Below are 922,746 nucleotides of genomic sequence, written 5' to 3'. Positions count from 1 at the left end.
CCGCGGGCACCGACCCGCTCTCACGGCCACCGCTCGTCTTCCTCCAGGGAGGGCCGGGCTGCGAGGCTCCCCGACCCAGCGCCGACGCCGGCCTGGGCTGGATCGGTGCGATCCTGGAGCACTACCGGCTCATCCTCATCGACCAGCGCGGCACGGGCGCCTCCAGCCCGGTGGACCGGCCCGATGCCGCCGGTACGCCCGCGGCCACCGCCCGGCTGCTCACTCACCTGCGGGCCGACGAGATCGTCGAGGACTGCGAGGACCTGCGCCGCGGCCTGGGTCTGGAGCGCTGGAGCCTGCTGGGACAGTCCTTCGGAGGGTTCTGCGTCACCCGCTACCTGTCCGAGCACGCCGAGAGCCTTGAGACCGTCTACATCACCGGGGGCCTTCCCGCCGTCGGGCACGGCATCGAGGAGGTCTATGCCCTCAGCTACGAGGCGATGCGCGTCAAGAGCGAGGACTACTACGCCCGTTACCCCCAGGACCGCGACCGGATGGCGCGCCTGTCCGAGCTGGCCGGCCGCGGTGAGCTGACCACGGCGAGTGGAGACGTCGTCGGGCCCGAGCGCCTGCGCTCGCTGGGCGCCCTGCTGGGAGGGGCCGGGGGAGCGGACACGATTCACTACCTCCTGGAGCGCGACCCCGCCTCCTGGACCTTCCGCTACGACCTGGGACAGTCCTTGGCCTTCGGCGGCAGGTTCCCGCTCTACGCCGTCATTCACGAGTCCTGCTGGGCCGACGCCGCCACCACCGACTGGGCCGCCCAGCGCGTGCGTCCGGCGGCCTTCGACAACGACCCCACGCTGCTGACCGGTGAGCACGTGCGCCGTGAGGTCTTCCTGGAGGACACCGGTCTGCGCCCCTGGCTGGAGGTGGTCGACCTCCTGGCGGCGCACGAGTGGCCGTCGCTCTACGATCCGGCCCGTCTCGGGGCCGCGACGACTCCCGGGGCTGCCGCCGTCTACGCCCGCGACGTGTTCGTGCCGATGACCACCTCGCTGGAGACGGCCGCGCTCATCCCCGGCCTGCGCACCTGGATCACCAGCGAGTACGAGCACGACGGCTCACGCGCCTCCGGCGGCAGGGTCTTCAACCGCCTGCGCGACCTGGCCGCAGGAGTAACCGCCCGCTGACCGGGATCCGGTCAGCGGGCGGTCGGGGCCTGTGAGCGCGTGACGAGGGGGCCGGTCCGTCACAGCCTCCGGACGGCGCAGATGTACTCAGATGTAGATGGTCGGATCCATCATGAGCTCGGGATCGGTGCGGGGGTCCCGGGCTCGGCTGGGGACGCCCACCGCGACGTGCCCCTGAGGCAGGTTCTTCACCAGGACCGCGTTGGCCCCGACCTTGGCCCCGTCCTCGACGACGACCGGGCCCAGAACCTTGGCGCCGGCGCCGATCTGCACGTCGTTACCGATGGTGGGGTGACGCTTGCCCGGGCTCATGGACACCCCGCCCAGGGTCACTCCGTGGAACATGAGGACGTCATCGCCGACCTCGGCGGTCTCGCCGATGACCACGCCCATGCCGTGGTCGATGAAGAAGCGCTCGCCGATCTTCGCCGCCGGGTGGATCTCGATACCGGTGAGGTTGCGGGCGGCCTGGGACAGGGCCCGGGCCGCGAACCGGTGCCCCTTGTGCCACAGCTTGTGAGCGGCTCGGTGAGCCCACAGGGCGTGGACACCCGGGTACAGGAGAGCCACCTCCACGTTGGAACGGGCGGCGGGGTCGCGTCTGCGGGCTGTGGCCAGGTCCTCGCGGGCCAGGTCCAGCAGGGACCGGTGGGAGTTGTGCATGGTGTGCTCCTGAGATGGGTGACGGTGCGGCCCAGGTCGGCTTGTCAGCCTTCACCTCACCCGCTGCGCCGATGACAACACCGACGGCGGCTCACCTGTTCCCAGGCTCGCCGCCGTCGGAGTCGTCAGTCGAGGTAGTCCTTGTACAGAGGCGTGGTCAGGTAACGCTCACCGGTGTCCGGAAGAACGGTGACGATGGTCTTGCCCTCCAGCTCAGGGCGCCTGGCCAGCTCACTGGCGGCGGCCAGGGCGGCACCCGAGGAGATGCCCACGAGGAGTCCCTCCTCCGCCGCAGCGCGCCGCGCGTAGGTGATGGCCGTCTCGGAGTCGATGTGGAGCAGCTCGTCCCAGATGCCCTGGTCGAGGATCTCGGGGACCACGTTGGGGCCCAGGCCCTGGATCTTGTGGGGAGCCGCCTGGCCCTCGCTCAGCAGCGGGGACTCGGAGGGCTCGACGCCGTAGATCTTGACCTCGGGCTTCTCCTGACGCAGTACCTGGCCCACGCCGGTCAGCGTGCCTCCGGTGCCGATACCGGCCACGAACACGTCGATGTCGCCCCCGGTCTGCTCCAGGATCTCCCGGGCCGTGGTCTCGCGGTGGACCTTGGGGTTGGCGGGGTTGGTGAACTGGGAGGCCAGGATCGAGTTGGGGGTGGCGGCCTGAATCTCCTCGGCGCGCTTGACGGCCCCGGCCACGCCGCCCTCGGTGGTCAGCACCAGCTCGGCGCCGAAGGCGCGCATGATGGCTCGCCGTTCCTTGGACATGGTCTCGGGCATGGTGATGATGACCTTGTAGCCCAGGGCCGCGCCCACCATGGCCAGGCCGACCCCGGTGTTGCCGGAGGTCGCCTCCACGATGGTGCCGCCAGGCTTGAGGGCACCGGACTCCTCCGCGGCGCGGACGATGGACAGGGCGATGCGGTCCTTGACCGAGGAGGCCGGTTCGAAGGCCTCCACCTTGGCCAGCACGGTGGCGGGGGCGCCATCGGTCACGCGGTTGATACGAACCAGCGGAGTGTTTCCAACCAGGGCGGTTGCGTCGGATGCGAAGGTCATAGTGACGTCCTTAGGGGTTGCGAGTCGGGTGGGCTCTCGGTACCGGTACCGGCCCGCCAAGGGGCGGGGCGGCTCCGGGGCGTGAGAGCCCGTGAGAGAAGAAGGTGGGGGGGACGGTCCGCATCCGTCAACGAGGTGCCACGTCGTATTCGTCATCCAGGTGGCGAGAACAGCAGGAATGGCCGCCTGCTCCGGGAGCGCCGGGCATGCGCGCAGCGGTACGCGCACAGATGTCGTGGCCTGGCGCCCTACCGACACCGGCAGCAGCAACACATGGGCGCGCAGGGCGCGGACGGCACGGAGAACGCGGAGAACATGGTGCGCATGACGGTCGTGGCCATCATGGGTCCTCCTGTCCCGAGGGCGCCTGACTGCGCCTGCCTGTGTCTGAACTGCTCGTGAGCTCCTCCGGGACCCTCGCGCCCCGGCGGCTGCTGGAACCATACCCCGTGTCCGACGGCGATCGCCACATCCGCTCCTCGCCTGTGTCACATCGTGGTCGTCCGCCTCTCGTGTCCCCGGGCGTGCTGCGGTCGCCCGTCCCCGAGCGCCTCCAGCGTCATCAGTCGCGGTCGGTGCCGGGCGGCTGCGGTTACCGGGCCGACGGTGCCGGGACCTCGACCAGCCTGCTCCCTGCGGGTTCGGGCTGGCCCTCACCTCGCGTCAGGGCCGCCAGGGAGGCCTGAAGCCGTGCAGGGTCGGACCAGGACGTGGCCAGGACGAGGACCGCGTGGGTCGGGCCCCAGATCGTCTCCTCGACGCGGATGGCCGGCGTGGTCTCAGGGCCGGCGTCTGCTGCCGCCGGACCGGGCGCCCCGGCTTGGTCTCGTGAGCGCAGCTCCGCCTCGATCCTGCCGGCCTGGGCGACCGGCACCCGCAGGTCCCACAGGTGGAGCCGGGTCAGGACCACGCGCGAGGCCCGTTCGAGCGCCTGAGCGGTGGCCTCCGAGTAGGCGCGCACCAGCCCGCCGGTTCCCAGGAGCGTCCCGCCGAAGTAGCGGGTGACGACGACGGTCGTGTTGGCCAGCCCCGTTCCCCGCAGCACGTCGAGCATGGGCTGGCCCGCCGTGCCGGAGGGCTCGCCGTCGTCGTTGGAGCGCTCGGTGGGCTGGTGCGAAGCGGTCAGGGCATCGGCCTGTGAGAGGTCGGTGAGCGTCATCGCCGAGCAGTGGTGGCGCGCGTCGGAGTAGGCGGAGCGCACGCGGGCGATGAACTCGCGGGCCTCGTCCATGGAGTCCGTGCGGCAGGCGCGAGCCAGGAAGTGCGACCTCCTGACCTCCAGGTCGATCTCGGGCTGCTCGCCCCGGGCCGGCGTCAGGAGCCCGGGTGGCCCCTGTGTCTGAGACGGATGGTCGGACGGTGCGTGAGGGGCGTGCGAGGCCATGGGACGATCCTCGCACGGGCGGGTGCGGGATCGATGTCACACGCATTGAGACGGTCCTGGACTGGAAGCCGTCACGTCAATGTCGTTATGGTGTCCCTCGGTCCAGTTTCGAGGGATCATCTGATCCCTGTGGTTTATGAGAGAGGAGCGGGCCCATGGCAGTGCCGAAGCGGAAGATGTCCCGCAGCAACACCCGCAACCGCCGCTCGCAGTGGAAGGCCAAGCTCACCGAGCTCAACACCATCCGCGTCCAGGGCCGCGAGATCTCCGTGCCCCGCCGTCTGGCACGGGCCTACAAGGAGGGTCTCATCGAGCAGTGAGGCTGTCGGTGGAGGGTGTCAGCCCTTCATCCTTGCGGGTGTAGCTCAATGGTAGAGCCTCTGCCTTCCAAGCAGATTGCGCGGGTTCGATTCCCGTCACCCGCTCTGTGAGCCGAAAGGGGCCGCCTCCTCGGCGGTCCCTTTCGTCACGTCACGGGCTGTGGCGCAGTTTGGTAGCGCACCTGCTTTGGGAGCAGGGGGCCGCGGGTTCAAATCCCGCCAGCCCGACCCCTCGCCGTGCGGGAGTCGGCGCGCGTGCTTGCCGGCTGGTCGGCCCGCAGGCATACCGCGCTGCGGGGCTCTACGCTGAGGGCATGCCCTCGTACCGATCGATTCTTACGGTGACCGTGCTCAAGTCAAGGAGGGGCACCGGCCTGAGGACGTCGAGTCCGCCGCCCGCAGCGCCATGAGGAGAACGACCGTGCTGGAGTCCTTCCGGGTCGACGTGGCGTGCGGCGAGCCCCGGGTGACGGTTCGCTTCACCGGTTCGGATGACGCCGAGGCCCGCCGGGTGCACGCCGACGTCGTCGAGGCGGTCGAGAAGGTCGCCCGGGTTGAACGGGCCTGGCCGGCCGTCGTCGCCGGCGGCCGGAGCGTGCCGCTCGGCCCGGAGCGGTGACGGGGCGGGGCCCTGTGTCCAGACTCATGTGCCAGGTGCGGGCGCATCATCGATCCTACTGCCGGTTTGCCCTAAGATGGCACGGATTGACGCCACAGACGCGCGTCCGCCGAACGCTTCCGAAGGCTTCGGTGTTACCGCAGAACTCAGACCTTGGGAGCAACCCCCGTGAAGACCACTGTCGAGAATCTTGACCCCAGTCGCATCAAGCTGACCGTCGAGGTCCCCTATGAGGAGCTCAAGCCCAGCCTTGATGCCGCTTACAAGGAGATCGGCTCCCAGATCCAGGTTCCCGGCTTTCGCCGCGGCCACGTCCCCAACCGGGTCATCGACCAGCGGGTCGGTCGTGGAGCCGTCATCCAGGAGGCTGTCAACAACAAGCTCTCCGACTTCTACCGGGACGCCATCACCGAGGCCGAGCGGGTTCCCATGCTCCAGCCCGAGGTTGACGTCGTCGAGCTGCCCAATGCCACCGGTGAGAACGGCGGCCAGCTCGCCTTCACCGCCGAGGTCACCGTCCGTCCCGTCATCGAGCTGCCGGACCTGAGCAAGACCGAGCTGACCGTCGACGCCGTCGAGGTGACCGACGAGGACGTCGACGCCGAGCTGGACAACCTGCGCGCCCGCTTCGGCTCCCTGAAGTCCGTCGGCCGTAAGGCCAAGACGGGCGACTTCGTCACCATCGATCTCAAGGCCGTCATCGACGGCGAGGAGGTCGACTCCATCTCGGGCGTCTCCTACGAGATCGGCAAGGGCAACATGCTCAAGGGCCTGGACACCGCCCTGCGCGGCCTCACGACCGACGAGTCCGCCACCTTCACCACCGAGCTGGCCGGTGGCGAGCACGCGGGTGAGCAGGCCGAGGTCACCGTGACCGCCACCGCCGTCAAGCAGCGCGAGTTGCCCAAGGTCGATGACGAGCTCGCCCAGCTCGCCTCCGAGTTCGACACCGTCGAGGAGCTGCGCGAGGACCTCGTCAAGCAGGTCACCGAGCGCAAGACCGGTGAGCAGGCCGTCGCCGCCCGTGACGCCCTGCTCGAGCAGCTGCGTAGTGAGGTCACCTTCGACGTCCCCGAGGCCGTCGTCGAGGCCGAGATCGCCCAGCACCTCCAGGCCGAGGGCAAGGAGGGCGACGACGAGCACGCCAAGGAGATCCGCGAGGACATCGTCACGGGCGTACGCGACCAGATCATCCTCGACGTCCTGGCCGAGGACCTCAAGATCGGCGTGGCTCAGGACGAGCTCCTCGAGTTCCTCTTCCAGACCGCCCAGCAGTACGGCATGGAGCCCGCTCAGTTCCTCCAGGGCGCTCAGCAGGCCGGCCAGATCCCCGCCTTCGTCTCCGAGGTCGCCCGCAACAAGTCCCTGGCCATGGCGCTGCGTCAGGCCAAGGTCGTCGACTCCAAGGGTGAGACCGTGAACCTGTCCGCCTACATCGGTTCTGACGAGGACGATGCCGCGGCCGCCGCTGAGGCCGCCGCCGTTGCTGCTGCTGAGGTCACCGCCGAGGACGACGCCGACGACGCCGCCGAGGGCGACGCAGCCGAGTGAGCTCGTAGTGAGCTGACCGGAGAGCGGACGGAGAGGCCGTCCTGCTCCGGTCGGAAGCTGTAGGACGTCGGTGGGCCCACCTCCTCAAGGAGGTGGGCCCACCGACTTTTTTGTGTCTGTGACCGCGCCGTGCTGATCCGGCGCAGCTGCCGGAGAATCAGCCGGCGGTCACCAGCTCCTTGCGCTTGGGACGAATGACTCCGAAATTGCGCTCGGGAATCGCCATCTTGAAGTAGTACACCACCCCGATGGGAACCACGATGAGACTGACGAAGAGGCAGTAGAAGGGCTGGAAGATGAGCCACTTGTTCCCGTGGTCCCAGTGAAGCCACACGATCGCGGCGTAGTAGATGAACAGTGCGAGCAGGAGCGTCCAACCGGGAGTGACAACAGCGATCCATCTGAGGATGAACATACTGATCACGACGATGCCGCTGTACAGCCACAGGAAGGGGTGCTGGAAGACGAACCTGAAGTTGATGATGAAAAGCCGGAAGGATCCGCCGCTCCACGCAATTCGCTGGCGCCACCAGGCGTACAGCGTGTCAGGGGCATTGGTGTTGACGTGGGCAAGAATGTGGACCGCCTTGTATCCCAGGGCGTCCCCGATAATGCCGGACTCGATGTCGTTGCCCTGGAAGAACAGGGAGTGGCGGGCCATGATCTGGCGCATGACGTCGGTCTTGCCGATGTGAAGGGCGCCGCTGAGCAGCCAGGGCATGATTCTGCGGGCGCGCATGGAGACGACGTACTCGTGGCGCTGCATCTGGACGATGAAGGGCCCCTTCTTCTGGGGCACGATGGTGACCGAGGCGAAGTCCGCCCTGGTGGACACCAGGGCACCGATGATCTGGGTCAACGGCTCCTGAGCCGTGGTGTCGGCGTCAAGGCAGACGGTGTAGGAGTTGAGCGGGGCGGCCAGCAGCGCGTCTCGGACCACGGTGTCCCTGGTGATGCCGGAGGTGCTCCGCTTGCGTCCCACCTTGCGGGGAACGTACTCGCTTCGGAAGATCCGGAATCCGTAGCGAATGGCGATGTCCTCGAGGTCTCGATAGAACTCCTCCGACTCCCCGGAGGTCGTGCACAGTACCACCCGATCACCGTAGGGATGCAGGTAGTCCGCGTTCTGGAGGTACTTGACGTTGCCGTAGATCGGCACGAGGACACTGAAGTCCTCCGAGCTGATGCTGGGATCCAGCTTTACCGCCTTGTACCACTTCGAGGTAACACCGGCCCATATGTCAATTCCGATCCAGAATAGGATTCCCACCAGCAGGGTGATGACGATCATTCGGCGGTCCTCTCTGGTGCATGGAATTGTGCGGGCGTGCTGGACACTGGTAACCCCTTACTGGGTGGTGCGGCAGGCGGAAGGCGTGACGATCGGGAGGGAGTGGGATTATTGAAGAGTAAAAGAATGTGGTAGACTGGTTGAGCAGAGAAGTGAGGGATGGGATCGTCAGACATGCAGGCCCTCGTGGAGTTCTCTGTTGTTCTCTGGGTGGATAAAATCGATAGTGCCACGCCCGCCCGGCATGTGCCACGGTGTGGGAAGCGAGTCACGTCAAGATCTCGGGCACCCACAACCTAGCCTACGGAAGGTTTAGTTTTCCTACAAGGGAGCGTGAGTCGCCTGACCGCCCTCTTCTGCCTGAAGATGTGCGTGAGGCGTGATACCGCGCGTGATGCTCGTGGTCGAGAGGAATCCCACTGCTCCTACAACGCACCCTGACATACTTCTAGTTTTGCGGATCCCACAGGAATGGGCGGGGTACGGAGGGCTCAGCGCTCCGTACCCCGCCCATCTGGCCGCTGCCGCTCCGCCGGGTCGGCGGACTCATTGACGGCCGAGGCGCTGCGCACCGCCTCACTTCACGGCCGTCGCCTTGATCTCGTCGACGTCGACCATCACCAGCTGCATGCGGCACGGTGTCACGGCCGTCAGGGCGTGGCGGTCGTTGGGGGCCAGGTAGATGACGTCCCCGGTGCTCATTCGCTCGGTGCGCTCGCCGATGGAGAAGTCCATCTCGCCCTCCAGCAGCGTGACCACCACGGCGCGAGGAGAGGCGTGCTCGGTGAGGGCCTGACCGGCGTCGAAGGTGAAGACGACGGTGCGAAGGATGTCGTTGTTGACGACGACTCGTGAGGTCGTGGCCTCGTCGGAGATCGGGAGGGCGTCGTTGAGGCCGAGCCGGAACAGGGACTCGGTGGACGGGGTGGTCGAAGAGGGGGACATCTGGGCTCCTTCGGTGTGGTTGATGACGGATGGGTGACGGTTGGTGAGAGCGTGTGGGCTACGAGGGCTGGGATGAGCGTGCCATGAGGCGACGACGCAATGGACGCAGGACGCACAGCTCAAGCATGAGCGTTAGTGCGGCCATGATGACGGACAGGGCGAAGACGTCGGCAGTCTCCAGGTTGGTGCGCGCCTGCTGGACCTCCGCGCCGAGCCCCGTCGGGGTGCTCAGGAGCTCTGCCATGACCGTCACCCTCACGGACTGCCCGACGGCGACCGTCACGGCAGACAGTACCGGCGGTGCGACCGCAGGCAGAATCACTCGGCGGATCGTCCACGGACGGGACTTGGAGAAGACCGTCGCCATCTCCAGCAGATCGCCGTCGACGTTGAGGACCGCGTCGCGCATGGAGGCCACCAGCAGCGGCAGGGTGACCAGGGTGACGACCAGGATGACGACTCCCGCAGTCGGGCCGAGCCAGATCATCCCGACCACGACGAGCACGATCGGTGGTACCGCCATGAGGACCTGCACCCAGGAGTCCAGCAGCTCGCGCAGCCAGGTCCAGGTGCCCAGCGCCCAGCCCGTCGGGATGCCGATGAGGCAGGACAGCCCCAGGCCGACGACGGCTCTGGAGAGAGTCAGCCACAGCGTCCAGCCCAGGTCGCCGTCGTCGATGAGTCCCAGGAAGGCGCGCCAGGTCGCCTCCGGGCCGGGGAGCGCGTACTCGGGCTGGTCCAGAGCGGCCCAGTGCCAGATGAGGATCGCCAGGCCAATGCCGGCCCACCACAGGAACCGGGCGCGCCAGCGTGCGAGGGCGGAAGGCCGGTCCGGGGTCACCGAGGGTCTTTCAGGTAGAAGTCGTCGGCCGGCATCCTGCCGCCGACGATGTCCGGGTTGATGGTGGACAGCCGGGTGTAGAAGTCGACCAGCTGGTCCTTGGCCTGGGCCGCGGGGACCAGGTTCAGCTGGAGGCGGGGGATCACCTCGGTGACGATCGGTGCAGGAACCTCAGTCCGCTGGGAGATGGCGCTGACGGTCTCCTCGCAGGCTGCGTTGGTGGCCGCGATGCAGGCCTCCACCTCGTTGAGGACCGCCCCGACCGCCTGAGAGCTGGAGTCCGTGATCTCCTGCGGCATGACGAGCCCGGCCATGGGGAACTTCGCCTCCCCACCGGTCACCTCGGACCAGATCTGCTGGAGGTCGGCCGTCCGCTCCAGGACCTTGCCCTGCTGCTTGGCCCTGGCCAGGCTGACGCTGGCGGGATGCTCCGGAAGGACCGCGAACTCGGCGTTGCCCGCCAGAAGGTTGGACAGGGCCTCCTGACCATCGGTGTAGCTCTGGATCGTCAGGTCCTTGTCCGTGTCCCAGCCCTTCTGCCCGAGCAGATAGCGGAAGACGAGGTCCGGCATGTTGTTCGGCATGGGCACGGCCACGGTCTTGCCGCGCAGGGCCTCGAGACCCTGCGCCGACGAGCCCTCCGGGCCGACGACGTAGAGCATGCCCCACACCTGCATCGCCACCAGGCGCAGCGGGACGCCCTTGTTGAACAGGTTCGCCGCCGCGTAGGACGGGGTGGCGGCCAGGTCCGTCTGCTTCTGCATGAGCAGCGTCCTCATCACGTCGATGCTCGACCAGTTCTCCACCGTGGCCCTGCCGATCGTCGGAGCCAGCTTGCCCTGCTGGCCGAACAGCGTCATCGGCGCCATGTAGGCCAGGGTGGTGGGAACGTGCACGCGCAGGGTGTCGATATGCCCGCCCGTCCCGCTGGAGGAGGCCTTGCCCGAGCGCGATGAGCAGGCCGACAGGAGCGCCGGCGACAAGAGGCCGAGTCCGGCCATGGTCATGAGGGAACGACGCCCGATCGGTACTGCCAGGGCGCGTGCGGTGTCGGCGCGTGAGTTGCTGCGGCTGGTCGTGGTGGTGGTCAAGGTGCCGGGTCCTTCGTGGTCGAGATGGGTGAGGGTGAGGATGTAGGAGGGGTTGTGGGAGAAAAGAGGGGGCATGCGAAGGGCTCGGAAGGTTCCAGGGCGCCTGCTGCCGGTCTCCGAGGCTCAGGCGGACAGGTGCCAGGTTCCCGGTGGGCCGTCGAGCCGGAGGTGGAGGTGGGAGACCTCCTCGGCCTCGTCGGGGTCGTGGGTGACCCAGACGGTGACGACGTCCTGGTCGGCGAGCAGGGCGATGAGGTCGGCCCGCAGCGCGGTGGCCAGGGGGCGGTCCAGGGCGGAGAAGGGCTCGTCCACCAGGAGCAGGGCCGGTTGCGTGGACAGTGCCCGGGCGATGGACACCCGCTGGCGCATGCCGCCGGACAGACGGGCCGGCGGGAGGTGGCCGGCCGAGGCGAGTCCCACCCGCTCAAGCCACTGGACGGCTGTCAGGTCCGGCGTCGGGCCGCCCACGACCAGGGAGATGTTGCGGTGCGCCGAGTACCAGGGCATGAGCCGCGGCTCCTGGAAGACCTGGGACAGGCGGCCGTCGGGGCGGGAGACGGTGCCGGCGTCCGTGCCCGACAGGCCCGAGATCGCCCGCAGCAGTGTCGTCTTTCCGGCGCCGGAGGCACCGGTGACTGCCAGGGTCTGCCCGGGGCCGACCGTGACGGACAGGTCCTTCACCAGGGTCAGGCCCCGGCGGATCATCGTCACGCGCTCGAGCCTGAGCTCGCCGCGGCCCTCATCGCGCTGCGCCGCCCGGCCCTCAAGGGCCGGGGTGGTTGCCGCAGTGCCCGTCATGAAGCGGAAGCCTCGCGGTCAGGGGCGCCCTTGGCCGCCTCGGCCGCGTCGGGCTCCTGGTCCGTCACGGTGCTCTCTGCATGGTTATCAGCGTGGTTCTCCCCGGGCTTCGCTGCGGGGGAGCCGGGCTTGCGGGCGACCATGCCGATGGCGCACAGGGCCTCACCCTGGAGGCGGAAGCTCTGCCGCATGGCGTTGACCCTCTCTCGCGCCCCTGGGGTGCTCCGCACGGCGCGCCAGAATCGCAGAGCGCCCAGGACTCCCTCGTCCTCGACGATGCGCGAGGGCTCGAGCAGGCTCATCGAGGCGGTGCCGGTCCAGGTCACCTCGAGCCCCGCCTCACGCAGCAGCTCCTCCCAGGCCGGCTCGGTCAGGGGTCGGGCTCCGACCTTGATCGTGCGGGAGATGCTTCTGCGGATCTCCTCGAGTTCCTCGGGGGAGCGGTCCGCGCGCAGGGCCAGCTCATGGATCGCGTAGCGGCCGCCCGGCGCCAGGATGCGAGCGACCTCCGCGATGATCTCGCGCTTGTGGTCGTCGGACTGGATCGTCAGCATCGCCTCGCCGACGACGAGGTCCGCGCTGTCGTCGGGCAGGCCGGTCTCGGCGGCGTCCGCCACGACGTACTCGGCCTCGGTCCGCTGGCCGTGGGTGGCAAGGACGTCCGCGACCTGCTCGCGACCCTCGGGATTGGGGTCCACGCCCTTGTAGGAGGTGGGACGCGCCGCCAGGAGGATCTCGGCGGTCCTGCCAACACCGGGGCCCAGCTCGACGACGCGATCGGCCGACGTCGGCTCGGCGGCCTCCAGCAGACGCCGGGTCAGACCTATTCCGCCCGGGCGCAGAACTCTCTTGCCGAGCGTGGCCAGCAGCCAGTGCCCCTGCATGCGCTGCGCCTCGGGTCCTTGCCTGGTTCCGCGCTCCGAAGGGGATCCGGCGGGGGAGGCGGTCGATGCCGCCTCCGGCTTCGGTGGCTGATGCGCTTCCACGGTTCGTCCTCCTTGGTCCGCGTGCCGCCGGGGCGCACGGGCCGCATCCGCATAAATAGGTAATGGAAGACTATCGTATATGTTTGTTATAACAAGAAGATGTGGGGTTGGTCATGTTTTGGATGCCCCTCCTGAGGGTGTGGGGCGAGCGGTCGTCGGTGCTCGGCGTCGGGGGGTGGGGCCTCGGCCCAGGGCTGCCGCGGGCCGGGGTCGGGCTCGGGGCCCGCACCTGCGCCGTGGGCGAAAAGGGCGTCATGGCGGGCATAGTGGATGGGCGGGCCGCGTTAGCGTTGGCGATACCGAACATGAGAGGACTGACGTGAGCGAGCTCTATACACCCGCTGCGGTCGCCCCGCCCCAGGCAGCCGACGCCAACGGTGCAGGCTTGGGGCTGACCGACTCCATCTACAACCGCCTCCTCAAGGAGCGCATCATCTGGCTCGGTTCCGAGGTGCGTGACGACAACGCCAACGCCATCTGCGCCCAGATGCTGCTGCTGGCCGCCGAGGACCCTGAGCGGGACATCTACCTCTACATCAACAGCCCCGGCGGCTCAGTCACCGCGGGCATGGCCATCTACGACACCATGCAGTACGTCCAGCCCGATGTCGCCACCGTGGCCACGGGGCTCGCCGCCTCCATGGGGCAGCACCTGCTGTCGGCCGGCGCCAAGGGCAAGCGCTACCTCACCCCCCACGCCCGGGTGCTCATGCACCAGCCCTCTGGCGGTGCCGGGGGCTCGGCCACAGACATCCGCATCAACGCCGACCTCATCATCAAGATGAAGCAGGAGCTCGCGGAGATCACGGCGGCCAACACCGGTCACACGGTGGAGGAGATCATCGCCGACTCCGACCGTGACCACTGGTTCTCGGCCCAGGAGGCCCTCGAGTACGGCTTCGTCGACCACATCGTGCGCTCCAGCCGGGAGATCGGCAAGCAGAACGGAGACAACTGACATGTCCTCGACCCGTCCCTACTTCGAGGCCGTCGCCCGTCAGGCCGGCGCCATGCCGCAGGCCCGCTACGTGCTGCCCCAGTTCGAGGAGCGCACCGCCTACGGCTTCAAGCGCCAGGACCCCTACGCCAAGCTCTTCGAGGACCGCATCGTCTTCATGGGCGTCCAGGTCGACGACGCCTCGGCCGACGACATCATGGCCCAGCTTCTGGTCCTGGAGTCCCAGGACCCCGACGGCCTCATCACCATGTACATCAACAGCCCCGGCGGATCCTTCACGGCGCTGACGGCCATCTACGACACCATGCAGTACATCAAGCCGCAGGTGCAGACCGTCTGCCTGGGACAGGCCGCCTCCGCCGCCGCCGTGCTCCTCGCCGCCGGCAGCCCGGGCAAGCGTCTGGCCCTGCCCAACGCGCGCGTCCTCATCCACCAGCCCGCCATGGAGGGGATGCAGGGGCAGGCCAGCGACATCGAGATCGTCGCCGACGAGATCGACCGCATGCGCTCCTGGCTGGAGGACACGCTGGCGTCGCACACCGGTCAGGACCGCGAGAAGATCCACGCCGACCTCGAGCGGGACAAGATCCTCACGGCCGCGGCAGCCAAGGACTACGGGATCGTGGACCAGGTGCTCACCTCGCGCAAGACACCGGCCTCCCCGCACTCCTCCTGAGCCTCGGGCGAGGCGGTCGCAGGGTACCTGAGACTGTATCGAGACCGCGTTGAGACCGCGTAAGGCGCTCCCGCCGGCTTCCGGCGGGAGCGCTGACCGTGCAGCCGGTGAAAATCAAACGCACAAACGCTGGCAGCGTGGTGCTCAACATGGCATATTGCGGACTGGACACGCCGCCATGTGCTGGGTGCACCTGCCGCCTCAGCCCGTAGGCTGGCGCAGGGCCCGCCCGGGCACGGGGACCGATGACGAATCTGGAGGAAACTGTGGCACGTAACGCTGAGAGTGTGGATCTGCTCAAGTGCTCCTTCTGCGGAAAGAGCCAGAAGCAGGTCAAGAAGCTCATCGCCGGGCCCGGTGTCTACATCTGCGACGAGTGCATCGAGCTGTGCAACGAGATCGTCGATGAGGAGCTGGGCGAGTCCGGTGCCGGTGTTCCTCTCGAGCTGCCCAAGCCCCAGGAGATCTTCGACTTCCTCAACCAGTACGTCATCGGTCAGGAGGCCGCCAAGCGCGCCATGAGCGTGGCGGTCTACAACCACTACAAGCGCGTGCAGGTCAAGGAGCGCTCCGTGGCCGAGGGTGACGGCCTGGAGCTGGGCAAGTCCAACATCCTCCTGCTGGGGCCGACCGGAACCGGCAAGACCCACCTGGCCCGCACCCTGGCCCGCCTCCTTGATGTCCCCTTCGCCATTGTTGACGCCACCGCCCTGACCGAGGCCGGTTACGTGGGCGAGGACGTGGAGAACATCCTCCTCAAGCTCATCCAGGCCGCCGACGGTGACGTCAAGCGCGCCGAGAAGGGCATCATCTACATCGACGAGATCGACAAGATCGGCCGCAAGGCGGAGAACCCCTCCATCACCCGCGACGTCTCGGGCGAGGGCGTCCAGCAGGCGCTGCTCAAGATCATCGAGGGCACGACGGCCTCCGTGCCCCCGGGGGGTGGGCGCAAGCACCCGCACCAGGAGTTCCTGGAGATCGACACCACCAACATCCTCTTCATCGCCGCCGGCGCCTTCGCCGGGATCGAGGAGATCGTGCGCCAGCGCCAGCGCAAGGAGTCCGGCGCCCAGATGGTGGGCTTCGGCGCGCAGCTGGGCGTCAGCACGGGCTCACAGGACATCTTCACCTCCCCGGTGCGCCCCGAGGACCTTCACAAGTTCGGGCTCATTCCCGAGTTCATCGGCCGCCTGCCCGTCATCGCCACCGTCCAGGACCTGGGTGTGCGCGAGCTCGTACGCGTCATGACCGAGCCCAAGAACGCCCTGGTGTCCCAGTACCAGTACCTCTTCAGCCTCGACGGCGTCGAGCTCGAGCTGACCGACGCCGCCATCGAGGCGGTGGCCTCTCTCGCCCTGGAGCGCAAGACCGGGGCCCGCGGACTGACCTCCATCGTGGAGGAGGTCCTGGGGCAGGCCATGTTCGAGGTTCCCTCCCTGCCTGAGGTCGGACGCGTCGTCGTCGACGCCGATGCCGTCAGAGGTACCGGGAAGCCCCGTTACCAGGCGGGCTCGGGCACGCTGCGCTCGACCGTCAAGGTGGGGGAGCGGAGCCGGACCGCATGAGCGCGGGACAGGCCGGCGTCCCCCCGCAGCTGGCCGTCTACCGTGCCACCATCGACAACCTGGATGCTGCCCTCGTTCATCTCCTGGCCGAGCGCTTCCGCTGCACCCAGCAGGTGGGCCTGCTCAAGGCTCAGCTGGACCTGCCGCCGGCCGATCCCGGGCGCGAGCGCCAGCAGGTGGCGCGACTGCGGGCGCTGGCCGAGGAGTCCGGCCTCGACCCGGTCTTCGCCGAGAAGTTCTTCGCCTTCATCGTCGCTGAGGTCATCCAGCACCACGAGGAGATCCGCGACGGTCACGAGGCTGAGCGCGCCCGGCAGGCGGAGCTGCCAGAACCGACGGAGGCAGTTACGTAGGGCCTTCAGCCCTTCGAGGGCGTGGCGGAGGCACTCGGTGTCAGTGGTGTGCGCGTGTAGAGCGCGTCGATCTCGGCCGCGAAGCGCTTCTCCGCCTCGGCGCGGCGCACCTTGAGCGAGGGCGTGAGCAGGCCGTTGGCCACCGTGAAGTCCGTGGGCAGCACCTCGAAGGTGCGGATCGACTCGGCCCGTGAGACCGCTTCATTGGTCCTGGCCACCGCCCGTTCCAGGGCGGCGCGCACCCGCGGGTCCTGGGCTGCGTCGACGACGGTCATCTCCTCCAGGCCGTGGGAGCTCAGCCACAGCGGCAGCATCTCCGCGTCCAGGGTGACGAGCGCTCCGACGCAGGGACGGTTCTCCCCGACCACGAGCACCTGACTGACCAGCGGGTGCCCCCGAAGCCGGTCCTCCAGGGGAGCCGGGGCGACGTTCTTGCCGCCGGCAGTGACGATGAGCTCCTTCTTGCGCCCCGTGATCCGCAGGAACCCCTCGGCGCCCTCGAAGGAACCGATGTCACCGGTGCGCAGCCAGCCGTCGTCGGTGAAGGCCTCGGCGGTGGCCTCGGGATTGTTGTGGTAGCCGGCGAAGGTGCCGATGCCGCGAACCAGGATCTCCCCGTCGTCGCCCAGGCGGATCGCGCAGCCGGGAAGCGGTGTGCCGACGGTTCCGATCCGGGTGGCACCGGGCAGGTTGACCGAGCACGGCCCCATGGTCTCGGTCAGGCCGTAGCCCTCCAGGACGCTCACCCCGGCGCCGCGGTAGAAGTGCCCCAGGCGCTCACCCAGCGGCCCGCCACCCGAGATGACATGGCTGACCTGCCCGCCCAGGACGGAGCGCAGGGTGGAGAAGACGAGTCGGTCGAAGGCGGCGCGCTGAGCCTTGAGCCTGCGTGAGGGCCCCTCGGGGGTGTCCAGGGCGCGCGAGTAGGCGATCGCGGTCTTGGCGGCCAGGCGGAAGACCTTCTGCCTGGCTCCACTCGCCTTGGCGTCCGCGGCGTTGTAGATCTTCTCGAAGACACGTGGCACGGCCAGAACCGCGGTGGGCCGGAAGGACCCCAGGTCCGCCACGAGGTTGCGCACGTCGGGCACGTGCCCCAGCACGCCCGAGCGCGAGCACACGATCGCGATCTCCACGAACCGTCCCAGGACGTGGGCCAGGGGAAGGAACAGCAGGAAGCGGACCTCGTCCCCGCCCAGCACCTCGGGCACGTGCGGGCAGACGTTGACGCACAGGTGCACCAGGTTGCCGTGACTGAGCTCGACGCCCTTGGGCCGGCCCGTGGTGCCCGAGGTGTAGACGATCGTGGCCAGGGACTGCGAGGTCAGGGCCGCGGTGCGCCGATCGAGCTCCTCGGCATCCACGCCGCGGCCGGACTCGATGAGCCCCAGGACGTCCTCGCGCTCGATGCACAGGACCTGCAGCTCCGCCAGCTCGGGCACCGTGGAGGCCAGCGCGCCGACCATCGAGGCCATGGCCTCGTTCTCCACGACGATGAGGCGCACCCCGGCGTCGGTGAGGATCCACTGGGCCTGCTCGGCCGAGGAGGTCTCGTAGACGGGGACCACCACCAGGCCCGCCTCCCAGGCGGCGAAGTCCAGCAGCGTCCACTCGTATGACGTGTGCGACATGATGCCGACGGCGTCGCCGGGCTCAAGACCCCTGGCCACCAGCCCCGCGGCCACCTCCCGAACCTGGGCGCGGAAGGCGCCGGCGCTCATCTCGCGCCAGCGCCGCCCCAGCGGGGAGGTCCGGGCGATGAGCCCGCCGTCGGGATTGCGGCGCACGCGCTCAGCCAGCGCCCAGGGCGTCGTCATGCCCTCGTGAACCGGAACCAGGAGCTCGGTGACGTGCTCCCCGGACGGGGCGGAGGAGACGGCGTCGGCCGGGGACGTGGAGGCGTCGGTCATGGTTGTAAGTATGCCCACCCAGAACGGTTGATGACGTCTACTCCTGCGGTCCCTTGCGCGTTGAGCCGTAGATGTCCGCGATGACGTCGGCGTGAGCCTCCATCACCGGGCCTCGTTTGACCTTCAGCGACGGGGTGAGCAGGCCGTTGGCCTCGGTGAAGTCGGTGGTCAGCACCCGGAAGGTGCGGATCGACTCGGCTCGTGAGACCGCGCGGTTCGTGCGCGCCACCGCCCGGTCCAGGGCGGCGAGCACCTGCGGGTGGGCGGAGGCCTCGATGACGTCCATGGCCGGCAGCCCGTGGTTGCGCAGCCACTGGGGAAGCATCTCCTTGTCCAGCGTGATGAGCGCGGCGATGAAGGGCTCCCCGTCCCCGACGACGAGCACCTGGCTGACGAGCGGGTGGCCGCGCAGCCGGTCCTCGAGCTGGGTGGGGGCGACGTTCTTGCCGCCGGCGGTGACGATGAGCTCCTTCTTGCGCCCGGTGATGCGCAGGTAGCCGTCCTCGTCGAGGGCACCGATGTCACCGGTGCGGAACCAGCCGTCGGCGGTGAAGGACTCGGCGGTGGCCTCGGGGTTGTTGTGGTAGGCGGAGAACACGCCCAGGCCCCGGACCTGGATCTCGTCGTCCTCGCCGATACGGATCTCGTTGCCGCACACGGGCGGGCCGACAGTGCCGATCTTGTTGAGCCAGTCGGCGTTGACGCTGACCGGGCCGATCGTCTCGGTCAGGCCGTAGCCCTCCAGGATGACCAGTCCCAGGCCGCGGTAGAAGTGGCCCAGGCGCTGCCCCAGCGGGCCTCCGCCGGAAATGATGAAACGAGCGTTGGGGCCCATGAGGGCGCGGATCCTGCGGAAGACCAGACGATCGGCCACCGCGTGCGCCCGCCGCAGGCGGCGGGAGGGGCCCTCGGGGGTGTCCAGGGCACGGGAGTAGGCGATGGCGACCTTGGCGGCCCAGCGGAACAGCTTGAGCCTCGCCCCACCGCCGGCCTTGGCGTCCGCGGCGTTGTAGATCTTCTCCAGGACGCGGGGAACGGCCAGGACGTAGGAGGGGGCGAAGGACTGCAGGTCCGGCAGGAGCGTCTTGACGTCGGGCGTGTGCCCCAGCACGCCCTCCCCGGCCAGGGACAGCAGCTGCAGGCAACGGGCGTAGACGTGGGCCAGCGGCAGGAACAGCAGCAGGCGCACGTTGCCGCCCCACAGGACACCGGGCAGGTAGCGCACCCCGTGGTAGGGGATGCCGACGGCGTTGCGGTGAGTGAGCTCCACCCCCTTGGGACGACCGGTCGTGCCGGAGGTGTAGATGATGGAGTAGACGTCGTCGACCCTCAGGGCGTTGGAGCGCTCATCGACCTGGGAGGGGCTGATGCCCGAACCGGCCTGGACGATCGTGGTGATGGCGTCGGAGTCCAGCGCCAGGACCTCCACCGTCTTCCCGACGGCGGCGACGGCACCCCGCACGAGCTCGGCCAGGGTCCCGCTCTCGGTAATGACTAGACGCACGTCGGAGTCGGTGATGATCCACTCGACCTGCTCGGCCGAGCTCGTCTCGTAGATGGGTACCGAGATCAGGCCCGCGCGGGCGATCGCCATGTCCAGCAGGAACCAGTCGTAGGAGGTGTGCGCCATGATGCCGACGGCGCTGCCCGCCTGAAGCCCCATGCCGATGAGCCCCGCGGCCACGTGGGCGACCTCCTCGCCGAAGACCCGGGCGGAGACCTCCTGCCAGTCCCCTGACACGGAGGACTTGCGGGCCACGAGCGGCTTGTCGCCGCTGCGGGCGATGCGGTCGGCGAGCAGCCACGGAACCGACCAGTGCTCCTCCGGCTGGAAGGGGATCTCGGTACTGGAGACCCCGCCGGTCATACGGCCGGGGTAGCGTGGGGCCTGGTGCTGGTGCCGTGGGGCGAGGAGGGGCGAGAGCTCACGGCCTCATTGTGTCAGCCCGTTCGACAGGGGACGCTCCGTTGAGGTGAGAGAACGAGGGGGCGGCTGTGGAGGTTTTCACAGGTGGTGCCGGGTGGTCTCGTGGCGATCACAGGGCATCGTCGTCGGGCCTGCCGTGCCGGGGCTGAGGCGTTGTCCCCGAGGGGGCGGGAAGAACGAATACGAAACGGTTTGACCGGCCGGTCACGGGTGTGTAACGTAAGTCTCATGCCCTAGTCGACGCGCGTCGACGATGTGGGTCCTTCCGGAACGGAGCCGGTGGGCTCCGAAGCAGTTTCAAGGAGGAAACACGCATGACACCCCTACCCCGTCGTCAGTTCATCCAGGGCTCGGCCCTGGCGGCGGCGCTGGCCTCCATCGCGGCCTGCTCCACCTCCAGCGGGAACGACGACGACGGCCCCGTCACCTTTGAAGGCACCGGACCGATCACCTGGGTCCAGGGCAAGGACAACTCAGCCGGCAAGGTCCAGGCCAGGATCGATGAGTGGAACAAGGCCAACCCGGGTGAGGAGGTCAAGCTCATCGAGCTCTCCGCCGAGGCCGACCAGCAGCGCACCGCCTTCGTCAACGCCGCCAGGATCAACTCCAACGCCTACGACGTCATCTCACTGGACAACGTCTGGGTCTCCGAGTTCGCTGCCAACCGGTGGGTGGTCGAGCTGCCCGAGGACGAGCTCAAGAACGACGACATCCTCGATCCCGTGTGGAAGACGGGCGTCTACAAGGACAAGCTCTTCGCGGTCCCCTTCGCCACCGACGCCCCGGTCATGTTCTACCGCAAGGACTTCCTGGCCGAGGCTGGCGTCGAGGTCCCCACGACCTGGGACGAGGTCAAGGCCGCCATCGACAAGGTGAGGGCCCTTCCCGGCCATGAGAGCATCGGCGGCTTCGGTGGGCAGTTCGCCAAGTATGAGGGGCTGACCTGCTGCGCCTCGGAGTTCATCCACACCGCCGGCGGCGGCTTCTACGACGCCGACAACCAGGTCATCGTCGACTCCAGTGAGTCGGTTACCGGCCTGCAGTGGCTCGTCGACGGCTTCTCCCAGGGCTACATCCCCAAGGAGTCCCTGGAGTGGAAGGAGGAGGACGGCCGTAACGCCTTCGAGAAGAGCGACCTCCTCTTCTACCGCCAGTGGCCCTACCAGTACGCCAACAACAAGGAGGCCCTGGGGACGGACAAGTTCGACGTCGCCGCCCTGCCGAGCATCAACAGCAAGGACTTCGTCCCCACCCTGGGCGGGCACAACTGCGCTATCGCCAAGGGCTCGAAGAACAAGGCCACCGCGCTGAAGTTCGTCAAGTGGTGGATCAGCGAGGAGTCCCAGCGATACCAGCTGCAGACCCAGACGCTCGCCCCGATTCTCGGCTCGCTCTACGACGATCCTGAGCTCCTCAAGGACTTCCCCTACCTGCCGATCCTCAAGCAGAGTCTTGAGAACGCCAAGAGCCGTCCCCAGGCCGTCTACTACGGCGACGTCACCGCGAAGATCCAGGACAACATCTACCCCACGATCCAGCAGCCGGGAAGCCGCTCCTCCCAGGACGTCATCACCGCGCTGAGCAACGACCTGAAGAAGCTGGAGGGCTAGCCCCAGCCACGGCTGCTGCCGCGGGCAGCGCCCCTGAGACAAACCGGTCATGTCAAGAAAGACAGTTAAAAGGACAGTCAAAAGGACGGTCAAAGGACACTCATGAGTACAACGACGCACTCCGAACAAGTCGTCAACCGCCAGTCCAAGAGCTCCAAGGCGCAGGCCCGTCTGGCCTGGCTGCTCATCTCGCCGACGGTGCTGGTGCTGACCATCGTCATTCTCATCCCCATCGCCCAGTCCCTCTACCAGTCGCTCTTCGGGCGGCCCCGCCTGCAGGACGACGGCTTCTTCTCCACCACCGAGCCCTTCGTGGGCCTGAAGAACTACACCGACATCTTCTCCAGCGCAGGGGAGAGGTTCTGGGTCGCCTTCTACAACACGACCCTCTTCGGCGTGGTCACCGTGGTCCTGGAGACCGTTCTCGGTGTGGCCATGGCGCTCATCATGCACAAGGCCATGAAGGGGCGCGGCATCGTGCGCGCCTCCATCCTCGTGCCCTGGGCGATCCCCACCGCCGTCTCCGCGATCCTGTGGGGCTGGATCTTCAACCAGAACGGCGTCGCCAACGCGATCCTGGGCCAGCACGTCATGTGGGCCTCGGGTGACCTGAGCGCCAAGACGGCCATCATCATCGCCGACGTGTGGAAGACGGCGCCCTACATCGGTCTGCTCACCCTGGCCGGGCTCCAGCTCATCCCCGACGAGGTCTACGAGGCGGCCAAGATCGACGGCGCGAGCGCCTGGAAGCGCTTCACCTCCATCACCCTCCCGCTGGTCAAGCCGGCGCTCGTGGTGGCCGTGGTCTTCCGGGCCCTGGACGCCCTGCGCATGTTCGACCTGCCCTACATCCTCATCGGCCCCAGGAAGAGCAGCGTGGAGACCCTCTCGATGCTCGTGCAGGACGAGAGCTCCAACTCCCGCTACGGCAGTGCCGCGGCCTACGCCCTCATCCTGTTCCTCTACGTCTTCGTCTTCGCCGTCGCCTTCCTGAAGATCACCAACACCGACCTCAGCGGCAACGATGAGGCTCGGCGCAAGCGCAATGAGCGCAAGCTGCCGGTCAGCGCCTTCTTCAAGCGCTCCGGCTCCTCCACCCCGGCCTCCCAGACGGCTACTGAAAGGAGCCAGCAGGCATGAGCACCTCAACCGCCGCACCGGTCAACAAGACCAAGAGAGACTGGGGAAGCGTCTTCTCCACCGTCGGTATCGTCCTCATCGTCATCTACTGCCTGGCGCCCTTCTACTGGATGCTGGTCTCCTCGCTGCGCCCCGACAGCGAGATCTTCGAGAACAGCTGGTGGCCCCGCAACCCCTCCCTGGAGAACTACAAGGCGGTCTTCTCCTCGAAGAACGACTTCGGCAACGGCCTCATCAACTCCCTCATCGTCTCGATCGTCGTGACGATCGTGGCGCTGGCCGTGGCCACCTTCACCGCCTACGCCCTGGCGCGCCTCGACTTCCGCGGCAAGGGCCTGCTGATGCTCCTCATCATCGCCACCTCGATGTTCCCGCTCGTGGCCATCATCGTGCCGCTGCTGAAGAACTTCGCCGCCTGGGGCTGGACGGACACCTACCAGGCGATGATCATTCCGGACCTGTCCTTCTCGCTGCCACTGGCCGTGTGGAACCTGACGAGCTTCTTCAGGCAGATGCCCCAGGAGCTCGAGCAGTCCGCCATGGTCGACGGCTGCACCCCCGGACAGGCCTTCCGCAAGGTCATCCTCCCACTGGCCGCGCCGGGCATCTTCACCACCGCCATCATCATCTTCATCGGCGCCTGGAACGAGTTCCTCGTGGCCGTCACGATGATCATCAACCCCTCGATGCAGCCGGCTACCGTGCTGCTGTCGAAGTTCACCGGGGACTCCCAGTTCAACACGCCCTTCGGCTCCCAGATGGCGGCCGGCGTCATCATGACGCTGCCGTTGGTCCTCATGGTGCTCTTCTTCCAGCGCCGCATCGTGGCGGGACTGGCCGCCGGCGGTCTCAAGCAGTAGGGCCGAGGCCGCCCGAACCCGCGCTGTAGGGTTCGCACGTCACAGCGTCTCTCTGCGGGGCGGCAGCGCCGCGCCGCCGCCCCGCGGAGAACGTCTGGGGCACTCGTCGTCCGTCTCAGCCGTCTCCTTCCGGCTCCTTAGCCCTCACCTCGCCGCAGCGCCGCGGCCCGACCAGGACCACCCACCCATGACCTCGACCAGCTCCTGCTCCCAGAGCCTTCCGCCGCGCACCGACACCGACGCCTGGTGGCGCGACGCCGTCATCTACCAGATCTACCCCCGCTCCTTCGCCGACGCCAACGGTGACGGGATCGGAGACATCCAGGGAGTGAGAGAGCACGTCGACCACCTGGTCGCGCTCGGCGTCGACGCCGTGTGGCTCTCGCCCTTCTACCCCTCACCCCAGGTTGACGCCGGCTACGATGTCTCCGACTACTTCAACCTGGCGCCCGAGTACGGGAGCCTGGAGGACCTCGACGCCCTCGTCGCCGACCTCCACAAGGCCGGTATCCGGGTGGTCATCGACCTGGTTCCCAACCACTCCTCCGACCGGCACGAGTGGTTCCGCGCCGCCCTGGCCGCAGGTCCTGGCTCGCCCGAGCGCGACCGCTACATCTTCCGCCACAGCGACGACGGCGCCCCGAACAACTGGGGCTCGCTGTTCGGCGGCCCCGCCTGGCAGCCGGTGGAGCCCGTCACCGGTTGCAGCGAGGACCGCAACTGGTACTACCTCCACCTCTTCGCCGCCGAGCAGCCCGACTTCAACTGGTCCAATGAGGAGGTCCACGAGCACTTCCGCGCCTTCCTGCGCTTCTGGGTGGAGCGCGGCATCGACGGGTTCCGCGTGGACGTCGCCCACGGCCTGGTCAAGGCCGAGGGACTGCCCGACGACGACCTCGGCCCCGACCGGTGGAACGTCGTCGGCCCGCGGGGTGAGGACGGGGCCGCCGCCCGCGAGAAGCTGCCCGACGTCGGCCCCGCCTTCAACCAGCCCGGGGTCCACGACATCTACCGCGAGTGGCGCCGCGTCCTGGACGAGGTAGGACAGGACATCCTCATGGTCGCTGAGGCCTGGGTGCCCACCGAGGCGGAGGCCGCCCTGTACGTGCGCGCCGACGAGATGAGTCAGGCCTTCAACTTCCCGTTCCTCATCGCCGGGTGGGACGCCGCCGAGCTGCGCCGCGTCATCGACGTCTCCCTGGATGAGTACGGTGCCGTCGGGGCACCGGCCACCTGGGTGCTGTCCAACCACGACGTCGTGCGACACGCCTCCCGTCTGGCCTATCCCGCGGACATGGACACCGACCCCGGGATCGGGCCGAGGGACCCCCAGCCCGATGCCGAGCTCGGCCTGGCCCGGGCGCGCGCCGCGACCCTGTTCATGCTGGGCCTGCCCGGCAGCGCCTACCTCTATCAGGGTGAGGAGCTGGGACTGCCCGAGCACACCACCATGGAGGACGAGGCCCGCCAGGACCCCCTGTGGGAGCGCACCAACCACCTCGTGCCGGGCCGCGACGGCTGCAGAGTCCCCCTGCCGTGGAGGCGCGACGGAGCCTCGTACGGCTACAGCGCCACCGGCCGCACCTGGCTGCCTCAGCCCGAGGGGTGGGGCGAGTACTCGCCCCAGGCCCAGGAAGGGCTGGCGGGGTCAACCCTCATGCTGTACCGGCGGGCCATCGCCCTGCGCCGCGAGCGCCGGCTTGGACGAGGCTCAGTGGAGTGGCTCGCCGCCGAGCCCGGTGTCCTGCTGCTGCGCAACTGGGAGACCGGCGTCGTCCTCAACACCACCGAGCACCCGGTGAGGCTTGAGGGCCTCGGTGCGCCCCTCATCACCTCCTGGCACCCGGCTGACCAGGACGGAGCGGACACCGGGGGCGCAGGGGATGCTGCGGATGCTGTGAGCACCGTCGTCGTGCCGCCTAACGGCGCCTGCTGGCTGGAGCTCGCCGCAGGAGGACTCGATGGCGGCGACCCGCGCTGACGTGGCCAGGGCGGCCGGCGTGTCGCCCTCGACCGTCACCTACGTCCTGTCCGGCCAGCGCTCGACGCGCTCCAGCACCCGGGAGCGGGTCATGCGGGCCGTGCGCGAGCTCGGCTACCACCCCAACACCGCCGCCCGCTCCCTGGCCTCACCGGTGCTGCGCACCGTGGGGGTCCTGTTCCGGCGCCAGCGCGCCACTATCGACGCCAACGACCTCGACTACGTCGACGGCGTTCGTCGGGCCCTGGAGCCCAGTGGGATCCAGGTGGTCATTCCGGTCATGAAGTCTCCGGCGTCGTTGATCGAGCTGCGCTCGCTCGTGCGCTCCGGATCCCTGGGCGGGGTCGTCCTCATGGACGTGGCCCAGGGTGATGAGCGTGAGGAGATGCTCCTGAAGGAGAAGGTCCCCACCGTCCTCATCGGCTCCTCGGGGCGCAGCGATGGGGCCCCGGGCATCGACACCGACTTCGCGCAGATGGCCGGGGCGGCCATCGCGCACCTGGCCGGGCTCGGGCACCGGCGCATCGTGGCGCTTCTGCGCGAGACGGCGCACGATGACTCCCACGCCCGCCAGGACCAGGGCCACGAGCTCCTGCGTGCCGCCGGCGACCTGGGAGTGGATCTCCTGGTACGCCAGGTGCCGGAGCTGGCACTGGCCGGCGGTGACGTCGTAGGCGCCGACGGCCTCGCGGACGGATGCACTGCCGTCGTCTCCAACAACCCGGCCGCGCTGGTGGGGCTCGCGTGCGCGGCGAAGGTTCACGGACTGTCCATCCCCGCCGACCTGTCGGTGCTCACCCTCGGCGTCACGGAGTACGGCGGACGCCAGGGGCAGGCCTTCAGTGAGATGAGCGTGGACCGTGAGGCGATGGGGGCCGCGGCGGGCTCCACTCTGCTGGCCCGTCTGAGGGGGCACCCGGCTCCTGCCGAGCACCGCGCGCTCATGTCCGCGGTACTGCGTGACCGTGGCTCCACGGAGCCGTGTCTTCTATGAGTTTCTTGTTGAGACACAGCCGATGCGGCCGCCGGAGTGCTTAGAGACTCACTTCTTCCTGGCCGGCTTGGCCGGGGCCTCGCCGAGCTCGGCGGCGGTCACGCTCACCGGGGCTGCTCCCTCGGCCGAGTCGGCGTCCGCGGCCTGAGCCGCCTGCTCCACGGTGAAGGGGCCGGTCACCTTGGCGGCCTCGGTCAGGTCCGCCCGTACCGCCTCGACGGCCTGGGCGTACTCGGGGCGGTCGGGGGCCACGGCCAGCGTCACCGAGAGGATCGGCGTCTTCTGACTCGTCTTGGCCTCCGACTTCACCTTGCGCAGCGCGGCCAGGGCGGCTCCGGCGCGGGCGACCAGCTCGGCGTCGGCCCCGGCGGCGGCCTCACGCAGACCGGCGGACTGCGGCCAGGCGGCCCGGTGCACCGAGCCGGTGCGGTACCAGCTCCACACCTCCTCGGTGGCGAAGGGCAGGAAGGGGGCCAGCAGGCGCACGAAGGTGTCCACCGCGATCGCCAGCGTCGCCCGCGCCGAGCGCACGGCCGCGGCGTCGTGGGAGCCGTCGAAGTCGTTGGCCCGGTCCTTGACCAGCTCGATGTAGTCGTCGCAGAAGGTCCAGAAGAAGGACTCGGTGACCTCCAGGGCGCGGGCGTGCCCGAACTCCTCGAAGGCGGCCGTGGCGGCGTCGACGACGTCGGCCAGCGCGGCCAGGACCGCGCGGTCGATCGGCTCGCTGACCACCGAGGCGTCCAGGCAGGGAGCGGGCGCTGCGGCCACGGTGGCCTCATCGGCGTCCCACGGGATCCCCATGGACAGGGCGAACTTGGAGGCGTTGAGGACCTTGATGGCCAGGCGCCGGCCGATCTTGATCTGGGTCTCCTCGAAGGCCGCGTCCAGGCCCAGGCGGGCCGAGCTGGCCCAGTAGCGCACGGCGTCGGAGCCGTACTGCTCCAGCAGGCCCATGGGGGTGACGACATTGCCCTTCGACTTGGACATCTTCTTGTGGTCGGAGTCCAGGATCCAGCCCGACAGGCCGGCGTTCCTCCACGGCAGGGCCGCGAACTCCAGGTCCGCGCGCACCACCGAGGTGAACAGCCAGGTGCGGATGATGTCCTGACCCTGGGGACGCAGGTCCATCGGGTAGACCCGGTCGAAGAGGTCCTCATCGGTCAGCCAGCCCGAGGCCAGCTGGGGAGAGAGGGAGGAGGTGGCCCAGGTGTCCATGATGTCGAGCTCGCCGACGAAGCCGCCGGGCTCGCCGCGCTGGTCCTCGGTGTAGCCGGCCGGGACGTCGGAGGAGGGGTCCACCGGCAGCTCGGACTCGTCCGGGGTCAGGATCGCGTCGTAGTCGACCTCGCCGTCGGCCCCGACCTGGTACCACAGCGGGAAGGGGACGCCGAAGAAGCGCTGGCGCGAGACCAGCCAGTCGTTGTTCAGGCCCCGCACCCAGTTCTCGTAGCGCACGCGCATGAAGTCGGGGTGGAAGTCCAGCTGGCGGCCGCGCTCCAGCAGCTCGTCGCGCAGGTCGGTGCCGGAGGCCGGGCTGGTCCACTCCTTGCCGCCGTTGCGGATGTACCACTGGCGGGAGGTGACGATCTCCAGGGGCTTGTCGCCCTTCTCGAAGAAGTTCGTCTGACGCACCGTCTTCGTGGGCTCGCCGCGCATCTCGCCGGTCTGCGCCAGGCGCTCCACGAGGGCCTCGCGGGCTGAGAAGGCGGTCCTGCCGGCCATGGCCGCGTACATCTCGCGGCCGGCCTCGGAGGTGATCCACTCGGGCGTCTCGGTCTCGATGCGGCCGTCCTTGCGCAGGATCGCGCGCAGCGGCAGCTGCAGGTCGCGCCACCAGTCGATGTCGGTGGTGTCACCGAAGGTGCAGCACATGGCGATGCCGGCGCCCTTGTCCTTCTCCGCGGCCGGGTGCGCCAGGACCGGCACCTCGACGCCGAAGACGGGGGAGGAGACCGTGGTGCCGAACAGGGGCTGGTAGCGCTCGTCGTCGGGGTGGGCCACCAGGGCCACGCAGGCGGGCAGCAGCTCGGGGCGGGTGGTCTCGATGCACACGTCGACACCGTTCTCCACCGGGGCTCCGGCGGCCGCGGCCTTCGCGGCGGCCGCCTCATCCACGATGTGGAAGGCCAGGCGGTGGTAGAAGCCGGGGTACTCGCGCGACTCCAGCTCGGCCTGGGCCACCGCCGTCTGGAAGGTGACGTCCCACAGGCCGGGGGCCGCCGCCTGGTAGGCCTCTCCGCGCTCGAGGTTGTGCAGGAAGGCGGTCTGGGCCACCTTGCGGGCCCGCTCGCCGATCGTCTGGTAGGTGTGCGACCAGTCCACGCTCAGGCCCAGGCGGCGCCACAGGGCCTCGAACTGCTTCTCGTCCTCGACCGTGAGGCGCTCGCACAGCTCGACGAAGTTGCGCCGTGAGACCGGCACCTGGTCGCGGGCCTTGATCGACTTGCCCTCGCCGCCGGTGTGCGGCGGGGTGAAGTCCGGGTCGTAGGGCAGCGAGGGGTCACAGCGCACCCCGAAGTAGTTCTGGACCCGGCGCTCGGTGGGCAGGCCGTTGTCGTCCCAGCCCATGGGGTAGAACACCGCCTTACCGCGCATGCGCTGGAAGCGGGCCACGGTGTCGGTGTGGGTGTAGGAGAAGACGTGCCCCACGTGCAGGGAGCCGGAGACCGTCGGCGGCGGGGTGTCGATGGAGAAGACCTCCGCGCGCTCGGCGCTGCGGTCGAAGGCGTAGGTCCCCTCGGCCTCCCAGCGCTCGCCCCAGGTGGTCTCCAGGCCGTCGGTCGACACCTTGGCCGGCACCCGCGGGCTGTGCGGCTCGGAGGGCAGCAGACGGCTGGACGAAGGCTGGTCAGCGGTGTGGCTGGTGGGGGTCTCAGACATGGGGCCGATTCTGTCACGGCGCGGCCGCAGGCCTCGACACGGCCTGGTGTGAGGTCCGCGGACGGCTCGCGGACGACGTCGGTGCCCACCGGCGCGGAGGGGGCGGAATCGGGTTACGAAACGAGCACTGATTGGTACGCTTGTACCAGTGAGGGTCGAGGAGGACCCGGACCGGTGCCGGCCGGAGGCGAACCGGAGTCAAGGAGGATGCGCATGGACGAGGAGCCGGTGGAGCACAAGGACCCGGTGGGAGAGTCAGAGACATCGCCGTCACTGCCGTCAGCGCCATCATTGCCGGACGTCGCGAGCAGCGCCTCCGGGAGCACCGCTGAGGACGTCACGGACCGTCTGCGTGAGCTCGCCGAGCAGGCGGCCGTGCTCAGCCGCAAGAACACCCACCTGGCCAACGCCCTGCGGGCGGCGCGCCAGGAGCTGGCGGCGCTGCACGAGGACGTCAAGGCCCTCCAGCTCCCGCCCCTGGCGCACGCCACCGTCCTGGCCGTTGACGCCACCGCGCGCACCGCCGACGTCTCCATCGCCGGGCGCCGTCACCGCGTGGGCGTGGGGCCCGCGGTCGTGGCCTCGTCCCTGCACCCGGGCGACGACGTCGTCCTCAACGAGCACCTCGTCATCACCGCCACTACCCCCTCGCCGCGCTTCGGCGAGGTCGTCACCGTCAAGGAGACCTACGACGACGCCACCGTCCTGGTCCTGGCCCGTCATGACGAGGAGCAGGTTCTCAGCCTCTCGGCGACCCTGACCGACCACCGCCCCCGGGTCGGGGACGCGCTCGTGGCCGACCTGGCCGTGCGCATGGCGCTGCGCCCCGTCGTGCGCTCCGAGGTCGAGGAGCTCGTCCTGGAGGAGGTGCCCGACGTCGGGTACGAGGACATCGGGGGACTGGGCGAGCAGATCGAGCTCATCCGCGACGCCGTCGAGCTGCCGTTCCTGCACCCCGACCTCTATCGCGAGCACCGCCTCACCCCGCCGCGCGGCGTGCTGCTCTACGGGCCGCCCGGCTGCGGCAAGACCCTCATCGCCAAGGCCGTCGCCGCCTCCCTGGGGGCGGGCGGGCGCGGCGAGGCCTACTTCCTCAACATCAAGGGGCCCCAGCTGCTCGACAAGTACGTCGGCGAGACCGAGCGGCGCATCCGCGTCATCTTCGCCCGCGCCCGGGAGAAGGCGGCCACCGGGGTGCCCGTCGTCGTCTTCTTCGACGAGATGGACTCCCTGTTCCGCACCCGCGGGTCCGGACGGTCCTCGGACGTGGAGACCACCGTGGTCCCGCAGATGCTCGCCGAGATCGACGGCGTCGACGAGCTGGACAACGTCGTGGTCATTGGGGCCACCAACCGCGAGGACATGATCGACCCGGCGATCCTGCGTCCGGGCCGCCTCGACGTCAAGATCCGCATCGGCCGGCCGGACCGGCAAGGGGCCGGTGAGATCCTGGCGACCTACCTGACGCCGGACCTACCGATCAGCGAGGGGCTCCTGGCCGCCCACGGTGGGGCGCAGGGGGCGGTGGACGCCCTCATCGGCCAGGTGGTCGAGGCGCTCTACATCCGCCGTCGCGCCACCGAGATGGTCGAGCTCACCCGCTCCGACGGGCAGGTCGAGATCCTCCACGTCGCCGATCTCGTCAGCGGCGCCATGCTCGCCAACATCGTCGACCGGGCCAAGAAGGCGGCGGTCAAGGACGTGGTCACCAGCGGGCGGCGTGGCCTGACGGCTGAGCACCTGCGTCGTGCCGTCATCGAGGAGATCGTTGAGAACGAGGGCCTGCCAGCCACCGTCCACCCCGACGACTGGGCCCGCGTCAGCGGGCGGCGCGGGGCCCCGGTCGTCTCCATGACCGTGCTCCAGCGCCCCCGAGAGGAGTGAGCGGTGGTGCTCCCCACGGACGCGCGGCGCCTTCCCGGCCGCGAGGTGACGGTCATGGGCCTGGAGACCGAGTACGGGATCCTCGGCGCCGAGCCTGAGGAGGTCGTGGCCGCCTGCCTGGAGGCCGAGCGTGAGCGGGGGCGCAGCGACGGCGTGCGCTGGGACTACTCGGGTGAGTACCCACTGCGCGACGCCCGTGGCTTCGAGGTGGACCGCTCGGCGGTCGACCCCTCCATGCTCACCGACGTCCCTGGAGCCGGCTCCCTCGAGGGGCCCGTCCCCGGGCGCCTGCGCACGACCGCCGTCGTGCGCCTGACCGCCCAGGAGGAGGCCTGGCAGCGCGGCACCGCCACCTGCCTGCCCACCGGCGGGCGCCTCTACGTGGACCACGGGCACCCCGAGTACGCGACCCCCGAGTGCACTGGTGCCGCGCAGGCCGCCCTGGCCGACCGGGCCGGGGACCTCCTGGTGGCCAGGGGAGCGGACCTGCTGCGCCGCCGCGGCGTGGCGGCCCGGCTGTTCAAGAACAACGTCGACGGCAAGGGCGCCACCTACGGCACGCACGAGAACTACCTCGTGCCCCGCTCACTCGACTTCGACGACCTCGTCGAGGCCCTGGTGCCACTGCTCGTGGTCCGACCGCTCCTGGTGGGATCCGGCCGGGTCGGCACCGGTGCCGTCTCCCGGGACGCCGACTTCCAGGTCAGCCAGAGGGCCGACTACCTGGAGAAGATCGTGGGCCTGGGCACCACGGTGGACCGCCCCCTGGTCAACACCCGCGACGAGCCCCACGCCGACCCCGAGCGCTGGCGGCGCCTCCACCTGGTGGCCGGGGACGCCTCCTGCTTCGACACCATGACCTGGCTCAAGCTCGGCATGACCTCCCTGGTGCTCCAGGTGCTGGCCGACGGCGTCCCCGACGCCTGGCGCCGCCTGAGCCTGGCCGACCCGGTGGCCCAGGCCCGAGACGTCTCCCGCGACACCCGCCTGGGAGGAGCCCTCCAGCTCTCCGACGGGCGGCGCATGAGCGCCCTGGAGATCCTGGAGCACTACCTCGACGCGGTGCGCACCCACCTGAGGGGCCAGGGGCGCCGCGCGCCGGCGCCGGCGGGCGATCCCCTCCACCCGGATCTGCTCGCCTTGGCCGACGGCCGCGACACCGACGGGGCCGAGACCGGAGCGGTCCTGGCCTTCTGGGAGGCCTCCCTGCGCGAGCTCGAGGCCCTGCGCGCCGCAGGCGGCGAGGTCGGAGAGTCGGGAGGTCCCGCCGGGCACCTGGAGTGGGTCGCCAAGAAGCAGCTCCTGGACGCCACCGCCCGCCGTCACCCCGGTGAGCGCGGACGTGACGTCCTCCGCGCCGTCGACCTGGCCTGGTCCGAGCTGTTCCCGGCAGGGCGCGGCCTGGCCGAGCGGGTGCCGGCCGGCGCCGCGGCGAGAGGCGGGCTCGACGGCCAGGAGGTTGCGGCGGCCCTCGGGGAGCCTCCCGCCACCACCCGGGCCTGGCTGCGCGGTAGGCTCGTGGGCGCCTTCCCCGGCCAGGTCGTCGCCGCCGGCTGGCACTCCATGGTCCTGGAGACCGGTGAGAAGGACCAGCGCCGCCTGCCCCTGACCGACCCCCTGGCCTTCACCCGGGCCACCACGTCATCGGCCGTCGAGGGAGCCGCCGACGTCGTCGAGGTCCTCACCCGCCTCACGGGCGAGCGCCCTGACCGCCTTGAGCGCGCCGCCAGTCCCATGTCCGTACCACCACCCCGCGAGGAGAGCATCCATGAGTGAGTTCGCCCAGCCGTCCCGCAGCCGCCAGGACGACCCCGCCCCCGACGACGACCCGACCCCCGCCCCCGCCGGACCCGCTCGAGGCCAGGGCCTGGACTCGGTCCTGGACATGATCGACGACGTCCTGGCCGTTGACGCCCAGGAGTTCGTGCGCGGTTTCGTCCAGAAGGGCGGCCAGTGAGCACCTGTGTCCCCGGGCCGCGCGTCACCGGTCTGGAGACCGAGTTCGGCGTCCTGTGCGCCCCCGCCGGGCCGCAGGCCGCCGTGACGGGAGACCTGCCGGACGTCGAGCGGGCCGCGGCGCTCATCTTCCGCCATCGCCCTACCGGCTACCGCAGTACCAACCTCTTCCTGCCCAACGGCGGACGCCTCTACCTCGACATCGGGGCCCACCCCGAGTGGGCCACCGCCGAGTGCGTGCGCGTGCGCGACCTCGTCGCCCAGGACCAGGCCGGCCGCGCGATCCTCGCCGAGATGGCCGAGCGCGCCGCCGCGAGCCTCAACCGGCAGGAGGGGCAGGAGGACCGGGGCGGTGCGGTCCGCTTCCACCTCCTGGCCAACAACACCGACTCGGCCGGCCACACCTACGGCTGCCACGAGAGCTACTCCGTGCCCCGCCACCTGCTCGACCGCCCCGATACCGCCAGTGGTGGGGACAGTAGGCGCACCATGGCGGTGCTCACCTCCTTTCTGGCCACCCGCCCGGTGCTGGTGGGCTCCGGGCGCCCGCTGGGAGCCGGTACCGCCGGCGCAGGCGCGGACAGCTCGGGAGCGCGGGACGAGGAGGCCGCCTGGGGCCTGTCGCCGCGGGCCCCGCACCTTCAGGCCCTGACCTCGGCCGACACCACCAGGCAGCGCGCCCTGGTCAACACCCGCGACGAGCCCCACGCCGACCCCACCCGCCTGCGCCGACTGCACGTCACCTGCGCCGACACCACCATGGCCGAGCCGACCACCGGGCTGCGCAGCGCCGTGACCCTCCTGCTCCTGGACGCCCTCGAGGCCGGCCGGGACTTCAGCGACCTCGTCCTGACCGACCCCCTGGCCACGCTGTCCGCGTTGGGGGAGAGCCCCTGGGGCGACGTCCCCGCCGTCACCGTCGACGGCCGCCGACTGAGCGCCGTCGACGTCCAGGAGGCCTTCCTGGAGCGGCTGACCTCCTACCTGGACGACGTCGGAGCGCCGGAGCCCCTCCGCGGCGCCGAGCACCTGCTGACGGACCTGGCGCCCCGAGTCATCGCCGCGCTGCGCGACCATGACGCCGGCTCCATCGACACCGAGATCGACTGGGCCATCAAGCGCCGCCTCATGCACGCCCAGCGCGAGCGCCACCCCGGGCTCACGGGGGAGGCGCTTCAGGTCCTGCGCTCGCGGGTCGACCTGGCCTACCACGACCTCAACGCCGAGACCGGGCTCGCCCCGCGCCTGATCGCGCAGGGGGCCATGACCCGCCTGTGCGAGCCGGGCGAGATCGAGCGGGCCCGCCACGCGCCCCCGGCGACGCGCGCCGCCCTGCGCGGAGCATTCGTGGCGGCCTGCCTGGAGGCCGGAGCCGACTTCTCGGTGACCTGGGAGAGCCTGCGCCTGGACTCGCCGCCCACCGCGCCGGTGGACCTGCCCGACCCCTTGGAGACGGTGCATGAAGCCGCCCAGCGCCTGACCGCGCGAGTCAGGCGGTTGCGCCCCGAGGAGATGCACCGCATCGACCTCGTGGGACGTGGCGGCCTGGGAGCCCCGGGCTGACCTGTCCGAAAGCAGCCCCGGAGCTTCGCCATCGCTGACATGCGTTAGGTTTTCTGCATCTTCTCAACAGATAGTTCTGGTGGTGCGGTTGCGGTTCCATGCCCGCGGCCCCTTGCGGGAACCCCCGAGGAGGAGTAGACACTTAGGTGTGCCTCACCAAAGCCGATGGGGTACTGACGACTAAGGAGCCGGTATGGCCAGCACGGCCAGTTCACCCAGAACAGCAGCGACCGCCCCAACGAGCCGCGGCGGCGTCCGTCGACCAGGCCATCATCGTGGGGCAGGAGCGCGTGCTGCACCGGATGACGGGCGATGAGCTGCGGCAGATCTCGGGCGAGCGCCTCAAGGGGCTGGGCCTGCTCGCCCTGGAGCGGCCCCGTCTCAATGCGAGTCCTACGCCGATCGCCGCCCTGGCCGACCACATCGTCGAGATCCGGTGACATTCGAGCAGAAGGCAATAATGATAATGATTTGCAAAAGTAATGATGTCGTAGTAGACGTGAGGTCGTCGCCATGACGCGCCTGGGGCGGATCGCCTCGGCAGTCCGGCACGGCGTCGGAGCACTCATTGCAATCTGTGAACCGGTGAGAACGCACAAGGAGGAGCTATGGATAACGCCAGCCCCACGCCGGCAACGACTGAGCAGGAGGCTCAACAGGAAAGGCCCACCGTGCGCACCTCATCACGCTCGGGCCTGGCCGACTCCGCCCTGGGAACCCGTAACCTCATGACGATCGCGGCACTGGCGGTGGTCTCGATGATTCTCCTGGTGCCGCTGAACTATGTGGCACCCGGAGCCGGCGCCGCCCCGAACGGCGTCCTTGTCGGCTGCTCCATGATGGGTTTGTGAGTCATCCCCTTCCTGCTGCCCGCCACCGTCGTGCGCCGCCCCGGAGCCGTCATCATCGCTGCTCTTCTCATGGGCATCATGAGCGTCTTCACCACCCCGACCGGTCCTGCGGCACTCATCGGCACCGTCATCGGCGGGCTCTTCATCGAGGCGCCCTTGGCCCTCCTGCTGTACCGCAAGTGGACCTGGTGGTCCTACCTGATCTCGACGGCCGTCTTCGGTCTGCTCAACGGCTCGATGTACCTCTCGCTGCTCAAGGTGACGGTTGGCGCCTCCTTCGCCGGGGCGGTCATCGTGGTCTCGCTCATCTCGGCGCTGGCCGGCGGCGGCGTCACCATTATCCTGACCCGGCTGCTCAACCGCGCCGGCGTCGGCATCGACCGCCGCACGAGCGGCCGTGCCTGACGCCGTGCCCTCGGCGCCCCGGACGGAGGGCCGCCTGGAGGAGCGGCCGGAACCGGCGCTGGTGAGGGTCGAGAACCTCTCCGTCCACTACCTCGGGCACGAGACCTGGGTCCTGAAGTCGGTCGACCTGACCCATCTGAGCGGCCAGGTCACCGCCGTCATCGGCCCGTCGGGCTGCGGAAAGACCACCCTGGTGCGCGCCCTGTGCGGTCTTGTCCCGCACTGCCTGCCCTCGGAGTACGCCGGCAGCCTGAAGCTGGCCGGCACCGAGGTCGCCGACGCCACCGTCCAGTCCCTCGCCGAGACCGTCGCCTACGTCGGCCAGAGCCCCGATGCCGCCGTCGTCACCCGCACCGTCCACGACGACGTCGCCTTCCCCCTGCAGAACCTGTGCCTGCCCCGGCCCGAGATCACCTCACGGGTGGAGGAGGCCCTGCGCGCGGTGGGGCTCACCGAGCGCATCTGGGACGACCCTTGGACCCTCTCAGGCGGACAGCGTCAGCGCCTCGCCGTCGCCGTCGCCCTGGCCATGCGTCCGAGGCTCCTCGTCCTCGACGAGCCGACGAGCACCATCGACACCACCGGACGAGAGGAGTTCTACGCACTCATCTCCTCCCTGACGGCCTCCGGGACGGCGGTCGTCGTCATCGACCACGACCTCGACCCGGTGCTGCCCATCGTCAACCAGGTCCTCGCCCTCGACGCGGCCGGACGCACCATCGCCGTCGGCTCCCCGCGCGAGGTCTTCACGGGGCACCGCCGCGAGCTGATCGACGCCGGGGTGTGGATGCCCCGGGCCCTGCGCGACGTCGACGAGGGCGTCCCCGCCGGCTCCTCCGGCCCGGAGGCGCCACTGACCTGCTCCGACGCAGGCATCCGAGTGCCGCTGCTCACCGATCTGTGTGCGGAAGGCAAGGTGCGCTACCTGGAGAAACAGATTCGGAACTCCGACGAGAGCTGGGAGGAGGTCGAGGCCATCGACACCCACGAGGTGCTCGCCGGCCGTACTCGGTCGGAGCCCAGGACCAGCGTTGAACTGGTCGACCTCGAGGTTCCGGGGCGCTCGCCCCGTGTCTCCATGCGGCTGGGAGGCGGAGAGCTCGTGGCGCTGGTCGGGCCCAACGGCGCGGGCAAGTCCTCGATCCTGTCCTCACTGGCCGGGCTCGTGCGCTCCACCGGGAGCAGAGCGGTCGTCGGTGGCCGGGAGGTGGGCAAGGGCAAACACCTCGTGGGCTACGTCTTCCAGAATCCTGAGCACCAGTTCGTGGGCACCACCGTGGGGGCTGAGCTCGCCGTCGGAGGGACGCCGCCGGCCAGGGTCGACCAGCTCCTCGAGCAGTTCCACCTGACCTCCCACCGCGACCACCATCCTCTGACTCTCTCGGGAGGCCAGGCTCGCAGGCTCTCGGTGGCCACTATGGTCAGCGAGGAGCGCGACGTCGTCGTCCTGGACGAGCCCACCTACGGGCAGGACTGGGACAACACGCGTGAGCTCATGGGCTTCATCGACCAGCTCAGAGACCAGGGACGCACGGTCATCATGGCCACGCACGACCTGGAGCTCGCCCTGAGGCACTGCACCCACCTCATCGCCCTGCCGCAGCCGGCTCCGCGAAGCGCAGGAGGGATGGAGTCCGTCGAGGAGGCCGCTGAGGTCGACGGCGTGGCTGCGACGGCGATGCCGGTGGCAACCGGGGCGGCGGCTCCACCACCCGGACCGGGCGGCGGTATCCCGGTGCCGCCGCGGCCCCAGCCGCGGCGAGGCCTGTTCACGTCACTCAATCCCCTCACCCTCTTCCTGGCGGTTCTGCCCGCCATGGTGATGGTCTTCGCCTTGCGCAACCATCACCTCAACCTCGAGATCCTGCTGATCTGTTCGATCCTGGTCGTTGCCGCACGTGCCTCTCTGCGGCGCACCATCGCCTCAGCGATCGCCCCCTGGGCGGTGAGCGCGCTCATGATCTGGATCTTCAGCGCAGGACACCGCCAGGAGGATGCGGCGCGCCTCTACGACCTGGGCAATGCGGTGACGGGAGGCACCGGTATCGGAGCGCTTGTCGCACTCGTGCTCGTCTCCGGAGTCTCCACCGACCCCGACGCCCTCATCCGGACGCTGACCACCACCTTCCGCATGCCCTATCGCCTGGGGGCGGCGGGTACCGCGGCCATCGCCTTCATCACCCGCTTCCACGAGGACTTCGTGCTCCTGCGCACCGCCAGGGCACTGCGCGGAATCGGATGCCGCTGGGGGCTGCTGGCCCCCGTGGTCCGATGGGCCGGGTCGATTCTGCCGCTGATGATCCTGGCTGTTCAGCACGCCGAGCGCGTCGCCCTGTCCATGGACTCGCGCGCCTTCGGTGCCCACCGGCGGCGTACCGAGATGACCGACGAACCGTGGAGAGTGCGCGACTGGGGCGTCGTCGTGCTCACCTGGGCGCTGGTCGCCATCACCTGGAACACACGCCGTTAAGGAGAGCACCGATGACCAAGCAGACCACTAAACGCTCCACCAGAGCACAGGACGAGCGGGATAGCAGTACCGCTGGCACCAACCAGCACGCGGACCAGCCAGGCGTCACCATCGGAGACCTCATCCGGCCGGCGCGCCCGGCCATGATCGTCGCCGGGCTGATGACCGCCCTCGGAGCGCTGATGTCCATCGTTCCCTTCGAGGCCCTGCGCAACATGGCGGCCATCTGGCTGGGCGAGAGCGCACCGGAGGGATGGCGGGGCAGCCTGTGGCTCTGGGCCGCCGTCGCCGTCGTCTCCCTCTTCACGGCCCAGGCGCTTTACCTGTCGGGCCTGGGGCTGACCCACGTGGCCGAGGCCAGGCTGCGCCATCATCTTCGTCAGCGGGTCGTCGATGCGCTCAGCCGCCTGCCACTGGGCAGGGTGGCCCAGATACCCCACGGCACCATCCGCAAGATGGTCTGCGACGACACGAGCTCCATCCACACCCTCGTGGCTCATGTCCCCGGCGACGTCACCAACGCCGTCGTTGCCGCGGTGGCAGGCATGGCCTACCTGATGTGGATCGACTGGCGTCTGGCGGGCGCCCTGCTCGCCGTGTGGGTGCTCGCCCTGACTGTCATGGCGCTCAGCCTGGCCAAGGTCTCGAACATCACCGAGCGCTTCGGCGTCGCCCAGACGGCCCTGTCCGCCGCCACCGTCGAGATGATCGAGGGAATCAAGGAGATCAAGGGGTTTCAGGCGACCGACGCCTCCCGCACCCGGTTCAGCCAGGCCCGCTCGGAGTTCTCCCGGTTGTCCTACGAGTGGCTGAGCCGGTCGGGTCGAGGGATCAGCGCTATCGGTGCCGTGATGCGGCCCTCCACAGTCTTCACCACGGTCGCTGTCCTGACCGTGGTCTTCACCTCCCAGGGATGGACGCCGCTGTCATCGACCCTGCCCTTCTTCCTGCTGGCCCTCGGGCTGCCGGAAGGCATCCTGATCCTCATCGGGCTGGCGCAGCACATCTACGAGTCCAGGATGGCCGCCCAGTCCACGGCTGACCTGCTCTCCCAGGAGCCGATGCCCGAGGGGAGCCACGACGAGGGCGAGGGCCGGGCCCCCGGTCGGGTCGAGGTCGACGGCGTCACCTTCTCCTACGAGACGGGTTCCCCGGTGCTTCGAGGCGTGTCCTTCACCGCTGAGCCCGGTACCGTCACCGCCCTGGTCGGTCCCTCAGGTGGTGGAAAGTCGACCCTGGCCCGTCTCATCGCCCGTTTCTACGACGTCGACGACGGCGCCGTGCGCGTCAGCGGCGTCGACGTGCGTGAGACGACCTTCCCCTGGCTGCTCTCGCGAGTGGCGATCGTCCTGCAGGACGTCGCTCTCGCCCACGAGTCGGTCCACGACAACATCGCCCTCGGGCGACCCGGTGCCACCCGCGAGCAGGTTGAGGCCGCTGCCCGGGCGGCCTGCATACACGAGCGCATCATGCGTCTTCCCCGCGGCTACGACACGGTGCTGGGGGATGAGGGCGGGTTCCTCTCCGGTGGTGAGCGGCAGCGTGTCACCCTGGCGCGCGCCTACCTCCAGGACGCCCCGATCCTCGTCCTGGACGAGGCCACGGCTCAGGCCGACCCCGCCTCCGAGCGCGATATCCACCAGGCCCTGTCCCAGCTGGCCGCCGGGCGAACCGTCATCATCATCGCCCACCGCCTGTCCACGATCCGCGACGCCGACCAGATCCTCGTCGTCGACGCCGGACGCATCGCCGAACGGGGCACCCACGACGAGCTGCTGGCGGCCGGTGGTCGCTACGCCGCCATGTGGCGCAGTCAGGACCTGAACGAGGACGCGGATGCCTCCGCCCTGGAGGGAGCGGCGCCCTTACCCGGCCCCTCAACGGACTCAGCCGGTAAGAAGGAGGAGAAGTGACCATGTGGAAGCTGCTGATGCGGATCGTCAACGCCGCCGAGATGCGGGTGATCACCACCTGGTTCGTGACCTCCGCGTTCCTGCAGGGAGTCACCCTGGCCCTCATGATCCCCTTCCTGCGCGCCCTCTACTCACGCTCGGAGTCGGTCAACGGCTGGCTCATCGCCGTGGTCATCCTGGGAGTCCTCACGGTCCTCGTCGACACCTTCGCCATGTACCGCTCCTACCGGGTCAGTGTCTTCGAGGTCTGCGACACGATGATCGACCGCATCGCCGAGCACGTCCTGACCCTGCCCCTGGGCTGGTTCAGCGCCGAGCGCGAGGCCGCCGTCGTCAACGCCACCTCCAAGGAGGTCAACACCGTCTCCCACCTGGCCTCCATGGTGATCCCCAACATCTGCAACGCGTTCATCGTGCCACTGGTGATGCTGGTGGCCACGGCCTTCGTCGAATGGCCCCTGGCCCTCATCATGGCTGTCACGATCATCCCGCTGACCCTCATCTGGCGGCGCATGGGCGTGGCCACCACCCGTGCCAATGAGATGGAGGACCGCACCTCGTCCGCCGCCGCCGGGAGGCTCATCGAGTTCGCCCGCCTCCAGCCGGTCCTGCGCGCCTCCGGCGTCACCGAGACCGGTTGGGAACCGGTGCGCACCACCCTCGAGGCCGACGCGGAGTCCACACTCGACGGTCTGCGCGTCAAGGGACGGCCCGGCCAGTACTTCAACCTCACCGTCAACATCGCCTTCGCCCTGGTCCTGGCCACCGGGCTGTCGCTGGTCAGCGGCCACCGGCTCGACGTCATCGGCTACCTGGCGATCATCACGGTGACCGCACGCACGCTCCTGCCCCTGACCAAGGCGGCCATGTACGCCTCCGAGCTCGACAACGCCAAGGTGGCCCTGAGCGCGGTGAGCTCCATCCTGGACGCCCGCCCGCTTCCCGACCCGGAGCCCGGCCAGGAGGTCCGCCCTGAGGGGACGACCATCACGCTGTCGAATGTCTCCTTCGCCTACGACGAGGGGCGACCGGTTCTGGGCAACGTCTCCCTGACCGCCCCTCAGGGGAGAGTCACCGCCCTGGTCGGTCCGTCGGGCGCCGGTAAGTCCACGATCCTTCGCCTGGCCGCCCGGTTCTGGGACGTCGACGACGGGACGGTCACCATCGGCGGGGCCCCGGTGCGATCCATGCGAACCGCGACGATCATGGGCATGACCTCCATGGTCTTCCAGGACGTCTACCTGTTCGACACCACCATCCGGGAGAACCTGCGCATCGCCCGGCCCGAGGCCACCGACGCCGAGCTGGCCGAGGCCGCCCGCCGCGCCCGCCTGGACCGCGTCATCGAGTCGCTCCCGCACGGGTGGGACACCCAGGTCGGTCCCGGTGGTCTGAGCCTGTCCGGCGGGGAGCGTCAGCGGGTCGCGATCGCCCGCGCCTTCGTCAAGGACGCCCCGATCCTCCTGCTCGACGAGATCACCTCGGCCCTGGACGGGGAGAACGAGTCCGCGATCACCGAGGTGGTGCGCGAGCTCTCCGAGGGGCGCACCGTCATGGTGGTGGCTCACCGCCTGTCCACCGTCCGTCAGGCCGACGAGGTCATCTTCCTCGAACCGACCCAGTCCGGAGCCCGCGTGGCCCAGCACGGTACGCCTCACGAGCTCGCGACCACGCCCGGCCCCTTCCGCGAGTTCATCGAGGCCTCCACCGCCTCCTCGCGCTGGCACATCCGGCAGGGGTGAGTCACGCCGGGGTCTCAGACGCGACAGAACCATGGAGAACGCTGTCCCATACTGATCGGTATGGGACAGCGTTCCAGTTCTCGTCTGGAAACATCAAGGAAATACTGTCTGGTACTGTAGATACCAACCGGTACGAACTTGGTGGGCGTCAGTTTGAGACGCCGGTGCCGGACAGAGACGGAAAGAGGAGGCTTCTTCGTGGACTGCGTACTGAGCATTGAGGATCTTCACAAGCACTTCGGAAGCGGATCGCACACGCTGAGAGCCAACGCCGGTGTCACCATGCGGGTGGGCGCCGGTGAGGTGGTTGGACTTCTCGGACACAACGGCGCGGGTAAGACCACGCTCGTCAACCAGGTGGTGGGGCTGCTGCGTCCAACCTCCGGGCGCATCACTCTCGACGGCGTCGACGCCATCGAGCATCCCGCTGTCGCCCGCCGCCTCACCAACGTCCAGGCGCAGGCCAACGTGCCGATCACGGGTCTGACTCCACGGGTGGCCATTGAGCTGGTAGGGCGTTTGCGAGGAGGGCGTCCTCGTCAGACCCGCAGGCGTGCCGAGGAGCTCATTGAGGCCCTCGACCTGGGGGAGTGGGCGACGACTCCTGCGCAGAAGATCTCTGGTGGAATCGCCCGCCTGACGGCATTCGCCATGTGCGCCGTCGTCCCCGGACGGCTGGTCATCCTCGATGAGCCCACCAACGACGTCGACCCGGTGCGCCGCCGCCTGCTGTGGGACCAGATCCGTCTGCTGGCCGAGACCGGGTCCGCGGTCCTCCTCGTAACCCACAACGTACGGGAGGCCGAACGAGCAGTGGACCGGCTCACCGTCCTGGACCACGGTCACGTCATCGCCGAGGGAACTCCTGCGGCACTCGTGGCAGGTCACGGATCGTCCTTCGTCCTGGAAGTCAGTCAGGTGCCCGGCCGCCGGCTTGAGCCACCGGCAGGCATGAGTCTGACGCGGCACGACGGCGTACGAGCGGTCCTGCCGATCGCGGAGGGACAGACGGTGCAGGCAGTGACGTGGGCCGCTGAGGCCCTGGAGCGGGGCATGATCGAGCGCTACGAGCTGGCTCCGATCTCCCTGGAGGAGGTCTACGTCGACCTCACTCGGGGTGCGGACGAGGAGCCTCTTCGCGGTGCCGCATGAGCTCCGCGAAGGAGCACCGATGATGTCCCGCCTGCACCCAGTACGGAAAGCGCCGTCGAGAAAACCACTCAGGGAGGAACCGATGACCCCGACAACCAGCGCACTCGTTCAAGAAGGCTCCGCCGCCCCGGTGAACCACGGAGAGCTCGTCCGGGCAGCACCGATGCGAAGCCAGCTCGGACTGCTCATCCAGTGGCAGTTTCGCCGCAGCCTGCCCATGCTTCCCCTCTTCATCATTGTCCAGACGCTGCTGTCCGTCTCAATGGTCCTGGGGTACGGGCTCATCGCGGGCCATCCCGGTCACGAGGCGAGTCTTTACCTGGCCGGTGGTGGACCAACGATCGCCCTCATCTCGCTGGGGCTCATCATGACGCCCCAGTGGGTCTCCCAGTCGCGCACCGAGGGCAGCCTGGACTGGATGCGCACCCTGCCCGTCCCCAGGGTCGCCTTCCTCCTGGCCGACCTTGCGATCTGGACTGTTCTGGCGCTTCCCGGACTGGTCCTGGGCGTCCTCGTCGCCAATGCCCGCTTCGACGTCGACCTTGCTCCACGGTGGTGGCTGGTCCCCGGTGCCGTGCTGGTCGCCCTGACGGCAGCCTGCATCGGCTACGCCATCGCCACGCTCCTGGCCCCGGCGCTGGCCCAGATCCTCTCCCAGGTGCTCGCCTTCGGAATCATGCTGTTCTCACCGATGAGCTTCCCCGCCGACAGGCTCCCCGGCTGGGCGCAGGAGGTTCACCGCTGGCTGCCCTTCGAGCCCATGGCCCAGGTGGTGCGTGCCGGGCTGTTCCCCCATGACTCCACGATGCCCGCCCGTTCCTGGGCTCTGCTGGGAGGATGGTGCCTGGTAGCCGTGGTGGGAGCGTCGTGGGCCCTGGGAAGGCGGCCCTGAGCCGGCGAGGAGCACGGGCCGTCATCACTGGTCGCAGGTCCACGGCCCCTGAGAAGGCCTCTGGGAAGGACCCTGAGAAGGAGCCGCTGAGAGCCGCTTTCTGAAGGGCCTCATCTACAGTGGGGACATGACCACCAGGAGCTCCGCCCACGGACAGGGCAGTGACAGTGACTCCGGGGACTCCGGGGCCTCTGCTTCCGACGACATCAGGGAGGCGACCCGCGCTCTTAACGAGGCGATCAGCGCCTTCTCCCGCGTGGTGGAAGCAGCGGGTCAAGGGGCACTGCGCACCAGCGAGAATGCGGTATCGGCCTCACTGGAACGTGCCTCTCAGAAGCTGGCCACCGCGTCCACAGCGGTCAGTGGCGCTGCCTCCGGGCGGAGAGGTGGACGACGTCGGAGCGAGGAGACCAGGGCGCGGATCCTCGCCGCGGCCAGGGAGGTCTTCGCGGCCAAGGGCTATGAGGGTGCCTCGGTCAGTGATATCGCCTCAGCGGCGGGGTTCACCAAGGGCGCCTTCTACTCCTCCTTCTCCTCCAAGGAGGCCCTGTTCCTGGAGGTCGTCACCTGTGACGACGATAGCGCGAGCCAGGTCGGTCAGGAGGTGAGCCCCGACCAGTGGGGCGAGCAGCTCCAGGAGCTCCCCATCGAGGACGTCGTCCTGCACCTGGAGACCTGGCTCTACGCGATACGCCATGAGGACTCCAGGGACAGGCTGACCGGCGCCTGGAGACGCTGGCTGAAGGAGATCTCCGTTCAGATGGCCCGTTCCCGCGGGCGCGGCGAGCCGAGCCGGCAGGACGAGGAAACCGCGTTCGGACTCCTCGCTGTGAGCATCTTCGGTCGTGTGAGTGCCGCGGCCACCTCCTCGGAGGAGATCGAGCCCATCATTCAGCGCCTGTCTGAGCGTCTCCTCGGCAACGGCACCGACTGACGACCGCCGCGCCGAACGCGTCAGCGGGCTTGAGGGGCCGACGTGCACGTCCGTGAGGGGGCGCCGCGCGCGTCGCGGTCAGGCGACCAGCTCCCGGTAGCGGTGGGCCACCAGCTCCGCGACCGCCGGATGGTCGCCGATGGGTGCGGCGACGACGTCGGCGCCCGTGGAGTGCAGGGCCCGGTGGAAACGGCCCTCCGCCAGCAGGTAGGTGGCAACCCCCACCCGGCGGGCTCCCCGGGCGCGCCCCGCGTTCACCGCGTCACGCACGGTGGGACGCGCCGCCGAGAGGTAGGCGGGCGTCACCCTGCGGCCCAGACGCTCCTCCAGCATGCGGCTGACGGCCTCGACCTCCTCAAGCGCCGCTGCCTGACGGGACCCCGCAGCGCCCAGGACGATGTGGTCGAGGCTTGCCAGCCCGCCCAGGGGCGCGGCCGCCTCGTGCAGACGCTGCGCCACCGCCTCCACCAGACGGTCCTCGGCCCCCAGGTGCCCGGTGACCGTTCCCGAGCCGTGCCGTTGCACCGCTGCCGGAACATCGTTGAGGACGTGGTAGCCGCGGGCCAGGAAGAAGGGCAGCACCACCGGATCCACCAGCCCCGCCAGTGCCGTGGCCGGATTCGGGGGCTGGAGCTCGACGTATCCGGTGCGCACCTCCACCTCAGGCAAGATCGTGCGGATGCGCTGCGCGGTGCGCGACATGACCGAGGACGGCCCGGGCCGGCGCGAGCCGTGGGCGAGCAGGACCAGAGGACGAGGACTCATACCGGCTCCACCACCAGCTCGGCGGGCCTGCGAGGGTGCACCAGGTCGACTGACGTCGGCCCGGTGGAAGCGGGAGCGACCACCGGCTCACCTGCCGAGGCCGATGCACCCACGTGCGAGGTCTCGGCGCTGACCTCCTCCAGCGCCTGCCCGGTCTCCGCCTGGGCCTGACGGGCCGTGGCCCGCGCCTTGCGGACCGACAGACGCAGGAATACCGCCCACAGGGCGATGAGCACCCCATAGGACAGGACCCCGGTCCGGGCCGAGGCCCCGGCCCACGACAGCAGGACGCGTAGGTTCGTGGCCAGGATCAGCCCGCCGACGGCGGTGCCCAGCACCGAGCCGGGCAGGCGGGAGACGAGCCAGGCCGCGATCGGTGCCGCCACCAGCCCGCCGGCCAGGAGGGCCAGGACGATCCCGATGCTGATGCCCGCCGTTCCCAGGCCGGTGAGGAAGCCGGCCGAGGCCGCCACGGTCACCAGGAACTCCGAGGCGCCCACCGAGCCGACCACCGTGCGCGGGGAAGTGCGACCGTGGGTCAGCAGCGTCGTCGTGGTCACCGGTCCCCAGCCGCCACCGCCGGTGGCGTCGATGAAACCGCCTACCAGGCCCAGGGGAACCAGGAGCCTCCTGCCGTGCGGGGACCGCCGGTCCGAGCCCTGAGGCGGTCTCAGGGCGAAACGACCCAGGACGTAGGCCCCCAGCAGGATCAGCAGGGCCGCCGTCACCGGGGTCGCCGCCCGTGTGGACAGGTGCGACAGGACCGTGGCCCCGCTGAAGGCTCCCACCGCTCCGGGCAGTCCCAGCCGGGCCACCAGGCGCGGGTCGGTGTTGCCCAGCCGCCAGTGGGAGGCTCCCGAGGCCAGCGTCGTACCGATCTCAGCCAGGTGCACCGAGGCCGAGGCCAGGGCCGGGCTCAGCCCGGCCAGGAGCAGAAGGGAGGACGAGGTCATGCCGTAGCCCATCCCCAGGGAGCCGTCGACCAGCTGAGCCGCCAGGCCGACGAGGGCGAGAAGAACAAGCTTGCGCATCAGTGACTCCAGGGTTCTCGGTCTTCGTGCGCCGATACGGGCTAGGCGGCGGGGCTCGCCGGCCTGGCCTCCTCGACGACTCGGTCGGCCCAGTACGGGCTCAGGGTGACGACGTCGCCGATGACGATGACCGCGGGCGCGGCGACGTCGTAGCGGGCGGCGACGTCGGCCAGACATCGCAGCTCGGTGGTGGTCACGCGCTGGTCGGGGTGGTAGCCGCGCTCGATGATCGCCGCGGGAGTCGCCGCATCGCTGCCGGCCGCCAGCAGGGAGGCGACCGAGTCCCGCAGCCGGGAGACCCCCATGAGCAGGATGAGGGTGTGATCGCGGCGCTGGGGGAGGACCCCGAGGTCCGCGTGGGCCGTGATGACCGAGAAGCCGCGGGACAGCCCCCGGTGGGTGACGGGGATCCCGGCCGCCGCGGGCACGGCGATGGCGCTGGTGATCCCGGGGACCACCTCGACGGCGACTCCGGCCTCACGGCAGGCGGCCGCCTCCTCCCCGCCGCGCCCCAGCACGTAGGGGTCGCCGCCCTTGAGACGGACCACCCCCTTGCCGCGGCGGGCCAGGTCGATCAGCAGCGCGTCGATCTCCTCCTGGCTCAGGACGTGCCGGCCGCGCCGCTTGGAGGCGTCAATGACCTCGGTGCCGGGCTTCAGGCCCTCCAGGAGGTCGCGCGGTGCCAGGGCGTCGACGACGACGCAGTCGGCCCGGCCCAGCAGCTCCAGGCCGCGGGCGGTGATGAGGTCGCTGCTGCCCGGGCCTCCGCCCACCAGCGCCACCCAGCCGTGAGGGGAACCGGTGGCCTGCGCGGTGCCGGAGCCCGGCGCGCAGGGCGACGACGGAGACTGCGCTGACGGCGATACCGGCGATACCGGCGGTACCGAGGCCGCGGGCACGTCGGGGGAGAGACCGGGGGAGAGCTCGTGGGTCATGCGTCGCTCAGCCCCTGCCGGAGGAGACCGGTTCAGTCGCTTCGCCTCCACCCGGGCGGGCCAGCCGCACCATCCCGGCTCCGAGCGTGCCGCCCTCATGGGCGTCGATGAGGAGGAAGGCGCCGTCGGACCGGGAGACCGAATAGTCGGCCAACGGTACCGGGGAGGCCAGGCGCAGCTGCACCAGGCCGATGTCGTTGAGCTCGAGGCTGTCCGCCGCAACCGTGGTCAGGTCCTCCAGATCGAGCCTGCCCTTGATGGCGCGCACGACCGCCCGGACCGTCTGGGAGCCGTGCTTGAGCAGCACCCGGGCCCGGGGGCGCAGGGGCTCCTCGCTCAGCCAGGACACGCGGGCCTCCACGTCGGTCAGCACCTGGGGCGCGTCACCTGCGGCCGCGAGGGTGTCGCCGCGGGCGATGTCGACGTCGTCGGTCAGGCGGATCGTGACTGACTGGCCCTCGACCGCCTCATCCAGGCTCTGGTCGCCCAGGTCGATGCCGGCCACGTGCGAGCCCCTGCCCGAGGGCAGGACCACCACGGGGTCGCCGACGCGCACCCGGCCCGAGGTGATCTGCCCGGCGTAGCCGCGGTAGTCGCGCAGCTCTGGACTCGGTGCGGCTGCCTGGGGACGGATGACCAGCTGGACCGGCAGGCGGAAGGAGCCCTCGTTGCGGGCGGTGGGCAGGGACTCCAGCAGGCCCAGCAGGGGCGGTCCCTGGTAGAAGGGCGTGGCGCTCGAGGCCTCGACGATGTTGTCGCCCAGGAGCGCGGAGGTCGGCAGGACGTGGATCGCCGCGACCCCCAGCTCGGCGGCCACGTCGCGGATGTCGGCCTCGACGGCCGCGTACACCTCGGCGGAGAAGTCCACCAGGTCGATCTTGTTGACCGCGACGACGACGTGCGGGACCCGCAGGAGGGCCGCGACCGCCAGGTGGCGGCGCGTCTGCTCCAGGACCCCGTTGCGGGCGTCCACCAGCAGCACGACGACGTCGGCCGTGGAGCAGCCGGTGACCGTGTTGCGGGTGTACTGCACGTGCCCGGGGCAGTCGGCCAGGATGAAGGAGCGCCTCGGGGTGGCGAAGTAGCGGTAGGCGACGTCGATCGTGATGCCCTGCTCCCGCTCGGCCCGCAGCCCGTCGGTCAGCAGCGCCAGGTCCGCGCTGGTCAGGCCCCGATCGAGGCTGACCTGCTCGACGGCGGCCAGCTGGTCGCGCAGGACGGACTTGGAGTCGAACAGCAGACGGCCCACGAGCGTGGACTTGCCGTCGTCGACGCTGCCGGCCGTGGCCAGGCGCAGCAGCGAGCCGGCGGTGGCGGTGCGCTCCGCGGCCTCTGCCACAGTCTCGGCCACAGTCTCGGTCACAGTGGGAGTGAGGGTGGGGGTGCTCATCAGAAGTAGCCCTCCTTCTTGCGGTCCTCCATGGCCGCCTCGCTCAGGCGGTCATCGGCGCGGGTGGCTCCCCGCTCGGTCAGGGTGGAGGCGGCGACCTCCAGGACGATGTCGTGGTTGGTGGCGGCCTCGGACTCGACGGCGCCGGTGCAGGACATGTCGCCCACGGTGCGGTAGCGCACGGTGCGGGTGACGACCTGCTCGCCGTCGCGGACCCGGTTGACCCCGCCGGCGGCCAGCCACATGCCGTCGCGCAGGAACACCGCGCGCTCATGGGCGTAGTAGAGGTCCGGCAGCGCGATGTCCTCGCGCTCGATGTAGCGCCACACGTCCAGCTCGGTCCAGTTGCTCAGGGGGAAGACCCGCACGTGCTCGCCGGGGCGGTGGCGGGGGTTGAGCAGGTTCCACAGCTCGGGGCGCTGGTTGCGCGGGTCCCACTGGCCGAACTCGTCGCGCAGGGAGACGATGCGCTCCTTGGCCCGGGCCTTCTCCTCGTCCCGGCGCCCGCCGCCGAAGACGCCGTCGAAGCCGCCCTCCTCGATGGCGTCGAGCAGGGGGATCGTCTGGAGCGGGTTGCGGGTGCCGTCGGTGCGCTCACGCAGGCGGCCGTCGTCGATGTAGTCCTGGACGCGGGCCACCACCAGCCGCAGCCCGAGCTCCTCGACCGTCTGGTCCCGGTAGGCCAGCACCTCGGGGAAGTTGTGTCCGGTGTCCACGTGCAGGACGGGGAAGGGGATGGGGGCCGGCCAGAAGGCCTTGCGCGCCAGGTGCAGCATGACCACCGAGTCCTTGCCCCCGGAGAACAGCAGCACGGGGCGGCGGCACTCGGCGGCGATCTCCCGGATGACGAGGATGGCCTCGGCCTCCAGGACGTCGAGGATGTCCAGGGCCCCGGTGGCCGCCGGGGCCCCGGCCGGATCGGTGGCAACGGCGGGGCCGGGGCGGGGCGCCTGCAGGTGAGCAGGGGCGGGGGACGGGGCCGGTGCGGTGGGGGTCAGGGTGATGCTCATAGGTGGATTCCGCATTCTGTCTTGGTGAATCCGGCCCAGCGGCCGGAACGGGGGTCGTCTCCGGGCTTGACGCGTGCCGTGCACGGGGCGCAGCCGATCGAGGGGTAGCCGTCGTAGAGGAGGGGGTTGATGAGGACCCCGTGCTGGTCGGCGTAGCCGGTCAGGTCCTCCAGGCTCCAGGCGGCCAGGGGATTGATCTTGACGATCTCGTGGGTGGCGTCCCAGCCCACCAGCGGGGTGCGGGTGCGGGTGGGGGCGTCCTCCCGGCGCACCCCGGTGGCCCAGGCCTCGTAGCCGCTCAGGGCCCGGGCCAGCGGCTCGACCTTGCGCAGGCGGCAGCAGGCGGCCGGATCTCGCGACCACAGGTCCGGTCCGTAGCGCTCGTCCTGCTCGGCCACGGTGATCTCAGGGACGACGTCGACGACGGTGACGTCCATGGTGGCGGCCACGGCGTCGCGGGTGCCGATCGTCTCGGCGAAGTGGTAGCCGGTGTCCAGGAACAGGACATCCACTCCGGGCAGGACCCGGGAGACCACGTGAGGCAGGACGGCGTCGGCCATGGAACAGGCCACGGCGAGCGTGCCGGGGAAGTTCTGGGCCGCCCACTGGACGACGTCGAGGGCGCCGGCCTCCTCCCCGAGCTCGCGGGCCCCGGCCTCGGCCAGCTCCCGCAGCTCCTCCTTGGGGCGCAGCCGGGTGGTTGTGCCAGAAGCCCTAGTGGTTGCCGTGGTAGCTGCTGTGACGATTGCCGACGGGCTCATGCCAGGTCCTCCTCCTCGGCCCGGTGCGCCCACTGGGCGAAGCTCTCCTCGGGGAGGCGCTGGTCCAGGTAGCGCCGCACGAGGCGCTCGACGTAGTCGGTCAGGCCCGCTGCGGGGACCTTGAGGCCCCGAACCGTGCGGCCCAGTCCCGCCTCGGCGCGCCCGGACGTGGCCAGGCCCCCTCCCAGGTGCACCTGGAAACCGGGCACCTGCTCGCCGTCGACCGTGATGATCTGGCCCTTGAGGCCGATGTCGGCGATCTGGATGCGGGCGCAGGAGTTCGGGCAGCCGTTGACGGTCAGGGTGATGCGCCGATCGAGGTCGGTGTCGGCCAGACGCTCGTCGAGCTCGGCGGACACCCGCGCCGCCAGCCTCTTGGTCTCCACGATCGCGAACTTGCAGAACTCCAGGCCGGTGCAGGCCAGGGTGGTGCGGCTGAAGTCTCCCGGGTCGGGATCGAGCCCCAGGGCGCGCAGCCCGGCGACGGCCTCGTCCACCTTCTCGGCCGGGACATCCAGGAGCAGCAGGTTCTGCAGCGGGGTGGTGCGTGCCCGGTCCGAGCCGACTGCCTCCGCCAGGTCGGCCAGGCCCAGCAGGACGTCCCCGCTCAGTCGGCCGACCGGGGGCTTGGCGCCCACCCAGAAGCGGCCGTCCTTCTGCTCGTGGACGCCGATGTGGTCGGAGTCCCCGCTCGGCTCCCGGGGCGGGGGACCATCGGGCAGAGCACGTCCCAGGTAGTCGTCCTCAAGAACCCGCCGGAAGCGCTCCGGACCCCACTCGGCCATGAGGAACTTCAGCCGCGCCTTGTTGCGCAGGCGGCGGTAGCCGTAGTCGCGGAAGATGCGGATGACGCCGTACCAGACCTCCAGGGCGTCCTCGGGGGGCACGAAGGCGCCCAGGCGCTGCCCCAGGCGCGGGGCCGTCGACAGCGCCCCGGCCACCCACAGGTCGTATCCGGGACCGAGGTCTGGGTGCTCGACGCCGACGAAGGAGATGTCGTTGATCTCGTGGAGGATGTCGAGGCTGGGCGAGCCGGTGATGGCGGTCTTGAACTTACGGGGCAGGTTGGCCAGCTCGGGATCGCCCAGGTAGGTGGACCTGATGGCCTCGGCCAGCGGGGTGGGGTCGATGACCTCGTCCTTGGCGATGCCCGCCACCGGGGAGACCAGGAAGCCCCTGGGGGTGTCCCCGCAGCCCTCGATCGTCGTCAGCCCCACCGACTCCAAGCGCCGCCACAGCTCGGGGACGCTGCCGATCTCCACCCAGTGGAGCTGGATGTTCTGACGGTCGGTGATGTCGGCCGTGCCGCGGGCGAAGTCGTTGGAGACCGAGCCGAGCGCCCGCAGCTGCTCGCGGCTGAGGCTGCCCCCGTCCAGGCGCACCCGCTGCAGGAAATAGCGGTCGGAGAGCTCGGAGGCGTCCAGCTGGGCGGTGCGGCCGCCGTCAATCCCCTGCTTGCGCTGGGTGTACAGGCCCCACCAGCGGAAACGCCCGTTGAGATCGTCGGGCGCGATGGTCTCGAAACCGCCGGGTGCGTAGGTGCTCAGGATCCTCTCGCGCACCTCCAGGGGAGCTCCGGCCTGCTTGAAGGCCTCGTTGTCGTTGAGCGGCTTGCGGCCGTCGAGGGCCCACTGGCCGTTGGGACGGGCCTTGCGCGGTGGACGCACAGTGCGAGCGGGAGGTGTTGCGGTGGGGGTGACGGTGGTGGTCATTGCTCCTCCATGACGGTGATGGGGCCACAGGCGGGTCAGTCGTGTCAGTGGCGGTGTCATTGGCGCAGGAGCGTCCGGGTGCGCTGAGCACGGGCCTTTCAGGCCGTTCGGTCAGCCGCAGCCATCCTGACGGGGCCTTCCGGACGCTTCATCGCGCCGGATACCTCGTACAGCGGGGTTGTCCCCCTCGGGTGCGTCAGGCGCGGTTCAGGCCTGACAACACATGACCGCATGGGCACGCAGGATGTCAGCGGGATACACACCGCTGAAGAGGACTGCGTGGGAGAAGGTCATGGCCGAAACATTAGCCACGCATTTATCTGACAGCAAGCAAGAACGATGTGTGCTTCCGGTCACGGCGTCGTCGTCGAGGCGGGTATTTCCCGCGCGGAGACGCGGAAAAACGCCGCCGGTGACCGGGGTGGATTGCCCCGCCGCGGGTCGGGCGGGCACGAGGGGCAGGGCCCGCCCCACGCGGCTAGGCGCCCAGCTCCTTGTCGCGCTCGACGATGGCCTCGAAGGCGCGCACGACGGCGTCGGAGAAACCGGCGCGCTCCAGGGCCACCATGCCGGCCACCGAGGTGCCGCCGGGGGAGCAGACGGCGTCGATGAGGTCGGCGGGGGTGCGGCCGTGACCGCCCTCAGCGGTGCGCTGGGCCTCGGTCTGCACGGTGCGGGCGGTCCCCAGCACCGCCTGGGCCACGATCTGGACGGCCAGGGCCTTGGGGATGCCGCCCATGACGCCCGCGCGCGCCAGGGCGTCGACGAAGGCGCACACCAGGGCGGGGGAGGAGCCCGCCAGGCCGATGAAGGCGGAGAAGTCCTTCTCCTCCATGATCACGGTGCGCCCGATCGCCTCCATGAGGGTGCGCACGGTCTCCAGGTCGTGGGCGCTCACGTTGCGCCCCGGGGCCAGCGCGGTCATCGACTCGCCCACGGCCGCCGCCATGTTCGGCATGGTGCGCACCACCCGGGTGCCCTCGGGCAGCATCGACTCGAGGCGCTCGAGCGTCAGCCCGGCCGCGATGGAGACCACCAGGGGCTTGCTGCGGCCGATGGCATCGCCCAGCCGGATCAGGACGGTGGGGATGACGTAGGGCTTGAGCCCCAGGATGAGGACGTCGCTGCGCGAGACCAGGTCCGCGGCGTCGGGCACGTGGACGGCCCCGACCTGAGCGGCCAGGCGCTCGGCGGAGCCGTGCTTGCTGGTGAGCAGGAGGTGCCCGGCCGGTGTTCCTGCGGCCACCACCCCCCGCACGATCGCGCTGACCATGTTGCCGGCGCCGATGAACCCGATACGCATGAGGCCTCCTGCTCGTCTGTGACGTGAGATCAACACGGTACCGCGCCGATGCGCCGGGCGGAGCGACTTCTGAGGAGTCGGTCGGATCGTGCCGTGCTCACACCGCTCACCCCGCTCGTCCGTTCAGCGGTCGTGTTCCGCCGGCCTCAGAGCACCATGGCGGCGATCCAGCCGGCGACGAGCAGGGGGATGTTGAAGTGCAGGAAGGTGGGGACGACCGAGTCACGCATGTGGTCGTGCTGCCCGTCGGCGTTGAGACCCGCCGTGGGGCCGAGGGTGGAGTCCGACGCCGGTGAGCCGGCGTCCCCCAGGGCCCCGGCGGTCCCGATGAGGGAGACCGTCGCCACTGGGGAGAAGCCCAGGGACAGGCACAGGGGCACGTAGATCGCCGAGATGATCGGCAGGGTGGAGAAGGACGAGCCGATCCCCATGGTCACGATGAGACCCACGAGCAGCATGGCGAAGGCGGCGGTGGGTTTGGACCCGGCGAACAGGGAGGTCGCCGACTTCACCAGCGGCTCGATCTGCTTGGTCTCCTTCAGGACCGCGGCGAAGCCCTGCGCCGTGATCATGATGAGCCCTATGAGGGCCATCATCCGCATCCCACCGGTGAAGACGTCGTCGGCCTCGGCGATCGTGACGACCCGGGTGGCCATGAACAGCAGCAGGCCCAGGAGCGCCCCGACCAGGAGGGGATCGGCCTCGGACCCCGTCCAGGTCAGGAAGGTCTGGACCGCGAAGCAGGCGACGACGGCGACCAGCGCGATCGCCACCTTGCGACGGTCGATCTCGACCGGGCCGGAGATCTCGTCGCCGGCGTCGGTTCCGGTGTCGATCCGGTAGGTGCGGGGCTTGCGGTAGGTGACGAACACGGCGATGAGGAGGCCTACTATCATGCCCAGCGCCGGGATCCCCATGGCGTGCGTGGCCGAGACGTGGGAGACGTCCAGGCCCGCGTCCTTGATGTTGGCGTAGAGGATGTCGTGGAGGAACACCCGCCCGAAGCCCAGCGGCAGGAACATGTAGGTGGTGACCAGGCCGAAGGTGATGGCGCAGGCCACCGCGCGGCGGTCCAGCCGCAGGCGGCTCATGACGATGAGCAGCGGCGGGACCACCAGCGGGATGAAGGCGATGTGGACCGGGATGAGGTTCTGGCTCATGATCGCCATGGCCGTCAGGCCGCCGAGCACCAGCATCGTGGTGACGCGCACGGTCCGCTGCGCGGTGGACCCGTCCTCAGTCTCGATCCTCGCGATGAGCCAGTTCGCCAGCAGCTGGGGCAGGCCCGAGTGCGCCACCGCCATGGCGAAGGCCCCCAGCAGCGCGTAGGACAGGGCGATCTTGGCGCCGTCGGCCAGCCCGTTCTGGAAGGCCACCATGGTCTGGCTGATCCCCAGGCCGGCGCTCAGCCCGCCCACGAGCGCGCCGACGAACAGGGACAGCACCACGTGGACGCGCAGCATCGCCAGGATGAGCATGACCAGGACGGCGAGGATAACGGCGTTCATGTGCTGCCTTCCGGATGAGGACGGGCTGTGCTGGGCCTCGACCGGTCCTGGGCGGACCCGATCGAATCGGGGGCGATTGTGCCAGGTGATCGTGACGGGGACGTATCGTGGAGCAATGAACGGGAACCACAATGACGTCACCATCGAGCACTCGCGCCCTGGGCGCCGAGCCCTCGTCACCGGGGCCTCCACGGGCATCGGCGCCGCCACCGTCAGGCTCCTTCGCTCCCACGGCTGGGAGGTCGCGGCCACCGCGCGTCGGGTGGAGCGCCTGGAGGCCCTGGCCGCCGAGACCGGCTGCACCTGGGTTGCCGCCGACCTTCAGGAGCCGGGTGATATCGAGCGCCTGGCCAGTGAGGTGCTCGACGGCGGCCCTGTCGACGCGGTCGTCAACAACGCCGGCGGCGCGCTGGGGGTCGACCCGGTCGCCGAGGGCAAGGCGGAGGAGTGGGCCACCATGTACGAGCGCAACGTGCTCGCGGCCCTGCGCGTGACCCAGGCCTTCCTGCCCGGCATGCGCCGTCGGGGAGGGGACCTGGTGTTCCTCACCTCCACCGCCGCCCATGACACCTACCCCGGTGGGGGCGGCTACGTGGCAGCCAAGCACGCCGAGCGGATCATCGCGGGTACGCTGCGCCTGGAGCTGGTGGGCGAGCCGGTGCGCGTCATCGAGATCGCCCCGGGAATGGTGGCCACCGAGGAGTTCTCCCTCAACCGCCTCCACGGGGACGCCAAGGCTGCCGCGAGGGTCTACGCCGGCGTCGCCGAGCCCCTGAGCGCCGACGACGTCGCCGCCTGCATCGCTTGGGCCCTCGAGCTGCCCGCCCACGTCAACATCGACTCCATGGTGGTGCGGCCACGGGCCCAGGCCTCCAACACGCTCGTGGCCCGCGAGCAGTAGGGGAGAGGCTTCCCGCAGGCACGTGGGTGGGCTGTAGGCGGGCCGATGGCGAGCTCATGGCCAGCCGAACACAGGTTGCCCACAGGTCTGACCTGCTGTGGACACAGTAAGGGTTCCTAACGTCTGCTCCAGCCCCGGCGGGGCCGGGAGCCAGACTGAAAGGACACCTATGAGCAAGCACGTCTCCTCCGGAGGTGACAAGGCCGGTGGCAAGGCCTCAGGCGCCCAGCGTGACGCGGTCACCGAGAGCCTTCCCACCCGAGGTGTCGCGGACGACGGCACCAAGGACAACGCGGGGCCCGCCACAGAAGCCCCTGCGCAGGACGCGGTCGAAGGCATGAAAGCGGTCGAGGAGCCCGGAGAGGCTTCGGCCTCGGTGCACGCACAGGGCGGTGAGGCCGCTGCCGCTACCGAGCAGTTCTCCGCCGCTCGCGGCGGTGAGGCCGCCCCGGACGAGTCGGCCGGTGCGGCTCGGGCGGCTGCTGCCGGCAGCAGCACCGCCGACACGAGGCTGACAGGAACGTGGGTGTCCCCGGACGCTCAGAACGCCGCGACCATCGGCGTCGCCGGCCCTGCGTCCTCAGCGGCGAGTAAGGCTCGTTCCAAGGCCCGCAAGCCCTGGTACCGCCGTCGCATCATTGTGGGCGCCGCCGGGGTGGCGCTGCTGGCCGGTTCCTTCGCGGCAGGCTGGGGGACTAACGAGCTTCTCGGCCCTGACGGCTCGGGCAACCGGGCTCAGCAGGAGCCCGGCAACGGGCAGGGCGGTCCCGGCGGGCAGATGCCCGGTGGAGGGCCCGGCGGCCAGGGCGGTCCCGGTGGGCAGGGCGGACCGGGAGGAGGCTCCGGTGGTGCCGGCCGGACCACCCCCAACGGAGACGCCCCCGGCGGCTCTGGATCGGGCGAGGGTGGGCAGCGGGGAGGTTCCGGCTCCTCCGGCGTCCTCCAGCAGGACGCCACCCCGAGCGCGGGCAGCTGACAGCGCTCGGGATGGCAGGCAGCCGGTGTCTGAACCACCAGATCTGTCACGATCGGCGACTTTTAGACGCCCAGCTGCTGTGCGGCTGCTCGATTGACAATCCGTTCCTGCAGGTCGGGGCGCTGCGCTCGGGAGCTCGGCCGCCCTTCCTGTCGCTAAAAGTCTCCCTCGGTGACACTGGTCGGTCGTCTCAGGAGGCCGAGGCGGGCATCCGACGTCCCCCGGAAGACAGGGGCCGACAGATCTTCAGACACCGCGAGGGAGCGGGTAGCGTGCTGCCGTACCAGAACCTCGCTGAAGTCACGATGGGCCTGTCGCGGCGATGGTGACCGTCTTTTCGCGGCCGGCCCGCCCCATGTTGGGAGTACTGTGATGAGCGAGAACACCCCTCGCATGGCGCTCGGCACCATGCACTTCGGCACCCGTCTGCCCGCGGACCGATCCCGGGAGATTCTCGATGCCTACCTGGATCTCGGCGGCCTGTGGATCGACACCGCGAACTGCTACGCGTTCTGGAGCTCCGAGACCGGTCTCGGGGGCCAGAGCGAGACCGTGATCGGCCAGTGGCTCACTGATCGCGGGGTGCGCGACCGGGTGAGGCTGAGTACCAAGGTCGGTGCGGAGCCGACCCGCCCCCGCGGTTTCCTGGACGCGGTGGAAGGCCTCGGCAAGGACACCGTCCACCGAGCCATCCGGGACAGTCTGTAACGTCTGCAGACCGAGCGCGTCGATATGTACTGGGCTCATATGGAGGACCGGGCGCAGACGATTCCGGACGTGGTGGCCGCCTTCGGCGACCTGGTCGCTCAAGGACTGGCCGCCCGGATCGGGCTGTCCAACCATCCGGCATGGAACACCGCCGCGGCCAACGTGTACGCCCAGCAGCGGGGCTCGGCCCGGTTCAGCGCCCTCCAGCTGCGGGAGTCCTATCTTCATCCCAGACCCGACGTCCCCGTTGAGGGCGAGGACCACCCCCACGGGATGATGACGATCGAGAGCAAGGACCTCGCCGGGCGGTGCGACGTGGAGCTGTGGGCCTACACGCCGCTGCTGACCGGTGCCTATGAGCGCCCGGAGCGTGCGCTTCCCGAGGCCTACGAGCACCCGGGGACCCACCATCGCCTGGCGGTGCTGCGCAAGTGGTCAGGCAGGCTGTCCATGAAACCGAGCCAGGTCGTCCTGGCCCTTCTCAACGCCCAGCAGCCGGCAATCACCCCGATCGTGGGCGTCAGCAGCGTCGCCCAGCTGTCCGAGGCGGTCCAGGCCACCAGCTTCACCCTCCCCCAGGAGGCGGTTGAGGAGCTCAACGCGGCCGGCTAGACCGAGTGGCTGGGCCGAGGACACACTGAGGACACAGCCTCCGAAGTGTGCGCGGCGCCTATTCCACCGCCGGGTGTGGGGAGGATGACGCCATCGAGGCCGGGAACGAACTGGCCCCGGCGGCACGCCGCCCACTACACTCCCCGGAGCACAGGCAGCGACCCGGCCATCACCGGCGAGCCTCCGGAAGAACCGGGCCCGGCGCACCAGCGCCACCGGCCCCCAGTAGAACCGGACGGGACAGCCCGTCACAGCTGAGAACGAAGCGGTCGTGCGGACCCGCCCCCTGAGGGCAGCGGCACGGCAAGCGAGGTGGTACCGCGGTGCGGCACCAGTCGGGCACCAGACCCGGCCGGGAGCCGTCGTCGTCCTCGTCAGGCCCCCGGGCGCCCGCCCGAGGCGGCAGGAACGAGTGAGACGAGAGCACACCGCGATGGCTGAGAAGATGGCTGACAGCACCACCGCCGGCGGCAGCGAGCCGACCGGCGCCGCCTTCTACCCCCTGCACCGGCCGGGGGAGCAGATCGACCCCTCGCCCTCCTTCCCCGCCATCGAGGAGGAGGTCCTGGCCTACTGGAAGGCAGACGGCACCTTCCAGGCCTCCATCGACAACCGCAACGAGCCCTGCGACGAGTTCGTCTTCTACGACGGCCCGCCCTTCGCCAACGGCCTGCCCCACTACGGCCACCTCCTGACCGGCTACGTCAAGGATGCCGTCGGGCGCTACCAGACCCAGCGCGGCAAGCGCGTCGAGCGCCGCTTCGGCTGGGACACCCACGGGCTGCCCGCCGAGCTCGAGGCCCAGCGCCTGCTCGGCATCGACGACGTCACCGAGATCACCCGCCCCGGCGGCATCGGCATCGAGAAGTTCAACGAGGAGTGCCGCACCTCCGTCCTGCGCTACACCAAGGAGTGGGAGGACTACGTCACCCGCCAGGCGCGCTGGGTGGACTTCGACAACGACTACAAGACCCTCGACCCCGACTACATGGAGTCGGTGCTGTGGGCCTTCAAGCAGCTGTGGGACAAGGGCCTGGCCTACCAGGGCTACCGCGTCCTGCCCTACTGCTGGCACGACCGCACCCCCTTGAGCAACCACGAGCTCAAGATGGATGACGACGTCTACCAGGACCGCCAGGACAACACGGTCACGGTGGGCCTGCGCCTGGAGGAGCCCCTGCGCGAGGGCGCCGAGCGCCCCGAGCTGGTCCTCATCTGGACCACCACGCCCTGGACCCTGCCCTCCAACCTGGCCATCGCCGTGGGCCCGGACGTCGAGTACGTGACCGTCCACGTGGACGAGGACCTGGACTCGCCGGTCGCCGGCCAGGACGTCGTCATCGCGAAGGACCTGGTGGGCTCCTACGCCCGCGAGCTCGGCGAGGACCCGGAGGTCGTGGCCACCTGCACCGGGGCGGACCTGGTGGGACGGCGCTACCACCCGATCTTCGACTACTTCGACGACGCCGCCCACCGGGCCGAGGGCGCCGCGCCCGGGCCGAACGCCTGGACGATCATCCCCGCCGACTTCGTCACCACCTCCGACGGTACCGGCCTGGTCCACATGGCCTCGGCCTTCGGTGAGGACGACATGATCGCCTGCACCGAGGCCGGCATCGAGACGGTCGTGCCCGTCGACGACGGCGGCGTGCTCACCGAGGAGGTGAGCGACTACGCCGGGCTGCAGGTCTTCGAGGCCAACAAGCCGATCGTCGCCGACCTGCGCGACGGCACCGGCCCGCTGGCTCGCCGCGACGAGGACCAGCGTGCCGTCCTGGTGCGCCAGGCCTCCTACGTGCACTCCTACCCGCACTGCTGGCGCTGCCGCAAGCCGCTCATCTACAAGGCGGTCTCCTCCTGGTTCGTGCGCGTCTCGGCGATCCGCGACCGCATGGTCGAGCTCAACCAGGACATCGACTGGTATCCCGGTCACATCAAGGACGGCATCTTCGGCAAGTGGCTGGCGGGCGCCCGCGACTGGTCCATCTCCCGCAACCGCTTCTGGGGCGCGCCCATCCCGGTGTGGGTCAGCGACAACCCCGACTACCCGCGCACCGACGTCTACGGCTCCTACGCCGAGCTCGAGCGCGACTTCGGCGTGGCGGTCAAGGACCTGCACCGGCCCTTCATCGACACCCTCGTGCGGCCCAACCCCGACGACCCCACGGGCAGGTCCATGATGCGCCGCATCCCCGACGTGCTGGACTGCTGGTTCGAGTCAGGGTCGATGCCCTTCGCCCAGGTGCACTACCCCTTCGAGAACGTCGAGTGGTTCGAGTCGCACTACCCGGGCGACTTCATCGTGGAGTACATCGGCCAGACCCGCGGCTGGTTCTACACCCTCCACGTCCTGGCCACGGCCCTGTTCGACCGGCCCGCCTTCACCTCCTGCGTCTCCCACGGCATCCTCCTGGGCAACGACGGGGCGAAGATGAGCAAGTCGCTGCGCAACTACCCGGACGTCTCCATGGTCTTCGACCGCGACGGGGCCGACGCCATGCGCTGGTTCCTGCTCTCCGCGCCGGTCATGCGCGGAGGCAACCTCGTGGTCACCGACAAGGCCATCCGCGACACGGTGCGCCAGGTGGTGCTGCCGCTGTGGAACACCTGGTACTTCTTCGCCCTCTACGCGGGCCAGGTGGACGGGAGCGGCTACGTCACCGACGGCGTCGACCTCGATGACGCGAGCCTGTTCGCCAAGCGCGGCGGTCTGCACGTCATGGACCGCTACGTCCTGGCTCGCACCAAGGACCTGGCCGAGACGGTGGCCGCCCAGATGGACGGCTACGACATCACCGGGGCCTGCGCCACGATCCGCGACTTCCTCGACGTGCTCACCAACTGGTACCTACGCACCTCGCGTCAGCGCTTCACCGACGGCGACAAGGCCGCCTTCGACACCCTGGCCACGGTGCTGCGCGTGCTCACCGAGGTCATGGCGCCGCTGGCGCCGCTGGTGAGCGAGGAGATCTGGCGGGGCCTGACCGGCGGGCGCTCCGTGCACCTGACGGACTGGCCGGTGCTGCCGGACCACGTCGCCAACGCCGAGCTCGTCTCCGCCATGGATGAGGCGCGCGCGGCGGTCTCGGCGGCCCTGAGCCTGCGCAAGGCCGAGAAGCTGCGCGTGCGCCAGCCGCTGCGCAGCCTGACCATCGCCACGGCCGACCCGGCCGGGCTGGCCCCCTTCCGGGAGCTGGTGGCCGAGGAGGTCAACGTCAAGGAGGTGCGGGTGCTGGACGCCGAGTCCGCCGGCTACGAGGCCAGGGCGGACCTGACCCTCAACCCGCGCGCCTTCAGCCCCGAGGTCCGCAAGCTCACCTCCAGGCTCTTCGCCGCCGTCAAGGCGGGCCAGTGGGAGATCACCGAGGACGGGGACGTGCGCTTCGACGACGTCCTGCTCGACGGCGCCCCGGTGGTCCTGGAGGCCGAGGACGGAGCCTTCACGCTGACGACCCGCATCGAGGTCGACGACGACTCCCTGGCGGCCACCATGCTGCCCTCGGGAGCCTTCGTGGTACTGGACACCGCCCTCGACGACGCCCTGGAGGCCGAGGGCTGGGCCCGTGACCTGGTGCGTCTCGTTCAGGATGAGCGCAAGGCCGTCGGCCTGCACGTGGGGGATCGCATCCGCCTGGAGCTGACCGTCCCGGAGGACAAGGGTGCCTGGACCGGTGCCCACCTGGACCTGGTCAAGCGGGAGGTCGGTTGCGTGGACGCCTCCGTCGTCGCCGCCCCCGGCGTCAAGGAGCCCACCGCCAAGGTCGAGAAGGTCGACGTGAAGGCCGAGGCCTGATCCAGGCCCGGGCCTGAGTTCCTGGTACTTGTGGGGCCGGCAGACCGAGTGAACTGGTCTGCCGGCCCCACGTGTCGTCCGGCTAGACCCTTTCCAGGTGAGATCGGAATGAGTAATCAAGGTGCTGCACTAAAATTCACCACTCCGGTTAAAATAGTTTCGTCCGCCTTCTGCAAGGAGGGTTGACCTCAATCCTTCTACTGTGTTCCAGGTGTTATTGCGGGCGGATCGAGTGCTATTATCGGCTGTGGAAACGTGGCTTCCGAGGTTCTTTCGACTGAAAACTTGAGCCGGCTCAGACGGCGATCCGACGCCGCTGTGCAGCAGCCCTCGTTTCCACCGAAACACTCTCAATTCCCTGACGGATGAGCCTCACCGCCGAGGATCATCCGCTAGCCCACGTGGCTCATCCTCTCCAATGAAGGAGTCCTCTGTGACGCTCTCGGCGCAAGCGCGATCCGTGTGGGCCAAGTTCGGTTACGACCCTGAGAGTCGCCACTGGCTGCCACTCTGGCTGCATCTGCTCGACGCCGCAGCGGTGGCCGAGCACCTTGCCAGGCACTGGCTGGCCCCCACCGCCCGCGAACTCATCGAGCGCGAGCTCGCGGACTCCGACGCCGGGCTGTCCCCGGTGGAGGAGTTCTGCCTGCTCGCCTCCTGGATCGCCGGCGTCCATGACATCGGCAAGTGCACTCCGGCCTTCTCCGTCCAGGTCCCGGGACTGGATGACCGGATGAAGGAGGCGGGACTGATCCACGAGCCGGTTGATCCTCTCGAGCGGCGCAAGCTCCCGCACGCCCTGGCGGGGCACGTGATCCTGGAGAGCTGGCTCATGGACGAGCACGGCTGGGACTATGAACCGGCCGTGGCCCTGGCCTCGGTTGTCGGAGCCCACCACGGCATCCCGCCCACGAGGGCAGCCCTGACCACCGACTACTCCGGGCACGAGCACCTGCTCGGCGAGGGCAAGGCCTGGAGCGCAACCCGTCTTGAGCTCCTCGAGCTCGTCTCACGATGCACTGGTGTGGCGGCTCTTCTCCCTCACTGGGCGCGGCGCAGGTGGTCTCAGCCCTTCCTCGTGGAGCTCTCGGGGCTGGTTATCGTCTCGGACTGGATCGCCTCGACCGAGGCGTACTTTCCACTGCTGCCCCTCCAGGAGGATGGGGTGCAGCTGATCGTCCCCGAGGCCCACGCGCTTCGTGTGGCCACCGGCCTGTCACGCCTGGAGATCCCCGTGCCATGGAGACCCCGAGATGAGGGTGCCGACTCCAGCTCACTGCTCACCAGCCGCTTCGACCTGCCCGACGGCGCCCGCGCCACCGACGTCCAGACACGCACGCTCCAGGCCGCTCGCACCATGGACCTGCCCGGTCTGCTCATCGTCCAGGAGTCCACAGGAGGAGGGAAGACCGAGGCCGCCCTCATGGCCGCCGAGGTGCTTGCCGCACGCACAGGCCGCTGCGGGGTACTCTTCGCCTTGCCCACCCAGGCGACGACGGACGCCATGTTCTCTCGTGAGCTCGACTGGCTGGAGAGGATCGAGGAGGCCTACGCCGGCGAGGGCGCACCCTCCGACTTCGCGGCTCAGCTCCTGCACGGGCGCTCGCGGTTGAACAAAGAGGCACAGCTTCTGCGACGCCGCGGCTACGAGATCCGCGATCGGCTCCTCGGGTCACTCGATGACACGAGCGGTGACTCCCCACGTCCTACCTGGATCGGATGGGACGAGGAGGAGGCCCGGACGGACCGCGTCACCGGCGCTGAGGACGGTCATAGAGCAGATCTCGCGATCCTGGCGTGGTTCAACGGACGCAAGAAGTCGATGCTGTCGGACTTCGTCGTCACCACCGTGGACCACCTGCTCTTCGGGGCGATGCGCTCCCCGCACCTGGCCATGCGGCACCTGGGGCTGTCCCGCAAGGTCGTCATCGTTGACGAGGTGCACTCCTACTCCACCTACATGAACGTCTACCTGGACCGGGTACTGACCTGGCTCGCCGCCTACGGGGTGCCGGTGGTGCTCCTGTCGGCAACGCTGTCCGAGGCCCGCTGCTCGGCCATGGTCGATGCCTACCGTCGGGGCCTGCGGCTGGCGGCGGGGGAGCGCGTCCGCCGCCAGCCGGCTCCCGACGCCGTGCACACGCCCTTCCCCTGCCTGGTCACTGCTGGTAGGGAACGTACCGAAGTTGTTCCGACGGCGTCGGGACGGCGCAGTACGGTCCATCTCAGACGGCTCGCGAAAGATGCTCTGACCCCGCTCCTGGAGGAGGCCCTCGTCGACGGCGGCTGCGCACTGGTGGTCCGTAACACGGTGCGACGTGCGCAGGAGACCTATGAGTTGCTGCGCGAGCGCTTCGGTGAGGAGGTCAGTCTCAACCACGCCCGCTTCACCATCGGTGACCGGCTCGCCAAGGACAAGGACCTCCTCGACCGATTCGGTCCTCCGCGCAAGGCAGGGAAACGTCCGAGCCGGGCCATCGTCGTCGCCACTCAGGTGGTTGAGCAGTCCCTTGACGTGGACTTCGACCTGATCGTTACCGATCTCGCTCCCATCGACCTGCTCCTCCAGCGCATGGGGCGCCTCCACCGCCACGAGCGGCCGCGGCCGCCCAGGCTCGCCGTACCCACCTGCTACATCGACTGGTTGCCGTCGACGTCGTCCCCTGAGCCCTCGCTGGAGCCGGGAGCCAACGCGATATACGGCGAGCAGGACATGCTTCTGAGCGCGGCCGCCCTGGACCGGGTCATCGACGGTTCCGGCATCGTCACCGTTCCCGATGACGTCCACGACCTCATTGAAGCTGTCTACAGCCTTGATGCTCCGGTGCCACCGTTATGGCAGGAGGCCGTCACCCGCGCTCGAGAGAAATACGTGACGAGCAACCGAGCGAAGCATGACGCTGCTCAGGGATACCTCCTGGATGAGCCCGAGCAGAGCGGGAGAGGCGCCTCCCTGATCGACTGGCTGCATGCAACGGCTTCCGACAATGAGGAGAAGGGACGCGCGCAGGTCCGCGACGGTGAGGACTCCCTGGAGGTCATCCTTCTGGACCTGCGCCGGACAGGCGGGCAGGAGGAGCTGCGTACCCTACCGTCCGCGCCTGAGGCGCCTGGTGCCATGATTCCCACCGACTGCGCCCCGGACAAGAGGATCGTGCGTGCTATGGCCCTGTCCGCCGTGAGGCTGCCCCCAGGCCTGAGCAACCCGAGCAGGATCGACCAGGTCATCGATGAGCTGGAAATACGTGTCGTACCCGCCTGGCAGGATGACCCACAGCTTCGCGGACAGCTGTTCCTCCTCCTGGAGGGCGGTCGGGCGCAGCTGGCCGACACCGTACTCGAGTACTCCCCATCCACCGGGCTCAAGGAGGTCCATTCCCAATGACACCGAACTTCAATCTTCTCGACGAGCCCTGGATCCGGGTGACTCGGCTCGACGGTGCCCCCGACGAGGTATCCCTTCTCACCCTCTTCCGGGAGGCGACGGACATCGCCGGGATTCATGGTGAGATCGCCAGCCAGGACGTGGCCATCCTGCGCTTGCTGCTGGCTATCAGCCACCGCACCATGGACGGGCCGGAGGACCTGGACACCTGGCGGGAGTACTGGAACGACCCTGAACGCCTGGGGCAGGACGCTGTGGCCTACCTCGAGCGTTTCCGGGAGCGCTTCGACCTGCGGGACCCGGACCGCCCATTCTTCCAGGTAGCAGGAATCCATGCAGCCTCGGGCAAGACCTCGGGACTGGAGACGCTCATCGTGGATGTCCCCAATGGCAACCCTTTCTTCACGACCCGTATTGCTCAAGGACTGGAATCCCTGAGCTGGGCGGAGGCGGCCAGGTGGCTGGTGCACGTTCACGCGTTCGACCCGTCCGGTATTCGTACCGGGGCGGTCGGCGATCCTCAGGTCAAGGGAGGAAAAGGGTACCCAATCGGCCCCGGATGGACGGGGCAGATCGGTGCCGTGACAGTGACGGGTGAGAGTCTGGAGCGGACGCTGCTCCTCAACACCGTCGTCTGCGAGAACCTTCCTGACCTGGTTGACGTCGATCCCGAGCAGGATCTCGCGCCGTGGGAGCGCGAGGCCGACGGCCCGGCGGGTTCTCATGATCTGGAACCTATGGGACCTGTTTCCTGCTATACGTGGCAGACGCGCCGCGTGCTGCTGCACGGCGACGACGCGGGCGTCACCGGACTCTTTCTCGGCAACGGAGACAAGGCAACACCCCAGAACCGGTATCTGGTCGAACCGATGACCGCATGGCGTTACTCAGAGCCTCAGACTAAGAAGCTCAAGGCACCCGTCTACATGCCGCGCAAGCTGCCGACGGACCGGGCCTTCTGGAGAGGGCTGTCGACCCTTGTGGCTCAGCTGAGCCCAAGGATCACGGTCAAGGGTGCTGGGGACGTGACACGGTACCGTTCTCCCGGCGTCGTCTCCTTCTACCAGGAACTCATGCGCCGCAGGATCGTGCCTGCAGGAGGCCTCATTCACCTGCACGCCGTCGGCATCGAGTACGGGGCTCAGGAGGCGGTTGTCACCGAGCTTGTCGACGACGTCCTCTCGCTGCCCGCCGGCCTACTCGACTTCGAGAACAAGCGGCTGCTCGCCGTCGTGCGCGGCGCTATGGAGGAGACGGAGCAGGTCGCCTCCGCGTTGCGGAGCCTGGCCGTGAACCTGGACCGCGCTTGTGGCGGGAGCCCGGATACGGCATCGGCTGTGCGCGAGCACGCCAGCGCCACCTTCTACCAGGTGATTGATGAGCGCTTCCCCCGATGGCTCGCCTCCCTCGACGGCGCGGAGCCAGCCAGCGCCCGTGACCAGTGGCGCGAGCTGCTGCGCTCCGAGGCCTGGCGGCAGCAGGAGGCACTCGCATCCGCCGTACCGGACACCGCCTTCGCCGGACGCGGGGAGGGCAAGGGTCGAATGGACGTCGGCAAGGCTCTGTTCTTCTTCCGACGCGCTCTGAACACGGCGATACCGGCACCTGCGCACCAAGACACGACTGTTGAGAACAATGAGAACGCAGAAAGGACACCGGCATGACTGTGTCGGATACCAGTGCACCAGCGAACGCGGCAAATGCGGTGCCGCCCGGAAACCCTCCACGGGCGTATCGTCCGCGTCTGGAGGAGAACGCGGGGCGCCTTGTCAACCAGCGCATTGGCGGAACGAAGCAGCGAGAGGGGCTCCAGTCCCGTTATCGGCGCAACGAGGCCCGGGCGCGCGGCGAGTTGGCCGTCCTGCGCAAGGGTGCGAACAGACCGCCCGGTGAGCTTCCCGAGATCTGGGAGCTCACCAGCGTCCATGTTCCCGATTATGTGGACGATGCCCCCACGTGGGAGGAAACGGCCGTCCACACCGCCATGACGCTCTACGCCGTGCACCAGCAGTCACGAACCGAGCCCATGTTCGTACCCGGGAGAGGACTCGGCCACGCGGCCCGCATCCTGATCGGCCCACCGGACGACGAGAACCCCTCGGCCCGAGCACGCTTCAACGCTCTGGTGACCTCGACAACCGTCACCGAGCTGCGCCACCACCTGCGGGGCATCATCTCGCTGTTCCGAGCCCGGAGCATCCCCCTGGACCACGCGATGCTCGCCGACGACATCCTTCACTTCCAGCAACCCGGCGGAGCCAGAAAGGTTCGCCTGGCCTGGGCGCGGCAGTACCAGTCCCTGCCCGTCGAGCCCCCACTGACCACCGACGATGCCTCCCCGGCATCCGATCCCGTTTCAACCACCACTGCGCCGAACCCGGAGAACTGACCATGAGTACCTACGTCGATATCCACATCATCCAGAACCTGCCGCCCTCCTGCGTCAACCGGGACGACTCGGGTTCGCCCAAGTCCGCCGTCTACGGTGGTGTCCGCCGTCTGCGGGTCTCCAGCCAGTCCTGGAAACGAGCGACGCGCCTGTACTTCAACGAGCTTCTGGACGCCGAGGACGTCGGCGTGCGCACGAAGCGAGTCGTCGAGGTCCTGGCCTCGAAGATCGCGCAGGATGCACCAGAGCTGACGGACGATGCCACCACTCTCGCCGAGGGCGTCTTCAAGGCGGCCAAGATCAAGCTCTCGTCTCCGCGCGGTAAGAAGGACGGGGCTCAGGAGTCCGGCTACCTTCTGTTCCTGTCCACCAGCCAGATTGCGCGCCTGGCCGAGCTGGCCATTGCCTCGGCCCGCGACGGCGAGGCACTCGACGCCAAGACGGTCAAGAAGATCTTCAAGGAGGCGCACGCCGTCGATATCGCCCTCTTCGGGCGGATGGTGGCTGACGACACCGACCTCAACGTTGATGCCGCCTGTCAGGTGGCCCACGCTATTTCCACGCACGCCGCCGAGAACGAGTACGACTTCTTCACCGCCGTCGATGATGAGAAGAACCGCTCTGAGGAGGAGGACGCCGGTGCCGGCATGATGGGAACGGTCGAGTTCTCATCGGCCACCATGTACCGCTACGCCACCGTCAATCTCGACATGCTGGTTGACAACCTTGGGGACGGAGATGCCGCGTTGCGGGCGCTTGAGGTCTTCATCAAGGGTTTCTGCCTGTCCATGCCCACCGGCAAGCAGAACACGTTCGCCAACCGGACCCTGCCGGAGACCGTCGTCGTCTCCGTCCGCGATGACCAGCCTGTCTCTCTCGTCGGTGCCTTCGAGGAGCCGGTGCCGGAGGCCTCCGGCCACGGTTACGTCGACCGTTCGGTGGGTGAACTGGCCCAGTACGCCGAGACAATCGGGAAGAACTACGGGCTGGCGCCACTGAACAGCTTCGTCGTCGCCCTCAAGGACTCCGACGCCGTCTCCTCACTCGGTGAACGCGTATCCTTCACCGACCTGCCCGAGCGGGTCCGTCAGATCGTGGCTCCACGTGTGAGCCGTGAGGAGCGGAGCTGATGACCGTCCTCCTCCTGCGAATCGCAGGACCTTTGCAGGCTTGGGGGGTGAAATCGCGCTTCACCGTCCGTTCTACCGAGCTCGCGCCGACCAGGAGCGGCATTATCGGCATGCTGGCGGCCGCTGTCGGTCGTCGCCGGACGGACCCGATCGAGGACCTGCTGTCCCTGCGATTCGGGGTGCGCAAGGACCAGCCCGGCCGAGTCATCAGGGACTTCCACACAGCACGCACCCTCGATGGCAAGGACTCCATGCCTCTGTCGAACCGTTACTACCTCGCCGACGCCGTCTTCCTCGCAGGTATCGAAGGCAATCGTTCTCTCCTGGAGGGGATTGACGAGGCACTTCAGCGTCCGGCCTTCCCGCTGTACCTCGGGAGGCGCTCCTGCCCGCCGACACCACCTGTGTCGCTGGGCCTCCAGGAGACAGCGTTGATCGATGCGCTTCGGGTCGAGCCGTGGATCGCCTCGCCGTGGTTCCGGAGACGGCACCACGGTCTCGGCTTCGACGCGGAGCTGCTCCTCGACCAGGAGGCTGTGCCCGCCGAGGAACGGGGAGCGGCTCAGGGTACTCGTGATGTACCGGTATCCTTCGATCCACGGCGCCGCGACTACGATTTCCGCCAAGTCGAACGACTCATGGCACGGGTGAGTGCCCCCGAGCCGGACGCTCACGACCCGATGCGTGCACTGGAGGAGGCGAACCAGTGTTCCTGACGAAGATCGATCTGGCTCCGGAACGCCGTCTCGCGCGCAAGTTCCTGGGATCACCTCAGGTCATGCACGCCGTCGTCATGGGGGCAACCGGAGGCAACGGTGGGGACGGTCCCGGACGTGTCCTGTGGCGGGTAGACCAGGGCACGACGACGGCGCTGTACATACTCTCCCCGTCCGAGCCCGACTGCTCCCAGCTTGTCGCTGAGGCGGGGGTGGCCGGTACCGAGGCACGGACTCTGGACTACTCGCCTTTCCTCGCTTCGCTGGATGCCGGACAGCTGTGGGCCTTCCGCCTCGCGGCCAACCCGTCCTACTCGGCCTCTCGAGGTCCGGGAGTGCGCGGGCAGAGGTACGGGCACGTCACTGTTGAGCAGCAGCGGCAGTGGCTCATTGACCGCACCCCACAGTACGGTTTTGAGCTCATCCCCGTGGACCGTGTCGGGGGCACCGACGGGGCTGTCGTGGTCGCGTACCGGGAGCGTCCTGTTTTCAGCCGACGGCGGTCAGAGGGTGAAGGGCGCGATCGGGTGACCATCAACCGGACCGTCTACGAGGGGGTTCTGCGTATCGCCGATCCTGAGCCTCTGCGCCGCGCGCTCGTCGCCGGTATCGGCCGGTCCAAGGCGTACGGCTGCGGGCTTATGACGCTCGCTCGGGTGCGACAGGGCTGACATATGGCCAGAATGCTGCCGGTCCCGGTGACGGCGCTGCCCCGTGTTCAGGACAGGATGTCCTTCCTCTACCTGGAGCACTGCGTGGTGCACCGGGAGGATGGTGCCCTGACCGCGCGCAACGATCAGGGCACCGTCCGCGTGCCCGCAGCCTCGCTGGTGGCTGTCTTTCTCGGTCCGGGGACCTCGGTCAGTCATCAGGCAATGACTCTGCTCGGCGAGTGCGGGACGACAGCGGTCTGGGTCGGTGAGCGCGGCGTGCGCTACTACGCGCACGGTCGTTCCCTGGCGACCTCTACCCGGTTGCTGGTGGAGCAGGCTGCCCGGGTCTCCTCTCCCCAGAAACGACTGCGGGTGGCGCGTGAGATGTACTGCATGCGCTTCAGCGGAGAGAGTGTCGAGGGGCTCACCATGCAGCAGCTCAGGGGACGGGAGGGAGCCCGGGTCCGCGAGGTGTATCGCGAGCACTCCAGGCGTACCGGGGTTCCGTGGACCCGACGCGACTACCGTCCCGATGACTTCGAGGCGTCGGACCCGATCAACCAGGCACTCTCCGCCGCGCACGCAGCCCTGTACGGTGTTGTTCACGGCGTGATCGTCTCCTTGGGCTGCTCACCGGGTCTCGGCTTTGTCCACACGGGCCACGAGCGGTCCTTCGTGTACGACGTCGCCGACCTGTACAAGGCGGAGACGACCATACCCATCGCCTTCGACGTCGTCTCCGAGGGGATGGATGACCTCACCGGCACCACGCGAAGGCGAGTTCGGGACAAGGTTTTTGAGCTCAGGATCATCGAGCGGACGGTCAGAGATATCTACCGTTTGCTCGAGGTCGAGGAGCTGGAGGACATGAGCGTTAACGTAGTTTCCTTGTGGGACTATCAGCAGCGTGCTGTGGCCGGCGGATCGAACTACGCCGGGGAGGACGCGGGAGGATGGTAGTCCTGATCCTGTCCGCAGCCCCGGCCTCACTGCGGGGCTCCATGACCAGGTGGCTGCTTGAGGTCTCTCCCGGGGTCTTCGTCGGTCATCTCTCAGCTCGAGTGCGAGAGCAGCTGTGGGAACTGGTCCGTGCATACATCGGGGATGGGCGAGCGTTGCTGATCTGGTCGGTGCGATCCGAGCAGCGGTTCGCGATCGCGTCCCTGGGCCACGATCGCGAACCGGTTGACATTGAGGGCTGCCTGGTGATGAGGACGCCCTACCGACAGATCGAGGGGACGCAGGCGATCCCCGGTGCTGTCAAGCCTCCGAAGGAGTCGTGGTCGATCGCTGCTAGACGGCGGCGCTACCGGAACTCTGCGGAGCGGGCGTTAGGTCACCAGTGAAGGTGAAAGCGGTCTGCTAGGGTAGCCCATCGTTGGGATTCCAAGGATCCGCAAGTGTAAACCCCGCGCGAGCGGGGATGATCCCAGTACAATGGTGCGCGCTGGCAGCAACGACGCGTAAACCCCGCGCGAGCGGGGATGATCCGGAAACACGTCCTCCGAATCCCAGGGCGACGGGGTAAACCCCGCGCGAGCGGGGATGATCCTTCGTGGGCAATGTCCGCGAAGAAAGAGTTGCGGTAAACCCCGCGCGAGCGGGGATGATCCCCGAGCCCGGGGTGAAGGAATGCTCGTTGACACGTAAACCCCGCGCGAGCGGGGATGATCCGGCTTGATCTCCCCACGCCTTGGTTGCGACGTCGTAAACCCCGCGCGAGCGGGGATGATCCTTCGGTGGCCACTGGGTGCCCTACTGCGATATCGTAAACCCCGCGCGAGCGGGGATGATCCGGCGTCGCGGCCACGCAGGCCATCATCGGCACCGTAAACCCCGCGCGAGCGGGGATGATCCCAGCTACGCATCACGCCACGGCGCAGAATTCGGGTAAACCCCGCGCGAGCGGGGATGATCCGCAAAACGTGACAGGGATTATTAACGCTATCAGGGTAAACCCCGCGCGAGCGGGGATGATCCCAAGGAAATCGACCGAAAGCGCGCAGAGGTTGAGTAAACCCCGCGCGAGCGGGGATGATCCGTGCATGACACATTGAGGCCGAACTTGGCGTTGGTAAACCCCGCGCGAGCGGGGATGATCCCCGTCGCCTCAGACACGCCCCAGACCCGGCTGGGTAAACCCCGCGCGAGCGGGGATGATCCCAGAGCCCGCTCAGAAGGAAGGTTAATCGACACGTAAACCCCGCGCGAGCGGGGATGATCCCCTCATTGATCGTGATCTTGAACTTCTCCTTCCGTAAACCCCGCGCGAGCGGGGATGATCCGGGCTTGTATAGGGAACCGTCGCCCTTGTCATAGTAAACCCCGCGCGAGCGGGGATGATCCCGGCTATGACAGGAGCGACGCAGCACTCTTCCGGTAAACCCCGCGCGAGCGGGGATGATCCGCATGTCATTCAGGTCTGGTGCGGCGTTGTCGTGTAAACCCCGCGCGAGCGGGGATGATCCCCGCATGTACCTGGCGGAACTTCAGAACACGGAGTAAACCCCGCGCGAGCGGGGATGATCCCATCATAATTCTTCTTCGACACGTCCCCCAGCAGTAAACCCCGCGCGAGCGGGGATGATCCCAGTCAGGCTCAGTCTCAGGCACACATCCAGAAGTAAACCCCGCGCGAGCGGGGATGATCCCGCTCAGGCGGTTGGCGCTGGTGTGGCTCAGGCGTAAACCCCGCGCGAGCGGGGATGATCCCTCCCGCCTGAGTCAGCACACCGCCGTTTCCAGGTAAACCCCGCGCGAGCGGGGATGATCCATTACCCTCATGTTTCCACGCACCCAGTTCCACGTAAACCCCGCGCGAGCGGGGATGATCCGTACGATGTGGGCGCTACAGCCGTCGCCGCCCTGTAAACCCCGCGCGAGCGGGGATGATCCCCACACCTCCACACTCTTGTCGATCCTGTTCTTGTAAACCCCGCGCGAGCGGGGATGATCCAAAGAAATTCAGCTACTACTCATTCTCTAACATGTAAACCCCGCGCGAGCGGGGATGATCCGCAGAGTGGCGAATGTGACGGACTTGACGGACTCGTAAACCCCGCGCGAGCGGGGATGATCCCATGTCGCAGTAGGGCACACCACTGACCCCGTAGTAAACCCCGCGCGAGCGGGGATGATCCGTCGAAGGTTAGGAGGTCGCCGGGCTGGATGTCGTAAACCCCGCGCGAGCGGGGATGATCCTTTCTGCGAACATATTTCGAGTTTCAGGGGAGTGTAAACCCCGCGCGAGCGGGGATGATCCCTCGGTCGTGGGCCGCCATGGAGGCGTCGCCCCGTAAACCCCGCGCGAGCGGGGATGATCCCAGATAGCCCCCGGCGTGGTTGGTCCGCCTGGGGTAAACCCCGCGCGAGCGGGGATGATCCGTGATGGGCCGCGGGCTTGGTGTACGACCAGTCGTAAACCCCGCGCGAGCGGGGATGATCCCAGTCTCCTCGCCGTTGCCAAAGATCTCAACGGGTAAACCCCGCGCGAGCGGGGATGATCCAATGGCGCCTGCCAGCAGGGCGCCGCCAAAATAGTAAACCCCGCGCGAGCGGGGATGATCCTCGACACCCCTCCCTACGGGAGGGGGCAGGAGGGTAAACCCCGCGCGAGCGGGGATGATCCGGTCAACCCGGACATGCTCCGGGCGTGGCTGAAGTAAACCCCGCGCGAGCGGGGATGATCCGTTTCTTGGGGTGCCCCTTCCAAGAAACAAGGGGTAAACCCCGCGCGAGCGGGGATGATCCTAACGGGCCTCGCCGGACTTAATCTGCTCGTAGGTAAACCCCGCGCGAGCGGGGATGATCCGCTACACCCAAGGCGATGTCGGTCGCCTACCGCGTAAACCCCGCGCGAGCGGGGATGATCCCAACCAGTCCAGTGACTCGACCCAGCGGGGGAGGTAAACCCCGCGCGAGCGGGGATGATCCGCCCGGCGACGTCATTGTCATGTCCTGGGGCGGGTAAACCCCGCGCGAGCGGGGATGATCCTATACCACGGACAGTGCCCTTAAAGGACTCGGGGTAAACCCCGCGCGAGCGGGGATGATCCCATCAATCCGGGCACCTGGACAGGTGACATGTAGTAAACCCCGCGCGAGCGGGGATGATCCGCGGATGATCGCCAACGAGCAACTCTCCCCCGGGTAAACCCCGCGCGAGCGGGGATGATCCGTACAACCGGAGGCTATTGACGATGTGAACATAGGTAAACCCCGCGCGAGCGGGGATGATCCCTGAACCGCCCGGGAAAACGGGGTAGGCACCCGGTAAACCCCGCGCGAGCGGGGATGATCCGACCCTCATCGGGTCCATCCCCCCTGACTGGGCGTAAACCCCGCGCGAGCGGGGATGATCCGGTGCTGCTTAAATCTGTCTGCCCAGCCCACCAGTAAACCCCGCGCGAGCGGGGATGATCCGGGTGGCCGTCTCTACTGGCAGGCGCCCCTGGGGTAAACCCCGCGCGAGCGGGGATGATCCGCGCGGTCAAGTCGCTGCCCCAGGCTGCCGGCAGTAAACCCCGCGCGAGCGGGGATGATCCCTCTCTCTTAATCCTGTTGTTGAGGGTGTCACGGTAAACCCCGCGCGAGCGGGGATGATCCGCCCTCGGGCGCCCATAATCATATTGAAGACACGTAAACCCCGCGCGAGCGGGGATGATCCCGAATCGGCGCGAACGAATCCAGGCTGAGCCCAGTAAACCCCGCGCGAGCGGGGATGATCCTCGGCTGACCGGCCGCGGGCTAGGATGGGTGTCGTAAACCCCGCGCGAGCGGGGATGATCCTGACGTGCAATATCACGTCAAACCCAATCATGGGTAAACCCCGCGCGAGCGGGGATGATCCCGGACATCACGCTTCACTCAACCGCTCCTTAATGTAAACCCCGCGCGAGCGGGGATGATCCCGGAGCAACGTTCACCGACAAGAAAGGAACTGAGTAAACCCCGCGCGAGCGGGGATGATCCGGACTCGGGCATATCGGCCCGCTCTAGGTATAGTGTGATTAAAACAAGATTCGTGTTGCTGGTTTTGTTGTTGGGTTGGTGATCGGGTATTCGTGGGGCGTCCGATGTGGGGGTGTCGCTTTCTCGTGGGGTGCTTGGCTGCTGGTGCTGGCTTCTTTTGTTGTCGTCTCTTGTGTTGTCGGCGTTTCGTGTGAGCTCTCGGGTCGAGGGCGGAATATCATGCTGGGATGGACAGGGTCGTGGTTAGTGATGATGAGTGGACTGTTTTGCAGGGCTATAAGCACCAGGCGCCTTACAGGTTGATGCGTTTGAAGTCCGAGGCGGTCGTGCTGCTGTCCAAGGGTGTGGATACCGCGGTCGTGGCCCAGGTCGTCGAGCGCACGCCCGAGACGGTGCGCAGCTGGGCTCGGGAGTGGAACCGGTACCGCCTGGCCTCAATCCACACCGGTCACGCCGGCAACCTCAACGCCTCCAGGCTCACCGCCACCCAGCGCCAGGAGGTGGCCGGGGTACTGTCCCGGCCCCCGTCGGAGCAGGGCCTGCCCATCGGGTTCTGGGACGTGCCCCATCTGGCGGCCTGGGTCTACGACCACTTCGAGGTGGAGTACGCCTCTGCCGCCTCCTACCGGTTCCTGCTGCACATGGCGGGCCTGTCCTTCCACCGCCCCCAGACCGTTGACCAGCGCCGCCCGCCCCAGGCGGACGTTGACCAGCGCATGAGCCAGATCCGTTCCGAGATCGTCCGCAAGTGGTCCGATCCCGAGGTGATGGTGGTGTGCGCCGACGAGGTGCGTATCGAGCACGAGGCGATCGTGCGCAGGGCGTGGATCCGCCGGGGGGACGCCGCCCGCCTGGAGGTCGACCGCCGCCGCCAGGCCCAGTCCTACATCGGCTTCCTGCACGAGACCGACGGCACCGTCGACTTGATGACCCTCGACTGGCAGGACACCGGCACCATCACCCAGGCCCTGATCGACCTGACCGTGAAGCACCCCGACAAGAAGAAGATCGTCATCGTGTGGGACAACGCCTCCTGGCACCGTTCAGCAAAGCTCACAAACAGCCTCAAGACCATCAAGAACCTCGAGAGGATCCACCTGATCAACCTACCCGCCTACAGCCCCGACGAGAACCCCATCGAGCACGTCTGGAAAGAAGCAAAGGACAGTATCAGCAACCACCAAAGAGCCACATTCCCCCAAACCCGACAAGCATTCGAGACCTTCATCCAGGCAAACAAGTTCCCCTACCGACTCACAAAATAATCTCGTTTAAACTCCACTATAGCAGTAAACCCCGCGCGAGCGGGGATGATCCCAAGGTCTTCGTGCCTTTCGGGTTCAAGAATGGGTAAACCCCGCGCGAGCGGGGATGATCCGGTCGACCTCACGGTAGGTGACTCCAGCCTTGCGTAAACCCCGCGCGAGCGGGGATGATCCCGTCGTACGCGCCGGTAGAGGCTCATCTCCGGCGTAAACCCCGCGCGAGCGGGGATGATCCCGCGCTTGGTCGCTGTGCACTGGACGCAGCTGGGTAAACCCCGCGCGAGCGGGGATGATCCGTCAGGGGCGCCAGCAGGCGTGTGGATGGGGGAGTAAACCCCGCGCGAGCGGGGATGATCCGCACGTCCAACTCGGCTACGCCGCCACCGTCCAGTAAACCCCGCGCGAGCGGGGATGATCCGTCAGGGGCGCCAGCAGGCGTGTGGATGGGGGGTAAACCCCGCGCGAGCGGGGATGATCCGGTCGACCTCACGGTAGGTGACTCCAGCCTTGCGTAAACCCCGCGCGAGCGGGGATGATCCCATCGCCTGGTTCGTGTCTCCGACCTCGAGCTCGTAAACCCCGCGCGAGCGGGGATGATCCGCGGGATGATGCGATCGAGCGAGCTCGCCAGCGGTAAACCCCGCGCGAGCGGGGATGATCCTGTCGTGCTTACTGATCGGCTTGGTCGATCAGTGTAAACCCCGCGCGAGCGGGGATGATCCCATACGTCCAGGCCGCGGGGCACAAAAAAACCGGTAAACCCCGCGCGAGCGGGGATGATCCGCCGTCGCCAGCGGGGCCAGTCACCTGGTACGTGTAAACCCCGCGCGAGCGGGGATGATCCCGTTCCTGCTGCAGGCGCTCACGGTACCGACGCGTAAACCCCGCGCGAGCGGGGATGATCCGCTGTCGCCAGCGGGGCCAGTCACCTGGTACGTGTAAACCCCGCGCGAGCGGGGATGATCCCCGAGATGAGGCGTGGTCCCCAGACGAGTACACGTAAACCCCGCGCGAGCGGGGATGATCCCCTGAAGGCCCTCCGCCGTACGCGCCGCGTACAGTAAACCCCGCGCGAGCGGGGATGATCCCAGCAGATCACCCAGGCCACCCAGCCCAGGCAGGTAAACCCCGCGCGAGCGGGGATGATCCGGCGGCCAGCCCGGTAGCAGGAGTGCCGAGCTTGTAAACCCCGCGCGAGCGGGGATGATCCCGCGGCTCTTGACGCCTACATCGAGAAGCACGGGTAAACCCCGCGCGAGCGGGGATGATCCGAAGCACCATGACCAACGATCCTGCACCCACCCGTAAACCCCGCGCGAGCGGGGATGATCCCGTCGTGCTTGTCCGCTGAATCGGTGAACTCGAGTAAACCCCGCGCGAGCGGGGATGATCCCGTCGACACCGAGAAGATTAAGCCGTTCATCCAGTAAACCCCGCGCGAGCGGGGATGATCCCCACGCGAGTCCAATGAGAGAAACGAACAGGAGGTAAACCCCGCGCGAGCGGGGATGATCCCGGCCGCATGGTCGGTGCCCAGACCCCGGCTGAGTAAACCCCGCGCGAGCGGGGATGATCCGAGCTCCTCGGCGCCAGCTTCACCCAGCCCGGCGTAAACCCCGCGCGAGCGGGGATGATCCGGCAGACAGCAGGGTCTTGGCCGTCGGCTCCCAGTAAACCCCGCGCGAGCGGGGATGATCCGTCGGCGTCGCCGTTGACGGTCGCGGCCGACGCGTAAACCCCGCGCGAGCGGGGATGATCCTCGCCCCCCTATGGTGGTGCCACCGCGCGGGTAAACCCCGCGCGAGCGGGGATGATCCTCGCCCCCCCTATGGTGGTGCCACCGCGCGGGTAAACCCCGCGCGAGCGGGGATGATCCGGGCATGATTCCGCGCATATCACTGACCTGAAAGTAAACCCCGCGCGAGCGGGGATGATCCGGCAACGCCCAAAGCAATGTCGGTCGCCTACCGGTAAACCCCGCGCGAGCGGGGATGATCCTCAGCGGCTCGCGCCGTGACGGCCGACACGCCGGTAAACCCCGCGCGAGCGGGGATGATCCTCGGCGCCCCCTCCCTACGGGAGGGGCAGGAGGCGTAAACCCCGCGCGAGCGGGGATGATCCCGCCATCCACTGACCACCTACTAGCCCGGACGGGTAAACCCCGCGCGAGCGGGGATGATCCTCGCCCCCCCCTATGGTGGTGCCACCGCGCGGGCGTAAACCCCGCGCGAGCGGGGATGATCCGGCCCCGAGCAGAAGGACCGGGTCCTCCTGACGGTAAACCCCGCGCGAGCGGGGATGATCCGCGCCCAGGCTGCGTCCAGGGGGCGCTCGGTCAGTAAACCCCGCGCGAGCGGGGATGATCCCGCCCGTCCGATCGGGGCCGCCTATCAATCAGCGTAAACCCCGCGCGAGCGGGGATGATCCGACGGCGCGCAGGGCAGCCTCGTCGGGGAGGTCGTAAACCCCGCGCGAGCGGGGATGATCCGGCACGCTCCGCCTCGCTAGCCCTGGGGGTGCCGTAAACCCCGCGCGAGCGGGGATGATCCGAGGGAGGACCAAGGTCCTAGAAAATGGGGTCAGTAAACCCCGCGCGAGCGGGGATGATCCCAGACATTCGATCGGGGCCGCCTATCAATCAGCGTAAACCCCGCGCGAGCGGGGATGATCCGGTGAGAAGATCGCCGGGCTGAATGGCCCACTTGTAAACTCCGCGCGAGCGGGGATGATCCGAAAGGTTCTTCTTGATCTGGATGCAAGGAATGGTAAACCCCGCGCGAGCGGGGATGATCCGTCGCGCCCGGCGGCCAGGGCCTGCCAGCCCTCGTAAACCCCGCGCGAGCGGGGATGATCCTGACATGCACCACGCCAACACAACCCGCGTCACGTAAACCCCGCGCGAGCGGGGATGATCCTGTGGGCACCCGGGGCCGTGGTGGTGGGACATAGTAAACCCCGCGCGAGCGGGGATGATCCACAGAAACCCCGTACCGGAAGCATCCGGTACGGGGTAAACCCCGCGCGAGCGGGGATGATCCACAGAAACCCCGTACCGGAAGCATCCGGTACGGGGTAAACCCCGCGCGAGCGGGGATGATCCGGAGGACTTCCGGGACGCCGCGATGCGGATGCTGTAAACCCCGCGCGAGCGGGGATGATCCGGCGCGGCGCAGTTCTACCTCGTTGATGGTGATGTAAACCCCGCGCGAGCGGGGATGATCCGGGGGGGGCACTCTCCACCACAGTGGCGGGGGCAGTAAACCCCGCGCGAGCGGGGATGATCCCAACGGCACGCTGGTGATTGGTGACGACGAGCCGTAAACCCCGCGCGAGCGGGGATGATCCGAATCCGCTGCCGGGGAGCCCGCCCATTAGCCTCGAGATTTCATCGTTGAGGTGGTGAAAGTGGGGTGAAGGTGTCGCTTCGCCTGGAATAATGCGGGTTGCTGAAATCCGAGAACTCCAGGGGGAGGACACCTTCGTGGTGAAGAATAGCGGGTTGTACCCGGTTGTGGGTGTGGAGTCCGGTCAGGTGCCGGCGGTGGGTCTGGCCGGGGCGAGGCTGCTGACCGAGACGAGCGGGGTCACGGGCCTGGGCAACGAGCTCTCGCAGGCCCTGTCTACGTGGCGGCGGCCGGGGTCGGTGCACGACCCGGGCAAGATCATCTTGGATCTGGCGGTGTGCGTGGCCCTGGGAGGCTGGTGCCTGTCGGACCTTTCGCTGCTGCGGTGCGACAAGGAGGTCTTCGGGCTTGTTGCCTCCGACCCGACGGTCTCGCGACTTGTAGGGGCCCTGGCCGACCACGTCGAGGCTGTCGAGGCCGCCGTCAACCGGGCCCGCAGGACAGCGCGGCATCGGGTGTGGGCCCTGGCCGGCGAGCACTCACCGACCGCCGGCGTCTCGGCGAACCGGCCGTTGGTGATCGACGTCGACGCCACCTTGGTTAATGTGCACTCAGACAAAGAGGGTGCGGCCCCGACCTTCAAGAAGGGGTTCGGCTACCACCCGCTGACCGCGTGGTTCGACCACGGCCCCGACGGTGGGGGTGAGTGCGCGGCGCTCGTGCTGCGTCCCGGTAACGCGGGGTCGAGCACTGCCGCCGACCACGTCGAGATCATCCGCCGGGCACTGGACCAGGCCGGGCTCGGCCCCAGACCCGGTAGAAAGGTGCTGGTGCGCATCGACGGGGCCGGAGGCACGAAGGAGACCATTGAGCTCCTGGCCCGTCGGCGGGTGTCCTACAGCGTGGGGTTCACGCTGCCGGACCACACGCCGCAGATCCACGGGCACCATCCCCGAGGCCGCCTGGGACCCGGCCTACAACGCTGACGGACAGCCCAGGCAGGGTGCGGACGTCGCTGAGATCACTGACCTGCTGGACCTGACCGCTTGGCCCAAGGGGACGCGGGTCAACCGTGCGCCGAGAGCGGCCCCACCAGGGAGCCCAGCTGCGCTTCGAGGACGTCGGGGGCTACCGGCTGACCGCCTTCGCCACCAACACAAAAGTAGGTCAGCTCGCCGATCTCGAGGTCCGCCACCGGCTACGGGCCCGCTGCCAGGGGACCGTATCCGCTGTGCCAAGGACACCGGGCTTGACCGCTTTCCCTTGCAGGGGTTCGCCCAGAACCGTATCTGGTGCCTGATCGTGGCCCTGGCCTGTGACCTGCTGGCCTTCTCCCAGCCGCTCGCCCTGGCCTCCACCCCCGCCCGCACCTGGGAGCCCAGGACGATCCGCCTGCGCCTGATGAGCATCCCCGCCGTCATCACCCACCGTGCCCGCCGCACCGTCCTGCGCTACAAGGCCGACCACCCCTTCACCAGCCTCCTGCTGACCGCACTGAGCGGCTTTCAGGCCCTACCCGCACCATAGGCACCCGACCGCCGCCTCCTGCCCACCACGACCCTGAAGGAACAACCCTGGCCCCTGGAAAGGCCCGACCACCGCGAGACGACACGCGGCAGACCGTCACACCCAACCGGCATAATCGCCCCCACGACACCGGCAACGACGCCACCCACACCCCACTCAACCAACCAATGAAAGATCGAGGTTAGGTCCTGTTGCGTATGTCCGGGTGGGGGCCGTCCCTCACCAGTCACCCGATGTCGCGGTCGTACCTTATGTCTCGCGTTCGAGGGGTATGGCGGTCTTTAATCAAGCTTTTCTTGGGTTGGTGTGATGGGTAGGTGCTCGAAGTCGTAGTCGAAGGTGCGGCTGGTGATGTAGCTGGTGAATGCGGTGTAGGTTTCCTCGGGGTTGTCTCGTTGTATGTTTGAGATGTTCTTCTTGGCGGTGTTCCAGACGTGCTCTATTGGGTTGTGGTCGGGCGCGTAAGGAGGTAGGTATGGCGGTCTTTAATCAAGCTTTTCTTGGGTTGGTGTGATGGGTAGGTGCTCGAAGTCGTAGTCGAAGGTGCGGCTGGTGATGTAGCTGGTGAATGCGGTGTAGGTTTCCTCGGGGTTGTCTCGTTGTATGTTTGAGATGTTCTTCTTGGCGGTGTTCCAGACGTGCTCTATTGGGTTGTGGTCGGGCGCGTAAGGAGGTAGGTAGATCGGCCTGACGCGCTCCAGGGCCTGGCCGGGCTCATACAGGTCAGTGACCGCCTTGGCGTGGTGGAAGCCGGCGTTGTCAAGAACAACAGCGATCTTGTCGTTTGCCGTCTCGCGTACCAGACGGGCCAGGGCCAGGGTGACCTGCTCGGCGTTCTGGTTGCCCTCGATGGGGTAGACGCGCACCTGCTTGCTGGTCAGGCTCAGGGCGCCGAAGAAAGACTGGGCCGAGCGTTCTCGGTCGACATAGATCTTGGTCCGACGGCCGGTGGGCAGCCACATACGCCGGGTGACGGCCTCGTGCTCGACGCGCACCTCGTCGACGGTGTAGACCTCCCAGCCCCGGGCCAGCAGGTCGGCGACCTCCTGACGGACCTGGTCCATTCGCTCGGTGACGGCGGCCTCGTCGCGGCGCTTGTCGAAGGGGTCGGGCAGCTTGAAGCTCATCCCCACGAAGCGCAGGAGCAGCTGGTAGGAGGAGTCTGAGGCGTACTCCACGCCGAACTTGATCCGCACCACGTCACGCAGGGCCGGTACGTCCCAGAAGTCCGCCCTGATCCCGCTCTGGGCCGGTGGCCTACTCAGGATCCGCTTGAGCTGCTCCTTGTGGGCGCGGGTGAGCTTGGCGGCGTTCTCGTTGCCGGCGTGCCCAGTGACAACCGAGTGCAACCTGGAGCACCGCCAGCGGCGCAGCCAGTTGCTCACCGTCCTGCGGCTGCGGCCGACCATCTCAGCGATAACACCCGTGCCGACACCACGAGAGGCATACAAAATGGCCTCAGCCTTTAAACGCACCAGGACGAACGAGTCACCGCGTTTCTTCCACGCCAGAAGAACATCCCGCTCCTCCGCAGTCACATCAACAACCACACACACATTCTATATCGATACCCCCAAAACCACCCGACAACACAACCCCAGAAGGAAACTTTGTTTAATGCCGGCCATAGAGGGTACGAACGCGCGACCTACCCTACGACCGCGCTGGTGCTTCATCCTGTTTTCGCAACAGACCCTAGGAGGTAAACCCCGCGCGAGCGGGGATGATCCCATTGAGGTCGCGGGCGCCTACCACATCTCCCTGTAGACGAAAAAGCAGACCCGACAACAGTTCCTATGAATAAACCTCATGGGAGGGGGATGGGCGGCCCTCCGAGCCGCTGCGAGTCAGCTGCGGTAGGGTGCGCGCGGCAGCGGGCGCGTGAGGCGCCCGCAGATGGAGGACCCATGAACGACGAGCGCCGCCACCGGCTTCCCGGGCAGGACCCGGCCGAGAACCAGGACGAGACCAGGCCCGGAGCCGCCTTCGGCATCCCCGAGGGTGACACGGGGGAGGAGGTCGTTGATGCTGTCTTCGGTGAGGCCGGCGTCGACCCTGAGCTTCTGCCCTACCTGGAGGCCGCGGGCACCCCCAGCCTCACGGACAGCGACGGCCTGACCGTCTCCGTCTCCGAGCTCCAGGACGCCGGCGCCCGGCAGGAGGCGGACGCCGAGGCCCAGGATCAGGAGGACCTCGAGGCGCTGCGCGAGCTCGTCGCCGCCAACATGATCCCCGGCGGCGACACCGACCGCCTTGAGGAGCTTCTCGCCGAGGTCGACGCTGACGACTCCGACGACTGGGAGTCCTGGGAGCCCCAGCTCCCCGACACCCCCGAGGACGAGCACCTGCGCGACCTTCAGGCGGCCGCCCGCGCCGTCGAGGTCTCCGCCTGCATGCGCCAGGTCGAGGCCGAGATCCTCTCCCGTGCCCCCGAGCACCAGGTCCAGCCCTCCCTGGAGCGTGTCGAGGCCGTCCTCGACATCCTGGGCCACCCCGAGCGCACCTACCGCACCGTCCACATCACCGGCACCAACGGCAAGACCTCCACCGCCCGCATGACCGAGCGCCTCCTGGCCGCCGGCGGCATGCGCACCGGCCGCTTCACCTCCCCCCACCTGGCCACCATCCGCGAGCGCATCAGCCTCGACGGCGAGCCGATCAGCGAGGAGGGCTTCATCGCCGCCTGGGAGGACGTGGCCCCCTACATCGCCATGGTCGACGAGCGCTCAGTTGCTGACGGCGGGCCGCGCCTGTCCTTCTTCGAGGTCCTGACCGTCATGGCCCTGGCCGCCTTCGCCGACTACCCCGTCGACGTGGCCATCATCGAGGTCGGCCTGGGCGGGCGCTGGGACGCCACGAACGTCATCGGCTCCGACGTCGCCGTCATCACCCCGATCGGACGCGACCACGAGCGCTGGCTCGGCTCCTCGATCACCGAGATCGCCCACGAGAAGGCCGGTGTCATCAAGGACGGCTCCACCGTCGTCGTCGCCCACCAGGTTCCCGAGGCCGCAGCCGAGATCGAGCAGGCCGCCATCGAGCACCGCGCCGTCGTGCGCCGCGAGCGAGACCCGGAGGAGGACCCCACCTCGCCGGAGGCCGGTGTCCTGCAGGTCCTCGACCGTCAGCTCGCCGTCGGCGGCCAGCTGGTGACGCTGGCCACCGCCGCCGCGGTCTACGAGGACGTCTTCGTCCCGCTGCACGGGGAGTACCAGGCCCGCAACGCCCTGCTGGCCCTGGCGGCGGCCGAGGCGATCCACGGCGGCCGCCGGCTTCCCGCGCGCGTCGTCGAGGACGGCTTCGCCTCCGTCACCAGCCCCGGCCGCCTGGAGGTCCTGCGCTCCTCGCCCACGGTCCTGGTCGACGCCGCCCACAACCCCCACGGCGTCGAGGCCCTCACCGGCGCCATCGAGGAGGCCTTCGGCTTCCAGCACCTCGTCGCGGTCCTGGGCGTCATGGCGGACAAGGACGCCGAGGGGATCCTGGCGGGCCTGGAGCCGGTGACCGACGCCGTCGTGTGCGTCCCCATCGACTCGCCCCGGGCCATGGACGTCGAGGACCTGGGCGAGATCGCCAAGGAGGTCTACGGCGCCGACCGCGTCGTCGTGAGCCAGCAGCTCGGTGAGGGCGTGGAGCAGGCCGTGGCCCTGTCCGAGGGCTACGACACCCCGATGACCGCCTCGGGAATCCTCATCGTCGGCTCCGTGGTCCTGGCCGCCGAGGCGCGATCCCTGTTCGGCAGGCCCTGACAACCCGTTCTCGGGACGGTTTTCTACGTCTCCTAGGACCGCCGCGCCGACTCCGTCGACGCTGCCGGTCCACACGCCTTACCGGTCCGGGAGGCTCGAGCAGAACGACGTCGCTCGAGCCTCCCGGACCGGCTTTTTGCGTCAATTCCAACGCAAGCATTCCGTGTGTTATATAACACAAAGATAAAAGTGGAGGGCTTGTGCATACAAGCGCATACTTGTGTGCACAAGTCGCCGGGGGCTGATTCCTCCGGCTCCATCCCGCTTCCCTCAGGAGCTCCCGCATGTCATTGACGGACAGCGTCGTCTACCAGATCTATCCCAAGTCCTTCCGCGACTCCACCGGTGACGGCGTCGGCGACCTGCGCGGTATCATCGAGAAGGTCGACTACATCGCCTCCCTGGGCGTGGACCACGTCTGGTTCAACCCCTTCTTCCCCTCTCCGGGCCGGGACAACGGCTACGACATCTCCGACTACTGCGCCATCGACCCGGCCATGGGGACCATGGAGGACTTCGAGGAGCTCGTCGCCGCCCTGGACGAGCACGGCATCGGCGTCATGCTGGACATGGTCCTCAACCACACCTCCACCGAGCACGAGTGGTTCCAGCGGGCCCTGGCAGGCGACCCCGTCTACCAGGACTACTACTACCTGCTGCCCCCCAAGGAGGACGGATCGCTGCCCACCAACTGGGTCTCCAAGTTCGGCGGCCCCGCCTGGGCCCCCTTCGGGGAGACCGGCCTGTACTACCTGTGCCTGTACGACCGCACGCAGGCCGACCTCAACTGGCACAACCCGGCCGTGCGCGCCGAGGCCGCCAGGATCGTCAACTTCTGGCGGGGCAAGGGCGTCAAGGACTTCCGCTTCGACGTCATCAACGTCATCGGCAAGACCCTGCCGCTTCAGGACGCGCCCGCCGGCACCGACGACCGCTACACCTACACCGACGGCCCCCTAGTCCACGACTACCTGCGCGAGCTCAGTGCCGCCAGCTTCGGTCAGGACCCCGAGGCGATGACGGTCGGCGAGATGTCCTCGACCACCGTCAAGGCCTGCGTCGGCTACTCCAACCCGGCCAACCACGAGCTGAGCATGGTCTTCAGCTTCCACCACCTCAAGGTCGACTACGCCGACGGCGCCAAGTGGACCCGCATCCCCTACGACTTCGCCGCCCTCAAGCGCATCCTCAACGAGTGGGCCACCGGCATGCAGGCCGGCGGCGGCTGGAACGCCCTGTTCTGGAACAACCACGACCAGCCCCGCGCCATCGACCGCTTCGCCGACCCCGAGCACTACCACGCCGAGTCCGCCACCATGCTCGCCACCGTCATCCACCTGCTGCGCGGAACCCCCTACGTCTACATGGGTGAGGAGATCGGCATGACCGACCCCGCCTACCTCGACATCGAGGACTACGTCGACGTCGAGGCCCGCAACGCCTACAACGAGCTGACAGCCGGCGGCATGGAGCCCCAGGAGGCCTTCGCCGTCGTCCACTCCAAGGCCCGCGACAACGCCCGCACCCCCATGCAGTGGAACGCCGAGACCCCCGGCGCCGGGTTCACGACCGGCACGCCCTGGCTGCGGCCCACCAACCAGCAGACCGTCAACGTCGAGCGCGAGGAGGCCCAGGGGCGGATCCTGCCCTACTACCGGCGCCTCATCGCCCTGCGCAAGGAGCTGCCCGTCATCTCCCGCGGCGCCTACGCCCCCTACCTCCTGGAGCACGAGGACGTCCTGGCCTACACCCGCGAGCACGAGGACGGCCGCCTGCTGGTCCTGTGCAGCTTCCGCGGACACGACACCGAGGTGGCCGTCCCCGAGGACTTCAAGAGCTCCCGCATCCTCATCGGCAACTACGACGGCAATGACCGCGCCCGCAGCCACGACGAGCTGCCCGCCGCTGCCGACCGCCTCGAGGCAGGCGCCATCCGCCTGCGCCCCTACGAGGCCATCGCCCTGCTCGCCTGAACCGGCCGTGACTGCCGGACCCGGTTCACGCTCTTCCCCTGCGCCTCCGTACTTCTGTCCGCCCTGTCCGCCCCGGAGGACTGCCGAGCAGGCCTCCCCGAACCCGTCGCACCCACCCAAGCTCCGAAAGGAACCCTCCATGTCGCAACCAGATCAGGGCCCCGAGGTCCCCATCTCCGCCCCGGTGACGGGGATGGTCATCGACCTCGCCGACGTCCCCGACCCCGTCTTCTCCTCCAAGGCAGTGGGGGACGGGCTCGGCGTCGAGCCCGACGACGGCGCGATCGTCTCCCCGGTGGACGCCACCGTCACCATGGTCGCCGGAACCGGTCACGCCATCGGCTTCAAGAGCGAGTCGGGCCTGGAGGTCCTGCTCCACCTCGGCGTCGACACCGTCGAGCTCGAGGGCGCCCCCTTCGACCTGAGCGTCAAGGTCGGCGACACCGTCAAGGCCGGCGACTCCCTGGGCACCATGGACCTTGAGGCCGTGCGCGCCGCGGGCAAGGCCACCACCGCCATCGTGGTCCTGACCAACACGATCACCCACCTGGCCGACCTGACCGTCACCACCGGGCACGCGGACGCGGGCGCCGCCATCGCCACCGCCACGCTCAAGGGTGAGGACGACTCGCAGGCCGGATCCGCCGGCACCTCGGCCGCCGTCGAGGCTAGTGGTAGCGGGGCCGACGGCGAGCGCACCGACGGATTGACCGGCTTCGACGCCACCGCCGCCGACATCATCACCGGCATCGGCGGCCCCGACAACGTCCGCTCCGTCCTGCACTGCATCACCCGCGTGCGCTTCTACCTCAAGGACGAGTCCCTGGCCGACGACGAGGCGGTGGCCGACCTTGACGGCGTCATCGACGTGGTCAAGTCCGGCGGTCAGTACCAGGTCGTCATCGGCCCCGACGTCGTCGACGTCTACGACGCCGTCGTCGCCCAGCTGCCCAACGTGGGCGGCGGCGAGCAGGCCGCCGACGTCGAGGTCGTCGAGCGGCCCACAACGCTCTGGGGCTGGGTCAAGCTCGGCTTCTCCTCCCTCATCGGCGTCATCACCGGCTCGATGATCCCCGTGGTCGGCATGCTGGCTGCCTCCGGAATCCTCAAGGGGATCCTGGCGCTGCTCATGCAGTACAAGATTGTCACCGAGGCCTCCAACACCTACCACTTCATCGACGCCATGAGCTCGTCGATGTTCTACTTCCTGCCGATCATCGTCGGCTTCACCGCCGCCAAGCGCCTGGGCGCCGACCCCATCGTCGTGGCGATCATCGGTGGCGTACTCTGCTACCCCTCCGTGGTGGAGATGTCTAAGAACACCAGCGACGTCATCACCGTGGGACGCACCGTCTTCAACGCCGACTTCTTCGGTATCCCCGTCTCCCTGCCCGCCAACAACGCCTACGCCTACTCGATCTTCCCCATCATCGTGGGGGCCTGGCTCGCCTCCAAGATCGAGCCCTGGCTCAAGAAGGCCCTGCCGGCCGTCATCCGGCCCATCTTCGGGCCGCTCATCGAGATCTTCGTGGTCTCCGCACTCATCCTGCTGGTCTTCGGGCCCGCCGTCATGCTCGTCTCCGGTGGCATCGCCTCCGTCATCAACGCGGTCCTGGACATCAACTACACGCTCGCGGGTCTGCTCATCGGCGGCTTCTACCAGTGCCTGGTCATCTTCGGCCTGCACTGGGCGGTCATCCCGATCATCTCCTCCGAGCTCGCCAGCCCCGGATACTCCCACCTCAACGCCATCGTCTCGGCCACCATGATCGCCCAGGGCGGCGGCGCCCTGGCCGTCTGGCTCAAGGTTCGCGACGCCCGCATCAAGCGCATGGCCGCCCCCGCCACCATCTCCGCCTTCTGCGGCGTCACCGAGCCGGCCATGTACGGTCTCAACCTCAAGTACGGCCGCATCTTCATCACCGCATCGGTCGGCGGCGCCGTCGGCGGCCTGCTCACCGGGCTGCTCAACGTCAACATGTGGGGCTTCACGGGCGCCTTCGTCGGCTTCCCCTCCTTCGTCAACCCCGAGGGCGTGGACTCCTCCTTCACCGGGTTCTGGATCGCTGGTGTGGCGGCGCTGGTGGTCTCCTTCCTGTGCACCTACTTCTTCGGCTTCAAGCAGGCCGACTTCGAGAAGGAGCGCACGGTCAAGAAGGTCCGCCTCGGCAACCGCGAGCCCGTCGCCAAGTAGCCGAGAGGCGCCGCTCGGGCGGGCGTGCTCCCGCGGGGCCGCCCCGGCCTCGTTCGTGGGTGCGCGCCCTGAGCGGTCCTCTCAGCGCTCGGTGGGCAGCCGGTGAGCGGTGTCCTGGAAGGCGAAGTCCACGGGGGAGTGGCGCGAGCGCGTGTACTCGAAGAGCACCCCGGCCGAGTCGAAGGTCGCCGAGGAGACGACGACGACGCAGTCCATTCCTCCCAGGTGGATGAGATCGCGGTCCTCGGCGGTGGCCCGCTCCACCGTGATCCGACGGGTCGCGCTGGCCACCCGCACCCCCAGGACCTGCTCCAGGTAGGCGTAGACCGAGGACTCGACGATCTGCTGAGTCAGATGCGGTACCACCGAGGCCAGGAAGTAGCTGGTGTCCACGATGAGGGGCACGTTGTCCAGCAGGCGCAGCCGCTTGACGGAGATGATCCCGGCCCCCTCGGCCATGCCGGAGGCCTCAGCCATCTCGGCGTCGACCACCCCCTCCTCCAGGGAGATCATGTGGGTGCTCAGCGGGACCCGGTTGCGCTCGGCGGCCTCCTGGAGCGACTCGATCCCCCCGACCAGGAAGGTGGAGGTCGCCCGCGGCCGGGAGATCACCTGCACCCCCCGACCCTGCATGGTCTGGACGTAGCCCTGGGCCACGAGCAGGGCCAGCGCCTTGCGCACCGTGTTGCGGGTGCAACCGAACTCCTCGGCCAGGGTGTTCTCGGAGGGGAGCAGCTCCAGGAAGCCGTACGCCCCGGACTCGATGCGCCCGCGCAGGGTCTGGAAGATCTGGTCGTACTTGGCCTGGGCCACGATGGCTCCTCTCCTGGGGTCTTAGGTCTCGGTGACGGCGGGTGGGCGGCTGGCCTCACCCCGGGCTTGTGCATACAAGTATCACGCCTGTCGAAACCTCTGCGCCACGTGCGTCGGCGGGTTCGTTCGTGCTGGTCACAGACCACTTTCCCGTCTCAACGAGCGAGGTCATCAGGTGCGTGAGAGGATGGAAATGCGAGTGGGCGGTGAGCACCTCGTCGGCCTGCTCCGGCGCGTCCCACGGACGTTCCCGGGATGCGCTGGGACCCATCGGGTCCGCGCAGGGCCCGATCAAAGCCACATGGTCGTCCTTCACCCTCGGGTGCATGGCGGTCAGGCCTGGAACCAACACCTGCCAAGACCCGAGAAGGAAACACCATGTCCTTGGATGCTGCCTGGGCCCTCGACTGGACCCGTCGCGCCGCCGTACTGATCGCCGAGAACCGCACCGAGCTGACCGAGCTGGACCGAGCCATCGGAGACGCCGACCACGGAGACAACCTGGACCGCGGCATGAGGGCCGTGGTCACCAAGCTGGACGCCGCCCAGGAGTCCGGAAGCCTCCCGTCAACTCCCGGTGGAGTCCTCAAGGTCGTCGCCACCACCCTCATGGCCACCGTCGGCGGCGCCGGCGGGCCGCTGCTGGGAACCGCCTTCCTCAAGGCCGCCCGTTCCAGCGACGCCCCCGCCTGGGGGCCGGCGGACCTGGTCCGGGCCCTGGCGGAAGCCACCTCGGGCCTGGAGGCCAGGGGGCACGCCACCAGCGGGGACAAGACCATGGCCGACGCCTGGCGGCCCGCCGCCGTCGCCGCCAAGGAGGCCGAGGAGATCGGCGAGGACGAGGTCGGTGTCCTCACGGCGGCCGCGCAGGCCGCCGCCAAGGGGGCGCAGGACACCGAGCCGCTCCAGGCCCGCCGTGGCCGGGCCTCCTTCCTGGGAGAACGATCCTGCGGGCACCGCGACCCCGGTGCCCAGTCCTCCGCGCTCATCCTCCAGGCCGCCGTCGACGCCGCCCGCGACCGTGCCGGCGAACCCGCCGGTGAACGTGTGGGCGATCATGTCGGCGACCATGTCCCGGCCGCGATCACGGTGGTTGAGCAGGCCTGAGCCGGCCTCGGTCATGGCGGTCATGGCGGTTATGGCATTGAGGGGCCCGGACCCGTTATGGTCCATCCGGTCCCTCACCCGCCGACCCACCAAGGAGCCCCCATGGCCAGCACGTCCCAGACCGGCCGCATCCTCATCCTCATCAAGCCCGACGCCGTCGAGCGCCGCCTGACTGGTGAGATCCTGCGCCGCATCGAGGCCAAGGGGTACACCCTGACGGCCCTGAAGGTCCTGACCCCCACCCAGGAGATCCTCGCCGAGCACTACGCCGAGCACGTGGACAAGCCCTTCTACCCCGGCGTCGTGGAGTACATGACCTCCGGCAGCGTGGTGGCCGCGGTGGCCGAGGGCCAGCGCGTCGTCGAGGGCGTGCGCAGCCTCATGGGACCCACCGACCCCACCACGGCAGCCCCCGGCACCATCCGCGGGGACCTGGGCCGCGACTGGGGCACCCCGGCCATCCTCAACCTCGTCCACGGCTCCGACAGCGACGCCTCCGCGGCCCGCGAGATCGCCATCTGGTTCCCCGAGCTGGCCGACTGAGTCCGAGCCGGTTCCGAGACCCCTCGGCAATAAGCCTGTACACGACGACGGTGCGCCGTCCCGCAACGGGAGGCGCACCGTCGTCGTAGGCGGCGTGGGATCGGTGAGACCGATGAGGACAGCGAGGACCGACCGCGGTCAGGCCCGCTGCGCCTGCCCCAGGAGCTCCTTGAGCGGCACCCGGGCACCGGTGCGGGTGACCGCCCGGGTGTAGACCGCGGCCGCCGCACGCACCAGCAGCGGCAGGAAGACGAGCGCGATACCGAGGGCGATCGCCTGCTCGGTCCAGGAGGAGACCCCGAGCACCAGGCGCGCCGGCATCATGAAGGGCGCGAAGGGCGGCAGGAAGGCCAGGACCCGGAAGGTCAGGCTGTTGGGCTCCCCGGTGGCCATGACGAAGCTCAGGACGTAGGGGACCATCGAGAGCATGACCAGGGGCATGGTGACCGAGCTGACGTCCTCCTGCCGGCTCACCAGCGAGGCGGCGGCCCCGAAGGCCACCGCGAAGATCGCGTAGCCCACAAGCAGCCACACGAGCATCGCCGCCAGCACGCCATCCAGGTCGAGGTCGATATCCGGCATGACACCGGTCGCCTTCGCGGTGACGACCCCGGCGACGGCGACGACCCCGGTGGTCAGGAAGGAGGCGATGCCGATCCCCAGGATCTTGCCGGCCAGCAGCGAGCTCGGCCGCACGCAGGCCAGGAGGATCTCCACGATCCGGCTCGACTTCTCCTCCACCACGCCCTGGGCGATGAACTGGCCCCCGCCCATGATGGCGAACAGCAGCAGCACGTCGATCGTCATGAGGATCGCGTAGCGCGGGCCGAAGTCGGCCGCATCGTGCTTGGGGGCGTTGAGCACCGTGACCTCCGGCTTGGCGGCGCTGAGCTGGGAGGCCACCTGGCTGGGATCGCCGCCCAGCGCCGCGATCTGCTGACCCAGGGACGCCTGCTGGAGAAAGGCCGTGACCCCTGAGACGACCGCGTCGTCGGTCTTCTCTTCCACGGTGATGGTGGGGGCGGCGCCGGAGACGTCGAGAACCATGTCCACGTGCGGCGTGCCCTCGGGGGAGTCGTCGCTCAGAACGGCCTTCGTCTCCTGCTCGGAGACGTCGACGACCTCGATCTTCTCCCCGTTGGAGGACACGACGCCATCGAGCCCGGCGGCCTGAGAGGTCTCGATGCCCTTGAGGCCGAGCCGGTAGGCCTGACTCTGACCGGAGGTGTAGAAGCTGGTCGCGATGATGCCGCCGATGACCGCCACGAGCAGGATCAGGGTGAGGATGATGGTGGACTTCTTCATCAGGTGCGCCCGCAGCTCGCGTCCGGCGACCAGGGCGATCTCCTGACGGCGGGTGATGGGGCGGGTCTGGGCGCTCATCGGTGCGCCTCCTTCGTGTCGCTTGTCGGCTCGATCATGTCGTTGGCCGTGGTGGCGGTCGTGGTGCTGGTCGTGGTGGTGGCTGTGTCGATGGCTGTGTCGGTGGAGGCGGGAGCCGTGAGGACCTCCCGGAAGATGTCGGTGAGCCGGTGGCGCACCGGGCCGAGCTCGCGCACCGTTCCCAGGCGCTGGGCGGTGCGCAGCAGCTCCTGCTCATCGGTGCCCGCAGCGGTGAGGGTCAGGCGGCCCTCACCGTCGACCTGCACGTCCGGAGCGCTCAGGGCGCCGGCCTCCAGCGGCGCGGCATCCGCCGGCGGCTCGACGACCACCCGCCAACGGGGCGTTTCGGTGGCCTGGAGCTCGGGAATCGTCCCGTCGGCCACGAGCCGGCCCGAGCGGATGATGACCACGCGGTCGCACAGGCGCTCGACGACGTCGAGCTGGTGGGAGGAGAAGAGCGTGGGCACGCCCGCGGCCGCCCGCTCCAGGAGGACCTGGCTCATGACGTCCACGGCCACCGGGTCCAGGCCGGAGAAGGGCTCATCGAGGATGAGCAGCTCGGGGTCGCTCACGAGGGCGGCGGCCAGCTGGACGCGCTGCTGGTTGCCCAGGGACAGGCTCTGCACCTCGTCGCCGCGCCGCTCCTGGAGGCCCAGGCGCTCGGTCCACATGTCCGCGGCCGCCTTGGCCGCCGAGGCGGACAGTCCATGGAGGCGGGCCAGGTAGACCAGCTGCTCGGCCACCCTCATCCGGGGGTAGAGGCCACGCTCCTCGGGCATGTACCCGATGGCGCGCCGGGTCGCGGCGTCCACGGGGGAGCCCTTCCAGGTCACGGTGCCCGAGTCGGCGGCCAGCACTCCCATGACGATGCGCATCGTGGTGGACTTGCCGGCCCCGTTGGCGCCGACGAAGCCGACGATCTCGCCGGCGGCCAGGGACAGGGAGAGCTTGTCGAGGGCCTGCAGGCTCCCAAAGCGTTTGGAGAGGTTGGACAGTGTGAGCATCGTGGCTCCTGAGGTCTCGGAGACAGGGGCGGCAAGGATGGCCAGGGCTGGTCGGGCGAAGGACCAGTGAGGGAGATGGGTGGGGCCGGCGGGGCGGGCTCGTGTCTAGCTCCCTTGACATGGAAAGTTTGCTTGTCCAGCGCGATGATGTCAAGTCCCTTTGTCGTTTCTGTCGTCGCCGGGGCCGCCCTCGCTGTTAGGGTGGCACCCGTGCACCTCAAGACGTTGACGATCAAGGGATTCAAGTCCTTCGCCTCGTCAACCACCCTCCGCCTGGAGCCCGGCATCACCGCCGTGGTCGGCCCCAACGGGTCCGGCAAGTCCAACGTTGTCGACGCCCTGACCTGGGTCATGGGGGAGCAGGGCGCCAAGAACCTGCGCGGCGGGTCCATGGCCGACGTCATCTTCGCCGGCGCCGGCTCCCGCCCGGCCCTCGGGCGCGCCGAGGTCTCCCTGACCATCGACAACACCGACGGGGCCCTACCGATCGACTACACCGAGGTCACCATCTCGCGCACCCTGTTCCGCGGCGGCGGCTCGGAGTACCAGATCAACGGCACCCCCTGCCGCCTGCTCGACGTCCAGGAGCTCCTCAGTGACACGGGTCTGGGGCGCCAGATGCACGTCATCGTGGGACAGGGCCAGCTCGACGCCGTCCTGAGCGCCACCCCCGACGACCGCCGAGGCTTCATCGAGGAGGCCGCCGGGGTCCTCAAGCACCGCAAGCGCAAGGAGCGCGCCCTGCGCAAGCTCGAGTCCATGGCCGCCGACCTCGCCCGGGTCTCGGACCTCGCCCAGGAGTTGCGCCGCCAGCTCGGCCCCCTGGCCCGGCAGGCCGCCATCGCCCGGCGCGCCCGGACCATCCAGGTCGAGGTCCGGGACGCCACGGCCCGGCTGCTGGCCGATGACGTCGTCCAGGCCCAGTCCCTCCTGGAGGCCGGCGACGAGGACAAGGAGGCCCTGGCCAGGCGCCGCAGCGCCGTCGAGGAGGCCGAGCGCGTTGCCCGGGCGCGCCTGAGCGAGCTGGCCGCCGTCGAGACCACCTCCGCCCAGCGCCTGGCCCGAGCCGGCAGCGTCTGGGAGGAGCTCACCGGAGTCTCCCAGTCCCTCGGCGCGCTCGCGGACGTGGCCGGTGAACGGATCCGGCTCCTGGCCTCCGCGCCGACGCCGAGCCACGGCACCGACCCCGAGGAGCTCGAGCGACGGGCCGAGGCCGCGGGGCAGGAGGAGGCGGAGCTCGCCGACGCCGTCGAGACCGCCCGCACCGCGCTCAGCGACGCCACCCGGGTGCGCGCCGACGCCGAGACCGCGGAGAAGGCCGCCGACCAGGAGCTCTCAGCCGCGCAGCGCCGGGTCTCGGAGAGACGCGAGACCATCGCCCGCGCCGGCGGGCGCGTCGCCTCGGCCCGCAGCCGCCACGAGGCCAGCCTGGCGGCCCTCGAGCAGGCACGCAGCGCGCTTCAGGCCGCTGAGGCCCGCGAGGAGCGCGCCCGAACCGCCCTGGCTGAGGCCACAGGATCGGAGGAGACCGGGGAGGGCGGAGGCCACGGCGCTCAGGACGGCGTAGGGACAGCCGCTGGAACAGCCGCAGGGAAGGGGGCGACGTCGGAGACCTCCGCCGAGGTGAGCGCAGCCGCCGACGCCGCGGCTCGGGCGGCAGCCGCCCACGAGGAGGCCACCCGGCGTCTGGCCGAGGCCCGAGAGGCCGTCTCCACCGCCACCGACGCCCGCCGGGAGGCCGCCTCCGACCGGGCCACCTGGACGGCCAGACGCGACACCCTGGCCATGTCCCTGCGCAGCCAGGACGGCACGGCCGCGCTGCTGGAGGCCGGCCTCGACGGCCTCCTCGGGCCGCTGGCGGAGCACCTCAGTGTTGAGCGCGGCTGGGAGAACGCCGTCGCCGCCCTCCTGGGAGCACTCGCCGAGGCGGGGCTGGCCGCTGACGCTAAGGCCGCCCTGGCCGGGCTGGAGCACGCCCGCAACCAGGACGTCGGCGCCGTCAGGCTGGTCCTGGCCGACGACCCCTCGCTGGACCCAGCACCCGACCCCAGTGATGAGGTGGCCGAGACGGCCCCGGCTGACGGCGCGCTGGCGGCCGGCGGGCTCGTGCACGTCGTGCAGCCGGAGTCCGGACGCCTCGGGCAGGTCCTGGCCGGACTGCTCAAGACCTGCTGGGTGACGGAGGACGTCGAGAGCGCCCGGGCTGTGCGCACCAGGCTGCCGGACGCCGTCGTGGCCACCCGCAGCGGCGACGTCCTGGCTCCCGGCTGGGTGGCCGGTGCGGGCCGGGGCGCCTCCTCGGTCCTCGAGCTCACCGCCGCCCATGAGGAGGCCGACGCCGAGGCCACCGCTGCGGCGCAGGCCGAGTCCGAGGCGGACGCCGCTCTCGAGCAGGCCCGTCTCCGGGAGGAGACTGCCCGCCAGGAGCTCAGCGAGGCGCTGACCGCCCTGCGTCAGGCCGATGCCGAGGCCGCCCGGGCCGCCGAGGCGATGGCCCGGCTGACCTCGGCGGCCCACGCGGCCGCCGAGGAGACCGGGAGGGCCCGCCGGGTCCTGGAACGGGCCGAGGCCGAGTCGGTCCAGCGCACCGCCGAGCTCGCGGCCGCCACCGCCGCGCTGGCCGAGGTCGAGGGGGAGACGGAGGCGTCTGACGCAAGGGACGCGTCGGACGGGCCGGGATCGCCCGGGGGCACGGGGCCAGAGCGCCTCGAGCGGGCTCTGGACAAGGCCCGTCAGGAACGGGAGTCCGCGGCGGAGGCCGCCCGCCAGGCCCGAGCCGTCGAGACCGACGCCAGGCTGTCCCTGCGCACCGCCGAGGAGCGCGAGCGCTCCAGCCGAGGGCGCGCCGACTCGCTGCGGGCGGCCGCACGTCGCGAGCGCGAGCAGCGCGCCGCCGCCGAACGGGCCCAGCAGCGCCGCAGCGCCCAGCTCGCCGTGGCCACCCACGTGCGGGACCAGGCCCGCGCCGCCGCCGAGACCGCAAGGAGCTCCGTCCAGCAGGCCGCCGAGGAGCGGGCCGCCATCGAGGACGAGCGCGCCCAGGCCCTGGCCGCCACCAACGAGGTCCGTGAGGAGATCGATCAGCTCACCAAGGAGCTCGGCAACCTCACCGACGCCGCCCACCGCGAGGAGGTGGCTCGGGCCGAGCAGCGCATGCGTCTGGAGTCCCTGGCCGAGCGGGCCATGAGCGAGCTCGGCCTCGAGCTGGATCCACTCGTCGAGGAGTACGGGCCGCACATGCTCGTCCCCGAGATCGTCGAGGAGCCCGATACCGTCCCCAGCGGCGGAGCGGATCCGGATGGCGAGCAGGCCGGCAACCGAGCCCCGGCCAGCAACGGGCACCCGGGTCGCCCCTACGTGCGCTCCGAGCAGGAGAAGCGCCTGGCCAAGGCCTCGCGGGACCTCGCCCGGCTCGGCAAGGTCAACCCGCTCGCCCTGGAGGAGCACGCCGCCCTGGAGCAGCGCCACCAGTTCCTGGCTGAGCAGCTGGCCGATCTCAAGCGCTCGCGGGACGATCTGCTGAGCATCGTCGAGGAGATCGACGCCCGGGTCCAGGAGGTCTTCTCCCAGGCCTACGAGGACACCGCCCGCCAGTTCGCCTCCGTCTTCGACCGGCTCTTCCCCGGCGGGGAGGGGCGCCTGGTGCTCACCGACCCCGACGACATGCTCACCACCGGCATCGAGATCGAGGCGCGCCCGGCCGGTAAGAAGGTCAAGCGGCTCTCGCTGCTCTCGGGCGGGGAGCGCTCGCTGGCGGCCGTCGCCCTGCTGGTGGCGATCTTCAAGGCGCGCCCCTCGCCCTTCTACGTCATGGACGAGGTGGAGGCGGCCCTGGACGACACGAACCTGGGCCGGCTGCTGGAGATTTTTACCGAGCTGCGGCAGTCCAGCCAGCTCATCATCATCACGCACCAGAAACGCACCATGGAGGTGGCCGACGCGCTCTACGGGATCACGATGCGTGACGGGATCACCAAGGCGGTCTCACAGCGGCTGGCCCAGCCCGACCGCGGTACGGCTGTGACTCCTGATGTCTGAGTGAATCATGAGGGGTGTGTGATAGCAGTCTTACAGTATGACGTTCGTTTTCAGATTCGAGCACTGTTGTGTCAGGAAGCTATCAGGTTTTGTTGTCGATTGGACGACAAATGCGTACAAAGTCTAGTCAGATCGCATTTCACAAGGCAGAATCCTGGCCATGGGTGCCATGATTCTTCCCCTCGTTGTCGTGCTGGTTGCCGGTCTTCTTGTGCTCGGCATGGTCTGCGCCGAGCGCTTCCCGGTGCGCTCCTGGCCCTCCCGTATTCGCGGCCTGGTCCGCAACGCGCAGCAGGTGCGCCAGGAGGAGCAGGATGTCGAGGTCGAGGTCGTGCCCCAGGAGGTCCGTCTGACCGATCTCATGACGCGCGAGGGACCTGCGCCGTACGTGGGAACTGAGGGCTTCGGCGGCCTGGTGGGTGTCGTCGAGAAGGCGATGGACGCCACGGAGAGGACGCGGGGGTCTGTCGGCTCCCGGCGTCGCGGCCAGGTGCACGAGCCGGCCGCCAGCGGACTGTCGCAGACTCAGGGCTGAGGCGCACCGGTCTGATTCGTGAAAATTATTCCCCTCATTATTTTCACGACCCATCGGGCCCGAGGTGTCGATCTCTGGATAGAATCCCGGCCCTGAGAGATCGTCGTCCCGAGCATGTCCCGTCCGTTCCTGCGGCGGCCCGATACGAGCAGCTTCCGTCTTTCCGGGTATTGTTACTGAAAGGCATTGCCCTTCCCGTCCTGCGTCGCACCCATGGGTGCGACGCAGGATTTCTCATTGTCACGACCGAGCGTCACTCCTGCGCCTCCCCGCGCTGCCCTGCCGGCGGGAGGCGGCCGGAGGCGAACGGCCCTGCCGCAGCGGGGGCGCTATCGGGCATGATGGGGCCATGGAACCGATCCTCATCGTTCTCGGCATCATTCTGGTCATCGTCGTCGGTGGAGGCCTGTGGCTCTACGCGGGCAGGCGGAGGGGACAGGTCCCCGACGAGGTCAGCGCTCACAAGCCGATGTCCGTCGAGGACCTCCTGCCGTCCGAGGAGGGGGAGGAGCCCCCGGATGAGGCGGCTGCCGAGGAACCTGCTGCCACGCTGGAGTCCCCCGAGTCCATCCCCGGCCGTATGCAGCGCCTGCGTGCCCGCCTGGCCGGCGCAGGCGGCTTCGGCAAGGCGGTCCTGTCCGTCCTGTCCCGCGGCGACCTGACTGAGGAGGACTGGGAGGAGATCGAGGACACCCTGCTCACCTCCGACCTCGGCATCGAGGTGACCACCTCCCTCATGGACGAGCTGCGCACCCAGGCCAAGGTCCTGGGAACCTCCGACCCCGAGGCCGTCCGCACCGTCCTGCGCGCCGAGCTGCTCAAGCTCGTCGACCCCACCCTGGACCGCTCCCTCAACCTGGAGCGACCCACCCCGGCCGACGGTGCCCAGGGCGTGCCTGCGGCCGCGATCCTCATGGTGGGCGTCAACGGCACCGGCAAGACCACCACCTGCGGCAAGCTCGCCCGTGTCCTGGTGGCCCAGGACAAGACCGTCGTCCTGGGCGCGGCCGACACCTTCCGCGCCGCGGCCGCCGAGCAGCTGACCACCTGGGGCGAGCGCGTCGGCGTTGACGTCGTGCGCTCAGAGAAGGAGGGCGCCGACCCCGCCTCCGTCGCCTACGACGCCGCGCGCCAGGCCGCCGACCAGGGCACGGACGTCGTCGTCGTCGACACCGCGGGGCGCCTGCAGAACAAGGCCGGGCTCATGGACGAGCTGGGCAAGATCAAGCGCGTCATGGAGAAGATCGCCCCCGTCGGCGAGATCCTCCTGGTCCTGGACGCCACCACCGGCCAGAACGGCATGCGCCAGGCCCAGGTCTTCTCCGAGGCGGTCGGCATCACCGGCATCGTGCTCACCAAGCTCGACGGTACCGCCAAGGGCGGCATCGTCGTCACCGTCCAGAGGGAGCTGGGCGTGCCCGTCAAGCTCGTGGGTCTGGGGGAGGGCGCCGACGACCTGGCCCCCTTCGACCCGGAGGGTTTCGTCGACGCGCTGCTGGGCTGAGGCGCCCGGTCCCACTACTGCGCAACGTCTCCGGCCGCCCGCCTCGTACCAGAGCGCGGGCGGCCGGAGGCGTCGTGACCGGCCGGAGTCTTTCAGTACCGGTCATGACCGGTCGTTCAGAGCTGTCGTTCAGAGCTACTGAATGATCCAGCCCTTCTGCGCGGCGATGTGGACCGCCGCGGCCCGGGTGGGCGCATCGGTCTTGGCCATGGCCTGGGACAGGTGGTTGCGGGTGGTGCCCTCGGAGAGATGAACTCGCCTGGCGACCTCGGCGACGGTGGCGCCGTCAGCGGCGGCCTGAAGCACCTCGGTCTCCCGAGCGGTCAAGGGGGAGTCGCCGAAGACGAGCGAGTCGGCGGCCAGCGCCGGGTCCACGACGCGCAGTCCCGCATGGATCCGACGCACCGACTCGGCCAGGTCGGAGGCCGGGGCGTCCTTGACGACGAACCCGTGGGCCCCCGACTGGATGGCGCGCCGCAGGAATCCGGGGCGGCCGAAGGTCGTGACGATGAGGACCCGCGTGGCCGGCAGCTGCTCCAGGAGCGCGGCGGTGGCGGTGAGCCCGTCGGTGCCGGGCATGTCCACGTCCATGAGGACGACGTCGGGCCGGTGCTCGCGCGCGACGGGAAGCACCTCGTCCCCGTTGCCGACCTGAGCGACGACCTCGATGTCGTTCTCCAGGGCGAGCAGCGCCGCCAGTGCCCCGCGCACCATCGCCTGGTCATCGGCCAGCATCACTCGGATCATTGATCATCTCCGTTGCTCTAGGGCTCGTGGGACCGGCGACGTCGGTGCTCGCCGGAGCGGGTCACGCCGTCGAGTCATTCCGCCTCGTCGCACTCGTCGCGTGACAGACGAGAGGATAGACGACGGGCACTCACTCTCAGGACGGTGCCGCTGCCGATGGCAGGCGCCTCGATGGTGAGATCGGCGCCGTTGTCCTGACAGCGCTGGCGCAGCCCCTCCAGCCCGTGACCGTCGCCGGTGGCGGGCGGATCGAGCCCGACGCCGTCGTCGGCCACCTCGATGGAGTCAGCGGTCAGCCTCACCCGGCAGTGCGAGGCGTGAGCGTGGCGCACGATGTTGGTGACCCCCTCGCGCACCACCCAGGCGAAGAGCTCACGCAGCTCGGGATCGACGGCCTCGATCGTCAGTGGCAGGTCGGCCCGGATGCCGGCCGAGGTCAGGACGCTCGTAGCCCGGGCCAGCTCACCGGCCAGGCTCAGCTCGCGGTAGCCGTTGACGGTGGCCCGCACGTCGGCCAGGGCCGAGCGCGCCAGGGACTGCACCTCGGTCAGCTCCGCCTGAGCCTGGTCGGGGGCTGAGTCGATGAGCCGGGTGGCGAGCTCCGTCTTCAGGGCGATGACCGTCAGTGAATGGCCGAGGATGTCGTGCATGTCCCGGGCCATGCGGTTGCGCTCATCGTTGATCTCCAGCTCATGCGTGCGCTGCTCCAGAACGCGGGCCATGTGCCGCTGCTCCATGATGTAGCGCCCGAAGACGCAGACGCCTCCCACGCCGAGCACAGCGATCCAGGCGCTGTTGCCGGCTGCCCAGGACGTCGTCAGCCTGGGGACGAGGAAGAGCACGCCGGCCAGGAGCGAGATAGGGACGACTGCGGCCTGCCAGGGCAGGGCGAAGGCCAGGGCGACGGTCAGGAGGACCCCCAGCTGGGTGGCCTCGACGCCTACGCCCAGGGCCGTGCCGGCGGCGGTCAGCGTACCGACGACGATGAGCGACAGGCTCAGGCGGCTGGGCCACGTCAGCCCCTGGCGCACCCGTCTCATGCTGAGCGAGCAGGCCGCGTACAGGCAGGCGCAGGAGATGACGGCACTGACCGCTCCTGCTGTTCCGGTCGTTCCCCGGGCCAGTCCCGCCTGGACGACCGGAATCATGGAGGCGGCCCACACGATCCCCCAGCCGGCGGCCACGATGCGAGTGCGCTGGGCGCGCGCCTGGGCAAAGGTGGAAACGCGGGCTCTCATGACCCGGATGGTACTCATGGGCTCACACCCGGGCGGTGTCGCGGCCCATCCTCCAGGCGGCTCCGCCCAGGAAGATCACGAGCCAGGCCAGGGCGTTGACCACCCACCACCAGGAGAAGGTCTCGGCGCCCATCGGCCACAGGGCCAGCTTGTGAAGCCCGTACATCGGAGTGAGGCTTCCGACCCGGTCCATGGCGGAGCCGGGCGTCAGGGGAATGAACATGCCGCCGAGGAATGCGAGCAGGGCCATGAGCGGGCCGACGATCTGCATGGCGTTGTCCGAGGGGAGGAGGTATCCGACGAACAGTCCGAAGGCGACGAAGACCAGGGAACCGAGCCACACGATGAGCGCTGAGCCGATCCAGGTACTCACAGGCATGTGAGCGTGACGCAAGGGGCCGCAGGCGTAGACCGCACCGATCGCGATCGCGCTGATGAGCATGCCGACGATCGCCTTGGCGCCGATGTAGGCGATGGGTCTCAGAGGAGTCAGACGCAGCTGACGGCTCCAGCCCGATGCGCGCTCATTGCTCACGGCCGCACCGGCACCAGTGGTCGTCATGAGCGCGCCGTACAGGGCCATGCCGATCATCATGTTGGCCACGACGTTGCCGTTGCCGTACGGCGTTGCCGAGTAGTCGGTCGTGGTGAACATGAGGAAGAAGGCCACCGGCAGGAGGATGGAGAAGATCATTGACCGGCGGTTGCGCAGGCGCCTGCGAGCCTCCAGCGACAGGAGGGTCAGGCTCAGGCCTCCTAGAGGCGGCGTGGTGCGGGAGGAGGGATCGAGACGGTCTGGCGAAGAGCTTTTGACTGAGGGCAGGGACAGAGAAGACGGAGTAGATGGAGAAGATAGAGAAGACATGGTGGCTCCTGTAGGAGGCGTGGGCGGAAGGGTGACGGTGCTTCTGGCGCGCATGGAGCGGCTCATGCTGACGCTCCCGAGGTCGGGGAGGTGGCCTCGTCACTGGTCAGGGCGACGAAGGCGTCCTGAAGGCCGCGGCTGGTGATCTCCAGGTCCTTGGCCAGGTGCTGCCCGAGCAGGAGTGCGGCGACGGCGTCGGAGTCCTGAGTGTTCAGGCTCAGAGAGCTGCCCAGAATCTCGAGACCGCTGATCCCGCTGCTGGGCGGCAGTGCCTCAAGCGCACGACGGACCCGCTCGGCCTCGACGTTCAGGGTGGCCCGAAGACTGCGGCCGCTGACGGAGGCGCGGATCTCGGCGGCCGTGCCGTCGGCGACCACCTGGCCGTGACGCACCAGGACGACGCGGTCGGCGAAGTCGTCAGCCTCCTCCAGGTAGTGTGTGGCGAACAGGACCGTGCGCCCGCTCGCGGCGTCGGCGTGGATGGCCTCCCAGAAGCTGCGTCGGCCCTCGACGTCCATCCCGGTGGTCGGCTCATCGAGGACGAGCAGGGCCGGGTCGCTCACCAGCGCCATGGCGAAGCGCAGGCGCTGCTGCTGGCCGCCCGAGCACTTCCTGACGACCTGCGAGGCGAAGTCCGATGCTCCAGCGCGCTGAAGGGCCTCCTCGACGTCGATCCGGTGGGAGAAGAGGCTCGCGGTCAGGGCCACGGTCTCGCGCACGGTGATGTCCGGCAGGAGCCCGCCGGTCTGCATGACGGCGGCTATCAGGCCGCGGTCGACCGCCTGGCGCGGGGTCATGCCGAAGGTGCTCACCTGCCCGCTGGTGGGCCGGCTCAGACCCAGGATCATGTCGATCGTCGTCGTCTTGCCGGCGCCGTTGGGGCCCAGAAAGGCGACGACCTCGCCGGGGCGGATCGTCAGGTCGATGCCGTTGACGGCCTTGACGTCCCCGAAGGACCTGTGGAGGTTCACCAGCCGGATGGCGGCTGCGCCAGCCGCCTGGGGCGGGGAGACCGGGGCGGTGCGGGTAGCTGTTGTGCTCATGGATCAAGAGTCGCCACATGGTCGCCCCGGTCCATGGTGCATCGGTCATCACTTGCGCATGACATATCTCAGGGATGCGGCCCACCGCAGCGGGCACGGGGCAGACGATCCGCATGGTCGACAGCGACCACTATCCGGACGCCCTACGACAGACGGACACGCTCCCGAAACCAGGACGAACCGTTGGCAACACGGCTGTGACGCCACCGCCGACAGCGAAACTCGTCCGTCACGACGGAGCATCCTGTCCAAAACGCGGACGCCCTTAACTTCTCACGTGCGGAACCCACCGCATCACGACGAAGGGAGTCCCTATGACCCTTGATACCGGAGCAACCGCCTGGATGCTGATCAGTGCCTGCATGGTGCTGCTCATGACCGTCCCGGCCCTCGCCCTGTTCTACGGAGGCATGAGCCGGTCCAAGTCCGTGCTGAACATGATCATGATGTCCTTCGGGGCCGCGGCCGTCGTGGGCGTGGTCTACATCCTGTGGGGCTGGTCCATGTCCTACGGGGGAAAGGACATCGCAGGTCTGGTGGGCAATCCCTTCAGCCAGTTCGGCCTGCACGGGGCCTATCTGACAGCAGGAGGCGAGTACATCATTGATGACCACGGCGTACCGGTGATCATCTCGGTGGCCTTCCAGGTGACCTTCGCGATCATCACCTGCGCTCTCATCTCAGGGGCCATCGCCGACCGAACCCGTTTCGGGGCGTGGATGACCTTCGTGCCCCTGTGGGTGACGCTGTCCTACTTCCCGATGGCCCACATGGTGTGGGGCGGGGGAGCGCTGTCCCCCGAAGGGTGGTTCTCCTCCATCGCTGAGCCCATCGACTTCGCGGGCGGCACAGTGGTGCACATCAACGCCGGTGTGGCGGGCTTCCTGCTGGCGGTGGTCATCGGACGCCGCCGCGGTTTCGGACAGCTGCCCATGCGTCCCCACAACCTGCCGATGACCATGATCGGTGCGGGTCTGCTGTGGTTCGGCTGGTTCGGGTTCAACTCGGGCTCCGCCTTCACCGCCGACGGCCTGGCGGGACTGGCCTGGGTCAACACGACGGTGGCCGCCTGCGCCGCCGTCCTGGGGTGGCTGACCACCGAGCGCCTGCGCGACGGACACGCCACCAGCCTGGGGGCGGCCTCCGGGATCGTCGCCGGATTGGTGGGCATCACTCCTGCAGCCGGAACGGTCAGCCCCGTCGGCGCCATCGTCCTGGGGCTGGTGGTCGGTGTGCTCTGTGCCCTGAGCGTGGACCTGAAGTACCGCTTCGGATACGACGACTCCCTGGATATCGTCGGTGTGCACCTCGTCGGCGGCCTGGCGGGCACGGTCCTGGTCGGTTTCCTGTCCACGGAGTCCGGACTGCTCTACGGGCACGGCCCGGCCCAGCTGGTGGTTCAGGTTCTCGTCGCCCTGGTGGCCATGGTCTTCTCCGCCGTGATGACACTCATCTGCTGGCTGGTGGTGCAGCGCTGCGTGGGCTGGAGGCTGAGCGCCGAGGAAGAGGCCACAGGCCCCGACCAGGCCGAGCACTCGGAATCGGCCTACGAGACCCTGACCGCAGGCCGACTGGCCTTCTCACGCAAGGAGATCTGAGATGAAGCTTGTGACCGCAGTCATCCAGCCGCACCGTCTGTACCACGTCACCGAGGCCCTGGAAGAGGCCGGGGTCCACGGGGTCACGATCGTCGAGGCCCACGGAGCCGGCCGTCAGCAGGGCCACACTGAGGTGTACCGCGGGGCCGAGTACCACGTGGACCTCATCCCCAAGCTCCGCCTCGAGGTCGTGTGCGCCGATGAGGACTCCTCCGGCGTCGTCGAGGCGATCTCCTCCGGTGCCCGCACCGGGGAGATAGGTGACGGCAAGATCTGGGTGGTGCCCGTGGCCGAGGTCGTCCGGGTCCGCACCGGCGAATCGGGAGAAGCGGCCCTGTGAAGGACGCGGACGGGCGGCGGGCCGTCGATGAGATGATCGGCCCGCCGCCCGCCGGTAGAGTCTTGTAGAGTGACCACGGCCTGCCTGGCCACTCAGAAGGTAGCGAGCACGCTTCCGACTCCCAGTTCCCTCGCTCGTCGCTTTCTCCCGGTGCGGCCAGTGACGGGAGTCTCGCCGCCAGCGGAGACGCCTTGGGTGGCGGTGTGCTGTGGCCGCTATCCTAGGCCTGGCGCCCTTGCGCCCCGTTCAACCCATCTCGTTCAGAAGGGCAGTTTGTGTTCGGCAACCTCTCCGATCGGATCACCGCCTCCTTCAACCAGCTGCGCGGCAAAGGTCGTCTGACCGAGGCCGACGTCAACGCCACGGTCACCGAGATCCGCCGTGCCCTCCTGGAGGCCGACGTCGCCCTGCCCGTGGTGCGCGCCTTCACCTCCGCGGTGCGCGAGAAGGCGGTCGACGCCGCCCGTTCCCAGGCCCTCAACCCGGGGCAGCAGGTCGTCAAGATCGTCAACGAGGAGCTCATCGAGGTCCTGGGCGGTGAGACCCGGGAGATCAACTGGGCCGACCGCGGCCCCACGATCATCATGCTCGCCGGCCTTCAGGGCGCCGGTAAGACCACCCTGGCCGGAAAGCTCGGACGCTGGCTGCGCGACCAGGGCAAGCGCGTCCTGCTGGTCGCCTCCGACCTCCAGCGCCCCAACGCCGTCACTCAGCTGAGCGTCGTCGCCGAGCGCGCCGGGGTGCACGTGTGGGCGCCCGAGCCCGGCAACGGCGTGGGCGACCCGGTGGCCGTGGCCCGCTCCGGCGTCGAGCACGCCCGCACCAGCGGCTACGACGTCGTCGTCGTCGACACCGCCGGCCGCCTGGGCGTCGACGCCGAGATGATGGACCAGGCCATCCGCATCCGCGACGCGGTCGCCCCCCACGAGATCCTCTTCGTCCTGGACGCCATGGTCGGTCAGGACGCCGTCAACACCTCGGTCGCCTTCCGCGACGGCGTCGGCTTCACCGGCGTGGTCCTCTCCAAGCTCGACGGCGACGCCCGCGGCGGTGCCGCCCTGTCCGTGCGCGGCGTCACCGGCGCCCCGGTCCTGTTCTCCTCCACCGGTGAGGGCCTGACCGACTTCGAGCGCTTCCACGCCGACCGCATGGCCTCGCGCATCCTGGACATGGGCGACCTGCTCACCCTCATCGAGCAGGCCGAACGGACCCTGGACCGCCAGGAGGCGGAGGACGCCGCCGCCAAGCTCGCCAAGGGAACCTTCACCCTCGACGACTTCCTGGGCCAGCTGCGCCAGATCCGCAGGATGGGCTCCATGAAGAAGCTCCTGGGCATGATGCCCGGCATGGGGCAGATGCGTGATGCCCTGGAGAACTTCGACGAGCGCGAGGTCGACCGCATCGAGGCGATCGTGTGCTCCATGACGCCGGCCGAGCGCAAGGACCTGTCCATCCTCAACGGCTCGCGCCGCAGCCGTATCGCCAAGGGATCGGGTACCACGGTCCAGGCCGTCAACGAGCTCGTGGACCGCTTCGAGCAGGCCAAGAAGATGATGGAGGCCATGGCCTCCGGAGGCGGCATGGGCGGACTCGGCGAGGGCGGCCCCATGCCCGGAATGGGATCGCTGCCCGGCATGGGCAAGCACTCCAAGGCCCGTCAGGCCCCCAAGGCCAAGCGCGGCAAGGGCGGCAAGAAGGGGCGCAGCGGCAACCCCGCCAAGGCCGCCCGCCAGGCCAAGGAGGCCGCGGCCGCCAAGCAGGCCAAGATCGAGGCCGGGCAGGCCGCTGCGCCGGCGGCCGGTTCCTCCTTCGGACTCGGGGGCGGTCAGGCCGACGCCTCCGGCTACGGGATCATGCCTCAGGCCCAGCAGCAGGCTCAGCGCGCCGGACAGTCCTCGGGCGACGACGTCGCCGACGCCATGGGCGCCCTGCCCGAGGACCTGCGCCGTCACCTCGGGCTGTAGGGTCCCACCCCGGCCTACAGCCAGCCGTTGGTCTCGGCGGTGCGGGCCGCCTCGGTGCGGTTGCGGGCGTGGGTCTTGGCGATCGCCGAGGACAGGTAGTTGCGCACCGTCCCCTCACCCAGGTGGAGCCGCGCGGCGATCCCACGGACGTCGGCGCCCGTGGCCGCCGCTCGCAGGGCCTCCTTCTCCCGCTCGGTGAGCGGGTTCGGCCCGAGCAGCACGGACTCCTGAGCGAGCTCGGGGTCGATGACCCGCAGGCCCGCGTGAACCCTGCGGATCGCCTCGGCCAGCTCCTCGGGCGGGGTGTCCTTGACGATGAAGCCCGCCGCCCCGGCCTCCATGCCACGTGAGAGGTAGCCCGGGCGGCCGAAGGTCGTCACGATGAGGCACCTGCACGACGCTCCGGAGGCGACGACCTCGGCGGTGGCCGCCAGCCCGTCGCGCCCCGGCATGTCGATGTCCACCAGGGCCACGTCCGCGGAGTGCCGGCGTACCGCGTCCAGGACCTCGTCGCCCCTCCCCACCTGAGCCACCACCTCCAGATCGTTCTCCAGCCCCAGGAGCGTCGCCAGCGCGCCGCGCACGAGGGCCTGGTCATCGGCGATGAGTACACGGATCGGGCTCACGGCAGCCTCACCTCCAGACAGGTGCCGACGCCGGACCGGTCAGTACGGGCGCCGTCGACGGCGTCGGGCGGGGTGCTGAGAATGCTGGACGGGCTGGTCATGGTCAGGGACCCGCCCTCATGCTCCATGCGGGAGCGCAGGCCTTCCAAACCGTTGCCGGGCCTGGAGCCGGCCAGGCCGATACCGTCGTCGCTCACCTGCAGCAGGCCCGGCTCCAGGTGCACGAAGACGCTGGTGGCCTGAGCGTGCCGCACGATGTTCGTCGTCGCCTCACGCAGCGCCCAGGCCAGCAGGGCCCGCTGACGCTCAGGAATCTTCTGGGCGCTGCCGGTCAGCTCCACGTCGATCTGCGCGGCGCTCAGGGCGGTGCGCGTGGCCTCCACCTGGCTGGCCAGGTCCGGGGACCGCAGGCGCGTCACCGTGGATCGCACGTCGGCCAGGGCCCCTCGGGCCAGGGTGATGACCTCGTCGAGCTCGCGCGAGGCCGCATCCGGGTCATGCTCGATGAGCCGTCGGGCCACCTCGGCCTTAAGAGTGAGGACCGTCAGCGAGTGTCCCAGGATGTCGTGGACGTCGCGTCCCACCGCCTCGCGCTGGGAGACGAGGGCCAGCTCGCGCTCGGCGGATGTCCTGCGATCCTGGAGCTCCACCGCGACCCGGGCGATGATGATGGTCAGTCCCGACAACACGGCGCCCAGTACCAGCCAGCGTGACTCCGGATGCGTGTTCCATCTCAGAGAGACGACCGTGAGGAGGACAACCGAGGTGATGACGATCGGGATCCCCTGGCGCAGCGTCGTGGAGAACAGGGTCAAGGAGCAGTAGAAGGGGAAGAAGTAGGCGGTCCACCATCCCAGCGCCGGCAGTGTCAGCATGGTGAAGAGCGTCAGGACCGCCAGCTCGCCCAGAAGGACTCGAATCGGACGGTCGGGCGGAGGGACCTCCGCTCTCACCACGCGACTGTCCGGCGTGGAGAACGCCCAGACGTAGGCGGCGATGAACCCCGTGATTCCGGTGATTCCCAGTAGTCGCTGCCACCAGGCGAAAGGGCCGAGGAGAAGCTGCACGAGGGGAATGACCAGGAAGAGCAACCACACCGTGGCGTCCCAGACGATATGACGGCGCCAGGGGCGGGGCCGGGATCCTTCCCTCTGCGACGCGTCGACTGGTATCGCGGGGGAGTCGTGCGCCGGTGACGGCATGGTTGTCATGGGACTCACCGGCGCCTGGTCGCGCGGCGTCGGGCCCCGATCACCAGCAGCCCGAAGATGAGTGTCCACGCCACCAGGTTAGCCAACGGCATCCACAGCGGGTCCTGGGTGCCCGCCGGTCGATCCGTCACGTAGGTCCATCCCTCGCCCAGCGGCCAGCGGGCGAGCGCCGTCGAGCCGTACATCGGGGTGAAGCGGCCGATCGTCAGCAGCGTGTGGTTCAGAGGCATGAAGGTGTTGCCGATGAAGGCGAACAGGGAGACCAGGGAGGTCGCGATACCGATCGATGCTGAGGACGGCAGCCACATCCCGGCGGCCAGGCCCCACAGGACGAAGGGCAGGACCCCGAGCAGACAGACAACAGGACTGACCGCCCACGCCCGGCCCTCCATCTGCGAGTCCGTGAGGGCCCCGGCAACGAGCACGACGAGGACGGGAAGGGCGGCCGTCCCCATCGCGGTCCCGACCTTGACCACCAGGTAGCCGCGCAGGCCCCGGGCGGTGACCGCCATCTGCCGGCCCCAACCCGCCGACTGCTCGACCGCGGCGGCGGCGGAGGCGCTCGTGGCGCCCAGGCAGGCGCTGAAGGAGGCCATCGCCAGCATCACCGAGGCCGAGACGTTGCCGTGCGCGTGCGGGCCATACTCTCCCGCGGTCGCGTTCAACCGGCCGAAGACGAGGTACATCGCCAGCGGGAAGGCGACGACGAAGAAGAGGTTGGCGGGCTCGCGCAGGCTCCGGTAGAGGTCGAGCCACAGGTAGGTCAGGACGGGGCGCACGGGCCTGAGCCCCTTCGGGCGAGGCGATCGGTCGCCAGAACTGTTCTCACGGGCAGTGACGGGGATGTCGGAGACGGAGCGCTGCGGGGATGCCTGAGATGTTGTGGTCATGATGCGGTCTCGCTGTCTGTGCCTGTTGTGGAGGGTGTCGGGAGTGAGGCGTGAACCGCCGTCGGGTCCGCTTGGCCGGCGCTGTCTGAGGTCAGTGCGGTGAAGACCTCGTCGAGGCTCGCGGCGCTGATACCCAGGTGCTCGGCGGGAGTGGTGGTCAGCAGCCAGCGGGCGACGGCGTCGGAGTCCGTGGTGCGCAGCTCCACGTGCTCTCCGCGGACGACCGCGTGCAGGATGCTGCCGGCTGCTGGGCAGGTGGCCAGGCGCTCGCCCAGCGAGGCCTCTGAGACTCCCGGCCAGGTGGCCGTCACCAGGGCGCCGTCACCCAGGGCCCGGATCTCATCGACGCTTCCGTCAGCGATCAGGCGCCCGTGGGCGATGATGACGATGCGGTCGGCGAAGGAGGCCGCCTCCTCAAGGTAGTGGGTGGCGAACAGGACCGTGCAGCCGCGGCGGGTCTGGACGCGCATCGTCTCCCAGAAGGCGATCCGGGCACTGACGTCCATACCCGCGGTGGGCTCGTCCATGACGAGAAGGTCAGGATCGGGCAGCAGGGCGAGGGCCAGGCGCAGTCGCTGGCGCTCCCCACCCGAGCAGCGGCTCACCTTGCGAGACAGGATCGAGCCGAGACCGGCCTTCGCGACGACGTCGTCGAGCCGGGTCCGGCTGAAGCCTGGTCCTCTGCGGCGGGGCTGCATCGAGGCGACGACTCGCAGGGTCTCCCCGACGGTGAAGTCGTCCAGGAGACCGCCGTCCTGGAAGATGACACCCGCCCGGCCCTCCCGAACGCCCTGGTCCGCAGTGCCTCCCAGAAGCTCGATCGTCCCGGTGTCGGGCCGGGTCAGCCCCAGGACCATGTCCAGGGTGGTGGACTTGCCCGCACCGTTGGGACCGAGAAAGGCCACCACCTCCCCGGGGCGGACCGTGAGATCGAGATCGTCGACGGCGACGAGACTGCCGAACACCTTGCGCAGGCCTCGGGCCCGGACGACGGGAGATGGTGCGGCGCTTGTGTCAGGTAAGCGGGTTGCGGGGGAGACGGGCTCGGCGGCGGTGCGGATCATGGCACCAGGCTCACGCCGGCCGGCGCCTTCCGGTACTGAGCGCTGTCACCGCTGCCGCATGACAGGTGTCATACGGCAGCGGCTCGACTTGATGTTGAAGCCGTTGAAACTGCGTTGTGTGGCGTCAGAGCAGGTGATGGCCATGCCGGCCCAGTTCGTGTCGTCCGACTTTTCTTGGAGAAGGTTGGTGCCGTAGATCCGTCCGGATCGATCAGGCCCCAGCCTCTCGGCCCGTACAGTGAGGTGTGTTGTGCGACTGTTATTGCTGTTCGGGAGAATATCCCACCAGGGTAGTTCCCTCGGCGGCAATGATAAGGTCTCCGCGTGGTGCGATCGCGATCCTACGTTCGGTCACCCTTCCCTGGGCGATGTCGACGATGCAGGCCGTGCTCTGTTTAGCGTGGGATCGTGTTTTCATGATGACAAAACGTCCGTCAGGGCTAACAGTCCAGTTGTTCTGCACGTATCCATCGGTAAGGCTAGAGAAATTACAGTGTGAATCTCTGGGAAGAGATATTGGGTTGCCGTTGAATTGGCATCCGCCGTCTTGCGTGCATACCAGGGATATGTTTGCCCAGGACATGTCTTCCGATTCATAAGCGCGTCGAAGCTCGCTAATCTTAGGGGTGCCGGAGTCTCCTTCTAACAGTGCGACTTTTGTTGAGGAGCGAGCGATCGGGGTGGAAAACGATCCTGTTGGAGTGCCGTCGGGGGTGAGGGTTGCGTTGTCCTTCCACGATGTAATGCGGATCCACCCATCGGCTGCAGCGATATATTTAGGGTGATCTTGTGAGGACTGTGAGTTGTGGGGCGTTCCGTCGGTCAGTGATACGAAATGAATGGTGTTGTCGATGGGCATTTTAATGTATCCACTGCTTGTGTTGCCAACATGTTGAATCTCCCACGAGTGGACCAGCCTCCCTGCGTACGTTTGGGGCCAGCGTTGGGTCGGGGTTCCGTCGTTCATGTCCCATGCAGAGCACGTGATTGGTTCCGGTGAGCAGGCTACGACGAGTTCGTCGGTGATATGGACCGGGGTGGCCGTCTTGTCCCAGCCCGTGTCTGTCGCTGCTCCTGTCTCAAGGTCGATGAATTGGTGGGAGTAAATGAGTGAGGTGTTGTTGATGCCCGCTGGAGTACGTGTTGAGGGTGGTAGTTCTATGGTCAGTGTCGGTTGACCGTCAATAAGTTTGTAAATGCGCGTCGAGGTGGGCCTGCTGATATCATTCTCATAGATAACGATGTAACTCCCGTTCGATATAAAGCTCCACCTCTCATTCAAGTCCCACGGTGTCGCCATCCCGGTCTCAAGGCGCCACTGCTCCGGCCAGGAGTCGTTCGTTACTTGTGGTGCAGTTGTGGCTACCGAGGGCGTGCTGTTTGCTTGAGACGAGTCAATGGGAGAGGGCGGCGCCGCAGCGTTCTCGCTGGGATGGTCGTTGAGGGTGGTGCCCGGTTCTGCGAGGTATTGGAGGTGAGCGACGGTGCCTATGCCTATTACAAGCGCGACGACCAGGATGAAGATCCAAGGAGAAGGGGGCGCAGGCTGTCGCAACGGCTGGAAGGAATGGCTCGTTGGAACGCTTTGTCCGGAGCGTGGTGGTCGGATCGACGTCGGAGCGCCGGGAGGTCGGATACCCCGCGAAGGTAGCTTCATAAAGGCATTGTGATTCACGGCTCCCGGAGTGCGAAGCGGTCGGACTCCCCATGGTGTGACGGTGGTGTGACGGTGCGAGCGCGCCGCCCACCCGTCGCCACCGGGCGTCTGTGGGCGATCTCGCACCGTCCCGCGGGACGGCACCCCGGCCCGGGCTGGCGGCGCCGTCGGACGCTCTGGCAGAATGTCCGGCTGTACTCGATCGGACGTCGGTCCCTCTCCCGGCCCCGGTTGCGTCTCGGCTCACGCCGGAAACCGTTGCTTGACCCCACCGGTGACCAGCGCGCGCCAAACCATCCAGAACCAGGAGTTCAACCAAGTGGCAGTCAAGATTCGCCTCAAGCGCATGGGCAAGAAGTTTGCCCCCTTCTACCGGGTCGTCGTCCTCGACTCCCGCAAGAAGCGCGATGGTCGTGTCATCGAGGAGATCGGTGTCTACGACCCGATGCAGGAGCCCTCGCTCATTCGCATCGACTCCGAGCGCGTCCAGTACTGGCTCGGTGTGGGCGCCCAGCCCTCCGACGCCGTCTACAAGCTGATCAAGATCACCGGCGACTATCACCAGTTCAAGGGCATCAAGGGTGTGGAGAGCACCCTCAAGGTCAAGGACGCTGACGCCGCGGCGGTCGCCAAGGAGGCCGCGGTCAAGGCCGCCGCCGACGACGCCGAGAAGCGGAAGGCCGCTGCAGCCAAGGCCAAGGCCGACGAGGAGGCCGCGGCAGCAGCCGAGGCCGTTGAGGTCGCCGAGGCCGTGGCTGAGGAGGCCGCTGAGGCCGCCGCCGAGGAGGCCTGAGATGCTGGCCGACGCTCTCGAGCACCTCGTGCGGGGCATCGTCGACAATCCCGACGACGTCACCGTCACCTCCAGGTCGCTGCGCCGCGGTGACCTGCTGGAGGTACGGGTCAACCCCGAGGACCTCGGCCGAGTCATCGGCCGCTCGGGCCGTACCGCTCGAGCACTGCGTACCGTGGTGGGAGCGCTGGCGGACTCGCCGGTGCGCGTCGACGTCGTCGACACCGACCGCCGCTGAACGTGTAGAGCCTTCAGGTCGGCACAGCTGACGGTGTCGGTCTCACCGATCGACATGAGAGTGCCCGGTTCCCGTGAGGGAACCGGGCACCGTCGTCTTCCCAGGCGTCCTCCCACGGCGGTACGTCCCGCCCCGCCGACGACGGGCGGCCTCGACGGAGGGCCGAGAAGAGGAGCGACAGCGGCCCGACAGCAGCGGCGGCTGGAGCCGGGACCGGCCGAGGCGGTCAACCTCACGTCTCCGGTGCTCCACCTCATCCCCTCGGTCGATGGGAACACCCACCGCGGCACGGTAGGTTGGCGTCAGACCTCCAGATCCTTCACCAACCGTTCCACGCCCCGATCCCAGGAGAACAGGTGCTGCTCACCCTTGCCGTCATCGGTCCCGCCCACGCCCTCAAGGGCGAGGTGCGTCTCGAGATCCGTACCGATGACCCCGAGGGGCGCCTCGCGCCCGGAACCACCGTCCCCACGGAACCGGCTCAGGCGGGTCCCTTAACGGTCAGTCGTCTGCGCTTCGACGGATCCCGCTGGTTCGCCGTCTTCGAGCAGGCGCGCGACCGCACCGCCGCCGAGGCCCTACGGGGAGTCAGGCTCCTGGTCGAGACCGATGACGATGCCCCCGATGGCGAGGGCTCCGCGGATTCTGAGGAGGCTGAGGACTCTTGGTACCGCCACGAGCTCGTCGGCCTGCGAGCGCTCAGCGTCTCCGGGGAGGAGCTGGGGGAGGTCACCGATCTGGAGCCCGGCGTCGCCCAGGACCGTCTCGTCGTCACCACTCCTGAAGGGGAAGACGTGGCCGTGCCCTTCGTCGCCGCGCTCGTACCGGCCATCGATCCCGAGAGCGGCACCGTGACCCTGGACCCGCCCGGCGGGCTGTTCCCCGGCCGCGGTGAGGCGGAGGAGGCCAGGTGAGGATCGACGTCGTCACCATCTTCCCCGACTACCTCAAGGTCCTGGACCTCTCGCTCATCGGGAGGGCCGCCGGCCGCGGCTCCCTCGACCTGCACGTCCACGACCTGCGCGACCACGCCCACGACCGCCACCGCACCGTCGACGACACGCCCCTGGGCGGCGGGGCAGGCATGGTCATGAAGCCCGACGTCTGGGGCGAGGCCCTCGACGACGTGCTCGCCATGGGCTCTCCCGCCGGCCGCCAGGTGCTCATCATCCCCACCCCCTCAGGTGAGGTCTTCACCCAGCGCACCGCCGAGGACCTGGCCGGAGCCGACTCCCTGGTCTTCGCCTGCGGCCGCTACGAGGGCATCGACGCACGCGTGCCCGAGCACTACGCCTCCCGTGGCGTGGAGGTGCGCGAGCTGAGCATCGGGGACTACGTGCTCAACGGGGGAGAGGTCGCCGCCATCGTCATGATCGAGGCGATCGCCCGGCTCCTGCCCGGGGTCCTGGGCAACCCCGAGTCGCTGGTCGAGGAGTCCCACTCAGCCGCCGGCCTGCTGGAGTACCCCGTCCACACCCGCCCCACCCGGTGGCGCGGACTCCAGGTCGACCCCGTCCTGCTCTCCGGTGACCACGGCCGTATCGCCCGAGCGAGACGGAACCAGTCCATCGCCCGCACTGTCGAGCGCCGCCCCGACATGATCCAGGCCCTGGACCCCACCGGCCTGGATCGTGAGGACCGCGCGGTCCTGGCCTCCATGGGCTGGGCGGTCCCGGCCGGGGCGGAGCATCCGGTTCCGGTGCGTCTTCGCAACGCTTCCGCCGACGACGCCCACGCCCTGGCCGCTCTCGCCGCCCGCACCTTCCCCGATGCGTGCGGGAACGTCATCGCCCCCGAGTTCCTCGAGCGGCACATCGTCACCACGCTTGTTCCCGAGCTGTTCGCCACCTGGGCCGGAGACGACCGCGTCGACCTCGTCGTCGCCGAGCTGCTCGAACCTCTTTTGGCAGGACCGGATTCCTCCCTCGGGGAGGAAGCGGGCGCGAGCACTGCTCCGGCTCTGGTCGGCTACGCCGCAGTACTGCGCGAGGAGGCCGACTCCGGCGGCGAGCGGCCCCACGGGATCGACCCCCGCCCCGCCTGCGTGCGGCCTGCCGGGGGAGAGGTCGTCGGCGAACTGTCCAAGGTGTACGTCGACGCCACCATGAGAGGATCCGGACTGACCCCCGCACTTATGGACGCCGTGATACGCCAGGCCGCCGCCCACGGAACGGACCTGCTCTGGCTCGGCACCCACGTCACCAACAAGCGTGCCCAGAAGGCCTACAAACGGGCCGGCTTCCGCCAGGTCGGTACCCGCACCTACAACGTCGGTGGCCAGGACGCCCACGACGTCGTCATGACCCGGCGGACAGGAGAAGGCCTATGAGCAGCGGACCCGACCAGAACCTTCAGGACAGGACCGATGGGGATACGGATGAGGCAGTGACCCCGGGGAAGAGTCTGCGGGCCGACAATGACCGCCGGAACAGCCACCGGCACAAGGGCGGTGCCCACAAGGACAAGGCCGGGGCCAGCGAGGCCGCTGAGCCGGCCTCGATGGGGGAGCGGATCATCTTCCGCCTCAAGCAGTGGGGCATCACCCTGTCCTACCTGGTCGTCGCCGTGGTGATCATCGCCCTCATCCGCACCTTCGTCATCCAGAGCTTCACCATCCCGTCGGGGTCAATGGAGAACACCCTCAACGAGGGTGACCGCGTCACCGTGACGATGTACGACTCCGACAAGGTCAGCCGGGGCGACGTCGTCGTCTTCACCGACCCGGACCACTGGCTGACGGCCCAGGAGCCCACTGGTCTGCAAGGCGCAGCGCAGGACTTCCTCGTCGCGATCCGCATCTTCCCCCAGAATGCCGGCCACCACCTCATCAAGCGGGTCATCGGAATGCCCGGTGACCACGTCGTCGCCGACGGGAAGGGCTCCTTGACCGTCAACGGCGTCGAGCTCCATGAGAACTATCTCAAGCCCGGCCGGTCGGCCTCCGAGGTCGCCTTCGACGTCACCGTTCCCGAGGGCTACATCTGGGTCATGGGCGACAACCGTTCCAACTCCTCGGACTCCCGCTACCACCAGAACGACGTCCACCGCGGCTTCGTGCCCCTGGGCAACGTCGTCGGTGTCGCCAAGAACGTCGTGTGGCCCTACTCCCACTGGTCCAGCCTCACCTCCGGACATGCAGTCTTCTCCCAGGTCCCCGAGCCGACGTCCACCCCGACGGCACTGCCCAGCGGAGCGGCCGCGCCTGTCCCGGCGAGCACGCTGGCGGGCTCCGGGGACTGAACGCCCCGGATGCGTGCTGGGGCGTGAGAAAGGCGTGAACTCAGGCACGTCGAGGCTGACGCACTCGTCCGTGGACTGAGCCTGTGGCAAACTGAGCGGGCACTTGGGTCCTGCGGTTCCTCTGCCACTGGGGAGGCGACCGCTTCGAAGGAGCTCAGGGGCGTCCACCTCCGGCGCTGCCCCGTACGGCGCGGCGCCGCCGAACCAGCACTCCTGACCAGTGGCACGGGTGTGGAGAGAAACATGAACCTGATCGACGAGATCAACGCCGCATCACTGCGCGACGACATCCCCTCCTTCCGTCCGGGTGACACCCTCAAGGTCCACGTCAAGGTCGTTGAGGGATCGCGTACCCGCGTCCAGGTCTTCCAGGGCGTCGTCATCGCGCGCCAGGGCGGCGGCGTCTCGGAGACCTTCACCATCCGCAAGGTCTCCTTCGGTGTCGGTGTCGAGCGCACCTTCCCCGTCCACACGCCCTCCATCGAGAAGATCGAGGTCGTCACCCGGGGCCAGGTGCGCCGTGCCAAGCTCTACTACCTGCGCAACCTGCGCGGTAAGGCCGCCAAGATCAAGGAGCGTCGCGAGGACTGAGCGCCCGCACTCTCCAGGCGGCGCCCGGAGCCCACGGGTTCCGGGCGCTCGCCATCTCCCACCGCCGTGCAGCGGTGGACCCATGTCCATCAATTCCGGGGAAGGAGCACGGTGAGACCGGTGCAGGATGGTGCCGACGACGTCGGGCTGGACCTGAAGCAGGCCGATCCCTCCCAGATCGGTCAGACCTCCAGGTCCGCGATCACACCGGCCTGCAGCTCTCCGTCCGCGAACTCCCCGCAGGAAACCCGCACGGCTTTTGAGAACGACGGAGAGGCTCCGAAGCCGGCCCCGGTTGACGACAGCGACGAGTGGGACTACGACCCGTTCATCGATCCCGACGCCGAGCCCGAGCCCGATGACGAGCTCACCGAGCTGCCACCCTCCATCCAACCCCGCCGGCAGGTGGCCCCCGCCATCCCCCCGCCGCAGACCAGCCCCTTGTACCAGCGGGTGATCAGGCTGGTGCTCGTCGTGGCAGTCGTCATCCTGGTACCGGCTCTCCTACGGGCCTACGTCGTCCAGATCTACGAGATCCCCTCGGGATCCATGGAACGCACCCTGCGTGACGGGGACAAGGTCGCGGTCCCCATGTACGGCTCCGATGACGTCGAACGGGGCGACGTCATCGTCTTCACCGATCCTGACGACTGGCTTCACGTCAAGGAGCCGACAGGGCTGCGCGGTGCCACCCAGAGGCTCATGATCGCAGTGAACCTTCTGCCGGAGAACACCGGCCATCACCTCGTCAAACGGGTCATCGGTGTCGGCGGTGACCATGTGGTCGCCGACGGGAAGGGGTCCTTGACCGTCAACGGCGTCGCGATCAAGGAGCCCTACGTCAAGGACGGTCAGTCCCCGTCGCTGACCTCCTTCGATGTCACCGTCCCCCAGGGCTACGTGTGGGTCATGGGGGACAACCGCAGCAACTCGGCCGACTCCCGCTACCACCGCGACGACGCCCACGGCGGCTTCGTGCCGCTCAAGAACGTGGTCGGGGTGGCCAGGGTGGTCTTCCAGTGGACGCATCTGAGCCGGTGGGGGCTCTTGGGAGGAGGGGAGCGCGCCTTCTCAGACGTCCCTGCGCGGGAGGCGACGTCGCCCGCACCGCCCTCGCCTCCGGCTGCTCCCACGGGTGACGGGGAGACGGCTTCTGGGGAGGAGGCGCCTTCGCAGGCCGCCGAGGACAGCAGCTCCGAGGACGTTGGCGCTGCCGGCGAGGGCCCCAGCGGCGATGACGGGCCGCAGGCCGAGCCCGGCGGGCCGGCTGACGTCCCGGATTCCTCCGGAAACTCCTCCGACCAGGAGCAGGCTCCGGGGAGAACGAGGTGAGTCCTCGGGGACGCACCCGCCCCGACCGGGCCCTGGAGAAGACTCTGCTGGAAACCCACGGCTACGTCGGCGGTCTGGACGAGGTCGGTCGCGGGGCCCTGGCCGGACCGGTCAGCGTCGGGCTGGCGATCGTGGCACGGTGCACCGATGACGACTTCCCCGAGGGGCTCGCCGACTCCAAGCAGCTGACGGCCCGGGCCCGAACAAGCCTGGTGGATCCTGTGCGCGACTGGCTCGTGGACCACGCCGTCGCCCACGCCTCACCGGCAGAGATCGATGAGCACGGCATCGTCGCAGCACTGAGAATGGCGGGTCTGCGGGCCCTGCAGCAGGTCGCTGAGCGCGGCCACGCCCCCGACGTCATCATCCTCGACGGCGTGGCCGACTGGCTCACCGCCACCCAGCCCGACCTGCTCACCGCCCTGGAAGGCGGGCACCTTCCCGAGACTGCTCCTGAGGCTGCCAGGTCTGCTCCCACCCCTCCGGTGCGCATGGAGGTCAAGGCCGACGCCCGGTGCGCCGTCGTCGCTGCCGCCAGCGTCCTGGCCAAGGTCGAACGCGACTGCCTCATGGCCGATCTTGACGACCCCGGCTACGGGTGGGCCTCCAACAAGGGCTACGCCTCGCCGGCCCACTTCCAGGGACTCACCGCCCTGGGGGCCAGCGACCAGCATCGGCGCAGCTGGCACCTGCCCGGCCTGGAGCAGCGCCACGGCTGAGGCGCCGCCTGATGCGGCTGCCCGGCCCGGGGCGATTCATGGGCGGGCCGACTCGCCCCCGTGGCCTGCCGCCTCCAGCGGCTGCGGGCAGGCATGATGGCCCGGTGAGCGCAGAAGACCTCGAGTCCTATGAGAACGAGCTGGAGCTCTCGCTGTACCGGGAGTACCGCGACGTCGCCTCCCTGTTCTCCTACGTGGTGGAGACCGAACGGCGGTTCTACCTGGCCAACGCCGTTGACGTCCAGGTACGCACCAGCGGCGGGGAGGTCTTCTTCGAGCTCACTCTCGAGGACGCCTGGGTGTGGGACATCTACCGAGCCTCCCGGTTCGTCAAGTCCGTCCACGTCGTCACCTTCAAGGACGTCAACGTCGAGGAGCTCACCAAGCTCGAGATGGACATCCCCTCCTCCTGACCGCCTTCCCGATACTGCGCCGCCTCTGACGGCTCCGTTCCGCTGGCCGCCCCCGCTCGCCGGGGGCCACAGGTCGCCTTCTGACACCGCCGTCCACAGGGCCGACGGGGCCGTGGCGCGCACCGGCTGAACCGGCCTCACGCTAGTGGCGGAGGTGATCGGGATGACCGACCAGGTCGCAGCAGCCACAAGGGGACGAACGGTGATCGCAGCCAGATGCGGCGATCACGGGCTTACACCGCCCTCCCGGGGCCCGGGCGGCGAAGGAGACGCTCGCGCAGGGGCCTCCCGCCAGAGCACCGGGCGGTGCGGCGAGGACCTCGCCGCCACCTACCTGGAGGACATCGGCTGGAAGATCCTGGAGCGCAACTGGCGCCCGGACCACGGCCTGCGCGGAGAGCTCGACATCATCGCCCTGGAGCCGGCTGCGGCGCACCACGAGCCGGGCAGCGCATCCGTCGCCGACCCGGAAGAGGCGTGGGCAAGGCCGAGGCTGGTCATCGTTGAGGTCAAGACCCGCAGCTCCCTGCGCCAGGGGCCACCGGCGGCCGCCGTCGACGCCCGCAAAGTCGCCCGACTGCGTGCCCTGGCGGCCGCCTGGGCGAGCACCCATGAGACCACGTCGCACGCCGGCATGCGCCTGGACGTCGTCTCCATCCTCCTGCGCGACGCGCGCCCTGCGCTGCTGCGCCACCACCGGGCGGTGGACGCATCATGGGGCTAGCTCGCACCCTCGCTGTCACGCTGACCGGGTTGGCCGGACACATCGTCGACGTCGAGGCCCACGCCACCCAGGGCCTGCCCGGATTCACCCTTGTGGGCCTACCCGACGCCGCCGTGCGCGAGTCGCGCGAGCGCGTCCGGGCCGCGTTGAGCACCTGCGGCGTCACCTGGGGCGAGCAGCGCCTGACCGTCAACCTCTCCCCGGCGGACCTGCGCAAGACCGGGACCGGGCTGGACCTGGCGCTCGCGCTGGCCGTCCTGGGCGCTCGCGGCCGGCTCGGTCGGTCCGCGTCACGGGTCCTGGGACGCACGGTCTACATCGGTGAGCTCGGGCTGGACGGCTCGGTGCACTCCGTGCGCGGCATCCTGCCCAGCGTCCAGGCCGCGGTCGACGCCGGGGTGGAGGAGATCGTCGTCGCCCAGGAGGCCGCTGCCGAGGCCGAGCTCGTCCCCGGCGCCCGGGTGAGCGCCATCAGCCATATCGGCCAGCTCGTAGAGCGCTACGGAGGGCGCCTGAGCGCGGAGGTGGCCGCCGCGGTGGAGCAGATCTCCGAGGCCGGGAACAACGCTCCCACGGTCACCGCCCCGGAGCGTGAGCCTCCGGATCTGGCCGACGTCGTCGGACAGGCCGAGGCCCGGCAGGCCCTCGAGGTCGCCGCGGCCGGAGGGCACCACCTCATCATGGTGGGTCCGCCGGGGACGGGAAAGACCATGCTGGCCGAGCGACTGCCCTCGATCCTGCCGCCCCTGGAGCAGACGGACGCCGTGACCGTCACCTCCATCCACTCCGTGGCCGGAACCTTCAACCCCGCCCACGGACTCATCACCCGGCCACCGCTGCGGGCCCCGCACCACACCGCCACCCGGGCCGCCGTCGTCGGAGGCGGATCCGGCCTGCCCCGCCCCGGGGACGTCTCCCTGGCCCACCGCGGTGTGCTGTTCCTCGACGAGGCCCCCGAGTTCAGCGCCGGAGTCCTGGACTGCCTGCGCCAGCCGCTGGAGTCCGGGACGGTCACCATCGACCGCGTGGGCGGCCGCGCCAGCTACCCGGCAGCCTTCCAGCTCGTCCTGGCCGCCAACCCCTGCCCGTGCGGCAAGGCCGGTGGCCGCGGCCTGGAGTGCACCTGCACCTCCCTGCAACGACGGCGCTACTTCTCCCGCCTGTCCGGACCGCTGCTGGACCGGGTGGACATCCAGGTCGAGGTCGCCGCCGTCAGCGCCGCCGATCTCGCCTCCCCGACCAGTGGAGAGCCCAGCGCCGTCGTGGCGCAGCGGGTCCTCAAGGCCCGGCAGGCCGCCGAGCGCCGGCTGGCCGGGACGCCGTGGCGCCTCAACGCCGAGGTCCCCGGCTCCTACCTCAGAGGCCCCGACGGCGGACTCAGCGCTCCGCTCAGCCGCCGGCTCATGACCGCCCTTGAACGCGGGGACCTCTCCCTGCGCGGGGTGGACCGGGTCCTCAGACTGGCCTGGACCCTCGCCGACCTCGAGGGCACTGAGGCCCTCACCCTCACCCACATCGGGACCGCCCTGGCCCTGCGGACCTCAGGAGTACGACCATGACCTCCAGACCGACCTCCAGACCGACCTCCGGACTGGCCCCCAACCTGCCCTACGACATTGACGACCCGGCGCTGGTCCGCGCCACCTGGTCGCGCCTGGCGGAGCCCGACAGCGCCGCTGCCACGATGCTGGTGGGCCGCCTCGGACCGAGCGCCGCCCTGCGGTGGCTGCTGGAGGAGGCCATCGACACCGCAGGTCGTGTGCGCAGCGCTCCGCGCCCGCCCGTGCCGGAGCCGCCCCCGGGCACCTCCAGCGCCGGTGACGCCAGTGCCCACTGGGCGCAGGTCGCCGCTCGATGGGCGCCGCGCCTGGAGGGGCTCGACATCCGCCGCGAGCTCGACGTGCTCGACCGCCTCGGCGGGAGCCTCATCCTCCCCGGAGACCCCTGGTGGCCGCCGGGACTCGACGAGCTGGAGCACCCGCCCTTCTGCCTGTGGGTGCGCGGTGACCCATCGCTACTGGTCAGTGCCCGGGACCTGGAGGCCGCGGGCGCCAAGGAGGGCGGCGCCGATGCTGGCGCAGGCCACAGCCGTCCGGATGTCCCCGGCGCCCAGCGCCCGCCCGTTCGTGAGCAACGGATGCCGACGGGACCGGCCAGCGGACTGTGCCTGGCCCTGGTGGGCGCTCGCGCCTCCACCCGCTATGGCGAGGGGGTGGCCACCTCCCTGGCCTCGGGGGTGACGGCCCAGGGCGGCCTCATCGTCTCCGGCGGGGCCTTCGGTATCGACGCCTGTGCCCACCGCGGGGCCCTGCGCGAGGGGCCCACCGTGTCGGTCTCAGCCGGGGGAGTGGATCGTCTCTACCCGGTCGGCAACACCGCAGTGCTGGAGGCGGTCATCGCCACCGGGGCTCTGGTGGCGGAGGTCCCGCCGGGCTGCCAGCCCGGACGTCACCGGTTCGTCTCTCGCAACCGAGTCATCGCGGCGATCTCCGGGGCGACGATCGTGGTCGAGGCGGCCTGGCGCTCCGGGGCCCTGTCCACCGCCCACCGGGCCCTCGAGCTGGGTAGGCAGCTGGGCGCCGTTCCCGGACCGGTGACCTCCATGTCCTCGGTCGGCTGCCACCGTCTTCTGCGCAAGGGAGCGGTCTGCGTCACCGATGTTGACGACGCCCTGGAGCTTTTGACGCCCCTGGGCACCGTCGACGCCGACGCGGCCAAGGAGCAGAACCCCGAGCTGGCGAAGGACGGCCTCCTGGACGGGCTGGATCCAGCCGGCGCCGTCGTCCTGGACGCCATGCCGGCCCGAGCGTCGGCGACCACCGAGGCCATCGTCCGCTCGGCGGGCCTGTCCCTGAAGGAGACCACTGCCGCCCTGGGGATCCTGGAGCTCACGGGGAAGGCGGAACGCACCGCCACCGGTTGGAGGCGGCGCTGCTCGAAGCGCTCACGTGACCAGGCCGGGGGAGCCTCGCGCGGCTGAGACGGGGACACGACGAACGAGGCGCCTTGGGGGAGACCCGCGTGATGTCGCGGGCGCACCCGAGGCGCCTCGTTGAGTCTGTGTGCGGTCAGCCGCGCAGCTGGGAGGCCAGCGAGGAGTCGGTCTCCTCTAGGGTCGAGACGACCTGGTTGAGGTTGTTGGAGATGCTGGTCAGGGAGTCGATGGTCTTGGTGGCGCTCGTGGTGAACTCCTGGTAGCTCGTCTGGAAGGCGCCGGAGGCGGCGTCGGTGACGAAGCCCGAGGAAACCAGGTTGTCCACCTGCATCTTGGCCTGCTGGAGCTGCTGCTGGATGTTGTCACGCGTGGTGATCAGGGCGTTGGCCTGGGAGCGCATGTCCTCGTAGGAAGCGGAGATGTTCGCCATGGAAGTGGTCCTTTCACGTGGTGTTGCTGTTGAACGTAAGTATTGCGGTCATCAGGATCTGTGGCGATGGGGCTCAACCCCCATCGGCCTGCTCACGAATCGATCTGGAGCGAGGCGAGCATGGTCTCGAGTGGGGTGATCACCTCCGTCAGAATCCTCGGGTCGGGTCCCAGCCAGGTGCGGGCCAGGACATCGATGCCTCCCCGGCGCAGCGCGTGGCAGCACAGGAACTGCGGGATGGCAGTGTCCTCCTCCCACGGGCCGGGAACGGCACCAATGGAGCGGTAGGCCGCTGCGCCTTCACCCAGCTCAACCTTCTCGGGGGTACGGGGCCCGCGCTCGTTGTCCTCCACGGTGATGAGCGCGGGCAGGGTCTCGGAGGCCTCGCCCCTGGCGGGGAAGGCGATGAGGTCGACGATGATGACAGGGTCGCCATCGTCGTCGGCCAGGCCCAGCCGCAGGAAGGGGACCGCGTCCGGGGACGCCGACTGGTCGATGGGCAGGGTGAACCAGGGCTCGTCCGCGATGAGGGCGTATCCGCTCACTGGAACCTCACTGACTGCACAATTGCGTCGCACACTGCTCGAAGGGAGTCCGCCAGCGCTCGCCCGTCCTCATCGGCCAGGGTGGTGATGACCCCGGAGACGAGCATCCAGTCATCGACGTGCTCGGGGTGCCCCACGTAGTAGGTCAGGCGCTCGGAGCGTACCTGTGAGCCCGCGGGCAGTGAGGACATTCCCAGGCCCAGATCCTGGTCGGCTGCGGCCAGGGACTCGTTGACGGCCTCGGTACGGTCGGAGACCGTGCTGGTGCGCATAATGAGGAGCTCGCCCTCCTCAAAGACCTCGGCCCCGGGCGTGGAGGACGCAACGGCCAGGAGCATGTCCATCGGGTCCTCGCCCGACTCCCTAGGGAAGGGCAGGACAGCCAGGAAGGTACCGGTGCGCAGGCCTCCGACCGGGTCGACCTCCATGAGCAACAGGGAGCTGTCGGCCTGAGCCAGCTCGGTGAACTGCTCACGCAGAGAGCGCTCAATCGAGATCCGGGCGTTGAGCACCTCCCGGCCATGGTGCTGCTCGCCGATCATGTGTTCTGCGACAGCCTTCGCCTGGCCCTGAACATCGCCGGTCAGATCGATCTCTCGCCACTGTGACGGAAGAATAAAGGTGATGTCTCTCACGGTGGTTCCTTTCTGCTGGGAGGGAGTGCCACTACTTCACCGTCGCCTTCTTGAAGGCACAGGAAGAGTCGATCGTTTGGGAGAGGTTCTCCTTGAACTCACTCTTCTTCTCTTCAAATGATTTCTTGCTGAAATACTTTCCGGCTTCTTTCTTCAGGTCTGTGTACATGGCCTGTCGTCGATTCATGTTGCTAGTAAGTTGCTTGGGGATTTTTTCGCCTACGCCCTTGATGTCGTTAATCTTGTTGTTTAAGTTGATGAGGCCTTTTCTGAGCCCTTTGGTTCCTCTATTTGCGGCTTGTTTGGCGAGTGCTGATTGTTCAGCAGCTCTCAGTCGCCGTTCCCCTTCTTTTAATCCCTGTTTTGCCCCTTCTTTCATTGCCGCCTTTCCTGCCTTGGCCCCAGCGCTGGCTCCCTTCAGTCCTGCGCCCTCCATGGCGAGGGATGCACCGTCGACGGCTAGGTTCGTGAGGAATTCTCCGGGGCTCATCTTCCCGTCTGCCAGCTTGGATATGTTGCATACTGTGCTGCAGGCGAACTTTGCGGCGCTGACGATGAATCCTGCCATGAGCAGCCCCGCCCCCACTGGGGGGCAGAATATGGCGACAGCAATGCAGACGATTGTCAACACCATACTGATCTTGTCCAGGATAACGTTGAGGACCTCAGCGACCTTGGCCAGTTTTCTCAGGAAACCCTTGAACTTGTCCCACAGGCCGTCCTTGATGGGGCTCGTCTCGCTGACGTGGTCCAACTTCTTGGATGCTGTCTGAGCGGCTGAGTCCCGCTCTTCAACGGCCTGCTTCAGCTTGGCCTTCGCTGCGTTGACTGCGCTCTGTGCACTCGACTCCTGACCCCCCAGGCGCATGTAGCGCTGCTTGAGGTTCTCACGCTCCTGCGGACTCTTGCTCTGGTAGTAGGAACGCTCCACATCTCTCTTCTGATTCTGGACCCCCTCCAGATCACGCTTGCTCTTCTCCGCCTCGCGCAAAGCCTCCAGGGAGGTCTTCTGTGCGTTCTCCAGGTGCGGCGCGTAACCGTTGAGAGCCTCGGAGGCTCCCTCGCAACGTGAGTAGGCCTGGCCGACCTGCCCAGCGAGCTCACGAGCCTTGTTCTGCAGCTCAGCGACCGCTTTTCCGCGTGACTGGTAGGAGATGTTGGTCAGGGAGGTCTGGGCGGTCTTGATCGCCTCCGCCGTGGAGGAGTACTGGCGGGCCGCCTCCCTGACGGCATCGGGATCTCCGCTGACTGGGTCACGGGAGCAGTCCAGAGGGGACCAGTCGGTGGGGCGTGCGGTCATCAGTCCTTCTCCTTCAGAGTCAAGAGCTGGTCCCGCAGGCGGCGGGCCTCTTCATTGCGTTTGTCCTCGTTTCCGGACTGCACGGCGGTTCCGGCGCCCAGCCCTGCCGCCATGCCCATGCCGCTGAGCATGGGGGCCGAGGTGTGGCTCGTGTCCTTCGGGGTGGTGGCCGGTGCGGCCGTGCTCGGCGAGGTGGGCAACGGTCCGGTCAGGGGCGATGATGTCGAGGTCGTGTCCACGCCCGTGGTGTCCGGGGCCGCTGGTATGCCGCCTGTCAGGGAGCCGGAGGGACCACCGTCCGTCAGGGGCCCCCCTGAATCCGGCAGGGGCAGTGGATCGGACAAGCCCGAGGAAAGCGAACCGCCATCGAGCCCGCCGGTCTCCGGCAGTCCAGTCTCCGGTAGCTCGGTATCGCGTGTGGCGGGGGCTACGGTCTCGGCGCTCGCATCCTGCAGCGGTCCACCAAGCGGATCGGTTGCCTCGGCGGGAGTCTGGGAGTCCAGAGGCAGGCCTCCCCCCTTCAGGTTGTCACCGTCTCCGGGCCCCTCGCCGAGCAGGCCTTCCAGGATACTGTCGCGGTCCGGCCCGGGGATCTCACTCGGCAACACCTTGCTGTCCTTGCTGTTAAGGGAAGACAAGGCCTCGCGCAGCGCGGCCGACGACGAGGCGCCGGCCCTACTGGACTCCTCGGCGATGCCGAAGGCGTTGGTCGAGTCTCGGGAGGTACCAGTCGCGCCCCGCTTGGCCAGGACGGCGGTCACCGCGGCGAGGCTGAGGCCGGAGACCGAACCGATCTTCATACTCAGTGACCCGTCCGAGGAGGAAACCAGACTGACGTTGGCCGCGTTGCCCAGCATCTCGCGCATCTTGCCCACTGCCGGGTACTGGGACTCGTCCAGCGACGGGTTCCCTGCGGTAGTCGCGTTTCCGGTCTGCGGAAGCTTGTCGGTGCCTCCCGAGTCGGGCAGCGTACTGTCGCTGCCACCGCTGAGTCCCGAGTCGGCGGAACCTATCGCACTACCGGTGTGTGGCAGGGCCTCAACCCTGCCGCCACCGACGCCGCTTTCTCCGCCGCCACCGCCCGTGGTAGGGGACTCGGTCTGAGGCAGAGGCTCGGTGGCACCACCGTCAGCGCCGGATCCGGGTGGGGTGGAGCCGGAAGGAGTCTGTCCCGATGGTGGGGTGCTGGGCTGAGTCTTGCCGGGTGGTTGGGTCGTCTTGCCGGGTGGTTGGGTTGTTGTCCCGTGCGGCTGGGTCTTCTCGCCGATCTTGTTGTCGACACGAGTGAAGATGTCCTGAACCTGCTTGAGCTGCTTCCGGTAGGACTTGAGTGTCTCGGTGAGATCGTGGCGCTTGTTCTCCCAGTCGCTCTCGAAGCTGCTCATGCAGGTCGACAGCCCGAGGTGGCCGGTGATGGGGAAGTACTCGAGGAAATTTCGTCCCATCGAGGAGAAGGCGTTCTCGATCTTCCCCATCGACAAGATGGCGTCCGAGAAGTCTTGATCGATAATGCGAAGGTCGGGGCCTGTCACGGGTGGTCCTTCCGGAGACGGAATGATTGCTGATAAAGACGGTACGGCTGAAGAGCGCAGGCGGCGATGGGGGTCAACCCCCACCGTGGAGCACTGTCCGGGGTGGCCGGGGTTTGTAACGGCGACCTGCGGCCGTTGGGTTCCGCTCACTCCATGAGCGGGACCTGAACCTTGACGGCACGACCGGCACTGACCCAGTAGCCCCGCCCCACCGGCATCTCACCGCGGCGCACCTTCGGTGTCGGGGTGCGCAGAATGAGCTCGCCGTCCATGGAGTCGGGTTGGAGGATGAGACCGGTGCGGGCGGAGCGCACCTCCTGGAGCAGTGGCCAGGAGGAGTTCCACTGGGAGGTGTCGCCCTCGGCAACGACGAGGTGCCCGTTGCGCTTGGCCTTCTTGACCGCGTCGATGAGTGCCATCTCCAGCGGGGCCTGGAGGAACTCGGGATAGCCCTCAATGAACAGGGCGACTCGAGGATGGCCCGGCTCGGCCTCCACATCCAGGGTCGGTGAGAGCCGTTCGAGGGCCTCACGGATCTTCTCCTCACCGGAGACGGACAGGTCCCACAGCCCCTCCACGGCTGCCAGCGGTGAGCGCCGGGAGGCCAGGTGCACCCGGACGATCTGCGGATCCCACTCGCGCAGTGCCGTACTCATCCAGCGGATCGCGTTGGAGGTTCCCGACTGGGGCTGCCCGCCCAGCAGGATCGCGCCGACCGGCTCGAAGCCCGTCATGGCCAGCGTGTCCGAGGACATCCCCAGCGCCGGCGCGCCGGCTACTGTTCGTGGCAGCCCCGCCGCGGGCAGCTCCGCGGGCAGCTTTCCAATGGCGGCCGGCCGCTGCCTGCCCTGACGGGTGAGGTAGTGCCCCAGGGAGTCCACCAGACGCGACTGGGACAGGACATTGACATTGTCCCCCAGGATCGCCAGCTGCAGCTCCTCGTCCTTGCGCCCCACCTGCATAGCCCTTCCCGGAGGGCTGGAGGGGGTGAGCACGTCCTTGGGCAGGCTGAAGTACATGTACCCGTCCTCATCGGTCTGCCGCAGGACGATCTTGCGTTGGAAGGAGTTGCTCATCGAGGTGGGCACGGCGTTGGGGCGCTCGGCGGTCGCAGCCACGTGAACCCCCACTCCGCGGCCGTCGACGAGGATCCGCTGGAGCAGGTCCAGCAGTGCCACGCCGTCGGAGGTCTTCTCCAGCTCGGCGCGCATGGAGCCCACGCCGTCGAGCAGGAGCAGTAGACGGGGCTCCTCATTGCGGTGGGAGATGCGCCGGTAGTCGGTGATGGTGCCCGCACGGCTCTGCGAATAGCGCTCGGAGCGCTCGTCGACGATGCTCACCACATGGCTCAGCAGCCGGCTGACACGCTCCTCGTCATCCCCGTCGACGACGGCACCCACGTGCGGCAGTGACTCCAGCATCCGCAGCCCGCCACCGGCGAAGTCGAGGGCGTAGACATCCACCGGCCCCGAGCGGGGCGTGATCCCGGCCGCGATCGCCAGGGTCCGCAGCGCCGTCGACTTCCCCGAGCCCGACGAGCCATAGAAGCAGATGTTGCCGTCATCGTCCGGACGGAAGTACTCCGCGTACTGGTCCTGGCTGTCCGGGTCGTCGACGACGCCCAGGATCAGCTCGGTGTCCCGGCGCTGGGGCAGGTAGTTCAGGTCGTAGGTGGTTGCGAGCTCCTCCAGCCACGGCTTGCGCGGCGCGGCGATGCCCGCCTCCTGGGAGGCCCGCTTGACCGTGTCCACGACCCTCTCGATGTCCTGGGGGACGTCGTCGGACGCGGCCTCGACATGAGCCACCTGCCAGGGGCGGGGGATCCCGAAGGTCATCTCGTCGACTGAGACGCGAGTCACCTGTAGCTGGGCGGAGGTGCGGGCCCCGGGGTAGGCGGACTGGAATCGGGTCACCCGGCCCGGACCGGTCTTGGCGGCGGCGCGTCCCGGAAACTCCGGAGGGAAGTGGGCGGCGGTCTTCTCTCCCAGGACGTCCTGGGAGTCGGACTCGTCGGCCATGCGCAGCGCCACGCGCAGGTTGGTGTTGGCCCGCAGGTTGTCCTTGATGACACCGGCGGGGCGCTGGGTGGCCAGGACCAGGTGCAGTCCCAGGGACCGGCCTCTCTGGGCGACGTCGACGACGCCGTCGACGAACTCCGGGACCTCACCGACCAGGGCGGCGAACTCGTCGACGACGATGACGAGGCTAGGAGGGCAGTCGGGATCCCCGGTCTTCTCCAGCGTGACCAGGTCCTTGGCGCCCTTCTCATTGAGCAGGTGCTCGCGGTGGCGCAGCTCGGCCCTCAGACTGGTCAGCGCCCGTCTCACCAGGTAGGGGGACAGGTCCGTCACCAGACCGACGCAGTGCGGCAGCTCGGTGCAGCGGGCGAAGGCCGAGCCCCCCTTGTAGTCCACGAAGAGGAAGGTGATGCGGTCCGGGGACAGGGACTGGGCCATCCCCAGCACCCAGGACTGGAGGAACTCCGACTTTCCGGCGCCCGTTGTCCCCCCGACCAGAGCGTGCGGCCCGTGGGCGCGCAGGTCCAGCGCCAGGGGCGCCTCCGCCCCCTGCCCCACCAGGGCACTCAGGCTCAACGGCTGCTTGAGGGGGACGGCCGCCCCACCTCGGTCGATGATCGAGTGGTTGGCACTCCATCTGGAGATCTGGGCCTCCACGGAGTCCGCCAGCTCCTCACCGGTCAGACCGACGAAGGAGATCGCCGCCGGTAGGTCGGACTCGTCGTCGACGGGCACCCCGGCGTCGACCACAGGTGCCAGGTGGCGTCCCAGTGCCCGGGCCTGGGCGTGGCTGAGCGACTCGGGGATGACATTGGTAGCACTGCGTGAGCGTCGCACGTAACCGACGACCGTCTCCTCCTCGCCCAGATGGAGGAAGGTACGGCAGGCGGCGGGCAGGTCGACGACGTCGCCGGCGAACCACAGGACGTGGACGCCGACATCAGGGCCCTGCTCGACGACCCGGATGAGCCGGGAACGGTTGATCCCCGGGTTGTCAACGATGACCACGACGTCGGGGACGATGGCCTCGTCCCCCTCGTCGTCACTGACGTCCTCCGACGGTCCGCGACGCGCCGGGGAGGTGGCGCCGCGCTGGACGATGAGCTCTTCCAGACGGGCCAGGAGGATGGTGCCGGTGGCGCCGTCGCAGGCCAGCTGCAGCTCCCCCAGCGGGGAGTGGGGGGAGGAGGTGTGGGGCGCCCACTCCAGCCAGTCCCACCGCTCCCGGCCGGTCGGATCGGTCAGGCAGACCACCGCGACCTCCGCGGGGGAGTGCAGGCAGATGAGCTGGGCTACGACGGCCCGTCCCACCGCCTCCAGGTCCGGGCCGGTTCCGCACACGCCCAGCGCCCCGTCCTCACGCAGGTTGACGATGATGGGGACGTCGCTGATCGTGGCGTAGCGCTCCCGCAGCCTGTCCAGGGACTGGTGATGGACCGCCAGGCCGTCGCGGTGCGTGTTCGCTTCGATCTCGGTGCGTGGCAGGTCCGTCCCCAGCCCCAGGCGCAGCTGGAGGAACTCAGGGTGCTCGGGGCGCCGTGACCATAGCATCGGCCCCAGCGCGAGAGCCTGGTCGACCACCTCGTTGATAGCCGGGTACTGGGCCTTGCGCGCCCGGCGCTCCGCGGCGTACGTGCGGTTCAGACGCCGGTCGGCGTCCTCCACCCCCTGGATGAACACCTTGATGTCGTGCTTGAGCTCGCGCTTGCGCCGGATGCGCTGATCCACCCAGTTGCCGATCATGATGAGCGGGCTGAGGAGGATGAAGATGAGGCTGAGCATGTTGCGGGTCATCAGGAGCATGGTCGCCCCCATGAGCAGCGGCATGACCATCGCCAGCAGCGGGAACCGGGCGGCGTTGCGTGAGCGTGGCACCTCGGGCAGCTTGATCTTGACCGCGGGCGTGCGCGGGACCACCCGTGGGGAGCGGGTGAAGGCGATGTCGCCGTTGTCGCCTCCCTTGCGGGCACCGGGGATCGACGAGACGGTTGTCAGCATGGACAGGCGCAGCGTCGTGTCCCCGACGGTGACCAGGTCGTCGGGGCCTAGAGACAGGCGCTGGACGCGCTGATCGGCCACGATGACGCCGTTGGCCGAGTTGAGGTCGTGCACCTCGATGCCCTGCCCCACCGTGATCCGCATGTGCCGCTTGGACACGAGCGGGTCGCTGAGCACAATGCCACAACGACTGGAGCGTCCCAGCTCGGTCGAGCCAGGTGCCAGGGGGAAGCTCCGCCCCTTGTCGGGACCCGACACGACCTGGGCGATGGCCACCTGCTGAGCCGGTGAGCGCTCGGAGACGACGGCGCTGACGTTAACCAGGTCGCCTGAGCGCAGTCCCGACTCGTCCAGCGGCGTGTGGCTGGTCAGGGTGATCGGGGCAGTGATGCCCGCCGGGTCGAGCACCCGCAGCGTCACTGTGGCCGGGTCGACGGCCCCTGCGGCCTTGACGGGACTGGCACTGGCCAGTGCCGCGGCGACGTCTCCCACGGTGGCGGTGGCGTCGGCGGTGATGCGCAGGTTCGTGGGGTGGCCGCTGCGCCCGACCACGGAGAGCTGAATCTTCATCGCTGTGCCTCAGTCCTGCGCCGGGCCCGGAGCGGAGGGGCCGGCGCTGGTCGGCAGCGTCGCGCTGTCCAGAAGGGGGAGATCCTCGACGGTGACGATCCGTGCGGTCAGGGCGTAGTCGACTAAGGCGGTGCGCCGGTAGGAGGCGTGGGCACGAGGCCCTCCGCGCATGCCCTTGACACCGATGCGGTCGAGCTTGTCGCAGACGTTGTCCAGCTTGCGGCTGAAACGGGTCAGGGTCCAGCCCAGGCGGGCGGCCGCGTCGGCGTTGCGGGGCAGGTCGACAGGACCGGTGCCGGTGCGCCTGAGCCAGGGCTCGGCCAGAGCCAGGATCGCCAGGTGCTGGCTGGGCGTCAGGGTCACCATGCCCACGGTGGCCTCACCGGTCTGGGGGCTCGTGGGGCGCGGCTGGGCGGTCTCATAGCCGGGAAGTGGGACGGTCAGCAGGATCTCGTAGGTGGTCGAGCCCGCGGTGAACACGATGGCCATCTCGGGAAAGACCAGTGGAACCCGGGCCCCGGGAGCGATCCAGGAACGGGAGGTACCGGACTTCTCGGTCAGGGTCGCCCCGATGTGGGAACCGACATTGGCGACCCACCACAGGCCCGTGTCATGCTCCAGGATGAGGAAGTTGCGGTGCAGGAATAGGTTGTCGTCATCGAGCACGAGATCCCCTTCGCGCCCGATGCTGAAGCGTGTACCGGGCTCGACGTGGTAAAGCTCGCCGACGAAGTCCACGAGCAGGGGCTCGGCAGACGGATTCGTCATGATCCCTCCTTCTTCCCTGTGATTCCTCGATTGCGTGGTTGTTCCCTGGACGGCGGTGCTCGTGAGCCTGTCGGTAGGGCCTTGGACAGCTGGCGGCTCATCCCGTGCTGCCCGCTCCGGGGGTGTCGACGCAGGCGACGGCAGCCTCCGACGAGGCCCCGCTGGAGTCCCGGGCGACGACCTCGATGCAGGTGCGTGTACTGACTGGTGTGACGGTGGCGCTGGTCTGCTTGGTCTCCTGGACTGGAAGCAGCTGGCCCGGGTCGGAGATGCGGTACAGGAAGACCACGTCGCCGCCGCTGGAGTCGTAGGACCAGGTGGCTGCCACGTGCCCCTCGGCCTGGGAGACCTTGAGATCCGTGACGGCGGGCAGTATCCCGGCGCCGGGAACGGCCCCGGGCGGTGCGGTGGTCGCCGGCCGGGCGGTGGCCTGCTGTGTCCCGCCCTCTCCTCGCAGCACTGACCACACTCCGATCGCGGTCAGGCAGACCACGACGGCGGCGCCCAGGACGGTGACGGCCACGGCTCGCCCCGACAGGCGCCCGGGCTGCCGCTTCAGGGCCGCCTCAGTCTCCTCCGTGTCCGGAGCGCCCGTCGTGTCCTTGGCCGTATCGCCTTCGGAGAGGGGAGTGGGCCAGGGCTGTGGAGATGACGACGAGGTGGATGTGGTACTCGTCCGGTTCCCCGGCAGGACCGTTGCCTCCAGGGCGAGGTCGGCGTCATCGCTGCTGCTCCCAGAGCGGGTGCTGAGTGCCTCGGGCATGAGAGGCCCCGTGGGCGTCTGCGGTACCGAGAACTGGGGACGGGGCCGGTTGCGCGGCGGGGCGGTGCTCGTGGACTGGGCCTCGACACGACGGGGCGTGAAGGTCGTGGCGGCGTCGTCAAACCTCTGGGTGGCGGGAGCGGTCCCGGTCGGTCCGTCGGGGTCCACCGTGACGACCGGCCGCAGCATCGTGGAGTCCTGCTCCCCGGCCCCACTGGCCTGCCCTCCGGGCGCCTCCTCCATGACATCCAGCCGGGTGGTGGCCAGCTGCAGGTCGGTCTGAACCTGTTGCAGCGCTCGAGCCAGGGCGGCAGCGCTGGCATACCGTCCTCGGGGGGACTTGGCCATCGCCGTGATCAGGACCCGCTCGAGCTGCTCGGGCACGTCGCGTCGTCCGATCGGGGGAATTGGTCGGTGGAGCACCCGGTCGAGCATCGAGAGCTGGTCGTTGCGGTCGGCGCCGGAGACGTCGACGTGGGGTGAGCGCCCCGCTAGCAGCGTGTAGATGGTCGCGGCCAGGGCGTAGACGTCCGAGGCCGGTGTCAGACTCTCCTGGTCGAGCTGTTGCTCGGGAGAGGCCCATGGTGGGGAGGCCCCACCGAACTCGTCCTGCTCGATGCTCAGCCCAATGGGCGCGGCGATCCCGAAGTCGCCGAGCACCGGACGCCCGAAGGGGGTGACGAGGACATTGGCCGGCTTGATATCGCGGTGAAGGTAACCGACCCGGTGAATGGTCTCCACCGCGCCCGCCACCTGGATTCCGATCTCCAGGGTGCGTGTGAGGGACAAGGGCTGCGAGGCAGCCAGCTTGCCCAGGTGGGGCGGGGGACAGTACTCCATGATGAGGTAGCTGCGCTCCTCCTCCACCGTCCCGGCCCCATAGACCGACACGATGGAGGGGTGCGACGACAGCCGGGCCATGAGGTCCGCCTCGGTGGTGAACCGGTGGTGGTCTTGCTGGCTGCCTCCTTGCCTCAGGATCTTGACCGCCACGTCGCGGCGCGGCACCTGCTGCTCATAGAGGAAGACATCGGCGAAGCCCCCGGCGCCCAGGAAGCGCTTGGGCCTGGCTCCGGGGATCGGTGGCCCCTGCGGGGGAGCGTTCCTCTCGGAGGGCATCACGCCTCACGCTCCACTGTCAGGGTGGTGTCGTCACCGATGTCGATGACGTCGCCGATACGCAGGAAGAGCGGTTGGTGCTCAGGCACCCGGCGGGGCTCCTCCCCGGCGCGCAGCAGGAAGGTGCCGTTGGTGGACCCCAGATCCTCCACACTCATGTCCCAGCCCTCGACCCGCACGGCGCAGTGAGTCTTCGAGATCGCCTTGCCCGGGCTGGGGACCGCCAGCAGGCGGGGGCTCTGAGCGGAGGTGCTGCTCGTGCCCTGGGGTACTCGGCCGATGATGACATCGGCGTCCAGAACCGTGGTGGCACCGGAGGAGACACGCAGAATGCCCAGGACTGGTCGCTGGACCTGGCCGGTTCTGGAGGTGATGGCGCCGTCGCACTCGCGACACGAGGAGGCGTGCACGGGATTGGGATGCCCCGCCTCGCAGAAGACGGCCAGCACACTGGGGCTGGTGCCGGACAGGTCATCGGGACCGGTCATCGTGGACTGCCCGCCCAGTGCGTCCCTGGCGGCATGAAGTCTGGCGGCCGAGACGGTGCGCCCGTCATGTCGCCAGTGCTCATCCGAGGGGGTGGAATCATTGGGGGACACCGCATCCGCGCCGTCGTCCAGGGCCTGTCCGTGAGCCGGGATCGGATCGTCTGCCTGCGCCGAGTACGCCTCGAGAGGGTGACTGGAGGTGTCCTCCCCCTGGGGGACGGCCCGATGGCGTCCAAGCCCCCCGGTGACCTGGGCCAACGGATCAACGTCCTCGGAGTGGACTGAGCGGATGGCCGCCGCCTCGACCCCCCGCATCATCGTGTGCTCGAAGAGATGACCGAAGTACTCGTCCTCGGCCTGCTGCTCGCGTATCTGCGGGTCTGCGGCTTCGGCCGCCGGAACGTCGTCGGGGCCCACCAGTACCGCGGCCGGGTCCTCGGACCCGGTCCCCTGCGGGGAGTCCGCACCGGCCAGCAGATCCAAGGACTCCGGTCCCAGCGTCCGTCCGGGATCGGGGGAGTCCGGGTAGACGGCCTCCTCCTGGCCCTGCGTCGCAGGACGGAGAGCCGCCGGTGGGACGACCTGCTCCAGGACGTCTTCGGTCTGGGCCTGCTGAATGACTTCCTGGACCGCCGACGGCAGCTGCGCCTCCTCACCCCTGAGAGCGCTGGACGGAGCCGGAGGGGACAACGGGGTCGGGTGGGAGCCGAACCCGATGTGCAGCTGTGAGGCCCGGACGATCCCCGACCTCAGAGGGAGGAGCTCCTCGAGCTGTTCGGGGCTGGCCGAGCCTCCAGCGTCCGGGGCGAGCTCGAGGATGCACTGGTCGACCTGGTCATAGCGGGACTCCTCCCACACGACGACCTCGGAGGCGCTGAAGCTGCGCTTGCCGTCGGCGGTGTCCAGGTGGAGGTTGAAACGCCCCCGGGCGGCCACTCGCAGCTCCTGGCCGTCGATGGCCATCATGAGGAAGTCGGGAAGGGTGAAGACCTCGTTGTCGTGCAGCCGGCTCAGGCTTCGCAGTAGGTCACCGAGGCCGCGGTGCTCACTAAGGTCGGCCCACATCGCCTCCACGGCCTGAGCGCTCCCGTCGAGGGCGAGGACGCCGCCGTCGGCGACGGCGACCAGGATGTCGCCGGGTACCCAGCGTGCCAGCATGCTCATGGACAGGACCTCCTGGAGGCGGGGGTGGGGACGGTGGAGTCAGCGCTGGTGGCCCGGGGCAGCGTGGTGTCGTCCACCTGCGTGTTCTCCCAGGGAGGGAAGGCCTCCACGACGTCGACGACGATGACGGTGACGTTGTCTCGTCCGCCAGTGGCCAGGGCCAGGGCGACCAGCTCCTGGGCGGCGTCGCCCGGGTCGGGCACGGACCTGGCCACCGTCTCGATGAGGGACTCGGTGACGTGCCCGCTCAGCCCGTCTGAGCAGATGATGAAGCGGTCGCCTACGGTGGCCGGCAGAAGGTACTGGTCGGCCACCACCTGATCCCCACCGCCGGCGCCCAGCGCCCGGGTGATGACGTTGCGGCTGAGCGATGACAGTGTCCGGGCCCGGTCCAGGTGACCGGAGTCGATGAGCTCCTGGACCTCAGAGTGGTCGTGGGTGATCTGGGAGAAGGACTGCGCGGACAGGTGGTAGGTGCGTGAGTCGCCGATGTTCACCACTCGTAGGCACGGAAGTGCTCCCTGCCGGGAGAGCAGCAGACCTGTGAGCGTCGATCCGGGGGCGCGTTCCCCACTCCCCAGGGCGGCCACGCTGCGCGCGGCACGGGTCAGCCGCCTGTTGAACTCCCGTGATGTAACAAAGGCGCGTCCCACGAGGTCCTCGAAGGCTCTGACGGCGTGAGCCGAGGCGGCACCGCCTAAGCGGTGTCCGCCCATGCCGTCCGCGACGAGGAAGACCGGAGAGCCGGCCAGCAGCGAGTCCTCGTTGTCGGTGCGGACCTGGCCGACGTCGGTGGCCGAGCCGTGGCGTACGATGAGACGGACCTCCTGCGGGTGCCCGGCCGCATGAGCCGCTCGATGCGCGGTGGTGGAGCTGTTCATCTCGTCATCCCGTCTCAGTGCCCCACCGTGAACCGGCGTTGACCGACATGGACGATGTCGCCGACGCTGGCCCTGACGCGTTGCCCCTCACCAGCAGTCATCAACGCTCCGTCAGGAGTTTCCACCGTGGTGCCGTTGGTGGAGCCCAGGTCCTCAACGAGCACGCCGGTGCCGTCCAGGACGACGGCGACATGGGTCTTGGAGATGGAGAATCCCGGATCGTCCACGGCAACGGTTCGGGCGCCCTCCCAGGGAGGGGCCGCCTGCGGGTCGCGTCCCAGCAGGACTGTGCCTGCGGCAGCGAGGTCGACCCGCTGACCGGTGTCCAGCAGGAGCGAGGGCGCGGACCGGGGGGCGGGCCTGGCAACAGTGCGATCCATAGGGTCCTCCCCGGCGCAGGAGTCCTGGGGCGCCCAATGATCCTGGGACCCCACCGGCGCCCCGCTGGGGGCCACGGGGCGGTCCGTCTGCTCCTGGCGCGCGGACAGCGGCACCATGACCGGGGCGGAGGGGTCCGAGCCAAGAGGCGTGGACAGCGGCGACAGGGGAGCGGAACCCGGCTGTGCTGCAACTGGATCGTCGTCCTGCCTGACGAACGACGGCTCCAGGTCCGCGGGTCGCCGGCCGGGCGCCGCTGCCGCCTCCGGCTCCCCGGAGCGCCACGGGACCTCAGTGATGAAGCCCTCGGTTCCGGAGGCCGCTTTGGACGCGTCTGTGCTGTGAGCCTCGGACTGCGCCCGACGCACCTCGACAGTGAGAGTGGGCTGAAGGTGCTCATCAGCCTCGATGAGGTCCTCGGGATCCTCAGGACGCCGGAACCGGTCATGACCATTCCCTCCGTCGGTGCCGTCGTCGGCGTCCTCATCACGCAGCGCCAGCCACTGGGGGTCGAAGGCCTCACTTCCTCGTGCCGCTGATGGTCTGTGGGTTCCGATCCCTGAGGGCTCCTCACCGGAGCCGGTGTCCTTGGCGGTGACCACGATGATGTCACTGATCCGGTCGAACCAGGAGCGACCGCGGCGGTCCTCCGAGATCAGGTAGATGATGACGGCGCCGATACCCAGGGTGAGGCTGGAGATGATCGACAGGACCAGCATCTTGGCGATGGCGTTCAGACCGGGCCTTCCTGGGAGGCTCCATCGCAGCCAGGAGATGCCCACGACTCTCATCCCGAGGGTCTGTCCACGCCTCCACAGGTCTATGACCTCGAACCAGATGACAGCCGCCGTTCCCAGGAAGGCGAAGACGGTCGCCACAGCGATCGTCACCGTGGAGGTCAGCTGTACGGCGATCACGGTGGGCATCAGGCACATGGCGTTGATGAGGGACACCACCACTGCGTCGACGACCAGTGCCGTGGCGCGCATACCGGTGCTGGCCGGCTGCATGCCTCGCAGGTGGTCGGGGGAGCCGTGGGCGAGCGGCGAGGCTGGGGGGACCTCGCGGTCCGCCGCGGCGGGACCTACCGATCCTGTCGTCATCAGGCGTCTCCTTCCGAGGAGGGCAGTGAATCCGTGGCCGACTGACGCGGCGGTGTGCGCAGGCCCGATGGGCTCAGCCACCCCGGCCACCAACGGCGCGAGCCGCCAGGGGATGGCGTCGGCGCGTCACCGCGCCGACACGGTTCGACATCTAAGGGCCGCAGGGCCGGTGCTCGGCCGGGACGACGTCTCAAGGAGGTCACCGAGAACCGCGCGACCAGGCGGCGGTATCGGGAGGTGCGGGAGGCCAGTGCCCGGCTCAGGGCATCGGTGCTGTTCCAGGCCCGTGCCTCCACCGTGTCTGCCATGTCCTGGCCGCTGAACACTGTGGAGTCCACTAGCTGGGCCAGGCCGCCGACGCTGTCTGAGGCCGGGGACGGGCGGAAGGTCAGCCCCGGGTTCGGCTCTCCGGAGACGAAGGAGTCGAGGAAGAGGGCCTGCTCACTGCGGGTGGTCGCGTGTGGAACCCCGGTACGCAGATCCGTGGCGTAGTCAATGAGCTCATTCCATGAGCCGGTGATGCGATCCATCCGGCTTGCGGCCCGGCGCCGTCGACGACGACGCCATGCCTTGGCCGCCACGATGATGATGAAGGGCGCGGTGATGACCACCAGGCCGCCGGCCACCTTGGCCGCCAGGAGCAGCCAGGCCAGCCAGGGGCTGGGGCGATCGGAGTCGTCGTCGCGGTCGTCGTTGGTCTGCGGCGTCAGATCGGCGGGGTTCTGAGGCGGCACTGGTGGCTGAAGCACCTGTGGGCGAGGATTCGGCTTGGGCTTGGGGACCTCCGTCTGGGGCTTCTGATCGCGGGGTGGAGTGGGGTCGAAGGCTACCCAGCCCACGGAGGAGAAGCTCACCTCCACCCAGGCGTGGGCGTTGGTTCCGGTGATCGCCTGGGCACCCCCGGAGTAGGTCTCGGGGTAGAACCCCAGGACCACGCGTGCCGGGTAGCCGGCCTGCCTGGCCATGAGCGCCATCGCGACGGCGTACTGCTCGTCGTCGCCGATCATCGGCTTCTTGGGATCCAGGAAAGTGGTCAGACGCGCGGTCGAGTGGCTCGGCAGGGAGAGCTTGTCGCTACCGTCGGAGTAGAAGCCCTGACTGGAGAAGGTCTGCGCCATCGTCCGAATCTTCTCGACGGGAGTGGAGGCGTCGCCGGTGAACTCGCTCAGGCGGGTCCCTGCCGGCTCCGGCACGTTGCTCGTCTCGGGCATTGTCAGCGTGGTGAACGCCTTGTCACTGAGCTGGGCATCTGTCCATGTCGGGGTGTCAATGATCCTGGTCGTGTAGTGGTCCCCCTTGGTCAGACCCTGGGTGGTGATGGCCGACTCCAAGGGCTCGGAGTAGTACAGGGACTCCTGCAGGCTCGTGGCACGGTCTCCGGTGAAGGCGACCGACTGCATCTGACCGGCCCCGGGCAGCCAGTAGCCCGCGTAGTCCTTGATCGTCACCGTCAGGCTCGTGGTGCTGGTGCCGCCCGGTAGCGGTTCATCGGTGACAGTGGAGCCCACTCGCCGGAACCCCTCCGCCGAGGCATCGGTGCCCACGCGCATGACAGTTCCGTCATAGGCGTCCAACGTGGCCAGTCGAATCCTCTGGCCCTCCTTAAGCCCTTCAACCGTGAAGAGGGTGGAGTCCTTCTGGTTGTCCACCCAGTAGCGGAAGGACGTCAGCGGTGAGGCGTAGGCCGACAGATCCAGGGGAGGTCTGACGTGGTCGCGCAGCACATCACGGTTGCCCCCGGGCTCGATGACGGGGGACAGGATCGCGGCGACGGCGACGGCGAGCGTCAGCATCCCGGTGGCGCCTGCGACAAGACGGAACCGGGCGCGACGCCGGGACCCTGGTCTGCCGACGATCCCGTGCCCCGCCGCGATGCGGCCCCGTTGCTGCAGGTGAGCCATCCACGCCATGGCGACCACCAGGGCCACGGCAGCCGCGGGAAGCGCCAGCGGCGCCCGCTGCGAACCCCACAGGATCCCGATGAGTCCCAGCGCCGCCACTGCCACCAGGGCCCAGCCCTGACGCCTGCCGGCTCTCAGCGCGATCGTGACCGCCACCAGCGAGCACAGCATCCCACTGAGGTAGGGGACGATCCCCGGACCGACGAAGGACGCAGCCGGAGGCGCGATCGTCAGCAGGTCCTTCCACGAGGTCACTGCGCCGATCACCAGCCCCTGAAGGGTCGCCATGGTCGGCACACCCCACCGACCCGTCGTGGTGGGCAGCGCCAGCGGACCTCCCGTCAGAAGGTAGGAGATGATTGCTGCCAGGAGGACCTCCAGGGGGTTCCACCTCCACCAGGTCCCGGCCAGTCCCACGAGCGAGCCGATGACGATGCCCCCGGCAACGGCGACGTAGCCACTCAGGGCGCCGAAGACGGCTCCGTGCGTGGCTCCCGCTGCCACCAGCAGCAGCACGACCGCCGCCAGGCTCGCCCAGTCCAGGCGGCGGGCTGACGATCCGCTACCGGGTGAGGCGGCGGTCCCCGTGCCTACACGGTCCCCAGCAGCCAGGTCCTCGGGAGGACCGGGACGAGTGCGTGACCCACGAGCGATCATGAACGGGCCTTTCTCATCGCGGGCGCCAGGCGCTCCAGGTCGGGCAGCGTCACTACGGGCAGCCCGGAGACCTTCTGCGAGGCCAGACGCTGATGGCCGTCGATCCTCAGCGCCAGGCACCGGGTGCTGGCCGGCAGCTCGGCATGAGCGCGGTGGAGGGTGGCCGCCGAGGTCCTGGCACCAGTGACCAGGACAGTGACTGACGCCTGAGGCACGGCATTGACCGCCTGCCGGGTCAGGCCGACCATGTCCTCGGCCCCCTCCACCGGCTCGAGCGTGGTGAAGGTGTCCAGTACTCGCGCCCCCGTGGGTAGGTAGGGATGACCGGCCTGAGTGACCAGGCTGATCTCCCGGTTGTCCCGCACCGCGGCCAGCAGCAACGAGGCGCTCGCGGACACCGAGGTCTCGAAGTCCTCCTCGTCCCAGGCGTGAGGATCAAGGTCGTGGACGACCAGGAGGTGGGCCCTGCGGGTCTCCTCGAACTGACGCACCATGAGGCGCCCGGTTCGGGCAGTGGTCTTCCAATGGATGTTGCGGCGATCATCACCGGGGACGTACTCGCGCAGGGCGTGGAAGGACACGTCCGAGCTGGACAGGTCCTGGGTGACGGCGCCTTCGATGTCTCGGATGAAACCGATCGCTGTCGAGTCCAGGTTGACGGTGCGCGGGTGGATGAACAGGTCGACCGGCTCGGTCCAGTTCTGTGAGCGTCGGACCAGGCCCAGTGCGTCTCCACGGATGCTTCGGACCGGTCCCACCGTGATGACTCCCCGATGCCGTGTGGGTACGGTGAAGACCTCCTGGTGCTCGGTGCCGGGGGAGATGCGCGGAATATCGAAGACGGCCAGTCCCTGGCCCACCGGCATCTCCACCGTCGCCGGTCGGGTGGTGCGCCCCGAGGGGGGTGACAGGTATAGGGAGCCGAGCGCCGGATCGCCGACGACGACCCGGGTCGAGACCAGGGAGAGCCGCACCCGGTAGGTGGCTCTCCCCAGCGCCTGGAGCGCCGCCAGCACCATCAGGGTGGCCAGGGCCAAAGTGATGACCCAAGCCTCCAACCAGTGCCGACTGGCGGCCAGGTACCAGGAGACGATAAACACTAGCAGGCAGACCCGCCCCAGTGCGGTCACCATCGCGACCGCGCCGCCCAGCCACGAGCCGCAGGCGGCCAGCACCGGACCCACCACGGGAACGGCCCGTAGCCGTGCGGCCAGCGCCGACAGCCGCTTTTGCGCCGTCCCTCCTGCTCGCCGTAGTGCTGCCAGAGCATGCAGGACTGCTCTGGTCACGGCCGATACCACGGAGCGTGCTGCGTTCGACGTCCGCCTCAGCGCGCTCAGCATCCTTCGAGAACGCCTCGGACCGGTCCTCAGCGGTGCGGAGGAACCCAGTGGAGCGGGGGCAGGTGTCCGCCCGCCCCTCGGGTCACCGCGGGTCTCCTGACCCGGTGAGCGGGGGAGGGAACCGGGGCCGGGACCGGATGTCATCGCAGCCATGTGGTCCTACTTCTGCACGGTGGGAACGGGGACGACCTCCATGGCCTCGGAGATGACGGCCGACGGCGTGGCGCCGGCGAACTCTGCGTCGGGGTCCATGACCAGGCGGTGGGCCCACACGACCTGGGCGAGCATCCGCACGTCATCCGGGACAACGTAAGGCCTGCCCTGAGCGGCCGCCCAGACCCGCACGACCCGAGCCATCGCCAGCGCCCCTCGCGTGGAGACCCCGATACGGGTGCTCTCCGAGGCGCGGGTAGCGGCCGCCAGCGCCGCGATGTACTTCACCACCGAGCGCTCCATGTGGTTCTCCGCGGCCAGATCGGCCATGGAGGCCACGGCGCTGGAGGCGATGACGGCGCTGAGCGACTTCGACCGGTCCGGGTTGGCACTGCCCTCCAGGACATCGGCCATTGCTTCCTCATCGGGATACCCGACAGAGGTCTTCATGAGGAAGCGGTCGAGCTGGGCCTCGGGCAGACGGTAGGTGCCGGCCTGCTCGATGGGGTTCTGGGTGGCGATGACCATGAAGGGCCGGCCCGTGGCGTGCCGGACCCCGTCGACCGTCACCTGGGACTCCTCCATGACCTCCAGGAGGGCCGACTGGGTCTTGGGACTGGCCCGGTTGATCTCGTCGGCCAGGACGATCGAGGAGAAGACAGGGCCGGCGTGGAACTCCCAGGAACCGGCCTTCTGATCGAAGATCGTCACACCCGTGATGTCGCTGGGCAGCAGGTCGGGGGTGAACTGGATGCGCGAGTGCGTCCCCTGAACGGTCGCCGCGATGGCCCGAGCCAGAGCGGTCTTACCGGTGCCGGGGGCGTCCTCCAGCAGGAGGTGCCCCTCGGCCAGCATGGTGGTCAGCGCCAGCCGAATGACTTCGGTCTTACCCAGCAGCGCCAGCCCCACGTTGTTCACCATTCGGGCGAAGGTGTCGGCGAACCAGGTCGCGTTCTCATTCGTCATAGCCATTGATGGCCCTCGCTCTCTGTGAGGTGCTGACTGCGGTGAAGGGAGCCGACCCCGTGAGGGCCTCCGGCGGCTGATCGGTGCGGGGACGCGCCCGGCGTCGACACTCGGCCGGGGCGGGCGCTGGCTGCTACTTGCATGTGAACCAGGTCCCCTGATCCTGCTTGGACATCAGAATGCCGTTGTAACCCCCCTGCCACTTGGGGCGGCCGCTGTATCCACCCGAGCCGTCGACCGTGAGCGTCGTGCTGACCTCACGCTGGTTCCAGGATCCGCTGCAGGTCACGGTCGAGTTCGGGGGCCAGTCCGAGAGGGTCACCACCTGGTAGTGGGCGTTCTGCCCCGCGCACGTTCCGACGCTGCACAGCCCTTGGCCGCTGAGCGAGCCGGCGTAGTTCCTGGCGAAGGAACGGGTCGTCGCTTCGGCGCAGTTCTCCTGGCCCTCGCGTGAGCCCTGTTCGGAGGAGGACTGCACGGCGTGGATGCACACGCGTGTCGTGCTGCCCTCCGCGACGTTCCACTGCTGCGATCCTGAGGCGCCGGCGTTGTCGTTGGTGGACGGTCCGCTCAGCTGGTAGCGGGTAGAGCGCCCACCGTCGCCACCGCCCGACCACGAGCAGGAGACAGTAGTGGCTCCGCCGGCCGAGCAGCTGATAGTCGGTGAGCTCGGAGGGCCGAAGGGGGTGACGCTGCCGGCACTGACCGCCTCCGAGCAGGAGGTGCTCCCAGTCTTGGACCCGCAGACACGCACGTACACGGTTGAGGCGCTACCGTCACTGAGTCCGTTGCCGCTCAGGTCGCTGACGGACTGCCAGGAGGAGCCATCGGTGCTCCACTGGGTGGACAGTTCCCCAGCGCTCCAACCGTTGCCGGCGGAGGCTCTGGCGGACAGTGAGATCTGGCGGCTGGCGCCGGTCGCACTGACGCCCGTGACGCTGGGTGCCGGTGGGCGTCCTACGACCCAGGTCGAGGTGGACTGTCCCGGTGAGGTATGGGTGGAGGCATTGGCGGAGTCATTGGTGGCCGTCACCGTGAAGGTGACCTGGCTCTGGGAGGCACTCACCCCCTCCAGGGTGGTTGAGCGGCTGTCCGCGCCGGAGACCGTCTTGGAGGCCCCGGTCGAGGAGGTCACGGTGTAGTACTCGATCGGTCTGCCGTTAGTGTCGGACACCGGCCCCCAGGAGACGGTGACGGTGTCCGAGGAGCCGCCGCTGCCGAGATTGGCCGAGGCGGCCTGCACCGAGCTGACCGGTCCGGGCCTGCCGTAGGGAGAGACCGCCAGGGAGGCGGAGGACCACTGCTGGCTCTCGCCCTTGGCGTTGACTGCCTTGACCACCGCGGTGTAGGCCGTCCCGTTGCTCAGGCCGGAGAAGGTGGCCTTCGTACCCGACACCGTCTGCTGCTGTCCACCCGGACTGAGGACGACGACGTATCCGGTGATGGCCGAGCCCTGGTTGGACGGTGCGGTCCAGGACACGCTTACGGAGCCGTCCCCGGCGGTGGCCACCGGCTGGGGAACCGTGTCCGGGACGACGTCGATCGAGGTGGTGGCCGAGCCTGAGGCCTCGGAGTCGCCGACCTCGTTGTGGGCCACCACGTGGAAGGTGTGGTCCTTGCCGTTGGTGCGGCCCTCCATGAGGCAGCTGGTGACGGTTCCGCAGTCCCGGGAATCGCCCTGTGTCTCGTCGTAGACGGTGAAACCACTGATCGGTGCGCCGTTCGCCGCTCCTGCGGTCCATGAGACCAGAGCCGTTGACGCGCTGCTGGAGGAGGCCGATACCGAGGTCGGAGGGCTCGGCCGGCTGCGCACCGTCACCTGGACGGTACCCTCGACCTCGCGTCCGGAGTCACCGGTCTTGTCCCCGACCCGGTAGGTGATGACTCCCGTCCGGGCACCAGCTGCGGGAGTGATCGTCAGGGTGGAGCCGGATCCCGTGACCGTGATGCCGTCCGGAGAGGCGGGAGTCCCCACGAGGTGGATGGGGGAACCGGGGAAGGGATTGACGGCGTAGGAGGAGATGTCCACGGTGGTGGACTTACCGGCGTCCGCACTCACCGACGCCGGCGAGAGCATGATGAGGGGCTGGGAGGAGGAGACGATGCTCACCGGCACCGATCCCGATCCCTTGGCCCCGGAGCCGTCCTTGACATCGATCGTGAGCGACCCCAGCGACCCCTTCGAGGCTCCCGAGGGTGCCGCAACCGACAGGGTCTTGCCGTTGATCGAGGCCTTGATACCGGTGGGGACGTCTCGCACCGAGTAGGTCAGATCGGCAGGCTTCTCCCCGTCGGGGTCCGTGGTCCACAACGACACGTCCGCCGTCGTGGTCTCACCAGGGGCCACCTCGATGGCGGTGGGGGCGATGGTCGGCGGGCGGTTGTCTCCGGGGGTCACCGTGATGGGAAGTGTCAACCAGGCGGTCTTACCGCTGGAATCGTTGAGGTCCTTGCCGTCGGTCACCTCCACGGTGACTGAGGAGGGGCCGGAGTAGTCGGGACGCGAGGTGAAGGTCACCGTGGTGGAGTCCTTGACCAGGTTGGAGCCGTCCCACCCGGCGGCGGCCGTCACCTTGTTGCCGTCGGTCAGCTGCACGCTGCGACCCTCACGGGTGAGCACGTAGTCGCGCAGAGCGATGGACAGGGTCTCGCCGGAGCGCACGGTCAAGGGCATCTTGCTCGTGTCGACCTCGGGCTCGGTGACCACCGATCCGGGGACCTCGACCAAGGCGGAGGAGGCCAGCCCACTGGGATCGGTGACCGTGTAGAGCACGAAGCGAGGCTCGTCCCTCACCTCGATCGTCAGATCCCCGTTCTTCCCGACGCTGACGCCCTCGTCCTGGGAGGTGACGGTGGCGGCACTGATATCACCGTCCGGGTCCTCGTCGTTGTCCAGTACCGGGACCTTGACGCTCCGGTTGGATCGGGCCTGCGCCTTGCTGATGCGGTCGTCACGGGCGATGGGGGCCTGGAGGGGCGCCGAGGCGGACACCACCAGGGTCACCATGCCGACGACGGGCTCTGAGTGGCCGTCCGTGACGCCGTACTGGACGGTGTAGCTCCCCTCCGTGCTCGGGGTCGTGAGCCTGACCCGCGAGCCGTCGGCCGACGGGGACACTCCCGAGTCCTGGCCGGAGACGAGGGACGACTCCAGGGACAGCGTGTCCCCATCCGGGTCGACGTCGTTGGCCAGTACCGGGATGGACAGGTCGACGCCGGGCCGTGCGGTGACGGCATCGGCCACGGCGACGGGTTTCTGGTTCGTCTTCCCGGCGGGCGCCACGCCGACCCGGACCACGGCCGAGGCCGTCTTGCCGAGCCGGTCCTGGACGGTGTAGCTGAAGACGTCTGTGCCTGAGGCGTTCGGGGCGGCCGTGTAGGTCAGGGACGAGCTCTCCAGCTCCACTCCGCCCAGGCGCGGTGAGGACATCAGCCCGCTGAGGCTGACCGAGTCGCCTTCAGAGTCCAGCCCCTCCAGGGGGATCGGGATCGTCACCTTCTCCCCGGCCACGGCCCATCCGGTGACGTCCTTGGGGTGCGGGGCTGTATTGCGCTCGTCGTCGCGGGCCACGACGGTCAGGTTGACGCTGGCCGAGGCGACGTTCCCCTCCGAGTCGCGCACGCTGTAGATGATCCGTCCGCTTCCCGGCTGCTCCCCGGCGCGGAAGCGGACGACGTCGTCGGAGACGAAGGGCTCGCCCATGGCTGGGTCGATCTCGTGCTGAAGGTCGGGCTGGACAGTCATATCCAGTCCTGCGGGGGAGCGGTCGTTGTCCAGGACGCTGATACTGCCCACGTCCCCGGCTCGCACTACGAGCGTGTCGTCGGTGAGCTCGGGAGGCGTGGTGCTCGGTGCCGCTGGGACCGGGATGACCTGGAGCGTGCCCTCGGTCGTCCCGGCCGCGTTGGCCAACGTGTAGGTGACCGTTGTGGTCTCGGTCAGCCCGTTGGGAGCAGTGATGCGCAGGAGGTGGTGCTCGAGGAGAGCCACCACCAGGGGGCTTCCCTCGGGGGTGCGTACGGATTGCACGGAGAGCACCCCGCCCTGCGGGTCGGAGTCGTTGTCCAGGACCGCCGACAGCGCCTGGCCTCCCGCCGGCAGCGTGATGACGTCGTCCTGAGCCACGGGCAGCGCGGACTGGTCGACCTCGATGGCGTCGACCCGGATCACGCCCTCTGTAGCGGAGGGCCCGTCACTGACCGTGTAGGTCAGGTAGAAGGTGCCCGCCTTGGACGGCTTGAGCGTGACGACCCCGAGACTGACGTCGGCCGTGGCAGTCAGTCCCTCGGGCGTCTCCCCCACGGAGGTCAGGCGCAGAGTGTCACCGTTGGCGTCGACGTCATTGGCCAGCGGCGAGACCTGACCGGATTGACCCACCGGGACAACGACGTGGTCCGCGTTGGTCACGGGGGGAAGGTTCTCGTTGCCGTGCACCTTGACCGTCAGGCGACCCTCAGTGTCCTTGGTGCCGTCGGAGTAGGTGACGGTCAGGTCCGTGCTGCCCGCCGTCTGCCCCATGTCCTTGACCGTGATGGTGCCGTCGGCCCGGTACGTGACGTCGAACCCCGAGGGGAAGGAGATGCTCTTGAGGTAGACGGGGTCGCCGTCGGGGTCGAGCCAGTCGTCGGAGACATTGAGAGTCGTGCTTGCTCCGGAGGCCAGGTCGAGGGAGGAGATCCGTTTCTGCTCGGGCCCGGCGTTGACGGAGAAGGGGTGGACATTGAGAGTGACGTTGGCGCTGGACTGTGCCTGGCCGTCATCGAGGGTGTAGGCGAAGGACGATGAGCCTGTGGCGTTGTCGTCCACCTTCACCTGGAGGGCGGCGCCGGAGCGCACCTGACCCACCTTTCCGAAGGACGGCTGAGAGGTCGCGGTGGCCACCAGGACGTCGCCGTCGGGATCGGTGTCATTGGCAATGACCGGCAGGTAGGAGGTCCGTCCGGGCCGCACTCCGAAGGAGTCGTCCTGGGCCTCGGGGGGAGTGTTCTCCTTGGACCGCTCCTGAGTGGCCTCGTCCCGGGTCTCGGTGGACTTCTCGTCGGAGTACTCCTCGCTCTTCGTCTGTGAGTTGATCTGCTCCCAGTTGTCGACCTGGACCATGTTCTTGTCCGGCAGCCACACGCCGCCGGTGGGGATGTCGTTGAGGACGATGACGTCGCGGTTCGTGCGGAAGACGGCCTTCGAGACGTTGTTGAGAGTGGGGACTGGGATGTCGACGTCGTTGGCGGTGCCCGCGCAGTCCCGCAGGAAGGAACCCTTGACCCCCCAGGCCGCATAGGCGCAGCCCGAGTGCTGCGCGGGCCGGGAGGGGCTGCCGCCGGTGACGCCGGGGGAGACCGAGGAGACCTTCCCGGACAGGCTCACGCGAAGCAGCCCGGACGTCGAGGAGACCAGGACCTCGTCGGCCTGGGGGCCGGGAACCTGGAGCTGGAGGTCGTCCCCGGACAACGAGGCCGTCTTACCCCCCGGCAGTACGAGGGTGCCGCTGCGGCGGTCGAGGACCATGCTCTTGTCTCCCACTGCGCTGATCTGCAGCTCGGCGTCGTTGGCCAATGTGGGCAGGGAGGTGGTCGAGATGTCGTTGACGGAGCCTCGGGGCGTGACCGTCTTGACGGTACCGCTCTTGAGCGATGCGACGTGAGCCGAGCCGTCGGTGCCCATGGCCAGGACGGCGCCGGGCATGTCGGAGATGGTGGGAGGAGCTGCTGACTGGCTGAAGGTGGAGGCATCGGAGGCACTGGTGACCCAGACCTTGCCCGTGGTCGGATCGGCAACCCCGATGCGGCCCCCACCCAGCTCCATGGATGATGAGCCGGTCGAGGTGTTCGGCGGCATGAGCGTCATGCGGGCCACATCGATCTGCGTATAGGTGTCCGAGGACTCGTCGGACATGAAGACCTGGGAGCCAGACTGGTCGACGTCGAAGCTCGCCGAGGAGGTGCGCAGCCCGCCGTCGAGCGTCTGCGAGGGGTAGTTGAGATGGGCGACCATCTTCATCTTCCCGTTAGTCACCCACACCCCGCCGTCATGAAGGTCGACGTCATGAGTGACCATCCCCGGGTGCAGGACGATGGCGACCAGAGCCGCAGCGGTCAGTACCGCAATGACGCCGACATAGACACGGCGCCTGGACAACCGTTTCACAGTGGCGCTCCAGCAGAAATAGGGATGGGCCAGGGGGATGATGCTCGTAAGAACGAGCGAGATGCTAACTTCCTTGTCGGACGAAAACAACCGTTCCATATGTGGTGAGACACAGAGATGAGGCGGGCTTTTCGTCGAGATCAAGCAAAAAGGTCGACTTGCTCCGTCATGCTGGCCGGACAGTTGTTATGAATTTGTGATCCGACTGACGAGGTTGCGTGTTAAATCAGTGTGGCGACTTCTGTATCGGGCGGAAATACTGCCGCCCTCCGGTGAAGGTGGTGAGTCGCGCGGATCGTCGCTGAGGCGCCGCATCTTGGGGCGAGGGCGGGGTGCTGTCAGGGAGGCGCTGGCACGCCGTGTGCTGTCGATGTGCGCGGCGTGCTTCCGACGGCGGGCCTGCCCCGGCACCGGGTGCCGTAGTCTTCAGGTGCCCGTATCGCCCGGTCCTGCAAGCAGACCTTCGAATGGACCGATAAGAACCTGACGGATCAAGCCGATCACCGCCGTTGTTCGTCATCGCTGTCGTGAGAGGAGGTGCCCCATGTCGAGGACGCGCGCCGATCTGCTCGCCTCCTACCGCAGCTACCTGGCCCTGCAGCGGGACCTGTCCGGACACACCGTGCGCGCCTACCTCGCCGACGTGGGCGACCTGCTGAGCTTCCTCGGTGTCGGTGAGGGGGACACTGAACCCATTGACGCCGCCCTGGCCACCCTCGACCTGGCGGACCTGCGCGAATGGCTCGCCACCCTGGCCGCCAGCGGCCACTCGCGCGCCACCCTGGCCCGCCGCTCCGCATCCATCCGCACCTTCTCCGCCTGGGCCTTCGAGGAGGACCTGCTCGCCTTAGACGTCGCCGCGCGGCTGCGCGCCCCCCGCGTCGACAACCGCCTGCCCGGCGTTCTGACGACCCAACAGGCGGAACAGCTGCTGCAGACTGCCGCGGACCTCGCCTCCGGCGGGGACTCCCTGGCCGTGCGGGACCTGGCCATCATCGAGACGCTCTACGCGACCGGTGTACGAGTCTCCGAGCTCGTCGGCCTCGACGTCACCGACCTCGACCACTCCCAACGCACCCTGCGGGTCCTGGGCAAGGGCCGTAAGGAACGCACCGTCCCCTACGGGCTACCCGCCGCCAGGGCCCTGGAAGGCTGGCTGGGGCGGCGCGGTGAGGTCTGCGCCCCCGACGCCGGCGCCGCGCTCTTCCTGGGGGCGCGAGGGCGGCGCATCGACCCCCGTGCGGTGCGCGACGTCGTCCACCGCCTGTGCGCGGCCGCCCAGGTGCCCGACCTGGGGCCGCACGGGCTGCGCCACAGCGCCGCCACCCACGTCCTGGGCGGGGGAGCGGACCTGCGCAGCGTCCAGGAGCTCCTGGGACACTCCTCGCTAGCCACCACCCAGCGCTACACCCACGTCTCGGCCGAGCGGCTGCGCAGCGTCTACGAGCAGGCCTTCCCCCGCGCCTGAGCCGCTCTTCGCAACACGACCTAGTGGACCGGCTTGAGGCGGATGACGGCCGGTTGCAGCAGGCGCAGCGGGTTGATGTAGGTCTTGGGGCCGGTGCGCGCGCCCCAGTGCAGGGCGCAGACCCCGTCCGATCGGTGCCCCGGCAGCAAGGTGCCGATGACCTGACCGGCGCCCACCGTCTCGCCTGCGCTGACCGAGGGCTCCACCGGCTCATAGGTGGTGCGGATCCCGTCGCCGTGGTCGATGGAGACCACCGGCCGCCCGGCCACCATGCCGGCGAAGACGACGGTTCCGGCGGCGGCGCTGCGGACCTGACTGCCTTCCGCGGCGGCGAGATCGACTCCCCGGTGTCCGCGCCCCCATACGACGGCGGGAGGATCGAAGCCCTCCACCACGGTGGCCGGCGCTCCGGTCGGCCACTGGTAACGTCCGCGCGGCCGCCTGGGGCCCAGCGGCTGTCCCAGGTCGTTGCTCGCTCCCGTCTCCTCGATGAACCGGCCGATGAGGCTGGCATCCGTGAGGAATGAGCCCGGTGAGGACGTCACCGATCCGACCTGCCCGTCCGGGGCGCTCGTGAGCTCGGGATACGCGGGATCCTGGACGGTGGGAGGCGGGGCCTCGCTCACGCCGGGAGCTGGAGACGTGCCCGGAAGGGCGGTCAGTGAGCCGCAGACAGTCAGGGCCGCCACCACCGTGGCGAGACGACGGGTAGAGCGATGAGAGGAGCGGAGGAGGACGGAGCGCTGAGTCGTGCGACACTTCTGAGGATGTCCTGGGTGCATGTCATCAGGGTGCGCGCCGCCCGACCCCTCCCGCCGAGTGCGTCGTCGGCCCTGTGGAAAACCCTCTCAGGAGGCGGCCTGTGGTGACCGGGACGACTCCGAATTCCGCCGAATCGGCCTCGGCAGCCGACCCGGCCCTGTGGTAACCTCGCCTCCGCAGCATTCTGCGGATCGCTCCGGCGTCAGCGGGAGACGGGCCCGGAATGCTGACTTCGCGTGCCTGCACCTGAGTACCTCGGGTACCTCAGGACGTCCCTCCGGGCGACACGGTCGCGGTCCCGATCATCAGGTTTTTACCACGGTGAGCGGGTGGCCGTGCGTCGCGGGCACCAGGCCCCATCCGCATCAGTATCAGCCGGTCACCGGCTGGGCGTACGCCCTCAAGGCGTGCGGAACCACGGGGAACAACCCAGAGAAACAAACCCGGGACGCGCCCGAGCGCGCTGCTCAGCCGTCCCCCGAATGATCGTGCGTCGAGCAACCTCTCGGCTCACACGGAAGGACCGTCATGGCCGTCGTCACCATGCGCCAGCTCCTTGACAGCGGTGTCCACTTCGGGCACCAGACCCGTCGCTGGAACCCCAAGATGAAGCGCTTCATCCTCACCGAGCGCAACGGCATCTACATCATCGACCTCCAGCAGTCCATTGAGGGCATCAACACCGCCTACGACTTCGTCAAGGAGATCGTCGCTCGCGGCGGCAACATCCTGTTCGTCGGAACCAAGAAGCAGGCCCAGGCCGCCGTGGCCGAGCAGGCCCAGCGCGTCGGCATGCCCTACGTCAACCAGCGCTGGCTGGGCGGCATGCTCACCAACTTCTCCACCGTGCGCGCCCGCCTGGACCGCATGAAGGAGCTCGAGCAGATCGACTTCGACGACGTGGCCGGCTCCGGCCACACCAAGAAGGAGCTGCTCATGATGCGCCGCGAGAAGGACAAGCTCCAGCGCACCCTGGGCGGTATCCGCGACATGAGCAAGCTCCCCGCGGCCGTGTGGGTCGTGGACACCAAGAAGGAGCACCTGGCCATCTCCGAGGCCCAGAAGCTCGGGATCCCGGTCATCGCCATCCTGGACACCAACTGCGACCCGGACGAGGCCACCTACGGCATCCCCGGCAACGATGACGCCATCCGCGCCGTCACCCTGCTCACCCGTGTCGTCGCCGACGCCACCGCTGAGGGCCTGCTGGCCCGCTCCGGCGGACGCGCCCGCACCGGTGAGGAGGCCGAGGTCGCTCCCGCCGACGCCGAGCCGCTGCCCGAGTGGGAGGCCCAGCTCCTCGCCGGGGCCGAGGCCGCCGAGGCCACCGAGGTCGCTGCTGAGGCCGCCGCGGAGACCGCTGAGGCTGCTGCCGAGGTCGCCGCCGAGGCACCCGCCGCCGAGCAGGCCTGAGTCCGGGCATCTCCGCCCACCTCCTCGTTCACAGCGTGGCGTCCGCGCGCTGTGAACACCTTTCACACGTCCTTTTTCACACGTCTATTAGTCACTGACTGACCAGGAGACATTCATGGCGAACTACACCACCGCTGACATCAAGGCGCTGCGCGAGAAGACCGGCGCCGGCATGCTCGACGTCAAGAAGGCCCTCGACGAGGCCGAGGGCGACGCCGAGAAGGCCATCGAGATCATCCGCGTCAAGGGCCTCAAGGGCATTGCCAAGCGCGAGGGCCGCGCCGCCTCCGCCGGCCTCATCGCCGCCAAGGTCGTCGACTCCGGCGACGGCCAGGTCGGCGTCCTCGTCGAGATCAACGCCGAGACCGACTTCGTGGCCAAGAACCAGAAGTTCCTCGACTACGCCGAGCAGGTCCTCACCGCCGCCCTCGCCTCCGGCGCCACCGACGCCGAGGCCCTGGCCGAGGTCGAGGTCGACGGCTCCACCGTCAAGGAGCTCACCGACGGCATGCAGGCCGTCATCGGCGAGAAGATCGTCGTGCGTCGCGTCGGCCGCATCGAGGCCGACAAGATCGAGCTCTACCTGCACCGCACCAACCCCGACCTGCCCGCCCAGGTCGGCGTCCTGGTGGGCACCGACGCCAAGGCCGCCGAGGTGGCCCACGACGTCGCCATGCACATCGCCGCCTACTCCCCGGACTACGCCACCCGCGACGACGTCCCGGCCGAGGTCGTGGACAAGGAGCGCGCCATCGCCGAGGAGTCCACCCGCGCCGAGGGCAAGCCCGAGAAGGCCATCCCCAAGATCGTCGAGGGCCGCCTGGGCGGATTCTTCAAGGAGAATGTCCTGGTCGACCAGGCCTTCGCCAAGGACCCCAAGACCACGGTCGGCAAGGTCGTCGAGGCCACCGGCGGTGAGCTGACCGGATTCGTCCGCTTCCGCGTCGGCGCCTGACCCACTCGCGCCAGTCCGGTTCGCCGGCCAGCAGCCTGCGTCGTCGGACCGGCGGAGACATCCGGGGCGGGGTCACGAGCACCATGCTCATGGCCCCGCCCCGTCTCGTTAGCCCCCAGAGTCCCCAGTCACCGTGGCGGGGCCGGGGCCCGCTCCGGGACGTGTCATGGGGCATAGTCCCATGGCGTGTCTGACCGTCAGGGGTGAGCCTCATCGGGGCCCGGCGCTCTCGCGGACGGGGTAGGCTGTGCGAAGCCTGCCCACCGACCCCAGGAGACATCACGCAATGAGTCAGGAACCGGCTCGTGACGACCGCGTCGCCCACGGCACGCACCCCAGACGTGTTCTGCTCAAGCTCTCCGGTGAGGTCTTCGGCGGCGGATCGATAGGGCTGGACCCCGACGTCGTCTCCGACGCCGCCCGTCAGATCGCCGACGCCGTCCGCGCCGGCGTCCAGGTCTCCGTCGTCGTCGGAGGCGGAAACTTCTTCCGCGGCGCCGAGCTCTCATCGAGGGGCATGGACCGTGCCCGCGCCGACTACATGGGCATGCTGGGCACCGTCATGAACGCCCTGGCCCTCCAGGACTTCATCGAGAAGGCGGGCGTGCCCGCCCGCGTCCAGACCGCCATCGCCATGGGGCAGGTCGCCGAGTCCTACATCCCCCTGCGCGCCATCCGCCACATGGAGAAGAACCGCGTCGTCGTCTTCGGCGCCGGTGCCGGCCTGCCCTACTTCTCCACGGACACGGTCTCGGCCCAGCGGGCCCTGGAGACGCACTGCGACGAGCTGCTCGTGGGCAAGAACGGGGTCGACGGCGTCTACACCGCCGATCCCCGCAAGCACCCCGACGCCCAGCGCCTCGACCACCTCACCTACGAGCGGGCCCTGGCCGACGGCCTCCAGGTGGTCGACGCCTCCGCCTTCGCCCTGTGCCGCGACAACGGCCTGACCATGCGCGTCTTCGGCATGGGGGAGCCCGGCAATATCACTCGCGCCCTCCTGGGTGAGAGAATCGGGACGCTCGTCAGCTGCAACTGACCCGGCGCCGCTCTGCACGGGACCGACGACGGACCCGCTCGGGCGCGCGTCCGCCACCACGCGGATGACCACCACACCTTGAGAACCCGCCGCCATCCCCGCGATGGCCGACAACGACCTACGAACCCACGACCGCCCCAGCAAAGGAAGCACCATGATCGACGACGTCATGCTCGAGGCCGAGGACAAGATGGACAAGGCCCTTCAGGCCGCCAAGAGCGAGCTCGCCTCCATCCGCACCGGCCGCGCCAACCCCTCGATGTTCAACGGGATCGTGGTGGACTACTACGGCGCCCCCACCCCGCTCCAGCAGCTCGCCTCCCTGACGATCCCCGAGGCCCGCACCGTCCTGGTCAGCCCCTTCGACCGCTCCGCCATGAAGGACATCGTCTCCGCCATCCGCGAGTCCGACCTCGGCGTCAACCCCACCGACGACGGCACCGTCATCCGCGTCACCCTGCCGGCCCTGACCGAGGAGCGCCGTAAGGACTACGTCAAGCTCGCCCGCTCCCGCGCCGAGGACTCCCGCGTCCAGGTGCGCGGCATCCGCGGCAAGGCCAAGAAGGAGCTCGAGGCCATCAAGAAGGACGGCGAGGCCGGCGAGGACGACGTCAAGCGCGCCGAGCACGAGCTCGACGGCCTCACCAAGCGATTCGTCGAGCAGATCGACGCCGCCCTGAGCGCCAAGGAGAGCGAGCTCCTCGAGGTCTGATCCCTCGACCCCGGGAGCCGCCGAGCCTGTGCGCGCCGGTATCCCGCCCCTGTCCCGCCGACCCCTGTGAGCCCCGTGACGACCCTGCTGAACCCGCGCCCCACGCGCAACCACGACCCCCTGCCCGCCACCGGGCGGGCAGGGCGCAACCTGCCCGCCGCCGTCGGGGTGGCGGTTGTCCTCATCGCCGTGGTCCTGGGATCCCTGGTCTTCTACAAGGTCATCTTCGTGGGCGTCGCCGTGCTGGCCGTCTGCGGGGCGCTGTGGGAGCTGGCGGCGGCCTTCGCCCGCAAGAGCATCCGCCTGCCGCTGGCGCCCCTGTGGCTGGGGACCCTGGGCATCTCCGTGTGCGCCTGGGAGCTGGGAGCGGAGGCGGCCTTCGGGGCCTACGTGGCCACCGCCGGAGCCTGCGTCCTGTGGAGCTTCATGGACCAGGCGGAGGCGGAGACCGGCACCGTCCTGGAGCAGGCCGGCCACGACATCCCCCGCACCGAGGCCCACGACGAGGTCCGGCGCTCCCGCTCCAGCGCCGCTGCCGCCTCGGTCTTCGCCGCCACCTACCTGCCCTACCTGGCCGGCTTCGCCGTCCTGCTCCTGGTCCAGGATCACGGAGTGGGAAAAGTCATGATGCTCATCGCCCTGGCGGCCGCCAACGACACCGGCGGGTGGCTCGCGGGCATCACCTTCGGCCGCCATCCCCTGGCCCCCTCGGTCTCGCCCAAGAAGTCCTGGGAGGGAGTCATGGGCTCGCTTCTCGCGGCTGTGGCCACCGGGGCCGGGTGCGTGTGGGCCATCGGCGGCCCCTGGTGGGCCGGGGCCGCGCTGGGCGCCTGCACCGTGATCGTCTCCACCCTGGGTGACCTGGGGGAGTCCCTGCTCAAGCGCGACCTGGGGCTCAAGGACATGGGCACCCTCCTGCCCGGACACGGAGGAATCATGGATCGGCTCGACTCCATCCTCGTGGCCGCTCCACTTGTCTACGCCTTCACCCTCCTGGTGAAATAGGGACTGCATGCCGCACCCACCCCTATCGACCAGCCCGGCCCTCCCCAGCCCCGGGACACGAGGAGCACGAGCGTGAGTCCTTCGCGAGTACAGCAGCGCCACCGGCGCCCGCAGCCCGTCAGCATCACCGGGCGGCCGGCTCACGGGCAGGTTCAGGTCATGCCCACCGACCAGCCGCCGGAGGGAGCCACCAGCCCCGACGCCAGGCCGCGACTCTCCTTCGCCGTACCGGCGGCGCGCGGCAAGGCTCCCCGTCACCTGGCCGATCTCGACCTGGCCGGGCGCAAGGCAGCCTGCAAGGACTCGGGACTGCCCTCCTTCCGGGCCGATCAGCTCTCCCGCCACTACTTCACGCACTTCACCCGCGACAGCGCGGACATGACCGACCTGCCCGCCTCCCAGCGCGAGCAGCTGTGCGCCGAACTGCTGCCCGAGCTCATCACCCCGGTGCGCGCTCTGCGCGCCGACGGCGGACGCACCATCAAGCACCTGTGGGAGCTGCACGACGGCGTCCGCGTCGAGAGCGTCCTCATGCGCTACAAGGACCGCACCACCCTGTGCGTGTCCTCCCAGGCCGGCTGCGGCATGGCCTGCCCCTTCTGCGCCACCGGACAGATGGGCCTGACCCGCAACCTGTCCACCGCGGAGATCGTCGAGCAGGTGCGCCACGCCGCTCAGACCTCCGCCGCCGGCGACCTGACCGTGGGGCCGGCGCGCCTGTCCAACGTGGTCTTCATGGGCATGGGCGAGCCGATGGTCAACTACAAGAACGTCGTCGGCGCCCTCCATCGGCTCATTGACCCGGCCCCCGAGGGCTTCGGCATGTCGGCCCGCGGCATCACGGTCTCCACGGTGGGGCTGGTCCCCCTCATCCGCCGGCTCGCCGGCGAGGGCCTGCCGGTGACCCTGGCCGTCTCCCTGCACGCCCCCGACGACGAGTTGCGCGATGAGCTCATCCCCGTCAACTCCAAGTGGAAGGTCGGCGAGCTGCTCGACGCCGCCCACGACTACTTCCTGGCCACCGGTCGACGCGTGTCCATCGAGTACGCGCTCATCAAGGACATGAACGACCACGCCTGGCGCGCCCAGCTGCTCGCCGACGAGCTCAACCGCAGGGACACCGGATGGGCCCATGTCAACCCCATCCCGCTCAACCCGACGCCGGGCTCCATCTGGACCTGCTCGGAGGTTGCGGTTCAGGATATGTTCGTCGACACGCTTCGGCGTGCCGGAATTACCACGACAGTGCGAGACACTCGAGGCAGCGACATCGACGGTGCCTGCGGTCAGCTCGCGACCGAGGTACTCAACCAGGAGAGGGCTAAGACGACATGAGCGACATGTTCCCCAAGTCAGCGCTCCTGCGACCGGGCTACCGCCCCGAGCAGGTCGACCGCTACTTCGAGACGGCTCACGAGATCTATGACGCCGGTGAGCTCGACGAGATGGACTCCGAGGGCGTGCGTACCGTCGCCTTCGACGTGGTCCTGCGCGGCTACCAGCCCCAGGCCGTGGACGCCGCCCTCGACCGGCTCGAGGCCGCCTTCCTTCAGCGCCGGCGCGCCGCCTTCGTGGCCAAGAAGGGCCGTCAGGCCTGGATGGACCAGGTCACCCAGCTCGCCACCACCCTGTACCCGCGCCTCCTGCGCCCCGCCGGCGAGCGCTTCGCCCCGGCCTCCGGGCAGGGGTACGACAAGACCGACGTCGACGCCCTCATGGACCGCATCGCCGGCTACTTCGACTCCGACACCACCCTGACCTCCAGTGAGGTGCGCGGGGCGGTCTTCCGTCGGGCACGCGGCAGCAAGGCCTACGGGGAGCCCAGCGTCGACCGCTACCTGGCGCGCGTCGTCGAGGTGCTCCTGTCCGTCGAGTGAGTCGAGAGAGTCACGTAGGTCCCGAGGAAACCCGCCGCCCATGACCGGCCACGCACCGTCACGTTCCCATTCCCCCCAGTCCCCCAGGCGACTGGTTCTGCTCGGATCCACCGGGTCGATCGGCACCCAGACCCTCGAGGTCCTCTCCCGCCTGGGGAAGCACGCCCCGCGAGTGGTCGCCCTGGCCGCCGGCGGATCGCGCCTGGAGCTCCTGGCCCGCCAGGCCATCACCTGGGAGGTCCCCGTCCTGGCCGTCACCGGCGGGGGAGAGGACCTCTCCGACCGCCTGCGCGACGCCCTGGCGGCCGCGGCCGCCGAGGCCGGTCGCCCCGACCCGGTCACCACGATCCTCACCGGTCCCGACGCCGCTACGACGGCGGTCGAGGCCGCCGGTCTCGGGCCCGAGGACACGGTCGTCAACGGCATCACGGGCTCCGTGGGCCTGCTGCCCACGCTGGCCGCCCTGCGCAGCGGGGCTCGCCTGGCCCTGGCCAACAAGGAGTCCCTCGTCGTCGGGGGAGCACTGGTCCGCCAGTCACTCACCCGACCCGGCCAGGTCGTCCCCGTCGACTCCGAGCACTCCGCCATCGCCCAGGCGCTGGCCAGCGGCCGTCACGAGAAGGGACTGACCAGCACCGTCATCAGCGGTCACAGCGAGGTGCGCCGGCTGGTCCTGACCGCCTCGGGCGGCCCCTTCCGCGGCAGGAGCCGCGCCGAGCTCACGGGGATCGGTGCGGCCGCCGCCCTCAACCATCCCACCTGGGACATGGGGCCAGTGGTGACCATCAACTCCTCGACCCTCATCAACAAGGGGCTCGAGCTCATCGAGGCCCACCTCCTGTTCGACGTCGCCCCCGAGCAGATCGACGTCGTCGTCCACCCCCAGTCCGTCATCCACTCCATGGTCGAGTTCACCGACGGCGCCACCATCGCCCAGGCCTCGCCACCCGACATGCGCCTGCCCATCGCCCTGGGACTGACCTGGCCCGAGCGCCCCGACCTGTCCGGCCTGGTGGAGCCCAACCGCTGGAGCGAGCCGGTCAGCTGGGCCTTCGAGCCGCTGGACGGTGAGGTCTTCCCCGCCGTCGACCTGGCCCGCAGCGCCGTCGCGGCCTCACCCACCCACCCGGCCGTCCTCAACGCCGCCAACGAGCAGGCCGTCGCCGCCTTCCTGGCCGGTGGGCTCCAGTGGCTGGACATCGTCGAGATCGACGCGGCCGTCGTCGGCGAGCACGAGGGCCTTGCCGCCCCGAGCCTCGACGACGTCCTGGCCGCCGAGACCTGGGCGCGTACCCGCGCCGACGAGCTCATCGCGGCACGAAACGGAGGAACGCACTCGTGAGCACCACCCTGGCCTACATCCTGGGCATCGTCATCCTCGTCATCGGGATCGGTGTCTCGGTGGCCCTTCACGAGCTCGGGCACATGATCCCGGCCAAGAGGTTCGGGGTGAAGGTGCCCGAGTACTTCATCGGCTTCGGCCCGAGGATCTGGTCGGTCAAGCGCGGCGAGACCGAGTACGGCGTCAAGGCCATCTGGCTGGGCGGCTACGTCAAGCTCGTCGGCATGCTGCCACCGGCCAGACCCGGAAAGCCGGACCGACGACGCAAGGACGGCAGCCTCGGCATGGTCGGTGAGGCGCGCGCCGAGGCCCTCGAGGAGATCCAGCCCGGCGAGGAGCACCGCGCCTTCTACACTCTGAGCGTGCCCAAGAAGCTGATCGTCATGGCCGGGGGGATCCTCACCAACCTGCTCCTGGGGATCGTGCTCCTGGCCGTCGCCATCGGCGTGGTCGGCGTCCCGGGGCGCACGACGACGCTGGCGACCGTGGCGCCCTGCGTCTCGTCCAACATCGACGCGGACGCTCCCTGCCAGGACTCCGACCCGGTCGGGCCCGCCAGCGCAGCCGGCATCGAGGCCGGCGACCGGATCGTCTCCTGGGGCGGGGTCGAGGTCTCCACCTGGGAGGAGCTGCAGGCCCGGATCGCAGCCGGCGGAACGAGCCCCACCCAGGTCGTCGTCGAGCGCGACGGCGCGAGGCGCACCGTGACCGTCACCCCGGTCGAGGCCCAGCGGACCGTCCTCGACTCGCAGGGCTCTCCGGTCAAGGACGCCTCCGGCGCCGTGCGCACCGAGCCCCGCCCCTACGTGGGCATCGGTCCGTCCCTGGGAACCATTCCGCAGAGCCCGGCCAAGATACCGGGCCTCATCGGTCAGGCCATCGGCGGCACGGTCAAGGCGATCGCCACCCTTCCGGTCGGGCTCTACCACGCCGTCCAGGCCGGGCTGGGCATCGAGCAGCGCAGCGCCGACAGCGGGGTCGTGGGCCTGGTGGGCATGGGGCGCATGGCCGGACAGGCCACCAGCGGCGGCGCGGCCGGGGGCGGGGAGGTCCCCCTGTCGATGCGGGTCAGCAGCATGCTCATGCTGCTGGGCAGCCTCAACCTGGCGCTGTTCGCCTTCAACCTGGTGCCGCTGCTGCCCCTGGACGGCGGGCACGTGGCCGGAGCCTGCTGGGAGGGGATCCGGCGCATGATCGCCAAGGCGCAGGGGAAGCCCGACCCGGGACCGGTGGACACCGCCAAGATGCTGCCACTCGGTCAGGTCGTCTTCGGCCTGCTCGTCGTCATGGCCCTGGTCCTGGTGTGGGTGGATATCGCGGCCCCACTGTGAGGCCAGTGCCGGTCGGGCAGCCGGTCTGGCAGCTGGTCGAGCAGCCAGTTGGGTGACGAGCCGGCCGGCCAGGCGACCCGGTGCCGGCGGGAGCGATGCCACACGCCTGCGGTACAGGGCCGGGCGGGGCGGATGACATACTGGTCGGGTGACTGAAGCGATCGCTCTTGGCATCCCCACGATGCGTGCCCAGGCCCCGGTCCTGGCACCGCGCCGACCGACCCGCAAGATCAAGGTCGGCAGCCTCAACGTCGGTGGAGACGCCCCCATCACGGTGCAGTCGATGACCACCACGAAGACCCACGACATCGGCGCCACGCTCCAGCAGATCGCCGAGCTGACGGCCTCGGGGTGCGACATCGTCCGCGTGGCCTGTCCCACTGACAAGGACGCCGAGGCGCTGCCGATCATCGCCAAACAGTCGCGCATCCCCGTCATCGCGGACATCCACTTCAACCCCAAGTACGTCTTCGCCGCCATCGAGGCGGGCTGCGGCGCCGTGCGCGTCAACCCCGGCAATATCCGCAAGTTCGACGACCAGGTCGCCGACATCTGCAAGGCAGCATCCGACGCCGGCGTCTCCCTGCGCATCGGTGTCAACGCCGGCTCCCTCGACAAGCGCCTGCTCAAGAAGTACGGCAAGGCTACCCCCGAGGCCCTCGTGGAGTCGGCCACCTGGGAGGCCGGGCTGTTCGAGGAGAACGACTTCCACGACTTCAAGATCTCCGTCAAGCACCACGACGTCGTCACCATGGTGCAGGCCTACCGGCTCCTGTCCGAGGCCGGCCGGTGGCCCCTCCACCTGGGGGTGACCGAGGCCGGTCCCGCCTTCCAGGGCACCATCAAGTCCTGCGCCGCCTTCGGCACCCTGCTTGCCGAGGGGATCGGCGACACCATCCGCGTCTCCCTGTCCGCGCCCCCGGTCGAGGAGGTCAAGGTGGGCACCAAGCTCCTGGAGTTCATGGGGCTGCGGGACCGCCAGCTCGAGATCGTCTCCTGCCCCTCCTGCGGGCGGGCCCAGGTCGACGTGTGGACCCTGGCCGAGGAGGTGGAGGCCGGGCTCAAGAAGGTCACCGCGCCGTTGCGCGTGGCCGTCATGGGCTGTGTCGTCAACGGCCCCGGTGAGGCCCGTGAGGCCGACCTGGGCTGCGCCTCGGGCAACGGCAAGGGCCAGATCTTCGTGCGCGGACAGGTCGTCGAGACCGTCCCCGAGGACCAGGTTGTCGAGACCCTCCTCAAGCATGCCGAGGTCATGGCCGCCGAGATGGCCGAGGAGCTCGGCGAGGAGGCCCTGGCCGGTACCAGCCCCATGGTCTCCGCCGCCGGCTGAGGGCCGTCGAGGGCGGGGCGCGCCGAGCGCCCGCCCGGGCCTGACGGGTATGAGCTTCCTGCGGCACCGCGATCACGGGCGCGCCCAGCGCAGCGCCGACCGCCTGACACCGGTCCCCGCCGATCAGGTGTCGGGGGTCATGTCGCTGTGCGCCCTCGATCCGGTCAGCGCCGTGAGCCTCGTCCAGCAGATGCAGCGCTGGTCTCGCTGGGGACGCGGCGACGTCGTCGCCGTCGGAGGCCTGGCCCGCCCCGTCGCGGCGGCCTGGTCGGTCGGATCGCTCATGCCCTTCGGGCTGGCCGGGCGCCCGGAGCACGGTCTGCGAGCCGCGGACCCCGGTGAGATCTGGGCACTGGCCGAGCACGCTGGACCACGCCTGTCGAGGCGCGGATCAGTCTCGGGGCCCGCCGGGGACGTCGCCGCCGTCTGGGGCGGACTCAGTGAGCAGGGACAGCGCTCCCGCCAGGAGCGCTGGAGGCAACCGGTCCTCGCCGCGCCCCACACGGGCGGGGGACTGGCCAGTGCGCACCTGCGCCGCCGTCCCTCCCTGTCCTGGGTGGGACGGTCGGTCCGCCTCGCCCGGCCGGACGAGACCGGGTTGGTACTGCCCGCCTCGGTGGACATGTTCAGCGGCGAGCTCGGCTACGACCCCACCGCCGACGGCCCCGGATACAGCCGCCACGTCAGCTGGCTCGTCGAACAGGGACGCAGCTACATCGTCCTCGACGACGGCGCGGGTCATCCGACCCGACCCGGCTCGCCCCGAGCCGTGGCCTTCAAGGCCGATGTCGGGGCCCTGTGGCGCTCCCCGAGCGGCGGCGTGGCCCAGCTGACCGGAGTGTGGACGCGCCCCGACCTGCGTGGGCGAGGAGTCGGGGCGGCGGCTCTGGCCGGGGTGGTTGACGCCGTGCGTCGGGATCATGTCGGGGCCGACGGCGTCGTGAGCCTCTACGTCAACGACTACAACGCTCCCGCCCTGGCGCTCTACCGGTCCCTGGGGTTCGAGCAGGTGGGGCTGTTCGCCACCGTGCTCCTGTAAACGTCTTCCCGCCGGATCGCGGGGCCGCGCGATAGCGTTTTGTTACGCGGCGCCTTCAAATCCATGGTGAACAACATATGGAGCCCCTCGGGAAACTCGCCTACGATCACCAACCGTGCGTAGTATGGACGAAGTCGACTCCGAAAGCACGGAGCGTCAGAATAATATTGAGGTCTGGAACGACCTCGTCTCACCCAGGGATCTGCTTATCTGTCTGCTGATTTCGGCGGCGTGCGTCGTCGCGGCGGTGATTTCCTCCGCATATTTCGGAGGTAAACCGTTGTTCTGGGGGCTGGGGGCCTCCACGGTCGGTTTTACCGTCTGCTGCTTTCTGGTGACCCCCAAGCGCGAGGTCACCATTGTCGACGAGCTGAGCGCCGGCGCGAGTGAAGGAGGAGACCAGTGACTGCGAGCCTTCTCCTCATGATGGTGGCTGCCATCCTGGCGGCCGTGGTCCTGTACACCTTCATCGGGTTCATCCCCGGCACCGATGAGACGGGGGTGCTCGCTCCCGTCACCCTGGCGATCATCCTGGCGGGGGCGCCACCGCACGTGGTGCTCGCCTTCTTCATCTCCGCGGTGGTGACACTCAACCTCATGAACGGGATCCCGACGGCGCTGGTGGGCCTTCCCGGCGGGGTGATGTCCGCTCCGCTCATGGATCACGCCATGGTCCTGCGCAACAAGGGCCTGGCCTCCGACACCATCCGGAAGATGGCGGTGGGATCGGCCATCGGAACGCTCATCTCCATTCCCTTGAGCTTCCTTCTTGCCGGCCTGCTACTGCCGATGGCCGACTGGATCAAGACCAATTCCGACATCGTTCTGGCAGCAGGTGCGGTAGTTCTGGCACTGCTCGGCAAGAACCGCATTCTCTCCCTGGTGTCGATTATCCCGATGGCACTGCTGTTCCAGGCGCTTCCAGCGCTTTACCGGGGCGCGGGAATTATTCCGGAGAAGGCCAGCGTCAACACCTCGTTCTTCCTCGGGATCACCGTGGGACCCATGCTCCTGACTCTTCTTGAGCTGCTTAACGCCAAGCGTCGCGAGGCGCTGCCGCACGGGGACCGCACCAAGGCCGAGCTGCTGCGCTCCGGCTTCGGCCGGCAGGCCCTGTGGCCGGGCCGCCTCATCACAAGGTCCGAGGGGTGGTGGAGCGCCGCGATGGCCGCCGCCTCCACCCCGCTGTTCATCCTCAGCCCGGTGGGCCTGACCTTCCTGCTGGGTGAGGCCTCCGTGGCCCGCCAGAACGAGGACCGGGTGCCCCGGGCCCAGCGCGCGGTCACGGTCATGAGCGCCCTGACCCACTCCACCTACCTGGCCGGCGTCATCATCCCGCTGGTGGCGCTCGGGGTCCCGATCTCCGGGGTGTCCGTCGGCCCCGCCGGGCCGCTGTTCAACGCGGGCTCCGTCTACACCAAGGAGCGCAACCTGCACCACGTGCTGGACCTTCCCTGGTTCATCATCACCGTGAGTCTCGGGGCCCTCATCGCGGTCGCGATCACCTACGTCATCGCGGTGCGCTGGTCGTCGCAGATCACCTACTTCGTCATGCGGCGAATTCCCCACGAGGCGGTGCTGGCGCTGTTCGTCGCCTTCGTCCTCCTGCTGGCCTACATCGACGCCGATCAGCATGCGGGCCTGGCCAACGTCTTCGGGGTCCTGCTCGTCGGAGTCGTGTGCGGGTCGCTCAACCGGCTGGGGGTCTCCTACGGCGTTCAGTTCATGTCGCTCTACGCCGCCCCCGGCATCGTCAAGGCGCTGGCCGCCCTGGCCTGAGCGGACCTGCAACGGGAGGCGGCGGAGGCCGGGGACGGGCCTCCGCCGCACGCCTGTTGTGATCTGCCGAACGAGACTTGGTCGCTGAGTCGTACCGAGCACCGGCAGAACGCCGATCGGGTCAGTCCGTCACCTCAACGGACATGCCCGCCAGTTGGAACAGCTTCGTCAGCTCCTGCTGTCCGAGCCATCCGTCCGGGTCGGTGGCGCCGCTGTGCTTCTTCTGGAAGCCGGTGGTTCCGCCATAGCCGCTGGAGCCGTCGCCGACTGTCGACGTTCCGTAGTGGCCATCGACGTACTGAGACTGGAGCCACTCGGTACGGGCGAGCGCAGTCTCACGGGTGAAGACCTCGTCGCCGTAGGGGCCGACCGGAGTACCGTCCTTCTCGGGATCGGTGTACCGGGCCTCTCTGAGATGGGACACCGAGACCGAGCTGACCAGCTTGGGCTCGCTGCCGTTGCTGACCCCGACATCGGGTAGGCCGGGCTTGACGTGGATCTGGGTAGAGTCGAGTGACGCCGGCCAAGTGGCCTCCTCCTTGAGGAAGACATGAACGTGATCCACATGATTCGCCGAGATGGATCCCCGGTCTTCCCCGAACGCCATGTTCCCGGGTGCGTGTACCCCCAGAACTCCGGGCGCGGAGCAGAGTCTCGACTGAAGATAATGCCTTTGATTCTCAGCTCATCGGCGTGGCTGATGAGCCAGTCCACGAAGGCCCTTCCGGCGGCGAGCTCGGCAGACGTGGGCGTCATTCCAGTGTCTGCGGTCACGATGACATCGATTGCCCGCCCGGTCCCGTGCTCATCGTTCTTCCCCGAGGGCTCGCGCCAGCCAGAGCCCACCCAGAGATACTGGTTAGCACCCGGCGACCTTTGGATGAGTTGGTGAAAGCCCTCGGCAACCTTCCTTGCTCCTGACTGCATCCTGTCGAGGTCGGTGGCCCAAAAGGGCGAGGTCCTTGCCCTTTCCCGTCCGGTCATGAGTCGTCCTTTCCGGTGTGATGTCGATGGATAGTGGCTTCTTGAGGAAACCGGTCCCGGGATCCCAAGGCGTCAGTAACAGCGGTGACCTCCTTGGATCCCGATATTCACACCATAAGGACCGAAAGGAAGAATAAAGGAGAGGGATCAATCCCCCTTGAACGGACTGATCGTGGGTGGAGAGGGCTCGCTGCGGTGCGCGAGCCGTTCCAGGTCGACGCCGAGCAGACGAGCCTGCTCGGCGGTGCGTCCGGTGACCAGCACGTCGGTGCGGCGCAGCTGGGGCACATCGGCCGCCCCCAGCAGGGTCATGAGCGTGCGCACGTGGTCGCTCCACGTGTGCAGCTCGCGGCGCAGCGCCTCGGGGCCCTCCTTGACCAGGGTACGCAGCACGTGCCCGGAGGCGCCGACGGCGCAGGCACCCAGGGCCAACGACCGGACGACGTCGAGCGGATTGCGCACTCCGCCGGAGGCCAGCACCGGCAGGCCGACCGGCTTCGGGCCCGCCAGCGACTCCAGCAGGCACAGTGCCGTCGGCTGCCCCCAGCCGATGAGGTAGGACAGGTCTCGTCGCGCTCGCCGCTCGTTCTCAATGGCGATGAAGTCCGTGCCGCCCGAACCGGCCACATCGACGGCCGCGACGCCGGCCCGCATGAGAGCCTCGATTGTCCGGCGTGAGAGCCCGAAGCCCACCTCCTTGACCACCACCGGGACGGGCACGGCCGCAACGATGGCGGAGATCGCCTCACTCCAGCCGGTGAAGTCTCGGTCGCCCTCGGGCATGACCAGCTCCTGGGCCGCGTTGAGGTGGATCTGCAGGGCGTTGGCCTCCAGCATCTCCACGGCCTGCACCGCCTCCTGGGGACTGACCGTCGGCCCGACGTTGCCCAGGACGAAGGCGCCCGGGGCCCGACGGCGGATGACCCGGAAGCCGTCGGCCCGCTCCGGGTCGCGCAGGGCCACGTGCTGGGAGCCGCAGGCGATCGCGACACCGGCGTCGGCGGCCGCCTCGGCCAGGTCGGCGTTGATCCGCGCCGTCGCCTGCGTTCCGCCGGTCATGGCGTTGATGTAGAAGGGGACCTCCCAGCGCGAGCCCAGGACGGTGGTGCCGATGTCGACCTGCTCGGCGCTGACACCCGGCAGGCTGTGATGGACGAAGGCGACGTCGTCGAAGGCGCCTGCGCGGTCCTGGCCGTGCAGGCGCATCGCCAGCTCCAGGTGCTCATCCTTGCGGGAGACCCGCTGCGAGGCGGTGGGCTCGTGGCTCATGAGGCGACCTTAGCGGGGGCGTCAGGAGACGTGCCCGTGGGGGAGTCGTGGGTGTGGACCGACAGCTCCAGGGGCCGGATGCCGGCGGCCTCCCAGGCCCCGCGCAGAGCGGCAAGGTCCGTGGTCGGTGGGCACAGGGCGATCCCGCAGTCCCCGCCGCCGGCTCCCGAGCTCTTGGCCGCCGCCCCGTACTCGCGCGCGATCTCGACCAGCCGCGTCAGGGCGGGGGTCTCGATGACCCGGCCACTGATCCGACTGAGCTGCCCCAGAAGCTCCCGGTTCTGCGTCACCCGGTGCATGATCCGGGCGACGTCGTCGGCCTCGATCGCCGTGGTGAGGGAGCCCAGGCAGTCCTGGCTGTCTCGTAGGAAGACGGCGTAGGCGTCGTCGGCCCCGTGAGCGCCAGCCTGGACGTCGGACACCAGGGCCGGGGTGGAGGCGGGAGTCCCGGTCCAGCCCACCTGAAGCCGCACGGAGGGCGCCGCCAGGCGACGCACACTCAGACCAGGCCAGTCGGCCTCCACCAGGTCGCTCATGGAGCCGGTGGCCTCCGCACGCCTGCGGGCCTCGCGCAACCAGGTGCGGTCGGGGGAGGCGTAGGCCACCCAGCCGGTGACGGCACTGGCCGCAATGTCACCCCCCGAGCCGATCGGCTGGATCGCGTCACTGGCCAGCATCGCCAGCTTGTAGACGCCCAGGTCATCAACCGGCAGCCCGTAGAGGCCCGCGACTGCACGCACCGTCGCCACCGTCACCGCCGACGACGAGCCCAGGCCCAGCTTGCGCCCGTCGGCCTCGTCCAGCTCGCTGGAGACATCCAGGTCGAAGGACCGCTGCCGGCCGCCCGCCTCAGCGACCAGCGCCTCGACGACGCGGATCGCTGAGATCACGTAGTCGTCATCTCCCGCGACCGCCTCGGCCAGACCGTCCTGTGGCCGGCGGCCCCAGGGCCGTGAGCCCGTGGCGTAGAACCGTGAGCTGATCGTGCCCGCACGCCCGTCGGTGGGGGAGTGAGCCGTAGAGGAGGGCTTGGAGGAGACTGTGGCGCGGACGGTGATGAAGCGGTCGACGGCGACCAGGACCGCGTGGTGACCGGGCTCGACGACCGCGTACTCCCCGGCGATGTAGAGCTTGCCCGGCGCCCTGCGCACCACGTCGTGCCCCGCACCGTGCACCACACTGTCGGCGCGCGAGGTCACGGCCCCTCCTCGATACGCACCCCGCCACCGGGGTACCTCGCCGAGACGGTGGTGCCGGGCAGACGGTCGCGCAGCGCAGCGGCGACCTCCTCGGCACGGGCGCCCTCGGTGAGCACCTTGACGTTGGGACCGGCATCGATCGTCGCCCAGACGGGCGCTCCCTCGTCGCGCATGGTGTGGATCGTGTGCAGCGCCGCCAGGGTCTGCGGCAGCCAGTAGACGATGCCCGGGCGGGCCGCGATCATCGTGGCGTGCATCCCCAGGGCGTTGGCCTCGACCACCTCCCCGAGACGCTTCAGGTCGCCCGCCCCCACCGCGTCGAGCGCCGCCTGAAGGTCCCTGCCGCTGGCCTCCACCCAGGCGGGGAAGAGGGGCGAGGTCGCCATGGTGGCCCGCATGGCCCGGGTCGAGCTGATGGGTTTGTACTTTTGTGAGAGCACGACGACGACCATCGCCAGGTCCATCGTGCAGGCGACCGGTTCGGCGTAGGAGGAGGCGTCGTCGTGGCCCGCGTGCCACGTCACCAGCCCGCCGAAGACGGAGCGGGTTGCTGAGCCCGACCCGCGCCGGGCCAGCCGGGAGAGGGCGCGGTCGTCGAGGTCCATGCCCGCGGCGCGGGAGGCCGCCGCCGCGAGCGCCGCGAAGCCCGCTGCCGAGCTCGCCAGCCCGGCCGCCAGGGGGACCGAGGCCCGGGAGGTGACGGTGGCCGGCGCCGTGACCCCCGAGCGGGCGCGTACCAGGTCGAGGAACCGACTCACCCGCGCCAGCTCCGTCTCACCGGGGCAGGTTCCGTTGATCGTCACTGAGTCCGCGGCTCCGTCCCCGCCGTCGAAGGAGACCGTCGTCGTGGTGCGGGTGCCCCCGAGGGTCAGGGACAGGCTCGAGGTGGCGGGAATCGCCAGTTCCTCGTCCGCCTTGCCCCAGTACTTGATGAGCGCGATGTTGGTGTTCGCGCTGGCCGTGGCGATCGGGACGGCGGCCGGGGAGGGGGCCGCGGCGACTTCGGGAGACGCGGGGCTCACTCGTCCACCTCGCTCAGGCGCATCCGGTGGCGCCACGTCGCCGCGGCACCGGCCTGCTCCAGGGCGGCGCGCACCCGGTGCGCGGCCGGCTCGCCGGTCACCAGGGCGATGACGCAGCCGCCGAGCCCTCCGCCGGTGAGCTTGGCGCCCAGGGCTCCGGCGCCGCGGGCGGCTTCGGTGAGGACATCGAGGACCGGCAGGCTCAGGCTGAGCTCGGCCAGCACCGTGTGCGCCTCGTCCATGGCCGCCCCGAGAGCCGGGGCGTCGGCCCGGTCCAGGGCCGTGATCGCCCTCTGGGTGAGCGTTCCCAGACGACTGATGCGCGGGCCGATGTTGTCGGGATCGCTCTCGTAGCGCTGGCGCAGGCCGCCGACGGCCTCGCGGGTGGAGCCATGGACCCCGGAGTCGGCGATGATGAGGAAGGCGTTCTCGATGCGCTGGCTCAAGGGCCGCATCTGCCCGCCCTGGAAGCGGATGGGGCACGGGGAGCAGGTGGCGGCGGCGTCGAGCCCCGAGGGCTTGCCGTGAGCGATCTGCTCGGCCATCTGCGTCAGTGCGAACAGGTCGTCGGGGCCGGCCTGGCGCCCGCAGGCGTCCAGAACAGCGCGGATGATCGCGCCGGCCGCCGCCGCCGACGAGCCGAGCCCCCGCTCGTGCGGGAAGTCGCTGACCGTGGTGATCTCGAAGGACTGGTCCAGGCGCCCGGAGAACTCCCGGGCCACCTCGAAGGCTCGCGCCACGCTGGCGAACCGGGCACCGGCCTGCTCCAGTGGGCCCGAGTAGTCCAGGCTGCTGAGCACGGAGGGCCCCGAGGTCGGGCTGGCCGTGGCCCGCATCCGCAGGTCCTGCAACGGTACGGCGACGGCGGGATGACCGTAGACCACGGAGTGCTCACCCAGAAGAATGGCCTTCGCCCACGTCTGGCCGTGTCCCTCACGAATGGAGGAGTGCCTGTCCATATGCTTCCTTGCCTGTGACCCGTGTCCGGGGGAGAGCGCGATGCGGGTCGGGTTCAGGGATAAGAGGGCCGATGAGCCCGTCGGTGGGAGGGAGCGTATCGGGCGCTTCTCGAGGGCCGCAAGTCCTACCTGACCAGCGTCGAGGCGCTTGATCCGTCCGCTGCGGAGTCGACGGGCCGCTGAGCCCGGATCGCGTGATTTCGCACGGCCCGGCGGGCTCCGTTGGGGCAGCGGCCGCAGACCCCGTAGGATCGCCCCCGTGCTGCACAGACTCTCCACCTCCTTCATCAGAACCCTGCGCGAGGACCCGGCCGACGCCGAGGTCGCCAGCCACCGGCTGCTCGTGCGCGCCTGCTACATCCGCCGGGCCGCGCCCGGGGTGTACACCTGGCTGCCGCTGGGCCTGCGGACGCTGCGCAAGATCGAGGGGGTCGTGCGCCAGGAGATGGATGCCATGGGCGGCCAGGAGGTCCACTTCCCGGCCCTCCTGCCGGCCGAGCCCTACCAGGCCACCGGACGCTGGGACGACTACGGCCCCACCCTGTTCAAGCTCCGCGACCGCAAGGACGGGGACTACCTGCTGGCCCCCACCCATGAGGAGATGTTCACCCTCGCGGTCAAGGACCTCTACTCCTCCTACAAGGACCTGCCGGCCACCGTCTACCAGATCCAGACCAAGTACCGTGACGAGGCCCGCCCCCGCGCCGGCATCATCCGCGGCCGCGAGTTCGTCATGAAGGACTCCTACTCCTTCGACATCGACGACGCCGGGCTGGCCGCCGCCTACCAGGCCCACCGAGACGCCTACGAGCGGATCTTCGCCCGCCTGGGCCTGGACTACGTCATCGTCAATGCCATGGCCGGCGCCATGGGCGGATCCCACTCCGAGGAGTTCCTCTACCCCTGCGAGATCGGGGAGGACACCTTCGTGCGCTCCTCGGGAGGCTACGCCGCCAACGCCGAGGCCGTCACCACCGTGGTCCCCGAGCCGGTGGACGCCTCCGGCACCGCTCCGGCCCGCGTCGTCGACACCCCCGACACGCCCACCATCGACTCCCTGGTCGACCTGTGCAACGAGGCCTACCCGCGCTCGGACGGGCGGGCCTGGACGGCCGCCGACACGCTCAAGAACGTCGTCGTCACCCTCATCCACCCCGGCGGTGAGCGCGAGCTGCTCGTCGTCGGCGTCCCCGGGGACCGCGACGTCGACATGAAGCGCCTGGAGGCAGCCGTCGCCCCCGCCGAGGTCGAGATGGCCGGAGACACCGACTTCGAGACCCACCCCGAGCTCGTGCGCGGCTACATCGGCCCCACCGCCATCGGCCCCAACTCGCCGCTGCGCCGGGTGGAGAGGCTCGAGGACGGCACCGAGGTCCTCACCGGCTCCGTGCGCTACCTCGTCGACCCTCGGATCGTGGAGGGCACCAGCTGGGTCACCGGCGCCAACACCGACAAGAAGCACGTCCTCGACCTGGTGATGGGCCGCGACTTCACCGCCGACGGCACCATCGAGGCCGCCGAGGTCCGCGAGGGCGACCCCGCTCCCGACGGCTCCGGCCCCCTCCACCTGGCCCGCGGCATCGAGATCGGCCACATCTTCGAGCTGGGGCGCAAGTACTCCCAGGCCCTGGGGCTGACCGTCCTGGACGAGAACGGCAAGGCCCGCGTGGTCACCATGGGCTCCTACGGCATCGGCGTCAGCCGCGTCATGGCGGCCCTGGCCGAGGCCAACCACGACGACAGGGGACTCGCCTGGCCCGTCCAGATCGCCCCCTACCACGTGCAGGTCCTGGCCACCGGCAAGGACCAGGCGGTCTTCGACGTCGCCGAGCAGATCGCCTCGGCCCTGGACGCCGAGGGCATCGAGGTCCTCTACGACGACCGCCGCAAGGTCTCCGCCGGTGTGAAGTTCGCCGACGCCGAGCTCCTCGGCCTGCCCTACACGCTCGTCGTCGGCCGCGACCTGGCCAAGGAGGGGACCGTGGAGATCCGCGACCGCCGCACCGGCGAGCGCCGCTCCGTGGCCGCCGACGCCGCGGCGGCCGAGCTCAGCACCACGGTCCGCGCCGCGCTGGAGGCCGCCCGGAGCCTCTAGGGCGTGTTGCGAAGAGAGAGATCTGAAGGGGAGCGGTCTTCGGGCCGCTGCCCGGTGATCAGCTCGTCGCGGACGCACCTTAAGTCCCGGTGTCTGCCCCTTGTAGGTTCCGAGTCCTCGGGTTCCAAGGTGTGTCCGCGACGCCTGACAGAGGTGTCCAACGGGCTCTAATCCACGAGCCTGGGGTCCTATTGGCCAGGGGGTGGGTGCACTGCACGGGGGTCCGGCCCGCGTGGAGTGCACCCGCACCTTGCCCAGTAGGACCCGGACCTCGTGCAGAGTGCTACGCACAGCGCTGCACCTCGGGCCTCACCACACCCACGACGAGCTCGTAGCGCCCGGCGGACAACACGAACTCCCGGGGCAGGCCTGGAACCATCACCGACACACGAGGCTCTCAGGACGAGCGGTCAGACACTCACCTCGCCGTGGAGCCTCACAGAGCCTGGTGACTTCCTCCTTGTGGGGCCATCGGGCTCCAAGTGCGTCCACGGATCCAAGTTCATGCCGTTCACCTCGGGGCCGCGTCGCCCTGGATATCGGTTAGGAGCTCCTCGGTCTCCTGTTGCTCGACCACGTGCTCGTGGGCCGGGTTGAAGACGTTGTCGATGGGGCCCAGGATGGCGCCGCGCGGATCGGGCCTGCGGCGCCGCCAGTAGATCCAGCCGTGACGCTCCATCCACAGGAAGAGCTGGTCCACGGCCACCAGGGCGGCGATGACGGCCAGGAGCACCAGGAGGATCCGCATGTCAGGCGGCGTATCCGGGCAGGGAGGAGAAGTCCGCGCCCCAGGCGGTGGCACGACGGGCGGCATCGACCGCGCCGGTGACGGCCGCCTCACGGGCCGGCGTGGAGGCCTTGGCGGAACCGGCCTCCTGCACCTCTCCCGACACGATGGCCGACCACACCTGCCGGGCCCAGGACACCTCCACGCTCACCTCGGGGTCGGAGGACTCGGTCGGGGCGGCGTAGGCGCCCAGCCGGGCATCCTCGCTGCCCGCTGCCACGGCGGCGTTGACGACGGAGGTCGCGGCCTTGGCGTCGTCGGCCGCCTGGGTGCGCTGAGGGTCATCGCTGCGCGCCGCGATCTCCTCCATGGCGTAGCGGGCCGCGTCGTAGGACGTCAGCAGGCCGGCACTGATCCTGCTGCCCTGAGCCACCTCCGCGCGCGGCGCGTCGGCCGAGCCCGCCTGAGCGAAGAGATCGTGCTGAAGGCTCCAGGCCACCGTCAGCGCGGTGAAGAGCCGGGCGTCCTGCTCCGAGGCGGCGCCGATCGCCGCCCGGCGAGCCATCGTCGATCCGTCGCCCAAGGACGTGGCCAGGTCCTGCGCGGTGGCATCGGCCGAGGCCGAAGGAACCGGGGCGACCGTGGGGTAGGAGGACGGGACCTGCGAGGCCCACGGCTCCCACACCCCGCCCAGGGTCTCGAGCTGGGCGTCGGCCGTCTGCTTGACCCCCTCGGCCAGAGCAGCCGTGGTGGCATCCGTGCCACCGGCCTGCGCGACCACGCCGGCCGTGGAGGAGATGAGCGCCGCCTGCCGGGCCAGGCCGTCACGAGTGGTCTCCGCCGCCGAGGCCGTCGGCAGGGACGCCGGCGAGCCCTTGCCCAGGCGCAGCCCGCAACCGCCCAGCGCGACCAGGGCCGATCCCAGGGCGAGCACCGCGGTGCGGCGCGTCATGCGACGGCTTGCGGCACCGACGTCGGAGCCTGCGGAGAGGCCGCCTCCGAGTCCGTTACCGAGCCTGTTGCGGATCCCGCCGCCGGAGGGCACCTGCGTGCCGCTCGTCTGGGCAGGTCGGGGAGAGCGAGGAGTCTTCACCCGGGAATCCTCCCACAGACGGCGGGTAGCATGATCCCGACCTTGACCACGACGACCACGACACCCCATCGACCACGTCGATCATGTTCGCCCGGGCCGCGCGCCCGGGCCCGCACAGGAGGTAGAACGACTATGGCGGCCCACGATCCGCACAAGCGCGCTGACGCGCTGGCCCGCAGCCTCACCGACCTGCTCACCCCCGTCGTCGCCGACGCCGGACTCCACCTCGAGGGCGTGGAGACCACCCGGGCGGGTCGGTACTCCGTCGTGCGCGTCCTGGTGGACCTGGTCGACGGTCCCGGAGACCTCGACATCGACGCCCTAGGGCCGGTGACCGCGGCCGTCTCGCAGGCCCTCGACGAGGCCGACCCCGTCAAGGGTCAGTACACCCTCGAGGTCTCCACCCCCGGAGCCGAGCGTGAGCTGAGCACCCTGCGTCACTTCAGGCGTGCCGTTGGTCATAGTGCCCGGGTGCGCGCGGCCGACGAGGAGCTCACCGGCGTCGTCACAGGGGCCGATCCCGACAGTGACGCCAATGACGCCAGCGAGGGCAACGGCGGCGGCCTGGTGAGGATTGAGGTCGACGGCGTCGAGCGGAGCATCGCCCTGGAGGACATCACCGCGGCGCAGATGGTGGTGGTCGGGCCCTAGGGCCGAGCAACAGGCCGAGGCTTATAAGATGCCTCCGGCGGATAGTGTCCGGGAATAATGTATGTCCTGATAACTGATAGAAGGTTGACGGACCGGCCCGGAACGACGTGATGGACCATCCGGCCCGTCACGGGCTAACGTCGACGGGGAGCCCAGCGCACACCCGCCCAGCGGACCAGAGAGGACCCAAGGACCCATGGACATCAATATGCCGGAGCTGCGAGGCGCTGCCGACGAGCTGGGCATTGACCTGGACAACCTGCTTCCCGCTATCGAGGACGCCATCCTGGGTGCCTACTCCAAGGTCCCCGGAGCCATCCGGGGCGCCCACGTCGAGATCGACCGCCGCACCGGGCACATGAGCGTCCTGGCCCCGGAGGTCGACGAGGACGACCAGCCCACGGGGGAGTACTTCGACGACACCCCCGACGATTTCGGCCGCATCGCCCAGGCAACCGCCCGCAGCGTCATCGTCCAGCGCATCCAGGACCGCCGCGACTTCGAGGTCCTGGGAGCCTTCAAGGACAAGACCGGCGAGCTGATCTCCGGCACCGTCGAGCAGGGACGCGATCCCCGCATCGTCTACGTGCGCCTGGACGAGGAGCACGAGGGCATCATGCCTCCCCACGAGCAGGTCCCCGGAGAGCGCTACCGCCACGGCGACCGCGTGCGCGCCTACGTCACCGACGTCTCCCGCGGTACCCGCGGCGCCCAGATCATCCTCTCCCGCACCCACCCCGGCCTGGTGCGCAAGCTCTTCGAGCGCGAGGTCCCCGAGATCTCCTCGGGCGACGTCGAGATCGTCTCGGTGGCCCGCGAGGCCGGCCACCGCACCAAGATGGCCGTGCGCTCCAAGGTCCGCGGCGTCAACGCCAAGGGAGCCTGCATCGGCCCCATGGGGCAGCGGGTGCGCGCGGTCATGACCGAGCTCGGTGGTGAGAAGATCGACATCGTGGATTATTCCGAGGACCCGGCGCGTTTCATCGCCAACGCCCTGTCGCCGGCCCGAGTGGCCGCCGTAGGCGTCATCGACGCCGAGGAGCGCACCGCCCGCGCCGTCGTCCCCGACTTCCAGCTCTCCCTGGCCATCGGCAAGGAGGGGCAGAACGCCCGGCTGGCCGCCCGCCTGACCGGCTGGAAGATCGACATCCACGCCGACGCCGAGTCCGGCGAGATCACCCCGGGACAGGGCTCCCAGTCCGACGACGTGACAGGTGCCTCAGGGCTGGTCGACTGAACCGACCTGCGCGGGGATGTAGACTTTCCGGCGGACCTTTGCGGGTCCCGCACCGGGATCTCCCGGATGCGGTGCCCGCGTCAGCGGTTGCAGAGCAGCGGAAGGACACCGACGGACGGTGGCGACCACCCCCCACGTGCCCGAGCGCACCTGCATCGGCTGCCGGCAAAGAGCCCCGCGGGCGCAGCTGCTGCGTCTCGTGCTGACGTCGAGCGGTGAGCTCGACGTCGATGCCCGGGCCGTCAGACCCGGGCGCGGCGCCTGGATCCACCCGGATCCCGAGTGCCTCACCCTCGCTGAGCGACGACGCGCCGCTCCTCGCGCCCTGCGCACCGGCGGACCACTGGACGTGGCCCGGGTCCGCGGGTTCCTGGAGCGGGGACTGGTCAACGACGGCGAGGTCCCCGCTGCCCGACCGGGTGAGCGGACCACCGATAGCGAAGGCGGGTAGGAAGCCGATGGGCACCCGATGAGTACCCAGCGATGAGCTGCCTCTAGAAGCACCCACCCCTGTCCGGGGTGGGAAACCGGACAGGAGAAAAGTGGCTAAACCACGCGTTCATGAGCTCGCCAAGGAGCTCGACCCCACTGGCAAGAAGGTCACCTCGAAGGTGATCCTGGCCTGGCTCAAGGACCAGGGAGAGTTCGTCAAGGCGGCCTCCTCCGCGGTCGAGCCCCCCGTCGCTCGCCGGGTTCGCGAGCACTTCGCCGCCCAGGTGCAGGAGGCACCGGCGGACACCAAGACTGACAGCAAGGCTGCTGAGCCGGCCAAGGCCTCCTCCCAGGCTCCCAAGCCCTCCAAGGCCGCCCCCAAGCCCGGAGCGGCTCAGGCCGTTCGGCCGGGGCCGGCAGGGGCCCAGGCCTCGTCGCCGAACCCCGTCGCCAGGCCCGCAGCCCCCAAGCCCGGTGCCGGTGCGCCCAAGCCCGGCGCGCCGGCCGCCGCGCCCAGGCCCGAGACCTCGGCCCCCAAGCCGGGCGGCGGCTCCCAGGCCCCGGCGGGCGCAGCGAGGCCGGCGCCCCAGGGAAGCGCCCCCGCCTCCGGGGACGCCCCCAAGGCGCCCAAGCCCGGTGCCGGTGCGCCCAAGCCGGCGGCGTCCGCCTCCGGCGCCCCCACCCCCGGCCCTCGCCGCAACGCCCCCACACCGGGGCCGCGTCCCGGCGCCCCGCGTCCGGGGAACAACCCCTTCGCCACCTCCCAGGGCATGCCCCGTCAGGGCGGGCAGGGAGGCCGTGGCGGCCAGCGCTCGGGCCAGTCGCGCTCGGGCGCGCCACGTCCGGGGAACAACCCCTTCGCCACCTCCCAGGGCATGCCCCGTCCCGGTGGCTCCGGTGGCCCCCGCCCCCAGGGCGGCCCGCGTCCCGGCGGCCCCCGGCCCCAGGGCGGTGCCCGGCCTCAGGGAGCCGGTCGTTCCGGCGCCCCGCGCCCGGGCGGTCCCCGTCCCAACCCGGGCATGATGCCCGGCCAGTCCTCCATCGGCCGTCCCGGCGCTCCCGCGCGCGGCGGTGCCGGTGGCGGTGGTGGCCGCGGCTCGCGCCCCGGCGGCGGTGGCAGGCCCGGAGGTGGCGGCGGTGGACGTCCCGGCGGCGGCTTCGGCGGGCCCCGTGGCGGTCGCGGTGGTCGCGGCTCCACCCAGGGCGCCTTCGGCCGCGGCGGCGGCGCCCCGCGGGGACGCAAGTCCAAGCGGGCCAAGCGCCAGGAGTTCGAGCAGCAGAGCGCGCCGTCGATCGGCGGCGTCATCGTCCCGCGCGGTGACGGCTCCACCCCGGTGCGCGTGCGCCAGGGCGCGACGCTCACGGACCTGGCCGAGAAGATCAACGCCAACCCCGCGGCCCTGGTGACCGTGCTGTTCCACCTCGGTGAGATGGCCACGGCCACCCAGTCCCTGGACGAGGACACCTTCGCCCTCCTGGGCGCCGAGCTGGGCTACAACGTCCAGATCGTCTCGCCCGAGGACGAGGACCGCGAGCTCCTGGAGTCCTTCGACATCGACCTCGAGCCCGACGAGGACGACGCCAACCTCGTGCCGCGTCCCCCGGTGGTCACGGTCATGGGTCACGTCGACCACGGTAAGACCAAGCTGCTGGACGCGATCCGCTCCACCGACGTCGTCGCCGGCGAGGCCGGGGGCATCACCCAGTCCATCGGCGCCTACCAGGTGCGCGTCAACCTGAACGACGAGGAGCGTCCGATCACCTTCATCGACACCCCCGGTCACGAGGCCTTCACGGCCATGCGTGCCCGCGGTGCCGAGGTGACCGACATCGCCATCCTCGTCGTGGCCGCCGACGACGGCGTCATGCCCCAGACCGTTGAGGCCCTCAACCACGCCCAGGCGGCCAACGTGCCGATCGTCGTGGCGGTCAACAAGATCGACAAGGAGGGCGCCAACCCGGACAAGATCCGCGGCCAGCTCACCGAGTACGGTCTGGTCCCCGAGGAGTACGGCGGCGACACGATGTTCGTGGACATCTCCGCCAAGCAGCGTCTCCACATCGACGAGCTCCTCGAGGCCGTCCTGCTCACCGCGGACGCCGCCCTGGACCTGCGGGCCAACCCGGACACCGAGGCCCGCGGCGTCACCATCGAGGCCAAGCTCGACAAGGGCCGCGGCGCCGTGAGCACCATCCTGGTCGAGCGCGGCACGCTGCGAGTCGGCGACCCGATCGTGGCCGGGAGCGCCTACGGGCGCGTGCGCGCCATGTTCAACGAGCACGGGGAGAACCTCACCGAGGCCGGGCCCGCCCGTCCGGCCCTGGTCCTGGGGCTCACGAACGTGCCCAGCGCCGGTGACTCCTTCATCGTCGCCCCCGACGACCGCACGGCCCGCCAGATCGCCGACAAGCGTGAGGCCGCCGAGCGCGCCGCCCTGCTGGCCAAGCGTCGCAAGCGTGTGTCCCTGGAGAACCTCACCGACGTCCTCAAGGAGGGCAAGGTCGACACCCTCAACCTCATCCTCAAGGGCGACAGCTCGGGTGCGGTCGAGGCCCTGGAGGACTCCCTGCTCAAGATCGACGTCGGCGAGGAGGTCGCCCTGCGCGTCATCCACCGCGGCGTGGGTGCCATCACGCAGAACGACGTCAACCTGGCCACGGTGGACTCCGCCGTCATCATCGGCTTCAACGTCCGGCCCGCCGAGCGCGTCTCGGAGATCGCCGACCGCGAGGGCGTCGACATGAAGTTCTACTCGGTCATCTACAACGCGATCGAGGACGTCGAGGCCGCCATGAAGGGCATGCTCAAGCCCGTCTACGAGGAGGTCGAGCTCGGCACCGCCGAGATCCGGCAGATCTTCCGCTCCTCGAAGTTCGGCTCCATCGCCGGCTCCATCGTCCGCTCGGGCATCATCAAGCGGGGCGCCAAGGCCCGCCTGGTGCGCGATGGCGTCGTCGTCAACGGCGACCTGTCCATCGAGACGCTGCGCCGCGAGAAGGACGACGTCACCGAGGTCCGCGAGGGCTACGAGTGCGGTATCAACCTGGGCTTCAAGGACATCGCCGAGGGCGACGTCATCGAGACCTGGGAGATGCGCGAGAAGCCGCGCGACTGAGCGCTGCCGCATGACGCAGGCGGGGTCCCACCACCATCCGGTGGTGGGGCCCCGCCTCGTGGTGGGAGCCGGCCTCAGCACGGGCGGGGACGGCGGACGAGCTGGTGCACGGCGTCGCCGATGAAGACCGAGACCGCCGCCCACACCAGCACCATGGCCGCCCAGCGGGCCGGCGGGATCTGCTCGTGGAAGACGGCCCAGGCCAGGAGGAACTGGGTGATCGGGGCGATGTACTGGCTCATCCCCACCACCGACAGCGGCACGCGCCGCGTCCCGGCGGCGAAGAGCAGCAGCGGCACGGCCGTGACGGGCCCCGCCACCACGAGCAGCGCCATGATCCGCCACCCCTGGCCGGGCGCCTGCCAGGCCGACTGCCCCTGCCAGGCCAGGTACCCCAGGTAGGCGAGCGCCACGGGAGCCACGACGGCGCTCTCCACCGTCAGCCCGGTCAGGGCGTCCACCTGCGGTCCGATCCGCTTCTTGACCAGCCCGTACAGGGCGAAGGAGAAGGCCAGGGCCAGGGAGATCCACGGCAGTGAGCCCTGCAGGACCACCAGGAGCACCACGGCGGCGCCGGCCAGACCGATCGAGACCCGGTGGACGGGGCGCAGCCGCTCACGCAGCACCAGGGAGGCCAGGGCCACCGTCACCAGCGGGTTGATGAAGTAGCCCAGGGCGGCGTCGGCCGTGCGCGCGGTGTTGACGCCGTAGACGTAGACGAGCCAGTTGACCGAGACCAGCACGCCCGAGACGGCCAGTGCCCCCAGCAGACGGGGCGTGCGCCAGAGTCGGGCCAGCCGCGCCCAGCGGCGCCGTGAGGCCACCAGCAGCAGGCAGGTGGCCAGGGTCCACACGATCCGGTGGCCGATGATCTCGACGCTGCCGGCCTCCGACAGGAGCCGGAAGTAGAGGGGGAAGACGCCCCAGAGGGTGTAGCAGCCGATGACCAGGGCCATCCCGGTGCTGTCGAGCGCCCCTGACGTCGGCACCGGTGCCGACGGGGGCCCCGGAGTGGAAGGGGACGCGGCGGGGAGCTCGGGCTCGTGTGACGGTGCATCGGGGGAGGAGGCCATTGTGATCTGTTCCTGAACCGTTCGCGCTCGGGGATGGCAGCGCAGACCGCGCTGATGCTCCACGTAGCATAGTGAGACGCACTGGACCGCCTCGTCAGGGGACGGCTCGCCCCCGGTGTGGCCGCCGCACCGACCGGTCACGATCGCTGACGTCCAGGACCGCACCGAACCGGACCTCACACATGAAGGAGCCCCGCCATGGCCGACGCCGCCCGCGCCCGCAAGGTCGCCGACCGCATTCACGAGACCGTCGCCCGCCTCCTTCAGGGGCGCATCAAGGACCCGCGCCTGGGCTTCGTCACCGTCACCGACGTCCGCGTCACCGGGGACCTGCAGCAGGCGACCATCTTCTACACCGTCTACGGCAGCGACGAGGAGCGTGAGGAGACGGCCAAGGCGCTGCGCTCGGCCAAGGGGCTCATCCGTTCCGAGGTGGGCAAGGCCCTGGGCATCCGCCTGACCCCGTCCCTGACCTTCCAGCTCGACGCCCTGCCCACCACCGCCAAGACCCTCGAGGACGCCCTGGCCCAGGCCCGGGTGCGCGACGCCCAGATCGCCAAGGCCGCCGAGGGCGCCGCCTACGCGGGCGAGGCCGACCCCTACCGGCACGACGACGAGCCCGACCCTCAGACGGGCTCAGAGACCGACGACGAGACGGCCGACGAGCATGGTGCCGATGACGACGAGCAGGAGACCGACCGGGGTCCCGCCCGGGACACCGAGGCCCTGTGATCGTGCCTCAGCCCTCTGATCTCTCCGAGCCCGCCGGGCAGGCAGACGGTCGCAGTGGTCACGGAGGCGATCAGCACCGAGCGCGTCGGCGCCGCCCCGACGTCGCCCGTGGCGCCGTGGCCGCCTCCGACGGGGTCCTCCTGGTGGACAAGCCCCAGGGGCTGACCAGCCACGACGTCGTCGGCGCCGCCCGGCGCCTGGCCGCCACCCGCAAGGTGGGCCATGCCGGCACCCTCGACCCCATGGCCACCGGCCTGCTGGTCCTGGGCATCGGACGCGCCACCCGCTTCCTCACCTACCTGGTGGGGGCGGACAAGACCTACGAGGCGACCATCCGCCTCGGGATCGAGACCACCACCGAGGACGCCGAGGGCGAGCTCGTCTCCGCTCACGGCTGCCGCGCCGACGACCTGCCCGCGGATCGTCTCCAGGAGGCGCTGGCGGGCCTGACCGGTCTGATCCAGCAGGTGCCCAGTGCTGTCTCAGCCGTCAAGGTCGACGGCGTACGCGCCTACAAGCGGGTCCGTGACGGCCAGGAGGTCGAGCTGGAGGCCAGGCCCGTCACCGTCCACGAGCTGCGCATCACCGGCGAGCCACGCCAGATGAGCGCTGGCGTCGTCGCTCCGCCGTCAGCCGACCTGACCAACGTGGTCGGCATGGTCGACGTGGTTGATCTCGACGTCGTCGTCTCCTGCTCCTCGGGAACCTACGTGCGGGCCCTGGCCAGGGACCTGGGCCGGGCACTGGGATGCGGGGCGCACCTGACCGCGCTGCGGCGCACCGGCGTCGGCCCCTTCGACATCTGCGAGGCCAGCACCCTGACGGCCCTGTCCGAGCAGGTGCAGGACGACGCCGCCTCTACCCGCCCCCGCGGCCTGACCACGATCCCGCTGGAGGAGGTCGCCCGGCGCTGCTTCGAGCGTCTGTCTCTCACGGAGGCCGAGGCGCGCGGGCTGCGCTTCGGGCAGCCTCTCGACGTCACGGCCCTGGAACGGGCCCAGGCACCCGCGGGTGACTCGCCTCCGGTGACGTCCAAGGAGGCTCAGGGGCGGCGCGTAGTTGCCGGATTCGCGCCCGAGGGGCGGCTCGTGGCACTGTTGACGCCTCAAGGCTCGCGCGCCCGCCCGGTCCTGGTCCTGGACCCAGCTTGAGACGCGACAGCGGAGGCGGATGGGCCCCGCAGGTCCTACGGCGCACGCGGGCACGATGAGCGTTCTTGACAAGGAGACACGATGAGTCAGACCGGTACCGGATGCCGCTGCGGCTGCGGCGGCCACGGACAGCAGGGCAGCAAACAGGATGAGCGCGCCGCCGCGCCGGAGGTGGCCCAGCCCCTGGGGGAGGACCACCGGCCGGCACCCGTGCAGGCCGCCTCACCGACCACCGCGCACTCGGCTCAGCAGCTCTCCCCGGAGGCCGTCGACCCGGTGGCCATCGCCTCAGCGGTCACGACGGCGCTGGGTGCGGCCGCCCCGCAGGGCGTCACCCCCGGTCACAAGGCCGGCAACCTGCTGGGCCTGCGGGATATCTCCGCCCCGGCCTCCAGCGGTGGCGGCTGCGGCTGCGGCGGCCACTGACGGCCACTGAGCCCGGATGCGTCACACGCTGCGGCGCTGAAGGGCCTCGGTGACCGTGGTCAGGCGGGAGGAGGGCTCTGCCCGCTCCTCAGCCTCCTCGTAGCGGCCCAGAGCGAGGTCCTCCACGATCCGCCCGTCCACGAGCACCAGAACCCGGTCCGCCCGGGCAGCCACCTGGGCGTCATGGGTCACCATGACGAGGGTTGTCCCTGACGCATGAACCTGGCCGAGCAGATCGAGGATCTGCAGCGCGGTGGCCGAGTTGAGCGCCCCGGTCGGCTCATCGGCGAAGACGATCCCGGGATCGTTGATCAGTGCCCGGCAGATCCCGGCACGCTGGAGCTGGCCCCCGGAGACCTCGGTGACGCCGTTGGCGGCCAGGTCCGCGATCCCCATGCGCTCCATGAGCTCCTTCCCCCGCACCGTGACCTCGGTGCGCGCACGCTTACCCGCCAGGAACCCGGGCAGGACGATGTTGTCCAGCAGGCACAGGGTCGTCATGAGATGGGGCTGCTGGAAGACGAACCCGAAGCGCGACAGCCGCAGCGCCGCCAGCTCCTTCTCGCTCAAGGTGGTGATCTCGGTGTCGCCCAGAAGCACCGATCCGGCATCGGGTCGGTCCATGCCGCTCAGACAGTGCAGGAGCGTGGACTTGCCGGAACCCGAGGGGCCCATGATGGCGACGAACTGCCCCTGCGCGATCTCCAGGTCAAGGTTCGTCAGGACGGGGGAGTGGTAGCTCTTGGACAGGCCCTGGACCCGCAGAGCCGGCTGTCCTGTCCCCGGGGCGGCGGCCGGCTCCGCCTCGGTTGCCGTGGAGCTGCTGGAAGCGCTGGGGTTGCTCATTGTCTGTCTCCTTACTCGCCGGTGGTCAGGGTGGTGGACAGGGGCATGGTGCGCAGGCGCCTGAGCGCCAGGGCGACGGCGCCGATGACGGTGGCCAGCAGCGCCCCCGGCAGGACGATCCCCACCAGCCACGGGTTGGGAAGAAGCTGAAGGTCCGGTGCGCCGCGTGTGGCCATGAGCGCCCCGATCGCGGAGCCGCCCACCGTGAAGGCGGCCAGGAGCCCCAGGGCGACCCCGGCCAGAGCCAGGATGCCGAACCGGATGAAGTACTGGCCTGCCACGGCCCGCCGGGTGCAGCCCAGTGCCAGGAGCACAGCCGTCTGAGGCCGTTCCCGAGAGATGATGAGGACGGTGAACAGCACCGTGATGAGGAAGGACAGCCCCAGCGCGATGGCGCACGCCATCGTGGTGATGAGACGGACCTGGGCGCCGGTGGCCCCGAAGAGCTGGGAGGCGTACTGGTTCATGCCGATCGCCTGCACCCCCGGATACTCCTGGCTCAGGTCCTTCGCGACGGCGCCGGCCTGGTCGGGTGAGTGGGCGTCGGCGTAGATGATCTGCCACAGTGCGGGGGAGCCGTCGTCGAAGGTGGCCTTGGCGGTCTTCCCGTTGTTGGTGATGTCCTGGTAGATGCCCGTCACTGTGAGATCCCGGTCGCCCTGGGTGGTCTGCACGGTGACGGTGGAGCCCTCCTGGGCGCCCGCGGCCTGGGCCTGGCTGTAGGACAGGGAGACCTCATTGTCCGTGGTGGGGCCGCGGCCGGAGACGTACTTCATGGGAAAGGCATCGTGGTCCCCGATGTCGATGAGGACCGTCTCCCAGCTGCCACTGCTCGTGGACATCTTGTAGCTGCGGCGCAGCACGGTGGTGTGCCGGCTGACGCGGGGATCGGAGTCGACCGTCTTCTCCACGGTGGCCAGGTCCTCGACCCCGGTGCGTACGTCGATGCGCAGGTCCGCCTGGCCGACGCCCAGGTAGGTGGCGATCCGCGGGTCGCTCAGGGTGGTGGAGACATTCGCCGGCAGGATCATGGTGAGGGTGCACAGGGCCAGAACGCCGAGCAGCAGCGCGTTGGAGGGGCGCAGCGCCTCACGCGCCCCGAGCCACACCTGGACCGGAAGGCGGCGCAGGCCGGTGAGTCTCCAGTGCTGGCGGCGCGTACGCAGGGAGGCGCTGGTGCCGCTGCGCAGCGCCTCGACGGCCGAGATGCGTCCGATGCGCCGCAGCGCCAGCCAGGTGAAGCCGATGACGAGGGCCGCCAGAACCAGCACCGCGATGACGGGCAGCCCCACGCTCCAGACGGTTGTCGGAGGCCTGCCCAGGTAGAGCGTCGTGGGAGCCTCCAGCGCTGCGGCCAGGGGCAGACCAGCCAGGTAGCCGACGGTTGCCCCGGCTGCCGACAGGGCCAGGTACTTGAGCACGTAGAGACGACGTATCCGGCTCTGAGGCGCCCCGATGGCCTTGAGCGCGGCGATCTGCGCCAGGTCCGTCTCGATGGCCGCCAGCACCGTGTATCGCAGGGCGAGGATGGCCACCACGGCCAGCACGATCGCCACCACCAGGGCCACGGCCACGATGAGCATGACATTCAGGGAGTTCATGAGCTGGATCATCGAGGCGCTGATGTCAATCCCGTTGCTGGGCAGACCCGCGTCCTTGTAGGCCTCGATGACGCTACCGGGGCGAGCCGAGGTGGCCAGGTCGAGCTCGATGAGGTACTCGGGCTCGCTGATCTGCTGCTCCAGAGCGGAGAAGTCCTCGGGAGAGACCACCAGGCGCTTGGAGGGGATCATGGCGGCGTTCATCTGCGCGTCGCGCGCGAAGCCCACGACTCTGAGCGTCGTGGTCCGACCCACCCCGCTGACGGTGACGGTGTCGCCCACGTCGGCGGCCTTGATCGCCCGGTAGTGGATCGGCAGGACCACCTCACCCGGCCCCGGGGCCACGGGGCTGCCGTTGTCGTCGAGCAGCAGGTCGAGGTGCTTGGGGGAGGTGACGAAGGCGGGCTCGTTGTAGGAGTCGGACTGGTTGACGCCGTCGATGGAGAGCTCCTGGCGCGGCACCGGCAGGGTCTTGATGACCTCGTGCCCGGTGACGTCGCTGCGCGCCTGGGCCCACTGGTCGACGGCCTGGAGGGTGTCGTCGTTGACCTGCCCGGTGTGCATCTGGACCAGGTCCGGCAGCTTGGCCCGCTGCGAGAGCCGGCTGGTTGCGGTGAGGCTGTCCACGACCAGGGACGTCCCGGCCGACATCAGGGTGGCGGCCAGGGCGATGAGGGCGGTCAGGGTGGCGGCCACGACGGCTCCGCGCGCCAGGTCGGCCTTGAGCAGTCGCATCAGCATGGCGGCGGCCTCCTTGAAGTCTTTCTGCCCGGTGCGTGTTCCGTGCGGCTCTTTCTCATGTCCTGGAAGCGTTCTCGACGCTAACCGACCGTCGGTCGATATCGAGAATAGACCGGCGGTCGGTTAGCGTCAAGGCGTGTCGCGCTCCGTGAGGTCGCGCCCGGCGGTGCGGCCGTGGCAGGGTTGTCCCGCACGAGCCGCCGTCCCGTCCCGTCTGTGCAGGTCGGGAGCGTGCGCCGTGACATCTGGACAGCAACGTGAACAATGCGGCAGGGGACGCAGCGCGTCCCGCGGGCAGACGAGAGCAGGGATGTCGACAGTGGAGGTCTGGTACGGCGCCGAGCAGGTGCCAGCGAGCCTGAGCGCACCGGACGGGCCGGGCACGGTGGTCACGATGGGCATCTTCGACGGCGTCCATCGCGGGCACCAGGCGGTCCTGGGGCGCGTCGTCGAGCTCTCCGAAGAGCTCACCCGCGACGGCGAGCGGCCCCTGGCCGTCGCGGTCACCTTCGACCCGCACCCCCGCAGCGTCCACCAGCCGGAGGTGGACCTGCCCCTCATCACCTCACTGACCGATCGCCTGGCCTCCCTGGGGGACCTCGGCCTGGACGCGGTCCTGGTCATCACCTACACCCTCGACTTCGCGGCTCAGAGCCCGCAGGACTTCGTGCGCACCTGGCTGGAGGGGCTGCTCGGCGCTCGGGCGGTCGTCGTCGGGGACGACGTGCGCTTCGGCTGCCACAACTCCGGGGACGCCGCCACCCTGGAGCAGATCGGACGGGCTGACGGCTTCGCGGTCGAGATCGTCTCCAAGATCCGTTCCCGCCAGGGGCGGCGCTGGTCCTCGACCTGGATCCGCCAGTGCCTCAAGGAGGGGAACATGGGGCAGGCCCACCAGGTCCTGGGCCGTCCTCACCGGCTGCGCGGCGTCGTCGTGAGGGGGCTGCGCCGCGGGCGCGAGCTCGGCTTCCCCACCGCCAACCTGGAGGCCGCCACCGCCGGCGTCGTGCCGCCCGACGGTGTCTACGCCGGCTGGCTGGTGCGCGGCAGCGGTGCCGACGCCACCGGCCAGCGCCTGCCCGCCGCCATCTCGATCGGCACCAACCCCACCTTCGACGACGTCCCCCAGCGCACGGTCGAGGCCCACGTGCTGGGGCGCGCCGACCTCAACCTCTACGGCGAGGAGGTCGGGATCGAGCTCGTCGAGCGCCTGCGCCCCATGCTCGCCTTCGACGGCCTGGACCCGCTCCTGGTCCAGATGCGCACCGACATCGAGGACACCGCCCGGATCCTGGGCGTCCCGGTGCCCGATCCGATCCGCCCCGAGGACGTCACCGCGCAGTAGTCGCCGTGAGCCGCCGTTGCCGCAGCCTTTCCGGGGGCAGCGCGCCCGAGGGGCGTTCGGCGTCGGTGCGGCGTCGGCGCATCCCGTCTCCGCCCCCGGGCTGTGCCGGTTCACACAGCGGCCGGCGCGATCGGCGTGCGGCGACGCTGGTAAGGTTGGCAGGCCGTCGATCGGCCACGGATACCTCATGCCCGGGAGAACCTGCCCCGGCGCTCCGTGCAACGAGACCCGAAGGAGTCCGCTATGTCGGTTACCCCCGAGCGCAAGCAAGAGATCATCGCCGAGTACGCCACCCACGAGGGTGACACGGGCTCCCCGGAGGTCCAGGTCGCCATCCTCACCGAGCGCATCTCCAACCTCACCGAGCACTTCAAGGGCCACGCCCACGACCACCACTCGCGTCGCGGCCTCTACCTGCTCATCGGTAAGCGCCGCCGCCTCCTGGACTACCTCATGAAGGAGGACATCGAGCGTTACCGCGCCCTCATCGCCCGCCTCGGCATCCGCCGCTGAGCGCGCTGACGGTCGCGAGCCGTGCGGCCCGGCCCCCGTCCTGGGGAGCCGGGCCGCACGGCGTCTTCCGGGTGCCCCGAGGCGCCTAGAGCAGCGAGGCGTAGATCGCCCTGATGTCCTCGCGGGTCGCAGGACGCGGGTTGCCCGGCGTGCACACGTCGGCGAAGGCGTCGTCGGTCAGGGCCTCAATACCGTCGGCCTCCACCCCGACCTCGGAGATCCGCGTGGGGTTGCCCAGGTCCCGCGTCAGCTGGGCCACGGCCTCCACGGCCGCTGCGCGCGCCTCGTCCAGCGGCATCGTCTGGGCGTCGGCGACCCCGAAGGCCTCGGCGATGTCCCGGTACTTCTCCCCGGTGTGCTCGGCGTTGAAGGCCATGACTGGAGCCAGCAGGATCCCGTTTGCCACCCCGTGCGGGGCGTTGTAGCGCCCGCCCAGCGGGTGCGCCATGCCGTGGACCAGGCCGAGCCCGACGTTGGAGTAGGCCATGCCGTTGATGTAGGCGGCCAGACCCATCTGCTCGACGGCGTCGGCGTCCCCGTCGGCCGCGGCGCGCAGGTTGGCGGCGATCATCTGGATGGAGCGCAGGCACAGGGCGTCGGAGAGCGCCCAGGCTCCCGGCGTGATGTAGCCCTCGATGGCGTGGGTGAGGGCGTCCAGCCCGGTGGCCACCTTGAGCGAGCGGGGCATGCCGTCCATGAGATCGGGGTCGACGATGGCCAGGACCGGGATGTCGTGGGGGTCGACGCACACGAACTTGCGCTGCTTGGCGGTGTCGGTGATGACGTAGTTGATGGTGGTCTCGCTGGCCGTGCCCGCGGTCGTGGGAACGCCGATGATCGGCACGCCCGGCCTGGTGGTGGGGGACAGGCCCTCCAGGCTCAGCACGTCCTCGAAGTCGGGGTTGGTGGCGATGACCGAGATCGCCTTGCAGGTGTCCTGGGGCGAGCCCCCGCCCAGGCCGATGAGCACGTCGGCGCCCGAGGCGCGGAAGGCGGCCAGCCCGGCCTGAACCTTCTCGACCGGCGGGTTGGGGACGACGTCGGAGAAGATCTCCCAGCCGATGCCGGCCTTATCGAGCAGGTCGGTGATGCGGGTCGCGGTGCCGTTGTCGGCCAGCACCGGGTCGGTGACGATGAAGGCCCTGGTCAGGCCCCGGCGGGCGATCTCTGGGGCGATGTTGGCGATCGCGCCCCTGCCGAAGTAGCCGGTCTGGTTGAAGATCATGCGGTAGGTCATCGTTGACGCTCCTGAGAAGAAGAGGTGAGACAGGATTATTTGTCCTGTCATTGGCGCTACCTTGTCACGCCGGGGCGAGTCCGGTCCAGAATCGAAGGTCCCGCGCGTCTCATCTCACGTGGCACTCGGCGGCGCCGATCGGCATGATGAGGCCGCACACGATAGAATCTGCGCGGCTGCGCCCTCTGCGTACTCGTGACGGCTCTTCGACGCTCTCCCAGCGTGAGAACCGGTGAGGGGCACGGGGTGCCGCAGCCCTGTCTCCGGGAAGAGACCCGGAGCGCTGCCGGCCCCGTCGGTTTTCGGTGGTGGCCTCCGGAACCGCTCCCGCGCCGTCGGATCATGGAGATCCACGCGCTGGAGGACCAGGCTCCGTGGGCCTCGATCGAAGGCCACGGACCGGCTCGACGATCGCGAGAAAGAGACTTCATGTTCATTGATGACCCCGAGGTCACCGCCGCTGAGGCAGTGATCGACAACGGCTCCTTCGGCAAGCGCGTGGCGCGCTTCGAGACGGGCCGCCTGGCCAAGCAGGCCGCTGGAAGCGCCATGGCCTACCTCGACGGTGAGACCGCCGTCCTGTCCGCCACCACCGTGGGCAAGCACCCCAAGGACCAGTTCGACTTCTTCCCCCTGACCGTGGACGTCGAGGAGCGCCAGTACGCCGCCGGTCGCATCCCCGGCTCCTTCTTCCGCCGCGAGGGCCGCGCCGGCACCGCCGCCATCCTGGCCTGCCGCCTCATCGACCGCCCGCTGCGCCCCTCCTTCGTCAAGGGCCTGCGCAACGAGGTCCAGGTCGTCGAGACCGTCCTGGCCATCCACCCCGACGACGACTACGACGTCCTGGCCATCAACGCCGCCTCGATGTCCACCCAGATCGCCGGCCTGCCCTTCTCCGGGCCCGTGGCCGGCACCCGCCTGGCCCTCATCGACGGGCACTGGGTGGCCTTCCCCCGTTACTCCGAGCAGCAGCGCGCCACCTTCCAGATGGTCGTGGCCGGCCGTGTGCTGGAGTCCGGCGACGTCGCCATCATGATGGTCGAGGCCGGCGCCACCGAGCACGCCTGGGAGCTCATCAACGCCGGGGCCGTGGCCCCCACCGAGGCCGTCGTCGCTGAGGGCCTGGAGGCCGCCAAGCCCCACATCAAGGCCCTGTGCGAGGCCCAGCTCGAGGTCGCCCAGCACGCCTCGAAGCCCACCGCCGAGTTCCCCCTCTACCTGGACTACTCCGACGAGCAGTACGACGCCGTCGAGAAGGCCGCCGAGGCCCACGGCCTGGCCGCCGCCATCGCCACCGAGGGCAAGCAGGCCCGTGACCTGGCCACCGACGCCGTGCGCGACGAGGTCCTGGCCGAGCTCGCCGAGTCCTTCCCCACCGAGGAGGACACCAAGGCCCTCAAGGCCGCCTTCCGCTCCGTGACCAAGAAGATCGTGCGCCACCGCACCCTCACCGAGGGCGTGCGCATGGACGGGCGCGGCCTCAAGGACATCCGCACCCTGGCCGCCGAGGTTGAGGTCCTGCCCCGCGTCCACGGCTCGGCCATCTTCGAGCGCGGCGAGACCCAGATCCTGGGCGTGACCACCCTCAACATGCTGCGCATGGAGCAGCAGGTGGACGACCTCTCCCCGGTCACCCACAAGCGCTACATGCACAACTACAACTTCCCGCCCTTCTCCACCGGTGAGACCGGCCGCGTGGGTGCCCCCAAGCGCCGCGAGATCGGCCACGGCAACCTGGCCGAGCGGGCCCTCGTGCCCGTCCTGCCCACCCGCGAGGACTTCCCCTACGCGATCCGCCAGGTCTCCGAGGCCCTGGGCTCCAACGGCTCGACCTCCATGGGCTCGGTGTGCGCCTCCACGCTGTCCCTGCTCAACGCCGGTGTCCCGCTGCGCGCCCCCGTGGCCGGTATCGCCATGGGCCTCATGCACGAGGTCATCGACGGCGAGACCAAGTGGGCCACCCTCACCGACATCCTCGGCTCCGAGGACGCCTTCGGGGACATGGACTTCAAGGTCGCCGGAACCCGCGACTTCATCACCGCCCTCCAGCTGGACACCAAGCTCGACGGCCTGCCCTCCGAGGTCCTGGCCGGTGCGCTCAGCCAGGCCCGTGACGCCCGCCTGTTCATCCTCGACGTCCTGGCCCAGGCCATCGACACCCCTGACGAGATGGCTCCCACCGCTCCGCGCGTGCTGGCCGTGCGCATCCCGGTGGACAAGATCGGCGAGGTCATCGGCCCCAAGGGCAAGATGATCAACCAGATCCAGGAGGACACCGGCGCGGACCTGACGGTCGAGGACGACGGCACCGTCTACATCGGCGCCTCCGACGGCCCCTCGGCCGAGGCCGCCCGGGACGCCGTCAACGCCATCGCCAACCCGCAGATGCCCGAGATCGGCGAGCGCTTCGTGGGCACCGTGGTCAAGACCACGACCTTCGGCGCCTTCGTCTCGCTGACCCCCGGCAAGGACGGCCTGCTCCACATCTCCCAGATCCGCCGGCTCGTCGGCGGCAAGCGCGTGGAGAACGTCGAGGACGTCCTGGGCGTGGGTGACAAGGTCCAGGTCGAGCTGGCCGAGATCGACCAGCGCGGCAAGCTGAGCCTGCACGCGGTCCTCACCGACGAGCAGCTGGCCGCCGAGGCCGAGGGCGAGGCGGCCCGCAAGGCCTCCCGCGAGAGCGGCCCGCGCCGTGAGCGTGAGAGCCGCGAGAGCAAGGACGGTGAGGGCGAGCAGCCGCGCCGCGAGCGTCGCCCGCGCCGCCGTCGGATGCGCACCGCCGACTCCTCCGAGGAGGAGTGAGGCCCTCCCAGCGGCGTTAGCCGACTGACGCGTCTTGACGGTGCCCTCGCCCGGTCCAGTGGACCGGGCGAGGGCACCGTCGTTCGCCAGCGCGTTCGCTGCGCGCGGCAGGGCGCGGTGGGTTGCCGGAACGACAGCGGGCCCACCTCCCCGTTAGTCTTCGCGGGTGACCAACCCAGACATGCGAACCGGCTCAGCGCAGCCGGCGGCTCCCACGTCCGCAGTCCTTCCCCCGAGCCCGGCAGCAGGGGAGACCTCGAGCCCGACCGACTACTCCGAGGTGGAGCTGCGTCGCGGACGGCCCGGCCGCGACGGTACCGAGCTGACCCTGCACGACGACGGGGCTCTCACCCGCCGCTCCGTCCTGCCCGGCGGGGTGCGTGTCATCACCGAGTCCGTGCCGGGCCTGCGCTCGGCGTCGATCGGCATGTGGTTCGGCGTCGGCAGCCGGGACGAGGCGCCCGGCCAGGAGGGCTCCACCCACTTCCTGGAGCACCTGCTGTTCAAGGGCACCGCCACGCGCGACGCCCACGACATCGCCGAGGCCTTCGACATGATCGGTGGTGAGTCCAACGCCGCCACCTCCAAGGAGCACACCTCCTACTACGCCCGCGTGCTCGCCCCCGACGGCATGGAGGCCCTCGACGTGCTCGCCGACATGGTGACCTCCTCGCTCCTGGAGCCCACCGACGTCGAGACCGAGCGCGGCGTCATCGTCTCCGAGCTCGCCGACGCCGCCGACGACCCCGCCGACGTTGCCCAGGAGGCCTTCGCCCGCGCCGCCTTCGGCGAGGACACGCCGCTGGGCCGCCCCATCGGCGGCACCAACGAGACCGTCACCGCCGTGCCGCGCGACGCCGTGTGGGAGCACTACAAGCGCACCTACGCCTCCGACACCCTCGTGGTGGCGGCCGCCGGCGCCGTCGACCACGACGAGGTCTGCGAGCGCGTGGCCGCCGACCTGGCCGCAGCCGGCTGGGACGCCTCACCCGACGCGGTCCCGCGCGAGCGCCGCTTCGAGATCGAGCCCTTCACGGCCCTGGACGTCCACGACATCACCGTCCCGCGCGAGAGCGAGCAGACCCACCTGTACCTGACCTGTCAGGGCATCGCCGTGCGCGACGAGCGGCGCTGGGCCATGAGCGTGCTCACCACCATCCTGGGCGGGGGCATGTCCTCGCGCCTGTTCCAGGAGGTGCGTGAGAAGCGGGGCCTGGCCTACACCACCTACGCCTTCGACACCTCCTACGCGGGGGCCGGCGCCTTCGGGCTCTACGCCGGCTGCGCCCCCAGCGACGTCGATGAGGTGAGCGCCGTCATGATCGGCGAGTTCGAGAAGCTCGCCGAGCACGGCGTCACCGACCGGGAGATGGCGCGGGCCCGGGGCCAGCTGCGCGGCGCCATGGTGCTCGGCGGGGAGGACTCCCTGGCGCGCATGGGGCGCCTGGGGCGCGCCGAGGTCGTCACCGGGCGCCTGCGCTCGATGGAGGACAACCTGCGCCGCCTGGAGGCCGTGACCCCTGAGGAGGTCCGGGAGATGGCCGCCTGGTTGGTGGACCAGAAGCGCGCCCGCATCCTCGTGGGACCGGTCGACTGACGTCGGCCGCCACCCGGCCCAGTCACGTCAGGGGCCGACGACGGCTGCCGCTCGCAGTACGTCGTCGGCCCCGGTGCTCGTGGTCCGCGCCGGCCTCGATCAGCGCAGCATCCCGAAGGCGGCGCCGATGAGGTGGTCGAAGGCGCGGTCGGGCAGGACACGACGCGCGGCGATGAGCGGCTTGGCCATGAAGCCCACCGCGTAGCGGGTCCGCGGGTGGCGGGCGGTGACGATCTTGCCGACGGTGCGGGCGATGACCTCGGGCGGGGAGTAGCGCCGCTGGTTGGACTCGCTGCGCATGGCTCCGGCCACGGCCTTGATCTGCTCGGCGTACGCGCTGCCCTCGGCGGTGGCCTCCAGGTGGTCGGCGGCGATCGAGGCCCACTCGGTGCGGATCCCGCCGGGCTCGACCACGACGACGTCGATCCCGAAGGGGCGCAGCTCCATGCGCAGCGCGTCGCTGAGGGACTCGACGGCGTACTTGGTGGCGTGGTACCAGCCGCCCAGCGGCGTGGTCAGCTTTCCGCCCATGGAGGAGATGTTGATGATGGTGCCCGAGCCCTGGGTGCGCATGTGCGGGGTCACCAGCTGGGTCAGGCGGGCCAGGCCGAAGACGTTGACCTCGAACTGGCGGCGGGCCTCGTCGATCGGGACGTCCTCGATGGCGCCGTAGGAGCCGTAGCCGGCGTTGTTGACCAGGACGTCGATGCGGCCGGTCTCGGCGAGGATGCGGTCCACGCCGGCGCTCATCGAGGCGTCGTCGGTGACGTCCATGGCCAGCGGGCGGATGCCGTCGGCGGCCAGGGCCTGGAGGCGGTCGGTGCGACGGGCCGCGCCGTAGACGGTGTAGCCCAGCGCCTGGAGCTTGCGGGCGGTGTCCTCGCCGATGCCGGAGGAGGCTCCGGTGACGAGCGCGGTGCGGTTCGACGAATACTCTGAGTGCTCCGATGCGGAGCTCTCGGTGGAGGTCATGGCGGCCTCGGTGGGCGTGGTGGTCGTCATCGTCTGAGGTGTCCTCTCGCTAACCTGAATCTTCGTTCATGTAATATCCTGAACGAGGATTCACCTTTGTGCAACTGAGACACTCGGCACGTCACGGGCTCGTGCTCGGAATGGATAAGGCAGGGAGGACGGAGAAGCGTGACTCGGATGAAGGATGGCGCCGTCGAGCAGGGGGCGGAGCAGCCAGCAACGACTGGGACGTCGCCGGAGCGGTCGTCGAGGCGCGCCGATGCGGTGCGCAACCGGACCGGCATCCTTGAGGCCGCCAGACGACTGGTGACCGAGCGAGGCGCCGAGGTGGCCATGGGGGAGATCGCCCAGGCGGCCGGCGTCGCCGTCGGCACGCTCTACCGGCACTTCCCCAACAAGGCGGACCTGCTCGCGGCGGTCGTCAACCAGTACGTCGAGGCCCTGGCCGCAGACGCTCGGGAGGCGTGGGCGCGGGTCGAGGCCCGCCGGGCCGACGCCGCGCAGGAGCTCCTGGACTTCCTGGAACGGGCACTGGAGATGATCGCGAGGAGTCACTCCGCCAAGACCGTCGCGCTGGCCCTGGGGGCGCCGGTGGAGTGCTCGGAGCCGGAGGCTCGGGCCACTGAGGCGCTGGAGCGCCTCATCGAGGTGGGGCGTGAAGAGGGGCGGCTGCGGGCCGACCTCACCGTCTCCGACCTCTACATCCTCATGGTCTTCTGCCCCGCTGACAGTCCGGTCGAGGTCCGCCGGCGCTGGCTGGAGCTCATCCGCCCCGGCCTGCTGGCGCCGACGGGCAAGACGTCTCCCGCGGCCGGCGAGTGAGTCGCTAGGGTGGAGCCATGACGATTCGCGTAGCTGTTGTGGGCGCCGCCGGGCGCATGGGATCGACCGTCTGCCAGGCGGTCCAGGACGCCGAGGGCCTCGAGCTCGTGGCCCGCCTTGACGTAGGGGACCCCCTCGACGCCGAGCACCTGGCCGGCGCCGACGTCGCCGTCGACTTCACCGTCCCCAGCGTCACCGAGGCCAATGTCCACGCCCTGATTGACGCCGGGGTGGACGTCGTCGTCGGCACCACCGGCTGGAACCAGGAGTCCTACGAGCGCGTCAGCGAGCACCTGGCCCGGCCCGAGGCCGCCGGCCGCAGCGTCCTCATCGCCCCGAACTTCGCCCTGTCCGCGGTGCTCGCTATGAGCCTGGCCGCCAAGGCCGCCCCCTACTTCGAGTCCGCCGAGGTCATCGAGCTCCACCACCCGAACAAGGTCGACGCCCCCTCGGGCACCGCGGTCGCCACCGCCCAGGGCATCGCCGCCGCCCGCGTAGAGGCGGGCCTGGGTGCCATGCCGGACGCCACCCAGACCGACCCGGACGGTGCCCGCGGCGCCGTCGTCGACGGCGTCCACGTCCACGCCGTGCGCCTGCGGGGGCTGACCGCCCACGAGGAGGTCGTGCTCGGCAACCCCGGTGAGCAGCTGACCATCCGCACCGACTCCTTCGACCGGGCCTCCTTCATGCCCGGGGTGGTCCTCGCCGTCCGGCAGGTCTCCAGCCGTCCCGGCCTGACCATCGGCCTGGACGCCCTGCTCGATCTCTAAGGCGGGGGAGTGGCGGGGGACTCTACAGTGAGGCCGCCCAGCAGTCCTCGGTGATGCCCTCGCCGACGCCGAGCACCCGGTGCGCCCCGGTGGGCGCCATGCCGACGGAGGCCAGGAGCCGGCCAACCGACTCATCTCCGCGCACGGCCCAGGCCACCAGCGCCCTGGCGCCGTCCTGGCGGGCCAGGTCCACGGCGGCGGCCAGGAGTCTGGACCCGTGACCTCGGCGCTGGCTGGCGGGCTCCACGCCCAGGGCCGTGACCTCCACGGCCCGGACGCCGGCCTCATCCACCTGGCCCTTGGCGTCCATGGACTGCGTGGGGGCCAGGCCCAGCAGGCCCACCACCGCCCGGTCCTCGGCGCCGCCCCCGGCGGTGGTCGCCACCAGGACGTGGTGCCGGGGCGAGGGCGGCTCGACCACGGCCGCCTCCCAGCCGGCCGCGATGACCGGAGCGGCGATCATGGCCCGCACGCCCTCGGGCAGGGGGGAGTCGTGCTCGGCGGCGTGCCCGGCCTGAAGGGAGGCGAGCATCGTGGCGGCCTGGACCTCGCCGATCGCCTCCAGGTCCTCCACCCGGGCCGGGCGCACGAAGCCCGCCGGGCCCTGGGCGCCGCCATGGGCGTGCTGGTGCGGTGCGCGCGCGTCCAGGTCCGGGCCGAGCCCGTTCAGCGGGTCGGCGCCCGGGAAGGAGCCGTCCGGGCTTGCGGAAGACGAGGGGCTTGCGGGGGTCGAGGAGTCCATACCCCGAGCCTATGACCGTTGCGCATGTCGGTGTCGGAGGCCCGGGCGCCGTGGATACGAGCACAACACTACGCGCACCGCACGCAGTCGCGTCCGGAGGCCCGGGCGCCGTGGGTACGAGGTCTGGAGAAGGCTCGGTGGCAAGGCATGTGGCGGGAAAGTGTCCGTATGGGACGACTTTGACTGCTCGTCTCACGGGGGCGGATTGCGTTTGTGCAGGTCAGAGGGTTCCCGTCTCGGCGCTGGTAGGGGACGGAGGCTTCAAAGTCGTCCCATACGGACAAATCGGCTCGTAGGCTGACCGCTCCTCGCCTATCCGACAGATCGTGAGAACGCGTCTTCCGCCGGACCGGCGCGCGTTAGGGTGGCACCATGAGCGCAGCCCCCTCCCGCAGCTTCGGTTCCGTCGGCGTCGCCATGGTCACGCCCTTCACACCCGACGGGGAGGTCGACTTCGACGCCGCCCGCGCGCTGGCGGCCAGCCTCGTGGACGACGGCGCCGACATGATCCTCCTGTCGGGCACCACCGGCGAGTCCCCGACCACCCACACCCCCGAGAAGCAGGAGCTGATCCGTCAGGTCAAGGACGCCCTGGCCGGGCGCGCCATGGTCATGGCCGGCGCTGGCTCCAACGACACCGCCCACGCGGTGCGCATCGGTCAGGCCTCCCAGGAGGCCGGCGCCGAGGGCCTGCTCATCAACGCCCCCTACTACAACCGCCCCAGCCAGGAGGGCGTCTACCAGCACATCAACGCCGTCGTCGAGGCCACCGACCTGCCCGTCATGATCTACGACATCCCCGGGCGTACCGGTGTGCGGATCACCGAGGCCACTCTGGCCCGCCTGGCCGAGAACCCCCGGGTCAAGGCCGTCAAGGACGCCACCGGGGACGTCGAGCAGGGCTTCCAGCGTATGGAGTCCACCGGCCTGGAGTACTACTCCGGCGATGACGGCCTCAACTTCGCCTGGCTCGCCCACGGCGCCTCCGGCGTCATCTCCGTGGCCGCCCACGCCGATGCCCACTCCTGGCGGGACATGATCGCCGCCGTCGACGCCGGTGACCTGGCCAGTGCCCGCGCCCTGGCCCGGACGCTGCGCCCCCTGGTTCACGCCATCATGGGCGGCGGCCAGGGCGCCGTCATGGCCAAGGAGGCCCTGCACCTGCAGGGGCGCCTGCCCAGCCCCACCCTGCGCCTGCCCCTCGTGCGCGCTGAGGCCGACGAGGTCGCCGCCCTGCGCGAGGTCCTGGCCGCCTCTGGACTGCTGTAGGCCTGTAAGACGGAAAGGGCTGCAGCCGTGCGCATGTGGTCGCTTCACCCCTCCCACCTGGACCGCGTGGGGCTGGTGGCCTGTTGGAGGGAGACACTGCTGGCCCAGGCGGTGCTGGCCGGGCGCACCCGCGGCTACCGCAACCACCCCCAGCTCGAACGCTTTCGCGGCGTGTCCGCCCCGACGACGCCGGCTGCGGTGGTGGCCGCCTACCTGTGGGGGCTGCGTGAGGAGGCCGTCCGGCGCGGCTACCGCTTCGACGCCTCCCGCATCGACGTGCCTGAGGCTGACTGCACCGGCGTCAGCCTGACAGTGACCGAGGGGCAGATGGACTTGGAGCGCAGGCACCTCGAGGTCAAGCTGGCTGGGCGTGCCCCCGAGCTCCCGCCCCTGCCGGACTGCCTCGAGGCGCACCCGATCTTCCGGGTGGTCCCCGGCGACGTCGAGCCCTGGGAGCGGGCGCTCACCCCGTAGCGTCGGCGAGGGACGGCTGGGGACGAGTCAGCTGCCTGCGGCGAGCACCCGTTCGCGCACGACGCGGCGCAGGACCTTGCCGATCTGGGAGCGGGGCATCTCCTCGATGATCTCCAGGCGGTGCGGCAGCGCGTAGCGCGGAACTGTCCGCTCGGCGTGCTCGCGCACCGCCTCCAGGGTCACGGACCCCGGCGTGGCCCCGTCGGCCAGGACGACGGCGGCGCACACAAGCTCGCCCCTGGCGCCGTCGGGCAGTCCCACGACGGCGACGTCGGCCACGCCCTCCAGGGAGCGGATCGCCGCCTCGACCTGACTGGGGTAGACGTTGAAGCCGCCGGTCAGGATGAGCTCGCGCTTGCGGTCGGCCATCCACAGGAAGGAGTCCTCGCGGCGCACGATGTCGCCCGTGCGCAGCCAGCCGCCCGGCAGGGTCGCGGCCCGGGTGGCCGCCTCGTCCTCCCAGTAGCCGGCGAACACCTGGGGGCCGCGCACCAGCAGCTCGCCCGGCTCGCCGTCGGGCACCTCCCGGGACGGGTCCGGGTCCTCGGGGTCGACGACGCGCACATCCGTGGAGGGAAATGGCAGGCCCAGGGCGCCGAGCCGCCGCGAGGGCCCCATGGGCGTGCCCGCGACGATGGGGCTCGTCTCGGTCATGCCGTAGCCCTCGACGAAGAATCCGCCGGTCGCCTTCTCCCAGCGGGCGCCGACCTCCGGAGGCATCGGGGCGGCCCCGCACACCCCGTAGCGCAGGGTGCGCAGGCTCGTGCCCCTCTTCTGGGCGCCGTCGAGGATCCGCTCGAACATGACCGGCACCCCGACGAAGAAGGTGAAGGGGCGCCGCTCGTGCGCGGCGAGCACCTGGTCCACCGAGAACCTGGGCAGCATCACCTGGGTGGCGGCCTTCTGCACCGCGCAGAACAGGTTGAAGGTCAGTCCGAAGGCGTGGAAGAAGGGCAGCAGGCACAGGAAGTTCTCCCCGCCCTCGTGCAGCATCGGCACCCAGGCGATGGCCTGGTTGGCGTTGGCCCGAAGGTTCTGGTGCGTGAGCATCGCGGCCTTGGGGCTGCCGGTCGTCCCGCCGGTGTGCAGCAGGACCGCGACGTCCGAGCCCGCCGGGTAGGGGAAGCGCGAGGGGATCCGGTGGGCGCCGGCCACCTCCCTGTCCCAGGAGCGCACGCCGCCTGGCAGGCTGCCCGCCCGGAAGGCGGCCCTCTGCCGGCGGGCCCGCTCCACCGGCAGGCGCAGCGCGGCGCGAAGGCGCACCGGCATCGCCGCCGAGAGGTCCACGGTGAAGACCGTGCGGCCCCCGAGCCGGTCCCCTCCGGCCACCTGGGCGGCAGGATCCTCAAGATCCCCAGGGGCGCAGACGAGATCGATGCCCTTCTCCCACACGATGACGACCCGCGCCCCGTGCGCGGCCAGCTGGGAGCGGATCTCCTCGGCGGGGGCCAGCGGGTTGTGCTCGGCCACGATCGCCCCGATGCGCAGAGCCCCGTAGAGCGCGACAGCGTGCTGCGGGCAGTTCGGCATGATGAGGGCCACCCGGTCGCCCTTGTGCACGCCCGAGGTGCGCAGTACCTGCGCCGCGCGCTCGGAGGCCTCGAGCAGCTCGCGGTAGGTCATCGCGGCGCCCAGGAAGTCGATGGCGACCCGGTCGGGGTAGAAGCGTGCCGCCGTCTCCAGCAGCCGGCTCAGGGGCCCCTCGGGCACCTCGATCGCCGCGGGGATCCCCGGCTGGTAGTGAGGGCGCAGGTAGCGGCGGTAGTCCTCAGCGGCCTGCTGTGATGAGGCGCCGGCGTCGATGGTGCTGTTGCTCATGTCTGTGGGGGGGCGGGTGGGCGGTCTCGGTGTGTGGAAGCAGTCAGTGGTGCGCAGGGGCGGTGAGCTCAGTGGGAGGCATGGCCGTTCCTGGCATCGTTCTTGGAGTCCTCCCTGACGTCATGCCTGCCGTCGTCCCTGCGCTCGCTCCTGCCGGGCAGGTGCTCGACGATGGAGACGGCCGCCGCCGTCGCGGCACCGGAGGCCGCCTCCCGGGCCGCCAGGAGCTCCTCGCGCACCACGCGCCTCAGCACCTTGCCGATCTGGGAGCGGGGCATCTCGGTAAGGATCGCGATCTGCCGCGGCAGGGCGTAGTTGGACAGGGTCTTGGCCGCCCACTCGCGTACCTGCTCCAGAGTGACCGTCTGGCCCTCCTTGGGCAGGATCGCGGCGACGACGGACTCGTTACCGGCCTCGGCCGGCAGCCCGACGACGGCGACCTCCTCCACCTGAGGCATCGAGCGCACCGCGGCCTCCACCTCCGTGGGGTAGATGTTGAAGCCCCCGGAGATGATGAGCTCCTTGCGGCGGTCGGCGATGACGTAGAAGCCGTCCTCCTCCTGGCGCACCAGGTCGCCGGTGCGCAGCCAGCCTCCGGGCAGCAGCACCTCGGCGCTCTCTGAGGGGTTGTCCCAGTAGCCGGTGAAGACCTGCGGGCCGCGGGCCAGCAGCTCACCGACCTCGCCGGGAGCCACCTCCCGCTCGACGTTCTCGGGGTCCACCAGCCGCACCTGCGTGGAGGGGTAGGGCACCCCCAGGGTGCCGGGCCGGCGCGCAGGAGAGATGGGGTTGCCCAGGATGATGGGGGAGGACTCGGTCATGCCGTAGCCCTCGATGATCGTGCCGCCGGTGGCCTCCTCCCACGCCTGGGCCACGGCCAGCGGGTTGGGGGCCGCCCCGCACACGGCGATCGTGCAGGAGGACAGGTCGGCGCCCGTGGCCCGGGCCCTGGTCACCAGGCGGTCGAACATGACCGGAACCCCCGGGAAGAAGGTCGCCGGGCGCCGCTTCCAGGCGGCCAGCACCAGGTCCGCCCCGAACTTGGGCAGCACCACCTGGGTGGCGGCCAGCCCCACCGCGCACAGCAGCGACAGGGACATCCCGAAGGCGTGGAAGAAGGGCAGGACGGCGTAGAAGGTCTCCTTGCCCAGGCTCGTGGTGCGAGACGCCCAGGCCAGGGACATCTCGGCGTTGGAGCGCAGGTTCTCGTGGGTCAGGCACACCGCCTTGGGCGTGCCCGTGGTCCCACCGGTGTACAGCAGTGCCGCGGTGTCGGAGACCTCTGGCAGGGGGAAGCCCGTGGCCAGGGGCGTGGTCGAGGCCGCCAGGTCGTCCCAGGAGCGCACCCCGGCCGGGACCTTGCCGCGCAGCTCGTGGCGCTGGGTGCGGGCGGCGGCCACCGGCAGCCTCAGGGCCAGGCGGCTGCGCAGCGGCAGGTGACGGGACAGGTCCACCGAGTACACGCTCAGGTCCCCCAGGCCCGCCGCCTCCAGGGAGCCCACCGCCGCCACCAGGCGCTCGAGGGTCTTCTCCCAGGCGATGATGACTCGCCCGCGGTGGATGTGGAACTGCTCGCGCAGCTGGGCGGCCGGGGCCAGCGGGTTGTGCTCGGCGACGATCGCGCCGATACGCCAGGCCGCATAGGCCAGGACCACGTGCTGAGGGCAGTTGGGGAGAATCACCCCGACGACGTCCCCGCGCCCGACCCCCAGACCCCGCAGGGCCTCGGCGGCCCGAGCCACCTGGGTCTCCAGCTGGGAGTAGGTGGTCGTGGCACCCAGGAAGTCCAGAGCGACCCGGTCCGGGAAGTCCCGGGCGGCGTCGCGCAGCATGCAGGACAGGGGCTCGCTGACCGCGGCGATCGTGTCGGGCACCCCGGCCGACCGGTAGACGGCCTCGACAACGGTGTCCCGTGAGGCGCCCGAGCCGGTCGTCGACGTGACGTCATCGGTCGCACCGGGCTCGCCACCGCGGTCTGCGCGGTCGTCGGTCTGCGCGGGTGTCGACGTGCGTGGAGCACTCATGGGTCTTCCCCCTTGTCTGCCGTGAGCCTTCCGCTGACAGGAAGGTCCCGCCCGCCGCGGGCGCCACCGGACGCGACGGCGAGAGGTCAGGAGCAACCGTAACCTACGGTGGCGTAACCTGCGGGCTCAGCGCCGCCGAAGGCCGTGTGCGATCCCGCTCACCGGCTGCCGGAACGAGCCTCAAGCCCCTGCGGCAGGGGAAGACGGCTGACCACCCGCAGACGGCGCGTGGGGCGGGTCATCGCCACATACAGGTCCCCTGCGCTGCGCTCACCGATGTCAGCCGGGTCCACCAGCACGACGACGTCGAACTCCAGCCCCTTGGACAGCACCGGGCTGACCACCAGCAGCCGCGAGCGCAGCACGTCCCCGCCCGGTGCCTCCATCGCGGCGGCCAGGTCCGGGTCCTGGCGCAGCAGCGCCTCGGTGCGGCGAGGCGAGGGCGAGATGACCGCGATGCGCCCGACTCCGGCGCCCACCTCCCGGTCAAGACGGATCGACTCCTCACTCACGGCCTCGCGCAGAGCCTGGGCCCACACGCCGGCAGCCTCAGTGGTCTCAGCGGCTTCCGCGTTCTCTGCGGTGTCGGAGAATGCTGAGATATCAGCGACCTCAGTGATCTCGAGGCAGTCGGGCAGGTCGCGCACCGAGCGCACCGGGTAGACCGGCGGGTGACCCAGCCGCGTCACCGTCTCCTCGGCCACCTCCATGATCGTGGCCGGCGTGCGGTAGCAGACGCTGAGAGCCTCCTCGCGCAGCGGGGTCGACCCGCCGCGCGAGCGCCCCGACTGCCTGCCCTGCCGGGAGCGCGAACGGGCCCGGTGACGGGACTGGGACCGGGACCGCCCGCCAGGCTCCTGCGCCGCCGTCCCCAGGGCGGAGAGCACCTCGCCCCAGCTGTCCGGGGCGTGGGGTCCGGAGTACTGGGCCAGGTCCCCCACCACCGTGAAGGAGCGCACCGGGCAGCGGCGCGCCAGCGCCCGCCAGGCCATGGCACCGAGCTCCTGGGCCTCGTCGACGACGACGTGCCCGTAGGTCCACGTCCGATCCGCCCGCGCCCGCTCGGCCAGGGTGAGCGTGGGACCTCCCTGGGAGACCCGGTCGGCGAGCATCTCGGCGCTGACCATCCCGTCACCCAGGTCCTGGGCCTCGATCGCCTGAGCCGCGTAGGCCACCAGGTCCTCGCGGCGTCGGGCCTCCAGCCGGGCGCGTCGGGCCTGGGCGTCCTCACTGGGGCCCAGCAGCTCGGCCAGCTCGTCAATGAGCGGGATGTCCGCCGGCGTGAGAGCACCTCCCGGCTCCCGGTACAGCAGCGCCCGCTCCCGCTCGCTCAGGGAGGGGGCCACCTGCTCCAGGAGGGCCGGGCGGCTCCACAGCCGCTCCAGCAGCCCCTCGGGCGTCGTCGGCATCCAGCACAGGTTGATCTCCCGGCGGGCGTCGCGGGCGGTGCGGATGTCCTCGCGGATCCATGCGCGCGTGTCCGCGTCCGAGGCGTCCTGGTTGGTGGCCGCCGCGTACTGGTCGGTCAGGCGCTCCAGCAGCCACAGCACGAAGGTCTCCCGGGCCAGGTTGTGGGGCTTGCCGCCCCGGCGGGCCCGTGAGCCCGCCTCGCGCACGTCGCCGGGCTCCAGCCTCAGACGCACCCCCTGGACCTCGATCTCGCGCGGGGCCTCGGGGACCCGCTGCAGGCCCCGCACCGCGGTCTCCAGGGCCTTGACCCACAGGGAGCGCCCCTTGATCTCGGCGATGCGGGCGTCCTCCTGCGCCGTGGCCCGAACCCCCGGAACCAGGTCCCCGATCGTCGTGGAGACCACACCCGTCTCACCCAGGGAGGGCAGCACCTGCTCCACATAGCGCAGGAAGGTCCGCGACGGTCCCACCAGCAGCACGCCCGAGCGCTCCAGGCGCTCGCGCTCGGAGTAGAACAGGTAGGCCACCCGGTGCAGCGCCACCGCCGTCTTGCCCGTTCCCGGGCCGCCCTGGACCACGAGCACGCCCCGTCCCGAGGAGGTGACGATCCGGTCCTGCTCGGCCTGGATCGTGGCCACGATGTCACCCATCCGGCCGTCACGGGCCGTGGACATCGCGGCGATGAGGGCGCCCTCGCCCTGCAGCTGCCCGGCGGCCACCGCGGCCCCGGACGAGCCCTCCGGGGCGCCGTCGGCCCCCAAGGCGTCCAGGTCGAGGACCTCGTCCTCCACCCCGAGCACCCGGCGGGTCCGGGTGTCGATGTGCCGACGGCGCACCAGCCCCATGGGGTGGGAGGCCGTGGCCTGGTAGAAGGCCCGGGCCAGGGGCGCGCGCCAGTCCAGGATCACCTCGCGGTGCTGAGCGTCCTGCAGCCCGATCCGACCCACGTAGTGGCGCCGCCCCCCATCGGTCACCGGGGAGGAGCTGCCCACGCCCCGGCCCGAGCCGGGAGAGAACGCCGACCCGGCCCCGGAGGCGGTACCCGCGTCGGCTGATCCCGCCGCGTCGTCGGGCGCCCGGCTCATGTCCATCCGCCCGAAGACCAGGCGGTCCTCGACCCCCTCCAGGGAGGAGACCAGCGACGAGTAGTGCACGGCGTAGGCGTCGCGCTCCCCGCGTGACTGGTGGGTGCCGCTGACGCCCTGGGCCTCGGTACGGGCCAGGGAACGACGGGCCTGGGCGAGCTGACGGTCCAGCTCGCTGTAGGCGAGGTCGACGACCTCCTGCTCGCCGCGCACCTCGCGCTCGCGGACGCTGCCCGCGTTGTCTCCCGCAGCGTCTTGTGCAGCGTCTTCCGCCCGCTGACGTGTCTCCCGCTGGGACTGCGGCGGGTGAGAGGGGATCGTCTGACTCACAAAGCCTCGCATCGGTTCGGGTTCTGGCCGGTGGGCGCGCAAGGAGCACTCACCGGCACTGGTTGACGCTGACGGGTACTGGGGTCGGTGATGGCTTCAGTACGGTCGACCCATTATTCTCCTGCTGAAGCCCCGGTGGGGACGCCGAGGGCGAACACGTCGCCCGAACCCGGTGCGGGCGGGAACATCGACAATCCAGAAGGTGTTGGCAGAAGTGCCGAGGACGCTATCCGCTGTTCCCAGGCACTCACCCGGACGAATCCTGATAAAACGCCGAATCTCGTCACCGAGTCGACGTCGCCCGACCATGGCAGGGACGAGCCGAGTACCGAGCCAAGACCATGTTGAGACCGCTGAGACCATTGCACGACACGTACACGAACCTTCCCGGCCCCGTCGGCCTCGCCTCCTGCTCCGGCAGCAGGACGGTGGGCCCGGAGGCGGACAGGAGCCGTGGGAGGACGGACCAGACCAGACAGGAGGAGACGGGCTCGTGAGACCACTGTTCACCATCCAGCACCCCGCGGATCAGCCGATCTCCCCGAGGGTCCTCATCCACTACTTCGAGGGGGCCATGGACGCCGGCAACGCCGGTGCCCTGGCCGTCGACCAGCTGCTGATGACCCTGCCCAGCGAGCGCCTGGCCACCTTCGACATCGACGCCCTCGTGGACTACCGCGCCCGGCGCCCCACGATGACCTTCGTCCACAACACCTACTCCTCGGTCGTCATGCCCGAGCTGGTCCTCGACCTCCTCCATGACGACGACGGCGAGGACCTCCTGCTGCTCCACGGCAGCGAGCCGGACTACCGGTGGGACGAGTTCGTCGGGGCCGTGGCGCACCTGGCCGTGTCCATGGGCGTGAGCCAGGCGATCGGTATGAGCGGCATCCCCATGGCCGTGCCCCACACGCGTCCGACCTACGTGCATCACCACGGCAGCCAGCCCGACCTGCTGCCCAACCAGCCCGAGCTCTTCGGCCACGTCGAGCTGCCCGGCTCGATGTCGGCCTACCTCGAGCTGCGGCTGGGCGAGCTGGGCCTGGACTCCCGGGGCGTGTCGGCCGCGATCCCGCACTACGTGGCCCGAGACGAGTTCCCGCAAGGGGCCTCGGCGCTGCTGACCGCCGTCGTGCAGGCCACCGGCCTGGCCCTGCCGGTGGGGGACCTGGAGGCCGCAGCCAGCATCAACCGCGCCGAGATCAATGCCGAGGCCGCCCAGCAGCCGGAGGTCAGCGCCGTCGTCTCCGCCCTGGAGGCCCAGTACGACGCCATGGCCCCCCGGATCGCCACCGGTGAGGTGGACACGACCGCCCCCGTCCTCAACCTGCCCAGCGCCGACGAGATCGGCGCCCGTCTGGAGGCCTTCCTGGAGGCCAACGACTCCGGGGACCTGGGCCCCCAGGGGTGGAACCCCGGACGCGGGGGCTGACGGCGAGCCCGACCGGGCTGAGAGCCTGCCGCCTCAGCGGGCCCGGCCGCCCTCGGGGCGCGGCAGCGCGGGGTCATCGGCCTGCCAGGTGCGCACCGGCAGCGGCAGACGGCGCACCGCCCGCTCGACCTCCTCGAGCTCGGGAGCCGTGAAGGGCTCACGACGGGCCACCAGCACCAGGTTCCCCCGACGCCGGCCGCGCACCGCCGCCGGGTCGGCGACGACCACCAGGCCGGAGGAGCCCGCCCCCAGCGCCTCCCTGAGCGCCTCGATCTCGGCCCCGGCCTGAGCCCGGGGCACGGAGGAGGTGTTGACCAGCAGCAGCCCGCCGGGCGCGAGGGCCTCCAGACACGAGGCCAGGAACTCCCGGCTCCGGCAGGGCGCCGGCACGCTGCCGCCGTTGAACACGTCCCGCACGACGACGTCCCACTGGCCGGGCCGCAGCCCTGCAACCACCTCGGCGGCGTCACCCACCCGGATCCGCAGCCTGGGGGAGCGGGGCAGGTCGAACCAGGTGCGCACCCGGGCAGCCAGGATCTCGTCGATCTCGACGGCGACCTGCTGGGAGCCGGGCCGGGCGGCGTCCCACGCCCTGGCCAGGGCGCAGCCCGCCCCACCCAGGTGGAGGGCCCTGACGGGGCCGCCCCCTCCGCGCAGCGCCGTCAGCACCGCGTCCATCTGCTGGTGGTACTCGAAGTCCAGGTGGGACGGATCGCGCAGGTCCAGGAAGGAGGACTCCGCGCCGTCCAGCATGAGGAGGACACCGGTATCGCGCGCCACCAGCTCGGCCGTGGCGAAGGAGGTCCGCACCGGGCCGGAGGGCAGGCCCGTGAGCGCCGGGGCGCCGGAGGCCCTGCGTTTACGTGTCACAGGTCCACGGTAGCCTGAGAGGAGCTGAGGGAGGCTTCGGCCGGGCACCGGGTATGTGCCGGGCGCTGTCGGCCGGGACGCCTCGGACGCACCGCGCGTCAGCGGCACGCCAGGGGCTCGCCGGGCGGGCCCGTCGCTCTCAGCCCGTCGTTGTCACTGAGGAGGTGGAGATGAGCCGGGCGCCCCGTTCCCAGGCCGCGCGCCGCTCCTGGGGGGACGACGACTCCGCGACCCCCATCATCCACGTCGACATGGACGCGTTCTTCGCCTCGGTCGAGCTCCTCGAGCACCCCGAGCTGGTCGGCCGTCCCGTCATCGTGGGCGGCCGCGACGGCCGGGGCGTCGTCTCGGCCGCCTCCTACGAGGCCCGCGCCTTCGGCGTCTCCTCGGCGATGTCCATGGCCGAGGCCTCCCGGCGCTGCCCCCAGGCCGTGGTCCTGCCCGTGCGCCACGGCCTCTACTCCCAGGTCTCGGCCCAGGTCATGTCCGTCCTGGCGGAGGTCACTCCCGTCCTGGAGAAGGTGAGTATCGACGAGGCCTTCCTGGACGTGACCGGGGCCAGGCGCCGCATGGGCACCCCGGTGACCATCGGCAGGTGGATCCGCTCCGAGGTCCGTCGGCGCGTGGGCGTTCCGGCCTCGGTGGGCATCGCCTCCACCAAGTTCGTCGCCAAGCTCGCCTCGTCCCACGCCAAGCCCGACGGGCTGCTCCTCATCCCGGCCGAGGCCACACAGGACTTCCTCAACCTGCTGCCGGTCGGAGCGCTGTGGGGCGTGGGCGCCCGAACCCAGGAGGTCCTGGCCAGGTGGGGCATCAACGACGTGCGCACCCTGGCGAGCACCGACGTGCGCCACCTGGAGAAGATCCTGGGACGAGCCGCCGGACGTCACCTGCACGAGCTGTCCCACGGACTCGACCCCCGCCGCGTGGAGCCGGTGCGTGAGGAGAAGTCGGTGGGCACCGAGACGACCTTCTTCGACACGGTCACCGACCGCGAGCACGCCAGACGGGTCCTGCTGGACCAGACCCATCAGTGCGCCGCCCGCCTGCGAGCGGGGGACCTGAGGTGCCGCGTCGTCGTCCTCAAGGCCAGAGGGGCCGACTTCGCCACCGTCACCCGCTCACGCACCCTGGCGGTTCCCACCGACCTCGCCCACGACATCTGGGAGACCGTCTCCACGCTCTACTCCGCCCTGCCCACGCCGGCCGGCGGCTTCCGCCTCCTGGGCGTGCGGGTCGAGGGACTGCTGCGCCCCGACGACGGCGTGCAGCTCCTCCTGGACGAGGACCCTCGGCGCGGCGCCTCGGAACGAGCGGCCGACGCCGTGCGCCGCAGGTGGGGCGACGGTGCTCTGGCACCGGCCAGCCTCCTGGGAGGGGGCGGGAGCGGGGCCGCTCGACCGGCGCGCGGCGACCGGAGTCGGCCGAGGCGCGATGATGAGGCGGGGCGGTGAGGGCCAGGTGAGGGCCACGGGCAGGAGCGGTGAGCCGGTGAGTCTGAGTCAAGGAGACGAGGCGTCAGGCGGTCCGGGTCGATCCGGGGTCCAGGCGCGCCGCCTCGGCTCATCCCACCAATCTCGACCAACCTGTCCCGCGAGTTTCTCCTGAGCCCCCACAGCGCCTATCCTGGCAACTACGGCGCAGATCCCCGGCCCCGCCCGGAAGCAAGGAGCATGATGGCACTGTCAGAGCGAGAGCAGCAGGTCCTGCGGGACCTGGAGTCGCAGCTCCACCAGGACGACCCCGACCTGGCGCAGACGCTCCAACGTGAGGAGCGTCGGCTCTCGCGCCCCTCGCCCCGCCATATCGGTGGGGGAGTGGCCCTGGTGCTCATCGGTCTGGCCCTTCTCATTGCTGGGGTCTCGGTGCGCCACAACCTCGTCTCCATCCTGCTGGGGGTCGCGGGCTTCCTTGTGGCCGTCGGCGGGGTGGCCCTGGCCCTGACCCGGGTCGAGAGCCCCTCGGGCTCGAACCGGTCCGCCACCGGTGGCGGCAAGTCCGGCCGGGGCAAGAGTGGCGGGAGGAAGCGCTCCTCCTTCATGGACCGGCAGTCCGAGCGGTGGGAGCGCCGTCGCGACTCCGAGGACTGACGCGCCGCCCCGGCTCGATCCGCTCGATCCGCCTCACCTCCTCCTCCGAGGTCGTCTCTGCTGACGAGGTCCCCACTTCCCTCCACCACCCTCACCCCCACTTCCCTCCACCCCTCCCGCATCTGCAGGTCCTGTCCCCGACGCTCACCGGCTCGGGACGGGGCCTGTAGGTTGTCGGCTCCTCACCAGATCTCTGCAAGGCCCGCGGGATCACAGGGGATTCCAAGCAACTCCAGGGACCTTCCAGAAGAGCCGCGTCACCTGGGCCTCATCGCCTGAAGTCTGCGTGCAGGCCGGGTGAAGCCTGCTTTTTTCCTGTGCGTCCACCACGCCGAGAAGGTGGTGGCGAATGCCTCCCTCCACTGCCCCTCCACCTTCCTCCACAACCTTTGCCGTCACCCATGATGCCCGCGATATCAACGAAAAACGAGGTCGCCTCGGCAGTGGTGCCGCGCCGGTGATGCGTAGTTGTGATGTGCTCGCAGGGGAGGGGTGGGAGAAAAGGGAGGGAAGTGGAGTAGGGTGGGGTGCACGGGGTCGTCGAGGGGAAGGAGGTGGCTCATGTTCCTGGGAACGCATGCACCCAAGCTGGACGAGAAGGGCCGTCTCATCCTCCCGGCGAAGTTCCGTGAGGAGCTTGCGGGCGGCGTGGTTCTGACCCGAGGTCAGGAGCACTGCCTGTACGCCTTCACTGCTGCCGAGTTCGAGCGCATGTACGCCCAGCTGCGTGAGGCGCCCCTCGCCCAGAAGCAGGCGCGTGACTACGTGCGCGTCATGCTCTCGGGAGCGGACTCGCAGATCCCGGACAAGCAGGGCCGCATCACGCTGCCGGCACCACTGAGGGCCTATGCGGGCCTGAAGAAGGACCTGGCCGTGATCGGAGCCGGGGCCCGGGTGGAGATCTGGGACGCCGAGTCCTGGAGCACCTACCTGGCCGCTCAGGAGCAGGTCTTCGCCGACACGGCAGAGGAGATCATCCCCGGCTTCTTCTGAGCCGGAACCGGCCGAACCGCCGGCTGGACCCAACTGAACACCGTGGACCGCACGCCGTGGCCGTCAGGGCTCTGGTGAGCCATCTCGTGAGGTCTCCGCCCGATGTCGCGTCCGACGCCTCTTCCCCGGCGCCGGAACCACGGGAGGAGTCCTGGCGAGATGGCCACCGCCGGTCCGCGAACCGACGTCGAGGACGGGCAGCCGACTCGACAGACCGACGCTTCGCAGCCCCTCACGGGGAGTCGAGCCACCCGGCACCAGGCACGTCCAGTGCCCGGCACCGGGCGAGCACCAGGAACCATTACCAGGAACCAGCACCAGGAAGGAGAGCGCCGCATGACCAGCCCACAGGCTCAGGCAACCGCCGACGCCGCCGGCCGGCACGAGCCGGTGCTCCTCCAGCGCTGCCTGGACCTGCTCGCCCCCGCGATCGAGGGAGCCCCTGCGAGGCCGGTCATGATCGACTGCACCCTGGGCATGGGAGGCCACAGCGAGGCGGCGCTCGAGAGCTTCCCCCGTCTGCGCGTGGTGGGCATCGACCGCGACCCCGAGGCGATCGCACTGGCCTCGGCGCGCCTGGAGCGCTTCGGCGACCGCTTCGTGGCGGTTCAGACCACCTACGACGCCGTGAACCGGGTCGCCCGTGAGCACTCCGTGAGCGCGGACAGGACGGTCGACGCCGTCCTCATGGACCTGGGCGTCTCCTCCCTTCAGCTCGACGAGGCCTCACGGGGATTCTCATACGCCCGTCCCGCGCCCCTGGACATGCGCATGGACCAGGGCTCGGGGACCACCGCCCAGGAGCTGCTGGAGACCTCCGGCGCCGCCGAGCTCACCCACATCCTGCGCACCTACGGCGAGGAGCGATTCGCCTCCCGTATCGCCGCCGCCATCGTGCGTCGCCGTGAGGCGGGCGAGCCGGTCGCCAGCACGCAGGACCTGGCCGAGCTCGTCCGTCAGGCGGTGCCGGCGGCGGCTCGCCGCAGCGGCGGGCACCCGGCCAAACGGACCTTCCAGGCGCTGCGCATCGCCGTCAACGCCGAGCTCGACGTCCTGGAGCGGGCCGTTCCCCTGGCACTCAACAGCCTGCGCGTCGGGGGGCGTCTGGTGGTGGAGTCCTACCAGTCCCTGGAGGACCGCATCGTCAAGCGGGCCCTCAACCACGGGGCCACCTCCCGGGCGCCGCAGGACCTGCCGGTCGTGCCCGAGGCGGACCGCCCCTACCTCGAGCTGCTCACCAACGGTGCGGAGAAGGCCGACGCCCGCGAGCTCGACCACAACCCCCGCTCCGCCCCGGTGCGCCTGCGCGCAGCCGCACGCATCCGCCCGGTCGACCAGGCCCCCGCACCAGAGGCCGGACCGGTGCCGAACGCAGGGCGCAGCCCGCGCCCGGGTCGCAAGCCCGGGCTCCGGCCCGGCCGGCACCGGCCGACCTAGCCGGCCACCGCCGGTTGCCGCCGGCCGCCACCAGCCACTCCAGTCATCAGTCCAGAAACACCACAGGGAAGGCACATCGATGAGCGCCACCGCCACTGCTCGAGTCACCCGCCCGATCGCAACGCGGCGCACCGCCCAGGCAAGTGGTTCCACCGGCACCCAGGGACGCACCGAGGCCGGCTCCGTCAACCGCCCCCAGCTGCGCGCCATCAGCGGCGCCTCCCGGGCGACCTCGTCCTCCCTGCCCTTCCTCACGCTCATCATCATGGTGCTGGCCGGCGCCCTCATCGCCTCGATGCTCCTCAACGCCAAGATGGCCGACACCGCCTACCGGATGAAGGAGAAGCAGGTCGAGCTCAACGTCGCCGAGGACCACGTCGAGACGCTGCGTACCCAGGTGCAGGAGGCCTCGGCACCCGACGCCCTGGCCAGCCGGGCCAAGGAACTCGGCATGGTGCCCGCCGCCGCCCCCGGCGTCGTCGACGTCGACAAGGGCCAGCTCACCGAAGGCACCCCCGCCCAGGCGGCCAAGGCCGGCCAGGCCGGAAAGTAGGCGCCGGTGAACCCCTCGCGTCGTCAGGCGCTCCAGGCCGGAGGCCTGCTGCTCTTCACGGCCCTGGCCGGTCGCACCGTCTACGTCCAGGCGATCGACGGGCCGGAGCTGGCCGCCAAGGCCAAGGCCGAGCGCACGGTCTCCTGGGTCAACCGGGCCCCCCGCGGAGACATCACCGGACGAGACGGCACGGTCCTGGCCTCGTCGGCGGTCAGCTACGACATCGGCGTCAACCAGACCCTCATCGCCCAGTACGAGCGCACCGAGATGCGTCAGAACGAGTCCACCGGCGTCAACGAGAAGGTCGTCGTCGGCTACGGGGCGGCGGCGGTGGCCGCCCAGCTCGCCCCGATCCTCGACGTCGACCCCCTCGAGCTCGGGGCCAAGCTCGTGGGAGACCGGACCTACGAGGTCATCGCCCAGGAGGTCGCCCCCGACACCTGGCGCAAGATCAAGGCCCTGGACATCCCCGGCGTCGAGCCCGACCAGCGCACCCGACGCACCTACCCGGCCGGGACCGTGGCCGGCAACGTCCTGGGCTTCACCCACGAGGGGGAGCACAACCGCGAGCTTATCGGGGCCGCCGGGCTGGAGCTCACCCAGAACCAGCTCCTCACCGGCGTCGACGGCAAGGGCAGCGAGGAGATCGGACGCAGCGGCGTCATCATCCCCACCGGCGAGCAGGAGGACAAACCGGCCAGGCCCGGCGCCACCGTGCGCACCACCCTCAACCCGGACCTGCAGTCCATCGCCCAGGAGACCATCGACCGCACGGTGGCTGCCCAGCACGCCGACTGGGGCATCGTCATGGCCATGGAGCCGAGCACCGGCAAGGTCGTCGTCCTGGCCGACTCCAACTCCGTGGACCCCTCTGACCCCTCGGCCACCCCCGAGGAGAACCGCACCGCCCGCAGCGTCCAGGCCGTCTTCGAGCCCGGAAGCGTCGGCAAGGTCGTCACCTTCGCCACCGCCCTGGAGGAGGGGGCGGTCAAGCCCGAGGACACCTGGACCGTCCCCTACACCTGGACCTCGGCCAGCGGGCAGACCTTCAAGGACTCCCACGAGCACGAGACCCAGTCCATGACCACCGCCGGGGTCCTGGCGGAGTCCTCCAACGTCGGCACCCTCCAGATCGGTGAGAAGGTCTCCGACGACGTCCGCTACGACTACATGAAGCGCTTCGGCTGGGGCGAGGCCACGGGTATCGAGATGCCCGCCGAGTCCGACGGGATCATCTACCCGCCCAGCTCCTGGGACGACCGCACCCGGTACACCACGATGTTCGGGCAGGGGGTCGCCGGAACCACCCTCCAGTCCCTCCAGGTGCTGGCCGCCGTGGCCAACAAGGGCGTGCGCGTGGCCCCGCGCGTCATCGACGCCTGGATCGACGCCGACGGCAAGGAGACCCCCCAGACCCGCCCCGAGGGGGTGCGGGTCATCTCCGAGGCCACCGCCAAGACCCTCACCGAGATGCTCATCGGCGTCACCCAGGAGGGCGGCACCGCCGAGTCCGCCTCCATCAACGGCTACCTGGTCGCCGGCAAGACCGGGACCACCGAGATCCTCACCGACGACTCCACCGTGGCCTCCTTCGTCGGCTTCCTGCCCGCACGCGACCCGGTCCTGGCCATCGCCGTCATCGTCTACCGGCCCGAGGGCATCTACGGGGGCACCGTTGCCGCTCCCGTCTTCCGGGAGGTGGCGCTGGCCGCCATGCAGGCGCTCAACATCGCCCCGGACCCGAACGTCGTCGCCGCCCAGGCCGCCCGTGACGGAGCCGGCGGGGAACGGGACGCGAGCCAGTGAGGTAGCCCCATGAGGTAGGCAAGCGTGACCACCAGCACCCCGGCGAAGTGAGCCGGAGTGGCTCTTGTGGAAGATCGACAGTCGAAGGTCGCGATAGATTGAGGAACTATGAGCAACCACGCCTACGAGTCGGCCGCCGCCCTACGGCCGGGCTCCAATGGTCCCATCCCCATCAGCACCCTGTGCGAGCGCTTCTCCCTGGTTCCCGCCTCAGCTGATGACGCCTCTGCCCTGGGCGACCTGAGCGTCCTGGGAGTCAGTGTCGACTCCGGTGACACCGCCGCGGGCGAGCTCTTCGTGGGCCTGCCCGGCTTCACCGTCCACGGTGCCCGTTTCGCCGCTGAGGCCGTCGCCTCCGGTGCCGTCGCGGTCCTGACCGACGCCGACGGCGCCCAGATCGTCCACGAGCTCGCCCCCGGCACCCCGGTCCTGGTCCACGACGACCCCCGCGCCGTCGTCGGCCCCCTGAGCGCCGAGGTCTACCACCACCCCGCACGCGGCCTGGTCACCACCGCCGTGACCGGCACCAACGGCAAGACGACCACCTCCTACTTCCTTGACGCGATCCTGTCGGCCCACCTCGGCGGCTGCATGGTGGCCGGGACCGTCGAGCTGCGCGTGGGGGAGCGCTCCGTGGAGTCCCCGCGCACCACTGTCGAGGCCCCCGTCCTGCAGCGGATGATGGCCCTGGCCGTGGAGGACCGGGTGGGTGCCGCCTCCCTGGAGGCCTCCAGCCACGCCATCGTCCTGCACCGTCTTGACGGCGTCGTCTTCGACGTCGCCGGCTTCACCAACCTCCAACGCGACCACCTCGACTTCCACAAGACCATGGAGGGCTACCTGGAGGCCAAGGCGCAGCTGTTCACCCCCGAGCACGCCCGCCGCGGCGTCGTCTGCGTCGACGACCAGTGGGGCGCCCGGCTCGCGCAGGAGGCCCCCATCGAGATCGACCGCGTGCGCGCCTACCCCGGCCAGACCCCCGCCGACTGGTGGGTCAGCGACGCCGCCGTCTCCCTGACCGACTCCGCCACCACCTTCACCCTCCACGGGCCTAACGGCGAGCAGATCGAGGCCTCCTGCCCCCTGCCCGGGCTCGTCAACGTCCAGAACGCCGCCCTGGCCCTGGTCATGGCCATCCGTGCGGGCGTTCCCGCCGCCACGGCCACCGCCGCCCTGGCAGGAGCCCACAACATCCCGGGCCGGATGCAGCGCATCAGTCAGCGCGACGCCCGACGCGGCCTGTGCATCGTGGACTTCGCTCACACCCCCGACGCCATGGAGCTGGCCCTCAAGGCCGTGCGTCCCATCACCCCGGGACGTCTCATCGTGGTCTTCGGCTCCGACGGCGACCGCGACCAGGGCAAGCGCCCCATGCTGGGCGAGGTGTGCGCCCGCCTGGCCGACGTCCTGGTCATCACCGACGAGAACCCCCGCAGCGAGGACCCCCAGCTCATCCGCGACGCCATCCTGGAGGGGGTGCGCAGCGTGCGCCCGGACCTGGAGGACGTCGAGGAGGTCACCACCTGGCGCGGCGACGCCGTGCGCCGGGGGGTCGAGCTGTGCGGTCCCGACGACACCGTCATCGTCACCGGCAAGGGCCACGAGCCCTTCCTGGAGATCGCCGGTGACTTCATCCGCTACAACGACGCCCCCGTCATGGCCGAGGCCGTTGAGGAGAAATGGGGACGGGGATGAATCTCAGCCTGAGTCAGATCGCGGCCGCCGTCGGCGGCAGACTCATCGGCCCGGACGCCTCCGTCACCGGCCCCGTCGTCACCGACTCCCGTCAGGCCGCCGAGGGTGCCCTGTTCGTCGCCGTCCACGGCGAGCGCACCGACGGCCACGCCCACCTGGGCTCCGCGCTCCGTCTGGGCGCCGTCGGGGCCATCGTCTCCGACCTGGAGGCCGCCCGAGCCGGGCTGTCCGGGGAGGAGATCGAGGCGGCCCCCGAGGACCTGCCCATGGGACTCGTCCTCGTGGAGGACACCGTCACCGCCCTGGGCGCCCTGGCCCGCACCCACCTGGCCGGTCTGCGCCGGGCCGCGGAGGATCGCGGGCAGCGGCTCACCGTCGTCGCGATGACCGGCTCGGTGGGTAAGACCACCACGAAGGACCTCACCCGCCAGCTGCTGGCCGCCTCCGGCCCGACGGTGGCGCCCAGAGCCAGCTTCAACAACGAGATCGGCCTGCCGCTGACCGTCCTGGAGGCCGACGAGCGCACCCGCTACCTCGTCCTGGAGATGGGAGCCTCCGGTCCCGGCCACATCGCCTACCTCACCGACATCGCGCCGCTGGACGCGGCCGGGGTCCTCATGATCGGCCACGCCCACATGGGCGGGTTCGGCTCCATCGAGGGGGTCGCCGCCGCCAAGGCGGAGATCATCGCCGGCCTGCTGCCCGGCGGCACCACCATCCTCAACGCCGACGACGCCCGCGCCGCCGCCATGGCGCAGCTCGCCCCGGCACGGGTCCTCACCTTCTCCAGCCACGGAGCCCCGGCGGACCTGCGCGCCGAGCGCATCGTCCTGGATGCGGCGGCCCGCGCGGCCTTCGACCTCCACCTGCCCGGACTCGACGGGCCCCGGCGCGTCCAGCTGGCCGTGGCCGGTGCCCACAACGTGGCCAACGCCCTGGCCGCCGCGGGCCTGGCCCTGGCCGCGGGGCTGGCACCCGAGCTCATCGCCGAGCGGCTCGGATCCGTGAGCATCGAGAGCCCCCACCGCATGGATGTGTCCGAGCTCAGTGGTGATCTTCTTCTTATCGACGACTCCTACAACGCCAACATCGACTCCATGACGGCGGCGCTGGCCGCTCTGCCGGCCCTGGCCGGGGACAGGCGCCGCGTCGTCGTGGTTTCCGAGATGCTCGAGCTGGGGGAGTCCTCCGCCGCCGATCATGCGCGCACCGGGGAGCTAGTGGCTCAGGCCGGAGCCGCTATGCTCATCGGCATCGGCTCCACCCAGGAGGCACTCGAGGCAGCCGGGGCGCGAGGGGTCGAGGTCGTCGGCTTCGATGATGCCGCGACCGCCATCTCCCAGATCGACGCCCTCCTGTCCGACGGTGATGCCGTCCTGGTCAAGGGCTCCAACGGATCAGGCGCCTGGCGCCTGGCCGACCACCTCAAGGAGGTTCGTCCCCGATGACCGCCATCCTCATCTCCGGCGTGGTCGGACTGGTGGGCACCCTGCTGGGAACCCCGCTGCTCATCCGCTACCTCCACGCCAAGGAGTACGGGCAGTTCATCCGCCAGGACGGCCCCCAGGGTCACTTCACCAAGCGCGGCACGCCGACCATGGGCGGCCTCGTCATCATCATCTCCACCGTCCTGGGGTACACCCTGGCCAACCTCACCCAGCTGCGCACACCGCGCGCCTCCGGGGTCCTGCTGCTCTTCCTCATCGTCGGGCTCGGGCTCATCGGCTTCCTGGACGACTTCGAGAAGATCTCCAAGCAGCGATCCCTGGGGCTGCGGGCCTGGCAGAAGATCGTGGGACAGGCGCTCATCGGCGTCGGCTTCTCGGTGGCCGCCCTGCACTTCGCCGACCGCAACGGGCTGACCCCCGGATCCACCAGGATCTCCTTCGCCCGGGACTCGGCGATCAACCTGGCCTTCGCCGGCAGCGTCGTCGGGCTCATCCTGTTCATCCTGTGGGCGAACTTCCTCATCACCGCCTGGTCCAACGCCGTCAACCTCACCGACGGTCTCGACGGGCTGGCCGCCGGCGCCTCGGCCATGGTCTTCGGCGCCTACACGCTCATCGGCGTGTGGCAGACCAACCAGTCCTGCAACTACGGCCACGAGTCCATAGTCCCCACGACCTGCTACCAGGTCAGGGACCCGCGCGACCTGGCGATGATCGCCGCCGCCCTCATGGGGGCCTGCTTCGGGTTCCTGTGGTGGAACGCCTCACCGGCCAAGATCTTCATGGGTGACACCGGCTCCCTGGCCCTGGGCGGGGCCGTGGCGGGGTTGTCGATCCTGACGCGCACCGAGTTCCTCGCCGTCATCCTGGGCGGGCTCTTCCTGGCCGAGGTCATGAGTGACATCATCCAGATCGTCTCCTTCAAGTCGACAGGCCGACGCGTCTTCCGCATGGCTCCACTGCATCACCACTTCGAACTGGGAGGATGGACCGAGGTCAACGTGGTGATCCGCTTCTGGATCATCGCCGGCCTGTGCGTCATCGCAGGACTGGGACTCTTCTACGCCGAGTACCTGCGCCAGCTCATCTTCGGGTGAGCCGGGACGCCCGGGCCACCAGGACCCGACGAACCACTGATGCAGAGCCTTCCCGCCGGCGGAGCGGTGAGGAGGCATGAGGAACCAGGAGCGTGAACCCGCACCGTGACGAGTCTGACTGAAGTCCCCGGTGAACCGACCAGCAGCGCCGGCCCGGTGGGCGCCCCCGGCCCCGCCGCCGGTACCGTGACCGGGCGAGGCGGCTCACTGAGCGACCAGCTCGACGGCGCCCACGTGGCCGTCGTCGGGCTCGGGCGCACCGGGCGCGCCGTCGTCGACGCCCTGGCCACCCTGGGGGCCCGCATCCACGTCTTCGACAGCCGCGAGGCCTCCATCGAGGCGCTGGACACCTCCGTGGTCTCAGCCACCGTCGCCGACGGCGAGGCGACGGCCGCCGTCCTGGCCGCCTCCCCGGCGCGGCTGCTCGTCGTCTCGCCCGGAGTCCCGGCCACCGGCCCGGTCCTGCGCACCGCCGAGGCGGCCGGCATCGAGACCTGGAGCGAGATCGAGCTGGCCTGGAGGCTCCAGCAGGACTCCTCCCGCCCGGACGTCCCCTGGCTCACGCTGACCGGCACGGACGGCAAGACCACCACGGTCGGCATGCTCTCGGCGATCCTGGAGGCCCAGGGGCTCACGGCCCCTGCCGTCGGCAACATCGGCACGCCCGCCATCGAGGCGGTGCTGGCCGGCAGCGCCGACGCCCTGGCCGTGGAGCTGTCCAGCTTCCAGCTCCACACCACCCGAACCCTCTCGCCCCTGGCGGCGGCCTGCCTCAACCTGGCCGCCGACCACCTCGACTGGCACGGGGGCCTGGAGGCCTACGCCGCGGACAAGGCCCGCGTCTACGCCCGCACCCGGCTCGCCGCCGTCTACAACCTCGCCGACCCCGCCACCGAGGACATGGTCCGCCGGGCCGACGTCGTCGAGGGATGCCGCGCCGTCGGCTTCACCCTGGCCGCGCCGGGCCTGGGGCAGGTCGGCATGGTTGAGGACCTGCTGGTGGACCGCGCCTTCCACGCCGAGCGACGCTCCAGCGGCGTCGAGCTCGCCACCGCCGCCGACCTGGCGCACCTGGCCCCGGGGCGACGCCCCGAGAACCTGCCCGCGCACCTGCTCGCCGACGCCCTGGCGGCCGCAGCCCTGGCCCGCGCGGCCGGGGCCGGTGCAGAGTCGGTCGCGGCCGGGCTGCGCGCCTACAGCCCCGGCGCCCATCGGATCGTCACCGTCGCCCAGGCCGACGGCGTCACCTGGGTCGACGACTCCAAGGCCACCAACCCGCACTCCGCCGAGGCCGCGCTGACCTCCCTGCCGAGGGGAACCGGCGTGTGGATCTGCGGCGGGGACACCAAGGGCGCCCAGTTCTTCGACCTGGTCCGCACGGTACGGCCTCACCTGCGCGGCGCCGTCGTCATCGGCAGGGACCAGCGTGACATCCTGGCCGCCCTGGAGCAGGAGGCGCCAGGACTGCCTGTCACCCGCGTCAGCGACGGCGCGCCCGAGCAGGTCAGCGCCGCGGCGGTGGAGGCCGCCGGCGCCATGGCCCGCAGCGGCGACACCGTCATGCTGGCCCCGGCCTGCGCCTCCTGGGACCAGTTCACCTCCTACGCCCAGCGCGGCGACCTGTTCGCCGCCGCGGCCCAGGCCCGTACCCGTCGCGCCGGGGCCCACCCGGCAGACGCCCCGGGCACCCAGGAGCAGCTGTGAAGACCGGGTCCGCCTCGGCCACCGCTCCTCGCTCGTCGACACCCTCCTCCTCGGGATCCTCGGCGGCGTCCGGCCGCGCAGCACAAACGCCCCGGGGCGATCACGCCCCCGACAGGGCTGCGGCTGGCAAGGCCTCGGCCGGATCGTCCGGGCAGCCGACGAAGCAGCAGAGGCAGCAGACGAGGTCGGGCAAGCGGCCCGGCTCCCGCTCGGCCCAGCCGCGGCAGTCATCGGGCGGCTCGCCGAGACGGCAGACAGGCGGCCCCTCGTCCCAGACGTCCTCACCCGGCTCGCCCAGAGGTGCTGGCGCCCGGACCACGGGCCGGTTCGCCGGTCTGCGTGCCGCATGGGGAACGCGTTTGGCGCGCTGGGGCGCGCGCCTGTCCCGCCCCTGGGAGGGCACCGCCTCCACCGGGTCCGGCGCCGCCCCGTCGCGGGAGCGTCGTGAAGGTCGGGCGGACGGCGCCGCTGACGCCGCCCAGGGCGCCGAGCAGGTGACCCTGACCTACTACTGCCTGCTCATCTCCACCCTCGTGCTGGAGACCTTCGGACTCATCATGGTCTTCTCCGTGCAGTCGGTGACCGTGGCCGCCAACGGGGGCAACGCCTTCACCGACTTCGCCAAGTACCTCATCTTCGCCGTGGTGGGGACCCTGGGCATGGTGGGGGTCTCCCGCATGCCACTGTCCTGGTTCCCCCGGGTCTCCTGGGTGGTCCTGGCGCTGACGATCGCCATGCAGTGCCTGGTCTTCACCCCGATCGGCGTCAACGTCTACGGCAACCGCAACTGGATCCTGGTGCCCGGGGTCGGCACCGCCCAGCCCTCGGAGTTCATCAAGGTGGCCCTCGCCCTGGTCCTGGGCACGCTGGTGACCTGGTACGTGGCCAAGCGCCGGGACCGGCGGTGGTACACGGGCTGGGCTGGCGTCGGTATCGCGATCATGAGCGTCCTGGGGGGACAGGACCTGGGAACCGTCATCATCCTGGTCCTTATCGTGGCGGGCGCCCTGTGGGTGGGGGGCCTGAGGAAACGATGGTTCGCCCTCCTGGGGGCGCTCGGCATGCTGCTGTTCGCAGCAGCCTCCATGCTCAGTGCCAACCGGCGCGCCCGCATCATCGCCTGGATCCACCCGGAGGGCGCGGACCCCACCGGTGTGGGCTACCAGCCCAAGCACGGCATGTGGGCGCTGGGAACCGGCGGCTGGTTCGGTGTGGGGCCCGGCTCCTCGCGCCAGAAGTGGGGCTACCTCACCCAGGCCGACTCCGACTACATCTTCGCCGTGCTCGGCGAGGAGTTCGGGCTGGTGGGCACCCTCGTCGTCATCGCCCTGTTCGCCGCCGTCGGCGCCTGCTGCCTGCGCCTGATGAGACGCCACACCTCCACCTACGTCGTGGCCACGACCTCGGCCATCGGCGCGTGGATCGTGGGGCAGGCGATCATCAACATGGGGGTCGTCACCGGCGCCCTGCCGGTGCTGGGCGTCCCGCTGCCCCTCGTCAGCCGTGGAGGAACCGCCCTGGTCTCCGTCCTTCTGGCCATCGGGGTGCTTCTCGCCTTCGCCCGCCACGAACCCGGCGCGCAGGAGGCCCTGTCCACGAGTCCCGGGGCGCTGCGTCGCTCCCTGGCAGTCATTGTCCCAAGGAGGAACCGTGCCCGAGACAAGTGAGAGCGCAGGCTCGCCCCAGGAGGCGTCGTCCAGCCGGCCGGAGCGGCCCCGGCCGCTGCGGGTGCTGCTGGCTGGTGGTGGCACCGCCGGCCACGTCAACCCGTTGCTGGCCACGGCCGCGGCCCTGCAGGACCCGGCCCTGGGCGGTGACCCGCGCACACAGATCCTCGTCCTGGGAACCGCCGAGGGGCTGGAGAACCGCCTGGTGCCCGAGGCCGGCTTCGAGCTGGCCCTCGTCCCCCGGGTCCCCCTGCCCCGGCGCCCCAGCGGGGACCTGCTGCGCCTGCCGCACCGGCTGGGAAAGGCGATCAGCGCAGCCACCGAGGCCATTGAGGCGGTCGGAGCCGACGTCGTCGTCGGCTTCGGAGGCTACGTCTCCACCCCCGCCTACCTCGCCGCCCGCAAGGCCGGTGTACCGGTCGTCATCCATGAGCAGAACGCCCGCCCGGGTCTGGCCAACCGGCTGGGGGCGTCCTGGGCCCGGGCAGTCGCCCTGACCTTCGCCTCCACCCGCCTCAAGGCCTCCAAGGGAGGCACCGAGGTCACCGGGCTGCCGCTGCGCCCGGCCATCGCCACCCTCGTGACGCAACGGGCCACCCCTGAGGGGGCCCGGCGCGCCCGCGTCGAGGGCGCCCGGGCGCTGGGGCTCGACCCCGACATGCCCACGCTCCTGGTGACGGGCGGTTCTCTAGGGGCTCAGCACCTCAACGAGGTCCTCAGCGAGTCACTGGACTCCCTGCCCGCCGGCCTGCAGGTGCTGCACCTGACCGGCAAGGACAAGGACGCACCCGTGCGCGCCGCCCTCGAGGCCGCGGTGGCCTCCGGCGCGCCGCAGGACCTGACCGAGCGCTACCACGTGCTGGACTACCTGACCACCATGGAGCAGGCGTACGCCTGCGCCGACGGGGTCCTGTGCCGCTCCGGAGCCGGCACCGTGGCGGAGATCACCGCCCTGGGGCTGCCGGCGCTCTACGTCCCCCTGCCGATCGGCAACGGTGAGCAACGTCTCAACGCCGCCGACGTCCTGGCCTCAGGAGGCGGGCGCATGGTGCTCGACGCCGACCTCAAGCCCTCCGACATCCTCGACTTCGCGGTGCTCATCTCCGACCCCGAGCGTCAGGCCGCCATGGCCCGGGCGGCCGCCTCCACCGGCGTCCAGGACGCGGCGGCCCGGCTGTCCGCCCTCATCCAGCAGTGCGCCTCCACGAACCCCGCTCCCACCGACGAGGAGAACGCGGCATGACCGCCTCGACACACCAACCCACCCCCCACGCCGACTCTCAGCGGACCGGTGCCGACCGACTCACCCTGGCCGGCAGGTCGTTCCACCTCATCGGTATCGGGGGAGCGGGCATGAGCGTCGTCGCCCAGCTGCTCGCCGCTCGCGGCGCCCGGGTGTCGGGCTCCGACGCCCACGGAGGCCCCGCCTTCGACCACCTTGCCGACCTGGGCATCACGACCCACCTGGGCCACGACGCGGCGCACCTTCCCGAGGAGAGCACGGTCGTGGTCTCCACCGCGATCAAGGAGACCAACCCCGAGCTCGCCCAGGCCCGCCGCCGGGGCCAGGAGGTCATCCACCGCTCCCAGGCTCTCGCCCTGGCCGCCCAGGGGCTGGACTTCGTCGCCGTGGCCGGCGCGCACGGCAAGACGACGACCTCGGGCATGCTCGCCGAGGCCCTCACTCAGGCCGGCGCCGACCCCTCATTCGCCATCGGCGGGGTCGTCAGGGCCCTGGGGGCCGGAGCCCACCTGGGGAGCGGCTCCGCCCTGGTGGCGGAGGCGGACGAGTCCGACCGCTCCTTCCTCAACTACTCGCCCCGCGTGGAGATCGTCACCAACGTCGAGCCCGACCACCTCGACAGCTACGGCACCGCAGAGGCCTTCGAGGCGGCCTTCGTCGACTTCGCCCACCGCCTGGTCCCCGGAGGCCTTCTGGTGGCCTGCGCCGAGGACCCCGGCTCACTGCGCCTGGCGCAGTCGGCCGCCGACGAGGGGCTGCGTGTGGTCACCTACTCCTTCGCAGGCCCCGACACCCTGCCCGGCGGGACGCTGGTGGGGGAGGGACACGTCCACCTGGACATCCAGGAGCGCGGGGCCTCCTCCACCCGTGCGCTGCTGACTCTGACCAGCACGGCGCACCGGGGCCGGGCCGACGGCGTGGGCGCGCAGGAGCCGTCCCAGAGCCCGGTCGAGCTGGTGCTGGCCGTGCCCGGCGACCACGTGGCCCTCGATGCCGCCGGCGCCTGGGCGGCGGGCGTCGAGCTGGGCGTCGAGCCGGCGGAGATGGCCCGTGCCCTGGGTGTCTTCGGAGGTACCGGGCGCCGCTTTGAGGACCGGGGCGAGGCCGACGGCGTCCGCGTCATCGACGACTACGCCCACCACCCCACGGAGATCGAGGCGCTGCTGCACACCGCGCGCGAGGTCGCTCAGGAGCGCGGCGGCCGGGTCCTGGTGCTCTTCCAGCCGCACCTGTTCTCCCGCACCCAAACCTTCGCCGACCGCTTCGGTCAGGCCCTGGCGCTGGCCGACGTCGTCGTCGTCGCAGACGTCTACCCGGCCAGGGAGACCCAGGCCGACTTCCCTGACATCACCGGGGACACGGTCGCCCAGCGGGTCCCCGGCCACAGAGCCACCTTCGTCTCGGATCGTCAGGAGGCCGCGCACACGGTGGCCGCCCTGGCCCGCCCCGGTGACCTGCTGCTGACGGTCGGGGCCGGTGACGTCACCGAGCTCGCCGCCACGGTTCTGGACGATCTGACGGCCCGTGAGGGCAGTGCCCCCGGTTCGCCCGAGGAACGAGGCGGGCGGGCATGAGGAAGCCCTCGGCGCCCCGCCCCGAACCGTCCAGCCGGACTCAGGGAGCCCCGGCCAGCATCCCTCCGCGCCGCTCCGGAAACCGGCGTCCGCGCCCCGTCCGCTCCGGGCAGGCCGGCCAGGGAGGTCAGGCCGGCCAGGGAGGCCAGGGCGGAAACGGGCAGCCTGGCACGAGGCGCTCCCAGCCGAGCCCACAGGCGCCGCAGACGTCCCAGACACCGCAGACACCGAAGACTCAGCGGGCGACCGAGCGCCAGGCCACCGCCGGCCCGGCCAGGCGCCCCCGCGTCCCCGGTGCCGGCGGGGCTCCACGATCCCCCCGGGGGGCCGTGAGGACGGCGGCCTCCTCCGCGGGCGGTCCACGCTCGACCTCCTCCAGCAAACGGCATGGTCAGGCCTCGCCTAGCGGGAGCCAGTCGCCGGAGACGACCGCCAGCCCCGAGGGCGCGTCGAGCACCGAGCTGACCGTCTTCGGACGCCGGCAGGTCGCGCTGCCCAGAGGGGACGACCGGGTCGTCTCCACCGGGCTCGCCGACCGTCTCAAGGAGCGTCAGCAGGCCCTGCGCCGGCTGCGCCTGCGCCGAGTAGTGACAGTCGCCACCGTCGTGCTCGTTGCCGTCCTGGTGACCTGGGCCCTGGTCTTCTCACCTCTTCTGGGCCTGCAGACCCAGAGGATCTCCGTCGTCGGATCGGACGGCAGCGTCTCGGACAAGCAGGTCCGTGACGTCCTGGCCTCCTACGCGGGCGACTCGTTGCTGAGACTCGACACCAGTCGGCTCTCCGCCCAGGTGAGCGACAAGCTGGTCCGGGTGCGCCAGGCGCAGGTGACCAGGGCCTGGCCCCGAGGACTGCGGGTGCAGCTGACGATGCGGGTGCCGGTGGCCACCGTCCAGGGGCCGGACGGGTACCAGGTCCTCGACAACGAGGCCGTGGTCCTCGACCGGGTGGCCGAGGCGCCGTCGGGCCTGGTGACCATCATGCCCGACTCGACCGACGGGGCGAGCGGGTCACAGACGATCTCCGCCAAGCAGGTCGCGGCCGTCACCCAGGTGGTGGGCTCTCTCACGCCGCAGACGCTGGCACAGGTGACCAGCGGGAGCGCCACCGAGTCCGGGCAGGTCACGCTCACCCTGTCCAACGGTGCCAGCGTGGTCTGGGGAGACACCCAGGACAACGCGCTCAAGGCGCGGGTCCTGGCAACTCTCATGACCTCCAGCGCGTCCGTCTACGACGTCTCCTCACCTCACCGCCCCACGACGCGATCCGCCGACGGGGCCACGACGGCGCCTGGCCCGTCGCCGTCGGCGTCCTGAGCGAGCGGTCCGGGCGGGCGCTCGGGCGCAGAGCCGGGGGCAGGCCGGGACGGCGGGATGACACGGTCTCAGACCTTCAGGAATATTGCAGGCAAGTCGCAGTGATATAGCAGGAAATCCGCAGGCAACTGCACACGAACACGCCGGGCTTCAATGCGTCATGACGTCCTGGAAGTCTCATAGCGTTAAGCCAGTCATTCAAAGAATGACATAAGTATAGACCTTAACTTGAGGTTGAGGTTTGAGGGGAGCCCTCACCGGAGGGCTCATGACGAAACTCGCGGAGGGGACGCCAGTGGTCGAGAGCATGGCTGTGGACGACGCACAGCACTACCAGGCAGAGATCAAGGTCGTCGGCGTCGGCGGCGGCGGCGTCAACGCCGTCAATCGCATGATCGAGGCCGATCTGCGTGGCGTCGAGTTCATCGCCGTGAACACCGACGCCCAGGCGCTGCTCATGTCCGACGCCGACGTCAAGCTCGATGTCGGACGTGACCTGACCCGAGGTCTGGGGGCGGGCGCCGACCCGGCCATCGGTCGCAAGGCCGCCGAGGACCACGAGTCGGAGATCCGCGAGGCCCTTGACGGGTCGGACATGGTCTTCGTCACCGCCGGCGAGGGAGGCGGCACCGGTACCGGAGCCGCCCCCGTGGTCGCTCGCCTGGCCAAGAGCATCGGTGCGCTGACCATCGGTGTGGTCACCCGCCCCTTCTCCTTCGAGGGGCGCCGTCGCTCGGCCCAGGCCGAGGACGGTGTCCAGGCGCTGCGCGAGGAAGTCGACACCCTCATCGTCATCCCCAACGACCGCCTCCTGCAGATCGCCGACAAGAACATCTCCGTCGTGGACGCCTTCAAGCAGGCGGACCAGGTACTTCTTCAGGGCGTTCAGGGCATCACCGAGCTCATCACCACGCCCGGCCTCATCAACGTCGACTTCAACGACGTCAAGTCCGTCATGCAGGGCGCCGGTAGCGCTCTCATGGGCATCGGCTCGGCCACCGGCGAGGGGCGTGCGATCACGGCCACCGAGGAGGCCATCGCCTCTCCGCTGCTGGAGACCTCGATCGACGGCGCCCACGGCGTGCTGCTCTTCTTCCAGGGCGGCTCCGACCTGGGGCTGTTCGAGATGAACGAGGCTGCCAACCTCGTGCGCGAGGCCGTCCACCCCGAGGCGAACATCATCGTCGGAAACGTCGTCGACGGCGCTCTGGGCGACGAGGTCCGGGTGACGGTCATCGCCGCCGGCTTCGACTCCGAGCCGGTGGTGGGCGGACTGGCCGACCCGGTGACCCGGCTGTCCCGGGCCGCCGCCGTCCCGCCGGTGGCCGCCTCCCCGGTCGAGGACCTGCCGCCCGCCCCGGCTCCTCGCGGCGGTGCCCACGCCGCGCAGAACCCGGTGACCCGTCCTGTCCCGCTGGCTCCGGCGCCGTCACCGGCGGCCGCGGCCCACCTGTCGGAGGTCAGCGCGGCCGAGGCCCTGTCGTCGGGAAGCATGCCCGCCTACGTCGATGAGTCCTACGGCTCCTACGGCACGGTTCCGGCTCAGCAGTCGGTCTCCGAGCTCGAGGTCCCTCAGGTCATCGGGGTCGACGCCGACGATGACGGCATCGACCTGCCCGACTTCCTGCGCTGAGCGAGGCCGACGTCGGAGCCGCTCGGACATGTGTGACACGAACATCGGTCGGGTCGACGACCTGATCGAGGTGGACCTGGGCCCGGGGGCCCGCGGGTACTTCACCACCCGTGGCCTGCGGGCCCGTCCCGTCCCCGACAGGAGCGGTCCCGGCGCGCAGGTTGAGGAGCGCGGCAGCGGCATCGACGGCGATGGCGCAGGTGACGGGCGGGCGAGCGCCTACAGCGGGTGGAACCTGGCGCTCCACGTCGGAGACGACCCGCAGCGTGTTGATAGTCACCGTCGCAGGCTCGAGGCGCTGCTCGGGCTCGAGCAGGACCGGCACCTGGCCTGGATGAACCAGGTTCACTCCGCCGTCGTGGCCGAGGCCCGGGCCGAGTCGGTACCCACCGCGGACGCGCTCGTCCTGAATGCCCGCGCGACCGGTGCGCCCGCCGGCTGCTGCGTCCTCGTGGCCGACTGCGTGCCCCTCCTGCTGGCCTCGCGAGACGGCTTTCTGACGGCAGCGGTCCATGCTGGTCGCCGCGGCATGCTCGACGGGGTCGTCCCCGCCACGATCGAGTCCCTCCGGCGTGCCGGAGCGGAGCCGGCCGAGCTCTGGGCCGTCGTCGGTCCGTCAGTCTGCGGCGCCTGCTACGAGGTCCCGGATCACATGCGCGCGCTGTCCGCGCAGCGCGAACCAGCCTGCGCCTCACGCACGTCGTGGGGCACTCCCGGCCTTGACGTGGCGGCGGGCGTCCTTGCTCAGCTCGAGCGCGCGGGGGTTGGGCACATCAGTGCCGGTCAGTGGTGCACCTACGAGGATCCGCGCTTCTACTCCTTCCGGCGAGACGGGGTGACCGGACGGCAGGCGGGCGTCGTGGTCCCGCGGTGATGCCCAGACGACTGAATACTTCCTGAGCGTGACCTACCTGGAACCTGAGGTTGGGGACACGCCGAGGTGAGGTCCCCGTGCGGTGTTGCGGGGGCGGATACGGTCGCAGCACATCCGGAACGCAGGGGACCGGACGAACCAAGGAGCGATAGATGGGCGCGCTGCGCAGTATGACCAGTTTCCTCGGCTACTCGGAGCCGGAGGAGGAGACCTACGAGGACAGCTACGAGGCTGCCGACGCCGGTTACGCCGTGCAGGAGCACGAGCAGGACTTCGTTGACGAGGGCTACGAGGACTTCTCCGCCCCGGCCGCGCCCGAGCCCGTCGCCGCCGCTCCGGACCTTCGTCGCATCGTCACGGTGCACCCCTCGACCTACAACGAGGCCAGGATCATCGGCGAGTCCTTCCGCGACGGGGTTCCCGTCATCATCAACCTCACCGGGATGAGCGAGTCCGACGCCCGTCGCATGGTGGACTTCTCCGCCGGCCTGGTCTTCGGCCTGCACGGTGCGATCGAGCGGGTCACGCCCCGGGTGTTCCTGCTGACTCCCGCCAGCGTCGAGATCGACGGCGGTGAGGTCGCTGAGGCCCGCGGCCGGTTCTTCAACCAGAGCTGAGCTGACCGCACGTGAGCCTTGTCTCTGTGCTGGCCTGGATCCTGTCGAGCATTCTGAGCCTGTACTTCCTCATCCTCCTGGTCAGGGTCGTGCTCGACTGGATCCAGGTGTTCGCCCGCCAGTGGCGCCCTCAGGGTGTCATCCTGGTGATGGCCAACTTCGTGTACGCCCTGACGGATCCGCCTCTGCGACTGATCCGTCGGAGGGTTCCCATGGCGCGCCTGGGAGGGGTTGGTATCGACCTGAGCTTCCTGGTCCTGGTCTTCGGGATCTGGATCCTCCAGTGGTTCCTCAGACTTCTCATCTGAACGGGTGTCAAGTCGTGAATGAACCGCTAGAGTGCTGTCCTCACGTCAGCGTGAGATAGCGCGCTTGATGTGGCCTGAACCTCGAGTTCAGGTACTCTGTCCGCATGAGTGACCGGATGCCCGGTGCTCGTGACCTTATCCGTAACGACACCGAGGTGACGACCCATGACGCTGCTGACAGCAGACGACGTCCTCAACAAAAAGTTCCAGGCGACCAAGTTCCGTGAGGGCTACGAGCAGGACGAGGTCGACGAGTTCCTCGACGAGGTAGTCGAGGCAATGCGTCAGCTGGAGGCTGAGAACGCCGACCTCAAGGCCAAGCTCGAGGCCGCCAACCGCCGAGTGGCGCAGCTCGGCGAGGGTGCTGCCATCCCCGCGGCCCCTGCTTCTCCCGTCTCTCCGGTCCAGGCCGAGCCGGCCGTGTCCGTGCCGGCGGTCTCCGGTGAGTCCGGTGGCCAGGGCCCCGCTGCCGCGTCCGGCATGCTCGAGCTGGCCCAGCGCCTCCACGACGAGCACGTCGCCAACGGCAAGGCTGAGGGCGAGCGCATCGTCACCGAGGCCCGCTCCACCGGAGAGCAGATCGTGCGTGAGGCCGAGGACCAGCGCAACCGGACCCTGGCTCAGCTGGAGAAGGAGCGCTCCGGTCTCGAGCACAAGATCGACGAGCTGCGGCGCTTCGAGTCCGACTACCGCACCCGCCTCAAGAGCTACCTGCAGAACCTGCTGACCAACGTCGAGGACGGCGGCGAGAGCTCCATCTCCGGCCTGTGATCTTCCAGATCGCCTCCCGGCGCCACCCGTGAGTACCTCAGGGACCGGCTCACGGAGCTCCATCACGATGGCTCCCGTCGGCCAAGGAGGGCTCAGCGCCTCCAGTCGTCTCTGACACGGCCTCCCACGAAGGGCGGCGACCCGCGCGGGTCGCCGCCCTTCGCTCGGTACGCACGCCCCACTCATCACCTGTTCTCTTCTGAGCGCAATGCGAGAAAGCCTCATGCCAGACCACCTGGACCCGGCCTCCTCCGAGGAAGCCGCAGACAATGTCGTGTCACTGCCCACAGACAACCCGTTCGACACCGTGGAGAAGACCACGGGATCACAGGACGACGAGAACGGCGGCGGCCGCCGATCCCAGCGCCTCCCGGTTGCCGTGCTGTGGACGGTGGCGATCATCATCGTCGTCGTCGACCAGATCACCAAGCAGTGGGCCCTCTCCGCCCTGGCCGACGGACGGCACACGGCGCTGCTCGGCCGGGCGCTGGGGCTTGTCCTGGTGCGCAATCCCGGTGCCGCCTTCTCCTTCGCCACCGGACAGACCTGGATCTTCGCGCTCATCGCCCTGCTCGTGGTGATCATCATCATCCGCGTCTCCCGCAACCTGGTGTCCCGCTCGTGGGCGGTGGCCCTCGGCCTGGTGCTCGGCGGCGCGGTCGGCAACCTCATCGACCGTCTCCTGCGAGAGCCCGGGTTCCTGCGCGGCCACGTCATCGACTTCATTGACTACGGCGGCTACTTCGTGGGCAACATCGCGGACATCGCGATCGTGCTCGCCGCCGTGGGGATCATCATCCTGTCCCTGGGGGGCTGGGAGATCGACGGGACGCGCGCCGGTGCGGATGACGTCTCCGAGCCGAAGGGATCCACGGCCTCGGCCGGCAGGACCGGTGGCGCCAGGAGGCGTCGTAGGGGCGAGGCCAAGCCATCAGGGACGTCAGGTGCCTCAGAGGCGTCCGTCCCGGCCGATCCCGTCGATCCGGCATGAGTCTGCGCCTGCTGCCCGTACCCGACGGCTTCGACGGCGAGCGCGTTGACACCGCCCTGGCCCGCATGACCGGCTTGTCCCGCAGCCGGGTCGGCGACCTGTGCGAGACCGGCGACGTGCGCAGGGGCGGTGAGCGGCTCACCAAGTCCGCTCGCCTCCGGGCCGGCGACGTCCTCGAGGTCGACCTTCCCGACCCGCGGCCCATCGAGCCCGTTGCGACTCCCGTCGAGGGAATGGACCTCCTCTACGAGGACGAGGACATCGTCGTCGTCGACAAGCCCGCAGGCGTCGCCGCCCACCCCTCCATGGGCTGGGACGGCCCCGACGTCCTGGGCGCCCTCAAGGCGATGCACGTGCGGGTGGCCACCTCCGGCGCCGCCGAGCGTCAGGGCATCGTCTCGCGCCTGGACGTGGGCACCTCGGGGGTCATGATCGTGGCCAAGGGGGAGAGGGCCTACTCCGTGCTCAAACGTGCCTTCCGTGAGCACGCGGTGGACAAGATCTACCACGCCCTGGTCCAGGGCCATCTCGACCCGTCCAGCGGCACGATCGACGCCCCCATCGGCCGCCACCCGAGCCGGGAGTGGAAGATGGCGGTCATCGATGGCGGGCGCGAGTCCGTCACCCACTACGACGTCATCGAGGCGATGCCCGGGGCGTGCCTGGCCGAGGTCCACCTGGAGACCGGACGCACCCACCAGATCCGCGTCCACATGGCCGCGGTCGGCCACCCCTGCGTCGGTGACGCCACCTACGGTGCCGACCCGGCCATGACCGCGCGCACCGGCCTCGATCGTCAGTGGCTTCACGCCCGACAGCTCGGCATCGCCCACCCCATCACCGGCGAGCACATGGTCTTCACCTCCGACTACCCCGCCGACCTCGTCCACGCCCTCGACGTCCTCCGTCTTCCGTGAGGGACATGCATGACCGACACGACCGATAGCACGACTGACAGCCGATCCGCCTTCGGTGCGCCTGCCCTCAGGATCCGGCCCGCCACCACCGTCCGCGAGCCGATCGGCTTCGCGACCGTCCGCGGCGACCGAACCGGGGCAGAGGCCGACCGGCTCCGCACCGCCGTGGCCGACGTGCGCCTCGAGGTCTTCGTCGATGAGCAGGCGGTCCCCCTCATCCAGGAGATCGATGCCCGCGACGACGCCCCCACCACGATCCACCTCCTGGCCAGCGGGGCCGACGGCACGCCCCTGGGAGCCGGGCGCATCCTCATGGAGCCCGAGCACCCCGGCCAGGTTCACCTCGGTCGTTTGGCCGTGCGCCGGATCGCGCGCGGAACGGGCCTGGGGGCGCGCGTCGTGGCCGCCCTCGAGCAGACGGCGCTGAGGTACTCCGGTGCGCCCAGCGTCGAGGTGATCCTCTCCGCCCAGGAGCAGGCCATGGGCTTCTACCGGCGCTGCGGCTACCGGGTCCTGGACGCTCACCGCTACCTCGATGCCGGAATCTGGCACCAGGACATGGCCCGCACCGTCACTACCATCACCGCCGCCACTACCGCCACCGCGGACGGCCCGACCTGACGCCCCCAAGGGCACAGAGACCGCGCTGATCGACTCAGCCGAAACGGGCGGAGCAGCGCAGGAGAGGAGACACGCATGCGGATCGCCGTCATCGGTGCCGGAGGCATCGGCGGGTGGCTCGGAGCCCGCCTGGCCGCAAGCGGCCAGCAGGTCGGGTTCCTCGTCCACGGCCGCACCCTTGAGGCTCTGCGCTCCGGCGGGCTGACGCTGCGCGACTGCTCCAACGGTGGGTCCGGCACCGTGACGGCCCGCATCGAGCAACCACTGGCGAGCGAGGATCCAGGCGCCCTCATCGACGCCCTGGGCGGGCACCCGGACCTGGTGCTCGTCACCACCAAGGTCGACGCGCTGCCCGAGCTGGCTCCCGCGCTCAGGTACCTGATCGGACCGAGCACCGGCGTCGTCTCCACCCAGAACGGGGTCAGCGCACCCGACCTGCTCGCCGCCGCCGTCGGGACCGAGCACGTCCTGCCCGGCGTGGCCCGCGTCTACTCCGCCGTCGTCTCCCCCGGAACCGTCCGCACCATCGGCTCCGCCGGTTCCCTGGCCCTGGGGGAGTGGAACGGCAGAGCCTCCGCCCGCAGCGCCGCCATCGTCGCCGCCCTGGAGGAGGCCGGCATCCGTGCCTGGGTCCCTGACTCGGTCTGGGCCGAGCTGTGGCGCAAGGTGGCCTTCGTCGTCGTCCAGGGCGCCCTGGGGGCTGCCGCGAACGCGCCTATCGGCGTGCTGCGCAGCGACCTGCGAGACGCCTTCACCGAGGCCGTGCGCGAGGTCGTCGCCGTCGCCACGGCCCTCGGGCACGACCTGGCCACCGATGACGCCCCCGACCCGGTCACGGCCGTCATGGCCCTGGCCGACGCCCAGCCCGCCGGAGCCACTACCTCGATGCAGCGCGACATCGCCGCCGGCCGGCCCAGCGAGCTCGACGCCCAGCTCGGCTCCGTGTGCCGATCCGCAGACGAGGTGGGCGTGCCCACACCCGTACTCGACCTCGCCCACGCCGTCCTGGCCCCGAGAGAGGCTGCCGCCCGAGTCCGGGACTGACGGAGAACCCGTCGCAGGCCGCCGGCCGGTCGAGGACGTCCACCGGGGGCGGAATTCTCACACGCGCTGCCCGACCACACCGGGAATGTCCAGACGGCGCAACGGTTTGACGGCGACACCGCCGCCGGTCGCCTCCCACGGACGAGGAGCCCCACGGGCCTAGGATGGGCCCATGGCGCAGATGAGCAGTCAGGAAGATGCAGCCCCCAGGGACGACTTCGTCCACCTCCACGTCCACACCGACTACTCCATGCTGGACGGCGCCGGAAAGATCAAGGACTACGTGGCGGAGGCCAAGCGCCTGGGCCAGCCCGCCCTGGCGATCACCGACCACGGCTACATGTTCGGCGCCTACGAGTTCTACTCCGTCGCCAAGGCCGCCGGCATCAAGCCGATCATCGGGGTGGAGGCCTACATGACCCCCGGCACCTCCCGCTTCGACAAGACCCGAATCTTCTGGGGCGATGAGTCCCAGAGAAGCGACGACGTCTCCGCCCGGGGCTCCTACACGCACATGACGCTGCTGTCGCGCAATGACGAGGGCCTGCACAACCTCATGCGCATGGACTCCTTCGCCTCCCTGGAGGGCCAGTGGGGCAAGGCCCCCCGCATCGACCGCGAGCTGCTCTCCCGCTACGGGTCCGGCCTCATCGGAACCACCGGCTGCCCGTCCTCGGAGGTCCAGACCCGCCTGCGCCTGGGCCAGTGGGACGAGGCCCTGCGCGCCGCCGGGGAGCTTCAGGACATCTTCGGCAAGGAGTTCTTCTACGTCGAGCTCATGGACCACGGCCTGGAGATCGAGCAACGCGTCACCAAGGACCTGCTGCGCCTGGCCCAGCAGATCGGAGCCCCGCTGCTGGCCACCAACGACTCCCACTACGTGCGCCCCGAGGACCGCACCATCCAGGACGCGATGCTGTGCATCAACTCCGGATCGGTGCTCTCCGACCCCGACCGCTTCAAGTTCGACGGTGACACCTACTACCTGCGCCCCGGTGCCGAGATGCGCCGCCTCTTCTCGGAGATGCCCCAGGCCTGCGACAACACCCTGCTCGTGGCCGAGCAGTGCGACGTGCGCTTCCGCACCGTGGACGAGGGGGCCTCCTTCATGCCGGCCTTCCCCGTGCCCGAGGGCGAGACCGACGAGTCCTGGTTCGTCAAGGAGTGCTGGCGCGGCATGGACCGCCGCTTCAACGGCGACATCCCCGAGGACTGCCGCAAGCAGGCCGAGTACGAGATCAGCGTCATCACCCAGATGGGCTTCCCCGGCTACTTCCTCGTCGTGGCCGACTACATCAACTGGGCTAAGGCCCACGGCATCCGGGTGGGGCCGGGACGCGGGTCGGGAGCCGGGTCGATGGTGGCCTACGCGATGGGTATCACCGAGCTCAACCCGCTGCGCCACGGGCTCATCTTCGAGCGCTTCCTCAACCCCGAGCGCATCTCCATGCCCGATATCGACGTCGACTTCGACGAGCGCCGGCGCGACGAGGTCATCGAGTACGTGCGCGAGAAGTACGGTGCCGACCGCATCAGCCAGGTCGTCACCTACGGCGTCATCAAGGCCAAGCAGTCCCTGAAGGACTCCAGCCGTGTCATGGGCTACCCCTATGCGGTCGGTGACCGCCTCACCAAGGCCATGCCCCCCTCGGTCCAGGGCAAGGACATCTCCATCAAGGGCATCTTCAACCCCGACGACGAGCGCTACGGGGAGGCCGAGGAGTTCCGCAAGCTGCACGCCGAGGACCCCGACGCCCAGAAGATCGTCGAGCTGGCCAAGGGGCTGGAGGGCATGACCCGCCAGTGGGGCGTCCACGCCTGCGCCGTCATCATGTCCTCGGCCACGCTCACCGACATCATCCCCATGATGCAGCGCCTCCAGGACGGCGCCGTCATCACCCAGTTCGACTACCCCACCTGCGAGCACCTGGGCCTGCTCAAGATGGACTTCCTGGGACTGCGCAACCTCACGGTCATCTCCGACGCCCTGGACAACATCGTCGCCAACGGCAAGCCCGCCCTGGACATCGACCACGTCGAGCTCGATGACCGCGCCACCTACGAGCTCCTCTCACGTGGCGAGACCCTGGGCGTCTTCCAGCTCGACGGCGGCGGCATGCGCACCCTGCTGCGCCTGATGAAGCCGGACAACTTCGAGGACATCTCCGCCGTCGGCGCCCTCTACCGGCCCGGCCCCATGGGGGCGGAGTCGCACACCAACTACGCGCTGCGCAAGAACGGCCTGCAGGAGGTCGTCCCGATCCACCCCGAGCTCAAGGAGGCCCTCGAACCGATCCTGGGAACCACGCACGGCCTCATCGTGTACCAGGAGCAGGTCATGAAGATCGCCACCGACCTGGCGGGCTTCTCCATGGGCAAGGCCGACGCGCTGCGCAAGGCCATGGGCAAGAAGAAGATGGACATCCTGGCCAAGATGTTCGTCGAGTTCGAGGCCGGCATGGTCGAGGCCGGGTTCTCCAAGGAGAGCGTCAAGACCCTGTGGGACGTCGTGGTGCCCTTCGCCAAGTACGCCTTCAACAAGGCCCACTCGGCCGCCTACGGGGTCGTGTCCTACTGGACCGCCTACCTCAAGGCGCACTACCCCACCGAGTACATGGCGGCCCTGCTCACCAGTCAGAAGGACAACAAGGACAAGCTGGCGGTCTACCTGGGGGAGTGCCGCCACATGGGCATCACCGTGCTGCCCCCGGACGTCAACGCCTCGCGGGCCCAGTTCTCCGCGGTCGACGAGGACGTGCGCTTCGGACTGTCCGCGGTGCGCAACGTCGGCATCAACGTCGTCGACGCGATCGTGGCCGCTCGCCAGGAGAAGGGGGAGTTCACCTCCTTCGAGGACTTCCTCGACAAGGTGCCCGCCGTCGTGTGCAACAAGCGCACCATCGACTCCCTCATCAAGGCCGGCGCCTTCGACTCGCTGGGGCACACGCGGCGCTCCTTGCAGGCCTGCCACGAGGACTTCGTCGACGAGGTCATCGGCGTCAAGCGCAATGAGGCCGCCGGCCAGTTCGACCTGTTCGCGTCTCTCATGGGCGGCTCCGACGGCGAGGACGCCTCCCCCTTCGGCAACGGCCCGGTCTTCTCCTCCGACGTCCCCAACCTGCCGGAGTGGGACAAGAAGGACAAGCTGGCCTACGAGCGCGACATGCTGGGACTCTACGTCTCCGACCACCCCCTCATGGGCCTGGAGGGCCTGCTCGGAAAGCTCGCCGACAAGGAGATCTCCGAGCTCCACGAGAATGATGAGCTGCCCGACGGCGCCATGGTGACCATCGCCGGCCTCATCACGTCGCTGACCCGCAAGACCACCAAGCAGGGCAACCTGTGGGCCATCGCCCAGATCGAGGACCTGGCCGGCAGTATCGAGGTGCTCTTCTTCCCCCAGACGTATCAGACCGTCTCCACCATGCTGGCTCCGGACACGGTGGTCACGGTGCGCGGACGCCTCAACCGGCGTGACGGCCAGGTCGCCCTGTACGCCCAGGAGATGACGATTCCGGACATCTCCAGCGCCGCTCATGAGGCGGTTCTCATCACGCTGCCCACCAACCGGTGCACCGGGCCGCTGGTCGAGCAGTTCAAGGACGTGCTCACCAAGCACCCGGGAGGGTCCACGGTGCGTCTGACGCTGACCAGCCCTGGGCGCGAGGTGCGCACCCAGCTGGACGCCTCGCTGAGGGTGGAGGCCTCGCCGGCCTTCTACTCCGACATCAAGGCGCTGCTGGGCCCGGGGTGCCTGCGCCACTGAGCCGGATGCCGCTGTGCCCCGGTGACGGGGCTCAACCCTGATGCAGCCGAACTCACACAGGCCTGCCTGCGCCCCGTGAGAACGCCTCGGCCGTGACCTCGCCGTGTCCTCGTCAGTGCCTGACAAGCAGCAGGTCAGAGGTGGTCCAAGCCCGCTCCCAGGAAGATGGGGACAGGCTTTGGAGCGATAATCCGGACTCCCGGCGACGCCCGTGCCGACCGGCTCTCAGGTGCCGGCTCCCTCTTGCCTTGATACGCTCGTAACGTCCTGAAGCAGCCAGTGATTGTGCCGTGGTTGTGCAATGACTGTCTGGTGACTGTTCACTGGCTGTATTGTCTACGAGGTAATTTAATGAGTGACGAGGATCTGAACCCTCCAACGATGACGCAGGAACAGGAGCAGGAAGGTTCCGCGCAAGAAGAGGAATCGTCTCAGGGAACGACTACGACGCCGGCCTTCCACGCCTCGCCGGCAACGGTGAAACGGCGGCAGCGTCACCTGCTGGAGCGCCTGAGGAGATCGGTCTCCCGGCAGCCCCACGACACGGGCGAGGGCATGGACAAGGTGGTCTTCGGCGTCGCCGCAACGGCGACCCTCGCCTTCGTCGCATGGGGCTTCATCGACCCGCACGGGCTGGGACGGGTCTCCAAGTGGGCTCTGGGGGGAACGATCAGCAACTTCGGGTGGCTCTTCGTCCTGTCCTCAACCCTGTTCGTCGTCTTCGTGGTCTTCGTCGCGGCCTCGCGGTTCGGCAGGATCCCCCTGGGAGGGGACGGGGAGGAGCCCGAGTACTCCACCGGGTCGTGGGTCTCCATGATGTTCGCGACCGGAATGGGGATCGGCCTGATTTTCTACGGCGTCGGCGAGCCGCTGTACTTCTACATGTCTCCGCCGCCGGACACCGTCGATCCGCAGACGGCCAAGGCCGCCAGCACCGCGATGGGGACCGCGCTGTTCCACTGGACGATCTACCCGTGGGCGATGTACGCCCTGGTGGGGCTCGGAATGGCTTACGGAACCTACCGGCTGGGCCGGTCCCAGCTCTTCTCCGCGATGTTCACCTCCCTGTTCGGACGTCAGGCCGTTGACGGCATCGGAGGACGCGTCATCAACATCCTGGCGATCGTCGCCACCCTGTTCGGATCCGCCTGCTCCCTGGGACTGGGGGCGCTGCAGATCGGAGGAGGCATGGTGTCGACCAACCTCGTCGACGAGGTGAGCTCCGGGACGCTGGTGGCGATCATCGCGGTTCTCACCGCCTGCTTCGTGGCCTCCGCCATCTCCGGCATTGAGAAGGGCATCCAGTGGCTGTCCAACATCAACATGGTCCTGGCCGTGCTCCTGGCGATCATCGTCTTCATCGGCGGGCCCACGCTGTTCATCCTCAACATCATCCCCTCAGCGATCGGTGACTTCATCGATGAGCTGCCCGCCATGGCCTCACGCACCGCAGCCGTCGGAAACAAGGACATGTCCGACTGGCTCTCGTCCTGGACGATCTTCTACTGGGCCTGGTGGATCTCCTGGACGCCCTTCGTGGGCATGTTCATCGCCCGGATCTCGCGCGGTCGTACCATCCGGCAGTTCGTCACCGGTGTCATGTTCGTTCCCTCAGTGGTCTCCCTCATCTGGTTCGCCATCTTCGGCGGCGGTGCCATCGGGCTTCAGGAACGGGCAGAGCGCGCCGGCAGGACGGTGGATGCCCTTGTCCACCTCAAGGATGACGGCACCCCCAACCTGAACTTCGACACCATTCTGTTCGACCTGCTCAACGCCATGCCCGTGCACCGGGTGGTCCTCTTCGTGCTCATGGCCCTGGCAGTGGTCCTGGTGGCGATCTTCTTCGTCACCGGCGCTGACTCCGCCTCCATCGTCATGGGTGGCCTGTCGGAGAACGGGGCCACCGAGCCGAGCCGCTTCACGGTCGTCTTCTGGGGCGTGGCCACGGGCGGGGTGGCCTCCGCCATGCTGCTCGCCGGAGGGGACGATCGCTCGGAGGTCCTCACCGGCCTGCGCGACATCACGATCGTCTCGGCACTGCCCTTCGTCGTCGTCATGCTGCTGCTGTGCGTCTCGCTCTACAAGGACCTCAACAACGACCCCATGCTCCTGCGGCACTCACTGGCCAACCAGGTCCTGGTCGACTCGGTGACCACCGCGGTCACCACCGCCAGCGAGCCTCATGAGGTCGAGACCATCAAGCTGCACACCACGCTGTCCTCCACCGCGGACAGTGAGGACGGCGACGACGGCGACGACGGCGATGACGGGCAGGACTCTGGTGCTGATGCCGCCGTTGGCGGCAGCGACGAGGGCTGACGAGGGTTCTGGCGAGCCTGACGGAAGTCGGGGTGGGCAGCCCGCGGTCGCGTGTCGGGCGGCTCGTTGTCAGTGCTGGGTTCCGGGACCGGTTCCGGAACCCAGCTGCTCGACGACGGCGCCGACCCGACCGGCAGGGTGCTCGACGACCACGACGTCGCCGTCGCAGAGGTGGTGCCCTCGGCGCGTCTCCGCGGCGCCGTTGACCGTGACGTCGCCGGCCTGGATGGCGATGCGCGCCTGCGAGCCGTCCTCCACCAGGTCGGCCAGCTTGAGGAACTGACCGAGCTTGATGCTTCCAGACACTGAGACAACCGGGTACCGGGATGTGTTCTGCGGTGTTGCGTGCGTCATAGACTGATCCTTGCAGAAAGGAAGCATGTCATGCACGTCGATCCAGGTAGCACCTAAGACAAGGCTGCAACGGCGCTGTGAGTGAGAGAAGCGTCTCTCAGAAGTAAGCGGATATAACGGATGCCAAATGCAATTTATCACGGTAGGGTAACGGCGTTCTGATAACACTACGGAGACGGAGACACCATGAAGCGTCGAATCGTCGCCCAGATGGCGATACTCGCTCTATCGCTGTCGGCGCCTGTTCTGGCCGTGACTCATGCGCCAGAAGCGGCTGCCGCGGACGGTAGCACCATCCATGTCTCGGCCGAAGGAGGCTCGGACGCGGGAGACGGAACCGCTGCCAAGCCTTTCCAGACCATTGGAGCGGCCCTGAAGACTGCCGGTAACGGCGACACCATTGAACTGGCCAACGGCACCTACCGCGAGGGTGAGCTCGCCGTGGACAAGGGCGTGACCATCAAGGCCGCCGAGGGAGCCAAGCCGGTTCTCACCGGTGCCGAGGTCCCCACCAACTGGAGCGCCGGGGGTGACGGAAAGTGGTCCACAGGCAACGACATGGTCCGCTTCTGCACGGTCTGCACCATCAACGCCGACCCCGCCAAGGAGGGAATGGCTGCTCACCCCGAGCAGGTGTTCGTCGACGGCCAGCCCCTGACTCAGGTGCTCAGCCGTGACGAGGTCACGGCGTCCAGCTTCTACGTCGAGGACCCCGACCCGGTCACCCTGAAGAACCCGAACAACAACCAGGCCGGCTACAACGTCAAGGCGCACCGGGGCACCTCCTACGTCATCGGCGTCGACCCCAGTCAGCACCAGGTCGAGGTGGTCCAGCACTCCCGGGCGCTGTCCTTCAACACCGACAACATCACCCTGTCCGGGCTGACGGTGGAGAAGTACTCCGCGGTTCAGCGCTGGGACTACCAGGACCCTGAGATCGGCACCATCTCCGGTGGCGGGATGGTCGTGGCCGCTCACGGGACCCCCCGCATCGAGAACTCCACCTTCCGCTACTCCTCGACAGCCGGTGCGCTGCAGGTCATTGACTCCACCAACGCAGTCGTGTCGAACAACCTGTTCGAGAACAACGGCTCCAACGCCTTCGGCATCAACGACTCCAGCGGAGCCAAGGTCGAGAACAACCTGTGGAGGAACAACAACACCTCCGGCTTCATCACGAAGGACTGCGGTGCCTACTGCACCCTGGCCGACACCAAGATCACCCACTCCAAGAACATTCGCTTCGCCAACAACACCGTGGACTACTCGGCCACCGGCCAGGACATCTCCGACCCCACGGCCTATGACCAGAACCGCGGCGCCGGCATCTGGTTCGACGAGGGCGTGATGGACTCCGAGATCGTCGGCAACTACTTCGTCAACGTCCCGGTGGCGATCTTCAACGAGGTCTCCTCCAACAACCTCATCGCCTCCAACATCGTGGCGGGAGCCGGCATCGGTATCCACATCTCCGGCTCCAACGACACCCGGGTGTGGAACAACACCGTCTCCCACGCGCTGACCAGCCTGTGGATCCAGGAGGACACCCGCTCCGACGGCTGCAACGCCCGCAACGCCCAGGGTGCGTGCACCCAGGTGCAGAAGTGGAGTGCTGAGCACGGACTGAGCTGGGACACCACCAACACCACGGTGATGAACAACATCTTCTCCTCCGAGCAGACCACCCCCAAGCCCGGGGACGAGTGGCGCTACTCGGCCATGGTCGAGGTCACCGGTGGCGCCAACCAGGACGGCTCCGGTGCGGTCTACGCCAACGAGATGGTCTCCACCATCGACTACGACGCCTACTACCGCCACGAGAACCCCGCGACCCTGTCGACCACGGTCCTGTGGAACTGGGGCGCCGACCGCATGACCCAGTCGGTCAACGCTGAGAAGCTCGCCGACTTCACGTCCAACCCGAACGTGAAGGCCTCCGGCAAGGAGACCAACGGTCTGGACCTGCAGGGCTCTCCGGAGAACAACCCGTTCTTCGTCAAGGAGTCCGCCAACCCGATGGACAAGACCTCCGACTTCCACCTCAAGGAGGGCAGCCCCGCCTCCGGCACTGGTCACGCCCTGCCCGAGGACATCGCCAAGACCCTCGGTGTCAACGCCAACGTCGCCGTGGACCGCGGCGCGCTGGTCAACGTCGCCTGGGGCGGCGGCGCCGTCCCAGGCGCCGGTGACAACGCCGGTGACAACGGCGGCAACGCCAACAACGGCGGGAACAACAACGCTGGAAACGGCGGCAACGGCGGCAACGCTGACAACGGTGGCAACAACAACGGCGGTGGCGCCGGTGACAACGGCGGCAATGGCGGCAACCAGCCCTCCTCCACCGCTGCGTCCCAGGACGGCAACGGCTCCACCGCTGGTGGGGGCGCCACCGGCACCGCCGGTCAGGGCTCGCAGAGCGCCAACCCCTCCAACTCCAAGGCCGGTGCCGGCCAGAAGAACTCCAGCGTCGCCAAGCCCGGCGCCAGCGCGGAGGCCGGGCAGGGGCAGGACGCCGCTGCCGCGGCGGCCGCAGGAGGTGGTCGGCTTCCGCTGACCGGTACCAGCATGGTCGCCATCGTGCTGGCGGTGGCCGCGATCGCCATGGGAGGCGGCTTCATCCTGGTACGCCGTCGTATGGCCAGCTGAACGGCTCCGGCCTCGGGGTGAGGCGCGGCGGCATGATCTTGTGAGGAGCACCGGACATCCCGGATCATCATCCTGTGTCGCAGCCGCTCGCCATCACCGTCGGTGACCGCTTCCCCGTGGGGGAGAGGATGTTCCGGCTCACCCCGAGGCTGGCTCAGTCCACCATCGCAGCACGCTCCGTCCTCATCGATATCGCTCAGCACCGAGAGGTCATCACCTACGGTGAGCTCAGCGACTCGATCGGACGGAGCGTGCTGCCGCGTCACATGGGGCCCATGCTCAGCATGATCAGCCACGACTGCCAGGCTCGGGGTGAGCCGGACCTGGCGTCCCTCGTGGTGTCCGCCGCCACCGGCGAGGTCGGCACCGGGGACGGGAGCTGGGCTCCGCCGCAGCGGCTCGCGTGCTGGGCGAGATGGGGTGGAAGAGCGCCCTAGCCCGCAGCTGCTCGGGGCGCAGGACGCGGGCAGGCTTGCCGACTGAGCAGAAGATTCTCGCTATCTGGGATGCCGGTGGGGCAGGGGAGTGGTCATGGTTTGATACGCTCGACCATCCAGAGCGGCCGAGAGACCTGGTTCGATGACGCCGCAGCAACCCGGTGCGCGGGTGCTTCAGCCAGGATCGATGGAGACGACGTGATAGACAACGAGTCCGCTGAGCCCACCGAGTCCACCGCCGGAGTCGGGAGCCGCGGTGATGACTCCGGGCGCGGCGAGCCGGCAGCGGTACGGTCAGCGAGACGCTCACTGCCGGGATCGACGGGATCACTGCCCACCGTCAGCCTGGAGCTCTTCCCCCCGCGTCCGGGCAGGGCCGCCTCGGCCACCTGGGGCCGGATCGACAGGCTCCTGGCCACCGGTCCTGACTTCGTCTCGGTGACCTACCGGCCCACCTTCGTGACCGAGCCCGCTCCGGGGCCCACTGAGAGGGACCGAGGAGCAGACCGCCTGGAGCCGGTGGGCGACCGGGGCGACGGCATGCCCCGTGTGCGCGCGGTCCAGGAGGAGACCAACCCGTCGGAGGGCGTGCTCGCCCACGTGCTCGAGTCCAGCACCATCCCCCTCATGGCGCACCTGACCTGCATCGGCTACCGCAAGCAGGAGGCCGTCGACATCGTCACTCGTTTCCTGCGTATGGGGGTGCGGCGCTTCCTGGCGCTACGCGGTGACCCGCCCGCCGGTACCCGGGCCGACGACGTCGCTGGGGAGCTGCGCCATGCCGACGACCTCGTCCGGGTCATCCGAGAGGTCGAGGCCGACTTCTTCGGTGACGGCAGGCGACATGTCACCATCGCCGTTGCGGCCTACCCGGCCACCAGCGACCACATCGAGGCCATCGAGGTCCTGGCCGCCAAGCAGGCCGCCGGCGCCGACCTGGCCATCACCCAGGTGTTCTACGACCCGGCCGACTACGTGGCACTGACCAACGCCGCCTCCTACGCGGGGGTGAGCATCCCGATCCTGCCCGGGGTCATTCCCCTGACCGACCTGCGCCGGCTCACCCGCCTCGAGGCGCTCACCGGGGTCAAGGTGCCGGAAGGTCTGCGATCCTCACTGGGATCGGCCAGCGGCGCCGCCCTCGTGGAACGCGGCATCGGCGCCACCCTCGACCTGGCCACGGCGCTGCTGCGTGCCGGAGCGCCCGGACTGCACCTGTACACCTTCAACCGGACCCGCCCGGCCCTCGACGTCATCAGCCACCTGCGTCTGGGCGGCATCCTGGCCGGAGCCGCCCCCGACCGGGAGGTGCGCGACGCCGTCGACCGCGGCTACCTCCAGGCCACACCCGGCCGGGGCCCCTCCTTCCTGCGCTGCGGCTCCCCGGGCGCAGCAGCCTCTTCCCGTCATCCCGTCCAGCCTCACACCACCATCACCAAGGAGAACGCATGAGCGCCACCCCTGAGCCGGCCACCACCGCCTCACCGGCGGAGATCGCCGTGACCGAGTCGCAGGTCCCCTCGGCCCCCCTCCCCGGGGCCACCATCCTGGGCTACCCCCGCATCGGGAGGGACCGCGAGCTCAAACGCGCCGTGGAGTCCTACTGGAAGGGAGCCCTGAGCGTCGATGAGCTCAGGCACGCCGCCGCCGAGCTGCGCGAGGTGACGCGCTCGCGCTTGGCGGACCTGGGTCTGACCCAGCCCGCCTCGGTGCCCGCGGACTTCACCCTCTACGACCAGGTCCTTCAGGTCACCGCCACCCTGGGGGCCGCCCCCGCCCGCTTCCGCGACCTGCTGGACGCCGACGGCGCCCTGGACATCGAGGGCTACTTCACGCTGGCCCGCGGCGAGGGGGCCCGCCCCGCCCTGGAGATGACCAAGTGGCTCGACTCCAACTACCACTACCTGGTCCCCGAGATCGACGCCTCCACCCCCATCGGCTACGTCGACACCGCCATCGCCGACCAGGTCCGTGAGGCCAAGGAGGCCGGGGTGGAGACGCGCCCCGTCGTCGTGGGGCCGGTGAGCTACCTGCTCATGGCCAAGCCCTCCGACGAGGCGGCCGAGGACTTCCACCCCCTGGACCGCCTCGGCGACGTCCTGCACGCCTACGGCCACCTGCTCATGGACCTGCAGAAGGCCGGTGCCACCTGGGTCCAGCTCGACGAGCCCACCCTGGTCTCCGACTCCTGGAACGTCGATCGTGGACGCATCCTCGATGCCGTGCGCGACGCCTACACCTGGCTGGGCGCCATCGTGGAGCGTCCCCAGATCCTCGTGGCCGGAACCTACGGTTCTCTGGGCGACGCCCTGCCCGTGCTCGGAGCCACCCCGATCGAGGCCGTGGGCCTTGACCTCGTGGCGGGCTCCCTGCCCGAGGTCGACGACCTGGCCGCCCTGGAGGGCAAGACCGTCGTCGCCGGCGTCGTCTCAGGACGCAACATCTGGCGCACCGACCTGGACGCGGCACTGACCACGCTCGAGCAGCTGCGCGAGCGGCTCCCCGAGGGCACCCCCATCACCGTGGCCACCTCGACCTCCCTCCAGCACGTGCCCCACGATGTCGAGCGCGAGACCGCCATCGACCCGCAGATCCGTTCCTGGCTCGCCTTCGCCGACCAGAAGGTCGGCGAGGTCATCACCCTGGCCAAGGGACTGGCCGAGGGCCGTGACGCCATCGCAGCGGAGCTCGCCCAGGACGCCGACCTGCGCAGTCAGCGCGCCGCCCACCCGGGCGTGCACCGCGACGAGGTGCGTGACGCCGTCGACGCCGTCACCGACGCCGACCGCTCCCGCGCCCCCTACGCGCAGCGCAAGGCGGCCCAGGACGAGCGCCTGGGCCTGCCCGAGCTTCCCACCACCACCATCGGCTCCTTCCCGCAGACCGCCGAGATCCGCAAGGCCCGGGCCGCCTGGCGCAAGGGCGAGATCGACGACGCCGCCTACGACGCCGCCATGCGCGCCGAGATCGCCAGCGTCGTCGCCCTCCAGGAGCGCCTCGGACTGGACGTGCTGGTGCACGGCGAGGCTGAGCGCAACGACATGGTCCAGTACTTCGCCGAGCTGCTCGACGGATTCGTGACCACCGAGCACGGCTGGGTCCAGTCCTACGGATCTCGCTGCACCCGTCCTTCGATCCTGTGGGGTGACGTCGCCCGTCCCGAGCCCATGACGGTGGCCTGGTCGGCCTACGCCCAGTCCCTGACCGACAAGCCCCTCAAGGGCATGCTCACCGGTCCGGTGACGATCATGGCCTGGTCCTTCGTGCGTGACGACGTCCCGCGCGCTCAGGTCGCCGACCAGCTGGGCCTGGCGCTGCGCGAGGAGGTCGCGGACCTCGAGGCCGCCGGGATCGGCGTCATCCAGGTCGACGAGCCGGCCATCCGTGAGACCCTGCCGCTGCGTCGCGCCGACCGTCCGGCCTACCTGGAGTGGTCCGTCGGCTCCTTCCGTCTGGCCACCGGAGGCGCCGCGCCCGCCACCCAGGTCCACACCCACCTGTGCTACTCGGAGTTCGACGTCGTCATCGACGCGGTCGACCACCTCGACGCCGACGTCACCTCGATCGAGGCCTCCCGCTCGCGCATGGACATCCTGCCCGCCGTGGCCGAGCACGGCTTCGAGCGCCAGCTCGGCCCGGGCGTGTGGGACATCCACTCCCCGCGCGTGCCCAGCCAGGAGGAGTGCACCGAGCTGCTCCAGCGGGCCGTGGACGCCCTGGGTGCTGAGAGGGTCTGGGTCAACCCCGACTGCGGGCTCAAGACCCGCGCCTACGCCGAGACCGAGGCGAGCCTGACCAGCCTCGTCGGCGCCGCCCGCGCCGTGCGCGAGACCCTGTGAGCGCCTGACGCAGTCGCAGCTGCGGGAGGCGGCCTGGGAGAGGACATCCCTCCCAGGCCGCCTCCCGTTGGGCCGGTAGGCTTACGGGCATGCTCACCCGCACTGATCTGCGCAGTACCCAACTGTCTCCTCGCCAGCTGGCGCAGGCGCTTCCCCGGGCCACCCTTGATGTGACCGCCGCCCAGACCGCCGTGGCCCCGCTCATTGAGGACGTCCGCTCCCGGGGCGCGGCCGCCCTACGTGACGCCGCCGAGCGCTTCGACGGCGTACGCCCCGAGCACCTGCGCGTACCCGCCCAGGCCATCGCCCAGGCCCTGAGTGACCTGGACCCGGACGTGCGCGAGGCCCTGGAGCTGTCCATCGCCCACAACCGTGCCGGCCACGGCGCCCAGGTGCCCACCGAGCGCACCACGCAGGTGGTCTCCGGAGGCACTATCACCCAGCGCTGGATCCCGGTTAAACGCGTCGGGCTCTACGTTCCCGGGGGCCTGGCCGTCTACCCCTCCAGCGTGGTCATGAACGCGGTGGCCGCCCAGGTGGCCGGCGTCGAGCAGATCGCCCTGGCCAGTCCGCCCCAGGCCGAGTTCGCCGGACTGCCCCACCCCACGATCCTGGCGGCGTGCGCGCTGCTCGGGCTGACTGAGGTCTACGCCGTCGGCGGTGCCCAGGCGATCGCGATGCTCGCCTACGGCGTCGACGCCCAGAACGACACCGACCGTGCCGACGCCGGGGGAGAGGTCCTGTGCCAGGGCGTCGACGTCATCACAGGCCCCGGCAACGTCTATGTGGCCGCCGCCAAGCGCGCCGTCATGGGGACGGTCGGTATCGACGCCGAGGCCGGCCCCACGGAGATCGCCGTCCTGGCCGACGCCGGCGCCAACCCCGAGTACGTGGCCGCTGACCTGCTCTCCCAGGCGGAGCACGATCCCAATGCGGGCAGCGTCCTCATCACCGACTCCCCGCAGCTGGCCGATGCCGTCGACGTCGCGCTCGAGCGCAGGCTCAGGGTGACCCGGCACCGGGAACGGGCCGGCGCCGCCCTGAGCGGTCCGCAGTCGGGGACCGTCCTGGTGCGTGACCTCGAGCAGGCCATCGAGGTGGCCGACGCCTACGCCGCTGAGCACCTGGAGATCCACACCGCCGATGCTCCCGAGGTCGCCCGTCGGATCCGCAACGCCGGAGCCGTCTTCGTCGGCCCGTACAGCCCAGTGCCCCTGGGGGACTACCTGGCCGGGTCCAACCATGTCCTGCCCACGGGCGGCACCGCTCGATTCGCCGCCGGGCTGAGCGTCATGGCCTTCCTCAAACCGGTGCAGCTCATCGAGTACGACGCGAGCGCCCTGGAGGCCATGACACCGGCCCTCGAGGTCCTGGCGAGCTGCGAGGACCTGCCCGCCCACGGGGAGGCGGCCCGGGCTCGTCAGGAGTGAAAAACACTGACGAGCAGGTTGTCTGAGACCAACTTGTTACCTTCTGTGACCTTCTTTCCGGTCCGCCAAGGAGGGGGCGCCATCGCCGAGGCGCCCCCTCCTTGATGCTTCAATCGTTGAAATGGCGGGACTTTGAGTCCTTGTGAGCCTTCCTCTAACAACCTGTTTGCCGCATAGTTGATTGGCACAGTGTTGCGTAGCGTTACTCTATTGTTATATTTGGTTGTGACGCACGGTGTGCCGTGCCCGACGGGATGAGTTCCCACATCCCGTCACCCCCGGGCACGCCGCACCGAGGCGTTGGTGCCGACCGGCTCTGCTTGCTGTACCCGGATGATGCCGGTCGGTGCCGGCCCTACCCCTTGGATCCAGATGGATGGCCTCATGCACTACTCCCCATTCGCGGCCGGAACCGGACTGTTCGTCGTGTGGTACGTCGCTCCGGCAGGCTCCCCTCCCGCTCTCATCGCCCGTTTCCTCATCGACTGTGCTGGGCTGGTGTTCGTCGCCATCCTGGCGTTCTTCCTGCTGACCAACCTCTACGGCGCCGCGCACGGCCTGCTTCTGGGCTCCCGGCGCACCAGGGGCACCAGGGGCCGCCACGCCCAAGGCCGCGGCGGCATGATGAGCCTGCGGGCGTGATGAGTACACAGGCCCCGCTCATGCGTGCGGATCTCGGTCCATCAAGCCCTCTGGGAGTCCTCGACCGTGTCGGGTGGTGGGGTGCGCTGGCGATGATCGCCATCGCCCTGGTCTACACGCTCTTCATGCTGCTTGCCTCCCGGGGGGCTCCCAGGCGCGGTGGGCCCTCGCACCCGGAGGAGCCGCTCCTCATTGTCATCCTCATGCCCTGCCTCAACGAGGCCGAGGTGATCGGTGCCAGCGTCAGGCGGCTCACCTCGATCCCCGACCCGGGCCTGCGCATCATGGTCATCGACGACGGCTCCGATGATGACACCGCCCAGGTGGCGGCCCGGGCCGGGGACGAGCGCGTCGAGGTGGTCCGTCGCCGTCCTCCCCGCGCCCGTCTGGGCAAGGGGGAGGCGCTCAACGACGCGCTGTCGATCGTGCGCTCCCGCTGCACCGCGGTGTCCTCCTCCCGAGTCGTCGTGGGGGTCATGGACGCCGACGGAAGGCTCGACCCCCACGCCATCGGCGAGGTCCGCAAGGCCTTCGCCCCTCAGGAGGTCGGCGCCGTCCAGATGGGGGTGCGCATCAACAACCGCTTCGGCTCCCTGCTCGCCCGCATGCAGGACATGGAGTTCGTCATCTTCACCGAGGTCTTCCAGCGGGGACGGCGCCGGGTGCGCAGTGTCGGCATGGGCGGCAACGCCCAGTTCGTCCGCCTCAGCGCACTCGACGCCCTGGGGCCCAGGCCCTGGACCCGGTCGCTGACCGAGGACTTCGACCTGGGGATCCGGCTCAACGCCACCAGCTGGACCAACGAGTTCTGGCCCTCTGCCTGCGTCCACCAGCAGGGCGTGACCAACATGCGGCGCCTGATGCGCCAACGCACCCGATGGTTCCAGGGAAACCTCCAGGCGCTCCACCTGCTGTGGTCCGTCGCCAAGGAGCAGCGGGGCCTGGGGCGCGCCGACACGCTCTGGCAGATCCTCACGCCCTACCTGCTCCTGACCGGCTCCCTGCTGACCCTGTCCTTCCTCATCACCATGGTGACCGCCGGCGTGGCGGCGGTCCTGAGGTGGGAGCAGTCCTGGATGTGGCTGGTCGGTGCCTACGTCATCGCCTTCGGGCCCGCGCTCATCTACGCCTGGATCTACTGGCGCACCGAGCGCAGCCAGGGCCTGGGCCCGATCAAGGCCGTGGCCTACTCCCACCTGTTCGTCCTGTACGGGCTCCTTCCCAGCCTCTACGGCTGGCGGGCGGTGGCCAGGGAGCTGACCGGACGCACCGGTTGGGCAAAGACCGCCCGGGAGGCGGAACCGGCTCAGGGTGCACAGCCCTCCCACCCCGCCGCGGCCGCCGGTCCTGGCGGGCAGGCACCGGCGGGTCCACCGGCACCGGGCAACCAGCCTCCGCTAAGGCGCGCGAGAGTGGCTCCCCTCGAGGCTCCTGGGCCCGCAGGCGCCGGCAGCACCGCTCCGGCCGGATCCTCACTGAACGACCCGGGCCGCACCGCCATCAGCGGGAGCAGCACCCACCGCGCAATCAGCAACTTGACCAACGAGGAGATGAGATGACAGCCACCAACGCGCCTCAGCACGCAGGAGCACTCGACGGATCCGGTCACAGCAGGATCGTGCGCCGCGTACTGCTGGTGGGCTGCGTCCTGGCCATGATCCTAGGAATCACCGTGTACTGCCACGCCAGAGAGACTGAGGCCCAGGCCTGCTCCCAGTGGGAGATCATCTTCGACGGCTACGGCGAGGCCTCCTGCTCCGGCGGCCTGCTGCGCCTCAAGCCGACATCGGCCGACTCCCAGGACAAGACCCACGCGGGCCTGGCCAGGTCCACCACGGTCGAGATCGAGGCGGGCAACGTCCAGACCATCCACACCACCATGACCACCGTCAGGCAGCTGCGCGAGGACGGAAGCCCCAACGCCTGGGAGGTCGCCTGGCTCCTGTGGAACTACTCCGACAACAACCACTTCTACGCCCTGGCCCTCAAGCCCAACGGCTGGGAGGTCTCCAAGCAGGACACCGCCTACGACGGGGCCCAGCGGTTCCTGGCCTCCGGCAACACGCCCGTCTACCCGCCCGGGGCGAGCCATGACGTCACCGTCACTATTGACACCACCAACCCGGCATCGGTCAGCTTCGTCATCACCGTGGACGGAAAAGAGCTCGGAACCGTCACCGACTCCGAGTCCCCCTACCAGTCCGGCGCCGTGGCGGCCTACTGCGAGGACTCCGACGTCACCTTCACCCCGATCACCGAGGACCAGTGAGACCACCCCGCGGCGGTGACCGGCTCGAACCGGCCCAATCGGCCGCCGGTCGGCTCTACCGCTGCGTTCCCGAGACACCTGAGCAGGAGAACCCATGACAACCCACTCCACGCAAACGGGCGGCCCCCTGAGGGTCATGCTCGTCTACGGCACCCGCCCGGAGGCGATCAAGCTCGCCCCCCTCGTGGCCGCCATGCGCGACGACGAGCGCTTCACCCCGATCGTCGTCGTCACCGGGCAGCACCGCGAGATGCTCGACCAGGTCCACGAGTTCTTCGACATCGTGCCCGACGACGACCTCGACATCCACTCGCCCGGACAGACCCTCACCCAGATCACCAACCGCTCCCTGCAAGGAGTGGGCCGGGCGATCGAGGCCCACCGGCCCGACGCCGTCGTGGTCCAGGGCGACACCACCTCCGCCTTCGCCGCCGCGCTCGCGGCCTTCTACCACGAGGTACCGGTCCTCCACGTCGAGGCCGGACTGCGTACCGGAGACATCTCCTCACCCTTCCCCGAGGAGGCCAACCGGCGGCTCATCAGCCAGGTGACCACCCTGCACCTGTGCCCCACCACCACCAGCCGGGACAACCTGCTGCGGGAGAGCACCGACCCCCAGTCCGTCCGCGTCACCGGCAACACGGTGATCGACGCCCTCCTAGTGGCCGTCGACCGCCGGGTCCCACCACCGGACGAGGAGCTGGCAGCAGCGCTGGAGGACGCCTCTCGGCGAGTCGTGCTCGTCACCGCCCACCGCCGCGAGTCGTGGGGCGAGCCGATGCGCTCGATCGGACGCGCCGTCGCCCGTCTGGCCGAGCAGCACCCCGAGGTGCTCTTCGTGCTGCCGGTCCACCGCAACCCCAAGGTCCGCGAGGACCTTCTGCCGCAGATCGAGGGACACAGCAACATCCTGTGGTGCGATCCCCTGGAGTACGGCGCCTTCTGCGCGCTCATCGACCGTTGTGACGTCGTGCTGACCGACTCCGGGGGCGTTCAGGAGGAGGCCCCCGCACTGTCCAAACCGGTCCTGGTCATGCGGGACAACACCGAGCGTCCCGAGGCCGTCGCCTTCGGGGTCGCCGAGCTGGTCGGGACCGATGAGGACCGCATCGTTGAGAGGGTCTCCACCCTGCTGACCGACGCGGCGGCCTACACGGCCATGGCCCAGGCCGCCAACCCCTACGGCGACGGACACGCCTGCAAGCGCATCCTGGCCGCCACCGCCGCCCTGTTCGGCCGCGGCGTTCCCCTTCCCGAGTTCGAGCCCGTTCCCACCTCACCCAAGGAGAACTCATGATTTCCCCGACCATTCTGTCTGCTCGACGACGGCGCTGCGCGCTGGCCGCCATCGCGGTGTGCCTGGGCACGTCGATCGCCTCCGTCGGTCCCGCCCAGGCCACGCCCCAGTCGGCCTCCCGGGCGCCGGTCGCGGTCCAGGCCGTGGCGGCGGAGCCCGCCGGCGGCGCCCAGGGCGGGGCCGCCAACCCGGCCAACGACGCCGACCCGGCCAAGCAGCCCCTTCCGGCTCCGCCCGAGCCCGCCGCCGCGGCCAAGCAGGAGCTGCCCCTCAAGGGCGACAAGCAGGCCGACGTCGACCTGAACCAGCCCGCTCCCGCAGCGGGCCAGGTCCAGCTGCGGGACCTGACCCAGAACGCCCCGGACGTTCCGGCCGGTGCCGTCAGCTTCTCCAGCCAGGACGCAGGACCGGCCTCGACCCTGGTCCTGTTCGACACGACCGGCGACTACGCCAAGCTGGGGGAGTACTACGCCCTGAGCATGGGAACCCTCGCCAGCCACTCCGGAGCCGTGACCACCCTTCCCGTCAAGGACTACGTGGCCGGACTGGCCGGCCGCTTCACCAACGTGGTCTACGTCGGCTCCACCTACGACGAGCCCCTGCCACGTGCCTTCATCGACGACACCCTCACCGGCAACATCCCGGTCATGTGGTCCGGCTTCAACATCTGGCAGCTGGCCAAGACCGACGCCGACCGCGCCGCCTTCACCCAGCGCTACGGCTGGGACCCCGCCACCTCCTACATCGACTCCACCGACCGCGTCACCAAGATCAGCTACAACGGCGCCTCCCTGAAGCGCAACGAGCTCAACACCGGTGGGATCATCGCCCCGCACGTCACCCGGGAGCAGGACGTCAAGGTGCTGGGGCGCGCCGAGTGCTCCAAGCCCGACGGCGCGGCTACCGCCTGCGCCTCCGTCGCCCAGTCCGGCACCAGCTCCTTCCCCTGGGCGGTCAGCTCCTCAGGGCTGACCTTCATCGGGGAGGTTCCGCTGACCTACCTCGGTGAGCAGGACCGGTACATCGCTGCCGCCGACATCCTCCTGGACGTCCTCCAGCCCAACGCCCAGCAGTACCGCCAGGCCGCCGTGCGCCTGGAGGACATCACCCCGGACAGCGACCCCGAGGAGCTCCAGGCGATCGTCAACTACCTCCACAGCGAGAACGTGCCCTTCCAGATGGCGGTCGTGCCGATCTACACCGACCCCAAGGGCACCGAGAACAACGGCGTCCCCAAGGAGATCACCCTCAAGGACTCCCCGGACCTGGTGGCCGTCCTCCAGGACGCCGTCAGCAAGGGCGGAACGATCGTCCAGCACGGCACCACCCACCAGTTCGGCACCCTGGACAACCCCTACAACGCCGTCTCGGCGGACGACTTCGAGTTCATCCGCTCCTGGTGCTCTGCCACCAACGACACGAAGGCCCCGGCCATCGACTGCCAGGACAACTCCTTCGTCCAGATCGGGGGCACGCTGCCGGGCACCTCCAGGCAGTGGGCCTCCGAGCGCGTCGATCGGGGACGCCAGGTCTTCGGCGAGGTCGGGCTGCCCACGCCCGAGATCTTCGAGACCCCGCACTACTCGGCCACCCGCGAGGCCTACGAGGGCATCGGCGAGCACTACCCGGTGCGCTACGAGCGTGAGCTGCTCTACGCCGGGCTGCTCACCAGTACCCAGGCCGGTCCGCACGACTACTACGGCCAGTTCTTCCCCTACGCGGTCAACGACCCCTACGGGACGCACGTCCTGCCGGAGAACCTGGGCAACTTCGAGCCCAACGAGATCAACCAGCACCCACCGCGCCTGGCCCAGGAGGTCGTCGACGCAGCCAAGCTCAACCTCGTCAACACCCACGCCACCGCCAGCTTCTTCTTCCACCCCTACTACCCGCTGTCCGAGCTGAAGAAGATCGTCGCCGGTATCAAGACCGAGGGGTACACCTTCGTCCCAGCCTCGGAGCTGAAGTGACGACGGCACTGGACCTGACAACGAGCCGCGCCGGATCCACAACCGCTGAACCGCGCGGTCGGAAGATCTCTCAAGAGACGGGAATAATGGTTCCATGACTCTTGAGACCAACCGCAGAAGGGCACTGGCGCTCCTGGGCGCCGGGGTTCTGGGAGCGTCGGTGTCCTCCTGTGGTCACGGACATGTGGCCACCCCGCCGGCCATGGGCGACGGGGCGACCACCCACCTGAGCCTCCACGTCAGCGATGCGCAGGGCAGCGCCCTCAACCTCGAGGCGCTGCGGGGCATCCAGTCCAACGGCAAGGGCGAGGTCGGCTACGACGACGCCCTGCTGGACACCAGGACCCTGGAGGTCATCGCCGTCGGTCCGCTCTACCAGGACGAGAACGGCGCCATCGGTGTCGACGTGCCCGCCGGGCGCGCCTGCACACTGACCATGTCGTGGCCCACCAGCCACGGGTACTCGGCCCTCATGGCGGACCTGCCCGCCTCCGGCGAGCACGACCTCCTGGAGCTGGCGGCCCGCACCCTCCATGAGCGGCAGGCCGAGCGCTACCAGCAGGCCACCGCGCAGGGCGTCAAGGGCGCCGACGAGGCGGTCCCGTTGCGGGCCTCCGCCCAGCAGTCCCTGGACGCCTGTGCCACCGCACCATCCTGGGCGGAGCGTGGTCGCCTGGCGAACTCGGCCCTGGAGTCCGCCGCCGGGGCCCAGCTCGCCCTGGACCGGGCACTGGTGGCCCAGGCCCCGCAGGACGCCATCATCGGAGTGACCTTCACCCGGGTTCCCACGGCCGCCGAGCTCACCGCCGCCCTGGCCCCGAGCGGACCGGGAGGCGGAAAGCGGAAGGTGTCTGCCCGCCTCGTCATCGGCGACCCCGCTGACACCCAGGAGATGGCCGGCTGGCGAGCCACGGTGGAGTCCCTGCACGCGCAGGGCGGTCTGGCACTGGCCCAGATCTGCGACTCCCACGACATGGCCGCCCTGAGTGACGCGGCCTGGGACACCCGGGTCGACGCCCTCATCAAGGCCCTTCCCGACGTCGACGCCTGGGAGATCGGCAACGAGATCGGAGGGGACTGGCTGGGGACAGGACCGGTGGCCAAGGCTCAGCGTGCGGCCAAGGCGGTGCGCGAGCGCACCAGCGCCACAACGGTACTGACCCTGTACTACCAGCTGGGGCAGGCGGACCCCGCCTACTCCCTGTTCAGCTACGCGGCCAGGGAGATCACCCAACCGATCAGGGACCTGGTCGACGTCGTCGGACTGTCCGTCTACCCTCAGCTCCACCCGCTGGGAACCGCCGCCGACCGGGTCCTCAGCGCCCTGGACGCCGCCTTCCCCGCCTCCCGGGTCGCCGTCACCGAGCTGGGCTACGGGGCTGAGGACCTGAACAACGGACCGTGGTGGTTCGGATCGGCCTCCGACCCCACGGTGGCCCGCACCGCCGTCGCCGAGCACGTCACCGGCGCTGCCCTGGGACGTTCCGATGCCTGGGGAGCACCCTTCTGGTGGTACTACCTCGAGGACCAGGTCGGGACTCCCGGCGGCCAGGTGGCTCCGGCGCTGGCCGCCGCCTCCACCGGGTTCTAGCGCACCGGAGGGGCCGGGCGGGGGAACGGGGGCGGCTTTGCCGCGCCTGCCCGGCTCTACCTCTGCGCCAGGACGAAGGGGTGAACCGCGGCCGCCCCCGCCTGGCGCAGGAGATCGGCCGCCACCGTGAGCGTCCAGCCGGAGTCGCTCCAGTCGTCCACCAGGACCACGACGGAGCCCTGCAGCTCCTCGAGCGCCTGCGCCGACCAGGTCTCAAGCGTCAGGCTGCGGGCCACCTCCGCCAGCCGGAACGCCGAGCCCACGTCGTGGCGCGGCGGATCCTGGCCGGCGAGGCCTACGACCCCCAGCGGCCTGGCTCCGAGCCGCACGGCCACGGCGTGCCCCAGCCGGCGGACCAGGTGGGGCCGGGCACGAGAGTCCACAACGACGACCACCACCTGCTCCTTCCGTGTCTGGGCGCCGGCGGCGTCCCGCTCACCGTGGATGATCTGGCCGAGACGGTCCACCGTCTCAAGCACCAGCGGCCTCAGGGAGACCGGGACCTCACCGTCGGAGCCGGAGGCCACCAGCTCGCGCAGAGTGCCCGAGGCCCCCAACCCGTCCAGGCGCCCGACGGCCAACCCGGTCGCCGCCTGTCGCTCGGCACCGATACGACCCTTGAAACGAGCCAGTCCCAGGCGCTCCATCCCGGTGGGCCACTGACGGCGCGCCCGCAGCTCGAACCCGGCACGATCGAGCGCCTGGCGAGCGGCACCGACCTGCCGCTCATCGGGCGCGTCAGGCAGCACCAGGCCTCCGCACAGGTCGCAGGCTCCACAGCGCCACCCCTGCTCCAGGTGCGGATCATCGAGCGCCGACCTCAGGAAGGCCATCCGGCAGGGGGCGCCCGCCTCAAAGGAGACGACGTCGGCGCCGAGCCGCTCGTAGGCCACCATCGCCTCCTGCTCGGCGCGACGTGCGGCGTCGAGCCTCGCGTAGCGCTCGGCATCATAGGACCAGGGCTCGCCGGTGGACTCCCAGCCACCACGAACCCGGCGCACGGCGCCGTCGACGTCAAGGACCTTGAGCATGGACTCCAGCCGGGTGCGCCGCAGCGAGGTCACCGTCTCCAGCGCCGCCGTCGACATGGGCCCGGACCCTGCGGCCCGCTGCTCCTCCAGGCCCTCCAGGACCGCACGGACCTGGTCCTCGGGAGGGAAGCCCTGCGAGCCGAACCACTCCCAGATGGCGCGGTCCTCCGAACCCGGCAGCAGGACCACCTCGGCCCGTTCCACGCCGCGACCGGCGCGCCCCACCTGCTGGTAGTAGCTCACCGGTGAGGAGGGTGCTCCCACATGCACCACGAAGGCCAGGTCCGGCTTGTCGAAGCCCATTCCCAGCGCCGAGGTGGCCACCAGTGCCCTGACCCGGTTCGCCTTGAGGTCCTCCTCCAGGCGCTCGCGCTCGGCGGCGTCTGTCTGGCCCGTGTAGGCGGCCACCTCCACGCCTGCCGCGCGCAGGTACTCGGCGACCTCCAGCGCCGCCGAGACGGTCAGGCAGTAGACGATGCCGCTTCCGGGGGCGCGCCGCAGGTAGGCGGCCAGCCAGGCCAGGCGGGTGGCGGCATCGGGCAGGGCCTTGACCCCCAGGTGGAGGGAGCTGCGCTCCAGGGCGCCGCGCAGCACCAGGACGGACGGGTCGCCCACCCCGGATGCCGCCGGGGACGCCCCCAGCTGCTCGGCCACATCGGCGCTGACCCGGGCGTTGGCGGTCGCCGTCGTCGCCAGGACCGGGGTGCGCGGCGGCAGACCGGCCAGCAGGGTGCGGATACGCCGATAGTCCGGGCGGAAGTCATGCCCCCAGTCCGAGACGCAGTGGGCCTCGTCAACGACGACCAGGCCTGCCGTCCCGGCCAGGTGCGGCAGGACCTCGTCGCGGAAGACCGGGTTGTTGAGCCGCTCGGGGGAGACGAGCAGGACATCCACCTCTCCGGCGCGCACCTGGTCCTCGATCTCCTCCCACTGGGTGACATTGGCCGAGTTCATCGTCACTGCCCGGATCCCGGCGCGGCCGGCAGCGGCGACCTGGTCGCGCATGAGGGCCAGCAGCGGCGAGATGATGATGCTCGCACCGACGCCCCCGGCCCGGCCGCGCGCGCCGGGGGAGGGTGTCGGGGTGCCGGGCCGCCAGCCTCCCCAGCCCTCACGCAGCAGCGCCGTCGCCACGAAGTACACCGCCGACTTGCCCCAGCCCGTGCGCTGAACCACCAGGACACGGCGATGGGCGACGACGAGCGCCTCGATCGCCCGCCACTGGTCCTCGCGCAGGTGCGCCTCCGGGCGGCCGACGAGCTCGCGCAGGACGGCCTCGGCGCGCTCGCGAACAGGGCGGGCGGCTTCCTGGGAACCCGGTGTCATGGTCGTCGTAGACATGATGCAACGCTAACGCCGTCCAGTGGTCTCCGCCGGTCTCCACCGAGCCTTCGGACGACGGCGAGGTACCGACGCGAGTCGTGACCTACAACATACAGGTACCGGTTGAGAATGCCTTGACCCTCATTGGAAGGTGCCTGTACTTTCGGTGGCGTCAACATACAACAGGCACCTTCCAAAGCCTCTCGACCACCACTGGCAGCACTGAAGACCAGACCGGTGACGGCAGAGATGGCGATAGGGATGGCAGCACACCTGCACGGGTGCCCCTCTCACGTCAGGAGAAGCTCATGAGTACCGAGAGCACTGAGAACACTGAGAACACCGCCCCAGACACAACCTCACCAGACAGTCAGCACAGCGCCCATCAGGGTGCGGGAACGGAGACCGACATGACCGACAGCACCAACCCGAACACCCCCGAGTACGACGCCAACGACGCTGGCGACGCTGGCGACACAGCGGACGTCTCGCCGCAGCACCCGCAGCGAGCCTCGCTCCACGAGCGATTCCGCCGCCTGCAGCACCTCATGCGCCGCAGTCGCATGACGGCGCACCGCGGCGGCCCCTTCGCCGACACCACCCGAGGCCGCGGCCGGGTGCTGGCCGCCCTGCGCATGCAGAGCCCCATCCCCACGCGTGACCTGGCCTTCCTCCTCGACATCCGCCAGCAGTCGCTCAATGAGCTGCTCAAGAAGCTCGAGGCCGATGGCCTCATCGAGCGCAGGCCCAGCCAGGAGGACCGTCGCGTCATGGTCGTCCACCTCACCGAGGCCGGTCGCGGCACGCCCTTGAGCGGGCCCAGGGCCGACTACCTCGACTCGCTGACCGATGAGGAGGCCGCCACTTTGGCTCGGCTTCTCGACAAGGTCATCGCCTCCCTGGAGTCCCAGCTCGGGCCGGAGGAGGACGGCGAGTTCGGGCCGCGCTTCGCCGACGCCCGCCGTCGTATGGGTGAGGAGCGCTTCGAGGCCATGATGCGCATGCGCGAGCGCGGCTTCGGGCCCTTCGGCCCTGGCCCCGCATTCGTCCCGGGCTACGGCCCCGGTTTCGGACCGGAGGCGGGCGACGCCGACCTACCACCGGAGGGGCGAGGCGGCCGGGGCCGGCACACGGGTCACGGGGGACCGCGTCGAGGAGGGCCTGCCCATCGAGACGGCAGCGCTCTTCCCGGAGAGGACTTCCCCGAGCGCGGGGCCCGCAGCTTCAGAGCCGCTCGGGCGCGACGCGTCCGCGGAGCCCGCAGGGACTTCCACCGCTTCACCGGACACGACTGCTGAAGCCCCTCATCGGCCGCTGACGCCCTTGGTTACCCTTGGCCCATGGAGCTCCTCATCATCGCCGTGCTGGGCACCCTGGCCATTGCGGCGGCCTCGCAGCTCAGTGACCGCATCGGTGTCGCCCCGGCTCTGATCCTCCTGGCCGGGGGCACCGCCGTCGGATTCCTCCCCTTCATCCCGGCGGTCGAGCTGGATCCTCAGGTGGTCCTCGAAGGGATCCTTCCCCCGCTGCTGTTCTCGACGGCGGTGAGCATCTCGACCATCAACTTCTGTCGAGAGCTCGCCCCGGTGGCGATCCTGGCCATCCTGCTGGTGGCGCTGTCCGCTGCGGTGATCGGCGTGGTACTCAGCCTCCTGGTCCCCGGGCTCTCCCTGGCCTGGGCGATCGCGATGGGGGCGATCCTCAGCCCCACCGACGCCGTGTCCATCTCCATCGCCCGCCGACTGGGGGTCTCGCAGCGCATCATCACCGTCCTGGAGGGGGAGGGTCTGCTCAACGACGCCACCGCCCTGGTGGTCCTGTCCTCGGCCGTCTCGGCCGCCACGTCGGGAGGGGTGAGCGTCGGAGGGGTCCTGGGCGGCTTCGCCCTGGCGGTGCTCGTGGCCCTGGGCGTGGGGTGGCTCGTCGGCGAGGTGAGCCTGCGGGTTCGTTCCCACATCACCGATCCCACCGTGGACACGGTCGTGTCCTTCACCGTTCCCTTCCTGGCGGCGATCCCTGCCGAGCACATGCACGGATCGGGCCTGGTGGCCGCGGTCGTCGCCGGACTCATCACCGGGCACCGTGGCCCCCGGATGCTGCCACCGGCTCACCGAGTGGCCTCACGCACCAACTGGCACACCGTGGAGCTCACCCTGGAGGGACTCATCTTCCTGGTCATGGGGCTGGAGTTCTTCGGCATCGTGGAGAAGGTCGACGTCTCCGACCTCGGGGTCCGCCGAGCAGTGGAGGTCGCCGTGGTCGCCGGGCTCCTCACCGTCGTCATCCGGGCCGTCGTCGTGGCGCCGATGCTCAAGTTCCTCAGCCACCGCACCGCGCGCTGGGCAATCCACTGGGAGGAGAACGAGGAGGCGATCCACCAGTTCCAGAACCGCTGCTCGGCCATCGTACGCGGCGAGGCCGAGATGCCTCAGGTTCCCTGGGACCGACGCCGCTTCGCCCAGGTCCAGCGCAGGCTCCGGCGCGAACCCAGTCACGAGAGCATCGCCCGGCGCGCCATCCGGCTCTCCAGCCGGGTCCGACGCCGGGGCGCCGACCTGGACTACTTCGCGGCCGAGCCCCTGCGCGCACGCGAGGGCGCCGTCATCGTCTGGGCGGGCATGCGCGGCGCCATCACCCTGGCCGCGGCCCAGACCCTGCCGACCACGGCGCCGCACCGCCCCTTCCTGCTCCTGGTGTCCATGCTCGTGGCCGCCGGCTCGCTGACGATCCAGGGCCTGACACTGCCTGCGCTGGTGCGCCTGGTCAGACCCGCGATGGCCGGGCCCGCCGACGACGAGGAGAGGGCCGCCGTCATCTCGCTGCTGGTCAGTGCCGCCCAGGACGCCGTCGCCGATGGCCCCGAGCCCGCCGGCCGCGGCTCTCACGATGCCATCGACCCCGATGCCACGAGGACCCCGGACAACGAGTCCGCGCCCGCCGAGCCGGGCGAGCCCGCTGCCTCCGAGACGGCGTCGGGGCCAGACAAGACCCCGCTCCCGGCCCAGGACGGGGAGAACGAGACCCTCAAGCCTGAGCACGGCACCCTGCTGCGACGGGAGGGGGCCGATATCGTCCTGTCCCCGGCGGCCGTCGCCAGGGCCTGGACCGACCCGACCTGGCGGCACGACGAGCTCGCCCCCATGCGGGAGCGCGCCCTGGACATGATCCGCGCCCAGCGCGAGGCCCTCCTGGACGCCGGGGACGAGGGCCTGTACTCGGCCGACTCCCTCGAGCACGCCCTGGACCGCCTCGACTTCCAGGAGATCATGCTCACCAGTGAACCGCACTGACAACGGCTTCGACCTCGCTCCGGCCGGCGCCTCGACGCGTGCCGTCCCACCTGCTGAGGGAACCCGTCCGTCAAGGGAGCCCGGGCCGTAGACTCCAGGTCGTGAGCGCGAACCTGCCCCTGAGACCGGACCTGGAGGGCGAGACGCCCTATGGAGCCCCGGAGATCGATGTCCCCGTGAGGCTGAACGTCAACGAGAACCCCTATCCTCCGTCCGCCGCGGTCATCGAGTCGATCGCCACCGCAGTGGCTCAGGCCGCCCAGGGCCTCAACCGCTACCCGGAGCGCGACTTCCCCCGGCTGCAGGCCGCGCTCGCGGACTACCTCAGGGCCGAGTCCGGGGTGGAGCTGACCCCCGAGCAGATCTGGGCGGCCAACGGCTCCAACGAGGTCATGCTCCACGTGCTCCAGGCCTTCGGCGGACCGGGGCGCACCTGCCTGACCTTCACCCCCACGTACTCGATGTACCCCGAGTACGCCCGCGACACCCTGACCGACTACGCCACGCGCCCGCGCCGCGAGGACTTCACGCTCGACGTCGAGGCCGCGGAGGCCGCGATCAGCGAGCTTCGGCCCGCCGTCGTCATCCTGGCCAGCCCCAACAACCCGACCGGGACGGCTCTGCCGCTTGAGGACGTCAGTCGCCTCCTTGAGGCGGCTCGCGGCCACGGCCCGCTGCTGGGGGCCGAGATCGGCTCACCGGCCCGGGCCAGCGACTGCGTCGTCGTCATCGACGAGGCCTACGCCGAGTTCCGCCGCCCCGGCGTGCCCAGCGCCCTGGAGCTGCTGGGCCCGTCCAATCCCCACCTGGCCGTCACCCGCACCATGTCCAAGGCCTTCGGGGCCGCCGGCCTGCGCCTGGGCTACCTGGCCGCCGACCGCGCCCTGGTCGATGCCCTGCGCGTCGTGCGCCTGCCCTACCACCTCTCCGCCGTCACCCAGGCCGCCGCCCTGGCGGCCCTGTCCCACCGCGACGAGCTCATGTCTCAGGTCGCCTCCCTGCGCGAGGAGCGTGACGCCCTGGTGACCTGGCTGCGCGACCAGGGACTGACCACGCACGAGTCGGACGCCAACTTCGTCCTGTTCGGCCCGTTCCCGGACCGCGACGCCGTCTGGCAGAGCCTCCTCGACGCCGGGGTCCTCATCCGCGTCGTCGGCCCCGAGGGCTTCCTGCGGGCCAGCATCGGCACACCGGGGGAGATGGAGCGGCTGCGCACCGCGCTGACGGCAGCCATGAGGAAGGCATGAGGAGACGAGAGGGGCGTCGGCCGCGGACCGCGCCGAGGACCGGTAGGGTTGCCACCGGTTGAGACTCTTCAAAGAACCAGTACCGCTGAAAAGCACCACACACGATGCTGAGGAAGCACACATGAGCCGTACCGCGCGTATCGAGCGAGCCACGAGCGAGTCCAGCGTCGTCGTCGAGATCAACCTCGACGGCACCGGCCAGACCGACATCTCCACCACCGTTCCCTTCTACGACCACATGCTCACCGCCCTGGGACGCCACTCCCTCATCGACATGACGGTGCGCGCCAGCGGTGACACCGACATCGACGTGCACCACACCGTGGAGGACACCGCCATCTGCATCGGCGAGGCCCTGCGCGTGGCACTGGGCGACAAGCGCGGCATCCGCCGCTTCGGCGAGGCCAGCGTCCCCCTGGACGAGGCTCTGGCCCACGCCGTCGTCGACATCTCCGGACGCCCCTACCTGGTGCACGAGGGTGAGTCCGAGGCCTTCGTCCACCACCTCATCGGCGGGCACTTCACCGGCTCGATGGTGCGTCACGTCCTGGAGGCCATCGCCTACCACGCAGGTATCTGCCTGCACGTGCGCGTCCTGTCCGGCCGCGACCCCCACCACATTGCGGAGGCTGAGTTCAAGGCCCTGGCCCGAGCCCTGCGCGCCGCTGTGGAGGACGACCCCCGCGTCGAGACCATCCCGTCCACGAAGGGAAGCCTGTGATGGACCAGACCCCCCAAACCGGTGAGCACGGCGACGACGACCAGGACGGCCGGCGCGACCTGGACGCCGAGTTCGCCGCCCTCATGGATGACGTCGAGCTCCCCGACGACCTCTCAGCGGTCGAGGGCCTTCAGGCCCCCGAGGGCTCCCGGGACGGCAGCACGGGCGACAGAGCCCAGGACGGTCAGTCGGAGGCGGCATCCTCCTCGGTCGGCGACACGAAGGACACCGAGCCGGCGGGAGTGAGCCCCGACGACGTCCCCCACAACACGTACCACCCTCTCGACGCCCCGGGCGAGAGGACGTGTGCCGCGGACGAGCCCTCCCGACTCACCGATGCCCAGGAGGCGCAGATCGCCGCCGCGGCCGACTCCTTGAGCTCCTTCAGCCCCGGTGACTCCAACGAGCAGGCCCCCAAGGCGGTCAAGGTCGCGGTCGTCATGACGCCGCTGAACCGGGCCGACGGCCTGGCCGGCATGTGCTCCCTCATGGATCTCGACTGCACCGTGGTCCCCTCCTCCAGCGGGGCCTTCGCGGTCAAGCAGTTCGTCTCGGCCCACTCGGACTGGGACGTGGCCGAGCTCCTGGGAGGATCCGACTCCGAGCCCGCCGAGGCCGCCGAGCTGGCCGCCCAGCTCTCCCGCCTGTCGCGAGCCGGCGCGGTCCTCATGACCGCCGACCTGGCCACCGACGTCGGTATCGAGTCCGGCCTGTCCGGGACGATCACCGCCCGCCACTTCACCAACGGCCAGCCCGGGGAGGAGGCGTCGGCAGGGCTCCTCCTGGCCTCCATGGACCAGGTCGTCGAGGACGTGCTCCTGGGCGCCATCGACGCCGACGACGTCCCCGGCGCCGTGAAGTCCTCCGAGATCAAGGCGCCCCGGGCGATGCGCTGGTTCGGACGCGGACTGCGCCGTCCCCCGCAGTAACGTCAGCAACGAACGCCAGGAACACCGCTGACACGCTGCCACGGGAGCGGACGCCCCCTGAGCCGCCATCTAGCCGGCGTACGAGCTGGTGCGCTGTCCGCCCTTCAGGTCCGAGGCGATGCAGGAGAAGCCCCGTTTCCCGGCGTTCCACCCCGCCTCGCCGGGGCCCAGTACCGACGTGCTCGGGTTGGCCGCCCCGTACTGCTGAGCAGCCTGTGACGTACAGGTCGACTGTACGTTGGGGTCGGAGGCCAGATCGTCGTCAGTGGAGCCCGAGGTGCTCTCCGCCAGGGTCCCCACCTGGTAGACCTCCCACGAGTGGGGCTCGTTGCAGTCCACCTTCCTGGCGGTGGTCTGTCCCGAGATGGAGGTGGTGCCGGCCAGACAGGTGCCGACCGGGTGCGGCGGCGTTGAGGCGACGTCCTGGCCCGATGAGGAGGACTGGGCCGACGCCCCTGCGCCCGATCCTGTGGCCCCGGCCGACGAGTCCGCTCTGACCGTGGAGACAGTAGGAGCCAGCCAGACCCCCGCCATCCAGCCTGCCCCCAGACCGATGACAAGACCGACAACCGCTCCCACAAACCCGGCACGCAGCCCGATCTGACGACGCTCGCGGGTGGTGAGCCTGTTGGAGCGGCCGGCACCCGTCCCCGCGGACCTGCCCGGGGAGACGTTCACGGACTCCGGCGACGACACCGGCATCGACAGCTGCTCGTAGTGCCCCGGCCGGCCGGAGTCCGCTGACGGCGCGGACTGCGCCGAGCGGGCTGAGCGGGCCGAGTGAGCCGAACCGGCCGATGGTCCGGACACGGCGCTGGAGGTCATGGGAGGGTAGCCGCTGGACGGGCTGACCGGACCACCGGAACTCACCGAACCGGCTGAGTGCCCTGAGGCGCTGGGAGCAGGTGACGGCACCAGACCGGCGTCGACCAGCTGCAGCGAGGTCACCGGCCCGCCGACGGCCAGGTTTCCGGTCCCGAGATGCTCACGAACCTGCCCCAGAGCATCGGTGAGCTCGGTGCCGTTGCGGTAACGGTCCCGTGGGTCAGGCGCCATGGCCTTGCTCAGCACCGGGAGCAGGAGCTCGGGAACGTTCGGGTCGTTGAGGTTCAGGGGCTCATCGAGGGAACGGACGATCTCCGGAAGGCTGCGCTGCACGCCGTCGGGACCGCGTCGAGGTCCCCGCCCCGTCAGCAGGGCGAAGAGGACCGCACCCATGGACCACACGTCCCCCTCGGGCCCGGGCCCGGCCAGCATGAAGGCCTCCGGCGCGGCGAAGTCGGGGGTGAGGCACTCCAGGGTGACAGTGGGGTCCTGACCCTCGCGCTGGACCGAGGCGATGCCGAAGTCCGACAGCCGCGGTGACCCGTAGGAGTCCAGAAGGATGTTGGCGGGCTTGACGTCCCGGTGCATGACGCCGGCCGCGTGAGCCGCCCCCAGTGCCGAGGCCGCCGCCTCCACCAGCGCCACGGCGTCGGAGGCGGGTGTTGGGCCGCGTGAGACGAGGTCGTAGAGGCTACCGCCCGCGCACAGCTCCATGACCAGGTACGGGCGCAAGTCCGGCAGCTTGCCGGTGTCGACCAGGGAGACCACGTGAGGGTGCCCCGAGATCCGCGAGGCCGCCTGCACCTCGCGCATGAACCGCCGCTCGTTGCGCGGATCGTCCAGGGGACGGGAGTCGACCTTGACGGCGACCGGGCGCTGAAGGGAGTCCTGCACCCCGGCGTAGACCGTGGCGAAGCCTCCGTGTCCCAGCACCGAGGTGATCCGTACCCCGGGAATGGAGAACGGTGCGGCGCTGTGCGACCCGCTGGAGCTGGCACGGTGCCCGCGCGATCCCGCGTCGTCGGCCGCGGAGGACTGACTCGCGGAGGGAGGCGACGGCACCTGCGAAGGTGAGGGCGTCTCACCGGAGGGGAACTGCATGCTCACGAGTGAATCCTCGCCCATGTTGGAGATTCTCGAAAGGAAACCGGCCGCCCACCTTGGGATCCGGCACTCGGCGCGGCCTCGACCCGCGTGCGGCTGAGGGCCGCACGCGGGGCTCGTCGCGTGTCGAAATTGTTGCCCCAGCGCTGCAAGTGCTGGGTCTACGCACGTCAGTGGCTGTTTCAGAGTGTGGAGGATGTGCCAGAACGGTCTATCGGGACGGTAGGGTATGTCACATGCAAGCGCCACGCGTCACTGTCCTGTCCTACGGATCCGGCAATGTCCGCTCGGCGGTGCGCGCCCTGGAGCGCGTCGGCGCGCAGGTGACGCTGACCAGTGACCCCCATGAGGTCACCGAGGCCGACGGCCTGGTTGTCCCTGGTGTCGGCGCCTTCGGGGCGGTCATGGACCAGCTGCGGGCGGTCGACGCCCCTCGCCTCATTGAGCAGCGCCTGGCCGGCGGGCGCCCGGTCCTGGGAATCTGCGTGGGCATGCAGGTCATGTTCGAGCGCTCCGAGGAGCACGGGACCACGGAGGAGGGCCTGGGACAGTGGCCCGGGACTGTGAGCAGGCTGAGTGCCGACGTCGTCCCCCACATGGGGTGGAGTCAGGTTCGTCCCCCTCAGGACTCTGTGCTCTTCGACGGCGTCGCCGACGAGCGCTTCTACTTCGTCCACTCCTACGCGGCCACCCAGGACCCCGCCGAGCTGCTCGGTCCTGGTCCCACCCGGCTGCCCCAGGCCACCTGGGCGACTCATGGGCAGGACTTCATCGCCGCCGTCGAGAACGGGGCCCTGTGCGCCACGCAGTTCCATCCCGAGAAGTCCGGTGATGCGGGGGCGCAGCTCCTGCGCAACTGGATGACAACCCTCTGACCACCCGAGCCGTCCCAAGACCACCGCAGGAGAAACTCATGCTCACCCTACTTCCCGCCGTCGACGTCGCCGACGGCAAGGCCGTCCGGCTTCTTCAAGGAGAGGTCGGTTCGGAGACGGACTACGGCAGCCCCGTCGACGCCGCCCGGGACTGGGTGCGAGCCGGGGCCGAGTGGATCCACCTGGTGGACCTCGACGCGGCCTTCGGACGGGGCTCCAACTCCGAGCTGCTCTCCCGCATCGTCGGTGAGGTCGGCATCAAGGTGGAGCTGTCCGGAGGTATTCGCGACGACGCCTCGCTGGCCCGGGCCCTGGCCGCCGGTGCTGCCCGGGTCAACCTGGGCACGGCGGCACTGGAGGACCCCGAGTGGACCGAGCGGGTGATCGCCGAGCACGGCGACAAGATCGCCGTCGGCCTCGACGTGCGCGGCACCACCCTGGCCGCCCGCGGCTGGACCAAGGAGGGAGGCGACCTGTGGGAGACCCTCGAGCGCCTCGACGCCGTCGGGTGCGCGCGCTACGTCGTCACCGACGTCACTCGCGACGGCACGCTGAGTGGCCCCAACACGGCGCTGCTCACGGACGTCTGCCAGCGCACTCCGGCGCCGGTGGTCGCCTCGGGCGGCATCGCCCACCTCGATGACCTGGTCGCCCTGCGGCGCCTGGCCCCGTTGGGGCTGGAGGGAGCCATCGTCGGCAAGGCGCTCTACAACGGCAACTTCACCCTTCAGGAGGCGCTGGCCGTGGCCGGCGACGAGGAGGTGCGCGAGCCGTCGACGGCGCGCGTCTGACGAGCCTGCCCAGCGGCGCGCCCCGGTCGCGCGCACCCTACCGCCCAGGATGCTCAGGCTGCTGCCAGTGCTTGATGACCCCGCGCAGCGCGGTGGCGAAGACGATGCCGGTGGCCGCCAGGTAGGGGCCGTAGTGCTGACGGGTGATGGGCCCGAGCGGCTTTCCCAGCGTTTTGACGAGGGCGGTGGAGGCTGCCATACGAGCCGCCCGTTCCCCGGCCGCGTGGACGATGACCGCGGGCAGAGGCAGGTCACGGCGTCCGGACTCGGCGGCGAAGAGCTTCACCGGGATCCCGGTGAGTGCCTGCTTCCAGTAGCCGGAGGGACCTCGGCTCAGATAGCGGGAGGTGGCCGCCCTCATCGCCGGTGTGGTCCATGGCGCGGGCGGACGGTAACCGGCCCGGGTGAGCAGATGAGTGAGCGCCACCCCGGTGACCGATCCCGCCACGACCATCGCCGCGCGGCGCCACATCCGCTCAGGGTGGGTCAGGCCCAGCCACACCTGGCTCATCTCCGCCATGATCGGGAAGGAGACGGCCTCGGCCATGCCCCAGACGAACATCACGGCGTCTCCCCGTCCGCCCTCCATCCCGGTGCGCAGCACGGTGAAGACGTCCGAGACCGGTTCGGGTCTGCGCGGGCGTCTGAGCATCTCCACGATCTGCGCACGCGCTCGGTCACTGACCGCTTCCACATCGTCGCTGGGAGCGATCGGTTCCCCCACCCGGACCTCGACGGGGGAGTAGTGGGGGAGCCCACTCTTCTTCGGCATCATCTCGCGCGTTCCCACCAGCGCAACCGGAAGCACGGGGATGCCGAAGTCTCGTGCGAGCCGGGCGGCTCCCGAGTGGAACCGGCCCATCTGCCCATCCGTGGAACGGGTGCCCTCGGGGAAGATGAGGATGCTCATGGACTCGGCGACCCGGTTGGCCAGGCTCCCTCGCAGCTCCTCGTAGGCGCCCTCGCCATCGCGTCGCACCGGGTAGGCCCCCAGCAGGCCCCTGGCCACGAGGCGACGCAGACGACTGGAGAACCAGTAGTCCTGGGCGGCGACCGTGACCACCCGCATGAGGGTGGGGGAGGCGCTCATCATGGCGATCGTGTCGGCATGGGAGCCGTGGTTGGCGACGACGACGTAGGGACCGTCGGCCTCGAACTCGCCCTCGACCCGCACGCCCCCGAACGGGGCGATGGTGGCCGACCAGAAACGCTGACGCAGCACCGCCCGCCAGGTCACTTTCTGGGGTGTTCGCACGATTGATCGCAGACGACGTCCGGCTGAGGCGAGCTCGGCGGGACCTGGCACTGAGGGCATCTGAAGTGGCATGTCAACTGCCTTTCCGTGGGAGTGTGGGCGATGAAGGAGGAGCGGTGGCGTTGATGCGGGACAAGGGGGAGTCGGGCGCAGCAGGAGCGGCGCAGGGGACATGCGGTCACCCGAGAACAGCGGCCAGAGGCAGGACCAGGAGCAGGGAGTCGACGCGGTCCAGGAGGCCTCCGAACCCGGGAAGCCAGGCGCCGGCGTCCTTGACCCCGGCGGTGCGCTTGACGAGGGACTCCAGAAGGTCCCCCAGCACTCCGCCCAGGCCGACGGCGATCACCAGCCCGGGTGTGATGTGCCCCAGGAGGGTGAGGATGAGTACGGCCCCGATGACGGCGCCCACCAGTCCACCGAGCGTCTTGTTCGGGGACAGGGGGGGGACAGCGGGCGACGTGCCCAGGCCATCGGGCGCAGGAAGGTGCCGCCGGCCCACGCGGCCACGTCGGCGGCCGCGGCCGCGAAGGCGATGAGAAAGGCGTCATGCCACAGGATGACCAGGTGTGCCAGGGACCAGGGGATCCATATCGAGGAGAAGCCGGCCACCGTCGCGCGTCTCAGGCCGTGCTCGGCGTCGCCGGCCAGGACCGCGGGCACGGCGCACACGAGCACCATGAGCGGGGCGAGCGCCATGAGGCCAGGGCGCAACCAGGCGGCCAGCGGATAGCCCACCGCCATCGCCGCCAGCATGATGGTCTCCGCCCTGGGCAGGCGAGTGAGCCGGGAGAGCTCGCGAACCGCCTGGAGCCCGAGGGCGGCGGCGAGCAGCGCCGTCGTGCCCCGTCCGACCCAGATGGGGATGCCGACCGCCGGGATGATGATGGCCCACGTGGTCCAGCGGCGGCGTAGCTCCGCCTTGCGGGACAGGGCCACGCCGATGCCGGCCAGAAGCAGGATCATGATGGCCGTGGCCGCAAGGAACACCGCCCGACCGGTGAGAACCCACCCCGCCCCGGGAACGGTCACGGTCCACGAGCGGCTGCCGCCCACGAGCCAGTCGATCACTCCGCCGCCGTGGGTCTCGTTGCCGGCCCAGACGCTGACTGGGGTACTCACGACCCGGCTCCCGCGTCGGTGTCGCCCTCACGAGCCTCACGTCCGATACGGGCGATGTCCTGAGGCGGCGGTGGAGCCATGGTGTCGGCCATGGCCGGGCCGGTGCGTCCGGCGAGCGCGGTGGCGGTGCGTGCCAGCCGCAGACAGGCCGTCAGCACGGAGCCCACGATGATGACCCAGGCGATGATCGCCAGGTACTGGGGGAGAGCCGCAGCCACGACCGCCGCCAGGCACCGCTCGGTCTTGCCGAAGGGACCGCCGTTGAGTCTGGTGGCGCCCGCACCGGCGGCAGCCAGGGAGACGAAGGTCGGCAGCGTCGCCGCCGCCAGCGCGATGAGGGTCAGGTAGACCGTATTGGTGGGTGAGCCCGTGCGCAGGGCGAGTCCTACCAGGCCCGCCATGATGAGAAGGTCGGAGACCCGGTCCCCGATCTCGTTGAGGACGAAGCCGAAGGGCCGTGATACCCCGCGCGCCCGCGCAACAGCGCCGTCCAGGTTCGCGCCGCCGAGCCGGGCGGCCAGCAGGACGAGGGCCAGGGGCCACCAACCCATGACCAGTGCCCCGCAACCCAGCGCAGCGGCGATGACGCCGACGGCGGTCCACACGTCGGGCGAGATGCCGCGGCGCACCGAGGCCTGGATGATTCTCCCCAACCGGCGGGTGTACCAGTACTTCAACGAGTAGAGCGATGCCACCGCAACAGGTTATCGAGGCGCCACCTCGAACGTGCGCGATTGGTCCGGAACGCACTGGGGAGTAATACCCCTGTGGCAGGACGCGCTACGGTGAGCGTTATGAGCAGGTCTTCTCATCAGGTTCCAGATCAGGTCCCAGGACCTCAGCCTGGGGGCGCGCACAGGCCCGACCCTGAGGCGCCCCAGCTGGCGGCGGCCATGGCGGCTCGGAACAAGCTGGAGCGTCTTCTCGCCGCCCCCTCGCCCTTCGCCGACGACGACGGAGCGGCCCGCCCGGAGGTGAGCAGCGCGCTGGAGGCCTCCGACCTGCCCCGTCACGAGTACCTCGATCGGCTGTGGGCGGCGCTCGTCGGCGGCCGGCTGATCGTCCCGGTGGCCGCCCACGCCCATCCCGGCCGCCCTGAGCCGGGTGGGCCACAGGCCGTGAGCCTGTCCCAAGGGGAGTCTCCCGAGGTAGCGGCTCACGAGGTGCACGTCGCCGATGCCTGCCAGGACGCGGCGACCCTGGCGGTGGGCCTGCCCGACGGCCATATCGCCCTGCCGGTGTTCACCAGCGCCGAGGCGATGAGCCGGTGGCGCAGCGACGTGCGTCCTGTGCCGGTCTCGCCCGAACGGGCGGCGCAGGTGGCCTGCCTGTCCACCGACCAGCTGTGGGTGCTCGACCCCGGTAGCCGGGACCTGCGTCTTCCGCGCCCAGCCGTCGTGGCTCTGGCCGGGGGAGAGGAGTGGGTGCCGTCGTGGCGCAACGAGCAGGTTCAGGCCGAGGTGCGTGCCCAGCTCGAGGAGGTCGACGGCGTGACCGGGGTGGCCTTCGGGCCCGGCGAGGGCGCCGAGCTGCGGGTCTTCATCCGTATCGACGCCGCAGACGGTCGGGCCGGCGTGGCCCGCAGCCTGGAGGGCTGCCAGTACGTCATGGTCAACCCGGCCTGGGGCGACCTCATCGACACCGTGGAGCTGTGCCCGCTGCCGGCCTGACCCGGCGCTTTCCGCAGCTGCGGGAATGACGCCCGAGGGAGGTCAGGAACGTCCCAGAATCGTGGAGCTCCACTGCTCGACCTGACCGTAGTGGTCCTCCAGCGGACCGGCCACCTGGTCGAAGCGGGCGACGACGTCGCGCAGGGACTGGGCATCCTGCTCGCGTCCGTCGTTCTGCGCGATCCGGGCGGCGGCCTCGGCGATCGCACGGACCTGGGCGAGGTCCCGGGTTGAGACCACCACTCGGCCGGGACCTGGGTCCCTGGTGGTGCTCCAGTCAGTCCCCGCCTGACGGGAAGGGGAGGAGTCGCCGTCGGTCTCGCTGTGCGGGTCCGAGGTCCTAATAGTGTTCCATTCCATGGGTTCGGAGCGTAAGGCATCTGATTTGACCAAGCCACTGAAAATATGTGTGTTGCAATAGTGCCGATGACCACTATGTCGACCGCTTCCTCCCAACCTCAGCCAGGTAGCGCGCCAGTTCCCGGCAACCGGCCGGATTCCGCCGACGGCGTGGTGAACACCACCCTCACGCGAGAGCCTGCTGGCGGCGCGGGCCAGAGCCTCTCGGCGGGTCGTGAGCCGCTGGTGAGCGCCCGCGGGCTCAGCGTCGGGTACAACGATGAACCGGTCTGCGCTCCTGCGACCTTCGACCTGCTTCCCGGCCAGGTCCTGGCGCTGGTCGGGGTCAATGGGGCAGGAAAGTCGACGATGCTGCGCACCTGCTGCGGGCTGCTGCCCCCGTTGGCCGGCGAGGTACGGGTGCTCGGGCACGTTCCGGACCCGCGCTCGGGCGCTCAACGAGCCGCGCTCGCCACCGACCTGGGGCAGGAGTCCTTCTTCCCCACACTGACCGTCGCCGAGCACCTGCGGCTGGTGTGCTTCGGCCATGGTGTCGCCGACGCCGATGAGGTGGTCGGCGGGCTGCTGGAGGACCTGGAGCTGACCCGGCTCGCGAGCCACCTGCCCGAGGAGCTCTCCTCGGGGCAGCGACGCCGTCTCGCACTGGCATCGGTCCTGGCGCGTCCTCGCAGGCTCCTGGTCCTCGACGAGCCCGAGCAGCGGCTGGACCAGGTGACCCGGCTGCTCCTGGCCGATCGTCTCATCGAGGAGCAAGAGGCCGGCGGGGGAGTGCTCATGGTCTCCCACGACCCGGAGATCGTGGAGGAGGCCGCCACCCACGTGCTTCTCGTGGGACGCGACACCCGGATCCTGAGCGTGGCCGACGGCGTTCGCGCCATTGAGGAGGGCCTCCAGTGACGCCGGCGGGCTCCTCGGGGACGCCGGCCGTCTCGACCGGGCCGGGGACCGTGCTCTTCCCCGACGGAGCCGATCTGCGGCGGTGGACCGCTCGACGTACCCGCAGGCACCGCCGCGGCGTGTGGGCCCTCGTGGGAGACGTCTACACCGGGCTTCTGACGGCCGCAGTCGTCGTAACGATCCTGGCTCCCTACCTGCGCCGGTTGGTCGACGCGCCGCCCTCCTCCCCGGCTGCGGGCGCGGTGCCGGCCGGTCCCGGCGCCCTGGGCCTTGATCCGGGGTGGCTGGTGCTGGCCCTGATGCTGCTGCTCCTGGCGCTTGGGCTCGGCCCGCTCAGCCGGCTCGGGCCGCTCTTCCTGCGTCCCCACGAGGCCGCCTGGTGGCTGCCCATGCCCGGTGAGCGGAGCACTCTCCTTGTGCCGGTGGCCCGTGTCGAGTACCTCCTGGCGGCCACTGCGGGTGCGGTGATGGGCCTGCTCCCGGCGCTCGTGTCCGGAGGCGGATGGGCTGCCGTCACAACGTGGCCGGTTTTGCTGGCAGCCGGGCTGTCCCTGGTGCTCTCCGAGCTCATTAAGGCGCAGGTTCAGGGCCACGGCGTGGCGCGCCTGCGCCGGCTCCTGATCCTGCTCGGGGCGGCGGCGTGCCTGGCGGGGACGGTCCTTCCCTTCCCTCACTCGGCCCGCGGGCACATAGTGGTCGCGACCTCGGCCGGGGCGCTGGTCGCCGCCGCGGTGCTTGGCTGGAGGCGGGCGCGAGCTGGTCTGGGGCGGGTGCATGACGCCGCCCTGCTCGACGTCGTCGCCCGGTCCTTCGGCGCCCACGTCTCCCTGCTGTCGCTGGACACCCGCGCCATGGGACGCCTGCTCTCCCCGCCGTCGGTACGGCCCAGTGGTCCCGACCCGCTGCGGTGGGCCCGCCTCGCCGGCCGGCTGCCCCGGCCCGTGGGGGTGATGGCCTGCGTGGCTCAGGCGGACTGGCTGCTGCTGCGTCGTCAGCCCCGGCGGCTGCTTCAGCTGGGGGCGGGGCTGGCCATTGCGGTACTGCCCCTGCTGTCGGAGTCCATCGGCAGCCCCATGCGTGCCGTCGCCTATCTCAGCGGCGGCTGGATCGCGACCCTGGCCGTTGCCGAACCGGCCCGTCAGGCCTGGTTCGACGGTGGCCCCGACTCCGCCTGGCCAGCACCGCCCTGGGTGGTCCGGGTGGGGCACCTGCTCGTGCCGGCAGCCTTGATGAGCGCGTGGTCCCTGCTGAGCCTGGTGCCCGCCATGGCTGCCCTCGGCGCCGCGGCCGCATGGAAGGACCTCGGGGTCGTGGCCGCCATGGCGCTCCTGAGCGGCTGGGCCTGGGCAGGGGCGGCGCTGCGCTCCGGGTACCGGACGATGCCCGACTTCGCCGCCGGACTCGTCACCTCACCCATGGGCTCCCTGCCGCCCGGGCTGGTGCAGATGCTCACGGCGGGCCCCGACGCCGCACTCGTGGGAGGGCTGGCCACCGCCCTCGTCGCCAGTGCCGTCTCCGTGCCGACGACGACGGTGCTTGGTATCCAGGGCGTCGCCAGCGCCGTCGTCGTCCTGTGGGGGACACGGACGAACCGCTGGGCATCCTGACGCTCTGAGGCACCCCATACGTGGGGGGACTCACGTCGGTGGTGATGAAGACGTCTGGGAATCGTACCGACGCACTGGTAGCATTCCTCACTGACCAGCCGGGGTTCGCCCCGGTGCGCAAGCGGAGCGATCCCACCTGGGTTCCTTTCGGGAATCGGGTTCATGCAAGGGCTGTGAGCCCTTCGCGGTCACCTCCCGGCCACGTCCGGGAGGCAATCGTGCTCGTAACGAGGCCTCCGACCTGTGCAGCAGGGACGGGGGCCTCTCCTCGTTCCGCAACCATCCGTGACTCAGAGTGAGGAACCGACATCAGCGAGCCCCGTATCAACGAACGGATCCGCGTTCCCGAAGTGCGTCTCGTCGGCCCCAGCGGCGAGCAGGTCGGCGTCGTCCGTGTGGAGGACGCCCTGCGTCTGGCTGAGGAGGCCGATCTCGACCTGGTCGAGGTGGCCCCCGACGCCCGCCCTCCGGTGTGCAAGCTCATGGACTACGGCAAGTTCAAGTACGAGTCGGCCATGAAGGCGCGCGACGCGCGACGCAACCAGGCAAACACCCAGCTCAAGGAGATCCAGTTCCGCCCCAAGATCGATGAGCACGACTACGCCACCAAGCGCGGCCACGTCGAGCGATTCCTCAAGGGCGGGGACAAGGTCAAGTGCATCGTCCGCTTCCGAGGCCGAGAGCAGTCCCGGCCCGAGCTCGGGATCAGGCTCCTCCAGGGCCTGGCCGAGGAGATGGCCGAGCTGGGCACCATCGAGTCCCACCCCCGCCAGGACGGCCGCAACATGGTCATGGTCCTGGCCCCGGTCCGCAAGAAGGCCGAGGTCAAGTCCGATCAGCGCCGCCGTCGCGAGGAGGCCAGAGCCGCCCGCCGTGCCGAGAAGCACGCGGGCCGTGCGCCCAAGGGCGCCAAGACCTCTGCGAGCGAGGAGCCTGCCGGCGAGAAGGCCTGAGAGCGCCCCCATGGCGCTCCCGACACTCACCTGACACCAACGACCCACCCCCTCGCCACCGTGAGCGGGGTCCGCAGTCCCGGCGACTACCCGTCTTCCAGGGACCGAGAAGAGGAAATTACCCATGCCGAAGAACAAGACGCACTCCGGTGCCAAGAAGCGCTTCCGGGTCACCGGCAGCGGCAAGCTCATGCGCGAGCAGGCCAACAAGCGCCACCTGCTGGAGGTCAAGTCCTCCCGCCGCAAGCGCAAGCTGTCCCAGGACCAGCCGGTCGCCCCGGCCGACGTCCGCCAGGTTAAGAAGCTGCTCGGTCGCTGACCGCCCAACCCACCAAGGAGTCTCACCATGGCACGTGTGAAGCGGGCTGTTAACGCCCAGAAGAAGCGTCGTTCCGTTCTCGAGAAGGCCTCGGGCTACCGCGGCCAGCGCTCGCGCCTCTACCGCAAGGCCAAGGAGCAGGTCACCCACTCCGGCGTCTACGCCTTCCGCGACCGTCGCGCCCGCAAGGGCGACTTCCGTCGCCTGTGGATCCAGCGCATCAACGCCGCCGCCCGCGCCGAGGGCCTGACCTACAACCGCTTCATCCAGGGGCTTGGCCTGGCCGGAGTGGAGATCGACCGCCGTATGCTCGCCGAGCTGGCCGTCAACGAGCCCGAGGGCTTCAAGGCCCTCGTGGAGGTGGCTCGCAAGGCCCTCCCCGAGGACGTCAACGCCCCGAAGGCCTGAGTCGGTCCGGCCCTCGCAGTACAGTTACCGAGTCCTCGTCACGGAACCTGAAGCGGTTCGTGGCGAGGATTCGGTGTTCTTGCCGACCGCTCACGTAGGCTGACCGCATGAGTCATACCTCCTCCGCCGGTCCTGATGAGCTTCTCGACGACTCCGCCGAACTCCCTGTGGCTCGCGGGCCGCGGCGCCGCACCCTCAGCGAGGGGCCGGCCGCCGGCCACGAGGTACTCACCAACCCCGGCTCGGCCCGCATCTCACGCGTGGCCGGGCTGACCCGTCGCAACGCCCGGACCAAGCACCGCCGCTTCCTCGCCGAAGGCCCCCAGAGTGTGCGCGAGGCCGTTCACCACGCTCCCGAACGCGTCCTCGACGTCTACCTCACCGAGGCCGCTGTCGAGCGCCACGGCGAGATCTGGGAGGAGGCGGTCGCTGCCGGGCTGTACGTCCACGTCACCAGTGAGCAGGTCATGGACGCCATGAGCGCCGATGCCCAGGGCGTCCTCGCCGTCGTCGCCACCCAGGAGGCCACCGGTTCCGAGGCACTGGCCGCCGCCCTGGAAGGAGCCCGGCTCGTCGCCGTACTCACCCAGGCACAGGACCCCGGAAACGCCGGCACCATCATCCGGGCCGCCGACGCCGCCGGAGCCGACGCCGTCGTCCTCGTGCGCGGCAGCGTGGACCCCACGGCACCGAAGGTCGTGCGCTCCACCGCCGGCAGCCTCTTCCACCTGCCCGTCGTCACCGGTGTGGCCCTCGACGACGCCGTTGCCGCGCTCCACGAGGCCGGGCTCACCGTCCTAGCAGCTGATGGACGTGGCGACTTCGACCTCTTCGAGGCCGAGTCCCTCCTGGGCGCCCCCAGTGCCTGGCTCTTCGGTAACGAGGCTCACGGACTTCCCGAGGAGGCGCTGAGCCGTGCCGACGCCGTCGTCTCCATCCCCGTCTATGGCAAGGCCGAGTCGCTCAACGTCGCAGCCGCAGCCACCGTCTGCCTCTACGCCAGCGCCCGCGCACAGGCCTGAGGCGCAGCTCGCGAGGCAGCTAGCCAGTCAGTCGCGGTAAAGCTGCCAGCAGTCTCAGAGCAGCTCGCAGATCGCCTCCGCCGCCCGGCCCGGTCCGTCCAGTCCCTCCATCAGCTCGGCCATGCGCCGGGCGCGCGAGCGCATGACGTCGTCGGCCAGCGCCTCGTGCACCAGGCTGGCCCAGTCGGCCTTGCGCGCCTGGCTCTGGGAGACGAGCCGGGCCGAGCCGAAGGCCACGCAGCGCTGGACGTTGAAGCGCTGCTCGAGCTGCAACGGGATCCCGATGAAGGGCCACCCCTGCGCACAGCTGGTCTGGACGGTGCCTTCACCGCCGTGAGTGATCGCCAGGTCAACGGCGTCCCCCAGCTGGTGCGCCGGGATCCAGTCGGTGACATGGACGTTGAGGGGAAGGGTGTCCAGGTCCTCATCCCTGATGTGGGAGCGCACTGGTGCCAGTACCTGGCATCCAGACCGCCCCAGCCCCCGGAGCACATCGAGAACGAGGTCGCGGTTCCCGGACGATCCCACGGCGAAGTACACCAGGGGCTGAGGGCCGGCGGCCAGGTCGGCGACGATCTCGGGGACCTCTCCGGGCAGGTGCGCGTACACCGGTCCCACCAGTCGGTGACCCTCGGGCATCTCCAGCCACCCGGGCAGCAGGTGCGGGGCGCTGGCGATGAGGTTCAGGTCCGCGGTCAGTCCGGCGAACAGCCCCTGGGGCAGTGAGACGCCGTTGGCCATGGCCACCTGGTGGAAGGCGCGCGACAGGGGCAGACGGGTCCCTACCGTGTGGAGCAGGTGGGCGGCCGCGTCGTCGACCAGGCACTCCTCGGGGGTGGTGCGAGGCAGGAACCCGGTGGCGCCCACCTTGCGGGCCGCCTCCAGATGCGCCAAGGAGTAGGCGAACGGCCGTACGAAAACCAGTGGAACGCACTCGGCCCGCGCCGAAATAAACTGGCTGGGAGTTACTCCGATGACGACGGCATCCGGACGCAGGCAGCGCAGCAGCACCCGCTCGCTCGCGACCCGCTGGGCGAGCATCTGCGCCGTGAACGGATGGTGCAGGCTGCGTCCCTGGTCAAATGCCAGCGCCAGCCGCCCCTCCTCATCGCTCAGGTAGGGGGTGAGCAGACGGAACTCGAAGCCCGCAGCCTTGATGTACTCGGAGTTACGTCGCGAGAAGCCTGCAAAGACGCACTCCACGTCTGAAGGCATCCGGCGGGCGACCTCGATGGCGCGGGTCACCTCGGCGAAGTTGAATGTCTCCGGAGCGAAGAGGACCCGGGACGTACTTTTACGCGCAGTCACCGCGCGTCCGGTGGTGCCTTCAGGCATGATCAGCTCTCCTTCTGAGAGCGAGGGGTACGGCAGGGCGGTGATCCCCTCAACATCTCTCTTATTGCACGCCATGTACAACTGGAGGAGAGGTTAGCACGTTTATTCTTACACAGATGCCATTCTTACGAGGAGGTTGGAAAGCCGGAAAAATATATGCAAGGTGGATTAAGTGGATAGGAGGTCGTCTGCGCGTGATTCGTGGAGCGGCTCTCGCCAGTGCTTCGGCCGAGGCCTTCAGCGACCGCTCGTCAGACCGTAGGAGTGGGAGGGGGTGTGGCGGAGGCGTGCTCAGCGGTGGGATCAGCGTCCTCGTCGGCTCCCTGTCGTGCCTGGGACACCAAGCTTCGCAGCGCCTGAGCGGACATGTTCGTGATGGTCTCCTGGCTGATCTCAGGGTGGTCCAGCCAGGCCAGGCACAGGGCGATCATCGTGTTGATCCACACCTTGGCGGCGAACATGGCGCGTTCATCGGGCTCCACTCCCAGGAACATGAGGACAAGGTGCTCGTAGCGCTCGAAGCTGGTGGCTAGGGCCGCCGCGATCTCGGGGTCCTGGTCAAGGCCCCCGGTGTGCAGGGCCCGGAAGCTGCTGGGCCTGGCTCTCACGTAGCCCGCAAAGATGGAGATCGCCGCTTCCAGGGTCGGTTCGATCTGCTGCTCCACCAGGCCGTGAAGGTGAAGGATCTCGTGCTCCACAATGGCGCGGGCGAAGGCGTTCTTGGAGGGGAAGTAGTGGTAGAAGAGCGTGCGCGAGACGCCTGCCCGCTTGATGATCTCGTTGACGTGAGTACGGTCAAGGGATCCTTCTGCGAACAGCTCGACTCCGACTCTCACCAGCTCCTCGCGGCGCTGCTCGGGCTGGAGTCGGCGGCGCGGATCGTCTGTGTTCGCGGGGCTCATGCGGATGAGACTACGACCGGACGGTCGACTTGCGCGGTTAGGCGCTCTGTACGGCGTGTGACCATCATCCCAGAGGTGGCGCGCCGGTGAGACTCGGTTGACGTCTCGGATGCGGGCGGTGCTACTCTTCCTGACGAAAGGTCAGAACTGCGGCAACCTGTTGTCTGTCTTGTCTCCGAGCGCTCCTCATGGGCGACCACGGGCCTCAAGGGATCGCAGGGACTTTTGAACCGGCATTGTCGAGGTCGGAGCCAACACGAGTGAGGAGGAATGCGGTGCGTCTGTGGATGTGTTGCTGTTGCTGTCGATGAGACAGATACCGCTCCCATATTCACGTTGAGACGAGGTACTCGTGACCGCATCCGCTCCCTCTCCTGATCAGGCAGCCGCAGACCGCGCTGACGACGTCAAGAACGACGTCGACGTCCTGGTGCGAATCAGCCACGTCACCAAGTACTACGGCCGCTTCAAGGCTCTCGACGACGTCTCGCTCGATATCCACCGAGGCGAGGTCGTGGCCGTCATCGGCGCCTCGGGCTCGGGCAAGTCCACCCTGTGCCGCACGGTCAACCGCCTGGAGCCGATCCAGGAGGGTGAGATCGAGATCGACGGGATCCCGCTGCCCCAGGAGGGCAAGGCGCTCGCACAGCTGCGCGCCGAGGTGGGAATGGTCTTCCAGTCCTTCAACCTCTTCCCGCACCGGACGGTACTGGACAACATCACTCTGGCGCCGGTCAAGGTGCGTGGTATCCCTCGGGTGCACGCCGAGGCTCGTGCCCGTGAGCTGCTGGCGCGCGTCGGGCTGGCGGACCAGGCCGGTAAGCGTCCCGCCCAGCTCTCCGGTGGCCAGCAGCAGCGAGTCGCCATTGCCCGTGCACTGGCCATGGATCCCAAGGTCATGCTCTTCGATGAGCCCACCAGCGCTCTGGACCCCGAGATGATCAACGAGGTCCTCGACGTCATCAAGGACCTGGCCGCCTCCGGCATGACGATGCTCGTCGTCACCCACGAGATGGGCTTCGCCCGCTCAGTGGCCGACCGTGTCGTCTTCATGGACGGCGGCCAGATCGTCGAGTCCGGTAGGCCCGCCGAGTTCTTCTCCTCCCCGCGCACCGAGCGCGCCCGAGACTTCCTCTCCAAGGTGCTCAGCCACTGAGTCCCGAGCCGCACCTCCTCCCGGGTGCGGTGACCACCACAGGCCCCGAGCCTGGGACGGCCCGTCCCCGTCCGAACGAAAGGAACACCATGACCACCCTCTCTCGCCGCAGCCTCCTGGCAACCACCGGCGCCGTCTCCCTGGCAGGCGTGCTGGCGGCCTGCGCCGACACGGGCGCCGACGGCAAGGCCGTCGCCTCGGCATCGGCCTCGGACGCCGAGTACGACAAGGTCATCAACTCCGGTCCGGTGGCCACCGACGACGTTGTGGCCGCCTCTACCTGGGCGTCGGCCGTCAAGAAGGCGGGTAAGCTCGTCACCGGCGGGACCAAGACGTCCGAGGTGTTCTCCTGGGAGGACTCCAGGACGAAGAAGGTCTCCGGCTTCGACGCGGCCATCGCCCAGGCGCTGGCCCGCTACATCATCGGCGGCGACGATGCCCGTTCCCTGCTTGAGATCCAGCAGGTCACCTCCGACACGCGTGAGACCGTCCTGGTCAACGGCACGGTCAACGCCGTCGTCGCCACCTACACGATCACCCCGGAGCGGGCCGAGAAGATCGACTTCGCCGGCCCGTACTACGCCTCCAGCCAGGCCATCCTGGTCAAGGCCGACAACAAGGACATCACCGGCGTCGACAGCCTGACCGGGGACGTCGCCGTCCAGTCCAACTCCTCATCAGCCTCCGCCTTGAAGAAGTACGCCCCCAACGCCACGGCCAAGCCCTTCGACACCCAGGCCAAGTGCGTCGCCGCCGTCGAGAGCGGTCAGGTCAAGGCCTACGTCGTGGACCAGTCCCTGCTCAAGAGCGAGGTGCTGTCCAATGACAAGGTCAAGATCGTCGGCGACACCTTCGCCGAGGACCCCTACGGCATCGGGCTGCCCAAGGACTCAGGAGCTCAGGCCTTCGTCAACACCTTCCTGCAGACGATCGAGTCGGATGGCACCTGGAAGAGGATCTGGGACGCGACGATCGGCAAGTCGCTTGGCGGAGACGCCCCCCAGCCGCCGGCGATCGGCTCAGTCCCCGGCTCGTCAGCCGCCGGCGCTGACGCGGCCGGTAGTGGTGAGCAGACTTCCGCTCCTGAGGCTGGCTCCGAGCAGGCACCCGAACAGGGCGCTGAAGAGGCTCAGCAGGAGTCCTGACCGAGCTCGTTGGCCGTCAGGCTCGTCGCGTCGCCGACCCGGATGAGGACCTTCCGCAGGGTCGGCGACGCGACGGCCCGCATTATTGGTCCACCGCTGGTCCACTGCTGTTGATCCACCGCGTTCAACCTGCCGTCATGGTGACGACCCGCATCTTTCAAGGAGGCGACCGTGAGTGCCATCACCGACAATCTCTCTGATATCGGTTCAGGACTGCTCATCACGCTGGTGATCTCTGTGCTGTCCTACCTGGGCGGACTGGTCCTGGGCTCGCTCATGGCCATCTTCCGGGTTGGCCCCATCCCCCCGCTGCGGGCACTGGGCGCGGCGTGGGTGACGGTGGCCTGCAACATCCCCAACCTGTGCCTCATGGTGCTCATCGGTCTGGCACTTCCTAACGTCGGCATCAGGATCCCCTTGTTCTGGTCGGTGATCGTCGCACTGATCTTCTCCTCCTCCGGATTCGTGTGCGAGACGGTGCGCAGCGGAATCAACTCGGTGCCCAAGGGGCAGATCGAGGCGGCCCGAGCCCTGGGCATGCCCTTCGGTCTCATCATCCGCGGCATCGTCCTGCCCCAGGCCCTGGCGCGAACAATCCAGCCCCTGGTCAACATCTTCATCGCCTGCCTCATCGGCTCGTCACTTGCGGCGGCGATCGGCGTCGTCGAGCTGACGGCCGTCACCCAGCAGATCAACCGGGACCAGGCTGCAGGTGTCATCACCTTCCTCACCTCCGGTCTCACATACCTGGCCATCGCCTTCGCCGCCACGAAGGTCGGCGGGCTCCTTGAGAGACGCCTCGAGTTCATGGGGAAGGAGCGAGCATGAGCTCAGACATCATGCCCATGGCGGACTCCCGCCCCACCAAGCAGCGGGGCAAGGACTCCGGGGCGACGGACGCAGCCCTGCTCTTCGATGAGCCCGGGCCACGGGGGCGCATGATGATCGCCGTCGGATCGGTCATCGCGGTCATCGGAATCGTGGCGCTCACGGGTGCGGTCCTCTACCGTCTGGATCTCGCCGGCCAGCTCGACTACCCCGAGTGGCGCTACTTCCTGGGGCGCTCGGTCGTCAGTCAGCTTCTGGAGGCCGCCGGGAACACCCTGTCCCTGGGGCTGGTTGCCGCTGTCATCACCTTCCCCCTGGGGATCGTTCTGGGGTGGCTCCGTATGCTGGACAACCGGCCCGTGAGGTGGCTTGTCGGCTTGTGGATCGACGCCATGAGAGCGGTGCCGATGCTGCTGCTCGTCTACTTCTTCCTGCTCGTGGTTCCTCGTTTCGTTGAGGTCTCGGACTTCTGGAACCTGGTTCTGCCCGTTGTCATGTGCACCTCGGCGACGACGGCGGAGGTCTTCCGCTCCGGTGTCCGGGCGCTGGACCGGGGCCAGACGGAGGCTGCACTGGCGCTGGGGATGAGCAGGTCCCTCACGATGCGTCTCATTCTGGCGCCGCAGGCTCTGCGTCTCATGCTCCCGACCCTCATCACCCAGATGGTGACCATCATCAAGGGAACCACGTTGGCCTACGTGCTCGCCTACCCCGAGCTCATGTACCGGGGCTCCACAATGATCGGCCAGGCGAAGATTGACGCTCGACTGTCCGTCTTCTTCCAGACCTACGTCATCATCGCGGTCGTCTACGTCATCGTGAACTGGGCCCTGGGCGCGCTGGCGCGGCACATCGAGTCGCGTACGCGCTGACGCTGACGGGCGAGGAGACGTTTCCGGTCAGCTGAAGCTTGAGGTGTCGGTGGCGCACACGCGCAGTCGGTGCCCATCGGGGTCGGTGGCCACGAAGGTGTAGCCAAATTCGAGGACGGTCGGCTTCAGAACCATTGGAATGCCCAGTGTCTTCCACTGCGCGTAAAGGCGGTCGACATCGACGCGCTCGACATTGCTCAGACTCAGCTCGCCACCGCCGACGTACGGCTCGGCAGCGGGCTCGATCTCATCGGCCGCCTGTAGACCGAGAGTCACACCCCCAGACAGTTCGAAGACGCTGAACCCTGGATAGGTCTCAACGGGATCTGAACCCAGAACTCTTCGGTAGAAGGCAGTGCTTGTTTCGACAGCGGACACGTAGAGGATGACGCTGTTGGGAACGAAGTCGGTCATAGTGATGCTCCTGGGGCTCTCACGGGTACGTAGTGCGTTCGGACGGCGTCGAGATTAGAGACGATTGGTGACACCTTGTGTCATGTACCTGCGAAGATGAGCCCGTGCGTGCTGACCGACTGCTGTCCATGATCTGGCTGCTTCGTACCCACGGTTGTCTGCCTGCCTCCGATCTGGCGCGACGACTGGAAGTCTCACGACGCACCGTGCTACGGGACGTTGAAGCGCTGTCGGCGGCGGGTGTGCCGGTGTGGTGCGAGCGCGGGCCTCACGGGGGAGTGAGAATCGACCCCAGCTTTCGGGTTGACGTGACAGGGCTGAACCACGAGGAGAGCCGAGCGCTGTTCGCGGGTCTCACCGACTGGGGCGCTTTGACGCTGGGACTCGGTGACGCCTTCGCGTCAGCTGCTCGCAAGCTGCTTGCCGCCGTTCCCGACAGCCATCGGAGCCAGTCCGTTGACGTGGCATCTCGAGTCGTGGTTGATCCCCAGGGATGGTTGCCTCTGCCTGAGAGCGAACGGGCCGACGCCGTCTTCCACAGCGTTCAAGAAGCGGTCTTCACTCGACGCCGGTTGCGCATGGTCTTCCGGCACAAGTCGAGAACGACGACGCAGGACGTCGTCGACCCGCATGGAATGGTTGCCGCTGGTCGCAGCTGGTACCTGTGCGCCTCTCACGACGGCGATGTCCGCTTCACCAGGCTCTCTCGGATCGAGGAGGCCGAGATTCTCACCGAAGAGTGCTCCGACGACTCAGGTTTCGACATCACTGCGGCGTGGCAGAAGCAACGTGAGGAGTTTCTTGGAAGGTTCAAGGCCATCACAGCAGCTGTCTGGGTGCGCGATGAACGTTGGAGCGACGTACAGGAATGGACGCTGCGTACAACGACGGCCAGCGCGGATAGCCAGCCTCCTGGCGAAGAAGGATGGAGTCTTCTCCAGCTGGAGTTCATGGACCATCTGCACGCCATGACGATTCTGCTCCGGCTCGGTCCGGATGCCCGCGTCATCACCCCCGAGTACCTGCGTCAGGACGTCATCGACTACCTGAAGCGCACGTTTGAGCGTTACCAGCAGGGACTGATGTCCTAACGTTGGGGCGGGAGGGGCCGGTACCCCTCGTGAGACGAAGGAGGCGCTCCATGACCAACGCCACGCAACAGGATGGTGCCGTCTCGCGACGTCGCGCCCACACTGACGCCCGGCTGTCTGAAGCTGTTCTTCAACAGCTGGCAACCCATGGGTACCAGGCCCTGACGATCGAAGGAGTATCCAGGCAGTCGGGAGTCGCTAAGACAACGATCTACCGGCGCTGGCAGTCGAAAGCAGAGATGGTATTCGACCTGGTCATTCACCGCCGCGATGCCAGGGGCCTGACTGACTCCGGATCTCTGGCCGCAGACATTGAGACCCTCGCCGGCCAGGTGGTTGACCTCATCGCCACCGAGCCCGGGAGGAGCACGCTTCCGGGGCTGCTCGCCGACATGGCCGGCGATCCTGATCTCACCTCGAGGCTGCAACAAAGTGTTGTAGCCGCTGTGCGCGCTGACATCGAGGCCATGGTCGATCGCGCCTCCTCCCGGGGGGAGGTGCGTACGGGCGTCGATATTGACAGCCTGTACGCGGCGCTGCTTGGTGTTCCGTACGTGCATGTGCATCTTCTCGGCCAGATGCAGCTCGACCTGCTCCGAAAGGAGCTCACCGAGGTTCTGCTGACGCTCCTGGCAGTCGATCGCAGAGGCTGAGTCTCAGACCCGGAATCTCTTGTGGCGCCCCTCCGTCTGTTGCGCTACGCTACGTAGCGTAGCGCAACAGAGGAAGGAAAGAATGGTCGCACAGAACGCGATGTGGGCGGTGCAGTTCCGTTCCTATGGTGCTCCGGAGGTGCTTGAGGTCGGGGTCGCTGAGGTGCCGAGTCCCGGCCCCAAGGAGGTCGTTGTCGAGGTCTCAGCCTTCAGCGTCAACGCCGTCGACCTCCAGACGAGACGGGGAAGAATGCGCCTGTTCGACGGAATGGGGTTTCCGAAGGGATCGGGCGTGGACTTCGCCGGGGTCGTTCGTGCGGTCGGAAGCCGGGTCGGGGACGTGGAGGTTGGGAGGCGCGTCTGGGGCTACCTGGGGATGAAACCTCCTGGCCGCGCGGCTGCGGGAGCGCAGTATGTGCGAGTCCGTGCCGACCGGGTCGCACCTGCACCTGACGCGGTCCCACTTATGGAAGCCGCAGCCCTGCCTCTTGTAGGGCTGACGGCCGTGCAGGCACTCCGTCCTCTGAAGCTTCGCCGAGGTGATCGGGTGCTTGTGGTGGGAGGAAACGGCGGTGTCGGCTCCACGGTGATTCAGGTGGCCCGCATCATGGGAGGGGAGGTGGATGCTGTCGTCGGCGTCCGTAGTGACGCGGCCATCAGTGCTGGAGCGCGACAGGTCTTCGACTACCACGACCTCAAGCCCTCTGACATTCCCGGGCGCTACGACGCCGTCGTCGACGCTGCGGGCGCTGACGCGTCCGCCTACCGCAGGCTGCTCAAGCCCGGAGGTCGCATGATGGCCATTGCGCCCGGAGCCTTCTGGGACATTCTCCGGTCCATGGTGTCGCCGGGCCCGGTCATCCGCATGGTGTCGGGAAAGCCGAGCGTCAAGGACCTGGTCTGGCTAGCAGCACAGGTGAATGCTGGAGATCTCAAGCCACTGATCTCCGCAACGTACACGCTTGATCGAATCGTGGAGGCCCACCGCGACGCGGAGAGCGCGTCGGCTGCAGGAAAGCGCGTCGTGCTGGCGCGGTGATACCGACAAGGTGGCCCAGGCCGCTACTCCCTCTTCTCGTCCGCTGCCTCAACGGCCCGGGAGAGGGCGGGTAGGAGGCTGTCCAGGGCTGACTGGTCCGTGGGGGAGAGGTGTCCTTGAAGGTCGGCGTCGAGCTTCTCGACAATGCCGGCGGCAAGTCGCAGCATCCTACGGCCCTCGTTGGTGATCTCAATGGCATGCACGCGACGATCCTTCGTGCTGCGCGTCCTGTGCACGGCGCCGATGTCGACGAGCTGATCGACCAACGACACCACCAGACTCGGAGCGATGTCGAGTCGTGTGGCGATCTCACGCTGGGAGCTCGCCAGCCCGGCGTCGACGACGGCGAGCAGTCCTACCTGCTTGTGGGTCAGGCCGGTGTGTCCAATGCGCTGTGAGAACGACCGGGTGATCTGGCTACCCATGACGCCGAGCCGGAAGCATGTGGATGACAGGATCGCGTCACCGTCTTCTCTGTCCATGGCGCTAACGGTACACTGTGGAATGATTCAGGCTCGAACGATATGTAGGAGTGATCCTCGTGCCAGGGTGATTGGTGCTGATGAACTCTTTGCTGGGCGTCGTCTCCGCAGGAGCAGGTGTCGTAGCGGTGATCCGTCCGGCGATGCTTGCTCCTCCCTGCCATGGCGAGCGAGAAGGGCGGTTCTATCCGGCGATGTACGCGGCCCGGAGCGTCCCGCTCGGGGTGCTGGTCGCCGTTGTTGTCTGGATGACTCCGCTCCAGCCGCTGACCTCACTCGTCCTCATCGCGGCGGCAACCGCCCAGCTCGGAGATGCGCTGATCGGCGCCGTGCACCGTATACCGGGAATGGCGGTCTTTCCCCTGATCGCTGCTGTCTGCCACCTGGTCGGCGCGGCATATCTGATGTGAGAACAGGAGCAGGGGCCTTGCCTGAGGTGTCAAGAAGGGGCAATGGGGAGTATGCCGCAGTATTTTGCAGCATTCTGCATCCCAATGTCGTAGGTGACGATGGCGTTCGCTTGGATGTCTAGCGCCACCGTCATATGGATGGCGTCTGCGGTCCTTAATCCCATCGATGAGCTTGCTGCATCAATGAGGTGTGACCGTGAGATGTCGATGAGCTCAATCCCTGAAAGCAGGGAGGCGACTGCCTCATGGTCGAGCTCGTTGCGGCGTCGGGCGGCACAGTGAAGCTCGGTATGAAGAAGGAAGGATGCGCACAGGCAGTGGCCGTCGGTCGTGGACGCCGTGAGCCAGGTGGCCAGAGCGTCAGACTCATTTTCCTCGATGAGGAGCTTCAAAGCAGCAGAGGTGTCGAGGTAGTAGATGCTCATCGTTCCCCACGAAGATCATCCAGTACTTCCTGAGATGCCAGTTCGGGCGTGCGTTTCAGTGCTCTGAAGTCGACTTGAGTCGCGCCGCGGGTCGCTCCTCGTCGCCTGAGGAGGGAAAGACGGTCTTGAGAAATAGGTGAGAGTATGGCAACGGGTTCGCCGTTATTGGTGATCTCGAAAGTTTCGCCGGCCTGGACGCGACGGAGGATGGCGGCACTGTGGTTGCGCAGTTCTCGGTGCATGATCGTCTGCATGTCTATCACCTCGTAGCAACTGTAGCACTCTCGATTCGTTGTCAGGACGGCAGATCACGGCGGGTGTAGGCGACCAGGCCGATCGCGATACCGGCGAGGCCGACCGCGAACTGCACGGCCAGGGGCTTCCAGTCAGGGGACCCGACGACGTCGAGATGGTGCCCGAGCGCGCTGAGGTCCTTGGCCCAGTCCTTGAGCTCCACCAGTCCTCCGAAGAACTGGGCAAAGGCGCTCCAGGCGACCACCGCCCAGGACAGTCCGACCAGCCGCGGCGCCAGGCCGACCAGTGCCGCCGCGATGCCGACCGCTGCCACCATGCCGGGCAGCTGGCTCACCGTGAACACGAAGGCCCGCGCCACGGCGTGGTCATCCGTAAGCTGAGTCGCCGTCGTCACCGCTAGCACCGACGCCGAGACGAGCAGCAGCACGACTGACTCGAGCACGGAGCCGAGAACCTGAGAGAGGAACACGCCCTGGCGACTGACTCCAACGGCAAGCTCGACCTCCACCAGGCCAAAGCGTTCCAGGACCGCCAACCGGTTCATCTGCCGCACCGCCGCCACGGCCACGAGCAGCACAGTCACCACCGTCATCAGCGACATGAACTGCTCCACCGGGGAGCCCGAGGCCATCTTGCCGACCCAGGAGGCCGTCGGCGAGTCCGGAGCCAGCAGGTCCTTGACGCTGCCCGACACGGATCCGTACAACGACGCGAGGCCAGCCGCCGCCACGGCCCAACCGAGAACACCACGCCAGGACAGACGCCCGAGCAGATCCATGTGACCACGCACCCGCCACCGGCGTCCCGACGAGCTGCGGTCGGGCAGGTAACCGTCCAGGTACTCGCGGCGCGCGGCCAGCACCGCAGCGATAAGCACCAGGCTGATGTCAACGGCGCAGCACACCACGAGCACCGTGAACTGGTCATCGGAGTACGGGCGTACCAGGCCACGCCAGCCCAGGGGGGAGAACCACCGCAGCCAGTCGGATCCGTTGCCGTCTGAGACCTGGTCGGCGGTCACACGTATCGCGAACGCGGCCGCGAGCACGATCATGGACAGGCCCCGGGCTGACCCGAGCTGCCGTCCCAGCTGAGAGGCGACCGCCGCAACAGCCGAGAACGCCCAGCCCACCACGCACATCGTCCCGGCCATCGCCCAGGCGCCGGAGACCGTCAGCTCCTCGATGCTCGCGGCCTGCCGGGTCAGAATGCCTCCGACGCCTGCCGACAGGACGCCAACGACACCCCACACCACCATCGTCGGCACGAGGAACGGCACCCTCCTGCCAACACCCGTCGCGCGCAGGACCTCGACCAGCCCCTCGTCCTCGTCGCCTCTCAGCGCCCGGCACGTCAGCAGGATCGCCATGAGGGCGGTACACACCAGCAGGAACGTCCCGGTCTCCCACTGCAGGAGCTGACCGAGTCGGCCAGGGGTGGGGACGTAGCCGTAGAGCAGACGCGTTCCCGGAGACGTGCGCATCTGCTCGATGAGCACGGTCCGGGTCTCCAACGATGGGTAGACACTCTCGTAGCTTGGAGCAGTGACGCTGACCAGCAGCCACAGCGGCAGGATCCAAGCCACGATCTGAACCCGGAACCGCCTGAGCAGGATCCGAACGTACGTGCCCCAACCCGCCAGGGCGGCAGATCCTCCTGCGCCGCTTCTGCAGGCTCTGAGATCGTGCGCACCGCCGGCCGATGCCGACGTCGATACCGTTGTGCTCACGCTCATCGGGCCTCCTCGTAGTGACGCAGGAAGAGGTCCTCCAGACTGGCCGGCTCGCAGGTGACGTCCTGGACCCGGTGCTCACCGGCCAGGCCCATCACCGTCGGCACCTGCTCCGCCGCCACCTCGAGGCTCAGACGCCCGTTGTCCTCGACGGCGTCGAGATCCATGGGCCTCAGCGCCCGCGAGATCGCGCCGAGCACGTCGGCAGGGGCGCCCAGCTCGATACGGGTGCGTGACAGCCGGCGCAGGGTCCCCAGGTCTCCGTGCTCGACGACGCGACCGTCCTTGATGATCGTCACCGCACTGCACAGGCGCTGGACCTCGGCCAGGATATGGCTGGAGAGCAGGACCGTGCGGCCCTGTGCGGCCGCCCGGGTGATCTCCTCGGTGAAGACCCGCTCCATGAGCGGATCCAGGCTGCTGGTGGGCTCATCGAGCACGAGCAGGCTCGTCGGCGCAGCCAGCGCAGCCACAAGCGCCACCTTCTGCCGGTTCCCCTTGGAGTAGGTCCGCACTCGCTTGCTGGGATCCAGGTCGAAGCGCTCAATGAGCTCGGCCTCCCGCTCGGTGTCGCGCGACCCCCGCAGCCCCGCCAGCGCGTCGAGCACCTGTCCGCCGGTCAGCCCCGGCCACAGCGCCACGTCACCGGGAACATAGGACACCTGCCGGTTGACGGCCGAGGCCTCGCGCCACGGATCGCGGCCCAGCACGCTGACGCTTCCGCCGTCGGGCCGGTAGAGGCCCAGCAGAGTGCGGATCGTCGTGGACTTACCCGCCCCGTTGGGGCCCAGGAAGCCATGAACGCTGCCCGCCTCCACCTCCAGGTCCAGGTGGTCGAGCGCCCTGAAGCGCCCGAAGCGCTTGACCAGACCCTGCACGCGCACCGGCGGTTGAGCCATGTCTCCGGTGAAGGGCTGCGCAGCAGTCGTCCCGGACGCTGCTGCTGGTGGCTTTGCTGTCGTCGTCTTGGTCGTGGCCTGGGGCGTCACAGCGCTGGCTCCTCTCCCGCCGAACGGCGGATGGTCGTAGCGAAGTCCGGATCGGCGAGCATGCGCTCCATGAGCTCGGCCACGAAGGCCTGCTGAGCCGGGTGGGGGTAGCTGGAGGTGGCCAGTACGTGAGTGAGCCGCCACATGGCGCGCCCCAGGGAACCCGAGGGAAGGTCGTCCAGGACGGCCAGCGCGTGCTCCTTGTGGCGGCACGCCAGCAGCCAGCTGTTCTCCGCGAGGCGGTGGGCCTCGGTCAGGCCCTCTGTCTCGGGCAGCGTGGCCAGACGGGCGAAGTCGGCGATCTGCTGGGCGGACAGCTCCCTATCGGCCTCGTCCAGCCCCTCGATGAAGGGGATCGCGGAGTCGGGCACCATGCCCAGCGAGGCGAGCACCGCCATCATCTGGCGCTCGGCCCGCAGGCCGAGCACGCTCCCGCCCAGTCGGGTGACCCTGGCCTCCAGGTCGTCGTAGAAACGTGTCAGGGCGCTGGGAGCGGGGGACAGCCCCTCGCCGCGCTCCACCCGGGCGATGAGCTCATCGATACGGGAGGCCTGGTCGGCCAGGCTGCGCCGCTGCGCCTCGATCGTGCCCCGTGTGGCCCGCAGGTCACGCAGGACCGCGTCCCGGCGGGAGTCCTGATCAGTGCCGATCGCGTCCGAGGCGAGCATCTCGGCCACCTGGGTCAGCGACAGGCCTCCGTCGGCCAGCCACCGGATCCGCAGCAGACGGGCCACGTGCTCGACGCCGTACTCGCGCCGACCGCGCACCGTGGGCGGAATCTCCAGCAGCCCCAGGTGGTGGTAGTGGCGCACTGCCCTCGGCGTGGTGCCGGCGAGGCGGGCAAGCTCCTTGACGTGCATGAATCCATCTCAGCAGGTGACGTAACGTCACCGTCAAGTCGCTCGCGACAGCGCTCCTGGCGGCAACCGGACAAGGTCCGGGACAGGCCGGCGGGCCGGCCGGCGGCCTGTCCCGCCACCCCGGTGGCGAGACGATTTACGCGCTTGCGACGGCGCAGACTACCCTTAAGGGCGGAAAACCCCGGACACACCTGGTGGAAGGCACCGCATATGACTGACGCCCCTGGCGCGCTCTCGCCCCTGGACGAGGCGGGCATCAACGCCGCCGTCGAGGAGGCCCTGACCGCCTTCGCCGCGGCCGGCAGCCTCGCCGAGCTCAAGGAGGCCCGCCTGGCCCACACCGGCGACGCCTCGCCCCTGACCCTGGCCAACCGCCTCATCGGTACGCTTGACAAGGCGGACAAGCCCACGGCCGGCAGGCTCCTGGGAGGCGCTCGCGGGCGCATCGCCAAGGCACTGACCGCCAGGCAGGAGACCCTCGAGGCCGCCGCCGAGGAGGAGATGCTGCGCACCGAGGCCGTCGACGTCACCGTCCCCACCTCGAGGACTGTGGTGGGGGCCCGCCACCCGCTCGACGTCCTGGTCGACGAGGTCTGTGACTTCTTCACCTCCATGGGCTGGTCCATCGCCGAGGGCCCGGAGGTGGAGCACGAGTGGTTCGACTTCGACGCCCTCAACTTCGACGCCGACCACCCCGCCCGCCAGATGCAGGACACCTTCTACATCGACGGAGCCAGCGTCGGGGCCGTTCAGGGACAGGCGGCCAACCTCGTGCTGCGCACCCACACCTCCCCGGTCCAGGCCCGGGTCATGCTCGATCAGCAGCCCCCGATCTACGTGGCCTGCCCCGGCAAGGTCTTCCGCTCCGACGAGCTTGACGCCACGCACACGCCCGTCTTCCACCAGGTCGAGGGCCTGGCCGTGGACGAGGGCCTGACGATGGCGCACCTCAAGGGCGTCCTCGACCACTTCGCCAAGGCCATGTTCGGCCCCGAGGCGCGCACCCGCCTGCGCCCCTCCTTCTTCCCCTTCACCGAGCCCAGCGCCGAGATGGACCTGTGGTTCCCCTTCAAGAAGGGCGGCGCCGGCTGGATCGAGTGGGGCGGTTGCGGCATGGTCAACCCCAACGTGCTCACCGCCTGCGGCATCGACCCCGAGGTCTACACGGGCTTCGCCTTCGGCATGGGTCTGGAGCGCACCCTCATGCTGCGCCACGGAATCGCCGACATGCACGACATCGTCGAGGGCGATATCCGCTTCTCCCAGCAGTTCGGCACCACCGGAAAGGGAAACTGACATGCCCTACGTCCCCATTGAATGGCTGCGCGAGCACGTCGACGTCCCCGCCGGTCTGAGCGCCGAGCAGCTCGCCGCAGACCTCGTGCGGGTCGGTCTGGAGGAGGAGCGCATCGTCCCCCCGGCCGTCACCGGCCCGCTCGTCGTCGGCAAGGTCCTCACCCGTGAGGCCAAGGAGCAGTCCAACGGCAAGGTCATCAACTACTGCCGCGTTGACGTCGGCCCCGAGCACAACGACGCACCCGGCACCGGCAAGGAGCCCTCCGACCTGCCCAGTCGCGGCATCGTCTGCGGCGCCCACAACTTCGACGTCGGCGACTACGTCGTCGTCAGCCTGCCCGGCGCCGTCCTGCCCGGTGACTTCCGCATCGCCGCGCGCAAGACCTACGGCCACGTCTCAGACGGCATGATCTGCTCGGCCCGAGAGCTGGGCATCGGAGAGGACCACTCCGGCATCATCGTGCTTCAGCAGTGGCTGGCCGAGCACGGGCACGACGGCGAGGAGCCGCCCGCCCCCGGGAGCGACGCCATCGGCATCCTGGGCCTGGGGGAGGAGGTCCTGGAGATCAACGTGACCCCGGACCGCGGCTACTGCTTCTCCATGCGCGGCGTGGCCCGCGAGTACTCCCACTCCACCGGCGCCCGCTTCACCGATCCCGCCGACGTCACCGACAAGGGGCTCTACCCCAACGGTCAGGCGCAGGCCGGTGAGGACGGTTTCGACGTCGTCGTCCCCGAGGACCCCAGGCCCATCCACGGCCGCCCCGGCTGCGACCGCTACGTCGCCCGCCTCGTGCGCGGCATCGACCCGTCGGCCCCCTCCCCGGCCTGGATGCAGGACCGCCTCACCGCCGCCGGAATGCGGCCCATCTCCCTGGCTGTCGACGTCACCAACTACGTCATGCTCGACCTGGGACAGCCGCTGCACGCCTTCGACGCCGGCAAGCTCGCCGCCCCCATCGTCGTGCGCCGCGCCCAGGTGGGGGAGACGCTCACCTTCCTCGACGAGGTCACCCGCACCCTGGATCCCGAGGACCTGGTCATCGCCGACTCCCCGCAGGGGGAGGGCTCTCGCGCCCTGGTCCTGGCCGGAGTCTTCGGCGGAGCCCTCAGCGAGGTCGACGCCGACACCCGCGACGTCCTCATCGAGGCCGCCCACTTCGACCCGGTCTCCGTGGCCCGGTCCGCCCGCCGGCACAAGCTGCCGACCGAGTCCGCCAAGCGCAATGAGCGCGGCGTCGACACCGAGCTGGCCCCCGTCGCCGCCCAGCGAGCCGTCGACCTGCTCGTCGAGTACGGCGGCGGCACCGCCGAGCCCGTGGCCACCGACATCAACCGCACCAGGGCTCCCGAGCCCATCACCATGCGCTCCGACGCCGCCGAGCGTCTCACCGGTGTCGCCTACGGCACCGACCGCGTCACTGAGCTGCTCACCACCATCGGTTGCGCCGTGGAGCAGGCCGGCAGCGCCGAGGACGGGACCGCGATCCTGACCGTCACCCCGCCGACCTGGCGGCCCGACCTCGTCGGTCCCGCCCACCTGGCTGAGGAGATCGCCCGCCTCGACGGCTACGACGCCATCCCGGTCATTGTGCCCACAGCGCCGGCAGGCACGGGGCTGAGCGCCGACCAGAGGGCCCGCCGGGACGTCGTGCGCGCCCTGGCCGACGCCGGACTCACCCAGGTCCTGTCCTACCCCTTCATCGGGGACGTCCACGACCTGCTCGAGATCCCCGCCTCCGACCCTCGCCGTCAGACGGTCCATCTGGCCAATCCGCTCGCGGAGGACGCTCCCCACCTTCGCACCAGCGTCCTGGACTCCCTGGTGGAGGTGGCCCGGCGCAACGTCTCGCGCGGCCTGGCCGACGTGGCCGTCTTCGAGGTCGGGTCAGTCACCCACCCGGCCGGAACCGTCCCTGCACCGATTCCCGGGACCGACCGCCGCCCCACCGATGCTGAGGAAGCGGCCCTCAGGGCGGGCATCCCCTCCCAGCCCACCCACATCGGCGCCGTCATGGTCGGCGACCGCCAGCGCGCCGGGGTCCTCGGGGCCGGGCGCCCCTGGGACTGGGCCGACGCCGTCGACGTGGTCCGCACGGTGGCCTCTGCGCTCGGCGTGGAGATCGTGGTCACTGCGCCTGAGCAGCCCTACGCCCCCTGGCACCCCGGCCGCACTGCGGAGATCCGCCTGCCCGGTCAGCGCCGGGGCAAGGAGGTCGAGCCCGGAGAACTCATCGCTCACGCCGGCGAGCTCCACCCGCGGGTGGTGCGCGAGCTCGGACTGCCTGAGCGTGCCTGCGCCGTCGAGATCGACCTCGACCCGCTGCTGGAGGCCGCGCGCAGCGCCGGGGCGCTCCAGGTCAAGGCCGTCTCCACCTTCCCGGCCGCCAAGGAGGACATCGCGCTCGTCGTCGACGAGGCCGTCACCGCGGCCGAGGTCGAGAACCTGGTCAGGCAGGCGGCCGGGAACCTGGCCGAGGAGGTGCGCCTCTTCGACGTCTTCCGCGGCTCCCAGCTCGGCGAGGGCAAGAAGTCACTGGCAGTCTCCCTGGTGCTGCGCGCTCCCGACCGCACGCTGACCGCCGAGGAGACCGCGGGCGTACGCAAGCGCGTGGTCAAGCGAGCCGCTAAGCTCCTCGGGGCTGAGCTGCGCAGCTGAGCCGCACGGATGCGCCATCACTGACGGCCATGATGTGATGCACATCATGGCCGTCAGCGCGTCTTCAACACCTTCGTCGGGTAACGGGTCCCAGACAGCGAGTGTGGTCTCCGCAATACTAGGCGCCATGAAGATCCTGCTTACCTCTTCCTCCAGGCACGGGTCCACCGACGAGGTGGCCGCGGTGATCGCCGAACGGCTCCAGGCGGCGCAGATCGACGTGGAGACCAAGCGTCCCGAGGACGTCGCCAGCGTCGACGGGTACGACGCCTTCATCCTGGGCAGCGCCGTCTACATGACCAAGTGGACGCCGGAGGCCGTCGCCTTCACTGAGCGCTTCCACGACGCACTCAAGGCCAGCCCTGTGTGGGCCTTCTCCGTGGGGCTCTCCGGCCTGCCGAAGGGCAAGGTCGCGGACCCCATGCGCATCGGCCCGGTTCTGCTGGCGCTCGATCCGGAGGACCACATGACCTTCGCGGGCCGCTTCGACCCCTCTCAGCTCAACCTGCGCGAGCGCTCCATCGCCAAGCTGGGGGGAGCCACCGAGGGCGACTACCGCGACTGGGACGAGGTGCGCCAGTGGGCTGACGCCATCGCCACCTCTCTCTATGACGACACGCTCACCGGGCGCAGGGAGCGCAGCTAGTCGCTTCGGTGGAGGCGGTGGCAGGAGAAAGGTCACAGCGACCCTCGGGTGACTGTATTTCTATACAGGCGGATGTATGGTTGCTGCATGACCTGGACTGTTGCTGTTGCCGGAGCCACCGGATACGCAGGTGGCGAGGTCCTGCGCCTGCTTGCCGCCCATCCCGAGGTGACGATCGGTGCACTCACCGCGGCCTCGTCGGCCGGCAGCTGCCTCGGCGATCACCATCCGCACCTGCTGTCCCTGGCGGACCGGATCGTCCAACCGACCGAGGCCGAGGTCCTGGCCGAGCACGACGTCGTCGTCCTGGCTCTGCCTCACGGGGCCTCAGGGGCCGTCACGGCCGCCCTTGAGAGGTTCGGCGACCGCAATGGTGCAGCGCCTCTGGTCATCGACTGCGGAGCGGACCACCGCCTGACCAGCCAGCAGGCGTGGGAGGACTTCTACGGCACCGACTACGCCGGGGCCTGGACCTACGGCATGCCCGAGCTTCTGCACGAGGGCGAGGTCCGTGCCCGGGCCCAGCGCGCTGAGCTCACCGCCACCAGGCGTATCGCGGTCCCCGGCTGCAACGTCACCGCCGTCACCCTGGCCCTCCAGCCCGGAGTCGCCGCCGGACTCATCAACCCGTCCCGGCTGACAGCGGTCCTGGCGGTCGGCTACTCCGGTGCGGGCAAGGCGCTCAAGCCTCACCTCACCGCCGCCGAGGCGCTGGGATCGGCCCAGCCCTACGCCGTCGGCGGCACCCACCGGCACATCCCCGAGATCATCCAGAACCTCGAGGTGGCGGGCGTCACCTCCGGCTCGACGCACCTGTCCTTCACCCCGGTCCTGGTTCCCATGAGCCGCGGCATCCTCGCCACCGTCACCGCCCCCATGACCCCGGCCCTGCGCGAGGCGCCAGACCCGGAGGCCACCGTGCGAGCGGCCTGGGAGACCGCCTACGGGGCGGCCGGCAGCGGTGAGAGCCTCATCCATCTCCTGCCCGAGGGGACCTGGCCCACCACGGGCACCGTCCTGGGCACCGGCACAGCCACCGTCCAGGTCGCCATCGATCGCGGCGCGGACACCGTGGTGGCCATGTGCGCCATCGACAACCTCGGCAAGGGCACCGCCGGCGCCGCCGTGCAGTCCCTCAACCTGGCCCTCGGCCTGGAGGAGACCACCGCCATCACCACCCAAGGAGTAGCACCGTGAGCGTGACCGCAGCCCGGGGCTTCCGCGCCGCCGGCGTGCGCGCCGGTCTCAAGGCCTCCGGCAAGCCCGATCTCGCCCTGGTCGTCAACGACGGCCCGCTGGATACCGCAGCCGGAGTATTCACCACCAACCGTGTCGTCGCCGCGCCCGTCGTCTGGTCGCGCCGGCTCCTGGCGGGTCAGGACGGGAACGACCCGGGCCGTGCCCGCGCCGTCGTCCTCAACTCCGGGAGCGCCAACGCGTGTACCGGAGCCCAGGGCCAGTGCGACACCGAGGCCACCGCCGCCTGTGCCGCCGGGCTGCTGGGAACTGAGCCGAGTCAGGTCCTGGTGTGCTCCACCGGCGTCATCGGAGAGCGCATCGACATGTCCGTCCTCCTGGAGGGGATCGACGTCGCCGCCCTCGCCCTGGCCGATACGCCCCGCGCCGGCTCCGATGCGGCCGCCGCCATCATGACCACCGACACCGTCTCCAAGGAGGACGCCCTGACCGTCGGTGCCGGCGAGGAGCGCTGGACCATCGGCGGCATGATCAAGGGCGTGGGCATGCTGGCCCCCGGCCTGGCCACGATGCTCGCCGTCATCACCACTGACGCCGTCCTCACTCCCCAGGAGGCGCAGGACGCCCTGGCGTCAGCCACCGCACGCACCGTCAACCGGATCAACTCCGACGGCTGCATGTCCACCAACGACACCGTCCTCCTCCTGGCCTCCGGGGCCTCCGGGGTCACACCGTCGCAGAGCGGGCTCAAGGAGGCGTTGACCGAGGTCATGGGTCGTCTCGGCCGGCGCCTCGTGGCCGACGCCGAGGGCGCCACCCACGACATCGCCATCACGGTCAGCGGCGCCGTCAGCGAGGCCGCCGCCGAGGCCGCGGCCCGCACCGTGAGCTCCTCCAACCTCCTCAAGTGCGCCGTCGCCGGAGCCGACCCCAACTGGGGGCGCGTCCTGTCCCAGCTCGGGACCGTGCCCGAGGACGTCTGCCCCTTCAACCCCGATGAGGTCGACGTCACCATCAACGGGGTGACGATCTTCCGTCACGGCGCCCCCGACCAGGACCGGGACACGGTGGACATGAGCCCGCGTGAGACCCGCATCGACATCGCCCTGTCGGCGGGGCAGGCCGAGGCCACCGTGTGGACCAACGACCTCACCCACGGATACGTCACCATCAACGCGGACTACACGACATGAACCGGACACCTCTCGACCCGCAGATCAAGGCATCCGTCCTGCTGGAGGCCGTGCCGTGGCTGCGCACCTACAAGGGCGCCACCATGGTCATCAAGTACGGCGGCAACGCCATGGTGAACGACGACCTCAAGCGCGCCTTCGCCCAGGACATCCTCTTCCTCCACCAGGTCGGGGTGCGCCCCGTCGTCGTCCACGGCGGCGGCCCCCAGATCAACGCCATGCTCAAGCGACTGGGCATCAGCTCACAGTTCCGCGGCGGCCTGCGCGTCACCACGCCCGAGGTCATGGACGTGGTCCGCATGGTCCTCACCGGCTCGGTGCAGCGCGAGCTCGTCTCCCTGCTCAACACCGACGGCTCCGCCGCGGTCGGCATCAGCGGCGAGGACGGCGGACTCCTACGGGCCCGTCAGCGCCTGGCCACGGTGGACGGCCAGAGCGTCGACGTGGGCCTGGTCGGCGACGTCGTCGACGTCAGCCCGCAGCCCATCATCGACCTGCTCGACCAGGGTCGTATCCCCGTCATCTCCTCGGTCGCCCCGCTGATGACGGACTCCGAGACCGTCCTCAACGTCAACGCCGACACGGCCGCCGCGGCGATCGCCGTGGCACTTCAGGCCCGCACGCTGCTCATGCTCACCGACGTCGAGGGGCTCTACTCCGCCTGGCCGGACCGCAGCTCGCTGGTGCCCTTCATCAGCGCGGCCGCGCTCGAGGAGCTCCTGCCCACGCTCGAGTCCGGGATGATTCCCAAGATGGAGGCCTGTCTGCGGGCCGTCTACGGCGGAGTCGGGCAGGCCCACGTCGTCGACGGGCGACAGGCCCACAGCATGCTCCTGGAGATCGTCACCGACCAGGGCGTCGGTACCGTCATCCACCCAGGGGACGCCCCGATACCGCCACTGAACGGAGGCAAGAGTCTATGACCATCCCCTCGAGCCCCTCAGGATCGTCCTCAGTGCTGCCGGATCCCGACGCGCAGGCCGCCGCTCGGGGAACCGACGACGCCGGCAGTGCCGGTAATGCCGGCTGGCTGGAGCGTTACACCGGCGCCGTCATGAATACCTTCGGCACCCCCGGCCGGGTCCTGGTCCGTGGTCAGGGCGCCCACGTCTGGGATGCCGACGGCAAGGAGTACACCGATCTCCTCGCGGGCATCGCCGTCAACTGCCTGGGCCACGCCCACCCCGCGATCGTCGAGGCCGTGAGCAACCAGCTCAACACCCTCGGCCACGTCTCGAACTTCTTCACCACCCCCGCCCAGGTCCGCCTCGCCGAGACGCTCGTCTCCCTGACCTTTCCGGGCCTGCCAGCGCACGAGTCCAAGGTCTTCCTGGCCAACTCCGGGACCGAGGCCAATGAGGCCGCCTTCAAGATCGCCCGCCGGCACGGCGGTAGCAGCCGCCCCCGGGTCCTGGCGCTCCAGGACGCCTTCCACGGGCGGACCATGGGCGCCCTGGCCCTGACCCACAAGGCCGCCTACCGAGAGCCCTTCGAACCGCTTCCCGGCGGGGTCGAGTTCATCCCGGCAGGCGACACCGACGCGCTGCGCAGCGCACTGGGCCCCGACGTCGCGGCGCTCATCATCGAGCCGATCCAGGGCGAGGCGGGGGTTCGCGAGCTGCCCGCCGGGTACCTGGAGACCGCCCGCGAACTGACCAGGCAGGCCGGCGCCCTGCTCATCATCGACGAGGTCCAGACCGGCATGGGGCGCTCCGGCGCCTGGATGGCCCACCACCTGCTGGCCCCCGGCGTCGTGCCCGACGTCGTCACCCTCGCCAAGGGACTGGGCGGCGGCATCCCCATCGGCGCGGTCATCGCCACCGGTGAGGCCGCGGCCCTCCTCGGACCCGGTCAGCACGGCACCACCTTCGGCGGCAACCCGGTGGCCTGCGCGGCCGCACTCGCCGTCATCGAGACCATCCGCAGCCAGGACCTGCTCGGCCGGGTCGATCGGCTCGGCTCGACCTGGGCCCGGGAGCTGGCGGCAGTCGACGGCGTCGACCAGGTGCGCGGCCGGGGCCTGCTGATCGGCGTCGGGCTGGCCGAGGGCCTGCCGCCCGCGGGTGAGATCGTCGCCGCCCTGGCGCAGCGAGGCTTCATCGTCAACGCGCCGCGTCCGGACACGATCCGTCTGGCGCCGCCCTTCATTCTGTCCGACGACGATGCCCGAGCCTTCACCGCCGCGTTGTCCGAGGTCCTGTCTCGGGCGCAGTCTGAGAAGGCGGGCTCATGAGCGCCACCATCGAGGACTCCCAGCAGGACCTGGCGGCGGCGGCGCCGCTGACACCCGGGACCAAGACCGCTAGGCACGCCAGCATCGTCCAGATCCTCTCCCGGGAGCGCATCCGCTCCCAGGCCCAGCTGCGCAAGGCCCTGGCGCAGCGCGGCATCAGCACCACCCAGGCGACGCTCTCGCGGGACCTGGTGGAGCTGCGGGCCACGAAGATCCGGGCCCCGGGCGGTGAGCTCATCTACTCGATGCCTGAGGCCGGGGCCCCGGGCCAGGTCCACGCCGGAGCCCTTAGCGGGGCGGAGGAGGCCGATGACTCCCTGCGTGCCCACACGACTCCCCGCCTGGCCCGGTGGTGCGCCGAGCTGCTCGTCACCGCCGAGTGGGCCGGCTCCCAGGTGGTCCTGCGAACCCCGGCCGGAGCCGCTCAGCTGCTCGCCGGGGCCGTCGACGACGCGATGATGCCCGGGGTCCTGGGCTGCATCGCTGGAGACGACACCGTCCTGGTCATCACCCGCAGCGGGCAGGTCGCCGCTGACGTGGCCGGGCACCTGCTCGCCCTGGCCGACCCCTCGGCCAGAGCCTGACCTCTCCCCACAGCCCTTGACACCTCAGTCACCTCACCGCTGGTTCGCCAGTGTCACCACGAAGAGAAGAGAGATCCCATGAGCACCCACAAGGACCGTGTCGTCCTGGCCTACTCCGGAGGCCTGGACACGTCTGTCGCCATCGGCTGGATCGGCGAGGCCACTGGTCGCGAGGTCGTCGCTGTCGCCGTCGACGTCGGTCAGGGCGGAGAGGACCTTGAGGTGATCCGTCAGCGAGCCCTGGACTGCGGCGCTGTTGAGGCCTACGTGGCCGACGCCCGCGACGAGTTCGCCAACGACTACTGCATGCCCGCCCTCAAGGCCAACGCCCTCTACGAGGGAACCTACCCGCTCGTCTCGGCGCTCTCGCGGCCCGTCATCGCCCGTCACCTGGTCAAGGCCGCCCGCGAGTTCGGCGCCCACACCGTGGCGCACGGCTGCACCGGAAAGGGCAACGACCAGGTCCGCTTCGAGGTCTCCATCACCTCCATGGCTCCGGACATGGACTGCATCTCGCCGGTGCGCGACCTGGCCCTGACCCGAGACGTCGCCATCGACTACGCCGAGAAGCACAACCTGCCGATCGAGACCACCAAGCACAACCCGTTCTCCATCGACCAGAACGTGTGGGGACGCGCCATCGAGACCGGCTACCTGGAGGACCTGTGGAACGCCCCCACCAAGGACGTCTACGTCTACACCGATGACCCCACCTACCCGCCCCTGCCCGACGAGGTGACTCTCACCTTCAAGGAGGGCATCCCGGTGGCCATCGACGGGCGGGACGTCACCCCGCTGGAGGCCATTCAGGAGCTCAACCGCCGGGCCGGCGCCCAGGGCGTGGGACGCATCGACATGGTCGAGGACCGACTCGTGGGCATCAAGTCCCGTGAGATCTACGAGGCCCCCGGGGCCGTGGCCCTCATCGAGGCGCACCAGGCGCTCGAGGCCGTCACCCTGGAGCGCATGCAGCGCCGCTACAAGCGGGGCATGGAGCAGACCTGGGCCGAGCTCGTCTACGAGGCCCAGTGGTACTCCCCGCTCAAGCGCTCCATGGACGCCTTCATCGAGGACACCCAGCGCTACGTCAACGGCGACATCCGGATGGTCCTGCACGGCGGCCGGGCGACCGTCACCGGGCGCCGCTCCGAGACCGGCCTGTACGACTTCAACCTGGCCACCTACGAGAGCGGGGACACCTTCGACCAGTCCTCCTCTCGAGGATTCATCGAGATCTACGGGATGCAGTCCAAGCTCGCCGCCGCCCGCGACGTGCGCGCCGGCAACGGACAGGGATTCTGACAGGACCTCTGACAGGACTGCTGCCCGGCGCCTGTCTTCCAGGGGAGTCCTGAGACTGGACACCTGAATACCGCATGAGTGCGGCGAACCGGTTGCCTCCACCGTCAGCGGTGGAGGCAACCGGTTCGCTCGTGCTGGCCCGGGTGGGCTGAAGGGCACAGCTGACTTGACGGTCGAGGAGCGAGGGCCAGGCCCTGATCGGGTCTACGTCGGCCTCCTCGGGTCTACCTGGGCCTACTCAGCCGTCTGAACCTCGTCCTTCTGGGGCTGGCGGCGCAGCCACCGGGAGTCGTCGTTGGCGTAGGCGTAGTAGCCGCCGATGAGCAGCCCGCCGCCCACGAAGTTGCCCAGCAGGGCCACGGCCACGTTGCCCAGCGCTGGCAGGACGTCGATCCCGTGCGTCAGGCCGACGACGGTGAACAGGACCGTATTGGCCACCGAGTGCTCGAAGCCGAGGAAGGCGAAGACGAACACGGCGATGATCATCGAGAAGATCTTGGACCAGTCCTCATGGATGAACCCGTTGTAGATGAGAAGCATCGCCAGGTTGATCATGAAGTTGCACAGAATCGCCCGCACGAAGAGGTCGGCGACCCCCGAGGCCGTCGACAGGTAGCCCAGCTTTGCCTCCACCGAGTGCACCGCCTGCTCACCGGTGGGGCCGTCCACAAGCGTGGAGAAGCGGTACATGACGGCGAAGACGAGTCCGCCCATGAAGTTGCCGACCAGGCACATGAACAGCACCCTGACGACCCTCCACGCGGAGATGCTCCGGTAGTAGTAGCCGATGACCACCACCATCATGTTGCTGGTGAGCAGCTCGGACTTCGTGTAGTAGATGAAGACGAGGGCGGGCCCGAAGGCCAGGGCCCCGAGGAGCTTGCCGACCCCCGCCAGAGACGTGTCCCCGACATGAAGGCCGGCGAAGATACCGACGATGGCGTAGTTCACGATGTAGAAGACCGCCACGATCATGCCGGCCATCGCCGCACGCATGAGGTAGCGGTGGGCGAGGGCCCCGGTCATCCTGGTCTTGGTCTCCAGCGCCTCGAGCACGGTGGAGATGAATTGCTTGCCTGGGAAAAGAGCGTCTTGTTCGGCGGGCATGGCTCATCATGACATGACTGGCGAGCAACCGGGCAGGCCCTTCTTCCTTCCCGTCGGTTGGTGTCGCCCGGCCCGCTCTCGCTCCTGTGCCTTCCTCAACCAGGGCGGGGGTGTTTTTGCCGCCGGTCTACCACGGCCTCGCCGCAGACGCACCACTGACTTACCACTGAGGCGCCTGAGCGGGCACATGGGTCATGATGGGGTCATGAGCCAGTCCTCCACCCAGCCCGCCAGAGGGCTCGATGCATCCTCCTCCGCCCAGTCCGCCTCCTCCGACTCGCAGCAGAGACTGGAGCCTGCGGGCGTCAGCCTGTGGGGCGGGCGCTTCTCCGGGGGACCCGCCGACGCGCTGGCCGCCCTGTCGGTGAGCACCCACTTCGACTGGCGCCTGGCCCGCTACGACATCGCCGGTTCGCGCGCCCACGCCCGGGCTCTGGCGCAGGCAGGCCTGCTGGACGCGGGCCAGCTGAGCGGCATGCTGGACGCCCTGGACCGTCTTGAGGCCGACGTCGTCGCCGGTGTCTTCGTCCCTGAGGTGACGGATGAGGACGTCCACACCGCTCTGGAGCGTGGTCTGATCGAGCGCGCCGGCGACGACCTGGGCGGGCGTCTGCGCGCCGGACGCAGCCGTAACGACCAGATCGCCACCCTCATCCGCATGTACCTGCGCGACCAGGCGCGCCACGTGGCCGGGCTCGTCCTCGACGTCGTCGACGCCCTCATCGACCAGGCCGCCGGCGCCTCCGACGCCATCATGCCCGGACGCACCCACATGCAGCACGCCCAGCCCGTGCTGGTCGCCCACCAGCTGCTCGCTCACGCCTGGCCACTCATGCGAGACGTCGAGCGCCTTGAGGACTGGGACGCTCGCGCCGCCGTGAGCCCCTACGGATCCGGCGCTCTGGCCGGCAACACGCTCGGCATGGACCCCGACGCCGTGGCCGCCGACCTGGGTTTCGAGGCTGCTGTGGAGAACTCCATCGACGGTACCGCCGCCCGCGACGTCGTCGCCGAGCTGAGCTTCGTCCTGGCGATGGTGGCGGTGGACGTCTCGCGCCTGAGCGAGGAGATCATCATCTGGAACACCAAGGAGTTCGACTTCGTCACCCTGGACGACTCCTACTCCACGGGCTCGTCCATCATGCCGCAGAAGAAGAACCCGGACGTCGCCGAGCTCGCCCGTGGCAAGGCCGGGCGCCTCATCGGTGATCTGACCGGGCTGCTCGCCACTCTCAAGGCCCTGCCCCTGGCCTACAACCGCGACCTGCAGGAGGACAAGGAGCCCGTCTTCGACGCCGTCGACACCCTGGCCATCCTCCTTCCGGCGGTCAGCGGCATGGTGTCCACCATGACCCTCCACTGTGAGCGCATGGCGGCCCTTGCCCCCCAGGGCTTCTCCCTGGCCACTGACGTGGCCGAGTGGCTGGTCAAGAACGGGGTGCCCTTCCGCCAGGCCCATGAGATCTCCGGCGCCTGCGTGCGCGAGTGCGAGAGCCGCGGCATCGAGCTGTGGGACCTGTCCGATGACGACTTCGCCGCCATCGACGAGCGACTCACCCCGGGCGTGAGGGAGGTCCTGTCCGCCGAGGGCTCGGTGGCCGCCCGCACCGGACACGGCGGTACCGCGCCGGTGCGCGTCGTCGAGCAGCTCGCTCGGGCCATCGCCCGCAGCGCAGAGCTGCGGGTCTTCGCCTGGGAGGGTTCTCTGCTGGACGGCCCCGCAGGTCCCCAGTGGCCCGAGCCGAGCGGGGTCGACGACGAGGAGGACTGATGCGGACGTCGAGAGCGACCATGCCTGAGCCGGTCTGAGCCGGACTGAACTCGGCCGTCAGGACATTCATGGCTGATCAAGCGACGAGCCTGAGCCCCGAGGTCGCCTCGCTGCTGGGCCGCGACAGCCTGGAGGTGGCCCCGGCGCTGCTGGGCGCCGTCATCGCGGTTGCCGGTCCGCAGGGGCGCGTTGTGATCCGCCTGACCGAGGTGGAGGCCTACCGGGGTGAGGAGGACCCCGGTTCCCATGCCTTCCGTGGGCGCACAGCACGCAACGCCTCCATGTTCGAGGCGGGCGGGTGCATCTACGTCTACTTCACCTACGGCATGCACCATTGCCTCAATATCGTCACCGGGCCGGCTGGGGTCTCTCGAGCGGTGCTCCTGCGCGCCGGAGAGGTGGTGGAGGGAGTGGAGCTCGCCCGGCTTCGTCGCCCCGCCGCGCGGGTCGACAGGGACCTGGCCCGTGGCCCGGCCCGGCTGTGCTCGGCGCTCGGGCTGGACCGGTCCGACGACGGCGCACCGTTAGGCGGACCGGGATCGCGCGTCAGCCTGACTCTTCCCGAGCCACGGCAGGCGCCGGCTGCTGAGCGCATTCGGCGTGGGCCACGCACCGGGGTCGCCGGTCCCGGAGGAGACGGAGAAGCCTTCCCATGGCGTTTCTGGCTCGACGGCGACCCCACTGTCTCGGCCTACAGACCCGCTGTCAGCAGGAGACGTCCTCGGGGCTGATCTTCTCAGTGGCACGTCGCCGCTTGCGCAGGACGGCCGCATGACGTAATAATAGGTGCGCAGATAATCTGTGTAGAGACTATTGTTGTCGATGGACCTCGGAGGACGGAAGAGCAATGTGGTCGACTGAGTGCGAACGGACGGCGGATCTCCCGGTGGAAACCCTGTGGGACACATGGATCAAGGTCCTCGCCGGTGAGATCGAGCTCCCTGAAGGGGACCGCTACAAGCCTCTCGAGCCGGTGGGGCTCGGTGCGCGGGTCACGATGACGCCGGCGGGGCAGGACAGTGTCGATATCGTCATCACGCGATGGGAACCACCTCATGTGCAGGCGGACCGTGCCTCCTACGGCGGCATGGAGCTGACCTTCACGCACTCCTTCATGCCCGCGGAAACGCGAGGGGAGAGCGTCGTCATCACCCGCCTCGACATTGATGGTCCCGGTGCCGATGACGCCGGCCCGGTGGTCGGACCGCAAATCGCCAAGGACTTCCCCCAGGCCATCGACTCGCTCATCGAGGCTGCTAGGGTCGCCATGTGAGAACACGGTTCCAGCGGCCGGAGGCGAGCCCGGGCTTCCTCATGTGGAGGACCGCACTTGCCTGGCAACGTGACATCATGGCCGCCCTGGAGCCCGTCGGACTGACACACTCGCAGTTCGTCATCCTCGCCTGCACGTCATGGCTCGAGGAGCACGGCGACAGCAGCACCCAGGTGATGATCGCGTCCCAGGCGGGAATGGACGTCAAGACCGCCAGCCAGGTGCTGCGCAAGCTGGAGCAGGCAGGCCTCATCTCACGCCAGCAGGACCCCAGCGACGCTCGCGCCAGGATCGTGACAACGACGGCGGCAGGACGGGACGTGGGAGCCCGGGCTACGCGCCTCGTCGAAGACGCCGATGAGGCGTACTTCGCCGCCATGCCTCACCTGCGCGATGCGCTGCTGCAAGAGGCCGGTCCCGCGGTGCGAAGACCAGCAGAGCGCCATGTCGAAGGCATCGACGGGTCCGCTAGAAAGGGCCGTAGTCGTCAGAACCCGGGTGATGCGGACGGCCCGATCGCGGCTGCCGCCCCGTAAGGCCGCAGTGGCTGAGAACTACTGGAACCACAACGTCGCCTTTCACCGGCGCATCGTGCGGGATGCTGGACTGCGCGGTGGACGGGCGCTCGATGTCGGATGCGGAGACGGCCTCCTGCTCGCGCGCCTGGCGGCGGTGTGCCGCCGCGTCGTTGGAATCGATGCCGACGAGCAGGCCGTTGCGCGATCACGTCATCGCCTGGCGCGAGTCCCGCAGGCCGAGGCCCGCCTCGACGACGCCATGGACCCTGCCCTGCCTGAGCGCATCGGAACCTTTGAGACCGTCACCTGCGTGGCCACGCTTCACCACCTCCCGCTGAAACCGGCTCTGAGGAGGCTGGGTGGACTGGTGGCACCCGGCGGCCGGCTCATCGTCGTCGGCCTGGCCGCCAGCAAGAGCCCATGGGACTGGATGCTGTCGGCGCTCGCCGTCCTTCCACTGCGCGTTATCGGGGCCCTGCGCAGGGAGACGCGGGACGTCGGGGTCGTCACGGCTCCTCCGCGAGAGTCGCTCGGTGAGATCCGTGCCGCGGCCTCCCGGGTCCTTCCCGGAGCCAGGGTCCGACGGCGCTTCTACTACCGCTACACCCTCGTCTGGGAGCGACCCACCGCCGACCCGCCACCTACTCACCATCGACTCACCATCGACTCACCAAGGACTCATGAACGACTCTCCGATTCCTGGTCAGATCCCCATTGACTCACCGGTACCTATGCGCACTCTGTACGAGCTGCTGCGCGCCGAGCTCGGTGAGATCGAGGTCTGGCCTGCCGAGAGCGACCTCGAGTACGTCTGCGGGGCCGTCCTCGTCCAGAACACCGCATGGGGTAACGTCCAGCGCTCCCTGGATGCGCTGCGTCAGGCCACCGCCTTCGAGGCCGACCGGCTGCTCGCGCTGGACGAGACCGACCTCATCGACCTGATCCGCCCCAGCGGATTCATGAAGTCCAAGGCCCGCGCACTGCGCGCCTACGCGACCTGGTCCGGCGGACCGAAGGGAGGAACCGCAGCCGCCCTCGATGACGGGGCCCTGCGCGCGGAGCTGATGAGGCTTCCCGGTTTCGGGCCCGAGACGGCCGACGTCGTCGCCCTCATGGTGTACGACCGGCCCCGGTTCATCTTCGACGCCTATGCCAGACGCCTGCTGCGCCAGGCGGGTTACGCAGTGGGACGGGACTATGAGGCGGCCCGACGTGCCCACGAGCCGGCGGTGTCGGACAGTGGTCTCGACGTCCCCCAGCTCAAGGACTTTCACGGACTCGTCATCGCGGCCGGTCAACGCGCCCGGGCAGCAGGTGGTTGGCAGACCTACGGCCCCACGATCGGCATTGGGGCCGCGGACCGGTGACGGCTGGGAGACCCGCACGCTCGCGGTGCTGCTCCGAATCAAGCGCATCGTGGACGCCGGACCAGGACATGGCAGACTATCCGCGCCGGAGGTATCAGCCGGCCCCGAGCGCGACGCGCCGGGACAAGGCGTGCAGGACGCACGACGACCCATGGAAGGCGACTGGACAGTGACGGACATCCTGGACGAACTGCAGTGGCGCGGGCTCATCGCCCAGCACACCGACATCGACGCGCTGCGCGCGGCACTGACCGATGGAACCGTCACCTTCTATTGCGGGTTCGACCCGACTGCACCCAGTCTCCACCACGGCCATCTCGTAGCCGTCAAGGTCATGCGCCACCTGCAGCTCGCCGGGCACCACCCGCTCGCGCTGGTAGGCGGCGCGACCGGGCTCATCGGTGACCCTCGGGCCAAGGGGGAACGCAGCCTCAACACGAAGGACGTCGTTGCCGGATGGGCGGCCAGCCTGCAGGAGCAGCTCGAGAACCTCCTCGACTTCAGCGGGGACAACCCCGCCCGGATCGTCAACAACCTGGACTGGACCCAGGCGATGAGTGCCATCGACTTCCTTCGGGACCTCGGCAAGCACTTCCGCATGGGCACGATGCTCTCCAAGGACATCGTCGCGCGCCGCCTGGCCAGCGACGAGGGCATCTCCTACACCGAGTTCAGCTACCAGGTGCTGCAGGCCAACGACTACCTCGAGCTCTACCGGCGCTACGGCTGCACCCTGGAGGTCGGTGGTAACGACCAGTGGGGCAACCTTGTGGGCGGGATGGACCTCATCCACAAGGTGGAGGGCGCCTCGGTCCACGTCATGACCAACCCGCTCATCACCAAGGCCGACGGCACCAAGTTCGGCAAGTCCGAGGGTGGGGCGATCTGGCTCAACCCCGAGATGCTCAGTCCCTACGCCTTCTACCAGTTCTGGCTGCAGGTCGACGACGCCGACGTGGTGCGCTTCCTCAAGGTCTTCACCTTCCTGGAGCGCGAGGAGATCGAGCGCCTTGAAGCGGCGACGGCGGAGAACCCGAAGGCGCGCGAGGCGCAGCGGGTGCTGGCTCACGAGGTCACGACCTGGGTCCACGGATCCGAGGCCACGGCCCAGGCTGAGGCCGCGACCTCTGCGCTGTGGGGGCGCGGAGACCTCGGAGAGATCGACGAGGCGACGATCCTGGCCGCCACCGCCGACCTTGCGTCCGGCGAGGTGGTGGTTGGCGAGACGACGATCGTCGACCTGCTCGTCAGCACAGGACTGGAGCGGGGCCGCAACGCTGCCCGGAAGACTATTGCCGGGGGTGGGGCCTACCTCAACAACGTCAAGGTGGAGGACGAGGCCACGGTCATCGGCCCTGAGCACCTGCTCGCCGGGGGAGTGGTCCTGGTGCGTAAAGGACGGCGGAACCTGGCTGTTGGGCGCTCCGCCTAGGTCCTGCCCAGGAAATGCCCTGGTCGTCAACCGGGCCTCCAGCGCGGTGACAGTGCCTTGTGTGCACTGTCACCGCGCTTCCGTTTGACGGTCTGGTGGCCGGTGCGTAATGTTCTCTCCGGCCCGAAACGGGGAGGATGAAAGTCCTCAGACCGGCCGGGAGCTGGGAACTGAAAAGAGCCGAATGAGAGACGAAGGTCACTGATCGATCGTTTGACTCAGGAAAAGCGGCTCGCTAAAGTTTCCCAGGCGCTTCTGAGAAGGAGACGAAAGACGAAAGTCTTTCGAGGATTTCTCAGTGGGTGTGTTGTTTGAGAACTCGATAGTGTGTCATGTTTTTTATGCCATGGGTCCTGGGGGCTGTGCGTGGTTGTCTGGGTTGCCTGTCTTGTGTGGTGGGTGGTTTGGGTGGTTGTGTGTGGTTTCTGGGGCTTGTTTTGTTTTGGTTTGCCTGGCTCTTCTGTGTGGGGGGGTTGGGTTGGGCCTGGTCTGGTTTTCTGGACTGTGTGCTGACTGTTGGTGTTCTGGTTGGCTGCCTTGTTTGGTGGTTGGCTTGGGGTGCCTTTTTTGTTGGTTTTGTTTGGAGAGTTTGATCCTGGCTCAGGACGAACGCTGGCGGCGTGCTTAACACATGCAAGTCGAACGGTGAAGGAGCCAGCTTGCTGGTTCTGGATGAGTGGCGAACGGGTGAGTAACACGTGAGTAACCTGCCCCCTTCTTCTGGATAACCGCATGAAAGTGTGGCTAATACGGGATATTCTGGGTCTGTCGCATGGTGGGCCTGGGAAAGGTTTGTTCCGGTGGGGGATGGGCTCGCGGCCTATCAGCTTGTTGGTGGGGTGATGGCCTACCAAGGCGGTGACGGGTAGCCGGCCTGAGAGGGTGGACGGTCACACTGGGACTGAGACACGGCCCAGACTCCTACGGGAGGCAGCAGTGGGGAATATTGCACAATGGGCGCAAGCCTGATGCAGCGACGCCGCGTGAGGGATGGAGGCCTTCGGGTTGTGAACCTCTTTCGCCAGTGAAGCAGGCCTGCTCCTTGTGGGTGGGTTGACGGTAGCTGGATAAGAAGCGCCGGCTAACTACGTGCCAGCAGCCGCGGTAATACGTAGGGCGCGAGCGTTGTCCGGAATTATTGGGCGTAAAGAGCTCGTAGGCGGCTGGTCGCGTCTGTCGTGAAATCCTCTGGCTTAACTGGGGGCTTGCGGTGGGTACGGGCCGGCTTGAGTGCGGTAGGGGAGACTGGAACTCCTGGTGTAGCGGTGGAATGCGCAGATATCAGGAAGAACACCGGTGGCGAAGGCGGGTCTCTGGGCCGTTACTGACGCTGAGGAGCGAAAGCGTGGGGAGCGAACAGGATTAGATACCCTGGTAGTCCACGCCGTAAACGTTGGGCACTAGGTGTGGGGGGCCTTTTCCGGGTCTTCCGCGCCGTAGCTAACGCATTAAGTGCCCCGCCTGGGGAGTACGGCCGCAAGGCTAAAACTCAAAGGAATTGACGGGGGCCCGCACAAGCGGCGGAGCATGCGGATTAATTCGATGCAACGCGAAGAACCTTACCAAGGCTTGACATGTGCCGGATGGTCCTGGAGACGGGGTTTCCTCCTTTGGGGGCTGGTTCACAGGTGGTGCATGGTTGTCGTCAGCTCGTGTCGTGAGATGTTGGGTTAAGTCCCGCAACGAGCGCAACCCTTGTCTCGTGTTGCCAGCACGTTGTGGTGGGGACTCGCGGGAGACTGCCGGGGTCAACTCGGAGGAAGGTGGGGATGACGTCAAATCATCATGCCCCTTATGTCTTGGGCTTCACGCATGCTACAATGGCCGGTACAGAGGGCTGCGATACTGTGAGGTGGAGCGAATCCCTTAAAGCCGGTCTCAGTTCGGATCGGTGTCTGCAACTCGACACCGTGAAGTTGGAGTCGCTAGTAATCGCAGATCAGCAACGCTGCGGTGAATACGTTCTCGGGCCTTGTACACACCGCCCGTCACGTCATGAAAGTCGGCAACACCCGAAGCCCGTGGCCCTATGGGGAGCGGTCGAAGGTGGGGCTGGTGATTGGGACGAAGTCGTAACAAGGTAGCCGTACCGGAAGGTGCGGCTGGATCACCTCCTTTCTAGGGATTGATTGTGCTTGCGGCGCCCCTGGTGTCCTGGTTTGTTTCACCCCTTTTGTTCTTGTGGGGGTGGCTGGGGTGCTGGGTGCCGTGGGGAAGATGATGGTGTAAGGAACACGCCTGCCTGGGCTGGTTGGTCTGGGTGGGTGCCCCTGCGTGTGCGTGCTTGGTGTGCGTGTGTGTGGGGGTGGCATGCTGTCGGGGTTCTGGGGCAGTGCGCCCTGGTTGCCTGGCCTGTAGGGTCTGCTGGTTTGTTGCTGGTGGGTCTTGTGGGTGTGGGTGGGTTGGTTGTGAACTGTATAGTGGACGCGAGCATCTTACTGTAAGTGTTTTCTGCGACAAGCGCGTGGATGCGCATGGTCTTGTGTGGGTCGTGTGTGTTTGTGTGTTGTTGTGGTTCTTGTTGTTTGTTTTTGTTGAGCGTTCGGTGGATGCCTTGGCATCAGGGGCCGATGAAGGACGTGGTGGCCTGCGATATTCCTCGGGGAGCCGGCTGGCGGGCTGTGATCCGAGGGTTTCCGAATGGGGGGACCCGGCACGAGTTATGTCGTGTCACCTGCATCTGAATTGTATAGGGTGTGGGGGGTGACGCGGGGAAGTGAAACATCTTAGTACCCGTAGGAGAAGATATTCCGTGAGTAGTGGCGAGCGAAAGCGGATGATGGTTAAACCGTGTGCGTGTGATACTCGGCAGGGGTTGCGTGTGCGGGGTTGTGGGGCTGTTCTGTCGTCTTCTGCCGGAGGCGGGGCGCGTGTGCTGGCTGGTAGCTGAAACGTCTGGGAAGGCGTGGCGTAGTGGGTGATACCCCCGTAGGTGTAACTGGTTGGTGCGTGTCTGGGATGGTGCCCGAGTAGCACGGGGCTCGTGGAATCCTGTGTGAATCTGCCAAGACCACTTGGCTGCCTGAATACCTCCTGATGACCGATAGTGGATAGTACCGTGAGGGAATGGTGAAAAGTACCCCGGGAGGGGAGTGAAATAGTACCTGAAACCGGGCGCTTGCAAGCCGTCAGAGCCTTCTGCATGCTTTGGTGTGTGGGGGTGGTGGCGTGCCTTTTGAAGAATGAGCCTGCGAGTCAGTGGCGTGTCGCGAGGTTAACCCGTGTGGGGTAGCCGTAGCGAGAGCGAGTCCGAATAGGGCGTTGTTGTAGTGGCGCGTTCTGGACCCGAAGCGGGGTGATCTACCCATGGCCAGGTTGAAGCACGTGTAAGAGCGTGTGGAGGACCGAACCCACCTAGGTTGAAAACTGGGGGGATGAGCTGTGGGTAGGGGTGAAAGGCCAATCAAACTCCGTGATAGCTGGTTCTCCCCGAAATGCATTTAGGTGCAGCGTTGCGTGTTGCCCGGCGGAGGTAGAGCTACTGGGTGGCTGATGGGCCCCACAGGGTTACTGACGTCAACCAAACTCCGAATGCCGTCAGGGTGTGAGCGTGGCAGTGAGACTGCGGGGGATAAGCTCCGTGGTCGAGAGGGAAACAGCCCAGATCGCCGGCTAAGGCCCCTAAGCGTGTGCTAAGTGGGAAAGGATGTGCGGTCGCGCAGACAACCAGGAGGTTGGCTTAGAAGCAGCCATCCTTGAAAGAGTGCGTAATAGCTCACTGGTCAAGTGATCGTGCGCCGACAATGTAGCGGGGCTCAAGTACACCGCCGAAGCCGCGGACCCACAGCGTTGCTCCCTTCACCGTGCGCCGTTGCGCGTGTGGTGGCAGGGGCTGTGGGTGGTAGGGGAGCGTCCTGCACCGGGGGAAGCGTCTGGGTGACCGGGCGTGGACGGTGCGGGAGTGAGAATGCAGGCATGAGTAGCGATACTAGGGTGAGAAGCCCTAGCGCCGAATGACCAAGGGTTCCAGGGCCAGGCTAGTCCGCCCTGGGTGAGTCGGGACCTAAGGCGAGGCCGACAGGCGTAGTCGATGGATGACGGGTTGATATTCCCGTACCGGCGAAGCACCGCCCATGCTGACGCGCGGGTGCTAACCCACGCCCAGCCACCACGTAAGCCCTCAACTCGGGTCTTCGGACCTGGTGGGGGTTGTGGTGGTGGGGTCTGGGGATCCTCCGTGCAGGTAGGCAAGCGTGTTAACAGGGGTGACGCACAGTGGTAGCCCGGCGGACCTGATGGCTTGGTCCGTTCAAGCGCGCAGCCCGTCCTCCAGGTAAATCCGGGGTGACGACCCATTTGGTTGGGTGAGGGTGAGGCGTGATGGTGACCCCACGCTGGTGGGGGATAGCAGGGTGATCCTGGGGTGCCGAGAAAAGCCTCGACGCGATGGTGCCAGCCGCCCGTACCCTAAACCGACACAGGTGGTCGGGCAGAGTATGCCTAGGCGCACGAGTGAATCATGGTTAAGGAACTCGGCAAAATGCCCCCGTAACTTCGGGAGAAGGGGGGCCCGATTCCCTGAAGCCCCGTCGCGGGCTAGGGGGGTGGGTCGCAGAGACCAGGGGGAAGCGACTGTTTACTAAAAACACAGGTCCGTGCGAAGCCGTAAGGCGATGTATACGGACTGACGCCTGCCCGGTGCTGGAAGGTTAAGAGGAACCATCAACCCTTCGGGGTGAAGTGGTGAATTTAAGCCCCAGTAAACGGCGGTGGTAACTATAACCATCCTAAGGTAGCGAAATTCCTTGTCGGGTAAGTTCCGACCTGCACGAATGGCGTAACGACTTCCCCGCTGTCTCAACCATGAGCTCGGCGAAATTGCAGTACGAGTAAAGATGCTCGTTTCGCGCAGAAGGACGGAAAGACCCCGGGACCTTTACTACAGCTTGGTATTGGCGCCCGCTATAGCTTGTGCAGGATAGGTGGGAGACTGTGAAGCCGTCACGCCAGTGGTGGTGGAGTCGTCCTTGAAATACCACTCTGGTTATGGCGTGCGCCTGAACCTGGGCCCGTGATCCGGGTTAGGGACAGTGCCTGGTGGGTAGTTTAACTGGGGCGGTTGCCTCCTAAAGTGTAACGGAGGCGCTCAAAGGTTCCCTCAGCCTGGTCGGCAACCAGGTGTTGAGTGCAAGTGCACAAGGGAGCTTGACTGTGAGACCGACGGGTCGAGCAGGTACGAAAGTAGGAACTAGTGATCCGGCGATCCCGTGTGGGTGGGTCGTCGCTCAACGGATAAAAGGTACCCCGGGGATAACAGGCTGATCCTGCCCAAGAGTCCATATCGACGGCATGGTTTGGCACCTCGATGTCGGCTCGTCGCATCCTGGGGCTGGAGCAGGTCCCAAGGGTTGGGCTGTTCGCCCATTAAAGCGGTACGCGAGCTGGGTTTAGAACGTCGTGAGACAGTTCGGTCCCTATCCTCTGCGCGCGCAGGAGACTTGAGAAGGCCTGTCCCTAGTACGAGAGGACCGGGACGGACGAACCTCTGGTGTGCCAGTTGTCCCGCCCGGGGCACGGCTGGTTGGCTACGTTCGGGAAGGGTAACCGCTGAAAGCATCTAAGCGGGAAACCATCTTCAAGATAAGGTCTCCACAAGACAATTGTTTTGGTAGGCCCCCAGCAGACTACTGGGTTGATAGGCCAGAAGTGGAAGACCGGTAACGGTTGGAGCTGACTGGTACTAATAGGCCAACACAAACAACAACCCCCACCACAACCATCAAACCCTTGGTGGCGAGAAGGGGGGGTGCACACAGGTGCGGAAGCGTCCACTATACGGTCCACAACCAACCCAACCCGGCCGGCAGCCAGCCACAACCGTGAATAGAGCACACCACACACGTATGGCGACGGTTCCTGCACTGCCTAACCAGTCGTCTCGGTGGTCACAGCGACAGGGACACGCCCGGACCCATCCCGAACCCGGAAGCTAAGCCTGACAGCGCCGATGGTACTGCACCCGCCAGGGTGCGGGAGAGTAGGACACCACCGAGCACACACGTAAGACATCGGGGCGGTTCCCACATCAGATGTGGGAACCGCCCCGATGTTTATGCTCGTCAGTCTTCCTCGAAGATGGAGGCGATGCACCCTCCATGCCTCTGCGGCGACGCGGTTCCCGGAGCAATGAGATGTGGCGCGCCGCGCGCCACACTCGCGTCGCCGGGTCTGGCTACGCCACCGGGCTGCAGTCCAGGTAGGCTCCTCCCAGGCAATCACGGACAGCGAGGGAACTGACGGCAGTCCCGGAGCGAAAGAAGGACCATGGCGTATCAGGACCGTCGGCACCACTCTGATCACGACGACTCAGGCAGGCGTCGTCGGGACGGTGATCGTCACGGCTTCGGTCGACGTAAGCGCTTCGAAGGGAGCGACGACCGCCCTCGCGGCGGCCACGACTCGAGAAGAGACGACGAGTCGTATCACGCGCAAAGGCGTTCTCAGCGCCCGAGTCGTGAGGAGCACGGTTCTCGCGGCGAGCGTCGGCACCGTGACGACTGGCGAGGCGACCGACGTCATGACGGGGACTCCGCCGAGAGGCGGCCCGGCCGCGGCAGCGGGAGACCCGGTCGATTCAGCGACAGCTCGGGGCGGAGAGACTCGCGGGACAGACGGGATGACCGTCGCGGTCGTCCGCCGCAGCGTCAGCGCGTCCCCGAACCCCACGTACCGGACGACGTTGAGCCCGGGGACCTCGAGCGAGGCGCCAGGAGTGAGTTGAGAGCCCTGGGACGCGCCAACGCCGAGAACGTCGCCCGCCACCTGGTGATGGCCCAGCGGCTGCTGAACGACGACCCGCAGACGGCCTACGAGCACGCACGCTATGCCGCCTCCCATGCCGGGCGCGTCGCCGTCGTACGGGAGACCGCGGGTATCGCCGCTTACCTCGCCGGACACTACAACGAGGCGCTTCGCGAAATTCGCGCTGCCAGGCGACTGTCCGGTCTCGACCTGCACCGGGCCATCGAGGTTGACTGCGAACGTGCCCTGGGGCACGCTGACAAGGCCCTCCAGGCCGCCAAGGCAGCCGACCCACGCCAGCTCGACGAGATCGAGCGCGCTGAGCTGGCCATGGTCGTCTCCAGCCTCCGTCACGAGATGGGCCAGACCGACCTCGGTCTCATCGTCATCGAGGACGCCATCAGGGCACGTCCCTCCGACAGCGACACCCTCAGGCGCCTGCACTCGGTGCGTGCGGACCGGCTTGAGGAGCTGGGACGTCACCAGGAGGCCGCGGCCATCCGTGACCGTATCGGCCCCGAACCGGGTGAGGAGGATGAGGTCGAGGTCTTCGACATCGAGGACGACTACGACTCCGAGACCCACGACCTCGCAGAGCAGGACGCCCAGGAGAAGGCCGACGCCGAGGCCGACGGCGGCGCAGGTGACCGGGTAGAGATCTCAGAGACTCCTGACGCGTCGGGTAAGACCGATGCAGATGATGTCACGGCCCTCGAAGCCGTCGACCAGGACGACGACGCAGACTGGTCAGCGTCCTTCGCCGAGCGCGTTGAGGCCGAGATGGCCGAGCTGCTCCAGGAAGCGGCCAAGGCCCCGGCAACCCCACCAACGGATGAGGCGGCCGAGTCGGCGCCAGCGTCTCCTGATAACGCCGCTGATGGAACGACCCCCACGACGATCTCAGCCGACGACGCCCCAGAGGAGCCCCGATGACACCCTCCACGCAGCATCCCTCAGACGCTCGCGCCACTCTCCTGGGCAGCGATGAGGCCCTGTGCACCGCCTACGACGTCGCACTGCTGGACCTCGACGGCGTCTGCTTCGCCGGCGAGGCCCGGGTGCCCTACGCCGCGGACAACGTCAACGCCGCCCGCGCCGCCGGAATGCACCTGTCCTTTGTCACCAACAATGCCTCGCGGGCGCCCCAGACGGTTGTGGACAAGCTCGCTGCCAACGACATCGTTGCCGATCCGTCCGAGGTCTTCAGCGCCGCCATGGACGCGGCCGCCATGCTCGCCGAGCACGTCGAGCCGGGATCCACGGTCCTTGTCGTCGGCGGTGACGGAGTGCGCCAGGCCCTTCTCGACGAGGGCTTCCAGGTGACCAGCAGCGCGCAGGACGGGCCGGCTGCCGTCGTCCAGGGGTGGGACCCGGCAGTCGACTGGGCCCTGCTGTCCGAGGGCGTTTACGCCATCAATGCCGGTGCTCTCCACGTGGCCACCAACCTGGACGCGACGCTGCCGACGGAGCGGGGCTTCGCCCTGGGCAACGGCAGTCTCGTGGCCGCCGTCGTCAACGCCTCCGGCAAGGAGCCCCTAGCCGGCGGCAAACCCTTCCCCGGGATCTACACGCGGGCCCTCAAGCGTGCCGGCGGCACCAGGCCCCTGGCCGTCGGAGACCGCCTCAACACCGATCACGTCGGGGCCCGGGCCGCCGGGATCCCCGGGCTCCACGTCCTCACCGGAGTCTCGGACGCCCGCGATGTCATCACCGCCCCGGCAACCGAGCGTCCCAGCTTCCTTCACACCGACCTGCGCGGCCTGACCGAGCCGCATCCCACCCCCGTACGATCCGTGCAGGACGGCCAGGAGTGGTGGCAGGTCGGCAGCCGGCGCGCCCGCGTCGTCGACTCCGTACTCCAGCTCCAGGACGGGGGAGACCTGACCTCTCAGGACGGCGGCCCGGTGCGCATCGACCTGGACTCCTACCGGGCTCTGGCCGTGGCCGCCTGGGACTGGGCCGACGCGCAGGAGGCTCGGGGCGAGGCGGCTGCACTGGATCTCCCTAGGATCGAGGTCGTTGCTTCCTGAGAGTCCGACCTGGGTCAGGAATACTCCTCAAGGGGAAGGAAGGCGCAGCAGCCGCGCACGCGAACGATGCCGAGGTGAGTCAGGAATGAGCCGCAACGAGCCGGAAACCGGTGCTCGGGAGAAGAAGCCGTCGACGGTGGAACCCGCGCGCCCGCCGGTTCCCGAACCACCGGTGCCCGCACCCCCGCGAGCCGACGCCGCCCTGGCGGCGGCCCACGGCCTGACCGATCACGCCGACGAGCTCACCGAGATCGGTCGGATGCCCCTGGAGGAGCGGGCGGCTGCGCTCTCGGCCATCCACGAGGAGCTCACCTCCGTCCTGCACGAGGCGGAAGGCTGATATGGCCCGACTCATCCGCATCGACTCCGAGCTCGTGCGCCGCGGTCTGGCCCGGTCTCGCACCCACGCCGCCACCCTCATCACCGACGGACACGTCACCCTCGACGGTGAGGTGGTCACCAAGCCCGCCCGTCAGGTCAACCCGGCGCAGGCCATCGAGATCCTCACCCCCTCGGGAGACGACTACGTCTCACGCGGCGCCCGCAAGCTCGCCGGTGCGCTGGACGCGCTGGGCGAGCGCGGCCTGGCACCTCGCATCGAGGGGCGCCGCTGCCTGGACGCAGGTGCCTCCACGGGAGGGTTCACCGACGTCCTCCTTCGCCGCGGCGCCGAGCACGTCGTGGCCGTCGACGTCGGCTACGGCCAGCTGGCCTGGTCCCTGCGCTCCGACCCCCGCGTCACCGCCCTGGACCGTACCAACATCCGCACGCTGGATCCCGCCGCTGTCGCTCCCGCCCCCCAGGTGGTGGTGGGTGACCTGTCCTTCATCTCCCTGACCCTGGTACTCGAGCCGCTGCTGCGCGCCGCGGCCGACGACGCCGACCTCCTGCTCATGGTCAAGCCCCAGTTCGAGGTGGGCAAGGACCGAGTCGGGCACGGGGGAGTGGTACGCGACCCAGGGCTCCATGTGGAGACGGTCATGACCGTGGCCGAGCGGGCCCACGCCCTGGGGGTGGGGATCGACGCCGTGACCGCCTCCCCGTTGCCCGGACCTGCCGGTAACGTCGAGTACTTCCTGAACATGCACGCCTCCGGCGCCGGGAGTCCCGAGGACCTGCGCGGCCCGGACCTGCGCGCCCAGATCGAGGACGCCGTCGCCACCGGCCCCGCCGCAGGCGGCTCCCGACGAAGCAGAACGAGGACCCATCCATGAGCAAGCTGAGCCCTTCAGGTACCACCGCCCAGACCGCTGAATCGGCCTGCTGCCGCCAGGCCCCGGATCAGCCGGGAACGGAGCCGAGCCACCGGAGGATCTCGCGCGTCATGCTGCTGCAGCGAGACCTCAACGACAAGCCGGTCCCCGTTCCCAGGCCCAGTGCCGCCCCCACAGCCACCGCCGTGGCCAGGGCCTCAGCGGCGCTGCGGGCCCACGGCGTCGAGCCCGTAGGCCCGGAGTGCACCGACCACGTCGACCTTGTCCTCGTGCTCGGCGGCGACGGCACGATCCTGCGCGCCTTCGAGGCGGCCCGTGAGCGCGACATTCCCCTGGTGGGCATCAATACCGGGCACGTCGGCTTCCTGGCCGAGGCCGACCCCGACGGGATCGAGCAGGTCGTCGCCGACCTCGTCGCGGGCCGCTACACCGTCGAGACCCGCACGACCTTGAACGTCGAGGTCATCTGTCCGGATGGGACGGTCACCCACGAGTGGGCCCTCAACGAGGCGGCCCTGGAGAAGCGCGACCGTGCCCGTATGCTCGAGGTCGCCATCGGCGTCGACGGCCAGGCCGTCTCCTCCTTCGGCTGCGACGGTCTCATCATGTCCACGCCCACCGGTTCAACCGCCTACGCCTTCTCCTGCGGCGGCCCCGTCATCTGGCCCGAGGTCGAGGCCCTCCTCCTGGTTCCGGTGGCCGCGCACGCCCTGTTCACCCGTCCCCTGGTGCTGGGGCCCAACTCGTGCATGGAGGTCGTGGTCCAGCGGGCGGGCTTCGGCGGAGCCGAGATCTGGTGCGACGGCAGGCGCAGCCTGGACGTACCCGTCGGAGCCCGGATCCGTGTCAGCCGGGCGGATCGTCCGGTGCGACTGGCCCGCTTCAACGAGGCACCCTTCGCCAGCCGCCTGGTGCGCAAGTTCGACCTTCCCGTGGAGGGATGGCGGGCCTCCGCCTCCGCCGATGAGAGCTCCTCCGCTGAGGACGATGCCACGGACGAGCCGATGGGCGATCCGGCCGACCCAGCGGTCCCGCAGGACTCCTCGGGAGGGTCGGCGTGATCGAGTCCCTGCACATCGAGGACCTCGGTGTCATCGAGGAGGCCGACCTCCCTCTCAGCCGCGGCCTGACCGCCCTGACCGGAGAGACCGGCGCCGGCAAGACGATGGTGCTGACCTCTCTGGGGCTGCTGCTGGGCCAGCGCGCCGAGACCACCATCGTGCGCGCGGGCGCCGCGCGCAGCCTGGTCGAGGGCGCCTTCCTCGTCGACCCCGACTCGCGCGCCGCAGCCCGCGCCATCGAGGCCGGGGCCGATCTCGACGACGACCTCCTCCTGGCCTCGCGCACGGTTCCGGCCTCCGGCCGATCCCGTGCCTACCTGGGAGGACGATCGGTTCCGGCCTCCGTCCTCAGCGAGGTGGGAGGCCGGCTGGTCTCCGTCCACGGTCAGGCCGACCAGCTGCGACTGCGTTCGGCGGCGGCCCAGCGCGCCGCCCTGGACTCACTGGGCGGCCCCGACCACGCCGCCCTGTGCCGCCGCTACTCCCAGGCCTACCAGGCGCGTCGGCAGGTCGCCCAGGAGCTCCAGGAGTGGCAGGCCTCGGCCCAGGCCCGGGCCGCTGAGGTGGCGCAGCTGCGCACCTGGCTGGAGGCTCTGGAGGAGATCGACCCCCGCAGCGGCGAGGACCGGGACCTGACGGCGGAGGCCGAACGGCTCGACCACGCCGAGGACCTGCGCAGGGCCGCCACCGGGGCCCGCACCGCACTGAGCGGGGAGGAGTCCACCGCCGGCCAGGAGCCCGACGTCGTCGCCCTGATCGCCCACGCGCACCGCAGCCTCGTCGCCGAGTCCGACCGTGACCCCGCGCTGGCCGAGCTGGCTACGCGCACCCAGCGCCTGGGCATCGACGCGGCCGACATCGCCGCAGAGCTGGGCGACTACCTGTCCTCCCTCAGCGCCGACCCGGCCCGCCTCGCCCAGGTCCAGGACCGCCGCGGCGAGCTTGCTCGCGCCTGCCGGGAGATCGGTGGGCCTCAGGAGCAGCTCGACGACGTCGACGCCCTCCTGGCCTGGGGTGAGCGTGCTGCCGCGCGCCTGGCCGAGCTCGACGGCCCCCAGGACACCGCCACCGTGCTGGCTGAGCGTCTCGCCAGCGCCGACGAGGAGCTGGCCGACGTCGGACACGAGCTGAGCCGGGCGCGTCGCCTGCTCGCCGAGCACCTGGAGCAGGCCGTCACCGCCGAGCTGGAGGGCCTGGAGATGAAGGGGGCGCGGCTCGTCGTCGCGCTGAGCCGACTCGATGAACCCGGCCCCACCGGGGCCGAGAACGTGGCCCTCGAGCTCGTCTCCCACCCCGGGGCCCCCGCCCTGCCCCTGGGCAGGGGCGCATCGGGAGGAGAGCTGTCCCGCATCATGCTGGCCCTGGAGGTGGTCCTCGCCGACGCCGCCGCCTCCGCGCGCCCCTCCACCCACACCCGCACCCTCGTGTTCGACGAGATCGACGCCGGTGTGGGAGGCCGCGCCGCCAGGGAGATCGGCCGGCGCCTGGCGCGTCTGGCGCGCCACCACCAGGTCATCGTGGTCACGCACCTGGCCCAGGTGGCGGCCTGGGCCGACACCCACCTCGTGGTGCGCAAGGAGACCGCACCTGACCCCACGCTCTGGGAGCCCCTGGGGGAGTCTCGGGAGAATGTGAGAAAGTCCGGGCCGGGACATACCCGCACGCAGGTGTTCGTCGTCGAAGGCCAGGAGAGAGAACGAGAGCTGGCCCGGATGCTGTCGGGCCACGAGGACTCCCAGGCCGCGGTCCGGCACGCCGCTGAGCTTCTCCAGGAAGCAGTCGTGGGACAATCCGAGCCGTGAGGAATCCCTTCCGCAGAAAGTCTGCGTCCGTCTCCGAGCAACCCAGCGGTGTCGTACGCGTCGACGCACGCACCAAGAAGCTCACCAAGCGTCTCCAGCCCGGTGAGATCGCCATCATCGACCACACCGACATCGACCGGGTGGCTGCCGAGGCACTGGTCGAGTGCGGCCCCTCCGCGGTCCTCAACGCCTCCCCGTCGATCTCCGGGCGCTACCCGAACCTCGGCCCGGGAATCCTCCTCGACGCCGGCATCCCGCTCGTGGACGATCTGGGCCCCGACGTCATGCGCCTGCACGACGGTCAGCGCATCGCCGTCGAGGACGGCGCCGTGCGCATCGAGGGCAAGGATCAGGTCATCGCCGAGGGCTCGGTCCAGACCAAGCAGACCGTCGCCGACGCCATGGAGGCGGCCCAGAAGGGGCTGTCCGTCCAGCTGGAGGCCTTCGCCGCCAACACCATGGAGTACATGCGCGGCGAGTGGGACCTGCTCCTCAACGGCGTCGGCATGCCCACGCTGTCCACGCAGATGAGCGGCAAACACGTCCTGGTCGTCGTGCGCGGCTACTCCTACAAGGAGGACCTCCAGGCACTCAAGCCCTACATCCGGGAGTACAAACCCGTCATCATCGGCGTTGACGGAGGAGCCGACGCCGTCCTGGAGGCCGGATTCAAGCCGACCATGATCGTGGGCGACATGGACTCCGTATCCGACAAGGCGCTCACCTGCGGCGCCGAGATCGTCGTTCACGCCTACCGCGACGGCCGGGCCCCGGGCCTGGCGCACGTCGAGGAGCTCGGGGTCGATCATCACGTCTTCGCCGCCACCGGCACCAGCGAGGACATCGCCATGCTCATGGCCGACGAGGCCGGCGCCGAGATCATCGTGGCCCTGGGCACGCACGCCACCCTGCTGGAGTTCCTCGACAAAGGGCGTGCCGGCATGTCCTCGACCTTCCTGACCCGGCTCAAGGTCGGTGGCCGTCTCATCGACGCCAAGGGCGTCTCCCAGCTCTACCGCACCCGCATCTCGGGATGGTGGCTGCTGCTCCTGGCCCTGTCGGGCACCTTCGCACTGGCCATCGCCCTCATGGCCACTCCGGGCGGACAGACCTTCCTGGGACTGTCCGGCGCCGTGTGGGACGACATCGTCAACTTCTTCCGCTCACTGGTGGGCCTGGCCCCGAACACACCCACCGTCTAACGACTCCCGCCCATCTGAGAGGCAGCGCCTCTCACGGTCATCTCCAAGGTCTCAACCATGATCGACTTCCGCTATCACCTGGTATCGCTCATCTCCGTGTTCCTGGCCCTCGCCGTCGGCGTCGTGCTGGGCGCCGGCCCGCTGCAGAACTCACTGGGGACTGCTCTCAACGACCAGGTCACCGCCCTGCGCGAGGACCGCAACGCCACCCAGACCAAGCTGGAGCAGACCGAGGCGGCCGTCAACGAGCGCGACTCCTACATCACCCAGGCGGCCACCAGTCTCCTGCCCGGAACCCTGGCCTCCAAGAACGTCGCCCTGGTGCTCCTGCCCGAGGCCAAGTCCGAGGACGCCGACGCCGTCGCCACCCAGCTCAAGGGCGCAGGAGCCACCGTCACCGGCCGGGTCAGCCTGACCACCACCTGGGTGGACCTGTCCCGTGAGAACTACCGCTCCACCTTCTCCGGCCAGATCCAGGGCAACCTGGGCGGCGCCGACTCCAAGGACGCCAACGGGATCCTGGGGGAGGGGCTCGCCAAGGCCCTCACCGGCAATGACGACTCCTCCCGTGCCCTCATGGACCTGCTGTCCGTGGACACCTCCGGCACCCCCTTCCTCACCGTGGACTCCACGCCCACCGCCCCGGCCGAGATGATCGTCGTCGTCGGACCTCGCCCCCAGGCGGCCTCCGCCAAGGGCGCCACGGTCGAGGCCTCACCGGGCCAGGACCCCAAGGCCTGGGCCAAGGCCCTGGCCGGCACGGCCTCACGGGCGACCACCGTTGTTGTCGGGTCCGCCGACGGCGACGACAATGTCGTCTCCGTCATCCGCTCCGAGGGCGCAAAGGTCACCACCGTCGACTCAGTCGGTCAGGTCGCCGCCTCGGTGTCCACACCACTGGCCCTGGCCTCCACCCAGGCTGGCACCGTCGGCCACTACGGCTTCGACAAGGGCGCGGATGCTGTCATGCCGCCAGTGACCAGGTAGCACTGGCAGCCCCGGTACCCACCTGCATGCCCCCGTGCCGCCGACGGCTCGCCGGTCCGGCGCCCTCGTGGGGCTCGTGGGGCGCCTTCGTCACGATTCACGCCCCCTCTGCCTTAGGCTGAGTCCATGGCTGGCACGATCACGCGAGTAGGCACCTGCGTCCGACGCCTGGCGCAGGTGGGGATCAAGGCTGCGGGCGTCACCCTGTCCTGGTCCACCTCCCTGGCTCCCATCGCCCAGGGACTGGAGCGCACCAACTTCCACGGGCGCACCGTGAGCCTGCGCGGGGGCGTGGGAGCCGCTGCCGGGTCCGCCATGGCCGCGATCGAGGTCGGCCGGCTCACGCGGGGTACGGCATCGGCCTCCTCCGCCTCCCGCAGCGGCTCACGGGTAGGACTCGCCGCTACCGCCGCAACGGTGGCCGGAGGCTGCGCCGGCCTGGTCGACGACCTCGACGCGGGGGCTCACGACGGCGACGCCCCAGCCAAGGGGCTCAAGGGCCACCTGACCGCTCTTGCCCACGGGCGCGTCACCACCGGGGCGCTCAAGATCGCGGTCATCGGTTCGGGAGCCCTGGTCGGCGGCATCCTGCTGGCCCGCCATCGCAGCGAGGGCGCCGGCCGACGCCCCCTGGCGGTGAGCGCTCTCGACGCCGCATCGAGCGCTGTCGTCATCGCCTCCTGGGCGAATCTCCTCAACCTCCTCGACCTGCGCCCCGGCCGGGCGCTCAAGGCCGCCTCCATCGTGAGCACCCCGCTGCTGGCCGCCCCCGGCCGCGAGGGCGAGCCCACCCGGCTGCTGGCCGCCGGAACGCTGGGCGTCAGCCTCATGGCCCTTCCCGAGGACCTCCTGGAGGACACGATGCTGGGCGATACCGGGGCCAACGCCGTCGGCGCCCTGCTGGGGACCGCCCTGGCCTGCCACCCCAGCCGGATGGTGCGCGCCGGAGCCGCCTTGAGCGGCGTCGGCCTCATCCTGGCCAGCGAGAAGGTCTCCTTCTCCCGCGTGATCGCTGACACCCCGGCCCTGGCCGCGCTCGACGCCCTGGGACGCCGCCCCTGATGGCAGCCCAGCAGCGCCGCGGCGGTCTGCTCTCGGTGGCGGGAGGGGTCGCCGGTCTGACCCTCGTCTCCCGCGTCCTGGGATTTCTCCGCTGGCTCGTCCAGGCCGCCACCGTCGGTACCGGCACGGTGGCGGGCGCCTACACGACGGCCAACCAGCTTCCGAACACCCTCTACGAGGTCGTCGTCGGCGGCGTTCTGGCCGCGACCGTCGTTCCGCTGCTGGCCGCACCGATCGCGGCGGGCAGGCGCGAGGAGGTCACCCAGACGGCCTCCGGGCTGCTCGGCCTGGTCCTGGCGGTCCTGACCCCCTTGTCCCTGGCCCTCATCGTCCTGGCCACCCCGATCGCCGCCCTGTTCCCCACCTCCCAGGGCGTCGATCCGACGCTTCAGCACGAGCTCGTCGCCTCCTTCCTGCGCATGTTCGCCCTTCAGGTTCCCATGTACGGGGTGGCGGTCGTCCTCACCGGCGTCCTCCAGGCCCACAACCGCTTCACGTGGCCCGCCCTGACACCGATGCTCTCCAGCCTCGTGGTCATGGCGACCTACGGCATCTACGGGGCGCTGGCCGACGGCGAGGACGCGACGTCCGGCCTCGCCCTGCAGGTCCTGGGCTGGGGAACGACCCTCGGGGTGGCGGCGCTCAGTCTTCCGCTGCTGTGGCCGGTCCACCGGCTGGGACTGGGGCTGCGCCCCACCCTGAGGCTGGGAGGCTCCCAGGCCAGGCGGGCCCTGCGCCTGGGTGGGGCCGGAGTATGGACGATCCTGGCCCAGCAGCTGAGCGTCCTGGTGGTCCTGGCCCTGGCCCGCTGGGGCGGGCAGACCGGCACGGCGGCCGTCTACCAGTACACCCAGGCCGTCTACGTCCTCCCTTACGCGGTGCTGGCGGTCCCGGTGGCCACGGTCCTCTACCCCCGCCTGACCGCCGCCTTCGAGGCCGCGGGGCAGGGCAAGGCTGCTGCCGGCGGTGAGGGCGCGCACGGGGACGTCAGTGCTCTGGTCGCCACCTCCACGGCCCTGGTCACCGCTGTGGCCGTCGCCGGGACGGCCATGCTCCTGGCAGCCAGCGACGCCGCCGAGCGCTTCTTCTCCTTCAAGCAGGTCGACGGGATGGGCCAGGCCCTGGCCGTCCTGGCTCCGGGACTGATCGGCTACGCCCTCATCTACCAGGTCACCCGGGTTCTCTTCGCCGCAGACCGGTCCCGGCCGGCGGCCCATGCCACCGCCGCCGGATGGTTGACCGTCGCGCTCGCCTCCGCCGTCTGCGTTCGTGTCATGGCCCCGTCGGGCGGGGACGGCAGAGCCACTCTCGTCGCCCTTGGCCTGGGGACGACCGCAGGGATGACGGTGGCGGGGGTGGCCCTGCTGTCCGTCCTGGTCCGCGTCATGGGGGGACAGGTGCTGCGCCCGGTCCTGACGACGCTCGCCGCGGGGCTCCCCGTGGCCCTTGCTGCAGGCATGGCCGTGCGGGTGGCAACCACCCATGTGGGCTCCCTGCCGTTGGCCGTCGTCGCGGCCGTGTCCGGCGCCGCCGCGGCCGCCGGCGCCGTCCTGGTGACGGTCCACCTGGCCGACCGCAGCCTGCTGGGGACTGTGCGCGGCGCCCAGACGGTGGACGTGAGTCCTGAGAAGGACAAGGGCAACGACGGCAGCAAGGAGAGTGAGAGACCATGAGCTCCATCGACGTCAACGGCTCGAACCAGGCCGATGCCTCGCAGCGGGCTGCGCGCACCGGGCGCCTGCGAGTCCTCCAGGTCAGCGGATCGGCCGCCGGAGGGGTGCGCGCCCACCTGGCCGACTGCGCCCAGGTCCTGGCTACCGATGGCCACGACGTCATCGTCGAGGCCCCCGCCACGGTCCTGGACGGGCTGGATGTCGCTCCCGCCCGTGCCGAGGCGCTAGAGATCGGCCCCCGCCCCAGCCTCAATGACACTCTGGCCGTGGCCAGGCTGCGTCGGCTGGGCCGTCGGGCCGACGCCGTCCACGCCCACGGTCTACGCGCGGGGGCCCTGGCCGCACTCGCCCTGGGCCGGCGCCGCCGCGGCCGCATCCGGCTGATCGTCACCCTTCACAACCTCACCGTCGGAGGCCGCCTGACCACGCTGGTGGGGGACAGGCTCGAGCGGCTCATCGCCTCCCGCGCCGACCTCGTCCTGGCCGTCAGCCCGGACCTGGCCCAGCGGGCCCGAGGCCTTGGAGCCCCGCACGTCGAGCTCGCCGTCGTCCCCGTCGCGACGCCGCGGCCGCCGTCGGAACCGACGCCTCCCGCCCCAGCGACACCGGAGGCCTGGCCACGGGAGGGCGCCCGTGTCCTGACCGTCGCCCGCCTGGCCCCGCAAAAGGGCCTCCCGCTGCTGCTCGACGCCGCCGCGATCCTTGCCCGCGACGTCGAGGCCGGCCGCCTACCGGCCGTCACCTGGGCGGTCGCCGGAGACGGGCCCGGCCGGGAGCAGGCCGCTGAACGCATCGCCGCCGAGCACCTGCCGGTGACCCTCCTGGGCCGGCGCGCCGACGCCCCCGCCCTCATGGAGGCGGCCGACGTCGTCGTCCAGACCAGCCTGTGGGAGGGCCAGCCCCTCACCATCCAGGAGGCCCTGCGTGCGGGTGCCGCGATCGTGGCCACCGACGTCGGCGGCACCGCCGTCACCGCCAGGGGAGGCGCCGTCCTCATCGCCCCCGAGGCTCAGGCCATCGCAGAGGCCGTCGCTGCGCTCCTGAACGACCCGGAGGCCCGGTCCCGGGCCCGGCGGAGCGCTTGCAAGGCCGCTGGGCTCCTCCCCGGCCCTCACGACCTGGCGTCCCAGCTGCGACGCACGGTTCTCTCCCAGGACTGAGCACAGATGACAGGGGTGAGACGTCAGTGCGTCCGGCAGGTTTCATCGCGGCTGCTACGTTGAAACCCCGTGATCAGCACAGCCTCACGTCCTCAGAGCAACCAGGTACCCGTTCCACGCCACATCTTCGTCACCGGAGGAGTTGTCTCCTCCCTCGGCAAGGGGCTGACCGCCTCCAGCCTCGGGCGGCTCCTGCGATCGCGCGGCATCAGCGTCGTCATGCAGAAGCTGGACCCCTACATCAACGTCGATCCCGGCACGATGAACCCTTTCCAGCACGGCGAGGTCTTCGTCACCGAGGACGGCTCCGAGACCGACCTCGACATCGGGCACTACGAGCGCTTCCTGGACACGAACCTCTCCGGCAAGGCCAACGCCACCACCGGTCAGGTGTACTCCACCGTCATCGCCAAGGAGCGACGCGGGGAGTACCTGGGAGACACCGTGCAGGTCATCCCGCACGTCACCGACGAGATCAAGCGGGTCATGCGATCCCAGGCCGAGCCCGACGACGACGGCCGCCTTCCCGACGTCATCATCACCGAGATCGGCGGCACCGTTGGCGACATCGAGTCCCAGCCCTTCCTCGAGGCCGCCCGTCAGGTCCGCGCTGACCTGGGACGTGAGAACGTCGCCTTTATCCACGTCTCCCTCATTCCCTTCCTGACCGCCGCCGGCGAGCTCAAGACCAAGCCGACCCAGCACTCCGTGGCCTCGCTGCGCAACATCGGGATCCAGCCCGACGCCCTCGTCCTGCGCACCGACCGGCCCCTGCCCGAGGGCATCAAGGGCAAGGTCGCCCTCATGTGCGATGTCGACCGTGACGCCGTCGTCGAGTGCAAGGACGCAGGCAGCATCTACGAGGTCCCCCCGACTCTCCACCGCGAGGGCCTGGACGCCTACCTCGTCCAGCGTCTGGGACTGACCTTCCGCGACGTCGACTGGACCGAGTGGAACAGCCTGCTCGAACGCGTGCACGCTCCCAGACACCGCCTCGAGGTAGCGCTCGTGGGCAAGTACGTCGACCTGCACGACGCCTACCTGTCCGTCTCGGAGGCGATCCGCCACGGCGGCTTCGCCAACCACGCCCGCATCGACATCCGCTGGGTGGCCTCCGACACCTGCGAGACCCCCGAGGGGGCCCAGCGGGCCCTGGCCGGCGTCGACGCGATCGTCGTCCCCGGAGGCTTCGGCGTACGCGGGATCGAGGGCAAGATCGGCGCCCTGCGCTGGGCCCGCGAGCACCGCATCCCCACCCTCGGGCTGTGCCTGGGACTGCAGTGCATGGTCATCGAGGCCGCCCGCAACCTTCTGGGCCTGCCTGCTGCCTCATCCACAGAGATGGAGCCCGAGACCCCCGAGCCGGTCGTGGCCACCATGGACTCTCAGCGTCGGATCCTCCGGGGCGAGGGAGACCTGGGAGGCACCATGCGCCTGGGCGCCTACCCCGCCGTTCTGGCGGAAGGATCGATTGTCGCCGAGGCATACGGAACCACCAAGGTCAGTGAGCGCCACCGCCATCGCTTCGAGGTCAACAACGACTACCGCGAGCCCCTGGCCGCCGCAGGTCTGCACGTCAGCGGCACCTCTCCAGACGGACACCTCACCGAGTTCGTTGAGCTCGACCGCAGCCAGCACCCCTACTACGTCGCCACCCAGGCACACCCCGAGTTCAGGTCTCGTCCCACCCGGGCCCACCCGCTCTTCACTGCGCTCGTGCGCGCTGGGCTGGAGCGGCGCCGCGAGGTGTACGCCTCCCACCGGACCGGGGACCATGACGCACGGGCTGACGAGCCGACCGCGCGCTCCGGTTCCGCCTCGAGCGGTAACATCGACGGTGCCAGGACGCGTAGGGAAGACGCAGGCAACGACTGAAGGAGCCAGGCGTGGGCAAGACGGCGGGTAGGGCGGCTGGGAGCGGTACGAGCGGCTTCGCGGACACGCGCGAGTCGGGCCGGGAGCTGGTCTCCAGTCAGCGGGTGTGGAGCGGGCCGATCTTCGCCGTCGACGCCGACCACGTGCGCCTGAGCCCCGGCCAGGAGCCGGTGGCCCGCCAGGTCGTCGTCCACCACGACGCCGTCGCCGTCGTCGCCCTGCGCGAGGGACGGGACTCCTCCCAGGCCGACGGTGCCCCGGAGATCCTCATGGTTCGCCAGTACCGTCACCCCGTGCGGGCCTCGTTGTGGGAGATTCCCGCCGGCTTGCTCGACGTCCCCGGCGAGGCCCCGGCCGTTGCGGCCGCCCGGGAGCTCGCTGAGGAGACCGACTACACGGCGGCCACCTGGAACACGCTGGCCGAGTTCTACGCCTCACCCGGCTTCACCACCGAGGGAGCCCGGATCTTCCTCGCCCAGGACCTGAGCCTGCTGCCCGAGGACCAGCGGATGCCCCGTGAGGCCGAGGAGGCCGAGTTCGTGCCTACCTGGGTGCGCCTCGACGAGGTGCTGGATGCCGTGATGGACGGCCGCCTGCACAATCCCTCCACCGTGCTGGGGGTCTTGGCCACGGCCCAGGCGCGCGCTCGCGGCTGGGCCGAGCTGCGGCCAGCCGACGCCTCGTGGCTCAGGAGCCCGGAGAGTCTCTAACCGGGCTCCCAGGGGGCAGCAGCCCGACAGGGGAGAAGGACGTCCTCCCGAAGATTTGGTCAAACGCTTGACCATGGTCGAGGTGTGCTCTATCCTCATGGTTAAACGATTGACCACAAAGGAGTGACGTGATTCAGGACACCTGTTTTAGGCCGAAACCCGATTGGGTGGGAGACGTCATTCCCTGGACCGACCAGGAGGAGATCCGGCTCTACTACCTGCTCGAGCGCAGGCGGCTACCCAAGCCGGGAACGCCCTGGTCGCTGGTGGTGACGAATGACCTCGTCCACTATGAGGACTGCGGTGAGGCACTCCCGTCCGGAGGCGTTGATGCCGAAGACTTCAATGCCTATACCGGAAGTATCGTTCAGAGCGATGATGGGATGTTCCACCTCTTCTACACCGCGAGCAACCCGGATCGGCTGGCCGCCGATGGCAGGCCTCTCCAGCTCGTCGCACACGCCACCAGCGTAGATATGAAACGGTGGGTCAAGCACCCTGAGGACACCTTCGGGGCCCCGAGCGGGTACGACCCTGCCGACTGGCGGGACCCGCAGGTGTACCGCACTCCAGGGGACACTGGTTGGTCCCTCATTCTCGCGGCGCGGCATTCGTCGGGTCCCGACCGGCGCCGAGGGGTCGTGGCGAGGCTGATCAGCGATGACCTCACGCACTGGACCCCGGTCGCCCCGCTGTGGGATCCTCACCGCTTCGTCACGCAGGAGTGCCCCGAGCTTTTCCGGATCGGTGACTGGTGGTACTTGGTGTACTCGGAGTTCACCGACCGCTTCGTCACCCGGTACCGGATGTCGCGAAGCCCTGAAGGCCCGTGGGTGGCGCCGGCTCATGATTCCCTCGATGGGCGCGGATTCTATGCGGCGAAATCCGTTTCCTGGCATGGGCGGAGGATATTCTTCGGTTGGATCGCCTCGCGCGACGGCAGGACCGACGCGGGTCCTTGGCTGTGGGCGGGCACGATGGCTGCACTTGAAGCGGTCCAGGCCGAGGATGGCACGCTGTTGATGCGCTTTCCCCATGAAGTTCTCAATGCCTACTCGATCACGGAGACGACTCTTGACGACGTCGTGTCGATCTCGGTGCCGACCTCCTACTCCTCACAGGTACTGACACCGCCGCTGCCGGACTGCTGCCGCATCAGTGCGGATTTGTCGTGGGAGGAGGGGACGCGGGAGATCTCCCTTCTGCTGCGCACCGACGCCGAAGGTGAGAACGGCTACATGTTCCGGCTCGAGCCCGGTCAGAACCGTGCCGTGCTCGATCGGTGGCCTCGGCGGACGCCCGGGGTCGAGCAGTGGCACGTCGCCGGTGACATTCCCCATTTCATCGAGCTCGAGCGTCCGACCGATCTCTCAGCCGGCCGGGTCCATATTGATGTCCTGATTCGCGACGAGCTTCTTCAGTGCTGCGTTGACGACGCGGTCATGCTGTCAACCAGCGTCTACGACCATCCCTCGGGCCGTGTCGGGCTATCGGCCCTTGACGGGGCCGTCACCCTCCATTCACTTACCACCTACTCGCGTTCTTGAGACGCAGACCTTTCAAAGGAGAAAGAGACCATGAATATCAAGCGATCCCAGTTCCTGGCCCTGGCTCTCGCCGCAGCAGCGTCACCCGCTCTGGCTGCGTGCGGTGGCAAGAGCGCAACCTCGTTGAAGCCCGTCCAGATCAACCCCGAGGGGGAAATCAAGCCTCGCGAGATCTCGTGGCTGTTGTCGCGCGCAGCCAACGGTGCGGTCATCAACACGATGCAGGAAATCGCTGAGGAGTACGCCAAGGACCACAAGGGCTTCAAGCTCACCCTTATCACGACGCCCGACCGGCCTTCCTACATCCAGAAGTATGAGACCCTCGCCGCCGCCAACAAGCTCCCCGAGCTCTTCGACACCGATGCGACCCCCTTTGCTCAGAAGCTCGCGAAGCAGAATCGCATGGTCGATGTGGCCGCCCTGCTCAACGACTTAGGTATCACCGACAGCTTCCGGAAGGCGGCGCTAGACTACCAGCGTTTCGACGACGGCTCGCTGTACATGATTCCGCTCGAGTACGGAATCGAGGTGTTCTGGTACAACAAGGCGCTCTTCGAGGCCGCAGGAGCTGAGGTTCCGCGTTCCCTCGACGATTTCCCCGAGTTGTGCCGGAAACTGGCTGCCAGCGGCGTCACCCCCATCGCCCTGGACGGACTCGACGGTTGGCCACTCGAACGCTATGTCGCTTTTTACCCCTTCCGGATGGAGGGTGAGGACTACATCAAGAAGCTCAAAAAGGGTGAAGCGGCATTCGCCGACGAGCCGGGTAAGAAGATGGCGCAGTGGTTGCATGACCTCGGCGAGGCCGGTGCGTTCCAGAAGGGATTCTCATCCGTTGGCTACACCGATGCCCAGAACCTCTTCACCTCAGGGAAGGCGGCGATGTACTGCATGGGTACATGGGAGCTTCCGAGCCTTGCGACCACTGACCTGCCCGAGGACCTGCAGAAGAACATCGCCTATTTCACGCTTCCGACCACTGCTGGCTCGGTGACCTCGGAGCACGAGTACGTCGCTCCGTCGGGCATCGGTGTCGCGGTCAATGCCTCGACGTATGATCCCCTCATCCATGACTTCCTCAAGTTCGCTCTGGAGAATTACCCGGAGAAGTATGCGACCACGGGTCTCCTCGGTCCGACAAACACCCCTCCCATCATCCCCGGCAATGCTCTGCCGATCTACCAGCAGGCGATTGACGAGGCTGCGAATCTCTCCGGCACGGCTCTCATGCCGTGGGACACCCAGCTCGATCCGACGACGAATACCAAACTCGTCCAGGAGCAGGTGCTCCTCGTCCAGGGCGACGTCAGCGTTGACGACTTTCTGACGACCATGGACTCCACGCTCACCGAGAACGCCTCTGCATACTTCAACCAGTAACACGCCGAGGAGGCAGCACCGCTAGGCCCAGTCTCCTCCCGCAATCCGTGATGCTCCTGACAAGAAGGCATAATGCTCCCCTACAGGTCTCGACTCTCCGTCCTCGTGTTCCTGACGCCACCCGTTCTTTTGTTTGGAGGTGGTGTGCTTCTGCCCATCGTGCAGTCGCTCGTTCTGAGTTTCTACAAGTGGGACGGCATTACGAACATGCAGTTTGTCGGTATTGACAACTACATCAAGATGTTTTCCGCTGATCCCACGTTCTGGAAGGCTTTCGTCAACCAACTCGTCTACCTGGTGATCTGCGTCGTCATCCAGATGGGCCTCGGCCTCGGAGTCGCGCTGCTCCTGCTGACAATCACCCGAGGACGTGAGGTGCTGAAGGTTCTTTATCTCATGCCGGCGGTTATCTCGACCACCGCGATCGCCCTTCTATTCCAGCGAATCTATTCCTTCGACCCCAAGGGGTTGGTCAACACCATTCTGGGAATGGTTGGTCTTGACGCTCTCGAAAAGCCCTGGCTGTCTAATATTCATACGGTTCTCACGGCAGTGTCCATCCCGGAGGGGTGGCGGTTCCTGGGCCTCTACACGATCATCTTCTACGCAGCCCTGCTGTCCGTGCCGCGTGAGCTGGAGGAAGCTGCGCAGCTCGACGGCGCGAGCGCCTGGAAGGTCTTCGTCAAGATCCGTTTCCCCCATATCCGGCCCGTGTGGGCCACGACCATGGTCATGGTCGTCACCTACGGCCTGCGGGGGTTCGATATCCCATATCTGCTCACGAATGGAGGGCCCGGGCAGTCATCCGAACTTGTGACGACATACATGTACAAGACGGCCTTTGTCTCCACGAACTACGGGTATGCCTCGGCTATCTCCGTGTTCATCGTGCTCGAGTGTCTCGTTGCCGTCGCCTTCATCTTTGGTCTCATTCGCAGGGGGAATGACTGACATGACTGTTCCTGGCGCAACACCGAGCGTTCCCAAGCCGCTGTTCGTCCCTGATCCGCAGATGTCGGCTCCCAGGCGGCGCAAGCGCTTGCGCAAGGTGCAGATCGTTCATAAGGTGCTGCTCGGACTAGTCCTGCTCATCCAGGTACCCGTTCATGTGGCTGATCCTCACATCAGTTCGTTCGCCCGAGGACTTTGCAGCGAACAATCCGGTCGGCATCCCCTCGTCGTTCACTCTGGAGAACTTTTTCAGGGCATTCGAGCAAGGGGACGTTCTGACTTACATTCTCAATTCCGCGATCGTGACGATCGGAGCCTGCCTTCTCATCGTGGTGTGCGGAATGATGGGGGCCTACGCCATTCAGGTGCTAGGCTTCAGGGGGGCCGGAATTGTGCGCTCACTGTTCCTCATGGGGATCGTCGTCCCCGTGCAGATCGCTCTCGTACCACTGTTCGTCGACTACTCGAAGATAGGCCTTCTGGATACCCATATCGCGATCATCATCCCGCTGGCCGGATTCGCCCTCCCGATGTCGCTGTTCCTGTTCATTTCGTTCTTCAGCTACATCCCTAAGTCGATCTACGAAGCAGCCTCGATCGATGGTGCGGGTCCCTACAGGATCTTCACCAGAATCACCTTGCCCATGTCTCTCAATACGGTCGTCACCGTGGTCATGGTCAACGCGATCTTCATCTGGAATGAGTTCGTTTTCGCCAACACATTCGTCCTTACTGAGGGCCTTAAGACGATTCCGCTCGGACTGCAGAACTACATCGGCAACATGGGGAAGACGGACTGGACGGCGACCTTCGCCGCCGTCGCCGTGACCGTTACTCCCCTCTTGCTCATGTTCCTTGTGCTGAGTAAGGCTATGATATACGGGCTTGAGAACGGTTCGACGAAGGGGTGAGCCAGTGCATCTGGCGAGCGGGCGTGACTCTCGTGTCACGATGAAGCAAGTGGCGCAGGAGGCCGGGGTTTCTGTAACGACGGTGTCTCACGTCGTCAACGACAAGCAGGGTGTACGGATCGGCACGGAAGCCAGGCGGCGGGTCCTGGACGCGGTTGAGAGACTGGGGTATCGCCCGAACGTGCTGGCGAAGACCTTGGTCAAGGGCGGCAGCCCCTTCATCGGGCTCGTCGCCGACTCCATCGCCTCAACCCCGTTCGCCGGTCAGATTGTCCACGGCGCCCAGGAGGAGGCGTGGCGGCATGGTCATATTCTTCTCGTCGCCAACACGGAGAATAACGCGGAGGCGGAGAACCGTGCGATGTCGATGATGCTGCAGTACAACGTCCGCGGCATTCTCTATTCCCGTTGGTACCACAGAGGCGTGGTTCCTCCCGAGGCTCTGGATGAGACGGAGTCGGTCCTAGTCAATTGCTATGACGAAGCCGGTCACTTGCCGAGTGTCGTCCCGGATGAGTTTGAGGGCGGTAGGGCTGCCGCGCAGATGCTTCTGACACAGGGGCATCGTCGCATCGCCTTCATCAACACGATGATCGACTCGCCTGCGCGAATCGGCCGGCTCGCCGGCTACCGTGCCGCCCTGGAAGCTGCCGGGATCAGGGTCGACCCGGCTCTCGTGTGGGACGTACAGCCGGATCAGGAGGGCGGTTTCGATGCTGGGTCGAGGGTGCTCGCCTCTGGGGCCACCGGCGTGTGCTGTCATAACGACCGTGTCGCGATGGGCCTGTACGACGCACTGAGAGATCGGGGAGCGACGGTTCCGGATGATGTCTCGGTCGTAGGTTTTGACAATCAAGAGGTTATTGCGGCGCATCTTCATCCGCCCCTGTCTACGGTGTCACTGCCGCACTACGAGCTGGGTGCCGCGGGCGTGCGTGCGCTCCTCGGCGTCGAGGAGGTTCCCGGCCACAACCAGCTCAAGATCTCATGCCCGCCTGTCGCAAGAGCATCTGTTCTCACCATCTAGTACAGAGTCTGGTACCCGTGCGCCGGACGACGTCCCGGAGCATCAACCGATTAATCGCCTCGACTCAATGCGGTTAACCGGTTGACGTGTGAGTGTGGTTGAGGTCATGATTCTCTCGTGTCCGGCACCGGGGCCGGACCTCCCATCAGGAAGGGGAGAGGGACGATGACGACCCTTGCCGACGTTGCTGCGGCTGCCGGCGTCTCCAAGGCCGCTGCCTCCCTCGTGCTCTCCGGCAAGTCCGAGGGGCGCGTGAGCGAGCCCAAGGCGGAGCGTGTCCGCACGGCCGCCGAGGAGCTCGGCTACGTCCGTGACGCCATCGCCGGGGGCATGCGCAACGGCCGGACGCAGACGATAGGGGTCATCGGCGAGCGCGTCCTGTCCACCCCCTACGCCGTCTCGATGATCGACTCCGTCCTGTCCACCAGTCAGGACCTCGGGTGGTCGGTTCTCCTCACCGACGCAGGACGCGATGGTGTCGCCGCGGAGGAGGCCGTCCGCGAGATGGTCGCCCGGCGAGTGAACCAGGTGGTCATCGCCTCCATGTACCACCGCGTCGTCTCCGTACCCGAGCAGATCGAGGACGTCGTCGTACTCAACGGCGTTGCCGACCGTCCCGGGGTGCCCGGCGTTGTCCCCGACGAGCGCCAAGGCGCCCACGACGCCGTCGCCCACCTCATCGGTCTGGGTCACCGCCGCATCGGCTACCTCGGGCACGACGACACCGGGAGCATTGCGGTGCGCGAGCGCTCCGACTCCTACCGAGACAGCCTCCGGGAGGCCGGGATCGCAGTCGACGAGTCACTCGTCGTCGTCGGTGGGCTTGATCCGGACAGCGTCGACGCCGTCGCCGGCCGGCTCCTTGACCGGTCCGAGCGCCCCACCGCCGTCTTCTGCTACAACGACGCCCTCGCCGCTGGTGTCTTCCGACAGGCGGCGCGCCTGGGGATCTCCATCCCCATGGACCTCTCCGTCATCGGCTTCGACGACCTCGCCCTCATCTCCACGAACCTCGATCCCCGACTGACCACAATGCGACTGCCGCACTGGGAGATGGCCGAGTGGCTCACCCGTGAGCTCGCCGCGGGACATGCCGCCGGGCTGCCGGACGTCACTCGTTTCCCTTGCCCCCTCATCCAGCGCGCCTCCACGGCGCCGCCCGCCTTCTGAGCCGCGGCTCGGGCCTGTCGCTACGAAGTCGACCCACCAGCTCTCCGCCCAATGGGTGGAGAAAGATCCCCAACCCAGCAGTCACGCTGACACACAAAGGAGTGCCATCATGATGACCACCCGTCGCTCGTTCCTCGCCGTCGGTGGAGCCGCCGCCGTCGCGGCCACGCTCGCTGCCTGCTCCTCCCAGTCCGGCAAGGGCTCCGGCTCCGCCGCCGGCGGCATCACGCTGTGGACCCACAACGGGGGCAACAAGGAGGAGCTCGACGTCGTCAACAGCGCGGTCAAGGACTTCAACGACGCCAACCCCGACACCCAGGTCACGGTGAAGTCCTTCCCGCAGGAGTCCTACAACGACGCCATCGCCTCCGCGGCCGTCTCAGGCAACCTGCCCGACATCCTCGACCTCGACGGCCCCATCATGCCGAACTGGGCCTGGGCCGGGTACCTCTCGCCGTTGACGATTTCCCAGGATCTCCAGGACAAGGTCATCGACTCGGCCAAGGGAGTCTGGAACGACAAGCTCTACTCCGTCGGCCCTTACGACACCTCGCTGTGCTTCCTCGGCCGCAAGTCCGCCTTCGACCAGGCCGGTGTCGCCGTCCCCACGATCGACAAGCCGTGGACGAAGGACGAGTTCATGGACGCCCTCGACAAGCTCTCCAAGCTCGACGGCTTCGAGCACGCCATCGACATGTCCGTGTGGGACACCGCCGAGTGGTGGCCCTACGCCTACGCCCCCTTGCTCCAGTCCTTCGGCGGAGACCTCATCGACCGCAAGACCTACGGGACCGCCGAAGGCTTCCTCAACTCGGACAAGGCCGTCGAGTGGGGTACCTGGTTCCGCTCGTTGTTCACCTCCAACTACGCCTCGCAGACCCCGGCCAAGGACGGTCAGGACTTCCTACAGGGCAAGGTGCCACTGGTGTACACAGGAGGATGGAAGGTCCTCAAGGCCCAGGAGACGTTCGGGGCCGACGACGTCCTCATCCTCCCGCCCGTCGACTTCGGCGCGGGAGCGCACGTGGGAGGCGGCTCCTGGCAGTGGGGTGTGTCGTCCTCCTCGAAGAACGCCGCGGCTGCGAACAAGTTCATCGAGTTCCTCATGCAGGACAAGTACCTCGTCCAGTACTCGGACGCGATCGGCACTTTCCCGTCGATCGAGTCCGCCATCCCGAAGACGAAGTACTACGGCGAGGGCAAGCCGCTGGAGCCCGTCTACGAGATCGGCAAGAAGTACGCCCTCCTACGTCCCGCGACGCCCGGCTACAAGGTCATCTCCTCGATCTTCGACAAGGCCGCCCGTGACATCGTCTCCGGCTCCGATGTCAAGTCGACCCTCGACCAGGCGGTCAAGGACATCAATGCCGACATCAAGTCGAACGACGGATACAAGGCCAAGTGAGCCGAGTGGCTCACTGGGCCCCCTGATCGTACGGCCGGACAGTAGCCGTACCACCTTTCCACATCAGCATCGATCCGGCGGGGCGCGTGAGCGTCCCGCCGGGAATGGAACCGACATGGCAGCCCCCACCATCACGAGGCGTCGCGGCAGGAGCGCCGCGCTGCGCCGGGAGGCGCGGACGGCGTGGCTCATGAGCTCGCCGGCACTTGTGCTCCTCCTGCTCTTCATGGGCATCCCGATTCTGCTCACCTTCATTCTGTCCTTCACCAACACCCGCCTCATCTCGCCCAACCCGCCGCAGTTCATCGGGATCGAGAACTTCGTCCGGGCCTTCATCGACGACCCGACCTTCATCCGGTCCCTGACGAACACGGCCTTCTTCGCGCTCATCGTCGTGCCCTGCCAGTCCGGTCTCGCCCTGGCACTGGCGATCCTCGTCAACCAGAAGGTCAAGGGCGTCACGGCCTTCCGCACGATGATCTTCATGCCGGTGGTGACCTCGATGGTCGTCGTCTCCATCCTGTGGAGCTTCTTCTACCAGGACAACGGACTGTTCAACTCGATGCTCAACACCGTCACCGGGGGCGGGTGGACCGCCGTCGCGTGGCTCAGCAACCCCGGCACCGCGATGCCGGCAATCATCCTGCTGTCCATCTGGCAGGCGGTCGGCTTCCACATGATCATCTGGCTCTCCGGGCTGCAGATGATCGACCCGGTTCTCTACGAGGCCGCCGACCTCGATGGCGTCAACGGATGGCAGCGCTTCCGCTACATCACCTGGCCGGGCCTGCACTCGACAATGGTCTTCATCCTCGTCACCATCACGATCGCCGCGCTGGGCCTGTTCGTCCAGGTCGACGTCATGACCTCCGGCGGTCCCCAGGACGCCACCTCGACGATCGTCTATCACGCGGTGCGCAAGGGCTACCGCGAGCAGGACATGGGATACGGCAGCGCCATCTCGCTCATCTTCTTCGTCGCCGTCCTGCTCATCAGCCTCATCCAGCGCCGGCTCACCAGGGAGAAGGACTGACATGGCCGCTGAGACAACCGCCGCCTCGACCGCGCCCGTTGACGCACGTCATTCCGCCCATGGGGACCCGCGCCGCCGTGGTCGTGCCGCCACCAGGAGGCGATCCAGGGCCCTGACCTATCTCGGCCTCGTCGTCGCCTCGTGCGTCGCCGTCTTCCCCCTGCTCTTCATGGTCTTCTCCTCCTTCAAGGACGATCAGCAGATCTTCGCCGACCTCGGCTCCCTCAAGGCGTTCCTGCCGACCGGGCACCTGTCACTGAACAACTACTCCGGCGTCTTCGAGCGAGTTCCTGCGGCGCGGTTCATCACGAACTCGCTCGTTGTCACGGTTGCGATCGTCGTGCTCGGTCTCATCGTCAACTCGATGATCGGATTCGCGATCTCCCGCATGCGCTGGAAGGGCAAGAGCATCGTGCTCTCACTCGTCCTGGCCACCCTGATGGTTCCCTTCGAGACCATCGCCGTGCCGCTCGTGTACTGGGTCGCCAAGCTGCCCTCGGTGCAGTGGGTGGTCGACGGGTTCCTCGTCAAGCAGGGGATGCTCAACACCTACCAGGTGCAGATCCTGCCCTTCATCGCCAACGCCCTGTCCATCTTCCTGTTCGCTCAGCACTTCGGTGACATCCCGAAGGAGATCGACGAGGCGGCCCGCGTCGATGGCGCGTCCTGGTGGACGATCTACTCACGGATCGTCGTGCCCCTGTCCGGTCCGACCTTCGCCACGGTCGCCATCATCACGATGCTGCCCGCCTGGAACTCCTACCTGTGGCCGCTCATGGTCATCCAGGAGGAGTCGATGCGGCCCGCGAGCGTCGGTATGCAGTACTTCTTCCAACTCAACCCGGTCTGGGGTCAGATCATGGCCTACGGCACGCTCATCACTCTGCCCGTCCTCATCATCTTCGTGCTGTTCCAGCGCTCCTTCGTGGCGTCCCTGGCGGGCACAGCGGTGAAGGGGTGAACGAATCATGTCTTTGCGGCTTTCCGACCACTGGCTGTGGGACCACTGGATCTGTGACGACGGCGAGCGTTACCACCTCTTCTTCCTCAGGGCGTCACGCGCGCTGCACGATCCGGAGCGGCGGCACTTCCGCGCCTCCATGGGCCACGCCGTCTCCGACGACGCGCGCAGCTGGAGGCTGCTGCCCGACGCCCTGGTCCACTCCGACGGTCCGGCCTTCGACGACAAGGCCATCTGGACCGGCTCCACCATCATCAGACCCGATGGCACGTTGAGGGTCTTCTACACCGGTATCTCTCGAGCGGAGGACGGCCTGGTGCAGCGTATCGGCTGGGCCGACTCCACCGACGGCGTGACCTTCAGACGCTCCTGCAGCGAGCCGCTGGAGGCGGATGCCAGGTGGTACGAAAAGAAGGAGACGGACGCCTCCGGTGCCGAGCACTGGAGGGACCCCTTCGTCTTCGAGCACGACGGCAGGTGGCATATGCTCATCACCGCACGGGCAAGGGGTGCCGAGAACTACCGTGCCGGCGTCATCGGTCATGCCGTCTCCGATGACCTCGACCACTGGCAGGTCTGTCCCCCGTTGACCACTCCGTCAGTCTTCGGACAGCTGGAGGTATCCCAGAGTCGGTGCGTCGACGGTCACCATCTCCTCGTCTTCTCCTGCGGGGATGACATGAAGGCGGAAGCCGGGCCTGGCGGGGTGTGGGTCGCCGAGGGGGAGGGGCCGCTAGGGCCCTGGGACATTGACGGCGCCAGGTACGTGCGCCCGGATCATCTCTACGCCGGTCAGCTGCTCCAGCTGCGTGACCGCACCTGGGTCTTCACGGGTTTCGAGAACATCGTTGACGGCGAGTTCATCGGGGCGGCTCCGGACCCGCTGGCCTGGACGGACATCGAGCTTGCGCCCCGAGACGGGCGCTAGAAGGTCGCGTTAGGAGGGGGCGGGGGCCTCGCGCTCCTCACCCGGCTGCCGCAGGTGGTGGCCGACGGCGTCACAGACCCGGTGAGCTGTGGATGGAGACAGACAGGCCTCCCTCCCTGACGACCGACTAGTTAGGTATTCCTAGGTAAGGGTTACCTTTGATTAGGTGACGTGTTCAATCCCACCTCGCGACGCCCCGTCATGAACTTGCCAGCGTTGAATTCGGCAAGCATGATCTTGGTTAAACTCGTGGCACGACGACCAGCGACGCCCCGCAGCCGATCCTGGGCCAGCCCTCGGACTGGTTCACGGACACTCTCGGCCAACAAGGACGTGGTCGAACCGGCCGCAACGGGATCAGGCCGTGAGACGTCGTCAGCGACTAGGGGAGGAGAGCAGTCATGGCGCAGAGCGACGAGGACTCTACCCGGGCGCGCGTGCTCGACCTCATCGCGGAGAAGGGCCCCGTTTCGGCGGCCCAGCTCGCCAAGGTCCTGAGCCTGACACCGGCAGCGGTGCGCAGGCACATCACCGCGCTCGAGGATGCCGAGCAGATCGAGGTCCACACCCCGGCCCTCACGGGCAAACGAGGTCGCGGGCGCCCCGCGCGGCACTACGTCCTGACGCCCAAGGCGCGCACCTCCTTCGCGGAGGGTTACTCCGACCTGGCCAACCGCGCCCTGCACTACCTGTCCCAGGTCGCCGGGGACAAGGCGGTCGACTCCTTCGCCGCCGCCCGGGGGCGGGACCTGGAGCGTCGCTATGCCGCCGTCGTCGAATCGGCCGGCAAGGACCCCTCGGAACGGGCCCGTGCCCTGGCCGACGCCCTCACCCTCGACGGGTACGCGGCCTCGGTGCGCGACGTCGGAGACGGGTCCTTCGCCGTCCAGCTGTGCCAGGGCAACTGCCCGGTGCGGGACGTCGCCGGAGAGTTCCACGAGCTGTGCGATGCCGAGACGCAGGCGATCTCCCGCCTCGTGGGCGTTCCCGTCCAGCGCCTGGCCACCCTGGCCGGAGGCGAGCACGTCTGTACCACTCACATTCCGATCGCCATGCCCGCGCTGCGCAAGCGCGCTGTCCGGGCGGCTGCTAAGACGCGAGGCCTTGAGACCAAGCGAATGGAAGGAACCCGATGACACTGCCAACAACCGAGACTGTGCGTAGCACCGACGACGAGATCATCGACTCGATCTCAACGAGCTACGACTTCGGCTGGCACGACTCCGACGAAGCCGGTGAGAAGGCCAAACGAGGCCTCGATGAGCAGGTGGTCCGTGAGATCTCCGCCATCAAGGGCGAACCCGAGTGGATGCTCGCCAAGCGTCTCAAGGCCTACTCCACCTTCGAGCGCAAGCCCATGCCCACGTGGGGCGTGGACCTGTCTCAGCTCGACATGGACGCCGTCAAGTACTACGTGCGCTCCACAGACCGCCCGGCTAACTCCTGGGACGACCTGCCCGAGGACATCAAGAACACCTACGACCGCATCGGTATCCCCGAGGCCGAGCGCGAGCGCCTGGTGGCGGGCGTGGCCGCCCAGTACGAGTCGGAGGTCGTCTACCACCAGATCCGCGGCGACCTGGAGGAGCAGGGGGTCATCTTCGTCGACACCGACACCGCCGTGCGCGAGTACCCCGAGCTGGTCAAGGAGTACTTCGGGACCGTCATCCCCGCAGGCGACAACAAGTTCGCCGCCCTCAACACGGCCGTGTGGTCCGGAGGCTCCTTTATCTACGTCCCCAAGGGCGTCCACGTCGAGATCCCGCTCCAGGCCTACTTCCGCATCAACACCGAGAACATGGGCCAGTTCGAGCGCACGCTCATCATCGCCGACGAGGACTCCTACGTCCACTACGTCGAGGGCTGCACCGCGCCCATCTACTCCACCGACTCCCTGCACTCGGCGATCGTGGAGATCGTGGTCAAGAAGAACGCCCGCGTGCGCTACACGACCATCCAGAACTGGTCCAACAACGTCTACAACCTGGTGACCCAGCGCGCTACCTGCGAGGAGGGCGCCACCATGGAGTGGGTTGACGGCAACATCGGTTCCAAGCGGAACATGAAGTACCCGGCCGTCTTCCTCATGGGGCCCCACGCCCGTGGTGAGGCCCTGTCCATCGCCTTCGCCGGCGCGGACCAGCACCAGGACACCGGCGCCAAGATGGTCCACATGGCGCCCTACACCTCCAGCCACATCGTCTCCAAGTCGATCGCCCGCCACGGTGGGCGCAGCGCCTACCGCGGTCTGGTGCAGATCATGAAGAACGCCCGTCACTCCAAGTCCAACGTGCTGTGCGACGCCCTCCTGGTCGACGAGATCTCCCGCTCGGACACCTACCCCTACGTCGACGTGCGCACCGACGACGTCGAGATGGGTCACGAGGCCACCGTCTCCAAGGTGAGCGCCGACCAGCTCTTCTACCTCATGCAGCGCGGCCTGACCGAGACCGAGGCCATGGCCACGATCGTGCGCGGCTTCGTCGAGCCCATCGCCCGCGAGCTGCCCATGGAGTACGCCCTCGAGCTCAACCGGCTCATCGAGCTGCAGATGGAGAACTCGGTGGGCTGAGACCGCCGCGCCGGACCGTCTCACTCAGCCCGCCCAGCTCATTCAGCCTTCGAACCACACCTGATCACGCCGGCCGGATGCCGGCCAAGGAGCACCTCCACATGCCTGAACTCTCCACCGACCACTCGAGCGCCACGCTCGAGGGTGCCCACTCCCACGGCGGGCCGCGCTACGTCTCCTCGCGCGCCGACCGCCCCACCTCCTTCGACCCCGCCGACATCCCGGTGCCGCGCGGACGTGAGGAGGAGTGGCGCTTCACGCCCATGAAGCGCTTCGCCCCGTTGTTCGACCTCGACGCCGTTCGCGCGGCCACGGCCGCCGGCGAGGCCGCTGCCGATACCGGTGCCGTCCGTCTGGAGGCCGACCTTCCCGACGGCGCCCGCCTCGAGACCGTCGCGCGCAGCGACGCCCGCATCGGGACCGTGGGCGCTCCGGTCGACCGCACCGGGGTCACCGCCTGGAACGGCACTGACACCGCCACCGTGCTGACCCTTGAGGCAGGCGCCCAGCTGGAGCGGGCCGCCCGGCTGACCGTCGTCGGCCAGGACCCGGAGCTCGCCCGCCCCACCGCCCAGCACATCCTCGTCGCCGCCGAGCCCGGTGCGAGGGGAACCGTTCTGCTCGACCACACCGGCACCGCGGCCCTGACGCAGGGCGTCGAGGTGACGGTCGCCGACGGCGCCGAGCTCACCCTGGTGACCGTCCAGGGCTGGGAGGACGACGCCGTCCACGCCTCCAACCACCGGGTGAGGGTTACTGGCCGGGGCGTTCTCAAGCACGTCGTCGTCAGCCTCGGCGGGGACGTGCGCATCTGCCCCGATCTGGGCTTCTCCGGCGAGGGCGGGCACATCGACGCCTACGGCGTCTACTTAACCGACGCCGGCCAGCACCAGGAGCACCGCCCCTACGTGGCCCACACCGAGCCCCACTGCTACTCCCGCGTCACCTACAAGGGCGCCCTGCAGGGCGAGGGAGCGCACGCCGTGTGGGTGGGTGACTGCCTCATCGGCCAGGCCGCCCGCGGCACCGACACCTACGAGCTCAACCGCAACTTGGTCCTGACCGAGGGCGCCAAGGCCGACTCCGTGCCGAACCTGGAGATCGAGAACGGCAACATCGAGGGTGCGGGCCACGCCAGCGCCACCGGCCGCTTCGACGACTTGCAGCTGTTCTACCTGCGCGCCCGCGGTATCCCCGAGGCTGAGGCCCGTCGCCTGGTGGTCCTGGGCTTCTTCAACGAGATCGTCGCCGAGATCGGCGTCGGTGAGGTCGAGGAGCGGCTCATGGCCGCCATCGAGAAGGAGCTCGAGCTCACCGGCCTCATCGAGGCCCGCAACGACCAGGACTCCGACGCCGCACCGGCGGCCGAGTGACAGGTCGGACCCGTACAGCGGTCCCATCACCCGTTACCAGACCAGAATCCAGCTGAAAGAAACGTCGCATGAGTACTCTGCAGATCAAGAACCTCCACGTCCAGGTGGCCACCAATGACGGCCCCAAGCCCATCCTCAAGGGCGTCGACCTGACCATTGACTCCAACGAGGTCCACGCCATCATGGGCCCCAACGGCTCGGGCAAGTCCACCCTGGCCTACTCCATCGCCGGCCACCCCGACTACGAGGTCACCGAGGGCGAGGTCCTCCTCGACGGCGTCGACCTGCTAGAGATGAGCGTGGACGAGAGGGCCCGCGCCGGCCTCTTCCTGGCCATGCAGTACCCCGTCGAGGTCCCCGGCGTCACCGTGGCCAACTTCCTGCGCACCGCCAAGACCGCGATCGACGGCGAGGCCCCCAAGGTGCGCCAGTGGGTCGGCGAGGTCAACCAGGCCATGAAGAACCTGCGCATGGACCCCGCCTTCTCCCAGCGTGACGTCAACGCCGGCTTCTCCGGCGGTGAGAAGAAGCGCTTCGAGATCCTTCAGATGGAGCTGCTGCGTCCCCGCTTCGCCGTCCTGGACGAGACCGACTCCGGTCTGGACGTCGACGCCCTGCGCATCGTCTCCGAGGGCGTCAACCGCCTCCACGACCAGTCCGACGCCGGTTTCCTGCTCATCACCCACTACACGCGCATCCTGCGCTACATCAAGCCCGACTACGTCCACGTCTTCGTCGACGGGCGCGTGGCCGAGGCCGGCGGCCCCGACCTGGCCGACCGCCTGGAGGAAGAGGGATACGACCGCTTCCTCGCCTGACCGGCGGAACCCGCGCCGGAGCCGACGGCAGCGCGCCGCGCATGAGGCGTCGTCGTCGGTCCCGGCGCACAGGGGTACTAAGGTTCCTCGTGACCTCAGCGCCCAACCCTCGGCGGGCATACCCGGCACAGATCGCATCGAATCGGAAAGGCACCACATGACCCAGTCCACGGCGCCGTCCACCGGGGCGGCCTCGGCCACCGCGCTCAGTGCCCAGGAGGTCGCCGCGATCCGTGCCGACTTCCCCTACCTCGAGCGGCCCGCCCGCAACGGCGAGCCGCTGGCCTACCTGGACTGGGCGGCCACGAGCCAGAAGCCCGCCGGTGTCATCGCCACCGAGGCGGACTTCTACCGCACCTCCAACGGCGCGGCGGGCCGATCGACCTACCAGCTCGCCGACGAGGCCACGGCCACCTTCGAGGACGCCCGCGACGCCGTGGCCGCCTTCGTCGGTGCGCGGGGAAGCGAGCTGGTCTTCACCAAGAACGCCACCGAGGCCATCAACCTCGTCGCCCTGGCCATCGGGCACGCGAGCCTGGACCGATCGGCGGCCCGGGGCGGCGGACCCGCCGCCGCTGACGACCCGGCGCGGCGCCTTGTCATCGGGGAGGGCGACGAGATCGTTGTCACGCGCGCAGAGCACCATGCCAACCTCGTACCCTGGCAGGAGCTGTGCGCCCGCACCGGCGCGAGACTGCGCTGGCTGGACCTCACCGAGGACGGACGCATCGACATCTCGACGCTGGACGTCATCACCGAGCGCACCCGTGTGCTGGCACTGACCCACGCCTCCAACGTCACCGGTGCGATCAGCCCGCTCGACCTCATCCTGCCGCGCGCTCAGCAGGCCGGCGCCCTCGTCGTCCTGGACACCTGCCAGTCGGCCGCCCACCTCCCGCTGGACTTCCGAGCGCTCAAGGCCGCGGGCGTCGACGCCATGGTGCTCTCCAGCCACAAGATGCTCGGCCCCACCGGCATCGGCGCGCTCGTGGCCACCGAGGAGCTGCTCGCGGCGATGCCACCGGTGCTGACCGGAGGCTCCATGATCGAGGTCGTCACCATGGAGTCATCGACCTTCATGAGCGGCCCGCCCCGCTTCGAGGCCGGCAGCCAGCCGCTGGCGCAGGCCGCGGGGTGGCGCACGGCCGTGGAGTACCTGGCCGGCATCGGCCTGGATCGGCTCCACGCCACTGAGCAGGTCCTGACCCGGCAGGTGCTCGACGGCCTCGTCCAGGCTCCCGGGCTGCGCCTGATCGGTCCGACCGGCGCCACGGACCGCCTGGGCGTGGTTGCCTTCTCCATGGAGGGAGTCCACCCCCACGACGTCGGACAGGTCCTCGACGCCGCTGGCGTCGCCGTGCGCACCGGGCACCACTGCGCCCAGCCGATCCACAAGCACTTCGGCATCCACGCCTCCTCGCGCCTGTCCTTCGGGGTCTGCTCGACCCCGGAAGAGGTCGACCGCTTCCTGTCCGCCATCGCCGACGTCCGCCGCTACTTCCAGAGGTGAGCATGAACGAACTCGACCAGCTCTACCAGCAAGTCATCCTCGACCACTCCCGTGAGCGTCACGGCTCCGGGGCTCTCGACGCCCCGGACGCCACCAGCCACCAGGTGAACCCCACCTGCGGTGACGAGGTGACCCTGGGGGTGCGCGTCAAGGACGGCAGGATCGAGGCCATTGGCTGGAAGGGCGACGGCTGCTCCATCTCCCAGGCCTCCATCTCGGTCATGCACGACCTCGTCGACGGCGCGGACCTGGCTACCGTGGCCCGCCTCGAGGCGGACTTCGACACCCTCATGCACTCACGCGGCAAGGGCGTTGACGACGCCATCCTGGACGACCTCGAGGACGGAGCCGCCTTCGAGGGGGTCTCGAAGTACCCCAACCGCGTCAAGTGCGCCCTGCTGGGCTGGATGGCCCTCAAGGACGCCCTGGCCAAGTCCGGCGTCGCCCTGCCCGCCGCCGAGCCGGCAGACGCAGAGTAGGCCGATGCGCCTCGGTACGCCGGCCGCCTGGAGCCGACTCATCCAGGACCCGTCATCCCAGTATCCCCGCCGTATCCCCATCATCCCGAAGACTGAGCTGCCGCAGAAGAGAAGGAGAAGCCATGAGTGAGAACCCCACAGGGGTGCCGGCCGCCGCCGACAACCCCATGGCCGCCCAGCACGCGCCGGCCGCCGTCGCCAGCACCGAGGGTGTCGACGTCGCCGCTATCGAGGAGGCTCTGCGCGACGTCATCGACCCCGAGCTCGGAATCAACGTCGTTGACCTCGGTCTGCTCTACGGGGTGTCGATCGAGCCCGACGGGACCGTTGTGCTCGACATGACCCTGACGACCGCTGCCTGCCCGCTGACCGACGTCATCGAGGAGCAGGCCCAGCAGGCCCTGTCCCTCCTTGCCGACAAGGTCCGCATCCAGTGGGTGTGGCTGCCGCCGTGGGGCCCGGACAAGATCACCCCCGAGGGCCGCGAGCAGCTGCGCGCCCTGGGCTTCAACGTCTGAGATCCTGTCGAGCACGACATCAGGACAGGTCCTCCTCGACGCCGAGCACCGCCTCGCGCAGGACGCGCGCGTGGCAGTGGACGTGGTCGTGGCCGGCGAACAAGAGCGTGATCCGTCCATCCAGCGCCTCGGAGCGCAGGTGCTCGACGGCGGCTACCGCCTCGGGCCGCTCGGTGAGCTCGGCCCGGTAGGCGTCGACGAACTGGGGCCAGGGCAGCTCCCCGCTGTGGAATGCCCGGCGCAGCTCGGTGGTGGGCGTGGCGTCCTTGGCCCACTCGTCCAGGTCGGCGCGCTCCTTGGACACGCCGCGAGGCCAGAGACGGTCCACCAGGACCCGCATTCCGTCCTCGGGGCTGGGCTCCTCGCGAATGCCCTTGAGGATCACGTTGTCAGAAGAGGGAAGCCGCTCGCTCATACCCTCGACCGTACTCGCGTTACCGGCCGGTACGACACCATCGGCTCGTAGCGAGCCGAGCAGGCACAGGAGAGTATCCATGGTGTCCTTCAGCGCTGTGGGGGAGTCGGTTTCGGCAAGCCAGAGCGCGGCCTCGTTCATCGCTCCGGACAGGAGGTGAGCCACGGGCTCCACCGGCCGGGGAGTGAGAGTACCGTCGCCCATGAGCTCGGTCAGAACCCCAGTCAAAAGTCTCTCCGAGCAGGCCCCATCCATCTCCTTCCACTCGCGCCATCCCAGTACCCTCGGCGCGTCAATGAGCATGATCTGCCGGGTCTCGGGATTGCTGTGGGAGGTGAGAAACGCCTCGCAGCCTGCGACGAGTTCCTCCCAAGGATCCGTGCAGGGTTGGGCCGCGGCCTCGACTCGGTCAGCGACCTCCTGCTGCACTTGCCGGACAACAGCCCGGAAGAGGTCCTTCTTACCGGCGAACTGGTGGTACAGCGCCCCCTTGGTCATCCCCAAGGCCTCCACGACGTCGGACAGCCGTACCGAGGCATAGCCCTCAGCGGCGAAGCGCCACCTTGCCTCGGAGATGAGCGCCATCTGCGTCGCTGCGCGTTGAGCCTGACGATTTCCGGGCATGCTTCCTCCGACGATTGACATACTGAGGGTATGTGGAACACTCTGACATACCCATAGTATGTGAATTGTTCTCCGAGACCCAGGAGGCCGGTTATGCACCTGCGAGACCGTTATCCGATCGTCGTCACCGCCCAGAAGCAGGAGTCGCGAGACTTCTGGGAGCGCTACCTCGGTTTTCGCGCCGTTTTCGACAGCACCTGGTTCACCCTCATGACGGACGCAGACAGTGGTGCGTCGATTGCCTTCATGACACCGGACCACCCTTCAGCTCCGCCCGGACCGGATACCTTCACGGGACGCGGCATGTGCTTCGAGTTGGAGGTTGACGACGCGGCGAGCGCCCACGCCGAGCTGACCGGAAGGGGACTGCCGGTGACGTACCCGCTTACCGACGAGCCCTTCGGGCAGCGTCGGTTCGGGTTCGCCGACCCCAGCGGTCTGTGGGTCGACGTTGTTGAGCAGATCAAGGCAGAGGCGGGTTACTGGAGCAGGTATATGCAGCGCGAGGACGGCAGCGATCCAGCCTGAGATGTGCCAATAAGCTGGGTGACTGTACTGAGAGGTGGGCGGGGCGGTCCTCATAGGGCGCCGCCGTACGGCACGCGGTCTGGGTGCTACTGGCCGGGAGGTGGGTGTACTCCACGAGGGGCGGGGTCCCGTGCACTGCGGTCAGTTCCTGGCCAGTAGACCCCGAATCTCGTGGAATAGACCTATTCATTCCTGCGCCACCGATCGATCGCGGCGAGGAACTCTCGCTCCGAGGCCTGGGCGAGGCGAGGATCGAGGTACTCGATGCGAGTGATGAGGCGGAAGAGCGCCCGTACCGCCTCGGTGTCGACACTGCTCGCCAGGTCCCTCAGGCGTGCAGGGGTCATCCGGGTCTCCAGACGTGACACCGTGACCCGTGCACGCTGCTCGATCTGCGCGTCCGACAGCTCGGCCGGATCCTGAGAGTAGAGGGCCAGCGACTCGGCGTCGTAACGAGGATCCGGGTCGACGAAGAGGAACTCTGCCTCCGGCGGCATCTGACCGCGGTAGCAGGCCAGGTCGGTCAGATCCCGTTCCCTGCGCACGGCGGTGCGGGTGGCCTCATCGGGAGCTGCCTGCTCCAGACGGTCGAAGAAGGCCGCCATGCGCGGGGACATCGGCGAGACAGCCGAGCCGGTCCTGGCCCGTTCCAGCAGCCCGGCAAGCATGTCTCTTTGTCTGGTCACCTCGGCCAGGTGATCCTCCACGGCGGTCAGGGCCCCGGCCAGGTCCTCGACAACGGAGCCGACTACGGGTGCGTCGCCGGTCTGCTCGACGACGGTCGCCTCGGACTCGTCGAGGACGCGTTTGATGGTCTCCAACGACACGCCTGCCTGCACCAACCAGCGGATCCGGGAGAGCCGGGCCACATGGCCCAGGTCGTAGTCTCGCCAGCCTCCGCGTTCGGAGGGCACCGGAAGCAGCCCCAGTGAGTGGTAGTGGCGCACCGTGCGCACCGTCGTCCCGGTCAGCTCGGCGATCTGTGCAACGCGCATGGTGCCAGTCTCACACGGTCTCAGCGCATCGAGCCCTGCCCCGCTGTCAACGGCCTCAGTCACTGCTCGAGTCTCCCTGACGGGACGAGGCGATGGGGAGAACGATCCGTTTGCCGGGACCTGACCACGTTGCTACTGTGCCCGCGTGATGACAGGAGGATATGGCTTCGACCGAGACGGTGTCGTGCGGTCCTTGCGTCGTCCTTCGCCGATGGGAACATTCAGATGAGTGGTATGCGGGCCAACCTCCAGGTTGGCGAGATGCTTCAGGGAAGTGCCGGCAACCTGTCGGTCAGAGGCTGCCTGCTCTTCAAGGAGTGGGACACGCAGGACCGCTGCTTCTACTACTGGGAGGAGTGGCAGCTCATCGGCGCCGGCAGTGCCGACACCTGGGTCGAGCTCGATCACGACCCCGGTGAGGTCCTGTTCTACGAGCCCGTTCACCTCCAGGAGACCATTGAGCCGTGGGCACTGGCCGTCGGCCAGCAGCTGCAGCTGACGGTCAACGGTGCTCCGCACTGGGCGCTTGTCGAGGAGGTCACCACCGGTACGCTTGAGGAGGTCGTCGGCACCCCGGTGTGCCCCCTGAACCTCGGCGAGACGATGACCTACGTCGAGCTGCGGCTGACCGACCCGGCCGGGGTGACCAGCAGGCTGACCATCGACAGCCACCGGTTCCGTGACCTGCTGGCCTACCGGAAGACCACGTTGTCCTCCGCCCAGCAGAGGCAGCTCTTCGGGCGCGTCATCTACAACAGGCGTCCCGTTGGAGGCGGACCCGCTGGAGGTGGGTCGGGCCGGAACATCGGGTGCGCCCTCATCGGCGCGATCGTCAGCGTCGTGCTCGTCGTCGGACTGTTCTCCTCGTGCTCCAGCAGCACCCGCTCCAGCGGTAGCGCCGACTCCACCAGCACCTCGGACACGGGCTCCTCACGGACCTACCGTCACCGTCCCGTCTACGGAGGCGGCGGAGGCGGCGTCGGCAAGTAGGTTCGCGCCTCAGCGATGACGGAGCGCAGAGCTCCATTCCGGCCGCTTGGCGGGTCTTGGATGGGGACATCGCCCCGTTTGGTGGGAACCGGTCACATTGCTACCGTGCTCGCGTGAGTGCGGTGAGCCTGTGTTCTGTCAGCTACAAGATCAGTGGGGCCGAGCCGCACGTGCTCAATGATCTCCCCGCCGTCGAGTCGATTCTCCTCGACGCCGCCCGGGAGGCGGGACTGACTGCCGTCTCCAGGGCGCACCACCGGTTCGAGCCCCAGGGGCTGAGCGCCGTCGTCATCCTGTCCGAGTCACACATTGCTGCTCACACCTGGCCCGAGTCCGGCACCGGCTATGTGACGCTCACCAGCTGCCGCACACTGACCCCTGTGCAGATCGAGGCAGTGGGGGAGATGGTGCGTCAGCGGCTTCAGGCTCAGCAGGTGACCAGCTCGGGGATCACGCTGTGAGTATCAGAGGTGATCTGCATATCGGTGAGACGCTCCGGGGCACCTTGAGGAAAAAGAGTCACTCCTACACCGTCATGGGGCGAGTTCTCCTGAAACGGCGGGATCGGCGAAGCCGGAGCCTCACTCGGTGGGAGCAGTGGCGCCTGATCGACGACAACGGTAAGGAGCTCTGGCTTGAGATCAATCGGGATGCGAATAAGGCCATTCTTCACGAGCCGGTTAGTATTCAACCGACGATCGATCCGCTCGCGCTCGAGGTCGGTCAGGCCCGGCAGGTGAAAGTCAATGGTCGACCGTATACCGTTGAGGTTGAGGACATATACCGAGCCGATATTGATTACGAAACTGGAACCATTCCGCATCCGACAGGAGCTGTTTCAACGACGACATGCGTCGAGCTCCGTGTCAAAGGGGCGAGGAAGCCGCTCTCCAGCATCGTGATCGATGAGCATCGCTGCCGGGAGCGTGAGGCTTATCGCACAACGGCCCTGTTGCCTGAGCGTCAGTCCAAGATCTTCGGCAGACCCGTGTATCGGCCGTGGTGGGTGCCAGGCGTCGCACGACGGCTTGGCCGGTGGCTCTCATCGGTGAGCCCTGGACTTCGGGGTAGTTGGAAGTCACCTCTATTCTGGGTCATTCTGTTTCTCATTCTGATGGCGATCCTTGAGTGGAATGATGATGACGGTCTCATTCCATCGGGAGGCGGATCGTTCTTCCGTAACCGCTCCGTCTACGGGGGCGGAGGTGGCGGCGTCGGAAAATAGTGAAGAACTCGGAACCTCATCCTCTTGCCATGCATACACGAAGGAGAAGACATGTCACTCATGGCCATCACCCACCAGTCGTCGGTTGACCTCAACTGGCAGTCCCTGCTCAGCACCATCGTCTACGCGGTGCTCGGAGTCGTCCTGCTCATGGTGTTCGCACTGCTCGTCAACCGCATCTTCCGTCTTGATCTCAGGCGCGAGCTCATCGAGGACCAGAACATCGGCCTGGGAGTCGCCTTCGCCGGCACGGCGCTCGCCATCGCCATCATCATCGCAGCGACCATCCTGAGCTGAGCGCCCCATCATGACCCACGGCCGAATCGGACGACGGGAGAACGTCGCCCTGTTCACCGCGGCACTGCTGGCCGCGATCGGCGGGCTCATCTACGAGCTCATCCTGGGCACGGCGGCCTCCTACCTCCTGGGAGACTCCGTCCTCAGCTTCAGCCTCGCCACCGGCATCACCCTGTTCGGCATGGGCATCGGCTCGCTGCTGGTCAATCGCTTCCGTGCCGCTCCGGCGGTCGTCTTCGGCGTCAGCGAGGTCCTCCTCGGCCTCATCGGAGGCAACTCCGTCCTCCTGCTGTACCTGGCCTTCGGGCGCACCCGCCTGCACTGGGTGGTCTTCGGCAGCATCAGCCTGACCATCGGCATCCTCATCGGTCTGGAGATCCCACTGCTGGTGCGGACCTTCGCCGCCTTCGGGCGCCGCTCGACCAGCGAGCTGCTCGGCAAGGTCATGGCCATCGACTACTTCGGCTCTCTGGTGGCCTCACTGGTCTTCCCCCTGGTCCTCCTCCCGCAGCTCGGCCTCATGCGCGGCGCCTACCTGGTGGGGGCGCTCAACGTCCTGGTCGCGGTCCTCGTCCTGCTCCAGGTGCGCACCCCGCGCAAGATTCTGTGGGCGGCGACCGCCGCCGTCGTGGCACTGGTCGGCATGTTCGTTGCCGCCAACCGCATCGAGCGCAGCGTGGAGGCACTGGCCTACAACGACCCGGTCGTCTACTACCAGCAGACCGCGTACCAGAAGGTGGTTCTCACCGACTACCAGAACGACCTGCGCATGTACCTCAACGGCCAGCTCCAGTTCTCCAGCCTGGACGAGGCCCGGTACCACGAGACCCTGTCGGCCAGTGCCATGACCTCGGTGAAGGACCCCGCCCACGTCCTCGTTCTCGGAGGCGGGGACGGTCTGCTGGCGCGAGAGATCCTGCGCTACCCCAGCGTCAAGGACGTCACCATCGTGGACATCGATCCCGGCGTCACCGAGCTGGCACGAGAAAACCGCCTGCTCAAGGACCTCAACCACGCCTCCCTGTCCGACCCCAGGGTGAACGTCGTCAACGACGACGCCTTCACCTACGTCCGGGACTCCAGCACCACCTACGACGTCGTCCTCATCGACCTGGTCGACCCCTCCAACGAGAAGCTCGCCAAGCTCTACTCCACCGAGTTCTACCGGCACATCGAGACGCGGCTGGCACCCGAAGGCGTCATGGTCACCCAGGCCACCTCCACCTTCTTCTCACCCCACGCCTTCTCCACGGTGGCCAGCACCGTCGCCGCCGCTCAGCCGGACCGGCAGATCCTGCCCTTCTCGACTAACGTCCCCTCCTTCGGAGAATGGGGCTTCGTCCTATCCACTAGGACGCCGCACAACCTCATCAGTCAGCCACTGCCCGAGGGGCTCACCTACCAGGACCGCGCGACCCTGGAGTTCATCATGCGCACCAAGCCGGCCCGCACCGAGACCATGGAGCCCTCCACTCTCCTGCATCCGCGGATCGTCGAGGTCTACAACCGCGACATGAGGCAGTGGCGCTACTACTGAACCACCCAGGAACAAGCTCGGCGAAGTCGCTTCCCTGAACCTTTCCGGAAGCGACTTCGCCGTTACCCTGGTTACCGCACCGAGTCGGCCGCCCTTCTCATCTCAGGATTTTGATGGTCAGCCAGGTGGCGATCCCGGCGATCATCACACAGCTCATCAGGGACACGATGACCTCCATGCCGATGATGAAAAGAAAGAGCATCGACGTCAGCGTTGCCAGCCAGATGAGTGCGACACGAGCAGCAGGAGGAGGCGCCGTCGCCAGGCATACCCCGGTGGCGACGGTCACCAGCCCGCTGACGGCGAAGCTCATGAAGTCGGGGTCAGTGACGTTCACGGACTGGAGAGTCCCTCCCCAGATGATGAGGAGGAGGCCGCAGACGGCCAGGCAGGCTCCGGCGATGTTTCGTCCGCTCAGCTGTAGCCGGGTCGACTTGTCGTGGTTCGTTGTTGTCATGTTGTTGTTTTCCTTTCGATGATGCGATGCACAGTTGTTGCGAAGAGGTACGCAGCTATCCGTCGCTTGCCGAAACCGCGAGCTCGCGTCCCCAGGTGCGGGCACCGGTCTCCTCGCCACCTGCCAGCGGTCCCCGGCTCGCCTTGACGACAAAGCTCCTGACCGACGACGTCTCCCGCCCCTGTCGCCGCAGCGCCTTGGCGATCGCCTTGGCCGCCGACCCGCTGAGCCAGCCCCTGGAGACGACCGTGTCGAAAGCGGCGACGGCCGTGGAGGCCGGAATCGCCGTGGTCTCCAGCCACTCGCCGATCCCACGGGAAGACTCGCTCGTCCCCGCCTGCTCGCGCGCCTTGGCCCGTGTGGCCGCAGTCGGCAGGCCCCGGTTGTGGGTAGGGGCTCCCAGCACGAGCAGATCCAGGTCCGCGGGCAGAGCGCTCGGAGCCTGGTCAACGCCGATGACCTGGGCGTCGACGCCGCCCTCGATTAACCCGGCGGCGACGGCCTCGGCGATGGCTCGGGTGTTGCCGTAATAAGACTCAACGATGATGAGTGCCGTGGCCATGGTCTCCTCCTAAAGTCCGGTTCCGGTGATGACGCCGGTGCAGTACGCGTCATGATCACAGCGTCAGGTGTGACGCCACGTCGCACGCAAACGGGGCCCGCCGCCCGGAAGGCGACGGGCCCCTTAGAACCGCAGAGACCGGTGGGGAAGGGAGAGGTGTGAGAGTGACGGCGACGTCGCCGCAGCCGTCTCAGAGCTGGGAGGCGTCGACGCCGAAGGTGTTGCAGGCCTGAACCGAGCCGGTGTTCATCCCGGTGGTGAACCAGCGCACGCGTTGCTCGGAGGAGCCGTGGGTCCAGGTGTCGGAGTCGACGTGGCCCTTGGCCCGTTCCTGGATGTGGTCGTCGCCCACGGCCTCGGCCGCTCCCAGCGCACCACTGATCTCCTCACTGGTGGGGCGGTTGAGGAAGGGCTGACCGGTCTCCGGGTCGGCGGTCGAGGATGCGTGGTTCACCCAGATCCCCGCGTAGCAGTCCGCCTGAAGCTCCAGTCGCACCGAGTCCGACGTCGCACCGCTGCCCGAGCGGTCAGCCGCAGCCATCTGCCCGGTCAGGTGCTGAATGTGGTGCCCGAACTCGTGGGCCACGATGTACTCCTCGGCCAGAGGGGTGTCGGTGGCGCCCAGGGACCTCTCCATCTCGGAGAAGAAGCTCATGTCCAGGTAGACCGTCTGGTCTCCTGAGCAGTAGAAGGGGCCCACGGCCGAGGAGGCGTTCCCGCAGGCCGAGGAGATCTGGGTGCCGTCCCACAGGACGAACTCGGGCTTGGCGTAGGTGATCCCGGCCTGGGCGGGCAGCTGGTCCGTCCACACCGCGTCGAGGGACTCGGCGGTGGCCACCATGCGGCACTGGGTGTACTTGTTGGCGCTGTCCCCACTGGTGCACACGGAGGTGTCGATGGACGAGGCCGTCGACGTCGTCGTGCCGGCCTGCTGCTGCGACCCCAGCATGGAGGACAGGTCCACACCGGTCAGCTGGGAGATGAGGACCACGGCGATGACGGTGAGGATCGAGCCTCCGCCGATCATCGCGCCCCGGCCGCCGCCGGAACGGGTCTGGACCCGGTTGGGATCGATCTGGATATCGCGGTTGAAGGACACGGACCACCTCTGAGAACACGCCTGCGACCAGGCTGGGACTGCCACCACGCTACCGTGAGACCGCCTACCGCGCGAAGCAGGAACGCCCGGAGCGCCGAGTCCGGATCTGCACGCGCCGGCGGCGACGACCGTATCAACCGCGATGAACCCCACCGGGGTAGCCTGAGACCGTGCTCTACGACCTGCTGTACAAGACCGTCCTGACCCGCATTGACCCCGAGCTGATCCACGACGTGTGCCTGGACGCGATCGAGGTCACCGGCAAGGTCCCCTTCGTCAGGGACGTGGTGCGTCAGATGTGGGGACGCCGCCCGGCCTTCCCCGTCCCCTCGGCCAACCAGGGTGGTCCCTTCGCCCGGCCGGTCCCCGGCGTGATGGGGCTCGCCGCCGGGATGGACAAGGAGGGGCAGGCCGTTGAGGGGCTGGACATGCTCGGCTTCGGCTTCATCGAGGTCGGCACCTTCACCGCCCACGCCCAGGACGGCAACGACAAGCCCCGCATGTGGCGCTACCCGCAGATGCGGGCCATCCGCAACCGCATGGGCTTCAACAACTCCGGTGCCGACGAGGCCGCCACGCGGCTGCGCGCCCTGCGCCGTACACCGCGGGGGCGCTCCATCGTCGTCGGCGCGAACATCGGCAAGACCAAGGTGACACCCCTGGAGGACGCGGTTGACGACTACCGCTACTCGGCCGCGGCGGTGGCCCGCTGGGTCGACTACCTCGTCGTCAACGTCTCCAGCCCCAACACGCCCGGGCTGCGCAGCCTGCAGAGCGTCGAGGCCCTGCGCCCGATCCTTGAGACAGTGCGCGAGGCCGCGGACCACGCCGCAAGGCGCCACGTCCCGCTCCTGGTCAAGATCGCCCCGGACCTGGCGGACGAGGACCTCGACGCCGTCGCCGACCTGGTCCTGGACATGGGCCTGGACGGGGTGGTGGCCACCAACACCACCATCGACCATGACCTGGGGGAGGGCGGCCTGTCCGGGGCCCCGCTCCTGCCCCGCGCCCTGGAGGTCGTGCGCCGCCTGCGCAGCAGGCTGGGGGAGGAGCCCACCATCATCGGCGTCGGCGGCATCTCCTCCATCATGGACGCCGAGCTCATGCTCGATGCAGGAGCGGACCTGCTCCAGGCCTACTCGGCCTTCATCTACAACGGGCCGGCCTGGCCGGGGCGCATCAACCGGGCCCTGGCCACCGCCACGGCCGGCGCGACCGCCCGCAGGCCACGATAGGTCCCCATCAACGCGTCCCCACCTATGCGCCAACGCCGAACGCCGCCTCCTGGCCTGCCGGTCATAGGAATCGGAATCATCCTCGCCGCTCTCATGCTGCGGCCCGCAGCAACCTCCGTCGGGCCGGTCCTGGCCGAGATCCGTGGCGGTGTGGGAATGGGCGCCACCGGGGCCGCGCTGCTCGCCGCCCTGCCGGGGCTCTCCTTCGCCCTGGCGGGATCTGTCGCCGCTCGTCTGGGCCACCGTATCGGGCCGGCCTGCGGGCTCGCCCTGGCCGCCGTCATCGGGGCGGTAGGGCTGCTCGGACGGTCCATCAGCACCTCGGCAGCTCCCTTCCTTGCGCTGAGCGTGGTGGGGCTCTGCGGTGCGGGGCTGGGCAACGTCCTGGTGCCGATGGCCATCAAGCAGCGCTTCGGGCTGCACGCCCACAGGTGGACCGGCATCTACGTCATCCTTCTGCCGATCGGGGCCCTGCTGCCTCAGGTCCTCGCCCCAGGGATCATCACGGCCGGCGGCAGCTGGAGGCAGAGCCTGGCCCTGTGGGGATGGGGCGCGATGGTCTCGGCGGTGCCGTGGATCGCTGTCGTCGTTAACGCACGGTGGCGGCCCGGCAAAGGCCCGGAGCACGGCAGTGTGGCTTCAGTGGCCGTCTTAGCCAGAGGAGAGGATCGGGGCGAGGCGGAGTCACCCGCGAGATCAGCGCCCGGACCGGGGCTGGCGGATATGGCGCGCAATCCCCGAGCCCGGTCGATGGGACTGTTCTTCGGTATCCAGTCCATGCACGCCTACGTCACCTTCGCCTACCTGCCCCAGATCTTCCGTGACGCCGGACTGTCTCTGGCCTCCGCCGCTCTCCTGCTGGCAGGTTTCTCGCTGTGCGGCACTCTGGCCGGCCTGATGGTCCCGACGATCGTCGCCAGAGCCCGGGACGTGGGGCCATGGATGCTGGGGCTCATCGCCTTGCTCGTCCCGGGCTACCTGGGGCTGCTGCTGGCTCCGACGGCGCTCGCCTGGCTCTGGGTGGTTCTGCTGGGCCTGGCCGGTTGCACCTTTCAGGTCGTTCTCGTCCTGGTCACCGCCCGTACCCGCGACTACCGGGTCACTGCGGCGCTGTCCGGCTTCACCCAGAGCCTCGGCTACGCGATGGCCAGCGCCGGTCCCTTCCTTATCGGCTGGCTCTACGGCGTCGCCGGTGGCTGGAGGCTACCGCTGATCGTTCTGCTCGCCTCGGTCATCCCGATGGCCTGGTTCGGGTGGCGCATCTGTAAGCCCGGCTACCTCGACGACGAGCTCACCACCTACCAGGCCGCATCCCTGCAGACTGTATGACGCGGCTCTGAGACCAGTGTCTAGCGCAGTGAAGGTACCGGCGGCGACTCAGGCGGGGCGCCTGTCCGGGGACGTGGTCAGCGACGGGTCGCGCTCGACGACGTCGCCCAGGGCGATGTCGACCGCGGCCATGACGTCGTCGTCCAGATGGACTCCCGAGGCCTTGACCGTGTCCGCCAGCTGCTCGGGGCGCGAGGCCCCCACGATCGCCGAGGAGACTGCCTGGTTGCGCAGCACCCAGGCGATCGCCAGCTGAGGCATCGTCAGCCCGAGGTCCTGGGCGATGGGCCGCAGGGCCTGGACCGCCGTGAGCACGTCGTCGCGCATCCACCGCGAGATCATCTGGCGGCCGCCCTTGTCATCGGTGGCGCGTGAGCCTGCGGGCGGCTCCTGGCCGGGCAGGTACTTGCCGGACAGCACCCCCTGCGCCATGGGCGACCACACGATCTGCCCCAGGCCCAGCTCCTGGCTGGTGGGAACCACCCTGTCCTCGATGACCCGCCACAGGGCCGAGTACTGGGGCTGGTTGGAGATCAGGCGGAAACCCATCTGCGTGGCCAGCTCCTGGCCGGCACGGATCTGCTCGGCAGTCCACTCCGAGACCCCGATGTAGAGGGCCTTGCCGGCCCTCACGACGTCGGCGAAGGCCTGCATGGTCTCCTCCAGCGGGGTCTCGTGGTCGTAGCGGTGAGCCTGGTAGAGGTCCACGTAGTCCATGCCCAGTCGCGCCAGGGAGCCGTTGATGCCCTCCATGATGTGCTTGCGGGACAGGCCCACGTCGTTGGGGCCCTTGGGGCCGATCGGCCAGTAGACCTTGGTGAAGATCTCCAGGGACTCGCGGCGCCTGCCGGACAGCGCCCGCCCCAGAACCTCCTCGGCGGCGGTGTTGGCGTAGACGTCGGCGGTGTCGAAGCTCGTGATTCCCAGGTCCAGGGCCGTGTGAACGCACTCGATGGCGGTGTCGGCCTCCACCTGCGAGCCGTGCGTGAGCCAGTTGCCGTAGGTGATCTCGGTGACCTTCAGCCCGGATGCGCCCAGATGCCTGTATCCAACAGTGTGTTCCATAACACCACCCTACGGCACGGTCCCATGACGCGGAACCGTTGCGGGTGTCATGCGGGTGTCATAGGGCCATCATCCGGAAGCGGCCGGGACCGGGTTGGGCTCAGGAGGGGTACTGCCCCCGGCTCGCGAGGGCGGCGGGACGGCGGAAGCGCCGCAGCATGAAGCAGCGCGACATGATGTAGAAGAAGATCGTTCCCTCGTCCTTGACCCGCTCCTCGCCGAACTTCTTGTACAGACGGCGTCGCAACCGGCTCCAGGCCCACACGGAGTCGGCGATCGCCAGCAGCAGGTAGCCGTTCATCGCCAGCACGGTGTAGAAGCTGACCAGCGGGTACTGGGGCAGGAGGCGGCTGAGGCCGAAGGAGAGGATGAGCAGGACGAAGATGAGGGGCATGAAGAACTCGCCCAGGCTGAAGCGCGCGTCGACGTAGTCGCGGATGTAGCGCTTGACCGGGCCCTTCTCCCGGGAGGGAAGATACTTCTCATCACCGGTGACCATGGCCTCGCTCTGCCGCCTCCAGGCCTCGTCACGAGCCGCTCGCGCCTCGCGCTTGGCGGCCTGACGGTCCTTGGGAACCACGGGGTGCAGGTTCTTGGCCTGCTGGTCCTTGCGCCGGGGAGTGGGGCGCCCCTTGCCGCCGGGCTTGGGGGCGGGCTCGGCCGCAGGCTCCGGGTCAGGGGTCTGGCTGCGCTTCTTGAACAGGCTCACGGTGCACAGACTAGCGGCAGCGACGCGATACCCTGAAAACCATGATCACTGTCGATGCCGTGCGCGCCGCTGTGCACACCTCCATGCCCGCCATCATCTCCGACCTGACCGATCTGGTGGCGATCCCGTCCGTCTCCGCCTCCAGCCACGACCAGTCGCAGGTCCAGCGCTCCGCCGAGGCCGTGGCCGCGCTCCTGCGCGACAGCGGCCTGGACGCGGAGATCCTCTCCGTCCCGGCCCCCGACGGCACCCCCGGCAGGCCCGCCGTCCTGGCCCACAAGGAGGGGCCCCAGGGCAGCCCGCACGTCCTGCTCTACTCCCACCACGACGTCCAGCCCGTCGGCGACCCGGCCGGCTGGGACCAGGCCGACCCCTTCACCGCCGAGCGCCGCGGTGATCGGCTCTTCGGGCGCGGCACCTCCGACGACAAGGCCGGCGTCATCACTCATACCCATGCCCTGCGCGCCCTGGCGTCCCTGGCCGACGGCGAGCTGCCCTGCTCGGTGACGGTGTTCATCGAGGGGGAGGAGGAGGTCGGCAGCCCCTCCTTCGAGAGCTTCCTGACCACCTACCGCGACCGGCTGGCATCCGACGTGATCGTCGTGGCCGACTCCTCCAACTGGAAGGTCGGCACCCCCTCCCTGACCACCCTGCTGCGCGGCGTCGTCCAGGTCGACGTCCGCCTCGACATGCTCGACCACGCGCTCCACTCCGGCCAGTACGGTGGCCCCGTCCTGGACGCCGCCACCGCCATGTGCCGCCTGATCGCCTCCTGCCACGACGACGCCGGTGACGTCGCCGTCGCCGGACTCGTCTCCAACCCTCAGGCCGACGCCGACTTCCCGGACTACCCGGAGGCCGACTTCCGCGCCGACGCCGGGGTCCTCGACGGCGTCGAGCTCGTTGGCACCGGTGACCTCACCGCCCGGCTATGGACCAAGCCCTCCCTGACCCTGATCGGCATGGATGTCACGCCCCTGGACCTGGCCGGCAACGTCCTGACCCCCTCGTGCACGGCCCGCCTCTCGCTGCGCATCGCTCCGGGCCAGGACCCCGCCGAGGCCCAGGAGGCCCTGGTCGCCCACCTGGAGAAGCACGTGCCCTTCGGCGGCCGTCTGACAGTCACCGGTCGCGAGGCGGGTCCCGCCTTCGACGGGTCCGAGACCACCCCCGCATCCGAGGCCGCCCACTGGGCGCTGTCCACTGCCTGGGACACCGAGGCCGTCAACATCGGCCAGGGCGGCTCCATCCCCTTCATCGCCACCCTCAAGGAGACCTTCCCCGACGCCCAGGTGCTCGTCACCGGGATCGAGGACCCCGACACCCGAGCTCACAGCGAGAACGAGTCCATGCACCTGGGCGAGCTCGAGCGCATCGTGGTCGCTGAGGCCCTCCTCCTGGCCCGTCTCGGTGACGCCATCGCCTCATGACTCAAAACGCTCGCCGGAACCGTTGCGTGAGGATCGGGGCATGAAGGTCCTCCTCGCCCCCGGCGGGCTGTGGCCCGAGCCGGCCGGAGTACCTCTGGCCGGCCCGGGCCGGGGCCTTCCGGCCAGCAGTGTCGCCGCCTGCCTGGAGCGCGGCTGGCACGCGGTGCGTCCCGACGACTCCCTGACCCTGGTACCCATGGCCGACGGCGGCCCAGGCTCGGCCCAGGTCATCGCCCCGGAGCGCATCGCCTCCCGTGAGGCCATTCAGGGACAGGGACCGCTCGGACAGGTCCGGGAGGTCGACCTGGTACGGCTGGGCCCCGGCCCGGCACGGTCGGCGGCGCAGCGTCCAGGAGAGGGCAGGACCTGGTTCCTCGACGCCGCTCGCCTCCTGGCGCCTCCCCTGGACCCCGATGAGAGCGCCCAGGAGGCTCGCCATGGCAGCACCTATGGTCTGGGGCAGGTCATCGGAACCGCCCTGGGCCGTACCTCTCCCTCCGACACGCTCGTCGTGGGGCTGTCCCGCTCCGCCGTCCACGATGGCGGAGCCGGGGCGCTGGACGCACTCGGTGGCGCCCCAGCGGCCATGGACCTGCTCGTCGGACGCAGTCTCGGACTGGCCCTGGCCGACGGCATCGCCCTGGGAGGCATGAGCGGGGCCGGTGCGGCACTGGCGGAGATCACCTCCTTAAGTCCCGCACAGGCCCAGGAGCTGGATCGCCGAGCCTGCGCCGCCGCCACGGAGGCTGTGAGCGCGGCCGCCACCCCGCGACCATCCTTTGGTGGACAACAAAGGCTGCTCCCCGTCGTCTCCGCGCTCGACGACGCACAGATGCCGTCCCTGTCCGCCGCGAACTCCCGGGGAACGGGGCACCTGAGCACCACCACCTGGGGGACCGGGGCGGCCGGAGGCGGCGCCATGGCGCTGCGAGCCCTGGGGGCGTGGGCACGGCCCGGAGCCCGCGTCATGGCGGAGATCCTGGGCCTTTCTGACACGGTCCTCGGTCAGGACATGGTGGTCACCGCCTCGGGCGAGCTCTATGACGTTCTGGCCGACGGCGTCGTGGACGTCGTCGGAGATCTCGCCGCCTCGCAGGCGCTTCCTGCCGTCCTGGTGTGCGGGCGATGCGCCACCACCCGGGGCGAGCTCGCCGGTGCCGGGATCTCCAGCGTCTACAGCCTGCAGGAGCCCCACGCCATCGAGCCGTGGGACGCCGGTGGCCCCGACGTGCTGGAGGCGCGCCTGACCGACATGGGCGGCCGGCTGGCCCGGACCTGGTCGCGTTGAGCCCACCCGCGCAGGTTGCCTCCCACCCAGGATTCCGTTACAGCGCGTACGGGCGTCTCAGTCGATGGGGGCCGCAGCAGTCGAGTTGCGTACGATAAGGTCGGGAGCGAATAGCATCTCGGTGTTGGCCGGCCTCTCCCCGTCGAGCTGTGCGAGCAGCGTGGAGACGGCCGCCCGGCAGATGGCGTCCACCGGCTGGCGCACCGTGGTCAGCGGCGGGTCGGTCATCGGGATGAGCGGCGAGTCGTCGTAGCCGATGACGGAAACGTCGTGAGGCACGGACCTGCCAGTCTGACGCACCCCATGGACCACTCCGAGGGCCATGACGTCCGAGGAGCACACGATGCCGGTGCAGCTCTGCTCCAGCAGGTGCAGAGCCGCACTGACACCACCCTCGTAGGTGTAGAGCGTCTCTACGATCCGCAGCGGCTCGCCAGGCAGTCCCTCACTCATGGCGTCCTCGTAGCCGGAGCGCTTGCGCTGAGCCGGAACCATGCGCATCGGCCCCATGGCGAGCCCGATACGTTGATGCCCTAGGGCGATGAGGTGATCCACCGCCACCCGGGTGGCTCGGCGGTCATCGGTGGCAAATCCCGGGGCCTTGATGGTGGGCGCGTTACCATTAATCGTCACCAGTGGTACACTGCGCTCACGCAGACGCTGGTAGCGAGTGACGTCGCCGGTGGTGTCCGCGTGGCGCCCGGAGACGAAGATGATTCCCGCGACGCCGCGGTCCACCAGCATCTCGATGTACTCGTCCTCGCTGATGCCGCCGGGCGTCTGTGTGCACAGCAGCGGGGTATGCCCGGAAGGCGCCAGGAGCTGCTCGATCTGCTGGGCGAACAGGGGGAAGATCGGATTGCTCAGCTCCGGCACAATCAGCCCCATGAGGCCCCGGGATGCCTGGTGCACGGACTCAGGCCGCTCGTAGCCCAGGATGTCGAGCGCTGCGAGCACCTGCCGCCGAGTCGAGTCGGCCACGTTGGACTTTCCATTGAGCACACGTGAGACGGTGGCGGTGGAGACACCCGCCTGGTCGGCGATGTCGGTAAGGGTGAGTCTCTGTGGCATGAGTGAATCCTACGAGGATCGGTGAAGGAGAGGAGCCTTTTCGCGTGAACCGCCGGTAGCTCATCGCTCGGCCCTCCAGCCGCAATTATCGCAGATCAAGCATCGTTGCCGTGAATCAGGGGCGGCGACGAGGTGTCGCACGCCCCTGATTCTTCGTTCTCCTCACCGCCGGAAGCTTGGTGATTCGAACCTCTTGCTCAGCCCTTGACCGCGCCCGATAATGAGCCGCCAACGATATAGCGCTGCAGGTACTGGAACAGTGCGATCACCGGGGCCATGGTAAGGACCGCGCCGGCGGCGAAGATACCCAGGTTGTTGGATCGATCGCCGACGAGCATGCCGTAGAGCCCCACTGCCAGGGTTTTCTGAGAGTTATCGGTCAGGATGATCGACCCCAGGAGGAACTCGCTGATAACTCCGACGAAGGCCAGCAGGAAGGTTGTGGCGATGATCGGTCTGAGGGTAGGCAGCAGGATGATCCTAAAGACCTGCCAGTGGGTACATCCGTCGATGATGGCGGCCTCATCGAGCTCCCGAGGGATGGTGTCGAAGGTTCCCTTGATGAGCCACACCTGCCCCAGTGCCCCGCCCATGAGTGCCAAGCTGTAGCCGGCCAGCGTGTTGAGGCCGAGGAAGGGGACTACCTGGCCGATGTCGGAGATCATCGTGTAGATGGCGATCATCGACAGGATCGCCGGGAACATCATGATCAGGAGCAGGGCCAACAGTCCTCCGCGGCGTCCTGTGAATCGGAAGCGGGAGAACGCGTAGGCGCCCAGCAGAGAGAGGAAGACCTGGGCGGTGGCCACCACTGAACAGATGATGATGGTGTTGAGGTACCAGCGTAGGAAGGGACCACGAACTTCAGCCAGTAGGTTTTGGTAGTTAACCAGACTCATCCTGGTAGGGATGAGGCTGGTGGAAGCCACCGTCCCCAACGGGTTGAGCGAGGCGGAGACGACGTAGAGGACGGGGAAAGCGGCGAAGACGAGGGCGAGGATGCCGACGACATGCCTCCAGCCGATCTCACGGAACCATCGCGAGAAGGGCATACGGTTCTCAGCGGTCAGGGATCTGTCGGAGCGCTTGGACATGGTCTTGGAAGAGGTATTCATAGCGATTCTGTTCTTTTCGCAATCGACTCTGGTCAGTTGACGTCTTCGAGCCTCTTAGTGGCCCGGAACTGCAAGGCGGCCAGGACGCCGGTCACGGCGAAAAGGATGACCGAGACGGCTGAGGCGAATCCGAAGTCTGAGCCGGAGCGACCGAAGGCGATGCGGTAGACCATGGAGATGAGAATATCGGTACCTCCGCGTGTGTACTCTCCTGCCGGGAACGGCCCCCCTCGGTCAGTAGCTGGATGGCGTTGAAGTTGTTGAAGTTGAAGGCGAAGGTGCTCACCAGCAGAGGGGAGACGGCGACCAGGAGCAAAGGGGTGATGATGCGCCAGGTGGCCTGCAACCCGCTGGCACCGTCCATCTTGGCGGCCTCTTTGACGTCTCCGGATATGGACTGGAGCGCTCCGGTGCACACGATGAACATGTAGGGGAAGCCCATCCAGGTATTCGTCAGCAGGACCGCGACCTTCGCCATGGTCGGGTCGGACAGCCAGGGGACGTTGAGGTGCAGCGTCTGGTTGATAAGTCCGAAGTCCTGGTTGTAGAAGTTCGACCACACGAGCAGCGAGATGAAGCCGGGGACGGCGTAGGGCAGCAGCAGGAAGGATCGGTAGAGTTTCTTTCCCTTAATACGGTCGTCATTGAGAGTCAGCGCCAGGAAGAAGCCGAGGCCGAAGGTGAGCAGCACCGATCCGAAGGCGAAGATGATTGTCCAGGTGAAGGCCTTGAGGAACTGGGAGGCCAGGTTCCCTTCGGTGAAAAGCCGGGAGTAGTTGGCAAACCCTACGTTCTGCCTCCAGGACTGGGCCAGACTCTCGCCCCTGTCATTGACGAAGTGCTCGGACAGCCCCACTTTCTTGACCGAGTAAACGTCTCCGGTGGCAGTGTTGGCGATGGTGTCGGAGGACTTGTCATACACCATTCTCTTGGTGCCCTCGAATGCGGTCCTGACGCCCTGAACCTTGACTGTGGTCTCTTCGGAGAAGGGGACCGACATGGAGGTGATGTCCTCATAGGCGGTGTTGATCTGCCTGGGCGTCAGGATCGTGTAGCCGTCGGCCTTGGTCACCACGCCGTCGTCGACGGTGACGGCGGAGGCATCGACCTTCTCCATCCTCTTACCGTCGCTTCCACGCAGGACCTCCTTGGTCTGCGGGTTGACCAGGAACAGAGAGAAGGGACCATTGGTGACGTCGCCGTCTGTCGCGACCGATAGCCCGTAGGTGGGGGAGCCCTCTGTGCGAACCATGGAGTTGTTGGTGATGGCGGTGATCGCCTCCTCCTTGGTCCCGCGGTAACCGTCTCCGAAGTTGGTGAAGGATGTCTGGATTGTCAGGATGATCGGGATGATGAGGAAGACGGTCAGGAAGAATGTGCCAGGAAAGAGGTACTTAGCTGGTACGAACCTCTTGGTCGAGTACAACAGAAACATGGCGACCGTAGCGAGGAGGACAACACCCAGCCATAACCACATCTGGTAAGCGATGAGGAGCGGGACGAGATAGATCGCTGCGACCAGCGTGAGGGAGAGAACCACGATGCGTCCGATGACGCTCCTGACGGTCGTGGTCTTCTCCCGTGGGACGGTGGTGGATGCGGACGTCATTATCTGCAAGTCCTTTCCATAAGCGGGAAAGTAGTAGGAGAAATTCTGGAGGTGATTGAAAAGGGGCGCGTTGGGAAGAAGAGCCCTGGCTATGAGCCGTCGATCGAGGCCTTGATGGTCTCGCCGACTCCGGTCATGGTGCTGGCAGGGTCCGCGCCTGCAACGATGTTGGCTTGAGCTCGTCCGAGGGGCTCCCACACCGATGACATGGCCGGGATCGCGGGCATGGGGTCAGCCTCGGAGGAAAGGCCCACGAAGGCGACCATGTCGGGTTGCTCCGCCTTGAGCTTCTCAGCGAGATCCTTCTGCGCCGGCGGAAGCTCGTTGGACGGGAACATCGAGGCCGCGAAGGTCATGTCCTTGGCAGCCTCGGCGACGAAGGTCTCGGCAAAGGCCTTGTTCTTACCGTTTGAGGCGACATAGAAGCAGTTGACACCAACGAAGGGGCGGGCCTGACTGCCCTTGATGTCGCCGAACCCCGGGATCCTGGTGAGCTGGTAGTCGATGCCGGCCTTCTTGATGTCAGCCAGCGCCCAGGGCCCGGAGATGAGGTAGGGGGCCTTGCCATCGGTGAATAAGGAGATGTGGTTGGCCGCGGTGACTGATTTCCGCAGGACTCCCTGCTGGCCGAGCTGCCTGATTTTTTCCGCAGCCTTGATCGAGCCCTCCTGGCCGATACCCAGGTCCCTGGAGTTGTAAGAGCCATCGGGGTTCTTACCGAACAGGTAGCCTCCTGCCGCGGTGTAGATCGGCTCCATGTTGTAGGCGTCGCCCTTCTCATCGACGGCCTGGGACAGGATGAGCTCGGTGCCGGCCGCCCTCCCGGCCTCGATCATCTCCTCGATGGTGGCCGGCTGGGTGAGAGAGGTCAACGCCTTGTTGACGAACAGGCCCAAGCACTCGACCGCGTAGGGCGTGCCGTAGACCTGGCTGTCGTAGGTGACTGCCTTGAGAGCGACATCAGTGTAGTTGGCCTCCGCCTCAGGACTCAGGACGATTGGCCGGATTGCGCTGTTCTGAACCAGGTTACCGATCCAGTCGTGCGCACCGACGACGATGTCAGGGCCGTTGCCCGCCTGGTTAGCGGTGACGAAGTTGGGCTGGAGGTCGTTGGCGACGATTTGGACCGCCACCGAGATGCCCTGCTTGTCGCCCCAGCTCTTGGCGATCTCCTTGAGTGAGTCGGCCTTCTTCTGATCGGCCCAGATGACCAGGTCGGCACTGGAGCCGCCTCCAGCGGTCCCAGTTGCCTGCTGGTCGGTACCGTCTGAGGCGGCTGCGCCGTTGGCGCTACGCGAGCTGGAACAGGATGCAACGGTTGAAACGGTGGTGGCGACGGCTGCCATCGTCAAGAAGGATCGGCGGGTGGGTGCCACAGGGATTCTCCTTCGAATCAGATTCGGAGCGAGGAACCCCTCGCCCCGCACCACAATTTAACTGCCTAATGCAATGATTGCAAGAGATGAACGAAATTTGCAGTCGCCTGTTCTAGGCCACGGTTGTGGCTTCAAGCCAGGTCGTCGTCGTCGGAGGGATGAACAGCCGCCCCTGGTCCTGACGCAGGGGTTGAGACGACAGCAGCACCTTGGCCTCAGCAGGCAGGATGATCGGGGAGTCTGAGGTGTTGACGACGACCAGCACGCCGCGCACCAGGAAGGCCAGAGCCTCAGGCGGGCACCACTCCAGCCCGGTGACGAAGGCCAGGGGTGCGCAGGCCAGGTTGTACTCGTTGCGCACGTGGGCGGCGTGCCGCACGGTCGCGGCGGGGGACCCGAACTGGGAGGACTGTCCCCGAGTGTGCTCGGCCACCATGTCCGCCAGCTCCAGGGGAGCAGTGGGCTTGTCGCCATCGGTCAGGGCGATCTCGTCACCCTGCCGCAGGTAGAGGGAACCCGGCAGAGCCAGCATCATGGCCTGCAGCGCCAGCCCTCGAAGCAGGCGCAGATCGTGGTCGACGGAGTACCAGCGCTGGCCGTCCCCCGGGTCCAGGTGCTCGGACAGGATGTGAGGAGGCAGGAAGCGCCAGGTGGGTGGTGCGCCGAAGCGGTCGTGCTCGTCCAGGGACCGGGTCAGGTGGGCGGTGAGGGACTCGGCGCTCCACCTGGTCAGGGTCAGGCAGTCGTCGCGCAGGTGGTGGACCCAGTCGTCCTGGAGGTGGTGGCGCAACGAGTCCGGGTAGTCGGCTGTCACATCAGCGCCGATGATTCCCTCCTCCACGTACTCGGCGAGCTGGCCGTGGAGCATGGCGAAGTAGGCACTGAGGCGGTCCAGGCGGGTCTCGGTGGTGATCTGCGGAGGCACGATCGTTCCCAGGTCGATGCCGACCGCCCCGGCCTGGAGATAGGCCTCCGAGCGGCGCAGCAGATCCTCGCCCGCCCCTTCGAGCCCAGTGATGAAGCCGGTGGTCTGCTTGGCGTAGGGGCCGGTGATCGGACCGAGCGCACCGGAGATGCGCACGATGGTGCGCAGGCCCTGTTCTCCCGCCTTGTCGATGAAACGGCGGATCGAGTCCATCTCAGAGCTGACGTCGAGCAAGCTTGGGCGCAGGAGCACCGCGTCCATTCCCAGGTAGAGGGCGTGCGCAATGACGGGGTCGGTGTGGTCCAGATCGGCGGCTCCCAGGGCGGGTGAGGCGATCTCGTAGACCAGTGCGTGGCGCCACCACTCCTCCGGACCGTCGTAGGGCCGGTGAACGAGGGTAGTGGTTGTGGTCACGGTAGGTGTCTCCCTTCCGCCGGACTGGTGCCCAGGAGCGTCACTCCTAAGAGTGCTTCATCGGTGTCTCGTCGGGTGCTGGCGACCACATGCTGAGGAGATCGGATGCCGTTGCTCCCTTGGGACGGTGTCGGAGGTGTCGGAACGGTGACGACCATGGTAACCCGCTTCTGCGCTACCTTGTGACTATGTCAGTGCAGAAATCTGGATCCAGGCCTGTGCGTATCGACGGAGGCGACAGTCTTGCCCTGGCTGGATACCGATCACAGGATGCTGAGCGCTTTGTTCACGAGCAGGCGAAGAATCCTCAGCGCACTCCTTTTGAGCGCGACCGTGCCCGGGTCCTGCACTCCTCGGCACTGCGGCGCCTGGGGGCCAAGACCCAGGTGCTGGGGCCCTCAGCGGACGACTTCGTGCGCACCCGGCTCACCCACTCCCTCGAGGTGGCGCAGGTGGGACGCGCGCTCGGTCAGGCGCTGGGATGCGATCCCGACGTCGTCGACGCCGCCTGCCTGTCCCACGACCTGGGTCATCCGCCGTACGGGCACAACGGAGAGAAGGCTCTCGACGTCGTCGCCCGCCGGATCGGAGGCTTCGAGGGCAATGCCCAGACCTTCCGAATCCTCACCCGTCTGGAGCCCAAGACCCTTGACGAGCTCGGACGGCCGGTGGGCGTCAACCTCACCCGGGCCAGCCTCGACGCCGTCGCCAAGTACCCCTGGCTCAAGGGACGGGGGCCGGGTGGCGCGAGTGGGCGCAGTGCGCGCAAGTACTCCGCCTATGACGACGACGCCGAGATCTTCACCTGGATGCGTCAGGGGGCGCCGGAGGGCAGGCGCTGCATCGAGGCCCAGATCATGGACCTGTCCGATGACGTCGGCTACTCCGTCCACGACGTCGAGGACGCCATCGCCCTGGGACGCATGGACCCCGCCTGCCTGACCGACCCGCATGAGGTCGACGAGCTGCTTGAGGCCACCAGGGCCTGGTACGGCACCGACCTCAGCGCCGACGCCCTGGGTGCTGCCTTCGGCAGGCTCTCCGGCCAGCCCTACTGGATCCGCTCCTACAACGGCTCGGTGGCCGACGCTGCGCGCCTGAAGAACCTCACCAGCGAGATCATCGGCCGCTTCGTCTCAGCAGTCGCCACCGCCACCCGCCAGACCTACGGAGACGGACCCCTGACCCGCTACGGGGCCGAGCTCGTCATCCCCGAGGAGACGGCCGCGGAGATCCTCCTGCTCAAGGGCATCGCCGTGCGCTACGTCATGGAGCCCCGTGAGCACGAACCGGTCTACCTGCGCCAGCGCACCCTCATCTTCGACCTGGCCGACGTTCTCATGACAGGCGGCGGGAAAGGGATCGACCCCGTCCTGGCCGACGCCTGGAACCGGGCCGAGAACGACGACGCTCGCCTGCGAGTGGTCGTGGACCAGATCGCCTCCCTGACGGACACCTCCGCGCGCGCCTGGCACGCCCGGCTGTGCGGCATGTTCTCCGAGGTGTAGCAGGACGGACGCAGCAGGGGAGCGGTAGGCGCCTGCGCAGGATGTCGGCGGCCTCGCCTACGATGGCCCTGTGGCGGGACTGATCAGACGTGAGGACATCGAGGCGGTGCGTGAGCACGCCCGGATTGAGGACGTCGTCGGCGAGCACGTCACCCTCAAGAGCGCCGGAGTCGGCTCGCTCAAGGGGCTGTGCCCCTTTCATGACGAGCGCACCCCCTCCTTCCACGTCCGCCCCCAGCTCGGTTACTGGCACTGCTTCGGCTGCGGTGAGGGCGGCGACGTCATCACCTTCATCGAGAAGATCAACCACCTCGGTTTCGCCGAGGCCGTCGAGTACCTGGCCGACCGAACCGGGGTCCAGCTGCGCTATGAGGAGGGCGGAGCGGTCCGGCGCGGGGTGGAGCCGGGAACCCGCCAGCGCCTCATGGACGCCAACCGTCTGGCCGAGGCCTGGTTCCGCGAGCAGCTCGCCGGCCCGGAGGCCCAGGTGGGGCGCGACTTCCTCACCGCCCGGGGCTTCGACCGCCAAGCGGCTGCGCACTTCGGCGTCGGCTACGCCCCCGCCGGATGGGACAACCTCGCCCGCTACCTGCGCAGTGCCGGCTACACCGAGGCCGAGCTGGTCGACTCCGGGCTGTGCAGCCGGGGCGGACAGGACGGACGCCGCGTCTACGACCGCTTCCGGGGCCGCCTCATCTGGCCCATCCGCGACGTCACCGGAGCCACTGTCGGCTTCGGGGCGCGCAGGCTCACAGAGGAGGACCAGGGCCCCAAGTACCTCAACACCCCCGAGACCCCCGTGTTCCACAAGAGCCAGGTCCTTTACGGACTGGACCTGGCGAAGCGGGAGGTCGCCCGCTCCCACAGGATCGTCGTCGTCGAGGGCTACACCGACGTCATGGCCGCCCACCTGTCCGGGGTGACCACGGCCGTAGCCACGTGCGGCACCGCCTTCGGCGCCGACCATGTGCGGGTCGTCCGCCGCCTTCTGGGCGATATCGATGACCCCGCCGCGGGAGTTGTCACCGGGCAGGGACGCGAGGCCCGCGGTGGCGAGGTCATCTTCACCTTCGACGGCGACGCCGCCGGCCAGAAGGCCGCCCTGCGCGCCTACGCGGAGGACCAGCGCTTCGCCACCCAGACCTTCGTGGCGGTCGACCCCGGCGGCCTGGACCCCTGCGACCTGCGCATGAAGGAGGGGGACCAGGGCATCCCACGCCTGCTGTCCAGGCGCGTACCGCTGTTCGAGTTCGTCATCCGCACCTCCCTGTCCCACCTGGACCTGGACACCTCCGAGGGGCGGGTGCGGGGGCTGCGCTCAGCGGCACCGGTCGTGGCCGGCATCCGGGACCGGGCGCTCAAGCGCGAGTACACCCGCCGCCTCGCCGGATGGCTGGGACTGCCCGACGCCGAGGTCCACAGCGCCGTCCAGGCCGCCGGGCGACGAGGCCAACAGCCCTCCGCAGCCCGCGGCGGCCAGTGGCCCGCCGACGAGACCGCAGGCCCCGACGCCGCAGCACCGGTGCGCGGTCTGCCACCGGTGACCGACCCCGTGGAGCAGCTCGAGCGCGAGGCCCTGGCCGTCATCGTCCAGTTTCCGGTGGCCGCGCACCGGGCCGGAGCCGATGAGCTGGGGGCGGACTCCTTCGGCCAGCTCACCCACCGGGCCGTCTACGAGGCTGTTGCCGCTGCCGGAGGAACCGGAGAGGTGCCGGGACTGGTACAGCAGGCGGTGGCCGCCGGGATGGGGGAGCAGGAGGCGCAGCGACGGGCTACGCTGCGCTGGCTCCAGCAGGTGCGTGACGGCGCCATCGGCCTGGTCGAGGCCGCCATCACCGAGCTGGCCGTGGCGCCCCTGCCGCTGCCGACCATTCGGGGGCGCGGCACGGAGGTGGACGACTTAGGGCTCGACCGCTACGCCAAGGGTGTGCTCAGCTCTCTGGCCGTCATGGGTATCAACCGCCAGCTCGTCGAGATGCGCTCGCGGCACCGCCGGATGTCCCCACAGGATGAGGGCTACCGGGAGCTGTTCTCCCAGATCGCCGCCCTTGAGCAGCGCCGTATGCAGATCAGGCAGGGAGCCTGACGGCCGCGGGTGGGGCCACCGGGCAGGTGGTGCGGGTAGCCTGGCGGGCATGCTGAACCTGCGACGTCGTCAAGGCTCATCCGCCCGCTCCACCACCGTGCTCCCGCTTGAGATGCGTGAGCAGCTGCATCAGCCCGTCCTGGGCGCGGTCCCCCTGGACGAGGCAGGCTCGGCATGGGCGGCGGCCACCGCCGACGCGCTCGTCGTCTTCAGCGGGCGCAGCAGGCCCGAGCATCACGCCTGGGACGAGGTGGAGCAGGGTTCCTGGGACGCCGAGGAGCGGGCCTTCACCCTGAGATGGACGGACTTGGATCGCGATGACCTCGTTCTAGAGGTTCCAGCAGGGCTCCGCGATGGCGACACCTACGCGCCCACGGACGTCGCTCCTTTCGCCAAGGCCCTGCGCCAGCGGGTCGAGGCCGCCATCGTCCACAGTGCGGTCGCCACGCTTCCCAGCGGTGTCACGGCCACCGCCAGCGTGCGTCGTGGTGCGGATGGGGAGCTGTACTCTGTGACCCGTCCGGCCATGTCCCAGGTCTCAGACGAAGAGGATCATGAGGCGCTTCAAGCGCTGGAAAACCGCGTCAGAGAGGGTGTGGGGCTGCCCACACGGTAGGATGTCCCAGGAATTGCAGCGTTTTCGGTGATTTGCAGGATTCGACGTTGCCGCGGGATGTTGCTAAAGTTCACTGCGCGTCAAACGCATTCCTGCGTAGCTCAATGGCAGAGCATCCGACTGTTAATCGGACGGTTGCTGGTTCGAGTCCAGCCGCAGGAGCCATCACTCGGAGCCCCAGCCCCACCGGCTGGGGCTCCGTCGTCTTCCGGCGCGATGCCGGTGGAGATCCGCTGAATGGGCCCCCCACACCTTCAAGTGCGAGGGGCCCAGTATCTCCAGTATCTTCAGTGTTGCCGCGCGCTGGGCAGGGTGTGCTTGCGGGCTTAGGCGGTCTCGAGGAGGTCGCGGACGTACTGGGAGCGTGTCTTGCCGGCTGCGGTGATGGTGGTGCGCAGGGAGCCATCGGGGAGCCGGACGTGGCGTTGCCCTACGTCGCGCCCTACGGCGCGACGGACCGAACATGACCACTCCGCTCCAGTCATGGGAGGATGCCGCCATGGCATACCGCGACATCCGCATCATCGGCGACCCGGTCCTGCGCACCGAGTGCGACTGGATCACTGACATCGACGACTCCGTCAAGGCTCTGGTCGAGGACCTGCTTGAGACGGTCGATGAGGACGGCCGGGCGGGCCTGGCGGCCAACCAGATCGGGGTCGGTCTGCGCGCCTTCTCCTGGAACATCGACGGCGAGATCGGCTACATCCTCAACCCCAAGATCGTTGAGCTCTCCAAGGACGAGTACCAGGACGGGGACGAGGGCTGCCTGTCGGTTCCGGGCCTGTGGTTCCCCACGGAGCGCGCCTGGTACGCCCGGGCCGAGGGCACGGACCTGGACGGCAAGGAGGTCGTCGTCGAGGGGGAGGAGCTCATGGCCCGTTGCATTCAGCACGAGTGCGACCACCTGGAGGGGCACCTCTACCTCGATCGCCTCGACCGGCAGAACCGGGCCAAGGCGATGAAGGAGCTGCGCGCCCAGGGCCTGTAACGCGCTTGAGACACAAGACGGGTGGGGGTAACAGACTCCGAGTCTGTTACCCCCACCCGTTGTTGTCAGACGGTCACCGAGGAGGTCCGGCTCCGCGTGCCCCTAGCCGACGCGGTGCAGCCAGCGCACGGGCGCGCCGGCCCCCGCGTAGCGGAAGGGCTCCAGCTCGTCGTCCCAGGCCTGCCCCAGTGCCAGATCGAGCTCACGGCGCATCCTGTCGGGATCGGCCGCGTAGACGAGCGTGGCACGGATCCGGTCCTCAGGGACGACGACGTTGCCGTGAACGTCCGTCTGGGCGTGGAAGATCCCGAGGTCGGGGGTATGCGACCAACGGCCGCCGTCGGTTCCCACGCTCGCCTCCTCGGTCACCTCGTAGCGCAGGTTCGCCCAGCCTCGCAGGGCGGAGGCGAGACTGGCTCCCGTCCCGGCAGGCCCCACCCAGCTGGTCTCGGCCCGCATCATGCCCCGAGCCGCAGGCTGCTCGGTCCAGTCCAGGTGGACACGCGAACCGAGCACCTCGGCCGCCGCCCACTCGATGTGGGGGCAGAGCGCCCGAGGTGCAGAATGCACGAAAAGTACACCGCGGGTGTAGGCACCGATCATGAGTATCGCCTCCTGGTTGGTTTCGAGATTCGCCTTCCCCAACGGTCTCGATCCTCAACCGGGCTCATGTCATGACGTACGCGGCATGCACGGCTATTGTGCACGACGGGGCGGGATCGGTCCAGCCCGGTGGGTCACAGCCGGGTCCTGCGGCGCCGTCCGTCTGCTTCCGGCTACGCCCTGGTGAAGACGAGCGCGACGTTGTGTCCTCCGAAGCCGAAGGAGGTGCTCGCCGCCGCCTCCAGGTCGGGCAGGCTGCGCCCCTGCGGCCCGACGACGTCCAGGCCGAGCTCGGCCAGCTCCGGGTCCACGCCGGCGGGCAGCAGCGTCGGCGGCGCCCACCGCTCGCGTAGGGCCATGACGGTCAGAACCGCCTCCAGCCCACCGGCTCCACCCAGGAGGTGACCGGTTGCGGACTTCGTGGCGCTGACAGCCGTCTCCGGAACGCTCCGGGCCAGGACCCCGGCCTCGACGACGTCGCCGGCCGGGGTCGAGGTGGCATGGGCGTTAACGTGTCCGAGCGCACCGGCATCGAGGCCGGCTCGCTCCATCGCCTGCAGCAGGGCGCGCTCCTGCTCCGTGCCCGATGGCTCGGGGCGCGCCACGTCATAGGCGTCGGCAGTGACTGCGGAGCCCGCGAGCCCGGCCAGGATCCGTGCGCCGCGGGCCATGGCGTGCTCGGCACGCTCCAGGACCAGGATCCCGGCGCCCTCGCCGAGGACGAAACCGTCACGGTCCGGGGCGAAGGGGCGTGAGGCGGTGGCCGGGTCCTCATTGCGCGTCGACAGCGCCCTCATGGCTCCGAAGGCGGCCACCGTCATCGGGTGGAGGGCCGCGTCCGTCCCCCCGGCCACGACGACGTCGGCTCGTCCCAGCGCGATGAGATCCGCGCCGTAGGCGATGGCCTCTGCGCCCGAGGCACAAGCCGAGACCGGGGCATGGATCCCGGCGTGCGCTCCCAGCTCGATCCCGACGGCGGCTGCTGGAGCGTTGGGCATGAGCGAGGGAACCGCCGTCGGCAGAACTCGCCGCGGCCCCCTGTCCCTCAGGGTGTCCCACGCCTCCATGACCGACAGGACCGGTCCCATGCCGGGGGAGACGGACACCGCAAGCCTCTGTGAGGCGACCTGCGGTGATCCCGCCTGCTCCCATGCCTGGCGGGCGGCCAGCAGCGCGCACTGGCTGGCGCGGTCGAGGCGGCGCACCTGGCGGGGCGGGAGGAGGTCGGCTGGGTCGATCGCCAGGGGGGCTCCGATCCGCACGGGCAGCGCGTAGTCCTCCACCCAGTCGTGCTCAAGAGAGCGGATCGCGCAGGTGCCCTCGCGCAGGGCGCTCCAGGTCGAGGCGACGTCTCCGCCCAGCGGGTTGACGGTACCCAGGCCGGTGACGACGACGTCATCGGGGCGGCGGACGGCTGCCGGGATCATGTGGTGTCAGGCTTTCCTGGTGGTCACGAGATCCACCAGGGCTCCGACGGTGGGCAGGGTCGGGATAAGGGAGTCATCGAGAGCCACGCCGAAGCGCTCCTCGACCTGGGTGGCGATGGTCAGCAGCCCCAGGGAGTCGACGTCGAGGTCCTGGGCGAAGGTGCTGGAACGGGTGATGTCCTTGGCGTCAACGCCGGACTCCTCACTGACGATCTGCGTGATGACGGCCAGGACGTCCTCGTTGCTCTGCTCGGCCATGATGGCTCCTTCTTGCTGCCGCGACGGGGCAGGCTGTGACCCGCGCGGTGCTGTGGTTGGAGGGTTGGTGCAGTGTGACACGGTGGTGCCGCGTCTAAGACCATTGTCCCAGACGGGGACGAAGTTTCCGGAATCGGTACGCCACCGAGACTGTGGCCGGCCACCGCGAACAGGGTGGCCGGCCACAGGAGTGGACGGCAGGGACGGGGACTCCTCGCGTCCTCAGTGGTTCAGCGGGCGCGGCATCGGCGGATCAGTCCTCCCGGCCGATCGCCAGACGTCCCACGATGATCGCCATGTGCAGCATGAGGCCGTCGCGCGCGTTCGTCGCGTCCCAACCGACCTGCTCGCTGACACGGCCCAGCCGGTAGCGCACCGTGTTGGCGTGCACGAACAGGTTTCGAGCCGTCGCCTCCAGGCTTCCTCCCAGGGCCAGGTACGTGGCCACGGTGCTCTCGAAGGGATCACCCATCTCGTGAAGGGGAGCGTGCACCAGGCTGAGAATCTGCTCGCCGGCGAGCTCGTCACCCGCCAGAAGACGCTCGGGGAGAAGATCGTCGGCGTGGACGGGATTGGGGGCCTCGGCCCAACCGGGTAGGGCGCGAAGCCCGGCCAGGGCGGAGCGCAGCGAACGGCCCGCGTGCGAGATCCCCGGGACCACGGGACCGACGACGGCCGAGCCCCCCAGTCCGCCGGCCACCTGCATCGCCGCCTGGTCCACCAGCTGCTCGGCGCTTCCGCTGCGCCCCTGGGCGGAGGAGGCCTTGGCTGAGGAGCCACGAGCCTCCTGACTGCCTCCCAGGACGATGAGGACGGAGTCGCCGCGTACCGACACCAGGCAGTCGCTGGCGAGGTTACGGCACTCGTGGCGCAGCCGGGAGACCCCGAGCGCGTCCAGGGTCGTCTTGGCGGCGATCGCCACCACCGGTCCGGTGCCGTTCCAGCCGGCTGTACCGGCCCGGGTGGCGGCATCCTCGGGATCGTCGTGAAGCATCGCGTCGACCGCGACGGACTCCAGCCTGGCGTCCCAGGCCCCTCGGGCCTCGGCGGCCCGGGCGTACACCTCGGCGGCGGCGAAGCCGACGTCGCGCCCGAAGGTCAGGACCAGGATACGGACCGTGTCGTGGTCCTCCTTGGGGACCGCGCGAGGAGCCTCGTCAACAACGACGTCGAGGACCGTTCGCACCAGGGCAAGGGTCTGTTCCAGCGTGATGACCCCGGTCAGGGCGGCGGGGGCCACGGAGAAGATCTGGGAGGGAACCAGCGGGGTCTCGGGGTTCTCCGCCGAGTCGACGAACATCGTGACGCCCAGGCGGGCCACCGCCGCGATCTGGTCGCGAGATCCTTCCGGCAGGGTTCGGTAGAAATCGTGGGCCGAACTGATGCGGTCCAGTGAGTGTTCAATAATTGTGTCCTGCGCCTGTCGCAGTGCAGACACCCCCGGAGCGCTCAACTCATCCATGCTGTGGATGTTACCGACTGGAATATCGTAATGACAGTAGGTTCTCGATTGGCGCGGCGTGTGATCCGACACGAGTTCGTGTTGAAAATACGGGGATAACTGAGAGTGGCGCGTCGTGAGGACGGACTGGATTACACAGGTTACAATAGCGTAACCATTGTGGAACATGCGGTAAGTGAATCTGCAATGACTCGTGCATGCGTGCCGTGTGTCAGCATAGAGGTGTGTGTGCATGCACTCAACGAGACAACTTCGGAGGCTCAAGATGATGCAGGCGACCCGTACAGAGGAAGATCTTCTTGGTGCGCGGGAAGTACCATTGGAAGCCTATTGGGGAATCCATACGCTGCGAGCGATGGAGAACTTCCAGATCTCAGGATCGGTGGTCGGCGACGAAGAAGCTTTTGTTCGCGGCATGGTGCAGGTGAAGAAGGCCTCGGCGTTAGCGAATAGTGATCTAGGGGCGCTTGACCCGGAGGTCGCCGGTGCGATCGTGTGGGCCTGCGACCAGGTGCTGGTTGCCGAGCGGTGCCTGGATCAGTTTCCGGTCGACCAGTTTCAGGGAGGTGCCGGCACCAGCGTCAACATGAATACCAACGAGGTGATCGCCAATCTCGCGCTGGAGTACCTCGGCTATGCCAAGGGCCGTTACGACGTCGTCAACCCCAACGATCATGTCAACAAGTCCCAGTCGACGAACGACGCCTATCCGACCGGTTTTCGTTTAGGGCTGTTCACGCTCGTCGACTCCCTCATCGAAGAGCTCGAACAGCTCATCGCGGCCATGCGCGCCAAGGGGGCGGACCTCGTCAACGTCCTGAAGATGGGACGCACCCAGCTTCAGGACGCCGTTCCCATGAGCCTGGGACAGGAGTTCGAGGCCTTCGCCGTCCTGCTGGAGGAGGAGATCGGTCGGCTTCGCAACAACGCTGCCCTGCTTCTGGAGGTGAACCTCGGTGCTACCGCCATCGGTACGGGACTCAACACCCCGCCCGACTACCAGCGCACCGTCGTCGGGCATCTGCGCGAGGTGACCGGTCTGGACATCCGGGGAGCACAGGATCTGCTGGAGGCCACGAGTGACACCGGCGCCTACGTCTCAATGCACGCCGCGATCAAGCGCCTGGCGGTCAAGCTCTCCAAGATCTGCAATGACCTGCGGCTGCTGTCCTCAGGTCCTCGGGCGGGGCTGGGGGAGATCAGGCTGCCCGAGCGACAGGCCGGTTCCTCCATCATGCCCGCCAAGGTCAATCCGGTGATCCCGGAGGTGGTCAACCAGGTCTGCTTCAAGGTCATCGGCAACGACGTCGCCCTGACCTTCGCCGCCGAGGCGGGCCAGCTACAGCTCAATGTCATGGAGCCGGTGATCGCCCAGGCCATCTTCGAGTCGATCAATCTCCTCACTCGCGGGATGTCGACCCTGCGAGAGCTGTGCATTGTGGGGATTGAGGCCAATGAGGAGGTCTGCCGCCGTAATGTCCTCGACTCGATCGGAATCGTCACCTACCTCAACCCGGTGATCGGTCATCACAACGGCGACCTGGTGGGACGTGAGTGCGCCCGTTCCGGACGCAGTGTGCGAGAGGTGGTTCTGGAGATGGGCCTGCTCGAGGAGTCCGTCCTTGATGAGATTCTCAGCCCGGAGAACCTCCTGCGCCCCCATTTCCGTGACCTGAAGGTGTACTCCGGATCCGATCCGTCGACCCCGCCCGTGGTGCCGACGGCGCCCGATCCAGTGGGCTGAACGAGCTCGGCCTCCGAATTTCGGGGGGTAGTCAGGGAGTCTTTGTGCTAGATGAGTGCTACGTGCTGATAACGGAGGCCGAACGTTCCCTCGCGGGAGGTGTCAGGAGAAGACGCTGCAGGAGCGAATGACCGGGGCGTGGATGTCCTTGCCCACCACATTGGCTCCTTGCGGATCCACTTTCGACTGCGGTGGAGTGGAGTGCCAGAACACGTGATTGAGATTGTCGTCATCGCTTGACCCAAATGTGACTTTACGGGCGGCGTCGATCCAGATCGTGTTGTTGAAGCCGTGAACGGTGAGTGACTCGATCTCGCCCTCAATGATGACGACGAGGTTTGTTGCGGTGATTGTTACGTCTCGCGCGCCTGCCGAGACCTTGACCACCTGATCGACGGTGAGCCCGTCGGTCGTGACGTTGACCTGGTCTGAGGCGGGAATGACCTTGGTGACCTGGACCTCCGCCTGGGCGCGGCTGTCCTCCTCATCGTTGTCCGTCAGCTCCTCGTCGTAGTCGCGTACCTCAGAGGACGTGCAGTTGCCGTACTCCAGAGAATCAACTGGACCAGTGGCGTCCGGATCGTTGGTGTCCGGGTCGTCCGCGGGCTTCTTCGCCTCCGACGCGGCGGTTTCTCGGACATGGCTCGGGGAGGACGATGATGACCCCGAGAGAACGGCCTGAACGGCAGAGCATCCGGACAGGGCCAGCAGGCACGCGGTGACGAACGAGGCGCAGCGCAGAAGCGGGGGACAAGACACCGTGGGACCTCTTTCGGTAGGCGCGGCGGTGCCGGTGGAACGACGAGGAGCTCGTTCCACCGGCACCGCAGCTGATCAACGCTGCGTACTATAGCCGCACGGCGGGAGTCAGGACTCCCCTCCCTGGGATCCGGAGGCGCCCGCGTTGACGTTGGTCAGCTCGTAGCGGGCAATCGCCTCAGCCAGGACGGAGCGGTCCAGGCGGCCCTGCTCCACCAGCGCCTGGAGGGCACGCACCACCACCGACTGAGCGTCAATGAGGTAGTGACGCCTGGCGGCGGCGCGGGTGTCGGAGAAGCCGAAGCCGTCAGCACCCAGGGTGTAGTAGTCGCCGGGCACCCAGGCGCGGATCTGGTCGGGGACCAGGTGGTCGTAGTCGCTGGTGGCGATGAAGGGGCCGCCCGCCCCGGAGAGCTTCTGCGTCAGGTAGGGAACCTGTCGCTCGGCGTCGGGAGCCAGGAAGTTGGCCTTCTCAACCTCCAGGGCCTGACGACGCAGCTCGTTCCAGCTGGTAACGGACCAGGTCGTAGCGCGCACGCCCCAGTCCTCGGCCAGGATCCGGCGAGCCTCCTCGATCCAGGGCATTCCGACACCGGAGGCGAGCAGTTGGACCTCGGGGCCCTCGCCGTCGGGGGCGGGGCTGATGCGGTGGATGCCGCGCAGGATACCCTCGACGTCGACGTCGTCGGGTTCCGCGGGCTGGTGGATGGGCTCGTTGTAGACGGTCAGGTAGTACATGACGTCCCGGTTGCGACCCGAGTCCGGCCCGTACCAGCGCTCGAGGGCGTCGCGCACGATGTGCCGGATCTCGTAGGCGTAGGCGGGGTCGTAGCTGACGACGGCGTCGTTGGTGGCCGCGATCATGGGGGAGTGGCCGTCCATGTGCTGGGTGCCCTCACCGGTCAGGGTGGTGCGCCCGGCGGTGGCCCCGATGATGAAGCCGCGCGCCAGCTGGTCCCCGGCGGCCCAGAACTGGTCGCCGGTGCGCTGGAAGCCGAACATCGAGTAGAAGATGTAGACCGGGATCATCGGCTCGCCATGGGTGGCATAGCTCGTTCCGGCGACCTGGAACAGGGCGACCGAGCCGGCCTCATTGATACCGGTGTGCATGAGCTGGCCGGAGGTGGACTCCCGGTAGGACAGCATCATGTCGGCGTCCACCGGCGTGTAGTTCTGGCCCTGGGTGTTGAAGATCTTCTTGGTGGGGAAGAGAGACTCCAGGCCGAAGGTGCGCGACTCGTCGGGAATGATCGGCACGATGCGCCGGCCGATGCCCTTGTCCTTGATGAGCTCCTTGAGCAGGCGCACGAAGGCCATCGTGGAGGCGACCTCCTGCTTGCCCGAGCCGCTCTTGAGGATGTCGTAGGTCTTGTCGCCGGGAAGCTCGAGCTCGACACCGCCGTCACGGCGCTCCGGGATGAAGCCGCCGAGCTGGCGGCGCCGGTCCAGCATGTAGAGCAGGGAGGGGTCGTCCTCGGCCGGCCGGTAGTACGGCGGCATCTTCGGGTTGGCCTCGAGCTGCTCGTCGGTGATCGGGATGTGGAGCCGGTCGCGCAGGGCCTTGAGGTCCTCCAGCGTCAGCTTCTTCATCTGGTGGGTGGCGTTGCGGCCGGCGAAGTGCCCGCCCAGCAGGTAGCCCTTGACCGTGTGCGCCAGGATGACCGTGGGCTGTCCCTTGTGCTCCATGGCGGCCTTGTAGGCGGCGTACATCTTGCGGTAGTCGTTGCCGCCGCGCTGAAGGGCCCAGATCTCGTCGTCGGTCCAGTCCTTGACGAGCTCGGCGGTACGCGGGTCGCGGCCGAAGAAGTGCTCGCGGATGTAGGCGCCGTCATTGGCCTTGAAGGTCTGGTAGTCGCCGTCGAGCGTCTCCATCATGAGGTGCTCCAGGGCATGGTCCTTGTCCGCGGCGAGCAGCTGGTCCCAACCACGGCCCCAGATCACCTTGATGACGTTCCAGCCGGCACCCTTGAAGAAGGCCTCGAGCTCCTGGATGATCTTTCCGTTTCCGCGCACCGGGCCGTCGAGGCGCTGGAGGTTGCAGTTGACGACGAAGGTGAGGTTGTCCAGCTGCTGGCTGGCCGCCAGCTGCAGCATGCCGCGCGACTCGGGCTCATCCATCTCGCCGTCGCCCAGGAAGGCCCAGGTGTGCTGCTGGGAGGTGTCCTTGATGCCGGCGCCTTGGAGGTACTTGTCGAACCAGGCCTGGTAGATAGCCTCCGCGGGGCCCAGCCCCATGGAGACGGTGGGGTACTCCCAGAAGTCCTCCATGCGGCGCGGGTGCGGGTAGGAGGGAAGGCCGCGGCCGCCGGCCGGGCGGGACTCCTCCTGGCGGAAGCCGTCGAGGTCCGCCTCGTTCAGGCGCCCCTCGAGGAAGGCGCGGGCGTAGTTGCCGGGGGAGGCGTGCCCCTGGAAGAAGACGTGGTCGCCGCCGCCGGGGTGGTCCTTGCCGCGGAAGAAGTGGTTGAAGCCCACCTCGTAGAGGGTGGCGGTCGAGGCGTAGGAGGAGATGTGGCCACCGACCCCGACGCCGGGGCGCTGCGCCCGGGTCACCATGACGGCGGCGTTCCAGCGCAGCCAGCGCCGGTAGGTGCGCTCGGCGCTCTCGTCACCGGGGAAGTAGGGCTCGTTGGTGACGTCGATGGTGTTGATGTACGGCGTCGTCATCTGGGTGGGCACCGTGACGTTCTTCTGGCGGGCCTGGGCCAGCATGCTCAGCAGGATGTAGCGCGCCCGCTTGGCGCCCTTGTCCGCGATGAGGGCATCGAGGGACTCGTGCCACTCCTTGGTCTCCTCTGGGTCGTTGTCGGTCACCTTCGTCAGGAGGCCGTCAATGAGCGGCGTGGAGTCACTGGTGGGGCTCACGGAATCCTCTTTCCTCGCGTCTGTGCGGTGGGCCCGAGCCTTGCGCGCGCACCGTGGTGCCGAAGACGGCGTCTACGTGCGACTGAAGTCAGGCCGCTGTGGATGACGGCCCTAATCTACGACCTGAGACGGTGCGAACGCTGCACCCAGCGGGAGGAAAGTCCTACCTCACGTATGGTGTGGGCCACATGCTGGAGGGTAGGTTTCCGCATAGCGGGCGGAGGGTGAGTCGCTGAGTCCTCGGCTACGTCTGGAACGGCGTTCAAAGCAAAGTTCAAGGTAATCTGAAGTGCGTGTTCACTTGCGCGGCTGGCACCGGGTGAGGTGGGCTAGTACCCATCGCCCAGCAGCGGGCGAGCGACAGACGGGCGCAGCCCAGAAGGACGGTGTAAGGAAGTGGCGAGTACAGCGGGTGGGGCTTTCGGCTTCGCCTCCGGTCTCATCATCCAGGAGTTCGGCTACGACGATGACGTCGACGAGACCTTGCGGCAGGCGGCTGAGGCCGAGACCGGAACCACTCTGGTGGACGAGGACTATGAGGACGTGGCCGACTCGGCCATCGTGTGGTGGCGCGATGACGACGGCGACGTCGACGATCTCACCGACCTCCTGGTGGATGCCCAGGCCAACCTCGACGGCGCCGGCCTCATCTGGGTGCTGACGCCCAAGGCGCGCACCACCGGTGCCGTTCAGGCCGCAGAGGTGGAGGAGGCGGCCGCCACCGCCGGCATGCACGCGACCTCCGCCGCCTCGATGGGGCAGCACTGGAGCGGAATCAGGGTCTCCAGCCGAGGGCGCTGACACGGCCCGCGGCCGAGCGGCTTGTCCAGCGCCGTCCTGCGTCGTGGTGAAAGCCCGGGGCGATTCGTGGCTTGCGCCGCGGAAGCGGTAGAGTCACCGGCCAGGGTGGTTCGCGCCGTCGGCCGCCCGTGCAGGCCTGTGAAGCGTCGTGGTTGGGACTACGGCTGTGTCTCGCAGAGCGCCTGCGTCGGACCTGTAGCTCAGTTGGTAGAGCAACGCGTTTACACCGCGTCGGTCGTCGGTTCGAGTCCGGCCGGGTCCACCACAAGCTCCGTATACGAACCCTTGGACCGTGCGGCAGCCTGTCGATCAGTTGGAGGAGACTATGAGTAACGATCAGGCAGGAATCCCGGCGGAGCTGGCCGAGGCGCTGTCGGAGAACGAGACGGCGGAGAAGATATTCGCGACTCTGCCTCCCTCGCACCAGAATGAGTATCTGCGCTGGATCTGTGAGGCGAAGCGCGCGGAGACCCGCCGACGTAGAGCCGTCAAGGCTGTGGAGATGATGGTCGACAAGCGCGGGTAGGGCGCTGCTCCTTGCCCGCTCGAAGCGACGGCGATGATGAGGCGGATCGACAAGCGACATCGTTGTCGTGGTGCATATCAAAGGTTCTTCGTGAACCGGTGGTGCCGTTCGTGATAAGGGCCGAACTGCTGAGAGCGGCGTACGCGGGCGATGACCTGGTCGTCGACCCAGCGCTCCCACTGCGTGGCGCGCGCCCGCTCGCCAGTGCTCAGGGGTGCGGCTACCCCGGCGTTAACAAGATCGTCCAGGATCATGAGGGACGAATCGGGAACCGGGGTCTCCCAGGGGATGAGCTTCCACGGTCCGTCTGGGCCCAGGAGGAGGAGCGAGCGGTTGAGGTCGTGCAGGTCGTTGAAGTGCTCCTCCTCGCCGCCCTCGGAGTACCAGTACCAGCGTGTCAGCCGGAACGACTCCCAGACCTGCGTCCAGCTCTGATAACGCTCCCGCAGTGCTCGGTCCAGCAGTGCCAGCGTGTCCCACGCCTCCGCCTCGGTCAGCCAGCCCAGTGCGGTGCCGTACCGTGTCAGCATGGCTGCGCGGACCATGTCCCAGGCCGCGAAGTCCACGTTCCGGATGCCCCGGTCGTTGTTGCGCATCCGCTCCAGACGCCACAGCGTCTCGGCTGCGTCCTCAGAGGACTCGGCTGCGCCTCGCAGCTCGTAGCGCTCGGCCTCAGCCAGAGAGGTGTTGGTCCACCGGGCGCGTTCCTCATCGAAGTCGCTGCGGTGGCCGAACATGATCAGCTGGAAGATCTGGGTGAGAAGATCGATGCGGGAGTGCACTCCCCAGTCTCGGGCGAGCATCTCCCGTTCAGATTCGGGGTCCGAGGAATCGAGACGGTCCCATGGATCCTGGTGGCACAGGGCGTACGGCGCCGAGATCGCCGCGAGTCGCTCGTACGGGCCGGGGGAGAACGAGACGGGGTCGGAGCTCATGATGGGTCGGTGCTGCCTGGTGAGCTCATCCCAGGTGGACTCCTCGCCCTCATGGGGAGATGATGCGGCTTCCTCCTGACGCCGCCGAATTTTTTGACGAATCGCTCTGTATAATTCGGCGACACAAATTATTCCGAAGAATGCCAGAGCAATAATGAGGGGTGGGATCTGCGAGGACATGAAGAGTATTGTGCAGCATACTTGCGGTATGGCGCTAAATGAGACAGTACAACTTGGTAACGCCCGACAGTAGTAGGAAGTGTCTGTTTCATTGAAGGGGCTTTCGACGTCATCGATAATCCTTCTGTGATCGCTCAGTGCAAGAAGACGGACCTCTCAGCCGGCTTCTGGACAGACCAGCACATTGCGGATGGCCGTCGTCCTACCACGGCCATACTTGCAGGTCAGGCCGGTACACAGGCATACGACTGCCGTCGCATCATCAACATCACACCAGGGGATACACAGCAAGATATATCGACAATGACGAGCTGGATACTTACCTGGAGCGCACAGCCGGGATTTCGCAAACTGCTCCGAATAGGGTCAGGATCTGCCTTTATGATTCCTGGGGAGGACATCGCCTTCTATGCCTATGAGATGATGATCGGCAGCCTACTTCCGGAGTGGATGAGCTGGGGTCGGCTGACAGTGAGCCGCTCCGGTATCTGGACACCTTTCTGAGCGGGCTGGGAGTACGAGTGCGCTCCTTCATACTGGCAATCCGCTGTGAGCGACTCTCAATGATGGGACCCGCACACAGTCGGACAAGAACTGAGTCAACGGGAGGTGGGTGGGCGGCCAGCCTCGGCTGAGACGGCTACGGGGGCTGTTTCTCAGGGTGAGGGTTTGTATAGCGATGCTGTGGTGCGCTTCAGCAAGCTCGACACAAACAACTGGAAGCCCCTGCTCGCCTTCCGCAAGCATCTCATCGCGGGTGAAGTGGCTCCGGAACCGAGTACGGCTAGCGTAGCGCCTACTGGGCAGGCGAGCGAGACCCCGACAGCCCGCGGCGTCCGCAACATGGCCTGCCGTCCGGTCAGCGCGGCAAAGAAGCAGCAGATCCTCGATATGGCCCGCACGGCCATGTCTCCTGAGTTGGCTCATTTAGTGTCGTGGTGGATGTTGTTGAGGGCTTGGATGAGGTCGGGTGGGAGTGGGGCGGCGGCTGTGAGGGTGTGTCCGGTGATGTTGATGGTGATGGTGCGGTAGCGGCGGGCGGTGGTGATCAGGCGTCTGGTGGTGATCAGGCGTCTGATGGACCAGCCGGTGGTGTTCTCCAGCCATCGGGCCATGGCCAGGGCGGCGGTGACGATGGTCAGGTGGGCCTCGATGGACTGGCGCAGGTGGTGGTAGATGGGGCGTGCTCTCAGGTCGGACTTGGACATGCGGAAGGACTTCTCGATGTTGTACAGGCGGTGGTAGGCACCGATGACCGTCTCGGGGTCGGGGTTGGGCAGGTTGGTGACGTATCCCTTCCACCCGGCCAGGGTCCGGGCCCGTGTCTCCAGGTCGCGGTTGATGCTCCTGGTGGCGCCGGACAGGTGCACGAAGCGGTTGCGTTTGACGGGGATCTTTCCTGCGACGGCTTTCTCGGCCTTGGCGACCTGGGTGTCGATCCCGTGTAGCGTGCGTCGGGCCCTGTCGGCGCTGTAGCGGTAGTAGATGGTCTCGTCACGGCGCTGGTCGCTGGCTCCGGCGGGCCAGGGCTGGGTCAGGGTCAGCCCGTCGGGGACGTCCTGGTCGGGGTGGTTGTCGTGCCAGGAGCTGATCACGTGGGGGACGCGTGAGGTGCGTGAGCCCAGCACGTAAGACAGGCCGGCTGCCTCCAGGGCCTGCTTGTTGGCGGCGCTGATCATCCCGGCGTCGGCGACGACCACCACGTCGTCGAGGTTGTAGGCGTTCATGAAGTCGTTGATCGTCGGGATCATGGTGGCGGTCTCGGCCTTGTTGCCCTCAAAGGCCTCGGCCCGTAGAGGGAACCCGGTCTCGTCGGTGAGCAGCCCTACCGTGATCTGCGGCTCCAGGCGTCTTTCCTTCGAGAAGCCTGGCTCGCGGAAACCGTCGGCCTTGTCGGTCTCGAAGTACAGGGTCGTCACGTCGAACAGGACCAGCGAGGCCCGGTCGATGCGGGCGCGTCCGGCCAGCAGGCGCGACAGGCCCCGGGTGAACTCCTCAGCGGCGTAGCGGGGCAGATGACGCTTGACCGTGGCGTAGGACACCGGCGTCAGACCTGCCTCGGCCAGGACCCGCAGGGAGTCCTGCTTGCTGGTCGGCTCGATCAGCCTGGCGGTAACGAGCTGGCGGAAGACCTCGTCAGCACCACCGAGCCCGTCCAGGCCCACTGCCTTCCAAGCCGCTTCCAGCGTCTCCAGGAGCACTCCCATCCGGTTGGAGGTGATCGGCGCTACGCGCCCGGCCCCAGCCAGCGCCTGCGGTCCCTTTCCCCCGACGTCCGTACCGTTCAGGCCCGGCAGGTCAAGGCTGAGCTGGCCAGCGTTGAGACGCTGCCTGGCGACCTCCTTAAGCGCCGCCAGCTCAGCATCGTCATGGGCTGAGCCGATGTGCTCGATGCTGCGGGCTCCTTTGCGGGAGGAGTACACGATCTGCACCGCACGGGCCCCCGACGCCGTCCTGACCGCGCGAACGTACGGACTCATACCCCCACGTTAGTGCGCACCCCCACCCACGCAACCCGCACAATCCCAACCACAACCACACCCCCAGCGACCCAACCACCCCGCAATGAGCCAAGTCAGGCGCTGTGAGCGACTCTCAATGATGGGACCCGCACACAGTCGGACAAGAACTGAGTCAACGGGAGGTGGGTGGGCGGCCAGCCTCGGCTGAGACGGCTACGGGGGCTGTTTCTCAGGGTGAGGGTTTGTATAGCGATGCTGTGGTGCGCTTCAGCAAGCTCGACACAAACAACTGGAAGCCCCTGCTCGCCTTCCGCAAGCATCTCATCGCGGGTGAAGTGGCTCCGGAACCGAGTACGGCTAGCGTAGCGCCTACTGGGCAGGCGAGCGAGACCCCGACAGCCCGCGGCGTCCGCAACATGGCCTGCCGTCCGGTCAGCGCGGCAAAGAAGCAGCAGATCCTCGATATGGCCCGCACGGCCATGTCTGTCAGCCAGATCGCTGCCGAGGTCGGTGTCGCAGAGACCACCGTCCGTGCTACCTGCCGCCAGGCCACGCAACCGCCCCGTCGCAGGCGACGCTTCACCAGCGATGATCTCCAACGTGCCCAGCAGCTCCACGCCCAGGGGCGTACCTACATCGAGATCGGGCTGGAGCTCGGCTTTGGGCGGGATACGGTCAAGAAGCATCTGGCGACGGCGCAGGGGTGATTGGTAGCCAGAACGACAATGAGACCGCACCCAGGTCAATCCGCAGTGTATTCGCTACTCCTGCTTGGCATCTCTGCCGGGTTGCTGCGCTGCCTGCTGCTCCAGCCGATCGAAGTCGCTGACGTAATTGCGGTCCTGGATAATGCGAAACTTCTCGAACTCACTCAGAGCATGGTCGTCGGCTTGGGCTTTGGAGATGTGGCCTGCGCTGTCGAGGATCTGGCGGTCGTCCAGGTCGAGAAAGGCGTCGAGGCGTGTGGCCCAGTCCTCCATCGTCATGGGGATCTGACGGCGGGCACGGGACTCGGCCAGATCAAGAAAGGCGTTGACCAGGCGGCCGAGGTCTTCGAGCTCGTCGCGGGTGAGGTAGTTCTTGCCGATGGTCACGTCGCCGCGCAGGATCTTGCCGTCTGGGCTGTTCGCCCAGCTGGTCAGGCCCATGTGGGGCTGGTCGGCCCTGGCACGGGAGGTGATGAGCTCGGCGGCGGTGTGGCCGTGGACGGCGTAGTGGAGCTTGTTCTGGACGGTGGCGAAGAAGCGCTTGGTGGTAGGGGCGTCCTTGTTGTAGTCGATGCTGGTGGCGTAGATGTCGGTAACTTTCTGGTAGAAGCGACGTTCGGACAGGCGGATCTCGCGGATCTCATCAAGCAGGCGCTCGAAGTAGTCCTCGCCCAGGAAGGTGCCGTTCTCCATACGTTGGCGGTCGATGACGTAGCCGCGGATGGCGAAGTCGCGCAGCACGCTAGTAGCCCACTGGCGGAACTGGGTGGCGCGCACCGAGTTGACGCGGTAGCCCACCGAGATGATGGCGTCGAGGTTGTAGTGGTCGATGCTGCGTGTCACTTGGCGTGAGCCCTCGGATCGAACTATCCGGAATTTCCGGATAGTTGCCTCACGCTCCAGCTCGCCGGAGGAGAAGACGTTCCCGAGGTGCTCGCTGATGGTGCGCACGTCCACGTCGAACAGCTCGGCCATCAGGCGCTGCGTTAGCCAGATCGTCTCATCCTCGTAGCGTGCCTCGATGCTGGAATCACCGTCTTGGGCGGTGAAGATGAGGAACTCGGCGGTGGAGTTGCGGATGAGTTTGGTGGGAGGATCTGGATTATTAGTCATGCTATTGATTATACTTCCGATCGGTAATTGTTGGCAAACTATTTACGTATTTCGGATTTGTGCTCTGCTGTCAACTGTCAATGCTGTCAACCGTTCTCAGTATCCCGTCTCGTAGCCAACCGACAACCGTCGTAGCCAAGAATACAACGCTGCGCGCGGTGGCTTCGTCGACGTCTTGCGGTTGATCACTGCCGTGCCGATCAGGCTGGTAGCCAATGGTTGCAAGAGCGTCAATGAATACCTCGATGCCGGGCTTGACGTTTATCTCGCCATTGACGTTATAAACTCGATCCGGCAGCTTGCACTCCCACTTGTCTGGTGCTTGACGGAGTTCGCTGGTCATACTACCAATGGTTGCTTTGTTGTTTTTGGGTGAGACGATTGGTTTAAGAAGTGTTTCGATGGCCTTGATAGCCTTGCCCCAGGCGTCACTCAAATTTGGGTCGCGACCGAAGGCAAGGGCCCATGCTTCTTGCATGTATTGCGAAGCTTGATCGTCTAACTGAGCTACCTGCTCGTACTCGTCCCAAAGAGTCGGTTCAATCCGCTCCACTAGACGGCTGCCGTCGGGCGATACGCGGAGAACGTGGCCAGCAGACTTTAAGATGTGTTCAAGTGATTGTGCGTGGCCGAATCCGTGACCAAGGAGCCAATCTATGACGTCGAGAGCCCTTGATTCGTCATATATGTTACCCCATAGACTGCTGTTTTGTATGCAAACGATGACGGCATTGCCAGGATAGAAATTGTCAATGTTGTCGCTGAGTTCATCGATACGTAGTTCAAGTGCAATTTGAGTTACAAGTGGCAGTTGGCCATCATGTGCGACCCACTCTATTGTATTAGTGATCCACTTATTAATGCTGCGTCTCATGAATGTTGGAACGCCGTCGATTGGACCGAAATCGTCTCGCTGATTTCTTCTTACCGAAAGTGGCGTCCATGGATTTGTTGTCATGCTGTCAGTTCCTGCGAGATTAGAGGATGAGTTGTTCTATATGTCGTGGGTTGTCAGAATATTATTCTGATTTGCCTTTTCCTATCATAATCGCAAGTGGCACCCCTTCTGCTCCAATTTGTGTTATTGATCGAATCCAGGCGGCCCATTCTGGGGGAAGGATTTTTATATTGTTGTTGCCCACAAGTATCGCCATCGCGATAATGAGCAACACGCTGCAAGCAAGCGAATATCGCACTATTGTTTTCGACAAAAGTCCTGTATTTGCTTTGTCGGCTGCTACGTCAATCGATGCCGCTAGCTCTGGTGCTTCCTTGCTGATGACCTCGTAAGCCTCAGGTCCTGCTGTCGCATCAATCGGCAGCGTCTGGGTGTCAATTAGTTGCTCAAGATCTAAGCCGAGCGGGGTTGCGAACGTGCTGGAATCTTTGATTGTCGAATCGTATTCTTTCAAAATTGACGGAAAGTCGATGGCGGCAATTGACTTTGCCAGTCGCTTGTTCAAGTCTTCGTTGAGAACATGTAACTTGCTTATTGTCTGAGTGAGTGAACTGATCAGCTCAGGGTTGTTTGAAATTGCAAGCGATGTTTGTTGGATCTGCGGAAGGGCTATTTCACTCAATGTTGAGGTGATCGACGTCAAACTGCGTCGTGTTTCAGGTGTAAATATGATTGGTGGCAGTTGAATCTGGATCTTGCTCAGACTTACGATCCAGTCTTGTTGCATCTTCTGGCTCATCTCCGCAATTGCTGCTACTGCTTGAAGTAGCGATTCTTGAGTCTCTCGTGGTATCGTGAGTCTATTGATGCTTGCGATAGATGAATCCAGGGCGGCTGCACTAAGTTTGGCAATCTGGACAAGGTTCGTGTCGGTCACGATATTTGCGATTGACGCCTGTTTGCGCTGATCACGATTCTCGATATCTGTCATTTCTGCTTCTTTGTATCCTTGAGTATGTGGATGGTTGTGGTTGTCGGTTATGAACCAGCCGCAGCCCTCTCCTTAGCCCACTCCCGACACTTTCGCCTATATCGCGGCCACTCCGTTCGCCAGTGAATGCCGTCATGGGCTGGACAGGTTGGCTCATCGCACAGGATCTGCTGGGTGATCCAGCCGAACCTGGTGTCGGCGTATTCGGCGGCGCGTTCGCGTAGGTCGCGCCACTCCGGCGCTTCGTCGAGCGGCTGGCGGCTACGCAGTGCCAGTCGCCAGAGCTGCCGCAGTTTTTGGGACTGCTCACTGGTGTCGATCGTGCCTGCGCCGTCTCGGGTGAGATCGTCGGGGATCTCGCCACGTGGCTTGAGCACGTGGCACCTCCGGCAGAGCCCGCGAAGGTTGCTCAGCTCGATCGATCCGCCGTCGATATGGTCAACTTCGGTCGCTGGCCGCTCGTTGCAGCTAACGCAGCGGCCGTCGTTCTGTGCCAGCACCTCTTGGCGAAGCTCGTCACTCAGTCGCGGCCTGGTGTAGGCCAGGTCAAAGGCGAGGAAGGTGATCATATTGCTGGAGATGACCAGTGCAGTCAGCGGGTCTGTGCTGCGGCCATCGCGTATCGCCTGCCGGACGTAGCGGATCTTCTCGGCCTGCTTGCGGCAGTGCTCTGAGCAGAAGCCGACGTGTTTCTTTCCAACCTCGGTCGGGTCGAGCGGCTCAAGGCAGCTGGCGCACAGCCCAACCCTCCACTCCTGCTCCACGGGCACAGGGCACGCCTTCTTCCATGCAACCGAACCAAGCACCTCTGCTGTGAGCAGCCAGCACGACTGTGTGCGACCGCAGCATCAGCGCAATAACTTTGTCAGTATCCCATCGAGGGGTGCTGGCAGCGGTGGGCGGAGGGTCACGGTTGCGTTGCACTGCATCGGCTGTGACAGTAGCGCCCTCCAGGAGCGAAACTCGCTCCCCATCCACCACAACCCCGCTCTCCCAACTCCTTCAACCCTGCACTACCTTTGCAGGAGCTGGAGCGCCTCCACCCCAATCTGCTCTGCCATCTTCTCCAGGCTCTTGAGGGTGAGGTTGCGTTCGCCTCGTTCGACTCCGCCCATGTAGGTGCGGTGGACGCCAAGGGCGTCTGCGAAGGCTTCTTGGCTCAGGCCTCTCTCCAGCCGGTAGGCACGCAGGTTCCTGCCCACCGTCTTCTGGAGATCACCAACAGCCACATCTCTCAGCCTGGCTACCTGCTACTTGAAGGTCTACAGACTGATGAGTAGCATCACGTGGTGCGGGCGGCAGACGATGTGCGGTAGCCGAGGGGAGGAGCGCCATGGTCATCACTCTCCAGGCGCTGGCCGAGGCCCACATCCCCACCATCCTCGAGGCGTGCGCGAACTGGCCGGAGCTGGCGCAGTATGGCTTGCCCTACTGGCGGCCGAGGAGCAGCGCGGAGCTGCGTCGCAAGATCGCCGATACAGCGGGTCCACTGCCCGCCACCGCCTACAGCTTCGTGCTGGTCGCCGACCATGGTCGTCTGGTCGGCGAGGCCTCGATCCATGCCATCGACTGGCGCAGCCGCGTCGCTCAGGTGGGCATCTGCATCTGGCGGCCGAGCGATCGAGGCCAGGGCTATGGTGCGGCGGGCAGCCGGGCAGTCATCGACTGGGCGACAGGTCAGCTGGGGCTGCATCGTCTGGAGGCCTGGATCCTGGCCGGCAACGCCGCCTCTCTCGGGCTCTTCCGCAGCTTGGGCTTTGTGGAGGAAGGCCGGCTGACGCAGCGCTACTTGGTGGGCGGCCAGTACGCCGACATGCTGGTGCTGGCCCGCGTCAATCGGGCGTGAGCAGATGAGTATGGGGGAGTGGATGGTCGGAGCTAGTTGTTGTGGGTCATGAGGTTGTAGTCGTGGGGGCAGCGGGGCTTGGGCTGTCAGGATGGGTGGTGCTGAATCATCCTTCTGACATAGAAAGCCCCGCTGCCATGACCCACCGTAACGCTCCGCTGACGCCTCAGGGCCGCTACCGGCTCGTGATGCGTTGAATCGCCCCGGGTTTGATGGAGGCGGTGATGACACGGAAGGATCACTGTCATGGGACAGAGGAAGTACCCCGATGAGCTGCGCGAGCGGGCCACGAGGACGGGCCTTGGAGGCGCTGGCCGACCCGGCGCGGGCCAAGGGCGCGATCCGCAGGATCGCCGAGGAGCTGGGAGTCCACCCCGAGGCTCTGCGCTCCTGGGTCAAGAAGGCCCAGGTCGATGGTGGTCTAAGACCGGGAACCACCACCGATGAAGCGCAGCGGATCAAGGAGCTGGAGAAGGGAGGTCCGAGAGCTGCGAAGAGCCAACGCGATCCTGAAGAGCGCGTCGGCTTTTTTCGCGGCGGAGTGTGAGCGCCCGTCGCGCTGATCTGTCAGTACATCGAGGCCAAGAAGGAGGAGCTCGGGGCCTGGCCGATCTGCGCCACGCTCAGCGAGGCTGGTGTGCAGATCGCCCCGAGCACCTACTACGCCCGTCGTAGCCGTCCTCCATCAGCCAGGTCGTTGCTCGACGAGGCCCTCAAGGCGGAGATATCCAGGGTCCACAAGAACCAGCTACTCGGTGCTGGGGGCCCGCAAGATGCACGTGATGCGGGGTCGCCCTTGAGGTCGCCGAGCGTCACGGAGCCGGTCACGTGGCCCGCTGTACCGTCGAACGCCTCATGCGGGTTATGGGTCTACCGCGGCGTCAGGCGCGCCAAGTCGCCCAGGACGACCCGCTCGGCACCTCCGGACCGGTGCCCGGCCGACCTCGTCAAAAGGCATTTCAGCGCGTTCAGGCCCAACGAGCTGTGGGTCGCCGACATCACCTATGTGCGTACGTTCTCGGGGTGGGTCTACGTCGCCTTCGTCACCGATGTCTTCTCGCGGCGGATCATGGGGTGGCAGACCACCTACCGGCCAGTGTGCACCGACCTGGCCCTGGACGCCCTCAAGATGGCCGTCTGGCAGCGAAAACGCACCGGGGCTGATCTCTCTGGCCTGGTGCACCACTTGCGACCGCGGCGTGCAGTACCGAGCCATCCGCTACGGACAGGCCCTATCAGACTGCGAGGCAGTCGCCTCTGTAGGCTCTAACCTCGAGATTTCATCGTTGAGGTGGTGAAAGTGGGGTGAAGGTGTCGCTTCGCCTGGAATAATGCGGGTTGCTGAAATCCGAGAACTCCAGGGGGAGGACACCTTCGTGGTGAAGAATAGCGGGTTGTACCCGGTTGTGGGTGTGGAGTCCGGTCAGGTGCCGGCGGTGGGTCTGGCCGGGGCGAGGCTGCTGACCGAGACGAGCGGGGTCACGGGCCTGGGCAACGAGCTCTCGCAGGCCCTGTCTACGTGGCGGCGGCCGGGGTCGGTGCACGACCCGGGCAAGATCATCTTGGATCTGGCGGTGTGCGTGGCCCTGGGAGGCCGGTGCCTGTCGGACCTTTCGCTGCTGCGGTGCGACAAGGAGGTCTTCGGGCTTGTTGCCTCCGACCCGACGGTCTCGCGACTTGCAGGGGCCCTGGCCGACCACGTCGAGGCTGTCGAGGCCGCCGTCAACCGGGCCCGCAGGACAGCGCGGCATCGGGTGTGGGCCCTGGCCGGCGAGCACTCACCGACCGCCGGCGTCTCGGCGAACCGGCCGTTGGTGATCGACGTCGACGCCACCTTGGTTAATGTGCACTCAGACAAAGAGGGTGCGGCCCCGACCTTCAAGAAGGGGTTCGGCTACCACCCGCTGACCGCGTGGTTCGACCACGGCCCCGACGGTGGGGGTGAGTGCGCGGCGCTCGTGCTGCGTCCCGGTAACGCGGGATCGAACACTGCCGCCGACCACGTCGAGATCATCCGCCGGGCACTGGACCAGGCCGGGCTCGGCCCCAGACCCGGTAGAAAGGTGCTGGTGCGCATCGACGGGGCCGGAGGCACGAAGGAGACCATTGAGCTCCTGGCCCGTCGGCGGGTGTCCTACAGCGTGGGGTTCACGCTGCCGGACCACACGCCGCAGATCCACGGGCACCATCCCCGAGGCCGCCTGGGACCCGGCCTACAACGCTGACGGACAGCCCAGGCAGGGTGCGGACGTCGCTGAGATCACTGACCTGCTGGACCTGACCGCCTGGCCCAAGGGGACGCGGGTCAACCGTGCGCCGAGAGCGGCCCCACCAGGGAGCCCAGCTGCGCTTCGAGGACGTCGGGGGCTACCGGCTGACCGCCTTCGCCACCAACACAAAAGTAGGTCAGCTCGCCGATCTCGAGGTCCGCCACCGGCTACGGGCCCGCTGCCAGGGGACCGTATCCGCTGTGCCAAGGACACCGGGCTTGACCGCTTTCCCTTGCAGGGGTTCGCCCAGAACCGTATCTGGTGCCTGATCGTGGCCCTGGCCTGTGACCTGCTGGCCTTCTCCCAGCCGCTCGCCCTGGCCTCCACCCCCGCCCGCACCTGGGAGCCCAGGACGATCCGCCTGCGCCTGATGAGCATCCCCGCCGTCATCACCCACCGTGCCCGCCGCACCGTCCTGCGCTACAAGGCCGACCACCCCTTCACCAGCCTCCTGCTGACCGCACTGAGCAGCTTTCAGGCCCTACCCGCACCATAGGCACCCGACCGCCGCCTCCTGCCCACCACGACCCTGAAGGAACAACCCTGGCCCCTGGAAAGGCCCGACCACCGCGAGACGACACGCGGCAGACCGTCACACCCAACCGGCATAATCGCCCCCACGACACCGGCAACGACGCCACCCACACCCCACTCAACCAACCAATGAAAGATCGAGGCTAAACGCCCCACCCCCGGCACACTAAGCGTCATGAGTCAGGCGTCATTCGATTCCCTGAGATCAGTAAGGATGAAGGAGGGCAAAAAGCCGAGGAGTTCCTCATCGGCTCCTTCGCCTCATGGATACTGGCCATCCTCGGCGCTGTCGCCGTTCATCTCGCCTGAGTTGTGAGTTGCGGAAAATGCCGTATTGACGGGGCTTTGATGAGTGTCTCGCACAATGAGTTCGAATGACTTCCTGGACATACGTGTCGATCGGCGGAAACGCTTCACCGGACTCAGCGCCTTCCTCTCACGCCGCTTCGTGACGACGCCGTCGATGAGCATGCCTTCGTGAGGCTCGTCGAACGGCTGGCTGTGGCGGGGGTCGACTCCATCACCGCCCTCGGCTCGACCGGGTCCTACGCATACCTCGCACCGGCTGAGCGTGCTCGGGTGGCTCGCCTCGCCGTTGAGCGCGCCGGGCCGACGCCGGTGTTCATCGGTGTCGGTGACCTGCGCACCTCACTGTGTCCTCGCTCATGTTGATAGTGCGCAGGAGGCTGGCGCGGCTGGTGTCCTGCTGGCCCCGATGACCTACCACCCCCTCACTGACGACGACGTGTACGAGTTGTTTCGTACCGTCACCGAGCACGCTGACCTGCCGGTCATTGTCTACGACAACCCCGGCACCACGCACTCCAAGCGGTTCCTGTCGATGCAGCGTTTTCGTTGTGATTGCGGCGGTTTGCTGGGGTGGTTCGGGGTGCGGGTGGTGGTGGGTGGGGCTATACTGTACATATGTTCGATGGTGGTGTGCTTCCCTGTGACCCGGCCGGCAGCGTGCCGGGTGGGGTGGGCGCGCCCGCCGGGGCTGCGGGCCCGAGCCCGCAGCCGGTGCCGGTGGGGGATGTGGCGGGTGTGCTGGCGTCCCTGGGGGCGGGTGGGGTGCTGGCCGGTGTGGTCGAGGGCCTGCTGTCCCGCCTGCTGGTCAGCGCCCAGGGTCCTGACGGTGAAGGCCCCACCGCTGCTGACGGCGACGCCGGTGCCGGCGCCGATGACGTGGTGCCAGCCCTGCTCCCCGGTGAGCCTGGCGGTGATGCGGTTCTGGTGGGTGCTGCTGAGCGGTGCCGGGTCCTGGGGGTGGAGGAGGCCGCCTCCTCGGGGCTCATGGGTCTGGGGGCCGGGGGGTGCCCCTATGTGGTGTGTCAAGCGGCGGTGGGTAGTTTCGTGGCTGGTTGGGGGTCGTAGAGTGCGCCGTTGCGGATCATGGCGTGCAGGGTCAGGATGCGGCGGTGGGCCAGGGCGAGGACGGCCTGGTTATGGCGTTTGCCCTGGTTGCGTTTGCGCTGGTAGTAGGCCCGGGAGACGGGGTCGGAGCGCAGTGAGGCGAAGGCGGACAGGAACATGGCGCGCTTGAGCCTCTTGTTGCCGCCGTGGGAGACGTGCTCACCACGGATCGATGAGCCGGAGCGACGTGTGACAGGAGCGAGCCCGGCGTAGGAGGCCAGCTGGGCTCCGGCGTCGAAGGTCTTGCCCAGGGTCTCGGCCAGGAAGACGGCTGCGGTCCTGACCCCGATCCCGGGCATGGAGGTCAGGACCTGGTAAAGAGGGTGGGCCTGCACCAGGGTCTCGACCTGGGCTGCGACATCGGCCCGCTGAGCGTGCAGGGAGATGAGCTGCCTAGCCAGGTGGGGCAGCACCACTGCGGCGGCGTCGGTGCCGGCGACCACCACGGTCTGGTGCTCCAGGGCCGAGACGATCTGGCCGGCCCAGGTGGCGTGCCGCCTGCACCCGTGCTTCTTGAGCCTGGCGTCAATCCTTGCCTTGCCCGCTCGCTTCAGATCGGCTGGAGTGGGCCAGGCGGCGACGACCTCCAAGACGGCGTCGTGCTCCAGCCAGGGCCCCACCACGGCCTCGAGGGCGGGGTGGATCTGGGTGTACAGGCCCCGGATCCGGTTTGCGGTCTGGTTGACCTGGCGGGCCAGGTCCAGGTCGAAGCCAGTCAGCATGCTCAGCGCCGCAGCCTCTTCCTCCGAGGCGCTGACGGCTCTCAGGGTGTGAGGCATGGTCCTGGCTGCGCCGGCGATGACGGCAGCGTCCTTGGCGTCGGTCTTGGCGCTGCCCGGCGTCAGGTCAGCGATGCGGCGCATCGACAGCCCGGGCAGGTAGCCCACGGTGATGCCCATGTCCTGAGCCACCGCCACCGCCAGGGCCCCGATGGTGGCGGGCTGGTCGACCACCACCAGCACCTGCCCCTTTGCCTGCAGGCGCTGGTAGACCTCACGCAGCCGGTCCTCGTCGTTGGGCAGGGCCCTGTCGAGGACCTTCTGCCCGTCCCGGCTCAGGGCCGTGGCCCAGTGCTCGCTCTTGCCGACGTCGATGCCGATGAAGACGTCGATGTCCTCGATATCCATCTCTCCTGCCACCTCTCGCTGCATGGGTGAGGGTCAGCCGGTGGACGACCGGTCCCGCACCCACGTTACGAAAGACCTCACACGCAGCGGGTCGTTCCCCTTATCAGCGGTCACCAGCGCCCGGCTGCCGCGGGTGACAACACCCCCCGGATCATTAGAAGACAGGGGCAAGACATCATGCCCACAGCAGCTGGCCCAGCCCCGGACCACCCGGGACCACCAACAAGGTAACGGGCTGGGGGAGCTGGTGGCGGCCTGCCGGCGCCTGGCGGCCTGGGCCGCCTGGGGTGAGGCCCTGGCGGCGGCCTGCCTGACCGGGTGCGCGGAGCTGTCGACCCACCCCGGACAGTGGGGCCCAGCAGGCACCGTGTCCCCCGTGGTGGGCTATGACGAGCGGCGCTTGAACACCACCTGCCTCCTTTCGGCCCGCCTCGGAGTCTCCCGCACCCGGGCCGGGCAGGTCATCGACCACGGCACCGCCTTGATGAGCGCCGGTTTCGGGCCGGTCGAGGCTATGGAGCGCTGCGGGGTGCTGGACTCAGCCAAAGCCTGCCTGGTAACTCGTCGTCTCGAGGGGGTGCCCGCCCCGGTGGCCCTGGAGGTTCAAGAGCAGGTGCTGCCCCAGGCGCCCCGGCGCAGCGTCTGCCAGCTGGGACGCGACATCGAGAGAGCCCTTATCCGTCTTGACCCCGACGGTCACGCCGAGCGCGCCCAGGCCAACACGAGCCGTCGGTGTGTGTCGCGCCCCAGGCCCGCCGGTGAGGGGGTCTGCCGGGTGAGCATGCTGCTGCCGGCCATGGACGCCCTGCTGCTGGACGCCACCCTGGACGCCATCGCCGCCAGCGCACGTGCCACCGGCGAGAGGCGCACCCTGGCCCAGCTGCGAGCCGACGCCATCACCAGCATGACCCTGGCCACCCTGCGGGCCAGCCAGCAGACCGCCTGCAGCCACCCCGTTCACCCCGTTCTGACGGGGCCCGAGTGCGGCTGCGGTTGCGGTCGCGGGAACCGCTCCGACAGCGGTGCCGGTGACGGCGCGTCCCATCCGGAAGGCGCCGCCGCTCACGGTCAGAGGCAGGCCGAGGAACACCACCCAGACACACCAGAGCCTTTGCCTACGGCTCCCGTGGACTCCCGGAATCACAGGGATCACGGGGATCACGGGAAGTGCGGGGATCACGGGAAGTGCGGGGATCGCGGGGATTGCGGGGATCGCGGGGGTTGCGGGGATTCTTGGGTGGTGTCGAGCCCGACCGGCCCGCAGAACCCCTGCGCGCCCGACGCGGCGCCCGGTGCGGTGCCTGAGACGGTGGCTGCCAATCCGGGGCGGTTGCTGCCGGACGGGGTGCCCCTGGAAGGACTCCTCAGCGCCTTGAGCTCCCTGGTGGGATCCACCAGCCCCTGGTGGAGACCCTCACCCACCGGGTACCTGCCCCTGCCCGAGAACATCCGCATCAACGTCAACGTCACCGTCCCCCTGACCAGCCTCACCACACTGACCAGCCCACAGGGCCCGGCGGGCCTGGCCCCACCCGTAGGAGACCCCTCTCATCGCAGCCCCGGTGGCGGTGGCCCCGCAACCGCGCTGGAGCTCACCGAGCGCGAGTCGCCCACCACCAGCGGCAGGAGTCTGCCCGCTGCCGGATCCGTTGACCGGGTTCCTGTCGCAGTGCCCGCTGGGACTGCCCCGCACGCGACAGCACCCACGCCTACGCAGGCCGCCCCTGTCACCGGGGCTGCCACCACAGCCACCGAAACCACCGAGACCACCAAGCCCGCCAACGCCACCGGGCTCACTGATCCCGCCAACGCCACCGAGGTCACTGAGCCTGCCAACGTCGCCGGGGTTGCTGAGGTCTTGATCGGCGCCCGCGGTGCCGGCGGCCACTGCCTGGTGCCTGGCGGCTGGGGGTACCTGGAGGCGCCTGGTCACCGACCCGCTCAGCGGCACCGTCATCGACGTGGGCCGCAGCCGGTACCGTCCCCCGGCAGGCCTTGCCGACCTGGTGCGCGCCCGCGACCACTCCTGCGTCTACCCCACCTGCCAGACCCCCGCCCAGAGGTGCGACATCGACCACCTCACCCCCTGGAGCCAGGGCGGGACCACCAGCCTGGACAACCTGGTCACCCTGTGCCAGACCCACCACCGCCTCAAGCACACCCCCGGATGGGCCCTGACCCGCAACGAGGACACCGGGGTGCTGTCCTGGCACACCCCCGACAAGACCGTCTACCAGCGCCACCCCGACGCCACCATCAACCGCCTCCCCAAGAAAGTCGGACCGCGCCAGCACTACCTCCCCGGCGCCCAGGTACCCACGACCCTGAGCAACCAGATCAGCCCCGAGATCATCGACCGGCTCAACACCGCCCTGACCAACACCCACAGCACCAACAACACCAACGACACCAACAGCCCGCTCCGGCTCACCACCCGAGGCCCCACCCCCGGCCAGAAAGCCGGAGACTACGAAACCACCCCCTACCCCCACGCCACCCACACCCTCGGACCCGCACCCCTCATCGACCAAGCCCCACCCTTCTAACCAGACCGGCGCCACTGACATTTATGACTAATCGACACCGCTACGCCGAGCTTCACGCTCACTCCGCCTACTCCTTTCTTGACGGAGCCAACGAGCCCGATGATCTGGTCGCGGCCGCCGTCGAGCTCGGGTTGGAGGCTCTCGCTCTCACCGATCACGATGGTGTCCCCGGCATCGTCAAGCACGCGCAGGCAGGTCGTGTCCGCAGCATGCCCACCATTCATGGTGCCGAGCTCACCCTTGCCGACGGCTCCCGCCTTCCCGTCCTGGCTCGTCATCCCACCGGCTACTACCGCCTGGTATCGGCCATCTCACAGCACAACCTGAACGCTGGAGAACGCCGGGAACCGGCCCACGACCTGCCCACTCTCGCCTCGGCTCTTCGCGCCGCCTCCACCAGCCAGACCGGGGGAGAGGCCGGAACCTGTCTCATCCTCACTGGCACCGCCAACGGTCCCCTGCGCCGGGCTCTGGGCGATCCCCACCGCCCCGGCACCTGGGATATGGCGGCGGCGGACGCCTGCCTGGGGCGTCTCGCCGAGCTTTTCGCCACCCCCGACCGTGGCCGTTCCTCCGCCACCAGCGCCACTACCGGTGGGCTGAGCGTTGAGGGGGACGCCGCCGTGGGTCTGGCCGTCGAGCTCACCCTGGACGGCGGCCCCACCGACGCGGCCCTCACCGACGCTCTGACACGGCTGGCCCGCGCCCACCGACTACCCCTCGTGGCCACTGGCGCGGTGCGCTGTGCCCGCCCCTCCGACGCCCGACTCGCCGATGTCCTCACCGCAACCCGACTGGTCACCGACCTGGAAGACGCCCGCGGTCACCTTCCCGCCATCGGCCGCTGGCTGAGAGGAGCCCAGGACATGGCCAGGCTCCACCGCCGCAGCCCCCACACCGTCGACCTTGCTGCGGACCTCGCCTCCGACCTCGCCTTCGACCTCTCCCTCATCGTCCCCGACCTCCCCGACGCCGATGTTCCGGAAGGGCACACGCCCGCCAGCTGGCTGCGCGAGCTCACCCGCCAAGGCGCCACCCGCCGCTACGGCACCCCGCAGGAGCACCCCCGAGCCTGGGAGGTGCTCAACCACGAGCTCGACGTCATCGAGTCCCTGGGCTTCCCAGGTTACTTCCTCATCGTGCACGCCATCGTCGAGTTCTGTGCGCAGTCGGGGATCCTGTGCCAGGGAAGAGGATCGGCCGCGAACTCCGCAGTCTGCTACGCCCTGGGAATCACTGCCGTCGACGCCGTCCGGCACAAGATGCTCTTCGAACGGTTCCTGTCCCCGGGGCGAGCCGGCTACCCGGACATCGACCTCGACATCGAGGCCTGCCGCCGTGAAGAGGTCATCCAGCACGTCTACTCCCGATACGGCAGAGACTGCGCCGCCCAGGTCGCCAACGTCATCTCCTACAGACCCAGATCCGCCGTTCGCGACGCTGCCCGAGCCCTCGGCCACCCCGCCGGAGTGCAGGACACCTGGGCCAGGCAGATGGACCGCTGGACCACGGTGCACCCCGGAGGACTGACAGGACAGGGCGAGGAGGTTCCCGAGCCGGTCCTCGACATCGCCGAGAAGCTGTTGCGCCTGCCCCGGCACCTGGGGGTCCATCCCGGAGGCATGGTCCTGTGCGGCCGCCCCGTCACCGAGGTGTGCCCGGTGCGCTGGGCCTCCATGGACAACCGCTCGGTCCTCCAGTGGGACAAGGACGACTGCGCCGAGGCCGGCCTGGTCAAGTTCGACCTCCTGGGCCTGGGAGCACTCACTGCGCTGCGCCTGGCCTTCACCACCCTGGCCGAGCGCGGGCAGACCGTGCCCGACGTCGTCGAGGAGGGCGAGCTGCGCACCTCCCAGACCGGTCGTCCCTGGGGCCTGCACACCCTCCCCGAGGAGGATCCGGCCGTCTACCGACTGCTCACGGCCGCGGACACGGTCGGGGTCTTCCAGGTCGAGTCACGCGCGCAGATGGCTACCCTGCCCCGACTGCGCCCCAAGGAGTTCTACGACATCGTCGTCGAGGTCGCCCTCATCCGCCCCGGCCCCATCCAGGGCGACGCCGTCAACCCCTACATCCGCCGCAGGCTGAAGCGTGAGAAGGTCACCTACCTGCACGACTCCCTCAAACCCGCCCTGTCCAAGACCCTGGGCGTACCGCTCTTCCAGGAACAGCTCATGCAGATCGCCGTCGATGCCGCAGGGTTCACCCCCGCCGAGGCCGACACCCTGCGCCAGGCCATGGGGGCCAAACGATCCATCGAGCGCATGGAGGCTCTCCGCAACCGGCTCGTGGCCGGCATGAGGGGCCGAGGCATCGACGAAGCCACTGCTGAGAAGATCTACAGCAAGCTGAGGTCGTTTGCCGAGTTCGGCTTCCCCGAGTCCCACGCCTTCTCCTTCGCCTACCTGGTCTACGCCTCGGCCTGGCTCAAGGCGCGTAAGCCCGAGGACTTCTACGCCGGGGTCCTCGCCGCCCAGCCCATGGGCTTCTGGTCCCCGCAGTCCCTCGTGGCCGACGCCCGCCGCCACGGCGTGAGAGTCCTTCCCGCAGACGTCAACCACTCCCTGGCACAGGCCACCGTCGAGCAGAGGGCGGAACAACGAGGCGCAGGGCCGTCAGAAGATCTGACGGAGCAGTGGAAACCGCTCACGCCCCATCCCGCCGCCCCATCGCCACTTGATGTTCATGACGATCTCGCGGTGCGTCTGGGGCTGGCGCCGGTCAAGGGACTGGGGGATCGGGCCGCGCAGGCCATCGTCACAGAGCGCCGTGCCCACGGCCCCTACCGGGACCTGGCCGACCTCGCTCGACGCGTGAGCCTGAACCGTTCCCGCCTTGAGGTGCTGGCTGCATCGGGAGCCCTCGATAGCCTGGGAGTGGAGCGCCGTCGGGCACTGTGGGCCGCAGGGGTCCTGTCCGATGAGCACGGCCGACGCCGTAGCGCCTCCCGCCAGGACCCGAGGGAATGGGTTCAGCCCACATTTCCGGGCACCGCTGTCGGCGTCGTCGCCCCGACCCTGCCGACCATGACCGACCGTGAGCGTCAGGCCGCCGATCTGAGCCTGACCGGAGTCTCCACCCACGGCTCTCCTCTGAGGCTGCTACGTCCCGAACTTGTCGCTGACGGCATACTGGCCGCAGCCGATCTCTCAGGCCAGGAGCACGGGAGCCGAGTGAGGGTCGCCGGCGTCGTCACCCACCGGCAGCGGCCACACACGGCTACCGGCATGATCTTTCTCAACCTGGAAGATGAGACCGGTCTGCTCAACGTCGTCTGTCGAGCCGGCATGTGGCGCCGCTACCGCAGTATCGGCAGACGCGCCAGCGCCCTCATCGTGCGTGGCACCGTGGAGAGGGGAGACGGGGTCGTTGCCCTCATGGCCGAGCACCTCCAGGCCCTTCCCGGTGTACCCGTCACTGGCAGCCGGGACTGGTGCTGAGGACAACGTCCCTCACCAGCCCCTAATGGCCCACACCGGCCCTCACTCCTTGCGGGAGGAGTACGAGGGCAGCTCACCGGTGACCGGGGCGTCCTTGGTGTGCAGCTCGGAGTAGACGGACCAGGCCACGCTGATCAGGGGGACCGCGACAATCGCACCGAGCAGCCCGGAGGCATAGGTTCCCAGGGCGACCCCGATGATCACCACCACCGGGTGCAAAGAGACCTGGCGTCCCATGATGAGGGGCTGGAGAATGTGCCCCTCGATCTGGCCGATGCCCGCGACCCCCACGCCGACGACGATCATAGTGACGAAGCCTCCGGAGGCCAGAGCCACCACCATGGCCACAAGCATCGCCAGAGGCGCACCGATGATCGGGATGAAAGCACCGATGAACACGAGCACCGCCAGGGGCGCCGCCAACGGGATCCCCACCAGCTGCAGGAATATGCCGGCCATGATGGCGTCGGTTAGCGCCACCAGCACGGTCCCGCGCGCGTAGCCGGCGAAGGTGTACCAGCCGGCACCCGCAGCCCGGTGGGTCGACTCGCGCATCGTGGCGGGCAGCTCGTTGAGAAACCAGCGCCACATCTTGCCTCCGGAGGCGAGGAAGAAGATCGTGACGAACAGGGCCAGAGCCAGGACCGTCAGCACATCGACGACGGCACTCGCGTTGGAGACGACCTCCGAGGCCAGGGAGGGGGCATTGGACTGCAGATAGTGCTGCCCCTGGCGCAACCAGACCTGGACCTGGTGATAGACCTGCTGCTGCGTCAGATGCAGCGGCCCGTGCTCCAGAAAGTCCATGATTGTGTCGAGACCGTCACTGAACTGGGAGGCCAGGGAGCTCCACTGACTGGTGACAGAGGTGACCACGTAGGTCACCAGACCAGCGATCGTCCCAATGGTGGTCAGCAGGGCCAGGAAGGTTGCTGGGTAGCGAGGCATGATCCTGGCGAAGAGGTTCACCAGCGGCTGGAGGATCGAGGTGAACACCAGTGCCATGAACAGGCCGATGAACACCGGGATCACCTGGGAGGTGGCGTAGAAGACAAGGCCGATCACAATGATGATGCCGAGGCCCAGCCAGGCTCCCATGCCGCCTCGCACCAGCCAGGAGGGCAGGGAGTCCATCACCGACGAACGGGTCGTCACCGTCTCCGGGAAGGAGACCGACGGTGCCACACGGACATGGGTGGTGGACACCGGGGGAGTCGCCGGCTTGGTGGTGGTCTCCTCGCCCGGGTCAGACTCCCAGTGCAGCCGGTAGTCGCGATCCGCCTGCCTGCGCCTCTCCGCCCAGTCGATCCCTCGGTCCAGGGCCGTACGAGCACTTCTGAGCCGTCCAAGGAGGCCGCTGCTGCTCAGAACGTCTCGGGACGGCTTCCTTCCCGACTCGGGCGTCTGGGCCATCAGGTGGGAGTCGGCGTTCTGAGGACGCTCGGGAGCCCGATCCGGTGCGTCCTCTGACGGGTCCTCTGACGGGGAGCTGGTTGTTGCCATGGGGTAAACGTTCAGTCCTTCGCTGGTTAACGGGCTGACGAAACACGCACAGCCTACTAGCGTGGCCCCATGACCGCCCCGAATGTCAGCAATCAGTCTCACTCCTCCGCAGCGCCGAACCAGGTGCGTCTACCTCGCACCGCCGCGCTGGGACCGGGGCTGGGAGGGCAGCCGCGACTCCTCATCGATGCCCCGGCCGGAGCCGCGGAGATCTACCTTCACGGCGCCACCGTCACCTCATGGGTGCCACGCGGCGGGTCCGAGGTCATCTTCACCTCACGGCAGGCGGTCTTTGACGGCTCCACCGCTATCCGTGGAGGAATTCCTCTGTGCCTGCCGGAGTTCGGCGTCGGCATCAACGGCGACGCCGTACCGAAGCACGGCTGGGCGCGCATCGCACCCTGGCAGCTGCGGACGGTCACCAGCACCGACGACGGCGGTGTCAGTGCTCTTCTGAGCGTCAGCCGCGACCGCCTGACGGCGCTCTACGAGGTCGAGGTCGGTGAGACTCTGCGCCTCGGGCTCAGCCTGCGCAACGACGGGAACGAGCCTCGCACGGTGGAGGCCGCTGCCCACACTTACCTCTCGGTCCACGATGTCACCGCCAGCCTCATCAGCGGGTTGGCCGGAGCCTCCTACAGTGACAATCTGGCACGCAGTCCCCAGGAGGCCCACCGGGTCCAGGAGGGGGAGGTTCACATCTCCGGCCCAGTGGATCGAATCTACGACTCGGCCGAGCCGGTCACCGTGACCGACCCCGGTCACCAACGCACAATCCGCGTGGACAAGCGCAACGCCCCCTCCACGATCGTGTGGAACCCCTGGTCCACCTACAGTGCACCGCTGCAGGACATGGCCGACGACGAGTTCCCCACCATGGTCTGCGTCGAGAGCGGGGCAGTGCGTGAGCACGCTCCCACCATCGATCCCGGGGCGAGCTGGTCCATGCAGGTGACCCTCAGCGTCGAGAGCACCGGATTGTGACGGGAAGCACTCGAAGGTGGTTTGGTGGCCTCGGTAGCCGTCATGCTAAGTTTCTCTGCGTCGCCGGAGCGAGTCTCCGGCGGAGCCGCTGAGAGGCGGTGGAACAACACAAGTCCGAGTGGCGGAATAGGTAGACGCGCTAGCTTGAGGTGCTAGTGCCTTATTAAACGGGCGTGGGGGTTCAAGTCCCCCCTCGGACACCACCAACACATGATCCCCGGAACCCTGAGGTTCCGGGGATCATGTCTTACTTTTCGGCGGCCGCCGGCTCAGCTCCACTCAGGACGGTAGAGATCGGGACGGGACTCCATGCAGAAGAAGACCAGGAGCGCGATTGAGCCACCGGGTACGAAGCCGAGGAGCAGCCAGAGTCCGGACTTTCCATTGTCGTGCAGACGACGTACCGTGAGGGCCAGGCTCGGGATAAAAATAGCCAGTCCATAGAGCATGTAGAGAAGCCCAACCACGATAAACCCGATACCGGCTCCGGTGCTGTCAGATGACTCACTAAGAGAAATGAAGATGAATGCCAGCAGGTAGAAGCCGAGTATAACAAGGCTGTTGAAGAGCGCCACCCACCAGTACTCGGAACGGGACGCATAGCCGCGGAACTGGGCGTAGCGCTGGAAGAAGCGCTTCACGGCCTCGCTGAAGCTTGCACCAGGCAGAGGGGCGATGTCTGGTGTCAGAGGTAGAGGCCCGAACTGTCCGAACTGCTGGGGAGCCCCATAGGGGGTGGGTCCGCCGCCGTAGGGTGCCTGACCGCCGTAGGGGGGCTGCTCGCCGTAGGGGGCGGGGCCGCTTCCGTAGGACATGAATCCTCCAAGTGAGATTGAGAGACGTTGGGGGGTGATGCATCCATGGCGTCTCAAGGGAAATGCCGAGCCAGACCTGGGTTGGCCTGGCGAAGGCAGCCTAGGGGGAGGAGCCCTTCCCTGTCATCTCGGCAGCAAACCCTGATACGAGGGGTGCTCTTCGGAACCCCCGTATTTCCGTAGTGGTATCGGTTCCGCTCCGGTGTGGAGGTAGTGAACACGTGGTCCCCGGAACCCAAGGTTCCGGGGACCACGCTGTTCGTAGAGAAGAGACTGGGATCAGTTCCACTCAGCACGGTAGAGATCAGGCCGAGACTCTGAGGCGAGGAGGACCAGCAGCCAGATCGGTCCGGCGATCGGCACGAGCCAGATGAAGATCCAGAATCCTGATTTTCCAGTGTCGTGCAGGCGCCTCACCAGGGAGGACAGGCTCGGAAGAAGAATCACGAGACTGAAGATCGACGCAATGCTCGACACGATGTAAAAGCTGCTGGGATATGTGGGTGTCACTGCGACGCCGTGCTGGGCGGCATCCATGGCCTCGGACACCGCCTGGATCGCTGGAATGGTCGTGAAGAGGGACAGGGTGAAGCTGATGATGAAGTTCACCAGCCATGGCCACCAGTACTCCGAGCGGGAGGCGTAGCCGCGGAACTGGGCGTAGCGCTGGAAGAAGCGCTTGATGGCCTCGCCGATAGACGCTCCTGGCAGTGGGGCGATATCGGGCGACAGGGCTGGGGTCCCGAACTGCTGGGGGGCGCCGTACGAGGGCTGGCCGGCAGGGTACTGGGTGGGTCCGCTTCCGTAAGACATTCATCCTCCATGTGAGACGAGGTCGGGGAATCATGGGCATATGTACAAGAGACAACGGCTCTCGTGTCGCAAAGCGTTCTGCCAGTGACAGCTTAGGCATAAGACGGCTCCGATGCCATCCCAGTCTCCCAAGTTCTGATGGGCAGTACTTCCCAGGATCCTGACGCGCATCCAGTAGCCTGTTTCAGTGAGTCCCGTTGTCCCCCTGAGCAGCCGTCTGAGCCCGCAACGCGCTCCCGAGCTGATACGTGCCAGAACTGGGGTCTACCTCGTGTTCCTGGCCAATGGTCTGGGCTTCGCCAACCTGGTTCCACGGTTTCCTCAGATCGTGACGCAGCTGGATCTGAGCAAGGCGGCCTTCGGTCAGGCCGTCGCCGCGGTCAGCGTCGGCGCTCTCGTGGCCGGGCTCGCTGCGTCCTGGCTCATCTCCCGTCTGACCTCGGCCAAGGTCGCCAGCCTGGGCATGCTCGTGGTGGCTCTGGCGCTTCTCGGTGCAGGCCTGGTCCGTTCATGGATCGTCCTGGCCGGCTGCCTCCTGGTCGTGGGCGGAACGGATGCCATCGTCGACGTCGCACAGAATGCGCACGGCCTTCGGGTCCAGCGCCGTTGGGGCGCTTCCATCGTGACGAGCTTCCATGCCGCCTGGTCGCTGGGTGCGGTCCTGGGTGCGGCCATGGGGCAGGCCATGGCCGGAGCCGGTGTGGCAATAGGAACCCATATGATGCTGACGGCGGTGCTGCTGCTGATCATCTCGGTGGGTCCCCTGCTGGCGGGCTGGATCCTGCCCGGTCAGGACTCTGCTGACCGTGACCTCGCTCAATCCGGGGTATCTGACGACTCCCATCAGGCGTCACTGTCGGCCTCGTCGTACCGCTCACTCCCGGTGACGACCCTGGTTCTCAGCGTCGTCGGGCTGCTGTGCGCCGCCTCCATGTTCCCCGAGGACGTCGCCATGAACTGGTCCTCCCTGCTCCTGTCCGAGCAGGGCGCTGCTGCTGGCCATGTGGGGCTGGGGCTGGTGGCGCTCCAGGGGACGATGATCGTCGGGCGTCTGGTGGGGGACCGGATCATCGATGCCGCTGGTCGGCGTGCCGAGATCGCTTGGGGTGGGGCGCTGGTGACCCTTGGCATGAGTGTCGCGCTCCTGCTCTCCTCCGTTCCCGGGACGCTGATCGGTATGGCGATCTCCGGAGCCGGCTGCGCCGTCGCCGTGCCCGTGACCTACTCTGCTGCCGACGACGTCGAAGGACTTCCCCCCGGGCTGGGCCTGACCGTCGTGTCCTGGCTGGCTCGTCTCACAGGTCTTCTGGCGCCTCCGGTTGTCGGCTGGCTCGCCGACGACCACGGACTGTGGGTGGCTCTGGCCTACGGCCTACTGGGAGGCCTCATCATGGTCACCTGCTGGCCGATCCTGCGCCGTGGAGGCGCGAAGGATCGTGCATGAGACGTTCGCGAATCGGGCTCAGGCGATACCTGCCCGACGACGTAGCTCGCTGTCCTTCTGCCGTATCCACAGTCTGCCGACGACAACGGTGCCGGCTGCCGCAGCGATGACGGCCAGGATGAAGGCTGAATTGAACATCACCGCAGAGGATTCTGCTTCTTCTGAAGAGATACGGGCTGTGAACATTGCCTGCGCGCGCATGACAGCGACGGCAAACGCGAGACCGGCGACAAGGATCTCGACCGCGAACATGGTCGCCACGAGGTTCCAGTAGCGTTCACGCCGGCGAGCGTCGCACCAGGTGGGGAGGGAGGGGACATCAACGTCCTCCCAGGTGATGGTGCGAGGCTCCGTACCTCCGGGCATCGTGTCTGGATAGGAAATGATCAGGCGATCACATCCTTTCAACGACACGGAGACGAATATGCCAAAGAAGCCAGTGCAGAAGATCAGGGGGATGAACGTGGGTTGTCCTGCGTTGATGGTCAGTACGCAGACTAAGACTCCGACAGCCAAGGGTATCGACGCAAAGATCGTCATACCGACGAGTGTCCGGCGGCCACGTCTCATGGACCTGGAGACGTCATAGGCATCGGGCCAGAGCGGTCCCATACGGCCGTCGCGAGTCACTCCTCGGGCACTTGAGGACCCGTGTGGGTGGGTAATGAGGTCGCGGCGCAACCCCGCCTCAACATCCAAAGGCCGTGAGGATCCGGGATCCTGGCCGGTCAGTCGAGTGAGAGTCTGACGCAGCAACCCCCACTGCTCCTCGGCCACGAACTTCGGGGTGCGCAGCGCCCACGCGGCTCGAACGCCGAAGACTGCAATTGAGATTGACATGACAATGAAAATTAGAGGACCAACTAAAAGGACTCCGTTGATGAAGGCGAATATAGTGCCTGGTGCTGATGGTAAATCAGAGTTTGTAAGGGAGGTGGAGAAATATATCCCGAATGCAGTGAGTAGCACTCCAGTAACGGCCCGCAGAAGCCACGTCAGTGCATCCCTATTGATCTGGCGGGAAAGGGTCGCCGTACCTGGATCGTAGGCCGCAATCGCGCTCTCTATGGTTTGACGAACCTGCTGTTCGTCCGCAGCGTCGGCTGGAACCGTGAGACGCTCCTTCACCAGGGCGAGCGCCGTTGGTAATCCCAACCCGGACTCATAGATCGGAATACGGCGCTGGTAGCGGATGCGACCGGAGGAAATGCCACTGCTTGTACTGCGAGTGCTTTCCACACGAGCAGGAACCCTCTGCTCGACCGTGATGACGTCGCCGCGCCTGCGCACCCGCACCGTGGGCAGCATCCAGCGGGGGATCGCGGGGCCGTGGCGTCGGCTCTCAGACGCCGGAGCGGTAGTCATGCAGGCTCTTCTCCTCAGGATCCTCAGGGGTGTTGCCCTCGAGCATAGGCCCATGAACTGACCTGGGAGGCGATTTTCAGGTGCCACCAGGAGCGGGGAAGGAGGAGGCGTTAGTATCGCCTCCCATGGATCCCTTTGAGATGACCGTTCCCGCAGATACGGATGCCGATCTGCCCGCTCTCGTCCTGTCGGTGCCGACCGGGGAGGACATCGACCGCATCGCGGAGATCTGCCAGGAGGCCGACATCCAGGAGTGGACCTTCGTTCCTCGCGGCTACCAGCGCAGTGACGCGCAGTTCTTCGTCGAGCAGAACGTCGCCGGCGGCTGGAGCGAGGGTTGTGAGCTGACCTGGGCGGTGCGTGAAGCCGGTGATGACGGCACGTCCACGAAGCTCGTGGGAATGCTGAGCGTCACCCTGAGTGGGCCGGAACGCACTCGGACCGGAGAGATCGGATACTGGCTCACCGGTGCCGCGCGAGGACGCGGCACTATGACCCGCGCCGTCGCCGCCCTCATCGATAGGGCCTTCGACCCGGATGGTCCCCTGAGGCTGTCCGCACTGAGGTGGCGCTGCGACATCCACGACTCAAGCGACGGCCCGGTGCCCAACTGGGCCTCCTGGAAGGTTGTCTGGTCCCTCGGCTTCCAGAGGGAGGGGCGGGTGCGCCGTCTGCTGCATAATGATGGCCGGCTCCGAGACGGATGGATCGCCACCCTGCTTCCCGGGGATTCGCGCGAACCGCAGGCGCCCTGGGACGGCCCTGTTGACGCCGGCGGCGCCGTGCCCCTCGTGGCGCACGACGGCGTCGGAGAACGCGAGGGGGATGATCCTGAGGCTCTCGTGCGCCGGTTCCACCACGTCTACGGACTGCCCGTCCAGACCGACGGAGCCAGCCTCGAGCGGGAGAGCCTGAGCATGCGCATGAGCCTCATCGCCGAGGAGTTCGCCGAGCTTGTCGGCGCCGTCTACGGGCAGGCGGCGCGCTCAGAGGTCGAGTCGGGCTACCGCAGTGCGGTCGCTGCCGATGATGGCGCTCGTGACACCGTCGAGGCCGCCGACGCCCTGGCGGACCTCGTCTACGTCATCTACGGCATGGCCCTGGAGACCGGGATCGACCTGGCAGCCGTGCTCACCGAGGTGCAGCGCTCCAACATGTCCAAGCTGGGGGCCGACGGCAGGCCGGTCTACCGCGAGGACGGCAAGGTCCTTAAAGGTCCTGGCTACTTCGCGCCCGATGTGGTCGAGGTGCTGCGGCACCGACGCCTGCGCTGAAAAGTGTGAATCACCACGGCCGTAACTTCACTATACGTATAGTAAAGTTACGGCTGTGACTCGTACACCCGGACTTCGTGCCTGGGCGGCTCTGGCCGTCCTGACCCTTGCCGTGACCCTGCTGGCCATCGACTCCACGGTGCTGGCTCTGGCAATCCCCTCGCTGAGCGCAGACCTGCGCCCCACCGCCAGTCAGCTGCTGTGGATCGGCGACATCTACTCCTTCACCCTGGCGGGCCTGTTGGTGACCATGGGCAACGTCGCCGACCGCATCGGTCGTCGACGCCTTCTGCTCATCGGGACCTTCAGCTTCGGCGCAGCCAGCGTCATGGCGGCCTTTGCGCCGAGCGCGGGAGCGCTCATTGCCGCCCGCGCCCTGCTGGGCGTCGGCGGCGCCACGATCATGCCCTCCACCCTCTCCCTCATCCGCAATATCTTCCCCGACGCGCGTCAACGCACCACCGCCATCGCGATCTGGTCGGCCGGCAGCTCCGGTGGTACCGCCCTGGGGCCCCTGGTCGGCGGCGCCCTGCTCGAGCACTTCTGGTGGGGCAGCGTCTTCCTCATCAACGTTCCCGTCATGGCCGCCGTCATCATCGCCGGGCTGTGGCTCCTGCCCGAGTCGAAGAACAACCAGGCAGGCCCGGTCGACCTGCTCTCCGCGATGCTGTCGGTGCTGGCCATTGTTCCCATCGTCTACGCAGTCAAGTCCTTCGCACACGATGGCTTGACGGGTACTGCCGTAGCAGCCCTGCTCGCGGGGCTCTTCGCCGGGTGGCTGTTCATCCGGCGCCAGCGCACCCTGTCTACGCCGCTTATCGACGTCGAGCTCTTCAAACGCCCCGCCTTCACCTGGGCGATCGTGGCCACCGTTCTGGCGATCTTCGCGCTCGCCGGTCTGCTGTACTTCTTCTCCCAGTACCTCCAGCTCGTCCGGGGCTACTCCACGCTCCAGGCGGGGCTGACCGAGCTCCCCACCTCGCTGGCCTCCATCGCCGTCGTCGCCGTCGTGGCCGCGGTCGTGCGCCGCCTCGGCAACGGGCGAGCCCTCGGGGGTGGACTGATGACGGCCGCAGTAGGCCTGATCGTCGTCGCCGTGGGGGAGTCCTTCGGTGGGATCGTCGTGATCTGCCTCGGGCTGCTCGTCATCGGCGCCGGCATCGGCCTGGCCTTCACGGTCTCCACCGGGGCGGTCCTGGGATCCGTGCCGGCTGACCGGGCAGGAGCAGCCTCCGCCATCTCCGAGACCGGGCTCGAGCTTGGCGTCGCCCTGGGGATCGCGGTACTCGGTACCACCCAGGACGTCGGTTACCGGATCCTGCTCGGGCAGGCCCCTGCAGGTCTTCCCGATCAGGTGGCCGACGCCGCCGAGCAGTCCCTGGCGACCCTATCCGGTGTCATCGACCGGACCGATCCCTTACAGGTCCAGCTGCTGGCGCAGGCTCAGACCGCCTTCACCCACGCGATGCAGGCCACAGCCGTCATCGCTGCCGTTATCCTGCTGGCAGCGGGAGTCATGGCCGCGCGCCATGTTCCCGCGACGAGTGAGGTGATGAAGGAGGCTGCGTGAGAAGCTCGAAACGGGACCGCATTATCACCGGAGCGCTCGAGCTCGCTCACCGGGACGGATTCGACGCTCTCACCTTCGAGGCGCTGGCAGAACATGTCGGACTGACCCGCGGCGGAGTCGTCTATCACTTCCGCACCAAGACCGAGCTCCTGGAGGGAATTGCGAGCGCCTTTTTCGAGCGCTGGCGGGACGAGGCATTGGATGCACTGGGAAAGCCGCTGGAGGAGGCGAGTCGCTCAGAGCGGATCGAGGCTCTGACGCGCTCCGTCGTCGACGGCGAGATCCTCCCCGGAGAGATCAGCTTCATGCTCTCGGCCACACCAGAGGCGGAGAGGCTCGAGGAGGCCTGGGACACGCTGCGCCACGAGTGGGTGGGGGACGTCTCAGAGCTCACATCCATGCAACGCGTGGCACTGCTGGCCGTGGACGGCTGGTGGGCCAACCGCGCCGTTGACAGTCGGAGCCAGAACCCCGATCGCCCTGAGATCGCTGACCTCATCGTGTCCCTGGCGGCTGGAAAAGCCCCTGACCAGGCACTCGATGAGGATGCTGACAAGGACCAATGACCCAAGAATGTCTGCTTGTTGTGCTTGAGAAGCCGTGGGCACATGGCACGATGGGCCCATGAGCGAGACCACCGACGGCACCGACCTCCCGGAGTCGAACGTCTTCGCCAGGCCCTGGCCGCTTGACCTGGAGCTTCCCGGCTTCACGGCAGTGGACCACTCCGACATCGAACCGGCCATTCGGGCAGGAATGGCCGCCGAGCGTCAGGAGTGGGAGGCGATCGCCACCAATGAGGCAGAGCCCACGATCGCCAACACCGTTGACGCCCTGGAACGGTCCGGTGAGCTGCTGGAGCGGGCTCTGACGGTTCTGGACGCACTGACCGCCGCCACAGAGTGCCCGGACCTGGATGCGCTCGAGGAGACACTCGCTCCCGATCTGGCGGCGCACTCCGACGCCTACCATCTCGACTCGCGCCTCTATCAGCGGGTCAAGGTTCTTGACGATCTCGTTGCCGCCGCGCCTGATGGCGAGGACGCCTGCGACGCTGACGGCACTGTCATCGATGCTGAGACCGCTCGTCTCATCCGTCTGACCGTTGAGGAGTTCGAACGCAACGGCGTTGGTCTGGACGAGTCGGATGCCGCCGCCCTCAGGGAGATCAACGCCCGCGTCAACGCACTCAAGATGCGTTTCTCCGTCCTGGCCACCGAGGCGATGCACGCCGCCGGGGTCACGAATGTCACGATCCCACCGGCCCTGGCCGCCACCCGACCGCACGGCGCCAGACTCGCCCTCCTGGAGAGGTCCATGAGCAGGGGGCTGGGCGGACAGGAGGACGCCGGCGACACCCGAAGCATCGTCCTTCAGCTCGCGGCGCTGCGCGCCGAGCGAGCCGCACTGCTCGGATACCCGCACCATGCCGCGCTCGTGGCGGCGGAGTCAGCCGCCAGAACCACCGAGGCGGTCTGCGAGATGCTCGCCCGCCTCACGCCGCCCGCCATGGCCAACGCCCGCCGCGACGCCCAGCTCTACGCCGCCCGCATGGAGCGCGATCCCCAGACGCAGGCGGGCGAGACCTTCGGCCCCGCCGACTGGCCCCTCTACGAGGCCGCCGAGCGCAAGGACCGCTTCGGCGTCGACGACGAGGTCCTGGCCCCTTACCTGGAGCTGTGGAGCGTCATCACCAAGGGGGTCTTCTACGCCGCCAACCGTCTCTACGGAATCACCTTCCACGAGCGCGAGGACCTGGCCGAGCACATGTACGCCCCCGGCGTGCGGGTCTGGGAGGTACGTGACGGTGAGGAGCCGGATGCCCCGGTCCTGGGACTCTTCGTCGGCGACTACTACGCCCGAGCCGGCAAGTCCGGGGGCGCCTGGATGGACAGCCTCGTCACCGGTTCGAGGCTCACCGGTCGCAGGCCGGTCGTCATCAACTGCTGCAACATCGAGCAGCCCACCACCGGGCCCGCCCTGCTGACCTGGGACGAGGTCATCACCTGCTTCCACGAGTTCGGGCACGCCCTGCACGCCCTGTTCTCGGAGACCCGCTACCCCTCGGCCTTCGGCACGGCCGTTCCCCGGGACGTCGTCGAGTTCCCCAGTCAGCTCAACGAGAAGTGGGCTCTTCACCCCGAGGTGCTCGCCGGTTACGCCCGCCATGTGGACACTGGCAAGCCCCTGCCGGATGAGCTGGCCGAGCAGCTGCGCGGCCAGGGCACCTTCGGCCAGGGCTACGCCACCACGGAGTACCTGGGGGCCGCCCTGCTCGACCAGGCCTGGCATACCCTCGTCCCCGGGCAGGTCCCAGGAGATGTCGACGAGGTTGAGCGCTTCGAGCACCAGGCTCTGGCCGAGGCCGGGGTCAACGACGCGCTCGTGCCACCGCGCTACCGCACCACCTACTTCTCCCACGTCTTCGCCGGCGGCTACAGCGCCGCCTACTACGCCTACATCTGGAGCGAGGTCATGGACGCCGATGCCATCACGTGGTTCACCACCGACGGCGCGATTGACGGTGACCTCGGCCTGAACCGTACGGCCGGGGAGACCTTCCGGCGCGAGTTCCTCGCCCGCGGCGACTCCCGGGACCCCCTGGACTCCTACCGCGCCTTCACCGGGCGCGACCCCAGCATCCTGCCTCTCCTCAAGCGCCGCGGACTCACCTGACGAGCGCGGCCCGCGTTTTCACCTCTCATCACCGGAAGGAACACAATATGGCTCGCGTCACCATCGTTGGCGGTGGGTACGGCGGCATTACCGTCGCCAAGGCCCTCGACGACGTCGCCGAGGTCACCCTCGTGGAGCAGAAGGACACCTTCGTCAGCCACGCCGCAGCGCTGCGGGCGGCGGTCGACCGGGACTGGGCGGAGAAGATCTTCCTGCCCTACGACCGGCTCCTGACCAACGGACGCGTCGTCCACGGCACGGCGCTGGCCGTTCGGGGTACCACCGTCGAGGTCTCCGGGCACGGACCGATCGAGGCCGACTACCTGGTGCTGGCCACGGGGACCGCCTATCCCTTCCCGGCCAAGCACATGGAGTCCTCCTCCATCATCGCCAAGGCCCGTATCGAGCGGGTCCACGCCAACCTCGAGCAGTGCTCACGAGTGCTCATCGTGGGAGCCGGTGCGGTCGGTATCGAGCTGGCGGGAGAGATCACCTCGGCCTTCCCGAACATCAAGGTGACCATGCTGGAGGCCGCCGACAGGATCCTTCCCGCCGGTGACTACAAGCCGGAGATCCGCGAGGCCATTGCCGACCAGCTCGCCGAGCGCGGAGTGGAGGTCATCACCGGTGACGCCCTCAGCTTCCTGCCCCCGGTCGACGTCGGCGTGCTCTCACCCTTCCGGGTCACGACCCAGGGCGGACGTCCTGTGGAGGCCGACATGTGGTTCCGCGCCTACGGCTCAGCGGCAGCCACCGGATTCCTCAGCGATGACTACGACGAGGTGCGCCACTACGACGGCACGATCCGCGTCGACGAGTATCTTCGAGTGGTGGATCACCCCGGCGTCTGGGCCATCGGCGACATCACCGATGTGCGGGAGTCCAAGCGCGCCGACGCCGCCCGGGCCCACGCCCGAGTCGTCGCCGACAACATCGCCGACATCATCGCGGGCCGGGAGCCCAGCACGACCTACACGCCCGGAACCGAACGGATCATCCTGCCCCTGGGCCCCGACGGCGGCGCCTCCCAGATCCTGCGCGACGGCGTACGCGTTGTCGTCGGACCTGAGGAGACCAGCAGAATCAAGGGGGAGGACCTCTTCCTGGGCTTCATTCGCCAGGAGCTGGGTGTCGGTCAGAACGCGTGATCAGACGCGACGCGACTCTGCGTTGCGGACCACCTGTGCGCCGGGTGGGGGAGAGCCGGTAGTGTGTCCTACATGACGAACGACCCGCGGTCCGCGCTCAACCGACTCATCGCCGCCTTCGAGGCGCACCTGGATGCTGCCGCGACCGGCGATGAGCTCTCCCCGGCCGTGGTCGCGGCCGAGAACGCCCTCCAGGACGCCTTCTTCACCTACGACGACTCACTGTTCACCGCGTACGGCATCGAGCTCCCCTTCGAGGCCTTCGACTCCGATGCTGATGACGAGGATGAGGACGATGACGACTACGACGATGACGGCGAGTACGACGACGATGAGGATGACGACTACGACGATGACGGCGATGATGATGACGAGGACTACGACGACGAGGACTGACTGAGGTCTCCCGACCTTCCAACGCTCAGTGGTGGGGCCCGTGCCAGGCGCACGGGCCCCACTGTTTCGCTGTGGCCGAGTCGTTCTTCAGGGCACCCCGGAGGAGACGATGACCCGGGAGCGCCTCAGTGAGGTCTTCGGCATGGACGTGCCCGTCCACGAGGTCGGCGGGAGGCGTGTCGCCCTGGTGTGGGGCTGAACCTGCGGTACTCCCAGGGTGCCGAGCGGCTCAGAAGCGCTCGGGGTATCCGAGCTGCACCGAGGTGACCTCGTCCAGGGCGTGGCGGATCTGGACCGGGAGCTCCAGATCGTTGGCTGAGAGCACGCCCTGGAGCTGAGCTGGTGTGCGCGCCCCCACGATGGTGGAGGCGATCCCGACGGCGTCGCGGGCCCAGGCCAGCGCGACCTCGGCCGGTTTACGATCCAGGCCCGACGCCGCGGTGGCCACTGCCTCGACGACCCCCCGGTGCGGGTCACCCAGGTAGGGGGACACGTAGGAGCGCAGGTGCGGCGAGGCGGCCCTCGAGTCCGGTGGAATCGTCGCCCGGTACTTGCCCGTGAGGACCCCCCGTCCCAGGGGCGCGTACCCCAGGATCCCGAAGCCCAGGGCCTGGGAGGCCGGCATGAGCTCGCGCTCGATGCCCCGGGAGAGCAGTGAGTGCTCCACCTCGACGGCCGCCAGTCCCGGACCCCGTCCGCCCTCACCGAAGAGGCCGCTGAGCAGATCGTGCATGCGCACCGATGCCCAGGCCGGGTGGTTGGCGATGCCCACGTAGCGGGTGCGCCCCGAGGAGACGGCCAGGCTCAGGGCGTGCGCCGTCTCCTCCAGGGAGGTGGTGGGGTCGGGCACCTGAACCAGCAGCAGATCGAGATGGTCGGTGCCCAGGCGGGCCAGACTGGTGTCGAGCGTGTTCAGCAGGGAGCCGCGGGAGGCGTCGGCCACCGAGGACCGCTCCCCGGTGCGCCAGGTGCGCACCCCGGCCTTGGAGACCAGGACGAGGTCCTGACGGTCCACGTGCTCACGCAGCAGCGCACCGATCACCTCCTCGCTGACGCCTTCGCCGTAGGAGGCGGCGGTGTCCACGAGAGTGCCGCCGGCGTCGAGGAAGATGTCGAGCTGCTCCTTGGCCTCGAGCTCATCGGTGTCCCGGCCCCAGGTCATCGTGCCCAGGCCCACGGAGGACACTCGCAGGCCGGTTCGGCCGAGTCTCCTGTGCTCCATAGGCCTAACCGTAGCGGCTCGGCCTACTTGCGTACGGTGATGGTCCAGGCCGCGTCGCCGGTGCGCTCGAACTCGGTGACGGTGTAGCCGTTGTCGGCGGCCCAGGCCGGCAGGGTCTGGGTCCCCTGGGTGCAGTCGAAGCCGATGACGAGTTCGTCGCCGGGGCTGAGATCCTCCATGGCCTCCTCGGCCTCGATGACGGGGAAGGGGCAGACCTGGCCGGTGGTCTCCAGGACAGTGCGCATGAATCTCTCCTTGGTGTCGGGTGCTGTTGGGGCGGGTCAGACTGCGGCGGGGACGCGGGTGGAGGCGCGCTCGGCGCGACGACGCTGACGGGGGCGGATGAGAAGGAACCAGGCGGCGGCCCCGACTCCCAGGACCTGGAAGACGAGCGCGGTCCAGCCCTGCCACGACAGCAGCGAAGTCTGCACCAGGGCGTTGCCGATCGAGCAGCCACCGGCCCAGGCGGCTCCGATCCCCATAAGGATGCCGCCGACGATGGAGCGCTGGGCACGCGCACGCGGAACTCTCCGGAGGCCTTGGCAGCGATGTAGGAGCCGATGAGGATGCCCAGGACCAGGAGGACGCCCCAGTCGAGCCGCTTGGCCTCTCCGGTGACGATGAGGTTCACCAGGTTCGACGACGGCGTCGTGATCCCGAGCCCGTCCGGGCGCCCCGAGGCCCAGGACGTGGGCCACGCGATGATGGCGACGATCCCCACGAGGAGTCCCGTGACCAGCGGGTTCCACTGCTTCTCCAGCAGTAGGTGAGCCAGGCCCGTGCGCTGTGCGGGCAGCTGGACCTGGGCGGCACGGTTGCGCCCCAGCACGACGAACCGGTGCACCACGACCCCGGTGACCCCGGCCAGGATGACGACACCGACCCAGTCCGGCACCCCGATGGTGGCGGGGATGGTGGTGAGGTTGGTGACCCACAGTCCTTTGACCCATGTGGTTACCCCGGACAGGATCCCCGTCTTGGAGGCGGCCGCCGTGGTCGCATAGGCCACGAGCGCGAACCAGGAGCCGACCAGCCCCTCACCGGCGCGGTAGTAGGTTCCGGTGGCGCAGCCCCCGGCCAGGACAATCCCTATTCCGAAGAGGAAGGATCCGGCCACGGTGGCAACCACGGACAGCCTGGGGATCTCAGGGCTGATGGAGCCGGCACCGGTCAGGACGGCGACGCCGACCGCCTGAACGGCGATGGCCAGCAGGAAGGCGGTGAACCAGCGCCAGGAGCGAGAGACCCACAGGTCACGGAAGGCCCCGGTGATGCAGAAACGGCCTCGCTGAAGGATGAAGCCGAGGGCTGCTCCGACGACGAGCCCGGAAAGAATGGCGGGTGTTGGCACGGTGTGGTCCTTGTCCGGCTGCCGCTTTCAGGTGCAAGCAGCCTGCGTGGGGACCGGTGACGCAGCACAGGTGGAAGAAGATGCAGAGGGGGGGCCACGTCATCCGGTGGGGGAGTGAGGTGGGTGCCTGGCTGGACGTGGCTGTTCGGGCGCCGTCACGGGGCGCCGGGAGCCGGAGAGAACGATCTGTCTGAGACCGCCTCAGAACGTCCGAACCAGGCTGCGCATACACATGCCGGCCCCGCGCAGGGCGGTGCGGGCGGTGCGAGCCTGGGCGACGTTCATGTGCTTCTCCGGTGTGACGTGGTTGGCGACGGTTGTCAACCGCCACGGACTGTAACCGAGGGTGCGCCCCGTAGCAATTCTGGGACGATAGGTGAGATCAGGCGGCAGTGCGGCGGGCGCTCAGGAGACGGGTGACCCCGTCGTCGGGCATCTGCGGCGTCGTGCCCCCGAAGACCGGGCACTGGGCCTGGAAGGCGCACCAGTCGCACAGCCGGGAGCGGCGGGGGCGGAAGGTTCCGGTGCGGGCGCAGTCCTCGACCTCGTCCCACAGGTGGGCCAGGCGGGTCTCGGTTCGCTCCAGCTCGGCCAGGCGCGGGTCGTGGGTCAGAACGCGCCCGTCCTTGAGGTAGACGAGCTGGAGGCGAGCCGGCGCTCGTCCGCGCAGCCGCCACAGGACCAGGGCGTAGAAGCGCATCTGGAACAGCGCCTCCTCCATGAAGCGCGTGCCCGGGCTGCGACCGGTCTTGTAGTCGACCACGCGCATGGCGCCGTCGGGTGCCACGTCCAGGCGATCGACGAAGCCCCGCAGGAGCAGGCCGTCACCGGTCTCGGTCTGGACGAACAGCTCGCGCTCGGCCGGCTCCAGACGCTGCGGGTTCTCCAGGGTGAAGTAGGTGCGGATGAGTCCGCGCGCCTCCTCCAGCCAGGTCTCCACCTGGGTGGAGTCCTCGAACAGGCCCATGACCTCCGGGTTCTTCTCCCTGTGGGACGCCCACTGGCCGGGCAGCAGGTCAAGAGCTGCCGCGGGACGGCGCTCGGAGGCCGGCAGGTCGTAGAGCCGCTCCAGCACGCCGTGAACAACCGTTCCCTTGTGCGTGGCCAGGGAACCGGGTTCGGGGAGACGATCGACTGTCCGCAGACGGAACATGAGCGGGCACTGCATGAAGTCCTTGGCCCGGGACGGGGACAGGGCCGCGCGACGTCCACCACCGGAACTGCGCCCCGGGCCGCCGCCGGCACCCGGCCCGGTGGGCCTGGCGCCGGCCCGAGCAGGCGAGGTGGTGACGGTATGCGGCTCACAGGACATGAGGGTGACGCTACCGTGAGAAGGTGACAGTGTGTCGGAAGTGAGAGGTGACCCGTTCACAGCGTGCGCACTCAACGGCGCACAAGCCGTCTGTGGCCCCCGGGAAGATGCAGCATGCTGCCCCTGACGGCGTTAGGCTCGCGCCCATGCCTGCCTCCACATCGACCGGCGAGTGGGTGATCGCCCGCATCGGTGGCGCCCCTGTCGTCATCTCGCCGACCTCGCTCCTGCTCGGCCTGCTCATCGCCGGCAGCTGGTACCCGCTGGTCTCCAACGCCCTGGGCGCCTTCGGGACCACGACCGTGCTGCTCGTGGTGGTCGCCACGGTCCTGGGCGTCGCCGCCTCGGTCCTCCTGCACGAGCTGGCGCACGGCCTGGCCGGGACCCTCATGGGGAGACGCCCCACCCGCTACGAGCTCTACCTGTGGGGAGGGCGGACCTCCTTCGGGCCGGCACGCGAGTGGACCGCGTGGAAGGACCTGGTCACCTCCCTGTCCGGTCCGGCCACAAACCTGCTCATCTGGCTGATCGGAACGCAGGTGCAGGACTCCGCACGTCTGACGATCCCCATCGCCTTCACGGTGTGGGCCGTGACCCTGGTCAACCTGGCCCTGGCCGTCTTCAACGCTCTGCCGGGTCTGCCCCTCGACGGCGGCTACGCCCTGGCTGCGCTCGTGGTGCAGGTGACCGGTAACCGCCGGCTCGGTCTCAAGGTGGCCGGCTGGGGCGGACTTATCGTGGTCGGCGGAGTCGTGTGGTGGTGGATCCTGCGTCCGCTTCTGCTCGAGGGCCGCCAGCCCGACGCATTCAATCTCATCCTGGTGGTCATGGTCGGGTGGTCGATCGCGGCCTCCAGCTGGCAGGTCCTCGAGCTCGGCGGAGGCGCCCGAGCCGCCTCGAGGCTGGATCTGCGTGAGCTGGCCAGGCCAGTGCACGTCGTCAGACCCGATACGCCCCTGTCCCGGGCACGTGACGCGATTGCCGGCGGGGCCGCCCTCGTTCTGGTGGCTGACGGGACCGAGCTCGTGGGCGCCATCGACGAGTCCTCCCTCAAGGAGCTCGGGATGGATGGCGCGCAGGATCCTGCATCCGGCGTCGACGTGACCGCGGGCCAGGTCTGCACGGTGCTGCCGGCCGCGGCGGTGACCACCGATCTGACCGGGCAGGCGGCTGCCGACGCCATGAAGCGGGCCCGAGAGGTCTCGCGCTGGCTGGTGCTGGTGGACTCAAGGACCCTAAGCGGAGCCGTCCCCACCGGCGCGCGCTGAGGAACATCATCGTAGGAGTGGGAGCTCCAGGTCGTAGGCGAGGACGACGGCGTGAGCCAGCTCGTGCTCCTGCTCCTCGGTGAGAAAACCGATATTGCGGCCGAGGAGTCGTGGCTGGATCGTGAGCACGTTATCGAGCGAGATGGCGCTGGGATGATCCAATCCGTTGACAGCTCCCACCAGCACCTCACTCGACAGGCCCCTGATCGTCGAGGTGATGGGTGCCACCGTTACCTTGGTCATGCTCGCGCGAGCGGTCTGACGAGTCAGGATGACGACGGGGCGCGTCCTTGAGCGACGGCCTCGTCGAGAAAGGAGACAAGGAGGATTATTCATGGGGTGTAGGTGAATATGAGTCCGAGGACTGCGGAGATGGTTTCCGGGAAGGTTTCCGGTGGTCTTCTGTAGCCGGTGTGCAGGACTCTCCAGGTCTTGATGTTGGCGATGACTCGTTCGATCTTGTAGCGGATCTGGTTGACGGTGGTGTTGTAGGTCTTGTCGTCTGGGTGGAGGGGAAGTTTTGCGGGTTTTCTTTTCGGGGTGATCATGCCCAGCCCGATGTACCCCTTGTCGCCGACATGGCGTGGTGGTGGTGTCCCGTCGGGTAGGTCGGTGGCCGGTACGTCGAGCAGGCCGCAGTGGCGCAGGGCCTGGGTGTCGTGGACCCTTCCGTCCTGGGGGTCGGAGATCCAGGCCAGGGTTCCTGACAGGGTGCAGGCCACCTGCACGTTCAGCCCCGTAGTCTTGTGCTTACCGGAGTACAGCTCGGGGTGGTCCTTCCAGGACCAGCACTGAAGCAGGGTGCCGTCGATGATCAGCTGGGCCGTGGGGTCCAGGTCCTCCACCGTCGGTACAGAGGCTTGGAGGGCCTGGGCGATCAGGGGCGTGTAGGTGCTGATGACGCGGGAGACGGTGGCCTGGGAGACGCCGTAGAGCTCGGCGAGCAGCTCCTGGGGCAGGTTGTGGCGCAGGTAGGTCAGGGTCAGTCGCACGCACAGGAACAGCCCCAGCGCCCTCGCCCCGAAGACCGGCAGATCGGGGTTCTCGGCGAAAATGGCCTCGCACAGGCCCACAACCTCACACCGAGGGATTCTCGTGCTACTATTCGTCATGGCGGTTTGCTTCTTGGTTGGATTGGCTTAAGCACCAAAGATTCTCTCAAGAGCAAGCCGCCACCCTGCTTAGCGACACGCTATTACCAACAAAACACCCTAAACACCCCTATGAATAAGCCTCCATGTCATCGGGAGCCGAACGGCGATCTGCACAGACATACCGTCATGGCACCGAAGTGCATACCGTTATGGGATGCATGAAGAGTCCGGTGCCGGCCGGTTACCCGTTGCTCTGACGTCGTGACGGAGACGGACACCGGATCATGAGCGCCGGTTCGACACGGATCGAGTGATTCAATCGTTTCTTTCAGTGGCGTCTTCTAAAGTGGAGTTATGCGAGACGTCATCCCCCAGGATCTCTCCCAGGAGATTCTGGCTCCGCCGGCCAAGGCATCGATCTTCCTCACCGTCACCGTACGGGACGGTGGCGAGGCCCAGGTCATAGATCTGCTGACCGATGTGTCCGGGCTGTCCCGGGCGGTGGGCTTTCGTTATCCCGAGACGATGCTCAGCTGCGTCGTCGGTATCGGGGCAGGCATGTGGGATCGCCTCTTCGATGTGCCTCGACCTGAGTTCCTGCACGACTTCGTGGCACTTCAGGGCGGCAAGCACCACGCGCCCTCGACGCCGGGAGACCTGTTCTTCCACCTGCGTGCCTCAACGCTCGATATGTGCTTCGAGCTCGCCCGTCAGATCATGCGCCGTCTGGGATCCGTGGCCGCCGGCTACGACGAGGTCCACGCCTTCCGCTACTTCGATGAGCGCGATCCACTTGGCTTTGTCGACGGTACCGAGAGTCCACGGGGTCAGGCGGCCGTCGTGGCGGCGCTCGTTGACGATGGCGCCTGGACCGGTGGCAGCTACATCATTGAGCAGAAGTACATCCATGACCTCACGGCCTGGGACTCGATGAGTGTTGAGGAGCAGGAGCGCGTCATCGGTCGCACCAAGCTCGATGACATCCAGCTTCCCGATGATGAGCAGCCCACTAACAGTCACGTCACCATGAACACCATTGAGGACGCCGATGGCAACGAGCTCCAGATCGTGCGTGACAACCTCGCCTTCGGTGAGGCATCCGGGGATCAGGGCACGTTCTTCATCAGCTATGCCGCCGACCCGCGTGTCACCGAGCTCATGCTCAGGCGAATGTTCCTGGGGGAGCCCGAGGGCAACTACGATCGCATCCTGGACTTCTCCACACCTCTGACGGGTTGCCTCTTCTTCGCCCCTCCGGCCGCTTTTCTCGACGAGGCCGACCAGCACGCGCGTGCCGCCGCCCGGCCCCAACCCGGACCGGAGGACCCGACCCAGCCCGCCACTGAGCTGAGTGCCGCCAGAGGCCTGGGGCTGAACGGCCCTTCGGAGGTACCGGGCGATTGGAGGACAGAGGACCGCAACAGTGACATGAGCGTCTCATCCGAACCGTCCGACGGTTCCCTTGGGATCGGAAACCTGAAGGGAGAGGTATGAACAACCTGCATCGAGATCTCGCGCCCATCTCCGAGGCCGCCTGGAGCGAGATCGACCAAGAGGCCCGGCGCACCTTCATCCGCTGGATCGCCGGACGCCGAGTCGTTGATGTCGTCGGACCGGACGGAGAGGATCTGGCGGCGGTGCGCACTGGTCATCAGGTGCGCGTGGACACCCCCTTCGAAGGGGTTCAGGCCCACCAGCGTCAGGTTCGGCAGGTCGTCGAGCTGCGGGTTCCCTTCCGCGTCACCCGCGAGGCGGTCGACGCCGTCGACCGTGGGGCCCAGGACTCCGACTGTCAGCCCGTCAAGGACGCCGCGGCTCAGATCGCCCGGGCGGAGGACGGCATTGTCTTCTTCGGACTGACAAGCGCGGGTATCGACGGACTGGTTCCCACCAGCTCGAACCCCGTCGTTGAGCTGCCCCAGTCGAAGGATCTCCCCGATGCAGTGGCCGACGCCCTGAAGGAGCTCCGCCTCGCCGGGGTCGAGGGCCCGTACGCCCTCCTGCTCTCTGCAGAGCTGTGGACTGTCGTCGCCGAGACCACTGACGACGGTTACCCCATCCGCAAGCACATCGACCGTCTCCTGAACGGCGACATCCTATGGGCACCAGCCATCCAGGGTGCCGTCCTGCTGAGCACACGGGGCGGTGACTATGAGCTGCACCTGGGCCAGGACCTGTCCATCGGGTACCTCTCGCACGATGCCGAGTCGATTGAGCTCTACCTCCAGGAGTCGTTCACCTTCCTCCCCTACACCTCCGAGGCGAGCGTCGCGCTGACACGCTGAGGTCCTACACTCGCCCTGATGAGCGAGCATACTGAGCACACGGCGTTCTCACCCACGGATTCCTACCAGCGCCCGGTTCCTCAGGAGGTGCTGGGACAGGCCGGCCGGCGAGGACCCTTCCGGTACGGAGAGCGCATCCAGGTGACGGACACCAAGGGCCGCAAGAACACCTTCCTGCTCGACCCCCACGGCTACTTCCAGTCCGTGCGGGGCTCCTTCCACCACCGGGACGTCGTCGGAATGGACGAGGGCAGCGTCATCGAGACCGACACCGGCCACGAGCTGCTCCTGCTGCGCCCGCTCCTGGCCGACTACGTGCTGTCCATGCCCCGCGGCGCGCAGGTGGTCTACCCCAAGGACTCCGGCCAGGTCATCGCCATGGGCGATATCTTCCCCGGCGCCCGCGTTCTGGAGGCCGGGGTGGGCTCGGGCGCGCTGACCATGAACCTGCTCTCCGCCATCGGGGAGAGTGGTCACCTGCTGTCCATCGAGCGCCGTGAGGACTTCGCCCAGATCGCCGCCTCCAACGTGGATGCCTGGTTCGGTCGCCACCACCCCGCCTGGGAGCTGTGCACCGGAGACTTCGCCGACGTCGTCGCCGCCCGGGTGGAGGCGGGCAGCATCGACCGGGTGGTCCTGGACATGCTCGCCCCCTGGGAGAACGTCGAGGCCGCCTCCACCGCTCTGGTCCCCGGCGGGGTCTTCCTGGCCTACGTCGCCACCGTCACCCAGCTGTCCCGCACCGTGGAGGCCCTGCGCCACAGCGGGCTGTTTACCGAGCCCGAGTCCTGGGAGTCCATGGTGCGCACCTGGAACGTCGACGGCCTGGCCGTGCGCCCCGACCACCGCATGGTGGCGCACACCGGTTTCCTCCTGACCGCCAGGCGCCTGGCCTCCGGCTCCCGGCCCCTGGCCCGCAAGCGCCCGCCCGCCCGCGGCGCCTACGACGAGGGCGGCTACTGGCTGCCCGACGACGTCAAGGAGCGCACCAGCACCGACAAGAAGGTGCGTCGCGTCCTGCGCGACTGCCGGGCCAAGCAGCCCACTGACGCTACTCCCGTCCAGGACGGAACCGCCGAGCCGGCCCAGGAGGGCGATCATGCCTGAGACCCCTGCAGGCGGTACGGACAGGCCCCAGTCCAGGACTCAGTCGCTGGGCATGCCCGCCAGGGACTTCACCAGCCACCAGCTGCGCGAGGCCCGGGCCCAGGCCGTCAGCCTGGCCTCCAAGAACGAGCGCCTCGTCGCCGCCCTGGGTACCGCCCGCGAGCGCATCACCGAGCTCGGCCAGCAGCTCGACGCCGTCACCCGCCCTCCGGTCACCCTGGGACTGCTCACCGCTCTTCCCGGCACAAGGGACGAGGCGAACGTCGAGGGCACCGGACAGGAGCGCGAGGTTGCCGTGAGCCTGTCGGGCCGTCAGATGCTTCTGCACGTCCACCCGGGTGTGGACGACGATGACCTCCGGATCGGCCGGCTCGTGGCCGTCAACGACCAGATGGTCGTCGTCGCCACCCTCCCCGAGCCCCAGACCGGTGAGGCCGTCACCCTGGAGGAGACCCTTGATGACGCCCGCGTCCTGGTGACCACCGGAGCGGGAGGCACCCGGATCCTCACCCTGTCCTCCGCTCTGCGCCGCATCGCCGGGGCCGGGGAGGGGCTCAAACCAGGCGACACCCTGGCCGCCGACCTGCGCGCCGACGTCGCCACGGCGCTCATCGAGCGCACCAGTGTTGAACAGCTCGTCGTCGCCGAGACCCCCGACGTCTCCTGGGCGGACATCGGGGGACTGGGCCCGCAGATCGAGCAGATCCGCGACGCCCTCGAGCTGCCCTTCACCCACCCCGAGCTCTTCCAGGCCTACGGGCTGCGAGCCCCCAAGGGGCTCCTGCTCTACGGCCCACCCGGCTGCGGCAAGACCCTCATCGCCAAGGCCGTGGCCACCTCGCTGGCCGGCTCCGGAGGCGCCCCCGGCGTGAGGGGCCGCCCGGCCGCCTTCCTCAATATCAAGGGTCCCGAGCTGCTGAGCAAGTTCGTCGGCGAGACCGAGCGGCAGATCCGCGCCATCTTCGACCAGGCCCGCAAGGCCGCCGCCGAGGACCGTCCGGTGGTCATCTTCTTCGATGAGATGGAGGCGCTCTTCCGCACCCGCGGCACCGGCGTGTCCTCTGATGTCGAGACCATGATCGTGCCCCAGGTCCTGGCGGAGATCGACGGTGTGGAGTCCCTGCGCAACGTCGTCATCATCGGGGCCTCCAACCGCGAGGACATGATCGATCCCGCGATCCTGCGCCCCGGGCGCCTGGACGTGAAGATCCGCATCAACCGGCCCGATGAGACCGGGGCCGAGGAGATCCTCGCCCGGCACCTCACCGCCGACCTGCCTCTGGCTCCGGCGGAGCTCGCGGCCCACGGGGGAGACCGTGAGGCCACTGCCGCCTTCCTGCGCCACGTCGTCGTCGAGACGCTCTACGCGCGGAACGAGGCCACCGCCGTCCTGGAGATCACCGAGGCGCGTGCGGCCGCCGTCGCCGCTACCACCACCCGTACCCTCCACCTGGCCGACCTGGCCAGCGGTGCCATGCTCGCCGCCATCGTCTCCCGGGCCAAGACCGCCTCCATCAAGGATGAGCTCGCCGGGGGTGAAGGGGGCCTGAGTGTGGACAGGCTCCGCTCGGCCGTCGGGATCGAGGCTCGGCAGAATGAGGAGATCACCGGCGCCACCACCCCCGAGGGGTGGGCCCGACTCATCGGCGCCCGTGCCTCGGATATCCGCAGCGTTCGCAGACTCGGGAAGGACAGGACATGAAGCACATCGGCTTTCAGCCGGGTCCGGTGACGCGTCCCGTCGGCCTGGAGACCGAGTTCGGAATCCTGCGCCCGGGCGACCCCTACGCCAACCCCGTGGTGCTCTCCAGCCAGGTGGTGGAGGCCTACTGCGCTGGAGCCGACGTGCCCGCCGTGCGCTGGGACTACGAGGGGGAGGACCCCCTGGCGGACCTGCGCGGCGGCAGGCTCCCGCGAGCCGCTGCCCACCCCAGCCAGCTCACCGACGACCCCGCTCACCCGGCGCCGTCGGGTGACGCCTCACCGGCCGCGAACACAGCGGCGGCAACGGTGGATCCGCCTCCGGCTCCCTGGGGCTCGCGCGCCCGCCCCAGCGCCGCCGAGGCGGCGCTTTCCCGCGCGACGACGACGGTTCTCGTCAACGGGGCCAGGCTCTACGTGGACCACGCCCACCCCGAGTACTCCTCGCCGGAGGTCCTCACCCCTCGTGACGCTCTCGTCTGGGACCGGGCGGGGGAGGTGGTTGCCCGGCGCGCCATGACGGTTCTGAGTGACGACCGTGTCAGCACCGGCGCACCGGTGGAGATCGTCCTGTACAAGAACAACGTGGACGGCAAGGGGGCGGCCTACGGCTCCCACGAGAACTACCTCGTGCGGCGGGACCTGCCCTTCGAGGAGCTGGCCGCGGTCCTGGCCCCCTTCCTGGTCACTCGCCCCGTCCTCGTGGGCGCCGGCCGGGTCGGCATCGGTCAGCGCAGTGAGCGGCCCGGCTTCCAGATCAGTCAGCGCGCCGACTACGTCGAGTCCGAGATCGGTCTGCAGACCACCTTCAACCGCCCCATCATCAACACCCGTGACGAGCCGCACGCCGATGGCGCGCGCTGGCGCCGCCTGCACGTCATCAACGGCGACGCCAACCGCTTCGACGTCCCCATCTACCTCAAGGTCGCCACCACGGACCTGCTCCTGTGGTTCCTGGAGCAGGCGCACGCCGAGGACACCGACGAGCTCAGGGAGGCCGTGACGGACCTCGGCCGCATGGCGATCACCGGGGACCCCGTTGAGGAGCACTGGGCCGTGTCCCACGATCCCACCCTCTCCTATGAGCTGACCACGCAGGGCGGAGCCATGACCGCCCTGGCGATCCAGCGCACCTATCTCAACGCCGTCACTCCTGCCGTGACGCGCCGCGGTGACCCCGAGGCTCAGCATGCCCTCGACCTGTGGCGCCAGAGCCTCGACGCCCTGGAGCGGTGGCGCCGTGACGGATCGGGCCCGGCCGCTCAGCTGGTGGAGTGGGTCGCCAAGTACGAGCTCTGCGAGGGGCTGCGCCGCCGGTCGGGAACCGGCTGGGACGATCCTCGCCTGGCCGCTCTCGACATTCAGTGGGCCGATCTTCGTCCGGGACGCTCCGTCGTCGACAAGCTCGACGCCGCCGGCCGGATCCACCGACTGGTCACCGAGGCCGAGGTCCAGCGAGCCGCAGTCACCCCACCAGAGGGCACACGCGCCACCATTCGCGGCGCCGCCATCAACCGTTACCCACAGGTCGTGAGCGCCTCCTGGACCTGCCTCGTTCTCGATGTCCCCGGCCACCCCGAGCTGCTGCGTCTGCGCCTGCCCGACGACGTCGCGGTCGGCCCCGATGAGACGGCGACCATCCTGGAGGAAATTGGTCGTCGGGCGGCACCTGAGAGAGACTGAGCACCGCAGCGCCCACCAGCGGCGCGCTGCTTGAGAGGACGAGTGAAGGAGCACCACATGACGCCGCAGTACGCCGATCAGTCTCACGGACAGGTTCGTCGCGCCGGTGTCGAGTCCACTGTCGAGGACACTGAGGAGCAGATCGGCCTCGGAACGCCGACGGCGTCGGCACAGACGACGTCGACTGCCCAGGTCGGTGACGTCGACAGCATTCTCGATGAGATCGACTCGGTCATCGAGACCAATGCGGCTGCCTTCGTCCAGGGCTTCGTCCAGAAGGGCGGCCAGTGAGCATGAGCGGCTCACGGCCCCCGGCGCGGCGCATCATCGGGGTGGAGACCGAGTACGGCATCACCTGCGCCCCCACCGGGGACGGTCCGCCGCCCCTGGACGCCGACCACGCCGCTCGTGAGCTCTTCGAACCGGTGGTTCAGCGCTCACGCTCCTCCAACGTCTTCACTCGCGGCGGAGCCCGCCTCTACCTGGATGTGGGTTCCCACCCGGAGTTCGCCACCGCCGAGTGTGACCACCTCGAGGACCTGCTCGCCCAGGACCGTGCCGGCGAGCTGGTCATGGCGGACCTGGCCCAGCAGGCCAATACCCGTCTGACCGCCGCAGGTGTTCCCGGGCGGATCCACCTGCTCAAGAACAACCGCGACGCCGAGGGCAACGGCTTCGGGTGCCACGAGAACTACCTCGTGCGCCGTCGCGGCGACTTCTGGAACGACGCGCGAACCCTCGTGCCCCACCTGGTGACCCGCCAGATCCTCGTTGGCGCCGGTCACATCGTGGGAGATGAGGAGGCGCATCCCCCAGCACCCCACAGTGGTCCCAGGCACTCGGGTTACGTCTTCTCCCAGCGGGCGGACCAGATGTGGGACGCCGTCTCCTCGGCGACGACCCGCGCCAGGCCACTGATCAACACCCGCGACGAGCCGCACGCCGACGCCGAGCGCTACCGGCGCATGCACGTCATCGTCGGGGACTCCAACATCGCCCAGGGATCCACCCTGCTCAAGGTGGCGGCCATGGACCTGCTCCTGGACTACCTGGAGAGCGGGGGAGACCTGAGTGACCTGGCCCTGGCCGATCCCATGCGGGCCATCCGCGACACCTGCCGCGACCTGAGTGGGCGCGCGCTCCTGGAACGCGCCGACGGCCGCACCATGACGGCGTTGGAGATGCAGACCGAGCACCTCGAGCGGCTGCGCAACCACGTCGCGGGAGGCGTCGAGGTGACTGGGCTGCACGCCGCCGCGCTGGAGCTGTGGGAACGGGGGCTCGAGGCCGTTCGCCTCCAGCAGCCCGAGCTCGTGGTCACGGAGCTGGACTGGGCGGCCAAGTACCAGCTGGTGACTCGCTTCTGCCAGCGGCACGATACCGGGCTCACGGATCCTCGAGTGACCCGGTTGGCCCTGGCCTACCACGACGTCTCACCTGATCAGGGGCTGCGTCAACGGCTGGAGAGCGCAGGTATGCTGCGTCGTTTCGTCGATGACGAAGCCTGTCGACGCGCGATGGGCACTCCGCCTGCCACAACGCGTGCGCACCTGCGTGGCGCGGTCGTCGCCAGGGCTGAGGACCTTCGCCGAGACCTGACGGTCGACTGGGTGGGTGTTCGCCTCGACGACGGCGCCTCCCCGACTGTTACGCTGAGTGATCCCTTCTGCGCTGCAGATGAACGCATCGACGCACTCCTGGAGAGCATGGAGCGCTCGGCAACCGACCTCCCCGCCGGGGTGTGAGCGGCAATCGTTCACGGCACTGGCGAGGCGACCGACGGAAGACATGACATGAGCACTACCTCCACCCCTGACCCCGGAGCAGGCGCGCCTCTGACCCGGCGTCAGCGCCGTGCGCTCGAACGTGCTCAGGAGATGGCCCAGCAGGCCCAGCAGGATGCGCAGACCGAGAACCTGCCGGCGCTTTCCGAGCCTCCGGCAGAGATGGGGACGCGGTCCTCCGGAACCCGGCCCACCGGCACAGCAGCGCCCTCTGGGGCTGAGCCGGAGGCTCAGTGGCGGTCCGCCCTTCCCGCGCAGGAAGCGTTCCATTCCTGGCGGCCTGTCGATGAGGCGGACGACGCGGATCATGCGGATGACGCGGACGATGCGGACGACGCAGAGACGACGCCGCCGCGGCGCACACCGGGGGGCCCGCTGGGACGGATGCCCCGGGGGCCCCTGGCCGTCGCCCTCATCGGTGTTGTCATCCTCGCGATGATTCTGGTGCCGTTAGCCGTTAACAAGCTCCTCTCCGGTAGGAACGGCTCGGGGGCCAGTACCGTGGCCCAGTCGACCGTGCTCGATGGAAATGCCCCCTTGAATCAGCTGCTGACGATCAGCGGACGGCTCGGTTCGGGCTCGGCCCCCTCCATCGCCCTGGCCAACGGGGCCTCTCTGTCCGCTCCCAGTGACGTGCTGACCGACGTCGTCGAGACCGGCCAGGGACGTGCGGTCTCAGAAGGATCGCCGGTGATCCTGCAGGTCTCCCAGTTCTCCGGCATCGACGGACGCAACACGACTGGCAACGATGACGGCTACAAGCTGTGGCAGGGGTTGCTGGGTCCTGAGGTGGGCGACTACATCAACGCAGCGGTCTCGGGCCAGCGCGAGGGAGCCCGGGTCGTTCTTCGCGAGCCCGCCGATGAGGAGGACGGTTCCAGAACAACGAAGATCACCGTTATCGACCTTCTCCCCACCACGGCGACCGGAGAGGCCAAGGAACCCGCCGCGGGCAGCCCCACTGTCAGCGAAGGATCGGACGGCTCCATCACGGTCAGCACCGCAGGCCTCCCGGCTCCCACCCAGGCCTCCACCGCGGTCCTCATCAAGGGCACCGGTCCCCAGATCAGCCCCCAGGACAAGCTCATCGCCCGCACCACGATGGTCAGCTGGGCGACGGGCCAGCCCCTGGATGAATCGACCTTCGGTTACCAGATCCCGCCCAAGCAGCTCGACATGAGCAACGCCCTGGTGGGCGTCTCCCAGAACCTGGTCGACATCACGGTGGGCTCGCGCGTGGTCCTCTCCCTCCCGGCGGAGCAGGCGCAGGGCACCGAACCCGTTGTCGTGGTCATCGACGTCCTCGCCAGGGACCCGGGCAAGGCCTCCGGGACATCCGCTGGACAATCGAGTGGCAACCAGACCGCCTCACCCCAGGCCTCCTCATCTCCCCGTCCCACCACCCAGGATCACTTATGAGCGTCGCCATTCGCATCATCCCCTGCCTCGACGTCAAGGACGGTCGTGTCGTCAAAGGCGTGAACTTCCAAGGGCTCAAGGACGCCGGCGACCCGGTGGAGCTGGCCGCTCGCTACGACGCCCAGGGGGCTGACGAGATCACCTTCCTGGATGTGTCGGCCTCCCACGAGGGACGCTCCACCATGCTGGACGTGGTGTCCCGTACCGCGGAGCAGGTGTTCGTCCCCCTGACCGTCGGCGGAGGAGTGCGCACTGTCGACGACGTGGACCAGCTGCTGCGTGCAGGCGCGGACAAGGTCGGCGTCAACACCGCCGCCATCACTCGTCCCGAGCTGCTGGCAGAGGTGGCACAGCGTTTCGGCAACCAGGTGGTGGTCCTGTCCGTCGACGCGCGCAGGTGCCCGTCCGGTGTCACCACGGCCTCGGGCTACGAGGTCACCACCCACGGAGGACGGGTATCGACCGGAATCGACGCCGTCGCCTGGGCGGTTCGGGGTGCTGAGCTCGGCGCCGGAGAGATCCTCCTGAACTCCATGGACGCCGACGGCGTTACCGGCGGTTTCGACACCGAGATGATCGATGCCGTCCGCGCTCAGGTCCGGGTGCCTCTCATCGCCTCCGGCGGTGCCGGACGTCCTGAGGACTTCGCGATCGCGGCCGATCACGGCGCCGACGCCGTCCTTGCAGCCTCGGTCTTCCACTACGGCGCGATGACCATCACCGATGCGAAAGACGCGCTGCGCGCTGGAGGGCACCCGGTTCGCTGAGTCCGTGGGAGGCTTCTTAGGCCGGCGGAGCATGAGGCTCTCCCGGATTCTTTCCTACAGCCTCAGCAGAAGAGCCTCAAGGTCCGGGTGCACGCGAATCTATATATCGATCGTTCAGTGAATTCTAGACGGGATTCCAGGTCGGAACAATGGTTTTCCTCGGAGAGTCCTTCGGCCGTCTACCCGTGGGTTCTGTTCCTTCCTCGGTGTCCTTACGTTGTTTTTTCTGCCGTTCTTAATGTGAACGCATCGTGTCGAAGATTTTTTGATTTAAACGGATGAGAATCGGAAAAACAACTTACGGCGCCTGCGGTTTTGGTTTTGAAGGAATGCCTGTTACGATTCGGCACTGTGCTCTCGGCAGCATAATCCCTGTTCCCGAAATCGTGGAGGAAATCTATGAGCAACATGGGTGCCTATCCAGGCAGTCCTTATGGTCAGCAGCCTGGGGGATACGCTCCCGGCGGCTTCGGTCCCCGACCTGACGAGAAGAACTCGCTGGGCGGCTGGGCTCTCGGTCTGGGAATTGCCAGTCTGGTCTGCTGCGGTATATTCACCGGCATCCCTGCGATCGTCCTCGGCTACCTGGGGATGCAGGCGGCGAATGAGGGGCGCGCCACCAACAAGGGGATGGCCATCTCGGGTATCGTCATGGGTGGGATCTCGATCGTTTTTATGATCGTCGCCTACGCCACCGGCCTGAATCAGCAGATCTTCAACAGCTTCCAGTGACTCTAAGAGTCCTGCCTCGTTTCGCCGCACTGGTCCCGAGTGGGTTCCTGTGCGGCGAACCGTTGTGTGGACGGAGTCATGATGGGGTGTTCTCCCCATTGAGGTGAGTTGTCGCCCGCATGACCTGAGACTTGTGGTCGTGTAGTCTGTGCGGTGACATGCAGCCTACTCGGGGGAATAATGAGCGAATCGGGTCCTTATCAGGGCGACCCCTATCGGAGAAGAGATGCCGACGCCCAGCAGTACCTCTTTGCTCAAGAAGGCTCTTTTCACGCTGAGCAGGGTGTCGATCATGCCCAGGGCGGGTACTACAGCGCCGATCCTGCTGGTGCTCAGCCAGTTCCGTACCAGATGGCTCCGTACCAGATGGCTCCGTACCAGGTGCCTCCGGAGCAGCCCTACGGCCAGCCGTACAGTCAGCAGTATGCCTACCCGCCGGCTCCTTACGGCCCCTACGTGCCGTATGGGCCGTACGGGCCGGGCGCGTACTGGGGGGTGGCCTACGATCCGCGTCGGTATGAGGCCAACGCCCTGGGTGGCTGGGCGCTTGGGCTCGGTATAGCAAGCCTGGTCATTAACTGCTATTTTGGTATAATATGTGGGATCCCGGCGATCATTGTAGGCGTCAAAGGAATGCGTGCCGCAGATGAGGGTCGTGCCACGAATAAAGGGCTGTCGATCACCGGGGTGGTTCTGGGAAGTGTCGGAGCCGCGATCAACGCCATTTATCTCGTGTTTTTCATCGCCGCGTACATGAGTGTGTAGGTCTTGTGTAGGTCTGAGGAGTAGGGACGGTTTTCAGGACATGACTCATAGTGTTTACCCGAGTGGCGGTCGTTCCACTGCTCGCAGCCGGTTCGGTCTGGGTTTTCTCATGGCTCTCGCCGCTGCACCGGGTGGTCTTATCGTTCTGCGGGCGCTGACCCTGCCTCGCAGCTCTCCGGGTCTTCCGGACCTCTGTCCGCTCCACCGCCTGACGGGACTGTGGTGCCCTCTGTGCGGCGGTACGAGGGCGACGCGGGAGCTCATTCACGGTGACCTGTGGGGAGCGCTCGGCTACAACCCCTTCGCCCTCGTGGTCGAGGCGCTGGTGGTTCTTCTGCTGTTGCGTTGGCTGGTCTCCTCGGCCCGAGGGCGGCCTCGGCAGCTCATGACGGGAAGAGAGGGCGTCCTTCTCGGCGTGGCACTCGCTGTTTTCGCCGTGGTTCGCAACCTGCCCGGAATGTGGGTCTACCTCGGTCCGCTGCTCGGGCCTCCGGGGTGACGGAGACCGACGTGCATAATGCAGCCGTGGCTCTCGATTCTTGGATCTCCGCGCGCCTGAAGCGCAACGCCGATGGCCTGGTCTGCGCCGTCGTCCAGCAGCACGACTCACGTGAGGTTCTCATGGTGGGCTGGATGGATGACGAGGCGCTCCGGCGTACCCTGACCGAGGGACGTGTGACCTTCTGGTCGCGGTCCCGCCGAGAGTACTGGCGCAAGGGGGACACCTCAGGTCATGCGCAGTACGTCAAAGCCGTTCACCTGGACTGCGACGGTGACGCCGTCCTGGTCGAGGTCGACCAGGTCGGAGCGGCCTGCCACACCGGTGAGCGCACCTGCTTCCTGGCAGGCGGCGACCTGGGGGCGCGGCTCGGCACTCGCCCCGACTGACCGTTCCGCGGTCAACGCCGTCCAGCGATTTGCAACAGACGGCCTCCGGCCGTCACGATGGGTACGACAGGCGCCCTTCAGGAGCGCCGACAGGTGAGATCGAGGAGGTGCGTGATGACCTCGTTCGAGGCGATGGTGGCTGATGCCAGGGCGGCTGCCGACCGCCGCGCTTCGCGTGTCCCACTGGCTCGTCTGCGAGAGTCCTCACGTCTTGCCCCCGGCGCCATCAGCGCCCTGTCCAGCCTGCGTACCGATGATCGCGCGGTCACGGTCATCGCCGAGGTCAAGCGCTCCACAGCCACGTTCGCAGACCTTAGCGGCGTCGGCGACCCCGGCATGCTGGCCTGCTTCTACGCCGCCGGCGGTGCCGCCTGCGTCTCAGTCGTCACCGGCCCGAGCGCGACGCGAGGCTCTCTCAGGGACCTGGATGCCGTCAGAGCCGCCGTGGATCTTCCCGTCCTCGCCAACGACCTGGTGGTGACCCCCTACCAGGTTCACGAGGCCCGGGCCCATGGTGCCGACCTGCTCATGCTCGACGCCCGCCTCGAGACCCTGGTGCTGGAAGGGCTCATCGAGCGGGTGCACTCCCTGGGCATGAGCGCCGTCGTCGAGGCCCGTACCCGTCGCGAGGCCTTGACCGCGGTTGACGCCGGTGCCCGTATCATCGCCATCGATACCCGGGACCCCGACACCCTGGCCGTCGACTGCGGCCGGTTCGACCAGGTCACCGATGTGCTGCCCACCCGGGTCACGCGCATCGCCGCCGGGGGAGTGCGCGGCCCCCACGACGTCATGAGCTTCGCTCGCTGCGGCGCCGACGTCGTCCTCGTCGGTGAGGCCATCATCCGTTCCGTCGATCCTCAGCAGTTCGTTGCCGAGCTGGTCGCCGCCGGGGCCCACCCGGCGCTGATCCCTTCCGCCCACCGAGAGGTCCTCTGAGTGCCCGCCACCACGCTTTCCACCATGATGTCGGCGATGTCGGCGATGTCGGCGCCTGCCGGCCTGCCGAGCCCCTCGTCAAGCGTCTGGCACGTCGGTCCCATTCCGGTGCGGGCCTACGCGCTGTGCATCCTCACCGGCGTGTTCGTGGCTGTGTGGTGGTCCGACCGGCGCTACCGCGCCAGGGGAGGCCAGCCGGAGGTGGTCCTCGATGTGGCCATCGTGGCCGTGCCCGCAGGCATCGTCGGTGCCCGGATCTATCACGTGCTGTCCTCACCCGAGGCCTACTTCGGCCGAGACGGCGACCCGGCTCTGATCCCGCAGGTGTGGTTGGGCGGCCTGGGCATATGGGGAGGTATCGCGGGCGGTGTCCTGGCCGGGGTGCTTCTGCTGCGCCACCGCGGCCTGCGCATCGCTCCTCTGGCCGATGCCGTCGCGCCGGCGCTGCTGGTCGCGCAGGCCATCGGACGGCTGGGGAACTGGTTCAACCAGGAGCTCTACGGCGCGCCGACGACGCTGCCCTGGGGACTGCAGATCGACGACGCCCACCTGCCGCCCGGGTCGAGCTATCCGCCCGGGACCCTGTTCCACCCGACCTTCCTCTACGAGGCCCTGTGGAACCTCGCCGGGGCCGCAGCCCTGGTGTGGATCGGTAGAAGGATGCTGGCTCGCCGCGGGGTCACCGGAGGCCGGCTGCTGTGGGTCTACCTCATGGTCTACACCGCCGGCCGGGTGTGGATCGAGATGCTGCGCATCGACGAGGCGGAGACGATTCTCGGCCTGCGACTGAACGTGTGGACCTCCATCGTCATCTTCCTCATCGGCGCCATCGGTCTGACCATCGCCTCCAGGCGGTCTCTCAGTGACGCCATCGAGAGACAAGGGGAAGGTCAGAGAGCCGATGGGGCGGGAGACGACTCGCGGGACGACTCCACCGGAAAGAGGGTGGCCGAGGACTCCTCGACGCCCGCGGTCGACGCTGAGACAGGCAGTGAAACGGGCGCTGAGACGGACGCTGAGACGATGGATTCCCACGCAGGCTCAGGGGCCTGACCGGTTGCTCAGGGTCACGGCACGATGGTGGGCCCACGAAGCATCCGGGTGAGGCTCGTCGCAACCTGAGAAGTGCAGGGATTCGTCCTCGTGCACAGGGGCCGGTGTCCCGTATCCTGGCCCCATGCGTAGAGCCAAGATCGTATGTACCCTCGGACCCGCCACTGATTCTCCCGAGCAGGTGCAAGCGCTCGTGGACGCCGGCATGAATGTCGCACGCATCAACCGCTCCCACGGTCGGGCGGAGGACCAGGAGGAGGTCATCGCCCGTATCCGTGAGGCTGCAGCCGCCTCCGGTCGTGCCGTCGCCGTCCTGGTCGACCTCCAGGGGCCCAAGATCCGCCTGGGCCGTTTCGTCGATGACCAGAAGGTCATGCTCAACAAGGGCGATGAGTTCACGATCACCATCGACGACGTGCTCGGCACCGTCAAGCGCGCCTCCACCACCTTCAAGGGCCTTCCCGGCGACTGCCGTCCCGGTGACCGGCTCCTCATCGACGACGGCAACGTGGCGGTGCGCGTCGTGGCCGTGACGGACACCGATGTCGTCACCAAGGTCGAGGTACCCGGCTACGTCTCCAACAACAAGGGCATCAACCTGCCCGGTGTCGCCGTCTCCGTCCCGGCCCTCAGTGAGAAGGACCGTGAGGACCTGCGCTGGGCGCTCAAGATCGGCGCCGACCTCATCGCCCTGTCGTTCGTTCGAGACGCCGACGACATCAAGGACGTTCACGAGATCATGGACGAGGTCGGTGTGCGCATCCCGGTCATCGCCAAGATCGAGAAGCCCCAGGCCGTGGAGAACCTCTTCGACATCGTCTCCACCTTCGACGGCATCATGGTCGCTCGTGGTGACCTCGGCGTGGAGATGCCCCTCGAGGCTGTCCCGCTGGTGCAGAAGCGAGCCATCGAGCTGGCCCGCCGCCAGGCCAAACCGGTCATCGTGGCCACCCAGGTGCTGGAGTCCATGATCCAGAACCCGCGTCCCACCCGCGCCGAGGCATCCGACTGCGCCAACGCGATCCTCGACGGCGCTGACGCGGTCATGCTCTCCGGAGAGACCTCCGTGGGCGCCTACCCCATCGAGGCCGTTCGTACGATGGCCTCCATCATCGAGAACGTCGAGGAGCACGGTGGCGAGCGCATCCCCGGTCTGGGTTCCTACCCGCAGACGCGCGGCGGTGCCCTGACCCGCGCCGCTGCTGAGATGGGCGAGCACCTCGACGTCACCTACCTGGTGACCTTCACCCAGTCCGGTGACACGGCCCGACGCCTGTCACGTCTGCGCTCGCCCCTGCCGCTGCTGGCCTTCACCCCGCTGCACGAGACGCGCAACCAGCTCGCTGTCTCCTGGGGCGTGCAGAGCTACGAGGTGCCCGAGGTCCAGCACACCGATGAGATGGTGGCCCAGGTCGACGAGATCCTCCAGGACAAGCACCTGGCGCAGCCGGGCGACACCGTCGTCATCGTGGCCGGTATGCCTCCGGGTACGCCTGGCTCCACCAACTCGATCCGCGTCCACACCGTGGGTGAGACGGTCGACTACAAGGCCTGAGCGTCCGCCGCTGAGCTGAGGGGCCTCCCACCATGCGGTGGGAGGCCCCTCAGCTCATGAGTACCTCCGGTGGGACTCGAACCCACAACACTCCGATTTTGAGTCGGATGCCTCTGCCAATTGGGCTACGGAGGCGTGGTTACCGCTCTGCGAGAGCGCCAACAGCGAGATCATACTAGGATCACAGCCGTGAGCAATGAGTCCAGCACCACCAGGTCCCGACGGGTACTCGTCGCTGAGGACGAGACCCTCATCCGCCTCGACATCGTCGAGACCCTCACCGACGCCGGGTACGAGATCGTCGCTGAGGCCGCAGACGGGGAGGAGGCTGTCCGCCTGGCTGATGAGCACACCCCCGACCTGTGCGTTCTCGACGTCAAGATGCCGGTGACTGACGGCATCACGGCGGCGGAGAGGATTCTTGAGAAGCACAACTGCGCCGTCGTCATGCTGACCGCCTTCTCTCAGACCGAGCTCGTGGAGCGAGCCAGCGCCGCCGGCGCCATGGCCTACGTCGTCAAGCCCTTCACCCCTGCGGATCTCATTCCGGCTCTTGAGATCGCCATGTCCCGGCACGAGGAGATCCTCTCCTTGGAGAGCGAGATCTCCGACCTCACCGAGCGATTCGAGACCCGCAAGCGCGTTGACCGGGCCAAGGGCCTGCTCATGGAGCGCATGGGACTGAGCGAGCCGGAGGCGTTCCGATGGCTCCAGAAGACCTCCATGAACCGGCGCCTGACCATGCGCGAGGTCGCCGACGCCGTCATCGAGCAGGTCGGCGCCGCCAAGAAGGACTGAGGACCTCCGTCGCGGTGCCTCAGGTGAACAGGCTGCGAAGCGTTCCCACGGCGATCGTCCGCTCGTCCTCGTCGGTCACCGTCACCTGGTAGACCACGGTGCGGCGGCCGCGGTGCAGGGGGATCGCGGCCGCCGTCACCCAGCCACGGGTCACGGAGCGCAGGTGACTGACAGTCAGCTCCGCTCCGACCGGGATGGCGCCGTCGGGTGCCGCCGCACGCGCAGCCACGGAGGCGGCCGTCTCGATGAGCGCAGCGGTGGCGCCGCCGTGCAGGATCCCCACGACCTGGCGGGCTCCCTCGACCGGCATCCGGACCTCGGTCCGATCCGCGCCGCGGTTGACGACCTCCATCCCGAGCGTGTCCATCAGCGTCCCCTCCTCACTGTCCTCCAGCACAGCGTGCAGCGCGGAGGAGGCCGAGACGGCGGAACCGGCGGGACGAGGATCGGGATACGGACGCCGGGCCGGGTCCGGGAAGGCCACGGCAGCGGTGCTCGCTCCGGAGTAGGAGGCCGCGGTGACACGCCCCACAGGGCCCAGGGGCCCCACGATCGCAGGTGAGCTCGAGGAGTCGGCAGACTCGACCGTCTCAGCCTCCACCGCGGGGTCGGCTGAGACGGACTCACCGGATCCGTCGAACCGCGCGGCACCGGAGGGGTCAAGAGGGGTAGAGGACACGGGAGAGGCCGGGGAGACAGGAGAAGCCTGAGAGTCGGAGGGCTCTCCTCCACCGACGGGGGAGAGGGGCGAGTCGGACTGTGGATGGCTCATGGGCCTAGGCTGGCACGGTGAGCACCACCGCGACCAGCCCTGCGACGAGCCCAACACCTCAGAGTCCCTCGGACCCGGTTCCCGAGCGGCTCCTCCTCATCGACGGCCACTCCATGGCCTTCCGCGCGTTCTACGCGCTGCCGGTCGACAACTTCACGACGTCGACCGGCCAGTCCACCAACGCTGTCCACGGCTTCGTCTCCATGTTCCTCTCGCTGCTGGAGAACGAGCGGCCCACACATGTCGCGGTCGCCTTCGACCTGCCGGGGGGCACCTTCCGCACCGAGGAGTACGCGGAGTACAAGGGAACCCGGGACGAGACACCACAGCCCTTCCTCGGGCAGGTCGAGCTCATCCAGGAGGTCCTGGAGGCCATGGGCGTCAAGGCGCTCACTGCCCCGGGCTACGAGGCGGATGACATCCTGGCCACCTTGGCAAGCTCGGCCCAGGCGGAGGGCATGGAGGTCCTCATCTGCTCCGGGGACCGAGACTCCTTCCAGACCGTCACCGAACGATGCACCGTGCTCTACCCGGTCAAAGGTGTCTCAACACTGCGCCGTATGACGCCCGATGAGGTTGAGCAGCGTTACGGGGTGACACCCGAGCGCTACCCCCATCTCGCCGCCCTGGTGGGGGAGACCAGCGACAACCTCCCCGGGGTTCCGGGCGTCGGACCCAAGACCGCGGCCAAGTGGCTCAACCTCTACGACGGGCTCGACGGAGTCATCGCCCACGCCGACCAGATCAAGGGCAAGGCCGGGCAGTCCCTGCGTGATCACCTTGACGACGTCATGCGCAACCGGCGCCTCAACCGCCTGCTTACCGACCTGGACCTGGGAATCGCTCCCCGAACCGACCTGCGTGTCCTGGGCGCCGACCGCGCCGACCTGGCGCGCGTCTTCGAGCTCCTGGAGTTCCGCACCCTGCACCAGCGGGCGCTGCGCACCCTGACCTTCACCGACTCCTCCGACCACGCCGAGGCCTACGAGGGTGAGGAGTCCGGTCCCCTGGGGGCCCTGAGCGGTTTGAGGATCGTCTCGCTCGGTCACGATCTTCCTGCGGGGAACCTGTCTCAGTGGCTGGAGACCAACCTGCCTGTGACCGACGACGACGGACCCCGCCCGCTGGGAGTCGACGTCGTCGGAGTCCTCAAGCCTGTGGAGGGCGATGCTGCGCTCGTCTCGATCTCCGACGGCGTTCATGCGGTGGCCATCGACCTCACCGAGATCCTGCCGGAGGACGAGGCCGCCCTCGCCGAGGTTCTCGCCGATCTCGAGCGGCCCAAGCTGGTCGCCGACGCCAAGGGAAGCTGGCACGCCCTGACCGCCCGCGGACTCGCGTTGGACGGCGTCATCGCGGATCCCTCGCTGGCCGGCTACCTGTGCCGTCCCGAGCAGCGCAGCTACGACGTCGACACCCTCACCCAGCGCTGGCTCGGCATCGACCTGGCAGCCATCGGCGAGGGCGGGGCCCCGTCCGACGCCGCTGCCGGTGCGTCCCAGAGCGCCTTCGACCTCGAGGCCCTGGCCTCCGAGGCCGTGCCCGCTGCGCAACAGGCGAGCGCGCGACGAGCCGCCGCCCTGCTCCCTCTCCAGTCCGTGCTCGACGAGCAGATGGCGGTCCGCAACGCCGTGGGACTCTTCACCGACCTGGAGATGCCCGTGGCCGCGACCCTCACCGTGATGGAGGACACGGGGATCGCCGTCGACGACACCGTGCTCGCCGCCCGCGAGACCGAGCTCGACGCCCGCGTGACCCACGCCGCCGAGGGCGCCTATGCCGCCGCCGGGCGCGAGCTCAACCTCTCCAGCCCCAAGCAGCTCCAGGCCGTCCTGTTCGACGAGCTGAAGATGCCCAAGACCCGTAAGACGAAGACCGGTTACACCACCGACGCCGAGGCGCTGGCCGGACTGTACGCCAAGACCTCCCATCCCTTCCTGGAGAACCTCCTCGAGCACCGGGACGCCATCAAGCTGAGGCAGACGGTCGAGGGCCTGCGCAAGGCGATCCAGGCCGACGGACGCATCCACACCACCTTCCAGCAGACCATCGCCGCCACGGGGCGCCTGTCGTCCACCGACCCCAACCTGCAGAACATCCCGGCCCGCAACGAGGAGGGGATGCGCATCCGTGAGGCCTTCACGGTCGGTGAGGGCTACGAGTGCCTCATGACCGCGGACTACTCCCAGATCGAGATGCGCATCATGGCGCACCTGTCAGGCGACCATGCGCTGATCGAGGCCTTCCGTAGCGGGGAGGACCTCCACCGCTACGTCGCCGCCCTGGTCCACGGCATCGAGGTCGATGACGTCACGGCTCAGCAGCGCAGCCATGTCAAGGCCATGAGCTACGGGCTGGCCTACGGGCTGTCCACCTTCGGGCTGGCCCGTCAGCTCGGTATCGACAACGCCGAGGCCGCGGACCTGAGGAACGCCTACTTCGCAAGGTTCGGAAAGGTCCACGACTACCTGGAGTCCGTGGTGGAGATGGCACGTCGCGACGGATACACCCAGACGATGTTCGGACGTCGTCGCTACCTGCCCGACCTGACCAGCGACAACCGACAGCGCCGCGAGATGGCCGAACGGGCCGCGCTCAACGCCCCGATCCAGGGCAGCGCCGCCGACATCGTCAAGAAGGCCATGATCGACGTCGACCGCGCGCTGAGTGAGCAGGACCTGCGCAGTCGTATCCTCCTGCAGATCCACGACGAGCTTCTGGTCGAGGTCGCGCCCGGAGAGGCCGAGGCGGTCGAGGCCCTCCTCAAGGAGCAGATGGGTGGCGCGGCCGAGCTCTCGGTCCCCCTGGACGTCGCTGTCGGCCGGGGGAGCACCTGGCGTGAGGCTGCCCACTAGGCCCTTCCCAGAGCCGTCGATCAGCACCGGAAAAAGCCGTCGATACGTAAACGATGCCATGACGTCATCCGTTCGACACCCGGTCGTCAGATGACGTGAGCGATTGCACGCGCATACGGGAGAATGTTTGAGGATCGTCTAGTTACGGATTCGTCACGTGCTGCTAAGGTTCACTCGTGCGCTCCTGGGCGTCTCCTATGAGAGTAATCCAACCAGGGTGATGAATTGGTCCGGGCCGGTTCGCATCGCTGGGGAGGGCACAGTCTCTATCAACCCGATCCAACTATCCGTATTCGGAGCATCCACTCAATGACAACCACTACGCCCAGCCCCGCCCCGGTCGCCGTCAACGACATCGGCTCGACCGAGGAGATCCTCGCCGCCGTTGACGAGACCATCAAGTACTTCGATGACGGCGACATCGTCGAGGGCACTGTTGTCAAGGTCGACCGTGATGAGGTCCTCCTCGACATCGGCTACAAGACCGAAGGCGTCATCCTCGCTCGCGAGCTGTCCATCAAGCACGACGTCGACCCCGACGAGATCGTCTCCGTGGGTGACGAGATCGAGGCCCTTGTCCTGCAGAAGGAGGACAAGGAGGGCCGCCTGCTCCTGAGCAAGAAGCGTGCGCAGTACGAGCGTGCCTGGGGCACTATCGAGCGCATCAAGGAGGAGGACGGTGTCGTCACCGGCTCCGTCATCGAGGTTGTCAAGGGTGGTCTCATCCTGGACATCGGTCTGCGCGGCTTCCTGCCCGCCTCCCTGGTGGAGATGCGTCGCGTGCGTGACCTTCAGCCCTACGTGGGTCGCGAGCTCGAGGCGAAGATCATCGAGCTGGACAAGAACCGCAACAACGTGGTCCTCTCCCGCCGCGCCTGGCTCGAGCAGACCCAGTCCGAGGTCCGCACCAACTTCCTCCAGACCCTCCAGAAGGGTCAGGTCCGCTCCGGTGTCGTCTCCTCCATCGTCAACTTCGGTGCCTTCGTGGACCTGGGTGGCGTCGACGGTCTGGTCCACGTCTCCGAGCTGTCCTGGAAGCACATCGACCACCCCTCCGAGGTCGTCGAGGTCGGCAACGAGGTCACGGTCGAGGTCCTGGACGTCGACTTCGACCGCGAGCGCGTCTCCCTGTCGCTCAAGGCGACCCAGGAGGACCCCTGGCAGGCCTTCGCCCGTACCCACGCCATCGGCCAGGTCGTTCCCGGCAAGGTCACCAAGCTGGTCCCCTTCGGTGCCTTCGTCCGCGTCGAGGACGGTATCGAGGGCCTGGTCCACATCTCCGAGCTGGCCCAGCGTCACGTCGAGGTGCCCGAGCAGGTGGCCAAGGTCGGTGACGAGGTGTTCGTCAAGGTCATCGACATCGACCTGGAGCGTCGTCGCATCTCCCTGTCGCTGAAGCAGGCCAACGAGGGCGTGGACCCGACCTCCGAGGACTTCGACCCCAGCCTCTACGGAATGGCTGCCGAGTACGACGAGCAGGGCAACTACAAGTACCCCGAGGGCTTCGACCCGGAGACCAACGAGTGGCTCGAGGGCTACGACGCCCAGCGGGAGGCCTGGGAGGCCGAGTACGCGGCGGCTCACGCCCGCTGGGAGGCGCACAAGGCCCAGGTCGCCAAGGCACTGGAGGAGGAGCAGGAGTCCGGCACACCGGCGGCGGCCCCCGCGGGCAACACCTCCTACTCCTCGGCTCCTTCGGAGGCCTCCGGCACGCTCGCCTCCGATGAGGCTCTGGCCGCCCTGCGCGAGAAGCTCACCGGCAACTGAGCCACCGCGCTTTCATCACTGATCAGGACTGATCACTGAGCTCCGCTGAGGGTCTCTACCTGCGACGCAGGTAGAGACCCTCAGGCGCTGGTGCCTACTCCCCATCGCTCAGACCGCCTCGCCGTGCGAGGCTGTGGCCGGGGCTGGTGCTCCCCGCTCCCTTGGAGCACGACGACCGTACGCGACGACTGATGGAGACGATATGAGCTGCTGGGACGACATTGCCCGTGCTCTGGAGGATGTCGACCCCGTCTGCCCCAGCCGCGCCAGCACGACTGCCCTGTGGAAGGTGATGCTCGCCGACGGCGCCGAGGAGCCGGACCCGGACGAGTCGCCCGACCACGTGGCGCAGGCACTGTCCGTCGTCGACCGGGCGTGGCTGGTCCAGCTCGGCCAGGACCCGGACACGAGCAAGGAGAGCCTCGACCGGGCGATCTCCTTCTGCCGGAGACTCAGGGCCGCCCACGGCTACTCGACGCTCCCGCTGCGCTACGCGCAGGTCGAGCTCTCCGCCGTCCTCGGACTCAGGGACGAGGCCCTCGAACAGCTCCGCGAGGCCAGACTGTTCTCCTTCGGCCGGACCGATACCGGCGCGGTACTGGCGACCGCCCGCATGCACGACGACTACTCCGGTGTCATCAGCACCACCACCGCGACCCCGAACCGTGCCGAGATCGATCCCGTGGAGACCGCCCAGGGCCTGGGCGCGGTCCTCGTTCCCTACTTGGCGCACAAGCGACTCGTTGAGGCCGAGGACGCATTCGCCTCCCTGAGCCGGCTTCACCTTCCCGACGTCGCGTCGCTGCAGTCCTTCGGCGACAGGCTCGAGTACCTTGGCCTGTCTTCCCAGTGGCAACGAGCCATCGCACTCATGCGTCACACCGGATTGAAGGGGGTGCCCGAGGCATCGGCCTGGCGGCTGATGAACACGGCCGTCGGGCTGGCCCTGGTGATGCGGGAGGCGAACAGGGCCGACTACGGCAATCACGCCCTGGGCGCCTCGTTGGGCTGGAAGACCCCCTGGGGGGATCTGGAGCTGACCGCCTGGGACACGGTCGCCCACGCCTACGATGTCATCACCAGCTTCGCCCGCGGTATCGCTGTCCGTTTCGATTCCCGCAATGGCAACAACGGCGTCTCGTACCGGATCGAGATGAGGATGGCTGCCGAGGCCGCGGGGCTGGCCAGCCGGTCCTATGGGACGGTGACGAGCGCAGTACCGGCGGACCGTTCTCGACTGCGCAACCAGGGAGCCCTGCTCAAGGAGGTCCGCGAGCTGCTCACCCTGTCGCGCGGCTACGGCATGGAAGCGGTGCGTCAACGCGCCATGACCACGGCTGAGACGGTTAGCGCCTCACTGTCTGACGTGGTTGACGACTCCGCCCTGGAGCTGGTCGTCGACCTTCGACTGGCCTTCGGGCGACTCCTGGCAGCGCTGGGCGCCAACGAGCGCGCGGAGAAGGAGCACCTCGACACGGCGGAGCTGAGCCTGAGCCAGGGGTGGACGGAGACCGCCTGCGCCGCACTGGCCCTGGCATCGCACGCAGCCCAGGCACGTGGCGACAACGTCTCCAGCCGCCGGGCGTGGCAGCAGTGCCGCGAGGCGATGGCGAGCTGGCCCCTGAACCGTCCAGGGGAACGCTGCGGGATACTCGTCGACGCCGTCGGCGATCCCCTCATCGCGGTACAGGTTCTCTCCGCTCTGGCGGAGGTTCTTGTTGAAGGGGTGGAGGAGGACAACTCGCGCGCCCCGATCGTCCGAGAGGTCATCTCGCGGGCGTCGACTCAGGTCTCCCGCTGCGTGAGTCCTCCACACGGGGCTGTTGAGGTCCTGGCTCGGGTCGAGGAACGCATCGCGCCCTATGGCCGGGGCCGAGGAGGCAGAAGGCGCCCGGGCTCAACCACAGTGATCACGACTGGTGACGAGGATCTCTCGGAACCCGGCTGACAGAGGCGGCGGTACTCGCGGCCATCGGTACCAGGAGCGCACTGGCCTCGTTCGGGCGGGCCACGGCATGATGGGGTCATGCACCACACATCTGCAGCCCGGCCTGTTCGTCGTCCTACGGAACGCGCTCTGCGCGTAGGACTGACCGGTGGTATTGGTGCCGGTAAGTCGACTGTCGCCGCCCTGCTGGCGGAACACGGCGCGGTCGTCACTAGCGCAGATGACGTCTCTCGAGACGTTGTCAACCCGGGCAGCGATGGTCTTGCGGCTGTCGTGGCGGAGTTCGGGGACGGCATTCTCGACTCCGACGGCTCACTCGACCGTAGGGCTCTTGGGCGCGTGGTCTTCTCCGACGAACTGCGGCTGGCGCGCCTGGAGGAGATCCTTCTGCCCCTCATCGCGGCCGAGGCATGGGCCCGGATGGAGACGGTTCCGGCCGGACAGGTGGCGGTCTACGACGTCCCCCTGCTTGTCGAGGGACAGATGCAGGACCTGTTCGACCTCGTCGTCGTCGTTGAGGCCGATCTCGAGTTGCGTCTGGAACGACTCGCCGAGCGAGGTATGGAGCGCGATGAGGCCCTGGCCCGTATCGCCTCGCAGGCCACCGACGAGCAGCGGCGGGCTGTGGCCGACGTCGTCCTGATCAACTCCCGGTCGACCGATGAGCTGAAGGCAGAGGTCGACAGGCTCTGGCGCACCCGGATCATGGAGCCGGAAGGCATCGCCTGACAACGGGGACGCCTTCCCATCGGCAGGCGTCGTGCCCACTCCTACAGTGGGACGAGAAGTTGCGGTGCCCGGGACGCCGCCAGGTCAGACACATCAGCTGAAGGAGCCGTCATGCCGCGATCACCGAAGGCCGACCTCACTCGTCGGGGGCTCCTGCTGCTCGGGAGCCTCACCGGGGTCGCGATGCTCGCGGGCTGTGCTTCCGACCAGAACGCTAAGAAGCCGGTTCTGTACCTCTACCCCTCAGTGACCACGGCTCTCTCGGTGAGCCTGGACTACCAGGGGAGGTTGACATACACCTATCCGAAGCCGCAGACCCAGGCGAATGGCCACGCCACCTGGCAGGTGACGGCGAGCCCCGACGGGGACCTCACCGACGCCTCGGGGCGGCACTACCCGTCCCTGTTCTGGGAGGGGGAGGGGCCCGCCACCTCCACCCAGGAGGAGGGCTTCGTTGTTCACGCCGATGCCGCAGCCGCTTTCTTGGAGGAGAAGCTCTCCCTCCTGGGACTCAGCCAGCACGAGGCGGCCGAGTTCATCACCTTCTGGGGCCCACGAATCGCCGAGCGGGGTAGCGCCCTGATCACCTTCGCCACTGACGAGTACGCTCGCCGCGCCGTCTATCGCTTCACAGACGCCTCATCGGGCGCGGACGTCGTCCCGGATACGTTCATCCGGGTCTACGTCCTCATCGGGGAGGTGCCTCAGACTCCGGTTCCGGAGCAGAAGCTGGCGCCGGCACCTGCTCGAACCGGATTCACCGCCGTCGAGTGGGGCGGAGCCGAGCTGTAGGGCCGGCGGGCGCACTCGAACGGATCAGCTGCTGCGTCGGCTACCTGCTCGGGCGGGGCCGAGGGCGCCGACGATGGTGGCGGAGACGGCAACGATGAAAGCCATGACAGCTCCTTTGGGGCTCAGGGGTGAGAAGGAGACGCAGAGGTGGTTCTCAACGAGTCCTCAGCGAATCCTTCATGGTTGGGGAGTGGGACGACCGGGCGTCCTGCGGGAACCACCGTAATAGGCAAGCTTGATGGAATGGTTCCTAGGTGGATACGAAGGCGTATCAGTGTAGTGGCGCTCGGATCGCAGGAAGGTGAACGAGGAGGCCGGGCGATCGGAGGTGTCATTGGTGTCGGCGCGACCGCGTAGCCTGTGGGGTATGCGTCCCGTTACCGAGCTCCAGCGCGCCGCCAAGCCCTTTGAGGTCATCAGTCCCTACTCACCCAGTGGGGACCAGCCCACGGCGATCGCGGAGCTGACCGAGCGACTCCAGGCAGGGGAGAAGGACATCGTCCTGCTGGGCGCCACCGGCACCGGTAAGTCCGCGACAACCGCCTGGCTCGTCGAGCAGGTGCAGCGCCCTACCCTCATCCTGGAGCCGAACAAGACGCTGGCAGCACAGATGGCCGCCGAGTTCCGCGAGCTGCTCCCGAACAACGCGGTGGAGTACTTCGTCTCCTACTACGACTACTACCAGCCCGAGGCCTACGTCCCCCAGACGGACACCTTCATCGAGAAGGACTCATCCATCAACGACGAGGTCGAGCGCCTGCGCCACAGCGCCACCAACTCCCTGCTCACCCGCCGCGACGTCGTCGTCGTCTCCTCCGTGTCCTGCATCTACGGACTGGGCACCCCCCAGGAGTACGTGGACCGGATGACGACCCTGGAGATGGGCCAGCAGATCGACCGCGACGAGCTCCTGCGCCGCTTCGTGTCGATGCAGTACACCCGCAACGACATTGACTTCACCCGGGGAACCTTCCGCGTGCGTGGGGACACGGTGGAGATCATCCCGATGTACGAGGAGCTCGCCATCCGCATCGAGTTCTTCGGTGACGAGATCGAGGCCCTGGCCACGCTCCACCCCGTGACCGGTGACGTCATCGACACCGCCGAGCAGGTCTTCGTCTTCCCCGCCTCCCACTACGTGGCCGGCCCTGAGCGCATGCAGAAGGCCATCGAGGGCATTGAGACCGAGCTCGCCGAGCGCCTGGCCCAGCTCGAGCACGACGGCAAGCTCCTGGAGGCCCAGCGCCTGCGCATGCGCACCACCTACGACCTGGAGATGCTTCAGCAGATCGGCATGTGCTCGGGGATCGAGAACTACTCGCTGCACATCGACGGCCGCGAGACCGGAACCCCGCCCAACACCCTCCTGGACTACTTCCCCGAGGACTTCCTCCTGGTCATCGACGAGTCCCACGTGACCGTCCCCCAGATCGGCGCCATGCACGAGGGGGACGCCTCCCGCAAGCGCACCCTGGTCGACCACGGGTTCCGCCTGCCCTCCGCCCTGGACAACCGCCCCCTGACCTTCGCCGAGTTCGAGGACCGCATCGGCCAGACCGTCTACCTGTCGGCCACCCCCGGCGACTACGAGACCCATCGCTCCGACGGCGTCGTCGAGCAGATCATCCGGCCCACCGGGTTGGTGGACCCCAAGGTGGTCGTCAAGCCCACCGAGGGGCAGATCGACGACCTGCTCGAGGAGGTGCGCACCCGCGTCGAGCGCGAGGAGCGGATCCTCGTGACCACTCTGACCAAGCGCATGGCCGAGGACCTGACCACCTACCTCGCCGAGCGGGGCGTGCGCGTGGAGTACCTCCACTCCGACGTCGACACCCTGCGGCGCGTCGAGCTCCTGCGGGAGCTGCGGCTGGGACGCTTCGACGTGCTCGTCGGCATCAACCTGCTGCGCGAGGGCCTGGACCTGCCGGAGGTCTCGCTCGTGTCCATCCTGGATGCGGACAAGGAGGGTTTCCTGCGCTCGACCCGGTCGCTTATCCAGACCATCGGACGCGCCGCCCGCAACGTCTCCGGCGAGGTCCACATGTACGCAGACACCATCACCCCGGCCATGGCCGAGGCCATCGAGGAGACGGAGCGGCGCCGCACCAAGCAGCTGGCCTACAACGCCGAGCACGGCGTTGACCCGCAGCCACTGCGCAAGAAGATCGCCGACGTCACCGACATGCTCGCCCGCGAGGACGTCGACACCGCAGACCTGCTGGCCGGCGGCTACCGGGGCCACGAGGACTCCTCACTGCGGGCGCGGCGCAAGCACGCGGCCGAGGCCACGGTGCGAGAGAAGCTCGCCGGAGCGGCGCAGGGCGACCTGGTCGAGCTCATCAACGACCTCACCCAGCAGATGCACGCCGCCGCCGAGGACCTCCACTTCGAGCTCGCAGCCCGGCTGCGCGACGAGATCCAGGACCTTAAGAAGGAGCTGCGCGCCATGCGCGCTGCGGACTGATCTCACAGTCCCGGCTGGACTCGCGGGCATACGCTCAAGGGTGCCGCCCGTTAGACTCTCAGACGTTATACACGGAGGGGAGTACTCCCAACCAACGGCGACGTCGTCATCACGGTGGTGCAGACACATGCGGTCCTGCGTTCCCGGCGTCGCGGCCAGAGCGGCACGAGCCTTGAGCACCGGCGCCCGTGGCGGGAGGAGACCTCCGGTACCAGTTCCGTACCGGAGGAGAACACGTGGACGTCCACATCCTGGGGTGGATCGGCCTGGCGGCCATCATCCTGACCCTCATCGCGATCGACATCATCGGTCACGTACGCACGCCGCACGAGCCCACCATGAAGGAGGCCGCCGTCTGGTCAGTGGCCTACATCGCCATGGCCCTGGCGTTCGGCGGGATCGTCTGGATCGTGTGGGGGAGCGGGTTCGCCCAGGAGTACCTGGCCGGCTACATCACCGAGAAGGCGCTGAGCATCGACAACCTCTTCGTCTTCGTCATCATGATGTCCTCCTTCAAGGTGCCCCGGAAGTACCAGCAGGAGGTGCTGCTCGCCGGGATCGTCATCGCCCTCGTTCTCAGGCTCATCTTCATCCTGGCCGGCGCCGCGCTCATCGAGAACTTCTCCTGGGTGTTCTACTTCTTCGGGGCCTGGCTCCTGTGGACCGCGTTCTCCCAGGCCCGGGAGGGCGTTGAGGAGCCCGATGACGAGGACGAGGAGTACAGGCCCAGCGGCTTCGTCAAGCTTGTCGCCCGTGTCATCCCCATGACCGACGGCTTCGTGGGCGGCAAGGTCATCCACCGGCATGCCGGACGCACCATGATCACGCCCATGATGCTGTGCATCATCGCCATCGGCACGGCCGACGTCATGTTCGCCGTCGACTCCATCCCCGCGATCTACTCACTGACCAGCGAGCCCTTCCTGGTCTTCTCCGCCAACGCCTTCTCCCTGCTGGGCCTGCGCCAGCTCTACTTCCTCATCGACGGCCTGCTCGACCGTCTCGTCTACCTGCACTACGGCCTGGCGGTCATCCTCGGCTTCATCGGCTTCAAGCTCATCGTCCACGCCCTGCACACCAACGAGGTTCCCTTCATCAACGGGGGCCAGGCGTGGCACGGCATCCCCGAGGCCTCGATCGGGGTCTCCCTGGGCGTCATCGTCACCACCATCGTCGTCACCGTCATCGCCTCAGTCCTCAGGTCGCGAGCCGATGCCCGGCGGGCCGAGGTCACATCCTGATGTCTCGGCCGGCAGGAGGAGGACCATCCCTTAGCCGACTCACTACTGTCTGAGACGTGAGCACCACGAACGTCCCAGAGGCCCCGGTGACCGGGCTCAGCGCCGCCCAGGTCGCCGAGCGCGTCAGCGCCGGACGGACGAACGAGTACCGTGAGCGGACCTCCCGCAGTGTCGCGCAGATCCTGCGGGCCAACGTCTTCACGATCTTCAACGCCATCCTGGGGATCGCCCTGGTGCTCGTCCTGGTGCTGGGGCACTGGGCGGACGCACTGTTCGGATTCGTCCTGCTGCTTAACACCGCCACCGGCACCCTGGCGGAGATCCGCGCCAAACGCGCCCTGGACCGCCTCGCCGTCCTGGAGACGCCGCGGGCAGCCGTCATACGGGACGGGGCGGAGAAGGAGATCGCCGTCGGCGAGGTCGTCATCGACGACGTCGTACGCCTGCGCGGCGGTCAACAGGTTCCGGCCGACGGAGAGGTCATCGCCAGCGACGGTCTTGAGATCGACGAGTCGATCCTCACCGGGGAGTCCCGACCCGTACGTCCCGAAAGCGGGGATCAGGTCATGTCGGGCACCACGGTGACGGCCGGGACCGGACTGTTCCGCACCACCGCTGTCGGCGGAGAGGCCTATGCCCACCGGCTGGCCCGGGAGGCGCGCAGGTACTCGCTCGTCGTCAGCGAGCTGCAGGCCGGGACCAACCGGGTGCTGCACTGGATCAGCTGGGTCATCGTGCCCGTGGCCCTGGTGCTGGTGTGGTCCCAGCTGCGGCTGAGCGGCAGCATCGCAGAGGCATGGAGCAGCGGAGCGTGGCGGCAAGCGGTCGTCGCCGGGATCGCAGGAGTGGTCAGCATGGTCCCCCAGGGACTGGTGCTCCTGACCTCCGTCAACTTCGCGACCGCCTCCCTGGCCCTGGCCAGACGCAACGTCCTGGTTCAGGAGCTGCCCGCCGTCGAGGTCCTGGCCCGGGTCGACACCCTGTGCCTGGACAAGACCGGAACCATCACGACCGGCCGCATCCGCCTGGATGAGGTCCAGGGAGCCGACGGCGATCAGGCGTCGCCCGAGGTGCTCTCGGCGCTCGCACTGCTGTGCACGGCGGGGGAGGCCAACGCCACCGCCGACGCCATCAGGGACGGGCTCCGTGACCCCGGACGGCTCGGTGAGCAGGGCCTTCAGGAGGCGCTGGCGCCCGATGGTGCTGGCGCGTCGGCCGGTGTGGAGTCGGTGCCCTTCTCCTCGCGTCGGAAGTGGTCGGCGATCCGTGTCGGCGCCACCGCCACCACCTGGGTGCTCGGTGCACCGGAGATCGTTCTGGCTGGAGCCGATAAGGAGGCTTCGGAGCGCGCTCGCCGGATCGCCGCGCGGGGAGCGCGCGTTGTGGCCTTGGCCCGATCGCACTCACCCTGGACGATCTCCGAGGGAGACGAGGACCCGCGGCTGCCCGAAGGCCTTGAGACCGCCGGGATCGTCATTCTGACCGAGGAGATCCGTCCCGACGCCGCTGAGACCCTCGCCTACTTCCGCCAGCAGGGCGTAGACGCCAAGGTCATCTCCGGCGACAGCCCCGAGACCGTGGCCGCCGTCGCCCGCCAGGCCGGGGTGAGCGCACCCGACGGCGGTGAGCTCGTCGCGCTGGATGCACGCACCCTTCCCGCGGGAGCGGCCAGCGGACAGGAGGAGGAAGCCGACCTGGAGCGCCTCGCCGACGCGGTCGAGAGCGCCAACGTCCTGGGGCGCGTCACCCCCGAGCAGAAACGGGCGCTGGTGCGGGCGCTGAGGTCTCGAGGCCACGTTGTTGCCATGACCGGGGACGGTGTCAACGATGCGCTGGCGCTCAAGGACGCCGACCTCGGCATCGCCATGGGCAACGGGGCTCCGGCCACCAAGGCGGTGGCGCGACTCGTGCTGCTCAAGGGCGAGTTCTCCGCCCTGCCCGGGGTCGTGGCCCAAGGGCGTCGTGTCATGGCCAACACCGAGCGCATCGCCTCCCTGTTCCTGGCCAAGACCATCTACGCCTCGCTCATCGCCGTCGTCGTGGCGGTCACGGCAGTCGCCTACCCGTTCCTGCCCCGCCAGCTCACGGTCGTGTCCTCTTTGACGATCGGGATCCCGGCCTTCGTCCTGGCCCTTGCCCCAAGCTCCCAGCGCTACCGGGAAGGATTCCTCGGCCGGGTTCTCAGCCTGTGCGTGCCCGCTGGGATCATGGCGGGAGCCGTCACCCTGGCCACGTACCTCTGGCTGACGCTCACCCACGCCCCTCGCGCCCAGGTGACCACGGCGACGACCCTGGTGCTCATCACCTGTGGCCTGTGGCTGCTCACGCTCACCGCCAGGCCTCTGACGAGCTGGCGGCTGGGGCTGGTCGCCCTCATGGGGGCCATCGCGGTCCTCGGCATCGTCGCCCCGCCGGTACGCGCCTTCTTCCTGCTGGCCTGGCCCACCCCCGGGGTCTGGTGGGTCATCGCACTCATGGCCGGCGTGGCCGTCGGCGGGATCGAGCTGGTTCACCTCATACGGCGTCGGATCGTGCGCGGACGCGGTTAGGGAGCAGGTGGCTGACCGTCACCGCGCCGCTAGCGCGCGGCGACGAGGCGAAGCCACCCGTGGTGGGGGTGGGTGCCGACGTCGACCGTGAGGAACCCGGCCTCGTAGGCGAGGCTGGCGAGGACCTGAGCGTCGGGTACGTTCATATGCAGACGGGCCACCCAGCGTCCTGCCGCCGCCCGATCGGCGTACTCATTGGTGACCACGAGCCGGCCGCCGGGAGCCAGGACGCGGTGGATCTCGATGAGGCCGGCCTGCAGGTCGGGCCAGAAGTAGGTGGTCTCGAAGGCCGTCACCACGTCGAAGAACCCGTCACGGAAGGGCAGGGTCTCGACGGAGGCCTCCAGGACCCGCAGGCGTCCGGAGGCGACGGCGCCGCGGTTGACGCGCCTGCTGGTCTCGACCGCCTCGGGGGAGTGGTCAACGCCGGCGACCTCACGGCGTGTGGCCTTAAGGATCCGAGCCAGGGCCTTACCGCCTCCGCAGCCCACGTCGAGCACCTTGTCACCTGGCTGGATCCCCGCCGCCTGGAGCCCCCAGCGGTGCAGGCGGGCGTGCCCGAAGTTCATGCTGCGTAGAAGCAGGAGCCCGGTCAGCGAGGAGGGACGGGAGAACTGGGACTCGGTCGACGGGGCGGAAGACCCGGAGGACTGAGACGACTCAGAGGAAAACATGGGGCATGTGCCGGCTCAGGCCAGGACACCGATGACGGGGTTCCACTCGCGCAGAATGCGTTCGTTGATGTAGCCGGCCTGGTGGAAGGGATCCTCCTCGAGCAGGGCCAGCGCGCCGGCCTCGTCCTCGGCACGCACGACGATGAGGGCGTCATGGGTCCCTACGTAGGGGCCGGCGGCGAGCAGCCTGCCCTCGTCTGCCAGGTGGCCGTTGAAGGCCCGGTGCGAGGGACGCACGGCGGCCATCTCCTCATCCTTGTCAGTGACGTAGCGGTACTCGACGGCATAGATCTTGCTCATGGCCTCAGCATAGAACCGGACGCATGGGCCATGGTCTGAAACACATGACCTCGACGATCTTCTGAGATCTTCTGAAAACCCGGCGGTGAGACATGTCGAACACATGTGCGATCGCGCGGCACCGGTGACGAGCCCCTAGACTCGAATCCCGTGAACGACTCTCTCATCATCCGTGGGGCCCGCGAGCACAATCTCAAGGGCGTTGACCTGGACCTGCCTCGCGACACGATGATCGTCTTCACCGGCCTGTCCGGCTCGGGCAAGTCCTCTCTCGCCTTCGACACGATCTTCGCCGAGGGGCAGCGCCGCTACGTGGAGTCCCTGTCCTCCTACGCCCGCCAGTTCCTGGGGCAGATGGACAAGCCCGACGTCGAGCTCATCGAGGGTCTGAGCCCAGCGGTGTCCATCGACCAGAAGTCCACCTCGCGCAACCCCCGCTCCACGGTGGGCACCGTGACGGAGGTCTACGACTACCTGCGTCTGCTGTACTCGAGGGCAGGGATCCAGCACTGCCCCGTCTGCGACGCGGTCATCTCCTCCCAGACTCCTCAGCAGATCGTCGACCAGGTCCGTTCCCTTCCCGAGGGCACCCGCTTCCAGGTGCTCGCTCCGGTCGTGCGGGGCCGCAAGGGCGAGTACTCCGAGCTGTTCGGCGAGCTGCGCGGACGCGGCTTCAACCGGGTGCGTGTCGACGGCGCCTCCGAGCGCCTCGACAACCCCCCGACCCTCAACAAGCGCCTCAAGCACGACATCGAGGTCATCGTCGATCGCCTTGTCGTCCGTGACGGAATCCGCCAGCGTCTGACCGACTCGATCGAGACGGCGCTCACTCTGGCTGAGGGACTGGTCATCATCGAGCAGGTCGACCTGCCCGAGGACGACTCCGACAGGGAGCGCCGCTACTCCGAGAAACGCGCCTGCCCCAACGAGCACCCCCTGGCCCTGGACGAGATGGAGCCGCGCACCTTCTCCTTCAACGCCCCCTACGGCGCCTGCCCGGCCTGCACCGGCATCGGGACCCGGCTCGAGGTGGACCCCGAGCTCGTCGTCCCCGACGAGGAGCTCACCCTGGCCGAGGGCGCCGTCGCCCCCTGGTCGAGCCACCAGAAGTACTTCACCCGCCAGCTCGAGGCCCTGGGCAAGGAGCTGTCCTTCGACGTCGACACGCCATGGCGCGCACTACCGGCGCGTGCCCGGGAGGCGATCCTGCGCGGCAAGGACTACGAGGTCAAGGTCACCTACCGCAACCGCTGGGGGCGCGAGCGTATCTACTCCACCGGCTTCGAGGGCGTGCTCGACTACGTCATGCGCAAGCACGACGAGACCGAGTCCGACTGGTCCCGCGAGCGCTACCAGGCCTACATGCGCGAGATTCCCTGCCCCGTCTGCGACGGTGCCCGGCTCAAGCCCGAGGTGCTGGCCGTGCGCGTGGGCGACCTGTCCATCGCCCAGCTGTGCGAGCTGCCCATCAGCGAGGCCCGGGACTTCCTGGCCGAGCTCAACCTCACCGGCCAGGCAGCCCAGATCGCCGGCAGCGTCCTGACCGAGATCAACGCGCGTCTCGGTTTCCTGGTGGACGTGGGGCTGGACTACCTCAGTCTGGCTCGCGGCGCGGCCACGCTCTCCGGAGGAGAGGCCCAGCGGATCCGCCTGGCCACCCAGATCGGCTCCGGTCTGGTGGGGGTCCTCTACGTCCTGGATGAGCCCAGCATCGGCCTTCACCAGCGTGACAACACCCGCCTCATCGAGACCCTCCAGCGGTTGCGCGACCTGGGCAACACACTCATCGTCGTCGAGCACGATGAGGACACCATCCGCTCGGCCGACTGGATCGTTGACATCGGCCCCGGAGCCGGTGAGCTGGGCGGAGAGGTCGTCTACTCGGGCGAGGTCACGGGCCTGGCCGAGGCCGAGGGCTCTATCACCGGCGACTACCTGGCCGGGCGGCGTCGGATCGAGATCCCCGGGAACCGGCGCAAACGTGACAAGAACAGAGAGGTCACCGTTGTCGGCGCCCGAGAGAACAACCTCAAGGACGTCACCGTCTCCTTCCCCCTCGGCGTGCTCACCGCCGTGACGGGAGTGTCCGGCTCGGGCAAGTCCTCCCTGGTCAACTCCATCCTCTACCAGGTGCTCGCCAACCGGCTCAACCGCGCCCGGGGCGTTCCCGGCAGGCACAAGACGGTTCGGGGAGTGGAGCACCTCGACAAGGTCGTCCACGTCGACCAGTCGCCGATCGGACGCACCCCTCGATCCAATCCCGCCACCTATACAGGGGTGTGGGACCACATCCGCAAGATCTTCGCCGCCGTGCCCGAGTCGAAGGTGCGCGGCTACGGACCCGGGCGCTTCTCCTTCAACGTCAAGGGCGGGCGCTGCGAGTCCTGCAAGGGGGACGGCACCCTCAAGATCGAGATGAACTTCCTGCCGGACGTCTACGTGCCCTGCGAGGTCTGCCACGGCGCCCGCTACAACCGGGAGACCCTGGAGATCCGTTACAAGGACAAGACGGTCGCCGACGTCCTGGACATGACCATTCACCAGGCCGCGGACTTCTTCTCCGCCTCCTCGGTCATCTCCCGCCACCTCAACACCCTGGTCGAGGTGGGACTGGGGTACGTGCGCCTGGGACAGTCCGCGACCACGCTCTCCGGTGGTGAGGCCCAGCGCGTCAAGCTCGCCACCGAGCTCCAGCGCCGTTCCACCGGGCGCACCATCTATGTCCTCGACGAGCCGACCACCGGGCTGCACTTCGAGGACATCCGCAAGCTGCTCGGGGTGCTCCAGGGCCTGGTGGACAAAGGCAACTCCGTCGTCGTCATCGAGCACAACCTCGACGTCATCGCCAACGCCGACTGGGTCATCGACATGGGTCCGGAGGGCGGCAAGGGCGGGGGAACCGTTGTCGTCACCGGTACACCGGAGAAGGTCGCAGCCACGGAGTCCTCCTACACCGGCCAGTTCCTGGCTCCGATGCTCCAGGCCGCCCGCGGCTGAACCGAGATCGACCCGAGCCGGCGCCGGCGGGCGGCTCCGACTCAGAGGCGGCCATGCTTCTCGGTGCTCTCCATCTGCTCGCGACGCTGCTCCTGGGCGTAGCGGTTGTAGAGCAGTGAGAGGACGAAGCAGACGACGCCCGCGGCCGCCAGCGAGATGACCCGAATGATCGAGTTCTGCGAGGCCATGTCGACGGCGGCGAGCTTGAGAACGGCCAGAAGCACCAGGGTCAGTCCGTAGTGGCGCAGGATCGTCAGGCGCGCTCTGAAACCGAAGACGATGCAGGCTCCGCCGGTCAGCAGCACCAGCACCGACATGAGGACCGAGCCCGGCCCGATGCCGGTGGCCACGATGATCGAGAGCCACATGAGCAGGGAGTCTCCGATCGCCAGGCTCAGGCACACCTCCGTGCGCCGCCCCCAGGGAAGCAGGATCCACGTGGCACTCGCTCCCAGCCCCAGGGCGACGGCCACCAGCGCCAGGGTCCATGCCGGCGAGGTCAGGTCCTCCGCCCAGGACAGTGTCACTATGGCACTGACGGCGACAATCGCGGAGACGATCCAGGACGGTACCGGTGCCCCCGCCATCGGGGTGTGCGGGTCGGGCAGGGCCTCGCCGTGGGAGCCCACTAGGTAGCGGGATCCTCGGCACCGGCCACTGAGCACTCGAAGCGGTGTGGCCCCGCTGGAGAAGGCCCCCAGGGCGATGAACGCGATCAGGACCAGGCCTGGAACCATGCGCAGGGCAGCCCAGGCGTTCGAGTAGCCATCCACAAGGACGCTTGCGAGCAACGGAGTGAGAACCGCGAGGTTGAAGACAATGGCTCCCAGTGCCAACCGTAAGGCCAGCAGCCGCGGCTGCACGCGCGACGCAGTGGCATCTGTGGCGGGGATCGGCGTGCTGCGCGCAACGTGGTGGCCGAGCCCCTCGGCCACCACCACCAGGAGCACAGAGACCGCCACAGACGTGATAAGGGACAGGTTCTCAGCCCGGGAGTATGCGGTTTCGGGGAGTGTGAGGATCGGTGCGGTACCGAGGAGGGCCAGGATCGGAGCCGGCTCCACCCGGCCGCCCACGATGGCGGGCAGGAAGCAGAGCATTGCGGTCACGACCACGAAGAGATAGGCACGGGGGTCGTCGATGATCGCCATCCCGACCAGCGCCAGAGGAAGGAAGGACGCCTCATGGCCGATCGCCATGGCACTGCGCCACTGGTCGGGGCCATGGGGCGCGAGTACGGCGAGCGCCGCTCCGGCCAGCAGGATGAGCTCGAGGATGAAGGTGGCAATGACGGCGGAGTGTGTCAGCCCGACGTCCACCTGCTCCGCCAGCAGGTTCCTGTAAGCCACAAGGAGGGTCGCGGCGGCCAGGGCCCAGTCCATGCCGGCTGCCCTGATGCCGATGCTCCACAGACGTTTGCTGGCGTGCATCATCTGGCAGATCAGCAGCAGGCACAGGGCAAGTACGATGGCGGTGCCACCGACGGCGGAGATGCGCAGCATCGATCTGAGCGGGGCGAAGACAAGCGCCGCCACCGTCGCCACCAAGGATGTCACCGGATACCAGGCGGCCAGGCGCATCCGCTCCGTGCCTCGCGAGAGGATCCCGCAGGTGAGGGCCAGGACCGCGACGTAGACACCGATCATCAGCCAGGTGATGATCGCTGAGCGCGGTTGATGCGTCACGTGGCTGACCGCGAAGCCGATGGTTACCAGGGCGCCGATGCTGGAGACCACCGCGGTGAACAGCACCCGCGTCAGATGGGATACGACCAGAAGGAGGAGTCCCCAGCAGGCCATGAGGGCCAGGGCGGTCTCGGGGCCGAGCATCCCGTCCAAGAGAACGGCTCCCACGATGGAGACGAAGCCGAGCCCGCCACCTGTTCCCGTGATGGTCGCTGCAGCCACCCGGTAGCGGGGCCGGCTGATTCCCAGGCGAGCGCCCACGGCCGTCATCGTCACCGCGATCAGCGCCAGCGCCAGGATCTTGACCGGGTCGGGAATGGAGTCCCACACAAGAGCCAGAAGGCTGACCCCTGCGGACAGGACGAGCACTGCTGCGGCGCCGGAGAGCAGATAGCGCCCGAGGTTGCCCTCCCGCATCGCCCGCCGTGCCCAGCCGGGAATCTCGCCGGCGTCGGTGGTGCCCATCGGGACACTGCGGGCAGGCTCTTCTGGGAGGGGCTGCGTTCTGTCGGCGGCGTAGGGCGGGACGGGCGCATGGCCTGTTGAACCGGGACTCGTCCAAGGCCTGGCGGAGTGCTCGGGTGCGATGTGACTGGGCTCGTGATGGCGCTGAGCCGTTGGCTGCTCGAGCTCAGGGACGCCGGGTGAGTCGGAGGACCGCACCGGAGCGGCCCTCGCAGCCTCCTCCTCTTCGTCTTTCATGGTCTCGTTCTCAACGACTTGTGCAGAGGACGACGAGGTGCTCAGATCCTGTTGGAGAGCCTCGCCGGAAGCGCTTGTCGTAAAGCTGCTCGCCGGTGGTGTGGTCACCGTGGGTGAGTCGGCGGTGGGCAAGGGCTCCGAGAGGCGGTCATCGACGACCTTGGGAGTCTCAGCAACCGTCGAGGCGGAGACGTAAGGGGTGCCGTCCCCCGGCATGGGACGATCGCGGTTCACCTGCGCCGGGTCTCCGGCGGTATGGCTCAGCCAGGTGACGCGTCGCGCGACCCAGTCGATCTTCTTCTCGATAAGGTCCAGCCTCTGCAGGAGCAGAGTGACATTCGGGTCCGCATTAGGTGGGATGGACATGGCGTTCTCCTCGTCACTCGGTGCTTGACAGGAAGCAGCTCGTCACACAACCGGTTCAAACGAGAATAGAAGGAAACGCCGGTGTCGGGTAGGGAACGTGCTCCCCTGTGGATAACCCGTTTGCCCTGCGAGGACGTTGCCAGTCTCATTGCAAACGAACAGAGTCGAACAAACTGCCCCAAGAACGGTCAGCCTGGGTTAGGCTACGCGTCATGAGCGAGAACGGACTCACTGCTGCCCAGCACAAGATGCGCGACGCGGGTGTCGCCGAGCAGGCCATTACGGTCTTCACGCACTACTACCAGTGCCTGGAGGGCGGAGCCACGGGACTCATTCCCGAGGAGACCATTGAGCCGCTCACGCAGATCGACTCCCTTGCCGACATTGACGTCAGTGAGGAGGCGGCCCGGGAGGCGCTGAGCAGGACGGTCCTCATCCGTCTCAACGGCGGGCTGGGGACCTCCATGGGTCTTGATCGCGCCAAGTCCCTTCTGCCGGTGCGTGACGGCAAGACCTTCCTCGACCTGCTGGTCGACCAGGTCATGGCGGCTCGCCGGCGTTACGGAGTGAGCCTGCCGCTGATCCTCATGAACTCCTTCCGCACCCGTGAGGACTCTCTGGAGGTGCTGGCCGGCCATCCCGACCTCCAGGTTGACGGTCTGCCCCTGGACTTCCTGCAGAACCGTGAGCCTAAGCTCCGTGCCGACGACCTGAGCCCGGTGGAGTGGGAGGATGATCCTGAGCTCGAGTGGTGCCCGCCGGGGCACGGTGACATCTACACGGCGCTGCTCGCCTCCGGCCTGGTCGACGCGCTCCTGGACAAGGGCTACCGGTACGCCATGACCGCCAACTCCGATAATCTCGGGGCGGCGCCGTCGGCCAGGATCGCCGGCTGGTTCGCGGCCTCTGGCGCCCCCTACGCCCCGGAGATGTGCCGCCGCACGCCGGCCGACGTCAAGGGCGGGCACCTGGCGGTGCGCAAGAGCGACGGGCGCATCATCCTGCGGGACACGGCGCAGACCCCCGAGGATCAGATGCACTACTTCACCGACCAGTTCCGCCATCCCTTCTTCCACACCAACAACCTCTGGTTCGACCTCCAGGTGCTGCGCGACACCCTGGCTGAGCGGGACGGGATCCTCGGGCTGCCACTCATCAGGAACAGCAAGACCGTCGACCCTGCGGACTCCTCCTCGACGCCGGTCATCCAGCTGGAGACCGCTATGGGAGCTGCGGTGGAGGCCTTCGAGGGGGCGACCGCCATCGAGGTTCCCCGCTCCCGCTTCCTGCCGGTCAAGACCACCAACGACCTGCTGCTCGTACGTTCGGACGTCTACGAGGTCGACGACGACGGCCTGCTGCAGATGGTCCCGGAGCGCGCCTGCACCGTGAACCTCGACCCCCGCTTCTACAAGAAGATCCAGGACTTCGAGGCCCGGTTCCCCGAAGGCGTTCCCTCGATCAAGGACGCGCAGTCGCTGAGCGTGGAGGGCGACTGGACCTTCGGCGCTGACGTCGTCGCAACCGGTGAGGCGCACTTGGGGCACGAGGGCTCTCCTGGAAAGGTCGCCGACGGCGCCCGTATCTGAGAGCTCCCCGGAGACCGCCTCAGGGATCATCCTCTCGGAAGGGGCTCCGACCTTCGTGGTCGGAGCCCCGCTTTGAGGTGATCGGCACTCGCGGGTCAGCGAGCTGGGGTGAGGAAAGAAAACGTCTGGCATTCCTTTAAGGAATGCCAGACGTAGCACGATGATCCGGTGGGCGATACTGGAATCGAACCAGTGACCTCCTCGGTGTGAACGAGGCGCTCTAACCCCTGAGCCAATCGCCCGGTGCGGCGCTAACCATAGTCAGGCTTGCACCTCCCGGGCAAACGGCTGCTCGGTGAGGTGAATCACCGCGATGCTGTTTGCCTGTCGGTGCGATCGTGATGCTATGGTTTTCCAGCACCGAGCGATTCGTCCGAACCGCGAGGGATCACGCGGATGTGGCTCAGTTGGTAGAGCATCACCTTGCCAAGGTGAGGGTCGCGGGTTCGAGTCCCGTCATCCGCTCCGAGGAGCCGGGAGCGCCCAGCCCCAGCATCTCATGGTGGGTTGGCCGAGAGGTTAGGCACCGGCCTGCAAAGCCGTTTACACCGGTTCGAATCCGGTACCCACCTCGGGCGATTGGCGCAGCGGGAGCGCGCTTCCCTGACACGGAAGAGGTCACTGGTTCGATCCCAGTATCGCCCACCACTGAACGACGAAGGCCCGAGCCCACTGGCTCGGGCCTTCAAAGTCGATGAGAACCGTTACTCGGTCAGGCCCAGGCGCCTCAGCGCCTTGGCCAGGCCGTCGTTCTCGACGTCATCGGTGACCAGGTTGGCCGCCTCCTTGACCGCCAGGGCCCCGTTTCCCATTGCCACCCCCGTTCCGCAGTACTCCAGCATCTCGATGTCGACGGCGGCGTCACCGAAGGCCACCGCTTGCCGTCTGTCTGCTCCGCGGTGGGCCAGCAGAACGTCGATGGCGTGCCGTTTCGACACACCCGCACAGCTCGCATCGCCGAAGAGCGGATCATGACCGCTCCCGCCCCAGGAGCCGATGACCAGGTCCGGCAGCTCCCGGCGAGCTGCGGTCAGATCGGCTTCAGGGGCACGCAGCAGGAAGCTGATCTTGTTGACGTCATCTCGCACCAGCTCTTCGGTGAAGACCATGTCCGGAAACACATCGTCGACCTCCATGCTGCGCGCACCTTCCGCCCCCTTTCCGACGGCGTAGGCGCGGATCGCCAGTCTGGCGGTGTCCCGGAACGTGGGGGAGGCGTACAGGCCCGAGTTCGCCTCGAGGTAGAAGTCCAGGCCCCGCCTCCTCAGCCAGGAGACGATCTCCTCGCACTGCTCCCTTGAGAGGCGCTGGTGAAGAAGTACCTGACCAGCATCCTCCACGTAGGCGCCGTTACCTCCGATCATCCCGTCCAGCCCGATCTGCCAGATCGTCTCCGGCATCTCTGCGCGCGAGCGCCCCGTGCACACGTAGACCCGATGGCCGGCGGCTCTGGCCTCTCTGATCGCGCGGACCGCGGAGTCGGGCAGGACGTTGCCGTAGGTGACGAGCGTGCCGTCAATGTCGAGAAACACGGTGCGGGGAACGGGTGCAGGGACGGCGGTGCTCATCGGATCCTCCTTCATGAACCCGTCGACCTCGACTGGCTCATTCGGCTCTGCCCGCACTGTCCGGGGCGTGTCGTGCGTGAGGTCGGTTGGCGTCTACCCTAGCGGGCATGGCCGACCCCTCGACGTATCGTCCCGCCCCAGGCGAGATCCCCACGTCCCCGGGTGTTTACCGGTTCCTGGACGGGCAGGGGCGGGTCATCTACGTCGGCAAGGCCAAGAACCTGCGGGCCCGCCTGTCCAGCTACTTCCAGGACCTCGCCGCCCTGCACCCGCGCACCCAGAAGATGGTGACCACCGCCTGCGCCGTGGAGTGGACCGTCGTGTCCACCGAGGTGGAGTCCCTGGCCCTGGAGTACTCCTGGATCAAGGAGTTCAACCCCCGCTTCAACGTCATGTACAAGGACGACAAGTCCTACCCCTACCTGGCGGTGACCATGGGCGAGGAGTTCCCCCGCGTGCAGGTGGTCCGGGGGGCCCGCAGGGCCGGGACCCGGTACTTCGGTCCCTTCGTCCAGGCCTGGTCCATCCGCGACACCGTCGACCAGCTGCTGCGCGTCTTCCCGGTCCGCTCCTGCTCGGCCGGCGTCTTCCGCCGGGCCCAGGCCTCAGGCCGACCCTGCCTGCTCGGCTACATCGACAAGTGCTCGGCACCCTGCGTGGGCCGCATCAGCCCCCAGGACCACAGGGCGCTGGCCGAGGACTTCTGCGCCTTCATGGCCGGACGGACCGGCCCCTACCTGCGCCAGGTCGAGTCCGAGATGAAGGCGGCCGCCGCCGCCCTCGACTTCGAGAAGGCCGCGCGCCTGCGCGATGACGCAGCCGCGCTGCGCAAGGTCATCGAGGGCAACGCCGTCGTGCTGCCCGACGCCACCGACGCCGACGTCTTCGCCCTGATGCGCGATGAGCTCGAGGCTGCCGTCCAGGTCTTCCACGTGCGCGGCGGACGGGTGCGCGGGCAGCGGGGCTGGGTCGTGGACCTCATCGACGACGCCGGGAACGCCGAGCTCATCGAGCGTCTCCTCGAGCAGGTCTACGCCTCCCTCCTCGACCCCGCCGACGCCGGAGCCATCCACCAGGGCGGTGCCCCGACGTCATCCGGTACCACCACCTCCGTCGGCGTAGGTGACCGCGCCCCCTCCAGCCCCCAGCCCCGCAGCGGGCCGAAGGGCTCCGACGGTGCCTCCTCCAGGCGCAACGGTGAGTCGGCGGCCACCAGCGTCGACGACGTCGCCCACACGGCCACCACCGCGGTGCCCCGAGAGATCCTGGTTCCCGAGATGCCCAGCAACGCCGCAACCGTGCGCGCCTGGCTGGCCGGCCTGCGCGGCGCCAAGGTTGACCTGCGCGTACCGCAGCGCGGCGACAAGGCCGCCCTCATGGACACGGTGCGCAAGAATGCCGAGGAGGCGCTGCGCCTTCACAAGGCTCGCCGGGCCGGAGACCTCACCCAGCGCACCCTCGCCCTCGACGAGCTCGCCGAGGCCCTCGACCTGCCCGAGGCTCCCCTGCGCGTCGAGTGCTACGACATCTCCCACACCCAGGGCACCTACCAGGTCGGCTCCATGGTCGTCTTCGAGGACGGCGCACCGCGCAAGTCCGACTACCGCCGCTTCACCGTGCGAGGGCAGGACGGCAACGGTGCCGCCGACGACACCGCCGCCATGCACGAGGTCCTGACCCGTCGGTTCAAGCGGCTCATCGCCGAGCAGGGGCAGGGCGAGGTAGCCGCCCGGGCGGCCGAGGAGATCGAGGACGCCGAGGGCGTCGCCGTCGCCTCCGGCCCCATCGACCCCGAGACCGGTAAGGCGCGACGCTTCTCCTACGCCCCCGGACTCGTCGTCGTCGACGGCGGTCTGCCCCAGGTCAACGCCGCTCGTGCCGTCCTCGACGAGCTCGGCATCGACGTGCCGCTCATCGGGCTGGCCAAGCGCCTGGAGGAGGTGTGGGTACCGGGGGAGGAGTTCCCCGTCATCCTGCCGCGCACCTCCCCGGCCCTCTACCTGCTCCAGCACCTGCGCGACGAGTCCCACCGCTTCGCCATCACCCACCACCGGAAGAAGCGCTCGGCCGGTATGACCCGCTCCGTCCTGGACGGGGTCCCCGGCCTGGGGCCGGCCCGCCAGGCGGCCCTGCTGCGTGAGTTCGGCTCCGTCAAACGCATACGGCAGGCGGAGGTCGAGGACATCACCCGCGTCAAAGGCATCGGCCCGGCCCTGGCCGGTAGCATCCTGGCCCATCTCAACGGCTCGCAGAAGGACTCCTAGATCCAGCGGCTCCAGGGCCGGGGGCGCATCCGGGCATGGCACAATCGGCTCGTGGAGATACTGCGAGTGCTCAACAACAACGTCGTGCTGGCACGCGACGAGATTGGGCGCGAGGCGATCCTCACCGGCAGGGGACTCGGATTCCAGCGCAAACGTGGACAGAGCGTCGACACCGCCCTCATCTCCCGTCGCTACATCCCCGCTGACAACGCCCAGTCGGTGGCCGAGGTCATCGCCGGGATCCCGCTCGAGCGTCTGGCGCTCACTGAGCGCGTCTTCCGCAAGGCGGCCCGGGAGCTGGGAACGGAGGTTCCCTCCTCGAGCATCATCGCCGTGGTCGACCACATCAACCAGGCCATGGAGCGGGTCCGCCAAGGGTTGACCATGGACTATCCGCTGCGTGCGGAGGTCGCCCACCTGCACCCCGAGGAGCTGCGGCTGGCCGAGGCCATGGTCGAGGAGATCAACGCCGCGCAGGAGATCCAGCTGCCGGGAGGTGAGGCCGTCGCCCTGGCCCTCCACCTCTTCACCGCCGCCATCGGTGCACCCTCCGCTCAGGCCGCCAGCGAGCAGTCCAGGCTCATCGGCCAGGTCATGGGACTGCTGGAAAAGACCCTCGGGGAGGCCTTCGACCCCGACTCCGTCAACGCCGCCCGCTTCGCGGTCCACCTGCGCTACTTCCTGGTGCGCTCGCGCACCGCAGACCAGATCGAGGACGGTACCGCCTCCCTGGTGACCCAGGCGCTACGCGTTTCCGACCCCGACTCCTACCGGGTGGCTCTGCGCATCCGGGACCTGCTGGAGATCCGACTGGGCGCCACCGTGACAGCCGATGAGACCGCCTACCTCGCCCTGCACGTGGCCCGGTTGACCTCCGCTCTTCCCCAGACCACTCAAAGTGACGCGTAACACAGAATGAGATCTTGTCCGGTGATCCGATCATCCATAGTATTCAGAACGAATTCCGGCGAGGAATTCACAGGATTGTGACCCATCCGGGGCAAGACCTGAGACACGACAGCGTTCACGCGCTGCCACTGTCTCGGGTCTTTTTTGTTTTCCGGAAGTGGTTACTGACTCAGGAGGACATTAATGGCGAAGGTCGACTATGCGGCGCTGGCGCCGCAGCTGCTGGACAATATCGGAGGCGAGGAGAACGTCTCCTCCATGAACCACTGCGCAACCCGAATGCGATTCGTTCTCAAGGACGAGTCCAAGGCCTCTACCGAGGCCGTCAAGGCTCTCGACGGCGTCGTCACCGTGGTGCAGGCCGGCGGCCAGTACCAGGTGGTTATCGGCAACGACGTCCCCCTGCTCTACGAGGAGCTCAGCCGACTCACCAACCTGTCCGCAAATGACGACGAGGCACATACCGGCAACAGCGGAAGCCTCTTCGACCGGTTCATCAAGATGGTCTCGGCCCTCATCAACCCGGTCGTGTGGACCCTCGCGGGTGCCGGTCTCATCAAGGCCTTTCTGAGCCTGGCAACCACACTGGGATGGCTCTCAGAGAAATCCACCACCCACACGATCCTCAATGCCGCAGGCGACTCGGCTCTGTACTTCCTTCCGATCCTGCTGGCCATCACCTCGGCACGCTACTTCAAGGCCAACGAGATCACCGCTGTCGCCCTGGCCGGGGCCCTGGTCTATCCCGAGATCGTCGCGCTCAACGACGCCGGCGGCCCGGTCACCTTCTTCGGTATCCCGGTGGTCATGGCCTCCTATGCGTCCTCGCTCGTCCCGATCATCGTGGCCGTATGGTTCCAGTCCCACCTTCAGCGATGGCTGACCAGGATCCTGCCCTCGGCCATCCGCAACTTCTCCGTGCCGTTGCTGGTGCTGCTCATCATGGTCCCGCTGACCCTCATCACGGTCGGCCCGGTGACGACCGCGGCATCAAACGCGATCGCTTCCCTGATGAACGCCCTCTTCGAGCACGTCCCCTGGGTGGCCGGAGCCGTCATGGGCGCCTTCTGGCAGGTCTTCGTCATGTTCGGGGTGCACTGGGGGCTGGTGCCAGTCATGATCGCCCAGTACAACGACCCGGGCTTCTCCCTCATGGCTGGGCCGATCTTCCCGGCCGTCCTGGCCCAAGCGGCCGCAACCCTCGGGGTCATGATCCGCACCCGCAGCACCAAGATGCGGGAGCTGGCCGGACCGGCCGCGCTGTCCGGATTCCTAGCAGGAATCACCGAGCCCGGGATCTACGGTGTCAACCTGCCTCTCAAGCGGCCGTTCCTCTACGGCTGCATCGGTGGTGCGATCGGCGGCGTCATCGTCGCGGCCGGGAACGGCGCCACCACCTCCTTCGTCTTCCCCTCCCTCATCGGCATTCCCGCCCTGCTCAACCATGGAAACCTCGCCCTGGACTTCATCGGCATGGGCGTTGCCGTCGTCGTCTCCCTGTCCCTGACTCTCGTCCTCGGGTTCAAGGAGCCGGTCGAGGAGGAGAAGAGCTCCCCGGCGCTCTCTGAGGAGTCCGACGCCGAGCCCACCACCGCACTCACCTCACCGGTGAACGGAACCGCCCGGCCCCTGGAGAACGTCGCCGACCCGGTCTTCTCCTCCGGAGCGCTCGGCAACGGCGTGGGTATCGTCCCCTCCGACGGGCACGTCCTGGCCCCGGCGTCGGGCACCGTCGTCACCGCCATGGACTCCGGCCACGCCTACGGCATCAAGACCGACGACGGCGTCGAGGTCCTCATCCACGTCGGCCTGGACACCGTCAACCTCAAGGGGGAGGGATTCACCCCGAAGGTGAGCGCCGGCGAGCGGATCGTGCGCGGCGAGCCTCTGGTAGACGTGGACCTCCAGGTCGTCCGCGACGCCGGATACGACCCCACCACGATCCTCGTCATCACCAACACCGCCTCACTGGGCGCCGTCGTCCCGATCGTCGACGGCGAGGTCACCACCGGCAGCACCGTGGTCGAGATCGACCACTGAACCGGTTCCCATCACCAGCAGCCGAGACAAGACAGCATAAGACAACAGCACAAGACAGGAGACAGGCACATGACCGCCGCACCCACGACTCCCGAGACCACCCACCGCTTCCCCGACGGCTTCCTGTGGGGAGGGGCCACCGCCGCCAACCAGATCGAGGGCGCCTACAACGAGGGCGGCAAGGGCCTGTCCGTCCAGGACGTCATGCCCCGAGGCATCATGGCCCCTCCCACCGAGGCTCCCACACCGGACAACCTCAAGCTCGAGGCGATCGACTTCTACCACCGCTACGCCGAGGACATCGCGCTGTTCGCGGAGATGGGCTTCAAGGTGTTCCGCTTCTCCATCGCCTGGAGCCGCATCTTCCCGCTCGGCGACGAGACCGAGCCCAACGAGGAGGGACTGGCCTTCTACGACCGCGTCCTCGACGAGCTCGAGAAGCACGGGATCGAGCCACTGGTCACCATCAGCCACTACGAGACCCCACTGCACCTGGCCCGCACCTACGACGGCTGGACCGACCGGCGCATGATCGGGTTCTTCGAGCGCTACGCCCGCACCCTGTTCGAGCGCTACGGCGATCGGGTGAGGTACTGGCTGACCTTTAACGAGATCAACTCCGTGCTCCACCAGCCCTTCCTGTCCGGCGGCATCGCCACCCCCAAGGCCGAGCTCAGCGAGCAGGACCTCTACCAGGCCATCCACCACGAGCTCGTCGCCTCAGCGGCCGCCACCAGGATCGCTCATGAGGTCAACCCCGACATCCAGGTCGGCTGCATGATCCTGGCCGTGCCCACCTACCCACTCACTCCCGACCCCCGGGACGTGTGGGCCGCCAAGCAGGCCGAGCGCGCCAACTACGCCTTCGGGGACCTCCATGTGCGCGGCGAATACCCCGGCTACCTGATGCGCGCACTGCGCGACAAGGGCATCGAGCTGGAGATCACCGAGGAGGACCGCAGGCTGCTGCGCGAGAACACCGTCGACTTCGTCTCCTTCTCCTACTACATGTCCGTGTGCGAGACCGTCACCCAGGAGGTCCAAGCCGGTCAGGGCAACCTCATGGGCGGCGTGCCCAACCCCACCCTTGAGGCCTCCGAGTGGGGGTGGCAGATCGACCCTCAGGGCCTGCGCACCATCCTGGGCGACTACTGGGACCGCTGGGGCAAGCCCCTGTTCATCGTCGAGAACGGTCTGGGCGCCAAGGACGTCCTCGTCGAGGGGCCCGACGGCCCTACCGTCGAGGACGACTACCGCATCGCCTACATGAATGATCACCTCGTCCAGGTCGCCGAGGCCATCGCCGACGGCGTCGAGGTCCTGGGCTACACCTCCTGGGGATGCATCGACCTGGTCTCTGCCTCCACCGCCCAGATGTCCAAGCGCTACGGCTTCATCTACGTGGACCGCGACGACGACGGACACGGCACCCAGACCCGCTACCGCAAGAAGTCCTTCGGCTGGTACCGCGACGTCATCGCCTCCAACGGCGCTGTCCTGGTGCCTCAGACGCAGGACTGAGGCCCGGCAACCCGGCCCGGGCGCCCGCCTCAGACGCTGGGACGGATCGCCCGGGCCGCTGCCCGCGCCCGGTCTTGGGCCATCGAGACGTCGTCGCCGTAGGCCACCACGACGCCCAGGCGCCGGCCGGCATGGGCCTCGGGCTTGCCGAACAGCCGCAGATCCACGCCGTCCTGCACGAGTGCCTCGTCAAGACCCGCGAAGCTCACGCCCTCACCGGGCGCGGAATCGCCCGCGGCCTTGATCGTCACCGAGGCGCCGGGGGAGCGCAGCGAGGTGTCCACGGGCAGCCCCAGCAGGGCTCGAGCGTGCAGCTCGAACTCGCTCAGGCGCTGGCTCGCGAGCGTCACCAGCCCGGTGTCGTGGGGCCGCGGAGAGACCTCGGAGAAGAGGACCTCCTCCCCGCAGATGAACAGCTCGACCCCGAACAGCCCCCAGCCGCCCAGTGCGGTGGTGACGGACCGGGCCACCTCACGCGCCCGCTCCAGGGCCACCGGGCTGAGACGCTGCGGCTGCCAGGACTCCACGTAGTCGCCGTCGACCTGACGGTGCCCGATCGGCTCGCAGAAGCTCGTCACCGTCTGGCCGGTCCGTGGGTCGCGCGAGCGCACCGTGAGCAGGGTGATCTCGGTGTCGAAGCGGACGAGGCCCTCCACGATGACCCGCCCCCGGTCGACCCGTCCGTCGGCGGCCGCGTAGCGCCATGCCGCCTCCAGGTCCTGCGGACCGCGCACCACCGACTGGCCATGGCCCGACGACGACATGACCGGCTTGACCACGCACGGGAAGCCCACCTGCCGGGCTCCTGCCGCCAGCTCCTCCGGACCGGAGGCGAAGGCGTAGGGGCTGGTCGGCAGCCCCAGCTCCTCGGCCGCCAGACGGCGGATCCCCTCGCGGTTCATCGTCAGCTGCGCCGCACGGGCCGTCGGCACCACCCGCACCTCGCCAGCCTGCTCCAGGGCGACCAGGGCATCGGTGGCCAGGGCCTCGATCTCGGGGACGACGATCGCGGCGCCGCTGGAGCGGATGGCGGCCGTCAACGCCTCGGGGTCGCTCATGTCCACCGTCAGGGCGTTGTGGGCCACCTGCTGGGCCGGAGCCCCGTCGTAGCGGTCAATGGCCGTGACCTCCACGCCCAGGCGGCTGAGCGCGATCGTCACCTCCTTGCCGATCTCGCCGGCACCCAGCAGTGCCACCTTCGTCGCGCTGCGGGTCCAGGGCGTGCCCAGGACCGGGGCGTCAGACCGGGGGACGGGCGTCGGCTGGAACTCGGAAGGTGATGGCTGGGCGCTCTGGTCGGACATGGGGGAGGGGCTCATAAGGCCTCCTGGCGTCTGGTGCCGGGAATCGGCGACAGCGAGTACGGGCAACGGTGAAACGCTACCGGTAAACCGGCGTCGGCGATGGGTAGGCCCATCCGGACGTGCGATGCTTGGACCATGGATGACGAGCGCCGCCCCCAGCCCTCCTCCGGTAAGCGCAAGCGGCTTCAGGACACGGTTCCCATCGAGATCCCCGCCCTCGATGAGGCCACTCCGCCGGTCCCGCCCGCCGAGCGGCCCGAGATGATCATTGTCACGGGTATGTCCGGGGCCGGGCGCTCGCGCGCGGCCAACGCCCTGGAGGACCTTGACTGGTACGTGGTGGACAATCTGCCGCCCCAGCTGCTGCCGGCCCTGTCCGGCATGATGACGACGGTCGGCGCCGGTGTGCACCGGCTGGCTGCGGTGGTCGACGTGCGCAGCCGCGAGTTCTTCTCCCACTTCATGGACTACCTGCGCAAGGTCCGGGACAACGGTACCGACGTGCGACTCATCTTCCTGGACGCCTCCGACGCGGTCCTGGTCAGGCGCTTCGAGTCCTCACGCCGCCCCCACCCGTTGCAGGGCAACGGCTCCGTCCTCGACGGTATCGAGCACGAGCGCACTCTCCTCGGGGGGCTGCGGGGCGTGGCCGACATCGTCATCGACACCTCCAACTACTCCGTGCACGACCTGGCCCGTCGGGTGCGCGAGCTCGTGGCCCACGAGTCCGACCTGGCGCTGCGCATCAATGTCATGTCCTTCGGGTTCAAGTACGGCATTCCCCTGGACGCCGACCATGTCCTGGACGTGCGCTTCATCCCCAACCCCTACTGGGTCTCCGAGCTGCGACACCTCACCGGCCGAGACTCCCCTGTGGCCGACTACGTCTTCGCCCAGAAGGGGGCGGCAGCCTTCGTCGACGGCTACGCGGACCTGCTCATTCCCGCGCTCCCGCAGTACGTTGACGAGCTCAAGCCTCACGTTACCCTGGCCGTGGGCTGCACCGGAGGCAAGCACCGCTCCGTGGCCTCGGCGGAGAGGCTCGGGGCCAGGCTGCGCAGAGCCGGCTTCGAGGTCGTTGTCCAGCACCGTGACCTGGGACGGGAGTAGACAGTGGGAACGACGATCGATGTGGCGGGGTGGCCCCGCCGCGGTGAGGAGGGGCCGGCCGTCGTCGCTCTGGGAGGCGGGCACGGCCTGTCCGCCACGCTGCGGGCGCTGCGCCATGTCAGTCACCGGCTCACCGCCGTCGTCACCGTCGCCGACGACGGCGGCTCATCGGGGCGCCTGCGCCGAGAGTTCGACTGTCTGCCGCCGGGGGACCTGCGGATGGCGCTGGCCTCCCTGTGCGAGGACTCCGAGTGGGGGCTGACCTGGCGCGATGTGCTCCAGCACCGTTTCGAGGGCCAGGGCGAGCTCGACAACCACGCCCTGGGGAACCTGCTCATCCTGGCGCTGTGGCAGCTGCTCGGGGACGACGTCGCCGGACTCGACTGGGTGGGGCGCCTGCTGACGATCCACGGCCGGGTCGTGCCCATGTCCTCCTCGCCCCTGGTCATCGAGGCGGACATCGTCTCCGGCGGGACCAGCCGCAGAGTCAGCGGTCAGGTGGCGGTGGCCTCAGCCCGAGGACGCCTGGAGAACGTGGGGATCGTTCCCGAGGACGCCGACGCCCACCCCGAGGCCCTGCGCGCCATCGATGAGGCGGACTGGGTGGTGCTGGGGCCCGGCTCCTGGTACACCTCGGTGCTTCCTCACCTCATCCTCCCCTCCATGCGTCAGGCTCTGGTGAGCACCTCGGCTCGCAAGGTCGTGGTCCTCAACCTCTCCGCTCAGCAGGGCGAGACTGACGGAATGACCAGCGCCGACCACCTGAGGGTGCTGCGCCAGTACGCACCCGATCTGCGCCTGGACGTGGTTCTGGCCGACCCCTCGACCGTTGCGGACGTCGTCGATCTCGAGTCGGTGGCCTCAGCCATGGGGGCCACCGTCGTCCTGCGGCAGGTGCGTACCGGCGAGGCCCTGTGCCATCACGACCCGCTGCGCCTGGCCGCCGCCTTCCGGGACGCCTTCGAGGGGGCGCTGGGGGACGTCGACGACAAGGCGCAGCCCTGACGGAACCGGCTGCAGTGATGGACAGCCGCACCAGCCGTGCTGCTGTACCGGCCAGTCAGTAAGGTCAGTAAGGATTGCGGTGGATCATGGCAGAACGTGACACTGGACTCATTGACGAGTCCTGCCGCTCACCATCGTTCATAATTCTCCGCGGCCCCGCCCAGCCAGCTGCAGGGTGCCACGGCTAGGAATTTTCCTAGATGCACCCTGCGGGGCGCCGCCTCACATTGCTTTTTCGTCTCACCTGCTCCGGCTGCCGCCCGGTCCGTGTCCCTGTGAGTGACGCACCGACTAGACCTGAGCGACACCAGCAGGGCCGATCACCCCGTCCGCACCGACCATACCGACCATACCGACCATGCCGGCCATGACCCCCGACGACCACCAACCACGAGGAGCCCACCCATGTCGCTGACGGTCACCGTCAAGGATGAGCTCGCGCTCGTCGTCACCGAGAACGCCGCCCAGCGGCGGGCAGAGGTCTCCGCGATGCTGCGCTTCGCCGGGGGGCTGCACATCGTCTCCGGACGCATCGTCGTCGAGGCCGAGCTCGACCACGGCGGGGCCGTACGCAGGCTGCACCAGCACCTCAAGGAGCTCTACGGGATGGAGCCCGAGGTCATGGTCGTCCAGGGCGGCTCCCTGCACCGGGGGTCTCGTTACGTGCTGCGAGTGACCCAGCGGGGCAAGGACCTGGCCCGCCTCTCCGGGCTGGTCGACGACCGGGGCCGGCCGGTGCGTGGCATGCCGGTCGCCGTCGTCCAGGGCGGACGCAACGCTGCCGCTGCCGCCTGGCGCGGAGCCTTCCTCGCCCGCGGCTCGCTGACCGAGCCCGGCCGGTCCTCCTCCCTGGAGGTCACGTGTCCCGGTTCCGAGGCCGCACTGGCCCTTGTGGGAGCCGCGCGGCGCTTCGACATCTCGGCCAAGGCCCGCGAGGTGCGCGGGGCCGACCGCGTCGTCGTGCGCGACGGCGAGGCCATCGGCATCCTCCTGGAGCGGATGGGTGCGCCGGAGGCCTTCAAGGTGTGGGCTGAGCGCCGCTCCCGGAGGGAGTCACGAGGCACAGCCAACCGCCTGGCCAACTTCGACGACGCGAACCTGCGCCGTTCCGCCCGCGCCGCCGTGGCCTCGGGGGCCCGGGTCGAGCGCGCCTTCGAGATCCTGGGGGACGACGTCCCCGCCCACCTGCTCCAGGCCGGCAAGCTGCGCATCGCGCACAAGCAGGCCTCCCTGGAGGAGCTCGGCCAGCTCTCCGACCCGCAGCTGACCAAGGACGCCGTCGCCGGACGGATCCGCCGGCTCCTGGCCATGGCGGACAAGCAGGCGCACGAGCTGGGCATCCCTGACACCGAGTCGGTTCTCACTCAGGAGATGCTCGAGCCCTGAGCCCAGGTGGGACCTCGGTCCTGGCTCCGGAGGCAATCGATGGTCATAGAACCCGCAGAGGCTGGTTTCTGCGTCACAGTGTTCGCCCGTGGCGTGGCCGGCGACTCCCAGCGGCTGCCCAGTATGGCTAGACTCGGCCGTGCCGGAGCTGAATCGGATGTGAGCTGAAGATGTTCCGGAGCACACGCTGTGTGTGAGAAGAGCCCAGCAACCGTGCGCCGCTACCGGCGCACTAGGAGGACACAAAGTGACCACCCGCGTTGGTATTAACGGCTTCGGCCGGATCGGCCGCAACTTCTTCCGCGCCGCCCTCGAGCAGGGCGCCGACATCGAGGTTGTCGCCGTCAACGACCTGACGGACAACAAGACCCTGGCCCACCTGCTCAAGTACGACTCGATCCTCGGTCGTTTCAACGGCGAGGTCTCCTACGACGAGGATGGCATCACCGTCAACGGCAAGCACATCAAGGTGCTCGCTCAGCGCAACCCCGCCGACCTGCCCTGGGGCGACCTGGGTGTTGAGGTCGTCGTGGAGTCCACCGGCTTCTTCACCGACGGCGAGAAGGCCAAGGCCCACCTCGACGGTGGCGCCAAGAAGGTCGTCATCTCCGCTCCCGCCAAGAACGTCGACGGCACCTTCGTCATGGGTGTGAACGAGGACGACTACGACAACGCCACGATGAACATCGTGTCCAACGCCTCGTGCACCACCAACTGCCTCGCCCCCCTGGCCAAGGTCCTCCACGAGAACTTCGGCATCGAGCGCGGCATCATGACCACCATCCACTCCTACACGGGTGACCAGCGCGTCCTCGACGCCCCGCACAGCGACCTGCGCCGTGCTCGCGCCGCCGCGCTGAACATGATCCCCACCAAGACCGGTGCCGCCCAGGCCGTGGCCCTCGTCCTGCCCGCCCTCAAGGGCAAGTTCGACGGTCTGGCCGTGCGCGTCCCCACCCCGACCGGCTCGCTGACCGACCTGACCTTCATCGCCGAGAAGGAGGTCTCCGTCGACGCCGTCAAGGCCGCCGTCAAGGCCGCCGCCGAGGGTGAGCTCAAGGGCGTTCTCGAGTACACCGAGGACCCGATCGTCTCCACCGACATCGTGGGCAACCCGCACACCTCGATCTTCGACGCCACCGAGACCAAGGTCATCGGCAACCTCGTCAAGGTCCTCTCCTGGTACGACAACGAGTGGGGCTACTCCAACGCCCTGGTCCGCCTGACCGCCCTGGTCGGCTCCAAGCTCGCCTGAGACCAGACCGAGAGCATGACTCTCTAGAAGACGGCGCCCGCGCCACGCTATGCGTGCGCGGGCGCCGTCCGTCAGATCCCACACCTTCCACCCACAACCGATGAGAGGCTTTATGAAGACCATCGAGTCCCTGGGCGACCTCAAGGGCAAGCGAGTCCTGGTCCGCTCCGACTTCAACGTGCCGCTGGACGACGACAAGAACATCACCGACGACGGCCGTATCCAGGCCGCTCTGCCCACCCTGCGAGCTCTGCTCGACGCCGGCGCCAAGGTGATCATCACCGCCCACCTGGGCCGCCCCAAGGGCCAGGTCGACCCCGACTACTCCCTGGCGCCCGTCGCCAAGCGCCTCGCCGAGGTCACCGGCGCCAAGGTGACTCTCGCCGAGGACACCGTCGGCGAGTCCGCCAAGGCCGCCGTCGCCGCCGCCGGCGACGGCGAGATCGTCCTGCTGGAGAACGTGCGCTTCAACGCCGCCGAGACCTCCAAGGACGACGCCGAGCGCGAGGCCTTCGCCGCCGAGCTCGCCGCCCTGGCCGACGTCTTCGTCTCCGACGGCTTCGGAGTCGTGCACCGCAAGCAGGCCTCCGTCTACGACGTCGCCAAGCTGCTGCCCTCGGCCGCCGGCCTGCTCGTTCTTAAGGAGATCGAGTCCCTGGGACGCGCCGTCAACGACCCCGAGCGCCCTTACACCGTGGTGCTCGGGGGCTCCAAGGTCTCGGACAAGCTGGGCGTCATCTCCAACCTGCTGAGCAAGGCGGACCGCCTCCTCATCGGTGGTGGCATGGCCTACACCTTCCTGGCCGCTCAGGGCCACGAGGTGGGCACCTCCCTGCTGGAGAAGGACCAGATCGAGACCGTCAAGGGCTACCTGGAGACGGCCAAGGCCAATGGCGTCGAGCTCCTCCTGCCCGTCGACACCGTCGTGGCTCCCACCTTCGCCCCGGACGCCCCGGCCACCGTCGTGCCCTCCGACGAGCTGCCCGCCGACCAGATGGGCCTGGACATCGGTCCCAAGACGCGAGAGCTCTTCGCCGACGCCATCGCCACCTCCAAGACCGTGGTGTGGAACGGCCCCATGGGCGTCTTCGAGTTCCCGGCCTTCGCCGAGGGCACCAAGGCCGTCGCCAAGGCGATCTCCGAGTCCGACGCCTTCTCCGTCATCGGTGGCGGCGACTCCGCCGCGGCCGTGCGCACGCTCGGCTTCGACGAGGCCACGTTCTCCCACATCTCCACCGGTGGCGGCGCCTCCCTCGAGCTCCTCGAGGGCAAGACCCTGCCGGGTATCGCAGTGCTCGAAGACTGAAGGAAGGCAACCTAGATGAGCAACCGCACCCCGCTCATGGCGGGCAACTGGAAGATGAACCTCGACCACCTCGAGGCCAACCACCTCGTCCAGGGCCTGACCATGGAGCTCAAGGACCACGACCACGACTACGCCAAGTGCGAGGTCCTCGTGATCCCGCCGTTCACGGACATCCGCACCGTGCAGACCGTCGTCGAGGCCGACTCCCTGAGCATCAAGTACGGCGCCCAGGACGTCTCCACCCACGACAACGGCGCCTACACCGGTGAGGTTTCCACCGAGATGCTCACCAAGCTCGGCTGCAGCTACGTGGTCATGGGCCACTCCGAGCGTCGCGAGTACCACGGCGAGTCCGACGCCCTCGTGGGCGCCAAGGCCCGCAAGGTGCTCGACGCTGGCATGACCCCCATCCTGTGCTGCGGCGAGGCGCTGGAGATCCGCAAGGCCGGCACCCACGTCGAGTTCGTCCTGGGCCAGATCCGCGCCGCCCTCGAGGGGTGGAGCGGAGAGGACGTCGCCAAGATCGTCATCGCCTACGAGCCCATCTGGGCCATCGGCACCGGCGAGACCGCCACCGCCGAGGACGCCCAGGAGGTGTGCGGGGCGATCCGAGAGGCCCTGCGCGCCGACTACGGCGACGCCACCGCCGACGCCACCCGCATCCTCTACGGCGGCTCGGCCAAGCCCGGCAACATCAAGGAGCTCATGGCCCAGCCCGACGTCGACGGCGCCCTGGTCGGTGGAGCCTCCCTCAAGGCCGACTCCTTCGCGGCCATGGCGGGCTTCTACGCCTGAGCAGCCTGCGCAGCGTCACCGGGTCCTGGACACCTCACACGACGAGGTGTCCAGGACCCGGCGTGTTGCAGGTAGACTGCCGAGCGGACAGGTGGGGGCCTAGGCCCCGTCGGGAACCGCGCCGGACCCCAACCGGAGCGTAACGCCCCCACAGCAAGACGAAACCAACGACGAAGGGAGCGCGGCGTGAACGTGGTGCGTATCGTCCTTCAGGTGCTGCTCGTCCTCTCGAGCTTCTTCCTCATCATGTCGATCCTCCTGCACAAGGGCAAGGGAGGAGGCCTGTCGGACATGTTCGGAGGCGGCATCTCCTCCTCGGCCGGATCCTCCGGAGTCGCCGAGCGCAACCTCGACCGCATCACGGTGGCCGTGGCCATCACCTGGACGATCACGATCGTCGGGCTCGGCCTGGTCGCCAAGCTCGGCTGAGCGCCGGCTGGTCGCGACGAACACCTCGAGGACGGCGGCCCCTGCCGTCGGTACCGCCCATGATCCGCGTGGCGACGCCCTGGACCGGACGCTACGCGGTTACCTCGCCCACCTGCGCGTCGAGCGCGGGCTGAGCCCCCACACCCTGAGCGCCTACGAACGCGACCTCGGCCGGTACCTGCGCTACCTGAGAAACCGGGGCATCGTGGACCCGCAGGAGGTGAGCCGCAACGACGTGGCCGGCTTCCTCGAGGTGCTGCGCACCGGAGCCGACGGCTCTCGGCCGTTGGCGTCGTCGTCCGCCTCCAGAACCGTCACCGCCGTACGTGGCTGGCACAAGTTCCTCCTGGCTGAGGGCACCATCGCGCAGGACCCCTCGGCCACGGTGCGCCCGCCCCAGCCCGGGCGGCGGCTTCCCAAGGCGCTGAGCATCGAGGAGGTCCGTAGCCTTCTTGAGGCCGCCGGCATCGACGACTCCCCGGTGAGTCTGCGGGACCGGGCGCTGCTGGAGGTTCTCTACGCCACCGGTGCCCGCATCTCCGAGGCGGTCGGGCTCGTCGTCGACGACCTCGACGCCGATTCCCGGCTGCTGCGACTGTTCGGCAAGGGACGCAAGGAGCGCGTCGTGCCCATGGGGACCTATGCCTGGGAGGCGCTGGACGCCTACCTGGTACGAGGCCGGCCGGTCCTGGCGGAGAAGGGCAGGGGAGTGCCGCAGGTCTTCCTCAACACCCTGGGGCGGCCCCTGAGCCGGCAGAGTGCCTGGGCGGTCCTGCAGCAGGCTGCCGAACGGGCCGGGCTCACCGAGGCAGGAGCCTCCGACGAGCGCCACATCTCTCCCCACACGCTGCGTCACTCCTTCGCCACCCATCTGCTGGCGGGAGGAGCGGACGTGCGTGTCGTCCAGGAGATGCTCGGACACGCCTCCGTCACCACCACCCAGATCTACACGAAGGTCACAGTCGATCACCTGCGGGAGGTCTACGCCACCAGCCATCCGCGGGCGCTGGCCTGAGTCCCGGGCACGGGTTGGTCCGCCCCTCGCCCCGGCCCCCGGTGAGGGAAGCCTGAGTGCGGCCGGAGCCCTGCCTGAAAGCGGAGCGTTGCCTGGGCCGTTCTCTGGCGTGTCCCGTCTGAACTGGGCGAGGTCGGTCGGCTTTCGACTAGGCTGGAGGACGTGAATGACTCCATCCAGCCAGGCCTGATCGACAACCCCGGCACCGAAGAGAGCGAGGAGAAGGACTTCCCCGTTCCCGCGCCGCTGGAGTCGCACGGACCCGCTCGGGTCATCTCCATGTGCAACCAGAAGGGCGGTGTCGGCAAGACCACGACGACGATCAACCTCGGAGCGGCGCTGGCCGAGCTGGGGCGTAAGGTCCTCATCGTCGACTTCGACCCCCAGGGTGCGGCCTCGGCCGGGCTGGGCATCAACGCCCACGAGCTCGACTCCACGATCTACGACCTGCTCGTCGCCAGCCGCCCGGACATACGCACCGTCATCCACGAGACCACCGTGGAGGGACTGGACATCGTCCCTGCCAACATCGACCTGTCCGCCGCTGAGGTCCAGCTCGTCAACGAGGTCGCCCGCGAGCAGGCCCTCAAACGGGTACTGCGTCCCGTCCTTGACGAGTACGACGTCATCCTCGTGGACTGCCAGCCCTCGCTCGGGCTGCTCACCATCAACGCCCTGACGGCCTCCCACGGCGTCATCATCCCGCTGGAGACCGAGTTCTTCGCGCTGCGAGGAGTGGCCCTCCTGGTCGAGACCGTTGAAAGGGTCAAGGACCGCCTCAACGCCACCCTGGAGATCGACGGCATCCTGGCCACCATGGTGGACTCCCGCACCCTGCACTCGCGCGAGGTGCTCGAGCGGCTCGAGCAGGCCTTCGGCGAGCAGCTCTTCGACACGCGCATCCGACGCACGATCAAGTTCCCGGACGCCTCCGTGGCCAACGAGCCGATCACCAGCTACGCGCCCTCCCACCCCGGCGCGGACGCCTACCGCCGGCTGGCCCGCGAGGTCATCGCCCGCGGCGATGTCGCCTGACCCGGAGGATCAGGGCCCGCCCAGGCTGCCCGGTTTCAGCGTCACCCTTCCCCAGTTCGATGGGCCCTTCGACCTGCTCCTGAGCCTCATCGCCCGCAAGCGGCTCGACGTCACCGAGCTGGCGCTGGCGGAGGTGACTGACGACTTCATCGCCCACATGCGCTCCGACTGGGACCTGGGACGGGCCTCGGAGTTCATCGTCGTGGCCTCCACGCTCCTGGCGCTCAAGGCCCACCGCCTCCTGCCCCATGACGAGGATGATGAGGAGCCCGACCTCGAGCTGCTGGAGGCGCGCGACCTGCTCTTCGCCCGGCTCCTGCAGTACCGGGCCTTCAAGGAGGCCGCAGCCTCTTTCCGCCACCAGGCGGAGACCTCCGCGCGCAGCCATCCCCGCATTGTGGCGCTGGAACCGCACCTGGCCGCGCTTCTGCCCAGGCTCGTGGCCACCATCACCCCCGAGGAGCTCACTCGGCTGGCGGTCGGGGCCTTCACCCGGCCCACCGATCCGGGAGTCCAGACCGTTCACCTTCACGAGCGGGTCCCGGTCGGGGAGCAGTTGAGCCTCATCGTACTGAGGCTGCGCCGCCACGGGGTACTGACCTTCGCCCAGATCATCGAGGACGCCGAGCGCACCGCCGTCGTCGTCGCCCGGTTCCTGGCACTGCTCATCCTTCACCGGCAGGGCAGCGCCGAGCTGGAGCAGACCGAGGCCATGGGCGATATCACCGTGACCTGGTGCGGCGGCCAGGACGACCTGACCGGCATGATGGCCTCCGACGACCTGACCGAGCTCGAGGAGGAATTCGCATGAGCGATGTCGCCGAGCCGCAGCTGCGCAGCGCCGCTGAGGCGATCCTCATCGTGGCCGACGAGCCGGTGACCACTGCCGCGATCGCCGAGGCTCTCGGCCTTGAGGAGCGGGAGGCCGAGGATCTGCTCGAGGACCTGGCCGCCGAGTACAGGGGAGAGGCGCCCGGCAGCCGTCCCCACGGGTTCCTTCTGCGTCGTGCGGCCGGCGGATGGCGCTTCGCCTCCCTGCCTGAGCACGCCGACCTCGTCGAGCAGTTCATCATCGGCGGCGCCACCGCACGCCTGAGCCAGGCCGCCCTGGAGACCCTCGCCGTCGTCGCCTACCGGCAGCCGGTCACCCGCGGACGCGTCGCGGCGATCCGAGGCGTCAACGTCGACGGCGTCATGCGCACCCTGCACGCCCGTGGCCTCATCGAGGAGGCCGGGGCAGAGACCTCCGGTGCGATCCTGTACCGGACCACGGGAGAGTTCCTGGAGTACCTGGGAATCGACTCCCTGGACGACCTGCCGCCCCTGGCCCCCTACCTGCCTCGTGTCGAGGCGCTGGGGGAGATCGTCGAACAGGCCGAGGAAATGGCCACGAGGAGGACCCCATGACCCCGAGGAACCGCCACAGCAGAAACGACTCCGTGCTCCACGGCGACTTCGGTGGCCAGGAGTTCTACGACGATGACGACCTCGAGGAGCTGGACGAGGAGACCGACGCCGCCGACCTGGCCGCCTTCGATGCCGAGGCCATCGACGAGGATGAGGAGTCCCGCCTGCTCGCCATGCGTGAGCGTGCCTCCAAGGGCGGTGAAGACGACCCGCACGTGGCCTCCGGCCAGCGTCTGCAGAAGGTCCTCGCCCACGCGGGGCTCGCCTCACGCCGAGCCTGCGAGCAGCTCATCGCCGATGGTCGCGTCAGTGTCGACGGCGTTACCGTCACCGAACCGGGCGTGCGGGTGGATCCACTGACCCAGGAGGTCCGAGTCGACGGCAGCCGGATCCTCACCAACCCCGAGCTCATCACCCTCATGCTCCACAAGCCGGCCGGTGTCGTCACCACCATGGAGGACTCCGACGGCCGCCCCACCGTGGCCCAGTACGGGCGCGACTACCTGGCGCAGCACCCCGAGCTGCCCGACTCACTGCGTCTGGTGCACGTCGGCCGCCTCGATACCGAGACCGAGGGGCTGCTCCTGCTGTCCAACGACGGCGAGCTCGCCCACCGGCTCATGCACCCCAGCTTCGAGATCGCCAAGACCTACGTCGCCATCGTCGAGGGGCAGGTCGAGCCCTGGGTGCCGCGCAAGCTGCGGCGCGGCATCGAGCTCGAGGACGGCGAGGCCCGGGCGGACCGGGCCACCGTCAAGGACTCCGGGCCCCGCGGCTCCATCGTCGAGATCACGCTCCACTCCGGCAAGAACCGGATCGTGCGGCGCATGCTGGACGCCGTGGGCCACCCGGTGACACGCCTGGCGCGCACACGGCTCGGACCGCTGCGGCTGGGCAACCTGCGCCCCGGTGAGACCAGGGCACTGACCAGTGAGGAGATCGCGGCGCTGCAGCAGGAGGTCGGACTGTGAGAGATAAAGGGTCCCTGACCTCGGTGTCCACCAGCGGTCCGGTGCTTGTCGTCGGCACCGGGCTCCTGGGGACCTCGCTCGCTCTGGTGCTGCGAGCGGCGGGTGTCGAGGTCCAGCTCTCGGACACCTCACCCACCTCCCTGGCCCTGGCGCGCGATATGGGTGCGGGCACGCCCCGCGGCGAGGACAGCCCCGAGCCGCAGATCGTGGTCGTGGCCACCCCACCCGATGTCACCGCTGACGTCGTCGTCGCACAGCTGGCGGCCCATCCCCATGCGGTGGTCACCGATGTCGCCTCGGTCAAGGAACGGGTCGTCGCCGAGGTCAGGGCCCGGGCGGGTGCCGACGCGCGCAGGTATGTCGGCTCCCACCCGATGGCGGGTCGTGAGCGCTCCGGCGCCGGTGCCGCCGACTCCGACCTCTTCGCCGGGCGCCCCTGGGTGGTCGTCGGCCAGGACTCGGCACCCGAGGCCGAGCTGGTCATCAGGAACCTGGCGGTCGACGCAGGAGCCACCCCGGTGCGCATGGGCGCCGCGGAGCACGATGCCGCCGTCGCCGCCGTCTCCCACATGCCCCAGCTCGTCGCCTCCCTCGTGGCCGCCCGCCTGGAGAGCCTGGGGGAGAGCGCCCTGGCCCTGTCCGGTCAGGGACTTCGTGACGTCACCCGGATCGCGGCCTCAGACCCGCGACTGTGGTCGGCCATCATCGTGGGCAACGCCGGACCCGTGGCCGACCTGCTGCGCCAGATCAGCGATGACCTTGACTCGCTGATCAGGGGTATCGAGGCGGCCGCCTGCGAGCCCGGCAGTCCCGAGTACACGGCCCCCGGTACGGCGCGCACCATCGCACCGGGAGCCGTCGGTGCCGTCACCGACGTCATGACCCGGGGAAATACCGGACGTGCCCGGATCCCCGGCAAGCACGGCGGGGCGCCGCGCCGCTACGCAGAGGTCCAGGTCCTCGTGCCCGATGCGGTCGGTGAGCTGGGCAGGCTCTTCTCCGACGTCGGTGCCGCCGGCGTCAGCATCGAGGACTTCTCCCTGGAGCACTCGGCCGGGCAGAGCGCCGGTATCGCGCTCATCTCCGTCCTGCCGGCGGCCGCTCAACGGCTGGAGGAGGCGCTCGACGCGCAGGGCTGGCGCGTCGTCGCCGGCTGAAACCGGTTCAATCTGTCCGCGGAGACCGCCTGTGTCTGTACTCATGGGGCCTGATCCGCGGTATGGCGCTGAAGTGTGGGACGCTTAGGCCAGTTCATGACCGGAATCGGACACCGATGGAGGACACCATGGGAATCGTCGTCGCGATCGACGGGCCGAGCGGATCGGGTAAGTCCACCGTCTCGCGGCGCGTGGCCGCCACCCTCGGACTGGCGTACCTCGACACCGGCGCCATGTACCGGGCCGCAGCCTGGTGGTGCGAGCACGAGGGCGTTGACCTGGCCGATGAAGCGGCTGTCGCCGAGGCCGTTACCGCGATGCCGCTGCACATGGGGCTGGATCCCGAGCGCCCCACCTTCACCGTGGACGGTACCGACGTGTCGGCCGCGATCCGTGATCCGCACATCGCCACCATCGTCTCGAAGGTCGCCACCAACCTCGAGGTGCGCGCCGAGCTGGCGCGCCGACAGCGAGACATCATCCGCTTCGAGGCGACCGGTCACACCGGCTCCTTCTCCGGGGGCGCCGGCATCGTCGCCGAGGGACGCGACATCACCACCGTCATCGCCCCTGACGCCGACGCCCGTCTGCTCGTGACCGCCTCGGAGGAGGCCCGTCTGGCGCGGCGGGCCGGGGACCTGGAGGCCGCCGGCAAGCAGGTCGACGCCGCCGCCCTGCGCGATCAGGTGGTACGTCGCGACCGCGACGACTCCACGGTCTCCCAGTTCCTCACCGCGCCCGAGGGCGTCACCCTGGTCGACACCTCGGAGATGACCTTGGAGCAGTCCGTTGAGAAGGTCCTGGACCTGGTCGAGGAGGCCGCCGACTCCGCCGCGCAGCGTGACGCCGAGGAGGACCTGCGGGCCCAGGCCATGCGCGAGGGGCTGGCGGACTACGAGCTCGACGAGGAGGACCTCGCGCTCCTGGAGGCGGACGGTGTCCTTCCGACCGGTGACCGCACCGAGGCGGGACTTCCGGTCCTCGCCGTCGTCGGCCGTCCCAACGTGGGCAAGTCCACTCTGGTCAACCGGGTCCTGGGGCGCCGCGAGGCCGTCGTCCAGGACACCCCCGGCGTCACCCGCGACCGGGTCTCCTACCCGGCCGAGTGGGCCGGGCGACGCTTCACCATCGTCGACACCGGAGGCTGGGAGGTGGACGTGGCCGGCCTCGACGCCGCCGTGGCCACGCAGGCCGAGGTCGCTGTCGAGATGGCCGATGCGGTCCTGCTCGTCGTCGACGCCCAGGTCGGCATCACGGAGACCGACGCCCGTGTGGTACGGATGCTGCGCCGCAGCGGAAAGCCCGTGGTGCTGGCGGCCAACAAGGTCGACTCCCCGGCGCAGGAGGGGGACGCCGCCGCCCTGTGGAACCTGGGGCTGGGCGAGCCCTTCGCCGTCTCCGCGCTGCACGGTCGGGGCAGCGGTGAGGTCCTCGACGCCGTCATGGAGATCCTCCCGGAGGTCTCCGCCGTGGCCACCGTCGCGCCCGAGGGGGACCTGCACCGTGTCGCCCTTGTGGGACGGCCCAACGTCGGCAAGTCCTCCCTGCTGAACTCCATCGCGGGCAGGGAGCGCGTGGTCGTCAACGAGACCGCCGGCACCACCCGTGATCCGGTCGACGAGATCATCGAGCTCGACGGGCGCAAGTGGGTCTTCGTCGACACCGCCGGGATCCGCCGCCGGGTCAAGCAGTCGCGAGGAGCCGACTACTACGCGGTGCTGCGTACGCAGGGAGCCATCGACAAGGCCGAGGTCGCCGTCGTCCTCCTGGACGCCTCCGAGCCGATCAGCGAGCAGGACGTGCGCGTCATCCAGCAGGTCGTTGACGCCGGACGCGCCCTGGTCCTGGTCAACAACAAGTGGGACCTGGTGGATGAGGAGCGACAGAAGATGCTCCTGTGGGAGGTCGAGCACGACCTGGCCCACGTCTCCTGGGCCCCCCACATCAACCTGGCCGCCCGGACGGGCTGGCACACCAACCGGCTCGTGCGTGCTCTCGACGCGGCCCTGGAGGGGTGGACCACGCGCGTGCCCACGGGACGCCTCAACGGCTTCCTGGGCCAGCTCCAGTCCGCGACCCCGCACCCGGTGCGCGGAGGCAAGCAGCCCCGTATCCTCTTCGCCACCCAGGTGCAGGTCGCCCCACCCAGGATCGTCATCTTCACCACCGGCTTCCTCGACGCCGGCTACCGGCGCTTCATCGAGCGCCGTCTGCGTGAGGAGTTCGGCTTCACCGGAACGCCGATTCAGATCGGGGTACGCGTGCGCGAGAAGCGCCGGCGGCGCTGAGCACTAGCTGACGGGCACCTGTTCCCGGCCAACCGCGGCTAACAAGGATCATGTCAGTAAGGAGAGAAGGCTTGACCACCCAGGACGCCACCGAGCACCAGCGCAACGGCTCACTGATCCCGCACCGGGCGGTTGACCCGATCATGCTCTTCTTCGACCTGGTCTACGTCTTCCTGATCACCGAGCTCAACGGCGTCGTTCGGGGCGAACCCGGGTGGAGGGGACTGGCTCATGCCGGGGTACTGCTGGTCCTCATCTACTGGCAGTGGACGCTGGTGACGGTTCAGTTGAGTATTCGTGATGCATCCTCCAGCCGGCACCGGTTCGTCGTCATGCTTCTCATGATGATGGCCATCATCAATGCCGTTGCCCTGCCTGAGGCTTTCGGGGACAGAGCCCTCGTCTTTGCTGCTGCCTGCTGGGGCTCGCGCCTGGTCATCACCTTCCTGCTGGCCCGAGGGGAGAACAGCAGCGCCTTCCGTATGGACCTGACGTCCAGTCTCGTTCAAGGCCCCCTCATCCTGGGCGGCGCCCTCCTGGGCGGCAACGGCCAGCTCGTGCTGTGGGCCCTCGCCGCGCTGGTTGAGCTCAGCGGGCCCTTGCGCCACGGCAGGTCCATGAGCGCGCAGAGCTACGACGTCGCAAACATCGTGGAGCGATTCAGTCTGCTCATCATCGTGGCCCTGGGCGAGACGATCGTGTCCATCACGACGCCCCAGACCGAGCTCGAGCACCTGACCTGGCTTGATCTCACAACTCTGGTGGCGGCCTTCATCCTCGTGGGAGGACTGTGGTGGTCCTACTTCCACCACAGCCTGGGGCTGGTTGAGCACTTCATCGGCCAGGCACGCACGCCGTTTCTCGCGGTGCGTAACCTGTTGGTCTACGGCCACCTGGTCCTCGTAGGAGGCCTGATCGCCCTGGCCGTCGGTCTGCACCACGTCATGGCGGAGCCGCTTCACCACGTCCCGATGGAGACCACTGCGCTGCTGTGCGGTGGCGCCGTCGTCTTCTTCGCCATGTTCGCGGTCGTGCGTCTGCGTACCGCTCGTAAGATCTACCGGGCCCGGGTCACTGCCTGTCTGCTCGGCCTCCTGCTGATCCCAGTCGGTTCGCACGTGAGCGGTGCGGTCCTGGTCGGCCTCCTTGCCCTGATCGCCGTCGCCGAGGGGATCTGGGAGACACTTGCTCCGGCAAGCGCCGGGGTACCCGACCCCGAGGAGCTCGCTGGTCAGGCAGCCCAGCGTTGAAACCTCTTGCGTCAGACGCCTTCCCTTTCCTCACTGCTCCTGGGACCAGGCAGCGACGCGGTCGGCGCCGTCAACGGTCAGAAACGGCGTGATGCTGGTGAATCCGTGCGGAGTCCCGTTGGCCGTGGACCGGACGGCTCCGGAAAAGTGGGAAGTCGTGTCCAGGACCGCTGACTTGAGACGAGTCCTGGGGCTCTCACCGAGCCTGTACCCGCATCAGACAACCAGAGCTGATCAGGCCCGCAATGACCGGTAGTGGGCACGGACCTCGGGGGAGAGCCGCTCGATGGCGTAACGCAGCATCGTTCGCGGCATGCGCGCGGCGTACCGGTCGAGAAAGGCGACGAGCGAGCCCTCATCCACGCGTTTGCCAGCCTCCCGCAGCATCCAACCGACCGCCTTGTGGATGAGGTCGTGAGGGTCGTTGAGCAGCTGCCGGGCGACGGCGTAGGCCGGCCAGTCGGTGCCGGCCCGGGTGGTGGCGAAGGTGGACATGACTGCCACTCGCCGTTCCCACACACTGCTGCTCGTGATGAGATCGCCGATCCGGGAGGGCAGCTTCTGGTCTCCCACGAGGGGAACCAGGAGCCAGGCCCCCACAAGGTGCTCGGCCGAGGTGTCCACCAGGTCCCAGTTGTTGACCAGGTCCTGGCCGACCCAGCCCAGGTACCTTTGCCCCAGCTCCTCACGCCTGGCCAGAGCCTCCTCGATGGCTGGTGAGTCCGGATCCTGCTGAGCCCGCCTCGAGCCCAGCAGACGGCTGATCCGCTTGGCCTGGGCAACGGCGACGCACAGCGCGGCCATCCGCTCCTCGTGCCAGGGACTGGCCACCAGACGCTCCAGCTCGCCGTCGTCGAGAACAGCGCGCCTCGCAACGGCACGAGTGCACGGTACGGGCACACCGTGAAAGCGGTCGCCCTCCCCGTAGCCCCCGGGCACGGCACGCAGGTAGCGGGCCACCTGAGCCGCCTTGGACTCATCGGACAGCTCGAGCAGGGCGGCACGAACGTCGTCGGCGGTGGTCAGGACCGACGGGCTCGGTGCAGGCGGTTCGGGAACCATGAGGACTCCGGGGACGTGAGGACGGTTGGCGTCGGAGAGTGGCGCGTGGCTGCGACACCCATAGACTGTAACCATGCTGAATCCGGTTGACCCCACCACCACGCCCGCCTGGAAGCGCCTCACCGAGCTCCACGACTCCATGACCCCGGACCTGCGCGCCTGGTTCGCGGATGACCCGCAGCGCGCCGAGCGTTTCTCCTACGAGCTGGGAGACCTCTACGTCGACCTGTCCAAGAACCTGCTGACCGACGACGTCCGCGACGCCCTGGCCGAGCTTGCCGTGCAGGTGGACGTCCCGGGCCGCCGTGACGCCATGTACGCCGGCGAGCACATCAACATCACCGAGGACCGCGCCGTCCTCCACACCGCCCTGCGCCGGCCGGCCACCGACTCCCTGAGCGTGGACGGACAGGACGTCGTCGCCGACGTCCACGAGGTCCTGGAGAAGATCTACGCCTTCGCCCGCCGCGTGCGCTCGGGGGAGTGGACCGGAATCACCGGCAAGCCCATCAAGACCGTGGTCAACATCGGTATCGGTGGCTCCGACCTGGGACCGGTCATGGTTTACGAGGCCCTCAAGCCTTACGTGCAGAAGGGCCTTCAGTGCCGCTTCATCTCCAATATCGACCCCACCGACTGCGCGGAGAAGGTCGCGGACCTCGACCCGGAGACGACCCTGTTCATCATCGCCTCCAAGACCTTCACCACCTTGGAGACCCTCACTAACGCCCGCATGGCCCGCGACTGGTTCCTGGCCGCACTGAAGGACAAGGGCATCGAGACCGACGGCGCCATCGCCAAGCACTTCGTGGCCGTATCCACCGCCCTGGACAAGGTCGCCGAGTTCGGCATCGACCCGGCCAACGCCTTCGGCTTCTGGAACTGGGTGGGCGGACGCTACTCGGTGGACTCCGCCGTCGGCACGGTCCTGGCCGTAGCCATCGGTCCGGAGAACTTCGCCGACTTCCTCTCCGGCTTCCACACCGTCGACGAGCACTTCGCCACCAAGGCCCCGGCAGAGAACGTTCCCATGCTCATGGGCCTGCTCAACGTCTGGTACGTCAACTTCTTCAAGGCCGGATCCCACGCCGTCCTGCCCTACGCCCAGTACCTGCACCGCTTCGCCGCCTACCTCCAGCAGCTCACCATGGAGTCCAACGGCAAGTCCGTGCGCTGGGACGGCAGCCCCGTGACCACCGAGACCGGTGAGGTCTTTTGGGGTGAGCCGGGCACCAACGGACAGCACGCCTTCTACCAGCTCATTCACCAGGGCACCCAGCTCATCCCCGCGGACTTCATCGCCGTGGCCAACCCCGCCCACCCGATCAAGGACGGGGGACTGGACGTCCATGAGCTGTTCCTGTCCAACTACCTGGCCCAGACCGCCGCTCTCGCCTTCGGTAAGACCTCCGACGAGGTTCGTGCCGAGGGTACCCCCGAGGAGATCGTCCCTGCTCGCGTCTTCGCGGGTAACAAGCCGACGACGTCGATCCTCGCCCCGGCTCTGACACCGGCGGTCGTCGGCCAGCTCATCGCCCTCTACGAGCACATCACCTTCACCCAGGGCATCGTGTGGGGCATCGACTCCTTCGACCAGTGGGGCGTTGAGCTCGGCAAGAAGCTGGCCCTGGAGATCGCCCCCGCCGTCCAGGGGGACGAAGAGGCCCTCGCGGGTCAGGACGCGTCCACCCGGGGCCTTATCACCCGCTACCGCGGCCTGCGCAAGTAACCGCTTCAGCCAGGTTGAACCAGACAGACCACGAGGGAGGAATCGACGTGAGGGAAACCAGTGTCGAGGATCTGCGCGAACGGCTTGAGGCGGGGGAGGACGGAGAGGATCTTGTTGTTCTCGATGTCCGTGAGCCCGATGAGGTTGCGCAGGCGGCGATCTCCGGCTCGGTCAACATCCCACTGGGGCAGGTAGTCGAGCGGATGAACGAGCTCGACCCGGCCCGGCCCACGGCAGTCATCTGCGCTGGCGGGGTGCGCTCAGCCAAGGCGATCGAGGCGCTGACCGCGGCCGGCTATGCCGGCGAGCTGGTCAACGTCACGGGCGGTATGAAGGCCTGGCTCAGCCAGTAGTAGGCCGGGAGCGTCGAAGCAGCTCCTCAACCGTGCGCAGGACGCCGTCCTCGGTGTTCGCGGGTGCCGTGAAGGCGGCCGCCGCGTGGATGCCGGGGTGGGCGTTGCGCATCGCGAAGCCCAGGTCCGCGTGCTCGTAGAGGTCCAGGTCGTTGAGGTAGTCCCCGAAGACAGCCGTCTGCTCCGGAAGGATCCCGAGCCTGGCCTGGAGCGCCGCCAGTGCGCGTCCTTTCGATGCCCGCGGGGACGTCATGTCCATCCAGTGCATACCGGACACCATTGCGTGGACATTCGGAACCGCTGCGGTCAGTGCCTGTGAGCTGCCGTCCTCGACGTCGGCGAAGTCGAAGACGGCGACCTTGAGCACCTCATCCAGAGGGATCGCCATGAGGTCGTCAACGATCTCCAACGCCCCGTAGTAGAGCCGGGCCTGATCCAGGAAGGCGGGGTCGGACCTCTCGATGTAGGCGCATCGTTTGCACGCCACCACAGCGCCGACGTCATAACCGGTACCCGCCAGCTCCCGAGCTGTGGCAATGGCGGCCGAGGCGTCCTCGGCACTGATGGTGTCGGAGTGGACCTCCTCGCTCCCGTGGACGACGAGGGCCCCGCTCTCCGCGATGATTGGTGAGTCATCGACAATATGACCGAGGACCGCACGCAGGTTGGCCAGCTGTCTACCCGAAGCGGGGACGAAGACGATGCCGGCCTCACGCATCCGGTCCACGACCCGGTTCAGCCCAGCAGGAACGCGACCCTCACCGTCAATGAGGGTTCCGTCCATGTCTGTGACCACGAGGCGCAGGTCGATCTCGGCGGGTAGCGGCGCAAGGAGCTCTGGTTCAAGGGGAAGACGCTTCACGAGGCCATCCTCTCAAGGATGGCGCCCCGATGAGGACAACGACGGGCGCCTGCTCTCCAGCTCAAGTCGGTGGAGAGCAGGCGCCCGTCAGAGGAACAGATCGCGCTCGTAAGGCCTCAGCTCAGTCAGCTGGCCTGACGGCGACGCATCACGAGGAAGGCACCGGCGCCGAGCAGGCCTGCGGCGACGACGGCGACTGCGATGCTCGGACCAGTGGTGGCCAGTGCGGGCTTCGTCGGAGTGGTACCGGGAGCCGCGACCGCGGGAGTCGAGGACGGCTTGGCCGGGGTGCCCGTGGCCGTGGTGGTCGTGGTGGCCGGAGCCGACGGCGTCGGCGTGGCCTCAGAGGTGGTGGTCTCCGTGGCCGGAGGAGTGGTCTGGGTGGTGGTGGGAGGAGTGACCTCGGTGGTCGGCGTCGACGGCGTGGTCTCCGGGGTCGGTGCCGGAGTGGTCACGGTGGTCTCCGTCGGCGGGGTGTTACTGGTGGACGGCGGCGTGCTGCTCGTCGTCGTAGGCGTCAGCGGGGTGTTGCTGGGGTTGTAGGCCGCGAAGTTCTGGGTGGCGTACCACTTGCCGCTGGAGGTCTGGGCGAAGCCGATACCGATGGAGTTGACGTTCGGGTCAACCATGTTCTTGTAGTGACCGGGGGAGTTGAGCCACTGGTCGAAGATCTGGGCACCGGTGTCACCACCCGCGGTACGCCATGCCACGTTCTCGGAGCCCGTGGTCCAGCCCGCCGGGTATGCGGAGGTGAAGTTGGGGCGGTGGTCCATGGTGTCGGTGCTGGCCTGGTGCTCGGACCAATCCTGTGCGACGGCGTCGAGCTCCTGGTAGCGGGTGACGGGCTGAAGGTTCAGGCTGCTGCGGAGCTCGTTGACCTTGGTCAGGACGGTGTCGGCGTACTGAGCCCCCTCGGCAGTCGCCTGGGCGGGTACCGCCGCGGCAGCGGCCGGTGCCCCCTGAGGAGCAGCCGGAGCGGCCAGGGCGGTTGAGGAGACGGTCAGCGGCACGACGGCGAGCGCAGCTGTGGCGATGACGCGCTTGATGTTCATGTGTCGTTCTCTCTGATCGGGGATGTGAGAACACAGTCGGATTTGCAGCATCCGGCTATGAACCGGTCTGCAGGATGCTGTGAGACACCCTTGATGTTTCGGTGTTCACTCAACCACAGTCCCGAGCACCTCGCATGTTATTGGCTTGTGACGTTTCTGACCGCATTTGGCGTCTGGCTGAACTGGATGGGGAAGCCTCGCTGTCCTGCTTTCGTGAGGCTGTGCCAGCGAAAGGTGGGAACGCGCCCTTGAGGAGGAGGAAAACGCTGTCGTCCCAACGTTTACGGGGTCGTAATTAACTCACGGGAAGGCGACTGAAAGGATAAATAAGAATAAATATACTCGATGGTTGTTATTCAGGGTGCGGATGTTGTGATATTGACGAGGATGTGACTGGAAAAACGAAGCAGTCTTGCTGCAAAGGTGTATTCGCAAACAAAAGATCCGCACCCTTCGAAGGTGCGGATCTTCGTCCTGGTCGGGCTGGCGGGATTTGAACCCACGACCCCTTGACCCCCAGTCAAGTGCGCTACCAAACTGCGCCACAGCCCGTTGTCCCGCGGCAACCGGCCGCTTGCAACGAGTAGAACCCTAACCCATCGGGCTGCTCCTTCAGAAATCTGTCAGTGGTGAGGCCGCTCACCTCTGCCTGCGACGGTCATCCTGATGCCGACCTCCTCCCATGAGAGCGTCGAGCCGGCGCCTCTCCTTCTTCGTGGGCCGCCCAGCGCCCCGGTCGCGGATGACGGCCGCCGGTGCATCCAGGGGGGAGGGGCGCGGGGGAGAGGCGTCGATGTACGCGGTACGGGCAATCGGAGCGCCTACCCGCTTAGCGAGGAGCCGGGTGACGGTCAGGAGCCGGTCAAAGCCGTTGACGCGGTAGCGGACCTCATCTCCCACCGAGACGTGCTGGGCCGGCTTGACGGTCTCACCATTGACGCGCACGTGCCCTGCCTTGCAGGCGCTCGTCGCGGCCGATCGGGACTTGACCTGCCGCACGCTCCACAGCCAGACGTCGATACGCACCGACTCCGGCGCGCTCGGGCTTCTGCTGTGGGATGCGGGCTGAGGACGAGCTGCCATGGTCGCATCCTAAATGCTCGCCCCCTCAGCGGAGGGGATCAGCGGCGCGCCCTGGACCTGCCTCGGCGACGCGGTCCCCTGCGCCGTCGGGCACGTCCACGAACGACGAGCCCCCACCCAAGTACGAGGGCACCAAGAGCGGCCAGCGCCGAGTAGGCGGGAGTTCGCCAGATGGCGGACCCCATCTCCTTGGCGGTGCGAGTGGCCTGCTCGGGAAGGGACTCAGCCCCGTCGCCTCCGGCAAGGCAGTCGTTCAGGGTGGAGCGCAGAGCCTCCTTGTCGGCCTGGGGCAGGCCAAGACGATAGGCTCCGGCGACTGAGACGAAACGACGTGCGTAGGTGCAGCGGTACGAGGCGTTGGCCGGCCACCAACCGCCCTGGCCGGTGGGGCGCCAGCTGCCGGTGTCTGTGGAGCCGACAGGACAGGTCGCCGGGCCGCAGGCGCCCTTGGCCTGGTTGGCCTCGCCATCGACGGCGATGAGGTTCAGAGGGTCATTGGCGGCCAGGAGCCGGGTGCGCTCGTCCCACTGCCAGGCGCCGTGAGCGTAGAGGTAGTTCAGCGGCACCACGTGGTCGATCTGTACAGCGGCGGAGGTGTCCTGGCCGCGCGTGAAGGCGATCTTCCTGCCGGTGTAGGGGTCCTGGAGGGTGCCCGACCAGACGGTGGCGTCGGGACAGACCCCTGCGCCCCGGCCACGTCCTTCCTCACGGGACTGAACCCCGTCGGCACGGGAGAAGTCGGCGCCCGTCAGATCCCGGGCGAGGATCTCGTTGCGGGTGTCGCAGCCATCCCCGTCAACATCCGTCCACGCCTCGCCGAACCAGCCGGTGCGCGATCCTCCTGCTCCCCATGACTGCGCAGCGGGGGCGTCGTCGGGTAGATCTCCCAGCACCTCCAGAGAGGCCCGGGTGGACAGGATGAAGTCTCCCCGCTGATCCCACGGAGCCTCATGAAGTGCGGCGAGCTCGGAGGCGGCAGACTCCTGGGGCAGCTCAGGAGAGGCGCCGTCGGCTTGGACAGGAGGAGCTGCGACAGCTCCCCACACGCCGAGTGCGCCAATGGCGCTGAGACGCATCAGGAACCGGCCGGGGAAGCTCATGGGCCAACGGTAGCCGCCACGACCGACATGAAAGACCATCCCGGGCCCGCTCGACCCACAGCGGCCAGAGGACCTCGAGCGTCAGACGGTGCTGTGGCTCGCGGCAGCCGGCTCATCCAGGTACCAGGTGGTCTGCCGGCCCCGGCAGCACGAGGCGGGAGCCTTGATCACGTCGGGGGTGCCCAGCCCCAGGCGAACCGCCTCGGCCTTGCCTGCGCCGCCGGCCACGACCATGATCCGGTGGGCGCGCTGCAAGACCTCGAAGGTCAGTGAGTAGCGCTGGTCAGGGGGCTTGGGCGAGTTGCGGACAGCCACGGCGGCAAGCCCCACCGCGAGTGCAGCGGGGTGTCCCGGAAAGAGCGAGCAGACATGGGCGTCGGGGCCCAGCCCCACATGGACGACGTCGAAACCGTCACTGGTCAGCCCTGCAGCCTCGAGCTCATGGACCATGCGAGCCGTAGCCTCATCGAGCCCGCTGACCTCTTGCGGAGCAGCCAGACGGTGCACCTGGGACTCCGGGACGCCGGCGGCGACCAGTGGCGCGGCCAGCAGGTCGTTGCGCTCCGAGTCCCCCGCAGGCACGAAGCGCTCGTCACCGAACCACAGGTGGATGTCGCGACGCACCGGCTCGGGCTGGGCGGCGATGAGCGGAGCCAGAGACTCGGCCAGCGCCACTCCGCCGGAACCACCCGTCAGCGCCAGGTGGGCGACCCCCCGGTCCGAAACCGCCTCAGCCAGGATCCGTACGGTCTCCTGACAGGCCAGCTGGGCGGCGTCGCTCAGGGTCGGAGCGACGACGACGGCTGGTGCGGGGTTCGCTGCCGCACCCATCTGGATCTCGGTGAGTGCCTGGCCGTCGGCAGCGTCGTCAGTCATTGGCGGGCTCCTCCAGCAAGGTGGCCAGGACCTCCTGGTAGACCAGGTCGGGGGTGAGCCGGCGCAGCTCCTCGTTGAGGGTGCTCACCGGTTCGCGGCGGGCCATCGTCACCGCCTGGGGCTCGGGGGAGCCGGGGCGGGTGATCGTGACCCGCTCCAGGTCGTGACGAGCGATGACGACGTCGCCGTCGTCTGTCCTGGCGGTGATCGAGGAGATGCCCTTGAAGCCCTCCTCATCAACCCGCTCCACAGGCACGTCCAGCCGCAGCCGCAGCCAGGCGATCATGAGAGACAACGAGGAGTTGCGGGGCTCACCGGCCACGACCACCTCTCGCAGCCTGCCCGAGCGCAGGATCGGGTCCAGGGTGGAGGCCACCATGGCGCGCCACAGGGTGATCCTGGTCCAGGCCAGGTCGATGTCTCCGCGCACGCTCACCGGCGCCAGCTTCCGCAGCGCCCTGGCGGGAAAGTCCTGAGCGGGAGTGTTGGTGATGCGGGTGGAGCCCAGGCGCCCCAACGGGTCCTGCGAGGGAACCTCGGGAACGGTCGTCGGCCACCACACGACCACGGGAGCCTCGGGCAGCAGGAAGGGGACCACCAGCGTGTCGGTGTGCAGTGCGGCCTCGTCCCAGGGACGCAGAACCAGTGTCTCGCCGGCCCCGGCGTCGTGGCCCACACGGATCTCGGCGTCCAGGTGCCCGCCGGCCTGAGCGGGCACGTGCCCGTCCCGGCTGCGCGGAGTCGCCAGGTCGGTGTCCTCCTCAGGCGGCTTGACGACGGCGATGACTCGGCTCGGATGGTCCCGGCTGGCTCCGTGCGCGGCGCACAGGGCCTCCTCGACGCCCTCCTCGTCCGTGGAGATGACGAGTGTCAGCACCCGGGAGGACCCGGATGTGCCCTCGTGCTCCAACAGCCGGGAGACGATCTGGGAGGTGGTCGTTGCGGTCAGCGTGGTGATCATGAGCGCCTCCAGGTGCGGCCGTCACGGGCAAGGAGTTCGTGGGCACTGGCCGGTCCCCAGGAACCGGGGCGATAGCCCTCGGGACTTCCTCCGGCGGTCCAGTGCTCGATGACGGGATCCAGGATGCGCCAGGACAGATCGACCTCGCGCTGGTGGGGGAACAGCGGGGCGTCACCCAGGAGCGCGTCGAGGATGAGGCGCTCGTAGGCCTCCGGCGACTCCTCGTTGAAGGTGGCCCCGTAGCCGAACTCCATGGAGACGTCGCGCAGCTCCATCTGGGTGCCGGGCACCTTGGACGCCAGCCGCAGCGTGATGCCCTCGTCGGGCTGGATCCGCAGCACGATCGTGTTGGCTCCCACGGCAGTGGTGGCTGCCGACTCGAAGGGCAGGAACGGGGGCTTCTTGAAGACGATCGCCACCTCGGTCACCCGGCGGGTCAGACGCTTGCCGGCACGCAGGTAGAACGGGACCCCGGCCCAGCGGCGGTTGGCGATCTCCAGGCGCAGGGCGGCGAAGGTCTCGGTGATGGAGTCAGGGGCGACACCGTCCTCCTCCAGGTATCCCCGCACGGGCAGCCCTCCCTGGAAGCCCGCCTCGTAACGGCCCCGGGCCGTGGTGAGGTCCAGGTCCAGCACCCCGTCACGTTCCAGGCGCACGCAGTCGAGGACCTTCTCCTTCTCCAGGCGTATCGCAGCCGCGTCCATGCTGGTGGGCTCCTCCATCGCGGTCAGTGCCAGGAGCTGGAGCAGATGGTTCTGGATGACGTCGCGCGCCGAGCCGATGGTGTCGTAGTAGCCGGCCCGGGTGCCGATACCGATGTCCTCGGCCATCGTGATCTGGACGTGGTCCACGTAGCGCTGGTTCCACAACGGCTCGAACATCGTGTTGGCGAACCTCAGCGCCAGGATGTTCTGCACCGTCTCCTTGCCCAGGTAGTGGTCGACCCTGAAGACGTCGTCGGGGCGCACGATCCGACTCACGAGGGCATCGAGCTCACGGGCGCTGGTGCGGTCGTGCCCGAAGGGCTTCTCGATGACGACGCGCCGCCAGGCATCGGCGGACTCCTCCACGAGTCCGGAGCGGGCGATCCGCTCGGTCACGGCCGGGAACCAGCCCGGAGGGATCGACAGGTAGAAGGCACGGTTTCCGCGGGTGCCCCGGGTGGCGTCGAGGTCGTCGACAACGCGGGTGAGCTGCTCGTAGGCGGCATCGTCCTCGAAGGAGCTGAACTCCACGAAACGCATCCCCGCGGCCAGCTGCTCCCATATCGCAGGGCGCCACGGGGTGCGGGCACCGGCGCGAGCGGCCTTCTCCACGTACTCGCGCAGGTCATCGTCGGACCAGGAGCGTCGACCGACCCCCACCAGCGAGAAGCTGGGGGAGAGCAGGCCGCGGTTGGCCAGGTCGTAGATGGCGGGCAGGAGCTTGTGTCGCGCGAGGTCGCCGGTGATACCGAACATCACCAGCACGCAGGGGTCGGCGATGCGCGGCAGACGAAGATCACGGGCGTCGAGAAGCGGGTTGGCTGCTCGCGCGGGCCGCGACAGCGGTAGCGAGGTCGCAGAGTCGGAGCTGGACACGTCAGCCTTTCTGAGATTCGACAAACGGTGGATCAGACTGCGTCAGCAGACTTTCGGCAGGCTGCGGCGGTCTGTTGAGGTCTGTTGCTGAGGCCTGGTCGGGGCTGCCACAGGAGGCCGAGGGGCCGTGCGGGCCGAATGCCACTGTAACGCGCCTGTGGGTGACTCGCCTGGGAGGGACAGGCCCACCGTGAGTCTTCGCACCATGTCGGGGGAGTAGCCGAACCCCGCATGGTCTTCGTGAGTGAGGTCTGGACGCGGTAGGGTCAGCAGAGTCAGCGAGGCGCAGCGGGCAGGTGCAGGTTGGTGCTCGTCGGCACCTGGACCCGGGGCGCCAACGCGCCATCCTCACACCGTCCTCGCCTCGCGGACCGCAACCAGTATCGTCCGGCACCACCTCTTGGAATCGCAGGGCTGTCACAGGCCTGTCGCACAGGAAAGGACCTCCATGAGCAGCTTCACCCCCGAACCAGCCACAGCCGACCTCGGTGTCTTCGGGCTGGGGGTCATGGGAGCCAACCTGGCCCGCAACCTGGCTCGTCACGGATACGCGGTCGCCGTCTTCAACCGGACGTTCGCCCGCACCGAACGGCTCATTGAGCGCTACGGCTCCGAGGGCGACTTCGTGCCCGCGGCCGACCTGAAGGACTTCGTGGCCTCCCTGCGCACCCCCCGCGTGGCCATCATCATGGTCCAGGCCGGGGCCGCCACCGAGGCGGTCATTGACGAGCTCGCAGCCCTCATGGAGCCCGGCGACATCATCGTCGACGCCGGCAACACGCTCTACACCGACACCCGCCGCCGCGAGGAGTCGCTGCGCGAGCGCGGACTGCACTTCGTGGGGATGGGCGTCTCCGGCGGTGAGGAGGGAGCCCTCAACGGTCCCTCGATCATGCCCGGCGGCACGGACGAGTCCTACAAGCGTCTCGGGCCGATGCTGGAGTCCATCTCCGCCCATGTCGACGGCGTCCCCTGCTGCACCCACGTGGGCCCCGACGGCGCGGGCCACTTCGTCAAGATGGTCCACAACGGCATCGAGTACGCCGACATGCAGCTCATCGCCGAGGCCTACGACCTGCTGCGCCACGTCGGCGGGTTCACCGTCCCCGAGATCGCCGAGGTCTTCCGCTCCTGGAAGGACTCCGAGCTGAACTCCTACCTCATCGACATCACCACCGAGGTCCTCTCCCACACTGATGCCGCCACCGGAGCCCCCTTCGTCGACGTCATCGTCGATGCCGCCGGTCAGAAGGGCACCGGGGTATGGACCACTCAGACCGCCCTCGAGCTGGGGGTGGCTGTTCCGGCCATCGCCGAGGCCACCTTCGCCCGCGCTGTCTCCTCGGCCAGCGCGGCCCGGGCTGCCGTCCAGGCCGCCGACATCGCTCCGGGCACCTCGGCCCCGACCCTGGCCGGCCCCGAGGAGCGACGTGCCTTCGTCGACGCCGTCAGGCAGGCCCTCTACGGATCCAAGATCGCAGCCTACGCCCAGGGATTCGACGAGATCGCCACCGCCTCGAGGCAGTTCGGCTGGAACATCGACCTGGGAGCCATGGCCCGTATCTGGCGAGGCGGCTGCATCATCCGGGCCCGCTTCCTGGACGACATCACTCGTGCCTACGACGAGGACCCGAACCTGGCCAGCCTCCTGACGGCGCCGGTCTTCGCCTCCTCCCTGGCCAAGGTGCTGCCCGCCTGGCGCCAGGTGGTCGCCACCTCCGCCACCACCGGCGTACCGGCCCCGGCCTTCGCGTCCTCGCTCGCCTACGTCGACCAGCTGCGCTCCCCGCGCCTGCCGGCCGCTCTCATCCAGGGGCAGCGCGACTTCTTCGGCTCCCACACCTACCACCGCACCGACGACGTCGAGGGCGTCTACCACACGCTGTGGGCCACGCCCGAGCGCACCGAGGAGAAGTGGAGCTGAGTCTCGACCGGGCAGTCGGCTGCACTCGTGCGGACCGCCTGCCACTGGATTCCCGCTCATGGCAACCACCGCGCCCGCACGCTCGGACAGCCCCACGAACCTGCGTCACCAGGAGGCCGCCTGGCGAGCCTCGGTGTGCCAGGTGACCTCCAGCCACGTGGCGATCGACGTCACCACGGCCACCAGTCCCCAGGAGACCTCCTTCCACGTCCGCTGCCGGATGCGGCTGCGCATCACGCAGCGGGCCGAAGGGCTCTGGGTGGACTTCGTGGGGCAGGCGGTCGACTCGCTCGGCCTCGACGGGCAGCGGGTCGCGGTGGTCTGGGACGGAGCCCGTATCGCCCTTCCCCTCATGCAGCCGGGCGACCACGTGGTGGAGATCCAGGCGCGCGGCCTGTACTCCAACTCGGGTCAGGGGCTGCACCGCTTCCGCGACCCGGTTGACGGCGCCACCTATCTCTACACCCACTTCGAGCCCTCCGACGCGCGCCGGGCCTGGCCGGTCATGGAGCAGCCGGACCTCAAGACCCGGTTCTCGCTGGAGGTCACCCACCCGCGCGGCTGGACGGTCATGTCCAACACCCGTCCGGTCACAGGCGACGGCTCGGACACCGAGGGCGCGGCCGGCGCCGACGCCAGTGGTACAGGCCCTCGCCCCGAGGTGACCACCTTCGCCCCCTCAGAGCCTCTGCCCAGCTACCTCACCGCTCTGGCAGCCGGCCCCTGGCACCGGGTGACCGGCCAGTGGAGCTCCCCGAGCCGTCAGAACCTGACGATCCCCCTGTCCTGGTCGTGCCGGGCCAGCCTGGCAGACCACCTCGACGCCGCCGAGCTCCTCGAGGTCACCCGTGCGGGACTGGACCTCTACGACCGGGCCTACAGCTACGGCTTCCCCTGGGACTCCTACGACAGCGTGCTCGTCCCCGAGTACAACCTCGGCGCCATGGAGAACCCCGGCTGCGTCACCTTCAACGAGGAGCTCTACCTCTTTCGCGGCCCGGTCACCCGCTCCCAGAGGGCCGGGCGAGCCAACACGATCCTCCACGAGATGTGCCACATGTGGTTCGGCGACCTCGTCACCCCCACCTGGTGGGAGGACACCTGGCTCAAGGAGTCCTTCGCCGACCACCAGGGCACCTGGGCGGAGGCCGAGGCCGCGGGCTTCTCCGAGGCGTGGGTGGGCTTCGCCTCCACCCGCAAGGCCTGGGCCTACCTGGAGGACTCCCGTGCGGCGACCACCCACCCCATCGTGGCGCGGGTCGACGACGTCGAGGCCGCCCGCCAGGCCTTCGACGGCATCACCTACGCCAAGGGCGCCGCCGTTCTCAAGCAGCTTGTCGCCCACGTCGGCCAGGAAGCGTTCCTGGAGGCCTCCGGGCTTCTTTTCGAGCGCAGCGCCTACGGCAACGCCACCCTGGACGACTTCCTGCAGGTGCTCTCGCAGGTCTCAGGCCGCGACATGCAGCAATGGGCCCGAGCCTGGCTCCACACTGCGGGGCCCTCCGTCATCACCGACGAGCTCGTCGTTAAGGAAGGGCGGATCGCCTCACTGACCCTCCGCCAGGAGGGGACCGACCTGGCCACAGGAGAGCCGGTTCTGCGTCCGCACACGCTCGTGGTCGGGCTGTACTCCTTCGACGAGGACGGCGCGCTGGTGCGCACCCACCGGCTGCCGGTGACCCTGGAGACCGAGCGGCTCGAGATCGTCGAGGCGGTGGGCCTGCCCGCTCCCGACGTCATCCTGGTCAACGATGAGGACCTCACCTACGCCGTCGTGCGGCCCGATGACGCATCCCTGTCCCGCCTGGCCACCTCCCTCGGATCCGTTCGTGATCCCATGGCCCGGTCCCTGGCCTGGTCGATGCTGCACAACCTTCTGCGCGACGCGATCATAGGTGCACCACTGTTCGTGGGGGCCGTCCTCGCCCACGCCGACGACGACACCGAGCCGGGCACCCTGGCCACGCTGCTGAGCCAGGCGCTGCGAGCCGCCTGCCGGTACACCGACCCACGTACGCGTCGTACGCTCCTGGAGGGGCTCCTCGCAGACGACTCGAACAGGCTCTTTGAGGGATCGGACCCCACTCGCGAGCATGGCGGCTGGGGCAGGCTTCGCGCCGCTGCGCCGGGATCGGACACGCAGCTCGTACGAGCCCGCGCCTGGCTGGAGGCCGCGGGGCAGGCGGCGCTGCTCGATGAGGAGCAGCAGACCCAGGCGGTTGCCCGCGTCCGCGAGATGCTGAGCGGTGGCCTTCCCGGCCTGGAGCTGGACGCCGACCTGCGGTGGCGGGCGCTGACCGCCCTGGCGCGTCTGGACGCCGTCGGTTCCGACGAGCTCGACGCGCAGCAGAAGGCGGACCCGACGGCCAGCGGCATCACCCACCACCTGAGGGCTTCCAGCTCGATGCCCCGCAGAGAGCTCAAGGAGGAGGTCTTCAGCCGGCTCCTCCTCAAGAGCCTCGACGACCTGCGCCGTTCTCTGGCCGCTCGTCGTGTCGCCCCGGTCCCCGTGTGAGGGGCGGGATCGCTCACCCCTAGTGAGACCTTCGTCCTAGGCTGACCAACATCAGTGGATGCTGTGACCCATCCGAGACGTGCAATCGGTGCTCCCGGTCACTCCGAGGAGTTGGCTGAGGGCGGACAACGGGTAGGCTCCTCGCCATTCGCATGAAGCCACATCGCGATGTTGACTCGACGGCGGTGCAACGAACGGTATGGTGGTGCTTGAGGCGGCGCACCGGGCGCCGCAACGAACCGAGGGGCAGGAATAATGTCGAGCAGTCCGATCGAGCAGGATCCCTCCTCCACCCAGACCTTCGGAGTTGCCGATGTCGTCAACTCAGTCGACTCCCCGGTGGTGGGGCTGAGTCAGCAGGACGCTGCCGCGATCGCTGCTCTGCCGTCGGGAACGGCGCTTCTCCTCGTCCACCACGGGCCGACCACCGGCGCGCGCTTCCTGCTGGATGCTGAGGAGACGACCGTGGGACGCCACCCGCGCGCCGACATCTTCCTCGACGACGTCACCGTCTCCAGGAAGCACGCGGTCTTCTCCTCTCTGCCCGACGGCGGGTACGGGGTCCGCGACTCTGGTTCCCTCAACGGCACCTACGTCAACCGCACCCGCGTGGAGCAGGTGGCTCTCCGTTCCGGCGACGAGGTCCAGATCGGCAAGTACCGGATGACCTACCACCCCGGCCCCCAGGGCGGAGCCGCGTCTCGGTGAGTGCCGCAACCGCACGAAGCAAGAAGCGAGCTGCCCCCTCGTCCTTGCTCGAGGCGTCCGAGCACTCGGTCGGCGGCAGCTGGCCCCGCGGCATCTCCCGAGAGCCGGCGATGAAGATCGGGCAGGTGGTGGATCTCCTCAAGGTGGAGTTCCCCGCCCTGTCGATCTCCAAGGTCCGCTATCTCGAGGGGGAGGGGCTCATCAGTCCCCACCGTGTCGGGAACGGCTACCGACGCTACTCGCAGGCCGACCTGGAGCGTCTGCGTTACGCCTTGGCGGTTCAGCGAGACGAGTACCTTCCCCTGCACGTCATTCGTGACCGCCTGGCGCGCCTGGACGCTGACGCCGGGGCTCCCGCGCCTCAGCCCGTCGCCCGGGTCGTGGCCCGTGACGGTCAGATCGTCGACGACGGACCCATGGACCTGGAGGCGCTCCTGGCCCACTCCGGCGCCAGTGAGTCGCAGATCGAGGAGCTCGTCGCCGTCGGTCTCATCAGTCCCGACGTCCGGGGCCGCTACAGCCAGCAGAACCTGAGAACCGTGCGCCTGGCCCTGGAGATCACCCGCAAGGGCGTGCCTCTGCGCAACCTGCGTGCGGTGCGCGCCTCGGCCGAGCGCGAGGCGGACACCATTGACCAGGCGGTGGCTCCGCGCCGGTCCCGCTCCCGCAGTGCCGGTGAGGAAACGGCGCGGGAGCTGGCCGAGCTGGTCGCGGACCTGCACACGATCCTGCTGCGCCGATCCGTCGACGCACTGGGGTGACGACGTGCTTGCAGGGCACCAGGCGGGTGCTCGCTCAGGGGCCTGATGTCGACGAAAGTCAGCACGCGTCGCATGCGTGTTCCCGGGACAGGGGTGAGCGCGGCCCCTTAGGGTTGAGGTGTGCCATTGATGCAGTTGGTGGGCGTCAGGTCCACCAATCCTGATGACGGCCTGGTCGCTGTCCTCGTGGAGGACGGTGGACCGGCGATGCTGGCGATTCCGGTGACGCCGCACGAAGGGCTGGTACTGCACGCTCACGGCTCGTACCGGTCACCCACCTGGCCCAGGCTCCTCGATGACGTCGTCGAGGCCCTGGGTGGGCGCATCGGGTGCACCGAGCTCGATGTCGACGATGACGCCCGTATCGTCGCGAGGCTCGTTGTCGAGGCGCCCGCGCATGAGGACAAGGTGATGACGGTTCCCTGTACTCCGGGTGAGGGACTCCTCCTGAGCGGTTACCACCAGTTCCCAGTACATGCCAGCAGCTCGCTCACGCGTCTGAGGGCCGTCGATCTCAGCGATGACCAGGGAGCCGAAAGACTCGCGCAGTGGCGGCGAATGCTGTCCGAGACCACTGACCTCACCGACGACACGCGGGACTGATGTGACTCGTGTGACTAGAGTTGTGATCTATAACACTTTCCGTCGATTGTGCTGAGCCGCTGAAATAGCACTATCGCAGGGAATTGTCGGCTCTCCGAGCAGGATGCTCGACCTGACCTAGAGATTCATGTCTGACGGCACATCGATACGAGGCGTGCCCTTCGTTGAGCATCGCCCCGACTGGCCCTATCGTGGAGTCGTGGCCGCACGAAGCGAGCCGCCGCGTCGGTCTCAGGCGCGTCTTCTTCCGGCGACAGGAGCAGCTTGTGAGCATGAATGAAGCCAGTGCGGTAGCAAGGCCTCAGCGTACTCAGGGCATGCTGTTCGGTGACCCCCTTCCTCAGCTCGATGCCGACTCGGGCTACCGGGGCCCAGTCGCGTGCCGAGCCGCCGGAATCACCTACCGTCAGCTCGACTACTGGGCCCGCACCGGCCTGGTCGAGCCGTCGATCCGCAGCGCCAAGGGGTCGGGCTCCCAGCGCCTTTACTCCTTCCGCGACATCCTGGTTCTCAAGGTCGTCAAGCGGCTCCTGGACACCGGCGTCTCCCTGCAGCAGATCCGTACGGCCGTCAGCGCCCTGCACTCACGTGGAGTGGAGGACCTGGCCTCCATCACCCTCATGAGCGACGGCGCCTCGGTCTACGAGTGCACCTCCGCAGACGAGGTCGTCGACCTCGTCGCCGGAGGCCAGGGCGTCTTCGGTATCGCGGTGGGAAGGGTCTGGCATGAGGTCGAGGGGGCCCTGGCGGACCTACCCGTCGATCATGCCCAGGCGCTCGGGACACCGCTTGTGGAGGATGAGCTGGCCAAGCGCCGCGCCGCCAAGCGGCAGCAGGCCATCTGAACTCTGCCAGGCGCGCCAGAAAGCGTGCTGTTCGCCGAGGCTGGAACCGTGATCACGGTTCCAGCCTCGAACGTATCCTGGCTCCGTCCGTCTTCTCTATGACAGGACAAAAATGTCATCCCGGCATCGTTCAGAGATCAGGAGAGAACATGACTGAAACACCGACCCGGACCCTGGCCGACCTCCAGGTCAGCCCCATTGGGCTGGGAGGCAACGTCTTCGGCTGGACGGCGGACGAAGCCACCTCCTTCGAGGTGCTCGACGCCTACCTGGACGCCGGAGGGAACCTCATCGACACCGCCGATGGGTACTCCTACTGGGCGCCGGGAAACTCCGGAGGGGAGTCGGAGACCGTCATCGGAGGCTGGCTCGCCTCACGCCCCGTGCGTGATCGCATCGTCCTGGCCACAAAAGTCTCCACCAAGCCCGACCGGCCCGGTTTGAGCGCGGACAACATCCGCCTGGCGCTGGATGAGTCGCTGTCTCGCCTGCGCACCGATGTCGTGGACATCTACTACGCCCACTTCGACGACAAGTCCGTCCCGCTGGAGGAGACCGTGGTGGCCTTCGATGAGGCCCGCCGCGCGGGCAGGATCAGGCACGTGGGGCTGTCCAACTACACGCCCGAGCGCATCCGGCAGTGGTTCGCCATCGCCGACTCCGAGGGCTGTGCCCGACCCATCGTCCTGCAGCCCCACTACAACCTCCTCCACCGCGACGACGTTGAGGGCTCGGGCGGCAGGGGGCAGGTGGCGGCGGAGCTCGGCATGGGGCTCATGCCGTACTTCGCCCTGGCCGCGGGCTTCTTGACCGGAAAGTACCGGCGGGGTGAGGTCATCAGTGGGGACCGGGCCGGGATGGTCGCCGACTACCAGCGGCCGGAGTGCTACGACGTCGTCGACGTCCTGGTCCAGGTGGCCGCGAATCACGGGGTGGAGCCCGCCGCCGTGGCGCTGGCCTGGCTGCGGGACCGGCCCGGTGTCACCGCTCCTCTGGCCTCTGCGCGTCACCTGAGCCAGCTGCGGTCGATCCTGGACGCCCTGACTCTCGAGCTCAGCGACGAGGAGACCCGGGCTCTCACCCGGGTCTCCGATGCCGCACGTTCCTGATCGGCTCCGGGCACCTACTCGGTGCGCTGGCCCAGGACGTAGCGGCGGCTGTACCCGTCGGTGAGGTCGGTGATGGTGACGCGCACCAGGCCGGCCTCATCGATGCGGTAGTGCTCCTGGATTCGTGGGCCGTGGTCACGCCGCTCCACGGAGTAGGTGCGCAGCTCCTGGTCGTCCACGTCCCGCAGCGAGGCCTCGAAGGGGAAGACGATGTCCTGGTACGGGGCGATCTCACCGCGGGGCTCTCCGGCCTCGTCGACGTCGGCGCACTCCACGAAGCGGTACCAGCCGATGTTGTGGGCGGCGTCGTACTCACGAGTCAGAACCGTTCCCTCCCGGCCGCCGGGAGAGGCCTGGACGGACTCCGGGCTGAGGATCGCGTCGAAGGTGAGCCGGTGGCCGCCGTCGGCCTCACGGAAGACGCCGAAGCCGCGTGAGAGTCGGTCCGTAAGGTCGTAGTCGCTGGTGCGGTCCGCCGCAATGGCCAGGCCGATGGCCGTTGAGGCCCCCGGGTAGGGGGAGCGGTGCACCCGTCGTCCGAAGCGCTCGCGCAGGAGTCTCGGGACCAGGGGGAGGCCGGAGGCGCCTCCGACCAGGTAGACACCGGCGATGTCGGTCAGGTCCGGGCTGCCGTCGTCGAGCCTGCCGACCAGTGGAGCCATCGTGGCCAGGGAGCGCTCGATAAGCGGGGTGCAGGCCTGGTAGAGGTCGGTCACGGGCAGAACGATGTCCTGGCCCCGCAGGACGACGAGCACCCGTCGGCTTTGGGGGGTGAGGTGCTCCTTGGCGTCCCGGCACTGGTCCAGCAGGTCGTCGAGCTCGGTGGGGGAGAGGTCCTCCTCGGCGATACCCGCCTTGCTCAGCACCATCGTGGCCATGAGCAGATCAACGTCGTCCCCACCCAGGTCTCCCAGCCCGTGAGAGGCCAGCACCTCGTGGGAGGTGCCGACGACGTCGACCAGCGAGGTGTCGAAGGTACCTCCTCCCAGGTCGTAGACGAGGACCCGGGTGCGCTTGGAGGAGACGGTCGTCGCCTTGCGATGCGTGTACTCGAAGCCGGCGGCGCTGGGCTCGTTGAGCATGGCGGCGACGCAGAAGCCCGCCTGCTGGAAGGCCTCCAGAGTCAGCAGGCGCTGAGCCCCGTACGCGTGAGCGGGCACCGCGACCACCGCGCGGGCACGGCTGATAACCACGTCCTGCTTCGCCAGCTCGGTCTTGAGGTGACGCAGGTAGCTGGTGAGAACCTCCAAGACGGAGAAGGTCCGGTCGCCCAGTACCACCGGGGTCGAGGCCGTCAGCGTGGGGGAGGCGAGGACCCGTTTGAGGCTGCGCAGCAGCGGAGCCCCCTGGTGAGCGGCCTGCCTGGCAGCAAAACCGTGGATGAGCTCGCCGTCGCGCAGGGCCGTCAGCGAGGGGATGAAGTCGTGCTCATCGCCGTTCTCGTCGGCGAAGCTGAGAACCGGGTAGTTTCCCCGGTCGGCGCGTGCGACGACGGTTCGGGTCGTTCCCAGGTCGATTCCCAGGTCGATGTCCGTCATTGACTCGGTGTCGTTCCCCTGTCCGGGGAGGGTCCCGCTGTGGATGCTGTCCAGGCTGTTCGTGGTGTCCGCTGCCATGCGGTGACCCTATCGTGACGGGCCCCTCTTTCTGGGGAATGCCACCACGTCAGGAGTCCTTTGTGGAACGTGACAATCGGCTCAGAGGAGTAGAGCCCCCGTTGGGACGAAAGGCCGTGTTGCCGGACCAAGGTCGTCACGTATGCAGGAGGTGCCCGGTGCTGGTCTCAGGCCTGCACGCGATCGGTTAGGCGGTGGGGCGGTCAGCGGGTAACAATACTGGTGGGTTGCGCTCACGCGACCCGGACCTCCGTGCCTGCCCGTCAGGGTGGCAGAGAGGGTCACTCAATCTCCCATCGGGAACGGTATGAGCACCATTCTCTTCCTCGTGATCGTTGTCGTCGTGACGGCCCTCGTCTTCGACTTCACCAACGGTTTCCACGACTCGTCCAACGCCATGGCGACGTCGGTGGCGACTGGAGCCTTCACACCCAGGCGGGCGGTTCTGGTCGCCGCCGTACTCAACGTGATCGGCGCCTGCCTGTCCACCGAGGTCTCCAAGACGATCTCTCACGGTATGTTCGACGACTCGGTGATCCAGGCGGCGCCGGCCATGATCTTCGCGGGTCTGGCCGGCGCTATCCTGTGGAACCTGGCGACCTGGCTGTTCGGGTTGCCGTCATCGTCGTCGCACGCGCTGTTCGGGGGACTCATCGGAGCAGTGGTGGTGGCCGCCGGGGTTCAAGGCGTCCACTGGGGGACGGTGATCTCCAAGATCATCCTGCCGGCCGTCATCGCGCCGGTGGTGGCCGGAGTGGCTGCGGCGCTGGCCACGGCGCTCGCCTACCGCATCGCCCACCCGACCAACCCGTACTCCCAGAAGCTCTTCCGTAACAGCCAGCGCGTGACCGCATCACTGGTGGCGCTGTCCCACGGCACCTCTGACGGGCAGAAGACCATGGGGGTCATCACCCTGGCGCTCGTAGCCGGCGGCTACCAGGAGGCCGGTACCGGACCCCACTGGTGGGTCATCGGCGCGGCAGGGCTCGCCATCGGTCTGGGCACCTACTCCGGCGGATGGCGCATCATGCGCACCATGGGACGTGGGCTGGTCCACGTCGAGGCTCCTCAGGGCTTCGCCTCCGAGACCGCCTCGACAGTGGCGATCCTGGCCTCCTCCCACCTGGGCTTCGCCCTGTCCACCACCCACATCTGCACCGGGTCGATCCTGGGGTCGGGAATCGGCAGAGGCACCAAGGTGTCATGGGGGACGGCCGGAAAGATGGGGATCGCCTGGTTGGTGACGCTACCGTGCTCCGGTCTGGTGGGGGCCGCCACGTCGTACGTTGCCGTCAGGGGCGGGGTACCGGGCACGATCGCGGTCATCTGCCTGCTCATCCTCGGGGCCCTGGCGATCATCAGGCAGGCCGGTCACAACCGCGTGGACTTCTCCAACGTCAATGACGCCTCGGAAGTCGTCGTCGCCAAGCAGGACCCGGAGCTGGGCCGCGAACCGCGCACGCTCGAGGAGGTGCGTTCCGAGATCGTCGGTGGCACGAAGGAGCAGGAGAACGCGCAGCGGATGACGACAGGATCGATGGCATGACGATCGACTGGGGCTCCCTGGGGCTCGTGACCGCGGTGACGGTACTGGGCACTGCGTTCATCCTCATCATCTGCTCACTGGCGGCCCGCATGCTGGCCACCGTGCACGCCAAGCACGAGGCCGGTGAGGTCGAGGGCGTGCGTACGGCCCAGGTCCTGGCGGGCGTCTTCATCGTCATCGCCGCCATGATCGCGCTGTTCGGCCTGTGGCTCATCATCCCGTACTTCCACTGACACCTGTACTGACCATTCACCGGCCTCCCACCGATCACCTGCTGGGCGTGAACCCGGTGCACAGGAGTGGTCCTGCTAACATCCGACCGTGACTGAGGACCTCAAGGGCCTGGCCCTGGATGCGATTGCTACTTCCGCTGCGGCCGACGACCCGGACTACCCCCGCTTCCACGTTGTTCCACCGGTGGGACGACTCAACGACCCCAACGGGCTCCTGGTCGACGGCGGCACCTTCCACGCCTTCTACCAGTTCAGCCCCTTCCACCCCCACCGTAAGCTGGTTTACTGGGGGCACTCCTCATCGGCGGATCTTCTGCACTGGCGTCATCATGAGCCAACCATCGTCCCGGACTCCTTCTACGACCGCTCCGGCGCCTACTCCGGCAACGCGATCGTGCTGGAGGGCCGAGAGCTCGACGACGCCCCAGCCCGGGCCCCCTACCAGCTCTTCTACACCGGCAACCTCAAGGACCCGGTGACCGACGAGCGCACCGCCAGCCAGTGCCTGGTGACCAGCGGTGACCTGACCGACTTCGCCAAGTGGCCCGGCAACCCCCTCATCCCCACCAACGCCGAGGGCTACACGGCCCACTACCGGGACCCGCAGGTCTTCCGGGACCCGGACCGACCGGGGGAGTACCGGATGCTCATCGGCGTTCAGCGCGCCAATGAGAGCGGTGCCGCGGTCCTGTACCGCTCCCGGGACCTGGTCTCCTGGGAGCCCGAGGGAGAGCTGACCTTTCCCGACGCCGGCGGCGTCTTCGACTCCTTCGGATACATGTGGGAGTGCCCCGGCCTGGTACGGGTGACCGATGAGGACACCGGCGAGGACTGGGACGTGCTCATCTGGTGCCCGCAGGGGATCGCCCCGCAGACGGAGGGCTTTGAGAACATCTTCCCCTGCGTCTACACGGTGGGGCACCTCGTGGGCACCGAGCTGCGAGACACCGGCGGTGCCTTTCACGAGGTTGACCGCGGCTTCGAGTTCTACGCCCCCCAGGTCTTCGCCCGTCGGCCCTCCGAGCCGGGGCCCGTGCTGCTGACCGCCTGGGCCGGCAACGCCTCCGAGGATGACCAGCCCTCGATCAGCACCGGTCAGTGGGTCCATGCCCTGAGCCTGCCTCGATCACTCAGCCTGAAGGAGGGCCGGCTCATCCAGCGCCCCGCTACCAACCTGCCCCACGACGTCGGGCGGCCGGCTCTGGTGGACACGGCCCTGGAAGCGGGTCAGTACGAGATTGCCGAGCTGCGCGGATACCGCAGCTGGCAGCTGCGTCTGGAGGCCGATGCGGCCAGCGACTCAGATGCCTGCTGGGGGCTGCGCATCGGCACCGCGGAGTCCCACGTGGACATCGTCCTGGACGGGGGAGTGCTCCGGGTGGATCGCTCGACCTCCCGCTACACGCAGCACGGCTCCGTGCGTGCGGTGACGCTTCCTGAAGGCTGTGCACCGGTGCTGGAGGTCATCCACGACCGCTCGCTGACGGAGGTCTTCGTCGGCGACGGGGCGCTGACCTTCACGCTGCGCAGCTTCGTCGACGTCGGCAGCTCGGGGGCGAGGCTCATGTTGGAGGAGCCGCTCGTGCTCAAGACCGGCAGCGTCAGAACTTTCGCACCGGCTCCTGAGGTCCTCTGAGAGCCGCGTCATGATGGGGAGAAACGGGGGCTCGTCAGCGCGGGTCTGAGGAATTGACCGGGGTTCCTCCCTCCGGTTGCAGGGTGCTGTGACGCACTGTACTGTGACCATCGATTGACACAGGTGTGGCCGCCGGGAGTCAGCGACGTTCCCGACCAGTGGGTTTCCCGGCCCTCCCAGCTGTAGCGGTCCCATCACGAGAAAGGAACCCCGGGTGGCAATGGATCACGCCCGCGTGGCGAAGGACGTCCTGACGTACGTCGGTGGCGCCGACAACATCAACGCAGCAGCGCACTGCGCAACGCGTCTGCGTCTTGTCCTCAACGACATGGACAAGGTCGACCAGAAGGCTCTCGACAAGGATCCCGACCTCAAGGGCACCTTCATCGCGGGCGGCATGTTCCAGATCATCGTCGGGCCGGGAGACGTCGACCTCGTCTTCTCCGAGATGATCCACACCGGAGGGGTCAAGGAGGTCTCCAAGGACGAGGCCAAGGAGCAGGCCGCCAAGAGCGGCAACCCGCTGTCCCGCTTCATCAAGGCGATCGCCGATATCTTCGTGCCGCTGCTTCCGGCCCTGGTCGCCGGCGGTCTCATGATGGCGATCCACAACGTCCTGACGGCCGACTTCTTCACCTCACCCTCCTTCGTCACGGCGGACAACCCCACCGGTGCGTACGGGCTCGTCGACAGGTTCGCCTGGCTCGCCGACTACGACGACGTCATCAACCTCGTCTCCTCGGCCGCCTTCGCCTTCCTGCCGGTGCTCGTCGGCTTCTCCGCGGTTAAGCGCTTCGGCGGCAACGTCTATCTGGGGGCAGCCATGGGCGCTGCCATGGTCTCCACCCAGCTGACCAGCGCCTACGAGATCGAGACGGCCCGGGAGGCCGGATCCATCGAGGTGTGGCACCTCTTCGGCCTGACCGTGGACAAGATCGGCTACCAGGCCATGGTCATCCCCGTCCTGTGCGTCTCCTGGCTGCTGGCCTACATCGAGAAGTGGCTTCACAAGCGCCTGTCCGGAACAGCCGACTTCCTGCTCACCCCGCTCATCACGCTGCTGGTGACCGGGTTCCTCACCTTCGTCGTCGTCGGTCCGCTGGCGCGTGAGCTCTCCGACGGCATCACCAACGGCTTGAGCTGGCTGTACACGACCGCCGGCCCCGTGGGCGGCTTCCTCTTCGGCCTGGTCTACTCACCGATCGTGGTCACCGGTCTGCACCAGTCCTTCCCGGCGGTGGAGCTGCCCCTCATCGCGCAGATGAGCAGCGGCGGCCCCGGTTCCTTCATCTTCCCGATCGCCTCTATGGCCAATATCGCCCAGGGCGCCGTGACCCTGGCGGTCTTCTTCCTGACCAAGGACTCCAAGATGAAGGGTCTTGCCGGTGCCGGTGGTGTCTCCGCGATCGTCGGTATCACCGAGCCCGCGATCTTCGGTGTCAACCTGCGGCTGCGCTGGCCGTTCTTCATCGGGATGGGCGTGGCCTCGCTCGGCGGCGCCGCCGTCGCCCTGCTCGACATCCACAACCAGGCCCTGGGTGCCGCCGGATTCGTCGGCTTCGTGTCGATCGTTCCCGACGACATCGTCAAGTACCTCATCCTCGAGGTGATTGTCTTCATCGCTGCCTTCGCCTACGGCAAGACTCGCGGCAAGGCCTCCCTGGCCGGTGACGACGCCGATGACGCGGACGAGGCCACTCTGGAGGCTGAGGCCATGGCCGAGCACGCCGAGACCGTCGAGCTGCCCGCCGAGGCGGCCGAGGACTTCACCGTCACCGCCCCGATCCAGGGACGCGCGATGCCGCTGTCCGAGGTGGAGGACCAGACCTTCGCCTCCGGCATGCTCGGTCCGGGCATGGCCATCGCTCCGGCTGAGGGCCCGGTCGTCTCGCCGGTTGACGGCGAGGTCCTTGTGGCCTTCCCGACCGGGCACGCCTACGGGCTGCGCGCCGCCAGCGGCGTCGAGCTGCTCATCCACGTCGGTATGGACACCGTCCAGCTCGAGGGCAAGCACTTCAGCCCGAAGGTCAAGGCCGGAGACAAGGTCCTGCGCGGTATGCCGCTGGTGGACGTCGACTGGGCCGCGGTCGGTGCTGCTGGCTACCAGACCGTGACCCCGATCGTCGTCTCCAACGCCCAGGGCTACGAGGGCATCGAGGAGCACGGAGCCGGAGCGATCCATCGCGGTGACGCCCTCTTCAACATCGTTCGCAAGGTCGATGAGCCGGCCGAGGACGGCACAGACGCTCAGGCCGATACCGCTGAGGCCAAGGTCTGAGTCGCGGAGTGACTCTCCAGGTGCTGGTGGGGCCCTACCTCGTCCGAGGTAGGGCCCCACCAGCACCTGTGCAGGCCTATGCAGTACGGCCGGGCAGCAACCTGACCTCCATGGGGGAGGGGACCCCAAGCCTCTTCCGGGGCTGGTCGGAGTGCTCCTCGTCCGAGGGGGCCGAGGTGGCGGGCTCGATACGGTTCAGGAGCAGATCGACCGCGGCCCGGGCCAGCTTGGCGATGGGCTGCTGGATGGTGGTCAGCGCCGGCAGAGCACGGCGCATCGCGATCGTGCCGTCGAAACCGACCACCTTGAAGTCCTCAGGAACCCTCAGGCCCTTCTCGGCGGCCCACTCCATCACCTGGGCGGCGGTGAGGTCGTCGGTGGCGAAGACCGCGTCAATGTCATCGGCGACGAGATCGAGCCGATCACGGATGAGACCGGGGCGCTCGGCGTCCGGCGTGTTGAAGTCGACAGTGAGAACCACCGGCTCGATGTCGGCCTCCTGGAGCACCTGACGGTAGCCCTTCTCCCGCAGGTTGTGAATGCCGGTGCGGGAGGTCAGCAGCGCTGGGCGACGCGCCCCTCTCTTGAGCAGGTGCTCGGCAGCGAGACGACCGCCGGCCTCATTGTCGCAGCGGACGTTAGGGACGGTGGGGGACAGGTCTCGGTCGACGCTGACCACGGGCAGGTGAATCGAGCTGTAGTCGGCCAAGCCGTCGTTGTGGGCGCTGGAGATGATGCCGTCGACCCGGTGGGAGACCAGCAGGTCAAGGTACTCGCGCTCCCGATCCGCCTTGCCCATGGAGTTGCAGACGAACGTCCTGTAGCCGTGGTCGGCCAGGAAGTCCTCAACGTGCTCGGTGAGCTCGCCGAAGAAGGGCAGGGCGACGGTGGGGACGATCAGCCCGATCGACTGTGTCGACTTGCCGTGCAGTGCCCGGGCGATCTGATTGGGGCGGTAGTTGAGCTGCGCGATCGCCTCGGCTACCCGCTCCCGTGTCTCCTGGGAGAGGTAACCGCGGTTGTTGAGCACGCGGGAGACTGTAGTCAGCGAGACGCCTGCAGCCTGGGCAACATCAGCCAGTGTGGGTTCGCGGTGTGACTCCACTAGTGGGTCCTCAAGCTTCTGAGTCGTTCACGGTCTGTGCGATCTGCTCCCAAGCATAAGCCTCAAGATCGGCATTACCCAACTGACCTGCGCAAACGCAGGCTAAGCGTTACGCGATCGGCAGGATCTCGGCGTAGAGGGAGATCATGGCCCGGGCCATCTGCGCGTGGCCGGCGTCGTCGGGGTGGATGCCGTCGATGGCCAGCCGGTCCTCGTCACCGCTGATCGCCGTCGTCAGGGCGTCGGTCGAGGTCAGCCCCAGGGACGTGGCCCTCTCGTGGACGAGACGGCGGATCGCCTGGAACCGCGGGCCGACCTCCAGGGAGGGGAAGTACGGGGCGACGATGACAGAGACGCCCCGAAGCCGTTGGGAGACGAAGGTGAGGTCATGGTCGATGGCCTGCTCGACCAGCTCGCGCTGAGAGGGGAGGAATGCGGCGTCGTTCAGACCCAGGCTGATCGTCAGGACGTCGGGCTCGCAGCGCAGCACCGCCTCCAACCACGTGGTGTCGCGACACGACGGTGAACGATGACCGCCCGGTAGATGACCTCCACGGCGTGCGAAGAACCCGAGACCGTCCGCCGCCAGATTCACCTCCCGCCACCGCTGGTGCTCGCACACCAGGGAGGTCCAGCGGTTGCGGGGGTGGCTCAGCGCCCGCCAGCCGGTGGTGACGGAGTCTCCGAGGAAGACGGCAGTGGGGAAGTGGTCGGAGTTCGGGATCGTGGACACGGCTCACGACTGTAGTTCTCCAGGCTGGGAGGAACCAGCGCCGGCTCAGCCGGCATCGACGTCGTCCCGCCTCTTGTCCTTCTCCGCCAGGACACCGTCGTGCATGACCAGGACCCGGTCGCACACGGGAAGGAGCCTCTCGTCGTGGGTGACCATGACCGTGGCCTTGCCCAGCTCGTGGGTCTGATCGGCAAGCAGGCGGGCGACGTCCTGAGCCCGTCGGGTATCCAGGGCGGCGGTCGGCTCATCGGCCAGGATGATGTCGGGGTCGTGGTAGAGCGCCACCGCGATGGCGGCGCGCTGGCGCTCACCCCCGGAGAGCTCGGAGGGGTAGGCGTGTGCGCGCTTCGAGATGCCGAGCGAGTCCAGGAGGTGGTCCCTCCTGCCGGTGTCGCCCTTCACGCGCGTGACCCGGTCGTAGAGGCCGAACTGGTCGTTGAGCCTGAGGAAGGGAACCAGACCGGAGGCCTGCAGAACGAAACCGATGCGCCGCAGCCGGATCTGGGCCCGGCGCTTCTCCGGCAGGGCGGAGAACGGCTCACCCGAGATGGTGACAGTGCCGCTGGAGGGGGAGCGCAGGCCGCCCATGATGGTCAGCAGCGTCGACTTTCCTGAGCCGGACGGCCCCAGGATCCCGAGCAGCTCGCCGGTGTGGAGCTGAAGATCGGTGCTGCGCAGCGCGTGAACGGTCTCGTTGCCCTGACGGTAGTCCCGGGTCACTGACTTAAGGGACATGACTGTGGTTGCCGCGTCGGCTGCTGGCTCCGACGTCGTCATGAGATGGCCTCCACGGGGTCGATGCGGGAGACGACCCGCACGGAGATAAGACCGCCGGCCACCGAGACGAGGACGAAGGCGGCGGCGATCAGCAGGTCGAGAAGGCCGGAGAGCCTGAAGGGGACGGCGCTGGGCAGGACCAGGGAGGTCGCCACCGTCAGAAGTAGCCCGGTTCCGATACCGGCGACCGACAGCACGAGCGTCTGGGCGCAACCGGAGCGGATGAGGTAACCGGTAGGCACGCCCCGCGCTTTGAGGATTCCCAGAACCGGTCTCTTCTGGAGGGTCAGCACGTAGATGAAGATGCCCAGCACCGTGGAGGCGATGATGATGAGTGAGCCGATCATGAGGCTGAAGGTGAGGACCTGCGCCGAGTACCCGGGCAAGGTCTGAACGAGCTCCTCACTGGTGAGGATGGTCAAGCCGGCGTCCTGGGCGGACTTCACTGCCTTGCTGTCGCCCGTCAGGTCGGCCTTGAACACGACGGCGGATACCGCGGGGGACAGGCTGGTGGGGCCGTACCGTCTGAGGGCCTCGCCGTCCAGGGTCACCATGGGGGCCGACTGGAAGGTCGTGTCGGTCGACGCCGTGGTCCCGCCGTCCTGGGCCAGGTCCTTGGCGACGCTCAGCTGCTCGTCACTCAGGCGCGAGGCAGAGAGGTTCTCGTTGGAGGCGTCGGTGATGGCCACGCTGGCGGCGTCCCATGCTCGTCACTCAGGCGCGAGGCAGAGAGGTTCTCGTTGGAGGCGTCGGTGATGGCCACGCTGGCGGCGTCCCAGCCGTCGATGCCGGCGCGGTAGAGGTGTGCCAGCCCGACGGCGAGCGAGGCCAGGAAAAATGTGAGGTACGCCACCAGTGTGATGACGGAGACGATCAGTCCGAAGCGCACGGGTTCATGGCGGATCTCGCGCAGCGCATGGTGGGGCTCCTGCTGGGTGAGAGGGAGCTTCGGTAAGAATGACATAATGTACATTATCGGCGATAGATGTGTGCGCCGCACCGGCGGTATCCGGCACAATCCCTCCTGTGACTGCTGGAGAGGCTGCTGGACGGGTCCCTGCTGACGATCATGACGTCATCCACGTCGTCGGAGCGCGCGAGAACAACCTGCGCGGTGTCGACGTCGTCATCCCCAAGCGCAGGCTCACGGTGTTCACCGGCGTGTCGGGCTCCGGCAAGAGCTCACTCGTCTTCGCCACGATCGCCGCCGAGTCGCGCCGACTCATCAACGAGACCTACCCGGCCTTCGTTCAGGGGTTCATGGATGGCAGCGCGCGCCCCGACGTCGACCGCCTGGAAGGACTGACGCCGGCGATCGTCGTGGACCAGGAGCGCATGGGGTCCAATCCGCGCTCCACGCTCGGTACCGTCAGCGACGTCGGCGCCCTGCTGCGGGTGCTGTTCTCGACCAAGGGTGCGCCGCATATCGGCTCTCCCCAGGCCTTCGCCTTCAACGTTCCATCGGTCACCGGCGGCGGCGCGGTCACCACGCAGCGCGGCGGCCGCAAGGTCGTTGAGCGCAAGACCTTCACCGTGCAGGGCGGGATGTGCCCGGGCTGCGAAGGCCTGGGAAAGGTGTCCGACATCGACCTGACCCAGGTGCTCGACGAGACGCTCTGCCTGCAGGACGGTGCGATTAGCGTACCCGGCTACTCGGCGGGCGGCTGGCAGCTGCGCAGCTTCACCGAGTCCGGTCTCTTCCCGACTGACAAACCGGTCTCCGCCTTCACGCCCAGGCAGCGCGACGACCTGCTCTACAAGGAGCCGACCAAGATCAAGGTCGGCGGCATCAACGTCACCTACGAGGGGCTCGTACCCAGGATCCGCAAGTCGATGCTCTCCAAGGAGCCCGAGGCGCTGCAGCCCCATATTCGCGCCTTCGTGGAACGAGCCGTTGTCTTCGGAGTGTGCCCGCAGTGCGCCGGAACCCGGTTGGCCGAACCGGCCCGGACCTGTCTGATCGATGGCAGATCCATTGCCGACGCCTGCGCCATGCAGATATCTGATCTTGCGCAGTGGGTTACCCATCTTCAGGAAATTCTACTCGATGCGGCTCCCCTGCTTGACAACCTGAAGAAAATGCTGGACGCATTCGTGTCCATCGGTCTGGGGTACCTGTCACTGGATCGTCCGGCCTCGACGCTCTCGGGCGGCGAGGCCCAGCGCACCAAGCTCGTGCGCCACCTGGGTTCGGCTCTTACCGACGTCACCTATGTCTTCGACGAGCCCAGCATCGGCCTGCACCCGCACGACCTCCACCAGATGAACAAGCTGCTGCTGTCCCTGCGGGACAAGGGGAACACGGTGCTCGTCATCGAGCACAAGCCCGAGACGATCCAGATCGCGGATCATGTGGTGGACCTGGGGCCGGGAGCCGGCAGCCAGGGCGGCAGAATCTGCTTCGAAGGAACCGTTGAGGAGCTGCTCAGCTCCGACACCCTCACCGGGCACCACATGGCCGATCGGGTGCGCATCAAAACCACCCACCGCTCCCCCACAGGAGTCATTGAGATTCGCGGAGCCAACACGAACAATCTATGCGACGTCGACGTCGATATTCCTGTAGGAGTTCTTACCGTCGTCACTGGCGTCGCAGGATCAGGAAAATCGAGTCTCATCCATGGTCACCTCTCCCCCATGGATGACGTGGTGACGATTGACCAGACCCCGATCAAGGGCTCCCGACGATCGAATCCAGCCACTTACACCGGGCTGCTCGATCATATTCGCAAGGCCTTCGCCAAGGCGAATAAGGACAAAGGCGCGAAGCCCTCGTACTTCTCAGCCAACTCAGAAGGCGCCTGCCCGGTGTGCGGTGGAACCGGAGTCATCGAGACGCAGCTCGGTTTCATGGAGACCGTGGAGTCCCGGTGCGAGGCCTGCCGAGGACGCCGTTTCAACGACGAGGTGCTCGCCTACCGTCTGGGTGGACACAGTATCGCCGATGTCCTGGACATGAGCGCCCATGAGGCTCGTGAGCTCTTCTCCCAGGGGGAGGCGCGCCTGCCTGCCGCATCCACGATCCTGTCTCGGCTTAAGGACGTCGGGCTCGGTTACCTGCGCCTCGGCCAGGCGCTGACCACGCTGTCAGGCGGTGAGCGCCAACGGCTCAAGCTTGCCGTTCACCTCGCCCAGGACAGTCGCGTCATCGTGCTCGATGAACCGACCGTCGGACTCCACCCGGCCGACATCGAGGCCATGCTCGCACTGCTGGACAGGATCGTTGACTCCGGACGCACCGTCGTCGTCATCGAGCACCATCAGGCCGTCATGGCGCACGCCGACTGGATCATCGACCTCGGACCCGGCGCGGGCCACGACGGCGGTCGCGTCATGTTCACCGGAACTCCGGCCCAGATGGTGGCCGCCCCGACGACTCTGACGGCCCAGCACCTGGCCCGGTACGTTGGGAAGGACAACGCATGACCCTCACAGACACGGATGACACCTACCGGATCCGCCCAGCGACCATGGCGGACTCCCCTGCCATCCGCCAGATCCGCAATGCCGCAGTGCGGGAGTCGCTGGCGATCTGGACCAGTGTGGAGCAGGATCCCGCCCAGGCCGAGGCCTGGCTGGCCCCCATGGTCCAGCGCGGAACAGCGCTTGTCGCCCACCCGGAGGGGAAAGCGCAAGAGATCGTCGGCTTCGCGGTCGCCAGTGCCTGGCACTCCTATGAGGGGTACGCCCGAACGGTCGAGGACTCGATCTACCTGACGTCGGCCGTCCAAGGGCGAGGGCTCGGCGCCAGGCTCCTCGCAGGGCTGATCGAGTCCTCGCAGCAGGCCGGGGACCGCACCATGATCGCCCTCATCGAGGCCGGCAACACGGCCTCCGTACGGCTGCATGAGCGCTATGGTTTCAATACTGTCGGCACCATCCCGCAGGCCGGGGAGAAGCTCGGACGGATCCTTGACCTGACCCTCATGAGCCGCTCCCTGAAAGGACCCATGATGCGCAACGACCCGAGCACTGCCGGCAGCAGCCGTTTTCGACTGGTGAGTGCTGCCGAGTCCGTCGAGCTGCAGCCCGAGGAACCGGCCGTGGCCCAGTGGCAGGCCAGCAGAATCGCTGACCTCGTCGCGCACCTGCTGGATCTCGTCGGATCACCCGAGGGCAGACCTGCGATCATCGCCGTCGACGGACGAGGCGGATCCGGCAAGACCACACTCACCAAGGCACTGACCGCAGCCGTGCCGGGCTCCCAGACCTTCCACATGGACGACCTCATCTGGAACGAGCCCCTCTACCAGTGGGACCAGCGACTCGTTGACGCCCTGAGAGAGCTGCGCGAGAACGGCTCGCTCGACCTCGTTCCGGACGCGTGGCGGGAGCACGGTCGCGAGGGCTCCATCCGGATCCCGGCAGGCGCTCCCCTGGTCGTCGTCGAGGGAACCGGGGCCGGCCTCAGCGCCGTCAGCGGTCTCATCGACGCCCACGCGTGGGTCCAGACCGGTGACGACGTCGCTGAACGTCGAGGCATCAGTCGCGACATCGCAGAGGGAGTCAACGGAAACGCCGAGGAGACGGTGCGCTTCTGGCACTGGTGGATGGCCGGAGAACGCCTCTTCTTCGCCAAGGACCGTCCCTGGGAGCGCGCCGACGTCATCGTCTCCGGTGACGCCCCGGCTGGCGTGGAACCCGGAGAGGTCGCCTGGATTCCGGGGCCGCTCCTTCCCCACGACTGATCGGGGCGAGCGAGGAGAGGAATCGAGTCGGACAGAATCGGAAGACAGACATTGATGCAGCCGGTTATCGCTCCCCCAGGACGGTCCCGTTTCTACTCGTCGCCACACACTGGCCGTGTTCTCCGGCTCCTGCGGGCAGGATTTATGGTCACCTTCATCGTCTCCGTGGGGCTGTCCGTCTCCAGGCACGAGCCAGTACCCGGTGCGGCTCTCGTGATCGCATGCCTGGCTGCTCTTTACATCGGTGGTCTTCTGGTCCCCTGGCTGACCGCAGCGCTGCTCTGGTCCGGAGGCCGCGCCCGGCAGTGGGCGCTCAGGGCACAGGCGAGCGGTCACTACCTCGACGGATTTCTCATTGGTGCGCTCTGGCTTCCGGTCATCGTGATTCTGACGTGGCTGATCGGCGGATCCGGAGGCCTGGTCATCCTGTGGAGAGAGGTGCTGCGAGCCTCCGGGATCAATATCGGTAGCATTCTCTCTGAGCCCGGCCGCATTCAGCCTCGGCCTCATAGCATGTCTTGACCTGGCCCTCAGGACGTATCGCGTCTGTGGCAACGAGCCGGCCGCCGGCTCTCCTCGCCCCGTACATCGCGTCCTGCGGATGCCAGTGGTCGGACTGACGGCACTGGTGCTCATCCCTCCGCTGGTGCTGATCGCCGTCATCGTGCCCGGTCTGCGCTATGAGCCGGTCACGCAGAGCACTGCCGCCGATATCAAGACGAACGGGCTCCCCAGCAGACCCACGTCCCTCTCCCCCGATGACGTCTGGCACCAGGACTTCGACAACCTGCTTGACGTGACCTCAGGTGCAGCAGGCCCCGTCGTACTCGCTGAAGAGGGCGTCGTCGGACTTGACCCCGCCGACGGGACGCGCAGGTGGAGCTATCACAGGCAGGACGCCACGTACCTGTCTGTCCCGGAGGCCAGTGGAATCGCCCTGTACGGCGTTGACTACTTCCGCCCTCCCCAGTCGCAGTACCTGATCACCAGCCCGGACGAGCGCTACATCGCGCTGCGGGTCGATGGACCGGGGCGGGTCATGCCTCAGACCCCTCCATGCGTCACGATTGTTCTTGACGCCGTGACCGGAGAGGTGGTGAGCGAGCACCTGAGTGATGGTGGGCCTCTTCAGCTCACCGACTCGGCGGTCCTCGACGGCACAATCGCCTACGAGCTGGACAAGGGAGCCAAGCTATGGGACCTGAAGGCCATCGGCATCAAGGCGGAGAGCATCCGCTACTCGGGTACTGCCGGGCACTCCAGCTTCGTCCTCGGCTTCACGCACGAGTCCGATTCCGACACCGGATTCAGCCACGGGACGCTCACCCTGGCTCCGCAGGACGCACCGTCCCAGCAGCGTCAGTCACCACCGCTGATGCTCGAGGTCGACCAGGAGCACCTGGTCGTGATCGCCGGCTGGACCGTTGCCATCAAGGGCGGCGGCCCCTCCGACCTCAGTGGCTCGCCCACTGAGGGGTGGCAGGCGCAGGCCCTCAGCCTCGATGCCATGGCCGGTGTGGCGGGAGCAGACACTCACGCTCACGACCTGGGAGCCGGCTACGGCATTGGTGATGCCGCCTCACGCTCGTCCGGCCGGCTGGCGCTTCTGAGCTCTCCGACTCCTTGGCAGGGCTCGTACGCCGGGTACTCGCCCTCTCAGGAGTGGTGTGCAGCGACCACGGTCTCCGCGGTCTTCGACCCGAGGAGCAGGACCGTCACCGGTGCCTCAGACACGCCCGGGCTGGCAGCCGGCGCGGTGGGCCTGAGCCACGGGCAGCCCGACGACGCTGAGGGCGATCACGTGGTCATCCGCCCCGGGGGCGGTGCCTCTCAGATCACCTTCCCCCTTGATCCCCCACCCGCCGAACCGATGACGATCGACGACGGGTACAACCCTGACCTCAAAGAGATCAATACGGCGGTCCGCGGTCAAGCAGACATCACCGGGGCCAGCACACCCGGTGCAACCCTGGTCATCATCATCGGAGTCCCCATCGATCACCAGTCACACGCGACTATGCGTATTTACGGTCTGCCGGCGCCGCCCTAGGGATGTGTGCCGATCGGTGCTCAGTCTCCTAGGGCCGTCCCCACGGCACGAGCCGCCCGGATCCACTCATGGTCGGCCGGAACGAACTTGGTGCGACCGGCCACATCCTTGAGGGGCACCAGCTCAGTGCCGTGGCCGCGGTCGGCCACCATGACGCCGTACCGGCCCTCGGCGATCGCGCTGGCGCCGGCCACCCCCAGGCGCGTACCCAGCAGACGGTCCGCCCCGCAGGGTGAGCCGCCGCGCTGGACGTACCCCAGGATGGACACGCGGGCCTCCAGCCCGGTCAGGTTCTCCAGCTGCTCGGCCAGAGTGAAGGTGTTGGCACGGTGGGAGGCCTCCAGTCGCTTGACGCCCCGCTTGGCCATGGCCTTGCGCTCGGGGCTGGAGGCGTCCTTGACCAGGGCACGGGCGTGCTCCAGCTCGGCGTGGTCCGTCACCGACAGCGCCCCCTCGGCCACGGCCACCACCGAGAAGGACGACCCGTGGGAACGGCGTCTCTCGATCTTGTCCGCGATCGCGTCCACCGAGTACGGGATCTCGGGCAGCAGGATGACGTCCGCACCGCCCGCGATGCCGGCGCCCAGGGCCAGCCACCCGGCGCGGTGCCCCATGATCTCGGTGAGGATGATGCGGTGGTGGGAGTGCGCCGTCGAGTGCAGCCGGTCTACTGCCTCCGTGGCGATCTCCAGGGCCGTGGCGAAACCGAAGGAGGAGTCGGTGTGGACGATGTCGTTGTCGATGGTCTTGGGCAGGTGGATGACATTGAGACCGGCGTCCATGAGGCGCTTGGCGTTCTTCGCGGTCCCGCCTCCGCCGAGACACACGAGCGCGTCGATCCCGTTCTTCTCGCAGTTGTCCACGATGGTGGGAACCATGTCGCGGGGCTCGCCGTCCACCATCATGCGATGCACCTTGTCCCGGCTGGTTCCCAGCATGGTTCCGCCGGTGGTGAGGATCCCGGACAGCGCGGCGGCGTCGAGCTCGGTGAAGCGGTTCTCGGCCAGACCCCGCATACCGTCGCGAAAGCCGATGAGCTCCCAGCCGTGCTGCTGGATCGCCGCCTTTCCGAAGCCTCGGATCGCCGCGTTGAGCCCCGGGGCGTCGCCGCCCGCCGTGAGAATGCCGATGCGCTGAGCCATGGGGCCAAGTATGCCGCGGTCCGTTGGGACGTACACGTCGTACATGCCGGTTCCCACGGGGTCACCGCGGGCGCCGCGGGAGGGGACGGGAACCACGGAGGCGGATCCAACCCGACGACGTCCTACGCTCCGCCAACCGGTATGATCGTTGTCCGGACCGCGTTGGGACCGGTGGGAACAAATCGCCCTCCCCCGGTGTTGACGCACCGGTGTCCTGTGAGCCCGTGCGCGAGCCGAGCACGCCGCCACAGAGGCGGGACACCGCGAGACGCGAGAGACGAGCCACGAGGAGGCCACGAGCATGGCAGACCGCGCACTGCGAGGCATGACTATCGGCGCGAAGTCGATGGAGTCGGAGGATGGCGTCGAGTTCGCTGAGCGGATGATCGTCAGCTACGAGTGCCCCATGGCGCACGTCACCAAGATCCCGATGTCCACTGAGGCCGAGGTGCCCCCCACGTGGGAGTGCCCCGAGTGCGGCCAGCCCGCCGCCCGGCGCGGCGAGGACGACCCCGAGCCCGACGAGCCCAAGAAGACCCCCCGCACCCACTGGGACATGCTCCTGGAGCGTCGCAAGGTCGAGGAGCTCGAGGTTCTCCTCAACGAGCGCCTTGAGGCACTGCGCAGCGGCGAGGTCTACCGCGAGCGGGTCAGCGGCTGAGCCCTTCTCGTCTCAGCCCTTCTCATCCCGGGGGCACTCCGTGTGGTGCTCCCGGCTCCTAAGAGCGCTTCTGGCGCGATGAGCTCGACGGACGCTGCTGGCGGTAGCCGGTCGCGGTCCGACGGCGCTTGTCGCGGGCCGCACGCAGCCGGTCTCCGGCAACTTTTGCGGCGTCAAGCAGCTGGCCCGAGCGCTTGGCGATGCCCCAGCGGGTCACCAGGGACAGCTCCTCGGTGAAGATTCCCCCGGAGAGCTTGGACTGACCCGCCTCCCGCTCCAGGAAGGTGATGGGCATCTCCACGATGCGGCCGCCGACCTCGTCGACGAGCTTGGTCATGTTGACCTGGAAGCCGTACCCGAGGGCCTCGACCTTGCTCAGGTCCATGCGGCGCAGGATGGATGCGCGGAAGACCCGGAAGCCCGCGGTGGCGTCCTTGACGCGCAGCCCCAGCATGGCGTTGATGTAGAGGTTCCCGGCCTTGGACAGGGCCACGCGCTTGGCGTCCCAGCCCTCGGTGGCCCCGCCGGAGACCCACCGCGAGCCGATGACGAGGTCGGGCTCGTCGGCCATCTCGGCGCGCTGGATGAGCAGGGCCAGGTCCTCGGCCCGGTGGGAGCCGTCGGCGTCCATCTCGACGATGAGCTCGTAGCCGGCGGCCAGTGCCCAAGAGAAACCGGCGAGGTAGGCCGGGCCCAGCCCGTTCTTCTCCGAGCGGTGCAGGACGTGAATGTGGGAGTCCTCGTTCGCCCGCGTGTCGGCGTAGTCGCCGGTGCCGTCGGGGGAACCGTCGTCGACGACGAGAACGTCCGCCTCGGGGGAGTGCTCACGGACCCGGTCCAGTGCCGTGGGCAGGGACTCGATCTCGTTGTAGGTCGGGCTGACGACGAGTGCCTTCACTTCTCTCTCCAAGGTTGGGTTTGCGTGGTGCCGAGGCTACCTGAGACACCCTGAGAGTATCCGAGATCAGCGGCGAGGACGGCGAGCCGGGGCCGCTGCCTTCCTCCGCAGACGCACCTGACCCAGGATACCGGCGCCGAGCAGCGCGCCCGCGCCGGCCAGGAGGATGAGGCCGGGGGCAGGACCGAGCCTGTCGGCGACCGTCTGAGAGCTGCGCAGCGGGACGTCGGCCACGAGGCTGGCCTGCGTGTAGGGACGGGTCACCTGCTCGACCTCGCCGCGGGGGCTGATGATCGCGGTGTAGCCCACGGTCGAGGCCTGGATGACGCTGCGGCCGTGGACCACCGCCTGGACGCGGCCCTGGGCGAGCTGCTGGGCGGCCTCGCCGGAGTCGAGGAAGGAGGCGTTGTTCGTCGGGATGACGATCGCCTGGCCACCCTGCTTGACGCCGGTGCGCAGAGCGTCGTCGTAGGCGACCTCGAAGCAGATCCCCATGGCGAAGGTGACGTCACGACCCTGGGTGACGGCGGGAACCGTGAGCGTGCTGGGGCCGGTGCCGGGCAGCATGTCGATGCCGACGCGGTCGACCTGGGTGGTCAGGCGCCGCACGAGGGAACGGGCGGGAATGTACTCGGCGAAGGGCACGGGCCGGTGCTTGCGGTAGTAGGGGTGAGTCGTCTGCCCAGCGACGTCTCCGGGACTCCACACGAGGAGGTCGTTGTAGCGGATGTCGTCGACGAAGGGGACGGCGCCGACGAGCACCGGCGCCTGAACGGCCTGGGCGGCCTCATCGACGATGGCCGCCGAGGCCGGGTAGTCGCGCGGGTCCAGGTCCGCCGAGTTCTCCGGCCAGATGACCATGTCGAGGTTGCCGGGGCCGACGTCGGCGGCCAGCTTTCTCGTGGCCTCAGCATGGTTGCCGGTGACTTCCAGGGCGCGGTTGAAGGCGTCCTCGAAGTCGGTGGCCACATTTCCCTGGACGGCTCCGACGCGAACAGTGCCGTTCTCGGCCCGGGTGTGCAGCGGCAGAGCCTGAGGAGCGGTGAGCAAGCAGGCCGCGACAGCTGCGGAGATGACGACCGGGACGGCACGACGTTCATGGACTCGCCGAGCCGCGTGAGCCAGGCAGCCCGCAGCCAGGGCCACCAGCAGCCCCACCCCGGCGCTGCCGACATAGGCCGCAGCCGGCAGGACGGGCGCATCGGCCATGGCGAAGGCCAGCCGACCGAAAGGAAAGCCACCCAGCGGCCACACGGAGCGCAGCTCCTCAAACCCCGACCACAGCAGAGCGAAGGCAAGCACACCCGCTGCGCCTGCGGGCACACGGCGCAGCAGAGGCAGTCCGCGGGATGAGTCCCCAGGTGTGCTCTGAAGCCGCGGGAGGCGGCTGACCAGGGCCCAGGCCCCGCCGAGCCCGGCCAGGTAGAGCGACTCGAAGACCGTCAGCGCGATCCAGCCGATCGGGTTGCCCATCCCCACCATCGTGAAGTGAAGCAGGGGCGTGAACAGACCGAACCCGTAGAGCAGTCCCAGGCCGGTCCCGGACCAGACCCCACGGCCACGGGTCAGAAGCATGAGTGCGCCGACTCCGATGAGGGCCGACCACCACAGGCTTATCGGCGGGAAGGCCGTGTAGGTGGCCAGACCGGCCAGCAGCGCCATGGCTGCGGGAGCTGATCGGCGAAGCCAGCGGATAGACCGGGAAGCTACTGTCACGCGGTGAAGCATACGAGTAATGCGACGTCGTCTCGCCTTGTGGGTGGCTGTGGGCAGCGGTTCTCTGGAACCGGGTCCGCGCGGCGTCGGCGGTGTCAGTCGTTGTGGCGCTCCGTCTCCCCGAGGAGACGGTAGTACAGCGGGTGGCAGGCTCGCAGGGCCAGGCCCGTCAGTACCAGTCCGACGATGATGATGCCGAGCATCAACGGGGAGATACCGGAGACCGGCGACATCCCCGTCAGTAGCGAGGCCATGAGAGTGCCAAGACCAGCGCCGCCGAGAACGGCGAGCAGTAGCGGCGTATAGGTCTCCATCCACATGACGCGCAGGCCGTACCCCGCGGGGGCGCCCATGCGGCGCAGGCTGCGGGACTGCTCCGCGCGCTCGATGGTTCCCGATGCCTGACTGATGAGGATCGACGTGGCCGTCAGAACGAACCCGAAGGCCAGGGTAATGATGGCTCCCTTCTCGCAGTCCCACATGATGGAGTAGACGAAGGCCTCAGCCGATCCTGTCTCCGTAGCCGTCCCGGTATCGGAGCCTTGTGGCATGAGCGACATGAAGCTGCTGATGAAACCGCCGATGAAGGCCAGCAGCCCCATGGCGGAGACCCGGTGCCACGTCGCGGTGGGCGCGGCCTGGATCCGGCGAGCGGTCCAGCGCATGACCGGGCCGCGAAGCCTGGCCAGCCCTCGAGAAAGCAGCTGCGTGAACCACGAACCGGCCAGGTCGAAGACGAAGATGACCGCCATGATCATGGCGTACACGACGAAGGCGCGGTACTGCGAAGGCAGCGATCCAATGACATGCGGAGCAGCGAACATCGTTCCAAGGAACACGATGACGCGCCAGACGCCGGCTCGCGGTCCATTGGCTCGCCGGGAGACACCCAGCGGGGAGATCCGTACCTGACGCAGACCCCGCCAGGCCGAGAGCTGGCCAATCAGGATGACCCCCACGAGGACAACGGCAAGGTATCCCAGTGGCAGAATCATCTCACCGGGGGTGATCCGGGTGCCCATGACGGTGAGACTGCCCCAGGCGGGGAGCGTGATCAGGTAGACGACGGTACCGATGACCGCGCCGGCGGCAGACTGAACAAGGGCGTCCAGCAAGGACATGCGGGTGACATCGGCCCCGGACAGACCCAGCAGGCGCAGTACCGCCAGACGCCGCTCGCGGCTGCGCGCTCCCAGCACCGCGGCGTTGGAGGCCAGCCCCACCATGGCCGGCACCAACATGGCGCAGGCCAGAAGGGACATGATGAGGTACTGCTGCGCCACGCGGTCGAAGCCGTAGCCCGAGCTCTGGGCCGCGGCCTGCCAGGCGGTAACCCGCTCTGGATGCTCGCCGCGGCTGTAGAACATCCAGGTACCTCCGGCGACGGTCAGAGCCGCGCAGGTGGCCACGGTGTAGGCCAGGATACTGGCCAGGTACAGCAGCGTCTCCCCTTCACGGGAGGCAAGTCGAGCACGAGTGAGACGAGCAGTGAGGCGGGTCAGGGCCAGGGTGCCAGGACGGCCGGCTGCACTGCGGGACGAACCTGCCGCGGCTGTGGCCACGGAGACGGGAGCTGAGGCATTCGCGAAGCTGCTCATCGGGCCACCCCCGATTGCGCCATCTGTGCGGAGCTGGGTGCGGAGCTGACCTTCAGGAGTCGGTCGGAGTGGACCAGCCCGTCACGGATCTCGATGAGACGAGAGCACCAGCGTGCGACGTTGAGGTCGTGCGTCACAACGACCAGCGTCGCACCCGCCATGGAGACGGCCGCCGTCAGCAGCTGCATCATCTCGTGGCCGGTGGCCTGATCCAGGGCGCCGGAGGGCTCATCGGCAAAGATCGCACGGGGGCTGCCCACCAGCGCCCGGGCGATCGCCACGCGCTGAGCCTGTCCGCCCGACATCTGCGCAGGAAGGCGGCCCCTGAGCTCTGCCAGGCCGAGCCGGGCGAGCATCTCGTCGGCGGCGCGCAGCGCCGGCCGCGTCGAGGTACCGGTGAGCATGAGCGGAAGCGCCACGTTCTCACGGGCGGGCAGCTCGGGGACGAGCTGGCTGTCCTGGAAGACGAATCCCAGCTCGCGCAGCCGCAGATGGGAGCGCTGCGCATCAGTGAGACGGGAGATCTCGGCACCCCCGAAGGCCACGGTCCCGTGGTCCGGGACGAGGACCCCGGACAGGCAGTGCAGCAGCGTCGACTTACCCGACCCTGAGGGGCCCATGATCGCGACGGTCTCACTCGCGGCGATGCTGATGCTCACGCCGGCCAGTGCCGTCACCGTGCCGAAGCGTTTGACAATGTCGCTGGTGGTGATCAGTGGAGTGTTCATACCTCTTATCTCACCGCCTTTTCAGGGCGATCGCGATAGTGCTCGCACTCCTGGTGAGGTAGTGCTGGGTGTACCCCCGGCGCAGCGGGCTCCTGGCTCACCTCCCCGCTAGCCGTGACACGGTACCTTGGGACCGTGCAGCTGAGGTTTCCGCCACGATGGCTACGTAGTGCCGCGTCTACCCACGAGGCCGTCGCGTCTCGGAGGATCGCCGAGCTGACGGCATCCCGGCGAGCGATCGTCGCGGCCTACGAGGTCGAGCGCCGCCGCATCGAGCGTGATCTGCACGACGGCGCTCAGCAACGGCTCGTCGTCGGACTCATGAAGCTCGGAGAGGCGCAGCTCTCCCCCGCTGTGACCGCAGACCCGGCACTCGCCGGCCTCCTGGACGAGGCCAAGGCGGCGGTCGCCGGCGGGCTGGACTCGCTGCGCACCACGGTGCGCGGAATTCATCCCCAGGTGCTCACCGATCTCGGTCTGGCCGCTGCCGTCCATGATGCGGCGGATCGAGCTGATGGGACCGGCAGGACCGTGAGGGTCGTCTGCCCGCACCCCCTGCCGACGATGCCCGAGGGGGTGATCGCCGCAGCCTACTTCTTCGCCCTGGAGGCGATGACCAACGCGCTCAAGTACGCTCCTGGTGCCGAGGTCACCATCCTGCTGACCGTGGACAAGATCCTGAGGGTGTGCGTCGTCGACACCGGACCCGGCGGGGCCCGGCTCCAACCGGGACACGGTCTGGTGGGCATGAGGGAGCGGCTCGCGGCCTTCGGCGGGGAGCTCCTGCTGTCCAGTCCTCCGGGCGGGCCGACACAGGTCGCGGCGCACCTGCCACTGCTTCTGGTCCGTGGGGAGAGCGGAATCGGCCCAGACGGCTCAGAGGGCCCAGGCGGCGCCGACAACTCGGGAAGGCGGAAATGATGACTTCGGCCTCTTCACTGGTCATCGCCGATGACTCGGCCCTGCTGCGCGAGGGGCTGGCAGGCCTGCTGGAGCGCCAAGGCTACGACATCGTCGCTCGGGAGAGCAGTGCGCCGGCACTGGTGGAGCGCGTTGACCTCCTGGAGGCTCAGGGGCGTCTGCCCGATGCGGTGATCACCGACGTCCGTATGCCGCCGTCCATGAGGAACGACGGTCTGGAAGCCGCGCTGGCCATCCGGCGCCGCCACCCGGCCGTGGCGATCATGGTGCTCAGCCAGTACGTGTCGGCGACATACGCCCAGCAGCTCTTCGCCGCCGAGGCGCCACCCGACGCCGGCGAGACGGGCTACATGCTCAAGGACAGGGTCTCGGAGGTCGCCGACTTCCTGGGATCCTTGCGAGTGGTTCTGGCCGGAGGCATGGTGACCGACCCCGAGGTCACCCGGGCCATGGTGCGAGGCTCGCACTCGGGCCTGGCCGACCTGACGCCGCGTGAGCTTGAGGTTCTCGAGCTCATGGCCCGAGGACTGTCGAACAGCCAGATCGCGGCAAGGATGATCGTGTCGGGGGCGGCGGTGGCCAAGCACGTCTCGGCGATCTTCCTCAAGCTGGGTCTGGACCCCTCCGAGGAGAACCGGCGCGTGCGCGCCATTCTGGCCTTCCTCGGTGACGGGCTCGGTCAGTAAGCCCTCAGTCAGTGGAACGACGGCGCGCCAGGGCGTGGTGCACGGGCTGCCAGGCCAGGGCCAGCAGCGTGCCGATGACGGCCCCGATGAGGCAGGACATGGCCGTCCCGGTGATCCAGGACAGGACCGGGTTGTGGGTGAGCTCCTCGGCCCACTCGATGGCGTGGTGCAGCGGGTGGAAGCCGACCTTGGCAAGGTTCACTGCCAGGATGTGGCCGCCGACCCACAGCATCGCCACGGTACCGACGATCCCAATGCCTCTGAAGAGCGCGGGCGCCGACTTCACGATCGCACGGCCGACAGCCCGAACGGCACCCGTGCGCCCCTGACCGGCCAGGTGCGCCCCAGCGTCGTCGAGCTTGATGAGAGCGGCGACCAGGCCGTAGACGGCGAAGGTGATGAGCAGCGCGATGAGGACCAGGACGATGATGCGCCGTACGGAGGACTCGCCCTCCACCTCGGCCAGGGCCAGCAGCATGATCTCGGTGGACAGAACGAAGTCGGTGGTGATGGCCTGACGGACGATCTGCGCCTCGTCGACCGGACCGGTCTCCTCCTGGACGTGATCGGAATGAAGGAAGCGCTCCAGAATCTTCTCCCCGCCCTCGAAGCACAGGTAGGCGCCGCCGATGATGAGCGCCACCGGCAGCAGGGCCGGCGCCACCGCCGTCAGCAGCAGGCCGATCGGCAGGATGATGAGGAGCTTGTTGCGAAGGGAGCCCAGCGTGATCCGCTTGATGATCGGCAGCTCGCGGTCCGGGGTGATGCCGGTGACGTACTGGGGCGTGGTGGCCACGTCGTCGACGGCCGCAGCCGACACCTTCGCGGAGGTCTTGACGGCGATCGAGGCCGTGTCGTCAACGGTGGACAGCGTCAGCTTGGCCAGCGTGGCGATGTCGTCGAGAAGGGCGAAGAAGCCTGACATGAGGGCGTGGGTCCTGTCGTTCGAGGTATCGGCCGCAACGAGACTACTAGCCCGGGCCGATGCAGACGGCTGAGAACCCTATACGGGGTGGAGCGCCTCATACGGCGGACCAGCTCACCACTCCCCTGTTGAGGTCCAGCGATGCCTCGGCCGCCCGCAACGACAGGTCGGTGATCGCCCCAGCCTGCTCGGGACTGGCGTCCGGTGGTGGTGAGAGGCTGGCGATCTGGCCGATGACGTCGAGCAGCTGCTTGCACCAGCGCACGAAGTCCCCGGCCGTCAGCTCGGTGGCATCGAGAATGTCCGCCAGCTGCGCACCGTCGCACCAGGCCTGGACCGCCCCCGCCAGTGCCGGCTCCGCACCCGAGGAGGCCTCGATACGGGCCAGGGACTCCAGGTCGTGGATCCGGTGCGAGACCCCCAGGTGGGCGCGCAGGCACTGACCGAGCCTCGACCCGGGTGATACCGGCAGCCCGATCGACTGCGAGCTCAGGCGCGGTTCGTAGACGCAGGCGCTCAGGGCGCCGGCGAGCTCGCCGGCGCTGAGGTCCTCGAAGACGCCCGTACGCAGGCACTCGGCGATGAGCAGGTCCCGTTCGGCGTAGATCCGGGCCAGGAGCTTCCCGGCCCCGGTCACCCGCAGCTCGCGCTCGGGGTGGCCTCGGTCCACGGGTCGCAGATAGCCCAGCTCGAGCAGCACCTCGCACACGGCGTCGAAGAGGCGGGCGATGGTGCCGGTGCGGGTCTCGATGCGCCGCTGCAGGCGCTCCGCCTCGGCCCTGGCACGCGACCACTTGCGGCCCACCCGGGCATGCTCCTCCCGGTCGGGGCACCCGTGGCAGGGGTGGGAGCGCATCTCGTGGCGCAGGCGCTCAAGGTTCTCGATGGCGCTGTCCCGGCGGGCCTGCGCCCGGCCGGAGCGGGTGCGAGCTCGTCTCGTCCCGTCCTCCAGGTCCCCCGTCCGCAGCGCATCAACCAGGCGCTGCACGAGCCGGTCGCGGTCACGGGGCCGGTGAGGATCCACCGAGTCGGCCACTCGCAGGGCGCCCACCCGCATGACGCCGTCCGGCACCGTGTCCGGAGTCAGGGCGACCACTCGTGAGTCCTCCCCCAGCACCGTGATGGTGGGTGTCCCGGTCCGGTCGGCACCGACCTCCAGGACAATGCCGTGGCGACGGCGCCGGCCCTTACGGAAGACGACGACGTCCCCGCGTCCCAGTGCGCTCATGGCCCGCCCCGTCTCGCTGCGGCGCACGGCGGCCTTGTCCCGGGACAGGTCCGCCTCGGCGTCGGCGATGGCCTGGCGCAGGGCCGCGTACTCGCGGAAGTCTCCCAGGCGGCAGGCCATGTCCTTCTCCAGATCCTCCAGGCTGCGGCGCTTGCGGCGCGCCTGGGCGGCCAGCTCCACGACGCCGCGGTCGGCCTGGAACTGGGCGAAGGACTGCTCGAGCACCTCGCGTGCCCGTGCCCGGGACATGCGCTCGAGCAGGTTGACGGCCATGTTGTAGGTCGGGCGGAAGGCGGAGACCAACGGGTAGGTGCGCCGGGAGGCCAGGGAGGAGACCGTGGCCGGCTCGACGTCGTCGGCGGCCAGGACGACGGCGTGCCCCTCGACATCGATGCCGCGCCGCCCGGCCCGACCTGTCAGCTGGGTGTACTCCCCCGGGCTGAGGGTGACGTGGGCCGACCCGTTCCACTTGCGCAGCGACTCGAGCACGACCGTGCGCGCGGGCATGTTGATACCCAGTGCCAGCGTCTCAGTGGCGTAGACGACCTTGACCAGGCCCGCGCTGAAGAGCTCCTCGACCGTCTCCTTGAACACCGGCAGCAGCCCCGCGTGGTGGGCCGCGACGCCGCGCTCCAGGGCATGGGCCCAGAAGTGGAAGCCGAGGACCCCCAGGTCGCCGGCCGGGATATCAGCGGTACGCCGCTCGATGACCTCCCGGATGCGCGCCGCCTCCGCCTCGGTGGTCAGGTCCACCCCGGCGCTGACGACCTGGTGGACGGCCTGCTCGCAGCCGGCCCGGGAGAAGACGAAGACGATGGCGGGCAGCAGATGAGCCTCCTCCAAGGCCTTGACGACCTGCAGCCGTGAGGGAGGCTTCAGCCGCGCTGTACGGGCGCCGCCCTCGCCACGGCGGGGCGCCCGTCCTCCACCTGCGGAACGTTTCCAGGGCTGCGCTCCCCGCCCGGAGCCGCCACCACGGCTGCGGTAGCTGTTCTTGGAGGCGCCCCCGGAGGCGGCGGCGCGCCGGGCCTGCTTGACGGTCCTGAGCAGCTCCGGGTTGAGCGGAGGCTGCGCCGACGGCGCGGGTTGTGTCTCATCGGCGCCCTCGGAGGCGTCGTCACGATACTCCGGAGACCTCGTGGGAGCGGCGGCATCGACAGGGCGGGAGTACAGAGGCATGAGGCGGCGCCCGACCATCATGTGCTGGGTCAGGGGGACGGGGCGCTGCTCGGAGACGACGACGGCGGTCCTTCCGCGCACCTGGCCGAGCCAGTCGCCGAACTCCTCGGCGTTGGAGACCGTGGCGGACAGGGAGATCACCTGGACCTCGGCGGGAAGGTGGATGATGACCTCCTCCCACACCGGCCCTCGGAAGCGGTCGGCCAGGTAGTGGACCTCATCCATGACCACGAAGCCCAGCCGATCCAGGTCGCGTGAGCCCGAGTAGAGCATGTTGCGCAGAACCTCGGTGGTCATCACCACCACGTCCGCGTGGGGATTGACCGAGGTGTCGCCGGTGAGCAGCCCTACCCGCTCCTCGCCGTGCCGGGCCACAAGGTCCAGGTACTTCTGGTTGCTCAGCGCCTTGATCGGCGTGGTGTAGAAGGTCTTGAGCCCTTTGGCCAGGCCCAGGTAGACGGCGAACTCCCCCACCACCGTCTTACCGGCTCCCGTCGGTGCCGCGACGAGGACGCCCTCTCCCCTCTCGACGGCGGCGCAGGCCTCCTCCTGGAACGGGTCGAGGGGGAAGTCATAGTCCCGGGCGAAGCGGGTGAGCTCACTGCTGGCGGCGGCTTGTCGACGACGAGATGCGGCATAGCGCTCGGCTGGTGAGCTCATGGGAACCACACTACGGGTTGGATCATCCCTGGGCCGGCAGGAGCAGCTGCACCGCGTCGGGCACCGCCTCGAGCCGCAGGGGCAGCTGGGCCAGGGGCTCGCCGTCGGCGAAGGGGTGCGGGGGCGGGCGCAGGCCCTTGTCGCGGCCGGTGCGCTCGTCCAGTGCCTCGATGGTGACGGCGCGGCTGCGCTCGACGTGGACGGCCGGGTCACTCAGGTGCGTTCCCTTGAAGATACGGGAGAACAGGGAGACCAGGTGGGGACGTCCCACGGGGTCCAGACGCAGGACCTCCAGCAGGCCGTCAGCGGGGTCGGCCTCAGGCGCCAGGTCCATGCCGCCGCCGATGTAGCGGGTGTTGGCGGCCGCCAGCAGGAGCGCCGGTCCCTCCCAGGTGCCCTCATCGGTGGTGACCCGGTAGCCGTAAGGGGCCAGCGCCGCGAGCTCGGCCGTGAAGGCGCGCACGTAGCGTCCTTCGCGGGCCGGCCAGGAAAGGGTGTTGGCGCGGGCGTTGACGGCGGCGTCCAGTCCGGCACTCACCACGGCCAGGGACCAGCGTCGCTGCGGGGCGAGCAGAGTCCCGTCGGGGCGGGAGGCGTAGATCGCGTCAGTGGCCATGATGGCGCCGCCGCCGGACAGCGCCCGGTCAATGAGACGGGCGGATGCGGCCGCGTCCCGACTGGGCAGGCCGAAGTGCCTGGCGATGTCGTTGCCGGTGCCGGTAGCCACGATGCCCAGCGGCACGCCGGTCGTGGCGACGATGTCCACGCCCAGGTGCACCATGCCGTCCCCGCCGACGACGACCAGTGCCTCAACGTTCCTGACCGGCCCGTCCCCCAGGAGCGCCCGGCCGGCGCGACGCGCCTGCTCGTACGAGCTGCCGCGCACGTGGAGAACCTCGTGCCCGGACTCGCTCAGGACCCGTCGTGCGACCTCATCGGCGGCCGCGTGGCGGCCGCGTCCCGAGGACGGGTTGGACAGCAGAGCAATGCGCATGAGGGAGTAGATGAAGTCAGGAAGAACGATCGGGTGCCCGACTGCCTCGGCTACTCGGCCAGGGCGGCCTCCAGCTCGGCGTCGAGCTCAGCGCGTCTCTTCTCCACCCGCTTGTCATGCCGGATCGAGATGAAGCAGGCCAGGAAGTACAGGCCAGTGACGGGCAGGGCCATGAAGATCATGGACCAGGGGTCTGGCAGTGGGTTGGCGAAGGCCATGAAGGTGAAGATCGCGACGACGGCCCAGCGCCATCCCTTGAGCATCGTCGTGCCCTTCATGAGCCCGAGCATGTTGAGAGCGACGAGCAGCTCGGGCAGGAGGAAGGCCAGCCCGAAGACGAGGACCAGTCTCATGACGAACGCCAGGTAGACACCGGCGTTGATAAGACCCGCGGTGGGACCGTTGGGGATGAAGCTGGTGAGGATGGCGACCGCGTGCGGCATGACCCACATGCCCAGGGCGGCGCCGGCGGAGAAGAGCAGCAGCCCCACAACGCCGTAGGCCCAGGTGTAGGCCTTCTCCTTGCGGGTCATCCCCGGCCCCACGAAGGCCCAGAACTCGTACATCCACAACGGGGCGGAGAACAGGACTCCCAGCCAGATGGAGACCTTGAGCCTCATGTCGAAGGAGGCCAGGATCGTGTCGAAGTTCAGAGTGAGGTTGGCGCCCCGGGCGTTGGCGGCCTCGATCGGCCGGGTGATGAGGGAGAAGGCCTGCTCGTAGACCAGGTACCCCACGACCGACATGACCAGGACACCCAGGGCCGAGATGAAGAGCCGGTTGCGCAGCTCGCGCAGGTGGTCCCCGATGGACATGCGCGCCTCGGGGTTGTCCTTGCGCCTCGATCGCTTGATCCGAGGGAGCTTGGGCACCACGGCCTCCTTCGTCTCCAGGTCACCGGCTCTCGCCGGATGACGTCACTTCTGGGATGTGCCCTCGGTGCTCTGGGCGGACTGACCGGACTGGGTGGGCTCGGTGTAGTAGGTGCCCTCCTGGGGCTGCTGCTGAATCTGAGCGGCGGGCTTCTCGGTCTCGTCCTCGTCGCGCAGCTCCTTGATCTCCTTCTTGAAGACCTTCATGGACTGGCCCACGCTCTTGGCGATGTCAGGGAGCCTGCTGGACCCGAAGACAACCAGCACAAGAACAAGCAGGACGATCATGTGCCAAAGTTGAAACCGCATGGCTCTACTCCTAGATGGTAGGGGCTATCGATACGGGCCGAGTGTAGCCGCCGCGCGAAGTATCTCCGAACGCCGCTCCCGCCGGTTCCCCCCAAGGCGGACGGATCGGCCTCTCCCCGGGCCGGCATCATTCCGCACCGGTGTCATATGAGGTCAGGGCCCGTTCGGCAACGCCTGCCGTCTCCTGGGCGAGGTCAGTGGGCTCGACGGCGATGAGGTGGCGACCCGCTGAGAGGACCAGGCCGACGAGCCAGGCGCGGTCGCGTCCCTCCACGACGGCTCTGAGATTGCCGTCCGCGGTCTCCTCCTGGGAGACGCACGGGATCTGCTCCACGAGCCAGCGGCCCGTCGGTCGCAGAGTCAAGGTGGCGCGAGGCCTTTCCCCGGCGGACCGCTCGATCTCGGACCCGGCCTTCCGACGTCGGCTGCGGTGACGGATGGCCGGGATGTCGAGAAGCTGGGCCGACTCGATCCGGTCGAGCCGGAAACTGCGTTCGGCCTTGGCGCTGAGGCACCAGGCCACGAGAGTCATATGTGATCCGTCACTTTCCAGGGTGATGGGATCGACGTCGCGCTCGGAGGAGGTGTCGGTGGCGGAGACGTAGACCAGGTGAAGGCGGCGTCCGTCCCGCAGCGCGGAGCGCACGGTGCCCAGGACCTGAGCCGTCCGGGTGGAATGACCGGAGCGCTCGACAGGCAGAACCCCACGGGGTACGGCCGCCACGTCGTCGTCGGAGGCACCGGCTGCGAGCAAGTCGGTGAGCGCCTGCTGGGTGGAGACGATGGCGGCAGCTGAGGCCTCGTCGTCGGCGAGGAGGTCGGCCAGGACCCTGAGGGCCATGAGCAAGGAGATCGCCTCCTGCCGGGTGAGACGGACCGGACGATCCAGTCCCAGAGGCTCGGCCAGGCGCAGGCGCCCGGCCTCGAAGTCTGTGGCGTCGAAGTCCACGAGGTCCCCGTGCAGGCCGCCGGGCAGCCCGGAGACCCACAAGGTGTTGACATCGCGCTCGATGACGGCCGGGGTGACGCCGAAGTGCTCGGCGGCCTCCTTGATGGAGACGCCGGGGTGGTCGGCGACCCAGGCGGGCAGGGCGAGCAGCCGCGTGAGCTGGTCGGAAGCGGATACACGTGCCATGGTCACTTCTCCTCCGGTGCCGCGAGCGCGGCGGCGCCTCGCAGGTGCGCCAGGACCGCCTGGCGCAGGGGCTCGGGGCCGAGGACCACGACGGCGTCGCCGAGAGCGGCGATGGTGCCGGCGAAGGAGAAGGGGTCCTCGTAGTCGACGGCGATGAGGTCTCGTCCCTCCAGGTGCGCGGGCAGCTCGGCATGCGGCTCCTGTGCCGGGTCGAGGTGCGCCCCGGCCAGGCGCAGCCCCAAAGCGCGCCCCGGGAACGCGGCGAGGAGCGCGCGCCGGCGGGAGGGAGTACCGGCGGGCAGCCGGGTGAAGGCCCCGGGGCGGCTGTGGACGGTCACCGGCCCGGCGATACGGGCCAGGCGGAAGGTCAGCAGCGTGACGGAGGTTCCTCTCGCATCCTGCGGATCCCCCGTGTCCTCTGTCGCGTCCTTGGCGTCCTCCCCGTCCCAGGCCTCTTCCGCGTCGTCGGCGGTGCGCGGCTCGGCGGCGTCGAGGTACCAGGCGCCCTCGCTCAGGCGCAGGTGGTGGGGCTCGACGGTGCGGGCCCGGGTGCTGCCCGAGCGGGCGGAGACGTAGTCGAAGGTGACCAGGCGGCGCTCGTCGACCGCGGCGACGAGGGCCTCGGGGATCTCGTCGCCGGACAGGTCCGCGGTGAGGGTCGGAAGGTCGGCGGCGCTGCTTCCCGCCGGCCCCTCGCTGACGGCGCGCAGCTTGGTCAGGGCGCGCCTCGCCGTGGCGGGCAGGTCGCCGTCGCGCCAGGCGGAGGCGGCCAGGTTCAGGCAGGCGGCCTGCTCGGCGCTCAGGTGCAGCGCGGGCAGGGTGTAGTCGTCCTCGTCGATCCGGTACCGGGGCTCGTCGGGGCGTCCGGTGGTGGTCACCTCGATGCCGAGCTCGCGCAGCGTGTCCTTGTCCCGCTCGAACTTGCGGCGGGCCGAGAGCGGGTTGGTGGCCGGGTCACCTGAGGCGTAACCGGGCACGCTGGCGACGAGCTCCTCGGCACTGAGCCCGGTGGTGGTGTTGCGCAGGGTGAGCAGGAGGCTCACCAGGCGCTCCTCGGTGCTGCGGGTCTGCTGGCTCACGGTGCCCTAGCCTAGGAGAACCGAGTGGCCCGCGGCTGGCGGCGCACGTGCCCGATAGTCCCCCGATAGTCTTCGGCCATGATGTGGCGCGACGGCGTAGTGACCGGGACCAGGACGGCGTGGGGGCCCGAGGGGCGCTCCTGCGTGGAGCTGGAGGTGGAGCTCACCGGCGCTCCGGACGGCGCGATCAGCCTGCTTCCCGGCCAGCAGGTCCGGGCGGTCGCCTACGAGGCCCTCACCGGAGCGCCCGCGCGCGGGGAGCGGGTGCGGCTGGAGGTCTCAGCCCTGGACCGCGCCCTGGGCACAGGAGGGCACGCCATGGTCAGCGCCCGCCTGGACGTCCTCCCCGCCGACCCGCCGCGCGAGGGTCACCTCGTCAAGGCTCGCTACATGCCCGACCAGGTCATGGTCACCGGCGTCGACGAGCAGGGCACCGCCCACCACGGTCTCCTGTCCCGGCCGATCGGCAGCCTCGACCTGGAGGGGATGCCGGTGGTCGTGGCCGACCTGCACTCGAGCCTGCCGGCCGTGCTCGCCGGGCTGCGCGCCCCCCGGGGTGAGGAGCAGCCGCGCGTCGTCTACATCATGACCGACGGCGGGGCCCTGCCCCTGGCCTACTCCCGCCTCGTCGCCGCCTTGAGCCGGGCCGGCTGGCTGGCCGGGACCGTGACGGCCGGGCAGGCGTGGGGCGGCGACGTCGAGGCGGTCAGCGTCCACAACGCGCTCCTGGCGGCCCGTCACGTTCTGCGCGCCGACGCCGCCATCGTCATCCAGGGGCCCGGGAACCTGGGCACCGAGACGCCCTGGGGCTTTTCGGGGGTGTCCTGCGGAGACGCGGTCAACGCCATTGCCGCGCTGGGTGGGCGCCCGGTGGCCTGCCTGCGCATGTCCCAGGCCGACGCCCGCCCCCGCCACCGGGGCGTCTCGCACCACTCGATGACCGCTTACGGGCGGGTTGCGCTGGCGGAGGCCGACGTCGTCGTTCCCGACCTGCACGGTCCGCTGGGAGCTCAGGTTCGCCGGGAGGCCGAGGTCCTGTGCGCACCGCGCCCGGGTGCGGCGCAGCACCGGCTCGTTGGGATCCCCTGCGACGGGCTCCTGGAGCTGCTGCAGGCGGCTGAGAAGGAGACCGGCGTGAGGCTGTCCACCATGCGGCGGGGCCTTGAGGAGGATGCGGCCGCGTTCATCGCCGCGGCCGCGGCCGGCCGCCATGCGCGCCGGATCCTGGACGCGGGGACGGCGCATGACTGACCGGGGTGGCCGCACGGATCGGGACATGCCGGTCCACGAGGCTGCGGTACCGCTGACGACGAGCCTGTCGGCCGCCTACGACTGGCGCGTCCGGCACCGTACGGTGCCAGGGCGAGGAGGCCGCTGGTCGCGGTACTCCGTCCCGGTGGTGGATCTCGCCCTGGGGACCGTCTTCCTCGTCTTCGCCCTGGAGACAGTCACCTTCATCCTGCGCTTCGGCGGGTACGCCGTCTATGTGGCCGACTTCGCCCTGTGCCTGGCGCTGGCGCTGACGCAGTTCGGACGGTTACGCCTCCTGCGCGTCTCCTTCGTGGTGACCTACAGCCTGCTGGCGGCCTATGCGGTCCTCGTTGCTCTCTCCCCGGTCAACCTCGGCCTCAACCCGATCATCGCCACGGCGGTCACCAGCCTCTACACCGTCACCCGCTGGGAGCCCGACCGACGCTGGGGAACCACGGCGCTCCTGCTGGCTCTGGCCGGGGCACTGGTCAACCCGGTCACCCTCGCCTCCTACAGCAGGTCGTACGAGTCCGGCGCCGACCCGACGGCGGGAACCGGCCTGACCTGGGCCGTCCTCGCAGCCCGAACGCTGACCAGCCTGGTCTTCGTGGGCACCGTGGTCCTCACCTACCTGCTGGCCTCCTCCCGGCGCCGGGTCGCCGAGAACCAGGCCCGCGACGTCGGCATCGCCGCGGCTCAGGCGGTTGCGGCCGAGCGCCTCAGCCTGGCCAGAGAGCTCCACGACCTCGTGGGGCACAGCCTCACCACGATCAAGGTGCAGGCCGCCACCGGCCTGGCCCTGGGCGGCGAGGAACGGCTGCGGAGCACCCTGACCACCGTGCGCGACACCGCTGACGCCTCCCTGACCTCCGTGCGCCAGCTCGTCTCCGTCCTGCGCTCCGATGCCGGCGAGATCACTCCCCTGGCGGACCTGCGCACCATCCCGGTTCTCATCGAGACCACCCGGGGCTCGGGCGTCCGGATCAACGCGGTGCTCCCCGAACCAGGGGATCTGGCGCGCTGCAACGAGGGATGGTCGGCGATACAGCGCCTGACCCTTGTCCGACTTGTTGGAGAGGCCCTCGCCAACGCCGTCAGGCACGGATCCGGTCAGATCGAGCTGAGCCTGACACTGTCACCGGCCTCCTGCCACCTTCACGTCACCAACCCGGTCTCCGAGTCCTTGGAGCACTCGCGCTTCGGCGGCAGCGGGCTCGTGGGTCTCGAGGAACGACTCAGGCTCGTAGGCGGAACCATGGCCCACGGACTCCAGCACGACGACGGCCACGGCTTCTTCACCCTTGACGTCGACTTCCCGGTCACCCCGCTCGAGCTGTCCGCGAGCGCCCCGGTGCCGGACCAGCACCATGACGCGACAGGAACAGGAGACTTTCGATGACCCCCGCTGCGATCAGGGTCGCCGTCGTCGACGACCAGCCGCTGCTGGTCAGCGCCTTCAGCGCCCTCGTGGGCGCGCAGCCAGATATGGAGGTCGTGCTCGAGGCCGTCAACGGACGCCAGGGAGTCGACCGCCTCACCGCCCAGGCCCTCGAGCCCCGAGGCGGGGCCGACCTGGTGCTCATGGACCTGCGGATGCCGGTGATGGACGGGGTCAGCGCCATCCGCGAGCTGCGTGCTACGCCGGCCACCTCCGCCTTACGGATCCTGGTCCTGACCACCTTCGATGACGACGAGCTCGTCCTGGCGGCCCTGGGCGCCGGGGCCCACGGCTTCCTCCTCAAGGACGCTGAGCCGACGACGCTGCTGGAGGCGATCCGCGTCGTCGCCCGTGGCGGGTCCTGGCTGGACCCGGCCGTCACCGGCACCGTCCTGGCCCACCTTGACACGGACGGCGGGTCGGTCACAGGCACGGGGGACGGCACGCTCGTCCCACGGCCCCCGACCTCGCCGGCGGGTTCGACCGGTGGCGCCGTGCCCGTCGTCGGGGCGCCGTCGGGACCCTACGAGCCTTTGACCGGGCGGGAGGATGCTGTGCTCGCCCTGGTGTGCCAGGGACTGAGCAACGCCCGGATCGGTGAGCGGCTCCATGTCGCCGAGTCGACGGTCAAGTCCCACGTCAAGACGATCCTGGGCAAGACGGGCTGCCACAACCGCGTCGAGCTGGTCATCTACGCCCTGACCACCGGGCTCGTCCAGCCCCAGTAGCTCTCCTCCCCAGGGAGGAGAGAGGCCAGAGGAGATGGGCGCAGCCTGTATCCCTGGTGGGGATCCGCTGGAGTGGCCTCGCGCACGAGCATGGGGCTATGACATCCGCTCCAACAGCAGTACCTCTCCCCTCCCCCGGCTCCCCTGCCCATGCCACCGGTATCGCCCCCGGGCTGAGGCTGGCCGGGATATCGAAGTCCTTCGGTCGTCAGAAAGTGCTCAACGGCCTCGATCTGTCGGCCTATCCTGGCCGCGTCTACGGGCTGCTCGGCCTCAACGGGGCCGGCAAGTCGACGGCCTTCAACATCGCCCTGGGGCTGCTCAGGCCCGACGCCGGCCGCGTAGAGATCCAGGGCTCCCCCTTCACCCGGCGCAGTCTGGCCCGGGTCGGCGCCTCCATCAACGGCCCCGCCCTCTTCCCCCAGCTGTCCGCACGACGCAACCTGCTCGTCCACTGCCGTCTGACCGGCACCTCCCCGGAGACCATCGACCCGCTCCTGGAGCGCGTGGGTCTGGCGAGTGCTGGGAGAAAGCGTGCCGGCACCTTCTCCACCGGCATGAAGGTGCGACTGTCCCTGGCCATGGCGCTCCTGACCGACCCGGAGGTCCTCATCCTTGACGAGCCCCAGAACGGTCTGGATCCTCAGGGCATCATCGAGCTGCGCGACCTCGTGCGGGCCCTGGCCGACGAGGGCCGCACCGTCGTCGTCTCCAGCCACCAGCTCGGCGAGATCGCGCGCATGAGTGACGACATCGGGGTCCTGGCCACAGGCCGACTGGTCTACGAGGGACCGTTGGCCGACTTCGCCGACGCCGATGACGAGCGGGCCATGGAGAAGGCCTTCCTGGCCGCCGTCACCCCAGGTGGGCACCGCATGGAGACGGAGGCCCGGGCATGAGCGCCGCCACGCCGGTCAGGGCACGGGCCGCGATGAACGTGAGCCTGTGGGACCTGGTGCGCGCCGAGATCACCCGCAGCCGACGCACCTTCACCTGGGGCGTCATCGGGACGACCCTCATCTTCACGGTCCACACCATCATCTTGGCCAACGCCTCCGTCTCCTCGGGCGTGGTCGAGGAGCTTCAGTGGAACGGCAACGCGCTGGCGTGGATGCACATGTACGCCGGAGCCTTCGCGGTTCCTCTGGGGCTGCTGACCGGGGCGATGGCCCAGTGGCGCGAGCAGCGGTGGCGCCAGGGCGGAACTGCCTGGCGCGCCGTCGATCCGCGCCGGGTGGTGGCCGCCCGTCTGGTGGTGCTGAGCCTGTCGGCCCTGGCCTGCCAGGTGGCGCTCGTCGCCCCGGTGGTAGCGCACGCCCTCATCGTCGGCAGTGGGTGGGGACCCTGGGACAGGTACCTCCTGTTCGCCCTCTACATGTGGATCGTCGTTACCGGCGCCTGCGCCTGGGGCATGGCGGCCTTCCGGGTGGCACGAGTCGTCGCCGTCGGAGTCGCACCCGTCCTCGGTTTCGTCTGGTCCGTGGCCGGGGCGGTCCAGGCGGAGCGGGACGACTGGTGGATGTTCCCGTGGGCGTGGACGGCCAGGGCGGCGTTGCCCTTGCTGGGTGTGCACGGCAACAGCGTGCTGCTCGAGGAGGACTCTCCGGTGTGGAGCTACCCGCTGGCGCCCGGACTCCTGCTGACGAGCGCCCTGACGCTGATCGGTGCCGCCCTGGCCCTCCTGGCGGGTCCTCCCGGAGGCGTGGCGCCAGCGGCCTCCAGGCTCTCCCGGCTGCTTCCCGGCAAGAGGACCGACGACGTACGTGACGACGCACGTTATGTCGCCCGGACGGCTCCGGCGTCGCCGCCGCGAGCCGCCTCGGAGCGTCGGTCCACGTCCGCCACCCGTATGGCCCGTGTCCCTGGGCCTCGCAGTGCTGTCCTGGCGATGGCCGGGGTCCTGCCCTGGGCCGTGTGGGCGGTCCTGGCGGTCCTGCTGCTGGTCCTTCTGGGAGTCCTCCACACCGCCTACCCGCCCGGGTACGGGCAGAGCGTTCTCGAGCTCATGGGGGTTCCGGTTGCGGCGGCCGTCGTCGGCATCACGGTCTGGGGGCGGCTCCAGCCGGCCTGGCGGGTACTCATTACCCGCCGGGGAGCCGGCAGCATCCTGACCTCCACCGCGATCCTGGGCGCTCTCTTCCTCCTCCCGGTCCTCGTCATCTCCTGGACCGTGACGGTTCTGGGCGACACCCTCACCCGGACCGCACCGGACCTGCCGGCGCTGGCCGGTCCCGTGTACGGGCTCATGGTGATGCCAGCAGTGGCCTTCATGATCGCGGCCGTCAGCCTGGCGGTGGCACTGAGCACCCGGATCGTCGTGGCAATCGTCCTCAACGTCATCCTGGTGGTCTCGGGACTGCTCATCGGCGGCAACGACGTCCTGGCAGAGACCTGGCTGTGGCGGATTGCTCCCTGGGGCTGGATCACCGTTGCCCACCAGTTCCCGGGGCGCTGGCTGACGATCGTTGTGCTCAGTCTGCTCACCGGCTCGGTGGCGATGGGGCTCGCAACCCTGGGCTCCCGGCGTGCAGCCGTCCGGGACTGAGACGCCCTGGGACTGAGCCTGCCGCGTGCCTCGGGTGGGAGCCATGGGTAGAGGGAGGGCTCCCACCCGGGGCCGGGGGCAGCCGAGGAGGACGTGCGCCGGGACCGGATAGGTCCTACGGTCGGTCAGTGGTCCATCGGCTTTCGGATAACCTAGGGCCATGAAGACCTTTGAGGACCTTTTCAGCGAGCTGCAGCACAAGGCGGCCACCCGCCCCGAGGGCTCCGGGACGGTGGAGGAGCTGGACCGCGGGGTCCACTTCATCGGCAAGAAGCTCGTCGAGGAGGCCGCCGAGGCCTGGATGGCCTGCGAGCACGAGTCCGACGAGGCCGCCTGTGAGGAGATCAGCCAGCTGCTCTACCACGCCCAGGTCATGATGGTGGCCAAGGGCTACAGCCTCCAGGACGTCTACCGCTACCTGTAAATACCTGTAAACCTCGACCCCACCTCCTACTCGACATCCTCATCACAGATCAGGAACCGCCGTGCTGCGTATCGCCGTCCCGAACAAGGGCTCCCTGTCCGAGCCCGCCATCACCATGCTCTCCGAGGCGGGCTACCGCACCCGCCGCACGGGCCGTGAGCTCGTGCTCGTCGACGAGACCAATGACGTCGAGCTGTTCTTCCTGCGTCCGCGGGACATCGCCGTGTACGTCGGCCAGGGCACCGTGCACGCCGGTATCACCGGACGCGACCTGCTCCTGGACTCCGGGGTCGACGCCGTTGAGCACCTGCCCCTGGGCTTCGCCCGCTCCACCTTCCGCTTCGCCGCCCCCAAGGGCACCATGACCTCCCTGGCCGACGTCGCCGGGCGGCGCGTGGCCACCTCCTACGACGTCCTGGTGCGCAGCTACCTGGCCTCCCGGGGGGTGGAGGCCCAGACCGTCCACCTCGACGGCGCCGTGGAGTCCTCCGTCCAGCTGGGCGTGGCCGACCTCATCGCCGACGTCGTCGAGACCGGCACGACGCTGCGGGCCGCCGGGCTGGAGACCTTCGGGGACCCGATCCTCATCAGCGAGGCCGTGCTCATCACCACCGAGCAGTTCCGCGGTGAGCCCGGGCTGGCCACGCTCGTGCGGCGCCTGGAGGGAGTGCTGCGCGCCCGCGCCTACGTGCTCGTGGACTATGACGTCCCCATGAACAAGCTGCACCTGGCGGCGGCCCTCACCCCGGGCATCGAGTCCCCCACCGTCTCCCCGCTGCAGAACCCCGACTGGGTGGCGGTGCGGGCCATGGTGCCGCGGGCGGACATGAACCGGGTCATGGACGAGCTCTACGAGGTCGGGGCCCGCGCCATCCTCGTCTCCTCACTGCTGGCCTGCCGGCTGTAAGGCGAGTTTTACGAGGTCGGGGCTCACAGGCTCCGCGCACCTACTGCCCCAGGGGCACGCAGACCTCGGCCGCCTGAGGTGTCTTCTTGCCCCCCAGGAGCTTGTGCGAGGACAGGAACTCGATCATCGAGGCGACGTCGTCGACCCTGACCGAGCCGATGGGCTGGGAGCCGTCGCCACTGACCAGCTTGCCGGTGGCCACGGCGACCTCCCGCGCACGAGCCGCCTGGGTCTGATCCACCTTGAGGTCGGCCACCTGGTCCTTCGTGGCCTCGACCGCCGCGTCGGGGTCCTTGACGAAGGCGGTCATGCCCTCGATCGAGGCCTTGACCGCCGCCTCGAGGTCCTGGCGACGCGAGTCCAGCAGGGAGCGGGTCGTCACCAGTGAGGCGCCCACAAGGGGGATCTGGTCGGCCACCTGGATGGTGCGCACCGGGGTGCCGGCCTGGCTCATCTGGATCGCGTCGTTGTTGGAGAAGCCGACAACGGCGTCGACCTTGCCGCCGACGATCGCGGCCTGCTGGGTGTAGCCGATCTCCTGGATCGTCAGGTCCGACTCGGTCAGGGAGCCTGTGTCCATCGCCAGCTGGAGGGCGTACCAGGTCTCCCCCTTCTTGCCCGGAGTGCCGACGGTCTTGCCCCTGAGGTCCGCGGGGGCGTTGATCGAGGAGCTCTCCGGCACGATGAGGCAGGCCGGGTAGGACTGGTAGTAGCCACCGATGACGACGAGGTCGCTCCCGTTGGAGGTGGCCACCACCGCCTCATCGGCACCGGCGATGACGAGGTGCTCCTCCCCGCTCTGGAGGGCGTCGAAGAGACCGTCCTGCGACCCGTGGTGGCGCAGTGTCACGTTCGCGGCGTACTTCCCGTCCTTCTTGGCCATGTAGAAGGGGGCGAACTGGATGTTCGGCGTGTAGGTCAGGCCAATGGTCAGCGGGCCTCCAGCAGCCGAGGCGGAGGCCGCACGGCTGGCGGTCCCCGAGGAGCAGGCGGCGAGCGCCCCGGAACCGGCGAGGGACAGACCTCCTGCCAGCAGGTGGCGGCGTGAGAGGGGTGCTTGAGAGACGACGCGGTGGGAGATGTTCATGGTGAGAGGTTTCCTTGCTGTCGGAGGATCGGACGGGGAGCTGCTGCGGGCTCAGGTGGCGCGCCGGCCCCGCAGGGCGTCCACGGTGCGGCTGCGTCGCTCGAGCTCGTGCAGGGCCCAGTGGATGGAGGTGGCCAGGACGCACAGGAGGGTGATCGTGGCGAACACGCCGGTGGTGTCGCCCCGGCTCTGCTGGGTGGAGAGCACGGTGCCCAGACCCTCGCCGCCCATGATGAGCTCACCGACGACCGCCCCGGTGACCGACAGGGTGAAGCCGGTGCGCAGCCCGGTGTAGATCGCGGGCAGCGACATGGGCAGCTCCATGTGGATGAGCAGGCTCAGGCCGTGGGCGCCGTCGAGCCGAGCCGCGTCCATGACGTCGCTGTCCAGGCTGCGCAGCCCCAGGAGCACCGTGATCGTGATGGGGAAGAAGACCATGAAGGCGCACAGGACCACGATCGGAAGGGTCCCGTAACCGATCCACAGCACCAGCAGGGGTGCGATGGCGATGCCGGGAACCGCTTGGCTGGCGGCGACATAGGGCAGGACGGCGCGTGAGAACAGCCGCCAGCGGTACAGTCCCCAGGCCAGAGGCAGGCCGAGGACGGCGGCAAGCAAGCAGCCGAGGAGAGCCTCGCGCAGCGTGATCCAGGCCCTCCATCCCAGTCCGGCCTGCGTCAGGCTCAGCCACAGGCGCTCAACGACGGCCAGTGGGCTGGGCAGGAAGATCTCGGGGACGGCGCCCGCCCCGGTGGCGAGCTGCCAGACGATGAGCAGGGCCGCCCCCAGGCCGATGGCCGGCCAGGGCCCGTTGCTCTCGGCAGCGCGAATGCGACGTCGGCGGCGATTCGGCGGCTCGGGCGATGAGGCTGCTGGAGAGGAACCGGCGGAGCCTGACTGCACCAGAAGATCCCTGGATGACGTGGTTGTTCTGGAGGCCTGGGTGCGCGCGGCCTTGCCGACGGGGCTGGGGCTGTACACGGCGGTCTCCTCCCGGGTCCTTCCGGGAGCACGTGCCCCCGGTCCGCTCCGGGGTCCGCCTGCGCGTCGTCGGTCGGCGCACACACGTGCTGGGCGCCCGCTCCTTTCGATACCCGGCGGCCCACGATGGGCCATGGATCAGGGGCATCGTCCTGAGCTGCAGGTCTCCCCGCAGGGCGCCACGCGCATCCTCCCATCCGGACTCTCACCGTCGGTGCCGGAGTTCCACCGGCTCAACCGCTGGTCCCCTGACTGCCTGAGACAGCCGTGGCACGAGCGGGTCGCGGACTGTAACCGCCGGTTCGGACTTTCACCGACCCCGGAGCACGTTGCTGTCGGTAAGCGTACAACGTGGATCCGCCCCACGGCGATACCCGCGACTTCTTAATCTGCGTGGACGCGCTCACTCCACGGTGCAGCACGGATACGTTCCGCCATCCGATCCAGTACGGTCCAAGCCTGGCAGACTCTAGAAAACGATCGTCCGGGGCTGCTGCTCGGGGTCATGGTTGGCGATCAGGTGCTTCACCCGCGGGTCCTTGGCCGCGGCCCGCACCCAGCTCAGGGATCGCTGGGCCAAGGGGGCGTCAACCACGACTGATGGGCGCAGGCCCTGCTCGAAGGAGGGCCGCCCGTAACCGACGTCGCTGCTGAGGATGACGACGTCGCGCGGATCGTCTCCCAGCAGATTGGTCTCCCGGCTCGACGGCTCCGCAGCCGCTTCACCAGAGGTCCCGCCCCGCAGGATCGTGGCGCACAGACCCCAGGCGTGACCGGGAGCGGAGACCATGAGGATGCTACCGTCGCCGAAGACGTCCCAAGCGCGCTGGACCGGCCCGAAACGGGTGTCCCAGCTGAAGGTCTGCAGATCGACCCCGTTCCACTCGTGTGGGAGGTAGCGGGCCCGATCCTTCTCCGCGGCCCGCAGCTCAGTGGCGGAAACCATGATCCTGGGAGCCTGCCGAACCAGGCGCAGCCCGTCGGCGTGATCGCAGTGGAGGTGGCTGAGGAGCACCAGGTCGAGGTCCCGAGGCCGGATCCCCCTGGCCTCGAGCTGCTCGTGGATCGCCTGCCCCTGGGGCAGGCGTGCCTTGTTCACCGCGTACTGGTGGCGCAGGTTGCCCAGCTGTCCCAGGCGGGTGCGGTTGCTGGTGTGCCAGCCGGTGTCGATCAGGACCAGGCCCGACGGCGCCTCGACGAGATAGCAGGAGACCGGCGCCTCGATCAGATGGCGTCGTCCCCGCCCGAGGTGGGTCCATGACAGCGGGCGGTCCGTGGGCCGATGGTAGGGAAGAGTCTCATCGATGACGACCGTTCCCGTGTGCAGAATCTCCAGCTTCATACGGCCAGGGTAAACCCCTCGCGTGGGACCGCAGGGCTGGACTCGCTGCCGCAGGGCATGCGCGACGCCGCGACGCAGAAGATCCGGACCCCGTCTCAGAGACGTCTCCACCGGAACGGAGGGATCGGAGACCTGGATAATGTCCCGGGCTCCCAGATCGGCCAGGCGACGGCGGGCTCGCGCATCCAAACTGACCCGACCGGCGAAGACCATTGAGGGCACACGGCACTCGTGGGCCAGGCGGAGCACGCCGCTGACCGCCTTGCCATTCACAGACTGTCCGTCCAGCGCCCCCTCCCCCGTCAGCAGCAGGTCGGCGCCCTCCAGCCGCTCACGCAGCCCCACGACCCGAGTCAGATGGTCGATACCGGTGGCCAGCCGCGCCCCGAGCACGGCGCCCAGGGCGAAGGCGGTCCCACCGGCCGCCCCGGTACCCGGGCGGGACACCCACCGGCTCAGGCCGAGGATGCCTGCCAGGCGCGCCATCTCGCCGTCGACCCACGCGATGGCGGGCTCGGTCAGTCCCTTCTGAGGTCCGAAGACAGCAGCTGCGCCGTGAGGGCCCGTCAGTGGGTTCGTCACGTCACCGGCCACCGTGATGCTGACGTCCTCGAGACGACGGCGAGCAGGCTCGGCCTCGATACTCACGATGCGGGTGAACGCGGCGGGTACCGGCTCCACCTCGTCTCCCTCAGCATCCAGGCACCGCGCGCCCAGCGCCGTCAGCATCCCCAGGCCCATGTCGTTGGAGGCCGAGCCGCCCAGCCCGATGAGCAGTGAGCGCGAGCCGGCATCGAGCGCGGCGGCCATCACCCGGCCCAGCCCGATCGTTGAGGAGCGCATGACGTCCCGCTCCCCCGGCGCGATGTGCTCCAGCCCCACGCTGGAGGCCAGGTCGACGACGGCACGGTCGCCATCAAGGCCGAACCCGGCCGTTCGAGGCCGGCCCAGTGCGTCGACGGTGTCCACCTCTCGCCACGAGGCGCCCCAGGCGGTGGTGACGGCCTGGGCGAAGCCCTCCCCGCCGTCGGAGACCGGGACCTGGTCCACCGCGCACGAGGGCAGGGCGTCCCGCACGCCGGCGGCCATGGCCCGGGCGGCCCGCGCCGCTGTCATGGACTCCTTGAAGGAGTCGGGGGCGACAACGATCCTCATGCCCGGGTCCTCATACCCATAGCAATACCCATAGCGCCGCTCCAGCCCGACCCGTCTACCCTGGCTACGCGCGCGAGGCGGCGACGGCGGCGTCGAACTCCTGAGAGATCTCCTCCGAGGGCCGACTCGTGCGGGATACGGCCCAGGCCACAATCAGGTTGCCCAGGAAGCCGGGGACGATCTCGTAGAGGTTGAGGATGCCGCCCGGGCCGCCGGAGGCGTTTCCCCAGATCATGACGATGACGGCGCCGGTGATCATTCCGGCGAAGGCCCCCATGGCGCTCAGACGCCTCCAGTACAGGGACAGCAGAACGGTCGGGCCGAAGGAGGCTCCGAAGCCGGCCCAGGCGAAGGCCACGAGATCGAGGATCGTCTTGCTGGGGTTCCAGGCCATGACGGCCGCGACCAGGGCGATCGCGAAGACCGCCATGCGCGAGTAGAGCACCATGCGGTTGCTGCTGATGTCGTTGCCACGGGTGCGGTTCATCGATCCGTACAGGTCCTCGATGAGTGCCGAGGAGGTGACGAGCAGCTGGGAGGAGATCGTCGACATGATCGCAGCGAGGATGGCGGCCAGCATGAACCCGGCGACCAGCGGGTGGAAGAGCAGCTGTCCTAAGGTGATGAAGACGGTCTCCGGGTCGGCCAGCCTGCTCTTGTCGTGCTGGTAGACGGCCACCCCGACGATGGCGGTGCCGGCCGCACCGAGCACGGCGAAGAGCATCCAGCCGATTCCGATGGTGCCCCCGGCCACGGCCTCCTTGGGGCTGCGGATGGCCATGAACCGGACGATGATGTGTGGCTGGCCGAAGTAGCCCAGTCCCCAGGCCAGGGCCGAGATGACGCCGATCAGCGTGGTCGTCGGCCCCCAGACGGCCCAGTAGTGGGGATCGACCTCGGAGACGGCCTTGACCAGGTTGGACAGTCCCCCCAGATGTATGACGCCGGCAATCGGCACCATGACCAGGGCGGCCACCATCATGAGCCCCTGGATGAAGTCGGTGTAGGACACGGCCAGGAACCCGCCGATGAGCGTGTAGACCACGGTGATGGCCGCGACGATGACCATGCCGAGGTGGTAGTCCATCCCGAAGGAGGACTCGAAGAACCTTCCGCCGGCGACCATGCCGGAGGAGACGTAGAAGGTGAAGTAGACCAGGATGATGAGGCCGCTGGACCAGCGCAGCAGCCGACGCTCATCGTGGAGCCGGTTGTCCAGGAAGCTCGGGACCGTGATGGAGTTGTTGGCGACCTCGGTGTAGGCGCGCAGGCGGGGGGCGACCAGCAGCCAGTTCGCCAGGGCCCCGATCGTCAGGCCGACGGCGATCCACCCCTCGACCAGGCCAGTGGCGTACAGGGCGCCCGGTAGTCCCATGAGCAGCCACCCCGACATGTCCGAGGCCCCGGCCGAGAGCGCAGCCACCCAGGGGTTGAGGTCGCGGTCGGCGAGCATGTAGTCGTCGAAGTTGTCCGTCCGCAGGTAGGCCCAGCCTCCGATGGCGAGCATCGCCACGAAGTAGACGATCATCGCGATGGCTTGGTAAGTAGCATCAGTCATTCATATGTCCTCACATCAGTCAGCGGCGAGACATATCGCGGCCGGCTGCGCGCGACAGAATCGAGAACTCCGCCTTTGTCTTGTGCTGGCGTGGTCTTAGCGCGAATGAAGAACGATCGCGATCGCATAGTCGCCGTCATGGCTCAGAGAAACCGGCCAGCACCCTGGGGTCGATACCTCCTGTCCGAGGCTGCGTTCAACAGCGTGGGCAATGGTGCCGCTCAGGCGTAAGGACGGCCGCCCCCATCGATCGGTGACAAGCTCAACCTCGCGCCAGTCGACGTCCTCGCTCAGGATAACCGGGGAAGCGCTGTCTCCGCGACTATTGGCGTATTGCGCGTGTGCCTGGCTCCAGGCCTTGATGAACGCCTCCTTGGCCGCCCATCTCGCAGCCAGGTGCTGCGCCGGGCGTGATCCCTTCTCCTGGGCGCGGCGGCGGGCCTCGCGAAGCTCGCGCGCCGTGAAGGCCTGCTGCGCGAAGACGGTGCCGGGCTGATTGAGCTGAGTCTCGAAGTCCGGAACGTGCACCAGGTCCGCGCCTACCGCCAGAACTGTTGCCTCCGGAGAAGTCTGTGGCATGTCCGGAAAATGCGGCTCAGTCATTCTGGAACCCTCATGAAGTAAAACTTAAGAATCATTTACGTGAATCCTTTTGACGATTCCAGGTGAGCAAAACAGGGCCGGTTCTGCAGACGGTAACCATCGTCTGCAGAACCGGCCCTATCCGCTATCGTGATGAGCTCACTCGCCGGCGTGGTAGACGCCGTCGGCACCCAGACGGGCATCGGGGTCGAGCAGCATGGCGGCCTCGACCTCGTGCGGATCGCGCTGCTTGGACTCCTCGCCCAGGCGACGGCCCTGGACCTGCTCGAACAGCGGGGCCCGACCGATCATGCCGGCGCGGCGACGCCTGGTACCGGCGGCCAGACGGGCGTTGGCCGATGCCAGCCAGGCGTCGACCGCCTCCTGTCCCGCGGCCTGGCGCAGCGCGGCCTCGAAGGCACCGGGGTGGACGATCGCGATGAGACCGGAGACGTGACCGAAGCCCAGCGAGGTCAGCAGGCCCGCGCGCACCGGGCCGGCGCCCGGGACGCGCCCGTCCTCGCCGCCGCGGCCGGACAGGCGGATGGGCCTGCGCGGCCAGACCCAGAAGGCGTCCTTGGCCAACGGCGCGTCGACGACGTCCAGGGACGCGTTACCGGGAGCCACGCCGGAGGCGAGGATCTCGGTGAGACCGGCGACCTGGAAGACCGCGGCACCACCCTTGGCGTGACCCGTGATGGTCTTCTGAGAGACCGCCACCAGCGAGTTGCCCTCGGAGCGGCCCAGAGCCCGCGCCAGACGCGTGTGCAGCTCGGACTCGTTGGGGTCGTTGGCGCCGGTGGAGGTGTCGTGCTTGGAGACCAGCGCGATGTCGTCGGCCTCCACGCCCAGGGCCGCCAGGGCCTTGGCCAGGCGCGAGCTGCGCCCGCCGCGGCCGGCGCCCAGCGCTCCCAGTCCGGGAGCCGGGATCGAGGTGTGGGCGCCGTCGGCGTAGGAGGAGACGAAGCCAACCACACCTGCGACCGGCAGGCCCAGCTGGGCCGCGACCGAACCGCGGGCCAGGATCACGGTGCCGCCGCCCTCGGCCTCGACGAAGCCGCCGCGGCGGCGGTCGTTGGCGCGTGAGAAGTGCCGGTCGGAGATGCCCTTGGCGCGCATGGCTGCGGCCTCAGCGGTGGCGTTCATGTTGCCGAAGCCGACGACCGACTCGATGGAGATGTCGTCGATGGCGCCGGCCACGACGACGTCGGCCTTGCCCAGGGCGATCTTGTCCCAGCCCTCCTCGATGGAGACGGCCGCGGTGGCGCAGGCGCTCACCGGCTGGACCATGGCGCCGTAGCCGCCGATGTAGGACTGCATGACGTGGGCGGCCACGACGTTGGGCAGGGCCTCCTGGAGGATGTCACTGGGACGCTCCTCCCCCAGGAACCGGCCGACGAACATCTTGCGCATCGACTCCATGCCGCCGAACCCGGTGCCCTGCGTGGAGGCCACGTCGGAGGGGTGGACGGCCTTGAGCAGCTCGGCCGGGGTGAAGCCGGCCGACAGGAAGGCGTCCACGGCGGTGACCAGGTTCCACGAGGCGATCGGGTCCATGCCCTGGGTCATCGAGGCGGGGATCCCCCAGCGCTCCGGGTCGAAGTCGCGCGGGAACTGGCCGCCGACCGTGCGCGACAGCGCGGCGCGACGCGGCACCCGGGCCAGCGAGCCGGCCAGGCGGGTGACGGTCCACTCACCGGTCTCGGCGTCGGGCACCACGAGCGTGTGCTCCGGGTCGGAGGCCTCGATGGTGCGGGCCGTGGCCTCGTCGGGAACCGACAGGGTGATGTCGCGGTCGAGGTAGACGGTGACCTCCTCGTCGGCGACGGGGGCGATGACTCCGTCGTCGACGAACTCGCGGATACCGCAGCGGGCCACGACCTCGTCCCGGTAGCGGTCCAGGATGTCGGACTCCTCGACCATCTCGCCGTCAGTGTCGTACCAGCCGGCCTTGGGGCTGTCCTGCCAGGTGAGCAGGCCCATGCCCCAGGCGAGCTCGAGCACGCCGGCGGCGGTCAGGTCGACGTCCTCCCCGCCGCTCATGCCCAGCTCGGCCTCGCGGCGCGTGCGTCCCGAGCCCCAGGTGGAGACCTCTCCGGTGGAGATGATGACGACGAGGTCGTCGAGGTCTGCGCTCACCTCGCCCCACTCGGGGGCGGTGGGCTGGGTCGGGACGACCGGGGTGGGCAGGGCCTTGATGACGGCCAGGGCCTCTGCCTCCTCGGTGGGCGCGGCGGCCTGGGCTGCCGCGTTCTCACGCAGGGCCACGAGGTCGATGTCGTCGCCCAGGCCGCCGGTGAGGTCGGCGTCCACGGGAGCCTGAGCCGCCCGGGTGCGCACCTCGGTGGTGCACAGCTCGGTCAGCTCGGAGGCGATCTCCTCGGTGGTCCAGGTGCGGACCCCGGCGGCCTCGACCGCGGCGACCAGCGGGTCGTTTCCGCCCATGAGGCCGGTGCCCCTGACCCAGCCGATGCGCGGGTGGGCCAGTGTCACGCGCTGGGCCCAGGCCCGCTCGGACGACCAGCGGTTGGCGATCGCGTCCAAGGCGGACTTGACCTCGCCGTAGGCCCCGTCGCCGCCGAAGGTTCCCCGGTTCGGGGACCCGGGCAGGACCACGTGGAGCCGGTGGTCGACGTGCGTGTCGGTGCCGATCGCGCTCAGGGCCGCGATGGTGCGCTCCACCGACCACAGCAGCAGACGGGTCTGAGACTCCGCGGCGGGGCCGGCGTCGGCCAGCGTGCCCGAGACGCGCGGCGCGGCGAAGGGGAACAGGAGGGTGGGAACCAGGGCCTCCTTGACGACCTTGGTGGAGCCACCGGAGGTGACCACCTGGTCGTTGCCGATCCACTCCGCCAGCGCGTCGACGTCGCGGTAGGAGGACAGGTTCGCGGGAACCATCCACAGCTTGGCGCCGGCAGCGGCGTGCTCTCGGTAGAGGGTGGTGGCGAACTCGAGGCGCTCATGGGTCAGGCGCGAGCTGGTGGCCACCACGGTGGCGCCGCCGGCCAGGAGGTCCCCGACGACGGCCGCCGCGATCGAGCCGGGGGCCACGCCGGTGACGACGGCGACGTCCTCGGACCAGCGGACCGTGGGGTCACCGGCCCGGGGGGCCTTCGGTGCGGCCTGGGCGATCTCGGTCAGGATGGCGGCGCGCTCGGCGGCGTCGGCCAGCTGGGAGCCCTTGACCTGCCCCGCCCACCAGGTGGCGTGGTCGGCCACCGCCTGCCCCAGGCCCACGAAGCGCTCGGGGGCCAGGAGGTGGCGGGAGGTGTCCAGATCGGTCTCTCCGGAACCGAGGCGGGCCACGTCCTCGCGGGCGGTGGCCCAGCGGTCGTCGATGAGGACGGCGCGCTCGGGGGTGAAGGCCGGGGTGACGGACTTGACCCAACCGGCGCCGAGCTCGGCGTCCAGGGCTGCCAGGGCGGCCCTGGTGCGGGCGGCCTCGTCGTCGGCATCGGCCGGGACGGTGGCCTTCTCGGCCAGGCCAAGGGCGTCCAGCAGGGTGCGGGCCGTGGTGGCCAGGACTCCCTCATCACCGGTGACGTTCTGGGCGAAGGCGTCCAGGGCCGCCGAGTCGACGACCGCGCCGCCCGCACCGCCGGCGCTCGGCTTGGACACGGCCACGCCGTGGTCGGCGGCGACCGCCTGGACGGCGGCGTCGATGAGAGTGTCGACGGCTCCGGCACTGGTCAGCGGGGCAGAGGAGCCCAGGGAGGCCAGGTCCTCGCCGCGCATCGAGGTGCCCTCACGAGTGCCCAGGAACAGGGCGGCGGTCACGTGGGAGACCCAGCCCTGGCCCAGACCCCAGGTGCCCGTGACACGATCGGCGATCCGGGAGGCGCGCACGCCGGAGGGGCCCAGGAGACGGCCCAGGCCCACGCGGATGGCCTCGGTGAGGACCGGGCCGAAGGCCTTGTAGCCGGGGGCGCCCTTGGCGACCGTGGCGGCCAGAGCCGTCATGTCGGCGTCGGCGGCACCGTCGATGGAGGCGAGCTCGAGCTCGGTGCCCAGGTCCATGAGGAGCTGGTTGCGGCGCGAGGAGACCCCGTTGGTGAGCGTCTCGGTGGTGTCGGTGGCACCGATCTGCTCGGGACGGATCCGCGAGGCGTGGGCCAGCAGCACCGTCAGGGCATCGGTCGCGCCGAAGGGCAGGTCGTCCACCGGGCCGCCTGCGGCCGGAGCCGCCGGAGCGGGTGCGGCCTCGGCCGCAGGAGCCGGAGCCTGCTCTGCCGCAGCAGCCTCAGCGGGTGCACTGGTCTCTGCGGCGGGTTCCTCGGTGGCCGGTGCGTCGAACTCCGGCTCGGTGAGCTCCACGGCCGGGTCGGTGTCGGTGGCCAGGACCCGGGCCTCGTCGCGGCGCGCGTTGTGCACGGTGACGTGGCGCCCGGCGTGCTGGGGCAGACGCAGGGTGTTGGTGGCCAGGTTCGCCAGCGTGGGCGAGCCCGCCAGGCCGACCTCGACGATGTGCTCGATGCCCAGGCCGCCCTCGCTCGGGGAGGACAGCAGGACCTCCTGGGTCTCGATCCAGCGCACCGGGGAGGCGAACTGCCAGGCCAGGAGCTCGACGAGCAGGACCCGGGCCAGCTCGGTGGGACGCTTCACCCAGGAGTCCCAGTCGGCCAGGATCTCCTCGATCGGCTCGGAGGGCACGACCTCGAGGATCGAGCGGGCGAAGTCCTGGGTCAGCGCGAAGGGACGGGCCACGAGGTTGGGCACGTAGTGGCCCACCAGGCGCTCGACGTCCAGGTCCTCGGGAACGAGCTCGAGCAGACGCCCGCGGAACTCCGGGACTCCGGGGCGCAGCACCTCGGAGTGGAAGGGCACGTCGATGCCGGGCACGAACATGAAGGGGTTCTTGCCGCCGCGGGCCTTGGCCTTGGCGCGGGCGTCCGCGGCCAGGGCGTCCAGGCCCTTGATCGTGCCGGCCACGGCGTACTGGACGCCGGCCAGGTTGTGGTTGACGATCTGGAGGAACTCACCGGTCTCCTGGGAGATCGACTTCACGTAGGCCTCGACCTCGTCGGCCTTGATCCCGGCCTGGTTGGGACGCAGGGCGCCCATGCGGTAGTTCGAGGCGCCGTCGGCGTCGCGGGGCACCAGCGAGTGCATGGTGGAGCCGCGCTGGAAGACGATCGAGATCGTCGTCTCCACCGGCATGACGCGCCCGTAGGCGCTCAGGGCCGTGTACTCGCCCAGGGAGTGGCCGGCGAAGGCGGCGTTCTCCACCAGGGCACCGGCCTCGGCCAGACGCGCGGTGGTCGCCATGGCGACGGTGGCCAGAGCCACCTGGGTGAACTGAGTGAGGTTGAGCAGACCCTCGGGGTGGCGGTAGGTGACACCGCGAGCGGTCATCTCGGTGGGGTTGTCGCGCACCAGGTTGATGACGGAGAAGCCCAGCTCGGCGCGGGTGTGGGCGTCGGCGCGCTCCCAGACCTCGCGGGCGGCCCTGGAGGAGTTCATCTCGTCCAGACCCATGCCGGGGGCCTGAATGCCCTGACCAGGGTAGATGTAGGCGGTGGGCTCGGGCGTCGTCACGGCGGTGCCGCGCGAGACGACCTCGCCGTTGATGCGGCAGACGACCTCCAGGACGTAGCCGCCTCCGACCACCAGGCCGGTGCGCTCCACGGTGATCTCGACGTCGTCGCCCAGCTCCACCGGACCGGTCATGACGTAGGTCCAGCCCGCCAGGACGTGGCGCGAGCCGTCAGCGGCGGTGGAGGCCGCCACCTGCTGGGCGGTGGCCGACAGCCACATGCCGTGGACGAGCGGGGCGTCCATGCCGGCCACGTGAGCGGCGTTGTAGGAGGTGTGGATCGGGTTGAAGTCACCGGTGACCCGGGCGAAGGCCGTCATGTCCGCGGGTGCGGTGACGGTGGTGCGGCGCAGGATGCGACGGGCGGCCGGAGCGGTCTCGCGTCCGGTGCCGCCGGCCAGCTCGGGCGCGCTGGGCACGGCGTTGCCGGAGGCACGGCCACGGATCGCGAAGCGCTCGCGCATGAGCGCCACGATGGTGCCGTCGCTGGCGTCGGTCAGCTCCAGGCGCACGTCGACGACGCGACCGGCGCTGGACTCCTCCAGGGCCGCCACCCAGCCGGTGACGTTGATCGTGGGGCTGGTGGTGGCCGCGGCCGCCTGGAGCTGGTGGAGGGTGAGGTGCAGGTCGATGGTGTGGTCGAGGTGCACCGCACCGAGCAGGCCCTCGATGAGCGGCATGCCGTCCTCGACGACGCTGCCCAGGGCCGCGTAGACCACCGGCCAGCAGGGGCCGAGCAGGGCGTCGGGGACGAAGGGGGCGGCCGAGAGGTCCACCGGCAGCGCGTCGGCCGTCACCGAGGCGTGGTCGTGACCCAGGGTGCTCGCCAGCGTGAAGGAGCCGTGGATGGTGCCGAAGGGCTGGGTGGCGGGGCGCCCCAGGGCGTCCGTGGCGCCGGACTGCGCGGGGCGGACCTCGGGCAGGTGGTCGACGTCGTCTCCGGTGATGGACACGGCGCCCACACCGGCGGTGGCGCGCAGCAGGTCGTTCATGGTCTCGCTGATGCGCTCGGGGTCGACCAGCGGGGCGGCGCCGTCCCAGGCGCGGGCCAGACGCAGCGGCACCACGAGGCGGCGCACGGCGTGGATCCCCTCTCCGCCGGGAGTGCCGTCCCAGTGGGTGTCGAGGCGGATGTCGAGGTCGTAGGCGTCCTCGGCGACGTCCGGGCGCGCGACGACGTTGTAGGCGTCGTCGCTCAGAACGGTGGCGGGGTTGACCGTCAGGTGGCCGTTCCACAGGACGTGGGGGGCGACCTGGACGAACTCCTTGGCGTCAGCCACCGGGGAGGCCAGGGCGCCGTCGGCCAGGGCGGGATCGGCGCCCAGGCGGCCGGCGGCCTCCTGCTTACCGGTGCCGGCCTCCTGGAGGGCCTCGACGGCGGCGGTCTCGAACCGGCCCAGCAGCTCACCGACCGGCTCGTTGATGGTCGTGATGCCGGCGACGGCCACGGGACCGGGGATGATGCGCACCTGGTCGGCGGTGTAGCGCGGGTCCTGGGACTGCCACAGGGAGTCGGTGCCCCACCAGCGCAGGATGTCGGCGTCAACGACGGGCACGAAGGGCACGGGCTTGGGGTGCTTGCGGCACAGGTCGACGAACCATGCGGCGTCGACGGGTTCCACGAGGGTGGAGGCGGCCGACGGGTAGTGCTCGGCCAGGGCGGCCAGGGCGGCGTCTGAGTCGATGACGGCGTCGTAGTCGGCGAAGAGCGTGGGGATCTCGCCGTGGTCGGCCTGGCTCAGGCGGGCCTCGATGCGGTGCAGCAGGTCGAGGAAGCGGTCGTACCAGCCCTCGTCGGCCCAGTCCGCCCGGGTGGCGGCGCGCCCCTCGTGCGGGGCGACGCACAGCTCGGCGTAGCGGGTGGCCCACTGAAGGTAGGTCATCTCCTCGACGTCGCCGAAGTAGGGCTTGGCGGTCCTGGCCAGGGCGTCGATCATCTCCTGGCGGCGGGCGGACATGGCGGCCTCGTCACCGGCGAGCTCCTGGATGAGGCGCGAGGCCCGGGCCGAGGAGTTGTCGATCTCGTAGAGGTCGGCGCGCAGGTGGGACAGGCCCGAGGTCATGCCGCCGATGGACTCCCCGGAGGCGACCCAGCCGCCCTCGACGCCGGAGTCCTCGGGGATCCCGGGGGTGTCGACGAGCAGCTGCTTGACGTCGTCGTTGGTCTTGGCCTCCAGGCAGGTCATGGCGGCGGTGCCGATCATGACACCGTCGACGGGGGCCGCGGCCGTGCCGTAGGCCTCGGCCCAGCGACCGGTGAGGTAGTCGGCGGCGCGGGTGGGTGTACCGATACCGCCTCCGACGACGAGCACGACGTTGTTCACGGCGCGGATGGCGTCGTAGGTGGCCAGGAGCATGGTGTCCAGGTCCTCCCACGAGTGGTGGCCGCCGGCGTGCCCGTCCTCGATCTGGATGATGACGGGGCTGTCGGGCACGGCGCGCGCGATGGCCAGCACCTGGCGGATCTGGTCCACGGTGCCGGGCTTGAAGGCGATGTAGGGGAAGCCCTCGGCGTGGAGGCGCTCGAGCAGGGCGGTGGCCTCGTCGAGCTCGGGGAAGCCCGCGGAGATGGTGATGCCGTCGATGGGGGCGCCGCCGGCGCGGGCCTTGGACAGCAGACGCTGGGTGCCCAGGTGCAGGTTCCACAGGTAGCGGTCCATGAACATGGCGTTGAAGGCCGCGGTGCGGCCGGGCTCGAGAGCCTCCTCCAGGCCCTCGAGGTTCTCCGTCAGGACGGCGGGGGTGGTCTGCCCGCCGCCGGCGAGCTCGGCCCAGTAGCCGGCGTTGGCGGCGGCGGCCACGATGGCGGGGTCCACGGTGGTGGGGGTCATTCCGGCCAGGAGGACGGCGCTGCGGCCGGTCAGTCGGGTGAAGGCCGTGTCGAGGGTGAGGCGTCCGTCGGGCAGGCGGGTGATGCGCGGCGCGAAGCGGGAGCGGTCGACGCTGGGCCGGGGGGCGGCGCCGGCGCGGTCGAGGTCGTCGATGGCCTTGGCGGTCCCCGCGGGTACGACGGTCGTGCCGGTGCCGGCCACGATCCCCTCGGTGAGACGGACCAGGACATTGCCCGGCCCCAGGTCCAGGACATTGCCCGGCCCCAGGTCCAGGACGGTGCGCACGGGGTCGGCCGAGCCGGTCCCCAGGGCGCCCGTGACCAGGCCGGGCCAGTCGACGGGGTCGATGAGCACGGCGGTGGCCAGGTCCCGGGCGAGCCTCTCGTCCAGGCCGCAGGCGGCAGCCCAGGCGGCGACGTCGTCGACGGCCCCGGCCAGCAGCGGGGTGTGGAAGGGCACCGAGGTGGTGAGGAACTCGGTGACGGGGGCCAGGACGGCGCCCCCGCGGCGGCGGTCCTTGCGAGCCTTGGCGCTACGGGCGGCGGCTGCCTCCAGCGCGGTGACGACGCGCTCGAGGTCGGCGGGGCGCCCGGAGAGGATGTGGGCCTGGAGCCCGTTGGTGACGCCCACGGAGATCCGCTCGGAGCCGGGCACCCGGGCCAGGACGGCGTCGAGCACCGAGCGGGTCACGCCGCGCACCGAGAGCATGGGGGTGGACTCCCCCACCGTGCCCAGGTCGAGGCGGCGGGTGGTCCGGGTGGCGGCGGCGCCGATGAGGCGGGCGATGGCGTGGACCTGGATGACGCTCTCGCGGTCCCCGGCTCGCACAGCCTTGAGGAGGCTGACGCCCAGAACGCCCTGGGAGTGGCCGATGGCGCCCACCGGGGCGTGGGAGGTGGGGTCGATGCCGGCTGCCGGCAGCGAGGCCAGGGCGGCGTGCTGGGCCATGAGGATGCCGGGGACGGACACGTCGGCGCCGTCGGCGGTGGTGCGGTGCTGGGGCACGACCGGAGCGGCCTCGTCGTCCAGGAGTCGTGAGCCGCGCGGCGTCACGGTGAGCAGGTCGGTGGCCACGGGGGCCAGGCGCTCGGACACGGCCCGGTCGACCGCCACGACGTCATCGGCCAGGGCCTGGTCCAGGGAGACCAGGTCGGCGAGCGTCTGGCGCCAGGGGGTCGCCTGGCCTCCGAAGGTGATGATGTAGGGCTCGCCTCCACTCAGGCGCTCAGCGATGGTGGTCGCGGGGCTGGGGGCTTGCGAGGTCGTGTGCACGGTAGTGGTGTCCTTCGGTGTTGCGACGGCGTGGTCGGAGATCTCGGAACGGTGACCAGAACCGGGATCGGATGAAGACGGAGAGACTGACTGCGAACGGGACTCAGGGCGGGATCTAGAGGGGGATGTTGTCATGCTTCTTGGGCGAGTCGGGGCGGGCGTCGTTCTTGGCGCGCAGCGCGGCCAGGGAGTCGACGATGACGCTGCGGGTGTCCTCGGGGGCGATGACGGCGTCGATCTCCCCGATGGCCACGGCCTTGTCCGGATTGATGACGGCGTCGGTGTACTCGGACACGAGCCGCTCGTGCTCGGCGGTGGCGGCCTCCTCGCCCTGCTCATCACGGACCTTGGCCAGGTCGCGGCGGTGGATGATGCCGACGGCGCCGGCGGCGCCCAGGACGGCGATCTCGGCGCCCGGCCAGCAGAAGTTGAGGTCGGCGCCGATGGCCTTGGAGCCCATGACGATGTACGCGCCGCCGTAGGCCTTGCGCAGGACGATCGTCACCAGGGGCACGGTGGCGGTGGCGTAGGCGTTGATGACCTTGGCGCCGCGGCGGATGATGCCGGCGTGCTCCTGCTCGGCGCCGGGGCGGTATCCGGGGACGTCGACGAAGGTGACCACCGGCAGCCCGAAGGCGTCGCAGAAGCGCACGAACCGGGCCAGCTTCTCGGAGGCGTCGACATCCAGGGTGCCGGCGTCCACCAGCGGCTGGTTGGCGACGATCCCCACCGGGTGGCCCTCGAAGCAGGCGAAGCCGACCACGACGTTGGCGGCGAACTCCTCCTGGACCTGGACGAGCTCACCGTGGTCGACGACGGCCGAGACCACCTCGACGACGTCGTAGGCCTGACGGGTGGAGGCCGGGACGATCTCCCCGACGCTGCGGGCCGCCTCGGCATCGGCCTGGGCGTCGGAGTCGTCGTAGGCGTACAGGGGGGCGTCGACCTCGGCGGACGAGGGCAGGTAGGCCAGGAAGCTGCGGACCTGTCCCAGCGCGTCCTCCTCGTCCTCGGCCACGTAGTGGACGACGCCGGAGACCGAGCCGTGGATCTTCGCGCCACCGAGGTCCTCGGCACTGATCTGCTCACCGGTGACGGCGCGTACGACGTCGGGGCCGGTGACGAACATGTGGGAGGCCTGACGGGTGGCGATGACGAAGTCGGTCAGGGCCGGGCTGTAGACGGCGCCGCCGGCGCAGGGGCCGAGGATGACGCTGATCTGCGGGACCAGGCCGGAGGCGGCGCAGGTGCGGTTGAAGATGCGCCCGTACTGGCGCAGGGCGCCCACGCCCTCCTGGATCTTGGCGCCGCCGGAGTCGATGAGCCCGATGACGGGGATGCGCAGCCGCAGGGCGTCGTCCAGGAGGCGGACGATCTTGTCCCCCTCGATGGTGCCCAGGGCGCCGCCGGAGACGGAGAAGTCCTGGGAGTAGACGGCCACCTGGCGTCCGTCGATCTGCCCGAACCCGGTGACGACGCCGGAGGGACGGGCCTTCTCCCCCGCGCCGGAGCCGGTGTAGCGGCCGATCTCCAGGAAGGTGGAGTCGTCGAGCAGGTCGTTGATGCGCTCTCGGGCGGTGCGCTTGCCCTTGGCGTGCTGGCGGGTGGCGGCGCGCTCCTCGGCCTCTCGGTCGACGCGGGCGATGCGCTGGCGGAACGCCGTGGTGGAGGGCGAGTCCGCCATCGTGGTTCCCTGTGCCGGCGTGCTGGATCCGGGGCTGGAGTCGATGCTCACGGTTCAGGCCTCCTCGGAGCTGTTCTCGGGGGTGTGCATGCGCACCAGGACGTCCCCGGCGGAGACGGTGCGCCCGGCGCTGACGGGGATCTCCGAGATGGTTCCGTCATTCAGAGCGTGGACGTAGTTCTCCATCTTCATCGACTCCAGGACCACCAGCAGGTCGCCCTGGCAGACCCGCTGGCCGGGCTCGACGCAGATGCGGGTGACGATGGCCTGCATCGGAGCGGCGATGACGCCGGGCTCCGAGCCGGCGGCCTCGGTCTCGCCGGAGGCGCTGCCGCGGGCCGAGCGCGTGGCCCCGCCGGAGCGGCCGCGCAGGGGCTGGGCCCGGTTGCTGCGCGGGCTGAAGCCGCGTGCCGGGTTGGAGGGGGCGAGGATCCCGTCGGGCAGGGTCAGCTGCATCCGTCGACCGTTGAGCTCGATGATGTAGCTGGAGCGGGTGCGCGGGTTGGTCACCGCCTCCGGTGCGGCCGGGGAGCCCTCCGTGCTTGACGGTGCGGCGTCGTCAGCGAGGTCCGGCAGCACCTCGTTCTCGATCCACCGCGTGGTCACCGTCAGCCTCCCGGACTCGTCGGGCGTGGTGAAGACGGGGCGTCCCAGGACCTCTGCGTGCAGAGGGGTGCACACGGTGACGCCCTCCACCACCGTCTCACGCAGGGCGCGCCGGGCGCGAGCGATGGCCTGCTCCCGAGTGGCCCCGGTGACGACGATCTTGGCGAGCATCGGATCGAACATGGGGGTGACGACGTCGCCCTCGGTGACGCCGGACTCGATGCGGATGCCGGGACCGGCAGGCCAGCGCAGGCGAGTGATGGTGCCGGTGGAGGGGGCCAGGCCACGGGCCGGGTCCTCGCAGGTGATGCGCAGCTCGAGGCTGTGACCGCGGGGGGCGTTGAGCTCACCGAGGCGGCCGCCCTCGGCGATGCGCAGCTGAACCTCGACCAGGTCGGTGCCGGTGACCTCCTCGGAGACGCAGTGCTCCACCTGGAGGCGGGGGTTGACCTCGAGGAACCACAGGTCGCCCTCGGGGGTCAGGAGGAACTCGCAGGTGGCCACGCCGACGTAGTCGACCGTCTCCAGGAGACGGCGGGAGGCCTCGACGAGACGGTCGTGAACGCCCTCGGGCAGGAAGGGGGCTGGAGCCTCCTCGAGGAGCTTCTGGTTGCGGCGCTGCAGGGAGCAGTCACGGGTGGAGACGACGGCGAAGCCTCCGTGGGAGTCCCGGGCGCACTGGGTCTCGATGTGGCGGGCGGCGGTGACGAAGCGCTCCAGGATGAGTGTGCCCCCGCCCAGTGCAGCGGACTCGAAGGCCGGGGTGGACCGGACCTCGTCGTCGTTGTGCAGGACGGTGATGCCGCGCCCGCCACCGCCGTCGGTGCGCTTGAGGGCGACCGGGTAGCCGTGGGCAGCGGCGAAACGGATGACGGTGTCGGCGTCGGTGACCGAGCTGGTGATGCCGGGCACCGGGGCGACCTCGGCCCGTTCGGCGGTGGCGCGGGCGCTCATCTTGTCCCCAAGGGCGTCCATGGCCTCGGGCGAGGGGCCGACCCAGGTGATGCCGGCCGCGATGATCGAGCGGGCGAAGTCGGCGTCCTCGGACAGGAAGCCGTAGCCGGGGTGAACGGCGTCGGCGCCGGTGGTGCGGGCCAGCTCGAGAACCGCTGCCGCGTCGGTGTAGGACGAGCCCTCGGGCAGCGCGTAGGCCTCGTCGGCGAGCTCGGCCGCTGGGCTCATGAGGTCCTCGGGAGTGTACGGGAGGATCGATGTCGCCCCGAGATCACGGGCGGTTCGCACGATACGCAGTGCGATCTCACCGCGGTTGGCGATGAGGATGCGGGAGAGGGTCACCAAGAGTCTCCTTGCCTGGACGGTGCCGGGGTGGCGGCGAGGCCCTCCTTGGGCCTGGGACGGTGCGGATCCGTGCCTTCCCTACAAGTGCAGGCTGACAGATCCGCTGGACGATGACGTTACGTGGTCAGGGCACCACAATCCATTTGTGGAAACCTCACAAAGACCGAGAGTTGCGTTGGTGTAACAACCGAGACACCAGTAATGGTGCGGCATAACGGGGGCCTTGCAAAGGTGCCTCTCACGCCACGAAGGCCTTTGAGGTTTCCCACAAGGTTTGCGAGCGAGGCGGCTCAACATCCCTCCAGTCACACCTGTCTCATGAGTACCTCCTTTCCTGGAGCGCGAGCTGTGGTCACCACGAGCACCTGACCGCGGCTGTCAATGGCCGTGATCATGCCGGTGGGAGGATGCCGCATCGCGCAGCTCGCAGATGGCGGCCAGGGCGTCGTCGGCCCGGTAGACGGCCGACCCGGCGACGAAGACGTCGGCCCCGGCCTCGGCCGCGCGCTCGATCGTCTGCGAGGTGATGCCGCCGTCCACCTGGATGCGCAGGTCGAGTCCCCTGGCCCCCACGAGCTCACGGGCTCGGCGGATCTTGGGCAGCATCGACTCGATGAAGGACTGGCCCCCGAAGCCCGGTTCCACGGTCATGAGCAGGAGGAGGTCGAACTCCCCCAGCACGTCGGCGACGGCCTCGAGCGGCGTGGCGGGCCTCAGGGCGATTCCCGCACCGGCGCCGAGTCGGTGGAGCTCGTGTGCCAGCCGCACCGGGGCCGTCGTGGCCTCGGCATGAGGAGTGACGATCTGGCAGCCGGCCTCGGCGTAGGCCGGGGCCCAGCGGTCGGCATCGCAGATCATGAGGTGGGCGTCCACGGGCAGCGAGGTGTGAGCGAGCACCGCCTCGACCACGGGTAGCCCCCAGGACAGGTTGGGCACGAAGTGGTTGTCCATGACGTCGACATGGATCCCGTCGGCTCCGTCATCGCCGGCGACCCGGTCGAGCTCGTCGGCCAGGTGCGCGATGTCGCAGTTGAGGATCGAGGGGTGGATGGCCGTCATCGGGGTGCTCCTCATGATGTGCTGGGGTCGTCGGGTGTCAGCTGGTACGGCGCAGCAGGGCGCAGAACATGGCATCGGTACCGTCGAGGTGGGGCCAGAGCTGAAGCATCTCGCGGTCACCGCCGGCCGGCGGCTGAGGCGCCAGCCGGGTGGCGACGTCCCCGGCGTGCAGGATCTCGGTGCTCAGTCCCTCGCGCTCCAGGAGCCGGGTGACGTCACGCACCACGAGGGTGGTCTCCAGCGCATGCGGTGAGCAGGTCACGTAGGTCACCACTCCCCCGCGTCGCACGGCGCGCAGCGCGCTGGCCAGCAGCTCGCGCTGGAGCTCGGCCAGGACGGTGACGTCGCCCGGCTGCCGACGCCATCTGGCCTCCGGACGACGGCGCAGCGAACCGAGTCCCGTGCAGGGCGCGTCGACCAGGACCCGGTCGTAGGACCCCGGCTCATCGCGGCCGAGATCCCGCCCGTCCCCGCAGCGCACCCGGGCAACCTCTCGCGGCACCGCACGCAGGGCGGAGCGCACCAGCTCCGCCCGGTGAGCACTGACCTCGTTGGCGAGCAGGTGAGCGCCCTTCTGGGCTGCCCTGGCAGCCAGTAGAGCAGCCTTGCCGCCAGGGCCGGCGCACAGGTCGAGCCAGCGCTCGTCGCGACCCTCGAGGGGGGCCTCCGCGGCGATGAGGGCCACGAGCTGGCTGCCCTCGTCCTCGACCCCGGCCCGGGAGTCTCGGATCGCCTCGATCCTGCCGGGGTCCCCTCCGACCAGGACGACGCCGAGGGGACTGACCCGCCCCAGGCGGGGCTCGGCGTCGTGGACCCTGTCGGCCTTGCGGGCCGCCTTGGCCAGGGCCTCAGGGGAGATGAGGCCGGGCCGGGCACACAGGGCCACCTCGGGGTCGGTGTTGTCGGCGACCAGGAGCGCCTCCAGCTCCTCGGCGCTGCGCCCGTGGGTGACCAGGGCCTGACGCAGCGCCTTGACGATCCACTCCGGATGGGACTGGGTGCGAGCCAGGGCCACCGTCTCATTGGGCGCATCCTGTTCCAGGAGCGCCAGCCAGGCCTCCGGGTCCTGGCCGCTGAGGCGGCGCATGACGGCGTTGACGAAGGTGGCGGCGCCGCGCCCGCAGGAGTCGGTCGCCAGGTCCACGGTGGTGCTCACGGCGGCGTGCTGGGCCACCCTCATGCCCATGAGCTGGTGGGCCCCCAGCCGCAGGACGTCGAGCACCACCGGATCGATCTCCTCCAGGGGCCGGTCCGTGCAGGTGGCGATGATGGCGTCGTAGCGCCCCTGCAGGCGCAGGGCCCCATAGGTCAGGGCGGTGGCGAAACCGGCGTCGCGTCGGTCCAGGTCGGCGGAGTCCAGAAGCTCGGGCAGGAGCAGGTTGGCGAAGGCGTCGTCGCGGCGCACACGAGTAAGCACCTCCAGCGCCACCCGGCGCGCCGGGTCCGATCGCCGCCGAGGCGAGCGCGTACGCGCGCCTCCTGCGGCGCCATCCGGCTTGCGGGAGCGCCGCCCCCGGTCATCCCGGTGCCCCGGGCCTCCCCGGCTACTCCGGTCACTACGCTTGTCACTGTACCTGTCACCGTGCCTGTCACTGCGTTTGCCGTGCTCAGGGTGATTGCCGTGCCGTCGCCCGGCCCGCTCGCTGCGATGATCACCGTGACGACCCGGCGAGCCCCGGCGCGCTGGCCTCTCCCCCATCAGCTGACCCCCTCGCCGTCGTCGTTCGTGGGAGCCGGAGCCCCCAGGACGGTGCCCACCTGTGGGCGGGCTCCGCGGGCCCAGGCGTCAGCCGGCATCCAGCTGCGCCCGGCGGGCGCGACCTGCCCCAGGCGGACGGCGCAGCCACCGGTTCCCACGAGGACCTCGCGCTTGGTGGCGCGCACCTGGCCGGGCAGGAGATCGGTGACCTCCGGTACCGGGGTGACCGGCCCCAGGCGGAACCTGGCACCGAGGTAGGTGGTGTGAGCGCCCGGAGCCGGGCTCACGCCCCGGATCCGGCGGTCGATGGTCAGTGCGGGATCATCCCAGCGGACCTCGCCGTCGGCCGTGGAGAGCATCGGCGCCAGGGTGGCCAGCGTGTCGTCCTGCGGCTCGGGGCGCGCCTCGCCCGCCTCAACCGAGTGCAGGACGTCGAGAACCAGTGGCGCTCCGGCCCGGGCGAGTCGCTCCAGGAGGTCGCCGCTGGTGTCCCTGGTGCCGATCGCCTCGGTGACGCGGCCATAGACGGGGCCGGTGTCGAGCCCCTCCTCAAGACGGAACACGCAGGCGCCGGTGACCTCCTCGCCGGCAATGATCGCCCGTTGGACCGGGGCGGCTCCACGCCAGGCCGGCAGCAGGGAGAAGTGGAGGTTCAGCCACCCGTGCCCCGGCGCATCCAGCAGATCGGCCGGCACCAGGCGCCCGTAGGCGACCACGACGGCGACGTCGGCCTCAAGGCCGCGCACCCAGGCACGTACGTCGTCAGCCGCCTCGCCCTTGAGCGTGGCCGGAGTGCGCACGTCGAGTCCGGCCTCGCGGGCCACAGCGGCCACCGGTGAGGGATGCAGCGTGCGGCCGCGGCCCTTGCGGGCGTCCGCACGGGTGAGGACCCCGACGACGTCGTGCTCACTGGCGATGAGGGCCTCCAAGGTGGGCAGCGCCACCTCGGGTGTTCCGGCGAAAAGCACACGCATAAGGCCGAGTCTACGGCTCTACGCCGCCGAGGGCGGGCTTCACCGTTGGCCCGGCGTGGGAAGCAGGCCCAGAGCGATGAGCTCGGCGCGCAGGCGCCCCGCGCCGGTGAATCGGTGGGTGCGCAGACCCAGACGGCCGGCGGCCCGGATGTTGACCGGCGAGTCGTCGACGAACAGGGTGCTGGCGGCCCGCAGGCCGTAACGCTCCAGCAGAAGCGTGAAGACGGCGGTGTCGGGCTTAACCAGGTGCTCGCGTCCGGAGACCACGATTCCGGCGAATCGCTCGAGCTGGGGCACCAGGAGCCGGGCTGACTCGAAGGGGCCGGCGTCGAAGTTGGTCAGGCCGTACAGCACCACGCCCGCCTCCAGGAGATCGTCGAGCACAGACTCCATGCCGGGCACGGGACCGGTCAGCGAGGCGGCGAAGCGCTCGCGGTACAGGGAGAGGATCCCCGCCCAGTCGGGGCGGTCCGGATGGGCTCGGGCGTAGTCGGCCAGCACCCGCTCACAGGGCTCCCCCAGGTCCAGCCTCTCGTTCCAGGCGAGGAAGTCGCCGTCGGCCACGAACTCCTCCCACGCCTCCACCGAGACGTAGCCGGCCACGGCCGCCATCGGCTCCCAGGCGTACAGGACGTTGCCGTAGTCAAGGACGACGGCGCTCACGGAACCGGGAGGTGACGGGGTACCGGCGGCAAGGCTGGAGGCGGTCATGAGTCGCATCCTCCCACGCGCATCCGTGCCCATCCGTTCCGTGTCCTCCGTGCTCCTGCGCGCCCCTGCTGCGCGACCGGGGGCGTCTCGTCCCGTCGGTCCGGACCTGACGCTGATGAGAGGCTGCAACTTTTGTATGGCTTCTATGAACACGCCAGTCACCCACCCGGATGGCAGAAGATGTCTGATGACGCTGCCGACGACACCAGTACCTTGTGGGATTAATGTCACGTAAGGGTGATGGTTGGTGGATCAACTTTCCTGGAACTTAGTCTCACCAGGGGGTTTCCAATCCCCGCAGACCCTGGTACGCTCGTACCAATCCGGTACGGGCGTACCACTTCAATCGTCATAGCGCGTGATGCGCATCATGATCCACATCAACGACACAGCGTTGTGTCAGAGAGGGAGTCATGGATCTTTCCGTAGATTCCGAAATCGGCAGGCTCCGGCAGGTCATCCTGCACAGGCCTGGCAGTGAGATGCTCCGGCTCACTCCGCAGAACAAGGAGCACCTCCTGTTCGACGACGTCCTGTGGCTCGAGCGGGCCCAGGAGGAGCACGACCAGTTCGCGCGCGTGCTGACCGACCGCGACATCGAGGTGCTCTACCTCAGCGACCTCCTGGCCGAGACCCTGGAGGTGACCGAGGCCAGGGACTACGTCCTGGACCGCGTCATCAACGAGAACACCAACGGCCCCAGTGCCGCCGAGCCCCTGCGGGCCCTGGCGCAGGGGTTGTCCGGGGCGGACCTGGCCGAGGTGCTCATCGCCGGCATCACCAAGGGCGAGCTGCTTGAGCGCATCTCCTGCCCGGACTCACTGGTACTGGCATCGATGGATGACGACGACCTGCTCCTGGCGCCGCTTCCCAACCACCTCTTCACCCGCGACACGTCCTGCTGGATCTACGACGGCGTGTCCATCAACTCGATGATGATGCCCGCCAGGCAGCGCGAGACCATCAACTACGAGGCGATCTACCGCTGGCACCCCCGGTTCGCGAGCGCGGACTTCCCCGTGTGGTCCGAGGGCACCCAGGCCGGTCCCGCCACCGTCGAGGGCGGCGACGTCCAGATCATCGGCAACGGCTCCGTCCTGGTCGGGGTCTCGGAGCGCACCACCGCACAGGGTATTGAGAGGCTCGCCAGCCGGCTCTTCGCCGGCGGGAAGGTCAACCAGGTGGTCGCCGTCGAGATGAACCGGACACGCGCGCAGATGCATCTGGACACCGTCATGACCATGGTCGACGTCGGCACCTTCACCACCTACGGAGGCCTGGGGATGCTGCCGACACTCACCCTGCGTCCGGGCGAGGGTGGGCAGATCAACGTCACCCGCAACGACCCCCAGGACATGTACCGCGTCATCGCCCGGGCTCTGGGGATTGACGACCTCACCATCCTCATCACCCCTCAGGACTCGATGGCCGCGGCTCGCGAGCAGTGGGACGACGGCTCCAACTCGCTGGCCATCGCCCCCGGCGTCATCGTCACCTATGAGCGCAACGTCAACACCAACGAGTACCTCACCTCCCGAGGCATCGAGGTCCTGACCATCCCCGGCTCGGAGGTGGGGCGCGGACGCGGCGGCCCGCACTGCATGAGCTGTCCGATCCTGCGGGACCCGGTGGCCTGAGCCGGCCCCGTCCATCAGCGCCTTCGGCGTCAACGAAGTAAGTACATCCACCACCCATCCTGGACGAAGGAGTCCTCATGTCCCATCCCCTGCACAACCGCAGCTTCCTCAAGGAGCTCGACTTCACCGCCAAGGAGTGGAGCATCCTGCTCCAGCTGGCGGCTCAGCTCAAGGAGGACAAGAAGGCCGGCCGCGAGGTCAAGCGGCTGACCGGCAAGAACATCGCTCTCATCTTTGAGAAGACCTCGACGCGCACTCGCTGCTCCTTCGAGGTCGCCGCCTACGACCAGGGGGCGCAGGTCACCTATCTGGACCCCTCGGGCTCCCAGATGGGTCACAAGGAGTCCGTGGCGGACACCGCCCGGGTCCTGGGGCGCTTTTACGACGGCATCGAGTTCCGCGGCAAGAAGCAGGAGCACGTCGAGGCCCTGGCCGAGCTCTCCGGCGTGCCGGTGTGGAACGGGCTGACCGACGAGTGGCACCCCACCCAGATGCTCGCCGACCAGCTGACCATGCTGGAGCACTCCGGCAAGCCGATCGAGGAGATCTCCTTCGCCTACCTGGGAGACGCCCGCAACAACGTCGCCAACTCGCTGCTCATCTCAGCGGCCCTCATGGGGATGGACGTGCGGATGGTGGCGCCCAAGGAGCTGCAGACACCTCCTGAGGTCGTGGCCCAGGCCGAGAAGCTGGCCGAGACCAGCGGAGCCCGCATCCTGGTCACCGACGACGTCGCCGAAGGCGTCAAGGGGGTCGACTTCCTCTACACGGACGTGTGGGTCTCAATGGGTGAGCCCAAGGAGGTCTGGGACCAGCGCATCGCCCTGCTGCGTCCCTACCAGGTCAACGCCGAGATGGTGGAGGCCACCGGCAACCCCGACGTGAAGTTCCTCCACTGCCTGCCCGCCTTCCACGACCGCAACACGACCGTGGGTGAGGATATCTTCACCAAGACCGGCATGGACGGCCTGGAGGTGACCGACGACGTCTTCGAGACCGAGCGCAACGTCGCCTTCGATCAGGCCGAGAACCGCATGCACACCATCAAGGCCGTCATGGTCGCAACCCTCGGAGAGTGGGACTGAGTCGTGAGAATCGTTGTTGCCCTCGGCGGGAACGCCCTTCTGCGCAGGGGCGAGAAGCCCGACGCCAGCACCCAGATCCACAACGTCGAGGTTGCGGCGCGTGAGCTGGCGAAGCTGGCGGAGAAGCACGAGCTGGTCCTCACCCACGGTAACGGCCCTCAGGTGGGCGTCCTGGCCCTGGAGTCCGCCAACGACGAACGGCTCTCAGAGCCCTACCCCTTCGATACCCTGGGGGCACAGACCCAGGGCATGATCGGGTACTGGCTGCTGCAGGCCATGCAGAACGCCCTGCCGGGGCGCCATGTGGCCGCGATGGTCAACCAGACCCTGGTCATGGCCGGCGACCCGGCATTCTCCAACCCCACCAAGTTCGTCGGTGAGGTCTACACCAAGGAGGAGGCCGAGAAGCTGGCCGAGGAGCGCGGCTGGGTGGTCAAGCCCGACGGCGAGCACTACCGCCGCGTCGTCGGCTCCCCCAAGCCGCAGCGGGTCATCGAGACCCGGCTGGTGCGAACGCTTCTGGAGGCCGGAGCCATCGTCATCTGCTCAGGCGGAGGCGGGGTCCCCGTCATCCGCAGCGCCGAAGGCAAGCTCAAGGGCATCGAGGCCGTCATCGACAAGGACCTCACCGCGTCGGTCCTGGCCGAGGCGCTGGAGGCCGATGCGCTTCTCATCCTTACCGACGTCGACGGCGTCTACGAGGACTTCGGAACCGAGAACCAGAAACAGGTTCCGCGGGCCACGCCGGCAGCACTGCGGGCCATGGGTCTTCCCAGCGGATCCATGGGACCAAAGGTCGAGGCGGTGTGCCGATTTGTGGAGCTGACCGGAGACATGGCGGCAATTGGTCGTCTTGAGGACGCCGTTTCCATCATTGACGGCCAGGCAGGGACTATCGTTACCCCTGGGGGCAACTACGGTGGCCCTGACGATATCCATCCCCCGATTCCCGAGCAAATCGACACTCGCATTCGTAGGGCCTGACCGGCGCGACGGCATCGGTCCTTCAAGGAGGTGGTGAAAGCCGTCAACCACATATGACCATGCCATGGTTCAGCTGTCATTCTTTTACACAGATACTCCTGCTGTCACTTTCGAAGTTCCTTCAGGATAGAATGAGAGCGTTGAACCGCAGACACATTCACCTGTCTCAATTCACACACCACACAACGAGCACAAAGGAGTGACTCACTCATGACGAAGATCGTCAACTCTTGGAACGACTTCGACCCGCTCAAGCACGTCATCGTCGGGCGCGCGGACTTCTCGGTTATTCCTCCCGAGGAGCCGGCCACCTCCGAGAAGGTGCCGATCGACTCCGAGATGCGCGGCATGTGGGGCCCGCGCCCCACCGCCACTGTCGAGGCCGCCAACGAGCAGCTCGACAACTACGTCAAGATCCTTGAGGGACTGGGCGTCAAGGTGGACCGCCCCACGCCGCTGCAGTGGAACCAGGCCATCCAGACGCCTGACTTCCGCACGGAGTCGGGCTTCACCCAGATGCCCCCGCGCGACATCCTGCTCACCATCGGTGACGAGATCATGTCGTCGGCCAACTCGTTCCGCTGCCGGTACTTCGAGTACCTCGCCTACTGGCCCCTCATGAACGAGTACTTCGAGGAGGACCCGGAGTTCAAGTGGACCCAGGCGCCTCGTCCTCGGCTGACGGACAGGTCCTACAAGCACAACTACTACGACGAGCGGATCTCCCTGGAGGAGCGTCTGGAGCGCACTGCCGCCAAGGACTTCGTGACCACTGAGGTTGAGCCGATGTGGGACGCCGCCGACGTCATGCGCGTGGGCAAGGACCTGTTCATCCAGCACGGTCTGACCACCAACCGCAAGGCGATGGAGTGGTTCAAGCGCTACTACCCCGACCTGCGGGTGCACGCGGTGAACTTCCCCGGCGACCCCTACCCGATCCACATCGACGCTACCTTCGTGCCGCTGCGGCCCGGGCTGATCATCAACAACCCGCACCGCCGCCTGCCCGAGGAGCAGCGCAAGATCTTCGAGGCCAATGACTGGCAGATCGTTGACGCGGCTCCCCCGGCTCACGAGGTTCCGCCGCCGCTGTGCTACTCCTCCGTCTGGCTGTCCATGAACTGCCTCGTCATCGACCACAAGACCGTGTGCGTCGAGGCCAGTGAGGTCCACCAGATGGAGCAGATGGACAAGCTTGGCATGAACGTCATCCCGGTTCCCTTCCGTGACGCCTACGCCTTCGGCGGTGGTCTCCACTGCGCGACGGCGGACGTGTACCGCGAGGGTGGCTGCGAGGACTACTTCCCGAACCAGGTCGCTGACCCGACTCTGGTCTGATTCCAAGCGGGTGCGGGGCGGCGGCTCATGGATCGGGCTGCCGCCCCGCACCGTTCCCGGCTCGGGTACTCGCAGCGCGGCCGTCGGACTCCCCGTGGAGGCGGAGAGGGCCGGCCCGGCTGCACGAGGCCCAGCAATGATGCTGTGCCCGCCGGGAGAGAACTCAGGAGACACAACTGCCATGTCACAGACTTCGTCCACTGAATCCTCTGTCACAGACTACGTGATGAACAAGAAGCTCGGCGCTGTTGCCATGCTTCTATCCGCCACCGGGATGGGGCTCGTCGGTACCATCAGCCGTGGCACGACCGCTGGTCTCGCTGATGCCGACAAGGCCGTCATCGGATCGTTCCTGGCCTTCGGGCGTATGACCGTTGGGCTGCTCGGCTTCATCCTCATTCTCGTCCTCACCGGAAAGACCGGATTGTTCCGGCGCACCCGCCTGAGCACCACCGTGATCCTGGGAGGGATCAGTATCGGCCTGTCCCTGGGCTGCTACATCTCCTCGACACTGATGACGTCGATCGCCAACGCCGTCTTCCTCATCTACACTGGCCCCCTGTTCTGTGCACTGCTCGCACGCATCTTCCGTAAGGAGAAGATCAGCGTGCTTTCGGGGATCTTCCTGTCTCTTGTGTTCGTTGGCATGCTGCTGACCATCGGCATCATCGACGTCAAGAATGGAAGTCTGACCTTCGGTCTGGACCTGTCAGCCTCGTCCCCCGAGTTCCCGAACAAGAGCCTGGGAGACCTTCTTGGTCTGCTGTCAGGTGTCTTCTACGGGCTGGCAATGTTCTTCTATGGTTACCGCAAGGATGTTGACTCAGTTGTACGCGGCGTTTGGAACTTTTTCTGGGCGGCCTCTGCTACTCTGGTGATGTCAATCATCCTGCGCCCATGGCATGGCGTTTCGTCCTTCACCTCCACCAACTGGATGTGGGCGGTGGCCCTCTTCCTGATCTGCGGCCTCTTCGCCCTGGGGTTCCTGGTTGTGGCGGGACGCAACCTCCCTGCCGTGGAGTACTCGACAATCTCCTACTGGGAGTGCCCGGTTGCCATTCTGTGTGGTCTCCTTGTATGGGGAGAGCAACTCACTCCCGTAGGAATGGTCGGGGGGCTGCTCATTGTCGGAGGCGGGCTGGCACCCATCGTCCTGGATGCCGTCACCCGGAGGTCCCGCACCTCCCGGTCCTGAGCCTCATACATTCCTGTCTGCCTGCGCATGCGGGCGCAGCCGAGTCGCAGGCAGACAGGAACCAGCCGATCATCCACGCATTATCACGAGTCCATATAACATCGTTGACATCGACCGAGCCGGAGCCGTAGGCTATGAATACCGTCCACCTAGGAAGCACGACCGACCATCACCTGGACCCTGAGAGAAGTCTCGCACTGAGGCGCGCAGCAAAAGCAAGCTTCATCGGAAACTTCATCGAGTGGTTCGATTACGCCTCGTACGGTTATCTGGCCACCGTCATCGGCTTCGCTTTCTTCCCTGAGTCGGACAAGTCTGTCCAGCTGCTGTCGACGTACGCCGTATTCGCGATGTCCTTCATCCTGCGACCGATCGGGGCCGTCGTGTGGGGAGCCTGGGGTGATCGGTGGGGACGTCGCTGGGCCTTATCGTGGTCGATTCTCATCATGTCAGGATCGACCTTCTTCATCGGGCTTCTTCCCACATATTCGGCCATTGGAGTGGTAGGCGCAATCGGCTTGCTTCTGCTGCGCATGATCCAGGGGTTCTCTGCATCGGGTGAATATGCTGGCGCCGGAACCTTCCTGGCTGAGTACGCACCCCCCTCGCGTCGAGGCATCTATACGTCCCTGGTTCCCGCATCCACCGCCTGCGGTTTGCTTGCTGGCTCTCTTATGGTGACGGGGATGTTCACGGTACTGAGTGACAGTGCCATGAACACCTGGGGGTGGCGCATTCCCTTCCTTCTGGCTGGCCCGCTAGGGCTGGTTGGCCGTTACATCCGGGTGCATCTGGAGGACTCGCCCGCTTACCAGGAGATGCGTGCCGAGCTGCCCCAGGAGCCGAAGTCGTCAAGTTGGTCGGAACCATTACGCCTTCTTTTGCGGGATCACCTGCATGAGACACTCATTACCTTTGGTGTTTCTTGCCTCAATGCCGTTGCCTTCTACATGCTGTTGACCTATATGCCGACCTATGTTCACGAGGAACTTGGTTTCTCTCAGGACACTGCCACGCTGGCCACATCGGTGATGCTTGTGGTTTATATTGCATCGATTTTCCTTATGGGACACCTGTCCGATTCTTTCGGGCGTCGCCGGATGCTCATCGCAGCCTGTGTTGCATTTATTGTGCTGACGATACCGTTGTTCCTGGTGATGACCAGGGCCCATGGAATGCTTCTGGTTGTGATCGTGTGTCAAGTTGTTTTCGCGATCGCTCTCACAGCCAACGATGGAACGCTGGCAACCTTTCTGGCGGAATCGTTCCCAACCAACGTGCGATACTCAGGGTTTGCATTGTCCTTCAATGGGGCAAATGCACTCCTTGGGGGTACCACACCGTTCATAGTGACCTGGCTCATTAAGGTGACTGGCTCTACCTTGGCTCCTGCGGTTTATCTCACTGTGATCGCGTTGATCGCGATGGTGGCGATCTTCCAGTCACGTACGATTCACGGGTCTGAGCTGACCGAGGAACAGACTCAGCCACCAGCCTGAGCAGACCCATCAAGAGCAGCTGTCAACGAGTCGAATATAGTTTGCCTCTTACGAGAGGTCATTATCACCGTCTTGTTACGGACAAGGCCGTCCAACCGTCGTAGGATGATGAGCATGGATGGTACAGATGCAGACGCGGTAAGCAACGACGCTGCTGCACATGCACGTTCTCGAACTGAATCTCGGGTCACACCACGAGGTGAGGACCGGCGCCAGGCCATTATCGACGCAGCAGCGGCCATCATCCGCGAGTCTGGCCCCTCAGCGGTCAGCCACCGCAGCGTCGCCAAGCGTGCGGGATGCTCCCTGTCTGCGACGACCTACTACTTCGACGGGTTGGAGGATCTTCTCCACCAGGCCGGTCTGGTCAACATCGGGTTGTGGGCTACCCGTGCCGAGCGGGTGGCCGACCGGGTGGAGGCCTTCAAAGGAGTTCCGGACCTGCCCCAACGTGTCCGCTTCATCCTGCAGGCGACCCTTCCGGCCCATGGCAGCTACTTCGGGCACTATCTCCAGCTCATCTCCGCCAGCCAGGCGGCCCCGGTCAAGCAGGCCTACCGCCTGGGCCGCCAACGTCTCAACGCAGCCTTGCGCAGGGTGCTGCGTCAGCTCGACAGCCCGCTTGAGCCGGAGATGGTGATCGCCGTCGTCGACGGTGCGGCCGTCACCGCGCTCAGTGAAGGATGGAACGTCAAGTCGACCGCGGCGGGGCTGCTGACAGACCTCATCACCCTGGCGCACGGCATGCCGTCCTTCCAGGTTCCCGGCGGTTCGGTGCCCTCCACCTCGATGAAAGCGACAGTGCCCGTGACAGCGGAGTCGAGCGGCAGCGCCCAGTGAGCTCACCGGCTTGATGGGCTCGCCGATCACCTCACCACAAACGGGTGGGGTCCATCTCGACCCGAACCTGCTCCTCCCGGCGGGCCGAACGGTCACGCAGTCTCACAGCGAGCATCTCGGACAGCTCCTTGCCGTGAGAGCGAGGGGCGCGAACCAGTGCCCTCACCATGCCCGGGGCCACCTGACCGTTGACCGGCGGTGGTGCCACCGGCCCCAGGATCTCAAAGCCATCGGCCTCGGCCTGAGCCAGCACGGTCTCCACGCCTCGCACCGGTCCGTCCAGGCGAGCCACTCGCCACGCCGGCGGTAGATGCAGCTCGGCCCGCTCCATGAGGTCCCTGCGGGCGAAGCCCGCCTGGTCCCACCTCACCAGCGCCTGTGCCGCCACCGGATCCGGGCCCCCCAGAAGGATGACGCGGGCCGACGGCGCCGCCAGTACTACCGCGTTCGTCCACTGTCGTAGCGCCTCACCGGCAGCACCCAGGTCGGGACGCGAGGACAGGGCGCCGCCGTCGAGCAGCAGTATTGCCCGGTAGCCGCCCTCGGCCACCGGTTCGGCCCCGGGCGTGGCCACGACAAGGCGCGGTGAACCGTCCACCTCGTCCACCACGCCGTGGGCCTCCCGCGCACCTGAGACCACCACCGGGGTACCGGGAAAGGCCCGCCCCAGCTCTTCCCCGGTGCGCGCTGATCCGACCGTCACCATTCTCAGCGCGTGCCCACCGCACTCGTGGCAGCTCCACTGCCCCAGTGTCCGAGCACACCATCGGCAGGCGGTGCGCCCCTGGTGATCCATCGCCACCGGGCCACCGCAGACAGGACAGTGGGCTGCGGTGCGGCACCGGGCACAGGCCACCAACGGCGCGTAGCCGGCGCGAGGGACCTGGATGAGAACCGGACCGTCCTCCAGAGCGCGGCGCAGCGCCCGGTGCGCCAGCGACGGGACCCGAGCCGCCCCGGAAGCACCCTCACGGTCCAGCTCGGCCGGACCTGGCGCCTCGGTGCGAGGCACCGCGCTGCGCACCACGTGCCGAGGCGCCGTCAGGTCCCGGCACCAGCCCTGTTCGACTAGTGACTGGGCCTCCACGGAGCGGCTGAACCCGCCGATGAGCAGGCCGGCGCCCTCAAGGGTTGAGCGCAGAGCCAGCACCGTGCGTGTATGAACGTAAGGCGCGTGCGGTTCGGCCAGTCGGTTGTCCCCATCGTCCCAGATAACCGCCAGGCCCAGCCGGCGCACTGGGGCGAAGGCCGCCGCCCTGGTCCCCACCACGACCCGCGCGCGCCCCAGCAGCAGGGTCAGAAACGCCCGGTAGCGCCGTGCCGGGCCGTGCTCGGCCGAGAGCACCACCACCGGCTCCTCCCCCAGCTCCTGCCGGAGCCGAGCAGCCAGGGCCTCGGCCTGCGCGGTGGTCGCCACGACGATGACCGCGCCTCGGGAGCTCGCCAGGCACGCCTGTACCGCACGAGCGAGGCACACCTGCCACGGCCTGGTCACGGTATCCGGGTTTCCCCCGCCGGACGCCGCCGAGGCGGTCTCAGTCGGCCGGTCTTGCGCAGGCAGAGCGCACCAGGCCACCCGAGGCGCCTCACCATCGGCCAGCCGCCTGAGGAGCTCCTCGCCCCCGTCGTAGTGCTGCCAGCCGCACCCGGTGGGAGGCCTCTCCCAGGCGGGTAGATCACGCGCGGCCCTGTCACGTTCGGCCGTCTCGATGGCGGCGTGCCTGGCAGGCAGAGCAAGCCGGACGACGTCGGAACGGGTTCCAGCGCTACGGGCGGCGACGGCCTCGACGAGTCGGCGCGTGCTCTCCGGAAGCACCGGAAGGTCGGAGACCACACGGCGCAGCGGGGAGAGACGGCCGATGTGCCTCGTCGTGGTTGCCCGCTGCCAGATCCAGCCCCGCATCTCCTGCTCACCGAAGCGGACCACCACCCGGGTCCCGGGCAGGGCCTCCTGCGTCATCGCCGCGGGGATGGAGTAGTCGAAGGTGCGGTCCAGATGCGGCACCGGGGAGTCCAGAAGAACCCTGGCAACCGGGTCGGTGACGCCGGGCACCGTCACCGTGCGCTCACCGGGCTCGGGCAGGTCCAGCAGCTCGCCCTGCCGACTCGGCCCTTTTCGACGTGCCAGGTCCCCCGGCTCATCGAGGGTGGGAGCGTCGTCGTACCCGGATGCCATACAGTTTCTGGAACGGTTCCGCCGATGGTGACGAGTCTCAGGCGACTTGGCGCAGCGCCTCGGCGCGGTCGGTGGCCTCCCAGGTGAAGCCGGGACGTCCGAAGTGCCCGTAGGCACTCGTAGCGCGGTAGATGGGGCGCAGCAGATCGAGGTCCCGCACGATCGCCGCCGGGCGCAGGTCGAAGACCTCGTTGACGGCGGCCATGATGCGCTCCTCGGGAACGGTCGCCGTCCCGAAGGTCTCCACATAGACGCCCACCGGATGGGCCGAGCCGATGGCGTAGGCCACCTGGATCTCGCAGCGCTTCGCCAGTCCCGCGGCCACGACGTTCTTGGCGACCCAGCGCATGGCGTAGCTGGCGGAGCGGTCGACCTTCGAGGGATCCTTGCCGGAGAAGGCGCCTCCGCCGTGGCGCGCCATGCCGCCATAGGTGTCCACGATGATCTTGCGCCCCGTCAGCCCGGCGTCTCCGGCCGGGCCGCCGATCACGAACTGACCCGAGGGATTGATGAGGATCTCGGCGCCGGCGGTGGCGAGCTCGGTGCCGGCCTCGGCCTCAGCCGCCAGCACCGGCGCGATGACCTCGGCCTGGAGGGCGTCGGTGAGCCAGGCGCGGGTGCGGTCGTCGTCGTGCTGGGTGGAGATGACCAGGTTCTCCAGGCTCACAGGGCGCTGTCCCTCGTAGCCTATGGTCACCTGGGTCTTACCGTCGGGGCGCAGGCCCGGGACGATCCCCTGCTTGCGTACCAGTGCCAGACGCTCCGCCAGACGGTGCGCCAGGTGGATGGGCAGCGGCATGAGGGCCGCGGTGTCATCACAGGCGTAGCCGAACATGAGTCCCTGGTCGCCGGCGCCCTGCAGATCGAGGGGGTCGATGTCTCCCGCGTCCTGGCGGGCCTCGAGAGACTTGTCGACCCCGGCGGCTATGTCAGGGGACTGCTGGCCGATCGACACCGAGACCCCGCAGGAGCGGGCGTCGAAGCAGACCTCCGAGGAGGTGTAGCCGATGGACGAGATCTCCTGGCGAACGATCTCGGGGATCTCGACGTAGGCCCGCTCGGTGGTCACCTCGCCGGCCACATGCACCAGGCCGGTCGTCACCATCGTCTCGACCGCGACACGTGCGGTGGGGTCCTGCTCAAGAATGGCGTCAAGGATCGCGTCGGAGACGCGGTCGCAGACCTTGTCCGGATGCCCTTCGGTAACCGACTCGGAGGTGAACAGACGCAAGGAGGAACTCACCCGCCCATCGTAGTCACCACCGGCAGCGATCCATGGTGGCGTTACCCACGAAAGTGCACCGCGACCTTTCAGGAACCGTTGACCAGTTCTGCAGTCAGGGAGATGAGAAGGCGGGCCACCTCCGTCTTGCTGCCCTGCCCGCGAGCCACTTCCGAGCCCTGGGCGTCAAGGACCACGACGGCGTTGGGAACGTCGCCGAAGCCGAGGTCCTCCCCCACCGCGTTGACCGCCAGGAGGTGAGCCCCCTTGCGGCGGGCCTTGGCCCGGCCGTGGAAGAGCGCGTCGCCGTCGTCGTCCCCGGTCTCGGCGGCGAAACCGACGACGACCTGGGCCGCCCGAGGTGGATCGCTCACCAGGCCGGCCAGGATGTCCGGGTTGGTGGTGAGCTCAATGGACATCGTCGGGCCGCTCACGCGGTCCGACGCGGTCGGCACCTGCTTCTTGATCTTGGTGGCCGCGACGTTGACAGGCCGGTAGTCGGCGACCGCCGCGGCCATGATGACGGCGTCGGCATCACGGGCGGCCTCGCGCACCGCGTGGAGCATGTCGTGGGCGGTGCCTGCGGTGACGACGGTGACCTCCGGGGGCAGGGCGTCGAGCAGCTCCGAGGCGACGTGCGCCTGCACCAGCGTGACGCGGGCACCCTGCTCGACGGCGGCGACCGCCAGCGCGAGTCCCTGACGTCCGGAGGACCGGTTACCGAGGTAGCGCACCGGGTCGATCGGCTCACGCGTGCCGCCTGCGGAGACGACGACGTGCCGTCCCTTGAGGAGACTGCCGCCCTCGCCTTGCTCGACGGCGGCGCCCTCCTTGCCCTCCTTCCCGCGCACCTGCTGCAGGACGGCCAGGGCACGGGAGACGATCTGCTCGGGCTCGGGCAGACGACCCAGCCCGGAGTCCTTGCCGGTCAGGCGGCCGGAGTCCGGCTCGATGACCCTCAGTCCTCGCTCACGCAGCACGGAGACGTTATCCCGGGTGGCGGGATTGAGCCACATCTGGGTGTGCATGGCCGGTGCCAGGATGACGGGCGCCTGACTGGTCAGGATCGTTGCGGTGAGCATGTCGTCCGCCCGTCCTGCGCGTACCCGCGCCAGCAGGTCCGCCGACGCCGGAGCCACCAGGACGAGGTCCGCCCACTCGGCCACGGCCACGTGCTCGACCGCGGCCGGATCGTCGAAGACACCAGTGGACACGGTCTGGCCGCTGACGGCCGCCAGAGCCGGGGCGCCGATGAAACGCAGCGCCGACTCTGTGGCCACCACCTTGACCTCATGGCCGGCCTGACGCAGCAGACGGATGATGAAGGGGGCCTTGTATGCGGCGATGGACCCGGCCACGCCGACGACGACGCGCCGCGGCCCCGGGTGGGCGGTCGCGGCGCGTTCACTCGCAGCGGTGTGCAGCTCGTCCATACGAGCGTGGCTCAGAACTGGATATCGTCGAGACTGGTGGGCGTCTCCCCCTCCTCAAGGGAGACAGGAGCGTCCAGAGAGATGTCGCTGAACATGTCGGCCTCGGCGGCACGGCGGGCCTCCTCGGCCTCGGCGCGGCGAGCGCGGGCGACGTCCCCGGGGATGACCTCCAGCTTGTCCTCGGCGATCTCGCGCAGGGCGATGCCGAGTGACTTCTCACCGACCTCGGAGTCGACCAGCGGCCCGAAGAACTCGAACTGGTTGTCCTCGAGCTGCTGGGTGTAGGTGTTGATCTGGCGGGCGCGCTTGGCGGCCTCCACCACGAGCCCGTACTTGGAGTCGACCTTCTCCAGAAGGTCATCGATCGGCGGGTTGGTGATGCCCTCGGGCTGGGGAGAGGTTCCGAGCATGTGCATGCCTCCGGTTCAATCTCGATAGTTCAGAGCCACGATATTCTAACTGCCGAGTCCCATGAGTCTCTCGAGCTCAGTGGTGGCACTCGCCACGGTGTCGTTGATGACGACGTGATCGAACTCGTCCGCCGCATCCATCTCGGTGCGCGCTGTGACCAGGCGCCGCTGCTGCTCCTGGGAGTCCTCCGTGCCGCGACCCGCGAGCCTGCGGACGAGCTCGTCCCAGCTCGGCGGCGCGAGGAAGACGAGCCGCGCCTGCGGCATGGCCTGGCGGACCTGACGAGCGCCGGCCAGGTCGATCTCCAGGAGCGCGGGACGTCCGGCGTCGAGCTGGTCCTGCACAGGTCCGCGGGGGGTGCCGTAACGGTGTACCCCGTGGACCAGTGCCCACTCCAGCATCTGGCCGGTCGCCACGAGCGAGTCGAACTCCTCGGCGGTGACGAAGTAGTAGTGCACGCCGTCGACCTCGCCAGGGCGGGGCTTGCGGGTGGTGGCGGAGATCGAGACGAAGAGGTCGGGGTGACGTCTGCGCAGCTCGGTGACGACGGTGCCCTTGCCCACCGCCGTGGGGCCCGCCAAAACGGTGAGGCGAGCAAGGGCAGGGGCGGATGAGTTGGTGGCAACGGCGTCGGTCATGGTCACATCATGACCGACCGGGCGCCGCAGGCACGACCCGGTTGTCTCATCAGGTGTCTTGTCGGAGGTCTCAGCCGAAACGCTCTACCAGTGCCGCCCGCTGGTTCGCCCCCAGGCCGCGCACCCGCCGGGACTCGGCGATGTGCACGTCGGAGAGAATGGCGTCGGCCGTGGTGGTCCCTACGCGTGGGAGGGAGACGAGCAGTGCCCTGACCTTCATCTTGCCCAGGACCTCGTCGGTGTCTGAGGCGACGAAGAACTCGGAGAGCTTGAGCTCTCCGCTCTTGAGCTCGGACTTGATTCGAGCGCGCTGCGAGCGTGCAGCGGCGGCCTTCTCCAGTGCCTGAGCCCGTTGCTCAGGTGTCAGTGTAGGAAGCGTCATGGTGGTCTCCTCCCCCGGTCCAACTCCAGTGACCCGCACCACAAGTATAAGTCGGGTTGGGTGCACTCGCATTCGCAGGGGCCGGTATTCCGACACCGACTTCGTGTTCCCGAACACACGCTCGGGCGGTGGCGGATCTGCGTCGGGACAACCTCAGCGAAGCGCCGTCGCCGCCTCGTGCGTCGCTGTGAGCGCCGCGGTCCGCAGTGCCTCGATGGAGGGGCCCGCCTTGAGAACCCCACGTGAGGTGGAGGCCAGGACATGACGGCGAGCCGGTCCGAAGACGGACTCCAGCTCGGCGGGACCCGCGCCTTGCGCACCGACGCCTGGTGCCAGCAGCGGGCCGTTGGCGCGCAGCAGGTCGATTCCCAGTCGGGAGACGGCCTCTCCGACGGTAGCGCCGAGGACCAGTCCGATGCTGCCGAGTCTGCCCTCGCCGCTCGCCGTCGCGTTGGACGCGGTCACGCCCTCGACGACGCCGGCGGCCACGGCCTGCTCGCCGTTGACGGCGTGCTGGACGGCGGCTCCCTCGGGGTTGGAGGTCAGGGCCAGGACGAAGACGCCACGTCCTCGGGCCTGCGCCAGGTCCAGTGCCGGGGCCAGGGAGCCGTAGCCCAGGTAGGGAGAGACCGTGATGGAGTCGGCGGCCAGGGGCGCGCCGTCGGACAGGTAGGCCTGGGCGTAACCGGCCATCGTGGAGCCGATGTCGCCCCGTTTGACGTCGAGGACGGACAGGGTGCCCACGTCGCGCAGGGCCGCCAGGGTCTCCTCAAGGACAGCGATGCCGGCACTGCCGTGGCGCTCGAAGAAGGCGGACTGCGGCTTGACGGCGGCCACGCGCCCGCCGACCGCGTCGACGGTTCGCAGGGCGAAGTCCCGCAGCCCGGCGGCCGAGTCGCTCAGACCCCACTGCTCAAGCAGGCTCGGGTGAGGGTCGATCCCGACGCACAGGGGCCCCCGGTCATCCATGGCATCAGCCAGGCGGGCTCCGAAAGGGCTCCGGGGCTGACCGGGCTGGTGAGATGCGGCGGGGCTCATCGAGTCTCCTTGTCGGCAACGGTACGAGGGTCGGACACGGCATCCTGCCGGGACCGGCGGGCGGCGATGTGCTCCTGGAGGCTGCGGACCTGGAAAGGACCGCGCAGCTGGGCCTCGAGGGCCTGCACCGCCGCCTGGAGCTGCTGGACGGTGGTGATGATGGGCCGGTCGGCACTGGTGGTGGCTGCCCGGATGGAGTACCCGTCAGCGCGGGCGCCCTGACCCTTGGGGGTGTTGACGACCATGTCGATGGCACCGGACTCGATAAGTCCGGCGATCGTCTGCTCGCCGTGGAGACCGACGCCCTGGCTGATCTTGCGCACCGCCATGGCGTCGATCCCGTTGCGACGCAGCACCTGGGCAGTCCCGGTGGTGGCCAGGACCGTGAAGCCGAGCTCGGCGAGCCGGGCCACCGGCAGGATGATGGCGCGCTTGTCCCGGTCGGCCACGGAGACGAACAACGTGCCCTCTGTCGGCAGGCCCCCGTAGGCACCGGCCTGGGACTTGGCGAAGGCCCGGGGGAAGTCGACGTCGTAGCCCATGACCTCACCGGTGGAGCGCATCTCCGGCCCCAGGATCGTGTCGACGACGTGTCCCTCGGTGGTGCGGAACCGTTTGAAGGGCAGGACCGCCTCCTTGACGGCGATCGGGTCGTCCGGGTCGGTGACGCCGGCGTCGGACTCCGGGAGGTGGCCGGAGCGACGCAACGAGGAGATCGTCTCCCCCGTCATGATGAGGGCCGCCGCCTTGGCGAGCTGCACGCCGGAGGCCTTCGAGACGAAGGGGACCGTGCGCGAGGCCCTCGGATTGGCCTCGATGACGTAGAGGACGTCGGAGACCAGGGCGAACTGGATGTTGAGCAGCCCACGCACCCCCACACCGGCGGCAATCGCCTCGGTGGAGCGCCGGATGCGGGCGATCTCCGTGTCGGACAGCGTCATCGGGGGCATGACGCAGGCCGAGTCGCCGGAGTGGATCCCCGCCTCCTCGATGTGCTCCATGACCCCGCCGAGGAACAGCTCGGTTCCGTCGTAGAGGGCGTCGACGTCGATCTCGATGGCGTCATCGAGGAAGCGGTCGATGAGCAGCGGCCCGGTCCCGTAGACGCCCCCGGGCTCGCGGCCCGCGCGCTGGAGGTAGTCGTCGAGTCCCTGGGCGTCGTAGACGATCTCCATACCGCGCCCGCCGAGCACGTAGCTCGGGCGCACCAGGACCGGGTAGCCGATACGTTCGGCCACCGAGCGGGCCTGCTCGTCGCTCAGGGCCGTGCCGTGCGCGGGCGCAGGCAGCCCGGCGCGGGCGAGGACGACGCCGAAGGCCTCCCGGTCCTCGGCGGCGTCGATGGCCTCGGGGCTCGTCCCCAGGATCGGGACCCCGGCCTCGGCCAACCTGGCGGCCAGGGACAGCGGGGTCTGCCCGCCGAGCTGGACGATGACACCGGCCACCGGGCCGGCCGCCAGCTCGGCCTCGTAGATCTCGATGACGTCCTCGAAGGTCAGGGGCTCGAAGTAGAGCCGGTCGGAGACGTCGTAGTCGGTGGAGACGGTCTCGGGGTTGCAGTTGACCATGATGGTCTCGTAGCGCTCGGACAGGGCCATGGCGGCGTGGACGCAGGAGTAGTCGAACTCGATGCCCTGGCCGATGCGGTTGGGGCCCGAGCCCAGGATGATGACGGCCTCACGCTCACGGGGCGCCACCTCGGTCTCCAGGTCGTAGCTGGAGTAGAGGTAGGGGGTGCGCGAGGCGAACTCGGCGGCGCAGGTGTCTACGGTCTTGTAGACGGGCCGCAGGCCGAAGGCGTGGCGGACCTCGCGCACCGTGTCCTCGCTGATGCCCCGCAAGGCGGCGAGCTGGACGTCGGAGAAGCCATGACGCTTGGCCAGCGCCAGGATCTCGGGGGTGAGAGCCTTAGCGGTTTTGACCTCCTGGGCCACCTCCTGCAGGAGCAGCATCTGGTCGAGGAACCAGGGATCGATGCGAGTGGCTTCGTGAAGCTGCTCGATCGTGGCGCCGCCGCGCACGGCCTGCTGGAGGTCGACCAGCCGGTGCTCACTGGGAGTGGCGATGGACTCCAGCAGCTCAGCGGTCTGCTGCGCGGTGGGCACTGGCCCGTCCCAGTGGAAGACGGTGCCCTTCTTGTCCAGCGATCGCATGGCCTTCTGGAGGGCCTCGGTGTAGGACCGGCCGATGGCCATGGCCTCCCCCACTGACTTCATGGTGGTGGTGAGCCGGGGATCGGCTCCCCGGAACTTCTCGAAGGCGAAGCGCGGGACCTTGACGACGACGTAGTCCAGGGTCGGCTCGAAGGAGGCAGGCGTGGAGGAGGTGATGTCGTTGGGGATCTCGTCAAGCGTGTAGCCCACGGCGAGACGGGCGGCGATCTTGGCGATCGGGAAGCCGGTGGCCTTGGAGGCCAGCGCGGAGGACCGCGAGACGCGGGGGTTCATCTCGATGACGATGATCCGCCCGGTGGCCGGGTCGACGGCGAACTGGATGTTGCAGCCGCCGGTGTCGACCCCGACCTCGCGGATGACGGCGATGCCGATGTCCCGCAGCCGCTGGAGCTCACGGTCGGTCAGCGTCAGGGCCGGGGCCACCGTGATCGAGTCACCGGTGTGCACGCCCACGGGGTCGACGTTCTCGATGGAGCAGACGACCACCACGTTGTCAGCGGTGTCGCGCATGAGCTCGAGCTCGTACTCCTTCCACCCCAGGATCGACTCCTCCAGGAGGACCTCGGTGGTGCGCGAGGCTGCCAGCCCGGCGCCGGCGATGCGACGTAGGTCGGCGTCGTTGAAGGCGACGCCGCTGCCCAGGCCGCCCATGGTGAAGGAGGGGCGCACGACGACGGGGTAGCCGCCCAGGGCGTCGACCCCGGCGCGGCACTCGTCCATGGTGTGGGCGATGACGCTGCGGGCGACCTCGGCGCCGCAGCGCTCGACGACGTCCTTGAACTCGTCGCGGTCCTCCCCGGCGTTGATGGCCGCGGCGGACGCGCCGATGAGCTCTACGCCGTACTCCTCGAGCACGCCGCGCTCGACCAGGCTCATGGCGGCGTTGAGGGCCGTCTGCCCGCCCAGTGTGGGCAGGAGGGCGTCGGGCCGCTCCTTGGCGATGATGGCAGTCAGCACCTCGGGGGTGATCGGCTCGATGTAGGTGGCGTCGGCGACGTCCGGGTCGGTCATGATCGTGGCCGGGTTGGAGTTGACCAGGATGACGCGGATGCCCTCGCTGCGCAGGACGCGGCAGGCCTGGGTTCCGGAGTAGTCGAACTCGCAGGCCTGCCCGATGACGATGGGGCCCGATCCGATGACCAGGACGGAGGTGATATCAGGGCGAGCAGGCATGTCAGTTCGTGTCCTCGCGGTCCTGGCCCTGGCGGTGCTCCCGCATGAGGCGGATGAATCGGTCGAAGAGGTGCTCGGCGTCGTGGGGGCCGGCGGCCGCCTCAGGGTGGTACTGCACGGAGAAGGCCGGCAGGTCCAGTGCCCGCAGTCCTTCGACGACACCGTCGTTGAGTCCCAGGTGCGAGACCTCCACCCGCCCGTATCGACCGTTGTCGAAGGGAGCGACGGAAGGGGCGTCGGTCGGCGCGTCGACGGCGAAGCCGTGGTTGTGGGCGGTGATCTCCACCTTGCCGGTGGCGCGGTCCAGGACGGGCTGGTTGACGCCTCGGTGCCCGTAGGCGAGCTTGTAGGTGCCGTAGCCCAGGGCCCGTCCCAGGAGCTGGTTGCCCAGGCAGATGCCGAAGAAGGGGATGCCGGCGTCGAGCACGCCCCGGAGGAGCGCGATCTCGGCGTCGGCGGTTCCTGGGTCTCCGGGGCCGTTGGAGAACAGGACCCCGTCGGGCCTGAGGGCAAGGATCTCGGAGAGAGTCGTGGACTGGGGCAGGACGTGGACACGCACACCGCGCTCGGCGAGCTGCCACGGGGTGCGCGACTTGATGCCCAGGTCGATGGCTGCCAGGACCGCGACCGGCTCGCTCCCCTCGGTCGGCCCGCTGGGCTCGACGACGTAGCCCGAGGGAGTCGTCACCTCGGCGGCCAGGGCACGGCCGGTCATGGGCGGCTCGCTGCGCACCGCCTCCAGGCAGATGTCGATGCAGGCCTGGCTGGGGCCACCAGGGTCGGTGGCGCCGGCCGGCAGGGCATCCCCGGAGAAGATGCCGCCGCGCATGGCGCCGGCCTCGCGCAGGTGCCGGGTCAGGGCCCGGGTGTCGACCTCGCAGAGCCCGACGATACCGGCGGCGCGCAGGTCGTCCTCCAGCTCCCGACGGGACCTCCAGCTCGAGGCGCGCCGGGCGGGCTCGCGCACGACGTACCCGGCCACCCAGATGCGGTGGGACTCGGCGTCCTCGTCATTGACCCCGGTGTTGCCGATATGCGGTGCGGTCTGCACCACGATCTGGCGGTGGTAGGAGGGGTCGGTGAGGGTCTCCTGGTACCCAGTCATCCCGGTGGAGAAGACGATCTCCCCGATGGTGCGTCCTTGAGCCCCGTAGCTACGGCCCCGCAGGGCCCAGCCGTCCTCCAGGACGAGGAGGGCGGCTGGGCGGTGGGTCGACTCAGGCATGGGCCGAGCCGGCAGGAGCCTCGACGGGTGCCCCGTCCACGACGGTGGGGCGGCCGTGGAGGAAGGTGGCCATGACCTGCCCCGGCAGCTCCATGCCCGCGTAGGGGGTGTTGGTGGAGCTGGTCCACTGGGCGGAGCCGTCGACGGTGCGACGCACCTCGGGGTCCACCACCGTGATGTTGGCCGGGGCGCCGACCTCAAGCCCCTGCCCCTGGTCGGTCAGGCGACCGATGCGGGCCGGCGCCGAGGACATGGACCTGGCGATGTCTCGCCAGGTCATGCGGCCGGTGCTCACCATCGTCTCGATCAGGACGCTCAGCGCGGTCTCCAGACCCGTCATGCCGAAGGCTCCGGCCTGCCACTCGCAGTCCTTGTCCTCCAGCGGGTGGGGGGCGTGGTCGGTGCCGACCACGTCGATGGTGCCGTCGGCCAGGGCCTGGCGAACGGCCTCGACGTCCTCGGCCGTGCGCAGCGGCGGGTTGACCTTGTACAGGGGTGAGTAGGTGCGGGCCATCTCATCGGTCAGCAGGAGGTGGTGCGGGGTCACCTCGGCCGTGACGTTGATTCCTCGGGCCTTGGCCCAGCGGATGATGTCGACGCTGCCCGCGGTGGACAGGTGGCACACGTGCAGGCGCGAGCCGACGTGCTCGGCCAGCAGGACGTCACGGGCGATGATCGACTCCTCGGCCACGGCCGGCCATCCGCGCAGGCCCAGCTCGGCGGAGACGACGCCCTCGTGCATCTGGGAGCCCTCGGTGAGGCGGGGATCCTGGGCGTGCTGGGCGATGACGCCGTCGAAGGACTTGACGTACTCCAGCGCCCGGCGCATGAGAACCGGGTCTGAGACGCACTTGCCGTCGTCGGAGAAGACCCGCACCCGGGCGGCGGAGGCGGCCATGGCGCCCATGTCGGACAGGTGCTCACCGGCCAGGCCGGCGGAGACGGCGCCGACCGGCTGGACGTCCACCCAGCCGGCCTCGCGCCCCAGCCGCAGGACCTGCTCGACGACGCCGGCGCTGTCCTGCACGGGGGTGGTGTTCGCCATCGCGAAGACGGCGGTGTAGCCGCCGGCGGCTGCGGCCCGGGTGCCGGTGTAGACGGTCTCGGCGGACTCCCCACCCGGCTCACGCAGGTGGGTGTGGATGTCGACGAGCCCGGGCAGGGCGATGAGCCCGTTCAGGTCGTGTCGCACGGCGTCGGCGGGGGCCTTCGCTGAGGCGTCGGGGCCAATGGCGGTGATGGTGCCGTCGGTGATGAGGATGTCGGTGGGGTCCTCGCCGTAGGGGCGGACACCGGTCAGGAGGTGGGAGGTCACAGCTGGTTCCCTTCGTCAGCGAGGAGGAGGTAGAGGGCGGCCATGCGTACGGAGACGCCGTTGCCGACCTGCTCGATGATGCGCGAGCGGGGGTCGTCGGCGGCCTCGGCGGTGATCTCGAGGCCGCGGTTCATGGGGCCGGGGTGCATGACGATGGCGTGCTCCGGCATGGCCCGGCGACGGGCGGAGTTGAGGCCGTAGACGCTGGAGTACTCGGCAGGGCTGGGGAAGAAGCCGCCGCCTGCGGCGCTCATGCGCTCGCGCTGGACCCGCAGCATCATGACGGCGTCGGGCTGGACCGCCTCGATCGCCTCGTCGAGGTTGTAGGAGACCTCGCAGGGCCAGCTCTCCATGCCGATGGGCAGCAGCGTCGGAGGCGCCACGAGGGTGACCTCGGCACCGAGCGTCGTCAGGAGGTCCACGTTGGAGCGGGCCACCCGGGAGTGCAGGACGTCTCCGACGATGATGACACGGGCTCCTTCCAGGTCTCGTCCCTGCGGGGCGGGGCTGCCGTCCGCGGTGCCGGGTGCACCGGGGACGTACCAGCGGCGCAGGGTCATGGCGTCCAGAAGCGCCTGCGTGGGGTGCTGGTGGGTGCCGTCGCCGGCGTTGAGCACGGGCACGTTGATCCAGCCGGCGTGGGCCAGCAGGTGCGCGGCGCCGCAGGCCGAGTGGCGCACGACGACGGCGTCCGCCCCCATGGCCATGATCGTCTGGGCGGTGTCCTTGAGGGACTCCCCCTTGGACAGCGAGGATCCCTTGGCCGAGAAGTTGATGACGTCGGCGCTCAGGCGCTTGGCGGCCGCCTCGAAGGACAGGCGGGTACGGGTGGAGTCCTCGAAGAAGAGGTTGACCACGGTCTTACCGCGCAAGGTGGGAAGCTTCTTGACCGCGCGGCTCTGGGTCGCGGCCATGGCCTCGGCGGTGTCCAGGACCATGACCGCCTCGTCGTGGGTCAGGTCCTTGGCGGAGAGCAGGTGCTTCATCGGGTGGCCTCCTGGTCGGTGCGCTCGCTTGAGCGCTCAGTGGGGACGTCTGCGGGAACGATGGTGACGGCGTCGGTGGAGGCGCCGAGCTCGGTCAGAGAGACCACGACCTTCTCCGCACGGGACGTCGGCAGGTTCTTGCCCACGTAGTCGGCCCGGATGGGCAGCTCCCGGTGGCCACGGTCGACAAGGGTGGCCAGCTGCACGGCCCGGGGGCGCCCGATGGCGCCCAGGGCGTCGAGGGCGGCCCGGATCGTGCGCCCCGAGTAGAGGACGTCGTCGACCAGGATGACGATCCTGCCGTCAATACCCCCCTGGGGGATCTCGGTGGGACGAGGCACGCGGATGGGGTGACGTCCCAGATCGTCGCGGTACATGGTGATGTCCAGGGTGCCGACCGGAACCCCTGCGCTGGCCCTCTTCGGCCGATCCGCCGGCTCGGTCTGCTGCGCCCCCTCGTTCGACGCAACGGCCAGCGCCTCAACGAGTCGGTGCGCCAGAGGCACTCCCCCGCTGGGGATCCCCAGGACGACGACGTCCTGAGCCCCGTGGTTGCGCTCCAGGATCTCGTGCGCAATGCGGAACAGGGAACGGGCTATCTCGGGAGGCCCGAGGATCTCCTTGCCCGAGGATGGTGCGCCGGTGGCGCCTGACAAACGTTCGGCCATTTCAGGCCTCCTTCCCCGCCTCTCTGGACGGACTTAAAGGATGTTGGTCGACCGTAAGTTTACGTCGCCGCGACGGGCTCCGCGCGACAGAACCGAAGGACTCTCCGAGACGAAGGTCACGCCAAGGTGGGGTGAATCGGCCCAGCGCCCGGCACGGACCGCAAGAGGGAATGTCCCCATCTACAGAAACTCCGTAACAATGTCATACTCTTGCTCCAATGCCGCGGCGTCATCAGACGTTGAGCAGCGAGATCGTCACAACATGTCGAGAGCTTGAGAAGTGAGTGCCGGATCCATCTGAGCCCGATTGAGACCTGAACGATGTCGCAAGGCAGGTAAGGACCCGGGTTGCTGCTGCGTCAGCGACTTCTTCTCAAGCAAGGAATGACATGACTCTCCCCACTCGACGTTCAATCATCACCGGCCTCGGCGCCGGGACCGGACTGGCCGCTGCCGGCCTGCTCGCCCCCTCACCCGTCCTCGCGGCCGAGCCGGCGCACGGCTTCGGCTCCGTCATCTTCGACGAGCAGTTCTCCCAGGGGCCCGATTTCTCCCCCTCCCGCTGGCGGGACAACCGCTCGGAGCCCGAGTCCTGCACGAGCTACGACTGGGGGGTGTTCACGCATGACACCCACAGCGTCAGTGACGGCGTCGGGCACCTCCTGTGGCGCAAGCGCACCACTCCTCTCAAGGGCTTCCAGAACCGCTTCGACAAGGAGGAGACCGTCCGCTACGTCGACCAGACCTTCATCACCACGCAGGGGCTCTTCTCCTTCGTCTACGGCTCGCTGGAGACCAGGGCGCGCTTCCCCCAGTCGGACGAGGGCCTGTTCGCCGGGATCTGGTTGAGAGCGGACGACGAGAAGAACGGAGGCGAGATCGATGTCGTCGAGACCTACGGCGGCGGTAGCGCTACCGGTATCGCCGAGTCGACCGTCCACTTCGGCCAGGCGGGCGGCAAGGGAAGCAACCTGGGCATCTCACCGCGGCCCGATCTCACCCAGTGGCACACCTACGGGATGGAGAGGACTCCGGAGAGGATTCTTTTCCTCTTCGACGGCCAGCCCTACCACGAGGTGCCGCGTTCCGAATCGCAGCAGGAGTTCGACGCCTGCTTCGGCCCAGCCTCCTCGTACCACATCTGCATGACCACGCACACCGGAAGCATCCATCGGGGACGACTCAACCACGAGGGCTTCACTCAGGCCCAGGTGGACATCGACTACATCGTCGTCCGTGCGATGGACGGTTAATGACCCTGCGTAAGCAGGTCGCGCAGGCTGAGGGGCCGCCTGCCGGTCAGCCGCTCGACGGCGTCCGAGACGACGTCGAGCTCACCGGCGGCGATGGCGGTATAGGTGCTCACCCAGGCGTCCTTCTCCCAGTCGGGAACGTCGTAGTGAGCGCGGGAGGCGTAGGCCTCCTCGACGGTCTCCTGACGGTAGACCGTCCTCCTGCCAGTCGCCTCCGTGATGATCCGGGCGGCCTCCTCCATGGTGAAGGCCTGCGGACCGGTGAGGTCGTAGGTGACGCCGTCATGGCGCCGCTCACCGGCAGCAAGATCCTTGAGGATCGCTGCCGCGGCGGAGGCGACGTCGGCCCTCGCCACCGCTCCGACTCTTCCGTTGCCGGCGGGGCCGGTGATGGAGCCCTCGGCCGCGATCTCGATGAAGAAGTCGGTGTAGAAGGAGTCGCGCAGGAACGTGTACCCCATCCCGGAGTCTCGCAGGGCCTCCTCGGTGTACCAGTGGGTACGGTCAAGGGTGAAGGTCGCGTGCGGGGAGGCTCCCAGGAAAGACGTGTACACCACGTGCCTGACCCCGGCGTGTGCCGCAGCGGCGATAAAGGCGCGATGCTGCTCCAGGCGGTCCTCGGACTCGGCCGCGGAGACCATGAACAGGATCTCGACGTCGGACAGGGCTCTGCGCGCGGCCTGCTCGTCACCGTACCCGGCGACGTGAACGTCGCCGGCCCATGCAGGAGCCCGGGAGACGTCCCGGACCAGGAGCCGTGGGGCGAGACCGGCATCGCGCAGCTGCTCGGCGACTGCGCCGCCGATCTTCCCGGTGGCGCCTGTGACGGCGATGAGAGGTGTGCCGGGTGTGCTCATTGCGGTACTCCTTCCGACGTCGCGCGTGGGCTCACGCTGGCGTCAAGTGCGGTGCTCCTTCTGAGAAGATAGATGTACCCCGCTGTCAGCAGGACCTGGACCACGGCGCAGGAGACGACCACTGGTCCAAAAAGGTCGTCGATCAGCCGATCGATGTCGCTCTGCACCATCTTGATCAGGGTCGTGTACATGATCACGATGGGGATACCGAGCACGATGCTGGCGGCCATGAGTGCCGATGTCGGCATCTTGGCCTCGCTCCAGCCCTCGGGCTGGGTTCCGGCGTCCCGAGAATGGGCCTGTACGCAGGCGACGAGGGAGACGATGAAGCTGCTGATCCATCCGATACCGACGACGATCGGGCCGAAGAAGATGATCAGCATGGCCAGCAGCACACCGAAATCGGGAGGTCCCAGGTACCGGGGGCCGAGGAACAAGGTTGCGGTGACGATGAGCTGAATGATCGCGGTGATGAGCCCCACGATGCTGCCCGAGATCGCGACTCGGCGGTTCGTGGTGCGTTTGCGTCCTGCGATGAGGGCCGGGTCATTCCAGCTGCTTCCAGGGACTGGAACCAGCACCGGTGGGGGGTACGGAACATAGGGGGCGGGGCCGGGAGCGCCCCACGGATAGCCGCCAGGTCCTGCTGGAGGCGGCTGGACGCCTCCCAGGGGCGGTGGTCCGCCGGGATACCCCGCTCCCGGTGCGGCGGCGGGCCGGCCGACGTGGAGGGAGCCGGGGATCGACTGCGCAGGGACCTGCGAGTCGTGTGCCCCGTCCGAGGACGCTGAAGCGCCCTTGATGTAGGGGTAGTCGTTGGGGTCTTGGGGAGGTAGCTGGGTCACAGGAGGCTCCGGCATCGGCGGATGGATGTGGCCCAGGCTAGGTCATGTTGACAGGTTGAGCCCAGCTCCCGGCATAGGGAGTGAGCCCCATGCCGGGAGCGGAGCGACCGAGAGCTCAACGCAGCGTGTCCGCGAGGTCGCCGATGCGCCCCAGGAGTCCACCGAGGTACCGGGGGGACTCGTCCGTGGAGAGCATCCGGCTGAGTGTCATGGCCTCATCGACGGCGACAGGGGCGTCGACGTCGTCGTTGTAGACGATCTCCCAGGTGGCGACCCGGGCAATGGCCCGGTCGACGGCCGGCATGCGTCCCAGGGTCCAGCCCTGGGCGTAGGTCTGAATCGTCTCGTCGATGTCGGCCAGGTGGTCGCACACGCCGTCGAGGATCTCCCGGGTGTAGGCGGGAGCCTCGGTGTGGTTCGCCGAGCTGACGGCGCGCAGCTGCGCGAAGGAGCGCAGCTCCTCAGTGTCGTCGGAGGTCAGCATCCCGCGCTGGTCGGCCTCGAAGAGGATCTCGATCGCGCGCCGACGCGCCTTGGTGCGGGCGGTGACTGGATGACGCGACGCGGGGCTCGAGCGGGTCGAGCCCTTCTCGGGGGTCTCCTCGGGGGTCTCGGCCATCAGTCGGTGACGCGGGAGATGTAGGAGCCGGAGCGGGTGTCCACCTTCACCTTGTCACCGGTGTTGAGGAACAGCGGCACCTGGATCTCGGCACCGGTCTCGACGGTGGCGGGCTTGGTGCCGGCGCTGGAGCGGTCGCCCTGGAGACCGGGCTCGGTGTGGGAGATCGTCAGGACCACGGAGGCCGGCAGCTCGACGAACAGGACGGCGTCCTCGTGGAAGGCCACGATGACATCCTGGTTCTCGAGCATGAAGGTGGCGGCGTCGCCGACGGTGGCTGAGGGGACGTAGGTCTGCTCGTAGGACTTGACGTCCATGAAGACGTAGTCGTCGCCGTCCTTGTAGAGGTACTGCATGTCACGCCGGTCAACGGTCGCCGTCTCGACCTTGAGACCGGCGTTGAAGGTCTTGTCGACGGTCTTGCCGGACAGGACGTTCTTGATCTTGGTGCGCACGAAGGCGGGGCCCTTACCGGGCTTGACGTGCTGGAACTCCACTACCTGCCACAGCTGGCCCTCGAGGTTGAGCACCATGCCGTTCTTCAGGTCGTTCGTCGTTGCCACGAGGGTTTCCTCACTGTTGCGTTGCGTCTGGGACTCGCTGATCCTACCGCGACGTACCGGGCTCACCCTGTGACGGGTGTGTCACGCCGGTCACGAGCGGCGGGAGAAAGCGGATCCCACGGTGCGCATGACCTCGGCACAGGCCTCCTCGGGCGTGGTCGAGGTCGTGTCGACGACAACGTCGGCCAGCTCCCGGCACCTGGCCTGGCGGTCGCGAAGCATCTGGACGAACTGGTGGTGGACGGTCCCCAGGGCCACGGACCGGGGCGCGTCCAGACCGTTGCGGGTGGCGAGCACCCGGGGGGAGCAGGTCAGTGCCACCACTGCCGCCACTGCACCTACTGCCCCCGCTTGGAGAGCCCGGTCGTGGCCGAGCCGCAGCTCCTCCAGGCGCTCACGTGTTCGAGGGTCCTCCAGGCACCCCGAGCCCAGGGCCACGACGGCGCCCTCGGCCGCCGCACGGTCCAGGAGCCGGAGCGCGGTATCCGTCTCCACCCGCCGGTACTCGGCCTCCGGCACTGCGACAAGAGCCAGGTCGGGGCTGGTTCCCAGCTCGTCGGCGACGCTGCGGCCCAGGTCGAGCACAGGCAGGCCTGCGACGGCCCCAGCTGCCCGCCCCACGCTGGAGCAGCCGGCCCCCGGAGGACCGATGAGAACCAGTACCCGAGGCGGGTCAGAGGTCACGCCCGTTGCCTTCCTGCTCAGCCGGCCTGACCGGTGACGGCCTCATGAGCCTGGATGAGAACGTCCTCACCGGGAGCCTGGACTCTCACGGGCCTGGCGACGTCGTCGAGCAGGACCAGGCGCAACCGGCCCCCGCGCACCTTCTTGTCACTCATCATCACCGCCTTGAGCTCATCCCACCGCCCGTGGCCCTCGGGGAAGGAGACCGGCAGCCCGACCGCCTTGAGGCTCTGACGGTGCAGTGCCAGGGCGTCGCTGCTCAGCTTGCCGCAGCGGTGGGCGACCTCGGCGGCGAAGACGCAGCCGACGGCGACCGCCTCTCCGTGACGCCAGGAGTAGCCGGTGACCTTCTCGATCGCGTGCGCGTAGGTGTGCCCGTAGTTGAGGATCTCCCGCAGTCCCGCCTCGGTGAGGTCCTCCCCCACGACGGCGGCCTTGACCGCGATCGAACGGGCCACGAGGTCGGCCAGGACCGGGGAGTCCCAGGCCAGGCAGTCGGCGGGCTCGGCCAGGACGCGGTCGAGGATGACCGGGTCGGCGATGAGCCCGCACTTGATGACCTCGCCGAGCCCGGCCCGCAGCTCGGCGGTCGGCAGGGTCGAGAGTGTCTCCAGGTCGGCGATCACGGCGGCCGGTGGGTGGAAGGCGCCGACCAGGTTCTTGCCGGCCGGGGTGTCGATCCCCGTCTTACCGCCGACGGCGGCGTCGACCATGGCCAGCAGGGTGGTGGGCACCTGCACCACCGGGACGCCGCGCAGCCAGGTGGCGGCGGCGAAGCCGGCCAGGTCCGTGGTCGCCCCACCACCCAGGCCGATGACGAGTCCGTCGCGCCCCAGACGGAAGGAGCCGAGTCGCTCCCACAGGTACTCCAGGACACGGGCCTTCTTGGCTGCCTCGCCGTCGGGCACCTCGATCCGAAGCACGCGCAGTCCCTGGGAGGCGAGCTGCTGCTCGGCACCGGTGGCGCGTTCGCTCAGGGCCTTGGCGTGGATGATGGCGACGCCCCCTGCACCTGCCCCCGGGGCGTCCCGGACAACATGAGCCAGGTCGGCCAGGAGCCCGTGGCCGATGAGTACGTCGTAGGGGCTCGGGCCGCCGACGGTGACCCTCCGTGCGCCGCTGCTGGCCTCGGTGGTTGCCACGGGCCGGACGCGGACGCGCCGTGGCGAGGCATCGGCCCCGTCCGGGGCAGCGGGCGAGTCTGTCTGCGTCTCGGCCATGGGAGCCAGGACACCGACTGCCTGAGAGGTCTGGACCCCCAGGGCCACCAGGATGAGAGCGGCGACCTGCTGGGGAGTCAGCCCGTCGGTGGGAACGGTGAGGGTCGCCACCTCGGAGTACAGCGGTGAGCGCTGTGCGTGGAGGGCCTCCATCCGTGCCAGGACGCCGTCGTACTCGCCCTGCTTATCGCTCCGGTTCTCCGCCAGGTGCTCACTGCGACGCTGGGCGGCGCGCGTCTGGTCGGAGTCGGCGTCCGGGGTCATGAGGGGGCGCCCGGTCCCATCGCCCACGTGCCTGGCGGCGGTGCTCGGGGAGGCGGACAGGTGGATGACGGTGTGACCGCGCAGCAGCTCGCGGTTCTCGGGGCGCAGCACCGCTCCCCCACCCAGGGCGATGACGCCCTGCGCGGCCGCCGGGGAGTCCAGGACGGCCCGCATCGCCCGGTGCTCCCGGTCGCGGAAGCCCTCCTCCCCCTCGGAGGCGAAGATCTCCGGGATCGTCATCCGGGCGCGACGCCGGATCTCGGCATCGGTGTCAGTGACCTGAACTCCCAGGGCCTGAGCCAGAAGGCGGGCCTGGGTGGTCTTGCCCGCACCGGGCAGCCCCACCAGCACCAGGGGCAGCTGGTCGTCGCGCAGGGCGATGGTCGGAACGTGCTTCCAGGTCATGATCGTGTCTCCCTCACCATTGAGCTCACCGTGGACACCAGTATCGCGCTCACCGCCCGACTCACCACCGGGTTCACCGCAGTGATCACCACTGCGTCCGCTCCGCGACGCGGGCCAGGTAGCTCTCAAGGTTGCGTCGGGCCTCGGCAACCGAGTCGCCACCGGTCTTGTCCAGGAGAAGATCGGCCAGAACCAGGGCGGTCATGGCCTGGGCGATCACGGCACCGGGCACGACGGCGCACACGTCGGAGCGCTGGTGCAGCCCGGTGGCCGCCTCTCCGGTGGCCATATCGACGGTACGCAGGGCCCGAGGCACCGTGGAGATCGGCTTGAAGGCGGCTCGCACCCGAATCGCGGAGCCGTTCGAGATTCCGCCCTCGATGCCGCCGGCGCGGTTCGTGCTCCGCGTGAGCTCCCCGGAGACCACCGAGACGATCTCGTCGTGCGCTGCCGAGCCGCGCCTGGCCGCCTCAGCGAAGCCATCACCGATCTCCACGCCCTTGACCGCCTGAATACCCATGAGCGCGGCCGCGAGCCGGGCGTCAAGGCGGCGATCGGCCGAGACGTGGGTGCCCAGCCCCACCGGGACACCGGTGGCGATGACCTCGACGACACCGCCGAGGGTGTCCCCGTCCTTCTTGGTGGCGTCGATCTCGGCGACCATGGCGGCGCTGGTGGCGGGATCCGTGCAGCGCACGGGATCGGCGTCGAGACGCTCGGTGTCGTCAGCGGTGGGAGGGGGGACGTCGTCGGGCAGGGCGACGGCTCCGATGCGCACCACGTGACTGACCAGCCGGATACCGGCGACCTGCTCCAGGACGGCCTCGGCCAGCGCCCCCAGCGCCACCCGGGCCGCGGTCTCACGGGCCGAGGCCCGCTCCAGCACTGGGCGCGCCTCATCCAGGTCGTACTTGAGCATGCCGGGCAGGTCCGCGTGCCCGGGCCGGGGGCGCGTCAAAGGACGATTGCGAGCGATCTCGCGCTCGTCGCCGGTGCCGGCGTCGATGAGCAGGTCACGCGGGTCCACCGGATCAGCGCTCATCACCGTGGACCACTTGGGCCACTCGGAGTTGCCGATCTGCAGCGCGATGGGGCTGCCGATGGTGCTGCCGTGGCGGATTCCGCCCAGGACCCGCAGCTCATCGCGCTCGAAGGCCTGGCGAGCACCCCGCCCGTGTCCCAGACGACGGCGGGCCAGCGCAGCCCTGATGTCCTCACTGGAGATCCGCACACCTGCGGGAACGCCCTCCATCACCGCTGTCAGAGCCTCGCCGTGGGACTCCCCGGCCGTCATCCATCGAAGCATGAGGTAGATACTCTCACACCCTCACGGTGTCTCCGCTGCGCCTCATCGCAGGTCGCCCACCCGGTGGGAGCCAGCCAGTGACGGGGACTGAGGACCTGTCAGGACTGTCAGGGCTGAGTCGTCAGAGCCGACAGGAGCGCGCTGCGCATGAGCTCGATATCGGGTTGCTGCCCGGTCATGAGCTGGACCTGGGGCACGGCCTGGTGCAGGAGCATGAGCCACCCCGGGGCGACGGCTCCCCCGCCGCGCGCCCAGACCTCGGCGATCTGCGTGGGCCAGGGGGCGTAGACGACGTCGAGCATGACGGCTCCAGGCCGGGCTCCGCCTAAGTGGTCCAGGACCTCATCCAGCGGACCGGCCAGAGGGTCCGCCGCCCCTGCGGGCAGGGTGGAGACGACGACGTCGGCCGCGGCCAGGCACTGCGCCACCTCGGCGTGAGAAGCCGGGTCGGTCGGTTTCCAGGTGAGAGCCTCGCTGTCCAGCCCCATGCGGTGCGCGGCACTGAGCGCGCGGCCGGGACCGGCATGGCGACGTGCGGCGACGGTGATGCGACCGGCCCCGAGCTCGCCGAGCGCCGCCAGCGCGGAGCAGGCGGTGGCGCCTGACCCGAGGACAACCGCGCGCTCAACCCGGAGAACGTCCTGCGGGAAGTCCTCGAGCGTTCTGTGGGCGGTCTCCCGCAGCGCACCGACGATGCCGGCGACGTCGGTGTTGAAACCAGTCAGGAGCGCCTCCCCTGCCCCGCTGCGCTGGGCTACCACGGTATTCACCGCGCCAACCGCCTCAGCCAGAGGATCGATGACGTCCAGGTGGGTCAGGAGGGCCTGCTTGTGGGGCATGGTGACGCTCAACCCCGCCCAGGTGGGCCCAGCCTGCACCGGGGCGGCCAGCTCGGCGAGCAGCCCCTCCAGAACCGCGGGCTCTGTCTCGCGGCGTTCATAGGACCAGTCGCTCAGACCCAGCCCGGTATAGGCGGCGCGGTGCAGCACGGGGGACAGCGAGTGGCTCACCGGCATGCCGATGACGGCGGCACGGTGGCGCCGCCCCGCGCCCCGAGCGTCATCCACTCTTCTTCTTTCCGCCGTTGCAGATCTCCTCGTTGTTCTTGCAGTAGTCGTCGAGCTTCTTGGTGTTGGCGGCCTGCTCCTCGCTCGTGGAGGAGAACAGGGTCTCCCCGGTCTCGAGGTTGACCGTGACGAAGTAGAGCCAGCTTCCGGCTGGCGGGTTGAGCACCGCCTTGATGGCCTCCTCGCTGGGACTGCCGATCGGCCCCGGGGGGAGCCCCTGGTGCACGTAGGTGTTGTACGCGTTGTTGGAGTCCGCCAGCTCGGTGGAGCTGGGGATGCCGCCGAAGCGCCCCAGACCGTACTGCACCGTCGAGTCCATCTGGAGCTTGCCCTGAGTCTCTCCGTCGACCTGAGCCAGGCGGTTCTCGATGACCCGGGCCACCTGCCCGTAGTACTTGGGGTCGTTGACCTCGCGCTCGACGATGGAGGCCTTGGTCAGGACCGTGTGGTAGTCCTCCTTGGCGACCTTGAGGTCGTTGAGCTGGGTCTGGGTGCGGGAGACCATCTGCTTGACCAGGTCCGTGGGAGTCGCGTTCTCGGTGACGTCGTAGGTCCCCGGCGCGAGCCAGCCCTCGACGTTGCCGCCCGCCTCGGCCGGTAGGCCGATGGCCGCGGTGTCGGCGTACGCAGCCTCGATCTGCTCGTCGGTGAAGTTGCTGACCTGCTTGAGCCGGTCCTTGACGATCTGCTTGGTGTTGCCCGCGGAGACGGTCAGGGTGTGGTCGCCCTTGGTCTCGGGATCGAGCAGCGCCTGGAGCGCGGCGTTGGCGGACATCCTCTTCTTGAGCTTGTAGGTGCCCGGCTGGATCGTGCTGCCCTTCGGGTTGTTCTTCACCGCGTTGGTGAAGGCCTTACCGGAGGCGACGACGCCCTTCTCCTGCAGGATGTCACCGATGTCCAGGCCGGAGGCGCCCTCCGGGATCGTCACCGTGACCTCCCCCTCGCCGTTGCCCTGGTAGTCCTCGGCGTGGGTCGCTTGAGCGGAGGCGTCTCGCATGATTCCGATGGCCTTGTAGCCCAGGACGCCGACTGCCACGAGGGTGATGACGATGACCAGGCTCGTCAGCCAGTGCCGGCGCCGCTTGCGCTGACGACGCTCGACCTTCTCCATGCGCCGCTGCTTGCGGCTCTTGGGCTTCTCTGTGGCGTCACCAGCATCTTCATCGCGCTGGATGCCGAGCTCGGCGAAGAAATCGTCGTGGCTCACGCTCTGCCTCTCTTGATCGGGTGGACTCGCTCACCGGCCGGAACCCCGGACATCCGCTCGGTTGTGATGGCCTGTTCAAGGATGACGACCGCTGCCGCCTGGTCGACGATACCGCGAAAGCTCCTCTCCTTCAGGCCGGCCGCATGCAGATCCCGGTGAGCAGTGACGGTGGTGAGCCGCTCATCAACCAGCCGCACACACACCCGCCGCGGAAGGAGACTCGCCAGGTCCTGGGCCCATCTGCGGGCATCCCTGGTCGAGCTCGAGCTGCCGCCGCCCATGTGCTTGGGCAGACCGACGATCACCTCGAAGGCACCGTACTCCTCGACGAGGTCAACGGCCTCATCGAGATCAGCACCATAACGGTCCCGCCTGAGAGTTACCACAGGAAACGACAGGATCGCGTCCTGATCGCAACGAGCGACACCAATACGTGCCTTTCCGACGTCGAAGGCGAGACGCACTCCGGGACGAAATCCCGTGGGAGCGGGATGCGATGAGTCAGTCACGTGATCTGCTACGCGGTCCGGGCGCCGAATCAGGCCCTGATCTGGTCGGCGACGGCGCGCAGAGCCTCATCCAGGGCCTCGGGGTTCTGCCCGCCGCCCTGGGCCAGGTCGTCCTTGCCGCCGCCTCCGCCGCCCAGCACCTGGGCCGCGGTGCGCACGAGCGCGCCGGCACGAATCCCCTGGTCTCGGGCGCCGGCGTTCGTGGCGACCACCACGACCGGGCGCGAGCCGACGACTCCTCCGACGGCGACGGCCACGGGCTCGGAGTCGCCGAGTCGGCTGCGGACATCGAGGGCCAGAGAGCGCACGGCGTCAGCAGATCCGATGCTGCCGAGATTGGCCGAGGCGAGACGGACCCCGCCCACGCGGGCGGCGTCGGAGACGATACCGGTGGTGCGTGCGGACAGGGCCGCCTGCTCGGCCGCGGCGAGCCGCTTCTCGGCGTCCTTGAGGCGTGTCATAAGCCCCTCAACACGCTCGGGCAGGTCCTCGGGACGGCCTCCGACCAGCGTGGAGAGCTGGGAGACCAGGGCGTGCTCCTTGGCCTGGTAGCCGTAGGCGCCCTCACCGACGAGGGCGTCGAGACGGCGTACGCCCGAGCCGATCGAGGACTCGCCCACAACCGCGATGCGGCCGATGTGCCCGGTGGTGGGCACATGAGTCCCGGCGCACAGCTCCTTGGACCAGTCGCCGCCGATGGAGACGACGCGCACCTCCTTGCCGTACTTCTCGCCGAACAGAGCCATGGCACCCAGGGCCCGGGCCGCGTCGATGTCCATGACCTCGTCGGTGACGGCCAGGTCCTCGGAGAGCTTGGCGTTGACCAGCTCCTCAATGCCCGCGACCTGGTCCCCGGCCAGGGCCGAGCCGTGGCGGAAGTCGAAGCGCATACGGGAGGGGGAGTTCTCGCTGCCGGCCTGGGTGGCGTTGTCGGAGACGATCTCGTGGAGCGCCTTGTGCACCATGTGGGTGGAGGTGTGAGCGCGCGCGATCGCCAGACGGCGGGCCGCGTCGATCTGGGCGAAGGCCTTCTCCCCCACCGCGATCGTGCCCTCGGTCAGGGTGCCGCGGTGGACGTGCAGCCCCTTGACGGGGGCCTGGACGTCGTTGACCTCGACCGTGCCCCCGTCGGCCAGACGAATGGTGCCCTGGTCGGCGAGCTGACCGCCCATCTCGGCGTAGAAGGGGGTTCGGTCCAGGATCACCTCGACGTCGGCCGGGGCGGTGACGACGCTCTGCGGGACGCCGTCGACGAGGACGCCGGTGACGGTTCCCTCGGCGGAGGACTCGGTGTAGCCCAGGAAGGCCGAACCGCCGCCCATCTCCTTCTCCAGCTCACGGAAGACGCGGATGTCGGCGTGCCCGGTCTTCTTGGCGCGCGCGTCGGCGCGGGCGCGCTCCTTCTGCTCGTTCATGAGGCTGCGGAAGGCGGTCTCGTCGACGTCGACCCCCTGCTCGGCCGCCATCTCCAGGGTGAGGTCGATGGGGAAGCCGTAGGTGTCGTGCAGCTCGAAGGCGCTCTTGCCCGACACCAGCGGACGCCCGGTTTTTCCTGCGTCCTTCTTGGCTGAGGCCACCGCGGTGTCCAGGATCGTGGTGCCGGCGGCCAGGGTGCGCCTGAAGGCGTCCTCCTCGCCGTAGGCGACCTCCGCGATGGTGCTCCAGCCGGTCTCGAGCTCGGGGTAGGAGGCCTTCATGGCGTCCTTCGAGGCGGTCAGCAGGGTGGGCATGGCCGCCTCGTCGACGCCGAGCAGACGCATGGAGCGGACAGCCCGGCGGATGAGCCGGCGCAGGACGTAGCCGCGTCCGTCGTTGCCCGGTCGCACGCCGTCGGAGATGAGCATGAGGGCGGAGCGCACGTGGTCGGCCACAACCCGCATGCGCACGTCGTCATGGTAGGCGTCCCCCGCCTCGGGGCCGGCGTTGCCCCGGCCGTAGACCTTGCCGGAGAGCTCCTCGGCGGCTTTGATGACGGGGAAGACCTCGTCGATCTCATACATGTTGGGCTTGTCCTGCATGATGAAGGCGAGGCGCTCCAGCCCGGCACCGGTGTCGATGGCCGTCTGGTCGAGCTTGCCCAGGAGCTCGAAGTCGTGTCCCTTGCCCTCCCCGCGGAGGAACTCGTCGAAGACCAGGTTCCAGATCTCCAGGAAGCGGTCGCCCTGGGTATCGACGGCGGGACCGCCGTCGGGACCGTAGGCACGGCCGCGGTCGTAGTGGATCTCGCAGCAGGATCCGGCCGGTCCGGGCTGGCCGGTGGACCAGGAGATGTCCTTGAAGGGGAGCAGCTGGATCCGTTCGGCGGGGACGCCGATCTCACGGGTCCAGTAGTCGAAGGAGACCTGGTCCTCCTCCCAGATCGTCATCCACAGCCGGTCTCCGTCCAGGCCGTAGCCGCCCTCCTCGCGGCTGCCGGTCAGCAGGCCCCAGGCGTAGGAGATGGCCCCCTCCTTGAAGTAGTCGCCGAAGGAGAAGTTGCCGTTCATCTGGAAGAAGGTGCCGTGGCGCGTCGTGATGCCGACGTTGTCGATGTCGTTGGTACGGATGCACTTCTGCACCGAGGCCGCCCGGGGCCAGGGGGCCTCCTCCGTCCCCAGGATGTAGGGGATGAAGGGCACCATGCCCGCCACGGTGAACAGGATGGAGGGCTCGGGCGACACCAGGGAGACCGAGGGCCGGATCTCGTGCTCGTTCGCGGCGAAGTAGTCCAGCCAGCGGCTGCGGATCTCGGATGTGCGCATGGGTCCTCATCCTGTTCGTGGTGAGTCCGGGCACTCGGCGCTCGAGCCGTGTGCTGGGACGTGTGGACGGTGTGGTGTGGTTGACCGGCCCGTCTGGTGGCCGGCGGATCCAGGTGGCTGTAGGGCCGCAGCCGGTCGGCTTGCTCCAGGTGAGCGTACTCCCACGCCGGGGCGCCCCGAACCTCTCATGGGTCCGGGGCGCCCCGGCGTCAGGTGAGCGTGGGCGTCAGCGCGAGTAGTACTCGACGACCATCTGGACGTCACAGGTCACAGGGACCTCGTCGCGCTTGGGGCGACGCACCAGCGTGGCCGAGAGCTTCTCGAGGTCCACGTTGAGGTAGTCCGGGACGGGAGGAAGCACGTCGCGGTGGGCGCCGGCGGCGGCGACCTGGAAGGGGACCATCACCTGGGAGCGGGGACGGACCTGAATGGTCTGGCCGGGCTTGACGCGGTAGGAGGGGCGGTCCACGACCTTGCCGTCGACGAGGATGTGGCGGTGGACCACGTCCTGGCGGGCCTGGGCGATCGTGCGGGCGATCCCGGAGCGCAGGACGAGGGCGTCCAGGCGCATCTCGAGCAGCTCGACGAGCGACTCACCGGTCAGGCCCTGGCCACGGCGGGCCTCCTCGAAGACGCGCTGGAGCTGGGCCTCGCGGATGCCGTACTGGGCGCGCAGGCGCTGCTTCTCCTTGAGGCGGACGGCGTAGTCGGACTCGGTGCGGCGGCGGGCGCGGCCGTGCTCACCGGGACCGTAGGGACGGCGCTCGAAGTAGCGCACGGCCTTGGGGGTCAGCGGGATGCCGAGGGCGCGAGACAGACGCACCTGACGGCGGGAGCGCGAAGAGCTCATGGTTTCTTTCCTGTCGGATTGGTGGTCGCACGCCGCAGGCTGGTGCCGACGGCGCGGGGTCAGCCGCGGTTCGGGCCGGGACCCCAGGAGGTCTGCATCGCCGTCGGCCGGTGGCATCAGCGGGCGCTGCCGGTCGTCGTCGATGTGGACAACTCGAGAACTTTAGCGCGCCCGCCGGCAGAAACCTATGTCTGAACCGCCCGGTGTGAGACGGTCCTCAGTGGTGACTCGGGTGGAGACTTCCGAAAGGTCCCCGGACCTATCCGCGCCTACCTCTCGTCGAGGATGCGCCGGACGGCCTCAAGGCGGGAGGCCAGCTGTCTCTCGAAGCCGTTGGAGCTGGGGCGGTAGTAGCGACTGCCCTCAAGTCCCTCCGGCAGGTACTGCTGGCCGACGACGGCATGGGGGAAGTCGTGCGGATAGCGGTAACCCTGACCGTGCCCGAGCCCCTCGGCCCCGGCGTAGTGGGCGTCGCGCAGGTGGGCGGGTACGGCCGCGGCCTTGCCTGCACTCACGTCCGCCAGCGACTCGTTGAGTGCCACGGTGACCGCGTTGGACTTCGGCGCGGTGGCCACGGCGAGCGCGGCCTCGGCCAGGAGGAGCCCGGACTCCGGCATCCCGATCATGGCGACCGCCTGCTGAGCGGCCACCGCGGTGGACAGTACCCCGGGGTCGGCCAGCCCGACGTCCTCGGCGGCGTGGATGACGATGCGGCGGGCGATGTACCGGGGGTCCTCCCCGGCGGCGATCATGCGAGCCAGGTAGTGCATGGTGGCGTCGGGGTCGGAGCCGCGCATGGACTTGATGAAGGCGCTGATGACGTCGTAGTGCTGGTCGCCGGCGCGGTCGTAGCGCACCGCAGCCACGTCGGCGGCCTGCTCGACGTCGGCGATCTCGATGAGGGGCTGTGCGTCGGGATCCGTCTCCCGAGCCAGAACCGCTCCCGCGGCGGCCTCCAGCACGGTCAGGGCCTTACGGGCGTCGGACCCGGCCATGCGCACGATCTGCTCGCGCGCCTCCTCGGTTATTCGAACGGACCCGGCCAGCCCTCGATCGTCGCTCAAAGCACGATCGACCAGGCGCCCGACGTCGTCGGCGCCCAAGGGACGAAGAGTCAGGAGCAGAGAGCGCGACAGGAGCGGCGAGACCACGCTGAAGGAGGGGTTCTCCGTGGTGGCGGCGATGAGCGTCACCCACCGGTTCTCCACGCTGGGCAGCAGGGCGTCCTGCTGGGAGCGGGAGAAGCGGTGCACCTCATCGATGAAGAGCACTGTCTCCTCCCCCGCCGCCAGACGGCGCCTGGCATCGGAGACGACGGCGCGCACGTCCTTGACGCCCGCCGTCACCGCCGACAGCTCGACGAAGCGTCGTCCGCTGCCCCGTGCCACCAGGTAGGCCAGTGTCGTCTTGCCGGTTCCGGGCGGCCCCCACAGGATGACGGAGGACAGGGACGCGCCGGGAGGCCGCACTCCTCTCCCCTGCGTGCCCGGACTCGGGTACGGCGCTCCCTCGGACGGCTCGACGAGGCGGCGCAGAGGCGATCCGGGAGTGAGCAGGTGCGCCTGCCCCTCGAGCTCATCGAGTGTGCGGGGCCGCATCCGCACGGCCAGAGGCGCGTGGGAGTCCGCGGGAAGTCCGGCGTCATCAGTGCCGGCCGACTCGAACAGGTCCATGGGGCGACCCTATCTCCCCCGCCGCCGGCCCCGCGGGGCGCACGACCTACAGGTGCCTGCCGGGCCTCACGTCGGTACGGACCAGCCGGCAAGCACCATGAACCCGGCGGCGACCGGGGCGGTCGCAGGAGGCTGATGTCCCGGGCTCCTCGTGACCGAGTCCGACTAGTTTTTGGCTATGAAGTCAAAAGCCCTTCCCCTGCCCGCCCGGAAGCCGGCCGCCGTGCCGGTGCAGCCGTGGGCCGCGGCCGCGTGCTGGACGGCATTCCTGTGCCCGCTGCCCTCGGTCGCCTGGCGGGTGGCGATGCTCGCCGGGGCGGACGTGGGCTTCGGGCGGGCGGATCTCTTCCGCACCAGCGCGCGCGGGATCGCCTACGTCGTGGCCCTGGAGATGATCCAGGCCGGCGCCGCTCTGGCCTGCCTGGGACTGTGTCGGCCGTGGGGCGAGAGGCTCCCGTCATGGGTGCCGGGTGCGGGTGGGCGGGTGGTCCCCCGCTGGCTGCCCGTCATCGTGGGCGTTGCGGGCAACCTCCTGCTCTACCTCATCATCTACTACGACGTCGCCCTCCCCTTCGCCCTGGCCCTCCTGCGCGACCCGCCGTCCTGGACGCCCGTTGAGGGCATGGGGCCCGCCCAGCTCGTCGTCTTCTCCCTGTGCTATGGGCCCATGCTGGCCTGGCCCGTGGCCTTGACGGTCGGCCTGGTCGGCTACTGGCGCAGACACCGGCGGCGCCGGTAGCGCGATCCGAGCGGCATCACGCCGGGGCCTCGCCGTCGAGAGCCGCCCGCTTCCGCCGTGGAGAGGACCGTGAGTGAGATCCGGACCCGGCGAGCACCATGGGAACGGCTGCAACCAGACCGGTTACAGCAGACTGACGTCTCCCGCGCCCTCGCGCAGCACCTCGGGGACGTCGTCGGTCAGGTCGACGACGGTGGTCGGCTCCCCGTGCCCCACCGGTCCCTCGATGACGACGTCGATGAGGTGCCCCAGCGACTCCTCGACCTCCCACCCGTTGGTCTCCGGCTCCTCGTGACCGGGGCGGATGAAGGTGGATGACAGGATGGGGGCGCCGAACTCGGCGACGAGGGACTGGGTGATGGCGTGGTCGGGGATGCGCACGCCCAGCGTGTGCTTCTTCGGGTTGAGCGTCATCCGGGGTACATCCTTGGTGCCCTTGAGGATGAAGGTCCACGGTCCCGGGGTGAGGCGCTTGATGAGCCTGAAGGCGTTGTTGCCCACGATGGCCAGGGGACCCACCTGGGCGAAGTCGGCGCACACGAAGGTGAAGTTGTGCTTGCCGTCGAGCTGGCGGATGGTGCGGATGCGGTCCAGTCCCTCCTTGTTGCCCGGCGCGCAGGCCAGGGCGTACCCGGAGTCGGTGGGATAGGCGACCAGGCCGCCGTCGCGCAGCGTGTCGACGACCTTCTCAACCAGACGGGTCTGCGGGTTGACGGGGTGGAGCTCGATGTAGCGTGACATGCTCTCACCCTACCCCTGGTGACTGCGCTCACACAGCATTCCGGGCATGCACTGCGTCAGCACCGCCCGGGGCGCCGTCGGGAACGCGCGCCGAGGACAGGACTGTCAGCGCCGAGGGATCTGGTGGGCGATGTCCGAGAAGACGCCGGTGACGCCCCAGTTGAAGAGCTCATTCGCACGGCTGAGCGAGTTGACGGTCCAGACATTGACGCCGTACCCCTCGGCTCGAAAGGCCTGAACCTGCTCCCGGGTCAGGCTCGAGTCCTCGGGGTGGATGTAATCGGCCCCCACGATCTCCAGGGTGCTCCTCCAGTCCTCTGAGAGAGTGCGGCTCTTGTAGAGGCATCCCACGGGCACCTTCGGAGCGCGCTGCCTGAACAGGTAGAGCAGGACATGGCTGAAGGACGAGACGATGACCTCCGCTCCTGGGCGCAGTCGCTCGAGCTGGGCGACCACGCCGTCGATGAGACGCAGCGTCGCCTCCCGCCCGGTCCCGTTGGGCTTGATCTCGATGTTGGCGTTGAGGCCCGTCTCGTTCATGAGGTCGATGAGACTGCCCAGGGTCGGCAGCGGCTCCCCGTCGAACCGAGGGGAGAACCAGCTTCCGGCGTCAATGCCCGGCAGGTCGGCGACGGTCAGGTCGTCGTATCGGCCCGTCCGGTTGGTGGTCCGGTCCAGGGTCGAGTCGTGGCAGACAATCACCGTACCGTCGGCAATGACGTCGACGTCGGCCTCCACCCACGCCACCTGATGATCCACCGCGGCGCGGAAGGCGGCCATCGTGTTCTCCGGGGCGAGCGAGCTCAGACCTCGATGCCCGATGACCATGCGCTCGCCGTCGGACGAGGACCCGCCACTCTCTGAGGTCGCCGATGACATGACCGGAATGCTACACGAGGCGACGAACGTAGCCCGGGGTGCCTCATGTCAAGGTGCCCGCGAAGTGTCTTCGGTGCCTCATGTAGGAATGCCCGCCAGGTTGAGGGGTGGTTAGGAGGCTTTCCTGACTCGTACGCCTTTGTGGACGTCGGGCAGGATGCTTGGGATCTGGGCGAGGTAGAGCTGGTCGGTCTTGTCCTTGGCCAGGCGGATGAGAACGTCCTGGAGCTCGATGATGCGGCGGGTGATAGAGGCGGGGTTGAGCTGGTTGCGGTACGAGACCAGGTCAGTCTTCTGGGCCTTGGTCAGGGCGCTGGTGTCCAGCAGCCGGTCCAGTGGGGTACGAGGAGCGTCGTAGAGGCGCTTGCGCCTGCCGGCCTTATCGGTGCCCCATCCGATGGGCTTGCGGGTGGGGGTCAGGAAGTTGAGCTTGACGTTGACCTGCTCCCAGAGACGGCCCAGGACCTCGCGCTCCTCGCTGGTGTCGTAGCGGTAGTAGAAGGCGTAGCGGCGCACCAGGTGGTTGTTCTTCGACTCGATGGTGGCCTGGTCGTTCTTCCTGTAGGGGCGTGAGCGGGTGAAGTAGATGTCCAAGTCCCCGGCCCAGCGCACCACGCTGTGGTTGATGAACTCTGAGCCGTTATCGAAGTCCATGCCCAAAACGGGGAACGGGACGCATCCCACGGCGGCGTCCAGGGCGGAGATGATGTGCTTCTCAGCGTTGTTTCGGATTGAGCGAGTGAAGGTCCACCCCGTGAGCGCGTCGGTCATGTTCACAGTCCGGGTGAACTCTCCTTTGAGGGTCGGCCCGCAGTGGGCGACGGTGTCGACCTCGAAGAACCCAGGCTCAGCCTCGATCTCGTCACCGGCCTTGCGGATCTTGATGGAGCTGCGCAGCAACGGACCGGCCTTGGTCGTCGACTTGCCCCGCAGCTGCTCGGTAGCCCGCACCGGGGCGAGGTAGCGGTCAATGGTCGCCGCGCTCATGGCCACCAGCTCGTCTCTGACGGCTGGGGTGTAGCGCGGCTCGTCGTCGAGCTCACCGCTCGCCTCCAGCAGGTCCAGCAGCAGCGGCATGGACTCCTTGAGGTACTTGCCGCACTGCCCGCCGCTGGCGGCCCACACTCGCTGGAGCACCTTCAAGGCGTCGTAGGAGTACCTGCGGGCTCTAGCCCTTCGCTCCGCCGACTTTCGGCGACCCGGTGGGCGCTTGGCTGCGGCCACCAGGCGTCGGCGCGCGTTGTCCCGACTCCAGCCAGTGACTGCGCAGACCTCATCAAGGATCCGTCCCTTGTCCTTCTTCGACGCCCTCGTGTACACCCTGGCGTACTTTCCCGTGATCTCGGCCCTGGCCTGCATCGACAACCCACTTCCCATGCCCACCACGGTCCACGAGCTTCGCGGGCAGTCCTACATGAGGCACCGAGCCTCTTACGCGGGCATCCTTCATGAGTCTCGTCGTAGCCTTGACATCAAAGCATCTTGATATAAACTTTCTTGTATGCGAAAGGTCGCAACGCCACCGGAAGCCCCTTTAGGGGATGACTCCGCCGTGGTCCAGCTGTTCAAGGCGCTGGCTCACCCCATGAGGGCAAGCATCGTCTACCGCCTTATCAGCTCGCCGGCCGATGTCACCGAGCTGGTGACGTTCCTCGGCGTCTCCCAGCCTCTGGTCTCCCACCACCTGCGGGTCCTGCGCAACGCCCACCTGGTCGAGTCGGTCCGCGACGGCAGGCGCCAGAGCTACTCCCTTATCGACGACCACGTCGCATCGATCTTCATCGACACCCTTGAGCATACGAAGGAGCATGATCATGACTGCCACCACTGAGCACCGCCCCGCTGAGGCCCACCACCACACCCACGGCCCGAACTGCGGCCACCTCGCCGTCATCCACGGGGACCACGTGGACTACATTCACAACGGCCACGCCCACCACGAGGACAACGGTCACTACGACGAGTGCGACACCTGTTCCTGTGAGCACTGCTCGGACTCCTGCGCCGTGTGCGAGTGCGAGGACTGCTCCTGCCCCACCTGCAACCACAACACCTGCTCGTGCGAGCACTGCTCGGACTCCTGCTCCTCGTGCGCCTGTGAGGACTGCTCCTGCCCCACCTGCACCCACGCCGCCTGAGACGCACACCGCTCAGGCCCGAGCGGAGCCCACTGCCTGCGTGCGGCCCGAGTCACTGTCTGAGGACTCGGGCCGCACGCAGGCAGTACCCGTTCTCGCCGTCATCTCAACGCAGAGTCGTCAATCGCTTATCGATCGGCCGCCAAGCGCCGCCTGCGATGCCTTGCGATAGCTCGATGGCGTCGTTCCGGTCTCGTCGCGAAAACGCCGGTTGAAGTTCGCCAGGTTGGTGTACCCGCTCAGGTCGGCGACGCGGGCGACGGGAAGGTCGGTACGCCGCAGCAGGTGGCAGGTGCGTGCGATCCTTCGACGACGCACAAGGGCGGAGAAGGTGATGCCGGCCGTCGCGTGGAAGAAGCGCGAGAAGGCCGAGGGGCTCATGGCCAGCCGGGAGGCCGCCGCCTCCATCGACAGCGTTCCCTCAAGATTGTCCTCAATATAGGTGAGTACCTCGTTGATGCGGCCGGTGGTAACGTCATCGAGACTGGGGACGTAGCCCGGTGCGGCGATGTGCCACCACTCGTCGCCTGGGGCGCTGAGAAAGACCTCGGCCAGGGCCAGAAGCGTGCCGAGCCGCCCCATGCCCTGCCGGCGCCCCATCACGGTGAGCAGCTCGGCGGCAGCCGCAGCACTCGTCCCGCTCAGGACAATCCCGCGCCGGGACCTTTCAACAAGCGTCTCGAAGCCCGAGAGCTCTGGTAGAGCGCGTGCTGCTGCGGCAACCCGCTGCGGCAGCACCTGGCACAGGACATCGCGCTCCTCCAGGCACTCCCCCGGTCCCAGGTCCGAGAGCCAGTTGTGCGGAAGATCCGGCCCCATCAGCGTGACCTGCCCCGGGGCGAAGTCCAGCGTCCGGTCTCCCGCCATCATCTGCCCGTGCGAGGCGACGATGAGGTGGAACTCGATCTCGGGATGGTGGTGCCAGCGCGCCAGCGGCGTCGGGTACCCGTGCCGAAACCAACGCACCGTCGAGCCCAGGTCAGGAAGCACCACCTCGAGGTCGCCGATCCCGGTGCCATCATCACCGGTGGCCGACGTCAGCGAGCTCGTGGGCCGGCGCTGCGCCGCAGCGGCACCTGCGCCGGCCCGCCGGGAGGGCGAGGCCGAACTGGCTGACGTGGCACCCATGATGACCTCCTGTGCCTCCTGACGGAGACGTTCACTGGATTCATCTCACCGTGATCTGGATCTTGACGTCGCCGGGTCGCCCCTCGGCCACCCGCTCGAAGGCGTCGACGGCGTGGTCCATATCGTAGGTCGCCGTGATGAAGGGACTCAGGTCAATCTTTCCTGCGGCAACGAGGTCGATGGCCCGTTGGTAGACGTTGGCGTAGCGGAAGACGTTCTCAATACGTGTCTCACGGGCCTGGACCTCGGTGATGTCGATGGTTACCGGGTCAACGGGGATGCCGACGAGAACGGTCCGGTTACCGGGGGCGCCTATCCTCCACAGGTCCTCATAAGCGCTGGGGTGACCGGAGCACTCGAAGACGACGTCCGCTCCCCAGCCCGCAGTCTGCTCGTTGACGACGTCGAGCAGCCGCCGCTCGCGTGAGTCAACGGCCTGGGTTCCAGGGATGCGGGAGGCGATGTCGAGCTTGACCGGGGAGATGTCGGAGATGATGACCTTGGAGGCGCCACCGGCCAGCGCTGACGCCGCAGTGAGCAGTCCGATCGTTCCCGCCCCTGAGACGGCCACAACGTCTCCGGGGGTGATGCGAGCCTTGGTGGCTGCGTGCATGCCGACGGCAAGAGGCTCCATCAGAGCGCCTTCCGCGAACGAGACATTGTCGGGAAGGTGGTACGTGAAGGCAGCCGGGTGGATGACCTCCTCAACGAGACACCCGTCGACCGGTGGGGTGGCCCAGAAGGAGACCGCCGGGTCGACGTTGTACATACCCGCACGCGATGCACGTGAGCTGGTATCGGGCACACCGGGCTCCATGGCGACGCGGTCGCCGACGGCGAAGCCCTCGACATCCTGCCCCACCTCGGTCACGACTCCCGAGGCCTCGTGGCCAAGGATCATGGGCTCCTCCACCACGTACCGACCAATGCGCCCGTGCGTGTAGTAGTGGACGTCCGAGCCGCAGATGCCGACGGTGTGCGGGGCGATACGAAGCTCGCCGGGGCCGCAGGCAAGGTCTCCGGGTACCTCGCGGACCATGATCTCGTGCTGTTTCTCAAGAACAACGGCCTTCATGTTTCTTCTCCTCCGTTTGGTTGTGAGAGCGAGTTGAGTGACAAGGTGGTGGTCAGCTGAGGGTCAGAGGCGTCTGCGTCGTCATGAGGCAACGGCCTCAGCTCGTGCCGGGGCGGTGGGGGCGACGTGCGGCTCGTGGCTTTCCGTTGTCACCAGGCGACGACCGCGCTCGTCGAATCCGGGCTGGGGCGGGCGGATCCAGAAGGTGATGAGGGAACCGGAGAGGTAGAGCGCTGCGTAGGTCCAGCACACTCCGCCAATGCCGATGAACGGCATGAGAAGGGTGACCAGACCCGGTCCGGCGAAGGTGGTCAGCCCGGAGGCGAGATTGTTGATCGAGATGGCGGCTCCCTGCTCCTTCGGGGCAAGTGCCGGGAGAACAGCACCCATCGGCACGAAGGCGGTGACGCCCATCCCGAGCAGGACGGCCGCCGCAGCCAGGGCGACCACGCTGCCGCCCAGCACTCGGGGTACGTAGTAGAAGCCGAGCGTGGCGGCAGCGCAGAACCAGCAGCCGTACCAGCGCATCTGTCGCATCCAGCCGAAGCGGTCCCCGATCCATCCCCAGAACAGGTTGCCGAAAACGGTGACGGCGAACTGGATGCCCCAGATCGTCATCCACTGGCTCATGGTGAACCAACCGTCGCCATAGTGCTTGTCAGTGAGATAGAGCGGCATGATGACGGGGAATCCGTAGAGGCTGAGATTGCAGATGACGCGAACGACGGCGGTCAGGACGACCTGGCGGTTACGCCCGAGGATGCTGACACCTGCGGAGAGCTCGACGAGTGTGTCACGTAGTCCTTGCGTGCTTCGTCGAGGCTCACCTCTGGCCACCAGCAGCAGGCAGATGATGGCACCGGGAACGGTCCAGGCCAGGGACAGCCACAGGGTGAGGTACTCGCCGATAACGGGCACGGTACGTGCAGGGATCCAGGAGCCCAGGCATCCAATGCCGACTGAGTAGGCGGTCCAGAACCAGCCCATGGCCGAAGCCCGGGCGGCGGCGGGGATCTTCTGCGTGATGTAGACGACGAAGGAGTAGATGAACAGTGGGTAGGCCAGACCGCGAGCCCCATAGGTGATGAGGATGAGCGCGTAGGAGCCGCTCGGGATGGCAACGATGAGAAGAAGTAGATGGACCGAGATCCACAGTCCCGCCCCGATGAGCATGATGCGGCGGACCCCGAAGGTCTCGGCGAGCACGCCGGAGGCCCATCCCGCCAGAGCGGCCATCAGACCGTAAGCGGTGATGACGCTCGAGGCCTGCGCCGCTGCCAGTCCCTGAGAGACGAGGTACTTGGACAGGAAGGTCAGCTCGAAGCCATCGCCGGTCATGAAGATCGCGATAGCGATGAGTCCCGGGACCAGGATCCGGGGTGGTGAGAGGTTCTTCATCAGTCACTCCATCGTGTTGGTTACGGCCCGTTCCGCAGCGTCTCAATGACAGCTCCAGAGTGCCGCTGCCTCGTGAGTCGCACGATGGGTGCGTGTGCCTGGTTCTGGTACTTTCTTGACTGGTCGGTTCGATCCGGCAGTGAGCGGGTGGAGGCTGAGGACCAGGACGGCGCAGGTTTGCGCCAAAATGCGCTCGCAGCGATCATGAGCCCATGAGTAGTTCCTTCCCTGTTCCCGACGCCTTTGCGCACGTCGCACCGACTGTGCCCGGTGTACGTCTGGGAGAGCCGCTGGGGCAGGGAGGCTTCGCCACCGTCTACGCCGGGGAGCAGATCTCGTTGCAGCGTCCGGTGGCCGTCAAGATCGACTCCAGGCCGCTGCACGACGAGCGCAACCGCAGACGTTTCATGCGGGAGATGGCGGCCGCCAGCCGGATCAGCGGCCACCCGAACGCCGTCTCGCTGATCGACTCCGGAGTGCTGCCCGACGGGCGTCCCTACCTGGTCATGGAGCGCTGCGACGGAGGCTCCTTGGCCCAGGTCCTGGAGCGTGAGGAGCTCAGCGCGGCCCAGGCCGTCAGCATCGTCACAGCAGTCTCCTCCGCTCTGGGGGCCGCTCACGAGGCCGGGGTCCTGCACCGTGACATCAAGCCCGGAAACATCCTCATCGACGCCTACGGAAGCCCGCGCCTGAGCGACTTCGGACTCGCAGCCATCCAGCGCGAGGGCATCCAGTCCTCCGTCACCCTGGATACGATGACGCCGGACTTCGCTCCACCGGAGGCCTTCACCCTGGCGGACCCCACACCCAGCGGCGACGTATGGTCGATGGGGGCTGTCCTGTTCACGCTCCTGACCGGTCGCGGTCCTCGTCGCGCCGCCGACGGCGGGGCGCTGAGTCTGCCAAAGATCATCAACCGCCTATCCGTGCCCGCGGACACCTCGGATCTGCGTATCCCCGAGGCATTGCGCCCACTCCTCGACCGGGCGCTTCACCCCGACCCGGCGCAGCGCTACCGCGACGGCAACGAGCTCACCGAGGCGCTGGCCCGAGTCGGCGATATCCCGCGCTCGGCGATCGCCATCCCTCCCGCAGTGATACGGACGCCCCATCCAGCCTCCGCCTCAGTACCGGCCTCCGACGCAAGACGCTCGGGCAGGGCCTTCGCGCTCCTGGCGCTCGGCGTGACAGCAGGCGTCATCATCTCTGCCGTCGTGCTTGCGAGTACGAACCTGGTTCCGTCGGCGTCCTCGGCGAACCGGACCGCCCAGCGGGCCTCGGCCTCAACCGTCCCGAGTGCCAAGAGCCTTGAGAAACGGGGGGCCGGCGCCGAAGCCACGGCCACGGCTCAGCCAGATGCCCGCAGTCCCGAGAAGGCCTCGCCGTCTCCCACACCCGCTCCGACTCCCGCGCAGGTCAATGCTCAGGGCATTCCCTACTCCGACGAGATGCCATGGCCTCTGGGGACCTGCCTGAGCCGGTCGACCTCGGTCGTGGGCGGCACGAGCGTCAGTCAGGTGGACTGCTCCCAGGCCGACTGGATCGTCTTCGCCGGCGGCACCTTCGACCCGGCCACGACGGCCTCCAGCGCCTCCGAGGCCATGACGGATGATCCTCAGGTCAATGCCGCCTGCACCAGCGAGTACGCGGAGCGCTACGGACTCGACCTGTCCACCAGCTACTCGATCAACACGCTTGGTCCCAATGATGAGGAGTGGGCCGCGGGCAATCGCGGATTCGCCTGCGTCCTGGGCCGGTTATAAGTCTGCAATGGTCTCACGTGCCCCGCCGTGCGCGGGGACGGAGCGAGGCTCGGACGACCCTCGGACCACGAGGTCGGGCTCCAGCACGCTGAGCATTGGCTCGCCGCTGGGCTCGTCCAGCCGTTTGCAGGCCGTCCTCACGCCGAGTCGACCGAGCTCCCCGGCGTGCTGGTCCGCACTCGTGAGGTCCATACGGTTGGAGGCGGAGGTGCACAGGTTGTCATACCCAGTGACGGCGATGTCGTCGGGAACGGCCAGCCCGAGAGAGTCCGCGACGTCGAGAACCGTGTAAGCGGCGATGTCGTTGTGCGCCATGATCGCGGCGGCCGGCCTGTGCGCGTCGTTACGGGACAGCAGATCGCGGGTGGCTCGCTTCACCTTGTCGGCCGTGTAACCCGTGGCGATCGGGGACCAGGACCTGCCTCCTCATAGCCGAGAACACGGTCCAAAGGACTCCACGTGGGGCCGAGTATGACGGTCATGAGGTGTTCGGTGAGCAGCTTTCCACCCGTTCGATCATCGCCGACGATGGAGTCCAGACCGTCGATCCGCCGGGTGAGGGAGATTGTGGGCACCGAGCCATTCAAGGCTCGCAGCTCCTCACCGGGAAGAGCGGTGGGGACGAGGAATACGGCATCGCCCCTGGCAGCGCGGAGCTCGCGCATCGTGCGCTCGTTCCGTAGGCCGCTGGGGTCAGAGACGTCGGTGACCAGCCCGATACTGCGGGCGTCGGCCTCGGTCTGGATGCCGTCATAGACGTTGGCGGTCAGCTCGTTGCGCATGTCGAATGAAGACGCCGAAGGTCCGGGCGGTGCTGGAGGCGACAGCGAGCGGCGATAAGGTTGTGCCGGTAGCCGATTCTCTCCGCCGCCGCGAAGACCTTGGCCCGAGTCTCCTCGGAGGTCCCCGGTGCCTGCCGGAAGACGATGGACACCAGGGCCCGCGACACACCGCACTTTCGGGCTACGTCCTCCGTGGTCGGCTGCCGTCCCACGTCGTCCTCCTCGGATCTGCTCAAGACGACGTCGTCGGATCGCCTCATGTGCAGGAGAGATGGTCCGACGATGCTGTCGTTCACGGTGATCCTGAGGACGCCCGTGGAGTTCATCGAGAACCTCGCCTCTACAGACCAAGGGATCGTGACTAATCGTTACAAGAGGCCGACCTTGGCGAAGTGATCCTGGATCTTTGTCAAGCCTCGGGTTTTGTGGAGGCTGGTTTAGTTGGTTGTGGTTGTTCCTGGCGGTGGTGGTCGTGGTGGGTGTCGGGGGCCCAGGCGGCTTCGTGCTCGGCGGGGGTGCGCATGCCGATGGCGGAGTGTGGCCGGATGGTGCCCGTACCAGTGGACCCACTCGGCGGTGGCGAGCACGGGCGGCGTCGATGTCCTCCCAAGGTCCCTGGTTACGGATGAGCTCGGCCTTGCATAAGGAGTTGAGCGCCTCGGCCAGAGTAAAGCCGAAAGGAGTCCCCCTTGGAACCCACCGAGGCGACGGCATTACACTCTGATAGGGCCTACCCATAGCGGATGGCTCGGTACTTACGCGCCGCGGTCGCAAGTGATGCACCAGGCCCGTCAGGTCGGCCCCGGTTCGCTTTCGTTGCCAGACGGCCATCTGAAGGGCGCCGGCGGCCAGGTCGGTGCACACTGGCCGGTAGGTGGTCTGCCAGCCGATGATCCTCCGGGAGTACACGTCGGTCACGAAAGCCACATAGACCCACCCGGAGAAGGTGCGTACATAGGAGGGGGCACCTCCCGCTTGCGGGGGAATGTCGGCGACCCACAGCCCACCCGGGGCGAAGGCCTCGAAGTGGCGCCTGACCAGGTCGGCCGGACACCGGTCCGGAGGGGGCCGAGCGGGTCGTCCTGGGCGACTTGGCGCGGCGGACGCCGCGCAGGCCCAGGTCTGCCATGAGGCGTTCGACGGTGCACCGGGCCACGTGACCGGCACCGTGACGCTCAGCAATCTCGGGTCGGCCCCGCATCACGTGCATCTTGCGGGCCCCCAGCACCGAGTAGCTGGTTCTTGTGGACCCTGGATATCTCCGCCTTGAGGGCCTCGTCGCGCAACGACCTGGCTGATGGAGGACGGCTACGGCGAGCGTGAGTCAGGTGCTCGGGGCGATCTGCACACCAGCCTCGCTGAGCGTGGCGCAGATCGGCCAGGCCCCGAACTCCTCCTTCTTGGCCTCGATGTACTGGCAGATCAACGGGATGGGCGCTCACACTCCGCCGCGATAGACAAGCTGACGCGCTCTTCAGGATCGCGTTGGCTCTTCGCAGCTCTCGGACTTCTTTCTCTAGCTCCTTGATCCGCTGTGCCTCGTCGGTGGTGGTTCCCGGCCTCAGACCACCATCGACCTGGGCCTTCTTGACCCAGGAGCGCAGAACCTCGGGGTGGACACCCAGCTCCTCGCCGATCCGACGGATCGCGCCCTTGGCCCGTGCTGGGGCAGCCAGTGCCTCCAACGCCCGTCCTCGTGGCCCGCTCGCGCAGCTCATCGGGATACTTCCTTAAGTCCCATGACAGTGATCCTTCCGTGTCATCACTGCCTCCAACAAACCCGGGACGATTCAATCAGTGCCAGTCCTTCCACAAGGGCTTACACAAACCACTGAACAGGCTCACGGGGGCCCGCGCCCCCGTCCTAGCGACACACCACCCCCGTCAAACCAACTCAGACACCCTCACCCACCGACTTTGCCGACCCCCTGCCGCTCACACGCCTGGCAAGCCGCCTGCCGGCAGCTGGGCGTTAAGGCCAAGCGCACCCGCCCCTACCGATCCCAGACCAACGGCAAGATCGAGCGCTTCCACCGCACCCTGGCCGATGGTTGGGCCTAGGCCCGCCACTACGACTCCGAGACCCAACGCCGCCAGGCCCTACCCGCATGGCTGCACCTCTACAATCACCACCGACCCCACACCGCCACCCAAGGCCACCCACCCATCACCCGCCTAACCAACCTCCCCGATCAGTGCAACTAGACACCACTTATCGTCCCTACGGGACCTGCGCCTCTGTCCCAGCGACACACCATCCCCGCCAAACCAACTCAGCCGCCCTCACCCACCAACTGCCGACCCCCTGGGGCACCCTCAACCAACCCTCACGATCAGTACAACCAGGTACGCGGACCATCCATTCGTCAGGCCCGTCAGGACGGGCTGAGACGAGCCGACCGGAATCGACTTGCTTTCAACCGACGACAGCGACACAATCTAACTAACCCAGAAGGTCACGATGATCGTCTGTCCAGTCACCCGAAACAGACACCAACACTGAAACTGGTCACAAAAGACTTGACCGTCGACGACCGCTCGCCGTACTCAAAACGCATAGGGCCAGCAGGACGGGAGAACCATGAAGACCTCCACAGACACAGACACAGACAAGCGCATCACCGCAGATACCATGATACGCCATCCGCTCGTTGTGCCGCCGTCAGCATCGGCATACCAGTTTTATGCGTTTCCTTTGGCGATTATCGAAACGCGCCCCGAGTCGCAAGACTGGGTCTTGAGCAACTTCATCCAGACGTGCTTCAACCCGGATCACATGGCCCCAGTACCTTTCTGTCACTTCCTATACGACTACCGCGATAACCCCTTCCTAACGAGTCACTCGATGACGTGGGACTGGGTCCGTGAGTTGGTAACATCACCTACTGGATTCATCGCGGAGCAGGTGCAAAGTGGCTACTACGTCTACCTCAGTGCTGACGAGTTCTACGTCCCCCGACGGCCCAACTACCAGCGCATGCACTTCGTCCACGACATGCTGGTCGTGGGCTCGACCCCAGATGGGTCTCAGTTCGAGGTGGCGGGGTTCGACGAGCGGGGGGGGTATTTGACCGCACGCTAATTGACGGACCTGCGCTCAAGACCGCGATCACTCACGGGTGGGAATTGGACGGCGGTTCGCGTGACCTGGTCCTCTACCATCTCAAGGGCAACGCGACATACGATCTCGATCTGGAGCTCATCCGTCAGACTTTGACCGAGTTCGCCCAGGGCCTGAACACTTCCGAGCACTACCGTATGACGATGGAGCCGTGGATACGGGTGTATGGTATCGGAGGATATGACGAGATCGCTGGATACTTCCGCGCTTACGCCGACGGCAGGGCGCCACAGGATCCTCGCCACCTACAGGTGCTCCGGGAACACGTCGAACTCATGCACCAGCGCGGCATACGTTTGGCGCGGCTTGCCCCGGAACTGGCCTGGGATGGCATTCTCAATGACCTGACCGCGCTGGAGTCGGGTGTCAATGCTACTCGGAGTCGATCGCTCCTGGCGTTCGCCCGCAGTCCCAAGTGGGGGCACCGCATCGCTGACGAACTCACTACGTTGCGATCCCGCGAGTTGGATGTCGTCGTCCGGATGATCGAGCACCTGGACATCATGTGCGCTGATCTGCAGCCCCGGGTCGTGCGGATGCCTGAGCACGATCCAATGACCCTTGTATTACCACCGTCACCGTGGAGCACCACGCCTGCGGGCACACCAGTACTCAATCCTGCTGCTGCAGCAGAACAGCACTGAAGGTTGCCCCAAGTCCGGTAGCGATCCCGACAGCGTAGTCACCGGCCCGGATCCGCCCGGCAGCCAGTGCGTCGGCGTAGTTGATAAAGACGTCAGCCCCATATGCATGGGCCAGGCGCGCCACGTTGTCGAGCCAGAAACGCTCGGCGGGAACGTCCCACTGCGCTGCCAGCCGGCGCCACGACAACGTGTTGACGTTCATCGGGAGGAAAATCTCGACGTCGTCCAGCGTGATATCATTACGCTCGGCAAGACGTTGGACGACTTCGGTAACTGCGACGGGATAGCGTTGCTGGAATGCCAACAGCTGACCACCGGGCAGCTCTGCGTCGAAAAACTGCCCGCACACACTGGTAATATCGTCCACGATGCGTGCACCGGACGAACAGCGGCGCACCAATGCAACGCTCACCGCTTCGCTCATCAGCGTCGTTCCTGGTATATAGGCGAAACCAATGTTGGGGATGGGTTCCCCCGCTACGACTAAACACGTCGCACCATCTTCCACGTCCGGCAGTAGGGCATTGGCCACAGACAGCGCTCCCAGTCCCGATGCGCAGGCCAGCTGCGTCGTGCTGAGTACAGTCGCCCCGATCAGACCGAGCTCGGCACAGGCCTCGTGCAGTTCCTGACTCTCCTGCCAGTGGATCACCGGATTGGTTCGGGCCGCAACGACGTGGGTTACGGTATCTGCCAGTGCTGGCAGCCGCTCCAGACCGCGGCACGCTTCGGAGACGAGACCACCATACGTCTCTTGTTGCAGCAACGGAACGCGATCCAGACCGAAGAAGTGCGACGTCATCATCCGCTCGGCGGATGCAATCCCAAGCTCGTGCACGCGCTCTTGGGCCGTTGGCATGCGCGTAGGCACGGCGTACGCGACCTCTAGTAACGAAAGCGCCCTAGGCATCGAGCAGTGGCTCCCGGACCAAAGAGATGTGGGTCGCCGACACAATCTCGCCTCCCGACGTCACGACCTCTGCTGGTGTTGGACGCGAGAGGAACCCGAGCGGGCTCGCGGTCAAACCGTAAGCGCCGACGTTATCCACCGCAATGACGTCGCCAACAGCGAGATCCCTGAGGTCTCGCCGTTTGGAGAGCACGTCGACCGGTGTGCACAAGGGTCCCACCAGGAACTGTCGAGCTGCACCAAGCTGCATCTCATGCGAAGCGCGGATGGCGACGTCGCGCGGAAACATGCGCCGAGTTGCCGCCAGGCCAGCAAGGTGATGGATGCCAGTGTCGAGGATAACAAAGCGATTGCCTCCCGAGACCTTCTCATCAACGACTCGTGCCAGCAAGGTACCGCAGGTGGCCGCAACATAGCGCCCTGACTCGAACGACACGGCACCTGCGGGTAGCCCGTACCTGTCGAGCTGGGCTGTAACCGCCTCCGAGACGCCCGGCAAGAGGTGAGCCTCCTCCGTCTCCGCAAAGGGTGCCGGGAACCCTCCACCCAGGTCGATTTCCTCAAACGGTCGGCCAGCACAGACCTGGAGTCTGGCAGCAGCTGCGATAGACAAACGCATGCTGTAGATCAGCTCATCGGCGTCACGTGCATTGCTCAATGGAAAGAAGTGCACGCCCCCGACCTGCTCCGCCAGACCGCTGTTCGCCAATAGACGTTCAGCCTCGCCGATGGACATGCCGAACTGACTCGGAGCTCCTGACATGTGAAGCCCGCCGGAGGCCCCATCCATGAGGTGGATTCTCAGCAGGATGCGCGGACCCACGCTGTACTTGGCCGCCGCGTCCACCAGGTCTACAAGTTGACACGCCGACTCCACCGAGAAGGTTTGTACCCCTATACGCAGCGCCGCTTTAAGTTCGCGACGGTCCTTGCCAGGACCGGTGTAAATAATCTCACGCCCGGGCACTTCGCACCGAACGGCAACGGCCAATTCCCCCAGCGACGAGACCTCCAGGTCCATGCCAGCGTCGGCCACGGCACTGACGACATCGGGATGCGGGTTCGCCTTGAGGGAGTAGTAGGCGCGTGAGCCATCAGGCAGGGCTGCCCGCAATCGCGCGCAGCTACGGTGCACCTCGTCAAGGTCGTAGAGGTATGCTGGTGTGCCCCAGCGCGCGACGACCTCCGTCTCCAATGGACTGAGCGCGCGGGAGGTCATCGAGACCTCACCGTGACGTGAAACTGCCGGAACTCCTCGATGCCTGCCGTGTCGTACTCGACTCCGATTCCCGAGTTCTTGCGTCCGGCAAACGGCACCGTGTGCCCGAGCAGGCCGTGGGAGTCAATCCACCGGATTCCGCAGTTGAGACGATCAGCGATCTGCGGCGCTCCCTCGCCCCATACGGATCCTCCCAGCCCGAAGTCGGTCGAATTGGCGCGAGCAACTGCCTCGTCGACGGTGCGGTAGGTCATCACAGGTATGACGGGCCCGAATTGTTCCTGAAGCTCAAGCGGGCTTCCATCGGGTAATTTCTGCACGACGCGTGGAGCAAAGAAATTCCCCTGATCGGGCACTTGCACCGCTTTGCTGAGACGAGCTGCCCGTAACTCGCTATCTGTCAGTAGCTCGTTGAGGGTCCGCACCTGGCCCGCCTTGGTCAGCGGACCCAATGTAGTGTTAGCGTCCAGGCCATGTCCCATCGAGAGCGTGTCGAGATACGCCTGTATGCCGTCAGCCACCCGCTGCTCGTCGCACTCGCTGACATAGACCCGTTTCACAGCGCAGCAGAACTGACCGGCGTTGACCAGCGCAGCGCGCGCCACCCGTTCCACGGCCTCGTCCGAGATTCCTGGCATGAGGATAGCCGCATCATTGCCGCCGAGCTCGAGAGTAACCGGCATCAGGCGCTGCGCGGCTCGCACCGCGACGTCACGACCAGCCATTGTGCTGCCGGTGTAGGAGATCCGATCAATGCCCCGGCACTCGACCATGGCTACGCCAAGGTCGCCGCTGCCGTGAACCACAGATACCAGTCCCTCCGGCACCAACGGACTAATAAGGTTGATGAGCTTTGAAATGGCGAGCGGGGTCTCCGGAGCGGGCTTCACGACGGCTGCATTGCCCGCGAGGAGCGAAGCAGCGAGCTTCACGACACTCAACGTCACCGGAAAGTTGGCAGGTGAGATGCACCCAACCACCCCAACTGGGCGACGGGCCACCTCAGCTTTGAGATGGGGAAGCTCTCGACCACTGTCGGACTCAATCGATACGCTGGCCAGCGACTCGAACCACCCGGTCGAGATTGCAATCTCCGCGCGAGCCTCGGCCAGTGGCTTACCCTGTTCACGGGTTAACGTGGTGGCGAGTGATTCAGCGTGCGGCCGCAATATCCGCGTCATTTCACGCAGTATTGTCCGACGCTCCTCCACTCCTACCGTCAACCATTCGCGGCTCGCCGACTGGGCCGTGTCTACGACAGCAGCCAGCTGCTCTGGGCGGGTCTCCACGACCTCACCCACGACCTCACCCAGCCCGGGGTCCAGCACCGTGATCATTGACGTCCTCCATCGGGGGCATTGTGTATGAGTATCTTCACGAGTTCACCCGCATCGAAAGCCGGGAGCAACTGTGGTGTCCGGACGAGCTCGCAAGACGAGTCGAAGACAAACGTCGGAGCCGTGGCGGTCTGAGCCATTAGGCGCAACGCCCGCCCCGCCGCAAGGATGGGGTTACCCACCACCCAGCGCAGCGTAGCTTCCTGAGCGAAGAGGCGAGTCGCCGGAACGGGCGACGCCTCGCTTGGGTTCGAGCCGACCACGCTGACGACGCTATGCGGGCCGACCAGCAGGCAACACTGGAGTAGGGCGGCGTTGGAGCCAACAGCCTCAATGCACGCGTCGAACACTTCACCATTGTCTGCGGCCTCATCCGGGTGCCAGGCCACATCGGCCACCTCACGGGCGGCAACCTCTCGACGGCGGAGGATCGGATCAATGACGACAACCCGAGCGGCCCCGAGCGCGCGAGCGACGGAAGCGGAAAGCAGGCCGACTGGCCCAGCTCCTACAACTGCGCACGAGTGACCTTCAACGACCCCTGCAGCCTTTACTGCCTGGTATGCCGTGGAAAGGGCATCCGCGGCCAGCAGCCCAACTCGTGGGTCGATGCCCTCTGGCAGTGGCACCAGCACCGTGTCTGCAAACGGGACGCGCATAAACTCCGCGTGAGTTCCGTCGTACGCTATGTCTCCGACCACAGTACCGTAGCCGAACAGACCTACCCGGTCACACTGATAGTGGTAGCCGCGTTCACAGGCCCTGCATTGCCCACAGGCGACCACGTCTGAGACCACAACAACGTCACCCGGATGGCGCCGCTTGACCTCTGCCCCGACAGCCACCACCTCACCTACGGCCTCATGCCCGCTGATCCCGCCCCAGCGGAAGCCTGGGAGCTCGTCGCGCAGCGCATGCAAGTCTGTGCCGCACAGGGACGAGTACCATACCCGTACTACGGCGTCCTGCGGGCCAGGAGTCGGGCTGGGGGCGGCGTGATCGACGACCAGCTGCCGGGGACCAGCCATGCGAAGAGCGTGCATCATGAACCTTTCTGGTTGAGCAGGCGGAAGATATTATCGCCAAGCAATCCGACCCGGACGTCTTCGGTGACCGCAGTGCCGAGCTCATCAAGCGCCTGGTGAAGATGGTCGAGTGACTCGGTGATCGGTCCGAAGGGCCAATCGCTGCCGAACAAGAGCCGGTCCGCCACTTCGCGGTCGAGAGCCGCTTTGATGACTGACGAGATTTCGGGAACGGAACGGAACGCAAGGAAGATCGACAGGTCAGCCCACACGTTCTCGTGCCGCGCCATCAGGTCGATGGTGACCGAGGTCCAAGGGTTGCCGACATGGGCCACCTGGAACAACGTGCCTGGCCATCTCGCCACTGCCTCCTCTAGCAGCATCGGAGCGACGAAGCGAGGGGACGCCTCGGTGGAAGGGGTGAATCCCAGGTGTACGAGTGCAGGGATCCTCCGCCGGGCGCAGAGTTCATAGATCGGGTCCCAGACCGGGTCCGCCGGTGAAACACCCGCGTAGGCCGGTGCGAGCTTCACGCCGCCTACTTCTGGACGGCATCGTATAAGTCTTACACACTCTGCAACTCCCTCGGGCTCGGCAGGCGCGGACAAATAGGGAACGAATCGGGTGGGGTACGCTTCCGTGGCGGCGAGCACCGACTCATTAGTCACGACCGTCCCAGTTCTGGGACGCGTGTCGAAGGCGAGCAAACACGCACGGTGCACCCCTGTTCGGTTCATTTCGGCAACGATCGAGCCGGGGTCGTTCGGAGCGTTGACCCGGTCCCCTGCCCCGCAGCACAGGTCGAGCCACATCCGCTCTTCGAAGCCGCTCGAGCGGTCTCCGAGATGGAGGTGTGCGTCGGTCACAACAGGGTTACTCATGCGTCGGCCTCCAGGACGAACGTGTACCGCGGTCCCAACGCCGGGACCTCCACGCCGGGCAACTCATGAGCCCGGGTGTCGTCATGGTTGATCAGTAGATGTGCTGGTCTCCCATTTAGGCTCACAGCGAGCACCTCCACATCATCGGGAAGGTTCCAGGTACTGCGCTGCCCCATACGCGCGAGGGCAACGTCATACAGCACACGGAGGGTACTAGTGCCCACTGTCGCCTCAGGCCACCATGGGATGACAACGATATGGCCATTTCCCACAGTGCGATACCACATGGCCGGGATATTGTCGACATGAGCGATCGAAGACCACCCGTCCCCTTCGAGGACGGCGAGCTCCGGAACGGATACCTCACCAGCGACATCTTTGCCTATCTGGAACACACCGGAGAGGTCTCGCCGGAAGTCCACGCATCGCAACCCATCCAGCAGTTCTTCCGGTATCTCGCCTGCACTGCCCCCCAACGACACGAGGAGATCACCGCCGTCGCGAACATGCCGCATGAGGATATCCTGGGTCTCGAACGATACGTCGGTCATGCCTGGACAGACGAGGAAGTCGTAGCCATCTACCTGATTGAGACGGCACACGTCGTGCACAATGTGCGCAGTAGTCAGGGCTTCGTGGGCGGTGAATTCTGCCTCTAGCGGGTCCAGTCCCGGTGATAGGTACGACCGGCGCTCGTCACTGGGCTCGGACAGCACTAGTGCCGCAGTCGCCCGACGCGGGGCGATTAATTCCCCCGCAGCTAGTTCGCGGATCGTCTCGAATACCGTCCGAGGGGTACCGTCACGGCGCACGAGTCCTCGGTCGGTCTCAGAGGGACGGCCAGTATAAGGCGGGCGCCTCGACTCGATGTCCTTGTAGCACCACCATAATACCGACTCGGCGCCGCGCGCCATGCAGGCCGGTATGACGGCGCGCGCATATCTCAACGTCTCGGGCTCACCCGCGCCGTAGCACGTGAGTTCATCGACGACCACCCGCTGCCAGGCCGCCACGACTGCCACGAGGAAAGGAAGCAGCATTGTCGCCCGCCGATCCGCGTGCGACTCGAGACGCACCGGGGACCACAGCGGGAAGGCGTGGACCCCGATGAGGTCCACGGGGTTCGCAGCCAACAGCCAGCGCCGGCCCGCGTTGGTGCCCCAACCTGCGTCATGGCACTGCATGACCACCGCACCAGAATCCTGCGACCGGACGGCCGACGTCATACGCTTGAACCATCGACGCACGGCCGCTACGGGGAGGTTTGTCGAGCGGCGGGCGTGAAAGATCTCGTCCCCAAGGTCGTAGATAAGAGCCTGGCTGCAGTCGCGTAGGCCAGCGGCCAACCCCCGCAGCATGGCCTCAGCTTGTTCTAGCGAAGCCTCATTTTCGAACACTGCTACCCCAGAAGGATCAGCGGGCGGAAGCACCATACCGTTCATCCAGAATGTCGGAGCCGAGATGATGACGGATAAGCCCGCAGCTTGGGCGGCATCGACAGCAGCACGGACCTGGTCGATCGTCGCTGGGAGCCGCTGCTCCATCAGATTCGCTGCCGGAACGAAGAGACGCACCACGGAAAGTCCTGCCTGGACCATCGTGACAGCGTCTTTGTACAACTCTGTCTGCTGCTGCTCATCCAGCCAGTGGATGCCCCCTGTACCGAACCAGGTCACTCCCATAACGCACCTCATCAGGCGTGATCCTCCACCGCCGATAGCACGACCTCGCAGACTCGGTCGACATGAGCCTCGGTCAGAGTGGAGTGCAGCGGCAGGGACACCGCGCGCCGGGCAACCGCCATTGTCTGCGGCAAGGAGTCAACCGGTGCAAGATGCTCGAATGCTGAGAGCAGGTGGGTCGGTGGGTAGTGCAACGCCCACCCGATCCCAGCCTCGTCCAGCGCAGCAGTGACATTGTCTCGCAGCTCGCTCGAGGAACAGATCGCCACCATGAGGTGCAAGCCAGAGCTTTCCACAGGGACATCGCGGCATATGGGCACCACCTGCTCGGTACTGGCGAGGTTCTTACGATAGCGCAGGACGACGCGCTCCCGACGGTGCTGGTCCGCCTCGCGCCGCCGCAGCTGCCCGGCCAGGACGGCCGCGTGCACGTCCGACATACGGTAGTTGAAACCAGCCTCCATGATGTCGTACCGCATGCGCACCCCTCTAGCATCTGCCCAAAGGCGTAGCTCTTGGGAATCCCCACCGTCGTTTTCTCCCCAGTTCCTGGCCCCCCGTCCGGGGGCGTAACCGTGGTTGCGGAGGCGATGAGCGCGCTCGAAGTGCTCAGGGTTCCGGGCCACGACGAAACCCCCTTCAGCGCTTGTCACGTTCTTGGTAGCGAACGTGCTGAGGATGCCCAGGTCCCCAATCGCCCCGAGCACACCCAGCTTATTAGGGGTAGCAAAGGCGTGAGCAGAGTCCTCGATCAGAGGTACACCGGCGGACCGGCACGTCTCGACTAGCGCCTGGCCAATCGCCGGGTATCCGCCGTAGTGCATGGTGACCACGGCACGGGTACGCTCGGTGAGCGCGGCGCTCACTGCGTCATACGACAGCACCGGGTGCTCCGGCGACACCACGTCGACAAAGCGCGGAACACCACGTCGCCGCAGCACAGACGCCGCGCCAGCCGCGAACGTCAACGACGGCATGATGACCTCGTCTCCGGGTTGCATGTCCAGCATGTGTATCACGACGTCTAGCGCGGCCGATCCGCTGCTGACCGCGACGACCTGAGCTCCCATTAGCTCGGCCACTGTGGCTTCGACCTCAGCCACCTGAGTACCCTGGGACAGTCGTCCCGAGCGGATCACCTGGGCAGCCGCCTCTGCCTCCATGTCGCCCACTGTGGGACCGTAGAGGTCGATACCCGTCGTTCTTCCATCATGTACCGTCATCGCCTCACCTTTCCGTCGCTTAGACGATAGGCCAACCGCTTTACACTGTCTGCTGTGGGACCCACGTACCTGAATTCGTTGACCAGTTGTGCTGGAAAACCTCTGGCCGAACTGCTTGGAGGCCTGGCGCTTACGCCCGCAAAAGCGGTGAGTCCGTATGACGCTGCCGACCTGCCGCAGATGCCGTCCGGCCTCCCGGGACGGGAGACTGCCACGCGATTCGTAGATCTGGCCGACGCTGCGGTCGAGCTGGCTCCCTGGCTCTCGCGCGCCGATGCGATCGTGCTGGCGACCGCGCAACCGGACAGCAACGAGAACCTTCTGCCGGGCCCCTACCTTCTGCACCGGCTCGGCTCGGAGGCAACACTCGCGTCGGTGGCGGCCATTGGCCGGGCTACCCTGTTCGTAGCTCTGCAGGTCGCTCAGGGCTGGTGTGCCCAGGGCGCCTTCGGCCACGTCGCGGTGGTGTCGATGGAGCAGGTCGTCTACCCGCACGACCGCGCAGCTGGTCCCTCGGTCGACTCGTTGGTCATCGCCGAGGTAAGCGCGCACGCGGAAGGCGGACTCACGATGGAGCCGGTCACTGTGCAGCGTGACACTACGATGATCGGAAGAAGAAGCCTCAGGGTCGGTGGTGAGCTGCAGATTATCGGTCCGGAGACCCCTTCGAGCAGTCATCAGATGCTGCTCGTGCTTCCTCGGCTCGCAGACATCAGCCGGATAGATCTGGTCGAGGTAGAAGACCGACTCGGCTACGTCTGCGAGCTGCGCGTGACCAGGGGCTAGAGGGATCACGCGTCTGCCCTCACCTTATCTAGACCACCGGTCGGTAGGGACCGCGTGATCCGCACAGTACAAGGAACCTCGTACGAAAGAAGCCTTTCCCGGCAATGGGTCAACAGCTCAGCAACGGTGACTCCCTCGGCAGCCACCTCGGCGCCCACAACTTGCTCCTCGCCAGCGTCCATCCCAAACACCCGCGCCTGCACGACCGCTGGGTGAGCAGTGAGGATGTCGGCGACCCGGGACGGGTTGACCTTCTTACCTCCGACGTTGATGAACGTCCTTTTCCGAGCCTGCAGTGTGATGCAGCCGTCGGGCTCGCAGACCGCAATGTCACCTGTGTCGTAGTACCCCCTCCGATCGCACGCTGGCGCACCCACGTAGCCCTGGAAGAGCCCCGGCGTCCTTACCATCAAGGTACCGTCAGCCTCACAACGTGCTTCGACCCCGTCCACCAGCGGACCCAAGTGACCCGAGCATGGGAGATCGCCTTCGATCGCAAGCACGCCTGTCTCCGTCGACCCGTAAGCCTGGACGACCCTGCACCCGAACCGGCTCTCGAACGCGTCACGACGGCTGGCAGACAGGGGGGAACCAGAACTGATCGCGACGCGTAGGCCACGGTATGACGCAGCTGATGCCGTGCGCACCAGCAGGTCCACGAGCAGGGGCGTGCACAGCAGAACGGTCGCGTTTTCACGCGCCACCGCCTCATGGACCGCTGGCGGAGTGATCCGGGGAAGGACGACCACACGTGCCCCTGACGACACCGCCGTGAGTAGGCCGGCGATGAGACCGAACGAGTGACACCATGGTACGGCGAGCAACACCACGTCGTCCGGTGTGATGCCGAAACGCTGCCGGTAGACCGCCACTCCGACGAGCGTCGAGTCGAGGCTGTGCCGCACGAGTTTGGGCCGACCGTTCGATCCGGAGCTGGACAGCACAAGCGCCGTACTAGTGAGGTCAGGCATATCATGGCCGCTTGACAAACCGAGCCGGGTAGCGAGCTCGGCCTGGTCCTCAGCCGATGACTGTGGGTCGACGGGCACAGCACATCCACCGACCGCGAGGACAGCGATCAGGTCGACGACGGCATCTCGGTCTCCCGAGGCAGGCACGATCGACGGAGTACCGGGTGACGGGCTTCGCGAAGCCACCAACGTGGTCAACTCATCCGCGTTCATTGTGCCATGTGCGTCGGTCAGTGAGCCGGTCAATTCGAGTTTCATCACGTGCCTTCCGACGGCGAACTACCGGGACCAGCAAGCGGGGCTCCTGCGAGGTCCTCGTCCCTGACCTTGACCTCGTTGACGTGGCCCTGTGCCTCGACAGTGCCGTTCCGAATAACGACCACGCGGTCCACCCAGTACAACGTCTGGGGCCGGTGGGCGACCATGATGCAGGTCCTCCCGCGGGAGGCGTCACTCAGCGCCTGTTGCACGCTCCAATCGGTCAAGGGGTCGAGGTTGGAGGTGGGTTCGTCGAGCACGAGGATGTCCGGGTCCTCGAGCAGCACGCGCGCCAGGACGATGAGCTGGCGTTGCCCGGCCGACAGCTGCGCACCATTCTGCTGGAGCTTGGTGTCGAGCCCCTCATCGAACAACGTCACCCAGTCGCCGCCAGCTAGCCGGGAACAGACCGCTTCCACCTGCTCCCGAGTCGCCCCTGGGAGGCCGGCTGCGATGTTGTCCGCGACGGACCCCTCAAATAGGTAGACCTCCTGAGTGACCACCCCGATACCCCGACGCAAGGCGGCTGGGTCGATGTTCCGCAGCTCGATCCCCACGAACCGGATGTCGCCGCGGTAGTTGCCGAACGCCCCGAGGAGCAGCTTGAGCAAGGTGGTCTTGCCAGCACCCGTCGGTCCGACGATAGCGATCCGCTCCCCTGTCTCGACCGACAGGGAAACGTTGTGGAGTTGGTCGTCAGCCGCACCGGCATACCGGAAGGACACGTTGTCCACTTCGATTCGGCCCTTCAACTCCTCGGGCACCACAGTGCCAGTGAGCAGCCCCTGAGGCTGTTCGTCGATCACCGAGAAGACTCGCTCGGCAGAGGCCAGACCGGATTGCACGGAGCTCCACACCGAGGATAGGCCGGTGATCGGCCCCCAGAACAGGGCGACGCACTGGAGGAAGAGGAACCATGTCGACAGGACCAGGCTGCCGTCCGCAACCCTCGGGCCGCCGACAGCCACAACGGCCACAGTGGCACAACCGGTCAGGGCAACCAGTGCGGGGAAGATCCCACTAAATAGCCTGTTCACGGCGAGCGTCACCTGGTACCACCTGCTGTGCAGTTCGTCGAACTCGCGTTCGGCCAACGTTTCTGCACCGAACGACCGGATCACCTCGGCACCTGCCGTGATCTCGAAGACGTGACCCGCAAGCGCACCGGTGGACTGCGCCATACGTCGGGCGTAGATACGGCTTACCTTGCGGAACATGAAAGTGATCGCGCAGATGAGCGCACCGAGCGCAAGCGTCACGGCACCGAGCTCTAAATCGATCACGAACAGGACGACTGATAGGCTGATAACTAGCGTAGTATCACTGAGAGCTCCCACTATCGTGCGGATTATGCCCCCCACCTGAGCGGTGTCTACCACTACGCGTGACGCGAGGTTGCCCGTTGCGTGCGATTGGAAGAAGGCGAGCCCCTTCTCAGGGAACGCTTGGAGAAGGGAGCGGCGCAACTGGAGTACCAGATTTTCCGAGGCAGCACCTGCCAATCCGCCACTGACGACGCCGAGCAACCAGCCGGTGCTCCCCACGAGCGCACCGATAGCCAGCAGCACGAGGACCCGGGTCGTGCCGCGGTTGGCCACCGCCGCGTCAAGAGCAGCAGTGGTGAGAAACGGTAGAGCAGCGTTCGCCAGGCCAGCCAGTAGCCCGAGGGCTCCTGCAATGAGCAGCCACCTCCGGTCCTCGTGTATCTCACGCGCCACGCGGCGAACGAGGGTCACCTCTCCGTATGTCGTCCCGGGCACCTCCGTCTCGAGTGTGTCTAGAAGTCCCATGATGCGGCTCCGATCGACGATGTGTCCGCAGCTCTCACCTGGGTCGAAGCCAGGAGCCGGCGATAGATGGCCGAGTTCTCTTTCAGCTCTCCTGGCGTGCCCATGGCGATCACCGCACCTCGGTGCAGGATGATCACCAGTTCGGCCTCTATCGCGTCAGTAACCCGGTTAGTGATCTCGATTACCGTTGGTCGGGGCTCGGTACGTATGACGGCGCGCAGGCTTTCCGCCGTCTGCGGGTCCACCGCAGAGGTCCAATCATCAAGCACCAGGATGGCAGGGTGCGTGATCAGTGCACGAGCAAGACCGATGCGCTGCCGCTGCCCTCCCGATAACGTCAAGCCCGCCTCGGCGACTTGGGTTCCCAGGCCAGCAGGCAACGTCTCGAGGAAATCGTCCAGGCACGCCCTGCGTGCGGCCGCTCTGATGGAGGCTGAATCGGTTTCATGCGCGCCGAGAGCGATGTTTTCCCCGATCGTTCGTGAGAAGAGGTGCGTCTGTTGGGGCACAACGGCGACCCGGGACACCGAGGCGTCTGTAGCGAGGTCACCGGAAGGGATCCCGTCGATCAGCACGCCCCCCTCATCGGGCAACAGTTCACCTGTGATCAGTCGGGCGAAGGTCGACTTCCCGCTGCCGGTGGACCCAAGAAGGGCCAGGTGGGTGCCAGCTGGAACGTGCAAGTCGATATGGTCCAGCACGGTCCGGCCACCAAATCGCACCGTGACCCCTTCGAACAGAAGGTCGCCAGCGACCGCCTGACCGTCTCCCCCGCCCCGAGCACCGCGCAGGTCTAGGAGTACCTCCCATACGCGACGTGCGGCGGCCCTTCCTGCGTTAATGAATCCGGTCGAGGCGGAGCCCGTCTGCAGCGCCCCGCGAAAGGCAGCAAAGAGTCCCATGAAGGACACCGCCGCACCCGGTGAAATGTCCCCACGGTGCAGCAACACCAGCGAGTGCCCAGCGGCCAGCAGCATCATTACGACGAAAACCAGCGCAGGTATAAAACGCGCATTGTTCTTATGCTGTCGAGTAGCCGTGTCACGATAGGCCTCAGCCATCTCGAGCACCCGGTTGACCGATGCGACCGACGCTCCAGTGAGGATCTGGGTTTGCATCGAGCCTAGCGTCTCGGCGACCGTGTTGTTCAGTTCACCGTTGAGCGCCCGCTCATCGGCCGACACCCCGCTGAGTCGTCGGGTGTGTGCTGCCATCGTCCACCAGAAGAGTGCGCAGAAGACTAGTGGCATCAGTAGAAGTTGAGGGCTGATCAGGGTGATGAAAATCAAGGGAACCAGTGCCCCTAATACCACCTCGACGAGGAGGTCACCACCCGGAGATACGAGCAGCCCCACCTCGACGGAATCGCCGATCTGCCGCGCTGTGAGGTCTCCTGGCGAGAACGAACTCCGTCCCTGACCGCGACGCAAGATTCCTCGAAAGAGCGTGTCCCGTGTATCGCGTGCGGTGGTTGTCGATAACGTTTCGGCGATGACGACCTGCAGAATCCCGAGGCATCCGGAAACAACGATGAGGGTGAGCAGGAGTAGAGCGATACGGGTCAGTGACATGGATGTGTCCGACCCGACCGCGATATTTACGGCCGATCCAGTAAGCCACGGGACGCCGGCAGCGGCAACCTGTCCGAGTATGGCAACAACGGCGTATGTCGCAAGCCAGCCCCGGTGGGCTAGCAGGTAAGGTCGGGCCCACTCCCGGAACCACTGGTCGGTACGCGAGCGATCCATCGTGCTCATCGCACACTTTCCGTAGTGGCGTCCGCCATCTGGCGTAGCTGATCGACCAGTTGCGCAACAGGCAGACCATCGGGTCCCAGGACGAGTTGCATCGCAGGGCCGATGAGTCGCAGGAAGGAGGCGCCGAGAACATCCGAGTCTTCTCCTCCAGGCTGCCAACTGACCTTGGCCATGAGCTCACCAGCCTCGGAAAACAACCGCAGGTCAGTACCCGTGACGAACCTCTCGGGATCTTCCTCGTGCACACTCCAGGTGACACCTGCGAACTGGGGACCCACGTCATCCGAAGGCGTATAGGTGACACTCAACGGCCTCGACAGGGCTACCCGGTGGCCATGGATCATGCGCGCCATATGCTCGAGGTCTCTCAGCGCAAGGTCGCGGTTGCGCATCAGGGAGACCATGCGCTTGCTCGCCGTTGTGCGGTGCTGCCCCAAGGTGCAACCCGGCTCCGGTGTCAGATCGAGCGGCAGTGCGTTGGCGTACATCCCGACGAGAGCGTCGTGGTCCAGTGGACGGTCCGACACGCGCAGCATTACCACCTGTTCAATTTCTAGGCACGCCAGCACCAGACCGACGGCGATGGCGTACACGGCGGAGGGGAAGACGCCGAAGGAACGGCACGCAGTCTCAAAGTCACCACGCCGCATACCGAGGGCACCATGGTCGCTGACCACATTGCCCGACGGTATGGTGCGCGTCGCGGACGGAGCTGTCACACAGTTGAGCAATGTGCCTCGTACAAAGTTCTCGCACCGCTCCTGATAATGCTGCTCGGAGCGCTGCAGCAACCGCTGCCGGGCGTATTCAAAGAACGAAGAGATTTGTGCTGGCTCTGGCTCGTTCCGCCCGGTGACTCTGGCGTTATAACGTCGGGCCACTGTAGGCCATACCACGAATGCCCACGATCGCTGATCGATCGCCAGGTGATGGGTCTCGATGGTGAGGCGATACCCGTTTTCCAGCGTCCGCCACCCGACTGCCCGCATGATTTGGCCGGTTGACAGGTTCATTGGGGCTGCGAACGCCAATGCTGCCGCCTCGACCCCTGTTGCGCACGTGGGACCGCTGGCGCTGAGGTCGATCCACGGGACGGAGTCCACATCGGTGATGGCTTGCTGCACCTCGCCTGGACTGCTAACCGCAAAGAAAGCCCGCAGCATGGGGTGCTCCCTGAGCGTATCATCCAGAGCCGCAGTAATTACCTCGGGCCGCAGCGGATCACTCAGAGCCATGGTCGATGTAGAGATGCAGACCGCCCCCGGAGCCCGTCGCTCGGCAATCCACAGCGCGATCTGCGGGTCGGTCAACGGGGCCCGTCCCTGGGTCGCGATCTGGTCCTGAAGCGATGCAACGAGGTTCACTCTGGGCTCCCGGAAACAATCCGCTCAACGGCAGCAGTGAAGTCGGCCAGCCTCGGGGTGAGGAAGAGTGCAGTGAGCACCTCCCCCTCCGCCTCCTCACGGGTCTGGTCCTCGGACAGTGGCAGCTGACCACACAACCCCTCGACCAGTGCGATCGCAATCAGAGAATGTCCTCCTAAGTCGAAGAAGTCCGAGTCATCCGTAAGGTCGGCCGCGGGCATTTGCAGACACGTAGCCATCTCGATGCGCACCAATTCCGCAACGCTGGTTGCCCCGGTGAGAGATGTCTCTGGTATGTTCGACTCCTCTTGATGTGGTCGAGTAGTCAGATGGGGAGCAAGCAGATCCCACACTCCGCCGACGGTCTGCATATTTTCAAGAGCAAGCTCATTGTCATCAAAAATGACCTGAAACTCATCTTCGAGAGCCATTAAAAGATCTACACTGCGTGCTGAGTCAAAACCAATGTCAAATAATCGAGAATCATCCGTAAGAGACTCGGTCGAAACGCCTGACGACAGTTTTGATACGACCGACAGGAATTGGATTCTTTGGCTTGCCAGGTAACTCATTAGTTCAACCTCGTCACTAGTTCGGGGACAGCAATCTTTCCGTTACGTGTGAGCGGTAGCTCAGGAACAGATTCCACGCGTCGCGGGATTTTGGCCCGGTTGAGGTGTTCTTCCAGTGCCGCTCGGACCTCTTCCGCGCGCGCCACCCCCATGACGACGAGAACTGGGTCGCTGTCTGGTAAAGGTACCAGTACTGCGCGCTCCACTCCGCTCACAAGTTCAGCAGCTCGCTCGATTTCTCCCGCTTCTACTCGAACACCGTTGAGTTTCCGCTGACCGTCGATACGATGCTCGACCACAACACGGCCATCGATGAGGCGACCGAAGTCGCCGGTCCACAATTCGCGCACGTTGTTTTGCATGTCCCATCGAAATCGCCGCGCAGTGGCATCGGGATCGCGTAGATATCCGTCAGTCAGATTGCCGCCGCTCACCACAATTTCTCCTGCATCACCCTCAGCCACCGACTCGCCCTGAGAATTTACAACTCGAACGGAAACGCCGCGCAAAGGGAACCCAGACGTCGATTTAGGGAGAGCCTCAACGGGAACTACCTCGATCGATATGCGCTTGCACTCGGTGATGCCGTACATGAGGGCCATCGCAGCCCCCGGGAACGCCATGGCAATCTGCTGTTGAACTGCCTCGTCGAGCCTCTCGCCAGTGTTTGTGAGGAGGCGGACGTGTCCTGCGCGGGGACGCCTGCACCACGTTCGCGCCAAGGCCCTCAGAATCGACGGCGTACCTGGCACGACCGTGGCCTTATATCGCTCGACGTCATTGGCGAGCGACAAGAGGTTGTCCGGGGACCGCAGTACCACGGTCGCCGCCACACGAGCCGCCAGCAACAGCTGGTAGAGCCCGTAGTCAAAGGCCATGGGAAGGGTTAGGAGCACAATGTCGTCATCGCGATAACCCAGCCGCTCCTGGATGGCGTCGAGACTGAACCACACCTGCGAAAGGGGACAAACGACCGCCTTTGGTTCCCCAGTTGAGCCCGATGTCGCGACGACCAGAGCGGGATCGCGCAGCTGGACCTCCGGTGCCGTAACCCCCGCAGTCCCCCCAGTTTCCGCAGCAAAGGAACCCTTACCCCGTAGCTCGACGCGTGGCCGCACCAGCTGGCGAAGGCGCTCCAGCTCGACGGGAGCGCATCCGGGGTGGGCGACGGCCAGGGCAGCTCCAACCGTCCACACCGACCAGGCTGAGATCACGAACTCGAAGTTGGCAGCACCGTCGACCAGAACGACGTCACCCGGTACGACACCGCTTGCCAGAAGCGCCTCGCTACGCTGCTGGACAGCCTCGTCCAACTGTTGATAGGTGAGAGACTCACCATTGGCGACCAACGCCGCGCGATCTGGGGCGGTGGCTACAGCGTCGGTCAGTATACGACCAAGGCTCTGTACAGGTGGTCCAGTCACCGGACTCCCACCCACGGAGGATGGCTCCGGGCCGACAACTTGCTCGGCCTGACGAAGAGTATCCGGGGTGCCCACGTCGAACCACTCACCTGTGGTCCGCACCGCACGCACCGGATGCCCCTTTGCCACAGCGTCGAGGAGGAGCCGAGGCATGTCGTAGCGCTGCCCGGGTGGGATCAGGCCGAGGACGCGGTCGTCGAGGACATAAACACCGGTCAGAACCAGATGCTGCTGCGAGGGTTTCTCCGTGATCGACAGGATCTGGCGGCAGCGGTCGCCCACGATCACCGACCCGTAGGGGAGTGTCCACTGGACCTCGTGGACCAAAGCGCTGGCCGCGGACGACTCGCAGCGGTGGTCGTCGATGAGGCGCGCCGCCTCGCTGGGCCGGATCATCACGTCCGTGTTCATCACCAGCGTGGGACAGCCATGAGCGCCTATAAGGGATAAGCCTCCTGCGGTGCCCAGCGGCTGTTCTTCAACAACGCTGTGGAGCGCCATGGGCAGATCCCAGGAGAGCGTAGCCTCGAGCACTTCCGCGTGGCGGTGCCCCAGTATCAGGGTGACTTCGGTAATTCCCAATTCTGCTTGACACTCAAGCACCCTCCTGAGCATGGGCTTGCCATTGACCTCGACCAACGGCTTGGGAGATGCACTGTAACCAGCCAGCCGGGTACCTAGCCCGCCAGCGATAACGACGCCGCGAATCATATTCCTGTTCCCTGGTGTGAGGGGGTGAAGACCACCCGCGAGTAGAGATCGAGATGCTGGCGAGCGACCGCTGACCATGAGTGTCGCCCGAGATAGCGCGCATAGCCCCGATCCGCAAGTTCCTCGGCCATATCCGGGTGGTCGAGGAGATGGACCGCACTAGCCGCAACCGTGCCGGGCGTGTCCCCGCACGCGAGGGCGACTCCCTCTTCAATAAAGCACTTCCCTCCATCGAAAGGTCCGAGGAGCAAAGGACGCCGTGCCGCCCAAGCCTCGACAATGACCATCGGAAAAACGTCCGCACGGGAGGGCAAGCACACTATCGTGCTCATCTCGTATGCCGCGGTCTTTATCTTTTCCGAAACGACGCCCAGGTCGATGACCCGTGGATCCCCGAGCTGACTGATCAGAACCTCGGCGTCGGTGTCCACTGCTGGTCCCACGAAGACCAGCCGGGTATCCGGGCGCGAGTCCCAGATGATTGGACCAGCCTGAACGAGCGCCGCATACCCCTTTGAGGCCATCTTGCGCCCCACGAAAAGCAGAACCGGAGCACCGGTGGGTATGCCGAGTTCAGCACGCAGATCGTAGGTTCCTTCGCCCAAGTCGCCGCCTTGCTCGATGCACTCGACCCCTGAGCTACGCACCGCGGCGAGGGCTCTCTGCTCGGTCTCGTTCATCGCGAGCACCAAGTCAGCCTCACGAATCGCACGCCACACGGTCTCCGAGTCGCCCCAGAGAGACTGGTCGGTGGCGGGTGTGTAGACCAGCGTTCCGCCGTGCTCGCGCACCAGCGAGCATGTCCCGTCAACCAGTGCCCCATCGACGGAGTCCACAAGATGGACTACATCGGGACGAGCGGGGCCAGAGAACTGGGCCGAGAGCGATTCCAGAGCGTCGCCCGTCGCCTTCCCTTGGTCGACGACGAGGAGCTCGACGATGTGCCCCATCGAGCACAGTTCGTCGGCAAGGCATCGAGTCTGCTGCTCGGCGCCTCCAATATACGGACGGTAACCGCTGAGGACGAAGAAGATCTTCATGCTCGGCGCTCCGCGTACCAGGCGAAGGTGGAGGTGATGCCCTCGTCAAGGTCTACTCCTGGTACGAACCCGGTCAGCTCGGCAAGCAGCGTTGTGTCGGGCTGGCGACGCTCCGGCGAGTTATCGGGGGCACCATGCTCAACAAACATGGGCTCGTAGCCAGCGATGCGGCAGACTCGACGCGCTATCTCAGCCATCTCGACCGGTTCCTGGCCATTGCCGACGTTAACAGTGACAACCTGCCCCGGCTCCATCGGTGCCGTCAGCAGCCTGCTGATAGCCGTCACCGCGTCGTCGATGTAGCAGAACGCGCGGACCTGGTCTCCACCGTACATAGGAAACGGGTCCATCCGCTCAAGCGCGCGGTCGATAAACTGCGGTATGACATGCGCATGCCCCATACGCGGGCCGTAGATATTGTGGGGTCGGATGATGACAGCCGGGAAGCCGAATGCCGCCGCCGCGTAGTGGACCAATGATTCCCCGACCACCTTGGAGCGGGAGTATGATGCACGATACTGAGCGAGGTCCGTCATGAGGATCGGTACTGACTCCGGAGTAGGAATCGTTGCGAGCCCTACTGCAGCGCTTTGCGCGTAGACTTCACTGGTGCTGGCGAAGAGCAGACTCGCACCGGTCTGCTCAGCCGCAAACCTGACCACCGTGGATGTGGAGTCGACGTTGGTCGTGAACACGCGGTAGGGCTCGGTGTTGGCGGCCTGTACGCCCACAACAGCAGCCAGGTGGATGATCTCGGTGAAGTCGCGGGGCAAGTCGTTAAGCGCACCGGGTACTGTAAGGTCGGCTTCGACCTTGATGCACCGATTGGCGACAGCATCGAACTCTGCATCCTGCTGGCCGCGGCTGAAGTTGTCGACCATCCATACTTCTGCCTCATCCACGAGGTGACGGGCCACGTGTAGCCCGATGAAACCAGCACCGCCGGTGATCAGAATCTTTCGTTCAGCCACGGCCAAACCTCCGCAGGGTCACAGCACCCGAGGTACTGGGGTCGACGACGCTCCACAGGTCATAGACGACACGCGGCTCGGCCATCACTGCGGCGAGCTCGTCCAACGGCAACTTGCGGTACTCGACCTGGTTATTAAGAATGATCAATGCGTGGCAGCCATATGCCGCATCGCGGACGTCGGCCATCTGAGCCATGTCCGGTCGAGACTCCTCGGGCAGGGACACCACGTTGTCGTGGAGCCGAATCTCGCCGACCCCTCGCTCGCGGAGCCGCTCAAGGACGGCAGGGTATGCCGCACCGCGGACGTCGTCGGTTCTTGGATCGCCCTTGTAGGCCAGGCCGAGGACGGCGATCCGAGCGTCGGTGGGGACCACCCCAGCACCGGCAAGCTCGTCCAGAACCGTGTCCACTGCCCATCCGGGCACGTCCTCGTTGAGTGCGCGAGCCGCCCGCGTCAGGGACGGCTCGTAGCCGACGCCACGCAGCGATTGAAGAAGCATATAGGGGTCCTTTGTCAGGCAACTGCCGCCCACATATCCGGGATGCTGCAGGTCTGGACGGGGATAGCCGATGTTCGCGGAGGTGATGACCTCGTATGCGTCGATTCCTAGCGATTCGGACGCACGGGCTACCTGATTGCCGAAAGCGTAAATGAGATCGGTGTGCGCATTGCAGAACAGCTTCACAGCCTCAGCTGCGGCCAGGCACGACACCAAAGTCTGGCAGGGAGCGACCGCTCGGAAAAGCTTAACTGCACGATCGAACGATTCTGGCGACGCCGCACCGATGACCTGAGGTAAGGTACGGATCTCGTGCAATGCCTTGCCCTGAATCGTGCGCTCCGGGCACATCGCTACTAGAGGATTGTCGATTTTCTCAGACAGCGCTGGCACCACCAGTCGGTCGCAGGTACCGATCGGTACCGTGCTGCGGACGACGACCAAATGGTCCTCGGTCATCATTAGCGCCAGGTCCTCAATAGCAGCCGTGAGCTGGTCCAGCATGATCTCAGGATGACCGCTTGCGTGGTTTACCGGAGTACCCACGCACAGTACGATATTTTTGGGTAAGGGTGCGTCAGCAAGGGACGCAACCACGGTGAAGCGGTCATCCGCCGCGACCAGGACCTCGTTAACCCCAGGTTCCTGGATTGGGGCTCGTCCGGATTGCAGAGCCTCACGCCGCTCATCGTTGCGCTCAACCCCCAACACCGACATCCCAGCATCCAAGAAGGCCGCAGCCATCGTCTCTCCGACGTAACCCAGGCCGACAACACAGACGTCGGCGCTATCCGCAGTGTTCACAATGTACTCCTGTTCATGGAAAAACGAGTTAACAGCGGATCGATGTTTGACACCTAAGAATCTCGAAGTGCAATCACGGTGCAGGAAGAATCTGGTTGAAAGTCGAAAGAAATGTCATGCACCATCCACATCTCTGACACTTTCTTCCTACCCGACGCTCGGGGTGCCAGCACGGAGAGCTGGCGCCATCCAGCGGTAAGGCCGACTCCTTTGGCCTTGAGGTAGGCTTCGCGCGCAACCCACGCTTTAAGGACCAGATCTGGTTGCACTGCAACGGGAGCTGCATCGACAAAGAGCCGATCGGGCTCGGTCAGCGTTCTACGCAACCGGGCACATATGTCAGGAGTCAACGCGTCAGCCGTATCCACACCGATATCCGCCGTCGACAATGCGAGGACATAGCGATCGGTATCCCGGGCATAGGAAATCGAAATCTGCGCCCCATGCGGATGCGCTGGTGAAGCGACGAGCACAGGCCGCCCGTGCTCTGCGCTGCCACACGCCCGGCATGCGTGACGAGTGACGAGCAACTCGGACTCAGCGCACCCGATGCACTCAGCCAGGATCCAGGGCAACGGACTACACCCATGGGAGGTCCGCCGCCGCCGGAGCGGACCGTGCCAGACCTGAGCGGTCAGCGCCCCGCCAGTGACCTCCGCGTACTCGATGGACGGCACAACACGATGTGGCAGGCCGATCGGCCGCCCACCCGTTGTACCGCAGAGCTCCGACTTGACGTCACCCCACCTGCCCGAACTGGAATTCACACGTATAGATTAGGGTCCAAACTAACATTTGGCAAATATCTGACGAGACTCATCAGGACTGCCCGCGAAGTCTGTGGACCGTGGTGGGCATGGGAAGTGGGTTTCCTGGTGCAGGCCAGGGCCGAGATCAGTCAAAGGGGTGTAGGGGCAGGGGTCGGCAAAGTTGGTGGGTGAGGGCGGCTGAGTTGGTTTGGCGGGGATGGTGTGTCGCTGGAACAGAGGCGCAGGTCCCGTAGGGACGATGAGTGGTGTCTAGTCATCCCTTCGTCTTGGGAGCCCGCGCTGATATCGTCCTCCACCACGACCGTCCTGTCGCGCCAGCCCCTGGCCCAGGTTCTCAGGAACATGACCGACCCCCGCGATCGGCGGGGCGTGGCGCACGCCCCACCCACGGTCCTGTTCCTGGCCGTGACGGGAGCCTGTTCAATGGTTTGTGTAAGCCCTTGTGGAAGGACTGACACTGATGACTGCTACTGATGATGACAACAGGGCGCCTGCTGGTGGGCGGGGATGAATCGTCCCGGGTTTGTTGGAGGCAGTGATGACACGGAAGGATCACTGTCATGGGACTTAAGGAAGTATCCCGATGAGCTGCGTGAGCGAGCTACGAGGATGGCGTTGGACGCGTTGGCTGACCCGGCGCGGGCCAAGGGTGCGATCCGTCGGATCGGCGAGGAGCTGGGTGTCCACCCCGAGGTTCTGCGCACCTGGGTCAAGAAGGCCCAGGTCGATGGTGGTCTGAGGCCGGGAACCACCACCGACGAGGCACAGCGGATCAAGGAGCTAGAGAAAGAAGTCCGAGAGCTGCGAAGAGCCAACGCGATCCTGAAGAGCGCGTCAGCTTGTCTATCGCGGCGGAGTGTGAGCGCCCATCCCGTTGATCTGCCAGTACATCGAGACCAAGAAGGAGGAGTTCGGGGCCTGGCCGATCTGCGCCACGCTCAGCGAGGCTGGTGTGCAGATCGCCCCGAGCACCTGACTCACGCTCGCCGTAGCCGGCCTCCTAGTGCCAGGGGCCTGCGCGACAAGGACCCTCAAGACGGAGATATCCAGGGTCCACAAGAACCAGCTACTCGGTGCTGGGGGCCCGCAAGATGCACGTGATGCGGGGCCGACCCGAGGCCGCCGAGCGTCACGGTGCCGGTCACGTGGCCCGGTGCACCGTCGAACGCCTCATGGCAGACCTGGGCCTGCGCGGCGTCCGCCGCGCCAGGTCCCCGCGCACCACGCGCAGCGCGCCGCGAGAGCAGTGCCCGGCCGACCTCGTCAAAAGGCATTTCAGCGCGTTCAGGCCGAACGAGCTGTGGGTCGCCGACATCACCTACGTGCGTACGTTCTCCGGGTGGGTCTATGTGGCTTTCGTGACCGACGTGTACTCCCGGAGGATCATCGGCTGGCAGACCACCTACCGGCCAGTGTGCACCGACCTGGCCGCCGGCGCCCTTCAGATGGCCGTCTGGCAGCGGAAACGAGCCGGGGCTGACCTGACGGGCCTGGTGCACCACTCCGACCGTGGGGTGCAGTACCGGTCCATTCGCTATGGGCAGGCTCTGGCCGAGTGCGAGGCGGTCGCCTCTGTAGGCTCTAAGGGGGACCTCCTTTCGGCTTTGCTCTGGCCGAGGCGCTCAACTCGCTGTACAAGGCCGAGCTCATCCTTAGGCCAGGGGCCCTGGCAGGACATCGACGCCGCCCGTGGTTGCCACCGCCGAGTGGGTCCACTGGGTGGGCACCACCCGGCCACACTCCGCCATCGGGATGCGAACCCCCGCCGAGCACGAAGCCGCCTGGGCGCCCGACACCAACCACGACCACCACCGCCAGGAACAATCACAACCGGCAACCACCGGAACCAGATAAACCAGCCTCCACAAAACCCGGGGCTTGACAGAATCAACCCCTACCTGTAAAACGCTTACACAGAAAACTGGACGCTGATGATGGTGTAGGAGCCTGCGTGGCGGTAGTGACAGCCAGATGTCGCAGCCTGACACCGATAGAGGAGCACACCACCGACCTGACCGCTGCTGACCTGTGGTCCCGGGGCCTGGCCGCGGGACAGGCCCCGCCCTTGGAGTCCACCATCCGACGGGTCCTGCGGAACCTGGATCCCACAGGCCTCAACACCCGCCTGAGGTCCTGGTTCTGCACGCGTACCGGCACCATCGCCAGCCGCAGAGTGGTCGCGGTGGACGGCAAGACCATGCGCGGCCCCCGCCAGGGGCAGGCGTCGGCGCCTCATCTCCTGCCGGTCCTGGACCACGCCACCGGCACAGTCCTGACCCGGGAGCGAGTGGCGAACAAGTCCAACCAGAGGTCCCCGCCCTACCGGACCTGCTCGAGCCCCTCGACCTGGACGGGGCCGTGGTCACCGCCGACGCCATGCATACCCAGATCGATACCGCCGAGTGGATCACTCAGCGGGGTAGCCACTACCTTCTCACGCCTCTGGGCAACCAGAAGACCCTGCACCGCACTCTCAAAGCCCTGCCGTGGAAGAACGTCCCGTCCACCTCCTCGGTTGACACCGGACATGGGCGGCGGGTGCGACGCACCAGAACCACCACGAACCGCAAGACTCTGAAACAGTTCAGGCCCAGGGGCGGGTTACCGGCCGGTGCCGGCGAAGACCGCCTCGATGAAGGGATCGACCAGCCCGTGGTAGGCCTCCGGGGCGTCCCGCCGCACGCAGTGGCCTACGCCGTCGAGCAGCACCAAACGCACGAGCGGATTGGTCACCTCAGAGGGGTCAGGAGCCATGTCGCCGCGGCGGGGTGCCAGGTAGAGCGTCGGTATCCTCAGCCGGTTGATCGCGCTGACGAGGTCGGCCTCGCCGAGATAGGTGCCCTCGCGGATATAACGGCGGTCGACCCGCCTCTTGCACGCGGCCCAGCCCTCGATCTCGGATTCGCTCCATGAGGTCTCGCGCCTCATCCGTTCCCGCTCGGCCGCGCCGCCGTCGGCGAAGGCGTCCAGGAACCGCTCCTGATGCTCCACGAACCAGGGGGCCGGGGCCCAGTGCCCGGTGGGACGCGCGACGTCCTCCAGGACCAGTGCCCGAACCAGCTCGGGCCAGGCGACGCTCACCCGCAGCGACATGAGCCCTCCCAGGCTGTGCGCCACGACGACCGGCGGCTCCGAGAACAGGGCCAACGTCTTCTCAAGGTCCTCTTGCATAGTCTGCGGCGCCCGGGCCAGCGTCTCGTCGTCCCACCGCGGGGATGCCCCGTGCCCCCGCTGATCGATTGCGAGGACGTGATACCGGGAGGACCAGCGTGCTACAGCGTCAGGCCAGGCGGTAGCCGATTCAGTCAGGCCGTGGACTAAGAGCAGCGGCGGATCCGCCGGAGCACCCCACTCGTGCAGCGCAAGCATCGTCACCTCATCGAGTGTAGGCGAAGGGCGGACGCGACCTGCGAACTCAGCTCTGCTTCATCCCGTCCTCTTTGCCCCGCACCGCAGAGCCGGACTCGTCGTCCGGGACGGCGTCGACCCCGGCCTCCTTGCGCTGCTCGGGCGTGATCGGGGCGGGAGCCTCGGTCAGCGGGTCGAAGCCGCCGCCGGACTTGGGGAAGGCGATGACGTCGCGGATGGAGTCGGCCCTGGTCAGTAGGGAGACGATGCGGTCCCAACCGAAGGCGATGCCGCCGTGCGGCGGGGCGCCGAACTTGAAGGCGTCCAGCAGGAAGCCGAACTTCTCTTGGGCCTCCTGCTCGCCGATCCCCATGACGTTGAAGACGCGCTCCTGGACGTCGCTGCGGTGGATACGGATAGAGCCGCCGCCGATCTCGTTGCCGTTGCACACGATGTCGTAGGCGTAGGCCAGGGCGCCTCCCGGGTCGGTGTCGAAGGTCTCCAGGCACTCTGGTTTGGGCGAGGTGAAGGCGTGGTGGACCGCGGTCCAGGCGGACTTGCCCAGGGCCACGTCGCCGTCGGCGCGGGCCTCGGCGGAGGGCTTGAACAGGGGGGCGTCCACGACCCACACGAAGGACCACTCATCATCGTTGATGAAACCGCAGCGCTTGCCGATCTCCAGGCGGGCGGCGCCCAGCAGGGCGCGAGAGGAGTCCACGGGGCCTGCGGCGAAGAAGATGCAGTCGCCTGGCTCGGCGCCGGCGGCCTGGGCCAGGCCGGCCCGCTCGGCGTCGGTGATGTTCTTGGCGACGGGGCCGCCGAGGGTCCCGTCCTCGGCAACGGTGACGTAGGCCAGGCCCTTGGCTCCGCGCTGCTTGGCCCACTCCTGCCAGGCATCGAAGGTGCGCCGTGACTGGGAGGCTCCTCCGGGCATGACGACGGCGCCCACGTAGGGGTTCTGGAAGACGCGGAAGGTGGTGTCCTTGAAGTACTCGGTCAGGTCCACCAGCTCGCAGCCGAAGCGCAGGTCGGGCTTGTCCGAGCCGTACTTCTCCATCGCGTCGTGGTAGGTCATGCGCGCGATGGGGGTGGGCAGGTCGTAGCCGATGAGCGCCCAGACCTCGCGCAGCACGTCCTCGGCGACGGCGATGACGTCGTCCTGCTCGACGAAGCTCATCTCCACGTCGAGCTGGGTGAACTCCGGCTGGCGGTCGGCGCGGAAGTCCTCGTCGCGGTAGCAGCGGGCGATCTGGTAGTAGCGCTCCATGCCTGCGACCATGAGAAGCTGCTTGAACAGCTGCGGGCTCTGCGGCAGGGCGTACCAGGACCCCGGTGCCAGACGGGCCGGGACGAGGAAGTCGCGGGCTCCTTCCGGGGTGGAGCGGGTCAGGGTCGGCGTCTCGATCTCGACGAAGTCGTGGGAGTCCAGGACCTTGCGGGCGGCCTGGCTGACCTTGGCGCGCAGACGGATGGCGTGCTGCATGGCGCTGCGCCGCAGATCGAGGTAGCGGTAGCGCAGGCGCGCCTCCTCGCCGACCTGTCCGGCGTCCTCGGCGTGGTCGGAGACCTGGAAGGGCAGTGGGGCGGAGGCGTTGAGGATCTCGACGTCGGAGACGACCACCTCGATCTCGCCGGTGGGCAGGTTCGGGTTGGCGTTGCCCTCGGGCCGGGCGCTCACCTCACCGGTGACGGCCAGGACGTACTCGGCGCGCAGGTCGTGGGCGACCTCCTCGCGGATGACGACCTGGGCGATGCCCGAGGCGTCCCGCAGGTCGATGAAGGCCACGCCTCCGTGGTCACGCCGTCGGTCCACCCATCCGGTGAGAGTGACGACCTGGCCGATGTCTGAGGCGCGCAGGGAGCCTGCGTTACGAGTTCGCAGCACGGTGCTGGGTTCCTTCCGTGTGGGGCACTGAACCGGTACCCGTCGGGGCGCACCACGAGACGGGTGGGCGCCGGCGGCAGTTTACAAGGCGCCCGGCGCTCGGGCGTCAGGCGGAGCCGCAGCCGCTGCCCAGCCGCACGGGAAGTGACCGGGAAGTGACCGGGAAGTGACTCAGTCTGGGTCAGGCCACGACCCGACGACGCTGGTAGGCCGCCATTCTGCGCCGGTTGACCGCCACGAGCACCGACAGCACCACGAGGATCATGCTGAGCACGAGGATGGAGGTACCGATGATCGGGAAACCGGCCGGCTCGCCTCCCGGTCCAGCGGCCTGGATGCCGGAGGCGCCCGAACCGTTCGCCCCACCTGTGGCGGCAACCTGGCGCGGCGGTGGCGTCGGTGCCGGCGGAACGGTGGGAGGGGCGGCTCCTCCGATGACGGTGACACCTGAGACGGTGAAGTAGGGACTCTTGTTGGTGTAGTCGGCCGCGTTGCCCTCCTGAGGGCTCATCCCCTGAACCCCGGAGACCCGGAACCGGAGCCAGTGGTTTCCCTGCTCAACATACTCGGGCAGCTCGAAGGACCCGGAGGCCGTGCCGTCCTGCTTGATCGTGATCGTCGTGACCACCTCGGCCTCGGGGGCCTGGGAGGTAACCAGTGCGCCGTCGTCGATGAGCACCTGAACCGTCACACCGCCGGGAAAGCCCGAGACCGTGTACATGATCGTTCCTCCGACGGCGACCGTCGATGGACTGACGGTCGAGGCGGTTCCCGTGGTGGACGGGTCGGTCTTGGTGTCGGCCCTGGCAGCAGGGTTCGTGGAGACCAGCGCTACCAGGGAGGCGAGCAGGACGGAGCAGACGATGACGAGCATGCGCGGTAGCTCGAGGTGCCGGACAAGGGTCCGGCGTCGGGCCCCCGGCGCACGCCGAGCGCACCGGGTGATGAACTGAGTCAACCGGGTCACTTGTTTCTCACCTCCTCCGAGCGGCTGCGCATTCTGCCTCTTTGACGACGCCATTGACGATCTCCTGCTGCTCCCCTTCAGCGCCTGCGCAAGATCCGCAGTCGTCGAAGAACGCGCGGTGCGCGAAGCGGCAGTCCTGAGCGTGCGGCGACCAGCAGGCTGCCTGCGCCGATGACCAGCAGTCCGCCAGCACCTCCCAGGAGCATGTCGTTGGCACTGAGCCCCATGGAGGTGGGAGCGTCCTTGTCCGGGAAGGTCAGCAGCTGAGCCTGCGCCGGGCTTCGAGGATCGAAGGACGCCGAGGTGATCTCCAGCTTCGCCCACCCCAGAAGGCTGTTGTCGCGATCGGCCACCGCCAGCTCGTAGGATCCGGACTCGAATGACGAGATGTCGATGGAGACGCTGTTGGCCTCATCGACCTGCACCCAGCCCTTGGTCGTGGCTCCGGGGAAGACGAAGACCGACACCCACTCCCCCGCCGAGGCCTTGGCCTTGGGGAGCACGAGGTTGACGATGTTGCCCTGGCGCGACCCGGACAGGGAACCGGCGTTGTCCGCACTCAGCTGCGCGGCGCTGGTCACTGGAGGCACGGGGTTGCGGTCGGGACGGGCCGTGCGGTCCTCAGAGGCGCTCGCCTCGGCAGAGGCCTGCACTGGGGGCTCAGGGTCCTGCGAATCGGAGGGGGCGGTGTCATCGTCACGGGCACCGTTCTGAGTCCGAGTCCGGTCGGCTCTGGACTGGGCCGGGGCACCCGCGGGTGAGGAACCCGTCTCAGACGTTCCTGTACCCGAGGCATTCCGGGCCCCACCTCCGTCAGGGCCGTTTCCACCTGCATCGTTACTCGGCCCACCGGTGTCCGACCCAGTGTTGGAAGTGTTTCCCCGACGGCCGGGGGCCGCCCCGTCCGGTGAGGTTGTTGCGTGGTCCGACGTCGGTGCCGGACGGGCCGACTGCGTGGGCTGAGCGGAGGGAGCGGCTGAGGGCCCGGTGGACGGAAGCGGAGACGCAGACGGCTCGGGACCCGGCTCGGTGGAGGGAGTCGGAGAGGGGACAGGAGTCGGGTCGGCCGTCCGGGTGGGCGACGGCGAGGCGGAGGCAGAGGGCTCCGCTGTCGGCTTCCGGGTCGGGGTTGGTGTGGGAACGGCCGTCGGAGTCGGAGCCGGGGTCGGCTCCGGCGCTGCCGGCGCCTCGTAGCTGAAGATGTTGGTAACGCCGCTCTGCGCGGAGCCTATCGGCGAGATCTGGAGGTAGTAGCGGTTCGTCGCAAGATCCGTCCCGGCGTACAGGGAGGACAGGGCGAGCTGGGCACTGAAGGCCCCGTTGCTGAAGGTGACGGGCACCGAGGCCGTCCGTGGAATGACGTAGCCGCTGTAGACGACCAGCTTGACCTCGATCGTCCTGTCGCCGTCGATCGCTGCTCCGTTCTCGCACCAGCCGCTGCCGGAGACTCTGATGCTGTGCTCGGGCTGGTACGCAGGATCACCGTTCCTGGGGTCCGAGCCGTCGGGGTTGAGGACCGTGACGGTCGGCTTCGGCGCACAGGTCTCGTTCGTCGGAGTCGTCGACGGCGTCGGGCCTGCTGATGGAGTCGGTGCAGGGTCCGGTCTGGCGGACTCGGTGGGGGCGGCGGTCGGCGTCGGCTCAGGCGATGATGACGGTGACGGCGTTGGAGACGGCTCCTCACTCGGCTCCTGCGTCGGTTCGGCCGTGGGCTCGGTGGTTGGTTCGGTGGTCGGTTCTGCGGTTGGTTCGGCCGTGGGCTCGCTGGTCGGTTCTGCGGACGGCTCCTGTGTCGGTTCGGTGCCCGGCTCGGGGGTGGGCTCCTGCGTCGGGCCAGTCGTCGGCTCCGAGGTGGGCTCGGGTGTTGGTTCCGGGGACGAGGGGTTGACGACGTCGGGGTCCTGCTTGACGAAGGAGAACATGCCCGTCGTAGCGCTGAACGTCCCGCTGGTGTACGTGAGGCTGAAGAGCCTGGAGCCGACCTCCCAAGCAGCATCACCCGTTGCATCCCGTACGGCCTTGACGAGAAGCTCCGTAGGGACGAACGCGTTCTGCTCTCCGCCCCCAATCTCTGGATCGAGCTCGACCTTGAATCGGGGAATGAGGTAGGAGGACACCGTGCCCCCGTCAATGACGTTGACGGTGACCTTAGGGTCCGACAGCATTCTCCCGCCGTCGTGGCACCAACCGGTCAGGACGGCGTCGATGCCGACTCCGAAACCCGTCTCGTAGACGGGGACCACGTACTCGGGCTTGGACTGTCCCTCGGGGTAGTTCAGGGAGGCAGCAGGATGGCAGTCGGTTGTCGCTCCGGCATCGCTGACGACCTCGTTCCCGGTGAGAAGAGGCATGGCAGCAACACCTGCGGTGCTCATCAGAACACCGCAGGCGGTCAGAACGCCAAGAATCGCGCGTGCGCCGAGCCTGGTGGAGGGGCGGGAAGCAAGCAGCCGCTGAGCGTAGTGCATCAAGTGGTCTCGTTCATGGGCAGGGACAGGTGGACTTACTCATGTGGTCCACAGCCGTTCACTGAGGACAATGAGGAAAGGAACGCACCGATCAACGGATACGACCGCCTTTCGCAAACGATGATAGACGCACTACTCCCCTCTAAGAATCCTCTATCTCCAGAAAACATCGCCTGCGACGTCGATTCCTGATCAAGTATACACAGCAGTAACCCGACAATCGGTCGGACTGAGATCATTCATTTCCGAAATCACTGCGGAAACTCTTGAGTTGGTAACGATAAATCGGGGCGCGTGATCATGCTGTTGCCCAGGTTTCAGTTCCATCACGGTTTTATTGTGGATGCGGCTGGGGCCGTTCAACGCATGATCCGCGTTGAACGGCCCCAGCAGTTGATCGCACCACCCCTCCGACTCAGATCCATCAGGTCCATCAGGCCCGTTAGCCTGAGGCGGACGGTGGCCGATCAGACGCGACGACGTGCACGTACCAGCAGCACCCCGCCAGTCAGAAGGACGACCGCCAGGACGCCGCCTCCCCACGAGGCACCTGTGCTGGCCAGGCCCGTCGTGCCGCTGGCAGCATTGGAACCGGCGGCCGCTACCGCAGCGGCGCCGGGGCCTTGAGTCCCAGTGCTCTCAACACCACGGGCGCTCTGGGCGTCCACAGACGAGCTCGCACTGGGAGCGCTCGCCTCGGTCGTGGGCACAGCGACGGAGCTGCTTGCCGTGGGCTCGGGAGCCGTCGTCGGCGCTGCGACGACGGAGAAGCGCTGCACGTAGTCGTTCTTCGTGCTGCCGTCGCGGCTGCCGCCCTTGTTGACGGCGTAGACATTTCCCCGTCCGTCGTACTCAACGTGGTTGGGGTTGCGGCCGGCGTCGATCGTTTGCTTGATCCTTCCGTCGAGATCGTGGACGGTGATGGTGCCGGCATTGCGGTTGGTGACGTAGACCAACGAGCCGGCCGGGTCCAGCGCCACGTTGAGCGCACCTGAGGAGATGTCCTTACCCTCAGCGTCCTTCAGGCCGGTTGCGGTGACGACCTGGTTGACAACCGTCCCGTCCTTTTCGACGACGACGAGATCCCCAGAGCCCTGGCTGGCGACGTAGATCCGTCCGGTCGCCGCGTTGTAGGCAACGCCCGAGGCGCGTGAGGCACCGGCCGGCAGAGCCACCTCGGTCACGGCGCCGGAGGCGACATCGATGAGTGCGGCCTTGGCGCTGGAGGCCGACACTGTGACCAGGGTCCCTGAGGCCTCGTCGAGGGCCAGGGACATGGGGCTGAAGTCGTCTGCGTCCTGGCCCACGGTGATGTCGGCCAGCTGGGTGTTGGTCGACGTGTCGAACACCGCGATCTTGTTGGAGCGGGCGCTGCTGACGTAGGCGCGGTCCCGCGCGGCGTCGATGATGACGTCGCGGCTGTGGGACACGATGTCCTTGTCGAACTGCTTGACGAGTGCGAGCGTGTCGGCGTCGTAGACGGCCACGGTGCTCTGCCGGGTGTTGGTGACCCAGACGGTGCCGTGCTCGTCGTCAACGGCCACTCCGTAGACGGCGTAGCGGGCTCCTTCGAGCGGCTTGCCGTCTCGACCCGTTGCCGTCGGGTCCACCTCGGGAACGACGTGCTTCTGGTAGGCGAGCGTGTCGGCGTCGAGCTTGATCAGCGAGGACTGCGTGACGGGTGGACGACCCACGGCCGAGGTCACGTACAGGGAGTTCCTGCTCGGCGAGTAGGCGGTCTGATAGAGGCCGGGCGCGATGGAGGACTCGACGCCGGTGACGCTTCCGGGCTCACCGGTGGTTCCGGGCACCGGGGTCACCGGGGCGTTGACGTCGATTCCGGAGGCGTCGGCCTGGGCGTCCGCAGCGGCGACGGGTGTTGACGACGTTTTGCTTGCCGCAGTGGCCGTAGAACTCACCGTGGGTCCCGGGGTCTCGTCGGCAGCGTGGGCGGCACTCCCAATGAGGCCGGTCAGGCTCAGCACGGCTGCGGAGGCGAGCGCCCCGGCTCGCGTCAGACGCGACCGACGCGGATGAGAGGACGTGGGCGATGCGGTGGGATCGGATAGAGGGGGGTGAGGGTGACGACGGTCCATAAGTACCTCCGTGAGCTAGCCCGGAACCACGTCCGGGACGATCGGGGACGGGCGCGCTGCACTGCGCCCGGTCACCGGCCACCAACTTAGGTGAACCTAAGCGACAATCGCGACGTTATCATTATTTATTTCGTGTTCAGTGCGATGACACTCACCTTGACAGGCTCCGCTGTGGTCCCATCACAGCTTAGGACGAATGTCCTGTTCATGAGCATCGAGCCCCCGGGACAGCCCATGACGCCACCAGGCGTAGTCGTGGCCACCGCGCTCCTCGCGGTACTCGATCAGAGCCCCCTCGGCCGCAAGAAGCTCCGCAAACGCGTGCGCACCCTGCCGCAGAACGCCCTCATGCACCCCGCACTGAACCACCAGCCGCGCCGACAGCGGTTCAGACGGCTCCTGACCGGCCCGGCGGCGCAGCCACGCCAGAAGCGCCCCCTCGCCCTCGCCTCGCAGCCCCGACCCCAGCCAGAAGGACGCCGACTGGGCAATGGCTCGGCCGGCGATATGGGGCCGGTGCAGGGCAAGATCCGCTGCCGCCACGCCACCCAGCGACTGACCGGCCACCACCACCCTTTGGGGACTCCACCGCGGCCGGTCACTCTGAGCCGCCTCAATGCACCGGGTCAGCAGCTCCCTGCTGCGGTGCGGATCCCCCAGGTCACGCGCACGCATGGCCAGGTCCCCGGAGTCGATGAGCAGCAGGTCCCAAAGAGCCGCCCGGGCGCCAAGCCGGCGCACGACGTCGTGACGACGCCAGATCTCACCGTCGAGCAGAACCAGCAACCCGCGCTCTCCGCCCTGCTCCTCCCCTGCCCCGGCTCCCGGACTTCCGGCGACGGAGCTCCTCCGCCACAGAGTGACCCGCCGCGGGACGTCGCCGGAGGCATCGAAGCCATCGAGCGCCACCCCACCGAGCTCAACACCGCACCCATAGCCTCCGTCGCCGGTTACCGCACCGCTCTCAGGCCGTGCCACCGCCCACTCCCGGTGGGTGAGCGCCCCCGGCCCCTCCCACAGGGTGGAGACGAATCCGAATCCGTCGTGCAGGCGATGCGGACTGAAGGCATCGGGACACCCTCGGGCATGAACCTGCTTCCAGCACTCCCGCCGGGCCCCGGCGTCATCGGGCAACGGGTCACGAGTCACAACGATCCGGTAGCCCACAAGGCCGTCCTCCGGCAGCAGGACGTGAAGCGCCCACCAGCGGGTCGAGGGAACCCGGGTGGCGAGCGCCGGCGCGATATGGGTGCGATGGTTGTCCGTCAGCGTGTTGAGATGGATGAGAACGCTGGGACTGGGGCCGTGCTGCCGGTCGTCCTGCCACAGGAAGGTCGCCTCACGCATCGCGACGCCGTCAACGAGGCGGGTCCGCCCCAGTACCGGGGTGCCGCTGGCCGCTGCGGCCGACAGGGCGTCGTCGTCGGGCCGCTGCGGCCACCAGGACGGAGTCACACGAAGCAGACCGCCCTCCGGTGCCACCGGGGTCGGCGTCAGCTCTCGCCACCGGACTTCTCGGGCTGGAGCGTCATCAGGACCTGTAGCGCTCACACCGGCGAGCCTACCGGCCTCTCACCCATCTCTGTCTCAGCACCGCCCGCACGAGATGAGCCGGCGATAAGTAATGAACTTGCATTCTTCCGGGCAGTGTGGCGTAGGGTGCTGCGCATGACGCGCATCGCTCTGACAACCACCACCGCCCCCGGCGCACGGGCGCTCGCGGTCATGTGTGGCATGCGAATGTGCTGTTGTTGTCGGCCTTGTTGATCTCCCGCCCAGTGTGCCGTTGTCACCTGGTATCGCGATGATGCCTCGGTAGAGGCCGACAGCCCTGGAGTTCCTGCGGCGCAGGATCGGGGATCACGATCCGGAAGTCTGCGCCAGAGAGCGTGCCGCGGGTCCTGCACGACTGTTTCTCAGGCCCCGTGCCTCCGAGTGACCTGAATGCTCGGCTAAGAGCCCATCGCCCGTGTTCGGCCGCTCCCACGGACCATTGCCGTACCAGCATCCTGTCCTCATTTCCTCTCCCTCCCTTTTATAGGAGACACCATGTCGAAGACCGTTCCCTCGCCCTCCTCCGACTCATCCTCGTCAGATTCCGGCACCCCTGAGAAGGACGAGGTCACTGCCGAGAACGCGGCGCAGATTCTTGCCGCGGACGATGATGACCCGAGCACTACGGACACTGAGACCCCTCGCCGCAGTGGGCCGTCCAGACGCACGCTGCTGACGGTCGGCGGTCTGGCCGCCGCCGCGGTGGTCGGCGCCGGTGCGTACCTGACGATCAGGCGCACCAACCAAGGGGTGATCGGGGCCCATGAGGCACTACCGCTGGTGATCGGCGGCGACATCTGCGCCGCGCCGCTGTACGCCGCCTACCACCAGGGCTTCTTCGACGACGCGGGGCTGAAGGTGACGCTCGCGCGCACCCAGCAGACCGAGGACACCAAGGACGGCGTCGGTGCGGGCAAGTACATCGGCGCTCCGGGAATCTTCTTCTCCTGGCTGGAGCCGATCTACAACGGGCTCAATGCCAGGCTTACCGCGGGTCTTCACGCCGGCTGCCTGCGTCTGGTGGTGAACAACGACGCCCCTTATCAGAGCCTGGCCGACCTCAAAGGAACCACGATCGGCGTTCCGTCGCTGTCGTCATCGGCCTTCGCCTACTTCGCGATCGGACTGTCCGAGGCCGGCATCAACGTCAACCCGGACGGAGGCGACATCACCTGGCGCACGGTCGACGCCGACTCCCTGGGGACCGCCCTGGCCGATGGTCAGGTGGACGCCATCATGGGCTCTGATCCCGCACCACTGCTCCCCGTCTTCAATGGCACGGCCCGAGAGCTGGCCAACAACGACGCCGAGGAGTTCTGCTGCTCGGTGGCCCTCAACGGCGACTTCGTCAAGAAGCAGCCCAAGGAGGCCAAGGCCCTGACGGAGGCGTGGATGAAGGGCTCGGCCTACGTGCCGGACCACATCGAGGAGATCGCCAAGCTCGAGGTCGACAACGACTACGTCGCCGCGGACCAGGACGTCGTCGTCCGGGTGCTCAAGACCTACGGGTTCAAGGCCTCGGCGTCCAGGTTCCGCGCCGCGATCGAGCCGGGCATCGAGAAGTTCAAGGGAACCGGCTTCATTCAGTCCGACGTCTCCGCCCAGAGGCTGACGGACGCAGTCATCGCCGATCTCGGCATCAAGGACTGATCGAGAATGCCTACCGACGTCACGCCCACGGCCGTAACAGCCGCGCACTCCGACGACAACCGTCGCAAACCGGGATCCTCGCCGGCCGTGCGCAAGGAACCAGCACGTCATCGCACCTCTCCGACATCGCTCTGGAGCACGACGGCCCTGTTGCTGTGGCTGGTCTATCTGGTCATCGTCGTCGCCCTCCCAGACGCGGACCTGCTCCGGCGGGCATCAACCACGCCGGTACTCGTCCTCGCCGGCGCCTGGCTGATCGCGCTGCTGGGGTGGGTGGCGGCGGCCCGGAGCCTGCCGGCGTCGTCGGCGGCCAGGTCATTGGCGCACTTCCTGCCCTGGATCAACGCCGCCGGCGTGTGGTTCATTGTCTGGCAGCTGACGACCTCCAAGCTCGGGCTGCTCACACCCCCGTACTTCGCCGCCCCGGAGGTGCTCATCGCCTCCTTCGCCGGCGACTGGAGGCTGCTGCTCAGCTGCCTGGGCGCCTCCGCGCTGCTCTTCGTCATCGGGTACTCGGTGGGGTCGCTACTGGGGTTCCTCACGGGCCTGCTCATGGGCTGGTCGAGGCGCGCCGACTACTGGCTCCACCCGCTCCTGCAGACCATCGGGCCTGTTCCCGCGGCCTCGCTCCTTCCACTGGCGTTGCTGCTGCTTCCGACGACGTACGCCTCCGCGGCCTTCATCGTCGGCTTCGGCGCCTGGTTCCCCATGGCCACCATGACTCGTGCGGGTGTTCGCTCAGTGCGCCGCGACTATATCGACATGGCCCGCACGCTGGGAGCCGATGAGCTCTTCCTCATCAGGCGGGTGGCCGTGCCCTCGGCCCTGCCGGACATGCTCACCGGATTGTTCACGGGTCTGGGAACCTCGCTCGCCGCCCTGATGACGGCCGAGCTGACCGGCGTCGACAAGGGCCTGGCCTGGTACATCAACTGGGTCAAGGGGTGGGCCGACTATCCCAGGATGTACGTGGGACTCATCATCCTGGTGGCCTTCTGCCGCACGCTCATGGTGCTGCTGTTCAAGATCCGCTCCTCGCTGCTGGCATGGCAGCAGAACCTTGTGAGGTGGTGACCGATGCCTACCGGTTCCGCAACAGTCGAGAGCGTTCCACAGGCTCCGGACCCGACCGTCCCCCGCGGTGCGCGGGTCGAGCTCCAGGGCGTCTCGCACCGCTACCCCCTGTCCCGCGACCTGGATCATGGCTGGCTCCACTTCCTGCTTCGACGCGTGTCTCCCGCTGCGAGGGCGCGCTATGAGGCCGAGGCGGCCAAGCCGGACCAGCTCCCCGTGCTCGACGACATCGACCTGACAGTCTCCCCCGGTGAGTTCGTCTCCTTGGTCGGGCCCTCCGGCTGCGGCAAGTCAACGATCCTGCGACTGCTGGCCGGGCTGGAGCAACCGGTCGAGGGCAGCGTGGAGGTCGACTCCAAGCCCGTGACCGGCCCGTCACCGCTGCGTGCCCTGGCCTTCCAGGACGCCACGCTCCTTCCCTGGAGGACGGTGCGCGACAACGTCGCCCTGGGCCCCGAGGCGAGAGACCGCCTGGAGCGCGACCAGCGCCGGGTGGAGGCAGCCCTGCAGGTCGTGGGACTACGGGACTTCGCCGAGGCCTACCCCTCCACCCTCTCGGGCGGCATGGCCCAGCGGGCCTCGCTCGCCCGGGCCCTGGTCAACCGGCCCCGGCTGTTCCTCCTGGACGAGCCCCTGGGCAAGCTCGACGCGCTGACCCGCCTCCAGCTCCAGGACGAGATCATCAAGCTCTGGGAGTCCCAGCGCTTCACCGCCATCCTGGTCACCCACGACGTCGACGAGGCCCTGCGCCTGTCCAACCGGGTCATCGTCCTGTCCGAGCGGCCTGCGCACATCGTCGCCGACATCGAGGTGCCCGCTCACGACGATTCGGCCGACGAGCACCGTGAGCTGCGGCGACGGATTCTCGCTCTCCTGGGCCGCTGAGCGAGTCGCGAGACGGACCTCACCTGTGATCCGGCCCGTGAGGGGGAGGCATGCTGCTGATCCTCCCGTAGCCTGGGTGCAGGAGCGATCCGTGCCCTGTTGACCCCGTTCGGGTCCTGCAGCACCTGATGTGCGGCAAGAGCATCCCGTGAGTCTGTGCGTGTTAGCCCATGAGTCATTCGGCCAGTCCGGATGCGGGCGAGTGTGGTGGGCCAGGTACGGCAAAGAGCGGAGGACAAAAGGTCCTCCCCCACACTCCGCCGCAGTCCCCATTCACTTCAAGGGGACAGATATGGGAAAACTTCATGACTCACTCCAGCAGTACTGCACCCGGTACCTCAGACGACGCTCAGGGCAGCGAGAGCAGCGGTCCGCTCAGCCTCGACGCCCTCTTCTCCGCCGAGCTCTCCGGCGGTCAGGCGGCCCAGGAGACTGTCGCCGCGCCGCACCACTCCGACGACGCCGCATCCTCTCCCGAGGACTTCGCCACCCCCGCCTCCTCAGACTCCCCGGAGGACCCTGAGGACGTCGACCACGAGGACGAGGCCGACGACGTCGACCGGGACCGCCCCGAGGCCGACCCGGAGGACGAGGTTGACGACTCCGATGAGGACGACGGTGTCGACGTCGATGAGGACGAGGTTGACGGTCACACCCCCTTCATCGACTCCGACGCTGACTCCGGTGACCGCCAGCAGGACGACCGCGAGGGCACCACCACGCCGAAGGACAAGCACCAGGCGCCAGAGGACCGGCAGGACGACGAGATCACCTTCGCCGACCTGGGACTTCCCGGTGACCTGCTCAAGGCCGTCACCGACATGGGCTTCGTGACCCCGACCGCCATCCAGAAGGAGGCGATCCCGGTCTTGCTCGCCGGCCGTGACGTCGTCGGCGTCGCCCAGACCGGAACCGGTAAGACGGCGGCCTTCGGGCTGCCGCTCCTGGACGCCGTCGACTCGCGCGACAGCGTGGTCCAGGCCCTTGTCCTGGCCCCCACCCGCGAGCTCGCCCTCCAGAGCGCCGAGGCCATCACCGATATGGCCGCCCGCTCCCGGGGCCTGGACGTGGTGGCCGTCTACGGGGGCGCCCCCTACGGCCCCCAGATCGGTGCGCTCAAGGGCGGCGCCCAGGTCGTTGTCGGTACCCCCGGACGCGTCATCGACCTCATCGACAAGGGCGCTCTTCAGCTCGATGACGTGCGCTACTTCGTCCTGGACGAGGCCGATGAGATGCTGCGCATGGGCTTCGCCGAGGACGTCGAGACGATCGCGGAGTCTCTTCCCACCGAGCGTCGCACCGCCCTGTTCTCCGCGACGATGCCTCCGGCCATCCAGGCCGTGGCGCGTCAGCACCTTCACGAGCCCGTCCAGGTCGAGGTCTCGCGGCCGGCGTCCACCGTCGCCACCGTGCACCAGACCTACGCGGTGGTTCCCTTCCGCCACAAGATCGGCGCCGTCTCCCGCGTCCTGGCCGTCACCGACGCCGAGGCCGCCATCGTCTTCGTGCGAACCAAGTCCACGGCCGAGGACGTGGCTATCGAGCTGGCCGGCCGAGGCATCCAGGCCGCCGCGATCTCCGGTGACGTCCCCCAGCGTGAGCGCGAGCGCCTGGTCGAGCGTCTACGCGCCGGCACCCTCGACGTGCTGGTGGCAACCGACGTGGCTGCCCGAGGGCTGGACGTGGACCGTATCGGACTGGTCGTCAACTTCGACGTGCCCCGCGAGGCCGAGGCCTACGTGCACCGCATCGGTCGTACAGGGCGCGCCGGCCGCCACGGTGAGGCCGTCACCTTCCTGACTCCCAAGGAGAAGGGCAAGCTCCGCCAGATCGAGCGCCTCACCGGCAGCCGGCTGGAGGAGATCACCCTGCCCTCCCCCGCCGATGTCTCCGAGCACCGGGCGCGCAAGCTGCTGTCCAAGGCCGCTGCCCGCCACGAGCGCGGCCGCCTGGACATGTACCTGCCGCTGGTGAGTAGCTCCGCCCGGGAGCTGGACATCGACGTCGAGGAGCTGGCGGCCACGCTGCTGGCCCTGGCCGTAGGTGATGAGGGACCGCGCAGGCGGGAGGACCGCGACCGCGGCGAGCGTCCCCAGCGTGCGCGCCGGGAGGAGAACCTGGACTCCGAGGGGACCTTCCTGTCGGCCTCCTTCGAGGGCGGACGCGAGAAGAACCGTCGCTCCGACCGTGGGGACCGAGGCGAAGGACGCCGTTCGGCCGCGCGCTCCGGGCGCCGCGAGCACGAGGGTCCCGGGACCGTGTACCGGATCGAGGTGGGCCACCGCGACCGGGTCCTTCCCGGCGCGATCGTTGGCGCCCTGGCCAACGAGGGCGGCATTGAGGGCTCCGACATCGGCAAGATCGATATCCTCCAGTCCTTCTCACTGGTGACGATCTATGCCGACCTGAGCCCCGAGCAGCTCTCCGTCATGGGGCGGGCGACCTTCGCCGGTCGCGAACTGCGGATCCGCCCCGACGAGGGCCCGGGCCACGGCTGGTCCGGCCCCAACGGCGGGGAGCGTCGCCCCAAGCGGCGCGACTGGGAGGACCGCGGTGAGCGCGGCGAGAGGTCGGGACGGTCGGACCGCGGATTCCGGCCCCGCCATGACGACCGCCGCGATGACGGTGACCGTGGTTGGAGGGACCGTGACGGACGCGGTGGCAGAGGCGGCTATGACCGTTCGGATCGCGGCGATCGCCGTGACAACCGCCGGTGGGACGACCGCCGCGGCGACCGCGACGGCTTCCGGGGTCGGCGTGAGGACCGGGGCGACCGTGGAAACAGCCGCGGCTATGGCGACCGTAACCAGAACCGCTTTGGCGGTAACCGGGGTGATCACCGAGGCGGCTTCCGAGGAGGACGCGGCGATCGCTGAGCACCTGAAAGCTCATTGACCTGGTAGGGGTGGCAGCGCACGCTGCCACCCCTACCAGCATCCCGGGCGAGACGATCAGCACCCCGGAAGGGTTCCTCGCATACTGTGACTGCATGAGACTCAGACATGCCATCCTCGGGCTGCTGTCCCATGCCCCGCAGAGCGGCTACGACCTCAACCGGGCGTTCAACAGCTCGATCGTCTACTTCTGGTACGCCGACCAGTCCCAGGTCTATCGCACCCTCGACCGCCTTGAGGCCGATGGCGCAATATCGACACAGGTCATTCCTCAGAGCGGGCGACCGGATCGACGAGTGCACAGCCTGACGGAGTCGGGCCGCGCCGAGCTCGATGCCTGGCTGGCGAGCCCGCTCGAGCCCCAAACGGATAAGGATCCTCTGCTGGCGCGCGTCTTCTTCGCCGCCCGCCTGGGCCATGAGAAGGTCGATGAGATCCTCACCGAGGCCGAGGAGAGGTTCCGCGATGAACTTGAGGCCCTGGAGGCGATCGACATCGACGTGGTGGATCTCGACACCGCCATGAAGGCCGCAGTCCTCCGTTTCGGGATCGACGGCACGAAGACCCAACTGGAGTGGGTCGCCCGGACCCGGCGGGCCGTTGCCGCCGACGCCGCCAGGACGCGACCTGATAGCCCTGAGAAGGACGAAACCGCTGATGGGGAGTCCCGCTGAGAGAGGTCACCAACTATCCATACTTGCAACGTCCACTAGTTGCATTGCATAGTATGACCATGGCATGCACACCTCGCCCCAGCGGCGCCGCTGCCGCAAGCTCCGCCATCCGTCTCGTCATTTTCAGCATCGTCGCTCTCAGCTCCGGCTGGATCGGACTCCTCGTCAACAACGCCCGCGGCGACCCCCACTCCATGGCCTCACTGGGTAGCCTCATCTGGATCATGACGCCGCTCCTGACCGGTGCCGTCATGGCTCTGAGCGACCCGTCGCTGCGCCGTTCCTACGCCGCTTCGTGGCTACCGGGCAGGCTGCGGGCCTATGGCGTGGCACTCGCCGTCTTCCCGCTGTCCTTCGCCCTCACCATCGCCATCGGTTGGGCCGCGGGATGGCTGACCCCCGCCGGACTAGGAGCATTCGGAGGCGCGGTGGCCGCAGGCTTGCCGGGGATCGTGCTCAAGAACGTCGCTGAGGAGGGCGCCTGGCGCGGCTACCTGACGCCCGCGCTCATTGGCCGACAGCTGCCCGACCCCTGGGTCTGGCTCATCGTCGGAATGATCTGGAGCCTGTGGCACCTCCCCTACTACTTCTGGTTCCTGGACGAGGCGCTCCTCCGCTCGGTCTTAGACGTCCCCCCGATGGTGGGCATCATTCCCAACGCCATCGTCCTGGCGGCGGGCCTGGGGTTGTGGGCCCGCCGCACCGGCCGGCTCCGCCGTCGGCCTCGGTGATCCTTCCGGCCGCTGGACGGGGACCGGCTCGGAACTCGCATCTTCTCAGGCTCTGCTACCACACATAAATGACATCAGGACGTGAGAGCGGTGGTGTCACGTCGGGTGATTCGTCCCAGAATCTGTGCGAGCTCCACCCATTCGCGTATCTCAGCCCCAAGTGGCTCGATGAGTTCGGTGTCGATGACCTCGTCTGTGGCTCGGCGCAGGAGTCGGGCCACCTGCCTGCTGTGACGTCTGGCCTGGAGCCGGGCCAGGAGCGTTCCCAGGCCGGCCAGTACCAACCCGATCAGCAGGCCACCAAGCAGGAGGATGGTGGGCCAGGGAACTCTCCCCCAGCGGGGGACATCGACAGCGATCAGCAGGAGGTAGTCCTCCAGGACTCGAACTGCCGCCAGCCACAATCCGCCGACCAGCGCGGTCAGCGCCATCACCCACTGCAGCACATTGGCCAGAGCCCACCAGACCGGGCGACGTGCGGCGCCGTAGTCCACCCCGGACACCGCCTTGTCCAGGGGAACGGCAAGGTTGTCGGCGCGCTGGTCGCTGCGCAAGACGGTTTGCGTCGCCAGATCGTCCGGCAGCTCCGTGCTGGCTGCCTGCGCGTAGAGGTGCGCCGCACTGCGCAGGTTGCCTGTCGCTGCCGGCCCGGCGGGCGGCAGGGAGCTGAGGTCAACCACTCCGCGCCCCAGGTCGCCGTCAGAACGACCGGCAGTATCGCCCTCAGGAGAGGACTGACGCCCGGCTCCCAGATGGAGTGCCCGCAGCGGGTCTCGTCGTAGTCGCTCGATCCACCGCAGCCAGAACCAGCCGACCCGAGTGTGGGCACGGTGCCGGTCGGTTCCCTCCACCGCCTGTGTGACGACGTCGATTCCAGCCACCCTGGCAGCCGCCTGCCTGAGAGCGGTCAGGGCCTGCTGCGACCGCTGAGCCTGAGGGTCAGATGGTCGCCGCTCGCCGGCAGCCAGGGGAACCGGAGCAGTGAGTCCCGTCCGGGTTCCCAACTCCTCGGCGGCGCGCCGGGCATGGGCTGCTAGGCTGCGAGCGCTAGCCAGGCGGTCGGAGGCCACCGAGGCGATGGTACGGGCCAGGGTCGCAACACCTTCACCGCTGCGGGCGCTGACGGGGACGACTGGGGTGTCTTCCAGTCCCTCTCGTTGCAGAATCCTTCTCAGGTCGGCGAGCACGGCGTCCCGGCCCTCGGCATCGAGCCGATCCACCTGGTTGAGCGCGACGACCATGATCTCGGCGTGCGCCGCCATAGGGATGAGGAAGTCACGATGGACGACGCCGTCGGCGTACTTCTCCGGATCGAGCACCCACACCAGGACATCGACCTTGCCCGCCATGCGCTCAGCGATATCGCGGTGCGCCGGCTCGTCGGAGTCGATATCGGGCAGGTCGACCAGCACCGTGGCCTCACCCAGCTCCCAGCCTCCGCCAGTACCCACCCGCTGGCCGATGCCGAGCCAGTCCAGCAGCTCGGTGGCCTCCTGGGCGACGGTGTCCGGGACGACGGCGAGCGGCTGGGTGGTGGTCGGACGGGTGCGAGCGGTGCGGGACACCTCGGCGCCGGTCAGGGCGTTGGTAAGACTGGACTTGCCCGACCCGGTCGCCCCGAGCAGGGCGGCCACCGTGGTCTCCGGGGCCAGGCGCCGGCGGTGAGAGGCCTGCGCGAGGACGTCCCGAACCCGGGTGAGCTCGTCTCGCAGGCCGAGCTGCTCCCCCAGGTCGACGGCCCGCTCCAGGTCCTCGAGAACGGGGGCGAGGCCAGTGGCTCCGGAGCTGTCGGTCGTCACCGGGCCCTCCTCCCGGCCGGCCGACGGCTGCGGGCGGGCGTGGTGCGCAGCGAGGTCGCCGCCTCCTGACAGGCCTGAAGCTGCTCTCGCAGCGTGTTCGCGCTGGGTGCCGGATCCGGGAGGGCATCGGTGAAGCACTTGGCCTGATTGGCGAACAGGGCGGTGGCACGCTTGGTGAGGTCCTCCCGGGCCCGCTTGGTCATGCCGCGCATCGCCTGGTCCCCGAAGACGGCCTCCAGGACCCGCTGGGCCAGGATGGCCGTGCCTCCCGCGATGCCCACCTCTCCTCCGGTCAGGCCTCCGGTGTGAGCGAAGACGAGGATCATGAGGACGACGCCGGCGCCATTGACTCCCAGGGACAGCAGACGGGCGGTGAGCCGCTTGTCGGCTCCCTCGGCTCGGATGAGCGTGAGCACCTCTCGCTGCCAGTCGTGGACGAGAGCAGCGGCGATGACCTCGAGCCCGGTCTGGGTCGGTACCTCCGCCAGGGCGCGGTTGAGGGCCTGCTGGGAGGTTCCAGCGCGCCGCCAGGAGCGTTCCGTGGCCAGACAGGCACGTTGGGACTCGGCGACGATGAGCTCGACCAGCGACGAGCCGATCGCCTGCTCCACGCGCTTGGCCGGGGCCGGGCGTCCTCGCAGAAGGGAGGTGATACGGTCGCGTACCCGGCCCACCTGGACCTCCAGCGACCGGAACAGGTCACCAGTTCCCACGAACTCCTGCCAGCGGGCCAGCACCTCACCGTGCAGCATGGAGCCGTCCTCGGTGGCCTCGATGACGCGCTCCAGGGCGTCGTCGTGCTCGGAGGTAGCCGCGCGGCGGAGCTCGGCGTGCTCAGCCTCCTGGGAGTCCAGCTCGACGGCGAGCAGCTCGCTCTGCGCCAGGACGGCACCGATGGCGCCGGTCAGGCTGCGGTGGGCGATGTCCTGCCTGGCGGCCGCGTCGGAGGCCAGGGCGCCCAGCCACTGGCGCACCGGCGAGACGCAGGACTCGGGCAGGAAGCCGTCGTCGTCCAGGGCGGTCTCGGGAACCGTGAAGACGGGGGCCTCGCCCAGGTTCGCCGCCACGAGCCGATGCCGCAGGTCGGCCTCCACCTCGCTCTGCGCACCGTCCGGCACCCGATCCAGGACGATGGCAACGGTGATGTGCCGCTGTGCCGCGGCCCTCAGGTGCTCCCAGGGAACGGCGTCGGCATAGCGGGCTGCCGTGGTCACGAAGATCCACAGGTCCGCACCGGCCAGAAGGGTGGCGGCCAGGTCCCGGTTGTCCTCGACCACGGAGTCGACGTCGGGGGCGTCCACGATCGCCAGCCCTGCGGGAAGTCCATCACATGAGCGCAGCTCGAGCTCTCGGGGCGTGTGGTCCGTGGGTGGGCTCGCGGGGGCGTCGGGGGCCACGCGCAGGCGCGACAGGGAGCCCAGGACCCGGTCGGTGTCGAACCAGGCGGCGTCCGTCGGCGCGTGCAGCAGCAGGGGGCGTCGCGTGGTGGGACGGATCGCAGAGGCCCTGGCCACGTGTCGGCGCACGAGCGAGGAGACGAGGGTGGACTTGCCCGCTCCGGTGGAGCCGCCGACCACGGCCAGCAGAGGTGCGTCCAGGCTGGCCAGGCGCGGCAGGATGTAGTCGCCGAGCTGGTCGCGGATGAGCGTGGCCTTGTCCGAGGCGGCGGCCGTTCCCTGCAGGACGTAGGGCATCGACAGGGCGGTCAGGCTGTCCCGCAGCGCGGACAGTGCTCTGGTCGCCTGCTGGACCTTCTGGGTGCTGCTGGGCTCGCCCCGACTCTCGGTCATGAGGCTGAGTCGGCCTCTGAGCCGGTCCGGCTACCGGCGGCAGCGCCGACCACGCCGGGGCTGACCGTCACCTGCGGGGCGACGTCGGCACTGGGCGGCCTCCAGGTGGCGGCGTCGGCCTCAACCTGCTCGCCGGAGCGGATGTCCTTGACCGAGTCCGGTGCCCCGTCGGCTCCCGGGAACCACACGAAGGGGATGGAGCGCTTGTCCGCGGCCTTGATCTGCTTGCCGAACTTGGCGGCGCTGGGCGCGACATCGGCACTGATACCACGGGCGCGCAGCGCGTCGGCGATCGCGTCGGAGGCGGTGCGGTGGTCCTCATCGGTGACCGCCACGAGGACCACCGTGGGCACGGGGCGGCTGACCTCCACGAGTCCCTCGCCGATGACGCGGGCCAGGAGCCGTGACAGGCCGATGGAGATGCCCACGCCGGGGAAGGTGCGCTTGCCGTTGGTGGCCAGGGAGTCGTAGCGGCCGCCGGAGCACACCGAGCCGAGGTCCTCGTGACCGGCCATGAAGGACTCGTAGACGGTGCCGGTGTAGTAGTCCAGCCCGCGGGCGATCTTGAGGTCGGCGACGACGGCGCCGGGGCGGCGCCGGCCGGCGGCCTCGAGCAGGGCGGTCAGCTCGGCCAGCCCCTCCTCCAGGAGCTCGGTGGGCTCGGCCCCGGCCAGGGCCCGCAGGACCTGACCGGAGACGTCCTGTCCATCGGTTCCGGTGATGGTGGCCAGCCTGAGGGCCTGCGCCGCCTGCTGCGCGCTCGCGCCGACGCTCTGGGTGAGCTCGGCGGCGACCTTCTCGGGGCCGATCTTGTCGAGCTTGTCGACGACGCGCAGAACCTCGATGAGCCGGCTCGAGTCGATGCCGATCGACTGGTAGAAGCCCTGGGCCACCTTGCGGTTGGAGACGTGGATGGTGACCGCCGGCACCGGCAGGGCGCTGAGCGCCTCGTGCATGATGAGAGGGACCTCGACGTCGTGGTAGAGCGGCAGGGCGCCGTCGCCGACGATGTCGATGTCAGCCTGGATGAACTCGCGGAAGCGACCCTCCTGGGGGCGCTCGCCGCGCCAGACCTTCTGGATCTGGTAGCGCTTGAACGGGAAGGTGAGCAGTCCGGCGTTGTCGACGACGTAGCGGGCGAAGGGGACGGTCAGGTCGAAGTGGAGACCCAGCTGCTTGCGCGGGTCCGTCTCGGCGTCGGACTCTCCGGGGTCCGCCTGCAGGCGGTTGAGGAGGTAGACCTCCTTGGAGGTCTCCCCCTTCTTCGTCAGCTCGGCCAGCGGCTCGACGGCGCGGGTCTCGATGCCGCTGAAGCCATGGAGCTCGAAGGTTCGGCGCAGGATGTCGACGAAGTGCTGCTCGACGATGTGGCCCGCGGGGAGCCACTCGGGGAAGCCGGACAGTGAGGAGAGAGCTTGTCGTACCTGTGCCATGGTCCGCATTGTGTCATGACGGGCGGCGCGCTGGCGCACCGTCCATCAGGCCTTGAGGTCCCCGCCGCGGACCTTGGCCTCGGCGAGGTAGGGGTTGCCGTGGTACTCGTGCTCCATGGTGGTCACCGCACCGTGCCCGGGCAGCAGGACCGTGGCCGGGTCGATGGCGCTGGCCAGGAACCGCAGGGTGCCGAGCATCTGCACCTGGTCCCCGCCGGGCAGGTCGGTACGGCCGACGGATCCCTTGAAGATGACGTCGCCGTCGAGGGCCATGAGGTAGGTGCGCTCCTCGTCGGCGGTGGAGGGGTCGTCCTCGATGACCTCGGCCTCATAGAGCAGGGCGTTGTCCGCCAACCGGGCCTCGAGGAAGAACAGGGTCGAGCCCTCCGAGTGACCGGGCGCGGGTATCGCCTGCAAGGCGATACCGGGGACGAGCTCGACGGCGCGGGAGAAGCCCTCCCCGGGGAAGAGCCGGATGTCCGCCGGCATCCGCCACGGGGTGCCGGCCATGTCGGCGAAGGTCATGCCGCCTGAGCTGATACCGGTCGTGGTGTCAGGGTCCTCGAGGCGGTAGCGGTCGGGCTCGGGGACGTAGACCGGCACGTCGACGGCGTCGTCGCTGGTGAGCAGCCCCTCTGCGTGGGCGGCCTCAATGAGGGACTGGGTGTCCCACACGTGGTCGGCGTGACCGTGGGTGAGCAGGATCGCGCCCAGGGTGAGGCGGTTGGATCGTAGGAGGGCCAGGGCGCCGCGGACGGAACCGGCTCCCGGGTCGACGACGAGGGCGGGCTCGCCGGGGCCTGCGGCCAGGACGTAGCAGTTGGCTGCGAACACGGGTGCGATGGTGCGCTCCAGGATCATGCTCCCAGCCTACTGGGATCGGTAGCGGGCCGCGGGCGGTGGACGAGAGGCAGCGGGGAGAAGCGGGAGGAATCCGCCGCCTTTCACCCCAGGTGAAGCCGTCGCCCCCACCAGTGCGAGATCAGCCAGCGGTCGTGGCTGGCGACGATGAGCGTGCCCGTCCAGGACTTCAGGGCGGTCTCGAGCATCTCCAGGGCCTCCAGGTCCAGATAGTTCGTGGGCTCGTCGATGGCGAGCACCTCGGGCACGGCTGCAGCGGCCAGAGCCAGCTGGGCGCGGCGCTGGTTGCCGTCGGAGAGCTCACTGATCGGGCGGTTCCATAACTGCGGGTGCAGGATCCCCTTGCCCTGTTCCCCCACACCTCCGGTCCAGACGGATTCATCGATCCCAGGGTCGCCGGGCTTGGGCAGGTGCTGGGGTACCCGGAAGACTGAGCCGGAGGCCGTCAGGGTGCCACAGGATCCCTCCGCGGGCGCCGTGCCAGTGGCCAGCCAGGTCAGGAACGTGGACTTGCCGGCCCCGTTGGCGCCGGTGATCAGCAGGTGCTCACCGGCCATGACATCGACCGTGACCGGCGCAAGGCGCCCCGGTACAGCGGCTGCCCTGGCCGACACCGCCATCCCACGCGGCGACACCGGTGCGGCCAGACGCAGCTGCAGGCCGTAGGAACGAGGTCTGCGCACCTCGGTCTCGGCGAGCGCCTCCAGCCGTCGATCATCCTGGGTCTGGCGTCGGGTGGAGACACGCTGGGCCCGGTCGGCATAGAACTTCCTGGCCATACGGACCTCTGTCCGAGGTGCCGCTCCCCTGTGCCCGATCGTCTCGGACTCCTGGCGGTGACGTGTGAGGCTGCGCCGTTGCGCCTGCTGGCGTTGGTGGAGACTGCGGTGGGAGGCCCGGGCGTTCGCCTTGTCCACGAGGTAGTCGCTGTATCGTCCCGCGCATCTGTAGGCTCCGATGGCTTCCCCGTCCCCGGCTACGGTAGCCAGTGCCTGCCAGGGAGCCGTGTCCAGGTCGACGATGGCGGTGGCCACGGTGTCGATGAAGGCGCGATCGTGTGAGGTGAACAGGACCGGACCCGGCCACTGGGTCATCATTCGGCCCAGATAGTCGGAGCCGTCGGCATCCAGATGGTTGGTCGGCTCGTCAAGCACCAGCGCCTGACCCGCCGAAAGGAGCAGGGCGGCGATCTCCAGCCGTCCGCGCTGCCCCGGAGACAGGGAGGAGACAGGACGGTCGGTGGATACCCGCTTCAGCCCCAGCCCGGTCAGGGCCTCGGCTCGCCTGGTCGGCAGGTTCCAGGCGTCCAGCGTCTCAAGCCGGGCCAGCAAGGAGTCGTACTCCTCGGCGAGGGAACCGGGTACTGGCCCGGCCTTGGCAATGGCCTCGTTCAGGATCTCGAGGCGGTCAAGCGCGTTCAGGGGCTCACCGCAGGCGGCGTCGAGGTAGGCATCGATCGACTCCGACAGGTCAGCTACCGGTGGGACGCAGTTCTCGAGAACGGTGACAATCCCCCGGTCGGCAGACAGCTCGCCGGTCGCCAGACGCAGAAGCGTTGACTTCCCCGATCCGTTGGGGCCGACGACGCAGACGCGCTCCCCGTCGGAGACCGTGAGACTGATGTTCTCCAACAAGGGTTCAGAGGTGTGGGAGAAGCTGATCGCAGGCATGACTCGTCCTTGACATGAGCCGGGGTAACGGACCGGGGCGAGTCAGACGAGCATGGCCACAGTCTACTGGGTCGTGTCACGAAACTGGGCCTGCGGGGATCTCATCGGAGCCGTGGCAAGGCACGTGACCCGTCACGGTCGTACCTTGTGTCGCGCGGTCGAGGGTACGACCGCGCGACCTACCCTACGAACACACGGATGCCTCATCGTGCTTTCGCAACAGGGCCTGGCAGCGCCGGTTGCTGACATGGTGCACGACTTCGGTACCGGGTCATCTACCGGGGAGGTCAGAGATCAACGAATCAACTGAAATCGGTGGGGCCAAGGATGGTGATTGCCGCCCGCGGGAACGTAGACTCTCGGCACTGCCGTCCTCCGACGGCACGTCACCACCACCCGGCCCGACGGCCGGGCGCGAACGGAACGGAGCGGTCATCCTGCTCCCTCCCCGTCAACCCATGAAGGAGCATCCCGTGACTGAGCGGAACCAGCCCGACAACCGGCCTGACACCCAGCCCACCCAGGCCAACCAGGCCAGCACTGAGCCGGCCGACCAGCCGACTGACCTCGACGAGTCGGCGGCGCCGACCCCGACGGAGCAGGCACCCGATGCCGGTTCCTCCCCCGTCACCGACTCGACGGCCGACGTCGAGGCCCCGAAGGAGTCCGAGCCCAGCGCGCCCGAGAGTGCGCCTGCCGAGGAGCCCGCCCAGGCCTCCTCCGACGGGTCGGCCTCTACCGCTTCCGAGGACTCCGCCCCGTCCGGGCAGCCGGCTGAGGCGACGCAGTCGACCGAGACCGAGCAGGAGGGTGCCACGCCGACTCCCGCCGAGGTCCCCGCCCCGGCCGCGGCTTCGGTGGCGTCCGCAGAGCCCGCTGTCGACCCGCAGGAGGCGATGGACGCCGCCAAGTGGGGACGCGTGGACGGCGAGGGCCGGGTCTACGTCCAGGACGGCGGCGCCGAGCGCGAGGTCGGTCAGTTCCCCGATGCTCCCATCGCCGAGGCGATGGCCTTCTACGTGCGCCGCTACCTGGACCTCAAGGCGACCATTGACCTGTTCGCCACCCGCCTGCCCCAGCTCAGCGTGCGTGAGATCGACACGACCCTGTCCTCCATCTCCGAGTCCCTCACCGAGCCGGCCGCCGTCGGTGACCTGGAGGGGCTGCGGGCCCGCTTCGCCGCTCTCAAGGCCGTGGCCGCCGAGCGCCGTGAGGCCGTGGCCGCTGAGCGCGCCGCCGCCAAGGAGCAGGCGCTCAAGGAGCGCACCGTAATCGTCGAGCGTGCTGAGGCCATTGCCGAGCAGGACCCGGCCCGTACGCAGTGGAAGAACTCCGGCGCCGAGTTGCGTGAGCTGCTCGAGTCCTGGAAGGCGGCGCAGCGGCGGGGTCCGCGCCTGGACCGCCCTACCGAGGACGGTCTGTGGAAGCGCTTCTCCCACGCCCGCACCACCTTCGACCGCCACCGCCGCCAGTTCTTCAGCGAGCTGGACGCCAAGCAGGCACAGGTGCGCGCCGCCAAGGAGGCGCTCATCAAGCGCGCCGAGGAGATGCAGAGCTCCACCGACTGGGCTGGCACCTCCGCCAAGTACCGCGACCTGCTCGCCGAGTGGAAGAAGGCCGGGCGTGCCTCCCGCAAGGAGGACGACGCCCTGTGGGCCCGTTTCCGGGCCGCCCAGCAGGTCTTCTACGACGCCCGCCGTGCCAAGGACGAGGCCGTCGACGCCGAGTTCGCCGAGAACCTCAAGGTCAAGGAGGCCCTGGTGGCCAAGGCCGAGGCGCTCCTGCCGGTCGAGGACGTCAAGGCCGCCAAGAAGGCTCTGCGCCCCATCCAGGACGCTTGGGAGGAGGCCGGCCGGGTCCCGCGCGGAGCCGTGCGCCGGATCGAGGGCCGTATGCGCGCCGTCGAGGACGCGATCCGTGAGGCCGAGAACGCCGAGTGGCGCCGCACCGACCCGGAGACCAAGGCGCGCGCCGAGGGCCTGGCCGGTCAGCTCCAGGACGCGATCGCCGGCCTGGAGAAGGACCTGGCTGCGGCCCAGGCCGCCGGTGACGCCAAGAAGGTCGCCGAGGCCGAGGCCGCGCTGACGGCGCGCCGCGCATGGCTCGAGCAGGTGCTGCGCTCGGCCAAGGCCTGAGCGACCGACGCTCCGCGGCTCTTCAGGAGCCTGCCGGGTAATCGCCAAGCCACGGCGGGGGCCGACACCATGTCCGGTGTCGGCCCCCGCCTCGTGTCCGATCTTGCCGGCCCTGAGCCAGAAGGACTCCTACTCCCAGGTGGCGGTCGCCGGATCCACGCCCTCGGACTGCGCGCCGGCATCGATGACGTCCTTGAGCCAGGCGGCCAGCCCCGGCGCGCGCTTGTCGTAGTAGCGGGCGTAGCGTTCGTCCGCGACGTAGTTGCGCGCAATGAGCACCTGCTTGGAGATGGAGACCGCGAACCACCGGTTGAGGTCCCGGCGGTGCCACTGGGCCAGGGCGTTGGCCTCAGCGCTACCCGGTTCGACGCCGCTGCGCATCGCCTCCACCAGCGCGGCCTCCAGGGCTACCGTCTCCTCGTGGGCCCGTTCCCAGTCACTGCGCGACATCCGGGCCTTGCGGCGGGCGGACTCGGCCCACTCCTCCGTATCGCCCCAGCGGGTATGAGCCTCCTCGATGTACACCGGATCCCAGTCGGTCCCCCAGATCTTCACCATCTCGGCCACGGAGATCCTTGCCCCCAGCAGCTGTATCTCCATGACCGTGTCAATGGAACGGAGCATCCGCTGCAGGTGGGAGACCTGTCCTTGAAGAATCTCGCGCTGGCGGCGCAGGTGGGTGATGGCATCCGTGTCCGGATCGTCGAGGACCTCCTTGATGTCGGCCAGAGTCATGCCTGTCTGCCGGTAGACGAGGACCTGCTGGATGCGCATGACGTCCGCCTCGCAGTAGAGACGGTAGCCAGCGTCACTGCGCCGGGACGGGGACACCAGCCCGGAGGCGTCCCAGTGGTGCAGTGCTCGGACACTGACGCCCAGGAGGGTTGAGACCTCACCGACCGTCATCGCGATGTCCTCGCCGTCATGCACCCTGCCAGCATCGGCGTCGATACCTGCGTCAACCGCGGTATCAGCCGCAGCATCGAGTGTCCCGCGGCCGCCGTGCTCCTGCCCGGACCCCGTCACCATGCCTCCCTCGGCCTCCTACGTCAGTCGTTGCCTTGTTCCGTCAGCACCTTGGTGCCTGCCGATTATCTTGGCGCCTCACGCTACGTGAGGGTCAAGTTCGCCCCAACGACGAGGTTATCCACAGGCAGCCGGTTTGCTGTGGCGCTGGGCACGGGGAATAGCCCACGATGGGATATGGCTCGTTTCGTCCCGGTGCCGGGTCACGCCGCAGTGGCCCATCTGTCCGCTCGTCCCCTCTCCCCTGTTCTGGGAACGCTTCCGCCCCAGGACATGCAGGTGCTGCGGTGCGCCGGGCTCGACTCCCGGCTGCTGGTCAGCGTCCTGGGCAACCTGCAGCCGGCCGACCTCCTGCGCTCGACCGAGGGGCGCCTGCAGGCCGTCACCGCCGCTCTCCCCTGCCAGGGCGTGCTCCTGGCGAGCACCGCCCTGTGGGTGCACGCCGGTGGACCGCCACCGACCATCCTGGAGGTCTGCCTGCCCGGAGGACGTCGAAGCCGGCTGTCCTACCTGGTGACCAGGCGCGGCGGTCTGCCCCGCTCCGACACCACCGTGATCAACGGCGTCACCTGTGCGACCATCGCCCGAGCCGCCGTCGACGTCGCCCGTCTGGGACCTCCGGTGGACGCCGTCCGGGCCATCATGACCGCCCGTGACCACGGGATCAGCCGGGTCCTCCTGCTGCTGACGCTCAACCACTGTCGGGGCGCTGCCAGCCGGGGCTGTCCTCGGGCCCAACGCATCATCGAGGCGGTCATGCCGAGCGCCTCGTAGGCAGTCAGCCGGAGCGGCGGGCTGCGGACAGGCTTCTGCGGGCCTCGAAGACGCCGTCGATCCGCCGCAGGGCCGCCAGCGTGTGGTCCAGGTGCCCGACCTCGGCCAGCTCGACGACGAAGCGCCCGGTGACGACCCGGTCGCGGCTGGTGGCGATATTGGCACTGACCAGGTTGACGTGGCTGTCGGCGAGCGCTCGGGTGACGTCGGCGAGCAGTCCCCCGCGGTCGAGGGCCTCCACCTCCACCTGCACCAGGTAGGCGGACTGGGCGTGGTCCGCCCAGGAGACGGTGATGAGCCGCTCGGGCTCGCGCTGGAGCTGGTCGACGTTCTGACAGTCCGCCCGGTGCACCGAGACACCTGAGCCCCTGGTAATGAAGCCGACGATGGGGTCACCTGGCATGGGGGTGCAGCAGCGCGCCAGCTTGACGTAGACGTCGCCCTCCTCCATACCGGCGACGACGACGCCCGCGTCGGCGGTGCGCGGGCGGCGGTGCGCCGTCGCGCGAGTGGGCAGGACTCCCTCGGCGAGGGTCTCCTCGGCGCCGTCCTCCCCGCCCATGGTGGACACCAGGGTGTCGACGACGTGCTGAGCGGAGACGTGCCCCTCGCCCACGGCCGCGTAGAGGCCGTCGATGTCAACCTTGTCGAGGGTCTTGGCCACGTTCATGAGGGTCTCGTGGCTCATGAGACGCTGGATGGGCAGGTTCTGCTTGCGCAGGGTCCGGGCGATGGCGCCCTTGCCCTCCTCGATGGCCTCCTCACGGCGCTCCTTGGAGAACCAGGAGCGGATCTTGTTGCGGGCGCGGGTGGATCCGACAAAGGTGAGCCAGTCGCGCGAGGGGCCGGCGTTGATGGCCTTGGAGGTGAAGACCTCCACCGTGTCGCCGTTCTCCAGGCGCGTGTCCAGGGGTACCAGGCGGCTGTTGACGCGCGCCCCCACTGTGCGGTGCCCGACCTCGGTGTGGACCGCGTAGGCGAAGTCCACGGGGGTGGCCCCTGCGGGCAGGGCCAGGACGTCGCCCTTGGGGGTGAAGACGTAGACCTGGTCCCCGGCCATCTCGTAGCGCAGGGCGTCAAGGAACTCGGAGGGGTCCTGGGTCTCCTTCTGCCAGTCGACGAGCTGGCGCAGCCAGCCCATGTCCCCCTGGTCGGAGTCGCCGGGTCTGCCGCCCAGGGCGCTGGGACCCGAGGCGTTGGGGTCCTCCTTGTAGCGCCAGTGCGCGGCCACGCCGTACTCGGCCATGCGGTGCATCTCGTGGGTGCGGATCTGGATCTCCACCGGCTTGCCGCCCGGCCCCACGACCGTCGTGTGCAGCGACTGGTAGAGGTTGAACTTGGGGACGGCAATGTAGTCCTTGAAGCGCCCACTCATGGGGGTCCAGCGCGAGTGCAGGGAGCCGAGCACCGCGTAGCAGTCCTGGACGGTGTCCACGATGACCCGTACCGCCACCAGGTCGTAGATGTCGTCGAAGTCCTTACCCCGCACGATCATCTTCTGGTAGATCGAGTAGTAGTGCTTGGGACGGCCGGTAACGGCGCCCTTGATCTTGTTGACCCGCAGATCCTCCTCGATCTGGAGGCGCACCTGGCGCAGGTACTCCTCACGAGCCGGGGCCCGCTCGGCCACCATGTGCTCGATCTCCTCGTACACACCCGGGTAGAGCGCCTTGAAGGAGCGGTCCTCCAGCTCCCACTTGATCGTGTTCATTCCCAGGCGGTGAGCCAGGGGGGCGTAGATCTCCAGGGTCTCCTTGGCCTTGCGGGCGGCGTTCTCCGCGGAGACGTACTTCCAGGTGCGGGCGTTGTGGAGGCGGTCGCCGAGCTTGATGACCAGGACACGGATGTCCTTGGACATCGCGATGATCATCTTGCGCACGGTCTCGGCCTGGGCGGCCTCGCCGTACTGGAGCTTGTCGAGCTTGGTGACGCCGTCGACGAGGAGCGTGATCTCGTCGCCGAAGTCGGCGCGCAGGCGGTCGAGGGTGTAGTCGGTGTCCTCAACCGTGTCGTGCAGGACGGCCGCGGCCAGGGTCTGGGCCGTCATGCCGAGCTCGGCGAGGATCGTCGCCACCGCCACCGGGTGGGTGATGTAGGGCTCCCCGGACTTGCGGCGCTGACCGGCGTGGGCCTTCTCGGCGACCTCGTAGGCGCGCACGATGAGGCTCGTGTCCGCCTTGGGGTGGTTGGCGCGCACCGCGCGCAGCAGCGGCTCGATGGCGGCCGGGGTGGAGTGTCCGCGGGAGCCGAACCACGCCAGACGGCTGCGCACACGCGAACCGGGGACAACACTGTCACCTGACGTGTCTGGGGTGCTCTTCGTCTCCGTCATTGACGCATCATATAGCGGCCTGCGCGCGCAGGCCCGCCGGCGCTGCCGGTACGCCCCCGGTGTCGCGCCCTTAAACGGCGCACCGCCGCAGGACAATCAGTCATCGCCACGACCCGGGCGGACGGTCTGGGATCCGTTCCCGTCTCAGAAGATGACGATCGAGTCGACCTCGCGCCCCTGGAGCTGGCGTCGACCGCCGAGGTCGGCCAGCTCCAGAAGCATGCAGATGGCCTCCACCGTGGCGCCGGCCTGCTCGATGAGGGAGATGGACGCCGCAGCCGTTCCCCCGGTGGCCAGCACGTCGTCGATCACGAGGACGCGAGAGCCCCGGGTCACCGTCTCGGGACGCAGCTCCATACGGGCCGTGCCGTACTCCAGGGAGTAGTCCACACCGATGACCGGACCGGGCAGCTTGCCGCCCTTGCGCACGGTGATCATGCCGATGCCGAGCCTGACCGCCAGCGGCGCGGCCAGGATGAATCCGCGAGACTCCAGGCCCGCCACGGCGTCGATCCGACCGCGGTAGTGGTCGGCCAGTCCGTCGACGAGCTCGGCGAAGGCCTGGCCGTCAGCCAGGAGCGGGGTGATGTCCCGAAAGAGGACCCCGGGCTCGGGGAAGTCGGGGATCTCCCGCAGGTGGCTCATGACCAGCCTGGTCAACGACTCGGGAACCGTCTCGGAGTGGGCCACGGAGGTGGTCATCTGCGCTTCTTCTTCCTCTTGGGCTGAGCCGCCACACCGAGGTGGTGGCCAGGGGTGACGGGCGAGGCTGCCGGAGCCGCGTCAATCTTAGCCAGCTCCTCGACGTCGTCGCCGGCCTCCTCGCGGCGCTGCTGGCGCGCGGCCGCCACCCTGGCAGCCTGCTCCTTGATGGTCTTCTCGCGGGAGCGCAGGTCCACCAGCAGCGGGGTAGCCAGGAAGATCGAGGACAGGGTGCCCGCGATCATGCCGATGAACAGGGTCAGGGCGATGTCGCGCAGCGTGCCGGCGCCCAGGATGAAGGCACCGACGATCAGGAGCGAGGCCACCGGCAGCACGCCGACCACCGAGGTGTTGATCGAGCGGATGAAGGTCTGGTTGACCGCGAGGTTGGCGAGCTCGGCGTAGGTCGATCGGCTCTGGGCCTCGAAGCCGTCGGTGTTCTCACGGATCTTGTCGAAGACCACCACCGTGTCATAGAGGGAGTACCCCAGGATCGTCAGCACACCGATGATCGTGGCCGGGGTGACCTCGAAGCCGGACAGCGCGTAGATGCCCACCGTGACGACGATGTCGTGGCACAGGGCCAGCAGGGCCGCCACGGCCATCTTCCAGGTACGGAAGTAGGCCCAGATGAGCAGTCCGACGAAGACGAAGAACAGGACCAGGCCGCGGGCGGCCTTCTTGGTGACGTCGGAGGACCAGGTCGGTCCCACGGTCGTGGCCGAGACGTTGGAGGCGTCGGTCTTGTAGGCGGTGGCGAGCTCGCTGGCCAACGAGTCGAGGCGCTCCTTGCTCAGCTGGCTGGTCTGCACGCGCACCGAGGACGAGCCCATGGTCGTCACCGACGAGCCGGCCGTGAGGTCGTCCTTGGACAGGACCTCGTTGGCGGGGTGCTCCGAGGGTGAGGACAGGCCCGTCACCGTGATCTCCGATCCGCCCTTGAAGTCGATACCGGGAGTGAGTCCCACGGTGGCCAAGAGCGTGGCCGAGCCGGCGATGACAACGACCGCGATGAGGTACCAGAGCCGTCGCTTAGCGACGAAGGGGATGGACGTCTTGCCCGAGTAGAGCTCGTTACCGAGCGTGGCGAGAGACTTCACTTCGTCTCACCGTCCTTTCCGTCACCGGCCGTGGCATCGACCGCCTCATCCTCCGCCTGCTCAGCCGCGTCATCGGCTGCCTCCTCGGCAGTCTCGTCCGCGCTGTCATCCGGGCTCTCGGCGGCCTTACGGGCCTCAGCCTTGCGGCGAGCCAGGGAGCCGGCCACACGGTCGGCCACGGCCTCGCGCCCCTTGCCGTAGGTGGACGACGACGTCGCCCCGAGGTGCTCGGGGTCCAGGCCCGAGAGCCGGTGACCCTCACCGAAGAAGCGGAAGCGGACGATCCACTCCATGAACGGGTGGGTGAAGAAGATGATGATGGCCAGGTCCACGCAGGTGGTGACCCCCAGGGTGAAGGCGAAGCCCTGCACCCCGCCGACGGCGAGGAAGTACAGCACGATCGCGGCCACGAGGTTGACGGCGTCGGAGACGAGGATCGTGCGCCTGGCGTGCTTCCACCCCTCATCGATGGCCGTCTTCAGGGTTCGTCCCAGACGCACCTCGTCGCGCACGCGTTCGAAGTAGATGATGAAGGAGTCCACCGTGATGCCGATGGAGATGATGAGTCCGGCCACTCCCGCCAGGGACAGGCGGTAGCCCATGGTGGCGCTCAGCGCGGCGATCACCAGGTAGGTGCCGGCGGCGGCCACCACCAGGGAGGCCACGGCCACCACCGCCAGGCCGCGGTACTGCCAGGCCAGGTAGAGGATGATGAGTCCGAAGCCGATGAGTCCGGCGATCAGACCGTTGCGCAGCTGCTCGGTGCCCAGGGTGGCGGAGATCTGCTGCTCGGACTGAACCGTGAAGCTCAGCGGCAGCGAGCCGAAGGAGAGCTGGTTGGCCAGCGTGTTGGCCTGGTTCTGGTTGAAGCCGCCGGTGATCTGGACCCGGCCGTCGGTGATCGGCGAGTGGACGTCCTGATTGAAGCCAGAGGCCATGATGGTCAGACCGTCCAGGACGATGGCGAACTGGGCCTTGGCCTGGTCGTTCTGGGCCTGCTGGGACTGAGCGCCCTGGGTGCCGGCGGCACTGGCCTGGTCACGGTAGGCCAGCAGGCGCTTGGACAGCTCGGAGAACTTCTTGGTGCCGTCGGGGTTGAAGGCCAGCGAGACGACCCACTTGTTGGTGGCCTGTCCCCGCGAGTCGGTCTCCAGGCCCGAGCTGGCGCTCTTGAGCTCGGTGCCGGTGATCTCGGCCGGGCCGAGGATGTAGGCGCCGTGCTGCTGGGAACCGGCCTCCTTGGAGCAGGAGATGACGGCGACCTTGGGGTCCTGCGTCTGACCAGTGAGGTTCTTCGGGTCGGAGCAGTCGGTCATGTAGCCGTCGTAGAGGAGCTGCTCAGTGATCCAGGAGTCTGAGGAGTTGTTCTTGTCCTGGTCCTGGGAGGGCAGCGGGTCGGAGGAGATGACGCCGTCCTGGTTGACGTCCGCCAGCTGCTTGGCGATCTCCTCGGGAGTCCTGGGCTGCGCGGTGGACTCGGCGGTGGGCGCCGAGGTGGCGGCGGGCTGCTCGGCCGAGGCGCCGTCCTGCCCCTCCTGCCCAGTCGTCTGATCGTCCTCGCTCGAGCCGCCTTCCTCGCCTGCGGAGTCCTCGGCCGGCTGGGTGGCCTCCTCGCCGCCGGCGTTGGGGTCGGGCTGGACCTCGGACTGAGCAGTGGGCTGGTCCGTGGGCGCCTGGGTGGCCCCGGCGGAGGGGTTCTGGCTGGCGATGTTCTTGGCCGCCTGCTGGGCGCTGCCCGGCAGGATGCGGATGACCGGTCGGAAGTACATGACGGCGGAGGTCCGCACCAGCTCCAGGGTCGCCTGGCTGGGCTTTCCGGGCAGCGAGACCACGATGTTCTGACCGCCCTGGCGAGAGATCTGGGCCTCGGAGACACCGGAGGCGTCCACGCGCTGGCGGATCACCTCAATGGCCTGCTCGACATCGTTGTCGCTGATTGACGAGCCGTCGGAGGTCGTGGGCGTCAGGATGATCTGGGTGCCGCCTTCGAGGTCGAGGGCGAGGCCGGGCGTCAGCGACGCCTTGTGCCTCATGGTTCCCGCCACCAGCGCACCGAAACCGATGATGAGGACGAGGATGAACATCAGGAGGCGGCGCCCGGGGCGCTTTCGCTGCTTACTGGACACGTGGTCCCTTCCTGGGGTGGGTGGGTTCGGGTGGGTGACCCGACGGCGGGGTGAGTGCGGGGTGGTCGACACGGCGGCACGGGCCTGAGCCGGTGGGCTCACAGCGCTGGAGCAGGGCCGCTCAGCAGGGCCAGGGTCATGCTCGGGACTGCTCAGCGCCGAGGGGCCTGATCGATCCGACGTCGTCGGTACCGGGTTCACCGGGTTCGCGGTCGGCCGGCCGCGGACCGGTGAGCGTGGCGGAGGCCGAGCGTCAGGACTGCGGCTCGGCCGTGTCCTGATCGGACTCCCGGGCGTCGTCGTCAGCCTGCTCGCCCTCGTCCTCCGACTCCTCGTGGGCTCCGGCCGATCCGAAGGGCGGCTCCTCGATGGCGGCGATGGCCCGCTTGCTCCACAGGGTCTCATCGCCCAGAGGCGTGGCCAGCGTGACCACGTCACCGTCAACCTCCACGACCGTCCCGTAGAAGCCGCCGATGGTGCGCACCCAGTTACCGGGCACCAGGCCCTTCTCGGTGCGGCGCTGCTGCTCCTCCTGCATCGCGCGCTGCCTACGGCTGACGAACCACATCATCAGGAGCATCCCGATGAGCATGATCCAGAGGAAATACTGCGGCATGGAGGCTTCTCCGTTTCGACTAGGCAGTCTCGGCTGATGCAGACCTACGACCGTCACAGGTCAGCAATGGTGAGTCTAGGGCACGTAGGCAACAGCGTTACCTGCCGCTGGCGAGTGGTCGGGCACAACTAGGTACCAACCGGTCACGAATTGATTACATTACCCGGTTGCCCGTCAGGAGAACAATGCTCCGTCCGCAGGGGGCTCAAGACCCAGGTGGGTGTAGGCCGCTGACGTGGCCGCTCTTCCCCGCGGGGTGCGCACGACCAGTCCCTCGCGCACCAGGTAGGGCTCGGCCACAGTCTCCACCGTCTCGGGCTCCTCCCCCACGCTGACCGCCAGCGTCGTCAGCCCCACCGGGCCGCCCCCGAATCGCGTGCACAGGGCCTCGAGCACCTGACGGTCGAGGCGGTCCAGCCCCAGGGCGTCAACCTCGAAGACGTCCAGGGCGCCGCGGGCCGCCGTCAGGTCGAGGCGACCGGGCCGTCCATGAACCTCCGCCCAGTCCTGGACCCGGCGCAGCAGCCGGTTGGCGATGCGGGGCGTGCCGCGCGAGCGAGAAGCCAGCTCCTTGGCGGCGTCCGCCTCCAGGCTCACCCCCAGCAGGCCCGCACTGCGCGTGAGGATCCGGGTCAGCTCGCCCGGCCCGTAGTAGTCGAGGTGCCCGGTGAAGCCGAAGCGGTCCCGCAGCGGGGCGGGCAGCAGACCCGCCCGCGTGGTGGCGCCGACCACGGTGAAGGGCGGCAGCGACAGGGGGATGGAGGTGGCGCCGGGCCCCTTCCCCACGACGATGTCGACGCGGAAGTCCTCCATCGCCAGGTAGAGCATCTCCTCGGCGGTGCGGGCCAGCCGGTGGATCTCGTCGATGAACAGCACGTCCCCCTCCTCCAGGGAGGACAGGATGGCGGCGAGGTCCCCGGCGTGCTGGATGGCCGGCCCCGAGGTCAGGCGCAGGGAGCCGTCCACCTCGGCGGCGATGATCATGGCCAGGGTGGTCTTGCCCAGTCCGGGCGGGCCGGACAGCAGGACGTGGTCGGCCGTCACCCCGCGGGCCAGGGCGGAGCGCAGGACCACCGAGAGCTGACCGCGCACCACCTCCTGGCCGGTGAAGTCCTCCAGGCGCTTGGGCCGAAGGGCTGCCTCGGCGGCCCGCTCGGTGGCGTCCGCGCCGCCGCCGACCAGGCGCTCCTGGCCGTCCTGCCTCGCATCATCCACGGTGCCCGCCTCCCAGCCACCTCAAGGAGGCCCGGAGCAGAACCGCCATGTCTGGGCTCTCACCGGCCTCGGCGTAGTCGGCCTCGACGGCGGCCACGGCCTGGCCGGCACTGGCCTCGTTCCAGCCGAGCTGAACCAGGGCGGCGACGACGTCGGCGTTGGGCACTGCGCCGTCCAAGGCGGTTTGCGGGCTCCCTCCCCCCGCCTCCTGCGAGGCCGACGGCGCGACGTCGAGGTCGTCACCGGTGACGGGGCCGAGCTTGTCGGCCACGTCCAGGATGACGCGCTGGGCGCCCTTGGGGCCGAGCCCGGGCACCCGGGTGAGGGCCGCGACGTCCTGGGAGGCGATGGCGCGCCGGAGCGTGTTGGGGGTGTGGACCGCCAGCATCGCCAGCGCCAGCTTGGCCCCGACTCCCTTGGCGCTCATGAGTGTGCGGAAGCTGTCCCGCTCGTCGGCGTCAGCGAATCCGAACAGCGTCAGGGAGTCCTCGCGGACCACCAGCTCGGTGTGAACGAGGGTCTCCTCGCCGACCCTGAGGCCGGACAGCGTGGTGGGCGTGGCCTGGATGCTCATGCCGACACCACCGGTCTCGATGACGGCACCGGTCAGGCCGACACTGAGGACAGTGCCGCGCAGGGAGGCGATCATGGGCAGCTTCTCCTGGACGTTCTCGGTGAGTCGGACGGACTCAGGCAGGGGTGGACGGACTCGAACACCTGTTCGGATCCTAGCAGCCCATGGCTGTTGGCGCCGTCAGCGCCGCACCCGCCGCGGGTCGACGGCTCCGGTGCGTCGAGCGGCGGCCTGGGCGGCGGCCCACTGGCGCTGCGCGGGTGTGCGGGCGGAGACGCGTACCGCTCCTCCGGCCGAGACCATCTCGGTGGCGTCGTCCGTCCCGGTCCCACCACCGCGCCAGCCGTGGCAGATCGCCTGGGCGAGCGCGTCGGCGGCATCGGCCGGTCGGGGCGGGGTGCCAAGGCCGAGGATGCGGGTGACCATGGCCTGGACCTGCATCTTGTCCGCAGTTCCCGACCCGGTGACGGCGGCCTTGGCCTCACTGGGCGTGTGCTGAGCGACCTCCAGGCCCGCGCGCGCCGCCGTGGCCATCACGGTGCCCATCACCTGGGCGACCCCGATGACGGAGCGCAGGTTGTCCTGCGCGAAGACCCGTTCGACGGAGACGACCGAGGGCCCCAGTCGGGCGATCCAGTCCTCGACGGCCTCGGTGATGGTCAGCAGCCGCAGCTCGGGGCTCTGCGACGGAGGGGTGCGCACGACACCGACCTCCACCAGGCGGACCTGGCGGCGGGGGTCGACGTCCACGCATCCCAGGCCGCAGCGGGTCAGCCCGGGATCGATCCCCAGGACCCGCTGCTGAGCGACGACGGCGCGAGCCGAAGGCGGCCGGGTGCCTGTGGCGCCCAGGGGCTCAGTCCTCGTCGTTGGAGAACTCGGCGGCCACCTCAGGGCTGAGGTCCACCGAGGTGTAGACGTTCTGGACGTCGTCGGAGTCCTCCAGGGCGTCGATGAGGCGGAAGACCTTGCGGGCGCCGTCGACGTCGACCTCGACCTTGGTGCCGGCGACGAACTGGACCTCGGCGGAGTCGTAGTCCATGCCGGCCTCCGTCAGGGCGGTGCGCACGGCGATAATGTCACCGGGCTCGGAGTAGATCTCGAAGGACTCCCCCATGTCCTCGACCTCCTCGGCGCCGGCATCCAGGACGGCCATGAGGATGGAGTCCTCGTCCACGCCATCGGCCTTGGCGACCTCGACGACGCCCTTGCGGGTGAAGTTGTAGGCCACCGAGCCGGGGTCGGCCAGGTTGCCGCCGTTGCGGGAGAAGGCCACGCGCACGTCGGAGGCGGCCCGGTTGCGGTTGTCGGTGAGGCACTCGACGAGGAAGGCGACGCCGCCGGGGCCGTAGCCCTCGTACATGATGGTCTGCCAGTCGGCGCCACCGGCCTCCTCACCGCTGCCGCGCTTGACAGCGCGGGTGATGTTGTCCGCCGGGACGGAGTTCTTCTTGGCCTTCTGGATGGCGTCGTACAGGGTGGGGTTGCCGGTCGGGTCGCCGCCCCCGGTGCGGGCGGCGACCTCGATGTTCTTGATGAGGCGCGCGAAGAGCTTGCCGCGCTTGGCGTCGATGGCGGCCTTCTTGTGCTTGGTGGTGGCCCACTTGGAGTGACCCGACATATGTGCTCCTTGGGAGTCGATGAGGAGGGCGCAGCCGGACGCAGTCAGACCCGGCGCGTCACCATGGAGACGAAGACGTCGTGGACCCGGTGGTCGCCTCCGACCTCCGGGTGGAAGGACGTGGCGAGCAGGGTCCCTTGACGAACCGCGACGATCCTACCGCCGTCGGCCCCGCTGGCCCCAGCCGCACGTCCTGCGCGGGTCGTGGCGAGGATCTCGACACCGGGGCCCACCTCCTCCACCCAGGGAGCCCGGATGAAGACGGCGTGCAGTGGCCGGTCCCGCCCCGCCCCCAGCGCCGGGGCGATGAGATCCTCCTCGTAGGAGTCCACCTGGCGCCCGAAGGCGTTGCGGCGCACGGTCATATCGATGCCGCCCAGGAGGGCCTGTCCCTCCTCCGCGCCCTCGACACGGTCGGCCAGCATGATCATCCCGGCGCACGACCCGTAGACGGGCAGGCCCTGACCGATCAGCTCGCGCAGCGGCTCGAGCATCCCGAAGGAGACCAGCAGGGTGCTCATCGTCGTCGACTCCCCACCGGGGACCACCAGCCCGTCGAGCCAGTCTGCCGGGGCCCGTCCCAGGTCAGCGACGCGGCGCACGACGACGGGGCGCGCCCCTGCCGCCTCAAGGGCCAGAGAGTGCTCACGCACGTCGCCCTGGAGGGCCAGGACACCGATCGTGGGACGGGCGTCGGCCGGCGCGGGCGCGGGGAACAGCGCCCGCGGATGACGCGCGTCCATCGTGTGGGCTCGCCGGTGTCGGTTCGGGCTGGTCATCTGGGTCCTTGGTGGTCGTGGTGGTCATGCGGGGCGGAGGCGGCCGTCAGCGCGGCCAGGATCTCGGCGTCCACCGGATCGGTCAGGTCGAGCGGCTCACCGCTCCAGCCGGAGGCGAGCTCGTCCACGAGCGCGGGCAGGCGTACCGGGTAGATCTCCTGGCCCCGTTCCTGGGCAGCCCGCAGCTCCTCGGGGCTCCACCAGGCGATGGAGTCCACGACGTCGCGCTCCAGCGCGGTCCACCCCTCCTTCCCGACAGCATGCCTGGTGGGCAGGCGCAGGAGGAAGAAGGTCTCGTCCTGGCGGCAGGTGACGCTGGCGAAGCGGAAGACCGCCTCCCGGTGGGCGACGGGGCCCTCGAGATCGGTGGGGGCGACGTCGATCCCGGACTCCTCGGCCAGCTCGCGCACGGCTCCGGCCCGCGGCTCCTCACCGGGGCGGAGTCCTCCTCCCGGGGTGAATACCCAACTGTGACCCGGGTCCGCCGCATCGTGCCCCACCAGGAGCAGGATGTCTCCGTCCCGGGTGACGACCAGGACCCGCGCGGCCGCCCTGAAGGGCAGGCCGTCACCGCCCAGAGCCCACTCGGAGGGGTTGAGGTGCTCGCCCCAGTTCTCGGGGACCAGCACCGGATGTCGCCCGTCGGCGGTCAACCGGCCGGGGGCGAAAGGAGAGCTCGATCCGTCCGGGTGCTCGGTGGGGTGGTCGGTGCAGTGACCGGCTGTACGGTCGACATCACCCGGGGAGCCGGTCACCAGCCACGTTCCGCCAGACGGTGGGGCTCGGGAATCTCGTCGACGTTGATGCCGACCATGGCCTCCCCCAGGCCTCGGGAGACCTCGGCGATGACGTCGGGGTCGTCGAACTGGGCGGTGGCGCGCACGATCGCGGCGGCGCGCTTGGCAGGGTCGCCGGACTTGAAGATGCCCGAGCCCACGAACACGCCCTCGGCCCCCATCTGCATCATCATGGCGGCGTCGGCGGGTGTGGCGATACCGCCGGCGGTGAACAGGACGACGGGCAGGTGCCCGGTGCGAGCGACCTCGGCGACAAGCTCATAGGGTGCGGCGAGTTCCTTTGCGGCCACGTAGAGCTCATCCTCGGGAAGGGAGGTCAGGCGGCGGATCTCGTCGCGGATCGTGCGCATGTGGGTCACCGCGTTGGAGACGTCGCCGGTGCCGGCCTCACCCTTGGAGCGGATCATGGCCGCCCCCTCGGTGATGCGGCGCAGCGCCTCGCCCAGGTTGGTGGCGCCGCAGACGAAGGGGACGGTGAAGGCCTGCTTGTCGATGTGGTGGGCGTAGTCGGCTGGGGTGAGGACCTCAGACTCGTCGATGTAGTCCACACCGAGGCTCTGGAGCACCTGGGCCTCCACGAAGTGGCCGATGCGGGCCTTGGCCATGACCGGGATGGAGACGGCCTCGATGATGCCGGTGATGAGGTCGGGGTCGCTCATACGGGCCACGCCCCCCTGGGCGCGAATGTCTGCGGGGACGCGCTCGAGGGCCATGACGGCGACGGCTCCCGCGTCCTGGGCGATGCGGGCCTGCTCGGGCGTGACGACGTCCATGATGACGCCGCCCTTGAGCATGTCCGCCATGCCGCGCTTGACGGTGAGGGTACCGGTGCTGGGTGTGGTCTGCTCTGTGCTCAATCCTGGTCCTCGGGCCGTGAGCCGTCCCTCGCGCCCGTGCAGGGGCGGGATCGACGGCTCCGTGAAAAGATGCTGACGGGGCGCATGCTACTACTCGGCGCGCGGGCGACCCGGCGCGCTCACGCCGTGAGCCCCGATCCGTCTACAGCCACCCGCAGGTCCGAGCGGCTTCGGATTGGCTCCTACGCGGCTCCGATGAAGGTGCGACGCGCCGAGGTGATGCGATCGAGCAGCTCGGTCTCCTTGGTGGAGAAATCGGCCTGGGCATGGCCGTCCACGGCCTGCTGGCGCAGCTGGGCGAGCTCCGCTGCGCCCTTCTGGAAGACGTTCATCGCGTACACCGCCTGCGGCCCCCGGGTGGCGGCCCAGCGCTTGCCCGCCCTGCGCCCCCCTCCGGTGGTGAGCATCTGAACCTCGGCCGGTGCGAACCAGCCGGCGCGGGCGTAGTCGTCGAGCCGGTTGCGCATGGTCATGCGCTCGGCCCACCGCAGCCACGCCACGATCCCCATGCAGACGGCGAACACCGGAAGATCCACCAGGATGAACATGACCAGTGGACTCCCGGCGGATGCGATGACCCCGTTCCAGATGGCGTGGAGGATGATCGCGCAGACCAGGCCGATGGGGGTCATCCAGACCCAGGCCGCCCGTGAACGGCGCCGTGAGGACATCCCGATGGCCAGGCCCGTGCAGGCGGTGAAGGTGACGTGCGCGAAGGGTGAGAACACGCCTCTCACGATGAAGATGGTGGTGATGGAGTCCCAGTAGTTGATGAAGTACCCGATGTTCTCGGCAAAGGCGAAGCCCGCGGCAACGACGGAGGCGTAGACGAGACCGTCGATGGCGCCGTTGAAGGTGCGCCTCCAGATGAGGAAGATGATGAGTACGCCGAGCCCCTTGGTGGTCTCCTCGATGAGCGGTGCCGAGACGACCGCGGAGATCTGGAAGGCCCCCTCCAGGCTGAGCGTCGACTCGGCGGCGGCGTAGAGCACGGTGGTGTTGACCAGCATGGAGATGGCGGTGGCCACACCGGCTCCCCACAGGAAGGCCACGATGAGGGTGGGCAGTGGCTCGGGCTCCCATCGGTCGATCCAGTACACGACGACGAGCACGAGCCCCAGGGGGATCATCGCCAGGAGAATCGCCGCGGACAGCACGGAGGAGTCCGAGGCCGAGCGGGAGGCGATCCAGATGACGATGATCATGAGGAGAGCCCCGATGGAGGCGAGAACCAGACGTGCGACGAGCTCACCCGTCCTTCTCGCGGAGTGGGGACCGGGACGGGTCCAGGCCGGCGCGGCCTGCTGCTGACCGGTCTGTCCCGCGGGGGCGAAGGGCGCGCTCTCCCGGTGAACCTGGTAGCGCTGTCCCGTGCCGGGAAGCGGACTGGGGCCGGCGGAGGTCTGGGGCAGTCCGCTGGAGCGCCGGTATCCGGGGCGGGGCGCCCACGGGCTGGGAGTAGTACTCATTGGTTCACCTCGGTTGCACCTCGTCGTCATGAGCCGGCTGCACCTCAGGGGTGGTGTCGTCGTCGGCGTCGAAGGTCTGGGGCATGGGGGCGTGCCCGGCCAGGTGACACACCCGAACGAGCAGCCGGCTCCTGAGCGCCTGGGCCTCACTGACGTGGGTGTTGTGGAACCTGCGGGCCAGGACCAGACGGGAGCAGGCCCGGTCCAGCCGCTCGAGCGCCGGCACGCTCAACGGGTCCTCGGACAGGTCCCGACGAGCGGGCTCGGAGACCACCGTGCGCAGGACCCGGCTGAGGTCGGACTCAATGAGGGCCCGGCTGCGGGCGCTCCGCACGGTTCCGGCGGCGCCACCAGCGGGATCCGGTGCGGCATCGAGGCGCGGGGAGGTGTCCAGACCGTCGTCGACGATCGGCCCCTCGGCGTCCAGCGCCTCACGGGCGGCGCGGCTGAGCAGCAGCCCGGAGGCCGGGTCCAGAGCCCTGGTGGTGGCCAGGTCCGCTGCGGCCTCGGCCCGGTGAACGAGCTGGGCCTCGAGCGTGGCCCGCGATCCCAGGACCTGTCGGTGCAGCCGGTCCACGCGGACGGCTCTGGCGTACAGGGCCCATCCGATGGCCACGGCCAGCCCGACGAGCAGCACGACGACGCTCCACACCGGGACCGGGGTGGCAGGACCCGCCCAGGACAGCATCGGCACGGCCTGGCCTGCACCGGTTGAGAGGCCGGCTGCCTCTGTCATGGCCGTCGTCATGGTTGCCATTGTCGGTCCCTCGTCACTCCTGAGATGGTCAGCATCGGTCGTCGCCGAATCGGTTCCTGCACTGTGCGCCGCTCTGGTCGTGCGCCGGTCGGATGCTACGAATGCTAGTCGTCCAGTGCGTCTCGCAGCCGTCCCAGCATCGTCCGTGAACCGGGCGCGGGTGCCACCCGGGTGTGGGCGGTGGACAGGGCCATGTCGTAGACGTCGAGGACCTCATCGGTGACCGCGGACCAGTCGTATCGCCCGACCACCTGGCAGGCCGCCTCCTGGCGGGCCTGAGCGGCAGGAGCGTCCTGGAGGGCATCGATGACGACCCGGGCCAGGTCATCGCTGTCCTCGTTGCGGAACAGCGCCCCGTAGCGTCCTTCGGCGAGCACGTCGGAGAAGGCCTTGAGGTCGGAGGCAATGACCCGGGTTCCTGCGGCCATGGCCTCGACCAGGACGATGCCGAAGGACTCCCCGCCGGTCTGCGGAGCCACGTAGCAGGTGGCCGAGGCCAGCATGGCGGCCTTGTCCTCATCACTCACTCCTCCCAGGAAGACCACGGAGTCGCCGAAACCGGCGAGCTCGTCGCGGATCTCCTGGGCCTGGCCGCGACCGGCGATGAGGAAGCGGGCTCCCGGGACGGACCTCAGCACCGTGGGAATGGCGTCGGCGAGGACCCGCAGCCCCTTGCGGGGCTCGTCGAGACGTCCCAGGAAGGAGATGGTGGGGGCCTCGTCCGTCCCGCGGAAGCGGGGATCGTCCTTGGAAGCGGAGGCGAAGGGAGCGACATTGACCCCGTTGGGAATGACGATGGCGTCGCCGCCGTGGTACTGGATGAGGGTGCGCCGGGCCTCCTCCGAGACGGCGATACGGGCCGAGAGCTTCTCCATGAGCGGCACCGTCGCCGGGCTCAGCAGCTCACGTGCCAGCGAGCGGTCCATGGCGGCGTGGAAGGTGCCCACCACCGGGCCGGTGGCGGCCTGGAGGGTCAGCATTCCGACGCTGGGAGTGATGGGCTCGTGGATGTGCAGGATGTCGAACTCCCCGGCCTCCAGCCAGCGCCGGGCCCGCCGGGCCACGAGTGCGCCGAAGTTCAGCCGCGCCACCGAGCCGTTGTAGGGAATGGCGATGGAGTCGCCGGCGCTGGTGACCCAGTCCGGCAGGTCGGTGTCCTGAGAGGCCGGAGCGAGGACCTGGACCTCGTGGCCGCGTCGGAAGAGCTCCCCGGCCAGATCCATGACGTGGACCTGGACGCCTCCGTGCGCGTCGAAGGAGTAGGGGCAGACGATGCCGATCCTCATAGGCCCTCCCTGTGCCTGTCGTCGGTCTGCTGCTCGCGGGCGTGGCTGCGGGCCAGGCGCTCCTGGTCCAGGTCGGCGTCGAAGACGGGCTGGAGCATGTGCCAGTCCTCAGGATGCTCGGCGATCAACGGCTCCAGCTCGGCGACCCAGTCCCGGGTGTGCGCCACGACCTGCTCCCTGCCCGCCAGGTTCGGCGGCGACGGAACCTTACGGGCTGTCAGAACCAGTCCCCAGGGCGATCTCGCCCGACGACGTCGCTCACCGCTGAGCGGCTCGTAGTGGATCGATACGGCGTACAGGGGACGGTCCAGGCGCTGGGCGATCGCGGCTGGTCCGGCGGCCACTCGGGCGGTGGCGGTGCCGAGCCGGGCGGTGATACCGGCCGAGGACAGGTCCCGGTCGGCCAGGAGAGCGACGACGTAGTGCCCCCCGCGCGCCGTCTCAAGGAGACGGTCGAAGACCTTCTCCCCGTGCGCCTGGCCGATGATCCGCATGCCCAGCCCCTCGCGGAAGGCGACGAACTGCTCGAAGAGGTCGTCGGGCTTGAGGCGCTCGGCGACGGTCAGGACGGTCGCGAGCTCGCGGCAGGCCCAGGCGCCGATGAGGTCCCAGTTGCCCATGTGCGGCAGCGCCATGACGATGCTGCCCGCGCGCAGGTCGTCATGAAGCCGAGGATCGAGGTCGGCGCGCACTCGTGCGAGAACCTGGTCCGGCGTGAATCCGGGCAGGGCGAAGGCCTCGTAGAAGTAACGCATGTAGGAGCGCATTCCTGCTCGGGTGGTCCGGCGCAGTGCGCGCGGCGGCGTTCCCGGGGGAAGGATGCGCGACAGGTTGCGCTCGAGCTGCCCCACGCCGGTGGTGGCGCGCCGTAGGCGGTGCCAGGCCCACAGGACGTCCGCGACAGTGTGCGCCATGCCGTAGCCCAGGGGCGCGGGCAGACGGCGGGTTCCGCGCCAGGCCAGCCGGTAGGCGTCGGAGACGGTGGGCAGGCGCATCCTCATGCAGGATCTCCCTGCGACCGCATCTGCTGGTAGACGGTCCACACGCGCTGGACCACGGTGATGAAGGAGGCGATCGCCACGTAGACGAGTGCGACGGTGAGCACCCACTGGGGCGCGCCCAGGCCCACGACGAAGGTGGCTCCGAGCGCGACGAGGAGGCGGTCGGTGCGCTCGGCGATCCCCACCTTGGCGGTGGCGCCGATGGACTCGGCCCGCGCCCGGGCGTAGGGGACGGTGGCCGCCAGGACGATGGCAGCCAGGGCGGCCACGACCGTCACGGTACGCAGGGTGCCGGCGGGCATGGACAGTGAGGCCCAGGCCGCCAGGGACCCCAGGACGGCGCCGTCGGCCAGACGGTCCATCGTGGAGTCCAGGAAGGCTCCGAACACCGAGCTCCTGCCGGTGGCCCGGGCCAGGATGCCGTCGAAGGAGTCGGCCACCAGCACCACGAGCAGGACGAGGGGCCCGGCCACGAAGTGTCCTCGGGGCAGGAGGGTGACCGCCGCCGTCACCGACAGCACCGTCCCGGTGACGGTGAGCATGTTGGGAGTCACCCCGAGCCGCCCGAGTGCGAGGGCGGGGCGGGTGAACAGGGCCTTGGTCAGACCGCGGCCGTGGTTGCCGAGCATGAGGTCCTTAGGTCTTAGGTGGAGGAGTCGGAGTGACGATCACGGAGGTGGGCTGAAGCGTGCTGGAACAACGAGAAGGAGCGCACCCGCCATGATGGTGATCGTCGCAGACGGCCAGGGGGTACAAGGGGCATCAGTCCCCGGGCTCGTGAGCGTGGGCGGCCCAGGCGGAGGCGAGCATGTCGCGCTGCTCCCCGAGCAGCTGGGGCACGGGCTTGGTCCGGCCGATGATGGGCATGAAGTTCGCGTCCCCCTTCCAGCGCGGCACGATGTGCTGGTGGAGGTGGGCGGCGATTCCCGCGCCGGCGATCTCCCCCTGGTTCATGCCCAGGTTGAAGCCGTGGGGATGGCTCACCGAGCGGACGACGCTCATGGCCGTGGCGGTCAGCTCACCGATCTCCTCCCGCTCGGCCGCGGTGGCCTCGGTCCAGTCGGAGATGTGCCGGTAGGGGCACACCAGCAGGTGGCCGGTGTTGTAGGGGTAGAGGTTCATGATGACGTAGCTGGTCCGCCCCCGGTGGACGATGAGCGCCTCCTCATCGCTGCGGTCCGGGCCGGTGCAGAAGGGGCACTGGGCGGGGGTGTCGTCCGAGGGCTTGTTCTGCCCCCCGATGTAGACCATGCGGTGCGGGGTCCACAGTCGTTGGAAGGCCTCAGGGGCGCCCTCATGGTAGAAGGGCGCCTCCATCTGGGTACCCGCCTCGGCACCGTCCCCGGCCGGCGGGCCGTCACTCACGGCCGCGCCCGTCGCATCGGTCGTCTCCTCAGTCACGTCCTCAGGCGCTGTGTCATTCACTGTGCAGCTTCTCCCCCGCCGGGTCGTTGATACGGGCGTTGATGACACCGACGATGTGCTCCACGGCCTCCTTGACCGGAACACCGTTGGTCTGCTCTCCGTCGCGGAACCGGAAGGAGACGGCACCGGCCTCGGCGTCCTCCCCTCCGGCGATGAGGGTGAAGGGGATCTTGTCCTTGGAGGCGTTGCGGATCTTCTTGCCGAAGCGGTCGTCGGAGTGGTCCACCTCGACGCGCACCCCCTGGGCGCGCAGCTGGGCCGCGACGTCGTCGACGTAGGCATCGAAAGCCTCGGCCACGGGGATGAGCCTCACCTGCACCGGGGAGAGCCAGGCGGGGAAGGCGCCCGCGTAGTGCTCGGTGAGCACCCCGATGAAGCGCTCCACGCTGCCCAGCTTGGCCGAGTGGATCATGATGGGGCGCTGGTGGGTGCCGTCGGCGGCCGTGTACTCCAGGTCGAAGCGCTCGGGCTGGTTGAAGTCGTACTGGATGGTGGACATCTGCCAGGTGCGGCCGATGGCGTCCTTGACCTGCACCGAGACCTTGGGGCCGTAGAAGGCGGCACCGCCGGGATCCGGGACGACCTCCAGGCCGGAGGCGTCGCAGGCGTCCTGAAGGGCCTGCGTGGCGGCGGCCCAGTCGGCGTCGGAGCCGATGAACTTGTCCTTCTTGGCACCGTCCTCATCGCGGGTGGACAGCTCGAGGTAGAAGTCGGTCAGCCCGAAGGCCTTGAGGATGGACAGGAAGAAGTCGATCTGGGAGCGGATCTCCTCGCCGGCCTGCTCGGGCGTGCAGTAGGTGTGCGAGTCGTCCTGGGTGAAGCCGCGCATGCGGGTCAGCCCGTGGACGACCCCGGACTTCTCGTAGCGGTAGTCGTGGCCCATCTCGAAGAAGCGCAGCGGCAGCTCTCGGTAGGACCGTCCCCGGGAGCGGAAGATGAGGTTGTGCATCGGGCAGTTCATGGCCTTGAGGTAGTACTCCTGACCGGCCTTGGTGATGTTGCCCTCGGCGTCGCGCTCCTCGTCGGCGAGCATCGGCGGGAACATGGTGTCGGCGTAGTAGGGCAGGTGGCCCGAGGTGTGGAAGAGCCCGCCCTTGGAGATCTCGGGGGTGTGGACGAAGTCGAAGCCGTAGTCCAGGTGGCGGCCGACGACGTACTGCTCGATCTCGTGGCGCAGCATGGCGCCCTTGGGGTGGAAGACCACCAGGCCGGGGCCGATCTCCTCGGGGAAGGAGTACAGGTCGAGCTCGGCCCCGAGCTTGCGGTGGTCACGCTTGGCGGCCTCGGCCAGCCGGGTCTGGTACGCCTTGAGATCGTCCTTGCTGGCCCACGCGGTACCGTAGATGCGCTGGAGGGAGTCGCCGGACTGGTCGCCCTTCCAGTAGGCGGATGATGACTTGGTCAGCGCGAAGCCCTGTCCGATAAGACGGGTCGAGGGCAGGTGGGGGCCACGGCACAGGTCGGTCCAGGCGACGCTGCCGTCGCGTCGGACGTTGTCGTACATGGTGAGCCCACCGGCACCGACCTCCACCGAGGCGCCCTCGGCGCCGGCGCCCTTGGTGGTGATGAGCTCGAGCTTGTAGGGCTGGTCCGCCAGCTCCTCGCGTCCCTCGGCCTCGCTGATGTCGCGGCGCACGAAGCGCTGGCCCTCCTTGACGATCCGCTTCATGCGCTTCTCGATCTCGCGCAGCATCTCGGGGGTGACCGCGTCGATGGCTCCGAAGTCGTAGTAGAAGCCGTCGGTGATGAAGGGACCGATACCGAGGTTGACGTCCGGGAACATCTCCTGGACGGCCTGGGCCATGACGTGGGTGGCGCTGTGGCGCAGGATGTTCAGGCCGTCCTCGCTGGTCAGGGTGATCGGCTCGACGATGGCGCCCGCAGGGACCTGGCGGTCCAGGTCCCAGGGCTCACCGTTGACACGCATCGCGACGACGCCGTCCTTCTTGACGGCGTCCTGCAGAAGGAGCGTGCCCGTGGTGCCCGCCTCGATGGTGCGTGGCGCGCCGTCGAGGGTGATATCGATCGTGGGCTGGTCTGACACGGGCTCGTCTCCTCTGCATCGGTGTGGGGCGCTGTACTGGTGCACCCCGGTTCGGCCGCGAGTCTACGTCCTGACCGCGTGGACTCAGTGCTCCCGTGAGCCACGCCGCGCGCGCAGTGCGTCACGCAGGCGCTTGGCGGTGGACATCCCCGAGTAGATGACCCGGGAGACCGGGACGTCCCAGGCGCCGTCGACCTCGGTGACGTGCTGGGCGTAGCGCTTCTTGTACTGGCCCACCGTGTAGAGCGAGGGGACGCGGGTGGAGCCGGCGCCCATGAGGTCCAGGCCGCGGTAGCCCTCCTGGGCCAGGGTGCAGGCGGCCCACCAGTCCAGGGCCTCGGCCCCGCGGAAGGTGCGCGACTCGTTGGAGGAGGCGCCGTAGTAGGCCACGGAGTCCTTGCCCGAGGTGAGGATGAGGTCCCAGGCGTGAGGGACGCCGTCCTTGCGCAGGACGAACAGGCGGGCGTTCTTCTCCCCCAGGGCGGTCAGCATGGTCCAGTAGACCTCGGCGTCGTGGGGCTTGAAGCCGTCGCGCTCGGCGGTCTCGCGCAGGACCTCGTAGACCTCGTCGAACTCCTCGCGGCTCAGACCGGTCTCGTCGCTGATGGTGCAGCCGGCCTCCCGGGCCACGCGCTCGGCGCGCTTGACGGCGCGACGGCCGTCCTTGGGCATGGCGGCGGCCATCTTCTCGGGCGTCTTGGGCACCAGGTCGATGACGTAGGTGCGGTCGTAGGTGATGGTGGACAGCAGCTCGCGCAGGTCGGTGTCGCGGTAGCGGGCGTGCATGCGGATGAAGCGCACGGAGCGGTCGCGCTCCTTGACCACTGAGCGCAGCAGCCGACGCAGGTGGGCCTCGCGCTCGGGCGACTGCTCCTTGAGCCAGACCGGACCGTGCTTGGCCCACAGGAAGGTCTGGCCGCCCATCTCGTAGCGGTACAGGGCGATGGCGGCCACGGGCTTGCCCTCGTCCTCATACAGGTAGCGTCCCCACAGCGGGCGCCCCATGGCCTCCTCGAAGCGTTCCCAGGCCTCGGTCTGCTCGACCGGGAAGGGGCTGTTGCCCACGGCCAGACGCATCTCGCGCCCGTCGACCCGGCGCAGGGTCTCGGAGCGGTCCGGGGTGGAGTGCACCGGCTCGGGGTGCGTGGGCCGGGAGGCCTTGGGCTTTCCGGCGTTCTCAACCTTCTCGGCCTTCTCAGTCTTCTCAGTCGGCTGAGCCTTCTGGGGCCTGTCGGTCTTCCGGGTCCCGTCAGCAGCGGCCTGCGGAACGGCGTCGGTGGTGACGTCGGTGGCGGCGTCCGTGGTGGACCGTGGGGTCTCGGGGGGCTGTGCGGTGGTGTCGGGGGCGGTTTCGGGAGTGGTGCTGTCGGACATGTTCTCGTTCTCGGACATTCAGCGGGACCTGTCGACTCGTTGCGGATAGTTGCGGGCGAACTTGCGGTAGTGGTTGAGGCGCTGGAGCTCGATCGTTACGCGCCGACGCAGCGAGCGCTCGACCGGGTCGCGCAGCGGGTCGACGCCTCGCCCCAGGCTCTTGGCCTTGCGGCGCAGGGCCTCGTCGGAGACGTAGCGGGCGATGACGCCGTCGGGAACCAGGGAGTAGAGGACCTGCCGGGTCACCTCGATGGGCTCGTCGCGCTGATCCAGGACCAGGTCCTTGAGCATGACGGCCATGGGGTTGGCGCCGGCTGCGGTCAGGTAGAAGGAGTTACGGCCGATGCGGGGGTTGACCTCGAAGAAGAGCTGGCGCCCGTCACGCGGGTCCACCTTGATGTCGAGGTTGGCGAACCCTCGGTAGCCGGCGTGGCGCAGCAGGCGGCTCGTCGCGTCCCACAGGTCGGGAAAGGCCTCGGTGATCATGGCGACCGGGTTGCCGATCATGGTGGGGGCGTGGTCCTGCAGGAGGACGCGTGCCGAGCCGATGAGGCGCAGCTCGCCGGTGGAGTCCATGTAGGCGGTCACCGAGCGCATGGCGGTGTCGTCACCGGGGATGCACTCCTGGACCAGGAAGGTCGAGCGGTAGCCGGCGCCCTTCAGGCTCTTCCACATACCGGCCAGCTCGGCGGCGTCGTCGATGAACCAGATCTTGCGCTTGCCGGGGAAGGAGACGCGGTCGTAGTCGGCGCCGATGGCGGCCTTCGCCACGAGCGGGAACTCCAGGCCGAGCTCGGCGGCGGAGGTCGGGGGCTCGCAGTCGGGGTCGGCCAGGTCGACGACGACCTCACGGGGCGTGAGCACCCCCACCTCGGCGCACAGCCGGGAGAAGGAGGCCTTGTCGCTGACGGCGTCGAGGACGTCGATGTCCGGGAAGGGCAGCACGTAGGTGGGCTCGAGCTCGTCCCGGTTGGCGGAGATCATCGCCGCCGCGGCGTCGGTGTTGGCCATGAGCACGGCGCTGCGGGGACCACGTCCACGGACCAGCCGCTGCAGCAGCTCGATCGTCCGCTCCGGCGCCGCACCGGCCTCCTGGTGAACGACGGTGATGTAGGCGGACTCGGAGATCGCCACGATCGGGTCCGAGGCCACGACCGTCACCGGGGTGCCGGTGACCTCGTGAAGCTGCCGTGCCAGGGCGTAGGCGCCGATATCACCACCGAGGACCACGGGCAGCAGGTGCCTGAAGCGTTCCGTCATAACCATCCGTTTCTTGCCGCAGGGACCAACTCCTCCCCAGATGGTAGAGCACGCCGGGACCGCCCGTTCCCGGCCGTCGGAGGGACATCACGATCCGGACACGCAGACGGCCTCGGACACTGCGGACGGACATCTGGAATCCAGCAGGATTCCAGGCGATTCCCTCGTTACTCAGCGATGTGGCCGTGATCCTCCGGTGACACACACCACCCGGTACGTGCACGACGACGCACGATGGCGAGGGAGCCGCCGAGAGCCGTCGGGCGATCGGGAGTTATTGGGAGTTATCGGCACGCCCGGAGAAGTCGGAACCGGTCACACGAAGAAGTCCGGAGCACCAACCATGCTCCGGACTCGGTGAACCTCTGTTCTGGTGGGCGATACTGGGATCGAACCAGTGACCTCTTCCGTGTCAGGGAAGCGCGCTCCCGCTGCGCCAATCGCCCGAGCGGATGACGGGACTCGAACCCGCGACCCTCACCTTGGCAAGGTGATGCTCTACCAACTGAGCCACATCCGCGTGACACCCTTGTGGGGTGCGGGAAGAAAGTTAGCAGAGGTATCCGTCAGAGGCAAAACCGACCCACCCCCGATTCCTCATGAGGTGTCTCACGCTTCAGTGAGGCCGTCTCACGGTCACAACGCAGTCACAGCGCAACCACAGCATGACCACGGCACGACGAGTGGGAGGACGATGGGAGGACTCCGGGGAGTGGTTCGACGTGACATGTCTTTCTCCCACACGCCTGCCTTCACACCTCAGTCGTGGCAGGGTAGTACCTATGACCACGCCGACGACACCGATGCCTCAGGCCACTCAGGAATCTCAGGAAGCCCCGCAGCGCCAGACCTGGCCGGGACACCCCTACCCGCTCGGGGCGACCTACGACGGCTCGGGAACCAACTTCGCCCTCTACTCCTCGGCGGCCAGCGGCGTCGACCTGTGCCTGTTCGACGACGAGGGCAACGAGGAGAAGGTGGCCCTCAAGGAGGTCGACGGCGACGTCTGGCACGCCTACCTTCCCGGAATCTCGCCGGGGCAGAAGTACGGCTATCGGGTGGCCGGCCCCTACGACCCGGCCTCCGGCGACCGCTGTGACCCCTCCAAGCTGCTGCTGGACCCGTACGCCAAGGCGATCTCCGGCGAGGTCACGCCCTCTCAGACCCTGTACTCCTACTCCTTCGACAACCCGGAGGTGCGCAACGAGGAGGACTCGGCCGGGCACACCATGCGCTCAGTGGTCATCAACCCCTACTTCGACTGGGGCCATGACCGTCCCCCGGGTCACGAGTACCACGAGACCATCATCTACGAGGCCCACGTCAAGGGCATGACCCAGCTGCACCCGCTGGTTCCCGAGAACCTGCGGGGCACCTACGCCGGCCTGGCCCAGCCCGCCGTCATCGAGCACCTCAAGAGCCTGGGCGTCACCGCCATCGAGCTCATGCCGGTCCACCAGTTCGTCAACGACACCCACCTGCAGGAGAAGGGGCTGTCGAACTACTGGGGCTACAACACGATCGGTTTCTTCGCGCCGCACAACACCTACGCCGCCTACGGGGCCGAGGGCGAGCAGGTCCAGGAGTTCAAGTCCATGGTCAAGGCCTTCCACGAGGCGGGCATCGAGGTCATCCTGGACGTCGTCTACAACCACACGGCCGAGGGCAACCACCTGGGCCCCACCCTGTCCTTCCGCGGCATCGACAACAGCTCCTACTACCGGCTCGTCGACGGCTCCCCGACCCACTACTTCGACACCACCGGCACCGGCAACTCGCTGCTCATGCGCTCGCCGGCCGTCCTTCAGCTCATCATGGACTCGCTGCGGTACTGGGTCACCGAGATGCACGTGGACGGGTTCCGTTTCGACCTGGCCTCGACCCTGGCCCGCCAGTTCCACGAGGTCGACAAGCTCAGCGCCTTCTTCGACATCATCCACCAGGACCCGGTGCTCTCCCAGGTCAAGCTCATCGCCGAGCCGTGGGACGTGGGCGACGGCGGCTACAACGTGGGCGGCTTCCCCGCCCTGTGGAGTGAGTGGAACGGGAAGTACCGCGACACCGTGCGCGACTTCTGGCGCGGAGAGCCCTCCACGCTGGGCGAGTTCGCCTCCCGCATCACCGGCTCCTCCGACCTCTACCAGCACGCCGGGCGCACCCCGGTGGCCAGCATCAACTTCGTCACCGCCCACGACGGCTTCACGATGCACGACCTGGTCTCCTACAACGAGAAGCACAACGAGGCCAACCTCGAGGGCAACGCCGACGGCGACAACAACAACCGCTCCTGGAACTGCGGTGCCGAGGGCCCCACCGAGGACCCGGCGGTCAACGAGCTGCGTCATCGTCAGACCCGCAACTTCCTGGCCACGGTCCTGTTCAGCCAGGGCGTCCCCATGATCTGTCATGGCGACGAGCTGGGACGGACCCAGGGAGGGAACAACAACGCCTACTGCCAGGACAACGAGATCTCCTGGATCGACTGGGACCTCGATGAGCAGGACAACGACCTGCTGGAGTTCACCCGCACCATGATGTGGCTGCGCCGGGACCACCCGGTGCTGCGGCGTCGGCGCTTCTTCACCGGCGACGCCGGCCACGGCGGCGAGAGCGAGCTCGGCGAGATCGAGTGGCTCACTCCGTCCGGGGAGTCGATGACGGATCAGGACTGGACCACCTGGTACGCCCGCGCCATGATGGTCTTCCTCAACGGGGAGGCGATCGCCGAGCCCGATGAGCGGGGCCAGAGGATCGTGGACAACTCCTTCCTCGTACTCATCAACGCCTCGGACGAGGACATCACCTTCACCCTCCCGGGCGAGGGCTACTCCCCCACCTGGAAGGTCGCCCTGGACACGGCTCCCGCGGTCGACGGGGACTCCGACCCGGTGCTGGCCGCGGACGACACCGTCACGGTGGAGGCCCGCTCGATGCTCTTCCTCATGGACGCCCCCGAGTCCGACGCCACCACGGAGAGGCACCAGCGCTAGGAGCCGACGCCGGCCGGCACGTGACCGAGTACGACCGGACGCACGCAGGTAAACAAGAAGCAGACAACAGCACACCGCCCGACGTACACCAGACGATCTCAGGAAGTCACATGACCGACGCAGTGGACGCAGCAGTGGATTCAGCGGACTCGGCTGTTTCCGTGGACTCGGCGGAGACACCCGCCTACGCCCCCTGGTCGGGGCACGTGCCGGCGCCCGAGCGACGCACACCTGTGACCACCTACCGTCTCCAGCTGGGAGCGGACCTCACCTTCGCCGACGCCAAGGCCCTGGTCCCCTACCTGGCCGACCTCGGGGTCACCGACCTCTACCTCTCCCCGATCCTGGCCGCTGCGCCGGGCTCCACCCACGGGTACGACGTCGTCGACCACCACCGGGTCTCCACCGTCATGGGCGGGCGAGCCCAGCTGGAGTCACTGGCCGCCGAGGCCGAGGCCCATGGAATGGGCATCGTGGTGGACATCGTTCCCAACCACATGGCGGTACCGACCCCCGGCTGGCACAACCTTCCCCTGTGGTCGGTGCTGCGGGAGGGACCCGACTCGCCCTACGCCGCCTGGTTCGACCTCTCCCTGGACGAGCCCATCCTCATGCCGATCCTGGGCAAGCGCATCGGCGCCGTCCTGGCCGACGAGGAGCTCACCCTGGAGCAGATGGTGGTCCCCGGGCAGGAGGACCTGGGCGAGCAGTGGGTGCTGCGCTACTACGACCACGCCTTCCCCGTCGCCCAGGGCACCGAGTCCCTGCCGATGCACGTGCTGGTCGAGCGTCAGCACTACCGCCTGGCCTACTGGAAGGTCGGCGACGAGGAGATCAACTACCGGCGGTTCTTCGACGTCGGCACCTTGGCCGCGGTCCGCGTCGAGGATCCTGACGTCTTCGCCGGCAGCCACGCTCTCATCCTGGAGCTCATGCGAGCCGGGGTCATCAGCGCCCTGCGCGTCGACCATCCCGACGGCCTGGCCGACCCCGGCGGCTACCTCACCCAGCTGGCCGACGCCACCGACGGATCGTGGATCGCCGCTGAGAAGATCCTGGCCCCCAGCGAGTCCCTGCCCACCTCCTGGCCGGTGGCCGGAACCACCGGCTACGACGCCGCGTGGAGGATCGACCAGCTCCAGGTCGACCCCGCCGGCGCCGCCCGCCTGGGCGCCCTCATGCAGGAGCTCACCGGTGACGCACCGGTGGACTACGACCGCATCGTCGAGGAGGCCAAGCGGGAGGTCATCACCGGGTCGCTGGCCGCGGAGGTGGACCGCCTGGCCCGCATCCTGGACTCCCTGACCTCCCAGGACGTCCGCCTGCGCGACCACACGCTGCGCGACCTGCGGGCCTGCGTCGTCGAGCTGCTCGTGGCCGCGGACCAGTACCGGGTCTACGTCGTCCCGGGCACACCGCCCAGCCCGGAGACGGCCGCCATCCTGCACGCCGACGCCGAGCGCGCCCGTCAGCGCCTTGAGCCGGACCAGGGCGAGACCCTTGACCTCGTGGTCGAGATCCTCCTGGGAGAGCCGGTCGGGTCCGAGGGCCTGTCGGAGTCCCCGGAGCGCGCCGAGGCCGTCATCCGCTTCCAGCAGGTGTGCGGAGCCGTCACCGCCAAGGGCGTGGAGGACACCGCCTTCTACCGCTGGACCCACCTGACCAGTCTCACCGAGGTCGGCGGCAACCCCGCCGGCTTCGCACTGAGCGCCGACGAGGCCCACGCCTGGGCCGACCGGGTCCAGAACACCTGGCCCGACACCATGGTCACCTCCACGACCCACGACACCAAGCGCGGCGAGGACGTGCGCGCCCGACTCGACGTCCTGGCCTCCTACGCCGACGAGTGGAGCGACCTCGTCCACCGTCTGCGCGCCATGACCGCCCAGGCCCGCCCCCTGGACCTCGACGGACGCAGCGAGAACCTCCTGTGGCAGACCCTGTGGGGCACCTGGGCCGCAGACAGTGACGACCCCATGACCCCCGAGCGGCTGAGCGCCTACCTCATCAAGGCCTCCCGGGAGCAGAAGGTCTGGACCACCTGGACCGCCCCGGACCTGGCCCGTGAGCAGGCCCTGACGGACTACGCGACCCACCTGCTCACCAACGAGGAGGTCACCCGCGAGCTCGAGGCCTTCGAGACCCTGACGGCCAGGGCCGTACGCACCACCATTCTCGCCAACAAGGCGCTGGCGCTGACCTGGATGGGCGTGAGCGACATCTACCAGGGCAGCGAGACCACCCGCACCTCCCTGGTGGACCCCGACAACCGCCGCCCGGTCGACTACAGCGGGCCCAACGGCCTGATCAGCACCCTGGAGCGCCTCGACTCCGGCGCCACCCCGCGCGACCTCGACGAGGACAAGCTTCTCCTCACCTCCCGCCTGGCGCGTCTGCGCGCCTCACGCCCCCACACCTTCGTCGGCCCCCGGTCGGGCTACCGGACGATCCCGGTGACCACCTCCTTCGCCTTCGCCTACGCCCGCCTGCTCGACGAGGTCCCCGACGTCGTCGTCATCGTCAGGCGACTGTCCAAACGTCTCGAGCAGCTGGGCGGGTGGCGCGAGGAGAGCGTCGTCCTGCCCGAGGGCACCTGGGAGCACGTCCTGCACGGCGGGACGGTGGAGGGCGGCCACCAGCCTCTGGCCGAGGTGGTCGGGGACGCACCAGTCGTCGTCCTGGCCAAGGTCGCCTCGCAGAGCTCCCCGCCCGACACCGACCAGTCCGCCCAGCCCGCCGAGGAGGTCGCCCCATGAGCCCCGCGCCCCGGAGCTGGACCTCCCCCGCCCTTCCCGTGGGGCCTCGAGTACCGGTGTGGGCGCCGTCGGCCCAGAGGGTCGAGCTGCACCTTCCGGGCGATGACCGGCTGGTCGACATGGTCCCCGCCGCGGACGGCTGGTGGACCGCCCCCTTCGACCTGGAGCCGGGCACCGACTACGCCTTCCGCATCGACGGCTCCCCGAACCGCCCCGACCCTCGCAGCGCCCTGCAACCCGACGGCGTCCACGGCCCCTCGCGCACCGTGGACCCGTCCACCTGGCAGTGGACCGACCAGGACTGGGCGGGCAAGGACCTGCGCGGCTCGGTCATCTACGAGCTCCACGTGGGCACCTTCACCCCCGAGGGAACCCTGGACGCAGCCATCTCCCGCCTGGGCCACCTGGCCCAGCTGGGTGTCGACATCGTCGAGCTCATGCCGCTGGCGGCCTTCCCCGGTAAGGCCGGCTGGGGCTACGACGGGGTGGGCCTGTGGGCCGTCCACGAGGCCTACGGCGGCCCCGAGGCCCTGGCCCGATTCGTTGACGCCGCCCACGACGCAGGCATCGGCGTGTGCCTCGACGTCGTCTACAACCACCTGGGCCCGTCGGGCAACTACCTCAGCGTCTTCGGCCCCTACTTCACCCGGGCCCACCACACCCCCTGGGGCGAGGCCGTCAACTACGACCACGACGGCAGCCGGCAGGTACGGGCCTTCGTCATCGACTCCGCCCTGCGCTGGCTGCGCGACTTCCACGTCGATGCCCTGCGTCTGGACGCCATTCACGAGATCAAGGACGACGCCGAGGCCGCCGACCCGCCCCAGGCGCACGTCCTGGCCGAGCTCTCGGACGCCGTGGCCGCTCTGTCCTCCGAGCTCGGCCGCCCGCTGAGCCTGGTGGCCGAGGCCGACCTCAACGACGTTGGGGTCATCACCCCCACCGACCAGCAGCCGCCGGCCAAGGCGCCGAGCCTGGGCATGACCGCCCAGTGGGCCGACGACGTCCACCACGCCCTGCACTCCCGGCTCACGGGCGAGGCGCAGGGTTACTACGGTGACTTCGCCGAGGCGGGCGCCTGGGCCAAGGCCTACGGGCGGGCGTTCCTCCACAACGGCACCTGGTCCACGTTCCGGGAGAGGAACTGGGGTGCCCCCGTCCCCGAGGACACCGACCCCCGACGCTTCGTCGTCTTCGGCTCCGACCACGACCAGGTCGGCAACCGCGCCGTCGGCGACCGCCCCTCGACCAGCCTCGACGACGCCGCCCTGGCCGCCACCGCCGCCCTGGTGCTCCTGTCGCCCTACACGCCGATGCTCTTCATGGGCGAGGAGTGGGGCACCCGTACCCCCTTCCAGTTCTTCACCGACCACGAGGAGGAGGACCTGGCCCGCAGCGTCAGCGAGGGCCGTGTGCGGGAGTTCGCCGGCTTCGGCTGGGACGCGGATGAGATCCCCGACCCTCAGGCCCCCAGCACCGTCGAGGCCTCCCGCCTGCGCTGGAGTGAGCTGGACGAGGCCGAGCACGCCCGGATGCTGGCCTGGTACCGGGCGCTGATCGCTCTGCGTCGCGAGCTGGCATGGTCCCAGCGCACCGCCTGGCCGCAGGTCGACGAGACCGACGACGTGCTCACGGTGACCTACGAGGACATCGTCGTGGCGGCCAACCTCTCCGGTCAGGAACGTCCCGCCCCCGCACTGACGAGCGTGCTCCTGTCCTGGGACCGGGCCGACGACACCGGATCACCGTCCCTGCCCCCCGGGCAGACACTCATCGCCCGGCGCTGACGGCCTCTGCCACAAGGCTCCCGGAAGAGGGCACGCCACCGCACCGCCCAACCAACGCACATCCGTTCACAAAGGCAGGTACTCCGTTGACACAATGCAACCCTCCCAGCGGCGTGGCTTCGTATGCCCGCCACCGTTGCGCACTAGCGTGTCATCCGTGACTGTCAACGGTAGGCCGCGCCCGAACGAGGCAGGTGGCATCCCCGAACGATTCGAGGAAGCGCTCCTGTCTCTTCGTGACGCGCCCCGCCCGCGGGGGCTCCTCATGGAAGAGGTTCCGGCACCCAAGAAGCTGGCCCCCTACTCCGCCGCGCTGACCGCCGAGACCGTTGAGACGGTTGGCGCCACCCCCCTGGCCACCGGACGCTTCGTCGTCCTGTACGACCCCAAGGGCCAGGAGGCCTGGGACGGAGACTTCCGCATCGTCGTCCAGGCACGCGCCCGGATCGACGACGAGGTCGGCATGGACCCGGTCTTCGAGTCCGCGGCCTGGAGCTGGCTCACCGACGGCCTGGAGGACTCCCGCGCCGGTTACCGGGCGCTCGTAGGAACCGTCACCAGGGTCCTGTCCGAGACCTTCGGGGGACTGGTCCTCACCGACTCCTGCGCCCACGCCGAGATCCGAGCCTCATGGTCCCCCACGACCGCCCAGCTCGGCCCCCACCTGACGGCCTGGCACGAGCTCCTCCTGGTCGCCTCCGGTCACGAACCGGCCGCGGTCCACCCCCTCACTCTCGCCGGGGTCGCCAGGTGACGACCCGCGCAACCGGCGCCTCCCGCCCAGCTGCCTCCTCGGCCGTGCCCCGCCCAGCTGCCTCCTCGGCCGTGCCCCGCCCAGCTGCCTCCTCGGCCGTGCCCCGCCCAGCTGCCTCCTCGGCCGTGCCCCGCCCAGCTGCCTCCTCGGCCGTGCCCCGCCCAGCCGTACCCCCCGGGACGACGGATCGGCCCATCAGCCCACACGACGTCGTCGACTACCCGTGGCCCAAGGACGGGCTTCCGGAGATCACCAGCACCCCCACCCAGCTGAGCCAGGCCGCCCGGCTCCTGGCCGACGGGCAGGGCCCCGTGGCCGTCGACGCCGAACGAGCCTCCGGCTTCCGCTATGGACAGGACGCCTATCTCGTCCAGCTCCGGCGCGAGGGCGTTGGCACCCTCCTCATCGACCCGGTCACCTGCGGCCCCCTCAACGAGCTGGCCGCAGCCCTCGACGGCCCCGAGTGGATCCTCCACGCCGCCGACCAGGACATCCCCTGCCTGACCGCACTCGGCCTGACGGCCACGTCCCTGTTCGACACCGAGCTGGCCGCCCGCCTCCTGGGCCGCCAGCACGTCGGACTGGGGGCCGTCATCGAGGAGACCCTGGGGCTGCGCCTGGCCAAGGACCATGCGGCAGCAGACTGGTCCACCCGGCCACTGCCCGCCTCCTGGCTCATCTACGCAGCCCTCGACGTCGAGCTGCTCATCGACCTCAGACAGGCCCTGGCCGCCGAGCTCGAGACGGCGGGCAAGGCCCAGTGGGCCGCCCAGGAGTTCGAGCACGTGCGGACCAGGCCGGCCAAACCGGCCAAGATCGACCCGTGGCGCAAGACCCCACGAGCGGGAAGCGCCGTGCGCTCCCCCCGCTCACTGGCCATCCTGCGCGAGCTGTGGCAGTCCCGGGAGGAGCTGGCCGCGGAGCTCGACCGAACCCCCTCCAAGGTCCTCTCCCACCAGGCGCTGATCGCCGCCGCCGTCACCCGCCCCCGCTCACGACGCAAGATGACCGGCCTCAGGGAGTTCTCCTCCCGGCAGGCACGCCAGAACCAGGAGCGCTGGTGGCGGGCCATCGAACGCGCCCTGGAGCTGCCCGACGACGAGCTGCCGCCCACTCGTGCGCCGATGGGCCCCGAGGAGCTCCCTCACCCGCGCACCTGGCAGCGTCACCACGCCGAGGCCGCCGACCAGCTCAATCGAGTACGCGGGGCCATCAGGCAGCGCGCCGAGGAGATCCGGGTTCCTCAGGAGCTGCTCCTGGCACCGGGCTGCCAGCGCCGTCTGGCCTGGGACCTCGGTGAGGAGATCGAGTCCGGACGCACCGGCACCGTAGGTGTCCAGGAGATCAGTGAGCGCCTGGCCGCCATGGGAGCCCGGCCGTGGCAGATCGAGCAGGCCGCACCCGCCCTGGCGGCAGCACTGGACTGAACGACCTCGCCCAACACGCCGGTGCGCCGTCCATCAACCCGGATGGACGGCCTGAGTTGGCTCATTTAGTGTCGTGGTGGATGTTGTTGAGGGCTTGGATGAGGTCGGGTGGGAGTGGGTCGGCGGCTGTGAGGGTGTGTCCGGTGATGTTGATGGTGATGGTGCGGTAGCGGCGGGCGGTGGTGATCAGGCGTCTGATGGACCAGCCGGTGGTGTTCTCCAGCCATCGGGCCATGGCCAGGGCGGCGGTGACGATGGTCAGGTGGGCCTCGATGGACTGGCGCAGGTGGTGGTAGATGGGGCGTGCTCTCAGGTCGGACTTGGACATGCGGAAGGACTTCTCGATGTTGTACAGGCGGTGGTAGGCACCGATGACCGTCTCGGGGTCGGGGTTGGGCAGGTTGGTGACGTATCCCTTCCACCCGGCCAGGGTCCGGGCCCGTGTCTCCAGGTCGCGGTTGATGCTCCTGGTGGCGCCGGACAGGTGCACGAAGCGGTTGCGTTTGACGGGGATCTTTCCTGCGACGGCTTTCTCGGCCTTGGCGACCTGGGTGTCGATCCCGTGTAGCGTGCGTCGGGCCCTGTCGGCGCTGTAGCGGTAGCAGATGGTCTCGTCACGGCGCTGGTCGCTGGCTCCGGCGGGCCAGGGCTGGGTCAGGGTCAGCCCGTCGGGGACGTCCTGGTCGGGGTGGCTGTCGTGCCAGGAGCTGATCACGTGGGGGACGCGTGAGGTGCGTGAGCCCAGCACGTAAGACAGGCCGGCTGCCTCCAGGGCCTGCTTGTTGGCGGCGCCGATCATCCCGGCGTCGGCGACGACCACCACGTCGTCGAGGTTGTAGGCGTTCATGAAGTCGTTGATCGTCGGGATCATGGTGGCGGTCTCGGCCTTGTTGCCCTCAAAGGCCTCGGCCCGTAGAGGGAACCCGGTCTCGTCGGTGAGCAGCCCTACCGTGATCTGCGGCTCCAGGCGTCTTTCCTTCGAGAAGCCTGGCTCGCGGAAACCGTCGGCCTTGTCGGTCTCGAAGTACAGGGTCGTCACGTCGAACAGGACCAGCGAGGCCCGGTCGATGCGGGCGCGTCCGGCCAGCAGGCGCGACAGGCCCCGGGTGAACTCCTCAGCGGCGTAGCGGGGCAGATGACGCTTGACCGTGGCGTAGGACACCGGCGTCAGACCTGCCTCGGCCAGGACCCGCAGGGAGTCCTGCTTGCTGGTCGGCTCGATCAGCCTGGCGGTAACGAGCTGGCGGAAGACCTCGTCAGCACCACCGAGCCCGTCCAGGCCCACTGCCTTCCAAGCCGCTTCCAGCGTCTCCAGGAGCACTCCCATCCGGTTGGAGGTGATCGGCGCTACGCGCCCGGCCCCAGCCAGCGCCTGCGGTCCCTTTCCCCCGACGTCCGCACCGTTCAGGCCCGGCAGGTCAAGGCCGAGCTGGCCAGCGTTGAGACGCTGCCTGGCGACCTCCTTAAGCGCCGCCAGCTCAGCATCGTCATGGGCTGAGCCGATGTGCTCGATGCTGCGGGCTCCTTTGCGGGAGGAGTACACGATCTGCACCGCACGGGCCCCCGACGCCGTCCTGACCGCGCGAACGTACGGACTCATACCCCCACGTTAGTGCGCACCCCCACCCACGCAACCCGCACAATCCCAACCACAACCACACCCCCAGCGACCCAACCACCCCGCAATGAGCCAAGTCAGGTCCATCAACCCGGATGGACGGCGCACCTGTGTCATCACAACGGTCCCTGAAGGAACCCGTGACCTTGTGAGGGCCCTTAGTGGACCTCGAAACCGTAGGAACGGAAGATCGCACGCGTGGACTCCACGAGCTCGGGCTCCGGAGGCCTGGTGTCACGCAGCTGGTACGTCAGTCCCAGGGCGTCCCACTTGTCAGTACCCATCTGGTGGAAGGGCAGTACCTCAACGCGGCTGACCGAGCCCCAGCGCTCGATGATCCGGGCCACGTTGTGGACGTTCTCGGGGTCATCCGTCAGGTCCGGAACCAGGACGAACCTGGCCCAGATCTCGATCCCCTTGGCCGCCAAGCGGTCACCGAAGGTGATCGTCGGCGCCAGGGAGCGCCCCGTCACCTTCTTGTAGGTCTCCTCGTCGCCGCTCTTGACATCGAGCAGCACCAGGTCGATGTTGTCGAGCATCTCATCGCTGGCATTGGCCCCCAGGAACCCGGAGGTGTCGATGCAGGTGTGGATGCCCATCTTCTTGGCACCGGCCAGAAGCTTGCCCGCGAAGGCGGGTTGCATGAGGACCTCACCACCCGACAACGTGATTCCGCCCTTGGACGCACGGAACACTCCCCGGTAGCGGCGCATGCGGCGAAGAAGCTCCGCGGCCTCAACCGGCTCTCCGTCCTTCATGAGGAAGGTGTCGGGGTTGTGGCAGTACAGGCACCGCAGGGGGCATCCGTTAAGGAAGACGGTCATCCGGGTACCGGGACCGTCCACCGCGGTGACGAGCTCCCAGGAGTGGATCGAGCCCAGCTCGCCGGCCCGCATCCGGGCCAGACGCTCAGAGCGCTGAAGATCCGTCAGCTCCTCGAGTCCGCCGATACCCGCCCCGCGCAAGCGGGCGGCCGGGGCCAGGAAGTCCTGGTCCCGGCCGCCGTCGCGCACGGTCGTCGTGGTCTGCGTCATGACCGCTCGCCGTGCTCCAGGGCTCAGGCCTGGGAGTGGAAGGTGCGGTGGAGGACGTCAAGCTGCTGCTCGCGAGTCAGCTTGACGAAGTTGACGGCGTAGCCGGAGACGCGAACCGTGAGGTTCGGGTAGTTCTCCGGGTGCTCCATCGCGTCCTCGAGGGTGTTGCGGTCCAGGACGTTGATGTTGGCGTGGTACAGGCCCTTAACGCCGCCGTTGTCCTGACGCTGTGCCTTCATGGAGGCGAGGCGCTCTTCGTACGTGGCCATGGTGGCCCCTTTCTGAGGTGGTGTTATCGATGTGTGAAAAATTGCTGCGGTGCGATCAGCCGGATGGACGGCTGGATCAGATCTCGGCGCAGTCGTCGGGGACGAAGCCGGCGTCGAGGATGCCCACGAGGTTGGCGACGCGCTCGTCGAGCGTGCGGCCCAGACCCTGCGGGGTGATCGTGTTGGTCAGCGAGATCCCGTCAAGGGCGTCGTTGTAGTCGAGCTTGCCGACGCTGAGCATCGAGGCGACCATGCCGTGGGTGTCCATCCCGTTCTCCGGGTTGGCGCCCGGCGAGAAGGGCGTGCCCTTCTGGTGCCCCGAGGGGAAGGAGCCCGTGGCCTTGCCGTAGACGACGTTGGAGGTGATCGTCAGCACCGACTGGGTCGGGATGGCGTCCCGGTAGAAGGGCTGAGCCTTGATCTTCGACATGATCGTGTGGACCACGGTGGCGGCGATGTCGTCGGCACGGTCGTCGTCGTTGCCGTAGATCGGGAAGTCGCCCTCGGTGACGTAGTCCACCACCAGACCGGTCTCGTCACGCACCGGGGTGACCTTGGCGTACTTGATGGCCGCCAGGGAGTCGGCCACGATCGACAGTCCGGCGATGCCGCAGCCCATGGTGCGCACGATCTCGGAGTCGTGCAGCGCCATCTCGATGGCCTCATAGGCGTAGCGGTCGTGGCAGTAGTGGATGATGTTGAGCGCCTCGACGTAGGTGGCCACCACCCAGTCGAGCATCTTCTCGTACTTGTCCCAGACCTCGTCGAAGTCGAGGGGGCCATCGCCCTCGATGCCGGGCAGGCCGGTGACGACCTGCTTGCCGGTCATCTCGTCGCGCCCGCCGTTGATGGCGTAGAGCAGGGCCTTGGCCGAGTTGACGCGGGCGCCGAAGAACTGCATCTGCTTGCCCACGCGCATCGGGGACACGCAGCAGGCGATCGCGGCGTCGTCGCCCCAGTGCTCACGGATCTGCTCGTCGGCCTCGTACTGGATGGAGGAGGTCGTGATCGAGATCAGGGCGCAGAAGTCCTTGTAGCCCTGCGGCAGGTTCTCGTCCCAGAAGATCGTGATGTTCGGCTCCGGGGCGGGGCCGAGGTTGCGCAGCGTCTGCAGCAGACGGAAGGAGGTCTTGGTGACCAGGGCTCGACCGTCCTCACCGAATCCGGCGTCGGACCAGGTGGCCCAGTAGGGGTCTCCGGAGAAGATCTGGTCGTAGTCGATGGTGCGCAGGAAGCGCGTGATGCGCAGCTTCATGACGATGTTGTCGATGAGCTCCTGGGCGCGGGTCTCGTCGATGACGCCGTTGCGCAGGTCGCGCTCGAAGTAGATGTCCAGGAAGCCGGAGAGGCGACCGATGCTCATGGCCGCACCGTCCTGGGACTTCACGGAGGCCAGGTAGGCGAAGTAGGTCCACTGGACAGCCTCGTGGGCGTTCCTGGCCGGGCCGGAGATGTCGTAGCCGTAGGAGGCGGCCATGGCCTTGAGCTTCTTGAGCGCCTTGATCTGCTCGGAGTGCTCCTCGCGGTAGCGGGCCCAGTGCTCGGAGAAGGGCTTGTCCGCCACGGCGTCCTTGGCCCGCTGCTTCTCCTCGATGAGGAAGTCGACGCCGTAGAGCGCCACCCGGCGGTAGTCGCCGATGATGCGGCCACGGCCGTAGGCGTCGGGCAGGCCGGTGATGATGTGGCTGGAGCGCGCCGCGCGGATGCGCGGGGTGTAGATGTCGAAGACCGCGTCGTTGTGGGTCTTGCGGTAGCGGGTGAAGATCTTCTTGACCTCGGGGTCGACCTCCTTGCCCGCCTCCTTGATGGCGGTCTCCACCATGCGCCAGCCGCCGTTGGGCATCATGGCGCGACGCAGCGGGGAGTCCGTCTGCAGACCAACGATGACGTCGTCGTCCTCGCTGATGTACCCGGCCGGGAAAGCGTCGATGTCGGCGGGGATGTGGGTGTCGACGTCGAGGATGCGAACCTTGCGCTCCTCGGAGAGGTAGTCCTTCTCCAGGGTGTCCCACAGGCGCAGGGTCTTGTCCGTGGCGCCAGCGAGGAACGAGGCGTCACCGTCGTAGGGGGTGTAGTTACGCTGGATGAAGTCGCGGACGTCAATGTCCTCGGCCCACGGGCCGGTAACGAAGCCCTCCCAGGCGTCATTGCCGCTCACCGTGGTGGCAGATGTTGTGACCTCAGTGGTCATCCGTGCCCTCCTCGTGTGGGTGACCGGAGGGCCACCCGGTTGCTATCGCCCTCGTGAGGCGAGGCGGCACATCGGCGCGCCGTCGATCTCAGACTAGAACTCCGAGAAGGGCTTGTGGGCCACTGGTCCCAAGAAGGGCCGGTGTGATGACTCACAGGCTGATCGGCACCACCTCAAACTGGGACATAAGTCCCTATAGCGACCACATGGAAAGATGATCGTCACCTGAGAGCAAAGCCATCCTGCCTTCGACAATATCGGCAAACAGGAGCGCGACTCCCGGTTGCCGGCCTATCGCGACGATTAGGACAGGTGTCCCAACGTCAGCCGGACTCGCTCCTGGGGACGGGCGCACCAGAAACCTTGACGCGCCGCCGCTGCGCCCCTACTCGGTCCCAAGGTCCCGGACGGCAGAGGCGCCGGCAGAGGCAGCGTCAGGGCCGTCGGCCGCCGTCCGGGCCGTCTCAGCGATATGAGCGGCCCGCATGCCGAAGTCCTCCAGCAGCTGGGCCCGGGTGGCCGTGTCGATGAACTGGCGCGGGACACCGATGCGACGGAAGACCGGCGAACCGGCCGCCCTGGGCCTGGCGGCCCGGTAGTCCTCGACGGCATCGCGCAGCTGGGACCCGATGCCGCCGTCGACCAGCCCGTCCTCGATCGTGACGACGACGTCGGCGGCGGCGGCCTCCTCAACGAGAGGCCCCGGGGCTGGGATGACCCAGCGCGGGTGCACCACAGTGACGCGGCGGCCCTCCTGCTGGAGGATCCGGCCGGCCTCACGGGCCTCGGCGGCCATCGCCCCGACGCCCACCAGGAGGATCCGCGGGGCGCCGGCCGGCCGGGGGCTCTCGAGCAGCACGTCGACGACGTCGAAGACGGAGGGCTCCCCCGCCGGAGCCTCCTGCTCATCCCGGTCGCCTCGTTCGCTTCCGCGCCCGGTCCTCTCCCGTTCCGGCCCGCCGAGGCGACGTACCGCCGCCATGGGCTCGGGCAGGGCTCCCTTGGGGTAGCGCACAACGGTTGGGGCGTCATCGACGCTCACGGCCAGGCGCAGGCTCTCGCGCAGCGTCTCCTCGTCCCGGGGGGCGGCCAGGCGCAGACCCGGGACGTGGGCCAGCAGAGCCATGTCCCACATTCCGTTGTGGCTGGCCCCGTCGGTTCCGGTGATCCCGGCCCGGTCCAGCACGATCGTCACTCCCCCGCGGTGCAGGGCGACGTCCATGAGGACCTGGTCGAAGGCGCGGTTGAGGAAGGTGGCGTAGAGGGCCACCACCGGGTGCATGCCGGCGAAGGCGAGCCCGGCGGAGAAGGTGAGGGCGTGCTGCTCGGCGATGCCCACGTCGATGACCCGCTCCGGCATGGCGTCGGCCAGGGGCTGGAGGCCCACCGGAGCCTGCATGGCCGCGGTGACCCCGACGATCCGCTCGTCGCCGCGCGCCAGGGAGAGGATCTCCTCGGCGAAGACGGCCGTCCAGCCGAAGCGCTCGGCCACGACCGGCAGCCCGGTCTCGGGGTGGATCTGTCCGACGGCGTGGAAGCGGTCGGGGACGTGCTCCTCGGCGGGGGTGTAGCCCCGCCCCTTCTCGGTGATGACGTGGACGATGACCGGCTCGGCGTACTCACGGGCCCGCGTGAGGGCGAACTCGATGGCAGTGATGTCGTGGCCGTCGACCGGGCCGGTGTACTTGATCCCCAGGTCCTCGAAGAAGGCCGAGGGCACCAGGACGTCCTTGAGTCCCCGCTTGAGGCCGTGGAGGGCGTCGAAGGCGGCCCGGCCGGGAGCGCCCTGCGACAGGAGCGTGCGCTTGACCCCGGACAGGACGCGCTCGTAGCCGGGGTTGGTGCGCAGCGCGTCGAGATGGTGGGCCAGTCCCCCGATGGTCGGGGCGTAGGAGCGGCCGTTGTCGTTGACGACGATGACCAGGTGACGGTCCGAGGAGTCCGCGATATTGTCCAGGGCCTCCCAGGCCATGCCCCCGGTCATGGCTCCGTCGCCGATGACGGCAACGACGTGGCGCTCGTCGTGCCCCTGAAGGTGGTTGGCTCGGGCGATGCCGTCGGCCCAGGACAGCGAGGTGGAGGCGTGGGAGTTCTCCACGACGTCGTGGACGGACTCGGCCCGTGACGGGTAGCCGGACAGGCCGCCGCGCTCACGCAGGTGGGTGAAGTCCTGGCGGCCGGTGAGCAGCTTGTGGACGTAGGCCTGGTGACCGGTATCGAACACGATGGTGTCCCGCGGTGAGCGGAAGGTCCGGTGCAGGGCGATCGTCAGCTCGACGACACCGAGGTTGGGGCCCAGGTGACCGCCGGTGCGCGCCACCGACGCGACGAGGTGGCGGCGGATCTCGGCCGCGAGCGCCACCAGCTCCTCACTGGTGAGCCGGTCGAGGTCGGCGGGCTTTCGCACAGAGGACAGGAGCGCTCTGCCGGTCTGCTCGGCGGGCCGACCAGGGTGCTCAGCTGCTGGCACGGTGCGCCTCCTTGTTGAGGGTGTTGTCGAGAGTTGTTGTCAAAGGTGTCGTCGAGGGTGCAGGTGGTGACGAGTCGTTCGTGCGGTGGCGCCTCGCTCATGACCGGGGTCGGCGGGGCGCCGGCACGGCACCCGGGAAAGGGTAGCCGCTGAGCCGGTGCGGTGTTTCCTGGTTTCCTGTGGAGGTCCTTCTTCCGACGCCGCCGCTCGAAGGCGGTTCAGAACGGTCCAGGGCGCTCCGGGGCGCTCCGGGGCAGCCCTCAGCATAGGACCGTCCTGACCGGGCTGCGGTCACGTGTCACGCGGGTCACGGATGAGCACGTACTGTATGCCTTGACCGTCGGAACCGTTCGCGCCCGCCGGTCCGCGGCATCGTTCCCGATCGCCCGATCGCCCTCAGGACAGCCTTCCAGGAGGAACCATGAGCACCACAGCCCCTTTCGGTACCTGGCCCTCGCCCATCACTCCGGGCACGATCACGACCCGGACGGTCCTGCTGTCCCAGGTTCGTGTGGACGGTGGTGACACCTACTGGGTGGAGCAGCGCGCCTCGCAGGCCGGGCGTAATGTCCTGCTGCGCCGTGACGGCGACGGCCAGACCGGCGAGGTGCTCCCGCTGACGCCGGCCGACGAGCTGGTGGATGTGCGCACCCGGGTGCACGAGTACGGCGGGCGGGCCTACGCCGTCGACGGCGGGATCATCGTGGTCTCCCACGCCGGGGACGGGCGTCTCTACCGCTACGACGTGGCGCACCGGCTGCGCGGCCTGGTCCCCCTGACGATCTACGGCGACGTGCGCCACGGCGACCTGGAGATCGACACGGGTCGGGGCCTGGTCTACGCGGTCCGTGAGGACCACCGCGGCGAGGGCGAGGCCGTCAACACCCTGGTGGCGATTCCTCTGGACGGCTCGGCCGCGCGCGATGACTCGCGCGTGCGCACACTCGTGTCGGGGACGGACTTCGTGGTCGCTCCGACGCTGTCGCCCGATGGCGAGCACCTGGCCTGGATCACCTGGGACCACCCGGGGATGCCGTGGGACAACGCCGCCCTGCACGTGGGCGACCTGGGTCCGGACGGGACGATCGGCGAGCAGGCGCTGGTCGACGGCGGGGACGGGTACTCGGTCTCCGAGCCCCGCTGGACCGAGGAGTGCGACCTGGTTCACGGCTCCAACGCCTCGGGCTTCTGGAACCTCTACCGCACCGAGGGCTTCCCGGTCCGGGGCACCAACCGTCCGGGCTGGTCGGAGAACCTGCGTACCCGGCCCCTGCACCCGGCCGAGGCCACCTTCACCAACCCGGCCTGGCAGCTGGGCCCGCACTCCTTCGACGTGCTCGACGCCGACCACATCATCACCTCCTGGGCCCGTGACGCGGTGTCGCACCTGGGAACCATCAGGCTCGCCAACGGGGAGCTCGAGGAGTGGAACGTGGGGTGGCAGCCGATCGGCAACGTGGCCTCCAGCGCCGGTCGCGTCGTCATGCTGGCCTCCAACGAGATGGCGATGCCGAGCATCGTGGAGGTCAAGAACAGCGCGGTGCAGGTGCTGCGCGGCTCGGGCGAGTTCGAGCCCGAGGGCATCGGGGTGTCCTTCCCCGACCCGGTCTCCTGGCCCACGAGTGACGGCGCGACCGCTCACGGCTTCTACTACCCGCCGACGTCGGCCTCCCACGTGGGCGGCGAGGGCGAGCTGCCTCCCCTGATCGTCAACGTCCACGGTGGCCCGACGGCAACGGCCGTGCCCGGCTACGACCTGCGCATCCAGTACTGGACCAGCAGGGGCTTCGCCTACCTCGATGTCAACTACCGCGGCTCCATGGGCTACGGGACCGGCTACCGCAAGGCCCTGGAGGGCAAGTGGGGCGTCTACGACGTCGACGACTGCGTCAGTGGCGCTCAGCACCTGGTGGATGCCGGGCTCGTGGACCCCCGGCGTATCGCGATCCGCGGCGGCTCGGCCGGGGGCTTCACGGTGCTGTCGGCCATCACCCGTTCCACGGTGTTCACGGCGGCCAGCTCCTGCTTCGGGGTGACCGATCTCAAGAGGCTGGTGCGCACGACCCACAAGTTCGAGTCGCACTACATCGGCCAGCTCATGGGCACCCAGGACATCGACGATCCGGTTCTGGACGAGCGTAGTCCCATCAACCACATCGAGGACATCGGTGTGCCTCTGCTGCTCATCCAGGGCTCGGAGGACCCGATCGTCCCGGCGGAGCAGGCCACCGCCATGTACGAGGCCCTTAAGGCCGCCGGTGCACCAGTGGCCCTGGAGGTCTTCCAGGGTGAGGGCCACGGCTTCCGCCTGGCCGCGAACATCCGTCGCCGCTACGAGGCCGAGCTGAGCTTCTACCGCCAGGTGTGGAGGATCGGCGGGTCCTGCTCCGAGGCCCAGCGCCGCGGCGAGGAGGACACCTTCATGGTCAAGGTCGAGAACCTGCGCTGATGACAGGTACCTGGAAGAGGCTGTCCCAGCCCCTGTCAGGACACGCGGGCAGCCTCTTCCGTCACCATCGCCTCGGGCTCTACATCCTGGCGGTGCTGGTGGGGCTCACCTCGGGCCTGGGGGCGGTGCTGTTCCGGCTGGGGATCGATGCCTGGTCCCAGCTGCTCAGCGGCGCAGATGACTACACCCTGTCGATGGGTCCCTCGGTCGGCTGGCTGGCGCCGCTCGGCACCTGGTTTGTCCTGCTGACGCCCGTGATCTCGGGTCTCATCGTGGGTCCGCTCATGTCCCGGCTGGGCCACACGCCCACGGGCCACGGGGTGGCCGGCGTCATCTGGTCGACGCGCCACCGCGACGGCACGATGGCGCCGCTTCCGGCCCTGGCGATGACGACGTCGTCGGCGCTGACGATCGGTGGCGGCGGCTCGGTGGGCCCGGAGGGGCCGATCGCCGAGCTGGGCGCGTCCACGGCCAACCTCATCGGGCGGGGCCTGCGCCTGCCCAAGCTCCCGGTACGCTACCTGGCGGCCGCCGGCACCGCCGCCGGGATCGCCGCGGCCTTCAACGCGCCTCTGGCGGGGGCGTTCTTCGCCCTGGAGGTCGTCCTCATGGGCTTCAGCGCTGACGCCTTCATCGTCATCGTCCTGGCCTGTGTGGCCTCAACGGTCCTGTCGCACCACCTGCTGGGGACGACTCTGTCGCTGTCGCTTCCCTACCTGGACCTGTCCGGGGACGCCCAGCTGGGCTGGGTCGCCCTGTTGGGCGTGGCGGGCGGAGGCGTCGGCATCGGCTTCATGCGTCTTCGCTTCATCGTGCTCGACGCCCTGACCCGCGCCTGGCAGCGACTGGGCGTCCCGATCTGGGCGCGTCCCGGAATCGGGGGTCTGGCCGTCGGCGCCGTTCTGCTCGTTCTGCCGGAGATGTACGGGGAGTCCTCGGCGGCGCTCAACCGGGCGCTGGCCGGTCGCTACACCCTGGCGCTGCTGCTCATCCTGTGCGTGGGCAAGATGCTGGCGACCTCGATGACGCTGGGAATGGGCTTCGTCGGCGGGGTGTTCGCCCCGTCCCTGTTCATCGGCGGGACACTCGGGGCGGCCTTCGGCACCCTGGTGGCGCCCAGCTACGCACCGGCGGCCGGGGTCTTCGGGGTGATCGGCATGGGGGCGGTCTTCGCCGGCGCGGCCCGAGCCCCGATGACGGCGGTCCTGCTCATCATTGAGATGACCGGGCAGCACGCGCTGCTGCTGCCGCTCATGCTGGCCACGGTGCTGGCCACCTTCATCAGCCGTTTCCTGTCGCGGGGCACGCTGTTCACCGAGGAGCTGCGCCGTCGCGGTGAGGATGTCGAGGACCCGATGACCACCACTCTTCTGGGGCGCACCCGCGCCTCCCGGCTCATGGTGGGCCCGCCCGCCGTTCTCGAGTCCACGACGACGGTGCGTGAGGCGGCCGCCCTCATGAGCCGGCACAGCGCCTCGGTCCTGCCCGTGGTCGCAGCGGGAGCCGACAGGGGCCATGAGCTGCTCGGCTGCGTGACGGCCGCACAGCTCACCGGAGCGCTCCTGGGTGACGCCTCCGACGACGTCGGCGACGGCCCCCGGCCGGAAACGAGGGTCGCCGATCTCCCCCTGGCCTCCGACCGCCTGTCCTGTGAGGCCGAGGCGACCGATGTGCTCGAGGCCCTCACCCGGACCCGTCTGGAGGGGATCCCGGTGGTGGCCCCGGCGTCGGGCCCCGGTACTGAGCAGCTGGTGGGCTGGGTGTGTCAGCGCATCGTCGTTGAGCGGATCTATGAGGTCCAGGCCCAGGCCCGCGCCGCAGCAGCCACCTACACCTCGCTGGGATCGCGGCTGCAGGACAGGTGGCACGCCCGCCCCGCCGCCCGGCGCAGGATGAGCAGGATCAGTCGGATCAGCCGGGTCAGCTCGCGTGGCTCACGCCGTTCCCGGCGTCGGTGACGTCTCTGCGATCGAGGCGGGCTGCGCGTCCTGGGACCCGGTGGTGGCCCTTACCGCTCCTCATCGCTCCGAGGACCCTTGAGAGCGCGGCTCTCCTGGACCGCCCTGGCCCTCTCGGTGAGGCTCTCGGTGAGGGTGTCGGACAGCTCGGTGATGCGCTCGGCGTTGGCCACGATGCGCCGGGGATCGGACATCCACATCCAGGCAGCGGCGACCACCGGGAGGATCACCGGGAGGTACCACCGGGAGCCGCCCCAGTGCGCCCACACCGACATGTTGAGGTCGGCCGGCGTGGGTGGGGTGTCGCTCATGGTGAGAACGCCGATGAGCACGGCCATGGTGGCCAGCGCCCCCAGGCACATCCAGCCGATATTGCGCATCCGGCGCCCGTTGTGGGCCACGCAGACGGCCAGGAGGATGTACAGACCGCCTCCCAGGAGGTTGAAGGACTGCACCGCGGGCGCCTCATGGGGGCTGCGAACCAGGGCGGTCAGGGCCGGGACGAGGACGATCACCCCGAAGACGGCGAAGACGCCGACCAGGATGCGCCCCCAGCCGTAGGCGGGGCGACGGGTGTCCTGAACCGGGCGTACCGATGAGCGCTCGTCCATGAGGAACGACCTTTCCACGTGATGACCTCCGGCACGCGCGGCGCCAACTCGGCCTCTAACCGATGCCAGAACGTTACTATTCACAACGTGAGCACCATTAAGTTGACCAAATCCCTGAACGCACACGCCTCGGTGGACGATGACCGTAAGGATACCGACCTCAGCAATCAGGCCGAGGTCGACACGGTCGATGAGACCGAGGACTCTGACACCACCGGCGCCGAGGACCAGGCCGGCGCCACGGGCGCTGAGCGGAACACGACGCAGGGCACGACGCAGGACACTGCCGGCGCCGAGGATGACGCGCAGGCGCGCAAGCCCCTCGACGACCAGGACGACGCCGCTGATGCTGCTGACGCCGCTGGTGCGCGGGCCGAGTCCGGTGACGCCGCCGACGCCTTGTCGTCATCTGGTCCCTCCGGCACCGAGCCGGTGGCCGACGTGCTCGTCCTGGCCGCGGCACCGGCAGGGGACGGGGCCGAGGCTCCCGAGATCCTCCTGGAGGGCCTGGAGCCCCCTTCCAGCACCGCCCTGGAGGGGCTGGACATCGACGCCCTCGTGGCCCTGCTGCCGTCGCTGGGCTTCTCGGGTGCCCAGGACTCCGTCGTGCGCCTCCCCTCCTCATCGGTCAGCACCACGGGCTACCACGGCCCGGCGACGATCCTTGTCGTCGGCGTCGGTACGGGGTGGGCCGACACCGACCCGCTTGCCGTCACCACGGACGATGAGGCCGCCCTGGGCTACGACCAGACGGGTCTGCTGCGGCGAGCCGCCGGACGCGCCACCCGGGCGCTGGCCGGAACCGGCTCCGCGGTCCTGGCGCTGCCCACGCTCTCCGAGGAGCAGCTCGCCGCCGTCGCGCACGGGGCCGCCCTGGGCGCCTACTCCTGGAAGGCGACGAAGAACGAGGACCGTCCCGGACAGGAGTCCTCCTCCAAGCAGGCCTCCCCGCTGAAGGACATCTCCATCGTCTCGCCTCTTTCCGACACGCCGGAGGGGCAGGAGGCGCTGGCGGGCGCCCTGGCACTGGCCGAGGCCACGGCCCTGACCCGCGACCTCGTCAACGAGCCGCCGAACCGCCTGACGCCGGAGGTCTTCGCCGAGAGGGCCCGCTCAGCCGGGCAGGAGGCCGGGATCCGGGTCGAGGTGTGGGACGCCCCGGCACTGATCGAGCAGGGATTCGGCGGGATTCTCGGTGTGGCTCAGGGCTCGGTGCACCCGGCGCGCCTGGTCCGCCTGGAGTGGGTGCCGCTGCACACCGGCGAGGGCGCCGCGATCCCGACGCGCTCCGAGGGCGAGGGCGACAACGACCCGTCCCGTCCCAGGCACGTCGCACTCATCGGCAAGGGCATCACCTTCGACTCCGGGGGCCTGTCGCTCAAGCCGGCCGCCTCCATGCCGGAGATGAAGTCCGACATGGCCGGCGCTGCCACCGTGCTGGGCGCAGTCATCGCGGCCGCGCGCCTGGCGCTGCCGATCCGTGTCACCGCCTGGCTCGCTCTGGCGGAGAACATGCCGGGGGCCGACGCCCAGCGCCCCAGCGACGTCGTCACCATGTTCGACGGCACCACTGTGGAGGTGACCAACACCGATGCGGAGGGCCGCCTGGTCATGGCCGACGCCCTGGCCCGCGCCGTCACGGAGGAGCCCGACGCCGTCCTGGACGTGGCCACGCTGACCGGAGCGCAGATCGTGGCCCTGGGCGATCACGTGGCCGCCGTCATGGGAACACCCGACCTTCGCGAGGAGGTCGTGGCCGCGGCCCAGCGGGCGGGTGAGTCCTTCTGGCCGATGCCGCTGCCCGCGCACCTGCGTGCGACCCTGGACTCCCCCTTCGCCGACCTGCGCAACACCAAGGTCGGCTCGCGGGCCGGCGGGATGCTCTCCGCCGGGCTGTTCCTGCGCGAGTTCGTCGGGCGCCGGCCGTGGGCGCACCTCGACATCGCCGGCCCCGCCTACAACGACTCCTCGCCCTGGGGACTGACGCCGACCGGCGGCACGGGCATGGGCGTGTCCACCCTGGTGGAGCTGCTGCGTTCACTGTCCGCCGAGGTCAGCATCCTGTCCTGAGGCCGTCCCCTGTCGGCGACGGGGTGTCGCAGGCCCCGACGCCCCGTCGCCGACACCACGCATATGCGGTGATGCGTATCACTCGGTTTTCAGGACTCTAGTCCCTAAACAGCAACCCTCCTGACTCCTGTGCGCCCACTTCAGGTGGAACAATGGCCCCGTGCCGAGCCGCCCCACAAGGGCGTCGTGACCAACCAACAAGGAGTGAGTTCGTGACAGAGACCGTCTACGACATGGTCATTCTGGGTGCGGGATCAGGGGGCTACGCCGCCGCCCTGCGTGGCGCCCAGCTGGGCCTCAAGGTCGCTCTCATCGAGGCCGACAAGCTCGGAGGCACCTGCCTCCACCGCGGCTGCGTGCCCACCAAGGCGCTGCTGCACGCCGCCGAGACCGCCGATGCCGTGCGCGAGGCTGCCACGGTGGGCATCAAGGCCGCCTTCGAGGGCGTGGACATGCCAGGGGTCCAGACGTACAAGAACGGCATCGTCTCGCGGATGCACAAGGGCCTTGAGGGCCTGGTCTCCTCGCGGGGCATCGACCTGATCCAGGGCTGGGGCCGCCTGGTGGCTGCGGACACCGTCGAGGTTGACGGCCGTCGCATCACCGGCCGCAACGTGGTTCTCGCCTCCGGCTCCTACTCCAAGACCATCGGGCAGGAGATCTTCGGGGGCGTCATCAACTCCGAGGAGGCCCTGGAGATGGATCACGTCCCCGCCTCCGCAGTGATCCTGGGCGGCGGTGTCATCGGGGTGGAGTTCGCCTCGGCCTGGGCCTCCATGGGCAGTCAGGTCACCATCATCGAGGGACTGCCCCACCTGGTCCCCAATGAGGACGAGGCGATCTCCAAGCAGCTCGAGCGCGCCTTCCGCAAGCGCAAGATCGCCTTCCGCACCAACACGATGTTCGAGTCGGTCGAGCGCCACGACGGTGGCGTGACCGTGCGCACCCAGGACGGTAAGACCTACGAGGCCGAGGTCCTCCTCATCGCCGTGGGCCGCGGACCGGCGACCGCCAACCTGGGCTACGAGGAGGTCGGGGTCGCCATGGACCGGGGCTTCGTCCTGGCCGACGAGTACGGCCGCACCAACGTCCCCGGGGTGTGGGCCGTGGGCGACATCGTCCCCGGCGTCCAGCTCGCCCACCGCGGCTTCGCCCAGGGCATCGTCGTGGCGGAGAAGATCGCCGGCCTGGACCCCACCCCGGTCGACGACGTCCTGGTCCCCAAGGTCACCTTCTGCGAGCCCGAGATCGCCTCGGTGGGTCTGTCCGAGGCCAAGGCCGCCGAGATCCACGGCAAGGACAACGTCACCACCGCCGAGTTCAACGTGGCGGGCAACGCCAAGAGCCAGATCCTGGGAACCCAGGGCTTCGTCAAGCTCGTCTCCCTCAAGGACGGCCCCATCGTGGGCTTCCACGCCATCGGCGCCCGCATGGGAGAGCAGGTCGGTGAGGGGCAGCTCATGGTGTCCTGGGAGGCCGACGCCGACGACGTCGCCTCTCTGGTCCACGCCCACCCCACCCAGAACGAGACCCTCGGCGAGGCCGCCATGGCCCTCGCCGGCAAGCCGTTGCACAACCACGGCTGATCCAGCCAGACAAGAGTAAGGAAGACAGTAATGTCCGAGTCCGTGAAGATGCCCGCTCTGGGTGAGTCCGTCACCGAGGGGACGGTCTCCTCCTGGCTCAAGGCCGTGGGCGACACCGTCAAGGCCGACGAGCCCCTGCTGGAGGTCGCCACCGACAAGGTGGACACCGAGGTCCCCTCCCCCGCGTCCGGCGTCCTGCTGGAGATCCGCGTTCCCGAGGACGAGACCGTCGAGGTCGGCACCGTCCTGGCCATCATCGGCGACCCCTCCGAGGCAGGTTCCGCTCCGGCCCCGGCTCCTGAGGCTCCTGCCGAGGCGCCCGCGACCCCGGCTCCCGCTCCTGCCGCCGAGCCCACGCCGACCCCCGCGGCACAGCCGGCAGCGGGCTCCGCTGAGGGCACCGAGGTCACGATGCCGGCTCTGGGTGAGTCCGTCACCGAGGGGACGGTCTCCTCCTGGCTCAAGGCCGTGGGCGACACCGTCAAGGCCGACGAGCCCCTGCTGGAGGTCGCCACCGACAAGGTGGACACCGAGGTCCCCTCCCCCGCGTCCGGCGTCCTGCTGGAGATCCGCGTTCCCGAGGACGAGACCGTCGAGGTCGGCACCGTCCTGGCCATCATCGGCGACCCCTCCGAGGCAGGTTCCGCTCCGGCCCCGGCTCCTGAGGCTCCTGCCGCCGAGCCCGCGCCGGCCCCCGCGGCGCCGTCGGCTCCTGCTCCGGCCGCGACCGAGGCGCCCGCTCCCGCCGCGCCGGTGAGCTCGGGTGCCACCGGCTCCTACGTCACGCCGATCGTTCGCAAGCTCGCCAAGGACAAGGGCGTGGACCTGTCCACCGTCACCGGAACCGGCGTGGGCGGCCGCATCCGCAAGCAGGACGTGGAGGCCGCCGCCAAGGCCGCCGAGGAGGCTCGCGCCGCGGCCGCCGCGGCCGCCGCGGCCGCCGCCCCCGCTGCCCAGGAGCCCGCCCCCGCCGCTGCGGCCAAGCCGGCCTCGGCCAAGCCCGAGGTGGACACGACCCTGCGCGGCCGCACGGAGAAGATGAGCCGACTGCGCCAGGTCATCGCCGAGCGCATGATCGACTCGCTGCAGACCTCCGCGCAGCTGACCACCGTCGTCGAGGTGGACGTGACTCGGGTGGCCGCGCTGCGCGCCCGTGCGAAGAACGACTTCCTGGCCAAGAACGGCACCAAGCTCACCTTCCTGCCCTTCTTCGTCCAGGCGGCCACGGAGGCCCTCAAGGCCCACCCGAAGATCAACGCCTCCATCGAGGGCAAGAACGTCACCTACCACGACGTCGAGCACGTGGGCATCGCGGTGGACACGCCCCGCGGCCTGCTCGTGCCCGTGGTCAAGAACGCCGGGGACCTCAACATCCCCGGGCTGGCCAAGCGCATCAATGACCTGGCCGCCCGCACCCGGGGCAACAAGGTCAACCCCGATGAGCTCAGCGGCTCGACCTTCACGATCACCAACACCGGCAGCGGCGGTGCCCTGTTCGACACCCCGATCATCAACCAGCCGGAGGTGGCGATCCTGGGTCTGGGCGCCATCCAGCGCCAGCCCCGGGTCATCAAGGACGCCGACGGCGGCGAGGTCATCGCCATCCGCTCGGTGTGCTACCTGGCCCTGTCCTACGACCACCGACTGGTGGACGGCGCGGACGCGGCCCGTTACCTCATGACGGTCAAGAAGCGTCTTGAGGAGGGTGACTTCGGCGGCGAGCTGGGACTGTGAGCCCGACTCCCGACCGGTAGCCTTCAGCAGACCGTCTGCGGGGGCCCGCACCTTGAAGGTGCGGGCCCCCGCTCGTCATAGAGGGTCCATGGATCGAGGATGAGGCAACCACCTCGGTCTCCACCGGGCCTCGGTCACCGGCTCATGAGTCCTCGACCACCGCTGGCATGAGCGTCACGCCGAGGCGGCGTCTTCAGGGGAACCACCCTCGAGCGGAACCTCGCTCAGTCCGACGACGCCGCGAGCGAAGTCGATGCGCTCCTGAACCGAGTCGAACTCACCCGCCAGCGGACCATCGAGCAGCAGCGAGGCCAGGCCGTGCACACCAGACCAGAGCAGCACCTCAACCTCGATCGGGGCGCCCTCACCCACCATGACCCTCGCCAAGCGGGACAGCTCCTGGCGTGCGCGCTCGCTCGCCTGCACCACCTCCGGGAAGCGCTCCGGATCGCATATGTCGGGACGGAACATCACTCGAAAGACCCCGGGGTGGCGCAGCGCGAACTCGACGTAGGCACCTCCCGAGGCCGTCAGGATCGCATGGAGATCCCGACCCTCAAGCCCGTCATAAGCCGAGGCGAGCCGGTCCGCGAGCTCGTCGAAGCCCTCGCGCACCAGCGCCGCCAGGATGGCCTCCCGGTTGGCGAAGTAGTGGTAGGGCGCCTGGTGCGTGCAACCGGCACGACGCGCCACCTCCCTCATGCTCAACGCGCCGGGACCCGACTGGTCCAGAAGCTCCCGACTGGTCCGCAGCAGCTCTGCACGCAGGTCCCGGCCACCACCGCGTCCGGATGAGGCTCCTGTTTCAGAGGTCATGAGAAGAGTGTAGGACCGCTCGACTAGACACTGTCCAGTCGGATGTTATGCTGACTAGACACCGTCTGGTCAGGATAGAGGCAACCACCATGTCCTACGACGTCATCGTGATCGGCTCGGGTATCGGAGGGCTGACAAGCGCCGGTCTGCTGGCTCGAGCTGCCGGAAAGCGGGTTCTCGTCCTGGAGCGGCGCACTGAGCCGGGTGGCCTCACGCACACCTTCCGACGGGACGGCGCCTCCTGGGACGTGGGAGTCCACTACGTCGGACAGGTCGGCCCGGATAGCCGAGGCCGCGCCTACTTCGACTACCTCTCCGGCGGCGAGCTGGAGTGGAACCGCATGCCGGACGCCTACGACAGGTTCGTCTACCCAGGAATCGACCTGAGCGTCAGCAGCGACCCGGATCGCTACGAGCGCGACCTGATTGCCGCCTTCCCTCAGGAGGCCAAGGCCATTCGCCGCTACTTCCAGGATGTTCGCCGCACGATGACCTGGACGGCGATGGGCTTCATTCGAGGCATGGTTCCCCGCCTGATGGCACCGCTTCTGGGACTCGCCCAGCGCCTGACGGGTCGCAGTGCCACCGCAACGACGAAGGCCTATCTCGACGCCCACTTCCGCTCCCCCGAGCTCAAGGTCGTCCTGGCCAGCCAGTGGGGGGACTACGGCTTGCCGCCGTCCCGCTCGGCCTTCGCCGTGCACGCGATGATCGTCTCCCACTACCTCGATGGAGGGTGGTTCCCCAGGGGCGGCAGCGCTCGCATCGCGCGCACCTTCGAGAAGGGGATCGAGCAGGCCGGAGGAGCCGTCCGCGTCGCCCAGGAGGTCACGGAGATACTCCTGGATGACGACGGCGCGGCGGCCGGGGTCCGAGTGATGGACCGCCGAGGACCTGTAGCACGTGAACGCATCTATCGAGCCCCTGTCATCGTCTCCGCCGTCGGCGCCTCCAACACCTTCAACCGCCTCCTGCCCACATCCGGGGAGGTCGGCCGCCTCACCGGACCGGCACGTCGCACCCTGGAGAATCTGGGAACCGGTACGTCAGCGATCACGGTGTTCCTGCGCCTGCGCGACGACCCGCGCAGCATCGGCCTCGACGGCGGCAACATCTGGGTCAACCGGGACCTTGACCACGAGCGCGCCCAGGAACGCAGCGCCTCCCTGCTGGAGGGTCGCCCCCACGACGTCTTCGTCTCCTTCCCCTCGCTGAAGTCCGGCGAGTCGCCGCACACCGCCGAGCTCATCTCCTTCTGCGACGCGAAGGTCTTCCGACCGTGGGCCGACCACCCGAGAGGAGACCGTGGCTCCGACTACTCCGCTCTCAAGGAGTGCATCGGCAGTGGCATGCTGGACCTGGCCGAGAGCGCGGCACCGGGACTGACCGAGATCGTGGACTACATGGAGGTGGCCACTCCTCTCACCTACGAGCACTACACCACCCACCCTGCCGGTGCCTTCTACGGACCACCCGCCACCCCGCTGCGTTACAGGTCCGCCCCGCTGGGCCCGCGCACGGCGATCCCCGGGCTGTTCCTGTCCGGGCAGGACGCCGGGAGCGCCGGCATCATGGGCGCCCTGATGGGCGGAGTCGCCGCAGCCTGCCAGGTGCTCGGTCCGCGCGGGTACGCCACCATCACCTCCGCCTTGAACGAGCCCCATTGCGCCCCCGATCCACGCCAAGCCCACTCCCTTCCCGAGGGCAAGCACCACGCCGCACTGGTCTCCAAACGCCGTCTGACGCCGAGCGTCTGGGAGGTGGTGCTGCGCGTGGAGGGCCAGGTCGACCATTGGGCACCGGGGCAGTTCGCCCGCCTGTGCGTGGGCGACAACACCTGGCGCGACTACTCGATCGCAGGTCTGGAGGACCACCATCTCCGGCTGCTCGTCTCCACCCGAACGGGTGGGCGGGGATCGCGGTTCATCGAGGAGGCCGACACGGGCACGACGACCGTGGTGGAGCTTCCCCTGGGCGGGTTCCGGCTCGTTGACTCGGGCAGTCATCGGCTGTTCATCACCACCGGAACCGGGATCGCCCCCATGCTGGCCATGTTCGCTCAGGCCCCCGGCGTGGAGCATGACACGCTGCTCTTCGGCTGCCGCCACGACGACGAGGATCTGACCACCATGATCGACTCCCCCATGCCCGGGCGGGTGGTGCGCTGCCTGAGCCGGCAGAAGGCGCCGGGTACGTTCCACGGGCGGGTCACTGACGCGCTCACCGAGCTCGTCGGCGACCCCCGACTCGATCCTCACAGCACGGACGTCTACCTGTGCGGCTCAGCCGCGATGGTCTCCGACACCCACCGGTTCCTTGAGCACGCCGGCTATGAGTCCATCTACACCGAACCGTACTGAAGCTCCTCGCAAGACGCCCCGATCCGGTTGCCGTTCCGATCGACGTGCGGTCACGTCCTGAGATCCGCCGAGGCTCATGGGGCTGAACGGATATCGGCAACGCGCCACGGCTCCGGAACGAGGACGAGCACAACCTGACGGGAATCCAGAGCGGGGACCGTCCGCGTTCCGGAAGGACCCGAGCGGGTCGAGGCGCTCTGAGACAGCGTGACCCGCACCGCCCTCGCACTGGGCCACAGCGCGGCCGCGTCATCAGGCAGCTCAACCTCGGTGACCTGGCTGACGGAGGTCTGCAGGCCTTCGACCCTCTCTCCCGACTCGATCAGGTCATTCAGGACCTGCGTATCGGCCTGGGCCGCGGGTGAGCTCGGCACCGTCGTGGCCGCCAGGGCTCCGGCGTCAGCAGCCATCAGGGCGCGGTCTCGAGCAGAGGACAGTGCGACGACGACGCTCACCAGGTCCGCAGCACCGTCCTCGGCCACCCCGGGGACCGAGGCGGTCGTGGACGCGCTCCTGGCGGCGGTGGGGGACGATCCCGCCGAGGGGGCGGCACCAGAGACGGCTGAGGCGCCCGGTCGCGCGCTCGTCGTCGAGCTCGACGCAGCACCGAGGGCCCAGGCGGGCCTGAGCGAGGCCAGGCCCCTCGCCGGCCCCCAGGCCGCCAGGCAGACAGCGACGAGCAGCACCGCCGCCAGCCCCCAGGTACGGGACCACCCGCGCCGCACACCTCGCCTCCTCCCCCAGCGTATGGCCGCAGGACCCCGCCCGGAGCGGCCACCACGGCTCTTCGGTGCATGCCCGCCGGAGTCCTTTCGTGGTCCGGCCTTCGCACTCGGAGCGGCACCCGACCTCGCCCCAGGCCTGCGCCTGGAACCGACCGTGCGCGTCGGCGTGCGGGCGGCCGCACGCAGGCTGCCGGCGGCCAGGCGGGCGCCGTCGGGCAGCTCGATGGGTGAGCCCTGTCCCAGCTGCGGCGCACGGGCCGCCAGGTCCCGGGCTCGGGGGCGGTCATCCGGGTCCTCCGCCAGGGCGTCGGTCAGAAGTCCCGTCAGACGCCTGGCCCCGCTCCCGCTCTGTCCGGCGCACTCGCCAAGGAGACGGGCGAGGGCGTAGACGTCGGAGGGCGCCGACGGCGGGGCGCCGGCGAGCCGTTCGGGAGCGGCGCAGTCCTGCGTCCCCGTCTCCATGACGGAGCCCAGCAGGTCGATAAGGACGGGACACCCCTCAGTGGTCACCACGACGTTGCCGGCCGAGACGTCTCCGTGAGCGGTACCGTGCTCGTGAAGGTAGGCCAGCGCCGACCCCAGGACGTCCAGAAGGGTCGCCAGGTGGGAGACGCTGAGCCGTCCTCGCGCCCCCAGGACCACGTCGAGCCCCGCACCGTCGACGAGGTCGGTGATGACACCCACCCGGTGCTCGGGCAGGTGGACCACCTCCCGTACGGTCACCAGCCCGGGATGACGCAGGACGCGCAGATCGGCCAGCCTGCGCAGGACGGCGGCCCCGCCACGCCCGTGAGGCAGGTCAACGACCCTGATGACCACGTGACGGCCCTGCGCGTCCAGTCCCCGCCGAGGTGCGCTGGGAGCCGTGGAGCGTCCCATCACCTCGCCGACGGTGTAGCCCTGCTGCGACAGGGCGCTGAGTGCCGAGTCCGGGATGCTCGGCTCGGCGTCGGAGACCGGGAGCCTGGAGGCACGAGGTGCGCGAGTGCCGCGACGTCGAGGCACTGGGCGGCGCCGCGGCCGCTGGTCGCCGACGCCGCCGTTGAAGGACCGGCCAGGAGGGTGGGGGCGCGTCGTTGAGCTCATGCACTCCATGGTCACCACGCCGCTCCCGGATGACCAGGCCCGCCTGCGAGCCTGTGGATAACTCTGCCTCCGGTGCCGGTTGTGGTCACGTAGACTGCGCCCGTGCTGCGTCAGGACGTGGGGCTCGGCTCCCGACTCATTCCCTTCCACGAGGGCTGGCAGCAGCAACGAGCTGCACATGCCGAGGTCGTGGCGGGTCGGCGGCCCAGCACGCTGCTGCTCATGGAGCATGAACCGGTCTACACGGTCGGCAGGCGCACCCACTCGTGGGAGCGGCCCGCGGGCGACGTCGTCGAGCCCGGTCACGTTCCGGTGGTCGACGTGGACCGCGGCGGGAAGACCACCTGGCACGGACCCGGCCAGCTGACCGTCTACCCCATCCTGCGTCTGGCCCAGCCCATCGACGTCATCCGCTACGTGCGCGCGCTGGAGGCGGCCGTCATCGACCTGTGCGCCCTCTACAGCCTGGAGACCATTCGGGTCGAGGGACGCTCCGGGGTCTGGGTGCCGGCCGGTCCTGAGGGTGCGACGACACCTGACCGGCTCCGGCGCACCGAGAGCAAGATCTGCGCCCTGGGGGTGCGGGTCGCCCGGGGAGTGACCATGCACGGAATCGGCCTCAACGTGGACCCCGACCTGGAGGCCTTCTCCCTGGAGAGGATCATCCCCTGCGGGATCGACGACGCCGGAGTGACCTCCTTGAGCGCGGAGACCGGCCGGCACCTGGCCACCGGCGCTCCCGCGAACGCCCTGGTAGCGGCCCTGGAGGCCCACCTGACGCCGTTGGTGTCGGACGCCACGTAACAACGGGCCCCACGTCTAGGTCCGAGGTCCTATAGAACGTCGGGAGAGTACTAGACTTCTGTGGAATCGTCGTCGGCGAGAAGAGGTAGACGTGAGCACCACCGTGGCTCCTGAGGGACGCAAGCTCCTGAGGGTCGAGGCGCGCAACGCCCAGACGCCCATCGAGTCCAAGCCCGACTGGCTGCGCACCCGCGCCGTCGTCTCCGACACCTACCAGGAGGTCCGCGGCCTGGTACGGGAGAAGAGCCTCCACACAGTGTGCGCCGAGGCGAACTGCCCCAACATCTATGAGTGCTGGAACGACCGCGAGGCCACCTTCCTGGTGGGCGGTGAGATGTGCACACGCCGCTGCGACTTCTGCGACATCGCCACCGGTCGCCCCACCGAGTACGACGTCGATGAGCCCCGGCGCGTAGCGGTGTCCATCATGGAGATGGACCTGCGCTACGCCACCGTTACCGGCGTGGCCCGCGATGACCGCCCCGACGGCGGCGCCTGGCTCTACGCCGAGACCGCTCGCCAGGTGCACGAGCTCTCGCCGGGCACCGGGGTCGAGCTGCTCATCCCCGACTTCAGGGGCAACCCGGACGCGCTCGCGGACGTCTTCTCCTCGCGTCCCGAGGTCTTCGGACACAACCTGGAGACGGTCCCGCGCATCTTCAAGCGGATCCGGCCGGCTTTCTCCTACGAGGGCAGCCTCGACGTCATCACCGCCGCCTCGGAGGCCGGACTGGTCACCAAGTCCAACCTCATCCTGGGCATGGGCGAGACCCGCGACGAGATCGAGGCGGCGATGGCCGCCCTGGTCGAGGCCCGCTGCGACATCCTCACCATCACGCAGTACCTGCGCCCCTCCAAGCTGCACCACCCCGTTGACCGCTGGGTCAAGCCTCAGGAGTTCGTCGAGCTGAGCCGACTGGCTGAGGAGATCGGGTTCGCCGCCGTCATGAGCGGCCCGATGGTGCGCTCCTCCTACCGAGCCGGAATGCTGTGGGGGCGGGCCATGGTCAAGCGCGGCTGGCCCATCCCCGAGCGGTTGGCCCAGCTCGCCGAGCCCGCCACCGCCCGTCAGGAGGCCTCGGCCCTGCTGGGAACCCACCCCCACCTGGCCGCCGCCTGCTGAAAGCCAGGTGCCGAGCCCGGTATTGCTCGGCCCGTCCGCGTGCGCGGGCCGGCCACGCTGACGGCGAGACCGTGTGTGCCAGCGCACCGACGTCGTCTATTGTGTGCCCGTGAGCAGTGCCCAGTCCCCCCGGCCGAGGAAGAAGAACCGGCTGGCCCAGTACCTTCAGAACATCAAGGACTCCTACACGATCTCGCGGCGCAGCTACCCGTGGATCCGGTGGACGCTACCAGCGGTTCTTATCGGGTTCCTCGCCCTCGGGGTCATCATCTCCTTCACCTACGGACTGCCTCTGTGGTACTGGCTGATTCTGAGCCTCATGGTGGCGCTCGTGGTCGACATGGTCACCCTGACCTTCACGACACGACGCGCCTCCTACGCCCAGCTCGAGGGGAGGCCGGGGGCGACCAAGGTCGTCCTCGACCAGATCGGTCGGGGTTGGTACGTGGAGCCTGAGCCCGTGGCCTTCAACAAGAACCAGGACCTCGTGTGGAGGTTGGTGGGACGACCTGGCGTCGTGCTCATCGCCGAGGGCCCAGACACCCGCACCCGCCGCATGCTCGCCGAGGAGGAGCGCAAGGTCCACCGGCTGCTGTCAACCGTTCCCATCCACACCTTTCAGGTGGGTACCGATGCCGGTCAGGTGCGCCTGACGGACCTGTCGAAGACACTGCGACGACTGCCGACCAAGCCGACGTCGCTCACGGACAGCGAGATCACCCAGGTCTCGAAGCGTCTGACGTCCCTGGCCGGCAAGAACCTGCCCATCCCCAAGCACATCGACCCCAACCGGGTACGCCCGGACCGTCGCGCGATGCGCGGCCGCTGATCGGCACGGATCGTCGGTGATCTCCGTTTCGTCGTTGATCTCCGTGTCCCTGCCGTCTTCCCGGCTTCCCCACCGCCCCTTAGCAATCCACCACGCAGCGACCCCTCATCCCGAGACTCCGTGAAATTCATGGCCGAAACACTCAGGCAACACTGACGCCATTCCTTTGTCACGGGCAGGTCAATATAGTTGCCGATGTCAGCCGCAGTGCATACGTGTGGAGTATGTGCGCCGTTCCCACCTGGAGGAGATATGTTCAAGGACGCATCCGAGGCACTGACGTTCATCGAGAAGGAGAATGTCGCGCTGGTCGATGTGCGGTTCTGCGACCTACCCGGCGTCATGCAGCACTTCACCATTCCGGTGGCCGCCTTCAAGGACGAGGCCCTGACCGACGGCCTCATGTTCGACGGCTCCTCGATCCGCGGCTTCACTGCGATCCACGAGTCGGACATGAAGCTGGTCCCGGATGTCACCACGGCCTTCCTCGATCCCTTCCGGGAGGAGAAGACGCTGGTGGTCAACTTCTCGATCGTGGACCCCTTCACCGACGAGGTCTACTCGCGCGATCCTCGCTCGATCGCCGCCAAGGCGGAGGACTACCTGCGCTCCACCGGGATCGCTGACACCTGCTACATCGGCGCGGAGGCCGAGTTCTACCTCTTCGACTCCGTGCGTTACGAGTCCTCACCGGCTGAGTCCTTCTACGCCATCGACTCCGCCGAGGCCGCCTGGAACACCGGGCGAGAGGAGGAGGGCGGCAACAAGGGCTACAAGACCGCGTTCAAGGGCGGCTACTTCCCCGTCTCCCCCAATGACCAGATGGCTGACATCCGTGATCGCATGGTGCGCACCTGCCTCGCCTCCGGCCTGGAGATCGAGAGGGCCCACCACGAGGTCGGTACCGCCGGGCAGCAGGAGATCAACTACCGTTTCTCCTCCCTGCTCGCCGCCGGTGACGACATGATGAAGTTCAAGTACATCATCAAGAACGAGGCCTGGCGCAACGGCAAGACGGCCACCTTCATGCCCAAGCCGATCTTCGGTGACAACGGCTCGGGCATGCACACCCACCACTCGCTGTGGAAGGACGGCAAACCGCTGTTCTTCGACGAGCGGGGTTACGGTCAGCTCTCCGACCTGGCCCGTTGGTACATCGGCGGCATTCTCGCCCACGCCCCGGCGCTGCTGGCCTTCACCAACCCGTCGGTGAACTCCTTCCACCGCCTGGTTCCCGGCTTCGAGGCGCCGGTCAACCTGGTCTACTCGGCCCGTAACCGCTCGGCCTGCATCCGGATCCCGGTCACCGGCTCCTCCCCCAAGGCCAAGCGGGTGGAGTACCGGGTGCCGGACCCCTCGTCCAACCCCTACCTGTGCTTCGCCGCCGTCCTCATGGCGGGCATCGACGGCATTCGCAACCGGACAGAGCCCCGCGAGCCCATCGACAAGGATCTCTACGAGCTCGCGCCCGAGGAGTACTTCGACATCGACAAGCTCCCCGACAGCCTCGACCAGGCCCTGGAGGCGCTGGAGGAGGACCACGACTTCCTCACCGAGGGCGACGTCTTCACTCCCGACCTCATCGAGACCTGGATCGAGTACAAGCGCACCAACGAGATCGATCCGCTCAGGCTGCGCCCCCACCCCTACGAGTTCCAGCTCTACTACGACCTGTGAGTCGTTGATGCAGCTCAGACGTCGGCCCTGAGCCTCCCACGCACGAGGCTCGGGGCCGACGTCGTGCCGAACGCCACGATCGGCGATTGCATACCTATGCTGCATTGCGGATATTCTTTCTCCGTCTTGATCCACTCCGAAGAGGACGACCCACGATGAGGATCCGCCAACACGCCGCCCTCGGGCTGGCAGCCACCGCCTGCCTGGTCCTGAGCGGATGCACCAACGCCGCTGACTGGAACGCGAACCGGAGCTCGCAGATCCACTCCTACGACACCTCCTCGATCCAGGCCCAGCCCGACATCATCGCCAAGCTCCCCCAGGGAGCCCTCGACGACGGCGTCCTGGACGTGGCGGCGTCCACGGACTACGCGCCGGCCGAGTTCCTCGATCCCTCGGGCAAGGCCGTGGGCTACGACGTCGACCTCACCAACGCGATCGCCGCCGTCCTGGGCGTCAAGGGCACGGTGCACACCGCCGAGTTCGACTCCATCATCGCCTCGATCGGGTCGAAGTACGACGCCGGCATCTCCTCCTTCACCGTGACGCCCGAACGTACCGCGGAGGTCGACATGACGGCCTACGTCAACGTGGGCTCGCGCTTCAACGTCCAGGCCGGCAACCCCAAGGACGTCGACACCTCCGACCACCTCAAGCTGTGCGGACGGACCATCGGCGTCCAGGTGGGAACCGATCAGGAGACCGCCATGCGCAAGGCCGCCGACGACTGCGCCAACGCGGGCAAGGAGACGCTCTCGGTGCGTTCCTACTCCAAGCAGTCCGAGGCCACCACCGGCCTGGTCGGCGGCACCATCGACGCCACCTACTCCGACTCCACCGTGGCCGGCTACGCCGTCGAGCTGACCGACGGCCAGATCGTCACCCTGGGCGAGGTCGAGGACGCCTCGCCCCAGGGAGTGGTGACCTCCAAGGCGGACCCGCAGTTCACCGCCGCGATCCAGGCCGCCATCCAGTACCTCATGGACCAGGGCATCTGGCAGAAGATCCTGGACAACTGGGGCGTGAAGGACGCCGCCCTGACCACCGCAGAACTCAACCCCGCAGTGAAGGAGTGAGCCGTGACCGCCTCACCCGCCTCCGACGACGACAAGGTCGTCCTCAACAACCCCAAGCCGGTCCCCCGCCCGGGAACCTGGATCAGCGCCGCGATCGTCACGGTCCTGGGCGCCATGCTCATCCACGGGCTGGTCACCAACGAGAAGTTCCACTGGTCCACGGTCTGGTTCTTCCTGCGGGAGGTCCACGTGGTCAAGGCCGTCGGCTGGACGCTGCTGCTGACCTTCATGGCCATGGCCATCGGCATCGTCCTGGCGGTCACGACGGCGATCCTGCGTCAGTCCTCCAACCCGGTGCTGCGCTGGGTGGCGCTGGCCTACCTGTGGTTCTTCCGCGGCACCCCGATCTACACCCAGCTGGTGTTCTGGGGCGCGCTCTCCGCGCTCTACCAGCAGCTGAGCCTGGGGATCCCCTTCGGCCCCGAGCTGCTGACCTTCAAGACGACGACCGTGTTCACGCCCTTTGTCGCCGCGGTTCTGGGACTGGGCATCAATGAGGGCGCCTACCTGTCCGAGATCGTCCGCTCGGGTCTGAACTCGGTGGACAAGGGGCAGAGCGAGGCCGCCGGTGCGCTGGGCATGAGCAAGGGGCAGATCCTCAGGCGGATCGTCCTGCCCCAGGCGATGCGGGTCATCGTGCCGCCCACCGGCAACGAGACGATCTCCATGCTCAAGACGACGTCCCTGGTGCTGGCGGTCCCCTTCACCCTGGACCTGACCTTCGTCACCAACTCCTACGCGTCGCTGACCTACCAGATCATCCCGCTGCTCATCGTGGCGGCCATCTGGTACATCATCATCACCTCTATCCTCATGGTGGGGCAGCACTACATCGAGCGCTACTACGGCAAGGGCTTCGACTCTGACAAGACAACCGCCTCCGCGGGCCGGGGGCTGTCCGCTCGCCAGCAGGCCATCCTCAACGCCCACACCACCAAGGACGATCCCTTCCTGGAGGTCACCCCATGAGCACGTCCACTCCCACCGCAGCCGGTACGCCGAAGGTCGAGATCAGCGGCCTGCACAAGTTCTTCGGCGAGCTGCACGTGCTGCGCGGCATCGACCTCATCGTGCCTCCGGGCTCGGTCACGGTTCTCATCGGCCCGTCGGGCTCGGGGAAGTCGACACTGCTGCGCTGCATCAATGAGCTGGAGTCCATCGACGCCGGCCGGGTCAAGGTCGACGGCGAGCTCATCGGTATGCGGGAGGTCGAGCGCGGTGGCCGCACCGAGCTGCACGCCCTGTCGGACAAGGCCCGTGCCGCGCAGCGCGCCAAGATCGGCATGGTCTTCCAGCGCTTCAACCTCTTCCCCCACATGACGGCTCTGGAGAATGTCATGGAGGCTCCGGTCCAGGTCAGGAGGATCCCCAAGGCCAAGGCCCGTGAGCGCGGCGTCGAGCTGCTGGAACGGGTCGGGCTCGGGGACCGCTTGGACCACTACCCCTCCCAGCTCTCCGGCGGTCAGCAGCAGCGGGTGGCGATCGCCCGGGCTCTGGCCATGGATCCCGAGCTCATGCTCTTCGACGAGCCGACCTCCGCACTGGACCCCGAGCTGGTCGGCGAGGTGCTTCAGGTGATGAAGGACCTGGCGGCCTCCGGGATGACCATGGTCGTGGTCACCCACGAGATGGGCTTCGCCCGCGAGGTCGGCGACCAGCTGGTCTTCATGGACGGCGGCGTCATCTGCGAGTCCGGCGACCCCGTCGAGGTGCTGGACAACCCCCAGGCCGAGCGGACCCGGGCCTTCCTCTCCTCAGTCCTGTAGAAGCAGGGAGGCTCAGTGATCCAGGGCCGATCCTGTCGTCACAGTGACATGGCATCGGCCCCGGAGGGCTGGTCCCAGGCACCGTCGTCCCAGGAGGTCAGGCTCCAGCCTGACTCCGGGTCGCCGTCAACAACCGTGATTCCCGTGTTGTGCATCGGCCGCTCGGCGATCCACAGCGGGTCCACACCGCCTCCGGGCGCCGCCTTGAGGGAGGTCCACAGACGCAGCACGGTGCCGTGGGAGACGAGCAGGGCCGCTGAGCCACCCGACTGTGCCGTCTTCTCGGCGATACGGCCGACGGCGTCGTCGAAACGCCGGAGGGTGTCGATGCCGTCCTCCGGTGAGCCGGGGATCCGGCAGGCGGGGCGCCCGGCCATCCAGGAGCGGGTGGTGTCCACGTAGCAGGCCACCGAGCGTGCGTCGGTGTTCATCTCCAGGCCCCCGGCCAGGACCTCGCGCAGGCCTGAGTCGATGGTGGCGCTCAGGCCGGTGGCGGCCTCGACCGGGGCGATGGTCTGGCGGGCGCGCAGGATCGGGGAGACCCACAAGGAGCCCAGCGCCTCGAGCAGGCCGGCCTCCTCCAGGCGGGCCGGCAGTCCCTCGGCCTCTCGTAGACCCGTATCGTCCAGAGGGTTTCCGGGGAAGGCGGTGTCGAGTGCCTGCATGACATTGGCGACGGTGCGACCGTGGCGTACGAGAATGAGCCTCACGGCGCCAATTCTGCCAGGTCACCACCACCCCGGCCCTCGACGACGGTGCGATCCTCGTCGCCCGGGACCGCCAGCCGATGCGTTCTCCCGCCGACGCAGTCAGCTCCAGGGGTAGGGGCCCTCCGGACGCCTCCTGGTCGCACGGTTGCGCCCCGTCCTCCGGGATCGCGCGGTTCCTGCGGCATCGTCGCCCTGGCGAGGCTGTCTGCGCGGCTTCCTGGTCGAGCCGGCCGAGCGCCCCGTCGCAGAACCAGGACCTCGGCCCTCGGCGCTCGAGGCGCCGGTCGGCGGCGTCGGCGCCGACGGGGGCGAGTCGTGGGCGACGGCGTCGGTGAAGACGATGCGCTCGGCCACGGCGCGCGTGTGGCGGGCACTGCGGCGGTAGATGTCCTCGAGCTCGCGCTCCCGGCCGCTGCCCAGGCCGATGAGTCGCCCCACCAGGCGGATCTCGCGGATCTGAACGGGAAGGACCTGGGAGCGCGGCCCGGAGGTTCTCCCGGTCCCCAGGACGATCGCCGAGCGCAGCCGGCTGGCCAGGATCCAGGCCGCGACGAGCACGCCCCCGTCGTCGGCGCTCAGCAGCCCGGCCTGGACCGCGGCCTGGAGCGCGCCTATGGTCGACGTGGTCCGCAGCCCGGCGATCCGCCCGGCGTGGGCGAGCTGAAGCACCTGGGCGCTCCACTCCACGTCGCTGAGACCTCCGGGGCCGAGCTTGAGGTGGCGGGCCGGGTCGACACCCCGTGGAAGGCGCTCGGTCTCCACCCGGGCCTTGATCCTGCGGATCTCCCGCAGGTCCTGAGCGCTCAGTCCGCCCTCGGCCCAGCGCAACGGATTGATGAGCTCCTCGAAGCGCCGACCCAGGTCGCGGTCCCCGGCGCAGGCGCGGGCGCGCAGCAGCGCCTGACGCTCCCACAGGGCCGCCCAGCGTCCGTAGTACTCGCTGTAGGCCTCCAGCGAGCGGCTCATGATGCCCTGGCGGCCTTCGGGCCGCAGGTCGGAGTCCACCTCAAGGGGGTGCGGGCGCGCCGAGGCGAGAAGCCCCACCACCTGCTTGGCGACCGCCTCAGCCTCCTGGGCAGCGGCGGCATCGCCCACCCCGTCGCGGGCCTCGTGGACGAACAGGACGTCCGCGTCGGAGGCGTACCCGATCTCACGGCCTCCCAGGCGCCCCATGGCGATGATGGCGTGACGTGCCAGGGCAGCCTGCCAGCACCCGCTGGCGTCGGGTCCGGCGGCGACGGCCTCGAGGCCGTCGCGCTGGGCGACGACCAGCCCGGTGGCCACGCTCAGCGCCCCGCCCAGGACCGCGTCGGTGGCGTCGGTGAGGATGGATGCGGTGCGCTCTGGATCGATGGCGTCCAGGCAGTCCGCCAGCGAGGCACGTACCTCCTCGCGGGCGCGCACTCTCAGGATCGCCTGAACCGCCTCGAGCGCCTGCTCGGCGAGCGCCGAGTCATCGGGGCCGGTCAGGCTGCGGCGACGCAGCACGGCGGAGACCTCCTCCGCCAGGGCTCCGGGGCGGCGGGGCTCGAGCTCGGCGTCGTCATCGAGCCAGGCGATGGACTCGGGGAACTCCGCGAGGCGCTCGGTGGCCCAGTGAGCACATGAGAGCACCTGGCACAGTCTGCGTGCGGCCACCGGCGAGTCCCGCAGCATGGCCAGGTACCAGTGGGATCCTCCGATGGCCTCCGACAGGCGGCGGAAGGACAGCAGACCGAAGTCGGGATCGGCTCCTTCACCGATCCACCCGATGATGACCGGTAGGAGCTGGCGCTGGATGGCGGCTCGGCGGCTGACGCCCTCGGTCAGGGCCTGAATGTGTCGCAGCGCCCCGTCCGGGTCGGTGTAGCCAACGGCTGCGAGCCGCTCGCGCGCCGCCTGAGGACTCAGAGCCATCTCGTCGGCGCTGAGGGTGGCCGCGAAGTTCAGCAGGGGGCGGTAGTAGATCTCCTGGTGGAGGGCGCGCACCCGCCGGCGCAGGTCCTTGAAGTCCTCCCACAGGTTATCGCCCCGGCCCAGGCAGTTGGCCACGCCGCGCTCGATACGACGCAGGTTCTCCTCCTTCTGGGGCAGGTTGTGGGTACGGCGCAGTCGGAAGAGCTGGCTGCGGTGCTCCAGGAGCCGGAGGGCCTTGTAGCAGCTGCTCATGGCCGCGGCGTCGGCCCGGCTGACGTAGCCGCCGACGCTGAGCGCGTCGAGGGCCTCCAGGGTGCCGCGCACACGCAGGCTCTCGTCGGATCGTCCATGGACGAGCTGAAGCAGCTGGACGGTGAACTCCACGTCCCGCAGGCCCCCGGGCCCCAGCTTGATGCGCCGATCCACGCCGCCTCGCGGCACGGACTCCTTCTCCACCCGCCGACGCATGGCGCGGGCGTCCTCGACGAAGTTCTCCCGCCGGCTGGCCTCCCACACGAAGGGCCCCACCCCCTGCTCGTAGCGGGCGCCGAGCTCCGTATCCCCGGCGCAGGCCCTGGCCTTGAGCAGGGCCTGGAACTCCCAGGAGGCGGCCCATCGCCGGTAGTAGGCCAGGTGGGAGTCGAGAGTGCGCACGAGCGCGCCGTCCTTGCCCTCGGGGCGCAGCGCCGTGTCCAGCGGCCACAGGGGCGGCTCGGGCCCGGTGGCCGAGACGACGTGGGCGAGCTCCGTGGCCATTCTGGTACCGACATCCACGAGGTACTCCTCGCTGAGCGGTCTCTCGGCCCTCTCAGTCTCCCCGGCCGGGCCGACGACGTAGACGACGTCGACGTCGGAGATGTAGTTGAGCTCGCGCGCCCCGGTCTTGCCCATGGCGATCACGGCCAGGGCCACGTCGTCCGCCTGCGGCCCGACGGCGGCGCGGGCGATGAGCAGGGCGGCGTCGAGGGCGGCGTCAGCGAGCTCGGTCATACGGCGGCAGACGGTGGGAGTGTGCTCAATCGGGTCAGAGCTGGTGAGGTCGTCGGCGACGATCGCCATCAGACGGTCCCGGTAGGCGCGTCGCAGCGCGGCGGTCGCCCGGTCCGCGGCAGAGTCCTGACCGTCTGGATCCCGGGTATCACCATCGGTGCCACTACTGTCTGACGGTGCCGCTCGCCCCAGCTCGTCCTGGACCGCCCGTCGCAGGAGCTCGCGGGCGTCGGACTCCTCCGGAGCGTCCCATGCCCTGGCCGGGGCGAGCGCCGTGATGCGCTCGGGGTGAGCCACAAGGAAGTCCCCCAGGGCCTGGGATGCGCCCAGGACGGCGAGGAGACGCGCCCTGTGCTCGCGCGGCCCGGCGGTAGGGGCGACGAGGATGCTGCGCAGAACCGTCGCCGGTTCCGGTGTGCCCCCGTGCTCGACGTCGTCCGGCGAGGAACGGTGACGTGACTCGGCTTCGGTCGCGGCCTCGGCGAGCCGGACCAGGCTGAGCAGGGCCATGTCGGGATCGGCGGTGAGCGCCAGGGCCTCAATGAGCTCCTCGCGTCCGGGCCCGAGCTGCGCATCGCCCGGCAGGCCACCGGGCGGCGAGGCGTGATCGGCTGAGGAGCCGGCCCGGGAGTCTCCCGTGCGGTCTGCCTCGCCGGCGGCGCCTTCCGGCGGAAGGAGGGCCAGGAGCGCGGGGTCGCCCAGGAGGGCTCCGGCTCGGGAGGCGTTCTGGAACCCGGCTCGCAGGAGCAGGGTCCTGGGCGAGGAGCTGTGCCGCGTCGGCGCCCCGACAGGCGGGCGCTTCTCGGTCCGGTCTCTCACAGCTGCCTCCTGCTCCGCTCAGGCGCGGGGGAAGAACTGGCTGATCTCGAAGTCGGTGACCTGGGCGTCATAGGCCCGGTACTCACGGCGCTTGTTGCGTAGGAAGAACTCGAAGGTGTCCTCACCAAAGGTGTCGGCAACCAGATCGGACTGCTCCATGGCCGCCACCGCGCTCTTGAGAGAGGTGGGCAGGGCGTGGATGCCCAGCGCCTTGCGCTCCATCTCGGACAGGGCCCACACGTCGTCCTCCGCCTCGGGGGGAAGCTCATTGCCCTCCTCGATGCCCTTGAGCCCTGCGGCCAGGATGACCGCGTAGGCCAGGTAGGGGTTGGCCGAGGAGTCGATGCCGCGGAACTCCACGCGGGCCGACTGGGCCTTGCCGGGCTTGTGCATGGGCACGCGCACCAGTGCGGAGCGGTTGTTGTGGCCCCAGCACACGTAGCTGGGGGCCTCGTCCCCGCCCCACAGGCGCTTGTAGGAGTTGACGTGCTGGTTGGTGACGGCCGTGATCTCCGAGGCGTGGTGCAGCAGCCCGGCGATGAAGGAGCGACCGGTGGCGGAGAGCTGGTACTGGCCGGAGGCGTCGAAGAAGGCGTTGCGATCACCCTCGAACAGGGAGAAGTGCGTGTGCATGCCCGAGCCGAACTGGTCGGGGAAGGGCTTGGGCATGAAGGTGGCCAGGCAGCCCTCCTCCAGGGCGACCTCCTCGACGACGGCGCGGAAGGTCATGATGTTGTCGGCCATGGACAGGGCGTCGGCGAAGCGCAGGTCGATCTCGTTCTGGCCGGGGCCGCCCTCGTGGTGGGAGAACTGCACCGAGATCCCCATCTGCTCGAGCATGAGGATGGCGTGGCGGCGGAAGTCGTGGGCGGTGCCGCCGGGCACGTGGTCGAAGTAGCCGGCATCGTCAGTGGGACGGATGCGCCCGTCAGCGTCACGGTTGACCAGGTAGAACTCGATCTCGGGGTGGATGTAGCAGGTGAAACCGGCCTCGGCCACCCGGGCGAGCTGACGCTCGAGGACGGAGCGCGGGTCGGTGCGGGCGGGCTCGCCGTCGGGCGTGAGGACGTCGCAGAACATGCGGGCCACGCCGTTGGCGCCGTCTCGCCACGGCAGCATCTGGAAGGTGGAGGGGTCCGGTGCGAGCAGCATGTCGGACTCGAAGACGCGGGTCAGGCCCTCGATGGCCGAGCCGTCGAAGCCGATGCCCTCCTCGAAGGCGCTCTCAACCTCGGCCGGGGCGATCGCCACGGACTTGAGCTGTCCGGACACGTCGGTGAACCACAGGCGGATGAAGCTGATGTCGCGTTCCTCGATGGCTCGGAGCACGTACTCCTGCTGCTTGTCCATGGGGCCTCCTCAGCGTGGGGGTGCGGCAGCGGGCCGACGGCGCGGCCGGCCGTCATCCGCCTGAGACGTTCTTGCTGGAACCAGCCTAGTGCTCGGGTGCGTCAGGCAGGTTTCGGATCGCCTCCGGTGAAGGAGGCGGATGGGGACGCCCGGCGCGTCGAGGCGCCTCTTCACCTCGGGTAGCCCTCGGGTAGCCTCGCCCCATGGCTACACCCGAGTCCCCTTACGGCCCCTCCTCCTCCGCCGTTGTCGGAGGCGGGAAGCCCGTGCGCGTTCATCACCTCGCCGCCGCCAAGAACGACGGCACCAAGCTCGTCATGCTCACCGCCTACGACGCCGTGACCGCCCAGATCCTGGACGCGGCCGGCACCGACCTGCTGCTGGTGGGTGACTCGATCGGCAACGTCATGCTCGGGCACGACTCCACGCTGCCGGTGGAGCTGGACGAGATGGTCGTGGCCACGCGCTCGGTGGCTCGGGCGACCAAGCGCGCGCTCGTGGTGGCCGACCTGCCCTTCGGGACCTACGAGGCCGGCCCCGAGCAGGCGCTGGCCAGCGCGGTGCGCCTCATGAAGGCGGGGGCCAACGCCGTCAAGCTCGAGGGCGGCAGGCCCCGGGCCGCGAGCGTGCGGGCCCTGACCCAGGCGGGTATCCCGGTGGTGGGCCACCTGGGATTCACCCCGCAGAGCGTCAACATGCTCGGGGGCTTCCGGGTCCAGGGGCGCGGCGAGGCCGCCGAGGAGCTTCTGGCCGACGCGCAGGCGCTGGCCGAGGCCGGCGCGGTCGCGCTCGTCCTGGAGATGGTGCCCGAGCCCCTGGCGGCGCGTGTCACCGAGTCGCTCGCGATCCCCACGATCGGCATCGGTGCGGGTGCGCGCTGCGACGGCCAGGTGCTCGTGTGGACGGACATGGCGGGAATGACCGACTGGTCACCGCGCTTCTCCCACCAGTTCGGGCAGGTCGGCCAGGCGCTGCACCAGGCCGCCGCCGACTACGGGGCCGCGGTGCGCGAGGAGTCCTTCCCCGCGGAGAAGCACTGGTTCAGCTCCTAGACCACTCATAGACCACGGGGCTGGACCGCGGGGCCCGGTCTCCCGGGCCCGGGAGGAGGCTCAGGCCCTCGCCCCGTCCTCAGACCTCTCCTCCTCGAGGTCCTCGGAGTCGATCCCCTCCGCGAGCTCCGCCTCGGTGAGCGCCTCGGAGAAGGTCCAGCGGTTGAGGAGCGCCTCGAAGCGCCGGCCATCGATGTAGACCACGGCGCTGCCGTCCTCGGTCAGGCCGTCGACATCCAGCGCGTCGGCCATGACCTTGGGCTCGTCCACGCCGCTGTCGATCCGCTTCCACATGGCCTCCGAGTCCACGCCGACCTCGCGGGCGGCGGCGGTGATGCCGTCGGAGGTGACCCGGCCGCGAAGCCTGGCGAGCGCGTCGTGGAAGTTCCATACCTTCTCCGGGTCCTCGCGGTAGACGGCCTCCAGGGCAAGGGCGGTCAGAAGGCTCTCGGGGCCGGTGAGCTTGTGCCTGAGAACGAAGGCGAGCTGCCCGGACTCACTGAGGTGGACGATGTCGTAGAACGCCTCCATGAGGCGCCAGCGTCCCTCATAGGACATGTCCGCGTAGTTGACCAGAATGTGCGGCGCATCCGGGGAGCCGACGAAGAGGTCCCTGTCCCTGTCCACGGGCCGGTTCAGGTGCTGGCCAGGAGGTGGAGGCAGCGGGGAGAGCCTGTCTGCGACGCGGAAGATGATGGTCGCCAGGACCAGCGCCCCGAGGGAGGCCAGAAGAACCCCCAGGCGCGCTTGGTCCCGCATGGTCTCGTCCTCCAGGGCGAGGTTGGCCACGAGCAGTGAGATCGTGAAGCCCATCCCGGACAGGGCGGCAAGACCCAGGATGCGGGGCATGTCCAGGCCCGGCAGGCGAGATGCCGGCACCAGGCGCAGAACCAGTCCGGCGCCCATCGCGACGCCGACGAGCTTGCCGATCACGAGGCCGGCGATCACCGCCCACATGATGCGCGACGACAGGGCCGTGGAGATGGTCTCGCCGCTGAGCTCCACGCCGGCGTTCGCCAGGGCGAACAGGGGAACGACGACGTAGTTGACGTATGGCGGCAGCGTCCAGGACAGCCGCTGGTTCATGGGGATGGAGTAGGTCAGTGCCTCGTGCAGCATAACCGCGGTACCGGGGTGGGGGGACTGGCGGTAGAGCCTGGCGACCTCGTCCACGCCGTCGACGGCCGTGGTGCGCACCGGGTAGACCGGCATGAGCAGGGCGATGAGAACACCGGCCAGGGTGGCGTGGACACCGGACTGGTACAGGGCCGTACCAGGTGATGACCGCCAGAAGGATGTAGGGCAGCGAGCGCCACACCCCTCGGCGTGCCAGGGCCCAGATGCCGAGCAGGCCCAGGCCGGCGCATCCCAGGGCCACGAGGTTGAGCGAACCTGAGTAGAAGATGGCGATGACCAGAAGAGCACCGATGTCGTCGATGACGGCGAAGGCCAGGAGGAAGGCCCGTAGCCGAGGGGCCCTCTTGGGTCCGATGAGGGCGAGCATGCCCAGGGCGAAGGCGGTGTCCGTGGAGATGACCGTTCCCCAGGCGCTGGCCCCGTCGGTGCCGTAGGCGAAGCCGAGGAAGACCAGCGCCGGAACCACCAGACCACCGATGGCAGCGGCAGCCGGCAGGAGCGCCCGTCCGGGCAGCCTCAGCTCCCCCAGGGTGAGGTCGCGGCGCATGTCAAGGCCCACCATGAAGAAGAAGGCGGTCATCAGCCCCTCATCGACCCACTCGTGAAGTGTGAGCTCCACGCTGAACGGGCCGATGGCCAGGGAGGCGGGCGTGTGCCAGAAGTCGTGGTAGCTGTGCCCGATGTTGGCCCACAGAAGAGCCAGAGCGGTCGCCGCCGCCAGGGCGATCGCGGCATAGGTCTCATTGACCTGGATACGGCGCAGACGACGCCGACGGCGCAGCCATGGGTCGACGTACTGCATCGCAGTGTTTGGGCTGCTCAACGTGTTTCCCCCTCGTCCCCTCATCCCCCTCGATCGAGTGATCGAGCGGGGATCGTGTCCCGCCGCATTGTGCCGCGCTCAGTGCCGAGCGTCTAATGCAAGCTTGACACCGAACCCGATGAGCAGACCTCCGGTAACACGGTCGATCCAGCGCGTCAGGCGCGCGCCGGCTACGCGAGGGCCGACCCAGGCGGCTCCCAGTGCCAGGGCACCGAGCCAGACCGCAGTGCAGGCCGCATGGATGAAGGACAGAAGGATTCCCATGACCAGGGGTGGGACGCCGTCGGCCATGAACTGCGGGATGGTGGCCAGGTAGAAGACGCCGGCCTTGGGGTTGAGCAGGTTCGTCAGCAGGCCGATGGACCATCCGTGCCACAGGCCTCCCGTGGGCACTGAGTCGTCGTCGAGCGCTGGTACGGGCCGTGTAGAGCGTGTGGAGGCCGACAGGTCCTCACCCCGGCGGGAGCGGACGATCATTCGCAGCCCCATCCAGGCCAGGTAGACGGCCCCGGCTAGAGACAGAGCCCGGTAGGCGGTACGTGACGCGGCGAGAATCGCCGTCGCCCCGGCCCCGGCCGCGGCGCCCCACAGGACCAGGCCGGTCACGATACCGACGATGACCGCGAAGGCGTAGGAGCGCGAACGGGTCAGCGCCCCTCGCAGCACGACGGCGGTGTCCAGCCCGGGAACGAGAGTCAGCATGAGGGCGAGAACCGCGAAACCGGCCAAGGCCTGCGACAGACTCATGACGCCTTGCTCCCAGCAGGACGACGGGAAGCAGCACGGCAGAGAACAGCGACAGTGACAAGGCCCATAGCGCGATGGTAAAAGCCCCAGGGTCGGGCGGGAAGGAGAGTCCCACGAAACGGACGCCTACTCCTATGCTGACACCATGAGTTCTTCGGCTCCCTCTGCGTCCTCAACCTCGTTGGCTGACCGCGCGCCGCGCGGCACGCTCTCCCCCGGGACGCTCAGCCCTGACAGGCACGTACCAGCATCCATCGAGCGACCCGAGTACATGTTCCATGACGGCCCTGAGCGCGTCACGGCCTCAGAGGTCAAGGATGCCGAGACGATCGAGCGCATCCGGGTGGCGAGCCGGTTGGCCGCTCGCGCCCTGGCAGAGGCGGCCGAGGCGATCGCCCCTGGTGTGACCACCGACGAGCTCGACCGGATCGCGCACGAGTACCTGTGCGACCACGGCGCCTACCCCTCCTGCCTGGGCTACATGGGCTTCCCCAAGTCGATCTGCACCTCTGTCAACGAGGTCATCTGCCACGGCATCCCGGACTCGACCCGATTGAGCGAGGGCGATCTCATCAACCTTGATGTCACGGCCTACATCGGCGGTGTCCACGGCGACACGAACGCCACCTACGCCGTCGGCGAGGTCGACCCCGAGACGGAGCTGCTCATCGAACGCACCCGAACCGCGATGGAACGGGGTATCAAGGCCGTCAAGCCCGGCCGCGAGGTCAACGTCATCGGCAGGGTCATCGAGGCCTATGCCAAGCGCTTCAGCTACGGGGTGGTGCGTGACTACACCGGGCACGGCGTCGGTGAGGCCTTCCACTCCGGTCTCATCATCCCCCACTACGACGCCGCCCCCCTGCACGACGACGTCATCGAGACGGGCATGGTGTTCACCATCGAGCCGATGCTCACGCTCGGCGGCATCGAGTGGGAGCAGTGGGACGACGGCTGGACGGTGGTCACCAAGGACCGCTCCCGGACCGCTCAGTTCGAGCACACGCTGGTGGTGACCGAGGACGGCGCCGAGGTCCTCACCCTGCCCTGAGACTGCGCGAGGCTCCGGGGAGGACTCCCCATTCGCGCTCATCCGTCCCCATTCACGTTGCCTGACAGCGAGTCGACGACGTATGGTCCTGGGCAGTGGACGTATCGGTCCCGTTACCGGGGACCGCTTACCGAGTCCCGCCCGTTATCCCTTCCGGAGGTTTACATGGCTTTGCGTTTCAATCCACCACCGAACTGGCCCGCACCGCCAGAGGGTTTTGAGCCGCCTGCGGGTTGGCAGCCTGATCCTGCCTGGGGGCCGGCTCCCGAAGGTTGGCAGATCTGGGTTGACGACTCCGCTCCTTCCAGCGGTTCAGCCTCCTCGGCCGCAGGCGCGGCCGCAGGGTCCGACCCGGCTTGGGCGCCGACCCAGGCGGTGTCGACCGCTCCGACGGCTCAGATGGGCACCAACGCTCCGGTCGCCGACCCGACCGGTATGTCCGCCTCGGCTCCTTCGGGTGACTACGCCGGCCAGGCGACCGGCACCAGCCCGTACGCGGCCAACATGGACTACGCCCAGTCCCCCACGCCGTTCCAGGGGCAGGGGGCTCCTGGGGGCCCGCAGCCTCCGGCCGGTGGCTGGCAGCCCGGTGGCGTCGGTGGGCCGGGTGCTCCCGGCGGTGGTTCCAAGTCGATCACCCAGCAGTGGTGGTTCTGGACCGGCGCCGCGGTGCTGGTGGTCATCCTGGTCATCAGCGCCGTCGTGTGGGCCATGAGCGGCTCCAGTGATGACAACGGCGGCGGTTCCAGCAAGGCCGATCAGAGCTCCTCGCAGAGCAGCAAGGGTGGGTCCACGAAGGAGAAGTCCGATGACTCCTCCAGTAGTGGCGCATCTGCCGGGGCATCCTCGAAGTCGTCAAAGGGAAACGACGCGCCCGGGTCCGACCCGAAGAACCCCATCGACCCCACCACGACCTCTATTGAGTTCAAGGCCGGCAAGTACAACGACGACCCGGACGCCTCCGTGACCATCAACATCGGAACGGTTGAGTGGAACGCGAACGAGGACATCAAGGCCGCCAACAAGTACCTCTACCAGGACCCGCCTGCCGGCAAGGTCTACATCCGCGTACCGGTGGAGGTCACCTACAAGGGCAAGGGGCAGTACGAGAAGTACGGCCTGCAGATCGACTACTCGCACGACGGGAACACCTCGGGCAGTGAGACGTTCGTCGACGAATCCATGTTCAACCAGCAGGACATGCCTCGAGACGGAGGCTCGGCCAAGGGTTACTTCGTCTTCCTGGTGGATGAGGCCACTGCTAATGACGGCAAGGGCGTATTCGCCGTCACGGGCTTCTCCGGCAACGAGGAAGTGTACGTGGCAGCGAAGTGAGCCGCTCGCTTGACACATGAGGGTGGGGCCAACCAGACACGTCTGGTTGGCCCCACCCTCATGCTGGTCGAAGATGGCGCGGACGAGCCGACCTGTACGCCGGGTTCTGTTGCCGCCCGCCGTTACCGGCTTGGCGGTGGCGACCATTCATCTTGGACCATTGTTGCCAATGACCTCATGCGACCTACCCGCTGGCTCGGGCGAGCAGCCTTCAGGCGCCAGCTGTGCGGTCTTGCTCCGGGCGGGGTTTACCGAGCCGCGGCGGTCGCCCGTCGCGCTGGTGGGCTCTTACCCCACCCTTTCACCCTTACCCACCGTCATCCGGTGGGCGGTCTGCTCTCTGTGGCACTGTCCCGCGGGTCACCCCGGGTGGCCGTTAGCCACCGCCCTGCTCTGTGGAGCCCGGACGTTCCTCAGCCCTTGGCCGCCGCGAGGCGGCTGCAAGGTACCGCGGCCGCCCGGTCGGCTCGTCCGCAGCGACCAGCATAGCGCTACGGGCGTCGTCGAGGATCGTGCCCGCCGTGAGGCCGTGGCCTCTGCAGTGCGGGTTTCGACCTATCATGTGCGGGTGCTGATCCTGCTGCCTCCGTCCGAGGGTAAGACTGCTCCTGACAGTGGACCGCCGCTGGCCCTTGATTCGCTGCTGGACGCCGGGCGACTCACCACAGCGCGCCACGAGGTGATGTCGGCGCTGGCCGAGGTGAGCCGGCGCCCTGACGCGGCATCCGTCCTGGGACTGGGACCACGCAGTGCGGAGCTGGCCAGGGCGAACCTGTCGCTGGAGACAGCACCCTGCGCTCCGGCCTACCAGCTGTTCACCGGGGTCCTGTACGAGGCGGCGGAACTCGACTCGGCCACCAGGAGCACGGCCGGGCGCGAGGCCCTGGAAGGCCACTGCGTCATCCTCTCGGGGCTGTGGGGAGCGCTCTCCCCCACCGACCTGGTGCCCGACCACCGCCTGTCCATGGGAACGTCGATATCCGGGCCGGGGCGCCTCTCGTCCTTCTGGAGGCCGCACCTTGCTCCGGTGCTCGAGGACATGGCGGCGTCGGGTCTTGTGGTCGACTGCCGCTCGGCCGACTATGTGGCCGCGTGGAAGCCGTCGGCTCGTGACGGCATCGAGGTCATGACGGTGCGCGTGGTACGCGTGCTCGATGACGGCTCCCGCAAGGTCGTCTCCCACATGGCGAAGCGGGCTCGAGGGCTGCTGACCGGCGCGCTCCTCAGGGCGGTCGCCGAGCGGTCCCTGTGCGCACAGGCGCAGGCGGACGACGTCGTCGAGGTTGCCGAGCGGCTGGACAGCGTCGACGCCGTCGAGCTGTCCGAGCCGGACCGGCAGGGGCAGCGGGTCCTCACCCTGGTGACTCGCTGAGGCCGGCCGCGCCATCCATGCCTGGTCAGTGACTGCCTCCCCTGCCCGAGAGGCAGTCGCCTTCAGATGTCCATCCGTACGACGATGACGTCGTTCTCCTCGGCGTGGATGACCGTCTCCTCGGGAGCGGCCATGATGCGCGCCAGCTCCTGAGGACTGATCTCGACGGCGCCGCCCTCGATGGTCCGCCCCCTGAGGGCGACCGCGCCAAGACCCCCGGTGGAGACGCGAACCGCCTCGTAGTCGGCAAGGAGGGTCGCCTCAATGGTTCCGGCCAGATCCGCCCGCTGGTTCTCCAGAGACTCGATCTCCGTATCGAGCCGGGTGAACTCGGCGTCCCGCTTGGCGGTGAGCTCGCGCCCGGCTGCGCGGATCTCGGACTCCTCCCGGCTGAGGCGCTCCGTCTCCTCACGGGCCGAGTCGAGCGCCTCCATGGCCACGATCTGCGCCTCCTCCAGGGCCGACTGGCGCTGACCGAGCTGATCGATCTCCCCCTGGATGGCGGAGAGGTCACGGGCTGCGCTGTTGCCGGAGTGGAGGCGCTCGCGCAGCACCTCGGCGCGACGCACCACCTGACCGACTTCGTCCTCGCTTCGGGTCGCCTTGGCCTTGGCGTCACTGAGGGCGGCGTCGGCCTGAATGGCGGCTCGCTTGTTCGCCTTGAGGCGCTCGATGACCGATTCGATGCGGCTGAGAACCGGAAGGTGCTTGCGCTCGTGACGCAGCCGTGCCAGGCGGGAGTCGAGGTCCTGCAGGTCGATGAGAAGGCGCTGCTGGGCGATGGGGGCGCTTGTCACGGCGTGTGCTCCTTCAGGTAGGTATGGGTCGGTGTTGTGATTCCTCCCATGATCCTCTCACGCCTGGCCTGATCCGGTGGACAGGCGCAGCACCCAGGGGTCCGTGACAATACGGGAGACCTGGACGCTCAGGGAGGCTCCCTGGGACCGGGCGCCCTCCTGAAGCCGTTGGGCCAGGGGCTCCAGGCCGACCCACTCGGTGGCCCAGTGCGTCCCGCACAACAGGTAGGGACGGCCGGCCTCAAGGTGTTCGGAGGCTGGGTGGTGGCGCAGATCGGCGGTGAGGAAGACATCGGCTCCAGCCTCGCGCGCCCGTCCCAGGAGAGAGTCTCCGGCCCCTCCCGAGACGGCGACGCGTTCGACGACGGCGTCGGGGTCACCGCCCACGAGGAGGCCGGGGGCCGAATCGGGAAGGGCGGCCGCGACGTCGGCGGCGAGCTGACGCAGGGTGACGGGCTGCGGGAGCACGCCAATACGACCGATGCCCTGGTCCGGGGCAGCGGGGTCCGGTTCGAGGGGGACGGTGGAGGTCAGACCCACGCGAGCGGCGAGGGCGTCGGCCACTCCCCCGTGGGCGGCGTCGAGGCTGGTGTGGGCGTTGAGCAGCGCGATGCCGGCGCGAATGAGCCGATGGATGGTGCGCCCTTTGGGATCGGTGGCCGCGACGTGGTCGGTTCCGCGCAGGTAGAGCGGGTGGTGGGTGATGATCATGTCGACGCCGGAGTCGATGGCCTCGTCGACGACGGCCGCCACGGGGTCAACGGCCAGCAGGATGCTGCGTGCCGGGTCGGCGGGGTCTCCGCAGATGAGCCCGTTGGAGTCCCACGAGGCGGCCAGGCCGGGAGGTGCGGCGGATTCCACGAGAGCGACGACGTCGCCGACGCTCAGGGGCCCGTCCGAGTCGCTTCGCGAGGACTGGCGTCCGGCGGTGGAGGATACGGGTGCAGAGGTGTGGCTCATGCAACCAGGCTAGCGGTCTGGCCTGGGATGGCCTGCGACTTACCGACATTGATACAGCCTGGAGCTGCCGCCTTGATGAGGCGCTGAGGACTCCACTGACGGAACGCAGTCGAGAAAACGACCGACGTGGCCCTCATCTGGGGTAGCCTACTTCCGCGCTGCCGGGGCCCTCCGGCGCTGGCAGCGTCGGCCTCCCCGGCGCCGACGGCGTCACGGCCGCGCCCCCATAGCTCAGCGGTTAGAGCAGCGAGCTTATACCTCGTGTCGTGCCTGATAAGCACAAGGTCCTGGGTTCGAATCCCAGTGGGGGTACCACGTGCCCGATACTCGAACATCGGGGCACATCGCCTCCGTGGTGGAATCGGTAGACACCGCGACCTTAAAAGTCGCTGCCTACGGGCGTGCGGGTTCGAGTCCCGCCGGGGGCACCACAGCATCGCTATACAAACCCTCACCCTGAGAAACAGCCTCTGTGGCTGTCTCAGCCGAGGACCGTCGCCCACCTCCTGTCGAGGTGGGCGTTTTTCGTAGGGCAGCAATCCGTGCCACAGCCCGCAGTCGTGCACTGGCCAGCTGGTCGAACGGCCGGTTGAGCCGTGCTTCCAGCCAGACATCGCTGCTGGTGTCCGCCACGCGGACAGAGCAGGGCGCCTCATCGGCTCGACGCGTTGGCTCGTCTCCAGCATCGTCCGCCTGACTCCCACCACTCAGCTGCCGTCGCCCTACGGCAATCTCCTGCTCATCACAGCCACGCTGTCCATCAGGTTCATCACCAGCGCCCTTCACACCATCGTCGTCCTCATCCTGCAGGCCCCCATGTCCATCACCACCGTCGCCAGGCAGGATGACCCGCCCGTCCTCATCCACCACCGGATTGACCAGCACCCGCTCAAAGAACACCTGGTTGAGCTGCTTCCGCAAGTGATCCGGTGCCGCCATATACAGCCGGTAGCAGTCCTCCAGCAGATCCAGCGCCTGCTCCACATGCGCCCGCACCAGCTTGGCATCCGCCTGGTAGGCATCGAGCTGACGCTGAATCCCCGCCAGCTCTCGCCTCAACCGCTCCTGCTCCTCCTTGAGCAGCTCCAGCGGCACCGCTCCACCGTAGTGCGCCTGTAGCAGCCTGCGCCGCTCATCCTCCAGGTTCGTCCGTCGCACCGTCAGCGACCGGACGTTCCGATCCTTCTCCCCCTCAATCCGCGCCAGCTCCGCCAGCAGATACCGCTCAATCTCCTGCCGATCTGCCTCGCTCACGTGCAGCCGCCGATACACCTCCTGCATCTGTGCCTCCACCACTTCAATGAGCACCGCCTTGAAGGAGCAGTCATGCAGCCGCTGCCGCCTGGCGCAAATGAAGTAGGGGTAGAGCACCCCCTTGCCATTCTTCGTGTTCTGCACCAGCAGCCGGCTACCACACTGCCCACACACCACCGTGCTCTTCAGGAAGTGGTTGTGCATCCGCTCCCGCTCGCCACTGCGATGGGAGCCCAGCACAGCCTGCACCGCCTGCCAGGTCTCCTCATCCACCAGCGGTTCGTGCTTGCCCGGATACTCCACGCCCTGGAACTGCACCACACCCAGGGGGTCGGCAAAGTCGGTGGGTGATGAGGGATGAGCCGGTCTGACGGGGGCTTTGACGGGGTTTGGTGTGTCGTTGAGACGGGGGCGCGGGCCCCGTGGGGACGATGAGTGGTGTCTAGTCATCCCCTCGTCCTGGGAGCCCGCGCTGATGCCATCCTCCACCACGACCGCCTTGTCGCGCCAGCCCCTGGTCCAGGTTCTCAGGAACGTGACCGACCCCCGCGATCGGCGGGGTGTGCGCTTGAGGCCTGCCCACGGTCCTGTCCCTGGCCGTCACCGGGGTGCTGGCCGGCTGCCGGAGCCTGACGGCGATATGGGAGCACACCACCGACCTGACCGGCGCCGACCTGCGCTCTCTGGGGCTGGAGGAGGGGCAGGCCCTTCCATCGGAGTCCACCATCCGACGGGTGCTCCAGGACCTGGACCCCGCAGACCTCGACGCCCATCTGATGACCTGGTTCTACACGCGTACCGGCACCATCAACGGCCGCACAGTGATCGCCGTGGACGGCAAGACCATGCGTGCAGCGCGCAGGGGCGAGGATCCGGCGCCGCACCTCCTGGCCGCCTTGGACCACGCCACGGGCGCCGTGCTTACCCAGGAGCGGGTGGCCGGCAAGTCCAACGAGATCCCCGCACTCAGGGTTCTGCTTGAGCCCCTCGACCTGGACGGGGTCGTGGTGACCGCTGACGCCATGCACACCCAGGTGGACACCGCCCGGTGGATCACCCGGCGTGGTGGTCACTACGTGTTCACCGTCAAGGGCAATCAGAAGACCCTGCGCAGGACGCTCAAGGCCCTGCCGTGGAAGGACGTCCCGTCCATCTCCTCGGTCGAGCGCTGCCACGGTCGGTGGGTGCGGCGCACCGTCAAGGCCCTCGAGGCCCCTAAGTGGGTGGACTTCCCCGCCGCCGCCCAGGTGGTCCAGATCCGACGCACCCGAACCGTCAAAGGCCGCAAGCGTGTCGAGGTGGTCTACCTGATCTGCTCCCTGCCCATGACCGACGCCCAGCCCGAGGCCGTCGCGGCCTGGGTCCGCGGGCACTGGGGGATAGAGAACCGTCTCCACTGGATCCGGGACGTGGTCTTCGACGAGGACCGTCACCAGCTGAGCACCCGCAACGGCCCCGAGATCATGGCCGCCCTAAGGAACCTGGCCATCAGCCTCATCCGCCTCTTCCTCGGGCCCGGCGTCTCCATCGCCTCAACCACCAGATCCCTGTCCAGACGCCCCAAACGAGCCATCAGCCTACAGACCCAACCAACCCCCTAAAACCGACTTTGCCGACCCCCTGCCTGCGCGACCTACTGTTTCTACCGACCTACAGCGGTATATTGGCTGCATCGGCCCCAGACTTCACACATAACTGTGGCGGAACGGCGATGCGCGTTGCGCTTCACTGGGGCGCTGTCCATGAGCAGTGACGCGAAGGTGGAAGGGCATGAGCAACAACGTCACCACACCCCAGGCGGGCACACTGTTTACCTGTTGGGAGTTCTTGCCTACAACAATCAGCCATAGCCGAATAGTCACAACGCCCACTACAGCCACGTCATCCTGCGTCACGAGATGTCGACCACCATTCAACAACATCGATTCTGGAATGACTTGACAAAACAACATATACGCCACTTCGCGACGCTGCAAGATGATGTTTTACCCGCACCCATGAGCGCGATTCACGATTCCTTACGCAATTCAATTTAAATAAATCTTAGTCCAACAAAAACACTCAACAGATTCATTATAATCTTAACACCAGAGGAGCTGATCACGAATATCAACCTCCCCGAAATTTCTCCGATTCCTGTGATGAACAAGCTCGCCTGGAGCGCTATAATTGGAATCATTTGCATCCTCATCCTTTTTCTGTTACTCACAACACTCTCTTATCTACAGGGGAAACGACGGGAAAATCTAGGCAGGTTGCCAGAAGATCTGAAGCACAGCGTTCAGAGCGAGCTGATCGAAGCTGTTTACGACGCATCGCAGCAAAAAAACACCAGAGTCAAACTATCCGCATTCTGGAAGTCTAAAGACTACACAACTTCGCAAAGATACGTTATCCTCAAGGACTTACTTGACAGGCAATTGTTCTTTAAAGCTTACGATCTGGATAGAATAAGTCGGTTTCCCCAGTTCTTAGCCTGGGATGTGTTCAAATATCCACCGACATGGGTTTATCTTAGCGAGCAGCAGTGGCAGAAATTGTCTTCTGGCGCCAGCATCATCAATGGAGATGTACAGATAGTCAATAACCCAACTGGAAATATGCAGATAGCCGGACGTGGTGCCACGCAAACACAGATGAATACAGGAATGAATAGTCAAGACATCTTTAAACTCATCGATGCTCTTCGTCTGGACAGTCAATCATTGGAATCAGACCCCCGGTGGAGCAAGGAAGTGGAGGAAGCGCAGTCTCTAGCAGACCATCTGGAGTCGGACGCAAATGCCGGCCGATGGAAGCAAGCGCAGCAAACAGCCAAGAAAGCACTAGAGTTCGCAGCCAATCTAACTACGGTCTTCGCAAACACTGCGCAGTTTTTGTCATAGAAACAGCCATTCGGTCCGTAGCTTTTGATGTGTTCTACGTGAATGAGGTCACGAACAGTGGATATCGGGTAAAGTTTTTGAATCCGGGGCGATACGTGCTGATACTCCAGGCATCTGCCCACTACCTCCAGGGGGCTTGTTAGAGGTTTCTCGAACCTATCGAAGTAGAACTAGGAAATCATCGCCCCCTCATCAGAGCTCAGAGTGACCGACAAGTCCAACGAGGCCCCACTCGGCCGGGCCTGCTCGGCCCCTTGAGCCTGGACGAAGCAGTGGCCACCGCCGACGCGATGCACACCCAGGTTCAGACTGTCCAGTGGATCATCGCTCGACGCGGTCACTACCTTCGGACGGCAAGGGGAACCAGAAGACCCTGCACCGCAACCCCGAAGGAGTTGCCGCAGAAGGACGTCCCAGCCGTCTCCTGGGCCGAGCGATCCCACCGACGCAAGGTGCCGCGCACTGTCAAGGTCCTCGATGCTCTCGTCTGGATAGATTTCCCAGTAGCCGCCCAAGTTGGTCCAGGTTCGGCATACCCGCACCGCCAAAGGAAGGAGGCATGTCGAGATGGTCTACCCAGGGCTGATCCCTGCCCATGGAACATGGCCTAACCCAAGCAGTTCGCCGCTTGGGGCCGCGGCACTAGCCTCGAGATTTCATCGTTGAGGTGGTGAAAGTGGGGTGAAGGTGTCGCTTCGCCTGGAATAATGCGGGTTGCTGAAATCCGAGAACTCCAGGGGGAGGACACCTTCGTGGTGAAGAATAGCGGGTTGTACCCGGTTGTGGGTGTGGAGTCCGGTCAGGTGCCGGCGGTGGGTCTGGCCGGGGCGAGGCTGCTGACCGAGACGAGCGGGGTCACGGGCCTGGGCAACGAGCTCTCGCAGGCCCTGTCTACGTGGCGGCGGCCGGGGTCGGTGCACGACCCGGGCAAGATCATCTTGGATCTGGCGGTGTGCGTGGCCCTGGGAGGCCGGTGCCTGTCGGACCTTTCGCTGCTGCGGTGCGACAAGGAGGTCTTCGGGCTTGTTGCCTCCGACCCGACGGTCTCGCGACTTGCAGGGGCCCTGGCCGACCACGTCGAGGCTGTCGAGGCCGCCGTCAACCGGGCCCGCAGGACAGCGCGGCATCGGGTGTGGGCCCTGGCCGGCGAGCACTCACCGACCGCCGGCGTCTCGGCGAACCGGCCGTTGGTGATCGACGTCGACGCCACCTTGGTTAATGTGCACTCAGACAAAGAGGGTGCGGCCCCGACCTTCAAGAAGGGGTTCGGCTACCACCCGCTGACCGCGTGGTTCGACCACGGCCCCGACGGTGGGGGTGAGTGCGCGGCGCTCGTGCTGCGTCCCGGTAACGCGGGATCGAACACTGCCGCCGACCACGTCGAGATCATCCGCCGGGCACTGGACCAGGCCGGGCTCGGCCCCAGACCCGGTAGAAAGGTGCTGGTGCGCATCGACGGGGCCGGAGGCACGAAGGAGACCATTGAGCTCCTGGCCCGTCGGCGGGTGTCCTACAGCGTGGGGTTCACGCTGCCGGACCACACGCCGCAGATCCACGGGCACCATCCCCGAGGCCGCCTGGGACCCGGCCTACAACGCTGACGGACAGCCCAGGCAGGGTGCGGACGTCGCTGAGATCACTGACCTGCTGGACCTGACCGCCTGGCCCAAGGGGACGCGGGTCAACCGTGCGCCGAGAGCGGCCCCACCAGGGAGCCCAGCTGCGCTTCGAGGACGTCGGGGGCTACCGGCTGACCGCCTTCGCCACCAACACAAAAGTAGGTCAGCTCGCCGATCTCGAGGTCCGCCACCGGCTACGGGCCCGCTGCCAGGGGACCGTATCCGCTGTGCCAAGGACACCGGGCTTGACCGCTTTCCCTTGCAGGGGTTCGCCCAGAACCGTATCTGGTGCCTGATCGTGGCCCTGGCCTGTGACCTGCTGGCCTTCTCCCAGCCGCTCGCCCTGGCCTCCACCCCCGCCCGCACCTGGGAGCCCAGGACGATCCGCCTGCGCCTGATGAGCATCCCCGCCGTCATCACCCACCGTGCCCGCCGCACCGTCCTGCGCTACAAGGCCGACCACCCCTTCACCAGCCTCCTGCTGACCGCACTGAGCAGCTTTCAGGCCCTACCCGCACCATAGGCACCCGACCGCCGCCTCCTGCCCACCACGACCCTGAAGGAACAACCCTGGCCCCTGGAAAGGCCCGACCACCGCGAGACGACACGCGGCAGACCGTCACACCCAACCGGCATAATCGCCCCCACGACACCGGCAACGACGCCACCCACACCCCACTCAACCAACCAATGAAAGATCGAGGCTAGTGTGCCAGCACACCCCCAACCACCACGCGATACCAACGGAAAACCCGCCTCAAAACCCAGAACCCACCAAACTGTCACGAGTCAGGTCAAAGCCCCGTCAATACGGCATTTTCCGCAACTCAGGCGAGATGAACGGCGACAGCGCCGAGGATGGCCAGTATCCATGAGGCGAAGGAGCCGATGAGGAACTCCTCGGCTTTTTGCCCTCCTTCATCCTTACTGATCTCAGGGAATCGAATGACGCCTTTGGCGGCAACAATTGCGGCGACAGCAGCGGGCGCCTCGACGGAGGCGAGCAGGAGAATGAGAATGCGCTCAAGCGGACCTATCCAGCGACCGCCGCGCATTGGCGCGTCCGCGTTGCGCGGCTCCTCATTCTTCTCTGGATACTGACGAGCGACAGCAAGAATGTCAGAGACGATTCGATTATAGTGTGATTAAAACAAGATTCGTGTTGCTGGTTTTGTTGTTGGGTTGGTGATCGGGTATTCGTGGGGCGTCCGATGTGGGGGTGTCGCTTTCTCGTGGGGTGCTTGGCTGCTGGTGCTGGCTTCTTTTGTTGTCGTCTCTTGTGTTGTCGGCGTTTCGTGTGAGCTCTCGGGTCGAGGGCGGAATATCATGCTGGGATGGACAGGGTCGTGGTTAGTGATGATGAGTGGACTGTTTTGCAGGGCTATAAGCACCAGGCGCCTTACAGGTTGATGCGTTTGAAGTCCGAGGCGGTCGTGCTGCTGTCCAAGGGTGTGGATACCGCGGTCGTGGCCCAGGTCGTCGAGCGCACGCCCGAGACGGTGCGCAGCTGGGCTCGGGAGTGGAACCGGTACCGCCTGGCCTCAATCCACACCGGTCACGCCGGCAACCTCAACGCCTCCAGGCTCACCGCCACCCAGCGCCAGGAGGTGGCCGGGGTACTGTCCCGGCCCCCGTCGGAGCAGGGCCTGCCCATCGGGTTCTGGGACGTGCCCCATCTGGCGGCCTGGGTCTACGACCACTTCGAGGTGGAGTACGCCTCTGCCGCCTCCTACCGGTTCCTGCTGCACATGGCGGGCCTGTCCTTCCACCGCCCCCAGACCGTTGACCAGCGCCGCCCGCCCCAGGCGGACGTTGACCAGCGCATGAGCCAGATCCGTTCCGAGATCGTCCGCAAGTGGTCCGATCCCGAGGTGATGGTGGTGTGCGCCGACGAGGTGCGTATCGAGCACGAGGCGATCGTGCGCAGGGCGTGGATCCGCCGGGGGGACGCCGCCCGCCTGGAGGTCGACCGCCGCCGCCAGGCCCAGTCCTACATCGGCTTCCTGCACGAGACCGACGGCACCGTCGACTTGATGACCCTCGACTGGCAGGACACCGGCACCATCACCCAGGCCCTGATCGACCTGACCGTGAAGCACCCCGACAAGAAGAAGATCGTCATCGTGTGGGACAACGCCTCCTGGCACCGTTCAGCAAAGCTCACAAACAGCCTCAAGACCATCAAGAACCTCGAGAGGATCCACCTGATCAACCTACCCGCCTACAGCCCCGACGAGAACCCCATCGAGCACGTCTGGAAAGAAGCAAAGGACAGTATCAGCAACCACCAAAGAGCCACATTCCCCCAAACCCGACAAGCATTCGAGACCTTCATCCAGGCAAACAAGTTCCCCTACCGACTCACAAAATAATCTCGTTTAAACTCCACTATAGCAGGAGCGGCCAGGAAGATGACGACTCCGACGACGGCGGCCGCCTTGGCAGCCCGAGAACCAAGCGGCTGAGACACGACGGCGCAGATCGCCACAGCAAGGAGCATGAGAGCTGCGCGAGCAAGCCGCGCGCCCCGCACCGCTCGGTCCAGGCCACCCTCGGACCCCACCCGCCCCTGCTGCCAGAATCCCGCCACTCTCGCCCACCAAGCCTGCGGAACAAGATCCCAGCACGTCCACGCGACGGAGACCAGGACGACGACGGCAACGCTACCAGCACGGAGATGAAGAACAGCCCGCCCCACCAGGACGCCGAGGACAGCCAGGGCCGAGCCCACCGCTAGCAGCCCAGCTGTCAGACGCGGCCCCCACAGCCTCCGCCCCGCCCGCCCACGACCGCTGAGAGCGGACGACACAGCCAGAAGAAGAACCAGGAGCGCCGTCATGAGACCTCATCCTTCTTGCCTCTCTCAGTCATCCCATCGAGGATTTTCTGAACCTCCAGCAGCGAGGATCCGACACCGCGAGCGAAATCAGAGACGGCCTGCTGACTCACCTTCTCCTGACGGGCGATCTCGAGCTGGGTCCGCCCCATCAAAAGCCCTGCCATCATGCGACGCTGACGCGGCTGACAACGGAACACTGCCTGGTCACGCAGAATGAGCACGGAATTGACGAATCCCTCACGCTCACTCCGTTCCTCCTCCGATCCGTTCGCCTCGTCCGGGTGGATGCGTAGCCAGGTGCGAATGAAGGACCTGCCCTCATCCTGGAGTGCGTGAGCCCTATCGATCGCCTCGCGTGCTGCCCACCATGCCGAGCCGTCCTGAATCGGGCGCCTCGCAGCACCATCGGATCCATCCCCCACCATGCCATCGACCTCGGAGATCACTCCGGCACCGACGCCGAAACGCAGACCGATCCCTTCAGGCAGAAGAAGGTGCGTGCGCAGCGTGAGAGTCAGAGCATCAGCGAGGGTCGCCGATACCGCCTGCAGCTCATCTCCGACCGTGGCGTACGGACGCTGCGTCAGAGTCAGACCTTCGGCAGCATGGTCCAGAGCCTCGTAAATGACCTGCTGAGCGCGGCTGCGGTCAGGCAGATCGCGTGAGCGGACAATGTCTGCAATGAGAGCGTAGGAGACGTTCACGGTTTCACGATAACGCTTGTAACACCCTCATTACAAGGTAAATCTCGGAGCGTGCCCCCGTCTCCCCCACCCACCCTTCTCGATCCGCCTTGTACTCCAGTCAGTACAAGCGCACCCCCGGAGCCTCGGCTCACTGGGCGGAAAGTCTCCCGCCGGCGGAGAGATAGCACTTGCCGCACAGCGACTCGTAGGTGACGCCCCCGGAGTCGATGGCCACCTGGTCGCCGTCGAAGACGAAGGACTCCCCCACCTTGCGGGCGTTGAAGATGGCCTTGCGACCGCAGCGGCAGATGGTCTTCAGCTCCTCCAGGGAGTGGGCGATCTCCAGCAACCTCCGCGACCCGGGAAAGCTGACGGTGCGGAAGTCGGTGCGGATCCCGTAGGCCAGGACGGGAACATCATCGACCAGCACGATCTCCATGAGCTGGTCCACCTGGAGGGGCGTGAGGAACTGGGCCTCGTCAATGAGCACGCAGTCCAGGACCTCCCGCAGCCGCGCCACCCCCTGCGAACCATCGCCTCCGGCAGGAGTGGCCTGAGCAGCGCTCAGCGCCTGCTGGTGCACCAGGGCGCGCAGGTCGTCGTCGGCGTCGACGAGGAGGTCGACACGACGTGACACCCCGAGCCGGGAGACCACGAAGTCCTCACCCTTGGTGTCGACCACCGCCTTGATGAGCAGGACGCGCTGACCACGCTCCTCGTAGTTGTAGGCGGTCTGAAGCAGTCCGGTGGACTTCCCAGAGTTCATAGCGCCGTAGCGGAAGTAGAGCTTGGCCACGCGGGTCCTCCTGGCCTGGGGTGGGCACTCGCGCCGGATGCTACCCGCCGAACGCTCTGGGCGCGGGCAACACCACTCAGCCACCCCATGGTCTACGCATAGCCTCACCCCGACCCTCACCGATAGCCTCGCGCTCATGCTCTCACTCGATCACCTGCCCGACACCTGGCGCACCAGGCGTGCCGGCGCACTGGCCATGACCGCCGTCACTACGCTGTCGGTCTTCTCCTGGCTGGCCCTGACCACGAGCGCCGGAACGGGGCTGGCGCCCCACGACCAGAGTGTCACCACCTGGGCCGTAGACGGGCGCCACCCGGCCCTGACCGTCATCATGCAGGTCTTCACCGCCCTGGGGTCCACCGTGGGGCTGACGATCCTGACCGCGATCTGCGCCGTCCTGCTCTTCCTGCGGGGACACCAGGTGCGCGCCCTGGTCCTGACCCTCACGATGGTCGGCTCCAGTCTGCTGACAGTGGGGCTCAAGGAGATCTTCGGGCGCGCGCGCCCCTCCACCGACACCCTCCTGGGCTCGCCCGCCCTGACGACGTCCTTCCCCTCAGGGCACTCCTTCAACACGGCCGTCTTCGCCGGCCTGCTAGCGGGGATGGTCCTCCTGTCCACTACAGCGACCCTGTACCGGGCGCTGGCGATCATGGCGGCGGTGGGGGCGACTGCGCTGGTGGGAACCTCCCGGGTCTACCTGGGCTATCACTGGATGACCGATGTCCTGGCCGGCTGGTCCCTGGGGCTGGCCTGGCTGTGTCTGGTGACGCTGGCGCTTCTGTGGTTGCAGGGACGACGACGGCCGGCCCAGGTCTCCGGGCACGCATCACCAGACACACCATCAGGAGTACACGGCATCGAGCCACCATCCGCCTGAGCACACCAGCAGACGGGGCGGCCCGACGGCGGTGACCACCTGGAGGTAGGCGCGACGGGAAGGCCCCCGTGGGGTCCACCAGCCCTCATCGACAGGCCAGGGCCCGGCCCACAGGAGCACGGGCTCCGGGCCCCCACCATCGGCAGCATCGCCACCAACGCCATCACCCACGTCACCGATGCTGTCGCTGACGCTCAGAAACCCGGGGACACCATCGAGCTGGCCGTGAATGTCGACGCCGAGCTCGCGCCCCCGAGCATCGGTGAGGCGCACAGGAACCGGTCGAGGCAGGACGATGGAGGGCGAGGGCTCGGGCAGGGCGCCGGCCCAGGGCGCCGAACCACCACTGGCGGACTCGCCCACCCGCTCCCCCTCTCCCCAAGGAACCAGTCGAGCCCGCGAGCGCGGGTCACGTCCGGGAACGACCCTGGGGACCTGGACGGTGCCGGCTCCAATAAGGGACTCCACCCGTTCGGCCGCACGGCGGGCGCGCGCCTCGGCCTGCTGACCGGGTGCCTGCCACAGCCCTGCCTGGGCAGCTGTAGCGGGGCTCAGCTCGAGGGCCGTCAGGCCCAGGTGGGTCAGTCCGGAGGCGGGCGGGCGCCCGGAGCGTCCGGAGAGCCAGCCCTCAAGCTGCCAGCGCACGCGGTCGGTGAGCTCTGTGGTGGTGGGGGTGGTCTCCAGCATCCAGGTGCGGACCAGCTCAGTGCCGTCCTCGCAGTGAGCCTCGATAGCGAGGCGTCCGACGGCAAGCCCTTCGGACAGGAGGCGGGCGGCCAGGGTCTCGGCGAGGTGGCGGGCGGCGAAGGCCGCGGTGTCTGTGCGTTCCACGGGAGGGTCGAGGTCGGAGGTGACGGTGATGTCCTGGGCGGGCCGGGTCATGGCGGAAGCCTCGTGGTAGGTGCCGGCGGCCAGGTGGTGGAGCCGCTCCCCCAGGGGGCCGAAGCGGGCGGTGACGTCCTTTCGGGGCAGACAGGCCAGGTCTGCCAGAGTGCGCAGACCGAGCCGGGTGAAGGTCTCCAGCAGGGGGCGGGCCTCGCGCCTCAGGCGCCTGAGGGGCAGGCACGCCAGGAGCGCCTCCAAGGGCCAGGGGGCGAGGAAGTCGGGGGTCTGTCCCGGTTCGACGATGATGCCTTGACGGGCGGCCAGGACGGCTCCGGACAGGGAGTCGGCGATTCCGACCTGGCACTCGACGTCGGCCTCCTGGGTGACGGCCTCAACGAGGGCTGAGGCGAGGGGCTCCTCTCCGCCGGCCCAGGTGGCGGGTCCTCTGGCTCCGGACAGGGCCAGTCCGGGTCGGGCCACGATGGGGTCCGCCAGAAGGGAGGTGAGGGCCTCCATGACGGTTTCGAAGGTTCGGGCCTCCCGATCCTCCTGGGGTGGCAGAACGGTGAGAGCGGGGCACAGGGAGCGGGCGGTGCGCAGTCGCATGCCGGTGGCGATGCCTGCGCTGCGGGCGGGGGCGGAGGCGGCCAGGACTCCGCGAGCACCGACGACGGCGACAGGCTCGGTGGCGGGATCCGGTAGGTGGAGGCTGCTGTGGTGGGCGCGGAGGTGGCGGCGCTGTCGGCGGACCTCCAGGGTGAGGGCGACGACGGGCCAGTCGGGGACCCAGATGGCCACGAGCCGGGAGGCGGGCGGGCCGGACGGGAGGTTTGGCTGCGTCGGGTTCATCCGGTCGCCTCCTGCGATCCGGGGGCCGGTTGTACGGCGTCGTGGGAGCCGGCCTGCAGGCCTTCGGCGGACAGGGAGAGCGTGAGGACGTCGGTAGTGGAGAGCCGCGGGCGCTGAGAGTCGGTCAGTGTCCAGGTGAGGCGCCGCAGGTAGCCGGCCGGCATCTCTACGGCCTGCACCGGGGCACGCGGGCCCTGTCGCCCGATGGGGATGACGACACCGTCGGCCGCAGACTCCGCCGAAGGCCCCACCGGGGGCCGCGAGAGGGATGTGTCCGCGGTTCCGGTGTCGGAGGGCAGGGAGTCAGCCCGAAGGGTGCGGGCGCCTTCCCAGGGGGCGGGGGTCAGGATGAGGTGGCCGCGTTCTCGCGCTCGGGCCAGCAGGCGCCTGCGGTGCTGGGGTCGCAGGCGCGCGACGACGGAGGCGCCGATGAGGAGCGAGTCGACGCCGTCGAGCAGGGTGGAGACGACGGTCAGGGCGGAGGCGTCGTCGAGGGATGATGCTGGAACGGTGAGAACCCGGTTGAGGTCGAGACCGACCTCGGTGGCTGCGCACCACCCCAGACCCTCTCCCCCGACGACGGCGCACCAGCCGGTGGTGCCCTGGCGCAGGGCAAGGGCGGCCAGGAGAAGGGTGGTGGATCCCTGCAGGCTGAGCACGCCCGAGTCCTGTGAGGCCGCGAGCGCCTTGAGTGACGTCGCCTGAGGCGAGGCGGCCGGCGTGCCGATGGGAGCGGAGGAGACGGCCCGTTGCACCTCCAGGGCTGCTGAGTCGCGCAGTCCGGTGCGCTCCTCGGCCAGCTTCAGGGCGAGACGGGCCCGGGTGAGACGGTTCTGGGCCTCTGACGGCGCGCGCGTGGTCACGGCTCTCATGACACCTCCCTTCGGATCGAACATGCGTTCGACTGATGGGGTTCAGGATAGCGCTCCGGTGTGACATCAATCAGGGCCACCAGTAACAAAGCGGCCTTGAGGCAGTGACAAACCCCTTTGAGTCCTTACTCAGGAAATCCACAGGGACGGGCTTACTGGGGGCCGTCTACAGTGGTGGGCGGGCCCTAACGGAAGGTCACCGCCCCATCCACAACCTGCCTGGAGGTACACCTATGACAGCCGACCTCACTCGCCCCCGCCCGCCGGCCCCCACCGGCTTCCTGCCCTCGGTCCCCTCCTTCACCCTGACCTCTGCGGACCTGACCGAGGATGGGCGGATCCCGGATGTCTTCACCGCCGTCCACGACAACGTGTCCCCGGCCCTGAGCTGGTCGGGGTTCCCCGAGCAGACGCAGTCCTTCGTCGTGTCCTGCTTCGACCCGGACGCTCCGACCATGTCCGGCTGGTGGCACTGGACCATCGTGGACCTGGACGCCTCGGTGACCTCGCTGGAGCGGGGCGCAGGGGCCAGCGACCTTCAGCTCGACGGCGCCGCCTTCCACCTGGCGGGGGACTCGGGCGACCACGCCTGGTTCGGCCCCTACCCGCCCGCGGGCGACGGCGACCACCGTTACGTCTTCACCGTCTCGGCTCTGGACGTGGACACGCTGGGCCTGAACGATGAGGCTACTCCCGCCATGGCCGCCTTCACCCTGGCCCCGCACTGCATCGCCCGGGCCACCCTCACCGCCACCTACTCCGTGCCCGGCCAGCCCGGGGCCGCCGTATTCCTCAGGGACGGCAAGTGAGCCCACAGATCGCCCAGGTCGATGCCACCTCTAAGCCGGGCCGGCGTCGTCGGCAGGGGGAGTCCGTTCCCTTCACTCCCGCCCACGGTTTCACGCGCGCCGGCTCCGGCCGTCACCAGCGTCGTCCCATCGCCCTGATCACGGGGGCGACCTCCGGGATCGGCCTGGCCGTGGCCAGGGACCTGGCCCGGGACCACAACCTCATCCTGCTGGCCCGCTCCACCAACGACCTTGAGGAGCTGGCGCTCGCGCTGGAGGAGGAGTCGCAGACCGCGGTTCTCATCTGCCCGGTCGACCTGACCGATGACTCGGCCCTGGCCAGGCTGATCAACCGGATCGACATCGAGAGCCTCGACGTACTGGTACACAGTGCGGGGATGGAGGCTCCCGGTGCGGTCGGCAAGATCACGCCCACCCGCTGGCGTGCGGTGTTGAACCTCAACCTGGTGGCGGCGGCGTACCTGACCAGCCTGCTGCTGCCAGCGCTGCGGGAGGCCCGCGGGCTGACGGTGTTCATCAACTCCGGTGCCGGGGTGAGTCCCCGCTCGGGCAACGCCCTCTACTCCGCCTCCAAGGCCGGGCTGAGGTCCCTGGCCGACACGCTGCGCCAGGAGGAGGCCGGCAAGGTGCGGGTGACCTCGATCTATCCGGGTCGGGTGGATACTCCTATGCAGGAGCGGTTGCAGGCCTTCAACGCGGCGCGCCTGCGCACCGAGGGGATCATGGCCACCCCCGCGTACCGGGCGGCGGACCATATGGCGCCGCAGTCGGTGGCCGCGGCCGTGCGCCTGGCCGTCGACACCCCGCTGGACGCGGTGGTGGAGGATCTGGCGATCCGCCCCGCCGGCATGCTCTGAGGCGGCGGGAAAGGGCGGGGTCTGAGGCGAGTTGCTCAGGCTGCTCGGGCTGCTCAGGCCCCGCCGGTAAAGCCCAGGCACCGCCAGGCCTCGTACAGGCCGATGGCGGCGGAGTTGGCGAGGTTGAGGGAGCGGTTGCCCTCCACCATGGGGATGCGCAGGTGGGCGCTCACCCTCGGGTGGTCGAGGATCTCCTGGGGCAGGCCAGTGGGTTCAGGACCGAACAGGAGGGCGTCGTCGCTCCGCCAGTCGACCTGGGTGTAGAGGCGCTCAGTGTGGGAGGTGAAGGCGAAGATGCGTCCGGGGACCTGCTCCAGGCACTCACGCCAGGTGGCGTGAACGCGCGTGTTGGCCAGGTCGTGGTAGTCCAGGCCGGCGCGGCGCAGCTTGGCGTCGTCCATGTCGAACAGGGGGTCCACGAGGTGGAGCATGGAGCCGGTGTTGGCGCTCAGACGGATCGCCGCCCCGGTGTTACCGGGAATGCGCGGCTCGAAGAAGATGACGTGCAGCACGGAGACAATGAGACCACATGCTGAAGCAGGCCTCCTCCTTAGATGGTGTCGGTGCGTCGGCCCTGGCGTAGCCGGGTGGCGGCGCGGCGGGTGACGACCAGGCCGATCCCGGCCCACACGGCGGCGACCGCGAGGTCGCGGCCCAGCAGGACCGGGACGGCCGCATTCGGTGCGTCCAGGGCTGTCAGGGTGCCGCCGACCGGGACTGCTCGTGCCAGTGCCCGCAACCAGGCGGGGCAGTGCTCAAGGGGCACGATGACACCGGTCAGCAGCGGCAGGAAGGTGGCGATGACCGTGGCGCCCAGGTAGGGGTCGGGCAGGTTGACGCCCACGCCTGCGGCCGCGACGCCCATGAGTAGCCCGCACACGATCGCCGGCACCGTCAGCGCGACGACGCGTCCTAGCACTCCGACGTCGTGCTGCGGCGACAGGGCGAAGACCGCGCCGATCGCGACGGCGGCGGTCAGCGTGGCCAGCAGCGCCGGCACGACGGCGACCGCCAGCCAGTAGGCAACGTCGAGGCGCCTGCGGGTGTGGACCTCCTGGAAGACTCCCAGCATCCGGTCCGTGGCCACGGTGCCTACCACCCCGGAGGCCACGGAGACGGCCAGCGCCACCAGGGTCGCGGCGTAGCCGGTGCGCACCAGGTCGGGTGCGGACAGGTCTGAGCCCATGAGGACGTCGAAGAGGACATCCAGCAGCGGAAGCACCAGCAGCGTTACCACGGCGGTCCCCAGCGTCGCGAAGGCCGTCGACGACGCCCATGAGACCCGCACCCCCGAGAAGAACCGGTGGGCGAAGGCCAGAACTCGGGTTCGCATCAGACCACCTCCAGGGTCCCGGCCCGGGTCGCCAGTCGCAGCGCCCGCCGTCCCAGGACGGCCGCGAGCCCCAGCCACGCGGCGGTGCACACCGCCCACCCGGCTACCGTGACAGCACCTGTCGGGCGCCCTAGAAGCAGCTCGTAGGGAACCGACAGCGGGAGCAACCGGCTCAGCGCGCCCAGCCAACCGGGCGGCGTCGTCGAGGTGAACACGATGCCCGAGGCGACGAACACCGGCACCAGCAGCAGCCCCTCGTACTGGATCGCGTTGGGGGTCAGGACGAACATCGCCGCAATGACCAGGCTCAGCGCCAGGCACCCGCCCAGCAGCATGAGCGAGCCCACGACCAGGCGCGCCCCGCTCGCCCATCCCGGCTCCGTGAAGGACACGGAGGCCGACAGCACCGCCCAGGTGCACCAGGCCACCGGGAAGGCCGCCAACCCGAAGGAGGCCGCCGCGCACACCACCGCCGCCAGCGACCGCAGCGCCCCCACCGGAGCCATGACCAGGTGGACGAGAGTGCCCTTGTAGCGCTCGAATCCGATGATGCCCGCCGCGCAGGTCGTCGTCGTCCACATCCCGATGACGCCGCCGCGCACCCAGCCCTGCGTCGGCGTGATACCACCCCAGGCGGAGGCCGCCAGGAACTGCACCAGCGTGGTGGCGGTTGTCGTCATGACCATCAGCTGGATGAAGTAGGGGACCGAGATGAACTGACGGATGTGAAAGACCGTCATCCTCATCTGGCGCCTCACCGGGCGAGCCCGTCCGCCAGGGCCAGGTAGGCCTCCTCCAGGGAAGCCGCCCGCGTCACCAGGTCCGACGGCGCCTGCGCCCCGGCCTCAGCCAGAACCGAGACGACCAGGTCCGGATCGGCGATGTCGTCATCGCCGCGCATCGGCTCACCGGCGCCACCGGCACCCGCGGCCCAGTAGACCGTCACCGCCCACCGGGCCGACGAAGCCCGCTGCTCCACCGTCGCCCGCGCCCCCAGACGCCGGCGAAGCGCCTCGATGACATCACCGTACCGGGCCGGAAGCGTGAAGGTCGTCGTGGCGCTCACCCCGGCGAGGGCGGCCACGTCAGCGACTCCGCCGCGCACGGCGATACGCCCCGCACCGATCACCGAGATGACATCGGCGAGCTCCTCAACCTCCGGCATCGAGTGCGAGGTCAGCAGCACCCCCGTTCCCCGCTGCGCCAGCTCACGCACCAGGTCCCGCACCTGGAGGGCCACGTCGGGGTCCAGGCCGCTGGTGGGCTCATCAAGCAGCAGGAGCGAAGGCGACCCGAGCAGCGCCCGCGCCAGGTGCAGACGCTGACGCATCCCACGGGAGAGCTCACCCGCCTTGCGCCCGGCCGCATCGGCCAGCCCCACACGCTCCAGGACCTCCGCAACAGCCCCGCGTCGTCGTCGGGGCTCAACACCCTGCAGATCAGCGAAGAACAACAGGTTGTCACGCGCCGTGGCCCGAGGATAGAACCCGAGCTCACCGCCCAGCACCAGACCGAGCCGTGACCTGGCTCGCTCCGGAAAGCGCACCGCGTTAATGCCATCGACCCACACCTCACCTGATGTCGGCGCCAGAAGCGTGGCGCACATCCGCACCGTCGTCGTCTTACCGGCGCCATTGGGCCCCAGCAGACCATGGATCTGCCCCGCCCCGACATCTAGGGACACGTCCTCCACAGCGACGAAGGTCTTATCCTTTCTCCCGAAGGAGCGAACCAGACGGGAGGCACGCAGCAGCATCAAACAATCACTCCTAAAATCCACAAATTCCTTTAACCCCCAAAGGATCCACCTCAAGAATTTCAGCTAACCTCTTCGCCTTATCGTGGAGTCCCAGCCTATAAAAGCAAGCAACTAAGATTTCACGGATCGACCTTACCGCCCTCAAAGAACCTATCTGTTGGAGGCGCCAAAATGCCTCCTCAGCCACCTCTAACGCCTGCAAGTATTGACCATCTAAATATGCGACATACGAATATTCAGCTAATGCCTCCGGAAGATATTCATATGAGTAATCGCGCGCAAATTTAACGTTATCAAACAAAGTAGCCCTAGCTTCCTTTGGTTTATTTTCTTGGACTTGCAGTTGTGCGCGATTAATCGCAACTTGACTACGGTACCTCCCAGCCCTGGAAAGCGTATCTACATCAAACTTGCTACCATAATTCTCAATACAGATAAACCGGTCAGCGGAATGTTCTATTGATTCACCTACTCGAAAGTCTCCCATTTTCATATAGGCAAGCGCCATAAGATTGTACATCAAGCCTTCATCGAGAAGCCTGCATGAATTGTCTTGATTCAAATACTTATCTCGGGCAGAAGCCAATCTCGAAAGCCCGCTTCGAGGATCTTCCATTCTTTTAATTTCAAAAGCAGCTGCACGATGGGCTGCAGCATATGAATCCGTACAATTAGATGCTACACGTTCTGCGGCATCAAAGTATTCGAGGCACCCACGATCTCTACAGGCAGCAGCAACCGTACCGCAATAAATTAAAAGAGTGTAGTCATTGGCATCGACAATATCGGACTTTCGTTCACAAATCACTTTGTACACCGCGTCATAATCACCAAAGAATAGAACAACAGCGTCGATAACTCTTTTAAGATGATAAATATTTGACTCTCGAACGAAATTACTTAAAGAAGACTCTGAAATCCTCTTTAATTCGGCTATCTGTATGTGGCTTTTGTAGAATACAGAAGGATCCAAAAATTTCCTGACTCCCAAATCGCTCACATAACAGGGAGCACTCATGGTTCTCGGGAAGGGAGAATAATTCCGAGAGTCAATCACATTTTTTAGAACACCAAATCTCTCGGTAAACGCCGGAGACATAGGCTTGCATCTAAGATTATCGTGCAGTAGATCCAAATGTTCTTGAACTTCGGCTGAATACATGACTGCAATCTCCTATATCTCCGGCGTCAACCTAATTGTTACTGATCCTCATCGATGTCAACAAGATGCGCCCAAACCGAGTGCATACCACCAAAGAGTCCAGCCTTGTCTTCCTCAATCTTGCGCACAATATCGTGGACCTCCTCCATTCTTCTTCTCACCTCCTCTCACGACATTCACAAGCGGTCGCCCTGATCAAACACCGAGCGGCACAGCAGGACGACCAACCGAAACCATATTTAACCGTAATAATATATTTATTGGCAATAGCGTCTCACATGCCGAGAATCTCAACACACCTGGAGACTTAGAGGTCGCGTCATTAGGTTAGGGCTTGTGGGTGGGGCGTTGGTCCCAGCGGTGGGTGGTCCAGACGTGGTGGATGAGGTTCCTGATGGTGATGATGATGCTGGCCAGGGCGATGAACGCCTCGATCACCCGGGTACGCACCTCGGTACAGATCTGGATCCTACGGAAGCCGCGGGTGTGCCAGGAGTCGGTGCGCTCGATCACCCAGCGCCTACCGGGCGGCGGACCATATGGCGCCGCAGTCGGAGGTGAAGGCGAAGATGCGTCCGGGGACCTGCTCCAGGCACTCACGCCAGGTGGCGTGAACGCGCGTGTTGGCCAGGTCGTGGTAGTCCAGGCCGGCGCGGCGCAGCTTGGCGTCGTCCATGTCGAACAGGGGGTCCACGAGGTGGAGCATGGAGCCGGTGTTGGCGCTCAGACGGATCGCCGCCCCGGTGTTACCGGGAATGCGCGGCTCGAAGAAGATGACGTGCAGCACGGAGACAATGAGACCACATGCTGAGGTGCCCCGACGACGACCGTGCTCCGGCTGCCATGATCGGGGCATGAGCTCCGCCTTGTCGCACGCCCCTCACCCCGTCCTGTCCTCCGGGGTGCTGGCCGGTGATGTCGTGCGCCTCGAGCCGCTCGCGCCCGAGCACGTGCCGGGGCTCCAGCGGGCCGCGGAGGCGGCTGCGACGAGTCCCTTCGCCGCGGTGCCGACGCCCGACGAGGTCGAGGACTACGTGGCTCGCAGCCTGGCTCGCCGGGATGCGGGGGCCTATGCGCCTTTCGCGCAGGTGGAGGTCACCACTGGTCGCGTCGTCGGGCACACTGCGTACCTGACGCCGCGATGGATGCCGGATGGGCGGCTCTTCGCCGTCGAGATCGGGTCCTCCTGGCTCTCGCCAGCAGTCCGCGGAACGGCCGTCAACCCCGCCGCCAAGCTGCTGCTCCTTGCGCAGGCCCTTGAGGACTGGGGTGTGGACCGCGTCGACATCAAGACCGACGCACGCAACGACGTGGCTCGCGGGGCGATCGCGGCCATGGGCGCAACCTTCGAGGCGGTTCTGCGCGCCTGGCAGCCCTCCCTGGCACCCGGTGAGGAGGGGCGTCCGCGCGACACGGCCATGTTCAGCATCACCCCGACGCAGTGGCCTCGGGTCAGGTCCCTCCTGGAGGAGCGCATCACGAGACGCTCCACGTCATCGAAAGGATGAGAGAAATGACTGATCTGCGTGATCCGGCCGAGGTCTTCGCCAAGGAGATCGGCTGGCAGCCCGCCCTGGAGCGCACCGACCTGCTCGCTGCGCCCGTGGCTGCGGCGCTGAGGGCTCTGGAGACGTCCTCTCCCGAGGGCGCGGAGCTGGCCCGCCGGGCCCAGGTGGTCCCGATCGATCCGCAGTACTCCGACACCGATGCTCTCGACGCGCACTACGCCCTGGACCCCGAGGCGACCGGGAACTGCGTGCTCGTGGCCGGTAAGCGCACCGGCGAGGAGCGTATCGCCGCCTGCGTCGTGCGGGCGCCCGACTTCGCCGACGTCAACCACGTCGTCAAGAAGCGCATCGACGTGCGCAAGGCCTCGTTCCTGCCGGTGGAGCGGGCCGTGGAGATGAGCGCGATGGAGTACGGCGGGATCACGCCGGTCGGTCTGCCCGAGGACTGGCGGCTCTTCATCGACGGTGCCGTGGCGGATCGGGACACGGTGCTCATCGGCTCGGGCGTGCGCCACTCCAAGCTCCTGGTTCCCGGGGCGCTGCTGGTGGCGCTGCCGGGCGCCGAGCGTGTCGACGACCTGGGGATGCGCCCCGCCTGAGCGGGTCCGTCAGGACCGCCCCGGCAGGGCCCGGGCCCACGCCCTGCTTCTCAGCCCAGGGAGTCCAGGACGATGTTGAGTCCCTCGCTCATGGTGGGGTGGGTGATGACGGCGTCGCGCACCTGCTGCCACCTCAGTCCCCCGAGCATCGCCATCTGGATGCTGGTGACGACCTCGCTGGCCTCGGCGCCGATGATGGCGGCCCCCAGGATGAGGTCGGTGCGGGCGTCGATGACGACCTTGAAGAAGCCCTCGGTGCGGCCCAGGGTCTTGGCGCGCGGGACGGCTGCCGTGGGGGTCTTGGCGACGCGGATCTCGTAGCCGGCCTCGCGGGCCTCGGTCTCGGTGAGTCCGACGTGCCCGAGCTCGGGCGTGGTGAAGACGGCCCACGGGATGAGGCGCCCGGTGGTGGAGGCCTCCTTGCCGGCCAGGATGTCGCGCAGGACGCGGAAGTCGTTCCAGGAGGCGTGGGTGAACTGGGGCGTGCCGGCCACGTCACCGGCGGCGTAGACGCCCTCGGCGGTGGTGCGCAGGTGGTCGTCGACGCGCACGAAGCCGCGCTCGGTCAGCTCCACGCCTGCGGTCTCCAGGCCGAGTCCGGCGGTGACGGGGGTACGGCCCAGGGCCACGAGCAGGTGGGAGCCGGTCGCCTCGCGCCCGTCAGCGGTGGTGACGACGACGCCCCGCCCGTCGGGGCCGGCACTGACTCGGGAGGCACGCGCACCGGTGAGGACCGTGACGCCCAGGGCCTCCAGGCCGGCGGTCACCTCGGCGGCGACGTCGTCGTCCTCGCGGTCCAGGATGTGCGCTCCGGCGTGGACGATGGTGACCGGGACACCGAGGAGCCCCATGAGGGAGGCCATCTCGACGCCGATGACGCCGCCTCCCAGGACGACGAGGCTGGTGGGCAGCTCGGGCAGGGTGAGCAGGTCCTCGCTGGTCCAGTAACGCACGTCGGCCAGACCCTCAATCGGGGGGACCGACGGCGTGGTACCGGTGTTGATGAGAACCTTGGCGCCGCGCACGCGCCGCAGGCCGCCGTCGTTCAGCTGGATCTCGACGGTGCGCTCCCCGATAAACCGGGCAGTGCCTTTGACGAAGTCCATGCCCGAGGCGGGGAACATCTTCTCGTGGGCGGCCACCATGCCGGAGACGACGGCCTCCTTGCGCGCACGGAAGGAGGCCAGGTCGATCCGGGCCTGGGTCAGGGCGTCGGCGCCGCCGTCCTGCTCGGGCAGGGTGACGCCGTAGGTGCCCGAGCCCTGGACCTCGTGGAGGACCCGAGCGGCGGAGATGAGGGTCTTGGTGGGGATGCAGGCGACGTTGATGCAGGTGCCGCCCACCTTGTCACGCTCCACCATGACGACCTTGTCGCCCGCCTTGGCGCGCAGCATCGCCAGGGACTTGCCGGCCTTTCCTCCGCCGACGACGAGCAGGTCGACCTCCTCGACCGGAGCCGTCGTCCCTCCGGAGGAGTCGCCGGTGACGGTGCTGTTCTGGCTCGGGTGCTGAGACGTGGGCTGAGGGCTGAACGATGACGACGTTGACATGGTGTTTCCTTCGGCGGTGCCGCTTGGAGTAGCTCGATGATCGAAGTGATCCGGACACCTGGGCAACGAGGAGCACGAGGCCACTATTTCGCTCTGAGCAGGGCGTTCATACTGCAGACCCGGGCACGGGCAGGCAGCCGGCCACCGCTCGGGCACCAACCGACTGGTCATCGACTGGCCTTATTCGTTGAAGAATACTCATACGAGCTCTAGTTGGACGGTCGTCCCAGAGCCGTCAGTGCCGCATCGAGGGAGTCGACGAGCGTAGCAAAACTCACATCAATGGAGGCCTCCATGGCGAAGCCCCCACGCAGCTCGATGTCGACGAATCCGTGCAGCGCGGAGCGGGTCATCCTCACGGCGTCGACGACCCGCTCATCGGGGATGCGGTAGCCGGACAGCGCTGCGGTCACGACATCGACCGTGCGCCGGGCCGCCGTCGAGTGCATCGGGTTCGTCTCCCTGTCCGACACCTCCCTGGGGAACTGGGTCATCGGATAGAGCCCGGGGTGCTCGTGGGCGAAGGCGCGGTAGGTCTCAGCCAGGGCGCTCAGTGCGTCGCGCCCGGCCAGCCCCATGACGGAGACCGCCAGGCACTCGGCGAGCTCGTCCACCGCCCGCACCGATATCTGCTGGACCAGGTCGCTCATGCCTGCGACGTGCTTGTACAGGCTCGGCGGCGCGACTCCGAGGTCGGCGGCCAGGCGGCTCAGGGAGAGCGCCTCGTAGCCGTGCTCGTCAACGATCTGCGCCGCCCGTTCCACCACGCGCTGGGTGCTCAGTCCTGCCCGGGGCATGTCACTCTCCCCGCCTCTCCCCCACCGGCCTCGAGATATCGGCGTCAGAGACGATGTGCCCGAGGAAGTCGACCACCCTCGGCCCCACGACGTCGGGGCGTTCGAGCATGGGCGCGTGCCCTGCAGCGGGGACCATCATGACCTCCGCCCTCTCCCCCGGCTCTCCGCCGACGGCGCGAGCCACCCAGGTGGCCTCGGCCTCCGGGTCCTTCCAGTCGGGGTCGTCCTCCCCCATGACCACGAGGACCGGGGAGTCGACCTTGTCCATCCACGGGGCGACGACGCGGTGGTCGGTACGAGTCGTGGCCCAGAAGGCACGCCAGCGGCCCGGGCGGCGCAGCAGGCTCACCAGGCGTGCCGCCCGCTGCCGGGCGTCGGGCAGAGCGGGCCACAATCGGGCCGAGTAGCTGTTCCATAGGGCCGGCCCCCAGGGGCGCAGCAGTGCCAGCCCCAGCACAGCGCGCTGCAGGAACGCCTCAACCCGGCTGCCCGGCCCGCGCAGGAAGGGGCAGATGAGGACCAGACCGCGAACCAGGTCGGGCCGACGTCCGGCAGCAATGACCGCAGCAGCCCCGGACATGGAGGCTCCCACGAGGATGGCGGGGCCGGCGTCGAGGGCCTCGATGAGAGCGACGAGGTCTGCGGCAGTGGCCTCGTCACCATAGTCGATGAAGGTCGCAGAGCTGTCCCCGTGACCGCGTAGGTCCGTCACCGCAACACGAAAGCCCGCCTCGGTCAAACACCGCACCAACGGGTCATAGGCGTCCCGCACATCCCCCATGGCCGGCGAGCAGATGACAAAAGGTCGACTCGGCGCCGCGAGCCCTCTACCGGTCCCAGAGGGATCGTGCACCTCGTAGGCGATAGTGCCACCCGGCACCTCAAGTTGGCTAACACTCATAGCCAGGAGACTACTGCCTTGTTCTTTTGGGGGCAAGCAGCACCCTGACGGGCCCGACTCGGCCTGGTGCTGGGCGGTGAGCTCGGGTTCTATCCTCGGGCCACGGCGCGTGACAACCTGTTGTTCTTCGCTGATCTGCAGGGTGTTGAGCCCCGACGACGACGCGGGGCTGTTGCGGAGGTCCTGGAGCGTGTGGGGCTGGCCGATGCGGCCGGGCGCAAGGCGGGTGAGCTCTCCCGTGGGATGCGTCAGCGTCTGCACCTGGCGCGGGCGCTGCTCGGGTCGCCTTCGCTCCTGCTGCTTGATGAGCCCACCAGCGGCCTGGACCCCGACGTGGCCCTCCAGGTGCGGGACCTGGTGCGTGAGCTGGCGCAGCGGGGAACGGGGGTGCTGCTGACCTCGCACTCGATGCCGGAGGTTGAGGAGCTCGCCGATGTCATCTCGGTGATCGGTGCGGGGCGTATCGCCGTGCGCGGCGGAGTCGCTGACGTGGCCGCCCTCGCCGGGGTGAGCGCCACGACGACCTTCACGCTTCCGGCCCGGTACGGTGATGTCATCGAGGCGCTTCGCCGGCGTCTGGGGGCGCGGGCGACGGTGGAGCAGCGGGCTTCGTCGGCCCGGTGGGCGGTGACGGTCTACTGGGCCGCGGGTGCCGGTGGCGCCGGTGAGCCGATGCGCGGCGATGACGACATCGCCGATCCGGACCTGGTCGTCTCGGTTCTGGCTGAGGCCGGGGCGCAGGCGCCGTCGGACCTGGTGACGCGGGCGGCTTCCCTGGAGGAGGCCTACCTGGCCCTGGCGGACGGGCTCGCCCGGTGAGGCGCCAGATGAGGATGACGGTCTTTCACATCCGTCAGTTCATCTCGGTCCCCTACTTCATCCAGCTGATGGTCATGACGACAACCGCCACCACGCTGGTGCAGTTCCTGGCGGCCTCCGCCTGGGGTGGTATCACGCCGACGCAGGGCTGGGCACGCTGAGCCGGTGCTCCCGCTGTCGGTTCCCTACGAGCTGCTTCTAGGGCGCCCGACAGGTGCTGTCACGGTATCCGGGTGGGTGGTGTGCACCGCCGCGTGGCTGGGGCTTGCCGCCGTCCTGGGACAGCGGGCACTGCGACTGGCGACCCGGGCCGGGACCCTGGAGGTGGTCTGACTGGGGGCGCGGTCACTGTCCTTCGTGCATCGCCTCGGGGGTGCGGGTCTCATGGGCGTCGTCGACGGCCTTCGCGACGCTGGGGACCGCCGTGGTAACGCTGCTGGTGCTTCCGCTGCTGGATGTCCTCTTCGACGTCCTCATGGGCTCAGACCTGTCCGCACCCGACCTGGTGCGTACCGGCTACGCCGCGGCCCTGGTGGCGCTGGCCGTCTCCGTGGCCGCAGGCGTGGGCGTCAACCTGCCCGACCCCTACCTGGGCGCGACGGTCATCGCCACCTTCCTGCCGCTGCTGACCGGTGTCATCGTGCCCCTCGAGCAGTGCCCCGCCTGGTTGCAGGCACTGGCACGAGCAGTCCCGGTCAGCGGCACCCTGACAGCCCTGGACGCACCGAATGCGGCCGTCCCGGTCCTGCTGGGCCGCGACCTCGCGGTCGCCGCCGTGTGGGCCGGGATCGGCCTGGTCGTCACCCGCCGCGCCGCCACCCGGCTACGCCAGGGCCGACGCACCGACACCATCTGAGGTGCCAGAGCCGGCGAGCTGGCGCAGCACGTACTGGAGGATGCCGCCGTGGCGGAAGTAGTCGGCCTCGCCGGGGGTGTCGATGCGCACGACGGCGTCGAAGGAGATGACCGAGCCGTCGTCCTTGCGCGCCCTGACGGCGACGGTGCGCGGGGTGACGCCCTCGTTGAGGGCCGTCAGGCCCGTGATGGAGAAGGTCTCGGTGCCGTCCAGGCCCAGGGACTCGGCGCTCTGGCCCGCCGGGAACTGGAGTGGCACCACGCCCATGCCGATCAGGTTGGAGCGGTGGATGCGTTCGAAGGACTCGGTAATAACCGCCTTGACGCCCAGCAGAGCCGTCCCCTTGGCGGCCCAGTCACGTGAGGATCCCGAGCCGTACTCCTTACCACCCAGGACCACCAGCGGAATGCCTGCGGCCTGGTAGGCCTGGGAGGCGTCGAAGATCGACTCCTGTGCCCCGGTGAGGAAGTTGCGGGTGTAGCCGCCCTCGACGCCGTCGAGGAGCCGGTTGCGCAGACGGATGTTGGCGAAGGTGCCGCGGATCATGACCTCGTGGTTGCCGCGGCGCGAGCCGTAGGAGTTGAAGTCCACGCGGGCCACACCGTGCTCGGCGAGGTAGCGGCCGGCCGGGGAGTCGGCCTTGATGGCTCCGGCCGGGGAGATGTGGTCGGTGGTCACCGAGTCGCCCAGCAGCGCGAGCACCCGGGCCCCCTCGATGTCGGTCACCGGGGTGAGCTCCATGGTCAGGCCCTCGAAGAAGGGGGCCTTGCGCACGTAGGTGGACTCCCCGTCCCAGGCGAAGGTGTCTCCCTCGGGGGTGTCCAGGCCCTGCCAGCGCTCGTCGCCGGCGAAGACGTCGGCGTAGTCACGCGTGTACATCTCCCGGTCGATCGTGGCGTCGATGACGGCCTGGACCTCGGTGGGGTCGGGCCAGATGTCGGTCAGGAAGACGTCACGGCCCTCGGGGTCCTGGCCCAGCGGCTCGGTGTCGAAGTCGATGTCCATGGTCCCGGCCAGAGCGTAGGCGATGACCAGGGGCGGGGAAGCCAGGTAGTTCATCTTGACGTCGGGGTTGATGCGCCCCTCGAAGTTGCGGTTACCCGAGAGCACCGAGACCACCGCAAGGTCGGCGTCATTGACCGCCTGGGAGACCTCGACCGGCAGGGGCCCGGAGTTGCCGATACAGGTGGCGCAGCCGTAGCCGACGACGTTGAAGCCCAGCTCGTTGAGGGCCGGCCACAGGCCGGCCTTCTCGTAGTAGTCGGTGACGACCTGGCTGCCCGGGGCGGTGGAGGTCTTCACCCAGGGCTTGGAGCGCAGGCCCCGGGCCACGGCGTTACGGGCCAGAAGTCCGGCCGCCATCATCACTGAGGGGTTGGAGGTGTTGGTGCACGAGGTGATCGAGGCGATGGCGACGTGCCCGTGGTCGAGCTCGGTGGCGGTACCGTCGGCCAGGGTCACCGGCGTCGGCTTGGAGGGCTGGGCGGCGTAGGTGGGCAGGATCTCCTTGAAGGACTCCTTGGCCCCCGACAGGACGATGCGGTCCTGGGGACGCTTGGGACCGGCGATGGAGGGCACCACCGTGGACAGGTCCAGCTCGAGGTACTCGGAGTAGACGGGCTCGCGGGCCGGGTCGTGCCACATGCCCTGGGCCTTGGTGTAGGCCTCCACGAGGCGGACGCGCTCCTCGGAGCGGCCGGTCAGGCGCAGGTAGTCCAGGGTGACGTCGTCGATCGGGAAGATCGCGGCGGTGGAGCCGAACTCGGGGCTCATGTTGCCGATGGTGGCGCGGTTGGCCAGCGGCACCTCGGCGACGCCCTCGCCGTAGAACTCGACGAACTTGCCCACCACCCCGTGGGCTCGCAGCATCTCAGTGATGGTCAGGACCACGTCGGTGGCGGTGGCGCCGGCGGGGATGGCGCCGGAGAGCTTGAAGCCCACCACCTTGGGGATGAGCATGGACACGGGCTGGCCCAGCATGGCGGCCTCGGCCTCGATGCCGCCCACGCCCCAGCCCAGGACGCCCAGGCCGTTGACCATGGTGGTGTGGGAGTCGGTGCCCACGCAGGTGTCGGGGTAGGCCTGGGTGACGCCGTCGGCCTCGTGGGTGAAGACGATACGGGCCAGGTACTCGATGTTCACCTGGTGGACGATGCCGGTGCCCGGAGGGACGACGCGGAAGTTGGACAGCGCCCCCTGGCCCCAGCGCAGGAACTGGTAGCGCTCGGCGTTGCGCTCGTACTCGCGCTCCTTGTTGCGCTCCAGGGAAGCAGTCAGGCCGAAGGAGTCGATCTGGACGGAGTGGTCGATGACCATCTCAGCCGGGTTGAGGGGGTTGATGACCTCGGGGTCACCGCCGAGGTCGGCGACCGCCTCGCGCATGGTGGCCAGGTCGACGATGCAGGGCACACCCGTGAAGTCCTGCATGACGACGCGGGCCGGGGTGAACTGGATCTCCGTGTCCGGATCGGCGCTGGGGTCCCAGGCAGCCAGGGCGCGCACGTGCTCGGCGGTGATGTTGGCGCCGTCCTCGGTGCGCAGCAGGTTCTCGGCCAGCACCTTGAGACTGTAGGGCAGGCGCTCCAGGCCGGGAACGGCGTCGAGGCGGTAGATCTCGTAGTCGCGGCCGTCGACGTCGAGGGTGCTGCGCGAGGCGAAGGTGTTGATGCTGGTCACCGGGGCTCACTTCCAGTTGTCGTACCGATCCGACCCGCTGCGTCGCCACAGAGCCGATCGCGGGACCGTTGGGGCGGTCGGGAGGCGACGGGCCGGACGGGCAGCAGGGCGGATGCTCCGGTGTGGACCGTAGCCCACGGCGTGTCATCCGTTGTCAATACGTAGGCATGCCTGGCCAAACCTGACGGCCGGAGGGGGTGATGGGACGGCAATTAGGCAACATCCCGTGCACGCAACGAGGACGGGCGCCCTGCGATCATGTCGCGCACCACTCGCATCCGCCTCTCGATCTTCAAGAGATATCAATGCAGCAACACAGCGGTCACAAAAGGCGCATGAGGTGCTCGGCAATAGATTCATCGCCCTAGGATCACGGCGAATACCTGTGCGATTCCCCCAGGGGGTCGGCAAAGTCGGTGGGTGATGAGGGATGAGCCGGTCTGACGGGGGCTTTGACGGGGTTTGGTGTGTCGTTGAGACGGGGGCGCGGGCCCCGTGGGGACGATGAGTGGTGTCTAGTCATCCCCTCGTCCTGGGAGCCCGCGCTGATGCCATCCTCCACCACGACCGCCTTGTCGCGCCAGCCCCTGGTCCAGGTTCTCAGGAACGTGACCGACCCCCGCGATCGGCGGGGTGTGCGCTTGAGGCCTGCCCACGGTCCTGTCCCTGGCCGTCACCGGGGTGCTGGCCGGCTGCCGGAGCCTGACGGCGATATGGGAGCACACCACCGACCTGACCGGCGCCGACCTGCGCTCTCTGGGGCTGGAGGAGGGGCAGGCCCTTCCATCGGAGTCCACCATCCGACGGGTGCTCCAGGACCTGGACCCCGCAGACCTCGACGCCCATCTGATGACCTGGTTCTACACGCGTACCGGCACCATCAACGGCCGCACAGTGATCGCCGTGGACGGCAAGACCATGCGTGCAGCGCGCAGGGGCGAGGATCCGGCGCCGCACCTCCTGGCCGCCTTGGACCACGCCACGGGCGCCGTGCTTACCCAGGAGCGGGTGGCCGGCAAGTCCAACGAGATCCCCGCACTCAGGGTTCTGCTTGAGCCCCTCGACCTGGACGGGGTCGTGGTGACCGCTGACGCCATGCACACCCAGGTGGACACCGCCCGGTGGATCACCCGGCGTGGTGGTCACTACGTGTTCACCGTCAAGGGCAATCAGAAGACCCTGCGCAGGACGCTCAAGGCCCTGCCGTGGAAGGACGTCCCGTCCATCTCCTCGGTCGAGCGCTGCCACGGTCGGTGGGTGCGGCGCACCGTCAAGGCCCTCGAGGCCCCTCAGCGGGTGGACTTCCCCGCCGCCGCCCAGGTGATCCAGATCCGACGCACCCGAACCGTCAAAGGCCGCAAGCGTGTCGAGGTGGTCTACCTGATCTGCTCCCTGCCCATGACCGACGCCCAGCCCGAGGCCGTCGCGGCCTGGGTCCGCGGGCACTGGGGGATAGAGAACCGTCTCCACTGGATCCGGGACGTGGTCTTCGACGAGGACCGTCACCAGCTGAGCACCCGCAACGGCCCCGAGATCATGGCCGCCCTAAGGAACCTGGCCATCAGCCTCATCCGCCTCTTCCTCGGGCCCGGCGTCTCCATCGCCTCAACCACCAGATCCCTGTCCAGACGCCCCAAACGAGCCATCAGCCTACAGACCCAACCAACCCCCTAAAACCGACTTTGCCGACCCCCTGGCGATTCCCCGAAGCGCAGGTTTACTTCCCCCTCATGAAGATGGAGACAAAGGATGCATTTACAGCACCTCTCTGTGCCCCGAAAGCATGTGGCGAGCCTGCTCGTCGGCGCGCTGCTGGTGGCACTGGGCAGCTTCGTCGCGCTTATCGCCCCCAGTGCGAGCGCTGACCAGAATACCGGCGTGAAGGTGTCCTTCAGCCCTCTTGTTCTTGCCGACAAGGACGGTACGGAGTATCCGGGCAAGCCTGCGCACCTCGAGGATCCGGTTCGCATGAAGTTCGCCTGGGACGCCTCCACCGCCGACCCGCAGCCCGGCCAGTCCTTCAGCATCAGTCTTCCAGCGGAGTACCGGTACCGTGAGATCGGTCGGCACGACGACCTCGTTCTCGGAAACGGCACCAAGGTGGGCGACTGCGTCACGACCTCCGAGACCCTCACCTGCACCTTCAACGCCGCGATCAGCGCCGCCACCGAGCTCAAGGGGTCGGGCAACCAGATGCTCATGGCTCAGAAGGTCACCCAGGAGAACAAGACCACCTTCAACGCCAACGGCACCGATGTCGAGGTCTTCCACCCCAACAACGAGCGGATTCTGCCTATCGCCTGGGTGGAGAAGGACCTCGGCAAGTACGCCAACTCCCTCAAGCGCGACTCCAACGCCCTGACCTGGCACATCCAGTTCAGCGGTACGACCATCGCCAACCACCTGGGAGTGGAGGCGGGTAGCGTCAACACCGTCACGTTCAACGACGTCTCCGGCGGCGGGCAGACCCTCAACCCGGATCTCGGCTCCTGGTACGTGCGGGTCAACCCCGAGGAGTACGGCGGCGGGGCCGACGGCTACTTCGACGTCGCCAAGGCAGATGGCACGGCGATGAGCACCGACCACGGCTCATTCGTCCTGAAGCCGACCATCGGCGCGGACGGGATCACCGCCTCCATCACCCTGACCCGCACGGACGGCACCTTCGCCAAGAACGCGAACTACGAGATCGTCTACCAGTCCCTGGCTGAGGGCGGCAAGATCGTCCCGGGCCGGGTCTACACCAACAGCGCCACCCTGAGCGGCGGCAGGAACACCACGGTGTCCGCGCAGATGGCCTACAAGGACCCGATCTCCTACGACGTGCAGCTGACGCAGGGCTTCGGCTCCTTCGGGGTCAAGAAGTACGTCACCGGCACCCATCAGGATGAGGTCGCCTCGGACACCAAGGTCCGGGTGAACGTCTCCTACGAGCTGCCCGAGGGCACGACCGAGGCCGACTACCCGACCTGGGCCAACAAGCCGACGTCGAACCCCTACACCGTCGAGGTGGCCGTGGGCCAGCAGCAGGCCGCGGACACCCTGCGCGAGTTCCCCAAGGGAACCAGGATCACGCTGACGGAGGACATCTCCGCCGCAGCACTTCCCGGAGCCCTTGGCTGGGGGAGCAAGACCTTCTCGGTCAACGGCACCGAGACGCAGGACAGCACGACGTTCTCAGTCGACACCTCCGTGCAGGCCGTGAGCCTGTACAACGATGTCACTCAGAAGGAGGAGCCGACGCCCACGCCGACGCCGACCCCGGATCCCACCGAGGAGCCCACGCCGACGCCGACCTCCACCGAGGAGCCCACAGCCAGCGCAACAGCTGACACACCATCGGGTGACAGCGGCAGCAACCTGGCGAGCACCGGCTCCAACGCCATGCCGGTGATCGCGGCCGTCGCTGTCCTTCTGGCAACGGGGTACGGGCTCCTGACCGTTCGCCGTCGCGCATCATGACCAGCTCCCACCGGCTGACAAGGCTCCTTCCCGGAGCGTGAGACGGTCCCCGGTCCTCACGGACCGGGGACCGTCTTCATTGCTTCAGGCTCTGTCGAGCACCGCGATCGTCTCGAAGTGGTGCGTGTGCGGGAACATGTCCAGCGCGCTCAGGGAGCCAAGGACGTACCCGGCACGCAGGAGCGTTCCCAGGTCCCTGGCCAGGGCCGCCGGGTCGCAGGCCACCAGGACGATCCGCCCTGGTCCCAGGGAGGCAACGGTCTCGATGACCTCACGGCCGGCCCCCTGTCGCGGCGGGTCGAGAACGACGACGTCGGGGCGGGAGCCGGTGAAGGAGCCTGCGAGCTCGCGCACCGAGCGGGCGCTGACGCGTCCGACGGCCAGGCGGGCGCCGGGATGGTCGTGAAGGGAGCGGCGGGCATCGCGAACGGCCTGCTCACTGCCCTCCAGGGACAGGACCTGACCGCCGCCTCCCACAAGGGCGGCCAGCGGCAGGGTGAACAGTCCCGCACCCGAGTAGAGCTCGAGGACACGGCTGCCCGAGGCTCGTTCGAGATCCTCTCCCAGGGCTGCCCGCACGACGCGCTCGACCAGCACCCGAGGAGCGTCGACGTGCACCTGCCAGAAGCCCTCGGCGTGGACGGAGTAGGTCAGCTCCCCCAGTCCCAGGGCCGAGGCGTCCACGACCTCCTGGACACGACGCCGCCCGGTAGCGCGCGCCTGAGCGGTCAGGAGCCGGTCGTCGAGCAGGACGACCGGCTCACCACCGCTGGGCGCGATGGCCTCGATACGCATGCCGGGCCGGTAGTGGGCGCGCCACCGGGAACGCTCTAGCAGGCCGATCTCGCCGATGGCGGGCACGGCCAGGGGCAGGCGGCGCAGAGGAAGGACCGTCCCAGAGCGGAAGACGTGCATGCCGGGCTCGCCGTCGTCGTTGACCGTCAGGCTCACGCGGGTGCGGGTGGCGGTCCCGGCCAGGGCTCGCCTGCGGGCACTGGTGGAGGCCTGGGCCGCGGCGTCGGTGGGCATGGGCTCGATCGGCACGGCCGCCGCGGTGGAGGCCCCGGTCAGGGAGGCGACGGCGTTGGCCACCTCCTGACCGCCGATCCGGCGCAGGCAGTCGGCCAGGACCCAGCGCTTCCAGGTGCGTTGGGCGTCCAGGGCCACGTGGGCGAGCTCTCCCCCACCCACGCCGGCCGGGCCGGCCTCGGGCCAGACGGAGTCGACGCGATCCGGTGAGGCCTGAAGGATCTCGACGGCGTCGGCGCGCCAGGTGCGAGACGTCATCTCGGTCAGCCGGGCTCGCACCGTCTCACCGGGCAGGGCATGGCGCACGAAGATGACGCGGCCACTCGGGTCGTCCACGGGCCGGGCCACGCAGTGCCCGCCGTGCGCCGGGGCCCCGACGGCCAAGGTGAGCTCGCGGGGTCGCCCGCGGCTGGGGACGGGCCGGTCTGCGGACCGGTCGGGCTGCGGGGTCATCGGTTCTCCTGGTGGTCTGCGCCGCCACCGGCGCCGGGGCTGCTGGGCTGGCTGAGGTGAGCGAGGTGGCTGTCCATGTGACGGCGCATGGCGACGTCGGCGTCCATGATTCCCTCGGCGGTGCGGGCGCGCACGCCGTGGTGGAAGTGCCGCTGGCCTGGCAGCCCCAGCTGCCAGGGCACGGAGGCGACGACGACGCCGGGGGTGAACAGCAGGACGGTCTTGAGGCGCAGGGCGGTCTGGTTGTGAAGGATCTGCTCCCACCAGTGGCGCACGATGTACTCAGGCAGGAAGACGACGACGAGGTCGCGGGGGGACTCGCGGCGCACCGAGCGCACGTAGTTGATGACCGGGCGGGTGATGTCCCGGTAGGGCGAGTCCAGCACCGTCAGAGGCACCGCGATGTCTGCCTCCTCCCAGGCGTCCAGGAGGCGTTCGGCGCCGCCGTCACCGGTGTCCACCGTCAGGGCCTCCAGGACGGTGGGGTGGGTCGACTGGGCGTAGGTCAGGGCCCGCAGAGTCGGCTGGTGGAGGCGCGAGGCCAGGACGATGGCGTGGACGTGGGCCGGTAGGACCCGGGCGTCGTGCAGGTCGGAGATGGCCACCTCCTCGCTGACTCGCCGGTAGTGCCGGCGGATCCGGTTCATCACCAGGTAGAGCAGCGCCATGATCATCAGGGTGATCCAGGCCCCGCGGGTGAGCTTGGTGAGCAGGACGATCACCAGGACCGTCCCGGTCCCCAGGACCCCGATGGCGTTGATGATGCGGGCGCGGTGCATGCGCGAGCGGGCCCTGGAGTCGGTGGCGATCGTCAGCTCTCGCGTCCAGTGGCGCACCATGCCCACCTGAGAGAGCGTGAAGGAGATGAAGACGCCCACGATGTAGAGCTGGATGAGGCGGGTGGTGCTGGCCTCGAAGCCCACGAGGAAGGCCACGGCCCCCAGCCACAGGACGATGATGCCGTTGGAGAAGGCCAGGCGGTCACCGCGCTGGGAGAGCTGGCGGGGAAGGAACTCGTCACGGGCCAGGACACTGGCCAGGACCGGGAAGCCGTTGAAGGCGGTGTTGGCGGCCAGCACCAGGATGAGGCCGGTGACGGCGGCGACCAGGTAGAACATCGGCCGGAAGCCGGAGAAGACGGTGGCGGCGATCTGTCCGATCGCGGGGTCCTGGTGGTAGCCGGCCCCCACCGGCACACCGTTGCGCAGAAGCTGGTGGGCCGGGTCCTCCACCATGCGCACGCCGACGGCGCCGGCCAGGTGGATGACGCTCATGAGCATCAGGGTGGCGATCCCGCCCAGGAGCAGCAGCGTGGTGGCGGCGTTGCGGGACTTGGGGCGCTGGAAGCTGGGGACGCCGTTGGAGATCGCCTCCACGCCGGTCAGGGCCGCGCAGCCCGAGGAGAAGGCCCGCAGGACCAGGAACCCGCCGGCCAGGCCGGTCAGTCCCTGCTCCCAGCCGGCGTGGGTGACGACGTCGAGGCCGGCGGACTCGGCCTGGCCGAGTGTCCCGGTGATCTCCTGGATGAGGCCGACAACAGCCATGATGCCGATGACGCCCATGTACAGGTAGGTGGGGATGGCGAAGGCACGGCCCGACTCCCTTGAGCCGCGCATGTTGAGCACGGCCAGGACGGTGACGACGGCGACGGCGATCTCCACCTTGTAGGGGGCCAGGGCCGGTAGGGCGGCCGCGAGGTAGGAGGTTCCTGAGGACACCGAGACCGCGACGGTCAGGACGTAGTCGCTCAGCAGGGCCGAGGCCACCAGGAGGCCCGCGTGAGAGCCGAGGTTGGCCGAGACCACCTCGTAGTCGCCGCCGCCCGACGGGTAGGCGTGGACGGTCTGACGGTAGGAGGCCACCACGACCGCGAGAACGCCGACGACGGCCAGGGCGACCCAGGGGGACAGTGAGGTGGCGGCGACACCGGCCACGGCCAGGGTGATGAGCACCTCATCAGGGGCGTAGCCCACGGAGGACAGGGCGTCGGAGGCGAACACCGGCAGGGCGATTCTCTTGGGCAGCAGCGTCTCCCCCAGAGCCCCACTGGGGACGGGACGGCCAACGAGAAGCCGCTTGATGCGGTCTGCGAAGTCACGCACGTCTCCAGATGTTACGTCCGCGGCCTGACAACGGAGTACCGTCCTCCTCGTGCACTTCGTCATCATGGGCTGTGGCCGCGTCGGAGCGTCCATGGCCGTCCAGCTCGACCGCATGGGGCACTCGGTGTCCGTCATCGACCGGTCCTCAGACTCCTTCCGCCGTCTGCCCTCGGACTTCAACGGCCGCAAGGTCAAGGGGGTCGGCTTCGATCGCGACGCCCTGGAGCAGGCCGGTATCGACGAGGCCTACGCCTTCGTCGCGGTGTCCAACGGGGACAACTCGAACATCGTCGCGGCGCGCGTGGCGCGGGAGAGCTTCGGCGTGGACAACGTCGTCGCCCGCATCTACGACTCCCGCCGGGCCGACGTCTATGAGCGCCTGGGCATCCCCACGGTCGCCACCGTGCGCCAGACGGCCGACCAGATGATGCGCAGGATCCTCCCGGGATCCAGCGCGCGCGAGCTCGAGGACCCCTCGGGCACGATCGCCCTCATCCAGCCCAGTGCCTCACCCCAGTGGGTGGGTACGACGATCGGGGCGCTCGAGGACCGCCTGAGGGTGCGCGTCGCCTGGATCTCGCGTGACGCCACGGCGCTGCTGCCCGAGGCCGCCACCGTCATCCAGGAGCACGACCGCCTGCACCTGGCGGTGAGCACCGACCGCATCGGCCAGGTGCGCCGAGCCCTGTCACACGCCCCGTCACAGGAGGCCTGAGCCATGCAGATCGTGATTGCCGGAGCCGGATCCGTGGGCCGTTCCATCGCCCGCGAGCTCATCAGCCACGGCCATGAGGTCACGCTCATCGACCGATCCGCCGAGGCCATGCGGATCGCCTCGGTGCCGGAGGCCGACTGGCAGCTGGCGGACGCCTGCGACATCGACGCCCTGGAGCACGCCGGGGCCGAGACCTGCGACGTCATCGTGGCCGCCACCGGGGATGACAAGGCCAACCTGGTCATCTCCCTGCTGGCCAAGACCGAGTACGGGGTGCCCCGTACCGTCGCCAGAGTCAACAACCCCAAGAGCGAGTGGCTCTTCGATGAGACCTGGGGCGTGGACGTGGCCGTGTCGACCCCGCGCTTCATGACGGCCCTGGTGGAGGAGGCCGTCAGTGTGGGCAGCCTGGTGAGCATCTTCCACTTCCACCAGTCGGGTGCCTCCATGCACGAGCTGACCCTGCCGGAGGACTCACCGGTCATCGGCGAGCTCGTCTCCGACATCGAGCTGCCGCCCCACACGGTTCTGGCGGCGATCCTGCGCGACTACCGGCCCATCACGCCTGACCGCGACGAGCGCTTCGAGCGCGGGGACGAGCTCATCTTCCTCACGGCTCGCGAGGGGGAGTCCAGCCTGGAGGAGCTGCCACTCATCTTCACGTGACCGCGAGTCGGAAGGCTACTGGTCGGCGGTGGTCCGGGCCGGCGCGATCCGGCTGGGGGCGACCAGCAGCCAGATGAACCACAGGGTCACGGCGTACAGCGGCACGCCCAGGATGAGGCGGGCGGCACCCAGGTAGGACACGGCCTGCTCGCCGGCCAGGTAGAGGGGCACCTCGACGACGAGCCGCAGGGCGAACATCAAGGTGAGGACCCAGGTGCCCGCGTGGTAGCGGAGCCTCACGTTGCGCAGGGCGGGATCGGTGCGCCAGGCCGACGCGCTCGTGCTCGGATCGCTATCGGCGCCCCCCGGCTTCTTCGAGCCGTCAGCGACATCGCTGCCGTCCGACTCATCGGTGACCCGGTGCCACAGGGTGATGAGAGCACCCACGATCGGCCAGCCGACGAGCAGGGAGACCAGGCAGGCTACCAGCCAGGCCGCATTGATCATGAGGCCGGTGGCGTAGAAGTTGGAGGCCTCGCCGCTGTACCAGGCCCACAGAGCCGAGACGAGGACCAGCGCGATCCCGCCCACGACCTGGGCCGGCGACTGCCGCTGCACCAGGCGGGCCACGAGGCCGACGGCGCTGACGACCAGGGAGGAGACCAGGGCAACCACCAGGGCGGTGGGCCGCACCGCCATGACGAGGACGAACACGAGGGTGGGCACGACGGACTCGAGGATGCCGCGCCACCCGCCCACGGCGGCCATGGCGTCGAAGCGCTCGGAGTCGATCGCGCCCAGACCCGTGCGACGATCCGTAGAACGGCTGCTCATTGTCAAGTCCTTCCCCAGTGCCTCACCGGAGGTCGCTGCCGAATACTCACTACTGCCCGGGTCCCAGCAGCTGGTAGGCGGGGTTGTGGATCTGCAGACGGTGGGTGCCGTCGGCGACCCGGCCCTCGGCCAGCAGGTGAGTGCCCGGTTTGATGCCGGCGATCCGTCGTCGGCCCCACCACACCAGGTCGATGCTGCCGGTGCCGTCATAGAGCTGCCCGACGAGGATGGGCTTGTCCTGGCTGGAACGGTAGGTGACCGCCTGCAGAACGCCTGAGACGCGGGTCCGCTGACGGGGCACCAGGGACCCGATCGGATCGGTGCCCCGCCGGCTGGCGGAGCGCTCCTCGTCCTCGGCCTCCAGGTGCTCGCGGCTGGTGCGCAGCGATCTGGACAGCCGTTTCAGGCGGGCGGACAGCGTCGGCATCTAGCGCACTTCGGCGATGGTCGGACCGGGGGCCAGCGGATCGATGCCGGGCAGGTCCTCGGCCTCAGGTCCGGCCGCGGCTCCGGGCGCGCGCAGGGGCAGGATCTCCCGGGGCGGGCGGGCCTGGCCGTCGCGCACGACGACGACGCCGCGCAGCACCTCCCGCAGAGCCTGCGCCGACTGCTCGGAGGAGGCGGCGTGCCCCTGGAGCACGCCTCGCAGGAACCAGCGGGGGCCGTCGATCCCCAGGAAGCGGATCGTGCCGGTCGTCGTCGTGCCGTCGGGGCCGCGCATGGGCAGGTGGGCGACCAGCTCGGCGCCGTACTCCCCGTAGCCCTCCTCGTAGCGGGCGCCGTTTCCGGCGAGCTCTCGGGCGATGTCGCCTCGAAGCTCGTCCCAGATGCCGGCGGTGCGCGGTGCGGCGAAGGCCCGCAGCTCGAGCGCCGAGCCGCCCAGCGCGAGGACGACGGCGGTGACGGTGCCGTCGGGGGCCTGCTCCATGCGCAGCTGCATTCCGTCAACGGCCGGGATCTGCAGCGCACCCAGGTCGATGCGGGGAACGTCCTCCTGGCTCTCAGGCAGCTCGCTGAGGTCCCAGGGGCCGGAGGCGGCCTCGTCGAGGTCGTCGACGTCACCCTCGGCGTCACGCTCGAGGATGGACTCGTCGGTTTCGGCGGATGCGTCGTCACGGCGGCGCGAGAACAGTCCCATGGGGTTCTCCTGAGTTGGGTGGGAGTGTCAGCCGGCGCAGTCGGCGCACACCGGGAGGCCGGTCGCCTCGTCGACGAAGGCCAGCTGGCTGCGGTGATGGACGAGGAAGCACTCCGAGCAGGTGAACTCGTCCTCGAGCTGAGGAACAACGTGAACGCTCAGCTCCTCGCGGGACAGGTCCGCCCCGGGCAGCTCGAAGCCCTCAGCCGCCTCATTCTCGTCCTCCTCGATCGCGGCGGAGGACTGGTCCTTCTGCCGCGAGGTCAGCTCCTCGATGGAATCGGCCTCGGGCTCGTCATCATTCTTGCGCGGGGCGTCGTAGTCAGTCGCCATGGCCTCGTCACTCTTTCTGTCGACGGCTCTCGGGTGACCTCCGAGAACGAAGGTCGAGCCGTGCACGCGCACTGGCGTCGTGCCGACGATCGACGTATCCGCCCCGGAAGGCACGCGCACAATAGCACCGACAGGCGGCCCGTCAAGCCAAATCGCCCGACGAAAGAGCACAGTTCGCTTGCAGTGTGCCCACCCGAGGGTATTCACGAGGGTATTCACACGTGCTTCACATGTGGCACACCGCTGCGCCTCCCACGGCTTGGCGCCTGCGGATGGCAGGCTGTGAAGCACAGTGGAGCATATCGTGCTGACATCGGGATGAAGGAGGCCCCGCCCATGGTCGAACTCGAGCTGCTGGGTGCCAACGGTGACACGATTGTCATGACAGACGAGGACGGCGAGCGCTACAGCATCGTCGTCGATGACGCCCTCAGGGCCGCGGTGCGCCGTGACCGCGGCGCGATCGTGCCCCCGACGGGGACGACCAGTGAGGGACCGGCACCCCTGCGTCCCCGCCAGCTCCAGGCGTACATGCGCGCCGGAGCCACGGCGGCCGAGGTCGCGATCAGCACGGGCATGGACGTGGAGCACGTGCGCCGCTTCGAGGGACCGGTGCTCGCAGAGCGTCAGTGGGCCGTCTCGCAGGCCCAGTCCTGCCGTATCGGCTGGGAGAAGGACTCCCCCCTGCTCGGCGAGCTGGTGGTGGACCGGCTGGCCACGCGCGGCGTCGACCCCTCCAGCCTGGAGTGGGACGCCCTGCGTGAGGGGCGTGACCCGTGGCTCATCATGGTGACCTTCGTACAGTCCGCCGAGGAGAAGCAGGCCCGCTGGTCGCTGGACCTGACGGCCCGGGCGGTTCACGCCCTGGATGATGAGGCGCGCTGGCTCACGGAGGCCGGGGCGGGATCCAAGCGCCCAGCCGTCTTCGACCAGGACTCAAAGGCTCCCGGGGCCTCGGCTACCGCGCCGTCGGCCCACTCCGGGCACTCCCCCGCCTCCGCGGGCTCGGTGTCGGCCGCCTCCGCTCCGGCCGCCGCCTCCGGTGAGCCGTCCGGGCCGGCGGTCGAGGTGCCCGCCGGGATGCTGCCGGTGCGGGAGTACGCGCGCCCCACCGGCGGGGCCATGTCGGCGGATGACACCGACGCGCTGCTGGCCGACCTGGCCTCCTCCCGGGGCAGGCGCGTCGAGGTCGAGCTGCCCCGGGAGGAGGACATGGGTGGTTTCCCCGGCGAGGGGCACGGTGACGAGGACGCCTTCACCGACCCCCATGGCATCGACTACACCAGCAGCCCGGACAGCCCCGAGGTCCCCTCGCCCCCGGCCAGAGGGATCGAGGAGCACCGCGCCGAGGCTCGCGCGGAGTCGGCCGATGAGCCCCTGGAGCAGGCCGCGGGTCTGAGCGCCCAGGTCTACTCGATGTCGGAGCGCCGCCGTCTGCACACCGGTAACCACCCGGCCGGGACCAGGCTGGTGACGGCCTCCAGCGCCCCCTCGGCGGCACCGTCGGCACCGAGCCCCGCCGCTGGCCGTGTACCGGTGGGGCGTCAGGCACCGGTGGGAGCCGACAGCCCCACCGAGCCGGTACCGGAGATCCCCATGCCCTCGCGCTCAGAGGTCATGGCCAAGGCCTCGCCCGGGGCGTCGTCCGCCTCGGGGTCGGGCACGCAGGAGACGCTGCCCGACATGCCCAGGACGGTTCCGGCCAAGAAGAAGTCGCGTCGCCGCTCGCGTCGCTCCGTCCCCTCCTGGGACGAGATCGTCTTCGGGGCCAGGCCCGAGTAGCCCGCCGCAGGGCCGGACCTGGGCGGGTCGCCCGGGCCCTTCAGGCCTCGGTGACGAGCAGCGGCACCTCGGTCTCGGCCGTGGTGAAGGAGCCGTGGACGCCTGGCATGGCGATGGCGGACTCGGAGTGGACCCGGGGGTCGACGAGCACCCAGGTGCCGGCCATGGCCACGACGACGTCTCCGACGACTCCTCGTGCCCGTGGGCTGAGAGCCCCCAGGTGCTCGGCGGCCTGGTCACGGGTCCCGATCCACGCCGCCCGCTCCCCCAGGACGTGGCGGTAGCGGTGGGCCACCTCGGCCGCGAGGTCCGTGTCGCCGTCGGAGACGTGCAGATGCGTCAGGCGGGGCTCCCCGGCGACGGCGACGACGTCGCGCGTGAGCTCCCGGTGGGCGCTGAGGTCGATACGGTGGGCGGCATCGGTGTCGACCATGCCGTGGTCGGCGCTCAGGATGATCCGGGTGCCGGCGGGGACGCGGCGGACCAGCTCGGCCATCGCGGCGTCGAGGCGCTCGAGCTGAGCCAGCCACTGCTCACTGAGCCAGCCGTGCTTGTGGCCGGTATGGTCCAGCTCACCGACATAGAGGTAGACCAGGGGCGTGCCTCGACGCAGGGCGCCCGCGGCCAGGCCGGGGCGGTCCTCCAGACGGTCCGCCCCCAGGTGTGAGGCGCCTCGTAGGGCCGCCTCGGTCAGGCCGGAGCCGGCGAAGCGGGCCGGCCCGATGCTCACGGCGCTCCCGGTGGGGAGGCGCTCGAAGATCGTGGGTACGTCCTGCCAGGCCCGGGGACCGGGGACGTCATCGCCTTTCCAGGTAATGAGGCTGAGGACCTGGGCAGGGCTGGGCGCGGCGGTGGCGGGAAGAGTGGGCCCCAGGTGGGGGTTGAGCACCGAGTAGCCGACCATGCCGGTGGTACCGGGCAGGGCGGAGGTCCCCAGCATGGTCAGGGCCGCGGCCGTTGTCGAGGGCCGGCAGGTGAGGATCCTGCAGTCGCCACCGTTGTCGTCCTGGTCCAGCCATCGGCGCATCGTGGGGGTGTGCCCGCGTCTTTGACGAAGCATCTCCAGGCCCAGCCCGTCAACGAGGACGACGACGGTTCCGGGGCCGCCGGGAGCCTCGCCGGGCCCACCGACCGGTTCGATCCCCCAGCTGCGGGCGACGCGGCGAGCCTTGGCGTCGGTCACGACTGAGCCGGCGACTGAGCCGCCGTCGTTCCCGGGATCGCTGAGAGCCAGCCCGGCACTGACGGCGCCGACCGCCAGGACGTAGCGGAGCGCCGGATCCCGCGGGGAGTCCGGGGCGGGAGCCGGTGAGGGATCCTCGGCGACGGTACGGGACCTCATCGCGGGTCCCGTCACAGGGAGGCGGCGCGGGCCGTCATCTGGGAGAGCCGGCTGGCGAAGGTCTCGGCGCGAGCCAGAGCGGCGGCCCCCTCGACGCCCGCGGCCACGCGGATGACGACGTCGTCGGGCACGGACACGCCGGTCATGCCGTGGTCGGCCTGGCAGTCGGGGTCGCCGCAGGTGGCCGGCTCCATGTCGATGCGGCGCACCGATCCCCAGGAGACCGCGATCGTCATCTCGGTCAGAGTGCCACCGCCCTGGGCGGGATCGGAGACGCCCCGAGTCAGGGCCATGGAGCGGATCCGGCTGAGCGGAACGGCCTCGCTGGTGGCCAGGGCGCCGGGGCTGCCGTCGTCACGGGGGGCGTCGTCGACGTGGACGATGATGAGACGGGTGGAGGTCAGCGACAGGACGGTCAGGTGCCGGTGGACGGCCTCTGCGAAGGTGGTCTCGGCCTGGACCATGCCGGAGACGATCTCCTCCTGCCCCGCGGCCAGTCGGAGGGTGTCGAGCACCAGCTCGGGGTAGTAGCCGGCGAGCTCCACCTGCTGCGCCAGGTCGGCGAAGGCGTCCTGCGCCGCCTGAAACGAGGCCGGGCCGGCGGCCGAGTTCTGGCGTGAGTGGGTCGTCATGGTCGCCATTGTGCCATCGTCGTCGAGCCCCGGCGCCCCCGGTTCGAGGCCGGCCGATCGCTCTGAGCGGGTGCGTCTGACCTGTCACGCCCGGGTGTCGTGGTTTGTTTTCGGCCCGATTCCTCGGACAATGCGCCCATGCCGAAGTCTGCCTCCACCCAGACTCCTCCCCCGACCGACGGGGAGATCGTCGACCTCGACCTGTCCACGGAGATGCGTACCAGCTTCCTGGAGTACGCCTACTCCGTCATCTATGCACGTGCCCTGCCCGACGCCCGCGACGGTCTCAAACCGGTGCAGCGTCGCATCCTGTTCCAGATGGACCGCATGGGCCTGCGCCCCGACCGCCCGCACGTGAAGTCCTCCCGGGTCGTGGGCGACGTCATGGGCCGGCTCCACCCGCACGGTGACACCGCGATCTACGAGGCGCTGGTGCGCATGGCCCAGCCCTTCACGATGCGTCTGCCGCTCATTGACGGGCACGGCAACTTCGGCTCCCTGGACGACGGCCCGGCGGCTCCCCGCTACACCGAGGTGCGTCTGGCCGCTCCGGCACTGGCGCTGACCGCCGACCTGGATGAGGACACGGTCGACTTCGCCCCCAACTACGACTACACGCTCACCGAGCCGGAGGTCCTGCCCGCGGCCTTCCCGAACCTGCTGGTCAACGGCGCGGCCGGTATCGCGGTGGGGATGGCCACGAACATGCCGCCGCACAACCTCGTGGAGGTGGTGGCGGCCGCCCGGCACCTCCTGACCCACCCCGAGGCGACCCTGGAGGACCTCATGGCCTTCGTGCCGGGTCCGGACCTGCCCGCGGGCGGCATGATCGTGGGCCTGGACGGGATCCGGGAGGCCTACCGCACCGGGCGGGGCAAGTTCCTCACCCGGGCCACCGCCCACGTGGAGTCCGTCTCCCCGCGCCGCAAGGGTATCGTGGTCACCGAGCTGCCCTACATGGTAGGGCCGGAGAAGATCATCACCCGGATCAAGGAGGCGGTGGGTTCCAAGAAGCTCCAGGGCATCACCGACGTCGCCGACCTCACCGACCGCAGGCACGGCACCCGCCTGGTCATCAGCGTCAAGAACGGCTACAACCCCGAGGCCGTCCTGGCTCAGCTCTACAAGCACACGCCGCTGGAGGACTCCTTCGGCATCAACAACGTCTCCCTCGTGGACGGCCAGCCCCACACCCTGGGACTGCGCGAGCTGCTGGAGGTGTTCGTGCGCCACCGCCTCACGGTGGTCACCCGGCGCACCCGGTTCCGCCTGGGCAAGCGCCGCGAGCGCGCCCACCTGGTGGACGGTCTGCTCATCGCCATCCTCGACATCGACGAGGTCATCGCCGTCATCCGCTCCTCCGACGACGCCGCCACGGCGCGCACGCGGCTCATGCAGGTCTTCGACCTCACCGAGCCGCAGGCCAGCTACATCCTCGAGCTCCAGCTGCGTCGGCTCACGAAGTTCTCGGTCATCGAGCTGGAGAAGGAGCGCGACGAGCTGGCTCGGGAGATCGAGGCGCTCGAGGCGATCCTGGCCGACGACGTCCTGCTGCGGCGCGTGGTCTCCCGCGAGCTGGCGGCCGTGGCCGAGCAGTTCGGCACCCCGCGGCGCACGGTGCTGCTGGAGGCCTCCGGTGAGCGCGTGACGTCGTCGGCAGGCAGCGCGCAGAGCCCGGACGACGCCGCAGGGACCGGCGGCTCCGGCGGTACGAGAAACTCGGCGAAACGGGCCGGCGCCTCCCCGCAGCCGATGACGCTCATGCCGAGCTCGTCCCCGGTTCCACTCACCGTCCCCGACGACCCGTGCCGGGTCATGCTGTCGGCGACCGGTCTGGTGGCACGCACCCCTGGCGCTGAGCCGGTCGCTCGCACCGGTGGGCGCCAGCCCCACGACGCCCTGACGTCGCAGGTGGCCACCACGGCGCGGGGACGCGTCGGCGCGGTCACCGACACCGGGCGGCTGGTGCTGCTCGACGTCGTCTCCACCTCGGAGGTGTCCCGCACCGAGGACGCTCCGGGCCTGGCTGGCGCGACTGCGGTGCGCCAGCTGGTCGACATCGACCCCGAGGAGAAGGTGGTGGGTCTGGTCCCGGTGGGCTCGGCCGACAACCCTCCGATTGCCCTGGCCACGGCCGGCGGCGTCATCAAGCGGGTCAAGCCCGGTGATGAGCCCAGGAACGCCGAGAGCTGGGAGGTCATCTCCCTGTCCGGCGAGGACCGGGTGGTCTTCGCGGGCTCTGCGGCTGACACGGACTTCCTGGCCCTGGTGACCTCTGACGCCCAGCTGCTGCGGTTCCAGGCGGCCAAGGTGCGTCCGCAGGGCCGGGGCGCCGGCGGTATGGCGGGGATCTCGCTGCGCGAGGGGGCCCGGGTCATCGCCGGTGCGGCGGTTCCCGAGGAGCTCCTGGCCGAGGCCGTGGTGGTGACCGTGGCCGGCTCCGAGGGCTCGCTGCCGGGAACCGGCGGCGGGAGCGTCAAGGTCACGCCGCTGGACCGCTACCCGGCCAAGGGACGGGCCACGGGCGGAGTTCGCTCCCACCGCTTCCTGCGCGGTGAGGACGAGCTCGTGGCCGCCTGGGTGGGCGTGGCACCGGCGCGGGCGCTGCGTGAGGGCGGCAAGCCGGTCGCGCTGCCGGAGGCCGATGAGCGTCGTGACGGCTCCGGCTCGCCACTGCCGGCCCCCATCATCGGAATCGGCTGAGGGGGCCGCGCAACTGGGTGGAGCACGCCGGAAAACCGCCCGTGAACAGGCCGGATGTGCCTAGAGTGGCGCATGGCTGATCTACCCTCCGCGCACCTGCTGCTCAGGGACGTGCGCATCGTCCCCTTCCGGTCCCGCACCCAGCTGGGTGCGCTGCGCCGCGGCGGTTCGGGTCCGGGGAGCCTGGATGCGCCGCCCGCCCCCGGCGAGCCCGTCGACGTGCGCGTGGCGGGCGGTCGCGTCGTCGAGGTCGGACGGAGCCTGAGCGCCTCCGGGGTGCCGGTCATGGATGCGGGTGGAGCCTTCCTCATCCCCGGCCTGTGGGACGCCCACGCTCACCTGGACATGGAGGCGGCGCGCTCGGCGCGCATCGACACGATGCCCACCCGTAGCGCCGAGGAGGCCCTGGAGCTGGTGGCCCAGGCGCTGCGAGACCTCCCGGCAGGCTCACGGCCGGCCACGATCCAGGGCTTTGGGCACCGTCTGTCCAACTGGCCCCGGGTCCCCACCGTGGCCGAGCTCGACGCCGTCACCGGAGACGTTCCCACGCTGCTGATCTCCGGGGACGTGCACTCCGGGTGGCTGAACTCCGCGGCGCTGCGCGTCTTCGGCCTGCCGGAGGCAAGCGCCCAGGATCCTGGGGCGCCGATGAAGGAGGACCCGTGGTTCGCCCTTCTGGACCGGCTCGATGAGGTCCCGGGCACGCGCGAGCTGCGGGAGTCCGGCTACCGGCAGGTCCTGTCCGACATGCTGGCCAGGGGGGTGACCGGCGTGGTCGATATGAGCTGGTCGGAGGATCCCGACGACTGGCCGAGGCGTCTGAGGACCATGGAGGCCCGGGGCCTCCTCCCCGAGGCCCTCCCCCGTATCCGGGTCGCCGTCTACCGCGACAAGCTGGCGCGCTGGATGGAGCGGGGCCTGCGCACCGGGAGCGAGATGGCCGGCTCGCCGCGTCTGGCCGACGGCTCCCCGGTGCTGGTTCAGGGGCCGCTCAAGGTCATCGCCGACGGGTCGATGGGCTCGGGAAGTGCGCACATGCGTGCCCCCTACCCGGCTGAGCTGGGCCTGGAGCACCCCCACGGCGTGACCAATATCAGCCGGGCCGAGCTCACCGACCTCATGACCGGAGCCGGCCGGCAGGGCTATGAGATGGCCATCCACGCCATCGGGGACGCAGCTGTCGACGACGTCGCCGCCGCTTTCGCGCTCTCGGGGGCCACCGGGCGCCTGGAGCACGCCCAGCTGCTGCCGGCAGACGCGCTCGACGAGCCGAGGGGCGCCCTCAGACGTCTGGTGGGATGCGGCGTCGAGCTGTCCGTTCAGCCGGCTCACCTCATCGACGACTGGGCGGCGGTGGGCCGGGTGTGGCCTGGCCTGGAGGAGCGCACCTACGCTTTCGCGGACATGGTGGCCGCCGGCGCCCTGCTGCAGCTGGGATCGGATGCGCCGGTGGCGCCGCTGAATCCGTGGCTGGCGATGTCGGCGGCGGTGGGGCGTGCGACACCGGACGGCTCAGTGTGGTCGCCCTCCCAGAGGCTGACGGCCGAGGAGGCGCTGGCGGCCAGCGTCAACGGGGCCTGCCCGGTGGCGGTGGGCTCCCCGGCCGACCTGGTGCTCCTGGCCGAGGACCCGGTGCGTCTCGGGGCCGAGGCTCTGGCGCGGGTGCGGCCCCTGGCGACGATCGTGGCCGGCGCCGTGGCCCACCAGCGTGCCTGAACCGCCCGGGCGGTCCTGCTCAGACGTCGAGGGCGTAGAGGATGGTGCCTCGGGTGGGCACGTACCCCAGGGACTCGTACAGGCCCACGGCACCACTGGGGTTGTCGGTGTCGACGCCGGCGGCGGCGTACTCCATGCCGTCGGCCGCATAGGCGCGCATGGCGGCCACCAGCAGCGCGGGCCCGATCCGGCGGTGGCGGTAGTCGCTGAGGACCCCGAGCACGTCGGTGTAGCCCTCGCGCCAGCCCAGTGCCTCCCAGTCCTGCTCGTAGCGGCCCGAGCGCAGGTACCCGGCCACACGGGCCCGGTCCCCGGAACGGTCCATGGCCACGAAGCTCCAGCGGGGGGCGAAGTAGGCGCTACCGGCGGTCCAGTCCTCGGGGGTGACGTTCTCGGCCTTCCAGGTCTCGGCCATGGCCTGGTCGTAGGCGCGCCGGACGTCGCCGTCGATCTCGGGGGTCCAGGGGTCGATGGTGATGAATCCGTCCAGGTCCACCTCGGGGATCTCGTCGCCGAGGAAGCGGCGCACCTCGCGGTACCAGCGCATCGGCTCGAAGCCCATGTCCTTGAGGTGCCCCTGCATGCGCTCGTCGTCCTCCATGACGGTGGTGACCACGTGCGCGGGCACCTGGGACGAGCTCCTGCCCGACACGGAGCCGGCGCGCTCGGCGCCCACGAGGTGGCGGGCCCGCTCGGCCTGCCAGTGCAGGAGGGCCCGACCGATGCCGCGCTTGCGCACGGCCGGGTCCACGGTGCCGGTCATGGAGGCGTAGATCTCGCCGGCCGGGCGCAGCCGCACCAGGCCGAAGGCGCGCATGACGCCGTCGGCGCCACGGCCGGCGACCCCGGAGTAGGTGGGGTCGAGGAAGTACTCGGCCGTCTCCTGCTCACTGGTGCGGTAGGGAGGGTTGTCGACCTCCTCCGCCCGGGCGATGAGCGCGGCCAGCTCATGGTTGTCCTCGGGGCCCAGGGGCCGCCAGGACAGCTCGCGTGACAGCGCCGAGCGGGGCCCCGGGCGCAGGATGGGCCACGGCGAGGAGCCTGCCCGGCGGATGCCGTAACCGGGTGCCATAGCGCACCTCCCTCATAAGGACGAAAGAACGACGAAGAATGACGACGAACCGACGGCGCTGCCAGTGCTGCCGGTGCGGGGCTCCGACAGCCTGCCGGCCGTGACTCGAAGGTTACCGAGCCTACCTGAAGGAGCTGCGAGAACCTGACGCGTTCGTCAGGCGTCGATACGCTCGCGATCAACGTCACGGGCGCCTTCGACGATGAAGTCGCGGCGGGGCTCGACCGATGAGCCCATGAGCAGCTCGAAGACGGACTCCGCCTCCATGACCTGGGCCTCGTCCCCCAGCGTGATGCGCCGCAGGGTGCGGTGCTGGGGCTCCATGGTGGTCTCGGCGAGCTGGTGGGCGTCCATCTCCCCCAGGCCCTTGTAGCGCTGGGGCTCCTTGAAGCTGCGCCCCGAGCGCTCCAGGCGGCGCAGGGTGGTGACGAGCTCCTCGTCAGAGTAGGTGTAGATGATCTCCTTCTTGCGCCGCCCTGACCCGGAGACCTCGATGCGGTGCAGGGGCGGGACGGCCGCGAAGACCCGGCCCGCCTCGATCATGGGGCGCATGTACCGGAAGAAGAGGGTCAGCAGGAGGGTGCGGATGTGGGCGCCGTCGACGTCGGCGTCGGTCATGAGGATGACCTTGCCGTAGCGGGCGGCCTCGAGGTCGAAGGTGCGTCCGCTTCCGGCGCCGACCACCTGGATGATGGCCGAGCACTCGACGTTGCGCAGCATGTCGGCCTGGGAGGCCTTCTGCACGTTGAGTATCTTTCCGCGGATGGGCAGAAGCGCCTGGAACTCGGAGTTGCGCGCGTTCTTGGCGGTGCCCAGGGCGGAGTCACCCTCGACGATGAACAGCTCGGAGGCGGCGACGTCGTCGCTGCGGCAGTCGGCGAGCTTGGCGGGCAGGGAGGAGGTCTCCAAGGCGGTCTTGCGGCGGGTGATCTCCTTGTGCAGACGCGCCGAGACGCGGGCCCGCATCTCTCCGACGATCTTCTCCTCCAGGGCGCGGGCCTGGGTCTTGAGGTCCCGCTTGGAGGAGGTCAGCAGGGCGGTGAGCTCGCGCTCGACCACCTTGGAGACGATCTGGCGCACGGGCCCGGTGCCGAGCACCTCCTTGGTCTGCCCCTCGAACTGGGGCTCGGGCACGCGCACGGTGATGACGGCGGTCAGGCCCGCCATGATGTCGTCCTTCTCGACCCGGCCGTCCTTGGAGGTGATCTTCAGGGCCCGGGAGTCGGCCTCGATGCGTTTGCGCAGCACCCTGGTCAGGGCCTGCTCGAAGCCGGTCAGGTGGGTGCCGCCCATGGGGGTGGCGATGATGTTGACGAAGGAGCGCTCGGTGGTCTCGTACCCGACTCCCCAGCGCACAGCGACGTCGACGATGCAGGTGCGCTCGACCTCCACGGGCCGCAGGTGCCCGCTGGCGCGGTCGAGCTGCTGGACGGTCTCGGTGTAGGTGCCCTCGCCGGTGAGGCGGAAGGTGTCGGTGACCGAGCCGTCCGAGGCCAGGAAGTCGACGAAGTCGGCGGTGCCGCCCAGGGCCTGGAAGACCTCGACGCCGTCATCGTCGCCGGTGTCGAACAGGTCGCCGCGGTTCTCGGTGGCGTTCTTGGCGGCCGCCCGCAGGGAGACCTCGTGGACGGCGTCGTCGGTCTCGCCGGCGTCGGCGGCGGGCGTGTTGGAGGCGGCGATGGCCTCGGCCTCGGGGCGCAGGTCCTCCAGGCGCAGGGTGAGTCCGGGCACGAGGAAGCTGGTCTGGCGCAACCGGGCGCGCAGGGCGGCGGCGTCGTACTCGGTGGGGCGGGGGAAGATCTGGGGGTCGGCCCAGTAGCGCACCCGGGTTCCGGTCACGCCGCGGCGCACCTTGCCGATGACGCGCAGCTCGGAGGCCTTCGTGAACTCGGTGAAGGGCGAGGAGGGGCTGCGGCCAGCGGAGTCGTCGAAGATGCCGGGCTCACCGCGGTGGAAGCTCATGGCGTAGGTCTTGCCGTCGCGGTCGACCTCGACGTCCATGCGCTCGGCCAGGGCGTTGACCACTGAGGCGCCCACGCCGTGCAGGCCACCGGCGGCACCGTAGGACCCGCCGCCGAACTTCCCGCCGGCATGCAGCTTGGTGTAGACGAGCTCAACGCCGGTCAGGCCGGAGGAGGGCTCGATGTCCACGGGCACGCCGCGCCCGTTGTCACGCACCTCGATCGAGCCGTCGTCGTGGACCGTCACCGAGATGTCGTCGCCGTGCCCTTCAAGGGCCTCGTCGACGGCGTTGTCGACGATCTCCCACACGCAGTGCATGAGGCCGCGCTGGTCGGTGGAGCCGATGTACATACCCGGGCGCTTGCGCACGGCCTCGAGCCCCTCCAGGACGGAGAGGTGGCGGGCGGAGTAGTCACCCCGGCTGGTCTTGTTCTCGGATGAGGGCACGCCTGGAATCTAGCCGATCAGCGCCGCCGGCGCCTCGTGCCCCGCCGCGAGTCCGCTCACTGAAGCGGGAGGGCCGGGCCCACCCGGGCGCTGCCGATCCCGCGGTCCGCCTTGCCCAGGCGGAAGCGCACCCGCTTCTTGAGCACCGTGCCGGAGACGGCCCGGCCGCCCACCAGCCCCTCGGCCGGGAAGAGGGTGAAGGTCCACCGCTCGGCGTAGTCGGAGTCGGGAACCAGGCCCGCAGGGCACTGCAGCAGGCGGGCGCCCCAGACCTGGCGGGTCATGAGGGTACGGGTGTCGACGCCGTCGACCTCGAAGCGCTCCGCAGGGGCGGCGGTGATGTCCTCGTAGCTTCCCGCCGAGATCCCGTACTGGCCGACGACGCCGACCAGCACCATCCAGCCGCCCCGCTCCAGCGTGCGTCCGCCCAGGTCGACTCCCTCCCCCAGGGCCGGGTCGACGAGGTCCTCGACCAGGTCGGTCTGCTGACCGCGGCGGATACGAGGATCGACGACGCCTCGGGTGTCGAACCGGTCCACGGCGGGGATCGCGAGCAGCCCGTACTCGACGTCGTCGGCGAAGCGGAAGGAGGCGAAGTGCTCACGCAGGCGGGCCACGGCATGCTCGGCCCGCCCCCATCCGCCGCCGGCGCCCTCATCCAGATCCAGGCAGTCGGCCACGACCTGGGCCGGCGGCTGCAGGCCCGCGGCCTCCAGCTCTTGGCGAAGAGCCGCGTTGGTCACCCAGCCCGAGCGCTCCAGGCGGGCGATCTCATGGTCACGGAACTCCTGCACCGACACGTGGCTGCTCCTTCTCCTGGTGTCCCCGTCCCCGTCCTCCAGCGCAGCCTTCACGGCGGCTCCGAAGCGGCTCTGGTATCGCTGACCACCCCAGCATCCACCCGATCGGTCGGATTCTTGGTGAGGTGCGCCATGACGGCGGTGCGCCGTGGGCGAAAGCGCGTGCGCCTCAGGCGGAAACGACGCTTTCGGACGGTCGGGAGCGCCTCGGGCGTGATCCAATGCAGTCCATGAGCACAACCGGAACCTCGACCGCCGCTCAGGCGGTGACCACCCTGGACGAGCAGACCACCCCTGCCGCCGACTCCACCGAGCGCCCGCTGACCACAGCCGACCGCTGCGATGTCTGCGACGCACAGGCCTACGTCCGAGTCGTCATGCTGACCGGCGAGCTCTTCTTCTGCGCTCACCACGCCCGTCGGCACGGCGAGAGGCTCAAGGAGGTCGCCCTGCTCTTCCAGGACGAGACCGCGAGGCTGACCGCCGACAGCTGACGTGGATTTCTTCACTGAAATTCACGTCGTGGTTAGCCGAGTATCACTGCCGTTTTCACCGGGACCCGTTTATCCTCGCTTCTGAGGCCCTGCCCTTGTTCCCTCCCCGAGTCTCCCGGCACAGAGCCTTACGCTGATCCAGCGTCCCACCCGATCCCATCCAGGCTCGACGAAGCCGCGCGACTCCCGAAGGAACTCTCTGTGAAACGCCCCATCCGCGTCCTGGCCGTCTCCACTCTGCTCGTCTCCTGCGGTGCGCTGGCACTGACCGGATGCTCGGGATCCTCCACCACCAGTGCCTCCGCCACAGCACACACCACCCCGGCGGACGCCAAGGCGACCGGCCCGGTGGTCATCATTGACCTGCGCTCGGCCGACGAGTTCAAGCAGGGGCACCTGGAGGGCGCTGTCAACTACGACTTCTCCTCCGGCGACTTCTCGAAGGAGATCTCGGGGCTGGACCGCAACTCCCAGTACCAGCTCTACGGCACCGACGACCAGCCCAAGATGGCCAGTGCCGTCATGCGCAACGCGGGCTTCCCCAGCATCACCGACCTGGGAACCATCGACGCGGCGAAGAACACGACCGGCGCGAAGATCGTCACCGACTGAGTCCGGCACGCCCCGCCTCCTCACAGGAGCGGCAGCCCCTCCAGGAGGTGGGTGAGGGCGACGACCTGCCGGGGCACGTACTCGGCGATCGTCAGCCCGACGACGTCGGCCGCCTGCCCCAGATCCTTGATCACGCGGTTGGTCTGGGCCATGCTCAGGCCGCCGCGGTCGTATCCCAGCCTCAGGCGGACCTCGTCGGCATCCACGGTGCCGACATCGAGGTGGATGGCCACGCGGCTGCACCCGGTGGCTTCCAGCCATGTCAGCAGGGGCGTCGTCGACTCGCGCAGATCGGCGGGGCTGAAGGCGTGCAGTCCCCACTTCGCGATGTTCGGGTAGTCGTCCTCGGTCCAGGAGTGCAGACCCGCCAGGGCCACTCGGGTCGGGGAGACGAAGGCCGCCAGCTCGTCCAGAACCTCGCGGTCGCCAGTGCCGATGATGTGGGAGACCGCCATGGCGTGGTAGCCGGGGTACCGGGAGTGCGCGGTGCCGATATCCGGGTGGGAGTCGATCCAGACAACGGCCAGCTCCTGCCCGTAGCGGGCGGCGAGCTCGGTGAAGGGGGCGACAGATACAGAGCAGTCCCCGCCCAGGGTGAGGATTCTGGGAGCGTCGTGGTGGGCGATGGCCTCTCGGGCATCGCGGATCCCGGCCAGGACCTGGGCGCGCGACTCCGTGCCTTCGGTGACCCGCGCCTCCTCATCGGCGGGTTCGTCGCTGACAGGGACGATCTCCGTGGGACCGGTGTGCTCAGGTAGGAGCGCCGTGAGCACCCGAGTCCCCAGCGCATAGACGTCTCGCGCCTCCTCATCGGGCAGCTCGGGAAGCAGGTGGCGCACTGAGGACTGTCCCGCCCCCTGCCACTGGGGCCAGACGAGACGGAGGGTGTCGGACTGGGCGAGGGCAGTGCGTGCGTGAACCATCTCAGCGCTCCTGGGCGAGGGCGTCTCCCTGCTCCCAGTTTACGGGCCCGGGCTGTGCACCACCTGACCCAGTCCTGAGTCTCTTCAGTCTCCGGCGGTCGCGTCCAGCATGGTCTTGACCGCCTCGGTGAAGTATGGACCGCGGTTCACTCCGCCCAGGGGCCGCCACAGGGCGGTCAATGAGCGTACGTAGCCGAGCCCGGTGGCCTCGTCGTAGCGGTAGAGCCACGGCCCTCCCGAGGCGCCGAAGCCGAAGTCGCAGCCCTCGGTCCTCACCTTTCCCTCCGACTCCTCCGTGGTCCTGACGCAGGAGTGAATGGTGCCACGGCCGTCCGGGTTCGTCTTGTTGTTCGGATACCCGAAGATCGTGGCGTGGAAGACGTAGCTGCCTCCCCAGGCCAGACCGTGGCCGCCGACGACGTCGACGACCGGCTTGCTCGCGTCCCCTCCGTCGTTGAGCGTCACGTAGGCGACGTCGTTGCGGTAGTCGGTCTGGTCGGCGCGCCAGCTGTCGAAGACACGGATCGACCGGGCCGTCCAGACTCCCACCGGATCCGGATCGGCCTGGGTGCGGTCGTAGTCGGGGACGAAGACCGCATCCTTGGCCCATCCCTCCGCCGAGCTGTAGACGCAGTGAGCGGCGGTGATGACAACGCTCCTGGAGGGCGTGTTGAGGACCGAGGCGCTGCAGTAGGCATTGTCGACACCGTAGCCGTTGAAGAACAGCTTCCCCTTGGCTCTCGCGGTCGGGGTCGCGCCTCCGTCAGCGGAGGGAGCAGCAGGCTCGGTCATTCCGGCCGGATCCGTCGAGCTGGCGCTGTCCCCGTCGCCGTCGGCAGCCGCCGGACGCTCCTGGGCAGGGTCATCGGCGGCATCGGTATCCAGGGGCTTAGCCGCGGCCATGCGCTCATGCGTCCAGTACCCCAGGACATCCTGGTCGGCCTCATGACTCGTCTCGGCCGCCGGGCGCTCCTCGGGGATCGTCTCGGCGCTCTTGCCGAAGCTGGTGGGTGCGGTCACCGCCGTTGAGGCAGCCCCTGCACCACCGCCCTGTCCGGGGTCCGCGCCATGAGCCGGCGCAGCGAGCAGCGGCAGGGGAACCAGTCCCGCCGCCATCAGCACGAGGACAGTGAGGAGAGCTGTTCTCCTGCGTGAACAAATGGATGTACTTCTCATTGGTTGGCTCCTGCGGAGGCGGACAGGCTTTTCGGCAGCGGATACACGATCAGGCTTGTTTTAGCAGGTGTACCGCGGTTAGCTCATGTCGTGAACGACAACCACATAATTTACCATCCGGATTGGATCCAGGCTCGGTAGAAATGGTGGACGGGCCCGTGCCCGTGCCCGATGCCCAGGGAGTCGGCGTGCTCGATGGCGCCGGTGAGGTAGGCCTTGGCGTCCCGCACCGCCTCTGACCAGGTCTCCCTGCGCGGTCGTAGCGAGGCGATGGCGGAGGACAGCGTGCAGCCCGTGCCATGGGTGCTACCCGTCGCCACGCGGTGGCCCCGGAGGATCCTGACAACGTCACCATCGACGTAGACGTCAACAGCATCGTCCGCGCCACTCGCGTCACCCGCGCCACCGGCGAGGTGGCCGCCCTTGACCAGCACCCGCTGCGCGCCCAGATCCGTCAGGCGCCGCGCCTGGGTACGCAGCTCGCCGAGGCTCGCCGCGGGCTCCTCATTCAGCAGGACCGCCGCCTCATGGAGATTGGGGGTGATGAGATCGGCCTTGGTGCACAGGCGGCGCACGGCCCCGATCGCCTCCTCATCCAGGAGGCGGTCCCCGGAGGTGGCGACCATGACCGGATCGAGAACCGTGTGAGAGAGCCCGGGCAGGTACTCCCCCACGGCGTCGGCCAGCCCGGCGGTGGCCAGCATGCCGATCTTGGTGGCATCGGGGGTGATGTCGTCCAGCAGCGTGTCCAGCTGGAGGCGCACGAAGTCGGCGGGCACGGCGTGCACGCCCGTCACGCCGCGCGTCGACTGGGCGGTCAGAGCCGTGATCACGCTCATCCCGTAAGCACTGAGCGCGCTCATGGTCTTCAGGTCGGCCTGGATACCGGCACCGCCGCTGGGGTCGGAGCCGGCGATCGTCAGGGCGGTGATGGTCGCCGAGCGGAGCTGTGAGCGGCTCATCGCCAGTCTCCTTCGTCCCAGGCGGTCCGCAGTGCGGCAGCGGCGCGCCGTGGGTCCTCGGCCGCGCAGATGGCTGAGACGACGGCGACTCCGTCCAGGCCTCCCGCGCGCAGGGCCGGCAGGTCGGCGACCGTGACACCACCGATGGCCACCGCCGGCAGACCGGTCAGGGCGGCCATGCGCACGACGCCGTCGATGCCCAGGCTCCTCGGGGCACCGGCTTTGGTGGCCGTGTCACGGACGACGCCGATCCCGACGTAGTCGCAGGCCCCCTGCTCCTGGGCGGTGCGCAATTCGTCGGGAGTCGCGGCCGACAGCCCGAGGTAGGCGTCCTGCCCGATGAGACGGCGTGCGGTGGCGGCGGGCAGGTCGGACTGGCCGAGGTGGACGCCGGCCACCCGCGCACCCGTCTCGCGCGCGGCCAGGAAGACGTCGACGCGGTCGTTGATGATGACGGGGACCTGATCACCCACGGCCTCGACCACGCCCAGCACCTGGGTCAGGAAGGGGCCGCCGTCGGAGTTCTTGGCACGCAGCTGGACACAGGTGACTCCCCCGTCAACGGCCGCCTCAACGGTCCGAACGACATCTCGTCCGCGCGAGCGGCACTGGTCCTCATCGGTGACGAGGTAGACCGACAGGTCCAGCGCGGCGCTCATGCCGGTTCTCCCGCTGCGGCACTGGCGGTGCTGATGGTGACGGTGTGCAGGTCTCCCGTCTCCAGGGTGTACAGGGCGTCGAGGAAGGCGGGCTGGAAGGAGCCGGGGCCGGCCGATCGGGCTGCGGCTCGCTCGGCGGCCGCGCTGTAGACGGCGTGCGCGGCCACGACGGCGCTCAGGCTGTCCAGTCCCTCCTTCCGGCCCGCCCCGAGGAAGGCCGCGGTCACTGCCCCCAGGGCGCAGCCGCCTCCGGTCATCCGGGTCAGCAACGCGGATCCACCCCGGACCCGGACGACGCGCTCACCGTCGCTGACCAGGTTAACGGGACCGGAGACCGCCACGACGCAGCCGTGGCGACGGGCCAGGTCGCATGCCGGAGCAAGTGCCGCCTCGACGTCGTCGGTGGCCTCGACGCCCCGCCCTCCGCTGCCGGCGCCTGCCAGGACGAGGATCTCCGAGGCGTTGCCTCTCACGGCGCCCGGCCCGTGGGCGACCAGCTCACGGGCGAGGCCGGTGCGGTGCGCGAGCGTTCCGATGGCCACCGGGTCGAGGACCCACGGCGTACCGGCGTCGTTCGCCGCTGCGACGGCCTCGCGGGCAGCGGAGCGCTGCTCGGGCTGAGGCGTGCCGAGGTTGATGAGCAGCGCGGAGGCGTCCCGGGCGAAGGACCCCGCCTCCCCGGTGATGTCCACCATGGCGGGAGCCACACCCAGTGCCAGGAGGACGTTGGCGGTGACGTTGGTGACCACCGAGTTGGTGATGCAGGAGACCAGTGGGGCGTGGCGGCGTACCGCCTCCAGCGCCACCGGGGTAGACGTGTCCCAGTGCATGTGACATCCCTTCGTCAGTACTAGCTGGACAGGTTCGACGGGTGTGTTCTCAGCCGTGTGGCACCCCGTGTCACGTTGGGGACGATAGCACTGACGGCGTCGGCCCCGGAACCATGAGTTCCGGGGCCGACGCCGTCGAGATGGACGAGCTGCTGGTGCTCCTTGCCGGTCCGAGCGGTCCGGTCAGTCCAGGTAGTCGCGCAGGACCTGGCTGCGCGAGGGGTGGCGCAGCTTGGACATGGTCTTGGACTCGATCTGGCGGATGCGCTCGCGAGTGACCCCGTAGACCTTGCCGATCTCGTCGAGGGTCTTGGGCTGGCCGTCGGTCAGGCCGAAGCGCATGGAGACGACACCGGCCTCACGCTCCGAGAGGGTGTCCAGCACGGCGTGCAGCTGCTCCTGAAGGAGGGTGAAGCTCACCGCGTCGGCGGGCACCACGGCCTCGGAGTCCTCAATGAGGTCACCGAACTCGGAGTCGCCGTCCTCACCCAGGGGCGTGTGCAGGGAGATCGGCTCACGCCCGTACTTCTGGACCTCGACCACCTTCTCCGGGGTCATGTCCAGCTCGACGGCCAGCTCCTCCGGGGTGGGCTCACGGCCCAGGTCCTGGAGCATCTGGCGCTGCACGCGGGCGAGCTTGTTGATGACCTCGACCATGTGCACCGGGATGCGGATGGTGCGGGCCTGGTCCGCCATGGCGCGGGTGATGGCCTGACGGATCCACCAGGTGGCGTAGGTGGAGAACTTGAAGCCCTTGGTGTAGTCGAACTTCTCGACGGCGCGGATGAGGCCCAGGTTGCCCTCCTGGATAAGGTCCAGGAAGAGCATGCCGCGGCCCGTGTAGCGCTTGGCCAGGGAGACCACCAGTCGCAGGTTGGCCTCCAGGAGGTGGTTCTTGGCGCGCTGACCGTCCTGGGCCACCCAGTGCAGCTCGCGGCGCAGCTTGGCCGGCAGGTCGTTGCCCTCCTCGGCCAGGCGGTGCTCGGCGTAGAGGCCGGCCTCGATGCGCTTGGCGAGCTCGACCTCCTGCTCGGCGTTCAGCAGCGCGACCTTACCGATCTGCTTGAGGTAGTCCTTGACCGGGTCCGCGGTGGCGCCGGCGGTGACGACCCGCTGGGCGGGCTCATCGCCCTCGTCGGAGTCGGAGACCGTGAAGGAGCCGTCCTTGTCCTGGGACTTGCCGCGCTTGCCGGACTTCTTGGAGGCGGCCTTCTCCGCCTCCTCCCGGCGCATGCGCTCGAGCTCACCGGTCAGGGCCGCGATCGAGGGCTGCATCTTGATGCCCTTGATGACCCAGCCGCGGAAGATGTAACCGTTCTGGGCCAGGTAGTCGCGCGCCACCATCGGGGCGGAGTCACCGATGACGAACCGGGGCACCGGGCCGTGGCCGTAGGGCGCCAGGGTGATGGGCTCCTCCAGGGTGCCGTGCCCGGCGATCTCCAGGTTCTCCACGATCGTGCGCGAGCGCACGAAGAGCGTCGCCCCGGGGGCCAGCCGGACACCCTTGAGCGATGCGGGGTTGTTGAAGGGGCTGCGCTTGGAGCCGTCGCCGTTCTCCTCCAGGCTCACGTCCAGGTAGTAGTCGCGCAGCTCGGGGGCGGGGCCGTCATCGTCCTGGACGACCTGCGTCTCCGAGTCGTCGTCCTCCTGGTCCTCATCCTCGTCGGAGTCCTCATCCTCATCGTCAGAGTCGTCCTCGTCGGAGTCGTCGAAGTCCTCATCGTCGTAGTCGGAGTCGTCGGTGTCGTCGTCTCCTTCGTCGTCGAGGTCGAAGTCCTCATCGTCGAGCGTGGTCTCGTCGACGTCGTCAGTGAGCTCGGCGCGGGAGCGCGTCACTGTGGAAGAAGCCACGGAGTTCCTTTCGCGTGGGCGGGCGGACAGCCGGCGACGGGGTATGGGGACCCTACCCGGCACAGCAGACAACCCACGAATTGTAGCGTTTATTCCCCAGCAACTTCGCCCCGATGACTTAGCATGACCTAACCTTTGTCGCGGTCGGCTTCTCTCGACGGCAGAACCACCGCCGACAACCCGTGAGGAGGCTGAGGCGGCCCTGCTGCGTCTACCCTGGCGGTCATGAGCGCGCTGCCTGCGGCCCTGGGCCGTGTCCGTCCCGCCGTCGAGCACCGTCTGGAGGAGGTCCTGACCGGCTGCCACCGACGCTGGCAGGACCTGGGGCAGGCCGCCCCCGAGCTGCTCGAGACCGCCGAGAACGCCCTGTCCGGGGGCAAGCGCATGCGCGCCGTGCTGGGTGCGGTCGGCTACGCGCTCACCGCCGCCCCGGAGCACCGCTCCGAGCGCCTCACCGGCGACGACGCCGTCCGCCTGGGAGCGGCGCTCGAGCTCTACCAGGCCAGCGCCCTGGTCCACGACGACCTCATGGACGGGGCCGACACCCGGCGGGGCCTACCGGCGGCGCACCGAGCCTTCGCCCGAAACCACGACGCCCGCGGCTGGCTGGGATACTCACAGGCCTTCGGAGCCAACGGCGCCGTCCTGCTGGGCGACCTCCTGCTGTCGCTGGCCGGGGAGGAGATGAGCGCCCTGGCGCAGGCAGGAGCCTCCTCCGAGACCGGGGACAGGGCGCTCCGCAACGCCCGGTCCGCCTTCGACGCCATGACCACCGAGGTGGCCCTGGGCCAGTTCCTCGACGTGCGCAGTGAGAACCTGCCGCTGCCCTGGGGCCAGGACCCCGGGGCAGCGGCCCGGCGCATGCACGACGACGCCCTGTCGGTCGTGCGTCACAAGTCGGCCCGCTACTCGGTGCGCCACCCGCTGATCATCGGGGCCCTCCTGGCCGGCCTGGACCCCACCGGCCCGACCGCTGAGCAGCTGGCCGTCTTCGGCGAGGAGATCGGTATCGCCTTCCAGCTGCGCGACGACGAGCTGGGCGTCTTCGGCTCACCACGGGTCACCGGCAAGCCGGCAGGAGACGATCTGCGCGAGGGCAAGCGCACGGTGCTGCTGGCCCTGACCTGGGGCCGCTGCGACGACGCCGGCCGGGAGCTGCTCGGAGGCGTGCTGGCCAGCGCCGAGGCCACGGCGGAGCAGATCGCCGACGCTGCGGTTCTCATCGAGGACTGCGGCGCACGCGCCGTCCACGAGGAGATCATCACCACCCACCGCGACGCCGGTCTCAAGGCGCTGGAGCGGCTCCAGGACGAGGGCGTGGTGAGTGCCGCATCACTGGCGGACCTGGCGGACCTGGCGGACCTGCTGACGCACCGAAACTCCTGACATAGCAGACGAATCGGCCCGTCCCCACCGGGTGGGCAGAACTACCCGTCCGCACTGGCGAGCGGCTGTCGCTGCGCCGCAGGCACCGTAGAATCGCGCTCGTGGTCACGGATCCCCTCATCGGTCGGCTGGTCGACTCTCGCTACGAGATCGTCGACCGCCTCGCGCGCGGCGGCATGGCCACCGTCTACCGCGCCCATGACCGTCGCCTGGACCGGACCGTGGCGCTCAAGCTCATGCACGCCCACCTGGCCGACTCCCCCGACTTCGTCTCGCGCTTCCGGCGCGAGGCGCGGGCGGCGGCCCGCCTGTCCAACCCGGGCGTGGTGGCCGTCTACGACCAGGGCAGCCTCGACGGAGTGGCCTACCTCGTCATGGAGTACGTCGAGGGTCCCACGCTGCGCGACCTCATCGCGGCGGGGCCGCTGTCGGTCAAGGAGGCCCTGGGGCTGGTGGCCCAGCTGCTGCGCCCGCTGGGCGCCGCCCACCGGGCCGGGCTGGTTCACCGCGACATCAAGCCGGAGAACGTCCTGCTGCCCTCGGACGGCTCGGTGGCCAAGGTGGCCGACTTCGGTCTGGCCCGGGCGGTCACGGAGGTCACGCAGACGACGACGGGCAACGTCCTGGGCACGGTCGCCTACCTGGCGCCCGAGCTCATCACCTCGGGGGACTCCACCTCCCGCGCCGACGTCTTCTCCGCCGGGGTGGTCCTCTACGAGCTCCTCACCGGGGAGCAGCCCTTCACCGCGGACTCCCCCATCCAGATCGCCTTCCGCAACGTCCACGAGGACGTTCCCCTGCCCTCCAAGCTCGTTCCCGACATGCCGGCCGACGTCGACGAGCTCGTGGCGATCATGACGCGCCGCGAGCCGCAGGACCGTCCCGCCGATGCTGATGAGGCGCTGGCGCTGCTGCGCAACGTTGTCGATGAGCTCACCGACTCCGAGCTGTCGGTGCGCCGTGGGGGCGGGACCGGCTCGATCCGGACCCAGGAGGTCATGACGGCCAACGCCCAGGCCGCCCGCTCCGCCATCGACAACGAGCCCCAGGGCGAGGAGGACGAGGACTCCGACGAGGGATCCTCCCCCCACGCCGGTATGCGCACCGTCTCCCTGCCCATCGGCTCCATCGGTCCGGACGCCAAGGGCAGGACCCGTGCGCTGTCGCGCAAGGCCCTGGCGGCCGACTCCCAGAAGACCACCGCCGTCCCCACCCGGCAACGAGGTATCAGCGGCCTCAACCGCCGCACCGCCGTCATCGTCGGGCTGCTGGCCGTGGCCGGAACCGGGGCGGGTGCCACCTGGTACCTGACGGCGGGCCCGGGGCGACGGGTAGCCGTCCCCGACATCATCGGCATGTCGCAGGACGAGGCGCAGCTCGCCCTGGAGAAGCAGGGACTCAACTGGGGTACGCCGGCCCGGGCCTACTCCGACACGGTGCCGGCCGGCAAGGTCATCTCCTGCCAGCCGAAGGTTGGCCAGAAGGTGGGGCTGAGCCACACCGTCACCGTCGTCATCTCCCGGGGCGTGGAGACCAAGACGGTTCCCGACGTCGTCGGAAAGACCAAGGATCAGGCCGGCTCCGCGATCAAGGCGGCGGGTCTGACCCTGGGGGACGTCACCGAGGAGTACTCCGCCAGCGTCGCCTCGGGCAAGGTGATCTCCTCTGATCCCAAGGCCGGCAAGGTCATCGAGCACAGCTCGAAGATCTCGATCGTGGTCTCCAAGGGCAAGGAGCCGGCCACGATCCCCGACGTGACCGGCAAGAGCGAGGACGAGGCCAAGAAGACCCTGGAGGACGCCGGGCTCAAGAAGGGCAAGGTCAGTCAGGACTACTCCGACTCCGTGGCCAAGGGGAGGGTCATCTCCTCCTCCCCCATCGCCGGGGCCTCGGGCTACTACAAGGGCGACTCGGTGGACCTGACCGTCTCCAAGGGGCCGGAGCAGGTGACGATCCCAGACGTGACCGGCAAGAGCGAGGACGAGGCCAAGAAGACCCTGGAGGACGCCGGGCTCAAGGTGGAGGTCAACAAGCGCCTGGGCGGCCCGTTCGGAACCGTGCGCTCCACCAGCCCCGCCCCGGGCTCCAGCGTCAAGCCGGACTCCAAGGTCACCATCAACATCTTCTGACGGCGGTGGCTCTCAGCCCTTGAGCATCTCGGCGATCTCGAAGGCGACCTCGAGGGACTGCTGGTGGTTGAGGCGCGGGTCGACGAGGGTCTCGTAGTGCTCGGCCAGGCCGGCCTCGTCGATGTGCTCGCCTCCGCCGAGGACCTCGGTGACGTCGTCGCCGGTGAGCTCGACGTGGATGCCGCCCGGTACGGTGCCCAGGGAGCGGTGGACCTCGAAGAAGCCGCGGATCTCGTCGAGGATCGTCTCGAAGCGGCGGGTCTTGTAACCGTTGTCCGAGGTGATGGTGTTGCCGTGCATGGGGTCGGTGATCCAGGTGACGGGGCGGCCGTCGGCGCTCACCGCCTCGACCAGCGGCGGGAGGGCCTCGCGGATGCGGCTGGCGCCCATGCGGGTGATGAGGGACAGGCGCCCGGGCACGCCGTCGGGGTTGAGACGGTCCATGAGCCGGGCCACGTCATCGGGGGACGTGGTGGGGCCGACCTTGACGCCCACGGGGTTGTGGACGCCGGCCAGGACGGCCACGTGGGCGCCGTCGGCCTCGCGGGTGCGCTCCCCCACCCAGAGCATGTGGGCGGAGGTGTCGTAGAGGCGCCCGGAGCGGGAGTCCTCACGGATCATGGCGTCCTCGTACTCCAGGAGGAGGGCCTCGTGGGCTGCGTAGAAGTCGACCTGGCGCAGGGCGTCGAAGTCGACGCCGGCGGCCTCCATGAAGCGCATCGCCCGGTCGATCTCCTCGGCGAAGGACTCGAAGCGCTTGTAGGCGGGGTTGGCGGTGAAGCCGCGGTTCCAGGAGTGGACCTCGCGCAGGTCCGCGTAGCCGCCCATGGTGAAGGCACGGATGAGGTTGAGGGTGGTGCCCGAGCGCAGGTAGGCGTCCAGCATACGCCTGGGGTCGGGGACGCGGGCTTCGGGGGTGAACTCGTGGCCGTTGACGGAGTCGCCGCGGAAGGCGGGCAGGGTGACCTCGCCGCGGGTCTCGGTGTCCGAGCTGCGGGGCTTGGCGTACTGGCCGGCCATGCGGCCGACCTTGACCACGGGGGTGGAGGCGCCGTAGGTGAGGACGGCGGCCATCTGCAGGATGGTCTGGACCTTGAGACGGATGTTGTCGGCCGTGTTGTGGGTGAAGGACTCGGCGCAGTCCCCGCCCATGAGGACGAAGGCGTCCCCGGTGCTGGCCTGGGCGATGAGGTCGCGCAGGGAGTCGACCTCTCCGGCGAAGACGAGCGGGGGCCGGCGGCGCAGGTCCGTCACCACATCGGCCAACGCCGCCTCGTCGGGGTAGGCGGGCTGCTGCAGGGCGGGCAGGTGGCGCCAGGCGGGGGCCTGGGCGCCCGTGCGGGCGGCGGAGAGCTCGTTCATCACGCCCGTCAGCATAGGCCAGCCGGGAGTATCGCCCGGAATCGGCGCCGCATCGCGGAACGAGGCGAAGCCCGGGACTTGAGGGCGGATTGTGTCACTGCGGGAGACTTTTAGGGTCGCGGCGGCCTATGAGCGACGTGGCCGTAAGGCTGCGACCTGCGCAAACGTGAAGGCCCCGGAAGCAAGGGGCACCACAGCGCGGGTGAAAAGTCTCCGCGCGTGACACACGGGGCCGTCTGAACACCCTTGCGCGCCTCGACACGCGTGGCCGGTGCCGTCAGGTGGACGGCACCGGCCACGGTGCTATGGGACTAGGGGCTCAGCCTCAGTGCTCGGGGGCGACCTCGGCGGGCTCGACCTTCTGGCCGAGGTCGGCCATGAGGTCGGTGAACCACTGCTGGGTGATGTCGAAGGGCTTGGCGCCGGCGATGCGCGGGAAGGCGATCGCGGTGAACTCGTCGTTGTTCTCCTCGTCCTGGCCGATGACGCCGGACTCGCCGCGCAGGGCGCAGTCGACGGCCAGGTCGCACATCTTCTTGATGAGGGCGAGGTCCTCGGCGTTGGCGTGGGCAGCACGCGAGTAGTAGCCGGACTTCTGGACCATGACCTTCTCAGCGCCGATGAGCTCGGCGAACTGCTTGGCGAACCACTGGCCGGGGTTGATGGTATCGAGCTTGACGTGGCCGAAGGGGTCGCGCTGGACCTCCTGGCCGGCGGCCTCCATCTCGGCGATGATCTCGGGGACGCCGGCGCCCTCGGACAGGAAGATGTTGACGTTGCCCTGCTCGTCCATGATGGCCTTGAGGCGCTCGGCCTCGGCGGCGATGTCGAGCTTCATCTCGGGGACGAAGACGGCGTGGACGTCCCAGCGCTCCTTGGTCAGGCCCAGGGAGGGGGCCCACTGCTTGGTCTCAAGCAGGTCGTGGTAACGGCGGGCGGTCTCGGCGGTGAGGTAGCCGCAGTTGCGACCCATGCACTCGTGGACGATGAGCATGCGGGGGTTGGAGCGGTGCTCGCCGATGACGTTGAAGGCGAAACCGGCGCCCTCGTCGGCCGCGGTCCAGGCGCCCAGGGACTGGCGGATCGGGACGACATCGTTGTCGATGGTCTTGGGCAGGCCGACGACGGTGAGCTCGTAGTCGTTCTCGTGGAGGTAGGCGGCCAGGTCCGCGGCGGTGGTGTTGGTGTCGTCACCACCGATGGTGTGCAGGACGTCGACGCCGTCCTTGCGCAGCTGCTCAGCGGCGAACTCCAGGGGGTTAACGCCCTCCTCGACGAGGCCGCGCTCGACGAGGTTCTTGGCGTTGGTGAGCTTGACGCGGGAGTTGCCGATCGGGGACCCGCCGAAGTCGCGCAGGATGCCGGCGTTCTTGCGGGCCTCGTCGTCGATGACGATGTAGTTGCCGGTGAGCAGGCCGTGGTAGCCGTACTGGTAGGCGATGATCTCGACCTCGGGAGCGACCTCCGTGTAGCGCTCGATGAGGTCGCCGACGGCGGCGGACAGACAGGGGGCGAAACCGCCAGCGGTGAGCAGGGCGACGCGACGAATCGACATCGGGAACCTTTCGGGTTGAGGGTACTCGGGGTCAGCGCCCCGGCCGGATCGTGCGGCACGTGCCGCACCGGGCGTCAGTCTACGTGCCATTGGCGACCGCTGACAGGGACCGAGAGGACGGATTCAGGAAGCCGGGACAATCAGTCTGCGTCCCGGCAGAGCTCCCAACGGTGCCCGGCGGGCACCCGCCCTCTACTCGGCGCCGGGCTCGGCCTCGTCGTCGGAGACCTTGTCCTTCTTCTTGTCCTTGTTGTCTCTGTTGTCTCTGCCGCTCTTGTCCTCGGGCGGCTCGGGCACGGAGACCTCGGGGGCGGGACGGCCGCCGGGCGCGGCCACGGGCGCCGCCTGGGGTCGGGCCTGCGCCTGGGCGGCGAGCATCTCGGTGACGACCTCGTCGGCGGTCTTCTTCTCCGCGTCCATGGCCTTCTTGACGTCGGCGGCGTAGAGGTCCACGTACTCCTGGCCGGAGAGCGCCATGAGGGAGTACATGATCTCGTCGGTGATGGAGCGCAGCACGAAGCGGTCGTTCTCCAGGCCCTTGTAGCGGGAGAAGTCCAGCGGCTCGCCGATGACGATGCCCACGCGGTGGCGGGTGGAGGGGATGGACTTGCCGATCGGCTGGGCCAGGTTGGAGCCGATCATGGCCACCGGGACCACGGGGGCGCCGGTGGCCAGGGCGATGCGGGCCACGCCGGTCTTGCCGCGGTAGAGGCGCCCGTCGGGGCTGCGTGTGCCCTCGGGGTAGATGCCGAACAGCTCACCCGAGCGCAGGCGGTCGATGCCGGCCTGGAGCGCCGCCTGGGAGGCCTTGCCGCCGGAGCGGTCCACGGGGATGGTGCCCACGGTCCTCATGAAGTTCTTCACCGCCCAGCCCTTGACGCCCTTGCCGGTGAAGTAGTCGGCCTTACCGATGAAGGCGACCTCGCGGTCCACCAGGAGCGGCAGGAAGAAGGAGTCGATGACCGCCAGGTGGTTGGAGGCCAGGATCGCCGCTCCCTCGGTGGGAATGTTCTCCTCACCGCGGATCCAGGGCTGATAGAGCATCTCCAGGGCCGGGCCGACTGTTGCCTTGATGGGTCCGTATCCCACGCGGGGCCTCCTGTGATCTGCTGGCTGGGCGACCACCACGCGGTCCTGCACCATCGGAGACGGACGGCACCGGAGCCGGCGGTGCCGCTCGGGTATGGGGACGATTCTAGGGTGCTTCCCACCGTGCTCGCACCGACTTCCCGACGGGTGAAGACGATGCGTGTCACTGCCGTCCTCTAGCCTGCGACCGTGAGCACCGTCGGGACCCAGGTGTCCTTCGCCGACATGGGCACGCCCCTGGAGGGGGCGACCTTCGTCGTCGTGGACCTGGAGACCACCGGCGGGGCGCCGGGCGTCCGCGCACTCACCGAGATCGGGGCGGTCAAGGTGCGCGGCGGGCGAGTGCTGGCCGAGTTCTCCACCCTGGTCAATCCCGGCGTGGCGATCCCGGCCCAGATCACGATGCTCACGGGCATCACCAACGCGATGGTGACCGGAGCGCCCGGCGTGCGCGTCTGCGTGGAGGCCTTCCTGTCCTGGGCGGACCTGGCGGCCGACGACGTCGTCCTGGTGGCGCACAACGCCCGCTTCGACGTCGGGCACCTGCGCGGTGCGGCGTCGGCCCTGGACCTGGAGTGGCCCGGACCCCGGGTACTGGACACGCTGGCGCTGGCCCGTAAGGCCTGGACGCGCAGCGAGGTGCCCAACCACAAGCTGGGAACACTGGCGGCCTTCGTGGGATCCGAGACCCGCCCCACGCACCGGGCCCTCGATGACGCGCGCGCCACCGTGGACGTGCTGCACGCGGCCCTGGAGGTTATGGCGCCGCTGGGCGTCACGCACCTGGAGGACCTGGCCACGGCCTGCGATCCGGTGCCGGCACGTCGGCGTGCCAAGAGCCGGCTCGCCGACGCCCTGCCCACGACTCCCGGCGTCTACCAGTTCCGCTCGGCGGCGGACCAGGTGCTCTACGTGGGCAGCGCCGCCGACCTCAGGCGCCGCGTGCGCTCCTACTTCACCGCGGCCGAGAAGCGCCGCAAAGTAGCACAGATGCTGGACACGACGGTGAGCGTGCGCCATATCGCCACCCCCACACTCATTGAGGCGCGGGTGCGTGAGCTGCGGATGATCGCCGAGCTCGACCCGCCGGTCAACCGCCGCTCACGGGCACCGCGCCGCCAGCCCTGGCTCCACCTGGCGACGGGCCCGGGTCCGAACGCCGAGCCCCGGCTGGCGCTGACGACCGTGCTGCCCACTGCGGAGGTCGACCGCGCGGTCGGCCCCTTCGCCTCGCGCAGCCGGGGGCAGGAGGCCCTGCGCGCCGCCGAGTTGGTGCTGCGCCTGCGTCGCTGGGACGGCCACGACCTGCGCCGGGTCCGTCGCGACGACGCCCCGGCGGAGCCCGAGGAGGCACTGGCCTGCCTGTCGGGCGAGGTCGATCGGGTGGCCGCTCCCCTGCTGGAACGGATCGCCTCCCTGTCGCAGGCCGAGCGCTATGAGGAGGCCGGGACCTGGACGAGCCGTCTGCGCTGCCTGCTGCGCGGGGTGGCGCGCGCCGAGCGAGTCCGTCCTCTGCTGGCCTGTCCTCATCTCATGGCGGCCCGACGGCGTGAGGGCGGCGGCTGGGAGCTGGTGGTGGTGCGCTGGGGCATGCTGGCCGGTTCCATGACGACCGCCCCGGGCGCAGACCCGCGTCCCGCCGTCGAGCTGCTGCGCGCCGGCTCGCGGGTCGTCGATGAGCCCGAGCGCGTCGGTGAGCTGGCGAGCATCGAGGAGACGAGTCTGCTGGCCGACTGGGTCCTGGACGCCGGCGCCCGCATCGTGGAGGTCGACGGCGACCCCTCGCTCCTGTCCTGGCCAGCCGGCTCGGCTGCCCGCCACCGCAAGGTCCTCGCCTCCGAGGAGTGACGGATGCTTTCTCCTGTAGGCTCCGCGAGATGAGCTCGCGTCATGTGTGGTCCGCGTACGGCGCCCGTGCGCAGGAGTACACGGAAGTACTCGGCAGCATGAAAGCGACGACCCAGGAGGACCGCGAGCTCATTGTCCGATGGGCACGAGAATGCCGGGGACGGATCGTCGACGCGGGATGCGGCCCGGGGCACTGGACGGCTTTCCTGCACGACCTGGGCCTTGACGTCGAAGGGGTGGACCCGGTTGACGCGTTCATCAGCATCGCCCGCCGCCATCACCCGCACGTGAGCTACCAGCAGGGTTCCTTCGCATCGTTGCCTGCAGCGCACTATGGGGCGGCCCTGGCGTGGTACTCACTCATTCACACCCCGCCTCGGGACCTGCCCGAAACACTTGCGTCCCTGAAAAGCAGCCTCACACCGCGGGGAAACCTGCTCATCGGGTTCTTCGCCGGGAATCGGGTCGAGGAGTTCCCTCACGCCGTCGCTCCGGCCTACTACTGGCCGCCACAGACGATGGCCTCGCTTCTGGAGGACACCGGATTCAGCATCCTAGACATAAGGCATCGCAAGGTCCCAGGTGCACGCGACCACGGCAGCATCTCCTGCCGCGCGTTCTAGAAGCACTTCAGCAAACGCGAAGGCAGGACCCTCGCCACCGACGTCGGTGTCAGCCGGCTGGGGTGACGGTGCCGCGGCGGGCGGTGAGGGCCTTAGCCACACCCTCCTGGAGGCTGAGCGGGTCCAGGGGGCAAGGAACGACGACCTCGGCCTTGGCCCAGGCGGCCAGCCAGTCGTCCTGAGGGCGGGCGGTCAGCAGGACAACAGCGGGACGCTCCTCGAGCTCGGTGAACAGCTCGTGGGCCAGGCCCATCCCACCGAGCTTCTTGGCCTCTGCGTCCAGAACGAGCGCGTCGAAGGGCGGCTGGTCCTTCTTCTCGCGGTCCTTGATGGCCATGCGCACGCCCTCGGCGGTGGCCGCCTCGGTCCAGGTCACCAGCGGCAGCCCCTTGGCCGGTCGGCGTCCGACGCCGTCGATGACCTCCTGACGCACGGTCGCGTCATCGGAGAAGACAAGGAGCTCGAGGCGGGCGGAAGCAGCCTGGTCGGTCATGGCGGATCCTTCGTGGACGGGTACGGACGGCGGTGTTTCCGCGGTCAGTGTAATCACACAGGGGCTCCCTATCCCTCTTCCAGCCCCCACGTCTAGCATGAACCGTGTTCAGGACTTCAGTCCTATGAGCCCTGCCGAGCCCGGACTGGAGCCACCTCACCCACCGAAAGGCAGTCCTTGATGGCCGTGTACACCCTTCCCGAGCTCCCCTACGACTACTCCGCCCTGGAGCCCCACATCTCCGGCAAGATCATGGAGCTCCACCACGACAAGCACCACGCCGCCTACGTCGCTGGCGCCAACGCCGCCCTGGAGGCCCTCGCCGCCGCCCGCGAGGACGGCGACCTGGGTGCGATCAACCTGTGGGAGAAGAACCTCGCCTTCAACCTGGGCGGCCACACCAACCACTCCGTGTTCTGGAAGAACCTCTCCCCCAACGGCGGCGGCCAGCCCGAGGGCGAGCTCGCCGAGGCCATCAAGGACTCCTTCGGCTCCTTCGAGAAGTTCCAGGCGCAGTTCACCGCCACCGCCCTGGGCATCCAGGGCTCGGGCTGGGCCGTGCTCGCCTACGACTCAATCTCCGGCAAGCTCGTCATCTTCCAGCTCTTCGACCAGCAGGCCAACGTGCCCGTGGGCACGACCCCGCTGTTCATGGTGGACATGTGGGAGCACGCATTCTACCTCGACTACCTCAACGTCAAGGCCGACTACGTCAAGGCCATCTGGAACATCGTCAACTGGGACGACGTCGCCGAGCGCCTGGCCGAGGCCGTCGCCATCTCCAAGCTGCGCAGCGTCGCCAACCGACTGACCGACGCCGTCGCCAAGATCGTCGGCTGACACTCAGCGGCGCTGCTCGCAGCACTGCTCACGTCCGGCACCGACGAGGTCGGCGGGCACCGGCAGCCACTGCAAGCAAGATCGTGGCCCGCACCCCTCAAGGGGTGCGGGCCACGACCGCGTCTGGCACGAAAAGCACCGGAGAGGTGCCCGGGCGGCTCACGTCACGCGTTAGAGGACCTTCTCGATGTCCATGACGTAGGCCGACGCCGGAGACCCTTGCTGCTGGCCCGATGCCTGGACCGGAGGGATGAGAACGACGACCCGGGATCCTTCCGGCACACCGATCAGTCCCGGCAGAGACTGCTTCGCCTGGGCCATGTTGAGTGACTCGGCGGCCTGCCGATCCCAGGTACTGGTGGGCTGGGAGCCGTCCCAGAAGCTTCCGGCCACGTTGATCATGATCGTTGAGGTCTCCGTGATGGCCGGCCCGGTGCCCCTGGCCAGCACGATGACCTCGGACTGCGTCGGCTGGGCGGCGTCGGCGCCGATGGAGATCGTCGCCGGCTGGCCGAGCTCCCCGGTCACCGTCATGCCTCGCTGGCTGACAGCCTCCTCGCCCTCCATCGTTGCCGTGGCCGAGGTTCCGGAGACCTTGCTGCTGGAACCGTCGACGATCTCGACGACGAACACGAGTGTCCCGGCCGGGTTCTGCCGCCCCTGGGCCCCACCGGCCTGGGTGGCCTGAGCGTCCTGGGCCGCCTTGTTGCCGTAGGCGAGCTCCGGCGGGATCGACATGACCAACCGGTCGCCCACGTGGTGCCCGGCCAGACCGCACTTCCATCCCTGGATGACGCCGTCAAGGGGGAAGGCCACCAGGGCGCCGCCCTTGAAGGATGTGTCGAAGGGCTCCGTACCGTCCCACTGCCAGCCCGTGTAGTTCGCCTTGACCACGCCGCCGGCGTCGATCTCGGCTCCCGTCCCCTGCGTCAGCGTCTTGACGGTGAGGTTCTTGGGCGCCTGGGCGCCCTGCTTCCAGGACACGGTGGGCTGCGTTCCGGCGTCACCGCCGATGGTCGGCAGGGACTCTGAGTCGGAGTCGATCGTCAGGGTCGAGCAGTCCACGGGCGCCGTGGCCGCCGGGACCGGGGTCTCGGAGGCAGCGGCCTTGGAGGCCGACGAGGAGGAGGACCCCGAGCAGCCGGCCAGCGCGAGGCAGGCGGCCGCAGCCAGGGCGGTCAGGCTGAGGGATGTGCGGCGCACATGAGCTCCTTGCTTGGGGGAGGGTCTGCGCGGGAGGGATCAGTGGAAGGACTCGCCGCAGGCGCAGCTTCCGGCGGCGTTGGGGTTGTCGATGGTGAAGCCCTGCTTCTCGATGGTGTCGGCGAAGTCGATGGTGGCGCCCGACAGGTAGGGCACGCTCATGCGGTCGACGACGACCTCGACGCTATCCATCTCACCGCCACCGGTGGGGAAGGCGCGCACGGCGTCACCGTCCAGAAGACGCTCGTCGAAGTAGAGCTGGTAGACGAGGCCGGAGCAGCCGCCGGGCTGGACGGCCACGCGCAGGCGCAGGTCGTCGCGCCCCTCCTGGATCAGGAGGCTGGCGACCTTCGCGGCGGCGGTCTCGGTGAGGATGACCTCGTGCTCGGGGGTCTCGGTGTCAGCGGGGTTGGTCAGGGCGGTCTCTGCCGTGGTCATTTCCTGGTCATCTCCTGGTCTTGTTGTGTCTGCGTTTGTCTGCGGTGCTCAGTGCGACGCCGCCGAAGGCCCTGCGGCGGCTCCCGTTGGGAGGAGCCGATGGGTTCCACCGGAGCCAACGCTCCAGCCAGACGCCTTGTTCCTGGTAACAACCCTACGCGGTCCCACCCCCGGGGCTGGAGTGACGGGACTCACTGTGTCCCGCTGCGCCTGCCGCCCCGCAGCGGGCGCCAGGGGTACGGCCCCCGTCTCAGGCCAGGCTCAGGCCAGGGCCACCAGCTCCAGGTACTCCGGCCCCCACAGGTCCTCGTCGCCGTCGGGCAGCAGGAGGACCCGGTCGGGTCCCAGGGCCTCAACGGCGCCCTCGTCGTGGGTCACCAGGACGACCGCGCCGGCGAAGGTGCCGAGAGCCCCCAGGATCTCCTCACGGCTGGCCGGGTCGAGGTTGTTCGTGGGCTCGTCGAGCAGCAGGACGTTGGCGCTGGAGACCACGAGCATCGCCAGGGCCAGACGGGTCTTCTCCCCGCCGGAGAGGACCCGGGCGGGCTTGTCGGCATCCGAGCCGGAGAAGAGGAAGGAGCCCAGGACGCTGCGCACCTGGGTGTCGTCCATGCCGGGTGCGGCGCGGCGCAGGTTCTCCACGACGGTCGCCTCGGTGTCGATGGTCTCGTGCTCCTGGGCGTAGTAGCCGATCTTGAGGCCGTGGCCGGGGATGACCTCCCCGGAGTCTGGCTCCTCCACACCACCGAGCAGGCGCAGGAGCGTCGTCTTGCCGGCGCCGTTGAGCCCCAGCACCACGACCCGGCTGCCGCGGTCGATGGCCAGGTCCACGCCCGCGAAGACCTCCAGGGAGCCGTAGGCCTTGGACAGGCCGGCAGCGCGCAACGGGGTCCTGCCGCAGGGGGCGGGATCGGGGAAGCGCAGGTGGGCGACCTTCTCCACGGCGGCCTCGTCCTCCAGGTCGGCCATGAGGCGCTCGGCGCGCTTGAGCATCTGCTGGGCGGCCACGGCCTTGGTGGCCTTGGCCCGCATCTTCTCCCCCTGGGCCCGCAGGGCGGCGGCCTTCTTCTCGGCGTTGGCGCGCTCACGACGACGCCGGTGCTCGTCGTCGGCTCGCTGCTTGAGGTAGGCGTCCCAGCCCAGGTGGTAGACGTCGAGGACCCCGCGGCCGGCGTCGAGGTACATGACCTGGTTGACGGTGTCGCGCAGCAGCTCGACGTCGTGGCTGATGACGATGAAGCCGCCGGCGTAGGTGCGCAGGTGGTCACGCAGCCACAGGATCGAGTCGTGGTCGAGGTGGTTGGTGGGCTCGTCGAGCAGGAGCGTGTCAGGCTGCTGGAACAGGACCCGGGAGAGCTCGACCCGACGGCGCTGACCACCCGAGAGCGTGCCGATGGGCTGGTCGAGGACCCGGTCGGGCAGTCCCAGGGCGGCACTGATGCGGGCCGCCTCCGAGGCGGCAGCGTAGCCGCCGGCCATGGTGAACTCGTGGTCCAGGCGGGTGTAGCGGTCCAGGGCCTTGGCCTGGGCCTCGCCCTCGGTGACGGCGATGCGCTCCTCGGCCTTGCGGATACGGGCCAGGAGCGCGTCGATGCCGCGGGCCGACAGGATCCGGTCGCGGGCGATCTCGCTCAAGTCCCCGACCTTGGTGTCCTGCGGCAGGTAGCCCACTGAGCTCGTGCAGGTGATCGTGCCCTCGTGCTCGACGGCCTCCAGGCCATGGCGCTCATCGGCGTCGTTGACGGCCCGGCCGGCCCCCTGCTCCACGGAGGCGGCGGCAAGCAGCTTGGTCATGGTCGTCTTGCCGGCGCCGTTGCGGCCCACGAGGCCGATGCGCATCCCCTTGTCGACCCGGAAGCCGGCGTGGGCGACGAGCTGGCGGGCACCGATACGCATGGTGAGGTCCTGGACATTGATCACGCGCGCCATGGTACGGGTCCGCCGCTCCTGCCTACCGCGACGGGGCTATCAGTCCCACCACATCCACCAGCCGACCCCGCCTCCGGCCCACTCGGGGCGGGTGCGCACGATGTCGTCCGGGATGCTGTGGGCATCGAGCTCATAGCGCTGCCTGACCCGCTCCCACAGCGCGGAGCACTGGCAGGCCCGGCTGTGCTCGGCGAAGACCTCGTAGCCCTGCAGGTCCGGGTCGGCGACCCACAGGGCCTCGGCGCTCAGGCGCTCGTCCTCGCGCTGGGGGCCGATCCCGTAGCCCGACAGGCGCACCCGTCCGTCGGCGCAGGCACAGGCCGTCAGCATCGTCTTCAGGCTCGGGGAGAGGTTCTGGCGGTCGGCCAGCGCCGGGGTCGGCAGACGCAGGAGCAGGTCGGCCGCCGTGGCGGCGTCCATCCCGCGGAACGGCACGTAGTCGCTCATCGGAGCGCCGAGAGCGTCCAGGCGCAGCGGCGTCTCACCCGGCAGGCAGCGCGGAGCATCGAGCCAGGGATCGAGCAGGTGCCACAGGCCGATGCGCACCGTCCATCCCGGTGGGCCGTACAAGCGCTCCGAGCTGAGCGCCCCCATCGGGGACCGGCTGGGAGGCAGGCTGGTTGTGGGCGGGTGGACCGGAGTGGTCTGCGCGGTCAGTGGCGACAGGGATGAAGAGGATGACGGGGACGGCAGGAATGCTGTCACAGATGTCTGCGCGCTCATGTCGAGCTCCTTCGCTTGAAGCGGGTCGGGCCCCCAGCGTGTGAATACTGCTTCGTCGACGCACCCGCTGACCCGGGTGCCTGTGCGCAAAAGGGGCGTCATCTGCACGAACACGGGTCTGTGGATCCCTGAGCATTGCGAGTTCACGGGCGTGGATTGTCCCGGTCAAGGCCGAGCGTCAACCCAACGTGCTTCTGACCTCGCCCGGCCGGGCTCGACCTGAGTCGGCATCCCATCGGGCTTCGGCACCTGCCGGACGGACTGTTCCCTTTCAGTTCTGAGCCTTGAGGCAGTAGCCTCTTCCTCAAGCACCTCCGCCGCACCTGCGCGGCGCAGGAGGTGACAGATCCCCCACCACCGAGAGCGAGCCCACCGAGGACCCGGAGCGCACCGGCGTGCATCCGCCGTCGTCGTCCCCCTCGCTCAGTAGGAAAGGGCCCGAATGGCAACCACGACCTCAACCCCTGAGGCAATCCTCGACGCCGTCGGCGGCGCCGAGAACATCATCCATTTCACCCACTGTGCCACCCGACTGCGTTTCGAGCTCAAGGACGCCTCCGGCATCGACAAGGCGACCGTCGAGGCCATCCCCGGCGTCATGGGCGCCGTCCCCCAGTCCGGGGACCGCTACCAGATCGTCATCGGTGGTGCCGTCCAGAGCGTGTACGACGAGATCAACAGCCTTCCGGCCATGAAGAGCCATGGCGGTTCATCCTCGGACTCGGAGCAGTCCGACGCCGACGTCAAGGCCGCCGCCCGCGCCAAGGCCCGCGGCAAGAACGCCTTGGTGGACGCCTTCTTCGAGTACCTCTCGGACTCCTTCCGTCCCCTGCTGCCGGTGCTGCTCGGCGCCTCGCTCATCATCGCCGGTCTTGCGGTGCTGGATTCGTTCGGCGTCATCAATGCCAGTGACCCGAACCTTACGGCCGCGGACAAGCCCGCCGCTCAGGTCTTCGCGGAAGCCATGTACAAGTCGGTGTTCCACTTCCTGCCCATCATGGTGGCCTACAACGCCGCCAAGAAGCTCAACATCGACCCCTGGGTCGGCGCTGCGGTCATGGCGGCGCTCATGACGCCTCAATACCTTGAGCTCAACAAGGCGATAGGAGCGACCTGCACCCACAACGCCGCGTTGGACAAGGACCTGTGCGTCGCGCACATCGCGGGCGTTCCCATGCAGCTCAACGACTACAGCGGCCAGGTCTTCGTTCCCCTCATGATGGTGGCCATCCTGGCCCTGGTCTACAAGGGGCTGGCCAGGATCATTCCCGCCAACGTGCAGATGGTGTTCGTTCCGTTCTTCTCCTTCATCATCATGATGCCGGTGACGGCCTTCCTCATCGGCCCGGCGGGCATCTGGGTCGGTACAGGCCTGGGATCCGGACTGGCGTGGCTCAATACGAGCGCACCGATCGTCTTCGCGATCGTCATCCCGCTGCTCTACCCGTTCCTGGTGCCGCTGGGCCTGCACTGGCCGCTCAACGCCATCATGCTGGCCAACATCAGCACGCTGGGCTACGACTTCATCCAGGGCCCCATGGGTGCCTGGAACTTCGCCTGCTTCGGCGCCACCGCCGGCGTGCTGGTCCTGGCCATCCGTGACAAGGACAAGGTCATGCGTCAGACGGCCTCCGGTGCCCTGGCCGCCGGCCTCTTCGGTGGTATCTCCGAGCCGAGCCTCTACGGTATCCACCTGCGCTTCAAGCGCATCTACCCGCGGCTGCTGGCCGGCTGCCTCGTGGGCGGCATCATCGTTGGCATCGGTGGCGGCATCAAGGCCTCCACCTTCGTCTTCAGCTCGCTGCTGAGCATCCCGGTCTTCACCCCCATGGCGCTCTATGTCATCGCCATCGCGGCGGCCTTCGCCACCTCCATGACTCTTATCATCCTGACCGACTACCGCACCAAGGAGGAGAAGGCCGAGGCCCTCGCAGCCGTCGCCGCCACCGACACCGCGACCGCCTCCGTCCCGACGGAGGTGGCTGAGGAGCCAGAGGCGGACGCCGCTGCTGTTACCGACGCCGTCGAGGAGGGTGACCGGACCGCCAAGGCCCCCACGCCCAAGCCGGCCCTCGTTCCCGGGGCGGTCACCGAGATCGCCTCCCCGCTCAAGGCCTCGACCATGGACCTGGACAAGGTGCCCGACCCGGTCTTCTCCTCGGGCGCCGTCGGCCAGGGCGTGGGCCTGGAGCCCGAGGGCGACATCGTCGTCACCGCTCCGGCCGACGGCACCGTCGTCGTCGCCCCGTCCTCGGGGCACGCCTTCGGCATCACCCTGGACAACGGCGTGGAGATTCTCATCCACGTGGGTCTGGACACCGTCAACCTGGAGGGCAAGGGCTTCGACGTCAAGGTCTCCCAGGGCGACCGCGTCAGCGAGGGCCAGGAGCTCGTCCGCGTGGACCGCTCCGTCATCGAGCAGGCCGGCTACCCGCTGACCACGCCGGTGCTCATCACCAACACCGCCTCCTTCGCCTCCGTCGAGGTCGTCGGTGGCGACTCGGTGCAGCCCGGAGAGGCGCTCATCAAGGTCACCGCGCCCGGGGCCTGAGCCACAGTACCACTGACCTGAGCGGCCGCCGATACAGCGTCGGGCCGGATCCGTGCGGATCCGGCCCGACGCATTGCTTCCGGCGTTCACCGACGGCTGTGGCTCACGGCAGCCGCAGCGCCCAGAAGGCCACGGCCGCCGCCGCGGCCACGTTGAGGGAGTCCACTGCTCCGGCCATCGGGATGCGCACCACCTCGTCGGCGGCCGCGATCGTCCGGCGGGACAGCCCGTCGCCCTCCGTGCCCAGGACGACCGCCACTCGAGAGCTCGCCTCCGTGCAGGCCGCTGAGGCCGCGAACTCGTCCAGCGCCACCGAGTCCCCCGACAGTGCCAGAGCCGCCACCGTGAAGCCGGCCGCGTGGAGCCCGTCGAGGTCGGGCCACCGGGGCAGGCGGGTCCAGGGGACCTGGAAGACGGTGCCCATCGAGACCCGCACGCTGCGCCGGTAGAACGGGTCGGCGCAGCGCGGGGTGACCAGGACGGCGTCGATCCCCAGGGCCGCCGCGCTGCGGAAGGCGGCGCCCACATTGGTGTGGTCCACCAGGTCCTCCAGGATCGCGATCCGTCTGGCGCCCGCTCCCCCACGCGCGGCCGCCAGCAGAGCGGGGACGGACGCGAGCTCCGGCCGGTTCATGGCTGCCAGCGCCCCGCGGTGCAGGTGAAAGCCCGTGATGGACTCCAGCACCTCCTCGGGGGCCAGGAACACCGGCACCCCTCCCCCGTCGGGACGTTCGTCGCAGCCGGAGGCGGCGGCGATGACCGGAGCCATCTGCTCCAGGTGCCGCTCGGCCATGAGGAAGGACCGTGGGGCGTGACCGGCGGCCACGGCACGGGTGATCACCTTCGTCGACTCGGCCATGTACAGGCCACGGTCGGTCTCCAGGCGCCGCCGCAGGGCGACGTCCGTCAACCCGGTGTAGTCGACCAGGCGCGGGTCGGCGGCGTCGTCGAGCTCAATGATCACGCGGGACGATCCTTCCTGGCCTCGCGGCTCCGGGACACGGGCGGCGGAGGGCGTGTCAGTGGGAGGCGTGCGGGTTGCCGGCCAGGGCAGGGTGGTCGGGGAGCACCTGGAGGGCGAGGACGCCCAGGCCGCAGGCGACGGCGAGGGCGACCGCGTCGGCGCCGGGCACGATGAACAGCACGAGGACGAACACGGCGACCGGCTTGCGCAGCCCCACGACGCAGGCCGCCGACATCCCCGCTACCATGGCCGCCTGGAGGTCGAGGCCGGGCAGGAGGACCGCGGTGGCAGCCCCCACGGCGCCTCCGGCGAACATGAGCGGGAAGACGTCACCGCCCCGCCATCCCGCGGCCAGGCTCAGGGCGGTGGCTGCCACCTTCGCGCATCCGGCTGCCAGCAGCACGTCCCACGCGCCGCCTGCCGCCCAGGTACCCAGGGCGCCGAAGTCGTCGTGCCCCGAGAAGCGCAGGACGGGCCAGGAGGCCAGGACGAGCGCCAGGGCGGCGGAGCCCACAAGTGTCTGGGTGACCGGCGACCCCATCCTGGTGAGCAGACGCGCCAGGGCGTGGCGGGTCAGGAGGTAGCCGCAGCCGAGCGCCGAGGAGAGCAGAGCCGGCACGATGATCCACGGGCTGAGCAGGGCACCCCGGCTCGTCGAGGCGGGCATCTCCAGGGCGTGGGTCTCCAGGTCCAGCAGCCTCCAGGTGAGGGCGAATCCGATGAACCCCGTCAGGGAGGCGCACAGGAGGGGCAGCCGCCCGGGACCGAGGGCGTCCTGCCTGTAAGCGGCGCCCACGGGCGGTGCGCCGTAGAAGCCTGACAGGGCGGCGGCGCTGCCTGCCTCGGTGATGAGCTCTGTCTCGGCGCGGGACCGGGCGATCCTGCCGCGCACGACGATGGACAGCTCGGTGACCACCGCGACGAGCCCCGCCTCCGGGCCGATCGCCCCGCCGAAGCCGACGGCGATGATCGCCGACAGCCCGAGCAGCCCGATCCGCCTCCACTGCCGCGGCTCGACCCGGCCAGGATCCACCTGCTCGTCGAGGTCGGCGTCGAGCGAGACCCTGCGCAGGGCGGCGATGAGGGCGCCGCCAAACAGGACCATGAGCGCGATGTACCACCACTGGCTCCGCTCGTCCCACACGAGGTGCTGCACGCCCCGCATGAGGAAGAAGGTCAGGCAGGTCACGGCGCCGGCCGCCAGCCCGTAGCCGGTGGCCACGAGGTAGGCGCGCCGAGCAGGGGCGGCCTGGGACCCGGCCGCGGCCGGAGCGTCGCTACGGGTCATGACTGAGTTCCTTCCTGGTCCTGGCGCCGGTCGTGGTAGCGCTGGGAGATCGCCTGGCCGAGCGCTCCGAGGAACACGACGTCGAAGACGATCATGGCGGTCACCAGGCCCCGGGCGGCCTGCCCGACGGCGTGGACGTCTCCGTAGCCCACCGTCGAGATCGTCGTGACGGTGAAGTAGAGGGCGTCGGTGCGGGTGACCAGCCCCGTGAACTGGTCGGGCTGATGGGTCGCCATCGCGTAGCAGGCCAGGGCCAGAAGGGCCACGACCGCCATGAAGACGTGGACGAGCCTGCTCAGGGCGTCCCGGTAGTACCGCAGCTGCCGCACGACGACGACCGCCAGAGCCGCCAGGAGGGCGAGGGAGGCCAGGCCTCGTGCGGGGAGCTCGACGTCCGGGGACACCGGGGCGGCGTAGAAGCAGCCGAGAACGAGGAGCGGGACGGCCAGAGGCCTGCCCCAGCGAAGAAGCGCTGTCACTGGGCGGTCACCGTCGCTTCCGCCCACGGGCGGGCGGTCACCGGGCCGCCTGCCCGCACCCGCCTGCGCCCGCGAGCATCCACGTGCACGTCCGTGTCCTTGAGCGTCTCGGTCACCGTTCAGGGGGCCTCGACCTTCTTGGCGGCCGAGCGCACCCGCACCCCGGTGACGACGAGCATGACGCCCCAGGACACCGCGAGGAGGCCGACGAACCAGGTCAGTGCGAGAGCGGCCTCCGCAGGATTGGCCATGACGACGACGCCGGCGATGATCCACAGCAGGCCGGAGACCCCGACGAGCACCTTGTCCAGGGCGCGCTCGGGCGCGGCCGCCGCGACGAGCTCGATGACGCCGCGGGCCACGAGCCACACGCCCAGGACCCATGCCAGGGTCGCCACGCCCATGCCCGGGTGCACGACGACCACGGCACCCGCGACGACGCCGAGAAGGCCGGACAGGATGTGCCATCCTCGACCCTCCGGGCTCCGGGCGGCCTGGACGAGTGAGCTGACGCCGTCGATGAGGGCGTAGACGCCCCAGATGACGGCGAAGGTCAGGGCGGTCATCCCCGGCCACAGGGCGATGAGAAGGCCCCAGAGGACACCGAGCGCACCCAGGGTGAGCAGGGCGGTCGACGAGCGGTTGGCAAAGTCCTTGAGCATGGTGCACCTCGGAGGGCCTGGTCGGGGTAGGGCGAGTCAGGGCAAGTCAGGGCAGGGCTGGGAACATTCCGGAGAGTGTACCACCTCCCGCGCCTCCTGCGTCTCGCTCGCCCCGGAGACCTCCTGCGCCTCGCACGCCGCGCGACGCCGGGGCGCGCGGTGGTCGCGCACCCCGGCGTCGCGAGCTGTCGTGAGCAGGCAGTGCTCAGTAGCCGACGGGCGGGATCGAGGCCGGCGGCTCCTGGCCGGGGCGACGGGTGGGGAGGGTCGTCGTCTCAGCAGACTGAGAGCCCGAGGTCACGGAGCCGTCGGCGACCTGGGTGGCGGTCTCGACCTCACCGCGGGCCTGGGCGAGCGCCTCCTCGGGGGCCTGGAGGTGGGTCTGGGCCAGGTCCGAGGCGATGTCGAGACCCGAGTCCATACCGGAGAGGTCGACACCCACCCGCTCCTCGTCCCCGGGGCCCCCGGTGCCCGGGCCGGTCGGTGAGCCTCCGCCCAGGGCCCCGGCGATCCCGTCGAGAGCGGCGGTGAACTCCGTGGGCACGATCCACATCTTCGAGCTCGTCCCGTTGGCGATCTTGGGCAGGGTCTGGAGGTACTGGTAGGCGAGGAGCTTGGAGTCGGCGTTGCCGCGGTGGATGGCGTCAAAGACCTGAAGGATCGCGCGGGACTCGCCCTGGGCCTTGAGGATGGCCGACTGGGCCTGGCCCTCGGCGCGCAGGATCGCCGACTGCTTGTCACCCTCGGCGGTCAGGATCTGGGACTGCTTGACGCCCTCGGCGGTCAGGATGGCCGCACGCCGGTCGCGCTCGGCGCGCATCTGCTGCTCCATGGCTCCCTGGATCGACGCCGGAGGGTCGATGGACTTGAGCTCGACGTTGCTCACGCGGATGCCCCAGCGGCCGGTGGCCTGGTCCAGGACGCCGCGCAGCTGGCCGTTGATCTGGTCGCGGCTGGTCAGGGTCTGCTCGAGGTCCCCATCGCGCCGATGACGTTGCGCAGCGTCGTGACGGTCAGCTGCTCGATGGCCTGGAGGTAGTTGGAGATCTCGTAGGTGGCACGCGTCGGGTCGGTGATCTGGTAGTAGACCACCGAGTCGATGCTCACGACGAGGTTGTCGGAGGTGATCACCGGCTGGGGCGGGAAGGAGACGACCTGCTCACGCAGGTCCATGACGTTGCGCACCCGGTCGACGAAGGGCACCAGGAAGTGCATCCCGGCGGTGTAGGCCGCCTGGAAGCGGCCCAGGCGCTCGACGATGATCGCGGTGCTCTGCTTGACGATCCGCACCGCCCGGAAGATGGCGACGATGACCAGTGCTGCCAGGAGCAGCAAGATGATGGAGATGACGGGCACGAGTTTCCTCCTGCGGGGTTGAACGGGTGGTCAGGACGGCTGTGGGCCGACCGTGGGAACTGAAAGGTGAAGGTACGGGTGAACAGGTACGGCGCCGACGATGTCAACGCGGACCAGCAGAGGCCATCCAACACGGTAGGACACTGCCGGCCGGGCCGGAACCGCTGTGGACCTGCCGGGAGGATCCCGGCGTCAGGACGCGGAGGCGTCGGCGGGCGCCGGGGCGACGACGGCCACGGCCCCGTCGATCTCAGTGACGGTGACCCGGGCGCCGGCCTCCAGGCGGGTGCCGCCCCCTGGTGCGGCGGGGGCCAGGCGGGCGCTCCACTCCTCACCGCCCAGACGGACCCGGCCCCCGCCGTCGTCCACCACGGTGATGGTGGTGGCGGACCTGCCGATGAGGGCGTCGACATTGGTCTTCATCTGCGGGGTGGTGGCCGCCAGGCGCCGCTTGGCCCAGGGGCGCACGGCGAAGAGCAGCAGGGTGGAGATGCAGGCGAAGACCACCACCTGCGCCCACAGGGGCCCTCCGAGGAAGGCTGTCAGGCCGCCTCCCAGCGCACCACCGGCGATCATGAGGAAGGTGAGATCGGCTGTCACCGTCTCAACGACGATGAGGAGCAGGGCCCCTCCGATCCAGAACAGCCATTCCATGAGAACCTCCTGAAGAACGCGGTTGGTGAGTTGTGGGTCGGTGCGGGTCAGCGCGGCTGCCCGTGCCCGGAGTCTGTCATCCTCTGGCCTCGGCGACGCGCCTGCCCTGACCGCCCGGCCTTCCCCTGGCGGTGTAGCGGCCCCGGTCGTGGGTGACTTCCAGGGGCATGTCGAAGGTCGCGCTGATCGTGTCCTCGGTGAGGACCTGATCCAGTGGGCCGGAGCCCACAACCGTGCCCTGGCGCAGCGTGAGCGCGTGGGTGAAGCCCTCCGGGATCTCCTCCAGGTGGTGGGTCACCAGGACCATGGAGGGCGAGTCGGGCGAGGAGATGATCTCCGTGAGCGCAGCCAGGAGCTGCTCGCGGCTGGCCAGGTCCAGGCCCGAGGCGGGCTCGTCGAGGAAGAGCATCTCCGGGTCCGGCATGAGGGCGCGGGCCAGCTCGACGCGCTTGCGCTCCCCGGATGACAGGGTCCCCCAGAGGCGCTCGGCCAGGTGCCCGGCCCCCAGGGCGCCCAGCAGGGCGTGGGCACGCTCGACGTCGGAGTCGTCGTACTCCTCGCGCCAGCGTCCGATGCGCCCGTAGGAGGCCGACAGGACCACGCCGAGAACCTTCTCCCCGTCCTGGACGTTGGCGGCCAGGGCGGAGGACAGCAGACCGATGCGGGGGTGGAGCTCGGAGACGTCCACCCGCCCGAGCCGCTCGGAGAGGACGTCCACCGCCCCGGAGGAGGGGAAGAGCCTGGCCGAGGCGATCCTGGCGATGGTGGTCTTGCCCGCACCGTTGGGTCCCAGCAGCACCCAGTGCTGTCCCTCCTCCACGGCCCAGCTGACGTGGCTGAGGATCTGGTGGCTGCCGCGGTGCAGCGAGACGTCGTCGAGGTGCAGGACACTGGTCATGAGTCGATCCTATCGTGCCACCGAGATCACACCGGGCAGGTACGGGGCGCCGGGACGGGAGCCGGGCCGCGATCCGGTGCCGATCGAGCAGGCACCGGACAGTGTCTGCTCCCCATACCGGCCAGCCGCCCGATTCGTGGTGGCCCCGCCCTTCACTATGGTGGATCCCCATGGATCCCCTCAACCTGCCCGTCAGCGTCGTGCTGGCCCTGTGGACACCGGTGCCCTCCTCCCACGGCCTGTCGCTGGTCCAGGGGCCCGACGGCGTCCACGACGTCATCGGCAGCGTCATCACCGGCGCGTCGGACTGTGACAGCGGTGGCGACGGCGGCAATGGCAGTGACGGTCCAGAGCGCGTCGGACTGGAGCGGTGGATCGCCGGTGCCCGCCCACTCACCCGGGTGACGGCGGTCCTGCCCTCCCCCACCGCAGGCACCGGCACCTGGGGCATCCTGCCCGACGTCGAGGAGGGCGTCGTCGTCGAGGGCGGGCCCGGCCGGGTCCTGCTGGTGCCCGAGGACTCCGGCACCTCCGTGACCTGGCGCGCCGAACCGCTGACCGGCCCGCTGCCGCCGCTCGACGCGGCGCACGCCCGCAGGCAGGTGCACGCCGCCACCGAGGAGGCCATCGATGCGCTCATCGAGCTCGACCTGGCCCGTGAGCGCCCGGAGATGGCCGACGCCCTCAACGACCTGCTCACGGCCGTGGTGGACCCGCGCCTCGTCCCGCCCTGGATGGAGAACCGTAACCGGGAGCTGTTGGAGCGCTCCTTGCGGCTGGCGGGGATCTGCGAGCTGGCCCTGGACGACGACGGCGCGGCCACGACGGCTCTTCAGGCGCAGCGGCGCGAGAGCGTGCTGCGTCCGCTGCTGGCGGTGGCCCGCCATGGCGCCGCGGCCGCCACCGAGTGGTGGGCCCGGTCATGACCTGCATGACCGGGCCCAGTGGCTACCCTGTGGCTGCTCAGCCCTGGGACAGCACCCAGTTGTAGACGTCCATGGTGCGCTGGGCGATGGCCTCCCAGGCGAAGTGCTCCTCGACGCGGCGTCGGGCGGCCTCCCCCATGGCCTTGGCGGCATCGGCGTCGGTGACCAGGGTGGTCAGGCGCTCGGCCAGGTCGGCCTCGAAGCGGGCCGGGTCGATGGGGGTTCCGGTGCCGTCCTGGACCTGCTCGATGGGGACCAGGAGCCCGGTCTCGCCGTCGACGATGACGTCGGGGATGCCGCCGGTGGCCGAGCCGACGACCGGCAGGCCCACGGCCATCGCCTCAAGGTTGACGATGCCCAGGGGCTCGTACACCGAGGGGCACACGAAGACGTCGGAGGCGGCCAGCACGGCGATGAGCTCGGGGCGCGGCAGCATCTCCTCGATCCAGACCACGCCGGTGCGCTTCTCACGCAGGCGGGCCACGAGGACCTCGACCTCGGCCTTGATCTCGGGGGTGTCGGGGGCCCCGGCGCACAGGATGACCTGGACGTCGGCGGGCAGCTGCTCGCAGGCGCGCAGCAGGTGGGGCAGGCCCTTCTGGCGGGTGATGCGGCCGACGAACACGACGGTGGGGCGGTCGGGGTCGATGCCGAGCCGCTCCAGGGTGGCGGCGGCCGCGGCGTCGGCCTCCTCGCCCTCGGGGTGCTTCCAGGCCTGAAGGTCGATGCCGTTGTGGACGACCTTGACGCGCTCGGGGTCGATGGCCGGGTAGGAGCGCAGGATGTCGTCACGCATGCCGTTGGAGACGGCGATGATGCCGGAGGCGGCCTCGTAGGCCGTCTTCTCCGCCCAGGAGGACAGGGCGTAGCCGCCGCCGAGCTGCTCGGCCTTCCAGGGGCGCAGGGGCTCCAGAGAGTGGGCGCTGATGACGTGGGGGACGCCGTGGAGCAGGCCGGACAGGTGACCGGCGAGGTTGGCGTACCAGGTGTGGGAGTGGACGAGGTCGGTCCCCTCGGTGCCCTGGGCCATCTCCAGGTCGACGCCGAAGGTGCGCAGGGCGGCGTTGGCGCCGTCGAGCTCGGCGATCTCGGGGTAGCCGATGACGCCGTCGTCGGCGCCCTCCGTGCCGGGCTCGCGGGGGCCGCCGAAGGCGTGGACGCGGACGTCGGCCAGGGGGCGCAGGACCTTGGCCAGCTCGTTGACGTGGACTCCGGCGCCGCCGTAGATGAAGGGCGGGTACTCCTTGGTCAGCAGGTCGACCCTCATGGGTGTGCCTCTCCTCTGTCTGCTGGATGGACTGACCGCGCCTTCCTCGGCGCAGGACGGGCGCCCGCAGTGGGGCGGGCGCCACATCCGACGGTATACGCACACGCCTGCGAGCGGGACCTTTCGACGCCGGTGGTTTCCACCGACCCCCTCGTGCGGCCCTCTCGGGGGCCCGCGCGGAGGCGGATCTAGATCGAAGGTCCGTGCTGTTTCAGGATCGACTCAAATTGTGATCTGTTTGGCCCCATAAGTCTCTCAAGCAACGTAAGGTGGGCCACATGGCTCAACCTCGCGTTCTCGCAATCGTCCTCGCCGGTGGCGAGGGCAAGCGTCTCATGCCCTTGACCGTCGACCGCGCGAAGCCCGCCGTCCCCTTCGGTGGCATCTATCGGCTCATCGACTTCTCGCTGTCCAACATGATCAACTCCGGCTTCCTCAAGGTCGTGGTGCTCACCCAGTACAAGTCCCACTCGCTGGACCGTCACATCTCCAAGACGTGGCGCATGTCCGACATGCTGGGCAACTACATCGCCCCGGTGCCGGCCCAGCAGCGCGTGGGCAAGCACTGGTTCCTGGGAAGCGCCGACGCGATCTACCAGTCCCTCAACCTGCTCGACGACGAGCGGCCCGACTACGTGGTCATCACCGGTGCGGACAACATCTACCGCATGGACTTCTCCCAGATGCTGGACCACCACATCGCCTCCGGGCTGCCCTGCACCGTGGCGGGCATCCGCCAGCCCCGGTCCCTGGCCGACCAGTTCGGCATCATCGAGACCGACCCCGCCGACCGGGGCAAGATCAAGGCCTTCGTCGAGAAGCCCAAGGAGACCCCCGGTCTGCCGGACTCCCCTGACGAGGTCCTGGCCTCGATGGGCAACTACATCATGAACGCCGACGCGCTCCTGGAGGCCGTCACGGTGGACGCGGCCGACGAGTCCTCCAAGCACGACATGGGCGGCAGCATCGTGCCCTGGTTCGTGAACCAGGGCGCCGCCGGCGTCTACGACTTCAAGGACAACGACGTTCCCGGCTCCTCCGAGCGCGACCGCGACTACTGGCGCGACGTGGGCACCGTGGACGCCTTCTTCGACGCGCACCAGGACCTCATCTCGGTGACGCCCGTGTTCAACCTGTACAACGACCGCTGGCCGCTGTTCGCCGGCTACCAGGCGGCCATGCCGCCGGCCAAGTTCGTCTACGGCCACCACGAGCGCCTGGGTCACGCGGTCGACTCGATCGTCTCGCCGGGCGTCATCGTCTCCGGCGGTGAGGTGATCTCCTCGGTCCTGTCCCCCGGCGTGCGCGTCAACTCCTGGTCCTCGGTGCGCGAGTCCGTCCTCATGGACGGCGCGGAGGTCGGCCGCAACACCGTGGTCAACCGCGCGATCCTGGACAAGTACGTCCGGGTCGAGGAGGGAGCCATGGTGGGTATCGATCCCGAGCACGACCGTGAGCGGGGCTTCACCGTGACCGAGTCCGGCATCACGGTGGTGGCCAAGGGCCAGCTCGTCACCCGCTGACCGGGGCTGCCGCCCTCGCCACTTCTCCAGCCTTCCCCGGCTGATACGCCGTCGTCCGGTTCCTCCGGGCGACGGCGCAGTCGCGTGCGCGGCTAGCATGACGCCATGAGTAGTACCTCCCCCGCCCTCGCGGGTTCAGTCAGCGGCGTACTGACCGACGGTCCCCTGGTCACCGAGGGACCCGGCCTGCTGGTCATGGACGTGGACTCCACCCTCATCGAGCAGGAGGTCATCGAGCTCATCGCCGAGCGTGCCGGGACACGTGAGCAGGTCGCCGAGGTCACGGCCCGGGCGATGCGCGGGGAGCTGGACTTCGCCGCCTCGCTGCGCGAGCGGGTGGCGACGCTGGCCGGGGTCCCCCAGAGCGTCTTCGCGGACGTTCTCGCCGAGGTGCGTCCCACTGTCGGGGCGGCCGAGCTCATTGAGGCGCTGCACGCGGGTGGTTGCCGGGTGGGGGTCGTCTCGGGCGGCTTCGAGGAGGTCGTGGTGCCCCTGGCCGAGCGACTGGGTATCGACCACGTGGCGGCCAACCGCCTGGAGGTGGACGGCGGCGCGCTCACCGGCCGAGTGCTGGGGCGGATCGTGGACCGTCAGGAGAAGGTCCGTTGCCTGCACCGGTGGGCTGAGCAGGACGGTGTGCCCATGGAGCGCACCATCGCCGTCGGGGACGGGGCCAACGACCTGGGGATGCTGGCGGCCGCGGGGCTGGGCGTCGCGTTCTGCGCCAAGCCGGTCGTCGTCGAGCAGGCCGACGCCGCCGTCCACGTGCGTGACCTGCGGGCCGTCCTGCAGCTGATCGGGGCCTGACGTCTCGTCAGGGCCTGACCGGGCGTCGGGCTCAGTCGCGCTTACGAGCGGTGAAGATCTCGCGGATACGGGCGCTCTTGGGTTCCAGATCCGCCCACCTGCCGGGGACGTCGATGATGACGGCGGTGGCCGTGGGCACACCGAAGGAGATCTGGGAGGCCAGGTCGTCGTCGGTGTCGTGGAGGATGTGGGCCAGCACGGAGATCGTGGGCTCGTGGCCGACGACGACCACCGTGCTCGCCTCGCCCCCCTCCTCGGCCAGGACCCGCAGGATGCCGTTGGGTCCCAGGTTGTAGATCTCCTCGCGCACCAGGGTGTCGGTGGGCTCGAGGCGGTCGCGCAGGGGGCGGGCGGTCTCGCGGGCGCGGGCGGCCGGAGAGACCAGGAGCAGGTCCGTGGTCTCCAGGCGCTTGCGCAGCTCCTTGGCCAGCAGACCGGCGAGGGCGGCGCCCTTGGAGGTCAGGGGGCGTTCCAGGTCGGAGACGGCGTCGTGCGAGGCCTTGGAGTGGCGGACGAGCACGAGCCGACGCATGGGATCCGTTGTCACGCCTCTACCCTACGGCACCGCGACGACCCCGACACGGCTCCAGCACGGTTCTGGCGCGGTTCTGGCACGGCCTTCTCCGCCGGCTCCGATCGATCAGCCGACGACGCGGGCCCCGCCGTCGACGTGGATGACCTGCCCGGTGGTGGCGGGCAACCAGGAGGAGAGCAGGGCGACGGTGCTGCGGGCCACCGCGGTGGCGTCTGCGGTGTCCCAGCCCAGCGGGGCGGCGGCCCCCCAGCGCCGGCTGAGCGTCTCGAAGTCGGGGATGGCGCCGGCCGCGGTGGTGCTCAGGGGACCGGAGGAGATGGCGTTGACCCGCACGCCCCGCTCCCCCAGCTCGACGGCGAGCGCGCGCACGGCGGCCTCCAGGGCGGCCTTGAGGGGGCCCATCCAGCCGTAGCCGGGCCAGACGCGAGCACTGTCGAAGGTCAGGGTCACGATGCTGCTGCCCCGCCCCAGCATCGGTGAGACGGCGTCGACGAGCGCGGGCAGGGAGGCCGCCGAGACGATGAAGGCCCGTTCAAGATCGCGCGCTCGGCCCGCTCGCGCCACCGGCCCGGCGCCCTCGGGCGGAAGGACGCTCCCCAGCAGGTCGACGTCGGCGCGGGCGATGGAGTGGACCAGGCCGTCCAGGCGGGTCACGCCCAGATCCCTCAAGGTGGGCGCCAGGGCGGACAGGGAGTCGGCGTCGGCCACGTCCAGGGGCGTCACCGGATCGGGCAGTCCAAGAGCGCTGGCCACTGAGCCGGTGACCGCCAGGGTCCGGGGGTGGCCGGTCAGCAGGACGCGGGCACCCTGCCGGAGGGCGACCTCGGCGATGGCGCTGGCGATCGAGCTGGGCCTCAGGACACCGGTGACAAGCACCGTGCGGTCACTGAGCAGACCCGTGGGCAGGCCCGTAGGAGGGTTCATGCCCCTATCGTTCCACGCCTGTTACCGCCCCATGCCCATGCCGCCGTCGACACCGAGGATCGCACCGGTGACGTAGGAGGCCGCCGGGGAGGCCAGGAACAGGACGGGGCCGGCGACGTCGGCGACGTCGGCGAAGCGTCCCAGGGGAATCTGCTCGAGGTAGGCGGTGCGGATGTGGTCGGGCAGTGAGGCGGTCATCGCGGTTCTGACGAATCCGGGGGCCACGGCGTTGACGGTGATGCCGCGCGGCGCGAGCTCTCGGGCCAGGGACCGGGTCAGTCCCTCCACCCCGCCCTTGGCGGCGCCGTAGGCGGACAGGCCCACGCCTCCGCGGGCGGCGATGGCCGAGGAGACCAGGACGATGCGGCCCCTGCGCGCCCGCATCATGGCGGGGGTGACGGCTCGCACGGTGTTGAAGGTGCCCGTCAGGTCCGCGGAGATGACCTCGTCCCACATCTGGGAGGAGGTACGGGCGGCCAGGGACTCCCGGTTGATGCCGGCCGAGGCCACGAGGACCTCGATGGGGCCGTGCGCCTCGGTGGCGGCGGAGAGCACCTGGGCCAGGGCGTCGGGATCGGTGACGTCGGCGGCCAGGGCCAGGGCGCCGTCGGGGGCCTCACCGGAGCGGGAGATGCCCGCCACCCGGTCGCCCTGTGCGAGAAACGCCTTCACGACCGCCTCCCCGATCCCTCGGGAGGCTCCGGTCACGACGACGGAACGTGATATCGACGGCTCGGTCTCTTCGTTCATCAGCACAAGCACACAAGGTAACGCGCGAGAGCATTCATCATCAGTAATTCGTCACGTGCCGATCTCGATCCAACCGTGTTATTTGCTTCACAGGCTATCTGTGCCAGGCCCTCTCCGGGGTCGCACCGGTGGGCGGGTCGAGGTCCCTGCGCCTGCCGTGTGTCAGCATGTCAGGGTGACGATGAGCGAGACCTTCCCCCGCACCGGCGGCACCGACGCATCCGGCCGCTTCCCCGCCCCCCTGCGCATCGGCCCGCTGGAGGTGGCCACCCCGGTCGAGCTCGCCCCCATGGCCGGGGTCACCAACGCCTCCTTCCGCAGGCTGTGCCGGGAGACGGCCGAGGCCGCCCTGCCCGAGCCGCTGACGCCCGCCTCCCCCGGCCCGGTCACGACGCCGAGCGGCGGGCTGCTGGCCCCGGCGGGTCTGTACGTCACCGAGATGGTCACCACCCGGGCGCTGGTGGAGCGCAACGAGCGGACCCTGGCGATGGTGCGCACCGACCCTTCCGAGCGGGTGCGCTCCATCCAGCTCTACGGGGTCGACCCGGCCACGGTGGGCGCCGCCGTGCGGATCCTGGTCGAGGAGGACCTCGCCGACCACATCGACCTCAACTTCGGCTGCCCGGTGCCCAAGGTGACGCGCAAGGGCGGCGGGGCGGCGCTGCCGTGGAAGCGGGACCTGCTGGCGGCCATCCTCACCGAGGCGGTTCATGCGAGCGAGGCGGCCTGCCGCCGTGCCGGGCGGGTGCGGGAGGTGCCGGTGACCATGAAGATGCGCCTGGGCGTCGACGAGGAGCACGAGACCTTCCTCGACGCCGCCCGGGCCGCTGAGAATGCCGGGATCGCGGCCGTGGCGCTGCACGCCCGCAGCGCGCGCCAGCACTACTCGGGGCAGGCCCGGTGGGAGGAGATCGCCCGGCTCAAGGAGGCCACCGGGCTTCCGGTGCTCGGCAACGGAGACATCTGGCTGGGCGATGACGCGGTGCGCATGATGGAGGCCACCGGTTGCGACGGTGTCGTCGTGGGCCGTGGCTGTCAGGGCCGCCCCTGGCTGTTCGCCGACATCGTGGCGGCCATGCACGGTTCGCGGGCGCGCACCCGCCCGGACCTGGACGCCGTCATCGGGGTGATCCGCCGCCACGGGCGCATGCTGGCCCAGGAGATGGGTGAGGACCGGGGCGTGCGCGATCTGCGCAAGCACGTGGGCTGGTACCTCAAGGGCTACCCGGTCGGTGGTGCCGCGCGTGCCGACCTCATGGGGATCAGGACCCTAGCCGAGCTCGACGCCGGCCTGGAGCGGATGCGCTCGCGCCTGCCGGAGGTGGTCGACTACCCCGGTGACATCGTCGAGGGTCCCCGGGGCCGGGCGGGCAGCCCCAAGACCCCGCGCCTGCCCGACGGCTGGCTGGACTCCCCTGTCCTGGACGATGCCCACCGTGAGATGCTCAGCCAGGCTGAGTCCGACGTCTCCGGGGGCTGAGCCGGGCCGCCCCCGCGCCCCTCGGGTTAGTCGTCGAGGACCGGGGTGACGCGGCACAGGGCCGCCGCGATCGCCGTCGTCGCCGGGATCGCCAGGACCAGACCGATGGATGAGATGAGGGTGCGCACAATCTCCTCGGCGATCTCGCCCGAGAGCATGGTGTCCAGCACCGCCCGGTCCATGAGGGCCGCGGCCAGGATGAGTGGCAGCGCGGTGCCGGCGTAGGCGAAGGCCAGGGTGTAGACGGTTGAGGCGATGTGGTCCCTGCCGATCCTCATCCCGCCGGTGAACAGGCGCGTGCGCGACAGCAGCGGGTTGGCGGCGTGCAGCTCCCACACCGAGGAGGCCTGGGTGATGGTGACGTCGTTGAGGACACCGAGTCCGGCGATGACCATGCCGCAGGTCAGCAGCGTCTGCAGGTCGATGCTCGTGCGGGAGGCCAGCAGCCGGGCGGTCTCGTCGACGTCGCCGGTCAGGTGGGCGGCGTCGGTCCCCCACAGGGCGAGCAGCACGGTGAGCACGATGCCGGCCACCGTGCCCAGCAGGGCCGTCGTGGTGCGGATGGATATGCCGTGGGCGACGTAGACGGCCGCGAGCATCATCGCCATCGACCCGACCAGCGTCACGGCCAGCGGGTGGGAGCCGGACAAGAGCGCCGGGATCATGAAGAAGGCGAGCACGCCGGTGGCCACCAGCAGGCCCAGGACGCTCAGGACGCCCTTGCGTCCGGCCACGGCGACGACGAGCACGAGGTAGACGATCGTCAGGGCGCCGACCGGGAGCTGGCGCTGGTAGTCGATGAAGGAGTAGGGGGACCCGGACAGGATCGCCTGGGGCGAGTAGAGGACGACGAGGCGGTCCCCGGCGTGGGCGAGCTTGCGGGGCTCTCCCACCAGCTGGACCGGCATGACCAGGCCCTTGCCCTCTCCCTGAGTGATGCGGGCGCACACGTGCCCCTTGGCGAAGTCCTCCTGCTTGACGCCGTTGACCTCCGTCAGGGCGCTCACGGCGCTCTGGCAGCTCGACAGGTCCACGGAGGTGATGGTGGCCCGGCCCACCGAGCCGCCCTCGGCGGTGAAGGAGCGCGAGCCGATCAGTGAGCTCTTGCCCGGCCACAGCACGAACAGCCCGACGACGGTGGCCAGCACCAGGGCCCCGACGATGACGCCGAGCACGATCCTCACCCGGCGGACCTCGCCCGCGTCCAGGTCGAGCGGACCGGAGTGGGAGTGTCCGCCGGGGACGCCGTGGCTCTCGTGGCTGCCGCGGCTGCCGTGGACATGACCGTTCTCCTCGGTCGGCGGCTCAGGATGGAAGGTCTCGTTGCTCGGGGAGGTCGAGTTGGCGCTCACCATCCCATCATGCCCGCCCCGTGCCCCTGACGTGAGCCAGGGACACGGTGCGGGGTCCAGGCTCAGCAGCCGATGAGGCGCTCAGCCAGGTAGCGCTCCACGCCCTCGAGCGGGATGCGCTCCTGGGTCATCGTGTCGCGCTCGCGCACGGTGACCGCGCCGTCCTCGGGCGAGTCGAAGTCGTAGGTGAGGCAGAAGGGCGTGCCGACCTCGTCCTGGCGGCGGTAACGACGACCCACCGCTCCGGCGTCGTCGTACTCCACGTTCCAGGAGCGGCGCAGGCGGGCGGCCAGCTCCTTGGCCGGGCCGGTCAGCTCCTCCTTGCGGCTCAACGGCAGGACGGCCGCCTTGACCGGGGCGATGCGCGGGTCGAGCTTCAGCACGATGCGCTTGTCCACCCCGCCCTTGGTGTTGGGGGCCTCGTCCTCGGTGTAGGCCTCGACCAGGAAGGCCATGAGCGAGCGGGTCAGCCCCGCCGCCGGCTCAATGACGTAGGGGGTCCAGCGCTCGGATCGGGTCTGGTCGAAGTAGGACAGGTCCTTGCCGGAGTGCTCGGCGTGGGTGGACAGGTCGAAGTCGGTCCGGTTGGCGATGCCCTCGAGCTCGCCCCACTCGGATCCGGCGAAGCCGAAGCGGTACTCCAGGTCCACGGTGCGCTTGGAGTAGTGGGAGAGCTTCTCCTTCGGGTGCTCGTAGAGGCGCAGGTTGTCCTCGCTGATCCCCAAGTCCATGTACCAGGCCTTGCGGTAGTCGATCCAGTACTGGTGCCACTCCTCGTCGGTGCCCGGCTCGCAGAAGAACTCCATCTCCATCTGCTCGAACTCACGGGTGCGGAAGATGAAGTTGCCCGGGGTGATCTCGTTGCGGAAGGACTTGCCCACCTGGCCGATGCCGAAGGGCGGCTTCTTGCGGGCCGCGCTCATGACGTTGGCGAAGTTGATGAAGATGCCCTGAGCGGTCTCGGGGCGCAGGTAGTGCAGGCCGGACTCGTCGTCGACCGGGCCCAGGTAGGTCTTGAGCAGGCCGGAGAAGGCCTTGGGCTCGGTGAACCTGCCGCGGGTGCCGCAGCTGGGGCAGGCGATCTGCTCCAGGCTCACCGAGTCGGGGTCCTCGATGCCGTGCTTGGCGGCGTAGGCCTCCTGGAGCTCGTCCTCGCGCAGGCGCTTGTGGCAGGACTGGCACTCGATGAGCGGGTCGGTGAAGGCATTGACGTGGCCGGAGGCGACCCACACCTCGCGCGGCAGGATGACCGAGGAGTCCAGTCCGACGACGTCGTCGCGCGAGCGGACCATGTACTGCCACCACTGGCGCTTGATGTTCTCCTTGAGCTCGACGCCCAGCGGTCCGTAGTCCCAGGCCGAGCGGGTTCCGCCGTAGATCTCGCCGCAGGGGAAGACGAACCCGCGACGCTTGGCGAGGTTGATGACGGCGTCAAGGCGTGAAGGGGTGGATGCCAACGGAGTGCTCCTTCAGGAGTGGTCGTGGTCCCGCCTGGTTGGTGGGGACGAGTGGGGACAGTCTAGGCGGAGGGCCGTCATGTGTCGGTGAGGGGCCCGTCGCACCACAGCCCCGCAGGGGACGCCGAGGAGATGGGGAGATGAGGAGATACCGCCTGGCGTTCCCGCAAACCGACCCTCAGCAGCGCACATGAGCCCGTCGCGGTTTGACGCATCGCGTCAGCAGTATGAGAATGATTCGCATGAGTGTTTCACAGGCTCGTTCCCATCATCTCCGTCGCATCGTGGCGCTCGGAGCCACCCTGGTCCTGGCTGCCGGCATGAGCGCGTGCAGCGCCCTGAAAGGCGAGAGCTCGTCGGCCTCCTCCGCCCACACGATCGCCCCGGGCAAGACCCTGACGGTCTCGACGTCCTTCTACCCGATCGCCTATCTGGCCGAGGCCATCGGCGGCCCGCTCGTCAAGGTCTCCACCGTGACCCCCTCCAATGTCGAGCCGCACGACTTCGAGCTCTCCGGCAAGGAGACCGCCGAGCTGGGCAAGGCCGATCTCATCGCCTACGTCCCCGGCTTCCAGCCCTCCCTGGACAAGGCCGTCAAGGAGGTCGGTTCCGGTCCCACGGTGGTGGACCTGAGCAAGCCGGCCAACCTCGTCCACCACGAGGGGGTTGAGGAGGAGCACGAGCACGGCGACGAGGCCGCCGGGGGCGATGCCTCAGCCGCCGCGAGCGAGGAGTCCAGCGAGGCGGCCCACGACGAGCACAGCGCTGACAGTGAGCACAGCCACGCCGAGGGCGAGGAGCACGGCAGTGACCTCGACCCGCACTTCTGGCTGGACCCGCAGCGCATGATCGCGGTGGCCGAGGCCATGGAGGCGTCGTTCGCCAAGATCGACCCGGCCAATGCCAATGACTACAAGACGGGACTCGACAAGCTCAAGACGGCGCTGACCAACCTGGACACGCAGTACAGCACGGGCCTGTCCACCTGCCAGCGCACCACTTTCGTGACCTCCCACGCCGCCTTCGGCTACATGGCCGACCGCTACAAGCTGACCCAGGCCTCCATCTCCGGCATCGACCCGGAGACCGAGCCCAGCCCCGCCGAGCTGGCCAACATCAAGTCGGTGGTCCAGAGCACCGGAACGACGACGATCTTCACCGAGGAGCTCGTCTCCCCCACCACGGCCCAGGCGATCGCCGCGGAGACCGGGGCGGAGACCAATGTGCTCAGTCCCCTGGAGTCCAAGCCCGAGCGCGGTGACTACACCGACGCCATGACCACCAACCTGGACCGCCTCAAGATCGCCCTGGCGTGCCAGTAGAGTCGAGGCCGGGCGACCGCCTCAGGCGGCCCGTCCGCCTGACATCCAACCAGATCGGCATGATCACACCGGTATGATCTCATTACCTCTGTCACCATCATCGTCGCCATCACCATCTCTGACGGCGCCGTCCGGCTCACCCCGGGCGGCGTCGTCCGCGCTCGCCGTCAGGGTGCGCGACCTCAGGGTGGTCCTGGGGGCGTCCCTCATCCTGGACGACGTGAGCCTGGCGGTGGGGGCCGGCGAGTCCGTGGCGCTGCTGGGCGCCAACGGCTCGGGCAAGTCCACCCTGGTCAAGGCCATCCTGGGGCTCGTGCCTCCGGCCGGCGGCAGCATCGAGGTGCTGGGCACCCCCATCACCCGGCGCCGGAAGGTCCCCTGGGGGCGCATCGGTTACGTTCCTCAGCGGATCGGTGCGGGTTCCGGCGTCCCGGCCACGGCTCTGGAGGTGGTGCGCTCCGGGCTGCTGGGACCGAGGAACCCCTGGGCGGACCGGGGCCGAGGCGCCAGGAGGCGAGCGATGGCGGCGCTCGACGCCGTCGGGCTGGCCCACCGGGCCGGCGACCACGTCCAGGTCTTCTCCGGCGGTCAGGCCCAGCGGGTTCTCATCGCCCGGGCCCTGGTCCGCTCCCCCGAGCTGCTCATCCTCGATGAGCCCTTGGCGGGGATCGACCGCGCCAGCCGCGAGTCCCTGGCCACGATCCTCCAGGGGCTGCGCGCGCAGGGGCTGACCCTGGTGACGGTTCTGCACGAGATGGGTGAGCTCGCTGAGGTCGTCCAGCGGGCGATCCTGCTTCAGGACGGCAGGCTCGTCGCCGACGGACCCGCCGGAGAGGTCGCTCACCTGCGCGACGCCGGGATCGGCCCCTCTGGTCGTCACCGGTACCACGGCGACCGCGGTGACCATCACCCGGACGCGGGCGGTCCTCCGGCGCACCACGCCCCCGTCCTCGACCACCGGCTGCCTGAGGCGCGGCCCCGCACCGGCAGGAGGGCCCGCCCATGATCGAGCTCGTCTCCGACATGCTCGCCAGCCCCCTCATGCAGCGGGCCTTCATCGTCGCGGTGCTCGTCGGGCTGGCCGCCCCGGTGGTGGGCACCTACCTGGTTCAGCGGGGCCTGGCGCTGCTGGGCGACGGGATCGGGCACATTGCCCTGACCGGTATCGCCCTGGGCTGGCTGGCCGGGGCCGCCGCCAATGTCACGCCCCATGACGCCTGGGCCGTTCCCGGGGCGATCGTCGTCAGTGTTCTGGGTGCCGTGACGATCGAGGTGATCCGTGCCAACGGCCGCACCCGCGGCGACGTGGCCCTGGCGATCCTGTTCTACGGGGGGATCGCCGGTGGGGTCATTCTCATCCGTCTGGCCGGCGGCACGACGACGAATCTCAACTCCTACCTGTTCGGCTCGATCTCCACGGTCTCGGTCTCCGACGCCTGGTTCACCATCGCCCTGGCCACCCTGGTCCTGCTGGTGGGGCTGGGGCTGCGCGGGCCGTTGTTCGCCCTGTGCAACGACGAGGAGTTCGCCCGTGCCTGCGGGCTGCCGACCAGTGCCCTCAACGTCCTGGTGGCGGTGGTGGCGGCCCTGACGGTCTCGGTGTCCATGCGGGTGGTGGGTGCCCTGCTGGTCTCGGCCGTCATGATCGTGCCGGTGGCCATCGCCCAGCTCGTCTCGCACTCGTTCTCGCGCACCATGTACCTGGCGATGGGACTGGGGGTGGTGGCCTGTGTGTCCGGTTTGACGATCACCTACCTGGTTGCGGCCTCCCCTGGCGCCATGATCGTGGTACTCCTGGTAGGGGGATACGCCGTCGTCGCCCTCCTGTCCGGGCTGTGGCAGCTCATCAGCCGCTCCCGACGGCACCGCATCACCTCAGGAGGCAGATCATGAGCGCACGCAGCACGGCGCAGCGTCCTCGAGCCACGCGTCAGCGCGCCGCCGTCGCCGACATCCTGGCGCGCACCGACGAGTTCCGCTCCGCCCAGCAGATCCATGCGGCCCTGGAGGCCGAGGGGACCAAGGTGGGACTGGCCACCGTCTACCGCAACCTGCAGACCCTGGCGGAGGGCGGCGCGGTGGACCAGGTGCGCAGCGCCGAGGGCGAGGTCCTCTACCGGGCCTGCGAGAGGCAGGAGCACCACCACCACATCGTGTGTCGCCGCTGCGGGCACACCGTGGAGGTCGCCGGCGGTGAGCTCGAGGAGTGGATCAGCCGGGTCTCGGCCCAGCAGGGCTTCACCCAGATGGAGCACACCGCCGAGTTCTTCGGTCTGTGCGCCGCCTGCTCGGCCCGGGACTCCGCCCAGGACGCTCCGCAGGACTGACCGACGATCGAGCTGGGACGGGAGGCCGACAGCAGCCGGTTACTGCTCGTCGTCCTGAGGGTCCCCGTCGTCCTGAGGGTCCCCGGCCTCGCCGGGATCCTCCTGAAGCACCCTGTCCACGGCGCCTCCGTAGCGGCGCTCGCGCCCGGCGTAGGCCTCGCAGGCCTTCCACAGCTCGGTGCGGTTGAAGTCGGGCCAGGGCAGGGGCGAGAAGTAGAGCTCGGCGTAGGAGGAGGACCACATGAGGAAGTTGGAGGTGCGCTGCTCGTCCCCGGTGCGGATGAACAGGTCCACGTCCCGCATGGTGGGTGAGTACAGGTAGCGCTGGATGGTCTTCTCGTTGATGGAGGAGGCCTTGAGGCGGCCGGCGGCGACGTCCTCGGCGATGGCGCGGGTGGCGTCGGCGATCTCGGCGCGTCCGCCGTAGTTGATGCACAGGTTGAGGACCAGCCCCGTGTTACTGGCGGTGAGGCGCTCGGCCTCGCGCAGCTCGCGCAGCACGGACTTCCACAGGCGCGGGGTGCGCCCGACCCAGCGCACCTTGACGTTCCAGGAGTGGAGGATATCGCGCTGGGCGCGCAGGACCTTGCGGGCGAACCCCATGATGAAGCGGACCTCGCCGGGCGAGCGTCGCCAGTTCTCGGTGGAGAAGGCGTAGGCGCTCAGCTCGCTCACGCCGATCTCGACGGCGCCGGCGACGACGTCGAGCAGGTTGGCCTCCCCCACCCGGTGCCCCTCGGTGCGGGGCAAGCCGCGGGCGTTGGCCCAGCGCCCGTTGCCGTCCATGACGACGGCCACGTGCTGGGGCAGGGCGGCCGGTGGCAGCGCGGGCGGGGTCAGGCCCAGGCGGTGCAGGGGCGGGGCCTCGTCGACCGTCATGTCCCGCGTCGTACCCGCGGTCGTGGCCCTCGTACTGTCTGTCATGAGTTATGCCCTTTCCACCAGTGCGAGGGAGCGCAGGCGCCGCTCCAGGTACCAGGTCGTGTAGGCCGAGACGAGCCCGGAGGCCTGCGAGCGCTCCCGCTGGCCGGAGGCGTCGGCCACGGCCCAGTCCCCGGAGAGCAGGGCGCCCAGGAGCACCATCGTGGCCGGCTCGACCTCGACGGCGCCGGCCGAGCGGCACGACTCGCACACCGCGCCGCCGACCTGCACGTGGAAGGCCCGGTGCGGTCCCGGTGCGCCGCACAGGGCGCAGTCGTAGCACGACGGCGCCCAGCCGCCCAGGGCCAGGGCGCGCAGCAGGTAGGAGTCGAGGATGAGTCCGGGTGCGTGGCGCCGGTGCGCCATGGCGGCCAGGGCCCCGGCCAGCAGCAGGTACTGCTGGGGGCTGGCCTCGGTGCCCAGGTCGCCGTCGTCGGCGCTGAGGCGCTCGGCGGTCTCCACCATGGTCGAGGCGCAGGTGAACATGGCGTAGTCGGCGCAGATGGCGCGGCCGAAGGGGTCGATGATCTCGGCCTGGGTGACGACGTCGAGGTTGCGTCCGGCGTGGAGCTGGACGTCAATCATGGAGAAGGGCTCCAGGCGCGCCCCGAAGCGCGAGCTGGTGCGGCGCACGCCCTTGGCCACGGCGCGCACCTGCCCGTGGTGACGGGTGAGGAGCACGATGATGCGGTCGGCCTCGCCCAGTTTGTAGGTGCGCAGGACGATCGCCTCGTCCCGGTAGAGCCTGCTCATCACGGACGCAGTCTCTCACGCTCTCTCAGCGCAGGGCACGGTTGAGGGCGGAGATGACGGCCTTGAAGGAGGAGGTCGTGATGGAGGGGTCGATGCCCACGCCCCACAGGACCTGACCGTCGACCTCGCACTCGACGTAGCTGGCGGCCTGGGCGTCGCGGCCCTCGCTCAGGGCGTGCTCGGCGTAGTCGAGGATCCGCACGCTCAAGCCTGTGCTCTCCAGGGCGGTGACGAAGGCGTCCAGGGGCCCGTTTCCGGTGGCGGTCAGGTGCTTCTCCTGGCCGTCGTCGACGAGGGTGATGGTGAGGGTGGAGTCCTCGTCGTCGCCGGTGGAGGTCAGGGTGGCCCCGCGCAGCTCGAAGCGGCCCCAGCGGCTGAGCTCGGCCTCGGGGGCGGCCGCGGCCGGCAGGTACTCGTCGGCGAAGATGGACCACAGGCGGGCGCCGTCGACCTCGCCGCCGTAGGTGTCGGTGTGGCGCTGGACGATGCGGGAGAACTCGATCTGCAGGCGGCGCGGCAGCTCGAGCTTGCGGGTGGTGCCCAGCAGGTAGGCCACGCCGCCCTTGCCGGACTGGGAGTTGACGCGCACGACCGCCTCGTAGGAGCGGCCCACGTCGTGGGGGTCGATGGGCAGGTAGGGCATGGACCAGGGCACGGCGATCTCGGCGTCGGCCTCGGAGCGGCCCTCGGCCTTCCTGGCGTCGACCTGGGTGGCGCGCGCGGCGAAGCCCTTCTTGATGGCGTCCTGGTGGGAGCCGGAGAAGGAGGTGTAGACGAGCTCACCGACGTAGGGGGTGCGCGGGGGCACGTCCATGCCGGTGGCCCGCTCCACGATACGGCGGACCTCGTCGATGTCGGACAGGTCGAGCATAGGGTCGACGCCCTGACTGAAGAGGTTGAGGGCCAGGGTCACCAGGTCCACGTTGCCGGTGCGCTCGCCGTGGCCGAACAGGCAGCCCTCGACGCGCTGGGCGCCGGCCATGAGGCCGAGCTCGGCGGCGGCCACGCCCGAGCCGCGGTCGTTGTGGTTATGCAGGGACAGGCACACGGCGTCGCGGTGGGGAAGGTTGCGGCTCATCCACTCGATCTGGTCGGCGTAGACGTTGGGGGTGGCGCGCTCGACGGTGGCGGGCAGGTTGAGGATGATCTCGCGGTCCCCCTCGGGCTCCCACACGTCCATGACGGCCCGGCAGACCTCGAGGCTGTACTCGAGCTCGGTGTCCACGAAGATCTCCGGGGAGTACTCGAAGCCGAAGACGGTGTCCTCGTCGAGCACCTTCTCGGCGCGGGCCATGATCTGGCGGGTGCCGTCGACGGCGAGCTCGCGGATCTGGTCACGGTCCATGCGGAAGACGACGTTGCGGAACAGGGGCGACAGGGCGTTGTAGAGATGGACGGTTGCCCGCGGAATGCCGACGCAGGCGTCCAGGGTACGGTCGATGAGCTCACCGCGCGACTGGGTGAGCACCGAGATGGTGACGTCCTCGGGGATCGCGCCGTCGTCAACCAGGGAGCGCACGAAGTCGTAGTCGGTCTGGGAGGCGGCCGGGAAGCCGATCTCGATCTCCTTGAAGCCCATGGACACCAGGAGGTCGAAGATGGCGCGCTTGGCCTGAGGGCCCATGGGCTCGATGAGGGACTGGTTGCCGTCGCGCAGGTCCGTGCTCAGCCAGCGGGGGGCGGCGGTGATGCGCTTGTCCGGCCAGGTGCGGTCGGGCAGGTCGATGCTGACGACGTCGAGGAAGGGCCGGTACTTGGCGAAGGGCATACCGGAGGGCTGCTGGGGGGCGGGACGGGCGTTGCGCATCGGGGTTCTCCTGGGATCAGGTGCTTCGCGGTTCCGACGGCGGTCCCGGTGGGAGCCCGGAGGGCTTCGGGGGAACTCTGGGAAGCAGAGAGGCGCGGTCGGGAACGTGGCCGAGCAGGACGAGTCAGCCGCGGTCGGGGTGCCGGCCTGTCAGGCCCCGCCGCGGCGACTAAGCAGGAGGCTCACCTGGAGGCCTGGAGTCGCTCGCACGGTGTAGACCCTACCCCGATGACGACCCGTCGTCAGGTAAGGCGGCCGCGCGGGACCGCTGTGTGAGACGGCCGACGAGGCGGTAGGCCACCGGGCAGCCCCTCCGAATCGACGAACACCAACACCACTATGTAGCATCTCTACTACATTCAGTTGCGCTTCTACTGAGGAGGGTTTGTGTGATGCCTCCAGTCATCATCACGGAGAACCTCGAGTTCTCCTATGGGGACGCCCCGGTCCTGCGCGGACTCGACCTGTCGATCGAGGCGGGCGAGGTCGTCTGCCTGCTCGGCCCCAACGGCGTGGGCAAGACGACCCTCGTGGAGAACCTACTGGGGTCCCTGACCCCGACGAGCGGCAGGGTGCGCGTGCTCGGCACCGACCCGCGCCGGGCGGGCGCCGACTTCTGGGCCAGGGTCGGACTGGTCCAGCAGAGCTGGACCGACCACGCCAAGTGGCGGGTGAGAGAGCAGCTGGAGTGGATCCGTTCGGTCCAGCTGACAGCGGCGAGACGGGTGAGCACTGTCGAGGAGGTGCTCGACGCCGTCGGGCTCAGTCAGAAGGCCGACTCGCGCCTGTCGAGGCTCTCCGGGGGACAGCGACGCACCATCGACTTCGCGGCCGCCCTCATGGCAGCACCCGAGCTCCTCGTGCTGGACGAGCCGACAACCGGCCTGGACCCGGCGTCGAAGGCGCGCCTGCACGACCTCATCCTGGCCCGGGTCGACGACGACGCCACCATTGTCATGACCACGCACGACCTGACCGAGGCCGAGCGTCTGGCCTCACGGGTGCTCATCATGAATGAGGGGCGGATCATCGCCGACGGCACGGTCACCGAGCTTCGTGAGCACCTCGACCGCGGCGCCGAGGTCACCTGGGTCCAGGACGGCGTCCGCCACGTCCACACCACCCACTCCCCCGAGCGCTTCGTCAAGGGACTCGACCTCGACGCCGTCACCGGGCTGACCATCACCCGTCCCACCCTGGAGGAGACCTACCTCTCCCTTGTCAGTAAGGAGCCCCGAGCATGAGCATCCGCACCGTCCAGGCCGTCCTGCGCGCGGCCTCCCGTCAGGCGGGCTCGGACCTGCGAGCCAGTCTTGTCGGAACGAGCGTCGCGCTGCTGATCGCCGCCACCTGCGTCATTGTGGTCGGCAGGCAGACCCAGACCACTACCGAGGCCCACGCGGCCTTCGGCCCGATGTTCATCGCCGGCAGCATCGGCACGATCAGCTGCTTCATCACCTTGCAGATCGCCAGCGAGACCTATAACGACCGCATCGGTGGCGCCCTGCTGCGGGTGCGTGTCCTGCCCCATGGCCCGCTGACGTGGGCGATTGGCAAGACGATGTCCTCGATCACCCAGACCGTCGTCTTCCAGGGAACCATTCTCCTCGGCGGGGCTCTCTTCGTTGAGGCCCTTCCCCTGAGCGCCTCGCAGGTGCTGGCCTGTCTGCCGCTCATCGTGCTGTCAGCCGTCGCGACGGCTCCGTTGGGTTTCCTCCTGGGCGCCTTCGTGCGCGGCCTCTACACCTTCATGATCACTTATCTACCCGCTTTCGCCCTGATCGGGACGAGCGGCTTCTTCATGCCCATGGACCGGCTCCCCCAGTGGGTTCAGGCGGTTCAGCTGGCGCTGCCCACGTACTGGTCGGGGCACCTGACCCGCTGGGCGCTGGTGGGCGACCCCTCGTGGGAGGTGGGCGGAGCCTTCTCCCCGGTGCTCGCCGTCGGGGTCCTGGTGGCCTGGACAGTCATCGGCTTCGCGGGGGCGTCGTTCATCGTGCGGCGCAGCTTCCGCAAGGAGACGATCGGTAGCCTGGCCCGCATGCAGTCCACCATCCGCTCCCAGACCGGCCTGTGACCATGTCCGACGACGTCGTCCACAACCGGATCGCGGTCCTGCGCGCCGACCGGCGGGTGAGCCGCCGCGAGCTCGCCGAGGCGCTCGGCGTCCACTACCAGACGGTGGGCTACCTCGAGCGCAGCGAGTACGCGCCCTCGCTGCACCTAGCCCTGCGCATCGCCCGCTACTTCGACGTGCCCGTGGAGTCGGTCTTCTCCCTCGAGGAGTTCCCCCGCCTCAGGTAACGCACCGGCATCCAACGCCGACAGGGACATCCTGCACGTAGGGGGACAGAAAAACCGTCCCCGTACGTGCAGGATGTCCCTGTATGTGTGATGGCGGCTGCCGGGCAGGTCCGGGCAGGAGCCGCCCGGCCTACAGGAGGCCCTCGGCCAGGTCGAGCGGGGTGCCGAAGCGGTGGCTGGTGATGGCCACGGCCTGCTCGCGCAGGAAGGGCAGCAGCTCGGAGTGCGGGCAGGCTGTCACGGCGCCCGTGTACAGGGCGACGTCGGGGCTCCCGCCGGTCACCCGGCTGGCGTAGCTCCAACGGGCGGCCGAGGTCTCCTCACGCGGGCCGATGAGGCGCACGCGCGTGCCCAGCCCGCCGGAGGCGGCCAGCTCGGCCAGGCGGATGTCCCAGGCACCCTGGTCCTCGATCGCCACCTGGACGCCGGCGGCCAGCAGCGCGTTCTGCAGCGGCTGGGGCAGACGGTCCGCCACCGACAGGCTGATGAAGCCGCCGGCGCGCACACCGGCCGCCATGACGCGCACGACGTCGGCCAGGGCGGTTCCCTGCCCGGCCCGCACGACGACGTCGACCGGGCGGTAGCGCAGGATGTTGCGCTCACAGACCAGCCCCGTCACGTCACGGTTCGCGCCATAGCCGGTCCTCCAGGCCGAGGCGTCGGCCACCAGGGCGCGGCGAAGCTCGGCCAGGTCCTCCTCGTCCAGCTGGCCGCTCACGGCGTCGCAGAGGCTGGCCACACGCGGGTCCAGGGCGGCGGTTCCCTGCTCACCCAGGCCACCGGCCTTCCCCTGACCCCGACCACGGGCGGGCTCGACCTCGCCCAGCCCCAGCAGGTAGGAGGGCCCGCCGGCCTTGGTCGTTGACCCGATGGCCGAGCGCTTCCAGCCGCCGAAGGGCTGGCGGCGCACGATGGCGCCGGTGATGCCGCGGTTGACGTAGAGGTTTCCGGCCTGGACGCCCTCGAGCCAGATGGCCAGCTCGGTGGCGTCCAGGGTCTGGAGCCCAGAGGTGAGCCCGTAGTCGACGGCGTTGACCGCCTCGATGGCCTCCTCAAGCGTGTCCACGCGCATGACGCCGATGACGGGGGCGAAGTACTCGGTGAGGTGGAACTCGCTGCCGGGCACGACCCCGGCCCGGATTCCGGGCGTCCACAGCCCGTCACCCAGGTAGCGGGGCTTGAGGACCCAGTGCTCGCCCGCCCCCAGAGTGGTCAGGCCGCGCACGGCCTTCTCGTCGTCGGGCACGACGACGGGCCCCATCTGGGAGTCCAGGGACAGCGGCAGGCGCACCCGCAGGGAGGCGGTGGCGTCCACAAGCTGGCGGGCGATGCGCTCGGAGCTGCCGGCCGAGGCGACCAGGACCAGCAGGGAGGAGGCCGAGCACTTCTGTCCGGCGTGGGCGAAGGCCGAGTAGACGGCGTCGCGCACGGCGATGTCGGGGTCGGCCGAGGGGGTGACGATGATGGCGTTCTTGCCGCTGGTCTCCCCCAACAGGTGCATGTCCGGCTTCCAGGAGCGGAAGAGGCGGGCGGTGTCGTAGGAGCCGGTGAGGACCACCCGGTCGACGTCCCTGTGGGTCACCAGGTGGCGTGAGACCTCACCATCCTCCAGCGGGGCGAGCACCACGAGGTCGTCGGGGATCCCGGCGTCGTGGAAGGCGCGCACGAGCTCGGCGGCGCAGCGCCGGGCGGGCGGGGCGGGCTTGAGGATGACGGCGCTGCCGGCCGCCAGGGCCGCGGCCACGCCCCCGGTGGGGATGGCCAGCGGGAAGTTCCAGGGCGAGGCGACCACGGTGACGTCCACCGGGGCGAAGCGCGCCCCGACCATGTAGTCGTCATCGTGCAGGAGCAGGGAGGACTCGGCGTAGTGGTGGCAGAAGTCGATGGCCTCGCTGACCTCAGGGTCGGACTGGTCGATGGTCTTGCCGGCCTCGGAGCCGGCGACCTCGATGAGCTCGGCGCGCCGGGCGGCCAGCACGTCCCCGACCCGGTGCAGGGCGGCGGCCCGCTCGGCCGGTTCCAGGGACTGCCAGACCTCGGCGGCCTCGGCGGTGACGGCCACGAGGGCGTCGACCTCGGCGTTCGTGGCCAGGCGGGCGGCCCCGGCCTCCACCTCGGCCATGCCCCGCGTGGAGTCCGGGATGGCGGCGGCGATGTCGCGGGCCCACTGGCGGTTGGCGGCCAGGGCCGGGTCGGAGTCGGGCTCGGAGGCGAAGGGCCGCCTGGCGCGCTCCTCCAGGGTCCCGGACTCCTCGGGGATGCCGGCCTCCCGCTCGGCCAGGCGGTCCTGGGTGCGGTTGGGGGCCGGTACGGGGGCGTCCGGGTCGAGGTCGGCCAGGGCGGCCAGGAAGCGGTCGCGCTCGCGGTTGAAGACCGCCTTGTCGTCGGCCAGGTCGAAGACGTCGGACATGAAGTTCTCGGGCGCCGCGTTCTCCTCCAGGCGGCGCACCAGGTAGGAGATGGCGACGTCGAACTCGCCGGGGTCGACGACGGGCACGTACAGCAGCAGGTGCCCGGTCTCGCGGCGCACGACCTCCTGGATGTCAGTGGCCATCCCCGAGAGCATCTCGAACTCGACATCGTCCTCGACGCCTCGCGCAGCGCGCAGCTCGTAGGCGAAGGCGATGTCGAACAGGTTCTGACCGGCCACGCCCAGGCGGATCGCGCGGGTGCGCTCGGGGGTCATCGCCCAGGAGAGCATGCGCTTGTAGTTGGTGTCGGTGGCCTGCTTGGAGGGCCAGGTGGTCAGCTCCCAGCCGTGGATCTCGGCGTCGACCTTCTCCATGGACAGGTTGGCGCCCTTGACGATGCGGACCTTGATGCGCGAGCCGCCCACGGCCACGCGCCGGGAGGCCCACTCCTGGAGGCGCTGCATGGCGCCCAGGGAGTCCGGTAGGTAGGCCTGCAGGACGATGCCGGCCTCATAGCCGCGCATGTCCTCCTGGTCCAGGATCGCGGTGAAGACGGCGATGGTCAGGTCCAGGTCCTTGTAGTCCTCCATGTCCAGGTTGAGGAAGGTGCCGTGGTCTCGGGCCAGCCGGTAGAGGGGCAGAAGGGCCTCGACGCCGTGGGCGACGACCTCCTCGAAGCCCCAGGGGTTGTGCGGTCCGGTGACGGCGGAGACCTTGACCGAGACGTAGTCGACGTCGTCGCGGGTGACGAGTCGGGAGACCTCGGCCAGGCGGCGGGCGGCCTCCTTCTCCCCAAGGACGGCCTCACCCAGGAGGTTGACGTTGAGACGGTTGCCGCCCTTGCGCAGGCGGGCCAGCGCCGGGCCGAGTCCCTTGTCGGTGGCGTCGACGACGAGGTCGCCGACGATCTCCCGGAAGACCCGCCTGGCGACGGCGGTGACGGTGCGCGGGGCGAGGCGGGAGGCGGCCGAACCCAGGCCCATGGCCCCGGCCAGGGCGGGCGGCAGGAAGTCGGTGCGGCCAGTGGACAGGCGCTTGAGGGCGTCACTGGCGACGTCGAGGTCCGTGGGGCGCACGACGTCGTCGACGAAGCGCGTGGTGAAGGTCAGGCCCTCGGGGTCGGCGAGGATCCGGGACAGGAGCCTGGCCGAGCGGGGCGTGGGCTCGGAGGCCGACTCGTCAGCCCACCGGCGCGCTCGGGCGACGGCCCGCTCCCCCAGCTCCCACAGGTCGTCAGGGCAGCGGCGGCTCGTGGCGCCGGCGTCGGTGCGTTGGGGCGGGCTGGGAACGGCGGTGTTCGTCATGCGTGGGCCTCCGGGCTCTGGTCGGTATCAGACACACATAGTGTGCGGTACAACACCCCTTGAGCGCGACCGATTCGGAGGACAGGTCGACGGCGTTTCGCAAGACACCTAAGTCCTATGCCAGTGCTGAGCCTTTCCTGTACCGCGGCCGCTCCTGGTCCCGGCGCCTGATCGAGTCGGGAAGGCAAGGCCCTAGAAGCCGAGCCGGGCCAGTGCCTTGGGATCGGACTGCCAGTCCTTGGCGGTGCGCACGTGCAGGTCGAGGTAGACCTTGCGGCCCAGCAGCTCCTCGATGCCCTTGCGGGCGTTGACGCCCACCTCCTTGAGGCGCCGGCCGCCCCTGCCGATGATGATGGCCTTCTGGGAGTCGCGCTCGACGACGAGGCTCACGCGCACCTGCAGGCGACCTCCCACCCCCTTGATGCGGCCGACCTCGCGCTCGTCGTCGGGGTCGGCGATCTCGTCGACGACGACGGCCAGGGAGTGGGGCAGCTCGTCGCGCACGCCCTCCAGGGCGGCCTCGCGCACGAGCTCGGCGATCATGACCTGCTGGGGCTCGTCGGTGATCTCGCCGGTGGGGTACAGCGGCGGGGACAGCGGCATGTGCTTCAGCAGGACCTCCTCCAGGACGTCGATCTGCTCGTCGCGCTTGGCCGAGACCGGGACGATGTCGGCCCAGTCCCCCAGCTCGCCCACGGCCAGGAGCTGGGCGGCCAGGGCCTCGCGGCTGACGGTGTCGGCCTTGGTGACCACGGCGACGATCGGGGTGCGCAGCTCGGCGAGGTCCCGGGTGATGAAGCGGTCGCCCGGGCCGATCTTCTCGTTGGCGGGGATGCAGAAGACGACGACGTCGACGTCGGTGAGGGTCTCGCGCACAAGGTCGTTGAGTCGCTTGCCCAGCAGGGTGCGGGGGCGGTGGAGGCCGGGGGTGTCGACCAGGACGATCTGGGCCTTGTCCTTGTGGATGACGCCGCGCACGTTGTGGCGGGTGGTCTGGGGGCGCCCGGAGGTGATGGCGATCTTGGTGCCGACCATGGCGTTGGTGAGGGTGGACTTGCCGGCGTTGGGGCGACCCACGATGCATGCGAAGCCGGCTCGGTAGTCCTCGGGGAAGTCGGGGACGACGATCTCGACCCGGGCGGAGTCCTCCTCGGCGTCCTCCTCGCCCTCATTGAGGATCGGGAAGCCGTCGGCGTCCAGAGAGGCAGCGGCGTCGGAGTCGTCGGGCTCATCACCGGCCTCGGCGTCCTCGGTCTCGTCCTCGTCATCGACCTCCTCCTCATCGGGATCGGTCAACGGGTTGGGGCCGTCCATGAGCTCGGCGTCGGTGGGGAAGCGGAAGCCGGCCGGGGCGGGTCCGGGGGCCGGCATGTCGAGGGGCTCGGCGGAGCTGTCGGTGCGGTCGGTGCTGTCAGTCATCGGTGTCCTTGTCTGAAGCGGGTGTGCGGGAGGCGAGAATGGTGGCGACCTGGCGGCGGCGGCCGGCGGTCTCCTCGGCCAGGAGGTGGACGCCCTGGATGTCGCCGGCGGCGCCGGGCAGGGGGACGCGGCCGATGGCCTTGGTGAGCAGGCCGCCGGCGGTGTCGACGTCGTCGTCGTCGATCTCGAGGTCGAAGAGCTCGCCGAGCTCGTCCAGGGCGAGTCGGGCGGGGACGCGGTAGGTGCCGGGGGTGACCTCGACGACCTCGGGCAGCTCGGGGTCGTGCTCGTCGGTGAGCTCGCCGACGACCTCCTCCAGAAGGTCCTCCATGGTGACCAGGCCGGCGGTGCCGCCGTACTCATCGACGGCCAGGGCCATGTGGAAGCGGCCGGTCTGCATCTCGCGCAGGAGGTCGTCGGCGGGCTTCGTCTCGGGGACGTACTCGGCGTCGCGCACGAAGGCGGCCACGGCGAGCCCCTCGTGCTCGGGGTGGGCGGCCAGGCGGCGCAGGACGTCCTTGAGGTAGAGGATGCCGCGCACGTCGTCGGCGTCCTCCCCGATGACGGGCACGCGCGAGTAGCCGGAGCGGATGAACAGGCGCATGGCGGCGGAGGCGGGCTTGTGGGCGTCGATGGTGACCATGTCGGTGCGCGGGACCATGACCTCGCGCACGAGGGTCTGGCCGAGCTCGACCACCGAGCGCATCATCTCGCGGTCCTCGTCCTCGATGGTGTCGGTCTCGCCGATCTCGTCGATCATCTCGCGCAGGTCCTCGTTGACGGCCTCGCGGGTCTCGGCGTCGGTGGGTGCGGCCTCGGTGCGGCGGGTGCGTGAGACGAGGCGGCGCTGCGGGGTGCCCAGGACGTCGACCCAGGTGAGCAGGCGGCCCAGGGCCAGGAGGGTGCCGGCGGGGTTGCGCCGCCCGTAGCTGCGCGGGGAGAAGCCGACGACGACGCCCAGCAGGATGATGTTGGCCAGCAGCGCCAGGGCCAGGACCTGCCACCAGGTGCGCACGAGCCCGGAGGCGGCCAGGGTGATGAGGACGGCGGCGAGCATGTCGACGGCGACGCGGGCGACGCTGAGCGAGGCCAGGACCTGGGTGCGGTGCTCGGCGAGGTGACGCACGCGGGCGGCGCCGCGGCGGCCCTCCTCGATGAGGTCGTCAGCGGCGGCGCGGGTGAAGCGCAGCAGGGCGGACTCGCCGGCGGACAGCAGGGCACCCAGGGCCAGGACGATCACCGCGCAGGCGATGAGCGCGGCGGTGGGGATACCGGTCACGCGGGCCTCACTTGCCGCGCTCGGCGAGGAAGGTCAGCAGGAGGCGGCGCTGGAGGTCGAACATCTCCTTCTTCTCCTCGGGCTCGGCGTGGTCGTAGCCCAGGAGGTGGAGGATGCCGTGGACGGTGAGCAGGAGCATCTCCTCGATGGCCGAGTGGCCTGCGGCCAGGGCCTGCTTGGCGGCAACCTGCGGGCACAGGACGATGTCGCCGAGGGTCCCTGCGGGGGTGGGCGAGTCGGCCGAGCCGGGGCGCAGCTCGTCCATGGGGAAGCTCATGACGTCGGTAGGGCCGGGCAGGTCGAGCCAGCGCACATGGAGCTCTTCCATGGGCTCGGGGTCGATGAACATGATGTTGAGCTCGGCGGCGGGGCTGACGTGCATAGCGGTCAGGACGTGGTCGGCGAGGTCCGCGAACTCGGCGGCGTCGATGACGGTGGTGGTCTCGTTGATGACCTCAGTGGTCATGCGGGTTCCTCTCCGAGTGGGGCCGGGCGGGGCGGTTGCTGCTCCCCCGACGGTACTGGCTGTCCCGGCCGTTGCGGTTACCGGAACCGGCGGGTCGGGCGGCGGCCGCCTGCGCAGCGGTCTCGGCGTCGTGACGGGCGTAGGCCTCGATGATGCGGCCCACGAGGCGGTGGCGCACGACGTCGGCAGCGCCGAGCTCGCAGAAGCTGATGCCCTCGACGCCGGCGAGGATCCTGCGTACGACGATGAGGCCGGACTCGCGTCCGCCGGGCAGGTCGACCTGGGAGATGTCCCCGGTGACGACCATGCGCGAGCCGAAGCCGAGGCGGGTGAGGAACATCTTCATCTGCTCGGGGCTGGTGTTCTGGGCCTCGTCGAGGATGACGAAGGCGTCGTTGAGGGTGCGTCCGCGCATGTAGGCCAGGGGCGCGACCTCGATGGTGCCGGCGGCCATGAGGCGGGGCAGGGCCTCGGGCTCGAGCATGTCGTGAAGGGCGTCGTAGAGGGGCCGCAGGTAGGGGTCGATCTTGTCGGTGAGGCTGCCGGGCAGGAAGCCGAGGTTCTCGCCGGCCTCGACGGCGGGGCGGGTGAGGATGATGCGCGAGACGCGCTTGCGGGCCAGGGCGTCGACGGCCTTGGCCATGGCCAGGTAGGTCTTGCCGGTGCCGGCGGGGCCGATGCCGAAGGTGATGGTGGATTCCTCGATGGCGTCGGTGTAGGCCTTCTGGCCCAGCGACTTGGGCCGGATGGTGCGGCCGTGGGAGGTGAGGATGTCGTCGGTGAGGACGTCGGTGGGGCGGGCGGCGGCCTCCAGCAGGCCGATGGCGCGCTCAACGGCGTCAGCGGTCAGGGGCGTGCCGGTGCGGGCGACGTCGATGAGCTCGGACAGGAGGACAACGACGGTGTCGACGCGGACGGCGGGGCCGGTGACGGTGACCGCGGTGCCGCGCACGTGGATGTCGACATCGGTGAAGCCCTTCTCGATGGCGCGCAGCACCTCGTCCCGGGCGCCCAGCAGGGTCACGGGGGCGACGTCCTCGGGCAGGGTGAGGGTGCGGACCACCTCGGCGTCGGGATCGGAAGAGGCAAGTTGACCGGTGGATGAGCCCGCGGATGAGACGGTTGGGGCTGTAGAGCCTACCTGTCCTGAAGAACTGGTAGTTGAGGAGGTCATCGCCGGCGAACCGGCTGCTGCGGTGGGCGGTGTCGTCATCACTGCCGATTCTAGATGATTGGCCCCAGAGACGCCGAGGGCACATCGCCCTGGGCAGGCTCACAGAATGCCGCGGTGCATCATTTGCACCTGCCAGGCCGATCGACATTTTTCCAGCTCAGCTCTCCAGTCCGATGCCTGCGCCTCGGATCGGCTAGTGTTGTCCTGTAGTCGGCCCTGGGCGCCGTATCGCGGGCGCGGCCCGTACCCGTAACGTCTTTCGAGGATTCATATGACTGACTACCTCACCCTTGGAAATGACGGCCGGCTCGTAGGCCGCGAAGGTAAGACTCTGGAGCTCAAGCGGGATCTCAGCTCATCTGCGGGGCCGCTACGCACCATCACAGCCTTCGCCAACTCCGCGGGTGGTCGCCTCGTCGTTGGCGTCGACGACGACGGCACCGTCATCGGTGTTGAGGACCCGCTAGCCGAGGAGGAGCGCATCGCCAGTCTCATCGATGATTGGATCTCACCCCAGCTGGTTCCCGCCATCGATCTGGTCACGCTCGGCAGTAAGACCGTTCTCGTCGTCGACGTTCCACTGAGCACCCGGCGCCCCCACTACATCACTCGGCAGGGTCCTGAGACCGGCGTCTACGTACGACTCGGATCCACCACTCGCCAGGCTGATCCGGCGCTGGTCGCCGAGCTAGAGCGTAATGCCCGCGGCATTGCCTTCGAGAACCTGCCTGAGCCGCGTGCCGCACTGGCGGACCTGGATCTGACCGTTCTGTCTGAGCTCCGTGGCCGCACCACCAACATGGATGATCTTCTGGCACTCGGGCTTGCCGTCAGACAAGGCGATCAGAGCGTCCCAACCTACGCGGGGCTCCTCGCCGCATGTCCCGATCCCACACGCTTCCTTCCCTCTGCCTGGGTGCAGTGCGGCCGATTGCGCGGTCCGCACGGCACTGACATCTTCGACCAGGTTGAGATCCACGGTCCGATACCGTTGGCCGTTGACCAGGCTGTCGAGTTCCTGCTGAAGCACGCGTACAAGACCGCTGTTTTCGGAGAAGTGCGCCGTCGAGACGTCTACTCCATCCCTGTTGAACCGATCCGCGAGGTCATCGTCAACGCTCTGGTGCACGCCTCTTATGCCGAACCTGGGACTCCCATCCGTATCGGTTTCTACGATGACCGCATCCAGGTCGACAGCCCGGGGCTGCTCGTTCCAGGCATGACCATCGACACTATGCGGCGCGTATCCCGTCTGCGCAACCCTGCGCTGGCACGCATCTTCCGCGAAGCCGGGATCATGGAGCAGTGGGGCACGGGCATCCAGCGCGTCTTCGAGCAGGTGGCCCAGGCTGGTCTGCCCGAACCTGTCATCGAGGAGATCGTCGACCGCGTGCGGGTGACGATCCACGTGTCCAACCACAACCCTGCCGATGCCGGAGAGCATGGTGAGGCACTAAGTCGAGGCACAAAGTCGGACCATGACGGAGCACCAAGGCACCAAGTCGAGGCACTAAGTCGCGACGCCAAGGCACTAAGTCGAGGCACTAAGTCGGAGCACCAAGTCGGAGCACCAAGCACACCGACTGCCGCCCTGACGCCGGACGGGCTGACGGTTCTCCGTCAAATGGAGACGACGGCAGCAAGCAGAGCAGAGATCATGAACGCGCTGGGCATTACGAACCAGACGCGCGCATTCCAGCGCCATGTCGAACCACTGATCGAGGCCGGGCTCGTTGAACGAACGATCCCGGACAAGCCCACAAGTCGTCTCCAGCGTTACCGGATCACCGACGCTGGACGCACCTATCTCAACAACCTTCCCGGAGACGCAGAATGAGCACCATTCTCCGGCGGAGGAGGTTCACTCCACGGCGCCGCAAGAATGGATTATTCTACACCATTGTCACTTGGATCTTTCTAGCCATCATTGCCTACACAGCACTCAGCGCACTATGGGGAAATGGACATGGCTGGAGTCGCATTCTCGCAGGGTGGTACATTGGTGCGACTCACGATCCACTGGACCGCATCAAAGTCACTTTGACGGCTTTAGGTGGCGTCGGCGCAGTCGGCTATCTGGTCATCAAGTACCGCGAACGCTCAGCACTCGAGCGTGGAGAGGCAGACGATAAATTTGTGCGTGCAGTCCAGCAACTGGGCGACGCTTCACCACAGGTGCGAATCGCCGGAGTTTATGCGCTGGCCGACGTGGCCGACACCTACGAAGGCCCGTACCACCAACGCGTCGTCGACATTCTCTGCGGCTACCTGCGCACTGATCGACTCCTCAAAGATGCAAACGGAGAGACACGGTACGCAACCAACAAAGACGGAACCTCCGATCACGACAAACCCCTCAGCGCAGATAGAGCCGTCGAGTCCACAATTCTCTCGGTCCTAGCAAAACACCTCAAAACAGTTTCCGAGAATAGTTTTGATAACATAACCACCCCCGGCCCATGGAGTCACTGCACCCTTAACCTTCATGGAACCACCCTGACAGAGTCAATTCACTTTACAGGATCACATATTGGGGCACTTAATGCAGAAAGTCTCAAATTAACAGGATGCGCCACTTTTCAAGATTCCATCTTTACAAATCCTGTAGTTTTCACAAATTCCATTTTTACTCAAGATGTAGATTTTAGTTGTGTAAGATTTGCTCGGCGAGCAGTTTTTAGCAGCGTCACCTTCATGAAGAAGATTAACTTCACTGGCACTCACTTTTCAAACGTTTACTTCGATGGTGCTACGTTTGAACACAGAACTCTTTTTACTCTAACCACATTCACAGCCGAAGCCATTTTCGACAACCTTAATTGTAGGCAAGAAATTCACTTTAATGATCTCGACTTTCTGGGATTTGTAAGTTTTAACGGAGCAACCTTTCATCGCTTTGTTGACTTTATGGGTGTTAAATTTAATGAGGAGACTAATTTAGAATGCATAACCTTCAAACATGATGCGCAATTTTTGGGTACCACTTTCATGGGGAGAACTAGGTTCTCGAATTCAGGATTTGACGGTGTCGCTGACTTTACTGGAGCCACCTTCAAAGAGGCTAGCAGTTTCACCAACGTAACCTTCGGCGGTCCCACATCCTTCTGGGGTGTCACTTTCGCGCAAGAATGCATCTTCCATAAGGCCAAACTTAAACGCAGTATCAGTTTCAGAAGAAGTTCATTACCTCATGATATAAGTTTTATGGGGGCGCTTTTTCTATGTGATGTCGATTTTTGGGGAGCCAAACTTAGAAACAGACCTAAACACGATGGGTGCGACTATTTCTTGGGTACTAGTTTTAATTCTAGCCCGAGCGTGAGTCTATACTTTCCCGACATCATAAATATTAACGATAAAGGGCTCCCTGAAGGAGCAAAATGGGTTCCTGAGCCATCAAACGATCACCATCGCAAGGGTCCCACCGACGAGCAGCGCCAGCCCGATGAGGTAACGCCTGCTGACAGCCTCCCGCAAGACAAGGGCCGAGAACAGCACAGTAACGAGCACGCTCAGCTTGTCGATGGGGACGACCACGCTAGCGGGGCCGTCCTGGAGGGCCCGGTAGTAGCAGAGCCAGGAGGCGCACGTAGCAGCCCCGGAGGCCAGGACGAAGCCGAGCTCCCCACGCGGGACACTGCGAACCTCGTGGAGCTTCCCGGTGACGGCGACCATCACCCAGGCCATCACCAGGACCACCCCGGTACGGATCGCGGTACCGAGGTTCGACTCCACCCCAGTGATACCGGCCTTGCCAAGGATCGCGGTGAGTGCGGCGAAGAAGGCTGAACCGAGCGCATAAAGCAGCCATCCACCGCCGTCGCGCACCGCACGGGGCAGGCCGCGCAGGTCATCGGCGTCGAGCATCAGCAGCGTCCCCACCGTGATGAGCACGACTCCGAGCGCCCCGATGAGGCTCACCCTCTCCCCCAGGAAGATGAGGGCGAGCAGCACCGTCAACACGGTGCTCAGCTTGTCGATCGGGACCACCTTACTGACGCTGCCGAGCTGGAGCGCCTTGAAGTAGCACAGCCACGAGGCACCGGTCGCCAGCCCGGAGAGCACCAGCAGCCCGGTGCTGCGAGCGTCGAGGTGCGTGAGATCAGCCTGCGAGCCGACGATGAACACCATGCCCCAGGCGCCAGCCAGCACCACGAAGGTGCGCAGCGCCGTGGCCACGGTCGAGTCGGTGGTGCGGATCCCCTCCTTGGCCAGGACGGCAGTGATGCCGGCAAAAAGTGCAGAGCCGCAGGCGAAGACGATCCACATAAGGCAACCCTAACCCCACCTGGAACCAGGTGGCGGGCACGAGGACCCACAGTCCTCGTGCCCGCCGTTACCATCCAATCCCTGATCAGCGGGTCCTACGCGGCACGGTGGAGGCCGCAACTCCCAGGACCACCAGGCCGAAGCAGACCAGGTAGGCCAGGTATCGGAAGAAATCATCGGACGGATCGCTGGCCGTGGTCAGCTCGGTGACGGCGTCGACCGCCCAGCTCATGGGCAGCACGTCGCCGACCACCTCCAGGGCGCGCGGCAGCTGGTCGCGGCTCACCAGCAGCCCGCACAGGAACATCTGGGGCGCGATGACCACGGGCATGAACTGGACGGCCTGGAACTCGGTGCGAGCGAAGGCCGACACCAGCAGCCCCAGGGACACCCCGACGAAGGCGTCGACCAGGGCGGTGAGCACCACCCACCCCCAGGCGGCGGAGATGTCCACGTCCAGCCCCCATGCGGCCACGGCGCACAGGATGAGGGACTGGATGACGGCGGTCAGCGCGAAGGCGGTGGCGTAGCCGAACAGGAGGTCGGCCCGGTGGATCGGCGTGGTCCACAACCGCTCCAGCGTGCCGCCGACGCGCTCGCGCAGCATGGCCACGCTGGTGACCAGGAACATGACGACCATCGGCAGGATCGCCATCATGGAGACGGCGATGTGGTTGAACAGCAGGTCCGCGCCGGGGTAGTCGCGGTAGACGAAGTACAGCAGGGTCAGCAGCGCCGCGGGCACGACCGCGATGAGGCCAACCGTACGCCGGTCGGCACGCAGCTGGGTGAGGATGCGGCGGGTGGTGGCCAGGTAGGTGCGCAGGTTCATCAGTGCTGCCCTCCCTTCTGCGCAGGCGAGGTCTCGGAGTCGGCGATGACGGCCAGGAAGGCTGCGTCCACGGTGTCCGCCCCGGTGCTGGCCAGGAGGTCTGCGGCAGTGGTGGTAGCCAGGATGCGGCCCTGGCGCATGAGGAGGACCTGGTCGCAGCGGAAGGCCTCGTCCATGACGTGGCTGGAGACCAGGAGGGTGGCGCCGCGCTCGGCCAGGGCGTGGAAGGTGGACCACAGCTCCTCACGGGTGACGGGGTCCAGGCCGACGGTCGGCTCATCCATGACGAGCAGGTCGGGGTCAGCCACGAGCGCGCAGGCCAGACTCACCCGCCCGGCCTCCCCTCCGGAGTAGGTGGCCACAGGTCGGTCGGCCAGGGCGCTCAGCCCGACGACGTCGAGGACCTCATCCAGGTCACGGGCCCGGCTGCCGGCCAGGGAGGCGAAGTAGCGCAGGTTCTGGCGGGCGGTCAGGTCGGTATAGACGGCCTGGTCCTGGGTGACGTAGCCGACCCGGTCGCGCACGGCTGCGGCGCCGGGGGCGTGCCCGAGGACCTCAACCCGGCCGCGGTAGCGCTGGACGCCGACGATGGTGCGCATGAGGGTGGTCTTGCCGCAGCCCGAGGGGCCGAGCAGGCCGGTGATGGTGCCGGGCTCCAGGTTCAGGTCAAGACCGTGGAGGATCTCCTTGCGTCCGCGGGTCACGCGCAGGTCCGTCGTGGTGACGGCCGGCGACGTGGGCCTCGCGGGAGTGCTGGTCTTCCGGGCTGAGTCGTGCGACTGGTTGCCGGCCCCCGACTCCCGGGGCGCGTCTCCTTCATCGCTTTTCATCATGCGATGAATATAGATCTGTGACGTCTCGCTGTCCAGAGGGTCGCGTAGACCCGGCTCCGACTGCGCAAGCGAAGCCGCCAGCGGGCGCCGCAGGAGCAAGAGGGGCGGAAAACTGTCCAAACGGGACGACTTTGACGGAGCGCTCAGCCAAGGCGTTTCGCATCTGCGCTGGTCAGAGCGTTTTGAGGTGAATCAGCGCTGGAAAAGCGGCTTCAAAGTCGTCCCATATGGACAAAATCCGACCCGGAAACCGCGGTGGGAACGGGACTCAGACGGGATCGGCGACGTCTGGTAGGTCACCGACGGCGTAGCGCTGGATGGTGGGGCCGACGAGTGCGGCAACGGCCTCGGCGTCGAGCCCGGCGATGTGATCCATCCGGGCCACCCACCGGGTCATCCCCAGCCCGATGACCTGGCTGGCGATGAGCTGGGCGCGCAGCTCGGGTCGATCAGGACAGAAGCGCGTGACGATGGGCTGAAGGATGCCGGTGGCGATGAAGTCCCGAAAGGGACTGACGTTGCCGCCCTGGCCGAGTATGCCGTGGATGAGGGCGGTGAAGCGGTCGGCGCCGGCCTCGTCCCACAGGGTGATGAAGGACCGCACGATCCCCTCCCCCAGTCTCTCCGGCTCCAGCTCGGTGATCGCGGCGGCCCGCCCCATCAGGTCGGCCTGCACACCGGCGAACGGCTCGATGATGGCCTTGGCGAAGAGCATGGCCCGATCCGGGAAGTAGTGGTGGACCAGGGCCGGGTCAACCCCGGCGTCGCGCGCGATACCGCGCAGGGAGGCCTGGTAGCCGTCACGGGCGAAGGCGGCGCGGGCCGCCGCCAGGATGGCCTCGCGCGTGTCCGGGCTCCCCGCCGGCCGCCGCCCCCGCGGGCTCATCGCTCACTCGTCTCGCTCATGGACAGAGCATGCCCGCGATCCGCCCCGTTGGGAAGCAGACGCGCGACGCCTCGTATGCGCAACGCGGCCCGCCGCTCGCAGGCAGACGACGCCAGCTTCAAGGCTTCTAGGGCCTCTCTGCGCGTCCTACCTGATGTAGTCGACCAGCCATTCGCGCACGTTCTGAAGGACGGGTTCCTCCACGACTCCGATCTTCTTGGTGAGACGCTGACGTGAGATCGTGCGAACCTGTTCGGTCATGGCAAACGACCGTTGTTTCATTCTTACTCCCGCATTGAGCTCCACGTGATTCGGCCAGCCCCGATCCTTCGTTGTCACAGGGACCACAACGACAAGCGTCGTCACCGTTGTATGGAATCGTTCATTCGACACAACGAGAACCGGACGACGCCCGGATTGCTCTCGCCCGACAGCCGGATCGGGAAGCGCCCACCACACCTCACCCGAATCAACTGGAACTGCTAGCTCCATGCCTCAGACTCCCACTCGCGGAGCTCCTCGAAGTAGGTTTCATCCGGCGGATTGACCTCCATCGCGCGCCGCACCGCCGCGAAGCGCCGCTCGCGTGCGGCTTCCTCAAGCAGCTCCTTGAGCGCGGCATCCATGGTCACCCCACGCTCTGACGCCAGGGCCCGCAAGCCGTCCCTCGTGCTGCGCTCCACCTTGATCGTCGTCATGCCACTCATACTTCAAGTATGAACAACGATCATACTCTTGTGAAGTCGGAGCGTCCGTCTCCGGTGGATCCGTGCCATCTGACCTCGCAGGAATCCAGTAACCATCACACTCACGAAACACCTATATCGAAGGGCAGAAAACCGGGGCGCGGTTCGGGAGGAAGGCCGAATCGTCCCGTCGGCGTCGAGAGATCGGCGGGGCTCGCATGGGCCCGCACGCCTCACTCCCACAGGCCGCTGCTGTGGGCGAGGACCGCCAGAGCCACCGGGCCGGCGGACGCAGTACGCATGACGTGGGGGCCGAGCCGCACCGTCGTCGCACCGGCAGCCTCCAGGGCCGCGGTCTCCTCGGGAGTGATGCCGCCCTCGGGCCCCACGACGACAGCCATCACCCGCGGCGCAGCCCCCGACGCTGGCAGGCGCACCGCCTCCATCGCGGTGCTGATGGGCGTGCGCGCCTCCTCGTGCAGGACCAGCACCACTCCCCCGGCCCGGACCGTCTGCCCCACCCAGTCGACCAGTGCCCGGGTGTCCCGGACCGCCTCAACCTCGGGCACGCGAACCCGTCGGGACTGCTTGGCCGCCTGGAGGGCGGTGGCCTGCCAGCGCTGACGTCCCTTGGTCTGCTTGGCACCCTGCCACACGGAAACGCAGCGCTCGGACTGCCAAGGCAGCACGAGCTCTACCCCGACCTCGGTCGCGGTCTCAACGGCCTGCTCATCTCGCCCGCCCTTGGCCAGGGCCTGGATAAGGGTGAGCCTCAGCGGCGGCGCCGGCTCCTCGACGCGTTCCAGGACCCGCACGGCCAGACGGTCCTTGGCCCCGCCGACACCGGCCCCCGTCACCTCGCACACCAAACGCAGGCCGGCACCGTCAACGAGGTCCACACGCTCCTGGCTCCGCAGGCGCTTAACGGTCACGGCATGACGGGCCTCGGGCCCGGTGAGCATGAGAATGCTGCCGGCCGTGGCCGACGCGGCGGCGTCGGCGGGCTCGATGGTCTCGGACGTGAACAGGAAGACGGGTGCGGTCACGCCCCCAGCCTACGGGCGGTGTCGAACCGGTGGCCGCAGGCGGTGCTAGCGTCAGCAGACATGACCGAGCCCTCAGCGCCCTCAGCCGCCTCCACCTCCCCGCAGTCCTCGCCCGCCCCGGCACCGGCCTACGCCACCGCCCTCACCGTGGAGGACTTCCGCCGAAACCTGGCGGCCATCCGCGCCCGGATCGATGCCGCTGCCGAGCGCTCGGGCCGTGACGCCACCGAGATCCGCCTGCTGCCGGTCTCCAAGACGGTTCCCGAGGAGCGCCTGCGCACCGCCTTCGCCGCGGGCATCACCCAGATGGGTGAGAACAAGGTGCAGGAGGCCCAGCGCAAGAGCGAGAACCTCGCGGACCTGGGCATCTCCTGGTCCGTCATCGGGCACCTGCAGACCAACAAGGCCAAGAACGTGGCCGCCTTCGCCGACGAGTTCCAGGCTCTGGACTCCCTGCGCCTGGCCGAGGCCCTCGACCGGCGTCTGCAGGCCGCCGGGCGCTCCCTGGACGTCTACGTGCAGGTCAACTCCTCGGGCGAGCCCAGCAAGTTCGGGCTGGAACCGGCCGACGTCGCCGCCTTCCTCGCCGCACTGCCGGCCTACTCCTCACTGCGGGTGCGCGGGCTCATGACCCTGGCGGCCCACACCGACGACACGGCGCGGGTACGCGAGTGCTTCCGCGTCATGCGCCAGCTGCGCGACGCCGGCCTCCAGGCCGGCACCGTCGGTGACGGCCTGCTGTCGATGGGGATGAGCGGGGACTTCGAAGCGGCGATCGAGGGCGGCTCCACCTGCGTGCGGGTGGGCCAGGCAATCTTCGGGGCCCGGGCCACCCCGGACTCCCACTACTGGCCCGAGTCCCCTGCGGCCCGGTAGTCCTCAGCGCCCGGAGAAGCGCTCCTTGAGCTTGCCCATGACGCTGGAGTCGCGCACGGGCTCGACGTCGTCCTCCCCGCGCAGACGGGCCAGCTCGGCCAGCAGCTCGCGCTGGCGCTCGTCCAGGCGCGTGGGGGTCTCCACCACGATGGACACGTGCAGGTCCCCACGGCCCTTGCGGCGCAGCCGCCCCACGCCCAGGCCGTCGAGCACGACCTCGTCGCCGGGCTGGCTGCCGGCCTTGACCGTGACGTTCTGCTCGCCGTCGAGGGTCTGCAGCGGGAAGACGGCACCCAGGGCGGCCGCGGTCATGGGGACGCGCAGCTCGGTGTAGAGGTCGTCGCCGTCACGCTCGAGGAACTCGTGCGGCTTCTCGTGGATCTCCAGGTAGAGGTCGCCGTTGGGGCCGCCGGCCGGGCCGGCCTCGCCGCGCCCGGACATGCGGATGCGGGTGCCGGTGGACACCCCGGCGGGGATGGAGACCTCCAGGTCCTGGCGCACACGGGTGCGCCCCTCACCGGAGCAGTCCTTGCAAGGGGTCACGATGACGGTGCCGTAGCCCTGGCAGCCGGGGCACGGAGAAGAGGTCATCACCTGTCCCAGCAGGGTGCGGGTCATGCGCTGGACGTTGCCGACGCCGTTGCACTGCGAGCAGGTGACCGGCTCGGTTCCCGGGGCGCAGCACGAGCCCTCGCAGGCGGTGCAGGCAACGTAGGTGTCGATCGGAATGGAGCGGGTCGCCCCGAAGGCGACGTCGGAGAGCTCCACGTCCACGGCCACGAGGGAGTCCTGGCCGCGCCGGGCCCGGGAGGCCGGTCCGCGGCTGGCCGCTCCCCCGCCGAAGAAGGACTGGAAGATGCCGCCCAGGTCGCCGAAGTCGGCGCCGGCGAACCCGCCGCCGAATCCTGCGCCCCCGCGCACCGCGTCCTCCCCGCCCAGGTCGTACATCTGGCGCTTGTCGGCGTCGGAGAGGACCTCGTAGGCGGTGGAGACCTCCTTGAACTCCTCCTCGTGGCCGGGACCGGCGACGTCGGGGTGCAGCTGGCGGGCCTTCTTGCGATAGGCCCTCTTGATCTCCTCGGAGGTGGCGTCACGGCTGACGCCCAGGACCTCGTAGTAGTTGCTCACTGCGTTCTTCCTTTACGGCTACGACTCATGCGGTGGTTGTCTGAAGATGTCTGGTGACCTGCTCGGCCGCATCACCCTGGGCGGGCCCGGACCGTCCGGCTCTCACGTCTCCGGCGGGGACAGGAACCTGGACAGGTAGCGGGCCACGGCCCGCACTGCGGTCATGGTGGCCGGGTAGTCCATGCGGGTGGGGCCGATGACCCCGAGGTGGGCGATGGCCTCGCCGGTCCCCGGTCCGTAGGTGGTGGTCACGACGGAGGCCTCGGCCAGGGCGTCGTCGTTGTTCTCCGAGCCGATGCTCACGCGCATCCGGTTCTCGCCGGTCGGGGCCTCGTCGGAGGTGAACAGGCGCAGCAGCACCACCTGCTCCTCGACGGCGTCCAGCAGGGGCCCCAGGGAGGAGAAGTCCGGGGTGGCCCGGGCGAGGTTCGCGGTTCCGGCGACGACGAGCCTCTCCTCGGCGTCGGGGCGCAGCGCGGCGACGAGCTCATCGGACACGGCCTCGAGCAGGATCCTCTCGTCGGTGGGCACCTGCTCGGCCAGGGAGGCCAGGATGGGGGCGACGTCGGCGGTGCGGCGGCCCACGAGGGCGCCGTTGAGGCGGGCGCGCAGCCGCTCCAGGACGAGGGGGTCGACGACGTCGGCGATGTCGAAGCCGTTGTCGCGACGCGCCCCTGAGCCGCCCCTGGACCTGAGGGTCACGGTGCGCTGGTCCACGCGGCCGGTGTCGGTGATGATGACCAGCAGGACCCGCTCGGGGCCCAGGGCGACGAGCTCGAGGTGCTGGAGGGCGGCGTACCTGAGGCTGGGGTACTCCACGACCGCGAGCTGGCCCGTCAGCTGGGCCAGGGCCCGCACAGTGCGGGCCACGACCTGCTCCAGGTCGACCGCCCCGGACAGGAGCGCGGTGATGGCGGCGCGCTCGGGGGCGGACAGGGGCTTGATGCGGGCGACCTCGTCCACGAAGAGCCGGTAGCCCTTCTGGGTGGGCACGCGCCCGGCGGAGGTGTGCGGCTGGTGGATGTAGCCCTCATCCTCCAGGGCCGCCATGTCGTTACGGATGGTCGCCGGGGACACGCCCAGGCGGTAGCGCTCCACGAGGGCCTTGGAGCCCACGGGCTCGCGGGTGCGCACGTAGTCGGTGACGATGGCGGACAGGACCTTGAGACGTCGGTCGTTGGCCATGGGTCCTCCTCCCCTCGTCACTGTCAGGACACGATCGATGTGGTGCCAGTGCGTACCGGCAAGCGATTAGCACTCACCCCACGTGAGTGCCATCCTACGCCGTGGCTCGGCGGGTCCAACGCCGCAGGACCGTGAGTTTCCCCTACCGTGCCGAGGGTGAACACGCCCGCCCCGTACCGCTCCCCCGTTCCCGGTTCGACCGCCGCCCGCCGCGCTGCGCTGAGAGCCCGCGCCGAGGCCGAGCAGAGGCAGCAGCCACAGGGCGAGCCGACCAAGGCGCGCTCCGGCGCTGCCCGGCGGCCGTCGGCGGGCGACCGCTACGGCGGGGACGTCCTGTCGGTCAACCCGCACCGGACGGGGCCCGGCGCCGTGCGCCCGGAGTCGGTGCACGTGCCGGTGACGCCGGGCCTGGTGGTCGAGGACCGGCAGACCGGTTTCGTCGGCGCCGCGGTGGCGGTGGAGAAGTCCGGTGGCCAGCACGTCGTGGTCCTGGAGGACCGCCGCGGAAAGCGGCGCGGCTTCGTCCTGGGGCCCGGCTTCTGGATCGAGGGCCGCCCGGTCATCCTGGACCCGCCCGTGGCGCGCAAGCACAGGCCCTCCGGTCCGGTGAGCGCATCCGGGCGCCGGCTGACGGCGTCGGGCTCCTACGCCGTCGAGGGCGAGCGGGCCAAGGTGGCACGCGCCTCGCGCATCTGGGTGGAGGGCAGGCACGACGCCGAGCTGGTGGAGAAGGTCTGGGGCGACGACCTGCGTCACGAGGGCGTCGTCGTCCTCATGCTCGACGGCGTCGACAACCTTGAGGAGGTCATGGCCGAGTTCGGTCCGGCGCCTGAGCGGCGGGCGGGGGTCCTCGTGGACCACCTGGTGGCCGGCTCCAAGGAGTCGCGGATCGCCCAGAGGGTGGCCGAGATGCCCGGCGGGGAGAACGTGCTGGTCCTGGGGCACCCGTACGTGGACGTGTGGCAGGCGGTCAAGCCGGCCCGGGTGGGGCTGGAGCGCTGGCCGGACATTCCGCGAGGCACCGACATCAAGCACGGGACCCTGGAGGCCCTGGGGTGGCCGCACACGGACCAGGCCGATATCGCCCGGGGCTGGCAGCGCATCCTGGCGACGGTGCGCTCCTACAAGGACCTTGAGCCGAGTCTGCTGGGCCGCATGGAGGAGCTCATCGACTTCGTCACCGCACCCGGTACGCGCTGAGCCGGCCGGTTCAGCCCTCGTTCTCAGAGCTCTCGGACTGGTCGGCCAGGGCCAGGCGACGCGACTGGGACAGCAGACGGGCATCGAGCCCCAGGAGCACCACGGTCAGCACCCCGCCCAGGACCTTCCACAGAGTGCCCGGGGCGATGAAGAGCAGGACCATGGCGGCGATGACCGGGACCAGGTGCTTCATGGTGCGACCCACGTAGCCGCCGAAGCTGGGCATCTCGACGCCGTCGGACTCGGCCACGGACTTGACCATGAAGTTCGGCCCGTTGCCGATGTAGGTGATGGCGCCGCACAGGACGGCCCCCAGCGAGATGGACACGAGGTAGATCTCGGGGACCCCGGCCACGGTGGCTCCGCCGGGGTGGGTGACCTGCCCCGCCATCTCGAAGAAGGTGGCGTAGGTGGGGGCGTTGTCCAGGACGGAGGAGAGTCCGCCGGTGAAGACGAAGAAGGTGACCTCGTTGAGCGGCAACGAGCCGGCGACCTCGTCGAGGTAGTGCAGGGCCGGGATCATGGTGAGGAAGATGCCGACGAACAGGATCGCGACCTCGGCGATGGGGTCCCAGCTGAACTGGTTGTCCTTGAAGCGGACCTCCCGGCTGCCCAGGAAGTAGGAGCCGGCCGCGGCCGCGAGCATGATGAGCTCGCGCACGGGGATCCAGTCCCCCAGGGCGGCCTGCCCATGCTCGATAGCCTCGACGTCGACGGAGGGGGCGACGGCGACGGCGGCGATGATGACGGCGAAGAAGACGAAGTTGAGTGAGCCCTTGAGGCCGAGGGGCTCGATCTCGGTGTCGTCGTCGTGCACGGACTTGGCGGGCTCCTGGGAGTAGTAGTAGGAGTCCAGGGCGTAGTAGCTCACCAGCAGCATGAGGTTGACGAAGAGGTACTCGCGCAGGAGGTTGAAGGTCCAGGTGAAGGGCACGCCGCGCAGGAAGCCCAGGAACAGGGGCGGGTCGCCCAGGGGCGTGAGCAGGCCGCCGCAGTTGGCCACGATGAAGATCGTGTAGAGCACCGTGTGCACGCGGTAGCGGCGCTCCTTGTTGGTGGCCAGCAGGGGCCGGATGAGGAGCATGGCGGCGCCGGTGGTGCCGACGAAGGAGGCCATGACTCCGCCGATCGCCAGGAAGATCGTGTTGTTGCGGGGAGTGGCGCGGATGTCGCCCTTGAGGAAGATACCGCCGGAGACGACGAACAGGGACAGCAGGAGGCTGATGAACTGGAGGTACTCGACCACGGAGGCGAAGACGACCTGCCAGCCGCCGACGGCCCACATCCAGGCGGCCACGGGCACGCCCAGGCTCACGGAGACGAGCAGCTGGCTGGAGTGCTTCTCCCACCAGTGCGCCGTGGCCGGGATCAGCGGCAGGACGGCGATACAGGCGAGCATGCCCGCGAAGGGCAGGACGGACCACCACTCAAGATGCACGGCGACTTCCTTACAGAATCGGGGCTGATAACGTCACCATACCGCCCTATACGGCCGCTCCCCCGATGAGGCGCTGTGGTCTCTGGTGCTGAGACGTGCCGGCGGAGCCGACGACGTAGCCGAGTGCAGCAGGGCCTCTTGCCGCTCAGATCCACCCGGCCAGCACGTTTCTTGCCTGTTCAGCCAGGGTGGCGATGGCACCGTCGGAGTCGTTTCCCCAGGGGACGTAATGGAAGACGCCGCCTCCGGCAGTGGTGAAGGTCTCGCGGTTGAGCTGGTTGATCTCCTCGAGGGTCTCCAGGCAGTCGGAGAAGAAGCCGGGGCAGATGACGTCGAGGCGCGGGCAGCCGGCACGTCCCAGCTCGCCGACCGTGTCGATGGTGGCGGGCCCGATCCAGGCAGCGGGCCCGAAGACGGACTGGAAGGTGAGTCGGGCGAGCCCGTCGGGCAGGTCGAGCCTGCGTGAGAGGAGCTCGACGGTGCGCTCGCACTCGGCGCGGTAGGGGTCTCCGGCGTCGTGCATGGCCTGGGGGATGGAGTGGAAGGACAGCAGGAGACGCCCACCGGCGGCCGGGTCGGGGCGCCCGTAGGCCTGCCAGTGCCGTTCCAGGGCGGTGGCGAGGGCCTCGATGTAGGCCGGGGCCGCCTCGAAGGAGCGGATGGTACGCAGCTCGGGCTGGTTGCGGGAGCCCAGGATGAAGCGGGCGGCCTCGTCGACGACGGTGCCGGCCGAGGAGGCGGCATACTGCGGGTAGAGCGGGATGAGGGCGATGCGGCGGCAGCCTGCCTCCATGAGCTCGCCCATGACGTGCCGCAGGGACGGCCGGCCGTAGCGCATGGCGATGCGGACCTGGACCGCCTCGCCCAGCTCACGCTGAAGAAGCTCGCACTGGCGCTCGCTGTAGTGCATGAGCGGGGAGCCGGAACGGCTGGTCTCCTGGCCGGGGCGCCAGACGGTGGCGTACTTGGCAGCCGATGCGCGCGGACGCACCCGCAGGATGATGCCTTCCAGGACGGGGCGCCACAGGAGGGGGTGCATCTCGATGACACGCCGGTCGGAGAGGAACTCCCGCAGGAAGGAGCGGACTGCCTTGGGGGTCGGTTCGGCCGGGGTGCCGAGGTTGGCCAGGATGAGGGCGGGGCGCTCGTCCGCTTCGCGCGGGTCGGGGGCGGCGGGGCTCGGGGGCACGGAAGTCCTTGTGGCGGGCAGGATGGTTCTCGGGGATGACGTCGTCGATCGACGTCGGGCCTCACTCTAGCCGAGCCGGAGAGCGCTTCAGTCCACGATGAGCCTGCGCCCCGCAGGCCGAGGCGTGCGGGGCGCAGAGCAGGACAGCGGCGAAATCAGCGGACGACGTCGTAGCCCTGGATGCGTACATAGGAGTAGGCGGTCATGAGCACCACCAGTGGGATCGTCACAAGCCAGCCGACCAGCAAGATCGCACCAAGGATGTAGAGGCCGACACCGGCCAGCGCGAAGGGGAAGAGCTCACCGACGTGGCTGGACAGAGTCCTCCAAGATGCTTTCATGCCCTCGATGCCGTCCACACCCTTGTCCACGGTGAAGTAGACGGAGTAGTAGAGAAGGAAGACCACAATGATGCCGGGGACAACACACAGGACTACGCCGACAATTGTGGCAATCGTAGACAGAAATCCCGCCAGAAGGCCCGCCCCCAAGTTCGGGAACGCGAAGAGGTCGCTCCACTCCAGAGGGCGACCGGTGGCAACCTTGAGCGACATATTGGCGATCACGATAGGAGCGAACAGTCCAACAACAAAGGATAAGAAACCTCCGAGACCGAAGGGAATCCCAAGTCCGAACCCATACTCTTGATTGTTGATAGTGACGTGAAAATCTGCACCGATGCCGGACAAGATCGTCCATAGTCCGATGCCGACGATGAGAATGAGCGCGTTCTCCTTGAACTTGGACCAGGCCCAGGACAGGCCATCACCAACGCTCATCGGCACACCGCCCATAACCCCTCCGGAATATGGGGGTACACCTCCTCCGGCACCCATGGCGGCCTGGGGTCCGTATCCGGGAGCCGCGCCGGGCTGAGAACCATAGCCGGGAGCCGCTCCCGCCTGAGAACCGTATCCGGGAGCCGCGCCGGGCTGAGAACCGTAACCGGGTTGCTGGTCACTGCCGGGCTGCGCCCCGTATCCGGCTCCGTACCCGGGTGGCGGACCGTATCCCGGAGCACCTCCCCCTTGAGGGCCATAGCCGGGCTGCGCCCCGTAGCCCGGAGCACCTCCCCCTTGAGGGCCATAGCCGGGCTGCGCCCCGTAGCCCGGAGCGCTCTGGGGGGCAGGGGGTCGGCAAAGTCGGTTTAGGTGGGGGTTTGGGTGAGTAGTCTGATGGCTCGTTTGGGTTGTCGTGACAGGGATCTGGTGGTGCTGGCGATGGAGGTGCCGGTGCCGTGGAAGAGTCGGATGAGGCTGATGGCCAGGTTACGCAGGGTGGCCATGACCTGTGGGCCGTTGCCGATGCGCAGCTGGTGGCGGTCCTCGTCGAAGACCACGTCCCTGACCCAGTGAAGTCGGTTCTCGATTCCCCAGCGCCCTTGGACCCAGGCCGCGACGACCTCGGGCTGGGCATCGGTCATAGGGAGGGAGCAGATCAGGTAGACCACCTCAACATGCTTCCTGCTCTTGATGGTCCTGGTGCGTCGGAGCTGGACCACCTGCGCAGCCCCGGGGAAGTCCACCCAGGCGGGAGCCTCAATCGCCTTGGCAGCGCGCCGCACCCGCCGACCGTGACCGGCATCGACGCTTGAGACGGACGGGACACTCTTCCAGGGCAGCGCCTTGAGCGTCCTGCGAAGGGTCTTCTGGTTGCCCTTGACCGTCAGCACGTAGTGACCACCACGCCGGGTGATCCACCGGGCTGTGCCTGTCTGGGTGTGCATCGCATCGGCGCTCACCACCACCCCTTCCAGGTCCAAGGGTTCGAGAAGCTCCCTGAGCGCGGGGATCTCGTTGGACTTGCCTGCCACCCGCTGCTGGGTCGGTACGGCGCCGGTGGCGTGGTCCAAGGCGGCCAGGAGGTGCGGCGCTGGGTCCTTGCTGGTGCGGGCGCCGCGCATGGTCTTGCCGTCCACGGCGATCACTGTGCGGCCGTTGATGGTGCCGGTACGCGTGCACAACCATGACCTCAGGTGGGCGTCAACGTCAGCGGGGTCCAGGTCCTGCAGGACTCGGCGGATGGTCGACTCTGAGGGCAGGGCCTGGCCCGCCGCTAGTCCCAGGGCCTCCAGGTCGGCGCCGGTCAGGTCGGTGGTGCGCTCCCATATCGCCGTCAGGCTGCGACAGCCGGCCAGCACCCCGGTCACGGCCAGGGACAGGACCGTAGACAGGTTATGACGCACGCCCCGACGGTCCCTGGGATCAGCCACGTTCCTGAGAACCTGGACCAGGGGCCGGCGCGACAAGGCGGTCGTGGTGGAAGATGACATCGGCGCGGGCTCCCAGGACGAAGGGATGACTAGACACCACTCATCGTCCCTGCGGGGCCCGCGCCCCCGTCCTAGCGACACACCACCCCCGTCAAAACGGCTCAGACACCCCCACCCACCAACTTTGCCGACCCCCTGCTCTGGGGGGTGTTGCCGGGCTGGGAACCGTCGCCTGAATAACCTGGGTACTGTGAATCAGTCATCCCGTTAAAATGCCACAGGTCCCTGAGACTGTCCTGGAAATATCGTCACGCGAGCAACCTGGGCGACCAGCACTTTAGCAGCCTCTCACTCCTCGAGCGCCAGGACGCAGGCCGATAGCGCCTCCTGCACCATTCGCAGCTGGGCCTCACTCAGTGGAGCGACCATGACTCGTTCGATCTCCAGTGTCACCTTCGACGCCTCCTTGAGCAGGTCCCGCCCCTCAGGGGTGAGTCGCAGCGGCAGGGCGCGCCCGCTGGGCGCCTGCTCCATGCGCTGAGCCAGCCCTCGATCCATGAGAGAGCGCAGGAGCGTGCTCATGGTCTGGCGAGTCACGAAGGCCTCCCTGGCGAGGTCGGAGGTCGAGGCCCCCGGCGCGCGACTGAGCAGCTCCAGACAAAGGTACTGCGGGGCACTCAGTCCCAGAGGGCGCAGCGCCTCATCCATGCGCGTTCGAAGCGCGGACTGAACATGCTTGAGCTGGTAGCCGAGGAGCTTCCGGGGGTCGTCTTGACTCATGACAGCATTCTGACATACTCTCGATATGTCAGAAATCTGACATACAACTATCGAGAGGAGCCCACCATGACCGTCACCGGTCCCGACTTCATCGCCCTGCAGGTGCGAGACCTCGAGCGTTCCGCGGAGTTCTACGAGAGCAGGCTGGGGCTGCGACGTGCTCCTGCCGCACCTCCTGGCGCCGTCCTGTTCACGACGACGCCGATCCCCTTCGCGGTTCGCGAGCCCCTGCCCGGCACCGATCTCTCCGCGACTCCTCGCCCCGGACTCGGAGTGGCGCTCTGGCTGCACTGCGACGCGGTCCAGGAGCTGCATGACTCCCTGAGCTCCGCGGGCGTCACGATCCTGAGCGCCCCGAGTCCCGGCCCCTTCGGACTGACCTTCACCTTCGCGGATCCTGACGGCTACGCCATCACCGTCCACGAGAAGGCGTCGTAACGACGTCACTCAGCACGAGAAGCACGAGGAAAGGTGCGCATCACGATGAAGTACTGGCTCGGTGTTGCCTCGAAGGATCATGTGGCTCGAGGAGTGGCTGAGGGGTTCTGTCAGCTGTGCCACGGCAAGAAGGCACCGCTGCAGCGCATGCGGCGAGGCGACTACATCCTTTACTACTCGCCGAAGCAGGAGTTCGCCTCCAAGCAACCATGCCAGGCGATGACCGCCTGCGGAGTGGTCGTGGGCGATGAGGTCTACCAGCACGAGATGTTCCCAGGCTTCATCCCGTACCGACGCGACATCGAGTGGCAGACGCCGGTGCGAGAGGTACCGCTCGACGTGCTGCGCACCCTTCCCGGATGGCACGAGGTGGCGCCGAAGCTGCGCTTTGGCCACGTGGAGCTGCCGCCTGAGCTGTTCCAGGCGATCCGGGAGTACATGCATCCGGGCGGCCAGTAGCAGGCGCGCCACCCGTCATGAGCCGGCCACCCAGGCTCACTGGGTCAGGGCGCGGGTGACGGTGTCGGCCATGAGGCGGCCTCGCAGGGTGAGTACCGCCCGGCCTCTCATGGCGGCGCCTGCGTCGAGGAGCCCGTCGGCCACGAGGCCGGCCACGGCGGGCACCAGGTGCGACGGCGCGGCCCCGGAGCCGTCGGCCGAGCCCGCTGACGGGCCTGCGAGGCCGGCCAGCTCGATGCCCTCGCGCAGGCGGATGCCCAGCATGATCCGTTCCAGCTCGCGGGAGTCGGCGTCGATGACCTCGTGCCCGGCCACGGGCAGGTGTCCGGTGGTGATCTGTCCGGCCCAGGCCACCGGGTGCTTGGTGTTCCACAGGCGCACGTCGCCCAGGTGGGAGTGGGCTCCGGGCCCGGCTCCCCACCAGTCCCAGTCGAGCCAGTAGGCCTGGTTGTGGCGGCACTCGGAGCCCGGGCGAGCCCAGTTGGAGATCTCGTACCACTCGTAGCCGGCCTGCCGCAGGGCGGCGTCGGCCATCTCGTACTTGGTGGCCTCGTCGTCGTCCTCGGGCATCGGCAGCTCGCCGCGGCTGACCTGGCCCCACATCCTGGTGCCCTCCTCAATGACCAGGGCGTAGGCGCTCACGTGGTCCGGGCCGATCCGCGTCACCGCGTCCAGGGACCGCTGCCAGTCCTCCAGGGACTCCCCCGGAGCACCGTAGATGAGGTCCAGGGAGGTGCTCAGTCCGGCCCGCCGCGCCCACTCGACGACGTGAGGCACCCGGGCGGGCTCGTGGGTGCGCTCCAGGACCTTCAGCACGTGGGGCACGGCCGACTGCATCCCGAAGGAGACCCGGGTGAAACCGCCCTGAGCCAGCGCCGCCAGGCCCGCCTCGTCCACGGAGTCGGGGTTGGCCTCGGTGGTCACCTCCGCGTCCGGCGCGAGACCGAAGCACTCGCGCACGAGGTCCAGCATGCTCACCAGGTCCGAGGCGGGCAGCATGGTCGGTGTTCCCCCGCCGATGAAGACGGTCTGCACCTGACGCACCGGCAGACCCGTGGCGTCCATGGCGCGGCGGGCGGCGCGCAGCTCGCCGGCGAGCGTGCCCACGAAGTCCTCGGCGGAGGCTCCCTGGCCCATGGTCAGGTTCGTGTAGGTGTTGAAGTCGCAGTAGCCGCAGCGCACCCGGCAGTAGGGCACGTGCAGGTACACCGAGAACGGGCGCGTGCTCTGATCCGGTGCGGGCGCGGCCACCTGCGGCGGCAGCTCCCCCGTTCCCGGCAGGGGCTCGCCCACTGGCTGGGCCGGGCTCATGCGGCGCCGCCGTAAGCGCCGGCCTGTTTCTCGCCCTGCCGGGCGCCGGCCGCAACGGCGCGCTCGGATGGGTCGGGCTCGCCCGTGCGGGCAGCGATCTGGGAGCACGCGGTCATCAGTACCAGGACGCCCACCACCATGGCGAACGGTGCGACCCAGCCACCACTGCGCTCATGGACCCAGCCCATGACGACAGGCCCGACGGCGGCCACGCAGTAGCCGGTCGTCTGGATGAGAGCGGTTGTCTGGCGGGTCTCGTTGACCGACTTCGAGCGGCGGATGACCAGGGTGAAGAGGGCGGCGAAGAAGGCGCCCTGCGCGATGCCCGAGAGCATGCAGGGCACCAGCCAGTGGGCGGGCGCGACGACCAGGCAGACCGGCAGCGTCAGCCAGCAGGCGCAGATGGCGCCGAGCACGCGGCCGGACGGCCACCCCAGCGTCTCGAACATGACCGGAACCAGCAGAGGCCCGACGATCCCCAGCAGGGAGAAGACGGAGGCGGCCGCACCCGCTGCGGCCTCGGTCATGGCGAGCTCGTCGGCCAGGGCGGTGGGCAGCCAGCTCGAGACCGCGTAGTAGGAGAAGGTCTGGGCGGCGAAGGCCACGGCCATCACCCAGGTCAGGGGGCGCCTCCAGACGGCGGGGCCGGTCGACGACGTCGGCCGGGCCAGGGAGTGCTCCGTCACCCAGGAGGTCATGCCCGACCGCTCGCGCAGACTCTGCCGGGGAGCCCGGCCGCCGGGAGGGAAGACCCATATCCACATGGCGCCGGCCAGCAGCACCGGGATCGCGGTCCAGGTGGCGGCTGAGCCCTGCCAACCGATGACGAGGGCCAGCGGCACGGCCAGGGCCGTGGCCGCGGTGACGATGACGTTGCAGGTGGAGGAGTACAGGCCGGTCATCAGCGCGGTGCGGTGCCAGAAGTCGCGGCCGATGACCATGGGCGCCACGAGGTTGCCCACCGTCAGCCCGGCCCCGATGATGACGGTTCCGGCGAAGGCCGCCCAGGTCGTGCCGGCCGAGCGCAGCAGCGCCCCTGCGAGCGCCATCCCCAGGGTGAGCAGGCCCGCGGTGTTGACGCCGACGCGGCGCACCACGAGCGAGGCCAGCGGGGTGAGCAGACCGAAGCACAGGATCGGTACGGAGGTCAGGGCCCCGCGGGTCACCTCCCCCATGCCCAGGTCCTGCCCCAGGCGCGTCAGCAGCGGCGGGATGACCCCCACCGGGGCCCGCAGCACTGCGCAGAAGCTCAGAAAGCCGACGACGATGAGCATGAGCCAGGCGCGGCGGGGCAGCCCGGCGGTGGCGTTCACGGTCGGTCCGCCGGGCGGAGCAGGCCGTCGCCGCGGCCCTCGCGCAGGCGCCAGGGGCGGGTCTCCAGGCGGTCCCAGGCCTGCCCCTCGGCCTCGAGGCGCTCCAGCATGGAGGCGCCCCGCTCAGGGATCCACGCCACCTCGGTGCGCACGGCGGTCAGGTCGCGGATCGTGCGTCCGGCGTCCAGTCCCCGCTGCTCGAACCGGGTCATGACCCGCCCCTCGTAGCGGGACGACCAGCCGCCGCGCACGCCGGCCGGGGACCCCGGGTCCAGGCCGTTGCCCAGGCTCCCCTCCTCAGCGGTCTCAGCCCCCAGGTCGGGGCGGGCTGCGGCGTCGTCGTGCCGGAAGTAGGGCAGGGTCGCGTCGGGCCGCAGTCCCGTGGGCAGGGCCGCCACCTCCTCGACGACGTCGCGCATCTGCCAGGCGTAGTCGGCCCAGTCGGTGGCCAGGCGCCACACCCCGCTGGGGCGCAGGACCCGCGCCACCGAGTCGGCGAAGGCGGCGGTCACCAGGCGGCGCTTGCGGTGACGGGGCTTGCGCCAGGGATCGGGGAAGAACACCCACACCTCGCTGGCGCAGGCCACCGGCAGGGCCGTGGCCAGCAACTGGGAGGCGTCGGCGGGAACGACGCGCACGTTGTGCAGTCCCTGCCGGTGGATCGAGGCCACCAGCCGGGCGATCGCCGTCTCCCAGACCTCCACCGCCAGGTAGTCCGCCCCCGGGTGGGCGGCCGCGTGGGCCAGCAGCGCCTCACCGCTGCCCGAGCCGACCTCGACGATGAGCGGCCGCACCTGGCCCACGTGCCCGAAGAGCCGGTCCGGCTCCAGGCGGAAGCTCGGGGAGACGGTGCGCACGGCGTCGGCCCGCGGAACGTTGACCACGTAGCGGGGGCCGAGCTCGGCCAGGGCCTCGGCCTGGACGGGGCGAAGCCTGCCGCCGGCGCGCGAGAAGGAGCGCACCCGCGAGTGGATGGCGTGGGAGCGGGGCGGATGGTGCTGAGCCATGCGGAGCCTTGAGTCCTTTACTTGCTTCTGCTTCTGCAGCTTCTCGATTTCCCGATGCCGTCTATCTGTTCGGGGCCGGCCGGCGCCGTCAGCCGACCTGCTCGTGGGCGGCGGCACGCACGTACTTCTTGGTGAAGGGCGCGATGACGCAGTTGCCGAAGATCTCGGAGTTGAGCAGCGCCTGGGCGTCGCGCGGGTCATGGTGGGCGAACCAGCGCCGGCAGGTGACCCGGTGCCCCGGGGAGGCGACCACGCGGACCTCGTCGCCGGCCTGCACCACTCCCTCGGCGAGGACCGCGAGATAGACGCCCACCCGGTTGCGCACGGAGAAGACCTCCACCCAGTCGGCCCGGCCCACGCCGCGGGCGAAGGTGGCGCACGGGTTGCGCACACCGGTCACCCTGACCCGCAGGCCCCCGGCGGACGGGTCCCCGATGGACAGGATCGCGCCGATCTCGACGTCGTCGATATCGCCCTCGATCAGGAGGTTCTCCCCCAACCGCCCCGGCTCGATGCCGCCGAGGACCTGCGACCAGTGGCGCTGCTCAGCGGCGCTCATGGCGTAAAGGGCCTTGTCAGTCCCGCCGTGGTGGATCCGGTCCCCGTGCTCGTCGGTGACGATCCCGGTGCGGGTGACCTCGACCGGGCCGTCGACGGCGCCCTTGTGGATCGCTGAAACGCCCGCCGGACCGGCGTCGAGCCGCAGCTTCCTGACGGTGCACACGGCGCTAACAGTTCCCACCGGGTCGCCGTCGTGGAACGGAGAGGGCTCGTCACTATGGCGGCCGTCGGCGCCGGCATGGGGCTCGCCCAGGACCCGGGCCAGCTCACGGGTGAGGTCCAGGCCGGCGCCGTCGTCGCTCAATGCGGCCTCGACCGTGCTCGCCCTGTTCCTACCCGTCGTTTCAGCCTTCCCTGTCATCTCAGCCATGTCCGCACCCAATCCTTCCGCGGTCCGCGGTGCCGTCCTCGCCTTGAGTCGTCCTGTGCCCGTACCTGCCCGCTGCTTACCGGTCCTGCTATCGCTACTTGCCCGGCTTGGCGCCGGTGGGCGTGTCCGCGCCGAGCGCGGCGATGAAGGCCTCCTGGGGGACCTCGACGCGACCGATGGCCTTCATGCGCTTCTTGCCCTCCTTCTGCTTCTCCAGCAGCTTGCGCTTACGGGTGATGTCACCGCCGTAGCACTTGGCGAGCATGTCCTTGCGCAGGGCCCGGATGGTCTCACGGGCGATCACCCGGGTGCCGATGGCCGCCTGCACGGGCACCTCGAACTGCTGGCGCGGGATAAGGTCCTTGAGGCGCTTGGTCATCATGACGCCGTAGGAGTAGGCCGAGTCGCGGTGGACGATGGCGCTGAAGGCGTCCACCTTGTCCCCGTTGAGCAGGATGTCGACCTTGACCAGGTCTGCGTCCTGGGAGCCGTCCATCTCGTAGTCCAGGGAGGCGTAGCCGCGGGTGCGTGACTTCAGGGCGTCGAAGAAGTCGAAGACGATCTCCGCCAGTGGCAGCACGTAGTGCATCTCCACACGGGACTCCGAGAGGTAGTCCATGCCCTGCATGGTGCCGCGGCGCGACTGGCACAGTTCCATGACCGTGCCCACGAACTCGCTCGGGGTCAGGATCGTGGCCCGCACGACCGGCTCGGAGACGGCAGCGACCTTGCCCTCGGGGAACTCGCTGGGGTTGGTGACCGTGTGCGTGGTGCGGTCCTCCATGGTCACCTCGTAGACCACCGAGGGCGCCGTGGAGATGATGTCCAGGTTGAACTCGCGCTCCAGGCGCTCGCGGATGATCTCCAGGTGCAGCAGGCCCAGGTAGCCGCAGCGGAAGCCGAAGCCCAGGGCCACCGAGGTCTCCGGCTCGTAGGTCAGGGCGGCGTCGTTGAGCTTGAGCTTGTCCAGGGCGTCGCGCAGGGCCGGGAAGTCCGAGCCGTCCACCGGGAACAGGCCGGAGAAGACCATGGGCTTGGGGTCCTGGTAGCCCGACAGCGGCTCGGCGGCCGGCGCCGCCGCGGAGGTGACGGTGTCACCGACCTTGGACTGGCGCACGTCCTTGACGCCGGTGATGAGGTAGCCGACCTCGCCGGCCCCCAGGCCGGCCGACGGCGTGGGCTCGGGACTGATGACACCGATCTCCAGCAGGTCGTGCACGGCCTCGGTGGAGAGCATCTCGATGCGCTCGCGGGGCTTGAGGGCGCCGTCGACGACGCGCACGTAGGTGACCACGCCGCGGTAGGTGTCGTAGACGGAGTCGAAGATCATGGCGCGTGCCGGGGCGTCGGGGTCGCCGTGCGGGGCCGGGACGGTCTCGACGATCCGGTCGAGGAGCTCGGGCACGCCCTGGCCGGTCTTGCCGGAGACCTTGAGGACATCGTCGACGTCGCAGCCGATGAGGGAGGCGATCTCCTCGGCGTGCCTCTCCGGCTCGGCGGCGGGCAGGTCGATCTTGTTGAGGACCGGGATGATGGTCAGGTCTCCCTCGATGGCCATGTAGAGGTTGGCCAGGGTCTGGGCCTGGATGCCCTGGGCGGCGTCGACCAGGAGGACCGCACCCTCGCAGGCGGCCAGGGAGCGGTTGACCTCGTAGGAGAAGTCGACGTGCCCGGGGGTGTCAATCATGTTGAGGGCGTAGGCGCGCGTGACGCCTTCGCCGTCCTCGATGGCCCAGGGCATGCGCACGGCCTGGGACTTGATGGTGATGCCGCGCTCGCGCTCGATGTCCATGCGGTCCAGGTACTGGGCGCGCATGTCTCGGGGCTGGACGACGCCGGTGGCCTGGAGCATGCGGTCGGCCAGGGTGGACTTGCCGTGGTCGATGTGCGCGATGATGCAGAAGTTGCGCAGCCGCGCCTGCTCCGTGGCGGCGGGCTGGACGCTGGTCATCTGCTCTGGTGTGGGGATCGGTGACACGGAGATCGGTTCCTGGCTCTTCCTCAGTATCCGGCATGGGTCTGGCCCAAGTGTCCCACGACGTCGGCCCGCCGCCCCAGCCCGCCGGGCCCGCCCGTAGTGTGAGGTGCGGCCGCACACCGGCTCCCCGCAGGGCGCATACGTAGGCGACCCCACAACCGGGCACCGGTCGGCTTAGGCTAGCCTTCCCCGCATGCTGGAACGGATCCACAGCCTGCCCTATCCCTGGGTCTTCCTGTTCTTCTGGTGCCTGGCCATGATGCGCTCGCACACCATGTACTGGATCGGTCGGGGCATCACCGCCGGTACCGCGCGCAGCCGGTGGGCCTCGCTGATCGACTCCCCCATGTACGCCCGCGCCCAGTCGTGGTCGGCCCGCTGGGGCGTGCTGGCCGTGCCGATGTCCTTCCTGACCGTCGGCCTGCAGAGCTTCATCCAGATCTCCACGGGCGTGGCCCGCATGCCGCTGCGCCGCTACGTGGCGGCCACGGCCGTCGGGGCGGTCGCCTGGGCGGCCGTCTACACGACCATCGGCATGGCGATCCTGACAGCCTGGCTCACCGGCCCGGTCGGCCGTGTCGTCATCGTCCTGGTGATCGCAGCCCTGGTGCTCACCGTTGTGATTCGGCGCCATCGAACCGTACGTGATGATCAGGACTAGCACAGCTGGCTGGAGCGGCCAGGTGAGCGCTCGTCGGCTCACGCACCACCCGGGCCCGTGGTGACGCTTGACCCGGGCGCTTGACCCCACCGAGGCGATGGCTCACCGCAAAGGTCATGACCCCGGAGAGACTGGCCCTGGTCGAGGCCCTGTTGGCCCAGGGCAGAGAGCTCGACAGCACTGAGCCCGATCATGACCGCCGCTACCGCAACGTGGACCAGGCCACTGCAGAGCTCATGCACCTGCTGATCAGGTCATTGCGGCCGAGCTCGGTGCTGGAGATCGGCACCTCAAACGGCTGCTCGACGATCTGGCTCGCCGACGGCCTCGATGATCGGGCACGCATGGTGTCAGTTGAAAGTGACCTGAGGCGCCATCACGAGGCCATCGACAACCTGGCGGCGGCGCGTCTCGACGATCGCGTCGAGCTCGTCCTCGGCGACGCGAGGCAGGTCCTGGAGAAGACCCAGTCACAGTCGGTCGACTTCGTGTTCCTGGATGCCGACAGACGCGCCTACGTCGACTACTGGCCGGATCTGCTGCGCATCCTGCGTCCGGGCGGTCTTCTCGCGGTGGACAACTGCATATCGCACGCCACCGAGGTGGCCGAGTTCATCTCCCTCGTTCAAGAGACGCCCGGGACCGAGACCGCCCTCGTCCCGGTCGGCGCAGGCCTTCTTCTCGTAGCTGGTGATCAGTAGGCCTGCGCACTCATACAGATCATGCGGACACGCGTCTCATCCCTTGCCGCCGATTTGGCCACGTCACCACCTCGTTCTACGCTCGGTGCCATGACAGCGTTCCGCGACCGGCAGTGGTGGTGGCTCCCCTCGAGGCGAGCCGCCGTCCTGACGCGCTAGGACGTACCGGCTCGCTCACCGCGGGCCCGCCCGACGCATGAGTGAGAGGCCCGCCTGACCCACGATCTCAGGAAAGAGGCCCCATGCCACCCAACGCGGAAGACACCGCAGCCCCGGCCGTGCCCGCTGCGGCCTCGCCGACCGTCCTGACGCGCCCGGTGCGCTACCACGCCGACGGCGGCGCCCTCCTGGAGCACCTGACCGGGACCGGCCTGCTGCGCGCCACCGGGAACCCTGCCGGCGAGAGCGCGGCCATGCGCCCGGTGGACTGCGTCCTGCTGGAGAGCGCCGACATCACGACCAAGGCCTCACGCACCACGGTCGCCGTCCTGGAGGCGTCTGCCAGGCTGACCTGCTGGGGCGGGACCGTCACCGCCGAGGCACTGGACGCCGTCGACGGCGAGGGCCCCGGGGCCGACGGCCTCGCCGCCCTGGCCCGCCTGGAGGCGCGTCTGGGCGAGCACGTCGTCGACCGCTCCCCCGGACGACTCACCCTCAACCTGCCCACCAGCGCCGATAACGACCCCTCCATCGAGGAGCGAGAGCGCCTCACCGCCCTGTCCACGATCGAGCCGCTGCGGGTCCTGGCCCGGGCCGAGGTCGACCACCCCCACCTGCCGCTGGAGGCGGGCGCCTTCGCCTTCGACTACCTGTCCACCTTCGAGTCCCTGCCCGAGGTCGCCCAGGGCGCCAACATCTGCCCGGACTACCTCTTCTACGACGCGCGCATCATCCTCGTCGTCGACCACCCCACGCAGGAGGCGACCCTGGTGGGGGCCTCGGTCGACGCCGCCGACCTGGAGCGGCGCATGGACGCGATGGCCGCCGCCATCGACGTCGCGGCCGATGAGGCTCCAGACGCTCCTGCGGCCGCGGCGAGCGCCCCGGTCCTGCACGCGGTCCCCACCACCTCCGACGCCGACTTCGGAGAGATCGTGGAGGAGATGCGCGGGTACATCGCCGACGGCGACGTCTACCAGGTGGTGCCCTCGCGCGGCTTCACCATCGCCTGCCCGGACACCCTGGCCGCCTACCACGTGCTGCGCCACGCCAACCCCAGCCCCTACATGTTCTACGTGGCCGCGCCGGACTTCGAGCTGTTCGGCGCATCCCCGGAGTCGGCGCTGCTGCACTCGGCACGCACCGGCCGGGTCGCCATCCGTCCGATCGCCGGGACCCGGCCGCGAGGTCTGCACTCCGACGGCTCGGTGGACCACGAGCGCGACACCCGCCTGGAGCTGGAGCTGCGCACCGATGCCAAGGAGGTCGCTGAGCACGTCATGCTCGTGGACCTGGCCCGCAACGACGTCGCCCGGGTCAGCCGCCCGGGGACCCGCAGCGTCCAGGACCTCCTGCGCGTGGACCGCTACAGCCGGGTCATGCACCTGGTCTCCGAGGTCTCCGGCGAGCTGGCCGACGATCTGGACGCCCTGGACGCGTTCCGGGCCTCCATGACGATGGGCACCCTCACCGGCGCCCCCAAGCTGCGGGCCGCCGAGCTCATCCGCCAGGCCGAGGGCGTGCGCCGCGGCTCCTACGGCGGCTCGGTGGGCTACATCCGCGGCGACGGCGAGCTGGACACCTGCATCGTCATCCGCTCGGGCTTCGTGACAGAAGGAACCGCTCTGGTCCAGGCCGGCGCCGGGGTGGTGGCGGCCTCCTCCCCGGCGGCCGAGGCCGCCGAGACCGTCCACAAGGCCCGCGCCGTCCTGGAGGCCGTCGCCGCCGCCCAGGGCGCCACGCTCGTCATCGACACGTCCGGCAAGGAGGCCTGAGCCATGACCATCCCCAGCACCCAGCGCCCCGAGGATGGGGCCACGGCCGGCGCAGCAGACGCAGCAGGCTCCGCCCCTGCCCGCGTGGTCCTGCTGGACAACCGAGACTCCTTCGTCTACAACCTCGTCGACCAGTTCGCCACGCTCGGCTCCCGGATCGAGGTCTACCGCAACAACGTGCCGGCCTCCCGGGTACTCGCCGCCCTGACGCCCACCGGGGAGGAGCGTGCGGCCGGGCGCCGTCCGGTCCTGTGCCTGTCCCCCGGTCCGGGCTACCCGGCGACGTCGGGCTGCCTCATGGAGCTCATCTCCACCGCGCTGGAGCGGGCGATCCCCGCCCTGGGCATCTGCCTGGGCTTCCAGGCCCTCGTCGAGGCCTGCGGCGGGCGGGTCGCCCCGGTCGGCCCGGTCCACGGCCGCTCCGACCGAGTCGAGGTCACCGAGGCGGGACGCCGGGACCCGGCCTTCACGGTGCTCGACGGCGGGCCACTGGATGTGGCGCGCTACCACTCCCTGGGCACGCGCACGCTGCCCGAGGGACTCATCAGCCTGGCCCGCACCGCACCGGTCGAGGGGGTCGACGGCGTCGTCATGGCGGCCCGGCACCGGTCGCCGCCCGCGATCGGGCTGCAGTTCCACCCCGAGTCCATCCTCACCCCCCAGGGGCCCGCCCTGCTCAAGGCCATCACCGCAGACCTGGCCCGGACCCCCTGAGCCACGCCACTGCCGCGTCATCGCGCAGATCCCGACGACCACAGCACCGCTCGGGCAGAATCATCCCCGAGCGCCCCACGCCTCAACCACCCGTGAAGGAGCCACAAACCGATGAGTGAGACCAACAGCGCGGCCCCCGCCGCTGCGGACGGCACGCACGTTGCCACGGCGCAGGAGGCCCACGAGCTGCTGCGCGAAGTCGTTCAGGGCCGGCGCCTGACCCGCGAGCAGGCCTCCACGGTCTTCGCCGCTCTGGGCGCCGGGGACCTGTCCGAGGCGGAGACGGCGGCCCTGCTGGCGGCACTGCACGCCCGCGGCGAGGAGCCCCAGGAGGTCGCCGGGGCAGCGAGCGCCTTCCGCCAGGCGGCCCGGGCCTTCCCGTCGGTGACCTTCCCGCTGGTGGACGTCGTCGGTACCGGGGGCGACGGCGTGGGGACCATCAATATCTCCACCGGGGCGGGCCTGGTGGCCGCCTCAATGGGGATCGCGGTGGCCAAGCACGGCAACCGGGCCGTCTCCTCCAAGACGGGGGCGGCCGACGTCATCGCCGAGCTGGGACTGCCCCTGGACGTGGAGCCGGCCACGGCGGTCGAGCTGCTGGCCCGGGACCATTTCACCTTCCTGTTCGCCCAGGCCTACCACCCGGCGATGCGGCACGTGGCCCCGGTACGCCGGGCGCTGGCGACGCCCACGATCTTCAATGTCCTGGGGCCGCTGGTGAACCCGGCCCATCTGACCTTCCAGCTCATGGGCGTGTGGGACCCGAACATGCTGGACATGATCGCCGAGGCGATGGTTCAGCTGGGACGCAAGCGGGCGCTGGTCGTGCACGGCTCGGGCCTGGACGAGATCGCCGTCCACGGGCCGACGCTCGTGCGCGAGGCAACTCCCCGCGGGGTCAAGTCCTATGAGGTCACGCCCGAGGACCTGGGAGTGGCGACCTACGAGCTGGCCGACCTGCTGGGCGGGGAGCCGGCCGACAACGCCCGCCTGCTGCGCGAGGCCCTCTCGGGTGAGGGCAAGCCCGCCCACCGTGACGCCATCGCCATCAACGCCGGTGCCCTGCTGTATCTGGCCGGCCCGGCCGACAACCTCGCCGACGGCACCGCCATGGCGCTGGAACAGATCCGCTCCGGCGGCGTGGCCCGCCACCTGGAGTCCATGACCAAAGCCACTGATCCGGCCGCTGAGCGGGCCTGAGGAGAGACCGTGACCACCCCAGATACCGCCCCCGCTCCCTCCCCTGCGGATCCCGTGGACCCTGCGGACGCCGCGAGCTCAGTGGAGCCCGGTGCCCCGGGCCCCGGTGAGCGCGCGCACCGCGAGCCGGTCGAGGCGAGGCTCATCGCCACGGGCACCGTCCTGGACTCGATCGTCCAGGCGCGCCGTGAGCGCATTGACGAGCTGCGCGCTCGGTTCGGGCACCTGAGTGCCGAGGATCTGCCGCGCTCGCAGCGATCCTTCGCCACCGCCCTGCGCACCCGCAGCGGCCAGGCCCCCAGTCCGCAGCCGGCCCTCATCATGGAGTGCAAGGCCGCCTCGCCCTCGCGCGGCACCATCCGCTCCGACTACGACCCGGCCTCGCTGGCGGAGCAGTACGCGCCCTACGCCGCCGCGGTCTCGGTACTCACCGAGCCCGACCGCTTCAACGGCTCCTTCGAGGACCTGGCGGCCGTGCGCGAGGTGGTGGACGTACCCGTCCTGTGCAAGGACTTCATCGTCGACGAGGTCCAGGTGCTGGCGGCGCGGAGCCTGGGGGCGGACGCGGTCCTGCTCATGCTCTCGGTGGTGCCCGACGACGTCTACCGCGAGCTGGCCGACCTGGCCCACCACCTGGGCATGGAGGTGCTCACGGAGGTCTCCACCCCCGAGGAGATGCACCGGGCGGCGGCGCTGGGCGCCGAGGTCATCGGCATCAACAACCGCGACCTGCGCACCCTGGACACAGACCTGGCGCGCACCGAGGAGATGGCCCCGCTGGCCCCGGCCGGGGTGGTCCTCGTCGGCGAGTCGGGGGTCGGCTCGCCCGACGACGTGCGGCGGCTGTCCGGCCTGGTGGACGCCCTCCTGGTGGGCTCCTCCCTGTCCGGGGCCGAGGACCCCGCCAGGGCCGCTCGGGGCCTGGCCACCGCGGTCCCGCTGCCCCAGCCGGCCGAGGCGCAGGCGGACGGCGCGCAGGGCGAGGATGCGTCGTCGCTCCGGCAGTCCCAGGGCGAGGGCGAGCGGGCGGGGCACCACCCGCGCCTGCCCGCGTTCTTCGGCCCCTACGGCGGGCAGTTCGTGCCCGAGCTGCTCATTCCGGCCCTGGACCAGCTTGAGGACGCCTTCATCGACGCCCAGGCCGACCCCGCCTTCGCCGCCGAGCTGGACACGCTCATGACCCGTTACCTGGGGCGGCCCACGGCGGTCACCGAGCTGCGCAACCTGCCCCTGGAGGGCAACGCCCGCATCCTGCTCAAGCGCGAGGACCTGGTCCATGGCGGTGCCCACAAGGGCAACCAGGTCCTGGGGCAGGCCCTGTTGGCCAAGCGGATGGGCAAGCAGCGCATCATCGCCGAGACCGGCGCCGGCCAGCACGGGACGGCCACGGCCATGGTCTGCGCCCTGCTGGGACTGGACTGCACCATCTACATGGGGGCCACCGACGTCGTGCGCCAGGCCGCCAACGTCGAGCGCATGGAGCTCATGGGCGCCACGGTCGTACCGGTGGACAGTGGTGCCGGCACGCTCAAGGACGCCGTCAACGAGGCGCTGCGCGACTGGACTGCCTCCTTCGCCGACACCCACTACCTGCTGGGCACGGCCGCCGGCCCCCATCCCTTCCCCACGATCGTGCGCGAGTACCACCGGGTCATCTCCCGGGAGGCCCGCGCCCAGGTCCTGGGGCTGACGGGGCGCCTGCCGGACTCGGTCATCGCCTGCGTGGGCGGGGGCTCCAACGCGATCGGCATGTTCGCCGAGTTCATCGACAACCCCGACGTCGAGCTCATCGGGGTCGAGCCTGCCGGCGAGGGGCTGGACACGCCCCGCAACGGCGCCCCCATCAACAAGGGCCTGGTGGGGATCCTTCACGGGGCGCGCAGCTACCTCATGCGCACCTCGGAGGGGCAGGTCGAGGAGTCCTTCTCCGTCTCGGCGGGCCTGGACTACCCCGGTGTGGGGCCCGAGCACGCGTGGCTGTCCGACACGGGCCGGGCCCGCTACGTGGGCATCAGCGACGACGACGCGATCGAGGCCTTCCGGCTGCTGTCGCGTCATGAGGGGATCATCCCGGCCGTGGAGTCCGCTCACGCCCTGGCCCAGGCCCTGGCCATGGCGCGCGAGGTGCCCCAGGGCGACGAGCCACCGATCCTGCTGGTGTGCCTGTCCGGTCGTGGGGACAAGGACCTCGACCAGGTCCAGGCGCGTCTGGGCGGGTCCTTCTCCGGTGACGGCGCCGTGGCTCGGGCCGCGCGCATGGTGGAGCAGATGGGCAAGCGCACCGAGTACGCCGGCCTGAACGCAGGTAAGAGCAACGGCCCGGACGAGGAGTTCTGAGATGAGCCGCTATCCCGCGATGTTCGCCGCCCTCAAGGAGCGCGGCGAGGGCGCCTTCGTCCCCTTCGTCATGGTCGGCGACCCCGACCCGGCCACCAGCGAGGCCGTCATCGAGGCTCTTATCGCCGGCGGGGCCGACGCCCTGGAGCTGGGCGTGCCCTTCACCGACCCGGTCGCCGACGGGCCCACCATCCAGAAGGCTCACGTGCGGGCCCTGGCCGCGGGGACCAGCTTTCATGACTGCCTGGAGGTGGTTGAGCGGGTGCGCCGGCGCCACCCGCAGCTGCCCATCGGCATGCTCATCTACGGCAATGTGCCCTTCGCGATGGGTCTGGAGCGCTTCTACTCCGAGTGCGCCAAGGCCGGTATCGACTCGGTGCTGCTGCCTGACGTCCCGATCCGCGAGTCGGCCGCCTTCAGCCGGGCGGCTGAGGAGGCCGGCGTCGACGCCGTCTACATCGCGCCGCCGTCGGCCGCCGCCGAGACGCTGGACGCGGTAGCAGCGGCCTCACGCGGCTATGTCTACGCCGTCTCCCGGGTGGGTGTGACGGGTACCGAGCGGGCCTCGTCCACCGTAGGGCTCGCCGAGTCGGTGGAGCGCCTGCGCGCCGACGCCGCCGCCCCGGTCATGCTGGGCTTCGGCATCTCCACGCCCGAGCAGGTCGCGGAGGCGATTGCCGCGGGCGCCGACGGCGCGATCAGCGGCTCGGCGACGGTCAAGATCGTCGAGCGCTACGCCCCCGAGATCGTGGCGGCCACCTCCGTCGAGAGCATCGGGGAAGGCGGTGAGGACCGCCGCCACTACGCGCTCGGAGCGCTGCGCAGTGAGCTCGTCGCCTTCACCGCCACCATGAAGGAGGCCACGCGCCGGCGCTGATCCGGAGCGCCGCTGGGGGGCGGCAGGAGGCCAGAACCTCTTTACGAGTGACCTGCACCACGATATATTTACCGGGTAGTCATTTCCGTCCTGACTACCCCGGAAAAGAGGTTGCTCATGCACTTGCGACAACGACACCCAGCTCCACCATCCTGGCGACGTCTCGCCGGCGTCGTCGCAGCCCTTCCCCTGCTCGTCGCCGGCCTCCTCGCATCGCCGGCACAGGCCGCCCCCGCCTCCGACAGCATCATCGCCTCCGGAATCTACAACTCGGGCGGCGCCGGATGCCAGGGCTCGGGAACCAGCGCCGACTGCCTCAGCTGGGGCCTGCGCATTCCGTCCACCATCGCACCGAAGAAGGAGCTCACCGTCACCATTGAGGCCGACTCCGCCCCTGGTCAGTGGGTATGGAACTGCCTCGCGAGCGACCGGGTCGCCGGAACGGCGTCGTTCTACGACGCCCCGACCGGAGGCGAGAGCAAGAAGCTGAGCGAGTCCGACGTCAGGTACTTCGCGCACCTCTATTACGGAATATACGGAGACAGCGCCGGTCAGGTCGATGCCGTCACGTGCACCCCGGAGCACCTGAGCATCACCTACACGATCGACTACCTGGTGCGCTCCGAGGGCTCGTACCTCGACCTGAGCCTGGGGACGACCACAGTGACTCCAGGATCCGGCGAGCACACCTACTCCTTCTCACCAACGGTCACGACCTCCGCAGACAACACCCCTCAGAAGATCACGGCAACCGTGCAGAAACCTGCCGAGAACGCAGCGCCCAACTGAAACACGGGAAGCAGAGAGATATAGGTCGGGTACACGAAGACTTTCGTGTACCCGACCTATGTCCAGGCCATTCTTAGTCGACGGCGACATCCCACGTACATGGGTACTCCCACCATTCAATAACGTCCTGCTCAGCGATATATTAACAGGGCAATTGGTTCCCATCCCGATCCCCTCGGAGAAAGGCGTGCTCATGCACATCCCACCTTCTCAACCCGCTCAACCCGCTCAGCCATGGCGGCGCCTCCTGGGCGTGGTCATGGCGCTTCCCTTGCTCACCGTCGGAGCCGTCGCCGCACCGGCGAACGCCGCCCCCTCCCCCGCGGCCGATAGCGACTCCATCACCGTCGAAGGACGCTACAACACGGCGGGCGCCGGTTGTCACGGCTCCGACAACGCCGACGGCTGCCTGAGCTGGGGAGTCCGGGTCCCCTCCGCCATCGCCCCGAACAGCTCGACCACCATCACCATCGAGGCGGACTTCGCACCGGGTCAGTGACCTGGTCCTGCCCCTCACCGGACGGTGACAGGGTCGCCGGGACGAGCACCTTCTACGTCAACAAGGGTCAGGGCGAGCCCGCAACCAAGCTGGCCGACTCCGGCCTGGGGTTCTTCGACCACCTGTACTACAACCAGCACGGGGACAGCGCCGGCTCGGTCAAGGCCGTCAGCTGCACCCCCGAGCACCTGAGCCTGACCTACGAGGTCAGCTTCAACGCCGCCTGGGACCAGAGCTCCTACCTCGACCTGGACCTCGGGACGACGGCAGTGACACCCGGGGCGGACGCGCGCAGCTACAGCCTCAGCCCCACGATCACGACCTCCACGGGCAGCCTGGTGCTCACCCCCACGGCCACGGCGCACAAGCCGGCCGCCAGCGACACCCACGCCACCGTCACCACTGAGGCGGTCAAGGTCGACGGCGCCGCCAAGGACGCCGGGCGCTTCACCATGAGGGCGAGGAACGACTCCACCACACCCCTGTCCGACTTCACCGTCTCCGCGGGACGCTCCAGGGGACAGACCCAGGTGACCTCCCTGACCTGCGACCTGACCGCCTTCGGCGGTGAGGTGGTCTCCGCCCAGGGGCCGGCCGAGAATCTCAAGGTCTCCAGCGGCAAGGCGAAGGTGCCCGAAGGCAAGGAGGTCGCCTGCCAGGTGGACCTGAGCGGCGTCGTCGGGCGCAATACGGTGAAGGCGGAGCTCGCTGCTGGCGGCCAGACCTTCTCCAGCGACTACGTCGACGACCGCCCGGTGGGCGAGGTAGCCGTCAAGGCCTCCCAGGGCAGCATTGAGGCCGCCCCGACCGGCACCTACGAGGTCGAGGTCGGCTACACCGTCACCTTCACCAACACCACCGACGCCGACGGGCGCACCTCCAACATCGTCCTGCGGCCTCAGGTGCCCGCCGGCGTGACGCTGAAGAGCGTGTGGGGCAGCGGCGGTCCGTGGTGGATCACCCTGGATGACTACGTCATCCAGCCGGACGGCTCCGTGTCACTGCCGACGGGAGACACTCTGCCGGCCGGGTCGTCAACCACCATGACGTTCTGGAACACCTACACGGTCAACGCCGACGCGATCACCGAGGACGGGTGGAAGGCGCTGGGCACCTGCGACCCCAAGGATCCCTCCAAGGGACTGACCACCGTGGTCGACGTCGCCGACAGCGGCGCCGGTATCGAGGCCGGGACCTACTCGGCCTGCACCACCGTGACGCGAACGAGGAACTAGGCTCCGCCGGCGCGCCGTCCAGTACCCAGCAGCAACCTGCGGCATGACCGGCGGTCCCCTCCCGACTCGGGAGGGGACCGCCGAGCCGTCTGCGTCGCGGCAGGTGCGCCCGACGGTAGGTAGGGTGGCGCTCATGGCCAGCATTCTCAACCGGATCCTCACCCTGCTCGGACGCGCCGCCTCCGACGCCGTGAGCGACGCCCTCTCCCAGAAACCCTCAGCCTCGCAGGAGACGTCAGGGAGCACGACGACCGGGTCCGCTGAGCCTGCTGAGCCCGTCAGGACCACGGCACCGAAGTCGTCGCCCGCATCATCCTCTCCCCGCCCGCAGCCACGACCTCGTCGCACCGGCGAGGCGTCGACGGTGTCGACGGCGGGGTCATCTTCGTCGCGGGGAGTCAGCGTCTACGACGTCGCCGCCCTGGGGCTGCCCGCCTTCAGCTACTCCCCCGACCCCGACGGCGACGCCGACCCCGGAGAGGTCGTGTGGACCTGGATCCCCTTCGAGGAGGACCCGGCTCAGGGCAAGGACCGGCCGGTGCTGGTCCTGGCACGCCACGAGACCCGCCTCGTCGTGGCGCAGATGACCAGCAAGGACCATGACCGCGACGCCGCCCAGGAGGCGCGCTGGGGCCGTTTCTGGCACGACGTCGGCACGGGCAGCTGGGACCGCCAGGGCCGCCCCAGCGAGGTGCGCCTGGACCGGCTGCTCCTGGTGGAACCGAGCGCGGTACGCCGCGAGGGGGCCACGATGAGCCGGGAGGTCTTCGACGGCGTCGTCGTCGCCCTGCGCCACCACCACCACGCCTGAGCACCCTGAGCGCGCCGGTTCACGGGGCGATGCACCTCACGCCTGAGCACCGGTTCGCTCCTGGGGACGCGGCGATCCCGAATGATACAGTCGCCTACTGGACCTCTGGCCTGGCCGGCTGCGGGGTCCGGCGACCGGGTCCAGCCAGGTGCCCCACCACCTCATGTCAACCCGTGGCGCGAACCCTCTCTCCGGCCATCGACCAATCAGACGCGAGAAAGTTTCACCGTGGCGAACATCAAGTCCCAGATCAAGCGCATCAAGACCAACGAGAAGGCCCGCCTGCGCAACAAGTCCGTCAAGTCCGAGCTCAAGACCTACGTGCGCCGCGTGCGCGAGGCCGTCGAGGCCGGTGACAAGGACGCCGCGCTCGAGCACCTCAAGGCCGCCTCCCGCAAGCTGGACAAGGCCGTCTCCAAGGGCGTCATCCACAAGAACCAGGCCGCCAACCGCAAGTCCAAGCTCGCCAAGCGCGTCGCCTCCATCTGAGGCCACCGCAGCAGTGAGCATCTGAAGGGCGCCTCCCACCGGGGAGGCGCCCTCCCCTTTTTTGCTGAGCCGCCTCCCGCCTCCCCTCCCTCTTCACAGAATCACCCGATCACCCACTACTCCCACCAGACCGCTTCAAGGAGAGCCCATTGCGCATCGGATTCGACCGCGACAAGTACCTGCGGATGCAGTCCAGCCACATTGCGGAGCGCCGCGCCCAGTTCGGCGGCAAGCTCTATCTGGAGTTCGGCGGCAAGCTCATTGACGACATGCACGCCTCGCGCGTGCTGCCCGGATTCACCCCGGACAACAAGATCGTCATGCTCGCCGAGCTGGCCGACGAGGTCGAGATCGTCATGGCGGTCAACGCCAAGCACCTCGCCCGCAACAAGGTCCGCGCGGACCTGGGCATCTCCTACGAGGACGACCTGCTGCGCCACATCGACGCCTTCCGCAGCTACGGGCTCTACGTGGGCAGCGTCGTCGTGACCCAGTGGACCGACGACAACCGCCAGGCCCACGACTTCAAGCGCAAGCTGGAGGCGCTGGACATCACGGTCTACCGCCACTTCCCGATCCCCGGCTACCCCGGCGACGTCGCCCGCATCGTCTCCGAGGACGGCTACGGGCGCAACGAGTACATCGAGACCCGCCGGGACCTGGTGGTCGTCACCGCCCCCGGCCCGGGCAGCGGCAAGATGGCCACCTGCCTGTCCCAGATCTACCACGACCACCAGCGGGGCATCTCCTCGGGCTACGCGAAGTTCGAGACCTTCCCGATCTGGAACCTGCCCCTGGACCACCCGGTCAACATCGCCTACGAGGCCGCCACCGCCGACCTCGACGACGTCAACATGATCGACCCCTTCCACCTGGCCGCCCACGGCGTCCAGACCGTCAACTACAACCGTGACGTCGAGGTCTTCCCCGTCCTGACCCGCCTGTTCGAGGAGATCCTGGGCTCCTCGCCCTACGCCTCCCCCACGGACATGGGCGTCAACATGGCCGGCAACTGCATCTGCGACGACGACGCCTGCCGGCAGGCCGCCAGCCAGGAGATCATCCGCCGCTACTACCGGGCCCTGGTGACCGAGAAGCGCGACGCCATCGCTCCGGTCCAGTCCCAGCGGATCGCTCTGCTCATGGCCAAGGTGGGGGTCAGCAAGGAGGACCGCCCCGTGGTACCG

General features: G+C 68.6%; 742 protein-coding genes, 15 tRNA genes, 3 rRNA genes, 1 other RNA gene, 22 pseudogenes, 2 CRISPR repeat arrays and 3 riboswitches (2 of these 788 only partly in view). Of the genes and pseudogenes, 425 read left to right on the top strand and 358 right to left on the bottom strand.

Annotation, left to right across the window (positions count from 1 at the left end):
- Positions 1–1,133, top strand: the 3' portion of a protein-coding gene (locus EL340_RS06240; RefSeq protein WP_126413890.1) for an alpha/beta fold hydrolase. It extends 166 nt beyond the left edge of the window; 1,133 of the gene's 1,299 nt are visible here — the last part of the coding sequence; the start codon falls outside the window, past its left edge; it ends in the stop codon at positions 1,131–1,133.
- A gap of 87 nt (positions 1,134–1,220) precedes the next feature.
- On the opposite strand, the gene epsC is transcribed toward EL340_RS06240, so the two are convergent.
- The 3 genes from epsC to EL340_RS06225 form a co-directional block, all read right to left on the bottom strand.
- Entirely contained in the window at positions 1,221–1,796 is a 576-nt protein-coding gene (epsC, locus tag EL340_RS06235) for a serine O-acetyltransferase EpsC (protein WP_126413889.1), read from the bottom strand.
- A gap of 125 nt (positions 1,797–1,921) precedes the next feature.
- Positions 1,922–2,851, bottom strand: a complete 930-nt coding sequence (gene cysK, locus EL340_RS06230; RefSeq protein WP_126413888.1) for a cysteine synthase A — start codon at positions 2,849–2,851, stop codon at positions 1,922–1,924.
- Positions 2,852–3,443: 592 nt separating this feature from the next.
- The gene (locus tag EL340_RS06225) at positions 3,444–4,235 is read right to left on the bottom strand and encodes an IMPACT family protein (RefSeq protein ID WP_126413887.1); all 792 of its coding nucleotides are present in this window, start codon (positions 4,233–4,235) and stop codon (positions 3,444–3,446) included.
- Between the two features lie 155 nt (positions 4,236–4,390).
- On the opposite strand from EL340_RS06225, the gene rpmF reads away from it, so the two are divergent.
- The 5 genes from rpmF (at position 4,391) to tig (ending at position 6,725) form a co-directional block, all read left to right on the top strand.
- The gene (gene rpmF, locus EL340_RS06220; RefSeq protein WP_003784449.1) at positions 4,391–4,555 is read left to right on the top strand and encodes a 50S ribosomal protein L32; all 165 of its coding nucleotides are present in this window, start codon (positions 4,391–4,393) and stop codon (positions 4,553–4,555) included.
- A 34-nt stretch (positions 4,556–4,589) separates the two neighbouring features.
- Positions 4,590–4,660: transfer RNA gene (locus EL340_RS06215), tRNA-Gly, on the top strand.
- Positions 4,661–4,709: 49 nt separating this feature from the next.
- Positions 4,710–4,783, top strand: a tRNA-Pro gene (locus tag EL340_RS06210).
- A gap of 193 nt (positions 4,784–4,976) precedes the next feature.
- On the top strand, positions 4,977–5,174 hold the full coding sequence (locus tag EL340_RS15915) for a hypothetical protein (protein ID WP_408608567.1): 198 nt from the start codon (positions 4,977–4,979) through the stop codon (positions 5,172–5,174).
- Positions 5,175–5,342: 168 nt separating this feature from the next.
- Complete coding sequence (gene tig / locus EL340_RS06200) at positions 5,343–6,725, top strand: trigger factor (RefSeq protein ID WP_126413886.1); 1,383 nt, start codon at positions 5,343–5,345, stop codon at positions 6,723–6,725.
- A 157-nt stretch (positions 6,726–6,882) separates the two neighbouring features.
- On the opposite strand, the gene EL340_RS06195 is transcribed toward tig, so the two are convergent.
- The 6 genes from EL340_RS06195 to EL340_RS06170 all read right to left on the bottom strand — a co-directional run bounded on the left by EL340_RS06195 (position 6,883) and on the right by EL340_RS06170 (position 12,575).
- Entirely contained in the window at positions 6,883–8,016 is a 1,134-nt protein-coding gene (locus EL340_RS06195; RefSeq protein WP_126413885.1) for a glycosyltransferase family 2 protein, read from the bottom strand.
- A 576-nt stretch (positions 8,017–8,592) separates the two neighbouring features.
- The gene (locus EL340_RS06190) at positions 8,593–8,961 is read right to left on the bottom strand and encodes a cupin domain-containing protein (protein ID WP_126413884.1); all 369 of its coding nucleotides are present in this window, start codon (positions 8,959–8,961) and stop codon (positions 8,593–8,595) included.
- Between the two features lie 58 nt (positions 8,962–9,019).
- Positions 9,020–9,802: an ABC transporter permease gene (locus tag EL340_RS06185; protein ID WP_126413883.1), complete on the bottom strand. Its 783-nt coding sequence runs from the start codon at positions 9,800–9,802 to the stop codon at positions 9,020–9,022.
- Complete coding sequence (locus tag EL340_RS06180; protein WP_126415347.1) at positions 9,799–10,809, bottom strand: ABC transporter substrate-binding protein; 1,011 nt, start codon at positions 10,807–10,809, stop codon at positions 9,799–9,801. The genes EL340_RS06185 and EL340_RS06180 overlap by 4 nt, the downstream gene beginning before the upstream one ends.
- Positions 10,810–11,016: 207 nt before the next feature.
- The gene (locus tag EL340_RS06175; RefSeq protein WP_126413882.1) at positions 11,017–11,691 is read right to left on the bottom strand and encodes an ATP-binding cassette domain-containing protein; all 675 of its coding nucleotides are present in this window, start codon (positions 11,689–11,691) and stop codon (positions 11,017–11,019) included.
- Positions 11,688–12,575: a class I SAM-dependent methyltransferase gene (locus EL340_RS06170; protein WP_126413881.1), complete on the bottom strand. Its 888-nt coding sequence runs from the start codon at positions 12,573–12,575 to the stop codon at positions 11,688–11,690. The genes EL340_RS06175 and EL340_RS06170 overlap by 4 nt, the downstream gene beginning before the upstream one ends.
- Before the next feature lie 421 nt (positions 12,576–12,996).
- Between EL340_RS06170 and EL340_RS06165 the strand changes: the two genes are divergently transcribed.
- The 4 genes from EL340_RS06165 (at position 12,997) to EL340_RS06150 (ending at position 16,232) form a co-directional block, all read left to right on the top strand.
- Positions 12,997–13,635, top strand: coding sequence for an ATP-dependent Clp protease proteolytic subunit (locus EL340_RS06165; protein ID WP_009404125.1), 639 nt, complete (start codon positions 12,997–12,999; stop codon positions 13,633–13,635).
- Position 13,636: 1 nt separating this feature from the next.
- The gene (locus EL340_RS06160; RefSeq protein WP_126413880.1) at positions 13,637–14,311 is read left to right on the top strand and encodes an ATP-dependent Clp protease proteolytic subunit; all 675 of its coding nucleotides are present in this window, start codon (positions 13,637–13,639) and stop codon (positions 14,309–14,311) included.
- 266 nt (positions 14,312–14,577) lie between these two features.
- Positions 14,578–15,879: an ATP-dependent Clp protease ATP-binding subunit ClpX gene (gene clpX / locus EL340_RS06155; protein WP_126413879.1), complete on the top strand. Its 1,302-nt coding sequence runs from the start codon at positions 14,578–14,580 to the stop codon at positions 15,877–15,879.
- A complete protein-coding gene (locus EL340_RS06150; RefSeq protein ID WP_126413878.1) occupies positions 15,876–16,232 on the top strand; it encodes a chorismate mutase in 357 nt (118 codons plus the stop codon). The genes clpX and EL340_RS06150 overlap by 4 nt, the downstream gene beginning before the upstream one ends.
- Before the next feature lie 5 nt (positions 16,233–16,237).
- On the opposite strand, the gene EL340_RS06145 is transcribed toward EL340_RS06150, so the two are convergent.
- Entirely contained in the window at positions 16,238–18,139 is a 1,902-nt protein-coding gene (locus EL340_RS06145) for an AMP-dependent synthetase/ligase (RefSeq protein ID WP_126413877.1), read from the bottom strand.
- A 37-nt stretch (positions 18,140–18,176) separates the two neighbouring features.
- Positions 18,177–20,006 (bottom strand): AMP-dependent synthetase/ligase, encoded by a 1,830-nt coding sequence (locus EL340_RS06140; protein WP_126413876.1) that lies wholly within the window; start codon positions 20,004–20,006, stop codon positions 18,177–18,179.
- Positions 20,007–20,380: 374 nt separating this feature from the next.
- On the opposite strand from EL340_RS06140, the gene EL340_RS06135 reads away from it, so the two are divergent.
- From EL340_RS06135 to EL340_RS06115, 5 genes are all read left to right on the top strand, one after another.
- Positions 20,381–21,676 carry an ABC transporter substrate-binding protein gene (locus EL340_RS06135; protein ID WP_126413875.1) on the top strand — a complete coding sequence of 432 codons (1,296 nt, stop codon included), beginning with the start codon at positions 20,381–20,383 and terminating at the stop codon, positions 21,674–21,676.
- A 102-nt stretch (positions 21,677–21,778) separates the two neighbouring features.
- Positions 21,779–22,816: a carbohydrate ABC transporter permease gene (locus tag EL340_RS06130; RefSeq protein WP_126413874.1), complete on the top strand. Its 1,038-nt coding sequence runs from the start codon at positions 21,779–21,781 to the stop codon at positions 22,814–22,816.
- A complete protein-coding gene (locus EL340_RS06125) occupies positions 22,813–23,676 on the top strand; it encodes a carbohydrate ABC transporter permease (protein WP_126413873.1) in 864 nt (287 codons plus the stop codon). Before EL340_RS06130 ends, EL340_RS06125 begins: the two co-directional genes overlap by 4 nt.
- A gap of 187 nt (positions 23,677–23,863) precedes the next feature.
- Positions 23,864–25,657 (top strand): glycoside hydrolase family 13 protein, encoded by a 1,794-nt coding sequence (locus EL340_RS06120; protein ID WP_126413872.1) that lies wholly within the window; start codon positions 23,864–23,866, stop codon positions 25,655–25,657.
- Positions 25,638–26,651 (top strand): LacI family DNA-binding transcriptional regulator, encoded by a 1,014-nt coding sequence (locus EL340_RS06115; RefSeq protein ID WP_126413871.1) that lies wholly within the window; start codon positions 25,638–25,640, stop codon positions 26,649–26,651. Before EL340_RS06120 ends, EL340_RS06115 begins: the two co-directional genes overlap by 20 nt.
- 48 nt (positions 26,652–26,699) lie before the next feature.
- Here EL340_RS06115 and valS read toward each other — a convergent pair whose 3' ends face one another.
- A complete protein-coding gene (gene valS / locus EL340_RS06110; protein WP_126413870.1) occupies positions 26,700–29,531 on the bottom strand; it encodes a valine--tRNA ligase in 2,832 nt (943 codons plus the stop codon).
- Positions 29,532–29,744: 213 nt separating this feature from the next.
- On the opposite strand from valS, the gene arc (EL340_RS06105) reads away from it, so the two are divergent.
- From arc (EL340_RS06105) to EL340_RS06055, 12 genes and pseudogenes are all read left to right on the top strand, one after another.
- Complete coding sequence (gene arc, locus EL340_RS06105; RefSeq protein WP_126413869.1) at positions 29,745–31,415, top strand: proteasome ATPase; 1,671 nt, start codon at positions 29,745–29,747, stop codon at positions 31,413–31,415.
- A gap of 3 nt (positions 31,416–31,418) precedes the next feature.
- Positions 31,419–33,191 (top strand): proteasome accessory factor PafA2 family protein, encoded by a 1,773-nt coding sequence (locus tag EL340_RS06100; RefSeq protein WP_232023248.1) that lies wholly within the window; start codon positions 31,419–31,421, stop codon positions 33,189–33,191.
- Positions 33,184–33,372, top strand: coding sequence for a ubiquitin-like protein Pup (locus EL340_RS06095; protein WP_003786115.1), 189 nt, complete (start codon positions 33,184–33,186; stop codon positions 33,370–33,372). The genes EL340_RS06100 and EL340_RS06095 overlap by 8 nt, the downstream gene beginning before the upstream one ends.
- Positions 33,369–34,934, top strand: a complete 1,566-nt coding sequence (locus EL340_RS06090; RefSeq protein ID WP_126413868.1) for a proteasome accessory factor PafA2 family protein — start codon at positions 33,369–33,371, stop codon at positions 34,932–34,934. The genes EL340_RS06095 and EL340_RS06090 overlap by 4 nt, the downstream gene beginning before the upstream one ends.
- Before the next feature lie 275 nt (positions 34,935–35,209).
- Positions 35,210–35,374 carry a hypothetical protein gene (locus EL340_RS14900; RefSeq protein ID WP_164719349.1) on the top strand — a complete coding sequence of 55 codons (165 nt, stop codon included), beginning with the start codon at positions 35,210–35,212 and terminating at the stop codon, positions 35,372–35,374.
- A 168-nt stretch (positions 35,375–35,542) separates the two neighbouring features.
- Positions 35,543–36,190, top strand: a pseudogene (locus tag EL340_RS06085) (ECF transporter S component).
- Between the two features lie 61 nt (positions 36,191–36,251).
- The gene (locus tag EL340_RS06080; protein ID WP_126415344.1) at positions 36,252–38,660 is read left to right on the top strand and encodes an ATP-binding cassette domain-containing protein; all 2,409 of its coding nucleotides are present in this window, start codon (positions 36,252–36,254) and stop codon (positions 38,658–38,660) included.
- Between the two features lie 143 nt (positions 38,661–38,803).
- A complete protein-coding gene (locus tag EL340_RS06075) occupies positions 38,804–40,573 on the top strand; it encodes an ABC transporter ATP-binding protein (protein ID WP_126415345.1) in 1,770 nt (589 codons plus the stop codon).
- A 2-nt stretch (positions 40,574–40,575) separates the two neighbouring features.
- On the top strand, positions 40,576–42,315 hold the full coding sequence (locus tag EL340_RS06070; protein ID WP_126413867.1) for an ABC transporter ATP-binding protein: 1,740 nt from the start codon (positions 40,576–40,578) through the stop codon (positions 42,313–42,315).
- Positions 42,316–42,513: 198 nt separating this feature from the next.
- On the top strand, positions 42,514–43,467 hold the full coding sequence (locus EL340_RS06065) for an ABC transporter ATP-binding protein (RefSeq protein ID WP_126413866.1): 954 nt from the start codon (positions 42,514–42,516) through the stop codon (positions 43,465–43,467).
- An 82-nt stretch (positions 43,468–43,549) separates the two neighbouring features.
- A complete protein-coding gene (locus tag EL340_RS06060; protein WP_408608566.1) occupies positions 43,550–44,359 on the top strand; it encodes an ABC transporter permease in 810 nt (269 codons plus the stop codon).
- Positions 44,360–44,486: 127 nt separating this feature from the next.
- Entirely contained in the window at positions 44,487–45,293 is an 807-nt protein-coding gene (locus EL340_RS06055) for a TetR family transcriptional regulator (protein WP_126413865.1), read from the top strand.
- A gap of 78 nt (positions 45,294–45,371) precedes the next feature.
- Here the strand turns inward: EL340_RS06055 and EL340_RS06050 are convergent, their stop codons facing one another.
- From EL340_RS06050 to EL340_RS06010, 9 genes are all read right to left on the bottom strand, one after another.
- Positions 45,372–46,058 (bottom strand): sirohydrochlorin chelatase, encoded by a 687-nt coding sequence (locus EL340_RS06050; RefSeq protein ID WP_126413864.1) that lies wholly within the window; start codon positions 46,056–46,058, stop codon positions 45,372–45,374.
- Positions 46,055–47,089 (bottom strand): sulfite exporter TauE/SafE family protein, encoded by a 1,035-nt coding sequence (locus tag EL340_RS06045; protein ID WP_126413863.1) that lies wholly within the window; start codon positions 47,087–47,089, stop codon positions 46,055–46,057. The genes EL340_RS06050 and EL340_RS06045 overlap by 4 nt, the downstream gene beginning before the upstream one ends.
- A gap of 41 nt (positions 47,090–47,130) precedes the next feature.
- Positions 47,131–47,871, bottom strand: a complete 741-nt coding sequence (cobA, locus tag EL340_RS06040) for a uroporphyrinogen-III C-methyltransferase (RefSeq protein WP_126415342.1) — start codon at positions 47,869–47,871, stop codon at positions 47,131–47,133.
- A 160-nt stretch (positions 47,872–48,031) separates the two neighbouring features.
- Positions 48,032–49,414, bottom strand: a complete 1,383-nt coding sequence (locus EL340_RS06035; protein ID WP_126413862.1) for a sulfate adenylyltransferase subunit 1 — start codon at positions 49,412–49,414, stop codon at positions 48,032–48,034.
- Positions 49,414–50,424 (bottom strand): sulfate adenylyltransferase subunit CysD, encoded by a 1,011-nt coding sequence (gene cysD, locus EL340_RS06030; protein WP_126413861.1) that lies wholly within the window; start codon positions 50,422–50,424, stop codon positions 49,414–49,416. Before cysD ends, EL340_RS06035 begins: the two co-directional genes overlap by 1 nt.
- Positions 50,421–51,185, bottom strand: coding sequence for a phosphoadenylyl-sulfate reductase (locus EL340_RS06025; RefSeq protein ID WP_232023246.1), 765 nt, complete (start codon positions 51,183–51,185; stop codon positions 50,421–50,423). The genes cysD and EL340_RS06025 overlap by 4 nt, the downstream gene beginning before the upstream one ends.
- Complete coding sequence (locus EL340_RS06020) at positions 51,182–52,897, bottom strand: nitrite/sulfite reductase (protein ID WP_126413860.1); 1,716 nt, start codon at positions 52,895–52,897, stop codon at positions 51,182–51,184. The genes EL340_RS06025 and EL340_RS06020 overlap by 4 nt, the downstream gene beginning before the upstream one ends.
- A gap of 478 nt (positions 52,898–53,375) precedes the next feature.
- Entirely contained in the window at positions 53,376–54,200 is an 825-nt protein-coding gene (gene proC, locus EL340_RS06015; protein ID WP_126413859.1) for a pyrroline-5-carboxylate reductase, read from the bottom strand.
- 146 nt (positions 54,201–54,346) lie between these two features.
- On the bottom strand, positions 54,347–55,708 hold the full coding sequence (locus tag EL340_RS06010; RefSeq protein ID WP_126413858.1) for a Na+/H+ antiporter family protein: 1,362 nt from the start codon (positions 55,706–55,708) through the stop codon (positions 54,347–54,349).
- 115 nt (positions 55,709–55,823) lie between these two features.
- On the opposite strand from EL340_RS06010, the gene EL340_RS06005 reads away from it, so the two are divergent.
- The 14 genes and pseudogenes from EL340_RS06005 to EL340_RS05935 all read left to right on the top strand — a co-directional run bounded on the left by EL340_RS06005 (position 55,824) and on the right by EL340_RS05935 (position 82,078).
- A complete protein-coding gene (locus EL340_RS06005; RefSeq protein WP_126413857.1) occupies positions 55,824–56,609 on the top strand; it encodes an SDR family oxidoreductase in 786 nt (261 codons plus the stop codon).
- Between the two features lie 169 nt (positions 56,610–56,778).
- Complete coding sequence (locus tag EL340_RS14895; protein WP_164719348.1) at positions 56,779–57,585, top strand: hypothetical protein; 807 nt, start codon at positions 56,779–56,781, stop codon at positions 57,583–57,585.
- 372 nt (positions 57,586–57,957) lie between these two features.
- Positions 57,958–58,905: pseudogene (locus EL340_RS05995) on the top strand (aldo/keto reductase).
- A gap of 433 nt (positions 58,906–59,338) precedes the next feature.
- A complete protein-coding gene (gene ileS / locus EL340_RS05985; RefSeq protein ID WP_126413856.1) occupies positions 59,339–62,698 on the top strand; it encodes an isoleucine--tRNA ligase in 3,360 nt (1,119 codons plus the stop codon).
- Positions 62,699–63,131: 433 nt separating this feature from the next.
- The gene (cas3, locus tag EL340_RS05980) at positions 63,132–66,083 is read left to right on the top strand and encodes a CRISPR-associated helicase Cas3' (RefSeq protein WP_126413855.1); all 2,952 of its coding nucleotides are present in this window, start codon (positions 63,132–63,134) and stop codon (positions 66,081–66,083) included.
- The gene (gene casA / locus EL340_RS05975) at positions 66,080–67,747 is read left to right on the top strand and encodes a type I-E CRISPR-associated protein Cse1/CasA (protein ID WP_126413854.1); all 1,668 of its coding nucleotides are present in this window, start codon (positions 66,080–66,082) and stop codon (positions 67,745–67,747) included. The genes cas3 and casA overlap by 4 nt, the downstream gene beginning before the upstream one ends.
- Positions 67,744–68,472, top strand: a complete 729-nt coding sequence (casB, locus tag EL340_RS05970) for a type I-E CRISPR-associated protein Cse2/CasB (protein ID WP_126413853.1) — start codon at positions 67,744–67,746, stop codon at positions 68,470–68,472. The genes casA and casB overlap by 4 nt, the downstream gene beginning before the upstream one ends.
- 2 nt (positions 68,473–68,474) lie before the next feature.
- A complete protein-coding gene (gene cas7e / locus EL340_RS05965; protein WP_126413852.1) occupies positions 68,475–69,602 on the top strand; it encodes a type I-E CRISPR-associated protein Cas7/Cse4/CasC in 1,128 nt (375 codons plus the stop codon).
- Positions 69,602–70,318 (top strand): type I-E CRISPR-associated protein Cas5/CasD, encoded by a 717-nt coding sequence (cas5e, locus tag EL340_RS05960; protein WP_126413851.1) that lies wholly within the window; start codon positions 69,602–69,604, stop codon positions 70,316–70,318. Before cas7e ends, cas5e begins: the two co-directional genes overlap by 1 nt.
- Complete coding sequence (cas6e, locus tag EL340_RS05955) at positions 70,309–70,989, top strand: type I-E CRISPR-associated protein Cas6/Cse3/CasE (protein ID WP_126413850.1); 681 nt, start codon at positions 70,309–70,311, stop codon at positions 70,987–70,989. The genes cas5e and cas6e overlap by 10 nt, the downstream gene beginning before the upstream one ends.
- 3 nt (positions 70,990–70,992) lie before the next feature.
- The gene (gene cas1e, locus EL340_RS05950; RefSeq protein WP_126413849.1) at positions 70,993–71,931 is read left to right on the top strand and encodes a type I-E CRISPR-associated endonuclease Cas1e; all 939 of its coding nucleotides are present in this window, start codon (positions 70,993–70,995) and stop codon (positions 71,929–71,931) included.
- Positions 71,925–72,317 carry a type I-E CRISPR-associated endoribonuclease Cas2e gene (cas2e, locus tag EL340_RS05945; RefSeq protein WP_126413848.1) on the top strand — a complete coding sequence of 131 codons (393 nt, stop codon included), beginning with the start codon at positions 71,925–71,927 and terminating at the stop codon, positions 72,315–72,317. The genes cas1e and cas2e overlap by 7 nt, the downstream gene beginning before the upstream one ends.
- Before the next feature lie 56 nt (positions 72,318–72,373).
- Positions 72,374–75,942: a CRISPR direct-repeat array (repeat unit 28 nt; unit sequence GTAAACCCCGCGCGAGCGGGGATGATCC).
- Positions 75,943–76,244: 302 nt separating this feature from the next.
- Positions 76,245–77,207, top strand: coding sequence for an IS630 family transposase (locus EL340_RS05940; RefSeq protein WP_232022928.1), 963 nt, complete (start codon positions 76,245–76,247; stop codon positions 77,205–77,207).
- Positions 77,208–77,230: 23 nt separating this feature from the next.
- A CRISPR array of direct repeats spans positions 77,231–80,552; the repeat unit is 28 nt; unit sequence GTAAACCCCGCGCGAGCGGGGATGATCC.
- 136 nt (positions 80,553–80,688) lie between these two features.
- A pseudogene (locus EL340_RS05935) lies at positions 80,689–82,078 on the top strand (IS1380 family transposase).
- A 281-nt stretch (positions 82,079–82,359) separates the two neighbouring features.
- Here EL340_RS05935 and EL340_RS05930 read toward each other — a convergent pair.
- Positions 82,360–82,545 (bottom strand): annotated as a pseudogene (locus EL340_RS05930) (hypothetical protein); the annotation flags it as partial.
- Positions 82,546–82,563: 18 nt separating this feature from the next.
- Positions 82,564–83,628, bottom strand: a complete 1,065-nt coding sequence (locus tag EL340_RS05925; protein WP_126413152.1) for an IS630 family transposase — start codon at positions 83,626–83,628, stop codon at positions 82,564–82,566.
- A gap of 357 nt (positions 83,629–83,985) precedes the next feature.
- On the opposite strand from EL340_RS05925, the gene EL340_RS05920 reads away from it, so the two are divergent.
- The 3 genes from EL340_RS05920 to EL340_RS05910 all read left to right on the top strand — a co-directional run bounded on the left by EL340_RS05920 (position 83,986) and on the right by EL340_RS05910 (position 89,994).
- A complete protein-coding gene (locus EL340_RS05920) occupies positions 83,986–85,827 on the top strand; it encodes a bifunctional folylpolyglutamate synthase/dihydrofolate synthase (RefSeq protein ID WP_126413847.1) in 1,842 nt (613 codons plus the stop codon).
- A gap of 284 nt (positions 85,828–86,111) precedes the next feature.
- Positions 86,112–87,800 (top strand): alpha,alpha-phosphotrehalase, encoded by a 1,689-nt coding sequence (locus EL340_RS05915; RefSeq protein WP_126413846.1) that lies wholly within the window; start codon positions 86,112–86,114, stop codon positions 87,798–87,800.
- Between the two features lie 139 nt (positions 87,801–87,939).
- A complete protein-coding gene (locus EL340_RS05910) occupies positions 87,940–89,994 on the top strand; it encodes a PTS sugar transporter subunit IIABC (RefSeq protein ID WP_126413845.1) in 2,055 nt (684 codons plus the stop codon).
- 81 nt (positions 89,995–90,075) lie between these two features.
- On the opposite strand, the gene EL340_RS05905 is transcribed toward EL340_RS05910, so the two are convergent.
- Positions 90,076–90,807 (bottom strand): UTRA domain-containing protein, encoded by a 732-nt coding sequence (locus tag EL340_RS05905; RefSeq protein ID WP_126413844.1) that lies wholly within the window; start codon positions 90,805–90,807, stop codon positions 90,076–90,078.
- Between the two features lie 378 nt (positions 90,808–91,185).
- On the opposite strand from EL340_RS05905, the gene dhaL reads away from it, so the two are divergent.
- Together dhaL and ndk are read left to right on the top strand one after the other, a co-directional pair.
- Positions 91,186–91,914: a dihydroxyacetone kinase subunit DhaL gene (dhaL, locus tag EL340_RS05900; protein ID WP_232023245.1), complete on the top strand. Its 729-nt coding sequence runs from the start codon at positions 91,186–91,188 to the stop codon at positions 91,912–91,914.
- Positions 91,915–92,016: 102 nt separating this feature from the next.
- Positions 92,017–92,457, top strand: coding sequence for a nucleoside-diphosphate kinase (ndk, locus tag EL340_RS05895; RefSeq protein WP_126413843.1), 441 nt, complete (start codon positions 92,017–92,019; stop codon positions 92,455–92,457).
- A gap of 138 nt (positions 92,458–92,595) precedes the next feature.
- Here the strand turns inward: ndk and EL340_RS05890 are convergent, their stop codons facing one another.
- Complete coding sequence (locus EL340_RS05890) at positions 92,596–93,840, bottom strand: ABC transporter permease (protein ID WP_126413842.1); 1,245 nt, start codon at positions 93,838–93,840, stop codon at positions 92,596–92,598.
- On the bottom strand, positions 93,837–94,844 hold the full coding sequence (locus EL340_RS05885; RefSeq protein WP_126413841.1) for an ABC transporter ATP-binding protein: 1,008 nt from the start codon (positions 94,842–94,844) through the stop codon (positions 93,837–93,839). The genes EL340_RS05890 and EL340_RS05885 overlap by 4 nt, the downstream gene beginning before the upstream one ends.
- A 210-nt stretch (positions 94,845–95,054) precedes the next feature.
- Here EL340_RS05885 and smc point away from each other — a divergent pair, with 210 nt between their 5' ends.
- The 3 genes from smc (at position 95,055) to ftsY (ending at position 100,921) form a co-directional block, all read left to right on the top strand.
- Complete coding sequence (gene smc, locus EL340_RS05880; protein WP_126413840.1) at positions 95,055–98,882, top strand: chromosome segregation protein SMC; 3,828 nt, start codon at positions 95,055–95,057, stop codon at positions 98,880–98,882.
- A 160-nt stretch (positions 98,883–99,042) separates the two neighbouring features.
- A complete protein-coding gene (locus EL340_RS05875) occupies positions 99,043–99,417 on the top strand; it encodes a hypothetical protein (protein WP_126413839.1) in 375 nt (124 codons plus the stop codon).
- A 349-nt stretch (positions 99,418–99,766) separates the two neighbouring features.
- On the top strand, positions 99,767–100,921 hold the full coding sequence (gene ftsY / locus EL340_RS05870; RefSeq protein WP_126413838.1) for a signal recognition particle-docking protein FtsY: 1,155 nt from the start codon (positions 99,767–99,769) through the stop codon (positions 100,919–100,921).
- 135 nt (positions 100,922–101,056) lie between these two features.
- Here the strand turns inward: ftsY and EL340_RS05865 are convergent, their stop codons facing one another.
- The 4 genes from EL340_RS05865 to EL340_RS05850 form a co-directional block, all read right to left on the bottom strand.
- Positions 101,057–101,668, bottom strand: a complete 612-nt coding sequence (locus tag EL340_RS05865) for a response regulator transcription factor (protein ID WP_126413837.1) — start codon at positions 101,666–101,668, stop codon at positions 101,057–101,059.
- Between the two features lie 74 nt (positions 101,669–101,742).
- Entirely contained in the window at positions 101,743–102,906 is a 1,164-nt protein-coding gene (locus EL340_RS05860) for a sensor histidine kinase (protein WP_232023244.1), read from the bottom strand.
- A gap of 22 nt (positions 102,907–102,928) precedes the next feature.
- The gene (locus EL340_RS05855; RefSeq protein WP_309340562.1) at positions 102,929–103,657 is read right to left on the bottom strand and encodes an ABC transporter permease; all 729 of its coding nucleotides are present in this window, start codon (positions 103,655–103,657) and stop codon (positions 102,929–102,931) included.
- A gap of 176 nt (positions 103,658–103,833) precedes the next feature.
- Positions 103,834–104,814, bottom strand: coding sequence for an ABC transporter ATP-binding protein (locus EL340_RS05850; RefSeq protein ID WP_126413834.1), 981 nt, complete (start codon positions 104,812–104,814; stop codon positions 103,834–103,836).
- 314 nt (positions 104,815–105,128) lie between these two features.
- On the opposite strand from EL340_RS05850, the gene EL340_RS05845 reads away from it, so the two are divergent.
- The 3 genes from EL340_RS05845 to ffh all read left to right on the top strand — a co-directional run bounded on the left by EL340_RS05845 (position 105,129) and on the right by ffh (position 108,716).
- Positions 105,129–106,412, top strand: a complete 1,284-nt coding sequence (locus EL340_RS05845; RefSeq protein WP_126413833.1) for an ammonium transporter — start codon at positions 105,129–105,131, stop codon at positions 106,410–106,412.
- A 1-nt stretch (position 106,413) separates the two neighbouring features.
- Positions 106,414–106,752, top strand: a complete 339-nt coding sequence (locus EL340_RS05840; RefSeq protein ID WP_126413832.1) for a P-II family nitrogen regulator — start codon at positions 106,414–106,416, stop codon at positions 106,750–106,752.
- A gap of 275 nt (positions 106,753–107,027) precedes the next feature.
- Positions 107,028–108,716 carry a signal recognition particle protein gene (gene ffh, locus EL340_RS05835; protein ID WP_126413831.1) on the top strand — a complete coding sequence of 563 codons (1,689 nt, stop codon included), beginning with the start codon at positions 107,028–107,030 and terminating at the stop codon, positions 108,714–108,716.
- Positions 108,717–108,730: 14 nt separating this feature from the next.
- Here the strand turns inward: ffh and EL340_RS05830 are convergent, their stop codons facing one another.
- The 5 genes from EL340_RS05830 to EL340_RS15325 all read right to left on the bottom strand — a co-directional run bounded on the left by EL340_RS05830 (position 108,731) and on the right by EL340_RS15325 (position 113,366).
- Complete coding sequence (locus tag EL340_RS05830) at positions 108,731–109,342, bottom strand: response regulator transcription factor (protein ID WP_126413830.1); 612 nt, start codon at positions 109,340–109,342, stop codon at positions 108,731–108,733.
- The gene (locus EL340_RS05825; RefSeq protein WP_232023242.1) at positions 109,339–110,553 is read right to left on the bottom strand and encodes a sensor histidine kinase; all 1,215 of its coding nucleotides are present in this window, start codon (positions 110,551–110,553) and stop codon (positions 109,339–109,341) included. Before EL340_RS05825 ends, EL340_RS05830 begins: the two co-directional genes overlap by 4 nt.
- Before the next feature lie 5 nt (positions 110,554–110,558).
- Positions 110,559–111,443: a hypothetical protein gene (locus EL340_RS05820; protein WP_126413829.1), complete on the bottom strand. Its 885-nt coding sequence runs from the start codon at positions 111,441–111,443 to the stop codon at positions 110,559–110,561.
- Complete coding sequence (locus EL340_RS05815; protein ID WP_126413828.1) at positions 111,440–112,507, bottom strand: ABC transporter ATP-binding protein; 1,068 nt, start codon at positions 112,505–112,507, stop codon at positions 111,440–111,442. Before EL340_RS05815 ends, EL340_RS05820 begins: the two co-directional genes overlap by 4 nt.
- Before the next feature lie 259 nt (positions 112,508–112,766).
- Positions 112,767–113,366, bottom strand: coding sequence for a hypothetical protein (locus EL340_RS15325; protein WP_232023240.1), 600 nt, complete (start codon positions 113,364–113,366; stop codon positions 112,767–112,769).
- A 1,117-nt stretch (positions 113,367–114,483) separates the two neighbouring features.
- Here EL340_RS15325 and rpsP point away from each other — a divergent pair.
- From rpsP to EL340_RS05750, 12 genes are all read left to right on the top strand, one after another.
- Positions 114,484–114,957, top strand: a complete 474-nt coding sequence (gene rpsP, locus EL340_RS05805) for a 30S ribosomal protein S16 (protein ID WP_126413826.1) — start codon at positions 114,484–114,486, stop codon at positions 114,955–114,957.
- A gap of 1 nt (position 114,958) precedes the next feature.
- Positions 114,959–115,195 (top strand): RNA-binding protein, encoded by a 237-nt coding sequence (locus EL340_RS05800; RefSeq protein WP_003786440.1) that lies wholly within the window; start codon positions 114,959–114,961, stop codon positions 115,193–115,195.
- 356 nt (positions 115,196–115,551) lie between these two features.
- A complete protein-coding gene (gene rimM / locus EL340_RS05795) occupies positions 115,552–116,109 on the top strand; it encodes a ribosome maturation factor RimM (RefSeq protein WP_126413825.1) in 558 nt (185 codons plus the stop codon).
- Positions 116,106–117,524: a tRNA (guanosine(37)-N1)-methyltransferase TrmD gene (trmD, locus tag EL340_RS05790; protein ID WP_126413824.1), complete on the top strand. Its 1,419-nt coding sequence runs from the start codon at positions 116,106–116,108 to the stop codon at positions 117,522–117,524. Before rimM ends, trmD begins: the two co-directional genes overlap by 4 nt.
- The gene (lepB, locus tag EL340_RS05785) at positions 117,521–118,435 is read left to right on the top strand and encodes a signal peptidase I (RefSeq protein WP_075372795.1); all 915 of its coding nucleotides are present in this window, start codon (positions 117,521–117,523) and stop codon (positions 118,433–118,435) included. The genes trmD and lepB (EL340_RS05785) overlap by 4 nt, the downstream gene beginning before the upstream one ends.
- A 243-nt stretch (positions 118,436–118,678) precedes the next feature.
- Complete coding sequence (gene rplS, locus EL340_RS05780; RefSeq protein WP_003786428.1) at positions 118,679–119,026, top strand: 50S ribosomal protein L19; 348 nt, start codon at positions 118,679–118,681, stop codon at positions 119,024–119,026.
- A 111-nt stretch (positions 119,027–119,137) separates the two neighbouring features.
- The gene (lepB, locus tag EL340_RS05775) at positions 119,138–120,358 is read left to right on the top strand and encodes a signal peptidase I (RefSeq protein ID WP_126413823.1); all 1,221 of its coding nucleotides are present in this window, start codon (positions 119,138–119,140) and stop codon (positions 120,356–120,358) included.
- Positions 120,355–121,077: a ribonuclease HII gene (locus tag EL340_RS05770; protein ID WP_126413822.1), complete on the top strand. Its 723-nt coding sequence runs from the start codon at positions 120,355–120,357 to the stop codon at positions 121,075–121,077. Before lepB (EL340_RS05775) ends, EL340_RS05770 begins: the two co-directional genes overlap by 4 nt.
- Before the next feature lie 104 nt (positions 121,078–121,181).
- Positions 121,182–121,490 (top strand): DUF2469 domain-containing protein, encoded by a 309-nt coding sequence (locus tag EL340_RS05765; RefSeq protein ID WP_003781502.1) that lies wholly within the window; start codon positions 121,182–121,184, stop codon positions 121,488–121,490.
- Between the two features lie 163 nt (positions 121,491–121,653).
- Positions 121,654–122,214 carry a YraN family protein gene (locus EL340_RS05760; RefSeq protein ID WP_075372791.1) on the top strand — a complete coding sequence of 187 codons (561 nt, stop codon included), beginning with the start codon at positions 121,654–121,656 and terminating at the stop codon, positions 122,212–122,214.
- Complete coding sequence (locus EL340_RS05755) at positions 122,205–123,773, top strand: YifB family Mg chelatase-like AAA ATPase (protein ID WP_126413821.1); 1,569 nt, start codon at positions 122,205–122,207, stop codon at positions 123,771–123,773. Before EL340_RS05760 ends, EL340_RS05755 begins: the two co-directional genes overlap by 10 nt.
- A complete protein-coding gene (locus EL340_RS05750) occupies positions 123,770–125,194 on the top strand; it encodes a DNA-processing protein DprA (protein ID WP_126413820.1) in 1,425 nt (474 codons plus the stop codon). Before EL340_RS05755 ends, EL340_RS05750 begins: the two co-directional genes overlap by 4 nt.
- Before the next feature lie 88 nt (positions 125,195–125,282).
- Here EL340_RS05750 and EL340_RS05745 read toward each other — a convergent pair whose 3' ends face one another.
- The 15 genes from EL340_RS05745 to EL340_RS05675 all read right to left on the bottom strand — a co-directional run bounded on the left by EL340_RS05745 (position 125,283) and on the right by EL340_RS05675 (position 151,997).
- Positions 125,283–125,579: a WXG100 family type VII secretion target gene (locus EL340_RS05745; RefSeq protein WP_126413819.1), complete on the bottom strand. Its 297-nt coding sequence runs from the start codon at positions 125,577–125,579 to the stop codon at positions 125,283–125,285.
- A gap of 92 nt (positions 125,580–125,671) precedes the next feature.
- The gene (locus EL340_RS05740; RefSeq protein WP_126413818.1) at positions 125,672–126,124 is read right to left on the bottom strand and encodes a hypothetical protein; all 453 of its coding nucleotides are present in this window, start codon (positions 126,122–126,124) and stop codon (positions 125,672–125,674) included.
- On the bottom strand, positions 126,121–126,666 hold the full coding sequence (locus tag EL340_RS05735; RefSeq protein ID WP_126413817.1) for a hypothetical protein: 546 nt from the start codon (positions 126,664–126,666) through the stop codon (positions 126,121–126,123). Before EL340_RS05735 ends, EL340_RS05740 begins: the two co-directional genes overlap by 4 nt.
- A gap of 124 nt (positions 126,667–126,790) precedes the next feature.
- Entirely contained in the window at positions 126,791–128,059 is a 1,269-nt protein-coding gene (locus EL340_RS05730) for a putative T7SS-secreted protein (RefSeq protein WP_126413816.1), read from the bottom strand.
- On the bottom strand, positions 128,059–129,591 hold the full coding sequence (locus tag EL340_RS05725; RefSeq protein ID WP_126413815.1) for a hypothetical protein: 1,533 nt from the start codon (positions 129,589–129,591) through the stop codon (positions 128,059–128,061). The genes EL340_RS05730 and EL340_RS05725 overlap by 1 nt, the downstream gene beginning before the upstream one ends.
- Positions 129,592–129,737: 146 nt before the next feature.
- A complete protein-coding gene (locus EL340_RS05720; protein WP_126413814.1) occupies positions 129,738–134,177 on the bottom strand; it encodes an FtsK/SpoIIIE domain-containing protein in 4,440 nt (1,479 codons plus the stop codon).
- A 9-nt stretch (positions 134,178–134,186) separates the two neighbouring features.
- Complete coding sequence (locus EL340_RS05715; protein WP_126413813.1) at positions 134,187–134,945, bottom strand: FHA domain-containing protein; 759 nt, start codon at positions 134,943–134,945, stop codon at positions 134,187–134,189.
- Between the two features lie 97 nt (positions 134,946–135,042).
- Positions 135,043–136,827, bottom strand: a complete 1,785-nt coding sequence (locus EL340_RS05710) for a serine/threonine-protein kinase (protein ID WP_126415339.1) — start codon at positions 136,825–136,827, stop codon at positions 135,043–135,045.
- Positions 136,827–138,479, bottom strand: a complete 1,653-nt coding sequence (locus EL340_RS05705; protein ID WP_126413812.1) for an FHA domain-containing protein — start codon at positions 138,477–138,479, stop codon at positions 136,827–136,829. Before EL340_RS05705 ends, EL340_RS05710 begins: the two co-directional genes overlap by 1 nt.
- Complete coding sequence (locus EL340_RS05700; protein WP_126413811.1) at positions 138,476–139,360, bottom strand: PP2C family protein-serine/threonine phosphatase; 885 nt, start codon at positions 139,358–139,360, stop codon at positions 138,476–138,478. The genes EL340_RS05705 and EL340_RS05700 overlap by 4 nt, the downstream gene beginning before the upstream one ends.
- A 14-nt stretch (positions 139,361–139,374) precedes the next feature.
- Complete coding sequence (locus tag EL340_RS05695) at positions 139,375–140,841, bottom strand: RDD family protein (RefSeq protein WP_126413810.1); 1,467 nt, start codon at positions 140,839–140,841, stop codon at positions 139,375–139,377.
- On the bottom strand, positions 140,841–143,399 hold the full coding sequence (locus EL340_RS05690) for a transglutaminase TgpA family protein (protein WP_126413809.1): 2,559 nt from the start codon (positions 143,397–143,399) through the stop codon (positions 140,841–140,843). The genes EL340_RS05695 and EL340_RS05690 overlap by 1 nt, the downstream gene beginning before the upstream one ends.
- Positions 143,396–144,688 (bottom strand): DUF58 domain-containing protein, encoded by a 1,293-nt coding sequence (locus tag EL340_RS05685; protein WP_126413808.1) that lies wholly within the window; start codon positions 144,686–144,688, stop codon positions 143,396–143,398. The genes EL340_RS05690 and EL340_RS05685 overlap by 4 nt, the downstream gene beginning before the upstream one ends.
- Before the next feature lie 213 nt (positions 144,689–144,901).
- On the bottom strand, positions 144,902–145,867 hold the full coding sequence (locus tag EL340_RS05680) for an AAA family ATPase (RefSeq protein ID WP_126413807.1): 966 nt from the start codon (positions 145,865–145,867) through the stop codon (positions 144,902–144,904).
- Positions 145,868–145,994: 127 nt separating this feature from the next.
- On the bottom strand, positions 145,995–151,997 hold the full coding sequence (locus EL340_RS05675) for an Ig-like domain-containing protein (protein ID WP_164719347.1): 6,003 nt from the start codon (positions 151,995–151,997) through the stop codon (positions 145,995–145,997).
- A 553-nt stretch (positions 151,998–152,550) separates the two neighbouring features.
- Between EL340_RS05675 and EL340_RS05670 the strand changes: the two genes are divergently transcribed.
- Positions 152,551–153,474: a tyrosine recombinase XerC gene (locus EL340_RS05670; RefSeq protein ID WP_126413805.1), complete on the top strand. Its 924-nt coding sequence runs from the start codon at positions 152,551–152,553 to the stop codon at positions 153,472–153,474.
- Between the two features lie 20 nt (positions 153,475–153,494).
- On the opposite strand, the gene EL340_RS15320 is transcribed toward EL340_RS05670, so the two are convergent.
- The gene (locus EL340_RS15320) at positions 153,495–154,100 is read right to left on the bottom strand and encodes a murein hydrolase activator EnvC family protein (RefSeq protein ID WP_232023239.1); all 606 of its coding nucleotides are present in this window, start codon (positions 154,098–154,100) and stop codon (positions 153,495–153,497) included.
- Between the two features lie 664 nt (positions 154,101–154,764).
- Between EL340_RS15320 and rpsB the strand changes: the two genes are divergently transcribed.
- The 13 genes from rpsB (at position 154,765) to EL340_RS05600 (ending at position 168,058) form a co-directional block, all read left to right on the top strand.
- Positions 154,765–155,649: a 30S ribosomal protein S2 gene (gene rpsB / locus EL340_RS05660; protein ID WP_126413804.1), complete on the top strand. Its 885-nt coding sequence runs from the start codon at positions 154,765–154,767 to the stop codon at positions 155,647–155,649.
- Between the two features lie 115 nt (positions 155,650–155,764).
- Positions 155,765–156,604, top strand: coding sequence for a translation elongation factor Ts (gene tsf, locus EL340_RS05655; RefSeq protein WP_126413803.1), 840 nt, complete (start codon positions 155,765–155,767; stop codon positions 156,602–156,604).
- Positions 156,605–156,890: 286 nt separating this feature from the next.
- The gene (gene pyrH, locus EL340_RS05650; protein WP_126413802.1) at positions 156,891–157,643 is read left to right on the top strand and encodes a UMP kinase; all 753 of its coding nucleotides are present in this window, start codon (positions 156,891–156,893) and stop codon (positions 157,641–157,643) included.
- A 154-nt stretch (positions 157,644–157,797) separates the two neighbouring features.
- On the top strand, positions 157,798–158,355 hold the full coding sequence (gene frr / locus EL340_RS05645; RefSeq protein WP_126413801.1) for a ribosome recycling factor: 558 nt from the start codon (positions 157,798–157,800) through the stop codon (positions 158,353–158,355).
- Positions 158,356–158,430: 75 nt separating this feature from the next.
- On the top strand, positions 158,431–159,360 hold the full coding sequence (locus EL340_RS05640) for a phosphatidate cytidylyltransferase (protein WP_126413800.1): 930 nt from the start codon (positions 158,431–158,433) through the stop codon (positions 159,358–159,360).
- A gap of 72 nt (positions 159,361–159,432) precedes the next feature.
- Positions 159,433–160,695 (top strand): dual-specificity RNA methyltransferase RlmN, encoded by a 1,263-nt coding sequence (gene rlmN / locus EL340_RS05635; RefSeq protein WP_126413799.1) that lies wholly within the window; start codon positions 159,433–159,435, stop codon positions 160,693–160,695.
- Positions 160,692–161,237 carry a DivIVA domain-containing protein gene (locus EL340_RS05630; protein WP_126413798.1) on the top strand — a complete coding sequence of 182 codons (546 nt, stop codon included), beginning with the start codon at positions 160,692–160,694 and terminating at the stop codon, positions 161,235–161,237. Before rlmN ends, EL340_RS05630 begins: the two co-directional genes overlap by 4 nt.
- A 40-nt stretch (positions 161,238–161,277) precedes the next feature.
- A complete protein-coding gene (gene dxr / locus EL340_RS05625) occupies positions 161,278–162,579 on the top strand; it encodes a 1-deoxy-D-xylulose-5-phosphate reductoisomerase (protein ID WP_126413797.1) in 1,302 nt (433 codons plus the stop codon).
- Positions 162,576–163,910, top strand: coding sequence for a M50 family metallopeptidase (locus tag EL340_RS05620; protein ID WP_126413796.1), 1,335 nt, complete (start codon positions 162,576–162,578; stop codon positions 163,908–163,910). The genes dxr and EL340_RS05620 overlap by 4 nt, the downstream gene beginning before the upstream one ends.
- Before the next feature lie 148 nt (positions 163,911–164,058).
- A complete protein-coding gene (gene ispG, locus EL340_RS05615; protein WP_126413795.1) occupies positions 164,059–165,240 on the top strand; it encodes a flavodoxin-dependent (E)-4-hydroxy-3-methylbut-2-enyl-diphosphate synthase in 1,182 nt (393 codons plus the stop codon).
- A 49-nt stretch (positions 165,241–165,289) separates the two neighbouring features.
- The gene (locus EL340_RS05610; protein WP_126413794.1) at positions 165,290–166,279 is read left to right on the top strand and encodes a GNAT family N-acetyltransferase; all 990 of its coding nucleotides are present in this window, start codon (positions 165,290–165,292) and stop codon (positions 166,277–166,279) included.
- A gap of 115 nt (positions 166,280–166,394) precedes the next feature.
- Positions 166,395–166,685: a hypothetical protein gene (locus tag EL340_RS05605; protein ID WP_126413793.1), complete on the top strand. Its 291-nt coding sequence runs from the start codon at positions 166,395–166,397 to the stop codon at positions 166,683–166,685.
- The gene (locus EL340_RS05600) at positions 166,682–168,058 is read left to right on the top strand and encodes a tripartite tricarboxylate transporter permease (protein ID WP_126413792.1); all 1,377 of its coding nucleotides are present in this window, start codon (positions 166,682–166,684) and stop codon (positions 168,056–168,058) included. The genes EL340_RS05605 and EL340_RS05600 overlap by 4 nt, the downstream gene beginning before the upstream one ends.
- 121 nt (positions 168,059–168,179) lie before the next feature.
- Here the strand turns inward: EL340_RS05600 and EL340_RS05595 are convergent, their stop codons facing one another.
- The 5 genes from EL340_RS05595 to mvk form a co-directional block, all read right to left on the bottom strand.
- Positions 168,180–168,623 carry a hypothetical protein gene (locus EL340_RS05595; RefSeq protein ID WP_126413791.1) on the bottom strand — a complete coding sequence of 148 codons (444 nt, stop codon included), beginning with the start codon at positions 168,621–168,623 and terminating at the stop codon, positions 168,180–168,182.
- Positions 168,624–169,189: 566 nt separating this feature from the next.
- Positions 169,190–170,311: a type 2 isopentenyl-diphosphate Delta-isomerase gene (gene fni, locus EL340_RS05590; protein WP_126413790.1), complete on the bottom strand. Its 1,122-nt coding sequence runs from the start codon at positions 170,309–170,311 to the stop codon at positions 169,190–169,192.
- Positions 170,308–171,510, bottom strand: coding sequence for a phosphomevalonate kinase (locus tag EL340_RS05585; RefSeq protein WP_232023238.1), 1,203 nt, complete (start codon positions 171,508–171,510; stop codon positions 170,308–170,310). The genes fni and EL340_RS05585 overlap by 4 nt, the downstream gene beginning before the upstream one ends.
- Positions 171,507–172,532, bottom strand: a complete 1,026-nt coding sequence (mvaD, locus tag EL340_RS05580; RefSeq protein ID WP_126413789.1) for a diphosphomevalonate decarboxylase — start codon at positions 172,530–172,532, stop codon at positions 171,507–171,509. Before mvaD ends, EL340_RS05585 begins: the two co-directional genes overlap by 4 nt.
- Entirely contained in the window at positions 172,529–173,491 is a 963-nt protein-coding gene (gene mvk / locus EL340_RS05575) for a mevalonate kinase (RefSeq protein ID WP_126413788.1), read from the bottom strand. The genes mvaD and mvk overlap by 4 nt, the downstream gene beginning before the upstream one ends.
- A gap of 259 nt (positions 173,492–173,750) precedes the next feature.
- Between mvk and EL340_RS05570 the strand changes: the two genes are divergently transcribed.
- Positions 173,751–175,586 carry a proline--tRNA ligase gene (locus tag EL340_RS05570; protein WP_126413787.1) on the top strand — a complete coding sequence of 612 codons (1,836 nt, stop codon included), beginning with the start codon at positions 173,751–173,753 and terminating at the stop codon, positions 175,584–175,586.
- A gap of 511 nt (positions 175,587–176,097) precedes the next feature.
- Here EL340_RS05570 and EL340_RS05565 read toward each other — a convergent pair.
- Complete coding sequence (locus EL340_RS05565) at positions 176,098–176,334, bottom strand: hypothetical protein (RefSeq protein ID WP_126413786.1); 237 nt, start codon at positions 176,332–176,334, stop codon at positions 176,098–176,100.
- A gap of 1 nt (position 176,335) precedes the next feature.
- Positions 176,336–177,406, bottom strand: coding sequence for a Tat pathway signal protein (locus tag EL340_RS05560; RefSeq protein ID WP_232023237.1), 1,071 nt, complete (start codon positions 177,404–177,406; stop codon positions 176,336–176,338).
- A 132-nt stretch (positions 177,407–177,538) separates the two neighbouring features.
- Here EL340_RS05560 and EL340_RS05555 point away from each other — a divergent pair, with 132 nt between their 5' ends.
- From EL340_RS05555 to infB, 4 genes are all read left to right on the top strand, one after another.
- Complete coding sequence (locus EL340_RS05555) at positions 177,539–178,057, top strand: ribosome maturation factor RimP (protein ID WP_126413785.1); 519 nt, start codon at positions 177,539–177,541, stop codon at positions 178,055–178,057.
- A gap of 196 nt (positions 178,058–178,253) precedes the next feature.
- Entirely contained in the window at positions 178,254–179,294 is a 1,041-nt protein-coding gene (nusA, locus tag EL340_RS05550; RefSeq protein ID WP_126413784.1) for a transcription termination factor NusA, read from the top strand.
- Between the two features lie 118 nt (positions 179,295–179,412).
- Positions 179,413–179,745: a YlxR family protein gene (locus EL340_RS05545; RefSeq protein ID WP_126413783.1), complete on the top strand. Its 333-nt coding sequence runs from the start codon at positions 179,413–179,415 to the stop codon at positions 179,743–179,745.
- Between the two features lie 91 nt (positions 179,746–179,836).
- A complete protein-coding gene (gene infB, locus EL340_RS05540; protein ID WP_126413782.1) occupies positions 179,837–182,842 on the top strand; it encodes a translation initiation factor IF-2 in 3,006 nt (1,001 codons plus the stop codon).
- A 74-nt stretch (positions 182,843–182,916) separates the two neighbouring features.
- Here the strand turns inward: infB and rarD are convergent, their stop codons facing one another.
- Complete coding sequence (rarD, locus tag EL340_RS05535) at positions 182,917–183,915, bottom strand: EamA family transporter RarD (protein ID WP_126413781.1); 999 nt, start codon at positions 183,913–183,915, stop codon at positions 182,917–182,919.
- 198 nt (positions 183,916–184,113) lie between these two features.
- Between rarD and rbfA the strand changes: the two genes are divergently transcribed.
- The 3 genes from rbfA (at position 184,114) to EL340_RS05520 (ending at position 186,224) form a co-directional block, all read left to right on the top strand.
- Positions 184,114–184,647 (top strand): 30S ribosome-binding factor RbfA, encoded by a 534-nt coding sequence (gene rbfA, locus EL340_RS05530; RefSeq protein WP_126413780.1) that lies wholly within the window; start codon positions 184,114–184,116, stop codon positions 184,645–184,647.
- Between the two features lie 116 nt (positions 184,648–184,763).
- Positions 184,764–185,798, top strand: a complete 1,035-nt coding sequence (truB, locus tag EL340_RS05525) for a tRNA pseudouridine(55) synthase TruB (RefSeq protein ID WP_232023290.1) — start codon at positions 184,764–184,766, stop codon at positions 185,796–185,798.
- Between the two features lie 81 nt (positions 185,799–185,879).
- Positions 185,880–186,224: a hypothetical protein gene (locus EL340_RS05520; RefSeq protein WP_126413778.1), complete on the top strand. Its 345-nt coding sequence runs from the start codon at positions 185,880–185,882 to the stop codon at positions 186,222–186,224.
- Positions 186,225–186,245: 21 nt separating this feature from the next.
- Here the strand turns inward: EL340_RS05520 and EL340_RS05515 are convergent, their stop codons facing one another.
- Together EL340_RS05515 and EL340_RS05510 are read right to left on the bottom strand one after the other, a co-directional pair.
- Positions 186,246–187,070, bottom strand: a complete 825-nt coding sequence (locus EL340_RS05515; RefSeq protein WP_126413777.1) for an ABC transporter ATP-binding protein — start codon at positions 187,068–187,070, stop codon at positions 186,246–186,248.
- Between the two features lie 11 nt (positions 187,071–187,081).
- Positions 187,082–189,412, bottom strand: a complete 2,331-nt coding sequence (locus EL340_RS05510) for an FtsX-like permease family protein (protein WP_126413776.1) — start codon at positions 189,410–189,412, stop codon at positions 187,082–187,084.
- 319 nt (positions 189,413–189,731) lie between these two features.
- Between EL340_RS05510 and EL340_RS05505 the strand changes: the two genes are divergently transcribed.
- Both EL340_RS05505 and rpsO read left to right on the top strand, forming a co-directional pair.
- Positions 189,732–190,757, top strand: coding sequence for a bifunctional riboflavin kinase/FAD synthetase (locus tag EL340_RS05505; RefSeq protein WP_126415335.1), 1,026 nt, complete (start codon positions 189,732–189,734; stop codon positions 190,755–190,757).
- Between the two features lie 243 nt (positions 190,758–191,000).
- Positions 191,001–191,270, top strand: coding sequence for a 30S ribosomal protein S15 (gene rpsO, locus EL340_RS05500; protein WP_126413775.1), 270 nt, complete (start codon positions 191,001–191,003; stop codon positions 191,268–191,270).
- A gap of 85 nt (positions 191,271–191,355) precedes the next feature.
- Here the strand turns inward: rpsO and fucO are convergent, their stop codons facing one another.
- The gene (fucO, locus tag EL340_RS05495) at positions 191,356–192,507 is read right to left on the bottom strand and encodes a lactaldehyde reductase (protein ID WP_126413774.1); all 1,152 of its coding nucleotides are present in this window, start codon (positions 192,505–192,507) and stop codon (positions 191,356–191,358) included.
- 429 nt (positions 192,508–192,936) lie between these two features.
- Here fucO and EL340_RS05490 point away from each other — a divergent pair, with 429 nt between their 5' ends.
- On the top strand, positions 192,937–195,309 hold the full coding sequence (locus tag EL340_RS05490) for a polyribonucleotide nucleotidyltransferase (protein ID WP_126413773.1): 2,373 nt from the start codon (positions 192,937–192,939) through the stop codon (positions 195,307–195,309).
- Positions 195,310–195,490: 181 nt separating this feature from the next.
- Positions 195,491–196,906 carry a M16 family metallopeptidase gene (locus EL340_RS05485; RefSeq protein WP_126415334.1) on the top strand — a complete coding sequence of 472 codons (1,416 nt, stop codon included), beginning with the start codon at positions 195,491–195,493 and terminating at the stop codon, positions 196,904–196,906.
- Positions 196,907–197,005: 99 nt separating this feature from the next.
- On the opposite strand, the gene EL340_RS05480 is transcribed toward EL340_RS05485, so the two are convergent.
- On the bottom strand, positions 197,006–197,908 hold the full coding sequence (locus EL340_RS05480; protein WP_126413772.1) for an oxidoreductase: 903 nt from the start codon (positions 197,906–197,908) through the stop codon (positions 197,006–197,008).
- 147 nt (positions 197,909–198,055) lie between these two features.
- On the opposite strand from EL340_RS05480, the gene EL340_RS05475 reads away from it, so the two are divergent.
- Both EL340_RS05475 and dapB read left to right on the top strand, forming a co-directional pair.
- On the top strand, positions 198,056–198,700 hold the full coding sequence (locus EL340_RS05475) for a TetR/AcrR family transcriptional regulator (RefSeq protein WP_126415333.1): 645 nt from the start codon (positions 198,056–198,058) through the stop codon (positions 198,698–198,700).
- 17 nt (positions 198,701–198,717) lie between these two features.
- On the top strand, positions 198,718–199,470 hold the full coding sequence (gene dapB, locus EL340_RS05470) for a 4-hydroxy-tetrahydrodipicolinate reductase (protein WP_126413771.1): 753 nt from the start codon (positions 198,718–198,720) through the stop codon (positions 199,468–199,470).
- A 22-nt stretch (positions 199,471–199,492) separates the two neighbouring features.
- On the opposite strand, the gene EL340_RS05465 is transcribed toward dapB, so the two are convergent.
- A complete protein-coding gene (locus tag EL340_RS05465) occupies positions 199,493–200,212 on the bottom strand; it encodes a GNAT family N-acetyltransferase (RefSeq protein WP_126413770.1) in 720 nt (239 codons plus the stop codon).
- Positions 200,213–200,584: 372 nt separating this feature from the next.
- Between EL340_RS05465 and dapA the strand changes: the two genes are divergently transcribed.
- Together dapA and EL340_RS05455 are read left to right on the top strand one after the other, a co-directional pair.
- Positions 200,585–201,481, top strand: a complete 897-nt coding sequence (dapA, locus tag EL340_RS05460) for a 4-hydroxy-tetrahydrodipicolinate synthase (protein ID WP_126413769.1) — start codon at positions 200,585–200,587, stop codon at positions 201,479–201,481.
- Between the two features lie 27 nt (positions 201,482–201,508).
- Complete coding sequence (locus tag EL340_RS05455; protein ID WP_197722355.1) at positions 201,509–201,955, top strand: pyrimidine dimer DNA glycosylase/endonuclease V; 447 nt, start codon at positions 201,509–201,511, stop codon at positions 201,953–201,955.
- Between the two features lie 27 nt (positions 201,956–201,982).
- Here EL340_RS05455 and EL340_RS05450 read toward each other — a convergent pair whose 3' ends face one another.
- The 3 genes from EL340_RS05450 to EL340_RS05440 form a co-directional block, all read right to left on the bottom strand.
- Entirely contained in the window at positions 201,983–203,773 is a 1,791-nt protein-coding gene (locus EL340_RS05450) for an AMP-binding protein (RefSeq protein WP_126413768.1), read from the bottom strand.
- Positions 203,774–203,841: 68 nt separating this feature from the next.
- Positions 203,842–205,797: an AMP-binding protein gene (locus EL340_RS05445; RefSeq protein ID WP_126413767.1), complete on the bottom strand. Its 1,956-nt coding sequence runs from the start codon at positions 205,795–205,797 to the stop codon at positions 203,842–203,844.
- Positions 205,798–205,955: 158 nt separating this feature from the next.
- Entirely contained in the window at positions 205,956–208,634 is a 2,679-nt protein-coding gene (locus EL340_RS05440; RefSeq protein ID WP_126413766.1) for a HelD family protein, read from the bottom strand.
- A gap of 481 nt (positions 208,635–209,115) precedes the next feature.
- Between EL340_RS05440 and EL340_RS05435 the strand changes: the two genes are divergently transcribed.
- Positions 209,116–210,054: a PAC2 family protein gene (locus EL340_RS05435; RefSeq protein ID WP_126413765.1), complete on the top strand. Its 939-nt coding sequence runs from the start codon at positions 209,116–209,118 to the stop codon at positions 210,052–210,054.
- Between the two features lie 33 nt (positions 210,055–210,087).
- On the opposite strand, the gene EL340_RS05430 is transcribed toward EL340_RS05435, so the two are convergent.
- The gene (locus EL340_RS05430; RefSeq protein ID WP_126415331.1) at positions 210,088–210,864 is read right to left on the bottom strand and encodes a spermidine synthase; all 777 of its coding nucleotides are present in this window, start codon (positions 210,862–210,864) and stop codon (positions 210,088–210,090) included.
- 230 nt (positions 210,865–211,094) lie between these two features.
- Between EL340_RS05430 and dinB the strand changes: the two genes are divergently transcribed.
- From dinB to EL340_RS05305, 25 genes are all read left to right on the top strand, one after another.
- Positions 211,095–212,378, top strand: a complete 1,284-nt coding sequence (gene dinB / locus EL340_RS05425; protein ID WP_126413764.1) for a DNA polymerase IV — start codon at positions 211,095–211,097, stop codon at positions 212,376–212,378.
- Between the two features lie 222 nt (positions 212,379–212,600).
- Positions 212,601–213,014, top strand: a complete 414-nt coding sequence (locus EL340_RS05420) for an SCO2097 family morphological protein (RefSeq protein ID WP_126413763.1) — start codon at positions 212,601–212,603, stop codon at positions 213,012–213,014.
- Positions 213,015–213,575: 561 nt separating this feature from the next.
- A complete protein-coding gene (mraZ, locus tag EL340_RS05415; RefSeq protein ID WP_126413762.1) occupies positions 213,576–214,007 on the top strand; it encodes a division/cell wall cluster transcriptional repressor MraZ in 432 nt (143 codons plus the stop codon).
- Between the two features lie 336 nt (positions 214,008–214,343).
- Entirely contained in the window at positions 214,344–215,444 is a 1,101-nt protein-coding gene (gene rsmH / locus EL340_RS05410) for a 16S rRNA (cytosine(1402)-N(4))-methyltransferase RsmH (protein ID WP_126413761.1), read from the top strand.
- Between the two features lie 79 nt (positions 215,445–215,523).
- Positions 215,524–215,997 (top strand): cell division protein FtsL, encoded by a 474-nt coding sequence (locus EL340_RS05405; protein ID WP_126413760.1) that lies wholly within the window; start codon positions 215,524–215,526, stop codon positions 215,995–215,997.
- Between the two features lie 6 nt (positions 215,998–216,003).
- Positions 216,004–217,803: a peptidoglycan D,D-transpeptidase FtsI family protein gene (locus EL340_RS05400; RefSeq protein WP_126413759.1), complete on the top strand. Its 1,800-nt coding sequence runs from the start codon at positions 216,004–216,006 to the stop codon at positions 217,801–217,803.
- Between the two features lie 108 nt (positions 217,804–217,911).
- Positions 217,912–219,498 (top strand): UDP-N-acetylmuramoyl-L-alanyl-D-glutamate--2,6-diaminopimelate ligase, encoded by a 1,587-nt coding sequence (locus tag EL340_RS05395; protein ID WP_126413758.1) that lies wholly within the window; start codon positions 217,912–217,914, stop codon positions 219,496–219,498.
- Positions 219,483–220,946, top strand: a complete 1,464-nt coding sequence (locus tag EL340_RS05390; RefSeq protein ID WP_126413757.1) for a UDP-N-acetylmuramoyl-tripeptide--D-alanyl-D-alanine ligase — start codon at positions 219,483–219,485, stop codon at positions 220,944–220,946. The genes EL340_RS05395 and EL340_RS05390 overlap by 16 nt, the downstream gene beginning before the upstream one ends.
- Positions 220,943–222,043 (top strand): phospho-N-acetylmuramoyl-pentapeptide-transferase, encoded by a 1,101-nt coding sequence (mraY, locus tag EL340_RS05385; RefSeq protein ID WP_126413756.1) that lies wholly within the window; start codon positions 220,943–220,945, stop codon positions 222,041–222,043. The genes EL340_RS05390 and mraY overlap by 4 nt, the downstream gene beginning before the upstream one ends.
- 105 nt (positions 222,044–222,148) lie before the next feature.
- Positions 222,149–223,747, top strand: a complete 1,599-nt coding sequence (gene murD / locus EL340_RS05380) for a UDP-N-acetylmuramoyl-L-alanine--D-glutamate ligase (protein WP_197722354.1) — start codon at positions 222,149–222,151, stop codon at positions 223,745–223,747.
- A gap of 494 nt (positions 223,748–224,241) precedes the next feature.
- Entirely contained in the window at positions 224,242–225,414 is a 1,173-nt protein-coding gene (locus EL340_RS05375; RefSeq protein WP_126415329.1) for a peptidoglycan glycosyltransferase FtsW, read from the top strand.
- Entirely contained in the window at positions 225,398–226,657 is a 1,260-nt protein-coding gene (locus EL340_RS05370; protein WP_126413755.1) for a UDP-N-acetylglucosamine--N-acetylmuramyl-(pentapeptide) pyrophosphoryl-undecaprenol N-acetylglucosamine transferase, read from the top strand. The genes EL340_RS05375 and EL340_RS05370 overlap by 17 nt, the downstream gene beginning before the upstream one ends.
- Positions 226,654–228,231, top strand: coding sequence for a UDP-N-acetylmuramate--L-alanine ligase (gene murC / locus EL340_RS05365; protein ID WP_126413754.1), 1,578 nt, complete (start codon positions 226,654–226,656; stop codon positions 228,229–228,231). Before EL340_RS05370 ends, murC begins: the two co-directional genes overlap by 4 nt.
- Positions 228,228–229,544, top strand: coding sequence for a cell division protein FtsQ/DivIB (locus EL340_RS15315; RefSeq protein ID WP_232023234.1), 1,317 nt, complete (start codon positions 228,228–228,230; stop codon positions 229,542–229,544). The genes murC and EL340_RS15315 overlap by 4 nt, the downstream gene beginning before the upstream one ends.
- Positions 229,545–229,812: 268 nt before the next feature.
- Entirely contained in the window at positions 229,813–231,177 is a 1,365-nt protein-coding gene (ftsZ, locus tag EL340_RS05355) for a cell division protein FtsZ (protein WP_197722353.1), read from the top strand.
- A gap of 28 nt (positions 231,178–231,205) precedes the next feature.
- A complete protein-coding gene (locus tag EL340_RS05350; RefSeq protein ID WP_126413753.1) occupies positions 231,206–232,051 on the top strand; it encodes a purine nucleoside phosphorylase YfiH/LACC1 family protein in 846 nt (281 codons plus the stop codon).
- 152 nt (positions 232,052–232,203) lie between these two features.
- Positions 232,204–232,668, top strand: coding sequence for a cell division protein SepF (locus EL340_RS05345; RefSeq protein ID WP_003779869.1), 465 nt, complete (start codon positions 232,204–232,206; stop codon positions 232,666–232,668).
- 11 nt (positions 232,669–232,679) lie between these two features.
- Positions 232,680–232,976, top strand: coding sequence for a YggT family protein (locus EL340_RS05340; RefSeq protein WP_126413752.1), 297 nt, complete (start codon positions 232,680–232,682; stop codon positions 232,974–232,976).
- Positions 232,977–233,141: 165 nt separating this feature from the next.
- On the top strand, positions 233,142–233,747 hold the full coding sequence (locus EL340_RS05335) for a DivIVA domain-containing protein (RefSeq protein ID WP_009232093.1): 606 nt from the start codon (positions 233,142–233,144) through the stop codon (positions 233,745–233,747).
- Positions 233,748–233,970: 223 nt separating this feature from the next.
- Positions 233,971–234,738 (top strand): signal peptidase II, encoded by a 768-nt coding sequence (lspA, locus tag EL340_RS05330; RefSeq protein ID WP_126413751.1) that lies wholly within the window; start codon positions 233,971–233,973, stop codon positions 234,736–234,738.
- Complete coding sequence (locus EL340_RS05325; protein ID WP_126413750.1) at positions 234,735–235,655, top strand: RluA family pseudouridine synthase; 921 nt, start codon at positions 234,735–234,737, stop codon at positions 235,653–235,655. The genes lspA and EL340_RS05325 overlap by 4 nt, the downstream gene beginning before the upstream one ends.
- A gap of 9 nt (positions 235,656–235,664) precedes the next feature.
- Positions 235,665–236,276, top strand: a complete 612-nt coding sequence (locus tag EL340_RS05320) for a GNAT family N-acetyltransferase (RefSeq protein WP_126413749.1) — start codon at positions 235,665–235,667, stop codon at positions 236,274–236,276.
- Between the two features lie 75 nt (positions 236,277–236,351).
- Complete coding sequence (locus EL340_RS05315) at positions 236,352–237,320, top strand: 2-dehydropantoate 2-reductase (RefSeq protein ID WP_126413748.1); 969 nt, start codon at positions 236,352–236,354, stop codon at positions 237,318–237,320.
- 172 nt (positions 237,321–237,492) lie between these two features.
- Positions 237,493–241,086, top strand: coding sequence for a DNA polymerase III subunit alpha (gene dnaE, locus EL340_RS05310; RefSeq protein WP_126413747.1), 3,594 nt, complete (start codon positions 237,493–237,495; stop codon positions 241,084–241,086).
- A gap of 381 nt (positions 241,087–241,467) precedes the next feature.
- A complete protein-coding gene (locus EL340_RS05305) occupies positions 241,468–243,405 on the top strand; it encodes a BCCT family transporter (protein ID WP_232023233.1) in 1,938 nt (645 codons plus the stop codon).
- Between the two features lie 69 nt (positions 243,406–243,474).
- Here EL340_RS05305 and EL340_RS05300 read toward each other — a convergent pair whose 3' ends face one another.
- A complete protein-coding gene (locus EL340_RS05300) occupies positions 243,475–243,759 on the bottom strand; it encodes an RNA-binding S4 domain-containing protein (RefSeq protein ID WP_126413745.1) in 285 nt (94 codons plus the stop codon).
- A gap of 186 nt (positions 243,760–243,945) precedes the next feature.
- Here EL340_RS05300 and EL340_RS05295 point away from each other — a divergent pair, with 186 nt between their 5' ends.
- From EL340_RS05295 to EL340_RS05245, 11 genes are all read left to right on the top strand, one after another.
- Positions 243,946–246,405, top strand: a complete 2,460-nt coding sequence (locus tag EL340_RS05295) for a right-handed parallel beta-helix repeat-containing protein (RefSeq protein ID WP_126413744.1) — start codon at positions 243,946–243,948, stop codon at positions 246,403–246,405.
- 74 nt (positions 246,406–246,479) lie between these two features.
- Entirely contained in the window at positions 246,480–246,842 is a 363-nt protein-coding gene (locus tag EL340_RS05290; protein WP_126413743.1) for a hypothetical protein, read from the top strand.
- 109 nt (positions 246,843–246,951) lie between these two features.
- Positions 246,952–247,036: riboswitch (SAM riboswitch) on the top strand.
- 4 nt (positions 247,037–247,040) lie between these two features.
- On the top strand, positions 247,041–248,294 hold the full coding sequence (locus EL340_RS05285; RefSeq protein WP_197722352.1) for a methylenetetrahydrofolate reductase: 1,254 nt from the start codon (positions 247,041–247,043) through the stop codon (positions 248,292–248,294).
- On the top strand, positions 248,291–250,681 hold the full coding sequence (gene metE, locus EL340_RS05280; RefSeq protein ID WP_126413742.1) for a 5-methyltetrahydropteroyltriglutamate--homocysteine S-methyltransferase: 2,391 nt from the start codon (positions 248,291–248,293) through the stop codon (positions 250,679–250,681). The genes EL340_RS05285 and metE overlap by 4 nt, the downstream gene beginning before the upstream one ends.
- An 89-nt stretch (positions 250,682–250,770) precedes the next feature.
- Entirely contained in the window at positions 250,771–252,111 is a 1,341-nt protein-coding gene (hisD, locus tag EL340_RS05275; RefSeq protein ID WP_126413741.1) for a histidinol dehydrogenase, read from the top strand.
- A 384-nt stretch (positions 252,112–252,495) separates the two neighbouring features.
- The gene (locus tag EL340_RS05270) at positions 252,496–252,753 is read left to right on the top strand and encodes a hypothetical protein (protein WP_232023232.1); all 258 of its coding nucleotides are present in this window, start codon (positions 252,496–252,498) and stop codon (positions 252,751–252,753) included.
- Positions 252,753–254,312, top strand: coding sequence for a glycosyltransferase family 2 protein (locus tag EL340_RS05265; protein WP_126415325.1), 1,560 nt, complete (start codon positions 252,753–252,755; stop codon positions 254,310–254,312). Before EL340_RS05270 ends, EL340_RS05265 begins: the two co-directional genes overlap by 1 nt.
- On the top strand, positions 254,309–255,022 hold the full coding sequence (locus tag EL340_RS05260) for a hypothetical protein (RefSeq protein ID WP_126413739.1): 714 nt from the start codon (positions 254,309–254,311) through the stop codon (positions 255,020–255,022). Before EL340_RS05265 ends, EL340_RS05260 begins: the two co-directional genes overlap by 4 nt.
- A gap of 94 nt (positions 255,023–255,116) precedes the next feature.
- Entirely contained in the window at positions 255,117–256,319 is a 1,203-nt protein-coding gene (gene wecB / locus EL340_RS05255; protein WP_126413738.1) for a non-hydrolyzing UDP-N-acetylglucosamine 2-epimerase, read from the top strand.
- Positions 256,316–258,289, top strand: a complete 1,974-nt coding sequence (locus EL340_RS05250) for a DUF2334 domain-containing protein (protein WP_126413737.1) — start codon at positions 256,316–256,318, stop codon at positions 258,287–258,289. The genes wecB and EL340_RS05250 overlap by 4 nt, the downstream gene beginning before the upstream one ends.
- A 94-nt stretch (positions 258,290–258,383) precedes the next feature.
- A complete protein-coding gene (locus EL340_RS05245; protein WP_126413736.1) occupies positions 258,384–259,880 on the top strand; it encodes a Tat pathway signal sequence in 1,497 nt (498 codons plus the stop codon).
- A 56-nt stretch (positions 259,881–259,936) separates the two neighbouring features.
- On the opposite strand, the gene EL340_RS05240 is transcribed toward EL340_RS05245, so the two are convergent.
- Complete coding sequence (locus tag EL340_RS05240) at positions 259,937–262,252, bottom strand: RecQ family ATP-dependent DNA helicase (protein WP_126413735.1); 2,316 nt, start codon at positions 262,250–262,252, stop codon at positions 259,937–259,939.
- 392 nt (positions 262,253–262,644) lie between these two features.
- On the opposite strand from EL340_RS05240, the gene EL340_RS05235 reads away from it, so the two are divergent.
- The 5 genes from EL340_RS05235 to EL340_RS05215 all read left to right on the top strand — a co-directional run bounded on the left by EL340_RS05235 (position 262,645) and on the right by EL340_RS05215 (position 268,421).
- A complete protein-coding gene (locus EL340_RS05235) occupies positions 262,645–263,532 on the top strand; it encodes a MarR family winged helix-turn-helix transcriptional regulator (protein WP_126413734.1) in 888 nt (295 codons plus the stop codon).
- 42 nt (positions 263,533–263,574) lie between these two features.
- On the top strand, positions 263,575–265,524 hold the full coding sequence (locus tag EL340_RS05230; RefSeq protein ID WP_126413733.1) for a cation:proton antiporter: 1,950 nt from the start codon (positions 263,575–263,577) through the stop codon (positions 265,522–265,524).
- A 101-nt stretch (positions 265,525–265,625) separates the two neighbouring features.
- The gene (locus EL340_RS05225) at positions 265,626–266,771 is read left to right on the top strand and encodes a histidinol-phosphate transaminase (RefSeq protein WP_126413732.1); all 1,146 of its coding nucleotides are present in this window, start codon (positions 265,626–265,628) and stop codon (positions 266,769–266,771) included.
- A 121-nt stretch (positions 266,772–266,892) separates the two neighbouring features.
- On the top strand, positions 266,893–267,492 hold the full coding sequence (hisB, locus tag EL340_RS05220; protein ID WP_126413731.1) for an imidazoleglycerol-phosphate dehydratase HisB: 600 nt from the start codon (positions 266,893–266,895) through the stop codon (positions 267,490–267,492).
- Positions 267,492–268,421, top strand: a complete 930-nt coding sequence (locus EL340_RS05215; protein WP_197722351.1) for a hypothetical protein — start codon at positions 267,492–267,494, stop codon at positions 268,419–268,421. Before hisB ends, EL340_RS05215 begins: the two co-directional genes overlap by 1 nt.
- Positions 268,422–268,490: 69 nt before the next feature.
- On the opposite strand, the gene EL340_RS05210 is transcribed toward EL340_RS05215, so the two are convergent.
- Positions 268,491–270,179 carry a serine/threonine-protein kinase gene (locus EL340_RS05210; protein WP_126415324.1) on the bottom strand — a complete coding sequence of 563 codons (1,689 nt, stop codon included), beginning with the start codon at positions 270,177–270,179 and terminating at the stop codon, positions 268,491–268,493.
- A gap of 407 nt (positions 270,180–270,586) precedes the next feature.
- Between EL340_RS05210 and hisH the strand changes: the two genes are divergently transcribed.
- Together hisH and priA are read left to right on the top strand one after the other, a co-directional pair.
- On the top strand, positions 270,587–271,225 hold the full coding sequence (gene hisH / locus EL340_RS05205) for an imidazole glycerol phosphate synthase subunit HisH (RefSeq protein ID WP_126413729.1): 639 nt from the start codon (positions 270,587–270,589) through the stop codon (positions 271,223–271,225).
- 38 nt (positions 271,226–271,263) lie between these two features.
- On the top strand, positions 271,264–272,016 hold the full coding sequence (gene priA, locus EL340_RS05200) for a bifunctional 1-(5-phosphoribosyl)-5-((5-phosphoribosylamino)methylideneamino)imidazole-4-carboxamide isomerase/phosphoribosylanthranilate isomerase PriA (protein ID WP_126413728.1): 753 nt from the start codon (positions 271,264–271,266) through the stop codon (positions 272,014–272,016).
- Between the two features lie 37 nt (positions 272,017–272,053).
- Here the strand turns inward: priA and EL340_RS05195 are convergent, their stop codons facing one another.
- From EL340_RS05195 to EL340_RS05185, 3 genes and pseudogenes are all read right to left on the bottom strand, one after another.
- Complete coding sequence (locus EL340_RS05195; protein WP_126413727.1) at positions 272,054–273,343, bottom strand: lysophospholipid acyltransferase family protein; 1,290 nt, start codon at positions 273,341–273,343, stop codon at positions 272,054–272,056.
- 106 nt (positions 273,344–273,449) lie between these two features.
- Positions 273,450–274,390, bottom strand: a pseudogene (locus tag EL340_RS05190) (phosphatidate cytidylyltransferase).
- Positions 274,387–275,085 carry a CDP-alcohol phosphatidyltransferase family protein gene (locus EL340_RS05185; protein WP_126413726.1) on the bottom strand — a complete coding sequence of 233 codons (699 nt, stop codon included), beginning with the start codon at positions 275,083–275,085 and terminating at the stop codon, positions 274,387–274,389. The pseudogene EL340_RS05190 and the gene EL340_RS05185 overlap by 4 nt, the downstream one beginning before the upstream one ends.
- A gap of 198 nt (positions 275,086–275,283) precedes the next feature.
- On the opposite strand from EL340_RS05185, the gene EL340_RS05180 reads away from it, so the two are divergent.
- Positions 275,284–276,060 (top strand): SseB family protein, encoded by a 777-nt coding sequence (locus tag EL340_RS05180; RefSeq protein WP_232023231.1) that lies wholly within the window; start codon positions 275,284–275,286, stop codon positions 276,058–276,060.
- 42 nt (positions 276,061–276,102) lie between these two features.
- On the opposite strand, the gene EL340_RS05175 is transcribed toward EL340_RS05180, so the two are convergent.
- A complete protein-coding gene (locus tag EL340_RS05175) occupies positions 276,103–276,420 on the bottom strand; it encodes a hypothetical protein (RefSeq protein WP_126413725.1) in 318 nt (105 codons plus the stop codon).
- A gap of 150 nt (positions 276,421–276,570) precedes the next feature.
- Between EL340_RS05175 and EL340_RS05170 the strand changes: the two genes are divergently transcribed.
- The 6 genes from EL340_RS05170 (at position 276,571) to EL340_RS05145 (ending at position 281,626) form a co-directional block, all read left to right on the top strand.
- Complete coding sequence (locus tag EL340_RS05170) at positions 276,571–277,317, top strand: ABC transporter ATP-binding protein (protein ID WP_232023230.1); 747 nt, start codon at positions 276,571–276,573, stop codon at positions 277,315–277,317.
- Positions 277,314–278,924, top strand: a complete 1,611-nt coding sequence (locus tag EL340_RS05165; protein ID WP_126413723.1) for a DUF6297 family protein — start codon at positions 277,314–277,316, stop codon at positions 278,922–278,924. Before EL340_RS05170 ends, EL340_RS05165 begins: the two co-directional genes overlap by 4 nt.
- 350 nt (positions 278,925–279,274) lie before the next feature.
- On the top strand, positions 279,275–279,877 hold the full coding sequence (gene infC, locus EL340_RS05160; RefSeq protein ID WP_232023229.1) for a translation initiation factor IF-3: 603 nt from the start codon (positions 279,275–279,277) through the stop codon (positions 279,875–279,877).
- Positions 279,878–280,001: 124 nt separating this feature from the next.
- Positions 280,002–280,196, top strand: a complete 195-nt coding sequence (gene rpmI, locus EL340_RS05155; RefSeq protein WP_003780493.1) for a 50S ribosomal protein L35 — start codon at positions 280,002–280,004, stop codon at positions 280,194–280,196.
- Between the two features lie 27 nt (positions 280,197–280,223).
- Positions 280,224–280,604, top strand: coding sequence for a 50S ribosomal protein L20 (gene rplT, locus EL340_RS05150; RefSeq protein WP_003780489.1), 381 nt, complete (start codon positions 280,224–280,226; stop codon positions 280,602–280,604).
- 107 nt (positions 280,605–280,711) lie between these two features.
- Positions 280,712–281,626 (top strand): TrmH family RNA methyltransferase, encoded by a 915-nt coding sequence (locus EL340_RS05145; RefSeq protein ID WP_126413721.1) that lies wholly within the window; start codon positions 280,712–280,714, stop codon positions 281,624–281,626.
- A gap of 54 nt (positions 281,627–281,680) precedes the next feature.
- Here EL340_RS05145 and EL340_RS05140 read toward each other — a convergent pair whose 3' ends face one another.
- Both EL340_RS05140 and EL340_RS05135 read right to left on the bottom strand, forming a co-directional pair.
- Complete coding sequence (locus EL340_RS05140) at positions 281,681–282,961, bottom strand: glycosyltransferase (protein ID WP_126413720.1); 1,281 nt, start codon at positions 282,959–282,961, stop codon at positions 281,681–281,683.
- 251 nt (positions 282,962–283,212) lie between these two features.
- A complete protein-coding gene (locus tag EL340_RS05135) occupies positions 283,213–283,863 on the bottom strand; it encodes a TetR/AcrR family transcriptional regulator (protein WP_126413719.1) in 651 nt (216 codons plus the stop codon).
- Positions 283,864–284,215: 352 nt separating this feature from the next.
- Between EL340_RS05135 and EL340_RS05130 the strand changes: the two genes are divergently transcribed.
- The 4 genes from EL340_RS05130 (at position 284,216) to EL340_RS05115 (ending at position 287,864) form a co-directional block, all read left to right on the top strand.
- Entirely contained in the window at positions 284,216–285,019 is an 804-nt protein-coding gene (locus tag EL340_RS05130) for an amino acid ABC transporter ATP-binding protein (protein WP_126413718.1), read from the top strand.
- An 89-nt stretch (positions 285,020–285,108) separates the two neighbouring features.
- Positions 285,109–286,164, top strand: a complete 1,056-nt coding sequence (locus EL340_RS05125) for a glutamate ABC transporter substrate-binding protein (protein WP_126413717.1) — start codon at positions 285,109–285,111, stop codon at positions 286,162–286,164.
- A gap of 171 nt (positions 286,165–286,335) precedes the next feature.
- A complete protein-coding gene (locus EL340_RS05120) occupies positions 286,336–286,992 on the top strand; it encodes an amino acid ABC transporter permease (RefSeq protein ID WP_126413716.1) in 657 nt (218 codons plus the stop codon).
- Positions 286,989–287,864 (top strand): amino acid ABC transporter permease, encoded by an 876-nt coding sequence (locus EL340_RS05115; RefSeq protein WP_126413715.1) that lies wholly within the window; start codon positions 286,989–286,991, stop codon positions 287,862–287,864. The genes EL340_RS05120 and EL340_RS05115 overlap by 4 nt, the downstream gene beginning before the upstream one ends.
- A 27-nt stretch (positions 287,865–287,891) precedes the next feature.
- Here the strand turns inward: EL340_RS05115 and EL340_RS05110 are convergent, their stop codons facing one another.
- Positions 287,892–288,278, bottom strand: a complete 387-nt coding sequence (locus EL340_RS05110; RefSeq protein WP_126413714.1) for a VOC family protein — start codon at positions 288,276–288,278, stop codon at positions 287,892–287,894.
- 128 nt (positions 288,279–288,406) lie between these two features.
- Here EL340_RS05110 and EL340_RS05105 point away from each other — a divergent pair, with 128 nt between their 5' ends.
- From EL340_RS05105 to EL340_RS05095, 3 genes are all read left to right on the top strand, one after another.
- Positions 288,407–289,369: a helix-turn-helix transcriptional regulator gene (locus tag EL340_RS05105; RefSeq protein WP_232023228.1), complete on the top strand. Its 963-nt coding sequence runs from the start codon at positions 288,407–288,409 to the stop codon at positions 289,367–289,369.
- Between the two features lie 50 nt (positions 289,370–289,419).
- Complete coding sequence (locus EL340_RS05100; RefSeq protein ID WP_126413712.1) at positions 289,420–290,022, top strand: TetR/AcrR family transcriptional regulator; 603 nt, start codon at positions 289,420–289,422, stop codon at positions 290,020–290,022.
- A gap of 82 nt (positions 290,023–290,104) precedes the next feature.
- On the top strand, positions 290,105–291,061 hold the full coding sequence (locus EL340_RS05095) for an NAD(P)-dependent alcohol dehydrogenase (protein ID WP_126413711.1): 957 nt from the start codon (positions 290,105–290,107) through the stop codon (positions 291,059–291,061).
- Positions 291,062–291,084: 23 nt separating this feature from the next.
- On the opposite strand, the gene EL340_RS05090 is transcribed toward EL340_RS05095, so the two are convergent.
- Entirely contained in the window at positions 291,085–291,543 is a 459-nt protein-coding gene (locus tag EL340_RS05090; protein WP_126413710.1) for a MarR family winged helix-turn-helix transcriptional regulator, read from the bottom strand.
- Between the two features lie 80 nt (positions 291,544–291,623).
- Between EL340_RS05090 and EL340_RS05085 the strand changes: the two genes are divergently transcribed.
- Positions 291,624–291,953 (top strand): hypothetical protein, encoded by a 330-nt coding sequence (locus EL340_RS05085; RefSeq protein WP_408608580.1) that lies wholly within the window; start codon positions 291,624–291,626, stop codon positions 291,951–291,953.
- 29 nt (positions 291,954–291,982) lie between these two features.
- Here the strand turns inward: EL340_RS05085 and EL340_RS05080 are convergent, their stop codons facing one another.
- The 5 genes from EL340_RS05080 to EL340_RS05060 form a co-directional block, all read right to left on the bottom strand.
- A complete protein-coding gene (locus EL340_RS05080; RefSeq protein WP_126413709.1) occupies positions 291,983–292,378 on the bottom strand; it encodes a type II toxin-antitoxin system VapC family toxin in 396 nt (131 codons plus the stop codon).
- Entirely contained in the window at positions 292,375–292,632 is a 258-nt protein-coding gene (locus EL340_RS05075; RefSeq protein WP_197722349.1) for a type II toxin-antitoxin system Phd/YefM family antitoxin, read from the bottom strand. The genes EL340_RS05080 and EL340_RS05075 overlap by 4 nt, the downstream gene beginning before the upstream one ends.
- A gap of 41 nt (positions 292,633–292,673) precedes the next feature.
- On the bottom strand, positions 292,674–294,368 hold the full coding sequence (locus EL340_RS05070; protein WP_232023226.1) for an ABC transporter permease: 1,695 nt from the start codon (positions 294,366–294,368) through the stop codon (positions 292,674–292,676).
- Positions 294,365–295,264 (bottom strand): ABC transporter ATP-binding protein, encoded by a 900-nt coding sequence (locus EL340_RS05065; RefSeq protein ID WP_126415321.1) that lies wholly within the window; start codon positions 295,262–295,264, stop codon positions 294,365–294,367. Before EL340_RS05065 ends, EL340_RS05070 begins: the two co-directional genes overlap by 4 nt.
- A gap of 86 nt (positions 295,265–295,350) precedes the next feature.
- A complete protein-coding gene (locus tag EL340_RS05060) occupies positions 295,351–296,214 on the bottom strand; it encodes a MerR family transcriptional regulator (protein ID WP_126413707.1) in 864 nt (287 codons plus the stop codon).
- A gap of 210 nt (positions 296,215–296,424) precedes the next feature.
- Here EL340_RS05060 and pheS point away from each other — a divergent pair, with 210 nt between their 5' ends.
- The 9 genes from pheS to EL340_RS05015 all read left to right on the top strand — a co-directional run bounded on the left by pheS (position 296,425) and on the right by EL340_RS05015 (position 307,324).
- Positions 296,425–297,510: a phenylalanine--tRNA ligase subunit alpha gene (gene pheS, locus EL340_RS05055; RefSeq protein WP_126413706.1), complete on the top strand. Its 1,086-nt coding sequence runs from the start codon at positions 296,425–296,427 to the stop codon at positions 297,508–297,510.
- A 1-nt stretch (position 297,511) separates the two neighbouring features.
- Positions 297,512–300,169, top strand: a complete 2,658-nt coding sequence (gene pheT / locus EL340_RS05050) for a phenylalanine--tRNA ligase subunit beta (RefSeq protein ID WP_126413705.1) — start codon at positions 297,512–297,514, stop codon at positions 300,167–300,169.
- Positions 300,170–300,296: 127 nt separating this feature from the next.
- The gene (locus tag EL340_RS05045) at positions 300,297–300,815 is read left to right on the top strand and encodes a flavodoxin domain-containing protein (protein ID WP_126413704.1); all 519 of its coding nucleotides are present in this window, start codon (positions 300,297–300,299) and stop codon (positions 300,813–300,815) included.
- Between the two features lie 87 nt (positions 300,816–300,902).
- The gene (gene argC / locus EL340_RS05040) at positions 300,903–302,012 is read left to right on the top strand and encodes an N-acetyl-gamma-glutamyl-phosphate reductase (protein ID WP_126413703.1); all 1,110 of its coding nucleotides are present in this window, start codon (positions 300,903–300,905) and stop codon (positions 302,010–302,012) included.
- On the top strand, positions 302,009–303,205 hold the full coding sequence (argJ, locus tag EL340_RS05035) for a bifunctional glutamate N-acetyltransferase/amino-acid acetyltransferase ArgJ (protein WP_126413702.1): 1,197 nt from the start codon (positions 302,009–302,011) through the stop codon (positions 303,203–303,205). The genes argC and argJ overlap by 4 nt, the downstream gene beginning before the upstream one ends.
- Positions 303,202–304,128 carry an acetylglutamate kinase gene (argB, locus tag EL340_RS05030; RefSeq protein WP_126413701.1) on the top strand — a complete coding sequence of 309 codons (927 nt, stop codon included), beginning with the start codon at positions 303,202–303,204 and terminating at the stop codon, positions 304,126–304,128. Before argJ ends, argB begins: the two co-directional genes overlap by 4 nt.
- Positions 304,125–305,438: an acetylornithine transaminase gene (locus EL340_RS05025; protein WP_232023225.1), complete on the top strand. Its 1,314-nt coding sequence runs from the start codon at positions 304,125–304,127 to the stop codon at positions 305,436–305,438. Before argB ends, EL340_RS05025 begins: the two co-directional genes overlap by 4 nt.
- Positions 305,435–306,022 carry an arginine repressor gene (locus EL340_RS05020; RefSeq protein WP_126413700.1) on the top strand — a complete coding sequence of 196 codons (588 nt, stop codon included), beginning with the start codon at positions 305,435–305,437 and terminating at the stop codon, positions 306,020–306,022. The genes EL340_RS05025 and EL340_RS05020 overlap by 4 nt, the downstream gene beginning before the upstream one ends.
- Before the next feature lie 78 nt (positions 306,023–306,100).
- The gene (locus EL340_RS05015) at positions 306,101–307,324 is read left to right on the top strand and encodes an argininosuccinate synthase (protein ID WP_126413699.1); all 1,224 of its coding nucleotides are present in this window, start codon (positions 306,101–306,103) and stop codon (positions 307,322–307,324) included.
- Between the two features lie 234 nt (positions 307,325–307,558).
- Here the strand turns inward: EL340_RS05015 and EL340_RS05010 are convergent, their stop codons facing one another.
- Positions 307,559–308,431 (bottom strand): formate/nitrite transporter family protein, encoded by an 873-nt coding sequence (locus EL340_RS05010; protein WP_126413698.1) that lies wholly within the window; start codon positions 308,429–308,431, stop codon positions 307,559–307,561.
- A 187-nt stretch (positions 308,432–308,618) separates the two neighbouring features.
- Here EL340_RS05010 and argH point away from each other — a divergent pair, with 187 nt between their 5' ends.
- From argH to rrf, 10 genes are all read left to right on the top strand, one after another.
- A complete protein-coding gene (gene argH / locus EL340_RS05005; protein ID WP_197722348.1) occupies positions 308,619–310,202 on the top strand; it encodes an argininosuccinate lyase in 1,584 nt (527 codons plus the stop codon).
- Positions 310,203–310,270: 68 nt separating this feature from the next.
- Entirely contained in the window at positions 310,271–310,933 is a 663-nt protein-coding gene (locus EL340_RS05000; protein ID WP_126413697.1) for a DNA-3-methyladenine glycosylase, read from the top strand.
- Between the two features lie 116 nt (positions 310,934–311,049).
- Positions 311,050–311,475 (top strand): SRPBCC family protein, encoded by a 426-nt coding sequence (locus EL340_RS04995; RefSeq protein WP_126413696.1) that lies wholly within the window; start codon positions 311,050–311,052, stop codon positions 311,473–311,475.
- Positions 311,472–312,011, top strand: coding sequence for a MarR family winged helix-turn-helix transcriptional regulator (locus EL340_RS04990; RefSeq protein ID WP_126413695.1), 540 nt, complete (start codon positions 311,472–311,474; stop codon positions 312,009–312,011). Before EL340_RS04995 ends, EL340_RS04990 begins: the two co-directional genes overlap by 4 nt.
- A 7-nt stretch (positions 312,012–312,018) precedes the next feature.
- On the top strand, positions 312,019–312,711 hold the full coding sequence (locus EL340_RS04985) for a class I SAM-dependent methyltransferase (RefSeq protein ID WP_232023224.1): 693 nt from the start codon (positions 312,019–312,021) through the stop codon (positions 312,709–312,711).
- Positions 312,674–313,360, top strand: coding sequence for an endonuclease III domain-containing protein (locus EL340_RS04980; protein WP_126413693.1), 687 nt, complete (start codon positions 312,674–312,676; stop codon positions 313,358–313,360). The genes EL340_RS04985 and EL340_RS04980 overlap by 38 nt, the downstream gene beginning before the upstream one ends.
- 169 nt (positions 313,361–313,529) lie before the next feature.
- Entirely contained in the window at positions 313,530–314,792 is a 1,263-nt protein-coding gene (gene tyrS / locus EL340_RS04975) for a tyrosine--tRNA ligase (protein WP_126415318.1), read from the top strand.
- A gap of 577 nt (positions 314,793–315,369) precedes the next feature.
- Positions 315,370–316,910: ribosomal RNA gene (locus EL340_RS04970) — 16S ribosomal RNA — on the top strand.
- A 401-nt stretch (positions 316,911–317,311) separates the two neighbouring features.
- Positions 317,312–320,497 (top strand): 23S ribosomal RNA (locus EL340_RS04965).
- Between the two features lie 172 nt (positions 320,498–320,669).
- Positions 320,670–320,786 (top strand): 5S ribosomal RNA (gene rrf / locus EL340_RS04960).
- Together the 16S, 23S and 5S rRNA genes form the textbook arrangement of a ribosomal RNA operon.
- A 312-nt stretch (positions 320,787–321,098) precedes the next feature.
- Here rrf and EL340_RS04955 read toward each other — a convergent pair.
- Positions 321,099–321,311, bottom strand: coding sequence for a hypothetical protein (locus EL340_RS04955; protein WP_126413692.1), 213 nt, complete (start codon positions 321,309–321,311; stop codon positions 321,099–321,101).
- Between the two features lie 249 nt (positions 321,312–321,560).
- Here EL340_RS04955 and EL340_RS04950 point away from each other — a divergent pair, with 249 nt between their 5' ends.
- From EL340_RS04950 to EL340_RS04805, 30 genes are all read left to right on the top strand, one after another.
- The gene (locus EL340_RS04950) at positions 321,561–322,466 is read left to right on the top strand and encodes a midas domain-containing protein (protein ID WP_126415317.1); all 906 of its coding nucleotides are present in this window, start codon (positions 321,561–321,563) and stop codon (positions 322,464–322,466) included.
- A complete protein-coding gene (locus EL340_RS04945) occupies positions 322,463–323,563 on the top strand; it encodes an HAD-IIA family hydrolase (protein WP_126413691.1) in 1,101 nt (366 codons plus the stop codon). The genes EL340_RS04950 and EL340_RS04945 overlap by 4 nt, the downstream gene beginning before the upstream one ends.
- 85 nt (positions 323,564–323,648) lie before the next feature.
- On the top strand, positions 323,649–323,903 hold the full coding sequence (locus EL340_RS04940; protein ID WP_126413690.1) for a hypothetical protein: 255 nt from the start codon (positions 323,649–323,651) through the stop codon (positions 323,901–323,903).
- A 1-nt stretch (position 323,904) separates the two neighbouring features.
- Positions 323,905–324,777, top strand: a complete 873-nt coding sequence (locus tag EL340_RS04935) for a TlyA family RNA methyltransferase (protein ID WP_126413689.1) — start codon at positions 323,905–323,907, stop codon at positions 324,775–324,777.
- 110 nt (positions 324,778–324,887) lie between these two features.
- Positions 324,888–325,838 carry an NAD kinase gene (locus EL340_RS04930; RefSeq protein ID WP_126415316.1) on the top strand — a complete coding sequence of 317 codons (951 nt, stop codon included), beginning with the start codon at positions 324,888–324,890 and terminating at the stop codon, positions 325,836–325,838.
- Positions 325,835–327,640, top strand: a complete 1,806-nt coding sequence (gene recN / locus EL340_RS04925; protein WP_126413688.1) for a DNA repair protein RecN — start codon at positions 325,835–325,837, stop codon at positions 327,638–327,640. Before EL340_RS04930 ends, recN begins: the two co-directional genes overlap by 4 nt.
- Entirely contained in the window at positions 327,637–328,842 is a 1,206-nt protein-coding gene (gene steA, locus EL340_RS04920; protein WP_126413687.1) for a putative cytokinetic ring protein SteA, read from the top strand. The genes recN and steA overlap by 4 nt, the downstream gene beginning before the upstream one ends.
- Before the next feature lie 57 nt (positions 328,843–328,899).
- Positions 328,900–329,829, top strand: coding sequence for a copper transporter (locus EL340_RS04915; protein ID WP_126413686.1), 930 nt, complete (start codon positions 328,900–328,902; stop codon positions 329,827–329,829).
- Positions 329,830–329,955: 126 nt separating this feature from the next.
- Positions 329,956–330,891 (top strand): hypothetical protein, encoded by a 936-nt coding sequence (locus EL340_RS04910; RefSeq protein WP_126413685.1) that lies wholly within the window; start codon positions 329,956–329,958, stop codon positions 330,889–330,891.
- Complete coding sequence (murJ, locus tag EL340_RS04905) at positions 330,891–332,564, top strand: murein biosynthesis integral membrane protein MurJ (protein ID WP_126413684.1); 1,674 nt, start codon at positions 330,891–330,893, stop codon at positions 332,562–332,564. Before EL340_RS04910 ends, murJ begins: the two co-directional genes overlap by 1 nt.
- Complete coding sequence (locus EL340_RS04900) at positions 332,561–333,724, top strand: glycosyltransferase family 4 protein (RefSeq protein ID WP_126413683.1); 1,164 nt, start codon at positions 332,561–332,563, stop codon at positions 333,722–333,724. Before murJ ends, EL340_RS04900 begins: the two co-directional genes overlap by 4 nt.
- 69 nt (positions 333,725–333,793) lie before the next feature.
- Positions 333,794–335,599: a CTP synthase gene (locus tag EL340_RS04895; protein WP_232023223.1), complete on the top strand. Its 1,806-nt coding sequence runs from the start codon at positions 333,794–333,796 to the stop codon at positions 335,597–335,599.
- 11 nt (positions 335,600–335,610) lie between these two features.
- Positions 335,611–336,309 (top strand): NUDIX domain-containing protein, encoded by a 699-nt coding sequence (locus tag EL340_RS04890; protein ID WP_126413682.1) that lies wholly within the window; start codon positions 335,611–335,613, stop codon positions 336,307–336,309.
- A gap of 128 nt (positions 336,310–336,437) precedes the next feature.
- Entirely contained in the window at positions 336,438–337,856 is a 1,419-nt protein-coding gene (locus EL340_RS04885) for a glycoside hydrolase family protein (RefSeq protein ID WP_070658633.1), read from the top strand.
- A gap of 30 nt (positions 337,857–337,886) precedes the next feature.
- Positions 337,887–339,236 carry an ABC transporter substrate-binding protein gene (locus EL340_RS04880; RefSeq protein WP_075371003.1) on the top strand — a complete coding sequence of 450 codons (1,350 nt, stop codon included), beginning with the start codon at positions 337,887–337,889 and terminating at the stop codon, positions 339,234–339,236.
- Positions 339,237–339,308: 72 nt separating this feature from the next.
- Positions 339,309–340,187 (top strand): carbohydrate ABC transporter permease, encoded by an 879-nt coding sequence (locus EL340_RS04875; protein ID WP_075371002.1) that lies wholly within the window; start codon positions 339,309–339,311, stop codon positions 340,185–340,187.
- A 155-nt stretch (positions 340,188–340,342) separates the two neighbouring features.
- On the top strand, positions 340,343–341,098 hold the full coding sequence (locus EL340_RS04870; RefSeq protein ID WP_232023222.1) for a carbohydrate ABC transporter permease: 756 nt from the start codon (positions 340,343–340,345) through the stop codon (positions 341,096–341,098).
- Between the two features lie 40 nt (positions 341,099–341,138).
- The gene (locus EL340_RS04865; protein WP_070658656.1) at positions 341,139–342,125 is read left to right on the top strand and encodes a LacI family DNA-binding transcriptional regulator; all 987 of its coding nucleotides are present in this window, start codon (positions 341,139–341,141) and stop codon (positions 342,123–342,125) included.
- A gap of 165 nt (positions 342,126–342,290) precedes the next feature.
- A complete protein-coding gene (locus EL340_RS04860; protein WP_126413681.1) occupies positions 342,291–343,295 on the top strand; it encodes a LacI family DNA-binding transcriptional regulator in 1,005 nt (334 codons plus the stop codon).
- Positions 343,296–343,404: 109 nt separating this feature from the next.
- A complete protein-coding gene (locus EL340_RS04855) occupies positions 343,405–344,700 on the top strand; it encodes an extracellular solute-binding protein (protein ID WP_126413680.1) in 1,296 nt (431 codons plus the stop codon).
- A gap of 115 nt (positions 344,701–344,815) precedes the next feature.
- Positions 344,816–345,733, top strand: a complete 918-nt coding sequence (locus EL340_RS04850) for a carbohydrate ABC transporter permease (protein WP_126413679.1) — start codon at positions 344,816–344,818, stop codon at positions 345,731–345,733.
- Position 345,734: 1 nt separating this feature from the next.
- A complete protein-coding gene (locus EL340_RS04845; RefSeq protein ID WP_126413678.1) occupies positions 345,735–346,694 on the top strand; it encodes a carbohydrate ABC transporter permease in 960 nt (319 codons plus the stop codon).
- Between the two features lie 7 nt (positions 346,695–346,701).
- Positions 346,702–347,622: a glycoside hydrolase family protein gene (locus tag EL340_RS04840; protein WP_126413677.1), complete on the top strand. Its 921-nt coding sequence runs from the start codon at positions 346,702–346,704 to the stop codon at positions 347,620–347,622.
- A gap of 401 nt (positions 347,623–348,023) precedes the next feature.
- Complete coding sequence (locus EL340_RS04835) at positions 348,024–348,758, top strand: helix-turn-helix transcriptional regulator (protein ID WP_126413676.1); 735 nt, start codon at positions 348,024–348,026, stop codon at positions 348,756–348,758.
- Positions 348,755–350,194 carry a Fe-S cluster assembly protein SufB gene (sufB, locus tag EL340_RS04830; protein ID WP_126413675.1) on the top strand — a complete coding sequence of 480 codons (1,440 nt, stop codon included), beginning with the start codon at positions 348,755–348,757 and terminating at the stop codon, positions 350,192–350,194. Before EL340_RS04835 ends, sufB begins: the two co-directional genes overlap by 4 nt.
- A gap of 101 nt (positions 350,195–350,295) precedes the next feature.
- Complete coding sequence (locus EL340_RS04825; RefSeq protein WP_126413674.1) at positions 350,296–351,567, top strand: SufB/SufD family protein; 1,272 nt, start codon at positions 350,296–350,298, stop codon at positions 351,565–351,567.
- 68 nt (positions 351,568–351,635) lie between these two features.
- Positions 351,636–352,385 (top strand): Fe-S cluster assembly ATPase SufC, encoded by a 750-nt coding sequence (gene sufC, locus EL340_RS04820; RefSeq protein ID WP_126413673.1) that lies wholly within the window; start codon positions 351,636–351,638, stop codon positions 352,383–352,385.
- A 157-nt stretch (positions 352,386–352,542) separates the two neighbouring features.
- Positions 352,543–353,895, top strand: coding sequence for a SufS family cysteine desulfurase (locus tag EL340_RS04815; RefSeq protein WP_126413672.1), 1,353 nt, complete (start codon positions 352,543–352,545; stop codon positions 353,893–353,895).
- Positions 353,896–353,897: 2 nt separating this feature from the next.
- A complete protein-coding gene (gene sufU / locus EL340_RS04810; protein WP_126415315.1) occupies positions 353,898–354,374 on the top strand; it encodes a Fe-S cluster assembly sulfur transfer protein SufU in 477 nt (158 codons plus the stop codon).
- A gap of 122 nt (positions 354,375–354,496) precedes the next feature.
- The gene (locus EL340_RS04805; RefSeq protein ID WP_126413671.1) at positions 354,497–354,892 is read left to right on the top strand and encodes a metal-sulfur cluster assembly factor; all 396 of its coding nucleotides are present in this window, start codon (positions 354,497–354,499) and stop codon (positions 354,890–354,892) included.
- A gap of 19 nt (positions 354,893–354,911) precedes the next feature.
- Here EL340_RS04805 and EL340_RS16030 read toward each other — a convergent pair whose 3' ends face one another.
- Both EL340_RS16030 and EL340_RS16025 read right to left on the bottom strand, forming a co-directional pair.
- Positions 354,912–355,307: a DUF488 domain-containing protein gene (locus EL340_RS16030; protein WP_197722390.1), complete on the bottom strand. Its 396-nt coding sequence runs from the start codon at positions 355,305–355,307 to the stop codon at positions 354,912–354,914.
- A 66-nt stretch (positions 355,308–355,373) separates the two neighbouring features.
- Positions 355,374–355,892 (bottom strand): annotated as a pseudogene (locus EL340_RS16025) (TetR/AcrR family transcriptional regulator); the annotation flags it as partial.
- A gap of 132 nt (positions 355,893–356,024) precedes the next feature.
- Between EL340_RS16025 and EL340_RS04795 the strand changes: the two are divergent.
- Entirely contained in the window at positions 356,025–356,459 is a 435-nt protein-coding gene (locus EL340_RS04795; protein WP_126413669.1) for a VOC family protein, read from the top strand.
- Between the two features lie 182 nt (positions 356,460–356,641).
- Here EL340_RS04795 and EL340_RS04790 read toward each other — a convergent pair whose 3' ends face one another.
- On the bottom strand, positions 356,642–357,454 hold the full coding sequence (locus EL340_RS04790; protein ID WP_126413668.1) for a MerR family transcriptional regulator: 813 nt from the start codon (positions 357,452–357,454) through the stop codon (positions 356,642–356,644).
- 225 nt (positions 357,455–357,679) lie between these two features.
- Here EL340_RS04790 and EL340_RS04785 point away from each other — a divergent pair, with 225 nt between their 5' ends.
- The 5 genes from EL340_RS04785 to EL340_RS04765 all read left to right on the top strand — a co-directional run bounded on the left by EL340_RS04785 (position 357,680) and on the right by EL340_RS04765 (position 361,503).
- Entirely contained in the window at positions 357,680–358,444 is a 765-nt protein-coding gene (locus tag EL340_RS04785; protein WP_126413667.1) for a hypothetical protein, read from the top strand.
- Between the two features lie 122 nt (positions 358,445–358,566).
- Entirely contained in the window at positions 358,567–358,905 is a 339-nt protein-coding gene (locus EL340_RS04780) for an S-adenosylmethionine decarboxylase family protein (protein WP_126413666.1), read from the top strand.
- Entirely contained in the window at positions 358,902–359,669 is a 768-nt protein-coding gene (locus EL340_RS04775) for a hypothetical protein (protein ID WP_126413665.1), read from the top strand. Before EL340_RS04780 ends, EL340_RS04775 begins: the two co-directional genes overlap by 4 nt.
- 51 nt (positions 359,670–359,720) lie before the next feature.
- A complete protein-coding gene (locus EL340_RS04770; RefSeq protein ID WP_126413664.1) occupies positions 359,721–359,966 on the top strand; it encodes a DUF350 domain-containing protein in 246 nt (81 codons plus the stop codon).
- A 10-nt stretch (positions 359,967–359,976) separates the two neighbouring features.
- Positions 359,977–361,503, top strand: coding sequence for a polyamine aminopropyltransferase (locus EL340_RS04765; protein ID WP_126413663.1), 1,527 nt, complete (start codon positions 359,977–359,979; stop codon positions 361,501–361,503).
- Between the two features lie 97 nt (positions 361,504–361,600).
- On the opposite strand, the gene EL340_RS04760 is transcribed toward EL340_RS04765, so the two are convergent.
- The 3 genes from EL340_RS04760 to ypfJ all read right to left on the bottom strand — a co-directional run bounded on the left by EL340_RS04760 (position 361,601) and on the right by ypfJ (position 363,621).
- Positions 361,601–361,960, bottom strand: a complete 360-nt coding sequence (locus EL340_RS04760) for a hypothetical protein (RefSeq protein ID WP_126413662.1) — start codon at positions 361,958–361,960, stop codon at positions 361,601–361,603.
- A 55-nt stretch (positions 361,961–362,015) separates the two neighbouring features.
- On the bottom strand, positions 362,016–362,522 hold the full coding sequence (locus EL340_RS04755) for a flavodoxin family protein (protein WP_126413661.1): 507 nt from the start codon (positions 362,520–362,522) through the stop codon (positions 362,016–362,018).
- Between the two features lie 190 nt (positions 362,523–362,712).
- The gene (gene ypfJ, locus EL340_RS04750) at positions 362,713–363,621 is read right to left on the bottom strand and encodes a KPN_02809 family neutral zinc metallopeptidase (RefSeq protein ID WP_126413660.1); all 909 of its coding nucleotides are present in this window, start codon (positions 363,619–363,621) and stop codon (positions 362,713–362,715) included.
- Positions 363,622–363,791: 170 nt separating this feature from the next.
- On the opposite strand from ypfJ, the gene EL340_RS04745 reads away from it, so the two are divergent.
- Positions 363,792–364,856 (top strand): quinone-dependent dihydroorotate dehydrogenase, encoded by a 1,065-nt coding sequence (locus tag EL340_RS04745; RefSeq protein ID WP_126413659.1) that lies wholly within the window; start codon positions 363,792–363,794, stop codon positions 364,854–364,856.
- 24 nt (positions 364,857–364,880) lie between these two features.
- Positions 364,881–366,185, top strand: a complete 1,305-nt coding sequence (locus EL340_RS04740) for an MFS transporter (RefSeq protein ID WP_126413658.1) — start codon at positions 364,881–364,883, stop codon at positions 366,183–366,185.
- A gap of 48 nt (positions 366,186–366,233) precedes the next feature.
- Here EL340_RS04740 and EL340_RS04735 read toward each other — a convergent pair whose 3' ends face one another.
- Together EL340_RS04735 and EL340_RS04730 are read right to left on the bottom strand one after the other, a co-directional pair.
- A complete protein-coding gene (locus EL340_RS04735; RefSeq protein WP_126413657.1) occupies positions 366,234–367,250 on the bottom strand; it encodes an aldo/keto reductase family protein in 1,017 nt (338 codons plus the stop codon).
- A 100-nt stretch (positions 367,251–367,350) separates the two neighbouring features.
- Positions 367,351–367,959, bottom strand: a complete 609-nt coding sequence (locus tag EL340_RS04730) for a DUF3043 domain-containing protein (protein WP_126413656.1) — start codon at positions 367,957–367,959, stop codon at positions 367,351–367,353.
- A 41-nt stretch (positions 367,960–368,000) separates the two neighbouring features.
- Here EL340_RS04730 and EL340_RS04725 point away from each other — a divergent pair, with 41 nt between their 5' ends.
- Together EL340_RS04725 and EL340_RS04720 are read left to right on the top strand one after the other, a co-directional pair.
- Positions 368,001–369,389: a dipeptidase gene (locus EL340_RS04725; protein ID WP_126413655.1), complete on the top strand. Its 1,389-nt coding sequence runs from the start codon at positions 368,001–368,003 to the stop codon at positions 369,387–369,389.
- 40 nt (positions 369,390–369,429) lie between these two features.
- On the top strand, positions 369,430–370,677 hold the full coding sequence (locus tag EL340_RS04720) for a glycerate kinase (protein WP_126413654.1): 1,248 nt from the start codon (positions 369,430–369,432) through the stop codon (positions 370,675–370,677).
- A 57-nt stretch (positions 370,678–370,734) separates the two neighbouring features.
- Here the strand turns inward: EL340_RS04720 and EL340_RS04715 are convergent, their stop codons facing one another.
- From EL340_RS04715 to EL340_RS04695, 5 genes are all read right to left on the bottom strand, one after another.
- A complete protein-coding gene (locus EL340_RS04715; protein ID WP_126413653.1) occupies positions 370,735–371,748 on the bottom strand; it encodes a LacI family DNA-binding transcriptional regulator in 1,014 nt (337 codons plus the stop codon).
- Positions 371,749–371,945: 197 nt separating this feature from the next.
- Positions 371,946–372,863: a sugar ABC transporter permease gene (locus tag EL340_RS04710; protein ID WP_126413652.1), complete on the bottom strand. Its 918-nt coding sequence runs from the start codon at positions 372,861–372,863 to the stop codon at positions 371,946–371,948.
- 91 nt (positions 372,864–372,954) lie between these two features.
- The gene (locus EL340_RS04705; RefSeq protein ID WP_232023220.1) at positions 372,955–374,472 is read right to left on the bottom strand and encodes an ABC transporter permease subunit; all 1,518 of its coding nucleotides are present in this window, start codon (positions 374,470–374,472) and stop codon (positions 372,955–372,957) included.
- A gap of 89 nt (positions 374,473–374,561) precedes the next feature.
- Positions 374,562–375,848 (bottom strand): sugar ABC transporter substrate-binding protein, encoded by a 1,287-nt coding sequence (locus EL340_RS04700; protein ID WP_126413651.1) that lies wholly within the window; start codon positions 375,846–375,848, stop codon positions 374,562–374,564.
- 112 nt (positions 375,849–375,960) lie between these two features.
- Positions 375,961–377,187 carry an alpha-amylase family protein gene (locus tag EL340_RS04695; RefSeq protein ID WP_126413650.1) on the bottom strand — a complete coding sequence of 409 codons (1,227 nt, stop codon included), beginning with the start codon at positions 377,185–377,187 and terminating at the stop codon, positions 375,961–375,963.
- Positions 377,188–377,375: 188 nt separating this feature from the next.
- Here EL340_RS04695 and EL340_RS04690 point away from each other — a divergent pair, with 188 nt between their 5' ends.
- The 5 genes from EL340_RS04690 (at position 377,376) to def (ending at position 382,388) form a co-directional block, all read left to right on the top strand.
- A complete protein-coding gene (locus EL340_RS04690) occupies positions 377,376–378,695 on the top strand; it encodes a deoxyguanosinetriphosphate triphosphohydrolase (protein ID WP_126413649.1) in 1,320 nt (439 codons plus the stop codon).
- 70 nt (positions 378,696–378,765) lie between these two features.
- A complete protein-coding gene (gene dnaG, locus EL340_RS04685) occupies positions 378,766–380,781 on the top strand; it encodes a DNA primase (RefSeq protein WP_126413648.1) in 2,016 nt (671 codons plus the stop codon).
- A 49-nt stretch (positions 380,782–380,830) separates the two neighbouring features.
- Positions 380,831–381,397, top strand: coding sequence for a hypothetical protein (locus EL340_RS04680; protein WP_126413647.1), 567 nt, complete (start codon positions 380,831–380,833; stop codon positions 381,395–381,397).
- A gap of 90 nt (positions 381,398–381,487) precedes the next feature.
- A tRNA-Asn gene (locus EL340_RS04675) sits at positions 381,488–381,562 on the top strand.
- Between the two features lie 334 nt (positions 381,563–381,896).
- Positions 381,897–382,388, top strand: a complete 492-nt coding sequence (gene def, locus EL340_RS04670; protein ID WP_126413646.1) for a peptide deformylase — start codon at positions 381,897–381,899, stop codon at positions 382,386–382,388.
- 102 nt (positions 382,389–382,490) lie between these two features.
- Here the strand turns inward: def and EL340_RS04665 are convergent, their stop codons facing one another.
- From EL340_RS04665 to EL340_RS04650, 4 genes are all read right to left on the bottom strand, one after another.
- Entirely contained in the window at positions 382,491–382,991 is a 501-nt protein-coding gene (locus tag EL340_RS04665; protein WP_126413645.1) for a DUF3145 domain-containing protein, read from the bottom strand.
- Positions 382,992–383,164: 173 nt separating this feature from the next.
- Entirely contained in the window at positions 383,165–384,418 is a 1,254-nt protein-coding gene (locus EL340_RS04660) for a beta-ketoacyl-[acyl-carrier-protein] synthase family protein (RefSeq protein ID WP_126413644.1), read from the bottom strand.
- A 6-nt stretch (positions 384,419–384,424) separates the two neighbouring features.
- Positions 384,425–384,676, bottom strand: coding sequence for an acyl carrier protein (locus tag EL340_RS04655; protein WP_126413643.1), 252 nt, complete (start codon positions 384,674–384,676; stop codon positions 384,425–384,427).
- A 253-nt stretch (positions 384,677–384,929) separates the two neighbouring features.
- On the bottom strand, positions 384,930–386,138 hold the full coding sequence (locus EL340_RS04650) for a PucR family transcriptional regulator (RefSeq protein ID WP_197722347.1): 1,209 nt from the start codon (positions 386,136–386,138) through the stop codon (positions 384,930–384,932).
- A gap of 265 nt (positions 386,139–386,403) precedes the next feature.
- Here EL340_RS04650 and aspA point away from each other — a divergent pair, with 265 nt between their 5' ends.
- On the top strand, positions 386,404–387,882 hold the full coding sequence (aspA, locus tag EL340_RS04645) for an aspartate ammonia-lyase (protein ID WP_126413641.1): 1,479 nt from the start codon (positions 386,404–386,406) through the stop codon (positions 387,880–387,882).
- Between the two features lie 102 nt (positions 387,883–387,984).
- Here the strand turns inward: aspA and EL340_RS04640 are convergent, their stop codons facing one another.
- Together EL340_RS04640 and aceE are read right to left on the bottom strand one after the other, a co-directional pair.
- A complete protein-coding gene (locus tag EL340_RS04640; RefSeq protein WP_126413640.1) occupies positions 387,985–388,641 on the bottom strand; it encodes a DUF3060 domain-containing protein in 657 nt (218 codons plus the stop codon).
- A gap of 108 nt (positions 388,642–388,749) precedes the next feature.
- Entirely contained in the window at positions 388,750–391,503 is a 2,754-nt protein-coding gene (gene aceE, locus EL340_RS04635; protein WP_126413639.1) for a pyruvate dehydrogenase (acetyl-transferring), homodimeric type, read from the bottom strand.
- Between the two features lie 396 nt (positions 391,504–391,899).
- Between aceE and EL340_RS04630 the strand changes: the two genes are divergently transcribed.
- The 3 genes from EL340_RS04630 (at position 391,900) to EL340_RS04620 (ending at position 392,830) form a co-directional block, all read left to right on the top strand.
- Positions 391,900–392,304, top strand: coding sequence for a DUF3052 family protein (locus EL340_RS04630; RefSeq protein ID WP_126413638.1), 405 nt, complete (start codon positions 391,900–391,902; stop codon positions 392,302–392,304).
- A gap of 189 nt (positions 392,305–392,493) precedes the next feature.
- Positions 392,494–392,569, top strand: a tRNA-Val gene (locus tag EL340_RS04625).
- A gap of 60 nt (positions 392,570–392,629) precedes the next feature.
- Complete coding sequence (locus EL340_RS04620) at positions 392,630–392,830, top strand: YdeI/OmpD-associated family protein (protein WP_126413637.1); 201 nt, start codon at positions 392,630–392,632, stop codon at positions 392,828–392,830.
- Positions 392,831–392,907: 77 nt separating this feature from the next.
- Here the strand turns inward: EL340_RS04620 and EL340_RS04615 are convergent, their stop codons facing one another.
- Complete coding sequence (locus EL340_RS04615; protein WP_232023219.1) at positions 392,908–393,765, bottom strand: DUF1266 domain-containing protein; 858 nt, start codon at positions 393,763–393,765, stop codon at positions 392,908–392,910.
- Positions 393,766–394,071: 306 nt separating this feature from the next.
- On the opposite strand from EL340_RS04615, the gene EL340_RS04610 reads away from it, so the two are divergent.
- Positions 394,072–394,449, top strand: coding sequence for a hypothetical protein (locus EL340_RS04610; RefSeq protein WP_126413635.1), 378 nt, complete (start codon positions 394,072–394,074; stop codon positions 394,447–394,449).
- 419 nt (positions 394,450–394,868) lie between these two features.
- On the opposite strand, the gene EL340_RS04600 is transcribed toward EL340_RS04610, so the two are convergent.
- Entirely contained in the window at positions 394,869–396,425 is a 1,557-nt protein-coding gene (locus tag EL340_RS04600) for an IS1634 family transposase (protein ID WP_126413634.1), read from the bottom strand.
- A 239-nt stretch (positions 396,426–396,664) separates the two neighbouring features.
- On the opposite strand from EL340_RS04600, the gene EL340_RS15305 reads away from it, so the two are divergent.
- Positions 396,665–397,114, top strand: coding sequence for a DNA-binding protein (locus EL340_RS15305; RefSeq protein WP_232023218.1), 450 nt, complete (start codon positions 396,665–396,667; stop codon positions 397,112–397,114).
- A 54-nt stretch (positions 397,115–397,168) separates the two neighbouring features.
- Here EL340_RS15305 and EL340_RS04590 read toward each other — a convergent pair whose 3' ends face one another.
- The 5 genes from EL340_RS04590 to EL340_RS04570 all read right to left on the bottom strand — a co-directional run bounded on the left by EL340_RS04590 (position 397,169) and on the right by EL340_RS04570 (position 401,345).
- The gene (locus tag EL340_RS04590; RefSeq protein ID WP_126413633.1) at positions 397,169–398,227 is read right to left on the bottom strand and encodes a virulence RhuM family protein; all 1,059 of its coding nucleotides are present in this window, start codon (positions 398,225–398,227) and stop codon (positions 397,169–397,171) included.
- Between the two features lie 70 nt (positions 398,228–398,297).
- Entirely contained in the window at positions 398,298–399,185 is an 888-nt protein-coding gene (locus tag EL340_RS04585; RefSeq protein WP_126413632.1) for a hypothetical protein, read from the bottom strand.
- 61 nt (positions 399,186–399,246) lie between these two features.
- Positions 399,247–400,116 (bottom strand): hypothetical protein, encoded by an 870-nt coding sequence (locus EL340_RS04580; protein ID WP_126413631.1) that lies wholly within the window; start codon positions 400,114–400,116, stop codon positions 399,247–399,249.
- A gap of 47 nt (positions 400,117–400,163) precedes the next feature.
- Positions 400,164–400,886 (bottom strand): HNH endonuclease, encoded by a 723-nt coding sequence (locus EL340_RS15070; RefSeq protein WP_197722346.1) that lies wholly within the window; start codon positions 400,884–400,886, stop codon positions 400,164–400,166.
- A 243-nt stretch (positions 400,887–401,129) separates the two neighbouring features.
- On the bottom strand, positions 401,130–401,345 hold the full coding sequence (locus tag EL340_RS04570) for a helix-turn-helix domain-containing protein (protein ID WP_126413630.1): 216 nt from the start codon (positions 401,343–401,345) through the stop codon (positions 401,130–401,132).
- 104 nt (positions 401,346–401,449) lie between these two features.
- Here EL340_RS04570 and EL340_RS04565 point away from each other — a divergent pair, with 104 nt between their 5' ends.
- From EL340_RS04565 to EL340_RS15715, 6 genes and pseudogenes are all read left to right on the top strand, one after another.
- Complete coding sequence (locus EL340_RS04565; protein ID WP_126413629.1) at positions 401,450–401,962, top strand: GNAT family N-acetyltransferase; 513 nt, start codon at positions 401,450–401,452, stop codon at positions 401,960–401,962.
- 268 nt (positions 401,963–402,230) lie between these two features.
- Positions 402,231–402,509 carry a transposase gene (locus tag EL340_RS04560; RefSeq protein WP_126413628.1) on the top strand — a complete coding sequence of 93 codons (279 nt, stop codon included), beginning with the start codon at positions 402,231–402,233 and terminating at the stop codon, positions 402,507–402,509.
- 90 nt (positions 402,510–402,599) lie between these two features.
- Complete coding sequence (locus tag EL340_RS15900) at positions 402,600–403,232, top strand: DDE-type integrase/transposase/recombinase (RefSeq protein WP_408608562.1); 633 nt, start codon at positions 402,600–402,602, stop codon at positions 403,230–403,232.
- Between the two features lie 106 nt (positions 403,233–403,338).
- A pseudogene (locus tag EL340_RS04550) lies at positions 403,339–404,728 on the top strand (IS1380 family transposase).
- Between the two features lie 515 nt (positions 404,729–405,243).
- On the top strand, positions 405,244–405,438 hold the full coding sequence (locus EL340_RS04545) for a dihydrodipicolinate synthase family protein (RefSeq protein ID WP_269471647.1): 195 nt from the start codon (positions 405,244–405,246) through the stop codon (positions 405,436–405,438).
- A gap of 43 nt (positions 405,439–405,481) precedes the next feature.
- Positions 405,482–405,532, top strand: a pseudogene (locus tag EL340_RS15715) (hypothetical protein); the annotation flags it as partial.
- A gap of 32 nt (positions 405,533–405,564) precedes the next feature.
- On the opposite strand, the gene EL340_RS04540 reads toward EL340_RS15715, so the two are convergent.
- On the bottom strand, positions 405,565–406,101 hold the full coding sequence (locus tag EL340_RS04540; protein WP_126413627.1) for a hypothetical protein: 537 nt from the start codon (positions 406,099–406,101) through the stop codon (positions 405,565–405,567).
- On the bottom strand, positions 406,098–407,330 hold the full coding sequence (locus EL340_RS04535; RefSeq protein ID WP_425331263.1) for an IS110 family RNA-guided transposase: 1,233 nt from the start codon (positions 407,328–407,330) through the stop codon (positions 406,098–406,100). The genes EL340_RS04540 and EL340_RS04535 overlap by 4 nt, the downstream gene beginning before the upstream one ends.
- A 208-nt stretch (positions 407,331–407,538) precedes the next feature.
- On the opposite strand from EL340_RS04535, the pseudogene EL340_RS15895 reads away from it, so the two are divergent.
- A pseudogene (locus tag EL340_RS15895) lies at positions 407,539–409,852 on the top strand (DUF222 domain-containing protein); the annotation flags it as partial.
- Positions 409,853–409,875: 23 nt separating this feature from the next.
- Positions 409,876–413,292 carry an error-prone DNA polymerase gene (locus EL340_RS04515; RefSeq protein WP_126413626.1) on the top strand — a complete coding sequence of 1,139 codons (3,417 nt, stop codon included), beginning with the start codon at positions 409,876–409,878 and terminating at the stop codon, positions 413,290–413,292.
- 42 nt (positions 413,293–413,334) lie between these two features.
- On the opposite strand, the gene EL340_RS04510 is transcribed toward EL340_RS04515, so the two are convergent.
- Entirely contained in the window at positions 413,335–414,795 is a 1,461-nt protein-coding gene (locus EL340_RS04510) for an AI-2E family transporter (protein ID WP_126413625.1), read from the bottom strand.
- A 69-nt stretch (positions 414,796–414,864) separates the two neighbouring features.
- On the opposite strand from EL340_RS04510, the gene EL340_RS04505 reads away from it, so the two are divergent.
- Together EL340_RS04505 and EL340_RS04500 are read left to right on the top strand one after the other, a co-directional pair.
- A complete protein-coding gene (locus tag EL340_RS04505; protein WP_126413624.1) occupies positions 414,865–415,779 on the top strand; it encodes a D-hexose-6-phosphate mutarotase in 915 nt (304 codons plus the stop codon).
- Positions 415,780–415,891: 112 nt separating this feature from the next.
- Positions 415,892–415,982, top strand: a tRNA-Leu gene (locus EL340_RS04500).
- Positions 415,983–416,048: 66 nt separating this feature from the next.
- Here the strand turns inward: EL340_RS04500 and EL340_RS04495 are convergent.
- Both EL340_RS04495 and EL340_RS04490 read right to left on the bottom strand, forming a co-directional pair.
- Entirely contained in the window at positions 416,049–416,594 is a 546-nt protein-coding gene (locus EL340_RS04495) for a DUF805 domain-containing protein (protein WP_126413623.1), read from the bottom strand.
- Positions 416,595–416,873: 279 nt separating this feature from the next.
- Complete coding sequence (locus EL340_RS04490) at positions 416,874–417,407, bottom strand: DUF805 domain-containing protein (RefSeq protein ID WP_126413622.1); 534 nt, start codon at positions 417,405–417,407, stop codon at positions 416,874–416,876.
- A gap of 187 nt (positions 417,408–417,594) precedes the next feature.
- On the opposite strand from EL340_RS04490, the gene EL340_RS04485 reads away from it, so the two are divergent.
- A complete protein-coding gene (locus tag EL340_RS04485; protein ID WP_232023217.1) occupies positions 417,595–418,851 on the top strand; it encodes an MFS transporter in 1,257 nt (418 codons plus the stop codon).
- 18 nt (positions 418,852–418,869) lie between these two features.
- Here the strand turns inward: EL340_RS04485 and EL340_RS04480 are convergent, their stop codons facing one another.
- Positions 418,870–420,216 (bottom strand): hypothetical protein, encoded by a 1,347-nt coding sequence (locus EL340_RS04480; RefSeq protein WP_126413621.1) that lies wholly within the window; start codon positions 420,214–420,216, stop codon positions 418,870–418,872.
- A 125-nt stretch (positions 420,217–420,341) separates the two neighbouring features.
- Here EL340_RS04480 and EL340_RS04475 point away from each other — a divergent pair, with 125 nt between their 5' ends.
- From EL340_RS04475 to EL340_RS04450, 6 genes are all read left to right on the top strand, one after another.
- Positions 420,342–421,490 (top strand): bifunctional GNAT family N-acetyltransferase/nucleoside triphosphate pyrophosphohydrolase family protein, encoded by a 1,149-nt coding sequence (locus EL340_RS04475; RefSeq protein ID WP_126413620.1) that lies wholly within the window; start codon positions 420,342–420,344, stop codon positions 421,488–421,490.
- Positions 421,491–421,545: 55 nt separating this feature from the next.
- Positions 421,546–423,060: an MFS transporter gene (locus EL340_RS04470; RefSeq protein WP_126413619.1), complete on the top strand. Its 1,515-nt coding sequence runs from the start codon at positions 421,546–421,548 to the stop codon at positions 423,058–423,060.
- On the top strand, positions 423,057–423,626 hold the full coding sequence (locus EL340_RS04465) for a TetR/AcrR family transcriptional regulator (RefSeq protein ID WP_126413618.1): 570 nt from the start codon (positions 423,057–423,059) through the stop codon (positions 423,624–423,626). The genes EL340_RS04470 and EL340_RS04465 overlap by 4 nt, the downstream gene beginning before the upstream one ends.
- Before the next feature lie 58 nt (positions 423,627–423,684).
- Positions 423,685–425,736: a M3 family metallopeptidase gene (locus EL340_RS04460; protein ID WP_126413617.1), complete on the top strand. Its 2,052-nt coding sequence runs from the start codon at positions 423,685–423,687 to the stop codon at positions 425,734–425,736.
- 47 nt (positions 425,737–425,783) lie between these two features.
- A complete protein-coding gene (locus EL340_RS04455; RefSeq protein WP_126413616.1) occupies positions 425,784–426,884 on the top strand; it encodes an NAD(P)/FAD-dependent oxidoreductase in 1,101 nt (366 codons plus the stop codon).
- 72 nt (positions 426,885–426,956) lie between these two features.
- A complete protein-coding gene (locus EL340_RS04450; RefSeq protein ID WP_126413615.1) occupies positions 426,957–427,280 on the top strand; it encodes a DNA primase in 324 nt (107 codons plus the stop codon).
- A 229-nt stretch (positions 427,281–427,509) separates the two neighbouring features.
- Here the strand turns inward: EL340_RS04450 and EL340_RS04440 are convergent, their stop codons facing one another.
- The 4 genes and pseudogenes from EL340_RS04440 to EL340_RS04425 all read right to left on the bottom strand — a co-directional run bounded on the left by EL340_RS04440 (position 427,510) and on the right by EL340_RS04425 (position 431,165).
- Entirely contained in the window at positions 427,510–428,502 is a 993-nt protein-coding gene (locus tag EL340_RS04440; RefSeq protein WP_126413614.1) for an aldo/keto reductase, read from the bottom strand.
- A 23-nt stretch (positions 428,503–428,525) separates the two neighbouring features.
- Positions 428,526–428,747: a sulfurtransferase TusA family protein gene (locus tag EL340_RS04435; protein WP_126413613.1), complete on the bottom strand. Its 222-nt coding sequence runs from the start codon at positions 428,745–428,747 to the stop codon at positions 428,526–428,528.
- Between the two features lie 36 nt (positions 428,748–428,783).
- Positions 428,784–429,853: pseudogene (locus tag EL340_RS04430) on the bottom strand (YeeE/YedE family protein).
- 382 nt (positions 429,854–430,235) lie between these two features.
- Positions 430,236–431,165 (bottom strand): RecB family exonuclease, encoded by a 930-nt coding sequence (locus tag EL340_RS04425; RefSeq protein ID WP_232023216.1) that lies wholly within the window; start codon positions 431,163–431,165, stop codon positions 430,236–430,238.
- Positions 431,166–431,311: 146 nt separating this feature from the next.
- Here EL340_RS04425 and EL340_RS04420 point away from each other — a divergent pair, with 146 nt between their 5' ends.
- Positions 431,312–432,433 (top strand): zinc metalloprotease, encoded by a 1,122-nt coding sequence (locus EL340_RS04420; protein WP_164719345.1) that lies wholly within the window; start codon positions 431,312–431,314, stop codon positions 432,431–432,433.
- Between the two features lie 6 nt (positions 432,434–432,439).
- Here EL340_RS04420 and EL340_RS04415 read toward each other — a convergent pair whose 3' ends face one another.
- Together EL340_RS04415 and EL340_RS04410 are read right to left on the bottom strand one after the other, a co-directional pair.
- Positions 432,440–432,769 (bottom strand): type II toxin-antitoxin system PemK/MazF family toxin, encoded by a 330-nt coding sequence (locus EL340_RS04415; RefSeq protein WP_126413611.1) that lies wholly within the window; start codon positions 432,767–432,769, stop codon positions 432,440–432,442.
- Entirely contained in the window at positions 432,766–433,506 is a 741-nt protein-coding gene (locus EL340_RS04410; protein WP_126414785.1) for a transposase family protein, read from the bottom strand. The genes EL340_RS04415 and EL340_RS04410 overlap by 4 nt, the downstream gene beginning before the upstream one ends.
- Positions 433,507–433,881: 375 nt before the next feature.
- On the opposite strand from EL340_RS04410, the gene EL340_RS04405 reads away from it, so the two are divergent.
- The 16 genes from EL340_RS04405 to pyk all read left to right on the top strand — a co-directional run bounded on the left by EL340_RS04405 (position 433,882) and on the right by pyk (position 450,205).
- Complete coding sequence (locus EL340_RS04405) at positions 433,882–435,021, top strand: Dyp-type peroxidase (protein ID WP_126413610.1); 1,140 nt, start codon at positions 433,882–433,884, stop codon at positions 435,019–435,021.
- On the top strand, positions 435,018–435,812 hold the full coding sequence (locus EL340_RS04400) for a family 1 encapsulin nanocompartment shell protein (RefSeq protein WP_126413609.1): 795 nt from the start codon (positions 435,018–435,020) through the stop codon (positions 435,810–435,812). Before EL340_RS04405 ends, EL340_RS04400 begins: the two co-directional genes overlap by 4 nt.
- An 18-nt stretch (positions 435,813–435,830) precedes the next feature.
- Positions 435,831–436,919, top strand: a complete 1,089-nt coding sequence (locus EL340_RS04395; protein WP_126413608.1) for a tRNA (adenine-N1)-methyltransferase — start codon at positions 435,831–435,833, stop codon at positions 436,917–436,919.
- Positions 436,912–438,621: a proteasome ATPase gene (gene arc / locus EL340_RS04390; RefSeq protein ID WP_126413607.1), complete on the top strand. Its 1,710-nt coding sequence runs from the start codon at positions 436,912–436,914 to the stop codon at positions 438,619–438,621. Before EL340_RS04395 ends, arc (EL340_RS04390) begins: the two co-directional genes overlap by 8 nt.
- Complete coding sequence (locus tag EL340_RS04385) at positions 438,618–440,303, top strand: proteasome accessory factor PafA2 family protein (protein ID WP_126413606.1); 1,686 nt, start codon at positions 438,618–438,620, stop codon at positions 440,301–440,303. Before arc (EL340_RS04390) ends, EL340_RS04385 begins: the two co-directional genes overlap by 4 nt.
- A 57-nt stretch (positions 440,304–440,360) precedes the next feature.
- The gene (locus EL340_RS04380) at positions 440,361–440,594 is read left to right on the top strand and encodes a ubiquitin-like protein Pup (protein ID WP_126413605.1); all 234 of its coding nucleotides are present in this window, start codon (positions 440,361–440,363) and stop codon (positions 440,592–440,594) included.
- A 2-nt stretch (positions 440,595–440,596) separates the two neighbouring features.
- Positions 440,597–442,048, top strand: coding sequence for a Pup--protein ligase (pafA, locus tag EL340_RS04375; protein WP_197722345.1), 1,452 nt, complete (start codon positions 440,597–440,599; stop codon positions 442,046–442,048).
- 48 nt (positions 442,049–442,096) lie between these two features.
- On the top strand, positions 442,097–443,506 hold the full coding sequence (locus tag EL340_RS04370) for a hypothetical protein (protein WP_232023215.1): 1,410 nt from the start codon (positions 442,097–442,099) through the stop codon (positions 443,504–443,506).
- Entirely contained in the window at positions 443,503–444,273 is a 771-nt protein-coding gene (hisF, locus tag EL340_RS04365) for an imidazole glycerol phosphate synthase subunit HisF (protein ID WP_126413603.1), read from the top strand. Before EL340_RS04370 ends, hisF begins: the two co-directional genes overlap by 4 nt.
- 399 nt (positions 444,274–444,672) lie before the next feature.
- Positions 444,673–445,005: a DUF4190 domain-containing protein gene (locus EL340_RS04360; RefSeq protein ID WP_126413602.1), complete on the top strand. Its 333-nt coding sequence runs from the start codon at positions 444,673–444,675 to the stop codon at positions 445,003–445,005.
- A gap of 180 nt (positions 445,006–445,185) precedes the next feature.
- The gene (locus EL340_RS15295; protein WP_232023214.1) at positions 445,186–445,770 is read left to right on the top strand and encodes a DUF4190 domain-containing protein; all 585 of its coding nucleotides are present in this window, start codon (positions 445,186–445,188) and stop codon (positions 445,768–445,770) included.
- Positions 445,771–445,879: 109 nt separating this feature from the next.
- Positions 445,880–446,269 (top strand): DUF2752 domain-containing protein, encoded by a 390-nt coding sequence (locus EL340_RS04350; RefSeq protein WP_126415309.1) that lies wholly within the window; start codon positions 445,880–445,882, stop codon positions 446,267–446,269.
- 26 nt (positions 446,270–446,295) lie between these two features.
- On the top strand, positions 446,296–446,658 hold the full coding sequence (gene hisI, locus EL340_RS04345; protein WP_197722344.1) for a phosphoribosyl-AMP cyclohydrolase: 363 nt from the start codon (positions 446,296–446,298) through the stop codon (positions 446,656–446,658).
- Between the two features lie 114 nt (positions 446,659–446,772).
- Positions 446,773–447,597: an indole-3-glycerol phosphate synthase TrpC gene (locus EL340_RS04340; RefSeq protein WP_126413600.1), complete on the top strand. Its 825-nt coding sequence runs from the start codon at positions 446,773–446,775 to the stop codon at positions 447,595–447,597.
- Positions 447,598–447,621: 24 nt separating this feature from the next.
- The gene (gene lgt / locus EL340_RS04335; protein WP_126415308.1) at positions 447,622–448,650 is read left to right on the top strand and encodes a prolipoprotein diacylglyceryl transferase; all 1,029 of its coding nucleotides are present in this window, start codon (positions 447,622–447,624) and stop codon (positions 448,648–448,650) included.
- A gap of 124 nt (positions 448,651–448,774) precedes the next feature.
- A complete protein-coding gene (pyk, locus tag EL340_RS04330) occupies positions 448,775–450,205 on the top strand; it encodes a pyruvate kinase (protein WP_126413599.1) in 1,431 nt (476 codons plus the stop codon).
- 61 nt (positions 450,206–450,266) lie between these two features.
- On the opposite strand, the gene EL340_RS04325 is transcribed toward pyk, so the two are convergent.
- Positions 450,267–450,340 (bottom strand) — tRNA-Leu (locus EL340_RS04325).
- Between the two features lie 54 nt (positions 450,341–450,394).
- On the opposite strand from EL340_RS04325, the gene EL340_RS04320 reads away from it, so the two are divergent.
- Positions 450,395–451,003, top strand: a complete 609-nt coding sequence (locus EL340_RS04320) for an ANTAR domain-containing response regulator (protein WP_126413598.1) — start codon at positions 450,395–450,397, stop codon at positions 451,001–451,003.
- A gap of 19 nt (positions 451,004–451,022) precedes the next feature.
- On the opposite strand, the gene EL340_RS04315 is transcribed toward EL340_RS04320, so the two are convergent.
- Entirely contained in the window at positions 451,023–451,604 is a 582-nt protein-coding gene (locus EL340_RS04315) for a PaaI family thioesterase (RefSeq protein ID WP_197722385.1), read from the bottom strand.
- 188 nt (positions 451,605–451,792) lie between these two features.
- On the opposite strand from EL340_RS04315, the gene polA reads away from it, so the two are divergent.
- From polA to EL340_RS04275, 8 genes are all read left to right on the top strand, one after another.
- The gene (polA, locus tag EL340_RS04310; protein WP_126413597.1) at positions 451,793–454,630 is read left to right on the top strand and encodes a DNA polymerase I; all 2,838 of its coding nucleotides are present in this window, start codon (positions 451,793–451,795) and stop codon (positions 454,628–454,630) included.
- Positions 454,631–454,939: 309 nt separating this feature from the next.
- Positions 454,940–456,397 (top strand): 30S ribosomal protein S1, encoded by a 1,458-nt coding sequence (gene rpsA / locus EL340_RS04305; RefSeq protein WP_126413596.1) that lies wholly within the window; start codon positions 454,940–454,942, stop codon positions 456,395–456,397.
- 202 nt (positions 456,398–456,599) lie between these two features.
- Positions 456,600–458,345 carry a hypothetical protein gene (locus tag EL340_RS04300; protein ID WP_126413595.1) on the top strand — a complete coding sequence of 582 codons (1,746 nt, stop codon included), beginning with the start codon at positions 456,600–456,602 and terminating at the stop codon, positions 458,343–458,345.
- Between the two features lie 78 nt (positions 458,346–458,423).
- Positions 458,424–459,074: a dephospho-CoA kinase gene (coaE, locus tag EL340_RS04295; protein ID WP_126413594.1), complete on the top strand. Its 651-nt coding sequence runs from the start codon at positions 458,424–458,426 to the stop codon at positions 459,072–459,074.
- A 111-nt stretch (positions 459,075–459,185) separates the two neighbouring features.
- Positions 459,186–459,866, top strand: a complete 681-nt coding sequence (locus EL340_RS04290; protein WP_126413593.1) for a transcriptional initiation protein Tat — start codon at positions 459,186–459,188, stop codon at positions 459,864–459,866.
- A gap of 367 nt (positions 459,867–460,233) precedes the next feature.
- Positions 460,234–462,330, top strand: coding sequence for an excinuclease ABC subunit UvrB (gene uvrB / locus EL340_RS04285; protein ID WP_126413592.1), 2,097 nt, complete (start codon positions 460,234–460,236; stop codon positions 462,328–462,330).
- A gap of 236 nt (positions 462,331–462,566) precedes the next feature.
- Positions 462,567–463,571 (top strand): TerC family protein, encoded by a 1,005-nt coding sequence (locus EL340_RS04280; protein ID WP_126413591.1) that lies wholly within the window; start codon positions 462,567–462,569, stop codon positions 463,569–463,571.
- Positions 463,572–463,627: 56 nt separating this feature from the next.
- Positions 463,628–466,120 carry an HAD-IC family P-type ATPase gene (locus EL340_RS04275; protein WP_126413590.1) on the top strand — a complete coding sequence of 831 codons (2,493 nt, stop codon included), beginning with the start codon at positions 463,628–463,630 and terminating at the stop codon, positions 466,118–466,120.
- 29 nt (positions 466,121–466,149) lie between these two features.
- On the opposite strand, the gene EL340_RS04270 is transcribed toward EL340_RS04275, so the two are convergent.
- Both EL340_RS04270 and EL340_RS04265 read right to left on the bottom strand, forming a co-directional pair.
- Positions 466,150–466,794 carry a class I SAM-dependent methyltransferase gene (locus tag EL340_RS04270; protein ID WP_126413589.1) on the bottom strand — a complete coding sequence of 215 codons (645 nt, stop codon included), beginning with the start codon at positions 466,792–466,794 and terminating at the stop codon, positions 466,150–466,152.
- A 15-nt stretch (positions 466,795–466,809) separates the two neighbouring features.
- A complete protein-coding gene (locus EL340_RS04265; RefSeq protein ID WP_126413588.1) occupies positions 466,810–467,094 on the bottom strand; it encodes a YciI family protein in 285 nt (94 codons plus the stop codon).
- A gap of 150 nt (positions 467,095–467,244) precedes the next feature.
- Between EL340_RS04265 and uvrA the strand changes: the two genes are divergently transcribed.
- Positions 467,245–470,091: an excinuclease ABC subunit UvrA gene (gene uvrA, locus EL340_RS04260; protein WP_126413587.1), complete on the top strand. Its 2,847-nt coding sequence runs from the start codon at positions 467,245–467,247 to the stop codon at positions 470,089–470,091.
- A gap of 41 nt (positions 470,092–470,132) precedes the next feature.
- Here the strand turns inward: uvrA and EL340_RS04255 are convergent, their stop codons facing one another.
- Positions 470,133–472,844: a DUF2339 domain-containing protein gene (locus EL340_RS04255; protein ID WP_126413586.1), complete on the bottom strand. Its 2,712-nt coding sequence runs from the start codon at positions 472,842–472,844 to the stop codon at positions 470,133–470,135.
- 212 nt (positions 472,845–473,056) lie between these two features.
- On the opposite strand from EL340_RS04255, the gene EL340_RS04250 reads away from it, so the two are divergent.
- Positions 473,057–474,433, top strand: a complete 1,377-nt coding sequence (locus EL340_RS04250; protein WP_126413585.1) for a UTP--glucose-1-phosphate uridylyltransferase — start codon at positions 473,057–473,059, stop codon at positions 474,431–474,433.
- 169 nt (positions 474,434–474,602) lie between these two features.
- Here the strand turns inward: EL340_RS04250 and EL340_RS04245 are convergent.
- Positions 474,603–474,675 (bottom strand) — tRNA-Val (locus EL340_RS04245).
- Between the two features lie 150 nt (positions 474,676–474,825).
- On the opposite strand from EL340_RS04245, the gene EL340_RS04240 reads away from it, so the two are divergent.
- The 3 genes from EL340_RS04240 (at position 474,826) to EL340_RS04230 (ending at position 475,081) form a co-directional block, all read left to right on the top strand.
- A tRNA-Gly gene (locus tag EL340_RS04240) sits at positions 474,826–474,898 on the top strand.
- Between the two features lie 36 nt (positions 474,899–474,934).
- Positions 474,935–475,005 (top strand) — tRNA-Cys (locus EL340_RS04235).
- Position 475,006: 1 nt separating this feature from the next.
- A tRNA-Val gene (locus EL340_RS04230) sits at positions 475,007–475,081 on the top strand.
- A 56-nt stretch (positions 475,082–475,137) separates the two neighbouring features.
- Here the strand turns inward: EL340_RS04230 and EL340_RS04225 are convergent.
- On the bottom strand, positions 475,138–476,001 hold the full coding sequence (locus EL340_RS04225) for an HAD family hydrolase (RefSeq protein WP_126413584.1): 864 nt from the start codon (positions 475,999–476,001) through the stop codon (positions 475,138–475,140).
- Positions 476,002–476,108: 107 nt separating this feature from the next.
- On the opposite strand from EL340_RS04225, the gene uvrC reads away from it, so the two are divergent.
- The 4 genes from uvrC to EL340_RS04205 all read left to right on the top strand — a co-directional run bounded on the left by uvrC (position 476,109) and on the right by EL340_RS04205 (position 482,735).
- Complete coding sequence (uvrC, locus tag EL340_RS04220) at positions 476,109–478,265, top strand: excinuclease ABC subunit UvrC (RefSeq protein ID WP_126413583.1); 2,157 nt, start codon at positions 476,109–476,111, stop codon at positions 478,263–478,265.
- A 51-nt stretch (positions 478,266–478,316) separates the two neighbouring features.
- Positions 478,317–479,174, top strand: coding sequence for a PRD domain-containing protein (locus EL340_RS04215; protein WP_126413582.1), 858 nt, complete (start codon positions 478,317–478,319; stop codon positions 479,172–479,174).
- Between the two features lie 183 nt (positions 479,175–479,357).
- Complete coding sequence (locus EL340_RS04210; protein ID WP_126413581.1) at positions 479,358–481,214, top strand: beta-glucoside-specific PTS transporter subunit IIABC; 1,857 nt, start codon at positions 479,358–479,360, stop codon at positions 481,212–481,214.
- A gap of 69 nt (positions 481,215–481,283) precedes the next feature.
- Complete coding sequence (locus tag EL340_RS04205; RefSeq protein ID WP_126413580.1) at positions 481,284–482,735, top strand: glycoside hydrolase family 1 protein; 1,452 nt, start codon at positions 481,284–481,286, stop codon at positions 482,733–482,735.
- Between the two features lie 29 nt (positions 482,736–482,764).
- On the opposite strand, the gene purT is transcribed toward EL340_RS04205, so the two are convergent.
- Positions 482,765–484,054: a formate-dependent phosphoribosylglycinamide formyltransferase gene (purT, locus tag EL340_RS04200; protein WP_126413579.1), complete on the bottom strand. Its 1,290-nt coding sequence runs from the start codon at positions 484,052–484,054 to the stop codon at positions 482,765–482,767.
- Positions 484,055–484,174: 120 nt separating this feature from the next.
- On the opposite strand from purT, the gene rapZ reads away from it, so the two are divergent.
- The 15 genes from rapZ (at position 484,175) to EL340_RS04125 (ending at position 500,448) form a co-directional block, all read left to right on the top strand.
- Complete coding sequence (rapZ, locus tag EL340_RS04195; protein ID WP_126413578.1) at positions 484,175–485,149, top strand: RNase adapter RapZ; 975 nt, start codon at positions 484,175–484,177, stop codon at positions 485,147–485,149.
- 3 nt (positions 485,150–485,152) lie between these two features.
- Positions 485,153–486,154, top strand: coding sequence for a gluconeogenesis factor YvcK family protein (locus EL340_RS04190; protein WP_126413577.1), 1,002 nt, complete (start codon positions 485,153–485,155; stop codon positions 486,152–486,154).
- 405 nt (positions 486,155–486,559) lie between these two features.
- A complete protein-coding gene (gene whiA, locus EL340_RS04185; RefSeq protein ID WP_126413576.1) occupies positions 486,560–487,540 on the top strand; it encodes a DNA-binding protein WhiA in 981 nt (326 codons plus the stop codon).
- Between the two features lie 247 nt (positions 487,541–487,787).
- Positions 487,788–488,795 (top strand): type I glyceraldehyde-3-phosphate dehydrogenase, encoded by a 1,008-nt coding sequence (gap, locus tag EL340_RS04180; RefSeq protein ID WP_126413575.1) that lies wholly within the window; start codon positions 487,788–487,790, stop codon positions 488,793–488,795.
- Between the two features lie 112 nt (positions 488,796–488,907).
- Positions 488,908–490,101 (top strand): phosphoglycerate kinase, encoded by a 1,194-nt coding sequence (locus tag EL340_RS04175; protein WP_126413574.1) that lies wholly within the window; start codon positions 488,908–488,910, stop codon positions 490,099–490,101.
- 15 nt (positions 490,102–490,116) lie between these two features.
- The gene (tpiA, locus tag EL340_RS04170) at positions 490,117–490,896 is read left to right on the top strand and encodes a triose-phosphate isomerase (RefSeq protein WP_126413573.1); all 780 of its coding nucleotides are present in this window, start codon (positions 490,117–490,119) and stop codon (positions 490,894–490,896) included.
- A gap of 186 nt (positions 490,897–491,082) precedes the next feature.
- Complete coding sequence (gene secG, locus EL340_RS04165) at positions 491,083–491,325, top strand: preprotein translocase subunit SecG (protein WP_003784896.1); 243 nt, start codon at positions 491,083–491,085, stop codon at positions 491,323–491,325.
- 79 nt (positions 491,326–491,404) lie between these two features.
- On the top strand, positions 491,405–492,340 hold the full coding sequence (gene xerD, locus EL340_RS04160; RefSeq protein ID WP_197722384.1) for a site-specific tyrosine recombinase XerD: 936 nt from the start codon (positions 491,405–491,407) through the stop codon (positions 492,338–492,340).
- 162 nt (positions 492,341–492,502) lie between these two features.
- On the top strand, positions 492,503–493,375 hold the full coding sequence (locus EL340_RS04155) for a ParA family protein (protein ID WP_003784854.1): 873 nt from the start codon (positions 492,503–492,505) through the stop codon (positions 493,373–493,375).
- On the top strand, positions 493,365–494,186 hold the full coding sequence (locus tag EL340_RS04150; protein ID WP_126413571.1) for a segregation and condensation protein A: 822 nt from the start codon (positions 493,365–493,367) through the stop codon (positions 494,184–494,186). Before EL340_RS04155 ends, EL340_RS04150 begins: the two co-directional genes overlap by 11 nt.
- The gene (gene scpB / locus EL340_RS04145) at positions 494,183–494,782 is read left to right on the top strand and encodes an SMC-Scp complex subunit ScpB (RefSeq protein WP_126413570.1); all 600 of its coding nucleotides are present in this window, start codon (positions 494,183–494,185) and stop codon (positions 494,780–494,782) included. The genes EL340_RS04150 and scpB overlap by 4 nt, the downstream gene beginning before the upstream one ends.
- Positions 494,779–495,753 (top strand): pseudouridine synthase, encoded by a 975-nt coding sequence (locus EL340_RS04140; RefSeq protein WP_126413569.1) that lies wholly within the window; start codon positions 494,779–494,781, stop codon positions 495,751–495,753. The genes scpB and EL340_RS04140 overlap by 4 nt, the downstream gene beginning before the upstream one ends.
- Positions 495,750–496,910, top strand: a complete 1,161-nt coding sequence (locus EL340_RS04135) for a prephenate dehydrogenase (protein WP_126413568.1) — start codon at positions 495,750–495,752, stop codon at positions 496,908–496,910. Before EL340_RS04140 ends, EL340_RS04135 begins: the two co-directional genes overlap by 4 nt.
- 128 nt (positions 496,911–497,038) lie before the next feature.
- A complete protein-coding gene (gene der / locus EL340_RS04130; protein WP_126413567.1) occupies positions 497,039–499,198 on the top strand; it encodes a bifunctional cytidylate kinase/GTPase Der in 2,160 nt (719 codons plus the stop codon).
- Positions 499,199–499,269: 71 nt separating this feature from the next.
- Positions 499,270–500,448 carry a low temperature requirement protein A gene (locus EL340_RS04125; protein WP_232023213.1) on the top strand — a complete coding sequence of 393 codons (1,179 nt, stop codon included), beginning with the start codon at positions 499,270–499,272 and terminating at the stop codon, positions 500,446–500,448.
- A gap of 234 nt (positions 500,449–500,682) precedes the next feature.
- Here EL340_RS04125 and EL340_RS04120 read toward each other — a convergent pair whose 3' ends face one another.
- Positions 500,683–501,510 carry a DNA alkylation repair protein gene (locus tag EL340_RS04120; RefSeq protein ID WP_126413565.1) on the bottom strand — a complete coding sequence of 276 codons (828 nt, stop codon included), beginning with the start codon at positions 501,508–501,510 and terminating at the stop codon, positions 500,683–500,685.
- A 73-nt stretch (positions 501,511–501,583) separates the two neighbouring features.
- On the opposite strand from EL340_RS04120, the gene pgi reads away from it, so the two are divergent.
- Both pgi and EL340_RS04110 read left to right on the top strand, forming a co-directional pair.
- A complete protein-coding gene (pgi, locus tag EL340_RS04115) occupies positions 501,584–503,239 on the top strand; it encodes a glucose-6-phosphate isomerase (protein WP_126413564.1) in 1,656 nt (551 codons plus the stop codon).
- 47 nt (positions 503,240–503,286) lie between these two features.
- Positions 503,287–503,592 carry a rhodanese-like domain-containing protein gene (locus tag EL340_RS04110; RefSeq protein WP_126413563.1) on the top strand — a complete coding sequence of 102 codons (306 nt, stop codon included), beginning with the start codon at positions 503,287–503,289 and terminating at the stop codon, positions 503,590–503,592.
- Here the strand turns inward: EL340_RS04110 and EL340_RS04105 are convergent.
- The 8 genes from EL340_RS04105 to zwf form a co-directional block, all read right to left on the bottom strand.
- Positions 503,582–504,454: an HAD hydrolase family protein gene (locus EL340_RS04105; protein ID WP_126413562.1), complete on the bottom strand. Its 873-nt coding sequence runs from the start codon at positions 504,452–504,454 to the stop codon at positions 503,582–503,584. The two genes, EL340_RS04110 and EL340_RS04105, sit on opposite strands and share 11 nt — an antisense overlap.
- A gap of 125 nt (positions 504,455–504,579) precedes the next feature.
- Positions 504,580–505,506 (bottom strand): CAP domain-containing protein, encoded by a 927-nt coding sequence (locus tag EL340_RS04100; RefSeq protein ID WP_126413561.1) that lies wholly within the window; start codon positions 505,504–505,506, stop codon positions 504,580–504,582.
- 475 nt (positions 505,507–505,981) lie between these two features.
- Positions 505,982–506,058: transfer RNA gene (locus EL340_RS04095), tRNA-Pro, on the bottom strand.
- Between the two features lie 87 nt (positions 506,059–506,145).
- Positions 506,146–506,589, bottom strand: a complete 444-nt coding sequence (locus EL340_RS04090) for an Hsp15 family ribosome-associated heat shock protein (protein ID WP_126413560.1) — start codon at positions 506,587–506,589, stop codon at positions 506,146–506,148.
- 38 nt (positions 506,590–506,627) lie between these two features.
- A complete protein-coding gene (locus EL340_RS04085; RefSeq protein WP_126413559.1) occupies positions 506,628–507,689 on the bottom strand; it encodes an HNH endonuclease family protein in 1,062 nt (353 codons plus the stop codon).
- Positions 507,690–507,770: 81 nt separating this feature from the next.
- A complete protein-coding gene (gene pgl, locus EL340_RS04080; RefSeq protein ID WP_126413558.1) occupies positions 507,771–508,565 on the bottom strand; it encodes a 6-phosphogluconolactonase in 795 nt (264 codons plus the stop codon).
- Complete coding sequence (locus EL340_RS04075; protein ID WP_126413557.1) at positions 508,558–509,526, bottom strand: glucose-6-phosphate dehydrogenase assembly protein OpcA; 969 nt, start codon at positions 509,524–509,526, stop codon at positions 508,558–508,560. Before EL340_RS04075 ends, pgl begins: the two co-directional genes overlap by 8 nt.
- Positions 509,523–511,106, bottom strand: a complete 1,584-nt coding sequence (gene zwf, locus EL340_RS04070; protein WP_126413556.1) for a glucose-6-phosphate dehydrogenase — start codon at positions 511,104–511,106, stop codon at positions 509,523–509,525. The genes EL340_RS04075 and zwf overlap by 4 nt, the downstream gene beginning before the upstream one ends.
- 448 nt (positions 511,107–511,554) lie before the next feature.
- Between zwf and gndA the strand changes: the two genes are divergently transcribed.
- The 7 genes from gndA (at position 511,555) to EL340_RS04035 (ending at position 519,571) form a co-directional block, all read left to right on the top strand.
- Entirely contained in the window at positions 511,555–513,030 is a 1,476-nt protein-coding gene (gene gndA, locus EL340_RS04065; protein ID WP_126413555.1) for an NADP-dependent phosphogluconate dehydrogenase, read from the top strand.
- Positions 513,031–513,088: 58 nt separating this feature from the next.
- On the top strand, positions 513,089–515,545 hold the full coding sequence (gene pepN, locus EL340_RS04060; protein ID WP_232023212.1) for an aminopeptidase N: 2,457 nt from the start codon (positions 513,089–513,091) through the stop codon (positions 515,543–515,545).
- 255 nt (positions 515,546–515,800) lie between these two features.
- The gene (locus EL340_RS04055; RefSeq protein ID WP_075406000.1) at positions 515,801–516,253 is read left to right on the top strand and encodes an FHA domain-containing protein; all 453 of its coding nucleotides are present in this window, start codon (positions 515,801–515,803) and stop codon (positions 516,251–516,253) included.
- Positions 516,250–517,014, top strand: a complete 765-nt coding sequence (ftsR, locus tag EL340_RS04050) for a transcriptional regulator FtsR (RefSeq protein ID WP_197722343.1) — start codon at positions 516,250–516,252, stop codon at positions 517,012–517,014. Before EL340_RS04055 ends, ftsR begins: the two co-directional genes overlap by 4 nt.
- 129 nt (positions 517,015–517,143) lie before the next feature.
- A complete protein-coding gene (locus EL340_RS04045; protein WP_126415305.1) occupies positions 517,144–517,617 on the top strand; it encodes a hypothetical protein in 474 nt (157 codons plus the stop codon).
- A 317-nt stretch (positions 517,618–517,934) separates the two neighbouring features.
- Positions 517,935–518,462, top strand: coding sequence for a MerR family transcriptional regulator (locus EL340_RS04040; protein WP_009397704.1), 528 nt, complete (start codon positions 517,935–517,937; stop codon positions 518,460–518,462).
- A 149-nt stretch (positions 518,463–518,611) separates the two neighbouring features.
- The gene (locus EL340_RS04035; RefSeq protein WP_126413554.1) at positions 518,612–519,571 is read left to right on the top strand and encodes an aldo/keto reductase; all 960 of its coding nucleotides are present in this window, start codon (positions 518,612–518,614) and stop codon (positions 519,569–519,571) included.
- 14 nt (positions 519,572–519,585) lie between these two features.
- Here the strand turns inward: EL340_RS04035 and EL340_RS04030 are convergent, their stop codons facing one another.
- Entirely contained in the window at positions 519,586–521,187 is a 1,602-nt protein-coding gene (locus EL340_RS04030; RefSeq protein ID WP_126413553.1) for an Hsp70 family protein, read from the bottom strand.
- Between the two features lie 307 nt (positions 521,188–521,494).
- On the opposite strand from EL340_RS04030, the gene EL340_RS04025 reads away from it, so the two are divergent.
- The 4 genes from EL340_RS04025 to EL340_RS04010 all read left to right on the top strand — a co-directional run bounded on the left by EL340_RS04025 (position 521,495) and on the right by EL340_RS04010 (position 526,880).
- The gene (locus EL340_RS04025; RefSeq protein ID WP_126413552.1) at positions 521,495–522,733 is read left to right on the top strand and encodes an inorganic phosphate transporter; all 1,239 of its coding nucleotides are present in this window, start codon (positions 521,495–521,497) and stop codon (positions 522,731–522,733) included.
- Positions 522,721–522,966, top strand: coding sequence for a hypothetical protein (locus EL340_RS04020; RefSeq protein WP_126413551.1), 246 nt, complete (start codon positions 522,721–522,723; stop codon positions 522,964–522,966). Before EL340_RS04025 ends, EL340_RS04020 begins: the two co-directional genes overlap by 13 nt.
- Before the next feature lie 88 nt (positions 522,967–523,054).
- Complete coding sequence (locus EL340_RS04015; protein ID WP_126413550.1) at positions 523,055–524,602, top strand: glycoside hydrolase family 32 protein; 1,548 nt, start codon at positions 523,055–523,057, stop codon at positions 524,600–524,602.
- 220 nt (positions 524,603–524,822) lie between these two features.
- Entirely contained in the window at positions 524,823–526,880 is a 2,058-nt protein-coding gene (locus EL340_RS04010) for a PTS sucrose transporter subunit IIABC (RefSeq protein ID WP_197722383.1), read from the top strand.
- Between the two features lie 76 nt (positions 526,881–526,956).
- On the opposite strand, the gene EL340_RS04005 is transcribed toward EL340_RS04010, so the two are convergent.
- From EL340_RS04005 to EL340_RS15290, 5 genes are all read right to left on the bottom strand, one after another.
- Positions 526,957–527,985 (bottom strand): LacI family DNA-binding transcriptional regulator, encoded by a 1,029-nt coding sequence (locus EL340_RS04005; RefSeq protein WP_126413548.1) that lies wholly within the window; start codon positions 527,983–527,985, stop codon positions 526,957–526,959.
- 109 nt (positions 527,986–528,094) lie between these two features.
- The gene (locus EL340_RS04000) at positions 528,095–528,718 is read right to left on the bottom strand and encodes an SGNH/GDSL hydrolase family protein (RefSeq protein ID WP_126413547.1); all 624 of its coding nucleotides are present in this window, start codon (positions 528,716–528,718) and stop codon (positions 528,095–528,097) included.
- Positions 528,719–528,763: 45 nt separating this feature from the next.
- Positions 528,764–529,495, bottom strand: a complete 732-nt coding sequence (locus EL340_RS03995) for an ABC transporter ATP-binding protein (protein ID WP_126413546.1) — start codon at positions 529,493–529,495, stop codon at positions 528,764–528,766.
- Positions 529,492–530,184, bottom strand: a complete 693-nt coding sequence (locus EL340_RS03990) for an ABC transporter permease family protein (protein ID WP_232023210.1) — start codon at positions 530,182–530,184, stop codon at positions 529,492–529,494. The genes EL340_RS03995 and EL340_RS03990 overlap by 4 nt, the downstream gene beginning before the upstream one ends.
- The gene (locus tag EL340_RS15290; protein WP_232023209.1) at positions 530,136–530,459 is read right to left on the bottom strand and encodes a hypothetical protein; all 324 of its coding nucleotides are present in this window, start codon (positions 530,457–530,459) and stop codon (positions 530,136–530,138) included. The genes EL340_RS03990 and EL340_RS15290 overlap by 49 nt, the downstream gene beginning before the upstream one ends.
- 62 nt (positions 530,460–530,521) lie before the next feature.
- On the opposite strand from EL340_RS15290, the gene EL340_RS03985 reads away from it, so the two are divergent.
- From EL340_RS03985 to EL340_RS03970, 4 genes are all read left to right on the top strand, one after another.
- On the top strand, positions 530,522–532,921 hold the full coding sequence (locus EL340_RS03985) for an ATP-binding cassette domain-containing protein (RefSeq protein WP_126413545.1): 2,400 nt from the start codon (positions 530,522–530,524) through the stop codon (positions 532,919–532,921).
- Positions 532,918–534,183, top strand: a complete 1,266-nt coding sequence (locus tag EL340_RS03980) for a GNAT family N-acetyltransferase (RefSeq protein ID WP_126413544.1) — start codon at positions 532,918–532,920, stop codon at positions 534,181–534,183. Before EL340_RS03985 ends, EL340_RS03980 begins: the two co-directional genes overlap by 4 nt.
- A 144-nt stretch (positions 534,184–534,327) precedes the next feature.
- Positions 534,328–534,705 carry a hypothetical protein gene (locus tag EL340_RS03975; protein WP_126413543.1) on the top strand — a complete coding sequence of 126 codons (378 nt, stop codon included), beginning with the start codon at positions 534,328–534,330 and terminating at the stop codon, positions 534,703–534,705.
- A gap of 79 nt (positions 534,706–534,784) precedes the next feature.
- The gene (locus EL340_RS03970; protein ID WP_126413542.1) at positions 534,785–536,233 is read left to right on the top strand and encodes a hypothetical protein; all 1,449 of its coding nucleotides are present in this window, start codon (positions 534,785–534,787) and stop codon (positions 536,231–536,233) included.
- A gap of 20 nt (positions 536,234–536,253) precedes the next feature.
- Here EL340_RS03970 and EL340_RS03965 read toward each other — a convergent pair whose 3' ends face one another.
- Entirely contained in the window at positions 536,254–537,375 is a 1,122-nt protein-coding gene (locus EL340_RS03965; RefSeq protein ID WP_126413541.1) for a 6-phosphofructokinase, read from the bottom strand.
- Positions 537,376–537,676: 301 nt separating this feature from the next.
- Here EL340_RS03965 and EL340_RS03960 point away from each other — a divergent pair, with 301 nt between their 5' ends.
- Positions 537,677–538,036, top strand: a complete 360-nt coding sequence (locus tag EL340_RS03960; RefSeq protein WP_075406016.1) for an RNA polymerase-binding protein RbpA — start codon at positions 537,677–537,679, stop codon at positions 538,034–538,036.
- Positions 538,037–538,094: 58 nt separating this feature from the next.
- Here EL340_RS03960 and EL340_RS03955 read toward each other — a convergent pair whose 3' ends face one another.
- The 4 genes from EL340_RS03955 to EL340_RS03940 all read right to left on the bottom strand — a co-directional run bounded on the left by EL340_RS03955 (position 538,095) and on the right by EL340_RS03940 (position 542,976).
- Positions 538,095–538,934 (bottom strand): polyprenol monophosphomannose synthase, encoded by an 840-nt coding sequence (locus EL340_RS03955; RefSeq protein WP_126413540.1) that lies wholly within the window; start codon positions 538,932–538,934, stop codon positions 538,095–538,097.
- A 66-nt stretch (positions 538,935–539,000) separates the two neighbouring features.
- Entirely contained in the window at positions 539,001–540,596 is a 1,596-nt protein-coding gene (lnt, locus tag EL340_RS03950; RefSeq protein ID WP_126413539.1) for an apolipoprotein N-acyltransferase, read from the bottom strand.
- A 149-nt stretch (positions 540,597–540,745) separates the two neighbouring features.
- Positions 540,746–542,248: an FtsX-like permease family protein gene (locus EL340_RS03945; protein WP_126413538.1), complete on the bottom strand. Its 1,503-nt coding sequence runs from the start codon at positions 542,246–542,248 to the stop codon at positions 540,746–540,748.
- Positions 542,245–542,976, bottom strand: a complete 732-nt coding sequence (locus EL340_RS03940) for an ABC transporter ATP-binding protein (protein WP_126413537.1) — start codon at positions 542,974–542,976, stop codon at positions 542,245–542,247. Before EL340_RS03940 ends, EL340_RS03945 begins: the two co-directional genes overlap by 4 nt.
- A 135-nt stretch (positions 542,977–543,111) precedes the next feature.
- Between EL340_RS03940 and EL340_RS03935 the strand changes: the two genes are divergently transcribed.
- Positions 543,112–543,897 (top strand): sensor histidine kinase, encoded by a 786-nt coding sequence (locus tag EL340_RS03935; RefSeq protein ID WP_126413536.1) that lies wholly within the window; start codon positions 543,112–543,114, stop codon positions 543,895–543,897.
- Positions 543,897–544,583: a response regulator gene (locus EL340_RS03930; RefSeq protein WP_126413535.1), complete on the top strand. Its 687-nt coding sequence runs from the start codon at positions 543,897–543,899 to the stop codon at positions 544,581–544,583. Before EL340_RS03935 ends, EL340_RS03930 begins: the two co-directional genes overlap by 1 nt.
- A gap of 4 nt (positions 544,584–544,587) precedes the next feature.
- On the opposite strand, the gene EL340_RS03925 is transcribed toward EL340_RS03930, so the two are convergent.
- The 7 genes from EL340_RS03925 to EL340_RS03895 all read right to left on the bottom strand — a co-directional run bounded on the left by EL340_RS03925 (position 544,588) and on the right by EL340_RS03895 (position 552,964).
- Entirely contained in the window at positions 544,588–545,508 is a 921-nt protein-coding gene (locus EL340_RS03925; protein ID WP_126413534.1) for a DUF808 domain-containing protein, read from the bottom strand.
- A 97-nt stretch (positions 545,509–545,605) separates the two neighbouring features.
- Complete coding sequence (locus EL340_RS03920; protein ID WP_126413533.1) at positions 545,606–548,575, bottom strand: DEAD/DEAH box helicase; 2,970 nt, start codon at positions 548,573–548,575, stop codon at positions 545,606–545,608.
- Between the two features lie 22 nt (positions 548,576–548,597).
- Positions 548,598–549,569, bottom strand: coding sequence for a diacylglycerol/lipid kinase family protein (locus EL340_RS03915; protein WP_126413532.1), 972 nt, complete (start codon positions 549,567–549,569; stop codon positions 548,598–548,600).
- A 50-nt stretch (positions 549,570–549,619) separates the two neighbouring features.
- Positions 549,620–550,441 (bottom strand): twin-arginine translocase subunit TatC, encoded by an 822-nt coding sequence (tatC, locus tag EL340_RS03910; protein ID WP_126413531.1) that lies wholly within the window; start codon positions 550,439–550,441, stop codon positions 549,620–549,622.
- A gap of 45 nt (positions 550,442–550,486) precedes the next feature.
- On the bottom strand, positions 550,487–550,750 hold the full coding sequence (gene tatA / locus EL340_RS03905) for a Sec-independent protein translocase subunit TatA (protein ID WP_126413530.1): 264 nt from the start codon (positions 550,748–550,750) through the stop codon (positions 550,487–550,489).
- A 127-nt stretch (positions 550,751–550,877) separates the two neighbouring features.
- Positions 550,878–551,885: a helix-turn-helix transcriptional regulator gene (locus EL340_RS03900; RefSeq protein ID WP_126413529.1), complete on the bottom strand. Its 1,008-nt coding sequence runs from the start codon at positions 551,883–551,885 to the stop codon at positions 550,878–550,880.
- A 2-nt stretch (positions 551,886–551,887) separates the two neighbouring features.
- Positions 551,888–552,964 (bottom strand): helix-turn-helix transcriptional regulator, encoded by a 1,077-nt coding sequence (locus EL340_RS03895; RefSeq protein WP_126413528.1) that lies wholly within the window; start codon positions 552,962–552,964, stop codon positions 551,888–551,890.
- A gap of 78 nt (positions 552,965–553,042) precedes the next feature.
- Between EL340_RS03895 and EL340_RS03890 the strand changes: the two genes are divergently transcribed.
- From EL340_RS03890 to hisG, 7 genes are all read left to right on the top strand, one after another.
- Entirely contained in the window at positions 553,043–554,215 is a 1,173-nt protein-coding gene (locus EL340_RS03890) for a DUF3866 family protein (RefSeq protein WP_126413527.1), read from the top strand.
- On the top strand, positions 554,208–555,614 hold the full coding sequence (locus EL340_RS03885; protein ID WP_232023208.1) for a sensor histidine kinase: 1,407 nt from the start codon (positions 554,208–554,210) through the stop codon (positions 555,612–555,614). Before EL340_RS03890 ends, EL340_RS03885 begins: the two co-directional genes overlap by 8 nt.
- Positions 555,611–556,381, top strand: coding sequence for a response regulator (locus tag EL340_RS03880; protein ID WP_126413526.1), 771 nt, complete (start codon positions 555,611–555,613; stop codon positions 556,379–556,381). Before EL340_RS03885 ends, EL340_RS03880 begins: the two co-directional genes overlap by 4 nt.
- Positions 556,382–556,479: 98 nt before the next feature.
- Complete coding sequence (locus EL340_RS03875) at positions 556,480–557,280, top strand: ATP-binding cassette domain-containing protein (protein ID WP_126413525.1); 801 nt, start codon at positions 556,480–556,482, stop codon at positions 557,278–557,280.
- Positions 557,277–558,926 carry an ABC-2 family transporter permease gene (locus EL340_RS03870; RefSeq protein ID WP_126413524.1) on the top strand — a complete coding sequence of 550 codons (1,650 nt, stop codon included), beginning with the start codon at positions 557,277–557,279 and terminating at the stop codon, positions 558,924–558,926. Before EL340_RS03875 ends, EL340_RS03870 begins: the two co-directional genes overlap by 4 nt.
- A gap of 160 nt (positions 558,927–559,086) precedes the next feature.
- Positions 559,087–559,350 carry a phosphoribosyl-ATP diphosphatase gene (locus EL340_RS03865; RefSeq protein ID WP_009232973.1) on the top strand — a complete coding sequence of 88 codons (264 nt, stop codon included), beginning with the start codon at positions 559,087–559,089 and terminating at the stop codon, positions 559,348–559,350.
- Between the two features lie 61 nt (positions 559,351–559,411).
- Complete coding sequence (hisG, locus tag EL340_RS03860; RefSeq protein WP_126413523.1) at positions 559,412–560,257, top strand: ATP phosphoribosyltransferase; 846 nt, start codon at positions 559,412–559,414, stop codon at positions 560,255–560,257.
- A gap of 40 nt (positions 560,258–560,297) precedes the next feature.
- Here hisG and EL340_RS03855 read toward each other — a convergent pair whose 3' ends face one another.
- From EL340_RS03855 to EL340_RS03795, 12 genes are all read right to left on the bottom strand, one after another.
- Positions 560,298–561,344 (bottom strand): ABC transporter substrate-binding protein, encoded by a 1,047-nt coding sequence (locus tag EL340_RS03855; RefSeq protein ID WP_126413522.1) that lies wholly within the window; start codon positions 561,342–561,344, stop codon positions 560,298–560,300.
- A 51-nt stretch (positions 561,345–561,395) separates the two neighbouring features.
- A complete protein-coding gene (locus EL340_RS03850; protein ID WP_232023207.1) occupies positions 561,396–562,325 on the bottom strand; it encodes an ABC transporter permease in 930 nt (309 codons plus the stop codon).
- Positions 562,326–562,506: 181 nt separating this feature from the next.
- A riboswitch (FMN riboswitch) is annotated at positions 562,507–562,657 on the bottom strand.
- Between the two features lie 137 nt (positions 562,658–562,794).
- The gene (locus EL340_RS15285) at positions 562,795–564,822 is read right to left on the bottom strand and encodes a glycerate kinase (RefSeq protein WP_232023206.1); all 2,028 of its coding nucleotides are present in this window, start codon (positions 564,820–564,822) and stop codon (positions 562,795–562,797) included.
- 64 nt (positions 564,823–564,886) lie between these two features.
- Positions 564,887–566,380 (bottom strand): sodium/proline symporter PutP, encoded by a 1,494-nt coding sequence (gene putP / locus EL340_RS03835; protein WP_126413521.1) that lies wholly within the window; start codon positions 566,378–566,380, stop codon positions 564,887–564,889.
- A gap of 96 nt (positions 566,381–566,476) precedes the next feature.
- Positions 566,477–566,983, bottom strand: coding sequence for a holo-ACP synthase AcpS (acpS, locus tag EL340_RS03830; protein ID WP_126413520.1), 507 nt, complete (start codon positions 566,981–566,983; stop codon positions 566,477–566,479).
- 138 nt (positions 566,984–567,121) lie between these two features.
- Positions 567,122–576,598, bottom strand: a complete 9,477-nt coding sequence (locus tag EL340_RS03825; RefSeq protein WP_126413519.1) for a type I polyketide synthase — start codon at positions 576,596–576,598, stop codon at positions 567,122–567,124.
- Positions 576,599–576,713: 115 nt separating this feature from the next.
- The gene (locus EL340_RS03820) at positions 576,714–578,282 is read right to left on the bottom strand and encodes an acyl-CoA carboxylase subunit beta (protein WP_126415301.1); all 1,569 of its coding nucleotides are present in this window, start codon (positions 578,280–578,282) and stop codon (positions 576,714–576,716) included.
- Positions 578,283–578,336: 54 nt separating this feature from the next.
- Complete coding sequence (locus EL340_RS03815) at positions 578,337–580,184, bottom strand: ATP-binding protein (RefSeq protein ID WP_126413518.1); 1,848 nt, start codon at positions 580,182–580,184, stop codon at positions 578,337–578,339.
- A gap of 381 nt (positions 580,185–580,565) precedes the next feature.
- Positions 580,566–581,246: a ribulose-phosphate 3-epimerase gene (gene rpe / locus EL340_RS03810; RefSeq protein WP_126413517.1), complete on the bottom strand. Its 681-nt coding sequence runs from the start codon at positions 581,244–581,246 to the stop codon at positions 580,566–580,568.
- Between the two features lie 37 nt (positions 581,247–581,283).
- Positions 581,284–582,675 carry an RsmB/NOP family class I SAM-dependent RNA methyltransferase gene (locus EL340_RS03805; RefSeq protein WP_126413516.1) on the bottom strand — a complete coding sequence of 464 codons (1,392 nt, stop codon included), beginning with the start codon at positions 582,673–582,675 and terminating at the stop codon, positions 581,284–581,286.
- A 269-nt stretch (positions 582,676–582,944) separates the two neighbouring features.
- Positions 582,945–583,919 (bottom strand): methionyl-tRNA formyltransferase, encoded by a 975-nt coding sequence (gene fmt / locus EL340_RS03800; RefSeq protein ID WP_126413515.1) that lies wholly within the window; start codon positions 583,917–583,919, stop codon positions 582,945–582,947.
- Between the two features lie 39 nt (positions 583,920–583,958).
- Positions 583,959–584,630: an HAD-IA family hydrolase gene (locus EL340_RS03795; RefSeq protein WP_126413514.1), complete on the bottom strand. Its 672-nt coding sequence runs from the start codon at positions 584,628–584,630 to the stop codon at positions 583,959–583,961.
- Positions 584,631–585,043: 413 nt separating this feature from the next.
- Here EL340_RS03795 and EL340_RS03790 point away from each other — a divergent pair, with 413 nt between their 5' ends.
- The 7 genes from EL340_RS03790 to EL340_RS03760 all read left to right on the top strand — a co-directional run bounded on the left by EL340_RS03790 (position 585,044) and on the right by EL340_RS03760 (position 593,208).
- Positions 585,044–586,267, top strand: a complete 1,224-nt coding sequence (locus tag EL340_RS03790) for an arginine deiminase (protein ID WP_126413513.1) — start codon at positions 585,044–585,046, stop codon at positions 586,265–586,267.
- Positions 586,268–586,344: 77 nt separating this feature from the next.
- A complete protein-coding gene (gene argF / locus EL340_RS03785) occupies positions 586,345–587,352 on the top strand; it encodes an ornithine carbamoyltransferase (protein ID WP_126413512.1) in 1,008 nt (335 codons plus the stop codon).
- 3 nt (positions 587,353–587,355) lie between these two features.
- On the top strand, positions 587,356–588,336 hold the full coding sequence (gene arcC, locus EL340_RS03780; RefSeq protein WP_126413511.1) for a carbamate kinase: 981 nt from the start codon (positions 587,356–587,358) through the stop codon (positions 588,334–588,336).
- A 210-nt stretch (positions 588,337–588,546) separates the two neighbouring features.
- Positions 588,547–589,674: a serine/threonine protein kinase gene (locus EL340_RS03775; RefSeq protein ID WP_126413510.1), complete on the top strand. Its 1,128-nt coding sequence runs from the start codon at positions 588,547–588,549 to the stop codon at positions 589,672–589,674.
- A 181-nt stretch (positions 589,675–589,855) separates the two neighbouring features.
- Entirely contained in the window at positions 589,856–590,869 is a 1,014-nt protein-coding gene (locus EL340_RS03770; RefSeq protein WP_126413509.1) for a DMT family transporter, read from the top strand.
- A gap of 134 nt (positions 590,870–591,003) precedes the next feature.
- On the top strand, positions 591,004–592,368 hold the full coding sequence (locus EL340_RS03765) for an MFS transporter (protein WP_126413508.1): 1,365 nt from the start codon (positions 591,004–591,006) through the stop codon (positions 592,366–592,368).
- Positions 592,369–592,482: 114 nt separating this feature from the next.
- Positions 592,483–593,208: a TetR/AcrR family transcriptional regulator gene (locus EL340_RS03760; protein ID WP_232023204.1), complete on the top strand. Its 726-nt coding sequence runs from the start codon at positions 592,483–592,485 to the stop codon at positions 593,206–593,208.
- Positions 593,209–593,239: 31 nt separating this feature from the next.
- Here EL340_RS03760 and EL340_RS03755 read toward each other — a convergent pair whose 3' ends face one another.
- The 12 genes from EL340_RS03755 to pyrR form a co-directional block, all read right to left on the bottom strand.
- Positions 593,240–595,384, bottom strand: coding sequence for a primosomal protein N' (locus EL340_RS03755; protein WP_126413507.1), 2,145 nt, complete (start codon positions 595,382–595,384; stop codon positions 593,240–593,242).
- Between the two features lie 37 nt (positions 595,385–595,421).
- A complete protein-coding gene (metK, locus tag EL340_RS03750; RefSeq protein ID WP_126413506.1) occupies positions 595,422–596,627 on the bottom strand; it encodes a methionine adenosyltransferase in 1,206 nt (401 codons plus the stop codon).
- A gap of 68 nt (positions 596,628–596,695) precedes the next feature.
- Positions 596,696–598,039 (bottom strand): bifunctional phosphopantothenoylcysteine decarboxylase/phosphopantothenate--cysteine ligase CoaBC, encoded by a 1,344-nt coding sequence (gene coaBC, locus EL340_RS03745; RefSeq protein WP_126413505.1) that lies wholly within the window; start codon positions 598,037–598,039, stop codon positions 596,696–596,698.
- Positions 598,040–598,050: 11 nt separating this feature from the next.
- On the bottom strand, positions 598,051–598,449 hold the full coding sequence (gene rpoZ / locus EL340_RS03740) for a DNA-directed RNA polymerase subunit omega (protein WP_003782157.1): 399 nt from the start codon (positions 598,447–598,449) through the stop codon (positions 598,051–598,053).
- A 45-nt stretch (positions 598,450–598,494) separates the two neighbouring features.
- Entirely contained in the window at positions 598,495–599,088 is a 594-nt protein-coding gene (gene gmk, locus EL340_RS03735) for a guanylate kinase (RefSeq protein ID WP_126413504.1), read from the bottom strand.
- A gap of 70 nt (positions 599,089–599,158) precedes the next feature.
- The gene (mihF, locus tag EL340_RS03730; protein ID WP_126413503.1) at positions 599,159–599,470 is read right to left on the bottom strand and encodes an integration host factor, actinobacterial type; all 312 of its coding nucleotides are present in this window, start codon (positions 599,468–599,470) and stop codon (positions 599,159–599,161) included.
- A 153-nt stretch (positions 599,471–599,623) separates the two neighbouring features.
- Positions 599,624–600,508, bottom strand: a complete 885-nt coding sequence (pyrF, locus tag EL340_RS03725; protein WP_126413502.1) for an orotidine-5'-phosphate decarboxylase — start codon at positions 600,506–600,508, stop codon at positions 599,624–599,626.
- Positions 600,505–603,855 carry a carbamoyl-phosphate synthase large subunit gene (gene carB, locus EL340_RS03720; RefSeq protein ID WP_126413501.1) on the bottom strand — a complete coding sequence of 1,117 codons (3,351 nt, stop codon included), beginning with the start codon at positions 603,853–603,855 and terminating at the stop codon, positions 600,505–600,507. The genes pyrF and carB overlap by 4 nt, the downstream gene beginning before the upstream one ends.
- 1 nt (position 603,856) lies before the next feature.
- On the bottom strand, positions 603,857–605,080 hold the full coding sequence (gene carA, locus EL340_RS03715) for a glutamine-hydrolyzing carbamoyl-phosphate synthase small subunit (RefSeq protein WP_126413500.1): 1,224 nt from the start codon (positions 605,078–605,080) through the stop codon (positions 603,857–603,859).
- Positions 605,073–606,395, bottom strand: a complete 1,323-nt coding sequence (locus EL340_RS03710; RefSeq protein ID WP_126413499.1) for a dihydroorotase — start codon at positions 606,393–606,395, stop codon at positions 605,073–605,075. The genes carA and EL340_RS03710 overlap by 8 nt, the downstream gene beginning before the upstream one ends.
- Complete coding sequence (locus EL340_RS03705) at positions 606,392–607,381, bottom strand: aspartate carbamoyltransferase catalytic subunit (protein ID WP_126413498.1); 990 nt, start codon at positions 607,379–607,381, stop codon at positions 606,392–606,394. The genes EL340_RS03710 and EL340_RS03705 overlap by 4 nt, the downstream gene beginning before the upstream one ends.
- Positions 607,378–608,049: a bifunctional pyr operon transcriptional regulator/uracil phosphoribosyltransferase PyrR gene (pyrR, locus tag EL340_RS03700; protein ID WP_126413497.1), complete on the bottom strand. Its 672-nt coding sequence runs from the start codon at positions 608,047–608,049 to the stop codon at positions 607,378–607,380. Before pyrR ends, EL340_RS03705 begins: the two co-directional genes overlap by 4 nt.
- 389 nt (positions 608,050–608,438) lie before the next feature.
- Between pyrR and EL340_RS03695 the strand changes: the two genes are divergently transcribed.
- Complete coding sequence (locus EL340_RS03695; RefSeq protein ID WP_126413496.1) at positions 608,439–609,302, top strand: glycoside hydrolase family 16 protein; 864 nt, start codon at positions 608,439–608,441, stop codon at positions 609,300–609,302.
- Here the strand turns inward: EL340_RS03695 and EL340_RS03690 are convergent.
- From EL340_RS03690 to EL340_RS03630, 13 genes are all read right to left on the bottom strand, one after another.
- Positions 609,299–610,159, bottom strand: a complete 861-nt coding sequence (locus EL340_RS03690; protein ID WP_126413495.1) for an SDR family oxidoreductase — start codon at positions 610,157–610,159, stop codon at positions 609,299–609,301. The genes EL340_RS03695 and EL340_RS03690 overlap by 4 nt on opposite strands.
- Positions 610,156–610,641 carry a hypothetical protein gene (locus EL340_RS03685; RefSeq protein WP_232023203.1) on the bottom strand — a complete coding sequence of 162 codons (486 nt, stop codon included), beginning with the start codon at positions 610,639–610,641 and terminating at the stop codon, positions 610,156–610,158. Before EL340_RS03685 ends, EL340_RS03690 begins: the two co-directional genes overlap by 4 nt.
- Before the next feature lie 478 nt (positions 610,642–611,119).
- A complete protein-coding gene (gene nusB, locus EL340_RS03680; protein ID WP_126413494.1) occupies positions 611,120–611,623 on the bottom strand; it encodes a transcription antitermination factor NusB in 504 nt (167 codons plus the stop codon).
- Entirely contained in the window at positions 611,623–612,186 is a 564-nt protein-coding gene (efp, locus tag EL340_RS03675) for an elongation factor P (protein WP_003782199.1), read from the bottom strand. The genes nusB and efp overlap by 1 nt, the downstream gene beginning before the upstream one ends.
- A 90-nt stretch (positions 612,187–612,276) precedes the next feature.
- Positions 612,277–612,870: a shikimate kinase gene (locus EL340_RS03670; RefSeq protein ID WP_126413493.1), complete on the bottom strand. Its 594-nt coding sequence runs from the start codon at positions 612,868–612,870 to the stop codon at positions 612,277–612,279.
- Positions 612,871–612,887: 17 nt separating this feature from the next.
- Positions 612,888–614,759, bottom strand: coding sequence for a 3-dehydroquinate synthase (gene aroB, locus EL340_RS03665; RefSeq protein WP_126413492.1), 1,872 nt, complete (start codon positions 614,757–614,759; stop codon positions 612,888–612,890).
- A gap of 85 nt (positions 614,760–614,844) precedes the next feature.
- Complete coding sequence (gene aroC, locus EL340_RS03660) at positions 614,845–616,065, bottom strand: chorismate synthase (protein ID WP_126413491.1); 1,221 nt, start codon at positions 616,063–616,065, stop codon at positions 614,845–614,847.
- A 107-nt stretch (positions 616,066–616,172) separates the two neighbouring features.
- On the bottom strand, positions 616,173–617,132 hold the full coding sequence (locus EL340_RS03655) for a shikimate dehydrogenase (RefSeq protein WP_126413490.1): 960 nt from the start codon (positions 617,130–617,132) through the stop codon (positions 616,173–616,175).
- Positions 617,125–618,339, bottom strand: a complete 1,215-nt coding sequence (mltG, locus tag EL340_RS03650; protein WP_126413488.1) for an endolytic transglycosylase MltG — start codon at positions 618,337–618,339, stop codon at positions 617,125–617,127. The genes EL340_RS03655 and mltG overlap by 8 nt, the downstream gene beginning before the upstream one ends.
- A complete protein-coding gene (gene ruvX, locus EL340_RS03645; protein ID WP_126413486.1) occupies positions 618,336–618,848 on the bottom strand; it encodes a Holliday junction resolvase RuvX in 513 nt (170 codons plus the stop codon). Before ruvX ends, mltG begins: the two co-directional genes overlap by 4 nt.
- A gap of 29 nt (positions 618,849–618,877) precedes the next feature.
- Positions 618,878–621,589, bottom strand: a complete 2,712-nt coding sequence (gene alaS, locus EL340_RS03640; RefSeq protein ID WP_126413484.1) for an alanine--tRNA ligase — start codon at positions 621,587–621,589, stop codon at positions 618,878–618,880.
- Between the two features lie 226 nt (positions 621,590–621,815).
- Entirely contained in the window at positions 621,816–622,439 is a 624-nt protein-coding gene (rpsD, locus tag EL340_RS03635) for a 30S ribosomal protein S4 (protein WP_003782217.1), read from the bottom strand.
- A 269-nt stretch (positions 622,440–622,708) separates the two neighbouring features.
- Complete coding sequence (locus tag EL340_RS03630; protein WP_126413482.1) at positions 622,709–624,112, bottom strand: replication-associated recombination protein A; 1,404 nt, start codon at positions 624,110–624,112, stop codon at positions 622,709–622,711.
- 178 nt (positions 624,113–624,290) lie between these two features.
- On the opposite strand from EL340_RS03630, the gene EL340_RS03625 reads away from it, so the two are divergent.
- Positions 624,291–624,851, top strand: coding sequence for a hypothetical protein (locus tag EL340_RS03625; RefSeq protein ID WP_232023202.1), 561 nt, complete (start codon positions 624,291–624,293; stop codon positions 624,849–624,851).
- Between the two features lie 123 nt (positions 624,852–624,974).
- Here the strand turns inward: EL340_RS03625 and EL340_RS03620 are convergent, their stop codons facing one another.
- The 3 genes from EL340_RS03620 to EL340_RS03610 form a co-directional block, all read right to left on the bottom strand.
- Entirely contained in the window at positions 624,975–625,592 is a 618-nt protein-coding gene (locus EL340_RS03620) for an L-threonylcarbamoyladenylate synthase (RefSeq protein WP_126413480.1), read from the bottom strand.
- Positions 625,593–625,697: 105 nt separating this feature from the next.
- The gene (locus tag EL340_RS03615) at positions 625,698–626,471 is read right to left on the bottom strand and encodes a glycerophosphoryl diester phosphodiesterase (protein WP_126413478.1); all 774 of its coding nucleotides are present in this window, start codon (positions 626,469–626,471) and stop codon (positions 625,698–625,700) included.
- 111 nt (positions 626,472–626,582) lie between these two features.
- The gene (locus EL340_RS03610) at positions 626,583–627,848 is read right to left on the bottom strand and encodes an integrase catalytic domain-containing protein (RefSeq protein ID WP_232023027.1); all 1,266 of its coding nucleotides are present in this window, start codon (positions 627,846–627,848) and stop codon (positions 626,583–626,585) included.
- A 124-nt stretch (positions 627,849–627,972) separates the two neighbouring features.
- Between EL340_RS03610 and EL340_RS03600 the strand changes: the two genes are divergently transcribed.
- Complete coding sequence (locus tag EL340_RS03600; RefSeq protein ID WP_126413474.1) at positions 627,973–628,302, top strand: ArsR/SmtB family transcription factor; 330 nt, start codon at positions 627,973–627,975, stop codon at positions 628,300–628,302.
- On the top strand, positions 628,286–628,609 hold the full coding sequence (locus EL340_RS03595; RefSeq protein WP_126413472.1) for a hypothetical protein: 324 nt from the start codon (positions 628,286–628,288) through the stop codon (positions 628,607–628,609). The genes EL340_RS03600 and EL340_RS03595 overlap by 17 nt, the downstream gene beginning before the upstream one ends.
- Before the next feature lie 120 nt (positions 628,610–628,729).
- Here EL340_RS03595 and EL340_RS03590 read toward each other — a convergent pair whose 3' ends face one another.
- From EL340_RS03590 to EL340_RS03580, 3 genes are all read right to left on the bottom strand, one after another.
- Positions 628,730–629,737, bottom strand: coding sequence for a helix-turn-helix domain-containing protein (locus EL340_RS03590; protein WP_126413470.1), 1,008 nt, complete (start codon positions 629,735–629,737; stop codon positions 628,730–628,732).
- Between the two features lie 40 nt (positions 629,738–629,777).
- Positions 629,778–630,812, bottom strand: coding sequence for an NAD(P)-dependent alcohol dehydrogenase (locus EL340_RS03585; RefSeq protein WP_126413468.1), 1,035 nt, complete (start codon positions 630,810–630,812; stop codon positions 629,778–629,780).
- A gap of 81 nt (positions 630,813–630,893) precedes the next feature.
- Complete coding sequence (locus tag EL340_RS03580; RefSeq protein ID WP_197722342.1) at positions 630,894–632,210, bottom strand: MFS transporter; 1,317 nt, start codon at positions 632,208–632,210, stop codon at positions 630,894–630,896.
- Between the two features lie 212 nt (positions 632,211–632,422).
- Here EL340_RS03580 and EL340_RS03575 point away from each other — a divergent pair, with 212 nt between their 5' ends.
- Positions 632,423–633,973, top strand: coding sequence for a serine/threonine-protein kinase (locus EL340_RS03575; protein WP_126413466.1), 1,551 nt, complete (start codon positions 632,423–632,425; stop codon positions 633,971–633,973).
- On the opposite strand, the gene EL340_RS03570 is transcribed toward EL340_RS03575, so the two are convergent.
- From EL340_RS03570 to EL340_RS15885, 4 genes and pseudogenes are all read right to left on the bottom strand, one after another.
- Positions 633,968–634,351: a substrate-binding domain-containing protein gene (locus EL340_RS03570; protein WP_164719344.1), complete on the bottom strand. Its 384-nt coding sequence runs from the start codon at positions 634,349–634,351 to the stop codon at positions 633,968–633,970. The two genes, EL340_RS03575 and EL340_RS03570, sit on opposite strands and share 6 nt — an antisense overlap.
- The gene (locus tag EL340_RS03565; RefSeq protein ID WP_126413462.1) at positions 634,348–634,755 is read right to left on the bottom strand and encodes a type 1 periplasmic-binding domain-containing protein; all 408 of its coding nucleotides are present in this window, start codon (positions 634,753–634,755) and stop codon (positions 634,348–634,350) included. Before EL340_RS03565 ends, EL340_RS03570 begins: the two co-directional genes overlap by 4 nt.
- Positions 634,740–635,015, bottom strand: coding sequence for a LacI family DNA-binding transcriptional regulator (locus tag EL340_RS15890; RefSeq protein WP_126415295.1), 276 nt, complete (start codon positions 635,013–635,015; stop codon positions 634,740–634,742). The genes EL340_RS03565 and EL340_RS15890 overlap by 16 nt, the downstream gene beginning before the upstream one ends.
- Before the next feature lie 1,196 nt (positions 635,016–636,211).
- Positions 636,212–636,473: pseudogene (locus tag EL340_RS15885) on the bottom strand (transposase); the annotation flags it as partial.
- Positions 636,474–636,690: 217 nt separating this feature from the next.
- On the opposite strand from EL340_RS15885, the pseudogene EL340_RS03550 reads away from it, so the two are divergent.
- From EL340_RS03550 to EL340_RS03540, 3 genes and pseudogenes are all read left to right on the top strand, one after another.
- A pseudogene (locus tag EL340_RS03550) lies at positions 636,691–636,960 on the top strand (integrase core domain-containing protein); the annotation flags it as partial.
- Between the two features lie 376 nt (positions 636,961–637,336).
- Positions 637,337–637,837 (top strand): hypothetical protein, encoded by a 501-nt coding sequence (locus EL340_RS03545; protein WP_126413459.1) that lies wholly within the window; start codon positions 637,337–637,339, stop codon positions 637,835–637,837.
- Between the two features lie 44 nt (positions 637,838–637,881).
- Entirely contained in the window at positions 637,882–638,520 is a 639-nt protein-coding gene (locus EL340_RS03540) for a hypothetical protein (protein ID WP_126413457.1), read from the top strand.
- Here EL340_RS03540 and EL340_RS03535 read toward each other — a convergent pair.
- Genes EL340_RS03535 through EL340_RS14885 form a run of 7 tightly spaced genes read right to left on the bottom strand, consistent with a single transcriptional unit; the run spans position 638,489 to position 646,797 of the window.
- Complete coding sequence (locus EL340_RS03535) at positions 638,489–639,379, bottom strand: 3-oxoacyl-[acyl-carrier-protein] synthase III C-terminal domain-containing protein (RefSeq protein ID WP_164719343.1); 891 nt, start codon at positions 639,377–639,379, stop codon at positions 638,489–638,491. The genes EL340_RS03540 and EL340_RS03535 overlap by 32 nt on opposite strands.
- Before the next feature lie 43 nt (positions 639,380–639,422).
- Positions 639,423–640,649, bottom strand: coding sequence for a type III PLP-dependent enzyme domain-containing protein (locus tag EL340_RS03530; protein ID WP_126413453.1), 1,227 nt, complete (start codon positions 640,647–640,649; stop codon positions 639,423–639,425).
- Positions 640,646–641,986: an aldehyde dehydrogenase family protein gene (locus EL340_RS03525; protein ID WP_126413451.1), complete on the bottom strand. Its 1,341-nt coding sequence runs from the start codon at positions 641,984–641,986 to the stop codon at positions 640,646–640,648. Before EL340_RS03525 ends, EL340_RS03530 begins: the two co-directional genes overlap by 4 nt.
- Positions 641,983–643,014, bottom strand: a complete 1,032-nt coding sequence (locus EL340_RS03520) for an alcohol dehydrogenase catalytic domain-containing protein (protein ID WP_167737979.1) — start codon at positions 643,012–643,014, stop codon at positions 641,983–641,985. Before EL340_RS03520 ends, EL340_RS03525 begins: the two co-directional genes overlap by 4 nt.
- Positions 643,015–643,028: 14 nt before the next feature.
- The gene (locus EL340_RS03515) at positions 643,029–643,892 is read right to left on the bottom strand and encodes an amidohydrolase family protein (RefSeq protein WP_126413447.1); all 864 of its coding nucleotides are present in this window, start codon (positions 643,890–643,892) and stop codon (positions 643,029–643,031) included.
- The gene (locus tag EL340_RS03510; protein WP_164719342.1) at positions 643,889–645,568 is read right to left on the bottom strand and encodes a glycoside hydrolase 5 family protein; all 1,680 of its coding nucleotides are present in this window, start codon (positions 645,566–645,568) and stop codon (positions 643,889–643,891) included. The genes EL340_RS03515 and EL340_RS03510 overlap by 4 nt, the downstream gene beginning before the upstream one ends.
- A 17-nt stretch (positions 645,569–645,585) precedes the next feature.
- Positions 645,586–646,797, bottom strand: coding sequence for a DegT/DnrJ/EryC1/StrS family aminotransferase (locus EL340_RS14885; RefSeq protein ID WP_164719341.1), 1,212 nt, complete (start codon positions 646,795–646,797; stop codon positions 645,586–645,588).
- A gap of 54 nt (positions 646,798–646,851) precedes the next feature.
- Here EL340_RS14885 and EL340_RS14880 point away from each other — a divergent pair, with 54 nt between their 5' ends.
- Positions 646,852–647,583, top strand: coding sequence for a hypothetical protein (locus tag EL340_RS14880; protein ID WP_164719340.1), 732 nt, complete (start codon positions 646,852–646,854; stop codon positions 647,581–647,583).
- 5 nt (positions 647,584–647,588) lie between these two features.
- Here EL340_RS14880 and EL340_RS03500 read toward each other — a convergent pair whose 3' ends face one another.
- The 10 genes from EL340_RS03500 to EL340_RS15880 all read right to left on the bottom strand — a co-directional run bounded on the left by EL340_RS03500 (position 647,589) and on the right by EL340_RS15880 (position 660,115).
- Entirely contained in the window at positions 647,589–648,701 is a 1,113-nt protein-coding gene (locus EL340_RS03500; protein WP_164719339.1) for a class I adenylate-forming enzyme family protein, read from the bottom strand.
- Positions 648,702–648,811: 110 nt separating this feature from the next.
- The gene (locus EL340_RS03495) at positions 648,812–650,602 is read right to left on the bottom strand and encodes an ABC transporter ATP-binding protein (protein WP_126413439.1); all 1,791 of its coding nucleotides are present in this window, start codon (positions 650,600–650,602) and stop codon (positions 648,812–648,814) included.
- The gene (locus EL340_RS03490) at positions 650,590–652,350 is read right to left on the bottom strand and encodes an ABC transporter ATP-binding protein (RefSeq protein WP_232023287.1); all 1,761 of its coding nucleotides are present in this window, start codon (positions 652,348–652,350) and stop codon (positions 650,590–650,592) included. The genes EL340_RS03495 and EL340_RS03490 overlap by 13 nt, the downstream gene beginning before the upstream one ends.
- A 5-nt stretch (positions 652,351–652,355) precedes the next feature.
- Positions 652,356–653,723: a condensation domain-containing protein gene (locus EL340_RS03485; protein ID WP_126413435.1), complete on the bottom strand. Its 1,368-nt coding sequence runs from the start codon at positions 653,721–653,723 to the stop codon at positions 652,356–652,358.
- Positions 653,720–654,295, bottom strand: a complete 576-nt coding sequence (locus EL340_RS03480; protein WP_126413433.1) for an acyl carrier protein — start codon at positions 654,293–654,295, stop codon at positions 653,720–653,722. The genes EL340_RS03485 and EL340_RS03480 overlap by 4 nt, the downstream gene beginning before the upstream one ends.
- Positions 654,295–656,430, bottom strand: coding sequence for an AMP-binding protein (locus tag EL340_RS03475; protein WP_164719338.1), 2,136 nt, complete (start codon positions 656,428–656,430; stop codon positions 654,295–654,297). The genes EL340_RS03480 and EL340_RS03475 overlap by 1 nt, the downstream gene beginning before the upstream one ends.
- Positions 656,427–657,470 carry a glycosyltransferase family 4 protein gene (locus tag EL340_RS03470; protein WP_126413430.1) on the bottom strand — a complete coding sequence of 348 codons (1,044 nt, stop codon included), beginning with the start codon at positions 657,468–657,470 and terminating at the stop codon, positions 656,427–656,429. The genes EL340_RS03475 and EL340_RS03470 overlap by 4 nt, the downstream gene beginning before the upstream one ends.
- On the bottom strand, positions 657,467–658,441 hold the full coding sequence (locus EL340_RS03465; RefSeq protein WP_164719337.1) for an NAD-dependent epimerase/dehydratase family protein: 975 nt from the start codon (positions 658,439–658,441) through the stop codon (positions 657,467–657,469). Before EL340_RS03465 ends, EL340_RS03470 begins: the two co-directional genes overlap by 4 nt.
- Complete coding sequence (locus EL340_RS03460; RefSeq protein ID WP_126413426.1) at positions 658,434–659,747, bottom strand: nucleotide sugar dehydrogenase; 1,314 nt, start codon at positions 659,745–659,747, stop codon at positions 658,434–658,436. The genes EL340_RS03465 and EL340_RS03460 overlap by 8 nt, the downstream gene beginning before the upstream one ends.
- Before the next feature lie 53 nt (positions 659,748–659,800).
- Positions 659,801–660,115, bottom strand: a complete 315-nt coding sequence (locus EL340_RS15880) for a 4'-phosphopantetheinyl transferase superfamily protein (protein WP_408608578.1) — start codon at positions 660,113–660,115, stop codon at positions 659,801–659,803.
- Positions 660,116–661,024: 909 nt separating this feature from the next.
- On the opposite strand from EL340_RS15880, the pseudogene EL340_RS15280 reads away from it, so the two are divergent.
- From EL340_RS15280 to EL340_RS15785, 3 genes and pseudogenes are all read left to right on the top strand, one after another.
- A pseudogene (locus tag EL340_RS15280) lies at positions 661,025–661,324 on the top strand (transposase); the annotation flags it as partial.
- A 284-nt stretch (positions 661,325–661,608) separates the two neighbouring features.
- Positions 661,609–662,421 carry a DDE-type integrase/transposase/recombinase gene (locus tag EL340_RS15875; protein ID WP_408608577.1) on the top strand — a complete coding sequence of 271 codons (813 nt, stop codon included), beginning with the start codon at positions 661,609–661,611 and terminating at the stop codon, positions 662,419–662,421.
- A gap of 124 nt (positions 662,422–662,545) precedes the next feature.
- A pseudogene (locus EL340_RS15785) lies at positions 662,546–663,190 on the top strand (transposase); the annotation flags it as partial.
- Here EL340_RS15785 and EL340_RS03430 read toward each other — a convergent pair.
- The 6 genes from EL340_RS03430 to EL340_RS03405 form a co-directional block, all read right to left on the bottom strand.
- Positions 663,119–663,886: an alpha/beta fold hydrolase gene (locus tag EL340_RS03430; protein ID WP_126415293.1), complete on the bottom strand. Its 768-nt coding sequence runs from the start codon at positions 663,884–663,886 to the stop codon at positions 663,119–663,121. The pseudogene EL340_RS15785 and the gene EL340_RS03430 sit on opposite strands and share 72 nt — an antisense overlap.
- Before the next feature lie 46 nt (positions 663,887–663,932).
- On the bottom strand, positions 663,933–665,750 hold the full coding sequence (gene aspS / locus EL340_RS03425; protein ID WP_126413422.1) for an aspartate--tRNA ligase: 1,818 nt from the start codon (positions 665,748–665,750) through the stop codon (positions 663,933–663,935).
- Between the two features lie 181 nt (positions 665,751–665,931).
- A complete protein-coding gene (locus EL340_RS03420; RefSeq protein ID WP_126413421.1) occupies positions 665,932–666,624 on the bottom strand; it encodes a DNA-directed RNA polymerase II in 693 nt (230 codons plus the stop codon).
- Between the two features lie 170 nt (positions 666,625–666,794).
- Positions 666,795–669,092 (bottom strand): hypothetical protein, encoded by a 2,298-nt coding sequence (locus EL340_RS14870; protein WP_309340590.1) that lies wholly within the window; start codon positions 669,090–669,092, stop codon positions 666,795–666,797.
- A gap of 560 nt (positions 669,093–669,652) precedes the next feature.
- On the bottom strand, positions 669,653–671,170 hold the full coding sequence (locus EL340_RS03410; RefSeq protein WP_126413420.1) for a Vgb family protein: 1,518 nt from the start codon (positions 671,168–671,170) through the stop codon (positions 669,653–669,655).
- A 291-nt stretch (positions 671,171–671,461) separates the two neighbouring features.
- Positions 671,462–672,736: an enterochelin esterase domain-containing protein gene (locus EL340_RS03405; protein ID WP_309340592.1), complete on the bottom strand. Its 1,275-nt coding sequence runs from the start codon at positions 672,734–672,736 to the stop codon at positions 671,462–671,464.
- 594 nt (positions 672,737–673,330) lie between these two features.
- On the opposite strand from EL340_RS03405, the gene EL340_RS03400 reads away from it, so the two are divergent.
- The 6 genes from EL340_RS03400 (at position 673,331) to EL340_RS03375 (ending at position 680,743) form a co-directional block, all read left to right on the top strand.
- Positions 673,331–674,485 (top strand): ABC transporter substrate-binding protein, encoded by a 1,155-nt coding sequence (locus EL340_RS03400; RefSeq protein ID WP_126413419.1) that lies wholly within the window; start codon positions 673,331–673,333, stop codon positions 674,483–674,485.
- A 6-nt stretch (positions 674,486–674,491) separates the two neighbouring features.
- A complete protein-coding gene (locus tag EL340_RS03395) occupies positions 674,492–675,559 on the top strand; it encodes an ABC transporter permease (RefSeq protein WP_126413418.1) in 1,068 nt (355 codons plus the stop codon).
- 3 nt (positions 675,560–675,562) lie between these two features.
- Positions 675,563–676,444 carry an ABC transporter ATP-binding protein gene (locus EL340_RS03390; RefSeq protein WP_126413417.1) on the top strand — a complete coding sequence of 294 codons (882 nt, stop codon included), beginning with the start codon at positions 675,563–675,565 and terminating at the stop codon, positions 676,442–676,444.
- Positions 676,445–676,749: 305 nt separating this feature from the next.
- Positions 676,750–679,320, top strand: coding sequence for a DEAD/DEAH box helicase (locus EL340_RS03385; protein WP_126413416.1), 2,571 nt, complete (start codon positions 676,750–676,752; stop codon positions 679,318–679,320).
- Positions 679,321–679,433: 113 nt separating this feature from the next.
- The gene (locus EL340_RS03380; RefSeq protein WP_126413415.1) at positions 679,434–680,012 is read left to right on the top strand and encodes a PadR family transcriptional regulator; all 579 of its coding nucleotides are present in this window, start codon (positions 679,434–679,436) and stop codon (positions 680,010–680,012) included.
- Positions 680,013–680,071: 59 nt separating this feature from the next.
- The gene (locus EL340_RS03375; protein WP_126413414.1) at positions 680,072–680,743 is read left to right on the top strand and encodes a CPBP family glutamic-type intramembrane protease; all 672 of its coding nucleotides are present in this window, start codon (positions 680,072–680,074) and stop codon (positions 680,741–680,743) included.
- Between the two features lie 74 nt (positions 680,744–680,817).
- Here EL340_RS03375 and EL340_RS03370 read toward each other — a convergent pair whose 3' ends face one another.
- The 5 genes from EL340_RS03370 to EL340_RS03350 form a co-directional block, all read right to left on the bottom strand.
- Positions 680,818–682,542 (bottom strand): GTPase, encoded by a 1,725-nt coding sequence (locus EL340_RS03370; RefSeq protein WP_126413413.1) that lies wholly within the window; start codon positions 682,540–682,542, stop codon positions 680,818–680,820.
- Positions 682,539–684,332 (bottom strand): dynamin family protein, encoded by a 1,794-nt coding sequence (locus EL340_RS03365; RefSeq protein WP_126413412.1) that lies wholly within the window; start codon positions 684,330–684,332, stop codon positions 682,539–682,541. The genes EL340_RS03370 and EL340_RS03365 overlap by 4 nt, the downstream gene beginning before the upstream one ends.
- Positions 684,329–685,774, bottom strand: coding sequence for a histidine--tRNA ligase (gene hisS, locus EL340_RS03360; RefSeq protein ID WP_126413411.1), 1,446 nt, complete (start codon positions 685,772–685,774; stop codon positions 684,329–684,331). Before hisS ends, EL340_RS03365 begins: the two co-directional genes overlap by 4 nt.
- 36 nt (positions 685,775–685,810) lie before the next feature.
- The gene (locus EL340_RS03355; RefSeq protein WP_126413410.1) at positions 685,811–686,626 is read right to left on the bottom strand and encodes an MBL fold metallo-hydrolase; all 816 of its coding nucleotides are present in this window, start codon (positions 686,624–686,626) and stop codon (positions 685,811–685,813) included.
- 83 nt (positions 686,627–686,709) lie between these two features.
- Positions 686,710–688,296, bottom strand: coding sequence for an ATP-binding cassette domain-containing protein (locus EL340_RS03350; RefSeq protein ID WP_126413409.1), 1,587 nt, complete (start codon positions 688,294–688,296; stop codon positions 686,710–686,712).
- A gap of 458 nt (positions 688,297–688,754) precedes the next feature.
- On the opposite strand from EL340_RS03350, the gene EL340_RS03345 reads away from it, so the two are divergent.
- The gene (locus EL340_RS03345; RefSeq protein ID WP_126413408.1) at positions 688,755–690,431 is read left to right on the top strand and encodes a DUF349 domain-containing protein; all 1,677 of its coding nucleotides are present in this window, start codon (positions 688,755–688,757) and stop codon (positions 690,429–690,431) included.
- 129 nt (positions 690,432–690,560) lie between these two features.
- On the opposite strand, the gene EL340_RS03340 is transcribed toward EL340_RS03345, so the two are convergent.
- Positions 690,561–691,460 carry a MerR family transcriptional regulator gene (locus EL340_RS03340; protein ID WP_126413407.1) on the bottom strand — a complete coding sequence of 300 codons (900 nt, stop codon included), beginning with the start codon at positions 691,458–691,460 and terminating at the stop codon, positions 690,561–690,563.
- Between the two features lie 174 nt (positions 691,461–691,634).
- Here EL340_RS03340 and EL340_RS03335 point away from each other — a divergent pair, with 174 nt between their 5' ends.
- Complete coding sequence (locus EL340_RS03335) at positions 691,635–692,231, top strand: hypothetical protein (protein ID WP_126413406.1); 597 nt, start codon at positions 691,635–691,637, stop codon at positions 692,229–692,231.
- A 4-nt stretch (positions 692,232–692,235) separates the two neighbouring features.
- Here EL340_RS03335 and EL340_RS03330 read toward each other — a convergent pair whose 3' ends face one another.
- The 23 genes from EL340_RS03330 to EL340_RS03215 all read right to left on the bottom strand — a co-directional run bounded on the left by EL340_RS03330 (position 692,236) and on the right by EL340_RS03215 (position 716,086).
- Positions 692,236–694,563 (bottom strand): RelA/SpoT family protein, encoded by a 2,328-nt coding sequence (locus EL340_RS03330; protein ID WP_126413405.1) that lies wholly within the window; start codon positions 694,561–694,563, stop codon positions 692,236–692,238.
- Between the two features lie 144 nt (positions 694,564–694,707).
- The gene (locus EL340_RS03325) at positions 694,708–695,265 is read right to left on the bottom strand and encodes an adenine phosphoribosyltransferase (protein ID WP_126413404.1); all 558 of its coding nucleotides are present in this window, start codon (positions 695,263–695,265) and stop codon (positions 694,708–694,710) included.
- Positions 695,262–696,365, bottom strand: a complete 1,104-nt coding sequence (gene secF / locus EL340_RS03320; protein WP_126413403.1) for a protein translocase subunit SecF — start codon at positions 696,363–696,365, stop codon at positions 695,262–695,264. The genes EL340_RS03325 and secF overlap by 4 nt, the downstream gene beginning before the upstream one ends.
- Complete coding sequence (gene secD, locus EL340_RS03315) at positions 696,362–698,491, bottom strand: protein translocase subunit SecD (protein ID WP_126413402.1); 2,130 nt, start codon at positions 698,489–698,491, stop codon at positions 696,362–696,364. Before secD ends, secF begins: the two co-directional genes overlap by 4 nt.
- A gap of 253 nt (positions 698,492–698,744) precedes the next feature.
- Positions 698,745–699,107, bottom strand: a complete 363-nt coding sequence (yajC, locus tag EL340_RS03310) for a preprotein translocase subunit YajC (RefSeq protein ID WP_126413401.1) — start codon at positions 699,105–699,107, stop codon at positions 698,745–698,747.
- A 174-nt stretch (positions 699,108–699,281) separates the two neighbouring features.
- Complete coding sequence (ruvB, locus tag EL340_RS03305) at positions 699,282–700,322, bottom strand: Holliday junction branch migration DNA helicase RuvB (protein WP_126413400.1); 1,041 nt, start codon at positions 700,320–700,322, stop codon at positions 699,282–699,284.
- Positions 700,315–700,971 carry a Holliday junction branch migration protein RuvA gene (ruvA, locus tag EL340_RS03300; protein ID WP_126413399.1) on the bottom strand — a complete coding sequence of 219 codons (657 nt, stop codon included), beginning with the start codon at positions 700,969–700,971 and terminating at the stop codon, positions 700,315–700,317. The genes ruvB and ruvA overlap by 8 nt, the downstream gene beginning before the upstream one ends.
- Before the next feature lie 105 nt (positions 700,972–701,076).
- Complete coding sequence (locus tag EL340_RS03295; protein WP_164719412.1) at positions 701,077–701,682, bottom strand: crossover junction endodeoxyribonuclease RuvC; 606 nt, start codon at positions 701,680–701,682, stop codon at positions 701,077–701,079.
- Between the two features lie 70 nt (positions 701,683–701,752).
- Positions 701,753–702,517, bottom strand: a complete 765-nt coding sequence (locus tag EL340_RS03290; protein WP_126413397.1) for a YebC/PmpR family DNA-binding transcriptional regulator — start codon at positions 702,515–702,517, stop codon at positions 701,753–701,755.
- A 44-nt stretch (positions 702,518–702,561) separates the two neighbouring features.
- A complete protein-coding gene (gene pdxT, locus EL340_RS03285; RefSeq protein ID WP_126413396.1) occupies positions 702,562–703,296 on the bottom strand; it encodes a pyridoxal 5'-phosphate synthase glutaminase subunit PdxT in 735 nt (244 codons plus the stop codon).
- Positions 703,293–703,925: an NUDIX hydrolase gene (locus tag EL340_RS03280; RefSeq protein WP_232023284.1), complete on the bottom strand. Its 633-nt coding sequence runs from the start codon at positions 703,923–703,925 to the stop codon at positions 703,293–703,295. The genes pdxT and EL340_RS03280 overlap by 4 nt, the downstream gene beginning before the upstream one ends.
- A 122-nt stretch (positions 703,926–704,047) precedes the next feature.
- Entirely contained in the window at positions 704,048–704,950 is a 903-nt protein-coding gene (gene pdxS, locus EL340_RS03275) for a pyridoxal 5'-phosphate synthase lyase subunit PdxS (protein WP_003785789.1), read from the bottom strand.
- A gap of 182 nt (positions 704,951–705,132) precedes the next feature.
- Positions 705,133–706,419, bottom strand: a complete 1,287-nt coding sequence (locus EL340_RS03270; protein ID WP_126413394.1) for a PrsW family intramembrane metalloprotease — start codon at positions 706,417–706,419, stop codon at positions 705,133–705,135.
- Positions 706,420–706,423: 4 nt separating this feature from the next.
- A complete protein-coding gene (locus EL340_RS03265) occupies positions 706,424–707,167 on the bottom strand; it encodes a hypothetical protein (RefSeq protein ID WP_408608560.1) in 744 nt (247 codons plus the stop codon).
- Positions 707,168–707,280: 113 nt separating this feature from the next.
- Positions 707,281–708,462 carry a glycosyltransferase family 4 protein gene (locus EL340_RS03260; protein ID WP_126413392.1) on the bottom strand — a complete coding sequence of 394 codons (1,182 nt, stop codon included), beginning with the start codon at positions 708,460–708,462 and terminating at the stop codon, positions 707,281–707,283.
- A complete protein-coding gene (locus EL340_RS03255) occupies positions 708,459–709,463 on the bottom strand; it encodes a phosphatidylinositol mannoside acyltransferase (protein ID WP_126413391.1) in 1,005 nt (334 codons plus the stop codon). The genes EL340_RS03260 and EL340_RS03255 overlap by 4 nt, the downstream gene beginning before the upstream one ends.
- Entirely contained in the window at positions 709,460–710,092 is a 633-nt protein-coding gene (pgsA, locus tag EL340_RS03250) for a phosphatidylinositol phosphate synthase (protein WP_126413390.1), read from the bottom strand. Before pgsA ends, EL340_RS03255 begins: the two co-directional genes overlap by 4 nt.
- 133 nt (positions 710,093–710,225) lie before the next feature.
- Positions 710,226–710,780, bottom strand: a complete 555-nt coding sequence (locus EL340_RS03245; RefSeq protein WP_232023282.1) for an HIT family protein — start codon at positions 710,778–710,780, stop codon at positions 710,226–710,228.
- Between the two features lie 100 nt (positions 710,781–710,880).
- Positions 710,881–712,932 carry a threonine--tRNA ligase gene (gene thrS, locus EL340_RS03240; protein WP_126413389.1) on the bottom strand — a complete coding sequence of 684 codons (2,052 nt, stop codon included), beginning with the start codon at positions 712,930–712,932 and terminating at the stop codon, positions 710,881–710,883.
- Between the two features lie 84 nt (positions 712,933–713,016).
- A complete protein-coding gene (locus EL340_RS03235) occupies positions 713,017–714,324 on the bottom strand; it encodes a lipid II:glycine glycyltransferase FemX (protein WP_126413388.1) in 1,308 nt (435 codons plus the stop codon).
- On the bottom strand, positions 714,325–715,566 hold the full coding sequence (locus EL340_RS03230) for a carboxylate--amine ligase (RefSeq protein ID WP_126413387.1): 1,242 nt from the start codon (positions 715,564–715,566) through the stop codon (positions 714,325–714,327).
- Positions 715,567–715,937: 371 nt separating this feature from the next.
- Positions 715,938–716,012: transfer RNA gene (locus EL340_RS03220), tRNA-Val, on the bottom strand.
- A gap of 1 nt (position 716,013) precedes the next feature.
- Positions 716,014–716,086 (bottom strand) — tRNA-Gly (locus EL340_RS03215).
- Between the two features lie 262 nt (positions 716,087–716,348).
- On the opposite strand from EL340_RS03215, the gene glgX reads away from it, so the two are divergent.
- The 5 genes from glgX (at position 716,349) to EL340_RS03190 (ending at position 725,280) form a co-directional block, all read left to right on the top strand.
- A complete protein-coding gene (gene glgX, locus EL340_RS03210) occupies positions 716,349–718,556 on the top strand; it encodes a glycogen debranching protein GlgX (RefSeq protein ID WP_126413385.1) in 2,208 nt (735 codons plus the stop codon).
- Positions 718,557–718,666: 110 nt separating this feature from the next.
- Positions 718,667–721,312 (top strand): malto-oligosyltrehalose synthase, encoded by a 2,646-nt coding sequence (gene treY, locus EL340_RS03205; RefSeq protein WP_126413384.1) that lies wholly within the window; start codon positions 718,667–718,669, stop codon positions 721,310–721,312.
- Positions 721,309–723,099: a malto-oligosyltrehalose trehalohydrolase gene (gene treZ, locus EL340_RS03200; protein ID WP_126413383.1), complete on the top strand. Its 1,791-nt coding sequence runs from the start codon at positions 721,309–721,311 to the stop codon at positions 723,097–723,099. Before treY ends, treZ begins: the two co-directional genes overlap by 4 nt.
- Positions 723,100–723,256: 157 nt before the next feature.
- A complete protein-coding gene (locus EL340_RS03195) occupies positions 723,257–723,853 on the top strand; it encodes a DUF3000 domain-containing protein (RefSeq protein WP_390884163.1) in 597 nt (198 codons plus the stop codon).
- Positions 723,854–724,005: 152 nt separating this feature from the next.
- Positions 724,006–725,280: an HRDC domain-containing protein gene (locus tag EL340_RS03190; protein WP_197722378.1), complete on the top strand. Its 1,275-nt coding sequence runs from the start codon at positions 724,006–724,008 to the stop codon at positions 725,278–725,280.
- A 61-nt stretch (positions 725,281–725,341) separates the two neighbouring features.
- Here EL340_RS03190 and EL340_RS03185 read toward each other — a convergent pair whose 3' ends face one another.
- From EL340_RS03185 to dxs, 5 genes are all read right to left on the bottom strand, one after another.
- The gene (locus EL340_RS03185; RefSeq protein ID WP_126413381.1) at positions 725,342–726,880 is read right to left on the bottom strand and encodes an IS1634 family transposase; all 1,539 of its coding nucleotides are present in this window, start codon (positions 726,878–726,880) and stop codon (positions 725,342–725,344) included.
- Between the two features lie 176 nt (positions 726,881–727,056).
- The gene (pflA, locus tag EL340_RS03180) at positions 727,057–727,932 is read right to left on the bottom strand and encodes a pyruvate formate-lyase-activating protein (protein WP_126413380.1); all 876 of its coding nucleotides are present in this window, start codon (positions 727,930–727,932) and stop codon (positions 727,057–727,059) included.
- Between the two features lie 23 nt (positions 727,933–727,955).
- Positions 727,956–728,201, bottom strand: coding sequence for an autonomous glycyl radical cofactor GrcA2 (grcA2, locus tag EL340_RS03175; RefSeq protein ID WP_009406209.1), 246 nt, complete (start codon positions 728,199–728,201; stop codon positions 727,956–727,958).
- Between the two features lie 76 nt (positions 728,202–728,277).
- On the bottom strand, positions 728,278–730,392 hold the full coding sequence (gene pflB, locus EL340_RS03170; RefSeq protein WP_126413379.1) for a formate C-acetyltransferase: 2,115 nt from the start codon (positions 730,390–730,392) through the stop codon (positions 728,278–728,280).
- A gap of 385 nt (positions 730,393–730,777) precedes the next feature.
- Positions 730,778–732,862, bottom strand: a complete 2,085-nt coding sequence (dxs, locus tag EL340_RS03165) for a 1-deoxy-D-xylulose-5-phosphate synthase (protein WP_126413378.1) — start codon at positions 732,860–732,862, stop codon at positions 730,778–730,780.
- Between the two features lie 421 nt (positions 732,863–733,283).
- Here dxs and EL340_RS03160 point away from each other — a divergent pair, with 421 nt between their 5' ends.
- Together EL340_RS03160 and EL340_RS03155 are read left to right on the top strand one after the other, a co-directional pair.
- Positions 733,284–735,311, top strand: a complete 2,028-nt coding sequence (locus EL340_RS03160; RefSeq protein ID WP_126413377.1) for an alpha/beta hydrolase family protein — start codon at positions 733,284–733,286, stop codon at positions 735,309–735,311.
- Complete coding sequence (locus tag EL340_RS03155; RefSeq protein WP_126413376.1) at positions 735,311–737,269, top strand: chloride channel protein; 1,959 nt, start codon at positions 735,311–735,313, stop codon at positions 737,267–737,269. The genes EL340_RS03160 and EL340_RS03155 overlap by 1 nt, the downstream gene beginning before the upstream one ends.
- A gap of 50 nt (positions 737,270–737,319) precedes the next feature.
- On the opposite strand, the gene EL340_RS03150 is transcribed toward EL340_RS03155, so the two are convergent.
- Positions 737,320–737,880, bottom strand: coding sequence for a hypothetical protein (locus tag EL340_RS03150; RefSeq protein WP_126413375.1), 561 nt, complete (start codon positions 737,878–737,880; stop codon positions 737,320–737,322).
- Between the two features lie 21 nt (positions 737,881–737,901).
- On the opposite strand from EL340_RS03150, the gene EL340_RS03145 reads away from it, so the two are divergent.
- The 3 genes from EL340_RS03145 to sucB all read left to right on the top strand — a co-directional run bounded on the left by EL340_RS03145 (position 737,902) and on the right by sucB (position 743,270).
- Positions 737,902–739,950 carry a leucyl aminopeptidase gene (locus tag EL340_RS03145; protein WP_197722376.1) on the top strand — a complete coding sequence of 683 codons (2,049 nt, stop codon included), beginning with the start codon at positions 737,902–737,904 and terminating at the stop codon, positions 739,948–739,950.
- 212 nt (positions 739,951–740,162) lie between these two features.
- Positions 740,163–741,536, top strand: coding sequence for a dihydrolipoyl dehydrogenase (gene lpdA / locus EL340_RS03140; RefSeq protein ID WP_126413374.1), 1,374 nt, complete (start codon positions 740,163–740,165; stop codon positions 741,534–741,536).
- Positions 741,537–741,566: 30 nt separating this feature from the next.
- Positions 741,567–743,270 carry a 2-oxoglutarate dehydrogenase, E2 component, dihydrolipoamide succinyltransferase gene (sucB, locus tag EL340_RS03135; RefSeq protein ID WP_126413373.1) on the top strand — a complete coding sequence of 568 codons (1,704 nt, stop codon included), beginning with the start codon at positions 741,567–741,569 and terminating at the stop codon, positions 743,268–743,270.
- A 174-nt stretch (positions 743,271–743,444) separates the two neighbouring features.
- Here sucB and EL340_RS03130 read toward each other — a convergent pair whose 3' ends face one another.
- Entirely contained in the window at positions 743,445–744,086 is a 642-nt protein-coding gene (locus EL340_RS03130) for a TetR/AcrR family transcriptional regulator (protein ID WP_126413372.1), read from the bottom strand.
- An 89-nt stretch (positions 744,087–744,175) separates the two neighbouring features.
- On the opposite strand from EL340_RS03130, the gene EL340_RS03125 reads away from it, so the two are divergent.
- Positions 744,176–746,446 (top strand): FAD-dependent oxidoreductase, encoded by a 2,271-nt coding sequence (locus EL340_RS03125; protein WP_126413371.1) that lies wholly within the window; start codon positions 744,176–744,178, stop codon positions 746,444–746,446.
- Positions 746,447–746,520: 74 nt separating this feature from the next.
- Here the strand turns inward: EL340_RS03125 and EL340_RS03120 are convergent, their stop codons facing one another.
- Positions 746,521–748,257, bottom strand: a complete 1,737-nt coding sequence (locus EL340_RS03120; RefSeq protein ID WP_232023200.1) for a protein kinase domain-containing protein — start codon at positions 748,255–748,257, stop codon at positions 746,521–746,523.
- A 102-nt stretch (positions 748,258–748,359) separates the two neighbouring features.
- Here EL340_RS03120 and lipB point away from each other — a divergent pair, with 102 nt between their 5' ends.
- The 7 genes from lipB (at position 748,360) to EL340_RS03085 (ending at position 755,532) form a co-directional block, all read left to right on the top strand.
- Positions 748,360–749,061: a lipoyl(octanoyl) transferase LipB gene (gene lipB, locus EL340_RS03115; protein WP_126413369.1), complete on the top strand. Its 702-nt coding sequence runs from the start codon at positions 748,360–748,362 to the stop codon at positions 749,059–749,061.
- Positions 749,062–749,152: 91 nt separating this feature from the next.
- Positions 749,153–750,184, top strand: a complete 1,032-nt coding sequence (locus EL340_RS03110; protein ID WP_126413368.1) for a lipoyl synthase — start codon at positions 749,153–749,155, stop codon at positions 750,182–750,184.
- 73 nt (positions 750,185–750,257) lie between these two features.
- Positions 750,258–751,013, top strand: a complete 756-nt coding sequence (locus EL340_RS03105; RefSeq protein ID WP_126413367.1) for a DUF4191 domain-containing protein — start codon at positions 750,258–750,260, stop codon at positions 751,011–751,013.
- 252 nt (positions 751,014–751,265) lie between these two features.
- Positions 751,266–752,690 carry a type I glutamate--ammonia ligase gene (gene glnA / locus EL340_RS03100; RefSeq protein ID WP_126413366.1) on the top strand — a complete coding sequence of 475 codons (1,425 nt, stop codon included), beginning with the start codon at positions 751,266–751,268 and terminating at the stop codon, positions 752,688–752,690.
- 155 nt (positions 752,691–752,845) lie between these two features.
- The gene (locus EL340_RS03095) at positions 752,846–753,766 is read left to right on the top strand and encodes an ABC transporter substrate-binding protein (protein WP_126413365.1); all 921 of its coding nucleotides are present in this window, start codon (positions 752,846–752,848) and stop codon (positions 753,764–753,766) included.
- A 3-nt stretch (positions 753,767–753,769) separates the two neighbouring features.
- Positions 753,770–754,735, top strand: a complete 966-nt coding sequence (locus EL340_RS03090; protein WP_126413364.1) for an amino acid ABC transporter permease — start codon at positions 753,770–753,772, stop codon at positions 754,733–754,735.
- Positions 754,732–755,532, top strand: coding sequence for an amino acid ABC transporter ATP-binding protein (locus EL340_RS03085; protein WP_126413363.1), 801 nt, complete (start codon positions 754,732–754,734; stop codon positions 755,530–755,532). The genes EL340_RS03090 and EL340_RS03085 overlap by 4 nt, the downstream gene beginning before the upstream one ends.
- A 38-nt stretch (positions 755,533–755,570) precedes the next feature.
- Here the strand turns inward: EL340_RS03085 and EL340_RS03080 are convergent, their stop codons facing one another.
- From EL340_RS03080 to EL340_RS03070, 3 genes are all read right to left on the bottom strand, one after another.
- A complete protein-coding gene (locus EL340_RS03080) occupies positions 755,571–756,242 on the bottom strand; it encodes a histidine phosphatase family protein (RefSeq protein ID WP_126413362.1) in 672 nt (223 codons plus the stop codon).
- A gap of 99 nt (positions 756,243–756,341) precedes the next feature.
- Positions 756,342–759,947, bottom strand: a complete 3,606-nt coding sequence (locus tag EL340_RS03075) for a bifunctional [glutamine synthetase] adenylyltransferase/[glutamine synthetase]-adenylyl-L-tyrosine phosphorylase (protein WP_126413361.1) — start codon at positions 759,945–759,947, stop codon at positions 756,342–756,344.
- An 18-nt stretch (positions 759,948–759,965) separates the two neighbouring features.
- Positions 759,966–761,297: a glutamine synthetase family protein gene (locus EL340_RS03070; protein ID WP_126413360.1), complete on the bottom strand. Its 1,332-nt coding sequence runs from the start codon at positions 761,295–761,297 to the stop codon at positions 759,966–759,968.
- 203 nt (positions 761,298–761,500) lie between these two features.
- On the opposite strand from EL340_RS03070, the gene panB reads away from it, so the two are divergent.
- Positions 761,501–762,349 (top strand): 3-methyl-2-oxobutanoate hydroxymethyltransferase, encoded by an 849-nt coding sequence (gene panB, locus EL340_RS03065; protein WP_126413359.1) that lies wholly within the window; start codon positions 761,501–761,503, stop codon positions 762,347–762,349.
- A gap of 60 nt (positions 762,350–762,409) precedes the next feature.
- On the opposite strand, the gene EL340_RS15710 is transcribed toward panB, so the two are convergent.
- From EL340_RS15710 to EL340_RS03055, 3 genes and pseudogenes are all read right to left on the bottom strand, one after another.
- Positions 762,410–763,561: a Na+/H+ antiporter NhaA gene (locus tag EL340_RS15710; protein WP_269471644.1), complete on the bottom strand. Its 1,152-nt coding sequence runs from the start codon at positions 763,559–763,561 to the stop codon at positions 762,410–762,412.
- Between the two features lie 118 nt (positions 763,562–763,679).
- Positions 763,680–764,288: pseudogene (locus EL340_RS15705) on the bottom strand (Na+/H+ antiporter NhaA); the annotation flags it as partial.
- Between the two features lie 99 nt (positions 764,289–764,387).
- A complete protein-coding gene (locus tag EL340_RS03055; protein ID WP_126413358.1) occupies positions 764,388–765,056 on the bottom strand; it encodes a LysE family translocator in 669 nt (222 codons plus the stop codon).
- Positions 765,057–765,201: 145 nt separating this feature from the next.
- Here EL340_RS03055 and map point away from each other — a divergent pair, with 145 nt between their 5' ends.
- Positions 765,202–766,107, top strand: a complete 906-nt coding sequence (gene map / locus EL340_RS03050) for a type I methionyl aminopeptidase (protein WP_126413357.1) — start codon at positions 765,202–765,204, stop codon at positions 766,105–766,107.
- Positions 766,108–766,506: 399 nt separating this feature from the next.
- The gene (locus EL340_RS03045; RefSeq protein ID WP_164719332.1) at positions 766,507–767,442 is read left to right on the top strand and encodes a hypothetical protein; all 936 of its coding nucleotides are present in this window, start codon (positions 766,507–766,509) and stop codon (positions 767,440–767,442) included.
- Positions 767,443–767,521: 79 nt separating this feature from the next.
- On the opposite strand, the gene rnpB is transcribed toward EL340_RS03045, so the two are convergent.
- An RNA gene (rnpB, locus tag EL340_RS03040) (RNase P RNA component class A) lies at positions 767,522–767,912 on the bottom strand.
- 92 nt (positions 767,913–768,004) lie between these two features.
- Between rnpB and EL340_RS03035 the strand changes: the two genes are divergently transcribed.
- Entirely contained in the window at positions 768,005–768,814 is an 810-nt protein-coding gene (locus EL340_RS03035; protein WP_126413355.1) for a YaaA family protein, read from the top strand.
- A gap of 62 nt (positions 768,815–768,876) precedes the next feature.
- On the opposite strand, the gene EL340_RS03030 is transcribed toward EL340_RS03035, so the two are convergent.
- Together EL340_RS03030 and EL340_RS03025 are read right to left on the bottom strand one after the other, a co-directional pair.
- Complete coding sequence (locus tag EL340_RS03030; protein ID WP_126413354.1) at positions 768,877–769,611, bottom strand: zinc ribbon domain-containing protein; 735 nt, start codon at positions 769,609–769,611, stop codon at positions 768,877–768,879.
- A 57-nt stretch (positions 769,612–769,668) separates the two neighbouring features.
- Positions 769,669–770,571 carry a Nif3-like dinuclear metal center hexameric protein gene (locus EL340_RS03025; RefSeq protein ID WP_126413353.1) on the bottom strand — a complete coding sequence of 301 codons (903 nt, stop codon included), beginning with the start codon at positions 770,569–770,571 and terminating at the stop codon, positions 769,669–769,671.
- A gap of 220 nt (positions 770,572–770,791) precedes the next feature.
- Here EL340_RS03025 and EL340_RS03020 point away from each other — a divergent pair.
- Together EL340_RS03020 and EL340_RS03015 are read left to right on the top strand one after the other, a co-directional pair.
- A tRNA-Ile gene (locus tag EL340_RS03020) sits at positions 770,792–770,886 on the top strand.
- Positions 770,887–770,917: 31 nt separating this feature from the next.
- A tRNA-Leu gene (locus EL340_RS03015) sits at positions 770,918–771,002 on the top strand.
- Here the strand turns inward: EL340_RS03015 and EL340_RS03010 are convergent.
- Positions 770,965–772,146, bottom strand: coding sequence for a recombinase zinc beta ribbon domain-containing protein (locus EL340_RS03010; RefSeq protein WP_232023199.1), 1,182 nt, complete (start codon positions 772,144–772,146; stop codon positions 770,965–770,967). The genes EL340_RS03015 and EL340_RS03010 overlap by 38 nt on opposite strands.
- A 287-nt stretch (positions 772,147–772,433) precedes the next feature.
- On the opposite strand from EL340_RS03010, the gene EL340_RS03005 reads away from it, so the two are divergent.
- A complete protein-coding gene (locus tag EL340_RS03005) occupies positions 772,434–773,426 on the top strand; it encodes an ISAs1 family transposase (RefSeq protein WP_232023198.1) in 993 nt (330 codons plus the stop codon).
- Between the two features lie 84 nt (positions 773,427–773,510).
- Here EL340_RS03005 and EL340_RS03000 read toward each other — a convergent pair whose 3' ends face one another.
- The gene (locus EL340_RS03000) at positions 773,511–773,801 is read right to left on the bottom strand and encodes a hypothetical protein (protein WP_126413352.1); all 291 of its coding nucleotides are present in this window, start codon (positions 773,799–773,801) and stop codon (positions 773,511–773,513) included.
- A 165-nt stretch (positions 773,802–773,966) separates the two neighbouring features.
- On the opposite strand from EL340_RS03000, the gene EL340_RS02995 reads away from it, so the two are divergent.
- Entirely contained in the window at positions 773,967–774,710 is a 744-nt protein-coding gene (locus EL340_RS02995) for a hypothetical protein (RefSeq protein WP_126413351.1), read from the top strand.
- A gap of 752 nt (positions 774,711–775,462) precedes the next feature.
- Positions 775,463–776,852, top strand: a pseudogene (locus tag EL340_RS02990) (IS1380 family transposase).
- Positions 776,853–777,156: 304 nt separating this feature from the next.
- On the opposite strand, the pseudogene EL340_RS02985 reads toward EL340_RS02990, so the two are convergent.
- Positions 777,157–777,387 (bottom strand): annotated as a pseudogene (locus EL340_RS02985) (hypothetical protein); the annotation flags it as partial.
- A gap of 351 nt (positions 777,388–777,738) precedes the next feature.
- Between EL340_RS02985 and EL340_RS02980 the strand changes: the two are divergent.
- On the top strand, positions 777,739–778,701 hold the full coding sequence (locus tag EL340_RS02980; protein ID WP_232022928.1) for an IS630 family transposase: 963 nt from the start codon (positions 777,739–777,741) through the stop codon (positions 778,699–778,701).
- Positions 778,702–779,164: 463 nt separating this feature from the next.
- Here EL340_RS02980 and EL340_RS02975 read toward each other — a convergent pair whose 3' ends face one another.
- Together EL340_RS02975 and EL340_RS02970 are read right to left on the bottom strand one after the other, a co-directional pair.
- Positions 779,165–779,872, bottom strand: coding sequence for a SatD family protein (locus EL340_RS02975; RefSeq protein ID WP_126413349.1), 708 nt, complete (start codon positions 779,870–779,872; stop codon positions 779,165–779,167).
- Positions 779,873–780,002: 130 nt separating this feature from the next.
- Positions 780,003–780,650: a thymidine kinase gene (locus tag EL340_RS02970; protein ID WP_126413348.1), complete on the bottom strand. Its 648-nt coding sequence runs from the start codon at positions 780,648–780,650 to the stop codon at positions 780,003–780,005.
- Between the two features lie 136 nt (positions 780,651–780,786).
- Here EL340_RS02970 and EL340_RS02965 point away from each other — a divergent pair, with 136 nt between their 5' ends.
- Positions 780,787–781,530 (top strand): phosphatase PAP2 family protein, encoded by a 744-nt coding sequence (locus tag EL340_RS02965; protein ID WP_126413347.1) that lies wholly within the window; start codon positions 780,787–780,789, stop codon positions 781,528–781,530.
- On the opposite strand, the gene EL340_RS02960 is transcribed toward EL340_RS02965, so the two are convergent.
- Both EL340_RS02960 and EL340_RS02955 read right to left on the bottom strand, forming a co-directional pair.
- Positions 781,495–783,204, bottom strand: a complete 1,710-nt coding sequence (locus tag EL340_RS02960) for a DNA polymerase Y family protein (protein WP_126413346.1) — start codon at positions 783,202–783,204, stop codon at positions 781,495–781,497. The genes EL340_RS02965 and EL340_RS02960 overlap by 36 nt on opposite strands.
- Positions 783,201–784,076 (bottom strand): DnaE2-dependent mutagenesis accessory factor ImuA', encoded by an 876-nt coding sequence (locus tag EL340_RS02955; protein WP_126413345.1) that lies wholly within the window; start codon positions 784,074–784,076, stop codon positions 783,201–783,203. Before EL340_RS02955 ends, EL340_RS02960 begins: the two co-directional genes overlap by 4 nt.
- Positions 784,077–784,309: 233 nt before the next feature.
- On the opposite strand from EL340_RS02955, the gene EL340_RS02950 reads away from it, so the two are divergent.
- Positions 784,310–784,885 (top strand): YbhB/YbcL family Raf kinase inhibitor-like protein, encoded by a 576-nt coding sequence (locus EL340_RS02950; RefSeq protein WP_126413344.1) that lies wholly within the window; start codon positions 784,310–784,312, stop codon positions 784,883–784,885.
- Positions 784,882–785,742, top strand: coding sequence for an SDR family oxidoreductase (locus tag EL340_RS02945; RefSeq protein ID WP_126413343.1), 861 nt, complete (start codon positions 784,882–784,884; stop codon positions 785,740–785,742). Before EL340_RS02950 ends, EL340_RS02945 begins: the two co-directional genes overlap by 4 nt.
- Before the next feature lie 53 nt (positions 785,743–785,795).
- Here the strand turns inward: EL340_RS02945 and EL340_RS02940 are convergent, their stop codons facing one another.
- The 7 genes and pseudogenes from EL340_RS02940 to EL340_RS02910 all read right to left on the bottom strand — a co-directional run.
- Complete coding sequence (locus EL340_RS02940; RefSeq protein WP_126413342.1) at positions 785,796–786,254, bottom strand: tRNA (cytidine(34)-2'-O)-methyltransferase; 459 nt, start codon at positions 786,252–786,254, stop codon at positions 785,796–785,798.
- Positions 786,255–786,292: 38 nt separating this feature from the next.
- Positions 786,293–787,075 (bottom strand): ABC transporter permease, encoded by a 783-nt coding sequence (locus tag EL340_RS02935; protein WP_126413341.1) that lies wholly within the window; start codon positions 787,073–787,075, stop codon positions 786,293–786,295.
- Entirely contained in the window at positions 787,075–787,815 is a 741-nt protein-coding gene (locus EL340_RS02930) for an ABC transporter permease (RefSeq protein ID WP_232023197.1), read from the bottom strand. The genes EL340_RS02935 and EL340_RS02930 overlap by 1 nt, the downstream gene beginning before the upstream one ends.
- A 14-nt stretch (positions 787,816–787,829) precedes the next feature.
- A complete protein-coding gene (locus EL340_RS02925; protein WP_126413339.1) occupies positions 787,830–788,831 on the bottom strand; it encodes an ABC transporter ATP-binding protein in 1,002 nt (333 codons plus the stop codon).
- A gap of 13 nt (positions 788,832–788,844) precedes the next feature.
- Positions 788,845–789,996 (bottom strand): hypothetical protein, encoded by a 1,152-nt coding sequence (locus EL340_RS02920; protein ID WP_126413338.1) that lies wholly within the window; start codon positions 789,994–789,996, stop codon positions 788,845–788,847.
- Between the two features lie 327 nt (positions 789,997–790,323).
- Positions 790,324–790,521 (bottom strand): annotated as a pseudogene (locus EL340_RS02915) (IS5/IS1182 family transposase); the annotation flags it as partial.
- A 28-nt stretch (positions 790,522–790,549) separates the two neighbouring features.
- Positions 790,550–790,783, bottom strand: a pseudogene (locus tag EL340_RS02910) (tRNA (cytidine(34)-2'-O)-methyltransferase); the annotation flags it as partial.
- A 67-nt stretch (positions 790,784–790,850) separates the two neighbouring features.
- Here EL340_RS02910 and EL340_RS02905 point away from each other — a divergent pair.
- Both EL340_RS02905 and EL340_RS02900 read left to right on the top strand, forming a co-directional pair.
- The gene (locus tag EL340_RS02905; RefSeq protein ID WP_126413336.1) at positions 790,851–791,504 is read left to right on the top strand and encodes a GNAT family N-acetyltransferase; all 654 of its coding nucleotides are present in this window, start codon (positions 790,851–790,853) and stop codon (positions 791,502–791,504) included.
- Positions 791,505–791,509: 5 nt separating this feature from the next.
- Positions 791,510–792,103 (top strand): YbaK/EbsC family protein, encoded by a 594-nt coding sequence (locus tag EL340_RS02900; protein ID WP_126413335.1) that lies wholly within the window; start codon positions 791,510–791,512, stop codon positions 792,101–792,103.
- A gap of 50 nt (positions 792,104–792,153) precedes the next feature.
- Here the strand turns inward: EL340_RS02900 and EL340_RS02895 are convergent, their stop codons facing one another.
- From EL340_RS02895 to EL340_RS02885, 3 genes are all read right to left on the bottom strand, one after another.
- Positions 792,154–793,653, bottom strand: a complete 1,500-nt coding sequence (locus EL340_RS02895; RefSeq protein WP_269471643.1) for a dihydrolipoyl dehydrogenase family protein — start codon at positions 793,651–793,653, stop codon at positions 792,154–792,156.
- Positions 793,654–793,862: 209 nt separating this feature from the next.
- On the bottom strand, positions 793,863–794,450 hold the full coding sequence (locus tag EL340_RS02890) for a TetR/AcrR family transcriptional regulator (protein WP_126413334.1): 588 nt from the start codon (positions 794,448–794,450) through the stop codon (positions 793,863–793,865).
- Between the two features lies 1 nt (position 794,451).
- Positions 794,452–795,231, bottom strand: a complete 780-nt coding sequence (locus EL340_RS02885; protein WP_232023279.1) for an alpha/beta fold hydrolase — start codon at positions 795,229–795,231, stop codon at positions 794,452–794,454.
- 186 nt (positions 795,232–795,417) lie between these two features.
- Here EL340_RS02885 and EL340_RS02880 point away from each other — a divergent pair, with 186 nt between their 5' ends.
- From EL340_RS02880 to EL340_RS02870, 4 genes are read left to right on the top strand one after another with little or no spacing between them, the layout of a single operon-like run.
- Positions 795,418–796,170 carry an ATP-binding cassette domain-containing protein gene (locus EL340_RS02880; protein WP_232023196.1) on the top strand — a complete coding sequence of 251 codons (753 nt, stop codon included), beginning with the start codon at positions 795,418–795,420 and terminating at the stop codon, positions 796,168–796,170.
- A gap of 14 nt (positions 796,171–796,184) precedes the next feature.
- Positions 796,185–796,331 carry a hypothetical protein gene (locus EL340_RS15260; protein WP_232023195.1) on the top strand — a complete coding sequence of 49 codons (147 nt, stop codon included), beginning with the start codon at positions 796,185–796,187 and terminating at the stop codon, positions 796,329–796,331.
- A gap of 4 nt (positions 796,332–796,335) precedes the next feature.
- On the top strand, positions 796,336–796,503 hold the full coding sequence (locus EL340_RS15255; RefSeq protein ID WP_232023194.1) for a hypothetical protein: 168 nt from the start codon (positions 796,336–796,338) through the stop codon (positions 796,501–796,503).
- 40 nt (positions 796,504–796,543) lie between these two features.
- Complete coding sequence (locus EL340_RS02870) at positions 796,544–797,026, top strand: ABC transporter permease (RefSeq protein ID WP_126413332.1); 483 nt, start codon at positions 796,544–796,546, stop codon at positions 797,024–797,026.
- On the opposite strand, the gene acnA is transcribed toward EL340_RS02870, so the two are convergent.
- Positions 796,994–799,702, bottom strand: coding sequence for an aconitate hydratase AcnA (gene acnA, locus EL340_RS02865; RefSeq protein WP_126413331.1), 2,709 nt, complete (start codon positions 799,700–799,702; stop codon positions 796,994–796,996). The two genes, EL340_RS02870 and acnA, sit on opposite strands and share 33 nt — an antisense overlap.
- A gap of 681 nt (positions 799,703–800,383) precedes the next feature.
- On the opposite strand from acnA, the gene EL340_RS02860 reads away from it, so the two are divergent.
- Both EL340_RS02860 and EL340_RS02855 read left to right on the top strand, forming a co-directional pair.
- Positions 800,384–801,376, top strand: coding sequence for an ISAs1 family transposase (locus EL340_RS02860; RefSeq protein WP_232022964.1), 993 nt, complete (start codon positions 800,384–800,386; stop codon positions 801,374–801,376).
- 96 nt (positions 801,377–801,472) lie between these two features.
- A complete protein-coding gene (locus tag EL340_RS02855) occupies positions 801,473–803,164 on the top strand; it encodes a DUF7926 domain-containing protein (RefSeq protein ID WP_232023193.1) in 1,692 nt (563 codons plus the stop codon).
- Between the two features lie 84 nt (positions 803,165–803,248).
- Here the strand turns inward: EL340_RS02855 and EL340_RS02850 are convergent, their stop codons facing one another.
- Both EL340_RS02850 and EL340_RS02845 read right to left on the bottom strand, forming a co-directional pair.
- A complete protein-coding gene (locus tag EL340_RS02850) occupies positions 803,249–804,646 on the bottom strand; it encodes a class I SAM-dependent RNA methyltransferase (protein WP_126413329.1) in 1,398 nt (465 codons plus the stop codon).
- A complete protein-coding gene (locus tag EL340_RS02845; protein WP_126413328.1) occupies positions 804,643–806,748 on the bottom strand; it encodes an APC family permease in 2,106 nt (701 codons plus the stop codon). The genes EL340_RS02850 and EL340_RS02845 overlap by 4 nt, the downstream gene beginning before the upstream one ends.
- A gap of 91 nt (positions 806,749–806,839) precedes the next feature.
- Here EL340_RS02845 and EL340_RS02840 point away from each other — a divergent pair, with 91 nt between their 5' ends.
- Together EL340_RS02840 and EL340_RS02835 are read left to right on the top strand one after the other, a co-directional pair.
- Complete coding sequence (locus tag EL340_RS02840) at positions 806,840–807,463, top strand: potassium channel family protein (RefSeq protein ID WP_232023278.1); 624 nt, start codon at positions 806,840–806,842, stop codon at positions 807,461–807,463.
- 3 nt (positions 807,464–807,466) lie between these two features.
- Positions 807,467–808,129, top strand: coding sequence for a potassium channel family protein (locus EL340_RS02835; protein ID WP_126413326.1), 663 nt, complete (start codon positions 807,467–807,469; stop codon positions 808,127–808,129).
- 15 nt (positions 808,130–808,144) lie between these two features.
- On the opposite strand, the gene EL340_RS02830 is transcribed toward EL340_RS02835, so the two are convergent.
- Genes EL340_RS02830 through EL340_RS02815 form a run of 4 tightly spaced genes read right to left on the bottom strand, consistent with a single transcriptional unit; the run spans position 808,145 to position 810,374 of the window.
- The gene (locus tag EL340_RS02830; RefSeq protein ID WP_126413325.1) at positions 808,145–808,903 is read right to left on the bottom strand and encodes a DUF3159 domain-containing protein; all 759 of its coding nucleotides are present in this window, start codon (positions 808,901–808,903) and stop codon (positions 808,145–808,147) included.
- 49 nt (positions 808,904–808,952) lie between these two features.
- Positions 808,953–809,330 (bottom strand): OB-fold nucleic acid binding domain-containing protein, encoded by a 378-nt coding sequence (locus tag EL340_RS02825; RefSeq protein ID WP_126413324.1) that lies wholly within the window; start codon positions 809,328–809,330, stop codon positions 808,953–808,955.
- Complete coding sequence (locus tag EL340_RS02820; RefSeq protein ID WP_126413323.1) at positions 809,331–810,041, bottom strand: DUF3710 domain-containing protein; 711 nt, start codon at positions 810,039–810,041, stop codon at positions 809,331–809,333.
- Between the two features lie 27 nt (positions 810,042–810,068).
- Positions 810,069–810,374 carry a DUF4193 domain-containing protein gene (locus EL340_RS02815; RefSeq protein ID WP_004565030.1) on the bottom strand — a complete coding sequence of 102 codons (306 nt, stop codon included), beginning with the start codon at positions 810,372–810,374 and terminating at the stop codon, positions 810,069–810,071.
- Positions 810,375–810,710: 336 nt separating this feature from the next.
- Here EL340_RS02815 and sepH point away from each other — a divergent pair, with 336 nt between their 5' ends.
- Entirely contained in the window at positions 810,711–812,156 is a 1,446-nt protein-coding gene (sepH, locus tag EL340_RS02810) for a septation protein SepH (protein WP_164719330.1), read from the top strand.
- 40 nt (positions 812,157–812,196) lie between these two features.
- Here sepH and EL340_RS02805 read toward each other — a convergent pair whose 3' ends face one another.
- A complete protein-coding gene (locus EL340_RS02805; protein WP_126413321.1) occupies positions 812,197–813,498 on the bottom strand; it encodes an alkaline phosphatase family protein in 1,302 nt (433 codons plus the stop codon).
- An 11-nt stretch (positions 813,499–813,509) separates the two neighbouring features.
- Positions 813,510–814,130, bottom strand: coding sequence for a DUF5998 family protein (locus tag EL340_RS02800; protein ID WP_197722340.1), 621 nt, complete (start codon positions 814,128–814,130; stop codon positions 813,510–813,512).
- Between the two features lie 138 nt (positions 814,131–814,268).
- On the opposite strand from EL340_RS02800, the gene EL340_RS02795 reads away from it, so the two are divergent.
- The gene (locus EL340_RS02795; protein WP_126413320.1) at positions 814,269–816,833 is read left to right on the top strand and encodes a DNA gyrase/topoisomerase IV subunit A; all 2,565 of its coding nucleotides are present in this window, start codon (positions 814,269–814,271) and stop codon (positions 816,831–816,833) included.
- Between the two features lie 72 nt (positions 816,834–816,905).
- Positions 816,906–818,549, top strand: coding sequence for an amidohydrolase (locus tag EL340_RS02790; RefSeq protein WP_126413319.1), 1,644 nt, complete (start codon positions 816,906–816,908; stop codon positions 818,547–818,549).
- 19 nt (positions 818,550–818,568) lie between these two features.
- Here EL340_RS02790 and EL340_RS02785 read toward each other — a convergent pair whose 3' ends face one another.
- The 3 genes from EL340_RS02785 to EL340_RS02775 all read right to left on the bottom strand — a co-directional run bounded on the left by EL340_RS02785 (position 818,569) and on the right by EL340_RS02775 (position 822,824).
- Positions 818,569–819,621 carry a GNAT family N-acetyltransferase gene (locus EL340_RS02785; RefSeq protein ID WP_126413318.1) on the bottom strand — a complete coding sequence of 351 codons (1,053 nt, stop codon included), beginning with the start codon at positions 819,619–819,621 and terminating at the stop codon, positions 818,569–818,571.
- Between the two features lie 156 nt (positions 819,622–819,777).
- Positions 819,778–822,030 (bottom strand): DNA gyrase/topoisomerase IV subunit B, encoded by a 2,253-nt coding sequence (locus EL340_RS02780; RefSeq protein WP_126413317.1) that lies wholly within the window; start codon positions 822,028–822,030, stop codon positions 819,778–819,780.
- A 56-nt stretch (positions 822,031–822,086) separates the two neighbouring features.
- Positions 822,087–822,824 carry a hypothetical protein gene (locus EL340_RS02775; RefSeq protein ID WP_232023277.1) on the bottom strand — a complete coding sequence of 246 codons (738 nt, stop codon included), beginning with the start codon at positions 822,822–822,824 and terminating at the stop codon, positions 822,087–822,089.
- 227 nt (positions 822,825–823,051) lie between these two features.
- Here EL340_RS02775 and EL340_RS02770 point away from each other — a divergent pair, with 227 nt between their 5' ends.
- Both EL340_RS02770 and EL340_RS02765 read left to right on the top strand, forming a co-directional pair.
- Positions 823,052–823,324 (top strand): DUF7455 domain-containing protein, encoded by a 273-nt coding sequence (locus EL340_RS02770; RefSeq protein ID WP_197722339.1) that lies wholly within the window; start codon positions 823,052–823,054, stop codon positions 823,322–823,324.
- A 201-nt stretch (positions 823,325–823,525) separates the two neighbouring features.
- Positions 823,526–823,936 (top strand): rhodanese-like domain-containing protein, encoded by a 411-nt coding sequence (locus tag EL340_RS02765; protein ID WP_126413315.1) that lies wholly within the window; start codon positions 823,526–823,528, stop codon positions 823,934–823,936.
- A gap of 20 nt (positions 823,937–823,956) precedes the next feature.
- On the opposite strand, the gene EL340_RS02760 is transcribed toward EL340_RS02765, so the two are convergent.
- The 6 genes from EL340_RS02760 to EL340_RS02735 all read right to left on the bottom strand — a co-directional run bounded on the left by EL340_RS02760 (position 823,957) and on the right by EL340_RS02735 (position 830,337).
- The gene (locus tag EL340_RS02760; RefSeq protein WP_126413314.1) at positions 823,957–824,859 is read right to left on the bottom strand and encodes an arginase family protein; all 903 of its coding nucleotides are present in this window, start codon (positions 824,857–824,859) and stop codon (positions 823,957–823,959) included.
- Positions 824,860–824,943: 84 nt separating this feature from the next.
- Positions 824,944–826,035 (bottom strand): trypsin-like serine peptidase, encoded by a 1,092-nt coding sequence (locus EL340_RS02755; RefSeq protein WP_164719329.1) that lies wholly within the window; start codon positions 826,033–826,035, stop codon positions 824,944–824,946.
- Between the two features lie 110 nt (positions 826,036–826,145).
- On the bottom strand, positions 826,146–826,997 hold the full coding sequence (gene thiD / locus EL340_RS02750; protein ID WP_126413313.1) for a bifunctional hydroxymethylpyrimidine kinase/phosphomethylpyrimidine kinase: 852 nt from the start codon (positions 826,995–826,997) through the stop codon (positions 826,146–826,148).
- Positions 826,994–827,656 (bottom strand): thiamine phosphate synthase, encoded by a 663-nt coding sequence (thiE, locus tag EL340_RS02745; RefSeq protein ID WP_126413312.1) that lies wholly within the window; start codon positions 827,654–827,656, stop codon positions 826,994–826,996. The genes thiD and thiE overlap by 4 nt, the downstream gene beginning before the upstream one ends.
- Positions 827,653–828,486, bottom strand: coding sequence for a hydroxyethylthiazole kinase (thiM, locus tag EL340_RS02740; RefSeq protein WP_126413311.1), 834 nt, complete (start codon positions 828,484–828,486; stop codon positions 827,653–827,655). Before thiM ends, thiE begins: the two co-directional genes overlap by 4 nt.
- Positions 828,476–828,564, bottom strand: a riboswitch (TPP riboswitch). Its footprint overlaps the gene before it by 11 nt.
- 105 nt (positions 828,565–828,669) lie before the next feature.
- Entirely contained in the window at positions 828,670–830,337 is a 1,668-nt protein-coding gene (locus EL340_RS02735; RefSeq protein WP_126413310.1) for an RNA polymerase sigma factor, read from the bottom strand.
- A 225-nt stretch (positions 830,338–830,562) separates the two neighbouring features.
- On the opposite strand from EL340_RS02735, the gene EL340_RS02730 reads away from it, so the two are divergent.
- Positions 830,563–831,723, top strand: a complete 1,161-nt coding sequence (locus tag EL340_RS02730; RefSeq protein WP_126413309.1) for a polyprenyl synthetase family protein — start codon at positions 830,563–830,565, stop codon at positions 831,721–831,723.
- 101 nt (positions 831,724–831,824) lie between these two features.
- The gene (pknB, locus tag EL340_RS02725) at positions 831,825–833,852 is read left to right on the top strand and encodes a Stk1 family PASTA domain-containing Ser/Thr kinase (RefSeq protein ID WP_126413308.1); all 2,028 of its coding nucleotides are present in this window, start codon (positions 831,825–831,827) and stop codon (positions 833,850–833,852) included.
- Between the two features lie 12 nt (positions 833,853–833,864).
- On the opposite strand, the gene EL340_RS02720 is transcribed toward pknB, so the two are convergent.
- From EL340_RS02720 to EL340_RS02710, 3 genes are all read right to left on the bottom strand, one after another.
- Positions 833,865–835,214 (bottom strand): class II 3-deoxy-7-phosphoheptulonate synthase, encoded by a 1,350-nt coding sequence (locus tag EL340_RS02720; protein ID WP_232023276.1) that lies wholly within the window; start codon positions 835,212–835,214, stop codon positions 833,865–833,867.
- Positions 835,215–835,539: 325 nt separating this feature from the next.
- Positions 835,540–836,769 (bottom strand): pyrophosphate--fructose-6-phosphate 1-phosphotransferase, encoded by a 1,230-nt coding sequence (locus EL340_RS02715; protein ID WP_126413306.1) that lies wholly within the window; start codon positions 836,767–836,769, stop codon positions 835,540–835,542.
- A gap of 192 nt (positions 836,770–836,961) precedes the next feature.
- Complete coding sequence (locus EL340_RS02710) at positions 836,962–837,858, bottom strand: lysophospholipid acyltransferase family protein (RefSeq protein WP_126413305.1); 897 nt, start codon at positions 837,856–837,858, stop codon at positions 836,962–836,964.
- A gap of 225 nt (positions 837,859–838,083) precedes the next feature.
- Here EL340_RS02710 and EL340_RS02705 point away from each other — a divergent pair, with 225 nt between their 5' ends.
- Positions 838,084–839,706 (top strand): DEDD exonuclease domain-containing protein, encoded by a 1,623-nt coding sequence (locus tag EL340_RS02705; protein ID WP_232023275.1) that lies wholly within the window; start codon positions 838,084–838,086, stop codon positions 839,704–839,706.
- 29 nt (positions 839,707–839,735) lie between these two features.
- Positions 839,736–840,329 carry a class I SAM-dependent methyltransferase gene (locus tag EL340_RS02700; RefSeq protein WP_126413304.1) on the top strand — a complete coding sequence of 198 codons (594 nt, stop codon included), beginning with the start codon at positions 839,736–839,738 and terminating at the stop codon, positions 840,327–840,329.
- A 49-nt stretch (positions 840,330–840,378) separates the two neighbouring features.
- Here EL340_RS02700 and EL340_RS02695 read toward each other — a convergent pair whose 3' ends face one another.
- A complete protein-coding gene (locus EL340_RS02695; RefSeq protein ID WP_126413303.1) occupies positions 840,379–840,822 on the bottom strand; it encodes a hypothetical protein in 444 nt (147 codons plus the stop codon).
- A gap of 180 nt (positions 840,823–841,002) precedes the next feature.
- Here EL340_RS02695 and EL340_RS02690 point away from each other — a divergent pair, with 180 nt between their 5' ends.
- The gene (locus EL340_RS02690; RefSeq protein WP_126413302.1) at positions 841,003–841,662 is read left to right on the top strand and encodes a superoxide dismutase; all 660 of its coding nucleotides are present in this window, start codon (positions 841,003–841,005) and stop codon (positions 841,660–841,662) included.
- A 171-nt stretch (positions 841,663–841,833) separates the two neighbouring features.
- On the opposite strand, the gene EL340_RS02685 is transcribed toward EL340_RS02690, so the two are convergent.
- From EL340_RS02685 to EL340_RS02670, 4 genes are all read right to left on the bottom strand, one after another.
- The gene (locus tag EL340_RS02685) at positions 841,834–842,865 is read right to left on the bottom strand and encodes an FKBP-type peptidyl-prolyl cis-trans isomerase (RefSeq protein ID WP_126413301.1); all 1,032 of its coding nucleotides are present in this window, start codon (positions 842,863–842,865) and stop codon (positions 841,834–841,836) included.
- Positions 842,866–842,904: 39 nt separating this feature from the next.
- The gene (locus tag EL340_RS02680) at positions 842,905–843,303 is read right to left on the bottom strand and encodes a HesB/IscA family protein (protein ID WP_126413300.1); all 399 of its coding nucleotides are present in this window, start codon (positions 843,301–843,303) and stop codon (positions 842,905–842,907) included.
- A 261-nt stretch (positions 843,304–843,564) separates the two neighbouring features.
- Positions 843,565–845,223, bottom strand: a complete 1,659-nt coding sequence (locus tag EL340_RS02675) for an ABC-F family ATP-binding cassette domain-containing protein (RefSeq protein WP_197722338.1) — start codon at positions 845,221–845,223, stop codon at positions 843,565–843,567.
- Positions 845,224–845,271: 48 nt separating this feature from the next.
- Complete coding sequence (locus EL340_RS02670) at positions 845,272–845,955, bottom strand: hypothetical protein (RefSeq protein ID WP_126413298.1); 684 nt, start codon at positions 845,953–845,955, stop codon at positions 845,272–845,274.
- Between the two features lie 442 nt (positions 845,956–846,397).
- Here EL340_RS02670 and EL340_RS02665 point away from each other — a divergent pair, with 442 nt between their 5' ends.
- Complete coding sequence (locus EL340_RS02665) at positions 846,398–848,506, top strand: glucose PTS transporter subunit IIA (RefSeq protein ID WP_126413297.1); 2,109 nt, start codon at positions 846,398–846,400, stop codon at positions 848,504–848,506.
- A gap of 103 nt (positions 848,507–848,609) precedes the next feature.
- On the opposite strand, the gene EL340_RS02660 is transcribed toward EL340_RS02665, so the two are convergent.
- The 7 genes and pseudogenes from EL340_RS02660 to EL340_RS02630 form a co-directional block, all read right to left on the bottom strand.
- Entirely contained in the window at positions 848,610–849,470 is an 861-nt protein-coding gene (locus EL340_RS02660; RefSeq protein WP_126413296.1) for a TrmH family RNA methyltransferase, read from the bottom strand.
- Between the two features lie 55 nt (positions 849,471–849,525).
- Entirely contained in the window at positions 849,526–850,758 is a 1,233-nt protein-coding gene (locus tag EL340_RS02655) for a chloride channel protein (RefSeq protein WP_126413295.1), read from the bottom strand.
- A complete protein-coding gene (locus tag EL340_RS15250) occupies positions 850,755–851,237 on the bottom strand; it encodes a potassium channel family protein (protein ID WP_209023497.1) in 483 nt (160 codons plus the stop codon). The genes EL340_RS02655 and EL340_RS15250 overlap by 4 nt, the downstream gene beginning before the upstream one ends.
- A 119-nt stretch (positions 851,238–851,356) precedes the next feature.
- Complete coding sequence (locus EL340_RS02645; protein ID WP_126413294.1) at positions 851,357–851,899, bottom strand: HdeD family acid-resistance protein; 543 nt, start codon at positions 851,897–851,899, stop codon at positions 851,357–851,359.
- Between the two features lie 205 nt (positions 851,900–852,104).
- Positions 852,105–853,255: pseudogene (locus EL340_RS02640) on the bottom strand (SPFH domain-containing protein).
- A 192-nt stretch (positions 853,256–853,447) separates the two neighbouring features.
- Entirely contained in the window at positions 853,448–853,909 is a 462-nt protein-coding gene (locus EL340_RS02635) for an NfeD family protein (protein WP_126413293.1), read from the bottom strand.
- Between the two features lie 76 nt (positions 853,910–853,985).
- Entirely contained in the window at positions 853,986–854,807 is an 822-nt protein-coding gene (locus EL340_RS02630; RefSeq protein WP_126413292.1) for an ABC transporter ATP-binding protein, read from the bottom strand.
- Positions 854,808–854,977: 170 nt separating this feature from the next.
- On the opposite strand from EL340_RS02630, the gene EL340_RS02625 reads away from it, so the two are divergent.
- Positions 854,978–855,733 carry an Rv1486c family protein gene (locus EL340_RS02625; RefSeq protein WP_126413291.1) on the top strand — a complete coding sequence of 252 codons (756 nt, stop codon included), beginning with the start codon at positions 854,978–854,980 and terminating at the stop codon, positions 855,731–855,733.
- Between the two features lie 37 nt (positions 855,734–855,770).
- Here EL340_RS02625 and glgA read toward each other — a convergent pair whose 3' ends face one another.
- Positions 855,771–857,000: a glycogen synthase gene (glgA, locus tag EL340_RS02620; protein ID WP_126413290.1), complete on the bottom strand. Its 1,230-nt coding sequence runs from the start codon at positions 856,998–857,000 to the stop codon at positions 855,771–855,773.
- Between the two features lie 278 nt (positions 857,001–857,278).
- Between glgA and EL340_RS02615 the strand changes: the two genes are divergently transcribed.
- Both EL340_RS02615 and serB read left to right on the top strand, forming a co-directional pair.
- Positions 857,279–858,523, top strand: a complete 1,245-nt coding sequence (locus EL340_RS02615) for a glucose-1-phosphate adenylyltransferase (RefSeq protein WP_126413289.1) — start codon at positions 857,279–857,281, stop codon at positions 858,521–858,523.
- 105 nt (positions 858,524–858,628) lie between these two features.
- Positions 858,629–859,330, top strand: a complete 702-nt coding sequence (gene serB / locus EL340_RS02610; RefSeq protein ID WP_126413288.1) for a phosphoserine phosphatase SerB — start codon at positions 858,629–858,631, stop codon at positions 859,328–859,330.
- A gap of 31 nt (positions 859,331–859,361) precedes the next feature.
- Here serB and EL340_RS02605 read toward each other — a convergent pair whose 3' ends face one another.
- The 3 genes from EL340_RS02605 to EL340_RS02595 form a co-directional block, all read right to left on the bottom strand.
- Positions 859,362–859,862, bottom strand: coding sequence for a SixA phosphatase family protein (locus EL340_RS02605; protein ID WP_126415281.1), 501 nt, complete (start codon positions 859,860–859,862; stop codon positions 859,362–859,364).
- Between the two features lie 108 nt (positions 859,863–859,970).
- Entirely contained in the window at positions 859,971–860,789 is an 819-nt protein-coding gene (locus EL340_RS02600; protein WP_126413287.1) for an SDR family oxidoreductase, read from the bottom strand.
- Positions 860,790–860,810: 21 nt separating this feature from the next.
- Positions 860,811–861,539 carry an SDR family oxidoreductase gene (locus tag EL340_RS02595; protein WP_197722337.1) on the bottom strand — a complete coding sequence of 243 codons (729 nt, stop codon included), beginning with the start codon at positions 861,537–861,539 and terminating at the stop codon, positions 860,811–860,813.
- Between the two features lie 181 nt (positions 861,540–861,720).
- On the opposite strand from EL340_RS02595, the gene dusB reads away from it, so the two are divergent.
- Positions 861,721–863,019, top strand: a complete 1,299-nt coding sequence (gene dusB, locus EL340_RS02590) for a tRNA dihydrouridine synthase DusB (RefSeq protein ID WP_126415280.1) — start codon at positions 861,721–861,723, stop codon at positions 863,017–863,019.
- Between the two features lie 26 nt (positions 863,020–863,045).
- Here dusB and EL340_RS02585 read toward each other — a convergent pair whose 3' ends face one another.
- Both EL340_RS02585 and EL340_RS02580 read right to left on the bottom strand, forming a co-directional pair.
- Positions 863,046–864,374, bottom strand: coding sequence for a YibE/F family protein (locus EL340_RS02585; protein ID WP_126413285.1), 1,329 nt, complete (start codon positions 864,372–864,374; stop codon positions 863,046–863,048).
- Between the two features lie 59 nt (positions 864,375–864,433).
- Positions 864,434–865,828, bottom strand: coding sequence for a glycine--tRNA ligase (locus tag EL340_RS02580; RefSeq protein ID WP_126413284.1), 1,395 nt, complete (start codon positions 865,826–865,828; stop codon positions 864,434–864,436).
- Between the two features lie 242 nt (positions 865,829–866,070).
- On the opposite strand from EL340_RS02580, the gene EL340_RS02575 reads away from it, so the two are divergent.
- The 4 genes from EL340_RS02575 to EL340_RS02560 all read left to right on the top strand — a co-directional run bounded on the left by EL340_RS02575 (position 866,071) and on the right by EL340_RS02560 (position 869,477).
- Positions 866,071–867,150, top strand: coding sequence for a metal ABC transporter substrate-binding protein (locus tag EL340_RS02575; protein WP_126413283.1), 1,080 nt, complete (start codon positions 866,071–866,073; stop codon positions 867,148–867,150).
- Between the two features lie 73 nt (positions 867,151–867,223).
- A complete protein-coding gene (locus tag EL340_RS02570) occupies positions 867,224–868,156 on the top strand; it encodes a metal ABC transporter ATP-binding protein (protein ID WP_197722336.1) in 933 nt (310 codons plus the stop codon).
- Positions 868,153–869,043 carry a metal ABC transporter permease gene (locus EL340_RS02565; RefSeq protein ID WP_126413282.1) on the top strand — a complete coding sequence of 297 codons (891 nt, stop codon included), beginning with the start codon at positions 868,153–868,155 and terminating at the stop codon, positions 869,041–869,043. The genes EL340_RS02570 and EL340_RS02565 overlap by 4 nt, the downstream gene beginning before the upstream one ends.
- A complete protein-coding gene (locus tag EL340_RS02560; RefSeq protein ID WP_126413281.1) occupies positions 869,040–869,477 on the top strand; it encodes a Fur family transcriptional regulator in 438 nt (145 codons plus the stop codon). Before EL340_RS02565 ends, EL340_RS02560 begins: the two co-directional genes overlap by 4 nt.
- A 39-nt stretch (positions 869,478–869,516) precedes the next feature.
- On the opposite strand, the gene uppS is transcribed toward EL340_RS02560, so the two are convergent.
- From uppS to leuA, 3 genes are read right to left on the bottom strand one after another with little or no spacing between them, the layout of a single operon-like run.
- Positions 869,517–870,401: a polyprenyl diphosphate synthase gene (uppS, locus tag EL340_RS02555; protein WP_126413280.1), complete on the bottom strand. Its 885-nt coding sequence runs from the start codon at positions 870,399–870,401 to the stop codon at positions 869,517–869,519.
- 3 nt (positions 870,402–870,404) lie between these two features.
- On the bottom strand, positions 870,405–871,154 hold the full coding sequence (gene recO, locus EL340_RS02550; RefSeq protein WP_126413279.1) for a DNA repair protein RecO: 750 nt from the start codon (positions 871,152–871,154) through the stop codon (positions 870,405–870,407).
- 22 nt (positions 871,155–871,176) lie between these two features.
- Entirely contained in the window at positions 871,177–872,958 is a 1,782-nt protein-coding gene (leuA, locus tag EL340_RS02545; protein ID WP_126413278.1) for a 2-isopropylmalate synthase, read from the bottom strand.
- Positions 872,959–873,350: 392 nt separating this feature from the next.
- On the opposite strand from leuA, the gene EL340_RS02540 reads away from it, so the two are divergent.
- The 3 genes from EL340_RS02540 to EL340_RS02530 are packed head-to-tail and all read left to right on the top strand — an operon-like array spanning position 873,351 to position 875,262.
- Positions 873,351–874,202, top strand: a complete 852-nt coding sequence (locus EL340_RS02540) for an ABC transporter ATP-binding protein (RefSeq protein ID WP_126415278.1) — start codon at positions 873,351–873,353, stop codon at positions 874,200–874,202.
- Positions 874,199–875,035: an ABC transporter permease gene (locus EL340_RS02535; protein WP_126413277.1), complete on the top strand. Its 837-nt coding sequence runs from the start codon at positions 874,199–874,201 to the stop codon at positions 875,033–875,035. Before EL340_RS02540 ends, EL340_RS02535 begins: the two co-directional genes overlap by 4 nt.
- A gap of 2 nt (positions 875,036–875,037) precedes the next feature.
- On the top strand, positions 875,038–875,262 hold the full coding sequence (locus EL340_RS02530) for a helix-turn-helix transcriptional regulator (protein WP_164719411.1): 225 nt from the start codon (positions 875,038–875,040) through the stop codon (positions 875,260–875,262).
- A 130-nt stretch (positions 875,263–875,392) separates the two neighbouring features.
- Here the strand turns inward: EL340_RS02530 and EL340_RS02525 are convergent, their stop codons facing one another.
- From EL340_RS02525 to EL340_RS02505, 5 genes are all read right to left on the bottom strand, one after another.
- Positions 875,393–878,977 carry a proline dehydrogenase family protein gene (locus EL340_RS02525; protein ID WP_126413275.1) on the bottom strand — a complete coding sequence of 1,195 codons (3,585 nt, stop codon included), beginning with the start codon at positions 878,975–878,977 and terminating at the stop codon, positions 875,393–875,395.
- A gap of 192 nt (positions 878,978–879,169) precedes the next feature.
- A complete protein-coding gene (gene era / locus EL340_RS02520; RefSeq protein ID WP_126413274.1) occupies positions 879,170–880,396 on the bottom strand; it encodes a GTPase Era in 1,227 nt (408 codons plus the stop codon).
- The gene (locus EL340_RS02515) at positions 880,389–881,675 is read right to left on the bottom strand and encodes a hemolysin family protein (protein WP_126413273.1); all 1,287 of its coding nucleotides are present in this window, start codon (positions 881,673–881,675) and stop codon (positions 880,389–880,391) included. The genes era and EL340_RS02515 overlap by 8 nt, the downstream gene beginning before the upstream one ends.
- A gap of 7 nt (positions 881,676–881,682) precedes the next feature.
- Positions 881,683–882,141, bottom strand: coding sequence for an rRNA maturation RNase YbeY (gene ybeY, locus EL340_RS02510; RefSeq protein ID WP_075376916.1), 459 nt, complete (start codon positions 882,139–882,141; stop codon positions 881,683–881,685).
- A complete protein-coding gene (locus tag EL340_RS02505) occupies positions 882,131–883,354 on the bottom strand; it encodes a PhoH family protein (protein WP_425331247.1) in 1,224 nt (407 codons plus the stop codon). Before EL340_RS02505 ends, ybeY begins: the two co-directional genes overlap by 11 nt.
- A 232-nt stretch (positions 883,355–883,586) precedes the next feature.
- On the opposite strand from EL340_RS02505, the gene EL340_RS02500 reads away from it, so the two are divergent.
- Together EL340_RS02500 and EL340_RS15870 are read left to right on the top strand one after the other, a co-directional pair.
- Entirely contained in the window at positions 883,587–885,152 is a 1,566-nt protein-coding gene (locus tag EL340_RS02500; protein ID WP_126413271.1) for an AlbA family DNA-binding domain-containing protein, read from the top strand.
- A pseudogene (locus tag EL340_RS15870) lies at positions 885,149–886,450 on the top strand (pentapeptide repeat-containing protein); the annotation flags it as partial. The gene EL340_RS02500 and the pseudogene EL340_RS15870, both read left to right, overlap by 4 nt.
- Before the next feature lie 261 nt (positions 886,451–886,711).
- Here EL340_RS15870 and EL340_RS02490 read toward each other — a convergent pair.
- From EL340_RS02490 to EL340_RS02460, 7 genes are all read right to left on the bottom strand, one after another.
- The gene (locus EL340_RS02490) at positions 886,712–887,584 is read right to left on the bottom strand and encodes an EamA family transporter (protein ID WP_126413269.1); all 873 of its coding nucleotides are present in this window, start codon (positions 887,582–887,584) and stop codon (positions 886,712–886,714) included.
- A gap of 85 nt (positions 887,585–887,669) precedes the next feature.
- Positions 887,670–888,416, bottom strand: coding sequence for an ABC transporter permease (locus EL340_RS02485; RefSeq protein ID WP_126413268.1), 747 nt, complete (start codon positions 888,414–888,416; stop codon positions 887,670–887,672).
- The gene (locus EL340_RS02480) at positions 888,416–889,249 is read right to left on the bottom strand and encodes an ABC transporter ATP-binding protein (protein WP_232023191.1); all 834 of its coding nucleotides are present in this window, start codon (positions 889,247–889,249) and stop codon (positions 888,416–888,418) included. The genes EL340_RS02485 and EL340_RS02480 overlap by 1 nt, the downstream gene beginning before the upstream one ends.
- A 268-nt stretch (positions 889,250–889,517) precedes the next feature.
- Positions 889,518–890,135 (bottom strand): TetR/AcrR family transcriptional regulator, encoded by a 618-nt coding sequence (locus EL340_RS02475; protein ID WP_126413267.1) that lies wholly within the window; start codon positions 890,133–890,135, stop codon positions 889,518–889,520.
- A gap of 147 nt (positions 890,136–890,282) precedes the next feature.
- Entirely contained in the window at positions 890,283–890,627 is a 345-nt protein-coding gene (locus tag EL340_RS02470; RefSeq protein ID WP_126413266.1) for a type II toxin-antitoxin system PemK/MazF family toxin, read from the bottom strand.
- Entirely contained in the window at positions 890,618–890,833 is a 216-nt protein-coding gene (locus tag EL340_RS02465; protein WP_232023190.1) for a hypothetical protein, read from the bottom strand. The genes EL340_RS02470 and EL340_RS02465 overlap by 10 nt, the downstream gene beginning before the upstream one ends.
- Before the next feature lie 221 nt (positions 890,834–891,054).
- Positions 891,055–891,867: a 16S rRNA (uracil(1498)-N(3))-methyltransferase gene (locus tag EL340_RS02460; RefSeq protein ID WP_126413265.1), complete on the bottom strand. Its 813-nt coding sequence runs from the start codon at positions 891,865–891,867 to the stop codon at positions 891,055–891,057.
- A gap of 60 nt (positions 891,868–891,927) precedes the next feature.
- Between EL340_RS02460 and EL340_RS02455 the strand changes: the two genes are divergently transcribed.
- On the top strand, positions 891,928–892,743 hold the full coding sequence (locus tag EL340_RS02455; protein ID WP_126413264.1) for a YggS family pyridoxal phosphate-dependent enzyme: 816 nt from the start codon (positions 891,928–891,930) through the stop codon (positions 892,741–892,743).
- 3 nt (positions 892,744–892,746) lie between these two features.
- Here the strand turns inward: EL340_RS02455 and dnaJ are convergent, their stop codons facing one another.
- Both dnaJ and hrcA read right to left on the bottom strand, forming a co-directional pair.
- The gene (gene dnaJ, locus EL340_RS02450; RefSeq protein ID WP_126413263.1) at positions 892,747–893,871 is read right to left on the bottom strand and encodes a molecular chaperone DnaJ; all 1,125 of its coding nucleotides are present in this window, start codon (positions 893,869–893,871) and stop codon (positions 892,747–892,749) included.
- A 102-nt stretch (positions 893,872–893,973) separates the two neighbouring features.
- The gene (gene hrcA / locus EL340_RS02445; protein ID WP_126413262.1) at positions 893,974–895,056 is read right to left on the bottom strand and encodes a heat-inducible transcriptional repressor HrcA; all 1,083 of its coding nucleotides are present in this window, start codon (positions 895,054–895,056) and stop codon (positions 893,974–893,976) included.
- 147 nt (positions 895,057–895,203) lie between these two features.
- Between hrcA and EL340_RS02440 the strand changes: the two genes are divergently transcribed.
- On the top strand, positions 895,204–896,256 hold the full coding sequence (locus EL340_RS02440) for a DUF3097 domain-containing protein (RefSeq protein WP_126413261.1): 1,053 nt from the start codon (positions 895,204–895,206) through the stop codon (positions 896,254–896,256).
- A 10-nt stretch (positions 896,257–896,266) separates the two neighbouring features.
- Here EL340_RS02440 and EL340_RS02435 read toward each other — a convergent pair whose 3' ends face one another.
- From EL340_RS02435 to EL340_RS02415, 5 genes are all read right to left on the bottom strand, one after another.
- Complete coding sequence (locus EL340_RS02435; protein ID WP_126413260.1) at positions 896,267–897,694, bottom strand: sodium:proton antiporter; 1,428 nt, start codon at positions 897,692–897,694, stop codon at positions 896,267–896,269.
- Positions 897,695–897,839: 145 nt separating this feature from the next.
- On the bottom strand, positions 897,840–898,883 hold the full coding sequence (hemH, locus tag EL340_RS02430; protein WP_126413259.1) for a ferrochelatase: 1,044 nt from the start codon (positions 898,881–898,883) through the stop codon (positions 897,840–897,842).
- Between the two features lie 155 nt (positions 898,884–899,038).
- The gene (locus tag EL340_RS02425) at positions 899,039–899,662 is read right to left on the bottom strand and encodes a hypothetical protein (RefSeq protein ID WP_232023189.1); all 624 of its coding nucleotides are present in this window, start codon (positions 899,660–899,662) and stop codon (positions 899,039–899,041) included.
- Positions 899,663–900,030: 368 nt separating this feature from the next.
- Positions 900,031–901,155, bottom strand: a complete 1,125-nt coding sequence (locus tag EL340_RS02420; protein ID WP_126413142.1) for an ISAs1 family transposase — start codon at positions 901,153–901,155, stop codon at positions 900,031–900,033.
- A 288-nt stretch (positions 901,156–901,443) separates the two neighbouring features.
- Positions 901,444–901,875, bottom strand: coding sequence for a MarR family winged helix-turn-helix transcriptional regulator (locus EL340_RS02415; RefSeq protein ID WP_126413257.1), 432 nt, complete (start codon positions 901,873–901,875; stop codon positions 901,444–901,446).
- A 66-nt stretch (positions 901,876–901,941) separates the two neighbouring features.
- Between EL340_RS02415 and EL340_RS02410 the strand changes: the two genes are divergently transcribed.
- Positions 901,942–902,313, top strand: a complete 372-nt coding sequence (locus EL340_RS02410) for a VOC family protein (RefSeq protein ID WP_126413256.1) — start codon at positions 901,942–901,944, stop codon at positions 902,311–902,313.
- A gap of 33 nt (positions 902,314–902,346) precedes the next feature.
- Positions 902,347–902,772, top strand: coding sequence for an EVE domain-containing protein (locus EL340_RS02405; protein ID WP_232023188.1), 426 nt, complete (start codon positions 902,347–902,349; stop codon positions 902,770–902,772).
- A 36-nt stretch (positions 902,773–902,808) separates the two neighbouring features.
- Here EL340_RS02405 and hemW read toward each other — a convergent pair whose 3' ends face one another.
- The 5 genes from hemW to lepA form a co-directional block, all read right to left on the bottom strand.
- On the bottom strand, positions 902,809–904,083 hold the full coding sequence (gene hemW, locus EL340_RS02400) for a radical SAM family heme chaperone HemW (protein WP_126413255.1): 1,275 nt from the start codon (positions 904,081–904,083) through the stop codon (positions 902,809–902,811).
- Entirely contained in the window at positions 904,080–905,396 is a 1,317-nt protein-coding gene (locus tag EL340_RS02395; protein ID WP_126413254.1) for an MFS transporter, read from the bottom strand. Before EL340_RS02395 ends, hemW begins: the two co-directional genes overlap by 4 nt.
- Complete coding sequence (trmB, locus tag EL340_RS02390; RefSeq protein WP_126413253.1) at positions 905,393–906,403, bottom strand: tRNA (guanosine(46)-N7)-methyltransferase TrmB; 1,011 nt, start codon at positions 906,401–906,403, stop codon at positions 905,393–905,395. The genes EL340_RS02395 and trmB overlap by 4 nt, the downstream gene beginning before the upstream one ends.
- A gap of 88 nt (positions 906,404–906,491) precedes the next feature.
- The gene (locus tag EL340_RS02385) at positions 906,492–907,334 is read right to left on the bottom strand and encodes an MOSC domain-containing protein (RefSeq protein ID WP_232023187.1); all 843 of its coding nucleotides are present in this window, start codon (positions 907,332–907,334) and stop codon (positions 906,492–906,494) included.
- A gap of 94 nt (positions 907,335–907,428) precedes the next feature.
- The gene (gene lepA, locus EL340_RS02380; protein WP_126413252.1) at positions 907,429–909,312 is read right to left on the bottom strand and encodes a translation elongation factor 4; all 1,884 of its coding nucleotides are present in this window, start codon (positions 909,310–909,312) and stop codon (positions 907,429–907,431) included.
- 193 nt (positions 909,313–909,505) lie between these two features.
- Here lepA and EL340_RS02375 point away from each other — a divergent pair, with 193 nt between their 5' ends.
- The 12 genes and pseudogenes from EL340_RS02375 to EL340_RS02320 all read left to right on the top strand — a co-directional run.
- Positions 909,506–909,973, top strand: a complete 468-nt coding sequence (locus tag EL340_RS02375; RefSeq protein WP_126413251.1) for a DedA family protein — start codon at positions 909,506–909,508, stop codon at positions 909,971–909,973.
- Positions 909,974–910,089: 116 nt separating this feature from the next.
- Complete coding sequence (locus EL340_RS02370; protein WP_126413250.1) at positions 910,090–910,674, top strand: O-methyltransferase; 585 nt, start codon at positions 910,090–910,092, stop codon at positions 910,672–910,674.
- Between the two features lie 242 nt (positions 910,675–910,916).
- Positions 910,917–912,608, top strand: a complete 1,692-nt coding sequence (locus EL340_RS02365; protein ID WP_126413249.1) for an anthranilate synthase component 1 — start codon at positions 910,917–910,919, stop codon at positions 912,606–912,608.
- 3 nt (positions 912,609–912,611) lie between these two features.
- On the top strand, positions 912,612–913,322 hold the full coding sequence (locus tag EL340_RS02360) for an anthranilate synthase component II (protein WP_126413248.1): 711 nt from the start codon (positions 912,612–912,614) through the stop codon (positions 913,320–913,322).
- 111 nt (positions 913,323–913,433) lie between these two features.
- Complete coding sequence (gene trpD / locus EL340_RS02355; RefSeq protein WP_126413247.1) at positions 913,434–914,522, top strand: anthranilate phosphoribosyltransferase; 1,089 nt, start codon at positions 913,434–913,436, stop codon at positions 914,520–914,522.
- 9 nt (positions 914,523–914,531) lie between these two features.
- On the top strand, positions 914,532–916,859 hold the full coding sequence (gene trpB, locus EL340_RS02350) for a tryptophan synthase subunit beta (RefSeq protein WP_408608559.1): 2,328 nt from the start codon (positions 914,532–914,534) through the stop codon (positions 916,857–916,859).
- A gap of 1 nt (position 916,860) precedes the next feature.
- Positions 916,861–917,736, top strand: a complete 876-nt coding sequence (gene trpA, locus EL340_RS02345) for a tryptophan synthase subunit alpha (protein ID WP_126413246.1) — start codon at positions 916,861–916,863, stop codon at positions 917,734–917,736.
- 117 nt (positions 917,737–917,853) lie between these two features.
- Positions 917,854–918,525 carry a hypothetical protein gene (locus EL340_RS02340; protein WP_126413245.1) on the top strand — a complete coding sequence of 224 codons (672 nt, stop codon included), beginning with the start codon at positions 917,854–917,856 and terminating at the stop codon, positions 918,523–918,525.
- 259 nt (positions 918,526–918,784) lie between these two features.
- Positions 918,785–920,259, top strand: a pseudogene (locus tag EL340_RS02335) (hypothetical protein).
- A gap of 133 nt (positions 920,260–920,392) precedes the next feature.
- Positions 920,393–921,070 (top strand): type II toxin-antitoxin system PemK/MazF family toxin, encoded by a 678-nt coding sequence (locus EL340_RS02330; RefSeq protein ID WP_126413244.1) that lies wholly within the window; start codon positions 920,393–920,395, stop codon positions 921,068–921,070.
- Positions 921,071–921,298: 228 nt separating this feature from the next.
- Complete coding sequence (rpsT, locus tag EL340_RS02325) at positions 921,299–921,559, top strand: 30S ribosomal protein S20 (RefSeq protein WP_003780210.1); 261 nt, start codon at positions 921,299–921,301, stop codon at positions 921,557–921,559.
- A 149-nt stretch (positions 921,560–921,708) separates the two neighbouring features.
- On the top strand, positions 921,709–922,746 hold the 5' portion of the coding sequence (locus tag EL340_RS02320; RefSeq protein WP_126413243.1) for a DUF1846 domain-containing protein. It continues 450 nt past the right edge of the window; 1,038 of the gene's 1,488 nt are visible here — the first part of the coding sequence; the start codon lies at positions 921,709–921,711; the stop codon falls past the right edge of the window.

Source organism: Actinomyces viscosus, assembly GCF_900637975.1.
Lineage (GTDB): Bacteria > Actinomycetota > Actinomycetes > Actinomycetales > Actinomycetaceae > Actinomyces > Actinomyces viscosus.
The sequence above is the reverse complement of the archived record's forward strand: the minus strand, read 5'-3'. Positions and strand labels throughout refer to the sequence as shown.

Coding starts and splice junctions, on each gene's coding strand:
- epsC (WP_126413889.1), bottom strand. CDS start 1,796: ATGCACAACTCCCACCGGTCCCTGCTGGACCTGGCCCGCGAGGACCTG.
- cysK (WP_126413888.1), bottom strand. CDS start 2,851: ATGACCTTCGCATCCGACGCAACCGCCCTGGTTGGAAACACTCCGCTG.
- EL340_RS06225 (WP_126413887.1), bottom strand. CDS start 4,235: ATGGCCTCGCACGCCCCTCACGCACCGTCCGACCATCCGTCTCAGACA.
- rpmF (WP_003784449.1), top strand. CDS start 4,391: ATGGCAGTGCCGAAGCGGAAGATGTCCCGCAGCAACACCCGCAACCGC.
- EL340_RS06195 (WP_126413885.1), bottom strand. CDS start 8,016: ATGATCGTCATCACCCTGCTGGTGGGAATCCTATTCTGGATCGGAATT.
- EL340_RS06190 (WP_126413884.1), bottom strand. CDS start 8,961: ATGTCCCCCTCTTCGACCACCCCGTCCACCGAGTCCCTGTTCCGGCTC.
- EL340_RS06180 (WP_126415347.1), bottom strand. CDS start 10,809: ATGACCATGGCCGGACTCGGCCTCTTGTCGCCGGCGCTCCTGTCGGCC.
- EL340_RS06175 (WP_126413882.1), bottom strand. CDS start 11,691: ATGACGGGCACTGCGGCAACCACCCCGGCCCTTGAGGGCCGGGCGGCG.
- EL340_RS06170 (WP_126413881.1), bottom strand. CDS start 12,575: ATGCAGGGGCACTGGCTGCTGGCCACGCTCGGCAAGAGAGTTCTGCGC.
- EL340_RS06160 (WP_126413880.1), top strand. CDS start 13,637: ATGTCCTCGACCCGTCCCTACTTCGAGGCCGTCGCCCGTCAGGCCGGC.
- EL340_RS06150 (WP_126413878.1), top strand. CDS start 15,876: ATGAGCGCGGGACAGGCCGGCGTCCCCCCGCAGCTGGCCGTCTACCGT.
- EL340_RS06145 (WP_126413877.1), bottom strand. CDS start 18,139: ATGACCGACGCCTCCACGTCCCCGGCCGACGCCGTCTCCTCCGCCCCG.
- EL340_RS06140 (WP_126413876.1), bottom strand. CDS start 20,006: ATGACCGGCGGGGTCTCCAGTACCGAGATCCCCTTCCAGCCGGAGGAG.
- EL340_RS06135 (WP_126413875.1), top strand. CDS start 20,381: ATGACACCCCTACCCCGTCGTCAGTTCATCCAGGGCTCGGCCCTGGCG.
- EL340_RS06130 (WP_126413874.1), top strand. CDS start 21,779: ATGAGTACAACGACGCACTCCGAACAAGTCGTCAACCGCCAGTCCAAG.
- EL340_RS06125 (WP_126413873.1), top strand. CDS start 22,813: ATGAGCACCTCAACCGCCGCACCGGTCAACAAGACCAAGAGAGACTGG.
- EL340_RS06120 (WP_126413872.1), top strand. CDS start 23,864: ATGACCTCGACCAGCTCCTGCTCCCAGAGCCTTCCGCCGCGCACCGAC.
- EL340_RS06115 (WP_126413871.1), top strand. CDS start 25,638: ATGGCGGCGACCCGCGCTGACGTGGCCAGGGCGGCCGGCGTGTCGCCC.
- valS (WP_126413870.1), bottom strand. CDS start 29,531: ATGTCTGAGACCCCCACCAGCCACACCGCTGACCAGCCTTCGTCCAGC.
- arc (WP_126413869.1), top strand. CDS start 29,745: ATGGACGAGGAGCCGGTGGAGCACAAGGACCCGGTGGGAGAGTCAGAG.
- EL340_RS06095 (WP_003786115.1), top strand. CDS start 33,184: ATGAGTGAGTTCGCCCAGCCGTCCCGCAGCCGCCAGGACGACCCCGCC.
- EL340_RS06075 (WP_126415345.1), top strand. CDS start 38,804: ATGATCGTCGCCGGGCTGATGACCGCCCTCGGAGCGCTGATGTCCATC.
- EL340_RS06070 (WP_126413867.1), top strand. CDS start 40,576: ATGTGGAAGCTGCTGATGCGGATCGTCAACGCCGCCGAGATGCGGGTG.
- EL340_RS06060 (WP_408608566.1), top strand. CDS start 43,550: ATGACCCCGACAACCAGCGCACTCGTTCAAGAAGGCTCCGCCGCCCCG.
- EL340_RS06055 (WP_126413865.1), top strand. CDS start 44,487: ATGACCACCAGGAGCTCCGCCCACGGACAGGGCAGTGACAGTGACTCC.
- EL340_RS06050 (WP_126413864.1), bottom strand. CDS start 46,058: ATGAGTCCTCGTCCTCTGGTCCTGCTCGCCCACGGCTCGCGCCGGCCC.
- EL340_RS06045 (WP_126413863.1), bottom strand. CDS start 47,089: ATGCGCAAGCTTGTTCTTCTCGCCCTCGTCGGCCTGGCGGCTCAGCTG.
- EL340_RS06035 (WP_126413862.1), bottom strand. CDS start 49,414: ATGAGCACCCCCACCCTCACTCCCACTGTGACCGAGACTGTGGCCGAG.
- cysD (WP_126413861.1), bottom strand. CDS start 50,424: ATGAGCATCACCCTGACCCCCACCGCACCGGCCCCGTCCCCCGCCCCT.
- EL340_RS06025 (WP_232023246.1), bottom strand. CDS start 51,185: ATGAGCCCGTCGGCAATCGTCACAGCAGCTACCACGGCAACCACTAGG.
- EL340_RS06020 (WP_126413860.1), bottom strand. CDS start 52,897: ATGACCACCACCGTCACCCCCACCGCAACACCTCCCGCTCGCACTGTG.
- proC (WP_126413859.1), bottom strand. CDS start 54,200: ATGCGTATCGGGTTCATCGGCGCCGGCAACATGGTCAGCGCGATCGTG.
- EL340_RS06010 (WP_126413858.1), bottom strand. CDS start 55,708: ATGAACGCCGTTATCCTCGCCGTCCTGGTCATGCTCATCCTGGCGATG.
- EL340_RS06005 (WP_126413857.1), top strand. CDS start 55,824: ATGAACGGGAACCACAATGACGTCACCATCGAGCACTCGCGCCCTGGG.
- EL340_RS14895 (WP_164719348.1), top strand. CDS start 56,779: ATGAGCAAGCACGTCTCCTCCGGAGGTGACAAGGCCGGTGGCAAGGCC.
- ileS (WP_126413856.1), top strand. CDS start 59,339: ATGGCTGAGAAGATGGCTGACAGCACCACCGCCGGCGGCAGCGAGCCG.
- casA (WP_126413854.1), top strand. CDS start 66,080: ATGACACCGAACTTCAATCTTCTCGACGAGCCCTGGATCCGGGTGACT.
- casB (WP_126413853.1), top strand. CDS start 67,744: ATGACTGTGTCGGATACCAGTGCACCAGCGAACGCGGCAAATGCGGTG.
- cas7e (WP_126413852.1), top strand. CDS start 68,475: ATGAGTACCTACGTCGATATCCACATCATCCAGAACCTGCCGCCCTCC.
- cas5e (WP_126413851.1), top strand. CDS start 69,602: ATGACCGTCCTCCTCCTGCGAATCGCAGGACCTTTGCAGGCTTGGGGG.
- cas1e (WP_126413849.1), top strand. CDS start 70,993: ATGGCCAGAATGCTGCCGGTCCCGGTGACGGCGCTGCCCCGTGTTCAG.
- cas2e (WP_126413848.1), top strand. CDS start 71,925: ATGGTAGTCCTGATCCTGTCCGCAGCCCCGGCCTCACTGCGGGGCTCC.
- EL340_RS05940 (WP_232022928.1), top strand. CDS start 76,245: ATGCGTTTGAAGTCCGAGGCGGTCGTGCTGCTGTCCAAGGGTGTGGAT.
- EL340_RS05920 (WP_126413847.1), top strand. CDS start 83,986: ATGAACGACGAGCGCCGCCACCGGCTTCCCGGGCAGGACCCGGCCGAG.
- EL340_RS05915 (WP_126413846.1), top strand. CDS start 86,112: ATGTCATTGACGGACAGCGTCGTCTACCAGATCTATCCCAAGTCCTTC.
- EL340_RS05910 (WP_126413845.1), top strand. CDS start 87,940: ATGTCGCAACCAGATCAGGGCCCCGAGGTCCCCATCTCCGCCCCGGTG.
- dhaL (WP_232023245.1), top strand. CDS start 91,186: ATGTCCTTGGATGCTGCCTGGGCCCTCGACTGGACCCGTCGCGCCGCC.
- ndk (WP_126413843.1), top strand. CDS start 92,017: ATGGCCAGCACGTCCCAGACCGGCCGCATCCTCATCCTCATCAAGCCC.
- EL340_RS05890 (WP_126413842.1), bottom strand. CDS start 93,840: ATGAGCGCCCAGACCCGCCCCATCACCCGCCGTCAGGAGATCGCCCTG.
- EL340_RS05885 (WP_126413841.1), bottom strand. CDS start 94,844: ATGCTCACACTGTCCAACCTCTCCAAACGCTTTGGGAGCCTGCAGGCC.
- EL340_RS05875 (WP_126413839.1), top strand. CDS start 99,043: ATGGGTGCCATGATTCTTCCCCTCGTTGTCGTGCTGGTTGCCGGTCTT.
- ftsY (WP_126413838.1), top strand. CDS start 99,767: ATGGAACCGATCCTCATCGTTCTCGGCATCATTCTGGTCATCGTCGTC.
- EL340_RS05865 (WP_126413837.1), bottom strand. CDS start 101,668: ATGATCCGAGTGATGCTGGCCGATGACCAGGCGATGGTGCGCGGGGCA.
- EL340_RS05860 (WP_232023244.1), bottom strand. CDS start 102,906: ATGAGAGCCCGCGTTTCCACCTTTGCCCAGGCGCGCGCCCAGCGCACT.
- EL340_RS05850 (WP_126413834.1), bottom strand. CDS start 104,814: ATGAGCACAACAGCTACCCGCACCGCCCCGGTCTCCCCGCCCCAGGCG.
- EL340_RS05845 (WP_126413833.1), top strand. CDS start 105,129: ATGACCCTTGATACCGGAGCAACCGCCTGGATGCTGATCAGTGCCTGC.
- EL340_RS05840 (WP_126413832.1), top strand. CDS start 106,414: ATGAAGCTTGTGACCGCAGTCATCCAGCCGCACCGTCTGTACCACGTC.
- EL340_RS05825 (WP_232023242.1), bottom strand. CDS start 110,553: ATGACAACCATGCCGTCACCGGCGCACGACTCCCCCGCGATACCAGTC.
- EL340_RS05820 (WP_126413829.1), bottom strand. CDS start 111,443: ATGACCACAACATCTCAGGCATCCCCGCAGCGCTCCGTCTCCGACATC.
- EL340_RS05815 (WP_126413828.1), bottom strand. CDS start 112,507: ATGATCCGCACCGCCGCCGAGCCCGTCTCCCCCGCAACCCGCTTACCT.
- EL340_RS15325 (WP_232023240.1), bottom strand. CDS start 113,366: ATGCCCATCGACAACACCATTCATTTCGTATCACTGACCGACGGAACG.
- EL340_RS05800 (WP_003786440.1), top strand. CDS start 114,959: ATGCTGGCCGACGCTCTCGAGCACCTCGTGCGGGGCATCGTCGACAAT.
- lepB (WP_075372795.1), top strand. CDS start 117,521: ATGAGCAGCGGACCCGACCAGAACCTTCAGGACAGGACCGATGGGGAT.
- rplS (WP_003786428.1), top strand. CDS start 118,679: ATGAACCTGATCGACGAGATCAACGCCGCATCACTGCGCGACGACATC.
- EL340_RS05760 (WP_075372791.1), top strand. CDS start 121,654: ATGACCGACCAGGTCGCAGCAGCCACAAGGGGACGAACGGTGATCGCA.
- EL340_RS05755 (WP_126413821.1), top strand. CDS start 122,205: ATGGGGCTAGCTCGCACCCTCGCTGTCACGCTGACCGGGTTGGCCGGA.
- EL340_RS05750 (WP_126413820.1), top strand. CDS start 123,770: ATGACCTCCAGACCGACCTCCAGACCGACCTCCGGACTGGCCCCCAAC.
- EL340_RS05745 (WP_126413819.1), bottom strand. CDS start 125,579: ATGGCGAACATCTCCGCTTCCTACGAGGACATGCGCTCCCAGGCCAAC.
- EL340_RS05735 (WP_126413817.1), bottom strand. CDS start 126,666: ATGATCGGCGAGCAGCACCATGGCCGGGAGGTGCTCAACGCCCGGATC.
- EL340_RS05730 (WP_126413816.1), bottom strand. CDS start 128,059: ATGACCGCACGCCCCACCGACTGGTCCCCTCTGGACTGCTCCCGTGAC.
- EL340_RS05720 (WP_126413814.1), bottom strand. CDS start 134,177: ATGAAGATTCAGCTCTCCGTGGTCGGGCGCAGCGGCCACCCCACGAAC.
- EL340_RS05715 (WP_126413813.1), bottom strand. CDS start 134,945: ATGACGAATCCGTCTGCCGAGCCCCTGCTCGTGGACTTCGTCGGCGAG.
- EL340_RS05710 (WP_126415339.1), bottom strand. CDS start 136,827: ATGCCCTCCGAGAGGAACGCTCCCCCGCAGGGGCCACCGATCCCCGGA.
- EL340_RS05705 (WP_126413812.1), bottom strand. CDS start 138,479: ATGAGCATGCTGGCACGCTGGGTACCCGGCGACATCCTGGTCGCCGTC.
- EL340_RS05700 (WP_126413811.1), bottom strand. CDS start 139,360: ATGAACAGCTCCACCACCGCGCATCGAGCGGCTCATGCGGCCGGGCAC.
- EL340_RS05695 (WP_126413810.1), bottom strand. CDS start 140,841: ATGACGACAGGATCGGTAGGTCCCGCCGCGGCGGACCGCGAGGTCCCC.
- EL340_RS05690 (WP_126413809.1), bottom strand. CDS start 143,399: ATGATCGCTCGTGGGTCACGCACTCGTCCCGGTCCTCCCGAGGACCTG.
- EL340_RS05680 (WP_126413807.1), bottom strand. CDS start 145,867: ATGGCTATGACGAATGAGAACGCGACCTGGTTCGCCGACACCTTCGCC.
- EL340_RS05670 (WP_126413805.1), top strand. CDS start 152,551: ATGTCGAGGACGCGCGCCGATCTGCTCGCCTCCTACCGCAGCTACCTG.
- rpsB (WP_126413804.1), top strand. CDS start 154,765: ATGGCCGTCGTCACCATGCGCCAGCTCCTTGACAGCGGTGTCCACTTC.
- tsf (WP_126413803.1), top strand. CDS start 155,765: ATGGCGAACTACACCACCGCTGACATCAAGGCGCTGCGCGAGAAGACC.
- pyrH (WP_126413802.1), top strand. CDS start 156,891: ATGAGTCAGGAACCGGCTCGTGACGACCGCGTCGCCCACGGCACGCAC.
- frr (WP_126413801.1), top strand. CDS start 157,798: ATGATCGACGACGTCATGCTCGAGGCCGAGGACAAGATGGACAAGGCC.
- EL340_RS05630 (WP_126413798.1), top strand. CDS start 160,692: ATGAGCGACATGTTCCCCAAGTCAGCGCTCCTGCGACCGGGCTACCGC.
- dxr (WP_126413797.1), top strand. CDS start 161,278: ATGACCGGCCACGCACCGTCACGTTCCCATTCCCCCCAGTCCCCCAGG.
- EL340_RS05610 (WP_126413794.1), top strand. CDS start 165,290: ATGAGCTTCCTGCGGCACCGCGATCACGGGCGCGCCCAGCGCAGCGCC.
- fni (WP_126413790.1), bottom strand. CDS start 170,311: ATGAGCCACGAGCCCACCGCCTCGCAGCGGGTCTCCCGCAAGGATGAG.
- mvk (WP_126413788.1), bottom strand. CDS start 173,491: ATGGACAGGCACTCCTCCATTCGTGAGGGACACGGCCAGACGTGGGCG.
- EL340_RS05565 (WP_126413786.1), bottom strand. CDS start 176,334: ATGCGGATCCTCCTGGTGCTCCTGGCCGTCATCGCCGCCCTGGTGGCC.
- EL340_RS05555 (WP_126413785.1), top strand. CDS start 177,539: ATGGCGGCCCACGATCCGCACAAGCGCGCTGACGCGCTGGCCCGCAGC.
- nusA (WP_126413784.1), top strand. CDS start 178,254: ATGGACATCAATATGCCGGAGCTGCGAGGCGCTGCCGACGAGCTGGGC.
- rarD (WP_126413781.1), bottom strand. CDS start 183,915: ATGGCCTCCTCCCCCGATGCACCGTCACACGAGCCCGAGCTCCCCGCC.
- rbfA (WP_126413780.1), top strand. CDS start 184,114: ATGGCCGACGCCGCCCGCGCCCGCAAGGTCGCCGACCGCATTCACGAG.
- EL340_RS05520 (WP_126413778.1), top strand. CDS start 185,880: ATGAGTCAGACCGGTACCGGATGCCGCTGCGGCTGCGGCGGCCACGGA.
- EL340_RS05515 (WP_126413777.1), bottom strand. CDS start 187,070: ATGAGCAACCCCAGCGCTTCCAGCAGCTCCACGGCAACCGAGGCGGAG.
- EL340_RS05510 (WP_126413776.1), bottom strand. CDS start 189,412: ATGCTGATGCGACTGCTCAAGGCCGACCTGGCGCGCGGAGCCGTCGTG.
- rpsO (WP_126413775.1), top strand. CDS start 191,001: ATGTCGGTTACCCCCGAGCGCAAGCAAGAGATCATCGCCGAGTACGCC.
- fucO (WP_126413774.1), bottom strand. CDS start 192,507: ATGACCTACCGCATGATCTTCAACCAGACCGGCTACTTCGGCAGGGGC.
- EL340_RS05490 (WP_126413773.1), top strand. CDS start 192,937: ATGTTCATTGATGACCCCGAGGTCACCGCCGCTGAGGCAGTGATCGAC.
- EL340_RS05485 (WP_126415334.1), top strand. CDS start 195,491: ATGCGAACCGGCTCAGCGCAGCCGGCGGCTCCCACGTCCGCAGTCCTT.
- EL340_RS05480 (WP_126413772.1), bottom strand. CDS start 197,908: ATGACGACCACCACGCCCACCGAGGCCGCCATGACCTCCACCGAGAGC.
- EL340_RS05475 (WP_126415333.1), top strand. CDS start 198,056: ATGAAGGATGGCGCCGTCGAGCAGGGGGCGGAGCAGCCAGCAACGACT.
- dapB (WP_126413771.1), top strand. CDS start 198,718: ATGACGATTCGCGTAGCTGTTGTGGGCGCCGCCGGGCGCATGGGATCG.
- EL340_RS05465 (WP_126413770.1), bottom strand. CDS start 200,212: ATGGACTCCTCGACCCCCGCAAGCCCCTCGTCTTCCGCAAGCCCGGAC.
- dapA (WP_126413769.1), top strand. CDS start 200,585: ATGAGCGCAGCCCCCTCCCGCAGCTTCGGTTCCGTCGGCGTCGCCATG.
- EL340_RS05450 (WP_126413768.1), bottom strand. CDS start 203,773: ATGAGCAACAGCACCATCGACGCCGGCGCCTCATCACAGCAGGCCGCT.
- EL340_RS05445 (WP_126413767.1), bottom strand. CDS start 205,797: ATGAGTGCTCCACGCACGTCGACACCCGCGCAGACCGACGACCGCGCA.
- EL340_RS05440 (WP_126413766.1), bottom strand. CDS start 208,634: ATGCGAGGCTTTGTGAGTCAGACGATCCCCTCTCACCCGCCGCAGTCC.
- dinB (WP_126413764.1), top strand. CDS start 211,095: ATGAGCCGGGCGCCCCGTTCCCAGGCCGCGCGCCGCTCCTGGGGGGAC.
- EL340_RS05420 (WP_126413763.1), top strand. CDS start 212,601: ATGGCACTGTCAGAGCGAGAGCAGCAGGTCCTGCGGGACCTGGAGTCG.
- mraZ (WP_126413762.1), top strand. CDS start 213,576: ATGTTCCTGGGAACGCATGCACCCAAGCTGGACGAGAAGGGCCGTCTC.
- rsmH (WP_126413761.1), top strand. CDS start 214,344: ATGACCAGCCCACAGGCTCAGGCAACCGCCGACGCCGCCGGCCGGCAC.
- EL340_RS05405 (WP_126413760.1), top strand. CDS start 215,524: ATGAGCGCCACCGCCACTGCTCGAGTCACCCGCCCGATCGCAACGCGG.
- EL340_RS05395 (WP_126413758.1), top strand. CDS start 217,912: ATGAGCAACCACGCCTACGAGTCGGCCGCCGCCCTACGGCCGGGCTCC.
- EL340_RS05390 (WP_126413757.1), top strand. CDS start 219,483: ATGGGGACGGGGATGAATCTCAGCCTGAGTCAGATCGCGGCCGCCGTC.
- mraY (WP_126413756.1), top strand. CDS start 220,943: ATGACCGCCATCCTCATCTCCGGCGTGGTCGGACTGGTGGGCACCCTG.
- murC (WP_126413754.1), top strand. CDS start 226,654: ATGACCGCCTCGACACACCAACCCACCCCCCACGCCGACTCTCAGCGG.
- EL340_RS15315 (WP_232023234.1), top strand. CDS start 228,228: ATGAGGAAGCCCTCGGCGCCCCGCCCCGAACCGTCCAGCCGGACTCAG.
- ftsZ (WP_197722353.1), top strand. CDS start 229,813: ATGACGAAACTCGCGGAGGGGACGCCAGTGGTCGAGAGCATGGCTGTG.
- EL340_RS05350 (WP_126413753.1), top strand. CDS start 231,206: ATGTGTGACACGAACATCGGTCGGGTCGACGACCTGATCGAGGTGGAC.
- EL340_RS05345 (WP_003779869.1), top strand. CDS start 232,204: ATGGGCGCGCTGCGCAGTATGACCAGTTTCCTCGGCTACTCGGAGCCG.
- EL340_RS05335 (WP_009232093.1), top strand. CDS start 233,142: ATGACGCTGCTGACAGCAGACGACGTCCTCAACAAAAAGTTCCAGGCG.
- lspA (WP_126413751.1), top strand. CDS start 233,971: ATGCCAGACCACCTGGACCCGGCCTCCTCCGAGGAAGCCGCAGACAAT.
- EL340_RS05325 (WP_126413750.1), top strand. CDS start 234,735: ATGAGTCTGCGCCTGCTGCCCGTACCCGACGGCTTCGACGGCGAGCGC.
- EL340_RS05320 (WP_126413749.1), top strand. CDS start 235,665: ATGACCGACACGACCGATAGCACGACTGACAGCCGATCCGCCTTCGGT.
- EL340_RS05315 (WP_126413748.1), top strand. CDS start 236,352: ATGCGGATCGCCGTCATCGGTGCCGGAGGCATCGGCGGGTGGCTCGGA.
- dnaE (WP_126413747.1), top strand. CDS start 237,493: ATGGCGCAGATGAGCAGTCAGGAAGATGCAGCCCCCAGGGACGACTTC.
- EL340_RS05305 (WP_232023233.1), top strand. CDS start 241,468: ATGACGCAGGAACAGGAGCAGGAAGGTTCCGCGCAAGAAGAGGAATCG.
- EL340_RS05300 (WP_126413745.1), bottom strand. CDS start 243,759: ATGACGCACGCAACACCGCAGAACACATCCCGGTACCCGGTTGTCTCA.
- EL340_RS05295 (WP_126413744.1), top strand. CDS start 243,946: ATGAAGCGTCGAATCGTCGCCCAGATGGCGATACTCGCTCTATCGCTG.
- metE (WP_126413742.1), top strand. CDS start 248,291: ATGAGCGCCACCCCTGAGCCGGCCACCACCGCCTCACCGGCGGAGATC.
- hisD (WP_126413741.1), top strand. CDS start 250,771: ATGCTCACCCGCACTGATCTGCGCAGTACCCAACTGTCTCCTCGCCAG.
- EL340_RS05270 (WP_232023232.1), top strand. CDS start 252,496: ATGCACTACTCCCCATTCGCGGCCGGAACCGGACTGTTCGTCGTGTGG.
- EL340_RS05265 (WP_126415325.1), top strand. CDS start 252,753: ATGAGTACACAGGCCCCGCTCATGCGTGCGGATCTCGGTCCATCAAGC.
- EL340_RS05260 (WP_126413739.1), top strand. CDS start 254,309: ATGACAGCCACCAACGCGCCTCAGCACGCAGGAGCACTCGACGGATCC.
- wecB (WP_126413738.1), top strand. CDS start 255,117: ATGACAACCCACTCCACGCAAACGGGCGGCCCCCTGAGGGTCATGCTC.
- EL340_RS05250 (WP_126413737.1), top strand. CDS start 256,316: ATGATTTCCCCGACCATTCTGTCTGCTCGACGACGGCGCTGCGCGCTG.
- EL340_RS05245 (WP_126413736.1), top strand. CDS start 258,384: ATGACTCTTGAGACCAACCGCAGAAGGGCACTGGCGCTCCTGGGCGCC.
- EL340_RS05240 (WP_126413735.1), bottom strand. CDS start 262,252: ATGTCTACGACGACCATGACACCGGGTTCCCAGGAAGCCGCCCGCCCT.
- EL340_RS05235 (WP_126413734.1), top strand. CDS start 262,645: ATGACCGACAGCACCAACCCGAACACCCCCGAGTACGACGCCAACGAC.
- EL340_RS05230 (WP_126413733.1), top strand. CDS start 263,575: ATGGAGCTCCTCATCATCGCCGTGCTGGGCACCCTGGCCATTGCGGCG.
- hisB (WP_126413731.1), top strand. CDS start 266,893: ATGAGCCGTACCGCGCGTATCGAGCGAGCCACGAGCGAGTCCAGCGTC.
- EL340_RS05215 (WP_197722351.1), top strand. CDS start 267,492: ATGGACCAGACCCCCCAAACCGGTGAGCACGGCGACGACGACCAGGAC.
- hisH (WP_126413729.1), top strand. CDS start 270,587: ATGCAAGCGCCACGCGTCACTGTCCTGTCCTACGGATCCGGCAATGTC.
- priA (WP_126413728.1), top strand. CDS start 271,264: ATGCTCACCCTACTTCCCGCCGTCGACGTCGCCGACGGCAAGGCCGTC.
- EL340_RS05195 (WP_126413727.1), bottom strand. CDS start 273,343: ATGCCACTTCAGATGCCCTCAGTGCCAGGTCCCGCCGAGCTCGCCTCA.
- EL340_RS05180 (WP_232023231.1), top strand. CDS start 275,284: ATGGCGGCTCGGAACAAGCTGGAGCGTCTTCTCGCCGCCCCCTCGCCC.
- EL340_RS05175 (WP_126413725.1), bottom strand. CDS start 276,420: ATGGAATGGAACACTATTAGGACCTCGGACCCGCACAGCGAGACCGAC.
- rpmI (WP_003780493.1), top strand. CDS start 280,002: ATGCCGAAGAACAAGACGCACTCCGGTGCCAAGAAGCGCTTCCGGGTC.
- rplT (WP_003780489.1), top strand. CDS start 280,224: ATGGCACGTGTGAAGCGGGCTGTTAACGCCCAGAAGAAGCGTCGTTCC.
- EL340_RS05145 (WP_126413721.1), top strand. CDS start 280,712: ATGAGTCATACCTCCTCCGCCGGTCCTGATGAGCTTCTCGACGACTCC.
- EL340_RS05140 (WP_126413720.1), bottom strand. CDS start 282,961: ATGCCTGAAGGCACCACCGGACGCGCGGTGACTGCGCGTAAAAGTACG.
- EL340_RS05135 (WP_126413719.1), bottom strand. CDS start 283,863: ATGAGCCCCGCGAACACAGACGATCCGCGCCGCCGACTCCAGCCCGAG.
- EL340_RS05125 (WP_126413717.1), top strand. CDS start 285,109: ATGACCACCCTCTCTCGCCGCAGCCTCCTGGCAACCACCGGCGCCGTC.
- EL340_RS05115 (WP_126413715.1), top strand. CDS start 286,989: ATGAGCTCAGACATCATGCCCATGGCGGACTCCCGCCCCACCAAGCAG.
- EL340_RS05110 (WP_126413714.1), bottom strand. CDS start 288,278: ATGACCGACTTCGTTCCCAACAGCGTCATCCTCTACGTGTCCGCTGTC.
- EL340_RS05105 (WP_232023228.1), top strand. CDS start 288,407: ATGATCTGGCTGCTTCGTACCCACGGTTGTCTGCCTGCCTCCGATCTG.
- EL340_RS05100 (WP_126413712.1), top strand. CDS start 289,420: ATGACCAACGCCACGCAACAGGATGGTGCCGTCTCGCGACGTCGCGCC.
- EL340_RS05095 (WP_126413711.1), top strand. CDS start 290,105: ATGGTCGCACAGAACGCGATGTGGGCGGTGCAGTTCCGTTCCTATGGT.
- EL340_RS05090 (WP_126413710.1), bottom strand. CDS start 291,543: ATGGACAGAGAAGACGGTGACGCGATCCTGTCATCCACATGCTTCCGG.
- EL340_RS05085 (WP_408608580.1), top strand. CDS start 291,624: ATGAACTCTTTGCTGGGCGTCGTCTCCGCAGGAGCAGGTGTCGTAGCG.
- EL340_RS05080 (WP_126413709.1), bottom strand. CDS start 292,378: ATGAGCATCTACTACCTCGACACCTCTGCTGCTTTGAAGCTCCTCATC.
- EL340_RS05075 (WP_197722349.1), bottom strand. CDS start 292,632: ATGCAGACGATCATGCACCGAGAACTGCGCAACCACAGTGCCGCCATC.
- EL340_RS05070 (WP_232023226.1), bottom strand. CDS start 294,368: ATGAGCGTGAGCACAACGGTATCGACGTCGGCATCGGCCGGCGGTGCG.
- EL340_RS05065 (WP_126415321.1), bottom strand. CDS start 295,264: ATGGCTCAACCGCCGGTGCGCGTGCAGGGTCTGGTCAAGCGCTTCGGG.
- EL340_RS05060 (WP_126413707.1), bottom strand. CDS start 296,214: ATGCACGTCAAGGAGCTTGCCCGCCTCGCCGGCACCACGCCGAGGGCA.
- pheS (WP_126413706.1), top strand. CDS start 296,425: ATGACTGACGCCCCTGGCGCGCTCTCGCCCCTGGACGAGGCGGGCATC.
- pheT (WP_126413705.1), top strand. CDS start 297,512: ATGCCCTACGTCCCCATTGAATGGCTGCGCGAGCACGTCGACGTCCCC.
- EL340_RS05045 (WP_126413704.1), top strand. CDS start 300,297: ATGAAGATCCTGCTTACCTCTTCCTCCAGGCACGGGTCCACCGACGAG.
- argC (WP_126413703.1), top strand. CDS start 300,903: ATGACCTGGACTGTTGCTGTTGCCGGAGCCACCGGATACGCAGGTGGC.
- argB (WP_126413701.1), top strand. CDS start 303,202: ATGAACCGGACACCTCTCGACCCGCAGATCAAGGCATCCGTCCTGCTG.
- EL340_RS05025 (WP_232023225.1), top strand. CDS start 304,125: ATGACCATCCCCTCGAGCCCCTCAGGATCGTCCTCAGTGCTGCCGGAT.
- EL340_RS05020 (WP_126413700.1), top strand. CDS start 305,435: ATGAGCGCCACCATCGAGGACTCCCAGCAGGACCTGGCGGCGGCGGCG.
- EL340_RS05015 (WP_126413699.1), top strand. CDS start 306,101: ATGAGCACCCACAAGGACCGTGTCGTCCTGGCCTACTCCGGAGGCCTG.
- EL340_RS05010 (WP_126413698.1), bottom strand. CDS start 308,431: ATGCCCGCCGAACAAGACGCTCTTTTCCCAGGCAAGCAATTCATCTCC.
- argH (WP_197722348.1), top strand. CDS start 308,619: ATGGGTCATGATGGGGTCATGAGCCAGTCCTCCACCCAGCCCGCCAGA.
- EL340_RS05000 (WP_126413697.1), top strand. CDS start 310,271: ATGGCTGATCAAGCGACGAGCCTGAGCCCCGAGGTCGCCTCGCTGCTG.
- EL340_RS04995 (WP_126413696.1), top strand. CDS start 311,050: ATGTGGTCGACTGAGTGCGAACGGACGGCGGATCTCCCGGTGGAAACC.
- EL340_RS04980 (WP_126413693.1), top strand. CDS start 312,674: ATGAACGACTCTCCGATTCCTGGTCAGATCCCCATTGACTCACCGGTA.
- EL340_RS04955 (WP_126413692.1), bottom strand. CDS start 321,311: ATGACGTCGGTCGCCTCGCCAGTCGTCACGGTGCCGACGCTCGCCGCG.
- EL340_RS04950 (WP_126415317.1), top strand. CDS start 321,561: ATGGCCCAGCGGCTGCTGAACGACGACCCGCAGACGGCCTACGAGCAC.
- EL340_RS04945 (WP_126413691.1), top strand. CDS start 322,463: ATGACACCCTCCACGCAGCATCCCTCAGACGCTCGCGCCACTCTCCTG.
- EL340_RS04940 (WP_126413690.1), top strand. CDS start 323,649: ATGAGCCGCAACGAGCCGGAAACCGGTGCTCGGGAGAAGAAGCCGTCG.
- EL340_RS04935 (WP_126413689.1), top strand. CDS start 323,905: ATGGCCCGACTCATCCGCATCGACTCCGAGCTCGTGCGCCGCGGTCTG.
- EL340_RS04930 (WP_126415316.1), top strand. CDS start 324,888: ATGCTGCTGCAGCGAGACCTCAACGACAAGCCGGTCCCCGTTCCCAGG.
- EL340_RS04915 (WP_126413686.1), top strand. CDS start 328,900: ATGATCGACTTCCGCTATCACCTGGTATCGCTCATCTCCGTGTTCCTG.
- EL340_RS04910 (WP_126413685.1), top strand. CDS start 329,956: ATGGCTGGCACGATCACGCGAGTAGGCACCTGCGTCCGACGCCTGGCG.
- murJ (WP_126413684.1), top strand. CDS start 330,891: ATGGCAGCCCAGCAGCGCCGCGGCGGTCTGCTCTCGGTGGCGGGAGGG.
- EL340_RS04900 (WP_126413683.1), top strand. CDS start 332,561: ATGAGCTCCATCGACGTCAACGGCTCGAACCAGGCCGATGCCTCGCAG.
- EL340_RS04880 (WP_075371003.1), top strand. CDS start 337,887: ATGAATATCAAGCGATCCCAGTTCCTGGCCCTGGCTCTCGCCGCAGCA.
- EL340_RS04875 (WP_075371002.1), top strand. CDS start 339,309: ATGCTCCCCTACAGGTCTCGACTCTCCGTCCTCGTGTTCCTGACGCCA.
- EL340_RS04870 (WP_232023222.1), top strand. CDS start 340,343: ATGTGGCTGATCCTCACATCAGTTCGTTCGCCCGAGGACTTTGCAGCG.
- EL340_RS04865 (WP_070658656.1), top strand. CDS start 341,139: ATGAAGCAAGTGGCGCAGGAGGCCGGGGTTTCTGTAACGACGGTGTCT.
- EL340_RS04860 (WP_126413681.1), top strand. CDS start 342,291: ATGACGACCCTTGCCGACGTTGCTGCGGCTGCCGGCGTCTCCAAGGCC.
- EL340_RS04855 (WP_126413680.1), top strand. CDS start 343,405: ATGATGACCACCCGTCGCTCGTTCCTCGCCGTCGGTGGAGCCGCCGCC.
- EL340_RS04850 (WP_126413679.1), top strand. CDS start 344,816: ATGGCAGCCCCCACCATCACGAGGCGTCGCGGCAGGAGCGCCGCGCTG.
- EL340_RS04845 (WP_126413678.1), top strand. CDS start 345,735: ATGGCCGCTGAGACAACCGCCGCCTCGACCGCGCCCGTTGACGCACGT.
- EL340_RS04840 (WP_126413677.1), top strand. CDS start 346,702: ATGTCTTTGCGGCTTTCCGACCACTGGCTGTGGGACCACTGGATCTGT.
- EL340_RS04835 (WP_126413676.1), top strand. CDS start 348,024: ATGGCGCAGAGCGACGAGGACTCTACCCGGGCGCGCGTGCTCGACCTC.
- sufB (WP_126413675.1), top strand. CDS start 348,755: ATGACACTGCCAACAACCGAGACTGTGCGTAGCACCGACGACGAGATC.
- EL340_RS04825 (WP_126413674.1), top strand. CDS start 350,296: ATGCCTGAACTCTCCACCGACCACTCGAGCGCCACGCTCGAGGGTGCC.
- sufC (WP_126413673.1), top strand. CDS start 351,636: ATGAGTACTCTGCAGATCAAGAACCTCCACGTCCAGGTGGCCACCAAT.
- EL340_RS04815 (WP_126413672.1), top strand. CDS start 352,543: ATGACCCAGTCCACGGCGCCGTCCACCGGGGCGGCCTCGGCCACCGCG.
- sufU (WP_126415315.1), top strand. CDS start 353,898: ATGAACGAACTCGACCAGCTCTACCAGCAAGTCATCCTCGACCACTCC.
- EL340_RS04805 (WP_126413671.1), top strand. CDS start 354,497: ATGAGTGAGAACCCCACAGGGGTGCCGGCCGCCGCCGACAACCCCATG.
- EL340_RS16030 (WP_197722390.1), bottom strand. CDS start 355,307: ATGAGCGAGCGGCTTCCCTCTTCTGACAACGTGATCCTCAAGGGCATT.
- EL340_RS04795 (WP_126413669.1), top strand. CDS start 356,025: ATGCACCTGCGAGACCGTTATCCGATCGTCGTCACCGCCCAGAAGCAG.
- EL340_RS04790 (WP_126413668.1), bottom strand. CDS start 357,454: ATGCGCGTTGCACAGATCGCCGAGCTGACCGGGACGACGGTGCGCACG.
- EL340_RS04785 (WP_126413667.1), top strand. CDS start 357,680: ATGAGTGGTATGCGGGCCAACCTCCAGGTTGGCGAGATGCTTCAGGGA.
- EL340_RS04770 (WP_126413664.1), top strand. CDS start 359,721: ATGTCACTCATGGCCATCACCCACCAGTCGTCGGTTGACCTCAACTGG.
- EL340_RS04765 (WP_126413663.1), top strand. CDS start 359,977: ATGACCCACGGCCGAATCGGACGACGGGAGAACGTCGCCCTGTTCACC.
- EL340_RS04760 (WP_126413662.1), bottom strand. CDS start 361,960: ATGACAACAACGAACCACGACAAGTCGACCCGGCTACAGCTGAGCGGA.
- EL340_RS04755 (WP_126413661.1), bottom strand. CDS start 362,522: ATGGCCACGGCACTCATCATCGTTGAGTCTTATTACGGCAACACCCGA.
- EL340_RS04740 (WP_126413658.1), top strand. CDS start 364,881: ATGCGCCAACGCCGAACGCCGCCTCCTGGCCTGCCGGTCATAGGAATC.
- EL340_RS04735 (WP_126413657.1), bottom strand. CDS start 367,250: ATGGAACACACTGTTGGATACAGGCATCTGGGCGCATCCGGGCTGAAG.
- EL340_RS04725 (WP_126413655.1), top strand. CDS start 368,001: ATGATCACTGTCGATGCCGTGCGCGCCGCTGTGCACACCTCCATGCCC.
- EL340_RS04720 (WP_126413654.1), top strand. CDS start 369,430: ATGAAGGTCCTCCTCGCCCCCGGCGGGCTGTGGCCCGAGCCGGCCGGA.
- EL340_RS04715 (WP_126413653.1), bottom strand. CDS start 371,748: ATGCCACAGAGACTCACCCTTACCGACATCGCCGACCAGGCGGGTGTC.
- EL340_RS04710 (WP_126413652.1), bottom strand. CDS start 372,863: ATGAATACCTCTTCCAAGACCATGTCCAAGCGCTCCGACAGATCCCTG.
- EL340_RS04705 (WP_232023220.1), bottom strand. CDS start 374,472: ATGACGTCCGCATCCACCACCGTCCCACGGGAGAAGACCACGACCGTC.
- EL340_RS04690 (WP_126413649.1), top strand. CDS start 377,376: ATGTCAGTGCAGAAATCTGGATCCAGGCCTGTGCGTATCGACGGAGGC.
- EL340_RS04680 (WP_126413647.1), top strand. CDS start 380,831: ATGCTGAACCTGCGACGTCGTCAAGGCTCATCCGCCCGCTCCACCACC.
- def (WP_126413646.1), top strand. CDS start 381,897: ATGGCATACCGCGACATCCGCATCATCGGCGACCCGGTCCTGCGCACC.
- EL340_RS04665 (WP_126413645.1), bottom strand. CDS start 382,991: ATGATCGGTGCCTACACCCGCGGTGTACTTTTCGTGCATTCTGCACCT.
- EL340_RS04660 (WP_126413644.1), bottom strand. CDS start 384,418: ATGATCCCGGCAGCCGTCCGCCGCCCCGATGACGTCGTCGTCACCGGC.
- EL340_RS04655 (WP_126413643.1), bottom strand. CDS start 384,676: ATGGCCGAGCAGAGCAACGAGGACGTCCTGGCCGTCATCACGCAGATC.
- EL340_RS04650 (WP_197722347.1), bottom strand. CDS start 386,138: ATGGATGAGTTGAGCGCTCCGGGGGTGTCTGCACTGCGACAGGCGCAG.
- aspA (WP_126413641.1), top strand. CDS start 386,404: ATGATGCAGGCGACCCGTACAGAGGAAGATCTTCTTGGTGCGCGGGAA.
- EL340_RS04620 (WP_126413637.1), top strand. CDS start 392,630: ATGAGTAACGATCAGGCAGGAATCCCGGCGGAGCTGGCCGAGGCGCTG.
- EL340_RS04615 (WP_232023219.1), bottom strand. CDS start 393,765: ATGAGCTCCGACCCCGTCTCGTTCTCCCCCGGCCCGTACGAGCGACTC.
- EL340_RS04600 (WP_126413634.1), bottom strand. CDS start 396,425: ATGAGTCCGTACGTTCGCGCGGTCAGGACGGCGTCGGGGGCCCGTGCG.
- EL340_RS04590 (WP_126413633.1), bottom strand. CDS start 398,227: ATGACTAATAATCCAGATCCTCCCACCAAACTCATCCGCAACTCCACC.
- EL340_RS04585 (WP_126413632.1), bottom strand. CDS start 399,185: ATGACAACAAATCCATGGACGCCACTTTCGGTAAGAAGAAATCAGCGA.
- EL340_RS04580 (WP_126413631.1), bottom strand. CDS start 400,116: ATGACAGATATCGAGAATCGTGATCAGCGCAAACAGGCGTCAATCGCA.
- EL340_RS04565 (WP_126413629.1), top strand. CDS start 401,450: ATGGTCATCACTCTCCAGGCGCTGGCCGAGGCCCACATCCCCACCATC.
- EL340_RS04560 (WP_126413628.1), top strand. CDS start 402,231: ATGAGCTGCGCGAGCGGGCCACGAGGACGGGCCTTGGAGGCGCTGGCC.
- EL340_RS04535 (WP_425331263.1), bottom strand. CDS start 407,330: ATGCAGCGAGAGGTGGCAGGAGAGATGGATATCGAGGACATCGACGTC.
- EL340_RS04515 (WP_126413626.1), top strand. CDS start 409,876: ATGACTAATCGACACCGCTACGCCGAGCTTCACGCTCACTCCGCCTAC.
- EL340_RS04510 (WP_126413625.1), bottom strand. CDS start 414,795: ATGGCAACAACCAGCTCCCCGTCAGAGGACCCGTCAGAGGACGCACCG.
- EL340_RS04505 (WP_126413624.1), top strand. CDS start 414,865: ATGACCGCCCCGAATGTCAGCAATCAGTCTCACTCCTCCGCAGCGCCG.
- EL340_RS04495 (WP_126413623.1), bottom strand. CDS start 416,594: ATGTCCTACGGAAGCGGCCCCGCCCCCTACGGCGAGCAGCCCCCCTAC.
- EL340_RS04490 (WP_126413622.1), bottom strand. CDS start 417,407: ATGTCTTACGGAAGCGGACCCACCCAGTACCCTGCCGGCCAGCCCTCG.
- EL340_RS04480 (WP_126413621.1), bottom strand. CDS start 420,216: ATGACTACCGCTCCGGCGTCTGAGAGCCGACGCCACGGCCCCGCGATC.
- EL340_RS04475 (WP_126413620.1), top strand. CDS start 420,342: ATGGATCCCTTTGAGATGACCGTTCCCGCAGATACGGATGCCGATCTG.
- EL340_RS04460 (WP_126413617.1), top strand. CDS start 423,685: ATGAGCGAGACCACCGACGGCACCGACCTCCCGGAGTCGAACGTCTTC.
- EL340_RS04455 (WP_126413616.1), top strand. CDS start 425,784: ATGGCTCGCGTCACCATCGTTGGCGGTGGGTACGGCGGCATTACCGTC.
- EL340_RS04450 (WP_126413615.1), top strand. CDS start 426,957: ATGACGAACGACCCGCGGTCCGCGCTCAACCGACTCATCGCCGCCTTC.
- EL340_RS04440 (WP_126413614.1), bottom strand. CDS start 428,502: ATGGAGCACAGGAGACTCGGCCGAACCGGCCTGCGAGTGTCCTCCGTG.
- EL340_RS04435 (WP_126413613.1), bottom strand. CDS start 428,747: ATGCGCACTGTCCTGGAGACCACCGGCCAGGTCTGCCCCTTCCCCGTC.
- EL340_RS04425 (WP_232023216.1), bottom strand. CDS start 431,165: ATGTCCTGTGAGCCGCATACCGTCACCACCTCGCCTGCTCGGGCCGGC.
- EL340_RS04420 (WP_164719345.1), top strand. CDS start 431,312: ATGCCTGCCTCCACATCGACCGGCGAGTGGGTGATCGCCCGCATCGGT.
- EL340_RS04415 (WP_126413611.1), bottom strand. CDS start 432,769: ATGAATAATCCTCCTTGTCTCCTTTCTCGACGAGGCCGTCGCTCAAGG.
- EL340_RS04405 (WP_126413610.1), top strand. CDS start 433,882: ATGCGAGACGTCATCCCCCAGGATCTCTCCCAGGAGATTCTGGCTCCG.
- EL340_RS04400 (WP_126413609.1), top strand. CDS start 435,018: ATGAACAACCTGCATCGAGATCTCGCGCCCATCTCCGAGGCCGCCTGG.
- EL340_RS04395 (WP_126413608.1), top strand. CDS start 435,831: ATGAGCGAGCATACTGAGCACACGGCGTTCTCACCCACGGATTCCTAC.
- arc (WP_126413607.1), top strand. CDS start 436,912: ATGCCTGAGACCCCTGCAGGCGGTACGGACAGGCCCCAGTCCAGGACT.
- EL340_RS04385 (WP_126413606.1), top strand. CDS start 438,618: ATGAAGCACATCGGCTTTCAGCCGGGTCCGGTGACGCGTCCCGTCGGC.
- EL340_RS04380 (WP_126413605.1), top strand. CDS start 440,361: ATGACGCCGCAGTACGCCGATCAGTCTCACGGACAGGTTCGTCGCGCC.
- pafA (WP_197722345.1), top strand. CDS start 440,597: ATGAGCGGCTCACGGCCCCCGGCGCGGCGCATCATCGGGGTGGAGACC.
- EL340_RS04370 (WP_232023215.1), top strand. CDS start 442,097: ATGAGCACTACCTCCACCCCTGACCCCGGAGCAGGCGCGCCTCTGACC.
- hisF (WP_126413603.1), top strand. CDS start 443,503: ATGAGCGTCGCCATTCGCATCATCCCCTGCCTCGACGTCAAGGACGGT.
- EL340_RS04360 (WP_126413602.1), top strand. CDS start 444,673: ATGAGCAACATGGGTGCCTATCCAGGCAGTCCTTATGGTCAGCAGCCT.
- EL340_RS15295 (WP_232023214.1), top strand. CDS start 445,186: ATGAGCGAATCGGGTCCTTATCAGGGCGACCCCTATCGGAGAAGAGAT.
- EL340_RS04350 (WP_126415309.1), top strand. CDS start 445,880: ATGGCTCTCGCCGCTGCACCGGGTGGTCTTATCGTTCTGCGGGCGCTG.
- EL340_RS04340 (WP_126413600.1), top strand. CDS start 446,773: ATGACCTCGTTCGAGGCGATGGTGGCTGATGCCAGGGCGGCTGCCGAC.
- lgt (WP_126415308.1), top strand. CDS start 447,622: ATGATGTCGGCGATGTCGGCGATGTCGGCGCCTGCCGGCCTGCCGAGC.
- pyk (WP_126413599.1), top strand. CDS start 448,775: ATGCGTAGAGCCAAGATCGTATGTACCCTCGGACCCGCCACTGATTCT.
- rpsA (WP_126413596.1), top strand. CDS start 454,940: ATGACAACCACTACGCCCAGCCCCGCCCCGGTCGCCGTCAACGACATC.
- EL340_RS04300 (WP_126413595.1), top strand. CDS start 456,600: ATGAGCTGCTGGGACGACATTGCCCGTGCTCTGGAGGATGTCGACCCC.
- coaE (WP_126413594.1), top strand. CDS start 458,424: ATGCACCACACATCTGCAGCCCGGCCTGTTCGTCGTCCTACGGAACGC.
- EL340_RS04290 (WP_126413593.1), top strand. CDS start 459,186: ATGCCGCGATCACCGAAGGCCGACCTCACTCGTCGGGGGCTCCTGCTG.
- uvrB (WP_126413592.1), top strand. CDS start 460,234: ATGCGTCCCGTTACCGAGCTCCAGCGCGCCGCCAAGCCCTTTGAGGTC.
- EL340_RS04270 (WP_126413589.1), bottom strand. CDS start 466,794: ATGTTTTCCTCTGAGTCGTCTCAGTCCTCCGGGTCTTCCGCCCCGTCG.
- EL340_RS04265 (WP_126413588.1), bottom strand. CDS start 467,094: ATGAGCAAGATCTATGCCGTCGAGTACCGCTACGTCACTGACAAGGAT.
- EL340_RS04255 (WP_126413586.1), bottom strand. CDS start 472,844: ATGTCCATCCCACCTAATGCGGACCCGAATGTCACTCTGCTCCTGCAG.
- EL340_RS04250 (WP_126413585.1), top strand. CDS start 473,057: ATGAGCGAGAACGGACTCACTGCTGCCCAGCACAAGATGCGCGACGCG.
- EL340_RS04225 (WP_126413584.1), bottom strand. CDS start 476,001: ATGAGCACCGCCGTCCCTGCACCCGTTCCCCGCACCGTGTTTCTCGAC.
- uvrC (WP_126413583.1), top strand. CDS start 476,109: ATGGCCGACCCCTCGACGTATCGTCCCGCCCCAGGCGAGATCCCCACG.
- EL340_RS04210 (WP_126413581.1), top strand. CDS start 479,358: ATGGCGAAGGTCGACTATGCGGCGCTGGCGCCGCAGCTGCTGGACAAT.
- EL340_RS04205 (WP_126413580.1), top strand. CDS start 481,284: ATGACCGCCGCACCCACGACTCCCGAGACCACCCACCGCTTCCCCGAC.
- purT (WP_126413579.1), bottom strand. CDS start 484,054: ATGAGCCCCTCCCCCATGTCCGACCAGAGCGCCCAGCCATCACCTTCC.
- rapZ (WP_126413578.1), top strand. CDS start 484,175: ATGGATGACGAGCGCCGCCCCCAGCCCTCCTCCGGTAAGCGCAAGCGG.
- whiA (WP_126413576.1), top strand. CDS start 486,560: ATGTCGCTGACGGTCACCGTCAAGGATGAGCTCGCGCTCGTCGTCACC.
- EL340_RS04175 (WP_126413574.1), top strand. CDS start 488,908: ATGAAGACCATCGAGTCCCTGGGCGACCTCAAGGGCAAGCGAGTCCTG.
- tpiA (WP_126413573.1), top strand. CDS start 490,117: ATGAGCAACCGCACCCCGCTCATGGCGGGCAACTGGAAGATGAACCTC.
- EL340_RS04150 (WP_126413571.1), top strand. CDS start 493,365: ATGTCGCCTGACCCGGAGGATCAGGGCCCGCCCAGGCTGCCCGGTTTC.
- scpB (WP_126413570.1), top strand. CDS start 494,183: ATGAGCGATGTCGCCGAGCCGCAGCTGCGCAGCGCCGCTGAGGCGATC.
- EL340_RS04140 (WP_126413569.1), top strand. CDS start 494,779: ATGACCCCGAGGAACCGCCACAGCAGAAACGACTCCGTGCTCCACGGC.
- der (WP_126413567.1), top strand. CDS start 497,039: ATGGGAATCGTCGTCGCGATCGACGGGCCGAGCGGATCGGGTAAGTCC.
- EL340_RS04120 (WP_126413565.1), bottom strand. CDS start 501,510: ATGGTTCCCGAACCGCCTGCACCGAGCCCGTCGGTCCTGACCACCGCC.
- pgi (WP_126413564.1), top strand. CDS start 501,584: ATGCTGAATCCGGTTGACCCCACCACCACGCCCGCCTGGAAGCGCCTC.
- EL340_RS04100 (WP_126413561.1), bottom strand. CDS start 505,506: ATGAACATCAAGCGCGTCATCGCCACAGCTGCGCTCGCCGTCGTGCCG.
- EL340_RS04090 (WP_126413560.1), bottom strand. CDS start 506,589: ATGGCAGCTCGTCCTCAGCCCGCATCCCACAGCAGAAGCCCGAGCGCG.
- EL340_RS04085 (WP_126413559.1), bottom strand. CDS start 507,689: ATGAGCTTCCCCGGCCGGTTCCTGATGCGTCTCAGCGCCATTGGCGCA.
- pgl (WP_126413558.1), bottom strand. CDS start 508,565: ATGACTGACGACGCTGCCGACGGCCAGGCACTCACCGAGATCCAGATG.
- EL340_RS04075 (WP_126413557.1), bottom strand. CDS start 509,526: ATGATCACCACGCTGACCGCAACGACCACCTCCCAGATCGTCTCCCGG.
- gndA (WP_126413555.1), top strand. CDS start 511,555: ATGAGCAGCTTCACCCCCGAACCAGCCACAGCCGACCTCGGTGTCTTC.
- pepN (WP_232023212.1), top strand. CDS start 513,089: ATGGCAACCACCGCGCCCGCACGCTCGGACAGCCCCACGAACCTGCGT.
- EL340_RS04055 (WP_075406000.1), top strand. CDS start 515,801: ATGTCGAGCAGTCCGATCGAGCAGGATCCCTCCTCCACCCAGACCTTC.
- EL340_RS04045 (WP_126415305.1), top strand. CDS start 517,144: ATGCAGTTGGTGGGCGTCAGGTCCACCAATCCTGATGACGGCCTGGTC.
- EL340_RS04040 (WP_009397704.1), top strand. CDS start 517,935: ATGCTGTTCGGTGACCCCCTTCCTCAGCTCGATGCCGACTCGGGCTAC.
- EL340_RS04035 (WP_126413554.1), top strand. CDS start 518,612: ATGACTGAAACACCGACCCGGACCCTGGCCGACCTCCAGGTCAGCCCC.
- EL340_RS04030 (WP_126413553.1), bottom strand. CDS start 521,187: ATGGCAGCGGACACCACGAACAGCCTGGACAGCATCCACAGCGGGACC.
- EL340_RS04025 (WP_126413552.1), top strand. CDS start 521,495: ATGAGCACCATTCTCTTCCTCGTGATCGTTGTCGTCGTGACGGCCCTC.
- EL340_RS04010 (WP_197722383.1), top strand. CDS start 524,823: ATGGATCACGCCCGCGTGGCGAAGGACGTCCTGACGTACGTCGGTGGC.
- EL340_RS03995 (WP_126413546.1), bottom strand. CDS start 529,495: ATGACGACGTCGGAGCCAGCAGCCGACGCGGCAACCACAGTCATGTCC.
- EL340_RS15290 (WP_232023209.1), bottom strand. CDS start 530,459: ATGTCATTCTTACCGAAGCTCCCTCTCACCCAGCAGGAGCCCCACCAT.
- EL340_RS03980 (WP_126413544.1), top strand. CDS start 532,918: ATGACCCTCACAGACACGGATGACACCTACCGGATCCGCCCAGCGACC.
- EL340_RS03975 (WP_126413543.1), top strand. CDS start 534,328: ATGGTCACCTTCATCGTCTCCGTGGGGCTGTCCGTCTCCAGGCACGAG.
- EL340_RS03970 (WP_126413542.1), top strand. CDS start 534,785: ATGCCAGTGGTCGGACTGACGGCACTGGTGCTCATCCCTCCGCTGGTG.
- EL340_RS03965 (WP_126413541.1), bottom strand. CDS start 537,375: ATGGCTCAGCGCATCGGCATTCTCACGGCGGGCGGCGACGCCCCGGGG.
- EL340_RS03960 (WP_075406016.1), top strand. CDS start 537,677: ATGGCAGACCGCGCACTGCGAGGCATGACTATCGGCGCGAAGTCGATG.
- lnt (WP_126413539.1), bottom strand. CDS start 540,596: ATGGCGCTGCTGGCCGGTCTGGCCACCTACACGGCCTTCCCGCCGATA.
- EL340_RS03945 (WP_126413538.1), bottom strand. CDS start 542,248: ATGAGCAGCTTCGCGAATGCCTCAGCTCCCGTCTCCGTGGCCACAGCC.
- EL340_RS03940 (WP_126413537.1), bottom strand. CDS start 542,976: ATGAACACTCCACTGATCACCACCAGCGACATTGTCAAACGCTTCGGC.
- EL340_RS03930 (WP_126413535.1), top strand. CDS start 543,897: ATGACTTCGGCCTCTTCACTGGTCATCGCCGATGACTCGGCCCTGCTG.
- EL340_RS03925 (WP_126413534.1), bottom strand. CDS start 545,508: ATGTCAGGCTTCTTCGCCCTTCTCGACGACATCGCCACGCTGGCCAAG.
- EL340_RS03920 (WP_126413533.1), bottom strand. CDS start 548,575: ATGAGCTCACCAGCCGAGCGCTATGCCGCATCTCGTCGTCGACAAGCC.
- EL340_RS03915 (WP_126413532.1), bottom strand. CDS start 549,569: ATGCGCATTGCTCTGCTGTCCAACCCGTCCTCGGGACGCGGCCGCCAC.
- tatA (WP_126413530.1), bottom strand. CDS start 550,750: ATGCGGTTTCAACTTTGGCACATGATCGTCCTGCTTGTTCTTGTGCTG.
- EL340_RS03900 (WP_126413529.1), bottom strand. CDS start 551,885: ATGGCACGTGTATCCGCTTCCGACCAGCTCACGCGGCTGCTCGCCCTG.
- EL340_RS03890 (WP_126413527.1), top strand. CDS start 553,043: ATGATGTGGCGCGACGGCGTAGTGACCGGGACCAGGACGGCGTGGGGG.
- EL340_RS03885 (WP_232023208.1), top strand. CDS start 554,208: ATGACTGACCGGGGTGGCCGCACGGATCGGGACATGCCGGTCCACGAG.
- EL340_RS03880 (WP_126413526.1), top strand. CDS start 555,611: ATGACCCCCGCTGCGATCAGGGTCGCCGTCGTCGACGACCAGCCGCTG.
- EL340_RS03875 (WP_126413525.1), top strand. CDS start 556,480: ATGACATCCGCTCCAACAGCAGTACCTCTCCCCTCCCCCGGCTCCCCT.
- EL340_RS03870 (WP_126413524.1), top strand. CDS start 557,277: ATGAGCGCCGCCACGCCGGTCAGGGCACGGGCCGCGATGAACGTGAGC.
- EL340_RS03865 (WP_009232973.1), top strand. CDS start 559,087: ATGAAGACCTTTGAGGACCTTTTCAGCGAGCTGCAGCACAAGGCGGCC.
- EL340_RS03855 (WP_126413522.1), bottom strand. CDS start 561,344: ATGAACATCTCCCACCGCGTCGTCTCTCAAGCACCCCTCTCACGCCGC.
- EL340_RS15285 (WP_232023206.1), bottom strand. CDS start 564,822: ATGAGGATCGTTGTCGCCCCCGACTCCTTCAAGGAGTCCATGACAGCG.
- putP (WP_126413521.1), bottom strand. CDS start 566,380: ATGACTGATGCTACTTACCAAGCCATCGCGATGATCGTCTACTTCGTG.
- acpS (WP_126413520.1), bottom strand. CDS start 566,983: ATGACTGAGCCGCATTTTCCGGACATGCCACAGACTTCTCCGGAGGCA.
- EL340_RS03820 (WP_126415301.1), bottom strand. CDS start 578,282: ATGGCGGACTCGCCCTCCACCACGGCGTTCCGCCAGCGCATCGCCCGC.
- rpe (WP_126413517.1), bottom strand. CDS start 581,246: ATGACGGCCATCCACCCCTCGATCCTCAACTGCGACATCGCGCACCTG.
- fmt (WP_126413515.1), bottom strand. CDS start 583,919: ATGCGTGTGCTTTTCGCCGGAACACCCGAGGTGGCGCTGCCCACCTTG.
- EL340_RS03795 (WP_126413514.1), bottom strand. CDS start 584,630: ATGACCGCCTCCAGCCTTGCCGCCGGTACCCCGTCACCTCCCGGTTCC.
- EL340_RS03790 (WP_126413513.1), top strand. CDS start 585,044: ATGGATCTTTCCGTAGATTCCGAAATCGGCAGGCTCCGGCAGGTCATC.
- argF (WP_126413512.1), top strand. CDS start 586,345: ATGTCCCATCCCCTGCACAACCGCAGCTTCCTCAAGGAGCTCGACTTC.
- EL340_RS03775 (WP_126413510.1), top strand. CDS start 588,547: ATGACGAAGATCGTCAACTCTTGGAACGACTTCGACCCGCTCAAGCAC.
- EL340_RS03770 (WP_126413509.1), top strand. CDS start 589,856: ATGTCACAGACTTCGTCCACTGAATCCTCTGTCACAGACTACGTGATG.
- EL340_RS03765 (WP_126413508.1), top strand. CDS start 591,004: ATGAATACCGTCCACCTAGGAAGCACGACCGACCATCACCTGGACCCT.
- EL340_RS03760 (WP_232023204.1), top strand. CDS start 592,483: ATGGATGGTACAGATGCAGACGCGGTAAGCAACGACGCTGCTGCACAT.
- EL340_RS03755 (WP_126413507.1), bottom strand. CDS start 595,384: ATGGCATCCGGGTACGACGACGCTCCCACCCTCGATGAGCCGGGGGAC.
- coaBC (WP_126413505.1), bottom strand. CDS start 598,039: ATGGACGAGCTGCACACCGCTGCGAGTGAACGCGCCGCGACCGCCCAC.
- rpoZ (WP_003782157.1), bottom strand. CDS start 598,449: ATGCTCGGAACCTCTCCCCAGCCCGAGGGCATCACCAACCCGCCGATC.
- gmk (WP_126413504.1), bottom strand. CDS start 599,088: ATGACCGACGCCGTTGCCACCAACTCATCCGCCCCTGCCCTTGCTCGC.
- mihF (WP_126413503.1), bottom strand. CDS start 599,470: ATGACGCTTCCTACACTGACACCTGAGCAACGGGCTCAGGCACTGGAG.
- pyrF (WP_126413502.1), bottom strand. CDS start 600,508: ATGAGCCCCGCCGCATCTCACCAGCCCGGTCAGCCCCGGAGCCCTTTC.
- carB (WP_126413501.1), bottom strand. CDS start 603,855: ATGCCTGCTCGCCCTGATATCACCTCCGTCCTGGTCATCGGATCGGGC.
- carA (WP_126413500.1), bottom strand. CDS start 605,080: ATGCCTGAGTCGACCCACCGCCCAGCCGCCCTCCTCGTCCTGGAGGAC.
- EL340_RS03705 (WP_126413498.1), bottom strand. CDS start 607,381: ATGAAGCACCTGCTCTCCGCCAAGGACCTGACCCACGACGAGGCGGTC.
- pyrR (WP_126413497.1), bottom strand. CDS start 608,049: ATGGCCGAACGTTTGTCAGGCGCCACCGGCGCACCATCCTCGGGCAAG.
- EL340_RS03695 (WP_126413496.1), top strand. CDS start 608,439: ATGACTCTCCCCACTCGACGTTCAATCATCACCGGCCTCGGCGCCGGG.
- EL340_RS03690 (WP_126413495.1), bottom strand. CDS start 610,159: ATGAGCACACCCGGCACACCTCTCATCGCCGTCACAGGCGCCACCGGG.
- nusB (WP_126413494.1), bottom strand. CDS start 611,623: ATGGCCGAGACCCCCGAGGAGACCCCCGAGAAGGGCTCGACCCGCTCG.
- aroB (WP_126413492.1), bottom strand. CDS start 614,759: ATGACCTGGAAGCACGTTCCGACCATCGCCCTGCGCGACGACCAGCTG.
- aroC (WP_126413491.1), bottom strand. CDS start 616,065: ATGCTTCGATGGATGACGGCCGGGGAGTCCCACGGCGAGGCTCTGACA.
- alaS (WP_126413484.1), bottom strand. CDS start 621,589: ATGCGCACATCCGAGATCCGCAGCCGCTGGCTGGACTACTTCGCCGCG.
- rpsD (WP_003782217.1), bottom strand. CDS start 622,439: ATGAGCTCTTCGCGCTCCCGCCGTCAGGTGCGTCTGTCTCGCGCCCTC.
- EL340_RS03630 (WP_126413482.1), bottom strand. CDS start 624,112: ATGGACCTGTTCGAGTCGGCCGGCACTGATGACGCCGGACTTCCCGCG.
- EL340_RS03625 (WP_232023202.1), top strand. CDS start 624,291: ATGAAGTCAAAAGCCCTTCCCCTGCCCGCCCGGAAGCCGGCCGCCGTG.
- EL340_RS03620 (WP_126413480.1), bottom strand. CDS start 625,592: ATGTCACGCTACATCGAGCTCCACCCCGTCAACCCGCAGACCCGTCTG.
- EL340_RS03615 (WP_126413478.1), bottom strand. CDS start 626,471: ATGTCATCGGCGACCTCAGAGAGTGGCGGGTCCTCGTCCGACGGCGAG.
- EL340_RS03610 (WP_232023027.1), bottom strand. CDS start 627,848: ATGGGAAGTGGGTTGTCGATGCAGGCCAGGGCCGAGATCACGGGAAAG.
- EL340_RS03600 (WP_126413474.1), top strand. CDS start 627,973: ATGCGAAAGGTCGCAACGCCACCGGAAGCCCCTTTAGGGGATGACTCC.
- EL340_RS03595 (WP_126413472.1), top strand. CDS start 628,286: ATGACTGCCACCACTGAGCACCGCCCCGCTGAGGCCCACCACCACACC.
- EL340_RS03590 (WP_126413470.1), bottom strand. CDS start 629,737: ATGGGTGCCACGTCAGCCAGTTCGGCCTCGCCCTCCCGGCGGGCCGGC.
- EL340_RS03585 (WP_126413468.1), bottom strand. CDS start 630,812: ATGAAGGCCGTTGTTCTTGAGAAACAGCACGAGATCATGGTCCGCGAG.
- EL340_RS03580 (WP_197722342.1), bottom strand. CDS start 632,210: ATGAAGAACCTCTCACCACCCCGGATCCTGGTCCCGGGACTCATCGCT.
- EL340_RS03575 (WP_126413466.1), top strand. CDS start 632,423: ATGAGTAGTTCCTTCCCTGTTCCCGACGCCTTTGCGCACGTCGCACCG.
- EL340_RS03565 (WP_126413462.1), bottom strand. CDS start 634,755: ATGCGCAACGAGCTGACCGCCAACGTCTATGACGGCATCCAGACCGAG.
- EL340_RS15890 (WP_126415295.1), bottom strand. CDS start 635,015: ATGAGGCGATCCGACGACGTCGTCTTGAGCAGATCCGAGGAGGACGAC.
- EL340_RS03545 (WP_126413459.1), top strand. CDS start 637,337: ATGAAGACCTCCACAGACACAGACACAGACAAGCGCATCACCGCAGAT.
- EL340_RS03535 (WP_164719343.1), bottom strand. CDS start 639,379: ATGCCAACGGCCCAAGAGCGCGTGCACGAGCTTGGGATTGCATCCGCC.
- EL340_RS03530 (WP_126413453.1), bottom strand. CDS start 640,649: ATGACCTCCCGCGCGCTCAGTCCATTGGAGACGGAGGTCGTCGCGCGC.
- EL340_RS03525 (WP_126413451.1), bottom strand. CDS start 641,986: ATGATCACGGTGCTGGACCCCGGGCTGGGTGAGGTCGTGGGTGAGGTC.
- EL340_RS03520 (WP_167737979.1), bottom strand. CDS start 643,014: ATGGCTGGTCCCCGGCAGCTGGTCGTCGATCACGCCGCCCCCAGCCCG.
- EL340_RS03515 (WP_126413447.1), bottom strand. CDS start 643,892: ATGAGTAACCCTGTTGTGACCGACGCACACCTCCATCTCGGAGACCGC.
- EL340_RS14885 (WP_164719341.1), bottom strand. CDS start 646,797: ATGACGGTACATGATGGAAGAACGACGGGTATCGACCTCTACGGTCCC.
- EL340_RS03495 (WP_126413439.1), bottom strand. CDS start 650,602: ATGGGACTTCTAGACACACTCGAGACGGAGGTGCCCGGGACGACATAC.
- EL340_RS03490 (WP_232023287.1), bottom strand. CDS start 652,350: ATGGATCGCTCGCGTACCGACCAGTGGTTCCGGGAGTGGGCCCGACCT.
- EL340_RS03480 (WP_126413433.1), bottom strand. CDS start 654,295: ATGAGTTACCTGGCAAGCCAAAGAATCCAATTCCTGTCGGTCGTATCA.
- EL340_RS03475 (WP_164719338.1), bottom strand. CDS start 656,430: ATGATTCGCGGCGTCGTTATCGCTGGCGGGCTAGGTACCCGGCTGGCT.
- EL340_RS03470 (WP_126413430.1), bottom strand. CDS start 657,470: ATGAAGATCTTCTTCGTCCTCAGCGGTTACCGTCCGTATATTGGAGGC.
- EL340_RS15875 (WP_408608577.1), top strand. CDS start 661,609: ATGCACGTGATGCGGGGCCGACCCGAGGCCGCCGAGCGTCACGGTGCC.
- EL340_RS03430 (WP_126415293.1), bottom strand. CDS start 663,886: ATGCTTGCGCTGCACGAGTGGGGTGCTCCGGCGGATCCGCCGCTGCTC.
- EL340_RS03420 (WP_126413421.1), bottom strand. CDS start 666,624: ATGCTCGTCATCGTCTGCTCCGTCCTGCTCGCCTCCCTGGTAGCGCTG.
- EL340_RS14870 (WP_309340590.1), bottom strand. CDS start 669,092: ATGAGCACCGCAGGTGTTGCTGCCATGCCTCTTCTCACCGGGAACGAG.
- EL340_RS03400 (WP_126413419.1), top strand. CDS start 673,331: ATGTCGAAGACCGTTCCCTCGCCCTCCTCCGACTCATCCTCGTCAGAT.
- EL340_RS03395 (WP_126413418.1), top strand. CDS start 674,492: ATGCCTACCGACGTCACGCCCACGGCCGTAACAGCCGCGCACTCCGAC.
- EL340_RS03390 (WP_126413417.1), top strand. CDS start 675,563: ATGCCTACCGGTTCCGCAACAGTCGAGAGCGTTCCACAGGCTCCGGAC.
- EL340_RS03385 (WP_126413416.1), top strand. CDS start 676,750: ATGACTCACTCCAGCAGTACTGCACCCGGTACCTCAGACGACGCTCAG.
- EL340_RS03380 (WP_126413415.1), top strand. CDS start 679,434: ATGAGACTCAGACATGCCATCCTCGGGCTGCTGTCCCATGCCCCGCAG.
- EL340_RS03375 (WP_126413414.1), top strand. CDS start 680,072: ATGGCATGCACACCTCGCCCCAGCGGCGCCGCTGCCGCAAGCTCCGCC.
- EL340_RS03365 (WP_126413412.1), bottom strand. CDS start 684,332: ATGACCGAGAGTCGGGGCGAGCCCAGCAGCACCCAGAAGGTCCAGCAG.
- hisS (WP_126413411.1), bottom strand. CDS start 685,774: ATGCGGACCATGGCACAGGTACGACAAGCTCTCTCCTCACTGTCCGGC.
- EL340_RS03355 (WP_126413410.1), bottom strand. CDS start 686,626: ATGATCCTGGAGCGCACCATCGCACCCGTGTTCGCAGCCAACTGCTAC.
- EL340_RS03350 (WP_126413409.1), bottom strand. CDS start 688,296: ATGCCTGCGATCAGCTTCTCCCACACCTCTGAACCCTTGTTGGAGAAC.
- EL340_RS03345 (WP_126413408.1), top strand. CDS start 688,755: ATGAAGGAGCATCCCGTGACTGAGCGGAACCAGCCCGACAACCGGCCT.
- EL340_RS03340 (WP_126413407.1), bottom strand. CDS start 691,460: ATGGTGACGGGGTCCGGGCAGGAGCACGGCGGCCGCGGGACACTCGAT.
- EL340_RS03335 (WP_126413406.1), top strand. CDS start 691,635: ATGGCTCGTTTCGTCCCGGTGCCGGGTCACGCCGCAGTGGCCCATCTG.
- EL340_RS03330 (WP_126413405.1), bottom strand. CDS start 694,563: ATGACGGAGACGAAGAGCACCCCAGACACGTCAGGTGACAGTGTTGTC.
- EL340_RS03325 (WP_126413404.1), bottom strand. CDS start 695,265: ATGACCACCTCCGTGGCCCACTCCGAGACGGTTCCCGAGTCGTTGACC.
- yajC (WP_126413401.1), bottom strand. CDS start 699,107: ATGCCGCAGTATTTCCTCTGGATCATGCTCATCGGGATGCTCCTGATG.
- ruvA (WP_126413399.1), bottom strand. CDS start 700,971: ATGATCGCCTCCCTGCGCGGCACTGTCCTCAGTGTCGGCCTGACCGGT.
- EL340_RS03290 (WP_126413397.1), bottom strand. CDS start 702,517: ATGTCGGGTCACTCCAAGTGGGCCACCACCAAGCACAAGAAGGCCGCC.
- pdxT (WP_126413396.1), bottom strand. CDS start 703,296: ATGACCAGCCCGAACCGACACCGGCGAGCCCACACGATGGACGCGCGT.
- EL340_RS03270 (WP_126413394.1), bottom strand. CDS start 706,419: ATGAGTACTACTCCCAGCCCGTGGGCGCCCCGCCCCGGATACCGGCGC.
- EL340_RS03265 (WP_408608560.1), bottom strand. CDS start 707,167: ATGACGACGGCCATGACAGAGGCAGCCGGCCTCTCAACCGGTGCAGGC.
- EL340_RS03260 (WP_126413392.1), bottom strand. CDS start 708,462: ATGAGGATCGGCATCGTCTGCCCCTACTCCTTCGACGCGCACGGAGGC.
- EL340_RS03255 (WP_126413391.1), bottom strand. CDS start 709,463: ATGAGGATGCGCCTGCCCACCGTCTCCGACGCCTACCGGCTGGCCTGG.
- pgsA (WP_126413390.1), bottom strand. CDS start 710,092: ATGCTCGGCAACCACGGCCGCGGTCTGACCAAGGCCCTGTTCACCCGC.
- EL340_RS03245 (WP_232023282.1), bottom strand. CDS start 710,780: ATGGAGGCGCCCTTCTACCATGAGGGCGCCCCTGAGGCCTTCCAACGA.
- EL340_RS03235 (WP_126413388.1), bottom strand. CDS start 714,324: ATGTCCGAGAACGAGAACATGTCCGACAGCACCACTCCCGAAACCGCC.
- EL340_RS03230 (WP_126413387.1), bottom strand. CDS start 715,566: ATGACGGAACGCTTCAGGCACCTGCTGCCCGTGGTCCTCGGTGGTGAT.
- glgX (WP_126413385.1), top strand. CDS start 716,349: ATGACCACGCCGACGACACCGATGCCTCAGGCCACTCAGGAATCTCAG.
- treY (WP_126413384.1), top strand. CDS start 718,667: ATGACCGACGCAGTGGACGCAGCAGTGGATTCAGCGGACTCGGCTGTT.
- treZ (WP_126413383.1), top strand. CDS start 721,309: ATGAGCCCCGCGCCCCGGAGCTGGACCTCCCCCGCCCTTCCCGTGGGG.
- EL340_RS03185 (WP_126413381.1), bottom strand. CDS start 726,880: ATGAGTCCGTACGTTCGCGCGGTCAGGACGGCGTCGGGGGCCCGTGCG.
- pflA (WP_126413380.1), bottom strand. CDS start 727,932: ATGACGCAGACCACGACGACCGTGCGCGACGGCGGCCGGGACCAGGAC.
- grcA2 (WP_009406209.1), bottom strand. CDS start 728,201: ATGGCCACGTACGAAGAGCGCCTCGCCTCCATGAAGGCACAGCGTCAG.
- pflB (WP_126413379.1), bottom strand. CDS start 730,392: ATGACCACTGAGGTCACAACATCTGCCACCACGGTGAGCGGCAATGAC.
- EL340_RS03160 (WP_126413377.1), top strand. CDS start 733,284: ATGAGCACCACAGCCCCTTTCGGTACCTGGCCCTCGCCCATCACTCCG.
- EL340_RS03155 (WP_126413376.1), top strand. CDS start 735,311: ATGACAGGTACCTGGAAGAGGCTGTCCCAGCCCCTGTCAGGACACGCG.
- EL340_RS03150 (WP_126413375.1), bottom strand. CDS start 737,880: ATGGACGAGCGCTCATCGGTACGCCCGGTTCAGGACACCCGTCGCCCC.
- EL340_RS03145 (WP_197722376.1), top strand. CDS start 737,902: ATGACCTCCGGCACGCGCGGCGCCAACTCGGCCTCTAACCGATGCCAG.
- sucB (WP_126413373.1), top strand. CDS start 741,567: ATGTCCGAGTCCGTGAAGATGCCCGCTCTGGGTGAGTCCGTCACCGAG.
- EL340_RS03130 (WP_126413372.1), bottom strand. CDS start 744,086: ATGACCTCTGAAACAGGAGCCTCATCCGGACGCGGTGGTGGCCGGGAC.
- EL340_RS03125 (WP_126413371.1), top strand. CDS start 744,176: ATGTCCTACGACGTCATCGTGATCGGCTCGGGTATCGGAGGGCTGACA.
- EL340_RS03120 (WP_232023200.1), bottom strand. CDS start 748,257: ATGAGCTCAACGACGCGCCCCCACCCTCCTGGCCGGTCCTTCAACGGC.
- glnA (WP_126413366.1), top strand. CDS start 751,266: ATGTTCAAGGACGCATCCGAGGCACTGACGTTCATCGAGAAGGAGAAT.
- EL340_RS03095 (WP_126413365.1), top strand. CDS start 752,846: ATGAGGATCCGCCAACACGCCGCCCTCGGGCTGGCAGCCACCGCCTGC.
- EL340_RS03085 (WP_126413363.1), top strand. CDS start 754,732: ATGAGCACGTCCACTCCCACCGCAGCCGGTACGCCGAAGGTCGAGATC.
- EL340_RS03070 (WP_126413360.1), bottom strand. CDS start 761,297: ATGGACAAGCAGCAGGAGTACGTGCTCCGAGCCATCGAGGAACGCGAC.
- panB (WP_126413359.1), top strand. CDS start 761,501: ATGGCTACACCCGAGTCCCCTTACGGCCCCTCCTCCTCCGCCGTTGTC.
- EL340_RS15710 (WP_269471644.1), bottom strand. CDS start 763,561: ATGCCGGTCTACCCGGTGCGCACCACGGCCGTCGACGGCGTGGACGAG.
- EL340_RS03055 (WP_126413358.1), bottom strand. CDS start 765,056: ATGAGTCTGTCGCAGGCCTTGGCCGGTTTCGCGGTTCTCGCCCTCATG.
- map (WP_126413357.1), top strand. CDS start 765,202: ATGAGTTCTTCGGCTCCCTCTGCGTCCTCAACCTCGTTGGCTGACCGC.
- EL340_RS03045 (WP_164719332.1), top strand. CDS start 766,507: ATGGGCACCAACGCTCCGGTCGCCGACCCGACCGGTATGTCCGCCTCG.
- EL340_RS03025 (WP_126413353.1), bottom strand. CDS start 770,571: ATGAGCCACACCTCTGCACCCGTATCCTCCACCGCCGGACGCCAGTCC.
- EL340_RS02995 (WP_126413351.1), top strand. CDS start 773,967: ATGAACAAGCTCGCCTGGAGCGCTATAATTGGAATCATTTGCATCCTC.
- EL340_RS02980 (WP_232022928.1), top strand. CDS start 777,739: ATGCGTTTGAAGTCCGAGGCGGTCGTGCTGCTGTCCAAGGGTGTGGAT.
- EL340_RS02965 (WP_126413347.1), top strand. CDS start 780,787: ATGCTCTCACTCGATCACCTGCCCGACACCTGGCGCACCAGGCGTGCC.
- EL340_RS02960 (WP_126413346.1), bottom strand. CDS start 783,204: ATGAACCCGACGCAGCCAAACCTCCCGTCCGGCCCGCCCGCCTCCCGG.
- EL340_RS02955 (WP_126413345.1), bottom strand. CDS start 784,076: ATGAGAGCCGTGACCACGCGCGCGCCGTCAGAGGCCCAGAACCGTCTC.
- EL340_RS02950 (WP_126413344.1), top strand. CDS start 784,310: ATGACAGCCGACCTCACTCGCCCCCGCCCGCCGGCCCCCACCGGCTTC.
- EL340_RS02935 (WP_126413341.1), bottom strand. CDS start 787,075: ATGCGAACCCGAGTTCTGGCCTTCGCCCACCGGTTCTTCTCGGGGGTG.
- EL340_RS02930 (WP_232023197.1), bottom strand. CDS start 787,815: ATGACGGTCTTTCACATCCGTCAGTTCATCTCGGTCCCCTACTTCATC.
- EL340_RS02925 (WP_126413339.1), bottom strand. CDS start 788,831: ATGCTGCTGCGTGCCTCCCGTCTGGTTCGCTCCTTCGGGAGAAAGGAT.
- EL340_RS02920 (WP_126413338.1), bottom strand. CDS start 789,996: ATGTATTCAGCCGAAGTTCAAGAACATTTGGATCTACTGCACGATAAT.
- EL340_RS02905 (WP_126413336.1), top strand. CDS start 790,851: ATGAGCTCCGCCTTGTCGCACGCCCCTCACCCCGTCCTGTCCTCCGGG.
- EL340_RS02900 (WP_126413335.1), top strand. CDS start 791,510: ATGACTGATCTGCGTGATCCGGCCGAGGTCTTCGCCAAGGAGATCGGC.
- EL340_RS02895 (WP_269471643.1), bottom strand. CDS start 793,653: ATGTCAACGTCGTCATCGTTCAGCCCTCAGCCCACGTCTCAGCACCCG.
- EL340_RS02890 (WP_126413334.1), bottom strand. CDS start 794,450: ATGCCCCGGGCAGGACTGAGCACCCAGCGCGTGGTGGAACGGGCGGCG.
- EL340_RS02885 (WP_232023279.1), bottom strand. CDS start 795,231: ATGGGGGATGTGCGGGACGCCTATGACCCGTTGGTGCGGTGTTTGACC.
- EL340_RS15260 (WP_232023195.1), top strand. CDS start 796,185: ATGACGGTCTTTCACATCCGTCAGTTCATCTCGGTCCCCTACTTCATC.
- EL340_RS02850 (WP_126413329.1), bottom strand. CDS start 804,646: ATGACCCCGCAGCCCGACCGGTCCGCAGACCGGCCCGTCCCCAGCCGC.
- EL340_RS02840 (WP_232023278.1), top strand. CDS start 806,840: ATGGCCGTCCAGCTCGACCGCATGGGGCACTCGGTGTCCGTCATCGAC.
- EL340_RS02835 (WP_126413326.1), top strand. CDS start 807,467: ATGCAGATCGTGATTGCCGGAGCCGGATCCGTGGGCCGTTCCATCGCC.
- EL340_RS02830 (WP_126413325.1), bottom strand. CDS start 808,903: ATGAGCAGCCGTTCTACGGATCGTCGCACGGGTCTGGGCGCGATCGAC.
- EL340_RS02825 (WP_126413324.1), bottom strand. CDS start 809,330: ATGCCGACGCTGTCCGCCCGCCTGAAACGGCTGTCCAGATCGCTGCGC.
- EL340_RS02820 (WP_126413323.1), bottom strand. CDS start 810,041: ATGGGACTGTTCTCGCGCCGCCGTGACGACGCATCCGCCGAAACCGAC.
- EL340_RS02815 (WP_004565030.1), bottom strand. CDS start 810,374: ATGGCGACTGACTACGACGCCCCGCGCAAGAATGATGACGAGCCCGAG.
- sepH (WP_164719330.1), top strand. CDS start 810,711: ATGGTCGAACTCGAGCTGCTGGGTGCCAACGGTGACACGATTGTCATG.
- EL340_RS02805 (WP_126413321.1), bottom strand. CDS start 813,498: ATGAGGTCCCGTACCGTCGCCGAGGATCCCTCACCGGCTCCCGCCCCG.
- EL340_RS02800 (WP_197722340.1), bottom strand. CDS start 814,130: ATGACGACCCACTCACGCCAGAACTCGGCCGCCGGCCCGGCCTCGTTT.
- EL340_RS02795 (WP_126413320.1), top strand. CDS start 814,269: ATGCCGAAGTCTGCCTCCACCCAGACTCCTCCCCCGACCGACGGGGAG.
- EL340_RS02790 (WP_126413319.1), top strand. CDS start 816,906: ATGGCTGATCTACCCTCCGCGCACCTGCTGCTCAGGGACGTGCGCATC.
- EL340_RS02785 (WP_126413318.1), bottom strand. CDS start 819,621: ATGGCACCCGGTTACGGCATCCGCCGGGCAGGCTCCTCGCCGTGGCCC.
- EL340_RS02770 (WP_197722339.1), top strand. CDS start 823,052: ATGCAGTCCATGAGCACAACCGGAACCTCGACCGCCGCTCAGGCGGTG.
- EL340_RS02760 (WP_126413314.1), bottom strand. CDS start 824,859: ATGGTTCACGCACGCACTGCCCTCGCCCAGTCCGACACCCTCCGTCTC.
- EL340_RS02755 (WP_164719329.1), bottom strand. CDS start 826,035: ATGAGAAGTACATCCATTTGTTCACGCAGGAGAACAGCTCTCCTCACT.
- thiD (WP_126413313.1), bottom strand. CDS start 826,997: ATGAGCCGCTCACAGCTCCGCTCGGCGACCATCACCGCCCTGACGATC.
- thiE (WP_126413312.1), bottom strand. CDS start 827,656: ATGAGCGCCGCGCTGGACCTGTCGGTCTACCTCGTCACCGATGAGGAC.
- thiM (WP_126413311.1), bottom strand. CDS start 828,486: ATGCACTGGGACACGTCTACCCCGGTGGCGCTGGAGGCGGTACGCCGC.
- EL340_RS02730 (WP_126413309.1), top strand. CDS start 830,563: ATGAGCGCGCTGCCTGCGGCCCTGGGCCGTGTCCGTCCCGCCGTCGAG.
- EL340_RS02720 (WP_232023276.1), bottom strand. CDS start 835,214: ATGAACGAGCTCTCCGCCGCCCGCACGGGCGCCCAGGCCCCCGCCTGG.
- EL340_RS02715 (WP_126413306.1), bottom strand. CDS start 836,769: ATGTCGATTCGTCGCGTCGCCCTGCTCACCGCTGGCGGTTTCGCCCCC.
- EL340_RS02705 (WP_232023275.1), top strand. CDS start 838,084: ATGGGCACGCCCCTGGAGGGGGCGACCTTCGTCGTCGTGGACCTGGAG.
- EL340_RS02700 (WP_126413304.1), top strand. CDS start 839,736: ATGAGCTCGCGTCATGTGTGGTCCGCGTACGGCGCCCGTGCGCAGGAG.
- EL340_RS02695 (WP_126413303.1), bottom strand. CDS start 840,822: ATGACCGACCAGGCTGCTTCCGCCCGCCTCGAGCTCCTTGTCTTCTCC.
- EL340_RS02690 (WP_126413302.1), top strand. CDS start 841,003: ATGGCCGTGTACACCCTTCCCGAGCTCCCCTACGACTACTCCGCCCTG.
- EL340_RS02680 (WP_126413300.1), bottom strand. CDS start 843,303: ATGACCACGGCAGAGACCGCCCTGACCAACCCCGCTGACACCGAGACC.
- EL340_RS02670 (WP_126413298.1), bottom strand. CDS start 845,955: ATGAGCGCGCAGACATCTGTGACAGCATTCCTGCCGTCCCCGTCATCC.
- EL340_RS02665 (WP_126413297.1), top strand. CDS start 846,398: ATGGCAACCACGACCTCAACCCCTGAGGCAATCCTCGACGCCGTCGGC.
- EL340_RS02655 (WP_126413295.1), bottom strand. CDS start 850,758: ATGACCCGTAGCGACGCTCCGGCCGCGGCCGGGTCCCAGGCCGCCCCT.
- EL340_RS02645 (WP_126413294.1), bottom strand. CDS start 851,899: ATGCTCAAGGACTTTGCCAACCGCTCGTCGACCGCCCTGCTCACCCTG.
- EL340_RS02635 (WP_126413293.1), bottom strand. CDS start 853,909: ATGGAATGGCTGTTCTGGATCGGAGGGGCCCTGCTCCTCATCGTCGTT.
- EL340_RS02630 (WP_126413292.1), bottom strand. CDS start 854,807: ATGACCAGTGTCCTGCACCTCGACGACGTCTCGCTGCACCGCGGCAGC.
- EL340_RS02625 (WP_126413291.1), top strand. CDS start 854,978: ATGGATCCCCTCAACCTGCCCGTCAGCGTCGTGCTGGCCCTGTGGACA.
- glgA (WP_126413290.1), bottom strand. CDS start 857,000: ATGAGGGTCGACCTGCTGACCAAGGAGTACCCGCCCTTCATCTACGGC.
- EL340_RS02615 (WP_126413289.1), top strand. CDS start 857,279: ATGGCTCAACCTCGCGTTCTCGCAATCGTCCTCGCCGGTGGCGAGGGC.
- serB (WP_126413288.1), top strand. CDS start 858,629: ATGAGTAGTACCTCCCCCGCCCTCGCGGGTTCAGTCAGCGGCGTACTG.
- EL340_RS02605 (WP_126415281.1), bottom strand. CDS start 859,862: ATGCGTCGGCTCGTGCTCGTCCGCCACTCCAAGGCCTCGCACGACGCC.
- EL340_RS02600 (WP_126413287.1), bottom strand. CDS start 860,789: ATGAACCCTCCTACGGGCCTGCCCACGGGTCTGCTCAGTGACCGCACG.
- EL340_RS02595 (WP_197722337.1), bottom strand. CDS start 861,539: ATGAACGAAGAGACCGAGCCGTCGATATCACGTTCCGTCGTCGTGACC.
- dusB (WP_126415280.1), top strand. CDS start 861,721: ATGAGCGAGACCTTCCCCCGCACCGGCGGCACCGACGCATCCGGCCGC.
- EL340_RS02585 (WP_126413285.1), bottom strand. CDS start 864,374: ATGGTGAGCGCCAACTCGACCTCCCCGAGCAACGAGACCTTCCATCCT.
- EL340_RS02575 (WP_126413283.1), top strand. CDS start 866,071: ATGAGTGTTTCACAGGCTCGTTCCCATCATCTCCGTCGCATCGTGGCG.
- EL340_RS02570 (WP_197722336.1), top strand. CDS start 867,224: ATGATCTCATTACCTCTGTCACCATCATCGTCGCCATCACCATCTCTG.
- EL340_RS02565 (WP_126413282.1), top strand. CDS start 868,153: ATGATCGAGCTCGTCTCCGACATGCTCGCCAGCCCCCTCATGCAGCGG.
- EL340_RS02560 (WP_126413281.1), top strand. CDS start 869,040: ATGAGCGCACGCAGCACGGCGCAGCGTCCTCGAGCCACGCGTCAGCGC.
- uppS (WP_126413280.1), bottom strand. CDS start 870,401: ATGACAGACAGTACGAGGGCCACGACCGCGGGTACGACGCGGGACATG.
- leuA (WP_126413278.1), bottom strand. CDS start 872,958: ATGCGCAACGCCCGTCCCGCCCCCCAGCAGCCCTCCGGTATGCCCTTC.
- EL340_RS02540 (WP_126415278.1), top strand. CDS start 873,351: ATGCCTCCAGTCATCATCACGGAGAACCTCGAGTTCTCCTATGGGGAC.
- EL340_RS02535 (WP_126413277.1), top strand. CDS start 874,199: ATGAGCATCCGCACCGTCCAGGCCGTCCTGCGCGCGGCCTCCCGTCAG.
- EL340_RS02530 (WP_164719411.1), top strand. CDS start 875,038: ATGTCCGACGACGTCGTCCACAACCGGATCGCGGTCCTGCGCGCCGAC.
- EL340_RS02525 (WP_126413275.1), bottom strand. CDS start 878,977: ATGACGAACACCGCCGTTCCCAGCCCGCCCCAACGCACCGACGCCGGC.
- era (WP_126413274.1), bottom strand. CDS start 880,396: ATGACTGACAGCACCGACCGCACCGACAGCTCCGCCGAGCCCCTCGAC.
- ybeY (WP_075376916.1), bottom strand. CDS start 882,141: ATGACCACTGAGGTCATCAACGAGACCACCACCGTCATCGACGCCGCC.
- EL340_RS02505 (WP_425331247.1), bottom strand. CDS start 883,354: ATGACGACACCGCCCACCGCAGCAGCCGGTTCGCCGGCGATGACCTCC.
- EL340_RS02500 (WP_126413271.1), top strand. CDS start 883,587: ATGACTGACTACCTCACCCTTGGAAATGACGGCCGGCTCGTAGGCCGC.
- EL340_RS02490 (WP_126413269.1), bottom strand. CDS start 887,584: ATGTGGATCGTCTTCGCCTGCGGCTCTGCACTTTTTGCCGGCATCACT.
- EL340_RS02485 (WP_126413268.1), bottom strand. CDS start 888,416: ATGAACCTGCGCACCTACCTGGCCACCACCCGCCGCATCCTCACCCAG.
- EL340_RS02480 (WP_232023191.1), bottom strand. CDS start 889,249: ATGATGAAAAGCGATGAAGGAGACGCGCCCCGGGAGTCGGGGGCCGGC.
- EL340_RS02475 (WP_126413267.1), bottom strand. CDS start 890,135: ATGAGCCCGCGGGGGCGGCGGCCGGCGGGGAGCCCGGACACGCGCGAG.
- EL340_RS02470 (WP_126413266.1), bottom strand. CDS start 890,627: ATGGAGCTAGCAGTTCCAGTTGATTCGGGTGAGGTGTGGTGGGCGCTT.
- EL340_RS02465 (WP_232023190.1), bottom strand. CDS start 890,833: ATGACGACGATCAAGGTGGAGCGCAGCACGAGGGACGGCTTGCGGGCC.
- EL340_RS02455 (WP_126413264.1), top strand. CDS start 891,928: ATGACCGAGCCCTCAGCGCCCTCAGCCGCCTCCACCTCCCCGCAGTCC.
- hrcA (WP_126413262.1), bottom strand. CDS start 895,056: ATGGCCAACGACCGACGTCTCAAGGTCCTGTCCGCCATCGTCACCGAC.
- EL340_RS02425 (WP_232023189.1), bottom strand. CDS start 899,662: ATGAGCGTTGGTGATGGCCTGTCCTGGGCCTGGTCCAAGTTCAAGGAG.
- EL340_RS02420 (WP_126413142.1), bottom strand. CDS start 901,155: ATGTCATCTTCCACCACGACCGCCTTGTCGCGCCGGCCCCTGGTCCAG.
- EL340_RS02415 (WP_126413257.1), bottom strand. CDS start 901,875: ATGAGTCAAGACGACCCCCGGAAGCTCCTCGGCTACCAGCTCAAGCAT.
- EL340_RS02410 (WP_126413256.1), top strand. CDS start 901,942: ATGACCGTCACCGGTCCCGACTTCATCGCCCTGCAGGTGCGAGACCTC.
- hemW (WP_126413255.1), bottom strand. CDS start 904,083: ATGAGCCCGGCCCAGCCAGTGGGCGAGCCCCTGCCGGGAACGGGGGAG.
- trmB (WP_126413253.1), bottom strand. CDS start 906,403: ATGGCTCAGCACCATCCGCCCCGCTCCCACGCCATCCACTCGCGGGTG.
- EL340_RS02385 (WP_232023187.1), bottom strand. CDS start 907,334: ATGGCTGAGATGACAGGGAAGGCTGAAACGACGGGTAGGAACAGGGCG.
- EL340_RS02375 (WP_126413251.1), top strand. CDS start 909,506: ATGCTGGAACGGATCCACAGCCTGCCCTATCCCTGGGTCTTCCTGTTC.
- EL340_RS02370 (WP_126413250.1), top strand. CDS start 910,090: ATGACCCCGGAGAGACTGGCCCTGGTCGAGGCCCTGTTGGCCCAGGGC.
- EL340_RS02365 (WP_126413249.1), top strand. CDS start 910,917: ATGCCACCCAACGCGGAAGACACCGCAGCCCCGGCCGTGCCCGCTGCG.
- EL340_RS02360 (WP_126413248.1), top strand. CDS start 912,612: ATGACCATCCCCAGCACCCAGCGCCCCGAGGATGGGGCCACGGCCGGC.
- trpD (WP_126413247.1), top strand. CDS start 913,434: ATGAGTGAGACCAACAGCGCGGCCCCCGCCGCTGCGGACGGCACGCAC.
- trpA (WP_126413246.1), top strand. CDS start 916,861: ATGAGCCGCTATCCCGCGATGTTCGCCGCCCTCAAGGAGCGCGGCGAG.
- EL340_RS02340 (WP_126413245.1), top strand. CDS start 917,854: ATGCACTTGCGACAACGACACCCAGCTCCACCATCCTGGCGACGTCTC.
- EL340_RS02330 (WP_126413244.1), top strand. CDS start 920,393: ATGGCCAGCATTCTCAACCGGATCCTCACCCTGCTCGGACGCGCCGCC.